This window comes from Mycoplasma seminis, assembly GCF_030718845.1.
Classification (GTDB): domain Bacteria; phylum Bacillota_I; class Bacilli_A; order Mycoplasmatales; family Metamycoplasmataceae; genus Mycoplasmopsis; species Mycoplasmopsis seminis.
Genome location: NZ_CP132191.1, coordinates 346,029 through 1,064,223, shown reverse-complemented (window position 1 = coordinate 1,064,223; position 718,195 = coordinate 346,029). Strand labels below are relative to the sequence as shown.

560 protein-coding genes, 7 tRNA genes, 3 rRNA genes, 1 other RNA gene, 11 pseudogenes and 1 riboswitch (1 of these 583 running past the window's edge) are annotated in these 718,195 nt (G+C 28.3%); of the genes and pseudogenes, 308 read left to right on the top strand and 274 right to left on the bottom strand.

The features are described 5' to 3' along the window. Nucleotides 1-248 precede the first annotated feature (248 nt). The 8 genes from Q8852_RS04510 to Q8852_RS04475 all read left to right on the top strand — a co-directional run bounded on the left by Q8852_RS04510 (nt 249) and on the right by Q8852_RS04475 (nt 17,331). Nucleotides 249-2,471, top strand: coding sequence for an ATP-dependent DNA helicase (locus Q8852_RS04510; RefSeq protein ID WP_305937982.1), 2,223 nt, complete (start codon nt 249-251; stop codon nt 2,469-2,471). Further along, nucleotides 2,472-3,026 carry an aminoacyl-tRNA hydrolase gene (gene pth / locus Q8852_RS04505; RefSeq protein ID WP_305937981.1) on the top strand — a complete coding sequence of 185 codons (555 nt, stop codon included), beginning with the start codon at nt 2,472-2,474 and terminating at the stop codon, nt 3,024-3,026. It begins immediately after the preceding gene. Then, nucleotides 3,010-3,894, top strand: coding sequence for a tRNA lysidine(34) synthetase TilS (gene tilS / locus Q8852_RS04500; RefSeq protein ID WP_305937980.1), 885 nt, complete (start codon nt 3,010-3,012; stop codon nt 3,892-3,894). The genes pth and tilS overlap by 17 nt, the downstream gene beginning before the upstream one ends. Nucleotides 3,895-3,969: 75 nt before the next feature. Beyond that, nucleotides 3,970-6,054 carry an ATP-dependent zinc metalloprotease FtsH gene (gene ftsH, locus Q8852_RS04495; RefSeq protein ID WP_305937979.1) on the top strand — a complete coding sequence of 695 codons (2,085 nt, stop codon included), beginning with the start codon at nt 3,970-3,972 and terminating at the stop codon, nt 6,052-6,054. A 53-nt stretch (nt 6,055-6,107) separates the two neighbouring features. Beyond that, the gene (locus Q8852_RS04490; RefSeq protein ID WP_305937978.1) at nt 6,108-7,001 is read left to right on the top strand and encodes an alpha/beta fold hydrolase; all 894 of its coding nucleotides are present in this window, start codon (nt 6,108-6,110) and stop codon (nt 6,999-7,001) included. Between the two features lie 310 nt (nt 7,002-7,311). Further along, on the top strand, nt 7,312-15,723 hold the full coding sequence (locus Q8852_RS04485) for an FtsX-like permease family protein (protein ID WP_305937977.1): 8,412 nt from the start codon (nt 7,312-7,314) through the stop codon (nt 15,721-15,723). Continuing rightward, on the top strand, nt 15,723-16,712 hold the full coding sequence (locus Q8852_RS04480) for an ABC transporter ATP-binding protein (RefSeq protein WP_305937976.1): 990 nt from the start codon (nt 15,723-15,725) through the stop codon (nt 16,710-16,712). Before Q8852_RS04485 ends, Q8852_RS04480 begins: the two co-directional genes overlap by 1 nt. A gap of 85 nt (nt 16,713-16,797) precedes the next feature. Beyond that, nucleotides 16,798-17,331, top strand: a complete 534-nt coding sequence (locus Q8852_RS04475; protein ID WP_305937975.1) for a hypothetical protein — start codon at nt 16,798-16,800, stop codon at nt 17,329-17,331. An 18-nt stretch (nt 17,332-17,349) separates the two neighbouring features. Here Q8852_RS04475 and Q8852_RS04470 read toward each other — a convergent pair whose 3' ends face one another. Beyond that, nucleotides 17,350-17,565, bottom strand: coding sequence for a TM2 domain-containing protein (locus Q8852_RS04470; protein WP_305937974.1), 216 nt, complete (start codon nt 17,563-17,565; stop codon nt 17,350-17,352). 91 nt (nt 17,566-17,656) lie between these two features. On the opposite strand from Q8852_RS04470, the gene lysS reads away from it, so the two are divergent. From lysS to Q8852_RS04440, 6 genes are all read left to right on the top strand, one after another. Beyond that, a complete protein-coding gene (gene lysS / locus Q8852_RS04465) occupies nt 17,657-19,120 on the top strand; it encodes a lysine--tRNA ligase (protein ID WP_305937973.1) in 1,464 nt (487 codons plus the stop codon). Between the two features lie 282 nt (nt 19,121-19,402). Continuing rightward, entirely contained in the window at nt 19,403-21,211 is a 1,809-nt protein-coding gene (gene lepA / locus Q8852_RS04460) for a translation elongation factor 4 (protein ID WP_305937972.1), read from the top strand. A 103-nt stretch (nt 21,212-21,314) separates the two neighbouring features. Further along, entirely contained in the window at nt 21,315-23,222 is a 1,908-nt protein-coding gene (locus Q8852_RS04455; protein WP_305937971.1) for a M13-type metalloendopeptidase, read from the top strand. A 117-nt stretch (nt 23,223-23,339) separates the two neighbouring features. After that, complete coding sequence (locus Q8852_RS04450) at nt 23,340-26,366, top strand: UvrD-helicase domain-containing protein (protein ID WP_305937970.1); 3,027 nt, start codon at nt 23,340-23,342, stop codon at nt 26,364-26,366. 13 nt (nt 26,367-26,379) lie between these two features. After that, nucleotides 26,380-28,041, top strand: coding sequence for a hypothetical protein (locus Q8852_RS04445; protein WP_305937969.1), 1,662 nt, complete (start codon nt 26,380-26,382; stop codon nt 28,039-28,041). Nucleotides 28,042-28,112: 71 nt separating this feature from the next. Continuing rightward, nucleotides 28,113-29,258 carry an IS30 family transposase gene (locus Q8852_RS04440; RefSeq protein WP_305937968.1) on the top strand — a complete coding sequence of 382 codons (1,146 nt, stop codon included), beginning with the start codon at nt 28,113-28,115 and terminating at the stop codon, nt 29,256-29,258. Nucleotides 29,259-29,349: 91 nt separating this feature from the next. On the opposite strand, the gene Q8852_RS04435 is transcribed toward Q8852_RS04440, so the two are convergent. After that, the gene (locus Q8852_RS04435) at nt 29,350-29,565 is read right to left on the bottom strand and encodes an MAG6790 family protein (protein WP_305937967.1); all 216 of its coding nucleotides are present in this window, start codon (nt 29,563-29,565) and stop codon (nt 29,350-29,352) included. Between the two features lie 161 nt (nt 29,566-29,726). Between Q8852_RS04435 and Q8852_RS04430 the strand changes: the two genes are divergently transcribed. The 5 genes from Q8852_RS04430 to Q8852_RS04410 all read left to right on the top strand — a co-directional run bounded on the left by Q8852_RS04430 (nt 29,727) and on the right by Q8852_RS04410 (nt 35,441). Then, nucleotides 29,727-31,877: an MYPU_1760 family metalloprotease gene (locus Q8852_RS04430; protein ID WP_305937966.1), complete on the top strand. Its 2,151-nt coding sequence runs from the start codon at nt 29,727-29,729 to the stop codon at nt 31,875-31,877. Between the two features lie 10 nt (nt 31,878-31,887). Further along, nucleotides 31,888-32,547, top strand: a complete 660-nt coding sequence (locus Q8852_RS04425) for a DUF402 domain-containing protein (protein WP_305937965.1) — start codon at nt 31,888-31,890, stop codon at nt 32,545-32,547. Between the two features lie 125 nt (nt 32,548-32,672). Then, complete coding sequence (locus Q8852_RS04420) at nt 32,673-34,046, top strand: hypothetical protein (protein WP_305937964.1); 1,374 nt, start codon at nt 32,673-32,675, stop codon at nt 34,044-34,046. Between the two features lie 175 nt (nt 34,047-34,221). Then, nucleotides 34,222-34,746 carry a hypothetical protein gene (locus Q8852_RS04415; protein WP_305937963.1) on the top strand — a complete coding sequence of 175 codons (525 nt, stop codon included), beginning with the start codon at nt 34,222-34,224 and terminating at the stop codon, nt 34,744-34,746. A 347-nt stretch (nt 34,747-35,093) separates the two neighbouring features. Beyond that, nucleotides 35,094-35,441 carry a hypothetical protein gene (locus Q8852_RS04410; protein ID WP_305937962.1) on the top strand — a complete coding sequence of 116 codons (348 nt, stop codon included), beginning with the start codon at nt 35,094-35,096 and terminating at the stop codon, nt 35,439-35,441. A gap of 163 nt (nt 35,442-35,604) precedes the next feature. On the opposite strand, the gene Q8852_RS04405 is transcribed toward Q8852_RS04410, so the two are convergent. Together Q8852_RS04405 and Q8852_RS04400 are read right to left on the bottom strand one after the other, a co-directional pair. Further along, complete coding sequence (locus Q8852_RS04405; protein WP_305937961.1) at nt 35,605-37,254, bottom strand: IS1634 family transposase; 1,650 nt, start codon at nt 37,252-37,254, stop codon at nt 35,605-35,607. Between the two features lie 172 nt (nt 37,255-37,426). Then, nucleotides 37,427-38,245 (bottom strand): HAD hydrolase family protein, encoded by an 819-nt coding sequence (locus Q8852_RS04400; protein WP_305937960.1) that lies wholly within the window; start codon nt 38,243-38,245, stop codon nt 37,427-37,429. A gap of 272 nt (nt 38,246-38,517) precedes the next feature. Between Q8852_RS04400 and Q8852_RS04395 the strand changes: the two genes are divergently transcribed. The 5 genes from Q8852_RS04395 to Q8852_RS04375 all read left to right on the top strand — a co-directional run bounded on the left by Q8852_RS04395 (nt 38,518) and on the right by Q8852_RS04375 (nt 44,142). Continuing rightward, nucleotides 38,518-40,899, top strand: coding sequence for a phosphoketolase family protein (locus Q8852_RS04395; protein WP_305937959.1), 2,382 nt, complete (start codon nt 38,518-38,520; stop codon nt 40,897-40,899). Nucleotides 40,900-41,012: 113 nt separating this feature from the next. Beyond that, nucleotides 41,013-41,639 (top strand): uracil phosphoribosyltransferase, encoded by a 627-nt coding sequence (upp, locus tag Q8852_RS04390; RefSeq protein WP_305937958.1) that lies wholly within the window; start codon nt 41,013-41,015, stop codon nt 41,637-41,639. A gap of 130 nt (nt 41,640-41,769) precedes the next feature. After that, nucleotides 41,770-42,291, top strand: a complete 522-nt coding sequence (locus Q8852_RS04385; RefSeq protein WP_305937957.1) for a hypothetical protein — start codon at nt 41,770-41,772, stop codon at nt 42,289-42,291. 289 nt (nt 42,292-42,580) lie between these two features. Further along, nucleotides 42,581-43,636, top strand: a complete 1,056-nt coding sequence (locus tag Q8852_RS04380; RefSeq protein WP_305937956.1) for a hypothetical protein — start codon at nt 42,581-42,583, stop codon at nt 43,634-43,636. A 2-nt stretch (nt 43,637-43,638) separates the two neighbouring features. Then, a complete protein-coding gene (locus Q8852_RS04375) occupies nt 43,639-44,142 on the top strand; it encodes a hypothetical protein (RefSeq protein ID WP_305937955.1) in 504 nt (167 codons plus the stop codon). A gap of 63 nt (nt 44,143-44,205) precedes the next feature. Here the strand turns inward: Q8852_RS04375 and Q8852_RS04370 are convergent, their stop codons facing one another. From Q8852_RS04370 to Q8852_RS04355, 4 genes are all read right to left on the bottom strand, one after another. Then, nucleotides 44,206-44,982 (bottom strand): YgjP-like metallopeptidase domain-containing protein, encoded by a 777-nt coding sequence (locus tag Q8852_RS04370; protein WP_305937954.1) that lies wholly within the window; start codon nt 44,980-44,982, stop codon nt 44,206-44,208. Nucleotides 44,983-45,114: 132 nt separating this feature from the next. Further along, nucleotides 45,115-46,161 carry an IS30 family transposase gene (locus tag Q8852_RS04365; protein ID WP_369810259.1) on the bottom strand — a complete coding sequence of 349 codons (1,047 nt, stop codon included), beginning with the start codon at nt 46,159-46,161 and terminating at the stop codon, nt 45,115-45,117. Between the two features lie 167 nt (nt 46,162-46,328). Beyond that, nucleotides 46,329-47,360: a hypothetical protein gene (locus Q8852_RS04360; RefSeq protein ID WP_305937953.1), complete on the bottom strand. Its 1,032-nt coding sequence runs from the start codon at nt 47,358-47,360 to the stop codon at nt 46,329-46,331. Between the two features lie 8 nt (nt 47,361-47,368). After that, complete coding sequence (locus tag Q8852_RS04355) at nt 47,369-48,295, bottom strand: RluA family pseudouridine synthase (RefSeq protein WP_305937952.1); 927 nt, start codon at nt 48,293-48,295, stop codon at nt 47,369-47,371. A 179-nt stretch (nt 48,296-48,474) separates the two neighbouring features. Here Q8852_RS04355 and ffh point away from each other — a divergent pair, with 179 nt between their 5' ends. The 3 genes from ffh (at nt 48,475) to Q8852_RS04340 (ending at nt 50,808) form a co-directional block, all read left to right on the top strand. Beyond that, nucleotides 48,475-49,821, top strand: coding sequence for a signal recognition particle protein (gene ffh / locus Q8852_RS04350; protein ID WP_305937951.1), 1,347 nt, complete (start codon nt 48,475-48,477; stop codon nt 49,819-49,821). Nucleotides 49,822-49,833: 12 nt separating this feature from the next. Next, on the top strand, nt 49,834-50,685 hold the full coding sequence (locus Q8852_RS04345; protein WP_305937950.1) for an exonuclease domain-containing protein: 852 nt from the start codon (nt 49,834-49,836) through the stop codon (nt 50,683-50,685). Nucleotides 50,686-50,732: 47 nt separating this feature from the next. Next, nucleotides 50,733-50,808 (top strand) — tRNA-Thr (locus Q8852_RS04340). A gap of 54 nt (nt 50,809-50,862) precedes the next feature. Here Q8852_RS04340 and Q8852_RS04335 read toward each other — a convergent pair. Beyond that, nucleotides 50,863-51,585, bottom strand: coding sequence for an MAG0920 family protein (locus Q8852_RS04335; protein WP_305937949.1), 723 nt, complete (start codon nt 51,583-51,585; stop codon nt 50,863-50,865). Between the two features lie 122 nt (nt 51,586-51,707). On the opposite strand from Q8852_RS04335, the gene hsdR reads away from it, so the two are divergent. From hsdR to Q8852_RS04320, 3 genes are read left to right on the top strand one after another with little or no spacing between them, the layout of a single operon-like run. After that, on the top strand, nt 51,708-54,056 hold the full coding sequence (gene hsdR / locus Q8852_RS04330) for an EcoAI/FtnUII family type I restriction enzme subunit R (protein WP_305937948.1): 2,349 nt from the start codon (nt 51,708-51,710) through the stop codon (nt 54,054-54,056). Nucleotides 54,057-54,065: 9 nt separating this feature from the next. After that, the gene (locus tag Q8852_RS04325; RefSeq protein ID WP_305937947.1) at nt 54,066-55,532 is read left to right on the top strand and encodes a class I SAM-dependent DNA methyltransferase; all 1,467 of its coding nucleotides are present in this window, start codon (nt 54,066-54,068) and stop codon (nt 55,530-55,532) included. Further along, entirely contained in the window at nt 55,532-57,103 is a 1,572-nt protein-coding gene (locus Q8852_RS04320; protein WP_305937946.1) for a restriction endonuclease subunit S, read from the top strand. Before Q8852_RS04325 ends, Q8852_RS04320 begins: the two co-directional genes overlap by 1 nt. Before the next feature lie 192 nt (nt 57,104-57,295). On the opposite strand, the gene Q8852_RS04315 is transcribed toward Q8852_RS04320, so the two are convergent. From Q8852_RS04315 to Q8852_RS04285, 7 genes are all read right to left on the bottom strand, one after another. Next, nucleotides 57,296-57,850, bottom strand: a complete 555-nt coding sequence (locus tag Q8852_RS04315; RefSeq protein WP_305937945.1) for an IS1634 family transposase — start codon at nt 57,848-57,850, stop codon at nt 57,296-57,298. 44 nt (nt 57,851-57,894) lie between these two features. Continuing rightward, nucleotides 57,895-58,725: an IS1634 family transposase gene (locus tag Q8852_RS04310; protein WP_305937944.1), complete on the bottom strand. Its 831-nt coding sequence runs from the start codon at nt 58,723-58,725 to the stop codon at nt 57,895-57,897. Beyond that, on the bottom strand, nt 58,649-58,945 hold the full coding sequence (locus tag Q8852_RS04305; RefSeq protein ID WP_305937943.1) for a hypothetical protein: 297 nt from the start codon (nt 58,943-58,945) through the stop codon (nt 58,649-58,651). Before Q8852_RS04305 ends, Q8852_RS04310 begins: the two co-directional genes overlap by 77 nt. Before the next feature lie 244 nt (nt 58,946-59,189). After that, a complete protein-coding gene (locus tag Q8852_RS04300) occupies nt 59,190-59,495 on the bottom strand; it encodes a thioredoxin family protein (RefSeq protein ID WP_305937942.1) in 306 nt (101 codons plus the stop codon). Nucleotides 59,496-59,591: 96 nt separating this feature from the next. Continuing rightward, nucleotides 59,592-61,367, bottom strand: a complete 1,776-nt coding sequence (locus Q8852_RS04295) for a hypothetical protein (RefSeq protein ID WP_305937941.1) — start codon at nt 61,365-61,367, stop codon at nt 59,592-59,594. A gap of 192 nt (nt 61,368-61,559) precedes the next feature. Then, nucleotides 61,560-61,665 (bottom strand): 5S ribosomal RNA (gene rrf, locus Q8852_RS04290). A 19-nt stretch (nt 61,666-61,684) separates the two neighbouring features. After that, nucleotides 61,685-62,830 carry a trigger factor-related chaperone gene (locus Q8852_RS04285; protein WP_305937940.1) on the bottom strand — a complete coding sequence of 382 codons (1,146 nt, stop codon included), beginning with the start codon at nt 62,828-62,830 and terminating at the stop codon, nt 61,685-61,687. A gap of 132 nt (nt 62,831-62,962) precedes the next feature. Between Q8852_RS04285 and ligA the strand changes: the two genes are divergently transcribed. From ligA to Q8852_RS04260, 5 genes are all read left to right on the top strand, one after another. Continuing rightward, entirely contained in the window at nt 62,963-65,092 is a 2,130-nt protein-coding gene (ligA, locus tag Q8852_RS04280) for an NAD-dependent DNA ligase LigA (protein ID WP_305937939.1), read from the top strand. A 178-nt stretch (nt 65,093-65,270) separates the two neighbouring features. Beyond that, nucleotides 65,271-66,587: a C1 family peptidase gene (locus Q8852_RS04275; RefSeq protein ID WP_305937938.1), complete on the top strand. Its 1,317-nt coding sequence runs from the start codon at nt 65,271-65,273 to the stop codon at nt 66,585-66,587. Nucleotides 66,588-66,645: 58 nt separating this feature from the next. Next, nucleotides 66,646-67,917 carry a potassium channel family protein gene (locus Q8852_RS04270; RefSeq protein WP_305937937.1) on the top strand — a complete coding sequence of 424 codons (1,272 nt, stop codon included), beginning with the start codon at nt 66,646-66,648 and terminating at the stop codon, nt 67,915-67,917. Between the two features lie 2 nt (nt 67,918-67,919). Continuing rightward, the gene (locus Q8852_RS04265) at nt 67,920-68,750 is read left to right on the top strand and encodes a deoxyribonuclease IV (protein ID WP_305937936.1); all 831 of its coding nucleotides are present in this window, start codon (nt 67,920-67,922) and stop codon (nt 68,748-68,750) included. Nucleotide 68,751: 1 nt separating this feature from the next. After that, a complete protein-coding gene (locus tag Q8852_RS04260; RefSeq protein ID WP_305937935.1) occupies nt 68,752-69,813 on the top strand; it encodes a hypothetical protein in 1,062 nt (353 codons plus the stop codon). A 187-nt stretch (nt 69,814-70,000) separates the two neighbouring features. Here Q8852_RS04260 and Q8852_RS04255 read toward each other — a convergent pair whose 3' ends face one another. The 6 genes from Q8852_RS04255 to Q8852_RS04235 all read right to left on the bottom strand — a co-directional run bounded on the left by Q8852_RS04255 (nt 70,001) and on the right by Q8852_RS04235 (nt 77,377). Beyond that, nucleotides 70,001-71,650 (bottom strand): IS1634 family transposase, encoded by a 1,650-nt coding sequence (locus tag Q8852_RS04255; protein ID WP_305937934.1) that lies wholly within the window; start codon nt 71,648-71,650, stop codon nt 70,001-70,003. Between the two features lie 208 nt (nt 71,651-71,858). Next, nucleotides 71,859-73,397, bottom strand: a complete 1,539-nt coding sequence (locus Q8852_RS04250; RefSeq protein WP_305937933.1) for a hypothetical protein — start codon at nt 73,395-73,397, stop codon at nt 71,859-71,861. 63 nt (nt 73,398-73,460) lie between these two features. Further along, a complete protein-coding gene (locus tag Q8852_RS04545; RefSeq protein ID WP_369810258.1) occupies nt 73,461-73,616 on the bottom strand; it encodes an IS3 family transposase in 156 nt (51 codons plus the stop codon). Beyond that, on the bottom strand, nt 73,573-74,271 hold the full coding sequence (locus tag Q8852_RS04245) for an IS3 family transposase (protein ID WP_305938412.1): 699 nt from the start codon (nt 74,269-74,271) through the stop codon (nt 73,573-73,575). The genes Q8852_RS04545 and Q8852_RS04245 overlap by 44 nt, the downstream gene beginning before the upstream one ends. A 5-nt stretch (nt 74,272-74,276) precedes the next feature. Beyond that, nucleotides 74,277-74,735, bottom strand: a complete 459-nt coding sequence (locus tag Q8852_RS04240; RefSeq protein ID WP_305937932.1) for a hypothetical protein — start codon at nt 74,733-74,735, stop codon at nt 74,277-74,279. Between the two features lie 74 nt (nt 74,736-74,809). Continuing rightward, entirely contained in the window at nt 74,810-77,377 is a 2,568-nt protein-coding gene (locus Q8852_RS04235) for a lipoprotein 17-related variable surface protein (RefSeq protein WP_305937931.1), read from the bottom strand. 182 nt (nt 77,378-77,559) lie between these two features. Between Q8852_RS04235 and rpmG (Q8852_RS04230) the strand changes: the two genes are divergently transcribed. From rpmG (Q8852_RS04230) to gad, 9 genes are all read left to right on the top strand, one after another. Beyond that, on the top strand, nt 77,560-77,712 hold the full coding sequence (gene rpmG, locus Q8852_RS04230) for a 50S ribosomal protein L33 (RefSeq protein ID WP_078747366.1): 153 nt from the start codon (nt 77,560-77,562) through the stop codon (nt 77,710-77,712). A 107-nt stretch (nt 77,713-77,819) separates the two neighbouring features. Then, nucleotides 77,820-78,881, top strand: a complete 1,062-nt coding sequence (locus Q8852_RS04225; RefSeq protein ID WP_305937930.1) for a M24 family metallopeptidase — start codon at nt 77,820-77,822, stop codon at nt 78,879-78,881. Then, complete coding sequence (gene pip, locus Q8852_RS04220; RefSeq protein WP_305937929.1) at nt 78,865-79,815, top strand: prolyl aminopeptidase; 951 nt, start codon at nt 78,865-78,867, stop codon at nt 79,813-79,815. The genes Q8852_RS04225 and pip overlap by 17 nt, the downstream gene beginning before the upstream one ends. Next, the gene (locus Q8852_RS04215) at nt 79,799-80,260 is read left to right on the top strand and encodes a hypothetical protein (RefSeq protein WP_305937928.1); all 462 of its coding nucleotides are present in this window, start codon (nt 79,799-79,801) and stop codon (nt 80,258-80,260) included. Before pip ends, Q8852_RS04215 begins: the two co-directional genes overlap by 17 nt. Nucleotides 80,261-80,381: 121 nt before the next feature. Continuing rightward, nucleotides 80,382-81,569, top strand: coding sequence for a phosphopentomutase (locus Q8852_RS04210; RefSeq protein WP_305937927.1), 1,188 nt, complete (start codon nt 80,382-80,384; stop codon nt 81,567-81,569). A gap of 120 nt (nt 81,570-81,689) precedes the next feature. Beyond that, nucleotides 81,690-82,724: a LacI family DNA-binding transcriptional regulator gene (locus tag Q8852_RS04205; RefSeq protein ID WP_305937926.1), complete on the top strand. Its 1,035-nt coding sequence runs from the start codon at nt 81,690-81,692 to the stop codon at nt 82,722-82,724. Between the two features lie 182 nt (nt 82,725-82,906). Next, the gene (gene gadC, locus Q8852_RS04200) at nt 82,907-84,838 is read left to right on the top strand and encodes a glutamine/gamma-aminobutyrate antiporter GadC (protein WP_305937925.1); all 1,932 of its coding nucleotides are present in this window, start codon (nt 82,907-82,909) and stop codon (nt 84,836-84,838) included. After that, entirely contained in the window at nt 84,838-85,776 is a 939-nt protein-coding gene (gene glsA / locus Q8852_RS04195) for a glutaminase A (RefSeq protein WP_305937924.1), read from the top strand. Before gadC ends, glsA begins: the two co-directional genes overlap by 1 nt. Nucleotides 85,777-85,788: 12 nt before the next feature. Beyond that, a complete protein-coding gene (gene gad, locus Q8852_RS04190; RefSeq protein ID WP_305937923.1) occupies nt 85,789-87,177 on the top strand; it encodes a glutamate decarboxylase in 1,389 nt (462 codons plus the stop codon). A gap of 75 nt (nt 87,178-87,252) precedes the next feature. Here gad and tsaD read toward each other — a convergent pair whose 3' ends face one another. The 4 genes from tsaD to Q8852_RS04170 are packed head-to-tail and all read right to left on the bottom strand — an operon-like array spanning nt 87,253 to nt 89,991. Next, nucleotides 87,253-88,188, bottom strand: a complete 936-nt coding sequence (gene tsaD, locus Q8852_RS04185) for a tRNA (adenosine(37)-N6)-threonylcarbamoyltransferase complex transferase subunit TsaD (protein WP_305937922.1) — start codon at nt 88,186-88,188, stop codon at nt 87,253-87,255. Beyond that, nucleotides 88,188-88,748, bottom strand: coding sequence for a tRNA (adenosine(37)-N6)-threonylcarbamoyltransferase complex dimerization subunit type 1 TsaB (tsaB, locus tag Q8852_RS04180; protein ID WP_305937921.1), 561 nt, complete (start codon nt 88,746-88,748; stop codon nt 88,188-88,190). Before tsaB ends, tsaD begins: the two co-directional genes overlap by 1 nt. After that, on the bottom strand, nt 88,748-89,140 hold the full coding sequence (gene tsaE / locus Q8852_RS04175) for a tRNA (adenosine(37)-N6)-threonylcarbamoyltransferase complex ATPase subunit type 1 TsaE (RefSeq protein ID WP_305937920.1): 393 nt from the start codon (nt 89,138-89,140) through the stop codon (nt 88,748-88,750). The genes tsaB and tsaE overlap by 1 nt, the downstream gene beginning before the upstream one ends. Next, entirely contained in the window at nt 89,128-89,991 is an 864-nt protein-coding gene (locus tag Q8852_RS04170) for a DegV family protein (RefSeq protein ID WP_305937919.1), read from the bottom strand. Before Q8852_RS04170 ends, tsaE begins: the two co-directional genes overlap by 13 nt. Nucleotides 89,992-90,038: 47 nt before the next feature. Between Q8852_RS04170 and tapR the strand changes: the two genes are divergently transcribed. Together tapR and tyrS are read left to right on the top strand one after the other, a co-directional pair. Beyond that, nucleotides 90,039-90,620 (top strand): TyrS-associated PheT N-terminal domain-related protein TapR, encoded by a 582-nt coding sequence (gene tapR / locus Q8852_RS04165; protein WP_305937918.1) that lies wholly within the window; start codon nt 90,039-90,041, stop codon nt 90,618-90,620. Next, entirely contained in the window at nt 90,620-91,855 is a 1,236-nt protein-coding gene (tyrS, locus tag Q8852_RS04160; protein ID WP_369810257.1) for a tyrosine--tRNA ligase, read from the top strand. Before tapR ends, tyrS begins: the two co-directional genes overlap by 1 nt. A gap of 9 nt (nt 91,856-91,864) precedes the next feature. Here the strand turns inward: tyrS and Q8852_RS04155 are convergent, their stop codons facing one another. Next, nucleotides 91,865-92,611, bottom strand: coding sequence for a phosphotransferase family protein (locus tag Q8852_RS04155; RefSeq protein ID WP_305937917.1), 747 nt, complete (start codon nt 92,609-92,611; stop codon nt 91,865-91,867). Between the two features lie 66 nt (nt 92,612-92,677). Between Q8852_RS04155 and Q8852_RS04150 the strand changes: the two genes are divergently transcribed. The 24 genes and pseudogenes from Q8852_RS04150 to pyk all read left to right on the top strand — a co-directional run bounded on the left by Q8852_RS04150 (nt 92,678) and on the right by pyk (nt 119,727). Continuing rightward, on the top strand, nt 92,678-93,427 hold the full coding sequence (locus Q8852_RS04150; RefSeq protein ID WP_305937916.1) for a type III pantothenate kinase: 750 nt from the start codon (nt 92,678-92,680) through the stop codon (nt 93,425-93,427). Nucleotides 93,428-93,550: 123 nt separating this feature from the next. Continuing rightward, entirely contained in the window at nt 93,551-94,603 is a 1,053-nt protein-coding gene (locus Q8852_RS04145; RefSeq protein WP_305937915.1) for a phosphatidate cytidylyltransferase, read from the top strand. Between the two features lie 16 nt (nt 94,604-94,619). Beyond that, complete coding sequence (locus Q8852_RS04140; RefSeq protein WP_305937914.1) at nt 94,620-99,017, top strand: PolC-type DNA polymerase III; 4,398 nt, start codon at nt 94,620-94,622, stop codon at nt 99,015-99,017. Between the two features lie 195 nt (nt 99,018-99,212). After that, nucleotides 99,213-100,400: an elongation factor Tu gene (gene tuf, locus Q8852_RS04135; protein ID WP_305937913.1), complete on the top strand. Its 1,188-nt coding sequence runs from the start codon at nt 99,213-99,215 to the stop codon at nt 100,398-100,400. A 317-nt stretch (nt 100,401-100,717) separates the two neighbouring features. After that, a pseudogene (locus Q8852_RS04130) lies at nt 100,718-101,844 on the top strand (IS256 family transposase). A gap of 105 nt (nt 101,845-101,949) precedes the next feature. Then, the gene (locus Q8852_RS04125; RefSeq protein ID WP_305937911.1) at nt 101,950-102,156 is read left to right on the top strand and encodes a hypothetical protein; all 207 of its coding nucleotides are present in this window, start codon (nt 101,950-101,952) and stop codon (nt 102,154-102,156) included. Next, the gene (locus Q8852_RS04120; protein ID WP_305937910.1) at nt 102,129-103,028 is read left to right on the top strand and encodes an IS3 family transposase; all 900 of its coding nucleotides are present in this window, start codon (nt 102,129-102,131) and stop codon (nt 103,026-103,028) included. The genes Q8852_RS04125 and Q8852_RS04120 overlap by 28 nt, the downstream gene beginning before the upstream one ends. A gap of 142 nt (nt 103,029-103,170) precedes the next feature. Then, nucleotides 103,171-104,166, top strand: coding sequence for a recombinase RecA (gene recA, locus Q8852_RS04115; RefSeq protein WP_305937909.1), 996 nt, complete (start codon nt 103,171-103,173; stop codon nt 104,164-104,166). A gap of 157 nt (nt 104,167-104,323) precedes the next feature. Further along, nucleotides 104,324-105,830 (top strand): 16S ribosomal RNA (locus Q8852_RS04110). Between the two features lie 260 nt (nt 105,831-106,090). Continuing rightward, nucleotides 106,091-108,977, top strand: a 23S ribosomal RNA gene (locus tag Q8852_RS04105). Nucleotides 108,978-109,110: 133 nt separating this feature from the next. Beyond that, the gene (gene secY, locus Q8852_RS04100) at nt 109,111-110,514 is read left to right on the top strand and encodes a preprotein translocase subunit SecY (RefSeq protein ID WP_305937908.1); all 1,404 of its coding nucleotides are present in this window, start codon (nt 109,111-109,113) and stop codon (nt 110,512-110,514) included. Continuing rightward, nucleotides 110,508-111,173, top strand: a complete 666-nt coding sequence (locus Q8852_RS04095; protein ID WP_305937907.1) for an adenylate kinase family protein — start codon at nt 110,508-110,510, stop codon at nt 111,171-111,173. The genes secY and Q8852_RS04095 overlap by 7 nt, the downstream gene beginning before the upstream one ends. Nucleotides 111,174-111,204: 31 nt before the next feature. Further along, nucleotides 111,205-111,951, top strand: a complete 747-nt coding sequence (gene map, locus Q8852_RS04090; RefSeq protein WP_305937906.1) for a type I methionyl aminopeptidase — start codon at nt 111,205-111,207, stop codon at nt 111,949-111,951. A gap of 15 nt (nt 111,952-111,966) precedes the next feature. Further along, nucleotides 111,967-112,167 (top strand): translation initiation factor IF-1, encoded by a 201-nt coding sequence (gene infA / locus Q8852_RS04085; protein ID WP_369810281.1) that lies wholly within the window; start codon nt 111,967-111,969, stop codon nt 112,165-112,167. 11 nt (nt 112,168-112,178) lie between these two features. Beyond that, nucleotides 112,179-112,292, top strand: coding sequence for a 50S ribosomal protein L36 (gene rpmJ / locus Q8852_RS04080; protein WP_078746966.1), 114 nt, complete (start codon nt 112,179-112,181; stop codon nt 112,290-112,292). A 14-nt stretch (nt 112,293-112,306) separates the two neighbouring features. Beyond that, entirely contained in the window at nt 112,307-112,675 is a 369-nt protein-coding gene (gene rpsM / locus Q8852_RS04075) for a 30S ribosomal protein S13 (RefSeq protein ID WP_305937904.1), read from the top strand. 2 nt (nt 112,676-112,677) lie between these two features. Then, nucleotides 112,678-113,067, top strand: coding sequence for a 30S ribosomal protein S11 (gene rpsK, locus Q8852_RS04070; protein WP_257089267.1), 390 nt, complete (start codon nt 112,678-112,680; stop codon nt 113,065-113,067). A gap of 25 nt (nt 113,068-113,092) precedes the next feature. Continuing rightward, on the top strand, nt 113,093-114,103 hold the full coding sequence (locus Q8852_RS04065) for a DNA-directed RNA polymerase subunit alpha (protein ID WP_305937903.1): 1,011 nt from the start codon (nt 113,093-113,095) through the stop codon (nt 114,101-114,103). 1 nt (nt 114,104) lies between these two features. Then, on the top strand, nt 114,105-114,467 hold the full coding sequence (gene rplQ, locus Q8852_RS04060) for a 50S ribosomal protein L17 (protein WP_305937902.1): 363 nt from the start codon (nt 114,105-114,107) through the stop codon (nt 114,465-114,467). 234 nt (nt 114,468-114,701) lie between these two features. Continuing rightward, nucleotides 114,702-115,895, top strand: coding sequence for an acetate/propionate family kinase (locus Q8852_RS04055; RefSeq protein ID WP_305937901.1), 1,194 nt, complete (start codon nt 114,702-114,704; stop codon nt 115,893-115,895). Beyond that, nucleotides 115,885-116,313, top strand: coding sequence for a pantetheine-phosphate adenylyltransferase (gene coaD / locus Q8852_RS04050; protein WP_305937900.1), 429 nt, complete (start codon nt 115,885-115,887; stop codon nt 116,311-116,313). The genes Q8852_RS04055 and coaD overlap by 11 nt, the downstream gene beginning before the upstream one ends. Further along, nucleotides 116,306-116,899: a ribosome biogenesis GTP-binding protein YihA/YsxC gene (gene yihA, locus Q8852_RS04045; RefSeq protein WP_305937899.1), complete on the top strand. Its 594-nt coding sequence runs from the start codon at nt 116,306-116,308 to the stop codon at nt 116,897-116,899. Before coaD ends, yihA begins: the two co-directional genes overlap by 8 nt. After that, complete coding sequence (locus Q8852_RS04040; protein WP_305937898.1) at nt 116,886-118,127, top strand: MAG1430 family protein; 1,242 nt, start codon at nt 116,886-116,888, stop codon at nt 118,125-118,127. The genes yihA and Q8852_RS04040 overlap by 14 nt, the downstream gene beginning before the upstream one ends. A gap of 166 nt (nt 118,128-118,293) precedes the next feature. Further along, complete coding sequence (gene pyk / locus Q8852_RS04035; protein WP_305937897.1) at nt 118,294-119,727, top strand: pyruvate kinase; 1,434 nt, start codon at nt 118,294-118,296, stop codon at nt 119,725-119,727. Nucleotides 119,728-119,862: 135 nt separating this feature from the next. On the opposite strand, the gene Q8852_RS04030 is transcribed toward pyk, so the two are convergent. Together Q8852_RS04030 and Q8852_RS04025 are read right to left on the bottom strand one after the other, a co-directional pair. Beyond that, nucleotides 119,863-120,894 (bottom strand): hypothetical protein, encoded by a 1,032-nt coding sequence (locus tag Q8852_RS04030; protein WP_305937896.1) that lies wholly within the window; start codon nt 120,892-120,894, stop codon nt 119,863-119,865. Between the two features lie 326 nt (nt 120,895-121,220). Beyond that, a complete protein-coding gene (locus Q8852_RS04025; RefSeq protein ID WP_305937895.1) occupies nt 121,221-121,400 on the bottom strand; it encodes a hypothetical protein in 180 nt (59 codons plus the stop codon). A gap of 214 nt (nt 121,401-121,614) precedes the next feature. Between Q8852_RS04025 and Q8852_RS04020 the strand changes: the two genes are divergently transcribed. From Q8852_RS04020 to rplO, 22 genes and pseudogenes are all read left to right on the top strand, one after another. Further along, a complete protein-coding gene (locus tag Q8852_RS04020) occupies nt 121,615-123,267 on the top strand; it encodes a ribonuclease J (protein WP_305937894.1) in 1,653 nt (550 codons plus the stop codon). A gap of 71 nt (nt 123,268-123,338) precedes the next feature. Beyond that, the gene (locus Q8852_RS04015) at nt 123,339-123,680 is read left to right on the top strand and encodes a thioredoxin family protein (RefSeq protein ID WP_305937893.1); all 342 of its coding nucleotides are present in this window, start codon (nt 123,339-123,341) and stop codon (nt 123,678-123,680) included. 205 nt (nt 123,681-123,885) lie between these two features. After that, nucleotides 123,886-124,191: a 30S ribosomal protein S10 gene (gene rpsJ, locus Q8852_RS04010; protein WP_305937892.1), complete on the top strand. Its 306-nt coding sequence runs from the start codon at nt 123,886-123,888 to the stop codon at nt 124,189-124,191. 24 nt (nt 124,192-124,215) lie between these two features. Then, a pseudogene (rplC, locus tag Q8852_RS04005) lies at nt 124,216-124,875 on the top strand (50S ribosomal protein L3); the annotation flags it as partial. A 134-nt stretch (nt 124,876-125,009) separates the two neighbouring features. Beyond that, a complete protein-coding gene (gene rplD / locus Q8852_RS04000; protein WP_305937890.1) occupies nt 125,010-125,735 on the top strand; it encodes a 50S ribosomal protein L4 in 726 nt (241 codons plus the stop codon). Further along, nucleotides 125,735-126,208: a 50S ribosomal protein L23 gene (gene rplW, locus Q8852_RS03995; protein ID WP_305937889.1), complete on the top strand. Its 474-nt coding sequence runs from the start codon at nt 125,735-125,737 to the stop codon at nt 126,206-126,208. Before rplD ends, rplW begins: the two co-directional genes overlap by 1 nt. Nucleotides 126,209-126,328: 120 nt before the next feature. Continuing rightward, a complete protein-coding gene (gene rplB / locus Q8852_RS03990; RefSeq protein WP_305937888.1) occupies nt 126,329-127,174 on the top strand; it encodes a 50S ribosomal protein L2 in 846 nt (281 codons plus the stop codon). Beyond that, complete coding sequence (gene rpsS / locus Q8852_RS03985) at nt 127,174-127,452, top strand: 30S ribosomal protein S19 (protein ID WP_305937887.1); 279 nt, start codon at nt 127,174-127,176, stop codon at nt 127,450-127,452. The genes rplB and rpsS overlap by 1 nt, the downstream gene beginning before the upstream one ends. Continuing rightward, on the top strand, nt 127,452-127,793 hold the full coding sequence (rplV, locus tag Q8852_RS03980) for a 50S ribosomal protein L22 (RefSeq protein WP_369810256.1): 342 nt from the start codon (nt 127,452-127,454) through the stop codon (nt 127,791-127,793). The genes rpsS and rplV overlap by 1 nt, the downstream gene beginning before the upstream one ends. A gap of 1 nt (nt 127,794) precedes the next feature. After that, nucleotides 127,795-128,445, top strand: a complete 651-nt coding sequence (gene rpsC / locus Q8852_RS03975) for a 30S ribosomal protein S3 (protein WP_305937886.1) — start codon at nt 127,795-127,797, stop codon at nt 128,443-128,445. After that, complete coding sequence (rplP, locus tag Q8852_RS03970) at nt 128,445-128,864, top strand: 50S ribosomal protein L16 (protein WP_305937885.1); 420 nt, start codon at nt 128,445-128,447, stop codon at nt 128,862-128,864. The genes rpsC and rplP overlap by 1 nt, the downstream gene beginning before the upstream one ends. Continuing rightward, nucleotides 128,864-129,058 (top strand): 50S ribosomal protein L29, encoded by a 195-nt coding sequence (rpmC, locus tag Q8852_RS03965; protein WP_305937884.1) that lies wholly within the window; start codon nt 128,864-128,866, stop codon nt 129,056-129,058. The genes rplP and rpmC overlap by 1 nt, the downstream gene beginning before the upstream one ends. A 2-nt stretch (nt 129,059-129,060) precedes the next feature. Further along, nucleotides 129,061-129,330: a 30S ribosomal protein S17 gene (gene rpsQ / locus Q8852_RS03960; protein ID WP_305937883.1), complete on the top strand. Its 270-nt coding sequence runs from the start codon at nt 129,061-129,063 to the stop codon at nt 129,328-129,330. Next, nucleotides 129,330-129,695, top strand: coding sequence for a 50S ribosomal protein L14 (gene rplN / locus Q8852_RS03955; RefSeq protein WP_305937882.1), 366 nt, complete (start codon nt 129,330-129,332; stop codon nt 129,693-129,695). Before rpsQ ends, rplN begins: the two co-directional genes overlap by 1 nt. An 18-nt stretch (nt 129,696-129,713) precedes the next feature. After that, on the top strand, nt 129,714-130,046 hold the full coding sequence (rplX, locus tag Q8852_RS03950) for a 50S ribosomal protein L24 (RefSeq protein WP_305937881.1): 333 nt from the start codon (nt 129,714-129,716) through the stop codon (nt 130,044-130,046). A 1-nt stretch (nt 130,047) separates the two neighbouring features. Then, on the top strand, nt 130,048-130,593 hold the full coding sequence (rplE, locus tag Q8852_RS03945; RefSeq protein ID WP_305937880.1) for a 50S ribosomal protein L5: 546 nt from the start codon (nt 130,048-130,050) through the stop codon (nt 130,591-130,593). Continuing rightward, complete coding sequence (locus Q8852_RS03940) at nt 130,593-130,778, top strand: type Z 30S ribosomal protein S14 (RefSeq protein ID WP_036452166.1); 186 nt, start codon at nt 130,593-130,595, stop codon at nt 130,776-130,778. The genes rplE and Q8852_RS03940 overlap by 1 nt, the downstream gene beginning before the upstream one ends. A gap of 2 nt (nt 130,779-130,780) precedes the next feature. Beyond that, a complete protein-coding gene (gene rpsH, locus Q8852_RS03935; RefSeq protein WP_305937879.1) occupies nt 130,781-131,176 on the top strand; it encodes a 30S ribosomal protein S8 in 396 nt (131 codons plus the stop codon). 9 nt (nt 131,177-131,185) lie between these two features. Then, entirely contained in the window at nt 131,186-131,725 is a 540-nt protein-coding gene (gene rplF / locus Q8852_RS03930) for a 50S ribosomal protein L6 (protein ID WP_305937878.1), read from the top strand. Nucleotides 131,726-131,749: 24 nt separating this feature from the next. Next, nucleotides 131,750-132,100, top strand: a complete 351-nt coding sequence (gene rplR / locus Q8852_RS03925) for a 50S ribosomal protein L18 (RefSeq protein ID WP_305937877.1) — start codon at nt 131,750-131,752, stop codon at nt 132,098-132,100. After that, the gene (gene rpsE / locus Q8852_RS03920; protein ID WP_305937876.1) at nt 132,100-132,729 is read left to right on the top strand and encodes a 30S ribosomal protein S5; all 630 of its coding nucleotides are present in this window, start codon (nt 132,100-132,102) and stop codon (nt 132,727-132,729) included. The genes rplR and rpsE overlap by 1 nt, the downstream gene beginning before the upstream one ends. 1 nt (nt 132,730) lies before the next feature. Beyond that, nucleotides 132,731-133,171 (top strand): 50S ribosomal protein L15, encoded by a 441-nt coding sequence (rplO, locus tag Q8852_RS03915; RefSeq protein WP_305937875.1) that lies wholly within the window; start codon nt 132,731-132,733, stop codon nt 133,169-133,171. A gap of 612 nt (nt 133,172-133,783) precedes the next feature. Here rplO and Q8852_RS03910 read toward each other — a convergent pair. Together Q8852_RS03910 and Q8852_RS03905 are read right to left on the bottom strand one after the other, a co-directional pair. After that, nucleotides 133,784-134,752 carry an IS30 family transposase gene (locus Q8852_RS03910; protein WP_305937874.1) on the bottom strand — a complete coding sequence of 323 codons (969 nt, stop codon included), beginning with the start codon at nt 134,750-134,752 and terminating at the stop codon, nt 133,784-133,786. Further along, on the bottom strand, nt 134,713-135,108 hold the full coding sequence (locus Q8852_RS03905) for a hypothetical protein (RefSeq protein ID WP_305937873.1): 396 nt from the start codon (nt 135,106-135,108) through the stop codon (nt 134,713-134,715). The genes Q8852_RS03910 and Q8852_RS03905 overlap by 40 nt, the downstream gene beginning before the upstream one ends. 184 nt (nt 135,109-135,292) lie before the next feature. Here Q8852_RS03905 and Q8852_RS03900 point away from each other — a divergent pair. The 11 genes from Q8852_RS03900 (at nt 135,293) to Q8852_RS03850 (ending at nt 143,303) form a co-directional block, all read left to right on the top strand. Continuing rightward, nucleotides 135,293-135,376: transfer RNA gene (locus Q8852_RS03900), tRNA-Tyr, on the top strand. A 6-nt stretch (nt 135,377-135,382) separates the two neighbouring features. Further along, nucleotides 135,383-135,457 (top strand) — tRNA-Gln (locus tag Q8852_RS03895). A gap of 77 nt (nt 135,458-135,534) precedes the next feature. Continuing rightward, on the top strand, nt 135,535-136,980 hold the full coding sequence (gene proS / locus Q8852_RS03890) for a proline--tRNA ligase (protein WP_305937872.1): 1,446 nt from the start codon (nt 135,535-135,537) through the stop codon (nt 136,978-136,980). A 102-nt stretch (nt 136,981-137,082) separates the two neighbouring features. Next, nucleotides 137,083-137,610, top strand: a complete 528-nt coding sequence (locus tag Q8852_RS03885) for an MG284/MPN403 family protein (protein WP_305937871.1) — start codon at nt 137,083-137,085, stop codon at nt 137,608-137,610. Then, nucleotides 137,603-138,853 carry an MHO_1580 family protein gene (locus tag Q8852_RS03880; protein ID WP_305937870.1) on the top strand — a complete coding sequence of 417 codons (1,251 nt, stop codon included), beginning with the start codon at nt 137,603-137,605 and terminating at the stop codon, nt 138,851-138,853. The genes Q8852_RS03885 and Q8852_RS03880 overlap by 8 nt, the downstream gene beginning before the upstream one ends. Further along, the gene (locus Q8852_RS03875; protein ID WP_305937869.1) at nt 138,825-139,268 is read left to right on the top strand and encodes an MHO_1590 family protein; all 444 of its coding nucleotides are present in this window, start codon (nt 138,825-138,827) and stop codon (nt 139,266-139,268) included. Before Q8852_RS03880 ends, Q8852_RS03875 begins: the two co-directional genes overlap by 29 nt. Before the next feature lie 13 nt (nt 139,269-139,281). Further along, the gene (locus Q8852_RS03870) at nt 139,282-139,500 is read left to right on the top strand and encodes an acyl carrier protein (RefSeq protein WP_305937868.1); all 219 of its coding nucleotides are present in this window, start codon (nt 139,282-139,284) and stop codon (nt 139,498-139,500) included. A gap of 26 nt (nt 139,501-139,526) precedes the next feature. Continuing rightward, nucleotides 139,527-139,601, top strand: a tRNA-Trp gene (locus Q8852_RS03865). Between the two features lie 45 nt (nt 139,602-139,646). Next, nucleotides 139,647-140,654, top strand: coding sequence for an NAD(P)H-dependent glycerol-3-phosphate dehydrogenase (locus Q8852_RS03860; RefSeq protein ID WP_305937867.1), 1,008 nt, complete (start codon nt 139,647-139,649; stop codon nt 140,652-140,654). A gap of 70 nt (nt 140,655-140,724) precedes the next feature. Then, on the top strand, nt 140,725-142,029 hold the full coding sequence (tig, locus tag Q8852_RS03855; protein ID WP_305937866.1) for a trigger factor: 1,305 nt from the start codon (nt 140,725-140,727) through the stop codon (nt 142,027-142,029). 74 nt (nt 142,030-142,103) lie between these two features. Beyond that, complete coding sequence (locus Q8852_RS03850) at nt 142,104-143,303, top strand: SLAC1 family transporter (protein WP_305937865.1); 1,200 nt, start codon at nt 142,104-142,106, stop codon at nt 143,301-143,303. A 78-nt stretch (nt 143,304-143,381) separates the two neighbouring features. Here Q8852_RS03850 and Q8852_RS03845 read toward each other — a convergent pair whose 3' ends face one another. The 5 genes from Q8852_RS03845 to gmk are packed head-to-tail and all read right to left on the bottom strand — an operon-like array spanning nt 143,382 to nt 147,245. Further along, nucleotides 143,382-144,047 carry a ribulose-phosphate 3-epimerase gene (locus Q8852_RS03845; protein WP_305937864.1) on the bottom strand — a complete coding sequence of 222 codons (666 nt, stop codon included), beginning with the start codon at nt 144,045-144,047 and terminating at the stop codon, nt 143,382-143,384. 2 nt (nt 144,048-144,049) lie between these two features. After that, nucleotides 144,050-144,895, bottom strand: coding sequence for a ribosome small subunit-dependent GTPase A (rsgA, locus tag Q8852_RS03840; protein WP_305937863.1), 846 nt, complete (start codon nt 144,893-144,895; stop codon nt 144,050-144,052). After that, the gene (locus Q8852_RS03835; protein ID WP_305937862.1) at nt 144,895-145,884 is read right to left on the bottom strand and encodes a serine/threonine-protein kinase; all 990 of its coding nucleotides are present in this window, start codon (nt 145,882-145,884) and stop codon (nt 144,895-144,897) included. Before Q8852_RS03835 ends, rsgA begins: the two co-directional genes overlap by 1 nt. After that, complete coding sequence (locus tag Q8852_RS03830) at nt 145,877-146,653, bottom strand: PP2C family protein-serine/threonine phosphatase (protein WP_305937861.1); 777 nt, start codon at nt 146,651-146,653, stop codon at nt 145,877-145,879. Before Q8852_RS03830 ends, Q8852_RS03835 begins: the two co-directional genes overlap by 8 nt. Beyond that, on the bottom strand, nt 146,643-147,245 hold the full coding sequence (gene gmk, locus Q8852_RS03825; RefSeq protein WP_305937860.1) for a guanylate kinase: 603 nt from the start codon (nt 147,243-147,245) through the stop codon (nt 146,643-146,645). Before gmk ends, Q8852_RS03830 begins: the two co-directional genes overlap by 11 nt. 78 nt (nt 147,246-147,323) lie before the next feature. On the opposite strand from gmk, the gene truB reads away from it, so the two are divergent. From truB to Q8852_RS03795, 6 genes are all read left to right on the top strand, one after another. Continuing rightward, the gene (truB, locus tag Q8852_RS03820) at nt 147,324-148,175 is read left to right on the top strand and encodes a tRNA pseudouridine(55) synthase TruB (protein WP_305937859.1); all 852 of its coding nucleotides are present in this window, start codon (nt 147,324-147,326) and stop codon (nt 148,173-148,175) included. Next, complete coding sequence (locus tag Q8852_RS03815; RefSeq protein ID WP_305937858.1) at nt 148,163-148,981, top strand: YcsE-related riboflavin metabolism phosphatase; 819 nt, start codon at nt 148,163-148,165, stop codon at nt 148,979-148,981. Before truB ends, Q8852_RS03815 begins: the two co-directional genes overlap by 13 nt. Then, nucleotides 148,981-149,814, top strand: coding sequence for an FAD synthase (locus tag Q8852_RS03810; protein WP_305937857.1), 834 nt, complete (start codon nt 148,981-148,983; stop codon nt 149,812-149,814). Before Q8852_RS03815 ends, Q8852_RS03810 begins: the two co-directional genes overlap by 1 nt. Nucleotides 149,815-149,916: 102 nt before the next feature. After that, the gene (locus tag Q8852_RS03805) at nt 149,917-150,669 is read left to right on the top strand and encodes a TIGR01906 family membrane protein (RefSeq protein WP_305937856.1); all 753 of its coding nucleotides are present in this window, start codon (nt 149,917-149,919) and stop codon (nt 150,667-150,669) included. Between the two features lie 180 nt (nt 150,670-150,849). Continuing rightward, complete coding sequence (gene rpsO, locus Q8852_RS03800; protein ID WP_305937855.1) at nt 150,850-151,116, top strand: 30S ribosomal protein S15; 267 nt, start codon at nt 150,850-150,852, stop codon at nt 151,114-151,116. A gap of 81 nt (nt 151,117-151,197) precedes the next feature. Beyond that, nucleotides 151,198-152,505, top strand: a complete 1,308-nt coding sequence (locus Q8852_RS03795) for an aldehyde dehydrogenase family protein (RefSeq protein WP_305937854.1) — start codon at nt 151,198-151,200, stop codon at nt 152,503-152,505. Between the two features lie 86 nt (nt 152,506-152,591). On the opposite strand, the gene Q8852_RS03790 is transcribed toward Q8852_RS03795, so the two are convergent. Continuing rightward, the gene (locus Q8852_RS03790) at nt 152,592-153,443 is read right to left on the bottom strand and encodes an ABC transporter permease (RefSeq protein ID WP_305937853.1); all 852 of its coding nucleotides are present in this window, start codon (nt 153,441-153,443) and stop codon (nt 152,592-152,594) included. Further along, nucleotides 153,443-154,372, bottom strand: a complete 930-nt coding sequence (locus tag Q8852_RS03785) for an ABC transporter ATP-binding protein (protein ID WP_305937852.1) — start codon at nt 154,370-154,372, stop codon at nt 153,443-153,445. The genes Q8852_RS03790 and Q8852_RS03785 overlap by 1 nt, the downstream gene beginning before the upstream one ends. A 106-nt stretch (nt 154,373-154,478) precedes the next feature. Between Q8852_RS03785 and Q8852_RS03780 the strand changes: the two genes are divergently transcribed. Both Q8852_RS03780 and Q8852_RS03775 read left to right on the top strand, forming a co-directional pair. Next, entirely contained in the window at nt 154,479-155,609 is a 1,131-nt protein-coding gene (locus Q8852_RS03780) for a DnaJ C-terminal domain-containing protein (protein ID WP_305937851.1), read from the top strand. A 134-nt stretch (nt 155,610-155,743) separates the two neighbouring features. Continuing rightward, nucleotides 155,744-156,490, top strand: coding sequence for a hypothetical protein (locus tag Q8852_RS03775; protein WP_305937850.1), 747 nt, complete (start codon nt 155,744-155,746; stop codon nt 156,488-156,490). A 20-nt stretch (nt 156,491-156,510) separates the two neighbouring features. Here Q8852_RS03775 and Q8852_RS03770 read toward each other — a convergent pair whose 3' ends face one another. Together Q8852_RS03770 and Q8852_RS03765 are read right to left on the bottom strand one after the other, a co-directional pair. Further along, on the bottom strand, nt 156,511-156,636 hold the full coding sequence (locus tag Q8852_RS03770) for a hypothetical protein (protein WP_305937849.1): 126 nt from the start codon (nt 156,634-156,636) through the stop codon (nt 156,511-156,513). A 346-nt stretch (nt 156,637-156,982) separates the two neighbouring features. Continuing rightward, nucleotides 156,983-157,708, bottom strand: a pseudogene (locus tag Q8852_RS03765) (IS256 family transposase); the annotation flags it as partial. Between the two features lie 57 nt (nt 157,709-157,765). On the opposite strand from Q8852_RS03765, the pseudogene Q8852_RS03760 reads away from it, so the two are divergent. Further along, nucleotides 157,766-159,000: pseudogene (locus Q8852_RS03760) on the top strand (IS256 family transposase). 74 nt (nt 159,001-159,074) lie between these two features. Here Q8852_RS03760 and Q8852_RS03755 read toward each other — a convergent pair. From Q8852_RS03755 to Q8852_RS03730, 6 genes and pseudogenes are all read right to left on the bottom strand, one after another. Further along, nucleotides 159,075-159,484, bottom strand: a pseudogene (locus Q8852_RS03755) (transposase); the annotation flags it as partial. 159 nt (nt 159,485-159,643) lie between these two features. Further along, complete coding sequence (locus Q8852_RS03750) at nt 159,644-160,000, bottom strand: IS1634 family transposase (protein ID WP_305937845.1); 357 nt, start codon at nt 159,998-160,000, stop codon at nt 159,644-159,646. Between the two features lie 250 nt (nt 160,001-160,250). Next, nucleotides 160,251-160,514, bottom strand: coding sequence for an IS1634 family transposase (locus Q8852_RS03745; protein WP_305937844.1), 264 nt, complete (start codon nt 160,512-160,514; stop codon nt 160,251-160,253). A 20-nt stretch (nt 160,515-160,534) separates the two neighbouring features. After that, nucleotides 160,535-161,092: a hypothetical protein gene (locus tag Q8852_RS03740; protein WP_305937843.1), complete on the bottom strand. Its 558-nt coding sequence runs from the start codon at nt 161,090-161,092 to the stop codon at nt 160,535-160,537. Nucleotides 161,093-161,340: 248 nt separating this feature from the next. Then, entirely contained in the window at nt 161,341-162,030 is a 690-nt protein-coding gene (gene rsmG, locus Q8852_RS03735) for a 16S rRNA (guanine(527)-N(7))-methyltransferase RsmG (RefSeq protein WP_305937842.1), read from the bottom strand. Next, the gene (locus Q8852_RS03730) at nt 162,017-163,000 is read right to left on the bottom strand and encodes a ribose-phosphate pyrophosphokinase (RefSeq protein ID WP_305937841.1); all 984 of its coding nucleotides are present in this window, start codon (nt 162,998-163,000) and stop codon (nt 162,017-162,019) included. Before Q8852_RS03730 ends, rsmG begins: the two co-directional genes overlap by 14 nt. A gap of 383 nt (nt 163,001-163,383) precedes the next feature. Here Q8852_RS03730 and Q8852_RS03725 point away from each other — a divergent pair. Next, nucleotides 163,384-164,618: pseudogene (locus Q8852_RS03725) on the top strand (IS256 family transposase). Between the two features lie 212 nt (nt 164,619-164,830). Here the strand turns inward: Q8852_RS03725 and Q8852_RS03720 are convergent. The 4 genes from Q8852_RS03720 to Q8852_RS03705 form a co-directional block, all read right to left on the bottom strand. After that, complete coding sequence (locus Q8852_RS03720) at nt 164,831-165,118, bottom strand: hypothetical protein (protein WP_305937839.1); 288 nt, start codon at nt 165,116-165,118, stop codon at nt 164,831-164,833. A gap of 22 nt (nt 165,119-165,140) precedes the next feature. After that, complete coding sequence (locus Q8852_RS03715; RefSeq protein WP_305937838.1) at nt 165,141-165,776, bottom strand: hypothetical protein; 636 nt, start codon at nt 165,774-165,776, stop codon at nt 165,141-165,143. After that, the gene (locus Q8852_RS03710) at nt 165,761-166,156 is read right to left on the bottom strand and encodes a hypothetical protein (RefSeq protein ID WP_305937837.1); all 396 of its coding nucleotides are present in this window, start codon (nt 166,154-166,156) and stop codon (nt 165,761-165,763) included. Before Q8852_RS03710 ends, Q8852_RS03715 begins: the two co-directional genes overlap by 16 nt. Nucleotides 166,157-166,498: 342 nt before the next feature. Continuing rightward, a complete protein-coding gene (locus tag Q8852_RS03705; protein WP_305937836.1) occupies nt 166,499-167,491 on the bottom strand; it encodes a hypothetical protein in 993 nt (330 codons plus the stop codon). A gap of 376 nt (nt 167,492-167,867) precedes the next feature. Here Q8852_RS03705 and Q8852_RS03700 point away from each other — a divergent pair, with 376 nt between their 5' ends. The 5 genes from Q8852_RS03700 (at nt 167,868) to Q8852_RS03680 (ending at nt 173,089) form a co-directional block, all read left to right on the top strand. Then, nucleotides 167,868-168,764 (top strand): hypothetical protein, encoded by an 897-nt coding sequence (locus tag Q8852_RS03700; RefSeq protein ID WP_305937835.1) that lies wholly within the window; start codon nt 167,868-167,870, stop codon nt 168,762-168,764. 2 nt (nt 168,765-168,766) lie between these two features. Next, nucleotides 168,767-169,330 carry a hypothetical protein gene (locus Q8852_RS03695; protein ID WP_305937834.1) on the top strand — a complete coding sequence of 188 codons (564 nt, stop codon included), beginning with the start codon at nt 168,767-168,769 and terminating at the stop codon, nt 169,328-169,330. A 217-nt stretch (nt 169,331-169,547) separates the two neighbouring features. Further along, nucleotides 169,548-170,762, top strand: coding sequence for an IS30 family transposase (locus Q8852_RS03690; protein ID WP_305937833.1), 1,215 nt, complete (start codon nt 169,548-169,550; stop codon nt 170,760-170,762). Between the two features lie 711 nt (nt 170,763-171,473). Continuing rightward, nucleotides 171,474-172,307, top strand: coding sequence for a hypothetical protein (locus Q8852_RS03685; protein WP_305937832.1), 834 nt, complete (start codon nt 171,474-171,476; stop codon nt 172,305-172,307). A 2-nt stretch (nt 172,308-172,309) separates the two neighbouring features. Then, nucleotides 172,310-173,089 carry a hypothetical protein gene (locus Q8852_RS03680; protein WP_305937831.1) on the top strand — a complete coding sequence of 260 codons (780 nt, stop codon included), beginning with the start codon at nt 172,310-172,312 and terminating at the stop codon, nt 173,087-173,089. Between the two features lie 77 nt (nt 173,090-173,166). On the opposite strand, the gene Q8852_RS03675 is transcribed toward Q8852_RS03680, so the two are convergent. Further along, nucleotides 173,167-175,296 carry an ATP-dependent Clp protease ATP-binding subunit gene (locus tag Q8852_RS03675; RefSeq protein ID WP_305937830.1) on the bottom strand — a complete coding sequence of 710 codons (2,130 nt, stop codon included), beginning with the start codon at nt 175,294-175,296 and terminating at the stop codon, nt 173,167-173,169. A 209-nt stretch (nt 175,297-175,505) separates the two neighbouring features. Between Q8852_RS03675 and Q8852_RS03670 the strand changes: the two genes are divergently transcribed. Together Q8852_RS03670 and Q8852_RS03665 are read left to right on the top strand one after the other, a co-directional pair. Then, nucleotides 175,506-177,902, top strand: coding sequence for a S8 family serine peptidase (locus Q8852_RS03670; protein WP_305937829.1), 2,397 nt, complete (start codon nt 175,506-175,508; stop codon nt 177,900-177,902). Further along, nucleotides 177,883-179,544, top strand: a complete 1,662-nt coding sequence (locus Q8852_RS03665; protein ID WP_305937828.1) for a hypothetical protein — start codon at nt 177,883-177,885, stop codon at nt 179,542-179,544. Before Q8852_RS03670 ends, Q8852_RS03665 begins: the two co-directional genes overlap by 20 nt. 332 nt (nt 179,545-179,876) lie before the next feature. Here the strand turns inward: Q8852_RS03665 and Q8852_RS03660 are convergent, their stop codons facing one another. Beyond that, a complete protein-coding gene (locus Q8852_RS03660) occupies nt 179,877-190,004 on the bottom strand; it encodes a hypothetical protein (protein ID WP_305937827.1) in 10,128 nt (3,375 codons plus the stop codon). A gap of 449 nt (nt 190,005-190,453) precedes the next feature. Continuing rightward, nucleotides 190,454-192,748, bottom strand: a complete 2,295-nt coding sequence (locus Q8852_RS03655) for an SGNH/GDSL hydrolase family protein (protein ID WP_305937826.1) — start codon at nt 192,746-192,748, stop codon at nt 190,454-190,456. Between the two features lie 184 nt (nt 192,749-192,932). Here Q8852_RS03655 and Q8852_RS03650 point away from each other — a divergent pair, with 184 nt between their 5' ends. From Q8852_RS03650 to Q8852_RS03640, 3 genes are read left to right on the top strand one after another with little or no spacing between them, the layout of a single operon-like run. Continuing rightward, nucleotides 192,933-193,457: a hypothetical protein gene (locus tag Q8852_RS03650; protein WP_305937825.1), complete on the top strand. Its 525-nt coding sequence runs from the start codon at nt 192,933-192,935 to the stop codon at nt 193,455-193,457. 2 nt (nt 193,458-193,459) lie between these two features. Next, nucleotides 193,460-193,891: a hypothetical protein gene (locus tag Q8852_RS03645; protein WP_305937824.1), complete on the top strand. Its 432-nt coding sequence runs from the start codon at nt 193,460-193,462 to the stop codon at nt 193,889-193,891. Between the two features lie 9 nt (nt 193,892-193,900). Beyond that, complete coding sequence (locus Q8852_RS03640) at nt 193,901-194,338, top strand: hypothetical protein (protein WP_305937823.1); 438 nt, start codon at nt 193,901-193,903, stop codon at nt 194,336-194,338. Nucleotides 194,339-194,456: 118 nt separating this feature from the next. Here the strand turns inward: Q8852_RS03640 and lgt are convergent, their stop codons facing one another. The 7 genes from lgt to Q8852_RS03605 all read right to left on the bottom strand — a co-directional run bounded on the left by lgt (nt 194,457) and on the right by Q8852_RS03605 (nt 204,150). Then, nucleotides 194,457-195,434, bottom strand: a complete 978-nt coding sequence (lgt, locus tag Q8852_RS03635) for a prolipoprotein diacylglyceryl transferase (RefSeq protein WP_305937822.1) — start codon at nt 195,432-195,434, stop codon at nt 194,457-194,459. After that, the gene (gene hprK / locus Q8852_RS03630) at nt 195,427-196,368 is read right to left on the bottom strand and encodes an HPr(Ser) kinase/phosphatase (protein WP_305937821.1); all 942 of its coding nucleotides are present in this window, start codon (nt 196,366-196,368) and stop codon (nt 195,427-195,429) included. The genes lgt and hprK overlap by 8 nt, the downstream gene beginning before the upstream one ends. A 114-nt stretch (nt 196,369-196,482) precedes the next feature. Next, nucleotides 196,483-199,326, bottom strand: a complete 2,844-nt coding sequence (uvrA, locus tag Q8852_RS03625) for an excinuclease ABC subunit UvrA (RefSeq protein WP_305937820.1) — start codon at nt 199,324-199,326, stop codon at nt 196,483-196,485. Beyond that, complete coding sequence (gene uvrB, locus Q8852_RS03620) at nt 199,326-201,338, bottom strand: excinuclease ABC subunit UvrB (protein WP_305937819.1); 2,013 nt, start codon at nt 201,336-201,338, stop codon at nt 199,326-199,328. The genes uvrA and uvrB overlap by 1 nt, the downstream gene beginning before the upstream one ends. A gap of 165 nt (nt 201,339-201,503) precedes the next feature. Beyond that, nucleotides 201,504-202,958, bottom strand: coding sequence for an ABC-2 transporter permease (locus Q8852_RS03615; protein ID WP_305937818.1), 1,455 nt, complete (start codon nt 202,956-202,958; stop codon nt 201,504-201,506). A gap of 2 nt (nt 202,959-202,960) precedes the next feature. Next, nucleotides 202,961-203,794, bottom strand: a complete 834-nt coding sequence (locus Q8852_RS03610) for an ABC transporter ATP-binding protein (RefSeq protein WP_305937817.1) — start codon at nt 203,792-203,794, stop codon at nt 202,961-202,963. 140 nt (nt 203,795-203,934) lie between these two features. Beyond that, nucleotides 203,935-204,150: a TM2 domain-containing protein gene (locus Q8852_RS03605; protein WP_305937816.1), complete on the bottom strand. Its 216-nt coding sequence runs from the start codon at nt 204,148-204,150 to the stop codon at nt 203,935-203,937. A gap of 71 nt (nt 204,151-204,221) precedes the next feature. Here Q8852_RS03605 and Q8852_RS03600 point away from each other — a divergent pair, with 71 nt between their 5' ends. From Q8852_RS03600 to Q8852_RS03565, 8 genes are all read left to right on the top strand, one after another. Further along, nucleotides 204,222-205,052 carry an MAGa3780 family membrane protein gene (locus tag Q8852_RS03600; protein WP_305937815.1) on the top strand — a complete coding sequence of 277 codons (831 nt, stop codon included), beginning with the start codon at nt 204,222-204,224 and terminating at the stop codon, nt 205,050-205,052. Between the two features lie 69 nt (nt 205,053-205,121). Continuing rightward, on the top strand, nt 205,122-205,508 hold the full coding sequence (locus tag Q8852_RS03595) for an IMPACT family protein (RefSeq protein ID WP_305937814.1): 387 nt from the start codon (nt 205,122-205,124) through the stop codon (nt 205,506-205,508). Continuing rightward, nucleotides 205,495-206,871 carry a M17 family metallopeptidase gene (locus tag Q8852_RS03590; protein ID WP_305937813.1) on the top strand — a complete coding sequence of 459 codons (1,377 nt, stop codon included), beginning with the start codon at nt 205,495-205,497 and terminating at the stop codon, nt 206,869-206,871. Before Q8852_RS03595 ends, Q8852_RS03590 begins: the two co-directional genes overlap by 14 nt. A gap of 1 nt (nt 206,872) precedes the next feature. Then, nucleotides 206,873-207,559, top strand: a complete 687-nt coding sequence (locus Q8852_RS03585; RefSeq protein WP_305937812.1) for a PQ-loop domain-containing transporter — start codon at nt 206,873-206,875, stop codon at nt 207,557-207,559. A 64-nt stretch (nt 207,560-207,623) separates the two neighbouring features. Further along, nucleotides 207,624-209,000 (top strand): M17 family metallopeptidase, encoded by a 1,377-nt coding sequence (locus Q8852_RS03580; RefSeq protein WP_305937811.1) that lies wholly within the window; start codon nt 207,624-207,626, stop codon nt 208,998-209,000. A 308-nt stretch (nt 209,001-209,308) separates the two neighbouring features. Then, the gene (locus Q8852_RS03575; RefSeq protein WP_305937810.1) at nt 209,309-210,019 is read left to right on the top strand and encodes a hypothetical protein; all 711 of its coding nucleotides are present in this window, start codon (nt 209,309-209,311) and stop codon (nt 210,017-210,019) included. A gap of 153 nt (nt 210,020-210,172) precedes the next feature. Further along, nucleotides 210,173-212,455, top strand: a complete 2,283-nt coding sequence (locus Q8852_RS03570) for a S8 family serine peptidase (protein ID WP_305937809.1) — start codon at nt 210,173-210,175, stop codon at nt 212,453-212,455. Beyond that, a complete protein-coding gene (locus tag Q8852_RS03565; RefSeq protein ID WP_305937808.1) occupies nt 212,442-213,782 on the top strand; it encodes a hypothetical protein in 1,341 nt (446 codons plus the stop codon). Before Q8852_RS03570 ends, Q8852_RS03565 begins: the two co-directional genes overlap by 14 nt. Nucleotides 213,783-213,813: 31 nt before the next feature. Here the strand turns inward: Q8852_RS03565 and Q8852_RS03560 are convergent, their stop codons facing one another. Then, complete coding sequence (locus tag Q8852_RS03560; RefSeq protein WP_305937807.1) at nt 213,814-214,971, bottom strand: YitT family protein; 1,158 nt, start codon at nt 214,969-214,971, stop codon at nt 213,814-213,816. 155 nt (nt 214,972-215,126) lie between these two features. Here Q8852_RS03560 and mnmE point away from each other — a divergent pair, with 155 nt between their 5' ends. From mnmE to rsmA, 3 genes are read left to right on the top strand one after another with little or no spacing between them, the layout of a single operon-like run. After that, a complete protein-coding gene (mnmE, locus tag Q8852_RS03555) occupies nt 215,127-216,485 on the top strand; it encodes a tRNA uridine-5-carboxymethylaminomethyl(34) synthesis GTPase MnmE (protein ID WP_305937806.1) in 1,359 nt (452 codons plus the stop codon). 1 nt (nt 216,486) lies between these two features. Further along, nucleotides 216,487-217,296 (top strand): TatD family hydrolase, encoded by an 810-nt coding sequence (locus Q8852_RS03550; RefSeq protein ID WP_305937805.1) that lies wholly within the window; start codon nt 216,487-216,489, stop codon nt 217,294-217,296. Beyond that, a complete protein-coding gene (rsmA, locus tag Q8852_RS03545) occupies nt 217,286-218,065 on the top strand; it encodes a 16S rRNA (adenine(1518)-N(6)/adenine(1519)-N(6))-dimethyltransferase RsmA (RefSeq protein WP_305937804.1) in 780 nt (259 codons plus the stop codon). The genes Q8852_RS03550 and rsmA overlap by 11 nt, the downstream gene beginning before the upstream one ends. Before the next feature lie 24 nt (nt 218,066-218,089). On the opposite strand, the gene recO is transcribed toward rsmA, so the two are convergent. Continuing rightward, on the bottom strand, nt 218,090-218,767 hold the full coding sequence (gene recO / locus Q8852_RS03540) for a DNA repair protein RecO (protein ID WP_305937803.1): 678 nt from the start codon (nt 218,765-218,767) through the stop codon (nt 218,090-218,092). Between the two features lie 154 nt (nt 218,768-218,921). Here recO and Q8852_RS03535 point away from each other — a divergent pair, with 154 nt between their 5' ends. Genes Q8852_RS03535 through Q8852_RS03515 form a run of 5 tightly spaced genes read left to right on the top strand, consistent with a single transcriptional unit; the run spans nt 218,922 to nt 225,509 of the window. Then, nucleotides 218,922-219,236: a hypothetical protein gene (locus tag Q8852_RS03535; protein WP_305937802.1), complete on the top strand. Its 315-nt coding sequence runs from the start codon at nt 218,922-218,924 to the stop codon at nt 219,234-219,236. Further along, on the top strand, nt 219,236-220,876 hold the full coding sequence (locus tag Q8852_RS03530) for a DAK2 domain-containing protein (protein ID WP_305937801.1): 1,641 nt from the start codon (nt 219,236-219,238) through the stop codon (nt 220,874-220,876). The genes Q8852_RS03535 and Q8852_RS03530 overlap by 1 nt, the downstream gene beginning before the upstream one ends. After that, entirely contained in the window at nt 220,876-221,874 is a 999-nt protein-coding gene (gene plsX / locus Q8852_RS03525) for a phosphate acyltransferase PlsX (RefSeq protein ID WP_305937800.1), read from the top strand. Before Q8852_RS03530 ends, plsX begins: the two co-directional genes overlap by 1 nt. Next, nucleotides 221,861-222,565 (top strand): ribonuclease III, encoded by a 705-nt coding sequence (gene rnc / locus Q8852_RS03520; RefSeq protein ID WP_305937799.1) that lies wholly within the window; start codon nt 221,861-221,863, stop codon nt 222,563-222,565. Before plsX ends, rnc begins: the two co-directional genes overlap by 14 nt. 10 nt (nt 222,566-222,575) lie before the next feature. Next, on the top strand, nt 222,576-225,509 hold the full coding sequence (locus Q8852_RS03515; protein WP_305937798.1) for an SMC hinge domain-related protein: 2,934 nt from the start codon (nt 222,576-222,578) through the stop codon (nt 225,507-225,509). A gap of 552 nt (nt 225,510-226,061) precedes the next feature. Here the strand turns inward: Q8852_RS03515 and Q8852_RS03510 are convergent. From Q8852_RS03510 to ychF, 5 genes are all read right to left on the bottom strand, one after another. Further along, nucleotides 226,062-226,736, bottom strand: coding sequence for an MmcQ/YjbR family DNA-binding protein (locus tag Q8852_RS03510; RefSeq protein WP_305937797.1), 675 nt, complete (start codon nt 226,734-226,736; stop codon nt 226,062-226,064). A gap of 103 nt (nt 226,737-226,839) precedes the next feature. Continuing rightward, a complete protein-coding gene (locus Q8852_RS03505) occupies nt 226,840-227,775 on the bottom strand; it encodes an SPFH domain-containing protein (protein ID WP_305937796.1) in 936 nt (311 codons plus the stop codon). Between the two features lie 77 nt (nt 227,776-227,852). Continuing rightward, nucleotides 227,853-227,926, bottom strand: a tRNA-Trp gene (locus tag Q8852_RS03500). Between the two features lie 123 nt (nt 227,927-228,049). Then, complete coding sequence (locus Q8852_RS03495) at nt 228,050-229,789, bottom strand: hypothetical protein (protein ID WP_305937795.1); 1,740 nt, start codon at nt 229,787-229,789, stop codon at nt 228,050-228,052. A 46-nt stretch (nt 229,790-229,835) separates the two neighbouring features. Further along, the gene (gene ychF / locus Q8852_RS03490) at nt 229,836-230,936 is read right to left on the bottom strand and encodes a redox-regulated ATPase YchF (RefSeq protein ID WP_305937794.1); all 1,101 of its coding nucleotides are present in this window, start codon (nt 230,934-230,936) and stop codon (nt 229,836-229,838) included. Nucleotides 230,937-231,044: 108 nt separating this feature from the next. Between ychF and Q8852_RS03485 the strand changes: the two genes are divergently transcribed. From Q8852_RS03485 to aspS, 3 genes are read left to right on the top strand one after another with little or no spacing between them, the layout of a single operon-like run. Then, entirely contained in the window at nt 231,045-232,688 is a 1,644-nt protein-coding gene (locus Q8852_RS03485; RefSeq protein ID WP_305937793.1) for an MAG5620 family putative phospho-sugar mutase, read from the top strand. A 37-nt stretch (nt 232,689-232,725) separates the two neighbouring features. Beyond that, on the top strand, nt 232,726-234,093 hold the full coding sequence (gene hisS, locus Q8852_RS03480; protein WP_305937792.1) for a histidine--tRNA ligase: 1,368 nt from the start codon (nt 232,726-232,728) through the stop codon (nt 234,091-234,093). Then, on the top strand, nt 234,077-235,789 hold the full coding sequence (gene aspS / locus Q8852_RS03475; RefSeq protein ID WP_305937791.1) for an aspartate--tRNA ligase: 1,713 nt from the start codon (nt 234,077-234,079) through the stop codon (nt 235,787-235,789). Before hisS ends, aspS begins: the two co-directional genes overlap by 17 nt. Nucleotides 235,790-235,828: 39 nt before the next feature. On the opposite strand, the gene Q8852_RS03470 is transcribed toward aspS, so the two are convergent. The 6 genes from Q8852_RS03470 to Q8852_RS03445 form a co-directional block, all read right to left on the bottom strand. Continuing rightward, nucleotides 235,829-237,994, bottom strand: coding sequence for a bifunctional metallophosphatase/5'-nucleotidase (locus Q8852_RS03470; protein ID WP_305937790.1), 2,166 nt, complete (start codon nt 237,992-237,994; stop codon nt 235,829-235,831). 155 nt (nt 237,995-238,149) lie between these two features. Further along, nucleotides 238,150-238,653, bottom strand: a complete 504-nt coding sequence (locus Q8852_RS03465) for an adenine phosphoribosyltransferase (protein ID WP_305937789.1) — start codon at nt 238,651-238,653, stop codon at nt 238,150-238,152. A gap of 1 nt (nt 238,654) precedes the next feature. Beyond that, the gene (gene infB, locus Q8852_RS03460) at nt 238,655-240,457 is read right to left on the bottom strand and encodes a translation initiation factor IF-2 (RefSeq protein WP_305937788.1); all 1,803 of its coding nucleotides are present in this window, start codon (nt 240,455-240,457) and stop codon (nt 238,655-238,657) included. Beyond that, nucleotides 240,441-240,728, bottom strand: coding sequence for a YlxR family protein (locus Q8852_RS03455; RefSeq protein ID WP_305937787.1), 288 nt, complete (start codon nt 240,726-240,728; stop codon nt 240,441-240,443). Before Q8852_RS03455 ends, infB begins: the two co-directional genes overlap by 17 nt. After that, entirely contained in the window at nt 240,715-242,367 is a 1,653-nt protein-coding gene (locus Q8852_RS03450; RefSeq protein ID WP_305937786.1) for a NusA N-terminal domain-containing protein, read from the bottom strand. Before Q8852_RS03450 ends, Q8852_RS03455 begins: the two co-directional genes overlap by 14 nt. A gap of 9 nt (nt 242,368-242,376) precedes the next feature. Beyond that, nucleotides 242,377-242,808 carry an LSm family protein gene (locus tag Q8852_RS03445; RefSeq protein ID WP_305937785.1) on the bottom strand — a complete coding sequence of 144 codons (432 nt, stop codon included), beginning with the start codon at nt 242,806-242,808 and terminating at the stop codon, nt 242,377-242,379. 217 nt (nt 242,809-243,025) lie between these two features. Between Q8852_RS03445 and Q8852_RS03440 the strand changes: the two genes are divergently transcribed. Next, nucleotides 243,026-243,802: a hypothetical protein gene (locus tag Q8852_RS03440; protein ID WP_305937784.1), complete on the top strand. Its 777-nt coding sequence runs from the start codon at nt 243,026-243,028 to the stop codon at nt 243,800-243,802. A gap of 55 nt (nt 243,803-243,857) precedes the next feature. Here the strand turns inward: Q8852_RS03440 and Q8852_RS03435 are convergent, their stop codons facing one another. Beyond that, nucleotides 243,858-244,880: a S66 family peptidase gene (locus tag Q8852_RS03435; RefSeq protein ID WP_305937783.1), complete on the bottom strand. Its 1,023-nt coding sequence runs from the start codon at nt 244,878-244,880 to the stop codon at nt 243,858-243,860. Nucleotides 244,881-245,019: 139 nt separating this feature from the next. Between Q8852_RS03435 and Q8852_RS03430 the strand changes: the two genes are divergently transcribed. The 7 genes from Q8852_RS03430 (at nt 245,020) to Q8852_RS03400 (ending at nt 253,101) form a co-directional block, all read left to right on the top strand. After that, on the top strand, nt 245,020-245,907 hold the full coding sequence (locus Q8852_RS03430) for a hypothetical protein (protein ID WP_305937782.1): 888 nt from the start codon (nt 245,020-245,022) through the stop codon (nt 245,905-245,907). Nucleotides 245,908-246,045: 138 nt separating this feature from the next. Further along, on the top strand, nt 246,046-248,649 hold the full coding sequence (secDF, locus tag Q8852_RS03425; protein ID WP_305937781.1) for a protein translocase subunit SecDF: 2,604 nt from the start codon (nt 246,046-246,048) through the stop codon (nt 248,647-248,649). An 85-nt stretch (nt 248,650-248,734) separates the two neighbouring features. Beyond that, nucleotides 248,735-250,003, top strand: a complete 1,269-nt coding sequence (gene obgE, locus Q8852_RS03420; protein ID WP_305937780.1) for a GTPase ObgE — start codon at nt 248,735-248,737, stop codon at nt 250,001-250,003. A gap of 104 nt (nt 250,004-250,107) precedes the next feature. Then, nucleotides 250,108-251,175, top strand: a complete 1,068-nt coding sequence (locus Q8852_RS03415) for a DNA cytosine methyltransferase (RefSeq protein WP_305937779.1) — start codon at nt 250,108-250,110, stop codon at nt 251,173-251,175. Beyond that, nucleotides 251,159-252,415 (top strand): HNH endonuclease signature motif containing protein, encoded by a 1,257-nt coding sequence (locus Q8852_RS03410; RefSeq protein WP_305937778.1) that lies wholly within the window; start codon nt 251,159-251,161, stop codon nt 252,413-252,415. Before Q8852_RS03415 ends, Q8852_RS03410 begins: the two co-directional genes overlap by 17 nt. 103 nt (nt 252,416-252,518) lie before the next feature. Next, nucleotides 252,519-252,609: transfer RNA gene (locus Q8852_RS03405), tRNA-Ser, on the top strand. Between the two features lie 195 nt (nt 252,610-252,804). Then, nucleotides 252,805-253,101, top strand: coding sequence for an HU family DNA-binding protein (locus tag Q8852_RS03400; protein WP_305937777.1), 297 nt, complete (start codon nt 252,805-252,807; stop codon nt 253,099-253,101). Here the strand turns inward: Q8852_RS03400 and recU are convergent. Continuing rightward, nucleotides 253,098-253,580: a Holliday junction resolvase RecU gene (gene recU / locus Q8852_RS03395; RefSeq protein WP_305937776.1), complete on the bottom strand. Its 483-nt coding sequence runs from the start codon at nt 253,578-253,580 to the stop codon at nt 253,098-253,100. The genes Q8852_RS03400 and recU overlap by 4 nt on opposite strands. 108 nt (nt 253,581-253,688) lie before the next feature. Here recU and tpiA point away from each other — a divergent pair, with 108 nt between their 5' ends. The 3 genes from tpiA (at nt 253,689) to Q8852_RS03380 (ending at nt 266,319) form a co-directional block, all read left to right on the top strand. Continuing rightward, the gene (gene tpiA / locus Q8852_RS03390) at nt 253,689-254,435 is read left to right on the top strand and encodes a triose-phosphate isomerase (protein ID WP_305937775.1); all 747 of its coding nucleotides are present in this window, start codon (nt 253,689-253,691) and stop codon (nt 254,433-254,435) included. A 9-nt stretch (nt 254,436-254,444) separates the two neighbouring features. Next, the gene (locus Q8852_RS03385; protein ID WP_305937774.1) at nt 254,445-255,452 is read left to right on the top strand and encodes a hypothetical protein; all 1,008 of its coding nucleotides are present in this window, start codon (nt 254,445-254,447) and stop codon (nt 255,450-255,452) included. Between the two features lie 169 nt (nt 255,453-255,621). Beyond that, entirely contained in the window at nt 255,622-266,319 is a 10,698-nt protein-coding gene (locus Q8852_RS03380; protein ID WP_305937773.1) for a hypothetical protein, read from the top strand. Nucleotides 266,320-266,413: 94 nt separating this feature from the next. On the opposite strand, the gene nusG is transcribed toward Q8852_RS03380, so the two are convergent. From nusG to rpmG (Q8852_RS03365), 3 genes are read right to left on the bottom strand one after another with little or no spacing between them, the layout of a single operon-like run. Then, nucleotides 266,414-267,022, bottom strand: coding sequence for a transcription termination/antitermination protein NusG (gene nusG / locus Q8852_RS03375; protein ID WP_305937772.1), 609 nt, complete (start codon nt 267,020-267,022; stop codon nt 266,414-266,416). 10 nt (nt 267,023-267,032) lie between these two features. Further along, the gene (secE, locus tag Q8852_RS03370) at nt 267,033-267,326 is read right to left on the bottom strand and encodes a preprotein translocase subunit SecE (protein WP_369810255.1); all 294 of its coding nucleotides are present in this window, start codon (nt 267,324-267,326) and stop codon (nt 267,033-267,035) included. Beyond that, nucleotides 267,326-267,475, bottom strand: coding sequence for a 50S ribosomal protein L33 (rpmG, locus tag Q8852_RS03365; protein ID WP_305937771.1), 150 nt, complete (start codon nt 267,473-267,475; stop codon nt 267,326-267,328). Before rpmG (Q8852_RS03365) ends, secE begins: the two co-directional genes overlap by 1 nt. Before the next feature lie 182 nt (nt 267,476-267,657). Between rpmG (Q8852_RS03365) and Q8852_RS03360 the strand changes: the two genes are divergently transcribed. Next, complete coding sequence (locus Q8852_RS03360) at nt 267,658-268,122, top strand: Rrf2 family transcriptional regulator (RefSeq protein ID WP_305937770.1); 465 nt, start codon at nt 267,658-267,660, stop codon at nt 268,120-268,122. Beyond that, the gene (locus Q8852_RS03355; protein WP_305937769.1) at nt 268,115-269,482 is read left to right on the top strand and encodes a dihydrolipoyl dehydrogenase family protein; all 1,368 of its coding nucleotides are present in this window, start codon (nt 268,115-268,117) and stop codon (nt 269,480-269,482) included. Before Q8852_RS03360 ends, Q8852_RS03355 begins: the two co-directional genes overlap by 8 nt. 38 nt (nt 269,483-269,520) lie before the next feature. Here Q8852_RS03355 and Q8852_RS03350 read toward each other — a convergent pair whose 3' ends face one another. The 3 genes from Q8852_RS03350 to Q8852_RS03340 form a co-directional block, all read right to left on the bottom strand. Then, on the bottom strand, nt 269,521-272,232 hold the full coding sequence (locus Q8852_RS03350) for a cation-translocating P-type ATPase (RefSeq protein ID WP_305937768.1): 2,712 nt from the start codon (nt 272,230-272,232) through the stop codon (nt 269,521-269,523). 123 nt (nt 272,233-272,355) lie between these two features. After that, nucleotides 272,356-273,336 (bottom strand): aspartate--ammonia ligase, encoded by a 981-nt coding sequence (locus tag Q8852_RS03345; RefSeq protein ID WP_305937767.1) that lies wholly within the window; start codon nt 273,334-273,336, stop codon nt 272,356-272,358. Between the two features lie 92 nt (nt 273,337-273,428). After that, nucleotides 273,429-273,504, bottom strand: a tRNA-His gene (locus Q8852_RS03340). Between the two features lie 106 nt (nt 273,505-273,610). Here Q8852_RS03340 and Q8852_RS03335 point away from each other — a divergent pair. From Q8852_RS03335 to Q8852_RS03320, 4 genes are all read left to right on the top strand, one after another. Continuing rightward, nucleotides 273,611-275,029, top strand: coding sequence for a hypothetical protein (locus Q8852_RS03335; protein ID WP_305937766.1), 1,419 nt, complete (start codon nt 273,611-273,613; stop codon nt 275,027-275,029). Nucleotides 275,030-275,152: 123 nt separating this feature from the next. After that, complete coding sequence (locus tag Q8852_RS03330; protein WP_305937765.1) at nt 275,153-275,977, top strand: PTS glucose transporter subunit IIA; 825 nt, start codon at nt 275,153-275,155, stop codon at nt 275,975-275,977. Nucleotides 275,978-276,060: 83 nt separating this feature from the next. After that, a complete protein-coding gene (locus tag Q8852_RS03325; protein WP_305937764.1) occupies nt 276,061-276,462 on the top strand; it encodes a hypothetical protein in 402 nt (133 codons plus the stop codon). 3 nt (nt 276,463-276,465) lie between these two features. Continuing rightward, nucleotides 276,466-276,927 (top strand): hypothetical protein, encoded by a 462-nt coding sequence (locus tag Q8852_RS03320; protein WP_305937763.1) that lies wholly within the window; start codon nt 276,466-276,468, stop codon nt 276,925-276,927. Nucleotides 276,928-276,954: 27 nt separating this feature from the next. Here the strand turns inward: Q8852_RS03320 and prmC are convergent, their stop codons facing one another. Then, complete coding sequence (prmC, locus tag Q8852_RS03315) at nt 276,955-277,665, bottom strand: peptide chain release factor N(5)-glutamine methyltransferase (protein WP_305937762.1); 711 nt, start codon at nt 277,663-277,665, stop codon at nt 276,955-276,957. Then, complete coding sequence (gene prfA / locus Q8852_RS03310) at nt 277,665-278,741, bottom strand: peptide chain release factor 1 (protein ID WP_305938408.1); 1,077 nt, start codon at nt 278,739-278,741, stop codon at nt 277,665-277,667. Before prfA ends, prmC begins: the two co-directional genes overlap by 1 nt. Nucleotides 278,742-278,892: 151 nt before the next feature. On the opposite strand from prfA, the gene Q8852_RS03305 reads away from it, so the two are divergent. The 5 genes from Q8852_RS03305 (at nt 278,893) to Q8852_RS03285 (ending at nt 284,946) form a co-directional block, all read left to right on the top strand. Continuing rightward, a complete protein-coding gene (locus tag Q8852_RS03305; RefSeq protein WP_305937761.1) occupies nt 278,893-280,170 on the top strand; it encodes an amidohydrolase in 1,278 nt (425 codons plus the stop codon). A gap of 118 nt (nt 280,171-280,288) precedes the next feature. Next, the gene (topA, locus tag Q8852_RS03300; protein ID WP_305937760.1) at nt 280,289-282,163 is read left to right on the top strand and encodes a type I DNA topoisomerase; all 1,875 of its coding nucleotides are present in this window, start codon (nt 280,289-280,291) and stop codon (nt 282,161-282,163) included. Nucleotides 282,164-282,241: 78 nt separating this feature from the next. After that, a complete protein-coding gene (locus tag Q8852_RS03295) occupies nt 282,242-283,288 on the top strand; it encodes a Dam family site-specific DNA-(adenine-N6)-methyltransferase (protein ID WP_305937759.1) in 1,047 nt (348 codons plus the stop codon). A gap of 1 nt (nt 283,289) precedes the next feature. After that, nucleotides 283,290-284,060 (top strand): DNA-methyltransferase, encoded by a 771-nt coding sequence (locus Q8852_RS03290; protein ID WP_305937758.1) that lies wholly within the window; start codon nt 283,290-283,292, stop codon nt 284,058-284,060. Continuing rightward, nucleotides 284,032-284,946, top strand: coding sequence for a type II restriction endonuclease (locus Q8852_RS03285; protein WP_305937757.1), 915 nt, complete (start codon nt 284,032-284,034; stop codon nt 284,944-284,946). The genes Q8852_RS03290 and Q8852_RS03285 overlap by 29 nt, the downstream gene beginning before the upstream one ends. 40 nt (nt 284,947-284,986) lie before the next feature. On the opposite strand, the gene Q8852_RS03280 is transcribed toward Q8852_RS03285, so the two are convergent. From Q8852_RS03280 to Q8852_RS03265, 4 genes are read right to left on the bottom strand one after another with little or no spacing between them, the layout of a single operon-like run. After that, complete coding sequence (locus Q8852_RS03280; RefSeq protein ID WP_305937756.1) at nt 284,987-286,516, bottom strand: APC family permease; 1,530 nt, start codon at nt 286,514-286,516, stop codon at nt 284,987-284,989. A 3-nt stretch (nt 286,517-286,519) separates the two neighbouring features. Next, complete coding sequence (lon, locus tag Q8852_RS03275; protein ID WP_305937755.1) at nt 286,520-289,354, bottom strand: endopeptidase La; 2,835 nt, start codon at nt 289,352-289,354, stop codon at nt 286,520-286,522. A 9-nt stretch (nt 289,355-289,363) separates the two neighbouring features. Further along, on the bottom strand, nt 289,364-291,694 hold the full coding sequence (locus tag Q8852_RS03270; RefSeq protein WP_305937754.1) for a class I tRNA ligase family protein: 2,331 nt from the start codon (nt 291,692-291,694) through the stop codon (nt 289,364-289,366). Between the two features lie 11 nt (nt 291,695-291,705). Then, nucleotides 291,706-292,422: an MPN527 family putative ECF transporter permease subunit gene (locus Q8852_RS03265; RefSeq protein ID WP_305937753.1), complete on the bottom strand. Its 717-nt coding sequence runs from the start codon at nt 292,420-292,422 to the stop codon at nt 291,706-291,708. Nucleotides 292,423-292,685: 263 nt separating this feature from the next. Between Q8852_RS03265 and nadE the strand changes: the two genes are divergently transcribed. The 7 genes from nadE to Q8852_RS03230 all read left to right on the top strand — a co-directional run bounded on the left by nadE (nt 292,686) and on the right by Q8852_RS03230 (nt 300,769). Beyond that, nucleotides 292,686-293,477, top strand: coding sequence for an NAD(+) synthase (gene nadE, locus Q8852_RS03260; protein WP_305937752.1), 792 nt, complete (start codon nt 292,686-292,688; stop codon nt 293,475-293,477). A gap of 16 nt (nt 293,478-293,493) precedes the next feature. Continuing rightward, complete coding sequence (locus Q8852_RS03255) at nt 293,494-294,222, top strand: YebC/PmpR family DNA-binding transcriptional regulator (protein WP_305937751.1); 729 nt, start codon at nt 293,494-293,496, stop codon at nt 294,220-294,222. A 2-nt stretch (nt 294,223-294,224) separates the two neighbouring features. Continuing rightward, nucleotides 294,225-295,472: a ZIP family metal transporter gene (locus tag Q8852_RS03250; RefSeq protein ID WP_305937750.1), complete on the top strand. Its 1,248-nt coding sequence runs from the start codon at nt 294,225-294,227 to the stop codon at nt 295,470-295,472. Nucleotides 295,473-295,547: 75 nt separating this feature from the next. After that, nucleotides 295,548-297,560 carry a GGDEF domain-containing protein gene (locus tag Q8852_RS03245; RefSeq protein WP_305937749.1) on the top strand — a complete coding sequence of 671 codons (2,013 nt, stop codon included), beginning with the start codon at nt 295,548-295,550 and terminating at the stop codon, nt 297,558-297,560. Then, nucleotides 297,541-298,002 carry a 50S ribosomal protein L9 gene (gene rplI / locus Q8852_RS03240; RefSeq protein ID WP_305937748.1) on the top strand — a complete coding sequence of 154 codons (462 nt, stop codon included), beginning with the start codon at nt 297,541-297,543 and terminating at the stop codon, nt 298,000-298,002. Before Q8852_RS03245 ends, rplI begins: the two co-directional genes overlap by 20 nt. Beyond that, nucleotides 297,989-299,458: a DnaB-like helicase C-terminal domain-containing protein gene (locus tag Q8852_RS03235; protein WP_305937747.1), complete on the top strand. Its 1,470-nt coding sequence runs from the start codon at nt 297,989-297,991 to the stop codon at nt 299,456-299,458. The genes rplI and Q8852_RS03235 overlap by 14 nt, the downstream gene beginning before the upstream one ends. A gap of 72 nt (nt 299,459-299,530) precedes the next feature. Then, complete coding sequence (locus Q8852_RS03230) at nt 299,531-300,769, top strand: CNNM domain-containing protein (protein ID WP_305937746.1); 1,239 nt, start codon at nt 299,531-299,533, stop codon at nt 300,767-300,769. Between the two features lie 23 nt (nt 300,770-300,792). Here Q8852_RS03230 and Q8852_RS03225 read toward each other — a convergent pair whose 3' ends face one another. The 10 genes from Q8852_RS03225 to Q8852_RS03180 form a co-directional block, all read right to left on the bottom strand. Further along, on the bottom strand, nt 300,793-301,584 hold the full coding sequence (locus tag Q8852_RS03225; RefSeq protein ID WP_305937745.1) for a hypothetical protein: 792 nt from the start codon (nt 301,582-301,584) through the stop codon (nt 300,793-300,795). Between the two features lie 466 nt (nt 301,585-302,050). Continuing rightward, a complete protein-coding gene (locus tag Q8852_RS03220; RefSeq protein WP_305937744.1) occupies nt 302,051-303,370 on the bottom strand; it encodes an MAG4530 family protein in 1,320 nt (439 codons plus the stop codon). Between the two features lies 1 nt (nt 303,371). Continuing rightward, on the bottom strand, nt 303,372-303,707 hold the full coding sequence (locus tag Q8852_RS03215; protein ID WP_305937743.1) for a hypothetical protein: 336 nt from the start codon (nt 303,705-303,707) through the stop codon (nt 303,372-303,374). Nucleotides 303,708-303,948: 241 nt separating this feature from the next. Beyond that, nucleotides 303,949-304,203, bottom strand: a complete 255-nt coding sequence (locus Q8852_RS03210; protein WP_305937742.1) for a hypothetical protein — start codon at nt 304,201-304,203, stop codon at nt 303,949-303,951. A 260-nt stretch (nt 304,204-304,463) separates the two neighbouring features. Continuing rightward, nucleotides 304,464-304,703 carry a hypothetical protein gene (locus Q8852_RS03205; RefSeq protein ID WP_305937741.1) on the bottom strand — a complete coding sequence of 80 codons (240 nt, stop codon included), beginning with the start codon at nt 304,701-304,703 and terminating at the stop codon, nt 304,464-304,466. Further along, complete coding sequence (locus Q8852_RS03200; protein WP_305937740.1) at nt 304,696-305,004, bottom strand: hypothetical protein; 309 nt, start codon at nt 305,002-305,004, stop codon at nt 304,696-304,698. Before Q8852_RS03200 ends, Q8852_RS03205 begins: the two co-directional genes overlap by 8 nt. A gap of 191 nt (nt 305,005-305,195) precedes the next feature. Continuing rightward, a complete protein-coding gene (locus tag Q8852_RS03195) occupies nt 305,196-305,987 on the bottom strand; it encodes a hypothetical protein (protein WP_305937739.1) in 792 nt (263 codons plus the stop codon). A gap of 72 nt (nt 305,988-306,059) precedes the next feature. Further along, nucleotides 306,060-306,674 carry a tRNA (guanosine(46)-N7)-methyltransferase TrmB gene (trmB, locus tag Q8852_RS03190; RefSeq protein ID WP_305937738.1) on the bottom strand — a complete coding sequence of 205 codons (615 nt, stop codon included), beginning with the start codon at nt 306,672-306,674 and terminating at the stop codon, nt 306,060-306,062. 55 nt (nt 306,675-306,729) lie between these two features. Next, complete coding sequence (locus Q8852_RS03185) at nt 306,730-307,545, bottom strand: hypothetical protein (RefSeq protein ID WP_305937737.1); 816 nt, start codon at nt 307,543-307,545, stop codon at nt 306,730-306,732. Further along, nucleotides 307,523-309,010, bottom strand: coding sequence for a hypothetical protein (locus Q8852_RS03180; RefSeq protein ID WP_305937736.1), 1,488 nt, complete (start codon nt 309,008-309,010; stop codon nt 307,523-307,525). Before Q8852_RS03180 ends, Q8852_RS03185 begins: the two co-directional genes overlap by 23 nt. Before the next feature lie 119 nt (nt 309,011-309,129). Here Q8852_RS03180 and rsmD point away from each other — a divergent pair, with 119 nt between their 5' ends. Together rsmD and rlmD are read left to right on the top strand one after the other, a co-directional pair. Next, entirely contained in the window at nt 309,130-309,675 is a 546-nt protein-coding gene (gene rsmD, locus Q8852_RS03175) for a 16S rRNA (guanine(966)-N(2))-methyltransferase RsmD (RefSeq protein WP_305937735.1), read from the top strand. Then, nucleotides 309,663-310,973 carry a 23S rRNA (uracil(1939)-C(5))-methyltransferase RlmD gene (rlmD, locus tag Q8852_RS03170; RefSeq protein WP_305937734.1) on the top strand — a complete coding sequence of 437 codons (1,311 nt, stop codon included), beginning with the start codon at nt 309,663-309,665 and terminating at the stop codon, nt 310,971-310,973. Before rsmD ends, rlmD begins: the two co-directional genes overlap by 13 nt. A gap of 29 nt (nt 310,974-311,002) precedes the next feature. Here rlmD and Q8852_RS03165 read toward each other — a convergent pair whose 3' ends face one another. Further along, entirely contained in the window at nt 311,003-314,746 is a 3,744-nt protein-coding gene (locus Q8852_RS03165) for a transglutaminase domain-containing protein (protein WP_305937733.1), read from the bottom strand. 84 nt (nt 314,747-314,830) lie between these two features. On the opposite strand from Q8852_RS03165, the gene rnpB reads away from it, so the two are divergent. The 16 genes from rnpB (at nt 314,831) to Q8852_RS03085 (ending at nt 331,755) form a co-directional block, all read left to right on the top strand. Then, nucleotides 314,831-315,113, top strand: an RNA gene (gene rnpB / locus Q8852_RS03160) — RNase P RNA component class B. 88 nt (nt 315,114-315,201) lie between these two features. Beyond that, on the top strand, nt 315,202-317,142 hold the full coding sequence (locus tag Q8852_RS03155) for a hypothetical protein (protein ID WP_305937732.1): 1,941 nt from the start codon (nt 315,202-315,204) through the stop codon (nt 317,140-317,142). Nucleotides 317,143-317,395: 253 nt separating this feature from the next. After that, on the top strand, nt 317,396-318,004 hold the full coding sequence (locus tag Q8852_RS03150; RefSeq protein WP_305937731.1) for a hypothetical protein: 609 nt from the start codon (nt 317,396-317,398) through the stop codon (nt 318,002-318,004). Nucleotides 318,005-319,124: 1,120 nt separating this feature from the next. After that, nucleotides 319,125-319,904: a hypothetical protein gene (locus Q8852_RS03145; RefSeq protein WP_305937730.1), complete on the top strand. Its 780-nt coding sequence runs from the start codon at nt 319,125-319,127 to the stop codon at nt 319,902-319,904. Next, nucleotides 319,886-320,503: a hypothetical protein gene (locus tag Q8852_RS03140; protein WP_305937729.1), complete on the top strand. Its 618-nt coding sequence runs from the start codon at nt 319,886-319,888 to the stop codon at nt 320,501-320,503. Before Q8852_RS03145 ends, Q8852_RS03140 begins: the two co-directional genes overlap by 19 nt. After that, complete coding sequence (locus Q8852_RS03135; RefSeq protein ID WP_305937728.1) at nt 320,484-322,319, top strand: terminase TerL endonuclease subunit; 1,836 nt, start codon at nt 320,484-320,486, stop codon at nt 322,317-322,319. The genes Q8852_RS03140 and Q8852_RS03135 overlap by 20 nt, the downstream gene beginning before the upstream one ends. Before the next feature lie 40 nt (nt 322,320-322,359). Then, nucleotides 322,360-323,595, top strand: a complete 1,236-nt coding sequence (locus Q8852_RS03130; protein WP_305937727.1) for a phage portal protein — start codon at nt 322,360-322,362, stop codon at nt 323,593-323,595. Then, nucleotides 323,576-325,519, top strand: coding sequence for an HK97 family phage prohead protease (locus Q8852_RS03125; protein ID WP_305937726.1), 1,944 nt, complete (start codon nt 323,576-323,578; stop codon nt 325,517-325,519). Before Q8852_RS03130 ends, Q8852_RS03125 begins: the two co-directional genes overlap by 20 nt. A 49-nt stretch (nt 325,520-325,568) precedes the next feature. Next, the gene (locus tag Q8852_RS03120) at nt 325,569-325,919 is read left to right on the top strand and encodes a phage head-tail connector protein (protein ID WP_305937725.1); all 351 of its coding nucleotides are present in this window, start codon (nt 325,569-325,571) and stop codon (nt 325,917-325,919) included. Next, nucleotides 325,912-327,036: a hypothetical protein gene (locus Q8852_RS03115; RefSeq protein WP_305937724.1), complete on the top strand. Its 1,125-nt coding sequence runs from the start codon at nt 325,912-325,914 to the stop codon at nt 327,034-327,036. The genes Q8852_RS03120 and Q8852_RS03115 overlap by 8 nt, the downstream gene beginning before the upstream one ends. A gap of 1 nt (nt 327,037) precedes the next feature. Continuing rightward, a complete protein-coding gene (locus Q8852_RS03110) occupies nt 327,038-327,598 on the top strand; it encodes a hypothetical protein (RefSeq protein ID WP_305937723.1) in 561 nt (186 codons plus the stop codon). After that, the gene (locus tag Q8852_RS03105) at nt 327,598-328,506 is read left to right on the top strand and encodes a phage tail tube protein (protein ID WP_305937722.1); all 909 of its coding nucleotides are present in this window, start codon (nt 327,598-327,600) and stop codon (nt 328,504-328,506) included. Before Q8852_RS03110 ends, Q8852_RS03105 begins: the two co-directional genes overlap by 1 nt. A 9-nt stretch (nt 328,507-328,515) precedes the next feature. Beyond that, nucleotides 328,516-328,866, top strand: a complete 351-nt coding sequence (locus tag Q8852_RS03100) for a hypothetical protein (RefSeq protein ID WP_305937721.1) — start codon at nt 328,516-328,518, stop codon at nt 328,864-328,866. Beyond that, nucleotides 328,866-329,162 carry a Gp15 family bacteriophage protein gene (locus Q8852_RS04585; protein ID WP_501986037.1) on the top strand — a complete coding sequence of 99 codons (297 nt, stop codon included), beginning with the start codon at nt 328,866-328,868 and terminating at the stop codon, nt 329,160-329,162. Before Q8852_RS03100 ends, Q8852_RS04585 begins: the two co-directional genes overlap by 1 nt. Then, nucleotides 329,162-330,112: a hypothetical protein gene (locus Q8852_RS03090; protein WP_305937719.1), complete on the top strand. Its 951-nt coding sequence runs from the start codon at nt 329,162-329,164 to the stop codon at nt 330,110-330,112. Before Q8852_RS04585 ends, Q8852_RS03090 begins: the two co-directional genes overlap by 1 nt. Continuing rightward, complete coding sequence (locus Q8852_RS03085; protein WP_305937718.1) at nt 330,112-331,755, top strand: hypothetical protein; 1,644 nt, start codon at nt 330,112-330,114, stop codon at nt 331,753-331,755. Before Q8852_RS03090 ends, Q8852_RS03085 begins: the two co-directional genes overlap by 1 nt. Nucleotides 331,756-331,757: 2 nt before the next feature. Here Q8852_RS03085 and Q8852_RS03080 read toward each other — a convergent pair whose 3' ends face one another. Then, nucleotides 331,758-332,162, bottom strand: a complete 405-nt coding sequence (locus Q8852_RS03080; RefSeq protein WP_305937717.1) for a hypothetical protein — start codon at nt 332,160-332,162, stop codon at nt 331,758-331,760. 29 nt (nt 332,163-332,191) lie between these two features. On the opposite strand from Q8852_RS03080, the gene Q8852_RS03075 reads away from it, so the two are divergent. The 5 genes from Q8852_RS03075 (at nt 332,192) to Q8852_RS03055 (ending at nt 339,004) form a co-directional block, all read left to right on the top strand. Then, nucleotides 332,192-335,725, top strand: coding sequence for a hypothetical protein (locus tag Q8852_RS03075; protein ID WP_305937716.1), 3,534 nt, complete (start codon nt 332,192-332,194; stop codon nt 335,723-335,725). Continuing rightward, entirely contained in the window at nt 335,726-336,370 is a 645-nt protein-coding gene (locus Q8852_RS03070; RefSeq protein ID WP_305937715.1) for a prefoldin domain-containing protein, read from the top strand. A gap of 11 nt (nt 336,371-336,381) precedes the next feature. Then, nucleotides 336,382-336,972, top strand: a complete 591-nt coding sequence (locus Q8852_RS03065) for a hypothetical protein (protein WP_305937714.1) — start codon at nt 336,382-336,384, stop codon at nt 336,970-336,972. A 1-nt stretch (nt 336,973) separates the two neighbouring features. Continuing rightward, a complete protein-coding gene (locus Q8852_RS03060; RefSeq protein ID WP_305937713.1) occupies nt 336,974-338,134 on the top strand; it encodes a hypothetical protein in 1,161 nt (386 codons plus the stop codon). A 129-nt stretch (nt 338,135-338,263) separates the two neighbouring features. Beyond that, nucleotides 338,264-339,004, top strand: a complete 741-nt coding sequence (locus tag Q8852_RS03055) for a tyrosine-type recombinase/integrase (RefSeq protein WP_305937712.1) — start codon at nt 338,264-338,266, stop codon at nt 339,002-339,004. Nucleotides 339,005-339,061: 57 nt separating this feature from the next. On the opposite strand, the gene Q8852_RS03050 is transcribed toward Q8852_RS03055, so the two are convergent. The 13 genes from Q8852_RS03050 to Q8852_RS02990 are packed head-to-tail and all read right to left on the bottom strand — an operon-like array spanning nt 339,062 to nt 351,342. Beyond that, the gene (locus Q8852_RS03050; RefSeq protein ID WP_305937711.1) at nt 339,062-341,053 is read right to left on the bottom strand and encodes a phage/plasmid primase, P4 family; all 1,992 of its coding nucleotides are present in this window, start codon (nt 341,051-341,053) and stop codon (nt 339,062-339,064) included. A gap of 21 nt (nt 341,054-341,074) precedes the next feature. Then, on the bottom strand, nt 341,075-343,060 hold the full coding sequence (locus tag Q8852_RS03045) for a hypothetical protein (RefSeq protein WP_305937710.1): 1,986 nt from the start codon (nt 343,058-343,060) through the stop codon (nt 341,075-341,077). Continuing rightward, complete coding sequence (dcm, locus tag Q8852_RS03040; protein ID WP_305937709.1) at nt 343,041-344,207, bottom strand: DNA (cytosine-5-)-methyltransferase; 1,167 nt, start codon at nt 344,205-344,207, stop codon at nt 343,041-343,043. The genes Q8852_RS03045 and dcm (Q8852_RS03040) overlap by 20 nt, the downstream gene beginning before the upstream one ends. Then, nucleotides 344,207-344,620 carry a hypothetical protein gene (locus Q8852_RS03035; protein ID WP_305937708.1) on the bottom strand — a complete coding sequence of 138 codons (414 nt, stop codon included), beginning with the start codon at nt 344,618-344,620 and terminating at the stop codon, nt 344,207-344,209. The genes dcm (Q8852_RS03040) and Q8852_RS03035 overlap by 1 nt, the downstream gene beginning before the upstream one ends. Nucleotides 344,621-344,648: 28 nt before the next feature. Then, the gene (locus Q8852_RS03030) at nt 344,649-345,542 is read right to left on the bottom strand and encodes an adenine-specific methyltransferase EcoRI family protein (RefSeq protein WP_305937707.1); all 894 of its coding nucleotides are present in this window, start codon (nt 345,540-345,542) and stop codon (nt 344,649-344,651) included. After that, a complete protein-coding gene (locus Q8852_RS03025) occupies nt 345,532-346,596 on the bottom strand; it encodes an adenine-specific methyltransferase EcoRI family protein (RefSeq protein WP_305937706.1) in 1,065 nt (354 codons plus the stop codon). The genes Q8852_RS03030 and Q8852_RS03025 overlap by 11 nt, the downstream gene beginning before the upstream one ends. Further along, nucleotides 346,597-346,839, bottom strand: a complete 243-nt coding sequence (locus Q8852_RS03020; protein WP_305937705.1) for a hypothetical protein — start codon at nt 346,837-346,839, stop codon at nt 346,597-346,599. After that, nucleotides 346,830-348,188: an SNF2-related protein gene (locus Q8852_RS03015; protein WP_305937704.1), complete on the bottom strand. Its 1,359-nt coding sequence runs from the start codon at nt 348,186-348,188 to the stop codon at nt 346,830-346,832. The genes Q8852_RS03020 and Q8852_RS03015 overlap by 10 nt, the downstream gene beginning before the upstream one ends. Then, entirely contained in the window at nt 348,179-348,529 is a 351-nt protein-coding gene (locus tag Q8852_RS03010; RefSeq protein ID WP_305937703.1) for a hypothetical protein, read from the bottom strand. The genes Q8852_RS03015 and Q8852_RS03010 overlap by 10 nt, the downstream gene beginning before the upstream one ends. Further along, nucleotides 348,490-349,317, bottom strand: coding sequence for an MBL fold metallo-hydrolase (locus Q8852_RS03005; protein WP_305937702.1), 828 nt, complete (start codon nt 349,315-349,317; stop codon nt 348,490-348,492). Before Q8852_RS03005 ends, Q8852_RS03010 begins: the two co-directional genes overlap by 40 nt. Before the next feature lies 1 nt (nt 349,318). Then, complete coding sequence (locus Q8852_RS03000; protein WP_305937701.1) at nt 349,319-350,419, bottom strand: AAA family ATPase; 1,101 nt, start codon at nt 350,417-350,419, stop codon at nt 349,319-349,321. Continuing rightward, a complete protein-coding gene (locus tag Q8852_RS02995; protein ID WP_305937700.1) occupies nt 350,412-350,828 on the bottom strand; it encodes a hypothetical protein in 417 nt (138 codons plus the stop codon). Before Q8852_RS02995 ends, Q8852_RS03000 begins: the two co-directional genes overlap by 8 nt. Before the next feature lies 1 nt (nt 350,829). Beyond that, nucleotides 350,830-351,342, bottom strand: coding sequence for a hypothetical protein (locus Q8852_RS02990; RefSeq protein WP_305937699.1), 513 nt, complete (start codon nt 351,340-351,342; stop codon nt 350,830-350,832). A 53-nt stretch (nt 351,343-351,395) separates the two neighbouring features. On the opposite strand from Q8852_RS02990, the gene Q8852_RS02985 reads away from it, so the two are divergent. Then, entirely contained in the window at nt 351,396-351,887 is a 492-nt protein-coding gene (locus tag Q8852_RS02985; RefSeq protein WP_305937698.1) for an HNH endonuclease signature motif containing protein, read from the top strand. Between the two features lie 50 nt (nt 351,888-351,937). Here Q8852_RS02985 and Q8852_RS02980 read toward each other — a convergent pair whose 3' ends face one another. Beyond that, complete coding sequence (locus Q8852_RS02980) at nt 351,938-352,354, bottom strand: hypothetical protein (protein WP_305937697.1); 417 nt, start codon at nt 352,352-352,354, stop codon at nt 351,938-351,940. 63 nt (nt 352,355-352,417) lie between these two features. Here Q8852_RS02980 and Q8852_RS02975 point away from each other — a divergent pair, with 63 nt between their 5' ends. After that, on the top strand, nt 352,418-352,831 hold the full coding sequence (locus Q8852_RS02975) for a hypothetical protein (protein ID WP_305937696.1): 414 nt from the start codon (nt 352,418-352,420) through the stop codon (nt 352,829-352,831). Nucleotides 352,832-352,862: 31 nt separating this feature from the next. Here Q8852_RS02975 and Q8852_RS02970 read toward each other — a convergent pair whose 3' ends face one another. Together Q8852_RS02970 and Q8852_RS02965 are read right to left on the bottom strand one after the other, a co-directional pair. Then, nucleotides 352,863-355,160, bottom strand: a complete 2,298-nt coding sequence (locus Q8852_RS02970; protein WP_305937695.1) for an endonuclease — start codon at nt 355,158-355,160, stop codon at nt 352,863-352,865. Between the two features lie 130 nt (nt 355,161-355,290). Next, a complete protein-coding gene (locus Q8852_RS02965) occupies nt 355,291-356,112 on the bottom strand; it encodes an HAD-IIB family hydrolase (RefSeq protein ID WP_305937694.1) in 822 nt (273 codons plus the stop codon). 280 nt (nt 356,113-356,392) lie between these two features. On the opposite strand from Q8852_RS02965, the gene Q8852_RS02960 reads away from it, so the two are divergent. Then, nucleotides 356,393-362,290 (top strand): hypothetical protein, encoded by a 5,898-nt coding sequence (locus tag Q8852_RS02960; RefSeq protein WP_305937693.1) that lies wholly within the window; start codon nt 356,393-356,395, stop codon nt 362,288-362,290. Nucleotides 362,291-362,577: 287 nt separating this feature from the next. Here Q8852_RS02960 and Q8852_RS04580 read toward each other — a convergent pair. From Q8852_RS04580 to Q8852_RS02935, 4 genes and pseudogenes are all read right to left on the bottom strand, one after another. Then, a pseudogene (locus tag Q8852_RS04580) lies at nt 362,578-363,811 on the bottom strand (IS256 family transposase). Nucleotides 363,812-364,099: 288 nt separating this feature from the next. Continuing rightward, on the bottom strand, nt 364,100-364,654 hold the full coding sequence (locus tag Q8852_RS02945; RefSeq protein WP_305937692.1) for an IS1634 family transposase: 555 nt from the start codon (nt 364,652-364,654) through the stop codon (nt 364,100-364,102). A 44-nt stretch (nt 364,655-364,698) separates the two neighbouring features. Beyond that, complete coding sequence (locus Q8852_RS02940) at nt 364,699-365,460, bottom strand: IS1634 family transposase (protein WP_305937691.1); 762 nt, start codon at nt 365,458-365,460, stop codon at nt 364,699-364,701. Between the two features lie 26 nt (nt 365,461-365,486). Then, entirely contained in the window at nt 365,487-365,747 is a 261-nt protein-coding gene (locus tag Q8852_RS02935) for a hypothetical protein (RefSeq protein WP_305937690.1), read from the bottom strand. Between the two features lie 421 nt (nt 365,748-366,168). Here Q8852_RS02935 and Q8852_RS02930 point away from each other — a divergent pair, with 421 nt between their 5' ends. The 6 genes from Q8852_RS02930 to Q8852_RS02905 all read left to right on the top strand — a co-directional run bounded on the left by Q8852_RS02930 (nt 366,169) and on the right by Q8852_RS02905 (nt 372,209). Continuing rightward, nucleotides 366,169-368,301, top strand: coding sequence for a hypothetical protein (locus tag Q8852_RS02930; protein ID WP_305937689.1), 2,133 nt, complete (start codon nt 366,169-366,171; stop codon nt 368,299-368,301). A 1,438-nt stretch (nt 368,302-369,739) separates the two neighbouring features. Then, nucleotides 369,740-370,774: a tyrosine-type recombinase/integrase gene (locus Q8852_RS02925; protein WP_305937688.1), complete on the top strand. Its 1,035-nt coding sequence runs from the start codon at nt 369,740-369,742 to the stop codon at nt 370,772-370,774. 1 nt (nt 370,775) lies between these two features. After that, complete coding sequence (locus Q8852_RS02920; protein WP_305937687.1) at nt 370,776-370,973, top strand: hypothetical protein; 198 nt, start codon at nt 370,776-370,778, stop codon at nt 370,971-370,973. Continuing rightward, on the top strand, nt 370,973-371,302 hold the full coding sequence (locus Q8852_RS02915; protein ID WP_305937686.1) for a hypothetical protein: 330 nt from the start codon (nt 370,973-370,975) through the stop codon (nt 371,300-371,302). The genes Q8852_RS02920 and Q8852_RS02915 overlap by 1 nt, the downstream gene beginning before the upstream one ends. A gap of 9 nt (nt 371,303-371,311) precedes the next feature. Then, nucleotides 371,312-371,722 (top strand): hypothetical protein, encoded by a 411-nt coding sequence (locus Q8852_RS02910; protein WP_305937685.1) that lies wholly within the window; start codon nt 371,312-371,314, stop codon nt 371,720-371,722. Nucleotide 371,723: 1 nt separating this feature from the next. After that, nucleotides 371,724-372,209, top strand: coding sequence for a hypothetical protein (locus Q8852_RS02905; RefSeq protein WP_305937684.1), 486 nt, complete (start codon nt 371,724-371,726; stop codon nt 372,207-372,209). A gap of 9 nt (nt 372,210-372,218) precedes the next feature. On the opposite strand, the gene Q8852_RS02900 is transcribed toward Q8852_RS02905, so the two are convergent. Genes Q8852_RS02900 through Q8852_RS02850 form a run of 11 tightly spaced genes read right to left on the bottom strand, consistent with a single transcriptional unit; the run spans nt 372,219 to nt 384,832 of the window. After that, nucleotides 372,219-372,386 (bottom strand): hypothetical protein, encoded by a 168-nt coding sequence (locus Q8852_RS02900; RefSeq protein ID WP_305937683.1) that lies wholly within the window; start codon nt 372,384-372,386, stop codon nt 372,219-372,221. Between the two features lies 1 nt (nt 372,387). Continuing rightward, nucleotides 372,388-372,732: a hypothetical protein gene (locus Q8852_RS02895; RefSeq protein ID WP_305937682.1), complete on the bottom strand. Its 345-nt coding sequence runs from the start codon at nt 372,730-372,732 to the stop codon at nt 372,388-372,390. Next, entirely contained in the window at nt 372,732-375,263 is a 2,532-nt protein-coding gene (locus Q8852_RS02890; RefSeq protein WP_305937681.1) for a hypothetical protein, read from the bottom strand. Before Q8852_RS02890 ends, Q8852_RS02895 begins: the two co-directional genes overlap by 1 nt. Continuing rightward, complete coding sequence (locus Q8852_RS02885; protein WP_305937680.1) at nt 375,263-376,564, bottom strand: hypothetical protein; 1,302 nt, start codon at nt 376,562-376,564, stop codon at nt 375,263-375,265. Before Q8852_RS02885 ends, Q8852_RS02890 begins: the two co-directional genes overlap by 1 nt. Continuing rightward, the gene (locus Q8852_RS02880; RefSeq protein ID WP_305937679.1) at nt 376,564-377,532 is read right to left on the bottom strand and encodes a hypothetical protein; all 969 of its coding nucleotides are present in this window, start codon (nt 377,530-377,532) and stop codon (nt 376,564-376,566) included. Before Q8852_RS02880 ends, Q8852_RS02885 begins: the two co-directional genes overlap by 1 nt. A gap of 12 nt (nt 377,533-377,544) precedes the next feature. Next, nucleotides 377,545-378,042 (bottom strand): hypothetical protein, encoded by a 498-nt coding sequence (locus Q8852_RS02875; RefSeq protein ID WP_305937678.1) that lies wholly within the window; start codon nt 378,040-378,042, stop codon nt 377,545-377,547. 41 nt (nt 378,043-378,083) lie between these two features. Continuing rightward, the gene (locus Q8852_RS02870; protein WP_305937677.1) at nt 378,084-380,162 is read right to left on the bottom strand and encodes a hypothetical protein; all 2,079 of its coding nucleotides are present in this window, start codon (nt 380,160-380,162) and stop codon (nt 378,084-378,086) included. 4 nt (nt 380,163-380,166) lie between these two features. Continuing rightward, nucleotides 380,167-381,366 (bottom strand): hypothetical protein, encoded by a 1,200-nt coding sequence (locus Q8852_RS02865; protein ID WP_305937676.1) that lies wholly within the window; start codon nt 381,364-381,366, stop codon nt 380,167-380,169. Between the two features lie 9 nt (nt 381,367-381,375). Then, entirely contained in the window at nt 381,376-383,058 is a 1,683-nt protein-coding gene (locus Q8852_RS02860; RefSeq protein WP_305937675.1) for a MarR family transcriptional regulator, read from the bottom strand. Nucleotides 383,059-383,060: 2 nt separating this feature from the next. Next, nucleotides 383,061-383,888, bottom strand: coding sequence for a hypothetical protein (locus Q8852_RS02855; RefSeq protein ID WP_305937674.1), 828 nt, complete (start codon nt 383,886-383,888; stop codon nt 383,061-383,063). Between the two features lie 2 nt (nt 383,889-383,890). Then, nucleotides 383,891-384,832, bottom strand: coding sequence for a DnaB-like helicase C-terminal domain-containing protein (locus Q8852_RS02850; RefSeq protein WP_305937673.1), 942 nt, complete (start codon nt 384,830-384,832; stop codon nt 383,891-383,893). 243 nt (nt 384,833-385,075) lie between these two features. Here Q8852_RS02850 and Q8852_RS02845 point away from each other — a divergent pair, with 243 nt between their 5' ends. Further along, complete coding sequence (locus Q8852_RS02845; RefSeq protein ID WP_305937672.1) at nt 385,076-405,133, top strand: hypothetical protein; 20,058 nt, start codon at nt 385,076-385,078, stop codon at nt 405,131-405,133. 160 nt (nt 405,134-405,293) lie between these two features. Continuing rightward, nucleotides 405,294-407,030, top strand: coding sequence for an excinuclease ABC subunit UvrC (uvrC, locus tag Q8852_RS02840; RefSeq protein WP_305937671.1), 1,737 nt, complete (start codon nt 405,294-405,296; stop codon nt 407,028-407,030). A 38-nt stretch (nt 407,031-407,068) separates the two neighbouring features. On the opposite strand, the gene rpmE is transcribed toward uvrC, so the two are convergent. Together rpmE and rpsD are read right to left on the bottom strand one after the other, a co-directional pair. After that, a complete protein-coding gene (rpmE, locus tag Q8852_RS02835) occupies nt 407,069-407,278 on the bottom strand; it encodes a 50S ribosomal protein L31 (protein WP_305937670.1) in 210 nt (69 codons plus the stop codon). A gap of 24 nt (nt 407,279-407,302) precedes the next feature. Then, the gene (rpsD, locus tag Q8852_RS02830) at nt 407,303-407,902 is read right to left on the bottom strand and encodes a 30S ribosomal protein S4 (RefSeq protein WP_305937669.1); all 600 of its coding nucleotides are present in this window, start codon (nt 407,900-407,902) and stop codon (nt 407,303-407,305) included. 524 nt (nt 407,903-408,426) lie between these two features. Here rpsD and Q8852_RS02825 point away from each other — a divergent pair. The 14 genes from Q8852_RS02825 to Q8852_RS02760 all read left to right on the top strand — a co-directional run bounded on the left by Q8852_RS02825 (nt 408,427) and on the right by Q8852_RS02760 (nt 429,368). Then, the gene (locus tag Q8852_RS02825) at nt 408,427-412,665 is read left to right on the top strand and encodes an AAA domain-containing protein (protein WP_305937668.1); all 4,239 of its coding nucleotides are present in this window, start codon (nt 408,427-408,429) and stop codon (nt 412,663-412,665) included. Beyond that, nucleotides 412,643-414,742, top strand: a complete 2,100-nt coding sequence (locus Q8852_RS02820) for a hypothetical protein (protein ID WP_305937667.1) — start codon at nt 412,643-412,645, stop codon at nt 414,740-414,742. The genes Q8852_RS02825 and Q8852_RS02820 overlap by 23 nt, the downstream gene beginning before the upstream one ends. Before the next feature lie 11 nt (nt 414,743-414,753). Continuing rightward, nucleotides 414,754-415,749 (top strand): hypothetical protein, encoded by a 996-nt coding sequence (locus Q8852_RS02815; protein WP_305937666.1) that lies wholly within the window; start codon nt 414,754-414,756, stop codon nt 415,747-415,749. Continuing rightward, the gene (locus Q8852_RS02810; protein ID WP_305937665.1) at nt 415,749-417,635 is read left to right on the top strand and encodes an AAA family ATPase; all 1,887 of its coding nucleotides are present in this window, start codon (nt 415,749-415,751) and stop codon (nt 417,633-417,635) included. The genes Q8852_RS02815 and Q8852_RS02810 overlap by 1 nt, the downstream gene beginning before the upstream one ends. A 24-nt stretch (nt 417,636-417,659) precedes the next feature. Next, complete coding sequence (locus Q8852_RS02805) at nt 417,660-418,931, top strand: nicotinamide mononucleotide transporter (RefSeq protein WP_305937664.1); 1,272 nt, start codon at nt 417,660-417,662, stop codon at nt 418,929-418,931. Further along, the gene (locus tag Q8852_RS02800) at nt 418,834-419,748 is read left to right on the top strand and encodes an MAGa4850 family ICE element protein (protein ID WP_305937663.1); all 915 of its coding nucleotides are present in this window, start codon (nt 418,834-418,836) and stop codon (nt 419,746-419,748) included. The genes Q8852_RS02805 and Q8852_RS02800 overlap by 98 nt, the downstream gene beginning before the upstream one ends. Nucleotides 419,749-419,850: 102 nt before the next feature. After that, nucleotides 419,851-420,204 (top strand): hypothetical protein, encoded by a 354-nt coding sequence (locus Q8852_RS02795; protein WP_305937662.1) that lies wholly within the window; start codon nt 419,851-419,853, stop codon nt 420,202-420,204. Next, a complete protein-coding gene (mobL, locus tag Q8852_RS02790; RefSeq protein WP_305937661.1) occupies nt 420,204-421,433 on the top strand; it encodes a relaxase MobL in 1,230 nt (409 codons plus the stop codon). Before Q8852_RS02795 ends, mobL begins: the two co-directional genes overlap by 1 nt. Beyond that, on the top strand, nt 421,433-423,349 hold the full coding sequence (locus Q8852_RS02785) for a type IV secretory system conjugative DNA transfer family protein (RefSeq protein WP_305937660.1): 1,917 nt from the start codon (nt 421,433-421,435) through the stop codon (nt 423,347-423,349). The genes mobL and Q8852_RS02785 overlap by 1 nt, the downstream gene beginning before the upstream one ends. Then, the gene (locus Q8852_RS02780) at nt 423,349-425,304 is read left to right on the top strand and encodes a hypothetical protein (protein WP_305937659.1); all 1,956 of its coding nucleotides are present in this window, start codon (nt 423,349-423,351) and stop codon (nt 425,302-425,304) included. Before Q8852_RS02785 ends, Q8852_RS02780 begins: the two co-directional genes overlap by 1 nt. After that, the gene (locus Q8852_RS02775) at nt 425,304-427,604 is read left to right on the top strand and encodes a coiled-coil domain-containing protein (protein ID WP_305937658.1); all 2,301 of its coding nucleotides are present in this window, start codon (nt 425,304-425,306) and stop codon (nt 427,602-427,604) included. The genes Q8852_RS02780 and Q8852_RS02775 overlap by 1 nt, the downstream gene beginning before the upstream one ends. After that, complete coding sequence (locus Q8852_RS02770) at nt 427,604-428,167, top strand: Mbov_0392 family ICE element protein (protein ID WP_305937657.1); 564 nt, start codon at nt 427,604-427,606, stop codon at nt 428,165-428,167. Before Q8852_RS02775 ends, Q8852_RS02770 begins: the two co-directional genes overlap by 1 nt. Before the next feature lie 16 nt (nt 428,168-428,183). Next, nucleotides 428,184-428,819 (top strand): hypothetical protein, encoded by a 636-nt coding sequence (locus Q8852_RS02765; RefSeq protein ID WP_305937656.1) that lies wholly within the window; start codon nt 428,184-428,186, stop codon nt 428,817-428,819. A gap of 3 nt (nt 428,820-428,822) precedes the next feature. Next, nucleotides 428,823-429,368, top strand: a complete 546-nt coding sequence (locus Q8852_RS02760; RefSeq protein ID WP_305937655.1) for a hypothetical protein — start codon at nt 428,823-428,825, stop codon at nt 429,366-429,368. 18 nt (nt 429,369-429,386) lie between these two features. Here Q8852_RS02760 and Q8852_RS02755 read toward each other — a convergent pair whose 3' ends face one another. After that, nucleotides 429,387-429,869 carry a hypothetical protein gene (locus Q8852_RS02755; RefSeq protein WP_305937654.1) on the bottom strand — a complete coding sequence of 161 codons (483 nt, stop codon included), beginning with the start codon at nt 429,867-429,869 and terminating at the stop codon, nt 429,387-429,389. 45 nt (nt 429,870-429,914) lie between these two features. On the opposite strand from Q8852_RS02755, the gene Q8852_RS02750 reads away from it, so the two are divergent. The 9 genes from Q8852_RS02750 (at nt 429,915) to Q8852_RS02710 (ending at nt 439,122) form a co-directional block, all read left to right on the top strand. Further along, a complete protein-coding gene (locus Q8852_RS02750) occupies nt 429,915-430,457 on the top strand; it encodes a single-stranded DNA-binding protein (RefSeq protein WP_305937653.1) in 543 nt (180 codons plus the stop codon). An 8-nt stretch (nt 430,458-430,465) separates the two neighbouring features. After that, the gene (locus Q8852_RS02745) at nt 430,466-430,687 is read left to right on the top strand and encodes a hypothetical protein (protein ID WP_305937652.1); all 222 of its coding nucleotides are present in this window, start codon (nt 430,466-430,468) and stop codon (nt 430,685-430,687) included. A 68-nt stretch (nt 430,688-430,755) separates the two neighbouring features. Then, nucleotides 430,756-432,396, top strand: a complete 1,641-nt coding sequence (locus Q8852_RS02740; protein WP_305937651.1) for an MAG3960 family lipoprotein — start codon at nt 430,756-430,758, stop codon at nt 432,394-432,396. 62 nt (nt 432,397-432,458) lie between these two features. Continuing rightward, the gene (locus Q8852_RS02735) at nt 432,459-433,061 is read left to right on the top strand and encodes a single-stranded DNA-binding protein (RefSeq protein ID WP_305937650.1); all 603 of its coding nucleotides are present in this window, start codon (nt 432,459-432,461) and stop codon (nt 433,059-433,061) included. A 5-nt stretch (nt 433,062-433,066) separates the two neighbouring features. Continuing rightward, entirely contained in the window at nt 433,067-433,666 is a 600-nt protein-coding gene (locus Q8852_RS02730; RefSeq protein ID WP_305937649.1) for a hypothetical protein, read from the top strand. A 5-nt stretch (nt 433,667-433,671) separates the two neighbouring features. Further along, on the top strand, nt 433,672-434,604 hold the full coding sequence (locus Q8852_RS02725; protein WP_305937648.1) for a hypothetical protein: 933 nt from the start codon (nt 433,672-433,674) through the stop codon (nt 434,602-434,604). A 9-nt stretch (nt 434,605-434,613) separates the two neighbouring features. Continuing rightward, nucleotides 434,614-434,988, top strand: a complete 375-nt coding sequence (locus Q8852_RS02720) for an Mbov_0395 family pilin-like conjugal transfer protein (protein WP_305937647.1) — start codon at nt 434,614-434,616, stop codon at nt 434,986-434,988. A gap of 7 nt (nt 434,989-434,995) precedes the next feature. After that, entirely contained in the window at nt 434,996-436,537 is a 1,542-nt protein-coding gene (locus tag Q8852_RS02715) for an Mbov_0396 family ICE element transmembrane protein (protein ID WP_305937646.1), read from the top strand. Beyond that, entirely contained in the window at nt 436,537-439,122 is a 2,586-nt protein-coding gene (locus tag Q8852_RS02710) for an Mbov_0397 family ICE element conjugal transfer ATPase (protein WP_305937645.1), read from the top strand. Before Q8852_RS02715 ends, Q8852_RS02710 begins: the two co-directional genes overlap by 1 nt. A 4-nt stretch (nt 439,123-439,126) precedes the next feature. Here Q8852_RS02710 and Q8852_RS02705 read toward each other — a convergent pair whose 3' ends face one another. Continuing rightward, a complete protein-coding gene (locus tag Q8852_RS02705; RefSeq protein WP_305938407.1) occupies nt 439,127-439,675 on the bottom strand; it encodes an IS30 family transposase in 549 nt (182 codons plus the stop codon). 38 nt (nt 439,676-439,713) lie between these two features. After that, nucleotides 439,714-440,172 (bottom strand): hypothetical protein, encoded by a 459-nt coding sequence (locus Q8852_RS02700; protein ID WP_305937644.1) that lies wholly within the window; start codon nt 440,170-440,172, stop codon nt 439,714-439,716. A gap of 134 nt (nt 440,173-440,306) precedes the next feature. On the opposite strand from Q8852_RS02700, the gene Q8852_RS02695 reads away from it, so the two are divergent. Continuing rightward, complete coding sequence (locus Q8852_RS02695) at nt 440,307-445,691, top strand: Mbov_0399 family ICE element protein (RefSeq protein ID WP_305937643.1); 5,385 nt, start codon at nt 440,307-440,309, stop codon at nt 445,689-445,691. Between the two features lie 424 nt (nt 445,692-446,115). On the opposite strand, the pseudogene Q8852_RS04575 reads toward Q8852_RS02695, so the two are convergent. After that, a pseudogene (locus tag Q8852_RS04575) lies at nt 446,116-447,350 on the bottom strand (IS256 family transposase). Nucleotides 447,351-447,412: 62 nt separating this feature from the next. Between Q8852_RS04575 and Q8852_RS02680 the strand changes: the two are divergent. Next, nucleotides 447,413-448,723 carry an Mbov_0400 family ICE element protein gene (locus Q8852_RS02680; RefSeq protein WP_305937641.1) on the top strand — a complete coding sequence of 437 codons (1,311 nt, stop codon included), beginning with the start codon at nt 447,413-447,415 and terminating at the stop codon, nt 448,721-448,723. A gap of 134 nt (nt 448,724-448,857) precedes the next feature. On the opposite strand, the gene Q8852_RS02675 is transcribed toward Q8852_RS02680, so the two are convergent. The 3 genes from Q8852_RS02675 to Q8852_RS02665 all read right to left on the bottom strand — a co-directional run bounded on the left by Q8852_RS02675 (nt 448,858) and on the right by Q8852_RS02665 (nt 450,400). After that, nucleotides 448,858-449,640 (bottom strand): hypothetical protein, encoded by a 783-nt coding sequence (locus Q8852_RS02675; protein WP_305937640.1) that lies wholly within the window; start codon nt 449,638-449,640, stop codon nt 448,858-448,860. Continuing rightward, nucleotides 449,537-449,890: a hypothetical protein gene (locus Q8852_RS02670; protein WP_305937639.1), complete on the bottom strand. Its 354-nt coding sequence runs from the start codon at nt 449,888-449,890 to the stop codon at nt 449,537-449,539. The genes Q8852_RS02675 and Q8852_RS02670 overlap by 104 nt, the downstream gene beginning before the upstream one ends. A 183-nt stretch (nt 449,891-450,073) precedes the next feature. Continuing rightward, nucleotides 450,074-450,400 carry a hypothetical protein gene (locus Q8852_RS02665; RefSeq protein WP_305937638.1) on the bottom strand — a complete coding sequence of 109 codons (327 nt, stop codon included), beginning with the start codon at nt 450,398-450,400 and terminating at the stop codon, nt 450,074-450,076. 219 nt (nt 450,401-450,619) lie between these two features. Between Q8852_RS02665 and Q8852_RS02660 the strand changes: the two genes are divergently transcribed. From Q8852_RS02660 to trpS, 3 genes are all read left to right on the top strand, one after another. Continuing rightward, nucleotides 450,620-451,831 carry an Mbov_0401 family ICE element transposase-like protein gene (locus Q8852_RS02660; RefSeq protein ID WP_305937637.1) on the top strand — a complete coding sequence of 404 codons (1,212 nt, stop codon included), beginning with the start codon at nt 450,620-450,622 and terminating at the stop codon, nt 451,829-451,831. A gap of 424 nt (nt 451,832-452,255) precedes the next feature. Beyond that, nucleotides 452,256-452,894: an HNH endonuclease signature motif containing protein gene (locus Q8852_RS02655; RefSeq protein WP_305937636.1), complete on the top strand. Its 639-nt coding sequence runs from the start codon at nt 452,256-452,258 to the stop codon at nt 452,892-452,894. 117 nt (nt 452,895-453,011) lie between these two features. Next, on the top strand, nt 453,012-454,013 hold the full coding sequence (gene trpS, locus Q8852_RS02650; protein ID WP_305937635.1) for a tryptophan--tRNA ligase: 1,002 nt from the start codon (nt 453,012-453,014) through the stop codon (nt 454,011-454,013). Nucleotides 454,014-454,111: 98 nt separating this feature from the next. Here the strand turns inward: trpS and Q8852_RS02645 are convergent, their stop codons facing one another. The 3 genes from Q8852_RS02645 to Q8852_RS02635 all read right to left on the bottom strand — a co-directional run bounded on the left by Q8852_RS02645 (nt 454,112) and on the right by Q8852_RS02635 (nt 459,858). Further along, complete coding sequence (locus Q8852_RS02645; protein ID WP_305937634.1) at nt 454,112-457,348, bottom strand: coiled-coil domain-containing protein; 3,237 nt, start codon at nt 457,346-457,348, stop codon at nt 454,112-454,114. Nucleotides 457,349-457,558: 210 nt separating this feature from the next. Further along, entirely contained in the window at nt 457,559-459,415 is a 1,857-nt protein-coding gene (locus tag Q8852_RS02640; RefSeq protein ID WP_305937633.1) for a hypothetical protein, read from the bottom strand. 212 nt (nt 459,416-459,627) lie between these two features. Further along, a complete protein-coding gene (locus Q8852_RS02635; protein ID WP_305937632.1) occupies nt 459,628-459,858 on the bottom strand; it encodes a hypothetical protein in 231 nt (76 codons plus the stop codon). A 1-nt stretch (nt 459,859) separates the two neighbouring features. Between Q8852_RS02635 and Q8852_RS02630 the strand changes: the two genes are divergently transcribed. From Q8852_RS02630 to Q8852_RS02615, 4 genes are all read left to right on the top strand, one after another. Next, a complete protein-coding gene (locus tag Q8852_RS02630; RefSeq protein ID WP_305937631.1) occupies nt 459,860-460,120 on the top strand; it encodes a hypothetical protein in 261 nt (86 codons plus the stop codon). A 96-nt stretch (nt 460,121-460,216) separates the two neighbouring features. Beyond that, entirely contained in the window at nt 460,217-461,548 is a 1,332-nt protein-coding gene (locus Q8852_RS02625) for an IS30 family transposase (RefSeq protein WP_305937630.1), read from the top strand. Between the two features lie 202 nt (nt 461,549-461,750). Further along, a complete protein-coding gene (gene thrS, locus Q8852_RS02620) occupies nt 461,751-463,496 on the top strand; it encodes a threonine--tRNA ligase (protein ID WP_305937629.1) in 1,746 nt (581 codons plus the stop codon). Further along, nucleotides 463,489-464,019 (top strand): hypothetical protein, encoded by a 531-nt coding sequence (locus Q8852_RS02615; protein ID WP_305937628.1) that lies wholly within the window; start codon nt 463,489-463,491, stop codon nt 464,017-464,019. The genes thrS and Q8852_RS02615 overlap by 8 nt, the downstream gene beginning before the upstream one ends. Nucleotides 464,020-464,048: 29 nt before the next feature. On the opposite strand, the gene Q8852_RS02610 is transcribed toward Q8852_RS02615, so the two are convergent. The 7 genes from Q8852_RS02610 to Q8852_RS02580 all read right to left on the bottom strand — a co-directional run bounded on the left by Q8852_RS02610 (nt 464,049) and on the right by Q8852_RS02580 (nt 472,186). Next, nucleotides 464,049-464,372 carry a Smr/MutS family protein gene (locus tag Q8852_RS02610; protein ID WP_305937627.1) on the bottom strand — a complete coding sequence of 108 codons (324 nt, stop codon included), beginning with the start codon at nt 464,370-464,372 and terminating at the stop codon, nt 464,049-464,051. Beyond that, nucleotides 464,360-464,896 carry a cysteine hydrolase family protein gene (locus Q8852_RS02605; RefSeq protein ID WP_305937626.1) on the bottom strand — a complete coding sequence of 179 codons (537 nt, stop codon included), beginning with the start codon at nt 464,894-464,896 and terminating at the stop codon, nt 464,360-464,362. The genes Q8852_RS02610 and Q8852_RS02605 overlap by 13 nt, the downstream gene beginning before the upstream one ends. Beyond that, the gene (locus Q8852_RS02600) at nt 464,889-464,957 is read right to left on the bottom strand and encodes a zinc finger domain-containing protein (protein WP_305938406.1); all 69 of its coding nucleotides are present in this window, start codon (nt 464,955-464,957) and stop codon (nt 464,889-464,891) included. Before Q8852_RS02600 ends, Q8852_RS02605 begins: the two co-directional genes overlap by 8 nt. Beyond that, nucleotides 464,947-465,777, bottom strand: coding sequence for a bifunctional DNA-formamidopyrimidine glycosylase/DNA-(apurinic or apyrimidinic site) lyase (mutM, locus tag Q8852_RS02595; protein ID WP_305937625.1), 831 nt, complete (start codon nt 465,775-465,777; stop codon nt 464,947-464,949). Before mutM ends, Q8852_RS02600 begins: the two co-directional genes overlap by 11 nt. Before the next feature lie 8 nt (nt 465,778-465,785). Further along, nucleotides 465,786-470,147: a PDDEXK-like endonuclease domain-containing protein gene (locus tag Q8852_RS02590; protein WP_305937624.1), complete on the bottom strand. Its 4,362-nt coding sequence runs from the start codon at nt 470,145-470,147 to the stop codon at nt 465,786-465,788. Nucleotides 470,148-470,308: 161 nt separating this feature from the next. Continuing rightward, complete coding sequence (locus tag Q8852_RS02585; RefSeq protein WP_305937623.1) at nt 470,309-471,331, bottom strand: hypothetical protein; 1,023 nt, start codon at nt 471,329-471,331, stop codon at nt 470,309-470,311. Nucleotides 471,332-471,505: 174 nt separating this feature from the next. Beyond that, complete coding sequence (locus tag Q8852_RS02580) at nt 471,506-472,186, bottom strand: NgoBV family restriction endonuclease (RefSeq protein ID WP_305937622.1); 681 nt, start codon at nt 472,184-472,186, stop codon at nt 471,506-471,508. A gap of 155 nt (nt 472,187-472,341) precedes the next feature. On the opposite strand from Q8852_RS02580, the gene dcm (Q8852_RS02575) reads away from it, so the two are divergent. Further along, nucleotides 472,342-473,817 carry a DNA (cytosine-5-)-methyltransferase gene (dcm, locus tag Q8852_RS02575; protein ID WP_305937621.1) on the top strand — a complete coding sequence of 492 codons (1,476 nt, stop codon included), beginning with the start codon at nt 472,342-472,344 and terminating at the stop codon, nt 473,815-473,817. 63 nt (nt 473,818-473,880) lie between these two features. Next, on the top strand, nt 473,881-475,395 hold the full coding sequence (gene gpmI, locus Q8852_RS02570; RefSeq protein ID WP_305937620.1) for a 2,3-bisphosphoglycerate-independent phosphoglycerate mutase: 1,515 nt from the start codon (nt 473,881-473,883) through the stop codon (nt 475,393-475,395). Nucleotides 475,396-475,405: 10 nt separating this feature from the next. Here gpmI and Q8852_RS02565 read toward each other — a convergent pair whose 3' ends face one another. Together Q8852_RS02565 and Q8852_RS02560 are read right to left on the bottom strand one after the other, a co-directional pair. Next, a complete protein-coding gene (locus Q8852_RS02565) occupies nt 475,406-476,215 on the bottom strand; it encodes an IS3 family transposase (protein ID WP_305938405.1) in 810 nt (269 codons plus the stop codon). Nucleotides 476,216-476,220: 5 nt separating this feature from the next. Further along, complete coding sequence (locus Q8852_RS02560; protein ID WP_305937606.1) at nt 476,221-476,679, bottom strand: hypothetical protein; 459 nt, start codon at nt 476,677-476,679, stop codon at nt 476,221-476,223. Nucleotides 476,680-476,888: 209 nt separating this feature from the next. On the opposite strand from Q8852_RS02560, the gene Q8852_RS02555 reads away from it, so the two are divergent. Continuing rightward, entirely contained in the window at nt 476,889-478,214 is a 1,326-nt protein-coding gene (locus tag Q8852_RS02555; protein ID WP_305937619.1) for an IS30 family transposase, read from the top strand. Between the two features lie 278 nt (nt 478,215-478,492). After that, nucleotides 478,493-484,462, top strand: a complete 5,970-nt coding sequence (locus Q8852_RS02550; protein ID WP_305937618.1) for a M60 family metallopeptidase — start codon at nt 478,493-478,495, stop codon at nt 484,460-484,462. A gap of 10 nt (nt 484,463-484,472) precedes the next feature. Here the strand turns inward: Q8852_RS02550 and Q8852_RS02545 are convergent, their stop codons facing one another. Further along, nucleotides 484,473-485,129, bottom strand: a complete 657-nt coding sequence (locus tag Q8852_RS02545) for a DUF31 family putative serine protease (RefSeq protein WP_305937617.1) — start codon at nt 485,127-485,129, stop codon at nt 484,473-484,475. A gap of 29 nt (nt 485,130-485,158) precedes the next feature. On the opposite strand from Q8852_RS02545, the pseudogene Q8852_RS04570 reads away from it, so the two are divergent. Continuing rightward, nucleotides 485,159-486,392 (top strand): annotated as a pseudogene (locus tag Q8852_RS04570) (IS256 family transposase). 51 nt (nt 486,393-486,443) lie between these two features. On the opposite strand, the gene Q8852_RS02530 reads toward Q8852_RS04570, so the two are convergent. From Q8852_RS02530 to Q8852_RS02520, 3 genes are all read right to left on the bottom strand, one after another. Beyond that, nucleotides 486,444-487,163 carry a DUF31 family putative serine protease gene (locus Q8852_RS02530; RefSeq protein ID WP_305937615.1) on the bottom strand — a complete coding sequence of 240 codons (720 nt, stop codon included), beginning with the start codon at nt 487,161-487,163 and terminating at the stop codon, nt 486,444-486,446. Nucleotides 487,164-487,315: 152 nt separating this feature from the next. Continuing rightward, nucleotides 487,316-488,761, bottom strand: coding sequence for a coiled-coil domain-containing protein (locus Q8852_RS02525; RefSeq protein ID WP_305937614.1), 1,446 nt, complete (start codon nt 488,759-488,761; stop codon nt 487,316-487,318). A gap of 87 nt (nt 488,762-488,848) precedes the next feature. After that, on the bottom strand, nt 488,849-489,286 hold the full coding sequence (locus Q8852_RS02520) for a hypothetical protein (RefSeq protein WP_305937613.1): 438 nt from the start codon (nt 489,284-489,286) through the stop codon (nt 488,849-488,851). Nucleotides 489,287-489,472: 186 nt separating this feature from the next. Between Q8852_RS02520 and Q8852_RS02515 the strand changes: the two genes are divergently transcribed. Both Q8852_RS02515 and Q8852_RS02510 read left to right on the top strand, forming a co-directional pair. Continuing rightward, the gene (locus Q8852_RS02515; protein ID WP_305937606.1) at nt 489,473-489,931 is read left to right on the top strand and encodes a hypothetical protein; all 459 of its coding nucleotides are present in this window, start codon (nt 489,473-489,475) and stop codon (nt 489,929-489,931) included. Beyond that, entirely contained in the window at nt 489,901-491,046 is a 1,146-nt protein-coding gene (locus Q8852_RS02510; protein WP_369810279.1) for an IS3 family transposase, read from the top strand. The genes Q8852_RS02515 and Q8852_RS02510 overlap by 31 nt, the downstream gene beginning before the upstream one ends. A gap of 205 nt (nt 491,047-491,251) precedes the next feature. On the opposite strand, the gene Q8852_RS02505 is transcribed toward Q8852_RS02510, so the two are convergent. From Q8852_RS02505 to Q8852_RS02490, 4 genes are read right to left on the bottom strand one after another with little or no spacing between them, the layout of a single operon-like run. Continuing rightward, nucleotides 491,252-492,508 carry a cell division protein FtsZ gene (locus Q8852_RS02505; protein ID WP_305937612.1) on the bottom strand — a complete coding sequence of 419 codons (1,257 nt, stop codon included), beginning with the start codon at nt 492,506-492,508 and terminating at the stop codon, nt 491,252-491,254. A gap of 9 nt (nt 492,509-492,517) precedes the next feature. Next, entirely contained in the window at nt 492,518-493,726 is a 1,209-nt protein-coding gene (locus Q8852_RS02500; RefSeq protein ID WP_305937611.1) for an MAG3720 family protein, read from the bottom strand. A 14-nt stretch (nt 493,727-493,740) separates the two neighbouring features. Further along, the gene (gene rsmH / locus Q8852_RS02495) at nt 493,741-494,649 is read right to left on the bottom strand and encodes a 16S rRNA (cytosine(1402)-N(4))-methyltransferase RsmH (protein WP_305937610.1); all 909 of its coding nucleotides are present in this window, start codon (nt 494,647-494,649) and stop codon (nt 493,741-493,743) included. Next, a complete protein-coding gene (locus tag Q8852_RS02490) occupies nt 494,636-495,070 on the bottom strand; it encodes an MraZ-related protein (protein WP_305937609.1) in 435 nt (144 codons plus the stop codon). Before Q8852_RS02490 ends, rsmH begins: the two co-directional genes overlap by 14 nt. A 453-nt stretch (nt 495,071-495,523) precedes the next feature. Between Q8852_RS02490 and Q8852_RS02485 the strand changes: the two genes are divergently transcribed. Both Q8852_RS02485 and Q8852_RS02480 read left to right on the top strand, forming a co-directional pair. Next, nucleotides 495,524-496,489 carry a TMEM164 family acyltransferase gene (locus Q8852_RS02485; protein ID WP_305937608.1) on the top strand — a complete coding sequence of 322 codons (966 nt, stop codon included), beginning with the start codon at nt 495,524-495,526 and terminating at the stop codon, nt 496,487-496,489. A gap of 89 nt (nt 496,490-496,578) precedes the next feature. Beyond that, on the top strand, nt 496,579-500,742 hold the full coding sequence (locus Q8852_RS02480; protein ID WP_305937607.1) for a lipoprotein 17-related variable surface protein: 4,164 nt from the start codon (nt 496,579-496,581) through the stop codon (nt 500,740-500,742). Between the two features lie 10 nt (nt 500,743-500,752). Here Q8852_RS02480 and Q8852_RS02475 read toward each other — a convergent pair whose 3' ends face one another. Next, a complete protein-coding gene (locus tag Q8852_RS02475; RefSeq protein ID WP_305938403.1) occupies nt 500,753-501,565 on the bottom strand; it encodes an IS3 family transposase in 813 nt (270 codons plus the stop codon). A 5-nt stretch (nt 501,566-501,570) separates the two neighbouring features. After that, nucleotides 501,571-502,029: a hypothetical protein gene (locus Q8852_RS02470; protein ID WP_305937606.1), complete on the bottom strand. Its 459-nt coding sequence runs from the start codon at nt 502,027-502,029 to the stop codon at nt 501,571-501,573. A gap of 184 nt (nt 502,030-502,213) precedes the next feature. On the opposite strand from Q8852_RS02470, the gene Q8852_RS02465 reads away from it, so the two are divergent. After that, a complete protein-coding gene (locus Q8852_RS02465; protein ID WP_305937605.1) occupies nt 502,214-502,432 on the top strand; it encodes a hypothetical protein in 219 nt (72 codons plus the stop codon). Between the two features lie 52 nt (nt 502,433-502,484). On the opposite strand, the gene Q8852_RS02460 is transcribed toward Q8852_RS02465, so the two are convergent. From Q8852_RS02460 to deoD (Q8852_RS02430), 7 genes are all read right to left on the bottom strand, one after another. Further along, nucleotides 502,485-507,197: a hypothetical protein gene (locus Q8852_RS02460; RefSeq protein ID WP_305937604.1), complete on the bottom strand. Its 4,713-nt coding sequence runs from the start codon at nt 507,195-507,197 to the stop codon at nt 502,485-502,487. A gap of 266 nt (nt 507,198-507,463) precedes the next feature. Then, entirely contained in the window at nt 507,464-508,825 is a 1,362-nt protein-coding gene (locus Q8852_RS02455) for an IS1634 family transposase (RefSeq protein ID WP_305937603.1), read from the bottom strand. 26 nt (nt 508,826-508,851) lie between these two features. Continuing rightward, nucleotides 508,852-509,112 carry a hypothetical protein gene (locus tag Q8852_RS02450; protein ID WP_305937602.1) on the bottom strand — a complete coding sequence of 87 codons (261 nt, stop codon included), beginning with the start codon at nt 509,110-509,112 and terminating at the stop codon, nt 508,852-508,854. 229 nt (nt 509,113-509,341) lie between these two features. After that, the gene (gene deoC / locus Q8852_RS02445) at nt 509,342-510,004 is read right to left on the bottom strand and encodes a deoxyribose-phosphate aldolase (protein ID WP_305937601.1); all 663 of its coding nucleotides are present in this window, start codon (nt 510,002-510,004) and stop codon (nt 509,342-509,344) included. Between the two features lie 12 nt (nt 510,005-510,016). Continuing rightward, nucleotides 510,017-511,312: a pyrimidine-nucleoside phosphorylase gene (locus Q8852_RS02440; protein ID WP_305937600.1), complete on the bottom strand. Its 1,296-nt coding sequence runs from the start codon at nt 511,310-511,312 to the stop codon at nt 510,017-510,019. A gap of 2 nt (nt 511,313-511,314) precedes the next feature. Beyond that, nucleotides 511,315-512,019 carry a purine-nucleoside phosphorylase gene (deoD, locus tag Q8852_RS02435; protein WP_305937599.1) on the bottom strand — a complete coding sequence of 235 codons (705 nt, stop codon included), beginning with the start codon at nt 512,017-512,019 and terminating at the stop codon, nt 511,315-511,317. A 215-nt stretch (nt 512,020-512,234) separates the two neighbouring features. Continuing rightward, nucleotides 512,235-512,939 (bottom strand): purine-nucleoside phosphorylase, encoded by a 705-nt coding sequence (gene deoD, locus Q8852_RS02430; RefSeq protein WP_305937598.1) that lies wholly within the window; start codon nt 512,937-512,939, stop codon nt 512,235-512,237. A gap of 187 nt (nt 512,940-513,126) precedes the next feature. Between deoD (Q8852_RS02430) and Q8852_RS02425 the strand changes: the two genes are divergently transcribed. Further along, entirely contained in the window at nt 513,127-514,365 is a 1,239-nt protein-coding gene (locus tag Q8852_RS02425) for a lipoprotein 17-related variable surface protein (RefSeq protein WP_305937597.1), read from the top strand. 153 nt (nt 514,366-514,518) lie between these two features. Here Q8852_RS02425 and Q8852_RS02420 read toward each other — a convergent pair whose 3' ends face one another. Further along, a complete protein-coding gene (locus tag Q8852_RS02420; protein ID WP_305938402.1) occupies nt 514,519-515,067 on the bottom strand; it encodes an IS30 family transposase in 549 nt (182 codons plus the stop codon). 86 nt (nt 515,068-515,153) lie between these two features. After that, nucleotides 515,154-515,564, bottom strand: a complete 411-nt coding sequence (locus Q8852_RS02415; RefSeq protein ID WP_305937596.1) for a hypothetical protein — start codon at nt 515,562-515,564, stop codon at nt 515,154-515,156. A 249-nt stretch (nt 515,565-515,813) separates the two neighbouring features. Between Q8852_RS02415 and Q8852_RS02410 the strand changes: the two genes are divergently transcribed. Continuing rightward, on the top strand, nt 515,814-517,655 hold the full coding sequence (locus Q8852_RS02410; protein WP_305937595.1) for an endonuclease: 1,842 nt from the start codon (nt 515,814-515,816) through the stop codon (nt 517,653-517,655). Between the two features lie 24 nt (nt 517,656-517,679). Here the strand turns inward: Q8852_RS02410 and Q8852_RS02405 are convergent, their stop codons facing one another. Continuing rightward, entirely contained in the window at nt 517,680-518,153 is a 474-nt protein-coding gene (locus tag Q8852_RS02405) for a Sua5/YciO/YrdC/YwlC family protein (RefSeq protein ID WP_305937594.1), read from the bottom strand. A 170-nt stretch (nt 518,154-518,323) separates the two neighbouring features. On the opposite strand from Q8852_RS02405, the gene Q8852_RS02400 reads away from it, so the two are divergent. From Q8852_RS02400 to Q8852_RS02380, 5 genes are read left to right on the top strand one after another with little or no spacing between them, the layout of a single operon-like run. Beyond that, the gene (locus Q8852_RS02400; protein ID WP_305937593.1) at nt 518,324-518,677 is read left to right on the top strand and encodes a PTS sugar transporter subunit IIB; all 354 of its coding nucleotides are present in this window, start codon (nt 518,324-518,326) and stop codon (nt 518,675-518,677) included. A 10-nt stretch (nt 518,678-518,687) separates the two neighbouring features. After that, nucleotides 518,688-522,971: an AAA domain-containing protein gene (locus Q8852_RS02395; RefSeq protein WP_305937592.1), complete on the top strand. Its 4,284-nt coding sequence runs from the start codon at nt 518,688-518,690 to the stop codon at nt 522,969-522,971. After that, nucleotides 522,971-523,351: an ArsR/SmtB family transcription factor gene (locus Q8852_RS02390; RefSeq protein WP_305937591.1), complete on the top strand. Its 381-nt coding sequence runs from the start codon at nt 522,971-522,973 to the stop codon at nt 523,349-523,351. Before Q8852_RS02395 ends, Q8852_RS02390 begins: the two co-directional genes overlap by 1 nt. Continuing rightward, nucleotides 523,338-525,155: an ABC transporter ATP-binding protein gene (locus Q8852_RS02385; RefSeq protein WP_305937590.1), complete on the top strand. Its 1,818-nt coding sequence runs from the start codon at nt 523,338-523,340 to the stop codon at nt 525,153-525,155. Before Q8852_RS02390 ends, Q8852_RS02385 begins: the two co-directional genes overlap by 14 nt. Further along, complete coding sequence (locus Q8852_RS02380; protein ID WP_305937589.1) at nt 525,103-527,058, top strand: ABC transporter ATP-binding protein; 1,956 nt, start codon at nt 525,103-525,105, stop codon at nt 527,056-527,058. The genes Q8852_RS02385 and Q8852_RS02380 overlap by 53 nt, the downstream gene beginning before the upstream one ends. A 41-nt stretch (nt 527,059-527,099) precedes the next feature. Here the strand turns inward: Q8852_RS02380 and Q8852_RS02375 are convergent, their stop codons facing one another. From Q8852_RS02375 to Q8852_RS02345, 8 genes and pseudogenes are all read right to left on the bottom strand, one after another. Beyond that, nucleotides 527,100-527,240 (bottom strand): hypothetical protein, encoded by a 141-nt coding sequence (locus tag Q8852_RS02375; RefSeq protein WP_305937588.1) that lies wholly within the window; start codon nt 527,238-527,240, stop codon nt 527,100-527,102. 8 nt (nt 527,241-527,248) lie between these two features. Next, entirely contained in the window at nt 527,249-527,959 is a 711-nt protein-coding gene (locus tag Q8852_RS02370; protein WP_305937587.1) for a hypothetical protein, read from the bottom strand. Between the two features lie 7 nt (nt 527,960-527,966). Next, nucleotides 527,967-528,128 carry a ribbon-helix-helix domain-containing protein gene (locus tag Q8852_RS02365; RefSeq protein WP_305937586.1) on the bottom strand — a complete coding sequence of 54 codons (162 nt, stop codon included), beginning with the start codon at nt 528,126-528,128 and terminating at the stop codon, nt 527,967-527,969. Between the two features lie 108 nt (nt 528,129-528,236). Then, the gene (locus Q8852_RS02360; protein WP_369810278.1) at nt 528,237-529,193 is read right to left on the bottom strand and encodes an MAG4270 family putative restriction endonuclease; all 957 of its coding nucleotides are present in this window, start codon (nt 529,191-529,193) and stop codon (nt 528,237-528,239) included. Nucleotides 529,194-529,208: 15 nt separating this feature from the next. After that, nucleotides 529,209-529,469: a hypothetical protein gene (locus tag Q8852_RS02355; protein WP_305937584.1), complete on the bottom strand. Its 261-nt coding sequence runs from the start codon at nt 529,467-529,469 to the stop codon at nt 529,209-529,211. Then, complete coding sequence (dcm, locus tag Q8852_RS02350) at nt 529,457-530,389, bottom strand: DNA (cytosine-5-)-methyltransferase (protein WP_305937583.1); 933 nt, start codon at nt 530,387-530,389, stop codon at nt 529,457-529,459. The genes Q8852_RS02355 and dcm (Q8852_RS02350) overlap by 13 nt, the downstream gene beginning before the upstream one ends. Before the next feature lie 6 nt (nt 530,390-530,395). Continuing rightward, nucleotides 530,396-530,497, bottom strand: a pseudogene (locus Q8852_RS04535) (hypothetical protein); the annotation flags it as partial. A gap of 67 nt (nt 530,498-530,564) precedes the next feature. Next, a complete protein-coding gene (locus Q8852_RS02345) occupies nt 530,565-530,687 on the bottom strand; it encodes a hypothetical protein (RefSeq protein ID WP_305937582.1) in 123 nt (40 codons plus the stop codon). Between the two features lie 179 nt (nt 530,688-530,866). On the opposite strand from Q8852_RS02345, the gene rpsT reads away from it, so the two are divergent. After that, a complete protein-coding gene (gene rpsT / locus Q8852_RS02340) occupies nt 530,867-531,127 on the top strand; it encodes a 30S ribosomal protein S20 (RefSeq protein ID WP_305937581.1) in 261 nt (86 codons plus the stop codon). Nucleotides 531,128-531,222: 95 nt separating this feature from the next. On the opposite strand, the gene asnS is transcribed toward rpsT, so the two are convergent. From asnS to Q8852_RS02295, 9 genes are all read right to left on the bottom strand, one after another. Next, a complete protein-coding gene (asnS, locus tag Q8852_RS02335) occupies nt 531,223-532,581 on the bottom strand; it encodes an asparagine--tRNA ligase (protein WP_305938382.1) in 1,359 nt (452 codons plus the stop codon). 13 nt (nt 532,582-532,594) lie between these two features. Further along, nucleotides 532,595-533,056 (bottom strand): YhcH/YjgK/YiaL family protein, encoded by a 462-nt coding sequence (locus tag Q8852_RS02330; RefSeq protein ID WP_305938381.1) that lies wholly within the window; start codon nt 533,054-533,056, stop codon nt 532,595-532,597. A 107-nt stretch (nt 533,057-533,163) separates the two neighbouring features. Further along, entirely contained in the window at nt 533,164-534,009 is an 846-nt protein-coding gene (gene fmt / locus Q8852_RS02325) for a methionyl-tRNA formyltransferase (protein WP_305938380.1), read from the bottom strand. Between the two features lies 1 nt (nt 534,010). Then, nucleotides 534,011-534,898, bottom strand: coding sequence for a hypothetical protein (locus Q8852_RS02320; protein WP_305938379.1), 888 nt, complete (start codon nt 534,896-534,898; stop codon nt 534,011-534,013). A 9-nt stretch (nt 534,899-534,907) separates the two neighbouring features. Then, entirely contained in the window at nt 534,908-535,879 is a 972-nt protein-coding gene (locus Q8852_RS02315; RefSeq protein WP_305938378.1) for a replication initiation and membrane attachment family protein, read from the bottom strand. Nucleotides 535,880-535,923: 44 nt separating this feature from the next. Next, nucleotides 535,924-536,496, bottom strand: coding sequence for a dephospho-CoA kinase (locus tag Q8852_RS02310; protein WP_305938377.1), 573 nt, complete (start codon nt 536,494-536,496; stop codon nt 535,924-535,926). Further along, nucleotides 536,490-537,386 carry a 5'-3' exonuclease gene (locus tag Q8852_RS02305; RefSeq protein WP_305938376.1) on the bottom strand — a complete coding sequence of 299 codons (897 nt, stop codon included), beginning with the start codon at nt 537,384-537,386 and terminating at the stop codon, nt 536,490-536,492. Before Q8852_RS02305 ends, Q8852_RS02310 begins: the two co-directional genes overlap by 7 nt. Next, the gene (gene dnaE / locus Q8852_RS02300) at nt 537,379-540,306 is read right to left on the bottom strand and encodes a DNA polymerase III subunit alpha (RefSeq protein WP_305938375.1); all 2,928 of its coding nucleotides are present in this window, start codon (nt 540,304-540,306) and stop codon (nt 537,379-537,381) included. The genes Q8852_RS02305 and dnaE overlap by 8 nt, the downstream gene beginning before the upstream one ends. 77 nt (nt 540,307-540,383) lie before the next feature. Continuing rightward, nucleotides 540,384-541,148 carry a hypothetical protein gene (locus Q8852_RS02295; RefSeq protein ID WP_305938374.1) on the bottom strand — a complete coding sequence of 255 codons (765 nt, stop codon included), beginning with the start codon at nt 541,146-541,148 and terminating at the stop codon, nt 540,384-540,386. Between the two features lie 341 nt (nt 541,149-541,489). On the opposite strand from Q8852_RS02295, the gene Q8852_RS02290 reads away from it, so the two are divergent. The 5 genes from Q8852_RS02290 to gyrA all read left to right on the top strand — a co-directional run bounded on the left by Q8852_RS02290 (nt 541,490) and on the right by gyrA (nt 548,240). Next, nucleotides 541,490-542,563 (top strand): M42 family metallopeptidase, encoded by a 1,074-nt coding sequence (locus Q8852_RS02290; RefSeq protein WP_305938373.1) that lies wholly within the window; start codon nt 541,490-541,492, stop codon nt 542,561-542,563. 72 nt (nt 542,564-542,635) lie between these two features. Next, complete coding sequence (locus tag Q8852_RS02285; RefSeq protein WP_305938372.1) at nt 542,636-542,878, top strand: YneF family protein; 243 nt, start codon at nt 542,636-542,638, stop codon at nt 542,876-542,878. Between the two features lie 134 nt (nt 542,879-543,012). Beyond that, nucleotides 543,013-544,749, top strand: a complete 1,737-nt coding sequence (locus Q8852_RS02280; protein ID WP_305938371.1) for a TrkH family potassium uptake protein — start codon at nt 543,013-543,015, stop codon at nt 544,747-544,749. Between the two features lie 9 nt (nt 544,750-544,758). After that, complete coding sequence (locus Q8852_RS02275) at nt 544,759-545,481, top strand: potassium channel family protein (protein WP_305938370.1); 723 nt, start codon at nt 544,759-544,761, stop codon at nt 545,479-545,481. 146 nt (nt 545,482-545,627) lie between these two features. Next, nucleotides 545,628-548,240 (top strand): DNA gyrase subunit A, encoded by a 2,613-nt coding sequence (gene gyrA, locus Q8852_RS02270; RefSeq protein WP_305938369.1) that lies wholly within the window; start codon nt 545,628-545,630, stop codon nt 548,238-548,240. Nucleotides 548,241-548,457: 217 nt separating this feature from the next. Here the strand turns inward: gyrA and Q8852_RS02265 are convergent, their stop codons facing one another. Next, the gene (locus Q8852_RS02265) at nt 548,458-550,521 is read right to left on the bottom strand and encodes a leucine-rich repeat domain-containing protein (RefSeq protein WP_305938368.1); all 2,064 of its coding nucleotides are present in this window, start codon (nt 550,519-550,521) and stop codon (nt 548,458-548,460) included. 507 nt (nt 550,522-551,028) lie between these two features. On the opposite strand from Q8852_RS02265, the gene Q8852_RS02260 reads away from it, so the two are divergent. Beyond that, complete coding sequence (locus Q8852_RS02260) at nt 551,029-551,496, top strand: large conductance mechanosensitive channel protein MscL (RefSeq protein ID WP_305938367.1); 468 nt, start codon at nt 551,029-551,031, stop codon at nt 551,494-551,496. Nucleotides 551,497-551,590: 94 nt separating this feature from the next. Continuing rightward, on the top strand, nt 551,591-552,010 hold the full coding sequence (locus tag Q8852_RS02255) for a hypothetical protein (RefSeq protein ID WP_305938366.1): 420 nt from the start codon (nt 551,591-551,593) through the stop codon (nt 552,008-552,010). 123 nt (nt 552,011-552,133) lie between these two features. On the opposite strand, the gene Q8852_RS02250 is transcribed toward Q8852_RS02255, so the two are convergent. Next, a complete protein-coding gene (locus tag Q8852_RS02250) occupies nt 552,134-553,150 on the bottom strand; it encodes an IS3 family transposase (protein ID WP_305938365.1) in 1,017 nt (338 codons plus the stop codon). A gap of 157 nt (nt 553,151-553,307) precedes the next feature. On the opposite strand from Q8852_RS02250, the gene Q8852_RS02245 reads away from it, so the two are divergent. The 3 genes from Q8852_RS02245 to Q8852_RS02235 all read left to right on the top strand — a co-directional run bounded on the left by Q8852_RS02245 (nt 553,308) and on the right by Q8852_RS02235 (nt 554,848). Beyond that, nucleotides 553,308-553,562: a hypothetical protein gene (locus Q8852_RS02245; RefSeq protein ID WP_305938364.1), complete on the top strand. Its 255-nt coding sequence runs from the start codon at nt 553,308-553,310 to the stop codon at nt 553,560-553,562. Nucleotides 553,563-553,704: 142 nt separating this feature from the next. Beyond that, nucleotides 553,705-554,169 carry a hypothetical protein gene (locus tag Q8852_RS02240; protein ID WP_305938363.1) on the top strand — a complete coding sequence of 155 codons (465 nt, stop codon included), beginning with the start codon at nt 553,705-553,707 and terminating at the stop codon, nt 554,167-554,169. Then, on the top strand, nt 554,066-554,848 hold the full coding sequence (locus Q8852_RS02235) for a hypothetical protein (protein WP_305937640.1): 783 nt from the start codon (nt 554,066-554,068) through the stop codon (nt 554,846-554,848). The genes Q8852_RS02240 and Q8852_RS02235 overlap by 104 nt, the downstream gene beginning before the upstream one ends. A gap of 59 nt (nt 554,849-554,907) precedes the next feature. Here the strand turns inward: Q8852_RS02235 and Q8852_RS02230 are convergent, their stop codons facing one another. Then, on the bottom strand, nt 554,908-555,054 hold the full coding sequence (locus Q8852_RS02230) for a hypothetical protein (protein WP_305938362.1): 147 nt from the start codon (nt 555,052-555,054) through the stop codon (nt 554,908-554,910). Between the two features lie 245 nt (nt 555,055-555,299). On the opposite strand from Q8852_RS02230, the gene Q8852_RS02225 reads away from it, so the two are divergent. The 10 genes from Q8852_RS02225 to Q8852_RS02180 all read left to right on the top strand — a co-directional run bounded on the left by Q8852_RS02225 (nt 555,300) and on the right by Q8852_RS02180 (nt 564,807). Then, the gene (locus Q8852_RS02225; protein ID WP_305938361.1) at nt 555,300-555,422 is read left to right on the top strand and encodes a hypothetical protein; all 123 of its coding nucleotides are present in this window, start codon (nt 555,300-555,302) and stop codon (nt 555,420-555,422) included. Further along, nucleotides 555,419-557,551 (top strand): S8 family serine peptidase, encoded by a 2,133-nt coding sequence (locus Q8852_RS02220; protein ID WP_369810277.1) that lies wholly within the window; start codon nt 555,419-555,421, stop codon nt 557,549-557,551. Before Q8852_RS02225 ends, Q8852_RS02220 begins: the two co-directional genes overlap by 4 nt. Beyond that, nucleotides 557,551-559,002, top strand: coding sequence for a hypothetical protein (locus tag Q8852_RS02215; RefSeq protein WP_305938360.1), 1,452 nt, complete (start codon nt 557,551-557,553; stop codon nt 559,000-559,002). Before Q8852_RS02220 ends, Q8852_RS02215 begins: the two co-directional genes overlap by 1 nt. A gap of 221 nt (nt 559,003-559,223) precedes the next feature. Next, nucleotides 559,224-559,688: a transcription antitermination factor NusB gene (locus Q8852_RS02210; protein WP_305938359.1), complete on the top strand. Its 465-nt coding sequence runs from the start codon at nt 559,224-559,226 to the stop codon at nt 559,686-559,688. Continuing rightward, entirely contained in the window at nt 559,675-560,202 is a 528-nt protein-coding gene (locus tag Q8852_RS02205) for a P-loop NTPase family protein (protein WP_305938358.1), read from the top strand. The genes Q8852_RS02210 and Q8852_RS02205 overlap by 14 nt, the downstream gene beginning before the upstream one ends. After that, nucleotides 560,202-561,353: an aminotransferase class V-fold PLP-dependent enzyme gene (locus tag Q8852_RS02200; protein WP_305938357.1), complete on the top strand. Its 1,152-nt coding sequence runs from the start codon at nt 560,202-560,204 to the stop codon at nt 561,351-561,353. The genes Q8852_RS02205 and Q8852_RS02200 overlap by 1 nt, the downstream gene beginning before the upstream one ends. Further along, nucleotides 561,343-561,756, top strand: coding sequence for a Fe-S cluster assembly sulfur transfer protein SufU (gene sufU / locus Q8852_RS02195; RefSeq protein ID WP_305938356.1), 414 nt, complete (start codon nt 561,343-561,345; stop codon nt 561,754-561,756). Before Q8852_RS02200 ends, sufU begins: the two co-directional genes overlap by 11 nt. Continuing rightward, nucleotides 561,749-562,990 (top strand): Y-family DNA polymerase, encoded by a 1,242-nt coding sequence (locus Q8852_RS02190; RefSeq protein WP_305938355.1) that lies wholly within the window; start codon nt 561,749-561,751, stop codon nt 562,988-562,990. The genes sufU and Q8852_RS02190 overlap by 8 nt, the downstream gene beginning before the upstream one ends. A gap of 6 nt (nt 562,991-562,996) precedes the next feature. Next, complete coding sequence (locus tag Q8852_RS02185) at nt 562,997-564,085, top strand: nicotinate-nucleotide adenylyltransferase (RefSeq protein ID WP_305938354.1); 1,089 nt, start codon at nt 562,997-562,999, stop codon at nt 564,083-564,085. 2 nt (nt 564,086-564,087) lie between these two features. Beyond that, nucleotides 564,088-564,807: a pseudouridine synthase gene (locus tag Q8852_RS02180; RefSeq protein WP_369810270.1), complete on the top strand. Its 720-nt coding sequence runs from the start codon at nt 564,088-564,090 to the stop codon at nt 564,805-564,807. A 69-nt stretch (nt 564,808-564,876) separates the two neighbouring features. Here Q8852_RS02180 and Q8852_RS02175 read toward each other — a convergent pair whose 3' ends face one another. From Q8852_RS02175 to Q8852_RS02085, 19 genes are all read right to left on the bottom strand, one after another. Next, a complete protein-coding gene (locus Q8852_RS02175; protein ID WP_305938353.1) occupies nt 564,877-565,437 on the bottom strand; it encodes an IS3 family transposase in 561 nt (186 codons plus the stop codon). Between the two features lie 360 nt (nt 565,438-565,797). Then, nucleotides 565,798-566,055, bottom strand: a complete 258-nt coding sequence (locus tag Q8852_RS02170) for a hypothetical protein (protein WP_305938352.1) — start codon at nt 566,053-566,055, stop codon at nt 565,798-565,800. Nucleotides 566,056-566,140: 85 nt separating this feature from the next. Beyond that, a complete protein-coding gene (locus Q8852_RS02165) occupies nt 566,141-568,594 on the bottom strand; it encodes a hypothetical protein (protein ID WP_305938351.1) in 2,454 nt (817 codons plus the stop codon). Then, nucleotides 568,594-569,382, bottom strand: coding sequence for an ABC transporter permease (locus Q8852_RS02160; RefSeq protein ID WP_305938350.1), 789 nt, complete (start codon nt 569,380-569,382; stop codon nt 568,594-568,596). The genes Q8852_RS02165 and Q8852_RS02160 overlap by 1 nt, the downstream gene beginning before the upstream one ends. Beyond that, nucleotides 569,375-570,214, bottom strand: coding sequence for an ABC transporter permease (locus tag Q8852_RS02155; RefSeq protein ID WP_305938349.1), 840 nt, complete (start codon nt 570,212-570,214; stop codon nt 569,375-569,377). The genes Q8852_RS02160 and Q8852_RS02155 overlap by 8 nt, the downstream gene beginning before the upstream one ends. After that, nucleotides 570,198-571,583, bottom strand: a complete 1,386-nt coding sequence (locus Q8852_RS02150; protein WP_305938348.1) for an ABC transporter ATP-binding protein — start codon at nt 571,581-571,583, stop codon at nt 570,198-570,200. The genes Q8852_RS02155 and Q8852_RS02150 overlap by 17 nt, the downstream gene beginning before the upstream one ends. Nucleotides 571,584-571,853: 270 nt before the next feature. Further along, nucleotides 571,854-572,708, bottom strand: coding sequence for a hypothetical protein (locus Q8852_RS02145; RefSeq protein ID WP_305938347.1), 855 nt, complete (start codon nt 572,706-572,708; stop codon nt 571,854-571,856). After that, nucleotides 572,708-573,604 carry an aromatic motif membrane protein gene (locus Q8852_RS02140; RefSeq protein WP_305938346.1) on the bottom strand — a complete coding sequence of 299 codons (897 nt, stop codon included), beginning with the start codon at nt 573,602-573,604 and terminating at the stop codon, nt 572,708-572,710. The genes Q8852_RS02145 and Q8852_RS02140 overlap by 1 nt, the downstream gene beginning before the upstream one ends. After that, entirely contained in the window at nt 573,597-574,610 is a 1,014-nt protein-coding gene (locus Q8852_RS02135) for an aromatic motif membrane protein (RefSeq protein WP_305938345.1), read from the bottom strand. Before Q8852_RS02135 ends, Q8852_RS02140 begins: the two co-directional genes overlap by 8 nt. Then, nucleotides 574,600-575,586, bottom strand: a complete 987-nt coding sequence (locus Q8852_RS02130; protein WP_305938344.1) for an aromatic motif membrane protein — start codon at nt 575,584-575,586, stop codon at nt 574,600-574,602. The genes Q8852_RS02135 and Q8852_RS02130 overlap by 11 nt, the downstream gene beginning before the upstream one ends. Further along, nucleotides 575,564-576,271: an ABC transporter ATP-binding protein gene (locus Q8852_RS02125; RefSeq protein ID WP_305938399.1), complete on the bottom strand. Its 708-nt coding sequence runs from the start codon at nt 576,269-576,271 to the stop codon at nt 575,564-575,566. The genes Q8852_RS02130 and Q8852_RS02125 overlap by 23 nt, the downstream gene beginning before the upstream one ends. Further along, nucleotides 576,268-578,094 carry an ABC transporter permease gene (locus tag Q8852_RS02120; protein ID WP_305938343.1) on the bottom strand — a complete coding sequence of 609 codons (1,827 nt, stop codon included), beginning with the start codon at nt 578,092-578,094 and terminating at the stop codon, nt 576,268-576,270. The genes Q8852_RS02125 and Q8852_RS02120 overlap by 4 nt, the downstream gene beginning before the upstream one ends. A 219-nt stretch (nt 578,095-578,313) precedes the next feature. Continuing rightward, complete coding sequence (gene rpsR / locus Q8852_RS02115) at nt 578,314-578,577, bottom strand: 30S ribosomal protein S18 (RefSeq protein WP_305938342.1); 264 nt, start codon at nt 578,575-578,577, stop codon at nt 578,314-578,316. A 13-nt stretch (nt 578,578-578,590) separates the two neighbouring features. Then, a complete protein-coding gene (locus tag Q8852_RS02110; protein ID WP_305938341.1) occupies nt 578,591-579,163 on the bottom strand; it encodes a single-stranded DNA-binding protein in 573 nt (190 codons plus the stop codon). 23 nt (nt 579,164-579,186) lie between these two features. After that, on the bottom strand, nt 579,187-579,591 hold the full coding sequence (rpsF, locus tag Q8852_RS02105) for a 30S ribosomal protein S6 (protein ID WP_305938340.1): 405 nt from the start codon (nt 579,589-579,591) through the stop codon (nt 579,187-579,189). Nucleotides 579,592-579,813: 222 nt separating this feature from the next. After that, nucleotides 579,814-581,340, bottom strand: a complete 1,527-nt coding sequence (locus Q8852_RS02100; RefSeq protein WP_305938339.1) for a GA module-containing protein — start codon at nt 581,338-581,340, stop codon at nt 579,814-579,816. Between the two features lie 40 nt (nt 581,341-581,380). Further along, entirely contained in the window at nt 581,381-581,719 is a 339-nt protein-coding gene (gene rbfA, locus Q8852_RS02095; RefSeq protein ID WP_305938338.1) for a 30S ribosome-binding factor RbfA, read from the bottom strand. Nucleotides 581,720-581,822: 103 nt separating this feature from the next. Beyond that, a complete protein-coding gene (locus Q8852_RS02090) occupies nt 581,823-584,714 on the bottom strand; it encodes a lipoprotein 17-related variable surface protein (protein ID WP_305938337.1) in 2,892 nt (963 codons plus the stop codon). Between the two features lie 148 nt (nt 584,715-584,862). Next, nucleotides 584,863-586,749 (bottom strand): hypothetical protein, encoded by a 1,887-nt coding sequence (locus tag Q8852_RS02085; RefSeq protein WP_305938336.1) that lies wholly within the window; start codon nt 586,747-586,749, stop codon nt 584,863-584,865. 206 nt (nt 586,750-586,955) lie between these two features. Between Q8852_RS02085 and Q8852_RS02080 the strand changes: the two genes are divergently transcribed. Both Q8852_RS02080 and Q8852_RS02075 read left to right on the top strand, forming a co-directional pair. Continuing rightward, nucleotides 586,956-587,801 (top strand): DegV family protein, encoded by an 846-nt coding sequence (locus Q8852_RS02080; RefSeq protein ID WP_305938335.1) that lies wholly within the window; start codon nt 586,956-586,958, stop codon nt 587,799-587,801. Continuing rightward, nucleotides 587,801-588,064, top strand: coding sequence for a hypothetical protein (locus Q8852_RS02075; protein WP_305938334.1), 264 nt, complete (start codon nt 587,801-587,803; stop codon nt 588,062-588,064). The genes Q8852_RS02080 and Q8852_RS02075 overlap by 1 nt, the downstream gene beginning before the upstream one ends. Here Q8852_RS02075 and Q8852_RS02070 read toward each other — a convergent pair. The 10 genes from Q8852_RS02070 to Q8852_RS02025 form a co-directional block, all read right to left on the bottom strand. Continuing rightward, a complete protein-coding gene (locus Q8852_RS02070) occupies nt 588,061-588,801 on the bottom strand; it encodes a hypothetical protein (protein ID WP_305938333.1) in 741 nt (246 codons plus the stop codon). The two genes, Q8852_RS02075 and Q8852_RS02070, sit on opposite strands and share 4 nt — an antisense overlap. 121 nt (nt 588,802-588,922) lie before the next feature. Then, the gene (pgsA, locus tag Q8852_RS02065; protein ID WP_305938332.1) at nt 588,923-589,609 is read right to left on the bottom strand and encodes a CDP-diacylglycerol--glycerol-3-phosphate 3-phosphatidyltransferase; all 687 of its coding nucleotides are present in this window, start codon (nt 589,607-589,609) and stop codon (nt 588,923-588,925) included. Then, nucleotides 589,563-590,144 (bottom strand): MHJ_0274 family protein, encoded by a 582-nt coding sequence (locus Q8852_RS02060; protein WP_305938331.1) that lies wholly within the window; start codon nt 590,142-590,144, stop codon nt 589,563-589,565. The genes pgsA and Q8852_RS02060 overlap by 47 nt, the downstream gene beginning before the upstream one ends. A 12-nt stretch (nt 590,145-590,156) precedes the next feature. After that, a complete protein-coding gene (locus Q8852_RS02055) occupies nt 590,157-590,480 on the bottom strand; it encodes a hypothetical protein (protein WP_305938330.1) in 324 nt (107 codons plus the stop codon). A 9-nt stretch (nt 590,481-590,489) separates the two neighbouring features. Then, nucleotides 590,490-591,962, bottom strand: coding sequence for a magnesium transporter (gene mgtE, locus Q8852_RS02050; protein WP_305938329.1), 1,473 nt, complete (start codon nt 591,960-591,962; stop codon nt 590,490-590,492). After that, nucleotides 591,962-592,609, bottom strand: a complete 648-nt coding sequence (locus Q8852_RS02045) for a diadenylate cyclase (RefSeq protein WP_305938328.1) — start codon at nt 592,607-592,609, stop codon at nt 591,962-591,964. The genes mgtE and Q8852_RS02045 overlap by 1 nt, the downstream gene beginning before the upstream one ends. Continuing rightward, nucleotides 592,609-592,860 carry a hypothetical protein gene (locus Q8852_RS02040; RefSeq protein ID WP_305938327.1) on the bottom strand — a complete coding sequence of 84 codons (252 nt, stop codon included), beginning with the start codon at nt 592,858-592,860 and terminating at the stop codon, nt 592,609-592,611. Before Q8852_RS02040 ends, Q8852_RS02045 begins: the two co-directional genes overlap by 1 nt. A 185-nt stretch (nt 592,861-593,045) precedes the next feature. Then, on the bottom strand, nt 593,046-595,382 hold the full coding sequence (locus tag Q8852_RS02035; protein WP_305938326.1) for a DEAD/DEAH box helicase: 2,337 nt from the start codon (nt 595,380-595,382) through the stop codon (nt 593,046-593,048). After that, a complete protein-coding gene (locus Q8852_RS02030) occupies nt 595,376-597,040 on the bottom strand; it encodes a site-specific DNA-methyltransferase (RefSeq protein WP_305938325.1) in 1,665 nt (554 codons plus the stop codon). The genes Q8852_RS02035 and Q8852_RS02030 overlap by 7 nt, the downstream gene beginning before the upstream one ends. Before the next feature lie 350 nt (nt 597,041-597,390). Next, complete coding sequence (locus Q8852_RS02025; RefSeq protein WP_305938324.1) at nt 597,391-600,027, bottom strand: coiled-coil domain-containing protein; 2,637 nt, start codon at nt 600,025-600,027, stop codon at nt 597,391-597,393. 56 nt (nt 600,028-600,083) lie between these two features. On the opposite strand from Q8852_RS02025, the gene Q8852_RS02020 reads away from it, so the two are divergent. The 3 genes from Q8852_RS02020 to Q8852_RS02010 all read left to right on the top strand — a co-directional run bounded on the left by Q8852_RS02020 (nt 600,084) and on the right by Q8852_RS02010 (nt 603,466). Further along, nucleotides 600,084-600,602 carry a hypothetical protein gene (locus Q8852_RS02020; protein ID WP_305938323.1) on the top strand — a complete coding sequence of 173 codons (519 nt, stop codon included), beginning with the start codon at nt 600,084-600,086 and terminating at the stop codon, nt 600,600-600,602. Beyond that, complete coding sequence (locus tag Q8852_RS02015; RefSeq protein ID WP_369810276.1) at nt 600,572-601,432, top strand: IS3 family transposase; 861 nt, start codon at nt 600,572-600,574, stop codon at nt 601,430-601,432. Before Q8852_RS02020 ends, Q8852_RS02015 begins: the two co-directional genes overlap by 31 nt. Nucleotides 601,433-602,464: 1,032 nt before the next feature. Next, nucleotides 602,465-603,466: an Mbov_0400 family ICE element protein gene (locus tag Q8852_RS02010; protein ID WP_305938322.1), complete on the top strand. Its 1,002-nt coding sequence runs from the start codon at nt 602,465-602,467 to the stop codon at nt 603,464-603,466. 188 nt (nt 603,467-603,654) lie between these two features. On the opposite strand, the gene Q8852_RS02005 is transcribed toward Q8852_RS02010, so the two are convergent. The 16 genes from Q8852_RS02005 to Q8852_RS01930 form a co-directional block, all read right to left on the bottom strand. Next, a complete protein-coding gene (locus Q8852_RS02005; protein WP_305938321.1) occupies nt 603,655-604,083 on the bottom strand; it encodes an NUDIX domain-containing protein in 429 nt (142 codons plus the stop codon). Continuing rightward, entirely contained in the window at nt 604,077-605,219 is a 1,143-nt protein-coding gene (metK, locus tag Q8852_RS02000; RefSeq protein ID WP_305938320.1) for a methionine adenosyltransferase, read from the bottom strand. Before metK ends, Q8852_RS02005 begins: the two co-directional genes overlap by 7 nt. 145 nt (nt 605,220-605,364) lie before the next feature. After that, nucleotides 605,365-606,144, bottom strand: a complete 780-nt coding sequence (locus Q8852_RS01995) for a hypothetical protein (protein WP_305938319.1) — start codon at nt 606,142-606,144, stop codon at nt 605,365-605,367. Between the two features lie 50 nt (nt 606,145-606,194). Then, nucleotides 606,195-608,732, bottom strand: a complete 2,538-nt coding sequence (locus tag Q8852_RS01990; RefSeq protein ID WP_305938318.1) for an exonuclease/endonuclease/phosphatase family protein — start codon at nt 608,730-608,732, stop codon at nt 606,195-606,197. An 84-nt stretch (nt 608,733-608,816) separates the two neighbouring features. After that, complete coding sequence (glyA, locus tag Q8852_RS01985) at nt 608,817-610,079, bottom strand: serine hydroxymethyltransferase (RefSeq protein ID WP_305938317.1); 1,263 nt, start codon at nt 610,077-610,079, stop codon at nt 608,817-608,819. 1 nt (nt 610,080) lies between these two features. Further along, complete coding sequence (locus tag Q8852_RS01980) at nt 610,081-612,279, bottom strand: phenylalanine--tRNA ligase subunit beta (RefSeq protein ID WP_305938316.1); 2,199 nt, start codon at nt 612,277-612,279, stop codon at nt 610,081-610,083. Beyond that, on the bottom strand, nt 612,279-612,944 hold the full coding sequence (locus tag Q8852_RS01975) for a uracil-DNA glycosylase (RefSeq protein WP_305938315.1): 666 nt from the start codon (nt 612,942-612,944) through the stop codon (nt 612,279-612,281). The genes Q8852_RS01980 and Q8852_RS01975 overlap by 1 nt, the downstream gene beginning before the upstream one ends. Continuing rightward, nucleotides 612,934-613,890: a phenylalanine--tRNA ligase subunit alpha gene (gene pheS / locus Q8852_RS01970; RefSeq protein WP_305938314.1), complete on the bottom strand. Its 957-nt coding sequence runs from the start codon at nt 613,888-613,890 to the stop codon at nt 612,934-612,936. Before pheS ends, Q8852_RS01975 begins: the two co-directional genes overlap by 11 nt. A gap of 10 nt (nt 613,891-613,900) precedes the next feature. Beyond that, nucleotides 613,901-615,115, bottom strand: coding sequence for a replication-associated recombination protein A (locus Q8852_RS01965; RefSeq protein WP_305938313.1), 1,215 nt, complete (start codon nt 615,113-615,115; stop codon nt 613,901-613,903). 381 nt (nt 615,116-615,496) lie between these two features. After that, nucleotides 615,497-616,339: a HinfI family type II restriction enzyme gene (locus tag Q8852_RS01960; RefSeq protein WP_305938312.1), complete on the bottom strand. Its 843-nt coding sequence runs from the start codon at nt 616,337-616,339 to the stop codon at nt 615,497-615,499. Continuing rightward, nucleotides 616,339-617,424: a DNA-methyltransferase gene (locus Q8852_RS01955; protein WP_305938311.1), complete on the bottom strand. Its 1,086-nt coding sequence runs from the start codon at nt 617,422-617,424 to the stop codon at nt 616,339-616,341. Before Q8852_RS01955 ends, Q8852_RS01960 begins: the two co-directional genes overlap by 1 nt. 224 nt (nt 617,425-617,648) lie before the next feature. Then, the gene (locus Q8852_RS01950) at nt 617,649-618,440 is read right to left on the bottom strand and encodes a Nif3-like dinuclear metal center hexameric protein (protein ID WP_305938310.1); all 792 of its coding nucleotides are present in this window, start codon (nt 618,438-618,440) and stop codon (nt 617,649-617,651) included. A 2-nt stretch (nt 618,441-618,442) separates the two neighbouring features. Beyond that, a complete protein-coding gene (locus Q8852_RS01945) occupies nt 618,443-619,945 on the bottom strand; it encodes an RNA polymerase sigma factor (protein WP_305938309.1) in 1,503 nt (500 codons plus the stop codon). A 1-nt stretch (nt 619,946) separates the two neighbouring features. Continuing rightward, nucleotides 619,947-621,806 carry a DNA primase gene (gene dnaG, locus Q8852_RS01940; RefSeq protein WP_305938308.1) on the bottom strand — a complete coding sequence of 620 codons (1,860 nt, stop codon included), beginning with the start codon at nt 621,804-621,806 and terminating at the stop codon, nt 619,947-619,949. Nucleotides 621,807-621,824: 18 nt separating this feature from the next. Then, nucleotides 621,825-623,204: a glycine--tRNA ligase gene (locus tag Q8852_RS01935; RefSeq protein ID WP_369810269.1), complete on the bottom strand. Its 1,380-nt coding sequence runs from the start codon at nt 623,202-623,204 to the stop codon at nt 621,825-621,827. 100 nt (nt 623,205-623,304) lie between these two features. Further along, nucleotides 623,305-624,651 carry an MAG3090 family protein gene (locus Q8852_RS01930; protein WP_305938307.1) on the bottom strand — a complete coding sequence of 449 codons (1,347 nt, stop codon included), beginning with the start codon at nt 624,649-624,651 and terminating at the stop codon, nt 623,305-623,307. Nucleotides 624,652-624,975: 324 nt separating this feature from the next. Here Q8852_RS01930 and Q8852_RS01925 point away from each other — a divergent pair, with 324 nt between their 5' ends. The 3 genes from Q8852_RS01925 to Q8852_RS01915 all read left to right on the top strand — a co-directional run bounded on the left by Q8852_RS01925 (nt 624,976) and on the right by Q8852_RS01915 (nt 637,819). Continuing rightward, nucleotides 624,976-625,389, top strand: coding sequence for a S1 domain-containing protein (locus Q8852_RS01925; RefSeq protein WP_305938306.1), 414 nt, complete (start codon nt 624,976-624,978; stop codon nt 625,387-625,389). Further along, nucleotides 625,389-626,645, top strand: a complete 1,257-nt coding sequence (locus tag Q8852_RS01920) for a hypothetical protein (protein ID WP_305938305.1) — start codon at nt 625,389-625,391, stop codon at nt 626,643-626,645. Before Q8852_RS01925 ends, Q8852_RS01920 begins: the two co-directional genes overlap by 1 nt. A gap of 182 nt (nt 626,646-626,827) precedes the next feature. Beyond that, on the top strand, nt 626,828-637,819 hold the full coding sequence (locus Q8852_RS01915; RefSeq protein WP_305938304.1) for an SGNH/GDSL hydrolase family protein: 10,992 nt from the start codon (nt 626,828-626,830) through the stop codon (nt 637,817-637,819). A 68-nt stretch (nt 637,820-637,887) separates the two neighbouring features. Here Q8852_RS01915 and Q8852_RS01910 read toward each other — a convergent pair whose 3' ends face one another. From Q8852_RS01910 to Q8852_RS01865, 10 genes and pseudogenes are all read right to left on the bottom strand, one after another. Then, the gene (locus Q8852_RS01910) at nt 637,888-638,313 is read right to left on the bottom strand and encodes a F0F1 ATP synthase subunit delta/epsilon (protein ID WP_305938303.1); all 426 of its coding nucleotides are present in this window, start codon (nt 638,311-638,313) and stop codon (nt 637,888-637,890) included. A gap of 134 nt (nt 638,314-638,447) precedes the next feature. After that, a pseudogene (atpD, locus tag Q8852_RS01905) lies at nt 638,448-639,848 on the bottom strand (F0F1 ATP synthase subunit beta); the annotation flags it as partial. A gap of 20 nt (nt 639,849-639,868) precedes the next feature. Beyond that, nucleotides 639,869-640,723 (bottom strand): ATP synthase F1 subunit gamma, encoded by an 855-nt coding sequence (gene atpG, locus Q8852_RS01900; protein ID WP_305938301.1) that lies wholly within the window; start codon nt 640,721-640,723, stop codon nt 639,869-639,871. Next, nucleotides 640,723-642,309, bottom strand: a complete 1,587-nt coding sequence (gene atpA, locus Q8852_RS01895; protein ID WP_305938300.1) for a F0F1 ATP synthase subunit alpha — start codon at nt 642,307-642,309, stop codon at nt 640,723-640,725. Before atpA ends, atpG begins: the two co-directional genes overlap by 1 nt. A gap of 3 nt (nt 642,310-642,312) precedes the next feature. After that, a complete protein-coding gene (gene atpH, locus Q8852_RS01890) occupies nt 642,313-642,867 on the bottom strand; it encodes an ATP synthase F1 subunit delta (RefSeq protein ID WP_305938299.1) in 555 nt (184 codons plus the stop codon). A gap of 4 nt (nt 642,868-642,871) precedes the next feature. Then, nucleotides 642,872-643,447 (bottom strand): F0F1 ATP synthase subunit B, encoded by a 576-nt coding sequence (gene atpF, locus Q8852_RS01885; protein WP_305938298.1) that lies wholly within the window; start codon nt 643,445-643,447, stop codon nt 642,872-642,874. Nucleotides 643,448-643,454: 7 nt separating this feature from the next. Further along, nucleotides 643,455-643,844 carry an ATP synthase F0 subunit C gene (atpE, locus tag Q8852_RS04530; protein WP_369810268.1) on the bottom strand — a complete coding sequence of 130 codons (390 nt, stop codon included), beginning with the start codon at nt 643,842-643,844 and terminating at the stop codon, nt 643,455-643,457. Nucleotides 643,845-643,862: 18 nt separating this feature from the next. After that, complete coding sequence (locus Q8852_RS01875) at nt 643,863-644,681, bottom strand: F0F1 ATP synthase subunit A (protein WP_305938297.1); 819 nt, start codon at nt 644,679-644,681, stop codon at nt 643,863-643,865. A gap of 18 nt (nt 644,682-644,699) precedes the next feature. After that, nucleotides 644,700-645,050, bottom strand: a complete 351-nt coding sequence (locus Q8852_RS01870; RefSeq protein WP_305938296.1) for a hypothetical protein — start codon at nt 645,048-645,050, stop codon at nt 644,700-644,702. Between the two features lie 299 nt (nt 645,051-645,349). Further along, complete coding sequence (locus tag Q8852_RS01865; protein WP_305938295.1) at nt 645,350-646,339, bottom strand: IS30 family transposase; 990 nt, start codon at nt 646,337-646,339, stop codon at nt 645,350-645,352. A gap of 387 nt (nt 646,340-646,726) precedes the next feature. On the opposite strand from Q8852_RS01865, the gene Q8852_RS01860 reads away from it, so the two are divergent. From Q8852_RS01860 to Q8852_RS01840, 4 genes are all read left to right on the top strand, one after another. Continuing rightward, nucleotides 646,727-649,174: a UU173 family protein gene (locus tag Q8852_RS01860; RefSeq protein WP_305938294.1), complete on the top strand. Its 2,448-nt coding sequence runs from the start codon at nt 646,727-646,729 to the stop codon at nt 649,172-649,174. Nucleotides 649,175-649,327: 153 nt separating this feature from the next. Next, nucleotides 649,328-657,502 (top strand): hypothetical protein, encoded by an 8,175-nt coding sequence (locus Q8852_RS01855; RefSeq protein ID WP_305938293.1) that lies wholly within the window; start codon nt 649,328-649,330, stop codon nt 657,500-657,502. 339 nt (nt 657,503-657,841) lie between these two features. Beyond that, entirely contained in the window at nt 657,842-658,204 is a 363-nt protein-coding gene (locus tag Q8852_RS01845) for a hypothetical protein (RefSeq protein WP_305938292.1), read from the top strand. After that, nucleotides 658,189-659,505, top strand: coding sequence for an IS1634 family transposase (locus Q8852_RS01840; RefSeq protein ID WP_369810275.1), 1,317 nt, complete (start codon nt 658,189-658,191; stop codon nt 659,503-659,505). The genes Q8852_RS01845 and Q8852_RS01840 overlap by 16 nt, the downstream gene beginning before the upstream one ends. Nucleotides 659,506-659,651: 146 nt before the next feature. Here the strand turns inward: Q8852_RS01840 and gap are convergent, their stop codons facing one another. Together gap and Q8852_RS01830 are read right to left on the bottom strand one after the other, a co-directional pair. Further along, nucleotides 659,652-660,650: a type I glyceraldehyde-3-phosphate dehydrogenase gene (gene gap, locus Q8852_RS01835; RefSeq protein WP_305938291.1), complete on the bottom strand. Its 999-nt coding sequence runs from the start codon at nt 660,648-660,650 to the stop codon at nt 659,652-659,654. A gap of 218 nt (nt 660,651-660,868) precedes the next feature. Then, nucleotides 660,869-661,654, bottom strand: a complete 786-nt coding sequence (locus tag Q8852_RS01830) for a PQ-loop repeat-containing protein (protein ID WP_305938290.1) — start codon at nt 661,652-661,654, stop codon at nt 660,869-660,871. A 166-nt stretch (nt 661,655-661,820) separates the two neighbouring features. Here Q8852_RS01830 and mnmG point away from each other — a divergent pair, with 166 nt between their 5' ends. From mnmG to Q8852_RS01815, 3 genes are all read left to right on the top strand, one after another. Next, complete coding sequence (mnmG, locus tag Q8852_RS01825; protein WP_305938289.1) at nt 661,821-663,653, top strand: tRNA uridine-5-carboxymethylaminomethyl(34) synthesis enzyme MnmG; 1,833 nt, start codon at nt 661,821-661,823, stop codon at nt 663,651-663,653. Next, a complete protein-coding gene (locus Q8852_RS01820; RefSeq protein WP_305938288.1) occupies nt 663,653-664,087 on the top strand; it encodes a 23S rRNA (pseudouridine(1915)-N(3))-methyltransferase RlmH in 435 nt (144 codons plus the stop codon). The genes mnmG and Q8852_RS01820 overlap by 1 nt, the downstream gene beginning before the upstream one ends. A gap of 63 nt (nt 664,088-664,150) precedes the next feature. After that, entirely contained in the window at nt 664,151-665,821 is a 1,671-nt protein-coding gene (locus Q8852_RS01815) for a hypothetical protein (RefSeq protein WP_305938287.1), read from the top strand. A 47-nt stretch (nt 665,822-665,868) separates the two neighbouring features. Here the strand turns inward: Q8852_RS01815 and Q8852_RS01810 are convergent, their stop codons facing one another. Together Q8852_RS01810 and Q8852_RS01805 are read right to left on the bottom strand one after the other, a co-directional pair. After that, a complete protein-coding gene (locus Q8852_RS01810) occupies nt 665,869-667,338 on the bottom strand; it encodes a hypothetical protein (RefSeq protein ID WP_305938286.1) in 1,470 nt (489 codons plus the stop codon). A gap of 43 nt (nt 667,339-667,381) precedes the next feature. Continuing rightward, nucleotides 667,382-667,804: a hypothetical protein gene (locus Q8852_RS01805; RefSeq protein WP_305938285.1), complete on the bottom strand. Its 423-nt coding sequence runs from the start codon at nt 667,802-667,804 to the stop codon at nt 667,382-667,384. 162 nt (nt 667,805-667,966) lie between these two features. Between Q8852_RS01805 and efp the strand changes: the two genes are divergently transcribed. The 11 genes from efp (at nt 667,967) to Q8852_RS01750 (ending at nt 678,492) form a co-directional block, all read left to right on the top strand. Continuing rightward, a complete protein-coding gene (gene efp / locus Q8852_RS01800; protein ID WP_305938284.1) occupies nt 667,967-668,530 on the top strand; it encodes an elongation factor P in 564 nt (187 codons plus the stop codon). Then, the gene (locus tag Q8852_RS01795) at nt 668,530-668,847 is read left to right on the top strand and encodes an MMB_0454 family protein (protein ID WP_305938283.1); all 318 of its coding nucleotides are present in this window, start codon (nt 668,530-668,532) and stop codon (nt 668,845-668,847) included. Before efp ends, Q8852_RS01795 begins: the two co-directional genes overlap by 1 nt. Nucleotides 668,848-668,850: 3 nt before the next feature. Then, nucleotides 668,851-669,183 (top strand): hypothetical protein, encoded by a 333-nt coding sequence (locus Q8852_RS01790; protein WP_305938282.1) that lies wholly within the window; start codon nt 668,851-668,853, stop codon nt 669,181-669,183. A 177-nt stretch (nt 669,184-669,360) separates the two neighbouring features. Continuing rightward, nucleotides 669,361-670,227, top strand: a complete 867-nt coding sequence (locus Q8852_RS01785) for an MAGa3780 family membrane protein (RefSeq protein WP_305938281.1) — start codon at nt 669,361-669,363, stop codon at nt 670,225-670,227. Between the two features lie 23 nt (nt 670,228-670,250). Beyond that, the gene (locus Q8852_RS01780; protein ID WP_369810274.1) at nt 670,251-671,273 is read left to right on the top strand and encodes a nicotinate phosphoribosyltransferase; all 1,023 of its coding nucleotides are present in this window, start codon (nt 670,251-670,253) and stop codon (nt 671,271-671,273) included. 111 nt (nt 671,274-671,384) lie between these two features. Then, on the top strand, nt 671,385-671,978 hold the full coding sequence (locus Q8852_RS01775) for an FMN-dependent NADH-azoreductase (protein WP_305938280.1): 594 nt from the start codon (nt 671,385-671,387) through the stop codon (nt 671,976-671,978). A gap of 102 nt (nt 671,979-672,080) precedes the next feature. Then, the gene (locus tag Q8852_RS01770) at nt 672,081-672,722 is read left to right on the top strand and encodes a hypothetical protein (RefSeq protein ID WP_305938279.1); all 642 of its coding nucleotides are present in this window, start codon (nt 672,081-672,083) and stop codon (nt 672,720-672,722) included. Nucleotides 672,723-673,030: 308 nt separating this feature from the next. Next, nucleotides 673,031-674,050, top strand: coding sequence for a glycosyltransferase (locus Q8852_RS01765; RefSeq protein WP_305938278.1), 1,020 nt, complete (start codon nt 673,031-673,033; stop codon nt 674,048-674,050). Beyond that, nucleotides 674,050-674,667: an RDD family protein gene (locus Q8852_RS01760; RefSeq protein ID WP_305938277.1), complete on the top strand. Its 618-nt coding sequence runs from the start codon at nt 674,050-674,052 to the stop codon at nt 674,665-674,667. Before Q8852_RS01765 ends, Q8852_RS01760 begins: the two co-directional genes overlap by 1 nt. A gap of 1 nt (nt 674,668) precedes the next feature. Then, nucleotides 674,669-676,858: an ATP-dependent helicase gene (locus tag Q8852_RS01755; protein WP_305938276.1), complete on the top strand. Its 2,190-nt coding sequence runs from the start codon at nt 674,669-674,671 to the stop codon at nt 676,856-676,858. Continuing rightward, nucleotides 676,858-678,492 (top strand): MHO_4530 family protein, encoded by a 1,635-nt coding sequence (locus Q8852_RS01750; protein ID WP_305938275.1) that lies wholly within the window; start codon nt 676,858-676,860, stop codon nt 678,490-678,492. The genes Q8852_RS01755 and Q8852_RS01750 overlap by 1 nt, the downstream gene beginning before the upstream one ends. A gap of 41 nt (nt 678,493-678,533) precedes the next feature. Here the strand turns inward: Q8852_RS01750 and ylqF are convergent, their stop codons facing one another. From ylqF to Q8852_RS01730, 4 genes are read right to left on the bottom strand one after another with little or no spacing between them, the layout of a single operon-like run. Continuing rightward, a complete protein-coding gene (gene ylqF, locus Q8852_RS01745; protein WP_305938274.1) occupies nt 678,534-679,388 on the bottom strand; it encodes a ribosome biogenesis GTPase YlqF in 855 nt (284 codons plus the stop codon). Next, on the bottom strand, nt 679,381-679,641 hold the full coding sequence (locus Q8852_RS01740; RefSeq protein ID WP_305938273.1) for a DivIVA domain-containing protein: 261 nt from the start codon (nt 679,639-679,641) through the stop codon (nt 679,381-679,383). The genes ylqF and Q8852_RS01740 overlap by 8 nt, the downstream gene beginning before the upstream one ends. A gap of 1 nt (nt 679,642) precedes the next feature. Beyond that, nucleotides 679,643-680,374 carry a TrmH family RNA methyltransferase gene (locus Q8852_RS01735; RefSeq protein ID WP_305938272.1) on the bottom strand — a complete coding sequence of 244 codons (732 nt, stop codon included), beginning with the start codon at nt 680,372-680,374 and terminating at the stop codon, nt 679,643-679,645. After that, nucleotides 680,349-680,894, bottom strand: a complete 546-nt coding sequence (locus Q8852_RS01730; protein WP_305938271.1) for a tRNA (cytidine(34)-2'-O)-methyltransferase — start codon at nt 680,892-680,894, stop codon at nt 680,349-680,351. The genes Q8852_RS01735 and Q8852_RS01730 overlap by 26 nt, the downstream gene beginning before the upstream one ends. A 225-nt stretch (nt 680,895-681,119) precedes the next feature. On the opposite strand from Q8852_RS01730, the gene Q8852_RS01725 reads away from it, so the two are divergent. Next, on the top strand, nt 681,120-681,890 hold the full coding sequence (locus Q8852_RS01725; protein ID WP_305938270.1) for a hypothetical protein: 771 nt from the start codon (nt 681,120-681,122) through the stop codon (nt 681,888-681,890). Nucleotides 681,891-682,129: 239 nt separating this feature from the next. Then, on the top strand, nt 682,130-682,645 hold the full coding sequence (locus Q8852_RS01720) for a hypothetical protein (RefSeq protein WP_305938269.1): 516 nt from the start codon (nt 682,130-682,132) through the stop codon (nt 682,643-682,645). A 59-nt stretch (nt 682,646-682,704) separates the two neighbouring features. Here the strand turns inward: Q8852_RS01720 and Q8852_RS01715 are convergent, their stop codons facing one another. The 6 genes from Q8852_RS01715 to Q8852_RS01690 form a co-directional block, all read right to left on the bottom strand. Then, nucleotides 682,705-684,567, bottom strand: coding sequence for a ribonuclease J (locus Q8852_RS01715; protein WP_305938268.1), 1,863 nt, complete (start codon nt 684,565-684,567; stop codon nt 682,705-682,707). Nucleotides 684,568-684,780: 213 nt separating this feature from the next. Beyond that, the gene (locus tag Q8852_RS01710) at nt 684,781-685,968 is read right to left on the bottom strand and encodes a phosphoglycerate kinase (protein ID WP_305938267.1); all 1,188 of its coding nucleotides are present in this window, start codon (nt 685,966-685,968) and stop codon (nt 684,781-684,783) included. A 78-nt stretch (nt 685,969-686,046) separates the two neighbouring features. Beyond that, nucleotides 686,047-687,132 (bottom strand): DUF3137 domain-containing protein, encoded by a 1,086-nt coding sequence (locus Q8852_RS01705; protein WP_305938266.1) that lies wholly within the window; start codon nt 687,130-687,132, stop codon nt 686,047-686,049. Between the two features lies 1 nt (nt 687,133). After that, the gene (locus Q8852_RS01700) at nt 687,134-687,790 is read right to left on the bottom strand and encodes a LemA family protein (protein ID WP_305938265.1); all 657 of its coding nucleotides are present in this window, start codon (nt 687,788-687,790) and stop codon (nt 687,134-687,136) included. A 128-nt stretch (nt 687,791-687,918) separates the two neighbouring features. Continuing rightward, nucleotides 687,919-689,229 carry a hypothetical protein gene (locus tag Q8852_RS01695; protein ID WP_305938264.1) on the bottom strand — a complete coding sequence of 437 codons (1,311 nt, stop codon included), beginning with the start codon at nt 689,227-689,229 and terminating at the stop codon, nt 687,919-687,921. Between the two features lie 162 nt (nt 689,230-689,391). Beyond that, the gene (locus Q8852_RS01690) at nt 689,392-689,643 is read right to left on the bottom strand and encodes a hypothetical protein (RefSeq protein WP_305938263.1); all 252 of its coding nucleotides are present in this window, start codon (nt 689,641-689,643) and stop codon (nt 689,392-689,394) included. Between the two features lie 134 nt (nt 689,644-689,777). Here Q8852_RS01690 and Q8852_RS01685 point away from each other — a divergent pair, with 134 nt between their 5' ends. Both Q8852_RS01685 and Q8852_RS01680 read left to right on the top strand, forming a co-directional pair. Continuing rightward, a complete protein-coding gene (locus tag Q8852_RS01685) occupies nt 689,778-690,140 on the top strand; it encodes a hypothetical protein (protein ID WP_305938262.1) in 363 nt (120 codons plus the stop codon). Between the two features lie 158 nt (nt 690,141-690,298). Next, nucleotides 690,299-691,378: an IS1634 family transposase gene (locus Q8852_RS01680; protein WP_440137489.1), complete on the top strand. Its 1,080-nt coding sequence runs from the start codon at nt 690,299-690,301 to the stop codon at nt 691,376-691,378. Nucleotides 691,379-691,561: 183 nt separating this feature from the next. Here the strand turns inward: Q8852_RS01680 and Q8852_RS04525 are convergent, their stop codons facing one another. The 7 genes from Q8852_RS04525 to pepF form a co-directional block, all read right to left on the bottom strand. Beyond that, nucleotides 691,562-691,804, bottom strand: coding sequence for a hypothetical protein (locus tag Q8852_RS04525; protein WP_369810267.1), 243 nt, complete (start codon nt 691,802-691,804; stop codon nt 691,562-691,564). Between the two features lie 238 nt (nt 691,805-692,042). Further along, nucleotides 692,043-694,430 (bottom strand): ATP-binding cassette domain-containing protein, encoded by a 2,388-nt coding sequence (locus tag Q8852_RS01670; protein ID WP_305938259.1) that lies wholly within the window; start codon nt 694,428-694,430, stop codon nt 692,043-692,045. Further along, nucleotides 694,423-695,478 carry an ABC transporter ATP-binding protein gene (locus tag Q8852_RS01665; RefSeq protein WP_305938258.1) on the bottom strand — a complete coding sequence of 352 codons (1,056 nt, stop codon included), beginning with the start codon at nt 695,476-695,478 and terminating at the stop codon, nt 694,423-694,425. Before Q8852_RS01665 ends, Q8852_RS01670 begins: the two co-directional genes overlap by 8 nt. 7 nt (nt 695,479-695,485) lie before the next feature. Further along, the gene (locus Q8852_RS01660) at nt 695,486-696,823 is read right to left on the bottom strand and encodes an ABC transporter permease (protein WP_305938257.1); all 1,338 of its coding nucleotides are present in this window, start codon (nt 696,821-696,823) and stop codon (nt 695,486-695,488) included. 1 nt (nt 696,824) lies between these two features. Further along, nucleotides 696,825-698,000 (bottom strand): ABC transporter permease, encoded by a 1,176-nt coding sequence (locus Q8852_RS01655; protein WP_305938256.1) that lies wholly within the window; start codon nt 697,998-698,000, stop codon nt 696,825-696,827. Nucleotides 698,001-698,011: 11 nt separating this feature from the next. Continuing rightward, nucleotides 698,012-701,905, bottom strand: a complete 3,894-nt coding sequence (locus Q8852_RS01650) for an OppA family ABC transporter substrate-binding lipoprotein (protein WP_305938255.1) — start codon at nt 701,903-701,905, stop codon at nt 698,012-698,014. A gap of 12 nt (nt 701,906-701,917) precedes the next feature. Next, on the bottom strand, nt 701,918-703,756 hold the full coding sequence (gene pepF / locus Q8852_RS01645) for an oligoendopeptidase F (RefSeq protein WP_305938254.1): 1,839 nt from the start codon (nt 703,754-703,756) through the stop codon (nt 701,918-701,920). 102 nt (nt 703,757-703,858) lie between these two features. Next, nucleotides 703,859-704,026: riboswitch (Lysine riboswitch) on the bottom strand. A gap of 307 nt (nt 704,027-704,333) precedes the next feature. On the opposite strand from pepF, the gene Q8852_RS01640 reads away from it, so the two are divergent. The 3 genes from Q8852_RS01640 (at nt 704,334) to Q8852_RS01630 (ending at nt 707,552) form a co-directional block, all read left to right on the top strand. After that, complete coding sequence (locus Q8852_RS01640) at nt 704,334-705,080, top strand: chromate transporter (protein WP_305938253.1); 747 nt, start codon at nt 704,334-704,336, stop codon at nt 705,078-705,080. Beyond that, on the top strand, nt 705,065-705,724 hold the full coding sequence (locus Q8852_RS01635; protein ID WP_305938252.1) for a chromate transporter: 660 nt from the start codon (nt 705,065-705,067) through the stop codon (nt 705,722-705,724). Before Q8852_RS01640 ends, Q8852_RS01635 begins: the two co-directional genes overlap by 16 nt. Nucleotides 705,725-705,902: 178 nt before the next feature. Then, complete coding sequence (locus Q8852_RS01630) at nt 705,903-707,552, top strand: IS1634 family transposase (RefSeq protein WP_305938251.1); 1,650 nt, start codon at nt 705,903-705,905, stop codon at nt 707,550-707,552. A gap of 346 nt (nt 707,553-707,898) precedes the next feature. On the opposite strand, the gene Q8852_RS01625 is transcribed toward Q8852_RS01630, so the two are convergent. The 7 genes from Q8852_RS01625 to Q8852_RS01595 form a co-directional block, all read right to left on the bottom strand. After that, a complete protein-coding gene (locus Q8852_RS01625; RefSeq protein ID WP_305938250.1) occupies nt 707,899-710,037 on the bottom strand; it encodes a hypothetical protein in 2,139 nt (712 codons plus the stop codon). Nucleotides 710,038-710,042: 5 nt separating this feature from the next. Further along, nucleotides 710,043-710,318 (bottom strand): hypothetical protein, encoded by a 276-nt coding sequence (locus tag Q8852_RS01620; RefSeq protein ID WP_305938249.1) that lies wholly within the window; start codon nt 710,316-710,318, stop codon nt 710,043-710,045. 2 nt (nt 710,319-710,320) lie between these two features. Continuing rightward, a complete protein-coding gene (locus tag Q8852_RS01615; protein WP_305938248.1) occupies nt 710,321-711,346 on the bottom strand; it encodes a carbohydrate ABC transporter permease in 1,026 nt (341 codons plus the stop codon). Continuing rightward, nucleotides 711,291-712,340, bottom strand: a complete 1,050-nt coding sequence (locus Q8852_RS01610; RefSeq protein WP_305938247.1) for a carbohydrate ABC transporter permease — start codon at nt 712,338-712,340, stop codon at nt 711,291-711,293. Before Q8852_RS01610 ends, Q8852_RS01615 begins: the two co-directional genes overlap by 56 nt. Beyond that, the gene (locus tag Q8852_RS01605; RefSeq protein WP_305938246.1) at nt 712,324-714,414 is read right to left on the bottom strand and encodes an ATP-binding cassette domain-containing protein; all 2,091 of its coding nucleotides are present in this window, start codon (nt 714,412-714,414) and stop codon (nt 712,324-712,326) included. Before Q8852_RS01605 ends, Q8852_RS01610 begins: the two co-directional genes overlap by 17 nt. Nucleotides 714,415-714,531: 117 nt before the next feature. Further along, nucleotides 714,532-715,920, bottom strand: coding sequence for a thermonuclease family protein (locus Q8852_RS01600; RefSeq protein ID WP_305938245.1), 1,389 nt, complete (start codon nt 715,918-715,920; stop codon nt 714,532-714,534). 97 nt (nt 715,921-716,017) lie between these two features. After that, nucleotides 716,018-718,195: the 3' portion of a P68 family surface lipoprotein gene (locus tag Q8852_RS01595; protein ID WP_305938244.1), read on the bottom strand. It continues 471 nt past the right edge of the window; only the last 2,178 of its 2,649 coding nucleotides appear in the window; its start codon lies off the right edge, out of view; its stop codon occupies nt 716,018-716,020.

The window sequence follows — 718,195 nt, the reverse complement described above, 5'->3', positions numbered from 1 at the left end:
TATATAAATATGTGAATAATAAACAAGTTTTCCACAATTTTATTAACAACTAAAACCACTAAAAAATAGAGTTAAAAGTATTTACTCCACAAAAATTTAATTTAAATAATTTTAATTGTGGAAAAGTAGGTAAAAATTAAAGTAATAAATTAGTGGAAAAAGTTGTGGATAACTATAAATAAAAACTAGTATTTTTATTTAATAATTTAAGGTATATAAATTAGATAAAACTTTATAATTTAAATAATATGGCGCAGACAGTTTTTAAAGGTAAATTTGTAAAAATTTTAAGTGGCTCAAAAGATCAAAATTGAGCATTTTTGTTATTCAGATCCAATAGTTCAAATATGAATTATCCGGTTTACAGTAGAGGAAATGTTCCTGATTTATTTACGGAATATGAAATTACTGTAAGTGAAAGTCCGAAAAATAAAAATTCATTTATTTTGAACTCATACGTTCCGATAATAGAAAAAAGAGAAATTGATTGAGAAGAATTTATTTCAAAAAATGTACCTAACATCGGGAAAATGTCTGCTAAAAGAATAATTGATGCTTTCGGTGGTGATTTATTTAAATATGTTGCTGATTTAGAAAATTATGAAGCCAAATTATTAAGTGTAATTACATCAAAACAATTAAACTCTTTAGTTAAATATTATGTTGAAAATGAAATTAGAATTAAAGCTCTGATGGGTATTTCTGATGAAGCACATAATAACATTCAATTCTTTTACACTAGAAACATGTCTGACCTACTTGAGAAATTGCAAAAATATCACAACACTCAAGATATGGATTTTGTGGAGTTTTATAAAAATAAAAACCCATATGAGTTATATTTAAATAAAATTTACCCTTCCTTACCAGTGATTGATGAGTTTGCTATTGAAATTGGTTGAGATTTAGCCTCTATTAACCGTTTTGAGGCTTATTTAGACGATATCATGGAAATGATTGAAAATGATAATTCAACGCTTATAAGCTATGAAACAATTGTTGAACAATTAACTTTAGTGTTTGATTATAGTATTAATATTATTTATGAATATTTGGAGTATCTTGTTGGGCAAAATAAATTAATCAAGAAATTTGATACTAATCATAATGTTTATTTATCCAGAAAGAAAACTGTAGATAAAGAAAAGTTCATTGCTAATAAACTTAAATTTTTACACAAAAATAAAAGTTCATTGAATTTGAATTCTGAAAGTGATTATGAGTTAACACAGTTATCGCAAGAACAAAAACAAGGGTACTTTAACTTCATTAATTCAAATGTTTCTATTATTTCAGGAGGACCTGGGACTGGTAAAACATTTGTTATTAAGCACATTTATGATACTTTAGTTAAAAATGAATTACAAGGTGATGTGGAATTTGCGATTTTAGCACCTACAGGTAGAGCTGCAACAAATATTACAAGCAAGATTAAAAGCAGAGTTAGAACAATTCATAGTTTTTTACAAATTGCAAACACTAATGAACAAGTAGCTGATGATCATTTAGAAACTTTAAAAGAAATGAAAATTATTGTTATTGATGAGTTCTCAATGGTTGATATAAATCTATTTGAAAAACTTTTAACAAGCTGTCCAAGGCTTGAAAAAATAGTGTTAATCGGAGATGTTGATCAATTACCTCCAATAGGTCCGGGTGATTTATTAAGAGAAATTATTAAGTCAAATAAATTTAATGTAGTATTTTTAAATGAATTCTATCGTAGTGATTCACTCTCTATTTGAAGACACTTTAATGAAATTAAAAATAATGGAATTCCTGACTTTAAAAAAGGAGAAGTCGACTTATATCAAGCAAGTGATTTTGAAATCAATCAAAAAGTTGTTGACGTCTATAAGAAAGCTGTAGAAAAAAACGGAATCGAAAATGTAATCTTACTATGCCCTACTTACAAAGGGGATAATGGGCTTTATGAGATAAATCGTCAAATTCAAGAAGAATTAAACCCGGATAACGAAACATTTTTATCTTATAAACGTGGTGGTAGAGTTGTTAATTTCAAAGTCGGAGACAAAGTTATACAGCTTGAAAATAGACTTAATGAAGATATTTGCAACGGTGATATAGGTTACATTAAACATGTTGAATTTACTACAAACAAAAGCAAAAAAGATATTTCATATGTTTTAGTTACATTTAAAAGAGCTAATGATTGAGTGACTACAATTAAATATTCAAAATCAGAGTTTGTGGAACAAATAAGCCTTGCATATGGTACTACAATTCACAAATTCCAAGGTAGTGAGCTAGATATTATTATTTTCTTAGTGCACCCAAGTCATAAAAGAATGTTAAGCAAAAAATTACTTTATACAGCCACATCTAGAGCGATGAAAAATCTTTCAATAGTAACTACAAATGATACAAACTATGCAGAAGTAATAACAAAAAGCAATATATATGAAAGACCAATTCTTACACATTTTGCTTATTTCGTAAAAGGAGATTAGATGAAATTAATAGTCGGATTAGGTAATCCTGGTGAAGCATATAAATTCACTCGTCATAACGCAGGTTTTTTAACTATAGATAAAATCTGTTCTAAATTAGATATTGAATTAAATAAAAATAAATTCAATGGTGTATATGCTAAGGTTGATGATTTAATTATCGCTAAGCCTTTAACATATATGAATGATTCTGGATCTTTTGTTTCAGCATTATGTAATTTTTTCAAAATAGCGCCTGATGATGTTATGGTTATTCATGACGAAAAAGACTTCCCTCTAGGCAAAAGCAGTATTAAAGTTGGTGGTTCAGGTGGATCACATAATGGTGTTATTAGTATAATAAATCAATTAGGAAGCCAAGAATTTAAAAGACTTAAAATAGGTATTACAACGCCTCATAAATCAGCTTTAAAAGACTTTGTTTTAGGTAAATTCACTCCAGAAGAAATGTCAGTATTAGAACCAATACTTGATAACGCAGCAAATGCAGCTATATCATTTGCATTTAATGATATTTATACAGTAATGAATAAATATAATGCAAAAAAGAAATAATAAATATTTAATTGCAGTTAGTGGTGGTTCTGACTCAATGTTCCTACTGGATAGGTATAAAAATGAAAATTGTGTGGTTGCACACGTTAATTATCATCAAAGAGATGATAGTGATATTGAAACTGATATAGTTGCAAATTTTTGCAAACGTTATAAAATCCCTCTTTTTGTGCTTCATTTAGCTAAAGAAGACTATAAGCAAGGTAATTTCGAAGACTGAGCAAGAGAAAAAAGATACGAATTCTTTAGAAAAGTTTACTTTGAAAATGATTGCGATACTTTACTTATTGCCCATAATAAAGATGATTTCTTTGAAAGTGCCTTAATGGCTTGAGAATCAAATAAGAAAAAAGATTTCTTCGGTATTAAGAAAAGAAATTTTATTTATGGAATGAATGTTTATAGACCATATGTAAATAAGTATTGAAAAGATGAAATAGCTTTTAAATGTATTAAAGAAAGAATACCATTTCATATTGATTCATCTAATTTACACGAACAATACAAACGTAATAAAATACGTTTAACTTATAGACACCATAAAATTCGTAAAATAGCATGATATCTTTACTTTATGCAACTAAATAAGAAATTACAATTAGAAACTTTAAAGGTTAATTTCTTATATCAAAAATGAGAAAAAGCACAATTCTCACAAGATTTCTTTGAGAAACTTAGTAGTAAAGATAAATTAGTTTATAAATTTATCAACGAACATTATGAAAACATTAATTTAAGCAAAGGGAAAATAAAATCAATAATAAGTTTTATTATCTCTTCCAACCGCACAAGTCAGTATAAATTAAATGAAAACAACTACCTAGAAAAGAAAAAAGGTAAATTAATAATAAACAATATTAGCAAATAAATATCTCTATTGCTAATATTGTTTTTTTAAATAAAAAATATATAATTAATTAATAAAAATTAAAGAAAGGAAAACATGGACTCAAAAAAGAAAAAAACTTGGACTTCTATAATAACTACAATAGTTGTTTTAGTAGCTCTAGGTATTATGATTTATCTAATTGTTAATAAATTTACTGCTCCAGTTTACTGAAATACATCAGCATTTATTGATAAATTAAAAAATGCTAATGATGCAAGTAGTGGTATAGTAGCAAATTCATTTAAACAAATAGACTTTAATCCTTATCAAAATTCTATAACCGGAATATATATAGATGCTAATAATAATGTAATTAATTTCGTGTCTGGTGGAAGTGCTAGATTCATCTCAGATTTACTTGGAAACACAAAATTTGAACAAGTTTTAAGTAAAGCTGGTGAATATAATATTGTTAAAGCTTCACAACCTGGATTCTTTGCTTCATACATCCTACCATTCTTACCAACACTTATCTTTATTATCTTATTATTTGTGTTGTTCAGATATCAAATGAAAATGATGAATGGACAAGGTTCTGGAATGTTTGGAGATAAAAGTCCTGCACAAATTATTAAATCAGATAAAAAATTCTCTGATGTTGCAGGTAATAAAGAACCAATTGAAGAAATCAGTGAAATAGTAGATTACTTAAAAAATCCTAAAAAATATGAAGATTCAGGAGCTAGAATGCCTCGTGGTATTTTACTTGGGGGTCCTCCTGGAACAGGAAAAACACTTTTAGCTAAAGCCACAGCTGGAGAAGCGGATGTACCATTTTTCTTTGTTTCAGCTTCAAACTTCGTTGAATTATTCGTTGGTATGGGAGCTAAAAGAGTTAGACAAGTAATTGCTGAAGCTAGAAAAAATGCTCCTGCAATTATCTTTATCGACGAACTTGATGCTATCGGTAGAACACGTGGAAGTGGTATTGGTGGTGGTCACGATGAACGTGAACAAACACTTAACCAACTTCTTGTTGAAATGGATGGTATTAAAGAAAATTCAGGATTGTTATTTATAGCTGCAACAAACCGTACAGATGTACTTGATCCTGCTTTAACAAGACCAGGTCGTTTTGATAGAGTTATAACTGTTGGATTACCTGATGTTAAAGAACGTGAAGAAATTTTAAAACTACATGCTAAGGGTAAACGTTTTGCTGCTGGTATTTCATTTGATAATGTAGCAAGAAGAACACCTGGGTTCTCAGGAGCTCAACTTGAAAACGTTATTAATGAATCTGTTTTACTTTCTATTAGAGAAAATACAGGTGTGATAACAAGAGATCAAATTGATGAAGCTATTGATAGAGTTATGGCTGGACCAGCTAAGAAATCAAGAACAATTACTCAAGAAGAATTGACAATGGTTGCTTACCACGAAGCTGGACATGCTGTAGTTGGTATTAAAGTTCCTGGCGGAAATAAAGTTCAAAAAATTACTATTATTCCTCGTGGACAAGCAGGTGGATATAACTTAATGATGCCTGAAAATGAAAAATACAACTATACCAAAGAAGAATTACTTGCTTCTATCGCAAGTTTTATGGGTGGTAGAGCTGCTGAAGAAATTATCTATGGACCAGATAAAATTTCTACTGGTGCTTCAGATGATATTGCAAAAGCTACAACTATTGCAAGAAGAATGGTTACAGAGTTTGGTATGTCTGATTTAGGACCTATTAAATATCAAGATGAAGAAGGTTCACCATTCTTAGGTAAAACATTAGCTACATCATCTTCTATTTCAAACCAAATAAGCCACGAAATAGACTTAGAAGTAAGAAAAATAATGTTAGAAGCTAAGAGATTAGCTACAGAAGTAATTAAGGAAAATACAAAATTATTAGAATTAATTAAAACATTATTATTAGAAAAAGAAACTATTGTTGCTGAAGAAATTGATTATATATCAACTCATTTAGAACTTCCTCCTAAGAAAATTGAAGAAAAAGAAATTAATTCACAACCTTTAAATTTAGATGAATTAATTAAAATGACTTCACAAGATTCTAAGGAAGAAACTTCAGATAATGGAGTCGAATTAAGAAAACAAGAAATTTCACAAGCTAGAGATAAAGCAAACATTGACAAGAGACTTGAAGAAATAGAACAAGCTCGTGCCGAAAGTAAAAAATAATATTTAGAAAGATTGTGAATTTAAGTAGCAATCTTTTTAAATTAGGAGAAAATATGGAAGAAATTATTTTAAAAGCAAAAGATGGATATGAATTATCATTACACCTTTTTGAAGTACCAATTCCTAAAGGATATGTACAAATTATCCATGGAATGGAAGAACACCAAGACAGATACAATTATTTTGCTAAAAGATTAAATGAAGCAGGATATACAGTTTTAACAAGTGACATGAGAGGTCATGGTAAAAATGCTCCAACTCTTGGATTCTTTGCTAAACGCAACGGTGACAAAGTCTTATTAGAAGATTACAAACTAATCAACAAATACTATAGAGAAAGATTTAACCAAGAAAAAGTTATTATCTTTGGACACTCAATGGGGTCAATAATTCTTAGAAATCTTATGCAAACAGAGTCTAAATATTTTGAAAAAATTATTTTATGTGGATACCCACAATACTTTTTCGGAACACCTATTGGAATAGGGTTTGCACATATGTGACAAGTATTTAGAGGTCCTGAAACATATTCACCTTTTATTAATTCACTTGCTATTGGTGCATTTAACCGTAAAATTAAAAATCCTAGAACTAGAGTTGATTGAATTTCAAATTCACAAACTAATGTTGATGAATATTTAGCAGATGATTTATGTGGTTTTGGTTTTAAAATAGCTGCATTTAAAGACTTATTCCACTTATCAAATAACCTTAGAAAAGTTAAAAAATATCAAGAAGTTAATAATGTTCCTGTATTAATGATTAGAGGTGCAGGAGACCCATGTACTGGTTATAATAAAGGTGCAAAACAATCAAGAACATACTTAGAAAAAGCTGGATTTAAAAAGATTAAATACATCGATTATCCAAATTGTAGACATGAATTATTAAACGAAGAAATTAAAGATATTGTTATAGATGATATTATTAGTTTCTTAGATAAATAGTGCTTTAAGTAGCTGAAATAAAGTGTTTTTCTCAGTGTATTTTAGCCTTAATTAAGTTTTGAACATAAATACAAAAATAAGTGTATTTACCTGTTTTTGTGGTTAAATAAAAAAACAAAACTCTTATATGATGAAATACAAAACACTAATTAAAAATATAAAAAATTACTTTTATACCTAATAAATAAGGGTAAAAGTAATTTTTTTAATAATTATTGTTCTGTTGTAGCTGCACTTTGCCTAAAGCTTGAAAAAATAAAAAATGTTTATAATTTAATATATTAAATTATAAGCACATGATTGGAGAAATATGAAAAATCTATTTAAAGAAGTTTGAAAATCGTTATTTAAGAATAAAGCAACTGTAGCCGGACTAACTATTTTAGTTTTTTTAACTGCAGGAATTTTTACATTACTTCATGATACAGCACGTTCAATGAAGTTACAATACAATCAAATTAAAAATGAGTCAAAGGCTCATGATTTAACTATCGACTTAAATCTCTCAACCAATGCAAAAGCTTATAATGATGGATACTTAATTAATGGATTAGCTCAAGAAGAAGCACTTCCTGATGCATATAACAAACCACTTCGTTACATTGCGAGTGATTATAATAAATTCTCAAACATCATCAATTTAAAAAATATTGATGAAGATTTTATTTCACTAAGTAATTTCGTAGATGATCCGCAGTATTTAGATAAATATATTAAGAAAACTGATTTTATTAAAATGTACAATCAATTTAAATCAGAAAATGAAGCAACCAGCAGTATTAAATTTGATTATACACAAGCTAAAAAATACTTTACATTAAATTCTAATTATGTAATGGATTTATATGCTAAAAGTGTTCAAGATGGTCATGATATTTATTCAATCGCTTCAAGAGACGTTGAATTAACTCCTGATACCGAATTACATTTTGATAAAGAATATAAATTATCAGATATTGCTTATTTATCAACATATAATAACAAAATTATATTGTCACAATTAAGTGTAATGTTTATTAATGCTAAAACTAAAGAAGTTACATTTGACTTACTTAAAGGACAAACATGAAAGAAAACTGGTCCAGTAATTTTAGTTAACCCTGAAGATTTAGCACCTAAACTTGGATTTACATCTTACAATGGTAGTTCAATTATTTTTGAGATGCAACAAAATCCTAATTCCGACATCGTAAAATATCAAGACAATAATTTACTTGATGTTATGAATGAAAAGCTTGCTACAAGTGTTAAATATAAATCACTCAGTTCAGAAGAATACAAAGTAGCTAAAGAAAAAGAATTCTTTATTTTTGCTCCTAATCAAAAATATAATATTCCAGTTAAATGAGCAGCTAAACAACAAAACATTGTTTATTTCCAAAGAAAAGTTTACCAATCTACATATATAGATTACAAAAACAAATGAGACGGTGCTTATGCTGGTTTCATGGAAAGCTTATTAAAAAATAATAACGGTGAAATTCCTAGTCAATTTAGACAATTTTCGTATTGATCAAAAAATATCTTAAATTACATCTATTCATTTGATGTTAATGGAGCTCTTATTGAAGATAAAAATTCACCTGAAACTTCAAAAACATCTCAAGATACATTTATATCAATGGATGAAATTTTAGATGTTAAATTATCACTTGCACCTATTGATCAACAAATAGGGGTTGCTAATGCAGAAAAAACTAGTTTAGAATATATAAACAGTATTATAAATAAGGCATTTATTATTGTTAATGATTATTTAACACATAACAAAACTGATAGTCAATTAAGTAAGTTTGTTACAGACTTAGATACATACATTAAACAATCATATGAAAAATACCAAAACCTTAAAAATGGTGAATATGCAAAATTAGAAGAATTTTATAATGAAATGTGCGCTCGCATAAGCGAAATAGAAAAATCAAATAATATTGCAGCAACTACATTATCAAATAATTTACCTAAATTAGATAATAAATCTGGTACTAAAATTCCTAATTACAAGGCATATAGTTATGAAAAACCAAGAACTATTGCTGAAATGGAAAATATTAAATCACCTGCTGATTTAACTCAAAGTGTTTATAAAAACCTAATTGATAAAAATATTTTAGTTAATACATTCTCTATTATTAAAAACGGAGCATTAAATATTGTTAAAAAGAATATTTATGAATCTGTTAAAAACTTTAAATATACAGTAGATGGTAAAGAATATACCATTGGTGCAGATAACATAGGGATAAAAGAACAACTTACAATCGATTCATTTGATGCTAATACAAATGAAAAAAATGTTTTCCAATTTGTAAATATCGGAAATAGCGATAATGAAATCAACGGAATTGCTAACAATATTAATAAATTAATAAATGAAGCAAAGAAATCTACAAATCTTCGTGAAACATCACTAGAAATTGATAATTTCTTTAGAACTAAACAATTAGATTATTATGTTTCAAAAGTTATCTTAGTTAATGCTATAGAAAACATTACACCAGATCCTAACTACATTAAGTCAGATTATCAATATAACACAATGATGCTTAAGAACTATAACTCAGGTAATTTAATACCTACAATGGTTAAGGGTCAAAAGATTTATAAATTAGCTAATTTTGTTGAAAATGCTACAAATGATACTCCGTTATCTGAATTTAATAATTTTGCTAATTTAGGCATTACAGCTATCAAACAAAATGAAACATACTTCTATGTATTAAAACCTCACTTTAATGTTGAAGGTAAATTAGCTTACTGAGAAAACATACCTTTAAAAGATCCAAGTGTTAAAGATGAAACAATTATTAAACAACTTAATAACGGTATGTTAAATACAAATAACTTAGAAAGCTTCTTAAGAAAAAATAAATTAGTCTTAAAATCAGAATTAAATCCTCACGGGTGAGTAGAAGCTGATCCTGAGTTTAATAATGTTGTATATGTTCCCTTTGCATATAGAGGACCTTCGCTTGAAGTTATGAATGAAGCTTTAAATCAAGGCTCTATGACAAAAGCAGTTGACAACATGCAAAAAGCAATGCTTGAAATGGACCTTGTTAAAGAAGGGTTTATTTCAAAAGATGTTGTTTATGCACTTACTGATGCAATCGATTATTCATTCAAAGTAAATGATTTCGCTTCAGTTTTCGCTTCTGGTCAAATTAAATTAAGTTATGTTCCTAAAATAGCATTTGATACATTCTATAAAATGTCACATAACATTAATGGTGATTACTTAAATAAAATGCTTGTTGGTATCTTGTCTCATGCTAAACACATATTGTCTCAAATTCCAACATTAGAAGGCCAAAAACAATACTTAGTAGCACAAATTACTTCATTCTTTAATTTAGCTGGATTAATTGGAAATGATAATTTAAACTCAATTATTTCACCTAGTGGATTAGTTTATGCATCAAAAGATCCTGTTAAATTATTAGATTATTTAATTGGAATTATTAATTCTATTGACTTTATTAAGTTCACAGACTTTACAAACAATTTCTATCAAAATGAATTCAATAAAGAAATTGAAGATACAGTCAAAGACCCAGTAACTGGTAAAGATATAACAGTTAAATACAAAAGAAGAACTTCATATCATGAATTAGTTATTTGATTATTAAAATCAATTGATTCAGATATGTTTAAATCAAACCTTAAAAACATTATTAAGAACTTAGACTTAAAATCATTAAATGATGAAAATAATGTTAAAAGTCCTTTACACACAGTGCTTAAAAACATGTCATCTCTTATTAAGAATATTATTAATAAGATTGATATTTACAAAAATACAATAAGTGGTGTTGAATACTTAATTGATGCATTTGATATTAATTTATTTGCAAGTTCACTTGAAGCAAGTGCAAAACTTGAAAAATTTTATTCAAAAGGAATTGTGTTCGATTATAGAACTCAAAGAGAAACAAAAATCCACTTATATTCAACTGCAATTTCTTTATCTAATGTTGATTATATTTATGCTTTACTTAAAGCATTCTTCACTTTACCTGGTTCAAATAAAACGTTTAAAGATGAAGTTATTAAAATGTTTAATCTTTCAGGTAAGGGATATAGTGTTGATTTAGGAAATAATAGTTATATAACTGTCCCTGCTCCTGATAATGAAAAATTAGGATATTTTGACTTAATTAATAGTTTACAAGGTACAAATGCCTCAAGCAATAGTGCAAGTACATTAACTAAGTCAGAAATGTTTGTTAATAAATACTTAGCGGTATTGAATAAACAACAAAGTGATGAAGTATTAAACTACTTTATGTTTAGCGAAGCTGAACAACCTTTAGCAAGCTATATTTTAAGAATAAATAAAGACGACAACATAATTACAAAAGAAGATGCTTTAGTACTATTAAATAAATGAAACGATCTTTTAGCAGTACTTAAACAAAGTTCAGTAGCACCTGTACTTGGAGAAAATTCTTCTATTGCTGATGTTATCTCATGATATGCTAATGTAAATGCTGTTGATAGTAATTTAACATTTGATTTAATCAAAAATATACTTTCAACATTTATTTCTAAGTCATCAAGTAAGATTGATTCATATTCTTACTTAAGTGAAGGATATCCACTTTACCAATTTTGATTTAGTATTTTTGATCCAGAATTAAAAATGGATGTTAACCTTAAAAAAGCCTTTGCTAATGAATTGCTAAATATTGCTAACCAAAAAGAAGTGCTTGATAGTTTTAATTCATTTGAATTATTCCAACCTTCAGCAGATAATATTACTGAATATCAAACAACTAAATTTGGTATCACAAGATCTATGGCTAACATAATAGCAATGAAGAAGAATTTCTTTGAAACAGATAAAGATGGAAATTATACAAACCCAATCTTAAAACAATTAGTTAATAAATTCCCTGATTTCAAATCATTTATTAAACACAATGAATTTAATATTACACAAAGCTTTGCTTATATTGGTTCATCACACTTATATAACAAGGTTACAAATTCATCTACATTTAATGCTCCTGAAATTTCGGAGGGTGATAGGCATTTTACAACATTTAAATTTGATAACGCAGATTCAAATGCAATTTATACATTAATTAATTATTCATTTGTAAATCCTGCTTTAATTAGTCATTATGCAGTAATTAATGATATCTTTAAGAAAAGCTATGCACAACCATCATTATTACTATTTGGTATCCCTAACTTCGTATTTTCAACTGTAATGATTAAAAACCATCCAGAATGAGTTGTTTGATATTTAACAGATACTAATACATTAGGAAATCAAGCAACTAATAATGCAAACTTAAGTTACTTAATTTTGAATAAATTAACTAACTTTGAAGAATTATTAAAAGAAAATAGTCAAGCTGTTTATGATTTAATCGCTAGCTTAGTACAACCAAGTGTTCTTTATCCAGTTATCGAAAAAGAAGCTAAAGTTTCACTTGCTATCGATAATGATCAACTTTACTATTGATTAGATAAAAGTAAAAATGCTACAGATAACAAAACATATGAAATGTTTAATGTTAACTTAATTGATGATTTATTAAAAGCTATCAACACAATTACTGGCCTTAATAAGATGAATAATATCTTAAGATTTGACCAAATCGGTTCTTATGTAGCCAAAGCAAACTACGCATGATTATCACGTAATCACAAGAAGATTTATAATGGTAAATTACCAACTGACCCATATAAAATGGTTTCACTTCTATCACTTCTCCCTGAAGAGTTCAAAATCAATGTTAATGGTTCAGAATATATCATTATTGGGGATGATTTAACATACGATAACATTTATCCAGTACTTGATGAAGCTAACTTGCAACTTAACCCTTCTTCACAAGCAATCGTTTATGTTAACTCACAAGGGTTCGATAGAATTAAACAAGCTTATAGAGGAAACTTAGTTAAAGAGTACTTACTTATTAAAAACCCAACAAACTTAAGTAATGAAGCTTTAAAAGAAAAATTAGATGTAATTCTTAAAGAAGAAACTAAGAATGCTGATGACTTCCAAAGAGTATTCTTAGATGATGAGCTTGATATGCTTAACCCTGAAAGAAGTATTCGTGTTACAGCAATGAAAGGTATAGTTAAATCTGTTGACTATGCTTCAAAAATCCTTCTTTCAATCCTTGTTGCATTAGTAACAATCTCAATTATTTTCATTATTAAACGTTATATTTCAAACAAAAATAAAGTTATTGGTATTTTAGTTGCTCAAGGGTACACACCACTTGAAATCGCAGCTTCTATGACTGTGTTTGCATTCTTCACAATCTTTATTGGAGATTTACTTGGATATATCACAGGATTCTTACTTCAAGGAGTAGGGCTTAGAATACTTGAAAATTATTGAACTGTACCAATAGAAACCTTAACCTTCTCTTGAGTATCGTTATTAATTAATATAGTTGTACCATTACTTGCAATGTGTGTGCTTATCATAATTGTTTCACTTCGTTCACTTAGATTTAAATCAATTGACTTAATGAGTGGAATTGTAGAAGTTGCTACAGGTGAAGTGTATAAGAAATATGCTAATGGATTTAAGAAATCAAATGTTAAAACTAAGTTCTCAGCATCATTAATCTTTAACTCATTCTGAAAACTTTCATCATTTGGAATTAGTATTATTCTTACATCACTTACAACTTTATTTGGATTTGCTACATTTGGTGTGTTTGAAGAATCAATTAATAAAACATATCAAAATAGAACATACAATTATAGATTTGATTTATATTCACCTACACTTGAAGGTGGACCAATTAATCCATATAATCCAACTAATATCAATAACAACTTATATGTACCAATTGGAGGTCTTTCTGAATTAGACCAATTCCAAGCCGCATACTTTAAACCTGGATATTCAGCAGCTGTTAATAAAGATGGTAAAAATGGTCAACCAAATGAATTTGACGGACACATTATTTCTCAATTCTCAGTTAACGTGCTTATTGATTCAGTAGTTGGAGTTGACCCATGAAATTCAGTGTATAACTCACTTCCTGATTCTCAAAAAGCTAGAATCTTAAAAGTACGTAATGAAGTTGGTAAAGCACTTGAACAAACTCAAGAAGTAGTTAAATATAAAAATGGAGAAATTGATCAACAAGCAACAGCATTAGCTGATGTTGATAAAAAAGGATTCTTCCAATACTTCCCAGATGCTGATAATGTAATGAATGGTAAATTCTATTACATGGAATTTGAACCACTAGCAATGGGGTATTCAGCTAAAGTAATTAATACAGGTAACTATAGAGATGCTTATAGAGAATTCCTTGTTAAAGGTTATGATAAAATAGCTAAAAATAACAATGAATTACTTGCTAAAGATCCTAAAGCTAAAACAATTAATGACTTCTTTATTGGATTTGGCGGTTTATACCTTAATGAACAATTTGATGAAGTATATACATATGTTGATTCAAATATTACTGCTATTAAAGGAAAACATAAAACTACACCAATTAATGCAAAAATGTATGGATATAATCCTGCATCAAAACAAGTTAAAATTATTTCTACTAATGGGGTTGATTTATTAAAACAAATCAATGATGAATACAATCAAAACCCTAATGCTAAGACAATTCCATTAATTATTAATGAAGTTGTTGCTCAAACATATGATTTAGGTATTGGAAAAACAATTGAAATAATGCCTAATAACACTGTGGATAGATATCAAAAAGAATTAAACAATGAAGTTGGAATACCTGCTACTTCAAACTTACAAGCTAATAAATATGTGCTTAAAGTTGCAGGAGTTAACCCTTCATACATTAATAATGAATTTATCATTCCACATCAATTTGCTAATAAGATTCTTGGATTAAACACAATGAAATTTAATCCTGCATATAATAATGGAACACCATTTAACGGAGTGCTTTCAAATAACCCACTTCCAATGCAAATCTTAAACAATGCTTCACTTTACTCAATTAGTGGATATTGAGCAAGTATTGATACATTTGATACTGCTAAATTGACTGAAAAAGCTATGGGTGAATTATTTGACGGAATATTTGGTTCTAAAGTAATTAACCCAGATATGCCTAATGGTGCAATGAGAAATATTGGATATAGTGATCAAGAAATTGCTAAATTCTTAAACTCAAATTATTCAGGTAGTGATGATGTTAATGCAATTCAAGAAAACTACCAAATAGCACGTGCTAATGCACAAAGCAACATTGAAAGATTTGCTAAGATATTTGAAAACAAATTATATGTACCTTCAGCAGCTAGTCTAGATTCAAAAGATATTGAAGTTAACTACACTATGACAATAGCTAAAACGGTACAAATTGTGGTTACATTAATTACCATTTTAACATTCATTGTTTCTATAGTAATATTAGTAATCATCTCAACAATTTTAATTAATGAAAACGAGAAAAATATCGCTATTTGAGCTGTGCTTGGATATACTGGAAAAGAAAAGATTAGAATATTCTTCTCAATCTATATTCCGTTTGTTATTATCTCAATCCTGATCTCGCTCCCTATTGCATTTGGATTAATCTCAATCTTTAGTTCATTCTTAACAACAGCGGCACAAATTGCTATACCACTTGCAATTACAGCTGCAAATGCATTCTTAACAATTGGAGTTATCTTATTTGTATTTATCGCAACAGCTTCATTTGCATGAATCGTACTTAATAAAATCAAAGCTATTGATTTATTGAAAGGAAAATAATGAATTTAGAAAATCAAGAAAAAGACAATTCTCAATTAAACACTGCTGAACATACTCAAGAAAATACATTAGAAACTCATATTGAAGAAGAAGTTGTTTTAACTAAAAAAACAGCCGATACTAAAATAACAGTTAAAAATGTTTTTGAAGTATTAGACTCAGATGGTGGTGCTAATAAAATTACTGTTGATAGATCTATAGCTAAAAAACTTAGAAAAGCAGCAAACAGAAAACGTCCAGCTGATGATCATAAAGAACTTAAAAATAGTGAAGGAAGTATTATTGAAGTTAAAGATGTTTCAAAATACTACCTATCAGGAAACACTGTAACTAGAGTTTTAAAAAATATTTCACTAGATATTAAAAAAGGTGAATTTGTTATGATCTTTGGTAAATCAGGTGGGGGTAAATCAACACTTTTAAACCTTATTTCAGGGCTTGATAGACCTTCAAGAGGTGATGTTATAGTTTGTGATAATAACTTACCTTATATGTCTGATAATCAATTAACTTTATTCAGAAGACAACACGTAAGCTTTATCTTCCAAAACTACAACTTGCTTCAAAACCTTAATGGTTATGATAATGTTGAAACAGGTGCCTGATTACAAAAAGATAAAGAAAAACAACTTGATATAGATAAGCTATTTGAAGAATTTGATATTGTAGATATCAAAAACAAATTCCCTTCTCAAATGTCTGGAGGTCAACAACAACGTATTTCTATTCTACGTGCTTTAGCTAAAAATGCTGAAATCATTTTTGCTGACGAACCTACTGGAGCGCTTGATGAAGCGACTACAGAAATTGTTCTTTCTTACTTATATGAAATTAACAAGAAATATGGAACAACAATTGTTATGGTTACCCACAACCCACTTGTTGAACCAATTGCTGATAGAATTTTCCATGTTAAAAAAGGAAGAATTTCTAAGATAAAAGCAAATAAAGAAACAATTCATCCTAAAGATTTGAATTGAGCAGAATAATATGAAAGCTAGCGCAAGCTGGCTTTTATTATGCTTTACAAAGAATTTAAAAGTGTACAATTAAGATATAGAAATCGAGGTTAGAATGAAGAAAATATTAAGCTATTTTTCAATTACATCATTAGTGCTGCTAATTATAAATTTAGTTGTTATTTTACCCTTGTTTTTAGGGGTTTTTGTAAAGGAAAACACATTAACATACGGTATGCATATTGGTGTACCATTAGCAAAACAACCACATCTAGATCCATTATATTTTTTAAGAGATTACATTTTAATAATTACTATATTGTTGATTAATTACATATTTACAATTTTTATATTTGCAACTAATAAAAATAAATTTTTACATTGTTTATTACCAATATGTTTCATGAAACAATTGAAATTTAAATTTAAAAAATCAGATACTTATGTTACTTATGGAATGTTTGCTTTAAATCTAACTGCTATTATTTTAACTATTGTGTTTGTTTCAATGAGTAACATATACTCAACCTTAGGTTCAATAATTTGCTTCACTATTTGAATGGTAATTATTCTTGCATATGAATTTATATTTTATATAGGTATGATTTTGATTTTAAGCAAAACAAAGCAAACAAAAACCACGGCTTAGCTGTGGATGTTTTATACTTTAAGGTCTTATATATAGTCCTTGATTGTCTTTTTGTAGTCCCATTACTGCAAGGATGATATCAATAATTCATCATACCGCACAACCACCAGCTGTGAGTAATTTTAAAAGGAATAATCCAACACGACCACCATATAAACGGTCGATACCGAATTCACCTAAAAAGATTGAAAGTAATAAGTTAACTAACCAACTTCTAGTGCTTTTAACTTTCATATTTTTCTCCTTATATTAAATTAAATAATTTAATATAATTATAAACAATTAATATATACTTTAAATATCATTTTATTTAGGAGATATTTTTATGGAAAAATATACTGAACAAGAACAAATTAGACGTAATAAATTAGATTTTTACAAAGAAAATAATATTGAAGCTTTTGCAAAAGCTGACAACTTAAAAGAATTAACATATTCAGACAACATTTTAGCTGCTTATGAAAAATATTCAAAAGAAGAATTAGATGAAAAAGCTATTCCAGTTAACATTACAGGTAGAATTCTTACAATGAGAGGTCCTTTTATTTTAGTTAAAGATTACCACGGAAGAATTCAAGTTTACTTTAACAAAAAAGAACACTCAGAAGAATTAGCTAAATTAGTTTCAACATTTGATTTAGGAGACATTATTTATGTTGAAGGAACAGTTATGAAAACACACACAGGTGCAATTACTGTTAAAGCTCAAAACATTAAATTACTTACTAAATCACTTAAACCATTACCTGATAAATACCATGGACTTGCTGATGTTGAAGAAAAATACCGTCACAGATATGTTGATTTAATAGTTAATGATGAATCAATGCAAACATTCTGAACAAGAACTAAAATTATTAGCGAAATCAGAAGATACTTTGATGAAAAAGGTTACATGGAAGTAGAAACACCATTCTTACATGATTACTTATCAGGGGCTTCAGCTAGACCTTTTACAACTCACCATAATGCTTTAGATCAAGAATTTGTGCTTAGAATTGCTACAGAAATTCCACTTAAAAAATTATTAGTAGGTGGAGTTGATAGAGTTTATGAAATAGGTCGTATTTTCAGAAATGAAGGAATTGATACAACTCACAACCCTGAATTTACTTCAATTGAATTTTATGAAGCATATTCAAACCTTGAAGGTATGATGCAACATACAGAAGCTTTATTTAGAAGACTTGCTGAAAAATTAGGAAAACAAACTGTAATTAACAAAGGTGTTGAAATCGATTTAACTAAACCATTTAATAGAATTGATATGGTGGATGCAGTTTCTGAAGCAACAGGAGTTAACTTTAAAGAAATTAGCTTTGAGCAAGCTAAAGAAGTTGCAAACAAATATGGAATTAAAGTACAAAAATTCCATCAATTAGGACACATTATTAATGAATTATTCGAAGAATTAATCGAAAAAACATTAATTCAACCAACATTTGTATATGGACACCCAATTGAAATATCTCCACTTACAGCAAAAGGAAGTGATCCAAGATTTACAGAACGTGCAGAGTTATTCATTAATACTAAAGAATATGCAAACATGTATACAGAGCTTTCAGACCCAATTGATCAATTACAACGTTTCCAAGAACAATTAGAAGAAAAGAACAATGGAAATGATGAAGCAAGTGATATTGACTGAGATTTCGTAGAAGCACTTGAATACGGAATGCCTCCTACAGGTGGATGTGGAATTGGTATTGACCGTTTAACAATGCTTCTTGCTGAAAAAGATTCAATTAGAGATGTTTTATTATTCCCAACAATGAAAAGAAAATAATACATTAGCAGCTAACAGCTGCTTTTTGTTTCCGATTTGTTATAGTTATTAAACTATTTAAGCCTTGCACGTAGCCTTATTGGAAATTTAATATAAAAAATTACATAGAAAAAAATGCAAAAAGAAAAGCTCACCTTAGTGAGCTAATTATCTTAAGAAAGGCGTGTATATTTAACGCAAGCAGCGATACCTTATAGATATCTCATTCTTGATTTCTCAAGCACTGGATATATTATAACACTATTTTTTAAATATATTTAAAAATATATTAAAATATATAACATGAATAAAGATAAGATAAGAAACTTCTCAATTATAGCTCACATCGATCACGGTAAAAGCACACTTGCTGACCGTATTTTAGAGTACACTGAAACAGTTGCAAACAGGGATTTAAAAGCACAATTTCTTGACTCAATGGAACTTGAACAAGAAAGAGGGATTACAATTAAATTAAATGCAGTTCAAATTAAATATAAGGACTATATTTTCCATTTAATTGATACACCAGGACATGTTGATTTTAACTATGAAGTATCACGTTCTTTAGCGGCTTCTGAAGGTGCTTTATTGCTTGTTGATGCTACACAAGGAATCGAAGCTCAAACACTTGCTAACGTGTATTTAGCTTTGGAAAATGATTTAGCAATACTACCTGTTATTAATAAAATTGATCTACCAAGTGCTAATGTTGAAGAAGTTAAAGAAGAAATAGAAAATGTTATTGGAATACCAACAGATAATGCAATTTTAGTATCAGCTAAAACAGGACAAGGAGTTCCTGAATTAATGGATGCTATTATTAAATATATTCCTGCACCTAAAAATGCTGATGATAACAAACCACTTAAAGCTTTAATATTTGATAGTTACTTCGATCCATATCGTGGTGTTGTAATGTTAATTAGAATTTTTGAAGGTAAATTAAGAACTGGAGATAAATTCAAATTTATGTCTCGTATGAATGAAGAGCAAGCTTACCATGTTATTGATTTAGGGGTAAGAAATCCTTATGAAACCAAAAAAGATGAATTAGTGGCTGGTGAAGTTGGGTGAGTATCAGCGGCTATTAGAGATGCAAAAGAAGTGCATGTTGGGGATACAATTACACTTGCTGAAAATCCAACTGATAAAGCGCTTCCTGGCTACAAAAAAATGAAACCAGTAGTGTTTACGGGATTTTATCCAATTGATACACGTGATTACATGGATTTAAAAGAATCGCTTGAAAAAATTTCACTTTCAGACTCCTCAATTACTTGAGAACAAGAAACTTCAAAAGCACTTGGATTTGGATTTAGAGTCGGTTTCCTTGGAATGTTACATATGGAAATCTTACAAGAACGTTTAGATCGTGAGTATAAAGTAGGTATTATCGCAACATCTCCATCGGTTGAATATAAAGTTACAACTACAAAAGGGGAAGTTGAATTAATCTCAAACCCAACATTATTCCCAGATAGAACATTCATTGAAAAAATAGAAGAACCATTTGTGGAAGCAAGCATTTTTGTTCCAAATGAATATATCGGAAATGTTATGGAACTTTGTCAAAATAAACGTGGAATTTATAAGTCACTTGATGTAGTGGATTCTAGACGTTCAAAAGTTGTTTATGAACTTCCGCTTGCTGAAACTATTTTTGACTTCTTTGATAGATTAAAATCAACTACTAAAGGATATGCATCATTTGAATATGAGTGAATCGGATATCGTGAGTCTGATTTAGTTAAAGTTGACATTATGCTTAATGGGGATAAAGTTGATGCTTTCTCAATTATTACTCACCGTGAAAAAGCTTATGAAGCCGCTAGAGAATTATGTGTTAAATTAAAAGATGCAATTCCTAGACAAAACTTTGAAGTCCCTGTGCAAGCTACAATTGGTGGAAAAATAATTGCTCGTGAAACAATTAAAGCTTACAGAAAAGATGTTACTGCTAAGCTTTATGGTGGGGATGTTACCCGTCGTCAAAAACTTCTTAAGAAACAAAAAGAAGGAAAAAAACGTATGAAGAAACTCGGTTCAATTGAAGTTCCACAAGAAGCATTCTTATCAGTTTTAAAAACCAATATTGATCCTAAAAAATAATTTAAATTTATTTATCTTTAGCATAATAGCTTTTAATTTGCTAAAGATATTTTTTATTTAACTTAATTAAAGTATAATTTAAACATTATAAAAAGGAGATTATATGAAAAAACCAAGATTACAAGATGATTTTTACGAATATGTAAACTACGAATGATTACAAAATACAGAAATTCCGGCTGATAGACCTTCAATTTCATGTTTTGGTGAATTAGACATTAAACTTGAAAAATTATTAAAAGGTTTAACAAAAGGATGAGCTGACGGAAGTATCAAGCTTCCTAATGATAAAATGATTCAACAATACGTTAAGTTTTATCAAATGCTTATTGATGCAGATAAAAGAAAAGAATTAGGTTGAGAACCTGCAAGAGAGTATTTAAACAAAATTGAATCATTATCAAGTTTTGCTGAATTAGCTCAAAGATATGCTGAATTTGATGAACAATACTCAACATTACCTCTTTCATTAGGAATTGGTGAAGACTTTATTGATAATAAAAAATACATTTTATGGCTTGAAGACCCTAGATTAATTTTAGGTTCAAAAGAAACATATGCAAATCCTGAACAAAAAGATAAATTAATCAAAGCTTGAAAAGAAATGGTATTTGATTTATTAACTTCATATGGTAAAAGCACAGATGAAGCAAATGTAATGATTGCTAAAGCTTTAGAATTTGATAATTTCTTAGTAGAATATGTTCTTTCAAGTGAGCAAAAAGCTGACTATACTTCATTATATAACCTAAAAGAAGCAGCATGATTTAAAGAAAAAGTTAAAACATTTGATGTTGTAGCAATTGCTCAAAGTATTGTTAAAAAAGATGTTTTATCAATTAGTTGTTCAAACCCATCATTTGTTGAAAAAATTGATGGAATTTACACAGAAAAGAATTTTGATGCTTATAAAGCCTTATTCTTTATTAATAACTTAATTAATGCAGCTCACTTCATGGATGAAGAAACAAGAATGAAATCAGTACACTTTAAAAATGTACAATACTCAATTGCTAAACCACGTGATTTAGATTTATACGCCTATGACATAGCTACAAAATACTTTGACATGCCTTTAGGATTATATTATGCAAAAGAATACTTTGGTGAAAAAGCTAAAGCAGATGTTGAACACATGGTTGCAAGTATGATTGATGTTTATAAACAACGTTTAGAAGAAAATACTTGATTAACACAAGCAACTAAAGATAAAGCTATCTTAAAACTTTCTAAATTAGGTGTTATGGTTGGATATCCTGAAGAAATTCCACCGTACTATGAAAAATTAGTAACAAAAACCTATGCAGAAGGTTCAAACGTTTTTGCTAATGTTTTAAACTTTAACAAAATAATTTATGAATGAGATATGGCTCGCTATTTAACAACAGTAAATCCTAAATACTGAGGAATGTCTCCAGCAACAATTAACGCTTACTTTAATCCATTTGCAAATCACATTGTTTTCCCAGCTGCTATTTTACAAGCTCCATATTATGATATTAATCAATCATCATCAGCAAATTATGGAGGAATTGGTGCTGTTATAGCTCATGAAATTTCACATGCTTTCGACAATAATGGTGCTCAATTTGATGAAAATGGTTCAATGTTTAATTGATGAACAGAACATGATAAAGAAAAATTTGCTGAAAAAACACAAGCTGTTATTGAACTTTATAATACAAGAATTACACCATATGGAAAAGTTAATGGTAAATTAACTGTATCAGAAAATATTGCTGATATTGGTGGAGTTGCTTGTGCTTTAGAAGCTGCTCAAAAAGAAAAAGATTTCAATGCTGAAAAATTCTTTGAAAACTGAGTAAGAGTTTGAAGACAAAAAGCTGGAGAAGGATATTGAAGAAGACTTCTTGAAACAGATGTTCACTCACCTGCTAAAGAAAGAGGAAATGTCCTTATGATGAATTTAGATTTATTTGCAGAAACTTATGATCTAAAACCTGAAGACAAAATGTATTTAGCTCCTGAAAAAAGAATTAAAATTTGATAATATGTCTACCACATAGTGCTAAAAGTACTGTGTGGTATTTTATTTTGCGTCAAAATAATCAATGATATATAAATTTAGAATTAGATAAAATTAAAATATAAGGAAATAGGTGCAATTATGAAGAGAACAAAGGAAGAAAAAAAGCAATTTAAATCTGCATTAAGAGAGTATAAAATATTCCTTAAAACATTTAATAGATATCAAATAGACCAATATCAAGATAAATTAGAAAGCATGACATCTTTTAATGATGAATTAATTGCCTTGAATAAATTTTGGTATAAAAGACTAACTAAAAAATTTGAAAACATTAAGCATCTTGTAAATAAGTGAAATGAATATTTACCTATCATTAGTAATTTTTCATATGATGATTATTTACAAAATATTGAACAGCTCTTACCTACAGATGAAATTAAAAATTTTGAAGCTTTAGACTTTTTAGTTTCTAACCGTATCAACAACAAGCAAACACGTAATTTTGTTAAGGGTATGAGCGAGATTAAAAAATACAATGATGATATTAAACAACAATATAAATTATTCAAACAATACTCTATTGATATAAATGATTTTAATAAAATGGGGTATTTGAATCAGAATTATCAGGAAATGTTAAAAGATAAATCTAAAAAATTAAAAGAAGAATTACAACAATTTAAAAAACGCTTTTACGATTTTAATATTCTTTTAAATATCGAGCCTTTTATAAAGAGTCATAATCTTTCATACCTACAAACAAGTATTAGAAATGATTTATTTGATAATATAAATGGTAAAAGTTTAGATAAAGAACAAAGAGAAGCTATATTAAAAGATGAAAATGCCTTACTAGTAGTAGCTGGTGCTGGTTCTGGTAAAACTTTAACAATTTGTGGAAAAATTAAATATTTACTCGAAAAAGAAAATGTTGATCCTAGTGAGATTTTATGTTTATCATATTCGGTTAAATCAGTAAATGATTTACAAGAAAAAATAAATCTAATTAATCCGGAATTGCAAGCCTCTACATTCCATAGTTTAGGGTTAAAGATATTAAACACAGCCCAACATAAGATTCAAAACGTTGATGATCAATTTGATAATAGAATTGAAGAATATTTTAGAACAGAAATAACATCTAAACCTAAAATGATGAGAAAAGTTATTGAATTTTGTGGATTGTATTTAAATAATGATTATAAAGGTGTTGAACAAGAACAACTTGATGCAGTAAACGATTCAAGAAGTGATAATTTTAATACCCAAAGAGAAGCTTTAAAATCTTTAGGTAATATAACTAATAAAATAACTCTTAAAAAAGAAAAAGTTAAAAGTTATGAAGAATTAATTATTGCTAATTATTACTTTGTAAATGGGATTAATTACGAATATGAAAAACCCTATGAAATAGACTTAACCACAAGTGAAAAACGTCAGTATAAACCAGATTTCTATCTAAGTGATTATGGTATTTATCATGAACATTATGGAATTGATAGAGATGGACGCAATGGAGCTTTTAGTCAAGCAGAAAATAAGAAATATAATGAAATTAAAGAATGAAAAGATCAATTACACCTACAAAATAACACTAAATATATAAATACATTTTCTTATGAATTTAAAGAAAGAAATATCTTTAAACATCTAGAAGAACAATTACAAAGATTTAATGTTAAATTTAGAAAATTAGATGATCAAGAAATACTAGATTGTTGAAATTCAAATTATCAAGGTTGGGATTTTAGTATATTCATTCATATTATGAAACACTTTTTAAACTTGTACAAAGGCAAATATGAAAGTGAATATGGTTTTAATGAACTGATAGAAAAATGCAGCTACAGAACTGATTATAAAAGAACAACATTATTTTTAGAAATTGCTAAAGATATTTATCTATATTATAAGGACCTTTTACATAGTTTAAATCGGATTGATTTTGATGATATGATTTTAAAATCAATTAGCGCTTTAAAAACCGTTGATAAATCATTATTTAATTATAAATATATTATTGTTGATGAATTTCAAGATATATCGCATAGCCGGCTAAAATTACTAAAGAATCTTATTGATCGCAGTGATGCAAAATTATTCGCAGTAGGTGATGATTGACAATCTATTTATAGTTTTAATGGTTGTGATATAAACATTTTCTTAGACTTCAAAAAACATTTTCCATCTGGAGACATAAGTAAAATTACAACTACACATAGAAATTCGCAAGAGTTGCAAGATATTGCTGTTTACTTTGTGACTAAAAATAAAAATCAAATTAAAAAGGATATTAATTCGGCTATTACATTAGAAAATTCAATTAAAGCAGCATTTTATTCCGAAAATCAAACTCATGAATGTTTAGATTATGTATTAAGTGATATTGAGTCAAAAAATCCAAATGCTTCAGTTTTATTATTAGGACGTAATAATAGTGATATTGAGGATTATCTTGGTGAAGAATTAAAAATTAAGGGACATCATAATTCAAAAATTATGAGATTAACATCAAATAAATATAAAGGTTTTGATATTAAATTCGCCACTGTGCATGGTTCAAAAGGTTTAGAAGATGAATTTGTAGTGATTCTAAATGCAAACGATACAGCCGCAGGTTTTCCTAATAAAATGGAAGATGATTCAATTATTAATCTAGTATTAGATAAAACTCAAGGCTATGATTTTGATGAAGAACGTAGACTTTGGTATGTTGCTTTAACTAGAACAAAATCTTATACTTATGTTATTGCTGATAAAAAAAGACCTTCAGTATTTCTAAGAGAAATTTACAATGCTTGTGATGTTATTTTTCCACAACAGAACAAAAACAGTCAAAACACAATTACTAAATTAAAAAGCTTCCCATGTAAACAATGTAATCAGGGAGAATTGTTAGGAAATTTCTTCAAAGATTATTACAAATGTAACATGTGTAGATGCAAAATAAAAGAAACTGATTTAATTAATCCTAAATTCTGTCCTAGATGTGGTGATTATATAATTTGGTTTCAAAATAAAAATGGTAGTCGTTTCCAAAATTGTAGAAATTATAGGAAATGTCAACCAAGACAAAACTATTATAAATATAATTATAAATACACACGCAATAAAAACTTTAGAAAACGTAAAACAAGTGCTTTATCGTTCCTAAACTTTTTATAGAAAGAGGTAAAAAATGAAAAAAAATAAAAGAAATAAATTAGTTACATTAGGTATTTTATCAATGGGTGCTGTGGCTTTAGCACCTGCAATTGCATTATCATGTAAACCAACAAAACAAGAAAAACCTGAACCACTTCCGGTGCCTAAACCTGAGCCACAGCCACAGCCACAGCCACAACCAACACCATTGCCTAATCCAAATCCTCTTCCACAACCAACACCAGCAGATGAAACTAGTCAAGGTGGAACTGTAAATGGAATTATTATTAATGCTTATAAATCACTATTAAATGTTTTAAATATCACAAATGCTCAAACTGCATATCAAGTTTATAACAAAATTAATACTAAATCCTTTAAATCTGATAAATATGCAATTGAAAATGTTAATGTAGTTAGCTTTGATGATGCAACCGGACAATTAAGTTTTAAAGTTACTGGTACATATGAACAAAAATCATTAAATGATTTAACTTTTACGTTAAGTGGTCTATTAGTTGTTAGTCAAACTAAAACAGCTAACATTACATTTGATATGGATAAAGTATTTGAAAATAAACTTGCACCAAATTATTTTGTAGGTAAGTCAGTTGCGGACATTCTTCCTTATTTAAAAACCTTTACATTAACTTTTAATAATGAAAATACAATTGATATTTTAAATAACCCAGAATTCACAATTAAAAGATTTGATATAACACAAAAACCTAATAATTTAATAGCAAGTATAAGTGTAGAATATACTTCACATCAATTATCACAAGCGGGATTAAATCAAAATGCAAGCAATATATTTTTCGATACTAATAGAAATGTAAATGTATTAAATTATTCAACCACAGCTTATCTAAATTATGTAAACTTACACCATGTGCATCAAAAAGAAAATATAAAAGAATTAGCAGCTGAAAGTTATGCTTCATTTTATCAAGGTAAAAAACAAGCGCATATGGATTATACCCACACACTTTTAGAAATTGATAACGATTATGCTGAATATAACAAAACACCTATTCAATTAGTTTCAACTTTTGTTGCTGATGATGAAACCGGAGTTTTAACACTTCACACTTCATGTGCTCTTCCTTTAGATGAAAGAGAAATTTCATCCGAAGCAATTGAAAATAAAATCTCTGGATTCAAAACTTTATCACAAGCTGATTTAAGCAAAATGTTTTTTGCTGTAATTAATCATGCTGACATGGCTAAAAACTTCAAAAAACTATTTAACATGTATAATGCAGCCGAAAATAAAGATACTTTTTCATTAGATAATAATTCTATGGAATTTAAAAGCATATTTGGAGATGCGATAGCACGTCAAATGCTTATTAGAGAAAGCGAAAATGGATATACATTAGGTAATGCTAATAATAAAATATATGTTATCGCAACTATTAATGGTGGAAATGATGAAGTGGTCGGAATATTAAAAGAAAGTGCAATGAATATTGTTAATTTCGATGATTCAACTGGAATTATTGATAATGCATTTCAAGTTAAAAACCTTGTTTTAACAATCAATAGTGTCTCTGATTTTAAACTATCAACAGGTAAACATGATAGATTAGATTTTAAAGTGAACTATACTATAACTATTGGAATTGATGGAAATAATGGAGAAAATCAAATCGAAATTAATTCTTCAGCAACTACTTTTGTAATAAATAAATAAGAAAAATTCCCAAACGGGAATTTGCTCGATTGCAATATGCAGTGCAACACTTTTATTAGTTTATAATAAAAGTGGAGCACTTTTTTTGTGCTCCACTGAAAACCCCTGAGAAAGGATTTCGCATACATTATACAAGAATTACAGCAAAAGTAAGATATGTAATAGAAGCTTTGTTAAAAGAAAATTTTAGTATATCTGAAATTGCGAAAATTACTGGATTTTCAAAGAGCTCTATATCTAGAGAAATTACATACAATGCTGATTTATACGGGTATACGGCTGAATACGCACAATATAAACATGATATGAGGAATAAGTGAAAAGCTTATTTTAAGTTACGTAATAAAATCGAAAAATATCCAAATTTTACAAATGTTTTTATCGATAAATTTAATAAACGTTCATTTGGAGTTAAACTGACACATACATATATTAAGTTTAATTATAATTTCAAAATGCCTTCATATAGAACTGTTTTTAATTGGATAAATTCAAATGCTTGAGAAATCACAAAAGAAGATAGATTGAGACGTCATTATAAAAAAGGAGGAAAAAGAACTAAGAGTGCAGTTGAATCTCTAGTTGGTGCAAGATGAGTTAGACCATTTTGAACTAGACCTCAGAAAATAAATGATAGGTCAGAATTCGGTCATTGAGAAGTTGATTTTATTGTAGGAAAATCAGGAAAGGAAAACTATAACTTGTTAACTTTTACAGAAAGAAAAACAAGATACGGAATAATTAAAAAGATAAAAGGTAAAAATCCATGAAATGTTGCAGAAGTTTTATGAAATTTAATTAGAGAAAAACAATTAAATGTTAAAAGCATAACAGCTGATAATGGATTTGAGTTCTCAAAACTTTTTTATCTAGGATATAGGCTTCAAATTATTATTTATCGTGCAGACCCATATGCTTCATTTCAAAAAGGAGGAAACGAAAACTTTAATGGTTTAGTTAGAAGATTCTTTCCAAAAGGCACAAATTTTAATAATATTTCTGAAGAAGAAATATTGGTTGTACAAAATGAAATAAATAATATGCCTAGGGAGATTTTCGATTGACAATCAGCTGATGAACTATTCTATGACTGAAATTATTATAAGGATAAATGAACACCAATACCGGGTGATGAACGCTTTTTTATCAGAAACAATCTAAAAAGAACATCGAATACAGCAAAAAATAAATTTTTTAAAAATAAAAGTAAATTTTAGGGGTTTAAAAAATATCCGGAATTTTTCCAGATATTTTTTCTGTTGCAATGCACATTGCAATTAAGAAAATTCCCAAACGGGAATTTTTTTATTAAACAACTTTTAATAAGATTTCTTTAGAAGCTTCTTTACCTTCTAAATTATTTCTTTCTACACGGATAATCTCGATCTTTTCGTTTGCTTTAGTGTGAAGTCCGTGCTTTTGACCACGTCTAAAACCTTTAATAAGACCTTCTAATTCTTCGATGGTATTTGCTTGTGCTACGATTTCACCATCTGTAATTAATTTAGCTTTATATTTGTACATATGTACCTCCGTTTTCTATATTAATTATATTGCTTTTACAGCACTTGGAACAAAAATTGTAATACTTCCATATTTTTTCCACATTTTGTGAAAAAATGTGGAACAAGTGACCGAAGCAGGTTAAATTGTTGTAAAACTAAAAAAGTATTAGAATATATATTATGAAGAAGAAAACAATAGGATGAATTTTACTTGGAACTGTAGGAGTTGCTGCACTAGCTGGTGTTCTCACTAGTGCATATTTTATAACTAAATCACTTTTAAAAGAACAAGATCCAAATAATGGAAATGAAATAAAAATAAATCAGTTATATAATCAACCAGCATGACAAAATCAAACAAATACTAAGACTGCTCCTTGGGTAGGAATTTCAAAAGATGAAGTGCAAATTTACAGCAAGAGTTCAGATCCGCAATTAGCACTAAATAAACTAAATCAAATTGGTGAATTATCTAATGAGCAAAAACAAAATGATCAAGGAACTTATATTGAATATGTTGATCCTTATACTCAAATAAAATTTAGAGATTATGCTTACTATGTAGATAAGGAAAATCCAGAAAAAAATAGATATTTATTAGGAGCAGGAGGTCTAGCTTATTTAGCTAACGAATTCAAGAGAAAAGCTACATTTGGGCCTGAAGTATTTGATTTAGAAGCAATTAATATTAATAATTTTAAAATAATTCCAGAAAGTGCAAATGGTTTATATATTCCACAAGTTAGAAATATTTATATTAATGCGGCATTTTTATGTGAAACAAATGCTACTTTATACGAAAGAGTTGCAACAATTATGCAAACTTTATTCCATGAATATATGCACCATTGAGCTAATAGTTATGCTGAAATAGCCTTACTAGGCAAAGATCAAGAAATTAATATTGATGAACAAGAAGCTAATGTACATAAAAAACAATTAGCTAGAGTTAATTATTATGAACCAGGAGAAATGTCGCTGCTTGAAAGATGAACTTCTACTAGTGAACAATATTGAAACGGATACTTTGCAGATAACTTTAGAACATTGCTAAATTATGATATAGATGCAAAATCACATATTGATGATGGGATACTTTTAGCGCTTAGAGGTAGATATTTTAATAATAATTATCGTTTATCAACTAATGTTTCAGGCTCACTATATGATAACTTTACACCAGCTGAATTATGGGAACTTTCAAATGGAAGTAATAATGTTTTAATTAGAAAATTATATAGTAGAAAATCTTTCTGATTCTCACCAGATGAGAAATTTGCACTTGATAAAAGTGATTTAAGATATTACTACTCAATTACTGAATTAGTGCCTAGAGAATACCTTAAATATGCATTTGAATCATATTACAACATTGATGAACCAAATCCAGCAAATATAGCAGCTCAAAAACATTTACCATTTTCTACTGGATTCTTTGGAAATATGAAATTTAACTATAAAAACGACTCAATGAGTTACGAAATAAGACCTAGCTCAATTGCAGATGACTATGGAAAAGTGTTTATGAATAACTTTGACTCTTTAACTCGTCAAGGTTGATACATAACAGATGATTCTAAAATTCTTGATCAATATATTGTTATTGAAAATGGTAAAAGAAAAGTAGTTAATGTAAAAGGTTCAAGTTCAATTATGATGCCTAATAGTCCATTTGCATTGGAATCTTATAAAACTTCTGATTATATCTCACAGGAAAATTTAAATAAAATTCATGCAAATAAATCTGAGGAATTTTATGATTTATTCCTTAAAACAATGGGTTATGGAAGTACAATTTCACAAATATTCCCTTCAAGTGAAGGATGAAAATGAGCTGATAATTATAATGGTGTAGATACTTCTAAAGTTAAAAATACTATTAAGCTTGCAGGATATTTACAAGATAAAACACATGATGGATATGTTTTTATTGATCCTAACACTAATAAAGTTATAGCTCACACTAAAATTAATTATTTAGATACCTTTAATTTCTTTGGTCATAAAGATTTCGATAAAGGTGCAAAATCAGAAAATTCACTCCAAGCTCAAAGCGCTCAACGTCAAATACAAATTAAAAACCGTATTTATGCAGATAATAATTATGTGCAATATATAACCGATCCAGTAACTCCACCAAATAATGCTCTAATATACTTTTGAGATGATTTAAACAAAAATGGAATAGTAGACACAAATGAAATTGTGGAAAATGGTAAAATTGAATTACCAACAAATAGATGAGTAACATCATATCGCTCTTCTAGTTCAAGAAATTACTATACAATTCAAAGTAATAGTCAAAACCAAATAACTATAAAGAAAAATTAAAGGAGGTAAGATGGAATGAGATTTTAGTGCATTAAAAGTTGGCTCAATGATTAATGTTCAAGGCTACAAGCACAATGGATATTTATATCGTCAGTGAAATGCTGCTAAAGTAGTTTTTCACAATAAAAGACATATTGTATTATTCTTAAAAAACACTAAAGTTGCTGAATATGAAAAAGATGTAAACGGTTGAAGATACAATGAAAATGCTATTTGATTCATACCTAAAGATGCAATGTATAATGCAATTGTTCTCTTAAAAGATTCAGGTCCATATTACTATATAAATATGGCTTCTAAGCCTATATTTGAGGATAATACAATTAAATTTATCGATTATGATTTAGATGTAAAATGTTATCCAGACAAAGAATTACAAGTTGTAGATAGAGATGAATTTGCACTTCACTCTAGAGAAATGAAATACCCTACAGAATTAAAAAACTTATTATTTAGTCAATTAACAGAAGTTATGAAACTTTATTCAGAATTTCAATATTTCTTTAATCCTGAAATTATTAATTACTATTTAGATATATTAAGAAATGATAAATTAATCTCAGATAAAGCTGTGGAAAGATATTCAAGATTAGGGCAAAAGAAATTTTCAGAAGAAAGCGAAATGTTTCGTCAAGTAAATCGTAATTTTAAACATAAAGGTCACTTTTAAGTCACAAAAAGTGATTTTTTTATTACTTTTTAGGCTATGTGGAACAAAAATGGAAATGATTATTTTAAGCATTACAAAAATATAAACAATATAATAATAAATATAAGCAACAGGAGGAATTTAATATGGAAAACAAACTAATAGCTACTGTGAATTTATTTGCATCAGTATCAAATACAATTCAACCAACTGCAAATGTTGAAGTCGTTAAAGAGAAAGTAAAAAACAATTCTGTTAACGAACAAAATCAAAAAGAAGTTGAAAAAATACAAAAAAGCCTTTTAGAGAAGCATTCTAAAGAAATTAATAATATTGCTGAAAATGTTTTGAACACTAAAAAAAGTTCAAAATCTGTTTTAGGTGATATTGATAATGAAACTATAAATCAAATTGCTGAAGACGGTCTAAAAGAACTTGTAAAAAACAAAACGATTTCAATTTCAAAAGAGCAAATTGAAAAAATGCAAACAAATGAAATGAAATTAAAAATAGCTAATGATATAAAAAATGAAATCAAAAAAGTTTCTTTAGATTTTAAAAAAACACAAAAAATGAATAAAAAACCAAATTATAAAAAGACTATAACTGAGGTAAAAAGAGTACAAACTACATCTAATCCGGAATGAACTGTTAATGATGACGGTAGTATTAATTCAAAATTTATATTACTAAAATTAAAGAAGTTAGATGATTTATATAATGAATATAAAATTAATTATTTACCACAGCTTGAAATGCTGCAACATTTAACTGAGATAAAAAAAGCATTAGTAGCTAGTTCGATAGCATTTGCTGCTTCTGCTGCTATCTTATATTTTGTATCATTTTGAACAGGTGGAATAACTGGGGCTTTTGCGGTTGCTGCATCAGTGACAGCTGGTGCGTGTTCTTTAGCTGCAACTATAATTGATTCGAAAATAAATAAATTTAAAAGTGAATTTAAACAATTAGAAAACATATATTACAAAATTTCGATGCCTAAATTTTGGACTGTGTCAAGCAATGTTATTGGATTAATTAGTTTTGCAAATGATATTGCAGCTTGGAAACAAATTACTAATTCAATTAAATATAATTTACCTGCGTCAGTATCGAATTTTTCAGCCGCATTAGGAATTACGACAAACCTTTTATCAATTGGTTTTAATAGTGTTGAATTAGCAAATACATGTAAAGAATTAGAAATTAATGGTAGAAGAATCTTAGAAATAAAAGAAATATTAAGAAATATTGTTTCCCAAAAGGAATTATTTGAAAAAGTTGACTGAGTTGTTGTAGATGAAACACCTATGGATAAACTATATACAGAAGGTGGTAAAGGCGGAAAGAACTTAATGTTTATGAATTTAAAAACAAAAGAAGTTAAACCACTTGAGTATTTCTTATCACTTACAAAAAGTCAATTGTATTACATGGGATTAATGAAAGTTCATCATCCTCAAACAGGATGATATATTAAGAAATTACCAAATGATTCTAAAGAGGACAATCTAGGTTAATATAATGGTCTCTTTGATATTTTTAATAGCTATTTCATATATCAAGTGATTAAGTAAATTAAATGTCTTAGACATATTAATTTACTTTGTATTACCAAAATGAATTAACAATAATATAAAGATTCACAAGATATTTTTAAAATTTCTTAATAAAAAAATAACTATAATGCTTGTTTTGACAACTATTATGGTGATTACATCTGAAACATTAGGTATTATTTCTATAGCATTTGATTTTTGAGATGGAGTGGTTTTTAAACTTTCAGCTCCTCAATACACTGTTTGTGCAATATTGAGTTCTATAGATATAATTTCAATTATTTTTTTCTTGTATTTTATTTGATATTATCTAAATTTAAGAAAACATTTATTAATAATTTTAAGAAAAAATTCAGCGATGAGCGATGACAAGCTAATTGACTACTTAGTCATGCACAATAATCCTTTTCAAATAACGTTTATTGATGGTAACGAAAACATTAAATTTAGTGTATATGAACCTGAGGTTGAATGTGGAATTATAAATTTTAAAGATATAAAGATTAATAGATTTGTAAAAAGTAAGAATCTAATGTGAAATTATTTTATTATTTTATTAAGTAATTCATATGTAATAAACAACATGCTTATAGAACCAGGGATGTTCAAAATCTTTTATTGTGAGAGACTAAAATTAGTTAATTGTGAGGAATGATGCTAGGTTTGATTGCTATTATTCTGTGCCCTTTGTATATGGCTTTCGGTAAAAATAAAATTATTTTAATTTTGGCTAATTACTCAAGAAATTATTTTATAAAAAATAAAATCAAAATTAGTGACAAGATATTTCCATTTATTTATAAAAGAATGTTAATTTCATCATTAGTATATCTATTAATTAATATCCCAGCATTAATAACAGGAATAACTTTTGAAATACTGTGAGCTTATGATTGTGCTTTAAACTTAAAAAATCTTATGTGGTTTAATGTATTAAATTTCATAAACTGCATTTCTATAGCTGTTAATTCTATTTGTTTTATAGTGAATTTATGGATATGAATAGTTATGCGTAAATGAAGAAAAGCTAATAAAAGATTAAGAATATCGATTACATTAGAAGAAAAAATTTTTAGCGAACATTCAGATAAACAAATTAATTTTGAGAATAATAACAATAATTTATATAAAACATACAAATATAATATTAAAAATGAAATTCGTGATAGAAATATTGTTTTACAAGATGCAAAATACACAACATTTTGGCTTAATCCAAAAATGTATTTCAAATCAAAATATAAAAATCAATGAATGTATTTAATTTTATTATTTAATCCTGAAACAACAACATTTAATGGTCAAATTATAGAATTTTATTACTATCAAGATTTTTATAATAAATATTTTGAATAATGCCTGCTTCAGGCATTTTTTGATAAAAAAATTAGGTTACCCTAATTAATTATTTATCAAGAAATTGTTCTAAATATTTAGCAAGTCCACCCTGAGTTTCGGAGTTTTAAAGGCTTAAAAAACGAATAGTCCTTAAAAATAGGGCTATTCGTATTTTTTATGTCTAAATTACTTGTACAATTTTTGAAAATATTGTTTGTATTGTTTCGAAATCAGAAATATAATCTGAATTTTGAGTATTTCGTATATAAATTTCTTCTTTTATTTGACCATCAACAACTTTTACAACTTTTTCAGCTGATTTAATTGCTTTTATAACTCTTTCATTTGAAAATCTATCGATTACACCAGTATCTTTTAGAGTTTTGTTAACTGAGTAAAGTAAAAATTTCATGATAACAAGAGACATAAAACATAATAAAATATGTGCTTCAATATGTTTATCTGTTCAAACATACATAGGTCTAACTTGTAATGATGATTTCATTGTTCTGAAGTTTTCTTCAATTTGTCATTGTTTTGCATAAATTTCAACAATTTCTTCAGACGTTAAATCCATTCTCGAAGTTTCATAAATATAATAACCGTCAAATTGACTATCTTCTTGAACCTTTTTATAGTCTAATTCATAAAAAGCTTTACCTACTTTTTTGAAGAATCTGTATTTCTTTCCACCAGTTAATTTACCGGTTTCAACTAATCCATTTTTGTTTTTCAATTTATTAAAATTATCAATTAAGTTTTGTCTATCAGCTTTATCTTTTAAAGCTCTTTTTTTGCTAAATGTAACTATTCTACGTCTTAATTTTCCATTAGGACGTTTTTTATTGTATAGAGAAACAATTGTTTCTTCTTTGTGTTTAAAGTTTTCATTACCTACATAGTTACTTTCATCTAAAACAAAATCTTTAAATGATTTTGCACCCGATTTTAAACGATAAGAAATTATGTAATTTATCCCTTTTTGTTCTAAAAATCTTATGTTACTTGATGTAGACATACCTTTATCAGCAATTATTGTTACATTTTTTATTTCATAAATTTTGCTCATTTCTAATACAAAAGGAATGAAAGTTTTGGAATCTGCAGTATTTCCTTTAAAGGTTTCGATATGAATAGGAATACCATTTTCATCTGTAGCCATACCAACAACAACTTGGTCCTCTTTAAATTTTCCATCTTTTGAATAACCACTATGTCTAAGACCTAAACGTGAAAAACTTTCAAAATACATAGTTGTTGAATCATAGAAAACTAGTTCAACTTTTCTTGATGTATTTTTAATAACTTTTTCGTTAATTCTTTTTAATAAGTTTTCTTTATTATCATAGATAAGATCTAATAAGGCATAATAACTATCTTTGCTAGTGTTTGGAGCATCTTCGTATTTATACTTATTTTTATGTATTGAAATATAACTATTTGCATCAATTATTCTGCTTGCAATTGTGTATTTTAGAATTTTATTAAGCTCTTTATGTCTTGTTTTTGGGAGTGCATCAAATATTTCAAATTTATTAATCAAATCATAAAGGATATTTATCCCATAGTTTACATTGTAAACTTCTGTTTTTGAAGAATTTAATGCAAACATAATACTTTGCTTGATTTTTTCTTTTGAATCAGTAATTGATAATGTTTCACAAACATTTTTTATTACATTTATCGGATCTGATGATAGCTCTTCTAATTTTTCTAATCTACCAATACCAACTTGGTTACCATATCCTTTTCCATAACCATTTGATGTTGCAATAGAAATATATGTGTGATCTTTTCTTTTGTGTTTGATAACTATAAACTTATTTTTCATGTCTATATTATACCATTTTATACAAGTAATACAAGTAAATAAAAGGACTTTTTTAGAAGTAAATTAAAAATCCATATATCGTAGATATATGAATCTTAATTAATTTGAATTTTTACAGATTTTTTGAACTAAAACTCCGAAACTCAGGAAAAAATTAGGTTACCCTAATTAATTATTTATCAAGAAATTGTTCTAAATATTTAGCAAGTCCACTTTGAGCACATGTAAATTCTGTTACATCATCAGCAATATCTTTTAATTCTTGAACTGAGTTTTGCATTGCAACTAATGTACCAATTTTACCTTTTGTTGAAGCGTCATTCATTGAATCTCCAATGTGCATTGCGTTTTTTGGATCAATTCCTTTTGAAAGACAATATCTAAGTTCTTCATCACCTTTTGAACAATTTGCTTTAGTGATTTCTAAAATATTATTTTTTGAACCTGAAAGAGAAACTTCTAAAACACCCTCAAATTTCTTTTGTCATTTTTTAGCTAATTTTTGCATTTTCTTAGCTGATAAAGATCAAACAAGTGCTTTATAAACTGGAAAATCATTTTTGTATTCTTTATATGAATGCGCATTTGCTTTTCCAAATCCCATAAATCATCTCATGATACGGTTTTTAACATAAGCTTGTTCTCTAGCATTTGAGTTATAAACTACAAAACAGAAGTTTTTAGATAATTCATCAAATAAAGCTTGAGCAACTTCTTTAGGCATGATTTCTTCGTTTACTATTTCACCATTTTCAACTGTTTTAGCCCCGTTTCAAGCTATATAAGTTTCACTTCCTGTGATTCCTTTAACAATTCCGGCTGTTTTAGGTGAAACACCTCTACCAGTAGCAATAACTACAGGAATAGTTTTATTTAATTCACTAAGAATTTGTTTAGTATATGGAGTAGCATTTCTAAGTCAAAATTCTTTTTCAGGTGTATCAAGTGTTGTTCCATCTAAGTCGATAAAAATAATTTCTGGTTTTTTCATATTTACTCCTTAAAAATAATATTTAAATTATACTAAGGAAAAGCAGTTATTTTACATAAAAAAATATAAATTCTAGAATTTTTAGCTTTAAAATTCAATAGTTTTAGCAATAAAAATTTCTTATAAAAGAATAGTAAAAATATTTCTAAATTAGCTTGAATTTTTCTCTAGCTTATTTTAGGAAAAAATGTAAAATATGGTTACATATTGAGTTGGAATTTTTGAACATTAAACTTAATGTGTTAAATTATCAAAAATTTAAAAGGAATATTATGAAAAAAACTTTATTTGATGAAAAAGAATATTTAGATAAAGTACATGCTTGATGACGTGCTGCTAACTTTTTATCAGCAGCTCAAATCTACTTAAGAAATAACCCTCTTATGAAAGGTGGATTAAAAGCTGAAGACGTTAAGATGTACCCAATCGGTCACTGAGGAACAATCCCAGGACAAAACTTAATTTATGCTCACTTAAACCGTGTTATTAACAAATATGGTGTAAACATGTTCTATATTGAAGGACCAGGACACGGAGGTCAAGTTATGATTTCTAACTCATACCTTGACGGAAGTTACACAGAATTATTCCCTGAAATCACACAAGATGAAGACGGAATTAGAAAAATGTGTAAAAGATTCTCATTCCCTGGTGGAACTGCATCACATGCTGCTCCAGAAACACCTGGATCAATTCACGAAGGTGGAGAATTAGGTTACTCATTATCACACGCAACAGGAGCTATTTTAGATAACCCTGATATTATTGCTGCTGCAGTTATCGGAGATGGTGAAGCTGAAACAGGTCCTCTTGCTGCTGGATGATTCTCATCATCATTCATTAACCCAGTAAATGACGGTGCTGTATTACCAATTATTCACATTAATGGTGGAAAAATTTCTAACCCAACAATTTTATGTCGTAAAACAAATGAAGAAATTACTTCAATGTTAGCTGGATTCGGATGAGAAGCAATTATTGTTGAAGCTAATGTATTCGACCAAGAAGGTGTTCACCAATTAATGGCTGATGCATTTGACAAAGCTGTTGAAAGAATTTTAGAAATTCAAGCTGAAGCTAGAAAAAAACCAGCTGAAGAAGCTACAAGACCAATTTGGCCTGCACTTGTTGTTCGTACACCAAAAGGATGAACATGTCCACACAAAATTAATGGACAAACATACGAAGGAAGCTTTAGATCTCACCAAGTTCCACTTCCTGTTACATCAGAAAACCCAGAATTATTAGGTGAATTAGAAGCATGATTCAAATCATACCGTCCAGAAGAATTATTCGACGAAGACGGAAAATTCAAAAAAGAATATGCTGAAATCGCTCCTAAAGGTGACAAGAGAATGGCTATGCAACCAATCACAAATGGTGGTGTAAACCCAAGAGCTCTTAACTTACCAAACTGAAAAGAATTCGCATTAGAAATCAAAAAACCAGGTGAATTTAAAGATCAAGATATGGTTATTGCTGGAAACTGATTTGCTGATGTTATTAAGAGAAACCCAGATAACTTCCGTGTATTTGGACCAGATGAAACAAAATCAAATAGATTATTCGCAGTACTTAAATTAACAAACAGACAATGACTTGAAAGAGTTGATGCTGAACTTGATGAAGCTGTTGGACCAGTTGGAAGAGTTATCGATTCACAACTTTCAGAACACCAAGCAGAAGGATTCTTAGAAGGATATGTTCTTACAGGACGTCACGGATTCTTCGCATCATATGAATCATTCTTAAGAGTTGTTGACTCAATGTTAACACAACACATGAAATGACTTGCTAAAGCACGTAAAATTTCATGAAGAAATGATTACCCATCACTTAACGTTATTGCTACATCTACAGCATTCCAACAAGACCACAACGGATACACACACCAAGATCCAGGTATTTTAGGACACTTAGCTGACAAGAAACCAGAATTAATTCGTGAATACTTACCAGCTGATGCTAACTCATTACTTGCTGTTTTAGATAAAGCATTTACAGAAAGAGATGTAATTAACCTTATCGTTGCTTCAAAACAACCTAGAGACCAATTCTACAACGTAGAAGAAGCTCAAGAATTAGTTGATAAAGGACTTAAAGTTATTGACTGAGCATCTACAACAAAAGAAGGTGAAGAACCAGACCTTGTAGTTGTTGCATCAGGTACAGAACCAAACTTAGAAGCTTTAGCAACAGTTTCAATTCTTAACAAACACTTCCCAGAAATGAAGATTAGATTTGTTAACGTAGTTGATTTATTAAGATTACGTCACCCAAGTATCGATCCACGTGGATTAAGCGATGAAGAATTCAACGCAATCTTCACAGAAAACAAACCTGTATTATTCGCATTCCACGGATTTGAAGGATTAATTCGTGACATCTTCTTCTCACGTAAAAACCACAACTTATTCGTACACGGATACAGAGAAAATGGTGATATTACTACATCATTCGACATTCGTTTAATGTCTGAAATGGATAGATTCCACATGTCTATTACAGCTGCTAATGCAGTATATGGTGATAGATCACAAGAATTCGTTGAATTAATGAATGAAAAAATCGCATACCACAACAGATACATTAAAGAAGTTGGAATTGACATTGATGAAGTTAGATACTGAAAATGAGAAGGTCTTAACAAATAATTCAATTTTAAATACTAGTTACATAGCTAACTAGTATTTTTTCTGCAAAAATTTATATTACTTGCTGCAAGTCATTAAATTGATATAATAAACAAAAGCAAAAAGGAAGTCATATGTTAAAAATTATTAATCACCCTTTAATTGATATTAAACTTACAAAAATGCGTGATAAAAATCAAGACCATTTAGTATTTAGAAATAATTTAAATGAAATTGCTTCATTAATGGTGTATGAAATTTTAAGAGATTACCAAACTAAAGAAAAAGAAATTATTACACCATTAAATCAAAAATTTAATGGAAAAACTTTTGATAAAGAAATAGTTTTAGTACCTATTTTAAGGGCTGGACTAGGAATGGTAGATGGGATTTTAAACCTAGTTCCACAAGCTAGAGTAGGACATATTGGAATGTATCGTAATGAAGAAACACTTCAACCTGTTCCATACTTTTATAAAATGCCTGAAGTAGATAAAGATTCATTAATTATTGTTGTAGACCCTATGCTTGCGACAGGAAATTCGGCTGTGGAAGCAATAAAAGTGCTTCAAAATGATGGATTTAATAACATTCAATTAGTTTGTTTAGTAGGGGTACAAAATGGTGTGCAAGCTGTCGAAAACGCCTTTGGTAAAGACTTTAAAATATATTTAGCATCACTAGATGATAAATTAAATAAACAAGGATATATTGAACCAGGTTTAGGAGATGCTGGGGATAGAATTTTTGGAACTAAGTAAAAAGTAGCTGGAAATATGGAATGTTCCAGCTTTTTGTCACTAATATAAAGGTAAAATGACTTTTTAACTTTTATAAGAGTATAATCAAATTAAGGAATATAAAAATATTCCCTAGAATAGAGAGTTAAAAGTGAAAAATAAAGATAAGTTATTATCAATCTTAATTTTAGTATTTTCATTCATTGCGTTAATATTAATGACTTTACCAAGTCAATTAGATGTTACTAATTATTGTGTAGATCCTAATTTGAAAGACCATTCTACAATAACAAAAGTGTTTACATCATTTTGAAATACTGATTGATTTATAAAAGGCAATATTCAAAGTCCTTTTGCTGCAACAACTGCTTATTTGTTTTTAGCATTTACTATATGTTATGTTTTTATAATTGTATTAAAAGACAATAAGTGATGAAAACTAGGGTTCAAAATAGCAGGATATATTTTCTTAGTTTCATCAATAATTTTAATGATTGTTATACTAAGTTTTGTGAATATCGATTTAAAACTAGAATATACAAAATATGGTTTAACTCCAGTATTTATTATTATATTCATGCTACTTAGCGGGCTTACATTTATTTGCTCAGATCTAAGAAAATATTTCAAAATTAATGAAAAAGCAATTTGAAAAGATGAAGGTACAAAATAATCAAATATTCTAATATAGCCGCAAGTTTTAGCGGTTTTTTATTTATATAAACAGCTTTTGATACTATAAAAAGTTTGTGTAAATTAAAAAATGTGGAATGTTCCAGCTTTTTATGTTAATAATGCGGTAAAATGACTTTTATTTTTTTATAAGAGTATAATCAAAGTAGGGAATATAAAAGATATTCCCTAGAATAGAGAATTTATTAGTGAAAAAACGTATATTAACTTCACTGCTTTTAGGTTCGATATCGTTACCGCTAATTTCCGCAGTTTCTGTTTCAACAAACATGAAAACAGAAGAAGAAATTAAAATATTAAATGATATATCACAATTTGAAAGTAATAACAATATTCAAAATGTTGTTATTAATAATATTTACACACTTAATAATGATGAATTATTATTAATTCAAAAAGATGATAGTACTGGGCTGTATATCTATGATAAACAGTCAGGTTTTTATTTAGAAAAAGTTCCAAATGCTAAAGTAAATTTACCAAAAAATAAGAAATTATTTTATTTTGGTCCAATGAATTACTATTTTCAAGAAAATAATGAATTAATTCATATTGTAGATAAAAACATTAAATTAAGTTTTGAAGAAGCAAATGAAATTAATAATGATTTTTCTAAAAAATTAAATTTAATCAGATTAAATTATTTAAATGGTCAAAGAAAAAATCTAAATAAAAATGATGGATGAACCTATAATCCAAATGATTTTAATAATTATAAAGGCAATTTAATTAAAGAGGGTAATGCTTGGTATGTACCAGGATATTTATATTTTAGAAATGATCCATTCCCAGAAAACACTAATGGTAATTGTGGGTATGTAGCATCAGCGATTTTATTAAATTGATGAAATAAAACAAAAGAAAAAATCATTCCAGATAAGTTTTTAGATAATTCAGGAAATTTAATCACTTATGGATATACTTTAGTTGATGAATTATTAGCTATTGGTAAGAAAATGGGTTATGATGAAACAACTTATTCAGGAAAACAAACAGCAAAAATCCTTAATAAATTTTGTCAAAAATACAATATTAAAGGTTCATCATGATGACACTTATTTAATACAGGACTTATTACTGAAATCATAAAAGGTTACCCAGCTATCGCTATGGGAAAATTCAGATATTCTACAGTCGATCCAAATGATAGTAATTTTGATCATAATATTCATACCGAAAAAAGATTAAACAAAGGTCATGTGGTAGTAGTTTATGGTATGACTGATGATTATTATATTGTCAACTATGGATGACGTGGATTTGAAAATGTTTATTTATATGATCACTTATATGGTGGTTCAGTATTCTTTAGATTGAAAGGATAAAAATGATGAAAGATAAAAATAAATTAATATTTATTTTAACAATGGTATTTTCATTTATTACACTAATTTTATTCACATTCCCAGATCAATTACAAGCTGTTGTAGCAGGTGGTAAAGGTAACAAAATATTTTTATCATTTTGGGATTCAGGAGAATATCAAAGCGCAATGTTTATGCCGTTAGCAAATTGTGCAGCTTATTTTTTCCTTATTTTCACATTTAGTTGTATATTTGAATATATCTTAAAAGAAAACAGAATTTGTAAGATTGCATTTAGAACTTTATCATGATTAACAGGATTGTGTTCAATTGCATTTATGATTGCTGTTTTTGCAACAATTCCAATTGATGCAAAATTACAATATACTAAATTTGGATTAACTCCAGCATTTGTCTTTATATTCTTATTATTTAGCTTTAATACATTTATTTGAAATGATTTAGCAAAATTCTTTAAAATTAATGAAAAAGCAATTTGAAAAGATGAAGCTGTTCAAAATGCTTAGTGTGTAACTTTGTTCTTTAAATTTTCAGGCTACTCATAATAATGAGTAGTTTTTCTTATCATTTTATTTATTTAAATATCTATCAGAAGAAAAGTTTTTTAATTCTCAATCTAGTTTTTTCGAATTAGGTTCTAAATCATTAACTATTTTTCAAAAGAATTTATTATGTCCAGCACTTCTAGTAGGATTTAGAACTCTAATAATATGATGGGAAGCTTCATGAACTGCTAAATATTTTAGAACTGATAAAGGAAATACGTGTGATAAAAATACATATTTAATTAAAGGAGCTTTAGTTTTAGCGTTTTTACTATAATAAATACCATAATAATTACTTTGATTAAATGAAATTTCCACACTAGGGTATAAATATCCGTTTGGAATTTTGTTTTGAAAACATTCAGTAGTGAATTGTTGCAATATTTTTAATAATTCATCTTTAATAAATTCTTTAACAATTGAATAAATATAATTCTTATCATCTTGTTTATTAGCACTTGCATCAAGGGTTTTCCATATTTCATTGTTGCTAAGTTTCTTAATAATTATAAGACCAAAATTTTTATAAGTATAAGAATACATTTCACCTAAAAACATAAATTCGTTATAGTCGCAACTTAACATATAACCATAATATTCGCCCATTCTTTTAAGATATGCACCCATAATTTTATCTGGATTAATTAAGTTGTTTTTGTTTAGTACAATACTAAAAACACCATCTTGAAAACTGCGTTTCGCATATGAATTAATATTGTCATATTTTAGTAAATAAGGAATGGTTTTATTCTTGTATTGAATTTGTCTTTGTTCATATCCTTGGTATTTATCTTTTTTCATAAGTAAATTATAAAATATAGTTACTTGAATTTATGAATTTTTCAAAAAATATCCCGAAATGGGATATCTTAATTGCAATGTGCATTGCAACAGAAAAAATATCTGGAAAAATTCCGGATATTTTTTAAACCCCTAAAATTTACTTTTATTTTTAAAAAATTTGTTTTTTGCTGTATTCGATTTTCTTTTTAAATTGTTTCTGATAAAAAAGCGTTCATCACCTGGTATTGGTGTCCATTTATCCTTATAATAATTTCAGTCATAGAATAGTTCATCAGCTGATTGTCAATTGAAAATTTCCCTAGGCATATTATTTATTTCATTTTGTACAGCCAATATTTCTTCTTCAGAAATATTATTAAAATTTGTGCCTTTTGGAAAGAATCTTCTAACTAAACCATTAAAGTTTTCGTTTCCTCCTTTTTGAAATGAAGCATATGGGTCTGCACGATAAATAATAATTTGAAGCCTATATCCTAGATAAAAAAGTTTTGAGAACTCAAATCCATTATCAGCTGTTATGCTTTTAACATTTAATTGTTTTTCTCTAATTAAATTTCATAAAACCTCTGCAACATTTCATGGATTTTTACCCTTTATCTTTTTAATTATTCCGTATCTTGTTTTTCTTTCTGTAAAAGTTAACAAGTTATAGTTTTCCTTTCCGGATTTTCCAACGATAAAATCAACTTCTCAATGACCGAATTCTGACCTATCATTTATTTTCTGAGGTCTAGTTCAAAATGGTCTAACTCATCTTGCACCAACTAGAAATTCAACTGCACTCTTAGTTCTTTTTCCTCCTTTTTTATAATGACGTCTCAACCTATCTTCTTTTGTTATTTCTCAAGCGTTTGAATTTATCCAATTAAAAACAGTTCTATATGAAGGAAATTCAAAATTATAATTAAACTTAATATATGTATGTGTCAGTTTAACTCCAAATGAACGTTTGTTAAATTTATCTATAAAAACATTTGTAAAATTTGGATATTTTTCGATTTTATTGCGCAACTTAAAATAATATTTTCACTTATTTCTCATATCATGTTTATATTGTGCGTATTCAGCCGTATACCCGTATAAATCAGCATTGTATGTAATTTCTCTAGATATAGAGCTCTTTGAAAATCCAGTAATTTTCGCAATTTCAGATATACTAAAATTTTCTTTTAACAAAGCTTCTATTACACATCTTACTTTTGCTGTAATTCTTGTATAATGTATGCGAAATCCTTTCTCAGGGGTTTTCAGTGGAGCGCAAAAAAGTGCTCCACTTTTATTATAAACTAATAAAAGTGTTGCACTGCATATTGCAATCGAGCTATCCCGAAATGGGATATTGATTATTTATCTTCTTTTTGGTCTTGTTCGACTTCATTATATCTAGCTTGAGCTTGTTTTGTATATTTATAAATTAAAGTTGCAAGCTCTTGTTTGCTCATATCTTCATAACCAGAAATGTTTAAGATTTGAGCCATTTGGAATAATTGATTATTAGGGATTTCAAGTAATTTTTTAACAGCTTCTTGTTGTTCAAGACTTTCACGATTTTCAGTAGTATTTTGTTTATTAGCTGTATTTTGGTCTTTACCTTCTTGATGTGATTGAGCAAGTTCTTCATCTTGCTGTTCTTGAATATTTTCAGAAGACATAGCAGCATTCATTTCAGCAGCCATTTCTTGTCCGAACATTCCAAAGATATCAAAAGGATTTTTTCCTTCTTTCATCATTTTAGCGTATTGTGATTGAATTTTCTTTCATTGAATTGCTTGTTGTAAACCTATAAACATTCTAACAATTATTGACATTTGTCTTGCAGGGAATATTCAAGCTAAAATATTAACGATTGCATAAAACAATGAAATAATAAATAAAGCAATACTATAACCTGCATAACTTTGCATTGAAGGTTGTTGAATAAATTGAGTCAAGTTAAGTAAATTATAAAGTGCTAGGAAAAAAGTTACCATGTAAATTGTTCTAGGATATCTAGCATAAGATTTTTCATTTGTTGCTTTAACTCATCCAGAAACAACTAAATATTCTAATCAAACAAAAATAAATGCAAATACAACGTTTTGAATAATGTTGTAGATTAAAAGATTATTCTGAATTGCACCTTGAGCATTGTTTTTGATTATAGCTGCATAGAATTTGTCAGCTTGCTCTGTTCCTTCTTTAAAATAACCGTATTTTGAAATTAAATCAAAGTTAACTGATGTAATAATGATGTTAGCTAAAATTAGAGCTAATGCACAGGCAAGTGAAGCAAATAAGATTCAAACTCACATAGTAAAATATTTTTTATATTTTTCATAAAGTTGAGCTTCATCTTGAAAATCATAAGGATTAAATTTTCTCATATTAAAAAACATATTACCTCCTATTTTGTACTTTCTTCTTGAATAAATTTATCAAAATCAAAATCAGCTACATCAAATTCTTTAGGTGGTTTTGAGAAAAATACCATTTCTTTTTGTGTAATTGGGTGGATAAAGGTTAATTTATAAGCATGTAATCTTTGACCTTTATCATCAATAGCTTTGTTGTAAACTGGATCTCCATAAACTGGATTTTTAATGTGAGCCATATGTACTCTAATTTGGTGTGTTCTACCTGTTTCAAGTTCACATTTCACAAGTGATTTAGGTAATCCATCTAAATAAAATGCTTTGAGTAAAGTTACATAAGTAACAGCTGGTTTTGAATTTCGATTAGTAACTTCCATTTTTAATCTATCTTTACTTGAACGACCAATTGGGAGAACTAATTTAAGTTTAGAATTTTCAATAACACCGTCACAAATAGCTAAATATGAACGTTTAATGCTATGAGTTGCGAACATTTCAGCTAGTAAGTTATGGGCTTCATTAGTTTTAGCTACAATTAAAAGTCCGCTAGTATCTTTGTCAATTCTATGTACGATCCCTGGGCGAAGTAGCCCGTTTTCATTTGATAAATTATTTTTAAAATGATAAAGTAATCCATTTACTAAAGTATCATCATAATGACCTGGAGCAGGGTGCACTGTAAGACCACTTGGTTTGTTTAAAACACATAAGTAATCATCATCATATAAGATTTCTAGTTCCATTTCTTTAGGTTCTACTTTAATTTCTTTATCAATTACTTTAGTAATTTTAATTACCTGACCTTCACGTACTGTGAATTTAGGTTTATTTACTAAAATATCATCAACATAAACGCAATGTTGTTCAACTAAAGACTTAATATCATTTCTGGAAATATCACTATTATTTGATACATATTTATCAAGTCTTTCTGAGTATTTTACTTCTATTTCTTTCATAGTGTAATTATATAAGTTTTTTATAAATAAAAAAGCTATCAAAAGCACTTGCTGTTAAGGTTAGAAGAAGCTGTATTTTTGTAGAAAAATACTTATTTGCTTATGTTTTAGGCTTAAGCGAAGGCATTTTGTTAAATTTCATTTTGCTTAATTTTAATTACATATTGTATAATTAAACTATGTTAGATTTTTTAGAAAAAAGAATGCAAAAAAGCTTAGCTAAAATGGCTAAAAAAACCACATTAAATGAAGAAGATATTCAAGAAGTTACTCGTGAAGTAAAACTTGCACTACTTGAAGCTGACGTTAACCTTAGAGTGGTTAAGGAATTTATTAACAATGTTAAAGCAAAAGCACTTGAAGATGGTGTGATTATTGGAAAATTAAACCCTTCGCAACAAATGATTAAAATTTTCCATGATGAGCTTGTTAATGTACTTGGTGGTAAAACTCAAGAAGTTAAAATTACTAAAAAACCATACATTATTATGATGTGTGGACTTCAAGGTTCAGGGAAAACTACAGCAACTGCAAAACTTGCTTATTTCTTTAGAAAGAAAAAACATGTTGCTAATCCACTTGTAGTAGCTGCTGATATTTATCGTCCAGCCGCTGTGGATCAACTTGTGACTCTTGCAAAAGGGATTCAAGTAGATTATTTCCAACAAGGTGTAGATGTACCAGCTGAAGAAATTGTGCAAAATGCCTTAAAACAAGCAGAAGCAAATAAAAATGATTTAATTATTATCGATACTGCTGGTAGACTTGCAATTGATGAAAAATTAATGAATGAACTTGCTAATATTAAATCAATAGCACATCCAGATGAAATTTTATTTGTTGCTGATGCTATGTCAGGTCAAGATATTATTAATGTTGCTACAGCATTTAATGATAAATTAAAACTTAGTGGTGTAATTATTACAAAACTTGACTCAGATGCTCGTGGCGGAGCTGCTCTTAGCCTTCGTCAAGTACTTAATGTTCCGATTAGATTCATTGGTACAGGTGAAAAAACTTCTAATTTAGAAGTTTTCCACCCAGATAGAATGGCTGATAGAATCCTTGGAATGGGTGATGTAATGACACTTATTGAACAAGCTTCTGAAGCAATTGATGAAGATAAAGCTAAAAATATGGTGGAAAGAATTTTTGCTGGTCAATTTACTCTTGATGATTTAATGGAGCAAATTAAGCAAATGAAACAACTTGGTAAATTCTCAAAAATTCTTAAAATGCTTCCAGGTGGGTTATCCGCTAAAGTTAGTGAAGAAGAAATTGATAAAGCTGAAGAAAAAATGCAGTTATATCAAATCTTAATGTCTTCAATGACTAAAAAAGAAAGAAAGAATCCTAAATTATTAAAACAAGCTTCACGTAAAGAAAGAATCCTTAAAGGTAGCGGTAGAAGTGCTCAAGAATACAATAAATTACTTAATGATTTTGATGCTATGAGCAAGAAAATGACAGATTTAGCTAATAACTTTAAGAAAACAGGTGGATTCGGAGGATTTGGTGGTTTTTAACCACTTTTTCTTATGGAAAAGAACTATATAGTACTTGATATTGAAACTACCGGTCTTTCACCGAAAAATTGTGAAATTACCGAAATCGCTGCAATTAAAGTAATTGATGGAAAGATTGTTGATGAATTTTCTGAATTAATTTGTATTAAAGGGGATTTACCAGCTTTTATTACACAAAAAACTCATATAACAAAAGCGATGTTACATGGAAAACGTGATGTTAAATATGTACTTGCAGATTTTTTAGATTTTATTCAAGACCTTCCACTTGTTGGACATAATATTATAAATTTTGACTATGGATTTTTAGATTATTTTGCACAAAAAGAACTATCTCGTAGTATTAAAAATGAATTAATAGATACATTATATTTAGCTCGGCAAAATTTATCTTTACCTAGAAATACTCTAGGTCATTTATGTGATTATTATGATATTAAATATTCAGCAGAACAAAATCATAGAGCTCTTGCGGATGTTATTTGTACACAAAAAGTTTATGAAAAATTAACTTTTAAACCTAGCACGCAGGTAAATAATGCTAAAAGAGTAATAAGTTATGATTATACTGTTGAAAATAATAAACCAGATTTAACAGCTAGAATTATGGATTCAAATTTATTAGAAGAATTTAATATTGTATTAACAGGAAATATGCCTTATAGTAGAAGTAGTATTGAAAATATAATTACTTCTAATGGTGGTAGAGTAATGAACACAGTTTCAAAAGCAACATCATTTGTTGTTTATGGAGATATGTCTACTCCTACAAATAAGTACAAAAAAGCTATTGAAAGAAATGTCAGAATAGTTGGATTTGATGCTTTTAAAGCTTTATTAGAAGAGCTAAAAATCATAGATTAAATAATGCTACATTAATAATATTTTGATATTATATTATTAATGTAATTGCCGTCATAGCTCAGCAGGTAGAGCACTTCCATGGTAAGGAAGGGGTCGCTGGTTCGAGTCCAGTTGTCGGCACCATATGGTCCGTAAGGATCGTTTTTTTGTCAAAAAAATGCAAGCAATGCTTGCGAATTATTTCTCTTCAAGTACATAGGTTTTGTAATTATCTATTAACATATGAGGATCAAAATCATATCCATCTAAAAATAAGTTATCTTTGCTAAGAATAATATATTTATAAATAAAATATTTTTTGTTTTTAACTTTATAGCTTTTTGATAGAAAAAATCAAACATGACCACCACCGATGGATAGATTTAAAGGTCTTTCTGAATATTTATAATTATAAAATTCTGAATCTTTTAAATAAATGAATTTATGCTTACCAAAAATTAAATCAATTTGTTGTGCTTGATTATTATTTAAATCTAATTTATTATCAAATAATTTTTCATTCGGAAAACTTGAATTAAGATTTTCTCATTCTTTTAATAATTTTTTAGGTTTTCTAACATAAATTTGATAATAAACAGCCACAATTATTAATGACATAATATTGAGAAATAATAATGCTGTACATACAATTTGACCAGCAGAAATATTTAATGATATAAACACTATTAGTAGTATTACTAAAATTGAAAATATGGAAATACAATAAATAAATGTCGGAATTATAAATTTATTTCGTATTCTTTTTCATACTTCTCAAGTTCCATCAAAAAAGAGTTGTTGTAATTTAGTTTCATTTCACAAGAGACCTCTACGGAATCTATAAATTTGATAGTAAAACAGCATGTTTTCGCTTTTAAAAATAAAACCTATTGTTAAATAAAGTATCACATCAAAAAGCATATAACCTCCTTATATAAAAATTATAAGTAGAAATTAAATAAAAAAATTAATTTTCAGTATTTATTTCTGCATATATTTACTTTAGAATAAAGTAAAATTTAAGTATTAATAATGAGGTTAAAATGAATCAAAAAGATTTAAATTTAAGCGAAGAAGATACAAAAAGAATTTATATAACTCCTGTATTGGAATCACCATCTAAAAACTGAAAAGATAGTATTGAAATGGAATTTCCAATTTCAGATGGAAAAATTATTACTAATTCTGAAACAACAACTAGAAAACATCCTAAAAAAGCTGATTATGTCTTGAAATCTAAACAAGGTCAATTACTTGCTGTAGTTGAAGCTAAAGCTTTTAAATATGATGATTCCGAAGGTATTCAACAAGCTAAAGAATATGCTAAGAAATTAGATGTTCCTTTTTGCTATGCTTCTAGTGGTCATGGATTTAGAGAAGTTATTTTTGATGGGGATACTTACCAAGAAAGAGATATTGAATTAAATCAGTTTCCTTCTCGTGAAGAATTAACTCAAAGATTTTTAGAAATTAAAAAAAATATCAAAGCTGAAAACTTAGATTTTATTAACTATAAAGCTTCCGTAAGTGATTCAAATGGTAACAAACCTAGATATTATCAAAGAAGAGCTATCAATAGTGTTTTAAATGCTATAGCAAATGGTCAAAAGCGTATTTTACTAGTTATGGCTACAGGTACTGGTAAAACATTTGTTGCAAAAAGAATAATCCAAGCAATTAATGCTAATAAGCCAAATACTAGAATATTATTCTTATGTGATAGGGATGCACTTGCTAGCCAAACTATGAAAAGTTTTTCTAGTTTTGGAAATAAATTAATTCGTATTGTTAATGATAAAAAGTATGGATATGATACAGCTGCTGAAATTTATGTTGCTTTATATCAACAATTAACCCCTAAAGATAATGTAAATCCTTTATTAAATTACAAAAAAGATTTCTTTGATTACATAATTATTGATGAATGTCACCGTGGTTCAGCAAATGAAAACTCTGAATGAAGAAATATTTTAGAATATTTTGATTCAGCTACTCAAATAGGATTAACAGCAACACCAAAAGAAAGTGAAGACACTTCTAATAGATTATATTTTGGCGATCCTATTTATACCTATTCTTTAAAAGAAGGAATTGATGATGGATATTTAGCACCATATATGATTTTTCAAATTGAAATGGATGATGTTGAGAAGGCTGCAAATACAGTTGGACAAGTAGATAATAATGGTGTATTAATTGAACAAGCCCCAAGTGAAGGTCAAATGAACCGAAGTTATTTCTATAAAGAAAGAAATAGAACAGTAGCTAGAGAGATAACTAATTATTTACAAAAGTATGATCCGTATGCTAAAACTATTGTCTTTTGTAAAAATGATCAACATGCTTTAGATATGCGTGATGCACTTGCAGAAATGAATGCTGAAGAAATGTCTAAAGCTAATAAGTTATCTAAAGATTATATTGTTCGGATTACATCAAATGATGAAGAAGGTAAAAAACAAATTGAGAACTTCTGTGATCCGTTTGAAAAATATCCTGTAATTGCAACTACAGCTGAGTTGCTTTCAACTGGAGTAGATACTAAAACAGTTAAGTTAATTGTTTTAGATACAGAAGTTAAATCTGATATTAAACTTAAACAAATTCTTGGTAGAGGAACTAGAGTATTTATTTATCAAAATGAAGAAATGCAACAAGAATTCAAAGATAAAACTAATTTTGTAATTATGGATTTTGGTAAATCTACTGATTTACTTAAAAATGATGAATTCTTTGCTTTACCAGATGTAATTTATAGCGCTAAATTATCTAGTGTTAATAGTGTAATATCGGAAGCATTTGAATCTAGAGATTTTGCTCCTAGAGTAAAAAATGTTGTAGATGGTGAAAAGGTTTATGTAACTAATAAAAATGTTTTAACACTGGGTGAAGATTTTGCACTTACTAGTGAAAAATATCTTGAATTAGCTAAAGAAAGAGTTCTAAATATATATCCTACTTTAGAAGAGTTTAATAATGCTTTGCTTTCTCTTGATATAGCTAGAAAACCACTATTTATTAATGATTTAATTGCAAAAGCTGAGTTAAATATTGATTTAATTAAAGATTATAAAAATATCAATGATAATATTGAAAATTTTGATATTATCAGACTTATTTCTTATAATGTTTTACCTAAAACTAAACAAGGTAATATTAAACTAATTAAAGAGTCTAAATTATTTAATTCTTTAAATGAACAACAACAAGAAGTTGTTGATAAGTTACTAGATAAATATTTAGAAAATGGTATTAATGATTTAATTAGTTTACAAACACTTGAATTAGATCCGCTTAGCAATTATGGCGGAATGAAAAAGATTATTGAAATCTTTGATGGTAGAGATAAATATAATGAATTAATTAATAACTTATTAAAAATAATTATTTAAAGGAGAATCATGAGTATAAGTAATTTTGTTAAAAGAATGCAAGATACTATGCGTGCTGATGCTGGTATTAATGGTGATGCACAAAGAATTGAGCAAATGGTATGGATGTTATTTCTTAAAGTATATGATGCTAAAGAAGCTAATACATGAGAAATACTGGAACCAAATTATACTTCTATAATTCCAGAGAAGTATAGATGAAGAAATTGAGCTAAAAGTGATATGACTGGGGATACATTATTAAACTTTGTTAATAATGAATTATTTCCTACATTAAAAAACTTAGAAGTTAAAGATAACGACCCTGTTAAGAAAAGAATAGTTCTAGATGTATTTGCTGATGCAAACAACTATATGAAAGATGGTGTAGCTCTTCGTAGAGCTATTAATATAGTAGATGAATTAGAACTTGATAGTAAAAGCGATCGTCATGCATTTGGGGATATTTATGAATCTATTTTAAAAGATATCCAAAATGCAGGTAATGCTGGAGAATTTTATACCCCAAGAGCATTAACAGATTTTATTGTGCAAGTTGTTGATCCTAGTTTAAAAGATACAATTGCCGACTTTGCTTGTGGAACTGGAGGATTTTTAACTTCAAGTATTAAATACTTAGATAAAAAAGTAACTTCTGCAGCTGATAGAAGTTATTTACAAAACTTTTATGGTATTGAGAAAAAACCTTTTCCACATTTACTTGCAATAACAAACTTATTACTTCATGATATTGACTCTCCTAATATCTTGCATGGAAATTCACTTGAAAGAAATGTTAGAGAATATAGTGAAAAAGAAAAATTCGATGTGGTATTAATGAATCCTCCTTATGGTGGAAGTGAAAGAAAAGAAATACAAGATAATTTCCCTTCTGATATCAGAGGAAGTGAAACAGCTGATCTTTTCATGGGTGTAATTATGTATCGTTTAAAGAAAAATGGTAAAGCAGCTGTTATTTTACCTGATGGATTTTTATTTGGAACAGATAATGCAAAAAGTAATCTGAAAAAGAAACTGCTTAGTGAATTTAACTTACATACAATAATTAGACTTCCTGGAAGTGTATTTGCTCCTTATACTTCAATAGCTACTAATATTTTATTCTTTGAGAAAAAACCTTCTAATGGAGAAGTTTGATTCTACAGAATGGATATGCCTAAAGGGTATAAAGCCTTTTCTAAAACCAAACCTATTAAATTAGAACACTTTGATGAAGTTTCTCAGTGAATTCAAAATAAACATGATATTTTAGATAATGATGGGAATAACAAAGCTAAAAGATTTAGTACTGAAGAGTTAAAAGAACTAAATTACAATTTAGATCAATGTGGTGTTCCACATGTTGAAGAAGTTATATTGCAACCTGAAGAATTAATTGCTAAATATACAAATGAAAGAAATCAAATTAACAGCAAAATTTCTAATGTATTAGATGAAATTAGTAATATTTTAGGAATTACTTTAGAGGATAAATAATGACCCCAGAACAACTTAAAAAATCAATTCTGAATTATGCTATTAGTGGAAAACTAACTAAACAATTAGATAGTGATACACCTGTAAGCAAATTACTTGAGGATATTGAAAATGAAAAACAAAGATTAATTCAAAATAATGAATTAAAACCATCTAAAACTTCTTCATTTATCTATAAAGAAAATAATAAATGATATGAAAAAATAAATAATAAAGTTGCGGATATTTCAGAAGAGATTCCTTTTGAGATACCAAATAATTGAACTTGAGTGAGGTTAGATACTATTGCAAATATTTACACTGGAGATAGTATTAATGCTACATTTAAGGCTAAAAATTTAACTAATATTGAAGAAGGTGTTCCATATATTGCGACTAAAGACATATCTTTTGATAGTGAAATAAACTATGAAAATGGTATTAAAATTCCTTTAGAATATCAAAAGATTTTTAAATTATCAAAAGCTCCTTCAGTTCTTTTATGTGTCGAAGGTGGTTCTGCTGGTAGAAAAATAGGTTTAACAAATAAAAATGTGTATTTCGGTAATAAATTAGCTAATTTCAGTCTTTACAAAGGAGAAATCAATTATCTATTTAATTTATTACAAGCATCATTTTTTAGCAACCAATTTAAATCGAATTTAACTGGTATTATTGAAGGGATTTCTTTAAATAATTTAAAAAAAATTCTCATCCCCCTTCCTCCACTTGAAGAACAACAAAGAATAGTAGATAAATTAAATGATATTTTACCTTTAATTAATCAGTATACTGAGTTATATAACTCTTTACAAGAGTTAGATAAAACTTTTCCTATTAATCTAAAGAAATCTCTACTTAATTATGCTATTAGTGGAAAAATAACTAAGCAATTAGACAGTGATACACCTGTAAGTAAATTACTTGAGGATATAAGCAATACTAAAGAAGAATTAATAAAAGAAAAGAAATTAAAAGCTTCTAAAACTTCTTCATTTATTTATAAAGACAATAATAAATGATATGAAAAAGTAAATAATAAAGTTATAGATATATCAGAACAAATACCTTTTGAGATACCTAATAATTGAACTTGAGTGAGATTAGGGGAAATTGGTATATGAAAATCAGGAAGCACTCCATTGAGAACAAAAAAGGAATATTATTTTGAAGGAAGTATTCCTTGAATAAAGAGTGGTGACTTAAATGATGATGTTTTAACTAAAACATCTGAGTTGATAACAGAAAAAGCTGTATCGGAATGTAATTTAGTTTTACATAAAAAAGGAACTATTGTTGTAGCTATGTATACAGCAACAGCAGGAAAAGTATCTATTTTAGATATAGAAGCAACAACTAATCAGGCATGTTGCGCTTGTTCATTATATATAGATGAAATGAATAAGTACTTAATGTATTATGTAATGAATATAAGAAACCAAATGTTTAAACTAGCAGAAGGAACAGTACAAAAAAACTTATCAAAAGAAAAAATTGAAAAAATCCTTATCCCCCTCCCTCCACTTGAAGAACAACAAAGAATTGTGGATAAATTGCAAGAATTACTCCCGTTAGTAGAAAAGTTAAATTAAAAATGAACTAGGATTTCTAGCTCATTTTTTGTTTACTATAATCCAAGGATTGCTTTTAGCTCTCCATATGGTTTGTAACCTAAAAAGGTAGATACTAATTGTCCATCTCTGTAAACTCTCCTGAGTTTCGGAGTTTTAAAGGTTTAAAAAACGAATAGTCCTTAAAAATAGGGCTATTCGTATTTTTTATGTCTAAATTACTTGTACAATTTTTGAAAATATTGTTTGTATTGTTTCGAAATCAGAAATATAATCTGAATTTTGAGTATTTCGTATATAAATTTCTTCTTTTATTTGACCATCAACAACTTTTACAACTTTTTCAGCTGATTTAATTGCTTTTATAACTCTTTCATTTGAAAATCTATCGATTACACCAGTATCTTTTAGAGTTTTGTTAACTGAGTAAAGTAAAAATTTCATGATAACAAGAGACATAAAACATAATAAAATATGTGCTTCAATATGTTTATCTGTTCAAACATACATAGGTCTAACTTGTAATGATGATTTCATTGTTCTGAAGTTTTCTTCAATTTGTCATTGTTTTGCATAAATTTCAACAATTTCTTCAGACGTTAAATCCATTCTCGAAGTTTCATAAATATAATAACCGTCAAATTGACTATCTTCTTGAACCTTTTTATAGTCTAATTCATAAAAAGCTTTACCTACTTTTTTGAAGAATTTGTATTTCTTTCCACCAGTTAATTTACCGGTTTCAACTAATCCATTTTTGTTTTTCAATTTATTAAAATTATCAATTAAGTTTTGTCTATCAGCTTTATCTTTTAAAGCTCTTTTTTGCTAAATGTAACTATTCTACGTCTTAATTTTCCATTAGGACGTTTTTTATTGTATAGAGAAACAATTGTTTCTTCTTTGTGTTTAAAGTTTTCATTACCTACATAGTTACTTTCATCTAAAACAAAATCTTTAAATGATTTTGCACCCGATTTTAAACGATAAGAAATTATGTAATTTATCCCTTTTTGTTCTAAAAATCTTATGTTACTTGATGTAGACATACCTATATCAGCAATTATTGTTACATTTTTTATTTCATAAATTTTGCTCATTTCTAATACAAAAGGAATGAAAGTTTTAGAATTTGCAGTATTTCCTTTAAAGGTTTCGATATGAATGGGAATACCATTTTCATCTGTAGCCATACCGACAACAACTTGGTCTTCTTTAAATTTTCCATCTTTTGAATAACCACTATGTCTAAGACCTAAACGTGAAAAACTTTCAAAATACATAGTTGTTGAATCATAGAAAACTAGTTCAACTTTTCTTGATGTATTTTTAATAACTTTTTCGTTAATTCTTTTTAATAAGTTTTCTTTATTATCATAGATAAGATTTAATAAGGCATAATAACTATCTTTGCTAGTGTTTGGAGCATCTTCATATTTATACTTATTTTTATGTATTGAAATATAACTATTTGCATCAATTATTCTGCTTGCAATTGTGTATTTTAGAATTTTATTAAGCTCTTTATGTCTTGTTTTTGGGAGTGCATCAAATATTTCAAATTTATTAATCAAATCATAAAGGATATTTATCCCATAGTTTACATTGTAAACTTCTGTTTTTGAAGAATTTAATGCAAACATAATACTTTGCTTGATTTTTTCTTTTGAAATTAGTAATTGATAATGTTTCACAAACATTTTTTATTACATTTATCGGATTTGATGATAGCTCTTCTAATTTTTCTAATCTACCAATACCAACTTGGTTACCATATCCTTTTCCATAACCATTTGATGTTGCAATAGAAATATATGTGTGATTCTTTCTTTTGTGTTTGATAACTATAAACTTATTTTTCATGTCTATATTATACCATTTTATACAAGTAATACAAGTAAATAAAAGGACTTTTTTAGAAGTAAATTAAAAATCCATATATCGTAGATATATAAATCTTAATTAATTTGAATTTTTACAGATTTTTTGAACTAAAACTCCGAAACTCAGGACAACAAAGAATTGTGGATAAATTGCAAGAATTACTCCCGTTAGTAGAAAAGTTAAATTAAAAATGAACTAGGATTTCTAGCTCATTTTTTGTTTACTATAATCCAAGGATTGCTTTTAGCTCTCCATATGGTTTGTAACCTAAAAAGGTAGATACTAATTGTCCATCTCTGTAAACTCTAGTAAATGGAATTGAACTTACAAGAGCTTCAGCGGCATAATCTCTAGATTCATCAATGTTGATTCTATAGATTTCTACACCATGTTTTTCTGCTAATTCTTCAAGTGAACCTTTGTACATTCTACATGGTCCACATCATGAAGCATAAAATACTTCAAGAAGTAAAGATGGTTTTGAAGCTAAAGCTTCATGTACTTGTTTTTTATTAGATTCATGTAACATAATTTTCTCCTTTTTTCTACATATAAATTATATAATAAATATAAAAAAAGTTATATTTTTATATTTTTTTAAGTTAAATATAACTTTTTTATATTATTAGTTTTTAGGATAAATACTTTGTAAGTCAATACTGATATCTGAATAATCATTAACTTTATCTTTTGAAATACCATAAGCTTTTAAAATATCAGGATCTAAGAAATTATAATATTCAATTAAGTTGGGACCTATTTTTTCTAGAGATAAGTAATTTGAATTATCTAATTTATTTTCAGCATTGCTCTTAAAATTTAAGATAAAACTACTTAATTCCATTTGACTAGCAAATGATGATAATTCATCAATGCTATGTAGTGAATTAAAATGTATTTCTAATTGTTTATCATCATCAATAATAGGGATAATATATTCTTTAGTTTCGATAGGTTCTTGTGGATTTATTTGTAGTTGCTTATCAGGTTGAAATACTTGATTTATATACTTTTGCATAGCTTTTAAATAATCTGATGCATTAAAAATCTTTTTATTTAAAAATCTTTCAGCTTGCAGTGCGAAAATATTTGAATAATGTGCTTTATATTCGGAATAATCTATTAAATCATTATTAGTATAATCGCCCATTAAATATTTATATTTTTGTGGTAAATAGGTAATAAATAATTGGTTGTTAATCCCCGGAAAGAAATTAAAACTTATATCGGTGTTATCACTAACATTCAGTGGGGTTGATATTTTGTAAAACTTAACCTTAATATCAGGATTGGAATTAATGTATTTTGTGATTGCATCATAATCTTCGTGTAAAAGAATATTGTTGTTTGCAATAGATTTTTCAAAAATATCTCTTAAAGATTTCTTTGCTTGAAAAGATAAAACATCACTATTATAAATTTCACTTAAATTATTACTATCTAATTTTAATTCTTGGATAGAAATACTATCTGCAACATTGCTAGATTGTGAATTGCTTCAATATGCAAGAGGTGCAAAAACAAGATTATTATTTCAAATTAAATCAGTTAATAGTTTGTTATTTTTAATTTGATATTTAGGGTATCAAGATGGTTTATCAATGACATTATTATTTATGTTTTGGATATATCAATTGTTTTCAACATCTCAAAAATCTTTATTTACAAATTTTTGATTATTATTTAGGGTTTCTAAATCTAAACATTTTAATAGATTTAACTCTATTTCTTTATGATTTTTAAGAATGTTATATGCTTGCTGATTTCAAATTGTTTTAAGATCTGGTTTATGTTTATTTATATAATTGATAGTATTTTGTTTTATATTAATTTCACTTTTATTATTAGTTGGTAAAAATTTATCTAATTGGTCAATATTAATAGGATTTATAGTTTCTTTTATACTTCTAGTTTTTGTTTCAAAGTCAATAATAGGATAATTTGCTTCTGCAGGAACTGCGATAGGCTGATATGAATGTAATATTTCTTTATTAATAAAATAATTAATGTAATTATTAATTATATTGATTTGAGCCCAATATTTTATTTTATCTTCTTTAGATAAACTATCAAATTTTATATTTTTGATATTAATATCACTAATTAATTTCTTTAAATTATTAACATAACTCGTATATGTATATTTTTTAACAAAATCTATAACATCATTTAATCCTTTGATGTCAAACAAAGTTGATATATTATTATCTAGTTTAGAATTTAATCCAGTTATAGTTAATAGTTTATTATTAATTTTCTCAATTTCAGTAGCCTCTGCAGGCTGAGGAAGAATATTAATTGGTTTTGTTTCTTTTTCTATTTTAGAACACGAAATACAAGGAGCAATACTAATAAATGAGGTAATAACTCCGGATGTTAAAATTAATTTATTTTTCTTCATAATATAATCATATTCTTTTTTAATATAAAAAACCATTTTATGGAAGTCTTTTAGAAAATGATATATACAACTATAAGCAAAGACTAAAACTAATTGTTTATTGCTAATATAAATTAGTAATAAATATCTTGTGGATAACTATGTTACTAAAAAAACAAAAAGCCAGCACAGCTGACTAAAAAAAGTATAAAAAAACAGCGGTTCCCTATTTTCACATCTCTGCTATCGTCGGCACTAGAGGGCTTAACTACTGAGTTCGGAATGGTATCAGGTGATCCCCTCTGCTATAACCACTGGAAATATTATAACACCAATTTTTATTTAGACAAATAATTTTTTAAATATTTTTCATATTTTTTAAAATCATCATTTTGATACTTTTCAAGGTATACTACAGCGATCTTTTTAAATAAGAAAATGTTTGATAATCTTTGCGCACCGATTCTTTGTGCTTCAGCTTGTCCAACAATTCTAACAAGTTTTTCAAATTCATTATTGACATCTTCTTGAGAAATTGTAAAGTCAAAATGTTTCATAATAAGAATTGTTCAGAAGTAATTTTCAATTGTAGATTTTACAACTTCGTATTTATCTCCTTTAAATTCATCTGAAAAAGCAAATTCTTTTAAATCATTTTCTACTAAATCTTCTGGGATTTTAAAAATACCTTTATTGTTTTCTAAAATTTGTGTAACAATTTTATCTCCATAAGAAAAAGCTTCATCATTTACAGTTTGTTCTAAAGTAACTTCATGAATATGGTTTTTAACATCCTCTAAAGTTTTAATATTTGCAATATTAAGTAAATGTACATTTAATTCTGTAATAGGCATTTCTTGATAATGGTAAATTACAAGTGGAGTAATTTCAAAAGTATTACCCATTTCATTAAATTGTTTAGTTTCATTCACTTTCATACCTACAAGAGCTTTTTCGACTGGATTTGCTCCTTCAAGGCTTGCTACAGCAACAAATTTTTGTGCTTCTTCATTCATTCCAACTACTTTAATATTAAATTCAACATTATCCCCACTATTAATTGTTTCTTGTGAAGATGGAATTCTAAACTTATAATTGCTCATAAATTGTTCAGTAAACACTTTAACTCTATCTGCAAAATCACTTGGTAATTTAAATTCTGCATTTGGTTTAATTTCAACACTATATGCTTCTAAATTATCTTCATAATATGTTTTAAAATTAAAACTAATTTCATCAATTGTGAATTTTAAATCACTCACAATTGGAAGGAAGTAAATTTTATCTTTGTGTTGTGCATTTTGTTGTTGCATTTCAGTATTTCTATATACCGCAACAACTTGATCAGCAGCAGTTTGTAAAATTAATGCTTGATTAATTTTTTGATCTTGTTGTTTATTTCTTTCTAAGAATTGTAATGCATCACTTTGAGCTTTAATTCATTCATCATGTGATAGCTTAATTTCTTTAGTTTCAAATTTCATTTTTCCTCATTTCTAATAGTTTAATTATATCTTAATGCAGCAAAAAGCTTTCACAAAATTTAGCAATTAAGCACCTTATTTGCTTAAATATAAACTTTAAGCAAAATTAAAACAATATATAATTAATTTACTATGAAACAAAACACACAAAATAATGAAAAAATCTCAAGCAAAGAGCAAGCTAAAGCTAGAATAATATACTTAACTAATTATTTAAATGAACTAAATAATGCTTACTATAATTTGGATAATCCTCAAGTTGAAGACTATATTTATGATCAATTACTTAGAGAACTTGAAGAGTTAGAAATTAAGTATAAAGATTTAATTCAACCTGATTCTCCAACTAAAAAAATAGGAGGAGTACCACGGATTGATTTTCCTAAATACAGACACCAAAAACCAATGTTATCTTTAGCGAAAGCTTATAGTTTTGAAGAAATTGCAAAATTTGTCTCTGATATTAAATCGGAACTTCCTAGTTATGATACTGATTTTAATCTTGAACCTAAAATTGATGGTTTATCAATTTCATTAATTTATAAGCAAGGTAAATTAATTCGTGCTGTAACTAGAGGGGATGGAAAAGAAGGAGAAGATGTTACTAAGAATGCTATTTTGATTAAAGGAATAGCTAAAAGCATACCTTACCAAAAAGATATTGAAATCAGAGGTGAAATTTATGTTTCAAAACAAACTTTGCTTGAAACAAATGCAAAATTAAATGAAGAATATGAAACAAAAGCTGATGAATATATTAATATTAAACTTCCAGAATATCAAGCTAAAATAACTAGCGGTAAAAAAGCAACTCACCCTGTTGAACCTAAATTAGTGCAATTTGCTAATACTAGAAATATGGCTGCAGGTACATTAAGACAAAAGAATTCTAAATTATTGCTTGAACGTGAATTGCAAGTTATTATGTACGACATTGTTAATCCACTGGATCACAACATTTATCATCAAAATAAAGTGTTAAGTTTCATTAAAGAGTTAGGACTTCCAACCCATGATGTTTCTTATGTAGAAAAAGATTTAGATGCTATTACAAGTAGAATTAGTGAATTTGAAAGTTTAAAAGATTCCTTCCAATATGACTGTGATGGTTTCGTTATTAAACTTAATGAACTTGAATACTGAGATAAGCTTGGAAAAACAGCAAAATTCCCTCGTTATGCAATTGCTTATAAGTATAAAACTGAAGAAGCCTATCCTATAGTTTCAAAAATAATTACTACAGTTGGAAGAACTGGAAAAATTACTTATGTTGCTGAATTTGATCAAGCCGTAGAATTAAACCAAACTAAAGTTCAAAGAGCAACATTACACAATTATGACTTTATTACAAATTTATCTTTAAACCTAGGAGATAGGGTTGTAGTAATAAAATCAGGTGAAATTATTCCTAAAATTATTGATTTAAAAGAAAAATTAGTTGCTGGAGTATTTCCAAAAGTTTTAACTTGTCCAGAATGTGGTTCACAATTAGTAGAACTCGAAGGAATTGTGGATCAATTTTGCGAAAATGATGATTGTGAATCTAAGAAAATTAAGAAATTAATTCACTTTGTTTCTAGAAATGCTTTAAATATTATTTCGCTAGGTGAAAAACTTGTTGAAGAACTTTATTTAAAAGGATTTGTAAGTGATTTCGCGTCAATTTTTGATTTGGATTTACATAGAGAAGAAATAATGTCTCAAGTTACTAATTTCAAAGAGCTTAGAATGAATAACCTTAGAGATAGTTTGATTAAAAGTTCTAATGTAGAACTCTACAGAGTTATTTTTGGTCTCGGAATCAAGAACATAGGCTTAGAAGTTGCGAAATTAATTGCAAATAATATTTCTAATTTAGAGGAACTAATTTCTTATCCACTAGAAAATTTACTTTTAATCAATACTATAGGACCTGAAATCGTGGAATCTCTTCGTGAATTTATTTCTAAAGAAGAAAATAGAAATGAATTAATTAAACTTGATTCTAAATTAACTTATATCAAAGATGAAAGCGTTAAAACAAACTTACTGGAAGGGCTTAATTTCGTTGTAACTGGAACATTATCAATTCCTAGAGATGATATGTGAAAACTTATTGAACAAAATGGTGGAATTGCACAAAAAAGCGTAAATAAGAAAACTAATTATTTACTTGCTGGGGATAATGTTGGAGCAAGCAAAACTCAAAAAGCCCAAGATTTAGGTGTAAAAGTCATTTCTGAAGTTGAATTTTATCAACTGCTTGAATCTAAAGTGGCTTAAAATTTCAAAAGCAAAGTGCATTTATTGTATTTTGTTTTTATTTAACCAATTTTACGAGCTATAAAAATGTAATTAGTTTATAATAGTACTAATTTAAGTATTAACTTAAACAACTACAAATTTTTATGAATCATTTTAAATAAAACATAAAAATAAATTTAATAATTAAGGAGACAAAATGGAATTAAAATTTGAAACATTAAATAAATTTGCCCAAAAATATGAACATGAATCAAATAACAAATTAATTGAAAATGCTGTTATTAAAAACGGTATCAAAAACACTTGCATTAATCATGAAGTTTTAATTAAACATGATTTCGTATTTGATATCGAAACTACACTTGGAGATATTACATCTCAAAATTCTAGTGGTAGATGCTGAATTTTTGCTTCACTTAATATGGCTAGAGTAGCTGCAATGAAAAACTTAAATGTTAAAACATTTGAATTTTCACAAAATTACTTTGCATTCTATGATAAGCTCGAAAAAGCTAATACATTTTTAAATTTAGCAATTGAAAACGTTGATAAAGCACAAGATGATAGATTAATTTATCACTTAGTTCATGGTTCAGTAGCTACAGATGGTGGATACTGAGAATGATTTGCATCATTACTTAGAAAATATGGAGCAGTTCCAAAAAGCATTATGCCTGAAACATTCCACTCAGGAAATACAGCTGACATGAATGAACAAATTGATGTTAGATTAAAACAAGCTTTTGCTAACCTTAGAAAAATGCACGCTGAAGGTAAAAGTTTACAAGCATTACACCAATACCGTGAAGAAGTTTTATACGAAGTTTATGATATTGTGTCTAAATGTTTAGGGCGTCCCCCTAAAGTATTTACTTATGAATACAAAGATAAAGATGACAAATATCAAAAAGTTGCTAATGTAACACCTAAAGAATTCTTTGATAAATTTGTGGGAAGTGATTTTGATAATAAAGTTGATTTAATTCACGATCCTAGAGGAATTTATTCACAAGGAACAAAATACATTTTAAAATACCAAAATTCAATTTATCAAGACAGCGAAGTATCAATGATTAATGCTTCACTTGATGTAATTAAATCAGCTGTTATTGCTTCATTAAAAGATAATGTTCCAGTATGATTTGGATGTGATATTGATCCATTTAAAGATAATAAATCAGGTGTGTTAGATCCTGAATTATACTTATTTGATGAATTATTCGCACCAGTAAATGAATTTGATAAATCTACAAGAATTGACCTATTTAACTCTTCATTAAATCACGCTATGGCTTTTGTTGGAGTTAAAACTGCTGAAGGTAAACCTGTAGCATGAAAAGTGGAAAACTCTTGAGGTGATAAATCAGGGAACAAAGGGGTTTACTCAATGTCTGATTCATGATTTGATGAATATAATTTCTCTGTAATTGTGGATAAAAAATATGTTGATGCAGCATTATTAAAAGAAGATAATCCAAAAGTATATCTTGAACTTTGAGAACCACTTGCTTAAGCACATCATGGATGTGTTTTTCTTTTTGATTTTTCCTATACTTATATAAAATATAAGTATGAAAGTAAAATTTATGTCTAAAGCAACTGAAAGCAAGTGATTAAAGATTATTTCATTAATCGCTTGATCTAACCCTTTAATACCTGAGGGGTTATCAAAAGAAAAACATAAAATTAAATTATTCACTTACATTTATGCAATTTTAATTTCATTTTCATGTTTTGTATCTTTTTTAACCCTTATTGAAATACCAGAAGAATCCACACATAGTTGAAATAAGTTTTTAGTAGTGGTACAAATTATGACATTTTTTGTATTCATTATTGATTATTTCACTCATATGTTTACTTATAAAATACACTATCCAGAACTGAAATTGCCTATGTGAAGGGCTTGCATAAAATTTGTCTTTTCATTTACAGGTATAGTAATTCTGCTTTGTATGCTAGCATCATTTAATGCAATAGCATACTTAATGCCTGAATCACAAGCAAATCAATTTGACCAAAGTGCAGCGGCAAAATTCTTTGATGCAATTAAATCTTTAACAATATTTAAGATAGTCCGTTTCTTCTTAATTCTTACATTATTTGCACCTTTCCAAATTATTTCTGAAGTATTTGTGCAACAAAGAAGAGTACTTACATATGTATTTATTTTAATCATTATTCTTATTGTATTGTTTGCTCTTATTATTTGAAACTCTGAATCAGTATTTTTAAGACAAAACCAAATTCAGTTTATTCAAGAACAAATACAAACTAATGGTGAGCAATATCATACTTTATTATCAACCGAAAATGGATTCACAAAGCAATTGCTAGTCTGAGGATATGATCCAAAAGGAACTGTAGAACATAATGCTTCTGTTATTTATAATTATTTAACCAATCAGAATTTCAGTTTAAATATTGCTACAAACAAATTAGGTCCAAATCTTGCATCAGATGTAGTAAGCTTCGTTTCAGCATTTAATGCTTTAGGAAACGGATATCCTGTAAGTGTATGACATGCAATTTACTTTACAACAATTACTTTAACAACTATAGGATACGGAGATTATGTTCCTCACTCACCAATGTCTAAAGGTATTGTTACATTCATTTCATTAGTATCTATTGCTATTATAGCAATCCCTTCAGGGCTTATTGCTGGGTCATTCCTTAATGAAATGCAAAAACATTTTAAAAATAATTCACACAACAAAATCAAAGAAACGGCTGATGAAATTAAATCTGAATTAAAAGATGTAATTATAAATCCATCTCGTTTAGAAAAAAATAAATCAAATTCAAAAACTGATAATAATAAACCTCAAAAGAAGGAGTAAATATGATCTTATTAGGTTCACACGTACCATTTAAAGCACCGGATTATTTAGTAGGTTCTTGTCAAGAAGCTATCTATGAAAATGCAAATACTATGATGATTTATTTAGGAGCGCCTCAAAATGTCAGAAGAGTCGATCCTGAAAAATATAATTTAGCTAAATATGAAGCTAAATATGCAAATATTATTGCAAAAGAAAACATCGTAGTGCATGCTCCATACATTGTTAATCCATCTAATCCGGATAAAGCTGCTTTTGCTGTAGACTTTTTAGTACAAGAAATTCAAAGAATGAATTATGCAGGATTCAAATACTTAGTGCTTCATCCAGGAGCTGCTGTTGGACATCCAATTGAAGAAGCGCTTGATACTTTAGTAGATACTTTAAAAGAAATTATTGATAGAACTGAAAATGTTGTTATTTGCCTTGAAACTATGTCTGGAAAAGGTTCAGAAGTAGGAACTAACTTTGAACAACTTGCGCATGTTTTACAATGAGTTGACTCAGATAGAGTACAAATTTGCCTTGATACATGTCACGTTTGAGATGCTGGATATGATATTCAAGAATACGGAGAATTTAAAGAAGAGCTTAAAAAATGAGATCTTTTAAGAAGAATTAAAGTTATCCACTTAAATGATTCAAAAAATGAAGTAGCTTCACATAAAGATCGTCATGCAAACATTGGACAAGGAACAATTGGGCTTAAAACATTGCAAAACTTTGTTTTTGATCCTGATTTTGAAAACATTCCAATTATTTTAGAAACACCTGTACCTGAAAGTGGACCAATTTACAAAGAAGAAATTGCAATGTTACTTAATAAGGCTTAATATGTTACTTAAACAAAGTATTAAACTTAATAAATTATTTAAAAAAAGTCAGATATCTGAAAAAATCCTAAAGGAACAAATCGAAAACATTAATCTTATTTTTCATCAAAATAAACTGAAGTTTTCATTAATCAACCTAGCTAACGGATTTTTAAAGTATCTACTTTTTATAATTCTATTATTTCTTATTTTATTACCTATTGTTCCAATTATTCATCTAGCAGGTAATTCTAAATTAAACGATATTACATATCTATACCTATTTATTGCTTCAGTTATTTTCAATACATTATTATTTAATGGATACTTCATTTTTAAAGTTTGCTTTAATTTTTCAAAAATTCATCTTTTAATTAATCTTAAAAAAGTAATGCCTTTAATTCAAGATGAAACTTTAAAAGAAATGTTGTATGAAATTATTAATGATCGAAAAGTATACTTACCACAAATAGATTTAATGCAATATGCTAATAGTTTTGATTTAAACTATACTGAAGAATTACTTGAAAGATTAAAAGAAATTCTGCAAACAGCACAATTATCTATTTATAAAAACTATGCTAAAAAAGCTTTAAATATCTTTATGAGAACAGCATTCTATTGTGCTTTATTATACTTATTTCTAGACTTATTAGTTGCTATTGGTGTTCATTTTAATGATGTTCATTTTGGTGTTAAAGAAGCAATTTATTTAGTGTTATTTATCATATTGTTATTCTTTGGATCAACTCAAACAATTGTTAAAAAGAAATTTAAAATCGCTTTTAATAACTTTTTAGCCTACCACATGGATAAAAACAGTTTCGAATATTTACAACACACAATGGAAAATTCATTGGGAACAGTTGAATACTATCAAAAATTAATTTCAAAGAAATCCATTTCAAGAAAATATTTGTTATTAATATTTAAGAATCTAAACTTTTTAAATAACCCTAATATAATTCACAGTATGATTAAATACTATGAACCATTGAAACTAGATGTAATCAGTAAAGAAATTATTGATTTACATGAATTTATGCAGCAACATTCTAGTCCTATAATGCTTGAACAAAAATAGTCACCAAAGGTGACTTTTATTTTTGAATATTTAGTAAATAATTTGATAAAGTTACCAATCTAACTGTATGTAAAAAGCCTTTTTGATATGTATCAATAAATGAATAAAAAGTTTCCTGAGTTTTGGAGTTTTAAAGGTTTAAAAAACGAATAGTCCTTAAAAATAGGGCTATTCGTATTTTTTATGTCTAAATTACTTGTACAATTTTTGAAAATATTGTTTGTATTGTTTCGAAATCAGAAATATAATCTGAATTTTGAGTATTTCGTATATAAATTTCTTCTTTTATTTGACCATCAACAACTTTTACAACTTTTTCAGCTGATTTAATTGCTTTTATAACTCTTTCATTTGAAAATCTATCGATTACACCAGTATCTTTTAGAGTTTTGTTAACTGAGTAAAGTAAAAATTTCATGATAACAAGAGACATAAAACATAATAAAATATGTGCTTCAATATGTTTATCTGTTCAAACATACATAGGTCTAACTTGTAATGATGATTTCATTGTTCTGAAGTTTTCTTCAATTTGTCATTGTTTTGCATAAATTTCAACAATTTCTTCAGACGTTAAATCCATTCTCGAAGTTTCATAAATATAATAACCGTCAAATTGACTATCTTCTTGAACCTTTTTATAGTCTAATTCATAAAAAGCTTTACCTACTTTTTTGAAGAATTTGTATTTCTTTCCACCAGTTAATTTACCGGTTTCAACTAATCCATTTTTGTTTTTCAATTTATTAAAATTATCAATTAAGTTTTGTCTATCAGCTTTATCTTTTAAAGCTCTTTTTTTGCTAAATGTAACTATTCTACGTCTTAATTTTCCATTAGGACGTTTTTTATTGTATAGAGAAACAATTGTTTCTTCTTTGTGTTTAAAGTTTTCATTACCTACATAGTTACTTTCATCTAAAACAAAATCTTTAAATGATTTTGCACCCGATTTTAAACGATAAGAAATTATGTAATTTATCCCTTTTTGTTCTAAAAATCTTATGTTACTTGATGTAGACATACCTTTATCAGCAATTATTGTTACATTTTTTATTTCATAAATTTTGCTCATTTCTAATACAAAAGGAATGAAAGTTTTAGAATTTGCAGTATTTCCTTTAAAGGTTTCGATATGAATGGGAATACCATTTTCATCTGTAGCCATACCGACAACAACTTGGTCTTCTTTAAATTTTCCATCTTTTGAATAACCACTATGTCTAAGACCTAAACGTGAAAAACTTTCAAAATACATAGTTGTTAAATCATAGAAAACTAGTTCAACTTTTCTTGATGTATTTTTAATAACTTTTTCGTTAATTCTTTTTAATAAGTTTTCTTTATTATCATAGATAAGATTTAATAAGGCATAATAACTATCTTTGCTAGTGTTTGGAGCATCTTCATATTTATACTTATTTTTATGTATTGAAATATAACTATTTGCATCAATTATTCTGCTTGCAATTGTGTATTTTAGAATTTTATTAAGCTCTTTATGTCTTGTTTTTGGGAGTGCATCAAATATTTCAAATTTATTAATCAAATCATAAAGGATATTTATCCCATAGTTTACATTGTAAACTTCTGTTTTGAAGAATTTAATGCAAACATAATACTTTGCTTGATTTTTTCTTTTGAATTCAGTAATTGATAATGTTTCACAAACATTTTTTATTACATTTATCGGATCTGATGATAGCTCTTCTAATTTTTCTAATCTACCAATACCAACTTGGTTACCATATCCTTTTCCATAACCATTTGATGTTGCAATAGAAATATATGTGTAATCTTTTCTTTTGTGTTTGATAACTATAAACTTATTTTTCATGTCTATATTATACCATTTTATACAAGTAATACAAGTAAATAAAAGGACTTTTTTAGAAGTAAATTAAAAATCCATATATCGTAGATATATGAATCTTAATTAATTTGAATTTTTACAGATTTTTTGAACTAAAACTCCGAAACTCAGGAGTATGATTAAATACTATGAACCATTGAAACTAGATGTAATCAGTAAAGAAATTATTGATTTACATGAATTTATGCAGCAACATTCTAGTCCTATAATGCTTGAACAAAAATAGTCACCAAAGGTGACTTTTATTTTGAATATTTAGTAAATAATTTGATAAAGTTACCAATCTAACTGTATGTAAAAAGCCTTTTTGATATGTATCAATAAATGAATAAAAAGTTTCTACAGATTCAGTTATAATCCTTTTCAATGAATATTTTTGTTCTGGTGATAGTTCATATTTATTAGCTAATTCTTCTATTTGTGGAAGTAAAGTTTTATAGTGTCTATCATTGTTAAATATATCTTCTCAACCACCTCCACCAAATAAATATTTTCTTCCTCCGTGTGGTCATTTGAACACAGCATTATTTCTATCTAATTTATCCTTATCTTTTGGATGTCCTCCATCAACAAGATATCTTCAATGGACGGTGTTTATGTGAAAATCGCAGATCATCTCTAAATGATTAGTTATAAGTTTCTTCGCATCATTTTTTAATTGTTCGAATTGATTATTATTGCTGAATAAATCACTTTTTCATGATGAAATAAAGTTATAAATAGGATTCAAGAATATATTCTCATTTTTTAAGACATTTCCAAAGAATTCCATGAATACAGATTCAAGATACGTACCTCTGGCTGTTCTTCTTCCATATTCTATTATATCTCAAGCACTTAACTCAGGACCCTTAAGACCTGCTCCAAAAATAGTAGTTATATTATCAATAAAATCTTTAACAGTATTTTCTAAATAAACATAAAGTTTTTCTATTTCAGATTCAGAAGCTGCTCCGTTTACATTTTGGTAATATTTCTTAACCACATCTTTATTTCAAGAAGCTTGACTTTCCATTATTTCGGTGAAGATTTTCGTTTTTATTGTGTCATTAAATTTTTGTCTGTATTTTTCAGGAATTGCATTATTAACAAGTGTTTTATTGTAATCATTTGTTTTATCATTTAAATAATTTAAAACTGATTCTTTTGTGACAATATCATAAGGGATGAATTTTGTTGGGTCTAAAAACTTATCAAAGGTTATTGTTCTTGTATTAGTTGATGTCATTGTGCTAAATTTATCAATAGTACTTTGTAATTTATATGTGAATTCAATAGAGTTGTTAGAAAAGTTCTTTTTGAATGAATTAGGAGTTAAAATAATTTTTACATTCTCGCTTGTTAAAACTTTATTAGCAATATCTCTCTCTTTAATATTATTAAAATCAGAGTATCCAATATCTCTTTTGAACTCAAAAATATCAAAAAGATCAGATGCTAATAATTTATTTAATCTATTAGTTTCATTTTGCTTTTCCTCATTTATTTTATTGAGTTCATCAAGAGTTAAAAATTTGATTTCAAAATCTCTTTGAGCACTGAAATTTTTAATATGAGCTGTAAGAGTAACGATTAATTTACCTTTTTTATCATCGAAAGATTTTAAAACAAATGTATCATTTTTTCTTGCGATTTCTGTATCAAGAAAACTGAAAATGCCGCCTGATTTACTTGTGGGTGTGAATACATCTTGTAAATCATATTTTTGCATAATACTTGGTATTATTTGATATTTTAATTCAGTATATTGTACTGAACCCCTAATTTTGTACCATTAGATTTTCAAAATCTTTTCTGTACTCAATTGGGTTTTTCCTTTCAATCTAATTTTAATTCTTTTATTGTTATAAAAGTCAAGATAGTCAAATAATTTTTCCACAAAATTATTAAGATCTGTGAAATTGTTTTTGTTTGGGTAAAAGAATTCCAATTTTATTGTTCCAAATAAGGATTTCAACTAATCCATTATCCGGACTATTTCCTTTTCTTGACATACTTTGGATAATATTGTTAGCTTTTAATAAGTTAACAAAATATTTATGTTGATAATGTCAGCCTTGGTCTGAATGAATTATGCAACCACTTAAATTTCTGCTTTTAATTAATGGTTCAAAAGTATCTTTTATTAATTGTAAATTAGGACTCAATGAAACGGCGGCTGATAAAATTTCACCATTAAATCCATCTACTACTAAAGATAAATAAACCTTTAAATCATCAAAAAGTTTAAATTCTGTGATATCTGTAAAAAGCTTTTCTAAAGGTTTCTTGCTTATGAAATTTCTTTGGATTAAATTATCTGCAATCGGTCCTATTTGTCCTTTGTAAGATGAATATTTCTTATGTTTTCTTCTATAAACGACTAAATTAAGTAATTTCATTAGTTTTAGAACCTTTTTATGATTTACATTAATACTTCTGTTGTGTAATTCCATAGTGATTCTTCTGTAACCATAAGTTTTGTTACTTTCTTCAAATATCTTTTGAATTGTTTCTTTTAATTCAAAATCCTTATCAATAGGAGTTAAAAAATGTTTTTCTCAATAGTAATAATGAGATTTTCTTATTTGCGAAGCAGCAAATAAATCAACTAATTTGAATTTTTCTTTATTTTCAAAGATTGCTTGCGCTTTTTCTTTGACGGTTGCTTCAGTTGGCTTTGAACTATCCTATCTAAAGTTGCGAAATATGCTTTTTCAGCTTCTAGAAGTTCAATTTTTCTTTCTAAACTTTTAACATATTCTAAGTCGATTGTTTTTTCTTTGTTTTTGTTTTCTTTACTCATAATTAAATTATAGTAATTTTTCTTTTTAGCAACAACTTTCATTGCAATACTAATATGAGTTGATAAATTCAAATCTACACAAGATTGAAAAATTGTTTTTTCATGATGAATAATCTTATCGATTTCTTCATCAATAACTCATTCATCATAATCTTTAATCGAAACAGAATGTAAATAATCATCAATTGTTTTTGATTTTAAATAGTAATTCACATAATAATAAATCATGGGATTTTTCAGTTTACGCTTTTTATGAATTCACATAATTTGAGTTTAAATTCCTTAAATTCAAACATATTTTGAATAATCATTTGTTTTTTCATATACATTTGCACCCGTTATTGAATGAAGGTACAAATTTTGGGGTTCACTACATATCCTGATTTAAATTTAAGTGATTGTAATTTAGGCAAGTAATAATTTTCTAAATATTTTTGAGCAATTAAATCAATACCGTTCACAACAACTGTCTTACTTTTTGAAACAGTATTATTATATTTAAGACTATTTAAATGAAATTTAATCTCTAAATTAAATAAATCATTATTTATAAGGTCCTCTTGAATTTTAATTGATTCAATAATAATTTTCGTGTTTTCGATAGAAAGATTAATAAAGTTATCTAGCTTATCTGGTTTTGTGACTTCCCTAGCATATTTATTATCTTGATAATATCCCATAAATGTTTCTTTATTAAAAACTGATGGTTCTAGTGAAATATCTTTTGAATCAAAAGTATTAATTGAATCAATTAGTTTATTTAATCTTTCTTGTTCTCTAGTGTAAAATCCACTAATATTAATTATTTTTTTATCACTATGAGATAGTACTAACTTTTCGCTATTTGAAACTAAATAGTATTCAATTGTAGCCACACCATTTTCATCATCTCCAATAATGTTGAATTTTAATACAGCATTTGAGTTTGCGGCTAGATTTGCTGAAATTAAATCCATGGAATTTAATTTAGAAGCCTTATTTTGAGATTTATTGAATTTAGGATTTAAGTCTACAGTTACATTTTGTAACAATGAATTAAGGCGTATGTTTTCTTGCTGAATATTGTGCGCTTCAGTGGTTAAAAAACCACTTAAAGTAACCTCTTTAGGTTCACTTACAGTAATAGTGTTTTTACTTTCTGGATTAACTGCATTTAATGAATATTTAATTGTAATTTGTCCTAAGTCATTATTAGGGATAAGCCTAAGAATTTCTACATTAACATCAGGTTGTATTGATGATGCATATTTTTCTTTTTCAGTTGCATTTGTAGGCAAAGTGTTATCTTTATTTTCACCAGTAAAATTAAATGAAACTTGTTTTGAGTTTAATTCATTTAAAAATGCAGCATCAGAACGACGAATAATTTCAGCGTTTGTTAAAAATCCATCAATAGTAATAGTTTTATCATTTGAATGTAGTTGTCAATTCTTTTTAGATACAAATTTAACAGAAACTTGTAAGCTTCCATCTTGATCATTTGCTTCTAATGAATTAATAATAAAATCAAAATTATTATCACTTAATGAAACAATATTTTGCTTAGTTACATGAGAAGCCTGTGTGTTAGGTTTATCAATAGAGCTTAATTCTAGGCTTGAAAGTAATGAAAGTTTTTCATCAAGTTGTTCTTGAATACTTCCTTGTGTTATAAAACCATCGATTTCAAATGTTTTAGCTTCAGAAGTTAATTCAGAATTTGTTTCACTATTAGTTGCATTCATAGTGTAGGTAATTAAAGTTCTACCTAAAATATCACTTTTATCTAATGAAACAATTGTTACTTTGTTTTTATTGTTTTCGGCACTGTATTGATTATCTAAAGTTTCAGAAGCAAGGGTAGTATTTTTAGCTAGGCCTGAATAAATAAAGCTTGCAAAAGATTCATTAAGAGTTTTGAGAAAACTTGCATCTGATTGTTTATTGTATTCTTCAGTGGTTAATAATCCTGTAAGTGTAATAGTCTTATCATTCGAAACAATATCGTTAAATTTGTTCGAAATTACTTTAAAACTTACATCTAAGCTTCCTTTGTCATCATTAGGCGTAATTGAATTAAGACTCAACTTATATGATTCGTTTTGAGGTAAGTTGAAATCTTCAAGTGTAATATTTCTAGGTCTAGTTTGCTTTTTAATAATTGAACTTTTTAAAGAAATGTTGTTTAAGCTAGCTGAAATTTGATTCATTTTAACAAGTTCTTTTTCTCTTTGATCTTGTAAAGTTGTTTTAAATCCACTAAATGTTTTAGAAATACTTTGAGTTTCATAACTTGGATTAAAAGATCTTAATTTGTAAGATAATGTTACATTTCCGTTTTCATCATCTGCATCAAACTGACTTACAACATGTAATCTATCAGATTCTAAAGGAGAAAAAGTCACTTTATTTCTATTTACAATTGCATTAGGAAGTAAACTAGTATTATTTTGGTCTTCAAAATTATATGTAAGCTTATTAAGTTGCTCTTGTGCGACTGTTTTTAAATTTTTAAATCCACTTAATGATAATGATTTAACTTCTGATTTAATCCACTTGCTAGTTTTAGGATCTTTAGCAGTAAAGTAAAAATTTATTTTTAAATTACCATTTACATCATCGGGGATTAAATCACCACTAAATTGAAAAATAATATCACTGCTTGAATTTTTAGTAATTTTTAAATTTTGGTACTTTATTTCACTTGGGTAAAGTTTTAATAAGTCATTATCTTGTAAGTCAAAATGTACTGAATTTAAACCTTCAGTAAATAATTCATTTAAAGTTTTTTGCTTTAAGACTTGTTGCTTATTTGTTTTAGGTTGCTTCACGAGTTTTTGAGTAGTGCTTTCGCATGAAGCTAATAATAAAGGAGTTGATACAACTGCTGAGGCTGTTGAGATAACTAAAAACATTGATTTCTTCATATTTATGTTCCTTTTTTAGATATTTTCTTATATTTTTTATAATTCTACAATTTTTTTAATTTCATATCTTGAATTTTTTTGCAAAAAAATTGAGACAAAATTGAAAAGTTTGAATTTTAATTTTTTTGTTATAATTTATAAAGATTTTATTGATATCAATTAAAAAAAGTAAAGGAGCAAATATGGCTAGAGAAGGTTATACATTAGTGTGCACAGAATGTAAAATGGAAAACTATATTTCTAAAAAGAACAAGAAAAACCATCCTGAAAAAGTTGAACTTTCAAAATACTGTTCAAAATGTAATGCTCACACAAACCACAAAGAAAAGAAATAATTTCTTTGATTTCAATTCCAGCAAATTATTGCTGGATTTTTTATTTAAATATGTTAAATAATATTGCTTAGTAATATAATTTAAACAACTAATTAAAAGGAGACATAATGAATAGAACAAAATTAGATAAAATGTTTGAACAAACAGGAGCAGATGTTTTAATCTCAGAAGCTCCACAAACAAGATTATGATACGCTGGTGTACAAACAAGTGATGGTTTTATCGCTATTGAAAAAGATAAAGCAACATTATTTGTTGATGGTAGATACATCGAATACGCTAGAAATAATGCTAAAAACGTAGAAGTTGTATTAATTAAAGGAAATTCACTCGCAGAATGATTCAAAAATGCAGGTTACAAAAAAATTGCTTTAGAAAAGAATTATTTAACTAAAGAAGTGCAAGATAGAATTGTAAAAATGGTTAACCCTGAAGAAATTGTTTGAGTTGATGCTCAAGAACTTAGAGTACTTAAAGACAAAGAAGAATTAAAGATTATGCAAAAAGTAATTGATATTTCTCTTGAAGCTTTAGAAGAATTTAAACAATGAGTTAAACCTGGAGTAAGTGAAAAAGAAGCGGGAGCTTACTTAAATTACTTACTTAAAATGCACGGTGGAGATAAAGAAGGGTTTGATGAAATTGTTGCTACAGCATCATCATCAGCTGAACCGCACCACCACACAACAGATAAAAAACTTGTTGAAGGTGAACTTTTAAAAGTTGACTTTGGTGCTAGATACAAAGGATATACAGCCGATATTACAAGAACATGAATTTTAGGTGGAGAAGATAAAGTTAAAAACCCTAAAACACTTGAAATTTTAAACATTGTTAAAGAAGCAGCCGCTGCCGGAAGAGCTTCAGTTAAACCTGGAATGAAAGCTAGCGATGTTGATAAGGTTTGCCGTGATTACATTAAAGCTAAAGGATACGGAGATTACTTTGTTCACTCAACAGGACATGGACTTGGAATTGATGTTCACGAATGACCTTCAATCTCACCTATGTCTGAATGAATTTTAGAACCTGGAATGATTCTTACAGTTGAACCAGGAATTTACATCGAAGGACTTGGTGGAGCTAGAATTGAAGACGATGTTTTAGTTACAGAAAACGGACACTACGTGTTCTCTAGAAAAGAAGAAAACAATGAAACTATTTTCTAATATTGAACCTTATGAAAAAGGATATTTACAAGTTGATGATATCCACTCTTTATATTACGAAGTAAGCGGAAACCCTAATGGGCAAGCTGTATTCTTTTTCCATGGTGGTCCTGGAGGATCTACTTCAGCTAAATGTAGAAGATTCTTTGATCCTAAGTTTTATAAAATTGTACTTTTTGATCAAAGAGGTGCGGGTAAATCAAAACCATATTGTGAATTAAAAAATAATACTACTCAAGAATTAGTTGAAGATGTGGAAAAATTACGTAAACATCTGAATTTAGGCAAAGTTGTAATCCTTGGAGGTTCTTGAGGAAGCACGCTTGCAATGTGTTATGCAATTAAATATGCAAAAAACATTAAAGCTTTAATTTTACGTGGAGTGTTTTTAGCTCGACAAGAAGATATTGATTTCTTATATGAAAAAGGTGCTGATGTATTTTACCCAGATTACTTTGCTAAATATAAGAAATTTGTTGAAAATGAAAAAGGTAATAGTATTTTAGAAAAATACTACAACTTATTAATTGGGGATGATTTAGAAAAAAGAAAACAAGCAGCAGATTTATTTGCAAATTGAGAATCTGAAGTTGTTTCAATTAATAAAGCTAAATTACATCCAAATTTTAAATCTGATTACCAAATAGCTTTATTAGAATCACATTATTTTATGCACAATTCATTTTTCCCTAATGATAACTATATCTTAGATAATATTGATAAATTTAGAGATATTCGTACTATTATTGTACATGGACGTCAAGATATAGATACCCGTCCTATTGGAGCTTGATTAGTAGCTAATGAACTTACAAATGTTGAATTAAACCTTGTGGATGGGGCTGGACACACTCAATGAGATGCAAGAAATCAAGCATTATTAGTTAAAGCTACTGAAACAATCAAAAAGGAAATTAATGAAGGAAAAATCTAAGCATTTAAGAAAAACTTTAAATGTTTATTGAGCTTTAGTTGCTTGTTTAATCTTTCTTCCACTGCTTTATATTGGATTGCTAGTTTATTGCATTATTGATATCAATAATGCTTCTGCATTTGTTTATTACTTTGGTATTACACTAATGTCTTTATATTGTGTTTTAACTATAATTGCTTTAATTTATGTTGCTAATACTGCTTATCGAATTTTTCGTTCAGTAGCACATGAAATGAATTTAACTTATAAAAGCAAATGATTCATTTGATGAACTAAGAAAAGGGTTGAATCTTATGAACAATTACTACAATATTGAGACCAAGTAAATGAACTTAAAAAACAACAAGATAAAGGTGTAGAACACTATGAAGCGCTTAATCTGTTATATGAAGAAATTGATGGACTTTGAAAGAGAAAATTAACAGCAAAATGATTCATTAAATAACATTAAATACACTTAAAAATAAGTGTATTTTTTTGCGAGTTTTTGTTTTGTTTATTCAAAAAAGTTTTAAAATTTAAACGATGTTAAAAATAAATAACGTCCATTAAAAAAGGAGAAAATTATGGCTAAATTTAGACGTGTATTTATGATCGTTACTGATGGTCTTGGAATTGGTCCAGATAAAGACCAACACCGTTTTGGTGACGATGGTGCAAATACAATTAGATCTGCATCAATGGTAGAAGAATTCAAAATTGATACATGAAAAAAACTTGGAATTGGTAACATTACAGAATTAAACGGAAACTACCATGTAAAACAACCAATGGCTTACATGGCTAAAGTTCAAGAAGTTTCAAATGCTAAAGATACATTAGCAGGACACTGAGAAATGATGGGTATTAAAACATTAGTACCATTCCCAACATTTACAGAAAACGGATTCCCACAAGAATTAATCGATGAATTATCTAAAGCATTCGATGGAAGACCAATTTTAGGAAACAAATCAGGTTCAGGAACAGAAATGATTTCTGAATATGCTGCAGAACAAAAAGAAAAAGGTGGAATCATTGTTTATACATCAATGGACTCAGTTCTTCAAATTGCTGCACATGAAGAATGAATCGGACTTGACAACTTATACAAATACGCTAAAGCTGCTCGTGAAATTTGTTCATCACGTCCAGAATGAAACGTAGGTAGAATTATTGCTCGTCCATTCGTTGGTGAAAACGGAGAATACACAAGAACATTCAACAGACACGATTATGCAAACAAACCAAGAGAAATGATCTTAAACGAATTACAAGCTCAAGGTGTTGAAGTTATCTCAGTTGGAAAAATTAACGATATCTTCGTAGGACAAGGAATTACAAAACACTATCCAAGTGGTTCAGATGCTAAAGGTATGGATGTTACAATTGAACTTGCTGAAGGTGATGGAGAAAACCAATTTATCTTCACAAACTTAGTTCAATTTGACTCACACTTTGGACACAGAAGAAACGTTCACGGATACGCACAAAACATTGCTGATTTAGATGCTAAATTAGGTAAATTAATCAACGCAATGCGTGAAGATGACTTATTAATCATCACAAGTGACCATGGTAATGACCCATTATACCCAGGATTCAACCACACAAGAGAATTCTTACCAGCTACAATTTATTCAAAATCATTCAAATCACCTAAAGTATTAGAAAACTTCAGAGGTTTAGGTACATTAGGAAACATCGTTGCTAGAAACTTCGGTGCTGAAATAATCACTGAAACAGGTGATGATGTGTTTGAAAAATTAGTATAATTTCAAATAATAAATTTCATATTACTTGCTAAAAGTAATATGATTTTTTTAATTTTTGCAAAAAATAGGTTAAATTCAGCAATGTGGAACAAAATTTCCACAAAATGTTATAATTTATGCATGAATGACGTAAATGATATAAATAAGACAGATAACATTACTGAAGAAGAGAAAAAACCAGATAATAAACAAATCTCTTATAAAGATATTTCAAATATCGCTAATGTTTCAATTTCAACAATTAGTAGATATTACAACGGGGGATATGTTTCACCTAAAACTAGAAAGAAAATTGCTTCTGTAGTTAAGGAATATGAATACATTCCAAACCATGGTGCAAGAATGATTAGAGGTAAGGACAGTTCAATTTTTGTAATCGCACCTTTATTTGGAAGTAATTTCTATCAACATATTATTAATGGTATTATTGCAGCTTGTTCACGTAGCAATAAAAGAGTAATTACTACTTATTCAAACCCTTCAACTAATGAATATATTGAAACTATTAAATATATTTTATCTTGAAGACCTACTTCACTTGTTTTATTCATTCCAGAATATGATGAATTCTTATTCTCGTACTTAAAAACAATTGATGGAGTAGCAATTGTAGTTTATGGATACAGAATTGATGGATTAAGCTGAATTAAACCAAATGAAGTTAAAGGATTTAAAGATGTTACTTTAGATCTCTTTAAGCAAGCACCTGAAAATGATAATAAAATTTTATTCTTAGAAGATAAAAAGCTTACTAGCAACCAAAAAATCAACCGTTATGCTGGATTTAGACAAGCTTGTGAAGAAAATAACATTCAATTTGCTAAATATGAAATTTCATCACGTAAACAAGATAGAGAAATTCAAGAATTAGTAACTTATGCAAGAATTAACAATATTTCAAATATTGTTTGTTCAACACACGATTCATTTATTTCACTAACTGCACTTGCTAATAATACTTTTAGATTAACTGATATTGGATATCAATCAATTTATGATAATTTAAGAGTTTACAAAAGTAAGATTTTTGTCGATTATCCTTTAATTGGTCTTGAGATTGAAAAGATGATTGCAGATCAAATAATGAACAAAGAATTGCAAACTAGAGAGATAGATTTAAAACTTATCTCAAGTAAAAAGAGCAAAAACGCCTAATTTAGGCTTCAGCTGTAGCAACAGCTGATTTTTTTTTTTACTTATTTATAGAATTAAAAATGAAAATGTGGAAATTTTCCACATCAAAAGGCTAAAAAAGTTTCTAAATTGTAAAAAATATATAATTAAAGTAGGAAATATATTATATATATTTCCTAACTCTCATCGCAAGGAGGAAAAGCATGATTTTATGGAAACGCAAAACAGCAGCCGCCCAAAATGCTAACGGTACTACGGCTAATGCGAATGCACAACCTAAAACCAAAAAAGTTTTAAGTCTTTTTAGTTTAGTACTCATGAACATTGTTGCTGTTGTTTCTTTAAGGGGACTTCCTGCAGAAGCTGAATATGGACTTGGGTCAATATTCTACTATGTTTTTGCAGCTATCTTCTTCTTGATACCTGTGGCTATTGTAGCGGCTGAACTTGCTTCTACATATACCGAAAAAGGTGGTGTTTTTAGATGAGTTGGAGAGGCTTTTGGTCCAAGACTAGCCTTCCTTTCGATGTTCTTATTGTGGTCAGAGGTAACCATTTGATTCCCTGCTGCCCTTACATTCGGAGCTGTATCAATTGCATACATTTCTCCGGATACCAAAGCCGCCCAATGGATAGCTAACAATAAAGCTATAGTTTTAGCAATTGTTTTAATTATCTATTGACTTGCTACAATTCTTTCTTCATTTGGAACAAAGATATTTGCTAAAGTAGCAAAATGAGGTGGAATTATTGGAACAATTATTCCAGTAATTATCCTTATTGGTTTTGGATTTGCATACATTATTGCAGGTAACCCCTCTGCAAATGTAATGAGAGCAAGTGACCTATTCCCTAAATTTAAGGGATTTGATTCACTTGTACTTGCAGCCAGCATATTTCTATTCTATGCTGGTATGGAAATGAATGCTATCCACGTAACTGAACTTGATAATCCAAAAAGAAATTATCCTATTGCTATTTTAATTTCTTCTATTGTAACTGTACTTGTATTTATTCTTGGTACATTAGCAATAGCATTCTTATTACCAGCAGCAGATATTAACTTAACTCAAGGATTATTAGTTACATACATTAAAGCCTTTACATGGGCTGGTGTTCCTTGACTTGGTCAAGTATTAGCATTCATGCTAGCTATTGGTGTGCTAGCTGGAATTGTAACCTGAGTTTCAGGTCCAAGTAATGGTATGTTAGCTGTTGGTAAGGCTGGATACCTTCCTAGATGATTCCAAAAAACAACCAAAAGAAATGTACCTATCAATCTCCTTTTAATTCAAGGGGGAATTGTAACTGTTCTTTCAGTATTATTCGTTGTACTTCCTTCAGTGCAAGCAGCTTACCAAATTTTAAGTCAACTTACAGTAATTCTTTACTTAATTATGTACTTATTAATGTTTGCCTCAGGAATATACTTAAGATATTCACAACCTTCACGGCCTAGACCATTTAGGATTCCAGGACCAAAGAATATAGGTATGTGGATATTTGGTGGACTGGGACTTATTGGTTCAACATTAGCATTAATTGTTAGTTTTGCACCACCAAACCAAATTAACGTTGGTAGCCCAGTTACATATATCGCAATCTTAATTGGTGTTACGATTGTATTCTGTATTATACCTTTTGTAATTTTTGCCTTAAGAAAACCACACTGAGTTGATCCTAATTCAGATTTTGCACCATTTACATGAGAAATGGAAGGAACTCAACCTGGGCTTGTAAATGAATCAAGTGCACACCCAGAAGCATTAGCTAAAGTGTACTTTGATAACAAGGTAAGACAAGATATTAACATCTTTGATAAAGATATTAAAGATAAAATAGCTGACCTTGAAAAATACATTGCACGGAAAGAAGAAGTTCTGCTTATTAAGCTGCAAAGAGATTCTACTGCATTCGCAAAAAGTGAAGCAAAAATAATCCATGAATTAGAACACGAAAATAAATCAGTAACTAATAAAATGAACTCAGAGAAAAAAGCAGTTTCAAAAATCTTAGATCTCAATAAGAAATCCAAAGATAAAGATACTGCACAAGCTCCCGCAGTAAATGCTGCTCCACCAGCATCAGATGCAAGTTCTAATAAACCTACTGATAATTCGTCAGCTGGTAAATAATGTTAGATTTAAACAAAATTAAAGATACATTAGAAAAATCTTATAACAAATATAAAGATTTAGCAGAAGGTAAAAATGCAAGTTACATCCCTTACTTAGCAAAAGTTCCTTCAAACTTATGCGGAGTAAGTTTAGTAACTACAAAAGGTGAAGTTATCAACTTAGGTGATTACGAGTATCGTTTCGCAATTGAGTCTATTTCAAAAGTTTGTACACTTGCACTAGCTCTTGAAGAAAATAATCCACAAGTTATTAAAACTAAAATCGGAACAAGCCCAACAGGATTACCATTTAATTCTGTAATGGCTTTAGAATTACACAAAGATAAACCTCTTTCACCATTAGTAAATGCAGGAGCAATAGCTACTACAAGTTTAATTGAAGCTAAAGATAAAGAAGAAAGATGGGATAAAATTCTTGATATCCAAAGAAGATTAATGAGCGATAAAATTACTTTATCAGATGATGTTAATACTTCAGAACAAGATACTAACTTCCACAATCGAGCTATTTCTTGGTTATTATACTCAGCAAACCAAATCTATTCTGACCCAATGGATGCTTGTGATGTATATACCAGACAATGTTCAACTTTAGTTTCTGCAAATGATTTAGCGCTACTAGCTAGCACACTTGCAAATGGTGGAAAACACCCTATTACAGGAGAACAAGTAATTTCTAAAAATAATGTTCCACACATTTTAGCTGAAATGACTATGGAAGGATTATATGATAAATCTGGTGAATTCGCCTACTACGTAGGATTACCAGGAAAAAGTGGAGTTGGTGGAGGGTTAATTGCAGTAGTTCCTGGAAAACTAGGTGTTGCAGTATTTAGTCCCCCATTAGATGCTTACGGAAACTCTGTTAGAGGATTTAAAATCATCAAAGATTTCTGTAATAAAATGAACTTTAACTTATACAAAAAAGATGAGTAAGAAAGGACAAATATGCCGTTACACAATGTAAAAAGCAATAAAAACGACAGTATTTTCGGGAACAAATTTGCCGATAAAGAATTGCCTAAAGACAAATTACCAAAGACAGAATCTGATCCTGATACTGTTTTAGAAATTGTTAAGGACGAATTGTTTTTAGACGGTAATGCAAGACAAAATCTTGCTACATTCTGTCAAACTTGGGAAGAAAAACAAGTTCACGAATTAATGGACATTTCTATCAATAAAAACTTAATAGATAAAGATGAATATCCACAAACAGCTGAAATTGAAAGACGCTGTGTTGCTATGGTTGCAAATTTATGAAATGCACCTAAAGATAAAGAGCCTATTGGTACTTCAGGAATCGGTTCATCTGAAGCTTGCATGCTTGGTGGTATGGCTATGCTTGAAAGATGAAAAGAAAGAAGAAAAGCAGCAGGTAAACCATATGACAAACCTAACTTGGTTTGTGGACCAGTTCAAGTTGTTTGAGAAAAATTCTGTAGATACTGAGATGTAGAAATTCGTCAAGTTCCAATGGAAGAAGACCGCTTCTATATGGATGCTGATAGCATGCTTAAATACATTGACGAAAATACAATCGGGGTAGTTACAACATTTGGATTAACATTTACTGGTGCATATGAACCTGTTAAAGAACTTTCAGATGCCTTAGATAAATTATACAAAACCACTGGTTTAGATGTTCAAATGCACGTTGATGCTGCAAGTGGAGGTTTCTTAGCTCCATTCATTGAACCTGGTATTATCTGAGACTTTAGAGTACCTAGAGTTAAATCAATTTCAGCTTCAGGACACAAATTCGGACTAGCACCACTTGGAGCTGGTTGAGTTGTATGAAGAGATAAGAGTGAATTACCAGAAAAACTTATCTTCCACGTAAATTACTTAGGTGGAGATATGCCGGTATTCCAAATTAATTTCTCACGTCCTGCTGGACAAATCATTTCACAATACTACTTATTCCTTCGTTTAGGAATGGAAGGATATAGAAAGATTCATCAAAATTGCTATGACACAGCACAATACATAGCAAAAGAAATTGAAGGTATGGGATACTTTGATCTCATCAATGATGGTGATCCTAAGAAAGGTATTCCAGCTACAACTTGAAAATTCAAGAAAGGTGTAGATTTAGGATTCAATCTCTACGATTTAGCTGATAAATTAAGAGTTAGAGGATGACAAGTTCCTGCTTACTCATTACCAGCAAATGCTCAAGACGTAATTGTTCAAAGAGTACTTATCCGTCAAGGATTTGGTCGTGATATGGCTGCTTTAATGATCCAAGATCTTAAAAATGCCGTAGAAGAACTAAAAGCTCACAACCCAGAAGTTTCACTCGATGAAAAATCAGGTGGATTCAAACATACTTAATAATAAGTTTTTCCTTAAGCTTCGGCTTGAGGTTTTTTAATACAAAAAATCACTACAGCGTAGTGATAAAAGTAATTATTTATTCTTTTCAAGTAACTCTAAATAAGCTGCTTGAGCTATCATCGCTCCATTATCAGTAGCATACTTTAATGATGGAATAATTGTATTTGGATGTAATTTAACAAACTCACTTCTAAGCAATTTATTAGCAGAAACCCCACCACCAAGTACTAAAGTTTTAACATCGTATTTTTCAAGTGCAAGTTTTGTTTTAGCTATTAAATAATTCACAGCAGTTCTTTGAAATGAAACTGCAAGCATAATAGGATCAATTTGTTCATTTTTCATTTTAGCTTTATTAACTTTATTTAATACTTGAGTTTTTAAACCTGAAAATGAGAAGTCAAAGTCATTTTCGGTATGTGGTTTAGTGAATTCTACATAAGTTCCATCATAAGATTGGGATAATTTATCAATAATAGGTCCGCCAGGGAATCCAAGTCCTAGACGAGTAGAAACCTTATCAAATGCTTCACCAACAGCGTCATCTAAGGTTTCACCAATAATTTCAGTTTGTGATGGAGAAGAAGCGTAAATTAATTGAGTATGACCACCAGAAACTAGTAAACATAAAGCAGGAAATGTGATTTCTTCAGTTAATGTTGAAGAAAGAAAATGTCCAATTAAATGATTTACTGGAATTAGAGGCTTTTGAATGCTTTGCGCTATAGCGCTAGCAAATAAGTAACCAACTTGTAATGTACCTACCAATCCAGGCTCTTTAGTATAAGCTACATAATCAAATTCATTTAAATCATATTTTTCTTGAAGCATTAATTGAATTAAAGCAATATTTTTAACATGTTCACGTGAGGATACTTCTGGAATAGTACCTCCGAATTCTTTGAAAATATCAATTTGAGAAATAGTTCACATATCAAGAACTTTTCCATCACGCAATACTGCGATTGAAGTATCGTCGTGTGAAGTTTCAATACCTAAAATAAGCACTATTTAACACCTCCTATTTGTGGAAGTTTTATGTATAAAGCTTCAATTTCCATTGTTTCTGCAAATCTAAAACAATTTTTATATGCAGCAAAATTTTTAATCATCTCATCATAATTAATATTATTTAAAGTTTGATTATGATTTTCTACTACTGAAATACAGTTGTGAAAGTTGCTAACATCATATTTATCAAATTCATATTGATATAATTTATTTCCTTGTGCATCGGTGTAAGCAATCTTAGTGTTTGGATATTGCACTTTAATTAAATCCATTGTAGTTGTAATATACATTTTAATGTTGTTTAATAAAGCTAAAGTTCTAAAGAAAACAAGTGAGCTTCTAATTCCGGTGAAAAATCCAGGACCAACATTAGTATATAATGCATTAATATTTTGGATTGCAAGATTATTTCTTTCAAGTAAAATAGCGAATTGTTGAGTGATTAGTTCGACTTTTTTCTTATATCCCTTTAAAAGAATAAAATCAAGAACACGAAATTCTTGATCGAATAATACTAGGACAAAATCTTGACTTGATGTGTCTAAAAATACATTCATTATCTTACCTCTGTAATTTCAAAAACGTGTTGAAGTTCACGATTAATAGAAGCGTCTATTTCTACAAAACTATCAAATTGATATTTCTTTAAATTAGCTCACTCAATTGCTACAACATTATCTTCAAAATAATCTTCAAATTCTTCGATATCACCTTGGTAGTTGTATAAATCTATATGAATTAAACCTGAATAATTTTTCATATAAGAAAAGCTTGGTGAAGTGATGTTATCTTTAATTCCTAAATGTTTAGCAAGTAAACGAACAAATGTGGTTTTTCCAGCTCCTAAATCACCATTTAAAAGAATAATTTTCTTTTCTTTAAATAGTTTTAAGTTGTCTTGGATAAAATTGTTTAAATCTTGCAGGTTGTTACAAATTATTTTTTGCATTCTAATACTTCGATTTCTTCGTTTGAAAGTTTTCTTCCAAGTTTAATAACCACAATAGCTTCAGGTCCGGTGTGAATTGAAATGCAATTTGGTAAGCAACTTTGGAATACACGATTAGGATATGAATTTTTTAAGTGAGAAATAACTTCACTTGTTTCGGCACAATCGTTTTGCAAGATTAAAATATCATCATCATTATCAGCGGCTTTTTCATCTGATTTATTTAAAACAGTTTTAAGGAATACTCTTCCTTTTCCTTCTTTTTCAAGTTTACCTTTGTGGAATTGAATAATAGGAACAATTTTAAGTAATTTAGCTACTGTAGCTGCAGAAGGTGAAAGTCTACCACCTTTAACCAAATAATCATTGTATTTAGGAATTAAAGACACAAACATATTTTCATCTCAGGCTTCAGCTTGGTGTAAGGCATCCTCAACATCAAGTCCTTGTTTAACTAAATCAAGGAATTTAAAGACTTGGAATGTAAGCAGTATTGCAATATATTCAGATTCAAATACTCTAAGTTTAGGATATAAAGACTCAAGTCCTTTGATATTTTGATATTGTGAAGACAAATATTTAGAAATCGGAAATACCACAACATAATCATGATCTTGTGATAATTTTTCAACTAATTCTTCTACATATCCAATTGGAGTACATGATGTTTTGTAGCTTTGAGTTTGAAGAGAGAAAACTTCAAATAATTTATTGCTATGTAAATCATCTCCATCATTATAAATTTTTCCATCAAGTTCTATTTTTAAGGGTAAAAAATGTCATCCTAATGCTTCAACCTGTTGTTTGGTTAAACCACAAGATGAGTCAACTATAATCGCTATATTTTTCATAGTTTAATTATAATATAAAATCCAATAAAGAAAGGTATAATAATAGCATGATATTATTCAATAATTTAAACAAAACATTTACTAATACTTCAGTTATTTTTGTGGATTCAAGAATCAAAAAAACTAATCAAATTGCTAAGGATGATTTAGTCTTTTTTGTTGATGAAAACCACAATATTTCAAGTATTAACGTATTAGATAATAATAAATATTACATTAGCGATGAAACTAAATTTGGCTATATTACTTCAAAAACTTTAGATTTAATTCAACAAAAGGCTAATGAATTAAATTTAATTCTTTCAAATGAACCTAAATTTATTTACGGTTTAATTAAAGAAAGAAAAGCACATCCAAAAAGTGAAAGACTTTTTGTGCTTCAAGTGCACATTTCTCCTGAAAAAGAAATTCAATTAGTAACAAACACCTTAGATTCACAAGAAGGTAAAGTTGTAGTTTTAGCTCTACCAGGTAGTGTTACAAAAGCTGGAACTGATGTAGTTGCTGGTGAAATTATGGGAGTAAAAAGTTATGGTATGCTAACCGGATATCAAACACTTGGATTTGATAAAGAAGGATTAATTTTTGGAGATGCTAGCCTGATAGGAAAGGACTTTGAATTTAAATAATGACAATAATTGAAGATTTAAAACAACGTGGAATTTTAAAAGCTATTAGTAGCGAAGAAAAATTTAATAATTTACCTCAAGGAGCTGCAGTTTACTGTGGATTTGACCCAACTGCAACTTCACTTCATTTAGGTAACTACATTCAAATAGCTAATTTAATTAGATTTAAAAATCATGGGTTTAAAGTTTATGCTCTTCTTGGAGGAGCAACAGGAATGATTGGAGATCCATCATTCAAAGATGCTGAAAGACAACTTTTAGATAATGAAACTATTTTAAATAATAAAAATCATATTAAAGCACAACTTGAAAGCTTTGGACTTGAAGTAATTGATAACTATGACTTCTACAAAGATATGAACATTCTTGAATTCTTAAGAAGTGTTGGAAAATTAGTTAATGTTTCTTACATGCTTGCGAAGGATTCAGTTGCCTCAAGAATTGATAAAGGATTATCATTTACTGAATTTTCATATCAATTAATCCAAGGTTGAGACTTTTTATCATTATACAAAGATAAAAACGTAATGATTCAATTTGGTGGTTCCGATCAATGAGGTAATATAACCACTGGATTAGATATGATTTCTACTATGTTTGGAAACGAACATAAAGCGCTTGCTATTACAGCTAACTTACTTACTGATGCAAATGGGAATAAATTTGGTAAATCAACTGGTGGTGGTTCACTTTGACTTGATAGTGATAAAACTAAACCTTACATTATGTATCAATTTTTACTTAATCAACCTGATAGCGAAGTTGAAAAACTTCTTAACTGATTAACATTTTTAGATAAAGTGGAAATTGATGAAATTTTAAAATTACATAATGAAAATCCAGCTGCTAGAATTGCACAAAAAGCCCTTGCATTTAATGTTATTAAGCAAGTTCATAATGAAGAAGAAGCTAAAAAAGCTCATCTAGCTTCAACAATTCTTTTTAGTAAAGATTTAAATTTAACTGAAATTGCTGTTGATGAAATTGAAATGTTACAAGATGTATTAAATACTATTGAATTAAAGCAAAATGAAAACTTAGTTAGTCAGCTTATTGCTCAAGGAATTTTAAAATCAAAACGTGAAGCTAAAGAATTTATCCAAAATAAAGCTTTAAAAGTAAATTTAATTCCAGTTGATGAAGAATCAAATTTAACTTCAGAAATCTGAAATAAAAAATATGCTTTATTACACGTTGGTAAAAAGCATATCTATTTAGTTAAATTAGTAGCTTAGGCTACTTTTTTATTGTCTAAATAATTTATTGTTTTTCTTATATTCATATAACTTAACAGTTTCTTTTAATTTTGCAATACATTCTGCATCATCAAATGGTTTTACCTCTTGAGCATTATCTCATAGGATTGTAAGGTAGTAGACTAATATCTTTTGTTGAATTAAATATTCTTCTCAATATGTATCATAACAATCTAAGAAGTATCTTTCTTGTTCTTCATTAAGATTTGTTCCGCAAATAAAGTAAGCTAAATCAAAATGTTTATCACCCATTGAAGCGTATTCTCAATCAATAAAGTAGATTTTACCTTCTTGTGAAAGCAAAATATTATCAATATATAAATCATTATGTAATGGACGATTAGTTTCTGAGTTTTTAAGAATTAAATTAATTCTTTTGTAATATTCATCAATCACATCGATTCTAATATTTCTTTCTCTAAGGATTTTGCGATATTCTTTAACTCTAGCGGCAACATTAGATTTAGGAAATGGTAAAGCGGAATCATGCAGAGTTTTAAAATCATCCGCTATTTGTTTTAAGATGTCTTTGTTAAAAACTATTGGTTGAGTTTTGATTCATTCCCATTCAACTTCGCTGTCAGTATTTTTAATTAATTTAGGCACAAAATCAAATTTTTCAAGTAATGCATAATCTAATTTGTGATTAAATTTATTTACAACTTTAGTCTGCAACATTGTATTGTCTGTTTGATATGAAATATTAGTATTTCCGATTAAAATTCTTTGCTTCATCTTATATCTCCATTTTTATAAAACTGTATAATAAAAGTATATCAAAGATTTAATAAGGAAGTTATGATGAAAAATAAAATTAAAGTTTCTTATCTTATTAGAGATTTAGGGAACACAATGTTAAAACTTTTATTACTTGATAACAACCACAATGTGATTGCTTTTGAAAAGTTTTTAATTAACAAAACTAAAAAACAAGATATTTTAGATTTCTTGAAATATTATCAAATTGATGCAGATACTAAAGTAATTACTGGAAGTACCAATCCAGATTTAAGATTAATTACTCAGTCAAATGAAATATTAAATGATCTTAATATCAAAAACAACTATATAGTAAATGCAAAAAGCAAAGTTTCATTTAACTTAAATGAAAAAATTGATAAAAATACAGTAGGGGTAGATATTTTAGCTGCTTGTCAGTATGCTTATAACCATAAATTAGCTAGCAGTTGAATTTTCATGTTTGGTTCAGCATCAGTAGCAATTTTATATCACAATGATACCTTGCAAGGAGTTTCGATTGCTCCAGGAATTATGCAATCATTTGAATATTTAGGAAGCAAAATTGCAAAATTAAAATCTAATGATTTAATAGCTGATGCTGCACTAGGACAAGATACCATCCAAGCCTTGAATTCAGGCTTATTTAACTTAATGAACGGATTTATTCTGTCACATCTTTTATCTCAAAATCCATATGTAGGAAATGTAATTACTACAGGAGGAACTGCAGATTTAATTAAAGATAAATATGATGTAAATCAATTAATGATTCTTTATGGATACTTATATATTTATTTAAATAACATTTAAAAACTTTAGTTTTTAGCTTGCTGCCTAAGCGAGTTTTTTATTTATTTTATGCCTACTATTTAATAGTTAAAAAATATAGCTATTTTATACTTAAAATACAGAATTTAATATAATTGTTTTATTATGAATATAACAGCTGAAAAGAAAAAGAATTTTTGACTAAATCGTTTTGTACCTGCAATTGTCATTGTGGTAATTTTAGCACTCTCTTTAGTTACTTTTGCTTATTCTTTTAGACCTAATTTATATAGTGAATTTTCAACAGCTGGATTCTGAGTTTTAAGGGTATTTTCATTATTTCTAATTGGTGCTGTAGTTGCGATGATTTTTTACGAACTTTCGCACGCTTATAGTGAAATGTTAGTTCCAAGTATTATATTAACAATACTATATGTAGCTTCAATGCTTTTGGGGAAAGACTTTTTCTCACAAATATTATTTGGTAGATTGGGCTCATCATATGTTCCAGTCATGAATATTGACAACATCGGTTATCTCTTCACAGAAAAATTTGAGAAGTATATTTTTGATTATTGAGTATTAATTACTACTTTTATTGTTGCATTAATTTTCTTATTAATCAGATTAACTGTGGTTAAAAATATAACTATTAAATATTTAATTTTTAAAACTCTTTCTCTTTGAGTTATTTCAATTATTCTAACCTTATTTGTTAAAACTTTTATTGTACTGCTCACACAAAGTTATGGAATTGAACTTATTTTATTCTTTATTATCATCGCTTCATCATACGATATTGGTGGTTACTTTGGTGGAAGATTCCTTGGACATAAAATGTTTAAATCAAAATTAGCTCCAACAATTAGTCCTAAGAAAACTTGAGAAGGAGCAATCATAGGATATATTGTTTCTTTTGCAGCGACTATGATATACATTTTTATTGCATGAGGAATAAGAGGAAAAACCTCTGATAGTGTTGCTGGAATATTATTAAATAGTAGTTCTCATTTCTTCCCATACTTGCTTTCATTCTTATTTATAGCACCATTAATAGCTTTATTTGGAGATTTATTCTTTTCACTTGTTAAAAGAAGAAATGAAATTAAAGATTTCTCTAATATCTTAAAAGAACATGGGGGATTATTAGACAGAATTGATTCTATTTCATTTGTTTTTGTTTTCTTTGGTATTTTAGCTGCTTGTTCAACACTTTAAGAAACTGGAGGGTAATATGGACTATAAAAATAATAATTTTAAAAAACTTATGGATTATTTAAACATAAGTTTTTTATCATCTTTTGCAGATGCTGAGTTCAATCCTAATAAGCTTGAATTCAAAAGAGATGCAAATACGGGTAAAATTAAGTATCAAAAAGTATTTCTTAGTACTAAATTGCCTTCTTGAAATGATTTTGAACACATGCTCAAAACTTGTAAGAAGGAAAAGTTTTGGGTTGAATATGATTTTGAACATTTAGATTTATCAAATCCAGAAATCATTGAATACATTAAAAACATTATGCAATATGATGAAGAATTAAATGGTTGCGAATTACATCAATGTTTAAAAACAACCGCTTCATTATATTACAATAAAGACAATAATGCTTGAGAGTTTGAACACTGTAAACCTGAACAAAAAGATCAATTAGAACAACAAAGTTTTCAACTTACTGCAGTGATGCGAAATTTTGGTTTTAAAAACTTTATTTTGCTACCTAAAGCAGTTGAATCTGTTTGTACTTTAGATGACAATCAAATCAGAAATAATTTTGCTTCGGTTGGAAAATATTATGCAAATGAAATTTCAGAAGCAGCAAGCGAGTCTGGTTTTAATCAAAAAGTACAAAGTAGAAAATTTAACGAATACCGTAGAAATAATAAGTCAAAAAGTTATTCAAATGTAGATATTCAATATGTTAATTCACTTGATGCTGAAGTAGTTGATATCCCAGTTACAGTTTCTGGATTAGTTTATAAAAGTGATGTTATTGAAAAACCGGAATTTAAGATTTATAAATTCTTTATTTCAAATTATAAAGATGCAATTGAAACTAGTTATTTTGTTAATAATTCAAAAGCTCCAGATTATATTCCCTCTATTGGGGATTACGTTGAAGTCTATGGTGTAGTTAATAATCCATATTCATTTAAAAATGATGGTGGTCCATTAAGTAAAATTATTAAAGCACATTTTTACACAAAAATTGATAATCCAAGAAACAATAAACAAGATAATGCTGATTTTAAAAGAGTTGAATTAAGTGCGCATTCTAAAATGAGTACAATGGATGGAATTTTAGATCCGGCGGAAATTATTAAGATAGCTGAAAAATATGGACATAAAGCAGTTACTTTAATTGATTCCAATGGTGTGCAAGGGTTCCCAGAATTCTTTGCTGCTGCAAAAAAATCAAGTGTAAAGCCAATCTATGGTGCTTCATTTGATGTTATTGATAAGAATCATAATTTCTTATTAAATTACGATGGTATTGATAGAGATATTTTAACTAGTCAATATGTTGTTTTAGATATTGAAACAACCCACTTATCAGCACAATATGGAGAATTAATTGAATTTGGTGCTTCAGTTGTAATTGATGGCGAAATTAAAGAAACACACCAATTTTTTGTTAAAGCTAAAAAACCACTTTCATCTACTACAATTAATTTAACCAACATTACTGATGCTATGTTGGAAAATGAAGGATATGACTTAGATGCAGGGCTAGATAAAATTTATGAAATAATAAATAATCGGATTTGTGTAGCTCACAATGCTCACTTTGACTCGCATTTTATTTATCAAAAATTTATTCAACAAAATAAACCTGTGCCGAAAACATTTTTCATTGATACCTTGATGATTTCAAGATACTTATTTAGTGAAAAAAGAGACCACAACTTGGGGGCATTCTGTGCTAATTTATCAGTACTTTATGATTCACAAGTAGCTCACCGTGCTGACTATGATGCTGATGTCCTTGCACAAGCTTGAATTAAATCAATGTATTTACTTAAAGATCGTGGGATTTTAACATTTAAACAATTAGATAGCATCCAAGATACAAGTATTTATAGCAGAACTCGTTCAAGTCAAGTCACTGTACTTGCTTTAAATCAAACTGGATTAAAAGAACTATTTAATTTAGTTACTTTATCACTTACAGAAAGATATTTTGGTTCACCAAAATTATTTATTGAAGATATTGTTAAAACTCCAAACATTTTAATTGGTTCTGGTGGATTAAAATCTAAATTATTAGATTATTGTTTTTACTCATCAGATATTGCAATAGAATCATGGGCACAAAAATTTGATTACATTGAAATTCCACATATTGGAGCGTTGGATCACTTTGATGATGCGCCGGATAAATTTGATGCTTTTGAAATTAAAGATACTATTGTTAAAATGATTCGTTTAGCTCATAAATTTAACAAGATTCCAGTTGCAATTGGTGATGTTAGATATGAAGATAAAATGGATCAAAATATTTTTAAATGTTTAGTATATTCAAAAGGTATCGGAAATGCATCCCACTTCTTATTTGATTATAAAAAAGCCCAAGGACAAGGGATAAAAATTCCGGATCTTTCATTTTACACAACTGATGAAATGTTAGAAGCTTTTTCATTCTTAAATAATGAAGAATTAGTTAATGATTTAGTAATAAATAATCCAAATGCAATTGCAGATATGGTGCAAGATAAAATTGAAGTTATCCACAATGATTTATACACCCCAAAATTTGATAATTCTAAAGATAAGTTATATGAATTAGTTTATAAAACTGCTCATGAAAAATACGGAGAAGTTTTACCTGAATTAATTGAGGAAAGACTTAAAAAAGAAATCACACCTATTTTAGAGTATGGATTTGATGTTATTTACTGAATTTCACACAAACTTGTTAAGAAGTCACTTGATAATGGATACCTAGTAGGTAGTCGTGGAAGTGTCGGGTCTTCATTAGTTGCTACCATGTCAGGAATTACTGAAGTTAATCCACTTCCTCCTCACTATGTGTGTCCTAAATGTAAGAAATTCCAATTAGCTAATGTTGAAGGCGTTACTTCAGGATTTGACTTAGATGATAAAAAATGTGAACAATGTGGAATTGTTATGGAAAAAGATGGACAAACAATTCCATTTGAAACATTCTTAGGATTTAATGCTGATAAAGTTCCGGATATTGATTTAAACTTCTCCGGAGATTATCAAGCTGAAATCCATAATGAAATTAAGCGACTATTTGGTGCTAGTCACACATTTAGAGCCGGAACAATTTCAACTATCAAAGATAAAACAGCTTATGGATATGTTAAAAAAGCTGTTGAAGAATATGGCTTTAATTTTACTCCATCATATATTGATTTCATATCTAGCCAAATGCAAGGGGTAAAAAGAACAACTGGGCAACACCCTGGGGGAATTATTATTATTCCGAAAGAATATGATGTCGAAGACTTTACTCCAATTAACTACCCCGCTGATGATATTAGTTTGGATTGAAAAACTACTCACTTTGATTTCCATGCTATCCATGATAATGTTTTAAAACTTGATATTTTAGGGCATGTTGATCCAACTGCAATTAGAATGCTTGAAAGATTAACAGGATTAAATGTTAAAAAAGATATACCTAAAAAAGATCCTAAAGTTATGTCACTGTTTAACTCAACCAAAGCTTTAGGAATTGAACCAAAAGATATTGGGGGAGAAATCACAGGAGCTTTAGGGCTTCCTGAATTTGGAACGAACTTTGTTCGCCGTATGTTATATGAAGCAAAAGCTGAATCATTTGCTGATTTAATTTCACTTTCAGGACTTTCACACGGGACTGATGTTTGAACAGGAAATGCACAAAGTTTAATTAAAGAAAGAGGAATGACACTTAAAGATGTTATTTCTTGTCGTGATGATATTATGGTTTACCTTATAAATAAGGGTGTAGATCCTTTATATTCATTCAAAATAATGGAAAAGGTTCGTAAGGGTAAAGGGCTAACTGATGAAGAAGTAGCTCAATTGCAAAAGGATAATGTTCCGGATTGATATATTGAGTCAATGAAAAAAATCAAGTACATGTTCCCTAAAGCCCATGCAACAGCTTATGTTTTAATGGCTTGAAGAATTGCTTGATTTAAACTGTATTATCCATTAGAATATTATGCTACTTACTTTACTACTAGAGTTGAAGAATTTGATTTACAAATTCTTTCTAATGACCATGGCGGAACTAAAATAAATAAAAAGATTAAAGAGTTAGAAGAAACTAAAAATAGAAAAGTAAAAGAAGAAAACTTATTACAAACTTTAGAAATAGCTCGGGAATTATATGCAAGAGGATTTAATATTTCGAATATTGATTTAACAAAATCTCTTGCAACTGAATGAGTTGTTGACCGTGAACACAAAATGTTAATTCCTCCATTTTCTGCTGTAGCTGGACTTGGTGAAGCGGTTGCAAATAAGATAATTCAAGGTAGAGAAGAAAGTGAATATATTTCTAAAGAAGACTTTAAAAAACGTAGTGGTATAAATAATACCTTATATAAGTTTTTAGATGAAGAATTAAAAGTTTTAGAAAACTTAAATGAAACAAACCAAATGAAATTGTTCTAAAAGTGCTAAAAAATAAGAATTTTAGAAAAAAATACATTTTTTAATAATTTGTAAAAATTTGATAAAATTACATTGCTAATATAAACGGACAGGATCTGGATGAAAGACCAGACTTAAGGTTGGTTTTAGCGCTAAAACAAAAATATAAAATTTTAAAATCAAAATAATATCTAAATTTAATTAGAAAGGAATATTATGGCAAAATTAGATTTTGATCGTTCAAAAGAACACGTTAACGTTGGTACAATCGGACACGTTGACCACGGTAAAACAACTTTAACTGCTGCTATTGCTACAGTTTTAGCTAAAAAAGGTTTATCAGAAGCTCGTGATTACGCTTCAATCGATAACGCTCCAGAAGAAAGAGCACGTGGAATTACAATTAACACTTCACACATCGAATATCAAACAGAAAAACGTCACTACGCACACGTAGACTGTCCAGGTCACGCTGACTACGTTAAAAACATGATTACTGGTGCTGCTCAAATGGATGGTGCTATCTTAGTTGTTGCTGCAACAGATGGACCTATGCCTCAAACACGTGAACACATTCTTTTATCTAAACAAGTTGGTGTTCCTCGTATCGTTGTTTTCTTAAACAAATGTGATATGTTAGAAGGTGAAGAAGACATGATCGAATTAGTTGAAATGGAAATTCGTTCACTTCTTTCAGAATACGGATTTGACGGAGATAACGCTCCAATCATCCGTGGATCAGCTTTAAAAGCACTTGAAGGTGATGCTAAATACGAAGACAAAGTTATGGAACTTATGGAAGCTGTTGATACATACATCGAAACTCCAGTTAAAGAATTTGACAAACCATTCTTAATGGCTGTTGAAGACGTATTTACAATTACAGGACGTGGAACAGTTGCTACAGGACGTGTGGAACGTGGAACACTTAAATTAAACGATGAAGTTGAAATCGTTGGATTAAAACCTACTAAAAAAACAGTTGTTACAGGAATCGAAATGTTCCGTAAAAACCTTAAAGAAGCACAAGCAGGGGACAACGCTGGATTATTACTTCGTGGGGTAAACCGTGAAGATGTTGAACGTGGACAAGTTCTTGCTAAACCAGGATCAATCGTTCCTCACACAGAATTCGAAGCTGCTATCTATGTACTTAAAAAAGAAGAAGGTGGACGTCACACACCATTCTTCAAAAACTACAAACCTCAATTCTACTTCCGTACAACAGATGTAACAGGTGGAATCGAATTTGAACCAGGACGTGAAATGGTTATGCCTGGAGAAAACGTTAACTTAAAAGTTAAATTAATCGCACCTATCGCTGTAGAAGAAGGAACAAAATTCTCTATCCGTGAAGGTGGACGTACAGTTGGTGCTGGATCAGTTACAAAAATCATTAAATAGTAATTGATACTTTAAAATACATGCTTGAAAAAGTATACTAGGACAACAAAAGTTAACATTCATAAGGGTGTTAACTTTTTATTATTTTTAATAACTAAAAGGAGAACTATGGGTAAACATTTCACAGAAAAGGAGACTGTAAAAAAGTTTGTGTAAATTAAAAAAAATTATAAAAATGACAAAAAGAAAGATAAGTTATCTTAAAATTTAATTGAACCGAAAAGGAGATAACTTATCTATGAATAATTTTAAACAATTAAATACAACTTTAAACAATTTATTATTAGAAAATTTTTCTGTTAAAGATGGTAATAATTTTGAAGATATTATGGAAAAAATAAACGAACATATTCGCAGTTCGTTAAAAAATATTATTGAATCATTAATTTCTGATTCTCTAACTGAATTTTTACAATATAAAAAATATGAAAGAAGTAATGTTTCTAACTATAGAAATGGTTATTATGAAAGAACTATTAATACAGAGTATGGAAAAATGAAATTCTCAATAGCTAGAGATAGACTGAATCAATTTCAAAATGTAATTTTTGATAAATATCAAAGAACACAGTCAATTATTAAGGATTTAGTTACTGAAATGTTTGCAGAAGGAATTAATTACGAATCCATCAGTAAGATAGTTAAAAACGTTTATGGAGCTCAATTATCAAAACAATCAATTTCTAATATTACTGATAATCTAATTGTGAATATTGAAAAGTTTAAGAGCAGAAAACTGCAATCAAAATACATTGCTGTTTTTCTTGATGCAACATATTTTCCTATTAAAAGAGAAACTTATTCAAAAGAAGCTATATACATTGCTTTAGGAATTGATGAAGAAGGGCATAAAGAAGTTTTAGGATTCGCAATAAATCCAACTGAAAACACAATTATTTGAGACGAAATTTTACAAGACTTAAAAAACCGTGGAGTTCAAGAGGTAGGGATATTTGTCACAGATGGACTTCAAGGATTAAAAGATACTGTTCACAATAACTTTCCTAATTCTAAATATCAAAGATGTTGAGTTCATATACAAAGAAATGTATTTGCAAAAGTGCACAACAGAGATAAATTTGAAATAGCAAATGACTTAAAAATGATTTATTCCCAAATCAAGAAGGAAGAAGCAATTAAGGAATATCAATTCTTTTTAGAAAAATGAGAATTTAAATATCCTAGAGTAACACAAGCATTGATAAATATTGAAGATGATTTATTCTCATTTTTTGATTTTCGACTTTCAATCAGAAGAACGATTTACACTACAAATATTATTGAGAGTCTAAATTCAGAAATAAAGTCATCAATGAAAAACAAAAGACAATTTAATTCAATAACAAGTTTAGAAAAATTCTTAGTAACTATATTTGAAAATTACAATAAAAAGGGTATGCTAAGAACACACCCAGGTTTCAAAAATTTGAAATTTATAATATAATTTATCCAACAAAGTTAAGATAACTTTTTTTCATTGCAAAATAAATTTACACAAAATTATTTATAGTCTCCAGAAAAGCAAGAAATTGAAATTTATAATACATTTTTGAAATTTGGTAAAAATCAAGCAATTTCATTGATGTACAAATATGGTTCAAAAGCAAAAAATGATTCCATTAATAAAAGGTTTTGAAAAATCATAAAACATTATAATTTTAATATGAACAAGAAACCAAGAAAACCAGGAAGCGGAAGACCCAAAAAAGTTAAGGAAACTGAAATCAATTGAGATATTTTTCTAGAGATGATTTAATAGAAATCGCTAAAAGATATCGAGAATTAACAAAGGATAAGCCTAAGAACGAAAAAGCGAAAGAAGCCGCAAATTTAAATATAGCTTCATATAAATTAGCTATATTATTCACTTTATGTAGACAAACTGTATCTAAACACAAGAAAAACAATAATATAAGTAGTACAAAACACAAAGAAATAAAACATCAAGAAGTAATAATTCAATCCTTCAAACAAAATAGATGCAAATTTGGAAGACAAAAACTAAAATATTTTATCTTGCACACCTATAATATAGATATAAACGAAAGAACATTAGGAAGATATATGAATTCATTAGGTCTATTTTGTAATGTGCGAAAAAGAGAAAAAATTAAAGAATTGAAAGATACATCAGTTAATATGCCTAACATAGTAGATAGAGATTATAATGATAAAAACAACAGAAATATATATGCTACCGATGTCACATACTTACCAGCTACGAAAGATTTAGTAAATAATCATGTTTATCTTTCTGTAATAATTAAGCATAAAACAAAGGAAATAGTTGGTTTTGCGCTTTCAAAATTTAATGATGCAAATCTTATTTATAAAACATTTGAAAATATACATTTTGAAGATAATTTTATATTACAAGCAGACCATTGTTCAACATACACTTCTCAAACATTTTCTAATTTCATCCAAAATCAAGGTGGTTTAATATCTCTTTCAGGTGTTGGTAATAGTTTAGATAATAGAGTTGTTGAATATTGATTTTCTAATTTAAAAACAGAATTAATTCGTGACATCAATGTTAGAGAAATATCAATAAAAGAATTAGAAAATATTATTGCAGATTATATTGAATGATACAACAAAGAGCGAATTCAATCATGTTTGGATTAAAAACTCCATACACATATGGTATGGAGCTATCTGAATTAATAAATTGTTAATTTTTTGTGTCCTAGTATAAAGTGTGTATTTTTTTATTTTCAGTTCACTTTTGAAAAAATTCATATATTTAGTAAAGAAAAAAAGGAGATATATGAACGACGAAAACGAAACAAAATTAAGTGATGAAGAATTAGCTTTATCAATCAAAGAAACCATGAAAGAAATTTCTAAGAAATTAGGTGAAGAATCTATTATGTTACTAGGTGATATACCTTATATATCTGTCGATACATTTCACAGCGGAAGTTATGTACTAGATAAATTACTTGGAATCAAAGGATATCCAAAAGGTAAAATAATAGAAATCTATGGTCCTGAAAGCTGTGGAAAAACTACTTTAGCTTTAAATGCGATTGCTGAAGTACAAAAAAATAATGGAATAGCAGCATTTATTGATGCTGAACATTCCATCGATTCAGAATATGCAAAAAAGCTAGGTGTAAATATTGATAGATTAATCTTATCACAACCAGATTCAGGCGAACAAGCTTTAGAAATTGTGGATATTTTAGCTAAATCAGGCAAAATTGATTTAATTGTGGTAGATAGTGTTGCTGCATTAGTGCCTGAAGCTGAATTACAAGGTGAAATGACTGATTTACAAATAGGTGCACAAGCTAGATTGATGTCTAAAGGACTTAGAAAAATAACTGGTAATTTAAACAAAAATAAAACTACTATTATATTTATTAACCAAATCAGAGAAAAAGTTGGTGTAATATTTGGGAGCCCCGAAACCACTCCAGGGAGGAAGAGCTTTAAATTCTATTCAAGTGTCAGAATAGAAGTTAGAAAAGGTTCACCAATTACTGAAGGTAAAGATATAGTTGGAAATGAAATTAGATTCAAAGTAGTTAAAAATAAATTATCCGTTCCATATAAAACAGGACAATCAGAATTATATTTTTCTGAAGGTTTAGATAAATATGGTGAACTTGTGGACTTAGGTGTAGAAAATGGAATTATCGAGAAAAAAGGTGCATGATTTAGTTATAAGGGTGAAAATGTAGCTCAAGGTAAGAAAAATATGAGAAACTTCATTTATTTAAACGAAAATATCCAGTCCGAAATACGTAACACCTTATAAATTTAGAGAAAATGGTAACCCATTTTCTTTTTTATATAAAAAAATAAAAAAATGCTTTGATGAAAATTAAACTGCTATATAATAATAACACTTGTTGAGTAAGCAAGTGATAAAGTTCTTTGAAAACTAGATATATACAATGTACATGACAGTCAATTTTTTCGAGAGTTTGATCCTGGCTCAGGATGAACGCTGGCTGTGTGCCTAATACATGCATGTCGAGCGGAGTTCTTCGGAACTTAGCGGCGAATGGGTGAGTAACACGTACTTAACGTACCTCTTAGATTGGGATAACGGTGAGAAATCACCGCTAATACCAGATACTTATAAAGAAGGCATCTTCTTTATATAAAAGGAGCTCTCAAGCTCCACTAGGAGATCGGGGTGCGGAACATTAGTTAGTTGGTGAGGTAATGGCTCACCAAGACTATGATGTTTAACGGGGTTGAGAGACTGATCCGTCACACTGGGACTGAGATACGGCCCAGACTCCTACGGGAGGCAGCAGTAGGGAATTTTCCACAATGGGCGAAAGCCTGATGGAGCGACACAGCGTGCAGGATGAAGGCCTTCGGGTTGTAAACTGCTGTTATTTAGGATGAAAAAATAGTAGAGGAAATGCTATTATCTTGACAGTACTAAATCAGAAAGCAACGGCTAACTATGTGCCAGCAGCCGCGGTAATACATAGGTTGCAAGCGTTATCCGGAATTATTGGGCGTAAAGCGTCTGTAGGTTGTTTATTAAGTCTGGCGTCAAAACTTGGGGCTCAACCCCAAATCGCGTTGGATACTGATAAACTAGAATTGTGTAGAGGTTAACGGAATTCCTTGTGAAGCGGTGAAATGCGTAGATATAAGGAAGAACATCAACTTGGCGAAGGCAGTTAACTGGGCACATATTGACACTGAGAGACGAAAGCGTGGGGAGCAAACAGGATTAGATACCCTGGTAGTCCACGCCGTAAACGATGATGATTAGCTGATGGGAACCATCGGCGCAGCTAACGCATTAAATCATCCGCCTGAGTAGTATGCTCGCAAGAGTGAAACTTAAAGGAATTGACGGGGATCCGCACAAGCGGTGGAGCATGTGGTTTAATTTGAAGATACGCGTAGAACCTTACCCACTCTTGACATCTTCTGCGAAGCTATAGAGATATAGTGGAGGTTAACAGAATGACAGATGGTGCATGGTTGTCGTCAGCTCGTGTCGTGAGATGTTCGGTTAAGTCCTGCAACGAGCGCAACCCTTGTCCTTAGTTAAATATCCTAAGGAGACTGCCCGGGTAACTGGGAGGAAGGTGGGGACGACGTCAAATCATCATGCCTCTTACGAGTGGGGCAACACACGTGCTACAATGGACGGTACAAAGAGAAGCAATATGGCGACATGGAGCAAATCTCAAAAAACCGTTCTCAGTTCGGATTGTAGTCTGCAACTCGACTACATGAAGTCGGAATCGCTAGTAATCGTAGATCAGCTACGCTACGGTGAATACGTTCTCGGGTCTTGTACACACCGCCCGTCACACCATGGGAGCTGGTAATGCCCGAAGTCGGTTTAGTCAACTACGGAGACAACTGCCTAAGGCAGGACTGGTGACTGGGGTGAAGTCGTAACAAGGTATCCCTACGAGAACGTGGGGATGGATTACCTCCTTTCTACGGAGTACACATAAACAATATTTATTGTTACTTAATTACCTTATTTTATAAATTATTTCGTCATGGGATATATCTAGTTTTGAGAGGATTTTCTCTCTATGTTCTTTGAAAACTGAATAGTAAAGATATTAATATAACAACGACATCAAAAAATAAATTAGTCAATTTGTTTTGTGATACCGAGAAATTATTAGAAATAATAATTCGTTAAAATGTCTTTGAATACATCAACAACAATAGGAAAATATTGTTACAACTTTTAAATAAGTAAGAGTTTGTGGTGGATGCCTTGGGTCTGAAAGTCGATGAAGGACGTGATTACCTGCGATAAGCCTCGTGGAGCTGGATATAAGCAACGAAACGGGGATTTCCGAATGGGGAAACCTAACTAGAGTAATGTCTAGTTGCATTGGAATGAATAAAATAGTTCCATTAGCGAGACACGTTGTGAACTGAAACATCTTAGTAGCAACAGGAAGAGAAAATAAAAATGATTTCATCAGTAGCGGCGAGCGAACGTGAAAGAGCCCAAACCAGTTTTTTAAACTGGGGTTGTAGGACTATCTACATAAAGTTACAAATCTTTGTTATAGCAGAATAGTTTGGGAAAACTAAGCATAGAGGGTGATACTCCCGTATGCGAAATAGCAAGGACTTTTGATAGTATCCTGAGTAGGGCGGGGCACGTGAAACCCTGTCTGAATCTGCCTGGGACCATCCGGTAAGGCTAAATACTAATCAGACACCGATAGTGAACTAGTACCGTGAGGGAAAGGTGAAAAGAACCCGGGAGGGGAGTGAAATAGAATCTGAAACCACTTACTTACAATTAGTCAGAGCCCGTTAATGGGTGATGGCGTACATCTTGCAGTATGGACCGGCGAGTTATGTTAACATGCGAGGTTAAGCGGAAAAAGCGGAGCCGTAGAGAAATCGAAGTCTTAATAGGGCAACTAGTATGTTGATATATACCCGAAACCATGTGATCTATTCATGAGCAGGCTGAAGCTTGGTTAATCCCAAGTGGAGGGCCGAACCGTAGTACGCTGAAAAGTGCCCGGATGACTTGTGAATAGCGGAGAAATTCCAATCGAACTTGGAGATAGCTGGTTCTCCTCGAAATAGCTTTAGGGCTAGCGTGTGATGTTAAGCTTTGATGGTAGAGCACTGAATATGGAATGGCCACGTCTAGTGGTACTGACTATAATCAAACTCCAATATCATTGTGTATTATCATGCAGTTGGAACCGGGGTGCTAACGTCCAGGCTCGCGAGGGCAACAACCCAGATCGTCGGCTAAGGTCCCAAAATCGTGTTAAGTCAGAAAGGTTGTGAGATTTCATAAACAACTAGGAGGTTGGCTTAGAAGCAGCCACCCTTTAAAGAGTGCGTAATAGCTCACTAGTCAAGAGATCTTGCGCCCATAATGTAACGGGAGTAAAACACGATACCGAAGCCACGGGTACATTTAGTACGTTAGAGGAGCGTTCTTAATGCGGCGAAGTCAGACCGTGAGGACTGGTGGAGCGTTAAGAAGTGAGAATGCCGGTATGAGTAACGATTTGAGGTGAGAATCCTCAACGCCTATTGGGAAAGGTTTCCTGGGGAAGGTTTGTCCACCCAGGGTTAGTCAGGACCTAAGGAGAGGCTGAAAAGCGTATCCAATGGACAACAGGTTAATATTCCTGTACTACCTGCGTAAGTGATGGAGTGACGAAGAAGGATAGCACTACCCATTATTGGATTTGGGGGTAAGCAACAACTGGTGAGATTAGTTAAATGCGGTCTCTATAACTGGGAGTTGTGACGCATAGCTACTTGTAGCAAATTGTGTGATTTCATACTTCCTAGAAAAGCTTCTAAACGTTATAACACAAAAGGTACCTGTACCGAGAACGGACACACGTTCCCAAGATGAGTATTCTAAGGCGAGCGAGAAAACCAATGTTAAGGAACTCTGCAAATTAACCCCGTAAGTTCGCGAGAAGGGGTGCCGACTTTTGTCGGCCACAGTAAATTGTGAGGGGCAACTGTTTATCAAAAACACAGCTCTCTGCTAAATCGTAAGATGAAGTATAGGGGGTGAAGCCTGCCCAGTGCCCGAAGGTTAAGCGGATTTGTTAGCTTATGCGAAGCATTGAAGTGAAGCCCGGGTGAACGGCGGCCGTAACTATAACGGTCCTAAGGTAGCGAAATTCCTTGTCGGCTAAATACTGACCTGCACGAAAGGCGCAATGATCTCTCAACTGTCTCAACATTGGACTCGGTGAAATTATGGTCCCAGTGAAAACGCTGGGTACCCGCATCAAGACGAAAAGACCCCATGGAGCTTTACTACAACTTCGTATTGAAACTTGGCCTAACATGTGTAGGATAGGTGGGAGACAATGAGGCTAGGACGCTAGTTCTAGATTAGTCGACCTTGAAATACCACCCTTGGTATGTTGAGTTTCTAACCTGCTACCGTTATCCGGTAGGGGGACAGTGCGTGGTGGGTAGTTTGACTGGGGCGGTCGCCTCCTAAAAGGTAACGGAGGCGTTCAAAGGTACACTCAATACGGTCAGAAACCGTATGCAGAGCGCAAAGGTAGAAGTGTGCTTGACTGCGAGACCTACAAGTCGAGCAGGTGCGAAAGCAGGACTTAGTGATCCGGCTGTACGTCATGGAACGGCAGTCGCTCAACGGATAAAAGTTACCCTGGGGATAACAGGCTTATCTTGCCCAAGAGATCACATCGACGGCAAGGTTTGGCACCTCGATGTCGGCTCATCGCATCCTGGAGCTGGAGTCGGTTCCAAGGGTTTGGCTGTTCGCCAATTAAAGCGGTACGCGAGCTGGGTTCAGAACGTCGTGAGACAGTTCGGTCCCTATCTGATGTGGGCGTTGGAATATTGATGAGAGCTGCTCTTAGTACGAGAGGACCGGAGTGGACGTACCGCTGGTGTTCCAGTTGTTCCGCCAGGAGCATAGCTGGGTAGCTAAGTACGGAAGGGATAACCGCTGAAAGCATCTAAGTGGGAAGCCTCCTCAGAGATAAGTATTCCCTTGAAATTCCTTGTAGACTACGAGGTTGATAGGATGGAAGTGTAAGTGTAGTAATACATTTAGCTGACCATTACTAATAAATTGAAAGGTTTAAAAGTTAATGTATTCAGACATTTTAATGAATTATTAAATTACTATTCAGTTTTTAAAGAACATAAAAAATGACGCTTCAAGCGTTTTTTTATTTTTAAAAATATTATATAATTACGCTGTAATAAAAAAGGGGAAAAATTGCGGACATTAATATATAAATTTCATAACGGTTGAAGACAGTTTTGAAGTACTAAAGAATTAACAAAAAAGATACTTTTTACATCTTTCCTTTTAATTATTTATATTATGGGAACAACAATTACAGTTCCATTTGTTAAGATTCAAAATAATGATCAACTAAATAATAACTCATTCCTTAACACACTTAATTTAATTGGTGGTGGAGGTTTAAGACAATTTTCATTATTTGCATTAGGGATAAGCCCGTTTATTAATGCTTCCTTAATCATGATGATTCTGCAATCTAAACTTTTCCCTCCAATTCAAAAATTAGGTCAAAGTGGACCACAAGGAAGAAGAAAAATCAATGTTATTACTAGATTTTTAACTCTTCTAATTGCTTATCCTCAAGCTGTATTCTTGCTTAAGACTTTAACAGCTGGTGGAAGAAATTCATTTATTGGATTTGATTTAGCAGGTACAGGTATTTCAGAAGGTGCTATGGCTTACTTTATTTTACCTGTAGTGCTAACTGCTACTTCTTTATTTGCGCTTTTTATTTCTGAAGAAATCACAAATAAAGGGATTGGAAATGGGACAAGTTTAATTATTTTCACTGGTATTGCAGCTCGTTTACCATTCCAATTTAAAGAAGCATTTATTCACTATATTGGACTTGATGCATCACAAAGTGCAAGTTCACTTGTAGGTATTGTTAACTTTACAACATATATTGTTGTTTACCTTGTAGTAGTTATGATTATTGCAATTGTTTATGGTGCTGAAAGACATATTCCGATCCAACAAATAGGTGCAGGACGTTCAAAAAGCAAAAAAGATATTGGAAACTTACCAATTAAATTAAATCCTGGTGGTATTATGCCGATTATTTTTGCGATGATGGTACTATCATTTCCAACTATGATTGCAAACATCTTACCAGATGATAATGCTTCAAAACAATGAATTAATCAAAACTTACAATTTACTCAACCAATTGGATTCTCATTACTTTTAGTAATTATTTTCTTTTTCTCACTTGTAATGGGAATTCAACAATCAAAAGTAGACAAAATAGCTGAAGATTTTGCTAAGAACTCTACATATATTCCGGGTGTTAGACCTGGAGAAGAAACTCAAGATTACTTAATTGCAATTGTATTTAGATTAAGTGTCTTCTCATCAATTTACTTATTAATTTTAGGTGGTATGCAGTATGTTGAGATCATGGCTGGAATATTACCTAGTGTTATTTCTTTTGGTGGTACAGGTTTAATGATTTTAGTTAGCGTTTCACTGGAAACAGTGGGACAATTACAAGCAAGAAGAAAAACTTATAGACTTGCTAAAGCTAAACGTGAATCAATTAAAAATATCGAAAAAGATTATGAAACCGAAAGTGTCGAAGGATTATTATGATAAATAATATAAAAACCAACCTTATTTTTATGGGGCAGCCTGGAGCTGGAAAAGGGACTGTTGCTTCATTACTTGCAAGTAAAAGCAACTTAATCCATGTTTCAACAGGTAACATTTTTAGAAAAGAAATCGAAAATGAAACAGAACTTGGAAAACAAGTTAAAAGCATTGTTACAACAGGTGGATATGTACCTGATGAAATTACAAATAAAATTGTTCAGAATGCTTTAGAAGAACTTAAAAAGCAAAATAAATATTTTATTTTAGATGGATTTCCTAGAACAAAAGCACAAGCTGAGTTTTTAAAATCTCTTGAAGGATTTGAATTTTTAGTTGTTGAATTAGAAGTTGATAAAAAAATAATTTTAGACAGATTATCAGGAAGAAGAACTTGTTCAAAATGTGGAGAAAGTTATCATGTAAAATACAAACCTTCACATGATAATGTAACTTGCAACTTATGTGGTTCACAACTAGTTCAAAGACCAGATGATACTGAAGAACGTATCGCTCATAGACTTGAAATTTATGAAGAACAAACTAAACCTTTATTAGATTATTATAAGAGTTTAAATGAATTAAATATTATAGATGCATCGCAAACCCCTGATTTAGTGGCGGATAAAGTGCTTAAATTAATTCAAAAAAATGCTAAAATATAAAAACAAAATTAGTAGAAAGGATTTTTAAAGTATGATTACAATAAAAAATCCTGAAGAAATCAAAAAGATTTCTAAATCTTGTCAAATCTTGGCGGAAGTGAAGCAAGTGCTTTGAGACTTTGTAAGACCAGGTGTTTCTTTAAAAGATATTGATCAATTGGCTTTTAAAGAAATAATTAAACGGGGAGCTAAACCAGCATTCAAAGGTTTATATGGCTTTCCAGCTACAGCATGTATATCTGTAAATGAACAATTGATTCATGGTATCCCAAGTGATTATGTTTTAAAAGATGGAGATCTAATCAGTATTGATTTAGGTTGCATCTGAGAAGGATACAATAGCGATAGTGCTTTCACTAAAGGTGTAGGTAAGATATCACAACAAGATCAAGAGTTAATTGATGTTGCTAAAAACTCTTTCTTAGCTGGATTTAATGCAATTAAAAAAGGCGCAAGAGTTGGGGATATTTCAAACGCTATTGGAACATACATTAGAAATCACGGATACTATACACCAGCAGAATTTTGTGGACATGGAATCGGACGTAATTTACATGAAGATCCTTATGTTCCAAATGATGGTAAAAAAGGTACTGGGCCACTTCTTAAAGATGGAATGGTCATTTGTATCGAACCAATGATAACTAAACACCCAAGAATAAAAACACTCAAAGATGGGTGAACTGTTGTTAGTGCTGATGGAAGTAGAAATTCACACTATGAGCACACAGTACTTATTAAGAATGGTAAAGGTATCATTCTTACGAAAGGAATTTAATTGGCTAAAGATGCTATTAAACTAACAGGAGTTGTTAAAGAAGCTTATTCAACTGATGATTACTCAGTTGAATTAGAAAATGGCGTTGTAATTAAAGCACATATCTCAGGTAAGATGAGAGTAAATCACATCAGAATATTACCTGGAGACGCTGTGGATGTAGAAGTAAGTCCTTATGATTTAACTCAAGGGCGCATTACTTACAGACACAAATAAAAGGAGAACTGATGAAAGTTAGAGCAAGTGTTAAGAAAATGTGTAAAGACTGTAAAATTATCAAACGTAAAGGAATCATCCGTGTTATTTGTGAACAACCAAAACACAAACAAAGACAAGGATAAGAAGGGGAAATTAAATGGCTAGAATTTTAAACGTTGAAATTCCTAACAATAAACGTGTTGTTATCTCATTAACATACATTTATGGAATTGGGAACTCATTAGCAAAAGAAATCTGTGCTAAAGCTAACATTAGCGAAGATACTCGTGTTAAAGATTTAACAGAAGAAGAATTATCAAGAATTCGTGAAGCTGCTAAAGAATATACAACTGAAGGTGACTTACGTAGAGAAGTAAGCTTAAACATCAAACGTTTAATGGAAATTAAATGTTACCGTGGAATGAGACACCGTAAAGGTCTTCCAGTACGTGGACAAAGTACTAAGAAAAATGCTCGTACACGTAAAGGACCTAGAAAAACAGTTGCAGGAAAGAAAGGTAAATAATCATGGCTCGTAAGACAAAGAAAAAGAACATTACTAGTGGTGTTGCACACATTCACTCAACAAACCAAAACACAATTGTTACTTTTGCAGATGAAAACGGAAATGTTATTGCTTGAAGTTCTGCAGGAGCAATCGGATACAAAGGTACAAAGAAGAAAACTCCATATGCAGCTGGTTTAGCTGCTCAAGCTGCTGCTGAAGCTGCTAAAGAACACGGTATTAAAACTGTTAAAGTTGAATTAAAAGGTCTTGGAGCAGGAAAAGATGCTGCAAGAAAACAAATCGAAGTAAGTGGTATTACTGTTACAGAAATTAAAGATGTTACACCAGTTCCTCACAACGGAACAAGACCTCCAAAACGTATTTTAAAACGTGAACGTATGAAGAAATAATTCGTAACATAAAGGTAGGTACAAAATGGAAAAATTTAAAAAACCAGATTATTTAGAAAAACCACAAATTAGAGAAGTTAGTGAATACGAAACAACATTCTCATTACAAGGTTTAGAAAGAGGATATGCAAACACACTTGGAGTTGCACTTAGACGCACACTCCTTTCAAGTGTTACAGCATTAGCACCATTCGCTGTTAGAATCGAAGGTGTTGACCTTGAATTCCAAACTATGAAAGATGTAATGGAAGATGTACCAAGTTTATTTATGAACTTAAGAAAAGTAAGATTCACATATGATTCAAGCTTAGTTAATGATGACGATATTATCAAAGTTACTTTAACTTCAGATGTAGCTGGACCAGTTACAGCAAGAAGTTTACAAGTTGTTAATAACCCAAGCGTTAATGTACTTGATAACAATGTTTATTTAGCAACAACAATGACTGATGAAGCATTAAAATTAGAACTTTACTTACGTCCAGGACGTGGATACATGTCATTTGAAGAAAATAAAGCTCTAGTTGCTAAAAGAGAAGCAGAATTAGCTGCATTAACAGAAATTAAAAAAGCTAAGTTTATTGCAATTGATTCTAATTTCTCACCAATTAAAAAAGTTGCATATACAGTTTCTGAAATGAACTCATCATCTGCAAAATTTGAAGAAAAACTTGACTTCACAATTCACACAGATGGAACAATTAAAGCTAAGGATGCAATTAAATCAGCTGCTGAAATCTTAATTGGTATGTTCCAAGTAATCGGAGATGTTGAAAATATGAAACTAGACATCTTTGAAGAAGAACAACCAAAAGTTGAAGAAAAAGAAGAAGATGATTTAGATATTGCACAAATGGGATTATCAGTTCGTTCAGCAAATGCACTTAAGAAAATTAAGAAAACAAAATTATCACAAATTAAAGAATTAACATTAACACAACTTGAACAAACAAAGAACTTAGGTAGAAAATCTATCCAAGAAATCATTGACAAACTTAGAGAATATGGTTACGAATTAAAAGAAGGAGATGAGTAATATGGCTAATCCAACTCAAATTTATTCACGTGATACAAAATGAAGAAACGGTGTAATGCGTTCATTAGTGAGCGAATTATATGTAAACGGAAGAATTGTAACAACATTACCAAGAGCTAAAGAAGTTAGAAGACACGCAGAAAGAATGATTCAAAAGGCTAAAAATCCTACATTAGCAAACAGAAGAGCTGTTGCAGGATACTTACGTCCAATCAAAACAAAAGACGGAAAAGAAGTATTAAAATACTTATTTGATGATATTGCACCTAAATATGCAGAAAGAAACGGTGGATACACAAGAATTATTAAATTACCTCGTCGTCAAGGTGATTCAACACGTATGGCTATTATTGAATTAGTTTAATTTGATATTTTAATTACACGCACTACATTCGTCGGATAATAAGGCGAATGTTTTTTATATTTAAAATGATATAATTAAGAATATTTATTTAACAACAAAAATTACTAATAAAGTTAAGAAATTTGATATATTTTAGCAACAGTTTAGTAAAATTAAAACATATATAAATTTGTGGATTATTTAAGCAAAATAACCACATTTAAAAGCAGAATTCATAACAACAAGGAGACACTTATGAACAAAAAAGTATTAGTAATCAATGCTGGATCTAGTTCAATTAAATTAAGTTTATTTGATAAAGAAACTTTAGAATTAATTGCTAGCGGTATTGCAGAAAGAATTACCCTTCCAGAAGGAAATATCTCATTAAAATACAATGGAGAAAAATTTGAAGAAATAGTAGCAATGCCTTCACACGAAGTTGCTGTTAATGAACTTTACAAATTAATGAAACAAATCAATTTAATTTCTAATCCAGATGAAATCGAAAACATTGGTTTTAGAATTGTGCAAGGTGGAACATACTTTGACAAAACCACAAAAGTTACAGATAAAGAAATTGCTTTAATTGATGAATGTTCAATGTATGCACCATTACATAACCCAGGAGCTGTACAAGCAATTTTAGGATTTAGACACGTATTTCCACATGCAAAATTAAGCGCAGATTTTGATACAGCTTACCACACAACAATTGATAAAGTAAACTCAACTTATGCAATTCCAAAAGAATTAAGTGATAAATACAAAATTAAACGTTATGGAGCTCACGGAATTTCACACCAATACATCGCTGAAAAACTTGCAGAAATCTTAGGTAAAAAAACAGTTACATTTGTTAACTTACACTTAGGAAACGGTGGAAGTTTATGTGCAATTAAAGATTCTAAATCATTTGATACTTCAATGGGACTTACACCATTAGCTGGAATTATGATGGGAACAAGAAGCGGGGATATTGATCCTTCAATCCATGAATTCGTTATGAATCATACTGGAATGAGTATTGAAGAATTTACCAACACTTTAAACAAGAAGAGCGGATTACTTGGGGTTTCTACAGTTTCAAGTGATATGCGTGATATTACAGCTGCAGTTAAAGCTGGAAATAAAGATGCTGAATTTGCACTTGATTTATATGCACAAAAAATTGCTGACTTTACAGCAGTATATGCAAACAAAATTGGTGGAAACCCTGATGCAATCGTTTTCACAGCTGGAATTGGGGAAAATGTTGCTTTAATTAGACAAAAAGTTATTGATAAATTATTCTTCAAAAACATTAAATTAGACGAAAGCAAAAACACAGGAAACATTGGTGAATATCAATTAATTTCTACACCAGATTCTGAAGTTCCTGTTTATGTAATTAGAACTAATGAAGAATTAGTTATTGCAAGAAATGCAATCGAAATTTATGCAAAATAAAATAGCTTTATTTGCTGGTAGTTTTAATCCATTTCACCTTGGACACCAAAGTATAGTGCAAAAAGGATTAAAATTATTTGACGAGATTTATATAGTGGTTACTTATAACCCAGAAAAGGATAATTTATCTAGCATGCAGGAAAATTATGCTTATATTAAACAATTGTATGCGAATGAACCTAATATTCATGTTGACATGAACCAAAATCAACTCACAGCACAATATGCTAGAGATAAAGGTATAAAATGACTACTCCGTAGTGCAAGAAATGATGTTGATTTTAATTATGAACTGCAACTTGCTTGTGGTAATAAAGAATTAAATAATGAGCTAGAAACAGTTTTAATACTACCAGATTGCTCTAATATTTCATATCAATCTAGATTAATCAGACAAAAGGAAAAATATAATGTTTAAATTTGTTAAATCAGCCTCTAAAAAAGAAAATTGATACGAACACCCTTACCAAGAAATTGCTTTTTGAGGCCGTTCTAATGTAGGAAAAAGTTCTTTAATTAATTCAATTGTGGAAAACAAAAAACTTGCTAAGGTTTCTAAAACACCTGGTAGAACACAATTATTAAACTTTTTCCAAAACGAACATGGAGCAGTCTTTGTTGATTTACCTGGTTATGGATATGCTCGTATTTCTAACAGTGAAATAATCCGAATGAATCAAATGATTGATGAATATATTTTGCAACGTAGTAACCTTAATTGCGTTTATGTTTTAATTGATGCTAGACATGGAATTATTAAAACAGATGTTGAACCCTTAAACTTCCTTTTACGCAATAATATTAAGTTTAAAATTGTTTTCACTAAAGCTGATAAATTGAAACAATCAGAGAGACATAAATTACTTAAAAGCATTCAAGCTTCACGTAATATCTATGGACCTTTTCAATATTTTATTGTTTCAAGTTTAAGTAATATTGGAATTAATGAATTAGTTAATGACATTAACGACACATTATCAGGAGAAAATTATGAAGAAAAATAAATGATTATTATTTACTTATACAGTAGTTGGTGGTTTTGCTTTAGGTGGAATTATAGCAACTTCTATATCTGTTGCGAAGCTTAAAAATAAAGCAAATGAATTACAACAACTTTCTGAATATTCTCTTGAAAAAACTGCTGCTTTAGATGCTACACAATTAGCTTCGAATAAAGAAAAAAAAGGAGTATTAGCATCTATATATGCGACTAAACCATTACAGTCAATTAGTTCTAAAAAATGAGATTCAGATGCTTGAAATGCTGAATTAACCATTAAAGAATTATTAACTCAAGAAAATGTTAAAGATGCCGAATTTTCAAAAGATTTTTACTTATACAACCATGGTAAACCGCTTGAAGCAATTTTTAATGCAAGTGAAATGAAACAAATTAAGTATCAATCTTATGCAAACGATTTTGAAGGTATTTTATACTTAAAAGTTACTTATCCTGCAATTGATAAATTACTTAACTTTAAAATGCAAGAAATTAAATCAAAATATGAAAAAATGTCACAGGAAGAGTGAAAACAAAAAGCTGAAAAGTTAGGTATTTCTTTAACTAGAACAATTAAAGTAGAAACTAACACAAACAATCAGTCTGCAACTACAAATGAAACTACAACCAAACAACAAGTTGTAAATTTAAGCTTAGATGAAATTAAAGCTAAAGTTTATGAAGCAACTAGAAAGCAAATTAAAGAAAACGGAATTGTTAAGGTTTATTCTTTAGGTGGATTTAAAAAGATAACTGAATATAATCCATATGCCGCTAATAATGTTTTAACAATTGGAATTAAAAAGGATGAAATCTTAAAAGATTTTAAATCACTTGATGAATTTAAGGCTTCTTATCAAAAAGAACTTGCAGACAACCTTAATTCAACTTTAAAACTAAGATCTAAAAATTTACAAGCTTGATTTAAGAGATATTTCACATTTAACACTGGAGATATGACTGCTGTTAAATGAGACGCTTTAGAATTAATTTTTGGGGATAATTCTGTAATTATTTCTTATCAATATGGATATCAAGTTTTAGATGCTAAATACAATCCTGATGATTTAGATTTATTAGAAAATAAAGCACCTTACTTCCCTAATAAATCAGATGTGTCAAAAGAGGAATTTAACAATTTATTCTCAAAAGATGATAATGAAAATAAAGCCGATTCTAATGAAAACTCTCAACCTAATCCAAGTGAAGCTGCAAGTGATACAAATAATTAATAAAAAACTTTTAAAGCCTATTTTTAGGCTTTTTTGTTTTTAATTTCACCTAAAAATATCTATTGAAATTAAGTAAAAAAATAATTAAGCTTGTAAAAAATTAAATTATTAAAATTGGCTATTAAGTGATAAAATACATATATAAAAAATTACTTATAGGAGTATTATGAAAATTACTGATAAAAGAACTAAATTAGTTGCTACAATCGGTCCTTCAAGTGATAACTACGATATGTTACTTTCACTTGTTGAAAATGGTGTAACAACAATTAGAGCTAACTTTAGCCACGGTTCACACGAAGAACAATTAAACAAATTCAAATTAGGAAAAAGAGTTTCACAAGAACTTAGAATCCCAGTTTCATTAATGTTAGATACAAAAGGACCAGAAATCCGTATCGGAAAAATGAAAGATGGTGCTCAAGTAGTACAATCAGGTTCTGAAGTATTAATCCACACAACAGCTGATAAATACCAAAACTTAGAAGGTACATCTACAGAAATCTCAGTAGCTTACGATATGGCTCAAGATTTAGTAGTTGGAAACCAAGTTTTAATCGATGATGGTAAATTATCTACAGTTGTTACTGAAGTTGGAAAAGGATACGTAAAAGTTAAAGCTGAAAACACACACAAATTAAAGACAAACAAACGTGTTAACTTACCAGGTGTTGACTTCTCACTTCCATTCTTAGCTGAAAAAGATATCAACGACGTTAAATTCGGAATCGAAAGCGGAATTAACTATGTTGCTGCATCATTCGTTAACTCAGCACGTAACGTTAAAGAATTAAGAAAATTACTTGACGAAAACGGTGGAAGCCACATTCAAATTTTCTCAAAAATTGAATCACACTTAGGTTGTGTAAATATTGATGAAATTATTGAAGCATCAGATGGTATCATGGTTGCTCGTGGAGATTTAGGATTAGAAATCCCTTACTACGACGTTCCTTACTATGAAAAAATGATGATCAGAAAATGTCGTGAAGCAGGTAAACCAGTTATCGTTGCTACACAAATGTTAGACTCAATGGAAAATGCACCACACCCAACACGTGCTGAAGTAACAGACGTTTACTATGCAGTTGAATTAGGTGCTGACTCTACAATGCTTTCAGGAGAATCTGCAAACGGATTATTCCCACTTGAAGCTGTTAAAACAATGTCAGCTATCTCAAGAAGAGCCGAAAAAGAATTCTACGCAAGAAACTATTACGACATTCAACTTGAAAAAGTATGAGCTAACTCAGATCAATCAAACAAACGTTCACAAATCGCTTACAAAATTGCTGAAAAAACAAAAGATGGAAAATACAAATTTGTTGTTACTCTTTCAAGAACAGGTACATTACTTAAAGAAGTTGCAAAATTCAGACCAAACTCAACAATTATTGGTGTTGTAAACGACCCATTACTTGTAAACGCATTTGGTTCATACTCAAGTGTTTGAACTTCTGTTGATTCAGAAGCATTATTCCCATTAATTAAGAAAGATCACGAAAACGCTGTTACAGCATTAGAACCATACGGAATTCAAAAAGGTGATTTATTCTTAGTTGTTGAAAACGATGTAATTACAGAACACGTTGTTAAATAATTGTCAAAAATGTCTACCCAGTAGACATTTTTTATTGTCAGATTGTTGCTAAATATTCAGGCGGCTTTAAGTGTAGAATAGCTTTGATTTTGTCACTTTATAAAAACATAAAATGTAATAAAATAAAAACGATATTTATTCATCGTAAATATCGTTTTTTACATTTTGAGACAATGCTTTAAGTTCCTGAAAGAGTTCACGCATTGTCTTTTTTATTTCAAAATCATCATGAGAAAATTCTGATAATAAAGCAGACATCTTATTTATGTATTTGTCGATTGTATTAAAAAATGAATTGCTATTTCTGTATAACTTAGCTATTTTTTCTACAGCTGGTATTGATATATCTAATCCCTTTTCTAGTGCTCATATTTCAGTAGGAGTTAAATATTTTCCTGTCGGTTCTTTTGCATAATATTTTTTGCTACCGTACTTAAAATAAATATTCTCATCAGATGAATAAACCAGCACAACATTTGAGCCAATCGAAAAAATTATTCTTTTGCCTAGTTCATCAAAAGCTGCATAATTTTTACCTTGAAACCTAACAACTCCATTTAATATTTTTCTATCAATTTCAATATCAACTCTTCAATTTTCTTTCAAAGTTCCTTCTTTATTGAAAACAGATTTCTTATTCAAAAGTCTCTTTAGTTTGTTGTTATAGTATTTTTTAAAACCATCCACATTAAGTTGTAAATCTTTTAGAGTGGATAAGTGATTTTCATAAATAAAGATTGGATATTTATCTAAAGCTGTTCTAAATGATCTTTCAACATGAGGTTTGTGTTTTGGATTACTTGAAGATATTACTCTAATTCCTTTTGAATTTAAAATTTTCTCAAAAGCAGTTTGAGTATTTTCAGATCCTCAAAATGTTCTTCTTTTATCTGTATAAATAAATTTTGGATATCCATAGTTCTTGAAAACTATTTCCAAAAGCCTTTGATAACCTAATGTTGTTTCTTGTTTTTCGTATCAAACAGCTAATAGTATTCCTGTTGCAGCATCAATTGCATGATAGAGATAAATTGGTTCATGATTTATGAGGTAAGGTTCGCACTGCGCATCTATTTCTATAACCTCACCAAATAATAAGTTTTTATTCAGATTTAAGACTTGTCTTTCTATTTTGTTTTGCTTTATTTTATTTTCAACATTTTTCAATAATAAAGTGACTTCTGAGTTAGACGCTTTTTGTAATCTCGTTGTATTTTTCTTCCTCTTTTGTAGTATGAATAGTTTTTAATCCTAATCTATTAAATCTTTTAATCAAGTTGCAATATGAAATTTTATTCTTATACAAATCATCTAGGAATGAATCTCAGAATTCTTTAACAGAAATTTGATTAGTAGTTTTTTGACATTTATTATCGTTTCAGAGATTTTTAAATAATTTTTGTAGATTTGCAAAATTTCTTAATCACTTATGACTTTCTGTCTACCATTCGATTTATTTTTATGAGATATTACTAATTCAAGATTTTTATTTTTTAAAGCTGACAAAATATCTTTTTATATCTAATAACACTTCTTTCATTTAAACCGGTCATTATAGCAAAAGTCTTAGTAGGTTTATCAAGGTTTGAAGATATTATTTCAAAGTTTGTTTTACGTTTTCTTTCGAAATTAGTTAGTTGTTTATTAGTTTTAATATCAATTTTTAGTTTCATGTATTAAATTTTATTAAAAACTAATTTAAACAATTACTAGCAAAGGTGACAAAATCAACGATATTTGACGAGGTGACAAAATCAAGTATATTTCACAATTGTCAGATTGTTGCTAAATATTCAGGCGGCTTTAAGCTTTTAGTGTATAATTAGCTTAATTAATATAAGATATTAATTTTTCACATTTACAAATAATAATACATAGGAGAAACTTATGCAAAATGTTAATATTTTTGCTCTAGGAGGGCAAGATGAAAACGGAAAAAACTGTTATGTTTTAGAACATAACAATGATATTTACATCATAAATACAGGTGTAAAAGTTCCGATTGAATCAAATAATGGAGTTGATACTTTAATTCCTGATTTCAGTTATTTAATTAAATACAAAGACCGTATTAAAGGTGTTTTTATCACTGATATTAAGAATGAATCATTTTCAGCTTTACCATGATTATTGATGAAGATTCCTAATTTACAAATTTATACATCATCATTTAACCGTGTAATGGTGCTCGAAAGAATCTCAAAATATGGAATTGATCAAAAAAGCTACCGTGTAAATACTTTAAGAGGAAAAACCAAAATTGGTTCTTTAGATGTAATTCCATTTGCTTTAACTGGCTCAATGCCTGGAAATACTGGGTTTAATTTTTCAACACCTGAAGGTGACTATATTTTCATGTTTAACTACGTGGAGGGCGACTTAGGTATTTATGGTAAAACAAGTTTTAAAGCTTTAGCACAGTATTTTGCAAATCACAAAATCATTGCTTTAGTAACTGATGCTGGGAAAAGTAATGTTGTAGGAAGAGCGATTGATAAATACAAAACTAATGTAACTTTAGAACAAGCTTTTAATGCTACAGATGCAAATAATCGTATTATAGTTGGAGCTTATGGTGAAGAGATGGTTGCGATCCAAGAAGTTATTACACTAGCTAGAAAATATAACCGTCCAATTATTCCATATGGAAAAACATATGCTGATTTATTATATTTAATCTCAAAATTATCAGACAAAATTCAATTACCTGAAATAGTAGATTACAAATCTATTAATAAGCATCCAAACGCTGTTATCTTAGTAACTGCATCAACAGAACGTCTTTATAATAGATTTGTAAGAATTGTAAATAACAATGATGTTTACTTAAAATTACAACCTCAAGACACAGTAGTATTAATGGCTCCACCAGTTAATGGACTTGAATCTAATTATGCTGAAATGATGGATATGGTTGCTAAAATAACTCCAAATATTTTTGAAGTTTTAGATAATGATTATTTCTACATTAGACCAACAAAACAAGATTTATGTAATTTAGTTAAAGAACTTAATCCTAGATACTTTATTCCAACACAAGGGTTATACCGTTATCTTGTAGGCTCAAGCGAATATATTGCTAGCGAGTTAGGTAAAAAACATCAACCAGATAGTATTGTGCTTTTAAATGGGAAAATAGCGCACTTCCAAAACGATAAACTTTTTAGCCACAATGGTAAAGTTAAAGAAGTAGGAACTACTATTATTGATGGATTTGGTGTTGGCGATATTTCGGCTGAAGTTATAGCTGAACGTGAAGCACTTGGGCGTGAAGGTGTAATTATTATCAATGGGTTATACTCACCAAAAACTAAAAAGATTTTAGGACAATTACACATTAATTACATTGGTGTAATTGATGAAAGTGAAGTGGAAGAAACTGATAAATTAATTATGGATATTATTTTAGAAATTCTTAAAACTAAAACATTTACTTCAATGCGTGAAGTAAATGAAAAAATTAGAAAAACTATTCGTAAAAAGATTTTTAAATTAAAAGACAAAGATCCAATGATTGCTTTAACACTCACAACAGTATAAAAATTTAGCTATCTGTTCTAGATAGCTTTTTTGCTATAATAAGACAAATATAAGAAAATAAAGGAGAAAAAATGTTTAAGAAAATGACTTGAAAAGCCGCACAAGAAGTAATTAATGCTAATCCAAAGGATCATTTAATTTTTCTTAATTTCACAACTAATTGGTGCGGAGATTGCAAAATGATGAAACCAATAGTTGAATCAGTTGCAGCTCAATATGCTGGAAATGATAAAATTAGCTTTATTAATGTAGATGCTGAGGAAGCTAAATTATTTAGAGAACCTGATTCAAAATGAAAAGTTTTAAAAGTTCCAACAATGATTTTATTACAAGGAAATGAAATTTTAGAAAGAGGATATGAGTACATTCCTACCCAAATTTTAGACAGTTGAATTAGTAAAAAATTGTCATAAAATCCACCATGATACACCGAGAGCAGTTGTTAAAAAAATAAACGGAAAAAAGTACTTCCGTTTATTTATTTTTTCTTTATAATAGAAAAGCAACTATAGCTATGATTTTTAAAGGTTGCTGACTCGCCAAGATTATTGTTGTCGAGGACGAATCAGGTTTTTTAAAAGGAGCTATTGTTCAAAAGAACAAAAGGAGACAACGCTTATGAGTAAACTAAATATCAAGGTTAAAGGATTTGACCACGCTTTAGTAGACCAAGCTGCTAAAAAAATCTTTGCAGTAGCTAAAGAAGGTTCTAAAAAAGTTAGTGGACCAATTCCTCTTCCTACAAAAAGAGATGAAGTTACTATTTTAAGATCTGTTCACGTTAACAAAAAATCTCGTGAACAATTCGAAAGCAGAACACACCAAAGATTAGTTGTAATTACCGATCCTTCTGCTGAAACACAAGATAAATTAAATAGACTTGAATTACCAGCTGGTGTGGATATTCAAGTTAAAGTTAAATAAATTTAATACCATTTAAGGAGAAACATGAAAGGAATCTTAGGACGTAAAGTTGGTATGACTCAAATTTTTACAGAATCAGGACAAAGCGTACCTGTTACTGTAATAGAAGTACAACCAAATGTTGTATCTAAAGTTTTAACAGCTGACAAAAACGGTTATGTAGCTACACAACTTGCAGTTTTCGATAAAAAAGAAAACCGTGCTACAAAACCTGAAAAAGGTCACTTTGCTAAAGCTAATACAGCACCTAAGCGCTTCGTTAAAGAAGTTCGTGATATGTCAGGATACGAACTTGGAAGTGAAGTTAAAGCTGACATATTCAAATCAGGTGAATTAGTAGATGTTACAGGAACATCAAAAGGAAAAGGATTCGCCGGAACAATTAAAAGACACAATCAACACATTGGACCTAAATCACACGGTGGAGGTGGAGGTTCACAACCTGTAAGACAAACTGGATCACTTGGGGATATCTCAGGTAACAGAGTTTACAAAGGTATGACAATGCCTGGACACCTTGGACATGTTAAAACAACAGTTCAAAACTTAGAAGTTGTTAAAGTTGATGTTAAAAACAATTTAATTTTAATCAAAGGATCAATTCCAGGTCCTAAAAAATCATTCGTAGTAGTTAAAGAAGCTGTTAAAGGTCTTCCATCACGTGAAGAAGTTAAACTTGTTGACATCGAAGAAGTAATGTTAATGAATGAATTAATCGAAAAAGCTAAAAAATTCAACATTGAAGTTACAGTTGGAATGAATTCAAGTGAATTAGCTGAATTAATTAAAGAAGCTGAAGAAAAAGGAGATAAATAGTTATGGCTGAAACAGTTAAAAAATCAACAACAACTAAAGCACCAGCTAAAAAAGCTGCTCCTAAAAAGACTGCTGCTAAAGCAACAGCACCTAAATCAGCAAAAGTTACAGTAGTTAAAGACAAAAACGCTGCTAAAACATCATTCAAAGCTACATTACCTGCAAAATTATTTGCAAGCGAAAAAATCTACGAACAAGCAATTTTTGACTCTATTCTTTCAGAAAGAGCTTCAAGAAGACAAGGAACACACAAAGTTAAGAACCGTGCTGAAGTTTCTGGTTCAGGTAAAAAACCATGAAGACAAAAAGGTACAGGACGTGCTAGAACAAGCTCATTACGTACACCAGTATTCGTTGGTGGTGGTAGAGCATTTGGTCCTACACCAAACAGAAACTACTCATTAAAAGTTAACAGAAAAGTTAAACTTGCTGCATTTGTTTCAGCATTAACATTATTAGCTAAAGATAATGCTGTTATTGTTGATGATTTAGCATTAGATACAATCTCAACAAAAGCAATGGCTGCTAAACTTGCTGAATTAAAAGTTAATAACTTTAAAAATGTATTAGTAGTTACAGAAAACGAAACAGTTTTCAAATCAGCTAAAAACATTCCAAACGTTGTTTTATCAAAAGCTAACTCATTAACTGTTGAAAGAATTATCGGAGCTGATGTTATGGTTATTTCAAACGAAAGCTTAAAACTATTAGAAGGGAAAGTTAAATAATGGAATTAACAAGAGTTATTATTGCCCCTGTGTTAACTGAAAAATCAGACATTCAAAGAGCACAAGGAGTTTACACTTTCAAAGTAGATTACAAAGCTAACAAACACCAAATCGCAGAAGCTATCGAAACAATTTTCGGGGTTAAAGTAGAATCAGTTAGAACAATCAAAGTTGATAAAAAACCTAAAAACGTTGGAAGATTCCACGGATTTACAAACCGTTACAAAAAAGCTATGGTTACTTTAAAACCAGGACAAGATCTTAACTATGTTCCAGGTGATGAAGAAGAAGCACAAGTAGTTGCTGAAGAAACACAAGCAAAAGAAGAAGCTAAAGCAGCTAAAGCTGCAAAAAGCGCTGATGTTGAAAAGAAAGCAGCTGCAAAACTTGCTGCTAAAAAAGCAACAGCAACAAAAGTTACAAAAACAGTAGCTAAAAAACCTACTACAAAACGTAAAGTTGGTGGAGAATAATAATACTCCGATGAACTTACGGAACAATTTAATTTATATTTATATTTAATTAATGGGGTAAAAAACTTGCTTAAAAGAAAGACCCCCAACTATTTTTAAGCAAAAGGAGAAAAGACACAAATGGCGATTAAACATTATAAGCCAACGACAAATGGTCGTAGAAACATGTCTTCTCTTGATTACAGAGCAAACTTATCAGGTCACGCTCCAGAAAAATCACTTTTAGTGAATTTAAGAAATAACGCTGGACGTAACAACCAAGGTAAGATTACTGTTAGACATCACGGAGGGCGTGTTAAAAGATTCTACAGAATTGTAGACTTTAAACGTAATAAAGATAACATCCCTGCTGTTGTTAAAACAATTGAATACGATCCAAACAGATCAGCAAACATTTGTTTATTAGCATATGCAGATGGAGAAAAAAGATACATCCTTGCTCCTAAAGGTATTAAATTAGGACAAATCGTAGTTTCAGGACCTGAAGCTGACATCATGGTAGGGAACGCTTTACCATTAGCTAACATTCCTGAAGGTACATTCGTACACAACATTGAAATGCAACCTGGAGGTGGTGGAGTTATTGCTCGTTCAGCAGGAACTTCAGCTCAAATCTTAGGTAAAGACGATGATGGTAAATACGTAGTGTTAAGATTAAAATCAGGTGAAACACGTCGTATCTTAGCTCGTTGTCGTGCAACAATTGGTGTTGTAGGAAACGAAGAACACTTACTTGTTAATGTTGGTAAAGCTGGAATCAACAGACACAAAGGTATTAGACCTACAGTACGTGGATCAGTAATGAACCCTGTAGACCACCCACATGGTGGAGGGGAAGGTAAGCAACCAGTTGGACGTAAAGCTCCACTTACACCTTGAGGTAAAAAAGCTCTTGGAGTTAAAACAAGAAAAACTAAGAAATCTTCAAATAAACTTATTTTAAGAAGAAGAAAGGATTCTAAATAATGGCTCGTAGTCTTAAAAAAGGTCCATTCGCTGACGCACATTTACTTAACAAAGTTGATGCTGTAGTTCAAGGGAAAGCACCAAAAAAACCAATTAAAACTTGATCAAGACGTTCTACAATCTTCCCAGACTTTGTTGGATTAACATTTGCTGTACACAACGGTAAACAATTCATCGAAGTTTATGTAACAGATGATATGGTAGGACACAAATTAGGAGAATTCGCACCAACTAGAACATTCTCAGGACACGGTGCAGACAAAGGTAAGAAGAAATAATGGCTCAACAAGCAAAAGCACACGTTAAATTACAAAGAGTTAGCGTTTCTAAAGCTAAATTAGTAGCAAACCTTTTCAGGGGAAAAGATGTTACAACAGCTTTAGGACTTCTACACAATGTAAACAAAAAATCAGCTCCTATTTTTATCAAGTTATTAGAATCAGCAGTTGCAAACGCTACACACAACCACGGTATGGATGCAACTAAATTATATGTAAAAGAAGTTTATGTAAATGAAGGTCCTACTCTTAAGAGATTCCAACCAAGAAGTCAAGGACGTGCTTACTCAATCTTAAAACGTACATCAAATTTATCAGTAGTATTAGAGGAGAGAAATTAATATGGGACAAAAAGTTAATCCTAATGGGTTCCGTTATGGTGTTACAAAAGCACATAACTCAACATGATTTGCAGATAAAAACAACTTTGGATCATATTTAGTTGAAGATGCTAAAATCTACAAATTCTTTGATAAATTAGTACGTCAATACCAAATCGGAAAAGTTGAAGTTAAACGTAACAAAGATAATAAAGTTACAGTTATTCTTCACACAGCTAAACCAGCAGCAATTCTTGGAACAGAAGGAAAAAATGTTCAAGAATTAACAGTTAAATTAACAAAATACTTAAAAAACAAGAACTTAAATGTAAACATTCAAGTTGTTGAACTTAAAAACCCTGATTTAAATGCAAAATTACTTGCAGAAATGATTGCTACAAAATTAGAAAACCGTGAAAGTTTCCGTTCAGCACAAAAAATCGCTATTAGAGGTGCGATGCGTGCTGGAGCAAAAGGAATTAAGACGGCTGTTAGTGGTCGTCTTAACGGAGTAGATATGGCTCGTACAGAAGGATATTCTGAAGGTGAAATGAAATTACACACATTAAGACAAAATGTTGACTATGCTACAGCTACAGCTAGAACAACATACGGTGCTATTGGTGTTAAAGTATGAGTATCATTAGGTGAAATTTTGGAAGGAGATAAATAATGCTTCAACCAAAAAGAACAAAATATAGAAAACCTTTCTTAGTAAAACACGACAAACGTAGAGCTACTAAAGGTAACACAGTAGCATTTGGAGAATTCGGATTACAAGCTACAACTTCAGCATGAGTTACAGCTCGTCAAATCGAATCAGCTCGTATCGCTGCTACACGTAGAATGGGACGTGAAGGACAAGTTATTATCCGTATCTTCCCACACTTTGCAAAAACATCTAAACCTATTGGTGTTCGTATGGGATCAGGTAAAGGTACACCTGAATTATGATATACAGCAGTTAAAGTAGACACAATGATGTTTGAAGTTGCTGGAGTTCCAGAAGACGTAGCACGTGATGCTTTACGTTTAGCTGGTCACAAATTACCTGTTAAATGAAGAATTGTTAAAAGAGAAGGAGATAAATAATGCTTTACAAAGAATTAAAAGAAAAATCAGTTGAAGAATTACAAGAATTAGTAGCTCAACTTAAGGCAGAATTATTTACTTTAAGATACAGAAATGTTACAGGTGATTTAAAAGAAACACACAAAATTGCACTTATTAGAAAAGACATCGCTAAAGCTCTTACAGCTTTAAACGAAAAAAAAGGAGCTAAATAATTATGGAAAGAAACACAAGAAAAACACTTGTTGGTACAGTTGTTTCTGCTGGTAAATCAGCTAAAACAATTATTGTTGCAGTTGATACATACAAAACTCACCCATTATACTCAAAACGTTACAAATCAACAAAAAGATTCGCAGTTCACGATGAAAATCAAGTTGCTCAATTAGGAGATGTTGTTTTAATCATGGAAACAAGACCACTTTCAAGAACAAAACACTTCAGACTAGTTGAAGTTAAACAACAAGCTGCAGAAGGACAAAACTAATGATTCAAGAATTATCAAGAGCAAACGTTGCTGATAACTCAGGTGCTAAAGAAATCGGAGTTATCCGTATCTTAGGTGGATCAAAGAAAAAAGTAGCAAATATTGGTGATATTATTGTATGTTCAGTTAAAAAAGCTATTCCTAACGGAATGGTAAAAGAAGGTCAAGTGGTTAAAGCTGTTGTTGTTAGAACATCATACGGAATTCACCGTGATAACGGTTCATACATCCGTTTTGATGATAACGCTGTTGTATTACTTAAAGAGGACTTAACTCCACGTGGTACTCGTGTATTCGGACCAGTTGCACGTGAAATCCGTGAAAAATTCCCTAAAATTGTTTCACTTGCACCAGAAGTTTTATAGGATTAAGGAAATTAAATTATGAACAAAATTAAACTTAGAAAAAATGACGAAGTAATCGTTATTGCTGGTAAAGAAAAAGGTCAAACAGGAACAATTGAAAAAGTATTACACAAAGAAAATAAAGTTATCGTTAAAGGATTAAACTTTATTAAAAAACACAACAAACCTTCACAACAAAACCAAGACGGTTCAATTACAGAAAAAGAAGCTCCAATTCATGTTTCAAACGTGCAATTATTAATTAAAAAAGCAACTAAAGACAAACCTGCTCAATCTTCAAAAATTGGATACAAAGTTGATGCTAAAGGAAACAAAGTAAGAGTAGCAAGAAAGACAGGAAAGGAAATCTAATATGCTTAAAGACGTTTATTTAGAAAAAGCAGTTCCTGCTTTAAAAGAAAAATACAATTACAAATCAACAATGGAAGTTCCAAGAATTGAAAAAGTAGTATTAAACATGACTGCTGGTAAAGAAATCAATAACTCAAAAGCAATCGAAGAAGTTTTAAATGAATTAACATTAATTTCATCACAAAAACCATATCAAACAACAGCTAAGAAATCAAACGCTTCATGAAAATTACGTGAAGGAATGCCTATGGGTGGAAAAGTTACACTTCGTAGAGAAAGAATGTGAGATTTCTTAGACAAATTAATCAACGTAGCAATGCCTCGTATTCGTGACTTCCGTGGAGCTAACCCTAAAGCTTTCGATGGAAGAGGAAACTACAACTTAGGAATTAAAGAAGAAATCATCTTCCCAGAAATCGAATTTGACAAAATCCGTAGAATTAAAGGACTTGATGTTATTATTGTAACAAGCGCAAAAACTGATGCAGAAGCTAAAACATTACTTGAAAGCATTGGTGTACCATTTGACAAAAAAGGAGCTAAATAATGGCTAGAAAAGCATTAATCGAGAAAGCAAAACGTCAACCTAAATTCTCTACACGTGCTTACACACGTTGTGAATTATGTGGACGTCCACACTCAGTATTAAGAAAATATAAAGTATGTCGTATCTGTTTTAGAAATCTTGCTCACGAAGGTAAGATTCCAGGTATGAAGAAAGCGAGTTGATAATTATGTTTATTACAGATCCAATTGCAGATTTAGTTGTTCGTATTAAGAACGCTAACACAAGAAAACATAAAACAGTTACAATTCCTTACTCAAAACAAAAAGAAGCTATTGTTAAGCTTATTTTAGATGAAGGGTACATTGCATCATATAGTGTTGAAGGTGAAGGTGTTGATAAAAACATCCTTGTTACATTAAAATACAAGAAAAATAAATCAGCTATCGTTGACTTCAAGAGAGTTTCAAAACCAGGTCTTAGAGTTTATGTTAAAGCTGAAGAAATTCCAAGTGTTATTTCAGGATTTGGTACAGTTATTATTTCTACATCAAAAGGACTTATGACAGGAAAAGAAGCTAGAAAGGAAAATGTAGGTGGTGAAGTTATCGCTTACATTTGATAGGTAGTTTATATGTCACGTGTTGGAAATCGTGTTATCACAGTTCCTGCTGGTACAACAGTAACAGTAGATGGAAACAAAGTAACAGTTTCAGGTAAAAACGGAACATTAGAAAGAGTTTTTAGTCCATTAATCACAGTTAACGTAGAAGGTAACTTAGTTACAACTGTACGTGCAAATGAAGAAAAACACACAAAACAATTACACGGAACAACAAACGCTTTAATCGCAAACATGATTAAAGGGGTTTCTGAAGGATTCCAAATCGACCTTGAAATTAAAGGGGTTGGATACAAAGCTGAATTAAGAGGTGATCAATTAATTGTTAATGCTGGTTACTCACACCCAGTTACAAAAACAGTTCCTGCTGAATTAAAAGTTACAGTTGCTAAACCAACAGAAATTTCTGTATTCGGAAACAATAAAGAAGTTGTTGGGCAATTTGCTGCTGTTGTTAGAGGAATTAGAAAACCTAATGTTTACTCAGGTAAAGGTATTTCTTACAAAGGCGAAAAAATTAGACGTAAAGAAGGGAAAACAGCTTCTAAATAATCTAGAAGTTGTTAGGTGAAAAATATGAAAGCAAAATCAAGAAACGCAGCTAGAAAAGTTAAACATGTACGTTTACGTCAACACATCAGTGGTACAGCTGCTAAACCACGTTTAAATGTGTTCAAATCACACCAAAACTTTTACGCTCAAGTTATCGATGACACAAAAGGTGTTACATTACTTTCAGCTACAACTTTACAAAAAGGTGTATACGCTGGTAATGTTGCTGCTGCCGCAGAATTAGGTAAGAAATTCGGTCAAGAAATGGTTAAAGCAGGAATCAAAGAAGTTGTATTCGATCGTGGTGGATACTTATACCACGGTAGAGTAAAAGCTTTCGCAGATGCAGTTAGAGAACAAGGAGTTAAATTCTAATGGAAAACAATAAAGAAGTTAAAAAAGAAGTTTCTGGAACACAAGAAGTTGTAGCTAAAAAAGTTAGAGCTCCAAGAAAAACTTCAGAAGGTTCAGAACAACAACGTCCACGTCGTAATGCAGGTGCTAGAAAACCACGTGCTCAAAAATTTGAATCTGAATTTACAGAAAAAGTAGTTGATATTGCTCGTGTTACAAAAGTTGTTAAAGGTGGAAGAAGATTCAGCTTTTCAGCTTTCGTAGTTGTAGGAAACAAAAAAGGTTTAGTTGGATATGGACACGGAAAAGCAAACGAAGTTCCAGATGCAATTAGAAAAGCTATCAAAGATGCTCAAAACAACCTTGTTTCAGTACCAGTTGTTAACGGTACAATCCCTCACGAAATTAAAGCAAAATTCTTAGCTTCAAATGTTTTATTAAAACCAGCTCCTAAAGGAAAAGGACTTATCGCTTCAGGTACAGTTCGTGCTGTAGTAGAGCTTGCAGGATACACAGATATCGTTACTAAAACATACGGTTCACGTTCAAAAGCTAACGTAGTTAAAGCTACAGTTAAAGCTTTAGAAAACTTAAGAACAGTTGAAGAAATTGCTGAAATTAGAGATAAAAATGTAAAGGATTTACAATAATATGGCTATCAAATTAAATAACTTAAAATTTGCTGATGGTTCAAGACCAGAAAAACACCGTAAAGGTAGAGGACACGCTGCCGGAAAAGGTAAACAAGCTGGTAAAGGACAATCAGGACAAAACAAACGTAAGGGACACAGATTAGGATTCGAAGGGGGACAAACTCCTTGATTCCGTAGAATTGGAAAACGTGGATTTAACAACGTTAACCACATTGAATACCAAGTTATCAACCTTTCAGATTTAGAAAACAAATTTAACGACGGTGATACAGTTACTCTAGAAGCATTATTCGATTCAAACTTAATCAAAAGACAAATGCCTGTTAAATTATTAGGAAACGGTGAAATTACTAAAAAATTAACAATTTACGTTCACAAAGCTTCAGCTTCAGCTAAAGAAGCATTCGAAAAAGTTGGTGGAACAATTCACGAATTATAATAATCATTTCAGAGTCAAGCGAAAGCTTGGCTTTTTTATTTTTACAAAAAAATTATTATGAAATTTAGTGTAGAATAACCTGTATTTTGTCACTCTTTTCATAATTCATAACCTTTAAAAAATCTTTAATAATCTCTAAAATATATTGATATTTTGCATTGAATTCATACTTTTATATTCTGCTATATATTAAATTGTTCCCTTTATTAGCATATTATTTTGGTATGTTTAAATGACATTTTTACTTTTGATGAGGATTTTTTAAAAAAAAATTAAATAACGCTTTATTTCTTATTGATTTCAACTTTTTAAAGCAAAATTTATTCATTTTTAATTGAAATTCTATTAAGTCTGATTTTTTATTACATTTAATTAAAAAAAATAAATGAAAATTCATGGGGGGTGACAAAATACAGGTTATTAGCAGGGGTGACAAAATACAGGTTATTTCACACTTTTTTATTTTTACGATTAATTAAAAGATTGGCTTTCTACTTAATGTGTAATTTCATAAAATGTGAAAATTCTTTTTAAATTTTATCAAGTTTTTAAAAAATGGGTATGTTAAAATACACGACAGGGTCGTTTCGGCTTATTTTTTGAGCCAATTTTTTAAATTTTTGTGTAATTTTTAAATAATTCAAATGGTGAAATTCTAACTGGATATTGACTATTTTCAAAGTAATAATTTCGTTTATCTTTATTAATTGAATCAATTAATTCAAATATGAAATTTTCACAAATAAACTGTGGTTCATAACCTTTTGGAATAATCTTTCTAATCTCTTTATGTGCGTTTTCTAAACTTCCTTTTTGTCATGAAGAATAAGGGTCACATACATAAAATTCTTTTATGGATTTTACTTTATGAAGTTCAGAATTTTCTAAACCATTGTCCATTGTTAAAGTTAGAATTTTCAAGCTATATTTGCATATCAGCTTTTCAAGCGCTAATCTGACGGAGACTGCATCTCTTTTAGAATACATCGCAAATAACATTCTAGTTTTTCTTTCTAGCAATGTAACTAAGCAATATTTACTTGTCTTTTTGAACTGAACAGTATCTATTTCATAGTGTCCAAATTCTTCTCTTATATTTATTTTTTCTGAACGCTCGTGAACACTTTTTGCAAATTTTAATTTAGATTTAATTTTTGCTTTTTTAGGTTTCTTTAGTCTGCTTTTTGCGATTCCATACTTTCTTTTTAAAGTAAGTATTTTATATTCAAAATCAACATAATATCTGTCGATATATTCATAAAAGCCCTGTACGGTAGGAATAAAAACATTTTGTAGATTATTTTCTTTTACATAATCCTCAAACTTATCTAATATTTTTTGCAACGAAGTTTTTCTATAATAAACAAGTTGTTCGCTTGTTAGTCTTTTCTTTTCGGCTGTTGTTAAACTTCTATATTCTTTATGTTTGGAAATTCAATCTTGCGTAAATTTGTGTAATGGTTTTCATTTTTCTAATGATGTTATTCTTTTTCCATCCAAGGTATTTTCTCTTGTATAGATTTTTGATTTGGTTCATTCGTTTATTGAAAGGTACGAAAAGCACCAACATGTCTTTTGCAAATTTTGCAGAATAATGATGTTTGGACTTTATACTCCTCAGATGCTTTTTCAATTTGTTCCCTAATGGTTTTAATATCACAAGACATTTGTCTTGAAATCTCTAAAAGACTTCATTCATCTTTTAATTTATTGAACAAATCTTTCATTTTTTCTATTGTAAATTCTCTAGGTGAATACTGTTTGATATTTTGAATTTTAGTATTTAACATCTTAAGTTTTGATTTATCTAAATACGGTCTTAAGACGTAATGACTATAACGAGTTGTAAATTCAGTTGAGTATTTTGAATTTCTAGATTTAGCTCTAAATTTCAAACAAATTAAATTATTTTGGTAATGTTTTGCGTTTGATAGCATATAATAATAGTGCCTCCTTTAGTATTTTTGAATTTACACACTTATTTTACATTAAGGAGACGAAAAAACATCGGAATCTTACTAATTAGTAGGAAACCGATGTTTTAATTTTGCTTTTTATTTTTACAAAAAAATTATTATGAAATTTAGAAATATACTATATAATATAAAAGCAAAAAATAATGGGGGGATAGCAAAGCGGCCAAATGCGGGTGGCTGTAACCCACTTTCTTAGGATTCGGGGGTTCGAATCCCTCTCCCCCCACCATTATTTTGCCCCATAGCCAAGCGGTAAGGCAGCGGGTTTTGGTTCCGCGATGCGTTAGTTCGAATCTAACTGGGGCAGCCATATCACCTTGAAAAAGGTGTTTTTTTATGCAAAAATTTAACAAAAAATTGCCTTTTTGTTTTATAATATAGCTAATTATGAAAAATACAGATAGAAAATTAGAAAAAATTACACCATTAGAACAAGATTTCTCACAATGATACACAGATGTTGTGCAAAACGGAAAATTAATGATGTATGGGCCAACTAAAGGGACAATGATTTTGCTTCCAAATGCTTATGGTATTTGAGAATTAATTCAAGAAGGATTAAATGAAGCATTCAAAGAAAAAGGAGTAAAGAATGTAAATTTACCTTTACTTATCCCTTCTTCATTATTTAATAAAGAAAAAGAACACATTGAAGGATTTAATCCTGAACTTGCAACTGTTACAAAAGTTGGGGATAAAGAATTAGATGAACCATTATACATTCGTCCTACTTCAGAAGTACTTTTTGCTCATTTATATAAAAACTCAATTAACTCATACAAAGACTTACCTTTAATTTACAATCAATGAGTTAGTGTAATTAGATGGGAAAAAACTACTCGTCCATTTTTAAGATCACGTGAATTCTTATGACAAGAAGGACACACAGTTCATTCAGACCCAAAAGAAGCTAGAGCGTTAACTAAAGAAATGATTAAACTATATGCTAAATTCTTAAAGAAATATCTTGCAATCCCAACAATTATTGGTAAAAAAACACCAAATGAAAAATTCGCTGGTGCATGTACTACTTGAACAATTGAAGCAATGATGAAAGATGGTCAAGCTTTACAGGCTGGAACAAGTCATTATTTAGCACAAAACTTCTCAAAACCATTTGATATTGTTTTTAAAAATGAAAACAATGAATTTGAATACGCTTACCAAACTTCTTGGGGTGTGACAACACGTTTAATTGGTGCTATAATCATGACTCATGGAGATAATAGAGGTATTATTATTCCACCTTATGTAGCTCCAATTCAAGTGGATATTTTAGAATTATTTGCAAATAAAGATCCAAGAGTTGCACAAGTATCTGCTGAATTGCAAAAAGCACTTCGTAAATATAGAGTACGGGTAGACAATAGTGATAAAAACCCAGGTTACAAAGCTTCTAATTCAGAAATTCAAGGTGTTCCACTTAGAATCGAAATCGGTCCAAGAGACCTTGAACAAGACATGGTTACATTCGTACGTCGTGATACATTAGAAAAAACTTTAGTTAAAATCGAAGATGTTAAAAAACGTGTTCCAGAATTCTTAAGCTTAATTCATGATAATTTATATGAAACTGCTGAATACAGATTAATGCACAATAAGGTATATGCTTACAATTATGCAGATTTCAAAACAGAAATAGCTCAAAATAAATTTGTAATTGTACCATTCTGCTGTGGTGCAGAAGCTGAAAAGAAAATTAAAGAAGAAACTGGAGCAACTGCAAGATGCATCCCAATGTCATTTTCTAAACCAAATAAGAACATCCCTTGTTTCATAGATGATTGTGATAACGAAACTAATCGTTATGTAGTTTTTGCAAAAGCTTATTAATAAATTTCAAGTTTTTAAATTGCTCAAATTTAGAAACTTGAATTTTTTTTAAAAAATTTTTTTGTTTTTTCTTCAAAAAATCCATATATATAATGAGGAGAAATGAAAGGAATAGATAAATTGAAAATGTATAAAAGATACATAAAAGATGAAACTCAAGAAGAAAACAGAACTGAATGAGATCAAATTAAACAACTCGGATTAAGAGAAGATATAGATGCTTTAAGCCAAAAAAGCCAATGAATTCTTGATACTGAAAAACTTTTTATTGAATACATGTCAAATATCATTAAAAGTATGATTGGTGTTAAAGAAATCAAAAAGCTCAAAATGCAAACTAAATTATCTAAATTATGAGTTGAGTATCTAGTATCTAAAAAACCATCAATTAAAGCTGAAATTGATGAATTTGAGAAAAGTTTAAAAGAATCTCCTGATGTATTTGATTACATTTTGTCAATTATGACTGTTGAAAATGCTTGAATAATTCATCAAATTTATATTGAAAAAAGATCTGAGAAAAACAAAGAATGATATCAAGAATTTTTCTCAAAAACTACATTTTATAAAAAACGTAGAGCAGCCATCTACGAATTTGGAAGATTGTTATTTCAAATAATAGATGATTAGCACCACGATAAACGATTATAAAACCACTTATGTAGTAAATGAAAGCAAAGTTAAAGTAAATACACTAAGCAATAATTCTTGATTAAATAAGTTTAAAGCAAAGTTTAGCATCAATGTCGATAGAATATTAAGTAATGGTATGACTGATATTACTATTGCTTTTGAGGATTGATTATTTGATGAAAGAAACAAATACAATTTAGGACTACCTGAAATAGTTTTAGATACAATATTAACTCCTGTTATTGGTAAATTAATTCGGACAAAATTAAAAAGTCAAATTCTCCCAATAAAAGCATATGTGTTTGTAAACTCACAAGAAGTTGTAACTTTTGAATCGAATTTAAAGTATCGAAAACATATTAAAAGAATTCCATTTACAACGTTAAAATTACCTTTTGAAAAACTAAGTGATATAGTAATAAAATTCGCTACAAATGTTCCTGGTCAAGGCGAAGTACTCCTCAAAGAATATCAATTAATTTTTTCAAAAGCTGAAAAAGAGAAATTAAAACTCTCTCCTCTCTCTAACAATCTGCATATTAAAACCCCTTTTTCATATAATTTTAATTTTGAAACGGATAAAAGTTATTGAAAAGAATTGTATTACAATAACATTTTCTTTACATTAAATAATCTGACTAACAGAAAATCATATACTGATTTAATTTCAGCTTATGAATACAACGATGTTAAACGAACTAGATTCAGAGATGAAATTTCATTCAATGGATATATTCCTGTTAAATTTGAACATGTTTTACTTGATGCTTTTTTACAAGATAAAATTGAGCTAATTACTTATAACGATGAATCAAATAATTTGTTAATTGATAAAACAGATTACGAAAGCAGTGGTGTTAAATTTTATGGTAAAGTTGCTGAATTTTTATACACTGATGAAAATCAAAATAAAATACAAAAAACCACTTCTCCTTATTCAGCACAAGCTATAAAAATACCTTATAAATTCAATGATAAGTTTACTGCTTCTTATCATATAACCTCACATTACTTTGATTTAGATATTATTAGGCATTATGAAACAAAAGGAACAAATGCTTATGAAAATGTCTACAATAAGAAATTAAAGATTAAAGAAATTAAAGTGAACAATAACCACAATTATAAGTTTGTTATTAATTTAAACACTGATATCAATGCAGTTTTTAGTGATGGATTTAATCTAGAAAAATACTTTATTTTAGAAGAAGATGAAAAGAAATCCAAATTTATGAATTAAATCATTATCATTATTAGCTGTAATTGTCGGTGCATCAGGAGCTATTGGAGCAGGAGGATATTTTTTATATAAAAAGTTCGCAGCAAATCAAAAAGCAACCAAACCGATTGATAGTGTTAAACCAAAACCGGTTCTAAACAAAGATAGAACAATATATAAAAGCGTCTTTCCTCCGTTAGACACTAGATATTTTGAACAATTTGTTAAAAAAGACAAAATGAATAATAAATATATTGATGAAGAGTTAATAAAACAAATTATAAAAGACATAATTCGAAGAATTCGTCAAGTTAATGGAAAAGTTTATTTTGATTACAATATTTTAAATAGACAACATGCTGTTTTAAACTTAATGTTTATCAGCAGTGAGACAAATGAAAAAGATGAAAAAGCTTATGAAATATTATTAGATTAGTTATAATATATTTATGGAAAACAGAAAAGAAATAATTATTCAAGAATTAAAAAAACTATCTAAAAGAAAACATATTTCAGAAGATGATAACATAAAAGAAATAGGAATTGATTCTTTAGATTTAGCTGAGCTTTTATTTGAGGCAGAAGCTAAATTTGGTGTTGAAATCTCTGATGAACAATTAAGAGATGTCAAAACCGTAAAGGATATAATTTCTATTTTTTCAAATTAAATTTTTGTGTATAATACTTATGCGCTAGGAGTATAGTTCAACGGTAGAACAACGGGCTTCAACCCCGTGTGTTGTGGGTTCGAATCCTGCTACTCCTGCCATTTTTTTATGCCTTTTTTTAAGAATTAAAGTAAAATATTATTATAATGAAAACACATAGAAGATTTGGTGTCTTAGGCACAGGGGCATTTGGTTCAGCACTTGCTAACATATTAATAGAAAACGGGCATAAAGTTTTAATGTATGGTATTTCAGAAACTGAAATAGCAGATATTAATAATGGCTTTAACACAAAATATTTTGGAGATATTCAGTTTGCTAATCCAGAATTAATTCGTGCAACAAATAATTTAGGAGAATTTCTTGATGATGTTGATACAGCTGTTTTAGCTGTTCCATCAGTAGCGGTAGGAAGCTTATTGAGCGAAATTTCAAAAATAGCAAACGGAAGAAAAATTGATTTAATAAATTTATCAAAAGGATTAGAACCTAACACAAAACAATTTTTCTCACAATACATAAAGGATAATTTTACTAACATAATTAATAATTTTTCATCAATTATGGGACCTTCATTTGCTATTGAAGTTTTTAAAGGCAATTTAACAATGGTTAATATAGTTGGTACAAATATTGAATTCAATAAAGAAGTAGCTCAATATTTTAACAATAAACATTTTTATGTAAAACCATACAGTCAAATTAAAGGAGCAGAGCTTTTCTCGGCATTTAAAAATGTTCTTGCAATTGGTTTAGGTATTACCTCAGTTTTATATCCTGGACAAAATTCCCATGCGGGATTACTCACATTAGGGACTAGCGAGATATTTAGAGTTTATAAAGCTATGTATCCCGATGGGGAAAATACTATTGGATATAACTTCTCATCATTTGGTGATATATTCTTAACTTGTTCTTCACCAACAAGTAGAAACTTCTCATTTGGAGCTAATATAGCTAACAAGGGGATTGATGCCGCTTTAAATGAACAACAATGGACAATAGAAGGTTATGATACAGCAAAAACCTTGCAAAAATTAATAGTGGAATATAATATTACAGATGTACCATTTTTAAGCAATATAATTTCAATTTTATTTGAACATAAAGAACCAAAAAATATTATTGATTTCTTTGTTGCTAAACAAAATTAAATTATTCTAAAAAGAATAAAAAAAGGTAAAATATAAATAATTAAATTTAAATAACATTTTAGGAGAAAAAATGATTAAACACACAGAAGATAAAGACAAAGCACAAGTAGTTGTGAAATATGTTGTTGATGCATCAGAATTTCAAAAGAAATTAGATGAAGTATCAAATAGATTAGTTAAAAAAGTTAAAGTTAAAGGATACAGACCAGGTAAAGCACCAGTTGAAAAATTAAAAGCACAACTTGATCCAGAAGTTGTTTTTGGTGAAGCAGCTAAATTCTTCCACAATGCACACTTTACCGAAGTAATTGAATATGCTGTTAAAAAAGAAATTAAAGCTTACTCACAACCAATTCTTTCATATGACTTAGATAAAAAAGGTGATTTAGTTCTTGAATACACATTTGTAATTGCACCAGAATTCAATGTTGATGAAAAAGATCTTAAATTAAAATATACACCAGTTAAAGTTACTAAATCAGATGTTGAAAGCATGATTAAAGATTTAGAACAAAACATGTCAGTTGAAGAATTAGTTGAAGACAACGAAACAACAACAGTTGAAGGTGATACAGTAAACATCGACTTCAAAGGATTTATTGATAATGAACCATTTGAAGGCGGAGAAGCTAAAGGCTACGATCTTAAATTAGGGTCAAAAACATTTATTCCAGGATTCGAGGATCAACTTATTGGTAAAACAAAAGGCTACAAAGGTGATGTTGTAGTTAAATTCCCAGCAGATTACTTTGTAAAAGAATACCAAAATAAAGAAGCTGTTTTCCAAGTAACAATTAACGAAGTTAAAAGACTTAAATTATTTAAATTAACTGATGAAAATGTTAAAATGTTCCAAGATCCAAATGTTACAGATTTAAAATCATTAGAAAATGTTTTAAAAGGAAATATCAGAGTTAGAAAATTTGTTGAAGCTAATGTTAACTTCTACGAAGAATTAGTTGGACAATTAATTGAAAAAGCTCACCCAGTAATTCACGAATCATTATTAACAGCTCACGTTGAAAACAGTAAAAAACAATTTGATAACTCATTAAAACAATACGGAATCAAAAAACAAGAATACTTACAATTAATTAAATCAACAGAAAAAGACTTAGAAGAAGAATTCAAAAAACAAGCTTTAGATCAAGTTACTAAAGCAGAAGCTTACGGATACTTAGTTAGAAAATATCCAGTAAACACAACACCAGAACAAGTAAATGAATTTACTAAGAAATTTATTGAATTTGGATTCTCAAAAGAATCAGCTCATGAATTTGTTATTTCATCATTAAGAATGAGCCTTATCTTAAGTGAAATTAACCCAGAACAAGCTGAAAAACTTGAAAAAGATTTCAAAGAAATTGTTAAATAATATTAAATAGCACATTGTTGCTATTTTTTTATAAAAAAATTTTTATCGCTTAAAATAAGTTATAAAATTGCAATATGCAAAATATTAAAGAAAAACTTTTAGCTACACCACTAGGAGTAAATGGTGTAGCTCTTGGAACAATGGGAATTGCTACTACAGGTACATTTTTACTTGATTATTTAAAGCATGCTACCAAGTGAGCAAATATGATGTATATACAATTAGCCTTGCAAGTTTTTTGCATGTGCATATGCGTCTTTTATGTAGTTTTAACTTGCATTCGTTATAGCTTACAACCAAAAACTATTTGAGAGGAAATAAAAGTTCCTCATGTAGCTGGAATGGTAGGGGTTTTATTCCTTTGCTTCTGCTTACTGGGAAACTCTCTAGGCTGGATTTTAACTACCTTTATACAAGATAAGGTCTTACGTCATTATTTATTAATCCTACCAACAATTATTGTTGTTACAGCAGTAACTTGTCAATTAATTTACTTAGGTTTCTTTCTAAAATTTGTTTTATTTAAAAAAGAAGCTTGATTAGGTGAGGCATATGCATCATGATTTGTTCCTTTAGTTGGATTAGCAATTTCAGCTGCTTATGTGGATGATTTAGGTGATATTATGCCTTTATACTACTGACAAGCAATTTGATTCTTAGGGTTTGCGATATTTTTAATAATGTACCCTTATGTATTTTATAAATTCTTATTTAAGCCACACTCACGTTCTTCAGATATACCTTCTATGGCGATATTTGCTTCACCTGCAAATATGATGGCGGTAGGGTTTTTAGTAGCATTTAACCCACACCGTCTAGAAGCTCCACTAGCTTATTCTCAAACAATTTTTAACAATATTTTATTCTTCCAAATTATTTCAATCATACTATTTTGTTATGGAGCTGTATCTGTAGCTTTATATTACGCTATTTTAGTTAAATCATTAATGCTAAAGAAATATTCAATGTCTTGAACTTCACTAACCTTCCCTGCAGCAGTTTCAGCAACAGGAACAATTAGATTTGCTGAATACTTTTTCCATAATGAAACAAATGCTTATACATTTGAAGGTGTTTATTGAGTGCTGTTTGCAATTGGAATATTCTTATTCTTTACTTCCTTAGCTCTTGTGGTATTTTGTAATATTAAATATGCAAAAATTATGAATAATATTTGATTTAAAGGAATTGTTCACAAAAACAAACCTGCTAAAAAAGAAGAAAAAATTCAAGAACCTCTTGCATTTAAGGATTCTTGAATAATTAAGATTTAATACTTATAATTAATACGGCTTCCGTATTTTTTATACCTTTGTCATAGGCCAAAATAAAATACGGTTCCCCGTATCATATTATTTAGCGAATTTTCCTAAAACAGTATTAATTCTTTCTTTTGTAGGTTCTACAACAATGTATGTACCCGCAACACAAGCATCAGCACCAGCAGCAAAAGCTTCTGGTCCTGTAGTAGCATTAATTCCTCCATCAACTTGAATTAAGTAATCATATCCGAAGTCATTTCTAAGGTGTTTTAATTCACTTAATTTATCTAAAGCAGCAGGCATAAATTTTTGTCCTCCAGCTCCAGGTTCTACAGACATCACAAGCACAAGTACTAAACGATTTAAATATGGTTTAACAGCAGCAACTGGTGTATCTGGTTTAATTGCTAAAGCAATTTTAAGATCATGGTGATTCTTTTCAAGGAATTCCTCGAATTTTTCTAAATCATTTTCAATAGCTTCATAGTGGAATGTAATGATATCAACAATATTTCTTAAGTCCTCAACATAATCATATGGATTAACTACCATTAAGTGAACATCTTTGATGTGAGGTTTTCCGTTTTTAGCAATATTTGCAATTTCGCTAATTTGAATAGCTGTATTAGGAACAAATTTACCATCCATAACATCGTAGTGGATTCATTTGATTCCATTTTCAACAAGTGTATCAGCCATTTGAAGTCTTTTATCAGCTTCAACATTTAAAAGACTAGGTGTAACGTATTTTTGCATTATTATTTCCTTTCTTTATCAATTTCATCTAATAATTTAATATAGTTATTATATCTTATTTGTGGAATAAGCTTTGTACCAATGTTTTGTTTTACGGCACATTCACTTTCACTTTCGTTTTTATGTAAGCAGTTTCTAAATTTACAACTTAAAGCAAGATTTCTAAAGCTATAGTAACTTTTTGCAAGTTGTTCTTTATCTAAATCTAAACTAAGTGAAGAAAATCCTGGTGTATCAATTAAGAAACCATTTTTAAAACTAATAATAGAAACAGTTCTTGTGGTATGTTTTCCTCTTCCTAAAGCTTTAGAAATTTCTTGAGTAGAAAAATTATGTCCACCAAGATTATTGAGTGTTGTAGTTTTTCCTACACCACTTTGACCCATGAAAACAGAGTATTTATTTTCAAATAAATGCTCAATTTTTTCAGTGTAAGATAAATCTTTATTATTGATTAAATAGACCTCATATTCCATATCTTGATAGTATTTTTGAACTTCTTGGGCATATGAAGGGTCTAAATCCACTTTAGTAATAAAAATAATAGGTTTAATATTTTTGGATTCAATAATAGCAAGATATTTATCAACCAAAAAAGTTTGAAATTTAGGATGCTGAATTGACATGAAAATTATCATTTGATCAATGTTAGCAACCTTTGGACGAATAAATGAATTTTTCCTTGTAAGAATATTAGTTATAACACCGTTTTGCACTATGACATTGTCTCCAACGACTGGAGAAGTTTCGAGATATCTTAATTTACCTGCAGCAGGTATCTTTAATGTTTCGTTTTCATTTTGAACTGTATAAATACCAGCAACGATTTCAATTACTTTATATTCCATTAAATTAACCCCAATGCAGCAAGTGTTACACAAATAATTATGATTAAGCAAATAACAACTACTAGCGATGTAATTAAGAAAACATTTGAATTAATAATATCTGCTAATTTTTTCTTTTTCTTCAATGTCTTAGGGTTAAGTGGAGCTTCATAAGCTCTTTCAGCACTAAGACACGTTTTTAAATCTTCTTGAAATTCATAAACGTTTTGATATCTATCTTCAGGACGTTTAGCAGTTGCCTTAAGCACCACATTACACATTGCTTGAGGGATATCTTTATAAACTGCTGGAGAAGGAAAAGTGTTTTTGTAATGCATCATTATTGTATCTTGATCACGAGCGCCTTCATAAGGATATTGTCCAGTTAGCATTTCAAATAACACTACACCCAAGGCATAAATATCAACGGCTTTAGTAATTTGTGCACCTTTAATTGTATATTCAGGAGCTGCATAATACGGACTACAAATAACAGCATTTACTTTTGTAAGTCTTTGAGATTCAGGTGAAAGTGAAATACCTAAGTCAATAATTTTAACATTGTGTGAATCATCAATGATAATGTTTTGACTTTTAATATCACGGTGAATTACTCCATTATTGTGTAATTCACCCACACCTTCAGCAATTTTATTAATATATGTTTTAGCTTTTTTAATATTCAAAGAACCATTTGCTCTGATGATATTATACAAAGTGTTCCCTGAAATATATTCCATAACATAAAATTGTTCCACTTCATCACCATAGTAATCAATTAACTTAGGAATATGTTTAGAACGAATTTTTCCAAGCATTTTAGCTTCTTCTGAGAATCTTTTGTAAGCAACCTTATCAAATACATTAGCCATGAATTTTAAGGCATATTTTTGATTATTTTGTTTACTGGTAACTAAGAACACAGTTCCCATTCCACCGCTTCCAATCATTTTTTCAATATTGTATTTGGAGTGAACTTTAGAACTAGCAGGAATATTAAAATTACTCATTTTCGCCTCCATGTTGCAATTCTAAAATTATTAATGTCATATTATCTGTTGACTCAGATAAAATTGCATTCTCAAGAACTTCTTTACCTATGATTGAGATGTCTTTGTTTTGAAGCATGAATAATTCTAATTCATTTTTATCCATAAATCCATGTACACCATCTGATGTAAGTAATATTTTATTAATACTTTCAAATCCTTTAGTTGGTATTTCAAAGATTTCAATTAAAGTGTTGTAATTAGGTAGTACAGCACTAGTAAGGGCTTTGAGTTGATTTGAATTAATGTTTTTATAAAGTTCTAAATCTTTTGAACTTAAACCATCAGCCAGTAGTTTGTTTTCTAAATTATGATCAATTGTTATTTGCACTAATTCAGTATTATTAACAATGTAGCAACGTGAATCTCCAGAGTTAAAAACAACAATTTGTTTTGTTTCATAAAGAATTAAACATCCTACAGCAGTTGTCCCCATAGAATTTTTATTAACATCACTAAAAGCTTCTTGTTTTAAACGATTTTTTGCTTTTTCAAAAGTTGAAAAAATTCACTGCTTAGCAGTAAGATTATTTTTTATGAAAAAATTATTTTGGAATTCATCATTAAAAGTATCGATTACAAGTTGGGCAGCTTCATCACCAAAAGCATGTCCACCAATTCCGTCACATAAAATAGCAAGTGTTGCTTTAGAATTTTGTAAAACACTTGCTCTATCATCATTTTTAGGTCTTATTCCTTGTAATGAATCTAAAAAATACTTAATTGTCAATTCCTAACTCCTTGTGCAGAATAGCTCTAATTTCTTCTGCTGCTCTTTCAGGAACATCGTTAATAATTCTGTATTTGAATAAATGTGAATCAGCGATTTCTTCTTCAGCTTTTTTAAGTCTTTGCTTAAGAGTTTCATCGTTTTCTGAACCACGTTTAATAATTCTTTTTCTTAAATCTTCAACTGAAGGAGGTGCTAAGAAAATAGTGATTAAGTTATACTTTTCAGATTCTTTTGAATCAGTAGTAAATTTCTTAATAATTTGTTTTGCTCCATTAGTTTCAATTTCAAGCATTGGTACTTTATGTTTCGCATGAATCTTGTCTAATTCAGAATATAATGTTCCATAATAATTTGATAAGTGATATGAAAATTCGATAAATTTACGACTTTTGATTTTGTCTCTAAATCTATCAATATCAATGAAGTGATAATGGATTCCATCTAGTTCACCTTCACGTGGAAGTCGCGTAGTCGCAGAACAAGATAACGATAAATTCAATTCATCGTATTCAAAAAGCAATCTTTCTACAGTTCCTTTACCTACACCACTAGGTCCGCTGAAAATAATAATTGGGCTCTTTTTATCCATAATTAAACATATTATACCTTAAAATATTTTTTTATATTGCTATAATTATTTTAATATTTATATTAAAATAGAGGTTATATGTTTTACAAATTTAATAAACCATCAGGAGTATTTGCTAATAAAACTGTACGCAGTTTGCAGAAAGAATTAAATGCTTCAAAAATAGGTCACACCGGAATTCTTGATCCTTTAGCAGAAGGTTTAATGCTAGTAGCAACTGATTTTGAAACTAAAATGCTGCAATATATTGATGATAAAAATAAAACTTATATTGCTAAAGCTTTATTTGGGAAATCTTCAGATACATATGATATCGATGGAGAAATCATAACTCATAACGAAGAAAAAATAACTTTAGAGGAGCTCAATGATGCAATAGCATATATGAAAACTACCACAAGTCAAATTCCACCTATTTTTAGTGCTAAAAAGATTAATGGTAAAAAAGCTTATGATTATGCTAGAAATAATGAAGAAGTAACATTAAGAGAACAAAAAATTAAAATATTTAAATATGATTTACTTGAGTTTAATTATGAAAAGCAAGTAGCAACATTAGAAATTATGGTTTCAGAAGGAACTTATATTCGTAGCATTTTAGTTGATACTGCAGCTTATGTTAATAAACATTGTCTTATGTCTTATTTAAAAAGAACTCAAGTAGGTAATATTGCTTTAGATAACTTACCTGTAGGCAAATATGAAGCAGTTTCAATAGAATCTTTAATTAATTTTGAAATAGTTAATTTAGATGAATTTTCTTATAAATATTTAAAAAATGGAAATGAATTTAAATTACATAAACCTGATGGATATTATTTAATTAATAATCCAAAAATAAATTTAATTTGCGCAATTGGTGAGGTGAAAAATAATGTCTTTCACCCTAAAAAAGTCGCTTTAGAAAGGATAGAAAAATGAAACAATTAAAAGACTTAATCAAAATTGCTGCTTTCGATGTGGATGGTACAATTTTACCGAATGGAACTACACAATTTTCAACTAATACTAGAAAGATTTTCCCATTACTAAAAATGAATGGAATTACTACAGTTATTTCTTCAGCTAGAGAATTTGCTACTATAGGAGATTTTTTAGACCAACTTGCTCCGGTTGATTATTTCATTGGAGCAAATGGAGCTTTTATTTTTGATAATAATAAAAAAGAGTTTGTTTATAAAAATACTTTAAAACGTGATGAAGTGATTAAAGTTTATAATGCATTTAAGGATAAAGTAGCAGCATTTGCTGTAACCGACTTTGACAAAGTGTTTAAAACTCCAAGTATGAATTTAAATTCATGATTTATTCGTCCTTTTGTTTCAAATTATTACAACTTTGATGAATCACTTTTAAGTAGTGATGATTTATATGTTATTACACTTAATGTTGAAGGTTCAGATGAAATTGCTAAAGAAGTTTCTAAGTTTTTAGAAGACAATAATTTAAATATGGAAATTTCAGCTAAATGATCTAGAGGAATTTTTATTGGACCTAAAAATGTTTCAAAAAGTCATACTTTAAATATTTTATGTTCAATGCTTGGATATGAAATTGATAAAAACCTTATTGCCTTTGGCGATAGCTCAAATGATTATGAAATGTTAAGAGATGCTTACTATGGTGTAGCTATGGAAAGAGCAAATGAATGAATTAAAGGTGTAGCTAATGATATTGCACTTGATTGTGAATATGATGGAGCTTACTTAAAACTTAAGGAACTTAAGTTAATTTAATGAATGATTTAATTATTTATAATTTAGGAGAATTTACTCCACAAGATACTGATAACTTTATTTTAGGTTCATTTGAATCATTTCACTTAGGACATTATCAATTATTTAAACAAGCACAAGCTAATGGTGGAAGAATTATTTTAGTTTGTTTCAATGCTGAAAAAGGGATGCCTAAATTCAAAGATACTATTTTCATGGATAATTATGCTAAATACGAACAATTAGCTCGTTTACCTTTTGATGCAATTATTCAATTAGAGTTTGATAAGATATCACATTATGAAGGCTTAGAATTTCTCCAAGCCTTAGCGCAAGGCAAATATGTAAATTTTATTGCTGGAGAGGACTTTAAATTTGGTTTTCAAGGTGCTTGAAAATTAGAGGATTTTGCAACTGAAGAATTTAATAATACATTTAATATTCAAGTAATCCCGTTACTTAAAGATTTAAATGTTAAGATTTCTACTTCTAAATTAAAGGAGTCTTTGGAATTTGGACACTTAGATTTCGTTAATTCATTAATTGTTTATGATTATGCATTCTCTGGTATTGTAGATGGAAATAAAATTAATATAAATCCTAAACTAGCAAAAATACATTCAGGACTATATGCAAGCTTATTTCATATTGATGAATTTGTTTATTATGGAATATTACACATTAATAAAAAACATGAAAGAATGATTCATTTATTTGGATATGAAATTAATGAACAATTTAATAATCATCGTGTAGTTGTAGAAATAAAAAAACAAGTAAGAATAATTACTTCTAATTTTGATGACTCAATCTTGGAAAAAGATATAATTCGTGCTAAAAATGCCTTAATTTAAGATTTAAAAGTCAATTTATGTTGACTTTTCATTTTTTAAAGGAGTATAATTTAAAACATAAATACAAGAATAAGAAATTTATTTCAATTTAATGAGGAAAATGTGAAAACAAAAATTTTTAGAATAAGTACTAAGGTTATTTTAGTTATAGCTTTAGCTTTGCTGATTTTATCTGCATCAATTTATTTCACTACTATATCTAGATGACTTTATTACATAGAATTTCCTAAATACCACCTAGATGAGTTATGATTTAAAAATGCAGGACCAGATGGAACGTATGGTCATTTAGACAATAAACAAATCGCACAAATTTATGCAAATGTAATGGATTTTTTACAAAATCAAACTGATACATTTAATATTTCTCCAGTCACATATACAAAAGCTGGATTGCTGCATTTCGAAGATGTTAGAAAATTATTTAATATCTGTTTAGGTATTTTTATTGCTTCGTTAGTTGTTAGCGTTCTATTAATTATTTGAGGAAAATGAAGATATAAAAAAAATTTTTCAATAATATCTTTAGGCGCTTATGCTTCAATTGCATTACTAGTTGTTTTTGTAATTATTTTAATAATTGCAGCTTGTGATTTTGATGAAGCATTTAATAATTTCCATAAAATATTTTTCCCAGGTAAAGATAATTGAATTTTTGATCCTGATCAAGATGAAATTATTAAATTACTGCCTCAAGAAGTATTTAAAAATTATGCAATTATGATTTTTGTATTACTTGCAACTTTTACATTTGGATTCATTATTGCTTACATTATTCAAGTTAGTTCAAGACATAAAAGAAACAAAAAACCCCAAATACAAAGTGACAAAGAATTTGTAATTAAAATAAGTTAAATTCTTTTTAATGATAAAAAACATACTAAGAAGTCTATGTGCTAGAGTTTTTAGTATGTTTATTTTATTTAGCAAAATACATTTTTACATTATAATATTTAAAACTATATAAACATAAATTTTAGACTTGGTCAGTATGTAAATACTCGCTAGGTTTAAAACATAATAAAGGAGAATATTATGGTTTCAAAAGAAAGAAAAGCTGAATTAACAAAACAATTCGGTAAAAACGCTAAAGATACAGGGAACACATCTGTTCAAATCGCAATTTTAACAGAAGATATTGAGTCATTAAAACCTCACTTCTTAAAAAACCCTAAAGACAACCACTCAAAAAGAGGTTTCTTAGCTAAAATCGCTCAACGTAAAGTGTTATTAAAACACTTAAGAGAAAACGACTTTGAAGAATACAGCAAAGTTATTGAAGCTCTTAACATCCGTAAATAATGAGCAAAATATGCAGCGAGCGCTGCATTTTATTTTTGCATTTTAGCTCGAGAATAAAATATTGGTATTATAATATTAATTATGAATGCAAAAGAAATAAAAATAACATTAAAAAAGCTTAAAAATGAAATTTTTACCCGCAAGAATGAAATTTATGCTGCTTTAGAGATCGATTTAAATAAATCAGTTAATGAAACTGAAATTACTGAAATTTTACCTGTAATTAATGAAATCAATTCATATTTAAAACATATTAAAAAATGAAGTAAACCTAAAAGAAGACGTACACCATGGTCACTTCGTCCTGGTAAGTCTTATATTTATCATAAACCTTATGGAACAGTGTTTATTTTATCAACTTGAAATTATCCATTTAATTTATCTCTTATTCCGTTAATAGACGCTTTTGCTGCTGGAAATAATGTAATTTTAAAATTATCTGATCGGGCACAAGCTTCTAGAGATGTAATTGAAAAGATTATTAAAAACGTTTTTACTAAGCAACAAGTTTTATTAATGAAAGGCGATATAGAAGAAACTAACAGAATCATTCAACAAGAAGCTGATTTTGTCTTTTTCACCGGTTCAAATAAAGTTGGAAATGAAATTTATAAAAAAGCTGCTGAAAAAATGATTCCTTGTGTACTTGAATTAGGTGGAAAAAACCCAGCAATTATTACTAAAAGTGCAAATATTAAATTAGCAGTTTGAGATAATATTTTTGTCAAAATTATGAATATGGGTCAAACTTGTTTAGCTACTGATCATATTTATATTGATGCAAGTGTTAAAGGCCAATTTGAGCTTGAGTTTAATAAAGCATTAAATCAAATTCATCACATGCTAACTAATAATGATTTACAACTAGCAAAAATGATTGATAAGTATGCTGAACAAAGAATAATTAATTTTCAAGAATTAGAAGAGCTTGAAACTTCATATCTGGATAAAATACTTTTACTTGAACCTTCAAGAGATTCCAAAATAATGCAAGAGGAAATTTTTGGACCACTATTACCAATTATTCCTTATGATAATTTAGAAACTTTAGCTGAAAAATTAAGCCAAAATAATGCACCATTAGCGATTTATTTATTTTCAAATAATAAGGCTGATTTCAACTTGCTGCAAGAAAAATTAGATGCTGGAACAATAGTTTATAATTCAACTTCTAAATTCATTTATAACAATCAATTACCATTTGGCGGTGTAAAACACAGTGGAATTGGTCGTTACCATGGTAAGGCTGGATTTAAAACATTTACTTATCAACAAGCGGTTTATAAAGCTTCAAAAGTTCAATTAATTTCTCCTAAAGCAATGACAAAAATAATGCTTTCAAAAAATCAGCACTGAATTGTTAAACTATTAAATTGAGTTAAAAAGTAGGCTGTCTTAAATTTGTGAATTTCTAATTGTTGTCCACCATTACGGTGGATATTTTTAATTAAAAAGTTGCCTGAAGGCAACTAAATTTAATTTCTTTGTCTTTTAGCATTATATGTAAATACATATGCAAGTATAAGTGAAAGGATTGTAAATCCACCTACATAAACAAATCCGACTCAAGGTTGAACTGAGTAATTAGCTAATGTAATGTCATAACTTTGTGGGAATGAAGCAAATACTTCGTTTTGTGAAAAAATGTAATATCTAAGTAATGAAACTACTTCAGTTGATGGTAGCACAGTTGAAAAAGCACTTAATCATGCAGGAAGTATTGTAAGCGGAATAAATGCTCCAATTAAGAATCCTGATACTGATGAAAGAGCCCCTGAAAGTGCTGAGAAAGCTGAAATACTTTTAAGGAAGCTAAAAATAAAACTAAATAATGCTGAATTAAATACACAACCTAAAAGTATTATTCCTAAAATAATAAATCCAGTAGCTACACTCATAACTCCAAGTGTACCATTAGCAGCCATATAAATAATAACAATTAAATACATTACAACTGAAATTATGATATTAAGTAGAATATTAACTAGTAAGTAACTAAAGCGAATAATCGAAGGCTTAATTGGTGTAATTGCTAAATCATTAAAGATCTTTTTCTCAGCATCTTGCACCATAAAAACTGAAAGAGAAATTGCATTAGTTAAGGAAGTTAATCCAAGCAACCCTACTAGCAAGCTTCCGTCAGCAAATTGACTTTTAACTAAATCAGGAATTGGTGCTTTTCCTAGTTGGCTAGCGAATAAATATCTACCAAATAGGATAAAAATTACAATAGTTATAATTGGTGAAAAGAAGGTCATAATAATCTTTTTTGGATCTTTAAAGAAAAGCTTCATGTTTCTTTTCACAAGTCAATGTAATTGATACATTATTCACCTCCTTGCGTATTGGTTACATTAAGGAATACATCATCCATATTTCCTTTAGCTAATTCAAAATCTTTTAAAATTGAACCGAATTTTAAAACAAAATCTCTAGCTTGATCATAGGTTTTAAATTTAACTGTATATTTACGGTCAGCATATTTATATTTAGCATTATGCGAACTGAAAAGATCTTCTAATACTGAATTTGGTTCTTGGTGAACATATAATTTTGCATGTGAGTAAGCATTTTTTAAATCACTTGGTGAACCTTCAGCAAGTTTTTGCCCTTTTTGAATTATTATTGCAAAATTACAATTATTAGCCTCTTCCATATAGTGTGTTGTAAGCAGTATTGTAAGGTCTTTTTCTCTTTGAATTCTTCTTAAAGTTTTTCAAACCAATTTACGAGAAGTGGGATCAAGTCCAGTAGTAGGTTCATCTAAAAATAAAATTTCAGGCTTATGTACAAGGGCTCTAGCTATATCTACCCTTCTTCTTTGTCCACCAGAAAGCGAACCATAAGGTTTATTCAATAAATCTTGTAATTCAAAATCAGCGACTACATCATCAACTAGTTGTTGAGTAGTTTTATCCTTAATGTATTTAGCATACATTGCGGCACGAGACATTAAATTATCATATACACTAAGTTTTGCATCTAAAATTGATTCTTGGAAAACAATTCCGATTTTATTTTTAATATTTTTACCTTGATGCGAATCTAAATCCACTCCTTCTACTTTAATTGTTCCACTATCTTTTTTAATAATGCCTAAAATAATGCTTAATGTAGTAGTTTTACCCGCACCATTAAGTCCTAAAAAACCAAATAGCTCACCTTTTTTAACTTTAAAAGATAAGTCATTTAAAGCTTTTTGTTTCTTAAAGGATTTATTTAAATGTTCTATTTCTATAATATATTTTTCTTCCATATTGTCTCCTACTATTATTTTAGTATTCTTTGGATTTTTTCTATTATATTATAAAAATTATTTAATTTTAGCAAATAAGAGCAAAATATGCTAAAATAAATACACTATGAGTAAAAAAGACTATTATGAAGTTTTAGGAGTGTCTAAAACAGCGACAGAAAAAGAAATTAAAACAGCTTACAGAAAACTTGCTATGCAATACCACCCTGATAAATTAAAAGATGGTACAAGCGATGAAAAAATGAAAGAATTAAACGAAGCTTATTCAATTCTTTCAGATCCTGAAAAAAGAAAAATTTATGACCAATATGGTGCTGATGCAGCTAATGGAAAAGGATATGCTGGAGCGGGAGCTGGTGGTTTTGGTGCAGGATTCCAAGGTCAAGGATTTTCAGCAGATTTCCAAGATATTTTTGAAAATATTTTTGGTGGATTTGGTAGAAAACGTGGCGGATACGCAGGTAGCAGTAAACAAAGAGGTGATGATTATAAATCAATCCTTAGAGTTTCATTTATGGATGCTATGCAAGGGACTACAATTAAGCAAAAATTAGATAAATGAGAACTTTGTTTACATTGTGGTGGTAGCGGCGCTGAAAGTGCTAGTGATATAAGTTCATGTCCTGATTGTGAAGGAAAAGGATATACCACAAGAGTTGTTGAAGGATTCTTTGGTCAACAAATGAGCCAACAAGCATGTCGTAGATGTGATGCAACGGGTAAAATAATTAAAAATAAATGTTCAAACTGTCGTGGTGAAAAATATATTAAAGTACAAAAAACAGTTTCAATTAAAGTACCAGAAGGTGCTAATACAGGTTTAACACTTAAAGTCGCTGGATACGGAGGACCGGGTAGAAATGGTGGAGAACCTGGTGACATGTATATTCAAATCCAAGTGGATGATCATCCATACTTTATTAGAGATGGATATGATATTGAACTTAATTTCCCAGTATCATTCATTGATATTATGCTAGAAAATAATGTTAAAGTCCCAACTCCTTGAGGTGATGTATCAATTAAGCTTAAGAAAACATACACAGATAATAAAGTTATTAAAATCCCACACAAAGGTGTGATTTACAAAGGAATTCAAGGAGATTTAAGATTACATCTTAGAGTTGTGATTCCTGATTTAGATAGAAAAGATAAAAAAGTATTAACTGAAGTACTTGCGAATATTAAAGATGATTCAAATGAAAAATTCGTGAATAAAGTTAATATGTCAAAATAGTTTAAAGCTACACTGTAGCTTTTTTCTTTGCAAATGTGGAAATTCCCACATATTGGGGAGTGATTTTTGCTAGGTTTTATAAAAAGACTATAATTAAATTAAGAAAGATTTTTAATCTAAAATCAGGAGGAACAATGAATCTAAAATCAGGAGGAACAATGAATCTAAAATCTAGCAATATCTTAGATATGATAAATTCAAATGAAAATTATAAAAATGAATTAGCAATTAATTTTGCATATAGTAATTATTTAGTGGAAGCAGATCATTTGGATATTTTTGAAAATCCATTTTGCTTCACTTATCAACAAGTTGAGGAATTATTTCTCAACAACCAAATTATTGGTCCAAAAAGATTAAATGATGTCTATGTTGTAAGAAACTTGTTAAATGTATTTTTTGAGATTGTTAATAATGAAACAAAACTAGACTTAGAATATATGGAAGCATTACATAGGCTGCTTTACAAGGATATTAAAGAAATTGGTGGATTCTTTGTAAACAAACAAGGTATTTATTTAACAAATTGACAAAATACCATAAGCACATTTTACAAGTTGCATAAAGCTGAAATTATGCATTTGAATAAGCAACTTGATTTTGCGATTAATAATTGTAATAATGAAAAAGAAAAATACCTTAGAATCCTCAATTATCATTTAAAATTTGAAAACTTAGAATTTATACCAGGAGTTGGGTGATTAGGTAGAGTAATTATGTTTAAACAATGCCTTGATTATAATTTAGTACCTATTATTATTCAACCTGAAGAAAGAGAACAGTATTTTGAATTTTTCAAAAATAAAGATTGTGAAAAATACTATGAGCAAGTGTTAAAAGTAAATATTGAAGATTTAAAACAAGAGATAGGAATTGAGTAAAAAAAACATAGGTTTGTATCCTATGCTTTTTTAATATCTTTCCATAAGTATGGAAATTGTGGTGGTGTTGAACGTTTTTTAGTAATAGATAGAATTATATTATTACGATTAATTTCTTCTCCTGAGTTTCGGAGTTTTAAAGGCATAAAAACGAATAGTCCTTAAAAATAGGGCTATTCGTATTTTTTATGTCTAAATTACTTGTACAATTTTTGAAAATATTGTTTGTATTGTTTCGAAATCAGAAATATAATCTGAATTTTGAGTATTTCGTATATAAATTTCTTCTTTTATTTGACCATCAACAACTTTTACAACTTTTTCAGCTGATTTAATTGCTTTTATAACTCTTTCATTTGAAAATCTATCGATTACACCAGTATCTTTTAAAGTCTTGTTAACTGAGTAAAGTAAAAATTTCAGAGACTATAAATAATTTTGTGTAAATTTATTTTGCAATGAAAAAAAGTTATCTTAACTTTGTTGGATAAATTATATTATAAATTTCAAATTTTTGAAACCTGGGTGTGTTCTTAGCATACCCTTTTTATTGTAATTTTCAAATATAGTTACTAAGAATTTTTCTAAACTTGTTATTGAATTAAATTGTCTTTTGTTTTTCATTGATGACTTTATTTCTGAATTTAGACTCTCAATAATATTTGTAGTGTAAATCGTTCTTCTGATTGAAAGTCGAAAATCAAAAAATGAGAATAAATCATCTTCAATATTTATCAATGCTTGTGTTACTCTAGGATATTTAGATTCTCATTTTTCTAAAAAGAATTGATATTCCTTAATTGCTTCTTCCTTCTTGATTTGGGAATAAATCATTTTTAAGTCATTTGCTATTTCAAATTTATCTCTGTTGTGCACTTTTGCAAATACATTTCTTTGTATATGAACTCAACATCTTTGATATTTAGAATTAGGAAAGTTATTGTGAACAGTATCTTTTAATCCTTGAAGTCCATCTGTGACAAATATCCCTACCTCTTGAACTCCACGGTTTTTTAAGTCTTGTAAAATTTCGTCTCAAATAATTGTGTTTTCAGTTGGATTTATTGCGAATCCTAAAACTTCTTTATGCCCTTCTTCATCAATTCCTAAAGCAATGTATATAGCTTCTTTTGAATAAGTTTCTCTTTTAATAGGAAAATATGTTGCATCAAGAAAAACAGCAATGTATTTTGATTGCAGTTTTCTGCTCTTAAACTTGGTAGTAGACCAAATGTTGTGTAATCACTCCAAATATTAAAAGGAGTGATTTTTGTTATGATTTTAGAGGAAAGAAACAAATTATTAAGAAATGAATTTTACAAATTAGGAGCTGATATGAGAGAATTATCATTTCTACTTAATGTTAATTACTTAGATGTTGCTAAGTTAATTGAAGAGAATTTAAAAGATGAAGTAGATGCTTATATTACTGAAATGAATAAATATGAATTAGTTGAAGGAAAAATTTATAGAAATGGATATTCTAAAAGAACCTTATACACATTGAATGGTAAACTACAAATAAATGTCCCAAGATTAAGAAATGCTTCAAATTTTTGTTCACAAATATTAGCTAAATATAAAAGATGTGAGGAAGAATTTGAATTTCTAATCGCACATTTATTGCAACAATTTTTATCATATGAACAAACCATAGATTTAGTTGAGAAATTATTAGGTTTTAGAATAGGACATTCTATAATTGCGAGAGTTTCAAAAACTATTAAAAACAAATACGACAACGCTTATAGTTTTGACATAAATAATGATATTTATGCATTATTTATTGATGCTTCATATCATAAAGTTTTTAAATGATATAACCCATTCACTGGTGAATATTTAAATTCTTTAGAAAATGTTGAGAATTCAAGGGATTTTGTCAAACAGAGCTCAAAAATAGCCTTATACACCGCTATAGCTATAGATAAAGAAGGTAAAAAACAAGTTTTATCAATAGAAACCTCAGGTGTAGAAAGTACAGAAAATTGAACAAAATTCTTATCAGAATTAAAAAAGAGAGGAATTAATGATCCTCAAGTTGTTGTTTGCGATGATTTTAGTGGAATTAATAATGTTATTAATTCAGTTTTTCCTTCATCTAAAATTCAAAAATGTGCATTTCATAAAATGACTAATGCGCTTATTACAATACCACAATCTAAAAGGTATGAAGTATCACAACTACTAAAACTAATATTTAAAGGTAAAAACAAAGATGAAGGTTATAAAAGATTTTTGGAATTTAAAAACAAATATAAAGATAAATACAGAAAAGCTGTTGCAATTATTGAAAACTCACTTGACCAGATATTCACATTTTATGATTTTCCAATAGGAATTAGGAGATATATTTACACAAACAATATTTGCGAAAATTTCCACTCAGCATTAAGAAAATATGTCAAGAAAAAAGCTCGCATCATAGTCCTAACTCCATCAAAATGTTGGCTATTGTTGCAAGCTTCAAAATAACTCGAACTTGAACAAGGAAAAGAATAATTTTCTAAGTTAAGTTCAGTATTATTATATATAATTTATTCAATTATAGTCCGATGTGATTACACAAACTTTGGACTACTACCTTAAACTTTTCAATATTCACAATTAGATTATCAGTAATATTAGAAATTGATTGTTTTGATAATTGAGCTCCATAAACGTTTTTAACTATCTTACTGATGGATTCGTAATTAATTCCTTCTGCAAACATTTCAGTAACTAAATCCTTAATAATTGACTGTGTTCTTTGATATTTATCAAAAATTACATTTTGAAATTGATTCAGTCTATCTCTAGCTATTGAGAATTTCATTTTTCCATACTCTGTATTAATAGTTCTTTCATAATAACCATTTCTATAGTTAGAAACATTACTTCTTTCATATTTTTTATATTGTAAAAATTCAGTTAGAGAATCAGAAATTAATGATTCAATAATATTTTTTAACGAACTGCGAATATGTTCGTTTATTTTTTCCATAATATCTTCAAAATTATTACCATCTTTAACAGAAAAATTTTCTAATAATAAATTGTTTAAAGTTGTATTTAATTGTTTAAAATTATTCATAGATAAGTTATCTCCTTTTCGGTTCAATTAAATTTTAAGATAACTTATCTTTCTTTGTCATTTTTATAATTTTTTTTAATTTACACAAACTTTTTTACAGTCTCAAATTTCATGATAACAAGAGACATAAAACATAATAAAATATGTGCTTCAATATGTTTATCTGTTCAAACATACATAGGTCTAACTTGTAATGATGATTTCATTGTTCTGAAGTTTTCTTCAATTTGTCATTGTTTTGCATAAATTTCAACAATTTCTTCAGACGTTAAATCCATTCTCGAAGTTTCATAAATATAATAACCGTCAAATTGACTATCTTCTTGAACCTTTTTATAGTCTAATTCATAAAAAGCTTTACCTACTTTTTTGAAGAATTTGTATTTCTTTCCGCCAGTTAATTTACCGGTTTCAACTAATCCATTTTTGTTTTTCAATTTATTAAAATTATCAATTAAGTTTTGTCTATCAGCTTTATCTTTTAAAGCTCTTTTTTGCTAAATGTAACTATTCTACGTCTTAATTTTCCATTAGGACGTTTTTTATTGTATAGAGAAACAATTGTTTCTTCTTTGTATTTAAAGTTTTCATCACCTACATAGTTGCTTTCATCTAAAATAAAATCTTTAAATGATTTTGCACCTGATTTTAAACGATAAGAAATTATGTAATTTATCCCTTTTTGTTCTAAAATCTTATGTTACTTGATGTAGACATACCTTTATCGGCAATTATTGTTACATTTTTTATTTCATAAATTTTGCTCATTTCTAATACAAAAGGAATGAAAGTTTTGGAATCTGCAGTATTTCCTTTAAAGGTTTCGATATGAATAGGAATACCATTTTCATCTGTAGCCATACCAACAACAACTTGGTCCTCTTTAAATTTTCCATCTTTTGAATAACCACTATGTCTAAGACCTAAACGTGAAAAACTTTCAAAATACATAGTTGTTGAATCATAGAAAACTAGTTCAACTTTTCTTGATGTATTTTTAATAACTTTTTGTTAATTCTTTTTAATAAGTTTTCTTTATTATCATAGATAAGATTTAATAAGGCATAATAACTATCTTTGCTAGTGTTTGGAGCATCTTCGTATTTATACTTATTTTTATGTATTGAAATATAACTATTTGCATCAATTATTCTGCTTGCAATTGTGTATTTTAGAATTTTATTCAGTTCTTTATGTCTTGTTTTTGGTAGTGCATCAAATATTTCAAATTTATTAATCAAATCATAAAGGATATTTATCCCATAGTTTACATTGTAAACTTCTGTTTTTGAAGAATTTAACGCAAACATAATACTTTGTTTGATTTTTTCTTTTGAATCAGTAATCGATAATGTTTCACAAACATTTTTTATTACATTTATCGGATTTGATGATAACTCTTCTAATTTTTCTAATCTACCGATACCAACTTGGTTACCATATCCTTTTCCGTAACCATTTGATGTTGCAACAGAAATATATGTGTAATCTTTTCTTTTGTGTTTGATAACTATAAACTTATTTTTCATGTCTATATTATACCATTTTATACAAGTAATACAAGTAAATAAAAGGACTTTTTTAGAAGTAAATTAAAAATCCATATATCATAGATATATGAATCTTAATTAATTTGAATTTTCACAGATTTTTTGAACTAAAACTCCGAAACTCAGGATAAAGATTGTGAAAAATACTATGAGCAAGTGTTAAAAGTAAATATTGAAGATTTAAAACAAGAGATAGGAATTGAGTAAAAAAAACATAGGTTTGTATCCTATGCTTTTTTAATATCTTTCCATAAGTATGGAAATTGTGGTGGTGTTGAACGTTTTTTAGTAATAGATAGAATTATATTATTACGATTAATTTCTTCTTTATTAAATGGAATAAGCTCTAATTCATAATCAAGTTTAGCTAAAATAGACTTTGCGGTTTCTAATTCATCATAAACTTTGTTACTTTTCATAAGAATCATTTTTCCATTAACTTTAACTAAATGAAATGCAGCCATCAGTAAACTTCTAACATCAGCTACTGCCCGAGCTGTTACTATATCAAAAATGTTTTTTTCTTTGATATCTTCTGCTCTTAATGTATAAACAGTAACATATTCTTGCAAGTTCAAAGCATTAATTACTTCGTTTAGAAAATTAACTCTTTTTTGAATTGGCTCATAAATGGTAACTTTATTATTTGGTTTTGTTAAAACATAAGGGATTGATGGAAAACCAGCTCCTGCTCCGATATCAAGAATACTTCCATTGCTTAACCCTTGGGTTATTTGTAACATAAACTCAAGAGATTCAAGTATACCTTCTTCTCAAAGTCGCTCTCCTGAAAATCCAGTTAAATTCATTACTTTATTTTTTTCTTCAATTAAATTAACATATTTTTCAAATAATGAGAAATCTCAATTATTTTGTTTGCACATATCTGCAACTATTTGTTTCTTACTTATTTCCATAGTTATTAATTTCTTCTTTCATTTGTTGATAAACGCTAGTAATTGAGCTTCCTTCAAGTGTAGCATTTATAACTCTACCTAAGAAATCACCAAGTGAAACGATTTGTAATTTTGAATATTTATCTAATAACTCGTGATTATCAATACTATCTGTAACAATAACTTTTTCAATATTTGGATTATTCTCAAATACTTCAAATCCTTTAGTGAAAATTCCGTGTGTAGCCATAACAATAATTCTTTCAGCTCCATTTTCTTTTAATGTGTCAGCTGCTTTAATTATTGTTCCACCAGTGTCAATGATATCATCTACAATAACTGCATTTTGACCTTTGATATTACCAATAATACCCATAACTTCAGTTTGATTAACTCCGGTACGACGTTTATCAATAATACAAATTTTAACTGTGTTCGCAATTAATTCAGCTAGTTTTCTAGCTCTAACAGTTCCACCGTGGTCTGGAGAAACTACTGTAAATGATGTATTAAGCTCTTTAAGTGCAAGAGCAAGGGGATATTGACCTCTTAAATCATCAACCGGAATATCGAAAAATCCTTGAATTGATGGGTTGTGTAAGTCAACACAAGTAAGTTTAGTTGCGCCAGCTTTTTGCAGTAAGTCAGCAACAAGTTTTGCTCCAATTGGTTGTCTACCGCTAACTTTTCTATCTTGTCTAGCATATCCGTAGTAGCTTAAACATACATTAATACTTCTAGCGCTTGCTCTCTTAAGTGAATCGATAAAAAGTAGTAATTCTACTAAATTATCATTAACAGGACGTGATGTACTTGCAATGATAAAAACATCTTTATCTCTAACAGTATCAGCTGCCCCAATCATAACTTCACCATCAGCATATACTGTTCGATTAATTGGTGAAAGTGGAATTCCCACTAATTCAGATACTTTTTCTGCTAATTTTTGTGCATTATGCATTCCAAAAATAACTGTTTCTTTTTTGTTCATTAAAACCTCTTTGATTATTTATTCACCTAAATTTTACAAGTTTTTTTGCCTTATTTTGAAAATAAACAAAAAAGCCTAAAAATATGTGAAATAACCTGTATTTTGTCACCCCTGCTAATAACCTGTATTTTGTCACCCCCCATGAATTTTCATTTATTTTTTTTAATTAAATGTAATAAAAAATCAGACTTAATAGAATTTCAATTAAAAATGAATAAATTTTGCTTTAAAAAGTTGAAATCAATAAGAAATAAAGCGTTATTTAATTATTTTTTAAAAAATCCTCATCAAAAGTAAAAATGTCATTTAAACATACCAAAATAATAGGTAGTAGACCAAATGTTGTGTAATCACTCCAAATATTAAAAGGAGTGATTTTTGTTATGATTTTAGAGGAAAGAAACAAATTATTAAGAAATGAATTTTACAAATTAGGAGCTGATATGAGAGAATTATCATTTCTACTTAATGTTAATTACTTAGATGTTGCTAAGTTAATTGAAGAGAATTTAAAAGATGAAGTAGATGCTTATATTACTGAAATGAATAAATATGAATTAGTTGAAGGAAAAATTTATAGAAATGGATATTCTAAAAGAACCTTATACACATTGAATGGTAAACTACAAATAAATGTCCCAAGATTAAGAAATGCTTCAAATTTTTGTTCACAAATATTAGCTAAATATAAAAGATGTGAGGAAGAATTTGAATTTCTAATTGCACATTTATTGCAACAATTTTTATCATATGAACAAACCATAGATTTAGTTGAGAAATTATTAGGTTTTAGAATAGGACATTCTATAATTGCGAGAGTTTCAAAAACTATTAAAAACAAATACGACAACGCTTATAGTTTTGACATAAATAATGATATTTATGCATTATTTATTGATGCTTCATATCATAAAGTTTTTAAATGATATAACCCATTCACTGGTGAATATTTAAATTCTTTAGAAAATGTTGAGAATCCAAGGGATTTTGTCAAACAGAGCTCAAAAATAGCCTTATACACCGCTATAGCTATAGATAAAGAAGGTAAAAAACAAGTTTTATCAATAGAAACCTCAGGTGTAGAAAGTACAGAAAATTGAACAAAATTCTTATCAGAATTAAAAAAGAGAGGAATTAATGATCCTCAAGTTGTTGTTTGCGATGATTTTAGTGGAATTAATAATGTTATTAATTCAGTTTTTCCTTCATCTAAAATTCAAAAATGTGCATTTCATAAAATGACTAATGCGCTTATTACAATACCACAATCTAAAAGGTATGAAGTATCACAACTACTAAAACTAATATTTAAAGGTAAAAACAAAGATGAAGGTTATAAAAGATTTTTGGAATTTAAAAACAAATATAAAGATAAATACAGAAAAGCTGTTGCAATTATTGAAAACTCACTTGACGAGATATTCACATTTTATGATTTTCCAATAGGAATCAGGAGATATATTTACACAAACAATATTTGCGAAAATTTCCACTCAGCATTAAGAAAATATGTCAAGAAAAAAGCTCGCATCATAGTCCTAACTCCATCAAAATGTTGGCTATTGTTGCAAGCTTCAAAATAACTCGAACTTGAACAAGGAAAAGAATAATTTTCTAAGTTAAGTTCAGTATTATTATATATAATTTATTCAATTATAGTCCGATGTGATTACACAAACTTTGGACGATTAATTAAAAGATTGGCTTTCTACTTAATGTGTAATTTCATAAAATGTGAAAATTCTTTTTAAATTTTATCAAGTTTTTAAAAAATGGGTATGTTAAAATACACGACAGGGTCGTTTCGGCTTATTTTTTCGAGCCAATTTTTTAAATTTTTGTGTAATTTTTAAATAATTCAAATGGTGAAATTCTAACTGGATATTGACTATTTTCAAAGTAATAATTTCGTTTATCTTTATTAATTAAATCAATTAATTCAAATATGAAATTTTCACAAATAAACTGTGGTTCATAACCTTTTGGAATAATCTTTCTAATCTCTTTATGTGCGTTTTCTAAACTTCCTTTTTGTCATGAAGAATAAGGGTCACATACATAAAATTCTTTTATGGATTTTACTTTATGAAGTTCAGAATTTTCTAAACCATTGTCCATTGTTAAAGTTAGAATTTTCAAGCTATATTTGCATATCAGCTTTTCAAGCGCTGAATCTGACGGAGACTGCATCTCTTTTAGAATACATCGCAAATAACATTCTAGTTTTTCTTTCTAGCAATGTAACTAAGCAATATTTACTTGTCTTTTTGAACTGAACAGTATCTATTTCATAGTGTCCAAATTCTTCTCTTATATTTATTTTTTCTGAACGCTCGTGAACACTTTTTGCAAATTTTAATTTAGATTTAATTTTTGCTTTTTTAGGTTTCTTTAGTCTGCTTTTTGCGATTCCATACTTTCTTTTTAAAGTAAGTATTTTATATTCAAAATCAACATAATATCTGTCGATATATTCATAAAAGCCCTGTACGGTAGGAATAAAAACATTTTGTAGATTATTTTCTTTTACATAATCCTCAAACTTATCTAATATTTTTTGCAACGAAGTTTTTCTATAATAAACAAGTTGTTCGCTTGTTAGTCTTTTCTTTTCGGCTGTTGTTAAACTTCTATATTCTTTATGTTTGGAAATTAAATCTTGCGTAAATTCGTGTAATGGTTTTCATTTTTCTAATGATGTTATTCTTTTTCCATCCAAGGTATTTTCTCTTGTATAGATTTTTGATTTGGTTCATTCGTTTATTGAAAGGTACAAAAAGCACCAACATGTCTTTTGCAAATTTTGCAGAATAATGATGTTTGGACTTTATACTCCTCAGATGCTTTTTCAATTTGTTCCCTAATGGTTTTAATATCACAAGACATTTGTCTTGAAATCTCTAAAAGACTTCATTCATCTTTTAATTTATTGAACAAATCTTTCATTTTTTCTATTGTAAATTCTCTAGGTGAATACTGTTTGATATTTTGAATTTTAGTATTTAACATCTTAAGTTTTGATTTATCTAAATACGGTCTTAAGACGTAATGACTATAACGAGTTGTAAATTCAGTTGAGTATTTTGAATTTCTAGATTTAGCTCTAAATTTCAAACAAATTAAATTATTTTGGTAATGTTTTGCGTTTGATAGCATATAATAATAGTGCCTCCTTTAGTATTTTTGAATTTACACACTTATTTTACATTAAGGAGACAAAAAACATCGGAATCTTACTAATTAGTAGGAAACCGATGTTTTAATTTTGCACACAAACTTTGGACTACTACCAAATAATATGCTAATAAAGGGAACAATTTAATATATAGCAGAATATAAAAGTATGAATTCAATGCAAAATATCAATATATTTTAGAGATTATTAAAGATTTTTTAAAGGTTATGAATTATGAAAAGAGTGACAAAATACAGGTTATTCTACAGCCTTATTTTGAAAATAAACAAAAAAGCCTAAAAATAATATCTAGAAAAAATATATTAGGCTATTTTATTTGTTATATCTAAAGATAAGTTTAATAAGTCTATATATAAATCACCTTTATTGGAAACGGTATATTGACTTACTAAATCATTAATTTGAAATACATTGTAATTTAGTTTTAGTTTCTTAATTAGAAAAATAAAGCATGCAGTAGTCAAATTGTTGTTTTGTGCCTTTACATATGGTCCAAAATTATCTAATGTTTCTTTAATATTCATATTGTTTTCTAAGCAAAATAACTGCATAAACATTAAAATTTCGTTTTTAATATCGTATAAATTATCAATTCATTTATAAAATTCATTATATTCTTTGGAAGATTGGATAAATTTTAAAGCATCATATGCATTTTGATTTTGATGCATATCAATTTTATATTCCTCTAATAATTCATTAATATTTATTTCTTTTAATTTAAGATAAGGTGATTTTTTATAACACATAATTTCATAAGGAAGATTGATTGTAATACATTGAATTCAAATTTCAAATGTTTCATTAAAAGATATTTCTTCTGCTTGAATTATTAGGTTTATATCTTGCACATAGTTCTGAATTTTTCTTATTTTGAATTCACGATTTTTAAAATTTTTAAATAAATTTGTAAAAAGCTGACAAATTTTAAAACCAAGCATATATTTAGCATTTATAAATTTAATATCATTAATTGTTGTAATAAAACTTGTTGGAATTTGTTTAAAAATCATGCATTCTAAATTTATATTTTCATTTTCAGATATCTTTACTAATAATGAATTAAAAAATTCATGATTAACGATTTCATTATCTATTGTTAATTGTTTCTTTATTTCATTTCAAAAAATGCTTCTCTTAAATAAATTTTCATCTTTCAAATCTAACAAAATATCAATATCATTAGGTTTTCTTGATATTATTCCTTGAATATATAAAGCATGACTACCTTGAATAATTACTTTATTTCCTAGTTGTTTTATGATATTTGAGTAATTTTTTTCTTTTGAGCGCATTAAAATTTTCCCTTTCTTTTTAATTCTAAATCATTAATAAATAAGAAAAAGAAATTATGGAAAACTAATTGAGAACAAATCACAATTAAATTGTCTGAATACATTTGAAAGATTAAATCTTGACATACTTATTTTTTAATATTATTACCTTATATTTGATTAAATGTATCTGATAAAAAAACTAACAAATTGGTAGAAAAGTAATGTTTTATTTCTAGGTTATTGCCCTGATATAACTTGATTTGCTTCTATATAAGAATATAATTAAAATATAAGGAGGATTATATTTGTATTTCACAAATACACTCATTATTTTATGATGAAAACAATTAATTAATAATTTAATATAAATTTATATAAAAATTTGGAGATGTTCATGAACATAGAAATAATCAAAGAGTATAAAAAAGAATTAGATTTTCAAAAATTAAAATACATTGAAGATATTAATAAAATCATCAATAATGCTGATTTTACAGAGTTATATCTGCAATGAATAAATCAACTCAGCGATTGAGAAAAGAATAAATTATTAGTCACTTATGATTTAATCGATGATATAAATAAAAATAATTTTTTAAAAGATTCACTTTTATATAAAAACATCGAGAATTCTCTTGAATTCGGAAGAATAAATATATTGCAGAGAACTTTTTCTGATGATGATAATGCAGAATTCATTAAATTAAAAATTATTAAAAATGAAGTATTAAATAATTTAAATAGAATATCTGAAACATATGATAAAACTTCTGAACAATCATATAATTTAAGTGAATCGATCGGGAATTGAGGAAATAACTTTGGTCTTAAGACAACATTCATGGGGATACCATTGCTATTTATTCCGTCTGCTGCGGGAAACATACTTGGCTTAGGGTCATCAACACTTGGTATAATAACTTCCGCATTCTCAAAGAGCCATTATAATGATTTTTCTAAAGATGCAGAAATGTTAATTCAAATAAATAATTGCATACAAGAAATCACAACTAATATGTTGTCTTTTGTTACTGGTTTAAAATCTTATCCCAATAAAGAGAAATATAAAAATTTTGATGAAACGCTTGCTCAATTTAAATATCTCAATAGAATGTACGACGCTATTGAAAATCTTATTAGCATAGTTGAAAATTTTGAAAAAAAATATAAAAAGATTAATGTCGAAAATTTTATAAAAGAATTGAAACTCGTTAAGAGTATAATCGAAAAAGAAAAAAGATGATTATATAATTATTGTGATTCATTTATCCCTAAATATGCAGGATATTAATTATGACAGAAAAACAAAAATCTAGGTTTTTAAAACTGAATATTTGCGTTTCGTTTTTATACGGCTGTTTGCTATTATTTTGCGTTTCGGTTTTTGATTATTTTTTAATATCAGCTGTTTTGTCTTTTATGGATAAGGGCATTAAGAGTAAGGGATTACATAATCATTGAATGTATATACTATTTATAGTTGTTATTATTTTATGATCTATCCCATCAGGATTATTTATGTTTTGCGGAATTTTTGAAATTATATTTAATTCTTTATATAGATTCCCTGAAAAATGACGCTTTCTTAAAGAAAATAGATTTCCAAAAAGAAAAAATAAACTTGAGTTATGGTTGTATAAATATGTTTATCTTAAGCCGAAAAATGAAAGCAATCAATTGGAGTTTAATCAAAATGTCAATATAAATAAAGTTAAAAAAATAATTATGTGATTTTTTATACTTTTCTGTATTTATTACTCTTCAATTTTAGTTATAGTAATATCACTATTAATATATGGATTACCATGATATACGTGTGCAGCATTTATTTTTGTATGATTTGGTTTTATTCTATAAATTAAAAAGCTGCTAATCCACCTAAACAGTGGGTTAACAGCTTTTTGTAGTTCCTTGTTATAATAATATTGCTTCAAAAAGAAAGGAACCACACTTATTATATGTTAATCGAGAATAAATATAATAAAAAAGTATTTTTTGTATAAAAATTGAGGAGCAGGTTTACAAGACTGTTGCATTAAAAACACAAAGAGAAGCATACCACCATTTTGTGATTATGGATTCATTAAATAATGAAAATATAAACAAGATGCATAAAGAAATAAATAGCATCAGAGAACAGAAAATCACAAATTTTAACATTGAAAAACTCGCAATAATGTTTAAACATTTTGAAACAGCAAATTCACTTACTGAAATTGCAAAATTGATGAATATATCAAATAAAATTTTGAAGCAAAATTTAAAACTAGCCACATTAAATCTTAAAGCAGAAAACTCATATAAATTCTGTAGTAATTGTGGAAAGAGATTAACAACTATTTTTAAAGTTTCACATCATGAGTGATATAAATATAAAATAGAAAATATTAAAAATCCAGTTGAACAATTAAGGCAAAATACCTTATTAAAATGAAAAGATATTGTTCGCTTTTCAAAATACTGAAGTAAACAACACAAACGAGTTAAAAAACTTTTATCTAAAGGACAACAAATTTCTATTGATGAAAAGAAATTTGAACCACTTATATCTGTTGCTACATTTCTTGATTATTATAAAGAGCAATTGGAAGATAAAAATGCTTTTGTCCCTACACCGCAGGCTTTTTATGACTTTATGGATTGTGATTATGTACATGAAATAGATTTTTCAATATTTATTATTAAATCAAAAAGAGGAATATCTAAAGCTCATTGAGATAAACAGCAAAATAAGAAGAAAAAGCCAAAAGGAACTCAATCAACAAAGATTAATTTTGGAATTTCTATACATTTAGCTCCGCTATCTATAAGAAACAGAGAAGAGTTTGGTCATTATGAAATGGACACTGTAATACTTAATTTAAGAGCTAAATGATGTATTTTAACATTGCTCGAAAGAAAAACGAGAATGTTATTTGGGATTTTAACACGGCGAGATGCTGAATTGGTTAAAGAAGCGCTTATTACACTAATTAACCATCATAATTTAACAATATTATCTTTAACCATTGATAATGGTTCTGAAAATGTAAAGTTAAATGAAATTAAACAAATACCAGTTATTTATAAGTGCGATACATATTCTTCATGACAAAAAGGAAGCATAGAAAATGCTCATAAAAAAATCAGAAACTTTTTACCAAAAGGCAAGTTTCCTAGATATGTTAATGATGAATATATTTTTCAAATGTTTATCGCAATAAACGACCAATATAGAGAGTATATTGATGATAAAACAGGTAGAAAAATAAGACTAAAAACTTCAGAGTTTTTCAATAGTTTTATTTAAGAAAAATATCGCATTTCCAGCCCCGGCTGTGTTTTTGCATACTCTTTTTGCAAATTTAGTAAAATTTCTACAGCAATATTGAGGAACTACTCAATTTTTCCCTTTGGTGGACGTTCAACTTTTTAATTAATAGGTTTTATTCTAACATATGGTTTATCAATGAATAGAATTATTGTTTATCATATATTGCAAAAAAATAATTTAAAAGCTTCAAATTTAAATTTTAATTCTAAATTTTGAAATTGATATATACGGCTTAACTCAACATATCCATATTGAATATTTAGATATTGATATCATGGATGACAAGCTATGGAAAATGGGTATAATGAAGATTTGGAGATTAAATTATTATAATAATACTCATTTAAAAAGTTATTTTTACTTGTATTAAAAATACATCAGCATTATTTATCTATGCTGATAAAAAAGATTAAAAGCAACAGTTTTCAATAATGCTATTTAGGAAAAAAATATATTTCTTTGCTTCATTTATATTTAAGTTTGCGCAGAAACTTGTCACAGCTTTAAATATTTATTAATTTATTCTTTTATTGAACATTCGATTTTTAATTAAGAGATATAAATAAACCCTTAATAATGGTTATTATGTGAAAAGGAAAAAAGTTTGCAATAATAATATTTTATAGTCATCATTTTATAACATAACAACATAAAAATATATTTAAATAACTATAGAAGGAGATTAAATTGAACATAACAATTAATAATGAATATAAAAAGGAATCCGAAAACCTACAATTAAATTGCACTGAACGAATTAATGAAATTATTAATAATTCAGAATATATCGAAGTATTCATGACTTGAATTAACGGACTAAATGATTGAGAAAAAAATAAATTATTATATCTTTATGATTTAGCTGATGATGTTAACAAAAATAATATGTTTAAGAGTTCTGCTTTATATAAAAGTATAGAAGCAAAGCTAGAATTTGGAAGAATTAAAAGTTTGGATAAAACCATTAACAACAAAGAAAAAGATGAAATTTTTAAATTAAATTCAATTCAAGATGCAGTATCCAACCAATTAAAAAAATTATCTAATTGACATAAAGCAGAAGCAGACAGGCTAGCACATAAGAGTTATGTAGAAGGATTATCCGGCAATACTGTGGGGTTATTAACGCAAGTAGGCACAGGTTTTGCGTCCAAATATGATTCAGACAAAGTCACAAAAAATAAAGAGATTTTCTCAGAGCTTAATGATTTTGCTTGCGGAATATCAAAATATTTAAAGGTTTTATCTGATAATTTTCAAGATTATCCGAATAAAGAGAAATATACTACATTTGATGAATCTATTAGTCAATTTAAATATCTCAATAATATGAAAGAGGCTATTGAAAATTTACTTATAATTGTAGAAAAAATAAAAGAAAGATATCCAAAAAGATATAAGGAATATAATGTTGAAAGTTTTAAGGAACAATTAGAATTGGTGAAAAAAATAATCGAAAAAGAGAAATCATGGTTATATAACTATAGCGATTCTTTTATTCCTAAATATGCAAGTTATTAATTATGATAGAAAAGCAAAAAAAGATTTTTTTAAAAAGAAATATTTTTATTTCATTTTTAGGCGGGTTGTTTTTCTTTTTAATAGCATGATTACTCACAATATTATTTATATATTTGAATCATTATTATGTTCTGAATTATTTTATAGCTGATAGTCAATCTATTTATGAAGATTGAAGATATGTTTTATTTGATGTTATTGTTATTTTAATGACAATCCCGTGAGCTATATTTACGTTTTTCACCTGTTTTGAATTATTCTTTAATTATATTTATAGATCTTTTAAACAATGACGTTATATAAAAGAAAATAGATTCCCAAGCAAAATAAATAAAATTGAATTATTAGTATATAAATATTTTTATGTTAAGCCGCAAGAAGAAATGGAGAATAGTATTCTTGTTTCAGAAATAAGAATCAAAAGAATCAAAAAAATATTTAAGTGATTTCCTTATATTTATCCGACTTATTACATTATTCTTTTAATTTTGGATATAACTTTGCTAATATCTGGAATCAGTCCTTTAATAGGAGGGTTTTATATATTGTTTTGAGTTGCTTTATCAATTCCTTTCGGTATATTAATAAATAGATCGATTATTTACCATATATTACAAAAGAATAATTTAAAAGCATCGCAATTTATTTTTAATTCTAGATTTTTAAATTGATATATAAGATCTAATGCAATATATCCATATTGATTATTTGTTTCCTCATACAAGAAATGAAAATCAATAAGTAATGATTACACTGAGAAATTAACTTTTCAATTAAAATAATGTTTCAAAATCAGCAATTAATTCTTGCTGGTTTTTGTATAAAAAACCTGTCTTAAAGAATTAAGACAGGAAATAAATTATTTATTTGGCTTTTCTAAAAGAAATTCATTTTTTACAACTGTTATTATATTTTTGACTTCTGGGATTAAGTCACCTTCAATAATTTTAAGAGCTATATAACTTTCTAAATGTTTTTGAATATATCTTTTAATTGGTCTAGCACCATATTCTGGATCATAAGCATCTGAAATAATCTTATCTATAACTTTTTCATCAAAGTCTATTATAATAAGTTTATTTTCATAAATCCGTTCTTTTAATTTATTAAGCTCTAAACGAATAATTTGTCTTAATGCTTCGGTTGAAAGTGGTTTAAATTGTACTATTTCATCAATTCTATTAATGAATTCAGGTTTCATAAACTCAAGTAATATTTTTCTAAGTTCGTTAAGTGGTACTTCACCATTTTGTTTAATAATTTCGCTAGCAGCTAAATTAGAAGTCATAATTACAATTAGATTACGACAGTTAATTATTTTTCCACTCGAATCATTAATAATACCGTTATCAAGTAATTGTAAAAATACATTTAGCACATCAGGGTGGGCTTTTTCGATTTCATCCAGTAAAAGGATTGTGTACGGATTTTTTCTAATTTTTTCAGCTAAAGTACCTGATTCATTAAATCCAACATACCCAGGAGGAGCGCCAATAATTTTAGCAACTGAATGTTTTTCCATATATTCGGACATATCTAAACGAATCATTTGTTTTTCACTATCAAATAATTCATAAGCTAATTTTCTAGCAAGTTCGGTTTTACCAACTCCAGTAGGCCCAAGGAATAAAAAGCTTGCTAGTGGTTTATTAGGGTCATTAATATTAGCTTTAGTTCTTAAAATAGCTTGTGAAACCAATTTAACAGCCTCTTGTTGTCCGATTAAAACCTTATTAAGATTTTTCTCCATATTAATTAATTTAGTTTTTTCGGTTTCAAGTAATTTATTAACTGGAATCTTAGTTCATTTAGAAATAATTTGAGCTATTTCTTCTTTAGTAACAATATCTTTAATTAAAGCATCCTTACCACGGGTCTTTTTCATTAATTCTTCAAGTTTGGCTTGCTTTTCAGGTAATTCACTATATTTAATTCGAGAAGCTAATTCATAATTACCATCATTTTGAGCATTATTCATTTTGAACTTAAGATTTGATATTTCATTTTGCAATAGTGAAATATCATTTAATTGCGCTTTTTCATCATTTCATTGTTTAGTTAGTTTTTCAATTTGCTCAGTTAATTGTGCGATTTTATCATTAAGTTCTAAAATAACAGCATCATCTTTTTTATGGGATGATAATAAAGCGGCTTTTTCAACTTCGAGTGTAATTCTTTTTTGTTGAGCAACTTCTAAACTTTCGGGTTTAAAATTCATTTCAGTTTTAATAGTAGCAGCTGCTTCATCCACAAGGTCAATAGCTTTATCTGGTAAAAAACGATCGGTAATATATCTATTAGATAAATTAGCTGCAGCAATTAGAGCGTTATCATCAATTTTTACTTTGTGATATTGTTCAAGTCTGCTTTTAATTCCACGTAAAATAGTAATTGTATCTTGTACACTAGGTTCATTAACATCAATTCTTTGCATTCTACGTTCAAGTGCAGCATCTGTTTCAATATATTTGCGGTATTCATCATAAGTGGTTGCACCAATTAAATGCAATGCGCCTCTAGCCATAAGCGGTTTTATAATGTTAGCCGCATCCATTCCTGATGAAGAACCAGCTTTACCGGCTCCTATAAGCATATGAATTTCATCAATAAATAAAATAATTTCATTTTTAGATTCTTCTACCGCTTTAAGCACTTCCTTAAGGCGTTTTTCAAATTCTCCTTGATATGAAGCTCCAGCAATTAGTGAGGCTAAATCAAGTTCAATAACTTCAGCATTTTTTAAGTTTTCAGGAATTTGACCTTCAAGGATTTTAAGAGCAAGTCCTTCAACAATAGCCGTTTTACCTACACCCGGTTCACCGACAAGAACAGGGTTGTTTTTAGTTTTCCGACTTAAAATACGAATCATTCTTCTGATTTCTTCATCTCTACCAATAACTGGTTCAAGTTTATTTTCTTTAGCTAAATCAGTTAAATTTCTACCGTATTTTTTAAGCGGACTTTCATGTGGTTCATATTGCATATCCATATTTACCTCCTAATAAAATTCTATCACTAATATGGAAGGTATATTAAATGTATAATAAAGCAAATATGTGGTGCATAAGTTAAATATTTAAAATAAAAAATATTAAAAATGTGGAAATTTCCACAATTTTATAGTAATTTTTTCATATTTTGGCTATATTACTAAAATAAGACTATACTTAAAATAGTTAATAATGGAAAGAGGCCAAAATGAAGATTAAAAAAATTTTAATTCCAAGCTCTGCTATATTGCTTTCAGGAGTAACAGTATTAAGCATTTCGGCACAAACTAATAAAGAAGCTGAAGCTTCAAAAGCTTATGAATGAAATCCAGATGTGAAAATTAATATCAATCAAGAACAGCTATCAATTTTAAGAAATTTTTATTCGCACTATTATAAGAAATTAGGTGTTTCGGATTGGTACAGAGATTTTAATTCTGAAAATATAAATCAATTATCACAATTTAATAAAGTGGGGATATTAGAAGTTGATAATAATCAAATTAAATATTTACCTTCTACAAAGAAGAATTTTAAAATTAATTATTTTAGCACTCCTGATAAATATGATCTGACAAAATTACACGGGACGGCAGTTGCTTCTGTGATAGGAGGGGACACTGGTATTAATCCTGATGCTAATATTTATTATGCAGGAATGACTAAAACAAAATGAGAAAGCTTATATACTTGAGATAATATATTGAGAAAAAGATTAAATTGATTTGTTGAAAATGGTGTTAATGTTATTAACATGAGCTGAGGTCCGAGATTTGAGTTTAATCCTGAAGTGAAAAACTTCAAGTTAGAAAAATTTAATACACATAAGAATGTAATAAAGAGAAAAGATTGAATATCAATTTTAGATCCTGAAGAGGTTATTGATAATTGAGAAACTTATACCCCTGCTGAAATAAATGGTATCATGAATAAATTAAGAAGCAATTACCTCGAGTATAATGATTTTATTGATTACTTCAAAAGTTTATATTACATACAGAAATATCAAGACGAAATTAAAGCTGGATTTAATTTCGAATATGCTACTGATAAAATCTTGGAAGAATATGCAAGTAAGTATGATTTAATAATTTTAAAATCTGCTGGTAACGAAAATGATGAAGACAGAATGTCGATTTATAATAAAATTAAATTAATCAATAGCAAGTCATATGAACAAATCAAAAATGAAATTATTGTAATGTATGAATTTCTAATAAAAGATATTAAATTTCGTGATTATTTACGAAATGATATCTCTAAAGCAACAAGCCATAATGATTTAAAAAGATTTGATGAATTATTATATTATGTAAACTACTTATATCATCATAATTTAGATTTATATAAGTTATTCCATAAGAACTTGTACACAGATTTTGTTGATACAGAAGCAATGTTAAAAGCTTTTGATGATATGTTATATAAAAAAGATCCTAAAAATGTAATTTATGTGGGTGCTGTTGATTTAAACAATAAACCTACAATATTTAGCTCTTTTAATAATTCTGTTTACAGCTCAAAACCATTTATTAGTGCTTACGGATCTTTTCCTTTACCATATGATATTCTTTCAAAAAATAATAACCTTAATTCTAGAAAATATAAACTAATAAATTTTACTAATGTTTCTCAACACAATATAAATGATGAATATATTCAAACGTTAAGCAAGCTATCAAGGTTTGCAGGCACAAGTATGGCTGCACCTATGATTGCTGGTCTTTTATCTCTTTACCAAACGAAAACTCAACAAAAATTATCTATTTCAGATGCGATGCTATTATTATCTACATCAGGTAATTATGCAGCAACAACAATTGAAAAATTTTATTCTTATGATTTTGATTTTAATGTTAATAAAGAATTTTGAAGATACAATCACTCTAAAAATAAAACTGGCTTTGGAATTCCTAAATATTTTAATATGCTAAAAATTAACAATCAAGAATTAATCAAACCGTTATTTAGTGATAAAGTTTCTTCACATATCGAATTTAAAGATAATAGATATTGAATAAATAAAAGCTTTTCTTCTGCTGATCTAAAGAATTATGGATATATAAATAATTTGGAATTAACTATTTCATTTGAAAATCCCTCATTAAATGTTTTAGATCATTATTTCGAGGATATCTATTCCACAATAGCTACTCCAATGGAAAAGAAAGCTTTACAAGTTATAATGTCGTTAATGACAAATACAAAAGACAGTAACTATCATTTGGAAAATTTATTAGATTTTACTAGCAGATTACAATTTTATGACTCTGAGAATCAAATTTATATAACGCGCGAAAAGAAAAGCAATGCTATTTATGCTTCGACTGAAAAAGTATATTATGGAAAATATAAATATGAAAATCCTACATTTGATATAAAAATTTCGCTCCCGCAATTTTCAGCAATATTGGAATTACTAGATAAAGAGATTCCTACTTCATGATTTAATAGTTTCTTGGGCAAAAAAGTTGACTTTTATCCTGAACTAGATTTTGTTAAGGAAACATTTAAAAAATATTACATTAAATACCTTGACGAAAAAGCTAACATTAAATATGTACTAAAAGTAAATGAGGCACAATATGAAAAAAAGAATAATTAAATGACTTTCAATTTTATCTCCTACAACTATCCCTTTAGTAGCAACGGTTTCATGTTTACCGGCTTATACTGATATAAATGATGTTTTAATGCAAATAAAAGGATATCAAAACAGAATTCATATGGGATATAACAAATATTTTGATATGGGGAAAGTGTATGATTTTGTACGCTTTGTGCAATGGCTTCAAAAAGATAAATCATATGAACAAGAAGCTAAATTATATCTTAAAGAATTAAATAAGACTGTAAGAATTATAAATTCTACTTCGAGTCGTTATAGTAAGTTAAGTCAGTCACAATGATTAAATATTAATTTAGTTAATAATTATCTTCAAAGAATCTTACAATCAGATTTGTATCGACATTTGGAAAGATGATATGGTAATGTAATGGTTAACGCTGTTGCTATTAAGGAATTTAAATATTCAAAGATTAGTAATTTGCAACCTATTTTTAGTGATAACTTTAAATACTTTACAGATACAAGAAATATTAAAGAAATAAATTTATTAAATGAAATTAAAGAAAATAAAAATAATTTAAACTTAAAATTTGATTATGTTTCAAAAGCTAAGATTTTTACAAATTTAATGAGTGGTTTAGAAAGTTTGGATAGTAATGCAATCTTTTCTGATATTTCTAAAACTGCTGATATGAAAAATTGATGAGATAATGAAAATCAAATTTTTAACAAACATTTCCAAGGAAATGTAGAGGTTGAATTCTTTAAAACAACTAAATACAAAAATGCTCCGTTTTCATATTTCAAAAATAATCAAGCTATTAATCCTGTTAAAAATATCAAAATTCAAGAAGTTGTAATACCAAATAGAAAGAACTTAAAAGAATTATTAAACGATAAAACTTTTATTAATTCATTATCACCTAGCTTAGATAATTTAGAACAACGAATTGCTGAGAATTTTGACCCAATATACAAATATAATGAAATTTTGGATAAGAATGTTTTTGACCCAAGTGAAGTGATAGAAAAATTAAATCCTAATGTTAAATTTTTCAAAATTTCATTACCATTACATGTTACAAGCGATAATCCGAGAGAAAGTTTAAAAGTTTATAGTTTTTATAATCAACCAAATAGTATATTTATTGAATATACACCATCACAATTTACTTTGAGTAACGAAATGAATAACAAAGATTTTATTTCATATGATGATTTTGCTAAGAAATATTCAAATCTGTTTGTTGACCAATACAAAAGAGCAACAAGTTCTTTAGATAAAGAAGCTTATTTAAATTCACTATCTGATTCTTTAGTAAATAATAAAATCAATATTCAAGGGAATTATAAAGCCGACAATAGTAAAGTTTTAGATAATTTGGAAATTATTGTACCTATTATAGATAATGGTAAAGAACCAAAAATATACTTTAATTCAATGTTGGATAATATAAATAAATATACTGGCGAAATCATACTTCCTAAATCGTTTGAATATAACACGAATATGTTAAAAGAAGAAAAAGAATACTTTAGATACGAAATTCAAAGAAAGCTAGAAGACTCTTGAAAAATGCCTGATCCACAACCATATAATTTAAATATACTATATGATTTAACTAACGAAGAAATGCTGAAAATCTGAAAAGAAAAAGGCTTTGAGCAAAAGAAATAAAACTTATTCTTAAAAAATAAATACTAGTGATATCTTGATTTAGGACACAAATGTTGGCCGTATTGCACCATATGCTTTGAAATAGCATATGGTGTTTTACATTCTGAATTTCTTTGTAAGCTTTTTTGTATTATATTAATCAACAATACTAAATGATTAATTGGAGTAATAATTCTAGTTATCTTATATATAAGATTCAAGCAACGTGCAGCACTCACAGCTAGGGCTAAAAGTGAATTTACATTCTTGAATTTTTTAAAAATATACTAGTAATAGATTTTTATCAGAGGATAAGAAAAATCCGTTAGGAGAATATCCTAACGAATTTGTGATTATTTTTTAGTTAGTATTAGTAACATTCCTGAACTTCAAATTAAAGCAGAAACTATAAGGAGTCACGCTCATCATGGGAATGAATTTGAAGCTTTAATATTTGAAATAATAGCAGATTGGAATACTTTATCAATATTTTGGAATGCTTCTGATTTAACTAAGTTTTGAATATTGCTTACATCTTGTCGAGTAATTTGATTTTTACCTTTATTTACTATATTAAAGTAATTATCGCTAGCAAGTTGTTCTTGGAATGCTTTGTATTTATTATTAATATTATCAAGAGCACTGATTGCTTGATTAAATGCATTAGAATCTTTATTAATTAATGCAGTTACAGCATTTATAGTATTGTTTGCTTGTGCTTTAAAGGCATTTAATTTATTATTGTATGCTTCAATTAAGGCTTTATTTGTTGGTGAAGAAGCAGTTAAATCATTGCTTGATGTAATTGCGTTTTTAAGATTTTCTAATGCATTTGCATATGCTGAAGAATCCTTAACATTTGAATTTAAGTATTGTTCTAAAGCATCAGAAAGATTCTTAAGTTTACTAATTCCATCAATTAAAGCTTGTTGATCTTTAAGATTATTACTGTTTGCCCCATTATTAATTAATCCATTTAGAGCATTATTTAATGAATCAATTGTACTTTGTGGGAATGAATTTCCATTTAATGCATTATTAATTGCATTATTTAAATCGTTAGTATTAGATGCAATTGTATTATTTTGATTAATAGCATCTTGGATAACTTTTTGTGCATCAGCATATGAAGTTTGTTGGTTAAATTCATTCTTAATTTTATCTTGTTGTTCAGGTGAAAGATTATTAAGTCCATTTAAGATATTATCAATTTGAGGTTGCTTAATACCATCATTATCTTTAAATTCTTGATCAGAGAATTGTGACATATCTTTTTTAAGTGCTTTAAGCTTATCAATTGCATCTTGTAATGCATTTGTTAGATCTTTATTTGTGGTTGAAGATTGCTTCTTAGCTTCAGCTAGTAATTTATTAGCTTGAGCAAGTTGATTATTATAAGCTTGTTGCATTGCTTTAGTAGCATTATAGAATGAATTGCTGTTTGGATAAGTGTTTAAATCATTTAGGTCATTTTTAGCATTGTTAATAATATTGTGGTAAATTTCGTTACCATTTAAAGCATTAATTGCATCAGTTAATTCTTGTTGTAAATCACCAATTGCGCTTGCCTTATTGTTTTGATATACAATTCCATTAGTTTTATTAATTACATCATTAACTGTTTGCATTACTTTATTAAATGCTGCTTGTTTATCGATATCTGCATAAACATATCCAATGTTTGAAATAGGATTTGCTTTTAAACTTTCAGGAATTGTAGCTACGTATTTATTTAAATCATGCATTGCACCATCTAATGCGTTTGCTTGTTGAGAAACAGTGTTTACATCACCTATAGTTGTAGCTGAAATAATAGCTTTTTGTAATGCTGCTTTTTGAGCATTATTAATTCATTTAAGGTTGTTTAAATTATTTAAGGCATTAATTTGAGCATTATTTAATTCTTGGATTTGAGCTTGTTTATTAGCATCCTCTTGAGAAATATTTGCATTATTAGATGCTGCTTGTGACTCTGGTAAAGTAGGAGTAAATCCTTGTACAGGTGAAGTTAAACTTGGAGCATTTTGAATTGCGATATCAAGTTTGTTACTATTTACTCTATGGTTAAGATTATCTAAAGCATCTTGCATTTGTTGATATGTTGCATTTGGATCTTGTAATACTTTAGTTGCATTAGTAATAGCATCTTGTAAATTATTTGATTTAGGATTAATATTATTTGCTTTGCTTAATGCATCTTTTAAAGCATCCTTCAAGGCGTTTTGAGCTTGTTGCACAGATTTAATTACATCTTGCAGTGCTTTTGCAGCATCATCATATTGTTGCTTACTTAAATCATTATTTGCATGAATACTATTTGCACTATTAATTGCTTGTTGTAATTTATTAATTAAATCTTGTTGGGCTTGTGAAATATTTCCATCAGGTTTTAAAGTATTAAGAATATTATTAGCCTTATTTAAAGCATCAGAAAGATTTTCTTTATCTAAAGCATTTTGCAATTGTTTTTGAGTTTGATTAATTTGTTGTGTTGTAGTGTTTTTGTCATCATAAACTTTTTGAGCTTGAGAAATTGCATCTTGTAATGTTTGTGAAGGATTTGCGATGCTGTTAGCTTTATTTAAAGTATTTTGAAGATTATTTAATGCTAGAGCTTTATTTAATTCATCTGCTTTAGTATCAAAGAAGTTTTGATCTTGAGAAGTATATTCACCGTCTGGATCATTAAGCATTTGAGATGCTTTATCCATTTCATTAGAAAGCTCAGGTGAAAGTGGCTTAATAGCATTGCTATTTACATTATCATAAGCTTGGAATAATTTTTCCTTCTTGATTGCATCATTTAATTTAGATAATTGTTCTTCATATTGTGAAGTGCTTGCGTTAGGGTTATTAGCAACACTTTGTGCATTGTTTAAAATCATATCTTTAAATGATTGTGAATTTTTTAAAGCTTCAGGCAAGGTATTAATAGCATTTTGCAATTTATTTTGAGCAGCGAGTTTTTCAAGTTGTGAAATATCTTCAATAATTTTAGCTGCTTTTGCTTCAGGATCTTTCACATCTTCTTGAGCTGTTTTAATAATGTTTTCTAATGCTGGATTTTTAGGATTAATATTTAAAGCATCTGCAATTTTTTGGCTTAAAAGATCTTTGAGTTGTTGAAGTAATTTTTCAGCCATTGTAGTTACTTTATTTAAAGCATCTGCATCAGCAACATACTCAGCTTTAGTTTTTAAAGGAGTAGCGGCTAATTGATTATTTGCGATGTCTAAAGCTTTTTGCAAGGCATCTTTTCTTTCTTCAACACTTAATTCATGATCTTTTTGATCTTCTGGAATTACAATTGAACCATTATTAAGCAATTGCATAACATCATTTGCTTTATTGATAGCATTAACAAGAGGTTCTTTAGTTGTTGCTTCATGTAATAAACTGGTTGCTAATTTAACAATATCATCAACTGAACCAGTAGCAGCTTGCAATGCAGGTGTTTTAGCATTTTTAAGGATTTGTTTTAATGCTTCTGAAGCTTGCGCTTCATCAATATTGTTGTAATCTTTTACAGCATTAAGGATGTTTTGAGCATCATCATAAATATTTTGATATCCTTGTGATTTATTTTTATCATTATTAGCAACTGAAATAGCTTGTTGTAAGTGGAAAATATCTACAGCAGTATTTAATTTATCTGCTTGTTGTTTAATAGTTTGCTCTGTTGTATTAATATCATCATTTTGATATTGGCTTGCAGCCGTTGCAATAGCTTGTTGTAATTTATTGTATTGTTCACGGTTTCCTGGATAAATAGGAAGCGGAATTGAACTAGCTTGTTCAAGAGCTTTAGCTAAAGCTTCTTTATGAGCAATGTTTAATAAATTATTCTTATCATCTTGCAATATTTGATTTTGTTTAATAGCACTTTCAGCTGTAACCTTATTATCCTTAAGTTGTTGCATAGCTGTGTCATAGGCGTTTTGAGCTTGTGATAATGCTTGTTGCAAGTGTTTTGAAGCCTCAGGATTTTGTGCCTGAATTTGCTTAATTGTGTTATCTAAATCAGTAGCTGTATTAGTTTGAGATACAATACCAATTTGAGTTTTTAAATCATTAATTTGTGCATTAGGGTTGTTAACTAATTCTTGAGCTTTATCATATGTTGCTTGGTTATTTGGAAGTGAATTAGGAAGTTTTTTACCTGCATCAATTAATTCTTGTAATTGCTTTTTAAGATCATTAGCTTGCGATAATGAATTCATTGCATTTTGTAAATCTTGTTGAGCTTGAGCAATTTGTTGAGGTGTTGCAGATAAATCATTTCTAACTTTATTAGCATTATTAATTGCGTCTTGAAGTTGAGTATTATCATTTGCACCAGTAATTTTTCCAGCATCATCAATTAATTTAGAAAGTGGTTCTTTTTTAATTGCATTTTGTAAAGCATTAATTTGTTCTTGGTATTTAGCTGAATCATTTTGATCTAATGTACCTTGAGCTGACGCAATTGCATTTTGAAGAAATGGAGATTTTGGATCTATCTTATTTGCTTCGTTAAGTGCATTTACTAGTTCATTACGTTTAATAGCATTATTTAATTGATCTACAGCACTTTGTACTTCGCTTGGTGTTTTAACTGTATTTAAAGCATTATTTGCTGTTGTGATAGCATTTTGTAATTCAGGTGAAATAGGTTTTTGTTCATTAGCTGAATTGATTGCTTTTTGAAGTGAATCTTTCATCACAATGTTTTGAGCTTGTGCAAGTTTATTATCCAAGTCTTCTTGTGATTGAGGTTTACTTAATCAATCAAGAGTTTGCTTTTTGAATTCTTGGGCTTGTGGTGAAGATTTATCATTAATTTTATCTAAAACATCTTTAATTTGTTGAGTTGTAATAGCTGTTTGAAGTGCCTTAATCGCGTTATCAAGGTTTGTTTTTTGTTTATTTACAGTACTTACGTTTGCATTAATTCCATCACCTTGATTTTGTGGATTGATATCAGTAGCATCCTTGAGTTCATTATTGAAGTTGCTTAATGCTTCGTTTTGAGGCATTTGTTGAATAATTGCTTGATACTTATCTTTTAAAGCGTTTGCTGCTGTAATTGAATCTTGTAAGTTACCCATTGCTTCATTTAATTCTTTAGCTTTCGCAATAATAGGAGCTAATGAATTAAATTCATTTACGCTAGATGCATCTATTTGAGAGTTTAAAGCTTGTTTTTGAGCATTATTTAAATTAGGTTCAGCGGAAATTTTATCTTTTACTGCTTGTTTTAAGGCATTAAGTATCTTATTATATTCAGCATCTTTTTGTTCCTTAGTAATATTTGTAGGCACATTAGAAACATTTGTAATTTCACTTACTTTAGCTGGTGTAAGGTATGAAGAAATGCTTGGATCAATATTTTTAATATCATTAAGCAATTCTTGCTTGTATCCATTAAGAGCTTTATATTGTTTATCTAATTCGTTATATAAATTAGTTACTTCTTCTGGTGAAATATTGTTAAATTTAGCAAAATCGCTAGGACTTACAGCATTATATGCAGCCATAAAAGTATCTTTATTTGTTGCTAATTTGAGTAAATTAGTTTCTTGTGGTGTTCCAGGGAAAATAGTTGTTTTAATTGTATTAATTAAACTATTTAATTTTCCGGTAATTTCATTTAATTGGATCAAACTTTGTTTATTAAGATTTGCGCTTAAATCATTGTGTAATACATCATTTACATTAGCAAATGTGTTTCCAAAGAATTTATCAAGTGCATTAATTTTATCCATAGTAAATACATTATCACCCTTAATTGCAGTGGTTAAAGCTTGTTTTTGTGCACTTGTTAAGTTTGAATAAATTGTATTAGCTGAATCAATATTTGAAATATAAGCTTGTTTATATTTATTGATTTGAGTTACTTCATAATGAATACCTTGTAATTTATTTAACACTGATGGGTTTTGACCAGCTTCAGTTAAGTAGAAGTTCATTTCACCATCTTGCAGTTCTTTTAATGCGGCAGCAATATCTTTTAAGCCTTGCTCAGAGATATATTGTGCATTTTTTTCTGCTCAAGCTTGAAGTTTAGGAATAATAAATTCTTTATTTCAAGTTTGATATACACTTGCATCAAGGTTTAAATTATTGCTATCTTGATATTTAAAAGTTGCAGGATTAAAGATATCGCTATGTGATTTAATAAAGTTATCAACATCAGCTGGACTTCAAAGTGCATTAGCATCTTGCCCCATGTTAAAGTATTTATTAGCAAATTTTTCTGGGTAGTGAAGTGCTGCTTGATATCTACCATCTAATTTAGTAAATAATTCATTTAATGAAGCAATTAATAAATCAAGTTTAGATGAATCATAAACAAATTTATTATATGGGCTTGGTTTTTGCAACATTGTAGGAATAAACGCTGCTGGAATATTTAAATCATTGTTAGTTGTAGCGTTTAAATTATTAGGCACTGCTGGTAATGAAACTTGTAATACTTGCATTAATGTTACAAGGAATGGGAAAAGATTTTGACTATTTTGTGGTAAGGCAATATTTGAATCCTTAATTCATTCTAAAGCATGATCTTTATTACTAATTCCATAGAATTGCCCATTACCAAAAATATAGTCAGGATTTTGATATGTTCCATTAGTATTTTGGTATTTGTTGTCACTTATAGCACTTGTAATAAGGTATTTATTAAATAATGCTACTAGTTGTTTCATTTTGTCTAATTCCGCATTTAATTCAGTATTAATTTCAATTAATTTAGGATCATCTTCACTATTGTTTGTGGTATTGCTAATTAATCATTCAAAATATTGGTTAGCTAAGTATGTTTCTTGTGCAACGTTTAATCCATTTGAAATACTTGGAGCATCGTCTTGGATTTTATCACTATCACTAGATAGGGCATCTAATCATTTGATAGCTAGTGGAATTTTTGCAGCCCATAAGTCATAGAATTGAGCAACTTGTTCTTGTGTTGTAAATTGAGTTTTGTAAACAGCTGCTCCAAATGCTTGAAGTAATTTATTTCCAAAAGTAAAGAATTGAGGTTGAGCTAAGTTTCAAGGCTGGTCTTCTACTTTAGGGTAAGAGTTATTTCCGTTTGCTAGATTTTTAGCAGCACTTTGTCATCAGTAGTTAACTGAACCTGAAGCTATTGTGGTGTTAGGGATATTATAAACATAATATTTATCTTCGCTTACTTCATAAGGAAGGTTAGGGTGTGTACCATTTGAAGTAGTAATTGTTAAATCATCTTGTTTAACTGTGATTAAGTTATTTAAATCAATACTGTTGGTGTAAGTGAATTTGACAATTGATGCATATTGTTTTGTTAAACTATTATCTTTTTGAGAATTTACTAAGTTTTCAAATTTAGCAGCAGCAGCAATTATTGCAATTTTTGCTTCACGTAATGTGTAATTTTCAAGTAATTTATAATCAGGGTTTGTAGATGTTAAAATTTGATCTAATTCATTATTAGCTCATTGTTTTTCTTGAGCTGATATATTTTCTAAACCATTAATAAAGGCTTTAGCATTTAAAATATCCACATTAATTGCTTGATAAGTTGTTTGAATTGCGACTGGATCAAATTGTTTATTGTAGTTTAGAATAATGCTTTTTTCTGAGTAAGCTGGATCAACTTGGGCATTTCCTGAATATATTTTTGTAAGTTCATTTAATAATTTTTCAGTTTCATCTAATTTGGTTGTGAAAGCGAAATAAGTTGAAGTTGAATCAGTTGAATGAATGTTTTTGTAAGTTTCACCCTTAACAACTACATATTTATTATAGTAACTTTGCGCTTCAGAAATCTTTTGTTGTAATGAAACTAAAGCTTGCACATAGCTAATTACATCAGCACGCTTAGTTAATTTTAAAACTGTATCTTTAAATGCTGTTTTGTATCCGTTATTAAATGAAGTTAATGCATCAATTTTACTGAATGCTTCAGTAATAAATTCAGCTGAAGTTTGATTTTTATTTTCAAATCCTGGATAAGCTGCATTCAAAGTATTTAATGCTTCAGTAGTAGCGTTTACTAAGTCTTGAATTTTCTTAGCTGAATCATTTGAGTCCTCAACAGTGTTGTTAACAAAACTTGGAGTTGAAACATCTTTTCATTTAGCTAAAGCGGCTAGAGCATTTTTTAATTTAGCTTGATCTTCTGCTGGTGCAAAAATGTAATTAATGTAAGCTGAAATTTTATCTTTAGTTTGACTTCCGACTGCTTGTTGGTAATTATTAAATGACATAAAGTCTTTAGTTACAGCATTAGTTGCATCGTTTGGAGCAGCTTCATAAGCGATAACTGGATTGTATAATGCTGAATTCGTTTGATCACTTTGTGTAGCATTGTAATCAGCTTGCATTAAAGTATTTAAGTATCCAATTCAAGCATCATTGTTAAAGTCTTTAGCTTTTCAATCATTAAAGACTGCTTCATTAAATTGATCTTTTTGAGCTTGTAATAAGGCTTGATTTTTAAAGTTAAATGAAGGGTATAAAACTCCACTACCAGCTGCAGTTCCGTTTACACTTCTAGCTTTTACAATTTCACTTAAAACAGTAAGTTTTTTATATCCATCACCAAAGTTTCATTGCACAGCAGATTCAAAACGGATTACACCATCATTTTCCATTGAAAATGGATCTAAATATGTTCCTCCTAAGTTTCCATCTTGTGGTGGATAAGCCGCAAGGTATTTAGTTGTAAATCCAGATTGTTGATCAGTTGAGAAGAAGAAACTATTTAAGTCTGCATCTGTATTAACTCTTCTAAGTCTAAGTTTAGTAGGATCTAAGAATGCTGAAATAGGTGTTCCATTTGGATATTGTGATGTCATTCAATTTAATGAAGACATTTGTTTCATTTCTTCAGGTCATTTACTTACATCAGTGGTAAATTCAAGATTAATTGTATATTTTCCACCTTTTTTAATTGCTGTTTTAAAGGTATCTCCCTTACCTTGGTTAATAATTTCTTGTGGAAATTCAGCGATTTTATATTTGTCGCCTCATCATAATTCATAACTATAAGCATTAGGTAAGAAATATGTGTCAATATTATTTTGTTGTAATATTTGGTTTGAAGCTGGATATTCTTCAATTTGGATTTTCATAGTTCTATAATCTGAACGTTTAAAGTTTACAGATTTTGAGAATACTGCATTACCATTGTTATCCATTGAGGTATTATATTGTCCACGGTAAAAGTCCATGATAGCTGTAATACCAGAAGTATCTTTATCATCATACACGAATGGATTTGAACCATTAGCACTACTATAATTTACATTATCAGTAGTTTCAAATTCCATAATAACTGTAGGAGCTGTAGCCCCGTTTCTGTAGTATCATGTACCAGTTGACATTTGTCCATAAATTACTGAACCTATATTTTTAAGGTTTTTTACATAGGCAGAATTTGGATCGCTATTTGCTGGTAAAATACTTCCTTGTAATCATCCATATTGTTGACTCGGAGTTCCGGTTCCACTTCCTTGCTGAATATCAGTGACTGTTTGCAATGAAGTGCTTGGATCATCAATAGTTTTATATCATAAGTTATTAAGTTGGTAAGCATTTCAATATCCGTTTGAAGCTCAATCATAACCTGGTGGGTTGTATTGGAAACTCTTTTCAGTGTTATTATCAACCGTAACTACTGAAGTATTGAAGTTTTGTTCAAGGTTTCAAGAGTTATTAGCTTCATTTGGATTATTTGGATTAGCTTGCATGACAACTGGATAGTTGCTTAAAGTTGGTTGTGAATTAGGATCTTGAATAAATTCTCAAGAATTCCCAATTTGTCCATTACTTGGTTGAAGTTCAAAATTATTGTTTTTGTAAATAACAGACACACGAAGTGAGTTGTTAACTAATTGTAAATCCTTAGTTAGCGAAACACCAAAACGTAAGTTCCCAAATGCATCTGGTGTAATACCTTGACTTGCATTTTGAACATTAGTGTATTGTTCTGGGTTTTTAGGTGGATAAAAGTTGTTGAATGTTGCTCTTCATCTTCTGGTTTTTGGCTTACTCATGTTATAGTAAACATTTGAACTATTTCAATCTGAATTTACTCCAGGAGTTGTTTCGACAATGTTGACGACTTGATTAAAGCCTAAGCTCGCAACACTATTAGGTCCTTTTTGTGGATTTAGTGAATTAGTTGTAAGTAATGTGTGATACCAACCAGCATTGAAGTAACCTGCACCATTTGTTCAATATGTCGAAAGTGTACCATTTACATCACTAAATTCATAGTTATCACTACTTGGAGTAAATGGAAGATAGTATGGGTCAAGATTATTTTGTGGTCCTGTTTTTGTAAAGTCAATGTACTGATTGTGTACATAGCTTCCAGTGAATTCATCTGTAGCACCACCGCCAAATGTAACTACAGTATTACCTTCAGTGTCAGCTGAAATAACAGCAGCTAATGGGAGAGTTAACGCTGTAAAACCAGTAATTGGTAATAAAACTTTTTTGACTGCTTTTTTCATATATCCTTCTTATTTTTTTTGTGTTTTTTAGTATACATGCTGTACCATTCATATATACTCATAATTATTATATAACAATTAAAATTGTTATATAAAGCTGGGCAATGTTGAAAATGTGAAAAATTTCCACATTTCCACATTTTGACTTTTATGACTATATTTAAGGATTAAAAATTTTTCATAACGCTTAGCGAATGCTGATAAAATGTTTTAATTTTCATGTAGCTTATTACTACAAAGTAATATAAGAATATGCAGGATAAATGTACTTAAATTAAAAAGAATTTTTCAAAGAAATTTCCATATTAAGCTGATTATTAAATGCTATTTTTTCTATGTAATTTCAAAAAACCAAAATACTAAAAAGTCTATGTGCTAGGAATATTAGTAAAAAAGATATTATCAAGTTGGAAACAAAATAAAAAAACTCTCAATTTCGAGAGTTAAATTTACATAAGTTTGAAAATGAGCTTAATAAGCGTGGATTTATTCTTGAATTTTAACTTTCTAAAGACAAAGAAAACATAATTACGAACTTTTCTATTCTTAAATAGCGAAATTTTTAAATTTGCACTAAAATCTGCTAAATTATTATTTTTAATTATGTTTTTTACCACTAATCTAATAATTACGTTAATTACATCAAGAGTTTTGAGTAAGTAATCATCTGAAAGTACAATAGCAAGAACATCTTGCATTAAGTTTTGAATTTGAGATTCACTGAATTTTTTATCAGTTGCTTTTGAAATAAAATATTGAATTAATTTCATAGAAGTTTTATAGCAAATATCTTGTGCGAATCATAAGCGAATTCATTTTAAAGCATACATTGAGCTGTCAGTGTAGAATTTTGCATATTGTTGACGACTTCCTGAACTAGTTAATGCGTTTAAAAGGCCTTGATATGATTTAATATCTTTGTTATTAAGAATAATTTCCTCAATAATACTATTTACTATCATTGGAATATCATCAGTGAAGAAATTGATTAAAGGCTTTTGCGTTAGTATTTGTTTAAATTCAATAATATCTTGTTCATAATCGTAATTTAAATGTTTAGCTACACCAATGGTTAAATTGCAAATAATACTAATTAATTTAGGTGCTAAATAACTTGCTAAGTTGAATGAAATAATATTAAGAATTTTGATTAATTCCGCTTTGTCATAGTTAATTAAGCTTGAATTTAATACTGCATAAAGCGATTTAAAAATTAAGGTTTTATTTTTTAATATATGTGTGATAGCTTTAAAAATATCATTTAATTCAGTGTGATTTGATTTAATTAATCCATCTAAACTTTCTTGTAATTTGTTTAATACATCGCTAAGTAATTCGGATTTGATTCCTGTTTGCATAATTTCATTAACTAGCTTTTCTAATTCAGTGTGCTTGTTAATGTAATTTAGTAATAATTTATCTTTATCAAGTATTTTGTATAAGTCAGTTTCAAAAATATTATATGAAATATTTTTTGCACTTGCTGTAATTCATCCAGTGAACTGAGTAAGGCGTTTTGGATAATTTTTATAATTTCTTTTTGGTAGCATTGCTTTATCGAAATCATTTAAATTATCTAAAAATCCTTCAGTTGTTTCACTGAATATATCGGCTAAATTATCAACTGGTTCTAATTGATATTTATAAAACTTATAATCTTTAGTTCAAAATATTTTGTTAAAGTCATAAATATCTAAATTTGAGATATTAACTTCCTTAGTTGAAAGTTTGATGTAAAGATCCATAGCCATTTTTTTATAGGCACGATAATTAGGGTGAATATCATAATAAATTGCGGATAACTCACTAGCATGTTGATGTCAATATTGATTATTATAAAGTGAAACGAAGTTAAGACCAGATTTTGAACTGATTTCCTTTAAGTTGTTATTAAGTAGACCAATAATATTTTCTAATGTATTAGTTTTTAAAACTGTTTGTTGCACTTTAAAAATATGTTTGTCTAATGCTTGCTGCAACATTAAAAACGGAACTGGATAAGAAATGATATTTATATTTGCATTTGGAGAAGCAAATTGCTTAATGCGGTCGACAAATTTTTGTAAGTTGCTAGTAGCTATTGACATAATTTCATCATATCCAGTTTTGACATAGTCATAAAAGATTTCATAACCAGTATTGGTTTCGATTGCATCTAATAGTTCTTGTGTGTGATTATTAAAGATATATCAAAATACTAAATAAAAGAAATCCATTGCACCAATGGTAATAGTAATTAAGTTTGCTTTTGCAATATTTTGCATAACTTCATCACGAGTATAACCTTCTTTACTTAAAGCATCAGCCACAATATTATGTGGATCAACTTTAGTTACATCCTCTTCTAAATAATTGATTCAATCAGTTATACTAGTTCCGGAAACTGCATAGTTTGCAAAATAACTTAATTTATTAGTTTTATTTAATATTTCAGCAAAATAGCTTCCTAATGAACTCCCGTTAACAACTTTTCCATCTTGAAATTGACCTGGATAATCCTTATCAATAAAACCATCAAAACCAGCAGTGATAGAATCACCTAAGGCTATGTAATAGACTTCTTCGTCTTTTTTAATTAAGTTTGCAGAAGTTTCTTTAGTTAAATTGCTTAAGTTATCCTCGATTACTAAATTGTATTTTTGACGGATATTTCCCTCAATTTCAATGCGGTCTTTTTCAATTTTGTCTGATAAAACTTTCCCAAGCATTTCAAGAGCTTTAATTAATAAATCACTTTTTTTCATATTTGACTCCATTAAAATTTTACCTTAATTTTTACCTAAAAAATTACTGATTAGTCCTATATTGGTTAAAAAATGCTTTTTCCACATCATTTCCACAAAATGGAATAGTTTTCACTATTTTTAGCAAAATTTTTTATAATATTAATGTGCAATATATACAAAGTATATATAACAAGGAGGAACAATGTATTTAGAAAAAGTTAAATCAGCTCAGAAGGCTTGGATAGCTTATGTAGTAATATCAATTTTTGTATCAATTGCTACTGTTGGATTTTTCTTTTTACCTGGAATATTGGTCGGGAACATGGATTTCAAGTTAGAATGATTGTTGAATTGATGAACACAAGATATTACACACATTGTCGGAATAGTAATTTACGGTTTATTTATAATTGCGGTGTCAATTGCTTGATTAGTTGCATTTATCAAAACATGTATTGCTGCTTCAATACCGGTACAATCCGGAAAAGGTGTGACAATTGCGGGAATTATTTTATTATTCATCATCCCATTAATTGGATTTATTCTTGTTTTAGTTGGACTTAGCCAAATTAAAAGAGCAGTTATTACTGGACAATTTACATATTCACCAAATATGTACTACCAACAAGGACAATACAATCCAATGAATAATCCTAACTTTAGAAATAATGCACAATATAATGGGCAAAATCAAGGATTTAACAATGACCCATATTTTAAAGGATAGAAATGAATTTAAATATTAAAAAAATTAACACAGCTATTGGATTACAAATAGCATTACTTGTACTAGGGGTATTATCACTATTTATAGTAATACCATTATTTGTATCTTATATAGGATATGCATTATCTATTGCAAGTTCTAAGGGTGATACTGCTGGTGATATTGATGCACTAATGAGTAAAATGGTCGCATTTGTAATTGCAACCAGTGTATTTTCATTAGTTTATTTTGCAGTATTAATACCTGCAGTTATTTATGTAATTTTATCTGCTACTTTACCAGATAAATCATTTGAATATAACAATGCAAAAACATTAATTTGAATTGGATTTGGACTTTCATTCTTAATAGGTTTTATAGGTAATATTATTACTTTAGTAGGACTTGTTAAAGCTAAAAAAGTCTTTATGCAAAAACAACCTGAAATTTTTTAAGGAGTATTTATGAATAAAAATGTTCAAAAAATCACTACTGCTATGAATATGTGGATTGCTGCAATTGTGCTAGCTTGTATTGAAGTCCTTATTTATGTTATTTTTGCAGCAGTTACCATAAGTTCAGTATCAACAAGTGCTGTATCAGGTACTCCAGGAACTGGTGCTTCTTTAATTTTCTTAGCGTTTGTGTGAATAATTGGAATTGCAATTTTTGTGGTAGGTATTTTAGCTTTAGTATTTACAGCTTTAGCTGCAACAATCGAATGCAATGATCCTAATTATTTATCAGCAAGAACTTTAATGTGAGTAGGATTCGGGCTTACATTTATCACAGGACCAATTGGGGCTATTATAGCTTTAGTTGGATTAAGCCAAGCTAAAAGAATATTTAACAATCCAGAAGTTGTTGTAGTAGTTGAAGAAAAAGAAGAATCAAAAGAATAAGAGGCATTAAGTTGACAAGCAATTGTCAACTTTTATTTTTCCTAATTTTGCTTAACAATAGGAGTAATAGATTGATATATAGTCTTATTTTGCAAAATAAAAATGCAATTGACTTGCATTAATATCTATCTTTGGTTCTTAAGAAACATAATACATTTCTTAAGCTTGTTCTATATACATAATTTGAATATCATTCTTTATCTTTCATTTGGTATGTTCATCTGTATTTTTCTCAAGTTTTAATATATTTAACTCTACCAAAGAATTGATAATACATAAAGATTAATACCCCTAGGATAATGAAGATAATAGCAACTACTGAGTAAAGTCCATATGATTCTTCTCTAAGTGGTTCCATTGCAGCACGAGTAACACCATATCAAACTAAATATAATGCTCCTGTAGCTCCAGGTTTAAATACTCCAAAGTAATTAAATACTCAGCAAAGTAAAACGTACCCAACTAAGTTAGCGATACCTTCATATAAGAATAAAGGATATCTATAAGCCCCAGGAAGTCCTAAAGCATCAGTGGTTGCATCAGAAATATACATGTTATCAGCAAATGTATGACCGAGACTAATTACACTGCTTCCATCTCAATCAATTCTTCCATAGACCTCATGGTTAGCGTAGTTTCCGAAACGACCAACGAATTGTCCGACTAAAACTGCTGGTAAAATGTAACTAAAACATTTTCTTAAATCAACGTAATTTCTTTTAGTATATAAATACATAGCATCCAAGACAGCGGCTAAAATAACCCCTCCTTGAATACTCATTCCCCCTTCTCACAAGGCATACCAGTGCGAACCTGGAAATGGATTTTGTGGATTATAAATCAATCTTTCAATTACATAACCTAAACGACCACCAAAAATCCCTGCTGGTACTGTAATTATAATTAGCACAAATAGGATATTTAGATCTCATTCTTCTTTGTATCAGAAAAAGAATACAGTTAAAATAGAGAATAAGAATCCAAACATAATCATCAATGAATACAAGTGCATTTGATAATTACCTACAGTGAATAGAATTGTTGGAGTTCCTTCGGCTATCGGAGCATTTGGTAAATATGAAGGTAAATTATTCATCGTTCTCCTTTTGTGCTCTTTCATATAGCATATCTACTACATTCATACCTGCATTACGAGCTAAATAAGTATTAACTGCAGCTTTAATTAATGAAGCTGCTGAACCACCCTCTTTAATAGGTATTTGCATTTTTTTAATGCTTCTACCAAAAATTGGGTATTCTAAATAATCAGTTCCCAGACGGTCAAAATCATTTTTACCTTCTTGACGAACTAATTCAATGACTAAATCAATAATTGAGGATTTTGCAACAGAAGACACTCCATAAAGTTGAGTAATGTCTACTAAACCAATCCCTCTGATTTCAAGGAAATTACGAGTAATTGCAGGTGAAGAACCAATAAAGATATTTCCGTTATCTTTAATTAACACAGCATCGTCAGAAACTAAAACGCTACCTTGTTGGATTAATTGTAAAGCTGCTTCAGATTTACCAATTCCACTTTCTCCGGTAATAAGCACACCAGTACCACCTATAAGAACTAATGTACCATGTACTTGGGTCATTTCACCAAAGTAGTTATTTAAATATGAACCAATGTTAGTTGAAATGTAAGAAGTTGACATTCTAACTAATGCAACTGGGATTTTGTATTTATTAGCTAAATCAATAACTCAGTTGATAGCAGGCTTATTAAATCCTTTAGATAAGATTACAAGCGGAGGTTTACGTCTAAAAACCCATTCGATTGCTTCACAAGCTTTCTTTTTACCAATAAGTGAAAATCAAGTTGATTCAGCTGTACCTCAAGCGATAACGTTTTTAGATAAACGATCGTTTTCAAAATGTTCAGCAAGTTCAAGACCAACTCTTTTGATAGCGGGTTGATAAATATCATTAAATTCTAATTCAACATCTCTACCATTAATTAACTTGAGGTCAAAGAAGTCAATTATCTTTTTAACATTTATTTTCTTTTTATCTTTACTCATAAGTGTCCTTAATTAAATATTTATTTAATTATATATTTTTAATTTTTTTATATAAACATAAATTTTAGGTAATATCAAGGCGAATTTAGTAAAAAAATCGTTGCATTGCAACGACTAATAAAGGATTTTTCTAAGGAATTCTCCAGTATAACTTTTTGGTGATTGAGCAACTTGCTCAGGTGTTCCTTGAGCAACCACTTGACCTCCGTGAATACCTCCATCAGGCCCTAAATCAATAATGTGATCACAAGATTTAATTACATCTAAATTGTGTTCTATGACTACCACAGTGTCTCCACCGTCAACAATTCGATTTAAAATAGCAATTAATTTCTTAACATCATGGGTATGAAGTCCAGTTGTAGGTTCATCAAGTACATAAACAGTTTTACCGGTTGGCTTCTTTTGTAAATAGGTAGCAAGTTTAACTCTTTGTGCTTCACCACCTGAAAGTGTAGTTGACATTTGACCTAGTTTAATATATCCGAGTCCAACATCATTTAAGATTTGTAATTTTTCAACTATTTTAGCTTTGTGTTTGAAAAATTCGAGTGCTTCTTCAACAGACATATCTAGAATTTGAGAAATGTTTTTCTTGTGATATAAAATTTCAAGAGTTTCACGGTTATATCTTTGACCATCACATTGATCACATTGCACAAAAACATCGGGTAAAAAGTGCATTTCAATTTTAATGTATCCATCTCCAGAACATTTTTCACATCTTCCGCCAGGGACATTGAAACTAAAACGAGATTTTGTATATCCTCTAGCACGAGATTCAGCTATATTACCAAATATATCCCTAATATCATCAAATACACCTGTATAGGTAGCTGGATTTGATCTCGGAGTTCTTCCGATTGGAGATTGATTTACTGCAATAACTTTATCAACATTACTTAAGCCTTGAATAGATTTAAATTTAGCTTTCTTGTGGCTTAATCCTTCCATTAATCCGAGTGAATATTGAATACCACGAACAAAAATTTCATTAATTAAAGTACTTTTCCCAGAACCTGAAACACCAGTGATACCTACTAATTTACCTAGAGGTAAGGTTACGTCGATATTTTTCAGGTTGTTTTCTCTTGCACCCTTAATAATAATTTCGTTTCCATTTCCTTTTCTACGATACAATGGAACTTCAATTTTTCATTCATGGGAAAGGTATTTTCCAGTAATTGAATTTTCATTTGCGATAATGTCTTCTAATTTACCTTGAGCAACTATTTGTCCACCATGAATTCCTGCTTGTGGTCCGATATCCACAATATAATCAGCCGAAAACATTGTGTCTTCATCGTGTTCAACCACAATTAAAGTGTTTCCGATATCCACCATTTTTCTTAAGGTTTCAATAAGTTTTAAATTATCTTTTTGGTGTAATCCAATTGAAGGTTCATCAAGAACATAAAGCACTCCGGTAAGGTTTGAACCAATTTGAGTAGCAAGTCTAATTCTTTGAGCCTCACCACCAGAAAGTGTTTCAGCATTACGGCTTAGGGTTAAATAATCTAAACCAACATTTTTTAAGAATCCTAAACGATCTAATAATTCTTTAGTAATTAAGTTAGAAATTTGTTTTTCACTTTCACTTAAAGAATTTACAAGATTTTGTATTTCGTTTAAACAATCTTCAATTGAAAGCAGAGTAAATTCATAAATATTTTTACCATTAACCCTTACTGCAAGAGCTGATTGATTTAATCTTGAACCTTTACATACAGAACATTCAAATGATCCCATGTATTTTTTCAATCATTCTCTGATTCTTTCTGAAGAAGTTTCATAATACATACGTTGAATTTTAGTAAGAATTCCTTCGATAACTCTATCTCTACGAGTTACATTATTGGATGATGAAACTAATGTATAAGCAATTGGTTCATAGCTTCCGTATTTAATAATGTTTACTTTTTCTTCAGGTAAATCTTCAATTGCTATATCAAGCGGGATGTTGTAATGTTTAAGTAATTGTTCAAATTCTTGTCATTCTAAATTTTGTGTATTAATTGTATTTTCAAAATATTTAATTGCACCTTCTTTGATACTTCTTCAAGGCTCGGGAACAATTGAATCAAAATCTGCTTTAAACTCTACTCCGAGCCCTTTACAGCTTTCACACATTCCATAAGGAGCATTGAATGAGAATAATCTAGTTTCAATTTTAGGCATATTAAAATCTTTATAAATACATGAGTGAGTTTTAGAAAAATTAAATATTTCATTAGTTTCAATATTTTGTACACTAACTAATCCATTTGCATACAAGGTTGCTGCATCAATATCTTCAGCAATTCTATTGTAATTGGCTTCATTAAGCACAACACGGTCAATTTGTAAATCAATAGAGTGCTTTTGATTTTTGTTTAATTGAATTTTATCTTCTAATAATAAAATTTCACCATCAACTTTAACTCTTAGATATCCTTCTTTTTTAAGTTTATCCAGTAAATTAGCATGTGCACCTTTTTCACTATCTACAAGTGGTGCATAAATTACTAATTTGCTATTTTCGGGTAGTTGATATAAAGAATTTAAAATATCTTTAGTAGTTTGTGAAGCAATTTCAATATTATGATTAGGACAATAAACTTTACCAATCCGAGCGAATAAAAGTCTGAAGTAATCATAAATTTCGGTAACTGTTCCAACTGTAGAACGAGGGTTATTATGTACTGTTTTTTGTTCAATTGAAATTGAAGGAGAAAGACCTTCGATTTTATCAACATCAGGTTTTTTAGTTCCACCTAAAAACATACGAGCATATGAGGAAAGCGAATCAACATATCTTCTACGTCCTTCTTCATAAATAGTATTAAAGGCTAAAGAACTTTTACCACTACCACTAAGCCCTGTAAATACAATAAGTTGATTTTTAGGAATTGTTAAATCAATATTTTTTAAGTTATTTTCTCTAGCACCTTTAATAATTAATAAATCTTCTTTATGCATTATTCTTCCTCCTCTATTGCTTTATTTTTTTCATCAATTTCTAATTCAAGTAAGATATCTCTTAACTTAATTGCTCTTTCATAATCAAGCTCTTTTGCGGCTTGTTCCATTTGTTTTCTAATTTCATCAATTGCTTTTTGTTTTTCTTTTTTAGTAACTCTACCCTTATTTTGTGATTTATTAATAATAGCTTCAATTGCATTTGAAATATCATGACCTTCAATCGGTTCAGGAATTGGCTTAATAATAGTTTTAGGAACTATATTATGAATACGATTATATTCAAGCTGCATAGCTCTTTTTTCATTATTATCATCGATACATTTTTGCATGCTTGGAGTTATCTTATCTGCATAAAAAATAGCTTGCCCATTTGCATTTCTAGCTGCCCGACCAGTAATTTGGATTAAACTTTCAGCGTTCCGCATAAATCCTTCTTTATCTGCATCCAGCACAATTACTTTAGAAACTTCTGGTATATCCATCCCTTCACGAAGTAAGTTAATTGCGACCACTACTTCATAAGTTCCTTTTCTGAGTTTTCTAAGAATTTCATTTCTAACAAAAGTATTAAAGTCTGAATGTAAATAAGCTGACTTAATTCCTTTTTCAAGTAAATAAGTAGATAAGGCTTCTGCTTGTTTTTTTGATCAAGTTAAAATTAAGGTTCGAGAATTGCTTTCTCTTTGTTTTATTAAAGTATCATAAATATCTTGAATTTGATCTTTAGTTGGTTTAATGATTATTTCAGGATCTACTAACCCAGTAGGACGAACAAAAAGCTTTGCAATTTTTCCTTCAGATTTATTTAATTCATATTCTCTAGGTGTAGCTGAAATATAAATCTTTTGAAAATCAAAAGCATTTTCTCATTCATCAAAATTTAGAGGTCTATTTTCAAGGGCCGAAGGTAATCTAAATCCATAATCAACTAAGTTTTCTTTTCTACTTCTATCACCAGCATACATTCCACCAACTTGTGGGATAAGTTTGTGGGATTCATCAATAAACATTAAAGAATCTTTAGGAAAGTAATCAAGTATAGTATAAGGTCTTTGACCAAAATCTCTACCATCTAGATACATAGAGTAATTTTCAATACCTTTGCAAATCCCAAATTCCTTCATATCATCCATATCATTATGAACTCTTTGAGAAATTCTAGAAGCTTCCAAAATTTTTCCTTCTTTTTGGAAATATGCAATTCTTTTATCTAGTTCTTTTTGGATTTTTGGAATTATTTCATCATAAACAGTGTTTTCAGTAGCATAAGCATTTCCGGGTGAAAGTACATAGATTTTATGTTTCTTAATTACATCTTTAGTTAGTGGATCGATTTCAGCGATTTCTTCAATTTCATCTCCGAAAAAAGAAATCCGAATTGCGATTTCTTCATTATCGGCTGGGCGAATAATAATGTTATCACCTTTTACTGTAAAATCTCCAGGTTCCTGAGTGGTATCATTACGGTCATATTTGATTTGAATTAATTTATTAGTAAATTCTTTAACTGAAATTTCTTGACCTTGAAAAAATCTGAAGAAAGAATCTTTATAAACTTCAGGATTAAGTGCACCATAAATTGCACTAACGCTAGCAACTACAATAACATCTTTTCTAGTCATAAGTGAGTTAATTGCACTAAGTCTTAAAATTTCAATTTGTTCATTAGTTTGAGAATCCTTATCAATATAAACATCAGTTGAAGGAATATAAGCCTCAGGTCTATAATAATCAAAATAAGATATAAAATATTCCACAGCATTTTCAGGAAAGAATCCTTTTAATTCGCTGTAGAGTTGTGAAGCTAATGTTTTGGTGTGAGAAAGCACAATAACAGGGCGGTCAAATTCTTTAATAACATTTGCGATTGTAAATGTTTTTCCTGAACCAGTAACCCCTTGAAGGACTTGCTCTTTATCTCCGTGTTTAATTCCTTCAACTAACTGTTGAATTGCTTTAGGCTGATCTCCAGTTGGTTGATAATTTGAATGTAATTTAAATATTCCCATAAGTTCCTTAATTATATTATTTTTTAAATATTGTTTAAGTATAAAAAGCATTATAAATATGCTAAAAAATATTTTTTTTGCACTTTTTGCAATTTAAAGCAAAAAATCGTACAGATTATAAACACACCACTGTACGATTTAGATTTTATTAGTTGAATTAACGAATTAACGTGTACTTCATCTAAATGATTTAGCTGATAATCCGATTAATAGAATACTTCATGCATAAGGTAAAATGAAGTTAATTATATTTTCGGCTTTTGACCCTATGTATAAGAGGTCTTTAGTAGTTACACCGCTACTTGCTAACATAATATATGAATTAGATAAGTTTTTAAATTCTGATCTTTTCATAATTAATTCAGTTAATTGATGAGCATTTTGATTTAATGTATCTAAAGTTACATTACTAATTAAATCTTGAACAAGTTTAGCTTCACTTCCATTTTCTTTTGGTGAAATAACTAAGTTTGTAATGAAATCTTTTGCTGAAGCATTATTATTTAACACTTCTTCTAAACTATGCGCAACACTTTGTTGAATTACAACTTCACTAGGTACTATTAAGGGTTGATAAGATTTTAAAGTATTAATTGAACAATATAAATCTGAAACATTAAATATATTATATTTTTCAAATGCTATGCTAGTGTATTCTTTACCAGCAATATTATTTAATTTATGAAGCAGTTCATTTATTTGAGAAGCAAATCCTTCACCTTGAATAATTGGATATGTTTTTGAAACCGCTGTATATTTAGCAATAGATTCTAAATAAGCTTCTAAATCACCAACAGTATATAGTTCTGTTCCATTAAGTCCGAAATTAACTTCTTTATTATTTATTTGAGCTAAATATGAAAGTGCAGCTTTACCTTCAAAAGCCATTTTGTTTTGTGTTATTGGCGATTTGAAAGGAGTTAAATATGATAATCATCACATTCCTTTAACTTCTGATACAGCTACCATTGGGAATACTTGTCCAGTTAAAAACATAGAAATAATTAATAAAGTTGAACCGATAGCTTGAATCATTAAAATAGATTTGGAAACAGAAACTATAAATAATCCAACAGCTAATGATACTAAGGTTAAGGTAAATAAAGAATAAATTAATCCTCAGATTTCGATTTGTCCAAATAGTTTTTTGAGCGAACTTAAAGTAATGTTATATTGTGTTCCACCTATCATTTGTTCATAAACAACTTTTCCTTCATTAAAATAATTTGGACCAAAAATAATAACAGCAAATAGTAAGGTTCATAAACCACTAAAAAGCATAATAATGAAATAATATGATGCTACATATAGTAAGAATCTTAAAGGCTTAATGTTAGTTGCACCGATTCTTTTTAATAATGTAGATTTCTTAAACTCAAAAATTGCAGTTGGTAAGGAAACGCAAGCAATTGCTACTGGACCAATGGTTAATGAAGACGAAATAATCATAGGATAATTAAAGATCAATCCACATATTAGAATGAAAATAATTGGATAACCAAAAGCGAAAAATGGACCAACAAAGGCTTTTCAAAAATGAATGTTTATTAATGCAAAAATTCCGTTAAAGCTCGTTTCTGTTTTGCTTTTAACTCTAGCTTTTTTATTTAATGTTTTCATATTTATCCTATATATTTATCCAAACAATTTGCTACTGATCCAAAATTCTTTATAACATCTTCTTTAAGTTGATCTAAAATAATTCTTCCTTTGTGCATTATTATAATTCGATCTGCAATTAATTCAATTTCATTAATATCATGTGAAATTAACAAGATACTAGATTGATTTGCGATAGCAAACTTTTTAATAAAATGAATTAAACGAGATTTTATCTTTATGTCTAAACCAGTGGATAATTCGTCTAAAATAATTAATTTTGGACAGTGTATTATTGAAAGTAACGCATTTAATCTTTGCTGTTGACCCCCAGAAAGAGAAGAAGCTTTATTAAATATAAATTCATCAACTCCAAAAATTTTAATTAAGTTATCAATATCTTCTTGACCTAGTGCGCTACCGTAAATTTTTTGCATAGATTTAATCACATCGCTAACACTTAAACCTTGTGGATAAGAAGAATCTTGAAATTGAATCCCGATTAATGAATTAGTATTTGATTTTTCATTTTCAAAGTGATATACAATCTCTCCTTTAGTAGGTTTTGAAATACCTACTATCATTTCAACAGTAGTAGTTTTACCAGCTCCATTTGAGCCTAATAATGCAACATTTTGCCCTTGATATAAAGTTAAATTCATATTATTTACTGCTTTAAATTTCTTAGCTCTTTTTAAACTAAATTCTTTATCTACAGCATTAATACTAATTAATTTTTCTAAGTCAAATTCTAATGTTTTAACTGCTTCAAAAGTTTCGACTTTATTAGATTGCTGTTGCAATTCTTGCAAAAATTCTTTTGAAATTTTTTGTACATTTTTGATATTTTCATTCATAAAGCATTCCTTAATTTAATTATATATTAATATTAGCTTTTATATTATTAAATAAGTTGTGTAAAAAGTCTATTTTTAAGGCACTTTTGGTTAAAAATAATAAAAAATGCAACCTATTATGATTGCATTAAATATGAATTTTATCATTTATCAATTGATCTACCTTCAGAATCTTTTTGTGCACCGCAGACAGCTAAAATAAAGTCTACAAGTGCTCAAACTCCTAATCCTCCGGCTGTTAATAATTTAGCGATTCCTAATCCAATTCTTCCGGCATAGAATCTATCGATTCCAAATCCACCTAAAAAGAATGAAAGCAATGTTAAAGCAAGTCTGCTTTTATTTGAACTTTGCATATTAACTCCTTAATTAATTTTTGTTCAATAAAATTATATTACTTTTTAGTATCTCCTTTTATAATTAATGTATGGAACAAACAAGAAAAACAACTTTTCATACTTGAGATAAACTTAGGAAAGCAACACTATATGCTGGAATTTGTGTAATATTACTTATTTTTATCGCAACCTTGTGAAAATGAGGAATTATTTCAAATAAAATGCAAGAATCAATTGCAAAATTAAGTGAGCAAGAAAAAGAAGTATTAATTAAAACAGACAACATGCCTAAAATACTACCAAACTTTTGATCTGTAACTGGAACATTTACTTGGATTAGTAATTTAACTGTAGGAATAACTTTAGTATTATTTGCTATTTATCCAAAACATTGATTACATCAAAGAGCCTTATTTTTAGCAAATACATATATCACAATTACTTTTATTGTTTTTTGAACATTAATTTTCCCAGCTTCATTTAAACATTTTGAAGCTGATGTATTTTTTGATTCATTAATCGTGCATTTTATTAATCCGCTTATTTGTTTTGTTTTTGTGATTTTAAATCGTAAAAAAATTCAAGTTACAAAACTTACTATTTGACTTGCGAGTGTGGTAATGGTAGCTTATTGAGCTTTCGCATTAATAGTATTTTTCATCGGAGAACCAATTGCAAATCAATTTGCTACAGTTGCAGGAGTCAAAAACATCTATGACGCAGGTAAATTAGTAGTCTATAAATTCTTAAACTTTAGACAACCACTATTTTACAAAGGTTCTTCAACTGGTATTGTAGTGTTACTTAATTTTGTGATTTTTGTAGTTGGATTCTTCCTTACACCAGGGTTAGGATTTGCTTGAAAATATGCTTTAAAAATTAAGTATGATACTACTACACAGCCTTGAAAGGTTTACTAAGAATTAGCAGTTCAATTATGAACTGTTTTTTATATATAAATTGCATAATTTAATATAATTAAAAAAATTATGATAACAGAAGAATTAATTGTTAAAAAATCTCGCTTTATTGGATATTTATATCCAATATCAGATAAGGAGCAAGTTAAACAACTACTTAGTGAGCTAAGAAGAGAACACAAAAAAGCTCGTCATGTATGTCATGCTTATTTACTTAAGCAAAATGGTGCTGAAAGCGCTGGATTTAGTGACGATGGTGAACCTAAAAACACTGCAGGTAGGCCGATATATGAACTAATTAATTTAAAAGGTGTATCTAATGTCTTAGTAGTTGTTGTTCGCTATTTTGGTGGAATCAAACTAGGAGCTGGTGGTTTAATTAGAGCTTATCGTGAAGCTGCTTCTTTAACAATTAATAAATATCTGCAAGAGAAAGGAAATAATGTTAAAAATTAATTATCAAAAACCTGGAAAAGGAATTATGCTTAAAGCCGCTTATGAAGGAAAAGATTTTCCACAATGAGTTGCTAAAAAACAAGGAAAAATTACAAATAACTTAGAAAAAAATACAGCATACGTTTACTTTGATGAAAAACATCAATCATTAGACGAAATTGCTGCTTACTTCAAAACATTTACTGAAGGAATTAACTTTAGTTATGACATTGATGTTGAATCATTCGTTTTATCAGAACAATTTGATTTTAATCAAGTACTTAGAACAATTTATTCAAAAGTAGAATTTTCAGCTGCTAAATTATTTAAGAAAACAATTGAAAAAGAAGAAAAAAGCAAACACGAAGTTAGCTTATTTATCAATAAAGAAGCTAAGGAGTATCAAGAAGAAATTAATAAACTTGCAATTATTGCTAAAGCTGTTAATGATACAAGAAATCTTCAAATTATGCCTGAAAACTTCTTAAATTCAGAACAACTTGCTGCTAAAATTGCTTCAGATTTTAGTAATATTCCTAATTTAAAAGTTGAAGTATTAACTAAAAATGAAATTCAAGAATTAAACATGGGATTACTTCTTTCAGTTAACAAAGGAAGTACACATGAACCTCGTGTAGTTGTTGTAACATACAACGGAAACAAATCTAATAAAAAAGATCATATCGCTATTGTAGGAAAAGGAATTACATTTGACACAGGTGGTGTAAATACTAAAGGATACCACATGGAAGGCATGAAATATGATATGTCTGGTTCAGTAATCGCTGCTTATGCTGTTAAAGCACTTGCCCAAATGAAAGCTAAAGTAAATGCTTCTGCTGTTATGTGTATTACAGATAATAGAATTAATGCTGATGCTTCATTACCAGAAAATGTTTACCAATCTATGAGTGGAAAATGAGTTGAAGTAGTTGATACAGATGCTGAAGGTCGTTTAGTGCTTGCTGATGGTATCTTCTATGCCGCAGATAGACTTAAAGCTTCAACAATTATTGATGTAGCAACTCTTACAGGTTCAATTCTTGTTGCTTTAGGAAACACATATTCTGGAATTTGATCAACTAATGATGAAAAATTCCAAGTCTTTAATCAAGCAGGGAAAATTGCTCAAGAAAAAATCTGAAGAATGCCGCTACATGAAGATTACAACAAAGGAAATAAAGGCTCAAAAGTTGCTGATTTAGCTTCATGATCACAAACAGTTAGAGTTGATTCATCTCAAGCTGCAATGTTTTTAAAAGAATTTACTAAAGATGTTGATTTTATCCACTGTGATGTTGCTGGAACAGCTGATGTGCAAGGTGAACCACAAGGTGTACTTATTGCAACACTTGTTGAATACGCTTTATTAAACCAAAAATAGTATGTTAATATTTAGTTTTATTTTAGGGTTTTGTGCCTGTTTACCAGTGCTATTTGGTAGTTTTAAACTACTAAGAACTAAAAAAGTTGATGGTTTTTCAGTTATTAGTATTATGGTATCCGAAACTGGATCATTATGCTATTCAATTATGGGATGGAATGATTCAACTTATATAGCAATTTTAGTTTCTGGAGCAGCGGTTTATGCAGCTAATTTAATGCTAATGAGTATTTATTTTGCTTATAGTCAAAATGTTGTTAAGCTAGGCAAATTGCGTTTAAATCATTGATGACAATTTGGGATTAATTTTGCTGCTTGAAGTATTATTTTTGTAGTAGTTGCTTTAGCATTCCACTTCCATCCAGTTGATTCAAAAATATTCCAAGCAATCTTTTCATTCCTAGCACCTGTACTTATTGCAATTGCTGTAATGCCGCAAATTATTGAAACATTTAAAACCAGAGATGTTAAAAACTTATCTCTTCCAATGTTTAGTATTAGTCAATGTTTATGTACTTGCTGAATTATTTGATGATCAATTACAACACATCAAGATCCAACTCCAGCAAATATTATTGGAGTAGCTGCTCAAGTGTTCTTCTTCCTAATTAATATTAATCAGATTATCTTGATTATTTATGAAAGATACCTTAAACCATATAGAGCTAAAAAGAAACAATTAAATTAATTATAAATTCTTAAAAAAGGTAAAATATAAACAATTATTATTAAATTAAAAAAGGAGAAAAATTATGTTTATTAAAAATGTTGATAAAACAAGAAATAATGCAATGTTATTAAAAGCTGTTTTTAAAAATCAAGAATTTCCTAAAACAGTTGTTGAAAAAAACAATGTTGTAACAGAATACTTTGATAAAAACGAAGCTTTAGTATTCTTAGGTGAAGCTGATAAATTCAAATATGAATCTTTATATGCTTTCGCTAAAGGATTCTTTGCTTCACAAGCTAGAGAATACCAAATTGATTTAGCAAGCTTTGTTAAAGGTGAAGTTACTTTAGCACTTGCTGTTAAAGCATTTGTTGAAGCTTACAACTATGTAAATGCTGATATTTACTCAGCTAAAACAGGCAAAAAAGAAGAAAAATTTGCAGTTTCATTACTTTCAGATGCAAACGAAAATGAATACAAAGAAGAATTAGATAAAGCAGTAGTTTTATCTGAAGCTGTAAACTTCGCTCGTAACCTTCAAGTTACACCTCCAAACATTTGTAACTCTGAATGATTAGCTGATCAAGTTGTTGCTGATTTAGCAAAATATGATAACTTAAAAGTTACAGTACTTGATAAAAAAGCTATTGAAGAAAACAAAATGGGATTACTTCTTTCAGTTAACCGTGGAAGTATGTATGAACCACGTGTAGTTGTTATTGAATACAACGGAAATCCAGATTCTAAAGAAAAAACTGTTTACGTTGGAAAAGGAATCACATTTGACTCAGGTGGATACAATATTAAAACAGGACGTAACATGCTTGGAATGAAATATGATATGTCTGGATCAGTATTTGTTGCTTCAGCCTTAAAAGCAATCGCACAATTAAAACCAAAAGCTAATGTTGCAGCAGTTATGTGTATCACAGATAACCGTGTAAACGGAGATGCTTCATTACCTGATTCAGTATGAACAAGTATGAATGGAAAAACAGTTGAAATCAACAACACAGATGCTGAAGGTCGTTTAGTTATGGCTGACGGATTAACATATGGTGTTAGAAAATTAGGAGCAACAAGACTTGTTGATGTTGCTACACTTACAGGTGCTATTCTTGTTGCTTTAGGTCAAACATATACAGGAGTTTGAGCTACAAGTGAAAAAGCATGAGAAGAATTATCTTCTGCGGCTAAAACATCAAATGAATTAGTATGAAGAATGCCTTTAGATGAAGCATTTGCTAAAGAAATTAGAAATTCAGTAGTTGCTGACCTTAAAAACACAGACCTTTCAGGAATTGGGGGAGGTTCATCATCAGCTGCTATGTTCTTAAAAGAATTTACAGAAGGTGTTGAATACATTCACCTTGATGTTGCTGGAACAGCTGATATTGCTTCACGTCCAACAGGTGTAATGGTTAAAACACTTACACAACTTGCATTAAATAATAAATAATAAAATTATTTAACTAAAATATAAGCATATTTTAGAGTAATCTAAAGTATGCTCTTTTTATAAACTTATACAAAGGAACATATATGCAATTAAACACAAACTTGTATAGATATGCTGAGTACCTAAATACAGCAAAAGAACGTTTTTGATCAGGATTTAATTCTTGAATATTATTTGCAATGTTTGGGTTTTATTATATTCATCAATTGCGACTTTATATTTTGTTTTTTATATTTAATCCTATTGCTATAGGTTTCTTCGTATATTCGGCATTCAATTTATATTGAGCATATCTAATTAAAAAGAAATTGAAAAATTTTAATTTTAGTAAAAGATCTTTAGAAAAATTTATACTGAGAACTTTTTCTGAAAGAGAAAAATTTGGATTTTATTATCAGTCATTTAATTCGATATTTTTAGAAAAAATGAATTTGAATTACATCATTCCAGCTTGTTCAGATTGATATAAAAGTTATTTCATAAATAAAAGCAAACCTAAAAAAGTTAAAAAAAATTCATTAAAGTATTTTCAACGACTAAATAAAAAATCTAAAATACCTTTATTAAATTCAAAAAATGATCAAATTATTAAATTATTTTTAGAAGAATATTGAAAAAGACAATTATGGAAATATAGAATATTATCCCTTTGTAACAGAATTTTATATGCACTAGGATGAATAAATAAGATTTGATTTGTTTATGCAATTGGACTTTTAAAATCATTTGCATTCAGAGCAACTCATAAAGGTCCACTTGAAATATTTCTTGGATACAGCACATATGTTGTTCCGGATTTTAACAAGTATTATGTAGATATATCTATTGCAATATGTTTAATTTGCTTTTTTGCTTTAATCGTTGTAAGACACATAAAATATTATCCATTATTTGTGTTATTTCTAATTGATTATAAGCCAAGAATTAAAACAGATAATTTAATACATTTAATTTCTTATTACGACAAAAAAATAATTCAGAAACTTGTTAAATTCACAAGAAAGTATCCTGCAATTTAATTTTAAAGAAAGATTATATTTTATAAATAAGTTTTAAAAATAGGTTTCCACAATTTTGTGGAAATTTTTTGCTTTTATCTCAATATAATGCTATTAATTAGCAAATTTACTATAATAGAAGTAGATATAAAAATAAATTAAGGAAATTAAATTATGAAAAAAAGTTGAAAAATTAAAAATATATTCGCAATTTTAGGAATAGGATTATTGCCTATTGTTTCGACTTCGTTTATTTCAGCAACTATAAATAAAGAAGTAAAAACTAAAAACATTGATGAATTATCTAAGGATAAAAATATTTCGATAAACTCAAAAAACAATTATCAAATATCTGAGTTTGATTATGAAATTTTAAAAGAGTTTTATAAACCATATTATAATAAACTTGGGCTCAGATATCATCTTAACCAATATTCAAAAGGCGCAAAATTAGATAAGAATTCACCATATAATAAAGTTGGTATTATTGAAGTGGATAATTCTAATTTATCATATTTACCATCGAAATTAGTTGATTTTGAAATTAATAAAAAAGAGAATATCGCAAACAATGTATATGACACTCATGGTATAGGAGTAGCTTCGCTCATTGGAACAGATACTGGAATTAATAAAAAAGCTAATATATTTTTTACATCATTAACCGATAATGGAAATGATTATAGAGAATCGTTAGATTATATGGTGAAAAATGGAGTAAATATTATAAATATGAGTTTTGAAACAGTTGATTTTTATACTAAATTAGATTCTAAAAATATAGTGCACAAAGGGCAAGGAAGAAATTTTGAATCCGAAATACCTACAAACACATACGACAAAGATTCTAAGCTTATAACTGATAAATGAATATTTGATGTAAAAAAAGATATAACAAATAATTTCTTTTATAAGCAAAATCTTAATAATTATTTATTTTTTAAAAATTTAGTTCATATAATCAATTTATATGACGATATTATGGGCAATAAAACTAATTATTATTCAATGAAATCTGCAGAGATTAGATTTAATGAAATTATGGATGAATATATTAAAAAATATAATTTAATAATAGTCAAATCTGCTGGTAATAAAGCAAGAAACAGAAATGATTTTCGAAAGTATTGAAAAGATATTACAGAGCATTATGAAGATTTCAAAGAATACATATTATATAATGAAAACATTAAAGGTTTATTTCCTCCTAATATACAAAAATTTATTAAGTATGTGGTAAAAAATAATTCAATCTTATTTAAGATTTTTTGAAACCAAAAAGAAAGATTTTCAGATCCTACATGAATAAAAAATAAATTAATAAATGCAATGGAAGAAATTAATAATTTTCCTCAGGCCCAAAATGTAATTTATGTAGGCGCTGTGGATTATAATAATATACCTACTGAATTTTCAAGTTACACATTAAATAAATCAGAAATATCACCACTTATTTCCGCTTATGGTGAGCATTCTGATAAAGATGATGAATTTATAAAAAATAATAATGAAGGGTTATTGACACGCAGAGAAAGTAATGAGAAATTAAGAAAAAATAATGGTGTGTCACAAAGAGATTATGAATTTGAAAAAACTTACAATGAAATAGCAAATTTTAATGGAACAAGCATGGCTGCACCAATTATTACAGGAATGCTTTCATTATTACAAACTCAAAATAATAAATTATTCAATGTAAGTGAAGCTAAAACATTATTAGTCGCTTCCGCAACCTATGCAAATACTTATACAGAAAATACAAAATATGATGATATTAAGGTTAAAAATGAGTTTTGAAAAAATAATAGATCTAAATCTAAATCGGGATTTGGAATTCCTAAATATTTTAAAATGCAAAAGTTTATTAGCAATAATATGTTAAAAACATTTACTCCAGAAGAATTCAATTCCTCAAGAGGGTTCAATAATGTTTATAGCTCTGAATTTATTGATTCAAAATCTCAAATTGATGCAATTAAGCATACAGCATCGTTTATTTCATATTCAACTGATGAAGTCATTACTACAGAATTGTTGCGAAGCTTAAAAACTCGTACAGAGTGGGAAATGGTAAGCACATTCAAGAATATGTATTTAGCGAAAAAGAATACTATAAAAGTATTTAATGATGAAAAAAATCCAATAGATGTATTTGCTGAGGTAACATGAGGAAGTCAATTACGTGCAAAACAATCTATGAGTCCTAATTCTAACACTGAGAAATTAAATTTTGGAAATTACAAAAAGTCTCATGTAAAATACGAGTATTTTATAATTTCTCATCAATTAGAAAATATTTTAAATATACTTGAACAAGTTTATACTGATGACACAAAGCTAAACCCTAGAGGCTATGATAAAGATATTATGGAAGCCTACATAAAAATGATTTATTGAAGACAATTAGCATATAAAATTAGTTTTTCTTATATAAAGGAGATTCATGAAACTGAATAAAAAAATAGCATTATTGCTTGGGGCTAGTATTTCTATTGGAATAGTTCCTATGAGCATCGTTTCTTGTGCTAAAAATGATAAAAAGTTTGTAGAGGCTGAACATATTAAGAATGCTGAATTATTAAAAACTTTTAAATATGTTAGAAACAAAAAATCAAAAGATGTCAATGAAATAAATAACATTTGAAAAACTATTAATAAAAATAATAATAAATTAATACCTGATAATTTTTCAATTCATTTTGATTATGAAAATATTTTATTTTTACTAAATAATTACTCAAAATTAATTAATGAGAAATGATATCAAGAATTTATAAAAGTTCTTTCTGAGCAGGAATATAGCGAAATTCAACTTAAAGTTCTTAAAAATGATGGTCTAACAAATGATTATAATGATATATTGAATGGATTAGAAAATGAAAAATTAATAAATGCATATTTAATCAATAACTATATAAAATACGTTAAAGGAATATTATATATTCCTGAGAATCCAGATATTGATTTTCCAGGCATAAACAACATTTATACTTCTCAAATGGATAAATATTTAAACATAATTATTCCAAACTTTTACTTGGTTAGAAATATAAATGAAAATAGATTTTTATTAGATAGTGTAAAGTCATTAGATTATATACAAATGACAGATTTATATTACAACACAAAAGCTTATTCTTCAAGTTCTTTCTCTATACTTGACGCAGTAGAAGAAAAGGATGAAAGCAGAAATATTGATGACGAAAATTCTGGTTCTTATTTTATAGATATCTTTTCATCAGATTTCAAAAATAAGTTTGCATTTGAACAAAAAAATAAATTAAATGACTTAGAAAGAAGACTAGGTCAATATTTAAATGATATTAAATTAAGTGATTTGAAAGATAGTGTAAGTTTTAAACTAAAAATAGATGAAAAATATTTAGATGATGCGAATATTAATGTGTCTAATAAAGCAGGCGACATTAATATAGATATTAATATTGAAAGAACTACACAAGGCTTTTATCAATGAAAAAATGAAAATGAGTTTTTAATTAAAAACGCAATAATGCATTCATATTTTATTAGATTAAAAGAAAATAATTGTGATTGTATATTTGACCGTGAATACAATGGTCTAGGGTATTATGATAGTAGAATAATGGATAATTTTTATAAAAAAGAATCATTGAAATCATATAAACAAAAAGATGTGAGCATACCACTTTTAAAATCAAGTTTTGTAAATATTAATGTTAGATTAAATAAAAGATCAATAAATCCTCTTACAGGTAAAGAAAAATTGGTTACAATAGCTTCAATTAGAATAAATAAAAGTTAGAAAAAGCCGTATTACGGATTAAGTAATACGGTTATTTTTCTATAAACATATATCCATCACCTTTTTTAAGGTCTAGAATTGAAATAAATAAATCCTTATTAATTTGTTTTGTAACTATAAATAAGTCAGCGGCATCTAAATATTGAGTATTTGTTGTTATCATATATTTCTTTTTACGTGAATATCCACCAATAACTTCAACAACTGAGAATGTATAAGTACGGTGAGAAAGTTCATTAATTTGTTCAATTAATTCAAATGGTCTATCACAATAAATTTGAGTTTGGACTAATTTATTTTTTGGATAAGTTATATTAACAATAAATGCATTGATAAGTAACATAAAGAAACCTGAAACATAGTTTAAATTAAAGAAAATATCAAGGGCTCAAGGTTTATTTAACTTAGTTATAGATTCTGAAGCATTTTCTAATGATAATGAAGCGGGAACATAAGTTCCTATAATATTAGCTAGAGTAAGTGAAATGAAATTTAGGAATAAAAATACTGTTCCAATATCTTTTAATTTAGCTTTAGCAATATACATACCATAGATATCAAATCCACCTGTAGATGAACCGATAATAATGCAAGCTACAGCTGCAATTCCTTGTAACATACCTCAACAAATTGAGTAAAGGAAAATAGCCATATGTTTCATTGCTCCAGCATTATAGTTTCAAAGAACTATTTGAACCATCTCATCACCTTTGTATAAAAAAGCTTCCGGCATACTATCTTTTAAGTTAGTGAATAAATAAATATCACTAATTCCAGGAATAAATCCAAACATAACCCCAGCAACAGTAAATACTGCTAAGTAATATAAAGTGTATAGTGTGAAACTATGCGAGATCTTTTTTCAAGATAAGATTAATAAAGGTATATTCAAAATAAAATAAATTAATCAGAAACATAAGTTGTAAATAATATAACCTAGTTCAGGATTTTGATATTTTGAAGTAATTAAATAAAGAAAGAAACTACCGACCCCTTGACCAAAAGCTTCTAGCCCTAAGGCATATAATCCAGTATTTTGTAATAATAAAACTCCACAAAGTCCCATTACTAATCCAATAATTGTCATGACTCCGAATTTTTGTCATGGTTTTTGAATTTTGTATAAAAATCCAAATACAAGCAGTGAGCTTTTAATTTTCTGTCTTGTATATTCTTTTTTAGCGCCCATTTTTACCCCAGTTTCTAACTATATTATTTTAAAAATAATATTAGTAATTAAAGTTTATCAAACTCCATAAATAATGTTCATAATAATTTATTTTTTTCTAAAAAACTAGCTGATTAATTACTAGAATTAAATCAATAATTTACTAAAATATAACTATGTATGATAATATAGCAGCAATTAGCTCTGGATCACACATAAATCAACCTATTTCAATAGTTAGATTAAGCGGTCCGAATGCTAAAGAAATAATTAGTAAAATATTTAAAGGGAGAATCGGAAATGATCATAATATCACTTATGGTCATATTTATGATGGAGAAACCTTAGTTGATGAAGTTTTAGTCATGTGATTTTTAGGTAAACAAGACCAAGATGGTAATATGGTTTATAACAACTATGTTGGAGAACCACTAGTTGAAATCAATTGTCATGGTGGAATTATTGTAACTAATAAGGTTTTAGAACTATTACTTCAAAATGGTGCGCGTCTTGCTGAAAGGGGTGAATTTACTCGTAGAGCATTTTTAAATGGAAAAATGGATTTAGTTAAAGCGGAAGCGATCCATGATTTAATTATGGCTCAAACTACTTCACAAGCTTCAGCTTCAGTTAATAAGTTTAATGGTAAAACTTCAAGTTTAATTGATCAATTTTTATATGAAATTTCCTTATTAATTGGAGTTTGTGAAGTTAATATTGATTATCCAGAATATGATGATGTTGAACAAATGGATAATGAAAAAATGCTAAGCAAAGTAAAAGATTTGATTTCAAAATTGCAAGGTATTGTAAAAGTATCTGAAGATTCTCGTTATATTTTCGAAGGTGTTAAGGTAGCTTTTTTAGGAAAACCAAATGTAGGTAAAAGTAGTATTTTAAATGCTTTATTATCTGAAGATAAAGCTATTGTAACTGATATTGCTGGTACTACTAGGGATTTAGTTGAAGCTACTTATAAAATTAATGACATGTTATTTAAACTTGTGGATACTGCAGGTCTAAGAAAAACTCAAGAAAAAATTGAGCAAATTGGTATTCAAAAATCACTTGAACAAATTGCAAAATCTGACTTAGTTGTTCATGTTATTGATACAATCCAAGTTCAAGATGAATTTGATAAACAAGTGGAAAATAAAGCTAAAGAATTAGGCAAATTCTACATTAAAGTACTTAATAAAATTGATATTCAAAACCAGATTAATGAACCCAATTTAGTTAAAATTTCAGCTTTAGAAAACAATATTTCAGCACTAGAAAATGCTTTAGTATCTAATTTTGCTAATATAAATATTTATGATGAAAGAATTTTTTCAAACACTAGACAACTTTCATTGATTAAGCAAGCTTTAGACCATTTAAAAAATGCGCAAATTTCATTAGAAAATCAATTTACATTTGATGTAGTTATTGTGGATTTATATGCTGCATGAGATGCACTGCAAAATATTAAAGGAAATGTAAACAGAGAAGACTTACTTGATGTAATGTTTGCTAATTTCTGTTTAGGTAAATAGTATGGGAAAAAAGAGAAATAAATTCGTGGATGCTCACAGTCACATTAGTTTAACTTATTATAAATCACCAGATATTATTGATATGATTGTGGAACAAGCACATCATAATAGAATTGATTTTTTAATTGTTAATGGTGGACATCCAGCTGAAAATAAAGAAGTACTTAAACTTGCTAAAAAATATGACATTATTAAACCGGTAATTGGTATCCATCCTGAATCAGGAATTGATGGAGATGACTATAAGCAAGTTGAAGAATTAATTACACCTGAAGTTGTTGGAATTGGTGAAATTGGACTGGATTACTTTTATGAAGATGCTCCAAGTAGAGAAAACCAAATTGCTTCATTTGAAAACCAAATTATTTTAGCTAATAAATATAATCTACCTGCAGTAATTCATATTAGAGATCATGAAGATAAAGACCAAGCTTACCAAGATGTCTTTGATGTTTTATCTAAGTACCCAAATACTAAATGTATGTTACACACTTATAGTGGAAGCTTGCGATGAGCTAAAAAATTTGAGCAGTTTCCTAATTTATACTTTTCATTTAGTGGTTCAATTACTTATGGGACAAATAATCAAGCTAGAGAAGTTATTGCTTATTTACCATTAGAAAGAATGTTAACAGAAACTGATGCACCTTATTTAAGGGTGCATCCATATACAGGTGAATTAAATGAACCTAATACAGTTTTATTTGTAGCATACTACATGGCTGGAATTAAGCAAGTTGGTGCTGAAAAATTTGTTGATCGAATTAATCGAAATGTTAGAAAGTTATTTAATTTAAAAGATGAAAAATAATAAAGAAAGATTTGCTAAAAAGGAATTTGGACAAAACTTCCTTAATGATAAAAATATTATCAACAAAATAGTTAATGTTTTTGACATCACAGATCAAAAAGTGCTTGAAATAGGACCTGGAAGAGGCGCTCTTACTAAAGAATTACTAAAAAAAGCCTCACATGTAACGTGCTATGAAATTGATGCAGACATGATTAATGTGCTTAATAATGAAATTGATAGTGATAAATTAACTTTAATTCATCAAGACTTCTTACAAAGTGATATTAGCAATTTATCAGATACTTATTTGATCGCTAATATTCCTTATTACATTACTACAGATATCTTATTTAAAATTTTTGAACATAAAGATAATTTTAAAGGTGTACTTTTAATGGTACAAAAAGAAGTTGCTGAAAGAATATGCGCTAAAAAGAATACTTCTGAGTACTCAAAATTATCAGTTTCATCACAATATTTAGCTGAATGTAAAATTGAATTTATTGTTCCAAGAAATTGTTTTTCACCTGCACCAAAGGTGGATTCAGCAATTATTTCACTTGTATTTAGACCTGAAATTTCTCAAGATAACTGGAATGAATTAAAAGATTTCTTTAAATTATGTTTTGCAAACCGTAGAAAAAAACTCACTTATGCTTTAAGCTCAAAATATTCAAAAGAAAACATTTTAGCAGTTTATCAAAAACTTAATTGAAGCGAAAATACTCGGATTCAACAATTATCAATTCAAGATATAGTAACCTTATATCATGAATTAAACAACTAAAAACGCCAGGGGAACTCCCTGGTTTTAAAATGCTAAATATATTCCATGTTTCCTTAAACTTTTTAAATAAATATACATAATTTGCTTATTTAAAATATTTGAGGTTAGATATTGATAAGAATTTAAATTATGAAAGCTAGCTCAAACAGATTGCAAGAAATCTAGCGACATTTTTTCTTGAATATCTTCATGTTTTATACAAGTGAAACCACCTAATTCAACATCAAACGCAATGAAGTTTCTGGTACTTCCACAAATCCGACATTTATTAAAATAATTGCAATATCCATTAATAACTAAAACTTGAGCAAGAAAATAAGTCAAAATTTTATCTTGATTATAATTACTAAACTCATCAAAATATCGATCGTATTCAGAAAATAAATGACTAGGTACATGAATTTGACTTAGCAGTTGCTTTAGTTTATTAAAAAACAAGCTATTTTCTAATTTAGAAGTATCAAAAGTTTTAATTAAAGTGGATTTTTTCAGTTTACCAACTTTACTATCAAATCTAGCTTTAAAGTATTCGATTTCAACGATTGAGCCTAGCAGCAAGTTACTACGGTTTTTAGAATTAATTTTTCCAAGTCCTTGAGCATATAAAGCAAAAGCACCTCTTTGACCGAAAAAGGTGACTAAAAACTTGTTTTCTTCATACTGATTAATGTCTAAAACTATGACTCTTTCAATTGTTTCCATATAATCAAATTATATATTTTCCTGCAGTAAAATTTGTGAATTTTTTAAGCCTAAAAAATAGTAAAAAAATGATTCTTATCTTAGCAAATATATACTATGTATATATTAGAAAATAAGGTAAAATATACATACTAATTAAATGGAGAGTTTAAATATGGAAATTTCAGAAATCAGACAATTATGTATTGATTCATTATCAGCTGTGCCTGGAGTAATTAAATTACATAAACCATCACTTGATTTAGACAAATCTTGTTCAGATGCTGAAGAGTGTGAAGTGATTCTTCAAGATGTAATTAACATCACTAGTGTTGATAATTCACACAGTGTACAAATTGCTATCACAGTACTTGATGGTGTTTCAGTTAAATTTATCGTAACTCAATTATTCAAACAAATTGACTTTGCTTTAAGAAAGAAAAAACAAAAATTAAACAGTTTAACAGTTATTGTAAAAGGAGTCCAATAATGTCAACAGATAAGAAAATATTAAACGGAATGGTTTTATCCAATGCTCTGATCTCAGGAGCTAATGCTTTAATTAATGCTAAAAACAAAATTGATGCTTTAAATGTTTTCCCAGTACCTGATGGAGATACTGGAACAAACATGGCTTCAACAATTGCAGCAACTATTCCTAACTTAGAAACAAATCTTAATGAACCAATTTGAAAAATTTTAGCAGATATGGCTCACGATATGATTTACGAAGCTAGAGGTAACTCAGGGGTTATCTTATCTCAAATTTTCAAAGGATTTGCTTTAGGAAGTGCTGAAAGAAACACATTAAATACTGCAGAATTAATTGAAGCTTTTAAAGGAGCTACAGCTAGAGCATACAAATCAGTTTTCAAACCTGTTGAAGGAACTATTTTAACTGTTATTCGTGAAACTACTGAAAACCTTGAAAAAGAATTTACTGGAAAAGAAGTTTCTTATGTTGAATTCTTCCAAAAAGCTTTAGACTTTGCAAGAAAAAGTTGTGATGAAACTCCAAACAAACTTAAAACACTAAGAGAAGTTGGCGTAACTGATAGTGGTGGAGAAGGTCTTTACACAATTTTATGGGGAATTAATGAAGCTTTAAATGATAGATTTGTTGCAATTTCTGAAGCAGCAGATGATATCAATAACTTTATTAGTGAAACAGAAGTTTATGAAGGCGAATTTGGATATTGTACCGAAGTATTAATTGACTTAGACAATATGGACAAGTTTGATAAAGAAAGTTTTACAAAACGTCTTGAAAAAGTTGCTAACTCATTAGTAGTTGTGCAAGATGATAACTTAGTTAAAGTTCACGGTCATGCTATTAAACCTGGTAAATTACTTAACTTAGCTCAAGAATATGGTGAATTTATCAAGATTAAATCAGAAAACATGACATTGCAAGCTAACTATTCAAAAGCTAATGCTGAAAAATTAAAACAAGGGCACGCTTCTGAAGAAAGAAAATTATGTGGAGTTGTTTCATGTAACCTTGGAAGCGGGATTGTTAAACGGATGAAAGAACTTGGTTGTGATTTCGTTGTTGAAAGTGGTCAAACACAAAACCCTTCAGCCCAAGACTTAATCAATGCAATTAATAATGTTAATGCTGATACTGTTTTTGTTTTAACTAATAATTCAAACATTATTTTAGTAGCTCAACAAGTTGCTCAAGTAATTACAGATAAAAATGTTGTAGTTATTCCAACTAAATCTCAACTTCAAGGAATTACAGCAATGCTTAATTTCAACCATGAAATTTCAGCTGAAGATAATATTGAAATGATTAATGAATCAATTGAAAATGTTGTTACAGGTGAAATTACTAAAGCAATTAGAAATACTACATTAAATGGTGTAAAAATTAAAAACGGTTCATATTTAGCTATTGTAGATGGAAAAATTATTTCTTCACATACATCAGTTATGGCTGCAGCTAAAGCAATTTTAAAAAGCAGTGTAAAACCTTCTAGTGAAATTGTTTCATTATACTTTGGTGATGAATCTAACTTAAGCGAAGCGGAAGAATTATCAAACTACATTGATGCTACATATGACTGTGAAATTGAAATTGTTGAAGGTAACCAACCAACATATCAATTCTTAATAGGGATCGAATAATGAATTACAAATATACAATTGCATTTGATGTTAATGGAAATGATAAAGGTGTAATTGAATGTTTTAATGGTGCTAAACGTTTTGCTATGGAAAATCCAAATGTTTTAGTTAAATTAGTGGGTTCAGTAGCAAGCTTGCAAGGTTTAAATGAATTTGAAAACATCGAATTAATTAATAACGAAAACAAACCTAGCGATCCAAAAAACATTCGTAAATCAATGTCTGAAGACACTTCAATGAATCAAGCAATTAATTTGGTTTTAGATTCACAAGCTGATGCAGTGCTTTCAAGCGGTGATAGTGGAACATATATTTCAACTCTTACATTAAAAGCTAAAAGACTTCCAAATGTTTCTCGCCCTGCTTTTATGCCGATAGCAACAGCAAGTAATAATAGAAAGTTTCTAATTTTAGATGTTGGTGCTAATTTAGAAACTAAAACTGAATATTATTTAGAATGAGCCGCATTAGCTTCAGCTTTTTATTCAGCAATGTTTAAAAAAGATTTACCTCAAGTTTCTTTAATTAATATAGGAACTGAAGAATATAAAGGTAATGAAAATGTTCAGCAAGCTAATGCTTTATTAAAAGAAGATAAAAGATTTGAATATCTTGGCTTCATGGAACCAAAAACTTTATTTAAAGGAAATACTGATATTGTTTTAACTGATGGATATGCAGGAAATATCATGATTAAAAGTTTTGAAGGTGCAATTAGTTCTTTTAAAGATATACTTAAAGATCAAATTAAAGTAAGTATCTGAAGAAAACTAGGAGCTTTATTACTTAAGCCTGCTTTTAAAGGTGTTGCGGATAAGCTTGATTATAGGTCGATAGCATCAGCTTGAGTTATTGGAGTCAATGCTGTAGCTTTAAAAGCTCACGGAAGCAGTGATGCATTAGCTTATTACAATGCTTTAAAGAATATTAAATTAGCTTTAGAATCTAATGTTTTAGCTCAAATGAAAGAAGTTATGCAACAAAATGAAGATAACTAAAGTAAACTCCTTACAAGAATTTTTCGCTCAACATCAAATTGAGCCAAATTCGCTAGAACCTTATATTCTCGCAACCACACACCCAAGCTTTAATCGAAGAGAATTTGAAAACTATGAACGATTAGAATTCTTAGGTGATGCGGTCTTACAATTTCTTAGTTCAAGCTTTATGTATAAGGCTTATCCTAATTTAACTCAAGGACACTTAACTAGATTGCGTTCGCAAGCGGTAGGAACTGAATATTTATCTTACTTATCTAGAGAAATTGGATTAGTAGATATCTTAAAAACGGGACCTGGAAAAATGCGGGAAGCAGTTACTGCTAGTTTAAAAGTGCAAGCAGATATTTTTGAATCAATGGTGGGTGCGATTTACATTGATCAAGGTCTGAAAAAGGCTGCTGAGTTTGTTTATCAATATTTACGTGAACAAATTATTAAATTACACAACGATGATAACAAAGATCCAAAAGGGATTTTGCAAGAATACTTTCAAAGTATGTCAAAAGAAAGTATTACTTACAACACAATTCAATTGCAAGAAGCAAATGAAAATAATCATCCACTATTCCAAGCTCAAGCAATCCATGATGGAGTAACTTATGGAACTGGAATTGGAAATAGTAAAAAAGAAGCCGAAACTAATGCAGCAATAGATGCATTACAAAAATTAAAATTAAATGTGGAGTAAAGGAGCGGTAATGAAATTAATTAAAATTGAAGCACATGGTTTTAAATCATTCGCAGAACCTGTCATTCTTCGTTTTGATGGTGGAGTTGCTGGTATTATTGGACCTAACGGTTCAGGTAAAAGTAATATTAACGATGCTATTAAATGAGTTCTAGGGGAACAAAGTTCAAAAGAAATGCGTGGGGATTCAATGCAAGATTTAATCTTTGCAGGATCCAAAACAGCTAAACCAATGGATTTTGCACGTGTTACCTTAACTTTTGATAATAAAGATTCAGATAACTCAATTGAAGAAGATACAGTTGTAATTACACGTGAACTTTTCAGAGGAAAAGGAATTAACAACTATTATTTAAATGGTAAACCTTGTCGTTTTAAAGACATTAAATCAATTGCAATGGAAACAGGAATTGGGAAAAGTTCACTTGCAATTATCTCTCAAGGAACAGTATCTGATATTGCTGAATCTTCAGATGAAGATCGTAGAGGAATTTTTGAAGAAGCAGCTGGAGTTTCTAAATTTAAATTCAAGAAAACTGAATCACTTAGATTACTTCAAAGTGCCGATGCTTCTATTTCAAAACTTGAGCCTACAATTAATGAGCTTGAAAAACAACTTATCCCATTAAGAAAACAAGCTGAAAAAGCCTTAATTTATAGAGATAAATCTCGTGAATTAAAAAAGGTTGAAGTTGCTTATTTAGCACATGAAATTAGAAGTAATGAAAAAGTTTATGACCAATTATCTCAAGAACTTAGTGGGGTAGAGGAAACTAAAGATTCATATTCAGTTCAAATTGCTAAATATAACCGTCAATTAGGTGAAAAGAAACTTGAAAAGAATGAATTATCTAAAGAAATTGCAACTTTAAGAGGAAAACAAGATGCAATCAAATCTCGTTTAGAAAACCTTGAAGTTGTTATTGCTAAACAAAATGCTCGTATGGAGCTTATTGCTAGCGGTGAATTACAAGCCGAAAGTTCAGAAACAGCTAAAGCTTATGCTACAAAAATTCTTGAATTAGAACAAAACATTAAATATCGTCAAGAAACTGCAGTAAACCTTAAAAACAAGGTAGCTGAAGAAGAAAAAAGAATTTCTGAACTTTCTTCTAAAGTAAACTCATTACAATTTGAACTTAAAAATGCTCAAACTAAATATACTGAAGTAAATACAAACCTTCAAATCTTAAATGAAACTAAAAACAAGAAAACTAACTTATTTAAAGGTACAAGAACTATTGTAGAAAACTCAAATCAATTTAGAGGATACAAAGGGCTTGTTAGAGACCTTATTAAAGTACAACCAGATTATGTTGTAGCGGTTGAATCAATCCTTTCAAATGCTGCACAACACATTGTTGTAGATATTCCTAACACAGCTGTTAAAGCAGTTGAATTCTTAAAGAAAAATAATGGTGGTAGAGCTACATTTATTCCTTTAACATCAATTAAAGAAAAATTCATTCGTGATGACTATTTACTTGTTGCTTCAAACCATGCAGGATTCATTGGAGTTGCTAGTGATTTAGTTGAAGTTGATCCACAATATGATGTACTTGCTAAGTTTTTACTTGGAAATGTTGTAGTTGTACAAGATATTGAAACAGCTAACCAAATTTCAAACATTTTAGAACGTAAATACATGGTTGTTACACTTGATGGAGATATCATTAGAGTTGGAGGAGTTATTGTTGGAGGAACAGCTCAAGAAAGCGATAACATCATTGGGTTAGATGAAAAAATCCAAAAATTACAACAATTACTTCCTTCACTTAGTGCAATTATTCAAAACAATGAAAGTTTAATTGAACGTTACAATGGTGAAATCTCACGTGTTAATACTGCTTTAAATGAATACAAATGAGAAGCAAGACAAGAAGACCTTGATATTAATGATTTACTTAGAAAACTTGATGATTTAAAATCAAAAACAGATTTACTTAACATTAATAAAGAAGAAGCATCTCCTTCAGTTATTAGTGATGAAAGAAATCAACTTAGAAAAGAATACACAATTGTTAAAAATGATTTAACAATTAAAACTCAATTCTTAGAAACTTTAGATGCTGAAATTTTACACCTTGGAGATGTATTAAACCAAACTCAAACTACTTTAAATGAGTTAAACAATACATTTACAAATAAGATTGCTGCATTTAAAAATGCTGAAATTAACCTTAGAAACTACCGTGAAAGACTTGCTTCACAATATTCATACACAATTGAATATGCTGAAGAAAACTACAAGTTAGAAATCCCTGTAGACAAAGCTAGAGAACTTGTTGCAGAATTACGTCAACAAATTTCAGAACTTGGTGCAGTTAACCAAGAAGCTATTGAACAACTTGAAAGCGTTGAAGAACGTTACGATAGATATGTTTCAGATAGAGATGAATTAGTATCAACTAGAAACATTCTTATGGAAGCTATTGCTGAACTTGATAAGATTATTGTAACAAGACTTACAAATGTTGTAAATGATGTTAATAAAGAATTTAACACAGTATTTAAGTCAATGTTTGGTGGTGGAAGTGCTGAAGTTAGATTCGTTGATCCAAACAATGTATTAGAATCAGGAATTTCAATTTTTGCTCAACCTCCTGGAAAAAGTGTTAAGAACTTAAGATTATTCTCAGGTGGAGAAAAAGCTCTTATTGCTATTTCATTATTATTCGCTATTCTTAGAGCTAGACCACTTCCGTTATGTATCTTAGATGAGGTGGAAGCTGCACTTGATGAAGCTAATGTTATTAGATATGCTGAATATCTTCAAGAACTTAAAAATCAAACACAATTTATTGTTATTACCCACAGAACTGGAACAATGTCAAAAGTTGACTCATTATTTGCTGCAACCATGCAAACACGTGGTGTTACAAGCTTCTTTAGTGTGCACCTTAAAGATGCTGCTAAATATATTGACGAAAGCGAAGCACAATAATTTAAATCCCTATTTTTGGGATTTTTTTGTGCAACAGCGGCATAAGAAAACGTCCCTGACGGGACGCCTATTATTATTTGTATATTATAAAATAAGATATGTTATACATGAGATATGTGCAAAATACTTTTAGTAAATTGCTTAATTATTAATATATGTAATTTAAATAATAACTAGACTGAATCAATAGCTATTATATTGGATTATTGAAAATAGTATATACAGAAAAGGATAATTCTTTTTCATTATAAAGGAAGGTTTAAAATAAAATTTACATACTATCTATGAAAATAAAAAATAATACAAACGAAATAATAGCATTTTTGAATAAACACAAAATTTATAACATATAGGCATGAATGATATTAATTTAGTATTTAGTTTTGAATATTGAAATAATAGAAAATATTTTGTCTATATAAGTGATAATAAATGAATTTTTGATTGATTTATGATTTTGACATTATATAGTTAACCAGAGAATAAGTTAACTAGCGTATTTCCCAATACGCACTTTAATTCTATTACATTTTTCAAAATAAGTTCAAAAATTTAATATTTCCTGATAGTTTCCATACTCATTTTCATAAGTTCAGTGATTAATTCTAAATCAGTATCCTTAGTTATTAAAACAGATACTCAATATTTCTTATTCATATGGTAAGCTGGATAAATATTTGAGAAATATTTCTTTAATTGTTGCGCTTTTCTTACATTGAAACGAAGGTTAATAATTCAAATGGGTTGATCACTAGTAAAACTTGGATCTAATTTATTCGCTGGAATATGACAAATTAAGGCAGCTATTTGGTCTCCTGCATATGATTTAAATGCATAATATTGGTGAGTTTTAGTTTGCTTAAAAGGTTCATCATAATAAACATCAAATTTCTTTAAAATTCTTTTCTTTAGAATTGGAAAAAAGTTATATTCATCAAAACATTGTGTTACTAATTCATTTAATAAAAAAGCTGCTTTATTTCTGATTTTATCCACAAAATCCCCAGTGGAAGATATAACCTCAAAAGGCTGATAAGCTTCATTATCAAACTTATCAATAATATGAACATCTAAATCATCATTTTGATATAACACTTCGATATCAAAATCTTGAAATCCGAGTGGCTTTCTTAATTTAAAACTATTATTTATTTCTTTAACAAAACCATATTTAATTGCATTTGCTTCATTAAATATCTTATCTGTAATTAAACTTGTATATTTCATAAATTCCTTTCTGTAGAATTATATTAAATTTTTACAACAAAAAATGCTCTGATTCAAAGCATTTTTGGTATTCTAAATAAACTTTTAATCCACTGTGCTAGGCTTATTTAGTTTTCTTTTCAGTTGATTTAAAAACTTCAGTTCCTGCAGCAACTACACTAGCAACATCAGCTAAATTAGGCGGAAGAATAATTTTTGTAGCTTGCCCATTAGCGATTTCGCTTCATTCTTGAATTGATTTAAGTCTAAGGAAAGCTTCATTAATTCCAGCTGAATTAATTAATTCAATAGCTTGTTTTTCCCCTTGAGCTTCAAGAATGCGTTTTTGTTTTTCAGCTTCAGCTTCAAGTATTCTTTGTTGCTTAGAAGCTTCAGCACGCAGAATTGTACTTTCCTTTTCACCTTGTGCTTTAAGGATTTGACTTTGTCTAATTCCCTCTGCTTCTAAAATGTTAGCACGTTTATTTCTTTCGGCTTGCATTTGTCTAATCATAGCTTCTTGTACTTCTCTTGGCGGAATAATGTCTTGAATTTCAATTCTATTAACCTTAATTCCTCAAGGATCACTAGCTGCGTCAAGAATTTTAGTTAATTTAGCATTAATAATTTCTCTTGAAGTTAGCGATTCATCTAATTCAATTTCACCAATAAGGTTACGAAGTGTTGTGGCTGTTAGATTTTCAATAGCAAGTCAAGGTCTTTCTGCACCATAAGCAAATAATTCAGCATCTACTATTTTAAGATAAATAACCGTATCCACCTTAATGGTAGCATTATCCTTTGTTATAACGCTTTGTGCAGGGAAGTCCATGACCTTTTCCTTAAAGTTTTCTTTTAAAGCACATTGGTCTAGGTATGGAATAATAAAATGTAAACCTTTTCTAAGCGTTTTGTGGTATTTACCAAGTCTTTGTACTATGACAAAATTTGTTTCTGAAACAATAACAATTGATTTAATTAATCCAACTAATAAAACAATTAGAATAATTAAACCAAAGATTGAAGCAAATACAATTCCAATAATTGTTCCTACTGACATATTTCTCCTTTATTCTATTACTTTAATTGTACTAGAATTCAAAATAAAAAGCTAGTTTTAGGCTAGCTTTTTATATTTGGCGGAGGTTAAAGGAATCGAACCCTTATCATTAGTTTTGGAGACTACTATACTACCACTGTACTAAACCTCCATAAAAAGAATTAGCTGTTACCAACTAATTCTTAGTATAAAACGATTTTTATGAATGAAATCTCTTTACTATTAAATGATATCAAAAATATATTAAATATGAAAAAGTTTTTATGTCTAGGATTTAGGCGATTTTTTCAAGTTTTAAGAATTCTTCCATTGGTTTAAATTCGCTTATAGAAGGGAAATTTTTAGAATAAATAAAGAAGTAATAAACATCTTGTAATGCTTTTACATTATCTGCATAACAAGCGTCTTTATCTCGATAATATGCATCTCTATTAATGATGTGGAAATGTTGAGGGAGTGGGAAGTTTTTAGGATCTACAAATAATAAAGCTTCCTCAAGTGAGATATTAAAAAACTCTTGTAGCATAGCTATAGTGGTTAATAAAGTTGTTGAGGTAGCTTGCAGACCAAATAATTTAGTTTTAATGCTATTGTTTTTAAAATCATTTTGGTCAAATAAAATTGCTTTATTATCTTTTAAATTAGCTAAATCAATTGCTAACATATTTTCTCAAGATACTGATGGATCAAGAATAATTACACTATTTTGCTTTCCGTTAGTTAACTCTTTTACATAATTAATTGCATGTTCATTTTTAAACGCTGGGTGAAGTTTAAAAAAGTAGTTATATTTATCAGTTGGATATAATTGATAAATTTTATCCATATAAGCTTTAGCTTCTTTCGTTGCAATATTATCACTGCCCATTCTAGATGTCCCATCTTGATATAATCTAAATAATGATGAACCCATAAATACTAAATTTTTCTTTTTAGAATCATAATTATCTTTGCCGTATGTAACAAGGTCTAAAAGTGATTGATCTTGAATTTGTGCAAGTTGTTTATAAAGGTTTTTAAACTCATTTATATCTAGATGCTTTTGTAATTCTTCACCAACTTTTTCATAGTTTAATGGATAAGAATTAATTTGTAATTTAGCTAAAGGCTTATTTTTCATTTCTAATACTTTATTAAAGTAATGTGAATATTCCCCTACTGAGTTATAGATTTTAAATTTATCCTTTAAGGTGTAAAAGTAATGATAATCTAATTGTAAAGATCCTTGTTTAATACCTTGGTTTCAATAATTTAATAACTCTTCTTGAGAGTATCAAGTATCTTGTGCAAGTGCTCAAGGTAAATAATCACCACGAATGAAATTATATGGTTGTGAATTTCCATCACTTAAAATAACGATTTTATTTGCATGTGTCATCATTCATTCACGCACAGATGAACTTAAAGATGAAAAACTAATTTCTGGAATGTAGAAATCAAAAAGTTTAACTTTATCAACATAACCAGTTAAAAAGTTTTGTAATTGACTCCAAGTTGGATATGCATAATATTCATTATCTCAAGATTTATCCATATATTTTGTATTGTCCAAAACTCTTAACATTCCATTTTCAACATTGAAACCATCTTGTGTTTTAATAGCTGTATCGCCGTATTTATCTAGTAAAGGCTTGAAATTAAATCTTTGTTTTTCATCTTTTAAAGTTTTGCTGTAGTCGTTTACGGCTGTATCAATAATGTAAATAGCATCATTATATTTATTTTGTGGTTTATTTTGCTTCTTAATAATTTCTAATTGTGCAACCATAGAATACAAGCTTGAAATTAAATATTGTGAAGCATTTCTACCGATAAACACTGATGGATAAGGATTATTTGCTGATTCAATAATGTCTTGCTCAAAAGCTGTATATCTATCTATGTGACTTGCTGGTGGAGTTGGATCTATTTCTGGAAGGGTTGAATAATCCAAAGGGCGACGGCACGAAACAATAGCGCTAGTTGCTAAAATAGGCATACTTGTGGCTAATAAACCAATTAATCATTTTTTCATTTTTTCTCCTAGAATAAAAAAGCAAAAGATTGCTCTTTTGTTGAAATTATTTTCCGAATTTAAAGTGACAAATATCACCATCTTTCATTACATAATTTTTACCTTCAGAACGAAGCTTACCAGCGTTTTTTGCACCTTGCTCTCCGTTATATTCAATAAAGTCTTCATAAGAAATAACATCAGCTTTAATGAATTTTTTCTCAAAGTCAGTGTGAATTACGCCAGCACATTTAGGAGCAAGTCAACCTTTATGGTATACTCAAGCTCTAGCTTCAACTTTTCCAGCTGTGAAATAAGTTTCAAGATTTAATAAATCAAATGCAGCACGAGTTAAAATATCAAGTCCACTAACTTCTATTCCATACATTGCGAGTAATTCCATTTTTTCTTCTTCATTTTCAACTGCTATAAGTTCAGATTCGAGTTGAACACAAATTGGAATAAGTTTTTCATTATCTTTAAGACTTGCTTTAAGTGCTGAAAAGTTTTTATCAGTTTCATAATTTGCGAATTGATCATTACTTAAGTTAGCAACATAAATAATAGGTTTAAGAGTTAATAAGTGGTATCCTTTGATGTATTTAAGTTCATTTTCATCAAGTTCAACATCTCTAGCAGGAATATTATTTTCAAGTGCTTGCTTAATTTTGTGAGCAGCATTTGATTCAATAATTCCTTCTTTATCTCCTGATTTAGCTTTTTTAGCAACACGGTTAATAACATTATTAATTGTTTCTAAATCAGCAAGCAATAATTCCATATTAATAACGTCTTTATCTCTAACTGGATCAACAGAATTAGCTACGTGCATAATGTTTTTATCTTCAAAACATCTCACGACATGAATAATTGCATCAACTTCTCTAATGTTAGCTAAGAATTTATTTCCAAGCCCTTCACCTTTTGAAGCTCCAGCAACTAGTCCAGCAATATCTACAAAATCAAATGTAGCTCAAACAATTTTATCTGGATTTACAATTTCAGCAATTTTAACAAGTCTTGGATCAATAAGCGGAACTGAAGAAATGTTTGGTTCAATTGTGGTGAAAGCGTAATTTGATGATTCTACTTGCTTCTTAGTAATTGCACTAAAAAGAGTACTTTTTCCTACATTAGGAAGTCCGACAATACCTGCTTTTAATGACATATTATTCTCCTTAAAATAGTGTATTAATTAATATGTATATTTTACCTTAATTAAGGTTAAATGCTATTGTTTAATTTGGTAAAATTAAAGATAACAACGAGGTTTAAAATGCAAAAAGTAGAACACAAATTATCCACTTGATATAATCTATATAGTAACGAAAAAATAATTGATGTCAGTTTTGAATATTTCATTCGTGACATTGATAATTTATTTCCGAATAATGAATTTTATAAGCGCCCAAAAGCAACAATTCAAGGTATAGAATTTGATTCCTTAAATCAATATGGTTTTAGTAATTTAAACTTATACACCTTGCTGAATGTTGTAGACATTTTTGAAGAGATTAATAAAGTTAATGGTTTCTTTAGAAAAAAAGCTAAAATTTTATTTTCTTTAGATGATGATAAATTGTATCCAAGTGTGCTAAAGAATTCATTAATTAGATATTTTAAAAACCAAAAGCATTATGTTTATGGTTTTGATGTGCAAAAGATTAATCAATTCATTTTTCAAGCTGCAGTTGATACTTTAGAATTTGATTTTTCAATTTTTATTTCATATAATGCTGCAAATAAAAAATATTATTTACAAATTTATAAAGGTAGAGAGCTACTTAATTTACAACAACAAGAAGCATTAATTGATGCTTTATTTGTCAATAAAAAGCATTTCATGTTGCATACGGCCTTAGATGTTATTGTGCTTAATGTTAACAAAATAATTGATAGCAAAATTAAACATGTTGTTAGCAGATATCTTAATAGTGATAATAAATTGGATTATTATTCAAATCTATCAGTTTATTTAATGGTTGAAGATAATAATTTTGAATATATATTGGAAAGATTTTTTTCACAAGTTAATATTAAGTATTCAAAGCTTAATCCACTTCTTAATAAAGATTTATTGTCAACTTCATCAGTTATATTTTGAAGATGACTTAGAACAGCAAATTATAAAGCGGATTTAATCATTATTTTTGATAAAAATCAAAACCTAAAATTAGTTGTTAAAACAAAAGAAGGATATGTAAACTTAAATAATGATGAAATAGCTTATTTATTTATTAATAGTCAATATTTATACTGAAAACAAAATAAATTGCTTGAAGAAAATAAACTTTTTATTCCACTTAATGCAGCTAGTTTTGTAATTCAAACTTTAGAAAATTATAAAATTAATTATAAATATGAAGACCAAATTCAAAGCGCAAGTAATGTATTGTTTGCTTATAATTTAGGATTTTCAAATTCAATTGATTGCAAACTAAATTATGACAGTATTGAATTTTTAATTAACTTCTGTTTTATGCTTTGAAACTATAAAGAAAATAATAATTTATTTACTTTTAAATACAAAAAAATGAATGATATTACAAAATTTTTATATTTACACACTTATCAAATTAAAAAAGATGTTAAAAACACTGCTCAGATTTTTGAATATATTCAAAATAATCCAAGTGCATTTGGAAAATATAAAGTCGCAAAATTAAAAGCAATAAATTATGAAAATGATCAAGTAATTTACTTTTTTAAGCTTGAACTTAAGGCTAAACATCATTATAGTGAAATGTATTTTACTTATAATAAGCTTAATGATCAAAATGAAATTAAGATTGAAACTAAAACCGATTTATATAAACTTAACCAATTAATTGAAAAAATTTATATCTATCACATTCAAAGAAAAATTATTAAAAAATACCTTAGATTAGCTAACAAACTAAATAAGGCAAAAGATAAATAATAGTATAATTTACAAAGTTATTTTAAAGAGGTAGCAAATGATAAATAAAATTAAAGGAACAAAAGATTTTTCAGTTACTGAAAGTATCTTGAAAGACTTCGTGTTAACTTCATTTGAAAATGTTGTAACTAAACACGAATTCAAAATGATTGAAACACCAATTATTGAACAAACTTCACTATTTAAAAGAAGTGTTGGAGATAGTGAAATAGCTAAAAAAGAAATGTATGAATTCAAGGATAAAGGTGATAGAGAGCTTTGCCTTCGTCCTGAAGGAACAGCTTCTTTTGTACGTGCTTACATTGAAAATAAATGATATGCGGATGATTTTGATCGTTTTGCATACTGCGGACCAATGTTTAGATATGAACAACCACAAAAGGGTAGATATAGACAATTTTATCAAGCTGGTGTGGAATATGTTGGGGGTAAAAATTATCTCAAGGATGCTGAAGTTATTTTTACAGCAAATGAATTACTTGAATTATTTAATTTAGAGTTCGAATTAAAAATTAATTCAATCGGAGATAAACAAAGTAGAGCTAATTATGAAGAAGCTTTATATCAATATTTAATTCAATACAAAGATCAATTAAGCCAAATTTCACAAGAAAGATTAGCTGATAAAAAAGTACTTCGCATTTTGGATGATAAAGAAGATAGCAAAAAACCTTTCATGAAAAACATTCCATTAATCCAAGATTACTTAACCGTAGAGTCAAAAGAATATTTTGAAAATATTTTAAAAACTTTAGATGCTAATGGAATTGAATACAAAGTTTCAAATGAATTAGTTAGAGGGCTTGATTACTATGATGAAGTAGTATTTGAATTTGTTTCAACAGAGAAAAATGCTGGTTCTCAAGCAACTCTAATTGGTGGAGGAAGATATTCTAACTTAATTGCTGAATTAGGCGGACCTAAAGTATCAAGTGTTGGATTTGGTTTTGGTGTTGATAGATTAATTGACATGATTAGAGAAGACTTTGCTGAAGTTACCGAAGTAGAAAAACAAGCAAGACACGTTGATATCTATATTGCAATGAGTGAATATAAAGAAAATATTGATTTTGCCTTTTGACTTGCAAACAACCACTTAAGAAACTTCTTTACTGCCGAAGTTGAATATGAATTAATTAAATCTAAAAAGGTTATGGATAAGGCAAATAAACACACAGCTGAGTTTATTATCTATGATGATAAAATGTGTGGTGGAGATCAATTGTTAAGTGTTAAATCACTTAAAACTAAAGATAAAATGTCATTTGCAAAAACACAAGCAGGTATTGCTGACTTATTTACATTTTTAATTGAAAATGTTTCAGATGAAGCAGAAATTGAAATTGATGAAGTTGAAGAATACATCACAGAAGAAATTATGGGGAAAAATGAAAAAGACAATTAATAACAATCAATTAAGATTATCAGATGCTGGAAAAGAAGTTACTTTATATGGATGAGTAGCTAACAAAAGAAAATTTGGAGAAATTTCTTTTGTTGATTTAAGAGATAAATTCGGAATTACACAATTAGTATTTAATCAACCAATTAGTTTTACTAAAGAATCAGTTTTAGAAGTACATGGAATTGTTAAAGAAAGAAAAGATAAAAATCCAGAGCTTGCTACAGGGGATATTGAAATAGCAGTAGATAGCTTTAAAGTACTTTCTACTTCAAAAGAACAATTACCATTTCAAATCAGAGATGATATTGAGGTTAAAGAAGAACTTAGACTTGAATATAAATTCCTTGATTTAAGACGTCCTGTAATGCAAAAAACACTTAAATTAAGAAATGATATTATTTTTGCAATTAGAGAATATCTTCAATCACAAGATTTCACTGAAGTCGAAACGCCTATTTTATCAAAAGCTACACCTGAAGGAGCTAGAGATTTCTTAGTTCCTACAAGAAATAAGGCTAATGCATTTTATGCACTACCTCAAAGTCCACAATTATTCAAACAATTATTAATGATTTCTTCACTTGAAAAATACTACCAAATTGCTAGATGTTTCAGAGATGAAGACTCAAGAAAAGATAGACAACCTGAATTTACTCAACTTGATATTGAAGTAAGTTTTATGGATGTTGAATCATTCCAAAGCTATATTGAAGGTTTATTTAAACATTTCATGAAAAAAGTAATGAATGTAGATATCAAAATCCCATTTGATAGAGTTAAATTTGATGAATGTATTGAAAAATACGGAACAGATAAACCAGATTTTAGATATGGAAATGAAATTGTAACAATTAATGATTTCTGTGCTGAAAGTGATTTTAATATCATTAAAAACGCACCTTCAAAACGTTTACTTAAAATTGCTGAAAAAATTAATAAAAAAGAATACAAAAAACTTGAAGAAATTGCTAAGAAAAATAAAGTTTCAGCCTTATTCTATTTAGTAGTTGAAAACGGAACGGTAATTGAAAGCAACTTTGCAGCTAAAATTCCGGCTCAAGAAGTTAATAAATTATTACAAGTTCAAACAACCGCAGATGGAACATACTTAATTTGTGCTGATAAATATGAAAATGCATCACAAGCTTTAGGGGCGCTTAGAGTTGAGCTTAACTCATGATACAACTGAGCTAGAGATGAATATAACTTTAAATGAATCGTGGATTGACCTATGTTTGAATATGATGAAGAAAATGATTCATGAGCAGCAGCACATCACCCATTTACTCAATTTGATAATACTTTAGAAGAATTAGACAATTTACCTAAAGATAAAATTAGAGCTAGAAGCTATGACTTAGTGCTAAACGGATTTGAATTAGGTTCTGGTTCAGCAAGAATTTATGATGAAAAAATGCAAGAAAAAATGTTTGAAATGATTGGACTTTCAAAACAAGATCAACAAAACAAATTTGGATTCTTCCTTAAAGCTTTTGAATATGGAGTACCACCACACTGTGGTATTGGTCTTGGAATTGACCGTTTAGTTATGATTCTTGCAAATCATAAAACCATTAGAGATGTAATTGCATTCCCTAAAAACTCAAGAAATGAAGATTTAATGACTCAAGCACCATCAAATGTTGAAGCTTCTCAACTTGATGATTTATACCTTGAAATTAAAGAAGAAAAGTAATTTAAAAATCACATCAAATCGATGTGATTTTTAAATTAACTATCCCTCAAAAGGAAGGTCAGCTTCTTTAGGGATATTAACTATTTGATTTTTGTTAATTTCCTTACCTGCGTATTCTTCAAGTGATTTTTCTAATTTAGAAACATCTAGTTTATCTTTGTTTTTAATAACATGATTAATGTAATCAATTGATTCATCAAGTAAGCTTTGTCCCTCTTTCATAAGAGTTACTTTTGCTGGATCTTTTACATAGTTAAGCATTGTGTATCCGTCCCCACCAGCTGCTAAATAATCATTTGTTGAAATGTAGTAGTCTTTTTCAGGATCAAATGCCTTACCATTAATCTTGATGCTTTCTGGTTTAACATGTCACATGTATTCTTCTTTTTGTGTTTTAGGGTTCATTTCTTTTTTAATTTCTACTTCATAAGAAATGTTTGAAGATAATTGTGAGAATCCACCTGAACGAGCTTTAGAAAGTCCATATGTAATAGCTTCGATAGCTGCTGAACCTTTAACTTTAACTGTGTTAGGTCTATTTCCAAATGGTGAAATAGCTCTCATATCACCATATTTGATATCACCTTTAGCTAAGTTAGCTCTAAGACCTCCACCATTCATTAAACCAAATGTGTTATCTAATGTAGCAGGTTCTGTTTTCATTGCTTCTCAAGGTTTTGATTGCATGAAGTTTCATACTCCAGCATTAGCAAATAATTGCCCCATTCCTGTTGGCTCAACTCTTCCTCTTCAGTAAGGAACTCTATCAACATTAACTTCATCAATATGAAGTAAGTCTACTGGTAAGTTAAATACCACTTTGTCATTGGCTTCTTTGTAAATTGCTTTTAATGCTTGAAGTAATTTCATGTTTTCACTATCTTGTGGAAGCTCATCAAGCATTGTTGCTACTTCGATTTGATAAATATCTCTAAGAACTTGTCTTTGGCCAACAATTTTTCCACTTTCAGTGTCAAATTCAATTTCAATATCACCTAAGTATTTAGTGTAAGCTTCTGTTTGTGTAATGTAAACATGTGGATTTTCTTTGTTGTGAAGTTTAATGTAAGTATGTGAGTGGCCGTCAATAATAAGATCTAATTCATTTGTGCTGTGTGCTGCAAGATATTCTGAAGTTCAAGCGGCATTACTTCTACCTTTTCCAAGGTGTGCAATACAAATAATGAAGTTAATATCTGGGTGTGCTGCTCTAATTTCTTCAACAACTTTATTAGCTTCTTCAACCGGTTCTGTGAATTGAACTAATTGTGAGTTTCTTGGGTGTGATGTAACACTTGTATCTGGTGTTGTAAGTCCAAAGATAGCAGTTTTCATACCGTTAGCAAGTTGTTTAATAATGTATGGTTTAAATACTCTGCTTCCAACTTTGCTTTCATCATAACCTTCTATAGCTTTATCCAAGTGTTTATAGTAAATATTAGCTGATAAGAAAGGCATAATTTCTTTACCATCTGGATTTAATTCATTATTTAAATCAAGCACATGTTTTAATCCATAGTCAAATTCGTGGTTACCAACAGCAACTGCTTGATATCCAATGTTTTTAGCCATGTTTGCAATTGTTTTACCTTTATCAGTATCTGAAAGAGGTAATCCTTGAATCATGTCTCCAGCTGAAAGTAATAAGTCACGATCTTTATCTTCTAAATAAAGTCCAGTTCTTAACATTCCTGAATATAAGCTGTATTTTCCATCATCAAACTCAATTCTTCCGTGTTCATCATTTGAGTGATAAATTTTAATTGTTCTAACTTTTGATTCAGCAATTTTTTCTGTTTCTCTTAATTGTTTAAATAAAGCATTATATCTATATACAAGTGGTTTTAGTTCTTTGTATACTCTGTGTTTTAATGCTTCCATTTTTTTAGCTTTTTTATCAGCATCTTTTTCAGTTTTAGCTTCTTTTAAAACTTTAGCTAATTCTGCAAGTTTATTATCATAATCTTTTGTAGCTGATTTATAAGCTTCTTTTGTTTTATCAACTAATGAACTAAGTTTTGCTTTAACTGCTGCTAAGTCAGTATCAGAAGAAGTTTTTTGCTTTTTAATTTCTTCAAGCTGAGATTTAAGATCTGTTACTTCCTTACTGTCGTTTTTACTGCATGCAACTGTAGCTAATGGTAATGTAATCGCTACAGCTGTTAAAGGTAATAAATTTAAAAATCATTTAGATTTAGGTTTCATATTTTCTCCGAAATAAATAAATAGTTTATATAAGCCCTAAAGTGCTTATAAATTAATTATATTGATTTCATAGCATAAGACCAAAAAGTCGATAAAAAAATGTGGAATAGGACATTTTATTCCACATTTTGTGAAAATTTTTCACAATTAGACAACTATTTCATAATTGAATGAATTTTTACTTTTCCTAAAACACTTTCAGGATTGTAAATTTTTAAATCATATAACACAATTAAATCTGTTACTGTAATACCTTGTTTTGCAAGTAATTCAACAATTGCTTGTGCAGTTCCACCTGTAGCTAAAATATCATCAATAATTACAGCTTTAAGTCCAGGTTTTAATACTTCAGCTTGGATTTCAAGTGAATTTTGACCATATTCTAAATCATAACTTTGTGAAATTGTTTTACCAGGTAATTTACCAGGTTTTCTAACCATAATAAATGGTTTTTGAGTTTTATAAGCAACAGGTGTTCCAAATATAAAACCTCTAGCATCAGGTGCTACAATAACATCAGCATCTTTAGCAATTTCACTCATTTGGTTAATTACATAATCAAATGCTTCAGGTGAATAAAGTAAAGGTGCGATATCTTTAAAAATTATTCCTTCTTTTGGAAAATTAGGAACATCATTTATGTATTTTGTTAAATCCATATTAGTTTACTCTTACATCCTCATAGAATTCTAAAACGTCATCTTCGGCAATATCGTTAAAGCCTTTGATATGTGTACCAAAGTCTTTACCTTTAACAACTTCTTTAGTGTCGTTTTTATCACGTTTAAGTGAATCAATAACACCTTCATAAATCATTTTACCTGCTCTGATAACTTTAACTTTTGAATTTGATTTAATTACACCAGAATCACACATACATCCAGCGATTTTTCCAACTTTTGAGTAGAAGAATACTTTCATAATGTGTGCTTCACCGATTTTTTGTTCTTCATAAATAGGAGCTTTTTCTCCATCAAGCATTTTTTGACAATCTTCAATAATTTTGTAAATAACTGTATGCACTATTAAAGATACTCCAGCATTAGCAGCATTTTGTTTAATGTTAGGGTTAACTTTTAAGTTAAAGCAGAAAATTGTTGCATTTGATGCTTTAGCAAGTAATAAGTCTGTTTCATTAACATTTCCAGCAGCAGCTGAGATAACTTTAATAATTGCATCTTCGTTTTCTAAATTATTAATTTGATCTTTAATAGCTTGAGAAGTACCATAAACGTCTGATTTAATAATGATGTTAATAACTTTTTTACCATCAATATTATCTTCAACATTACTTTGTGAGTATAAAAGATCCATCTTATCTGCATTAGCTTTTTCAGCAGCTAATTTTTTAGCGAATTTTTCATCGTTAAATCCAATAAATCTATCTCCAGCATCTGGAACATAGTTAAGTCCTGAAATAATACCTGGGGCTCCTGGTTTAACTTTTTCAATTGGGTGACCATTTGCATCAAAAATCATTCTAACTCTACCATAACGTGATCCAGCAACAATGAAATCACCTTTGTATAAGGTACCATTTTCAACAATAATAGTTGAAACTGAACCAATACCTTTGTCAATTCTTGATTCAATAACAGTTCCAATAGGGTATCTATTAGGGTTAGCTTTTAATTCAAGAACTTCAGCAAGTAACATAATTGCATCAAAAAGTTCATTTAATCCTTCGCCCTTCATAGCTGAACCGTAAACAATTTGAGTATCTCCGCCATATTCTTCGATTAAAACGTCATTTTCAGCAAGTTCACCCTTAATTCTGTCTAAATCTTTATTTGGTTTATCCATCTTGTTAACGAAAACAATCATAGGTACACCAGCGGCTTTAGAGTGTTCAATTGCTTCTTTAGTTTGAGGCATAACCCCATCGTCAGCAGCAACAACTAAAATAACAATATCAGTTACTTTTGCACCTCTAGCACGCATTTGTGTGAAGGCTTCATGACCTGGAGTATCAAGGAATGTAATTTTATTTCCTTTGTAATCAATTTGGTAAGCACCAGTATGTTGTGTGATTCCACTACTTTCGCTTGCGGCCACATTTGAGTGCCGAATTTTGTCAATTAAAGTAGTTTTACCATGATCAACATGTCCCATAACTGTAATAATTGGTGAACGTTTAATTAAGTCAGATTCTTTATCAGTAAAGTTAACTTCATCAAGGAAGTTTGATCCGTCGATATTAGTTTCCTTTTGGAAATCATATCCATAATCTAAACAAATTTCAGCAATTTGTTCTTCATCTAAAATAGTGTTTAAAGTACACATTTTACCTTGCATGAAAAGCTTTTTAATAATATCATTTGCTGGAACTTTGATTTTTTCAGCAAAATCAGCAATAGTCATTTTTTCAGTAAAAATGAATACCCCGTCTTTTAATTCTGTTTTAGTGTTTGATAATTGTTCTTTGATTTCATTAACATTTGAAAGTCTATTTTGTTTGCCCATAAAGCACCTCCTTTAATTCAGCTTCGATTTTATCGTAAGTTTCAGGTGTTATATTAGTTCTGAAAGTACGATTAAAAGCTTTGGTTTTCTTTATGAAATTTCAATTTTGTTCATTAGGGATGAAATAAGCCCCTCTTTTACCTTTGTTTTTATTTAAATCCAATTCAAGTGAATTATTATTTTTATCATAACAAACTCTAATTAATTCAGAGATATCAACAATTTGATTGGATGCGATACATTTTCTGCTTCAAGTCTTATTCTCAATCATCGCTTGCTAGTTCATCCATATCAATTGAATCATCAAGTCCATATGAAGCTAAATCACTGTCCACTTTGAAATCTTTAAGTTCAACTTTAGAATTTTTAAATTCTCTAAGAACTTTTTTAGCTTTAGCTTCTTTTTCTTCTGAACTTTCTACAACATCTTCAGCTTCAGCATCCTCGTCTTCAAATTCATCATCGTATTTATCGATTTCACTGATAAAGTCGTAATTTGTAACTGATTCAAGTTCGCTAATTTTATCGTTATCAAATAATGAATCAAAATCAGCAATATTAATTCCTTTATTTTTAGGAGCTGATTTTTTAGATTTTTTAGGAGTTTCTTCAATAACATTTCCAAATTCATCTAAAGCGCTTGAGTTAAAGTCTTCAAATAATGAATCTGTGTCGATAAATGTATCAAGATTATTAAGTGTTCTAGCTGTTTTAGAGTTTTTGTTTCTTTCAGTTGATTTAAAGTAATGTGGTTCAAAATCAACAACATTGTTGAATGGAATTTGTTTTTCAACAGCTTCTGTAGCTGTAATAGCTTGAATTCTAGTGTTAGTTAACTTAGAAGCAAGTTCAATATTAATTCCTCTTTTACCAATAGCAACATTTACTTCACCATTACGTGTAATTGCATAGAAGTTTCCTTCACCTTCAGCAAGGTTAGGAACTACATCAATAACTCTTGCTGGAGCAAGCGCATTTTTAATGTATTCTGCTTTATCATCTGAGAATTTAATTAAATCAATTTTTTCTCCACCTAAAGTTTCTGAAATTGCATTTAATCTTTGAGCAGATTCACCAAGAACTGTTCCGATCATATCGAAATCAATTTTTCTATCAGGGTTGACTCTAAGAGCAACTTTAGATCTGATTCCTGCTACACGTTGGATTGAAACAACTTGCAGATCATCATTTTGGATTTCAGGAATTTCTGTGAAAAGAAGATCAAATAATTCAGTATTTGAAGTTGTTGATACAGAAACAATACTTAATTTTGATTCTTCATTAATTGCGTCAATGTATACAGAGATAAATTTACCTGGTTGTAAGTTAAGTTTTTCATTAACTTTGTTTGCTGGTAAGAATGCTGTAACTTGATCTTCAAATGCAACATTGTATGAACCGTTTTTGTTTCTTGTTAAAACTTTAGCATCAACTTTTTGACCTAATTTTTGTGAGTATTTAGCAATAATTTTTGCTTTTTCCATTGCTTTTGAAGCTTGCTTGTAGTCGTTTAAGATTGCTACATTGATTTTGTTTGTTAAATCTGCACATGTAAATGGAATTTTTACAGCATCATAAACTTGGATATCTGGATTTGAAAGTCTTGCTTGTGAAAGAGTCATGAAAATAATTTTTTCTTCAGGTGTATCTTGATTGAATTCAAAATCATCTTCAACAACTTCACCATTAACATTGTACATTCTAGTAATTTTATTTTCAAAATCTGTTTCTAATGAAACTTCGATATTTGGGTCGATGTTTTTAGTTGTTGCTTTTTCAACAGCTTGTCTGAAAATTTCAGCTACACTGTTAAAATCAATATCTTTAGAAGTAGAAGCTTCTTCTATTAATCTAAATAATTGATATTCTTCTGAGTTAATAACTTCAGTATTTGCTTTTTTGCTAGCCATTGTAACCTCTTAAAATTTTATATATTCACTAATATCTGCAATATTAGATTTTTCAATCTTAATTTTTCTAATTCTACCTTTTTGATTTCACTTAACTAAAATATCATTTTCATTAATTTCAAGTAATTGTGCAATCATATCATCTAAGTTTTCAACCGGTTTCTTAAATGAAATAATTAAGTATTTATCAATAAATTGATCAATGTTATCAAAAGTTACTTTAAGATCAGTTCCTTTTGAAAGCACTTCTAGTGAAAAATCATCGGTAAATCAATTTTGTGTATCCAAGTAATTTGAAAGTTCTCTTGAAATTTTTTCAACTTCATTTAAATCAGTTGAATCAACTGTAACAGAAAGAGTTTTTCCAAATGCTGGATCGTTAGTTATACTTGCGTATAAAATTTTAGGAAATTGCTGTTTTAATTGTTGTTCATTAAACATTTTTCCTCCTATGTAAATAGTAAAGAGTTGCTGAACCAGCAACTCCTTTCTTTTAACAATTTAATTTTAATTTATGAACCTATTATACTACATCCGCACCATATATCAGTAAAAATTTTTAAGATTTTTATAATTACCCCCTCTATATATTAAGGATAGCTAAATAAGAAATAAGAGTATAATGAAAGTATAGATATAAAAATTAAAGAAGGTTAAATTGAATAATCAAATAAAAGCTAAATATTTAAAAAGAAATATATGTATTTCGATATTAATTCCAATTTTATTGTCAATTATTTTTTGAGCTGTTGTTATACCGCTTGAGATTTATTACACAAATTTAAATATCACCATAGATAAAGATGTTATTTATTCTAGACAACAATACTTAAAAACAATATCATTTATTATTTATGATATTTGATTCATAATCGTTGATGTGTTCTTTTCACTTTTGTTATTTATTATTATTTTTAATAGAAATTATTGAACGCCAAAATGAGTACATGTAGACAATAAATTTCCTGAAAAGTTGAATAAATTTGAAAAATTTATCCAAAAATACATTTTAGTTAATAAAAAGGGAGAACCTAAAAGTTACTCAAATTTTAGTGCTAAAAAATTAAAGAAATTAAAATTAACAATTATTCTAACTCCATATATTTCACTATTTTTATTTTGCGCATTTCCAATTGCTAGTTGTGTCATATTTTGTGTAAATTATGATAACTTCCCTTTTACACTATCAGTTATAAATTACATATTTTATTTTATCTGGGCATTAATTAGTTTTGCACTTCATTGAGTTATGTATAAAATGTTGTTTTATTACATAGTTAAGTTTAATAAGATAAATATTCAAGATTTTAATTCTAAAGCCTTAAATAATTATGTAAAAAATAGAACATTATATCCATTTCCATTGTTAAAACGCAAATATCTTGTTATGCAAGAAAATGATAAAACAATTCCTGAACTAGATTTTAATATTTAAACCAATTGTTTAAAGCATAAAAACGCACCGAGGCTAAGAAAAAGTCTCGATGTTTTTATATAAATTTAATTATTTGTTCCTTAGCATTAATGTGCGCTTTTTCTCCTAAAGGAATAATACATTTAGGAACTCCGTGTCCAATATTGATATTATAAAGAACTGGAACATTACTGGGAATAACTTGAGTAATGATTTCTTTATATTCATCATAATAGGCTTCATCTTGTGGTTTACCTATTAAAACTCCGTTAATTACATCAAAAATACCATAGTTCTTAAGTGCTAGGAGCATTTGTTTATATTTTTCAGGATTAGATTTGCTTTCAGAAGTTTCGAGTAATAAAATTTTTCCCTTTCATTGATCTAATGAAGGAAAAATATCGTATTTAAAAGTTATTTCAAATGCTTTTGAATTTTGATCTAAAAAGTTTTCATAAATTGATTCAATGCATCCACCTAAAATTTCTCCTTCAAATTCATAATTCCCTTGTAATAATTCAAAACCTTTGTTATTTGGAAAAACAATACGTTTGGTATTTAATGCTTTTGGACTAAAATCCGTTCTTTCCTTATATCAAGTGTTAGAAGGTGTAATTTCTTTTATAGTTCCAGTTTGAAGTAATTCTAAAAAATATTTTTTAGTATAAGGTAACATATCTTCTTCTAATTCACACACATCTGGTAAAAAAGATTGACCATAAAATGTTTTAAGGCCTAATTTATAAAGTAAGAAGTGATTTACTGTTGTATCTGAGTAGCCCAAAAATATTTTATTTGTCAGATGTTGCTTTAATGCATTATTTTTCATTAAATAAGGAATTAATCTATAAGTATCATTACCACCGATAGCACATAAAATTAAATCAACTTGTGAATCTTCAAATGCTGATATCAAATCATTAGCTCTTGCTTCAGGGTGTAAATTCAAATATTCAAGACCTTTTAATGCATTCGGCATAATTTTTACTTTAATACCAAAATCATTTAATCTTTTTATCCCTAAATCTAACTCATGTTTAACGAAATTTTCACCTAAAATTCCGCTTGAAAGAGAAACTATTCCTACTGTTTTAATCATAAATATAATTATAAAGTTATTTATAAGAATTTCTGAAAAATATGAAAAAAGTGGAAATTTTGCAGTAATTTAACTTTTTATATCAAAGTCAAAATTCTTTTTGTATAATTTTTTCTATTAAAGATTGTGAGTATCTGATATGAAAATCCTTAATAAAAATAAATATGTGTACTGAACAAAAAGAAAAGTTTGAAAAAAAGAAATAAATAAGAACAAAATAATTTCAAACTATTGAAATACTATTGAATTATTTTCGCATCTTGTATTTTGAGTTATTTTGAATAGTTTAATTATTATTGGATATTTTGAATTAAGTAAAGGCTATGTGTTATTTGTTTTACTTAATCCATTATTTATTTTTTGAATTATTGCACTGATTAAAAACAAAATTAGATTAAAAAATAATTTTTTAAAATTAAATATTGAACAGCAAGAATGAGACATTAATAGCAATGTAAATAATGCTTGAATATTTGTACACTTAAAAAAAGATTACTTTGATTCATTTCTTAGAAAATTTTATTTAGATAAAGCTTGTGAAATAGATAAAAAATTTAAAAATAAAATTTCTACAAACAAATGTATATCAGATATTTCACAATATAGGTATAGTTTTATATTATTTCGTAGAAAAAGACTAGAATTTAAGATTAAAAGATATATTTGAGTATCAATGATTTGAGAGAGTTTTTTAAAAAGTTCGATTGCATTTTTTATCATTAGTGCAATAACAATGTTGCAATACACAAAAATCTATCCTGATTATCCTATGTATGTAATTATTAAATTATTAGCATTAGATTTTCCAATATTATTAAATTTAATATTTGTAAAATATTTTAGTCATTTTTTTATACAAAATTGCGGTAAGACAATTCAAGAATACTACGATCTAAAATTAGATGATCTATCTAATGTTAAATGAATAGAGAAACTTGAAAAACAAAAGAAAAACTATTATCAAAAGATATTTTTAAAGTATGTAGCAAGGCAAAAAAGTAAAAATAATCACTTTAAAAATATTTAATTTTAATTTTGCATTTCATACATGATTTAACCTACATAAAAAGTCAAAAAATATTTTATTTAAGCATTTTTTAGTGATGATGTCGATTGCTATATTCATTATGAATATAGCTTTTTTTTGCTAAAATATATACTAGTTATGAAAAATAGATGAAAGAAATTTTTAAAATTAAATAATTTTAAAAGACTACTCATCAGTTTTATCACAATTTTATCAGCTTTATTAGCAATTGTTTTCGGAAGTGTATTCTACATTGGAAAGAATGTTAATAAGTCCATAGAGTATGGTGGTGGAATTGAGGTAGTAGTTCAAGTTAAAAAAGATGGTCAGCAAGCTGATGCTAAATTAACTGAACAAGTTAACAAATCACTTTATGAAAGATTAACAGGAGGAACTGGACTTAATGGAATCACAGTATCTTCTGAAGGTGATGGAAAAATTAGAATTACTAAAAGTGGTGATATCACAGATTCACAAAGAATTGAATTTGAAAATGAAATTGTAGATAAACCAATTTTAACAATTACTAATGCTCAATTGCAACCATTATTTTATGAAGGAAGCTTTTTAATGCCTTCTGCAAGTGTTAAATCAATTAACAATATGGAAGCAAATGAATTAACTCCTTCTAAATGAATACCTCCATTTAAACAAAACTCAGCAAGTGTATTTTCAAATACTCAAACAGGTAAAACTGCAGTAAACTTAAAACTTGAAAATAACGAAGCTGTTTTACAATGAACTAAAGCTACAGAATTTATTTCACAACAACAAGACAGAAGAATGTTAATGTGACTTAACATTGAAAAATTATTATTCTTAGCTGAAAACAAATATCCAAGAGATTGAGAAGCTTCTGGTCACAATTTATGAAACTTTATTCACGTTGGTAACCAAGCATATTCTCAAATTACTGGAATTAATGGGCAACCTCAATATGTTGCTAACGAGTTAAAAACAAATCAATTTAATGCTAAAGAATTTTTAATTTCTGAAGCTAGTGTAAATCAACCACTTAATACTGCTGATGTACAAATTACTGGTAACTTTACACCACAAGAAGCTACAGAACTTGCTAATAAGATTAACTTTGGTTTAAGTGATTATGAATTAGATGTTATCTCAAACATTTACTTAAATGCTGATTTAAAATCTTCAGCCTTTGCATATGCAATGTATGCTGGAATTGTAATCTTTAGTTTAATTTCAATCTTTATGATGGTAAACTATGGATTACTTGGAGCATTAAGTACTATTTCAATTGCTTTATACATTTTCCTAACATTATTATTATTCACAGCACTTAGAGGTGAATATTCACCAGCTACTATAGCTGCCTTAATCATTGGTATCGGAATCAGTGTGGATGCTAATGTTATTACTTATGAAAGATTAAAACGACAAGTATATCTTGGAGATTCGCTGAAGAAATCCTTCAGGAATGCTGAAAAGCTTTCACTCTCATCAATTTTAGATGCTAATGTTACGACTATTATTGTTGGATTTATTCTATTTTACTTCGGAACTAAAGAAGTTAAAGGATTCTCTGTTACTTTAGTACTTTCTATCTTATTTACCTTAATTGTTATGCTAGTATTTTCTAGAATGCTTGCTACAATGCTAGTAAACTCTGGATTACTTGATGATAAATTATATTTATTAGGAATTAGAAAGAAATACATTAATAACAAAACTAAATTAGGTATTAAAGTTGAAAATAATAACTATTTAAAACAATCTAAATGATTCGCTCTTGGTTCATTAATTTTTATAGTAATTGGAATTATTGTTTTTGCCTCTGTTTCAGGCGCAAAAAACGAATTATGAGCTGGATTTAACCGTTCATTAGAATTCTCTGGTGGAACTAATATTACTATTTCAGCTGCAGTTGGAGCTCAATTAACACAACAACAAGCTGAAGAATTACAAAAAGCATTACTTGCTTCACCTGTAGGGCTGGATGATGCTAAAACCTTAATTGTACTTAATAAAGTAAGCTCAACTTCAGACAACTGAGCTGTATCAATTAAAACAATGAAAACATTTAGTCTTGAGCAAATGCAAGAAATTAAAAACTTAATTCTAACTCAAGATTCAGCACTTAAAATTGTAGATTATTCCATCTCATCTACTGAAGCTCAAAAATTAGTAATTAATGCAATTATTGCTACTGCTATTGCTTTTGGTGGAATTGTGCTTTACTTATTATTCAGAATGAGTTGAACTTATTCACTTGCTGCAATCATTGGATTGTTACACGATTTCTTAATGGTGCTAGCTTTTATCGTAATTACTAGATTACAAGTTTCAACAATTATTATTGCCGCAATGCTTTCAATACTTGGATTAAGTATTAATGACACTGTGGTTACATTTGATAAAATTAGAGAAACAATTAAAACTCAATATGCAGGAAAAATTCTTGTAAAAGAAGATATTACTTACATTGTAAACTCTTCAATCGCTGAAACCTTAAAAAGAAGTCTATACACTAGTGGAACAACAATTCTTGCTATCTTAGTGCTTCTTTGCTTTAATAATGCAACTGACTTTAACTTCAATATAGTAATGCTATTTGGTATTTCTATCGGGGTATATTCATCAATTTACATTTGTTCATGAATTTGATCAAAACTTGAATTACACCGTCAAAAAGTTATTGCAAAAAGAATTCAAAACGGCTTCTGAGATGTTAATCATCCAGATGAACAAACATTTGCTGGAATTAATGATTACATTTAAAAGAAGTTTTATTAAAAACAGCTTTTAAAGCTGTTTTTATATTAATAAAAATAATATAATTAAAATATACATATAAGGAGTAAATATGGCTAAATTTATAGATGAAGTTTATGTAAGTATCCAAGCCGGAAAAGGTGGAGATGGAATGGTTTCATTCCGTCGTGAAGCCCACGTTGATAAAGGTGGACCAGATGGTGGAGATGGTGGAAGAGGTGGAAATGTTTATTTCATTGGTGACCATGGAAAAAACACTCTTTTAGCCTTTTATAAAAATAAACATATTGTAGCTAAAGATGGGGTTAAAGGTGGACCTAAAAATCTTTATGGTGCTAATGCAGAAGACACTTTTATCCGTGTACCTGTAGGGACATTAGTATATAATGGTAAAAAACTTATAGCTGATGTTATTGAAGCTAATGTTCCATATTTAATTGCTAAAGGTGGAAAAGGTGGTAGAGGAAATACTAAATTTAAAACTGCTAAAAACACTGCGCCTAGAATTAGTGAAAATGGTATGCCTGGAGAAAAGTTTGAAGCACATATAGTACTTAAAATTCTTAGTGATGTTGGTGTTGTAGGTAAACCATCAGCTGGTAAATCAACATTTTTAAATGCTATTTCTAATGCTAAAGCAAAAGTAGCAGATTATGAATTCACCACACTAGTTCCACAACTTGGTATGGTTAAATTCCACGATGATTCCTTTACAGTAGCAGATTTACCTGGTCTTATTAAAGGAGCTTCTCTTGGGAAAGGGCTTGGAATCCAATTCCTTAAACATATCGAACGTTGTAGAGTAATTGCACATATTATTGACTTTGGTTCAGAAGAAAAAAATCCAATTGAGGACTTTGAAACTATTAATAATGAACTTAAATCATACAATTTAAAACTTGAACATAAACCACAACTTGTTATTGCTAATAAATCAGATTTAGAATGCTTTGAACAACATTATCAAGAATTTAAAGCTAAATATCCAGATGTTGAAGTAGTTAAAATTTCAGCTATCTTCCATGAAAACTTAGAACAAGTTAAAGCTAAATTATGAGACATGATTTCTAAACATGATATGCAAGCAATTGAAGAAGATGATGAAGAAGAAACAGTAATCGAATATGAACCTGATTTTGTTATCAAAAACCCATACAAAGGATATTTTGAAGTTGAAGGTAAAAAAGTTGAAGAATTATACAACCGTATTCCAATTAATACATTTGATAACTTAGTTCGTTTCAATAACATCCTTAAGAAAATGGGTGTTTGAGAAGAACTAGTTCGTATGGGAATTGAAATTGGTGATACTGTTTCAATTTACGGATTCCAATTTGAATGAACTGATGAAAATAATTAATAAAACTGTACAAACAATACATTTAGTCCTAAAAGTGTCTATGTGTATTGTTATTTTATATATATAATAGGATAAAATTAAATAATAAAAACTAGGAGGAATATATGAAAAAAAGAGCTGGAGTAACTTCGCTATTCTCAAGTGCTGGAATAGGGACTTTTTATCTAGATAAAATTGGATTGGATGTTACATTATCAAATGAATTGTTAAAGAAGAGATCTGACTTTCATTCATTTCTATATCCTAAATGTAACTCTATTTCAGGGGATATTACTAATCCAGAAATATTTAATAAATTAATTAAATTACATAAAGAATTAGGGAACAATATTTTGATCGCAACTCCTCCATGTCAAGGTATGAGTGTTGCCGGAAAGAACGATCCAAATGATATTAGAAATTTATTGATTACAAATGTTATTGAATTCATAAAATTGACTCACCCTAAATTAGTTTTAATTGAAAATGTAGCTCAACTTTATAAAACAAAAATATTTGTTAATGGAGAATTTATATTGATCACTGATTACATATTAAAAGAGCTTAAACCATATTATAAAAATATTAATTTTTACACTGTGAATGCAAAAGATTTTGATACACCACAAGAAAGAAAAAGAGCATTAGTTGTAATGAGTGATGAAGAATTTCAAATGCCTGAGCCAACAAAAGCAAAAACAGTTAGAGATGCTATTGAGTTTCTACCTTCATTAGAAGCAGGTTGTTATTCTGATATTAAATATCATTATGCAAAAAAGCACAGTGAAAGACAAATCACTTGAATGAAACATACTCCTACCGGTAAAAGTGCGATGGAAAACGAAGTTTATTACCCACAAAAACCTAATGGGGATAAAATAAAAGGCTTTTCTACAACATATAAAAGAATGGAATGAGATAAGCCTGCTCCAACTATAACTATGGCTAATGGTTCTATTTCAAGCCAAAACAATGTTCATCCTGGTCGTTTATTAGAGGATGGAACATATAGTGATGCTAGAGTACTTACTCTTAAGGAAATTTTCTTATTGAATGGACTAGATGATACATTCGAAGTCCCTGAATGAGCTTCTGAAAACTTAGTGCGTGAAGTTATGGGTGAGTCAGTTCCACCAAAGATCTTTTATTTATTTTTAAAAGGAAATGCAGATAGTCTTGAAAAGATTAAATAATCAATTTTGAAGAGCTCCTGGTAATAAAAGAGTCTTTGATGCACCACTACAATATATTGTCCCAATACAAGTAAATAAAACAGTAAATAATATTTGTAATTTCTTTTCGTATTATGCATTAGAATATTTTTTCAATAATAAAGAAAAAAAGATTAAATACAATGAAACCACTAGAAAAATATTATTTAACTACATCTTAGATAAAATGCCTTTTGATTACGAAACTAAAACAACTAATAGTCATTTAGTTAAATCATTAGTTTTCTATAAATTACTCCAAGTATACGAAGAAGAGGACAAAAAATATATAAGAATTACATTTGATGGAATAGACTTCTTTTCTAACTGAAAAGAATATATTCAAACAAATGAGCCTAAATTAAATTACAAGTTGATTGATATATTTTGCAGATTATTATTAGAGGTAAAATATCCTTCAAATGCATTGTATGATACAACAATAAACTTACATCTTTATCCTTTTAGAATACTTTTTGTATTACTAGAAAATAAAAAAACTTTAAGTGTTGATTTTATTAAGAATAAACTGATTGATATTGTTTCTTATCATGATTTTATTGAATACTTTGAAAATGATATTATAGTATCTTCTGATAACCATAGTTTAAATGAATTGAAAGATAATGCTCGTGATAAATTTAAAGCATGATGCATACAATCGTTTGTTGCAATGGGACTTTTACTTAATGATGGTAAAAACATCACTTTAAACCCTGAATATGAAAATATTATTAATAAGTATTTATCATCTATTGATATTAATCATAATTTATTTTATGAAGCAAATGAAAATATTATTATTAAGCCTTCTAAAGAAAAAAATGCTAGAAGTGCAATTGTTAAAAAGTATGTATTAGGAACTGCTAAAGAATGTTATTTTAAAAATAAAGTATTTTCAGTATTTAATAATGGTGAACAATTTTATATTCATCATGATACTTTTAGAAAAAGAGATAATTCAATTTATTTAGAGGGACATCATATTTTACCCTTTTCAGCAGCTGATTTATATTGCTCACAGAATGGAAAAAATGTTGATTCGCCTGAAAATGTAATACCATTATGTGCTACTTGTCATAGATTATTGACTTTTGGTACAAGTGAACAAATTTCTAGTTATACTGATGAATTATTAAATTATCTCACAATGAATAATTGAACTTTTGTCACAAAAGAAAGATTATTAGACTTCTATTACATAGATGTAGAAAAAATTTAGATATCTTTATAGGCATTAGCTATTATTGCTGATGCTTTTTATTATATTTTTTAAAAAAGCTGTTTAAAAATCACGAATATCTTATATAATATATACAAATTATGGGGCAGTACTCAAGAGGCTGAAGAGGTGGTCCTGCTAAGACTATAGGGGAGGCAACTCCCGCGGAGGTTCAAATCCTCTCTGTCCCGCCATTGAAAATAAATACTAGGCAACTAGTTTTTTTATTGACATTTTTTCATTCAGTAATATATCTAAAAAACTAAATTTTATCAATATGAAAAAATGTGGAAAATTTCCACAATAAAAAATTTATTTACTATTTTTTTCTTTTTGTTCTATAATATAGATATAAACAACATAAAATATAAGCCTACGAGAGGAAAAAAATGACAAAAAAAGAATACATTAACGAAGTTGCTGAACGTTCAGAATTCACACCAAAAGATGTAGAAAAAGTATTTGATGCAATGGTGTTTGTTCTTAAAGAACAATTAATCATGGAAGAAAAAGTTAGATTATCACACTTAGGGATTTTCTCAACAGTTGTAAAACCTGCTAGAACAATGTCTAACAAATTCAAGAAAACAGCTGACGAACCTGATTACATCGAAGTTCCACAAAGACGTGTTGTTAAATATACACCATCAAAATACTTACGTGACTTAGTTGATTTTAAAGCTTAAGAAAAAATAGTTAATAAGCCAGGAAACTCAAGATTTAAAAAACTTGAGTTTTTCTTTATTTTTTCATATGAAATTGACTTTTTACTTTTAAACTCTTGATTTAAGAAATCGACACTTATTTTATAAAATTCATTATAAAGTGAAAAATATACTATGACAAAAGCAATTCCACCTTGTGAATTTATTAAACTAAGATATTGCAATTGATGCAAGCGAAAATTAGACAAATCTAAGCTTTTTTCATTAGTGCTTTTAGCTTCAAAAGCTACAAATTTACCTTGATACATCCCAATGTAATCCACTGTAGATTTAAGTAAAGTAATCGAAGCTTTAAATTTATTGTGCGAGATATTTTTTAAATCGCTAAAAGAAGTAGGAACTGCTTTTTTCTCAATAAAAGCAATATTGTTTTCTCAATAATATTTAATACTTTGATTAATTACACTTTCTAGAAACATTCCACGATTTTTACTACTCATATTATTTATATGAAAAAATCTTATGGTGAACTGAAAAAAAGTTTTATTTTTCAGCTTATATGTTTAGTTTTATCATAAAAAATATACAATTATATAAAAGAGGTAGCGATGAATAAAATTTTAATAATTGGTAACTGAAAAATGAATACAACCTATTCTCAATGTAAAGGTTACATTGAGAAAATTAAGGATTTTTATCTAACTAATGAAAAAATCTTTCAAGATAATATTTATTTTGGAATTGCAGCGCCTTATATTGCTCTACCAGCTTTTGCTAATTTAAATTTAGATCATTTTGTGTTAGTGTCTCAAAATGTTTCAAGTAATTCATGTGGATCATTTACTGGAGATATTAGTGCACAAATGCTAAAGGATTTAGATGTTAAGTATGGAATAGTTGGACACAATGAACGTAGAATATATCATGGTGAAACTAATGCAAAAGTAAATGCAAAAGCTAAAGCACTAATTTCACAAGGTATTATTCCAATTATTTGTGTTGGTGAAGACTTACAACAATTTGAACAAGGTTTAACTAATGAAGTAATTAAAGCTCAAGTACTTGAATCAACTAAAGATTTACCAGCTGATAAGTATGTAATTGCTTATGAACCAATTTGAGCTACTGGAACAGGGAAATGTGCTTCAAGTTGTCAAGCACAAGAGGTATCTAAATTTATCCGCAGTTTAGTTAATAAAAAATGCCGTATTTTATATGGTGGAAGTGTAACTGAGGAAAATGTTACTAAGTTAATTAATAAAGATGATATTGATGGATTTTTAATCGGAAAAGCAGCACTGGATAGTGAAAGATTTTTTGAAATAATCAAAAAAGTTTATCAAGCTAAAAATTAGGAGAAAAGCATGGAAAAGAAAAAAATCAAAGTATTCATTGACTTTGAAGCAATTACAAATAACTTTTTAAAAAGAATACCTCGTAAAATAGATGTTCCTTTCCTTCCTTACTGTTATACAGTAGGAATGTATAAAAATAATGATTCAAAAAATGCTTTCTTAATTAAATCTTCTTTAATGTCTTTTAAAAATTTTAAAGCAAAAAATTATGTGATTAAATTGAAACAAAATATCTTAAATGATCTTTCAATTTTAGCTAAAGAAGAAATAACTTTAAAAAATATTGATGAAAAAATTGAATTTTATGGATGGAATCCACAAATGGAAAATTTAATCCTAAATCATTTATTCAATGTTCCTTGTTATAATGCTTCACAATACCGTAGAAATAAACCGATTTCACTTTCACTTAAAACTGTTGTACCACATGATGGTGAACAACATTATTTTGCTGAAACTAAAAGAATTATTAAAAGTAAAAAAGCTGGTATAGATATTGATATCTTTAATGATCCAGGCTTTGCTGCAGCTTTTTTAGGTTACTTACGTTTCTTGCATTTTAACAAAATTGCACTTCCTAAAAAAGGCTTAAAACTTAGTGATCAAGATTTTCAAAAAATAGATACTGATATTATTAACTATAATAAAGATGACGTTTTAAAGCTTGATTACTGTTATAAAAATCAAAGCATTATTATGCAAAGATCTAAAAAACTTGATGGATTAAATCAAGATATTAATAAACATTCTTCACTACTTAAAAACCAAAAACAATCTTTAGCTAATTTCAAAAAGATAGTAGATAAAAAAGCAAAATTCAACCCAAGTATTCAAGTTGAAGATTTAAAACAAATGGCTGAAAATAAAATTGCCCAATATAATTTATTACTTAAATTCATTAAAGAATTACCCGATAATATAGTTACTTTAGAAGAAGCTATTATGTGAGCAAATTTAAAAATTGAAAGCACAGAAGACAAGATTTTACAAGCTAAAAAAGAGAAACAAGAAATGTAGCCTAGCGGCTATTTTTTTATAAAAAAATGCATATCAATAACATTTATTGCTAAATTATTGTTTTTTAAAAAATATTCTATAATATAGGCATACATAATATAAGCAAGAATTAATATATATTTATATATATTAAGACTAAAAAATAAATAAATTATTGAAAGGATATGTTATGTCTAAGAAAAATAAAATAATACTTATTTCAACAGGATTAGCAACAGCTGCAACTTTAGTTCCACTTGTTGCTGCAACTACTACTGCTGAAGAGAATATTCCAGCTCCTTCACCAGATTTTGGAACAAGTATAACACCAAGTTCTCAACAATATTGAAATCCGGAATCATTTTATAATAGTTTTCAAAGTAATTGAGCACCAAGTACTTATAAACCTTCTCCAAATAATCCAGTTATTATAAGTGAACCAAATAATGTTGAAGGCTTACCACAAAATGTATCACCTATGAATGCGGAAGAACAAACTTGAACAGTTGTCTTTGATGCTGGTCAATTTGGACAAACTTCTGATTATTCAATGGGGCTTGCACTTTCTGCTGATTTAGAATTCGTACCTGGCTCATTTTATATTTCAGTCGGTAATGACGAAGGCAACTGAATTAATAATATGCAAATTTCAGAATTAGATAATTCAGAAGTATTTTCGAGATTTAAATATAAGCCTAATGATCCAAAAGGCAATCCAAAAGATTTAATAGGTACATATGGATATCCTTATTCAAAAGATAGCAACCACGTAGCAGGTCCGATAAAATATGGTAATGAATGAGCATATATTCAGCAAATTGTAACTTCTAATGGTTTAGCTGACTTGGATAAAGGTGCTGCCTTCAATTTTATTTCAGACAAAGCTAATTTAAATTTACCAGAAAAGACTGCGGCAATAGACTGATTTAAAAATAACTTTTATACAATCGGAAGGGCAATTGTATTTTATACAAAATTTAATACTCAAAATACAAAGATGCCGAAATATACAATTACTTTTAAAACAAGAAAATATGTTTCTAAAGATGTTTCAGCATATTTATATGATTCAGCAACAGGAAACACAATAAAAGGAAGTGGCGGAGGAGCAGCATTTATCTCTGCATTCTGAGCCCCAATGGGCGGTGATCCAAGATACTTTACCGGATATAAATATACAAGAACTGGATATCAAGATGTGTTTGTAAATACAAATTTAAACTTCCACATTAATGATGGTAGTTCAATTCCTTCAACAGTTGCAAGACCTAAATTTAAATATGAATTTTTATACGGTGGAAGCAAACCGGAAGTTACTGAAGAATTCACTGAAAGCGGATATGAAAATAAATCAAAACAATATGCTTTCTCATATAATGCTGATGCTGGTATGCGTTTTGAACCAAACTCAACAAGCGGATTAACATACTACAATCCAGATTCAACAGAAAACTTCTTTATTGAAAATAATTTAAGCGTTAATGCTCCAACATATCAATTTACTGATGATATAACAATGTACTTTAGTAATGAATGATATCAAGCTAAAACTAAATTAGTTCAAACTATAAAAGATGCTGGTAAACCTAAAGGTAATGATAAGGAGATTTGAAGCAAAAGCGTTGTTTCTGCAGCATTAGATTATTTAAGAAAAAAAGATAATAACGCATTGAAATACCAAGCAAAAGATTGAACAGCAGCTAAAATGAACGATTTACGATCTGTTAAAAATGTTAAATATGAACTTGAATCTTCTAAAGAACTTATAAAATTAATTTTAGACAAACAAGGACCTCAAACTAATAATTATAAATATGCTGATACAAAACTTCAAGAAGCTTATGATACAGCTTATAGAGCAGCGAATGCAATTGTATCAGATAGTCATACAATATCTCTTGTTACTAATACTGAGGATTTTGCTACAGTAAGAATTACAAGGCTATATAATGCTCTAAAAAGCGCAGCTAATGCTTTAAATGGAGAAAAAAATTTACAAACAGCAAAAGAAACAATTAATAATTTAAATAATTTAACTGAAGAAGTTAAAAAACATTTTATACAATATGTTATAAAAAATACTAATAATGGTTCAACTCTTTCTGATAAAGTCAAAGAAATAGTTAATGTTTCAGAAGCATTTGAGAGAATGGTTACAGAATACAAAAAAGATGTGGCTTTAAAAACTACTGATCCTAAATATTTAAATGCTACTAACCAAAAACAATTTGATGATGTATTAAACGAAGTAAAATCTTCATATGAGCTTACAGATACTGAATGTAAATTAGATAAAAAAACTACTGATCCTGCACGATTTACAAAAGAAATCCAAAAAATGAAAGCTGCATATGACGCTTTAGATGGAATTGAAAAATTAAATGAAGCAAAAACTAATGCCGCTGCAGACATTAATAAACTTAACAATCTTTCAAGTGCACTTAAAACTAAATATATTAATGACATTAATGCTGCTACAGTTATAACTATATCTAAAGTTAATGAAATCAAAGAACAAGCTACAAACTTAAATACACAAGCTGGTGTATTCAAAGAAGATTTAACTAAATACACAAACTATGCTACAGATAATAAATATAAATATGCTACAAATGACTTAAAACAAGCGTTTAAAAATCAATATGATACTTCAAATGGATTATTTAGTAATGAAGAACCAAATGGATTAGTTCTTACAAATGATTCTACTGCGGAAGCATTACAAAAAGCTCAAAGTCAACTTGATCAAGCTTATGATGCTTTAGATGGAACTAAGAATCTTCAAGATGTTGAAAATGCAATTAATGCTTTACCTAACTTATCGCCAGAACAAAAAACAAATTTAGTTAATAAAGCTACAGCTACAGCAGATAAAGAAGCGTTAGATAAAGTTTTAAAAGATGCTCAAACAGCTGATAATGAAGCTTTCCAAGCTCAAAAAGATGCATTAAAGGATCAAATCGATAGCTTAAATAATTTAACTGATAAACAAAAGGAAACGGCTAAAGAAAATATCCAAAATGCTAAAAATCTTGCTGATGCTAATACAGCAAAAACTAATGCTGACAGCCTTAATACAAATATGGGTACTTTAAAAGATCTTATTAAGGATGCTGAACAAGTTAAAAAATCTTCTGATTATATAAATGATCCTGAAAAGCAAGCTGATTATAATAATGCTATTGCAAATGCAGATAATGCTATCAAAGCACAAGATAGTAATTTAACTCCTGAACAAGTTAAACAATATACAGATGCAATTAACACAGCAAAAGCAGCTTTAAAAGGTGAAGAAAAACTTAAAGCAGCTAAAGAAACAGCGATAAATAATTTAGCTAACTTAACAAATTTAAACCCAGCTCAAAAAGAAGCTGCACAAAAAGCAATTAATGATTCAACAACACTTGATGATGTTACTACAGCAAAAACTAATGCTGATGACTTAAACACAGCAATGGGACAATTAAAAGATGCAATTACTTCAGGTAATGATGCAAAAGGAACAAATAATTTCACAAATGCTAGTGAAAAATTAGCTGAAGCATTAACAGATGCTTTAACTGAAGCTGATACAGCAACAGGAAAAGATGGAGCTGCACTTACAAAAGAGGAAGTTAATGCATTAAAAGATAAAATAACTGATGCGGTTTCTAATTTAGATGGTAATAGTAGACTTCAAGAAGCTATTTCTACTGCCGAAACTAGTTTAGGACAATTAAATAATTTATCTCAAGAAGTTATTAATAAATACAAAGAAGAATTAAAAACTAAAACATCAAATTCTGATGTTAATGCTGTAGTAACTAAAGCTACAAGCTTAAATGCTAAAGCTGGTGAATTATTATCAGCAATTTCAAATAATCAAGCTATTGTATCTTCTAATACAGATCCTAGATATGTTAACGCTACAAACCAAAATGTATTAACAGATGCTATTGCAAATGCAAATAAATTATTTAATAATAATAAATTAATTAATGATTCTACTGTAGAACAATTAACTCAAGAAATCGAAAAATTAAATACAGCTTATAATAAATTAAATGGATTAGATCAATTAGCAAAAGCTAAAGCAAAAGCAACTGCAGAAATTAATAAGATGAAGAATCTTTCTGAATATCAAAAGCAATCTTTAAACCAACAAATATCTGAATCTAATGATGAATCTTCAATTACTACAATTAAACAAGGCGCTTCACAATTAGATACAGCTATGGAAGCTTATAATAAAGCTGCTGAAACATACAAAGACACAGCTACTACACCAAATTATAAATATTCTTCTACAGCAACTCAAGAAGCCTTTACTAATGCAAATAATGCTGTTCAAGAACAACAAAATAAATTAAATGGTACAGAAATAATGGATCCTGCAACCATTAATTCACAAACTGAAGCATTAAATAATGCCGCAACTGCTTTAAATGGTGCAAACAACATTGAAAAAGCTACAAAAGACATTAATGCTTTAACTAACTTACCAGAAAAAGATAGAAAAGATTACATTGCAAAAGCAAAAAACACTACAAACAAACAAGCTTTAGAAGATGTTGTTCAAGAAGCAACTAATGCCGCAAATCAAGCTTTAGCTAATGCTAAAACAGCTGCAATACAAAATATTGATTCACTTAAGAATTTAACAAAAGCTCAAAAAGATAAACTTATTGAAAATGTAAAAGAAAAAACAGATATTGCTGATGTAAATACTGTAGAAAGAAATGCTACTACATTAGATAACACAATGCAAGCAGCAAACACAACAAATAATGATAAATCTGCAGTTGAAAAATCTTCAAATTATGTAAATGCTTCTGAAACAGCAAAAGCTGCATACGATACAGCAATTAAAGCGCTTTCAGACGCACTTACAGCTGCTCAAAATAAAGAAGATCCTAATTTATTAGATAATGAAAATATTAAAAAATTAACTCAAGCTGTTGAAACAGCAAAAACAAACTTAGATGGAGATTCTAGATTATCACAAGCCAAAACAGCTCAAAAAGCTGAAATAGATAAACTTAAAAACTTAAATACTGCACAAATTACAGCAGCTAAACAAGCTATTGATGATGCTAATACTCTTGATGGAATTTCTACAGCTGTAGAAACTGCAAAACAACTTAATACAGCAATGGGTGAATTAAACTCAGCAGTTGCAACAGCTAAAGAAACTACACAAAAATCAACAAATTACATTGATTCTTCAGCGGATAAACAAACAGCATTAAATACAGCTATTGAAAATGCTGAAAAACAATTACCTAATGGTGCAAGACAAACAGCTCTTACAAAAGAACAAGTAGAAGCACTTAAAAATGCAATTACAAAGGCTACAAATGAATTAGATGGAGCTGCTGAATTAGAAAAAGCCAAAACAACTGCTAAAACTACATTAGATGCATTAAGTAACCTCTCACCAGAAGTAATTAAAACATTCAAAGATCAATTACCTACAGCTACAAGCAAGCAAGCTGTTGCCGATATAATTGAAAATGCTGAAAAATTAAACACAGCTGTTGCTGAAATGAAACAATCAATTGATAAATATCAAAAGGTTGTGGATGAAAATACTGATCCTAAATATGTAAATGCAACAAATAAAACAGCACTTACAACTCCTTTAAGTACAGCTCAAGGATTATTAAATGAAAAAGGACAATTAATTGCAAACAACACTGTTGATGGAATTAATAAAGCTAAAACAAATATTGCTAACGGATATAATGCTTTAGATGGTGATACTCAACTTTCAAATGCTAAAAACCAAGCTAATAACTATATTGATGGATTAACTAACTTATCTAAAGCACAAAAAGATGCTTTAAAAACTAAAGTTAATGCAGCAACAAAAATATCAGATATTGACGATATTAAAACAACAGCTGACACCTTAAACACAAACATGGGTGCATTTAATAAAGCTGCAAGTGATAACGCAACTACAGCTGATACACCAGCGTACAAATATGCTGAAACAGCAAAACAAAATGAATTTAATAATGCTTTAAAAGCTATTACAGAACAACAAAAACAAGAAAATGGTGTAGCTGAAATTGATCCTGCTACAATCGCACAACAAACACAAGCTTTAACAACAGCTGCTAGTGCTTTAGATGGTGCAAAAAACCTTGATAATGCTAATAAAGCTATAGAAGCTTTAAGTAACTTAACTCCTGAACAAAAACAAGATTTTAAAACACAAGCATCTCAAACTAATAACAAAGAAGCATTAGATGAAGTTGTTAAAAATGCTACTCAAGCCAATGCTGATGCATTAGCTAATAAAAAAGCAGAACTTAAAAAACAACTTGAAAGCTTAACAAACTTAACACCAAACCAAAAAGCACAAGCTATTGAACAAATTGATGTTGCCGCAGATAATGTAGCTGCGCAAAGCGCATATGATAATGCAAATACATTAAATACAAACATGGGTACATTAAATTCTCTTATTAATGATGCGCCTAATGTTAAAGCTTCATCGAACTATGTAAATGACCCAGCACATCAAGCTGCATACAATAATGCTATTGATGCTGCAACACAAGCTAAAAATGATACTAAACAAGCTCCTTTATCAGCTGCAAAAGTTAAAGAATTAACAGATGCTATTGAAAATGCTAAAACAGCTCTTAATGGTGAAAAATTACTTGAACAAGATAAAACAGCTAAACTTGCTGAATTAGATAAATTAACTCACCTTAACCCAGCTCAAAAAGAAGCTGCAACAAAAGCAATTAATGATGCAACAACAACTCAAGGCGTTGCTGATGCTCTTGCTACAGCTACTGCATTAAATAATGCAATGGATGCATTACAACAAGCTGCAAATACTGCAGAAGCAGGAAAAGGTGATGTTAACTATACAAATGCTTCAGTTGATAAACAACAAGCTTTAACTGATGCTATAAATGCTGCTACAACAGCTACTGCAGCAAATGGAACTAACTTAGATAAAACTGCTGTAGATAAATTAGCTAAAGCTATAGCTGATGCTGTTAAAGGATTAAATGGTGATAGTAATTTAACAACAGCTAAAACAAATGCAAATAAAGCTTTAGATAAATTAAATAACCTTTCACAAGCTGTTATTGATGCATATAAAACTGAAGTTGCAGCTGCAACAAGTGATACTGCAGTTAAAGCAATAGTAGATAAAGCTACAGCATTAAATAATAAAGTTGCTGATTTACAAAGCACAATTAATACATATGAAGATAAAATTACAAATAAAGATCCTAAATATGTAAATGCTACAAATAAAGATTCATTAGATAATCCATTAAATGCTGCTAAAGCATTACTTGATAAAGAAAATAAATTAATTGCTAATAATACTGTTGATGGAATTGCTACAGCAATTAAAAACATTCAAGATGGATACACAAACCTAGATGGAGACACAGTTCTTACAAATGCTAAAGATACAGCTACAAAAGCAATTGATGCTATGAAGAATCTTTCAGCTGCTCAAAAAGCTGCATTAAAAGAACAAGTTTCAGCTGCAAATGATACAGCTACAATTGATGGTATTGCTACAAAAGCTCAATCATTAGATGATGCAATGCAAAAATTCAACCAAGCTGCAAGTGATAATGCAACTACAGCTACTACACCAGCTTACAAATATGCTGATAGTGTAAAACAAAGTGAATTCGACAAAGCATTAAAAGCTATTAAAGATCAACAAGATTTAGCTAAAGGAACAACGCAACTTGATCCTGAACAAATCAAAAAAGATACACAAGCTCTTACACAAGCTGCAGCGGCCTTAAATGGTGCTGAAAACATTAAGAAAGCAAAAGATACAATTAATGCTCTTGAAAACTTAACACCAGAAGAAAAAGAAAACTTCTTATCTCAAGCTAAAGTTGCAACAAATAACGAAGCATTACAAGCTGTAGTATCTAAAGCACAAGCTGCTAATACTAAAGCATTAGCTGATAAGAAAGCGCAACTTCAAAAAGCTGTTGATTCATTGAGTAATTTAACTGAAAACCAAAAAACAAAAGCTAAAGAAGATATTGCTAATGCAACTAATGTTGCAAATGCTCAAAATCAATATGATGCTGCAAATGACTTAAACACAGCCACAGGAACATTAAAAGACTTAATTAAACAACAACCTGAGGTTCAAAAAACAAATAATTACATTAATGACCCAGCACACCAAGGTGCATATAATACAGCAATTACTAATGCAACAAATGCATTAAATGATACTGAACAAGCCCCTTTATCAGCTGCAAAAGTTGCTGAATTAACTAAAGCAATTAAAGATGCAAAAGCTGCTTTAGATGGAGATAAAATCTTAAAAGATAAAAAAGCTGATGCAATTAAGAACTTAGATAAAACATATCCAAACTTAACTCCTGAACAAAAACAAACAATTACAGATAATATTAATTCAGCTACTGATTTAGATAACTTAGATAATGTTCTTAAAAATGCAAAATCAGTAAATGATAAAATGGATGTTTACAATAAAGCTTTACAAGCAGTAAATAAAGATTCAAATAACTTTAAACTTGCTGATGATACTAAGAAACAAGCTTTAACTGAAGCTTTAGCTAAGAAAGTTAATGATTTAACTGATCCAGGACAAATCCAAAATGCAATTGATGCTATTACTACAGCAAATAATGCATTAAATGGTGATGACAACTTAACTAATGCAAATAAAGCTATTGATGCTTTAGATAACTTATCTAAAGCTCAAAAAGATGCATTAAAACAAACTGCAGCTACATCTGCGAATAAAGAAGCTTTAGATACATTAGTAAATAACGCAACAAACGCAAATACTAATATTGGAACTTTAAAAGATGCTGTTAAATTGGCTAACGCAGTTAAAGAACAATTAAGCAATAACAATAATGTTACAATGCCTGAAGACAAAACTACTGCTATTGCAAACAAAGTTGCTGAATTAGACAAATTATTAACAGATGCAAACAATGTATTAAACAATAATATTGATACAGCTAAAGTTGCTGATATTGCTACATTAGCAAATAGCTTAACAACTTCAGCAAACAAAGCAAGACAAGAAATTGTTGCTCCAGCTGTTGAAAGCTTACAAGAAGCCTTACAACAAGCTAAAGATGTAACACCAGCTAATGAAGCATTACAACAACTTATTGCTCAAGGTGATAAACAAATTGCTTTAGTTCCAGAAATGGATAAACCTATAACATATCCAAATAATGTTTTCGATGTAACCGATTTAACTAATAAACTTACAAATGAAACATTACGTAATAAACTTCAAAATGTAATTAATGCATTACCTCAAGAATTAACTTCTTCACCTTACTTCAAAGAAACAATTCTTAATAATGCAAATGCTACAGTAGCAAACCCTGCTGCTACAAATGAAGAATTACAAGCACAACTTGATAAGTTAGATAACATTGCAGCTAAAACACCTTTATATCAAGAAATTGATAATGCTAAAGATGTATATCAACCAAATGCTAACTTACAAACAGCACTTAATAATGCAATTGATGCTTTAAATTCACCAGATAATAAAGCTAAAGATCAAAACTTCTTTACACAAGAAGCTGAAAAATTAGCTAAATCAATTGCATCAGATAAGTTAGATAAAGTTATAGCTCAAGCTAATGCTATTGATCCTAAATCAAATAACTTATCTCAAGCTATTGCAACAGCAAATGGTGTATATAATAATCCAAATTCAACTACACAAGAATTAAATGATGCTGCTGAAGCACTTGAAAAAGCAATTAAAGAAGAAAACTTACAAAAAGCTAAAGACTTATTAAACAAAGTATCTACGGGCTTAGATGCAAACAAACTTTACAATGCTCCACAAGCATTACAAGACCAATATAATAATTCATTAAAACAAGCACAAGACTTTGTAAATAACGCACTTGCAAGCGGAAGTCTTCCTACAAATGAAGAAATGAATAACTTCAACCAAAATGTAATTGCTAAAGTAACTAGTGCTGAAGCTCAAATTAATTTATTCCCAGCTGAAGAATTCAAAAATGCTGATGGTGCAAAAGAAACTTATGTTGCAAACGCTTTAGATAAATTAAAATATCTAAACCCTGAAACTAAAGCTAAATACACCGAAGCATTCAATGCTGCAACAACAAATGCAGCCGCTGAAGAAATCTTAGCTAATGCAGCAAAAGAAAATGCAGATAATAGCGCTAATATTAATGCTGTTATTGAAAACTTAACTAATGCTGTAAACAATAAAACAACTGCAAATGTACAAGCTGCAAATGATTTAATTGCTAAATTAACTTCTGCTCCAGCTGCTATTGTGGATGAATTAAATGCTAAATCATCTGCTGTAAGTGAATTATTAAATGCAAACAATGCATTAAATACTTACTTAAATACAGATTACAAAGATGAAAATGCTTTCCAAACAAACAAAAACGCTTTAGCACAAGCTAATGCAAAATTACAAAACCAAACTGCAAATGATGCTTTAACACAACAACTTGTTAATACAATTAATTCAGCTAATACAACATTAAAAGCAAATGAAAAATTTGTAAATGACTTAATTCAAGCAATTGAAGAAAAAGATGCTGAAAAATTAAATGCTCTTACAAATAATGCTGCTAATGTAAATAGCGACTTAAGTGCCTTTGTAAATGCTCTTAAAGATGCAAACTACTTAGCAATCTTAAGTAAAGAGCCAAAACAAATCACAAGACAAGATGTTAAAGATATTCAAGATCTTGTTAACTCAGATGCCTTTAGAAATGCTCCTGAATTACTTCGTAGTTTAATTAAGGATGACTTCAAAACTAACTCAGCCTTCCCATGATGAGCATGATTAGTAATTGTTTCTGGATTAACATTCCTTTCAGGTATTATCCTTCTTACATTCAAGAAGTAATACAAAAATTCCAGCTCACTCGAGCTGGTTTTCTTATACCTTTAGTCCAATGCCCTAGGGGCAAAATAAAATCCAGCTAAGCTGGAAATAATTATTATAAGTATGTATCACTTGGTTTAAGTAATGCTAAATCAAATTCAACAACAACTTTTTTACCGAATGATTCAAGTTCAACTACTGCGATATCTTTATCAACATCAATCATTGCAATTGGGCCAACTTCACCTTTGTATGGACCATCAATAACTTCAACTAAATCACCTAATTTAAGACCAAGAAGGTTTTTACCTTCTCTAAATAAATCGTAGAATTCAGCTTCGGCACGATTCATTTTCTTAATTTCAATATTTGAAACTGGAGTTGGTTTTGCTCCTTTTCCTGATGATCCGATAATCCCTGTAACGTATTGTGTGTTACGGATAACGTATCAAGCTTCATCAGTCATATCCATGTTTGCAAATATGTATCCTGGATAAATGTTAACATACTTGATTTTATAATCATCACCAAGACGTTTCTTTTCCATTTCTTTAGGTGTTAATGTTGGTTTTTTGTACATTTTAAAAGCACCATCTTCAGTTGCTTCATTATTAAAGCTCTCAGCCACATTTTCAGCCACGATTCTGTTTTTTAAAGCTTCTAAAACTTGTTCTTCTTTACCACGGATTGTAGATATCATGTATCATTTGAATTTTTTATCCATAAGTTTCTCCTTAACCTGCATGAATTGCGGTTCATAATGATGTAAATCCCATTGTTACACCATAGACAAATAAAGCGAAAATAACTGTGAAAACAATAATTATTGCTAAATTTTTTCAGTTTTGTTTAGGTGAATTTCATCTAACACGTTTAATTTCTTTAACTACTTTACGGAAGAAATATCTTTTCTTACGATTCTTTCATCTTTCTTTAAGAGAAGGTTTCTTAGGTTTGTTTTGTTCACTTGCAGTAGTTACTTCTGTATTATTAATAGTTTGTGAAATGTTTTCTTGTTCTTGAGACATTATAATTCCTCTTTGTGTAAAGAGTGCACTTTGCAACGAGGACAGAATTTTTTAATCTCAATTCTTTCTGAATTACCGGCACTTTTTACAGTAACATAATTCTTTTTTCTACATAATTCACAAGCTAAAGACACTTTATTATTTTTCATATGTTTATTTTATCATAAGTTGCTGTTTTTCAGTGCAGAAATGCTTAAGAATATGGTAAAAAAACTAAAAAATTTAAATTTAGCAAATTTTAAGCAAACTAAAAAAATAATTTTTACTAAAAAGTTAAAATACTCTATTTTTTATTAGGTATTTTTATTTTTTTGTTTAAAATAAAAATGTAATGAAAAATAATACATATAAAAAACAAAATAATAAGTATTGCTTTAGTGATTTTATGTCTTTAATTCATATTTTAGTAATACTAGGACACAAAAAAATTCCACTGACAAGTAAACAAATTGCAGCAAATGCAAATATTAATCCAGTTAAAGTTCGTAGTATTTTACAAGCTTTAAAACCAACTGGATGAATTGAAACAACACATGGAATTAAAGGTGGATATAGCTTAAACATAGAGCTAAATAAAATTCAGCTGCATCAATTGTTAGAAGTTTTAGATTTAGCATTAGTATCTAATTCCTGAGCAAGTGGATTTGCAGATTCTGAATGCATAATATCACGTAATATCGCAAGCGTACAACAGGATTTAATTAATTCTCTTAACAATGCTATTAGTGAAGAATTAAAAAAAATTAATTTAGAAGAAATTGAACAAAAAATTATTAAGAAGGAACAAGATGAATAAATATGATGTAGTAATTATTGGTTGGGGTAAAGCTGGAAAAACTTTAGCCAAAAAACTTGCAAGCGAAAACAAGAAAATTGCAATTATTGAAAAAGATCCAAAAATGTTTGGAGGTACATGTATTAATGTTGGATGTCTTCCAACTAAAGCTTTAGTACATGCAAGCAAAATTGCACAACAAGCTAGAAAATTTGGGGTAAAACTCAATTGAAATGAAAAACAAAAATATTATTATGAAGCAATTAAATACAAAAAAGAATTTGTTAAAAAGCTTAATGATAAAAACTTTAATTTATTAGATAAACAAGACAATATTGATACATATGTTGGAAGTGCAAGCTTTATTTCAAAAAATGAAATTGAAATTAGCTCATCAAATCATAAACAAGTTATTTTTGGGGATAAAATTGTTATAAATACAGGGGCTAAAAACCGTAAATTAGACCATAAAGTTGAAGTTAAATCTAAAAATGCATTTTATAGCAATGATATTTTAAATTTAACTAAATTACCAAAAAGATTACTTGTAATAGGTTCAGGGTTTATTGGCTTAGAATTTGCCTCAATTTATGCTAATTTTGGTAGCAAAGTAACTGTATATTCACATAATGATGTCTTTATGCCTTCAGAAGATGCTTCTGATGCAGCTGCGGTTAAACAAGCGCTACAAGAACAAGGAATTGAATTTGTAAATAATGTAGATGTAAATTCTATTAAAGACTATACCAATGATGTAAAAGTAATTAGCACAATTGAAGATAAAAAAATGCAACAACATTTTGATGCAGTACTTGTAGCGATTGGAAGAATTCCTAATATTGATTCTTTATGATTACAAAATGCTGGTGTGCAAGTGCAAAATCACACTATTGTAGTGGATGAAAACTTAAAAACTACCACTGAAAATATTTGAGCTGTTGGTGATTGTAAAGGTGGAGAATTTTTCACATATATTTCTCTAGATGATTCTCGTATTGTATTTCCTCAATTACTTGAACAAGTTAATGAAAGAACTAGAAATAATCGTCCAATTATACCTTGAAGTATGTTTATTGACCCAATTTATGCTCGGGTAGGAATGAATGAAAAGCAAGCGCAACAAGCAGGTATTAAATATAGTGTTAGAAGTCTATTAACAGCTCAAATTCCTAAGGCACATGTAATTAATGAAACAACTGGTTTTAATAAGCTTTTATTAAATGAAAACGATGAAATAATTGGTGCAACATTATTCAATTATGAAGCAGCTGAAATGATTAACATTATTTCACTTGCAATTGTTTATAAAATTAAATTTAGCGACCTTAAAAACTTTATTTACACCCACCCAACATTTATTGAAAATCTAAATGAGTTTTAAAAAACTCACCCGAAGGTGAGGACTTCCGTAAGGAAGTTTTATTTTTGCTTTTTAGCTTTAAAACTTTGAACTGCTTTAGTAATTTCTTCACAAATTAATAAGGTAAATCCTAAAAGTAAAGGAATTAATCAATAAACAGTTGAATAGTTTTCGAATCTAATTAAATCAACGTTTCCAAATAATTGAGCAAGACCTGGAACAAAGGCTGAAATAATCATGCAAATAAAGCTAAAACTACTTGCTAAGTAAACTAATTTATATTTTTTAAATGAACATTTAAAGATACTATTTTTAGACATTAAGTTAAGTGAGTTAAGACTTGAACCAATACCTAAAGTAATAAATGTAGCAGTTGAAGTTAATTTAACAAAATCTTTTTCAACTACACCATTGTGTTGTGCAACTAAACCAACAATTAAATATGAAAGTAATGCAGCTAGTGAAATCACACAACTTTGGATTATTAATCTAATTCCCATACCATTTGCAAAAATGCTTTGATTTTTATTAACTGGTTTTTGATGCATTACATCCACATCACTTGGAATCATTCCGAGAGCTATTGCGGGAAGTCCGTGTGTTAATAAGTTAATTCAAAGCAATTGAGCAGCAGTAAGAACTATAAATTCAGCACTATTAATTGTGTTTTTAAAGATAAATCTAAATAAGAATAATCCAAATAACATTACGATAATTTCTGTAAGAGAAGAAACTAGTAAGTTTAAAATAACAGTTTTAATTCTAATGAATGTTTCACGTCCAGATTTAACTGCTTTAACAATTGTGTTAAAGTTATCATCAGTTAGAATTACATCAGCAGCTTGTTTAGAAACATCTGTTCCGGTAATTCCCATTGCACAACCAACATCACTTGCTTTAAGGGCTGGAGCATCATTTACACCATCTCCTGTCATAGCAACTACTTCATTGTGTGCTTGTCAAGCTTTAACAATTCTAAGTTTATCTGATGGGTTAACTCTTGCATATACTGAGATATGTTTAACTTCTTTAGTAAGCTCTTCATCACTCATGCTTGCAAGTTTATTACCATCGATAGCAATATCACCTTCTGAATAAATTCCTAAGCTTCTAGCAATTGCTACAGCTGTTGTAAGGTGATCTCCAGTAATCATTACTGTTTTGATTCCAGCACTTTTAGCTTCATCAATACTTGTTTTAACATTAGCTCTAGGTGGATCAATTAATCCTACCATACCTGAGAATGTTAAATTAGTTTCGTCTTCTAATGTAATATGAGTTTTATCAGGAGCAACTTTTTTAAAGGCTACCGCAATAACTCTCATTGCTTGATTTGATCATTGTTCATTTTTATGTTTGATTTCATCACTTACATTAGCACATTTTGAAAAGATAACATCAGGAGCACCTTTAGTAATAATAATTTTATCTCCGCTAGGTGTTTGGATAAGTACTGACATCATTTTTCTATCACTATCAAATGGAAGTGATGAGATTTTTTCAAACTTAGAATAAAACATTTCTTTTGAATTGTCTTTTTCAAGTCCAAATCTTAATATAGCAGTTTCAGTAGGATCTCCTACTTCATTATATGCTCCATTTTCATCAAGGTTTACTTCAGCATCACAACAAGCTACAAAACTTCCAAGTGCTTGTGATTTAGCTAAATCATCTCCATGATATAAAGCATCATAAAATTTAACTACAGTCATTTTATTTTCAGTTAATGTACCTGTTTTATCAGTACAAATAATACTTGTAGATCCAAGTGTTTCAACCGCAGGAAATGCTTTAATGATTGCATTTTCTTTTGTCATTCTAGAAACACCAATAGCAAGTAATACTGTTGTGAAAGTAATTAAACCTTCTGGGATAGCAGCAACTGCAAGTGAAATACCAATAATTAAGGCATTTGAATATAATTCAGGATTATTTCATTGGTGGTTAAATACACCAGTTAGAATAATTTGTAATACTGTAGCTAATATAAATAATACAGCTCCAGCAATACCAAAAATTTTAGATAATTTATCAAGTTTCAATTGAAGTGGTGTTTTAGGCATTTCTTGTTCTTGAATACTTGAATTAATTTTTCCTATTTCTGTTTCTTTTCCAATTGCAATAACAAGAGCAATAGCTCTACCTGCTACACAATATGTTCCAGAAAATAATGTGTTATATCTATCACCTAGTGGTAATTGTTCAGCATTAGGAATATCACCAACTTTCTTATCAACTGCTAGTGCTTCTCCGGTAATAGCTGATTCAACCACACTAAGAGAAAATGATTCAACTAATTTTGCATCCGCTGGTATCATATCTCCAGCTTCAATAACAATTAAATCACCAATTGTTAATTGTGATGAAGGAATAACTTGCATATTCCCATCACGGATAACTTTACAACTTAATTCGTTACTTTTCTCAAGTGCTTTAACAGCTTGATCGGATTTAATTTCTTGATAAACCCCAAGCATAGCATTTAAAGTAACTACAATTAAAATAATAAATGGTTCAATATAAGCAATTGCAACTTCACCACTAGAAGTTAATTTTCCTGAGGCATGCTCGAAAATAGCAACTGCAAATGAAAATGCTGCAGCAACTAAAAGCATAATCATCATAATGTCTTTGAATTGTCTTAGAAACATTAAAAAGATATTTTCTCTTTTTTTCGCCTTTAACGCATTTTCACCAAAAGCCTGAAGTCTTTTATTTGCTTCATCTTGGCTTAAACCAGATTTAAGGTCTGTTTGTGTTAAATTTTCCATTTTATCCTTTCTATAATTATTGTAATTATAGTTAATTTTTTAATTAATATCATAAATATATCTATTTATTCTTTTATAGCTAAATGCAAGTTATAAAAGTAAAAAAATAATAGCATGTAGCTATTATAATAATTCAATACCTTTTTCACGCATTGCTTCACGGTATTCTTCAGGTCAATGTGAGGCTTGAACTTCACCAATGTGAGCTTTTTCAAGCAGAAACATTGATACTCTACTTTGACCAATTCCACCACCAATTGTAAGAGGAAGTTTGTTTTCGACTACCATTTTATGATATGGTGAAAGTTGACATACTTGTTCTTTTTCTAAGCAACTTTGTTTAATAATGCTTTCAGCATTTACTCTAATTCCCATTGAAGATAATTCAATTGCACGATTAATTACATTTGAATAAACTAATAAATCACCATTGAGTTTTCAATCATCATAGTCAAAAGCTCTTGAAGAATGAACTACACCAGATTTTAATGGATATCCAATTTCGTAAACAAATACTGCTCCATGTTCTTTAGTAATTAAATTTTCTCTTTCATCAATACTTTTATCAGGATACATATCTTCTAACTCTTGAGATGAGATGAAAAAGACTGACTCAGGGAGAGATTCTTCAAGTTGATAGTATTTAAGTTTTAAAAGATTTTTAGTAACTTTTAATGAATCATAAATTAAGTTAACAATTTTCTTTAAGTAATCTAAGTTTCTATCTTGTGGTAAAATTACAAGCTCTCAGTCTCATTGGTCTACATAATATGAATGAAGTAAATCTAATTCTTCTTCTTTTCTAATTGCATTCATATCTGTATATAAACCTTCATATGGTAAAAAGTTATATTTCTTTAAAGCATCTCTTTTCCATTTAGCAAGTGAGTGAACAACTTCAAGTCTTTCAGTTTGATCTTTAGACATAAATGATACTGGTTCTTCACCACTAAGCCCATCATTAAGGCCTGAAGATTTAGAAACAAATAATGGAGCTGTTGCTCTAGTTAAGTTTAAATGAACTTTTAATTGTTCTTGAAAAATTAATTTTAAATCTTGAATCGCACTTTGTGTTTGACGTACATTAAGTTTTGAATGATACATATATACTCCTTATTAATAATAATGTATTAATTATATATATTAAAGCCTTAAAAGTAAAGAAAAAAGACTGATATTACCAGTCTTTTAACACATGGGGCGAATGACGGGATTCGAACCCGCGAATGACGGGACCACAACCCGCTGTGTTAGCCACTTCACCACATTCGCCAATTAAGTAAATATATTATAGCTAAAAACCTTGAAATTCCTTGAAGAAATTTATTTTTTTTAGCACTGTGGGAAAATGCTAAAAATTAAATATAATTAATTTATTATGGAAGACAACTTAGAAATAAAACCTAAAAATAAAAAATGAACTTGATACTCAATTATATATATCATACTTGCTGGAATATCTGTTGCAATGGTACCGGTAGCTATTGTTTTTAGCGTTAAATCTCATTTTGATGACAAAAAGCTTGAAAAAGATATTAAAACAGAAAAGGAAAAATTAATCAAAGAATTAACGGAATATAAAGAATCCCTAGCTCCAGGAATTGCTGAGATAAAAAATGTGCATCTACCAAAAATACATGAAATAGAAGCAGTTGCTGAAAAATACAACTACACTTATATCACAAGTAGAATTGATGGTATGGTGGAACATTTAAGATCTTATATTAATACATATAATGAATTTGATAAGGATATTTTAGAAATCAATGATGAAAATAATTGATTTTGAAGATCATCAGCTGATTGGTCTAAAAATCATTTAGAATTACTTCAACGCTATAATGAAGAAATTATTAAAAATATTAATACTTTTTCAGATTGAACTTCTCAAATGCCTGAAAAGTTTCCTAAAGTTTTTGAAATGTTTGAAAATATCAAAAAATTTAAAACCTTAAAAAACGACAACAATGCATTAATTTTTGAATCTAAACCATTTAGTGGTATTGAAACATTTAGAAATAATTGACAAAACTGAAAATGACCTACGATTGTTAGCTGATATGGTAAAAGTCAATTTTATTTACAATTCGTTCAGTATGTAATAGATAATAATGCAAATGATTTAAAAACTAATGTATTAAACTTTATTAAGCAAAACTTTAAATTTGAAGACTTAAGCAATTGAAGATGACTTCAAAAAAGAATCCAAGATATCAATCAAAAGATTTATACTGCTTTTGAACAAGAAAACATTAATTCACAAACTTGAGAAGAAATATGAAATCAAGTACTAGCTTATAGCGATCAATATAATTACTATGCTAGTGATTTAAAACAAGTTATTCAATGACACGAAAATTTTGATTCTGAAAAAGAAAGAATTGAATACTATTTAAAACTTAATGCATTTAATCAAAAATATCAAAGTGTTATTGCAAACAATCATGGATTATTCACTTGAAATAGTAATTTAGAATTTAATAAGCTTTCTGAAAGAATGGATAAATTTATTGAACTAGTTTCTGAAATGGAAACAACAGGTCACTTAATGCTACATCTTGATAAACCACAATATAAACCTTTTAAACAACAAGATGATATAAATGAACAGTTTTTAAAACAAAACGCAACTAAATCATGATTTGTGCAAGCTAATAATGAATTAGTTGAGCTAGAAAATTCTACAATAATTAAATATGCAAATAACTTTTCTGATTCAGAAAGATTAACTGAAATATTAAATCAATATAAGTCTAAAAGTCAACAAATTATGGATAAATATTCAAATCAAGCCTAAAAACTTTCTGCTATTTTATGTTTAAATAAATAGCAGTATTTTTATATGCTTAATTTTAAAAAAATTAAGATATGAATTGCAAAATGTTATAAAATTTAAGCAATATTTAATTAAGGAGATCTTATGTTCAAAAACATAAAAAATAACAATGTTAATCACGAAGATATGTGCAAACTAGCTTCTATCATTGATGCTTTAGGAGGATTTGATAACATTCTTGCTTTCAATAACTCTGTTTCACAATTAAGATATGATGTTAAAAATGTAGCACTTGTTAATACAAAAGCACTTGAAGAATTAGGTGCTGAAACTGTAACAGTATTTGATGGGGCTAAACACGTTCAAGTTACATTACCACATGCAGAAGAATTAAATGCATTTATTAAAGCAAATAAAGATAATTTAAAACCACTTTGTGCAGCTGTTGAATCAGAAACACAAGAACACTGCGGATGTGCTACAAAAGAAGCTAATACAGCTGCTGTAGCTTCAGTTAAAGTACTTGCACCAGTAAATGGTAAAGTATTTGAATTACGCCAACTTAATGATGGTGTATTTTCAAAAGGACTTGTAGGTAAAGGTTTTGGTATTAAATTAAGCGATAAAACTAAAGCTGAAGTTGTAGCTCCATTTGATGGAAAAATTGCTATGATGCCTGCAAATAAATCTCAAATCATTCTTTCAAACCCAACTAGTGGTGCTGAAGCTGTTATCTTATTTGGAAAAGACAGCTACAAACTTGATGGAATTGGATTTACAGCATTTGTTGCTTTAAATGATTCAGTTAAAGCAGGACAAAAATTATTTGAACTTGACTTAGAAAGATTTGATAACGAAAATATCAATAAAGATGTTTTATTTGTATTAACAGAAGATTCAAAACTTCAAGAAATTAAATCACTTGCAACTGAAGCTAAAGTTGGAAAAGATTTATTTACATTAGAATAATAATAAACATGGGCTTCCGTGTTTTTTTGTATTCATTTTTGATAATTTAAAAAAGAAATCCATATAATTATTATGGAGATTATATGAAACGAGTTAAACATAAAACTGATGATTATATTTTTAAATATTCAATTATGCTAAGAATTATTTTAGCAACATCAATAGCACTAGTATTAGGGTTTATTGCGTTTTTCTTAGTTTGGATTATTGTAGAAGCCACCATTCAACCAGAAAAAGGTATTTATGTATTAATTGGAGTAATAAGTGCTACTGCATTTGGATATGGTGTGTTATTAATTTGATTCTTGCTCATAGGTATAAAAGGAAGAAAAAATGTGGCTGTAAATGAATTAGTTGAAATTATTTTGCTAACTAAAAATTCTAAATCAACAGTTTTATACCTTAGATTATTAAGATGTATGCATCCTTTTAGATATAAAAAGAAAATAACTCAAAATGCTAATATTACTTTCACAGAGGAATAAAAGATGACACAAGGTGTTAATATAAATATTAAGAAACCATCTAATATAGATATCTATGAAACGGTGTATGCGATTTCATGGTCTAAAGTTATTTGACATTTTGTAGCATGATTTTCTGTAGTATTTTTAGGTGGATTATATTACTATGCAGAATATAGTTTGCAAAAAACAAGTGCATATTATCCAGTAATAATCATTGGAGAAGTTTTAGACTGAATTTTATTCTTTTGAGCTGCTAGAGTATTCGGGATGCAATTTAACCTTGTTAAACATAAAGGATTAGACTTGAATATTGATAGTAGCAAATTTACAATGGATTCACTAATGTACCTATATTTTAGTACTGAAAGTTGAATATTAGAAAGATACATAATTACTTTTATTAGATATAAATTTGGATTTTCAAAATATTGATTATCTATTAAATATTACTTGTATAGAAATATGAATGAAAACAAAAACTAGATTAGTCAAGCTAACCTAGTTTTTTATCTAAAATGATACAACTGCAAAGCGATCTTTACCAGCCATATCTTTATAAATTTCAATATGATAAGTTTTTGCTAACTCGTCTCAATATTTTTTATGAAATGGGTTAATTTCAAAAAAGATTTTTCCACCTTGATTTAAGTAGTTTTGACCTTGAGAAATAATTTCTTTGTAAAAGTAAAAACCATCCTCAGGTGCATATAAAGCATGTAATGGTTCAAAGTTAACAACAGAATCATCTAATATTTCACTATCTTGAATATATGGAGGATTAGAAACTATTACATCAAATTTATCATTAATGTTTTGAAATAAATCACTTTGAATTATTTTAATATCAACATGATTATTTTTGGCGTTTTCTGATGCTTGCAAAATCGCTTGGGGATCAATATCACTAGCGGTAATATTTCAAGCCTTATTTGCGTGTTTTAAAGCTACTGCAATAAATCCTGAGCCTGTACATAGGTCTAAAAGTTTTACATTATCAGTGTTTTTATAATATTGCTCAACTAAAAGAATTAATTCTTCAGTTTCATATCTAGGAATAAGCACTTTATGATTTACATGAATTCTAACATCATGCATATCAACATAACCCATTATTTTTTGCACCGGCATTCCTTGTTGAAGTTGTTCTAATTCAAAAGAAGATATGGTTTGCTCTAGTCCATATCTTCTTTTTTCTAATAATAAATCTTCTTTAGTAGGCATTAAATTCCTGCTTCAGCAATTTTTTCATTTTGTTCTTCAGCAAGTAATGCATCAATTATTGAATTAAGTTTACCTTCCATTACAGGAAGTAAACTAGTTGAATATGAAACTCTATGGTCTGTAACTCTATCTTGTGGGTAGTTATATGTTCTGATTTTTTCACTTCTAGCCCCTGAACCAGCAAGTTTACGGTATCCTGATTCTTCAGCTTGTTTCTTTTGAAGTTCGATATCATAAAGTTTTGATTTAAGCACTCTAAAAGCAATATCCTTGTTTTGAATTTGGTTTTTACCTTCTTGACAAGTAACTACAATTCCAGTTGGAAGGTGAGTAATTCTAACAGCTGAGTCAGTGGTGTTAACTGATTGACCACCATTTCCTGATGAACGGTAAACATCAATTCTAACATCTTCATTTTTAATTTCGATATTAATATCATCATCAATTTCAGGCATAACTGTAACAGTTGCTGTTGAAGTATGTACTCTACCTTTAGTTTCAGTTACTGGGATTCTTTGTACACGGTGTACACCTGATTCAAACTTAAGTTTTGAATAAGGCTTGTCACCTTTAACTGAAAATACTACAAGTGTAAATCCACCAGCTTCTGCTGCAGTTGAATCAAGTAAAGTAAGTTTCATATCGTTTTGACTTGCTCATTTAGAATACATTCTAAATAAATCTCCAGCAAAAATGTTAGCTTCATCTCCTCCAGCAGCTCCACGGATTTCAACAATAACGTCTTTATCATCGTTTTCATCTTTAGGTAGAATAAGAATTTTTAATTCATCTGTCAGCTTAGACATTTTTTCTTCAGCTTCAGAAATTTCCATTTTTGCAAGTGAAACTAATTCTTCATCATTTTCCTTAAGCATTTCTTTCGCGTTTTTTAAGTTACTTTCTGCTTCAAGGTATTGATTAAAAGCTTCAACGATATCTTTAATTGAGTTCATCTCCTTGTTGATTTTAGTGTACTTTTTAATATCTGAAATAATCTCAGGGTTTTGTAATGAATTTTCTAATTCATCATATTTAAGTTTGATTTGCATCAATGAGTTATACATAGTTGTTTCCATAATTGTATATTTTAACATATAGTACTTATTTACTAGAGTTTTTTTACCACTTGCAGCTAAAAGTAAAAGCAAAAAAATATTGCACCAGCATTCTAAAAATGATTTTTGGAAAAAAGCTTATAATTTATAAAATAAATTTTAAGGAGACAAAATGAATATTTGAATTAAAAATGCAACAGTAGTTACAATGGATGATGATAATAAAATGATTAAAAATGCAAACGTATATATTTCAGGTAAGAAAATTCAGTATGTTGGTACTGATACATTAGCAAAATTTGCTGCTGAAAAAGTAATTGATGCAAAAAATAATGTTTTAATGCCTGGAATGATTAATACTCATTGTCACATTCCAATGACGATACTTAGAAATCACGCAAATGATGTTAATTTAGAAGATTGGTTATACAACTGTATTTTTCCAGTGGAAGCTAAAATGAGCTCTCAAGATATTTACTATGGAGCTCTTTTAGGTATGGCTGAAATGATTTCAACTGGTACAACTTCATTTGTTGATATGTATTTTTATGTTGATCAAATTGCTAAAGCAGCTGAAAAAATGAAAATTAGAGCATACCTTGGAATTGGAATTACACAAGATTCAGTTGAAAGAAATATTAATGATACTAAAGCATTACATCAAAAATATTTAAATAATGAACTTATTAATATTATGGTTGCTCCACATGCGGTTTATACTAATAGTGAAGAAACTTTATATCAAACAGGAAATGCTTTAAAAGAATTAAACACCATTCACACAATTCATTTAAATGAATCTAAAGCCGAAGTTAAGAACTCATTTGATAAATACCACACAACACCAGTTTTTGAAGCTTATAAGACAGGGAATTTAACCAGCAACACTATTATTGGACATGGAGTTAACTTAAATGAAAGTGAAATTGAACTTATTAAACAAGTTGGAGCTTCAATTGCACATAATCCTTGTTCTAATTTAAAACTTTCTTCAGGAGTGCTTCCGGTACAAAAATTACTTAATCGTGGAATTAATATTTGTCTTGGAACTGATGGAGCTGCTTCAAATAATAATTTAGATATGTTTGAAGAAATGAAAATTGCTTCATTACTTCAAAAAGGAGTTTTTGGTGCGCCTACATTACTTAATGCTTGAGATACTTTAAAACTTGCTACAGTAAATGGGGCTAAAGCATTGCATAGAGAAAATGAACTTGGAAAAATTAAGCAAGGATATATTGCTGATTTAATCCTAGTAGATTTAAATAACATTAACCATACACCAAGAGCTAACATAATTGATTCACTTGTTTATTCAACAAATTCTCATGATGTTTATACAACTATTATCAATGGTGAAATAGTGTATGAAGATAGAAAATTTACTAATATTAATTTACAAGAACTTATGGATAAAGTTAATGAACTTTATGCTAATTTAACTAAATAAGATACCTTTTAAGAGGTATTTTTTGATCAAATTTTTTAATTATTATTAATAATTAAGCAAATTTAGCTATAAAAAAATTGTTACATTTTTCAAAAATAAATGTATATTATAAGGACATATGGACAAGAAATTAATAATAGTAGAGTCACCTAATAAGGTAAAGACAATTCAAAAATATGTTGGAGATGACTATAATGTTATCGCTTCAGTTGGTCACATTTTAAAAATGAAAACCACTGGAGCATTTGGTTTTGGTATCAACATGGAAACTTGAGAACCTGAATATTCAGCCGATTCAAGCAAAAAGAATGTAATTAAGCAATTAAAAGATGCGGTTAAGCAAGCTTCTTATGTTTATATTGCAACTGACCCCGACCGTGAAGGAGAGGCAATTGGTTACCATTTAGTTGAATACTTAAAATTAAAAGGAAACTATGCAAGAATTAAATATAACGAAATTACTAAAGATGCAATTTTAAAATCGCTTGCTAAACCACAAGAACTTGATTTTAATTTAATTGATGCTCAAAAAGCTCGTAGAATGCTTGATAGAATTATTGGATTTAGACTTTCTAAACTTATGAGAGTTAAATTAAAACAAACTCCAGGAGTTCCAACAGCAGGAAGAGTGCAAAGTATTGCTTTAAAGCTTATTGTAGATCGTGAAAATGAAATTAGAGCATTTGTGCCTGAAAAATATGCAACTTTAAGTGCTAAATTACTAGGAAATGAAGTACTTGCAAATTACTTTAATGATGAAGTTGTTGGTGATAGAAAAGAATGAATTATTGGTGATGACTTAGATAAGTTTAAAAAGTATTTTGCAACTACTACAAAGGCTTTAAAGGTTATTGATAAAAAAGTTTCACAACGTAAAGTTGCTGCTATGCAACCATTTAAACAATCAGTAATTTATCGTCGTTCACCACTTTCTTCTCAAATGACTCAATATGTTTTACAAAAACTATATGAAGGATACGGTGATGGTGGGCTTATTTCATACCCAAGAACTGATTCAACTCGTTTATCTCAAGACTTTATAAACCATGCACATAGTTATATTGAATCAAAATGAGGAAAAGATTATGTAGCTAGCGAAATAAAAGGATTTAGCGGAGATCAAGATGCCCACGAGGCAATTAGACCTACTGATGTTGAACTTACACCAGAAAAAGCTAAAATGCTTTATAAATTATCTGAAGCTGAATTCAAGATTTACAAAATGATTTATGAAAACACCTTACAAGCATTAATTAAACAACCAATTAGAGAAGTTACTGCTTATACATATGAAAATGGTGATTATAAATTTAGAAATTCATATTCAAGAATTCATTTTGATGGATATTATGTAGTAAGTGGAAAAGAACTTGAAGATATTAATCCAAATTATGAAATTAATGATGTTATTGAGGTTGAAGACTTTATTTTTGAAGATAAGGAAACAAAACCAGCTCCAAGATATAATGATGGGTCATTAATCGAAGCACTTGATAATATTAAAGTTGGGCGTCCTTCAACATTTGCTTCAACTGTGCAGATAGTTAAAGATAGAAGATATGCATTAAAACAAAATGGTGCATTAGTTCCAACAGAATTCGGTGAAATAGTTCTTAAGAATTTAATCAAAGCTTTCCCTAACATTATTAATGAAGATTATACAGCTCAAGTTGAAGCTGAACTTGATCAAATTGCTGAAGATCAAATTAATAAAAACGAAGTTATGGATGAATTTTGAGGTCGTTTTGAAGCTGAATATGCTCAAGCTGATGAAAAGATGGAAACTTACAGATTCCCATTAAGAGAATTCCCTGAACCTTGTCCAGAAGATGGTGGAGTTCTTGTTGAAAGATTTAACAAGAAAAACCAAGCTTTTGTCGCATGTAAAAACTTCCCTAAATGTAAATATACTGCTTCACTTCCTGAAGAAAAATCTGAAGATGAAGAAGAAAATTTACCAGAGGATATTACTCAAAATAATGATGAAGAATAAGCAAGATTTCTTGCTTTTTTCTTTAAAAATTTTAAATAATATTGTGTAATATAACACACATTTATATATAATAATAGTATGTTAAAAGAAGTTATAGGAAGAAATATAAAAGAGATAAGAAATAACATTCATTTATCTCAAGATGAATTAAGTTTTTTAGTCAATATTGAAAGAACACAAATTTCAAAAATTGAATCAGGAAAGGTAAATATTACAATTGAAACTTTAGAAAAAATTGCTAAAGCATTAAATTCACCAATTGAAAAATTAGTTAAATCAAATCAAAATACTTTAACTGAAGCAAAACCTTTTGTTAAGTGAGCAGGGGGTAAAACTCAAATATTACCAAAAATAATTGAGTCATTACCAAAAGAATTTAATACTTATTATGAACCATTTTTAGGTGGTGGAGCATTATTCTTTTACTTAAAACCAACAGAAGCAGTCATTAATGATATGAATGCATATTTAATTGATGCATATCAATGTTTTAAAAATGAAGAAGACTTTTTAAACCTTAAAATAGCACTCCGAAAGCATGAAAAAGCTCATAATGAAGAATATTATTACCAAGTTAGAAATATGGACAGAGAAGTGGATTTTGATAAAAATCCAAAGTATTTAAAAGCTGCAAGAATGATCTATTTAAATAAAGCTTGTTTTAATGGGCTTTATCGGGTAAATTCACAAGGATACTTTAATGTTCCTTCGGGTAAAAAAGAAGTGGTTAAAACATTTGATGATGAAAATTTTGATGCAATTAGAGATTTATTAAAAAGCAAGAAAATTAAAATTACTAATTTAGATTTTGAAGAAGTTGTTAAAAATGCTAAAGCAAATGATTTTGTCTACTTAGATCCACCATATGATATTTATCCTAATTCATCTGGATTTGTTGATTATGGAAAAGATGGTTTTGATGCTCAAGACCAAAAAAGACTTGCTGAGTGCTTTAAACAACTAGATCAAAAAGGTGTTTATGTAATGCTTTCAAACCATAACACACCCCTTATTAATGAACTTTATAAAGAGTATAATATAAAAGTAATACAAGCTAAAAGAATGATTAATTCTAATGGTGCAAAAAGAGGAAATGTTGAGGAAGTTATAATAACCAATTACTAATATGAAAACATATTTTGAATCTAATGAAATTCAATTATATCTAGGAGACTGTAATAAAGTTCTTAAAAAGATACCTGAAAAATCTGTTGATGTAATTTTTGCTGACCCACCTTATTTTCTATCAAATGAAAATGGTATTAGTTGTCATGCGGGTAAACAAGTTTCTGTGTATAAAGCTGATTGAGATAAAAGTTTAAGTGTTGAAGAAAGATTGAAATTTAATCGTAAATGAATAAAAGCTTCCAGAAAAGTTTTAAAAGATGATGGAACTATTTGAATTTCAGGCACTTACCATAATATTTATACAATCGGTGTTGCTTTAGAACTCGAAGGCTTTAGCATAATTAATAATATTACTTGACAAAAACCAAATCCAGCCCCTAATTTAGCCTGCAGATGTTTTACACATTCAACAGAAACTATTTTATGAGCTAGAAAAATTAATAATGGTATCAAAGGAAAACATTATTTTGATTATCAGTTAATGAAACAAATAAATGATAATAAGCAAATGAAAGATGTTTGAACTTTAAACCTACCTGCTAAGGATGAAAAGAAATTTGGAAAGCACCCAACGCAAAAACCATTAGGATTACTTGAAAGAATAATTTTAGCAAGCAGTAAACAAGGAGATGTAATTTTAGATCCATTTAATGGTAGTGGAACTACTGGAGTAGCTGCTGTTAAATTAAACAGAAAATATATTGGAATAGATATAGAAACTAAATATCTAAAATTAACAATTGAAAGAATTAAAGATGTTAAAAATTAGAAATTTTGAAGAGTGAATATCTCGTTTCAGAGAAAGCATAGCTGATTATAAGTATTATGTAGATTTCGATACAGTTTATCAAAATGTTCATAAAGCTAAAATAGAATTACAATTACTTAATCAATTAATTGGTGCAGATAATGTTAAGGAAAAATTTGAACAATTATGCTTAGATAGTCCTGAAGTAATTGATGCAATACCATTGTTATTAGCTAAAAGAGAAAATGAAATTTGATGCATGGATGAAAATGGTCAATATAATTATTCATTTAACTCTAAATTATTGTTAAAAACATTAAGTAATGTTGAATTTAAACAATATGTAAAACAATTATCTTATTTCATGGAACAAACGGGGCTTTTTACTTTAATTAAGAAACATTTAATTAACAACTTATTTGACTATGCTATAGGGGTAGAAGTCGGATTGAATGCTAACGCACGTAAAAATAGAGGTGGAGCTTTAATGGAAGGGATTGTAGAATCATACTTGATTAAAGCTGGATATATTAGAAATAATACTTATTTCAAAGAAATCTATTTATCTGACTTAGAAAAACTTACAGGCCTTAATTTGAGCTCTATTTCAAATCAAGGCAAAACTAAAAAGAGATTTGATTTTGCTATTATTGATAGCAGAAATAACCAAGTATATGCAATTGAATGTAATTTCTATGCTTCCAGCGGTTCTAAACTAAATGAAACAGCAAGAAGTTATAAGAATATAGCTCTATCAGCTGCTGACATACCTAATTTTCACTTTATGTGAATTACTGATGGTAAAGGCTGATATGATGCAAGAAATAATTTACAAGAGACTTTTGAAGCTTTGGAGCATATGTATTCAATTGATGATTTAGAAAATGGAATTCTAGAAAAACTTTAGCCCGCACTATAGCGGGTTTTTGTATAGAAAAAACCAGATATTACATCTGGTCTACATTGATTAATCAATCATTATCTATTTGATTATCTTGTGGAATTTGAATTTCTTTTTTAGGTTTTAAATGAAGAAGTTTTCTTAATTTGTTTCCGAGTCCATGTTGATATCAGAATTTCATTACATAACCTAATAAAACAAAAGCTATGTAAACTACTAATGATACAGTATTTTTGTATCCTCAAGAATCTCCGATAATTCATGGAACATAGAATAATAGTAAGACAAATCCGATTGCTAAAATGGTTATGATATAGATTAATTTTTCTCATAATGGGATTTTAGGAATCCGTTTTTTTCTTGCAAGTGCAAATCCTAAAAAGAATGTAATTATATCTTCAATAAATAGAGCTGTTGAACAAGCAATAATCGTCGCATCAAAGAAGTCTGCTTGTTTTTGTTCATTTGATAGTGTTGGTATGATTCAAAGTATCACCATAGCTATTAGAGTAATAACAGTAGTAAATCAAATCGCATTTTTGAATTCATGGTTTTTGTTTCTAACTGCATATTTAGCTGGTAAATATCCATCTTCAGCAAGTGGAACAACTCTACGAGCTGTGGAAGCTGATTGGAATAATTTAAAGCTTAAATCATTACATAAGAATCCTACAATAAAGATCCCAACTCCTCAAGCTCCAAGTCCATAAGTATATATTGCTGAAATATTTACTTTAGTAGTTGCAGTAGGTTTTAAACTTGCTGGTAGGAATAAATATAATGTGAAGAATACTAAATAAAAGATAAAGATAAAAGCAAATGAAATTAAAAGGATTTTTCTAAAGCTTTTAAACTTAACATCTTTTACCATTGAAGAAACATCTTCAATTCCAGCAAAAGCATACATGAAAAGTAATGTATTTGAAATAATTAATTTTGGCTGAATATGATTCATTTTAGTATCTGAACTAATTTCTAGCATTGGAAGTTGTGGTTCTTTTGCAACTGCAAAAACCATGATTCCAATTGCTAGTAGCAGAATAAATCATTTGAATCCAGAAGCAAATAAAATAATTTTCTTATTTGTTTTAAGTCCAATTGTAGATATAGCAATAATTGCAATAAATAAAGCAATTGAAACTCCTCTAGTAATTCAAAGAACTAAATCATATTGTGGAAAAACACTTCTATCTGGTAGTGCTATTTGAACAGCATCAGCTAAAAATAATGGAGCAACAGCTGCTAGCAGTGGTGTTTGAATAAATTGATTTCATCCGACAAAGAAAATTAAATTGTCTAATCCTCTTTTCTTCGAACGTTTACTGTGACCTCTTGCAACATCATCATCTAGATGACGAGCAAAAGAGTAAGAACCCCCATAGTGGTCGTTATAAGTGTTAGCTAAACGAGAATATACCAAAGTAATTCCAAATACACAAAAGGCTGCTAGTATAAGTACTAAGTAGCCTCAATATGAAATTTGCAATACTGTTGATATAGTGGTTATAAATCCAACTCCTATAACAAAATTTATCGTAAAGAAGGTAAAACTTCTTTCGGTAAATTGCTTTTGCATAAATTAGTTTTCGCTAAATGTAAGTGTTGTTTTAGGTTCTTTATTTTCAAAAATTACAGAGTAAATTTCTTCATAATTCTTAACAGGGATGTATGTTAATTCTTTTTTGATTTCAAGTGGTACATCTTTTAGATTTCTAACATTTCCAGCAGGGATAAAGATACGTTTAAGTCCCTTAGATGCTGCGGCAAATGATTTTTCTTTTAATCCACCGATTTCAAGAACTTTTCCTCTTAAAGTAATTTCACCAGTCATTCCAATTTCACTTGAAACAACTCTATGTGATAATGCAGAAATAATAGCTGTAGTAAATGTAACCCCGGCAGAAGGACCATCTTTTGGAACTGCTCCTTCAGGTACGTGGATGTGAATTGTGTTTGATTCAAAGTCAAAATCTTTGATTCCAAATTTTTCAGCATTAGCTCTTACATAAGTAAGGGCGATTTGTGCTGATTCTTGCATAACTTCTTTAAGTGAACCAGTAAGTTTAATTTCAGGTTTACCTTCATAAGTAGTTACTTCAATTGGAAGTGTAGAACCACCATATGAAGTATAAGCAAGACCTGTAACAATTCCAGGAAGGTCATTTTCTTCTTTTTCTTCATCTTTGAATTTAATTACACCTAGAAGGTTTTCAAGCTCACTGATTTCTACTTTGTATTCTTTTAATGATTCATCATTTAAAGCTTTAAGCACAATTTTACGAGCAATTTTGTCTAAAACACGTTTAAGTCCACGTACTCCAGCTTCCATTGTGTAATGTTTGATAATGTATTCAAGTGTCGCATCATCAATTTGAAGCATATTAGCTTCAAGGCCAGCTTGTTCAAGTACTTTTGGTAAAAGGTGTTTTTTAGCAATGTTAACTTTTTCAGTTAATGTGTAAGCTGATAAATCAATAATTTCAACTCTATCGATTAATGCAGCTGGTATGCTTTCAAAGTAGTTAGCTGTTGCGATAAAAATACATTTAGATAAGTCGTATTCATGTTCAAGGTAGTGATCTTGGAATTTTGTGTTTTGTTCTGGATCAAGAACTTCAAGCATAGCACTAGCTGGATCACCTTTGAAATCTGAAGCCATTTTATCAATTTCATCAAGTAAGATAATTGGGTTTGAAACTCCAGCTTTAGTAATGCCTTTAATAATTTTTCCAGGCATTGCTCCTACATAAGTTCTTCTGTGACCTCTAATTTCAGATTCATCATGAACTCCACCAAGAGAGATTTTGACAAATTCTCTACCTAAAGCTTCAGCAATTGCTTTTGTAAGAGAAGTTTTACCTGTACCAGGAGGACCCACAAGTGTAAGGATAGGTACATTATTAAATTTATCTTGATGATTTCCATCTTCTTTAAATAAATTATGGTCAATTAAGAATTCTTTATTAATTCTTGTGTAATCATCTTTTGATTCTGTTTTGTTCTTTAAGTTAATTAAAACAGCAAGGTATTCAAGAATTCTTTCTTTTATTTCTTCTAAACCATAGTGATATTCGTCTAGAACTGATTTAACATGTTTAATATCTAAAGTTTCATTTTGAACTTTTCTTCATGGTAATTTTTTAAGAGTATTTACATAGTTTTTAGAAATAGCTGCTTCAGGAGATGCAGGCATCATTTCGGCTGATTTCTTTTCTTCCTCTTCAATAAGCTTAATTACTGATTCTGGATAAATACTTCTAAAGTCTGATTGAATTGTTTCAGTGAATTCATCAACTTCTGGTTTTGTACCAATTTCAACAAGGTAGTCTTGTAATTGTTTAATCTTTTCTCTAGCAATGAATTCTTGTTGTTGACGTGAAAGTTTTTCAGCAAGTCCAGTGTTTACACGAGTATTAATTTCAATTTCAAGTGTAAGGATTTCTGTAATTTGTTGGAATAATTTGTGAAGAGGGTTAGTTCTTTCAGGATCTCTGTATCCAAAATATTCAACAACTTGAGGTTTAGTTGCAAAGTGGTAATTATCTAAAAAGTTAATTAAAGTACAGAATTTTTCAATTATGTATTGTGATGAAACACGTGAAACATTTTTAGGTGTATTTTCTTCAAAGAAGTCAAATACTTCAGGAATTGAATATGCCTTTTCTGTTTCATAATTTAATTTACATGGTAAAACAAATGGATTTCCTTCATATCCATCAGCTTTATCCATATCACCAGGCATTCCGTGGTGTCCTGAACCAGCTACAAAGCCTTCGATTGCTTTAAGTAAACCTTCAATAACTGTTTGATCAAATCCTGAATCTTCTAATTCAAGTACACTGTTACCTTTTTCAATTAAGTAACCTGTTACTATGAATCTTGGGAATAATGATTCATTTGGATCTTCTTCTGTATCTTGTTTTTCAGAAATTTGTAAAACTCTAAATACAAAAAGAGGTTTATAAACAACTTGTAAGTAACCATTTACTTCTCTTCAACTAATAGGTTTTACATATAAAGCGTAATTTCTTTTTTCAGTTGATATTTCTGTAAAAAGTACAAGTCTATTATCTTCACTTTTAGCTAAGTCGATTTTGCTTAAAAATGCAAGTAAATCTTTAGCTTGTGGTGATTCAAGTGAAAGACTAAAGTTTGCAATCCCTGCAGGAGTAGCAATGTCATTAGTTGAAATTAAAACCCCAAATTCTCTTAATAATTTTGGTCTTTTTTCACTTCCATCAAGTGATGGTTCAATAGCGATTTGATCTAATATTTCATCATCAGTTATATCACCATTAAGGTTTTCGGTAACATCAAGTTTTTTGATAGCTTCTTTAGTATCAAGGATTTGATATTCTTTACCATTAATGATAAAAGTTGAATTAATTCCTTCTTTGTTTGTTTTTTTAGCCATTTTTATCTCCTAATTCTTTATTACTAAGTTAACAATTTTGTTTGGAACAAAAATTTCTTTAATAATTTCTTTATTTTCTATTCATTTATTAACAACTTCTTTTGCTTTAGTTATAACTTCTTCTTTAGGCGCATTTTTAGAAATACTTAATTCACCTCTAACTTTACCATTAACTGTAATACCGTATGTAACTTCATCAAGCACAAGTGCGTTTGCATCTATGCTGAAGTCTTTAAGGTTTTCTAAGTTAAAGTATTTAGAAGAAATTTCTCAAGCAAAGTGTGGAATGAATGGTTCTAAGATATTTAAAAGTACATAGAACATTTCTGTGATTAAGTCACTTCTAGTAATTGAGTCATATTCATTTAATGTTTCCATTGTTCAAGAAACAAGTGTGTTAAATGCATAATTGTTTTCTCTATTTTCAAATGTTTCAATTTGTTTTTGCATTCCTAAATAAAGTTTGTATCTAGCTTTCTTTTCTTGAGTTGTAAGTGAAGCTGTATCAATATTTTTATAATTTGAATTTACATCAATTTCTTTTGATCTTTCAAAAAGACGATTAATGAATTTAAAGCATCCGCTAACACCTGAATCACTTCATTCAAGTTCTTTTTGAGGAGGTGCTGCAAAAAGGATAAATAATCTAGATGTGTCAGCTCCGAATTTATCAATCATTTCACCAGGTTCAACTACATTACCTTTTGATTTAGACATTTTAGCACCATCTTTAAGCACCATACCTTGAGTAATAAGGTTATTAAATGGTTCTCTAAATGTTGTAAGTCCCACATCAGCAAGTGCTTTAGTAAAGAATCTAGCATAAAGTAAGTGTAAAATTGCATGTTCAATTCCACCGATATATTCATCAACTGAATTTCAGTATGCTAAATGATTTGGTTCAACTGCATATTGTTCTCTTAAATATGTTGGTGTAGTATATCTAAGGAAATATCAACTTGATTCAAAGAATGTATCAAGCGTATCTGTTTCTCTTTGTGCAAATCCACCACATGAAGGACATTTTACAAGTCTTCATTCTTCATTGGTATCAAGTGGATTACCTTGTCCGCTGAATGTTACTTTTTCAGGAAGTAAAACTGGAAGTGTGTTTAATGAAACTGGGTTTGTTCCACATTTTTCACAATTAATAAGTGGAATTGGTGTTCCTCAGTATCTTTGACGTGAAATTCCTCAGTCTCTAAGGTTATATTTAACTTCTTTAGTTAATTTAACATCTTGCAAGTTTTCTTTAACTTCAAAATTAAAAGGTAGTGAATTAAATTCCATAAATGATTTTTGACTATCAATTAATGGAGAAGTTAAAACAACATTTTTGTTCGGATTGTTTGAAGCAAAATCTGAAATAATTACTTGAATTTTTTCATTAGTAAATGGATTAATAGCTACAAAAGGAGTTGTAACTAAAACTTTCTTAGAAAAATCTTTTTTAACAAAGTTTAAGTTAATTTCTTCAAGTTTGTTTAATTCATCTTGACTGAAGTATTCATGTCTTTTTAATTCTTCAACAAGTGGGTGTTTGTTTGAAATAGCAATATAACTAATATTTGAAATTACACTTAAGTTATTTTCATATGCAATTAAATCAAGTGAGCTAAATTTGTTATTTTCAAGTTTAAAAGTAATTTTGTAATCTTCGCTTCTTCCGATTCAGTTTTTTTGCATTGTTAAAACTTGTTGTGGTCAGTGACCTTCCAAAGTTTTTAAATCTTTAAGCAATTCATCTGCATAAGCAGTAATTTTTAAGTAGTAAGTATCCATTTCTTTTTGAACTACTTCACCATCACATCTTCAACATTTATTGTCAATAACTTGTTCGTTAGCTAAAACTGTATTATCATTTTCACATCAGTTTAATAAACTTTTTTTCTTGTAAATAAGACCTTCATTTCAAAGTTTAATGAAAATGTATTGTTCTCATTTGGTGTAATCGTAATCTGCAGTAATACATTCGTAGTTTCAAGCAAATGAAATACCTAATTTTTGGATTTCTTTATCCATTGAATCAATATTTTCATAAGTCCATTTTCTAGGATGAATTCCATGTTTAATTGCTGCATTTTCAGCTGGAAGTCCAAAAGCATCTCATCCAAATGGGTGAAGTACATTGTAACCTTTACGACGGTAATATCTTGCGATCGCATCACCTATTGAATAGTTTCTAACGTGTCCCATGTGTAGTTTTCCACTTGGATATGGGAACATACTAAGAATATATTTCTTTGGTAATGAGAAATCTTCTTTAGGTTCGAAGTAGTTTTCTTCATCCCAAATTTGTTGTCATTTCTGATCAATTAATTTAAAATCAAATTTTTCCATTTTCTCTCCTTTTAGTTGTAGCTATTTTTAGTATGCTTAGAGTTAATTTTATTTATAAAATTACTTTTATTTTCTCAAGCAATAAATATATAAATTATAAAGAAATTTATAAATATATTTGTTAAATTAAAAAGAAAATACAAAGTAAAAGATCCTAGGTAATAATTTGGGATAAAAAAGAAGAAAGCTTTAAGGCTAGAATCATAAATTTTAACTACTGAAGCAAGCGAAAAATCACTATATCCAAGCATTTTAAAGTAAATTAAATTAAATAAGAAAGTATTTAAAATACTCATTAAAATAGCGACACTTAGCATGCTAATAACCATCGCAATTAGGTTACTAATTAAAAATCTTGAATTATTTCTTTTACTTACCCCGTTATATATATGGAAAAATATTAAAAGTGTAACGATTTGTGAACAAAATAAAATAAAGTTCCCTAAATATTCCACTCCCAGACCTAGTGAAAGTGAAAAAGCCGATAAGATTGGTGAAATTAAAAATCTTGCAAAAGTCACTAATAAAGCAAAATTTAAACCAATATAATATAAAGTAATAAAAATAGGAATTAAAGCAAAGTTGAAATTTAAAAAAGCATTAAATTTCAAAAAGTTGCAAATAAATGAAAGAATAATGCTAAGTGCAAGCATAATACCGCTAAAAGCAATTTTGTAAATTGTGTTAAAGTCGTAATTTCATTTTAATGTTTTAACTTCTGGTTGCATTATCCCTCCTATTGCTAAATTATTTTTAAATTATACTTGATTTCTTAAAAAATATAAAAATCATAAAAAGCTACAAAATTGCTTTAAAAAATAACTTTTTTATAATTTTTACTATTTAATTACAATATTAAATCCAAATAATTAAAAATAAATTACTATACAGTAATATTTTATAAAAATTATGGTATAAATTAAATGCAAGTATTAATGTAAAATTTAGTAAAATTTTAGATATTTTCAATATATAAATTTTCGAGGTTAATATGAGTAAAATCACACGTTACGAAAATAACAAACCTATTTACGATAAGCAAGCTGCTTTAGATTATTTAGAAGTAATTAAAAGTTTTTTAATTGAATATATGTCTAAAGCTAAAGCAGAAGGTTTTGTAGTAGGAATTTCAGGTGGAATTGATTCAGCACTTGTTTATGCAATTGCTAAAAACATTATGCCTGAGAGAACTTTTGGGGTTGTTATGCCGGTTGGAAAAATGTTGCAAAGCGATTTAGATCACATTGATAAATTGGAACAAACATTTTTTGATAAATTCCAAACTGTAGATTTATCAGAAACTTTTAACAGCATTTATCAAGCAGTAAATGTACAAAATCCTTTAGCAATTGCAAACATCAAGCCAAGATTAAGAATGACAACTTTATATGCTATTGCTCAAGATAAAAATGCCTTGGTGCTAGGAACAGATAACTTAGATGAAACTTTTATTGGTTACTTTACTAAGTATGGAGATGGAGGAGTTGATTTACTTCCGATTTCTCGTTTAACTAAAGGGGAAGTTAGATTTTTAGCTTCACTGCTTAATGTTCCTGAAGAAATTATTAATAAAGCTCCTTCAGCAGGTCTTTGAGAAAATCAAACTGATGAAAGCGAACTTGGATTTTCATATGCACAATTAGATTTTTACTTAGATAACATTGAAAATAAAGAATTAATATCTAAAGTTTTATCAAAAGAAACTATTGATAAAATTGAACATAAACATAGAATTTCACAACATAAAAGAGATTCTATTTATAAACCATCAGAAATAAAATAACTTAAAGGAGATTTTTATGGCCGGACACTCACACGCAGCCAACATTATGCACCGTAAAGGTGCTCAAGATGCAGCAAGAGGAAAAGTTTTCCAAAAATTATCAAAAGAAATTTATGTAGCTGCACAAAAAGGACCAGATCCTGAAACAAACCCAGCTTTAAAACTTGCTATTGCTAAAGCTAAATCAAAAAACATGCCTAAAGATAACATCGAAAGAGCTATTAAAAAAGCTGCTGGAGACAAAAACTCTAGTGCTTTCGTTGAAACTGTTTTCAATGCAACAGTTAGTGGTGGAGCTACATTTATCGTTGTTACTTTATCAGATAACTTAAACAGAGTTAAATCAAACATCCAAGCTTACTTTAACAAACAAAACGCAACACTTGGAAAAACAGGACAAATTCCATTTGCTTTTGATAAAAAAGGTATTATTGAAATTTCTAAGCAATATGTAACTGAAGATGATTTAATGTTAGCTGCTTTAGAAAACGGAGCAGATGATGTTGAAAATGCAGAAGAATCATTCGTAATTACAACAGCTCCTGAAAACTTTTCAGACCTTAAAAATGCAATTGAATCTACTTTAGGTGTTGTTGAATTTATTCAATGTGAAGTAACATATTTACCAAATATGTATGTTGAATATGATGAAGAAAAAGAACAAAAACTTTTAGATTTTGTTGAAAAATTAAAAGATGACGATGATGTTCAAGAAGTTTATCATAATATCGATGTAGAAGAATAATAATGAGTCTACAAGATTTATATATCAAACTATCTACTGATGTTGGAAGTGAAGGATTAGCAACTTTTATCGTTGTTTTAGTCACATTACTATGCTTACTAGTGATTCCAACATTACTTTCATTAATACTGCCTTTATTCCATAAATTAAAGGATAAAAAGTTTAGAAACTTTACCTTTTATCTATATGCTTTTTCTACCGGATTCTTCTTAATCCTAGCTACATTCGGATTTTTAAGAGAAAGTATTGAAGTTTCTTCACATGGAGTACACGATCATGTACCGGGTGCTGCAGATAATAACAATATAGTATTTGGATACAACATAGCAACAATTGTTTCAGGGTTATTAATTGGGATTTTATTCTCATTTACTCTTAAGTTTGTTATTACTTATCGGATTAATAAAGTGCTTAAGAAAGATAAAAATTTAAATGTATTTGTACACGAACATGGTGAAGATCACGACCATGCACATGGGCATGAACATCACCATCATGCGCCTAGAGAATGATCATTGCTAGAGGCAGAAAAAACAATAGTAAATAAGCCTGCTGTGCTATTTTACGATGGAAGTTCAAAACATTTAAAAACATATTCGCTTAAAGAAAAAACAGCTAAAAAGTACTCTGGTGCAGTGATATATGATTCAAATTCATATGTTCATAAACATGATCATGGAACATATTCTCATGTTCATACTCACCCAGATTACATTTTTAACCAAGAAGAAAACTTAGCACAAGCAGAAGAAACAATTATTCATAAATCAGAACCAAAAATGAAGTTAATTGCTTTAATGTTGCTGCTTACTCATAGAATACCTGAAGGAATCTTGCTTGGATACAACTTAAGCCTTGCTACAACAGGTAAAACTAATAATTTAACAACTGCTTACTTCCTTTCACTTATCCTTCACTTAATCCCTGAAGAATCAATTTTCTACTTTAGATTACGTGAAGCAGGATTTAGCAAAATTAAATCATTACTTCTTTCATTCTTAGGACTTTCTTTATTCTTACCATTTATGCTTATTGGTGCATATGTAGGTAGATCAATTGATCAATTATGATGATTAAAAGCAATGACTTTTGCAGCTATTGCTGGAATCTTCTTATTTACTTCAATTGTTGAATTTATCCCTGAATTCTACCACAACCATATGCCTAAAAAGAAATGATTTAAAGTGCTTCTTTCGCTTTTTATCGGAATTATTGTTGCAGTTGCGATCCTTTCATTCCATGCTCACTAGGAGCATGGTTTTTGTATAACTTAGTTATACAAAAGCTTAAATTATGTATAATTTAAATAAATTGAAAGGATATAGATGCATAAAAAACAAAAAGCTTGAATTTATTCTGGATTATTAGTACTATTTTTAATTCTTTTTATCTTACTAATTTGGGCTTTAACCAAAATCAAAGTTGATATTAATTTAGCGAGTGGAATCTTAATTATCATAGGAATGTTCCTAGTACTGGGAATCATTATTATGTTGTTATATTTTGCAATTTACAACTTTGCAAAATCTCGTGAGTTAATTAATAAATCATTTAATGGATTTATTGAAAATATTATGACAAATAACAACATTGGTCTTATTGTTTATGATATTAATTCAAGAATTATTTGAACTTCACACTTTATTAAAAACAAATTCCACAAGGATTTTATTAATGAAACAGTTAACCAATTTTTCAAAAAGATAGATGAAAACTTTAAAAATGATGTTGATATGAACCAAACCAAAATGGAGTTTTATAACAACAAAAATATTTATGAAGCTCAATTTTGACCTTTATCAAATACTATAGTAATTCGTGATATTACTACAGAGCATTTATTTAAAGTAGAATCTTGAGAACAAAAACCAGTAGTTGGTGAAATTGAAATTGATAACTACGCAATGTATCAATCAATCCTTTCTGAAGAACAAATTTTCCTTATTAACAAAATTGTTATTGATACTATTAAAGAATATATGGAAAAATACAACTTGATTTATCGTCAATATACTAATGGTAAATTTGTTGTTATTACTAATGAAAAATCTCTACAAGAGATGTCAAAAGAAAACTTTACATTATTTACTAACATTCATGAAAAAGTAAGCGATCCTGCTATTAACAATTTATCACTTTCAGTTGGATTTGCTCATGGTTGAAGTTCATTGAAAGAGAAACTTGAACAAGCTAAAAAAGCCCTTGTGCAAGCTCAAAACCGTGGTGGAGATCAAATTGCAATTTTCTCAAACACCCAACCAGCAGTTTACTTTGGGTCAAATAGTGAAATAATGTCAAATAACAATAGAACCAAAATTAAATCAGTCGCACTTGAATTTGCTAAACATTTAAAACAAAAAAATATTAATAAAGTTATTGCTTATGGACACCAACTTGCTGACTTAGATGCTTTAGGTTCAGCATACGCAGTAACACAAATTGCAAAAAGTTTTGGTAAGGAAGCATACATTTGTAATGTAACTTTTGATCAAACTACTGAACAATATTTAGAAGAACTAAAATCTGATAAAGATTTTGATGAAAAGATTTTTATCAAACCATCAGTCGCAACTAAAATTACAGATGCTGATACCATAGTGGTTTTGGTTGATAACTCAGATGTATTTAGAACCGATAATAAAGATGCCTTTATTAATGCTGATAGAAATAATATCTTTGTATTTGACCACCATAGAGTTGGAAAAAGTATTGATTATTGTCCAATTACAAACATTTACATTGATACGACAGCTTCATCAGCTTCAGAAATTGTGACTGAAATTATGACCTTTATGGATTATAAATTACATGTATCACAATTATGTGCTCAATTACTTTTAAGTGGTATTTTCCTTGATACAGTGCAATTTTCAAAATCAGTTACAACACGTACTTTTGAAGCTAGTGCCTGATTAGAGTCAAAAGGTGCAAACGTTGTTAAAAGTGGAAATCTGCTTAAAATTGATGATGAAACCGAAGAAGAAATTCAAGATATCTTGAAAAATACTCAAGAAGTTAAAAAAGGATTTTACCTTGCTTATACAGACAAAGAAGTATCAAACGATGTTATTTCAATGGCTGCTAATGAAATACTTAAAATCAAAGGAAGAGTTGCTTCCTTTGTAGTAGCAAGATTAAAAGGAACTAAGCTTTATAAACTTAGTGCCCGTGGAATTGGGACAAATGTTCAAATTATTTGTGAACAAGTTGGTGGAGGAGGACACTTCTCAACGGCTGCTGCAGTTTCAGATGAAGATTTAGAAACATTTGTAGACAACATTCGTCATGCTATTATAACTAGTGAAAGAGAGATTAAAGATGAAAGTAATATTAATTAAAGATTGTAAAGATGGAAAAGCAAACACAATTATTGAAGTATCAAATGGATATGGAAGTAACTATTTAATTAAAAATGGTTTCGCTGTTCCACATAATAAACAAACACTTCATGAATTAAACGGAAGATTAAATAATTTAATTGCTAATGAACATGAAGCTAGAAGCAAAGCTTTAGAACTTAAAGATAAACTTGAAAAATTAGTTTTAAAATATACCCTTGAAGCCAATACTGATGCTAATGGAAACTTAAATGTTCACGGTTCAGTATCAACTAAAGATGTTGATAAAAAACTACAAGAATTAGGATATAAATTAGACAAGCATGCATTGAGCAAAGTTCATTTAGTTTCTGAAGGTCCACATGATGTTGTAGCAACATTATATAAAGATATCACAGCAAATATTAGAGTAGAAATTACAATTAAACATGTCAAGAAATAGAAAATTTATTGAAGACAAAGTTTATAAAAACATTTCAGGTGACTTAATCCCGCTCAAAGACACATTATTTCAAGATGAAGCAGTTGAACGAGAAGTTTTAAGTAACCTAATAAATGATTTAGATAAACAAGGGCTTGGGTTTGACTACTTAAGTCCACAAGCCTTTTACACACCAGCATATCAACAATTATTTAAACTTATTAAAACTACTCGTGATAACAGTAAAAATAAAACTATAACTTTTGATTATAATGATGTTAAGAAATTAATTGAAACAATACCAAATACACTAGAATATAGTGCTTTAACTATTGGAACATTAAATAAAATTGCTTCTTCTTTATACAATGATGAAAACTTCATTACTAATGTTGAAAAATTAATTGAATTACAAAAGATGCGTAATTTAGAATCATTTTATGCAGAATATCAAAAAGCATTCGGACATAATGGAAAAATTACTTGAGATAGTTCAATTCAAGATTTACAAAACTTCTTAGTAACCAATAACAATATGTCAATTAAGAATTCTGAATTTATTTCACTAGATCAAGCTGCAAATGATTTAGCTGAAAGAATTGCAAATATCTTACAAAACAAAGAACAACAAGAAAATTCCTTATACACAGGATTTTATTCAATTGATAATCATGTTAAAGGATTTAAACCTGGACAATTTGTTATTTTAGCAGCTAGACCAGGAGTTGGTAAAACTGCTTTAGCCTTAAATATAGCTAAAAACATCGTGGATGAAGCTAATAAAAATGGAGAAGTTAAAAACGTAGCATTTATCTCACTTGAAATGCCTACAAATGAACTTACTTCCAGATATATTTCGACAGCTAGTGGAGTTGATTTATATAAAATCCAAAACCCTAAATTCATTAGTAATAATGATGAAGCGATGAAAATTTTCCACACTATTGAAAATATGAAAAAAGATAGTGTTGTTTGGTTTGATGATGAACCAAAAAGTAAAATTACTGAAATTATCTTTAAAATTCGTCACTTAATGAAAAACCTTGATGGTAAATTAGATTTAGTAATTATTGACTACTTACAATTACTTTCAGGTGGAGATAATTCAGGTAATAGACAAACTGAAGTTGCAAGTATTTCCAGATCACTTAAAACACTTGCACTTGAACTTAAAATACCTATTATGGCTCTTTCACAGCTTTCTCGTAGTGTTGAAAGTCGTGAAGACAAAAGACCACAACTTATTGACCTTAGAGAATCAGGTCAAATTGAACAAGATGCTGACATCGTTTTATTCTTAAATAAAAAACCACTTAAAAAAGGTGTTTCCGAAGAAGAAGTTAGCAAAAATGAACACATCCCAGTTGTACTCACTGTTGCAAAAAACAGAAATGGACAACCAGGGGCTGCAAACACATTAATTTATACAGGTAAATATGTTAAATTTACTGATGAAAAAGAAGGGAACAGATATTAATTATGGATACTTATTCCAGTTTGAAATCTAATATAAAAAATACCATTTCATACTATGAGATAGAGGTAAAACATGGATAAAAGTGTGATTACCGCAATAGTTTCAGTTGTTTTAATTGTGCTATTTTGTCTCAGTGCTATCTTTTCAGGTTCAGAAACTGCTTATAGCACAATTTCTCCTGCAAGATTGCATGATATGGTAGAAGAAAAACATAAATTTGGAAACTTAATTAATAAACAAGTAAAAAAATACAATCAATTATTAAGCACAATTTTAATTTGTAACAATTTAGTTAATGTTGCTTCTTCAGCATTAACTTCTTATGTTCTTTCATTATATTTTAGTGAAGGAGATGTAATTACAGTAGTTATTTCTACTGCTGTTGTAACACCTATTTTAGTTCTTTTCGGTGAAATAGCACCTAAATTAGTTGCTAAAGCCCATCCAGAAAGATACCTTAAAGTATTTTGCATCTTTAATGAAGCAATGTTTTGACTTTTCTTCCCAATTACATATCCAATTAGTAAGTTATCTAAGAATGTTTATGTAACTAATTCAGAGGAAGATATCAAATCAATGCTTTCATTAGCACAAGAAGAAGGGGTGCTGCAAACTGGTGAAAGTATTTTAGCTCAAAATGCTTTGGATTTAGACTCAACTAAAGTTTCACAGCACTATGTAAGACTTAAAGATGTTACAACAATATCTTATAAAAGTAATATAGCTGATGCTCATGAAATATTTAAAGAAACTAATTACTCAAGAATACCAGTTGAAAAAGATGGAAATTTAATTGGAATTGTTTTATTAAAAGATATCTTTAATCTTAAAAAAGGTAGAGTAATTGACTACATGAAAAGTGTTCCGTTAGTTTCAGCTAATTCAATCTTATCTTCTGCACTTGAAAAAATGCGTTCAGCACGTGCACAAATGGCTTTTGTTGTCGAAAACAACAACAGCACAGATGTTTTAGGAATTATTACAATTGAAGATATTATCGAAGAAATTGTTGGTGAGATTTATGATGAATTTGATGATGATGAAGAAATTTATGAAATCTCACTTGAAAAATCACGTGTTCAATCTAATGTTAAAATGAATGAATTATTCAAACAATTAGAGATAGATGATGAATTACTTGAAGAAGATGAGCTTAATATGGATTTAAGAAGCTTTCTTCTTAAACGAATGGAAACTAAACGTCTATATAAAAATTCACGTTATACCTTAGGTGATGAAGTTACATTTAAAGTTGTTGAAATAGTTAAAAATAAAAAATTCTCAGCTTTTATTGAAGTAAATAAATTATAAAAATATAGTGACTAACAAAAAAACTAGTCACTATATTTTTTAATAAAATTCAAGAATTTCTTACTGCTTATTGTTTTGAGATAAATTTCTAAGCTTTTGTTATACAAATGCGTAACTTGAAAATATTGTAATTTCTTTTCAAAATCAATATCCTGGATTTCATATAAAACAATTTCAGTCATTAATATAGCCATATAAATATATAATCCAAGTGTATAAACTAAACAGATTCCACAAATTACACCTATTGGTACAAAAATCATAGCACCAGTTGTTTTGTTTCAATCTAATATTGTGAGTAATAATAAAATATCAAATATTACACTTATACCTACCCCAAAGATAAAAGGAGTGGTATAAAATAATCAGTATAAAATTTTTGTGTTTTTTCAATATTTATATTTAAGATAATTATTCAGCTGACTAGTATCAACATTGTTTCATTTTTCCATACTAAAATCAGAATCATAAATACCCAAGTGCGGATCGTATTCACCCATACCCATATATAAATTAAATAAATATCTAAATGGTTTTCAATATGGATGCTTTTTAATCATATCTTTTTCATTACATTTATATGAAATGCTATTAATTTTATAAATATTACGATAATTAAATAGTCAATTTATTATGTATATTACAGCTAAAATTGAAATAATAGCAATAAAAGTAATCATCATATCATATTGATTTTTCTTATTTGTTATATTGTAAACATAAAGAGTTTCGAACAAAGGAATCAAAAATAAACCGATTGCAAATGAAGTTAATGTAGGAATTCAGTAATATTTAAAAATTCGTGATTTTTCCATCCGAACCTCCAATTATTGTACCGTTATCAAACGATATATTATATTTGATAATAGAATTCGTTTGATATTAAGGATGTTTACTAACACTGCTATTTTTGCTGAGATATTTAATTTGTTTATATCAATGAGTGTGGGAGATACTTCATACGAAAGAAAAGAAATAATATCTATACTAGAATTTAATATTTTCATTTTTACTCCTACAAATATTTTACTAATTTAGTTACAAAATGTATGTAAACAATTAATTGTTATAAGCTATAGAATTGCCTAAATTAGCGTTCAGGTTTAAATAAATGATATATGAGCGAAGGGGTTAAATATGTTCAAAAAATATGAAAAGAAAAGTGTTCCCGTAGAAGTGTGAGAACACATAAATTTTTGTTACTTTAATTAGCTTAAAAATCACGAAAAATTGAGCGGACAAGAGTATTTATAAAAACGTGAAATAGCATTGTATTATAATTTAGGGAATTCGATTATAAAAACAAGCTTCAGACACACAATTTAGTCTATAATCATGCAATTGAATTAGCATTAATACACGCAGATCGAAGCTATTAGCATCACAAGTATTTATCATTTGTTTTCAAATGCTATCAATAGCTGAATTATTGAAATTTAAATCTTTATAAACTTTAATAAAATCATCATAATTAGGAAATTCTTGCAATATGCTATTGATTTTAATATCACATTTGTTAAAGGAATTATATAATTCAAAGACTTTAATTTTATTTTCTAAACAATAAGTAATCGTTGAGTAAAGCTGTGATATCTCAGGAATACAGATTATTTCAAATAACGAGCGTAATTCATCATTTTCAAGATGGTTAATGAAATCATTCATTCAATTTTTGCTTTTATAGTTATCTCAATTAATTAAATTGAAATAAAATGATACAAAGTAATTAGAAATTAATGCTTGAGTGAAGAAGTATTTAATTTTATATTCATCTAATTCTTTTAAATGTAAATCATTCTTTAGAAGATATAAAATATCATTTTTAGTGTTTGATGATTTGTTTTGATCCTTAAGCTTAGAACATACTTCAAGAGCTATAAGTTGTGTCATTTTGCTTGTTAATGAAGAATAAGAATTAGCAAATATTAATCCTTTTCCTTTTGTGATAGCTTCATTTGTGATAAATGCTGAATTTATAGCCTCAAATTCTGTTCCATAATATGAACCTTTATAAACAATATCATCACTATATAGAGTTTTAATAACAGCTGAATTCACTTTTTTAAGTGGTGGATTTATTTTATTTTTATTAATTAAATCTATATCATTTATTTTTCTGTGGTTGCTATTTGTTAATAAGTCTATACAAATTGAACCTCTTATTATGTAATTGTTGTAATTTAAGATTTTAAGAAATTTGATAGTTTGTTTGTCTAAGTTACATTCACTTAATTTGATTTTTTTAATCAATGAATATCTCAAGGTTAATGCACTATAAGCTATCAATAATTTCTCTATCTTAATTGAATTTGTGTCATTTTTAAAGCTTAATATAGCTCACAGCAATGAAAGTGTTATATTGCAATAAATAGAAATAATTTCAAGGCAAACAATAACAATTAAAAATATTAGATAAAATTTATAACCTTCAGGTTGCTCATGCATTAAAATTGGAATTATTACAATTCTAGATGCGAGAAAAACGGTTATAAAATAAGAAATAATAGCAAAAACAATTAACACTGTTTTATTGACTTTTAGTCTAATATCATTTATGTACTTGTTATTAAAATAAGATAAATCATTTTTATATAAAAACATATTAGTAGCCTCTGTTAGTGTTTATGTATTTTAAGCGATTTTGATAATCAAAGATATTTTTTACTCATGTTATAAATTGTTTCTGAATGCTATTTCATTCATTATTAGAAACATATTTTGCAATATCAAGTTGTTTTTTATATTCTTCATCAGAAATATTATAATCAGCCCTTGAATTTATATCTGAAGAATGCCGGACATTTAGGATGTTTTCTTCGTAGTATTTTAAATCATCGATTTGATTTTTAATGTATTCGATTAAAGAATTTACATCAATGCCTGAGTCTGTGCTGTATTCATTGATTTTTTGATTGTATTCAATATTTTGTATTGTCATTTTGTTGCCTCTTTTTCTTTGTTATACTTTGATTATACTCTTATAAAAATATAAGTCAAGGTTTCCACAAATGATAAAGTTAAATTTTAGGCAAAAAAATATAGAAAAATTAATTTTTTGACAATGAATTAATTATGGATTTATTTGTAAACATACTTAAATTAAGCAGTAAAAATACCCACAGCACTTGCGGGTATCTGGATTATCATTTCCAGTTTAAAATAAATTTACACAAAATTATTTATAATCCCATTTTATTTACTATTGTATGAAATTCTTGTAGTGTAATATATGAGAAAATTAAAAATGATTTCAAATCTGTTTCAATTGATTGTCTAATGTCTGCTAAATATAAAATGTTTCCTATATCAGAACTATCTAATTTTAAATGTTCAATATAATCTAAAATTTCATCTTTTAAGTTCTTATTTTGTTCTAAGATAAATTCATATTTTTTATCAAGTTTAAAATAATTTAATATTTCTAAATTTGTCATACATTTCTCCATTTATATATAAAATAATTATATCTTCTTATAATGCAATGAACCCTAAAATTTGTACGATTAATTAAAAGATTGGCTTTCTACTTAATGTGTAATTTCATAAAATGTGAAAATTCTTTTTAAATTTTATCAAGTTTTTAAAAAATGGGTATGTTAAAATACACGACAGGGTCGTTTTGGCTTATTTTTTGAGCCAATTTTTTTTTAAATTTTTGTGTAATTTTTAAATAATTCAAATGGTGAAATTCTAACTAGATATTGACTATTTTCAAAGTAATTATTTGCTTATCTTTATTAATTGAATCAATTAACTCGAATATGAAATTTTCACAAATAAACTGTGGTTCATAACCTTTTGGAATAATCTTTCTAATCTCTTTATGTGCGTTTTCTAAACTTCCTTTTTGTCATGAAGAATAAGGGTCACATACATAAAATTCTTTTATGGATTTTACTTTATGAAGTTCAGAATTTTCTAAACCATTATCCATTGTTAAAGTTAGAATTTTCATCTCAAAACATTTGTCTTGAAATCTCTAAAAGACTTCATTCATCTTTTAATTTATTGAACAAATCTTTCATTTTTTCTATTGTAAATTCTCTAGGTGAATACTGTTTGATATTTTGAATTTTAGTATTTAACATCTTAAGTTTTGATTTATCTAAATACGGTCTTAAGACGTAATGACTATAACGAGTTGTAAATTCAGTTGAGTATTTTGAATTTCTAGATTTAGCTCTAAATTTCAAACAAATTAAATTATTTTGGTAATGTTTTGCGTTTGATAGCATATAATAATAGTGTCTCCTTTAGTATTTTTGAATTTACACACTTATTTTACATTAAGGAGACGAAAAAACATCGGAATCTTACTAATTAGTAGGAAACCGATGTTTTAATTTTGTATTTATTTGTAAAACTACTTAAATTAAGGAGCAAAAAATACCCACAGCACTTGTGGGTATTAAAATAAATTGTTAAATTATTTATTTCTATTTCTAACATAATCTCAAAACTTTTTACTTCTGATAGTTTCTAAGTATTCGGTGGGTTTAGATTTTGTGGAATAAACTGAACGATAATATTCTAGCTTTGTTTTATCATCTAAATCGACAGCTCTATTAATAGCTATTTCAGACATTCAATTTGACATATTTACATAATATATTCCGCTAAGAATTAAACCTGGAACAGAAATTGTAATTATGGGAACAGAAATGTATAGCGGGATAATTGAAATTAAATACGATCCAAGAAGTAAAAATCCAACTGATATTAATGAAGATAATGAAAAGCCTAGGAAAGAAGGATAAAATCAACAACTCCAATATAAAATTTTTATATTTTTAGCTTCCTTATATTCAAGAAAAAGTGTGAATAATCCAATATCAATATCATCTCACATTTCTCTTTTTAGTTCTTCTATTTCAACATCGGCAGCAGGGTTTATAGTTCCTATTCCAATAAAAATATTAGTAACTCATTTTATTGGTTTTCAAAAAGGATGTTTCATATGTGAATTCTTTTTGCTAAATTCATATTTGACATTATCTATTTTAAAAATTAACTTATATTCAAAGATTCAGTTTACAATGTGCACTAAAGCAAAAAAACCTAAAATACTTCCAAGTATTATTGAAACTTTTTGTCAATATTGGGAATAAGTGCATATATAAGCAGCAGTGGTCATGATTAATGGAGATAATAAAACTCCGATAAAGAACTCACAAAAAGTCGGAATTCAATATCATTTAAATATTCATAATTTAGGCATCTAATTATTATTAGAAATCTGGTTAAGTGATTTCATTTTACTCCTATTTCATAGTTAAAAAAACAATCCAAACTATTTGGATTTAGGTTTTGCGATTAAAAAATTAATATTTTTTCCTTTAGCAGATCATTTTTGTTCATATCCGGTTTGGATATTGTTTGCATTATATTTTGAAGCATGCAAATCTCTTGTAAAATCGATAACTTCTCAATTATTTAAATTCAATGATTCTAAAGAATAATCAAATAACTTATCGTTATCTGTTTTGAAATATAATTTACCTTCTGGTGAAAGTAGCGCAGCATATTGTTCTAAAAATGTTTTATAGGTTAATCTTCTTTTTTCATGCGCATTTTTAGGTCATGGATCAGAAAATGTTAATCAAATTGTATCAATGTTACCTGAAAAAATTTCATTTAAATTAGCTGCATCTTTAGTTACAATGAAAAGATTGTTTAAATTCATTTCATTTATTTTCTTAAGAATTTTGTTAGCTACTGTTGGATATTTTTCAAAGGCAATATATTTAATTTGTGGGTTTAAAGCAGCTAATTGAGCAATCATTTCTCCCTTACCTGCACCAATTTCTAAAACATCATTTACTTCTAAATGATAAGGGAATTCTTTTATTAAATAAGGTGAAGCATTTAAGTTTGCTTCAGCATTTTTGTCAAATCTAAGTCTCATGTGATTATTATAATGGATATTTTTTATTTCTAAAGAAAACATATAAAAACAGCACTTAATTTGTGCTGTCGTTAGAATTCTGAGCAGTCTTTTGTTTTTGAATAAATTGTTTAAATTTTTGACTATTAATTGTTTTTTGATAATAAGAATAACTTTTATTGTGAATATGTGCGCTTTGGTATAGTTTTAATTTCTGTTTTGGATCTAAGTCCGGAATTCGATTTAATACTATTTCAGTCATTCAACAAGCCATATATCCATATACGATACAAGTTATAAAAATAAGAGGACCAGAAATACCGCACATAGGAGCGAAAATTCAAGCCCCAAATAATTTATAACCTATACCATGAACGGTATAAGGCTCAGAAATTATAATACTTGTACCTAGACCAAATAGAAATGGAAGAATGTAAGCAAGTCAATATAATTTTTTACAATTTTTGTAATCTTTATATTTTAAATAATCATCTAATTGTGATGAGTCTTTCCCTTCTCATTTTTGCATACTAAAAAATGAATCTTGCATTGAAAGATGTGGATCAAATTCACCCATACCAAGAAAAATATTGAACATAAATCTTAAAGGCTTTCAAAATGGGTGCTGTTTTATCATTTGTTTTTCATTATATTCATATACAGCACTATTAATTTTAAAAATATGCTTAAAGTTAAATAATCAATTAACTAAATGAGATACAAATGCTAAAGAAACAATGATTGAAAAAATAATTGTAATAACAAAATATGTATTTTTATCTGTGAGTTTATAAGCATAAATTGAAATAATTAATGGAAATAATAATAAACCAATAATGTATGGTGCTCAAGCAGGGAGTCAATATCATCTAAATTTCTGGAATTTGCTCATTAAATGCCTCTCTAAAATTTAACTCTGCAGCATCTAATGAAATATTTACAACAGAAACTATGGTATTAGCCATACTTGATAGGTTTGCTAATAATGCTGTATTTTTAGAAACGTCTAAAACTTCCATTAATTTTCTTATTGAATTAGAAAATGCCTCACCTATATTTTTATTAAGTAAATTTCTTATCTTAAATAGGTTTTTAGATACTAATTCTCCTTTACCAATTATAGACTCAGCTTCTAGAATTCCTTTTAGGAAAGGAGTACCTTTGAAGATTATTTTTGATATTTGTACGTGCTTTTTAGCGATGAAAAAAGCTATTTTTTCTTTAATACCTGTGAAAAAATCAACTAAGTCAGCAGCTAATTCAGTTTTTTTAATTTTATTATCTATTTCAGAAGTGATTAAATTTTCTAATCCTTTTATCTTTGAACTTTTTTCATAAAGATCTTGTAGATTATTTACATCAAATAAAGGTTCTAGGTCCTCTAAATAAGGTAATGCTTTATTAATAACTTCGTATTTATCCCAAATATCATTGGCTGTATTTTTTAGCTCAACAGCACTAATTGTTGAACAAATTGATTCAGTGAGAGATAATGTTAACTGTAAGGATACCGAACCACCACTAAATACGTCCACGATTCCTCAACCAATTGATACTAATCAAGATAGAACTGATGTTGAAATTCTACCGTTTGCAAGAGATTCAAATTTATCGTAATAACTTTTTAAAAATTCAGCTATTTTTGTGTACTGATTTTTAATTTTTTTAGAAGAATTAGAAACATAATTTATAAAATCATTTTTGAGTCTTTCTTTTTCTAACTCATTTTGCACTCTGTGTCAGTTCGCTGCTTTTTTTACGAACCTGTTTGAATGTTCCATATATATTAAATTTTTTCCAGTTTTCTTATACTCTTTTATAAAATCTGTAGCTTCTTTTAATTCAGCTAAATTTTTTTTCAAAAATGTAGGGATATAACCTTTTAATCTATCTTCATCATAAAAATTAATTAGATGTTCATTGTACCAAAATTTTATATCATCCTTAATGTACTCTGAAATGTAGTAATTCGCAAGATCTTCATCTTCTAATGTCATTGATCTTCTGTCTATTGCGAAATAAAGAGATTTACAAAAAAATTGATATGCTTCATCATCGCTGTGAAAATATAGATTATGTGATTTTATAAACTCATTTACAACATCAATTTGTTCTGTGAATTTTACTCCTGTATATTTAAATCAAGAATCTGCGAATACTCCATCTTCGATTGCAATACGTGTTAATAATTTATATTTTATATTTGGATCTTCTTGTCATGGGACTATAGGTTTAATTTTATCTAAATCAATATTCCTGATTACATAAGCAGGAGGTGTGTTATCTATTGGTGTGTTAGCTTGAACAGCTAAAGAAATACCGTTTGTAATATCGACTAATTGTTTTAATTTGCTCATAAATATTCCTTTTTACTTTGTTTTTTAATAATTTTTACATATTAATTATAATATATTAAATTTCATTCAAAAAGTACTTTATTAAGCCTAAAATAAAGCAAATTTGGTACAATAACTACATGTTAAGAATTATTGCAGGAAAATATAAAGGACTTAGGATTGAACAGCCTGATGCTAAATACACTAGACCAACAACTGATAAAGTTAGAGAAGCGGTTTTTTCTTCTTTACAATTTAAATTAGTTGGAAGCACGTGTTTAGATTTGTTTGGCGGTTCAGGTGCTTGAAGTATTGAGGCTATTTCTCGGGGTGCAGGTAAAGTTGATACTATTGAAAAAAATAAAATCGTAGCTAAAGTTATTCAACAAAACTTCGCTAAAACTAAACAAGCTAATGAATTTAATTTAATTATTCAAGATGCTTTAATTTATTTAGATAATACAAATCAAAAATATGATTTTGTGTTTATGGATGCACCTTTTATTGAATATGATTTAGTTTCAAAATGTTTAGAAAAGTTAGTTTCAAATAACTTATTAAAAGAAGATTTTGAAATAGTTTTAGAAACTAATGATTTCAATAATATAACACTACCAGATAGTCTTAAAGTGTATAAAGAAAAGCAATATGGAAAGATAGGAATTTATTACTTATGTCAAAAATAAAATACCAAGTTGGCGATCTTGCACAAATAACTTGCAGTGAAATTAGCTATGAAGGACTAGGAACTTGTAGACTTGAAAATTATGCTATTTTTACACCTAATTTATTTGTGAATGAAGTAGCTAAAGTAAAACTAACTCAAGTTAATTCTAAATATGCTTTTGCTTCAGTTGTTGAATTAATAACTGTTTCACCACAAAGAAAGCAAATACAATATTCTTGCTATAATTCTGCACCATTGATAAATTTAAATTATTCAAGTCAAATTGAATTTAAAAATCAATATTTCTTAAAACTATTAAAGTGAAATCTCGGTGAAGAGATAGAAAAACATTATTTACCTTTAATCCAATCTCCTAGAGAAATAAATTACCGCAATAAGGTTCGTTATCCACTCTTTATTAATGAAAATAAATTGCAAGCAGGTGAATATCAAAACCGTAGCAATAGCTTAATAGCAGCAGATAATTTTATTCAAAACCAAGAGTGCTTAAATATAACCTTAAACAGAATTCTTGAAGTAATAAATACATATTTAAATTCGCATAAAAAAGCTAAGAATCTTGTTTTATTCGAAGCTATTACCTTAAGAAATAATAAAAATGATGAAATATCAGCTTTATTGCAAATTCATTCTGATTATGACTTGCCTGTAGGTTTAATTGAACAAATTAAGCAAATAGATAATTTAATAGATTTTAATGTATCTAAAAAAGATAAAATTCAAAATATTTTTACTAAGAAACCATTTTATATGCAACTATTGGATAAAGAATTTATTTGTAATATTAATTCATTTTTCCAAATTAATTCCACAGTAGCTGAAATAGTATTTTCTAATATTAAAAATTATATTAATAAACACAATGAAGAAATAGTTTTAGATGCTTATTGTGGGGTTGGAACTATTGGACAATTAGTCGCAGGGAATAAAGTGATTTATGGAAGTGATATAGTAAATTCAGCAATTATAGATGCAAAAAGCAATGCGCAATTAAATCATATCAAGGCAAATTATTTTGTGGGAGATTCTGCTAAGGTTTTCAAGAAACAAATTCAAGATTTATCTAATAGCTTTTTAATTTTAGACCCACCACGTAGTGGTATAACTTCAGAATTCATTGATTGAATTATCCAAAATAAAGTCAAAAATATCATTTATATGTCTTGTGATGTCAAAACTTTAGTAAGAGATTTAAAATTCTTACAAAATGATTATTCAATTGTTTCGATTCAAGGTTTTGATATGTTTCCTAACACAGCTCATATTGAAGCTTTATGTATTTTGAAATTAAAGTAAAATCCACTTCATTTTAGAAGTGGATCTTTTTATACCATTTGGGTTAGTTTATCTCATAATCCGAAATTAAAGTTTTCAACATCCTCATGTGAGAAGATAAAGTTAATCCGAGAATAAAGTTTATAAACAATGCCTGTGGTTGTATCAGTTAAATTAGTTTCTAAGTAATAAATACCTTGATTTTGCGGTGTGTTATCAACACTGTAATCAACAGAAACGTTTTGATTAGTTGAATCTATATTATAAGTTTGTAAAACTTTCTTTTCACCTTGTTTATTGATAAATATAAATGAAACAGTTCCTTTTGCGTTTGTATCTCCAACATTATATGAACCATAAATATGAATTGGATCTAATCATCAATTTGCTTGATTTGCATCATAATTAGTTGAGTTAGGTTCACGGTTAACTATTAATTTTTCTGGTTGAGCAATAACTTGACTATTTGTGGTTAAAGTATAATGCATTACATTTGAAATAGTTTTATTATCTTCATGACCATCAGCATATATTGCTAAATAATAGTAACCAACTGGATTTGGTAAGATTTTAGAAGTGATTTTTAAATCATTATAGAATTGATTTTCTAAAATTAGTTTTCAACCAGCTTCATTAGGTTGTAATTTTTGCTCACTGTAATAAAGGTTTGCTTTAAATGATGTATTACCGTAATCAATTTGTTGTGGATCTGAAATTAAAATTGGGTTAAATTTCATACCATAACCATCATAAACTGATTTCTCGTCTGTGAATTCACTAGGAAGATTTCTGATTCAAATTAATTTTCCTGCATCCTTATTTACAATTTGTTTAACTTCCTGATTAATTTCATTAATTTTTGCAATATCAGCTTTAACTTGAACTGAAGTTAAATTATTATTCTTACTTGCTTGGATATAACCATTTAAAGTTTGCAGACTAGAGTTTTTAATTTCTGCAGGTAATTGGTAAACACTATTACCGGTAGGATTAAGGTTTAAAAGTATTTTGCTAATCATTGCTTGATTATATAAATCGCCTGAATTTAATTCATAAGGATTTTGATTTAAGAAATCAGTAATATCATTTTTGATAAGATGATGGTTTTGCTCTGAAACAAATTTGTAATAAAGTTTATTATCTACCATGTAGAAGTTTTGAACAACGTTATTTTTTGAATTAGGGATTAATACTTTTTGATATTTATTTGTTTTTAAGTTGTAAATAATAAAGTATGAATTAGCGCTTAAACTAGTTGCTGAATCTCTAGCGATAAATATTAAATTATCTTCATATCCAAATAATTGCACTGCATTTGCTGAATTTACATTTGCAAGTTTTTTGTAGAAATAAATAGCTGCATTAGAAATTAAAGTTTTAATTTCTGACGGTAAGTTTAAATCTGCTTGCAATGTTTGAGTTGAGAAAAAGTTTTGTTTGTTAATTTGGAACTCACTGTGGTTTAATGAAACAAAATATCAATCATTATTGTAGTAGTAAAGGTTTGAAGCAAAGAAGTTTGAATCTGGTAATCTATCATCTTTTTTAAGACCCAAACCTAAAAGAGTGCTTTCAGCTGGATAAAATTCATTTGCATTAGCTGCTACTGTATGATTCATTCAAGGTACATTATATGGAACACCTTCAAATAAATTGAAAGTATATCTAATAGGTGATTTAGTAGTTTGTTTTTCAAATTGACTAGCAGCAGGTGATGTTACGATATTTCTAAAAACATTAAAATTATAAGATTTAGGATATGTTTTATTAATTCCACCTAATCCAGCATTAGTTACATCTGAATCAAATCATAAGTATTTATCACTGTGTGCTGTAGGATTATTGTTTTCATCAACAGGAAGTGAGATTCATGCTACCATGTGTTGTTGAGCACCAGCGGCAAATCCTGATTTTCAAGGAATTGCTTTAACTCCAGCTGCATTAAGTAAAAATACATAAGCAGTTGCATAATCTTTACATACACCTTGACCATTATTAATAGTTCCAGCAAATGAAAGAGATCTAGTTCCATAATTCATATATTGACAAATGTAGTTATAAATTGCAAATACCTTATCTCAATCTGACATACCTTGCTTGATGTTAGCAAGTCCATTTTCTAAGAATCTTTGTAAGTTTTCTCTTGAAGTTCCTGGTTTGAGTCAATCGGCAGCATAAGCATTTTCAAGTGATCCACCACCAATGTATCAAGTAGTATCATTAATTAATAGTGGTGTATTAGCTACATATTTACCATCCGGCATTTTAACTTCACCTTGTGGAATTCCTGGTTTAGTTTTAAAACCTTTTAAATAAGTACTCATAGTATCACTATTAGGACCGAAATATGGATAATTCATTCATTGAGTATTAATTCAATCTCAATAAGCATTCATAAAGCGATCGGAAGAAATATTTCTATCACCCATAGTATAAGTAGAAATTCTATTAGCAATTAAATCAGTTCACATTTGAACTAAATCTTGATGGGTAATTTGATCATCTGGTTTTTTAGGAAGTGGTACACTACCTCAATTAAAATTAGTTTCATTACTTGAATCATTTGCATCAATTGCTGCTTTATTTTTAAGGATTTCTTGATATTGTAAATTGTAGTTAGCATATAAATCTTGCAATTGACCTAAAGTAAGCATGTTAGGATTAAAACCTAAAATTTGATCCTTAAGTACACCTAAAGCTTCAGAGATGCTTTCATATTTTTTCTCGCTTGTAGCTTGGATTTGCGCATTGATATTGTTTTGTAAAGTAGCAAAATTATTTAATTCAGTTGCTCAAGCTTGATTAATTCGATTAATTGCTGTTTGATATTGAGATACTAATTCATTATATTTAGTATCTGAACTAGTTAGAGTTTGATTCCAAGCAACATTTTTAATTAATAATTTTCCTAAATTACCTTGAAAGCTAGCGTTAGTCATTTGATATCTAGGAAGCGAGTTGCTTGAAGCAAGTTTATTACCTGCACGAATGTTATCTACAGCTTGCTGCATGATGCGGAAGTTATTTTGTTGTAAAGTAATTTGATTTTCTCATTTACTAATTACATTTAAGAATTCTTGAGTATTTTTTAAGTAGTTTTGAGCTAAATCATTATTATTTTGTGTTAGCGCATCTAAATTTAAACTGTATTTTGTATTGTTAAGTGGTAAATTAATTAACTTATCATAAAATTGTGTAATTAAATCATTACATAATGAATTAAAACTCGCTTTTGCTTGAGCGATTTGCTTTTGAACTTCAACTTCTGAAGTATTAGCTGCGTTTTTATATTGTGTTTCAGTAAGATCTAAAGCCAGTGTAAAACTAGTTGCTAATGTTTTTGAAGCTTTTGTAGCAAATGTATTATTTAATGCATTAAAATCGTTTAAAACTTCATGTAATTGCTTAATACTTTGCTCACTAGCGTTTGGGTTCGAAACATCTGGTTGAGTTTGAGTTCCACCTTCTGAAGTTGAAGGGTTTTCAGTTTGAGTTCCACTATCTGATTTGCTAGGATTGTCAGTTTGTGTACCGTTTTCAGATTTGCTTGGAGTTTCAGTTTGTGAACTACCATCTGATTTGCTTGGATTTTCAGTTTGAGTTCCACTATCAGACTTGCTAGGGTTTTCAGTTTGAGTTCCACTATCTGAAACAGTTGGATTATCAGTTTGTGTTCCTGTGGTTGAAGTAGTAGGCTTATTTATTTGAGGTTTTTTACAAGCAACAACAGTTGCTGTTGGTAGTAAAAAAGCTAATGTTGAGCCGATAATTAATAGGTTTTTATACTTTTTCATATTTTCACATCCTTCCATATTAAAATTATAAATATTTAAACTCAAAAAAAAGCTTATTTTTCAAAAATAATGCTATTATATAAAAGCATTAGCTGGTAGCTGCATTATTATGTAGAGGAAAGTCCGTGCTAGCACCATCTGCGATGATGGTAGTGTTTGTGCTAAGCCAAATAAGCTTAGGATGTGGGAAACCATAGACGACTAGTGCAACAGAGACGAGTGATATGAAACGGGTAAACTCCGCAAGCTAGAAACCCAAATTTAGGTAGGGGAATCTGATTAAGGGAAATGAACTAAGATCAGGAGCTTTTATAAGTTAGATAAATTACCAGCACTGAATTTTCAGGACAGAACACGGCTTACAGATGCAAACGCTTAATTTTTTAAGCGTTTTTTTATATTTTTTAACATAATGTAATAAAATTACTCATATTTTAAAAAATACAAGGAAATTTATGAAAGAACAAAAGCCTATCCAGAAAATTAAAATCGCAATATTAGCAACTTTAAGTGCGATTATTGCAATTATTCTGTTTGTGTTTGCAGGATATAAAGTTTCACACCCATTTAAACCTTCATTTTATAATTACAAATCTTATATGTCACCTAGTGATATAGCTAAAATTCAAGAAAATTTTACCTATAAAGGATTTGATGAAATCAACGAATTTACTAATGCTTTAGTTAACAATAAAGCTATTGGTGGAATTGGAAGTGATTTCCAGGCAATTGATTTAATCAAAAAAGGCCAAATCAAAAAAATTGATTTCAAAAAGCTTTTTGCTGTAGCTGAACCTAATTTAGCCCCACTTTCAAAGAGCCAAGTTGAAAAAATCAGAGATGAAGAAATTGAGAAAATTAATGAGGATTTTAAAAACAATAAAATTTCTAAACAAGAAATGGAAAAAAGAATAGTTGAAGTTAATACTAATGCAAAAGAGTATTTTGATAGAAATATATTATTTAACTTAAACAAACCAGGTAATTTAGAAATGGTTTTAAAAAGTATTTATTCTCCTATTGTTTTTGAACATTTAGCTAGTTATGATGAACAACTTTCTTATGTTGATAAAAACGGAAAACAAGTTCAAGAACACTTATGAGAATACTTTATTCCTTACTTTGCTCAAGATGGGATGGTAGCTTATAATACTAATAAATCTCAAGGCAATAAAAACGAAATTACACTTGAACAATTACAAGCTAATGCGAGTGAATTAAGTAAAAAATATGGTGTTAATATTAATGAATTTTCAATTCTAAATCAACTTAATGTACTTAAGAAAAATGGATATAGTAATTTTGTTATTACTGATGCAATTAGAACTAATATGCTATATGGTTCTGGGTACGATTTTAATGGTGACAAGCTTAAATTCCAACCATATAGTGGTATTTCTACTGAAAAGAATTATAAAGACCAAATTTTACAATTTGGAAATGTTATTAAACAAGGAAGCTCATTCCCTGTCAATGATTCAAAACACATTACTCTAGATGGAGATGGGCAAAATATTATTGCTCGGGTACTAGATCCTAGTTACCCTCAAGCAGATAGTGGAATAGTATATAACGGTGATATGCTAGATATGTATTATTCTGAAAACAACTATGCTGATGTAAAAGATGGAAGTACACTCGGATATAAAATTGATAAAAATGTTTTACTTACTGATGGAGTAATGGTTAAAGCTGATATTTCAGATAAATACGAAACTAAGTTATATCAAGCTATTACTTCAAGCTTCTTACAAAACATTGCTTTTATGATAAGTGAAATGAAAATGAATAATGGTAAGGTTGAGTTTAAAGAATCTTTAAACACAGCTTATAAACATTACAGCTTAAAAATTTACCAACACTACTTATTTTATGTGTTAGAAAAATATTTTAAAGATGTTAGAGAATATAATGATTTAAAAGAAGGTCTTCTTAATTTATATGAAAAAACATTAGATGATATTTCATTATTATCACAATATGATGCTTTTGTTGAACAAAACATTTTCCAAAAAGAAAATATCTTAAATATTTTTAAACAAAATGCTCAAGAGATGTTTGGAGATAGTGATTTAAATAACTTAAAAGATAATATTATTAATTTAGTTAACCATGTTGATTTAAGTGCTCCTGCTTTTGAGAATGACTTAAAAGAAAAATATGGTAACTTAGTTAACTTTGATTTTGTTAACTATACACCTCCAATGTATTTAGATTATAACTTTATTAAGAGAAATTACTTTATTTCAGATAATCAAGTAGATCAAAAAGCTATTTACATCTATGAGATAGAAAATAACGAAGCTTTAGGAATTGATCATAAAGCTATTAAAGGTGTTAGCGAAGAGTTGCTTTCATTAATTTCTACTTATTATTTCACACAATTTAAAGGTTAAAAAGTGCTACCAAATTCGGTAGCTTTTTAATAATAAAAATTAACAAATTAATGTGGAATATTTCCTTAAAAAAGTACCGAGAAAAAATTTAATTTTTTTCAAATACTTTTAGTACTTATTTCAAGTTAAAAGCGGAAAAATTCAAGATTTTGAGCAAAAAATTCTTTTGGATTTTTAAAGTTTTATGAGTATAATTTCTCCACACAACTTGCAAGAAGTGTTAATACTGAAAACAAAATTTTTAAGGAGAATTATGAAAAAATTATCAAAACTTTTATTATTACCACTTGGATTAGGAGCAAGTTTACTTCCTATTGTGGCTGTATCATGTAATTCAGAAGATACAAAAGAAAAGAAAGAATCTGACCAAAAACCAACCACAAATAACAATACAAATAATTCAAATACAACAAATGAAATAGCACCTGATGAAGTTTCAAAAACACCAGAAGCCCCAGCTACATTAGCTGAAGTTAATAAAAATGTTGTAGTAAAACAATGAAAACATATAAATGAAGATTCATCACACGTTAAGAAATATAAAACTTTAACAAAAGATGATTTAACTAAATTTACAGCAGGTTTTATAACTTCACTTTATCAACCTGAATTAGAACTTACAAATAATTCAGCTTCAACATATGATGCTAACGTTATCTCACAGGAAGCGAATAATGAAAGTGGTGAAATATTAGTTAAGGTTGAATTAACTAATAAACAAGATAATACAAAACAAGAAGTTACTTTAACATATCAAGCAGGTAAAATTTCAGAAACTGAAAGATTACTTGATGCTATCGGAGAAAAAGTTACAGCAGATGATTTTAAATGATTAAACTTACAAATTTTAGGAATGTTTTAAGCCTTTAGCTTAATCTGTAATAATTATAACACATAATAAAATTTAGTCAAGTTATTTTTTTAATTTTTTTTAAAAACTTTTTAAATTTTAATAAATTATTTTTATTATTATATCGTGCCTTTACAAAATAATATAATAATAATGAACAACATAAGGAATTGCACCACAGTTAAATAACATATAATAGCATATCCTTTTAAATAAATACAAATTAATAAATTAATGAAATGCTTTCTTTTTCCAGGCTTCTTCTATATTTAAGTATTTCCATATTAATATATTATGTTCGTTATGAGTCCTTTCTAGTGTAAAAATTACAATTATAAACCTTATGTTGTTCGCTTATATCGCAAATACAAAAATATCAGGTACTTTTATTTCTAAATAGCATATTGACACATTAATATCTTTATTAAATAGACACACAAACCAACCGATTCACTCTAGGCAGCGCAAGCTGCCTTTTTGTATGCTTATTATGTACGGGGGGCGGTGGTGCTTTGTGGTTAAGGTTTTAGGTTCTTCAGGTGGTTTTAATTGTGGAGGGGTGGTTGTATTGTGCTGTGGTCGTTTGTTGTGGTTGTGGTGGTATGAGTTGTGGGGTTGGAGAGGTCATGGAGTGGAGTTAGGTATAGGGGGGTAAGCGAAAAAATAGGGATCTACGATTTAGCCCCACTCCCTGCCCTTTCTGTGTGTTTTTTTTTAAAATTAGGATTTTATTATTTTAAATTTTTAGGGGCGTTTATCGCTTTAATTTTTAAAAAAGTGCTGTAAAAAAGTTTTAAGGAATAGCATTTTAGCAAAATAGTACCAAACTTGCTAATTTTTTATATTATAAAAGTTTTTTACATTGCTATTTTTACCGCTTTTCCCTAAAAATGCTCCTTTTTCTATTGTTTTATATGGTATTTATATACTTTTTATATATGTTAATATATATTATTTATTTTAGTATTATATATAACTTATTAAAAAAATATATATAAAAAGGGGGTAAAATAGAGTATTATTTAGTAAGGAGTTGAAACAAACACTCAAAAAAATATAGATTTTTTTAAACACTTATATAAATTTTTAAATTAAAACTTTTTAACATTATAAACGACGATATAATAGAGATATGAGAATCAAAGAAAAAGACAAAACCAAAGAAGAAGTGCAAGACCGTATTTTTGAATTTTTTATGGACTCGGCACTTTATCAAATTGAATCTATATGAATTGAAAAATTAAAAGAAAATTGTAATAAGAAATATTTTTTAAGAATACCCGAAAGAAAAGAAGCTGAATCATTGAAGGAATATTTTAAACAGTTGAACCTAAAAAATATAGAAAGCCTAACAAGGTACGAAAACGAGTGAGCAATGTACCTTTATGGTCGTAAACATTTTACACAGCAATATAAAGACAACAAGGACCTAAAATTTAGAATAATTTTCACACAAGAAAACAGCAGTCTAATAAATAGAGCATTATTTAAAGCTGTGGTTACTTATATGAAGCAAGAAAATACAACATTGCGGAGTACATTACACTACGATGAATTCGCATTAGAGATGATTGCTACTTTTTACGATTTTAAATTTTCAAATAAAACACCGCAACTTTTAAAAAAGAATAATGAACGATTAAATTTAAAATTCCCGAGCATTCTAAAAAGTATGCGCATTATAAGTTATTTAATTCTATTATATGGAGAAAATGCCCAGTTCGTTATTAAGGAGCTATTTTGAAAGGAGATAACCCCTTATTTATCAATTTACCGTGGAGCAAATAACAACATTATTAATAAACTTATTAAAATATGCAATCGATATTTAGAAATTTTAAGAGAGACTTACCATTTAAAGAGTAATGACGACCTTAAGGAGTCGAAATATCTATGATTATGAAAAATATAAAACAAATAACAAAATTAAAAAAGGAATTAGAACAAAACGGACAAATACAGTGAGACGACTTAAGCAACTTTTTAATGCTCGGAGTTATTGACGAGAAAATAAGCAATATAAACAACATAAATGCCTTAAATGAATATTTTATTAAGGAAATAAAGCCAAAGCGTTTAAACAGCATTAAAAAGCTAATTAAGGACAAGAAACAACAAATTAAAACTCTAGAGCACCGTTTAGAGAGTGAAAAGAAGCTTGTAACCCCATCATTTATTGAAAACCTTACACCCGACAAAGTGAGTGAGGTAATATTTTATGACAACAACAAAAAATGAATTGAGAAAAGTATTAAATTAATAAACCAAATTAATACACAAATAAAAGAACACGAAAAAGAGCTATATATTTTAGAAAATTCTAATGAAGGCTATATACTCGACGAGCAAGGGAAAATTATAAGCCGGAATAATGAACTAGAAAATAGTTATAAAACCATAATAGAGCATATCCAGGCGAATCTATCTTTACAACTTACCAGCGAGAAGCTTAAAAGCATACTAGCAAAAAGCAACGAAGACGAAGAAGACGATGACTTTAACTTTAAATAGCTTGCTAGTTTTTGATTCGTATTGAAAAAATGTAATTAATGAAGTAAAACGCTGAAAGTACGAAGAATTAGACGAGCCAACCCAGTACGCTTATAATGTAGCATATAGAGAACAAAGCGACCCGCTTAAAATACTAGCTTCAAAAATGGTGTTTTACCAGTGTGCTCGACACTTGCTTTTTCTATATAAACAAAAACACGATCCGGACTTTAATTATGTTTTTGACTTAACTAATTACAAAGCTATAAATTCGTATGCGAGCAAAATAATAATTCCACAAACCGGAGCTCCGTTCGTTTTTACTGACTTTAGAAAGTTTATGTCCGGGTTCGTATTTTGTTGAGTAAATAGAAACGATCCGAGCGATTATTTAACTAGTGAAATTTTTGACATAGAAGCACGTAAGCAGTGAAAAAGCAGTTATTGGGCTATGATCGCACTGTGTGTAAGTATGGGGTTATTAAGAGACGGAAACCCCGAGGTATATTTTGCTGGTGCTACAAGAGAATCCAGCCGGATACCTTATGAAATAGCGCTGAACTACATATGAAAGAGTCCCAAACTTGCTAAACATTATCAAAAAGCAAATACCATTAGAATATTAAGCAAGAAAAGGGGACAAATTAAGGCACTGAGTTTTGATACAGCAGCGCTCGAAGGAAAGAACCCATCAATGGTAGTGCTGACCGAGTACCACCTACACAAGGATGACACTATGGTAAATAGTGCTATGTATGCTAAAAACACCAGCCGTAAAAATTTTATTGTGGTGTATGATACAACTAAAGGGACAAAGACGGACTCCGTGTGCTACTATAGAGAACAAGCTTATAAAACATTCCTAGAGCAACAAATTAAGAATCCAGCAACATTACATGAAAACGCTAATATTTTTCTATTTTGTGCGGAGCTAGACGAAGAAGACTACGAAAGCTGGGATAAGCCCGAATTATGAAAAAAAGCCAATCCGGGACTAGATATCACCGTAAGCCTTAAAGACTTAAAAAGCGAGTTCCACCAAATAACCAGCAACGCCCAAGAGGTGGAGTTTAAAATTAAACGTCTCGGAATGTGAGTAAATAATGCATCCAGCTATTTTAGTATGTTCGATATCATGGAGAACCAAAGAGCAAATGAGAATATTGTAAAACCATACATAGAAAACAATTTCAAAGACTTACAACCACTACTGGGGCTGGACTTATCAAGTGTGCACGACGTGACCGGGCTTATAGTACATTGAGAAATACCACAAGACGACGGAGACCCGATCTGAGTTTTCAAGGGACAGGGCTTTTTACCCGAGAGCAATATACAACGCAAGGAAGACATCGATCATGTGCCTTACCGCTATTGAGAGCAAAAAGGCTGAATGAGTTTAACACCTGGTGAAGTGGTAGACTATAAGATAATAAAAAATGTTATTAAAAGCATAAAAGATAATAATTACGGTATAATATTGTTATATGATAGCTGGTGCTTCAATATTGTAAAAAGGTACTTACTGGACGAGAATATTTTTAGCGAAGACCAGCTTATAGCGGTTAAACAAGGGGTGTGACTTACGCCGGTATTTAAAGAGCTGGACCGTAAGATAAGAATGCGGAAAATTTACATCGTGGACGATAATGAGCTAATTATTAACCACCTGTTAAATGTAAGTATAAAAGAAACGAGCAATGGGAACTATTTTATTAAGAAAATAAGCCAGTACCGGAGAATAGACCTAGCAATGGCTATGCTAAATAGCGCTGCGTATAGATATCAATTTAACGAAAACAAAGAAAAAACCAGTTTCTATGAATTGATTAATTAAATGCGATATAACGGAAACCTTAAAAATTTAGGCGGTCGTTATGCGTGATAATTGATTTTTAAAAATTTTTAAACCAAAGAGTGCTTATAAGAGTAATACTTATGAGCGTTTTTCTACTTCCTTAAATTGAAACAGTGAATCCAAGCTGATACAAACGCTAACACCGGTGGAGCTACTTACTTATTCCAGTGCGGTACGAGCTTTTCAAATGATAGCAAATGACATAGCAAAGGTTACATTCCAGTACATAATAACAAAAGACAACAACCGCCAACTAGTGGAGAATGATATAACTTTTTTATTAAATAAACGACCTTGTGAAAACCTTACCCCGTGAGAGTTTAAAAAAGTACTTATATGAAACTTATTAATTCACGGACACAGCCCCATTTTAATTGAACGAGATAATAACGACAAAATAAGACAACTAATACCAATCCACCCGTCGTTCGTAAATAAGAATGATGACGGAAGCATCACACTAAAGAAAACGGACAATTCTAAAAGCTACAAAATACCGCCTCGCAGTATTATATGAATTGACTATGAAATTATAAGCGGTATAGAAGACACCAGCTTTAGGCAACTTTTTAAAAGCACCATATCAAAAGTAAGAGAAAACGAGCTTGCTATGTTGAATGCAATTAAAAATGATTTTAGCTATTCTATGTTTTTAAAAATTAATAACGCGACTGATATAAGACAAAGAGAACAAGCAAACAAAGCGATGCAAGAAATGCTAGAAATGCAAAAAAGAGAAGGACGTTTTGCGGTAGTTATTGACGAGAAGTGAGACTTCGGAAACGCAATGCAAAGCGTAAGCGGGCGGATAGATTTTCAAACAAGAAACAGCATCGGAAGAGAGTTCGCATCTTGTTTAGGAATACCACCGGCAAAACTAGGATACGACGACCCAAACAAATACAACAGCTCCAGCGAGCTTAACCGAGCTTATATTGATAACAGCCTTAAGCCACTTTTAATTAATATCACACAGCGCCTGACTTATGCTTTATGCGACAAATTAAGCGACGAAATAAGCTATAAAATTATGGACCTTTTAAGCATTGATTTAAAAGCGCTCCAAGAGTTCGCTGCAAGTGGAGTAAATAACGGCTATATAACACCAAACGAAGTAAGAGAGCTAATTGGATTACCTAAACACAAAGACGGAGACACGCTACTTGCTAACGGAACTCTAACACCGGTTAACATACTAAACACACAACCAAATAAGGACGGAAAGGAGGTAGATATTGGCGGAAATAAAAAATAAATATGTATATATAACAGCAAGACAAAAACCAGTCCTTCAAGAGCAAGAAAAACAAGGGAGAAAAATTGAGCTAACAATAGAGCTGGATAGCTGAAGCCCAGCTTACCCACTTTATGAAGATAAGAAATACCGAGAAAAGATAGACCTTAATTGTTTTGATTTTGAGAAACCTATTAATGAGCTAGAACTTAATAGCTACTTGGACCATAAAATAAGCATAGAGCATTTATTAGCAAGTACCAAAAATAAAACAATGGAAGTAAGAAAAGACGGTAGCACCATAATTGCTGTTCTTAAAGTTGATGAAAACGACAAATTATCCAAGAAAACAGCGGACCTAATACAGCAAGGAGTAATTACAAGCAATAGCTTCATTTTTCAACCTATAGAAACCGAGTACAAAAGCTATAAACCCAGTGAACAACAAGACGGCATCGCCCTTGAAGTAATACACAAAAAAGCCAAACTTATAAGCATAGACCCAGTCTATGAAGGGTTTTACAGCCAAGACAAGTGCCGAGCATATAACAAGGATAACGAGTTTTTAAATGACGAATATATTAAACATATAGACAAAGGAGAACCAGTGGAACAAAATACACAAGAGCAAATTATTAAACCAACCGAAGAAACACAAGAACAAGAAACAAGACAAGAACCACAACCCCAAGAAGAACAAACACCACAATTTCAAGAAATGGTGAATGAGTTTAGAGAAATTAGACAAACAATAGAACAAACAGTGGAAAACTTTAAAAAATTACAAGAACAACAAGAACAGCAACAAAGAGAAACAGTAAACGACGAGCAACATAACGAAATTACTCGTGCAGTACTTGAAACACTAACAACAAAAGGAGAGCCAGTGGACTTAAAAGAAATTAAAAATAAAATTAGAAGAAACAAAAAATTAAACCAAGACGAGCTAGATGCTTTATATAGAGCAAATGCCCAAGCATTAAGCGAAGAAGATAAAAAGCAAGTCGGACTTACAGCAGCCCAAGGGGACGTAGTACTTGAAAACATTAATAAAAGAGCACTTGACGGAACTACTAACCTTAAGGGACTTGCAGTAGTTGAAACATTTACCGAATCGGGTATTTTAACCGAGTGAGAAGCAGTATTTCCAGAGCTTACAGACTTTGCAAGAAAGGTAAACCTTACAGGACTTGACACACTTGTGACCCGTGTATATGTAGCGGACAAAAAAGACGTTCCAGTTATTGCTGAAGCAGCGGAAAGTACTGAATTCGGTGGAAGTACATTTGCAGTGACATTATCACCAAAACGTAGAAGCGTAAAAGTAGCAACAAACGAATCCCTTACACTTGCTGAGCAATTGATTTCCGCACAAGTACAAAACGCTACAAACGGAATTCTTGAAAGCGTAAGAAAAGGGCTTTATGCTGATATTTATAAACACGCAGCCACAACATTTAACGCTGAAACTTATACAGGTGGAGCAACAGCTGAAGCTAAAAGACTTACAAAAGAAACTAACAAAATTACATTCGCTGACATTGACGGAGTAGCTACTGAATTAAAAGCACAATACGGAGAAAACGCACTAGCAAATTACTTTATTGTAATGCACCCGGACGTTTATGCTGAACTTAAAAGATCGCTAATTACTGATACATCATCAAGCCTTATTAAAGACTTATATGACATTAAAAACGACACATTCAAAGGTGCGAGAATTATTGTGACTGAAAAATACCCAGTCAAAACATTTAACAAAGGTGACAAGGCAGTACTATTCTTACCAAAGGACCAAATTTTAGTTTATGGACTTAGCGTAGTAGCACAAGACGACCCATACACAGGATTATCACGCGGAATTCATTACACAATAGTGGGAACACGTGGCGAAGTTAAATTGGTAGACCCATTTACATATACAAGATTTTTAGAAGTAAAATAAGAGAAAGGAGTAAGGATCTATATTTAAATATGTAGTTCCTTATTTTTATATGGAGTACGGAATTTTACAACCGCTACCCCCAAACATACTGGGGGAATGATTAGAAACCTTAAAAACAAGGCTAGCAATTAGCGGCAACTACCAAGACGAGATACTGGTGGAATATATAGCAATAGCACACCGCAATATATGAACCCAGTATTATAATTTAGAACTTGACGAACACAATATAGTCCCAGCTGAAAACGAGTGAGCTTATGATTTTGTGACAAAACAAGGGACACTGCATTTAGCAGCCTTATACTTTTCAAACCCAACTGAAACAACCGAGACAAAAAATACAATTGTGGACCAAAGAATGCTTTACAAAATTTTAGGGAATAGAGTATTTTATGGCTAGAATTTTATACACTGACCCAAGAGACTACAACGAACCGTTTTTACTTATCAAAATTAAAAAAGTAGTACGGCAAGGAATGGTAGAAACACAAGGGCAAGGCATTTACTATAGCCAGTTAATTTTCGCAAGTATAATGCAAAATAAAGACACCACAATTGATGGAGAAGCAAGAGAGTATAACGACGTTTTAAGCATCAAATTTAGAAAAATGAATTTCGAAATTAATATAAATGATTTCATTTATAGAGCGGGAAGAGTTTACCAAATTTCACACATTGACCGGGACTTGTTTAATTTACAAGAACAAAAAATAATAGCGGTGTTTTATAATGAATTAAGTAAAATGCCTGACCTTAAGCAGTATGTGGACAATTTAGACACCCACAGTGGAAAAGAAGTAAATAAAGAAATTACAGTCCCAGTCAAAGACTTAACAACATTAAAAGAATTTAAAGACTTTAAAGAACAGTACGAAAAGAATTATGAAAATTTAAATTCACAAACAAACGACACAATAATAAAACTACAAAAAGTTCAAGATGAAACAGTGAATTTAATGGATTACACCCCTAAAAAAATAAAAGAACTAGGGGAAAAAATAGAATCTAAATTTACACAACTTGATTACAAAATTAATGAGCTAAACGAAATAATTACACAATTAAAACAACATCCACCAGTAATTAATACAAACACAACAGCACACGGCGGAGAAACACCAAGCAGTAGTGAGTTAGAAACATTAAGAGAAGAATTAAATGTATATAAAATAAAAACAAACGGAGTAATACAAGCACTTATTAAACAAGGTGGGGAAAATATTGAATATATAAATGACCATTTTGTTGATTTTGAACATTTAAACCGAGAATTAACTTATGGTAATTTTGATGGTCGTGAGATTAATAATTTAGCATATGCTGAACTTTTAAGTGATTGAAAAACACTACCTAATTATCAAAAAGAAGTGCGAATGCGTGGTGTATTACATAAAGACGATGAAGAAGAATTTTATATGTGGTTATATCACGCTGGACCTTGAATTTATAAAAACAAAAAAGCAATTGAAGAATTAAATAAAAAAATAGAACAGCTAGAAGCTAAAGCAGGAAAATAAAATGGCTGATTTCTTTACAGTTGATGAGCTTAAAATAGTTTTAAACCCACAAGCCCGCAAACAACTTGAATCATTTATTAAAACCCAAAAAGCTAAAGAGATACTTAACAGCAATGCGGTATGAGTTTATAACAATGTTAAAAATATGCTGCCTTATAATGCTAACCCAAGGAGAAAAGCAAAACAGGACCATATGAAAAACCGTTTTGAATGAAATTATTATGACTTTAAGGGAGAGCCAAGGGTAGTTATTAAATTTAGGGGAATGAGTAAAAAGAGTCCTAGAAATTACCCACAAGTACAGCTTTGAGGTAGTAGAAAGCAAGGATACCGCAAGGAAAACGCATATGGGACTGACTGAAACAGCACACCGCAAAAAATAGCGAAAAAAAATAACTTTAATGCTAAAGCGGGGAGAATTATAAAACTTAATAATGGACTACCACAACACGACACATTACAACAGCACGCAAGAATTGCGGAGAGAAATATAATGCATAAAACTTTAGAAGCATATAAAAACCATATAGAAAATAAAGACAAAGAACCAATGGGGGACTAATGGTTAGAAGTATAGGAAACGAAGTAAGTTGAGAAATTTATAATTCTTTAAATATTGATTATAAACCGCCTTACTGATATCAAATTATAGAAGAGAACACGGATGCCTTATTTTTTAAGCAAGAAAACCCAATGACTTTTTCTCGGTACTTTAATAATGAAGTAATAATGCTGAATTTTAAAATTTATTTAATTTTAGACAACTTATCACACATAAACCAATTAAATATTTTTAAAGAAATTTATAACCAATTAACAATTATAAACAACCTACCAAATTTTGAAATTATTGCAAAGGCTATAAATGGTCTAATTGTGGAAAATAACAACATAAAAAACCAAGCGGACAATTTAGTAAATTTTGATTTTGATACAAGTACACAAACCTACAGCCTTAATTTTGAAATTTTAATAAAACAAAAGGAGCAAAATGTTAAAACTAATAACGGGAATAAACTACACATAGCACTATACCCAAATGAAACAACAACAGCAACAACCGCACAATTCCACGAACTTAAATACATTACCGAATTAAAGCTTAATTATTCTAGCAAAAAGGAAGATAGAAACTACTTCCACAACGGCGGAGAAACTACAAGCATTATCACGGGAAAAACTACAACATTAAGCGTAAGCATTGATTACGACCCAAACGACGAGCTACACCAATATTTAGTTTATTTACTTACAAGCGAGCCTAATAAATGTAATAACCAGTTTATCAAATTAGAAATTGACGGAGTAAATAAAGCAACAAGCGCAACAGCAAAAAATATAAAAGTAGCAACACTAAAAGGGAAAGCAACCATTCAATTTAAAAACGGTATTCCGAGCGGAGCAGTGGATGAACTTATTAAGCTTCAATTCGATATATTACCGCAAGATGATAAATGAATTTATGAATAGGAGAATAGTATGTCAATTTTAAACCTTGACGACGTGGTAAGATTAGGCGAAGACCACTACATAGAATTTCGCAGCCACAAGTACGCAATTGATACAAGTTTAAAAAGTGTTATGAGACTTCAAAAATTTATGGAAGAAAACCAAGAAGCTACAACACTTCAAGACTTTACGGGCAAAGGTGAGCAATTCTTAAGAATATTTTTCAAATACAAAGACCAAGCGGACGACTTTATTAAATTAGTACAGCATACATTACTAAACCCAAAACAACAGGACGCCGTAGTATATCAAGTCTTTACATTTTGAAGCGAGCACACATTACCACAACAAGAAACCGAGCAAACTAACGAAAAAAAGTAATTAATAAGGTTATAGATTTTGAAGCTGATTTTGATTATATTATTGCTAATTTAAAACAGTTTTACAATTTAACACCTAGCGAGATTATTAATTTACCGTTTAAAATATTTTTATGTTATCTAAATTCTTTACCAGCTGAAGCAAGCCTTATGAAAATAATACAGTTAAGAAATACAAGCGACTTCGAGTTAGATAATAATTTATTAAATTTAAAGAAGCGCTTCGAGCTTGAAAACAAAGAAGCAAATATGGACGTTTTAGAAATTTTTGCTAATTCTTTAATTAAGGGGGAATAATGATAGGAAAAGTCACACTAGGGGTTGGACTTGATAATAAGAGCATAGACAAGACACTAAAGCAAATGAGCAAAAAATTTAAGCGAGCAGTTGGAGACTTGAAAACAATGTTTATCGCCCAAAAATTAGGGTCTTATCTTTTTGCTGGTGCTGATAAAAGCATCCAAGAGTATATGGCTAAAGCTCGCCAAATTGCTACCTTACAAGAAGCGGGAATTGGTAAAGAAATGAGCGAGAAGCTTTTTGAATTAAGCGACAATTTTGAAAAATTAGGTTATAGTGCCGAAGTAGCAAATGATGCTTTTTCACAATTTATAATGACCGGGAAAGCTACAACACTTCAAGGGATCGGAATCTATTTAGATAAAAATACAAAAAGCACACTAGCAGCCGCTAGCGCACAACAAAGACTTAATTACTTACTTAAAGACGGTAACCGCTTATATGGAGAGCAAGCAAAAGCAATGCCGAAAAATATTGCTAATATGATTAAATTAAAGAAAAGCGGGGAAGACTTACAAAAAGCACTAGGTCAAGTGTTCCTATCAACTATTGAAGGGGTTATAAACGCACTCGGGGGAATTAAGCCCGCTATGATATCGGCAATATGAGCCTTTACCGCTTATAAAACTGCAATGATACTAGGGAATGTCGGGATTGGTATATCTAAAGCGATCGCCCAAGCGGGAGTATGAAGCACCCCAGCCGCACTCGCAATGGGTGGAGCCGCACTAGCGGGAATAGGTATGATGATAGGAGCTGCCGCACTGGCTACAGCCGCAATTAGTAATAGCAACATAGATGCACCAATTGACGGTGGAAGTGCTAATGTACCTGAACCAGCTGTAAATATTAAAATAGTGCAAGACCGCTATGGAAGTATGCAAGAAGTACAAAAAGCAAGCGGAAGCCCAAGAAAAGCCCAAACAAGTTATGGGAGCTCTAATTAATGAATATTAAGGCTTTTGATAGTAATTTAACCTTAACAATAAATGGGGACAGTAATTGAGTTTTTAATGATAATATACATTTTAATTATCACGCTTACAACTTTAGCAAAATAAATATCAACAATGTAATGCACCGCAGCCAATTAAACGGTAAGCACTTTACATATGGAGAAATACTTAACAAGCTACCAGCGCACAGTATAGCAACCTTAAGCAGTAATGGACTAATATTTTTCACTGGCGTTATAACTAGTATAGGGCGCTTATCACTTAACCCCGACAAGGTGAAAGACTTTAGCATAGAAATAAGCGACATCCGGGACTGATTAAGCAAGAAAACCCCAGCGGACATCCAGTTTATCAATACCCCACCAAAAAAAGCTTTAATTGATTTTATAGAAGCACTAGATGAACCAAAAATTAAAATAGGTAAGGTAAGCTTTTCAAATAATGAAAATATTAATGCTTACGACACCGTGAATAAAAACGCTTACAGTATTCTAAAGGAAATAATAGCGCTACAAACAAAAAGCTTTTTATACTTTACAAGCGACAAACACGGTAATATTTTAATTAATTATAAAAGCCAGCAAGAGTTCGAAGCACAAGAGCCGATCACCTTAAATAAACAAGCTTGGAAAAATTTAAAAATTACTGATATCACACTAGATTCTAATATTGATAACTATATAAATAAATTAAGGTTCGAGAGTGAAAACATAATAAATTCCAAACCAACAAGAGAGAGCCACGAGCTAGGGGAAGAGCTTAACACGCTGGTGCTTAAAAATAATGTAGCTTTTTGAGACGAGACCCCGGAATATAATTATTTTATTGATATGGACGAAACGGTACGGCAAAAGCATAACTTAACTATAACGACTAAAGAAAAAGCAAACGAAGGATACGAATATCACTTTTATTTTTCACCAGGCGAAAATGAGCTAACAAGAAACCCAAAATTTAACCCAAAAAATAAAATTATACATATTAGCTATTTTGCTAAACGGAGAAGTGCGATCACGGTGGAGAATAGAAAAGAGATAACAAGAATACAAAACCTTACCAACTTTAGGGGAGATGTTTATGCTTATGATAAATATAATGACTTTTCTAATATGGAGGACTTATACCGGTTCGCTACCCACGAGTTAGAGCTTAAAAGTAAGATAACCAGTAATTTAACCATAAGCTGCGAAGTACCGTTTTTAAATATCGGGGACAGTGTTAAATTAATTGACGACCAAAATAATGAAAATTTTTATATATGTAATTCATACAGCGGAAGTTTTCAAGGAAGTACAAACACGTTAAAAGTAAAATACAACCTTACAAACTCGCTGGCCGCTGATACCATTTTAAACTTTTATGACAGTCAAAGCTTTAGGGATAAGCCGTTATATGCTAATACACAGCTACAAAGTAAATACCAAGACAGCGTATGCGAAGCAAATTATGAAATTATTAAAGGACTAATTCTTAAAAGTGGCGGGAATTATCATAAATATAAATACACTACAAAAGCGTTTTTACCTTATAGAATAGGAATGAAACCGCAGCTTAATATTGACTTTTTTGTAAAAGCAAAACAAGAGCATAACCTTAAGGAAATTATAAAACTTACTAAACATATAAAAAAATAAGGCTATACAGCCTCACCTCCATTTCTTATTTCATCCGCTTCTTTTATTTTTTGAATATATAATTGGTCCGCTTCTTTTTTGAGTTGTTTATTCTTTAAATATAAAGCATTATAAAGAAAAATATACCCTATTAAAAGTAAGAAATTAAAAACACTGAACCAAGTAAGACTTCAAATACCTAAAGAGAATAAGATAGGATAATAACCCGCAAAGTAATCCCAAATTCCTAAAGTTTTTCCCACTGGTGGAATACAAGCAAAAAGGAATCAAATTAAAAAGCAAATGGCTACCGTTGAAATATAAGAGATATAGCAAAATTTAGACCAGTTTAAGCGTTTATTAATGCGACGGCGTATGCGTTGAGCCTCGGCAATTTTGCTAACTACTAATTTATTATTATTTTCCATAAAAAAATTATAACAAGAAAGAGGCAACAATGGATGAATTTTTTACCCCAGACTATAAACAATTCCGCAGTGAAAAAGATACCGGGAAAGAATGAATCAAAAGGCTATTCCAGCACACTATAAGTCCGGAGCGTAGCATACAAACAAAAGGAAACCAAACGCTACCGAACCTAGACTTAAAAGTAATAAGCAAACCATACAACGTTTTAAATTTTACACACGCAAATATAGAGACCGGCTTTATTGATTTTGTGAATGCTTATTTAACTGATTATGCAAATTTTTACAAGCAAGAGCAATACAAGAAAAGCGACAAATTTAAAGAATTAAGCAAAACGTTTTTAAAAATATTTTTAACTAATGGTGCATCACTACTTGAAGCAGTACAACAAGACAACCTCGAGAAGTTAAAAAATATACCTGAAATATTAGAACTATATAATGAATATAAAAAGATTGAAAATTTAAAGCTAAATAAATACATACCAAGCAAAGACATCTTAATTCAATGGAGAACATTACCAACCCAAAGAAAAACATACAACGAAATTAAGGTAGTATATAAAAATTTTAAAGGTGGCGGAAATGATAAACCACTAGTGCGGGAAGTATTGCTTTATAATGATACTGAAAACAGTAAGGACTTACTACCTGAACCGCTTAAGGTAAAAATAAACCACCTTAATTATTTAATAATGATGGACAAGGATGGAAATTTTTATAAATTTAACGACTTTATAGACAACCCTGAGTTTAGCGTAGTTCGCCCACTTGTTAAATTTAATTTATGAGACTTAGAGTTTTCAAACTTTAAAAGCAATACCAGCGAGAGAGTAAAAAAAGCATATTATGATGCGCAGCGTGAAGTTGATACCATAGAAAAAGAAATAACAACAGCGCAAAAAGAATATGACGAGCTTAACAAAAAAACTTGAGTAGATATAAAAGAAACAGCACCAGGCGGTGGTACAGTTATTATCACTAGAGAAATTTATAAACAAAGATATAACCAAAAGCAACAAGAAAGACAAAGAAAATACCAAGAAGCACTGCAAAGGCTAAAACAAGCGGAAGCAAACCTACCACAAGCGGATGACACAAGAGACAAACCGCCAAGACTTGAAGACGTTAAGCATATTGACTTTATAGAGCTTAAGAGTAAGAAAAACGTTTATGATTTTGTTTTTTATACTAAATGAGACACCAGTTGATATGGACGGGTTAAAGTTGATATCATAGAGCAAAAAATAGAATTCTTAAAGGGTAGTTATATCACTTTAACAAATAATAAACATATAAGCCGAAGCGATTATTTAAAATATACTAATGCGGACGGAATAAGCTTAATTTCTTATGTTGATAAAGATAACGACAGCGACGAGCTTATTAGAGTATTTTACACAGCAGGAGAAGACAGCGAGCTACAGTATTATTTTATAGCTGAAGCAAAAGCAACGGATAACACCCACACTATAGCACAATATCAAGGTGGAGCAAAGCACAGCGGACCAGGGCAATACTGAAGCACAACAAACCAAAACGATATAGAACGCTATGAAAAATGAGAGAAAAAATGAGCGGGAAATTATGGTCTCGAAGCTATGGATGCTCGCCCCGTTGCTGATTATATGACAGGAAGCACAAACAAAAAGGATCGAGCTATTTACCCTTATAGAATTGACGCTATTAAGGATTTCACAAGTTATGAAAAATGAAAGCCGTTTTTTGAGTATATGTTATTAGCACCAAACGGGGACAAGGCTAAATTATATAAACCGCTTAAAATATGATTCAAGCTTGAAATTCTAAAGCCTAAATTTAGCGGACAAGATTTTACAATAAGCAATGAGCTAAATATTAAAATAAACCAAAACGATATTATAGATCGCTACAGTGGCGGTGCATATGTTGAAAAGATAATGGATATAAATTTAAACCCTAGCGACTTATATAAAATATTTTTACGAAATACAAATAATATAGCTTTAGCATCTACAATGCAGTATGTTTTTAGTGCTGATAATGTAAGCAATTTAGAGCCAGTATTAAGACAAAAATTAATTAATGGAGATATAAAATTTAACATTCATGTAAGCACAGTAAAAATGGATGACCATAATATGCTACTTATAGACTTTATGGGACAAAGAATATGCGAGTTAAATGTACCATTTTCACAAGTTGAAAACTGAAGCAATAAAGATACTTATTTCCATTTAAGTTTAAGCTCGATAGATATACCCGAATGAGAAATTTTAATAAATAAATATAACCTAATAGCTCACAATCCGTTTTGTGTGCTGATACAAGACGACGAAAACAAACACGCTGACCTAGAGTTTAAGGTAGAGCAAGCTTATAAACAGTCTACATTTTATGAGACTATTAAAACGCTACAGCCCTTCGAGTTTGACGACTATGTTTTATGACCGGTAAGAAATAAAAACCCTTATAGAGAATTAGACTGGAGAATTCTAAAAATACCAACGGATAAAGACTACCAAATTACACAAGGGCTACCAGCTACCGAAACAATAGAAAACACAACCAACTTCGTAAGGCCTGATGATTGAATGGGAGTACAGCAAGTTATCCACCTTAAGCAGTTAGATAAGCAAGGGGTTCTAGTATTATTACCACCGCAAAACGGTAAGCAAAAATATTACTTTTTAGTAAAAAATGGTGGTATTAATTCTTTTTATAGATATGTACCAATTTACGGTGAAATGAATGGAGAAATAAGCAGCGCTTCCATAGCTTTTTGAGAGGAAAATGTAGTCCATATAATTAAGCAAGACGGTACAATGGAGAATGTACTTTTTGACGGTAAGCTTATAAGCTATATGAATACACCGTTTTTATATGATATTAAGAGTTCTAAAAATTATAACTTTTTAGGCGACGATCTAACTATAGCAACGTATGAAAGTAAGGACAAGCTTATAAATTTAAATATTGACGATATTAAGCAACTTGATAACAAAATAGTCGCTTACAGCTTTATAAATGAAAATACACTAAATTACACAAATAATACCGCCGTGGATTCTACTTGATACCTAAAAAGCAACAATAACCAAAATATAGCAACTTTTAAAAATAAAGTAGTTAAAACCAAAAACGAAAATATTTATTTTACCGCAACCATTAATTTTGAAGTGGCTTATGTTGATAAAAACACCAACAAAAGAAAGGTAGACAAAGAAGAATCCGAAAAGCTCGCAAGTATATTTATCAACCCGGAAAATATTAATAATTTAAAATACACGCACTGAAGTTGTGATATCTATGACAAAAATACAAACGAATTAATATCCGCTGGGGAAACTTGAGAAATTTTAAAAGAACACACCCTTATAAAAAATAATACATTATGGATTCCAGTTGTGATTTATATACATACCACCGACAGCGATAAAATTACATTACTATTAAAAAACTTTAAAATTGGCGACGGTACTAATATGCGTAAATTATCACAGTGAGACGACGAGATCGAGCTTTTAAGTAATAGCACAATTATTATGCGGGATATAGTATTTAAATTAGATATGGGGGAATAAATGAAAAAAATAACTTATAAAAATAAGGTTGATGTAGAAAAAACCACTTGAGCGGACGAAACACAAATAATTCGTGCGCAAGATATGAATGAGCTAAAAACAGCTATAAACACCAACGCTGATGAGCTTACAACACTATTAAACCAAAAGAATGCTCTACAAAGTGAAATAGCCAGCCTAAAGAGCCAAATAAGCACGTTAAACAGCGAGTTATCCACTTTAAAGGGAAAAATACCAACCAGCACTTCAAGTAGCTTAAAAAAGCCTGTAAGCATTAAAAAGACAGGGAAAGCCCCTTCTTATAATAATGAAGTAAATATTTATTATTTAACACCAAGCCCAAACGATCTTGTTATAGGTATTAATATCACAGTTAAATTTAAAACCGGAGATTATAAGACCGTGAATTTTGTACCAAATGAAAACGACGAGCGTTACCGTTTTAGTGTGGTAAGTAATAAAGATAATTACCCTTGAATCTGATATTTTGAAGCACGACCAAATAACAACAGCATAAGCAACAACGGATGAAGAGACTTATATGTTAAATTTTTAGGGGGACACAGTGTTTATAATGCGGGATGAGATACAAGTAATTCAACTATTAGCGAGATTATAGTTACAACTATGTTTATACCAGCTTAAGGAGTTAAAAAATGGTACTATTATTAGCATTTATAATTATGTATTTTATACCAGCGACCGACACCCAAATTATGGATAAAATACCGGGGATAACAAGTCCCCAGCAACTAGAACAAATTAAAGCGTTAAGCGATCTCACACAATGAAGCATACTAGGGAGAGCGGCACGAGCTAGCTTTATACTGGCGATGTGTATTGAAGGACTAATTGAAGCGAGTGCTTTTCTTGTTAAAGGGCTTCCCGTTGTGTGGCGTTGAATTTTTGCCCGTGGTGAGAGAAGTATTAAAACCGTGGAGCAACTTAAAATGATACGCGATAAAATAGAGATGGGAGCTAGATTAACAAGGAGAGAGCAAAGACTTTATGACAAATGAATAATTACCAAGAAAGGAGGTAGCTATGAAAAATTAAATAAATTTATATCATTAGGAGCAATTACAGCGGTTGCAACAGTTGTACCAGTGGCTGCTACAGTTAGCTGCAGTAAAAAACATAAAAACCCTATTACAACTATCATTGATAAATTAAAAGGAAAACACAAAACACCAGCACAAGAACAACCAGCAACAACACCAGCTCCAGCAGTAAGTGAGGCAAAATAATATGCTGAAATGATTACAAACCTTAACCAAAACAACACAGCGAATTATTTATATAGGTGCGATTCTTGTTAGCTTATTAAGTTTTTGCCTTATTATTGCTTCCATAGCGCACGACGGTTATAATGAATTCGCAAAGGCTTTTTATATTTACAATAAGCAAGCAATTAATGACCCAAGGTGAGACGAGTTTTTAGAGTATTCTAAAAGTGCTAAATTAGACCCATCAATTGTTAGCAAAATAAAAGAAATTTATGGTGGAGTTTTCTACACTGAAACCGAAGAACAAAACGCACTAGGGTTCGGATTCTTTATTGCTACAATGACACTGCTTTTTGCTTTATGTTTAACCATAACGAGTTCATTAAGCTATGTAAGCATTGGACTTATTAAATATAACATTCATACAGCATACCGTGAAAATATGATACCGGAACACGAGTTCACTACTTTATGCAACATACTTGAAAGCATAGAAGCAAAAAAACACAACAAGAAAAAGGAAGAAATACAAATGCTGGACCAAGCTATATTAGAAGCGGAGGCAGGAGATGAAAATAACCCATTAGAATTTTTTAACTTAAATAAAAAACCGCTTACAGCTCGCAGTAAGAAAATTATGGTGATTCTTATTGTGTTTTGTATTATCTTGCTTTTTACCTTGCTTATGCTTATAATACCGTTCAAAGACGGAAGCACGCTAGAGATATTTATAAACGAGTTTAAAACGGAAAAATGAAATTCCGCAAATATTGCTAAATTTATAAGCGGGGTGAGTGTATGAATCTTTATAGCTTGAAATTTAACGCTTAAGATATCGCAAACCTTATTACACCGTAAATATAAAAAAATGATAACGCAAAGCCTTATAGAACACGGAGACCTAACATTAACCAAAGAAGAGATTAAGGAGAAAAAGAGCGAAATGTTAAAACAACTAACAAAAAACGAAGCTAAAATTGATAAGTTTATTAATTTATTAGTTGACGCACTAGCAAAAACAGCGCAAAGAGTGGATGCGAATACACTTTTCCAAATTAGGGAAATTTTACAAAGCTTAAGCTTAAAAGATAAAGACAAGAAAAAAGAAGTGACTAATTTATTAAAGAGTATTGGAGTTGATACTGATACAAAAGAAGTAAAAAATATTATTAATACTATTTAAGCACTTAAGGTGCTTTTTCTTTTAACTTTTATATTTTAGCAAGTACAATAATACTCCGCTAATTTTATTTTTTAAATTTTTTTAACAAATTTATTTTTTTTCCACGATATAATAGAATCGGGAGCAGTTATGGAAAAAGAAATTATCAAATATTTAAAATTTTGTAAATCTAAAAATCTAAATAACAAAACTATAAGGCTATATAAAGCAATTCTATACACTTATTTAAATAGTAAAAGCCTTGAAAATATGCTTAATATAATCAAAAGTAAAAAGCCAGGTACACAGTATATTTATAAGGCTGTATTAATAAACTTCTTAGAGTTCATACACGATAAAGAAAAAGCAAATAGAGCGAAATTATTTAAAAATGAAACCCAAGGTACTATTTACCGTAAAGTCTTAAGCAAAGAATACATTGAGTACCGTTTAAAAGAAAATACAACCGACGACGAAAAAACTAAATTTATAAAAAATTTATTCCTATTTATCTTTCAAACCGGTATAAGGGCTGATGAAATTAACCACATTGTAGAAAATAACGGCCACATTATAATAAAAGGTAAAGGTTCAAAATTTAGGGAAATTATTTACAAAAAAGAAACGTGAGCAAAAATTAAACCACTTTTATTTAAATATAAATGGATGCTGAGCTATCCTAATTTATTAAGATATATCAAAATTATTTTTAATGATAAAGAAGTCGGGGTTCATACTTTAAGAAGGTCGTTTGCGACCCATATGCTTATAGCTGGAGCTAACCCAAAAACAGTCCAAATGCAAATGGGACACACTGATATAAATACCACATATAAATATTTAAATTTAAGCTATAAAAAGAATGCTGAAGAATATAATAAATATATGTAATTACGATCAATTAAATATTACTATATAGTAATATAATAAACAAATAAAAACACCAGCTTATAGCTGGTTGACTACAAATTTAAGTTGTTGCAGTCCATTTTCTTCCACCTTTATCACTTTTAAATTAAGATGCTTATAAAGTTGTAGCACTTCGTCCTTAAAGTTGTTAAGGGTGGTTTTTTTGTTTCCTGCTTCTTCGCAGTAGTTTTTATAATCAGCATAAAGATCGCTAATGTTTTTATTAATTACAGCTTCTCCGCTTTCAAATTCACCCAGCTTAAATAATTGCGAGTGTTTAAAGAATAAAATAATATTATTATTGCTATCACTGTAATTTTTAAGTGTGTTTTGCGACTTCTCACAAAATGTAAAGCCTTGCTGTTGTCTTAAACGTTTAAGGCCGTCAAGTGCTAAAGAAAATAAAGCACTCATATTCTCACTGGTTAGCAATTTATCTAAAATATTTATATCTCTTTTACTTCCTTTGAAATCGTTGCTAAAGTTAGCAATTATAAAACGCCTAAAGAACCCATCGCTTTTCTCGCTTGTGCTTGGTAGTTTGTTAGCTGCGAATATGTTTTTTGCTCGGTTTCTAAAAGAAAAGATGTCCTTACCTTTGAATTCGGTACTCATCATATCTCCGGTGACTGCTTTTTTAAACTCCGCTGGCTCTTGGATGTGGTTTGTAGAAATATCTCCTCCGATATTAACCATTTTGTCCAGTAGTTGTGATGTCTTAAATCTTCTCTCGTAGTCTTCAAGGCTTAAATTACTTATATTTTCATCATTAAAGAAAAATTGTAAAACTTCCAAAAATGTACTCTTTCCATTACTTGCGGTAGGTCCATAAATTAAAAGGCTTTTTTGAAATTTTAAATCATAAGTTAAGCAATAGCCCACGAACTCGTAAAGCACCATAGCTAGTTGCTCGTCCCCATTACATACATCTAAAATAAAATTATTTATAAATTCAGTGTTTTTCCTATTGTTACTGTATCATACATTAATTTTATTTATTACAAAATAAACGGGGGAGAATGGTTTTGTTTCATATCTCAAGGTGTCAAATAAACAATCTTGCAGCGCTATTATATTTTTCTCCGGTTCTCTATCAGGAACAAGCGGATTAATTCTAAAGTTATTTATAATTTCATTTAGTTTCGGAATTCTTAAGTTAGGTAATAATTGATATATTAACCCCATAAGCCGGCTCTCATCTCTTACATAAATGTTTTTACGAGTATCATAAAAATAAACTTGGCTCGCATAGCGGGTAATATGGAACTCTTTAATACAAAAGGCTATAAACATATCAATTAAAAAGCGTCCCTTGCTGTCATATCATTCTTGTTGCTTAAGGTTAAAAAACTCGTCAAAATTGCTAAAGCAACCAGCTACTTCATTAAGTGGAAGCGGTGTAGCAAAAAAGTATTTATTAATTAAGTATAAAACGCTTTTTATTAGTTCCTTATTAAAGCCTTCACGCACTAAAAACGGTATGCGGTTGAAAAGGTTATCTCTCCTTGAGCCTTCTTGTAAATTGACCGGCGTTTTTAAATTAGTGTATTTATTTTCTTTGCTTAATGGTGTAAGTTCTTTAGGTAGTGTGTCAATATTTTCCCCATAGAATGAAATTCATTTCCTAAACTGTCCGTTTTTCTTAATAACTACATAAGCGTTATTGCTGGTCTTAATATCACAACGGATTCCGAGCGGTAGCATTGCGTCCACTTCATTTTTAAACTCTTTAGGGGCTTTAAATCAAAAATGGTGTCCCCGGTCCGTTTCCATAATATTAACAATTCAGCGTTCTTGCTTAATTAGTTGTATTAATCTCTCGCTAGCTTGTGGATCGTCTTTGTTGTCTATATCTATAACAATATAATTATTTTCCAGTATGATTCCCAAATTATTTTCGCTTTTACAGTTGCTAAAAATTTTCCAGTTGCTTTTATCTTTTATGCTTTTAAGTGGTGCTTTATTTTCTCCTAACACTAAAAAATTACTTTTTGCATAAAATTTTAAAACTTCGTCCACTGCTTGTTCCATTCTCTTTCTCCTTGCTTTCTTTTATGCTTTTTTAATATAACATTCACGGCATACTTCGTTATCTAAAATATACCGCACTACTGTTTCATTCATTAAACTATTACCACACAAAAAGCACTCAAAACTTTCTCCGGGGTACATTCTTGTAATATTCTCTTTTTTATTTTCTCCATATTTATACAAGTTTATACGGTTCGTTGCGATCTCTTCATAATAGTTATAATCTAGTTTAATATCTTGCGGGGTTAGTTTTCTTATATCACTGGTGATAATTGTATTTCTCTCGCTGCTTTGTGGTACTTTGTCTTTCTTTCATTCTCCATTAACCTTATAAGCCTTAAACACTGGCTCTCCGTCTAATGTGTAAAATATTCGTCACACCTTGCGGGGTTTTAGCAACTTATCCCCATAAAAGCTGTCCGTGTAATTACCATTCAAGGAATAAACAAATTGAAAACGGACCAGCTCCTTTTCTTGCTTCAGTGTCTCCATCACTGGTATATTTTTAACAAAATAATTAACAACGCACTTATCTATTATAGTTAAGTTATTATTTACCGCCCCTCTCACTGTGTGGTAAGTATCATTATCAAATTGCGCAGCATAGTATTTAACTTGCGCCCCCTTGGTTTTTAGTGAGTCGTCTTGTTTTATTAAAATGTAATTATTAACGTCTTTTTGTATGATTCTCTTATTTCATTCTCATTCTAAACTCATAAGGGTATTTTTTTCTCACAAGTCGCATAATTGCTTAATTTTTGTCTCATTCTCTTTGCTTGTTTTAAAGTAAATACCGTCAGTATTAACCTGTAAGAATTCACAATAAGGCGACAACATTACACTTAATAAGAAAATAATAAGCTGTCCGGTTATACAAATCGCTTGGCGTTGTCTCGGGTCTCATAGATCGTTGTTTATGTCATCCATAGCACCAAAAGGGCGAACAATCAAGTCTTTAAGGTATGCGGCTTTTATTTTGTCAACGTGTTTAATTTTAACCCGTTGGTTGAAAAGCTCCTGCATTTTTTTACTCATATCACGAGTGGCCCTAGACCCAAAATTATATTTAGCAATAAGTGCCCCGTAGTTGCTTGTAATATCAATAGTTATAATATTTTCGTCTTTAGTGCTTATATAATTCTCAACCGCACCGTGTAGTCCGCCACTAGCAAATTTTAGGTCCATATTTTGAAATTTAATACCGAACTCAATCTGCTTTTCTTCATAGCTGGCGGAATACTTTGTTTTATACTCCACGGACTCGAACTTTTCAATTATTCAAAAATATTGCGGAGCATACATTTTATAAAGTTGCTTAATGTTTTGCGGAGCTTCATATTTATATGTTTTGTATCTTGGTAATAAACTTTTATCCGCTTCAAAAATCTTGGCTGTGATTCTTGTGTTTGTTCTTGCTAAAAATTGTGTGGGTAATTTATAGTCGCTTATAAGGTTCATTTTTATAATAAGCTGGTCGATAAATTTAACAAGTAGCAAGGCGGTAATTTTAACGTCATAAGCATTATATTTTAATATGCTGTCTTTTTGTTGTTGTGTTAGTTCCTTATCATAATCAAAAGGGACATCGCTTTCTTCAATGCTAACTCCTAGGAATGCTTCGTACTTCTTTAAACTCATACGGGTTGGGCTTATTAGGTCGCTTACGTCAAAAGTTGCTACGGGTAATTTACTAGGTCGCATTCCCTTATATTCTCAAGGGGCTTTTTTCTCTTTTACTATTCATTGGCTTAAGTTGTAAGGATTCAGTCCTTGAAGCAACGCTTTTAAAATATAGTCATCATACCTTACATTATTAAAGCCACCAAGTATCCCTTTAATTTTGTATTTCATTACTTGTTGTAATGCTTTGTAATCATTATCAATTACAACGAGTTCAGCGGTTTTGATATTTAAAAATGTAATGCACCAATACTGTTTAAAAACTTCGATGTCATACACTCATACATCACACGGTATCCCTTTAACTTTATTTAGCTGCTCCTTCATTAAAATATTGCTCCTTTACTTCTTTAAATAGTGCTTCGAGTACATTAATAACAATACTATTCCCGCTTAACTTCATAAGGTCGTTCTCACTTAATAACTCACTATTAATTAGTTGCTGTGCTTTGTCTTTATCTAGTCCCATAAGTAAAAAGCGATCCATAGCATTTAAGTAAAAGCATTTTTTTAACTCATTAGAATAAAAAGTGGGGTAAGAATTGTTTAATGTTAAAGTTTGTAAAACTTTAGAAAATTCTAAAATATTAACCCGATTCTCACATTGAAATTTATATAACTTCATAGCATAATAAACATATAAATTATCTTTATTAAAAACTACCTTAAGGCTATTTTTATTCTCGTTTATATGTTTTGTTGCTGGTTGTTTTTCTTTTCTTGGTTGTGATAAGTCTATAAAGTGCTCCAGCGTTGTTTTAAGGCTGTTTTTAGCTAGTTTGCTAAAGTCAAAAGGGTTTTTATTTAGTTCCTTTAAAACACTCACCATAAAGCACCGTTTGCGGTTTTGTGGTACATTAAAATCACTAGCATTTAAAATTTCATAGCTAGAAGCATAACCTAGCTCGTCTAGTATGCTAATAATCTTTTTAAAATTATTTATATGTGTCTTATTTAATATAGCGTCTACATTCTCCATAATTAGAACTTTAGGTTTGTTTTTTGTGTTTTGTATAATTCTTATAACTTCTCACACAAGGCCGCTGCGTGTTTGCTTATCTTCGAACCCTTTGTGTTTTCCTTGTGTTGATATATCTTGGCACGGGAACGAGTATGTAAATATATCTACCCCGTCTTGTATATATTGCTCTTTAGTGATATCAGTACCATAATTAGAAACTCAATACTTTAAATATGGATAAATTTCTTTAAATCTCTTTTTATTAATGTTTCTAATATTAATTGGTTTTTTGCTATCACTTGAAAAAGTATAATTTTCTAATTCTTTATAAGCTTCTTCATAGTTTGTAAAACTGTAAGCACTTACATCCGCTTTCTCAAGTATTAAATTGCTAATAATTGCGGGGATATATCATTCCACCTTATTAATATGCTGTACTTTGATTCCTAAATTGCTTAAAGCGATCGCTTGCGAACTATAGCCAGCAAAAGCCTCATACAATTTAATTTTCATTAATAAACTTTTAAAAAGCCATCCACTCTCTCAAGGTTAAAATCTTCATAATAGTACCGGAAAAAATCAATCCAAAATTCTTTTAATTTAGTTCTTAAATAACCTCCGGACGCTTTTTGTATAAAATCACTTTTAAAAGTAAAGTCATTACAAAATACAAAAGTCTCTCCACTATTAATTCAGGCATCGTTCTCTCACTTGTCATCTCTCTTTCTACTTACAAGGAAAAAACTAAATTTATTTTTATCTACATTCTTAAAACTTAATTGGATAACTTGTACATCCTTATTAACTTTAAAAATTTTTATATGGTAATAAGTTTTTTTATATTCTTGCTGTGCTAGTTGCTCCAGTGCCCAAAAACAAAATTGTTTTTTTAATACGGCATTGCGTGAAGAATTTTCTAAATTCATATTATCGTTTTTATTTAATTCTAAATAATTAATTAATGCGTCCTTGGCTAGCATTCTTTTTCTCCTTTTTACTTTTTAAAACGTCGCTTTGGTATAAGTTTCATCTAATAACAACTTCGTCAAAACTTAACAGCCATACGGTTTTATTATCTCCGTTCATTAGTGGAAAACAAATCAGCTCCCCAGTATTCTTTTCAAATCTTACAAATATACGAACCCAGCTGTTCTTGTTTGCTTCTAATTGTCTTTTTATATCAGTTGGAAAAGATAAGCCTCATTTTAAAAGCTTTTTAACTTTTACAAATCTATTAAGATAACACCAGTCTTTAAATTTCATTATTTCCTTTTTAATTAATCAACGGGCAAAAATGCTTTTACCATCAATCTTACAAATATCTTTAGGAACTTGTCCCAGAATTTCGTACGGACTTGTAGTAGGGTCATAAGTAATACCAAAAGTAACTGGGACTGCTATTTCTCCGTCATAGTCTTTAGGTACATACTCTAGGTCCGCAATTTTTGCTATGTTTATAATATTAGTGTTATCTAATTTTCTAAATTCTTGTGGTTTCTTTTCTTTGATAAAGTTTCTTAATTTATAATCAATTTTAAGGTTGGTAAATCAATAACAAGCTACACGGATAATAGCTTTCTCGTTGTCATTATTATTATTATTATTATTATTATTATATTCAGCATACTTTAAAAAGTGGCTTGGCTTTGTGTAACCCGTTTTATAAATTAGGTTTTTACAATCTTCAAAAATATTAGTATAGTTCACGGATAAAATATTACCGATAACAATAAAAGCCCTATTATATTCTTTAAGGTAATCATACATTTTAAGCCATAAAGAAAACGGTGGGTTAGTTATAACAATATCACACCCAGCTAATATTTCTCTACATTCATTAGAAAACATATCACCGTCAAAATTTAAGGCTGTTTTTTTTATAGTCTCAAATATTATTATCTTCTCCACCACTATATTCATACTTATATGCTGGTGCTCCGTTCATATTTTTAAATGTTGCTATTAATTTTTTAATTCCAAAACGCTTAAAATTTTTATGTAAATATACTCAAAATTGGCTTGCTGTATTTTCGTTAACTTTTCCAAAAAGCTCCCTCTCTATCTCGTCGCACGGTAGCCATACAATTTTGTCCCTTAAAAAATTAGGGTCTTTTTTGTATCAAATTTCTAGCTCGTCGCTTACTACACTTAGCGGTGTATAAAACTCGTCAAATTTTCGTCTTTGCGCTCCTACTAGGTTTTTTTGAATTCCACCTTCTCCATACACATTAAACGCTTTGCTGTCTTGTCATTGTGCTTCGTCATTAACTTCTATATGGTTCCGGCTTTGATCGCTTTTTGCTTTTTGTAAGTCGTTAAAAATATCAAGTTCTTTCTCTTGTTGTGTGGTGTTATTATTATTAATATTAAATAAGTCGTCCACACTAAATCCAATCTCTTCTTTTCTTTCTTGCTTCATTACTTCCTTAAGGTGTTTGCTTTCTAGCTCCTTTTCACTTTTAAATTTTTTTAATTCTTTAAGGGTGATATTTTGATAAGTTTTGTCCCCTTTAATTACGTTGTCAACTCTTACAAGGACTCCGGTTTTTTCGTCTTTTAGGTCGTAAAGTGTATTAACTAATTCACGCTCGTTGGTGTAGCTTTTCCCGCATTCTTGTAAAAACTCGTCAAACTCTCTATGGTCTTTTTCAACTTTTCAGGCAAGTTTGTAAGCGTCATCAATGTAATATGTTTTTCTTACTTTTCTCCCTTTAAATTCTTCAGGTGTTAAAATTTCACAATGTACTTCGACAACTTTAAAACGTTCTCCCGGTTTTTCTACTGTCTTAATTTCTCCATCAATAATATAACCTTGATAATAACCGTCCGCTAATTTTTCGGGTTGTCAATTATTAATCTCTTCCACTCTCTTGTTTCAATCAGCTGCAAAATTAATCGCCATCTATTCTCCTTCTAATTCTTTAGTGACTTTATTTACTTGTATTGCGTCACCATAACTAATTAAATTTTTTATTAATGTTGTGCCCTTTAGGTTTTTCTCATATGCTGTAATTTCTTCAGGGCTTTTATATATGTTTGTAATTCTAGCTTTGCTAAATGCGTCCTGTGGCTGTGCTATATCTAAAATATATACTTGGCCGCTGTCGGCATCTTGCGCTATTATTTGTCTATATACTAGTCTCAAGTCTCCTCCAATGTGTTTTCGAACATTTTAAGGGTGTAGTCCCTTGCTTTGTTAAGTTGTTTATAAATCTCTTTTTCTATCGTGCTTTTACTTACTAGAAAAATATAAGAGCACTCTTTTTCTTGTCCTATTCGGTGTATTCTCTTAATGCTTTGTTTAAATAGCTCGCCGCTTAAAGTTGGTGAAAAATAAACTTGTAAATTGCTTATATTTTGTAACCCGTCAATCCCCCGCGCTCCAGCTTGGAACTGTATCAGTATAATACTACGACCACTATAAGCTAGTGCTTGGTCTAAATTATTACACTCACCGTTTATTTCAAAATAAGCAATTTCTAAAGCCTTAAGCATTTCTTTAATAAAGTGTAATTCCGCCTTATAGTTGTAGAATACTGTAATATTTTGCTGTGTGCTTATTATGATATTTTTAAGCACGTCAATTTTGCTGGTATTTAGCAAGTGAAAATTTCCGTCGTTGTCTTTTATAACTCCGCTAGCAAGTTGCCGGCAATAGTGTAAAAGGTTGATCGTGTTGTCCGCAATCATTTCATAGCCATCTTTAATTAAAACCCGCTGTTTTCTTATAGTGCTGTATTCTTCGCAAGTTTCTACTTCCATATAGTTTTCTACTTGCTCCGGCAATTTCATTACTTGCTTGGTACTTATAAAATAACTTTTTGCGTTTAATAATTCCATTAAATAATCGATATTTTTATAGCTGTTTATAATTCTAAAAACGTTAGTCTGCCCTCGTTTAGGTAGCACAGTAGCATAATTGCAAAAGCTGTCTAAAAAGTCAATATATTTAATATGTGGCTCAAGTGCTTTAAGTAAGTGAAGCTGTACAAATAGATTCTCGTAACCATTGCTAATGGGATCGCCACTTAACAATAAAACACGGTTAAAATTTTCGTTATTTTTTAGCATAATCTTACTTATTTTGCTTTTAGGGTTTTTTAATGCTTGGCTCTCGTCTATTATCATATTATGCTGTAGGCTTAAATTAATTTTTTCATTAGTCACTAAATTTCTAAAAGTTGGATAACTTACCACAATAATATAACCATTTTTTGTATCTACTTTTTCAAAATCAGCACTATTTTTTACCATATAAAAATTTTTAAAATTAAATTGTTGCGCCTCAGCATTTCAGTCTTTTACCTTATTAGCATCTACAATAATAAAGGTGCTTAATTTTTCCCCTAGCTTATCTCTTATAATTTTCAAATAGTACAACGCTGTAAAAGTTTTTCCCAGTCCCATATCTAGTCCCAGCAAGAACCTCTTATTTTGTACCGCCTTGTATATTCCTATTTTTTGAAAATCATAAAGCTCCTTATTTAACCGCATTCTCACTCCTTAAGCTGTTGCTTACTTATTGCTTCAAGTTCTTTAATTTCGTTGTCTTTTATCTTTTCGCATATATCTTTCCAGTTATTACAATCTACGAACAAATAAATAACGTTTTTGCTAAATTGTCGCGCTTTAGCCACTTGTAGCGGTGTTGGTTTGTTTAGTTTAAAGTCTCGCTTAATTTCTAAAGCATAAGCCCAAAACGAGTTAAAAACTCACAAATCAGCAAGCCCTGCGCCTTGTAGTGCATTAGCGAACAATTTAAAATAACTAATATTATTTTGCTTAAGATATTTTTTTATTCTTGTTTCAATTGCTTTTTCCGTGCTTGGATTCATTTATCACTCTTATAATAATGTACTCCAACCGGTGCCACTCTTTCAATTTCAAAAGCGGGGAATTGCGTTTTAATTGCTCCGTCCATTCTTTCAGCGTTTCGGTATTCAGTGCTTGATTGGTGTAGCAGCATAATTTTCCCCATTTCGTGGATGTGCTTTGTTAGTTTCTTCAGTAGCTCGAGTGCTTGCTGGTGGCTAAAGTGTCCAAAATCGCTAAATTGTATGGCTGTCTTATTATTTCGGTATACTTTTCTTTTTTGTGCTATGTGGTGGTTCACTTCCATAAGCATCATATGTGTATTATTAAAAATTTCCATCTCAGTCGTTTTTCTTCAGCTCCCACAATCAGTAAAAAATGCTACTTTTTCCTTGCTATTTTTAAACTTAATAACATAGCCATTATTAGCCAGGCTATTATGATTCACTTCAAAACACGTCACCTCCAGGTCCGAGTTCTCCCATTTATTTTCTCGCTCATTTAAAAATATAAATCTCCTAAAGTGTGCCTTAATTGTGCCGCTTGTGTCCTTAATTTTTAATAGCTCATAGCATTTCCTATTTATAAATATTTTAGCCTCTACATTTTGCTTTAAGAATGCTGTAAGGTACTTAGTATGGTCCTCGTGCTCGTGGCTAATAAATAAGTACTTCATAAGCCTTCACAGTAAATTAATTTTTGGCGTTTTGCTAAACGGGCTTATTCCGATATCTAGTCCAATATAATCTTTTTCGCTTTTAACAAGGTAGGCATTCCCTTTGCTACTACTTCCTAAAGATAATAGGTCCATACTATGCGTCCACCTTTGTTATTAAAAACTGGTTATCTCAAATGCTGCCTCAGTGTTCCAGTGTCTTTTTGTCTATATGCTCGGCGTTATCTAGTAAAATAAAGCACTCCATATTGTTTAAAGTTTGAAAAAGTTGCGATAATTGTATAGCCACCAGTGTTTGTGTGGAACTGTTTAAAGAATTAAACGGCACATTGTCTCAAGTTATATTGCATACGTCTTTGCCTGTATCATTAAACAATTCAACATTAAAGCCAAACCCTATACTTTTAAGCATTGTATTAATAAATTGCGCATATTTACTTGCTGTCTCATCAATATAAAAAGCATCATTATACAACTTTAAAAGCTTAAGGTTATTTTGCTCCCTTAAGGTAATAATCTCCCCCGCAAGTGTGTCTACTAATATATCAAGCACTCCGTGTTTTTTGTTTTCTTGTGCTTTTTGTTGTCTGTTATAAATTGCGGTGTCCACTTTATTAATAAAATAAGCTGGGAAGCCTCTTAACTCCATATTTTGCTGTATCTCTTTAATTTCCTTATTAATTTCTTTTTTAGCGTTTGCGGTGTTTCAATTCTCGCTTCTTAAGCTCAGCAGTGCCGCTGTGGAGTCTTTGTTAAGGCTATCAATAAAACGCCGCAAGTATCTCTTATTAAACGCATTTAAAAATAATCTTTTTTTAGCAACTGGTTCAAGTTCTATAAAGTACTGCGGCGAGATAATAGCAAGCAACAAGTCCGCGTCCACTCCAGTTAGTGCCTTTATTCTTTTAAAGTAATCCGTGCTAGTGTATGCTACATCATTAATAAAGTACTTACCGTCTTTATGTGCTAAATTAAACTCGTTGCCGTTTATTTCAAAAGTTAGCTCAATAACTGGTGGGAGCTCACTGTTTTTATTTTGCGGGTTTAATCTTTTCCCGTCTAGGCCTTTATTTACAAATAAATATGTAATTGCCTCCAGTGCTGTTGTTTTCCCTATCCCATTTTCTCCCTTATAAAATACTTCGGGCAGTTTTAGGTTGCTAATTTCTCCGCTGCTAAAGTGTGCTACTCCTTTAAAATTTTGAATCCAGTAATGTTTAATTTTTATATTATTCATTTTCTATTCCTTTAAAATAAAAGTACTTAAGATCGTCAATTTCCCAGAATGCGTACTTAATATATTCGTCTATATCTCGTTGGCTTATTAAGTGGCACTTAAATAAGTACATAACCCCGTTTCTTATTTTGTCGATGCTAATTGCTATAGTATTAAAATCATCCCCGAGTTCATTAAAAGCATTTAATACAGCTCTCTTATATTCTTCGTACGCTGCTGTTTCTTGCTTTGTTAGAATTTTATGTAGCTCGTTTTGTGGTGCGTCAATTTTTGCTTCTTTGTCCGTTGCGTTTATTTCATTCATAAGCTCGCTAAATTTTCTCCGGTCCACTTTAAGCACCACATATTTATATAGCGCTGTTTCTACTTTTATAATTTTGTTAAGTCATTGTGTGTTTGTTGCTTGCATCTTAAATTTCTCCTTTTAGTCATTTTATGTAGGCAAAATTGTTAAACTCTTTATTGTCGATAATTTCCTTAATTTCATAAAGTACACTTATTGCGCTTATAAAATAATAGTCGTGGTCAAAAATATTTTGCTCCATCATTCTTATAAGTTGTCCGAGTTGTTTGTGTGCGCTTTGTAGTTGTTTGAATTCTTCGTTTGTAGCTAAATAGTAAGCCCATATTTTCTTATTTAGTCTTTTAAGTGTTTGAATTCTTTTTTTAATGCTTGGTTTATCATTTAGCTTTAAAGCTGTGATATATTTTGTATATACTACTTCGCTATTAACATAAAAATATTCAAATAAGTTTCAGCATAATTCTTCGAACTTGTTTGTGTCGTTATTTTCATATGCTTGGTCTATTTTAATTTTTAGCCCTTGGAATCTTTGTTTGAAGTCTTCGCTTAATTCTCCAAAATTTAGTGCTAATTCATAAGCTGTGATTGCGCCTTTGTACTTTGTTTGAAGTGTTTTCATAAGTGCCTCTTTATGGTTATAATTTAAGTATGATAAATTGAAAATTCCCTTATATGTCAAAAGAATGATCTAATGCACGTCAAGCCCATTTAAGCCGTGAGCCTTATTGTGTCAAGTGCGGTACTACTTTAAATCTACAAGTCGACCACATAATCGAACATAATAACACACAGGCCTATTTTTTAGCTCAGGATAACCTCCAGACTCTATGTATTAAGTGTCACGGTTTAAAAACTTTTAAAACTCAAAAGCTCCGCAGCCTTAAGGTTGATAACAGCAAGAAAATCAAGCTGGTTTTTGCTTCGCCTCGTGGCCTTGTGGTAAGCGACTCTTGGATGTTTCTTAATGCTTATATTAATTTTTATCAAGTCGGTAATGTCATATATTTTTATTTTTCTAAAGCATTAGAAGACTATACATTTAAAGAAGTGGCGCTCATTATAGAATTTTTATGCTCATTCTTTTATTATGTTAAATATAGAATAGATAACATTGATTGCGAGCTAATCGCTAATCACTTAAGAAGCAAGCTCTTACGAGCCTAATTTTTTAATTTTTAATAGCATATTTTTCTCCTTTAATATTTTTATTTTTGTTATTCATATTTAAGATATTGTCCGCAAAACTTTAATGCGTAAGCTATGTTGATAACTTGGTATCATTTAGTGTAAACATATTTATAATTGAAAACGTTAACATTAAGTTCTAATAATTCAATCGCTTTTTTAACATAATCATCTTTATTTTCTACCGCTTTTAGGGTTGTTAAAATTTCTCTAGATAATTTAATAGATTCTTCAATTTCTTTACCGTATTCAACATTTAGCAAGTTTTTAATTGTTTTATTATTACGAGAATACAAAGCAAATAGCTCGTTTTTTCTTTTACCCATTCCACGTTTAACGGCGCGTTCGTCGTCTTCTATTTTATTTAGGTATTTTAATTCATTAGGTAGCTCTAAAATTTCACTAGCTACTGCGTATTCTTTTAACATATAATCGTGTGAGTTCATATAAGGTCCTTTTCAATTCTTTCTTTTTTATCGACTAAATTAAAGGCTTTTTATTCCCGATGTATGTTTAAATGATTAAATGCAGTTGAAAATAAATTACCTTATACTGCGATTGAAAAAATTAAGTCAACTAATAAATTTGTATATAACCACAAAACACATGTGTTAGGTGATGCTGCAAATCAATATACAAATCCATATTCAGAAGCAATAGATTTTACTGATATTAAAGATATTTATTTAGTAGCATCTGATTTTTGACCAACATATAACGCAAGTGGTAAAGAACTTGCTTCATGCTTCTTAACATTTGAAATTAATGATAAAGAAAATACATTTACATTTAAATTTAGATTAGCTAAAAAAGTAAACAGTAAATTTTATTGATCTACAAAAGCATTTAAAGTTACAGTGCCTTATGTAGCAAACCCTGCAGAGAAAGCAACTGAAAATAATACTTCTGAAGCTGAAAAATAGTACAAAAATTCCAGGGATGACCTGGAATGTTTTATTTATTTTCAATCGGTGTAGCTTTAATTAATACACCTAAGTTTTTAAATGGTTTAGGGTTTTGACCATATATGTTTTCATATAAGTTAGGGTAATCAATAAATGGATTTCTTCTACCGGTTTTATTTCATTTAGCAGTCTCATTATTTCTAGTTACATCAAAGGGATCAACTGGGTCTTGTTTGTCTCAATTAATGTATGTTTGTAGATAATGATTATTAATGTACGGTGCACTTGTGGTAAATACTTTTTGAGCATTGTCGGTTGCGGTAATTGATGAACCACCTAAATTTCGGTTTCCATATGTTACTGAGAAATATAAGTATGCTCTAGCAATATCTCCTTTGAATTCATCAATAGGTTCAAATACGGTATCACCAATTTTATTTTTTCCTAATTTAGAACCATTTAAAGATGATTTACCTCCAATAGAAACTATATCGTGTGGGAAGTTACTACGCATATTGTTTACTTTAACATCAGATGGTCAAACATGAATTGGATCATTTCTCATGTATCCAACTTTATTAAATCATGATTGTGGGATAACATGTTCTCTATTTGTTCCGTTTCCTTCACCTCCACCGCCTGAATAATTGTAATTGCGGTAGGTGTAAGGATCTTTACCATTTGGGTTTTCTGAGTAAATATCTAATAAAGTGTTATCTTTTTCATAATATAAATCTCTAAATGCTTTAGTTTGGTTATAAAATGATGTTAATCCATCATAACTTCCACCTTCTTTTTTACCAAATTGTAATTTGTTTAAAGCTTGCAGCAAGGCGCTTCCTTTTAATCCATCTAATTGCGCATAGTAGTTATTTGAACTATCATATTGATAATTAAATGAATTTGAAGCTTTAGAAGTTATATTAATTGGGCTAAGTATCTCTGGTGCAGTTGGATTAGAGACTTCTTCATTTTTTGGATTAGTGATTTCGCTAACTGCAGGTGTTTCTTCTTTTTCATCAGTAAAATCTAATTTAAATGTAGAAGTATAAACTAATTTAGAATAGTCAAATCCACCAGCAACTTTTTGAACTAATTTATAAGCAATTGTTACATTTAAATCTTTTTTGTTAAAAGTAAATGAAATTGAATTGTTTGGAATTTTTCTAGTTCTTTGTTGTTTTTTGTTTCCTTTGCCTTTATTTTTTGGTTTTGATGTAGTTTCTGGATTTTTATCATTAGCAAGTTGTAATCCTGCTGTATTGAAGTCTTTGTTTAAATCTCCTAAAGAAATAAAATTGTTTCAATCTTGTTTAATTACAATTTTGTTTCCTTTCCAGTCATACATAAGTGTTTTATTGTTTTTCATGTTATCAATAACTTTATTTTTTAAAGCTCCTGAGATTCTAGTTGAAACAATTGCGTTATTTCCGTCTTCAATACCTCAATCATCTAATATAGGATCGGCTTCATTAGCAATTTTTGGTAATGCGACTTTTAAAATAACATTTTTTTCACCAACTAATTTTTTATCGCTTCTATTATGAAGTTCAATCATTACGGTAACTAAACCTTCTTCAGTATTAGCCCCTAGATTAAATTCATAATCGTATTTTTCATCATCCACACCTAAAATTCTAATGTGTTGATTTTCGATTTTATCTGCTGTAAGAAGTTCAAAACCTTTTCTAATTTCAGCATTTACTTTAGATAATATATCTTCAATATTAACTGAAGGTTTTTCAGTTACTTCTGCTGGTTGTTTTCCTGGTTGAGGTTTAACTTCTACATCAACAGGACTAGGTTTTTCAGAAGGTTTTTTATCAGGTTGAGGTTGTGGTTTGTTATCTGGATTTGATATAGGTTTTGTATCCGCAGGTTGTTTTACTGGATTTGGTTGTGGTTTTTCATCAGCACCTGGTGTTGGTTGTTTTCCGGGTTGTGGTTTAGTAACTGGATTAGCTGGTTTAGGTTTTTCTGTGTCAGTTTTATCTTTTTTAGATCTAATAATTTGAATTTTTAAATCTAAATCCTTTGTTAATTCTGGGTGTAATTTAGCTTTAATTTTTAATTTGAGAGTAATAATATTATTTGCAATATCTTTTTTGATATTTTGGAAATCATATTGTTGCTTTTCATCATTGCTAGCTTTTAAGATTTCATCAAGTTCAAAATTATTTTTATCTGCATCGGCTTGAATGGTTTTGATACTTTGAATTCTAGCAATAAGTTTGTCAAATTCTTCTTTGCTGTTGTCTTTACTTGGACTACATTGCACAGTAGCAACAGGAATAAGGCTAACCCCCCCTGTAAGTAAAGTTAATAATATGCCTTTGAATTTATTCATAAGCTCTCCTTAAGTTGTTTTCTAACTTTATTCTATTCCTTTATAGACTACATAGTTCAAAAAGAGATTTTGTTCCACATTTTTTCATAAACTTCCACAATTTCCACAAATAAAAAAAGCAAGCAATAGCTTACTTATCAAGAAATTGTTCTAAAAATTGTGCTAATCCAGCTTCATCACAACTAATTGGAGTAATAATGTCAGCAACTTGTTTTAAATCTTCAACTGCATTTTGCATTGCTACTAAAGTTCCTACTTTTCCTTTAGTTGAAGCATCATTCATAGTATCCCCAATATGCATTGCATCTTTTGGAACAACATTAACTGATGCACAATATTTAACTTCAGCTTCACCTTTGGAACATTTTGGAGAGGTTATTTCTAGTAATTCGTTATGTTCGCCTGCAAAAGTTATATTTAATTTTCCTTTATATTTTTCTTGTAATATTTTTCCAAGTTTATGTGTTTTTTTAGTTGAAAAATTTCAAACTAAAGCTTTATAAATGTCAAAGTTATTTTGGAAAGAACTAAATTTTTGAGCATGACCTTTTCCGCCATATCCCATAAAATATCTCAACATTTTATTTTTGACATATGAAGAATTTGTTCCATCTGAATTTAATACTACATAATCAAAATCTTTCGCAATATCAGTGAATAATTCTTGCATTGTTTTTGCATCGATTGCTTCTTGATGAATTATTTTACCATCTTGAATTATTTGAGCTCCATTTCATGCAATATAGTTTAAAGGTAGTTGTAATTGTTTAATTATTTCTTCAGTTTTACTATTTACTCCTCTACCAGTTGAAACTACTATTGGTATTTGTTTGTTTAATTCTTTTACAGTATTTATGGTTTTTTGTGTTGGTCTTTTTTGTCAAATTTTTGCTGCGCTACCATCTAAAGCCGTCCCATCTAAATCAATAAAAATTATTTTAGGTTTATCCATATTTACTCCTTGCGATTTTTAAAAAATATGTTTATATTATAAACTCAAAGTTAAAGCAAATTTAAAAAAAGTTATTTAATACTGAAATATAGTGTTTTTAGTATTTTTTAAAAGTTATTAATAATATGAAAACATTTTCTTATTTTTATGCGGAAATGGAAACAAAAGCTTGGAAGTTATATAATAAAAATATAGGAGTAATTATTTGTCATTTATCTAACTAAAATGTTTGTTAATGAATGAGTAATTTTTCTATTTTAGATTTAAACTAGGAGAACATATGAGCAAGAAATTTTTTAAAAAATCTTTAACCTTAATTACTGGTGCTTCTTTTGCACTAGTACCATTTTGTGTAATTTCTGCAGAAAGTAATTCTGATGTTAATGATGATAATTCACAATTAACTACTGAGGAAATGGTTGAAAATATAAAAAAATTAATGGACATTGCTGCAACTAGACCATATCCATATACTTTTTATGTGTCGGAACAAGATCCTGCTTATCCTGATAATAAAAAAAAGAAAATTTATACCACACTTGCAAAGAAAGAAAATTATGATGCAACAATAAATCTAATCAAACAAGTTTTAGAAAAAGTACCTGAAAAAAATAAAAATTATTGATATAACAAATTTATAGAATTTTTCACAAGTGCAAATGAAATATATAAGTATCAAAATGTTTATGAATTAAAAAGTGAAATAAAAAAACAGATTAATAAACACCCTGAATATTCTGATGTTATAACAAAAAATAATGGAACTTCACTTAATTTGAAAACATGAGCTATCAATCAAAATATATCGGAAATTCAAAAATATTTACAAACTCTAGAAGTTAATATTAATGCTATAGTAAATCAAGTTAAAGATGCAAAACGAATTTTTGAAGGATTTCCACAATATTTTCCAAACCCTAATTCAATTGAAGCAATTGAAAATTGAAAAGCATTTACAGAAGAACAAAAAGAAGAATTAATCAATAAAATCCAAGAACAAGGACCGGGACTAAAACCTAAAGCTGCTAAAGAAATAATCGAAGAATGATTTAAACCAATTCAAGAAGCTAATAAAAAACAGCAAGAAGAAAATATTAAAAAATCATATTTAACCCAAAAAGATATAGATGATATTTTTGCTAAACAAAGTACATGAGAAGAAAAATTGGGTGCATATCCATTTAATGATGGTGAATATGAAAAAATCTTGACAGGAATCCAGGAAGTTGTAGATATTAAGAAGCCACTTGTTGACAAAATAAATGAATCAAATATTGACAAAAAGTATAAAGATGCTTTGATTAAATATCTTAATTCAAATACAGACACTGAAGAGTTAAAGAAAATCCAACCTACTGTTTCTCAATTATTAGATCAAGTTCAAAAAGCAATCGATCCAACTATTGCTAACAGGGTTTCTAAGTTAAATGAAGATGATTCCACAGCTGTAAAAGCGCAACAAACTAAAATTGATGAGCTTTTAAAATCACTAAATAATTTAAAATATTCAGATGCTGAAAAATTAATTACTGATTTAACTGAAGCTAATACAAAAATAGCAAATACATTAGATTTTGCAGAAGAAATTCAAAACTTGTTAAATGATTTTAAAACCAATTATCCTAACATTTCATTATCTAAGTCTAGAATCACTACAGCAAAAGATGAAATTAAAAAATGTAACAATATTTCTGAATTAAATACATTAAAAGAAAAATTAGCAACTTTAGAAAGATCAATTGCTGATTTAAAAGCAAAATATGATACCACAAGCAAAAATATTAAAGATAATGTATTTGATTATGAAATCGGTATGCCTGATGTAAAAACTCAATTAGATACATTAATGACTACAATTAATTCAGATCTTACAACAAATAGCTCATTAGATAGTGGTGTATATCAAGGTGATTTAACTGAATTAAACAGTACTTGAAATAACCTTAATGCTTTAAACAATATGTATGATTATCAATTTAAACTTAGGCAAGCATTAATGAATGCAAAGAATTTAACCCAAAAGCAAAGAGATGCAATTGCCGGAAGTAAAGATGGATGAGTAGATCCGAATTCGGAACAAAATTTAGAAAAAAATAAAAGAGCAGTAACTCAATATGAATCTTATGTAAATCAAATTGATACATTAAATAATTTAATGGGAGAATTAAAAAGCGCTTTAGAATCAGCTGAAACCAAAATGCAAACAGATGATTATTTAGCAGCTAGCGAAGGTGATGATAACAACCCTGGTGTTAAAAAACAATTCCTTAAAGCTGTTAATGATGCTAAAGCTGTAATAGATGATAAAAATTATTCTGTCATAGATCCGGAAACAATTCAATCATTAATTGATGCATTTAATGTAAACCTAGATGGTCAAGACAATTTAAATCAACTTAGAAATAATTTAATTAGTAAAATAAATTCTTCACACTTAAATGATGCACAGCAAAAAACTTTAGTAGACGAAGTTAAAAGTGCTACATATAATGGTTTAACAGCTGTAGAAACTAAGTTTACTAACTTAAATACAGCAATGGAAGGATTAGATAAATACCTACAAACAATTCCTAGTGATATTAAAAGCCAAATTAAATACAGCTGAGCAAATAATAAAGAAACATTTGATGGTGCATTTAAAACTGCTAATGATTTAGTTAAAGCTTCTGGAGATGATATTCAAAATCCTGAAACTATTAACGGATACAAGACAGCATTAGAAAAAGCTTATGGTGATTTAAATGGTGAAGCTAATTTACAAAATGCTAGAGAAGCTGCTAACAAACAAATAGAAGTTTTAGATACATTATCACAAGCGCAAAAAGATCACTTTACAGGTTTAGTAAACCAAAAAACTACTCAAGCTGATATTGATGCTCAAGTAACTGTAGCACAAGCATTAAAAACCGATATTGAGGCATTAAAAACAGTGCTTGCAGATGCTAAAAAAGCTCAAAGTTCTCCTAACTATTTAAATTCTTCACAAGACAATAAAACAGCTGTAGTTAATGCTATTACTGCTGCTGAAGATTTAATTAATGCATTAAACTCAACAAACCCAGAAGATTTCACTGGTGCAAAAAGCACATTAGAAACAGCTTTAGGAAAATTAAATGGGGATAAATTACTTGCAGATGCTAAAAATGCATTAAAAGCAAAAATTAATACTTCAAATTTAAATGATGCTCAAAAAACTACATTAATTGCAAAAGTTTATTCTGCTGATGTTACTACACTAGAAGGCGTTTCTGCTATAGAAACTAAGTTTACGGACTTAAATACAGCAATGCAAGGATTAGATAATTACCTAAAAACAATTCCTAGTGATATTAAAAATCAAGTTAAATACAGCTGAGCAAATAATAAAGAAACATTTGATGGTGCATTTAAAACTGCTAATGATGTAGTTAAAGCTTCTGGAGATGATATTCAAAATCCTGAAACTATTAATGGATACAAGACAGCATTAGAAAAAGCTTATGGTGCTTTAAATGGTGAAACTAATTTACAAAATGCTAGAGAAGCTGCTAACAAACAAATAGAAGCTTTAGATACACTATCACAAACACAAAAAGATCACTTTAAAGGTTTAGTAAATCAAAAAACTACTCAAACTGATATTGATGCTCAAGTAACTGCAGCACAAGCATTAAAAACCGATATTGAGGCATTAAAAACAGCACTTGCAGATGCTAAAAAAGCTCAAAATTCTTCAAACTATTTAAATTCTTCAAGTGATAAGAAAACAGATGTGGATAATGCTATTAAGGCTGCTGAAGATTTACTTAAGGCATTAAGTTCACCAAACCCAGAAGATTTCACTGGTGCAAAAAGCACATTAGAAAGCGCTTTAGGAAAATTAAATGGAGATAAATTACTCGCAGATGCTAAAAATGCATTAAAAGCTAAAATTAATGCTTCAAGTTTAAACGATAAACAAAAAGCTACATTAATTGATAAAGTTGATTCTGCTGATGTTACTACACTAGAAGGTGTTTCTGCTATAGAAACTAAGTTTACTGACTTAAATACAGCAATGCAAGGATTAGATACTTATCTAAAAACAATTCCTAGTGATATTAAAAATCAAGTTAAATACAGCTGAGCAAATAATAAAGAAGCATTTGATGGTGCATTTAAAACTGCTAATGATGTAGTTAAAGCTTCTGGAGATGATATTCAAAATCCTGAAACTATTAATGGATACAAGACAGCATTAGAAAAAGCTTATGGTGCTTTAAATGGTGAAACTAATTTACAAAATGCTAGAGAAGCTGCTAACAAACAAATAGAAGCTTTAGATACACTATCACAAACACAAAAAGATCACTTTAAAGGTTTAGTAAATCAAAAAACTACTCAAACTGATATTGATGCACAAATTAGTGCTGCACAATCATTAAAAACTGATATCCAATCATTAAAAACAGCGCTTGCAGATGCTAAAAAAGCTCAAAATTCTTCAAACTATTTAAATTCTTCAAGTGATAAGAAAACAGCTGTAGTTAATGCTATTACTGCTGCTGAAGATTTAATTAATGCATTAAACTCAACAAACCCAGAAGATTTCACTGGTGCAAAAAGCGCATTAGAAAAAGCTTTAGGAAAATTAAATGGGGATAAATTACTCGCAGATGCTAAAAATGCATTAAAAGAAAAAATTAATACTTCAAGCTTAAATGATAAACAAAAAGCTACATTAATTGATAAAGTTGATTCTGCTGATGTTGCTACACTAGAAGGTGTTTCTGCTATAGAAACAGAGTTTAATAACTTAAATACAGCAATGCAAAAGCTTCAAAAAGCAATTAAAGCTAATGAAAATACCAAAAATACAGATGCTTACAAATATGCTTCAAATACAGAAGGATTTGATAAAGCCTTACAAAATGCAATTGATGCTGTAGCGGCTAATAGGAATGATTTAAACCTAGGTGAAGTTGATAAATTAACTAATGCATTAAATGCAAGTTCACAAGCTCTTAATGGTTTAAACCAAAATGCTATTAAATCAATCCAAGCTTCATTACTTTCACCTCAAGAAAAAGAAACTAACATAGCAAAACTTAATAATAAAGTATTTAATAAAGATGAAATAGATGCTTTATACAATGAATTACTTCCTAAATCAAAACAAGTAGCAGTTGACAAAATTAATACATTAAGTCCTATGCTATTAGCTCAAAAGAATCAATTTATTCAAAGTATAAATGATGCAAGCATGCTAAATGATTTAGATAAAGCTTTTGATAAAAATGTTCAAGATATACTTGCTCAAGCTCAAGAATCAAAAACAGGACTTGATTCAATTCTGAATAATATTCAAAACTTAAATAATCTTAATAAACAAGAAAAAGAAGCTTTAAAAGCAAATATTTTAGCTGCTAATAACTTAACTGATGCAAATAATATACTACAAAGTGCTACAGCCTTAAATCAAGCTTTAGGAGATGTAATTGTTGACTTAAACAACTATGCTGCAGGGCAAGATGGTACAAAAGTACAAAATGATATTAAATCAATCCAAGATAATGTAATTAAACAAGGAGAACAAGTAATTTCTCAACCACAAGATTACACAAATATCTATGATGCAATTACTGAAATTCAAGCTTTAGAAAACCTTTTAAACTCATATAAAGCTTCAAATGTTTCTGCTGTTGATTACAATAGTAAGAAATCAGCATTACAACAAGCTTTAACTAATGCAGCAACAACCTTAAATAAATTAAAAAATATTTCTGCAACAGCTTTAGAAGCTCTTAAAACTTCACAAAGTGATAAATTAAATCAATTGATTACAGAAGGAACTAATGTTATATCATTAGTTGAATCTATTAACCAAAAAGATGAAACAAATGCTCAAAGTTCAATTGATAACTTAATACGTGGTAATGTTAATAAAACAGCTTATAACAATTTAAAACAAGCTCTTGATTCAAACAAATACTTCAAAGTAATTGAAAGCAACAAATCAAGCAAAGAAGAAATTAAACAATTAAAAGACTCAATTCAAGCCTTAAATGTTCCTGAAGTAGTTAAATCAGCTTTACTTAAGAATATTGCTGATTTAAACCCAGCAACAAAATTTGCATGATGAATCTATGTAACAATTGTTTCAGCACTTTCATTCACAGCTGCAATGCTTATGATTTGTTTTAGACCTAAGAAAAAATAAGATTTTCGCCAACTGTAAAGTTGGCTTTTTATTGCTTATTCATAATGCTGGAAGTATTTTCCTGAATACTAAATATTTGCAAAATAATGAATTAATAAACTAGAAGAAAATAAAAAAATATAAGAGTAAATTTTCATATTCAATAGATGCTTAGATAAAATGGATTTTTCATTAAAAAAACTATAGTTTTATTATTTTTTAATGAAAAAAATGGTAGTAGTCCAAAGTTTGTGTAATCACATCGGACTATAATTGAATAAATTATATATAATAATACTGAACTTAACTTAGAAAATTATTCTTTTCCTTGTTCAAGTTCGAGTTATTTTGAAGCTTGCAACAATAGCCAACATTTTGATGGAGTTAGGACTATGATGCGAGCTTTTTTCTTGACATATTTTCTTAATGCTGAGTGGAAATTTTCGCAAATATTGTTTGTGTAAATATATCTCCTGATTCCTATTGGAAAATCATAAAATGTGAATATCTCGTCAAGTGAGTTTTCAATAATTGCAACAGCTTTTCTGTATTTATCTTTATATTTGTTTTTAAATTCCAAAAATCTTTTATAACCTTCATCTTTGTTTTTACCTTTAAATATTAGTTTTAGTAGTTGTGATACTTCATACCTTTTAGATTGTGGTATTGTAATAAGCGCATTAGTCATTTTATGAAATGCACATTTTTGAATTTTAGATGAAGGAAAAACTGAATTAATAACATTATTAATTCCACTAAAATCATCGCAAACAACAACTTGAGGATCATTAATTCCTCTCTTTTTAATTCTGATAAGAATTTTGTTCAATTTTCTGTACTTTCTACACCTGAGGTTTCTATTGATAAAACTTGTTTTTTACCTTCTTTATCTATAGCTATAGCGGTGTATAAGGCTATTTTTGAGCTCTGTTTGACAAAATCCCTTGGATTCTCAACATTTTCTAAAGAATTTAAATATTCACCAGTGAATGGGTTATATCATTTAAAAACTTTATGATATGAAGCATCAATAAATAATGCATAAATATCATTATTTATGTCAAAACTATAAGCGTTGTCGTATTTGTTTTTAATAGTTTTTGAAACTCTCGCAATTATAGAATGTCCTATTCTAAAACCTAATAATTTCTCAACTAAATCTATGGTTTGTTCATATGATAAAAATTGTTGCAATAAATGTGCGATTAGAAATTCAAATTCTTCCTCACATCTTTTATATTTAGCTAATATTTGTGAACAAAAATTTGAAGCATTTCTTAATCTTGGGACATTTATTTGTAGTTTACCATTCAATGTGTATAAGGTTCTTTTAGAATATCCATTTCTATAAATTTTTCCTTCAACTAATTCATATTTATTCATTTCAGTAATATAAGCATCTACTTCATCTTTTAAATTCTCTTCAATTAACTTAGCAACATCTAAGTAATTAACATTAAGTAGAAATGATAATTCTCTCATATCAGCTCCTAATTTGTAAAATTCATTTCTTAATAATTTGTTTCTTTCCTCTAAAATCATAACAAAAATCACTCCTTTTAATATTTGGAGTGATTACACAACATTTGGTCTACTACCAAAAAAATTTAAAAACTTTTTGCTGATAATTTGTTTTAGCCCTATGTTATAGGCTAATTAAAGTTATATAATGAAAATAGATTGCAAAAAAATTTAAAATCAGGAGACATCATGAATAAAAAATTATTTAAAAAATCTTTAATACTAGGCTCTAGTCTCCTGAGTTTCGGAGTTTTAAAGGTTTAAAAAACGAATAGTCCTTAAAAATAGGGCTATTCGTATTTTTTATGTCTAAATTACTTGTACAATTTCTGAAAATATTGTTTGTATTGTTTCGAAATCAGAAATATAATCTGAATTTTGAGTATTTCGTATATAAATTTCTTCTTTTATTTGACCATCAACAACTTTTACAACTTTTTCAGCTGATTTAATTGCTTTTATAACTCTTTCATTTGAAAATCTATCGATTACACCAGTATCTTTTAGAGTTTTGTTAACTGAGTAAAGTAAAAATTTCATGATAACAAGAGACATAAAACATAATAAAATATGTGCTTCAATATGTTTATCTGTTCAAACATACATAGGTCTAACTTGTAATGATGATTTCATTGTTCTGAAGTTTTCTTCAATTTGTCATTGTTTTGCATAAATTTCAACAATTTCTTCAGACGTTAAATCCATTCTCGAAGTTTCATAAATATAATAACCGTCAAATTGACTATCTTCTTGAACCTTTTTATAGTCTAATTCATAAAAAGCTTTACCTACTTTTTTGAAGAATTTGTATTTCTTTCCACCAGTTAATTTACCGGTTTCAACTAATCCATTTTTGTTTTTCAATTTATTAAAATTATCAATTAAGTTTTGTCTATCAGCTTTATCTTTTAAAGCTCTTTTTTGCTAAATGTAACTATTCTACGTCTTAATTTTCCATTAGGACGTTTTTTATTGTATAGAGAAACAATTGTTTCTTCTTTGTGTTTAAAGTTTTCATTACCTACATAGTTACTTTCATCTAAAACAAAATCTTTAAATGATTTTGCACCCGATTTTAAACGATAAGAAATTATGTAATTTATCCCTTTTTGTTCTAAAAATCTTATGTTACTTGATGTAGACATACCTTTATCAGCAATTATTGTTACATTTTTTATTTCATAAATTTTGCTCATTTCTAATACAAAAGGAATGAAAGTTTTAGAATCTGCAGTATTTCCTTTAAAGGTTTCGATATGAATGGGAATACCATTTTCATCTGTAGCCATACCGACAACAACTTGGTCTTCTTTAAATTTTCCATCTTTTGAATAACCACTATGTCTAAGACCTAAACGTGAAAAACTTTCAAAATACATAGTTGTTGAATCATAGAAAACTAGTTCAACTTTTCTTGATGTATTTTTAATAACTTTTTCGTTAATTCTTTTTAATAAGTTTTCTTTATTATCATAGATAAGATTTAATAAGGCATAATAACTATCTTTGCTAGTGTTTGGAGCATCTTCATATTTATACTTATTTTTATGTATTGAAATATAACTATTTGCATCAATTATTCTGCTTGCAATTGTGTATTTTAGAATTTTATTAAGCTCTTTATGTCTTGTTTTTGGGAGTGCATCAAATATTTCAAATTTATTAATCAAATCATAAAGGATATTTATCCCATAGTTTACATTGTAAACTTCTGTTTTGAAGAATTTAATGCAAACATAATACTTTGCTTGATTTTTTCTTTTGAATCAGTAATTGATAATGTTTCACAAACATTTTTTATTACATTTATCGGATCTGATGATAGCTCTTCTAATTTTTCTAATCTACCAATACCAACTTGGTTACCATATCCTTTTCCATAACCATTTGATGTTGCAATAGAAATATATGTGTGATCTTTTCTTTTGTGTTTGATAACTATAAACTTATTTTTCATGTCTATATTATACCATTTTATACAAGTAATACAAGTAAATAAAAGGACTTTTTTAGAAGTAAATTAAAAATCCATATATCGTAGATATATGAATCTTAATTAATTTGAATTTTTACAGATTTTTTGAACTAAAACTCCGAAACTCAGGTAATGCTGGAAGTATTTTCCTGAATACTAAATATTTGCAAAATAATGAATTAATAAACTAGAAGAAAATAAAAAAATATAAGAGTAAATTTTCATATTCAATAGATGCTTAGATAAAATGGATTTTTCATTAAAAAAACTATAGTTTTATTATTTTTTAATGAAAAAAATTTAAAAACTTTTTGCTGATAATTTGTTTTAGCCCTATGTTATAGGCTAATTAAAGTTATATAATGAAAATAGATTGCAAAAAAATTTAAAATCAGGAGACATCATGAATAAAAAATTATTTAAAAAATCTTTAATACTAGGCTCTAGTCTTAATGCTTTAGTAATTCCACTTAGTGTAATATCAGCCCAAAATAATGAAAATAATAATAGCGATCCTTTAGAACAAGCTAAAAAACCACTTTTAGACTCAATTAATGTTGCTAATATACCAAACCAATACAAAGAAGCTTTAATTGCATATTTAAACACAGCTACAAGCCAAGCAGAAGTTAATCAAATAGCTACAACAATTTCACCATTAATAGAGCAAATTATTTTAACGACTAGCCCAGATATTCCTACTGAATTTAACCAAATTACTAATGAAATGGTAAAAGAATCTGAAGTGTATCAAATAACATTAGAAAAACAAGTTCAAGCTCAAAATATGATTGATAATATAGGTGTATTAAAATTTGCTGATGCAGGTAACTTTATTACTAAATTAACTACATTAAATACACAAGTTAGTGCAAGATTAAAATCATTAATCCAGTCTCAAGATATTTTGCTTAATTTTGCCGAACAATTTCCTTTAATTGTTGCTAATGAAAGAAGAACTGAACTTGCTCAAAGACATATTTTGTTAAGTTGGTATAACTCTAAAGGGTTTGAAGAAAACGTTGAGGAATTAAAATCTCTCAATAAAAATATTGGAATATTTAAAGTTGAATTAGAAAGAGTCAAAAAAGCAATTACAAATAATGATTTTGAGTACAAATGTGGATTTCCAACTCGTAAACAATCAATTAAAAATATGGTTAATAAAATTCAAAACTATGTAGCTGACAATCCTTCAGTACAAAACGCTTTCTACATTAATTTAACTAGAGATTTAAAAGAAGCTTGAGTTGGGTTAGGGGCAACAATTTATGTTGGTAATTATGAACGAGATTTAGCAAACTTACTTACTGAAGCAAAAGCACCTAATTTAACACCATCTCAAAAAGAAGAAATCATTTATGGTCCAACTGGTTGAGGGAATAAAAATGGAATTTTAGAAGATACCATACGTAGTGCTAGGGCACTTAATTACAAGGAATATAAAAGTGCAATAACTGCTTTAAATTCTTCAATGGGAGAAATGAAATATTTCTTACCTAAAGCTAAAGAAAAACTAACTACAATTGATTATTTATGTGCTTCTGCAAGTGCTAAAGATAAATTTTCTACAGCTATAAATACAACACAGAACATTCTTGAAAATAAAAATAATACAATTAATCAATCAGTTATTAATCAATTACTTCAAAGTTTGAAATCAAGTTTAGATGGTCAAAGCAATTTTATAAATGCAACTACTAATTTAACTAACAAAGAAAAAGAAGTGCTACAAAATAATATATTAACTGCACCAAATGCAGCGGACGCAAGTAGTATGCTACAAAGTGCTTCAAACTTAAATAATGCTTTAGGAGATATAGTAAATAATTTAACTTCTTTTGCTCATGGAGAAGATAAAACTAAAGCACAAAATGATATTAAAATCATTCAAGAGAATGTAATTAAACAAGAAAATGAAGTTATTTCACAACCTCAAGATTACATTGATATGTTTGAAACAATTAATAGTGTTTTAAACTTAGAAACAGCTTTAAATACTTATAAAGATGCTAGTGTATTTGAAGATAATTATCTTGCTAAAAAATCAGCTTTACAACAAGGAATTCAAAATGCAAATTTAGCTAAAATGCAAAATATAACTGCTGCTTCTTTACAACAACTTAAAAAATCTCAAGAAGAAAGATTAATTAATTTAATTAAAGACGGAAACGATCTAATTGCTTTAGTAGAAGGAATTGAAGCTAAAAATCAAATTCAAACAACAGTATCACTTAATAAATTAATCAGTGATGGAATTGATACTGAAACTTATAATAATTTAAAATTAGCACTAGATTCAAAAGATTATTTTAGATTAATTAATGATAAATTATCAGCAAATGAAATTAGTAATTTAACTTGATATTTTAAAAACTTAGATCTTGATGAAGTGGTAAAAAGTGCATTGCTGAAAAATATTCCTGATTTAAAAAATACCACAAATATTATTTGATGAATCTATCTAACAATTGTTTCAATTCTTACATTTATTTCTGCAATTATCATGATGTGTTTTAAAGCTAAAAAACATTAATTTTATCCAACTGTAAGCAGTTGGTTTTTTGATACTTTTTGTGGATTTTAATATACAAATTTAGCATTTTATTAAGATGGATTTATTGCTCAAAAATACAAATTTTAAAATTTTTGTAGCAATAGTGTTTTCTATAAGTCTATGAGCAAGAAACAATGGTAAAAATTTTTAAAATTTTCATAGTAAAAAAATGCTGAAATTGAGCAAAAAAGCTCATTTATTTTCATTTTTTGAAAAAAATTTTTTAATTTATGCATAAAAATTGATTTTTTCTAATAAAAAAATTTGTTTTTTATCCCTATTTTTTAGTCCCATTTGTCAAAATGTGGAACAATGTTGTTGATTTCCATATATATATATATATCTTGGAAAATCAATGGATTTAAAAACACCAAATGTTCAACTGTAAATAATTAGAAATATTTAACACAAAAAGCAATTAGCAACAACATAACACCCGAAGTTTTAGGACTGAGGAGACTGGTTTGTCGTCAGCAACCAGCGACGAAGGACTAAAACAAGGGTGTTCTAATTACTATTTGTTTAAAGGTTAAGTATTTATGAACCTTATTCATAGTTGAACATAAAACGCTTTTAGCTACTATTATTATATTACTTTTCAAAACTTCAAAATTAAAATTCTACAAAACCTTAACTTTTCAACATTCTTATAATGTATATAAATAAACTTATATCTTTCATGGATATAAGTTTATTTATATACTAATACTTAAATACATTTATATTGTTTAATATATAAATGTATTTAAGTATATTAATACAATAATAACATACCTTGCTAAAAACCAAAATAAAAAAATATCTCACCGACACGACGGCAAGATATTACACAAATTGCAAAAATTTTCTACTTGTTAATTGTCTATATTTATTTGTACGATTGGATTTAGTTTAATAAATAATGGAATAACTTTGTTATTCATAATAATTATACCATTAAATTTATATATTTATTCTAAATATATAAATTTAATGTGCTAGAATATTAGTGGAGGCAGCACCAACCTCCACCAACTTTAGAACTTTGCATTTAACTAAAATAACTTCATTCTTTATGGGCGTATTATTAATTTTCTGAAAAAATATTTTTATATTCCTTGCAAAATAGTGATATACTATTATTAGTCAAACAAGAAGTAGAACCCCTTGTTTAAACTGATAATGATTACTATTACCAACCAACATTGATTGTTTTCTTAAAATAGTAAAAAGTAATCTTTTCATTTTATAATAAAAAAATAGGGGTTAGCACTTTGCTGATCCCTTTTTAATTTTCTCGTTTGACTTTAATAAAATAAAAGAGAGACACACAACCATATGTAGAACCCTGTTGTGCATCTCTGTAATTATTATATATAAAATTACGAGATACCAAACAAATTCACAAAAAAGTTGTGGTCTCCTAAAGGAGAAATATATGCAACAAAATATTGAACAACTTAAAGAAATTTATTTAGAAAAATTTTCAAACCAAGGAACAAGAGCGCACGTCGCTCAAGTTATTAAAACATTTGGAGACGAAATCTCAATTGAGCAAATTGAGAAAGTTATAAAAATGTGAGAGAAAACTCTAGAGCCCAGAACAACAAGAACAAGAATCACAATCTTAAAAAAATATATTACTTATATAGCAAAAAAACTCAAAAGAGTTGATTTATTAGAATATGAATTTCCTAAAATCAAAATACCACAAAAAGCCCGTTTCATTTGAAACACTGTAGAAGTTGAAAGAATTAAACATTATCTTAAAACCTACGATAACTCAAAAGGAATTGCAACCCTTGCTACTTTTCTATTAAACAACGGATGCCGTATCGCTGAAGCTATGGCGGTATTATCTCAACCAAAAGAATTCAAACAAAGAGGAGACGGACTACACTACACAATTATGGCTGCATTTAAAAAGAATAATGCTAGAGCCTACATCCTTAAACCTACCGAGTGAGAAGAATATAATAATGTAATTAAAAATAATCCAAAGACATTCTCAAATTTAAATGTTTTGACTTATGAAATGAAAAAACTATTCAAGCAATTAAAAGATGAATTTCCAGAATGAAAAAAAGCAGATATTACATTTCATACATTTAGAAGAACTTGAATCACAAACCAACATGAAGCGGGTTATGATATTGTTTCAATCCAAAAATCAACAGGGCACAAAGACACCACGACATTAATTAATTCATACATTCTTCCAAGTGAAGAGACTCTTGTTCGCTATGTAGAAAGAGCAAGCGACGAGAAAAGACTAAAGCAAAAGAGTATTGAAGAGTTAAAAAAAGAAGTTAATGCACTGCGTGATTTTAAAGACTCCGCAATCATTAACGAAAAAATGCAACTCAACGAACTTGAAGCAATAAGACTCAAAAACGAAGCCTTAAAACTCGAAAATGAAAGACTCAAAAGAATAATCAAAGAGTTAAAACCAACCGAAAAAGAGGGGTTTTAGTATGTACAAAAGAACATTAGACAAAGAATTATTTCACAGTTCCTTAAGTGCATTTAATAATTTAGTGGATAGAACTAAATTATTAAATGCACAAGATTTCAAAGATATCCAAGAAGAAATTATTTATAACAATACTATACATATAAATGATTCAAAATTACGTTTCACTGTTAAATTTTCACTAGTAGAGGAGAAATAATGTTTTCAATTATTACCAAAAGAGAAAAAGAAATTTTCACGGATAGTTTTCAAAATAATTATCTTCCTAAACTTATAGACGAACAATTATTAGAAAGATATAAGTTTTTTGACGGAGAAAGAGTAGCAAAACAAATTGCAATAGATTTCAATTTATCAAAAAGAAAAGCTGAAAAACTAAATTGACAAATTAAAGGTATCTCACAAACTCTTAATTCATTAGTTTTAAGACAACCTGACGTGTCTTATAACAAAACTAAAAAATTTATACATAAAAACATTTTAGCGGCGCTAGAATCAATTTACAGCTACAAAATGTTGTTTGACTAGGAAATGCATATGAATAAAAAAATAATACCTTTAAAAGCTCAAAAGCCACCCAAATACTATTTAGAATGGTTTGAACTTTATAAGAATGATAAGGAAAAGAACTCAACAGAGTGATATTTAACTCACTTATTATTGAAGCACTCTTCTCAAGTTTCTTTGGATTATTATATGGAGTTATTGTCTTTTTTAGGATACTGGTCTCCAAGTATGAAAAATTGTCTCAATATACCACACCCAAATACACAACTACACCAAATGGAATTTTGGATGTTTGTATCTCTTGGAGAATATTATTTAGATAATAATGATCTAGATAATAAACTCAATAGCATATACAAGCGAGGGAATGAAATTTATCAAACTTGCGATGAATGCAATTTGACTTTTTTTACAACAACACCTAAAAAAGGAGATTTATAATATGAATAAATTAAAGCTTCCAAACTTTGGAGAATTAGGTATTGACATAAAAGAATGTCTTTGAAACGTGAATCCAGATACATACCACGAATTTTATATTAAAATCCAAAGCACTTTTAGAATGTATCTCTACGAATTCATGAAAAAAAGACAAATCCCAACTGAACTTGAAAAAGATTACGAGCAAATATTGTTGTACATGAGTTTTGTAAATTATAAAAAAGAAAAACAACTTATGGATACATTAAACAAGCACGGACACAATTTAAAACCGTCAAACACTTTTGAAGATATGAAATATAAAATAGATCTAAAAGGTACAAATAAACATGGGGATAAAATTTACATTCAAGTAAAGCCGAAATTTGAAGATATGTCAGCAAATGATGCTACAACACTATACAACAAAGCGGTAATTGATAACGCTACACCATACATTGCATGCAAAAAGAATAATATATGAAAATTAAAAAGAATAGTGAAATAAGAAAAGAGTCTAATTGCTAGACTCTTTATTTTTATTTACTATTTTTTTAAGTCGTTCAAATTCTTCTGCTGTGAGTTGTACATTTTCCAATACAGTTATAACAGCATCAATTGAATTGATTTTGATTCATTTAAACTTTTGGATTAAGTTTTTGAACCATGATTTTATTTTTTGCATTTTATCTCCTTTCGATGATCCTGGTAATTGCTTGCTTAACACTCTCTTCCACTCCATTATTATCAACGTAAATTTTAAAAGCAGTCGAATAAGCTTGTTGACTTGCTTCCATTTCATTTATTTTTGATTTAATGTCGTCCACCTTATTATTCAATTCTTTAAGGTTATTAACTAGGATATTAACCGCATCAGAGTGTTCCGAATTTATGTTGATATTGTTTTTGCTTTCTGCTGATATATTTTTGCCTTTAGAGTTCTTTATTGATATATAAACAATATAAACCAATGCAATTAATAATCCACCAGAGGAAGTTCCTGCAAGTATCTCAATTACTTTTGCATCCATTATTTAAGTGTTCCTTTAATTGTTAAGGTTAAATTATAAAATTCTTGATCGTTGTTCATTGGATCAATCATAACTTTCATTTGAGCGCCTGTATCAGTTTGTACAGGTTCAAGCATAATTTGATAAATAGCATTCTCAAAACCATTTTTCTCGGTTTTTTTAATAACATTGAACATTTTTTGAAATGAATTTTCTCCACTTTCTTCATACGTCTTTTCCGCTTCTTTCATATCCATAGGAAAAGGAATTTCAACTTCTCCTTGAATTAATGGAAATCCTCAATCTGTCTTTTCTGATTTAAAACTAAAATGAAAAGCAAGTGATGAAACATTCTCAACAAAATTGATTCCGTCCTCGTCTAAAATTTTCATGAAATCAATTGTGATGTTGTCGGCTTGATAAAAATCATCCATGATTTCTTTAGATGAAAAATGTTTGAATTTTTTAACAATTTCAAAAGATTTTCTTCCACCGCCTGAATTCTTATCAGCTTCTTGGATGTCATAAACAATTTGTCTCAACCTAGCGATTTCAGAATTGTATTCTTGTTTTCATGTTTCAACATTAGATTTTGACTCATTGATTGAATTTTTAACAGTTGAAATTGAATCATCTACATATTTTTTGTTTACAGCATCCAAGTCTTTTTCTGGTTCTTTTTCAATTGTCACTGTTCCTAAAGTTCTAATATTAAATTTTTTATTGAATAATGCTTCATTATCAGCAAGATACATTGAAACGGTATTTTTATACCAAAGTTTAACTAGAACTTCATCACTTCCTAAAAAATCTTCACCATCAGAAAACTCAAGATCTAATGAGCTAATAAACTTTTCTAATAATAGCGGATCGTCGTAAGCACTTTCTATAGACACTAAGGACGTGTTTTTTGCATCAGGAGTTGAAATATAAGGGCTGGAATTATCTAGCATAATATAATGATATTTCGATTTAAAATCAGGACTTCCTGAGTCAAAAACGTGTTCTCACTGGTAATCAGTTACTTCATTTTTTATTACTTTCGAAACTTCATCAGCGCCCACAAGAACAAAATTCGTTTTTCTAGGTCGCCCGATTGCTTTATCGAGGTTTTCTTTGACAGCTCCCTCTAATTCTCAATCACGAACCACACCGGTCGGAATACTGTAACGTACATTTTGAATTGCTGTATCAAGTTGAGTTTTTGAAATTGTATCAGTTGGAATTTTACCTTCTACATTTTGAATTGCTGTATCTAGTTGAGTTTTTGAAATTATATCAGTTGGGATTTTACCTTCTACATTTTGAATTGCTGTATCAAGTTGAGCTTTTGAAATTGTATCAGTTGGAATTTTACCTTCTACATTTTGAATTGCTGTATCAAGTTGAGTTTTTGAAATTATATCAGTTGGGATTTTACCTTCTACATTTTGAATTGCTGTATCAAGTTGAGCTTTTGAAATTGTATCAGTTGGAATTTTACCTTCTACATTTTGAATTGCTGTATCAAGTTGAGTTTTTGAAATTGTATCAGTTGGAATTTTACCTTCTACATTTTGAATTGCTGTATCAAGTTGAGTTTTTGAGATTGTGTTTTTAATAGTTGCGAAACTTTCTATTTTTGTTTTAATTTCATCCAATTGATTTAAAACAGTTGGAACATTTCCGATTTTTGTTTCTAAATCTTTTTTAGCATCTTCAATTGCTTCTTTAAGACTTTGTTTCGCTTTATTAAGAACGTATTCAATATCAACGTCAGAATTGTTTTTCATACGTTTGAAATTAGTCTCTAGCATTCCCAGTGCATTATCTCTTGACAGTTCAATATTTGAAATTGCTTTCCCTGTGATATCGTGGGCAATATCATCTATTGCTATCATTGTTTTGTTTCTTCAGTTTCAAATTTGCGAACTTGCTTCGCTGTTCATGTCATTAATTAATTTATTTGATTTATGTTCTAAATCATTAAAAAGATTTTTGGAAGTCTTTTCAATTTCTGAAACTGTTTGGCTTATTATGGAACTCAAATTTTCTTGTAATTGAATAAATTTTTCTATAGATGCTCCAAATTCAACATCTACAAGATTCCATTCTCCATCTTCTAAAAATTTATAAGACACTGGATTAAGTTGTTGTTCAGCAAAAAAGAAATCTCTTCCACTTCCTAAAATTTGAGTATTATTAGCATAGATTGAACTTCTATTTGCTAATTCAGGAAAAGTTGTATTAGTAAATCTATAATTCACTTCATGGAATAGCGATTTTTTAAGGAGTTCAACTCTATCTCTCCCCACTGTTTCAGTAAATTTTTCAGTATTTCACTCTAATTTCATTAAAAGAATATTAATAACGTTATTAATTAATGCATTAGCGGCATTATAAACGCTAAATAAGACACTTTGGAATGCTTCAGCATCATCTGCTTCACTCATTAGTTTTTTGAGCTTATTTGGTACTTTAAAAGGGTTTTGAGTATTGAATGGACTTTTCTTAAACTCTTCAAAAGTTAAACCAATAGATTCAAGAAATAAAAGTTCTTTATTTTTTTCCATTATTTTCTCCTAATTCTTTTTGGTTGTCTTGTGTATGCACCTTTACTTTTTGCTTTAGATAAATCTTTAGTGAATTTATATTTTGCATTACCATCTTCATAAGTCTTATAAGCTCAATATTGATTTTTATTGGTACGGTGTGATTTTACATACTTGTTATATTGTTGTGTTTGTCATAACTCCTCAATAGATTCTTCTCCATTGTAGAAATTTGAAATCCTGAACAATTTATCAAGTATTTTTTCATTGCCTAAAAATTCCATATTTTCATTTATATTGATTCTTTTTCCGTTTTGTCATCCTCACGCTCAATTTTCTAAATAGTAGCTCCCTTTGCTGGGCGCATTTAGAAAATTGAGCAATTCTCCATACAACATTGTAAATTGTAGGGGTCGTTTTCCTTTTTTGTTTTTAGATGATTTTGTCGCTTCTCTTTTGAAATATAAAAAGAATGTGACAAACTCGCTTTGATCCCAGTATCTTTCATCATATAGCCTTACTCCACTAATTCACGAGCTATTGAAATATAATTGACCTTTATTTGCGAGTCTATTTGCACGTATGTATTTATTAGCTAGTTTTTTATTGATTTGTTGTTTCGCTACTGTTTTCTCTAATTGTTTAGTGTAGTATTTAGACATTGTATTAGCAACCTTTGCTTTCAATTGTCTTTTGACTAAACTTCTGGATTTTGTTATTGTTTTAGTTATTAATCTAAAAGGGTTTCTAATACTTGCAAAAACAAGTCTTCCAGCTTCTATTGCTTTGTTTACATTTCTAGGATTCAAAAACTTTTTTAAGCTACTAGAAGCAATTGTTTTTGAATTGCTTAAGGTTTTATTAATTAGCTTTTTTGAAGCATATAAGATATTTTGAGACAATGATCTATTTAGACTTCTAGTTAATTGTCTAGTTATTTGAATGCTTTTAGCTGTCTTTTTTCCTATGTTTCCCAATTTGCTAATATATCTCAACCCCTTACCAAATCCAAAAAGAGCGGTTTCTAAAGCTGTGGAGATAAGTATATCTTCTCAAACTATTTTTCCATATGCAATTGCTGACACAACTACATTTTTGACAAACCTTGCTCCAATTTTAATTATTTGCATAGGTATTGCAGCAACTGGAATCACTACAGATAAAACATCAATTGCAAATTCTAAAATTACATCAGTAAAGAAAGAAACCACAGGTTTCAACAGCTTTTCATACCAACTTGCGGGTTTATTCTCTTGTATCTCCTTAAGTCGTTGTTCGGCTGTCTTATAAACTACCTGTGGTTCTCTATAAGCTAATATCATTATTCTGTTCTAGCAGTTGGGTCAGTGATGAATTTATCTTCTTCTTTTGTTGTAGCTTGTGCGGTTTTTGAAATACCTAAAGCAAGTCCGTCGTATAATACTCCATACAAGTCAGCAAATTCAGCTCTTACAACTTTATCAGCTGAAGCGAAGTCGATTGGTCCCATGTATGTTTTAATTGCATTAACTGCTTGCACTGCAACGAAATCAGTTGTCACAATTGCATCAAAGTCTTGAAGATATGGGTTTGAATATACTTTATACCCTCCTAATTCTCCATAAGAGTATTGTCCACCTTCAATTGTTTGTGCTGCTCTATTTCCAACTAATCCCGCATCTGCTAAATGGTCAAATGCTAATGGATGAACAAAGATAACAATTTTTTCTCTATTGATAAATTTGATTCCTTGTTCTTTGTCAATTGTCTGTGTTAATTGTGTAGCTAATTTTGTTAATTCTTTTTTGAATTCCAGTGGTTCTTTTTCTGTATAGTTAAGAACTGTCACTTTTTTATCTTTGACAATTTTGTTTTCTAAAGCTTTAAACGCTGACATTTCATGATCTAAAATGAAATCATTGTAATATCTTGATAATTTAGAAGCTAAAACGTCAATTGGAAGAAGTTGTCTTTCTTGTTCTGTAATTCCTTCAGATGCATAAAAACTTTGGTTTCAAGGAATATCCACTTGTTTTCCAAGTCTTAATTTATCAGGTGTTTCACTTCCTAAAGATTCTCCACGGTTGTGAAATACCGTTGTAGGGTTTAGCATAACGCTAACTTTTTGAGAGTTAATTGAAACAATTAAATTGTTTTTACAAATGTTTGAGAATAAAGACTTCTCAAAAAAGTGTTGTAATAAGTTTTGTGCTGTCACTTTTTCAAGTGTGATTGGTGTGTCTCCTGTTGATTTTGCTTCAACTAGGTTAAGTTGTTGTTTTAAAATATTAACTGCATTTAAATTCGCCATTTTTTTATCCTTTTAATTTGTTATTATTCCATCTCCTCAAGTTCTTGAACGGAATTGCGGTGTTTCGTCCTTTGAGGTGGTTTGTTCTACTTCTTGGACTTCTCATCCTAAAGCTTCCGCTTGCTTTAGGATTGAGCTGTTCAAGTTATTAAAATCTAATTCTTCAAAATTGAGCTTTGCTGGATCTACTTTTCCTTTGAAATTTAGATTTTTAACTGAATTATTAACAACAAATTGAAGCTTTTCAAGTGTTGGATTTAATAATTCCGCTTGTTGTTTAATTGATTCAAAATCAGCTGTTTTTTGAGTCAATTCAGCGATTTGTTTTTCTTTGTGAGAAAGCTTCTCGCTGATATATCTTTCTAGATCCTCTTTTTCATCAAATAGAGAATAAATTCCTAATGAATTAAGAGTTTCCAGTCTTGTGCTTTTTTCATCTAGCCCAAGTTTTTCGTTTAATTCTTGAACAGATAGTCCAAGTTTATGACTTAAATTTTGAATAAGTTTCATAATATCCCGTCTTTATAAGGCTGCAGTTCCTTGTCCTTTCGCTATCAGAAAATTATCTTTGTGTATGGTTTGTTATTTATTTGGATTCTCTTTCCTATAATTTTGTAAATATTTAAATATTCAATTCAAAAACCTGCTATGTCAATTTGTTTGAGTTTTTCATTTGCGGGAATTAAAATATTTATGTTTACATAATCATTTGTATTTGTTGTTATATTTAATTTTTGAATAAGTTGTTCTTTGTTATAAAAAACTAAATTATTTAATTCATTAAAATATGAAGTAAATAAGGTACTATCTCCAACTTCATAAGTGTATTTCACGAAAAAAATCGCATAACCACGTGTAGCAGTCCCCAGCACTTCGTGCCGCATACCATAAAAATCATATAAGGCTCTTTGATCAATTAATGGATTGAAAACATCATTGATCCCAATTTTGTTCAATAATGAAGTGTAATCAGTATTATTATCTTTCCAAAATTCATATCCTTCTTTTGTTAAAAGTTCCATTTTTGTCAAGTTTGCATCAGTTGGAACATTTCCAAATTTTTTAACTCTTTCAAGTCCTTGAACAGCTTTAGCATATAAATATGAAAAATTTGCACTTATAGGAATATTTATTTGTGTATGCTGTTGGAATATATTTCCAAAGCTCGAAGCTGTTCCACCTTGTTGTTTATAAGCTGACAAAATCTTTTCTCGTTCATCATCATAAAGTTGTGGCCCAACTCTTCCGATTTGTCCACTTCCATAAGTTAATTGGAGTCAAACTGGAAAAATAATTTCTTGAGTTCTTTTTGAGTTTGGCTGTGGTAATTTTGAAGAATATTGGATTAATCTTTCAAAATATTCTCTATTTTCAAAACAATACACAGGGAAATTCAAATTATAAGTTTTATTATTAAAATCAACAGGATTTTGAGAAAAGTCAATTTCCTCCAATTGTTCTTTTAAAAGAGGCAATTGGACATTGTGTCCGAAGTGTGTGAATGTATTTCCATTCAAAAATTCACTATCTACTTTTGATTCTGGTTTATATGGTTCTCCATAGACTCAACGAGTTTTTTTGTAAAGTCTTGAACTTACATGGACACCACTTGGATCAATATCAAGTGAAAAAGGCGTGTAAAACATATACTCATTATTATTTCCACCCTTCCAACAATAATCAGAAATCAAGTAATTTGAAGCAGATAAAATATAAGACTTAAATTTGAGGTATTTGTCAAATTTACCGTTGTAGATATATCCATCTAATATTTCTTTCAAGTATTGATCGCTGTAACTTTTTAAATCCGTAATATTACCGTTTTGTTGTTTAAAAGTCTTGATTTGCTCTTCAGTCATATTTTTGTATCCACTTTTTATGGTTTTAGTAATTCCATAAAGTTTTTTAATATGTTCCACGAATTCATTATTTTCTAGAGTTGTGAGAGTTCCATTATATTCATTAAATAAACCAAAATTATAATTTTCAAAACTTCAGAAATTTAAAGCTGATATGTTATTTTTAACTCTAAACGGGTTCACAAAAAAGAGAAAAGGCTTCACACCATTATTTTGTGCAGGTATATAAGAATTTTTAGAATTTAATAAGCTTATATGGTTTATAAGAGCCATTTTATTTAATTCAATATTTAATTCCCCACGGTGGTTTTCTAAATTATTTTTATATGTTTCAAAATTATCAGCAATAACAAAATCCATTGATTGAATTTCTTTATAATAATCCAACTGGGTAATTGTTATCTCATTTAAATTTTCAAGTGCATCTAAAATTTGGAAATTATCTATTTTATTTTCTAGGATATAAAAATCTTTAAAATTATCAATTTCCTTAATTGGTTCAAATGTAAAGAAATAAAATGCATTTGAATCATTTAAAACATTGCTAAAGTCGCTTTGAATTGATAAAGAGAAGGAATTGTATAAGTGGTTTGAAAACGTGTCTGAATCGGTACTGATACCGCTGATTTTAGTTTTGTTTAAAATAACGCACTCAAGTTCTTTTGGTTCGTCTAATGCTACAACATTAATTGAATTTTTTGTGAATGTTATTTTGTCATCACTGTGAATTTTATAAGCATATAATGTTGTTGAATCATTTAAAAAATCCATTTTATTATTCCTCCACTGGTGTTTGCTCTTGTGGTTGGCTTTGCACTAGATTATTATTTAATAGAACACCGTTTTGATCAGTTGAAAGCACACGAGCTTGTTTATCAAGATATTTTGAAGAACTTGGTGCAATCACTTCTATTTCTTGTTGTGAATCTAATCCAAGACATTTAAGCACGACACGAATAAATTTTTCATAATATATTTCTCTCAAGTTTGCTTTCATTTCCATATTGTGGTTATAGCTTGAATTTAACTGTTGAGCTTCAGTGCTGTGCATGTTATGAACACCACCGTCAGAAGAGTCTTTTTTAAATAATAAGGCTTGCTTAATTCAATAAGAAATTGATTCAATTGACTGGATTAAAGTAATTGAATTGCTTTGTCCTTGCACAATTTCAAACGGACGGGCCATTTGATCCGTGAAACTTCCAATTGAGTGAGTTTCTATCATTCTTTGCTTACCTAACGAATAAAGTGAGGATTTAATATCTTCCACTTTATTGTTTCCCATATCTCAATTAATTAATGGAGTTGGAGTAGAAGTAAATGTATCATAATAAAGTGCCTTTAGTTTAACATCTAATAAATCAAAGTATTGTTGATCTATTAAATCAACCTCCGCTTTTGCTTGTGCGTTGTTTTTGAAAATTGTAAATGGTATAAATTCTCCAGCAAAGATTTTTTGCTTGTATGCTTTTCCTAAAATTTCTTTGAGTGGTTTTTCTTCTCCGTTTCTTGAAACGGCTATTTGATTAACATAACCTTTGTTTTTATTAAGTGAATATTCTTCATAAATTGAAAAGCTTTCAGAATCGTTTTGGATATCTCCAACGTTTACTTTTAAATATTCCAATTCATTATCATCATTAAAACCATAGTCAACAACTTTTGCTAAAATGATTTTTTTACCATTTCTAACACCTAAAGCAAAAAGTCCCTTTTTAAATAAGTAATTTTCTAACTTTTGGATTATAGAAAGAAACTCGTTTTGTTTTAAAAAGTTATCAACTTCTTTTTGATTCTTTGAAACTTTGATTTCAGGAAGCTCGGTAGCAAGTTCAGATTGCTGCATAATTGCCCCTTGGTTTTCAAAATAGCTTTTTGAATTGATTTTGAAATCCTGGTCCATTGATTTTTTTAAAACATTACCAGCAAAAAGCATTGTTCCATTCTTGAAAATATCGTCGTTGCTTAAAGCCATTTTTTCTCCTTATTGTGATGCTTTTGCAATTAGGGCTGGTTGTTTTCTGTAAAGTAAGCAACAAGCCATTTCAAAAGCATTAATTAAATCATATATTTCAGGAAAAACCTTTTCGTCTCTTTTGGTTTCTCCTGCTTCTACATATTGACGTGATAAATTTCACAGTAATTTTTTAGTAGAGTTTTGTTCGACAACTTTTAAAAGTTTATTACCTAAAACTCACTCAATTCACTTTTGACGTGATTCAATCCCGAACTTGTGTTGTTTTGTGTCTTTTCTTATTGCTAAACGACAAGACATCAAAAAACCTTTATCTCTAACATTTGAATTTGCTAAATCTAAATTGATATAATCAACAACATGATCGTTGTCAGTGAGAATTGGATTTTCAAAGTGCTGTAGATTGAAATAACTGTTCGCACTTCCCGACATAGCAAGAATTTGTTGGATTCTTGCGTTGTCGGCTGTAATTAAATCAATTAAGGCTCTATTAACTTCAACCCTTGAAGGTTTATAACTAAATAAGCTTTTGAGGTCCTCTATAGCATTTAAAACCACAATTGAACCATTTTCCAATAAAGCAACCCGACACCATGAAGCGTTGTCACTTTTTCCTGGGTCGTACCCGTCAAAAACTCCAAGCACTTCTCCGTTTTTTAACATTGAGTCAAAATCATTTTGAGAAATGAATTCAATATTGTCGGAAAATTCATTTCCATTTTTATAAATTAAGTCTCTTAAAAAGAAACTTGTTTGTTTTGATTCCGAAACAAAAGCAAAACCAACGACAGTTATAACCCAAAGTCTATAATTTTGTGATTTAAGTACTTCAAGTTGCTTTTTTTGAATTAGAGACATTTGAGAACTAGGTACAAAATATTTTGTGAACATTGTGCAAATTAATCCAAGTCCATTTGAGAATTCTGGATCACTTTTTTGCAGATAATTCTTTTGGATTAATTCTTCCATTATTTCTTGAGAGGTTGTCTCGTCCTCATTAATGAATTTAATTACTTTATTATGAAAATCAGTAATAAGAAAATGATCAGTGGAAAAAATATTGTAGAAGAACTTAACTTTTAATTGAGCGTCTTTAGGTGCAACAGTACGCAAGACAGTGTTTTGGATTAAAATAGGAAGGTTCTCCGCTTGATTTTTATATAAGTCTCTTAAATCGCTAGGGCTTCAATTTTTATTTTCGGGGTCCTCAATAGGTTCATCAATTACCAACTCTCCAAAAAAGAAATTTGAGTTTTGAAGTGTCACCCCTTGGAAAGCTTGTATTTTTTCAAAGTTTTGGAAAAATACTTTTCTACCATCTCCACCATCATCATAATTTCAATAAATAGCTTCGTTTGTTATATTAATGTATGGAGAATAATCTAAACCATGTTCTTTTGCTAAAAAGTCAATTACTTTTTTGAACATTGGAACAAGTGTGTTTTTGATATGGTTATATTGATTACGACACCACATAGAATTGAAATACTTTTCATTTACAAGCCTGTAAATGGTTATAATAGCACCCCCAAAAGACTTTGACACCCCTTTTGCTCCGCTTTGAATCTCGAAAAATTCTTTTGATTTAAATGCTTCAAAACTTGGGTTGTCTTTTGAATCAGTATAGTGAAGTATTTGTTCCAACTTCTCTTCTGTGAATTTTGGTGGCGGTGTTATGAAGTTATCTTTCATTTTTATTTGTCACTAAAATCAAACATTGCTGTTATATCTTTAACAGTTTCAGTTTTTAAACTTGAAATTGACTCCGGATTTGAATCAACTTCATATGTTGCTTCATATTGTTTTGGTGGTGTTATTGTAATATCTTGTGGAATATTTGCAGGTTCAACAAAGAAATAAGATAATAATTCCCCTTTTGTTTCCACATAATTTCACATATTTTTCATACTTTGAGCCACACTTGCATAAGGACGAAAAACGCAATAGATTTTTGAACCCTTTTGTACATTTTTAAAATCTTCACTATCAAAGAAATTGAACGCCTTTCTATCTGTACCGGTGTACATATCTAAAAAGATACCTTTTTCACTGTTTGGAATATTGAAGACAGTTTTTAAAAGTGTGGTTCTTTCTAATTCTTTTGGTTCTTCTATAATTCTCACAAGTGCTTGTACTTTTGTATAAGTTCTCCCAAATTCAGCTTCGTAATCCACGACATTATTTGGATCTAATTGTTTAGCTGAAAAACTTATCAAATCAAAAGTCATAATTTTATAACTTGTTTGTGCTTGCTCGTTTCTTGATTCATTTATATATGGAGAACCTATTCAGGTAATTAATGTTTCAGGTTTTAATAATTTAGCTTTTTGGGCTAAATTTCCCCGAACTTGTAATTTTGTAATAAGTTGTCTTGGTGGTTCTCCTAGTTTTTGTGGGACTTGTGTTAAAACATCCAAAAATACCGTTTCTTTTAACTCTCCAATTTGGTTTGTTGTTGAATGTACTCTTGGATTATTTTTAACAATTCCGACTCCAATTCCTAATGTTCCAGTGTTTCACATAATTATAAATCTCCTTTAGCATTTCAATCTTTCAAACTTCTTTGGGTTGATTGAATAACATATTGATTTGTAGCATCCACCATTTTAGCCACTGAAGAAAAGAAACAAAGTGGTGTGTCACTTCCTAGTGAACCATTTCTATTTTTAGCGATAGAAATGTTCACAGGTTCAGCATATAATGTTGGTGGAATTTCATTATTTTCTCGTTGGTATATAAACATTACAATATCCGCATCTTGTTCAAGTGAACCTGAATCTCTTAAATCTGTGAGAGATGGAGCAAATTTCTTTTTCTCTTTTGCTCAGTCTCTACTCATTTGAGAAAGTGCAAAAACTGGAATCTCTAGCCCGAGAGCTAATTTTTTAAGTTCACGAGAAACAATGCAAGCTTGCTCGTATTTTGTTGAACTATATTTTGCTGTGCTTAATATTTGGATATGGTCAATAAATACAGCACGAACAACGACTTTGTTTTCATCTTGGTATTTCAAAATAATTTTAGAAATATCTTCAGCTTTGACGTCAGTACTATCAACCATTACAATTTTGGAATCTTTAACAGTATTAGCGAGTTTAGATCCGAATTTATTATTTAATTCTTCAACAATATTTTGAGAGTTGTAAAAATTTCTCAAAGGGTAAATATGATTAAGAGCAATAGTTTTTTGCAATATCTCACTCGCTGACTGTTCAAGAGATATGAATAAAATTCTCTCATTATCTGCTAATTGTTTATCTATTGCATCCATTACATTAAGAGCAAAAGTTGTCTTACCTGCTCCAGGTCGACCGCCTAAAATAATAAGTTGATTTGGGCGGAGCCCTTGTAATTGATTGTCTATTATGTCAAATCCTGTGTCTTTGATTGTCTTTTTGTTTAGATTGGGGCTTTTAGTTCATTCAGCCCATTCAGTTAAAAAACTTTTTAAATTTATATTATTCATTAAATAAAAAACCTCCAATCGCTTAAGCGTTGGAAGTGTTATAAATCGGTACAGCATTAAATAAAACAGGGGGTGAATTTTTTTCTTGGGTAGGGGATAGACTTCTGATTCACATTGTTCAATTCTGTTTGCTTATTGGTTTCCAATATATATATATATAGAAAATAAAAGTAGATAATTTAATCAAAGATAAGAAATCAAAAATAAATTTATCAAAATTCTTATCTTTTAATGGAGATAAATATGAAAGACAAAAATTTAACAAAAGCTACAAAAGTTATCCTTGTAGCTTCAGGAGCAACAGCAGTTGTTGGTCCTACAATGCTTTTTACAATCTCTGCTGATTTAGGCGACAAAGCAGATGATGTGTTTGAAGCTAATAACGTTATTAATTTACTGAATAACGACGCAAATACTTTGCAATATCGCAATGTTAAATTACTTAACTACGGTAAAAAATGAAAAGATAATGTTTCATTAAGTGATAGCCAAAATGCCGGATTAGTTAAATTTAAACTTGCTGATGTTTTTGATAATGAACATAAAAACTTCAGACAACCAACACCAGCAGAAGCTGAAAAATTAATTCAAGATAAATTGAATGCTGATGGTGAACAAGATTGAAGTTTAGAATTTGAATCTGAAGGATTAATTCAAGGTAATAAATATGCTCTTGGAGATAGAACATATGGAATTGCACTTTCAAATGATCTAGAAATTATTCCTGGTTCAATTAGTTTCAAAATTGATTATCAAGATTTAAATGATATTTCTTCAAGTGGTTTTGCTGATTTATCTAAATATCCTTATGACGCAACAGATTCTGGTGCATTTTTCGTTGTAGCTAATAAAAATGGAAATTATGTCGGAAATAGAGTTAATACAATTGGACATTCATCAGACGGTAGAACTAAGTCTTACAAGGATTTAGGAAGTGTTAACTTTGATTTCAGTAATAATACTAATGTAATTGGAAGCTATGCAACTAATAACCTATCTGATTTAAACCTAGGAAAAGATAAATATGATCCAAAAATAGATGGTATTGAATATGTTGAAAAAAGTGCTACTGATGCTAATAACTTTGTTTTAAGTTCTCTTTTAGATAAAAAAGAAGGTAAATTCGGTTTCGGACTTAGAGACTTAGTTTCATATCAAACTTTAACTAATGAATCAATTAGTAAAAATGTTTTAAGTGATAACTTTGGCTCAGCATTTCTTATTCATTTAGATGATGGAAAAGTTGAATCAACAAAACTAGCTGGAAAAGTTAATATTACATTTAAAACACGTAAAAAAGCTCATGCTTCAAAACTTTATGGTGAAAATAACTCATTTGTTTCGGGTATTTTCAATATAGCTGCACCATATGAAGAAAAAGGGGATGAAAAATATGCGGAATTAGATGATTTAAGAAACACAGCAACACAAGCTACTTATGCTAGTCAAATTTCAGCAGCTACAATAGCACTCGCTTCATATAATCAAGTAAGCAATACTGAAATTGATTTAACAGAAATTGCTAAAGATGATGCTAACTTACCAGAAACCGATTACTTAGTTGTTATAACTGATCAAAATAATCAACCACTTTATTCAAAACACCTTGATTTCCAAAGACTTGAATCTGAAACAAAAGAATACAAAACAAAAATCTTACTTTCTTTAGATGATGCTAAGGAATTTTTAGCAGACTCAAATAACAAGATTTACTTACTTCCTACATTTGGAAAAGAAGATGAAGATGAACAACTTATTGCTTTAGCAAAAAGTGCCTATGCTATGTCTTATGATTCAAAATATGGACAAGAAATGCAATATGATGCTAAGAAAAACGCTTATACAGCTAAAGTTTCTTATGCTTTATCTAAACTTCAAAAAGAAAAGAATAATTTAATCAATAACTTTGATAAATTAGTAAATATTTTTGATGATGAACACTTTAAATCAACAATTACACCAGAACAAAAACAAGCACTTATTACAGCAATTAGTCAAGATTTAAATCCACATGATTTCTTTGATAAATTATTTATAAATATTAAATCACAAAAAACATTACCTACAAATGATCCTGAAACGGTTACAGTCATTGAACAACAAGAAAAAGCTATAGCCTTTTGACAAAATACAATTTCACTTGTTAACTCAACAAATATTCAAATTGCTGAAGTTAATAAACTTCTTCCTGAAATTAAAAATAAATTAATATACCAAGCTTCTAGTGAAACTAATAAGAAACTTTATGATGAATTAATTGAAAAATATAACCAAGCAATTAAAAACACATTGCCTGTCTTTGTTATTAACAATAACGACATTAAAAATGATACTATTACTGGACCATATTTCTATGATAATCCAGAAAAATCAGTTAATTTCCCAATTGAAACCAATGTTTCTAAGATTGATCAATTATGTGTTGAAATTTTAGATTACAAATATTTAGATGGAATTAGTAACGTTATTGAAAAACAAATCAAGAACTCAAAATTCTTATCTAATTCAGCAAAACTTGAAAAAGTTAAAACTCTTAAATTAGAACAAACTTCTCAAACTGACTTTGCAAATAAACAACCTGAAAGCATTTTAAGAGCTGAATTACATTCTCTTTATGTTGAAGAATTAGGTGAATTAGAAAGAAATAAACCTACAGGTGTAACTGAAGATGAATTTAAAGCAATTTATAATGCAATCAATGAAAACAATGATATCAATGCACAATTTGATGAAAATATTTATCTCGCTTCATTAAAACTTAGAAAAATACAAGATGTTAAGAATTTAAACAATATTTCACAAGAAATAAAAACTGAATTTGTAAAAGAAATAACAAAAGCACAAAATGAAGCAGAAATTAATTCTACTTTTACCTCAGCTAATAATGTATCTAAACTTGCATTCATATTAGCTCAAAAAGTAGCTCAAGCTAAAGATATCCAAAGCAGAAATGCTTTCCGTACTTTAAGTCAAGATCAAAAAGAACAATTTAATAATTATCTTGCTCAAGGGTTAAATAGACTTGAAAATGATTCTGAGTCAAATACAAAAGAAGCAAGTAAATTACAAGATGCTATTAAAGCATTAGAAAATGCCTTTGCTTTATGTAAATGATTAAATAAAAACCTTAATGAATTTAAATATGAAGCTGAAATGCAAATTCAAAATGTACCTTGACTTGCTCCATATCACTTTAAAACTTTAATTAAAAGAATTAGACAAGCGCAAGATACTAACACAATTGAAGATGTATTAGCTGATATAGATGAATTCAAATCACTTGAATTAAAACTTAAAGCTCATTACTCAGATTACAAATATAATCAATACTTAGAAAAATATATTGGTATAGTTAATGCTATTAATACATATGAATATCTTTACCAATTACCAGATTTCCAAATCTTATTTGATAAAGCTAATCCAAATAGTGATGATAATAAATTTAATAGAAAAATAGAAGAATTTAAAAATTGAAATAAAAGTTTCACAGATGAAGAATTCTTAAAAATGATAGATTCATATGCGGTATATGTTGATATTTGAGCTGGTTATTCAGATGGACAATTAGAATCATATTATTTCTGAACAGCACCAGACGGAAAAATACAACATATTTATGGTGATGATACTCTTGGATATTATATTGCTGAATTTATGCAAATAATGTCACTTGATCCTTTAACAAATGAATTTGATGAGACAGCAGTACGTCCATGAGCAAGAGGCGGTTATGGTGATTCTTGTCCCGCTTTCCCAAATCCATTTAGCCGCATATTACAAGAAACTGGATTTAGATTTGATATTTCTCGTTATACAAGTGGAATTCATCAAAATGATGATGAATCCAAAAAGCTTAAATCAAAATTAGAAAAAGAAAAGGATTGAATTAGAGAACTTGGGTTATGAAGCCATTCTCAAAACCTAGTATTTATTAAAGATATAATTAAATTATCAAATCCAGAAGCTAAAAAACAAATGCTTATAGCTGCTCAATATCAAGATGAACTTGAAAAAGCGCTTAAAGCTATTTTGGATTACAATGATAACTTTGTAAATAATAATGAAATTAATAAATACACTGTTTTAAGTGCATTAAATTACACTAATGCAATTGAAGCGCTTCAAATCCAAGCTTCAATTGGAAATCGTGAAGAATTTGTAACTAAGAAATTACCAGAATACATTGAAAAATTACAACAAGCCCTTGCAAATGTCGCAGATGCTAAAAATAAACTTTTAGTAATTTCTGAAGCTGAGCCCGAAAATAAAGATGCCGAACTCGTTGAATTAAATAAAAAAGCTAAAGAAACATATGAAAAATACGGTATAAGAAAATGAGGATATTTTGTTTCATTAGATAATGAGGGAGTAGCTAAACTTATTAAAGAAAAATTTCCAGATTATCGAAGAGAAAAACAATTCAAGTATGCAATAGGCACATTTTCTAATATGTGATCTGTTTTAAATGATTATTTTGAATTCCCGGATCGACTTAAAGCAGAACAAAAAGAAATGTTCAAAAATCCAGATAAATTAGCTAGCTTCTTGCATAATGGAATTGATGCCTTTACTAAACTCTCAGGATATATAATCCTTGAAATGCGGGCAAAATACGGTGATAATTTAGTTTGAGACAAAGAAACAAATGACGAAGCTGAATTCATTCACGATGTATTAAATCAACCAATTGCTTGAAATATTTCAGAAGGCGATGAACATAACTTAACTACTGATACTGGACTTTTCCTAAAATACTTATTAAAATACAATAAAGAAAGAAAAAGTGCTTTATCTAAAGCTGCTGAAAAAATTGAAACTGAATTCACAAGTATTAAAGGTAAATTAGCTGAATACTTTATTGAAATCTTAAATAATGGTTACACAACTTCTAATAAATTTGTTGATGGTGGAAGATTAGCAATTGATATTGATAGAGGTGATGTAGCAGATGATTTTGATAGAACCGATCAATATGTAGATACTCGCATTAAAACTAAAGAAGAGCTCGATAGTTTTATGTTTATTGTTTCACAATATAAAGATGTTTTAGAACAATTGCAACAAGATATAACAAAAGCTGATGTATTACTTAAGGATGTTAAATATCTTAATGCTGATAAATCAGCTAAAAAGAATTTCCTTGATGCAATTAGTAACATTAAACAATATCAACACTTCATGGAAACATTAGATGCTGCGATTGAATTTAATTCATATTTGACTCAATTAGAACAAGCACATGCAGCATATGTAAGTGCTAGTGAAGCTTTAAATGGTCAAGGAAGACTTGAAAGAGAAATTCCAGAATTAAATAAACAACTTAATATCAGTCTTGATCAATTCACGGACAAACAAAAAGAAGTTGTAACAAGCAAAGTTGCACAAGCTAAAAACTTTGAAACTATTGAAGATATTCAAAATATTGCAAGCAGAATTAATTCTGCTCTAAAACAAGCTAAAGAATTACTTGAAAGTTTAAAACAAATTAAAACAACAACAAATTACAAACTTGCAAGTGAAACTAACCAAAATAAATTCAATACTGCTATTGAAAAATTACAAAACATTATTCTTGATGATAATATTTATGAAAAAGAAACTCAATTAAGTAATACAGTAGCTTTAATTAGTAATGCTGCAGAAATGCTAAACGGAGATGATAATTTCAATAATAAAAAGCTTGATTTAATTAATACAATTAATAATTCATTATTTAATAAAGCTCAAAGAAATAATTTAATTACTCAAGCTTTAAATGCTACTAGTCAAAATATTTCAAACCTTAAATATGAAGTAGATGCTTTAAGAACAAATCTTGACATCTTAAGAAAAGGTTTTGAATTATTCAACCAACAATATGCAAATAATATTGCTTACATGAATGCTTCGGACCAACAAGCTAACAAGCTTAGAGATATACTTGAAACTGTAAGAAATGTTTTAAACAATCAATCTGACAGAAGCGTTGCAAATAAAGAATCTGAAAATGCAAATTATTTAACTGCTGATTCAATTCAAAAGCTTGGAAATGAATTAAGCGCAGCAATCTCAGGTTTAGATGGTGTAACTAATACTAATAGAATAATTGATGAACTTAAGAAAGAAATTTCAAATTCAAACTTAAATGAAGAAATTAAACAATCTTTAATTAACAAAATTAATCAAGATAACTTTAGAAATATTGATACAGAATTTAGACAAGTGCTTGATATCCTTAATAGAGTAAAAGCAACAAATACTGATTTATTAGCATTAATTAATGATCCAAGCTTAAATGCTTATGTTTCAGATGAATACAAAGATATTCATGCAAGTTTAATTGATAAATTAAATCAACAAACTAAAGAAACTGAAAAACTTTCTTCAATTGCTGTATATGAAAACAATATTAATAAAGTTTTATCTCAAATTAATCTAAATGCTACAAAAGCTCGCATGTCGGCTAGTGCAAATAAAGCTTGAATAACTCAAAGATTGCAAAATATTAAACCTTCATTAAGTGAAGAAAAATTCAATGATTTACAAGATATAGTTTCAAAAGCAACTAGTTTAAATCAAATTCTTGGTGCTTTTGCTCAAACTAATAAAGAAATTGCAGATGAATTAGCAAAAGCAATTGCTCAAGGAATTGCGCAATTAAATGCAGCTAAATTAGAAAATGTATCTAATATTCAAAAAGATTTCTATGCAAGCTTAATTCAAGGAACGTTTAATCCAAACAAAATTGCTGCATTTGCTGCTGATGTAAATGAACTTGATGAAGTAATGAAGAAAATTAATATTGAAATAAGTCGAAAAGAATCACTTAAAAAAATAATTGAAGATTTCAAAGAATTAGAAAGATCATTAATACATAAAGAGCACCCAGAAATTTGATTTGAAGACAGACTTCGAATGGAAGTTTTTGCTAGTCATGCACAAGATTTTGCGAATGAGTATTTGACAGCAATTAATAATGCTGAAACTACTATCAAATCTAAAGAAAAAAATAAAGAATTAATAGATTTAGAGGAAGCTAAATCAATATTATCTGGAATCGAAGAACATAAAGACAAATTAATGAAACATCTAAACAATGCTTACTATAGGGAAATGCTAGAAAAAAACAAATCCCTTACAAGCGGTCAGAAAAAAGTTCTCCTAGCTGAATTAGATAAAATCCATTTCTTTGATGAAAATAATTTATTAAATATTAATGCTATTTTTCAAGGAAATGAATGATATAACAAATATCACGATCTTAGTTGAAAAATGTCTATGATACGCGAAGACTTACCAAAAGCATATGAAGTAAGAAAAACACTTAAATACATCCATGCAACTGTAGGAACTAAAGAAGAACCAGGCATAAAAATGTTATTTGATAATGTGATATCAGAATCTGAAAAAATAATTCAAGACGATTCTGAAGTTATAGATTATAAATTCATTTCTCAATTAGCAATGAACTTACGATATTATCCAACGGACCTTGATGGTCTTACAAACTTACAAAATGCTATTTATGAAGAAATTAAAAAATCATATCTTAATCCGCAACAAAAAGATTACTATACGTGATTAATAATCTTACCTGCGTTTGTAATAGACTTTGAAGAAAATCACAGAAGTGATTTTGATAAATTAAATCAAAAAATGAAAGAAATCAAGGAATATGTTAAAAATATCCCTGAAAATCTAACGAGTTTATTTAAATATACTCTTGCTGATGATGATAAGAAAAAAGCATATGATGCTGCTAAGGTAAATATAGATAACTTAATCAGTGATAAATGAGATAAAGATGGTCGTGAACATAACTACGATTATGCTAAAGCTGAAGAATTTTACTCAAAATACAAAGCAACTTATGAAGCTTTAAATGGAAATAAAAAGATTGAAGATAAACAAAAAGAAGTAATTGATAGATTTAAAGACTTAAAATACCTTTCAGTTGCTCAAAAAGAAGCTTTAACTACACTTGTAAACTCAAAACAAACTATTGAAGAAATTGCTGCTGTTGATACACAAGCTTCTGAATTAAATGAAGCAATGAAATCACTTCAAGAAGTTGAAACTGATGCTATTGCTTACAAAGTAAATAATAATTACAAATTTGCTGATGCAGATAAGAAAACAACATTTGATAATTTACTTTCAAGCCTAGATGAAGAAAGAAAACAACCTAAAGGTATTAAATCTATTGTAGTTGCTGATATCAATTCGAAAGCTACTGATATTACAAATGCTAAAAATGCTTTAAATGGTGAAAATAACCTTGAAGCAGCTAAAAAAGCAATTGATGCATTACAAAACCTTTACGATGGTGAAGCAAGTGGATTTAAATCAGAATTAATTATCCAAACTTCTAAAGCTGGTTTAGATGAAGTAGTAAAAAGAGCTAAAGCTAAAGATGCTGCTAACTTAGCTGAAAATGCTGCTAGATTAGAAAAAGAAATTAGAAAATTAACTCAATTAACTACAATTCAACAAGATGATGCAATTGATACAATTAAATCTCTTGATACTATTGCAAAACAAAATAATGAATTTACTTCTAATGTTACACCACTAGCAAGTTCAATGTCAACATTAAGAAATGCTATTGGAAAACAATATGATGATACAAAAGCTTCAAAAGACTACTTATCAGCACCTGAAAAGAATAAAAAATCATATGATGCTGCTGTTAAGGAAGGAAAAGATGCTATTGCAAATGAAACAAAAGCTAATGTTTTAAGAAAAGCTAAAGTAGATGAAATTAATGCAAAAATTGCAGCAGCACTTGATTCATTAGATGGAAACGAAGCATTTGATAAAGAAAAAGCAGAGTTAGATAAATATGTTGCACACGCTGCCTTAACTAAAGGTCAAAATGCAAAACTTAAATCATTATATGAAAATGCAAAAACAATTGCTGAATTACATGAAGTAAAAACAACTGCTGAAAAATTAATTAATCAAATGCAATTACTTAGAAGTGAAATCATTTCAAGCAAAGCAGTTAAAACAACAGCGGATTACTTATATGCAAATGAAACTACAAAATCACCATTTGATGTAGCTCTTACAAATGCACTTGCTGCTATTGAAGATAGTTATGAAGTTATTGTTGCAGACACAATTAATTCATTACATACAACACTAGCATCAACTAGAAAAGCTCTTGATGGAGATGAAAAACTAGCTCAAGAAAAACAAGCTCTTAAAGATTTAATTAATAATGCAACCTCAAGATTAAATGCGAAACAAAAAGCCGATCTTATTAGTGAAGTTGATGCTGCTACATACCTTACAATTGCACAAGTATCAACAAATGTAAAAGCTTACATTAGTTCAATGCAAGGATTATGAAACTTACATAATGATTACATTAATTTAACTAAAGTAACTGAAAGCATTAAATATACTGAAGCTAGTCAAGAATTTAAACAAGCCTATGATTCTGCTATAAAAGCAGCTGGAGATTTACTTGTTTCAACTAGTGAAAAATCTACACCAGAAGAAATTGATACTTTAAAAGCAAAATTATTAGCTGCATACAATGCTTTAAATGGTCAAAAAGTTGTTGATGATCAATTGCAAACCTACAAAGCTGATTTATCTCAATTTAAAGCTCTTACAGCTGCTCAAGTAACTTATGGTGAAAACATGCTGCAAAAAGCTGCAAAAGTTTCACTTGCTCAGTTAACCCAAGATTACAACACAATTAAATCAGTAAATGATGCTCAAGCTACATTGCTTACATATCTTACAAAAGAAGCAATTGATAGTATTAAACAATCACAAGCTTACAAATTATCATCAAGCCAATTACAACAAGCTTATGATTCATCTATTGCTACAGCTCAAAGTTGATATGATGCTCAAAACACTATAACAACAAATGAACAAGCAATAGCTAAAACAAAAGCTATTACAGATGCGATTGATGCTTTAAAACATGCTGTAAAAGATTTCGAAGATAAAAAAGCTCAATATATCTTAGATGTTGATACATATACATACTTAAATGCAAAACAAAAACAAGTAGCAAAAACAGCAGCTGCAAATATTAATTCTTGAGATGAATTAACAACAGCAAAAAATAATTTATCAGCATTAAATAATTCAATGCTTACAATGATTAATACAATTGCAGATGCTAAAGGAACTCCAAGCAATGTTGCAAGTGGTGTAAAACAAGTTAAATTTGAAGATTCAGTATTTAACAGTACTAAATACATTGATGCAACAGACAACAGTGCATATACTAACTTAGTAAATAAATGAGAAGGCATTGTTGATTTAAATTCTCAAACAGATGCAACTAAAGTACAAGTAGATGCTGCTATTGAAGAAATCAAGAGACTTGAAGGACTTCTTGATGGTGTTGCTAAGAGAGATGAAGTAATTAAAGATCTTTTAAATAACTTTAAGCTTAATAAGTTTGAGCACTTAAACAATGCACAAGTAACTCACTTTACTGGATTAATTTCTCAAGCTAAAACTATTGCGAAAGCAAATGAAATTAATTCACAAGCTTCAGCAGTTAATACCCAAATGGGTCTAATTAAAGAATTATTAAGTAAGAAATCAACTGCTGCACTTGCAAATGATGCTAAATACAAATATGCATCAGCAACTTCAAAAGCTACATATGAAGCTAAATACAATGAAATTTCAACTAAAGTAGCAAACGATAATTTAAGTGTTAGCGATATTAATGAACTTATTAAACAACTTAATGCTGCATATGATGCATTAGATGGAAGCCAAGAACTTATTGATCATAGAGATCAACTTACAGCTGATTTAAGCAAATTAGAATACTTAACACCAAAACAAAGAAAACACTATGAAAATGAAATTAATAAAGTTTCAAATTCAAAAGAATTAATGGATTCTAAATATGCTTTAGCTAGTGCACTTAATGAACAAATGAAAGAATTAAGAGCTCAAATTACCAAAGCTGAAGCTATTAAAACAAAAATTGAATACATTAATGCTTCAACAACTAATAATGGAGTTAAAGGAACTAAGGAAGCCTTTGAAGATGCCTTATTAATTGCTAATAATATTAAATCTGATAAAGTCCTTGAAACAGATGCTAGTGTAGTTGCAACAGATGCAAATGCTCTTAAAGAAGCAATTAAAGCTCTTGATGGAAGAATTAGATTTAACCAAGCTAAAGAAAAATTAATTAATGATATTGAAACTTCAATTCTTAATAATGCTCAAAAAGCTGCTTTAAAAGAAAAAGTAAATAAAGTAACTGATGAAACTTACACACAATTAGATTCTATTAGAGAAGAATTTACTACTTTAGTAAGTTCAATGCAACAACTTAAAGATGAAGTAGTTAAAATTCCAGCTGATTTAGAAACTAGTGTAAATTACTTATGAGCTGAAAATAAAGCAACATACAAGAATGCGAAAACAGCCGCTGATACAGTGCTTAATAAAACTTTAGGTGAAAATAAATCAGCTGCTCAAGTAGATGCTATTAAGCAAGACCTTATTGATCAATACGCTAAACTTAATGGAAATGCAATGCTTAACCTTTACCGTCAAACAGCTAAAGCTAAAGTTAAAGCTACAAGCCTTCCAAATAGTATTAAAAATGCTATTTGTGGTGTAATTGATACTTTAGAAACTAAAGACAGTATTGATGAACAAGTAACTAAAGCTCAAAAATTAGCTAAAGCTAGTGAAGATTTACTTGCAACAATTCAAAAAGCTGACACATTAAAAACAACAAATGATTACCTTGCTGCAAAAACTGCGGATAAAACTACATTTGATACTGTATTAAATACAGCTAAAGCAAATTATGTAAATAATGAACTTAAAGCTGATGCTACAGAAGCAAAACTTGTTCAAGATAAAAATGATCTTGAAGAAGCTATGAGTAATCTTAAAGCTCAAAGTAAGGAATTTGTTGATGAAAAACTTAAAGCAAATGATGTTATTTTAGCTGATAAATACTTAAATGCTGGTCAAAAAGCTCACTTCAAGGACCTTATTAATTCAGCACAATCTTCAGAAAGTATTGCAACAATTAAAACAACTGCAAGCAATACAAATGATAAGATGCTTGAACTTTACAACAAGATTGCTGATGTTATTGCAACTCAAGAAAACCTTCCTGAAGGTATAAAAGATGTTAAACTTGCAGATGCTATTATTTCACAAGTTAAATATCTTAATGCTACAGCAGCTAAGAAATCTGCTTTAGATGATGCAATTTCAGAAGGTCAAAAAGTTGCTAAAGTAACTTCAAATGTAAATGCTGATGTAAATCAAATTACTAAATTAATTTCTGCTATTGACTCAGCAATTAATGCGCTTGATGGTCAAAATAGAATTGATGAAGCTATTAAGAAATTTAACTTAGATATCTCAAAACTTACATACCTTAATGTTGCTCAAAAAGAATACATTAATACTCAAGTAGCACAGGCAACTTCAAATGATGCTATTAATACAATTTATCAAGCTGCTGTTGAATTAAATGACTCAATGAAATCACTTCATGACCTTATTTCTGATACTGCAGTTGAAAAAGTAACAATAACACATGATTACATTGAAGCTGATGAAACATTCAAAGCAGCATATGATGGTGCAATTAACCAAGCTAAACCAAGATATCAAGGTGAAAACTTATCAAATAAACAAGTACAAGATATTGTTATAGATATCAAAGCTAAAATAGCTGCTTTAAATGGTGATGAAAAACTTCAAAGTGCTATTGCAAGTGCTGAAAGCACAATTAAAGCTAAAGCCTACTTAACAAATTCACAAAAAGATGCTTTAATAAAAGAAGTTAAGAAAGCTAAATTAATTGCAGAAGTTTCTGGAGTGCTAGCGCATGCTTCTAGTCTAGATACTGCAATGCAAAAACTTAGAGGTGTTATCCCACAAGCTAACCTTGCAAAAGCAACAAATAATTATGCATATGCTTCAGCTAAAGTAAAATCAGCATTTGAAAAAGCTCTTGAAGCTGCAACAAATGCTATAGTAGAAACATATTCAGTCACTGATGTAGCTAAAGTACAAGCTATTGCTAAAGAACTTCAAAAAGCTATGGATGCATTAGATGGAGATAAACAATTTAGCCAAGCTAAAAATGCTCTTCTTGATAAAATTAATACTTCACATCTAAATAATGCTCAAAAAGATCACTTTAGAACTAGAGTAAATGCGGCAGAAACCACATTAGCAGATTTAAGTACAATAGAAACTGATTTAGATAACTTAGATGTTTCTATGGTTGCATTAGACAAAGCTCTTAAAGCAGTACTTGCTAAAGAAAAAGCTCAACCTAATAAACTTGCTTGAGCAGATAATGCTAAAGAATACTTATTTAGAAAAGATAGAGCAAGCAAAACATTAAATCCAGAACAAGGTGAAAACTTAGATAAAGCATCAGTTGATAAAACAGCTAGATTATTAGATGAAGAATTTGAAAAACTTAATGGATTAGAAAAATTACAACAATACCGTGATGCTGCTAAAGCTAAAGTAAATACTACAAGCTTACCAGAAGCTATAAAAGATATTTACAACAATGAGATTGATTCTCTTGATACTAAAGAAGGAATTGATGCTCAAGTTAAATTAGCTCAAGATCTTGATGCTGCTGTAACTGATACAAAAGCTGCAATGTCTGAAGCTCAAAACCTTAAAGTAACAGATAAATACAGCAAAGCGACAGCTGAAAGTAAACAAGCTTTAGATAGTGCTTTAAGTGAAGCTGAAACATTATTTGATAAGAATAAAGATGTTAAATCAACTACAACAGTTGAGCAACTTAAATCTGCTGCAAGCGCAATAAGAAAAGCAATTAGCAGTTTAGAAGCTGAAATTCATGATGTTGACACACTTCGTGAACAAGTAGACGATTTCATTAATAAACTCCCATACTTATCAGATACACAAAAAGAAAAACTTAATAAGAAATTAAGCACAGCTACAACTAAGGCTCAAATTGCTCAAATTAAAACTGATACTGTTGAATTAAACAATGCTATGAAGCTTCTTAGAGAAGCTCAAGGTACAATAGCTACAACTAAAGCTACAAATAATTACAAGTATGCAACAAAAGCTATTAAACAAGCTTATGATACAGCTGTAACAAATATTGAAACAGCTAAAGATGCTGATTATCCTTCAATTATTACAAGTGAAATTACTAAATTAACAACTGATTTAACTAGTGTAGTATTAGATGGAGATAATAATTTACAATCCGCAAAAGATAAAATTGCTAAACTTCAAAACATTTCTAAAGAACAAAAAGATAAGTTCCTTGAAAAAGTAAATGATGCTTTAGATAATGAAGAACTTATTACAATTGTTAACTTAGCTCAAGGAATTGATGCTAATATGAAACTTCTTAAAGAAGCAAAAGTTAAAGCTGATGCATTAAAAGTTAGAGTTTCAAACCCAGAAAACAAAGCTGTTCCTCACAAAGAAACACAAGTAACTGAATTAGCACAAACATTCTTAGCTTATGAAGCTCAAACTGTTAAAGCAAATGAACTTATTGCGCTAGAAGACTTAAGTCAATCAGCTCAAGAACTTGATAAAGCTGTAAAAGACTTACAAATAACAAATACTAAAGCTCAAAAATTAATTGATGATGCAAACAATGAACTTGAAGCATTAATTAGTAAAGTAGTTGTAAAAGAAAATCCTTCAACTGAATTAGCTGCAAGTCTTAAGAAAGCTCAAGAATTACTTGCTCAAGCTAAAGTTGAAAATTCATCAACTAAAGTAATTGATGTGCTTGAAGTAACATTTAAACTTTCAGTTGACTTTAGAAAAGAACCAATCAGAGACGCCCTTAAAACTATTCCTGATGAACTTAAGAAAAATCCAGACTTCAAGAAAAATGTTCTTGATCCAGTAGATGATGTGCTAAAAGATCCAGATCCTAGCGATGATGATATTGATAAAGCAATCAAGATTATTGATGATGGTATTAAGAAGAAACCAATCTACGATAAAATTGATGAAATCGATAAAGATAGAGACAAGGATAAAGAAAAACCTGGAGATGGAACAAATCCTGATGATAAGAAACCAGGAGACGGAACAAATCCAGACCAAGGTGACAAAGATAAACCAGGAACAAATCCTGATGATAAAGAAAAACCTGGAGACGGAACTAAACCAGATCAAGGTGACAAAGAAAAACCAAGTGATGGAGATAAGGATAAACCAGGAACAAATCCTGATGATAAAGAAAAACCAGGCGATAAAGACCCAATTGATAAAATAATTGATGAACTTAAACCTGAACTTCCTTACAACCCTGATAAGAAACCTGATCCAGATGTGATAGATAAGCTTATTAAAGATGCAGATAATAAACTTGAACGTGAAAAACTTAGAAAAGTTATTAAGATTGCTGAAGCTATTGCAGAACCTTCAGATGGATTAAAAGATAGACTTAAGGCAGCTAAAGAAATAGTGAATGATAACAGCACTACAACACAACAACTTAAAACAGCAAGAATTAACCTTGAAGAAGAAATTAATAAGAATTCTCTTAGAAACACAATCAAGCAAGCTGAAAAACTTAGAAACAGACTTCTTGGTGAAAAATCTAAGAAACTTAGAGATAAACTTGATAAAGAATTAAATCCTGCTAAAGAAGTTGCTGCTAATGTAAATGCTACAAAACCTGCTATTGATGAAGCTGATAAAAACCTCAAGAGAACTATTGCAGAAATCTTGAAAGAAATCAATAAAGTAACTGATGATTTAAGAAAAGAAATCGATGATCTTAAGAAAACAAACCCAGATCCTAGTGATAAACTTAAAGATACAATTAATGACGTTGACAAAGATCTTAAAAACCCAGATACACCTGTAGATGACCTTGAAAAAGATAAAGATAAACTTAAGGACAGAAAACGTAAGGATGACCTTGATAAGGAAATTGAAAAAGCTCCTGAGCCAAGCAAACCAGTACCAGATCTTCCTCCTGTAACTGATGATTCAAGAAAAATTTCTGATGATCCTAATGTTCCAGATAAGGAAATTGATAAGCAAACAGATAAACAAAGACTTTACAATGCTAAAGTAAATGCAATTAATGAAATTGAAAAACTTCAAAACATTAATAATGCTCAAAAAGCTCAATTAATAGCTGATGTAGTAGATGCAAACAGTATTGCTGAAGTAAATGAAGTTACAAAGAAAGCAAAAGCTCTTGATGCTTCAATGAAAGCTCTTGCTGATTACATCCAAACCATTCCAGCAGAATTAAAAGTTTCACCTATTGTAGCTAAGATATTTACATTATCAGAACCAGGTAAACAAAAAGCTTACTTAGATAACTTTAATACAGCTAATGCTTTAATTAAGAAAGAAAGTGGCCCTGTATACAAAACTAACCTTGCTAGTGAAGTAGATGAACTTAAAGTTGCACTTGAAAAAGCCAAAAATGCTTTAGATGGAACTACAGTAACAAGTGATGTTGAGGACTTTATTGGTAAACTTGCTTACTTATCAGATACACAAAAAGGAAAACTTAAAGATAAATTAGCTCAAGCTACAGCTGGAAGCGTAATTGTTCAAATCAAAGCAAATGCTACTGAATTAAATGATGCTATGAAACTTCTTAGAGAAGCTCAAGTTACAATTCCTGTAACTAAAGCAACAAATAATTACAAATACGCTACACCAAGTGTTAAAGAAAGTTATGATACAGCTGTAACAAATATTGAAACAGCTAAAAAAGCTGATTATCCTTCAATTATTACAAGCGAAATTACTAAATTAACAACTGATTTAACAAATGTTAAATTAGATGGTGAAACAAACTTAAGTAATGCTTTAACAACTATTAGAAACCTTAAGAATCTTTCAGAAGCACAAAAAGCTAAATTCATTGAAAAAGCTAATGCTGCAAATGATTATGAAGAATTATTCAAAGTAGTTAAATTAGCTCAAGGAATTGATGCTAATATCAAACTTCTTAAAGAAGCAAAAGTTAAAGCTGATGCATTAAAAGTTAGAGTTTCAAACCCAGAAAACAAAGTTGTTCCTCACAAAGAAACACAAGTAACTGAATTAGCACAAACATTCTCAGCTTATGAAACTCAAACTGCTAAAGCAAATGAACTTATTGCATTAGAAGACTTAAGCCAATCAGCTCAAGAACTTGATAAAGCTTTAAAAGACTTACAAGCAACAAATACTAAAGCTCAAAAATTAATTGATGATGTAAACAATGAACTTGAATCATTAATTAGTAAAGTGGTTGCAAAAGAAAATCCTTCAACTGAGTTAGCTACAAGTCTTAAGAAAGCTCAAGAATTACTTGCTCAAGCTAAAGCTGAAAATTCATCAACTAAAGTAATTGATGTGCTTGAAGTAACATTTAAGCTTTCAGTTGACTTCAGAAAAGAACCGATTAGAGACGCTCTTAAAACAGTTCCTGAAGAACTTAAGAAAAATCCAGACTTCAAGAAAAATGTTCTTGATCCAGTAGATGAAGTCTTAAAAGATCCAGATCCTAGCGATGATGATATTGATAAAGCAATCAAGATTATTGATGATGGTATTAAGAAGAAACCAATCTACGATAAAATTGATGAAATAGATAAAGACAGAGACAAGGATAAGGAAAAACCTGGAACAAATCCTGATGATAAAGAAAATCCAGGAGACGGAACTAAACCAGATCAAGGTGATAAAGAAAAACCTGATGATGGAACAAATCCTGATGATAAGAAACCAGGAGACGGAACAAATCCAGACCAAGGTGACAAAGATAAGCCAGGAACAAATCCAGATGATAAAGAAAAACCAAGTGATGGAGACAAGGAAAAACCTGGAGATGGAACTAACCCAGATCAAGGTGATAAAGAAAAACCTGGTGATGGAGATAAGGATAAACCGGGATCAAATCCTGATGATAAAGTAAAACCAGGGGATAAAGACCCAATTGATAAAATAATTGATGAACTTAAACCTGAACTTCCTTACAATCCTGATAAGAAACCTGATCCAGATGTAATTGATAAGCTTATTAAAGATGCAGATAATAAACTTGAACGTGAAAAACTTAGAAAAGTTATTAAGATTGCTGAAGCTATTGCAGAACCTTCAGATGGATTAAAAGATAGACTTAAGGCAGCTAAAGAAATAGTAGATGATAACAGCGCTACAACACAACAACTTAAAACAGCAAGAATTAACCTTGAAGAAGAAATTAATAAGAATAGCCTTAGAAATACAATCAAGCAAGCTGAAAAACTTAGAAACAGACTTCTTGGTGAAAAATCTAAGAAACTTAGAGATAAACTTGATAAAGACTTAAATCCTGCTAAAGAAGTTGCAGCTAATGTAAATGCTACAAAACCTGCTATTGATGAAGCTGACCAAAACCTCAAGAGAACTATTGCAGAAATCTTGAAAGAAATCAATAAAGTAACTGATGATTTAAGAAAAGAAATCGATGATCTTAAGAAAACAAACCCAGATCCTAGTGATAAACTTAAAGATACAATTAATGACGTTGATAAAGATCTTAAAAACCCAGATACTCCTGTAGATGATCTTGAAAAAGATAAAGATAAACTTAAGGATAGAAAACGTAAGGATGACCTTGATAAGGAAATTGAAAAAGCTCCCGAACCAAGCAAACCAGTACCAGGACTTCCTCCTGTAACTGATGATTCAAGAAAAATTTCTGATGATCCTAATGTTCCAGATAAGGAAATTGACAAGCAAACAGATAAACAAAGACTTTACAATGCTAAAGTAAATGCAATTAATGAAATTGAAAAACTTCAAAACATTAATAATGCTCAAAAAGTTCAATTAAAAGCTGATGTAGTTGCTGCAAACAGTATTGCTGAAGTAAATGAAATTACAAAGAAAGCAAAAGCTCTTGATGCTTCAATGAAAGCACTTGCTGATTATATCCAAACCATTCCAGCGGAATTAAAAGTTTCACCTATTGTAGCTAAGATATTTACATTATCAGAACCAGATAAACAAAAAGCTTACTTAGATAACTTTAATACAGCTAATGCTTTAATTAAGAAAGAAAGTGGTCCTGTATACAAAACTAACCTTGCTAGTGAAGTAGATGAACTTAAAGTTGCACTTGAAAAAGCCAAAAATGCTTTAGATGGTGAAGAAATTGATAAGAAGATTGAAACAATCATTGATCAAATTACTCAAAAACTTCCACAAGTAGCTGAAGTAATTAAATCAAATAACTTTATCAACTCACCTACAGCACTTCAAAACAGACTTACACAAGCTACAAATGATGCTAAAGCTCTTGTTGAAAGCTACAATAAACATGTAAATATTAATTCAGACATGTTAAATAAAGTAACTAATGCACTTAAAGATATGACAACATATCAAGCTGAAGTTAATAAATTTAGTGGAGAAAAATTCACTGATAAGAATGGAAAACAAATTCCTGAAATTGTTAACTGAATTGAAAAGAATGCTTCATTCTTAAGTAAAAATGCTACAAGCCAAGCTAAGGATAGATATAATACTACTGAAAGCTTTGTGGCTGCAAATAAAGTTAAAGAAGATATCTTAGCTCAAATTAAATCTCTTAAAGATAAAGCTCAATTAATTGTAAGCGAAATTAAAGATATCTTAAGCTTGCTTCCAGCAAGAAATCTTGATACAAGCAGCAGAATTAGTAATATTGCTAATGTGTTAAATGAAATCAAACCTCAAATTGAAGAAACTTATGCAGATAAACTTCAAAATTCATTTAACAGTGTTCAACGTATTGCCCAATTAAACGATATGTTAAATACACACTTAAATAGCGATATTAATGCTGAAAGCACAAAACAACATCAAAGAGATATGTTATCTCAAGTAGCACAAAATAATTCACATGCAAATGATGTATTTGAAGATTCACTTTCAGATCTAATTGCAAGCAGTTCAGCTAAAATGTCTCAACACATTCAAGATACCATTGATCTTGCAAGACTTCTTAAAGAAGCTAAAAACAAAGAACAATTCAACCAAATTGCAAGCAGATATATTACAAATTATCCAAAATTCAATGACTTATTTACAGCAGTAAATAAAGCGGGATACTTTGATGTATTCGCTTCAGAAGATAAACTTACTAAAGACCAAGTAGCTGCTATGAAATCACTTGCAGCTTCACCAGCTTATAAAGAAGCTGACATGTTGTTCCAAAGCGCAATTAAAACAAATATTGACGCCGTAAGACAAAGTAATCCAGCCTTATGAGCAAGTCTTACAGTAATTGGTGTATTATCATGAATTGGTGCAATGTTCTTATATGTATTCAAAATTAAGAAATAATTAATTAATAGCGTTCCGAGCAATCGGGGCGTTATTTTTGACACTCTATATATTCACAGCTATGTCTAAGGCTTATTTATCAATCAATGATTCAGAAAATTTTAAATTGAATAATGCTAAAAATATGAAACTATTACTTACAATAAGGTAAAATTTTTATATGGATTTAGATAAAATACAAGAAAAACTTAATAATGTACCAAATGCTTCTGGTGTTTATTTATGAAAAAATGAAAAAAATGAAGTTATTTATGTTGGAAAAGCTAAAAGGCTTTATAAAAGATTACAACAATATTTAAAGGGTTCAATTAATTCTTATAAAACTTCTAAAATGATGCAAGAAGTAAGTGATTTTGATTTTTTTATCACTAATAATGAGACTGAAGCTTTAATATTAGAAAAGAATTATATTGCACGATATAATCCACCTTATAATTTAAAACTCACTGATGATAAAAGATATCCTTATATTTGTGTGCAAATAGCAAAAAATGCTGAATTAAAAATATCTTCAGTATATCGCTTATCACCTTATAGCAAAGATACTTTTTACTATGGACCATTTCCATCTAATACTCATTTTAAAGAATTACTGGATGTCTTACAAAGAATGTTTATGTATGAAAATGGTTTAAGAATAGCTAAACCAATTTATGCTGAGTCAAAATTTAAATTTAATCAAGTAGTAGATATTTTAAAATTTCAAGATATGGAATTTTTAAATAAACTAATACAGCTTCGGGATGCAGCTGCAAGTAATTATAATTTTGAATTAGCCGCTACTTATCGTGATGCGTATAATGTTTTAAATCAAATTAAGCAGCAACAACTTGTTGAATTAAAATCTTATAAAGATATTGATGTTTTTTCATTTGAAACCCAAAATAATGCTGTTTCAATTCAAAAAGTATTTTATCGTTACGGAGTGCAAATTGAACATGAAAATCAGTTCCATGTACTTAATATTCCAGTTGAAGAATTTATTGTTAATTATCTAGAAAGTTATTATGAAAATAATCAAATACCGCAAAGTATTTTGCTTGATTATAACTATAATGAAATTGAATTTACTAACGCAAAATTAGCCCAAAAAGTACAATTCCCTATTGCTGGAGTAATGAGAGAAGTAGTCGAACTTGCTAATTTAAATAATAAAACAAAAATAACTACTAATTATAAAGAGTGAGAAGCTAAAAACACTACGTTAGAGCAAACTTGAGGCGAATTAGAAAAGCTGCTAAATAATGGAAATAAAATTAGTTCTATATTTATTTTTGATAACTCGCATTTTGCTTTATCTGCTCCAGTGGGGGTAGCAACTTGTTGAGAAAATGGTTTTCAAGTTAATCCTAAAAGTTCATATTTTAACCATGCACAAGAGTTTGAAGCTATGAATAAGCATTCAGATTTAGAGTTAATGTATTTAACTATAGCTAAATTTATTCAAAGAAATGCTTTTATGCTAGATAAAAATACTATTTTTATTGTTGATGGATTTATACTGCAAATCCAGCAAGCTTTATATGCGCTAAAAGAACAAGGAATTGATTATATTAAAGTCTATGGCTTAGTTAAAAACGAAAAACACCAAACTAAATATTTAATTAATGATCAAGATCAAATATTACCAATATCTCAAAGTGCTTTTAATTTACTTGCTAACATGCAATATAGTGTGGATCGTTATGCTAAAAATATGATGAATAAAAAATATACTGCTGATTCAAGAAATAACTCATTAACTCAAATTAAAGGAATTGGAAAAGTAACTGAAGAAAAATTATTATTACATTTTAAAACTTATCAAGCAATTAAAAATGCTTCATTACAACAATTAGCTGAAGTAATTGATGAGAAAAAAGCCAAAATTATTTATGAAAATTATTGTGTCAAATAAAAACAGTAACCATTGTAGTTACTGTTCTTTTTGACTTATTATTTAGATTTTTTTTCAAGTCTTCTGTTGAATCTGTCGATTCTACCTGTTGCTTTAACTTGAGCTCTTGTTCCTGTGTATACAGGGTGACAACCTGAACAAACGTCTACTGAGAAGTTAGGTCTAACTGATTTGAATGTGAATTTCTTTTGACATGTTGAGCATGTAGCTTCAACTGTGTGGTATTCTGGGTGAATGTTCTTTTTCATAATAATTCTCCTTAGCCTTAGTTACTATTTTGAGTAGAACTCAACAACTAATGCATCCTTGATTTCTGGGTGAAGTTCATTTCTTTCAGGTAGACGGTCTAATTTAACTGTAAAGTCTTTTCTTGTTAATCAAGCTGATGCTTGACGTTCTTCCATAGCTTCTAAAATTTGTTTGTTTGTTCTTGATTTTTCTTTAAGAGTAATTTCTGATCCTACTGAAACAACCATTGAAGGGATGTTAGCTTTGTGTCCGTTAAGCACGAAGTGGTTGTGGTTAACTAATTGACGAGCTTGTCTACGTGTTGTAGCAAATCCAGCTCTGTAAACTAAGTTATCTAAACGTGTTTCTAATAATTGAAGCATGTTTGTCCCTGTGATTCCTTTAGCTTTAACAGCTTTTTGGAATACTTTTTGAAGTTGTTTTTCATTAACACCATATAAGTGTTTTACTTTTTGTTTTTCGTATAAGTGTAATCCGTATTCAGATAATTTTACTCTTTTGTTTCCGTGTTGTCCTGGAGCGTAAGTTCTTTTCTTACCTTTAGCAAATTCTTTTCCTGATTCAAGAATAGAAAATCCTAAACGACGTGATTTTTTAAATACAGGTCCTGTGTATCTTGACATAGTTTTTCCTCTTTCTGCATAATTGAGAGGGTTTATTTCTAACTGGATAAGTTTAACTTAATGTTTTCGGTTAAGCAGCTAACTTACTTGCAATAAAGACTCGTTAAATTTATTTACCAATCATAATAAACTGCTGTTTTTATGCTTTTTAATTTTATCAAAATAAGACTAATAAGAAAATAGTTATTCAATAGTTTTATCCCTATGTAGTAGAGGTGTATATTTTAAACTTTAAAACTGAATAAATTTATTTAATTTTAAAGAGATATTTATATAATTTTATAAGTTAAAAATACGGAGGAAAATTTATGCAATTTAACTTAATGAAAAATCAAAATAAATTGATAAATACAATGTGTTATATATATATATATATATCAGAGCAAGAAAATAATTTAAACATACTAAATATTTTCTCTCCGGATAATAATCCAATATTTATACATAACGACAATAATAGTAAGGTATTTTGGAACAAAATCATAGCGAATGGTTATGGTTGTGTTTTTTCATTCAGAAATAATATGAAATATAGAGGATTAAGATATGTTTCAAAAATAAAAAAGCTAATCCTAAATTTCTTAGATAAGAATAATAAAATTAACTGAAATGAAAAAATTAAACTAGCTAGTGCAAAAATGCAAACTTCAAAATATGTTGAACAACATCAACTTACATATAAAAATTTTGTTCTAAAAGAAATTATTAAGAACAACTTAGAATTTAATAATGATTTAATCTTTGACATTGATAAAGTATCAGATATTGTTGCTGATGAATATTTTGAAAAATTCTTAAAAGATTTAAGTTCTTGTAGAGAATTTATGGTTACCCTATTAGATAATGCTAACAAACGTAAATGACTTACAAAAACACTGATAGATAAACCGAGTTCATGAGTACCTGTTTATAAGAATTTTTGTGTAACTGTTACTGGGCTTAATAATGCAGTTTGAAAAACCAATTCAGTTTCATTATTTTTTGAAATTGAGGCTAGCTATACAGGAAGACACATTCAAGTAACAGAATTAAACTTAGAATCACATTGTGTTTGAAGACTAAAATTATCAAGAGTTGAATTCATTGATTTCTATGATTTATCTTCAGAAGATCCGACATTTATGAATTTTAAAAATTCATCATTAGATTTTAGACCTGCAGACCTTAATAAACATTCTCTATATTCTGATGATTATCAGCAATATACTGAAATTTCACCAAAGGATTTTCTTTTTGGGTTTGGTGATTTAATGGATATGAAAAAAGTTGAAATGTCAGAATTAGCAGAAAATGATACTATCTTATATCAACATTATTACAAAGATGTATTTTCTAAAATGACTGAAGAAGATAGAAATAAAATGAAACAAATATCAGAAGGGAATATTATTTATATACCTAATGACAGTAAAATTGAAGATAATCGCTTTAGTTTAGATTCAGAAGATGAAGAAAAAACAAAAATATCTTGAAAAAATTTATATTTAATCACTGAACGAACTTTTGAAACAAATGGTAGACCAATCAATAATATTATTATTTCTGCCTCATCAGAATTTGTAACTGATGGTAATGGTGACAATGCCTTTTCTATAAATTTAGAAAGACAAAATAAAGATGAACCAAAAGATAAATGATTTAATGAAATAAATAAAACTTTTGAAAAAAGAATAAATGGTTTAAATACCAAAATCAAACAAATTGAAGACGAAATAAACAAAAAAATATCTGACAGAATTCAATGTGAAAAAGACATAAAAGCCTTTGAGCAAGATAAAAAGAGAGAAATAAATGCTTTAAACGAAGAATTATTATCTGTCAAGTCAGATATAAAAGAAATTTATGAAAATATAAAGGATATTGATCGGAAATTTGAAGAGCAAATCTTGAAATTAGAAAACATTAAAGCTGAAATTTCTAGCCTTGATAAGGAAGATAAGGATAAATATAATCAACAATTAAATAATTTCAATAAACAAATTTCAGAGATAAAAGAAAAATGTAAGGCAGAAAAAAATATTTTTCAAGAGAATAGAAATCTAAAATCAATCGAAAAAAGAGAAAAAGAGTTAGAAAAAGAAATTAATGCTACTAAAAAAGCTTATGATGAAAAAATTCTTTCAAGAGAGCAAAGAATAAGAGAATTAGAAAAAGATATAAATAGTAATGAAAATAACAAACAATATCTTAATTCATTGCAAAAAAGAAGTGGGGAAATCACTGAATACTTTTCTAAATTAAAGCAGCAAGGAAAAACTAATATTTATAAAATATCAAGTATTAGAAGTAACAAAATTAGAGAAAATCATTCATATAGAATTAAATCTCTTTATGAATTAAGTAAAAAACCAAATGATTCTATTTTAAGGGGAGATAATTCAAAATACAGTTGAATGATTGAATATAGTGACGTAGGTACAAAAACTAAAATTCGTCGTTATAGAATTGCTTATTTAAATTCTATAGATGGTTTTTATAAAAATCCTTATTTAATATCATCGCTTAACTATAATGATTTTGGAATTCAAGTACATGAAACCACTCCTCAAATGCAGCAAATTATCGAAAGATATAAGTTAAATGAAAATCAAAAAGAAACATTTAAAAAATCTTGTTATTTTAGAGCGCTTTACTTCCTTCAAGGTCCACCAGGAACAGGAAAAACTCAAACTATTTGTTCTGTAATTGATTACCAAACACAGAACGATAAAAATGTTGTGGTTACTTCTTCCACACATGAAGCAATAAATAATTGTATGGAACGTTTCGATTCAATAAATAATACAAATCCTAATAATATATTACTCAAATTCGCTAAAACAAATGATGATGAAAAAAATAAAGAAATATTTAATGTTGATAATTTATATAAAAACTTTATAGGAAAAATATACAAGCATATTAATAAAGTTTACTTAAAGAATGATGATTCAGACTTTTCAAATTTTGAAAAATATTATGAAGAGCTAATTCCAATTGATCTGATTTTATTAGTTATGAAGGAAAAAGAGTATTTATTTAAGTTATATAAATTACTTAGAAATAATAATGATGAACTATTAGCAAAATTTAAATCAAGATTTACTTCCTTTGTAGAATTGTTAGACATGAATACTGAATTTGCTGATGAAAAATGGAACATTAATCCAAGTATTGAAGCTATGTTTTCAAATCATTATCCTAAATCAGAAAATAAAAATCAAGGATTAAATTCGTTGATTAGAATGCATGCAAACTATCTTAGTTCAAAAATCAAAAAAATGTTGGATAGTGGTTTTATACCTCTTAAAATAGGTGAACTATTTTCAAAAAATAATTCTAATGAAAAACAAAATCAAATATTTAACAATTTCTATAAAAAATTAGATCTTGAAAATATTCCTAAGTATTCTGAAAAAAATAATGAATTTAAAAAGTATGTTAACAAAAATGATTTAGTAAATGTAATTGGTCTTACCACTACTGCAAAAACGACATTTACAATTCAAGATAATATTGAAAGAGACTTACTTAGTGATTACCCAATTGATTTAACAATAATCGACGAGGTTTCGAAATCAGCAGCTCCTGAATTAATTTCTAGAATTCTTGTTTCTAAAAAAACAATTTTATGTGGAGACTACAAGCAATTACCACCTAATGAACAAATGGATCAAATATTTGTGGAAAAACTTTTAGATGCTTGTGAAACGGATGATCGTTATATTGAAGACCAAACTTTTTTCCAATATATTGATGACAAAATAAAAGAAGAATCAGAATTTGATTCATTAACATATGGGGGTCATCAAGAAGACTGAGACAAGGAACAAAAGGATTATGTTGCTCGTAAGATTAATGAAGACCTCAATAATAAACTTAATACATCGTTATTTAAAACTATGGTTATGAAAATTAAAAGTGCACCTTCTGACTCAAAAAATAAGAATTATAGCTTTTTAAAAGAGCAACACAGATTCACTAAAAGTATTAATGATTATGTAAATTTATTCTATAGACAAGATGGTGAAGAATTAATTGCGGTAAAGAGTAATAAGCATAATCAAGAATACATATTACCTAAAGGAAGAAATGAAATTGAACACACTCAAGATGTTTTATTTATAGACACAACAATTCTTCCTGATTGATATTTAGAAGAATTCAAGAAAAATGTTGATTTTTCAATCAAAGATATTAAAGAATCATTTGACCAAAAAACATATGTAAAAATGGATAAATTAAACTTTGATTTAGATGATAAAAGGCTTAAAAGCGAAGGGCTATTTAATCAATACAATGCATATGTAATATATAAATACTTAAAAGAATTTTGTAAATTAAACAGTAACAAAAATATTGATTTAAAAAATAATATTGGTGTTATTGCTTTAACTGGAAATCAAAAAATAATTATTCGAGAATTAATTAAGAAAGATGAACAATTAAAACAACTAAAAATTAAAGTTGATACAATAGACAATTTCCAAGGTAGAGAAAAAGATATTATCATAGTTGATTTAGTTCGTTCAAAACATAAAATAGATGGATCTTATAAAGAAGAAACTGATTCTAGCCGTAATTTAGACTTCTTGATGAATGATGAAAGATTAAATGTTGCTTTTTCACGTCCAAGAGATAAATTAATTATTGTTGGATCACATCAATATTATTCAAAAGCCTTAGAAAGAAATAAAAAGTCATTATTAAAAAAATATTTAATGAAGAAAGATGCTGATGGTATAACTATGGAGGCTCAATATGAAAACTATAAAGAAGATTAATGAATTAGAAATATTGCATAAGAAACCTTCGATTTCTTATGAAACAACCGATAAATTACCTTTAAATGAGTTAGAGTTTATAGTTTTATTTGCAATATCTTCGCATTCGAAATCAAGAAGCAATCTCACCCTTTGAGAGTGCATTAAAAATGTAACGGGATTGCAAGATAAGTTTAAACATTTTATATATGAAAATGCCGTTAAACCATTAGTGGACACTGAAACAATTAAAGATACCCTATTTAATGAAAATAGTGATATTTTGAAAACAAATGTTTTAAATATACAAATCAATAAAGAAGTGCTAAGAGAATTTGAAAATGATAATTTTATAAAAATGAGCGAAAAAACACATGAACAAGCAAGAAGCTTCTTTTTCCCGCTATACAATAGTATTAAAGATGTTCATGAAACAAATGAGTTCAGAAATATAAATAAGTATTTTGAGTCAAGTAATGGTGATGAATTGATGAAATTAGATTCAGCAAAATTAGAAGAAATGATTCAAAATAGAATAATTAATGATGTAGAAACAAATTATAAAAATGCAATTTTTAAAAGATTTAAAGATTCAAATAATCAACGCAAGAGTAAATATTTTAATTATCAACCAAATTTATATTTTGTACCATTGCAAGCACAAATGGCTACAATGATTGAATTGGATAAGAAAATAATTAATCTTGAAGCATTTAATGAATCAACAGAGAATCTTTTTGCAAACACTATTAAGATTTACCAAGATAACGATTTAATAGCAAAAGATTATATTCAAAATATTATTCAGCAAACTGTTCATAAAAATTTATTAATTCATAACAGTATTAATGAAATCAACAATAATAATTCTGATGCAAATAAAAAGATAAATCTATCTGAAGATGAATTAGAAAAATTTCTTAATTTAAATAATTTAAAAGTAGAATTAGAAGCTAAAAATGAAATTTTTAATAAATCATTTATTATTCAAAATAGTGAATGATTTAACTTAGAAACTTATTCGTTTGATATCTTGTTCAAGGGTGAAAAGTTTTATTCACAATACATCATTACGCTACCTAATAAAACCGAAGCCTCAAGCATTAATCAATCTAATTTAATTAAACAATTGATTCATAATTGAGACAATCCAAAAATTAAGAACATAAAAAATGATATTAAATTTATAATCTCTAATTTTCTAGATAATACTACAAATATTCTTCATAAGATTGATGAAGAAGAATATATTGATTTAATTCTATTTATTAATGATAATTTTGCTAATGATAATGAACTCACTAGTTTGTTAATAAATAAATCAAATATAAATGAAGTAAGAGCAATAATTTCAGATGCTGCAGAGAATTCAACTTTATTTAAAAATCCATTAGTTTCCAACATTTTAAAAGAATATATTTCAAAAAATAATTCTATTATCAATGAAATTAAGAAAATGGTTTCTATACAAGAGCAAAATAATCAATTGTTTGATTTTATTTTAAAAAGAATGCGGATTGAAATTAAGAATTTCGAAATTCTTCCAAAAGAAAGTAACGACTTGCTATGAGGAACAGAAATTCAGAATGATTTAGCAAAATTAAAACAATACAATGATGACTTAAAGAATAATTTCAGCGATGAAAATGCTCAAAAATGAATGAATTTCCACCGTTTAATTATTAAATTTATAAATAAATATAATTCATATTTAGATTCTGAAGATTTAAATGAAAAAAGATTAAATATTGAACTCAATATGGGCGCTTGAAGTAATGGAATTAAAGATAAGATTGCTTCCTTAGCAAACAAAATACGTAGAAAAATGGAATCTATTACCGGAGAATGAAAAAAATTTAGTTCTAATATAGAAAAAATTGAAGGTTTAAATCACAATAAATTGAAAAAAATTTATTCTGATGTGTCTGGATTATTACATGATAACGATGAAACAAGAAGTATTGATCAGAATACTGAAAATCCAGAAAAATTAATTGAAATATTAAATAAATTAAATGAATATGAAGCTTTTGTTGACTCTGAAATTAAGAAAAATAAAGAACAAAACCAAAACAAAAAGCAATCACGTTCAAGATAAAAGGAGACAATATGTCACATGGTGTATCAGCCGTTTTAAGTTGTAATGAACTAGAAACCGAACAATTAAACAAAGCATTTAATGATATAAATAAATTAATTGATGACCATATAAAAACTGTTCAAAATACTGAATTAACAAACGCTTTAGAGCAAAGAAAACAAAAATATCATGACTATCTTGAAGGTATTTTCGGAACTAAAGTAAGTGTCGAGGGTTCGTCGACTTATGTTGAGCATGAAAAAGAAGAATTTTCTTACGAAATCCAAAAAGCAATTGATTATTTAAACAAAGAATATAACAATTTATCTATTGTATTATCTAATAAAGAATATCAAGCATTAGGATTAAATGCTAATAATGCTCAAATCCAAGACTTATTATCACAGCACGGAATGCTAGGAATACAAGCATGTATTGAATTACAAAATGAAAATAAAACACTTAATGCCGAAAATCTAAAAAATAAAATTGAGTCAATTAGAGAACAAGCATTTCAAGAAGCTTACCAAAAAGAGTTTTTAGCCAAAGTGAATGAAATTTTAGATACTACTTATACTAATGAAAAATTAAAATTAGCTCTATATAAAAATGCTTTAAATTTTAAAACATATAATGAAGCAAATGACTATTTATACTTATTAGCTAATAAGAAATATTATTACAATAAGGTAAATACTATTATTAATACTATTTTTACACGATTAAAGAAATATGAAAACTATGCATTAGTCAATAGCGATTTTAGGATTGATCAAGATAACAATGTTTTTTTCAGATATACATTTAAAAATCCTAAAAAAGAAACATTTGATATTGAAATTGATGAAAAAGGTGTAATCAATTATAAAATTGGTGATTACGCTGGACACTGCTGCGAAAAAACTTCAGCACAAATTTTCGATGCATTAGAGAAAAACCATATCAAAGTTGTTAAAAGATTTATTTACAGAAATGTAACTAATCAACATAAAACAATGGCTGCTGATATTAAAGGAGAAAAATAATGTCTGTTCACAATTCATTTATTAAACAATTACAAAATAAAGTAGGAATTAAAAACATCTTTATTATAAAAGGGAATTCAAGTGATATTTATTCACCTGAATGTATAGAAGTTAATTTGCCTCAATATGCTAATAAAGGAAATGTGCTATTGAATGTAAATGAACTTTTAACAGCATATTTGTTCAACAAAGGGATAGAGAAAATATCATTTTTCTCCCCATCTTTCGATAACATTTATTTTGATGAAAACGAAGGGATTCTTAAAAAAGAAGTAAAAAGTCTTGAAACGGAAGAAAATAATTTAAATCCATTTGATGATATTCAAGAATTCCAAATATCACAACCAAATGATATTAATTCATATATTAATTCTGTGGTTGATGAATTAAAACTAAGTTCACAAAGCAGCAATCAAAAAGCTTATGTTATTGATTTATGTGATTTTATTATTAATGATAAAAATCAAGGATTAATTGTTGAAAACATCGGAAATTTAATTAATGCCTTTACTACATATTATCAATCTAATGTTGGTGTTGAAATAAGAAAGAATTTATCACTTTATTTAGTTATCAAAAACGAGCAGTTATTTTCTAGTCTATATTTCGATAACAATTCTTCAATACAAACTATTGTTGTTCAAAACCCAAATTATGACGAGAGAAAGAGATTCATAAATAAATTAGAAACAATACTTTGTGTTGATAAAACAAATTGAGACCAAGATCTCGAAAAAATTGTAGCAATTACAGATGGCTTACAATTTAAACAAATAATGCAAATATGCAAAATGTCTCAGTTCCATCCTGAAATAAGTGATTTTAAATCACTATTTAGATTATGAGCTTTTGATCAAAATGAATCAGAATGAGAAAAAATTAGTATTGAAAGAATTAATGATTGTAATAATTTTCTTTCATCAAAAGTTATGGGTCAAGAATATGCAGTTGAAAAAGTAGCTCAATCAATTCAAAGAAGTTTCTTAGGAATGCAAGGTGTATTACAAGATTCAGATAACAGCAAAAAACCTAAAGGAATTTTATTCTTTGCAGGACCTACTGGGGTAGGGAAAACTGAACTTGTCAAGGCGTTAAGTGAATTTATTTTTAATGATAAAAATAGAATTATTAGATTCGATATGTCTGAATTTAATCATGAACATTCAGATCAAAGATTAATTGGTGCTCCTCCTGGTTATGTAGGGTATGAAAAAGGTGGGGAGTTAACAAATCAAGTTTTAGCTAAACCTTTTTCAATCTTACTGTTTGATGAAATTGAAAAAGCACATCCGAAAATTATGGATAAATTCCTCCAAATATTAGAAGATGGTAGGTTAACTTCAGCAAAAGGAGAATTAGTTGATTTTTCTGAAACCTTTATTATTTTCACATCTAATATAGGTTCTTCGTCATTACCTGAAGGAAATAATCCAGATATTATTAGAATGCATTTTATTAAATCTGTTATGAATCATTTTACTAATGAATTAAAAAGACCAGAAATATTAAACAGAATTGGATTAAAAAATGTTATTCCATTTAATCTTATTTCTGATCGAAGCGTTCAAAATAGAATTTTAGATTCTAAATTAAGTAATTTCATTACTTTTATTAAGAAATCTAAAAATATTGATATTAGAGTTTCAGAAGAAGCAAAAGAAAGCATATACCAAACAGTTATTAAAAGAAGTGATAAAAAACTTGGTGGTAGAGGTCTTATTGCTGAACTCGAAAGTGTTTTTGTAGATTCATTATCACAATATTTAATATCAATTTATTCTGAAATTATTAGAATACAAAAAGAAGATTCGAAAGCATTAATTATTATTAATGTAAACTATGATGCAAATAATAATAAAATAGCTTATTCTGTGCTTCATTTATAGGTATTAGTATAAAAGGATTTAATTGTGTTTAAGAAAGTTTATTTAGAATATCTTTTTATATTCTTATTATCACTTTTGGTGTTTATCTTTTCTATTTACGACATTAACACAGATAAATTCATTTGAAGCAATTCAAATACTGCACTTAGTAGATTTTACATAAGTATGATAATGATATCTGGACTAAGCGGAATTATTGCAACTTATTTATTCTACAAAAGAGTCATTTATGCTTATCCGCTAGCTATACTGAATGCAATATCATATGGAATATTTGCTTGATCGCTAGATTTATTTATAGATGTTGTCATTTATGTTTTGGTACTTCCACTTATATTTATTTACTTCTGGTTTATAACTGCGTTTAAATTTAAAATAAAGTCTTATAAACTTGAAATCAAATGAATATCAATTGTAATTACTTTATTTATAATTGCCTTTATAATTTTCTACTTTACTCAAAAAGCTCTTACTACAAGCTTCCAAAGTGCTTTTAAAAAAGAAATAATTGAATTTGGATCTAATTTCAAATTTAAAACTGCTGGATATGTAGTAATAACATTATCAAATGCAATATTAATTATTGCGGTAGTAATGATGCTTAGAGGTTTTAAGGAAGTTTGACTCATATGACAAATGAAAAATATCTTTTCAATTGTATTTTATTCAGGTATAGCTGTTATAAATTGAAGTGTGGTTGTAATAAACATATGTTATATGCTTTTATCTATTTATATTTTTATCAGGAGTTTTACTATGAGAAAAATAACAATAGCTATTACTGGACCTGGATGCGTGGGTAAAAGCACAATTTTAGGTTCAAAACAAATCCAGGAGTTTTTAAATCAACATAATTTTCATATGATCCAAGAACGCGATTATGAAGATAATGAAAACGACTATATCCTAGCTTTAAAAAAGCAAAAAAGTTTTTGAGATTCACAAAAATTCTTTTTCAAAACTCAACAAGATGATATTGAAAGAGCAATGCTAATTGAAAATCAGAATGTGATTTTTGATAGACATATGCTTGATTCATTTATTTATCCTCAAGTTCAAATTGAAAATAACTTATATTCACAAGATGAAATTAAGCAATGAAATAAATTAGAAACCGTGAAAAACGAGTGTGTAGCTCTACTTCAAAAAAGAAGTAGAGTTTTTTATTTCTCTACTTCAAAAATGATTGGAGTGGATAATGAGTACAAATTTAAAAAATTTTGATGCAACTGAATATGTTGCAATGAATGAAAAAGCAATTGAAACTATTTCAAATTTTGAAATTTGTATCAATAGAAATTGAAGCTCTATGTTTAACAAAAACAAAATGTCTTTTTTCATTTTTCTTTTAATGAAATTCAAAAAACAACAAGGTGAAAAAATTTCACTTCAAGAAATTAATCAAGAATACGGTATTTCATTAAACACTTTAGCAAAATCAAGCAAATTCTTAAAAGACAATAATTTAATTTTCAAAACTTCAAAAAATGATTTTGAAATTAATGAAGAAATTAAATTTGCTAAATATGGTGAAAACTATATTCAAATTAATTGCAAAACAAAATGAAATTTACTTTTTGCTGGAAATTTCAACACACTATGAATATTTCAAAAACTTGTGATTAAAGCAAAAGGTAAAAATGATTTTTCTAATATTGAAATTTCAAATAAAGCATTTGCTAAATTACAACTTAGCAAGATTACAATTTGAAATCAATTAAGATTAATTTCTAAAGTGTTATTGAAACTTGATTTCAATGATGTTTTTACTATACAAAAATCAAAATATCAATTAGATAATCCTAAACTTGAAACTTTCACTGAAGAAGAAATGGAAGAGAAACTTACAGAAGAAGATTTTGATATTTCTAATCAACTCTGTAAAACTTGCTGTGATTTAAAATATTCAATTTCTAAAGAATGTAATGATAGCAACTGAAAACATTTTAGAAAAAATGGTAGATGCTATTACTTCAATAGAACTAAAACAAAAACATATTGAAAATCACACAAGCATAATTTTGTAAAGAAAATAAAAATAGGATTACAACATTTCTCAAAAAGAGTTATCTCAATGCTAGTTTTAAATAAATTAACATTAATGAACTCTTAACTGTACTGTGCTTAACCTTAAGTAATTAATAAATTAATTACTATATTCACAATAGCACTATTGTTTGTAAAAGAGTAATTTTAAAGTTGGAAAAGGTGGTATATGAAAATTCTTTCTAAAGAAGAAAAAAGTTTTGTTTGAGTAAATTTTAAAGATTTTGATTTAGCTGGTTTTTATATTCGTGTAGTTGATACTAAACATTGAAATGAAGTGGATACTAAAGAGTTAAATATTAAACTTAAAAAATACTTTAATCAACTTTGCAAGAAAAACAAAATTGAATTAATTAAAATCAATTATTCATTTGAAGATAAATTAATTAGTTTTGAATTAGCAAATAATGAAGATATACCTAAACTGATTAATTGTTTGCTTAGAGTAGATATTTCATTTGGATATAAACATATTTTTGTAAATGTAGGTAAAGTAATTGAGAGAGAAATTTCTTGTTATTAATGCAAGCAAATGATAATTATTATACTTCGCTTGAGTTTGCTAAATATGGTACTGAAAAGAAACTTTTAAAAGGACAAAAGGAAATCCATAATTGAGAGTTTTATACTAGCGGTACTTTTCTTAATTACATTACAAGAAGTGATGCAGTTTATATTCAAAATGATTTTGAAAATACTTTAACTTTAAAACAAGATTTCATTAATTCTAATTTAAGTTTTAAGCAATGATATGCAAGCAAAAGTAAATACTCTAGAAACAGTAATGCAAGTGGTGCTTATAAGTTGTTTAATGATGCTAAAGATATATCACTTGAAGATATGAAACAAGAATTATCCGGTATATCAAAACAACAACATATTTGAGAAATGATTATTAACTTAGGAAAAGATGGTGAAGATTTATTTTTTGTAGATAAAAATAAGTGAGCTGATGTTTTGAATAAAACACTTCCTAAGTTATTAAAGAAAAACAATTTATCAGCATCTAATGTAAATGGTTATTGAGCTATACATTGTAACACTGGTAATCCGCATATTCATTTAAGTTTTTGAGAAAAAGCTCCTAGCATACAAAAAGGTGATGAATACATTTATAAACCTAAAGGTGCATTTAATAAAGCATCCTTAACTATGTTTGAAAAGATATTTAAAGCTGAAATTACTTCTAATGCAAAATTGGAAGAAATTAGAGATAACAAAAAGCAAATTTGAGAGAAAAGAAAAGATATCAAAAAGGAACTTAAAAATTCACTTGAAGAAATGAATAAGGAACTTATGTGTCTTTCAAAAGTAAAAGCGATTAAAAAAGAATTAGATGGTAAAAACAATAAAACATTTGCTAATTTATCTGAAGAAAATAAACAAAATGTTCTTGAAATCTTTCAGTTTTTACTTAACTCAAATCAAGAGTTTAAACAAATTGTTGAGAATTATCAAAAATCACTAGGTGAAATTGAAAACAAAACATATCCTAATGATTTTCTTAAGCAATATGTTGATAACTTTTTAAGTAAAGAAAACAGTGAGTTTAGTTCTCAAATTGGAAACATTATTTGCAAAAGCATTTCAGCTATGCAAGAAAAGGATACTTGAAATTATTTTTTACCTAAGAAAAGGAAGTCAGAATTAGATTGATTAATTAAACGGTGAGAGTGAGAAGCAAATAGAATGCTATGAATTAAGGAACAAAAAAGTTTAAGAAGATTTGAAAAGGAAATTTTAAATAACTAATGCTAGCAAGAAGTAATAAATTTTGATTAATTATTAAACTGTTTCTATGTTTTGGATTAATTCCACTAGTACTTACATTTTTAATGTTTGTAATATTACAAATATTTGTATCTGGTAGTGGTGTGGTTAAACAATGAATACTTAAGGAAACAAGTTTTTGAACTGGTATCAATGTGATATGAAGTGTTGATGCTTGAAAAATGTATCGCTTGTGAAATGTATTAATACCACTAATTGGTAGTTTATGTTCTTGGCTCTATTTAATTATTTATCCATTAATCAAAAATAAGAAATCTAAAGCTGATGAAAACGATGGTTGATTATACAATGAAGAAACTTCTGCTGGAAGCTGAAGCAAATTCAAGAAAACTTTTAAAGGTGGTATTAATGGTTTTTGCTTAGGAAGAATTAAGAATAAGTTTTATGCAAATAAGAATGATACTCACAGCATTATTATTGGTACTGCTGGAAGTGGTAAAACTCAAAAAATCTTACTTCCTAATATTGAATATTTAGCAAGTATTAAAGATAAAAGCAATATGGTTATCAGCGACCCTAAAGGTGAAATACTTGCATCTAGTGGAAATATCTTGTTGCAAAATGGATACAAAATTGTTGTACTAGATTTATCTGATACTAGAAAATCAATTAAATGAAATCCATTAAAACTTGCTTGGGAACAAGTACATAATAAACCTAAAGAAGCAATTGGTGAATATGAAATTTCTCGTGCTTATGAAAATATTGCTGAAGTGGTAGATGCAACATTAAAATCCATATCTCAAGGTAATCAAGAAAACAACATTTGAGAGAGACAAGGTAAAAACATTATTGAACTTGTGCTGAAGTTTATGCTGTTATATTCACTTGAAGATGAAACATTTACTTTGAATGATTTCTCACTTGCAAATGTTATGTATTTCTTAAATGAAAATTACTTTAAAAAAGGTAAATGAATTGAAATATTACAAAAATACAGATACAAGAATGATGAATGAAAACGGATTTATACTAGTTGAGAAACTTATTTCAGTACTAATAAGGATACTTTTACTTCTATGCTTGCTAACTCAACAGATTTATGTTCTAAGTTTGCTTCTAGTCCCGAGATAGTACAACTTACAAGTAAAGATAACTTTGATTTTAAAGCGATGCTAAGAGATACAAAACAACCGTTTGCTGTTTATATTAAATATAACGATGCTGAAACAAATAAAAAGTTCTTGATTTCACTTTTCATTACTCAACTTTATCAAAATGCTATTGCTATTACTCAAGAAACTAATAATGGAAAATTGTCCGTTCCACTTCGTTTTATGCTGGAAGAGTTTAATTCACTTCCTAATGTGGATATAGCAAATTGAATGAGTATTTCTCGTTCTAGAAAAATCTTTTTCTGTTTAGTGTTGCAAGACTTTGAGCAACTTGCTAAATATGGTGGAAGAGATAAAACTGATGAGCTGATTAAAAATCAAGCACGGTTGCTTTATTATCTTGAAACTAATTCAATTAATACACTTGAAACTATTTCAAAACTCCTTGGTAAAAAGACTATTAAAAGAAAATCTACTACAACTTCTAAAAGTGGTACTAGTGAAAATGTATCCGAGCAAGAAAAAGAATTGCTTAGTGTTGATGAATTAAAGAATAAAAACTCTAAAAATATAATTGTTTTTACTGCTGGTAATAAACCTGTGATGATAGCTCCACAAATGTTTTATGAATATCATAAAAATGAAACAGTTTATGAAAACGATTTTACTAGAGATGATATTGAAATAACACAAGTATTTGATTTTGATACATTTTCAATTCAAAATGTTGAAGAAGAAATTGAAGAAATTAATATACAACCACTGATGGAAAAATACAATGCAAGTACTTGAAAATTTATGCTTAAAGATAAGGAAAAATAATGGATTGAAATAACTACGAACAACTAGATAGAAAAACTTTCAATGAGAAAATTGTTGATTATTTAGCAGTAGTTAAAATAACTGCAAAAAATGTTTTTAGCGAACCTAGAAAATTTACTGAGTTTTTATCTTTCGTTTCAAAACAATTTAATCAATTCAATGTTTGAACCTTAATGTATTTGTATGGAAAAAGTATGGATGAAACATATAAAAGTGTTAAGCAAGGTTATTTATTCTTTAAAGCACAGTTTGAAGAATATGGATGAACACAATTGGTTAAAAATGTTTCGTCTGAAAATATCTTATATCCACTTGGAACATATCAAATTAAAGAAACAAAACAAAATAAGGTGTTCTTTTATGAGTTGTTTAATGTTAAAGATAACTTAAATATCACTCAATGATTAGCAAATGCAAGGTTTCGGATGATTGATAAGGAAAATGTAGTGGAAGCAAGTTTAAATGCTTTTAAACAACTTTTAACTGCAAATGGATACAGTTTTAAAACTGCAACAAAATTACAAGGAACAATTGGGATTATTGATATTGATAATAAGTGTATTTACATATCAAGAGAGTTTGAAAAAAGTGATAACTTGCAACAAAAATGAAATTATTATGCAATGTGATATGTAATGATGAAGCATCTTAACAACAATATGCAATTGGAACTAAGTAAAAGACAAAAAGAAATATTAATTATTCATCAATTACTTTGCTTACATTGTGCTGTAGCATCAAAATTCTATGATGGAAAATTCAAGATGGATTTTCTTGGAAGTGATATTTGGGATAGAGTAATAAATTTTGAAGCATTGTATGAAAAGTCCTTAGAGATACTTAAGGAAGTAAATGATGGTATTAAACAGAAACAACTTAGTGAATATAAAAGCGGTATTTTAGTAAATGATTTTACTAAGTATTGTAAAGAAAACAATTTCTTTCAAATAAGCGATTTAAAAGTATTGCTAGATGAAGATTTTAAAATTAATGGATTGAATTCTGAATATGTTTTTTACTTTGATTATTTATCACTGTATAAAGAGATGAAAACAAATGATTTCTTATATGTAGAAGAATATTGTTGAAGAATTCAGACTATTAAAGAATATCAAGTATTAAAAATGTTTTGAATAAACATTAAAAAAAGGAGAGTTATGAGTAAATTAATAATAATGTTGAAAAAGGATGCAATTGAGCTAAAAGGTGATATTAAAACCTTATCTGAATTAGTTAAGGAAGAAATCAAGGATTTTGATAGCAATAGCTATTTAAAATGGTTTGAATTACTTAGTGGATTGTATGTAGGAAAAGATACTATTGCAATTCCTAGTGTATTTAAAAAAGATAAGAAAACTTTTAGGTTTGAAGAAGCTAATGAAGCTGAAATTAATAAGTTTAAGAAGTTTATTTTAGCTGAATTAGATACTCTTGCTGATAAGACTTTATGCAAGCAACTTAAGGAAATAGCAAATTATAAATTTGATAACAAGCATTTCAAGAAATCATACTGAGAAGAGATGCAAAACAAAAAAGGAGAGAAATGAGTAAATTATATAAAATTTAATTCAATAGCGGATAAAACAGTGCAAATTGATGGTGGTGTTGAAAAGCTATGTGAAATCTATAAACAAGAAGTTATTAAAGAATTCTCAAGAAGAAAATATTTAGATTGGTATTATGCATTTGAAGATATCACAATTAAAAAAGACAAAATCATTATTGATGTTGCTGGTAGAGATTTTGATGAAAATGTCTATGAATTAACTAAATGTTCTAATGCTGAAATTAATAAATTCAAAAAATATATTTGTGATGAAATCTCAAAATTACCTAATAAGGATTTAGTTGAAGAATTAATTGATTGATTTAAGTTTAGATGTGAATTTGATATTAAAAAAGAAGAATTATATATTCGTGCAAGTGATTTATTAAATAAGGTGGTAAAAGCTTAATGAAAAAGAAATGATGATTAACTCTAGGTACTGTGAGTACAATAAGTGTTGTAGCTCCCTTAACAACATTGAGTGTTGAAACTAGAAAACACAAAATAAAGGGTCCGGTAGGAAGCAATAAAGAGACTTATTTTGATATACCTAGAAAAATTAATAATTGAATTCTAAGATTTAATACATTAGGTTATGAATATAAGGATACAAAATATTTAAGTGATTTTTTTAGTATTGAAAAATGAAATGATGTAGTTGAAAAATACTTTAATTATGAAAAGAATATTAATCCAGTTGATGATAAAGATAAATATGAAACTGAAATTATTCAATTACTTAAAGATTTGAACCACTATGATAATAATGCTGATGTAGAAGAATTCATACATAGTAAAAAAGTAAATGAAGTTCTTAAATTAATCTCTAAAGACAGTGATGTGGATTTAGCAAAAGAGTTTGATGAAGCATTCTTTTTATTAAAAGATAAAAATATTCCTGTGGATGAATTAGAGAAATTCAATAAGAGAATGTATTATTTAATATTTTTAATTTATGTTAAAGAATTTACTCACAGTACTAATTCAATATATAAAAGTTCATTTACTTGAGAGATTTTGGTAAATAACATTTATAACATAATGAAATTTGATTTACACAATTGACAGAGTGAAAAAGATAAAATCAAATTATTAAGTGATGAAACAATTACAAAACTTCAACAAGCTTTTAAGGAAAAAATTATTAGTGATTATAAAAGAAATGATTTTTCTAAATATGAAGCAGTACCTGAACCTGTTTTACTTTATATCCGAGAGTTTGAGAAATTATTTGATGAAATAGTTTCACAACAAGAAGTGATTACTGAATATAAAGATGCTAATAAGCAAATTCCTAATATGTTTCATATTCAAAATTGAGATAAAGAAACACTTTTAAATGGTTATAAAGATAATTTAAAACAATTTAGTGAAAATATTATTGCTTACTTTAAAAGAGATAAGAATGATACTCAAAAAATCCATTGAGAATTAGAGAGATATAACTTATGAAATAAAGATGGATATGATAATTCATTTATGGATACTATACTAAAATCAAATTGAGATGATTTCACGATTAATATTCTGAGTGATAAATATGATTTTAGAAATAAATATAAAGCACTAGAAAAAATCAATGGATGAATTATTAATAAAAATATTAATCCACTTTATAACCTTGTTTTAAAACCTTATGAAACTGAAATTTCATATCTACTTAATGGTATAGAAGATAAATATAAAGAAACACAAGAGTTTAAAGCTATAGATTTATCTGGATACAACAAAATGCTACAAAATCCATTGCTATTTGATACTCCATTAAGAAGTTTAGATATCAATGAAGCTATTTCACTTAAAGATAAGTTATGAAATGAATATAATGCTCTTAAAGAATTTAAAAATAATTTACCTAATTTAGCTGTAAAGCAACCTAGTGAAGAAGCTCCTAAAGATGAAGTTTCTAACTTAGAAACACTTGAAGAAGTAAATAATGCAATTGATACTAAAAATAATGAAGTTGCAAAATTGCTTGATGATATTGCATCATTAAAAGCACAAGTGCAACAATTACAAAAAGATAATGAAGCTAATAAAGAAAAGATAGCTGAATTAGAAGATACTTTAAAACTACTTGTGGATGAATTACTTGCTAAAGAAAAACAACTTGGTATCTTAAAAGACAAAAAAGCTACATTAGAAGCTAAATATGCTGTAGCTGAAAAAGCTGATGAAGATAAAAATCAAGACAATAAACAAGTTGTTATTCAAAATAATAATGATGCATTAATTGCACTTATAGCTCTTAATACAGTTCTTTTAGTTGTTATCATTGCTCTTATTATTGTTTTAATTGCTAAGAAAAGCAAAACTAAAGTAATTAAACTAAAGGTGATTACTATTACTACTGATAAGAAAATTAGATACACACTACAACTACTTGATAATGGTAGATTAGTAGGTGAATTCAAGCAATGATTGCAAGAAAATAAAATCTATGAGATACAAGATTTAAAAGAAAAACTTGATATTTCACTGAGAGAATATGGAACAAGTAGCAAATATGCTGAAATACTTGGAACAGATGTTATTAAAGAGTTAAAAAAGCATAGTACTGGATTTATGTTTTTAGGTAAAAAAGAAAAACAAATTAGTTCTTATGCTTTAGAATACAAAACATTTCTTAAGGAAGAAGAAGTACTTGAAATGTTTTTCACTGATAACAATATACAAAAATTACAAAACAATTTAAAAGGTGGTAAATAATGTTTGCAACAGATTTAGAATATGCAAAATATTTAGAATATTTAAAAAACTCTTCATATAGTGAAGAAACTAAAGAATACATTAAAAACACAATGAATGCACTTGATAGTAGTGAGTTTGTTTCACTTGATAATGAAACAACACTGTCTGCTAAAGTGCTAAATGCATTAGCACAAGAAGTATCTGAAGAAGATATCAAGCATATGATGCAAGATATTGAGTACCTTGCTGATGGTGATTTAGATTATTTTAACTTAAGCAATGAGTATTCAGATTGAAAAAGCGACAATGAATATACAACTGAAGATGAATTAAGAGAAACTGTTGATGCTAATTTAAAAGAAAATGGTATTGATGCTAGGTATCTTAATTTAGCATATCAATTAAACCATAAAAATATTTATGGTGATTATATTAAAGTTGATGAATATGAAAATGATTTTGAAGAATATGATGAAGATGATTTAAAAAGAGATTTCATTAATGCAAAATTTAGCGATGTTTTAGATGAAATGTTTATTGCAACTAATGGTGAAGATAACAGCGATGCTTACACTTTATAATGCTTAAAGGTGGTTTATGAATAAGTATTATTACATTTATTCTTTAGGTGATGATTTTATTAGTATTAATCCTAGTTTTGAATTATATGCATCTAAAGAAAATCAGAATTCAAATAATCTTGGATTTGGTAAAACAAGTTTTAGTAATAAAGTATTTCAGTTTCATTGTGATAACTGTAAAGAAATAGTTAAAAATGATTTTCTTGAGAGTGAAAAAATGAATTGAAAAGTATTTTGCTTTGATGAAAAAGATAAAAGCAAAACAATGGAAACATTCTTATACTTTGCAAGTGATGAATTATTAAGTTATAAAAAAGTATTAAATAAACTTAAAAAGATATATCAAAAGTTTTTACATCAAGAAGTAAAGAATATTTTAGTAATTGATAATGAAACACAAGCTACTAAATTAAGTTTTATAACTCCATATTTTAATGTAGTTAATAATTTCTGGAGTAGTTTCTGATATGAGAATGTTATTGGATTTGAGAGTGAGTTATATGCATTAAAAGCATATGAAAAAAATTATCAAATGTGAGATAAAAAATATCAACACTTTATTGATAGTTTTGATAAAGAATATTATTCGTGAAAAAATGGTGAATATCTTGATTCAGTAGAAATCAAGGTAAATGAAGTATTAAAGGATTAACTTATGAAGAAATATTTCTATAGTTATCATACGGGTGAAGAGAGAATAACTATTCATAGCTTTGAAGAATGCAATAAATTTAATACTTGAGATACAGAAAATAATTATTCGGGTTTATTTCATTGTGGTGATTGTTGTTTTCAAGTATTTAGCAATGCTGAAGATAGGTATCGGTTAAATAACAAAAAAACTCAAGGTGCAATTACATATTGAGATGCAAGAGTAGGAAATACTGATTATTATTCATTTATTATCTATTTTTTCAGTGATAAATTACTAAATACAAAAGAAATAACTGACAAGCTTGAAGATATTTATCGTAAAAACATACTAAATTCTAGATTTACTGATATTTTTTGAGCTACTAAATATAACACAAATTATTGTCTAATTTCTCCTTTTATAGGAAAAATAAATTCAATTGAAGTTTTAGATAAAGAATTACAACAGAAACTCTATGAATATTATCTTGAAAAAGATTTCATATATACTGCTGGTTGTATGATTTCTGGTGATAGTTGAAGCGAAACTGTTAAAGAATTAAAATAAAAGAAAAAAAGATAGCATTTAGCTACCTTTACTGATAAAAGATATTAAAAACTTCTCAACATCATCATATTTGTATGCTCTAATGCATTTCATTCAATTGTTTTTAGCTTTAAGTCTAGGAAAATGCTCAAATTCAATTGATGGTGCAAGTATAACAAATTTAGAGTTTGGAAACTTTGATAATCAATTAGGAAGTTGCACACTTCAATTATCATATAGCAATTCAGATTTAATAACATTATTGTTTTCATCTACAAATCTCTTTACTATGTTCTTATTATCTGGATTTAAATATAGTTGAACATTATGTTGATAGAAAAAGCTAAAGAATATTATTCTGTCTATTGGTGCTTTTATATGAATGATTAGATTGCTATATGGAATATTCTTGTTATCAAGTGAAGTGATTTTATTGTTTTTACATTCTCCTAATTTTTCTCAAATATAATCGTGCTTGAGTAATTCATTTTCAATAATTTCTACAATATCTTTGTAATACAAATTTTCTCCTTTCAAGGAAATTATATTAAAACATAAGGTGGTTATATGAATAAAGTGTTCTTAAGTGGTTTTGTATCAGAGAATTCAGTTAAAAAGATACCTAGTGAAAAAGCTGAAATTTATACCTTTCAAATTAGATGCAAAAGAGATTTTAGTGATGGTAGTGATTTTATTAATATCACAACATTTAATGCAAATGCAAGCTATTTTGAGAAGTATTATAAAAGCAATAAATTTATTGAACTAGTGTGTCATATTTCGCAGACTGTATGAACTGATAAAAACGGTAAAAAGCAATACAAGGAACAAGTTATTGCTGATGAAATTAAAATAATTGAAACATATGCTGATGATGAAAATGAAGCATATGAAACATTAATTATTGATGAAGCTATGCAAGAAATAATTAAGGATGAAACATTAGAAAAAGAAACTAATGAACCTTATTTTGAGACAAAAACGGTTGAAACTGAAGAAGAAAATGTTTCACAAAACAGTGAAAAAGTTGTTGAAGAAGAAACAACTGAAAATGAAACACAAGCAGTAGCAACTGAAGAAGAAACTTCACAATATGATGAATTTTACTAGGGGGTAAAATGGAACAAAATAAAAAAGAAAATGAAGTGCAAGAAACAGCAACTTCAAATAGTCAAATTGTTAAGAATAACAATAGAGACAGAGATGGATTTAAAGATAAGTTTTTAAATTTCTTTAATCCTAAAAACAAAAAAGCACAAATACTAATTTTTAGTATTTTAGGTGCATTGCTAGCATTTTTAATTGTGATAATTACAATTTCAGTGCTAGGTATCATTTAATTTAACTTTGTTAAATTAATGTTTATAAGGTTTCTAAAATTTGATAAAATTTAGATAAAGGAAATGTTATGAAAAAGAAATGATGATTAACTCTAGGTGCTATTGGAACAATGCTTGTTCCATTTAGTGCTGTATCTTGTGGTATTTTTGGTTTAGGTGGTGGTGATTATAAAAAACCTGGTGGTGATGGAAATGATGGTACAGATAATCCATCTTTACAAGGTGGTGGGGGTAAAATTGAAACTCCTAAATTAAGTAATTCATTTGCATTGTATGATAAAACATTTAAACTTCAAAATTCTGATACTTGAAAAACTTATGCTGATAAAGAAAACTGAAGATATGATTTAGAAGCTGTTGTAGAAGAAAATAGTTGAATGGAAGAAAAAATCAAGCAAGATTTAAACTTAGGAAAATATATTGCTGAAATTAACACTTCAAGTAATGGTGTGATTTCACAAAATATTCCGTCAATAGCATTTATTTCTAAGTACATTAGAAATTTAGACTTTGCAAGTGGAAAACTTGTTAAAAGACAAGATGGTTCTACTGCAAGCAAGGAAGAATACAAAATGCTACTTGAAAAGCTTAAAAACTTGCTTAATCCTAAAGAAACAATTACACTTGATGCTAGAAAATATGGTGCAAGATATCAAATAGCAAGTTTTGCTAAACCATCAGAAGCATATCAAGTTGAGAGTTGAAATAAACTGGTAAATAATATCAAGGATAAAGATGTATTTTCTTACTATACAACAACTAATAGATATGACAATGAAATCTTAATTGGTGGTATTGGATTAGCACAAAAATGATGAAATGAAAATGGTACAAAAACTAACAATAACAAGGTTTGATTTGGATATTATGGTGATACTGATTTCAATGGATATGAAGTGCTAATTAATGGATATCCATTGCTAACTGGAAGCACTAATATTTTCAGTGATACAAGTGTTTCATTTACAGTGTTTAATGATGGAAAAAATTCAATAAATTATCCTAGTTATACATATGGAAATGATATGAACTTATATCTTAATCTAATATCAGCAAGTTATATCAAGATGCAAATGCTACAATATCAATTACTTAATGATTATCTAGACTTTTTACTTATGATGGTAGAAAAAGATGATAATGAAACTATTTCACAACACTTAGAAAAAGATGCAAATCACAAGATACTAATACAATATCACAATAGATTAATAGAATACTTACAAGCAAAAATGATTGTAGGAACAACTATTCCTTGAGAAAATGGAAAATTCAATACATATGATTTAACATTATTTGCTGGTGGAAGTTATTCTCGTGCAAGTGATTTTCAAGATACTTATGTATGAGCTATTAATCAATTCAACAACATAACACTTCCATTAATGTATGATGAAAACAACAATTCAAGAGATTTCAATAGAGATTTCAATAGAGATTTCAATATTAGATTTGAAGCTAATAAGAAATATAATCTTATCTGAACTGCTCTTGAAAAAAGTGTCGGTGCTTCTCGTCCTAAAGTTGCGAGTGATGATGTTTTAAGTAGCAAGAAACAAGATTTACTTAAAACTGCAAGTGAGTTATTTGGATATGAAAACAGAATAACAAATATAAGACAGCATACATTAAAAACTAAAGAAGAAATAATTTTAGAAGATAAAAATATTAGAAATAAGTTTTTAAAGGAACTTATTAACAGAAAATAATTTTTAGAAACCTTATAGCATACAATGGTGTGTTATAAGGTTTTTTATTTAAAGGTGGAAAAATGTTAAATGAAATTAAATTAATTGGAAGAATTGCAAATGCTCCTGAGCTAGAAGCAACTCAAAATGGTAATGAATATACAAGAATATCTCTTGCTGTTGATACTAAAGGAAAAAGCAACTTTATTCCCGTTGTATTATGAAATAAGTCAGCAGAGTATGTGGTAAATCATCTTGGAAAAGGTGATTTGATTATGATGCAAGGATATCTAAAAGCAAATAACTTTACAAATGCTAGCGGATATAGTCAAAAAACACTTGAAGTTGTTGCTGAGAGTGTGATGTGTCTAGAAGCAAAAGCTGTGAGAGAAATGAGAAAAGAAAACAAGGTGCAAGCAAGTAATCTTGCTGGTATGGAAGCAAATAATACAACACAGTATGCTAATTTAAGCTCTATGCAAGCGGATAAAGAAGCATCTGCTCGTGCTTACAAGAGAAGTGAAGCTATGCATCAACAAGAAGCACAAGCACAAGAAGAAGTTAAAGAAACATTATTTAACTTTGATGATGCAGAAGAGAGTGAAGATGCTATAGATGAAGAAGAAGCTGTTGAAGATGAAGTAGAAACAGATGATGATGAAGAAACTTCATCGTCTAGAATGTAGGTAGTATGAATAAGCGACGATTAAATAAGGAAATTAAGACACTTGAAGAATTAAAACTTTATAGAAAATGAAATATCAATTTCGCTATTAGAGATTTAGATAAGGAGCATAAAGATTTAAATGAAAAATTTATAGAAGCTATTCACTTTTTATATTGATTAAAAACTTTTTCAACTCCTAGTGATGAAATATTACAAGATGAACTTAATGATGTAGATTATAGTCTAAAAAATTATGATAATGTGGTTGATATTATAGATAATTTTCAATATTTTTGTAAAAACTATGATTGCTATGCTAAAGAGTTTTTTAACAAATACATTAAAAAATCAGATGATAAAAAAACCGTTGAAGAAGAATGAAAAAAATTCACTTCTTCATCAACAAGAAGTAGATTAAATGTTCTTTACAATAATGATGTTCTAATTCTTTATCAGCTTTCTAAAATAAAAGATTTAGATAATGAAGCATATATTTTGGAACTTGAAAAGATGAATATTAATAAAGATATTTTAGATAGAAATCAAATTCAAGATAATGAAAATGCTGAAAAAACAGTACAAGATGATGAAACTAAAGAAGAAAATTCATCATCTAGAATGTAGGTGGTATGAAACAACAAATAGATGAAGAAATTAAAGAAAAAAATTATGGATTAGAAAAGCAACTTTATCAAGAAAAGGTGAATGTTATTAGTAAATACTTTTCACACTTAAAAAACTTTTCAATTACTGATAGAAAATTAGCTAAATTACAAGCAAATGCTGTTGAAAATAATTCTAAGTATTATTGATATAACTTGGATGAAAAACAAAATCATCCTAAAGTGTATTTAATTGATTTTCATCCATATGTAATGGAAGATACATTTAAAGGAAATCACTGAAGTGTTTATCGTGATGATTTCACTGATTACTTTAATGAAAATTCATTTCCATATAAAACTATGGAAAAGATAAATGAAACCATTTTAAATGGTGCAAAAAACTTGCTGAATGAAGCTGATTATCAAGCTTTTGAAGATATGTACTTAGAAGAAAACTTTATGGTACAAGATATCTTTAAAATCACTTTTGAAGAGATTTCAAAATATCAAGTTATTTGCATTGATGCTACTGTAGCTGAACTGGTGGATAATGTAAAAAGTTTTATGGATGAGATTGAAGTTAAAAAGTACTTAAAAGATTTTAAAGACTTTAGTCAAGAGTTTAACAAGCATATTCTTAAACCACTTGTGGAAGTTTTAGATGAAGAAATGCAATTTACAATGCAAAAAGCTTTATTTGAAACTGGTGCAAATGAATACTTAGCTTATATGCAAAACAATGATGCATTGTGTGAAATTACAAATTGTAATGAAACACTTGATAATGAGTATCTAGCATTGCACGATGCTGAAATAACATTAAAGACAATTAATATTAATGTTTGAAATGAAGAATACAAAATTCAAAAAGCATTTAATGAAAATGCTGAAACAAATGAAACAACACAACAAAATGAAAATGAAACTGAAGAAGAAACTTCTGGTTTTAAAATGTAAAGGAAAATTATGGAAAATTCAATTATTAAATATTTCGCTGAAACAAGCGGTTCTAATGAAACAATTACAACTGGTATATCACAAGTTGCATCACAAGTGCAGACTTATGCTAATATCATACTTGGAGCACTCGCTGGGCTATTTGTGCTAGCAATGGCTATTATTTGTGCGATTGCATTTTATAAAGGTGCAAAAAGTGAAGATGAAAATGAGAGAAAAAAGCAATTGGATAAAGTTAAATGAGTATTCATTGGATTTGTTGCAATTTTAATTATTTGAGCTTTAACTGGTGCAATTACTGGTATTATGCAGACAGCATTTATGAATGGTGGTGGAACAAGTTCTAGTGCTGAACTTATGAAAAATGCAATTATAACAATGTAGGAGAAAAATGTTTGGTGGTTTATATTATGGTGTTTATAGTGCTTTTTCAACAATTCTTGTTGGATTACCACTTAAACTTATAACTGTAATAGTGCAAGCTTATCAACTGATAGCAATTGATTTACCACAATACATACTATTTGGTGTGAGAATATCAGATGGTATTAGTGGTGCTGAAGTACCATTAATGTTTGTGCGGTTTGTGATAGTCTCGTTGGTAATGTGAGTGTTTATGGTGATGCTTTCAGTGGTGCGGATGCACTATGCAAAAATGGATGGTAGTGATAATTATGTGAGAATAGCTCTTAAAAGAAGTGCAGTAGGTACTTTATATTTAATAGGTATTCCCGTGATACTGTTTGTTGCTAATATGCTTATAGCACTTGTAGTAGGTGTTATTCTTGGTAATGGTGGTAATAGTACATTAAGTGATACCATCTGAAGTTCTTTATATGATAAAAGAGAATTACAAGGAAGAATATCAATGGAAGATTGAAATTCTTGAAGCTCTTTAAATACTTCTTCTCAATATACAATACCTAGAGACTTTTATGATAAGTTAAATTGAGGTGAAGGGGTGCAAGTGATTATTACTGGTGCAATGATAGCACTTGGAACAATTTATTGTTTAGTGCTTGGTATTATGCTGGTAGTTGGAAAAGTGTTGCAAATGTTCTGATTATTTATGATATCTCCATTTGTGGTTTCAGCATCCATTATGGATGATGGAAAAAGAATAAAAATTTGACGAACACAATATATTGGAAAACAACTTTCAATACTTGCTTTCTTTGTTGGTATTCAAATTTATGTGCAATTTGTCGCTCGTGCTGGAAGTTATATTAATGCACTTGATGATGTTGGTTTCTTACTTAAGATACTTCTTTCAGTTGCACTGTATGTTGGTGGTGCATTAGCAATGCAAAACTTTGGTGCTGAAGTATCAAGCTTTATTGGTGAGAGTGCATCAATTAAAGAAGGTATGCAAGATATGAAATCAGTTATTACTGGTGGAAGAATGCTAGGAAAAATGGGTGGATTAGCTCTCGCTGGTGCTGGTGCAAGTGTTGCTCTTGGTAAAAAAGCTGGTGATATTGGAAGATTTGGACTTGGTGCTAATGGAAAACAACTTGCATTGGATAGAAAACAAGCAATTGCTAAATTTAAAAAAGGTGAGATTACTCGCAGTCAAATGCACTCACAAATTAGAGATGCTAAAGTAAAAGCATTTGAAAACAAACAAGCTAACAAACAAGCTAAACAATATTATAAAGATAATACAAAATTCAAGGATAGAATTAATCCATTTAGCAAGGAACATAAAGCACTAAGAGATGCTAAAAGAGCTAATATGGGATATACAACAAAATCTCAAAGAGATGCAAGTAAAGAAAATGCTACAAGAATATTGAGTGAAAAAAGAAATCAAGGAAGACTAAATATTGGTGATGCTTTCAAAAAGTGAGTAAAACCTAAACAAGATAAAAAAGATGCTAAAGCATTTAATAAGAAATATAAAGATTATTTTGGTGATAAGGATGGTAAATAATGCTACAACCTAAAGGTAATAATAAGAATAAATTATTGATTTATAGAGATTTTAATCTTGGTGATTTTGCTGTTGCGATGGTGCTAGCGGTGCTTTCATTTGTAATTGGATTTACAATACTTCCATCAAGTGTAAATGAAATCTTTAAGCTAATTCTTACAATATTTCTTATGATATCTTTTAGTTTTCTACTTATGAAAAATAGAAAATATAACTGTCGTGCTTATGTGCTAATTTTTCGTGCAATTAAATATATGTTTTCTAATAAGAAGTATGTGAAAACTTCTGCTAAAGGAAATAATACATTTAACCTTATACCTTATGAAGATATTGTGGATGAAATGTTTATTGCAACTAAAAACATTAAAGGTGGAAAAAGATTTCTTGGTGTTATTGCATTTAATGGAACAAATCCTTGAAGTGAAGATGAAAATGATGCTGAAATGTTTATTAGACAATTTACTGATATTTTAGATGCACTTGAAACACAAATTAGTATTGTGCGGTTAAGAGATTTGGAAGATTATTCAAAAAACATTAAGTATTTAGAAGCTAATAAGAAAATTAAAATGAAAAAGCTAGCTGATGAAAATGTTAAAGAAAACTTTAAGAAATATTATGATGCTAGAATGAATGATTTTAATGAACTAAATACAAGTTATGAAGTTGATAAATACTATATTGTTTTATATTCTAAAAATAAGGAAAATGTATTTAAAGGATTAAACCATATTTCTGATACTTTAGACAAAATGGGATTGATGAATGAAATCCTTAAACAAGAGAAATTGCTTAAATTTATTGCAAATAAACACGATGTGGAAATAAGTGATGAACTTATGCAAATGTATTTTGCTGAAGAAAATCAAGATAAAGGAAATCATATTTATTTAGATGAATTACTTGCGGTAGATGAAGTGGTATTTAAGAAAAACTACTTTAAGATGAATGAAATTTATTATTCAGTGCAAGCGATGAGTGAATTACCACTGCAACTTCCTAATAATTGAATGCAACCACTTATGAATAACAATTCACAAATTGTAATGCAATGTGTTCCATTTAATGAAGATATGCAAGCAATGATGCTTGATAAAGGAACAAAACGAACTGAAGATAATATCAATGGTATGAAATCTAAGTATGCTAAAAAGAGTAATTTATTGCAATTACAAGCAATGGAGTACTTGCAAGAGCAACTTATCACAAATCAAAATAAACTTTATGATATTCAACTACTGGTGATTAATAAAGCAAGTAGCTATGAAGAATTAAAAGAAATTGAGAATAGTAATTTTAGAGAAGCTAGAAAATATAAGATAAACCTTAATCCATTACCATTTAAGCAATTTGAAGCTTATTCTCAAACTTGCTTAATTACCACAAATAATCTCAAGGAACAAATGGAAATGAGTTCTTATAACTTTTCACACGGATGAGCTTTTGAAAATGCAATGGTGAATGATGGAAACATTAATATTGCATCATTAACTTATGATACTGCTGAACCACTTATCATTAATAGGTTTTATAAGAATTCAAGCAAGAGAAGTAATTACAATGCTTTTGTGCTAGGAAGTAGTGGTAAAGGTAAAAGTACATTTCTTGGAAAAGAAGTACTTTCACTACTTGCTGAAAACAATAGAGTATATATACTTGATATTCAAGGTGAGTATGTTAAGTTGTGTGAAAAATTTGGTGGTGAAGTTATAGATTTAGGTAGTGGTAAAAACACAACAATTAATCCACTTGAAATTAGATTTCAACTTTATGATGAAGATGAAGTTGATGCATTAGGTGTGAAATTAATCATTAATAAGCATTTAGAATGATTAGAAGCATACTTTAAATTAATTAATAATGAATGAAGTTTAGCATACATTATGATGCTACTGAAACTAGTAAAAGCACTTTATGCAAAATTAGATGTGTATGAAATTAAAAGTATTGAAGAATTAGCACACTTTGCTTTTCCTAATATGAGTGATTTAATTGCTTTTGCTAAAGAATATAAACTACCACAAGGTGAAAATATTGCAAGCAAGCAATTAATGCTAGCAGATATTATTGAAACACTTGAATTCTTATTTGAAAACAATGGTAAATATCAATATATTTACAATGGAACAACTAATATGAATTTAGATAGTGATTTTATTGTATTTAATATCTCAAAACTTGATATTAGTGATGATGAGATATCTGCTGTTTCAGTATTTGTGCTTATTTCATACTTACAGACTAAGATATTTAATAACTTCATTTTAGATAAAGAAACTAAAAGCACAATACTTGTTGATGAGTTTCATAGATTTAAAGATAATAAACTAACACTTGATGCATTATTCTATATGACAAAAACGGTGAGAAAATATAATGCTGGTATGCTGATTGCATCACAAAATCCATCAGATTTTCTTTCTAATGCTGATGCAAGCAAAAAAGCTGAAGCAATTATGATGAACTCACAATATTCATATTTCTTTGGATTAAGACAAAATGATTTAGAAGCTGTTAAACAGCTCTTAATTGCAATGTGCATTGCAACAGAAAAAATATCTGGAAAAATTCCGGATATTTTTTAAACCCCTAAAATTTACTTTTATTTTTAAAAAATTTGTTTTTTGCTGTATTCGATTTTCTTTTTAAATTGTTTCTGATAAAAAAGCGTTCATCACCTGGTATTGGTGTCCATTTATCCTTATAATAATTTCAGTCATAGAATAGTTCATCAGCTGATTGTCAATTGAAAATTTCCCTAGGCATATTATTTATTTCATTTTGTACAGCCAATATTTCTTCTTCAGAAATATTATTAAAATTTGTGCCTTTTGGAAAGAATCTTCTAACTAAACCATTAAAGTTTTCGTTTCCTCCTTTTTGAAATGAAGCATATGGGTCTGCACGATAAATAATAATTTGAAGCCTATATCCTAGATAAAAAAGTTTTGAGAACTCAAATCCATTATCAGCTGTTATGCTTTTAACATTTAATTGTTTTTCTCTAATTAAATTTCATAAAACCTCTGCAACATTTCATGGATTTTTACCCTTTATCTTTTTAATTATTCCGTATCTTGTTTTTCTTTCTGTAAAAGTTAACAAGTTATAGTTTTCCTTTCCGGATTTTCCAACGATAAAATCAACTTCTCAATGACCGAATTCTGACCTATCATTTATTTTCTGAGGTCTAGTTCAAAATGGTCTAACTCATCTTGCACCAACTCAGAATTCAACTGCACTCTTAGTTCTTTTTCCTCCTTTTTATAATGACGTCTCAACCTATCTTCTTTTGTTATTTCTCAAGCGTTTGAATTTATCCAATTAAAAACAGTTCTATATGAAGGAAATTCAAAATTATAATTAAACTTAATATATGTATGTGTCAGTTTAACTCCAAATGAACGTTTGTTAAATTTATCTATAAAAACATTTGTAAAATTTGGATATTTTTCGATTTTATTGCGCAACTTAAAATAATATTTTCACTTATTTCTCATATCATGTTTATATTGTGCGTATTCAGCCGTATACCCGTATAAATCAGCATTGTATGTAATTTCTCTAGATATAGAGCTCTTTGAAAATCCAGTAATTTTCGCAATTTCAGATATACTAAAATTTTCTTTTAACAAAGCTTCTATTACACATCTTACTTTTGCTGTAATTCTTGTATAATGTATGCGAAATCCTTTCTCAGGGGTTTTCAGTGGAGCGCAAAAAAGTGCTCCACTTTTATTATAAACTAATAAAAGTGTTGCACTGCATATTGCAATCGAGCGCTGTTAAACAGCTTTATCAAAACAGTGGTGGATTAAATAATTCAATTACAAGCTTTTTATCACGAGCTGATATTGGAACTAATTTAACTTCACTGCACGAGTATTCAAAAATAAAAGCTGATGTGTTTTACAATGATTTTGAAAAAAGCATTTTATTTAAACAAGGAAGCTTTGGAAAAAGAGTAGTAATGATTAATGAAGATGAAATATTAAGAGAAATAACACAAGAGAGTGAAAAAGCTAAAGAAACAAAAATTGAAAAGCAAATTAAAAAAGATTTAGCTAGAGTTAAGCAAGCTGAAAAGAGAGTTAAAGAAAAGAAACAAAAAGAAAATGGTATTTCAACAACTGTGAGATTTTACAATGTTGATGATATAACACGACTTAATAAACTCAAAAAACAACTTGCTGGTAATAATGTTGCTTTATCATCTTATTTATCAGAAATGATTTCAACTCAACTTGCTAATGAAGAAAAAGCAATTATCTTAAAAGATATTAAAAATGATTTATTTTATTCATTTAGAAAAAGCTTTTTCGCATCACTTTCTCCATTTCAACATAATATTATTAGTGAAATTGAAAATGTGGAAGATGAAATTAAAATCCTAAATGAAAAAATGGATTTATTATTGCAAGCTATGAGTGGATACAATATTTCACAAAATGATTTAGATAAAATTTCACAACATAAAAAAGACTTACAAAAAACAAGAGAAAAGCAACAACACAAAAACAAAAAAGAAGATGATAATAGAGAAAAAAGACTTGAAAACTTTCAAGCTTATGATACAAAACAAGAGTTTGATACAGATATTTATAAGGATGTAATTGATGATGAAATTTTGATAAAGAATAAGAAGCTTTTATTACTTGGTGCAAGTGCAATAAGCACTGTACCTTGTTTTGTATCTAGTATCATATTCAACTATAATACCATACCATCTGGTGAGTATAATATATCATATGCATTAAGTCAAATGCATAATAATATGCAAAACACATTAACTTCTTTTTCTTGAACTTTTAATGTAAATAAAGAAATATGAAATAGCAAATATTTCGGTGATAAATGAATTGAAGATTTATATTTCTGATTTGGAAATCGTGGATTTAATATAGATAATACTGAAGTTGATACTAAATATGTTATTGATAATTCTAACCTGTCTTCTCGTCGCTATAAAAAAAGAATGACTTTCCATCAAGAAATGGTTGATTATATCAATAGTGGTACTCCATTGAGTATTAAATATGATAAGTCTGTAGTAATTCCTAAATTTGATATTAATGTAATTAAAAATCATATTAGTTGAAATAAATTTCTAAAATCAATTGATTTCGGTTCTTTTAATGTTTATGCAATCTACACAGCAAATAATAAAACATCCCTTAATCCTAAAGTAAATATTATTCTTGATGAAATAATATTTGAATATTCATATATTGATGATGAAAAATATAACAAATATAAAAATTATAAAATAGCACAACAATATAACAACTTTGTTGATGAGTTAAAAAATTATTGAGAAAAATCTTTAACTGTAATTACTGATACTGGTGGTGATATTGAAACTGAACTCAAAAAAGGTTCTGAAAAATCACTTAAAAGTAATTGAGAATATTTAAATGATGAAGTTGATAGAGTGAATAATAAAATTAGAAGCAAGATAGCAAAACAAATGCGTTTAAATAAAGATGATATTGTAAATCTAAGTATGGGTAAAGTAGATGGTTCGCATATTAATTTATATCTTTCATCTCCGTGAAGTAATTATATGATTTATAAAAATCTTAAAGTAAATTTTGCTCCTAGTGAATATTTCAAATCACAAGAAGTTGATAAAAGATTAACGATTGACTTAGGAAAATGAGTTGATTTTGAAACTGGAACAACTGAACTTGTTGATGATAAATTAATTAGAGTTCCTAATGATAAGGAAATTAAATGTAAAGGTAAAAAATGTTATCTTGGTAAATATGAAGTACATACTCCATTAAAAGTTTCTTTTACAACACTAAATGAAAATGAAGTGCTAAAAATTAATGGTAAAAGAATAGATGTACTTGATAAATTCTTTAGTGAAGAATTAAAAGATAATAGAAGTAGTGCTAATGATACCGAGAGAGAGTTTGATAGCGGTGTAGAAACGACTAATATTAATGGTGAAGAAGTTGCTAAAACTGAAGAAAACTCGCACTCAAAAAATGAATACAAGATTGAAATCCTTACATATAATGGAAAAGGGAATTTGGATGAAAATTTAGTTAAACATTATAAAAAGATACTTGTTATCAATTCAAGAAGTATTCAAGAAGACTTTAAATGATATGCTTGAAATCCTAATGAAAACTACCATCAAAAAGTACTTATTTCTCCTTATAAGATAGATGAAGATGGTAATGAAATTAAGGATGAAAAAGGTAATAAAATACCTAATGAACTTTATGATGCAAGTATTGATGCTAATACTGGAACTAAAAAACAATTAATTTGAGTGGATAGTAAAGGTTTTCAGTTTTATGAAGAAAACTATAATGAAGATGAAGAATATACTGCATCTTGATACAATGCATATAAAACAGATGATAAACAAGCAACATATTATAGTGATACATATCTACCATTAGGTGCTAAAACATTATTTAAACCTAATTTAAAAGATGCTGGTTTTATTGCTGAAGCTGTAGTACTTGGAAAAGGTGGATTAAAATCTTATATTGGTAAAACAAAAGATGTAAAGATATTCAAAATATTAACAGATATGGAAGATGCACTAGCATACAATACTAATTATTATGATGATACAAATCAAAATTCTGAAAATAACTATATTTCAACTAGTGGATTATATTTAATAGTGCAAAATGGTGAGAATACTATTTCTAACTTTAAATTTGTCCTAATTGATGATAAAACATCTCCACAAAGCTTTTTTACTGATAATGTTTCTAATGCATATTTAATACCATTTTGAAATTCAAAAATTGGTGCTGAAATGTATAACTTTATATCAGAAAAATATCAATTAAAAGATGATGTGATATTCTCACTTAAATATGAAGATATTATGGAATATTACAAGTTGTTTATGAATGCAGTTTATAACAATGAAAAGTTTAATTCATATATAGCTATTTCTCCACTTTTAAAAGGATATAAACAACTAACTAAAGAAGAATTCACAGAAAAATTTGCTGATGGTGATAGTTGAAAATTTAATGATATTAAAAAGTACTTTTTTGATGATTTTAAAGGTGCAAATTATGTTGAGATAGACAAAATATCATTTGATGGAAATAATGCTGTTAAATTGCATTTAAAGCTTAATTCATACAATATTAACCATAAATTAAGTGCTGAAGAAATTACTATACCACTTAAAATTAATGGTGAAGATAAGCAAGTTATTAATATTAGTTGAAATGCTGAATATATTAATACTACTTTAAAAGAAACTTGAAGTTTTGAAGAATTCAAAAACAAGATAACTTCAAATACACAAATGTGATTAAATGATTTTAAGCATTATGATAAAGTTACACTTTCAGCTAATTGAGATAATAACTTTATGAGACTTAATGTCGCATTAAAAGAAGAGTTTTTAAAAGAATATTCTCTGTCTGGTGCAAGTAGTTTTCTAATTGATATCACTGAAAAATGAAATAAACAAAAACAAATTAATACTAAAGATATCTTTAGTAATTATGCGGATTTAAAAATTAACTTAAAAGGTGAAAATAATGTTGAAAAAATAAAGGATACCATCAAGAAACAAGTTATTAATCATTTTAACTCACTTATTTTAGGTGTTGATTATGATATAGCTAATTTAGATGCTGTTGCTAATGAGAGAAAATTTGTTGAGCTAGAAATTGATGGTAATAAAGGTAAAAAATATTCTAACTTAGAATTAATTGCTAAACAAGGAAAAAACGGTAGAAGACTAGTTAAAATATACAATTCAGTTCCTAATATTCTTTCACAAGAAGTTGATTTAAGCAAAATTAAACTTCAAGAAGTACAGTTGCAAAATAGTGATAATACAACAATGTTAAAAGAGTTATATGAAAAGATAAATACTCAATTAACACAATATAACATTACAATTCCTAGAGATTTATCATTTACTTGAAATGAAGATTTGATGCTTGCTATATTAAAGAGAAAAGGTAGTTTTAAAGCTGAAATTAAAGGTAAAAATGCATTAATTAAAAACAGTACTATTATTAACATAACAACTCAAGTAAAAGCTGATGAAAAAGTTTTAATAGATTTAAGCTTGCTAAGTGATATGGAAGAAATACAACTTAGTGAAAATAAACTTTCAGTATTAAAAGATAAATTAATAAATAGAATTAAAACATACTTATTTGAGAAGTTTTATCTAATTCAAAATAAGGATTATAAGTTTGATTGAAATGCAATAAATTCTGCAATAAGAGAAGTTGCAAAATCAGATAACATTAAGCATAGTGGATATGTAAATATTTATGCTGTGGAAAATGTTTCTCAAGGTACTAAAGCTTTTAAATTTAGTAATAAAACTAATAAAGAAATTGAAGATGATTTAGTAGATATTATTGATTTAAGCAAAATTCAAGATTGAGATAATCATTCATATTCATTTAATAGTATGAGTGCATTAAGAAATGCTGTTATTAATGATTTAATCGCTTATTTAAAGACACAAAACTTAAACATATACAAAGACTATACACTAGATTTTAATGAGCTAAATAACACTATTAAACAAGTTCTAAAAGCTGATGGTATTAAGCATAGTGGATATATTACTATTTATGGTGTAAATAATATTAGTGATGGAAATAAAAGTTTTGAGTTTTCTAATACAAATGATAAAGAAGTAATTGATGATTTAGATAAAGAAATCATTATTAAAACAACTGAAAAACTTAAGGATTTAAGTGTGATAAAAGGTGCTAGTTTCTTATATTCACAAAACGATTTAGAAGCTCTTAAAACTGCATTTGTGAGTGATTTAGATAAGTATTTGAATAATGTTTATGGATTAAAGTACAATGCTGATTATGAACTTAATGCAGATGAATTAAATGAAGCTATTAGAGGTATTGCTAAAAGTGATGGAAAATTGCATTCAACAAGCATTAAATTATATCCATTAGGTGAGAGTAAAAATAATGGTTATGTATTTTTAAGTAATCATACAAATAAGGATATTATTGATAATTTAACAAATGGTATAAATAATCCTAATAATAAGAAATCCATAGCACAAAAAGTTGTGTGATTTATAGGTATTCCACTTGGTATATTAGCTGTTGGTGCAAGTAGCTTACTTGGATGATTTATCTATATGAGAAAATACAGAAATAAGGTAAAATAGTACCTTATTTTTCTTAAAAATTTTTGAAAAAAGTACTTGAAAAGTATTGCTGGGTATGGTAGAATACTTATGTAATCATTATTGATTACAAGTAATGGTGGGTTTAGATGCAACATCTTAATAGGAAGTTCCTTATTAAATATTAAGATAAGTCTAAATTTGCTTGGACACACTAGGATAAATGAATACAATTTAGATAAAGATAGTAGGCTGGTTGTCTAAATAGTGGTTTATCAATAGGTCTATCAAGTTAAGTAATCTACTGAAAAGTAGATTTTTTTATGCTTTTGTTCGTTTTTAGTTCGCATTAAATTTTATTTAATATAATTAATATAAAGGGGGTAAAATGGGTAGTAGTCCAAAGTTTGTGTAATCACATCGGACTATAATTGAATAAATTATATATAATAATACTGAACTTAACTTAGAAAATTATTCTTTTCCTTGTTCAAGTTCGAGTTATTTTGAAGCTTGCAACAATAGCCAACATTTTGATGGAGTTAGGACTATGATGCGAGCTTTTTTCTTTGACATATTTTCTTAATGCTGAGTGGAAATTTTCGCAAATATTGTTTGTGTAAATATATCTCCTGATTCCTATTGGAAAATCATAAAATGTGAATATCTCGTCAAGTGAGTTTTCAATAATTGCAACAGCTTTTCTGTATTTATCTTTATATTTGTTTTTAAATTCCAAAAATCTTTTATAACCTTCATCTTTGTTTTTACCTTTAAATATTAGTTTTAGTAGTTGTGATACTTCATACCTTTTAGATTGTGGTATTGTAATAAGCGCATTAGTCATTTTATGAAATGCACATTTTTGAATTTTAGATGAAGGAAAAACTGAATTAATAACATTATTAATTCCACTAAAATCATCGCAAACAACAACTTGAGGATCATTAATTCCTCTCTTTTTAATTCTGATAAGAATTTTGTTCAATTTTCTGTACTTTCTACACCTGAGGTTTCTATTGATAAAACTTGTTTTTTACCTTCTTTATCTATAGCTATAGCGGTGTATAAGGCTATTTTTGAGCTCTGTTTGACAAAATCCCTTGGATTCTCAACATTTTCTAAAGAATTTAAATATTCACCAGTGAATGGGTTATATCATTTAAAAACTTTATGATATGAAGCATCAATAAATAATGCATAAATATCATTATTTATGTCAAAACTATAAGCGTTGTCGTATTTGTTTTTAATAGTTTTTGAAACTCTCGCAATTATAGAATGTCCTATTCTAAAACCTAATAATTTCTCAACTAAATCTATGGTTTGTTCATATGATAAAAATTGTTGCAATAAATGTGCGATTAGAAATTCAAATTCTTCCTCACATCTTTTATATTTAGCTAATATTTGTGAACAAAAATTTGAAGCATTTCTTAATCTTGGGACATTTATTTGTAGTTTACCATTCAATGTGTATAAGGTTCTTTTAGAATATCCATTTCTATAAATTTTTCCTTCAACTAATTCATATTTATTCATTTCAGTAATATAAGCATCTACTTCATCTTTTAAATTCTCTTCAATTAACTTAGCAACATCTAAGTAATTAACATTAAGTAGAAATGATAATTCTCTCATATCAGCTCCTAATTTGTAAAATTCATTTCTTAATAATTTGTTTCTTTCCTCTAAAATCATAACAAAAATCACTCCTTTTAATATTTGGAGTGATTACACAACATTTGGTCTACTACCGTAAAATGAGTCAAGATAAACTCAAAATAATGTGAAATACAAATGATTGAACTGATGAAATAGATGGTATCGCATTTGATGATAATGGAAATGCAATTAAACCTTATCAAAAAGGTTTCAATAATCGTCCTTTGGTTATTTTTGAAGTCGCTGATAAAACATATTATTTACTAATTAGAAGTTATAAAGAGATTACTAAAAAACGGTTTGGTGAAGTAGAAATAAGCAAGCAAGATGATAAAAATAGTAAATTAAAAAGAAATTCATTAGTTGATACTTCTAATATTCATATTATGAAAACTAAATATTTTAAAAAGATTTATAGTGAAGATGAATACAAAACTTTATATGATTTCAGTTGTGAAAAACAATTTGAAATAATGTCTAATGTTTTTAAAAATTTAATCAAAAATCAAGCAACGATGCAAGAGATTAAAGTTGATGAAAATTTAGAAGCATATTCAACATTATATGTAAATAAATATCAACAAAATATTATCTATAAACATCAATACATCATAAATAAAAATATAATTCTTCTTAATCTTGCTGATTGAATATTGGATGAAACTAATAAATTAGATAGTTTTCTTGATGAAATACAAAAAGATAAGCTTTGATATATTAATCAAATTTTCAATGTATTTAATTGTGATTTAAAAGAGAATGGATTAACTTATAAAGGTTTTAAGATATCAAGTCAATTTGCAAGCATTGATAAAATCATAAAAAACGATGAAACTATAATTAAAAAACTTATTGAATATAATGAAAATAATAATGCTTCAGAAGCAATAAATATCAATAAAATAGTATCTTATATTCTTGAAATAATAGAAAATTATGATGATAATTCTGTTGCAACTGAAACATTTAGTGAAGATTTTAATACTGAAGATGAAATAAGTACTCAAGAGACTGCTGAAGTTGATGATAATTCTACTAATGAAAATTCTAATGTAGATTACTCAGAATATTATGATGGATTTTCTGAAACTGAAGAAGATATTAATGCTAATGAAGATATTCAGACAGAAGAAAAGCTTAATGAAACTGAAATTAAAACTGAAGAAGCATTTGAAGAAATTCAAGAAGAAACAACTATTTTTGATGGTGATGATGGTATTTACAATGCATATGAAGAAGCACAAAAGACTTTTAATATTGAAGAACATTATATGACTAATGAAGAAATTAAAGAGAAATTTGGTGTGGATTTAGATGCTTATGATGATGAAGATTTAATTCAAGACGATGATATAAATGTTGAAAATAATGATGATATTGAAGAAGAAACTTCATCATTTAAAATGTAATGAAAAAGATTAATTTAATTAAAATTAAATGTAGCTGTTATAAAATTTTAAAAATAATTTTATAAAGTACTGTAGAATAGCTTTGATTTTGTCACTTTATAAAAACATAAAATGTAATAAAATAAAAACGATATTTATTCATCGTAAATATCGTTTTTTACATTTTGAGACAATGCTTTAAGTTCCTGAAAGAGTTCACGCATTGTCTTTTTTATTTCAAAATCATCATGAGAAAATTCTGATAATAAAGCAGACATCTTATTTATGTATTTGTCGATTGTATTAAAAAATGAATTGCTATTTCTGTATAACTTAGCTATTTTTTCTACAGCTGGTATTGATATATCTAATCCCTTTTCTAGTGCTCATATTTCAGTAGGAGTTAAATATTTTCCTGTCGGTTCTTTTGCATAATATTTTTTGCTACCGTACTTAAAATAAATATTCTCATCAGATGAATAAACCAGCACAACATTTGAGCCAATCGAAAAAATTATTCTTTTGCCTAGTTCATCAAAAGCTGCATAATTTTTACCTTGAAACCTAACAACTCCATTTAATATTTTTCTATCAATTTCAATATCAACTCTTCAATTTTCTTTCAAAGTTCCTTCTTTATTGAAAACAGATTTCTTATTCAAAAGTCTCTTTAGTTTGTTGTTATAGTATTTTTTAAAACCATCCACATTAAGTTGTAAATCTTTTAGAGTGGATAAGTGATTTTCATAAATAAAGATTGGATATTTATCTAAAGCTGTTCTAAATGATCTTTCAACATGAGGTTTGTGTTTTGGATTACTTGAAGATATTACTCTAATTCCTTTTGAATTTAAAATTTTCTCAAAAGCAGTTTGAGTATTTTCAGAATCCTCAAAATGTTCTTCTTTTATCTGTATAAATAAATTTTGGATATCCATAGTTCTTGAAAACTATTTCCAAAAGCCTTTGATAACCTAATGTTGTTTCTTGTTTTTCGTATCAAACAGCTAATAGTATTCCTGTTGCAGCATCAATTGCATGATAGAGATAAATTGGTTCATGATTTATGAGGTAAGGTTCGCACTGCGCATCTATTTCTATAACCTCACCAAATAATAAGTTTTTATTCAAATTCAAGACTTGTCTTTCTATTTTGTTTTGCTTTATTTTATTTTCAACATTTTTCAATAATAAAGTGACTTCTGAGTCAGACGCTTTTTGTAATCTCGTTGTATTTTTCTTCCTCTTTTTGTAGTATGAATAGTTTTTAATCCTAATCTATTAAATCTTTTAATCAAGTTGCAATATGAAATTTTATTCTTATACAAATCATCTAGGAATGAATCTCAGAATTCTTTAACAGAAATTTGATTAGTAGTTTTTTCGACATTTATTATCGTTTCAGAGATTTTTAAATAATTTTTGTAGATTTGCAAAATTTCTTAATCAGCTTATGACTTTCTGTCTACCATTCGATTTATTTTTATGAGATATTACTAATTCAAGATTTTTATTTTTTAAAGCTGACAAAAATCTCTTTTTATATCTAATAACACTTCTTTCATTTAAACCGGTCATTATAGCAAAAGTCTTAGTAGGTTTATCAAGGTTTGAAGATATTATTTCAAAGTTTGTTTTACGTTTTCTTTCGAAATTAGTTAGTTGTTTATTAGTTTTAATATCAATTTTTAGTTTCATGTATTAAATTTTATTAAAAACTAATTTAAACAATTACTAGCAAAGGTGACAAAATCAACGATATTTGACGAGGTGACAAAATCAAGTATATTTCACAAGCTGTTATAAAATTTTAAAAATAATTTTATAAAGTACATAAGGTATGATATAATATTTGTAATTTATTTAAAACTAGCTTTGAGCTAGATTTTTTTTGCAATTTTTTATAATTATAATATTATGAAAACAATAAGTATCTCACAAAATATAATGCAACAATTTGCTGATAATTTAAATAATGAAGAAAAACAATTTAGAGAAAACATAAGAAAAATTAAGCATCCTAATTGAAAAATTTCTAGAAGAATTACTAAACAGTGGATAACTGAATATGGTACATATGATTTAAATATTACTATGTATGAAGTAAAACAAAATGGAAAAATCATAAGATTTATGTATTACCATAATGAAGTGATGGAACAAATTTGTAAATATAAATATGATTATGATTTGATGATGAAACTATGTAAAAAGTTTTTAAATGGTGAAGAATTAGGAACAATAAATGGTATCAAAATTAGTGCTAATCATATTAAATATTGAATTAAACGGTTTGAAGTAGATAAAGATATTGAAGCAAGAAATCAAGAATTAATTAATCAATTAGCTGAAACAAAATTAAATGATGAGAATAATAATTTTGAAATTGATGTTGATGATAGTTATAGTAAAAATAATATGAGACACTCTAGAAATAAAATATGTATGCGACAAGCTACAATGCATACTACCACACAAAAGAAATTAAGTAAAAATGGTGTGGTTATTTTACTAATTAACAATGATAAAAAAGAAAATGTATTTGAGCTTTTTAATAAAATTATTCAACAAAATATTGAGAGATTTGCTAATAAAAACAGTAATGTTTTATGAAAAGGTGATGGTGCAAGATGGATTAGAAATAGTGCAAAAGCTTTAAATATTCAGTATATTTTTGATGCTTTTCATATGAAATTCACACTCAAAAAGTGTTTAGGATATACAAAACATAGCAATAATCCGCACAAAAAATTCTTCAATAATTGAGTTTCTACAACTCTAAATGCTAAATGATATGACTTATTTGATTACATTTTTGATAATGGAAATTTACAAAATTATGATGATTTATGCAACATTTTATATAGTGAAATGGATGCAAATACAGAGATAACAGATGAGATAAAACAGCAAATTAATGCTTTTCTAAGATACATTGAAAATAACAAAAAAGGTATTTGAGATGCAAATGGAAACAGAATAAAATGTGCTAGTTATACTGAACACTTTGTCTTTTCAAAATGCAAAAAGCATATCAAAAAAGCACAAGCTTTATATGGAGTTGATATGATGAAATTAAGAATTATGTATGGAAATTTGAAAAGTGGTTATTGCACTATTTTTTACTAGAAAAATATCACTGATGCAGTTTTGCATCAGTAGTGAAGCAGTATTTTAAGGTTTTACATTAGAATTACATAGTAATTCAATGTATTTTTTTACTGAAGCAGTGCTGATGCAGTTTTGCATCAGTTTTTGAGTTGCTGATGCAGACTGATGCAGTAAAAATCCCTTAACTTTAATTACTTTGTAATTAACAAGATAAAAAAACTGCCCCTTGGTTAAAGGGTGATGCAGTGCTTATCTTGCCTTAAAAGGGCGGGCGCAGGCGCACGTGTAAATTTTTCTATGAAAAATTTTGATTTAAAAATTGAAAAAATTTGCTGTTTCAGTGAATTTTTTTTGAAAATTTAGCGGAAAAAGTTGTAGAATATTTATGAAGTAGCAAATGCTACATACTTAATTTTCACAGTTCCATAAATTAAAAAGAAAAATGCTTAATTTCTTGAAACAAAAACCTAAATTAGATTTAATTATTATTGTTTCAACATCTAGTTTTGATACTATAGTGCAATACCGTAATAAAGCGGCATTAAATGATAATAGAAGAAAACTAGAAAATAAGTGAATTTCTTTATATCAACAATATTGAGCTAGATATAATGAACAAGAATTTAAAAACTTCTTAGCACAACATGCAAAAAATGTAATTTATCTTTATAATGATTCAACACCAGAAGAATTAAGAAATAAAGTTTTAACAACTTTACAAGAACAATTAAATTTAGGAGATAATCATGAAAAAATAGATAAAGAACATGCTTTAAAATTATGGGATGAAAAATTCGGTAAAAACGTAGAAACTATCAAAGATTTTGCTGGAGTTGAAATTAAGCGTGCTGCTTATGGGGATGTTAACAGTGCTTATGGTTGAAATATTGACCATGCTAGACCTGTTTCTAAAGGTGGAAAAGATACTAAAGATAATTTAGTCTTTGCTTCAATTAAAAACAACTCTGAAAAAGCTGATAAATTTCCGGGATTTAAAATTAATAAGCAAAATTATGTAGTTGTCAGGGTTAAAGGAAAACCTCGTACGCTCTGTGCTTATGAAATTAAAAAATCTAAATAAATAATGAAATAAGATTTAAAGTATTTATTAACTTTAAGTCTTATTTTTAATATAATTAATTTAACTCTTTAAAAAAATAAAATAAATACTAAAAATACTGATAAATAAGGAGAAAAAATGAAAAAAGTATTAGTTAGTGGAATTAAACCAACTGGAGATTTAACTCTAGGGAATTATATTGGAGCTTTAAGAAACTTTGTTGCTTTACAAGATGAATTTGAATCATATTTCTTTGTAGCTGATTTACATGCACTTACTACTGGAACTGTAGATGCTAGTGAACTGAAAAAAGCTAGAAAAACTATTGTAGCCTTATACATAGCGTGTGGACTTGATCCTAATAAAGCTACAATCTTTTATCAATCACAAGTAGAAGCTCACGCAATGATGCAATGATTATGTGCATCTGAAACCACATTAGGTGAATTACAAAGAATGACTCAATACAAAGATAAAGCAACTAAATTAAAGCAAACCAATGGAACAAATAAAATACCAACTAACTTATTAATGTATCCCACATTAATGGCTGGAGATATTTTGCTTTATAACCCTGATATAGTTCCAATTGGAGAAGATCAAACTCAACACTTAGAATTAACTAGAAACATAGCTGAAAGATTAAATTCTAAGTATGGAGCAAGTTTCACTTTACCAGATGGATACATTCCACAAGTGGGAGCAAGAATTAAATCTCTTACTGATCCAACTTCAAAAATGTCTAAAAGTGAACATGGTACAAAATCTACAATTTATTTACTAGAAAATCCACAACAAGCTTATAACAAAATAATGAAGGCTGTAACTGATTCAGAAGGTAAAGTTTATATTTCAAAAGAGAAACCTGGAATTTTAAACTTATTAAATATTTATGCAGCATTAACTAATATGTCACTTAAAGAAGCAGAAGCTAAATTTAAAGATTATGACTATAAACAATTTAAAGAGGCAGTAGCGAGTGAAGTTAAAAGCTTACTTGAAGATATTCAAGCTAAATACAACGAAGCTTTAAAGGTAGCAGATGAAATTACTGATGCAGGTGCAGCTAAAGCTTCATACATAGCGAATAAAAATTTAAATAAACTTATGAAAAAAATGGGATTATATTTCAAGAAATAACAATTGCATCACCACATGTGATGTTTTTTGTAACAAAAAAGCCTTTGAGATAGGCTTAAATGTAATTTGAAACTTAATATAATAGTTTAATTTTTGATTTATTTTACTTTTTCATCTGAGATTAATTGCATTAAAGTTTTCGATGAATGTGCTTGTGCAAAATCTAAAATTAAGTTAGCTGGATTTAATAATGATGGTGATGAAGCACCAGTATCTTCAGAAGCAAATTTGTATGAAGTTACTTTTGGATTAAGTTCATTATCAAATTGAATTTTTGGATTTCTTAAAAATTCATAGTATTTATCTCTTGCTTTTTCAAGTTTTGTCTTGATTTCTGCTAAATTATTTGCATTTTTAAGTTTTGCATCCATATATTCAACATTAACTTCGTAGTAGTTCTTTTCAATTTTTAGCAATTCTGTGTAAACTTCATTTGCATTAAATGTTGTATCTTTTTCATCTAATGCTGAAATAGATTTTGAACTTGCATTAGTAATATCTCTAAATAATGGATTCTTTTCACGTAATTGTTTTAAAGCATCGGTTGTTACTTGATATGCATATTTATCTGGATGAGTATCAGACACTGAGTGTTCATTGTAGAATTGTGAATTAATAATATCACCTTGTCTTAAAAGTACAACAACTTCATTAAGCGGAATAATGAATGCTGATTTTTGAGCTTCTTTAGCTTTTTTATTAAAGCTTCTAACATAACCTTGTGCAGATTCAAGATCTTCATTAATTACATCATATAAGCAATTAGGATCGTAGTTATTCGGAGCTTTAGGAGCTCCAAAAATATCATTTTTAATTGCATTATATTCTTCTTTGAATGAATCATATTTTTTAACAATTTCTTCAGCATTATCTTTTAACTCTTGCATTTGTTTTAAAAGTTCTTCAGCTTTAACTACAGCATTATCAATTGCTTCATTGTATTTATATTTTTCGTTTTCAGGCAACTCATAGTATCCAAAGTAGAATTTTCCATCACTTTCTAAACCAGGGATAAAATTCTTTTGGCTCTTAATTTCTGTAATGAATTTTTCTAATGTTGTAATATTAGAATCATTTTGTTCTTTAGCATTTTCTACTGTAGGTTTTTCAATTTTAATACTATCAAAAATATCACGTAATTCATCAATTTTATTAACTGAAGCTTGTAATTCATCAACTTGAGTTTGTGCTTGTTTTGCATTTTTTATAAATTTAGCTGAAAGAGCTTCTAGATTAAGGTATTTGCTCATTTTTTCATCTGAAGGCGAAATACCTAGACCTTTAAAGTATTCTAAAAGGAATACAGCTGAATTTAATTCATCATTTAGTTTTTCATACTCTAATACTTTATCAAATAAGTCTGCTACAGTTGCATATTGTCCTAAACTTTGACCAGCTCTGTTTTTAGCTTTATTAAAGTAAACATATAATTCTTGGTATGTTTTTCCTAATGGAGTTTCTTCTTTTCCATCCTCAATTAATTCACTTCTCTTGTTTCTAATTTTTGAATTAAATAAGATATTTGTTTTTGTTTTAAGTGAATTAATTCTTTCAGTTAATTCAGCTTTCTCTTTTTCAACATCAATTTCAAAATTAGATAATTCAGTTTTTAATAATTTTAAGTATGCTGTAATACCTTTTCTTGTGTAAATATCTGGTATTAAGTCGTATCTTTGAGCATCAATATAATAATTGTAGAATTTTTCATATTTAATTGAATTTAAGTAAGTGACATTTTTCTTGTAGAAAGTGGAATAATCATCTTGAATTTTATGAATAATATCATCAAATTCTTTAAGCACTTCTTTATCAATAATTTGGTTTAATAACGGAAAAAGCGATACTTGAAAGTCTACACCATAGCTTGGATGAAATTTATCTGTAGTAGAAGGGTCTTGAATATTTTGAAATCATACTTTTTGTTCAAGGTGAATGTAATGCATGATTTGACTTGTAAGATTTTTATCTTGCGTTTTAGCTAATTCATATGTTTCTTTAATTTCTGCAACAGTTTCTGCTTGCATTTGCTTATTTTTTTCGAAAACTAATTTAGCTAATTCATCATGGCTTTTGCTTTCATAATTGGTAATTTGCATTTTTGCAGCTAATTCTTTTAATGATTTATCATCCATTGCTTTATATAGCTTAATTGTAGTTGTTTTATATGTTTCGTTTGTTTCTTGTGCTTTTAAGGCTTCTTGCAATTTAGTTAAATCAGCTATTCTTCAATCAAATAAGACATCGATGAATTCAGCCTTTTTAAATGGGATTTCAATGTCTGTGACACTTTCATCATCCGGAATAATAAGCTCTTGAATTAAGTTAGAAAAGTTCATTGCTTCAATTAAATTATTGTATAGCATATTTGAATTATCATATGAAAGTTCAATATTGTTTATATCTTTTAAGTTAGTTTTTAAAAGGTTCATTTGATTATTGATTAATTTTTTATTAGATTCATATCTATCTTTATACTTTGTGCTAATTGAATCAAGAATGTAATGGTTTAAACTTTGCACAAGTCTAATTGCCTCGATTACTGATGGAGCTCTTTTTAGATATTTTGATTTCAAGGATTTTAAGTTTTGTTTTTGAAAATCAAGTAAAGCTTCATTTTGCTTATTTTTTTCAGATAAATTAGAAATATTATTTTCGTATTTATTCATTTGAGATTTAATGAGTTCTTTTTGCTCTTTTAGAAGATTCTGAAGTTTTAAGACTTCTTTTTTTAATTTTGCATTTTCTATAACTTCCGCTGAATTTTGATATTTTTCTTCAAGCTCTTTTACTCTATTTTCTAAATCGGTTTTTGCTTTTTTAATTTGTTCTATTGCTTGTTGAGAATTTGCTTTTTGTGTTTCGGCATTTTTCAATTGAGTTTTTAGTGATGCTATTGATGACTCATAGTGTTCTTTATCTTTTTGTGATTTTTGTTCAAGATCTATTATTTTAAGGCGCAAAATAGATTCCATTTCAGCAAAATGAGATAATTTATCTTCAATTTCTCTTTTTTCTTGTTCTGCAAATTGCTTCGCTTCTTTAAGTTTAAAAATTTCTTGTTCTTTTCTATCTCTTTCCGCTTTAATATCATTTATTTGGGTATTTAAATTTTCTATTTCTGTAGATTTTGCATCCATATCTTTTTTATTTGCTTTCATCATATCAAACTCTCTGGTGAGAGCCTCTAATAATTGATCGGTCTTTTCTATCAATTGTTTCTTTAAATCTTCTTTTTCTTTATCAATATTTTTTTTGCATGAAACTACACTAAAGGGCAATATCGTAAGAGTCACTGAACTTACCATAGTTAATAAAACTTTAAATTTCTTGTTCATATTCATAATTTCTCCTTAACTAACTATTGATTTATAATAATTTTATTTTTTTTTTTTTTTTTTTGAAGCCAAGTGAAAATATGAAATAACCTATATGCTAGACTTAAAAGGAAAGATAAAATATTTTTATTTGGTTTTTCATTACTAATTATTTAAGAGGCATTATTTTAAAATGTTGTAACAAAAAAGCCCGTGAGGGCTTAAGAATTATTAGAATTCAAATGAATAATTAATTAATTGAAGGAATTGTCCTTTTGTAACTTTAGTTTTATCTGCTTTTAATTGTTCAATGAATTTAGATACTTTTTGGTTTAATTCTGTATTTGTAGATGTTTTTAATGATTCTTCAACAACTTGAATTCATAAATCAAGTTTTTTCATTAACTTATCAGAATCAGAAAATGTCTCATCAAAATGTTTTTCAACTAATTTATAAGTATTGTAAGAAATTACTAAAATTCTTTCTAATTTTTTAGCTGTAGATAATTTTGTTTTAAATTCTGCAAATCCATCAATGTCACCAAAAATTTCTTGATAATTGTGGAATTCAATAAAGATTGAATCAAATGCTGCTGTTCTATCTAAATCAGATTGTTTTGCAATTACATCAGCGATTTTAGCTTGTAATCCTGATTCAGATGATGAATCAATTAATTCAACTCATGATTTAATTGATTTAGCATGTAAAACAGCATTTTCTCTTTCAATAACTTCTGGGTGATTTAATTGATCTTCGAGTTTTTTCATATCTAATTTAAGATTTGCGATTTTAGTTTCTAAATCAGAAGCATGTTGAATGCTTGCATTTAATTTTTCTTGAAGTTTGTTGTATTTAGCTTGTAATTGGTCTAATGCACTTTTATCTTCTTGAGCTTTTGCTTCAAGTCGTGCTACTTGATCTTCTAATTTAGCTTTTGCATCATTAGCTGCTTTAAGTTGTTCTTCAGCTTGGTTTTTAGCTTCTTCGCTATCTGATTTTGCTTTTGTAAGTTCAGCAATTTGTTTATTTAATTCTTCTGTAGCTTTATCATTTGCACTTTTATCTTCTTGAGCTTTTGCTTTAAGTTGTGCTAATTGTTCTTCTAATTTAGCTTTTGCATCATTAGCTGCTTTAAGTTGTTCTTCAGCTTGGTTTTTAGCTTCTTCGCTATCTGATTTTGCTTTTGTAAGTTCAGCAATTTGTTTATTTAATTCTTCTGTAGCTTTATCATTTGCACTTTTATCTTCTTGAGCTTTTGCTTTAAGTTGTGCTAATTGTTCTTCTAATTTAGCTTTTGCATCATTAGCTGCTTTAAGTTGTTCTTCAGCTTGGTTTTTAGCTTCTTCGCTATCTGATTTTGCTTTTGTAAGTTCAGCAATTTGTTTATTTAATTCTTCTGTAGCTTTATCATTTGCACTTTTATCTTCTTGAGCTTTTGCTTCAAGTCGTGCTACTTGATCTTCTAATTTAGCTTTTGCATCATTAGCTGCTTTAAGTTGTTCTTCAGCTTGGTTTTTAGCTTCTTCGCTATCTGCTTTTGCTTTTGTAAGTTCAGCAATTTCAGTATCTTTTTGTGTTTTTTCAGCATTAAGTTGTGCAATTTGTTTATTTAATTCTTCTGTAGCTTTATCATTTGCGCTTTTATCTTCTTGGGCTTTTGCTTCAAGTTTTGCTACTTTAGCTTCTAATTGAGTTTTTGCTTCATTAGCTGCTTTAAGTTGTTCTTCAACTAGGTTTTTAGCTGCTTCGCTATCTGATTTTGCTTTTGTAAGTTCAGCAATTTCAGCATCTTTTTGTGTTTTTTCAGATTTATGTTGTTCAATTGTTTTGTTTAATTCTTCAATTTCTTTAACTTTAGCATTTAAATTAGCTTGTAATGTTTCTAAATTAGTAGATTTTTCTCTTAAAGAATCTCTTTCAGCTGTTATTTGAACAAGTTCTTGAATTTTGTCATTTAATTGTTTCTTTAATTTTTCATTTTCAGAATCTTTTGTAGAATCTTGTTTACATGATACAGCTGCAAGAGGTAAACTTACAGCAGAAACTGTACCAAATAGAGATAATAAAAGTCCTATTTTTTTGTTCATATATTTGTTTTCTCCTTGATTAAAATATGGGCTCAAAAAAATTTTATTCTTTTTTTTTTTTTTTTTTTGACGGAGCGCAAGACTTATACAACTATAAATAAGGGTTAAATAGAATTTTTTATTATTTTAATTTTTCTTTTTTGTAAAAATTATTTATAAAACTATTTTTTGGAATAGAAAAAAAGCCTGTGAAGGCTTAAAGTGTTATTGTATTACATGAATAAAATTGATGCTAATTCTAATACTTGAGCTTTAGTTCACTCAGCAATATTTTTAGCTTTTAATTCAGCTAATAATTTTTCTGCTTTATCTTTAGCTTCAACTTTTACTTCATCTGCTGCAATAGCTGCTTCAACAAATACTAAATATGATTTAGCAAATTTTTGAATTTCTTCATTGTTTTCAATTTTATCTTGTAAGTGTGATTTAACTTGAGCAAACATTTTGTGTGCAACAGCTAATGTATCTGCTAATGTTGTAGCTTTTTCGATTTCTGTATTGAATGCTTTAGCAGCATCTTTTTCAAAGTTGTTTGCAAATAATTTTAAGTATGCGTTAAATTCTAAGAATAATGATTTAACAGCAATTTCTTCATTTAAATCTTTTTGAGCTTTAATAGCTGCTTCGATTTTTTGAGCTAATTCTGCACCTTCAGCTGTGTCAATAGCTTCGATTCATGTTTTTATTGTTGTAGCTATAAATTAAAAAGCTGCTAATCCACCTAAACAGTGGGTTAACAGCTTTTTGTAGTTCCTTGTTATAATAATATTGCTTCAAAAAGAAAGGAACCACACTTATTATATGTTAATCGAGAATAAATATAATAAAAAAAGTATTTTTTGTATAAAAATTGAGGAGCAAGTTTACAAGACTGTTGCATTAAAAACACAAAGAGAAGCATACCATCATTTTGTGATTATGGATTCATTAAATAATGAAAATATAAACAAGATGCATAAAGAAATAAATAGCATCAGAGAACAGAAAATCACAAATTTTAACATTGAAAAACTCGCAATAATGTTTAAACATTTTGAAACAGCAAATTCACTTACTGAAATTGCGAAATTAATGAATATATCAAATAAAATTTTGAAGCAAAATTTAAAACTAGCCACATTAGATCTTAAAGCAGAAGACTCATATAAATTCTGTAGTAATTGTGGAAAGAGATTAACAACTATTTTTAAAGTTTCACATCATGAGTGATATAAATATAAAATAGAAAATATTAAAAATCCAGTTGAACAATTAAGGCAAAATACCTTATTAAAATGAAAAGATATTGTTCGCTTTTCAAAATACTGAAGTAAACAACACAAACGAGTTAAAAAACTTTTATCTAAAGGACAACAAATTTCTATTGATGAAAAGAAATTTGAACCACTTATATCTGTTGCTACATTTCTTGATTATTATAAAGAGCAATTGGAAGATAAAAATGCTTTTGTCCCTACACCACAGGCTTTTTATGACTTTATGGATTGTGATTATGTACATGAAATAGATTTTTCAATCTTTATTATTAAATCAAAAAGAGGAATATCTAAAGCTCATTGAGATAAACAGCAAAATAAAAAGAAAAAGCCAAAAGGAACTCAATCAACAAAGATTAATTTTGGAATTTCTATACATTTAGCTCCGCTATCTATAAGAAACAGAGAAGAGTTTGGTCATTATGAAATGGACACTGTAATACTTAATTTAAGAGCTAAATGATGTATTTTAACATTGCTCGAAAGAAAAACAAGAATGCTATTTGGGATTTTAACACGGCGAGATGCTGAATCAGTTAAAGAAGCGCTTATTACACTAATTAACCATCATAATTTAACAATATTATCTTTAACCATTGATAATGGTTCTGAAAATGTAAAGTTAAATGAAATTAAACAAATACCAGTTATTTATAAGTGCGATACATATTCTTCATGACAAAAAGGAAGCATAGAAAATGCTCATAAAAAAATCAGAAACTTTTTACCAAAAGGCAAGTTTCCTAGATATGTTAATGATGAATATATTTTTCAAATGTTTATCGCAATAAACGACCAATATAGAGAGTATATTGATGATAAAACAGGTAGAAAAATAAGACTAAAAACTTCAGAGTTCTTCAATAGTTTTATTTAAGAAAAATATCGCATTTCCAGCCCCGGCTGTGTTTTTGCATACTCTTTTTGCAAATTTAGTAAAATTTCTACAGCAATATTGAGGAACTACTCAATTTTTCCCTTTGGTGGACGTTCAACTTTTTAATTAATATTATTTATTTTAGCTAAATAACATAAGCATAAAATGTAATATAATTTTGTTAATTTTAAGGAGAAAAAATATGAAAGCTAATAAATTATTAAACCATACAACTTCTCACCTACTTGGTGCAGCAGTTGAAACACTTTATCCTGGAGTTAAACTTGGTTTTGGTCCAGCTACAGATGAAGGATTTTATTATGATTTTGAATTTCCTACACCTTTAAGTGATACAGAATTATCAAAAATCGAAAGACAAATGAAAAAATTCGCTTCACGTAATTTAGTTATGAAGCAAGTTTCAATTAATGAATATGATTTCACTAATAAACCATACAAACAAGAGTTATATGATGAATTAGTAGCCGCTGGAAAAGAAGTTACCTTTTATGCTCTTGTAGATCCACTTAATAATGAAACTGTTTTCGTTGACTTATGTGCTGGTGGTCATGTGGAAGATACTAAGAAAATTAAACACTTTAAATTACTTTCACTTGCTGGTGCATACTGGAGAGGAAACAGTGATAACATCCAATTGACTAGAATTTATGGAACATCTTGAGATACTGCAGAAGAATTAGATTCTTACCTTGCTATTTTAAAAGATAGAAAAGAAAGAGACCATAGAAAAATTGGTAAAGAATTAAAATTATTTACCTTTAATAAACTCGGAGGACAAGGTTTACCATTTTGACTTGAAGACGGAATGTACATCCACAATGAAATCAGAAACTTAGTGCTTAAAATGGACAGAAAATACGGATTTACTGAAGTTTTAACTCCACACTTTGGTGAAGAAGAACTTTACAAAATCTCAGGTCACTTAGATCACTATAAAGATGATATGTTTAGACCAATTGTGGTTGAAAATGAAAGATTAATTCCACGTCCAATGACATGTCCTCACCACATTTTATGTTACAACACAGAAAAACGTTCATACCGTGATTTACCTATTAGATATTCAGAACAATCACAACTTTATAGATATGAAAAATCAGGTGCTTTAACTGGTCTAGAACGTGTTAGAGGAATGCTTTTAACTGAAGGACATTTATTTGTTCGTAAAGACCAAATTGCCGAAGAATTTAAATCAATGTACCAATTAATTAAAGAAACACTTGAAATTTTCAAAATTAAAATTTCATATGTTTCTCTTTCACTTAGAGATCCTGAAAACAAAGAAAAATACTATGAAGACGATCATATGTGAAATGAAGCTGAAAACCAACTTCGTGAAGTGCTTAATGAATTAGGTGTACAATATGAAGAAAAAATCGGTGAAGCTGCATTTTACGGACCTAAAATGGATATTCAAATCTTTACTGCTTTAGGACACGAAATTACAGTTTCAACCTTACAACTTGATTTCTTACTTCCTGAACGTTTCCAACTTACATATACTAACCAAAATAATGAAGATGAACGTCCTGTTATGATTCACAGAGGTTTAATTGGAACATATGAAAGATTTGTTGCTATTTTACTTGAACAAACTAAAGGAGTATTACCATTTTGACTTGCTCCAAAACAATTCACAGTAATTCCTGCAACAAATTCAGCTGAAGATGTTAAATATGCTTCAGAAGTAAACAACATCTTATTTAATGCTGATTTCAGATCAAAACTTGATGATAGAGAAGAAAGACTTGGTAAAAAAGTTCGTGAAGCTCAAATGTCTAAATCTAAATTCCAACTTATTCTTGGTGAAAAAGAACGTGAAAATGAAAGTGTTTCATACAGAGAATATGGAAAAGATGAAACAGTTACATTACCATTATCAGAATTCATTTTAAAAATGATTAGATTGAGAGACTCACGTGAGTAAAACTAAAAAAACCAGTGCCTGAGCTATTGCTTTTTACATTTATTTAGGTCTTTTTAGTGCATTATTAATCTTAGTTAGTGGTGTAATTATTCCTTGAAGTATTATTGTTAAAGATTCAGGATATAAATTACCACTTGTAGCTAGAGTACTACTTTCTATTGTTTATGCTTTTACTATTATAATTTTTGCATTTACACTAGCATGAAATGAAAAGATATCAATTTATCGGGTAGCTAATTATTTCTTTTTAGCTGGTATTGTGCTTACATTGTTTTGAATACCTTCATCAAAAACAGTTGATAGCAAAATGGTGATAGATTGAATCTCGTTCCCATTTGATGTAGTATTAGTCTTTATCTTATGTGCAATTGTTTATTTAGTAGCAACCTTTACTTTATCTAAACCACTGCTTGATAAATTAAAAACTAGATTCAGCAAACCTAAATCATTTTTAGAAGAAAATGAAACTAGTGAAATTAAAGCTGAAGTTGCAAATACTTCTAATCCACAAACTAAGAAATAAATAAAAACTTCCATAGCGGAAGTTTTTTTCTAGAATTTGTAACCAGTGAAGATATCTTCTAAGTCATCTTCATCAATAAGATCTTCTTCAAGTTCTTTATCGTGTTTAGTGTTTAAGTTATCACTAAAAGCTCAAGCAGCATTTACATAATATGCTCCACCATTATTTTGTATTTCGTATCTAATTGAGTTTTTTTCTAAAAATGTTTCAAGAGCAGCTTTTAGTGTTCCTGTTCCATTTCCTGTGATAAAAAGCACTGAATCAACTTTACTTCTTTTAAGATCATATAAATGTCTTACGACTTCGATCATTGCTTCTTCACTTGTTAAACCATGCAAATCTACATTTCTCATCTTTTAACTATAACTCCTGCATTTTTTAACAATTCAATCGCAAACTTATTAAACTCTTTTGCATCATGCTGCGGAGCATCATAAGTTGCTATTGCATCTTTATAAACAAAAATCTTTTTATCAGCGTGTAATTTATTTAAATAAGTTTTTAAACTTAAAGTTAATTGTAGTACACATATATCACTGCAGCAACCAACAATATAAAATTCATCATATTTATCTCACAGGTTAACCGGGATATCTCAAAAGGCATTCGTAGTATTTTTATATAAAATTTCTTTAACATACGGTTGCAGTTGCGGAACTATTTGTGCCTGAGTGCTGTTAGCTAAACAATGTTGTGGATACACTTGCATTTCTAAATCATCTTCATAATGATGGTCACAAACAAAAAGATTATTATCAAAGTTTTGTACTATATCTTGTATAGTGGGGATAATATCTTTTATGTTATTTGAAGCAAGAGCACCTTCATAAGCAAATCCATTTAGCATATCAACTACAATTAAAAGTCTCTTATTCATTTTCCTCCGCTTGACATAAAGGACAGAAGCTTGTTCCTCTTCCGTTTTGCTTATAATCTAATTTTACTTTTTTTTATTGGAGTAATGTTACATAAAGAGCAAATTTTCCCTTCTTTTCCATATATTTTCAGTTTTTCCTGAAACGTTCCATATTTTGAGTTAACTGAAACGTAGGTATGAACTGAAGAACCTCCATGTTTTATGGAATCTTCCATAATTTCTCCAGCAGCAATAAGTAGTTGTTTTAAGCGATCTTTTGATACTTTATTACATTTAAGCATTGGATACATTTTTACCTTGTGCAAAGCTTCATCAGCATAAATGTTACCAATTCCAAGTACTAAAGATTGATCTAATAAAACTGATTTAATTGAAATATTTTTTCTTTGTAACTTTTCATAAAGTTCATCTACATTAGTATCCAGTGGAAGTTGACCTAAATTTTTAATTTGATAAATACTTCTATCATCTTGCGGTGAAATTAATTCAAATGAACCAAACATTCTTGGATCACGGTAAATTAAAATATCAGCAGTTGATGAAACAAATTCTTTTTTATCAGTATCGACAATAAATTCGACACAATTGTTATAACGTCAAATTGGTTCGGAAATGTAATTAAATCAAGAAGTGAAATAATATCTTCCTGACATTCTTAAGTGTGAAATCATTCTTAATTTATTATCAAATTCAAATACTATAAATTTCCCATAATTTTTAACACTTAAGATTTTTCTACCTTTAAGTTGATTAATAAAATCATTTACAGATACATTTTTAATTAATTTTTCTTTAATAACTTTTACATCTACAATTGTTTTACCTTGACTATAGTAATTTAAACTATTAGTTACTACTGTAACTTCAGGATATTCAGGCATATTACCTCCTATTTATCTATATCTTTTAAAATATTAGCGACATTTTTTACACTAATAGCACTAATACGTTTATATCCAAGTAATTCTAAAGCGATTTTAGCTAATTCATCATAATTAATTTCAGTATTAAATTCTTTAGCTTTTTGTAAGAAGTCTCTTCATTCTTCGTCATGTAAGTTACTAATATCTCTTTTATCATTGTCAAAAGGCAATTTAAAGGTAATTTTAGCATTTGAGTTCATTTTGTAAGCATATCCATAGACAACTTTAAATGTACTTCCATCCAAAATACGTGAAATATTTTTGGTATTAGTATAAATTTTTGCAACAATATTGTTTAAATCTTTTAAAGAAATAAAATCAACATTGTTTTTAATGTAGTCAGCTTTTTCACCAACTAGTTTTAGTCTTTTAAGTTCTTTAATATTAATTAATGGTTCAAATAAATCTCTAAAGTCTGTTTTTACAGCTTGCTCAATGATGTTTTCATCTGAAACCATTTCTTGTCTTGGCTTAACTTGGCCTAAAGAATTAATATGTTTTTTAATGAAATTATTTAATTGTTCAAGTTCTAAATCTTTATTTTTGAATCAATCAGTTGATCAAATTCTATAAATTAATCATCCTCTTGCTTCAAGTACATTGCTACGAAGGAAATCACGATCTTTAGCAACTTTAGAAGTTGCGAAAGTTGTTCCGTCGCACTCTAAACCTAGTACATATTTATTTTGACTAGGATCTCAAATTGCTAAATCAAGTTTAAAATCACTTGCTCCAACGTTGCTATGTACTTGATATCCTAATGAGGTTAATGCATCTTGAACTTCTTTTTTAAACGCTTCTGAAGCTGAAGTTTTTTTGTTTCCAGATGTAATTCCTAATTCAGCATTTCTTAAAATATCTTTTAAAAATACTACTCCACGTGCAGGAACTCTATGTGTATCAATATCTGTGAATTTTAATGATGAAATAATAAACATTGCTTCTTTAGCACGAGAAACTGCAACATTAAGACGTTTATAACCACCTGCTTGGTTTATTGCTCCAAAGTTATGTGAAACTTTACCTTGTGCGTTAGGTCCAAAACCAATAACAAGTAGAATTATGTCTCTTTCATCACCTTGCACATTTTCAATGTTTTTAATAAAGAATTTAGTTGCTGATTTAGGACTGAAATAAGCTTTGTATTTATCATTATCTTTTAAGTAATTGTTTAGTTGTTTTTCTAAATAATTAGCCATAGTGATATTTAAAGTAATAACTCCGATACTTTTTCTATCGCCAAATTTATCAATAATTTGAGTTAATTTTTTAATTGTTGCATCAGCATCAGCAACATTTTGTTTATCTTCATAAATACCTTTAGTATAAATGAATTTAAGACCATTAAATGGATCTTTATCGCTTACATTAGGGAATGAAACTAGTGAATTATTATAAACGCTATTATTTGAACAATAAATTAAAGATTCATATTTTGAACGATAATGTCATTTTAATGAAATTGATTTTAAAAATGAAGCAGCAGCCGAAAGAATTGATTCATATGCATCTAAATCATAGATGTTATCATCTTCAAGCGCATCGTCTAAATCAACTTTTTCCTCAAAGAAGTTTGTCGGTGGTAATTGTTCAACATCACCACAAATAATGTATTGATCAGCTCTAAAAATTGAACTAAGTGCATTTTCGGTTTTAATTTGACTAGCCTCATCAATAATTAATACATCAAATTTAACATCTGAGTCTTTAAGATAGGTTGAAACAGAAAGTGGAGACATCATTAGACAGCGTTTCATTTGTAAAACTGCATCTGATGCTTCGAGCATAATGTTTTTAACTGATTTAAATTTTCTTGATTTAGCCGCTTCAGCTTTTAATAGTAAATAACTTTTTTCAGTACCTAAAAAGTTAGGTGTTTTTTCACAACAAGCTTGTAAAGCATTGTTGTAGGCATTTTTATTCAAGACTGCAAGATCTTTTTTGTATCTTTCGTGTAAATCTTTTAATTTAACAAAATCACCAGCAAGATTATTTTGGATTAAAATATTTTTAATATTACTATTTGCATAAGCTCATTTAAATGTATTTACAAATAATTCTTCATATTTACCTGATTGTAAGAAATGAAGGAAACTTTCAAGTCCATATGAGTTAAGTTTTAATTCACAATTATTTTTGTTTAAAATAACATATCCAGAGTTTTGTTCTTTAATTAATTGATTAATAAAATCAATAATAGTAAAGTAATTTGTTGCTTCTAATTCAACTTTAAAGTTTTTAAATAATTCTTGATAAGAAACTTGGATACTATCAACTAAGTCTTGGAAATTATCAAATGAACTACGAGCTACAGGAGCTACTTCTTTGGTATAGTTAACTGCAAAGATAAATTCAGAATCATTAAATTGATTTTTAAGTGATTCAAAGTTTACAATTAAGTTATTTACTAAAGGAATATCTTCGATATTGAATTCAAAACTTAAGTTAGGAATAATGTTTGCAATATTTTTAAATGTTTTAGTTGCTTTTAAACTTCTTTTATAGAATTTTTTAGCTTGTTTATAGTTTAAAAGAGGTGCATTAGTATTAAAATTAGTTTCCTTTAAAATTGCTTTTTGTTCTTTATATTTTTTAGAAAAAGCTCTATAAAATCCATTTGAGTTTGCTTTTAATCATTGTTTTAAAAACTCAATATTTCTCTCATTAATTGATGGAGTAATATTGCTTGCATTTAGTGATTTTGAGATTTTATTGTATTGTTTAGCAGTATCTTTAAGATATTTAATTTCATCATTAAAACTGAAGTTATTCTTCTTATTTCAAGTTGTTTTCGTTAAAATGAAAGCAATATTTTTAATCTTTTCAATTTCTTTAAATAAATCATTATTTTTGATAAAAATAAAGTCAGAGTTACCTAATAAATAATTAATTTGATTTAAGTTATTTTTTAAGGTATTTAAATTGTTCATTAAGTTATTAAAATCAATTTCATAACTATGGTTAGCTAAAAATCATTTTGAATTAGAAATATTTTTAAAGTTCCCAAGTAAGCTTTGGTAGTTTTTCAAAATATCGCAAATATCTCTAACTTCATTTTCATCATAACTTCTTGGAAAACTAAATGATTCAGAAATAGGTAAATGTTGTTTGATTTCTAAATAATTATTAAATAAGGTAAAAAGAGGTATTTTATTTGTTTCACTATCTACTAGAATATTTTCATAATCATTAATTAAATTTACATAATCAGAAATGTTTTTAGACATTTCAGTTTTAAATTCTTGATTAATTTTATTATAAGCTTTAGTTTGCTCATAATCACTTAATAATTTTTTAGCAAATTGAGTATTGTTATCATCGCTATGTAATCTAAGAATAAATTTATCAAATCCTTTAGCTGATAATGTGTTGTATACAACATCAACAGCTGCAGTTTTTTCAGCAACAAAAAGAACCTTTTTACCACGAGACATTAATTCTGTAATAATGTTTGAAATAGTTTGTGATTTTCCAGTTCCTGGAGGACCTTGTAACACAAAACTATGTCCTTGAATTGCTGCTTGGATTGCTTTTTCTTGAGAACCATCTGAATCTAAACAATGGTAGTAATCTAAATAATCAATTTTTTCATCAATATCTTTATCTGAAATTAGTTCAAAGTCAAAATTACTTGCTTCTCCATTTAATTGTTTATAAAAAGGAGAATTAAATAATTTCTTTTTATTTTGTTCTAAATCATTATAGATAGAAATTTTTGAATAAGTAAATACTCCTAAAAATGAATTAACTTCAAAAGAAACATCTTGCTTTATGCTTTTAGGTAAAAACTCAACAATACTATTTAAGTTTTGAATTTCTTTTTCCAATTCATCAAGGTTATCAATTGAATCTAAAACTTGTTTTAAGCGAGGTAATAAATCAAACCCATATTCATTTTTAAATTTAAAAATTAATGTGAAATTAGGTTCAATATTACTGAAATTAAAATCAAGTAAATATTCATCTTTTTCTTTTCACAAATCACAGTTAAATGTAAATAAAGGAGAATTTAATTCATTTTTATCTCTATCAACTCATTTAATGCTTCCAAATGTTATATTTAAAAGATTAATACCTGTTTCTTCAATAGATAATGAATTAATCTTAATAAACTTATTAAGTAGCTTAGCTATTTCATCTTCTCTTCAAATTTCAGTAACTATATAGTTTTTATTTTCTTTAAGTTTTTCATCTTTTGCTACTATACGGTAGGGGTTTTCGTTTCTTTTGATTATTTTAAAGATTTCAAGAAACTTTTCTTGCTTTAGTTTAACTAAATTATTTTTAGTGGATGTATCAAGTAATTTATTTAATATATTTTCAAACATAAGACCTCTTTATTATTGTAAAAAATAACTTTAATTATTACATAATTAAAGTTTATCAAAGTTTAATTTTTTTGTAGGTATATTTAGAAAAAAATAAGGTAAAAAATAGGGTATTTCCAAAGTTATGAGGCAAACAAAAAGCAAGCAGAAGCTTGTGATATTTATTCTATTACTAATTTATAGAAATCGTTACCTGTAAACAATGAAGATAAGCTTCTAAGAGCATTTACTTGTTCCTCATCTAATGGTGAAAATTCATCGTTAAATTCAACGTTATTAAATGATATGTAATGACTTACTAAGGCTTTAAGTTGATCAATATTTATTTGTCCTCATGGTAACATAGGCGGCATTTGTTGTATTAATGGTGCTAATGAATCTAAAAATTCATTTATTGCTTTAGTTAAATTTTTAGAAAATTGTTCTAAAGTTAAGTTCTTGTCAAATGTTATTTTTACTTTAAGTGTTTGCTTAATAGTTAAAACTGCATTTTCTTTGTTCGCTTCAGCTTGTTTAAATTCAAGGTTGCTTGAAATGAGTTTTTCTGAATCTTTTTTACTTTTCTCAATAGATTTAGCAAAATTATTTAAATCAAAAGTTGTTTCACCGCCATCAATGATTTTTGCATTTTTAAAAATATTATTTTCATTAACTGGATTAGTTTCACTTGTTGGAAGTTTAAATCCTGTTAAAAGATCTTTAATTGTTGCAAGAACATTTTTACCATTTATTGAAATTTTAAGTAAATCTGCTGGTAATGTTGTAATTGTTTTAACTATATTTTCAAGTAAGTTTTGAGATTGTTTATTATTCGCAAATGATCCAGCAAGAGTTATTTTGTCAATAAGTTCTTTGAAAGAAGTTTGCATTTTTAATTGTTCTTCTGGTAATGATTTTAATACTTCTTCGTTTGTAGAGGTATTCATTGCTGCAACAATGCTAAAAGATATAGTTGTTTTCTTTTTATCTGAAAGCATAAAGTTTGATAAATCATTAAAAATTGATACTAATTTATCCACACTTTCTGTTCCTGCATCTTGTGTAGTAACATAAAGTCCCTTATCATTTTTTACAATTAATTGTTTTTGAGGTTTTTCTTGGTTGCTACATGAAATAGCTGCAATTGGTAAAGCAACTGCACTGGTGCATCCTAAGGTTAAAAGTAAAGTTTTAAACTTTTTCATATTCGTTCTCCATTCTTAATATATTTTTTATTTATTTAATAAAATTATACATTGAAATTTTTAGGGATTTTTTCGAAAAAATAATTAAATTCTTAAATAATAAAAAAAGTTGTTTAGGATACTTATATAGTCTTATAACAACTTTTAAAAGGTTTGCATTATTGAGCTATTTAATTAAAAATTAAATTCTTTATGGAAGTGTAAAAAATAATTATTTTTAAATTCTAATAATCATTTGTGTGCAAAATCATCAGATTTGTATAGTCTCAATGTTTCAAATATTGCATTAATAAATTCTTTTTCTGATTCGAACTGTGGTTTTTTGTAAAGTTTAAAACCTGAATTAGGTCTTATGTTGTAAATCATATTTCTCTTTATTTGAGTTCTTAAAGGATATTTTTGAGATTTACCTGCGATTTCTCATATTTTTTGTAGTCAAATATCCTCAATTCATATATTTCCTAAAGCATCCATTTCATATCCGAAAATTAAATAATCAGCATATAGTTTAAAAGGATGAGTTTTAATTTCGTCACAGTATGATTCGAAATTTGCTATATCAAATGCTGGTGTTTTTCTAAAATGAAAAGCTTTTATTTCTAATAAATCATTATCATTAGCTTCAGATAAATAGAAATCAGGAGATATTTGTGAATAAATAGGCTCTCTAAAATAATAATTTTTATCAATTAAATACTGTTTCAATCAATATTGAAGAGTGATTCCTACTGTATCTAATGTGGTTAAGACTACTTTTGTATTTGCTAATTCAAAATGAATTCTTCCTTTTGTTTTTTCTCAATCTATACTTTTTAGTTCATTAAATAAATCGACTGCAGTTATTTTTGTTTTCATATTAAAATTATAACATTTTACAAATTCCATTATCCTTATGTAATAGTGCTATAAATTATATTTAGGTAGCATTGCAAAAAATGAAAAAATAAATTGTTTTTTCAAGTATAAATTTATAATATATTTACATTATTAAGAAAAATAAAGAGGTAAAAATGCAAGGCGGAAAAAGAGAAAATTCAGGTAGAAAATTATTACCAGAAAATGAAAAGAAAAAAGGAATTACTATTTATTTGTCACAAGATGATTATCAAAATATAGAATCAAGCATAATTGGGAATTCTTTCTCAAGTAAATGTAATTGAATATTACACTATGGAATAGAAAAATATTTACAAGAACAAAAATCAGAAATAAAATTTATTGATTTATTTGCAGGATTAGGTGGAATTAGAATAGGTTTTGAACAAGGATTTAAGACCCTTGGTTTAAAGACTAAATGTGTTTTTTCATCAGAAATTAAAAAGCATGCAATTGCAGCTTATAAACATAATTTTAATGATGAAAAAATATTTGGTGATATTACTAAAATTTCAACAAGCGAAATACCTGATTTTGACTTTTTACTAGCCGGATTCCCATGTCAACCTTTTTCTTCTGCAGGAAATAGACTTGGTTTTAATGATACACGTGGTACTTTATTTTTTGATATTGAAAGAATTTTAAAAGATAAACAACCTTATGGTTTTATTTTGGAAAATGTTGAAGGTTTAGTTACTCATGATGGAGGTAATACTCTAGCTGTTATTATAAATTCATTAAACGATTTAGGATATATCACAAATTATGAAGTTATTGATTCTGCTAAATTTGGCCTAGCACAAAGCCGTAAAAGAATTTATATAGTAGGAGTTAAGAAAGGTTCAATTGACCTTCACCAAAATTTCATTTATTCAACAGCAAGTTTTCAAGATATACAAGAAAATATACAATTAGAAAGCAAATCTGATTTTGTGACTAAATTGTTGCAAAATTATTCTCCTAAAGAGTTATTTGGTAAATCCATAAGAGATAAAAGAGGGGGCAGCGATAACATCCATTCCTGAGACATAGATGCAAAAGGAAAAACGACAGCTAAACAAAAAGAATTATTAAATACTCTTTTAAAAGAAAGACGTAAGAAAAAATGAGCCGAAGAAATTGGTATTCCTTGAATGGATGGAATGCCTTTGACATTAAAACAAATTCAAACATTTTACAATGATGATAATTTACAAGAGATGTTAGATGATTTAGTTGATAAAAAATATTTAGTTTTAGAACATCCAAAAACATTAGTTGATAATAAGCGTGTATATGATGAAAGCAAACCTATGGGTTATAACATTGTGACTGGTAAATTATCTTATGAATTTTCTAGAGTTCTAGATCCAAGCGGTATTACACCTACATTAGTTGCTACAGATATAGAAAAAATAGGTGTGTACGATAATGATAATATTAGAAAACTCACTATCCGTGAAGGACTAAGATTATTTGGATTTCCTGAAACATATTCATTAGAATTTTTAAAATATCGAGAAGCATTTGATTTGTTAGGAAATACTGTTTGTGTGCCTGTGATTAAGCAAATAGCTCAAAAGCTTGCAGCTAATTATAAGCAGCATAATAAAGAAATAAAAAATAAATAAATTAATGTCTATTTTTAGATAAACTACTATAATTTTTTTAATTATTTAATTTAAAGGAGCAAAATGAAAAAAACAGTATTAATTGTTATTGATGGGTTAGGACTTAGAGAAGAAAAGCAAGGGAATGCTTTTGCTTTAGCTAATACCCCTACATTTGATAACTTACTTAAAAATTATCCAAACTCAGTTTTACAAGCTTCAGGAGAATTTGTTGGATTACCTAAAGGACAAATGGGAAACTCAGAAGTTGGACACTTAAACATCGGAGCTGGAACTGTAGTTTACACAGGGCTTTCATTGATTCAAAAAGCACTTGATGATGGTACTTTTAAAGATAATAAAGCTTTTTTAGAAGCTTTTGAAGCTGTTAAGAAAAATAATAAAACATTACATGTAATGGGACTTTTATCTCCTGGTGGAGTTCACTCACTTGAAGATCATTTATTTGAATTATTAGAATCAGCACATCAACATGGTGTTAAAAATGTTTCAGTGCATGTTTTTGGTGATGGACGTGATGTTGCGCCTAGAAGTATTAAAGCTTCACTTGAAAAATTAGAAAAAATTACTCAAGAATATGGTTATAACATCGCTTCAGTTGCTGGAAGATTTTATGCAATGGACCGTGATTCTATGTTTGATAGAGTTGAAAAAGCTTATGAAGCAATTTTAGGAAATTCAGAAAACAAATTTACTTCTGCATTAGCTTATGTTGATGAACAATATTCACAAGATATTTCAGATGAATTCTTTGTTCCAGCAATTAATGCTAACTTAAGCAAAGAAAACTTTGTTCAAGATGGTGATTCAATTATTTTCTTCAACTTTAGACCTGATAGAGCAAGACAACTTACACACTTATTTATTGGTTCACCTTTATACCAAGTTAAACCTCAACACCCAAGAGCAATTGATAAATTTGTTTCAATGATGAAATATGAAGGAATTAATACAATTATTGCTTTTGATGAAATGCAAATTACAATGCCGATAGGTAGAGTGCTTGAACTTGCGGGTAAAAAACAACTTAGAATTGCTGAAACACAAAAATATGCCCATGTAACATACTTCATGGATGGTGGAAATGATATTGAATTCAAAAATTCAAAACGTATTATGGTTGATTCATTAAAAGTTGAATCATATGCTGATGCACCTCAAATGTCTGCTGAAGGAATCACAGATGAATTACTTGCTAATGCGCTTGATTTTGATGTAACTATTATGAATTACGCTAACCCTGACATGGTTGGACATACAGGAGTTTTATCAGCTGCAATCCAAGCAGTAGAATTCTTAGATTCACAAATTGCTCGTGTTATTCAATGAGCACAAGCTAATGACGTAACTGTATTTATTACAGCAGACCACGGGAATGCTGAAATTACAGAAGATGCAAATGGTAAACCTGCTACAAAACACACCAGCTCACCAGTTATGTTAGTTTGTTCAGATAAAAGTGTTACACTTGCGGATGGAAAACTTGCTAATGTAGCGCCTACAGTGCTTGATTACATTGGTGTAAAACAACCTAAAGAAATGGATGAAAAATCATTATTAATTGTACTGAACCCCTAATTTTGTACCATTAGATTTTCAAAATCTTTTCTGTACTCAATTGGGTTTTTCCTTTCAATCTAATTTTAATTCTTTTATTGTTATAAAAGTCAAGATAGTCAAATAATTTTTCCACAAAATTATTAAGATTTGTGAAATTGTTTTTGTTTGGGTAAAAGAATTCCAATTTTATTGTTCCAAATAAGGATTCAACTAATCCATTATCCGGACTATTTCCTTTTCTTGACATACTTTGGATAATATTGTTAGCTTTTAATAAGTTAACAAAATATTTATGTTGATAATGTCAGCCTTGGTCTGAATGAATTATGCAACCACTTAAATTTCTGCTTTTAATTAATGGTTCAAAAGTATCTTTTATTAATTGTAAATTAGGACTCAATGAAACGGCGGCTGATAAAATTTCACCATTAAATCCATCTACTACTAAAGATAAATAAACCTTTAAATCATCAAAAAGTTTAAATTCTGTGATATCTGTAAAAAGCTTTTCTAAAGGTTTCTTGCTTATGAAATTTCTTTGGATTAAATTATCTGCAATTGGTCCTATTTGTCCTTTGTAAGATGAATATTTCTTATGTTTTCTTCTATAAACGACTAAATTAAGTAATTTCATTAGTTTTAGAACCTTTTTATGATTTACATTAATACTTCTGTTGTGTAATTCCATAGTGATTCTTCTGTAACCATAAGTTTTGTTACTTTCTTCAAATATCTTTTGAATTGTTTCTTTTAATTCAAAATCCTTATCAATAGGAGTTAAAAAATGTTTTTCTCAATAGTAATAATGAGATTTTCTTATTTGCGAAGCAGCAAATAAATCAACTAATTTGAATTTTTCTTTATTTTCAAAGATTGCTTGCGCTTTTTCTTTGACGGTTGCTTCAGTCGGCTTTGAACTATCCTATCTAAAGTTGCGAAATATGCTTTTTCAGCTTCTAGAAGTTCAATTTTTCTTTCTAAACTTTTAACATATTCTAAGTCGATTGTTTTTTCTTTGTTTTTGTTTTCTTTACTCATAATTAAATTATAGTAATTTTTCTTTTTAGCAACAACTTTCATTGCAATACTAATATGAGTTGATAAATTCAAATCTACACAAGATTGAAAAATTGTTTTTTCATGATGAATAATCTTATCGATTTCTTCATCAATAACTCATTCATCATAATCTTTAATCGAAACAGAATGTAAATAATCATCAATTGTTTTTGATTTTAAATAGTAATTCACATAATAATAAATCATGGGATTTTTCAGTTTACGCTTTTTATGAATTCACATAATTTGAGTTTAAATTCCTTAAATTCAAACATATTTTGAATAATCATTTGTTTTTTCATATACATTTGCACCCGTTATTGAATGAAGGTACAAATGCAAAATTAAAACATCGGTTTCCTACTAATTAGTAAGATTCCGATGTTTTTTCGTCTCCTTAATGTAAAATAAGTGTGTAAATTCAAAAATACTAAAGGAGGCACTATTATTATATGCTATCAAACGCAAAACATTACCAAAATAATTTAATTTGTTTGAAATTTAGAGCTAAATCTAGAAATTCAAAATACTCAACTGAATTTACAACTCGTTATAGTCATTACGTCTTAAGACCGTATTTAGATAAATCAAAACTTAAGATGTTAAATACTAAAATTCAAAATATCAAACAGTATTCACCTAGAGAATTTACAATAGAAAAAATGAAAGATTTGTTCAATAAATTAAAAGATGAATGAAGTCTTTTAGAGATTTCAAGACAAATGTCTTGTGATATTAAAACCATTAGGGAACAAATTGAAAAAGCATCTGAGGAGTATAGAGTCCAAACATCATTATTCTGCAAAATTTGCAAAAGACATGTTGGTGCTTTTTCGTACCTTTCAATAAACGAATGAACCAAATCAAAAATCTATACAAGAGAAAATACCTTGGATGGAAAAAGAATAACATCATTAGAAAAATGAAAACCATTACACGAATTTACGCAAGATTTAATTTCCAAACATAAAGAATATAGAAGTTTAACAACAGCCGAAAAGAAAAGACTAACAAGCGAACAACTTGTTTATTATAGAAAAACTTCGTTGCAAAAAATATTAGATAAGTTTGAGGATTATGTAAAAGAAAATAATCTACAAAATGTTTTTATTCCTACCGTACAGGGCTTTTATGAATATATCGACAGATATTATGTTGATTTTGAATATAAAATACTTACTTTAAAAAGAAAGTATGGAATCGCAAAAAGCAGACTAAAGAAACCTAAAAAAGCAAAAATTAAATCTAAATTAAAATTTGCAAAAAGTGTTCACGAGCGTTCAGAAAAAATAAATATAAGAGAAGAATTTGGACACTATGAAATAGATACTGTTCAGTTCAAAAAGACAAGTAAATATTGCTTAGTTACATTGCTAGAAAGAAAAACTAGAATGTTATTTGCGATGTATTCTAAAAGAGATGCAGTCTCCGTCAGATTAGCGCTTGAAAAGCTGATATGCAAATATAGCTTGAAAATTCTAACTTTAACAATGGACAATGGTTTAGAAAATTCTGAACTTCATAAAGTAAAATCCATAAAAGAATTTTATGTATGTGACCCTTATTCTTCATGACAAAAAGGAAGTTTAGAAAACGCACATAAAGAGATTAGAAAGATTATTCCAAAAGGTTATGAACCACAGTTTATTTGTGAAAATTTCATATTTGAATTAATTGATTTAATTAATAAAGATAAACGAAATTATTACTTTGAAAATAGTCAATATCCAGTTAGAATTTCACCATTTGAATTATTTAAAAATTACACAAAAATTTAAAAAATTGGCTCAAAAAATAAGCCGAAACGACCCTGTCGTGTATTTTAACATACCCATTTTTTAAAAACTTGATAAAATTTAAAAAGAATTTTCACATTTTATGAAATTACACATTAAGTAGAAAGCCAATCTTTTAATTAATCATGAAGGTACAAATTTTGGGGTTCACTACAAATTAAATAATTTTCATGTTAAAATAGATAATATATTTAAGTTAAAATTACGTATTTACTTATTTTAAGCTATACGTAATTTTTATTAATTTTAAGGAGTGAAAAATGAAGAAAAATAAGAATAAATTATTTAAAAAAACTAGTAAACGTTTACTTATTTCAGCTGCTGCGTTAGGCGGGGTTATTTTAGCCGGACCTATAGCTTGCAAGAAACCAGTAGAATCAAATACTTCAAATAATTTACTTATTTCAAAAGTTTCTGCTTTAATACAACAATATAGCCAAAAAATAAATATAATCAGTCAAGATGTAAAAGATTCATATCTTAAACAATCACATAATTATTCAGTCATATCTACAATTAAACCTGAATTATTACCTACTAAAAGTATTGATGAATTAGTACAAATTCAAAATCAAATAGAAACAGATTTAAATTTAATTGACAGCATTAGTAAAGCTTCACAAAATATTGATGAACCTATTCAAGATAATAGCAATATTTCAGGTGAACTTCTTAAGAAAGCTAAAAATTTATTAGAAGTATTTAACACAAAATTAAATATGCTAAATGAATACCAAAAGACATTACATGAATATGTTGCACATGTAAGTATTTTTGTTAATACAAAATTAAATGGATTTAGTTTCGATTCCTTAATTAATGATTCTGAAGTCCAAGAATTTATTGACGAACTAGAAAATAACATAGACTTCTTAGATATTCTTTTAAGTAAAGAAAATATTAATGATTTAAAGAAAGATATCAATAATTTCCAAACAACTATGAATCAAAAAATAGCTTCACTTAGTGAATATCAAAAATCACTTCCTGAAGTCCAAGAATTTTTAAAAAACAAAGATTTTACTCAATTTAATAATAATGATTGGAATTCTCTAGAAGCTATAGATGAAGCTAAAGAAGTAATTCGTAAATATGAAGCATACATTAAAGAAATTAATGCATTTTTAGAAAAAACTCCCGAAGGTGATAAGAAAAAGAATTTAATTGAAAATATCATCAACTTGCAAGCTAAATATTTAGATGAATACAATACATTAACTGAAATGCAAAAAAATCACAAAAATGCAAAAAAACTTCATTTAGATTTTGCTAATAAATCGAAAAATGATCTTCAACTTTCAAATACTGATCATTTAGAAGAAATTTCAAATTTATTAAATAATGAACTTATAAATGAAATTCCGAAATTAAAATCATTAGAAGATCCTGAAATAGCTAGAAATAAAGAATTACAAAAAAATGTTGAAGTAGCAAGAGAAGAATTCGAAAAGATAGAATTAAAATTATCTAATTTTCAAAAAGAATATCCTGATTTTAAATCTTTAGACTATGAAAGATTAATTAATTCTAGAACAACAAGATTAAGCAATTCAGAACTTGATGAATTATTAAAAGATTTACATAATGCTATTGAGGTGCTAAATAAATTATCTAAAAAAGATGATCCTACAAAAGAAATGGATAAAATAATTAAAACTTTAATTCCAGATGTAGTTAATAAGAAAAATATTTTTAGTTATGACGTAAAGAAAAAAAATATTATTTTCCCTAAATATGACACTAAAAAATACGAATTAAAAATTATTTCTTTAAGTCCATTTGGTCCAGCAGGGTTAAAAGTCAAATATTCATTAATATTAAAAGAAAATCCATTAGCTCATGTTGAAAATGAAGAAACTATTGCTCCATTTAAAAAAGATCCTAGCCTTAAAACATATCAAGATTTAAGAAATGCTTCTAGTTACATGTACAAAATGTATTTAAGACTAAATGATTATCAAAAATCATTACCAGAATACAAGAATTTTAATGCAGAATTAATGAAATATGATGCATCCAAAGCTATGAAACAGGCTGAACATGATGAAATTCTTAAGCAATTTAATAGCAATACTGAGCTTTTAATAAATTTAGCAAAAATTAAAGATCCAAATCAAAAACCTTACACTGATTTATCTGATGATAATGTTAAAGAATTTAAAAAATTTGAATTTAACGAATCAAATACAAATACAAAATATAAAAAAACAACAATTAATGATTTAAATAGTTTTAATACTTCTAAATTAGAAATCCTTAATAAATATTCACGTTTAGAAGTTGCAAATAATGTTCCAACTGGTCATTCAAAATATCAAGATATTCCACAAGCTCCTGATTACATGGGATTAAATAATAATTGAAGAAGTTTAGATTCAAAATTCGCAAAAGAAACAAATTCAAAAACTGCTGAAGAATTAAATGAAAATATTAAAAAATGACAAAGAGAAATGAATTTAAATGATGCAGATGATTCAGTAGATCCAAATATGAAAATTTCAGGTGTAGATAAAAAGTATGGTTTTTGAACTTGATTAAAAGAAGAAGTTATCTTAGATAAAATTTATAATAAGAAATTAAATAAACACCCAGCTATTGATCATATGTTTGGAGATTTATCAGTTAAACCTACACAACAAGCGGCTAATGCTAATTGAACAATTTCTCCAACATTTTTTGGTGTTTTAGCTAGTGGATTATATGCTCCAGCTGGTGAAGTAATCACAATGCGAATTCCTCAATCTCAAGTAGAAATTGTTAAAAAAATGAATCTGGAAATTCAAATTGGAAAAGAATTCTTAAGAGGTGAAATCGGTGAAAATACTCGGGGTTGGACAAATTTAAGATTACCAAATATGACAACATATTTCAGCTTAAATCTAATGCTAAATGAACCTAAATGACATAAAGATGTTGAAATAAATGGAACACAATATGTAGAAGTTAAATTTGGCTCATCATTTGGAGGAACAATATCATTAAATAACATGAATAAAATGCGTTATTTTATTGATTATTCAAATGATGAAGATATCACATTTAATATCTCAGGAGCTATTCAAAATTTACATTATCAATTAGGAATTACAACTCCACAACAATGAGAAGACATGATTAAAAATACTAGAACACCAGTATTTACAGCTGTGAGTGATAGTATTTCAGGATTTATGCTAGCATATGATTCAAAAGGTAAAGATATTGCTTATGAAAGTGCTAAAAAACAATTTGATAAAAATGGACATTTACCGTTTGATTATTTCTCTAAAATAAGTGAAGCAACAAAAACATCAAGATATATGAATAATCAAGATAGAAATAGACTTGATAAAAAAGGTTGAATTCAATATTGATTAATTAATGATGCTCCTATGAATATTTATGCATATAATGCAAGTACACACTTTGTTGGTCCTATTGGATTTGGGCATGAAATGCTAGTGGATAGTGATGATACATTTTCTCCTGTATCTAACTGAGGATTTATGCATGAATTAAATCACTCATATGAATGAGATATGTTTGCTAATAATAAACCTGGTGAAACTATCAATAATGTTAATAGTGTAGTTGAATATCAATTATTTTCTAATACAACAGCTCAAAGAAGAGAAGATTTTCCAACTGGTATAAACCAATGAGGTTGAGGTCCTAGAGCTATTCCGTATACTAATATTAAAAAAGAAACAGCAAATTCTGCTGAAGGTTTAAATACAACAAATCAATGAGATGCAATTTTTATGTTAGCTGGTACACTTGGGCCTAAAAATTGAATTGAATTTGCAAGATTGCAAAGTTTATATATGAGACAAAAAAATGATTTCTTTACATTAACTGTAAATGATCCTGAAATTGCTAGCATAATTACTGACTATAATAAATATGGAACATTATCGACTCCTTATTTACTTTCGCTAGTTTCTGGTGCTGATTTAACACAGTGATTAGAAAAATCCGTATTATTCGATTTAATTATTGAAAATAAAAATTCTTCAAAAGAAGAAATGTTGCAAAAATGAGCTCAACTTAAAAGCATAATTCAAAGAAGATATCAAAAATTCGCTCCATTTTCAAACATGTATGCTTCAGGTAACTTTATTAAGCAAAAAGATGGAACTTGAATTTATGGAGGAGATGCTATTAGACCTTATGAAGTATCATTTGATGTTCCGACTATTTTTGATATGAATAAGTTCACAACTATTAGTAATCATCAAAATCTAGTTGTCCCAATTATCGGAGCTAAAGTATTAAATACCCCTTCTAGTGGTACTATTTCATATCCACAACCATATTTAATCAAATATACACCAAATAAAGGTGTGAAAATCAATGATATGGATTATTTAGAAGTTGAATTAACTGATGCTAATGGAGAAATATACAGAGTAGTAATTAGACCGTTATTTGGACCATTTAGAACAACTAATTCAACATACAGTATTACTAAATATGAAGTTCCTCATAACTCATGATTTGAAATTGATAATAAATTAGTACCTTGACAAACTGATGCTGGAGATTTAAATCAAATGTCTACATTACAATTTGATACTCCTTTATTAAATAAAAGTGAAGCAACAAATAATAAAATTAAGTTCTTTGAACAGTTTGATGAAATTAAATCTCAATGTATTAAGGATTCTACTACATCGGTAAAAGAAATAGCTATAGGACAAGATCTTTCATTGAAAAATTTAGAATTTAATAATGAAAATGAAATTATTAGATTAAAAACTACATTTATAGCTCAAAATACAGGATGACATAAAGTTCATTTAAGAACGAATAAACCAGTTCAGTTATTTGTTACTATTAAAAATAGACAAACTAATGAAACTAAAGTGGTTTACGCAAGAGATTCGAGAAATCCTGATTATAAATATGGATATTCATTATGAACTGATGGATCACTAGGATTTGAATTAACTCAAGGACTTGTATATGATATTAATGTTTATGCTTTAATGTCAAGTACAGCTTATTTTGATGAAAATCAAGCTCAAGGTTTAGATATTACAAATATAGAAATCCTTAAATTAAAGAATAAAGAATCTGATAATTGAGGTGGAAGTGCATTAGAATTTTTCAACAACATGTTACCGAAAACACTATCACATGGATTTGAAACAGCTGAGTTATTCAATAAATATGGAACTGATTTATTCAATACAGCTAAGGAATATAGAAAGAGATTTTACTCTTGAGGAATTGAAAATCTTGATTTCTTAAATTATGACTTTTCTACATGGAAAATGGCTTGATATGATGAAAATGGTAAAAAAGACCCTAGCCAAATGTTTAATATAGGAAAAAATGTAAAACCTGGAACATGAATTTATGCTGGTCCAAAAAGAGAAAAAGATACTTCTATGCCTATGGAAGTGTGAAATATGTTCCAAGAAAGTTCTAAGCCTGATAATTTTATAATTAATGATAAGGATATAAAAGAAGTTTTAATTTCTTGAGAAACTCAAAAACCATTTTTTGCTAGTGGGTTTAATTATAATAATATAGGTAATATTAAATATAGACCTAATAAAGTTGAAATTTACCAAGCAAATGATGAAAACCATGCACAAAATAAATTAATTTGATCTGGTGAAATAAAAGATTGAAATATCGCTGGTGCAAATAACAATAATTTTGGATTAAATAGAACCTTAACATCATTTAATGATACGTATTTATTTAATGGAAAAATAACTATTAAATTTATTTTTGATAAATCACAGTATCAAAATATTCCAAATAGTAATAATGAAGAATTTATTAGAATTTCTCATTTTAACTTTGTTTTCAATAATCCACAATATGACTTGCTTGTAGGTGTAAAACACAAAGATGTTACATATAATAATTTAGAAAATGTTGAATTTTCACATCAAAATACTAGAGTAGATCAAGTTAAGGCTACATTAAAAGGTCAAGGAACTAAAATGACTGTAGCGCTTAATGAAAATATACAAAGAGTTATGCTTTTTGGAGATAAAACTCAAGATTATAAAGGTATTTATAAAATAACAGTTTTAGATCAAAATGACGCAGAATTATTTAAAACAAATGTTTGAGATACTACTGCAAGTTCAAAAGCAATATACAATGTTCCGTTTATTGAAACAACTAATTTACCAAAAGGTAAAAAGACTCTTATTATTGAAACAACAAGCGCTGATAGCAATTTACCTATCCAATATGTTGCTTTAAAGAAATTTGATTTATATAAATAAAAAAGTCGGTTTAATTACCGGCTTTTTCGTTTGTTCTTGTAAATAAGGTTGTTTGGTATGAATTACCATAAACTTTATATAGTTGTTCACGGTATGAAGTTATCTGATGTGGATGTTTACTTTTATCACTTCCATCAATTAAATTATACGTTTGAACCACTGAATGAGTTTTATTTGAATAAAACGGTCTATTTAAACTAAAGGCAATTGAAAGTGCTGTATGTAATGTGATTCATTTATTTTCATCATTTAAAACTCTAGTTGAACTAGTTTCATGACCCAGTACTAGTCCTATAGGTAAATTTGCTTCATTAGTCATCATTGAACCACTAGCTCCACCTAAGACCTCGCTATTTTGAAAAGTACGATATGCTAAACCATAAAATAAAGCTTGTTGCTCATTATTAAATTGTAACCCATGTGTACGATTAGCTTCACCATTATCTTGATCTATAACAATAAAAGGATTGTGTGTATATCCACTAATAGTGTTTCCTAAAACATTCATTTTATTATTAGCAACATTGTACATTACTTTATTTTCTCTTTGATTCACAAATGGATATCCAGCAAAGTATTCAGCTGATGGTTGTGTTGAATACTTAATATCACCAAAATATTTCTTAATATCATTTGAAAGGTAGTAGACCAAATGTTGTGTAATCACTCCAAATATTAAAAGGAGTGATTTTTGTTATGATTTTAGAGGAAAGAAACAAATTATTAAGAAATGAATTTTACAAATTAGGAGCTGATATGAGAGAATTATCATTTCTACTTAATGTTAATTACTTAGATGTTGCTAAGTTAATTGAAGAGAATTTAAAAGATGAAGTAGATGCTTATATTACTGAAATGAATAAATATGAATTAGTTGAAGGAAAAATTTATAGAAATGGATATTCTAAAAGAACCTTATACACATTGAATGGTAAACTACAAATAAATGTCCCAAGATTAAGAAATGCTTCAAATTTTTGTTCACAAATATTAGCTAAATATAAAAGATGTGAGGAAGAATTTGAATTTCTAATCGCACATTTATTGCAACAATTTTTATCATATGAACAAACCATAGATTTAGTTGAGAAATTATTAGGTTTTAGAATAGGACATTCTATAATTGCGAGAGTTTCAAAAACTATTAAAAACAAATACGACAACGCTTATAGTTTTGACATAAATAATGATATTTATGCATTATTTATTGATGCTTCATATCATAAAGTTTTTAAATGATATAACCCATTCACTGGTGAATATTTAAATTCTTTAGAAAATGTTGAGAATCCAAGGGATTTTGTCAAACAGAGCTCAAAAATAGCCTTATACACCGCTATAGCTATAGATAAAGAAGGTAAAAAACAAGTTTTATCAATAGAAACCTCAGGTGTAGAAAGTACAGAAAATTGAACAAAATTCTTATCAGAATTAAAAAGAGAGGAATTAATGATCCTCAAGTTGTTGTTTGCGATGATTTTAGTGGAATTAATAATGTTATTAATTCAGTTTTTCCTTCATCTAAAATTCAAAAATGTGCATTTCATAAAATGACTAATGCGCTTATTACAATACCACAATCTAAAAGGTATGAAGTATCACAACTACTAAAACTAATATTTAAAGGTAAAAACAAAGATGAAGGTTATAAAAGATTTTTGGAATTTAAAAACAAATATAAAGATAAATACAGAAAAGCTGTTGCAATTATTGAAAACTCACTTGACGAGATATTCACATTTTATGATTTTCCAATAGGAATCAGGAGATATATTTACACAAACAATATTTGCGAAAATTTCCACTCAGCATTAAGAAAATATGTCAAGAAAAAAGCTCGCATCATAGTCCTAACTCCATCAAAATGTTGGCTATTGTTGCAAGCTTCAAAATAACTCGAACTTGAACAAGGAAAAGAATAATTTTCTAAGTTAAGTTCAGTATTATTATATATAATTTATTCAATTATAGTCCGATGTGATTACACAAACTTTGGACTACTACCATTTGAAACTTCATTTATTTTTTCTTCACTATCTGGTAGTAATGGTTGATTATTTTTATCTAATCCTAATGTATTAAATTCAAACATTTTAACAGAACCATAATCGAGTGCGGCATAAGGATATTGTCCATTTGACATTAAATAGTTTTTATTACCAACAAATTTAGTTTTGCTTTTATCTAATTCATCAATAGCATTTTTAATTTTTATAGCTAACTGATATGAATCTTTTGATTCACTATTAGAATTTGCTTTGAGGAATTCATTATAATTAAAATCGTATTCAATTACAGCAAAATCAGTGTAATATCTTCTGCTATAATGTTGTGATGTTTCTTGGTCCATGAAATTATGCGCTAAATAAAATGAACGTGGTCAATTATCTTTGCTAAGTCTTTTGTAAGCGTATTTTTTTGATGCAGTATCATCTCATTGCAGTTTTGAACCTAATCTAATATTGGTGATTTGTTTTGTTCTATTAGGTTGTTTATATTCTTCTAAATCTTTATCGGAATATAGCTCGATAGCAACATGATAGTTAGTTACAAAAAATAATTTGAAATTTCCTTCTGATATTTTATGGTAGTCAAATAATCAAATAGTTCCAGCAGTATTGCTTCCATCATCATAATCTGAAATTAAAGTAAATGTTCTATTAAAAATTGAATTAATGTAATCTTTATTATTTCTTAGCATTTGATCTTTAGATGTTGAACTAGGATCAAATGCTTTTAATTCAGGGTGGTTTTGGTAATAAAGCTTAATTTGTTCTGGTGATAATATTTTATTTTCTTTTAGTCAGTTTTGATATTGTGTTTTTATTGAGCTTAATTCATCGCTATACTTAGTTATAAGACGTTAGGTTGACTAATATCATTTAAGCTGTTTAATGCTTGCACATTGGTTTTTAAGGTGTTTATAACCGCATTATTTTCTTGTATAAATTTGCTATTAGCCGTTAAAACAAAGCTATCAATTTCACTTAATAATTGGGTTATTTTTGTTTTGAATTCTTTTGCTTTTTGAAATTCTTGATATTTAGTTTTTAATTCATTAAATTGTTTATTTATATTTTGTAAAGTTGTTTCAAGCTGTTTTGGGGAATTGTTTAAATTATCAATTTGTAAAAGAGTACTTTTAATGTTGTTTATTAAATCATGATTAGAAACTAAAAATTCAGCATCAGCAGAATTAATAAAATCATTCACTTCTATGGTAAGGCCTTGGAATTTTTGCTTAATTTCATTTTTTGCTTCTTGATTTGATTTTAATCATAGATTGTACTTATTCTTTAATAAGTTAAATTTTTCTGTATAGTTATTTAATTTTTCTTTAGCATCATTAATATTACTTGCAAGAGTATTTAATAACTGCAATATATCTTGTTGTAAGTTAGATATTTCTTCCTTATATTGTAAATAAAATTCTTGATTTAAAGATGAATTAAATTCGTTTACAAGATTTAATAATTTTTCAGTTTGTTTTTTAAAATGCTTTTGGTTAGTGTAATTTGAATATTCTGCTTTTAATGATTCAAAATTTTGTTGGATTTCTTGAAGGTTGTTTTGTAGTGTACTCCATTGTATTTTGCTATTTTTAGATTCATTAAAAAGAGTATTTAAAGTTGTGAATTTGGCTTTATTTAAGTTGTCAAACTCTTCATCAGTTTCTAATGTAAAATTGATGAAATCTGTATTTAATGATTGAAATTTCTTTTGTAAACTATTTATATAATCTTCTTTAATTTTAGAAAATTCACTGCTATATGTCTTAAATAAAACCATGTCTAATTGGTTTTGTTTCAGTAAATTATTAGTTTTTGAAATTATCCCATCTATCTTAGTTTTATTTTGGAATATGTATGTTTTATCTGCTTGTTGTAAAAAATTGTTTATATCATTTAATAGTTTTTCTATTTTATTAGTGTTTATTTTTTGATTTGCATCATAATATAAATATTTGGATACAATTTCGGCGTATTTTGAATTTAGTTCATATTCTAAATTGCTGATTTGATGATAATTTAACTTTTGTTCAGTAATAGTTTTTTGTATTTGGTTTAAAATATCATTAATTTCTTGTTCATATTTACTTAAGAAATCAGGTGAATATTCCTTTTTCATATCAGAAAATTTAATCGATAATTCTTTTAAATTATTAATTGTGTTCTGGTAATCTTTTTGATTGTACTTATTTTGCTTTTTGATATTCATAATAGTAAAAGCTGTAGAACCAGCTGTTACTATTATTGTTAAACAAACACTACTTAAAATTAGTCATTTTTTATTTTTCATAGCTTAAATTATATTGATTTTTTGTCTCTTTAGGAATAAAAAACAAAACATCAAATTCATAATTTATTGTCATGAAATTGATGTTTGTTATGTGTTTATGTTATTTTGGATTTCGTGATAGTCATTCTGAATCTTAGATATTAATTCAGAATTTTGCATTAATAATGGTTTTTCATCATAATTAAATGCGAATAAGAAGTAATATATCTTTTCAATTTCAGCTTCTGTAGCGCCTGTATGTTTTCAATATCTATAATGAAATATCATTTTTACATTGTCATCTGATATTGTGTGATTTTTCCAAGTAAATTCTCCTGTATATTTAAAATTAATTTTAATTTTATTGCGATGTTGTTTAACATCATTATTTTTATAACTATATAGTTCAATTAAATTTTTTCCTTCTTTTATTTCAGGAATTACAAGTTCTTTTTTCTTAAAAATTGGGCGAGCTATTAAAAGCTGTTTTAATAATCAAAGTGGTATTATGCATGGTGCAAACATCATAGCGTTTAAACCGTTCATAAAACCTTGATATGAAGCTATGATACAACTAATGGATTGAAAAGTTGTATATATAAAGAAATATAAGAAAGAAAATGTAGTGAACCCCAAAATTTGTACCTTCATTCAATAACGGGTGCAAATGTATATGAAAAAACAAATGATTATTCAAAATATGTTTGAATTTAAGGAATTTAAACTCAAATTATGTGAATTCATAAAAAGCGTAAACTGAAAAATCCCATGATTTATTATTATGTGAATTACTATTTAAAATCAAAAACAATTGATGATTATTTACATTCTGTTTCGATTAAAGATTATGATGAATGAGTTATTGATGAAGAAATCGATAAGATTATTCATCATGAAAAAACAATTTTTCAATCTTGTGTAGATTTGAATTTATCAACTCATATTAGTATTGCAATGAAAGTTGTTGCTAAAAAGAAAAATTACTATAATTTAATTATGAGTAAAGAAAACAAAAACAAAGAAAAAACAATCGACTTAGAATATGTTAAAAGTTTAGAAAGAAAAATTGAACTTCTAGAAGCTGAAAAAGCATATTTCGCAACTTTAGATAGGATAGTTCAAAGCCGACTGAAGCAACCGTCAAAGAAAAAGCGCAAGCAATCTTTGAAAATAAAGAAAAATTCAAATTAGTTGATTTATTTGCTGCTTCGCAAATAAGAAAATCTCATTATTACTATTGAGAAAAACATTTTTTAACTCCTATTGATAAGGATTTTGAATTAAAAGAAACAATTCAAAAGATATTTGAAGAAAGTAACAAAACTTATGGTTACAGAAGAATCACTATGGAATTACACAACAGAAGTATTAATGTAAATCATAAAAAGGTTCTAAAACTAATGAAATTACTTAATTTAGTCGTTTATAGAAGAAAACATAAGAAATATTCATCTTACAAAGGACAAATAGGACCCATTGCAGATAATTTAATCCAAAGAAATTTCATAAGCAAGAAACCTTTAGAAAAGCTTTTTACAGATATCACAGAATTTAAACTTTTTGATGATTTAAAGGTTTATTTATCTTTAGTAGTAGATGGATTTAATGGTGAAATTTTATCAGCCGCCGTTTCATTGAGTCCTAATTTACAATTAATAAAAGATACTTTTGAACCATTAATTAAAAGCAGAAATTTAAGTGGTTGCATAATTCATTCAGACCAAGGCTGACATTATCAACATAAATATTTTGTTAACTTATTAAAAGCTAACAATATTATCCAAAGTATGTCAAGAAAAGGAAATAGTCCGGATAATGGATTAGTTGAATCCTTATTTGGAACAATAAAATTGGAATTCTTTTACCCAAACAAAAACAATTTCACAAATCTTAATAATTTTGTGGAAAAATTATTTGACTATCTTGACTTTTATAACAATAAAAGAATTAAAATTAGATTGAAAGGAAAAACCCCAATTGAGTACAGAAAAGATTTTGAAAATCTAATGGTACAAAAATTAGGGGTTCAGTACAAAATAAAAAATATTTTATGTAGTTTCACTTTTATATATTTAAGTGTTAGGATTGAACCTTCGATATATTTTTCTGCATTTCCAATAATAGTTAATTTTTTTCTTGCCTCATTTTCTTTGATCATAGCAAATGTTAAAAACGAATTGAATACTTTAGGAAATTGTTTTGATATTAAATTTCAAAAAATGAAAAAGGATAAGATAAAAAGGGAAAAAGTTATATCAAAAAGCCAAAAATCTCAGTTATTTGAATACAAAATTACCTTTAATTAATATATTTATTTTATTTAAATTTTTATTCATAATCTTTCCTCTTTAAGTGTGTTATTTAATTCTAATGGATTTTTAAAATATTCTATATAAAAATATATTTTTTATTTTCATGTCTATGACATAGGGATAAATAAAAACAGCTTGCTTATGCAAACTGCTTAACAAATTTACTTGTAATTTTCAATGTATAAACTTCTTACATCGTCTATTTTACAAAGAATCAAATACTTTCATCTTGTTCATCTTTGAGTGAAGTATCATCAATATCAAAGTATGAATTCAATTCTTTAGTTTCAGCATATTTTTTGGCTTCAGTTGTATGAAGTAAAGAATTTGAATCTTCTTCTAAATCAACTTTAATTGCTTCGCCTTGAACTTGTTCTTGTACCATTTCTTCTTCAACATCTTCAATTTCAGGTTGCAAGTCTGAAATTGAATCAATTTTAGAAGTGTGTTGTGTTGTTTCAATAATTTCTGGTGTTGTATTAGCATCTACTCCACTAGCGATAATTGAAACTTTGAAGAATTGTGCATTATTATCTAATTCAACGATTTCTTGACCGATTTTGCAATCATCAATCAATCCACCTTCATTAGCTAATATTTCATGTACAGCAGAAACTGCCTTACGGATATCTTTATTTGTAACCATTTTATCATGTTGGATATTGATTAAAAGTTTTGAAGCTGATTTGATATCATGTTCGTATAAGTTTGATTCAAAAGCTTTTTTCACGGCTTTTTCAGCTCTGTTTTCACCTGAGGCTTGACCGATTCCTACTATTGTGAGTCCAGAGTCTTTTAATGTGTGTTTAATATCAGCAAAATCGATATTAATTGTACCAACACGGTTTAAAATATCATGTATTGCGAAAATAATATTTTTTAAGGTTATATTTGAAAGCTTAAGTGATTCAGCAAAAGGAACATCAGGATTTTCGTCCAATAATTTTTCGTTTGATAAAACAATATAAGAATCAACATATTTCTTAAGTTCTTTAATACCGTCTTGAGCAACACTCATTCTTTTGTTACCTTCATAGATAAAAGGAGTTGTAACTAGACCAATTGTTAAAGCTCCATTTTCTTTAGCTATTTGGGCAATTTTAGGACTAGCACCAGTTCCAGTTCCTCCTCCGAATCCAGCTGTTATAATAACAACATCTGCATCCTTAAGAGCTTCTTTAACTTCGATTGTAGATTCATCTACAGCTTTAGATCCTAATTTAGGATCAGAACCAGCACCAAAGCCTCTATTTTCTTTTCCTAAAGCAATAGTGTGTGTACATTTAGATTTTTCTAAAGATTGAACGTCAGTATTCGCTACTATAAAATCAACATTTGGTAAATTTTCATCATACATCATGTTAACTGCATTGTTACCAGCTCCACCAACTCCTATGACCTTTAGTGAGATAGCGGTTTTATATGATGCGTTGTTTAAGTTGTGAATTTCGTTCATGAGTTTCTCCTATTTAAATAAATTAAATTTATTGATAAATCTAGTAAATGCACTATGTTTGCTTTTTTGGTGAGTGTAATCAATTTTACTTGTAACAGTATTATTTTGAACCATTTCAATTTGTTGGTTATTAGTAGCAATTACTACTTGTTCCAAGATTTTGTCGTCTAATTCAAATAATTTAAAGTTATTATTATTTGCTAGAATTGAAACGCTCATATTGTTTTTGTTGTAAAGAGAGAAAAATGTTTGTTCAATATCCTTAACCATTCAAGCAAATTGACCAGTAAATGCAATATGGTTTAGGTTATTTATTAATGGATTTTTAAAACTTAATGCGATATATTGTGATAAAGAATTAAATAGCATTGTTTTAAATTCATTGTGATATGATGCAAGTTTATTAGCATCAAATAACATTTCTTCATCCTGTGACATGTTTGTGTCGTTCTTTTGTGAATTAATTAAGTATTTAATTTTTGATAAATTACCTTGAGATGCGATATCTAAGGATTTAAAACCTTTTGCAATTTTTTTATAACTTAAAATTGCACCGTTTTTAACTACACTAAAAGCAATGTAGTTAGGTTGCAAATCAACAAGTAAGCTTGCATTTGGATTTTGCTTTAATCCGTTTGCTAAAACTTGTGTTCTAAGGAAATAATTAATTTCGCAGTTATTTAAATCGTGCTTGAAAGCAGCTTTGAAATCATTTAATTGTGCAATATTTAAATTAGTTTTAAAAATACTTAAATATTGTGTAATGTTTTGTGCGATACGATTTGAAGGAATGCTTTTATATTCCTTAATGATTTCATTGTTTTGCATCAAATAATTAATTGGAGAAGTTGTAATAAAATCTTCAATTACATTAGCTTGTTTTAAGGTTGTGTTTTTTTCATCAAACAACTTACTTAAGGTTGCTGAATCACAACTAATACTTTGACAATTTAATTTATTCACAATAATTTTTTGCTCTAAATTTTGAAATAATTCGTCATCAAAAACATAATTTAAAACAAGTTTTTCTTTTTTAATAATATCTTTGATGTTATTAATAACATCTTGATGTCATAAGATAAAATCGTTAATGTTTTCAAAGTTAATTTGTTGTTGAATTGGAAATTTTACATTTAGGTAGTTTTCGTAAGTATTTTTAATAAGTGAAAAATTACATTCGTTATTTTGAATGTGAAAATTTGCAAAATATTTACTCATAACTACCTCCAATATTAAACTAACTTCTTGATAACACGTAATTTAGCACTACGTGACCGATTATTTTCTTCAATTTCTTGTTGTGATGGTTTAACTTGTTTAACAAGGTATTTTTTTTCTTCCATCACAGGCATTTTACTTGGTATTGAACTTTTGGTGAGATTTTTAACAAAATCTTTCACCATTTTGTCTTCAAGTGAATGGAATGTGATAATGCTTAAAGTTCCATTAGGTTTTAATAAATCTAAAGCATCATCTAAAAGTTGTTTAAGAGATTCAAGTTCATTATTAACTTCAATTCTGATAGCTTGAAACACAGCTTTTGCAGGATTTTTTTGTCTTAATAAGGCTGCAGGATAGGCTGATTTAATAACATCAACTAACTGCAATGTGGTTGAAATTGGTCTAGCATTACAAATAGCTTTCGCAACTTTTTTATTAAGCTTTACATCGGCATAATCTCATAATAGCTTGGCTAATTTCTCTTCAGGATATGAATTTACCACATCATAAGCAGATAGTTGTTGTTCTTGATTCATCCGCATATCTAATTTAGCATCTTTGTTATAACTAAATCCACGTTCAGCTTGATCAATTTGAGGAGATGAAATTCCTAAGTCAGCAATAATACCATCAACTTTATATATACCTAATTCAGATAGTTTGGATTTTATATCTTTAAAATCACTTTTAACTAATTTGAAGTTATCTCTAATTGCGCTAAGACGATTATTTGATTGCTCTAAAGCATAATCATCTTTATCAAAAGCAATTAACAGACCATTTGGTATTAAGCTAAGTATTTTTGCTGAATGTCCACCCATACCAACAGTTAAATCTATATAAGTACCATTTGGTTTTATATTTAGTGAATTAACTGTTTCTTCTAGCATGACTGAATAATGTAATTTACTTTGAGACATCTTGTGATAAGAATTGGGCTAGTGAAGCCATATCTTCTACAGTAAATTGGTTGGAAATTTCATCATACTTTTCTTTAGCTCAAAGTTCAACAATTGAACCTACTCCGATAAAAAGAACTTCTTTTTGGATAGCAAGCTTTTCAATAATAGCTTTAGGCAGTGGAATTCTGTTTTGGTTATCAAGCACAACTTCGAAAGTGTTACCGAAAAGATATCTAGCTAATGTTCTTGTTTTAACATCAAATCTAGATTTATCTTCAATCATACTAATGTAAGATTGAAATCCCTTTTCGGAACGAATTTCAGCATTCCCATCAAATCCGATGGTAATGTAAAGTTTGCTTCCGAGTTCGTCTCTAAAAACAGGAGGTAATACTACTCTGTTTTTATCATCGATATTCCGTGTTTGTGATCCATACATTTTTACCACTTCCTCCCACTATCCACCATAATTCTACCATTAATTTACACGTCGTACCATAAAATCTTAAAAATTTTTAATAAATTTTTAAATTTGTGGAAAAATGTGGAAATTGCTTGCAATTTTTTTCACAAAAATTTGAGTAGGATTAAATAAAAAGCCACTAAAAAGTTGATTTTTAAGAGTTAAATTTAACTAAAAATAATTTTTTGCAAAATTTATTCAAAAAAATTGTAAAATTAATCTGTAAATAGCGGATTTTAAAATATTTTTTAATTTGTTTTCATATCACTTATAAACTTTTAATTTTAATTTTAAAAACCAGTTAAAAAATAAACGAGATTTTTTACTCAAAATAACAATAATGGGCAAAGAGTGGTAGCAACCAAATTTGCTATAAAATTGTTCTTATAATATATAATATTTAATATTTATTTAAGCAGAAAGGAATTCATGAACTGAGAAGAAAAATATTGGTACTTGCAACATAGTTTTTTATCTTGAACTGGAACAAACGGAAATGATGCAGGTAACTTAAGTATTACTTTGATTTTAATGAAACTTAATTTAGTTTTTATTGTTTTATTTGTTTTTTTGTTTTGATTATTTAAAAGACAAATTTATGCACATTGAATTAAACATCAACCTAGTGCAAAGATTCAAGAAATCTTAATTCGCAGTGTTGGGTTTTTATTACTCTTAGGAATGTTTTTACGTTCATTAAATATGGGGCTAACTTCATATCCTAGAATTTGGGAATCAATTCCATTGCATTTTTGCCGTTTAGTTGGATTGTGTATTGGGATAATATTATTACTGAATAAAACTCAATGAATGAAGTATGTTGCTGCTCCGGCTTATTTAGGAGCATTTGTAGCTTTAGCAATACCAGATGTTAAAATTGTTTTTACCCCAAATGAAACATTTAGTGCATTTGGCGAAAACTTTGTTGCTGGTCAAGATAAAATTTACCACGTAGCCTGAAATAACGTTTACTTCTATGATTTGATTGGACTACACTCATTTATGATTATTTCATCATTAGTAGTTTCAATTTTATATCCTTATAAAATGTCTAAAAAAGATGTTGTTATCCAAAGTCAAATTTTTGCAGCGTTTTTCTTAGTTAACTTCACAATTAACGCATTCACTGATGCTTTAGCACCAATTGAATGAAAATCAAATTATATGTATTGTGGAATGGATCAGTATAATGGATTTAGTAATCTACTTGGACCATTACTTCACTGACCATGATCTCTTATTACTTTAATGCTAATTGGTTTAGCATATTTCTATTTTGCAGCATGAATTTTTGACTTGCAAGATAAAATTTGTTTTAACTTCAAAAAAGGTAAAAAATTTATTGAAATAAAACCAAGTACAAAAGGTTTTATGTCTAGTTTTAAGGCAAAATAATTTGCCTTTTTTATTTTAAAAAATGCTTTTTGCTTGCTAAAATTATTGATATATGTGGTTTTTCCACTTTTTAGAAAAGAGAAAGAATAATGAAAAGAAGCAGTATAAAGAAAAAAATATTTTTAACCACTTTTGGAAGCATTCTTCCAATAACTTCATGTCTAACTTTGCTATCAGCTAACGGGAATGAAAATGACTGGAAAAAATGAGATTTAGATGATAATTTATCATATTATAACTTTGACAAAACCTTAAATGGAACTAAAGTAAATTTAGATGAGTATGCAATTTTTTCAAAGTGAATGCAAGGGGTAAATGATAAAAAAACCTTGTTTGAATTATCTCTTCCTGGAACGCATGATTCTGGAATGTGAGATGGTAGTGGATGAGCTTGAACATTTGGCTGACCAATAGCAAGAACGCAAAGTTTAAACTTTAATCAACAGCTTGCTACTGGTATTAGAGCTTTTGATATTAGACTTGATAGCGATTTAAATCTACGTCATGGTGTGACATATTCAAAAACTAATTTTCAGCAAACAATGCAAACAATGGTTGAATTTGTTAAACAAAACCCATCTGAATTTGTTATTATGCGGGTTAAAGATGAAAACTTTGATGTGCATAATCAAGCACTTGCTAAAAAAGCTAGTGATAATTACATGAAGGTAATTACTGATCCAAGCATTAATTCATATTTATTTAACCCTAAGGGTGAAGATCCTTTTAACTTAGATTTTAGTTTAAAAAATCTTAGAGGAAAAATTATCATTATAAACTTTTGACACTACTTAGTTAATCTTTCTCATATCGGTGGATTTTTATATGATGAATTTATTGATCGTAGAACCACACAACAAGACGTTTATGATAATGTAACACCGGCACAAAAAGTACAACTTTGAGATGCTATGGCGGTTAAATCTTCACAAGAACCATTTGATGAAGAATTATTTGTAAACTTTACTTCAATAGCTGGTAGTGCTAGAATGCACCCAGATAATTATGCTCAAATTATGAATCCCAATGTTATGCAATTTTTAGCTTCTGAGGAAGAAAAAATTACTAGACTTGGACTTGTTTATATGGATTTCCCTTTTGTTGGATTAAATGAAGGTATTATTAAACGTAATTATTACATGACTGATGATCAGTTGAAAAAAGGTTATGAGTTTCCGTGAAACGAAGCAATGACTCCTCCACAACACATTTGGGAAAATTCAAATGAATTTAATTTATCAGCAGATAACTTTAAAGGTTATCATATTGATGTTTTAATTGATGATGTGGTGGTTAAAAGTTTTGATTTCACTAATGGAACTAAAGAAGAAACACTAAATTTCGGAAACGACTTCTTCTTTAAGCTAGGCTCAAAAGTAAAAATTAATGCATATAAATTAACTTGGAAAAATCCTTATTATCCGCAAAGAAAATATAATGAATTTAATTTTGAAATTACTGTTGAAAAATCTACTTATACAACTGAATGGGAAATATTTAAAAAACGGGTTGAAGCGTTAAAAAATAGTTTTCAAGCTTTAGATAGCTTTTTTACCGCTTATTTAGATGAAAAATATTTAAATAAATTGAACACAATTATTCGTCCTTTACAAAGTAACGAACTAATTTTAGATGGTTTAATTAATCAATTCAAAGATGAATCTAGTGATTACAATGATTTATTAAGCAAACTAAAAGAACTTAAAAGCTTTTCGGAACTTGTTGACACTAATGAATTTAATAACGAACAATTAAAAGATAGTTTAAAAAATGCTTATAAGATATTTAATCAATTTGAAGCTGAAAAAGTTAATAATAATGAATTTAACTTAAAACAAGCAATTGAAACGATAACATCTTTTCAAACAACATTAGAACAAATTATTGATTTAAATTCTAGAATCAAAGATATTAATTCAATCTCAGAACAAATAGCGCAACAAAATCCTGATTATTTAAATTTAGGATTACAAGATAAAATTAATTCTTGAAATATCCAAGATTTTGCTTCAGCAGCTAATAGTGTTTTCGAAAACTTACCAAATAATTTTGAAGTTTTAAATCAAATTCAAAGTGAAATTGAAACTATAGAAAATTCTCAAGCACAAGTTGAACAAAATATTGCTGAATTAAATAAAATTAAATCTGAAAATAACTTAAATTGAGACACATTCAAAATTTTTAGTGATGATATAACAGAAACATTTCAATCTTATAATTATGATAAATTAAAACAAGATATTAAACTTTATTTTGAATTATTGGAATTAAAAAAACAAGTACAGCAATATCTAGATAACATTAATGTGACAAAACAAGATTTAATGTTTAATAGACAACCTTTACAATCTCAAGAAACATTTAATGCTTTAGTTGAAACATTGCAAAACACATTAAATAATTCACAAAAACCTTTGGATTATGATGGATTGCAAAAAGCCTTTGATGATGTTAAAAATGAACAAATAACCCTAGAGCATAATAAAGAAAGTTATTTAAATAAAGTTAAATCTCTTGATAATTATTTAATTTCTAATAAACAAAAGGAAATATTAAAAGACAAGATTACACAAACTAATGATATAACTTCACCAGAAATTGATAATTATCTTGATATAGCTAAAGAAATTGAGAAACTTAATTTAAATGATTGAGTGAAAACTGTATCTAAAAAAGAATTAAATCCAACTATTTTACAACTAGCTAACACTACATTGGATTCAATCGATATTGAACAAATCAAAAAGATTCAAAATCAAGTTCAAGATTTATTTAGTCCTTTTGCAGAATTAAAAGCGTTGGTTGCAAAATATAATTCATATCAAGACAAAGATTATTATCCTTATTTAAGTCCTGAGATTCAAGAGCAATTTAATGCACAATATACTAATGCAAAAAATGTACTTAATAATTCAAAAGATATTCAACAATTTAAACAAGCAAATGAGCAATTAAACCAATGAGATAGCATTATTAATTCAATTCTTAAACAAGAAGAAAATAAATTAGTTCAAGAATTGAATTCTTCAGATATTTTTAACTATGAAAAAACTTTAATTAAAAAAGATATAGATGAATTAACGTTCAAAAACATTTCAAACATAAAACAAGCAATTAATCTAGCTAAGGAACATTATGCTAATGTAGTTAATTCATTTAACCAACTTAAGCAAAAATCTGCAGTAATTGATTTTCTAAATCAATCCAATGATTTAGATGAGTTTAATGCTAGAAGAAAGCGAGCTGATGATCTAAAAGATATAATTTTAGATATACTAAAACGAAAAGAGGATTTAAATAATACATATGATATTTATTATCCTACAGCAAATAAAGTAGACCAAGATAACTACAACACAGCTAAAAAAGTATTGGATAATTTACTTCAAACCAGTATAAATGCTCCAGAAATTTCTCGAGCTTTTAATAATTATATTCAAGCTGGAAATAAGCTAGATAATCGTGGTGAATTAGTTGCTCAAATAGTTAATATTAATTCAGAGATTGATAAAAAGCTTAATGATGATGAATTAAAAAATAATGTATTTTATGCTGAAGTGGTTAAAAAATACTTAGCAAGTAGAATTAAATTAGATGTGCAGCAACTTAGTCAATATTCATATACTAAATTAGAAAGCTTATTAAATGAAATATCTAAATACCTTTTAAACCTAGATACAAGCATTCAAGAGTCAATTAAGCAATGAAATAATTATCGTGCATTTTATAATTCATTTATCTTTAATGTTAAAAATAAAGATATTTTACCTAATCTTGTAACTGAAAAAGATTTAATTTCTAATCAATCTCAAGAAGGCTTTGAAATTAAGGATATAGTTTTAAAACCAAATAATACTGATGGTAATTTAAGCATTGAATATCAAATATCTTATAATGGATATTCAGAGTATAAAGGTCAAATTATAAGTGGATTTTTAACTACTGCTCAAGTACAAATGCGTTTAAATCTTGAAGAATTATTAAAACAAATTAAAGCTTTAGAAATACCTAAAATCAACAATGAATATGTAACTAAGTTGCAGAATCAACAACAAGAACAAATTGAAAAATTACAAAATGCTGATAACTTAGATTTTAATCAACAAGAAGCTTTATATAAACAAGCCAGTGATTTTAAGGATTTCTTAATAAAACAAATTCAATATTTAATCCAACTGATAGTTCAATATAATGAATTAGACCGTGTTTATATAGAAAAAAGAGCTGAAATTAATAATGTACTGAACCCCTAATTTTGTACCATTAGATTTTCAAAATCTTTTCTGTACTCAATTGGGTTTTTCCTTTCAATCTAATTTTAATTCTTTTATTGTTATAAAAGTCAAGATAGTCAAATAATTTTTCCACAAAATTATTAAGATTTGTGAAATTGTTTTTGTTTGGGTAAAAGAATTCCAATTTTATTGTTCCAAATAAGGATTTAACTAATCCATTATCCGGACTATTTCCTTTTCTTGACATACTTTGGATAATATTGTTAGCTTTTAATAAGTTAACAAAATATTTATGTTGATAATGTCAGCCTTGGTCTGAATGAATTATGCAACCACTTAAATTTCTGCTTTTAATTAATGGTTCAAAAGTATCTTTTATTAATTGTAAATTAGGAACTCAATGAAACGGCGGCTGATAAAAAATTTCACCATTAAATCCATCTACTACTAAAGATAAATAAACCTTTAAATCATCAAAAAGTTTAAATTCTGTGATATCTGTAAAAAGCTTTTCTAAAGGTTTCTTGCTTATGAAATTTCTTTGGATTAAATTATCTGCAATCGGTCCTATTTGTCCTTTGTAAGATGAATATTTCTTATGTTTTCTTCTATAAACGACTAAATTAAGTAATTTCATTAGTTTTAGAACCTTTTTATGATTTACATTAATACTTCTGTTGTGTAATTCCATAGTGATTCTTCTGTAACCATAAGTTTTGTTACTTTCTTCAAATATCTTTTGAATTGTTTCTTTTAATTCAAAATCCTTATCAATAGGAGTTAAAAAATGTTTTTCTCAATAGTAATAATGAGATTTTCTTATTTGCGAAGCAGCAAATAAATCAACTAATTTGAATTTTTCTTTATTTTCAAAGATTGCTTGCGCTTTTTCTTTGACGGTTGCTTCAGTCGGCTTTGAACTATCCTATCTAAAGTTGCGAAATATGCTTTTTCAGCTTCTAGAAGTTCAATTTTTCTTTCTAAACTTTTAACATATTCTAAGTCGATTGTTTTTTCTTTGTTTTTGTTTTCTTTACTCATAATTAAATTATAGTAATTTTTCTTTTTAGCAACAACTTTCATTGCAATACTAATATGAGTTGATAAATTCAAATCTACACAAGATTGAAAAATTGTTTTTTCATGATGAATAATCTTATCGATTTCTTCATCAATAACTCATTCATCATAATCTTTAATCGAAACAGAATGTAAATAATCATCAATTGTTTTTGATTTTAAATAGTAATTCACATAATAATAAATCATGGGATTTTTCAGTTTACGCTTTTTATGAATTCACATAATTTGAGTTTAAATTCCTTAAATTCAAACATATTTTGAATAATCATTTGTTTTTTCATATACATTTGCACCCGTTATTGAATGAAGGTACAAATTTTGGGGTTCACTACATAATTCCAAATATCTAAGCGATCAACAAAAGCAAGAATTAATAAATCAAATTCAACAATGAAAACAAGAAGGAATGGATTCAATTAAGCTTGAAACAATTTTAAGCGAAATAAATAATATTAAAAATATTTCTCTCACTGAACAACCAATTCATAAACCTCAAATATCTACTGATAAAACTAATAATTCAAATCATAATTTAAATTATTTATACTTCTTGTTTTTAATCCCTATTATTGGAATTATAATTTTCTTTATTGTTTATAAACGCAAGAAAGATCGTGCTAAGTAGCATGATTTTTTTGTCAATCAAAAACGCCCTGATTTAGGACGTTAATGAAATATTATTTTCTTTTCTTAAGGTAAAGACCTAATCCAACTAAAAATAGAATAACTCCAGGAATAAGAGCAGCAAGTCATCTAAGATTTGCACCTAAACCTGTTTTAGCAATATTCTTAAGAAGTGCAGATTTTACAACTTCTGGAGCAGAAGATTCTTTAATTAAGTTTTCTAATTTTCTTAAAGCATCTTTATCATCTTTTTTGTGTTCAAGTTTTGCAATTAAATCAAAGTATTTGTTGCTTGAAAGCAATGATGATAAATCATTTGCTCATGTATATTGAGGATTTGAAATCATTTCACCTAAGATTCTCTTAGTTTCATCGGCATTTTCTGTTTGAATTGCTTTAACTAAGTCTTGAATTAAGTTTGCATTTGCAATTAATGTTGGAGCATTTGTAATTGCAACTTGTGCAGCGCCTTGTAATGGAGCATATTGGTTAGCTTTTAGTTGTTCTACAGCGGCTTGTTGGTTTTGAATTGCTTGTTGTAAAGTGTTTGCAGTTTTATCAAAGCCTGGAAGTGATACGTTAGCTTGTAAGTAATTATCTAAGGCATTTTTAAGAGCAATTGTAGAATCAATATTAGCTACTAAATTATTAATTTGATCAATAGGTGTAATTGTAGTTGTTTTATCTTTATCTTTAACTACTACTGCATTAGCTTTAATTGTATTTAAATCATTAGTTACATCAGTTTTATTTCCACTTTGTAAGTAATTAATTAAATCATTATTTAATTTAGTAATTGCATCGTTTAATGCTGTAGCTTTTGAAATTAAAGTCTTAACATCTTGTGGGTTAGCAGAAGAAATTTGTTGAGTTAATGTTTCTTTTTCTGCTGGCGTTAAGTTAGTTAATTTATCTAATTCTTTTAATGCACTTCCGATAACATCATTATCAGCTGTTGCATTTGCTAAAGCATTAGCAACATTTGCATCAAATTCACCTGTAGTTGTATCTGCTACTGTAGCATTAGCAATTTGGTTTGTGTAGTTTTGTTTTTGTTCAGGTGATAAGTTGCTTAATTCATCTAATTTAGCTGTAGCATTAGCTTTAGATTGTTGTAATAATGAATTGTATAAATCACTAGCATTTTGAGCTGTAAATGGATTTGTAGCTTCAATTTGTTTAATAGCAGCATCTTTTTGTTCTGGTGTTAATAATGTTGAATTGTTAACTTGAGCTTTAGCTTGGTTTTCTTCACCATTTAATGCAGCTGTACCATTTTGTAAGTTTTCAAGTAATTTTCCTGCTTGTACAGCATCAATATTTGTATTTAATGCATCTTTAGCTGCTTGAAGTGGTGTTGTATAAGCATCTTGGTTTGTAGCTTGTGTATAATCAATGCTTGCTTTTACATCGTTTTCTTTAGCTATTTCATCTTTTAATGCTTTCATAGCTGTTTCTAAAGCTTGAGCTTTTTTAGTTACAGAACTAGCATCAGCAACATTTGCAGCATTGCTTACTTCTTGTTTTAATGCGGTTTTTTGTGCATCGTTTAAATCATTTAATGCATCAATAGCGTTATTTGCTTGTGTTTTAGCATCATTTAATTGATTATTACCATTTAATACAGCTGTACCATTTTGTAAGTCTTGAAGTAATTTTCCTGCTTGAGTAGCATCAATGTTTGTATTTAATGCATCTTTAGCTGCTTGAAGTGGTGTTGTATAAGCATCTTGGTTTGTAGCGTCTTTATAGTTTTGAGAATTTGTAACTGTATTTTCTTTAGCTATTTCATCTTTTAATGCTTGCATAGCGTCACCTAAAGCATTTGCACTTGCTTGAACTTTTTTAGCTTCTGAAATTGAATTTACATTAGGGTCTGCTAATTGGTTTATTAAAGCTTCTTTTTGAGCTGCATTTAATTTATCATTTGCTTCAATTTCACCTTTAATTGCATCTTTAGTTTTACCTAATTGTTCAGCTCCATCTAAAGCATTTTGAGCATCAGCAATTTCTTTAAGTAATGCATTAATGTCATCTACACTTAAATTATTGTTTTTAACTTTATTTATAGCTTCATTAATTTTGCTTGTGTAAGCATCTTGAGCTTCTTTAGAAGCGTCTTTAAATGCTTGTGATTCTTTAACTACTTTAATTTGAACTGGATTTAAAGCGTTAATTAATTTTTCCATTGCATCATTAACAGCTTTTGCATCAGTAACAACTTTTTCTGCTGCTGTTGCATCTGCTGCGCTATTAAGTTGATCTGTAAAATGTTGTATTTCAGCTTGATTTAAGAAAGACATCATATCAATTTGCTTTTGATATTGTTGTAATGCATTATTTCCATTTAATCCTGATAATGCTGTATTAATAGAATTTATTAATTCAGCTACTTTAGCAGCATCTAAAGGATTTTGTTTATCTGGAGTAGTTACAGCATTATTTGCAGCTGTAATAGCATCATTGTAAGCTTTTTGAGCTTCTGCTGAAGCTAATTTATAGTTAGCATCTTTTTGTGTTTGGTCTTGTTTTGAGATTAAATCTTTTAAAGTACCCATAGCTTTATTTAAACTTTGTGCATCAGCTAAAGCACTTGCTCTACCAGCGTTGTTAGTTGCTGCTTTATATGCGTCTTGCGCAGCAGAAATTTGGTCTGGTGTTAAGTTTTCTAATTTAGAAATATCTGTTAAATCTTTATCGTAGTTTGCTTGACCATTTAAATTGCTTGCGGCATCATTTAAATCAGTAACTAATTGATTAATTGCACTTGGTTCAATATTTGAAGATGCTGAGTTTTCAGGATTTAAAACATTTTGTAATTTACTTGCAGCTGTATCGTAAGCATCTTTCTGTTCTTTACTTGCAGCTACATAATTAATGTTGTTATCATTTTGAACTTCACTAATTTTTTCACTTGCTTCTTTTAATGTTCCCATAGCTGTATTTAAATCATCAGCTTGTTGTTTAATTTGTTTTAAATCTTCTTTTTGAGTATCGTTTAAAGCGTTAATTTTATCTTTAAGAGCAGTTTTTTGATTATCTGTTAAGTTTGTTAAAGTATCTAAATGTTTTAAAACACTTTTCTTTAAGTTGTCAAAGTTTTGGTTTGATAAATTAGATCATGCATTTTGTAAATTATTTAAAAGTGTTGTAACTTCTTCATTTGTTTTACCATTAACAAGTTTGTTATCATTTAAAGCAGCTTTAGCAGCATTTAATGCTGTATCAAAGACAGCTTTAGTTTCAGCATCTGAACCTGTGTAAATTTCATTGTTTTCTAAACCATTGTATTTAGCAACTTCATCAATAAGTTCTTTAGCTTGTAAGTCTAAAGCATTATATTTAGCAACTAAGTTTTCTAGATCTTGTTGTGATGTTTGTTTGTCAACATCTGCTTTAATACTTGCAATGTAATCAGGATCTAAGAATTCTAATTGATCAATAGCATTCTTAGTATTTGTTTTAGCTGTTTCAAAAGCTTCTTGACCAGCTTTGTTTAAAGCGGCTTTAGCATCGCTGAATTCTTTTTCAATAGCTGATACAGCTTCAGAAGTTAAAGGTAAATTATCGGCACTTTGCCCCATTGTTTTAAGTTTATTTAAAGCATTTTGATATGCAGTAATTTTATCTTGTGGTGCAAAAGAGTACTCTGGTGTAGACTCAAAAGCAGCTTGGTCAAATTTTTCTAAATTTTCTTTAGCAACTGTCATAGCTGTATTTAAGTTGTTAACTTGGTCTAAATATGCACCTAATTTTGAAACTTCTTGGTTTCCTAAATCATTTAATAATTTTTCTTTTTGTTCAGATGTTAATGAATTTTCTTTATTCAATTCATCTTTTATATTGCTTGCTACCTCATCATAATCGTTAGCTAATTTTAATACAGCAGCTAAAGCCTCATCGCTTCATTCTGTCATTTGTGCACTGCTTGCTGATGTTTTTAGTTCATTTTTTTGAGATTCTGAAAGGTTGCTTAAATTTGAAATTTTAGCATCAACATCTTTTTGTGCTTGTGCAAAAGCAGCAATCATAATTGGATCTACTAATTCTTTTTTAGCATTTGGTTTTAATTTATTTAAATCATCTATGAATGGTTGTTTGTTATCTAAAGTAGTTCATTCATTTAGTTTGTTTAATGCTTGTTGACGATATCTAATTGTTAATTCGTTGTAAGCTTTAATATAAGCTTCATAATTATCGCTGTAAGGTTGAATTAAGAAATTATTAACAAGTCCTAAAGCTTCTTGCATTTGTTCTAAAGAAGAACTTTCTGATGATGCAGCATCTCAAAGATTTTTTTCTGGACCATTTAAAATTTTACTTACAAATAATGTGTAGTAATTGTTTGGCGCAAAATTATCATAAGCAGAATCAAATGCTTTTTTAGCATCTTCATCAGCATCTTTATAATCTTGAGAATTTTTTATTGTACTTCCATTTGGATAAACAATTGTTGATTGAGCATTTAATTCAATTAATTTTGTTACTGCTTTTTCAAAAAGATCATATTTTTCTTTTGAAGTAATTCCATTAACTAATTTCATCATTGCTTGAACAAAATTACCATATTGAGATCTATCTACACCTGCTTTATTACCTAATTCAGATGATTGTGATAATAATGTCCCTAGTAATTTTTGTGCATCAGTTTTCCATTCTGCAGCAGTTTTATCTCCACTAGCTGAAAGAGAGAATACTAAAGGTAAAGATACCCCCCCAACGGCTAGTGTAGAGTTCACTAATACTTTTTTGAATTTTTTATTCATAAAATCTCCTATTTTTTGTTTTCTAATTACTATAATTATAAACAATATTTACATTTTATAGTACTTTGCATAGCAAAATGCAAAAAAATTTTTAGTATTATACCAAAAAAGTTTCTATGAAAAAACACCAGCGTGAACTGATGTTTATATTATTTAATTGAAAATTAGTATCCACCTTTAAATTCTTTACCTTCCTGAGTTTCGGAGTTTTAAAGGCTTAAAAAACGAATAGTCCTTAAAAATAGGGCTATTCGTATTTTTTATGTCTAAATTACTTGTACAATTTTTGAAAATATTGTTTGTATTGTTTCAAAATCAGAAATATAATCTGAATTTTGAGTATTTCGTATATAAATTTCTTCTTTTATTTGACCATCAACAACTTTTACGACTTTTTCAGCTGATTTAATTGCTTTTATAACTCTTTCATTTGAAAATCTATCAATTACGCCAGTATCTTTTAGAGTTTTGTTAACTGAGTAAAGTAAAAATTTCATGATAACAAGAGACATAAAACATAATAAAATATGTGCTTCAATATGTTTATCTGTTCAAACATACATAGGTCTAACTTGTAATGATGATTTCATTGTTCTAAAGTTTTCTTCAATCTGTCATTGTTTTGCATAAATTTCAACAATTTCTTCAGATGTTAAATCCATTCTTGACGTTTCATAAATATAATAACCGTCAAATTGACTATCTTCTTGAACTTTTTTATAGTCTAATTCATAAAACGCTTTACCAACTTTTTTGAAGAATTTATATTTCTTTCCACCAGTTAATTTACCGGTTTCAACTAATCCATTTTTGTTTTTTAATTTATTAAAATTATCAATTAAGTTTTGTCTATCAGCTTTATCTTTTAAAGCTCTTTTCTTACTAAATGTAACTATTCTACGTCTTAGTTTTCCGTTAGGACGTTTTTTATTGTATAGAGAAACAATTGTTTCTTCTTTGTATTTAAAGTTTTCATCACCTACATAGTTACTTTCATCTAAAACAAAATCTTTAAATGATTTTGCACCTGATTTTAAACGATAAGAAATTATGTAATTTATCCCTTTTTGTTCTAAAAATCTTATGTTACTTGATGTAGACATACCTTTATCGGCAATTATTGTTACATTTTTTATTTCATAAATTTTGCTCATTTCTAATACAAAAGGAATGAAAGTTTTAGAATCTGCAGTATTTCCTTTAAAGGTTTCAATATGAATAGGAATACCATTTTCATCTGTAGCCATACCGACAACAACTTGGTCTTCTTTAAATTTTCCATCTTTTGAATAACCACTATGTCTAAGACCTAAACGTGAAAAACTTTCAAAATACATAGTTGTTAAATCATAGAAAACTAGTTCAACTTTTCTTGATGTATTTTTAATAACTTTTTCGTTAATTCTTTTTAATAAGTTTTCTTTATTATCATAGATAATATCTAATAAGGAATAATAACTATCTTTGCTAGTGTTTGGGGCATCTTCATATTTATACTTATTTTTATGTATTGAAATATAACTATTTGCATCAATTATTCTACTTGCAATTGTGTATTTTAGAATTTTATTAAGCTCTTTATGTCTTGTCTTTGGGAGTGCATCAAATATTTCGAATTTATTAATCAAATCATAAAGGATATTTATCCCATAGTTTACATTGTAAACTTCTGTTTTGAAGAATTTAATGCGAACATAATACTTTGCTTGATTTTTTCTTTTGAATCAGTAATCGATAATGTTTCACAAACATTTTTTATTACATTTATTGGATCTGATGATAAATCTTCTAATTTTTCTAATCTACCAATACCAACTTGGTTACCATATCCTTTTCCATAACCATTTGATGTTGCAACAGAAATATATGTGTAATCTTTTCTTTTGTGTTTGATAACTATAAACTTATTTTTCATGTCTATATTATACCATTTTATACAAGTAATACAAGTAAATAAAAGGACTTTTTTAGAAGTAAATTAAAAATCCATATATCATAGATATATAAATCTTAATTAATTTGAATTTTTATAGAATTTTTAAACTAAAACTCCGAAACTCAGGAAAAATTTTTAGTATTATACCAAAAAAGTTTCTATGAAAAAACACCAGCGTGAACTGATGTTTATATTATTTAATTGAAAATTAGTATCCACCTTTAGATTCTTTACCTTCAATAATTGCTACTGAACGGCTTGTTCCAAATCTTGTAGCACCAGCTTCATACATAGCGATTAAATCATCCATGTTTGAAATTCCACCAGCAGCTTTGATAAGTAAAGTATCTCCACATACACTTTTCATAATTTGGATATCTCTTAAGTTAGCTCCTCTGAAGCTAAATCCTGTAGATGTTTTGATGAATTCTGCACCAGATTTCATAACGATTTCTGTTGCTTTTCTAATTTCATCTTCTGTTAATAAAGCTGTTTCGATAATAACTTTTAATACGTGTGTTCCACATGCTTCTTTAACTTTTTTAATGTCGTTTAATACGTATTCGTAATCACCTTGTTTAAATCTTCCGATGTTGATTACCATATCAATTTCATCTGCACCGTGTTCAATAGCTAGTTTAGCTTCGTGTGCTTTTGCTTGAGTAATCATTGCACCTAAAGGGAAACCAACAACTGATGTAATACCTACACCTGTTCCTTGTAATTTTTCAGCTACGTATTTTACTCATGATGAGTTAACACATACTGTTTTGAAATCATATTTAATAGCCTCATCTACTAATTTATCAATGTCTTTTTTAGTAGCTTCTGGTTTTAAATATGTATGATCGATCATTTTGTTGTAATTCATAATTTTCTCTCCTTATTTTAATTTATCTAAAATAATTTTGTTTTCCACTTCAGCTTTGTTAAATTTGTATCCGTTTTTAAGTTCTTCTACAAGTTCAACATCAATTGGTTTTGAAGAATATAATGTGAATAAAACATCACCTTTTTTAACTTCTTCATTTGTTTTCTTGTTAAGAGTAATTCCTGCTTCAAAATCGATAGAATCTTCTTTAGTTTTTCTACCTGCTCCTAGTTTCATTGATACAATACCAAATGTTAATGCATCAAATATTTCTAAGTAACCATCTTGGTCAGCAATTACTTCTAATTTATATTTAGGGTTTCAGAATGTAGGTGATTTTAATGCTTCTACATCTCCGTGTTGTACTTCGACAAATTCGTAGAATTTTTGTAATGCTCTACCTGAGGCAATAGCATCTTTTACCATAGCAAGTGCTTCTTCATGGTTTGAAGCAATTTTAGCTTGTTCTAAAATTGTTGCACATGATGAGTAAACTAATTCATTGAAATCTTCAGGTCCTTTTCCTTGAAGTGTTCACATAGCTTCAAGAACTTCGTTTTTGTTTCCGATTTCTCTACCAATAGGTCTTGACATGTTAGTAATTTCAGCTCTAACATCAACATTAAGTTCTTTACCAATGCTGATCATTGTTTTAGCTAATTCACGTGCTGATTCAAGGTTTTTCATGAATGCACCATTACCACATTTAACATCAAGTAAGATAGCATTTGAACCTGTTGCAAGTTTTTTAGACATGATTGAAGATGCAATAAGAGGAATTGATTCAACTGTTGAAGTAACGTCTCTTAATGCATATAATTTTTTGTCTGCAGGAACAAGTGTAGCACTTTGTCCAATAACAGCAATACCATGTTTTTTAACTTGTTCAATGAATTGTTTTTCACTTAATTCAACTGTAAATCCAGGAATTGATTCAAGTTTATCAATTGTTCCACCTGTGTGCCCAAGTCCACGACCACTCATTTTAGCAACTGGAGCTCCACATGCTGCAACAATAGGTGCAACAGCAAGTGTTGTTTTATCTCCGATTCCACCTGTTGAGTGTTTGTCGACTTTGATTCCAGGGATTGCTGATAAATCCATAACGTCACCTGAGTGCATCATGTATTTAGTCATTGTAGCAATTTCTCTTGAGTTCATTCCATTAAACATTACAGCCATTAAGAAAGCACTCATTTGGTAATCTGGAGTTTCGTTGTTTACATATGAAGTAATTAAGAATTTAATTTCTTCGTTTGTTAATTCTTTGTTTAAACGTTTTTTTTCGATAATATCTACTACACGCATGATTATCTTGCTAATTTAAGAGCAATCTCCATCATTTTTGTGAAAGCTGTTTGACGTTCTTCAGCTGATGTAACTTCATGTGTAATAATGTTGTCACTGATTGTTAATAAACAAGCAGCTTCTTTACCTAAAACTTCAGCATTTGTGAATAATGCGTATGATTCCATTTCAACACATAATGATTGTGTTTCTTCGATTCTTTGTTCTACTGGTACAACTGAGTAGAATACGTCTGAAGAGTGAACTCTACCAACTGTAAGTGGTGTTCCGTTTTCTTTAGCAATAGCTTCGATTTCTTTGTTTAATTTTGTTGAAGGGTAAGCAATGTTTCCTTCTTTTCCTAAAGCGATTCTTCTGTAAGCGTCAGCATCTGCGAAAGCTTCTGAAGCAAGAACAACTTCGTATAATCCTAAATCAGCTTTGTATGATCCAGCTGATCCAATTCTAATGATTCTGTCTACATCGTAAAATTTGAAAAGTTCGTATGAGTAGATTCCGATTGATGGACATCCCATACCACTTGCTGCAACAGTAATTGGTTTTCCTTTGTATGTTCCTGTGTACATAAACACGTTTCTAACTGTGTTTACAAGTTTGAAACCAGGATCTAAGTAAGTTTCAGCAATATATTTTGCTCTTAAAGGATCCCCAGGCATAATAACTGTTTTAGCGATTTCACCTTGTTTTGCATTTATATGTGGTGTCATATTAATAACCTCCTATAATAATTAAAATGATATGACATTTTGGACTTAATAGTCAATATAATTTTAGCACTTAAACGCTAAAAGTTAAACTTTTGCAAATGTTTCTTAACTGCTTTTGTGTTATGTTTCCATAAGCTAATTTAATTAGATAATTAAATTAAATTTTTCAACTAATAAAAAACTCCTTACTAAAGTAAGGAAGTATAAAAAGCTTATTATTTCGCTAATTCTAATGCTATTTCCATCATTTTGTTAAAGGTAAATTGACGTTGCTCTGCTGAAGTGTGATCACGAGTAATTCAATTTTCACTAATTGTAACAATTGCTGCAGCTTTTTTACCTAAAGCTTGAGCAACTGTAAAAAGTGCATGTGCTTCATTTTCAACACAAATTGCATCAGTTTCTGCAATTCTTTGTTCAAAAGGTAGTATTGAGTAAAATGAATCAGTGGTATGCACTCTTCCTGATTTAATTTCAACATTTTTTTCTTTTGCAATTGCAAGAATTTCATCTCTAAGTTCTGTATCAGGATAAGATAATTTTTCTTCTTTTCCAAGTAATAGTCTTCTAAATGAAGTTGAATCTGAAATTGCTTCGCTTGGTGCTACGATATCATAAAGTTTTAAATCAGCTTTATATGAACCAGCTGACCCGGTACGAATAATACGATCAACATCATAAACGCTAAAAAGTTCATAAGCATAAATTCCCATTGAAGTTATACCCATTCCACTTGAAGCAATTGTGATTGGTTTTCCTTTGTATGTTCCGGTAAAAATATAAGCATTTCTAACTGAAGAAACTAATTTGTATCCAGGATCTAAGTAAGTTTCAGCAATATATTTTGCTCTTAAAGGATCCCCAGGCATAATAACTGTTTTAGCTATTTCTCCTTTTTGTGCACTAATGTGTGGTGTCATCTTGCCTCCTATATATTAATTTACTTAAAATAACTACTTTTATTTTAAGGGGTAAAGCAGCAAAACATGTGGAAATTTTCCACAATTTCCAGCTAAATGTGGAAAATTTCCACATTTATGACTTTTTTGAGATATGTTTGCTATATCTTTCTATAATGAAGATAGATAACAAAGAGGAGAGAAAAATATGAAAAAATTTAAAACTTTATTATTATCACTAGCAGGAGCTTCAGCTTTAGCCCTTCCTATTGCTGCAGTTTCATGTAGTCAAGAAACAGAAGCTTCAGTTAAAGAAAAAATGGAAAAAACAACTGTTAAAGCTACATTAGCTCAAGGTGTAGATAAAGCAAATACACTTGCTTCAACAATTCAAGCATCACAAATTACTTTAGATGGATTTGATAAAAAAATATTTAAAGTAACAATGGGAACATTAGCAGGAAATGATACAACTGGAATATTAACAATTCCTTACGAAATTCAATCAATTAAATTTGCTAATGTAAAAGCTTCAAAATCTGTACAAATTGATGGATTTAAAACAACACCGGCTGCTACAGAGCAACCAGGAGATGGGAAAGATAACAAACAACCTGCTGATGGAAAAGAAGGCGAAAAACCAGCAGCTGGAGAAAAACAAGAATCAGATGTATTAACTGCTTTAAAAGCTGAACTAAATAAAGCTAACATTGATCTAAATATCAATTCAGACCAATTAGAAAATAAAGCATCAACAAATGCTTCTGCATATTCAGAATTACTTTCAAAAGCAACAGTAAGTGGATATGATGCTGAAAAATATACAGCAAGTATTACAAGCACAACATGTGATAATTCAGCAGGTGCAATTAAATTCAATGTAGAAATGGTATCTAAAGCTGATGTAAATGTAAAAGATAGTAAAGAAATTTCTGTAAGTGGATTTAAACCAACATCACAACAAGAAGTTGATGCACTAAAACCATTAACATTAGAAGACTTACACTTAACAACTGATGCTAAAATAATTGATTCTTTATTTGGAATCTTAGCTAAAAACAAAAATCCTTTTATACGTTTCTATCACGGTACTAGAAAATTAAGTGTAAGTATCAATCGTAAATATGTAGATTTATCTACAGAACCTATTGTGCAAGATGGTTTACAATTATCATCAGAAAAATCAATTTTCTACAAAAAAGACCCTTCAGTAAAATTTGTAAACCCATCAGCTAATTTATATGTAACAAATGTTAACCCTGAAACGTTGTCATTTACAATGTCATACAGAGTTGTATCAGTTAATAAGGAAACAAAACCTTGACAATATACATTCTCACAACCATACACATTAGATGTAAAATTTACTAAAGCTACACCAGCAAATACTACAGATAATTCAAATGGTGCAAGCGGGGAAGAAACAGAAGCTAAACCAGCTGCATAGTTAGTAATAAGTTTATTAAAAGTAGGTAAAAATGTTAAAAATACCTGCTTTTTTATATTTTTTATTAAATGTGGAAAATTTCCACATTCTTAATTGCAATGTGCATTGCAACAGAAAAAATATCTGGAGAAATTCCGGATATTTTTTAAACCCCTAAAATTTGCTTTTATTTTTAAAAAATTTGTTTTTTGCAGTATTCGATTTTCTTTTTAGATTGTTTCTGATAAAAAAGCGTTCATCACCTGGTATTGGTGTCCATTTATCCTTATAATAATTTCAGTCATAGAATAGTTCATCAGCTGATTGTCAATTGAAAATTTCCCTAGGCATATTATTTATTTTCGTTTGTACAGCCAATATTTCTTCTTCAGAAATATTATTAAAATTTGTGCCTTTTGGAAAGAATCTTCTAACTAAACCATTAAAGTTTTCATTACCTCCTTTTTGAAATGAAGCATATGGGTCTGCACGATAAATAATAATTTGAAGCCTATATCCTAGATAAAAAAGTTTTGAGAACTCAAATCCATTATCAGCTGTTATGCTTTTAACATTTAATTGTTTTTCTCTAATTAAATTTCATAAAACCTCTGCAACATTTCATGGATTTTTACCCTTTATCTTTTTAATTATTCCGTATCTTGTTTTCCTTTCTGTAAAAGTTAACAAGTTATAGTTTTCCTTTCCTGATTTTCCGACAATAAAATCAACTTCTCAATGACCGAATTCTGACCTATCATTTATTTTTTGAGGTCTAGTTCAAAATGGTCTAACTCATCTTGCACCAACTAGAGATTCAACTGCGCTCTTAGTTCTTTTTCCTCCTTTTTATAATGTCGTCTCAATCTATCTTCTTTTGTGATTTCTCAAGCGTTTGAATTTATCCAATTAAAAACAGTTCTATATGAAGGCATTTTGAAATTATAATTAAACTTAATATATGTATGTGTCAGTTTAACTCCAAATGAACGTTTATTAAATTTATCGATAAAAACATTTGTAAAATTTGGATATTTTTCGATTTTATTGCGTAACTTAAAATAAGCTTTTCACTTATTCCTAATATCATGTTTATATTGTGCATAGTCAGCCGTATATCCGTATAAATCAGCATTGTATGTAATTTCTCTAGATATAGAGCTCTTTGAAAATCCAGTAATTTTTGCAATTTCAGATATACTAAAATTTTCTTTTAACAAAGCTTCTATTACATATCTTACTTTTGCTGTAATTCTTGTATAATGTATGCGAAATCCTTTCTCAGGGGTTTTCAGTGGAGCGCAAAAAAGTGCTCCACTTTTATTATAAACTAATAAAAGTGTTGCACTGCATATTGCAATGAGCATGTGGAAAATTTCCACATTTTTTATGGAAATGTTTTAATTTACTTTAAAAAGGAATAAAATTTAAATAATATAAGGTCAAAAAAGACTAAGAAAGGACGATTTATGAAAAAATTTAAAACTTTATTATTATCACTAGCAGGAGCTTCAGCTTTAGCCCTTCCTATTGCTGCAGTTTCATGTAGTCAAGAAACAGAAGCTTCAGTTAAAGAAAAAATGGAAAAAACAACTGTTAAAGCTACATTAGCTCAAGGTGTTGATAAAGCAAATACACTTGCTTCAACAATTCAAGCGTCACAAATTACTTTAGATGGATTTGATAAAAAAATATTTAAAGTAACAATGGGAACATTAGCGGGAAATGATACAACTGGAATATTAACAATTCCTTACGAAATTCAATCAATTAAATTTGCTAATGTAAAAGCTTCAAAATCTGTACAAATTGATGGATTTAAAACGACACCAGCTGCTACAGAGCAACCAGGAGATGGGAAAGAAAATAAACAACCAGCTCCAGATAAAAAAATAAGCACAGATTCTGGAACAGAAAAAGTAAAAAGTGGTGAAACTAAAGTTATAAATCCAAATGATGATGATAAAACTCCTCAAGATGATGAATTAAAAGATACAGCTCTTAAAACAGGAAATGCAATTTTTGAAGTAATTCCAAATGCAATTAATGATGAAGTTATTAATTATTTAAAAGATTCAAAAAACAAAAATATTATTTATTTTAACCGTGAATCTAAAAATATCGGTACAAAAAGAAAAGGTGGAATTGAGTTTTTAAAATTAATTGAAAAAGCTAAAGGCTCAAATATTAGACCTGTAAACACAAAAGAAACTACATTCACAACTAAAAAAGGCGATGTATACCCAAATAGTAATTTAGAATTTGAGTTTAAACAAGATTCATCTGAATTAATAATTAAATATAAATTAGCTATTGAAACAACCAAGGATAAATATAAATATTTAGACAAAGTATATACAACTAAGCTCAAATTAGAAGTATCAAAAGAAGCTCCTAAAACTACACCGGCTGATGGAGGTAAAATTGAACTTCCTAAAGTTAATACAACTTTAGCTTATAAATATCAATACGTTTATGATGATAAAAACAATTATTACAAGGATGCAGAAGGAAAAAGTGGTGAAGAATTAGTTAAGGCTTTATTAAATATTCAAAAATCACATTTAGGTGGTATTAAACCTGGACAAGATGGATATGGAAAAAATGGACTAGTTAAAATTTACAATTCAAATGCTTTTAAAGATTTCTATTATGAAAAAGATGGTACTTTATTAGATGTTTATTCTGAAAATCCAAGTGCAAAAGATCCTTATACATATAAAGTATATCAATATAAGGATAATGCAAATGATGAAGGAGAAGGTACTAACAGAGAACATATTGTTCCACAATCATGATTTGGTGGTAAAAAAGCTTGAGAAATTGAGAGAAACGATGGTAATCATGTTTTCCCAACAGATATTGTTGTAAATAGAATACGTGACAATAATCCACATGATAATGTTGTTTCTAATATTGAATGAACATCAAAAAATGGTTCTAAATTAGGTACAAATAACATTGGTACAACTGCTTTTGAACCAATTGATGCATTTAAAGGGGATATTGCTAGAGCATATTTATACTTTACAGTAACATATAATGATGTTGACTTACAACGTGGTACAGGTTCTATCTTTAAACCAGCGTTCCCATATATTCAATCTCACTATTTAAATACCTATATTAATTGAGATGCTAAAGATCCTGTTGATCCGTTTGATGTAACAAGAAATAATGAAACAGCTAAAATTCAAGAAATAAGAAACCCATTTATTGACTATCCTAACTTATACGAAAATATCTTTGGTGATAATCCAAAACCATTCCATAATTTAGGAACATTAATTGAAGCAAAACCATTAAGTTAAAAGCAAAGTCCTCTATTAAGAGGACTATTTTTTTCTAATTATTACTTCACCAGTATCTAAATTATAAATATCACTTGGTTTTCCATTTGGTTCACAAAAATCGTATATATTTTTCACTTGAGGAAATACTTCTGAAACTTGCTGCAAGGTTAAAACGTCTTGACCTGAGATATTTGCGCTTGACATATAAATTGGACCATTTTGAATTAAATATTGTTGCAGTTTAGGACAATTAGGCATTCTAAAACCTTGATCATTTACTACAATACTTACTCCACCTGGTCATTTTTCTTTAGCGAGTTGTGTTGCGGCTTGATTTCATTGTTTGAAACTTTGTGCTTGAGCTAAAGAGCCAACTAAAATCATAATTTTTTTATTTTTAGGTCTTTGTTTTAATTCATAAATTAAGTCTAAAGTTTGCTCATTTACCGGCCCGCCAATACCACAAACAGTATCGGTAGAACAAATAATAATATCTTGATATTTATCTTTTTGCATGCATACATTTTACTCTTTTTTAGCTAATTTTTTCAAGTCATTTTATGATGTTTTTTACTGAAAAATTTGACAAAAAATACTAAGTTTCAATATTTATTTCTATAAATAAATATTGAAAAATCTAGCTTTTTAAATATTCTTTTTAAGAAAAAGAATATAATAAAAAACATATGAAAAAGAATAAATTTTTAATAGTATTTTTAACAATTATTACATTCGGATTAATCTGAATTAAATGAAATAAACAATCTAAAAAAGAGAAGAATACAATCTATCAAAATGATAAATTACCTTTTAAAATATCAGATTTTCTCACTGCTACAGGAGAAAATAACATTACAGCTTTATCTACTAGATTAAATCGTATTAATGTAGAAGTTAAAGATATTAAAAAGGTTAATTTAGAAAATATCAAAAAAATGAAAGGGATTAGCGGTATTTTTGCAAAAAGCCAAAGTTTTTCAATAGTTCTTGGAGAATACACTCAAGTTGTTTATCAAGAATTAAGTAAATTATTAAAATAAGGAGTTAATTATGCATGAACAATCAAAATACAAAATAGTACTTGATAACTTACTTGATATCACACAAAGTGATTCATCAATTTTTACACGGATCAATGATAAATATTACATTGATTTATTTGAGCTAATTGGTGAAAAAAATATTAATACAGTTTTCAACAATGAAGCTTTTGAAGTTTCGGCTCTTGACGATTCAATTGTTGAACATATTAAAAGAATTCAAAATATTTCTAATTCAGAAAATTTGGTGCAATATTTAGAAAGACACCAACAAGATTTTGCTAATTGAAATATTAGATACAATGTTGAAAACATTTATGAAAATTATGAACATAATAAAGAAAAAATTCATAATCAGCTCGAATTAAGAATTCAAAAATCTATTTTAAAATGAAAAATCTTAAATGATAAAGTAACAAATATTTTAGATGAAACAAATATTTGACCACTACACATTGGATTTTTATTCCTTTCACTTAAAAAAGATGACAAAGTAATTTATGCTCCTTTATTTTTAAAAGAAGCTAATATTTCTTTTGTCAATGGTAAACCAATTATTAAAAGTGATGGTGATATCAAAGTAAATGAAAAATTACTATTTTTCTTAAATAACAATGATTTTAATTTAAGCATTGATACTGATTTTAAAGATTATAAAATTACTTCATTAATTCAAAAACTTCGTAAGGATTGAGAAGGACTTTATCAATTACCTGAAAATTTAATTCAATTCTTTGCTAAATATACTTATGAAGATATTACTAATGAAAATATTCGTTTCCATCCTGGAGCTGTGCTTGGAATTTATCAACCTTGAGGTGGATATTCAAGAAACAGAATGAAAGATATTATCTTAAATAATGAAATGGATGATATCATCCGGGTTGAATTTAACAAAAATGTTTATAAAGAAGTGGTAAATAAATTGATTTTTAATCCTAATTTAACATTATTTAGAATCACAGAATCAAACTTATCACAAGATAAAGCAATTATTTCAGCTCTAAACCAAAACACAGTTATTTGAGGTCCTCCTGGAACTGGTAAATCTCAAACTATTGTAAACTTAATTGCTAATATTTTATTCTATGGAAAAACTGCTATTGTAGCTTCTCAAAAGAAAGCTGCACTTGAAGTTATTAGAAATAGACTTAAATCATTATCACCATTTTGTCTTTTCATTCTTAATGCTAAAGATATGAAACGAGCAGCATTTTACAAACCAATTAGAGAATATCTTGATATGCTAGAAAACTTCAATGATTCACGTAGAATTGAATCTATTGGTACAGTAAGTAAAAAAGAACTTGAATTCATTTCGCAAGCTTCTGAATATTTAAATGATTCACTTGCAAGAAATGTTTTAAAAGCTTATTACTACATTTCTGAGCATAAAGATAACTTTGACTTTATTAAAGATATGGAATTTATTTTATCACTCCCTCGTGATATAAAATATCCTAACTATCCAACTAAAGGTCAAAGCGCTAAAGAACTTCTTAAGGTTTCGAAGTTAACCTTTTTCCCATTTGTTAAAAAATACTATGAATTAAGAAAAATAGGTAATTTAATTGATGAAAATATGCCTAATTTTGATGGTTCATGAGCTGATTTAATGCAATTTATTAATGCAATTGGATTTAATAACATTAATTCAGAATATTCACCATTTAAAAAACTTAATGAATTAATTAAGTTAAATGCTGAAATTTCACATAAACCACTTATTTCAAATGAAGAAGCCTTAAAATTAATTATCATTGAAAAAATCTTTAACAAAATTAATAACTTTAATGATGAACAAAAGAAACTTTACCGTGAATTTGCACAATCAGTTAGAGTTAATAATTTAGAACCTTATAGATTTGTTAAAAAATATGCTGAAATGATTAAACTAATTTATCCAATCATTATTGCAACACCTAATACTGATCTTTCTGGTTGAGCTAAAGAAGAATTTGATTATGCTATTTTAGATGAATCTAGTCAAATTTTTATCGAAAATGCCCTTCCTATTTTGTATTTAGCTAAAGTAAATATTTTAGCCGGTGATACTCAACAAATGAAACCAAGTAATTGATTCGGGGTTAGATATACTGATGATTCCATTTTTGGACAAGTAGAATCAGTACTTGATTATGCACTTTCGCTAGGTGTACATTCAATTATGTTAAATAAAAACTATAGATCAAATCATGCTGCGCTGATGACGTTTTCATCTAGAAACTTCTATGAAAGAAAACTTGATGTCCTTGATGCGGCTAGTGTATGAAATAATGATCCAATCGAAGTTTACCAAGTTAATGGTGAATGAGATAATAACCGTAACTTAATGGAAGCACATTTAGCAATTGAAAAAGTTAAAGAAAACTTAGATAAATACAACAAAATTATTCTGCTTTCATTCAATGCTAAACAAAGTGATTATTTAACTAATGAAATCTATAAAAACCACCGTGATTTAGAAGAAGCTATTTATGATAAAAAACTTTTAATCAGAAATATTGAAAACATCCAAGGGGATGAAGCTGATTTAGTTATCGCTACAGTAGCATATGATAAAAACACTAAACTTAATTCAACTTACGTATGTCGCCCAGGTGGAAAAAATGCTCTTAATGTAGCTATTTCAAGAGCTAAAGATAAAATGATTGTTATTAAAACAATTAAATGTGAAGATATCGTTTCTCAATTTGAAATGAGCGATGATATGAAGATATTTAAGAATTGACTTGAATTCTTAGAAAAAACACCTGAAGAAAGATTAAAATTACTTAAAAAATCATTTGATTCAAACCACTTTGCAATTTCAAATACTTTTAGCAAAGATCAATGATTTAAAGAATTAGTTTATAACAAGATTTCAGCTGCAATTGCAAATAATCCAAGATTTGAAATTTTTAAAGACTATACTGTAGGTTCACTTGATATTGATATTGTAGTAACTTGTGACAAGATACCATTTAAATGTATTTGTTTTGATACTTATAATTATTCAAATTCAATTGAAAAATATGTTTCATTATATGACTCAATTAAATTCTTGAAATCTAAAAAATATGACGTTACAGTTATTTCGCCAATTTCATGAATTTATGATCAAAACTTAGTTGCAAGTTGATTTGATGTTAAAGAAATTAGTTCATTTGAAAAAGCAGCAAGCACAAATAAAACTAATACTTATGCTATTAACCAAATTGAAACTGATGAAACAGAAGAAAGTAACATTGAAACCAATGCTATAGGGCTAAATGTTACAGAAGAACAACTTTCAACCTCAACATTTGAAAATGTTAAAGTTGAAGCTCAAAACGCAGTTTCAGCCACAAATGAAGTTGCTTTAGAAGAAACACAAAACTATTTTGAAGATAATGAACAACAAGATAGTGAAGAAATAGCTTCTGAAATAAACGAAGAAATCGAAGAAGAGTTAGCTTCTGATGAAGAATCATATCAATCTGAAGCGCAAATAGATTATGAAAATGAAGAAGCTGTTATTAATGGAGATGACCAAAACGATTTAGATGCTTATGAAGTAAAAGAAGATGAACCTTTTAACTTCTTTGAACAGGCACAAACTTCAGAAACTAATATTCAAGCACAAGAAGACTTACAAGCTATTGAAGAATCAGAAAAACAATTGCAAGAAGAAATTCAAAATCAAAACGAAGTTGATGAAAACAACCAAACGCAAGATGTAGAAGTTGAAGCGGAAGAAGAATTTACAAATGATTTTGATGTTGAATTTAAAAATGATTTTGCTAATTTAGGTATTGATCTTTCAAAACTTGAAGAAAAAATTTCTCTTTACTCAAGTGAAGAAATTAATAATGAATTTGTTACTGCACAATCCGAAGAAGAAAGTCAAATTGAACTTTCATTAGATAGCAATATTGATAACTTAACTAAAGAAGTTACACAATTTATTTCTCAAGCTACAAAAGTAACTGAATTACCTCAAGAAAATACACCAGTTGTGGAACAAGATTTACCGACTGAAGAAACTATTTCAGAACAAAGTGAGCAAACTGAAGAAGCTTCAGGTTGAGAAGGTGAAGACGAAGAAGATTTAGCTGATGATGAATTCGTAATTAACTTTAGCTTTGATGATGAAGAAGATGAAGCTAATAAAACTCAAGTAATTTCACATGAAGAACTTGAACAAAGTGCTTTAGATAAAGTTTCACAAGCTGAAAATGCAGTTAAACGTACAACTAAAACAACTTCTATGCCTAGCATGCAAGATAAAACATCAGAATGAATCTTAGATTCACAATTAGATGAGGAGGAATAGTGGATACTTTACAAGTTTTAAACTTTCTTTCTAAAAAGGTTAAATTAAAATTAATTATTCATTTATATACTTGTCATGAACAAGAATGTGATGTTAATGACTTAATTAAAGCCTTAAACGAAAAGCAATCAAATATTTCTAAGCATCTAGGAAATTTAAGGGATGCTGGAATAGTTGATGTTAGAAAAAACGGTTTAGTTTCTTATTACTATTTATCAAATGATTTTAAAGCAAAATTTGGACCTTTAATTGAAGAAGTTATGCAGCATGTACCTGCAGATGAGTACCTTCAATACACTTGTGAGTGCTTTTATGACGGACACGAACATAAACATGCGCATCATGAACATGGATGTTTACTAGATAATGACAAAAAGTAAACAAGCCAAAATAACTAAGAAATATAAAGAGAGTTTACCCTCTTTATTTTCATTAACTAAAGGTGCTCGTTTATATGCAACTGCTTCAATTTTACTTGTAATAGCTGAAGTTATTATGCAAGTATTTATGCCTCAAATCGTTGGAAATGTAATTGATGAAGGAATAGCAAAAGCCAATAAGCAAATTGTTATCCAAAAAGGACTAATTTTAATTGGCTTAGCCCTTGCTGCATTGGTTTCTGGTATTTTAGTAGCCTTTACTTCAGCTAAAGCTAGTTCGATTTTTGCACGTAATATGCGGAATGCAATTTTTGAAAAAGTCCAAGAATTTTCATTTAATGATATAGATAAATTTAGTAATGGTGTAATTTTAAACCGTCTTAATAATGATGTTAACAATATTCAAATGGCTTTTAATATGATTATTAGAGCCTTTGTCCGTTTACCATTTATGTTTATTGCTGCAATTGTATTTGCAATTCAAGAATCACTCAAACTTTCAGCAATATTCTTAGTATCACTTCCAATTATTGTTCTATTATTTATTGCGATTTGATTTAGTTCATATCCTAAATACAAATTGCTTTATAAACAATATGATGCTTATAATCAAAAGATTCAAGAAAACTTAAATGGAATGCGTACAATTAAATCTTATGTAACTGAAAAATTAGAATCAGATAAAGTTGAAACACTAGCAAATCAACTTAAAGTAACTAATACCAAAGTAGATAAAATTGTAGCTTGAAATAACCCAGTTATTTTAGGAGCAATCTTTATGTCAGTAGTTGCTCTTGCTGGAATTGGAACAAATTTATTTATTGATAACAGCTTACAAATAGGGTCAATTGTAGCTTTTGGTTCATATATTTGAATGATTTCAGGTTCATTAATGGGGATTATGAATGTCCTTGGAATGATACTGATGGCTATTCCATCTTCAAAAAGAGTTAAAGAAATTATTTATCATGTTCCAAGTATTACTAATTCACTAGAAGCTATCAAACAAGATCTTTTAGGTGGAATTAAGTTTGAAAATGTTTCATTTTCATACCATGGAAATAATGTTCTTAGTTTAGATAATATTAATTTATCAATCCCTGCTGGAGCTTCAATTGGTATTATTGGAGAAACCGGTTCAGGAAAAACTACTTTTACTTCACTGATAGCGAGATTTTATGATCCTCAAATTGGAAATGTTTATTTAGATGATACTAATATTAAACATTTAGATTTAACTTATACTAAGTCTCAAATAGCTCAAGTTTTCCAAGAATCTACCTTATTTAAAGGTACATTAAGAGAAAATATTTGCTGAGGAAAACAAGATGCAAGCGATGAAGAAATTTTTGCTGCTTTAAAACAAGCTAATATTTATGATTATGTTATGGCTCTACCAGATGGGCTAAATCACCCTGTTTCTCAAAAAGGACAAAACTTTTCTGGTGGTCAAAAGCAACGTTTATGTATTGCGCGTGCTTTAATTAAGCAACCAAAAATTTTAATTCTTGATGATGCTACTTCAGCAGTTGATTTTAAAACTGAAGCACAAATTAAAAAGGCAATTAATAACATTAAGCAATGTACCAAAATTATTATTGCTCAAAAAATAAATACCATTAAAGACTGTGATCAAATACTAGTTTTTGAAAATGGAGAAATTGCAAATATAGGAACTCATGATGAATTATTGAATTCTAGTGAGTTTTATGCAGAATTAGCAAAAGCACAACAATCTGTAGGAGGTATTGATGAAATCCTTTCAAGCAATGAATCATACAAAGAATTATCAGAAAATATCTAATGCTGATAAGAAAAAGACTTTTTCTCGTCTTGTAAAAATTCTTTGAAAAGATAACAAATGATGACTTGTGCTAGTGGCTTTTCTTATTTTACTTTCCACAGTAGGAATGCTTTATCAACAAGTCTTTATTGGGAAAATTATAGTAGGATTATTCCTTCAACCGGTGCAAGATGGACAGGTGCAACCTAGTGATTTTAAATGAGATCAATTTTACTTAACTATTGGTGGAAGTGTTATTTTATTCCTAATTAGTATTTTTTCAGGATTTGCTGCAACTAGAATTATGATTAATATCACTTATAAGACTATGACAAATATGCGGACACAACTTTATAAGCATATGCAATCACTTCCAATTAAATATTTTGATGATAATTCTAAAGGTAATTTAATTTCTCGCCTTACAGCTGATATTGATACACTTAGACAATTTTTATCTAAAACATTCCCTTCAATAGTGCAATCACTTATTATACTTTTTGCCTCAATTATAATTATGCTTGTGTTAAATTGACAACTTAGTTTAATTATGATAGGAGTTATTGTTTTAATCTTTTTAACTTCATTTTTAATTGGTAAAAAATCTTCTAAAGCTTTTATCAAGAAACAAAAAGCAATTGGAGAACAAACTGGTTATGCTGAAGAAATAATTGGTGGATTAAAAACTGTTAAAATATTTAACCAAGAAGCTAATGCAATTAAACATTTTAATAATGTAAATAATGATTTAGCTAAAGTTAACTTTAAATCAGAATTTTGAGCTAGTGTAATTTGACCTGTTTCACAAAACTTAGGCAATATAGCTTATGCTTTAGTAACTATTTTTGGTGGAATTATGGTTATAGATTTTGCGTTGCAAGGAAATGGACTTGCAGCTGGAGCTAGTGCGGGACTAACAGTAGGAACATTTATTTCATTTACTCAATTTGCTAAATCATTTGCTGGACCAGTATCCACCATGACACAAAATGCTAACTCAGTAGTTTTAGCACTTGCTGGAGCTAATAGAGTGTTTGAAGTAATGGACCAAGCTCCTGAAATTAATCAAGGAAAAATTACTTTAGTTAAAGTTGAAAAAGCTAAAGATAAATTTGTTGAAGTACCTACTTCAGAACTTTATGGAAAATATGCTTGAAAAATAACTTCAGGTAATGAAATTTCATATCAATTACTTCAAGGAAAAATTGAGTTTAAAAATGTTTCATTTAAATATGGTGATGAATATAACTTAAAAAATATTACTTTCACAGCTAATCCAGGTGAAAAAGTAGCTTTAGTTGGTGCTACAGGAGCTGGAAAAACTACTATTACAAGTTTACTTGCAAGATTTTATGAAATTACTGAAGGTGAAATTTTATATGATGGTATCCCATTAACTGAGATTGAAAAAGATTCATTAAGAAAATCACTAGGATATGTATTACAAGAAACTGTGCTTTTTAGTGATACTGTTAAAAATAATATTGCTTATGGTTCAGATGGAATTAATGAATTTGTTATGAATGATGTAACAGAAGCTGCTCACTTAAATGGTCATATTGATAAATTAAATGATAAATATGAAACTATACTAGTTAATTCAGGTTCAAACCTTTCACAAGGGCAAAGACAACTAGTTTCAATTGCTAGAGCTAGTTATAAAAACCCACCTGTATTAATACTGGATGAAGCAACTTCTAATATTGATACACACACAGAAATTATTGTTGAAAAAGCAATGGATAAATTAGTACAAAATCGTACTTCATTTATTATTGCGCATAGACTTTCTACAATAATTAATGCAGATAAAATCATTGTACTAAATGAAGGTAAAATACTTGAAATTGGTACACATAATGAATTGTTAAATAATAAAGGAACATACTGACAGCTTTGACAGAATGCTTCAAATAATAATTAAAAAATGTATAGCTCACTATAAAAATGGGCTATACATTTTTTCTATTCGTCTGCTAAGTTTTGAATAACTTTTTTAGTTAGTTCATATGCAGGACTGTTGTGTCAATCAATAATTGCTTGTCGAGCTTGTTCAGCAAATTTATTGATATCACCGTATTTGATATTGTCTTTTTTATTTTTCATATATCTCCTTAAAATTTTAATAAACAATTGTTGAAAATAAAATCAATAATAACTTCTGTTAATCTAAAAGCATTTTCAGGATCGTTTAAATGTGATAATTCTACTCATTTGATAATTTCATTAGTGTAGATTTTATCATATTTAAATCTTTCATAATTCTTTTCAGTTTTATAAATGCTATCATCTTGAAAACTTCATTTTATATATAACGAAGAAAAGATTAATAGCATAACATTTAATAATGCATAGATTAAACGTTTGTTACCATTTGTTAGTAGATGTCTTTTAATAAATCCTTCAATAATATAAGATGTTAAAAAGATAACATCATATTTTAAAAAGTCTTTATAAGAATCATCATACAAAATGTATGAGTAAAAACTGCTGATTCTTAACTCTATTAGTTTTTCAACTTTATCAACTGTTTCAATATCTTCATCAATAGGTTCATCAGAAAGCTGTTTAGCTACTCTATATGCTTCATTCACAATAATAGGGATAATATTTTCTATAATTGCTTCAAATTCGAAAAGCTCAAAGGTAAATTTAAAAGATTGATTTGATTTGGTATTAGTAAATAAAATAGATTTTTCGGTGTCAAAATTATTGGTTATTTTTAAAAAATTATTTGGGTTAAATTTGATTGTATATAAATTAAAAAGTGACTCTATGTTTTCATTTTGAAGTGTTCAGATAACGTATTGTTTTACATTATCCATAATATAATTAATATCCTCTAATTAAAAGTTCTATTGCTTGTGAACGATTTAATACTCCACCTTTTTCCTCGATAATTTGATCGAGTTTAGCTAATGCTAATGGTGTAAGGGTTATAGAAATAGGCTTCTTATAAACTCTATTTGAAGTTGTAACTGCTTGTGTGTCCATACTTCTCCTTTTCTTGTTTTTACATAATTATTTTATCATATAAAAAACTATATTATGGTCTAATGTAATAATTTTTAAGCCTAATTTTGAGATAAAAATGAATTTATTTTAATTATCATTATTTAATGATGATAAATGTTTATTTCTTTTGTTTATATAATATTTCATTTTTTTCGTTAGATTTTCTTTAGGGATCTGACGGTATGAGTTTATAATTTCTTCTCGTATATTCTTGATGAAATCATCTTTTAATTTATGAATCACACCATTTTCATCATATGTGAATTCATAATTATCAAAGCTAGCATGTATATTAGATTCTAAGTTTAAATAATTAAATTCATCTGCTATTTCATTTAATATTTTTTGGATTTTTTTACCTATTGTTTTATGTGCAATTTTTTCATTATTGTTTTTTCAAAATTCAACGGCATCTTCTTTTATTCATTCAACATTATAAATGTGAGCTTTTTGTGTTTTGTAATTGATATTAAATATCTTTTTATTTGATGTATTTATATTTTTTACATATTTATTTCTTAGTTTTTTAGCTTCATTTTTTACTTTGTTTATTATGCTGAATTCATTATTTAAGTTTTTCTTAGCATCTTCTATGGCTTTTTTGAGATCTTTTTTTGTTTTACTGTTAACATCCTTATTTTCATATTGGTTTAACACATAATAAAGATCCTTAAATTCTTTATTGAGAAGGCTATCAAATTCATTAAAAGATTTAATATCATCAACTGTTTTGCTGAAGTGACTTAAGAAGTTATTTAAATTCTGAGATACAAAATAGTCTTCTAAATTTAATGAATCAAGAATTAAAGGAAGATTGTAAATAACCTTAAATCAGCCTGAGGCTTCTTTATCTAAAATTAATTCTGAACCTTCTGGATTAGATAAAGAACCTTGGACATTGCTTCCTTTTAATTGATATATCAATTCTTTTAAATTTCCATTATGTTCTTGAAAATATTTTATGTTTATAAAATTATTTAAAATATAAAGTTGTTCTATGTTTAATTGAATAATATCATGTTGATTATTTGAATATCTTTCAATAAAATCAAGATTTAATTATTCAAATAGTTTTTTTCTAATTTTAAAATTTCTAGGTGGTTTAGCATTTATCAGACCTGCATCAGCATCAAGATGCTGTTTTGTATTCATTTTATCAATTTGACATTCTGTAAAGTTTAAATATCATGTTTTTATGTAACCTAATTTTGTATCAAAAGCTATGTATAAATTAAATTTACATTTTATAGCTTTTGTATTTTTACTTGATTTATGATTTCTAGTGCAAAATGGAATTTTAAAAATTTCTACTTGAGACATTTTAAAATCTCCTTAAATATCGCTTCTAAAACTTCTACAGATATTGAATTGCCGCACGTATAAATCATTTTTGTTTCAGAAATTAAGCCACTATTTTTAACAATATTATGGTCTTTTTTGTCAAAGCCCATGTACAAAAATGATTCTAATGAACTTATAAACTTAAGCTTGTTTTCTTTTTCAAAATAAAATTTTAATCTCGAATTAGCTCCACTTGCTGTTAGTGTCGGACCACTGTTTACAGGTTTATAAATATATGATTCTGAATTAAATTTTGTATATCCTATTAATCTAGCTTTAGTAATATTATTTTTTGTAGTTGTAAAATTTGTTATTTTATATTTGCTCATTAAGTTAGAATATTTGTCATCAATGTTTAATTTGATTATTTTTTCAAGAGTTTTTCTTGATTTTTCAGGTTTAGGGAATTCAAAATCTTTACTTAAATGAGTTTCTAATATAGATACAGCAAAAACTCTTTCCCTATTTTGGGCAGAACCATAATCGGCTGAATTTAGAACTTTAAAATATGATTTATACCCTAAATCAGACAATGTATTTAATCAATTATTAAACGGTTCTTTAAATTTGGATGTATTTAAAGCTTTCACATTTTCTAATAATAAAACTTTTGGTAATCTATCAATATTTTCTTTAAGAATTCTTTCTACTTCATATAAAAGACCACTGCGAGTCCCTATTTTTATTCCTCTTTGTTTTCCTTGCTGTGATAAATCTTGACAAGGAAATGAATACGTAAATATATCAATATTTTCAGGTAATCTTGAAAACTGGGTTATATCTGTTGATGAAGTAAATGTTTCAAGCTTTGTATGATTTTTATAATGCTTATTAGAATATTCATTATTCACATAAGAATATAAATATGGAAATATCAAACTAAGCTTATCCTCATTCATGTTGAAGAAATATTTCTTTGAAACTGGTTTCTTAGAATCTGAACTAAATGTATATTTGCTTAAAAGTGTTGCTTTTTCATTATGCGATAATTTCGTTTCGGGTTTTAATTTTCCATAATGTATGAGTTGATAAGATATTATTGCATCGATATATCAATCAATAGTTCCTAAATTATTAATTTCGAGCGAAAGCTCCTCTCTCTCTCTCTCTCTCTCTCTCTCTTCTTATATTGTTAAGTGCTTTATATTGTGAACCTATTCCGGCGAATGATTCAAATAAATTTATTGTTTTTTTCATTTGAATTTATTATACCGTATTGCTACTATGTTGTATGTAATAATAACAAAGTATAAAAAATAGAAAAGTATTTAAAACCTCTATATTTAAGCCTTAAACACAATTATGTATTTTTAAAAATCAATATATAATATATTTGATTTTTCAATAAATTAAAATATTAGAAAAAGGGGGACATAATGGCTAACATTAAGTCAAAAGTTAAAAGTATAGCTAAGATGGAACAAGCTCGTCAAAAAAACGCAGCTATGAAATCTCGTGTTAAAACAGCTGTACGTAAAGCTAGAGAAGCTGTGATTGCTAAAGATCCTAAAGCTAACGAATTAGTAGCTTTTGCTCACAAAACAATCGCTAAAGCAGTTTCTAAAGGTGTATTCCATGCAAATAAAGGTGCAAGAAAACACTCTAGATTAGATGAATTTGTAAACAAAAACAAATAGTCATTTAATTAGTTAACTAATCTAATGCAAATTAGAGCCAAAGAGGAATCTTTGGTTTTTTATTTGCAAATAAAAACTCGCTAGGCGAGTAATTATTACATTTTAATGCTTCCAGTTGTTCTTGGGTATGGAATAGCTTCTCTAATGTTTTCTGTTCCTGTTACATACATAACAAGTCTTTCAAATCCAAGTCCAAATCCTGAAGTAAGCATGTGACCGTATCTACGTAAGTTTAGGTATCATTCTAAATCTTTTTCATCAATTCCAAGTTCTCTAACTCTAGTTAAAAGTTTATCGTAATCAGATTCACGTTGAGATCCCCCAACAAGTTCTCCAACTCCGGGAACTAGTAAGTCAAAAGCAGCTACAGTTCTTCCATCATCATTTTGTTTCATATAAAATGCTTTGAAATCTTTAGGGAAGTTAATAATAGCCACAGGAGCATTATAAACTTTTTCAGTTAAGTATCTTTCATGTTCTGAACCTAAATCAAGTCCAAATTCAATATCTTTGTTTTCAAAGATATCTCTAACTTTTTTAAGTTCTTCAATTGCATCAGCATAATCAACTACTTTAAGTGGAGTTTCAACAAAGTGGTTTAATCTATCAATTAATCCATTGTTTGAAATTGAATCTAAATATTCAAGCTCCATTCTATTTTTAGCCATAGTGTTTCTAATAACTACTTTAAGCATATCATCAGCAAGTTCAATTGTTTGAAGTAAATCATAAAATGCAACTTCTGGTTCAATCATTCAGAATTCAGCTAAATGTCTTTTGGTGTTTGATTTTTCAGCTCTAAATGTTGGTGCAAAAGTATAAATCTTCTTCATTCCAACTGCATAAGATTCACCATGAAGTTGTCCAGTAACTCCTAAAGTAGCTTTTTTAGCTTTTCCAAAAAATGGGTCTTGTGATTCATTATCTGAAACTAAAAATGTTTCTCCAGCTCCTTCTCCATCATTACTTGTGATTATAGGGCTAGCCATAAGGTAAAAATCTTTAGCAATAAAGTATTTATGAATTTCTTGAGCTAATGTTGAACGAATAAGCATAATAGCTCTAAGAAGGTTAGTTCTATGTCTAAGGTGTGGAATTTCACGTAATGTTTCTAAATTCATTTCTTGTGATTGAATTGGATAATCTTCATCCACTTTTTTATATCCAACAAGTTGTGTAGCAATCATTTCAATTGGTTGAGGTGCATCCGGTGTAGCATGTAAGCTTCCTTTAACTACAATAGCGCTTCCTGGTTTTAAACTATCTAAAATATTGAAGTCGAAGTTTTCTCCTTTGAAAACTACTTGAAGGTTTTTAATTGTTGAACCATCATTTACTTCTATAAAACGAATTTTCTTGTTTCCTCTGTTACTTGAAACTCACCCTTCAACAGTTACATCTGTTCATGTGTCATAAAATCCTGGTTTAAGGATTATTTTTTTAATTGAGTGCATAATTCTCCTAAATTTAATCTTGGTATTTAACTTTAATTATTATTTTATCTTTACTTTCTAAAGATTCATTTGCAAAAGTAATTTTGTGTAATTCACCTGGGAAAAAGAGCGCAAATGTTCCTTTAGTTAATCTAACTTTATTTTGATACTGTGAAGCCTTAATATAGAAAACATCGTTTTCTTTATTAATGTCTAAAATATCACTTTGAGTGTATTTTGGCTCTGGGTCAAAATAAATAATTTCATCATCTTGATAAAAGACATGAATATCAATGGTGTAATCATGCATTTCACCATAATTTTCTTGATAAAGAGGGCTAAAATTCCGTTTAACAAGCTTTATATCATCAGAAAATTGATGAACTCCATGTGAGCATTCTTCCATATTGCCTTTGAGTGCGAGCTCAAGAGCATTTTGTAAAACATCATTTTTAAAGTTATACTTTTTGATATTTTCAAGTTTGTCAAATATCATTTTAACCTCCTAATTTGTTTATGTGTAAATTATAAAGCTTTTCTTTTATATTTAAATATAAAAGAAAAGAAAAATCTCCATTATTTTTGGAGATGTTTCAGCTAAAATTAAGCGACTTTTACTCTTTTTTTAGTTTCGAATTGATAATCGGTTGCATATAAAATTCCATCAGCAAATTGTAATTTTAAACCGGCTGGAATTTTGGTTTTTGAAGCATAATAAATCTTAACTCTTTTGCCTTGTAAAATATAATAAGCTCCTGGATTTGAACTAAAAGCTCTAATTTTATTAAATGCTTCATTTAGACTTTCTTCAGGTTTTAATAAAGCATCTTCCTTATTAAGCTTAGGCGACATAGTTACTAAAGTTTCATCTTGAGGTGTTGGGGTGTATTTACCAGCAGCAAAATTATTTAATCATTCAGTAATATTTTCTTTAGCTAAAAGAGAGATTTTTTCAAACATACTATCACTTGTGTCACTATCTAAAATAGGTGTGCTTACTGTAGTAATTACATCTCCAGCATCCATAGCTTTTACCATATACATAAGTGAAATACCTGTGATATTATCTCCGTTTCAAATAGCATATTGAATTGGAGCTGCACCTCTATATTTAGGTAGTAAACTACCATGAATATTTAAAGCAGCTTTTTTAGGTAAATCCAGTACTTTTTGCGGAATAATTTGCCCAAAAGCACAAGTGAGTAAAATATCAAAATCAATCTGAGCTAACTCATCATAAATTTCACTAATTTTATTGGGTTGATAAACTTTGATACCATATTTTTCACCCAAAAGTTTAGCGGGTGTAGGTTCAAGTTTATATCCTCGATTAGCTGGTTTATCTGGTTGAGAAATAATTGCAATTACATCAAAGTTTTGAATCACTTCTTCAAAAATGGGAACTGAAAATACTGGTGTTCCTGCTAAAATAATCTTTAATTTTTCCATGTTATACTCCTATAAAAGTTTCTACTTTAGTTAATTGAATTATTAAGTGAATTAATTTATCTATTAATGGTTTTGAAACAACAGTTACATTATTGGCTTTTTTGCTGGTAGCAAAATGTTTAGCTAATTCATTTAGTGGAAAATATGAACCAAAATAAGTTAATAAATTATTTTGAGCTCTATTTTGTAGTATTTTTAATAAAACTGATTCTAAAAATCATTCAGTATATTTTTTAAGCCCAATTTCATCTAAAATCAGCACTGGAACATTTGAAAGCTCATTAATTAAATAATTAATATCTTCAGAATTACCAATTAAATTTTTAACTCATTCATCTAATTGATTTAAATCCATGTATGTCACTGCTACATCGTTTAAAGCAAAAGTATTAGCTAAAGCTGAAAGGTATTTTACCCGATAACTATTTGCTGGTCCATGGAAATAAACTCCATATAAAGGATTAAAATCTTTCTTTTGCAGTGCTAATAAAATTTCAATTTTAATACCGGCTAAATCATAATATAAATTATCATCAATATCTAAATCATTTAAATTTTCTGAGTAAAAAGGTTCAGAAATATGTTGCAATATTATATTATTTAACATACGATATTTATCACCTTTAGCATTATGTGCAATGCTTTTGGTGATTAGTAACTTATTATTTTCATCTCTAGAAAATTGATATAAATAAGGTGAAGCATCTGGATTTTGCAATTGGTTTTTATAATCTATAAAAAAATTAAAGTAATCCCAGATTTCAAAATCTGAGACTTTTAATTTTTTGAAAACTTTAGCTAGTAAAGGTTCTTGTTTAATTTGAGCAATTAAAGATTCTTTACTAATGTTTTGACTAAGTAGTGAGTTAAATGAAGCTTTTGAGCTCATTGTGCCTCCTTATTTTAAAGCTGCTTTTAATATTTCTTTCTTTTGGAACACTTTTAAATCATAAGTGTTTTTTAATTTACCATCAAAGTAATTTTCAACCATTTCAAAATCAGTTAAATTCATTTGAATAACTTCATTAATCATGCTTCCTGAATGTTTTAATCATTCTTTAATAGGTCTTCCATCATTTCTTTTTGAGTGATAGAATGAAAGGAATAAAATTAAATTAAGCACTTTATCATCTTTTAATTTGCCTTGTCATTGTGAAATAGTTGCATAAGTGTTTTGATCAAGTTCTGAATTAATTAATTGTTCTGCAAATTGAATTGAAGTTAATTTTAAAATAGCTTCATATTCATTTGGATATTTAATTTTACCAATTTCAAGTTTAGTTGCAGTTGCAAAATCAAATCTTTGGTTTTGAATTGAACTTTTTCTGCTTTTACCAATTCTAATCACATCTTCAACAAAAGTATTATTAACTTGTGCAGAAATTGTGTGATTGAATTCTGAGAAGAAATCAGTAGAAACGTCTTCAACATTGTAAGTTTCTTTATAAGTTGAAGGACGTGTTTTTGAAATTATCATGTGTTTATAGTTTTCTTCACCGATGTGATTACGTAATAAATCTGAAAGCAATTGGTTTTGTTTAAATCCGAAAGCATTAAGTGGTTTTTGCAATGAAAAGATCATTATTTTTCTTTCATGATCAGCATATGAATTAATTAAACCACAAGCTTCAAGTTGTCTTCTAGCTTTTAAAAGTGAATCTAAATCACTGTTTAAAAAGGTGGTTAAAGCAGCAAAATCATAATTAAAACGTTTAAAATTACTGTCTTTTACGTAATCTAAAAAATAGTGATATAAAAAGATAGGATTTGAGCCTAAAAATGGACCATAAAATTCTCTTAAATTAACTAAATCATCATTAGTGATTTCATTACTTTTTTCGATTGCAAAATAACTGTATTGTAAGTCCATTTTTAGCTCCTTGAAATTTAAAAATAAATATTGGTACTTATATTTTACATAGTTTGCTTTATCTCGTGTAATAATAATTTAATTTTATCTAAATTATCACGTTTATTCAAGGGGATATTCACAACCTTTTTATTTCTAAAAAAATCTTTTTCCTCTCAATTATAGGCGTTTTGGTTTAATAAAATTTCTAAAACAAAGTTATCCACACCCTTATTTTTTAGCAATTTTTCATGCTGAGAAGGCGAAATTTGCATATTAAGAATTAAAGAGAAAAAAGTCGAAAAATCTACTATTTTTGTAGCTAAAATTGGTATTTCTACAAAATCATACTGATGCTGTTGTAAATGCGATTTTATCTCTAAAAAAACCTCTTTTTCTATTAGTTGTAAATTAGTCAAATCTTGACGAATTCATTTTTTGATTTCATCCTTGCTAACTTGGTTATTTTTTATCAAAAATTCACCAATATTTTGCTTAATTTTATTAATAAAATCACTGTTTTGAGTATATAAATAATTTACATATTCATCACAAGAAAAAGTTGAATATCCAAGCGAAGCACAAGATTTTAAAAATGTAGTTTTACCAGAAGCTATTTTTCCAACTATTGCTATCATATTAATTCTTTTAATTTAGCTAAAACAAATCTAAGTTCTAAATCCTCTAGTTGCATAATTGCATTTTCTATATCTAAATCAATTACATAGTCATCTTTATTAGTATCAAAATCAGTAACATTAGGATTTAGTGTAGCCATTTGTAAACAAAATAGTGCATCTTGTTTACCATTTTGTAATTTAGTAATTACACTTTTAGTTAAATCATTACTTCAATTAGCTTCATTTTGATACAAATTAGGAACTGATCCATATTTTTGAATTAAGCTAACAGCAGTTTTATCACCAATTCCTTTAACTCCAGGTAAATTATCACTACTATCTCCAGCAAGAGCTTTATAATCAATTACTTGAGAAGGTAAAAATCCATAAATTTGGAAATAATTGTCTAGTGTAAGTAAAGAATAATTATTACTATCTTTTTGAATTATTGCAGTATTTTGATCAATTAATTGTTGTAAGTCTTTATCTCTTGAAAAGATGATTTTGAATTGATCATCTGCTACTTGTTTACAGTAAGCTGCAATTAAATCATCAGCCTCAAATCCAGGCATTTCTTGGAAATTAACATTTAAAGATTTTAAAATTTCTTTAACTAAGTTAAATTGAACAAATAATTCTTCTGGTGCTTTAGTTCTACCAGCTTTATAATCTTGATAAATATCATGTCTAAAGCTTTTTTTTGGCGAGTCAAAAGCTATATATAAATGAGTAGGATTGTAAAAGTCAATTAATTTAATTAATTGATGTAAAAATAAGTTAATTCCATTAGTTGGAACTCCTTTAGAACTACGCATAATATTAGTTGGATTACCATAATATGTAGCATAAAAAGATTGGAACATTAAATAGTTCCCATCTATTAGTAAGTGTTTTTCTTTTTTATTCATTGTTATTATTTTCTTCCTTTCAATCAATGAAAGTATAATAATTAGCCTTATTTAGTTTAAGTAGTGCTATTATCATTCTTGGTTGAGTGTTGTTTAAAATTTCGCTTGCTTTAGAACTAAATCCAAAGGCTAAAACGCTTTTTGAATTATCTACTAGAGAAACTCTTGGACGACCTTTTGCGTCTTTTTGAACTTTAGATAAGTAACATTTAACTCAAGTTGAATGCTCATTAACATCAGCTAGAGTTTTGTATCCTTCAATATTTGCAATTCCACTAAGAGCATTATAAACACCACCTAATAATTCGGATTCATATTTCATTTCTAGTGCTACATCAGTAGGAATTAGGTCAAAAACTACATCAGCAATGTTTTGGGTTTTAATAAAGTTAAGTAGTAAAGCACTTTTATCACCTTTAACTTTTTTGTATGAAGTTTCAAATAATTCATTAAATACACTAGCGTATTTTTCTTTTGCATTCATTAAAGTAGCGATACCACCAAATTCTCTAAAAGCATTTGCTTTAATTAAATTATCAATTACGCTTTCAGATATTCCAGCTATATTTCTAAGTCTTAAAAATGCTTCAATAAAGTTATTATAAGTTCCATTAGTTTTTCTTTCTTCAGTAATTTTACCAGCAGCTACTCCACCGACACCTTTAATCATTAAAATAGGTAAATATAATTCATTATTTACAATTTCAACTACATCAGTAGAAACATTAATTTCAGGTGAATGAACTTTTATGCCTTGATTTGTAGCATCAGCAACATATTTTTTAATATTTTGTTGATCTGAAGAAGAGTTTGAAATTAATACTTTATAGAAAATTAATGGATATTTTGCTTTGTAGTAAGCAAGTTTATAAGCAATTAATGCATAAGCAACTGCATGTGATTTATTAAATCCATAAGCAGCAAATTTTTCAATATTTGAATAAATTTCTTCTAGTACATTAAGAGGTATATTATTTTGTAATCCACCTTGGAAAAATGCAGCTTTATAACTATGTAATTTAGCTTCATCTTTTTTAGAAATAGCTCTACGTAAAAGGTCAGCTTGCGCAAAACTCATTCCAGCAACTTTTTGAGCTATTTGCATAATTTGTTCTTGGTAAACAATTATTCCATAAGTATTTTTAACTATTTCATCATACAATGGATGAAGTTTTTCAATATTATTTGGATTTTGTTTATTTCTACCATATGTAGCTATATATTGCATTGGTCCAGGTCTAAAGAGTGAAATAATTGCATAAATATCATCAAATGAATCAATTCCAACTTCTTTAATAGCATTTTGCATTCCGGGAGATTCTAATTGGAAAATACCATTAGTTAATAAATTATTTAGCAGTTTAATTGCATCAGCGTCTAAAAATTTAGAATAACTTTTACCAATTAAATTATCAAAACGATATTGTGGTTGAATCATATCTTCAATTTCTTGTAAAATAGTTAAGTTTTTAAGACCTAAAAAATCAATTTTAATTAATCCAAATCTTTCTAAATAATTTAGTGTGAATTCCACTTGCTGCAAGGTATTAGCATTATAAGTTACTGGAACAACATCTTTTATTGGACGATCACAAATAATAACCCCAGCAGCATGAATTCCAACTTGACGAGGTAATCCTTCAATTTGGCTTGCTAAATAATGTAATCTCGGATGTAAATCAACATAGTTTTTATATTTTTCATTATTCTTATAAGCCTCAACTAAAGAGGTATCAGTATTTTTTAAGGTATTACATACCTTATCAATTTCACTAACAGGAATATTAAGGTATCTTGCTATATCTCTTAATGAATTTTTTAAAGCTAAAGTTTGAAACACTGAAATTAAAGCGACATTTTGCTCACCATATTTATTTTTGATATATTGTAATAATTCATCTCTTCTACTATCTTGAATATCAATATCAATATCAGGAAGTGAAACACGGTCTTTATTTAGGAATCTTTCAAACAATAAATCAAATTCAAGTGGATCAATATCAGTAATTCCTAGTAAATAAGAAATTAATGAACCAGAAGCCGAACCTCTTCCTGGTCCGATAGCAATTCCTTGTGATTTTGCATAATTAATAATGTCTTGAATGATTAAAAAGTAGTCTAAAAATCCTAAGTTTTTAATAACTTCAAATTCATAATAAACTCTTTGTTTAACTACATCTTCACCAAAGGTATAAATTAAATCTAATGCTTTTTGATTTGAAAGCAATTTAGCTAATTCTTTTTTAACATCCCCATCAAACTTAGCTAATTTAATGCTTTTATCCGGCATTATAACATTACAGCTAAGGGCTATTTGCTCAGTTAATTGTGCTACAGTTTCATCAACATTAGCAAAATCATCCTCGTCTAAATAATCAGAGTAATAATGTTGAGTGTATTCGATATTACCAATTGCATTTAAAATAGGAATTAATTCATTTTGCTCTTGTGTAAGAACTTTTTTACATGGGGCTCAAAGTGTTTGGATTTCTTGTTGTTTTTTATTATTTAAATAAAAATTACTTAAATAATTTTTAACTGTAATATTTTTAGCTTTTAATCCTTTAAATTCATGATCAATAACATAAACATTTTCATTTTCTAATTCATAATAAGAAATGTCTTGTCCTTGAGTTCTTTTGTAAATTAAATCATTTAAAAATATGTATCCAGCATTATTTTTAGCTAGTAAAAATACACTAAAGTTTTCAACTAAATCTAGTTCAAGTCCAATTAGTGGTTTAATTCCATAATTAGTTTGCATTTCTCAATAATATTGCAACGCATATAAGTTATCAATATCCGTTAAAGGCAGAAATTCCATCTTATTTTTTTGTGCTAAAGCAATAAGCTCTTGAACACGAATTGCTGAATTTAAAAAAGAGTATTCTGTATTTGTGTGAAGATATATTTTTTTCATATTTGTATTATAGTGTATTATCTAATATCTACTGCTAAAAAGCTGATTTTTTTCTTTAGAAAAAAGAAAAAAGTTGACTACTTTTCGTCAACTTTATTGTGGTCTTGAATAGATTTAATTGCAGTTCAATCTACTAAGTATAGTGTTAATAAATCAGGACCTGTTAATTCTGTTTTTGTAAAATTAGCTAAATCACCTTCTAAATCTGGTCCACTTTGTAAAACTTGAGTAATTGTAGAATTTTTAGCTATGCTGTATAAAAAATCATTTATTAGTTTTTTATCGTGAAATTCATCAAACGTATATTCATATGAAAAGTTTTTAAATCAACTAGGATTTGTTTTTTCATAAGGTGCTATTTTATCTCAAATAGTTTTAAGGTGATTAATGATAAATTCAACATTGCTTGCTGGAAAATGTTTATCAGGGTTTAAAGGGTAAACTTCATCTCAAGCTTTTTGTCATTTTTCGTCTTGATTTGAGAATAATTCAGTTTCTAAATCATTAGCAAATTTTAACATTTCAGCTTTATTTTGAACTTTTTCATTAATGTTATCAACTGGTGCTTCTTGTCCGCTTCCATTTGTAGAAGGGCTTTCTTGATTATTTCCTCCATTAGCACTACCATTGCTATTTCCTGGATTTTGATTTGCAGGTTTATCTATTTCTTGGTTGCTTCCTCCATTTGTGCTTCCAGCACTATCAGCTGGATTCTTTTGACCATCATTATCTCATTTTTTATTATCATCTGATGGTTTTTGTTCATTATTGCATGCTATCATGCTTAAAGGTAATATAGCAGCAGAACTAATTCCGCCTAAAAGTAATAAAAATTTTTTCATGTAGGTATTATATATATATATATATATATATAATCGGGAATATATTTTGGAAGATTTTTGAGCCTAGGAGGTAGAGTTAAAAAGATTTTTAGTAGTATTTAAAAGAAAGAAAATTACGTGTTTTATTCAAATTTATTAATTTTAAAAAAAACTTTTAAATTTGGGGATTTTAAACTAATCCAGCATATCTTTAACCAGTATAAAATAAATTAAATTTTTAAAATAAAATTACTACATTTCAGCTTATTTTGTACTGAAAAAACCTTATTTAATAGCTTAATTATGCTGATACATATTAAGCTTATTTGATATAATTAAAGCATTATTTGAAAGGATAAAAAATGACTAATCAAGAATTCAAAAATAGATTAATAAAATACATGGAAATTGAAGCTATGTCTAGATATGAAGAACCGGTAGCTGATGAATTAAGAAAAAATATCAAAGGATATGAAGTTAGCAGAGATAAAATGGGTTCTATTATTTTTCATAAACCTTCAAAAAATCCTAATGCACCTAAAGTTATGATAGCTGCACACATGGATGAAGTTGGTTATATCGTAAGAAGAATCGACAAAAGTGGACAATTACTTCTTAGTCCAATTGGAGGAATTTGAGCTACAACTGTAGTTGGAACTAAAGCTAAATTAATTACTGAAAAGGGTACTTATTTAGGTCTTTTTGGACACACTTCAATTCATATTATGGAAAGAGAAAAAGTTTCTAAAGCAATTAGTAATGATGAATTATATGCTGACTTTGGATTCAAAAATGAACAAGAAGCCTTGGATGCTGGGGTGGAAATTGGAAATAGAGTTCAAATGAGTGGAGAAACTATTTTATTTGCTAATGAAGATTTAATTGGTGGTAAAGCTATGGATAATAGAGCTGGAGTAGCTGTATTTGAAGCTTTAGCACAAGAAATAGCACCTGAAGAATTAGATGTTGACTTGTATTTAGTTGGAACAGTGCAAGAAGAAGTTGGAACTCGTGGAGCTAAAACTTCAGTTTCAATTGTTAATCCAGATGTTGCTATTGCGCTTGATACAACTTCTTCACATGATACAATTGGAACAATTCCTGGAACTACAGCTTTATTTAAAGGAGCTGCTCTTAGAATCAAAGATGGTGGAAACTTAATGGATACAGGATTAATTAATGAATTTGTTTCAGTAGCTAAAAAATACAACATTCCAGCATACAAATTTGTTTCAATGGGTGGAGGAACTGATGCTCATGAATTACAATATGCTCGTGGAGGAGCTGCAACTTTAACGATTTCACTTCCACAAAGATACCTTCACTCACCTATTGGAGTATGTGCTATTTCAGATTTACTTGCTGCAAAAGATTTACTAGTAGCCTTTTTAAAAGAATTTAATCCAGATAGATATCAAGAAATTAAATATAAATAGTAAAAAGTCTTAAAAATAAGCTTTTTAACTAATAAATCTAATATATAATTTAAAAATACATAAGGAGGCAATATGGTAGAAATGTCAAATGGTGCATTTGCAGGTATGATTATTGGAGTTGTTATTTTAGTAGCTCTTGCTGCAGCACTTGTAACATTCTTTATTACAAAGAAAAAGTTTGAACAACAACTTAGAGAAAACCCACCTATTAACGAAAAAATGATTCGTATTATGTTTAAACAAATGGGTAGAACAGCTAGTGAAACTCAAATTAGACAAATTATGAAATCTATGAATCAAGCAAAAAACAAATAATTCAAAAAATAATTTCAATTCATTCGTTTTGAATGAATTTTTTATTGCTAAAATTAATTTATTAATTTATATCTATAAGATATAAATTTCTATATAATCATAATAATTGAAATATTTAATAATAAAGAGGATTAATGAAGCGATTAAAATATAACTTTAAAAGTAAACTTGCTAGCAGTAAATTTATACAGAGTTTAATAAGATTTTGACGTTGGAAATCAAACGTTTCAAAACTCAAATATTTACTCTTTGTATATTTCATTATTGTTTTAGTTTCTAGTTTATTATTATATTCACCTTGAACACAAGTTTCCACAGCTGAAAGAATTTCTTACATTGATGCAGTATTTACTACAGCTTCAGCTTTTAGTGATACTGGGCTAGTGGTTACTGATACCTTTAAGCAATGAAATGACTTTGGTCAAGCACTGATTGCAATTTTAATTCTATCTGGGGGAATTGGAATATTTGCACTGAAGTTTTTCATTATTACTTATATTTTTAGACGTAAATCATCTTCACTTGCTGAAATTAAATTAGTGCAAAGTGAGCGGGGTGGAACTGATATTGCTAAAACTAGTCAATTAATTATTTCATCAATTAAATTCTTATTTGTTTGCATTTTTATCTTTAGTATTATTCTTACACTTTATTTTTATTATGCTGAACCAATCCATACTAAAGGAATGGATGAAATGATTAAAAATGGTGATTTAGAATTTGTTTCGCCAAGAGGAAATATTCAACTTGCTTTAAAATTTGGTATTTTCCATACTATTTCAGCTATTAATAATGCTGGATTTGATATTATGTCAAACCGCAGCTTAATGCCTTATTATCAAAATTACTTCTTACAAATTTCATTCATTATTTTACTTGTTATCGGTGGACTTGGATATCCTACAATTTATGATGTATCCTGCTACATGAAACATAAAATTCGTAGAGAAAAAGCTAGATACCATTTTTCTTTATTTACTAAAGTTTCTTTAGTTACTTACTTACTGGTATTTTTAGTCGGATTCTTAATTTCAATTGGTTTTGAAGCTTCTTCAACAAATGCTTATTCATTATGAAATCAATATTATGTACCTGAAAAAATTCAATTAAATGATATTAATGGACAAGAAATTGATTTAAGTAGTAGCTATAATCAATGATCTCTTTTAAAAGATAAAAAATTAGCTAGTGAAGCTACTATCGAAAATTGAAAATACTTAAAACCATACATTGATAATGGATATTTATATGGTAATGGATTTGATAAAACCTTTGCAACTTTATTTACTGCGCTTTCTACACGTAGTGCTGGATTTGCAACAGTAAACATCAAACACTTTACTCAAGGTTCTACTTTTGTGTTTATCTTTATGATGATTATAGGAGCAGCTCCCGCTTCAACTGGAGGTGGAATTAGAACCACTACATTTGCTTTAATTATTGCTGGAATTATTCGTGTATTATTTGGAATTCCACGGGTTAGATTATTTAAACGAGCAGTTAACCAAGAAACTGTTAATATGTCTTCACAAGTACTTGCAATTGCTTTTGTACTTATTGCGCTTGCTAGTTTAGTGATGTTTTCATCATTTGCTGATTATGGTGGAAGTGTAAAATCACTACTAGGAGCTAGAAATGCTAATGAAGGATTCACGACTCAAAATATAGTCTTTGAAGTTGCTAGTGCTTTCGGAACTACTGGACTTACTTCTGGAATAACTAGTCAATTAAATACAGTTTCTAAAATTGCCTTAATTATTGTTATGTTCATTGGACAATTTGGAATTTCTTCAACATTACTTGTTTGAAAACGTAAAAAGAATTGAAAACGTACTTATGAATACGTTGATGCTGATATCGCTATCGGTTAGGAGATACTTATGAAATTAAAATATAAAAATGATATTGTTGTTATTGGAACAGGGCGTTTTGGCCAAGCTGTTATAGAGCAGCTTCTTAAGCTTGAAAGAAACGTTTTAATCTTAGACAAAGATTCAGAAAATACTAAATTATTTGCTGATGAAGTTGACCGTATTATTATTGGAGATGCTGCTGATACTAGAACACTTAAATCAATTGGTATTGATCAAATGGAAACAGTGGTTGTAGCTGTTTCAGATAACATTGAAATAGTAGCTGCTTTACTTGAACTTAAAGTTAAAAACATTATTGCTAGAGCAACTTCAAAACGTCATGCTAGAGTGCTTAAACAAATCGGTGTGGATGTTATTATTCGTCCAGAATATGAATCAGGTATTAGAGCTGCTTTAATTGCTACAAATAGTAACTTTATTCGTTACAGTCAAAACTTACAAGAAATCGGTGGAAACTTTGTTATTGGATCAACTAAAGTTAATAATGAACAACTAGAAAATCAACGTATTAAAGATTTAAAACTATCTCAGATGGGAATTACTATTGTTTTAATTAAATCAGGTAATACTTTTAAAAGAGCTACTGGGGATGCTATAATTCAAATAGGTGATATTGTTACTATCATAGGTGAAGTAGCTAATGTTACAAACGCTTTAGAATGATTAAATGATAAAGATGAAACTAAAGTTGAAGAAATACAGCAACCTAAAAAATTAGGTACAAAATAATCAGTTAAGTGCTGATTATTTTTTTATCTAGTAAAAAAATACTTTTAAAGCTATCCCATAGGCTTATTAGTACCTTGTATTATTTAGCAAAAGTAAAAAAAACTATATAATTTAATTAATTATATTAATTAAATTATGAGGTTAAAATGAACGAAAAAGATAAAATTTTAGAAAACGAAGAGAAAAAAGTAACAATTCAAGAAGATACAGAATTTGAATATGAAGAAAACAACACAATGATTTTTAGAAAGAAAAAAGAAGTTGTAGTTGAAGAAGATGAAGAAGAAGTACCTCAAGAAAACGATGAATATGTTGTTGAATCTCAAATTATTACCGAACCAACTGAAGGATTACACCCAGTTGTAATTGATAATGAGATGAAACAATCATTCCTTGAATACTCAATGAGTGTTATTGTGTCTCGTGCTTTACCAGATGCTAGAGATGGTCTTAAACCGGTTCACCGTAGAATTCTTTACGATATGAGTGAACTTGGAATTACTCCAGGAAGTCAACACCGTAAATCAGCTCGTATTGTCGGGGATGTTTTAGGGAAATACCACCCACATGGTGATGCATCAGTTTATGAAGCTATGGTGCGTATGGCTCAAGACTTCTCAATGCGTTATCCACTTGTTGATGGACATGGTAACTTTGGGTCAATCGATGGTGATGCAGCAGCCGCTATGCGTTATACAGAAGCTAGAATGGCTAAAATCGCAACTGAAATGCTAGAAGGAATTAAAAAGGATACAGTTGATTTTGTAGATAACTATGATGGAAGTGAACAAGAACCTACAGTGCTTCCTTGTCGTTTCCCTAACTTACTAGTTTCAGGTTCTTCAGGTATTGCTGTTGGTATGGCTACAGAAATTCCACCTCATAACCTTGGAGAAACAATTGATGCTACAATAGCTCTTGCTAAAAATCCTGATATTACCATTAAAGAATTAATGCAATATATCAAAGGACCAGATTTTCCAACTGGAGCTATTATTTTAGGAACTAAAGGGATTCAAGAAGCTTACGAAACAGGAAAAGGAAGTATTCCGGTTCGTTCAAAATGTGAAGTTATTGAACAAAGTAATGGAAAAAGCAAAATCATTATCCGTGAAATTCCTTACGCTATTAAGAAAACAACAATTATTGAAAAAATAGCTGAATTACATAAAGCTAAAGTTATTGAAGGAATTGTTGATTTAAGAGATGAATCTAACCGTGAAGGAATTAGACTTGTAATTGATGTTAAAAAAGGTGTAAATCCACATATTTTACTTAACAAGTTATATCAAAAATCAAATATTCAATCTACATTTAACTTTAACTTAGTTGCTATTGTAAATAATGAACCTAGAACACTTAATTTAAAAGAAGCTTTAGAAGTGTTTATTCAACACCAAAAAGAAGTTGTAACACGTAGATTAAAATTCGATTTAAATAAAGCTGAAGAAAGAGCACACATTTTAGATGGATTAAAAATCGCTGTTTCAAATATTGATGAAGTTGTTGCAATTATTAAAAAATCTAAAACTGATGCAGATGCGCAAAGTGCGCTTGCACAAAGATTTAATTTAAGCGAAAGACAAACTAAAGCTATCTTAGAAATGCGTTTAAGCAGACTTACTGGATTAAGTATTGAAAAAATGGATGCTGAAATTGCTGAATTAAAAGCTGAAATTGCTCATTACAAAGAAATTCTTGCCTCAGAAGAAAAATTAATAGACCAAATTGTATCTGAACTTGAAGAAGTTAAAGAAAAATACAATGATCCACGTAGAACAGTTATTGATGCTAGTGCTATCGGTATTATTTCAGATGAAGATTTAATCCCTGAAAGAGAAATTGTTATTACAATGTCTTCAAAAGGATATGTGAAACGTATGGACCTAGATGAATACAATACTCAACGTCGTGGTGGTATGGGTTCAATTTCTATGAAAACATATGACGATGATGATATAGCAATGATTATTCATGCTTCAACACATACTGACTTGCTATTATTCTCAAACTATGGAAAAGTTTATAACCTTAGAGGTCACCAAATTCCTGAAGGTTCTAAACAATCTAAAGGGCTTCCATTTATCAATATCATTCAAGGACTCGATGCTGAAAATGGAGAAAAAATTGTTTCTATCTTAAACATAGACTCATATGGTCAAAACCAATATCTTGCTACAGTTACAAAACAAGGTATGTTTAAGAAATCAGAACTTAGCTTATTTAGCAATATTAGAAAAAATGGTCTTATTGCCTTTAAACTTCGTGAAGGAGACCAATTAGTTCGTGCCTTTGTGATAGATGAAAACGATGCTGTGTTAATTGCTAATAATGTTAAAAATGTTGTTATGTTTAAATCTGATGATGTTAGACCACTAGGACGTTCATCTCTAGGAGTTAAAGGTATTAAACTTGAGCAAGGTCAAGAAGTAATTTCTGCTTCAGCTGATAATGAAGGTGAATATGTTTTAACACTTGGAGAAAGAGGATTTGGTAAATTAACTGCTAAAGAACAATTCAGATTAACTAACCGTGGTGTTAAAGGTGTAACTGGAATTAATTCAGAAAAAGCTGGTAAATTAGTATTTGCTAGATTTGTTAATATCACAGATGAATTACTTGTGATTACCTCTTCAGGTGTAACAATTAGAACAAATATAGATCAAATCTCAGAAGCTTCACGTAACACTAAAGGGGTTAAGATTATCAATCTTAAAGATGGTGACTCAATTGTGGATGTTGAAGTTATTAAACAATAATAATTTTTGTCGAGAATATTCTCGACATTTTTTAATCTTTTTATATTAAAAAACAAATAAATAATATACTACTTTTAAACGTTGTGAATTCAGCAAAATATCAGATATCTTAGTGAGACTTGCTAGAATTGTGTATCTGATCTCTATTTATTCAAGACTTTTTTGCAATAAAAACTTAGTATTTTATAATACTAAGTCAATTTAATATTTATTCATTTTATAAGGTTGGGTCATTAACTAATTTTGGAGTGTTGCTAAATGCAGAATAGTTAATTTTTGCTAATTCAGGAATGTTGATTTTTGATAAGTTTTCTGCATCAGCAAACGCATAAGGCCCGATACTTTTAACGTTAGGAAATGATGCTGATTGTAGACTTGAATTTCCTATAAAGGCAGCCCACCCGATGCTTGTTGCATTAGGAAATGAAACTGATGTTAAGCTCGTCGCACCAGCGAATGCGGAAGATTCTATACTTGTTACATTGGGAAAGTATACCGATGTTAGACTGTTTGCATTCGAAAACGCATATTCTTCTATGCTTGTTGCTTTAGGAAATGACACCGAGGTTAAGTTTGTTGCGCCTGAGAAAGCATCACCTCCAATACTTGTCACATTAGGAAATGACACTGATGTAATTTTATTATTTCCACTAAATACATCAGAACCAATAGCTGTGATACTATTATCAAATATATCACCGGTTGCATCATCTCATTTAATTAAAATACCATTTGCAACAACTTTCCCAGTGAGTTTTGGATTATAAAGAAATGCTTTAGATCCAATTTTTTCTAATTTAGGAAAATCTATTTTCTTTAAGTTTTTTGCTTCATAAAATGACTGATAGTCAATACTTGTCACATTAGGAAATGACACCGAGGTTAAGTTTGTTGCGCCTGAGAAAGCACCACCTCCAATACTTGTCACATTAGGAAATGACACTGATGTAATATTTTGATTATTATAAAATACAAAAGGTCCAACAGCTGTAATACCGTCATCAACTATATCACCAGTTGCATCATCTCATTTAATTAAAATACCATTCGCAACAACTTTCCCAGTGAGTTTTGGAGTATTAAAAAATGCTTCAGATTTAATTTTTTCTAATTTTGGAATATCTATTTTTGCTAAGTTTGTTGCGCCTGAAAAAGCACCAGCTTCAATACTTGTCACATTAGGAAATGACACTGATGTAATATTTTGATTATTATAAAATACACCACTTTTAATACTTGTAATACCGTCATCAACTATATCACCAGTTGCATCATCTCATTTAATTAAAATACCATTCGCAACAACTTTCCCAGTGAGTTTTGGAGTATTAAAAAATGCTTCAGATTCAATTTTTTCTAATTTAGGAAAATCTATTTTCTTTAAGTTTTTTGCTTCATAAAATGACCGGTAGCCAATACTTGTCACATTAGGAAATGAAACTGATGTTAACGTCGCACCAGCGAATGCTTCTTGTTCTATACTTGTTGCTTTAGGAAATGACACTGAGGTTAAGTTTCTTGCACCTAAGAAAGCACTAGCTCCGATATTTGTCACATTAGGAAATGAAACTGATGTTAAGCTTTCCACACCAGCGAATGCTGAATATCCTATACTTGCCGCCTTAGGAAATGAAACTGATGTTAGACTTCCTGCTCACATAAATGCATTATCGCCAATACTTGTCACATTAGGAAATGAAACTGATGTAATCTTATTATTTCTAATAAATACATTTGGTGCAATACTAGTAATGCTATTATCAACTATGTCGCCGGTTGCCCCATCTCATTTAATTAAAATACCATTTTGAATAATTTTTTTATCAGATAAATTATTTATTCACGAGTCATCTAAAATTTTACTATTTGACTTAATAATTTGAATTTTGGGTAAATTAACATTTTTTATTCGAATAATATCTCCTGCTTGAGGACTTTCTGAAATTATTTTTGCTTTTGGACATTCTAAAAGTTCTATTTCAGTTATATCATCAAATTTACTTTTTATTTCATTTGATATATATTTAAGCATCGCACCAGTGATATTTTCTGCATCTGGTATAAGAATTTTCTTATCTTTTATGTGATACTCTACATTAAAATTTTTATTTCCATCACTGTATAAAATTGGATATATATCATTATCTTTTACTTCTGGTGTTCCTTCTTTGTTCTTTGGTTTTTCATTTTTTGTAGAATTACATGACAATGAAATTGTGGGAACTAATACTATTGAACCTGATGTCAATAATCCTAGTATTAATAATTTATTCTTTTTCATATTTTCTCCTTATATACTAAAAAAATAGTTTGAAGTAATTGAAATATGTTTTGGGCATAAAATTACTTCATAATTTTATTATTTCAAAAAAAAAAAAAAAAAACAAGTAGCATCGAGCCTTAAAAATCAGTGTAATTAGAAAAAAATGTTTAGTAAATTTAAAAAAATAGTTGAAATTTGCAAAGAAATATAGTTAATTAATAATCATTATGAAAAATAATATTATGGAGATAAAATTTTCAAACTTTGTAATGCAAAAACTCAAAAGTATTCTCTAATTCTAGATAATTTCAAGACATCTGCTTTTAAATAAGTTTTACGAATAAAAAACTAATCAAAAATAACCTTTTAAGTTACCGCTTTATATAAAGTTTTTTATACTAAAATTACTTTTAATGCTTAAATATAGTCTTAAAAATAACTTTTTGAATATGAAAATATATTTATAAATGTATTAATTATGGTAAAATTATTCCAGATTTAAATAAAAATATTTAAGGAGAAAATATGTCAAAAGCAAAAGAATTGCACAAGAAATCATGAAGCGATTCAATGTCTAGCATGAAAAAAGGTAACCTTTTAATGTTAGCTATTGGGTTCTTACTTGGAGGTGTATTCACAGCTCTAGTTTCTTCATTCGCTAATGATATCATCATGGCTGCTATTACAAGAGCATTTGGAACATCAACAAACGATTGAGTATTAGCGCCAGTTTACGATAAAGCAGACCCTACAAAAATCGTAGGTGGAATCTACTTAGGAAAATTCATCGCAGCATTATTCCAATTCATTATTGTTTCAGTAGTTGTATTTGGAATCTTATATGTATACTTCTGAGCTAAAAACTACTCAGATTACAGAAAAGCTCTTAAAAACCCAGTTGTTGAAGTTGAACCAGTTGCTGCAGCTCCAACTACAGATGAATTAATCTTAGCTGAACTTAGAAAACTTAATGAAAAAGCTGATGCAAAATAAATCACTTTAATTTAAGTCAAACGATATCAGGTTTTTGCCTGATATTTTTCTTTTATTATTATGACATAGTATTAAAATAATATTAAGGAGCTATATGGAACAAAATAAAAAAGAAGAATTAATAAAGTATTTCACTACATTTAAATTATTTATATGACTCAGATTATTATTCCTTATTCCGATTGCTATAGGGATTACAACAATAATTTTAATATTTGGTAATTTCATTTCTTCTTCAGCATTAAAGTGAACTTTATGCGGTATTTGCCTTGTTGCTGTTGCAATAATTACTACAGTGATATTATGTGTTTATAACCCATGAGTTAAGAGATTTAGTGAAAAATTTCAAAATGAAATTGAGCTGTTAAAAGATTTTTATGATACTTGTGATAGTAAAGAAAAAAGAATTTTTGAAAACATGCTGCAACAAGTATTTGATAAAGAATTTAAAGAAAAAGTTTTATTTGCAAGCAATAATTTTGAAGAAAATAATAGTGATAATAATTTAAATTAATTAAAATATTTTTTTATTAAATTTGTTAGAGGATTTTTTTATCGCTTAAAATAAGGAAAATAAATATTTTTTATAAAAAAATTTAATTTTTATCCTTTGGATATTATACTAGGACACAAAAAATTAACAATTTATTAATTCAGATAGCTCCATACCATATGTGTATGGAGTTTTTCAATTTAAACATGATTGAATTCGCTCTTTATTGTATCATTCAATATAATCCGCAATAATATTTTCTAATTCTTTTATTGATATTTCTCTAACATTGATGTCTCGAATTAATTCTGTTTTTAAATTAGAAAATCAATACTCAACAACTCTATTATCTAAACTATTACCGATACCTGAAAGAGATATTAAACCGCCTTGATTTTGAATGAAATTAGAAAATGTTTGAGAAGTGTATGTTGAACAATGGTCTGCTTGTAATATAAAATTATCTTCAAAATGTATATTTTCAAATGTTTTATAAATAAGATTTGCATCATTAAATTTTGAAAGCGCAAAACCAACTATTTCCTTTGTTTTATGCTTAATTATTACAGAAAGATAAACATGATTATTTACTGAATCTTTCGTAGCTGGTAAGTATGTGACATCGGTAGCATATATATTTCTGTTGTTTTTATCATTATAATCTCTATCTACTATGTTAGGCATATTAACTGATGTATCTTTCGATTCTTTAATTTTTCTCTTTTTTCGCACATTACAAAATAATCCTAATGAATTCATATATCTACCTAATGTTCTTTCGTTTATATCTATATTATAGGTGTGCAAGATAAAATATTTTAGTTTTTGTCTTCCGAATTTGCATCTATTTTGTTTGAAGGATTGAATTATTACTTCTTGATGTTTTATTTCTTTGTGTTTTGCACTACTTATATTATTGTTTTTCTTGTGTTTAGATACAGTTTGTCTACATAAAGTGAATAATATAGCTAATTTATATGAAGCTATATTTAAATTTGCGGCTTCTTTCGCTTTTTCGTTCTTAGGCTTATCCTTTGTTAATTCTCGATATCTTTTAGCGATTTCTATTAAATCATCTCTAGAAAAAATATCTCAATTGATTTCAGTTTCCTTAACTTTTTTGGGTCTTCCGCTTCCTGGTTTTCTTGGTTTCTTGTTCATATTAAAATTATAATGTTTTATGATTTTTCGAAACCTTTTATTAATGGAATCACTTTTTGCTGTGAAATATACTTGATTTTGTCACCTCGTCAAATATCGTTGATTTTGTCACCTTTGCTAGTAATTGTTTAAATTAGTTTTTAATAAAATTTAATACATGAAACTAAAAATTGATATTAAAACTAATAAACAACTAACTAATTTCGAAAGAAAACGTAAAACAAACTTTGAAATAATATCTTCAAACCTTGATAAACCTACTAAGACTCTTGCTATAATGACCGGTTTAAATGAAAGAAGTGTTATTAGATATAAAAAAGATATTTTGTCAGCTTTAAAAAATAAAAATCTTGAATTAGTAATATCTCATAAAAATAAATCGAATGGTAGACAGAAAGTCATAAGTGATTAAGAAATTTTGCAAATCTACAAAAATTATTTAAAAATCTCTGAAACGATAATAAATGTCAAAAAACTACTAATCAAATTTCTGTTAAAGAATTCTGAATTCATTCCTAGATGATTTGTATAAGAATAAAATTTCATATTGCAACTTGATTAAAAGATTTAATAGATTAGGATTAAAAACTATTCATACTACAAAAAGAGGAAGAAAAATACAACGAGATTACAAAAAAGCGTCTGACTCAGAAGTCACTTTATTATTGAAAAATGTTGAAAATAAAATAAAGCAAAACAAAATAGAAAGACAAGTCTTAAATCTGAATAAAAACTTATTATTTGGTGAGGTTATAGAAATAGATGCGCAGTGCGAACCTTACCTCATAAATCATGAACCAATTTATCTCTATCATGCAATTGATGCTGCAACAGGAATACTATTAGCTGTTTGATACGAAAAACAAGAAACAACATTAGGTTATCAAAGGCTTTTGGAAATAGTTTTCAAGAACTATGGATATCCAAAATTTATTTATACAGATAAAAGAAGAACATTTTGAGGATTCTGAAAATACTCAAACTGCTTTTGAGAAAATTTTAAATTCAAAAGGAATTAGAGTAATATCTTCAAGTAATCCAAAACACAAACCTCATGTTGAAAGATCATTTAGAACAGCTTTAGATAAATATCCAATCTTTATTTATGAAAATCACTTATCCACTCTAAAAGATTTACAACTTAATGTGGATGGTTTTAAAAAATACTATAACAACAAACTAAAGAGACTTTTGAATAAGAAATCTGTTTTCAATAAAGAAGGAACTTTGAAAGAAAATTGAAGAGTTGATATTGAAATTGATAGAAAAATATTAAATGGAGTTGTTAGGTTTCAAGGTAAAAATTATGCAGCTTTTGATGAACTAGGCAAAAGAATAATTTTTTCGATTGGCTCAAATGTTGTGCTGGTTTATTCATCTGATGAGAATATTTATTTTAAGTACGGTAGCAAAAAATATTATGCAAAAGAACCGACAGGAAAATATTTAACTCCTACTGAAATATGAGCACTAGAAAAGGGATTAGATATATCAATACCAGCTGTAGAAAAAATAGCTAAGTTATACAGAAATAGCAATTCATTTTTTAATACAATCGACAAATACATAAATAAGATGTCTGCTTTATTATCAGAATTTTCTCATGATGATTTTGAAATAAAAAAGACAATGCGTGAACTCTTTCAGGAACTTAAAGCATTGTCTCAAAATGTAAAAAACGATATTTACGATGAATAAATATCGTTTTTATTTTATTACATTTTATGTTTTTATAAAGTGACAAAATCAAAGCTATTCTACATTTTTCGAAACCTTTTATTAATGGAATCACTTTTTGCTTTTGAACCATATTTGTACATCAATGAAATTGCTTGATTTTTACCAAATTTCAAAAATGTATTATAAATTTCAATTTCTTGCTTTTCTGTGAAATGTTTACCCATAGTTCTCCTTTTAATTCTTGAAAATAATAAAAAGTTAACACCCTTATGAATGTTAACTTTTGTTGTCCTAGTATATATACATACTTATATTTTTATATAATTATTATGTAGAGGTAATAATGCATGTATATATGTCTAATAATAAAAGCTTTTACTATTTAAGAAACATTAACAGTATTCATGACCACACTATTTTTTAGTGTGGCTTTTTATTACTTTTGCATAAAAAAACTAAAGGAGTAAAAATGAGAAAAATTAAAAAAATAATTCCATTATTCTTAATCGGAGCGATTTCAACTATTTCGGTTGTTTCAACACTATCAGCTTCCAGAATTAATAATAATTTAATAAAGATTAATAAAGATTAATAAAGATTAATAAAGATTCAAATCTTACTATTAGTGCTAATGAATTAGATTCGTTAAAAAATATTTATTCAAATATATGAAAAAAACACTCAGTTTCAAACGAAGAAATTGATACTAATGTAGATTTAAATGAATCATATAGCAAAGTAGGAATTATAGAAGTAAATGGATTAAAAAGTGACGACATTTTCAATACATCGAATAGAAATAATTTCCATATTCATGGTGGTTATGTTTCAAATAGCAATATAAACACATTACACGGTTCAAAAGTATATTCATTAATAGGAGGTGACTTAGGGATAAATAAAAACTCTAATGTATATTACAGTAGCATTGATATGATTAAAAATACAAATATGTCTGTTAATGATATTGATAAAATATTAAAAAAATATCCTGATATTTTTACAAATCCATCTTCTAAACTCAGAAATTCATTAGATTATATGGTTGAAAACGGTGTAAAAATAGTTAACTTGAGTTTAGGCTATGATTTCTTTGCTAATATAAATAAAAATGAAGATGATAATGTTAATAAAATAGATAATTTATTAAGAAATAATTCTGAATTAAGAAAATTCGAGAATTTGTATGAAGAATTTTATACTTTACATTGGCTAGCAAAAATAAAAAAATTCTTAGATGTGAATGATTTAAAGCTTGATTTAGATGATATTATAGATTTTTACAATAAAAAGTATGGATTAACTGTTATAGCGGCAGCTGGAAATGAAGGGGAGGTATATTCAAATATCAAGAAATGTATTGAAAATATAGCTAAATATAAAAATTTAAATAATATGTTAAATAGCATAAAAAAGACAATAGAAAAACTTCATTCTAGTAAATATACTACTGAGAACGAAAGAATATTAATGCTTTATATGCTAAATTTATCTAAACAAATAGAACTAGAAAAATATAAATATGATGACATTTTTTCAAAAGTCTTAAATACAAATTATAATTTTGAAAATAAATTAATAGAAAAATATGATTCATTCATTAAAAAAACAATAGGAAATAATGTAATTTATGTAGGCTCAGTAGGTGATGATTTAAAGCCGTCTCCATTTTCAACTTTCACAGATTTTGAAAATGATAATTTACCATTTGTTAGTTCTTATGGTGAGCAATTAACTAATTCACCTCGTAGATACACAAGTAATTGAAATATTAATAATAAGCTAGATTATTATCAAACATCCGCTGGTACTAGTTTTTCTGCACCTGTAATAACTGGATTAATTTCTAGATTACAGCAACAATTTAAACGAACATTTACACTTTCAGAATTAAAAACCTTACTTGCATTTGGTTCTCAAATATCCGAATATAATTTAAATACTCACATTATAAGAAACGGAGATAATGATAATGATTATAAATCAGAAGAGCACATAAACTCTGGTCTTAAATACGGAATTAGAAGAAAGAATAATTCATTCTCAAAAATAGGATTTGGTGTACCTAACTATGAAATTATACAGAAAAATATAAGCGAAAATCGTTTAAAGAAACTAAGAATAGATGAAGAAAATATTAAAAATGATAATTTTGAAATAGAGCTTGATAAGTGAGAAATTGAAAATGATTCTCGTTATTCAGCTGTTATCTCATATACTAATTTAAATCCATTAGATGATAAAAATGGTTTATTATGGACAGCATTAAATAACAATAATTTAAATGAGAAATATTGAGATTTCATTATTTATTTTAAAAATAATTTAAAGAATTTTGATCTTTTAAATATTGTTGCAAATTTTGATTATACAGTTGATTATCAAGACTGAATCGATCCTTATGAATATTATCCAGAATCAATTGAAGATAGCGCAACAAGAAAAAGTGCTTCAAACACATCGTCAACTGAGAAAATATGAATAGATATGCCTATTTACGGACAAGATGATGCTTTATGAATGGATAATGCACATTGCTATATAACACTAGAACTTTTAAAAGAATTAAAAAATCTTTATAATTCATATAGCAATGAGACGACAATTGATGAAAAAATATCTTGAGATGAATGCAAAAAAATATTCATCAAATACTTTAATTCATTAGATGTTACATATATTATCAGTACAACATCTATAAATGAAAAAAGAGGTTCATAATGAAAAATAAAATACTTAATAAATTAATAATTGTGTCGACACCATTAGTGTCTCTTTTACCTTTTAGTGCTTTATCATGCAGTCAAAAAGACGTTAAAGTACAAGAGTTAAATAATTTATATGGATTAAATTTATCTCATATAAATAAAGAAATAAATGTAGATCAACTTATAAAACTTCCTAAAAATATCACAGCAACAAACGATATGAAAAAGAATGAATTTTTCAATAGTATCATTAAACCAAATGTTCAAAGTGTTTTTATAAACAACAAGCTTCTAGACTCAAATGTAGTTAATTCATACATTGAATATTTAAATGGATTGATTTCTAAATTTAATACTCAAAAAAATATATTTAATTTAGAAGCAGAAAACAAAAGTGAAATTATTAAAAAGAATATTTTAGAAAAAATAAATTCAACAAACATTTCTGATTTCCAAAATAATAAGCTAAACAATATTAAAGCATTAGACTCTTTGAAAAAGAGTTCAATTACTCAATTATATTTAGAAATTATAAAAGAAAATTTACTCAATAGTCTTGAATATACTAGTTTAAAGAATAGTTTTGTTAAAAACAAAAACAATGAAGTAATATCACTTTGACAAAATTTATTAAACAAAAATCCTAATATTAATTTACCTGAACAAGTTAATGAAAAATTCCAAAAATTCATTGATTGGTATCCTAGTTTAGAAACCGAATTACTCAATGAAAAGAAATTATTAATTAATAAATTTTTAACCAGTTCAATTAATACCTTTGCAAATTCACCTATTGTTTCATATACAAATACAATTAACAAATTAACTAATAATTCGAAAAGTACATTGAATATAAAAAGTGATATTTATCTTAAATATTTTGACAATAATCTAAGTCAAATAGAACCTGAAATTAATTATATTAAAGATGAAAAAAGCAATAAAACTGTAGTTAATATCATTTTAAAAGCAAATCAAGATCTCAAATTTAATCAAATACTAAGTTTTGAAAATTATTCAAAATGATACAAGAATAATTTAGATTTAAATGACATTTCGAATGCATATAAACCAATAAATTTAGGTACTCCGAACAAAAATGATACAGGTCTAATTACTAATTGACCATGAATCGAGAACCCTAATTATTCTTCTTTTGTAAAACAGGATTATAAAATATCATTAGACCTAAACATTCCAATTAACAACAATGAAGAAATAGTAGATGTGGTTCTAACATGAGGAGATAGCTTAATTGGTCCAGAAAATAAAGAAATTCTTTTCAAAGATAATTCATTACTTTTATCAAAATTTGCCTTAGAACTAAATAAATTAGGTATTAATAATCTAGATAATAATAGTCAAAATAGAATATTTATTTCAGATGCTTTATTTAATAATTTTGATGCAACTAAAGAAATTCTAGACATTATTCATAATTGAATTAAGCAACCAGAAAAATAATTGTTTTAAATACATCATTCGATACAGATTGATGTATTTTTTGTTTCATTAACAAAATTCTTAATTCTATTTAAAAGAAACTGAAAATTATCTATTTTTTTGATATTTTCTATTTTGACTAATAAATACTTATTTTCCTATGTCATAGGTATAAGAAAATAAGACTCAATACCAAATTTGCTCTAAATTATAATATAATTTAGAAACTATAAGGAGTTATTATGCAACACACAAAATCAAGAAGAGATATGAGAAAAACAATTATTGCTGTTTTATATAAATATGAATTATTAGAGCAACCTATTAATGTTGAAGAAGCTTATGAAGATAATGAATACAGACTTAATCGTGAAGAATTAAAAAGATTAAGTCTTATTGCTAAAAACTATGCATTCTTAAAGAAAACTATTTCAGCTTTATTAAACAAAAACTGAAAATGAGAAAGAATTTCACCTTTAATTAGAGCAATTATTTTAAATGGTGCTTTTGAGCTTTATCATACAGAACCAAAAATTGTTTTAAATGAAGCAATTGAAATTACTAAAATTTATTTTCCAAAAGATCAAGCTGGAGACGAACCAACTTTACAAGGAAAAATGTATAAGTTCGTTAATGCTATTTTAGAAAATTACTACAAATTAATTCAAACATTTGAATTAGCAGAAAAATTAGATGAACAAGAATAATTCAGATTCTAGAAAACACGTAATTACTAATTTAGCATCTGATATAGCTTATAAATCAAATTACCGTAGAATACTTAAGAAAATTAATTTCACTTGAAATGAATTTTATAAACTTGGATTATTGCAAGAACCACAACTAGATAAAGTGGAAATTAAAAAATTCTCCGATAAAAGTGATAATTTAAATTCTTTAATTAGTAATTTTAACCACCAAATTAAATTTTCTCCTACTGTAACTCAAAAACAAAAGGATATGATTTTTAATTTTTATTATTACTTATTTTATGATTTATTTGTTAAGTATTACAACAAAGAAGAATTAGAGTTAAGAAATTTCTTAGGTGAAATATTTATTAAACATAATTTAGCTAAAGATAAAAAACAAGCTAAAGTTGAATTCGAAATTATTCTTAATAAAATCAAAAGAGAATATTACTATTTGTTCTTAGATGAATTTCAAAAAATCCCAGGCTATAATACCGTTCTAAGAGCAATATTAAGAAAGGTATTATAATGAATAAAGAAATTAGAAAACACTTCCCAATACTAGAAAAAATAACATATTTTGATTCAGCCGCTTTAATGCTTAAACCAATTGAAGCTGCTGATGCAATTTATGATTTTTATGTAAATAAATCAATTTCTTCACGTACCGCAGATACTCCGATTGGAAATGAAGTTAATTTAACTATTAATAGAGTAAGAAATAAAACTGCACAATTAATTGATGCAAGCGAAAACGAGGTTATCTTTACTTCAGGCACTACTGAAAGTATTAATTTATATGTTAATATGATTGCGCAAACACTAAATGAAAACGATGAAATTTTGCTAAGTGCTTATAATCATTCTTCTAATTTAGTTCCTTGAATTGAAATGGGTAAAAAAATAGGTGCTAAAGTTATTATTTCACGTGATATTTTAAAAGATATTAATCCTAAAACTAAAATTATTGCTTTAAGTCACGAAACTAATAATTTTAACCAGCATTTTGATATGGAGGCGATTTCAACTAAAGCACATGAGTTTAATGCTATTGTGTTTGATGATGCTGCTCAAGCAATTTCACACGAAAAAGTCTCACTGCAAGTAGTGGATGCAATTGCATTTAGTACTAATAAATTTTATGGACCAACTGGAATGGGTGTGCTTGCAATTAAATCAAGTTTACTTTCAAAACTAAAACCAGTTAAATTTGGCGGTGGTTCAGTTAATGCTATTAATGAAAATAATCATTGAGAACCTAAAAAAACTATTGCAAGTTTTGAACCAGGAACTCCTGATATTGCTGGATTTTTCATGTTTGATAAAGCACTAGATTTCTTTAATTCAATTGGATATGAAAAAACCCAAAGCATTTTAAAAGAGCTTTCAACTTATTTACACCAAGAATTAAATAAATTGCCTAATGTTGAGGTGTTTTCTCAAGCTGGAGATAATATTGCCTTAATTAATGTTAAAGGAATTAACGCTCAAGATGTTGCTACTTATTTAGGAAGTAAAAATATTTATACAATTGCCGGAATCTTTTGTGCACCTTATTTAAGAAATATTCAAGATAGCTATTCTTTCTTAAGAATTTCACTTGGAATTTATAACAATAAACAAGATATAGATAAATTAGTTGAAGAATTAAAAAATGGAGGTGATTTCTATGCATTTTAATCAAAATCAAGCTCGTGAAATCATTATGGATCATTATATGAATCCAACAAATAAAAGACAACTAACTCAAGAATTTGAAACTTATTTTTCTAACACTTGTTCAGACAAATTAGAATTAAGTTTAACTTGAGAAGATGGTAAAGTAACTAAAGCACAGTTTAATGGTCACGGATGTGCTGTGTTTGTGGCTGCAACTGATATTTTTCTAGGTCTTATTGTTGGAAAAACTAAAGAACAAATTAAAGAGTTAGTAAAACTTTTTACTAAATTTGTTAACCAAGAAGACTTAACTCAAGATGAATTAGAATCTTTAGGTGATTTAAGAGCCTTTTACAATGTTAAAACTCATTTAAATCGTGTAGCATGTGCTTTATTAACCCCAAATACCTTTTTAAATGACTAAACCTGTAATTTTTCATATCGATTTTGACTGTTATTTTGTTTCAGCAGCTCGTACTATTCAGCCTGAATTAAATAACCAACCTGTAGCTATTTCTCGTTCATCAGCACATGCAATAGCTGTTTCAGTTTCTTATGAATTAAGAAACAAAGGTGTAAAAGCCGGAATGAAAAATTTTGAAATCAAAGAAATTGAACCTAAAACAATTTTTGTAGCAAGTGATATGCAATTATATGAAGACTTATCTAGTAAGATATTTGAATATATTGCACTAGAATATAGTGGTAATTTACAAATAGCTTCAATTGATGAATGCTATATTGATGTAAGTGAATTAATCATTCAAAGAAGAGTAACTCCAATTCAACTTGCTCAAAAATTGCAAAGAGATATTTTAAATAAATTTCGGATCCCTATTTCGATTGGTATTTCACATAATAAATTTTTAGCTAAAATGACTACTAATATTTCAAAACCATTTGGTATTGGATTTACTGATGAAAATAATTTTGAAAAAAGCTTCTTTGATTTAGATATTGAAAAATACCATGGTATAGGTAAAAAAACCGCAGCTAAATTACGCAGTGTTAATATTAATACAATTGGTGATTTAGCTAGTAAAAAAGTTAGTGATTTAGAAATAAATGCTATTTTTGGCCGTGTTGGTCAAAATATTTTAAAAAATCTTGATCCTAGTGTTTATGAACATATTTCATTTCAAGATGAGCAAGCTATTGGAATTGGAAATGAAATAACTTTTGAGGATTATTCTTTACCATATGAGCTCAAAATTGAGCATTTATTAAAACTTTGTGAAAAGGTTTCAAATAGACTGAAAAAAGAAAATTTAGCTGGTAATGTAATTACTCTTACAATTCGTTTTAGAAACAAAAAATGAAGCAATAAGCAAATAAAAATTCAAAATTATATTAATGATAAAAGTCAAATTTATTTACTTGCAAATAATTTATTTCTAAAGTATTTTTCAGAAAGTGATTTCATTGGTATTGGGGTTAGAGTTTCTGGATTAAGAAATATTAAAGATATTTATGTACCACAAAGTTTATTAAAAAACAACTTATCGCATATGAATCAAAATATTGTAAGTGAAATAATAACACAAGTAAATGATTTATTCGCTAATCCAACACTAAAAATATTAAGTGAAGAAGAAATTAAAACAAAAAGAATTAAGCAAGGTAAATATCGATTCAAAAAAATCTTGTTTAGAAAGTAGGAAGTTATGAAAATTGGAATCTATGGTGGAACTTTTGACCCTATACACAAGGGACATATTAAAACAGCTCGCTATGCAATTAAACATTTAAACTTAGATAAATGTTTAATTGTTCCGGCTGCTAGTTCACCTTTTAAAACAAAGGGTAAAAAAGCAAGTAACGAAGATAGAAAAAACATGATTTCACTTGTTTTAGAAGATAAAATGGAATTATGTGATTTTGAAATTAAACGTGGTGGAGTTTCTTACACAATTGATACAGTAAAATACCTTAAAAATAAATATCCAAATGATGAATTATTTTTAATTATTGGTAGCGATAATGTAGCTGCATTACCTAGATGAAAAGATATTGATACTATTGCACAACTTGCTAAGATTACAATAGTGCGTCGTAGCTCAAAAATTAATAAGATTAACATTAAAAAATATAATGGAATTTTACTAGATAATCCTATCTTTGAGGCTTCTTCAACTGATTTTAAAAAAGGTGATTTCTCACTAGTTGATCCTAAAGTTGCTAGTTATATAGCCCAACATGGTTTATATATGGAACAATTAGTTCATAACATTTTATCAGCTAAACGTGCTAAGCACTGTGTTGCTACAGCTTCATTTGCTGCTGAATTAGCTAAAAAACATAAAGTGGATGCTAGAAAAGCCTATATTGCAGGGTTATTACATGATATTGCAAAAGAATTTTCAGACGAACAAACACAATATTTAATAGAAAAATATGAACCTCAATTAGCAATCAATCTACCTTGATATAAATACCATCAAACTGCTGGATATATTTGAGTAAAATATGGTTACAAATTACAAGATGAAGAAATTTTACAAGCAATTTTATGTCATACTTCAATGAAAATGGAAATGGGGAAACTTGATAAAATTCTTTTCATAGCTGATAAAGTTTGTGAAGGAAGAAGATATAATGGAATTCAAAAAACTAGAGAATTATGTTTTAAAGATTTAGATGCAGGATTTGCTCAAGTTGTACAAGAAGCTTACGAATACAACATAAATAAAGGTGTAAAATTCACGCCTGAACAAGAAAAGATATATACAAAATATAGAAAAGGAAATAAATAAGTATGATTAAAGAAGAAAGATTACAAAAATTACTCTCACAAGCTGGAGTTGCTTCTAGAAGAGAAGCGGAAAAATTAATTACAGATGGGAGAGTTACAATAAATGGTCAAGTTGCTACACTTGGAAACAAAGCAAGCTTTAAAGATACTATTTTAGTTGATGGAAAACCACTTAGTGGAGCAGAACAAAAAGTTTATTTTGTTTTAAATAAACCTAAAAAAACAGTATGTACTTTAAAAGATAACTTTAATCGTACTAAAGTTACAGATTTAATTGATACACCATATAAAATCTTCCCTGTTGGTAGATTGGATTATGATACAACTGGAGTTTTAATTTTAACTAATGATGGTGAATTAGCAAGTAAACTACTTCACCCTTCATATCAAGTTGTTAGAGTTTATCGTGCTAGATTAAATGAACCATTAAACAAAAGACAACTTGCTAAATTAAATAAACCAGTAATGATTAATGGTAAATGATCTAATCAAAATGTAATTCAAGCTGATATTAAAAGCTACTTTGTAGTATTACACCAAGGAACATACCACCATGTTAAAGAGTTATTTAAAACAGTTGAACATGAAGTTATTAACCTTAAACGTGTTGAATATGGTGGAATTACAGTTAAAAACATTCCTGAAGGAAAATATCGTCCTTTAACAATTAAAGAAGTTAAAACACTTTATTCTCTTGTTAGAGAACCTAAAAAAGCTGAATAAGCCTGAACGCTAGCCTTGCGCTAGCTTTTTTATTAAAAAAGTCCAGGTTGTATACTAGGACACAAAAAATTAACAATTTATTAATTCAGATAGCTCCATACCATATGTGTATGGAGTTTTTCAATCCAAACATGATTGAATTCGCTCTTTGTTGTATCATTCAATATAATCTGCAATAATATTTTCTAATTCTTTTATTGATATTTCTCTAACATTGATGTCACGAATTAATTCTGTTTTTAAATTAGAAAATCAATATTCAACAACTCTATTATCTAAACTATTACCAACACCTGAAAGAGATATTAAACCACCTTGATTTTGGATGAAATTAGAAAATGTTTGAGAAGTGTATGTTGAACAATGGTCTGCTTGTAATATAAAATTATCTTCAAAATGTATATTTTCAAATGTTTTATAAATAAGATTTGCATCATTAAATTTTGAAAGCGCAAAACCAACTATTTCCTTTGTTTTATGCTTAATTATTACAGAAAGATAAACATGATTATTTACTGAATCTTTCGTAGCTGGTAAGTATGTGACATCGGTAGCATATATATTTCTGTTGTTTTTATCATTATAATCTCTATCTACTATGTTAGGCATATTAACTGATGTATCTTTCAATTCTTTAATTTTTCTCTTTTTCGCACATTACAAAATAGACCTAATGAATTCATATATCTTCCTAATGTTCTTTCGTTTATATCTATATTATAGGTGTGCAAGATAAAATATTTTAGTTTTTGTCTTCCAAATTTGCATCTATTTTGTTTGAAGGATTGAATTATTACTTCTTGATGTTTTATTTCTTTGTGTTTTGTACTACTTATATTATTGTTTTTCTTGTGTTTAGATACAGTTTGTCTACATAAAGTGAATAATATAGCTAATTTATATGAAGCTATATTTAAATTTGCGGCTTCTTTCGCTTTTTGTTCTTAGGCTTATCCTTTGTTAATTCTCGATATCTTTTAGCGATTTCTATTAAATCATCTCTAGAAAAATATCTCAATTGATTTCAGTTTCCTTAACTTTTTTGGGTCTTCCGCTTCCTGGTTTTCTTGGTTTCTTGTTCATATTAAAATTATAATGTTTTATGATTTTTCAAAACCTTTTATTAATGGAATCATTTTTTGCTTTTGAACCATATTTGTACATCAATGAAATTGCTTGATTTTTACCAAATTTCAAAAATGTATTATAAATTTCAATTTCTTGCTTTTCTGTGAAATGTTTACCCATAGTTCTCCTTTTAGTTATTAAAAATAATAAAAAGTTAACACCCTTATGAATGTTAACTTTTGTTGTCCTAGTATATTGCCCTGAACTAGCTTTTGGTTTGTAAGAAGTAATATTGTGAAGCTTCAGATGAAATTTGCTCATTTATAGGTTGCAATGCTTTATGAATAATGATTCCATTATTTTTTCAAGCATCAACTATATAAGGGTTGCTTTTTTCATCAATAATTGATTCAAGATATTTATTAATTTCAACTGTGTTATTAGTTTGAATAGCTTTTAAAATATTATTTCTTAATTCGATAGCTTCTCATTTATTTCCTTTGGCTTTAAGGTTTTTAATTGAAGCTTTAATTTGATTTAAACTATTTTCAACATGTTTAATAGCTTCAAGTAATTGTTTACTTGAAACATTAGTATTATTTGCATTTTCCATTTTATCTTTAAGATCGTTTAAAGCTTTCTGCAAGGTTTCTTCATGTTGTTTTAAATCTATAATTGTATTATCCTCTTCTACTGAAGGGGTTTCATTGTTATCTGTTTTACTTAATAAAATATCAAGTTCTTTTACAAATAATTTTAACTGATCTTGAGGCTTGGTTACTTCTTCGATTTTATAAATATCAATTGCATTTTTATCTTGACCTTCGATAACATCAGCAAAATAATTTCTTAATACGATTTGATAATCAATTTCTTGGGTCGGATCATAATTAATATAATCAAAGTTAGTTAAGTTACCTCAACCATCAATATTTTCATATTCAGATAAATTTGAAATATTTATAAATGCAATTTTTCTACCTAAATATAAGGCTAAAGCTTCTTGCTTATTATCATTATCAACTAAGGATTCTTTAGCTTCATTTAAATTATTTAAAACAATTGAAGTAAGAATTTTATCTTCAAATTGACTGGAATCAAATTTTGCAATTTCTTCTTCAAGATTATCGATATTATTAGAAATCAAGTCTAATAAAGCAGATTTTTGTTCTAAGAAGTATTCTTTTAGCATATATGGAGCTGGATTAATTTTTGCACCATAATTTTCTACAACATCATCACTTTTACTTTGATCATCTTGATATTGTTTTAATCATTGTCTATTAGAAATAAGGCTTAAATTAATTAAATCACTATATTTAGTAATTAAATTATTTTGTTCTTTTACAGGTATATTTAAGCTTTCTGAATCATATAATTTTGCAAATTCACCTTTTTGTTGAATACTACTTCAAACTTTAGCAATAGTATTTTCAGTAAAATAGGTTTTTATTTTGTCAAAATTATTATTTAAATCTAATGTTTGTGAATCAGTAATATTTGTCTCAAATCATCCTCTTGGATAAAGTACATTTTCTTTAGAATTTTGAGTACCAGTGTAAGTTCTTAAATTACTATAAACACTGTTTGCAAGTACATTTAAGTATTCTTGGTTATTAGATTGAGAATTATTGGCTGAAAGCACAATACCATCAACTAAAAGTAAATTTTGTTTTGGTTTAATAACTCTAATATTCCCATCTCTAGAAATTCCTTCTTTAATTTCAGCTTCGCTTTCAGGGAAGTTATCTGAACCATAATAAGCATCAATTGCATCACCATTATACATAATAGCTGCATTGATATCATGACGTTTAGGGTTAATTAGTAGGTTTAAAAGTTCTAATCCATCCCCTTCAAACATAATATGACGGTTATTTTTAACATCATATCCAGTTCCATCTTTGATTAATTGTTTAAATGAATCAACTAATGTTTTATAAGTGTTAGTTTGAACATCTCCAGTAAAACGAGCTGAAGTTCTTTGACCATCTGGAAGTAATCAATATGATGAACCATAAAGTAAGTTATCTCTCATAGCATCAGTGATAACTCAAGAATTAAAATTATTATCTTTTAAAGTTTTTAAAACATTAATAAATGAATTATTAGCTTCATTATTTCCAAAATCTTGTTGTCTAATTCATTGATTTGAAATAGCAGAAGTTAAATCTTCTGGATCTTCTCTATTTTGTTGTTTAATAGGGTTTTTAACTACATTATAAGCTATTGTAGTATCTTGAGAATAGTATGGGAAAAAGTATTCTCATAAGTGTTTTGGTTTATTATTTTCATCATTGCCTAAATATGAATCGTAACTTGCAAGATGATTTCAAATAGGTTCTCTGAGAAATAAACGAACAACATTTTGAGTTTTTTCAAAATTATTTTTTAAGCTAGGATCATTGAATAAAATTGAATAATCAATTTTTTGAATTAATCCTTTTTTAACTAGCTGAGCGGCTAAAAAGTCTGTTGAGACACCTGCTGCAGCTTTATTATTAATTAAAGCATTGTTAAATTCACTAATTTCACTAAATTGTTTATAAGTAAATACTTGACTAACTTTCTTTAAGTTATCTTGTGACATATAAGATTTAAAGTTAAAGAAAGCCGGTTTGTATTGATGTGTGGTTTTATAAACTACACTACCTGTAACTACAGCACCTGTAGTTACAATAGCGGAACTAATTAATAAATTTCTATAAACTTTTTTCATTATTTCTTATTCTTCTTAACAAGAGTATAAATTACGTTAGCAATTATTGTTATGAAAAGAATAATAGTACCTAAAACAAGGCCTCAAGGTTCAAATGAACCTTCATATAATTTAGTTCCTAGTGTAGGTGTATTTGATACAGTTCTAGTAATAATAAAGTCATCAAAACTTAATACTGAAGAAACTACCACAACCATAATGATTGAAGGAATCATGTAAACGAAATAAGTTTTAAATCATGATTTTATTTTTGAGTAACCTAAATCCATACTTGCTTCAAATAAGTTATTATTGAATTTTTCACTTCTTGGAAGCATTAGAGAAATTCCATACGGTATCGCCATAATAGTATGTGCAACTATAACTCTTGCAAATCCTTCTTTATCAGTTTGTACAACTCCAAAGAAAGCTCCAAAAACAAGCACAAGACCAATAGCTGTAATGTTATCTGGGTTAATAAGAGGGATGTTTGAACTTCCTGTTACAAATCCTTTAACTACTTTATTTTTTTGACGATATAAAGCATAAACAGTAACTAGTGAAATAGTACATACTAAGAAAGAAACTATTAAGGCTAGTAAAATTGAGTTTACTAAAGCTGACAATCTATCATTATCAAATAAATGCAATCAGTTTTCAATAGTTCCTTGAGTTCATGTAGTATTAAATTGTCCTTTAGGTGTGGCTTTATTAAATGTAAAGATAGCACCGAAAAAGAGCGGAATGTAAACAATAGATAAAATTATGTAAATATATGATTTTCTTAAGAATGAAGACACTTTACTCATAATGTGCTCCTTTCTTAAGTTTGAAAATTAATTTAGGTATAAATAACATTAAGGCATAAATTGAAATGAATACTAGTGAAACTACTATAACAAGTGAAGAACCAGCAGAAAGATCAAATTTATTTCCAGGATTAATTTTAGAGTTAATAATATCTCCGATTAATTGGTGTTGTGAACCATCTGGAAGTAATTTAGCTGAAATAATAAATGTTGTAGCAGATGCTAAAAAGATCATTGCAAGTCCACTTAAAATCGCTTTTGTTCCATAAGGAATAATTACTTTAAAAATAGTTTGAACATTGTTATATCCAAGGTCATTACTTGCTTCAACAATGTTTTTAGGCATATCTTTAAACACAGTGTATAAAGGCATAATCATTAAAGGTAAATTAAGATATGTAAGCCCAAATACTATAAACATTTCATTATTTAAGCTTTTAGGATCTGAAGCAAATATTGCTAAAAATAAGGCTTTAATTGAATAAACTCTCGCAATTGTAAAAATAGCCATTGGAGAAAGAATTAAGCTTAAAGCATAAATTCTAAATACTTTAGATTTAGAAGTTGAAACAAAATAAGCATAAGGGAATCCAATTAGCAAGCAAAAGATAGCTGAAACAAGTCCGATTCACAAACTACGTCCCATTATTTTTCAAGTATTTTTGCTAGTTACTAATTCTCAAGAATTAAAGCTTTCTCCTGTAACAGAAAATGCTGAAACAATAATCATAATTACCGGAAGAATAATTAATAAAATAGCTACAAGTATGTATGGTAGTGCTAAATAAAGTTTTTTATTTAAAAATAATTTATCTTTAATTTTGGAAATCATGATTTGAATAATCTCACTTAGGATCTTTTTTCATTAAGTGAATTGAATCAATGGTTCAACTCATATAAACTTTTTCATCTAAATCAAACTTCTTAGCTGTTTCTACATAAATGTATTCTTCATCTGCGATTTCAACTTTTAAATAGTAATATGATCCACGATATGAAATATCAACAATTTTACCTGCGATTTTATTTCTAGTTGTTGAAGGATTTGCATTAATATCAATATCCTCTGGTCTAATTAAAGCATCAAGCACTTCACCTGGTTCAAATTCATCAACTTCATGAATGGTTTTAAATTCTTTACCTAATAATTTAATTTTTCCATTTTTAGGATTAAATTTAGCATTGAAAATATTTGAATCACCAATGAATTTAGCTACTCAAATATTTACAGGGTAGTCATAAATGTTTTTTGGTGTGTCATATTGTTCAATTCTTCCATCTCTCATGATCGCAATTCTATCTGAAAGCTCAAGTGCTTCATTTTGGTCGTGAGTAACAAAAATAAATGTAAGTCCTAATTCTTGTTGCACACTTCTAAGTAATACTTGCATTCTTTGTCTAATTTTTGCATCTAGAGCTGAAAGTGGTTCATCAAGTAGTAAAATTTCAGGTTCAATAACTAGTGATCTAGCAAGTGCTACACGTTGTTTCATCCCACCAGAAAGAGCTGTAATAGGTTTAGTTGCGTTTCCACTAAGACCTACAAGCTCAATCATTTGGTTGATTTTATCGTTCATTTCTTGCTTAGTCATTCTTCTTTTGAAGTAACGGTTTTCAAAAGCTTCAGCTTTTTGGTTTACATAGTTTTCTCAGTATGAGTATTTAAAGTCTGAATCATCAAGTCATTTTTGACGTTTACGGTATTGATATGTACCTGGTTTAGTAGTTTGTAATTCAGCTTCATATTGTTGTTGAATTTGGTCAAGTTGTTTCATTTTAGCTTCTGATTTTTGTTTTCATTGCTCTAATTTCTTTTGATATAAAACATTGTATTTATCATTAACAACTTCACGAGGTACTCTTTTAAGTTTTAATCCATAAGCAATATTACCTTCAACATTTAAATGAGGGAATAAAGCATAATCTTGGAAAATGGTTGAAACATTTCTTTTGTAAGGCTCTAAATCTTTGATGTCGTATCCATCAAATTTAATTTCACCACGAGTAGCTCACTCGAACCCACCTAATAAACGTAAAATTGTGGTTTTTCCTGATCCAGAAGGACCTAGTAAAGTAACAAATTCACCACGTTTGATTTGTAAATTAATGCTGTGTAAAACGGTTTTATCTTGGAATTCTTTAACAACATCAATCAATTCAATAACTGGTTGTTCATTTTTATTGATTTTTTTCTTAGCCATATAATCTCCTTTCAATTGTTTAAAAAAATCATTTTTAAACTACAGGGAGACGGTATCGTATAAGTTTTCAGAGTATTCTTCAACTAAATATTGCATTGAAGAATATTCAATATCATTAAAAACTCTAAAGATATTTCTAATCTCTAGAATTTGAATCAACATTGCCTTGTTTTTCATAAGATATATTTTACTAAAAGAATTAAAAAATACAGTAAAAATTTGTTTTAACTTTTTAAGCAAATATTACTGTATTTTAGGATTAAAAGTTTATTAATAGATTAAATTTTTTTGAGGGTATTTAATATCAGGTAATGCAGCGAATTTTTCTTCAAATTTATTGATATCTTCTGAAGTTAATTTGTAAGGATCTTTTTCCATTCTTTCAAGAGCTTCATCTGGATTAATTTTGGCTGTTGCTTGACAAAAGTAAAACATTTCGCTATCAAGTAGAATTTCGTTTTTATTTGAAATGTAAATTTTAAAAATAGAATTATTAAGAGAAAGATATAAAACTTTATATCCTTGTTTTTTAGGAGAATTTATTAATTTAGATGCGCTTAGATCTTTAAATAAGATATCAGGTTTAACATCACTTCTTACATATTTGAAATGTTGGTGAAGCGCTTCATTTGAAGAGGAGAATTCATTTTGAACATTAGCTGCTCAATGTAAGTATCTAGGAGAATGTTTAACAATTGAATCATGTTTAGTTAATAATGCATAATCATAAAACTTAGTTTTGAAATAATACATATATTCAAAATAAGAAAGAATATTTTGGCTTAATAATTTAGTATTTTGATTAATTAACTCTTGGATTTGGTCTTCTTTTTCTTTTGAATAATGTTCATTAAGCTCTTTTTGTAGTTGGAAAACTCTATTTGCATTTTGACTTAATTGATTATTTAATTTTTCAAAAGCTTCATAATTAAAGTTTTTAGCATTATTTATTTGCTCTTCTGATAAAGTTAGGTTGTTTTCTTTTAAAATATTTTGAAATTTTTCAAGAAAAACTGGTGTTTTGTACTTTAAGCTTTTGCTATCACTATTGAAACAAGCAACACTTGCTGCTAGTGGTGTAAGTACAATAGGCATAGCTAAAAATAATTTTAAATATTTTTTCATTATTTAATATCTACTGCTGAATATTGTAGCAATAGCCCTCCATAATAATCTTTATATAAAACTTCATCCGTTTTTGTTTCTGCAGATGTATCAATATTATATTCTCCATATAAACGAACATATTTATTTAAATTGAAAATAAGATCTTTATTCTCATCTGCAAGTAGTTTTGGGAAAGTTTTTAAATATGAATAAATTTCTACATGTTTAGCTAAAACTTCATTAGTTTCATAATTAATTTCAGCTGTTACATTAACTTTTAAAACAAAACCATCTTGATTTAGTAAGTAATAAAATACGTCATCAGAGTCTTGTTGTTCTTGCTTTACATATTGAGTAAACACATTTGATTTAGGGCTTATAAATAAGCTGTAAAGCAATTTATTGGTTGCATCTTGTTGAGCAAAATCAGCTTGGCTTTGGTTGTTTTCTCTAGTGAAAACATTATTTTGCATGTAAGTAAAATTATTTAGATTAAATAGATATCATAATCAATTCTTTTTTCTAGCTTCATCAATAATTTTATCTGCTTGCTGAACTGGATATGGAAATGTCGAACCTTCTCATCAGAAATCTCCTGCAGAAGCTGATGAGGCTCTAGAAATAACGTTTGCAAATCTTAAAGCTGATTTAACTTTCATATTGTAATCAGTATTTAATAATTCTTTTTGTGACTGTATGTAAGCTTCTTTAGCCTTAATATCATTTGCATAAACTTCATCTAAAATAGCATTTATACTAGCTTGATGAATAAAGTTATTTCATCTTAAGTCTTGATCAGAAATTTCATCATTTTTATCCTGAGTTTTGTTACTTACTGCACTTAATGGAAGTAAAGCTGCAGTTGAAACAAGCATTGATATAGGGATAAAAAGTTTTTTTAACATCTTATTCATGATGCTCCTTTGCAAATGGGAAAACAAATGCTGGATACCCATATTGTTGTTTAACTACCATATCTTGTTCGTATTGTTTTATTCCACTTTCATATTGGTGAATAAAACCAGTATGTATTGTTTGGGAAACTAAATTAAGCGAAATATCTTTAGCTTTTGAACCACCAAAATATAATCCAACAAAACTAAGGGAAACACTTGAAATATCATGTGAAATATCATGAATCATGATTCTGAAAACTAATTTGTCTTTTTTAAGGTAATAAACTTCATTATCACCAATTTCGGCTGATTCATCACCTTTTTTGATATCAGTCAAAAAGCTATCTTTAAAATTAAGTGTTGGATAAGGCATGGTATTTTGTGCTTTTTGGATAAATTCATCAGATACTATTTGCGCCTTGCTAGTAGGGCTATAAGGGTTAAAAGCTCAAGAAATAAATTTTCAATCAAACTTATCTAAGTTATTTAAAATAAAGTATCAATTTTCAGAAATAAAGTTTTTAAATTCAGATAAATATTCAGCAGGTGGTTGAGAAGGTTTTTTCTTTTCAGCTTCTGCTATTTGATTTTCTAAATCTTCAATTTCTTTTAAGGTTTGGTTATATTTTTCTTCATCACCTCTGTAAAAGACTAAAAACTCTTTTTTTCTTTCAATTTGATTTTTTAAATCACTAGTATCAATTGAACTATATTTTTCTTGATATTGCTTTTGAATTAAGTTTAATTTATCTCAAAATTCTTTAGATATATTATTTTGTTGATGTAAATATAAATCTTTAGCATTTTGAGCTTTAGTGGTGTTTTTATAAACTAAAGATAATAAAGTTGACATAATATTTTTATGTGTTTTTTCTTCTTTTGAAACTACGCTTTCAACAATATCTTTTTCATGGTCAATATATTGAGTTAATTGGTATTGTTTTGAATAATCTGCACACGAAACTGCTGGTAGCACAAAACCTAGAGAACCTAGTGCAAATAGAAATTTAAATCTAGTTTTCATCAATACCTCCTCATGAATATCTCAGTAAGTTTAATTTTTGATCATTTACTTTTAAAAGTGCTTTAAAGAATAAAGTTGAATAATTTGCTACATTATACATTTTGAATAAGTTTTGATCATTGTTATCTAAATAAGCTTTGGTTTGGGGATTTTCTTCTTCTAAGTTTTTGTTGTATTCAGCATCACGAGCTATTTTTTCATCATAAGCTGCTAAAAATGCTTGATTAAATAGTTTAATTTGTTCTTCAATATTTTGCTCGCTTTGCAACACAAATAAATCTGGAATGATTTGAATTTTGAATTTTTTATCAGTTTGATAAATAAAATAAGGAATAAAAGTATTATTGGTTAAAATAATGTAATTAATTGCTTTAACTTGATAAATGTCTTGCGGTTTATTTTGCAATTCAAAACTTAAAGCTTTAACAAATTTAACATCACTAGGCACTTTAAAACCATATGAACCATATTTTTTATTTGCATAATCAAATAATGCTTGAGTGTTTTTAGGGTTAGCTTCAGTATCTTCAAATGAAGTTATATCCTTGTATTTAGCATCAAAAGGATTAAGGATAAAAAGGTCTTGGCTTAAATGATTTAAATATCAATATCAATTATCTTTTAGCATACTTTCAATTGCAAAAATCGAATTAGTAACTTGATTTAATTTTTCTGCATCTGAATTTTTAAGCACTTTAATATTAGCTACTGGAGCATAAATTAATGAAGCTTTTAATTCTGTATAAATATCTGCTTCTATTGCATTTTGATGTTCAATATACAAGTTTTTAGCCTTATTATTAGTAAATATCTTAGCAACCATTTCATTTAAAAATTCTTCATTTTGTGAAACTTCTTTTTTAGGTTTTAATTTAATTTCATCTTTAAATGTTTGTGAGCAAGAAACAAGAGCAAAACTTGCAAGTGGTGTTATTGTAGAGGTAAAAATTAAACTATTTCTTAATCACTTTTTCATAAAAAATTTCTTCTAATGATTTAGTTTTCTTACCTGAAGCTACAATAACTCCATCATGAATTAATGTATAAGAATCTACATATTTATCAATTTCACTTAACACGTGAGAAGAGATAAAAATACTTTTACCCTCTTGGTGTAGTTGATTTAGTAAATTAAATAATTGATATCTTGCAGTTGGATCTAAATTTGCTGCTGGTTCATCTAAAATAATTAAATCTGGATCATTAAGTAAAGCTTGAATTAATAATACTTTTTTCTTTTGCCCTGAAGAAAATGTATATGGTTTAGCTTTAGCTAAATTTTGGATTTCAAATTTTTCAAGTAAAGTATTAATTTTTTCTTTAGCTTGAGATGAAGACATTCCGCTTAATTTAGCAAGTGAATATAAGTAATCTCAAGTAGTAAGCTCTTTTGGGAAAATTGCATTTTCAGGAACATAACCTAATTTTTCTTTAGCTTGAGTTTTTCTAGATGAAATACCATTAATTAATATTTCACCTTCATAATTATTATATGAACCAATAATAGATTTAATTGTAGTAGTTTTACCAGCACCGTTTTCACCAATAAAAGCATGGAAAGAACCACTAGCTACTGAAAAGTTTAAGTCAAAAATTCCACGTTGTGAATTTTTACTTTTATAAATCTTAGATAGATTGTTAACTTGTAAAATATTCATTATCTATAGTCCTTTCTAATGTATAAAACATTGTTAATTAAGATGAAAACAAATCCTAAAGCAATTCATATTCCAATGAATCCATATTTATTAATTACTTGTTTATTTCTGCTTACTGAATACATTTGTTCAAGTGGTTGGAATAAGTAGTTGTTTGAAGTTTTTAAATCATAACGAATAAGCACTTTATTATCTGATACTGAGTGTTTAGTTGAATATGATTCATAACCACCAATTTGGTATCTATATCCACCAAAAATGAATGTAAATGTACTTGGTGTGAAGTCATTTAGGTCGTTAGTATCTTTACTATTAAATAATAAAGCTTGAGTTAAAACATTATTATTTTGAGCAAAGTAAATGTAGTAAATTAAAGCAGTTGTAAGATAAATTTGTTTTTCAATTTGAGAGTTTATTAATTTATTTTTAATTGATTCATCATTTAATACTGTGATGTTATCATCTAAGTTATTTAGTTTTGAATCTTTATTGCTAATTTCATTTTGGATAGCATTTAAAATTAATTTCTTATTAAAGGCTAAATCATTATGGTCGCTGTTTTGATATTCTTGTGAAGAAATAAGATTATTAACAAATTCTTTACCATATGCATTAAATACTTTTGAAGAAAGCAATTCAGCTAAGTATTTTCATTGTAATTTACCAACTAAACTACTTCCATTTGTTTTTGTATAACTATCTTCTGGGAATGAAAGTTTAAAGTTATCTGCACCATTTCTAGCGTAAATAATATTAGTATTAATTAAATCATTAAAATGAGTTTGGTTTTTTAAAGCTCCTGGTACTAAATATACTTCTTGATAATTAGGATTTTTACTATCCCCGATATTTACACGGTATTTTGGTAATACATTAGTATTATTCAATTTATATGAATACATATATGAGTCTAAGTCATTGTAGTATAAGTATTTTTCTAAATTATTTTGATGGTTAGTTGAAAACGCATTAAAGATATTTTCATTTTCAAAATTAAAGATATCAATCATTTGGTATGGTAATACACCTCAAGCATATGCTTGTCAACCTTTAGCCGCTGCTGCAGCATAATTAAATGAATTGTTTATATAATCATTTTGTTTAGTTGAAAAATTTAAGTCATCAAAACCATTAGGCATGATGTAAAAGGCATCTTTATCATTATTTAAATAAAATGTTTCAATGTTTGCATTATTTCCTGCAGGCTGTAATTCTCTTTTTGCATTTAAATAGTAAGCCATATTATTACTTGTTGCAGTTGATTGTGAAGCAATTACACTTCCTCCAATTACTAAAGGAGTTACTGCTACAAGTGGAATAGCTAGTGCAACTTTTCCATTTAATTTATATCCAATAATAGAAGCTATCATTCCAAAGAAAATGTAAGCTAGGATAAAAACTACAAATGATAATAAGCTAAAGGCTGCTAAATAACTAGTATGTAGTCCTAAACCGATAAATAAGTTGCATAGTAGCATAATTAAAGCTCAATAACAACCTAATGTTAGATAAATTATTAATTTACCTGAAAATATTTGTTTACGAGAAATAGGTTTTGAATAAGATAATAATTCAACTCCTTCCTCTTCTAAATCTTTATATATATTAAGTGCTTTTAATGATGCATAAAATATAGTTAAAATAAGTTCGATAAACGCAACTGCATAAATTGCAAAGTTAATTTTGTAACTGTCTAATTTTAAGCTAGCAAATACAATAGCTAGAATAATAGAAACTACAAATCAAAATAATGGAAGTATTATTGTTGATTTCTTTTTTAACATAATTTTATGCAAGAATAAAGCATACGATTTAATTTGATTCATATTTGTCCTTTCTTTATATTACTGTATGGTAATGTATAGTAATATTATAAAACTAAATTACTAAATAGTAATATATTTTTTTATAAAAATTTTTAGCTTTTTGATGCTTGCATTTAGTTAAAAAAGAAATACAAAAAAGGAGCAATTGCTCCCTTTCAAATATATATTTGGTTTTAATTATTTGTATCTTTGTACAAAGGAATGAGTATTAAACCAGTATTAGTTACCTTTAGCAACACGTGGTCTAACAACGTGGTAAGGCATTAAAGCGATAAATCTAGCTCTTTTAATTGCGTTAGCTACTTTTCTTTGGTGTTTAGCACATGTTCCTGTTGTTGCTTTTGCTTTGATTTGTCCTGTTGCTGTTACAAATTTGTTTAATAATTCAACATTTTTGTAGTCAACATATTCCATGTGGTTATCACAAAATTCACATGTCTTTTTTCTTCCAAAACCTTTTTTGTTACGTTTAATGTAAGCCATTTTGTCTCCTTTATTAATCTAAATCTTCTCCAAAGTTGAATAATTCTGAAATATCTTGTTCAACTTCTGGTGATTTAGCATTTTGTTGTTGTATTTCAACAGTTTGAGTGTTAGCTTGAGCATTTGGATTATATGCAGAATAATCTAAATTCTCGTTTCTGCTATAAGCTCTTTGATTATTTCTGTTGATATTAGCGTTGTTTGAAGGTGTAGGCGCAGGTGTAAATGAATTAGCATTTGCATTGTTTCTTGCATCACGTACTGCACGAGATTCAAGAGCAACAACACGATCTACAGTCACATCAAGTGAACGAACTAATTGATTAGTTTGATTGCTATTATATTGTGAAGAGTGAAGTGAACCTTCAACTAAAATAAGAGAACCTTTAGTGAGATTATTAGCGATAAATTCAGCAGTAGCTCTTCAAGCTACAAGAGGTATAAAATCTGTTACATCTGCATTATTATTGCTGTAATTTGGTCGATTAACAGCAATAGTAGTTCTTAAGTATGCAACATTATTTGATGTATGTGAAAGCTCTGGTGAATTTGTTATGCGACCTACTAATGTAATTTTATTGTACATATTACTCCTTCATTATGAAAGCACTATTTTTCTGTGTTTTCTTTTTTAACTCTAGGTTGACGTGGTTTTGAAACTTTTACAGCACCGTCAGCATCTTTAGCAACTCTTTTTCTTCCACGTGCTTTAGCTTTTTCATCAGCTTTTTTGTTGTAACCTTTTTCAGTATCTAAGTTAATTACAAGTACTCTTCAAATATCTTTAACGATGTTTGAACGACGTGTAAATTCAGCAATTGCGTTACCTTCTGCTTCAACTAAAGCAAGAACGTATTGAGCTTGTTTTGATTTGTTAATTTCGTAAGCAAGTTCTTTTCTGTCTAATGTTTCAACTTTAGAAACACCTTTTCCAAAAACTTCTGTTAATAAGTCGTTTAAAACTTTAACATCAGCTTTAGGGCTTACGATAGTCATGATTTCGTATTTGTTCATGATTATTTTCTCCTTATGGTCTTTTTCTGGGCTTTTTAGCCAAGGAGTACTTAAAATACTCAAAAGAATTATACAAAACATATTATTTAATATGTTTATTTCTTAAATATTTTTAGCACTATGCTATAGCATTTTAAAATTATTTTTCTTTTTAGGTTAAAAACAAGCAAATAAAAAATGCATAATTTAGTTAAACTAAATTACACATTTAATAGTTTAATACTATTTGTCTTTGTTCATTTCAGGATTTACAGCTTTAGCATCATTAAATGCTTTTTGAGCTTCTTCTAAATCTTTAGCAGAATTAATTTTATCTGTATAAAGTTTTACTTGAGCTGAAGTTAAGTTTTTAAGTTCAGCTAATTGTTTAACTAATTCAGCTTTTTTATCAGCTAATTCTTTAGCAATTTTAGCTTGTTTTTCTTTTTCAGCTTTTTCAGCTGCTGCTTTAGCTCTTTGAACATCAAGTGCTTTTAAATCATCAATTAATGTAGCTAAGTCTTTTGTCTTGTTCATTAATAATTCAACGTTTGCTTTTGCTTGAGTTTCTAAAGCTTCATATTGTGATTTAAGAACTTCTTTAACAGCATTGTATTCTGTTTCAACAGGAAGTAATTCGTGTGCTTTAGCAACGGCTGCTTTTCTTAATTCAGGTAAGATTGATTTAAATGAATCAACAATAGCATTGTGTCCTTTTGCGGTTGAAATTTCTTTTGCTTTAACTTGATCAGCAATTGTTTGGATTTGTTCTTTAAAGAATTCTGTCATTTTTTCAATGAAGTTATCAAGTGTTGTAATTGATTTTGTTGATTCATTTTCTTTTAATGAAGCAAAAATTGCGTTTCCGAATGAAGCAATGTTATCTTTATTGTTAACTAATACATCAGCCATATCGTTTTTAATTGCTGTCATTTTTTCTACAGATAAGAAGTCTTTAACTGCAGCTAATCCAGCTTTTTCTTTAGCTTGTTCACTTGTTGCATATTTAAATGCATCAACTAAAACATCATTTAATTTTCCAGCAACTTGGTTGTAAATTGCACTTACTTTAGCAAAGTTTTCAGCTGGTAATGTTGATTCAACTGCAGCAATAACAGCATAGTTGTGTTTTTGAAGTTCTTCAGCAACAACTTTTCCGTATGCTTTAACTTTATTAGCTTTTTCAGCGTCTTTCATTGCATCTGCTGTTGTGTTTCATGCTTCAGCAATTGGTTGAGCTGTATTAGCAACTGCTGCAAGTAATGCATTTCTTGTTGCAGATTCTTTGCTTAATTTAAATCCTGTGAAAACAACTTTTTCAGTTGGAACATATGTTAAATCTGAATATGTTTTTGATTTAAACATATATGTTACTGTTAATGTTCCTTTTGTATCATCTGATTCAAGTCCTAATTCAACACCTGCTGTTGCAACAGGAGCTGTACTTTGGTTTACAGCTAGACCATTTAATTGAGCAATTGGTGTGTTTCTAACTGTATTTTTACCTTCTCCTAAAGAAACTTCAAATAATTTTTTGTTGTATCCTGAAAAAATAACTTGTTCTTTAGTAACTTGTGATGCTAAGACTGTGTTTTTATCAACACTGTCAGCAACAGCAACTTTTAAGTTAGATTTGTCTTTATTAAATTCTGTTTCTTCAGCGTAGTATGTTCTTTGGTTTTTAAAAATAACACTTGGGATTGCTACAGCAGCTGCTCCGATCGCAAGCCCACCAACACCTACTAATAAAAATTTTCCTACTTTTGACATTATTCGTCCTTTCAACTTAATTAAGTTTGTGTACATTAAATTATTGTTCGTTTTTTATTTTTGCTAGTATCTCATCGATTTTTTGGCCATTTTTAGATACCGTGTCTAAATAAAAATGAACATTAGGCACTTTTCTCCAGTTTAAAGATTTTGATAATACTTTTCTAACATATCCTGAAGCATTGTTTAATGCTTCGATTCCTTTTGTTTCATTAGAAAGTAAAGTTACAAAAACTTTAACGTGAGAAAGGTCATTGGATAGTACTACGTCCATAACTACAGGATCAATTACATTTACATTTGTGATATCCTTCGAAACAATATCAGCAATTAATTGATGTAGTTGTGCCTCTTTTCTTTTTAAATTGATTTCATTCATATTTAAATTATAAAGTAATTTTTAATTTATATATCTCTTTATTTTTAGGCAAAAAATAAAAGAATTGTGGTACTACCACAACTCTATTTAAGGCTTATTAGAATTAAGCTAATACAAATGATTGTTGTACATCTTTAAATTCATTATTGATTTTTTGTTGATATTTAACTGTTAATGTTTTGGTTGTTGCATCGTATGAACCACAATTGAGGATTCCTTTGTTTTTACCTTTAAGTGTAACAAGTTTAATTTCATCGCTTGGTACATTGTTTAATAACAATAATGCACTATTAGATATATTACCACTACCTTTTATACCAAAGTAACCTCTTTTATCATAGTATTGTAAATCAAAATTATTTGCATTTGCACTTTTTGCTTTTATAACGTTTTCGATATTTGCAGCTGTCGCTGTTTCTGCTAATTTAAATGCTGTTCCTTGTACAATAGGTGTAGCTGGAGTAGTGTTATCTTTCCCCCCAACATTTGTTCCTGGCTTTGGAGTAGAAGTATCAGGTTCAGGAGTTTTAACTTTTAACCCTGCAAGTCTAACTGAAAATTCTCCTTTAGCATTTTTAGCTACTTCATAATCTTTAGTTGCAGCTTCTTTCTTAGAAATGTAGTAAATTCCATTTTCTACTTTAACAGTATCAAATTGAACTGTAACAATAACATAAGGATCTAAATCATCTTTGTGTTTAATTCCTGTGATTGTTCCATTCATTTCTTTTAGCATTTCAGCTGTTATTTGATATTTATCTTCAGGTGCTGAACCAATTAATGTAGCTGGTTGAGATACCAATGAATCTTTAAGCATATCCATAGTAATTTCTGATGGATATAATTCACTTAAAGGTTTTCCAGCATTTTTTTCTACCACTTTAGCATCAATTTCATAAACACCTGTTGGTCCATCTGTACCTTTGTAGTTGTCTGCAATTGCTTTAGCTGATAAAGCAGGAATTGGAAGTCCGTTTAATTGTAAGTAATCATCATCTTTACGTTCTGTTGATAAATCTTTGTATACAAAGTAGAAGTTTTTAGAAGCATTATCATAGTAAATAATTGGTAATACTTTAGCTGTTCCTTTTGTTGTATCACCTTCAACTAATTTATATGCTACTTTTAATTTAGGCCCTTCTTCAAGTGATATAGCATCTAATTTATTAAATGAAGTATATTTACCATGTAAGAATTTATATGCTACAGAATATCCTTTTTCTGTAGAAGGTTCAATAGTAATAACATCTGTATTAATTTGTTCTTTTACTGCTGGTTTTGCAGCTTTAAGAATTTCCATTACTTGTTCTTTAGTTTTATAACCTGAAACAAGGAATTCTTTTTCAAATACTTTAAAGTCTTTATTATCTGTTTTTGAAGTAACTTTAATTGAATAATTTACTTTTCTTTCACCAGCGAATAATCTATTTTCAACTTCAGTTTTTTCATCTGTAGGAGTTTTTTCATTAAATAAAACTTTTCCTATATTTGTTGTGAATGTAGGTGCATCTTTTTTACTACTTAAGAATTCAATTACATAATCAGCATTTTCTACTGTAGGAGTATTTAAATCAGCAATAGCTGCATCGAATGCTGTTTTTTCTTTAGCTTCATCTTTAATTGTAGGTTTAGCTTCACCAATTAATGTAGCAAATTGTTCTGCTGTTAATTCAGATGCTTTTGTAACTTTTGCTTCTTCTTTTGGTTGTTCTTTGTCAGCTGGTGCTGCTCCTTCTGGAGTTTCTTTTTTATCACCATCTGTAGGTGTTGTACCTGGCGTTACAGTAGGTTGTTCCTTATTTTTATCATCTCCTGTGCTTGGTGTAGGTGTTTCAGGTTGTTTTTCTTCAGGAGTATCTTTTTTACCCTCTTCAGTTCCTTCACCTGGAGTTACAGCTGGTTTTTCTTTTTCTGAACCATCTGCTGTTCCTGGAGTTTTATTTTCACCACCTTCTACTGGAGTTGTCCCTGGTGTTACATCTGTTCCTGGTTTAGGTTCTTCTTTACCTGGTTCAACAGGTTGTTTCCCAGTATCTTCTCCGCCTGTTTTATCACTCGGTTGTCCTTCACCAGGTTTTACTTCAGGAGTTTCTTTTCCAGGTTGTTTATCACCTTCACCTGGCTTGGTTTGATCATTTCCTGATTCAGCAGGTGTTTTTTCATCACCTGGTTTTACTTCAGGATTTTCTTTTCCAGGTTGGCTAGGTTCTTTTTCTTTACCACCTTGATCTGTACCTGTTGAATCACCTGGTTGTTTGTCATCTTTTCCAGGTTGTCCTGTAGTTCCGCTATTATCTTTACCAGAACCATCTTCTGCTGCTTCAACTTTAAATCCATCAAGTTGTAAATCACCAGTTTTCTTTAAAGTATTAAATTGATTTGATGTTAATGTATAAGGAATGGTTAATATTCCTGTTTTATCATTTGGTGCTAATGTTCCATATGTAAGAGTGAAATCTTTTGAATCATATCCTGTTACATTAATTTGAGATTGTTTTACTTCTGATGCTTTAATTGTTGCAGCATTTACACCTTGTAAAGCAACAGATAATTTAATATTATTTAATTCTTCTTGAACTTGTTGTTCTGTTTTAGCTGCTGGAGCAGGAGTATCAGTTGCTGCTGCTGTTTTAAATCCTGTAATAGTTGCAACTAATCCATCTGATTTTACAGATTCATATTTAATAGATTGTAATGTATAAGGAACACTTAATGTTCCTGCTTTATCATCAGCAGATAATGTTCCGACTGTTACTTTAAATATTTTTGGATCATATCCGCTAAAAGCAAGTTGTTGTGTTGTAATAGTTGAAGCAAGCACTTCTGCTTTATTAACTCCTTGAACTGTATCAACAACTACTTTAGTTTCTTTAAGTTTTTTCTCTACTTCTTCTTTAGTAGCTTCGGTTTTACCACATGAAATAGAAATTAATGGTAATGCTGTTGCAGTAGCACCACCTAAAGTAATTAATAATGTTTTAGTAAATTTACGCATAATTCCCCTTTTAAGCCTTTGGCTTTATTTTCATTTACTAACTCCATTCTAGCACTTTACAGCTGCTATATAGCAAAATAAGGAAATGTTCCACATTTTTTCATAAATTGTGGAAAAAACCACCATATTTTCCATATGGTGGATAAGATTATTTAAATTGAATTGTTTGCTTAAAGAACTTATCTGGTTGTGATTTAAGTTTGTAAAATACAGTTACAGTTTTGTTATTTTTATCTAATTTTGCAACAAAGTATCCTGAAGATTTTCCTGTTGAAGCTAAATCAGTTAAAGTAATTTCACTTTTAAGGGTAAGGAAAGCATTTTGGTCTTTTTTATTTCCTCCACCACCAGTAACTCCTAAAAATGGAGGTTTGTTATTTCTGTAAAGTTGTAATGCTCCACCTTTTTTCTCAAATCTGTCTTCTTTATCTTCTCATTTATCAAGAAATTTTGCAAAATCATCATTAGTTAAATCAAATGCTTCTTTTTCTTCATACACAATTTCACTTGCATCTTTAGTAGGTTTTAATCCATTTAATACAATGCTGAATTTAGCCGGTTGTAATTCTTCAAAATTACTTGTTTGTTTTTTGTTACCAATTAAATAAATTGTTCCATTAGCATTTTCATGTTTAATAGAATTAAAAGTAAATTCAATCACTGCACTACCATCATATTCGTTTTTGCTTTTAATATTACTAATTTTAATACCTGAATCTTTAATAAATTTTGCAGTTAAATCAAATTTATCTTCAGGTTTATTAGTTTTTGAAGGCACTAGCATATGGTTAATATCTAAAGCTTGCTGCAAGGCTTCAAGTGTTAAATCATTTACTGTAATTTGGCTTTTATCTTTATTAAGCCCTTTAGCTAAAAGATTTTTATCTATATGGAAAGCATCTGATAATTTATATGAAGAAGCTATTGCGTTAGCTGATAAAGCTTTTGCTGGTAAATTATCAAATTTAATAACTGAATTTTCATCTGCATATTGTTTACCATTTGCATAAGCAAAGAAATGATTTTGCGAAGCATCATCAAAATATAAATAAGGTTGAATAAATAATATCCCTTTATCTGGAAGTGCTTCTAATTTATTGTATTCAAAGCTTACTTTTACCGCATCATTTCCTGGATTTATTGGTGTAATTGCTTTAGCTACTGAATTATTAAAATAAGTCCCATTTAAGAATTTAAAAGCTTCATTATAACCTTTATATTTTTCATCATCTATATCAATAGCAAGTTTACTTTTATCAATTTTAAAGTTATTTTCTTTTAATAGATTTAAATTTGCTTGCATTATTTCGCTAGCTTTTTCTTGCGAAATATATCCATCAATTTCATATTCCATATTAAGGTTTCTAACTGCACTAGGATTTTGTTTTGATGTAATGCTTATTAGAAAATTAACCTTAATTTTTCCTTTAAGTAAGTAATCATCCAATTGCATCATGATATTTTCAGAATCTGGAACGCTTATTAAGGTAATTTCCACTTTTTCAGTATCAGTATTATTAAATTGTGGAATTACAAAATCTTCTTTACTTGCAACAAATGCAGTTTTCTTATTAATTAATTCATGTTTTAATGAAGGTTTTTTATCACCTAGATATTTTGCAATTAATTCTGCATCGCTTTTATTAATGAAATCATTTGTTCCATTTACTTGTGTATTTGCAGTTTGAAATCCATTTAATGTAACGTCTTTACTAATTTTAATATTTGGTTTAGTATAAAAGGCAATTTCATAATGAACTAGTAAACTTCCATTTGCATCATTTGGTGTTAATCCTTTGACTTCAACTAGATACATATTTGGTTCATATCCTGTTGTAGCAATATCTTGAATATGAATGCTTGAAGCCAGTACTTTAGTTTTATCAATACCATTTTTTAAATTAGTTTCAATTTTTAATTGCTGTAATTGAGCTTTTAACTCATTAGTATTATCTTTACATGCTACTACACTAAACGGTACAAAAATCCCACTTAATGTAGCGCTAGTTAGAATTAAATATTTAATTTTTTTCATTTTTGCTCCTATAATCTAATTTAATTATAGAAGTTTCAGACTTTTATGGATGTTTTTATAGCAAAAATGTGTTATTTTGTGGAAATTTCCACAAAAAAAGCCGTCTTGCGACGACTTTATTCCTCTTTGTCTTGCTACTTATGTAGCTAAATTATTTTACCATAATGCTTTAGGCAATTTATCAAAAATTTTAGTAAAATATCAATATGAAAAAATTAGGAATTATATTAGATTCATTTTCAGGTTTATACCAAGAAGATGCAATTAAAGAAGGATTTGAATTCATTCCTTTACAAGTTGATATTGACAATGTTGTCTATCAAGATGGATTAGTAGATAAAGTTGAAGTTTTAGAAAAACTTAAAAATGCTACTAGCTTTAAGTCATCTAGTCCAAGACTAGAAGTAATTAATACTATTGTTAAAGAAGCAAGCGAAAAATATGATGATGTAATTTATTTTGGAATTCACCCAGCACTTTCATCAACTTCTTCACATGTTAGAACTGTAGCTAATGATTTTCCGAATGTTAAAGTATTTGAAAACCACTGAAGTGGAATTCAATTAGTAATTGCAGCTAAATATGCTTTAAAACTTTATAACGAAGGATTAAACTTATTTGAAATCTTTACTCAATTAGAAGTTATTAATAAAGAATCAGCTACTTATTTAGTACCTTTTGACATGAAATACATGATTCAAGGTGGTAGATTAAATGGTGTGAAAAAATTCATTATGTCTAAAATTAAAATGTTACCGATTTTAGAATATGATGTACACGGAAAAGTTACACCAGTATTTTTAAAAAGAACACCTCAAGGAGCTATTTCTAAAGCAATTGAAAAAGCTGCTTACTTCCCTGAAGATGCTTCTAAATACCAATTTAACTACATGCATGGAATTGATGCTGAAATTAATAATGAAGTAGAAAAACAACTTGCAGAATACGATATTAAATTACAACATACTCAAATCACCTCAAGCGTTATTGCTATTCATACAGGTCCAGAAGCATTTGCTATTACAGTAATGCCTAAACTTGAGCTTGAATAATGAATCAAAAAACCACTAAAACTAAAAAAACATCTAAGAAAACTAATACTAAAACACTACAAATGGAAAATTCATCACAAAATGATAAAAGATTTACCAAACTTGTAGATAGTATTATTAAAGAAAATCAACAAGATGAATTTGAAATAAAAAAATATCGCAAGAATAAGCTAGCTTATGGTCTTGCGATTAGTTCAATTTTATTTCTAGTTTTATTAGTAATATTAATTATACTAGCTATTACTTTGAAATGAGGTAGTTAGCTAATAAATAAGGCTGATGAATGGTTAATTGGTAATTCAACATATACCAATGAAATTAATGCAGTTGAAGAGATATAAACTAATGCAACAAATCCCATGTAGGATGCATTAGTTTTTCTTTTGACATTTTTGCTTAATAAAGCAACTATAAAAGATCCTCATGAAACATATATGTTGGTGGGAAATGAAAATCTTCCGCTTCAAGATGCTATCAGCAACATTATTAGTGTAAGCATACCAGTGTAACTAGTAGATAAAATATAGTTATTTGTTTGCTTGTTAATGATATATTGGATGATAAAAGTTGCTAGTGTAGTTACAAAAACAAATATTCCATCTCAGGTTAAATCTCTAGCTTTAATTTTGTCAACATTTTTAAAAGCGTTTTCATATTCTGGATGTTTTTGTTTTAATTTTCATCAAATAATTCCACCTAACGTGGCCGCTATCACATGTCCGGTGATAATAATTCAAATGTTAGCAACATGAATTGAGGTTTTCACTGGATTAAAAATATAAGTAAACACATAAAACAGTGTAACCATCGGGTTAACAATTGGAGGAATTTGGTTGTTAATTTTTTCATACACTGCACGTGTTTCAAATATTTGAGCTAGTATTCTAAGTACAGCAAAAGAAATAAAAGCTGCTGTAATAGTTGCTAAAGCATAAAAGAATGGATAAACATAAGTTCGTTGAATATATTTCTTTGCAAAATGGGTACAATAAAAGGACATAAGTGTTAAAAACGCAACGCTGAAGAGCTCTGCAATGAAGAATTCCCAGATAAAATTGTTGGTTAATAAATATTTCACTTATATCCCCTAAAATAAATATTATTGTTATATTTTAATGATACTATTTTTTAGCTTCAGTTTTTGAATTTTTCTTCATGTGTTTTGAAGCTTTTACTACATACATAATTCCTGAAATTACACTAAGAATTAATGCTACATAAATTGGAATGTTAATTAAGTACATAAAGTGGTATTGAGTTGTGAATTTTGTGTATGGTAATCAAATAATAATTAAGAATGTTACACAAATACCAATTGAAAGAATTAAAGTTTTAATTTTTCCAAGTTTACCAGCAGCCACTGATACACCTACTTTGGCTAAAAACATTCTAACACCATCTACTATAATATCTCTAAGAATAAAGATAGCTACAGCTCAAAATGGAAGTACATTAATTACTCCAAAGTAAATAAGAACTAAATTTGTCATTGCTTTATCAGCAATCGGATCTCACACTATTCCAAAATCTGTGACTAAATTTTGCTTTCTTGCTATTCTTCCATCAAAGAAATCTGTAATCATAGCGGCACCAAAAATAAGCACGATAAGAACGTTTAAAATAGTAAATGCAATCGCATACCCTAAGTTGTATGAACCATTTACTACTATGTTAGTGATGTTTCCACCAAATTCTGAACCTTTAGACATTGTGTAATAACTTGCAATCATAAGTAAGAATGCAGGAATTATTAAAATAAGTCTAATTAGAGTTAGTTTGTTGGGTTTGTTCATGTTTTTGAAACTCATTATTATATGCCTCCTGGATTTGATTAATTAAAATAGATTCTTCTTTAAATAAAGTTTCTATTTCAGTTTTATTGTGTTTTTCTACTTCATCTGTAGCACTTTGTACATAATTAATGAAGTATTCAACGTATTTTGTTCCTTTTTTATCTCATAAATTAGCATTTAAATCACGCAATGCTGTGAAGTTATGATTAAATTCATGATATTTAGGATTTTCATGTAAAAATTCTCTGTATTCAGGTGATTTTTGAATTTTGATTAATAAATTTCTAGTATTAGCATTAATTTCTCCCATTGTGTATTTTCCAATACTTGGAACAAATTCATCTAATGTTTGACGATTAAGTTTAAATAATTCATTCATCATTATAGTTAAGTCATAAACGTAAATTGCGCTTTCTTTAGCAAATTCTGCCGCTTGCAATTTAGTCTTCTTTTGACGACGTTTGTCTTTAACATATTGTCATACAACTCACGCTAGGAAAAGTGACATAACAATAGCAAAGAATATTCATATCCCGACGTTAAATCCCATATTGTCTCCTTCTTATTTTGTGATTTTAAGAACTCATTTTGAGTCTTTTTTAACAACGAATTGTTTCATTATTTCATCAAGTTCTTCTTCAGTATAGTTTTTTCCTTGAATCATAGCTGTATATAAGTAATTTGAATAACCTTTAAAATCAAATGAAGCTCTTGGAGTTACTTCGCTGTAAGTAATTCTTCCACCTTGATCTAGAGATTCTGAAATAGTAATTTCAGTACCATCAAGTTCATCTTTAATTAATTTTAAGTTCTCTTTCATTTCAGCTTTTGCAGCTAAATAGCTTTCTGCTAAGAGTTTAACTCTTTCAATATCGGCTGTTTTCATATTTCTCCTTTAAATTCAACTCGCAGCATGAGCTATAGCAAGTACTCCTATATTCATACCGAAGAATATTAATGTTGATAATGCATCACTTAATGTAGCAAGTATAGGAGCAGACATAACTGCTGGATCTTTTTTAAATTTAATAGCAACAAGTGGAATAAGTGTTCCTAAAAACTTAGCAAATATAACTACAATAAATAATGAAACTGAGCTAGCTATAATTATAAATGAAATAGCACCTCAACCAGCTACTGTTCCATCACCATTATCTCTAAAGCTAGGAATAGCAAAATAGATATAAAGTCTAGCAATATTTACTACAAATAAGATACATCCAATCACTGCACCAACAGTCATTTCCTTGAAAATAACTTTTCAAATATCTTTGTGTTCAATTTCGCCTAGTGCACTAGCACGAGTTATAGTTGTGGATGATTGCGAACCAGCATTACCAGCTGATCCAGAAATAATTGGAATAAGCCCAACTATAATCCCGGTTGAAACTGTAACACCTAGTCCTTTAATAAAGTTTTCTGAAATAGCCGAAAACTGTTGAATGATATATTGTGAGAATGTTGCTGAAACCATTAAAATGATAAGTCAAACAACACGTGACTTAACAATTTGCATAATGGTTGTTTTAAGATAACTTTCTTCAGCTGCATCAGGGTTAATCCCAGCAAGTTTATACATATCTTCAGTAGCTTGTTCTTGAATAACATCAATAACATCATCGGATGTAATCATACCAATAAGTCTGTTATCAGCAGAAACTACCGGAAGAGTTGATCTATCGTGATCAGCAAATATATTAGCAGCATCTTCTTTGTTATCATATGGGTGAACTGCAGCAACTACATTGTAAAGTTCTTCAAGTAATTCATCTTCATCATCAGCAAAGACTAATTCTTCAAGTGTAATATCCCCGATTAAAAATCCATTATCATCAGTAATATAGAAGTTATGTGAAAGTTCAATTTTGTTTTTATAGTCACGTTTAATTTTTCTAATCGCTTTTTTAGCACTTCAGCTAGATTTAAGCACAGAAAGATCCACAGACATAATGCTTCCTACGTGTTCTTCATCATAAGCAAGCAAGTTATTAAGCTTAACTCTTTTTTCAATTGGAGTTTCAGCTAGAATTTTTTTAGTAAAGTTTACAGGTAAATCTTCTAAAACGTCAACCAGTTCATCACTTTCTAAATCTTGCAGGATATCCATCCCTCAAGGTTCAGTAAATGATTTAGCTAGTGCTACTTTAGTATTATCATCAAGATATGAAAATACTTCAGCAGCTTCAGTGGTTTTTAGTACCCGTAAAACATAAAGTTGTTGTTCACCGCTAAGGCTTTCAAGTGCTTCAGCGAAATCAGCATATGGATATTGTTCACACAATTCTCTAACAGCAATAATTTTCTTATTAGTAATTAAGCCTTGGAGTTCTTCAATTAAGGCTTTTTTTACTTCTGGTGTAAATTCCATTATTGTTCTTTTAAGTATTTAATTAACTGTTCTTGGAATTGTTCAAGTTTAACAGGTTGTATTATGCTTCCTTTAAGAATCTTAATACTTCCGTCTTCTTCAGATACAACTACTGTAGTTGCATCACATTGTTCTGAAATACCCATTGCAGCTCTGTGACGTGATCCATATTTGGAATCAACACTTTTACGTGTGATTTTGTAAAATGTCGCAGCATAATAAATTTTATTATCTCTAATAACTACAGCCCCATCATGAAGCGGACTAGTTTTATTAAAAATTGCAATTAATAGTGAACTTGCAATATTAGAGTTTAACACTACTCCATCAGTTCTTAAATTATCAATGTTATCGTTGTTTTCTATTGTAATTAAAGCACCGATTTTATTTTTTGATAAGTATTCAACACTTTCTCTTAATTGGTTAATTAAACGAATTTGGCTACTTTTACCTAATTTTTCATATTTTGTCTTTTTAATCTTACTAATAAGAAATCCATAAACATGTGGTCATAGGTACAAAATAAGTAAAGTAAGTGAAACAACTAAAGCTAGTGAAGCAATTACAATTAAAGCAGTAATTGCACTAGAAGATATTCCACTAGCATTATTTGTTACTACAGTAGCAGTTTCAAAATTTCTAAGCATTAAATATTACCTACAAAATATGCAATTAAGATAATCAGTGTCATTACAAGTAAAGCAACACCAGCTCCAAAGAGATTAATAAATAAATCTCTTTTATATCATGGTAATTGCTTTTGAGCACTTCTGTACTCTTCTTTGTTTTGCTCAGCTTGAGCATTAAGTATGGCGCGTTGAATTTCTTGTCTACGGAATTCAACTAAATCTATGTATTTTGGTTTTTCTTGGATGTTTTTGTCTTTTTCTTTATCCATAAACGCCTCCTTGTTTTCTAATATTTAAATTTTATTATTTTTATTAAAAATAAAAATAAAAAACATTAAAGTATTTAAGGATTTTTAAGCCTATGGTGTAGGCAAAAATGCTATTAATTAGCAATTGCAGCCAAATAGAAAAATCTATACCGCATTTACACAGCATAGATTTGAGAGTGTTTAAATTATTTTTCTTCTTGTTTAATAAATTGTTTAATATTAATTCAACATGAAGCATTGATGTTTTCTTCTCACTGAGTATTAGAGATAAAAAGTTCTTCACCAGTTGTTGCATCATCACGAACAAAAGCAAATTTTAAGTTATATTTTTTATCTGCGGAAGCATTATATTTATCTACATAAGCTTTTAAAGTATCGAATTTAACTTTAGCATATCCATCAATTTGCTTACTTTCACCTTTTGAACCTCTACCACCTTTAGCTTCAATAATTCATATATTATTGTTTTTATCCATACAGATGTAATCTGGATAAAAAGCTTTAAGTGGTAAATTGTGTTGTTTAACAATTAATGAAAAGTATTTTTTACCTAAATCACCATTTTTATAGAATCAAGTAAAGAATTTAGATTTTTGAGCAAATTGTTCAAATAATGATTCAGTTCTTGAGTGAACATTATTTCAGAATCATTCACTCATTGAAGAATCATAACCTTCATAAACGTTTTTGGTTAGCAATGTTGGATTAGTAACGGTAGAATCATAAATTACAATATCTTCAAACGGAATGCTTCAAGATACTGTTTTAATATCATCATCTTGTTGGTTAGACACACCAAGAAGTGAAGAATCTTGAATTGAAACTTGAGTTTTAAATTCATTAACATCTTTTAATAAAGTTCTAATGTTATTAATTAAAAATGTTCTTCTACTTGAAATTGGAATATCTAAAATTTGATGTTGTTTATTTTTAATATCTTTAGAAGTAAATAATGCTGTAATTAAGGCTTTAACATCAACTCAATCAAGCCCTAAAGCATTTGAAAGATCTCTGAATGCGTTTGATTCTTCTGAACCAGCTGAAGCTGATTTTAATTTATATTTCGCATCCATTCTAGCAAGTAAATTTAAATCTTTAATTTCACTTGCTATTCCTGCAAAGTAATCGTTATGAATATTTTCTAAATCCATGTTGTAGCCAACTTGAGACAAGATATCTTTATTACTTTGTAAATCAGTTGAACTTAAATCATATTTATTAATTAAGAAATTAGATAATTCTTCTAAAGTAATTTCTCAATCATAAATAGAAGATTTATTTTGATTTCTTTCTTGTTTAATTAACGTAATGTTTTCAAAATCTCTTCTTAATCTAAGTAGTTTTACATCAACCCCATGGGCAACTTGTTGCACTTGTGCTTTAAATTTATCATCAAAGGTATATAAGAAACAATTATCAATTAAATCATTATCAAAGTGATGATGTGAAGGCATACGACGGATTCTCCCAATTGTTTGCACTTCAAATTCTTCACTCATATTGTTTCTAAGTTTTACCAGTACTTTAGCTCTAGGACAATCTCATCCGGTAGCAATAGCTTGTTTAAAGATTAAAAATTCAACTGGAGAATTTGGTAATGATAAAGATTCTTTATCTTGATTAATTTTTTGTTCACTAAGTCAAATAGCTACTTTTCCATTTTGTGTAGTCTTATCCATTTTTTCAAGTGAATCAATAACTGACTCAAGAAGAGCTTCTGAATTATTAGTTAATTGAATCAGTACTAGTGGATTAATTTGATCTTCTTTATCTAATTTATTATATTCTTGCAGAATTTCTTTACGTTTGTTTTCTGCTTTTTTAATTAAAATGTCAGCTTCTGATTCAAAGGAATCAATTGCTTGTTGTTGTGCTAAATCTATGTTGATATAGATTAATTTAGTAATTAATCCAGAGTCAATTACTTCTGAATCTCTTATTTCAATAAATTCAGAATCCTTAACTCTAGTAGCGGTAGCTGATACTCTAATTTCCTTATATGGTTTAACGTGTTGAGATAAAAATTCATCTGCTTTTTTAGTATTGTTGAAATGTTCTTCATCAATAAATACAATAAACTTATAACCTTTTTCTCTAGCAAATAACAGTGAATCATGTAAATTAAGAATTTCTCTTTCAGCAATTAATTTATTACCTTTTTTAGTAATCTTTTCTCAATTAAGGAAATATAAGTTATTAGGTTCAAAATTAATAGCTCTATTATCATCACTTCGAATTACTTCCGATTTAATATGGTTAAAGAATTTATCTACTTTTCTTTTAGATTGAGTAGCTAAATCTCCTTGTCCTGGTGTAAGTCAAAGAAACACAAAATTTTCATTTGGACTAGATGAAATAACTCTAGAAATACTTTCTAACATCATTAAAGTTTTTCCTGAACCTGTAGGTGAGGAAATAATTAATCTATGTTTAGTATTATTTTCTTCAGAAATAATAAACTGATAAGTTTCTTTAATTGCTCTTTCTTGGAAAACTTTGAATTTAATTGCTTTTTCTATCATAAGTAATCTACCTCACTAAGTTCACTAAAGTAATATTTTTCCGGGATTTGAACTAGTTTATTTGAAATTTCATTAAATAATGTATGTTTGTGTATTGCTACAGCATCTGTAACATAGAAAATGATTTTAGCGTCTAATAATTCAGTATCTGAATATGAATTCAATTCTTCTTGTGATGTAATAACTAATATTTCATTATTATCTATTAATTTAGCTGTTTCAAGTTGAATTAATTCTTTACATGAAACATAAATTTGTTTTAAGTATTTTTCATCAAAATTAGAATTAATAAATTCTTCATTTGAAATTAAGTTAATTTTATTGTAAATAAGGTTATGAGGTAACTCTTCTTGAATATTGCTTAAACGTTTGAATGTAACATTTTCAGCAATATTATTTTCATTATTAGTACATAAAATATAATTTCTATCTCCACCATCTTCAGCATTTAATTTAGCAACCGCATGTCCAGTTGTTCCACTACCGGCGAAGAAATCCAAAACTATAGCATCTTTATTTTTGATTAATTTTATTAATTTATAAATTAAGTTAATAGTTTTTGGAAAATTAAATGTTTTGGTTTCTCCCATTATTTTTTGAAGTTCTTTAGTTCCGTTATCATTTGAAAATTCATATGATACTAAATCTGTAGAAGCAAACAACTTAACTCTATCTTTTTTAGTTAATTCAGTCGCTCCTTGTTTAAAATCGTACTCAAAATATAGCTTTGTTTTTAACACTCCTTTTTCTTCAACAATAAGACCTAATTTCTTTCCTAATTCTACACGTTCTGTTCCTCAACGCCAATATCATTTTTTACCATTTGGTAGTACTGGATAAAATATTTTACCATTAAACTCTATAGGTTCTGCTTGACTCCCTGTTCTTTCATCTAAATTCTTTTCCGCAAGCAGCCTTACAAGTCTATATTTTCCTCTACCATCGTTATCATCTTTATTGAATGATTTTGAATCTAAAGGCTCGTGATTAAATAATAATTCTCTAGTATTACTGTTATGTTGTTTTATATATATCAAAACATAATCATGTTGTTTTGCTAATGTATTATCGTGTGTTTTACCACCTGTTGTTGTTAGACGAGGAAGTAATCCAATAAAATTTCCTTCGCCAAAAATTTCATCACATAAAAGTTTTAATGCCGCTTGTTCTCTATCATCTATGCTTATAAAAATCACTCCGTTATTATGCAATAAATCTCTAGCAATTTCAAGTCTTGGTTTCATAAATGATAATCACTTAGAATGTTTAAATGCATCTTCTTTATCAACATAATTATCATTATAAATAAAATCCTTAACCCCCGTATTATAAGGCGGATCAATATAAATAACATCTATTCTATTTCTGTGAGTTTTTTGTAGTAATTTTAATGCAGCATAATTATCTCCTTCAAGTAGGAAATTAAGCTTATTATTCTTATTGGTAATAATTTGATCTTTTCTTTCTAAAGTTACTATTGAATTATTAACTTGATTAATAATATCTTCTTGTTTTTCTTCAAATACTAATCCATACTTTTTAGTATTAATTAATTCTCTAATAATTCCAAATACTTGTGCTCTTGTATCATCTAAAGCATTATTTTGCTCAAAATCTTGTAGCCAATTAAGCACTAATTGTTTTTTGTCTTTATTCATGTTACCTCCAAAATATAATTTAATTTTATTAAATTATGTAAATACCTAAATAAAAATATACAAAAAGATACTTACAAGAAGTATCTAGTTGTTTAATTTGAAGTTATACCGCCTTTAATGCATTTCTTAAGTTAATCAAAAATATTTTTTGATACATTTGTACTACTTTTAACAATTTGTCTTTTTGCGTCTAAATTATCGATTATTTTACTAAGTAATTTCATTCTATTATTAGAATTAATATTTTATTAACTTTGTATTGTTTCAGTTGTTTATTGTTATAAATACCTAATAAAAGAAATATAAAAAAGCCGTTAATCCACCTAGTTACGGCATACGGCTTCTAATAATTATTCGTTTTCAGCAATTGTAATTGTTTTACCTAATTTTTCATTACTCATAAGTTTAAGTATTGATGCTAAAAACTCAATAGTTGTACCAGAAATGCTTATTTTTGATGATCCGACAGCTTCGTCATCAATTATTAATTCATCATATTTAGGGAGATAATGAGGCGGTATTTTTTCTAAAATTGCTTTAAATGCAGCTTTAGAGCTTTCGTTTTTGGTTAATTTAATTTTTATTTTACCATTTAGTGTCTCTGTTTGAGAAAAATCAAAATTATAAGTTCCAAGAATATGTGACTTTAAAGAATTTACTATTTCTAATAATTCTTCAATTTGTTGTTGTTTTAATAATTTTTCGTATTCATCTGGGCTAACATTATCTTTTGAAATAGTTGTATTTATATATCATGTAGAAGTATTTACATCTGAATACTGACCAATAATGTCGGGTATTTCATCTAAAGAATTAGAAATATGTTTTGCTATAGCCTTATTAAGTTCAGTATCAAAGATTTTTTTGATTTCATCATTAAATGAATCTGAATTAGATATTTTAAACTCATTAAAATTAAAGTAAATAATTGTTCCGTCACTAACTCGAGTTTGATTTTCCGGTTCTGAATAGTAATTACTAAAACTGGTAAATAGTTTATTATATAAAGAATTAAAGTTATCAATATCATAAAAGTCTATATAAGGCATATTGTATCTTCTTCAGGTATCAAATCAATGTTTTAATGCCTGAAATAATGTAGAGAAATTAATTTTTCAGTACCGAAACACACCTTTTTCTTTGTTGTAAAGATGAATAAATGGTGGTTCTTCGGTCGAATGTTTTAAATATTCAACTAAAGAATCAATAAATTGCTTTTTGTTTTCTTCATTATTCATTATCTTTGAATATATGTTTTTGTTAACTACATATGAATTATCTTTTAATGAAGAATAATCAGCTCATTCTCTTCCGAATTCAATGAAGCTTTTATCGCTTTTATCGCTTTTATCAATTACTTTATCAAAAATATTTTTAAAAGATGGTATTTTAAAAGAATCTGTTGAATATTTTTGCATTTCTGAATCAAAGCACTCAGAAACTTTAGAAATAATATTTTGAGTATTTAAATTCTTGTTTTCGTCAATTATCACATTAAGTTTTTGGATAACTGCAGATATATTTTCGGCTCATTGAGCTTTTTCAATATTTCCAAAATATTTATTAGCATCTTTTGATATTTGATCATTTGTATCTGCACTATTTTTAAATTGTTCTTTAAGTTCATTTACATTAATATTATTTAAGTCAACATTTAGTTTATAGTCGTAATTGATTTTATTTTCTTCGCCTTTCAAAATTCATGGTAAATAATCTCTTATCTCAAAAAGTCCGTGTAAGCTACCAACAATTTCGTCAAATTCACGACTTCTTAAAAAGTAATCTAAGTTTATCTCGTCAGAAGCATTATTCGGTTTTTTATAAGGTTCCCAAAACGGACCCATATTACTCGTTTTTTCAAATTCAATATTAAAATTAAAATATAAACATACAAAATAAAGAATTGGTAAATTCTCTGATATTGTTTTAATTAAACCAGTAATTTGATTGATTTCTTGACCTTCAACAGTAGAATCGTTAATAGTATTTTTTAAATTTTCATATATTCAAAAATCTCTTCATAAGTCAGCTTGGTGAATTGAATTACCATTATTTTTAAAATCGAAATATGATATTGACTTTTTATTAACGTTTTTTAAAGTAACATCAAGATCTAAATTCAATTCTGTTTCATTATCAGAATTAATAAAGTCAATAATTTTCTTTATTAATTTATATTCTTTACTATGTGTTTTAGTTTCTAAACCAGAATTATTATTTTTTAATCTTTCAATTTCATTTTGTGCTGATTGCAATTGTTGTCTTAAAGAATTAATTAATTCTTGATTAGTTTTAATAGTGTTATTAAGTTGAGAAATTTGATTATTTAATTCTTCTTTATCTTTTTTGCTTTTTTCAGCTTTCGCTTCTAAATCTTTAATTTTTGCTTCTAAATTGGTTTTTTCATTAGTGAGTGAGATTAATTGATTTTGAAGTTGTTGTTTGCTTTGTTCAAGTTTTTCATTAGAAGACGTTAATTTTTGAATTTGTGTTTCTTTTTCTTTTATACTTTGTTTTAAAGTATCTATTTCGTTTTTCAAATCTTTATTATCTGGAGTGATATTTTTATTTTGCTCTTCTAATTCTTTAATTCTTGCTTCTAAAACTTGTTTATCTTTATTTAATTGAGTAATTTGACTTTCAAGTTGCTTTTTGTTTTCTTCAACTTGTGATTTTTGATTTGTAAGTTCAGATATTTTTGCTTCATGCTCAGTTTTAGTTTGATTGAGCGTATTAATTTGAGTGATTAATTCCTTAATTTTATTTTCTTTTTCTGTGACTTTTGTTTGTAATGTGTTGTTTTCATTTTGATAATTATTAATTGTGTTTTGATGGTTTTGAATTTGTACATTTAAATCTGAAATTTGTTTTTGCAAATTAGTAATTTGTTCTTTATTATCCGTTTTTTCATTACATGATACTGTAATCAATGGTAACGAACTTGCTATGATTGTTAAAGGTAAAATTGCTTTAAATTTTCTTTTCATTTTTTGTAGTGAACCCCAAAATTTGTACCTTCATTCAATAACGGGTGCAAATGTATATGAAAAAACAAATGATTATTCAAAATATGTTTGAATTTAAGGAATCTAAACTCAAATTATGTGAATTCATAAAAAAGCGTAAACTGAAAAATCCCATGATTTATTATTATGTGAATTACTATTTAAAATCAAAAACAATTGATGATTATTTACATTCTGTTTCGATTAAAGATTATGATGAATGAGTTATTGATGAAGAAATCGATAAGATTATTCATCATGAAAAAACAATTTTTCAATCTTGTGTAGATTTGAATTTATCAACTCATATTAGTATTGCAATGAAAGTTGTTGCTAAAAAGAAAAATTACTATAATTTAATTATGAGTAAAGAAAACAAAAACAAAGAAAAAACAATCGACTTAGAATATGTTAAAAGTTTAGAAAGAAAAATTGAACTTCTAGAAGCTGAAAAAGCATATTTCGCAACTTTAGATAGGATAGTTCAAAGCCGACTGAAGCAACCGTCAAAGAAAAAGCGCAAGCAATCTTTGAAAATAAAGAAAAATTCAAATTAGTTGATTTATTTGCTGCTTCGCAAATAAGAAAATCTCATTATTACTATTGAGAAAAACATTTTTTAACTCCTATTGATAAGGATTTTGAATTAAAAGAAACGATTCAAAAGATATTTGAAGAAAGTAACAAAACTTATGGTTACAGAAGAATCACTATGGAATTACACAACAGAAGTATTAATGTAAATCATAAAAAGGTTCTAAAACTAATGAAATTACTTAATTTAGTCGTTTATAGAAGAAAACATAAGAAATATTCATCTTACAAAGGACAAATAGGACCGATTGCAGATAATTTAATCCAAAGAAATTTCATAAGCAAGAAACCTTTAGAAAAGCTTTTTACAGATATCACAGAATTTAAACTTTTTGATGATTTAAAGGTTTATTTATCTTTAGTAGTAGATGGATTTAATGGTGAAATTTTATCAGCCGCCGTTTCATTGAGTCCTAATTTACAATTAATAAAAGATACTTTTGAACCATTAATTAAAAGCAGAAATTTAAGTGGTTGCATAATTCATTCAGACCAAGGCTGACATTATCAACATAAATATTTTGTTAACTTATTAAAAGCTAACAATATTATCCAAAGTATGTCAAGAAAAGGAAATAGTCCGGATAATGGATTAGTTGAATCCTTATTTGGAACAATAAAATTGGAATTCTTTTACCCAAACAAAAACAATTTCACAGATCTTAATAATTTTGTGGAAAAATTATTTGACTATCTTGACTTTTATAACAATAAAAGAATTAAAATTAGATTGAAAGGAAAAACCCCAATTGAGTACAGAAAAGATTTTGAAAATCTAATGGTACAAAATTAGGGGTTCAGTACATTTTCTCCTTAAAAATATTATATATATATATATATATATATATGATTCAAGGAACATACAGCACTATACTATAGGATTAAATGTAAATTTTTATACCCTAAATTTTGTCTAATAAAGTACAAAATAAAAATTCAATAATAATTTATTTTGCTTAAAAATTTTGAAAAAAGCACTCAAAAAACATTCGGGTATATGCTACAATACTTATGTAATCATTATTGATTACAGTTGAACGGATGCGGGTGAAACATCTTAATGAAGATGTACCACAAGGAAGCATTAAGATAAGCCTAATGCATCCGCAGTGGAACACTTGGGTAAATGGATACAAATAGTAAAGAAAGAATTCATACTTGCTATTCAGTGGTTTATCAAAAGGAGTTCGGTTGAATGAAATCTACTGAAAAGTAGATTTTTTACATGAAATTTACAATAAAAAAGCACTCGAAAATCGATTCGAGATATGCTACAATACTTATGTAATCAATATTGATTACATTTAATCGTGGATTTAAATGTAATATCTTAATAGGAAGTTCCTTATTAAATATTAAGATAAGTTTAAATTTGCAAGGGTTTCTATAAATGAATGAGTACAATTTGATAATGATACGGACTAGTTATCTTAAAAGTGTTTTGTTTATAGGTCTGGTATTTATAACAATCTACTGAAAAGTAGATTTTTTACATAAAATTTACAATAAAAAAGTACTTGAAAAGTGTTTTAAGATGTGCTACAATACTTATGTAATCATTATTGATTACATTTAATCGGGCATAGACGAAACATCTTAATAAGGAAAACCCCTAAGGAGATATTAAGATAAGTCTATTAAGTCTGCTGGGGATGCACTTGGATAAATGAATACAAATAGTAAAGAAACAAATCATACTTGCTATTCAGTGATTTATCAAAAGGATTTGAGTTAATTTAAAATCTACTGAAAAGTAGATTTTTTTATCCTTTTTTATATTAGTTCACATTAATAAAAAATAATATATTAAATAAAAAAGGAGATTATGCAAAAAGACAGATTAAAAATAATTTGAAAATCCGAAAAAGAATATAACTATTACACAAATTCTAATGATAGTATTTCGTTTAATTCTAATGGTAAAAGAATATTAGCACACTCTAAAGGTTTTAATTTTCGTCCTGTAATCATTTTTGAAATTGGTGAAAATACATATTATTTAAACACTCGTAGTGCTAATAAAAATAAATTTCAGTTTCCGTTCGAAATATCAATAAATAAAAATGATGATGATTTAAACAATAAATTAAGGAACACCTCTTGAGTTGATACTTCAAACATTCAAGTAATGAAAACTAAATATTTTCATAAATTTTATGATGAAAATCAATTTAATACAATTAATGACTTGCCTTCGTGAAAGCAAGAAGAAATATTAAATTCTATTTATTATAATTTAAGAATTGATAATGTATCAATTCAAGAGATTAAAATTAACAATCAATATAAAGCATATTCTTACTTAATAAAAAGAAGTTTCCCTAATGAAATGTATAATGCTGGAAAATATAATTTTTATAAAAATATAATAATTGATTTTATAAAAGATGAACTTAATATAGTTGATAGAAAAGAAAATATAAATCAAAAGGATGAAATAAAAAGTGATGCTTGAACACTATTACACGAAGATATTTCTAATGATAATTTCACTTCAAATGAGACATTTAAAGAAGATTTTAATACTGAAAATGAAACAAATATTCAAGAAGGTTTTGAAGTAGATGATGATTTAGCTATTGAAAATTCTAATGTAGATTATTTAGAACATGATGATAAATTTTTTCAAACTAAGGAAGATAATAATTCTAATGAAGATATTCAAACTGAAGAAAACCTTAATGAAGCTAAAATCAAAACCGAACAAGTTTTTGAAGAAAAGCAACAAGAAAAGACTATTATTGATGGTGATGTTGAAGATTTAATTAAAGATGATAATATAAATGATGAAAATAGCGATGTAGATACTCTATCATTTACAACATAATGAAAAAATAATTTAATTAAACTAACTTGAGCTAGATTTTTTACATTTTTTATAATCCAGCATTATTAGAACCTGTGTTAATACTGAACTACTTTTATAGAAAATAAACTCAACAATGCTATGTAACCCAAAACAAAAACCCCATATATTTCTATACGAGGTTTAAATACAAATTATTTTGCTAACCGTTATTTATTAACTTTAAGTTTTAAATATTCTTTGTAAGCTTGTTGTAAGAAATTCTTAGGAGCATCATGAGTAAGTAATTTACTTGCTTTCTTTAAAGAAAAGTATTTAGCTCTTTTTGATTCACCATGTACATGGTGTGGAATTTCATTATCAGTTGTATAAGCTAAGAAATAAGTAACTTGTTTATCATTTCCTGTATCAGGTAAAACATAATTATCTTGGTATGAAACTTCAGAAATAATATGGATATTTTTAACACTAGTTTCTTCCATAACTTCTCGATGCGCAGTTTCCACAGGTGTTTCATTACCTTCAATATGACCTTTAGGAAATACTCATAAGTTATTTAATTGTTTTACTAATAAAACTTTAATACGGTTAAATTTAAATTTTCTAAAAATTATTGCACCACAGGACTGTTCTAGCATGATTTTTGTAATTCTTTCACTTTCTTTTGTAATTCTTCTACTTTGTTTAATCTTTCTCAAGGAAGGTCTAAATCATTTCTACCGAAATGACCAAAATATGCTGTTTGTAAGAAAATAGGTTTTCTTAATTCTAAAGCATCAATAATTCCTTTTGGAGTAAGGTTGAAAATTTCACTAATAGCTTGCTCAATGATGTTTTCATCAATTTTATTTGTTCCAAATGTATCAATCATAATTGAAACAGGTTGAGCAATACCAATTGCATATGCTATTTGGATTTCTGCACGGTCAGCAAGACCAGCAGCAACTATGTTTTTAGCTATTCATCTAGCAGCATAAGCAGCAGATCTATCTACTTTAGTTGAGTCTTTACCACTAAAAGCTCCACCACCATGACGTGAAGCCCCTCCGTAAGTATCGACAATTATTTTTCTACCTGTTAATCCTGTGTCTCCGATTGGACCACCGATAACAAAGTTACCTGTAGGGTTAATTAAAATGTTTTTAGGTGCTGCAAGATTGTATTCTTTAAGCACTGGTAAAATAATTTGATTTTTAATAAAATCTTTAAATTGGGCTTCTTCGTAATGTTTTGAGTGTTGGATACTCATTAAAACTGTATCAACAAATACATGTTTAGGATCTGTGTAATCAAGTGTAACTTGAGATTTCATATCAGCTTTAGCTCATTTGAACTCAAGGTTATTTCTTAATTTTTCAGCTCTACGTACAAGTGCATGCGCAAGAGTAATACCTAGCGGCATGAATTCAGGTGTTTCATTTGTAGCATAACCAAACATTAATCCTTGGTCTCCAGCTCCGATTTCATCACCTAATTCAACTCCCATAGCAATATCTTCACTTTGACGTTTAATATCTGTGATAAAGCTTGTTTCGTTGGTGTAATATCCTAATTGTTTTAGGATATTTTTAGCTATTTCAATAACATCAACATCAGCTGTTGATTTTACTTCTCCGGCAATAAAAATGTTGTGACCTGAAGCCATACATTCTACTGCAACTTTAGAATTAGGATCTAAAGATAAGTAAGCATCCAAAATAGCATCTGATAATTGGTCACACACCTTATCAGGGTGACCTCTACCAACTGATTCACTAGTGAATAGTTTTCTCATTGTTTCTCCTTTTGTATTGGTTATAAAAGCAAGGACTTGCCTTGCTTATTTGTGGTAAATTAATTATAGTAAAAAATCTTATTTTGTTAAATATAACTTTTTGACTTAGTGCATTTTTTAAGCCTAGTAAATAGGTTTAAAAAATCTATCTTTTTTTATTCGCAAATTCTTTATCAATACCTGAAGTTAATGTGATAATTTTAGCAACAAAATCAGTGTCATTGATGTTGATTGTTTTATCATCATTACCAAAAATATAAATTTGATTATAATCTGAAAATGTTTGGAATAATATTTTTCCTTCTTTATATCATAAAGAATGTTTTGAACTCGCAAGTTTTTCTAAATTACTTGTCCGATAAGTTAATGTACTTTGACGACTTTTGAAAGCAAGTTTATTTAATTTAACTTTAGCTGGAAATTCTTTAGTTGTAACTTTATTTTTTAAATATTCATAATATGAAACTTGTTCAGCATTTTCATTAATATTTCATTTATTCATTACTTTATTTCATAAGAAAATATATTTATAAATTGTGAAAAGTAAAATAAAGGTAAAGAATCCATTCATTAAAATAAGTACCGCATCAATACCGGTTAAAGTAATTTTGTGAGTTAAATCATCTTGTTGTGTTTCATTTAACACTCTAAAAACTTGTGGAATATAAATTATTCCAAGTACAATAAAAGTAATTGAAACAACGCTTTGAAGCCCCACTATAATGCTAAATAATCAAAACTTGTAATCTCAAAACTTTTTCATGTTACTATTTAAAATAACTTTATCTAGCATTTTTTCATTGGTATTTACATGTAAATAAATCATTTTGACATGATTAATGAATTTAGCTTGTGATAACACAATAGCAAAAAAGATTATTAGAGATAAAGCTCCTAAAATCCATATGACTACATCTGGAATCATTAAACCTCCTAAATAAAAAACTCATTAATTAAATTAATGAGTTAATTATACTATTTTTTACCAGTTTTCTTTGGAGTCTTTGGTGTGAAATCATACTGCATAATTGAAGGTATTTCTTTCTTATAAGAATGACCTATTTTATTATTGCTAAATTGGATTGGATTAAATAAATTAGCATCATAAATAATAACTATTTGTTCTTGTTGAGTGATTAATTTTTTGTATTGACTTTCTGCTCAAGAAGAATCTTCAACGCTTTGTGCAAGCATTTTAAAGTTTGCACCAGGTTGTTTATTTAATTCATCCACAATTAATTGTACTGTATCTGAAGTACCATCATTAATTTCAGTTAATCCAATGATATCAAATCCACCAGCTTGAATAAATTTAGCAATTGAAAGTCATTTGTAATCACGGTTTTGCCGCATGAATTCAACTCCGCTCATATCGTCTTTATCACCTGAACCGTAATTTTTAATATTTCAGTGTCCGATTCTAATAACATTATCTTTTTTATCATAAAAACTTAATGCTGAATTAGTTTTTAAGGTTTTATTTTTAAGTTTAATATCTGTATAAACCGGAACATGGTCTGAAATTCTAACTAATTTACTTTTTACATTACCTTCATTATAGTAATTTAAATCTTTATATGATTCAGGTAATATACCATTAGAAAAGGCTTTTAAAATATCAAGTTTAAATTGTAATTCAGGTGTGTTTGCAGTAGTTAAAGTTTCAAGTTCATTTTTAACATTGTTTTTGAAAAACATTTTGTCATAAGGGTTTACATAATTTTCATTGTTAGATAATGAGGTGAAGTACTTTTTATCATTACCTAATTTAGTAATTGTTGCACTAGCATAATTACTAAATAATTTCTGGATATTAAAATTATTATTTCCAATATTAGTATCTCCACCAAAAATTATGTAACTATTTGGAACAGAAATATCTTCAAATTCTTCAAGAACATTTTTTAAAGCCATGAATTCAGAAAGTTCTTGTGAACCAGCTGAATCAAGTTGACCAACAATAGTATTTTTAGTAACTGATTTTTCACCGTTAGCAGTTTTTGCTCCTGGTGAATCTAAATGGTCAAATACTGTTGTGAAATTAATATTCGAATCCTTAAGATTAAATTGAGCACCAAATGGTGGTCGTACATAAACTGTTTTATAATCAGATTTGACAAGGAATTCGCCTTTAGCTAAATTTATAGGCTTAATATCCATATCTTCAACTGGGGTAAATTCTTTTTTAGGTTTTTCTTTACCGCCTGTATTTGGTTTTTTATTTGTAGTAGCTTTAGGTTCAGAAATTTCTTGTTTAATTAATTTAAATGTTTTTAAATCAAAAATTTCAGTAACATCTTTATCTGTGTTTGCTTCATAAAATGTAAATTTTATTGTGCTATTTTCAAGGTTAAATGTACCAACCATTTTTCTTGTTTTAGTATTACGTTTAAGGCCTTTTCTTAAGTAAATATCATACTTACTAGAATCAAGTTTAAATCATGGTGTAATAAAATTTTTACGTGTGTTTTTATCATACGTTTCAAGAACAATCGCACTGTCTGCGACAATGTATTTAAATTCAAAATCGTCTTCAGTTTCAATTTCGCTTTCATCTTCTTCATCTTCAGGAAGCATAGAATATTCCATAACATCTAATAATGTATCATTATCATTATTTTTTATAAGTGTTAATATTGAACCACTAATGGTGCTTTTTAGAGGATTAATTACTGGTTTAGGTTCTGGTTTAGGTTCTGGTTTAGGTTCTGGTTTAGGTTCTGGTTTAGGTTCTGGTTTAGGTTCTGGTTTAGGTTCTGGTTTAGGTTCTGGTTTAGGTTCTGGTTTAGGTTCTGGTTTAGGTTCTGGTTTAGGTTCTGGTTTAGGTTCTGGTTTAGGTTCTGGAGCAGGTGTTGGGGGGGTTGGTTTAATATCTTCTTTAGCAGCAACCGTTTTAAACCCTTCAATTTTTATAGAATCATTTTTAAATACTTTAGGTAATCTAATAGAACTAATTTTATAGTTTATAACCAATATACCTTTTTCATCATCTGGATTTAAACTTTCAACTTCAACATTATATTTAGTTTTATAATCTCAATTAAGATAAATTCGTTTAATATTTATTTCTGAGGCTAAAATTTTACTTTTATCAATTCTTTCATCCACACCTAAAGTTACTTTTAGCTTAGCTATTTTTTCTTCGATAACTTTGCTTAGTTTTTTGAAACCATTGATTTTTCTCTTAAAAGTTTTTTTAACACCATCAAAATGTTTAGCTTTTAAAGTTACTTCAACTTCTAATTCACCTTCTTCGTCATTAAAATTAATTTGACCATATTGAATATCAAAATATTTTGGATTAATACTTGAAGTCCAATGAATATTTTTTGTATCAACTTCAGAAGCTAAAATAGATTTTCTATTATCGTTTTTTAAATCAGCAGATATTATTGCTTTTTCAAGCTTGTTTTTTAAAGACTCTGCACTTTCATTACATGATGTAGCAACTATTGGTGTTGCAATTAAGGATAAACCACTAAGGCTTAATAAAACAGTTTTCATTTTCTTCATATCTTTATTATATTTTATATTAGCTTAATACCTTGAAATTAGGTAAAAAAATGTGGAAACAAGCCCTTGTTCCACATTAAGTTATTATAAGTATGATTTTTTGATTGGAAATTCTTTAGTAAGTTCAATAACTTGTGCTTTTAATTCTGCAAGCTTTTCTTCACCTTGAGGTGATTCTAAGAATTCTAAGTTTCTTAAAGCATAATCAATAATATCAGCAAGTTCTTCTCACTTAGTAAATCCTCTAGAAGTCATTGCAGCTGTTCCTAGTCTAATTCCGCTTCCTAACATAGGTGAAAGTGTATCAAATGGAATAGTATTTTTATTAATAGTAATGTTAATTTTTTCAAGTAATGTTTCAGCTTGTTTACCATTAATGTTATATGTTTCAAGTACATTAACCATAAAAAGGTGGTTATCAGTTCCGCCTGAAATAATTACCGCACCTTTATCTTGGAATGCCTTACAGAATTTTTGTGCATTAGCAATAATATTACTTGCATATTGTTTAAACATTGGTTGAAGTACTTCATAAAATGCTACAGCTTTACCAGCAATTGCATGGAATAAAGGACCACCTTGGTATCCAGGAAATACTCAACGGTCAACTTTTTTTGCAATTTCTTCATCATTAGTCATGATAATTCCACCACGACCACCACGAAGTGTTTTGTGAGTTGTTGAAGTAATAATATCAGCATAGCCAACTGGACTTGGATGTAATCCAGCAGCAATTAATCCAGCAATATGAGCTATATCAGCCATTAATTTTGCTCCACATTTATCAGCAATTTCTCTGAATTTAGCAAAATCAACAGTTCTTGAATAAGCTGAGTAACCACAAATAATTAAATCAGGTTTTTCTTTCATTGCTTGCTGTAAGATAGCATCGTAATCTAGTAATCCATCTTTTGATAATTCATAAGAAACAGAGTTATAAAAGATTCCACTAAATGAAATTTTGTATCCGTGTGTTAAGTGTCCACCACAATTAAGTGCTAGACCCATAATTTTACCACCTGAAGGCACTACAGAAGCAATAGCGGATGCATTTGCTACTGAACCTGAATAAGGCTGCACATTAGCATATTTAACCCCAAAAATAGCTTTTAAACGGTCAATAGCAGCTTGTTCAACTACATCAACGTTTTGACAGCTTCCGTAATATCTTTTATTTGGATATCCTTCACCATATTTATTAGTAAGCACTGAGCCTTGAGCTTTAAGTACATCTTCAGAAACATAGTTTTCTGAAGCAATAAGTTCAATGTGATCTTGTTGTCTTCTTAATTCATTATTAATTGCATCTTGGATTAATTTATCATGTAATTCTAAATCCTTATACATATTATTCTCCTTTCTTATTGAATTTAGCATCAATAAGGTTGATTATTTCTTCGTTTCCAACAAAACGAATTGTGATATTTACACCATTTTGCTTTTGAAATTTATCAATTACTTTAAAATCTTTTAATTGATCTGCATTAGGAATTTGATGAATGAAATCTAGTGAAGTAGCTAAATAATCATTATTATCAAGTTCAAATGTAATATCAAGTGTTTTAAGCGGATCTAAAGCAACTTCTTTAAACTTAGTTTCACTATCGTGTGAGATGAATGCTGAAGTAAAGATTTCAGCATAAAATGCATTGGTTGCATCATATCTAGGGTGCAATTTTCCAATTCATCCAACTACTTGATCTTGGAAGATAATTTCAGCTGAAACATTTGGATGAATGTATTCATTATCTGCAAGTGGAACAAATTTTAATTCCTTACCGGTAAGGTTAATTAAATCACTTTGAATTTGCCGGAAACTTTTAGTTGTACTTGCAAGTCCATAAACCATTTTGTTGTTATTAATCATTCCTTTTTCAAAAATATTAATATCAAACATTTTTCTTTTTTGGTTGTATTCAACTACTTGAGCAAGTGAAGTAATAATTGAGTTTCTAATTACTTCACGTTCTTTTGAAACATATGTTTGTAATTTTTGATTGTTTACAAAGTTAAATGGATTAAATTTAGCTTTTTCTTCAGAAACTAAAGTAAATGTTCTAACTTCTGAGTACCCTTGCGTTGCAAAGTTTTGAGCAACGGTATTAAATTGCATTGTTTTAAGTGGGATTGAAGCATGTTTAGCTTCTGTAATTGAATCATATGAATAAAATCTTAAGACTTCTTCAATAATATCTTCAAATAACTCAATATCATATCTTGTAGCTGGTGGAGTAATAAGATTTTGTGTTAAATCAAGTTCAAACCCTAATTTTGCTAGAGCCTTAAAGGCAGAATCAAAAGCTTTAATATCATTTACACCACTGTAGTAGGCTAATTTGTTTTGATCAAAGTTAATAGTAGGAATTTTGTCTAATTTCATTTGGCTTAAAATATTTGAATAAGCAACATTTTGAAGTAAATTTGAACATAAGTATTTAGCAGCTAAAGCAACTAAATGTTTAGTAATTGGTCTAGAAGCTTGTGCTGCAGAAGCTGACATCATTTTAACTTCTCTAGCTGAGTGTCTAATTTCTGATGAATTAAATGATCCAATTTCAAATAATAAGTTTTCACTTTGTTGTGTTACTTTATATTGTTCTAATCCCATAACAGCAGCAATAGAAATAGGTTGTTTATCATTTGAAATTACAGTTACATTATTAACTTCAATTTCTTTATTTCCTAGAATATTAAGTTTTCCACTGTATTTTTCAACACTTAATGTTCCTAATTTAAGCTTATCTAAATCATAAACATGTGCTGGAGTTCCCATTGTAATTAAAAGTAAGTTAGTTACATTTACAGCTCAAGGTAATTTAGCATCAATTCCATGTTTAGCTAACAACATTTTATCCTGTAATGTTGTAACACCTTGTCCTTTAGCTTGAATGAAGATAACATCCTCAATTGGATTATTTTGTACAGTTACAACACTTGCTTGTAGACTTGGGTGAATATTATCAAAGTTAAATCCAACCATTTGTACATTAAAGTAAGCAGCAAGTTCGTTAGCTAATGTGTAATATGAGTTAGCATCATTTCTATTTGCTGTAGTTGAAATATCTAAAATATAATCATCTAATCCTAGTTTTTCAACCGCATCATCTTGCAAACTAGCAAAATCTTTATCGAACACAGTAATTTGGTCTTTTTCACTTAATAAAGTGTAATCATATCCAATTTCACTTCATGAAGCAAACATCCCTTGAGATACAATTCCTTTAAGAGTTACTTCATTAAATACCATATCTCCTTTAGAAGCTCCAATTGGGAAACAAATAGTTAAATCTCCTGCTTTTAAAATACGGTTATTAGTTTGAATAGTAAAGTTTCCTAATTTAGTTTTAACTTCAACTACATCTAATCTATCACTATTAGGGTTTTGCTCAACTTTAAGAACTTGTGCAAACACTAGTCCTTTAACATCTGAAAAAGGTTTAACTTCTTCAACTTCAAATCCAATATTATTTAAAGCTTTTTCAACTTCTTGTGCGCTAAAATTAGCATTTTTAAAGAATTTATTTAAATGATTTAAAGAAACAATCATTAATCCTCCTTAGCGGTATCTCAAGAAATTGCTTTGATACCTTTTTCTATTAATTTATCATTCACTTGTTTGAAAACATGTGAGTTTTCAAAACCTTTTTTGTAACTATATGGGCTTGGATGTGAAGTTACAATAATGTTTTCTTTGTTTATAGGTAAATCAGCAATGAATTTTTCAGCTTGCTTACCTAAAGCTAAAATAATAACATCAGGGTTTTGTCTTACTACTTGTAGTAACACTTCTTTAGTAAATTTATCTCATCCAAAGTCTTTATGTGAATTAGTTTTTCCTTCAGAAACCGTTAATACTGTATTTAATAAAAGTACGCCTTGCTTAGCTCATGAAATAAGCGAAGTATCGCTTAAATTAGCTTGAGGGTAGTCTTTTTTGATTTCAGCGAAGACATTTCTAAGCGAAGGAGTTATTTTACCATTTCCAGTTGAGAAAGCTAATCCATCAGCATATCCAACTGTGTGGTAAGGATCTTGACCTAAAATAACTACTTTAGTTTCATGTACTTGAAAAAAGTCAAAAGCTCGAAACATATTAATTTGTTCAGGAAGTACTTGTGCTTCCTTTTCAGCTATTTCTAGCTTATTAATAATAATTTCAAAGTAAGGTTTTTTACCTTCTTGTTGTAATATATTTAAAAAACTATCTTTCATTTCTAAATTGCTCCATTATTCTTAAATCATTTCTATATAAGTCTCTAATATCATTAAATCCATATTTAATCATTGTAATACGTTCAACTCCAACTCCAGCTGCAAGTCCGTTAAAGCTTTCGTCAAATCCAGCCATTTTAAGCACATTTGGATGTAACATACCAGCACCTAAAATTTCAATTCATCTATTTTTGTAGAATACATCAACTTCAACACTAGGCTCTGTAAATGGGAAATAACTTGGTCTAAGTCTAATTTGAACTTGTTCTTCAAGTACATAAGAAAGTAAATCTTTTAAGGTTCAAATTAAGTTTCCAAATGAAATTTCATGCCCAACTGAAACAAAATCAACTTGAGTAAATTGGTGTGAGTGAGTTGCATCATCTTCATCATTTCTATATACTTTACCAATTGCAAAGGTAGAAAAGACTTGATTTGGATTTTCTGCAAGTACTTTAGCTGTAATTCCTGTGTTATGTGTTCTAAGTAATGTGTTTGGATCAAAGTAAAGAGAATCATGCATTGCTCTAGCAGGGTGATCACTAGGAATATTTAATCTTTCAAAGTTATATAAGTCAGAGACAATTTCTCCTTCTTCTTGTTGGTAATATCCATGTTGATAGAATCATTCCTTTAATCTATTTTCAACTAAAGTAATTGGATGTAAGCTTGCTGGTTTTGCTAATGGTGCAGTTACATCAATAAATTCAGAATTAACTTTTGCATCAATTTGTAATTGTTTAATTCTTTCTTCAGCTTGTGAGAAAAATTCATTATATTTAGTTTTTAAAACATTAATTTGTGCACCAATGTTTTTCTTTTCTTCTACTGGAGCAGATTTAAGTTGATTTTGTAATTTAGCAATTTCACCGTCAGATCCGAAAACTTGAGCTTTTGCCTGTTTTAAATCTTCTAATGTATTAATATTTTCAAGTTTGAATTCCATAATAACTCCTTTATTTCTGTTTAATTAAATTTCAATATTTTAATAGTTTAGTTTCATTTTCGTTTGATTGTGGTCAATAAAATACTTTGTTTGTTATTTCATTAGGTAAATATTGTTGTTGTACATAATTATTTGCATAATCATGCGGATATTTATATTCAATCCCATCTCCTAGTTTACTTGCTGAGGCATAATGCGAATCTCTTAAATGCTGTGGGATTTCATAAACACCACCAGAAATAATTAAACTATTTGCAGCTTCTAAAGCTAAATAAGATGAATTACTTTTAGGAGCTAGTGCTAGGTCTAAAATAGCAAACCCAATTGGAAGTCTTCCTTCAGCTTCACCTAATCTTTCATAAGAGCGTATTGCTTCAGCTACTCTAAGAGAAACATTTGGAGAAGCGAGTCCAATATCTTCATAAGCTACACATAGCATTCTGCGGAATAATCCATCAATATCTCCAGATTGGAAAATTAGCATACCATAATATAACGCAGCATTCGGATCACTACCTCTAAGTGATTTATGAAAAGCTGATAAATTGTTATAGTGCGCTGATGAATTTAAATCACTATAAAAATTAATATTAGGTACAACAGCTTTTAAAGTTTCTTCAGTAACTGCTTCATTTTCATCAACACAAGAAGCTAGCATTTGTAAGTTGTTAATACTTGAACGTAAATCACCAGCTGAAAAGCGAGATAAATCTAACAGCAATTTATCTGAAATATTTAAATTAGGAAAATATTGTGCTTTAACGTCTTTTAATTTATTTACAATATCAGCTTCAGATATTTTTTTGAACTGCAAAATTTGCATTCTACTGCGCACAGCGGGAACAACTTTAAAATAAGGATTTTCTGTAGTAGTTGCATAAACAATTATTTTGTCAAATTCTAAATAAGAAAGTAAGATATCTTGTTTATCTTTGTTTAAACGATGAATTTCATCAATAATAATGCAATCATTATTTTGCAGAATTTCTACTAATTTAGCTTTTGAATCCACTGAAGCATTGAAATAATCATACTTAAGCCCTAAATCATTTGCAAGTGAAATAGCTGTTGAAGTTTTACCTGTACCCGCTTCACCAAAAAATAAAAAACTAGAACTTATTTTATTTTCAACTACACGATTGAGTAATTTGATTATATGTTTTTGACCAACAATATCTTTTAACGTTTGTGGACGCAATGCATTAGCTAAATTCTTATTTATCATTTAAAAATCCTTTTTAATTAAATATAAAATATTTAATTAAATTATACAACTTTACCTTTTTTATAATTTTAAGTTTTAAACCTAATACATAAGAATTTTAGATGTTTTATTTATTACTTTTAACATAAAAATTAATAGGTATCTATTCAAACTTTCATCCATTAAAACCCACCGAATTCGAGGGGTTTTAATGTTTCTTATTTAGCATCTTAATAAAACCCACCGAATTCGAGGGGTTTTATTTGGTTGTGTTTTAGCCACCAGAAAACCCACCGAATTCGGTGGGTTTTTTATAATTCTAAGTTTTAAGCTCAATAATAATTAAGGGCTTAAAATCTGATATAAAATACCCTTTTGAGAGGGTGTTAAGTAAAATTATATTTATTCATTTAAAAGGTGAGCTATATCATCATCTGTCATTTCAAAAACAACATTTAATAATTCATTAAATTTATCTCGAATATCATTATCACGAGATAAATTATTTAAATATTCAGCTAAAGAATAATAGTCAATACTTAAAAATTTTTCAAAAAACTCATGACCGTACATTATATTTTCCTTTGGTAAATAGACATTTTTTGACTTTTTAGCGCCTTCATTAAAATAATACAAAATAGGAACTATTTCAACATCTTTATCGCTAAACTCTTGCTTTAAATACGCAAAAGTTTTTAATAGTTTTCTATTAATATCAATAAATTTTCCCGAATCATGATCATCATTATATTTTATTTCGACATAATAAATCTTATTATCAGAATTTGAATAAAATAGTAAATCAATATCATTTGTCGTTATTATATTATCTTGTCTAAAAGTATCTGATTTAATATTATGAGAAATTTTTTCAATAAGATTCTTAAATTTTTTTTGGTCTTCTAATTCATTTTCGATTTTTCTATTTGTTATATATTCATCAATTAAAGCGTCATTAGATTTAATCAATTTGAATTCACATTTTCTTTTTCCTGAAAATTCAGTTAATATTTCAAAGTTTGAATTATCATTATTCATCATCTCTTTTATTAAATCTTCAATAAAATTACCAAATTGAATACTTTGACTCTGAACTATTCCAGCAGCTACCCTATAATGTAATGAAATATAATGATTTTTTTGTGAATGTTTCTGGAATAATTTTTTCATTGACTTGCGAGAAAATGCTTTTTCCATATTACTCATTAATTTATTTTTTATGTAAGTTTTTATTTTTTCATCCATTATTTAACGTCCTTCTTATTTTGTTTTTCATATTCATATCTTAAATCATTTAACATAATAAACATATTTTTATCATTATATAAATAAAAGAAATCTCATCCGTTGTGATTTTCCTTATTTAAAAATTTAGCACTCATTTTATGTATTGACAATCTTTCACTTTCGCCTAAAGCACAAACTTTTCCGTCTTCTACAACAGAGCAAATAGGTATTTTATTTTTATCATATAAAACATTTCCTTCTTTTACCAAACCAGATGAAACTAGTTTTTCCATAGGTACTTTGGGAGGTTTTATTTCAAGCGCTAACTCATGAATGGAGTTTTTTTCATATTTAATATTATCTATTCTATTTTGTGCTGCTTTTATATATTTATCTTCTCTTTCTATTCCTATGAAATTTCTACCTATTTTCTTAGCGACAGCACCTGTTGTACCAGTTCCGAAAAACGGATCAAGAACTATATCATTTGGTTTTGTTGTTGCTAAAAGAATTTTATACAACAATTCTTCAGGCTTTTGAGTAGAATGAATCTTTTTACCATTTTGATCCTTAAGCCTTTCATTACCGTTGCAAATCGATATATTTCAAACAGACTTCTCTTGTTTATTATTGTTCAAATGTTTCATAGTTTTATAATTAAAAGTAAATTTTGAATCTTTTGTTTTTGATGCTCATATCATAGTTTCGTGAGAATTGCAAAATCTTGTACCGGCGAAATTAGGGACAGGATTTGTTTTATTTCAAATCAAGTCGTTTAAAATTCAAAAACCTAAATTTTGAATAAAATATCCTATTCTAAATATGTTTTGAAAAGACCCGATTACACATATTGTTCCATTAGGTTTTAATACTCTTTTGCACTCATATAATCATTGTTTTGTAAACTGATCATAATGTTCAAAACTATCAAATTTATCTCATTCATCATTAACACCATCAAATTTACTTCCATCAGCTCTTATAAGTTCACCCTCTGTTTGCATAAAATATGGAGGATCTGCAAATATGAAGTCTACAGAATTTTCAGGAAATGTTTTTAAGACTTCAATAGAATCACCTTTAATAATTGAATTTAATTTCATTTTTGCCTCCTATAACATTATATTTTCTATTAACTTATGCATTTTGTAAAAACCACTGAATTCGAATAGTTTATAACAATGCAATTAATTTAATAAAATATTTATATATAAATTATAAAAACATTTTATTAAAATTGTTTAAAAAAATCACATCTTATACAAATTAAATTAAACAACGTATAAAATGTGAAAATTATTTATTTAAATTTTAGTTAATCAACTTTTTATAAATTATGATAAGGTTCTTTTATTTCCTTGAGAATAAATTTGTATTCAGGTAACATTTTAGTTAGCATTTCATACATATGTCAAGCATAAACTTGTTCATCTAAGTGTGGTACTTCTAAAATGTTAATTTTGTCTTGGTCAAAAACTATTCAATCTGACCATCTGAAATCACTTGAGATTACTAAATCAACATCTTTAGCAATTTGAGTAATTTCACCAATATATCCACTACCTGATAAAATTGCTACATTTTGGATTTTTTTATTGTACTCATCTGGATTAATATTAGTTCTAAAAGCACTTAATTTAATTTTGTCTTGTAATAAATCTTTTAGTTCAATTAATGACTTATTTGCCTTAAACACTGCTGAAAAAGTTTGTGTTTTATCTCAAAGCATACTATCTTGTAATCCCATATATTTAACAATTTGATATGAAGTTCCATATGGATCACAATCATAATTAGTATGCATTGAATAAGATGTTATTTGATGTTTTCTAAGTAAATTTAAGATTTCTCTTTTATATGGAGCTTTAATATCTTCGTCAATTCATCTAGCTTCAAATTTAAATGGGTGGTGAGTTAAAATAACATTGCAATCATTTTTAATCGCTTCTTGCAACACTTCCATTGTTAAATCAATAGCTAAAATTGCGCCTTTAAAACGTTTAGATTGGACAGTTTTAACGCTGTATCCAGAAGGATCTCAAGCTTCTTTGTTTTCATTTGGATACATTGAATTAACAATAGCAATAAAATCTTTTATCTTTAAGCTTTTTTGTTTCATAATTAGTTCTTTAAGTAGTCTTTTAAGTTTTTACCGTGTTTTACATTGCTTTTTAGTTTACGTAAAATTTTGTTTTCAATTTGTCTTACACGTTCTTTAGAAACTCCACCTCTATCTAAAGCAAGTTCTTCAAGTGAGTGTACTCTATATCTTTCACCGTTTTCATCTACCCCAACACCAAAACGTTTACAGATAAGTTTTCTATCCTCAGGTTCTAAATCAGCAATCATTTCATTTAGAATTTCTGTTAATTCTTCATGTGAAGCATAATCAATTGGTGAAATAATGTTTTCATCTTTAACAAAGTCACTAAATGATGAATCATTTTCTTTACCAACTTGTTTATCAAGTGAAATAGGGTCAATGTTAATTTTTCTAATGTATCTAACTCTAGCTCCATCAAATCCATTTCCATATCTTGCTGCGATTTCATCATCACTAGGTTCTCTACCTAATTCTTGTTGTAATTCACGTTCAATTTTAGAAATTTTATTAATGGTTTCTACCATATGCACAGGCACACGAATTGTTCTAGCTTGGTCTGCTACAGCACGAGTAATTGCTTGGCGAATTCATCATGTTGCATAAGTTGAGAATTTAAACCCTTTGTTAACATCATATTTTTGAACAGCTTTTAAAATACCTGAGTTACCTTCAGAAATAAGGTCGATAAATGAAAGTCCTCTGTTTTTGTATTTTTTAGCATTATTAATAACTAAACGAAGGTTTCTTTGGATAAGCTTATCTCTAGCTCTTTTTCCTCTGAATCCACCTTTTTCCATTTGTTCAGCAAGCTTACGTTCTTCTTCAACTGTAAGAAGTTCTCCATACTTACCAATTCATCTCATGTATCATTTAACAATGTCATTTGTTTCAGTAAGTTTATTAGATAAGTCAGCTTTTTTCTTAGGTTCTTCAGATAAATCGATGTTATCAAGCATATCAAGATCAAGTGCATTAAGGTTAATGTCTAAGTCATCACCTTCTTCAAAGAAGTTTTCGCTTAGTTTTTCATCATCCTCTTCCTCTTCTTCATCTTCGTCTTCGTCAGTTTCGATTTCTTCATCTGGGATTTTGTAATAATCTTCATCAATTTCTTCTTCATCTGAGAAATCATCATCTCCGAAGTCATCATCATCTTCTTTATCTTCATCAAAGTTAATGTCGTCAATATCTTCATCTAATTTTGAAGCTTCTTCATCTTCGTCTTCCTCAACTTTAGATTTTGATGCTTTTTTACTTGAGGATTTATCAGCTTTTAAATCAGCAATAAAGTCTTCTTCAGAATAATCATCATCTTCATATTCTTCTGCTTCCTCAGAAATAATATTATTATCTTTTAATTCTTCTAAGAAATCATCAAACTCTGCATCATCGATAAATAAATCTTTAGCAGCAAGTAAATCAACTATTTCATCTTGAGTAAAATAGTCTTTCTTTTTATTTTTAAGTTGTTGTTTTAAATATTTTATTATAGTGCTATAGTCGTAGTCTCCTGAATACATCTTAATCCTCTCCGTCAGCTTTTGATTTATCACTTGGAATTTGTAGCTGCTTAATTTCTTTATTGTATTTTTGCAATAATGCAATTTGATCTTGAATATACCCTGGTGCTTTTAAACCTTTTTCTTCTGGGTACAAGAAGTTTTTGAATTTGTTTCATTCATCTACTTGTTCAGCAATTAATGGTTGTAGTGGGATACTGCAGCCATCAATGCATTGGATTTCTTTAAATTTATTTTGAATAAATTCCTTAATTATGTAATTATTAATTTCTTTATTAAAATCAATTCTTTCAAGTAATTCACTTGCTTGTGAATGAATGATTTCAAATACTTGATTTTCAGATAAAGAATCATCTAAATTAAGAGTTTGTTCAAATAAATTCTTAATATTTTCTGGTTTGCTAAATATTATTGCAACATCTTTATTATTTTTAAGTATTTGTAAGATATTTGGATTTCCCATTGCTTTAACTAATAAATTAAATCTAGTTTGATTAGTTAGCAATTCTATTTTTTTAGCATAATTTGGTGTAGTTCTAAAATCTACTTGAGTAATATTGTTTTGAGTATTACTTCCGGCACTATGGTGTGGGCTTAAAGCAATATCTAAAACATAATTAAATTCTTTTTCAAGTAAACTTGCAATGTATTTTTGTTGATCAATATCAAATAAAGTTAAATAATTACTTAATACTTGAATGAATTGAGAAAATACTTCATAATCTTTAATTTCAGCAACCTTGTATTTGATTTTTAATTTATCATAAACAAAGTTAATTGCTGAAACTCTTTGAGTTTTAATTAAATCAACTAAAACATCACTACCATAGGTATTTAAGATTTCATCCGCATCTTTAGAATAATGATTATCTATCAAACTAACAGTAAAATTATTTTGTAATAATATTGCTGTAGTTCTTAATGCAGCATCAATTCCAGCATTATCATTATCTAAAAATAAGATGACTTTATTATTTTTAATTAAATTTAAGTGTTCTTTAGTTAATGCAGTTCCCATTAAAGCAACCACATTAGGAATACCAGCTTTATATAAAGCGATTGCATCCATAAATCCTTCAACTATAATAACTTCTTTTTTGCTTTGAATGCTTTCTTTAGCATTGTGGTAGTTATATAAAATTTGAGATTTATTAAATAATTTCGTAGCTGGTGAGTTTACATATTTAGCTTGTGGATCTTTTTGAATACTTCTAGCTGAAAATCCAACTAAATCGCCATATTGGTTTCTAATTCCAAAAGTAACTCTATCTCAAAATAATTCATGCAAATCACTATTAATAAGTCCGGCTTTTAACATACTTCCGCTACTATAGTTAAGGGATTTTAGGTATTCTAGTGTTTTACTTTTAGGAGCAAAACCTATATCAAATTTATCTCTTAAAGCGGCATCATCTAAATTACGAGATTTTAAATACTCTTGTGCTTGCGGCGAAGTAAGTAATTGAACTTTGTAAAAAGAGTTAGTTACCGATAATAAATCAATAATTTCTAAGTCTTCTTGTGAATAAGTATTAATTTGTCGATTGTTTTTATAAGCTGAAAAATCAAAATCATTTCCTTGCTTTTGAGCTAAAAACTCAACCGCTTGGATAAAGTTTCAATTTTTAAATCTTTCTAAAAATGTAACTACATTTCCAGCTGCTCCACATGGGAAACATTTGAAAATTTGTTTTTGGGGTGATACAGTAAAACTTGGTGATGAATCTTCATGGAAAGGACATAATCCAACATAATTATTTCCTTTTTTATTAAGATTAACAAATTCAGATATTACATCTACAATATTTGCATCAGCAATAATTTTACTAATCAATTCACGTGGAATTTGTTTATTTTCCATATCCCCTCATTTACTTCATTATTTATTGTTTTGTAAAAATTCATTAAGTTTTGAAATTTCAACACGTGTTTGTTGCATTGTATCTCTGTGTCTTAATGTTACACAATTATCTTCTAAAGTATCATAGTCAACTGTTAAACATCAATATGTTCCAATCGCATCTTGACGACGATATCTTTTTCCAATTGAACCAGCTTCATCATAACTTACTGAAATACCAGCTTCAAGTAAAGAGTTAAATACTTGTTTACTTGTGTCTGAAAGTTTCTTAACAAGTGGTAAAACAGCTACTTTGTATGGTGCTAGATCATAAGTAAATCTAAGAACGATTCTTGAATCATTTTCTGCTAAAGTCTCTTCATCATAAGCATCTGAAATAATAGCAAGCATTAATCTATCAAGTCCAATACTTGGTTCGATTACATAAGGCACGATTTTGCTATTAGTTTCAGGATCTAAGTAATCTAATGATTCTCCTGTAGCTTTCATGTGTGAAGATAAGTCATAATCAGTACGGTTAGCAACTCCTAAAAGTTCACCTCAACCAAATGGGAATTTAAATTCAATATCACTTGTAGCATCTGAGTAGTGAGATAATTCTTCTTGCTCATGTGCTCTGATACGGATTGATTCTTTTTTGATTCCTAATTTTTGCACAAAGTTAAATGCTTTGGAAATGTAGTAATCAAATCATTGACTTGCTTCTTCTGGTTTAGTAAAGAATTCAAGTTCCATTTGTTCAAATTCTCTAGTTCTGAAAATGAAGTTTCCTGGAGTTACTTCGTTTCTAAAACTTTTTCCTACTTGAGCAATTCCAAAAGGTAATTTTGCCCGCATAGTTCTTTGAACGTTTTTGAAGTTAACAAAAATCCCTTGAGCTGTTTCAGGTCTAAGGTAAACTTTTGATTTAGCTCCTTCGATAACACCTTGTGATGTTTCAAACATTAAATTAAATTTCTTGATTTCTGATCAATTTGTTTTTTCACCTTCGTATTCTTTGATGTTATCTTTAACAAATTGAGTCATTTCTTCAAAAGTCATTTTTTCAGGAATGATATTTTCATCCACTTCTTGAATTAATTTATCAGCACGGTATCTTTTACCGTTTACTTTGTTTTCAATTAATGGGTCAGAAAAATTAGACACATGTCCTGATGTTACTCAAACACTTGGATTCATTAAAATTTTAGAATCAATTAAAAAGTTGTTCCCTTCTTTTAAAATAAACTCTTTTTTTCAAGCATTTGCAACATTATCTTTGAGTAATGCACCTAAAGGACCGTAATCTCAGGTGTTAGAAAGTCCACCATAAATTTCGCTACCTTGAAAAACAAAGCCACTATTTTTCAAGTGGTTTACAATATTTTGCATAAGATCTTTATCGCTATTTTTTAACATAATGCAATTTTACCACATTTAAGCTTAAAAAATATATTTTTTAAAGGGCAATTTTATAGCAAAAAAGTGTATGAAAAAAGCACTTTAAAGTGCCTTAATCTTAAGCAACTGGAATGATTCCAATTCCCATTAAAATTACTAATGTTACAAGGATTCCATATGCTAATGCAAGTAAGAAGATTGCGAATCAGTTAACACCGCTTTCAACTCTTTTTACTTCTGTAGGTTGTTCAGCTGCAACTTCTTTGATTACTTCTCTAATTTCAGCTGGTGTTTGGAATACCATGAAGTGTTGTCTTTGAGCATCTTGACCAAGGAAAATAGCATAGTGGTATTGGTCTTTTGGTACAAATCCAACATGTTTATCATTGAATAAAACATAAGATGTTTTTTGTGCTAATGTGATGTTTCCATCAACTCTACATGCTGAGTATACACAATTTTCAGCTGTATTAGCAATATCTTCTTTACCTACAAGTTTTTCATTGAATTCTTGAACTGATCTTGTTAATGAATTCATGATTGCTGCAAGTAATTCTTTTAATTCTTCATCTTTTAAGTCTTTTTCAACTTCTTTAGCAACATTTAAAACATTGTATAAGTTTTCTTCGATAGCTTTTAAGTCTTCTACAGATGTTTCTGTGTTTTCAAGTTTCATTGCTGTAATGTGCATTTTTCTTGCATAAATTGCAAGCACTTTGATTTGTTCATCAAGTGGTAAGTCTCTTACGTAAGCATATTCAACAATTTTATCTTCAACTACAACAACTGGTTCAACAACTTTTTCTTCAATAATAACTTCTTTTGTTACTTCTTTTTCTAATTGTTCTGATTTTGCTTTTAATTCTTCGATTTCTTTTAATAATTCTTCTTTATCTGAATTTGAGTCTTGAAGTTTTTTGTATAACTCTGCTAATTCTTTTTCATAATCTGTTGAGTGTTTTGAGCTTAATAATGCTGAAAGTTCTGCTAATTTTTGGTTTAATTTTTCAATTTCAAGATCTTTAGCTGATTTTTTACGTTCAATTTTGAAATCGTCATCAACTGGGAAGTATGTTTCTGGATCTTTTAATTGTTTGAAGTCTGTAACTTCTTTTAAGTGTTTTTTAGCAGCTTTTTCGTCTCTAAGACCTGTTTTAGGTTCAATAGCTAATTCTTCAGCAATTTTGTCATATTCTAATCCACCATCAAATTTATCAACGTTGAATTCGTAGAACATAACTGGTTTTCCATGTCTGTCTTCATGTTCAGCAATAACAAGTCCACCTCAGATTTTCTTATCTGTTTGGAATCATGTAGCAGCATCATAATCTAAAGCTAAGAATCATGTCATAGCATCTTTACGTGTTTTGAATAATGCTAACGGACTATCTACTTTTGGGTGTTTTAAAGCCCATGGATAGTTTTTGTCTTTATTTGGTCTATATAAACATTGTAAACGTTTCATTTTTCCTCTTTCATCTATATCGATATATCATTTTAGGTTTTAACCATAGTGATATTCATATTTTTATATATAAAAATTATAACCATTTATCACTTATTTTGTAAAAATTATCATTTTTCAAATATGTCTATAAAATAGGCTTAAAAGTATAAAAACGCACGAAATTCTCAAAAAATTATTTTAAAAATGCGACTTTTTGTACTTTTATTCCTTAAAATAAGCAATTTCAAATTAAATTTTAATGGTAATAATCTTCAATTTTGGGGATTTTTTTCAGCTGTAATAATTAAACCATATAAAAATAAAACTGTATATAATTTAATTATGGAAACAAAACTAACATATAAAAATGGTCAAGTAGCTTCCGCTAAAGTAATTCGTGCCGGAACTAAATTTGTACTACTTGAAGATAAATATAAGAATATTTTTATTATTCACAAAAATGAAATAACAGACTTTTATAAATTACAAATTCATGATATTTTAAAACTCAAAGAAATAATTAATTTCATCGTTATAGGTTATGATGAAAAAACAAATCAATATATTGGTTCATTTAAACGTAACCACCCTAATTTCTTAAAGAGTGAACAATATTTTGTTTTTACTAGATATCACAAAAATGAATTAAAAGAGACTAAAAATGGATTTGCAAATCTACAACAATTCACTAATTCATATGTATTTCCTGAAAGTGAAACAACAATAGAGCAAACTCCTAATAATAAGGAAGACTAATGGCTTTAATTTCAATTAAACCAAATTACTATCAGGATGCTGAAAGTTTAGAAAAAGAAAACCAAATAGCTAATGAAACAATTTCTAAAATTAAAGCTTTAAACTTTGATGGTTCATCATTTTTAGGTTTTGATGATATTGCTTTAAATTTTGGAATTAATGGAATAGAAAGAATTATTGAATTTTGCAATAAACTATATAAAAGAAAAACTAATACTTTAATTATTTGAACTAGCAAGTATAATGAATTAGCTATAAAAGCTTGCTTAGAATTTATTTTTGGAAAAAGCGATTTTCACAAGGATAAAAAAATCGAATTAGTTTTTATCAATGAACAATTACCACAAGATATTGTGTCTAATAAAATCAATTATTACTTAAGAGAAAATGAACAAGAAAATATCTCATTATTATTCCTAGATTCCCTAGGATATAGTGATAATCAGCAAAAAGCTATTAGCAATTTTATTTCTAAATTCAATTATCACTCAAGCGAATTCTTAATTAAAAAATCAATTTATTTTATTGGAAGAAAAATGATTTTCGGAAAAGTAAATAACATCTCAATTCCAAGAGAAAATACATTTTTCGTTTCAAATGATATCCACCCACAATATGCTTTATTAAGTGAAATTGGCTTAATTTTACTTGCAACTCAAGGAATTAATATTGAAAAAGTAATTGCTGGATACACAGAAGCAAATAAGCAAATTTTAAAGTCAGATATTTATTTCAATGTGGCTTTAAAATATGCATTATATTTAAATGAAAATCTCAAACCTAATAATGCTAGCGGATTTGTTAATTTAAATATTGCTTATGATTTATTTTTGAATAACCTTACAGCATATGCTTCATATACTTTTAGCTTTATCTCAAAGGCAAATAAAATTTCAAATACTTCTGCATTATTCCCAAATGAAATCAGTTCATGAGCCGAAAATATCCTTTCAGGACCAAATAATAAATTTATTACCTTTTGAACCTTAAATCAAAGATTTTTTGATTATCAACTTTCTTCAAACATTGAAAATGATGACTTAATTGATCAGTTAAAATCATACACAATGAATCAATTTAAAGATAAATCTTATGATGTATTTTTAAACTATTTAAACAGTTTTAATGATGATGTTAATTCTATAGAATTAAAAATCGAAAATAATTCAGAAGAAGCTTTAGGTGAATTAATTTCATTAATTTACTGAAGTAAAATCTTTTATTGTGTGATGAATGATATCAATCCATTTAACTAAAAATAGGTAATTTTTAGACCAAAAGCACTACATAATGTGGTGCTTTTTTGGTCACTTAAAAACTTTTAACCCTATTTTTAAGTAATTTTAGTTTAATTTTAGCCCCTTGAGGCAGGATGAAAAAAATAATAAAAAAGTGGTAATATTTATAAATAAATATTAAATCCTTAAAGGAGTGAATTATGAAAATCAAAAAGAACAAGTTATTAGCCTCAGCAAGCATTCTTGCTTTTATCGGAGCAAGTGCTTTTGTAGTTTCATGTAAAGCACCTGGTTCATCAAAACCAATTGTTGGAGATGATCCGATTAAACAAGAAAACCCTACAGATGGTGTTTCAGGTCCAGTTATTTCAAAAGACCCTAATGTTAATCCTACACCTCAACCAGGTGATGGAATTATTTCAAAACCAGTTGATAAAACTAAAGATAGATTAATTTCACCTGTTTTCATTTCTAAAGATGAAAAAATCAAATATGTTGCACTAGGAGATTCAATTAGTGCCGGATTTGATGGTGGATTAAAACGTGATTATCCTGGAGAATTTAAAGATGGAAAAATTACAGGAGCTTCATACCCTGCGTTTTTAGCACAACTCTTAAACCAAAATGGTAGAGTAGCAGACTTTAACAACTTTGCCGCTTCTGGTGCTAGAGCAATTGACTGAATTAAAATCTTAGGTATCAAATACAACAACACTTTTGGAGATTCACCTACTTGAGATAAAATTGATCAAACTTTTGCTGGTAGAACCCCTAATCAAACAGTTATCCCTGGATATGCAAAAGAAATTTCAAAACAAACAATTGAAAAATTAAAAGATGCTAATTTAGTTACCATTACAGTAGGAGCAAATGATTTCTTCTACTTAATTACAAAAGAATTAGCTAAAGCAAATCCAGTTGAAATTCTTAAAGAACTTAAAAAACCTAATCCAGATTTTTCAAAAATATCAGCATTTCTTTTCGGTTCAATTGCGCCTATTATTCCAGAGATTACAAATCGTTTAACTGTTTTAGCAGAAGAATTAATTAAATTAGCGCCTAAGGCAAACATTAACTTTGTAGCATACCCAATGCCTATGTCTGGATTAAAGAAAGCTATTAATGATTATGTTAAAACATTCTTAGGAAACAAGATCAACCTTGATCCCGCTGCATTGATTCTAGACCAAATAAATTCACCATTTGGTAAATTAGCATCTGAAATGCATAAAAAATATGGTGCTAAAAACAGAGTAAATGTTATTTATGCATATAATCCTGAATATTGAACAAATCACTCAGCTGAACTTTCAGATGTGTATTTTGATATTCATCCAAATACTACCGGATACAAAAAACTTGCAATGGATATGTATCTAAAATTAACTTCTGATAATTTCCTTTTAACTAACGAATTACAAAAATACAATTTCACCCAAAACTTCCTTGATAAAGATTCAATAACTCTTAGATATGAAATTCAACCAACAGGAACTCCAGATCAAATTATTGGAGCTAACACTGAAACATATTTAAAAAATGTTGATAAATTTAATCAAGAACTTAATAAAACTCGTTCACCTCAAAACTACGGTGAAAGAATTCTTAGAATGTCTCAAACACTTAGAAATATTACAACAGAGGCTATTGTAGGAATTACAGCCACAGAGTTTTATAAACAACTTGATCCTAATGGAAAATTAAGCGAATTAATTTTAGATGCTGAACATAATGGTGAAAATGGATTTAATTCAATTATTGAATCAATTATTGATGAAAAAATCTTGCAAAAAATCATTGGAGATTTCCAAACAGAATTAACAACTCGTGGTAAAAATGATACTTTAGTAATTACAGATATTCCTAAAATTTTATTAAGCAAAGTTGTTACTGATGAAAACTTATTTAAATTAATTAATGCTATTGCTAAATCTAAATTCATCAACAATAAAAAAGATGAATTAAAAGCAGCACTTAGCGAAGTGCTAAACAACTTATTAAGCAAAAACCCCGAAGTTGTTTCAAATGCTATCTTAAATGCTTTAAAACCACATTTAGATAAATTAAACCTTGATTCAAAACAAGTTAAAGAATTATTTGACAACATTTTAAAATCAGATAAATTAAACAAAATTGTTTCATCATTAGCTACTTCATTTGTTGATAATTCAGATAAATTCACAACAGTTTCTTCATATCCTGAATTAATAAATGCATTCTTAAGCAATCCTGATGTTGCTAAAACAATTGGGGATACTTTATCAGATTTTGTTTGAGATATTTTAAATAATCAAGCTTTAAAAGATTCTTTAGCAAACATTATTTGAAATTTAATTAATCAATATCACCTTGAATACAATTTAACTAAAGAAGGAAGTGATAAATTAGTTTTAGACTTATTAAACAACATCACTAACTTTAAAGGTGATGCAACAAATAAATTTATTTCAAACTTTATTAAATACTTTATCGAAGATGTCAAAACTACTGATTTAACTAAAGTAGATGCTTCATTACAAATTGCTTTACAAAAAGCCTTTAATGAATTAATGGATGCTAAAGATCAACAAACTAAAATTTCACCATTTACTTTAATTGATATTTTAGTTGAAACTAAAGTTATCAATAATAACGCTCCTTTTGTAAAACAATTAATTAAGAACTTTATTAATCAAGTTCCTAATTTAAAAATTGGAAAATTAGTTGCTAAAACATTACCAAAAGCAGTACAAGAGTACTTACCTAATGATGCTTTTGAGGCGCTTGTAAATGTCTTAATTAGTAATGAAAATTCTCATAATATCTTATTTACTTTAGTGGATTCTATTATTGATAATTTTGATAACTTAAAAGATGCAAAAGACTTTGGACAATTACTTCAAAAAGTATTAAAACCGCTTAATTTAGAAGAATTTAAAACTAAAACTCTTGCTTTAGGAAATGATTTAATTCAACAAGAACAAATTCTTTCAACATTAAATACATTACTTAGAAAAACACTTGAAAATATTAAACCTCAAGCTAACTTACAAGATAATGAAATCAGTTCATTTGCTTCAGATTTAGCTAAAGAATTACCACAATTCATTCAAAAAACCAATATTTTAAAACCACTAGTTAATGAATTATTTAACCAATTAAATCAAGTTATTTCTGCACAAGAACCAAATATAGTTTTATATCAACTTTCTAATAAATTACTGCAAGCAATTAAAGAAGAATTATTTGCTAATCCGCTTGATTTAATTAAGCAATTAACCCAATTACAATCATTTGCAAATAATAAAGAAACAATTAAGAAAATAGTTCAATTTATCTACCGTGAAGCTAACAAAGAAAATAAATTAAACCAAAAGCTTAATAAACTTATTAATGATGCAATTCATTCATCAACTTCATTAGATAAATACCTCGATAAAGAAGAAGTTACAGCTTTAGTTAACCATATATTTGCTAATAAAAAAGTAAATGATTTATTATCACATTCAATTAATTTCTTAATTGATAATTCAGACATTTTACTTAATGCAAGTAATACTAAAGACATAATTGCTGAATTAATCCAAAATAAAGATTTTAAAACAATTCTTTTAAATGATGTTAAACCAATAATCACAAGTGTTGTTCCTAATTTAAAAGTTGAAAAAACTTTAACTAAACTTATTAAATACTTTGCAGCAAGCCAAAACATTATTATTTCAGATGAATTTGACTCTGTGCTAGGAAAATTAATCAACAATATGCTTGTATCTTTAGGGGATAATCAAGCAATACTTACAGCAATAAATGCTGCAATGGATTACTTTGAAGCAAATGATGATTTAACTTTAGATAAAATTAAAGTTCAATTACCAAGTACAATTTTTGAAGCTTTAAAAATTAATGATTTTGCTTTAGTAAAAAGTATTTTAACTATCCCACTACAAAAAAATGAATTACCTAAACTTGAAAAATTAATCAATTCATTATTAGATCAATTCCAAAAACTTTTCAGTAGTGAAGAAAATAATAAATTTAAAAAAGCTATTGCTAAAATCACTATTCCAGATGTCTTATTACAACATGGAATTTCTAATTCAGAAGTCTCTTCATTAATTATCAGAGTTTTAAAATCAGATTCATTCAATAAATTAGCTAAATCAATTACTAAATTTATCATAGCGAATCAAAATAGTTTTAAACAAGCTCAAAACTATGAAGACCTCATCTTAGTATTATTAAAAGACAGCAACTTCTTAAATGAAATTAAACCAATTTTAGATACAGCTATTAACAAGGTTTCTGATGTAAATGAATTTGCTGTAGTTAAGAAAATTGCTTTAGCATACTTAAATAATTATTTAACAAATTCACCAGATGTAAATTGAGTATTTGTAGCAGCTGAAAAACAACAAGCTAAATTAAGTTCATTATTAAGCGATACTTATGATTTAGTAATTAAATATCAAAATGATTTAAATCTATTTGATACAGCATTTGATGGAGTACTTGAATTTGCTAAAGATGGAAACGTAACTAAACTTAGTGATGTAGCAACTAAGATTGCTGATCAATTTAAGAAAAACTTTGCTGGTGATAAATTAGAAACCACAATAATTAAATTACTTCACTTATTTGGTGAAAAATTAATTGCTAAACATGCAGATTACTTAAAAGAAATCATTAATAATTACTACAATAGATTACAAAAAGATAAAACATATATTGACTACTTATTCAGCATTTTACCTGAATCATTAAAGAATCAAATTAACCAATTTACCAGTCAAAAAGCTATTACTGAAACCTTGCAATTTATTTTAGGTAATGAAAACTTTAAACAATTATTTAATGCTCAAATTGATAATGCATTTAAATCACTTTCATCATTTAAAGATATCAATACTGCAAGTGATTTATTAGTAACATTCTTAAAACAAATTGACTTCGAAGCTGTTAAGGACCAAATCCAAGGCATTTTAGATTCTATAATTGCTAATAATGAAGTAAGCAACAATATTAAAGTAGTTCTAACTAACTTAATAAAAACATATGCAAGCGATATTTATCAAGAAGGTCCTACTTATAATTTAGTTTCAGATTTAGTGGATAACTTTATTCCTTTAAGCAAACAACTTAATATCTACACACCTATTTTTGATGAAACTATTAAATTCTTAAACTTAGCAAAAGATTCAAGTGATCCAATTAATGAATTAAAACAACTTCCAAATCAGTACTTAAACGTTTTAACTCAAGCATTAAGCTCACAACCAGTTGAATTTATTAAACAAATAATTCAATCTCCAATTTTTGCTAACAATAAAACTTACATTAACTTTGTTTTAAAACATTTAATCCAAACAAATCTTACTAAGCCTCAAATTGAACAAATTATTTTTAGCTTCTTAGATTCACCTTCAGCAAGTATTGTTACATCATATATCCAAATCCCTAATGCAAAAAGTCTAATTCACACATTATTACAAAATAATGCTACTGTAGAGGTACTAAACTCATTAATTGATGAATTATTCAAATTAGATAATCCGACATTAATAGTTTCAAATCCTTCATGATTTGCCTTTAATGCACTTAAAAACATTGCGCAAGCAGGTGGATTAAATAATGTAACTCCTATTTTAAGAGATATTTTAGCTTCTCCTGCTTTAGCAGATATATTAGAAAACGTAATTAACCCTTGATTAATCAATTCTAATTATCAAGCTCAAGCAGATAAACTCCCACACGAATTCTATGTAGCTTTAGCTGATAGTATTAATCAATTTATAAGTAAAGACTTTAGCTTACTTGGAAAACTTGTAAATGCATTTGCAACTTCATTTAATGATGCTGATGATTTCAATACTGAGTTAAGTAATTTTGTTAAAGAAATGCCTAACTTAATTGGTTTCAAAAACTTTGATACATACAAAGCATTACTTCAATCAAAAATTTGAAATTACTCAGATAAATTACAAGTTATTTTAGATAAAGTTCTTTCAAATCCCGATACTGATGTATTCTATAGAAACAATATTTCAAAATTAGTTGCTCTTATTTCGAACGAAACATTAGCAAATGAATTAGGATTAAAATCAAAAGAAGACTTAGATAATATCTTTAACAGCATTTTTAGCTCAGATGAATTCAAACATATTGCAGCTGATGTAATTAAAACATTTATTAAATATGTAAACAATGAAAATAAAGATTTAAGTTTAAATAATGCAAATGATTTCAATGAATTAGCTAAAAAACTTGCTAAAAACACTGAATTAACTCAAACTATTAAACCAAATGTTGTTGCCTTAATTTCAAAAGCAATTAAACAATCAAGCCTTATTGATGTAATTAAAGCTTCTATAATTAAAACAGTTAAGAATCCAAAAATAGCATTTATTTTCAAAGATATCAACGAAGAAGAATTAAATAGTTTGATTGAAAACATTGTTAAACTTTATGATGTAATTGACAATAATTTTGGTATTTCAGACTTATTATTTGAAACAGTTATTAGCTACATTTCAACAAATGGTGTTGACTTTAGTAAACTAAATGTCTTTGGTGCTATTACTGCATTATTTAAAGATAAAATCAATAATGATGCTAACCATGAATTTGAAGCTAAAATTGTTAAAACACTTGCAAGCATTATTAATTCAGATTTATTTACTGTAAATAAACCTCAAATTTTACAAATTGTTAAAAACATTTTTGGTGATTTAGGTAGAGTTGAAGATCTATCACAATACCCAGAATGAGCTGTTAAATATGGTAATAAAGGTCCAAGAAAAGCTATTGAATTAGTTGAAGGAATTATTAATATTCTTCCTGCTAAAGCTAAGGATGCTTTAGTCCAAAACAACTTGCTCACAGATGTATCAAAACTAGCAATCTTTGTTATCACAGATCCTAACTTCCGTGAAATTGTTAATAAATCTATTGCAAATGTTCTTGAAAACATTGAACAATTTGCAAATGTAACAAGTTATTCAGATGTTATTAAGACATTTATCAACTTACTTCAAATTGATTCATTTAAAGATAACTTAATTCAATTAATTGATAACGTGCTTACTAAAGAAGAATCAATTAACATTATCAATTCAGCTATTATTAATTTATTTAAAGCGCTCGGAATTAATGTAGATAATTATTCTGCTGAAAAAATCAAAGCAATTGGGACATTAACTCAAAACCTTAAAGCAATTTTTGATAAAGTCGGAATTGTAAATGAAAGTATTGAAAGTATCTTTAAGGACTTAAAGACAGCTTTAAATACTGAAAATCAAGATGATTTATTAAAACAACTTCAATTAATTCCTGCTCATATTTCTGAAATCTTAAATGAAAAAATCAAACAAGATCCAATTACTTTTGTAAACGGAATCTTAAACTTACCATTTATTAAAGAAAACTACACATCTTATGTAGAAATTATTAAAGATGTATTATTTGCATTAAAAGATAAAGGAATCTTACAAAACTTAATTACTAAACTTATTAATTCAATGCAAGATAATGTTGTGTTTAAATATGTTTCAAAACCACATTTAGCTGACTTAATTAATGAAATTATTGGACAAGTTACTGAACAAAATGGTGAAACTAAAGTAGCTCAACACGAAGACTTTAACGCTTTAATAAATGTGTATGTAGATCAATTAAAACAATTTAACTTCTTTGGTGAAGGTGAAGATTTAAACTACAGTTGAACTAAATTCTTTACTATTTTCCAAAATAATGATTTCTTGAAAAATAGTTTTAAAGTTAACTTACAATCAATTATTCAAAGACTCACACAATCACAAGCACTTACAAATGTAGTTCTTGATATTACAAATGCATTTGCAAATGACTTACACATAGATATAAGTGATGTTGATAGAAATCAAATTACACATGAATTAATTTCTGATTTTGGAAACTGATTAAAAGCAACTAAAACATTTGAGCCAACTTTTGATGTCTTACTCAATGGTGTAATTGATTTAACTAAATCATTTACTAAGGGTTCATCATTTAAAGAAAATGCTTTAATGGTGCTTAAACATGTTTCACAACAACTTCTTGAAATATTCAACCTTAAGAAATACAAATTCTATCAAGCTGCATTTGAAAAAGCACATTCAATTCCAAACAATAAAGATGTTTTAGAAAACCTTTTCGTTAAAGTATATGATGCAGTTTCACAAAAAGATGAAGTAATTTACCAAATTATTAAAGTTACAGGAATTGATAAAACACTTGATAGTTTTAACATTACTTACAATTTAGCAAATGCAGAAACTAATACACCTGCTGGTGAAGCTATTGTTTTAGTCAAAGAAATGCTTGGACTTCCACAAGCTAAAGCAACACTCCTTACTTTAATCGAACATATCTTACAAAAAGATAACTGAGCTAAATACGAAGCTATTAAACTCCCTGAAAATTATGTTGATTCTAAAGCACATACAAAAGAAGATACTAAAGCCTTTACCGATTTAATTAAAGCCATTATTTCAGATGAAGAATTCAAGCAAAGCTTTATAACTTCATTAAGAAGTTGAATGCAAGAAATCAACATGAAGGAAACTTTTGTTAGAGTCGTTGCTAAAATTATTCATAAAGTTATTATCGGACTTGATACTGATTCTATTCTTAAAGAAAACACTCCAGCTGTAGCCTATTCAAATGATTCTGCTAAATTGCAAAAACCTCAAGAACCTACAATTGAAAAATTCCCAATTGCTAAGATTTTTGATGGTATTTCAAATCCAGAAGAACTTATTGTTGCATTAATTAAAAACTTTAACGACTTTGATAATGCCTTAGAAATTATTCCTAACTTAATTTCAGATGCTATGGATATTTTAGCTAACAAAGGTCTAGATTTTAGTGTTAGTGATATTACTTCTAAATTAGGAGAATTAGCTATTAAGTTATATAACCAAGATGACTTCCAAGCTAAAGTGCTTAACGTAATGCAAACAAATGCCGCTTATGTAAACGAACATAACTTAGCTCCAGATGTTTATACATTCTTCAAAAATGCAACTAAATTTGCAACTTCAAACGTTTCAATTGGTAAACTTGTTTGAGGATTTATCCCTACACAAGATCCTACATTTATAAAAATTACTAACGCACTTAAGATTTCGCAAAATGATCTTAATAATTTAGAACTTAACTTCGTTTACTTCATTGACCAAGCACTAAACAGTCCTGAAGTACCAGAAGTAGTTGAAAAAGTATTTAAATGATACTTAGAAAATCCAGATCAAATTAAAGGGCTTAAAGATGTCTTTGATGGAGTTAAGAGATATATCAATGTGCAAGATAATGCAGATGATATAAAACAAACTCTTACTTCATTCCTTAAGAGAATTTTCAACGATAATGCTTATGCAAGAAACATAACTAATTTTATTGTTGAAAGATTATTAAACTTTATCGGAGTAGATTTTGCTTCAGACCCACTAAACCGTGGAAAACTAGATAACTTAATTAACTTATTCGTAACTAACTTAGGTAACTTACTTGAAGAAACCGGAACATTAAATAGTATTCTTCAAAACATTATTGATACTATTAAATCTTGTCAAACATTTAGTGAATTTACTAATAAAGTTGTACCTACAATCTTTAAAGCGCTTAACTTTACAGAATTTGCTACAGCTAAGAAATTCCTTCGTTCAAGTCTTATTCAAGATAATAAAGACGACATTATTACAGTTACTGAAGAAATCATTGACAAGTTACTTAGCCAAAGTAAAGATGGTCAAGGTGGAAAAATTAAAGATGTTGTTGAAACATTTAACGTTGGTTCAATCATCCTTAATTTAATGGTCGCAAAAGAACAACTTGAAAAAATACCAGAAGATAAGCAAACTTTAATTGCAACCAATATTAATAAGATGATTATCGAAGCTACTTCTCAACCCTCTTTAGCTAAATTACTTATTACAGTGATGAAAGACATCCTAAATCGTTCTGATGTATATACGGATGATAATCATAATTCATATTCATCAGTGTTAAGCGAAATCTTTAAATCACCTGATGAAGCTAAAATTAAAGCTAATATCAAAAACTGAGTTATTGCTGTCTTAAATAACAGAGATGATATTATTTCAAAAGGTATAGCTGAAATATTCAGCAACATTCTTGCTTCTACATTTGGAATTAAAATGGATACAGAAGCTGATGTTAAATTATTAAATAATGTGCTTATTGGGTTCTTTAAAACAGTAGTAAATTCAGACGAATTAAATGAAGCAATTGATGCAGCTTACAAAACAATTCAACAAACTGATTTCGAAACTTCACAAAACAGAATTCAAGACTTAATTAACTCAATTGTCCGTGGTGTAATGAGCATTATTACTACTGATGATGGAAAAGATATTTCATTAAACAAAATTCTTAATAAAAATGTCTTTATTGCTAAGTTACTTGAAAATATCGGGCCAGAAAACTTTACAGAACTTATTAATAGAGTGTTTGATGCAAGTTCACTTAAAGATAACACTGGTATTTATGCTATTATCAAAAATGCTTTAGGATATATTTCGAAACCTACTGATTCTGCAAGTGAAAGCAGTACAAATAACAATGGAAATATTAATCTTAAATATGGATTTAGATTTGATGTAAGCATCTTAAATGTTGTTTCAAAATTCAAAGCAATGATTCAAGAACTTTACTACCCATTATTTGTAAAACAAATTATTGATATTCAAAATGGAAAAGTTGATGTTACAGGTAAAGAATATCTTAAATCAGACTCTTATAAAGCTATCTTTAGATTAACTTCTGTTTTAATGTTATTTGTTAAAGAAAAAGGAAAATTAGATTCTTCATTCTGAAATGCTACAACAATTTCATTTGAAAATTATTACTTAGATGGTACTCAACAAGCTTATGATAAGGCTACTAAAGTATTTGGTCCTATCTTTAATCAATTTAATGAAGCTCAAAAGAAAGCTGTTGGAGCCACAGATAATGGTGGATGATATAATTATGAATGAATCACAGGAAGACGTCATTATTGAACATACATGAGTAATTATAAATCTGACCAACTTTACATGTATATTTATTATGCAAATGATTTAAAGCAAAAAGATAAGTATTCTGATGGAGACGTTACTATGAGAGATGCATTATTCAATGCTATTGAAAGAGGATATCTTAATCCACATGATTACAAATTCAAAGAGAAATAATAACGATACCGTACCGCTAGGTGCGGTATTTTTGCTGCATAATAAAAGTAGCCTAGTGGCTACTATTATTATTTATTGAAATTATTGTATGCATCAATTTTGAGAAGAGCTTTTTTAAGTTTAGTTTCAAGTTTCAATTTATCTACTGAAGCGTTGTGTAAAGCTTCTTCAATTTGACGAATCAATCTATCTCTATCACGTAGAGCTCTTTGCACATCAATGTTTTTAACATTGATAATATCATCAGTAATTATATTGATTTTAGTTGCATCAGCATAAACTAGACCACCACCAATGTAACATCTAATTGTTTCTGGTTTATTTTCTCACCCAATGGTTAAATTACCCATTTCAACGTTTGAAAATAATGGTGTTCTTCCAGCTTGAAGCCCAATATAACCTGAAGCTGTTTTTAATGTAACAATATCAACGCTACCTTCATAAAAAATTCCACTAGGTACTGTGATTGTTAAATAAACTTTATCTTGTGACATTATTTAGTCTTTTTGTTTTCTAAACCAACTGGTGAATCAACTAAATCTTCTGTTAATTCATTTTGGTCTTCACTAGCTTCAGCTACTGCTGCTTTATCAACTGAATCTTCAGTTGTTTCTTCAGCTACTGGAGCTTTATCTTTGTGTAGAGCTTGGTAACGTGAAATAACATCATCAATGCTTCCTGCATATCTAAAGATATCTTCAGGATATTCATCAAGTTCACCAGATAAAATAACTTTGAAACTTCTAATTGTTTCGCTTAAAGGAACATATTGTCCTTTAATTCCTGAGAATTTTTCAGCAACGGTGAATGGTTGTGAAAGGAAGTTTCTAATTCTTCTTGCTCTAGCAACGATTCTTTTATCTTCTTCAGATAATTCACCCATCCCAAGGATAGCAATAATATCTTGAAGTTCTTTGAATCTTTGTAAGATAGCAACAACTTCTTGTGCTACATTATAGTGTTCTTGTCCAACGATAAGTGGATCAAGAAGTCTTGATGATGAGTTAAGTGGGTCGATAGCTGGATAAATTCCAAGTGCTGCAATACTACGTTCTAGAACTGTTTTAGCATCTAGGTGAGTGAATGTTGTAGCAGGAGCTGGGTCGGTTAAGTCATCAGCAGGAACATAAACTGCTTGAACTGAAGTAATTGATCCTCTACGAGTAGATGTAATTCTTTCTTGTAAAGCACCCATTTCAGTTGCAAGTGTAGGTTGATATCCAACAGCTGAAGGCATACGTCCTAGTAAGGCAGAAACCTCACTACCAGCTTGTGTAAATCTAAAGATATTATCGATGAATAAAAGCACATCTTGGTTTTGTCTATCTCTGAAGTATTCAGCCATTGTAAGCCCTGTTAAAGCAACTCTCATACGTGCCCCAGGTGGTTCGTTCATTTGTCCGAAAACAAGTGCTGTTTTATCTAAAACACCTGCTGCCTTCATTTCGTGGTAAAGGTCATTTCCTTCACGTGTTCTTTCTCCAACTCCAGCGAAAACTGAAAGTCCGTTATGTTCGGTAGCGATGTTGTTGATAAGCTCTTGAACAAGAACTGTTTTACCAACTCCAGCTCCACCAAATAGACCAATTTTTCCCCCTTTAGCATATGGGATTAAAAGGTCGATAACTTTAATACCAGTTTCTAAAATTTCTGAAGATGTTTTTTGTTCTTCATATGAAGGAGAAGGTGCATGGATTGGTGATTTTTCACATCCTTTAGGAAATGGTTTATTATCAATTGGATCACCAAGCACGTCAAACATTCTTCCTAATACTTCATTACCTACTGGAACTTCAATTGGAGCTCCTGTATCAAGTACTTTCATTCCTCTTTGAAGTCCGTTTGTAGAAACCATTGAAATAGTTCTAGCTGTATCATCTCCGATGTGTTGAGCAACTTCAAATGTGAATTTTTCTCCATCATGTTCTAAAGTTAAAGCATTAAGTAAGTGAGGTAATTTACCTTCGTCAAATCTAACATCGACAACAGGCCCTAAAATTTGTACAATAGTACCTTCATTTTTAATCATAATTATCCTCCTTTTTATTATTAAGTAGCATCTGCTCCAGCTACAATCTCATTAATTTCTTGTGTAATATTACTTTGACGCTTACGGTTATATTCAAGCATAAGTTCTTTAGTTAAATCGTCAGCGTTTTTAGTAGCATTTTCCATAGCATTTCTTCTCGAAGCCATTTCTGATATTTTAGAACTTGTTCCAAGTCCAAATACCATACTTGCAAGATAAAGTGGAATTGAGTTTTTTAAAACAACTTCTGAGTTGGGTTCAAATTCAATTACACTAGTATCTTTTTTCTGAGATTTTTCAGGTATTGTAAATGGGAAAAGTTTTAAAGATACAGCTTCTTGTAAAATATTGTTAATAAATTCAGTGTAGTAGAAATATACATTAGCAATTTCTTTATTTTTATAAAGTTGTAATGCTTTTTTAGAAATAATTGAACCTATTTCATATGAAACAGCTTCTCCTATTTCAGTAAATTTCATAATAATGTTATCACCCGCTCCTAAAGATTGAATCATTGAATATCCTTTTAATCCGATTACAATAATTTTATCTTCAGGTCTTAAAGCACTTTTAAGTAACTTAATAATGTTGTGATTATATGAACCACAAAGTCCTAAATCACTGGTCATAACAATATGTAAGTTAGCTGATACTTCTTTATTTTCAGGGAAAATATTGAAGAAATCTCTCGGTTCAACGTGTGAGATTAATTCATCAAAAGTATCTTGAAGTGTTTTTAAATAAGCATCAACACTAGCAAATTGTGTTCTGATTCTACGTAATTTCGCAGTTGAAACGAGTTGCATAGCGTTAGTGATTTTTCTAGTGTTTGATACAACTGAAATTCTATTTTTTAAACTATTTAAGTTAGCCATTATAAGCTTTCGATATCAGCTTCGTATTTACTTGGAAATGCTTTATACATTTTTGGATCGTAGTTAGGGATACCAGCAATAATATCTTTAACAATCTTAATTAATGCTTTTTCAATTAATTTATAGTTTTCATCACTAATTTTTCCGCTGTTAGTAATGTCAGCATAAATCTTAATTCCTTCAGAATCTGATTTTAGATATGTAAGCACTGCATCACGGTATTCGTGGATGTATTGTGCAGGTAATGGGTTAATGATTCTTTCTTTAACTCCGACAAGAATAATTGCTTGAGCAGGTTGTGAAATAGCAAAGTATTGTTCTTGTTTTAGAAGTTCATACACTTTAGCTCCGTGTTCAAGAATTGTTTTAGTTGAATCATCAAGGTCTGATCCAAATTGAGCAAAAGCTTGCATTTCATTGTATTGAGCAAGTTCAAGTTTTAATGAACCAACAACTTGTTTCATAGCTTTAATTTGCACAGCAGATCCAACACGAGACACTGAGAAACCAATGTCAACTGCAGGTCTTTGTCCTGAGTTAAATAATGATTCTTTAGTAAAGATTTGACCATCTGTAATTGAAATAACGTTTGTAGGGATATAAGCTGAGATATCACCTTGTTGAGTTTCAATGATAGGTAGTGCTGTAATTGAACCACCACCATTTTCTTTATTTAATCTAGCAGCACGTTCAAGTAATTGTGAGTGAAGATAGAAAACATCTCCAGGGTAAGCTTCACGTCCAGGTGGACGACGTAATAATAATGAGAGTGTTCTATATGCGATAGCATGTTTTGAAAGATCATCATACACTATTAAAACGTCTTCTCCACGAGACATTCAATATTCAGCAATAGTTACTCCAGTATAAGGAGCAATGTATTGTTGAGGTGCAAGTTCGCTAGCTCCAGCTACAACAATAGTTGTATAGTCTAAAGCTCCAAACTCATTTAATTTGTTAACGATTTGAGCAACTGTTGAATTTTTTTGCCCAATAGCAACGTAAACACATTTAACATTTTTATCTTTTTGGTTAATTATTGTATCAATTGCTATAGCTGTTTTACCTGTTTGTCTATCACCGATAATAAGCTCACGTTGTCCTTTTCCAATTGGAATCATAGTATCAATTGCAATAATACCAGTTTCAAGTGGCTGGTTAACTTCTTCACGAGTCATAACACCAGGAGCAACTTTGAAAATTTCGCTAGTTACTGTATTTTGAATTGGACCTTTACCATCAATTGGTTGAGCAAGTGCATTAACCACACGTCCAAGTAAGTTATCACCAACATTAACAGAAATAACTTGACCAGTTCTTTTAACTGTGTAACCTTCAGATACTGAGTTAGCATCACCAAAAAGTGCTACCCCTACAGTTTCTTCTTCAAGGTTAAGTGCAAGACCATATACACCATTTTCAAATTCTACGATTTCACTGTTTTTAACTTTGTTAAGTCCTGAAACAACAGCAATACCATCACCAATTGAAATAACTTGTCCAATTTCTGATCTATCTGCAGTTTTACCCATATTTTTGATACGGTCTTTAATAATTGCAGAAATATCATCTAATTTGATAGCCATATGTTACACCTCCTTTTCATTTTCATGTTTAATAACTTCATTTCTTAATTTAATTAAGTCATGAAGTAAATTCATTTCTAAAACTTCTGTCTTAGAAACAATTTTGATTCCACTAATTAATCCAGGCACAACTTCGTTTTTAAGTACAACAGTTCTACGTGTAACGCTTTGTACTTTTTCTCTAATTGCATCTAATTGTTGCTCTGAAAGTGGAAATGCAGATTGAACTATAGCGAACCGAATTTTTAATTCGTTATTTGATAATTTAAGGTATTCAATAATAATTTTAACTATGTAAGAAGCCATACGACGTGAGATGATAACTTTTAATGTATTACGGATAATTTCATCAAAAGTATCAAAAGCAATATCGATGGTTTTCATTCTTTCCTCTTCAGGAATTAAATCATTACCTAAGTAAGACATAAATTCTGGATGAAGTGCGAACATATCTTTAACAGTTTCAAATTGTGATTGAATTTCTTCAAATTTATTTTGCTCTTTAACTAAATCGTAAATTGCGACAGCATAGGCTGATACATTTCTTTTTACGTACATTTAATTACAATTCCTCTGGGGTTTTGTTAGAGTTTAAGAATTGATCAATAATTTCGGTTTGCGTTTCAGGGGTAATTTCTCTTTTAAGAATTTTTTCTGCTAGTTCAGTTGCAACTGTCACAATATATTTCTTAGCATTTGCATCGAATTCTCTTTTTTGAGAAGCAATATCTTGTGAAGTTTCTTCTAGTAGACGTTTTGATTCAGCTTTAGCTTTTTCTGTGTAAGAACGAGAAACTTCGCTAGCTTTTATTTTTGCTTTTGTTATTATGCTATCAGCTTGTTTATGAGCATCTTGAAGTTTTTCATTTGCTTCATTTTTAGCTTGGTAGCTTAATTCTTTTTGTTTGACTGCATCATCAATATTGCTTTGGATGTAATCAGCTCTTCTTTTCATCATCTTCTTAACTGGTTTGTAAAGAAGTCAAGTAAGAATAACAAATACAACAGCAAAAGCAAGTAATGTTGCAATGACCATTGGTAAGCTTGGAAATAAGTTAGAGAATTTTTCTGTAACTCCATCTTTTACACTCACAGGTGTATCTACAGCATACGCAATGTGATTTAAGGTTTCAATCATGTTTTAATTATTTTGCGAACATTAAAACTAAAGCAACGATGAAAGCATAAATAGCAGCAGTTTCAGCAATCCCTGCCCCAATGATTAACATAAGACGGATTTTTGATTCAGCTTCTGGGTTTCTTCCTACAGCTTCAGCAGCTTTACCAGCAGCATATCCTTGTCCAATCCCTGTTCCAAGAACACCGATTGCAGCAAGTCCAGCACCTAAAGCAGCAAGTCCTGTTGAAAGACCTGATGACATTGATTGACCGAATTGTTCAAATCCTTTAACAATAGCATCAGTTGTTGAACCATTTGCTTGTGTAGTAGCAACATCAGCTGCATTTGTAGCTGTAGTTGCTGTTGTAGCTGTAGTTGCAACGTTTTCTAATAATTTTGTAACTGTTTCAATCATTTTAATCTCCTTTTAAATTTAATAAATTGCTTGAGCAGAAGTTCAGGCTTCAGCTCTTTCATTAAGAGTCTTCTTAGCTTTTTTATCTTTAACTTTTCCTTCACTTGGTTCACCAGCTTCAACTACTCAATACACTGTGGTTAGCAATGTAAAGATATAAGCTTGAAGAGTTGATCCGAATAAGTCAAAATAGAAGTGAAGCGCAGGTGATACTAAAACCGCAAGGAAGTATCACTCATGGTTTCCATTTCCTATTCCTGGAATAAGTGTTCAAAGGTATCCAAAAATTGAATAAACTAAGAAAATAACAGTTGTTCCACCTATAACATTCCCATAAATACGGAAACTTAAGGAAATAAGAGGCGAAATTTTACCGGGTAAATCTAAAGGGTTAAGAAAACTTTTTAGATATCTAGCTTTTTGATAAATAGCTCCTACTATAAAAATACCAAGTCAACTCATTAATGCTAATGTGAATGGTATTGAGTAAGAAGTTACAATTGGTTCTAAACCAAATATTGCAGTTAAGTTACCTATTAAGATAAATGTAGCTAATGTAAAGATATATAAACGAGACTTTTGAACCTTGTCTCCATTTGTTGTATCATCAAATGTGTTATCAATCATACCAACATATGCTTCAGCAATTTGAGCTATACCTTTTGGAGCTTCATTTTCTTTAACTCTACTTACTTTAACATAGACAATAATGCTAATAATTAAAATTATCATTACTGTGATAATTAATGAAAGTAATTGAGGTTGATCCCATTTTCAAAGTCAGGTATCTGGGTTTGAAAGGGAAGGTTTAGCACCAACTTCATAATTCATATTCATAACAAGCCTCCTTCCTTCTTATTTTTTTAAGTGCATCATGCATTCTGTGAAAAGAATAGCAATGAAACTTGTTAACAATCCACCACTAAATGCAAAGATATTAATAGGTTTATTAAATCTATCAATTAGCGTTGGATTTTCAATACTGTGCTTAACAAGATAGTTGAAATCAATTATTAACATTAAGTAAATAATTAAAGCAACTAAGCCAAAATATAATGCTGTTTTCAAAATAAATAGTGCATACAATTTAATTTTCTTGTTTCTAAGAAATACATAAGAAAATATTCAATTTAATTTAAAAATGACATACATTAATAAAGCACCTAATGCATATCCGAAAAATAACCCACAGTTAACTTTTATCAAACACAAAAATATCGCACAAATAAACAAAAAAATAATCGTGAAGAAAATATCGTAAATGTGCATGAATTTTTGTGTTTCGGATTTTTTTCTTACGATTTGCATATTTGTATTTTAATACTTTTTTATTTTTGCAGTTGTGATTTTTTGTTTTTTTGTAAATTATATGTATACATATAATCTTAATTGCAATGTGCATTGCAACAGAAAAAATATCTGGAAAAATTCCGGATATTTTTTAAACCCCTAAAATTTACTTTTATTTTTAAAAAATTTGTTTTTTGCTGTATTCGATTTTCTTTTTAAATTGTTTCTGATAAAAAGCGTTCATCACCTGGTATTGGTGTCCATTTATCCTTATAATAATTTCAGTCATAGAATAGTTCATCAGCTGATTGTCAATTGAAAATTTCCCTAGGCATATTATTTATTTCATTTTGTACAGCCAATATTTCTTCTTCAGAAATATTATTAAAATTTGTGCCTTTTGGAAAGAATCTTCTAACTAAACCATTAAAGTTTTCGTTTCCTCCTTTTTGAAATGAAGCATATGGGTCTGCACGATAAATAATAATTTGAAGCCTATATCCTAGATAAAAAAGTTTTGAGAACTCAAATCCATTATCAGCTGTTATGCTTTTAACATTTAATTGTTTTTCTCTAATTAAATTTCATAAAACCTCTGCAACATTTCATGGATTTTTACCCTTTATCTTTTTAATTATTCCGTATCTTGTTTTTCTTTCTGTAAAAGTTAACAAGTTATAGTTTTCCTTTCCGGATTTTCCAACGATAAAATCAACTTCTCAATGACCGAATTCTGACCTATCATTTATTTTCTGAGGTCTAGTTCAAAATGGTCTAACTCATCTTGCACCAACTCAGAATTCAACTGCACTCTTAGTTCTTTTTCCTCCTTTTTTATAATGACGTCTCAACCTATCTTCTTTTGTTATTTCTCAAGCGTTTGAATTTATCCAATTAAAAACAGTTCTATATGAAGGAAATTCAAAATTATAATTAAACTTAATATATGTATGTGTAAGTTTAACTCCAAATGAACGTTTGTTAAATTTATCTATAAAAACATTTGTAAAATTTGGATATTTTTCGATTTTATTGCGCAACTTAAAATAATATTTTCACTTATTTCTCATATCATGTTTATATTGTGCGTATTCAGCCGTATACCCGTATAAATCAGCATTGTATGTAATTTCTCTAGATATAGAGCTCTTTGAAAATCCAGTAATTTTCGCAATTTCAGATATACTAAAATTTTCTTTTAACAAAGCTTCTATTACACATCTTACTTTTGCTGTAATTCTTGTATAATGTATGCGAAATCCTTTCTCAGGGGTTTTCAGTGGAGCGCAAAAAAGTGCTCCACTTTTATTATAAACTAATAAAAGTGTTGCACTGCATATTGCAATCGAGCTTATATGTATACATATAATTCAAGCGGTATTTTTTTAGCAAAAAATTAGCAAATTTGCTTTTTTTAAAGCCTTAAAAATAGGCTAAATGTGGAAATGTGGAAATTATTAGCAAAATGCCTGTCTTTTTGCTAATGTTTAGCCCTATATTAAGGTTATAAAAGTCAAAAATAAAAAGTTTTAATTTTTTTGAAAATTGCTAAATTTAAAAAGTAAAATTAAAACAAGAAACAAGGAGGAAAAATGGAAAAAGAAAATGTAATTATTAAGTGAAATACTTTCAAAAAAGTATTCTACAACAACCCAGCTATGATATACAACACAAGTGATATGCAAACTAAAATTTTAGAGCAACAATATGCTTTAAAATGAGGTATGTCACCTGAAGACCATAAAGCTCAAATTATTGAAGCTCAAGAGGCTGAAGAAGATGAAAATTTTGAAATTAATACCGATTTTAATGAAGAAGATATCTTATTCGATATCAAAGATGATGAAATTGTAGCTTCAAATATAACTCAAGAAATTGATTTTGAAAACACATCTGATGCATATATTTCAATTAATCTAAATGAATATGTAAGATATAAAAAAGAAGCTATCCAATGATATTTAAATAAGTACAATATTCCGCTTAAATCAGTTGTATTTATTAGACCAATGGATGCATTTGAATTAAAAGTTAAAAAAACACTGGAAGCCTACCAAAACCCCAATGTACAAGTGATAATTGATCCAATTTTTAATTATCAATTTGAGACAGAAGATAAAATATTTAACTTTAGTTCAGATGGGCTTTTATATGATAAAAACAATGCAAAAATAGTTACTTTAGGTTATGTTGCTAGAAGTAAACATAATGAATACTACCATTTTTGATATTTACAAAAAATCCTAAGTCGTAATGATATACAGCTTAGTGATTGCAGTCAAATTATCATTAATCCGCTTAATGTTTCATACAAAGATGTAAAAAGAGATAAAGTAGAATTCTTTGAAGCAAGAGCCGCTTATGTTTCAAAAACAATCAATAAATCTACAGCAGCTAAAACAGATCCAATTTTAATTATGATGGATTTTGTTTTAAGAAGAACGGGAGATGCTGTATTAATTGCAAGAAATGGATATTACAATAAAGATGATTTCTATTCATTTTATAAAACGGCTAAAACTGGATTAATAACTCAAAACCCTGTTGCAGTTGACAATAAACAAGCAGAAGAATTAAATTTAGAAGAATTTGACCTAAGTCAAATTTCATATGAAGAATTACTTGAGAAAAAAATACCTTTAAAATTCAAAATTGCTAAAGATGGAAACGAAAAAATATTTGTCTTAGAAGATTTTGAGTTTTATAAAAATGTAATGATTAAAGCATATTATGAATTCAATAATGAGACTAAATGAAATTACAATGCAATTAAGTATTTTTATGCAGTCACAGATTTAGAAAATGATAATTCAAAAGTTGTCAAATGACTTGCAAACAATTATTTACCAATTGAAGAAGAAAATATTTTTGATTTCCCAGAATTTTTTAAATCAATGGATAAAAGTGTAATGCTAAATTATTTAATTGGTAATAAATTTGATTATTATTCAGGTAACGCATTTAGAGGAAATGAGAAGAAATCTTATGAAATGATGCTAAATAAAATTGAAAAATTAAAGAATAATACTAGTTTTTTCAATATTGAAGCATTAAATATTATTAAAAATATTCATAAAAAAGACTCTAGAATTTGCTGATATGACTATGAAGGTTTTATGAGTTTATATCCAATTTTGGATAATGTTCCTTCATATAATCAAGTGATAAATCAAGTATCAGTTATCCTTACTCAAAATGGTCAAGAAATACTAAAAGAAAATATTGTGGTTGACACTAAAAATATTCAATTAATTGAAATTGTTAAGATGTTTAAAACCATTTATTGTGATAAAGCAGATGGTTATGTTGTTTATAATAAAACTTATGAAAATACTAGAAATAAAGAGGTTTTAAAGCTAGTAGAATTAGAGTTTTATCAAAAGAAAAATCAAGATTTTATCAATCAATTTAATCAAATTTTTTCTGGTGGATATAATGAATTTCAATACATTGTTAACCATATAAATTCGCATACAATCGATTTAGCTGATTGCTTTAAATTGTATAAAGCAGAAAATAATGTAGCAAATCACACTGATGTAAGTTTAAAAGATTATGTTTTCTTTGAAGATGACGAAAAAAACCACACCATAGCGCTAAAAGATGATATTACATATGATGAATTTAAAGAAATAACTGCTCATACCTCGCATATAATTTCAATTAATTATTTAATGTATTACCATTCAATTAAGAAGATAGAAAAATACATAACTCACTTAGGATTACAACTTAAAACATTAATAACTCCATATAAAGATTTAGAAATTCAAAAAGGTACTATGGCTATGGAAAAAGCAATGCAAAGACATGCTCAACTTATCGGTGATAACTTATGAAATGAAGTCACAGTTCCAGCCCTTAAAATGTATTGTGAAAACGATGTTAAAGCAATGATTATGGTATATGAATTAATCATGTATTTAGCAAGATTAAAATTCAAAGAAATCGATGATTTTGAATATAAAATTCAATGTAATAACTTCAAATATTATGTGGATGAAAACACAAAAAAACTTAAAATTCAAGAACTAAATTAATCTTAAATAACTCGCAATTTTTGAGTTATTTTTGTTTTTTTTTTTTTTTCAATAAGAAAACAATTCCATTTTACCCATAATATACCTATGATATAGCATTTTTTAAAATGCTAAAATAAAAGTGTAGATAAAAAATATTCTAAGGAGACGGAAATGAACAATTCATTTAAAAAGATTATTTTACCACTCGCTAGTGTCAATGCGATCACATTGCCTATAGTAATCTCTATTTCTGCTCAGCCTTTAGATGAAACATCATCCCAAGACGACTTTGAAAGCTCGAATAAAGAATTCAGTGGTACATTTGAAAAAAATAAATTTATTAATTTAGTTAAAAGCGGTTCAGCAAACAATACTGAAACATTTTTTGAAATTAGTCCAACATCAAACAACTATCAATTCACAGGAAAACAAAAAGAAAGTGTAAGATTCTTTACCGGACGTAATAGTGCATATTCTAATGTATATTCTAACTTTGATAATAATACTGGACCAAATATTATTGCTAATCCAGAAAATTATAAACAAGGTGCTTACATTATCGAAACTACACCTAAGTCTCAAAATGACTTATATGCAATCTCAACTGCTAACAAAAGAAGTTGAAGAATTATTTTAAATAACTATTGATTACCTCAAAACCCATTTACTAATAATCCAGGTACATTTAAAACTCACTTTGAAATTCCAGATTACACTGCTCCAAGTATTAATTTTGGATTTGCATTAAGTAAAGATTTACAAATAGCTAATAATTCTTTACGCATTTCTGTTTTAAGACAAGAAATGCAAGAATACACTAAAACAAATGGTACTGATTCAGGTGGAAAACCGTATGATTACAAATTGGAAAAAGGTGTGGATGACAACTATGGAAACTCATATTTCTTTATTAATGATAAGGATGCTATAAATGCCTATGCAAATAAAGATGTTATTGGTATGGAAAAAGGTAGTCTAAATGAAAAAGTTTATGATAATCATTATTTCTTGAAACAAAACATTATTTTCAAAGATGGATTTACAGCTGATGAAGAAAACGAAGGTTTCCCAGGTGTAAACGAAATTAGAACACTTCATTTTGGAACTTATAATACAACTGGTAACAATGTTGAACCTTTAAGATTATTAGATGGTATTTCTAAGCAAGGTGACAAAGTTAACTTATCACTTTTTAACCCATACTTAAACAATAAGTTGAAAGACGATTCCGATTTTTCAACATATGCTTCTTCCGAAATATTATCACCAAGTAATGTAGGTACGGTATTTTATGGTGAAGTAAAGACTGCTTTACAAAAATATTATGACTGAGGTAAATATGTTCCAACATTAATTATTGATTTTGATACTATTGAAAATCAAAGTAATTTTTATGATCCAGTCACTAAACAAGCTCAATATGTTGCTAAAGATGATTCACCCTCAGGTATTACAGCATTTTACGGATCAAATTTCCTTGATGAAGTAGATCCATCATTTGTGGTTTCATATTCTAAATCATTTGAAAGAACACAAGCTAGAACATTCAAACTTCACATTAGTGAGAATACAGTTCCTAATTATGGAACAAATGAATTAAATGTTGTAAATCAATTACCTACAGGTTATGGATATGAACTCCAATGAAATGGTACCACTATAGCTACTATTCCAGAAGAAGAAATATCTATTGCTAAGGAAAAAGCATATAACAAAGGTACAAACAAGTTTGATATTAACCTAACATTTAATACAAATTATGCAAATTGACCTAAAGAAATTAAAAGTTATAAAGATCTTACAAATCCTGATAAATTAAAACTTGTTAAGGTTTGAAGTAATCCAGAATCAAGTGATTTCTTTGTTAACGATAATTTAAGTAGTTATAATGATACATATATTAGTTTAAATCCAGCTGATTCAAAAGGTGGAACAGCAAGTGTACCAAACTCACTATACCAAAATGGTGTAATGGACTTTTATTCAATTTCAAAACCTACACAAATGTATGGAAATCAAAAGCTATGAACCTTAAAACAAGTAGCTGAAGAAACATCAATCATTAAGTTAGGAAACTCTAACAATGTTTCAAATGGTGCTTATAAACCTAATGAACTAACCTATAGAAATCAAGAATTACCTAAAGCACAAAAAGAATACTTAATGCAATTAATTAATGATAATTGAAACAAAAATCTCTATGTATCAGATCCAAAAATCAATGACTCAAGCTTAAACTCACGTGAATTAGTTGACTTATTTAAACAAAATAGCTGAATGGGATTAATAAATGATTTAAAACAAGCTAATTATGATACTAAAAAAGTTTCTGAACAATTTAATTGAGTTAATGGAGTTATAAGTTATTTAGAAAATCCTGAAAGTCCTGATGCTGTAGTGGAAATCAATGGAACAAAACAAAGAATTTTAGACATTCTTTTATATTCTAAATATTCAAGCTCACTTCCTGGTGATAGTTTAGTAAGAGACATTGCTAATATGATTTTTGCACCTACAATTAATGGAGTAAATACAAGGGATGAATTTATAAAAGCTTATAAAGAGTTTATAAATATCCCTAATATGATTCCAGATGTTGATTTATCACACAACACAGTTGTAGATAAAAATAATACAGCAATTAAAATTAAGCAAGCTGTTGATAACTTAATGTCAGCTTATAATCAACTTTCACAAGCTGGACTTAATAGTTTTGATAATAACCCAGTTACCACAAAAGATTTATTAAAACAAGCAAATGATAAGTTGCAAGGTAGTGCTAGAATTACTTCATATGGTCAAAATACATTTATGTTGCTTGATTCTAGGGATAAATTAATTCAATATGTACAATTAATTAATCAAATCACAACTAAATATGCAACATCACTTGCAGAATATAATAAATACAAAGTAGTGCCTCAAGAAACACTATATTCAGCAATCAACAAAGGTAAAGCTGTTACTACTTATAATGCATTTAAACAATCATTAGATGCATTATCAAATACACTTACTTCAGTAAATGATACTTATATCAAAGAAACCGCAGTCTTAAATAAGCAAAATATGGAAATTAGTAAGCTTCAAAGCATTAATGAATCTCTCACAAGTGATGTTGCAGCTAAATATCAAGCAATCATAACTGACTTTGAAGATGCTAGAAATAATATTAATAAATTAGCTGTTCAACTTAATAATCCAGCTTTTAGTGATATTTTACATGTTTGAAAAACAAATGCCTTAAATGAATTAGATGCAATTCAAAGTCTCGATCCAAGCCTTAGATTATTAGAAAACTATCCTAAACGTGCTGTTAGTGTTACTGCAATTGTAAATTACTTTGATTTTGCTATTAAATTAGCAAATTCTAAATCATCAGATTTCTTACTCAATACATATGAAACATATGATGGTAAATTTAGTTCTAATTTACAACTTGCTAATATTGCAATGCAAAAAGGTGAAATTGATGGAGTAAGCCTTAATTTACAAAATGGATTACATCCAGATTTACCTTCAATTTCACTTCAAAATAATGCAATTGCATATGTAATACCAAATACCACACTAGATTCTGTTTATCATAATTATTCATTCCAAAAAGGAATAAATCCAAATAATAATTCAAAATATGAGTTTTTAACTCCTTCAAACAAATATCCAGCTACTAAGTATTTTGATTTCTTAATGAAAAACTTTAAAAAAGAATTAGATACTGCTGATAGTGTGGATAAAATTTCTGGAATTTCAGCTAAATGAAGTGGAATATTTGAAGTATTATTAGAAAAATATGCTTTACTTACTTCAGATCAAAATCTTAATTATGCTCAAGTGGGATATTGATTAAATCAATACTTACAAAGTATGATGAATGCAAAAGTAAGTATTGCGGCCATAGTACTTAATGCTAAAAGCGCATTCTTTGATACAACATCAAAAATTGATATCAATGTACTTAGAAATATAAGTGCTATGAAATCTCTTAAAACACAAATATTTGATAAGTATCTTGATCCAAACTCACCAGATAATATTTTTAAGAATGGAAAATTCTACTCATTATATAACACAGATAGAAGAAATGAATTCTTTGATACTTGAAACACAAATGAATTACCTGATGATTCCATAAATACTTTAGCATTAATTCCAACCATTTTAGGTGTACTTGAAAAAACACTCACTGATATCAATCCATTAAATGATAAATTAATACCTGCGCAAAGCAATGCACCAGCTGCACTCAGAAATATGTGAAGTTTACAACCGCAAAAATACACATGATTTGTTTATGATGCAGATAAAACAGAACAATTGCTTCAAACAGCTACACAATTATTCTCAGGTTTAAATGGTAGATATGCAGCATTGAATAATTATGTTGAAAAAGTAATTCAAGGTCAAATGAAATCATTGTTTGTTCCCGAAATGTTTTCTCCTCAACTAATTAATGATCTCAGAGCATTAATTCCATCTAAGGAAAATTATTTGATTGAAAACGATTCAAGCTACTACAAAGCTATAAATGATAAAATAATTGAAGAATTCAGAAAATATGTAAATAGCTTAGAACAATTATCAGTTGAATCAAAAACAGCATTTAATGTTTCATTTGATACCGTATTTAATAGTCAAAATAATTATAATGTATCATTTGATACTATTAAATATGAGGGATTACCGGCTAAATTCATGTATCTTCAATTATGAGGTGCTGAAATTGCTCAATTAATCTCAGTAGCTTCTGAAACAGTTTCATTAAAAGCTTCTGATTATCCATACTTATCACAACAACAAATTGATGCATTTAACAGTAGAGTTAAATACACATTTAGTTTTACAAATTTACCAAGTGAATTTTCTAGATTATATAAAGGTGCAACACCTGAATCTTCAAAAACAACAGCAGCTTTATCTTCTATTCCATCAAACCCACTTTATAAAGCTTCTTTCTCAGCAGTAGATCCTTTAAAAGCTAAAGAATTGAATAATTTAATTCGTGATATTCAAGGAAATATAGCAGAAGCTGAATTAATCAAGAATCCTTCTGATGAATTTACTAAAGCTATATCTAACTTAAAAACAAAATTATCAAATGAAAAAATAAATGGAAATATCAATATTAATGATTTTAAAGCAATCAATTATAAAATATTAAATTTAACCGCATTAGAAAAATATAGTCAATCAATCCAAAAAGCCCAAACAGTCTATGTTCAACCAAGTACAGATATTCAATGAAACAATTTTAATACTCAAGTACAAAAAGCACAAAAATTATTGCAAGATCTCAAGAATAATGATTTGTCTGCACAAGATTACACCTATGAAATTAATAACAATATTTTATTATTAATCACTGCTGAAAGAACTTATTTAACAGCATTAAGAACTCAAGCAATTAAACTTCCTGAAAAATCCGAAAAACTACAACAAGCAATTGATTATTCGAAAGTTGTGCTTGATAAAGGTCTTATATATGAATATGTAGATGAAATTAATAAATTGCTTAATGAATTACAAAATAATAATTTAAATCTTTTAATTTTACAAGGTAATGCATTAGCACAAAATCCGGCTGGAATCGATCCTGATGACTTAAAAGAACTTCAAGGTGCTTTAGTACAAGCTAATGATGCTATAAGTAAAGTTCCTTCAATTAGTAGTGAGATTTCTAGTGCGGAAAAAAGATTACAAGCAATTATTGATAAGATTAATTCTAATGCTAAATTACAAATTAAAAATGCAGCAGAAGAACTTAAAAAACAAATTGATATAGCTAACTCTTTAGCTAATAATAATGATATTAAACCGTTAATTGCAATCGCTCAAGACGTTTATGATAATAAAGATAGTAAAACTGTTGAGGAAATCAATAAGCAAGTTGATATCTTGAAATTAGCTAACTCAACTATTAAATTGCAAAATAATTTAGCTAATGTAAATACAATAAATGATAAATCAGATAAATTAACAGCATTTATCACTACAATTAATACCCAATTATCTCAAGATAAAGAATTATTACCTAAAGCTAATGCAGCTGAGTATGCAAGTAGCAAAGATATTTGAAACAAAAACACTCAAACTAATATAGATTTAAATAATCAATTGGATAATGCTATAATCCAAGAGCCTCTTGTTAAAGCACTCAAGATTGCTAATAAGCTCGATACAACAAAATGAGATAAAACTATTACTGATGTATGAAATAAACTTTTAGTTAAAGATAATGCTCTTGTAAATTACACAATAAATGAAAGCCCTACTACAATTCAACAAGCAGTGGATGGATTAAATAATTATCCAGCTTATAGCAAACTTTACATCACATACACAGAAGCATCTCAAACAGTAAAATCGCTTTCAAAACAACTTGAAAACTTTTTAGCAAATATTAAAGATATTATTGCAGCGACACAAAAATCAAATATCGAAGATAATAATGAAATATTAAAAGCAATAAACAACATAACTAGCTTAACAGATGAAACTAAAGGTATTGTTGCAGTTTCAAATAATAATCCAGCAATATTATTTGAATCATTAACAACAAAACTTAATGAATATATTGCTAAAAATCAATTACTTATCGCTATCGATAATGCAACCAAACTTGTAAATGAAACACTTAAAAACCTCACATTAATTAATGAAGTTAAATCTGAATTAACTAAAGCAACAACTTTATTAAATCAAACACCGCTTGCAGATGCGGCAACTTATAATAAAGAAGCCACAACTCTTAATAATTTAGCTGCATTAGCAAAAATGAAACAATTAGCCTTAAATAACTTTGATACTACATACACTAACTTAAATGATGCGCAAAGTACTTTAAGCAAAGCAAACATTATTGCAGCCGTTTCAGTTCAAAGCTTGACTGAATTATTATCAAATATTCAAAAATTAAATCAAGCAATGGGAGATTTAATTGCATACACTAATTCACTTGATCCTAAATTATTAGCAAATCCTATTTCTTCAATTGCATATGTATATGCAACTCAAAATATTAAAACAAAATTTGATCAAGATTTCAAACAAGTTAATAGAGTAATAAATAAGAAAGATGGTATTGTTTTAAGTAATAATGACCCTGAAGCAATAGTTGATTTATTAAATAGCTTTAAGCAATCAGTTGCAAGCTTAAATGGTGTAGATGAATTCACAAAACTTCTTAATAGCTTAAAAGCGCAATATCAAGCAATTACAAATAAAGTTGCAAACCCTAATTTATTTACAAATACCACTGATGCATTGCACAATGCATACAATAGCCAAAACACAATTGTAGCTAAATTAATTACACAAGCTGAAGATATCTTAAAAACGCAAAGTGCAACAAATACTAATGTTACAACTTCACTTGCTAATGAATTAAATAAACTCGCTACAATTGCAGATGAAATTGCATTATTCCCAAGCAATCAATTTATTGATGCACAAGGAAATAAAATTTCATGAGCTAACTCTGTCCTTGATCCTTTAAACAACCTATCAGATACTGATAAGCAAAATATTAAGGTTCAATTTAATGCAGCTATGACTTATAAGAGAGCTAAAGAAATATTAGATCTTGCTCAAGATCAAAATAATAAGAAAGTTAATAAAGAAGAGTTAATTAGAGACTTATCAAAAGCTATTAAAGATGTCTTAGACAAAGACACAAATACAATAACTGACGATGATATTTCAAACCTTCAAGATAAATATAAAAATGTATTAGATAATGGGGTTGATAAAAACAAAGTTACTGATTACAAAGATTTAATTGATGCTTTATTAAAACTTAAATCACTTGCTGATAGCTATAAAGCATTCATGAATTCAAGCTACAATACAGATGGATACTTTGAAGCTTTAAATAATTTACAAACAGCAATTAGTTCAATTAAACCACTTGAGCCAGCTAGCGATCCTAAAAACCAAGATTTAATTAATCAATACAATGATAAGCTAAATGCTGAAAAAGAATTAGCAAACAACTCAATTCAACTTGTTGATTCATTAAATAAAAATGATGAAACTAAGGTGAACCAATTACTTCAAGATCTTAATCAACCAATTTATTCAGATTTAAGTAATTTACTTAAAGATAATAATTACTTTAACATCCAAAGTAAATCAATTAAAGATATTACAAAACAAGATGTTCAAAATATCAAATCAATTCTTAAATCTCCTACATACAGCAATCTTCCAAAAGTAATTCAAACATCTCTTAGAACAAACATTAAGCAATTGGCTCAAAATATGCCTTGATGAGGATATTTAACAATTGCATCCACCTTAACATATGTAGCCGGATTAGCAATATTAGTATTTAACAAGAAGAAATAAATTTTATAAGACAGTACCTATAATTTATAGGTGCTGTTTTTGTATTAAAAAATAAGCCCAGAAGGCTTATTATTATTTGAAATTATTATAATTTTGCAAAGTGTTCTACAGTTCTAACAAGTTGTGATACGTATGACATTTCATTGTCGTATCATGAGAATAATTTGTACATTACACCGTCTTCTGTTTCCTTCCTGTGTTTCCAAGTTGGAGACACTTTTTATTTCTCTTTTTTAACTTTTAAGAAATCTATTTATGAAATAAATAGCTTATAGACTTAATAAAAAATTTTTTACTTTTTTATTACATAATTACATAGAATTATGATATAATAAAACTATGAAAAAGTGATTAGTTACAAAAAATAAAAAGAAAGATGATTACTATGTAAGCCTTGCAATATCAGGTGGTTATGGTAAAGGGTATGAAAGAAGCATTAGTATTGGTAATTTATCAAAACTTCAGGAGCAAAATGAAGATGCGATGGAAATTATTAAGCAATTAGCGGCTTCGTTACCACTAGATGCTGATAAAGATTATGTTAAAAGTAAATTAGCAGAAGCTTTTAAACTTACAAAAGTAGAAATCGGAACATATAACATTGGTATTGAATTGATTTATCAAGTTATAAAAGATATAGATTTATTTAAGAATTTAAATGTCGGAAAAGAAAACAAGCTGAAGAAATTTTCAATTTCCTAGTAGCTAAAAGAATTTTAGAACCAGAAAGTTTTATTAGAAGCTTTAAGACTAAAAATAAGTACTCAAATGAATTAGATATACAAAAATCCACAGTTTATAATTTCTTAGATTTTGTTGCAGAAAATAAGCAAAAACTAATCAAAAACATGAATGAAAAAATCCATGAATATACCAACCGTGATGTTAATTTAGTATTCATGGATGCAACAACACTTTATTTTGAAACATTTGTTAATACAAATGAAAACCTAAAATCAAAATATACATTAAAAAGAAGTGGATATTCAAAAGATGGAAAATTCAAAGAGGATCAAGTTGTTCTTGGAATGGTAACGGATAGAAATGGAATTCCTTTAGATTTTGCATTGCTACCAGGAAATGTTGCTGATTCAAAAACCTTAATACCTACAATTAATGAATTAGGAGAAATTTATAATCTTAAAAATGTAACAGTTATCGCAGATAAAGGGATGAATGATTATCAAAACAAACTATTTCTAAAAAATAATGGACTAAATTATATTTTCCCTGTTAGATTAAAGGCACAAAGCAAAAAATTTAAAGAATACGTTATAAGTGAAACAGATTACAAAGATATAGATGGCTTATTATGCAAAGAAGTAGAGCAAGTAAATGTAACTAAAGAAAATAAAGCCATAAAAGTAAGACAAGTAGTAATTTATGATAAATACAAAGCTAAAAGAGATGCTCAACTAAGAAATGAAGTCATCGAAAGATTTAATAAAGTTAAAGATGAAAGCGGCAGCGCAACTGCTAAAAGTATGATTTCATATAAAAAATATAAGTTTTTTACAGAAATTCAACAATCAAGATTTGTTATGGATATGGAAAAAGTACACGAGGATCAAAAACTGGATGGATATATGGTTTTTGAAACTACAAGATTTGATTTAACTATTAGAGAAATTCTAGAAATATACAAAAATCAATGAAGAATTGAGAATAATTTTAGAGATTTAAAATCTACATTAGAAACAAGACCTATGTTTGTTAGAAAAGATGAACACGTTTACGGTCATATAACAATATGTTTTTTAGCATTAGTTGTTTTAAACTATTTAACTTGAAAGGTTAACTACAATCAACAAATGTTAACTGGTGTGTTAGATAAAGTAACAACACAACAAATAATCGGTGCTATTAAAGCAGCAAATATCAATTATAAAAAAGTTGATGGTATTGTAACAGAAGAAAAAATGTGAAATAACGATGATATAAAAGAGGAAATTGATTTATATAACTACATAGTTAAATTGTTAAATAGCGATTTTTCTATGTAATTTCAAATGTTAAAAATTGTGCAGCCCTAAAATTAAGGACTGCACGTTTTTTTACCCTTATTAACTTGGAAACACGGGCTATAATTTATAGGTGCTGTTTTTGTATTAAAAAATAAGCCCAGAAGGCTTATTATTATTTGAAATTATTATAATTTTGCAAAGTGTTCTACAGTTCTAACAAGTTGTGATACGTATGACATTTCATTGTCGTATCATGAGAATAATTTGTACATTACACCGTCTTCTGTTTCCTTAGCTGCAGTCATTAATGAATCAAAGATTGATCCGTGGTGTTGTCCGATAATGTCTGAAGATACAAGTGGTGTTGTTGAGTATTCTAATGTTTCACTAGCTGCTGCTTTCATAGCTGCATTTAATTCTTCAACTGTAGGTTGTTTTTCAAGCATAACTGTTAAGTCAACAAGTGAACCTGTAATTGTAGGAACTCTAACTGCAATACCATCTAATTTTCCTGCTGCTTCAGGAACTACTAAACCAATAGCTTTAGCTGCTCCTGTTGATGTAGGAACCATGTTTTGAGCTGCTGCTCTAGCTCTTCTTAAGTCTTTGTGAGGAGCATCTTGTAATCTTTGGTCAGCTGTATATGAGTGGATTGTTGTCATGTATCCTGATTTTAATCCAAAGTTGTCAACAAGAACTTTAACAACTGGTGCTAAACAGTTTGTTGTACATGAAGCTGCTGAGATTAATTTGTCTTCTTTTGTTAATTCTTTGTGGTTTACATTGTAAACGATTGTTTTAACATCTTTGTCTGATGGTGCTGAAACAACAACTTTTTTAGCTCCAGCTTTTAAGTGTTTTTCTGCACCTTCACGTTTTGTAAAGAATCCTGTTGATTCAACAACAACATCGATTCCTAATTCTGCTCATGGTAAGTTTTCAGGGTCTCTTTCTGATAAAACTTTAATTTCTTTTCCATTTACAACGATAGCACCTTCTTTAACAACAACATCAACTGGTAATGCATGGTATGCTGTATCGTATTTTAATAAGTGAGCTAATGTAGCTGGGTCTGTTAAGTCGTTAACAGCAACAACTTCCATTTCTTTTGATTGTGTTTCAAGTAATCTACGTAAGAATAATCTTCCGATTCTACCAAAACCGTTAATTGCTACTTTTTTCATATTTTTCCTTTCAAAAATAGTTTTGTTTATGCATAAATTTAACTTTTTTATGTTCGTGTATATTATAATATTTTTTATAAATCCTTTAAAGCTTTTTTCAAAAGTTTTGAAGATAAAAAAATACAATATTTTTTATAAAAACATAAAATAACACTGTATTTTTAATTAAAATTAAGCTTTTTTATAATTTTGCTAACTTTTTATCATTCTAAATAGCATTAAGTTGTTTTATTTTGCAATTTTTTGCTATATTCATGTTTAATTGTGAATGAAAATTGAGTTAAATATAATCCTAATGATAATATTTGTCAACTAATTCCACCAATATATCCTAGCATTGTGCTTCCATTTGATTTAATTGGTTCAGTTGCATAAACACCAATTTCAAGCCCTCATCAAACTAATCAAATAAGATCGTTAATTATAAAAGCAATATATTCTCAATATGTAACACCTTCTCATTTATTAGTTTTTATACTTTTAATAAATTGTGGTAGGAATGTAAGTGTTGTAAAAGCAGGAGCTATTAAAGAAAATATTAATGAAGCATAACCAGAAATTAGGTATCATTGTGCGATTTTATCTGTAAAGTTTTTTGAAATTTCTCTACACATATATAAAGCTACTGGAATTAAACTTAAAGCAAATGAAACAAGAATTCAAATATAACCATTAACTCTTTGTTTTTTAGTCCTACTACTATCATAATAATATGTGAAATATAGAACTAATGTATTAATTATTAATCCAAAAACATTAGCAATTAAAACATTTAGCATACTTCCAGGACTTAAACTTGATCAAATGATTCAAATAATAATCCCTAGTTGGAAAACTCAAAAAGAAGGATATGATACTCCTTGTGAATTTTTAACCTTTAATACATGGATTAATTGCGGTATGGTAATTCCAACTGTCATTACAATTGTTAAAATCATGAATATATATAGCACTATGCTAGTTGCCGGTGTAGCAATTCCGTTTGTTGATACTAAATTATGCATTTTATACCTCTATATTTAAATTATATTTTTTTATAAAGTAAATGATTATTTTAATATTAAATTAGAATAATTAACTTTTAGCACTATTTGCAAGTTATAAAAGGCATTTAATACACTAATTATTTTTTATCATATTTTATAGACAAAATAGTAAAATATAAAAACTATGAACAAGACAACTTTAAATAAATTTGATGCAATTGTAATTGGTGGAGGTCATGCTGGTGTTGAAGCAACTTTTGCTTTAGCAAATATGGGACATAAAGTCGCTTTAATCAGCTTTGATTTACACAAAATTGCAATGATGCCTTGCAACCCTTCAATCGGAGGACCTGCAAAAGGAATTATTACTAGAGAAATTGATGCACTTGGTGGAGTACAAGGGTATTTTTCAGATTTAGCTATGATTCAAATTAAAATGTTAAATGAATCAAAAGGCCCAGCAGTTAGAGCTATGAGAGCTCAAATTGATAAAGAAAAATATTCTAGAATTATTCTTCAAGCTTTACAAGAACATAAAAATGTCACATTAATTGAAGGTGTAGCTGAAGATATTATTACTGAAAATAATTCATTTAAAGCTATCAAAATGGAAGATGGAAGTATTTTAGAAGCTAAAGAATTAGTTATCACTACAGGAACATATATGAATTCACGTATTTTACGTGGAGATGAAATTACTATTTCAGGTCCAGATAATCAAAAAACTACTCCAAAACTTTCACAATCTTTAGCTGCACATGGATTTGAATTACAAAGACTTAAAACAGGTACTCCTGCAAGAGTTTATGCTGATTCAATTGATTTTTCAAAAGTGGAAAAAGAAAACCTCGAAGATACTTATTTATCATTTTCAAGCAGATCAAATGTTAAACTTGATAAACAAATTTCTTGTTATTTAACTTATACTAACGAAAAAACTCATGAAATTATCCGTAATAACATTCATCGTTCAGCTATGTATTCAGGATTAATTGAAGGAATTGGTCCAAGATATTGTCCTAGTGTTGAAGATAAAGTTATGCGTTTTGCAGATAAACCTAGACATCAAATCTTTTTCGAACCTGAAACAGTAGATGGTTCTATTATTTATGTTAATGGAATGTCAACTAGTATGCCGGTGGATGTACAAGATCAAATGCTTAGAACAATTCCAGGGCTTGAAAACTGTAAAGTTCAAAAATGAGGTTATGCAATTGAATATGATGCTTTAAACCCATTACAAATTTCTCCTTCACTTGAATCAAAAGTTGTAGCTAATATTTTTACAGCAGGTCAAATTAATGGTACAAGTGGATATGAAGAAGCCGCTGCTCAAGGTCTTATTGCTGGAATTAATGCAGGTAGAAAACTTGAAGGTAAGCATCCCTTAATCCTTAAAAGAGATGATGCTTATATCGGTGTTTTAATTGATGATTTAGTAACCAAAGGAACAAAAGAACCTTACCGTATGCTAACTTCAAGAGCTGAATATAGATTATTACTTAGAAATGATAACCCTGATTTAAGACTTGCTAAATATGGAAATGAAGTAGGACTTGTTTCTGAAGAGCAATATCAAAAAGTAGTTGATAAATACAATAGCATTCAAGCTAAAATTGAAGAATTATCAAATTCATACTTATCTTCAAAATCACCTTTAGCTCAACGTTTAGGGATTGAAAATGGTGTTTCACTCCTTAGAGTACTTGCTAGACCTGATGTTGAAGCTAGTGAAGTTGTTGGCGATTATGAATTCAAAAATGAACTTACAATTGCAGTTAGATTAGATGGATATATTAAAAAGCAACAAGCTGAAGCTGCTAAAATGAACAAACTTGAAAACTTCAAAATTCCTGAAGATATTGATTACAATATCGTGCCTAATATTGCTACAGAAGCAAAACAAAAATTAATTAAAATTAAACCACTTACAATTGGTCAAGCATCAAGAATTAGCGGAATTAATCCAGCTGATATTCAAATGTTAATGTTCTATATTCAAACTAGAAATAAATAATGAAATTAAATATAATTTGCGTCGGATCATTGAGTAAAGAATTTAAAGTTCTTTATGATGATTATGCTAAAAAAATTAATTACTTTTGTAAACTTAATTTAATTGAAATTAAGGAACAAAAAATCGAAAATATAGAATTAAAAAAACAAAAAGAAACTGAATTAATTCTTGAAAAAATTCCTAAAAATTCTAAAGTATATTATTTATCTTTAAGAGGTAAACAATATGATAGCGAATCTTTTGGAGACTTATTTTTAGATATAGATAATGTTACATTTGTTATTGGTGGATCAAATGGAGTAATTGAATCTTATTTTCCAAATCAAATCAATTTCTCAAAAATGACTTTTCCGCATCAATTATTTAGAGTTATGCTTGTGGAACAAATTTATCGTGCTTTCACAATTAGAAATAATATTACTTATCACAAATAATCCAGTTCTCTGGATTTTTTCTTTTAAGCTTAGCTCATAGGAATATTAATATATAATAGCGCTATGAAAAAAATCTTAAAACAAACATTGCTTATCTCAAGCCTAAGCGCAACGATAATTGGGGGGGTATTAAGCACCGCTTGTTCAAATGTAATAATTAAAAAAGCAGATCCTAATACTAATATTGAAGAAATCGCTCAGGCACAAATGTCAAAAAACATTGTTGAATTGCAAAATGAAGCTGATATTAATTTATACTTTTCAGCATGAGGTATTCAAACATTTTATAACTTAATTCGTCTTGCTATGTGTTCGGATAAAGAAGTGCATTTCTTCTATACCACAGCATTAGAATTTCAAAGAAAGATTAATGCTTGTGCTTTAGAAGATTTTCTTAAAAATAAAAGAGTAGTTGATAATAAAAATGAAACAAATATCAGACAAAACTCTAGAGTCAATAGTATAAATACCACCAATTATGACACTGCAGCTAAAAAGTTTGAGGAAATTATTAAACAGAATCCAGACAAGAAAATTAATATATTTATCAATTCAGATCATATTAGAATTGCACCAGCAATAATAGGACTACTTGAAAAATATAAAAATGTCCAAATTAAAGGGATTGAAGATTCTAATATGTATAGCCAATATGTTTTAGATCAATATTTACCAAGATTAAAATATTGATACTGAAATAAAGAGGAAAACACTTGAAACCTTCCTAAAAGACCAGATAGAGAATCTCAATACATATTACCGAGATATATTGATGGATTAGATTTTTACTTCTCATCTAATTCAGACGTAAAGAAATTTATTAAAGAAGGACTTTTAAGTACGCACCCATTTTTCTATAATGATAATGAAACTGAAATCAAGGATTATATCTTTAATAAAAGAGATATTAATAATAAAAGATTATTTAGTTATTGAAGCAAAATATCTAATTTAAATTGAGAAAAAGTTGGAGATGTAGTTAAGCAAGATTTTGAAAACAATCAGAAACCAAGTTTAATTATTTTAGGTTCAGGTAATCCAGTAGAGGATAAAATTTATATTGGATATATAGCTGCAAAATATTCAGATGAATATAATATTTATTACAAGGGACACCCAGGTCATAATGAAATCGCTACCTGAGTTGATGATAATTTTGTTAAAAAACATAATTCAGTTCAATATTTTGATTATCAAAGTAATTCATGAAAATATTGCACTTTAAAACAAGGCAATATTGTTCGTGCAGTTGAAACACAAATTCAATCTGAAGAATTAACTAGTGATCATGTTTTAGAAGAAAATGGACTTAAGTTTGATAAATGAGCTTCATTAGATTTTACTACTAGTGCTTTAATTGGTTTAGTTAATGGTTATAATGCCTTAGAAGATTTCATTGAAATTAAATATGATCAAAACTCAATTGATAAAACCAGCTCAAATTACACAGAAAAATTGGAAGAACTATTAAGTATTCGGCTAGCTCCAAGATATATTTCAATAAACTTAAAAAATGAATCCATAAACAAAAATAAAGATTCCTTAAATATTGATGATTTCAATATTTCTACAACATCAAATTCATATATGAATATAATAAATAAGCCCAAAATCATTCAAGTAAATAAGTTGGAAAATAATATTTATGAATATGTATTTAAATTACAAGTGAAATTCACAAGTTTAAAAGCTTCTGACACCATTTATCAAGCAATAATTAAAATTAAAATCTAAAATAAAAAAGATGAAATAGCCTACAGCATAGACTAAATCATCTTTTTTTAATATGACACTCTTTTCTTTTGTTTAATTACTCTTTCTTTAAAGAAATCAATGGTTGAATAAATTGTTACTAAAAATAGAATATAAACAGGTATTGAAATTAACGATCTTAAAGCAATTGGAATCATAAAGTAAATATATTTTTCGCTAGCTAAATATGATTTTCCCATGAAGTAATTCATGTATTGAATATATACATATGGTCCATAAATTCATCTCATTAGCACAATAACTGAAACAACTAACCCAAATGAAATTAAAACTTTTTTAATAAATAAAAGTGTTGGTGTTGAGTTTAAATCTTTTTCATTAGTGTAATTTGTTAAAATAATAACAAGTAAAGAAATCATTATTATGGTAAATATTCCAGCAAGCCACACCATAATTCATACTATTCAGCCTGAAATGGTTGAAAATCCAAAGGTTCGAGAAATACGTCATCCTTTGTAATTTCCATTCATTTTATCTATTCCAATAATATTTTTTATATGACTTGAATCCGGTTTGTAATCTTGTAAATAAGCTCCATAAGATACAGTTACAAGTAATGCAAGAAATACTAAAGACATTATTATTACAGTTGTTAATGCGGCTCATTTAGTATTAGCTTTATACATTCAAATGAATAATTTAGAAATTATTACAACGCATATAGGTATAATAGCATACATCCAGAATCATGACCAGATTGCTCCAGTAAATAATAATGAAGCAAAATCCGCTATTAACCCTAGCACACAGGCTTTAAAGGTTGAGAAAAATAAAGCAAAAACAATATAAAACACATATTCAAAACTAAGTCCAACTCTCGATAATCCGGTAAACTTAGTTAATGTTGTTATAATTAAAAATAAAGATAATAATACACTAGCAATCGCAAGCTCTTGCACTGAAAATACAAAAGAATCTTTTGATAATTTTGATAGTTTCGAATTACTTGTTAAAGTTATTAAGTAATTAATTGATGCAGTGTTATCTAATGAATTTTTATATTTATATTTAGGCACAAGATATTTGAATAAAACTAGATTTCTATACAAAGTACTACTAATAGGTAAAAAAGATAAAATCCAGTCAAGTTTTACCATTGTTTTATAATGCTTTTCTGAATAATGCAACGAATTATATAAATGATTAATTCTATAATGCAATTCATATGTTTTTAAAAAAATTAAATAATTATAATAAATAAATAAAGCAATTGCTGCAATGATATAGGTATATCACGACTGATATTCTGTTTGTTCCTTACCTGATGTTGCAAAATATTTTTCACCATTTAAAATACCTAAAACCAGGAATGTAATAAACAAAGCTTGATATAAAAAGTGCGCAACAAAAACAGCTACCTGTTGATTTTTGATAGCATCTCTAAATTGTTGAACTCTTTGAGTTAAAAGTCAAGTTCCTTCATGATTTGGGTAGGTTTTTTGCTGTTTTCTTATTTTTCATTTCTGTTCAGTAATCATATAATAATTGTATTATGAATATTATTTTTTTAATGTTAAAAAACTAAAAATATGATTTTGAACCATTTTTTGCATTAATTGTGATTAATTTGGTATTAAATAGCCTTTCATTTAAACATTGAACAAAGGCTTCTAAAATTTCTAATTCATTAGTTTCAGCTATTGAGCCTTTAATTAATTGATCATTAAAATTTTTAGCATGCTTCAAGAAATCGGTTTCTTGGATTTTGAAAATAGTACCAAGTTCAATTAAATAATTTGTATCACCTTTTTTAGTATATAAATGTAAAGATTTTATTGTGTTATTTTGCAGCGAATTTTGTTTCACTTCACAAAATAAAATTTCTTGATTACTACTAAAAATAGGCATTATATAACCTGAAACTAAGTCACTTTCTTTAAATAAAGCTCTTGTTAATTCTTCACTTAATTTGTAAATTTGAAATAAATTGAATTCTTCTTTCATGTCATCCTTTCAATTTATATATTAAAAATTTTCAATGTGAACTAAAAATAAACTAAAAGACTTTTCTTTTCTTATTTTTAAACTTAAAAATAATATATTTTTAAGTATAATTATCTTATATTTACAAAATTAATTAAAAAGCACTGAAAAAAGGAGAAAAAAATGATTAATGTTAATGAATTTAAACCAGGTATTACATTCCAAGATGAAGGTGATATTTTTGTTGTTTTAGACGCACAACACTCAAAACAAGGACGTGGACAAGCAAACGTTAAAGCTAAAGTTAAAAACTTAAGAACTGGTGCTACAACTATTAAATCTTACACAGGTGGAGATAAAGTTAAACCAGCTCACATCGACAAAAGAAGAATGAACTTCTTATACTCAGATGGAGAAAACATTATTTTAATGGATAACGAAACATATGAACAAGTTGAAATTCCAGTTTCACACGTTGAATGAGAATTAAACTTCCTTAAAGAAGGTTCAGATGTTCAAATCAGAAAATTCCAAGAAGAGGTATTAGATGTTGAATTACCAGCAAATGTTGAATTAACAGTTACTGAAGCACCAGATGCTGTTAAAGGAAACACAACAACAAACCCACAAAAGAAAGTTATTGTTGAAACAGGTTTCGAATTAGAAACACCTATGTTCATTAAAGAAGGCGATGTTATTTCAGTTTCAACAGAAACAGGAAAATACGTTGGTAAAGCAAATAAATAATGAACTGAATTACAGTACCATATAATTCTAATCAAAGCTACATCGTGCAAGAGTCAGCAATTGTCGATGTAATTCAAAATGCACTTGATAATACTAAATATGTAAAAAGTAACTTATCAAACATGCGTTTAAGTTTTGATGAAGATCATTCAAATGTTCAAATTTACATAGATGTTAAAATTCGTGGACCAAAAGATAAAGAAATTGATCCATATGCAATTATCAAAGAATTAACTTTTAAAATTGAAGAAAATGTTAAAACACTTATTGATAAAAAACCAAAAAATGTTCAAGTAGTTTTATTGGATATTTACTAATAAATGAAACAAAAGAAATTTCCTAAAGAAAATATGTCACTTTATCGTAAGCTTTTTAGTAACGAAGTAAAAAGTGAAATAGAAAAATATCAAAAAGCTAATAGCAAACGTCATTTCAAAGGCACAGATAAATATTTAGAGCAAATTGAAAAATTACTAATCGAACTTAGAGAACATAAAATTAGTAATGAAAACTTAATTGATAATAAAGTCGTATTTCGTCATTTAAAACGTGAACATGCTTTTTTAAGAAATCGGCTTTATTTTATTCTAGGCGGAATTGCCTTTGTTATAGCTATAATTGTAATTATTCTATTAGGTATTTTCTTAGCATAAAAAGTTAAAGATATGAATCCTTCAACTAATAATGAAAAAAAAATAAGACATTTCTTCAAAAACCACTTTGGACACTTTAAGTGACAAGATTGAATCACTTGCACAATTGGTTTTTCACTTATTGTCACTTACATAACCATAACATTACTTGAATGACATTTTAGAAGTACTTGAGTTATGGAAGCATGAAATTATGCGCCAGATGGTCACAAAAGTATTTTTGATCAAATTAAAGATATTCAAGATTCTTCAGGCAATGAAAATATACAAAAAATAATTAATTATTATGTATATCCAAATGCAACATACCTATTCTGAGGTGGTTCAACTTATTGATTTACTTTTATGTCCAATGTTTTAATGGGGATTACTTTATTCCTTTATCCATTTTGACAAAAATCACGTAGAGCACAAACGTTCTACTTTGCCTCAATGGTATACATCATTATAGTTATGCTTGGATATTGAGGTGGTGTTATTTTTGACCATAGCATTATTACAGATAATAAACCATTTGAAATGGTTAAAACACTTATAATGCATGCTGGAGCTCCATTCTTTGGATTAATGACTCTTTTTGTTTATGAAAGAAAAAGAATCAGAATTTCAACTAAATCAGTATGAGGTTTTGCTGCATGACCAATTGCTTATTTATTCTTTACAATTGCGATTTATTTCTTAGGATATAAATTCATGCAATTTGGTGGGACAGAACTCCAACGTGGTGTAACAATCTATGGTGTTGTTTCATTTTATGAACCATTAGGATATAAAGGCGGAAGTATCTTTATAGTAGTTGTCTTAGATATAATTATGGTGTTATGTGCAATATTTGCGGCACCTGTAATTGGATTTACTTTAAGAAAATTACTTAGAATACTTCGTCCAAGACAAAAGAAATTACCAAAATTATACTTTGTCAAACCGGAAACACGTGCAGCAGTTGCTAAAGCTAAAGCTGAAAAACAAGCTGCTAAAGAAGAAAAGAAACTTGCAAAAGTTGCTGAAAATCAAACAGATATTAAGCTTGATAAAACAAACTAAACCATTAGTTTGTTTTCTATAGCATTAAGTTAGGAGAAAATATGCAAGATAAAGAAAAATACATTGCATCCTATTTTCATAAAACCAAAGAAATATTAGCTAATAAACTTCCTAATAACAAAATAGTTATGCAATTTTTTCAAAGAAAAGATGATGCTATTTTATGTGGAATTAATGAAGTTTTAGCTTTACTTGAAGAAAAAACCGATACAAGTAAATATATCATTAGATATTTACCAGAAGACAGTCATATTAATGCACTTGATATCGTTTTAGAATTAGAAGGACAATATCAAGAATTCGGTATTTGAGAAGGCCTTATTGATGGTATTTTAACTAGAAATACTTCGATCGCTACAAATGCTTACCACTGTGTCAAAGAAGCAAAAGATAAAAAAGTTATTTTTATGGGCGATAGAGCTGATCATTATATTAACCAAGAAATTGATGGATATGCTGCTAGAGTTGGAGGAATTGAAATTGTGTCTACCCTAGCTCAAAAAGACCCTTCCAAACAAGATGAATCAGTTTTTGGTTCAATGCCTCATGTATTAATTCAAGGTTTTAATGGTGATGTAGTAGCAGCCACAAAAGCTTATCACGAATTATTCCCCAATAATAAATTAATTGCTTTAATTGACTATCATAATGATGTTATTAATGATGCTTTAAAAATTTGGAATGCTTTAGGAAATAAAGTTTGAGGTGTTAGAATTGATACTTCTAAAAATATGGTAGATCATATGTTTGATGGTGAAACTCCTCAATATGGGGTAAATCCTGAACAAATTTTTAGATTAAGAAAAGCTCTTGATGAAGCCGGAGCCAACAAATATAAAATTGTAGTTTCTTCAGGATTTAATGCTGACAAAATTAAATTATTTGAAGAATTACATGTTCCAGTTGATTATTATGGGGTTGGACAAAGTATTTTTAAATTAAATAATTCATTTTCTGCTGATGCAACAATTTTAAATGGTGACCCTCAAGCTAAAGAGGGTAGAGCATATCGAAATAATCCTAATTTAATTACTTATAAAAAATAAAAAAGTTAAAATTACTAATGTTTTTTAGTAATTTTTTTATTTTTTACTTTTTTTAGCAAATAATTGCATTATAATAAATATGCTAGCAAACATAACATAAGAGGTAAAAACATGCAAAAAATTACAATTCTAGATGCTCATGTTGTTCCAACTTCAGCATCAAACTCACATAAAATTTTAGATCTTATCGAAACAGAATACGGAAAAGATGCAAATAATCAAATCACACGTATTGATTTAAATCAAACAGAATTAGCCAGCGTATTTATGACAGCTAATAATTTATCTACATACTGAAATGATGTTAATTCAGATAAATGGATTGAACTTATGAAAAACAGTGATGTTGTAGTTGTTTCAAATCCAATGATTAATTTTAACGCTTCTACAGTATTAAAAAACTTTATTGATTCTATTTCTGTAGCTAATAAAACATTTAGTTATAAATATTCAAAAAGTGGTGATGCAATCGGACTTTTAACAAACATTAAAAAAGTTATTATTGTCTCAACACAAGGTGCACCAGAAGGATGATATCCTTGAGGAACACATGCAAGTTGACTCGAAGGAACATTTAAATTTTTAGGTGCTCAAGAAGTGAAAAATATTAAATGATATGGAACTAAAGTAAAACCTAATTCAGATATTACTTTAGATCAATTAGAAAATCACCTTGCAGATGAAATTAAAAGTGCTATAAAATAGGCTTAAAAGTATGATTTTCAATTTCTTGCTTACAAACCACAAAGTGGTTTTGTTTTTTTTTTTTTTTAGAATATAAGTAGAAAAACAATTAAGGAGAAAATTATGAAAACATTTAACAAATTAAGTATTTTATTTTTAGCAGCACCAGTAATTATTGCACCACTTAGTGTGGTTGCTTGTGAAAAGAAAAATATTATAGCACCACCACTTCCAAAACCAGTTGAAGATGAAGAAGATTTAGATGCTGTAATACCAGATAAAGATTTTAGTTATGAAGAAAAAGAAGAGGGAGATAAAAAAATTCTTCAACAAATTCATAGTTATAATAGAAATCTTTGAGAACATTTTGAAAAAATGAAAGATATGGATTTTGATGATAATTTAAAACCTAAAGATATTACAAATATTAATAATAGTTTAACTAAAACTCTTAAAACAATTAGAAAATATTCTAAAATGAGTAATCATCCTAACTCATATGATAATTTAATGAGTAATGATGCATGGGTAAGTGTAGAATATCCTAATTTACCAATTCAATTTCAAGACGAAGATAAAAATAGTTATGAAAAATTTATCAATTCTAAACAATGAAGAAAACCAGATAATATTGGTAATGGAATAGATGTTGATTCAAAAGAATTCAAAAACTTAGTTCAAAGATTTAATAATTTAGACACTACTTTAACTAAAATGGATTTAATTAAACTTCATACTTATTTACATGAAGTTGGAATTAGATAAGGTATAATTAAATAGTAATTAATAATTTATTTTATGTAAAGGAGAATGAACAATGTATAATACTTTTGATTATAAGAATTATTATATATATGATGAAAATCTTCCAATATATAATCATGCTATTGCTGTTTTATAAAAGAAAGCCACTTAATTTTATACTCAACAAAGAAATTTGTTGAGTTTTTAATTGCATTTTTTTGTTTTTAACTACTACATAATAGCTAAAAAAATACCTTTTAGACCAATAAGCCTTAAATTTAAAGTAATAAATATGGTAAAATTTTATATATAAAAATTAAGGAGCAAAAATGAGATTATCAATAATATCATTAGTAGGAGAAAATGCAGCTCAAGTAGATACTTTTTTAGCATCATTAAAAGAACAAGAAACTCAAAGTTTTGAAGTAATTTTATGTGTTAATAAAAGCTCTGAAGCTAAAAATATTTACAAAGTAGCAAAAAAATATTACGAATTTTTTGGAAGTAGATTAATTGTTATTTCTAACTCTAAGGATAATTCATACCAACACAATTTAGTTAGTGCATTCAGAATTGTTAAAGGTGAATATGTAACTGTAATTAATTCTGATACAAGTATTAAAAGATACTTTATTGGAGATATGATCGAACATGCACAGCGTTGAAACGTTGACGTTTTAGAATTCAAACCTAGATTAATTGGAACCGTTCGTTTTAGACCTAAAGAAAGAGGTGAATTCGATAAAGTAGTTGATTTAAGCAAAGAACCTAAAATATTTGCTTATACTTATCCATTTGTTTTTAACAAAATTTATAAAAAATCACTTGTTAAAAAAGTTATGAAATATAAACCACAAGTTTCAAATGACACTTTAATGTGTATTGAATTAAATTATATTTTACTAATGGAAGCTAAAAAATATAAATATTTAGACTTCAGAATTATTCGTGAATTCATTTCATCAAACACTTGATTTAATACTAAAGTTTCACTTGAATCATTCCACGCAATTGAAGCTAAAGCACAACACATGAATTTAAAAATTCAAGAAGAATTAAAATATGCAAAATACTACTATGTTAAATTACTTTTAACAGGATTTTTATCTGAAACATATTTTGTATATAGACACTTTTCTAAGACAGATAAAGAACAACTTGAAGAAAAAAGAAGTGAATTATTAATTAAAAAACATGATGAATTTCTTAACAAGATTGAAAACAGTCCTGAATTCCAATTATTCTTAACAACTAATATGTATATGATGATTGATTCACCTGAAACTAGAATGTTAAGAGAAAGCTATAAAAAATTAATTAAAAGTAAGATTTTAGATAATTTAGAATAATGTACAAAAACGCCGGTTTTTTCAAAAGATTTTTTTCTAATTTAATTGATTTTGTTCTTGTTGTTGCTTTTATCTTTGCTATCGCTGCTTTAGTGCATTGAAAATACTATCAAACCTTAGGTATTTCTTTAATTTGGATAAATTGCTACTACATCTTATTTCCCTTAATTTGAAAAGGTAAAACTATAGGAATGCTGATATTGAATTTAAAAGTTATTAATTCAGCCGATAAAAAATTTCATTACTATTTAATTTTTAAAAGAAATGTCCTCGGATGTTTCTTTATCACATTGAATGTAGTTATTATTTTAATAGCTGCAGGAATTATGCAAAAAAAATTAGGAAATTCACTTGATGAGCAAACTATTAAAAGTACTTTATCAGGTCAAGTTCTTACGGGTATTTTAACCGCCTTCATGGGTACATGATTCATAATTCAAACATTAGGTTATTTTATGTTAATTTTTTCAAAAAGAAAATTAACTCTTTTAGATATTTCATTTAACTCTCGAATAGTTGAAGATAAATATTTAGAACTTATTGAGGAAAAAGATATTATCTTACTTCCTTATTACTACACAGAAAGAAAATTTAGATACTTTGAGCAAGGAGAATAATATGGATTTAATTAAAGTTGATTTATTAAGTGATTTAAACCTACAACAAAAAGAAGCGGTTGAATACTTTGATTCACCACTTAGAATTATTGCAGGAGCAGGTTCTGGTAAAACTAGAGTGCTTACAAGAAAAATTGCTTACTTAATTAATGATTTAGGAGTAAGACCTAAAAATATTTTAGCTATGACTTTTACTAATAAAGCTGCTAATGAAATGAAGCAAAGAGTGCTTAATTACACAAATAAAAGTCTAAAAAGCGAATTAAAGATTTCTACATTCCACTCTTTCTGTGCTGAATTATTAAGAAAACACATTCGTTTACTTGGATTTCACAATGATTTCTTAATTGTTGATGAACCAGATAAAATTCAAATTTTAGGTAATATTTATCGTAAAAGAGAAATTTCAAGCCATGATATTAGTTACAAAAGTATGATTGAGTACATTTCATATGCTAAAAATATGGAACTCACTCGTGAAGAACTTGCAAAAGAACTTAAAAATTCTGATTTCCAAGAAATTGTTCCGAATGTTTACCAAGATTACTTAAATGAATTAACATCTAAAGGTTCTCTTGATTTTGATGATTTAGTTATTTTAACTAAAATGCTTTTAGAAACACACCCAGAAGTTGCTGCTATTTATCAAAAACAATTTGAATATGTTTTAGTTGATGAGTTTCAAGATACTTCAAGAATGCAATATGATTTAATCAAACTACTTGTTGGTCCTAATACACATTTAACTATTGTCGGAGATCCTGACCAAACAATTTACAACTGACGTGGTGCAGATGTGGATTTAATCCTTAATTTTGATAAAGAATACCCAAATACTAAAACTATTATTCTTGATATTAACTACCGTTCAACTCAAAAAATCCTTGATGCAGCTAACAATTTAATTTCTAACAATTCAAATCGTTTACATAAAGATTTAATAACTCAAAATCAACTTGGAGATGATGTTGAATTCTATCACGGATTTTCTCCAGAAGCTGAAGCTAGATGAGTAGTTCAAAAAATCAACGAACTTAAAAAACAAAAAAATCAACTTAAAGAAATCGCTATTTTATACCGTTCAAACTATTACTCAAGACCTTTTGAAGAAGCTCTTATTGAAGAAAACATTAACCATAAGATCTTTAATGGAATTAAATTCTTTGAACGCGCTGAAGTTAAAGATGCTTTAGCTTTCCTTAGAGTTATTGCTGAACAAAAAGATATTGCTCTAGAACGTATTATCAATGTACCTAACAGAGGTATTGGGGAAGCTACATTAAACAAATTAAAAGCTTATGCTAAATCTAAAGGAAAATCATTATTTAGAACACTTCAAGAAGATATTAGAACTCTTCCGATTCCAGCTGAAAAAATTAAAAAATCTATTTATCCATTCATGGTGCTTGTAATCAAATATGCAAAAGCACTTCAAAACAACAGCATTAGTGTTACATTAAATAAATTCCTTGAAGAAATCAAATACTATGAACACATAGCACTAAATGAAAACTTACGGGGATCAGCTGAAGATAACGTTAAAGAACTTATTAACTCAATTGCAAACTGAGAAGAAAAGAATAAAGGTAAAAGTGTTTCAGATTACTTAAACATGGTATCTTTAATGTCTGTTTCAGATGAATATGATAATGTACCAAACTATGTTTCATTAATGACAATTCACTCAGCTAAAGGATTAGAATTTGACAACGTCTTTATCGTAGGACTTTCTGAAGGAATTTTCCCAAATCGTCGTTCACTTGAAAAGAAAACTCCATCAGATAAATTTGCTGCTAATGGAAGATATTCTAATGATTTAGAGGATGAAAGACGTCTTGCTTATGTTGCCGTAACTCGTGCTAGAAATAAATTATTCCTTTCTGATTCAAGAGGAAAAGTTATTGGTACTGAAATAGATAAAGTTCCATCTCGTTTCATTGAAGAAATGGGAATTAATGTAAACGAAACTATTATTAATGGTAAAAACCGTTACTTCCAAGACTTCAACAGTGAAGAGCAAAGCGTTCCTAATAACCACATTATAGTTGGTGACATTATTAGTCACGTTGTATTTGGAGAAGGAGAAGTTTTAGAAGTAACTCCAAGCGAAATAGTAGTTGAATTTATTAAGGATAAAAAAGTAAAAACATTAAATAAAAATCACCCTGCAATTAAGGTAATTCCTAAATAATGCCTATTTCATCTATCATCGGTGTAATAATTGGTGTCTTTGTGGCTATCACATTATTCACCTTTCTTTTTATCCTTCTGCTTTACTTCTTTTATGCAAGAAATTCTTCTGGTATCATTCTGTTTAAAATAGATAGTAACAACAATCGTGTTATTAGACAAAGTTCTAAAAATTATGCTTTCGCTACTATATTTGATGCTCAAAAGTTTAAATTTCAACAATACAATTACATTCCTCTTGATACATTTTTAAGTATTCTAGATGAAGAGAGTTCAAAATATATTTCAAACTACATTAAAGAAGGAATAATTAAAAAACAACAGATTGCCTTTAATTTTGCTAACAATATCAAAAACAGTTTAAACCTATATGAAAGACTTATTTATTTCTTTGATAAAAAATGTGGAGTTCAAAATATTTATCATTTAAAAATTTATCCACTTGAAAACGGTGAATATAATTGCATTATTACTTGAAAAAGAAAAAATCAAACAGTTGAATTGCTTAATCAAGAAGAAAATAGCTTTTATAATGCTGAATTTAAAGGAAATACGCATATAATTATTGCATTCGCTTTAAAGCCTTTTTATATCACTAGAAACATTGAAAGCGAATATATTAATGAAGTATTTAATCAGTTTGACTTAAACCCTAAAAAGACACCTATATTTAAACAAAATGGATTTTTATTCCTTGTAGTAAGCGAAAAAAGTAAACATACTTATTTAAAATATTTACATAAAGCTATGCAAATTAATAATGATATTAGCTATAGTAAATGTTTTATTGCGGCTACTATTTTTAGAAATACTAAATTAGCAACCGAATATTCTAGAGAAATGTTAATAGCTAAAATTTCTTATTCACTTTTTAACATTTTAAATGAATTCAAACAATATAAAAACTATATTAATTTACCACTTGATTTCATTAATACTAAAGAATTTAAGGAATTTAACTCGCAATTAATCCGTTACCGTAATGAGAATTCATTACTTAATAAAGATTTAAATAATATGCATATTAATTATTTCCCAATTAAGAATTATTCTTCAAGTAAATCATCTAATTTAACTATCGCATCAGTTTCAAATGATTCATATGATGTAATTGATAACAAATGAAATCAATTCTTCCATAAGATACCTATTTTAAATTATGAATATGAAAATTATTGATACGATTATGTTACTAAAAACTCCAACAAAAATAATAAAAACCTTCTAGTTAAAATTTCTCAAGAAGTTTATTTAAACAAACAATTAGATAACAGCGAAAACAATCCTATTTGTTTAATTTATGCTTACAATAATATGTTTGACCACTTAAACCTAAAAAGAAAAATAGATGAAAATTTCAAAAATGCAATACCTACAGCTTTATATATTAATGAAATTGATAAAGCTTTAATTAATATTATTAACGATACAAAGCTTAAAGCAATTGTTATTGGAGATAAGGTTACTTCGCATTTAAATAACACTAAAATTTATTTTGATTGTATTAATGTTATTAACCTTGCAAGCAACAATAATATTAAAGTTATTTATGAAAATCCACCAGTAAATTTAGATGAATTAATTATTTTAAAAGCCAAAGTATTTGCTTGTTATTACACAAATGAAGATATTTAAAAAATACCTTAATGCCTATGTCATAAGCATTTAGGTATTTTTTAATCATAAGTGACATCATTTAAATTCTTAGCTCAATTTATAAACAAAGTATAAGCACGAGTTAAATCAACTTTACCTTTTTCTTTAAACACTTTATTTAAATTTGCATAATTATGGAATTGAGCATAAATATCAACATCATTTTCACTAGGTTGTAAACCTAAAGCTTGAATTTTTTCAGGATAATATTTTGAAATTAAAGCATATATTTTAGTTGCACAAAACTCAAGTGGAAAGTTTTCAAGTTTTATAGCACCTGTTACTAAAAGTTTAATAGCATTTTCTTGATCATCAAATTTAGGAAGTAAAATCCCTGGAGTATCTAAAAATAAGTATTCACCATTAACTACTCATTTCTTTTCTCTAGTTACCCCTGGATAGTTAGCAACTTTTAATGTTTTCTTATCAGAAACTAAATTAATCAAAGTGCTTTTACCACAATTAGGAACTCCAACAACAAAAGATTTAATTCTAGTAATTAACATTCCTTTGGCTTTATTACGTTCAATTTTCTCTTTCATAATAGATTTAATTTTATTTAAAATAACTTTTTTAGAACTTTGCTTTCTTAAATCTAGTCATAAAAGGTTTTCACCTTTAAAACGTTTTTCGATTAAAGGCTTTTTATTTTTATCCATTAAATCAGATTTAGTAATAATAAATAATCTTGGTTTTTGCGGAGCAACTTTATCAAAATCTTCATTATATGAACTAATTGGACATCTAGCATCTAGAACAACAATAAATAAATCAGCTAAGTTTGCATTTTCTCTAATGTCCTTCATAGCTTTAGCCATGTGACCTGGATATCATTGAATTAAATTTTGATACTTGTTTTCATTTTCATTATTCATAAATTTTCTCCACTTCTTTACTTAATCTTTTGTTTTCTTCTTCAAGGACTTTATTTTTATCAAATTCAACTTTATATAATTCTTTGTATTTATTTAATTGAGTTTCTAAGTTTTCTTTAGTATCTTCTTCTTCAACTAAATTAATGAATAAATATTGTAAAAAATCATCAACTTCTTTTTTATTGTAGCCTTCAAGGTTTAAAGAAAACTTTTTATCTTTAATACTAATGCTTAATTCTTTGATTTTATTCATCTTATCCTCTATTTCTTATTTTATCTAGCACAATAGCTGTTGCACAAGCTACGTTTAAGCTTTCAAATGAAATTGGAATGTATATAAGTGTGTCACTAAGCTCTTGTACTTGTAAACTAACTCCATTTCCTTCATTTCCTACTATAATAACAAATTTATCATCAGGGAATTTAACTTCATTTAATGCAAGCGCTTTTTCATTTAGCACTGTAGCATAGATATGAAAGTCTTCTTCTTTAAGCTTGCTTAAAAATTCAACCCCATTTTTACCTGAAATAATATTACTGCTAAAAAATGCTCCTTGTGATGAACGAATTGTTTTAGGATTAAAATAATCAAATTGATTTATATAAATTGTATCAATATCAAAAGCCTTAGCTAAACGGATAATAGTTCCAACATTGCCTGGATCTTGTAAATTATCTAGATATAAAATTTTACTTCCATGTTTTTTAACTTCTGGGAACTTACATACTCCAATAATATTTTGTGGAGTAACAGTATCACTAAGGTCTTTTAAAATTTCTTGAGTAACTAATATTGAATTTGAATATTTAGGCTGTGCAGCGCTGTATTCAAAGGTTTCTAATAATAGCCCTGCATCATAGGCTTCTTGAACTAAATGATATCCTTCAACAATAAATTTTTGTTCTTGTAAACGATATTTTTTATTAGTTAATAATTTCTTTAATTCCTTGATTTTAGGGTTACTTTTGCTCGTTATCTTCAACATAATCTCTTAAGAAATATTTTCCTTTTTCAACTTCGTATAATGATAAGTCTTGAAAATCAAGTTGTCTCATAACTTCAAATCCAAGAATACTTACACAGTTACCTAAATTAATTGAACGCATTGCTGAAACCATTGGAATTCTTAAACAATCATCTAAGTGGTCTTGTAGGACTTTTTTATCAATTCCAGTAGACTCTCTCCCGAACATTAATCAGATTTCTCCTTTATCTTGATATTCAGCTTTATAATCAACATCGGTGTATGATTTTAGCCCATAACGAGTGATGTAAAAGATTTTTTTATCACCATATTTTTCAGCAAAATCTTTATATGATTTATGCACTTCATGAGGAATATCTGAAAGCATTCTTCCTGCTCCTGCTCTTCTAAGTCATTTAGGGTGTAAATCAAAACTAATTGGTTTGATAATGTGTAATTTTGCTCCGATAGCAAAACATGTACGAATTATATTCCCTGTATTAGGGCAAATTTCTGGTTGGTATAATACTATATTTAACATGTGTATATTATACATTGTTGTAGCAAGAATGCTGAAATATAGTGGAAAAATAATTCAATTTTCTCAATCTAGGTAGAGAGAAAAAACAAGCAATTTTCATTTAGCTTGATTAAATAATTTCTTAAAATTTCACCTTTTAAATTTAATTTTAAGCATAAAAATTCTAAGGATTCATATCATTTTACAGACTTTAAAGTGATAACATATAAATGTAAGGATGTATTTATGAAAAATAATGTAAAAACAAAAGCTAAAATCGAAACTTATTTAAGTCTTATTTGAGGAATGTTTGTTGCATTCTGTATTTCATTTGTTCCATTTATTTTTATTGTAGTTAGACAAGTCAAAGGACAAGAAATTGATTTTATCTTGATATTAGTTGCTATATCATATGTTTTTTGAGTTATTCCATTATGGTTCTTTGTCTTTATGCAAGAGTTTAATATTGCTTTAAGACTATTTGGTACTACTAGAGTTATTTCACAAAGATTTCCTGATAAAGAAAACAATAAATTCTTAAAATTCTTATTTACTAACTTTTACTTAAAATCTACACAAGATGCAACTAATTTAATTGCCGGAGAAAACAATTTATCTAAAAACAAAAGAAAAATTATTAATTCAATGCTTAATATGTGACCTATTAGAAACATTATTTTCTCTGTAGGTACAATTGTTTTAACAATAATTGCAATTGCAAATAGTGGGCTCAGTGATTTAGAAATCGCTTTCTATGTCATAATGATTGTAGCCGTAGGATTCACATCAAATTACTCTATGAACAGATTTCTTATTTACTATCTATTAAAAAGAAATAATTTAAATGTAGATTCATTTAAAAATAAATATACAAAATTCGTAATTAGATTTTTTGGAATATACCCATTTTCTCTTTTTAATAGAACTGTATCAATATGCAGAAAAATATTTAAAAATTATGATGAACAACTAGATACAGATTTACCTAAAACACCTAGCAATGAGGTAAATAATTAATTTTAATAAAGGTAGATAAAATGTCTAAAACAATTGAGAAAAAAGCTAAAATAGCAACATATTTAAGTTTTATTATAGCAACTATATTAGGGATAAGTATTTACATATTCTGCACGCTTTTTTGGCCTTGACACATAGAACAGGAAATTAATATTTATACGGTTATTTTGTTTGCCTCATATATTATTTGAGGAATACCCTTTTCATTTTTTGAATTTATGCAAGAGTTTAATAATTTATTGAGAGTATTTAAGGGAACAAGAAATTCTTATAATAGATTTCAAAATAAAGAAAACAATAAGTTTTTTACTCTTTTACATAATAAATTTTATTTGAATACCAGCGAAGAGATATTCGCAAGAAATAAAACTGAAATTACTGGGATGAAAAAGAAAATTATTAATTTAATCATAGGAATTTGACCGATTTTTAATTTTGGAAGCTCGATGCTTACATTAATATCTACAATTTTAGTATTAATAAATACTGAATGAAATATTATGATTTTATTAGTTTATTTAACATATTTAGCACTGATTCTTTTTAGTTCAAATATTACATTGAATAGATTTTTGATATTCTTTTTAATTAAAAGAAATAATCTGCAACCCAAAGATTTTTCAAACAAATATATTCAATTTGTAATCAAAATTTGAGGAAAATTTCCTTTCGCTATGTTAATCTCTTTTTTAAAAATGTACAAAAATACTCTGTCTAACTATGATGAAGATTTAGACATAAATCTATATAATTAATTTTCTCCTTGCTACTCACAGCAAGGAGTTTTTATATAAAAACAGCCAGATGGCTGTAATTAAATTTCGTCTTCTTCATCAATGTCAAGTTGATCATTTTCAACATCACCAAAAATTGACTTTCTAGTTTTATCAAGTTCTTCTTGAAGTGACTTACGAAGTTTTTTAGGCTCTTCAGTAATAACTTCCTCTTTATTATTGCTGAATTTAATCTTAGCTTTTTCAAGCCTAGGATCATTAGCTTCATCATTATAAATGATTGTAGGAACTATGATTGGATCTCTACGTTTTTCTTTATAAAATAATGTTGTAAGACGTTCTTTAACAATGTCTTCAAGTTCTTTTGTGGTTCATTTTTCATTATTTTTTATGTGGTATAAAACCGCACCATGTGCTACACGTTTAGCTTCTTCTATAAGTTCTTTAGAAGTTTTAACATAAAAACTTCCTCTAGTAACAACCTGTGGACGTGATAAGATTGCATTTTTGTTTTTATCTAAAACAAAAATAATATTAACGAAACCACTATCTTTTAATTGTGACCTTTCTTTTAAAATATTTTCAGATGCTGAAAGAACTGTGTTTCCATCAATGTAAATAGGACCATAATTTACATAACGGTCAGTTTTAGTAATTACACCATTAAGCATTTCAAATACTTGTCCTTTTTCAGGAATAAGTACATTTTCAGGTTTAACTCCATTTTCTACTGCTGTTTGTCCGTGCACAAGACACATTCTGTAGTCACCGTGATATGGTAAGAAATATTTTGGTTTAGTTAAAGTAAAAATCTTATCATGTTCTCACTTATAAGCGTGTCCCGAGGTATGTAAGTATCCATCTACTCCATTTTCTTTGATAATAGCACCTAATTTATAAAGTCTATTAACAAGAAGCTCCACCACCATTCTGTTTCCAGGAATAGGACTAGAAGAGAAAATAACCATATCTCCTTTAGTTATTTTAATAGTTGCATGTTTTCCATATGACATTCTAGAAAGTGCAGCAAGTTGTTCTCCTTGTGAACCTGTAGTTAGAATAACTAAGTCTGAATCTTTGACATTAGCTAAATCTTTTTTATCAATAATCACATCATTTCCAACATTAATGTAACCAAGTTTTCTACCAATTTTAACTCCTTGGATCATTGAACGTCCAAATGTAATAACTTTTTTATTTAATTTTGCAGCTAATTCAATAATAACCTTTACTCTTGTAAGGTTAGAAGCGAAAGCTGTAATAATAATTTTCTTTTTAGCTGAACGCATGTGACGTTCGATATCGGTAAGAATATCACTTTCACTTGGAGAGTGATTTGGTCTCATAGCATTAGTTGAATCTGAAAGGAGTGCTGTAAGCCCTTCTTTTCCGATTTGATCTAATCTAGCAAAGTCCGTATAGTTTCCAATTGGTGTATAGTCAAATCTAAAATCACCAGTACACATAATTGAACCATTTGGTGTGCTTAATCTTACTCCGAATGCATCAGGAATTGAGTGTTGAGCAGTTCAAAAATCTGCTTTACATCCTTGCGGAAAATTGTAAACTTCATTCTTTTCAATTTCGATAAATTCAATATTTCTTCTAATTTTGTGTTCTTCAAATTTAAGTTGTAAATATTGAATTGCAATTCTAGGTGCAAAAATCTTTTTAAGTCTTGTTTGTTGGACTAAATAAACTACTCCACCAATATGATCTTCGTGACCGTGAGTGATAAAAAGAGCCTCAAGTTTCTTTTCAGGTTGATTAAGATAAGAGAAATCTGGAATAATACCTTTAACTCCAGTATTAAAAGTATCAGCAAATTTTATCCCTGAATCAATAATAAAAATATGATCATTGTGGTCTACTACAAGGGTTGATTTACCAATTTCTTCAACTCCACCTAAGGCAAAAATTTGAGTTGGTTGTTTTTGTTTCATATTAACTCCTAATAATATATAAAATTAAGTTAATGAAAAAGAACTCTTTTACTTTAAATTAATTTATTATGCTTTGAAATGTTTAAAAAATACGTTTATGTATTTATCCATTTAATTATATAGTAAAACTTTGTTAAGGTATAAAATTAGCTAAAAAATTTTGGAAAAAAGTACTCTAAATTAATAGAGTACTAACTTGAGTTTTATAATAAATTATTTTTTATTTTGAATAGCTTCAACAGCAGGTAATTTAATACCTTGAAGTAATTCTAAGCTTGCTCCACCACCTGTAGAAACGTGTGAGAATTCTTGTTCCATTCCAAGTTTTTCAACTGCAGCAACAGAATCTCCTCCACCAACTACTGAGTAAGCTCCTTTTAATGCAGCAATAGCTTCACAAACAGCCATTGTACCATTTTTGTAGTGTTCAAATTCAGTTACACCCATAGGTCCGTTTCAAACTACTGTTTTAGCGCCTTTAAGCGCATCTTTAATATTTGAAATTGATTTAGGTCCTAAATCTAGTCCCATGTATCCATCTTTAATTGAGCCTTCTTGGAAATCTGGTTGTACATCTTTAAATTCTTTCGCACATGCATGGTCAACTGGTAAAATAACTTTATCACCATATTTTGCTAAGAATTCTTTAGCTAAATTAATGTAATCTTTTTCAACAAGTGATGTTCCAGTTTTTTCACCTTTTGCAGCCATAAATGTATAAGCCATAGCTCCACCAATAATCATTTTGTCAGCAATTTTAGCTAAGTTTTCAAGTACTTGAATTTTATCTGAAACTTTAGCTCCACCAATAATTGCAACATATGGATGTTCAGGTTTTGTAATAACTTTGTTTAATGATTCAACTTCTTTTTGCATTAAGTATCCAAGTGCTGATTCTTTAATGTTTGAAGAAATTCCAACATTTGAAGCATGTGCTCTATGTGCTGTACCAAAAGCATCATTTACAAATACATCACCAAGTGAAGCTCAGTATGCTCCAAGTTCTGGGTTGTTTTTTGATTCAGCTTTATCATTTAAGTCTTCAAAACGTGTGTTTTCAACTAAAACAACATCACCATTTTGCATTTTAGCAATTGTATCTTCAAGTAAAGCTCCTCTTGTTTCAGGAACAAAAGTTACTGGACGTTGTAATTCTCTTGCTAATTCAACAGCAACTGGTTTAAGTGATTTAGATACTAAATCTTTAGCTTCTTTAACTCTTCCAAGGTGTGAGAATAAAATAACTTTTCCACCATCTTTAATAATTTTATTAATTGTTGGTAAAGCAGCTGTAATTCTTTTTGTTGATGTAATAACTCCATTGTTTACAGGAACATTGAAATCAACTCTAACTAAAACTTTTTTACCTTTTAATTTAAGATCATCAATAGTTTTTTTCATAAAAATAACTCCTTTTTAATATGTTAGAATTATAAAGTTTTTTATGCAAAAGTATATAAAAATATAGCATTTGCTATATTAGTATAAGTAATTCGGAATATAAACTAATTGTAATAAATAATACAATGAATAAATGTCTTGTAAAATATCTTTATAAATGAAATTTGTAACTTTTTCCTTATTTCTAGGTGCTTTTGGTAAATCAATTTTAGCAAAGCCTGCAGGCGACATAAATGAGATATAAATAACATCATTATTTGCATAAACACCCGGCACTGAAATATTGGTAAATTTAAAATTATTTTGGTGTAATAAAGTTAAATTCTCCATTGCTAAAGGCGTAAACATCATTCTAGCTTTAATTTCATCATTCATTCTGAGATTGAAAATCTTATTAAAATTATTATTTTCTAAACGAATAGCTTTTAGTCCTCTTCCGTTTAAAGCCATTAGGCTAAAAATTGTTTGATGTTTATCTTCTAAAAATCTTGCATCAATTTTTAACAGGGTTGAGTAATAATGGTGTTTTTCTTGATAAGTATTACCTTTTGAATCGGTTGTAGTAACAATATGAATTCAGTGTGTATTTGAAAAGTGAGCTGGATATTTTCCATCAATAATAACTGTTTTACATCTATCAGCTTCTTCAATATATGAATCACTTGGAATTAAGCTTGGACGATAAGTATTGTATTCAACACTTGAAAATCTTCCACTTTCAGCATATCCATGAATTATGTCATCTGGTACATAAGAAGTATTTTTAAATTCTCAATTAGGTTGTAACGCTTGAATTGATTTTTGATAAATTGGTTGTTTAGCAAGTTGACTTAAAATATTACGGTTTAATTCTTTAGCTTTTTTTAATGTCAGTGGTCAAAAAATTAAATTAAGTAATAGTAAAATTGCATCTATTATCAAAAAGGCAACAATAGCTGCAAAAGGTAAGTTATCAATACTTGCAAAAACTATAATAATAGTTATTACAACACTAAGAGCTAATGTACCTGAAAAGCTTGCTGCTAGAGTATGAAATTTTTTATAATCTTTGTATAACTGAGTTTGAAATTGAGGCTCTACCACCTCTTTTATGATTGGTAAAACCTCAATATCTGCTTTTTGTTTAAAATCTGAATAATTTAAATAATTAGCAACATGCTTCATACTATAATCCTAATGCATTCATATCTACATCAGCTCTAGCTTTTGCATTAGCTTGGAATAATGGTACTGAATGTAATCCCATTGATGAAGCAGGAACATTACCTGGAAACACCATAATTGAAGCATTAAACATATTAGCTTCTGAATTATATAATCTTCTTGAAGCTGCAATTTCTCTTTCAAGATATGTTGTTTCTTCCATTAAATCTCTATATAAACCATCTGCTTTTAATTCTGGGTAGTTTTCAGCTACAGCCATTAAACGTCCAAAAATAGAATTATTTAAAGCTTCAATTTCAGCTGAATTTGCTGCAGCATTTCCTGAGAGTGTTAAGCTACGTAATTTAGCAACATCTTCAAATACTTTTTCTTCATGGATTTTGTATGATTTTACTTGTAATACAAGTTTATTTAATGTATCAGCACGTTTTTGTAATTGTACATCAATAAGTGATGCTTTTTCATTGATGCTGTTTTGCATTCTTAAATATTTGTTTCTTTGTGAGATATAAATAAAAATAGGAATGATTAAAATAAATGATAAGTAAACCGCTATTTTAGCCCCTATTGATGCTACTGCTGGTTTAGGTGTGTTATCTGCTACTGGTTGGAAACCTTCTTCAGCAGGAACGTTTGCATTGTTAAATAAATTTGACATGTTTTTCTCCTTAATATAATAATGTAATTATTATATAACTTTTAATAATAGTTTATCAAAAAGTATTAAAAGCTCTGGTTTACTCGAAGCAAAGCTACATACTTATTTTTACACTTTTAAATTTAGTTTTAGTCTTTTAAAACATTTTTAATATCATTTAGATTTTTAATTAATGTATCGAAAAATTCATTTGTCTGTTCATCAATTATTTTTTCACCATCTACTTCAAAAAATGAATTATATTGACTAAGTATTAATGTTTTAACTTTATTAATATCAACTTTATAAGTATTTAGTTTTTCATTAAAATCATCTATTATGCTGATTAAAAGTTTCTCAGGTAAATTTATATTATTTTGATAAGCAAAAATTAAGAAATCTATAATTAATTTTTCTTTTTCGCATCATTCAATTTCAGATTCTCTAGATTCATTTCATAAAAAAGCTATGTCATTTGAATTTGTTACACCTAATAACTCAAAAATATTTTGTTCATTTTTAATATGAATATCATCGCTTTCATTAATATATTTCTTATATTCATAATTTTTTAATTTTATATCAATGTTGTTGTTTAAAAAATCAATATAAAAGCGGTTAATAAAAGGATCATCAATTGCCCCAAACATTATACGGGCCAAATTAGTATGTTGATAAGTGAACGAACTTTCATGTTCATATGTGAAACCGAGTTTATTCAATAAATCTTTTAATGGATTATTTACTATCTGTTCTGAATCATCATTAATCAAGCCATATCCACCTATTGTATAAAGATATCTATATGAAACCGTAAGAATATTAATTAAATAATTTATTAACTCATGTTGATTATTTATGGTTAAAGGAGTAAAAATTCAACTAAGCAATTCTGAATTTGCGGCCTTATCATTAAATCCTGTTTTATTCATTAGTTGTGGTAATAACCAAAATGGTGTTTTATTAAGTACAGAATTACTTTGAATTACTTTTTCATCAACACTTATAACAAGCGGTCTAAAACCATTTTCATCCAAAATATCAAATGTTAATCCGGAGTTATATTCTTTAATTCTGTCAATAAGAAAATCATAATTAAATAAATACTTTTCTTTATTTAAGCTTTTGGGTTGAAATAATATTTTTTGACTTTTTTCTTTATTTAGAATAATGTGATTTTTACCTTTACCTGAAATTTCAGAAGGTTTTATTTTCTCATTTGAATTCGATAATTTTTCTTTTATATCTATAAGTTTAGCAAAAGTTGTTAAGTCGTTATCATTTAACGCATTCTTTAATGCTGTTTTATATTGCACCATAAAATTTCTAAAAGCACTTTCTGATAGTTCTGTTTCTTCTGTAGAATCCCTAAAACTTTTTTCTGCTTTTTGACAACCAACTGTAGTAATTAATAACGGGATTGGAGTTGACATTAATAAAACTTTACATATTTTCTTCATTTTTAACCTTTCGAAAAGCTTTTTTATTTTGTTAAAAATTAAAAATAACTTATAACATAAAGATTATACAAATTTTTACCACTTTTAATCAAAAAGTAAAATCATTTCCACATTTTTCCATATTACCAAAAAACAATAGAAAAAGCCAACTTTTCAGTTGACTTAAATGTAAATTACAATAATGAAAGCGATTGATGCAATACCATAAAGAAACATTCCGAATCCAAACGGAAACTTGGATTTGTTTCTTTTTAATTCTTGTTGTTTTTGTTTTTCTGCTAATTCTTCTTTTTTCTTTAAATATGCTCTTTTGTCTTCATTAGGCATTTTTTTGAGTTGTCTTTGTTCCTTAGCATCATTAAAATTATCAATAGACATTTTGAATTTAGCAAATGTTTTTTCCTGTGTTTCCAAGTTGGAGACACTTTTTTATTTCTCTTTTTTAGCTTTTAAGAAATCTATTTATGAAATAAATAGCTTATAGACTTAATAAAAATTTTTTTGCTTTTTTATTACATAATTACATAGAATTATGATATAATAAAACTATGAAAAAGTGATTAGTTACAAAAAATAAAAAGAAAGATGATTACTATGTAAGCCTTGCAATATCAGGTGGTTATGGTAAAGGGTATGAAAGAAGCATTAGTATTGGTAATTTATCTAAACTTCAGGAGCAAAATGCAGATGCGATGGAAATTATTAAGCAATTAGCTGCTTCGTTACCACTAGATGCTGATAAAGATTATGTTAAAAGTAAATTAGCAGAAGCTTTTAAACTTACAAAAGTAGAAATCGGAACATATAACATCGGTATTGAATTGATTTATCAAGTTATAAAAGGTATAGATTTATTTAAGAATTTAAATGTCGGAAAAGAAAACAAGCTGAAGAAATTTTCAATTTCCTAGTAGCTAAAAGAATTTTAGAACCAGAAAGTTTTATTAGAAGCTTTAAGACTAAAAATAAGTACTCAAATGAATTAGATATACAAAAATCCACAGTTTATAATTTCTTAGATTTTGTTGCAGAAAATAAGCAAAAACTAATCAAAAACATGAATTAAAAAATCCATGAATATACCAACCGTGATGTTAATTTGGTATTCATGGACGCAACAACACTTTATTTTGAAACATTTGTTAATACAAATGAAAACTTAAAATCAAAATACACATTAAAAAGAAGTGGATATTCAAAAGATGGAAAATTCAAAGAGGATCAAGTTGTTCTTGGAATGGTTACAGATAGAAATGGAATTCCTTTAGATTTTGCATTACTACCAGGAAATGTTGCTGATTCAAAAACCTTAATACCCACAATTAATGAATTAGGGGAAATTTATAATCTTAAAAATGTAACAGTTATCGCAGATAAAGGGATGAATGATTATCAAAACAAACTATTTCTAAAAAATAATGGACTAAATTATATTTTTCCCGTTAGATTAAAGGCGCAAAGCAAAAAATTTAAAGAATACGTTATAAGTGAAACAGATTACAAAGATATAGATGGTTTATTATGCAAAGAAGTAGAACAAGTAAATGTAACTAAAGAAAATAAAGCCATAAAAGTAAGACAAGTAGTAATTTATGATAAATACAAAGCTAAAAGAGATGCTCAACTAAGAAATGAAGTCATCGAAAGATTTAATAAAGTTAAAGATGAAAGCGGCAGCGCAACTGCTAAAAGTATGATTTCATATAAAAAATATAAGTTTTTTACAGAAATCCAACAATCAAGATTTGTTATGGATATGGAAAAAGTACATGAAGATCAAAAACTAGATGGATATGTGGTTTTTGAAACTACAAGATTTGATTTAACTATTAGAGAAATTCTAGAAATATACAAAAATCAATGAAGAATTGAGAATAATTTTAGAGATTTAAAATCTACATTAGAAACAAGACCTATGTTTGTTAGAAAAGATGAACACGTTTACGGTCATATAACAATATGTTTTTTAGCATTAGTTGTTTTAAACTATTTAACTTGAAAGGTTAACTACAATCAACAAATGTTAACTGGTGTGTTAGATAAAGTAACAACACAACAAATAATCGGTGCTATTAAAGCAGCAAATATCAATTATAAAAAAGTTGATGGTATTGTAACAGAAGAAAAATGTGAAATAACGATGATATAAAAGAGGAAATTGATTTATATAACTATATAGTTAAATTGTTAAATAGTGATTTTTCTATGTAATTTCAAGTATTAAAAATTGTGCAGGCCTAAAATTAAGGACTGCACGTTTTTTTACCCTTATTAACTTGGAAACACGGGATATTACCAAAAAACAATAGAAAAAGCCAACTTTTCAGTTGACTTAAATGTAAATTACAATAATGAAAGCGATTGATGCAATACCATAAAGAAACATTCCGAATCCAAACGGAAACTTGGATTTGTTTCTTTTTAATTCTTGTTGTTTTTGTTTTTCTGCTAATTCTTCTTTTTTCTTTAAATATGCTCTTTTGTCTTCATTAGGCATTTTTTTGAGTTGTCTTTGTTCCTTAGCATCATTAAAATTATCAATAGACATTTTGAATTTAGCAAATGTTTTTTCCATAAAACCAAATTTAAATACTAGGCACATTACTTCAAGTAAAAAGCAAACAAAAGCAGGAACTGAAAAAGCATTTAATATTAAATTATGATGGTATTTAGGCTCATATCAAATATTTTTTTTAACTAGATAATAAGCTAACACTATTGCAAAATAAATTAATAGAAACACTAAATTAATTAAATAAAACCTTAGTGAAGAAAATTCAATTTTAAACTTTTGAGATGTTTTGAATCAAAAATTATTCATCTTTTTTGTGAGCTATTCAGTCAGCAACTTGTTGTTGCGTACCATAAACATAGTGAATATCATCTTCGATTTCTTGTTCAATTGCAATATTAGGGAACATTTGTTCTTCAAGATATGAAAGTTCAAATTTAACATCTTGGAATTTTTCATTTGCATTTGAAATCTTAGGTATAGCTTTAAATAAATTAATTGTGTAAGGGTGAATTGGATTAGCATAAATTGCTTCAGTTTTTCCTGATTCAACAATTTTACCAAGGTGCATGATTTGCACTCTATCAGCAATATATTCAATCATTGAAAGGTCATGGGCAATAAATACCATACCAATATTTTTCTTTTTACATAAATCTTTAAGTAAGTTAACCACTTGAGCTTGAATTGAAATATCAAGAGAAGCAATCGGTTCGTCAGCTACAATGATTTTAGGCTCTGTAATAAGGGCTCTAGCAATAACAATTCTTTGTCTTTGACCACCAGAGAATTCATGTGGATAACGGTAAGCAAATTGTTTTAATAAACCAACATCTTCCAATGCTTTATAAATGATTGATTGGGTGTATAAGTTAGAAATCTTATGCATTCTAAGAGGAAGGCCAACATAAGTAAGAAATGTACCAAATTTTCCTCAAGCACGATATTTTTTATCTTTTTGAGTAACACCCATTAATAAATAAATACTATATAAGTTTTTATTTAAGTATTTATTTTCAATTTGGAATGATTTAATACCATTTAATCTATCTTGAACGTTAGTTTGATATACTTTGAGATCAATTTGTCTTTGTTGGTATTGTTTAAACTCTTTAGAATTCTTTTTAGCCTTTGATAAAGGTCTTAAAATATCTTTTTCAAAGAATTTAATAAAGTTTTTGTTATTTAACATAAATTGATTAAATACCACTTTATCTCTGCTACGTAAATCAGCATCAATTTCTTGTTCATGAGCAATTTGTTTTTGAATTGCTACAATTCTTTCACGATATTTAACAATATATTTTTTAGCTTCAGCATCAAATAAAGCTTGCGCACTGGCTAATTCTTCTTTAGCCGCTTGTCTATCTGCAGCATAATCTGGAGCATACTTAAATGCTTCAATTATTCTTTTTGTTTTAGTTGATTTATATTGTTTTTTAGAAGCTTTATATTTTGATTTTAATTCTTCTTCAAGTGCTAATGACTGATTGATATATTCAGATAAATCAAAATCGTACTCTTTATTAACAATTTCTTTAAGTTGCTTAATTGAAGATTTTTGAGAAGTATTGATATTTAATTTAGTTGCATAAAATTCTTGTGAATACTTTCTAAATTCTTCAGATAAATGAAGTAATTGTTCAAATGTAAGGAATTTTAATTTTGAATAATTCTTTTTAAGTTCCTTATATAAACGATGGTTAATTAAATAAAGTTTTAATTCATGGAAATAGTAATCTAAAAATGTTGTTGAGTAAGCATCATTTCTATGCATACGGTATTCGTTTTTTATTTCAGCTAAAAAGTTTTTAATTGAGGTTTTAGATATTTTAGCTGCATCTTTATAATTAGTTTTATCTTCATCATAAAGTTCTTTTTGACTTGCTTCTAATTCTTTTAGTTCAAAATATTTTTCATTAAAGAAGAATAATTGTTTTTCTTTCTTATATTTATTTCTAGCTTCTTCTAAAGCAACCTCATCAAAATCAATTTTCTTAGCTCTGAAGTCAGCTTGTTTTTCTTCGTATAAATTAATTAAGTTTTCAGTATTTTTATATAGGTTATTAATTACTATGGAGTTAATTTTAGTTCTTTCTTCTAAATAGGCAAAGTAAGAATTAAATTGGTCATCAAGATTGTTTAAAACATCAAAAGTAATTTGATTACCGAGTTTTTCCCATTTTTCAATAAATGGTTTATGTAAACGATTAGAAATTTTTAAGTTTTCAAGTTGATATTTTAAGGCTTGTTCAATAAAAGTATATCTAAAGTTAGATTTAACTTTGAATCAATCTGATTTGATATCCTTACGTTTATTCTTAATAATTCCATTTACCACAAGTGGTTCTTTTAAAATTGAATAAATAGTATTTTGACCATTTAATGAAGCCATTGGGTCTTGGAAAATCATTTGAATATTTTTATGCATGAATTTCTTACGTTTACGAGAAATTCTTTTTCCAGAAATAATTTTTCCATCTAGTCTAACAAACCCATTAAAGTCATCATATAGTCTTAAAAGTGAACGGCCAATTGTAGTTTTACCTGAACCAGATTCACCGATAAGTCCAATAATTTCACCTTCTTTAACATCAAAAGATACATTATCTACAGCTTTATTAACTGCATTTTTATTTACGAAATATTTCTTTAAATTAATTACTTCTAATATTGTTTTTTTACTCATTAAATACCTTCTTAAAGCTGTCTAATCTATTTTGTAATTCTTTTGATAATGTTACTTTTGGTGCATCAGGGTGGAGCAATCAAGTTGCTGCATAATGATTTTGTGAAACTTCAAATAATGGTGGTTCTTTTAAGAAATCAATTTCTAAAGCATACTCATTTCTAGGTGCAAATGCATCTCCAAGTGGTAAATTATTCATATCAGGTGGAGTTCCATTAATTGAGTATAATCTATCTTCCTTGTTTTCAGGAATAGCTGAAATAAGTGCTCAAGTATAAGGGTGTTTTGGGTCAGTAAAGATATCTTTTTTACTTCCTTTTTCAACTATTTTACCTGCATACATAACATAAATGTAATCACAGAATTTAGCAACAACTGAAATGTTGTGACTAATAAGAATAATTGTAATGTTAAATTCTTGACGAATATTTTCAAATAATGCTAGCACAGAGGCTTGAACGGTAGGATCAAGTGCAGTAGTCGGTTCATCAGCAATAATTAAGCTTGGTTTTAAAGCTACTACCATTGTAATAACAACTCTTTGTTTCATTCCTCCAGATAAAGTATGTGGGTACATATCAAAAACTTGTTCAGCACCACGAATACCAAATCTTTTTAAAAGCGAAAGTAAATATGCTTTCTTTTCATGAAGTGGTTTATTTTTCCATTCTTCATTTTTGTTCAAGGCATCTAGAAGTTGTTTTCCAATTTTTCTAGTTGGGTTAAGTGAAGTAAGAGGGTCTTGTGGAATATATCCAATTTTATGACCTCTAATATTTTGTCAAAATGATTCTTTTTTATTTTGTAATAAATCAATTCCATCTATTTCCATCTTATCTGCAGTAGTAAAAGCATTTTCATTAATGTTTAAAAGTGCCTTTGAAGTAACTGATTTTCCTGAACCAGATTCACCTACAATTCCGATAATTTCACCTTTATTAATTTCTAAATCCACTCCACGTACTATGGTAATAAATTTGTTTTTTCTTAATTTAAATGAAACTTTAAGGTTTTGTACACTTAAAAGTTTTTCTTTTTTATTTTCCATAATACTCCTATCTTGTTTTAATTACTTTTGGATCAAGTGCATCGTGTACACCTAAAGCCACAAAGTGAAGTGAAACTGAAATTAATAATAAGATTGTAGCTGGTAAAGCTAAGATAAAGGCATTATCACCAGCTTGTGAAGCAGCACTTGAAAGTATTGCTCCTAAGTTTGCTTGGTCTGATTTAAAGAACCCAAGGAAAGCAAGTGATGATACAGACATAATAATTGATGGAATAGCAGCAACATAACTAGTTGAGATTTTTCCAATAATTGCTGGTAAAGCATGTTTGTAAATAAGTCTTGCTTTTGAAGCACCAACTGATTTAGAAGCTGTAATATATTCTTGATCTTTTACTGTAATAATAAACATTCTAGTGCTTCCTACTGAACCAACTCATCCAATAAATACTAAGGCAATTCCTAGTGTAAGATCAGTTGTTCCAAATGTAGAAGCAAAAATTAATAATCAAATAAGTGTAGGAGGAGCTACAAAGATATCAATAATACGCATGATTACTGTATCAATTCATGATCCAACATGGAATCCGAGGTATGCACCTATCGCTACCCCAATTATAGTTTGAATTGTAGCTACTATAATAGCAAGTCTAATAGCTTGTCATGTTCCTACTCATGAAAGAGTTCAAATATCAATTCCGTCTTTATTTGTTCCTAAATATGTTGTGATATTAAATTGTGGGTTTAAAGCAATAATTTGGTTAATATAACTTCTAACTTGTTCTACGCTTGCATCAGCTGGAAGTTGACTTTTTTGTAATGCAATTGCAATGTTTTGCACCTTAAAGAATGTATAAGCATTTACTTCAACACTTTGGGTAGTGTCATTTAGGTTAATAACTCTAATTGCATTATTTGGATTATTTTCACCTAAGAAAATAAAGTCTTGTCAAAGTACTCCATGATATTCGCTTGCTCATTTTTTGGTTAAACTAGCAAAATCTGGAATATTTTCCGAAGAATACCAAGGAGAAAATACTGGTGGTAAATTTTTAATATTAGATGTTGAGCTATCTAATTTTAAAACTTCATGAGTTTTTGCATTTATATAATAAATTGGAACAGAATTATAAAGTGGTTTAGTTGATGAATATTTTGCTGTTGATGTAACTACGATTGAAATAATTAAAATTGTAATAAATACAATAAGCGCAAGAACTGAAGCTCAGCTTGTGAAAAATCTTTTAAAAATTTCCACTAAAAGCTTTTTAGGCTTACCTGCAATATTATTTAATAATGATTCATCTTTTGGAGCAAATTGGCTAATAGCAGGACGTAAATTATTTATTGAAAGATTATATTTTTTTTCAAATTCTCTAGCATTCATACTAAACCCCCTTTGCTACAGTTTCATTCATCTTAAATTGTTTGTTTCTTTCCATTCTAGCCAAGATGAATTTTGAATATGAATATGGACTAGAAGCAGTATATTTAATTCTAGGATCAAGTAGTGCAAATGATATATCAACTAGAATTGTGGTAAATAAGCTAAGTGTTGTAAAGAACACTGTAGAGAACATAATAATATTGATTTCACCTTTAGGAAAGGCTTGAGCAATAACTTGAGATGTTCCTGGTACATTTCAGTATGTTTCAATAACAATTCCACCACTAAGAAGTCCAATATAACTTGGAATTAATATAGCAGCAAGTGGGATCGAAATATTTCTTAAAACATATTTGAAAAATACTTCTCTTTTTGAAAGCCCTTTTGATTTAGCAATCAAAATGTAATTTGATGTAAGTACAGTAATAACTTGATTACGTGTATATGTAATATATCCTGATAATGAACCTAAGACAATGATTGCAATTGGTGGTAATCATGAAAGTATCATTTTACCTACACCATAGGCTTCAACATCAGTTTTATTATTAAAGTTAATAAATTGAGGTGGAATATTTACTGAGAATAAAATTGAAATTAAAATCGGTGCAATAACGAATGAAGGAAGTGCAATAAACACTAAAGCAAAGAAGTTAATTCCAGCATCAGTAATGCTTCCACGTTTGTATCCAGCTACAATTCCTAATGTAATGCCTAAAATAGCTGCAATAACAAAGGCTGGAAGAGTAATTATAATTGAGTATTTAAGGTATTTAAAGAAGTACTCAGAAATAGAACTTGTGTTAGTTTGTTGGAAAATATTTTGATCATAAGGGATACCGAAAGGAGTTTTTGAATTAGTAAATAATTCTTGAACTCAGTATCCAAAACGAATGAATGGATTTAATCTCATATTCATTCAAGTATTTTTAACTTCATCATAATTTAAATTATTTGGAATTAAATGATACTGAACGGATTTGTCAAATAAATCACGTAATTCTTGGGCTGAAGCTGCGGCATTTCCACCACCACCATTAGCACTTTGTTGTACTTGAGCTGCTTTAAGTGCAAATGGGTTATCTGCGAATTGAGCAACTAATAAATACACAACTAAAGTAATTGCAATTAAAGTAATAATTGCAAATCCAATACGTTTAAATATGTATTTTCACATAAAGTTCCTTTCTATTTGTCTTTAGCAGTTCTAACATTAGTTATATCATCGTAAGTTGAATAGTTAGCTGGGATAATGTAATTAGGGTTTGAAAGTGAAGGAGCAAAAGCTGAAACAGATACAGACACAGATGTTAAATCAGGTGCTACTCCGATAAGATTATTAATTTCTTGTGCTAAATTAACTAAATCAAGTTTTGTAACTGGGAAATGATCACCTTGTTTTCCTTGAGTTGTATATTCTAATCAGAATCTTGCATTCAAGTTATTTAAAGAAATATATTGTCCTTGTTCTTCAGCAGGAATATCAACTAATTTTTCACCATCATATTTTTTAACCCCAAGAATTTGACCTAAGTTTAAAATTTCTTGAATTGAGAGTTTTGTTGTTAAATCTGAATATGAAATACTTAATTTATTTCCTTCTCTTTGTACGAATTTATCAAAGTATAAAGCAGCTTTGTAAATTTGAGGATAAGTTTTTTGTGCTTTAGCTGCAAAATCTGGATTTGATAAGATATGTGCTAAAAATACAAAAAATTCTAAATATTGTGAATAAGCTGTAAGTCCAGAACCTATACCATCATAATCATATCCTCAACCAACACGAACAAATGGTGTAGAAGCATTTAATCAGTAATCCATAAAGTCTTTTGATTTACTTTTTTCAAATTGTTTAATTGTAAATTCTAATCTGTCATCTAAACCATTTCAAGTTGCAACTAATTGATTATAAGCAGTTATTAATGCTGGTGTTAAGTTAGAATAAGGTCACATTAAAGTCATTTTAACTTTTTCTTTTCCTAATTCTGGATGTTGCTCATAAACCTTATCAAGTAGATTTTTCATTCTAGTTTTTAAGTCACTGTATAAAACAGATTTCATAGCGTCTTCAGCAGCTTCATCTAATGCACTAGAGTTAGATGGTTTTAATAAGTTTGATTTAATTTTATCAAAGTAAACTCTATCTCCAGTTTTTCCATCAACCACGAAAAGACCATTGACTAATTCATTATTTTGACGTAGATTATTTTGAGCTGAATCATCCCCGTTATTTTCATTAATAATTGCATCTGGAGCATATCCTGTTAATCAAGGTTTTACTTCTCTACCAATTGAGGTTTGTTGAGCAATATAACTTCAGTTAATTGCAGCTGATAAAATATTTCTAAATTCACCACCTAGTCCTAAAGTTGTATATGGTAAAACACTTTTTGAGTTACCTTTAGCAGCTTGTTCAGCAGAAATTCCTCATAATGCATAAGAAAAGGCATCTGAATAATATTGTTTATCAGCATTTTTAGGCTCAAGAGCTCAAAGGAATACTTTAATAAATTGATTATTAGAAAGAATAGATTTCATCATCATTCCATATCCATCAGGGTTTGCAATTACTTTATTTTTATTACTTTTAGTTAATTCTGAATATGGATAGTAAACTAAACCACCAGCAACATATTGATTATAAGAGTTGTTCTTATATGTTTCTGGGTCAATTTGAGTTTGTTGATAAATTGTATTGTATCTTAAAATTGTTTGATTTGAACCAGTATAAGTTGTATCAAAGTAATATGGATTAAGGAATTGAGATAACATAAAGGTATCAGAGTTAAAATCTGTTCCATAGTATTTACCTGAGAATAAGGTATCTTCAGGTTTTATTCCATATCAATAAATTCCAGTACTACGTGCTAGACCTGTAGCTGATTTAATTGCATCAGATATTTCATTAAATTCATTCTCATTATTCATAACATCTGAATTTTGTGAATAAATTGGTAATTCATTATTTCTTGATTTATCTTGAATATACATTGATGGAGCCGGAACAAATTCATAACCACTTGTAATATTGTTAAGGAATTTTGCAAAATCAGCTGGATCACTTTGAACTAATTTATTAACAACAAATAAATCATCAATTTTATTCGGATCTTCTGGATTAGCTTGAGAAAGTAGCGTTTGCCCTTTATCTAACATTGTATCAAATGAGATATTGAATAAATCGAATAAATATTTATTTCCATATTGTTGATCATCGCCAAATGTTTTATTTGGATTTGCTAAAAGTTTTCTAGCTTCTTTATCGATTAATGCAGTCCCACCATGTTGACGTCTATATTCAGTATCAATCATTTGTGTTCTTACTACTGAAGCATAAAAATCTTGTGCAACAACTGGATATTGAGTTCTTTGTCCTTGTGAATTAACTCAAAATTGACCAGGACGAATTCTGAATGAAATTTTTGATGCAGCTTTTAAAGCATCATCAAATTCATTTGAGTTAATTGAACGTGGATTACTTGATCTTCTCTTAACAAATGAAGATGAGTATGAACCATCTTTATTATCACCAGCTGGTGCTAGTCCTGCTGAATCATCATCAAACACTTTTACATCAAATCCACCTGATTGATTTGGAATATAAACATAAATTGCATCAGCTAATTCTAATTTATATCTTTGTAATGATGGAGAAAGAATTTTTTGTATTTTAACTTGTTTTACCCCATCAGGTGTCACTTGTATTTCAGTTTCATTGTGAACATTAGGTCTACCTAAAGATTCTAATGAGATGAATGAAAGTGTTGTAGTATCAATAGTAGAAGTAGCTGCTCTTGAACCATATGACATTGAATTATCATAAAGGAATGGTGATGGAGAATATGGTGAGTTATAAGAAATTTGGTAAACTCTTTGTCTAGCAATTCTATCTCCAATCGGAGTATTTTCGAATTTTATATCTTGATGCAAGATGTTTTTAATTTGTTCTTGTGTTAAATATTTTCCTTCAATAGGGTTAGGATCTTGTCAAGATTTATCTAAAGCATTAACATCATATAAATAAATATCTGTATTTAATTTCTTTTCATAATCAAAGCTTTTTACATAATTATCATATGCTTCATTTATTTGAGCGCTAAGTTTTTGCTCAATTTCTGCTTTAACTTGAGCTCTTTTTTCGTTTAATACTTGTTCCTTGGTATCAATGGTATTAGAAATTTCTAAAGTTTCAGCTGTATTTACTGCAATTTCTTTAGTTATTTCATTAATTTTTTCTTGAATTTGATCTTTTTTCGTTCCTAGAACAGAAGCAAAAGTTGCTTTTGCTATCGTATCATAAATACTATTGTATTTTTTAACTTCATTTTGAGCATTAATGATATTTTGCTGTAATTTAGTAATATCATTTTTTCTTGTAGTTACATCTTTTTGCAATTCAGTAATCTTTTTGTTAGTAGACTTAATTTCTTCACTTGAAAGTTGTGGATTTTTTAAACTATCTTGCAATGCTTTGATTTCTGTTTCTTCCTTGCTAATAGCTTCGTTATTATCACTTAATGCTTTATTTGCGATTTCTAAATTAGATTTCATTTTTTTCTTCAAGCTTTTTGCTTCTTTAAAACTATATTTAGAAACTGTTCCATCACTTCCTTTGTAATCGAATTTTACAGAAGATAATTGATTCCAATAATCTTTAGCGCCTTGAACTCCAAATAAACCTGAAGGGATTGTAGCAATTTGATCTTCAAGAGTTTCTACATTAGTTACACTAGGATCTTTAACTATATTATAAAATAGAATTTGTCCTGATAAATTTGAGATTTTTTCATTAATGTTTTGAATTTTTATTTTTAAACTTGTAATTTCATCAATTAAAGGATCTAAAGCTGACTCAATTTGTTCTTTTTGACTTATCAGCTTTTGATATTGTGTTCAATAGCGTTCTGCATCAGCACTTGCTTCAGCAGCTTTTTGTTGATATATAGCTAATTCTTTAGCATTTTTAATTACACTCGGTAATGTAGTTGTGTTTTTGCCTACACAACTAGATAAAAATGCTACGGATGCAGTAATAGAAACTGATGAAAGTCCAATTAACAATAATTTGAGACTTTTTTTCATAAATTACCTCCTTTATTTAATTTTAAATAATTTATTGCCTAATTTTATTCATTCTTTAATTAATTTATCAACATAGTTGAAGCCTAGTTCATAGAACTCTTTGGAATTTAAGTCCACTCCAACTTTTCTTAAAATTTCAATTGGATAATCAGAACATCCGGCTTTTAAGAAATTATTGATATAGTTTTCTAAAGCTGCAGTTCCTTCTTTTTGGTATTTCGCAAAGAAGAAATTAGCTACTAATTGACCTATTGCATATTTATATACATAAAACCCATAGTAGTAGTGTGGTACATAAATGCAGCCAAGGTTTTCTTTTTCTTTATATTTATTTTGTTTGTTTTTATTTATCTTATATTTAAGTGAGTTATTATAGTAAATGTGTGAAATTGATTCATAACTACCTGAAGCTTTTCCTTCAGAAATCGCATTGTATAAATCATATTCATAATTAGCTCATTCCACTTGACGTAGAACTGTACCAATAAATCCTGAAATCATGTTTGAAAGGATTTTAAATTTTAATTTATCATCATTTGAAGTTTTAAGTAAATAATCAAATAACATTAGTTCGTTAAAAATAGAAGCAATTTCAGCTAAGAAAATTGGATATTGTGAATTAACTAATGGTTGATATTTTGATGAAAAGTATGAATGCATTGAGTGACCTAATTCATGCGCTAAGGTTTCTACACTACCTAATTCACCATCAAAGTTCATTAAAATATATTTCTTTTCAATTCCATATGTTCCACCAATAGAGTATGCTCCAGAACGTTTATTATCCACCGGCATATAGTCAACTCAGTTTTCATTAAATGCTTTTGTTACTTGCTTGTTGTATTCTTCACCAAAAGGTAATGTTGCATGAGACACAATATCTTTAGCTTCCTCTACTGTATATTGACTTTTAACATCAACAAGTTCCCTAGCAGTGTCCCATTTTTGCATATCTTCTTTAAATTTAGCTTTATAAAACTTGTTATAAGCTTTTTTATATTTTTTAAAGATATCTAAATGGCTTGAAACTTCTGAAAACAAAGTTTGTAAAATATCATTTGTCACTTTATCTGGATTAGTTAACATTTCAACTGCTGAAGGATAATTTCTAATTTTAGCTTCAGTAGTAATTTGTTTAAAGTGCTGATATAAAGTTTCTGATAATGATTCTTTATGTTGATAGTAAGCATTTCAATAATTGTTGTAAGCTTGCTTTCTAACTTCTTTGTTATTTGATTTCATGAATTTAACACGATTAGTTGGATTAAGTTTTACTTTCTTTTTGTCGCTTAAAGAAATGTAACCATATTGTAATTCTGAATCGGTTAAAATAGAGAAAATATTATGAGGATCAGGTTCACCTAAGGCTGATTTAATTAAATATTCTTCAACTTCGTCACTAAGTTTGTGTTCATATTCATCAATTAAATCAACTATTCCTCTTTTATATAATTGTAATTCAGACAAATCTTTTCAAACTTTCATTTGTTCAATGTGCTTGAAGAAGCGATTTGCTTCAGAGCCAAATTCTTCACCCAGTTGTTGTTGTAAGAATTCTCAGTCCTGTGATAGTTGCTTAAATTTAGGATCAACAATATTTATATTATGGTTATTTGATAAATAATTGCTGATTTTAAAATCGATAATAGTTTGTACTTCTGAATCTTTTAAATCTGCAAGATAAGATTCAACATTGTTATATTTTGTATCTTTATTTTTTATTCTTTTTTGTGAAATTTCTTTATATTCTTGTATCCAGTCTTCTAATTGTTTGCCTTCTAAAATAGCTTCTAGATCCCAGCGGTATTGTTTAGGAACATCAGCATATTTTTTATACTGTTTTACAGACATAAAAATCTCCTTTATTTTTTAAATGAAAAAAGAAAGTTCTGTAGGCTACAAACCTACAAAACCTTCCTAAAAACTATAAATATAATTTAAAAGTAGAATTTGTAAATCTATAGCACCAATGTTATCAAACAAAGAGTAGAAATCTTTTATGCTTTTCTACCAGCTTTAAAGTCGCCACTTTAAATGCTTCGGCTTTTATATCCTTTCAATATTCTTCTTTGCATGCCTGCTCGAATATTTACTCTTACTAAAAGCTCCTCTATAGTTTTATATAAAGCAATAACAGATTTCTTAGTGTAATCTGTTATTATAGCCAACAGACACAACTAAAATTCACTCATCATAATTTGTCAACGACGAATGATCATAATAATATTATTAGTTGTTGTCATGTTTCTTTCTTTATTCATGTGCTTATTATAGCACACTCAACATTTTGCAAAAAGAAAAAAATATAATTTCCACATTTTTCCACATTAAATTGTGAATTTTATATGTTTAAGCCTTATTCATTGACTTAAACACAAAAGATATAGCTAAAATAAAATGATAAAATAAAGAAAAATAAGGAGGTTTTATGAAACAAAAGAAAAAAACTCCTACTTCAAAACCTAAAGCTAGCTTTTGAGAAGTGTTTTTATTCATTCTAAAAGTAACTATTATTGGTTTCGGAGGAGGAAATGCTTTAATGCCGGTAATCCAGCGTGAGGCAGTTGTTAAAAAGCAGTGGTTAACTGATGAAGAATTTGATGATATTGTTATTGTAACTAATATGCTGCCTGGAGCTAGTGTTATTCAAACATTATCTTATATAGCTATTAGTTTACTCGGGAAGGTTAAAGGAACTATTTTAACTTTACTCGCTATCTTGCCGCATGTTTTATTAGCTTTTGCATTCTTAGTGGTATTAACTAAATACTTACCACCGATGTATTTAAAAATTATTTCAGTTGGGGTGCTAGTAGCTATTATTGCATTCTTAATTAATTTTGGAGTTAGATATGCTAAACAAGCACATAAAACTATGTCTACTCCATTATGAATTCTTATTTTCTTATTTTCAGCAGGATATTCTTTATTTATTCCTGCACCATATAACTTACCTGTAATAGCTATTGTGGTAGTTATAGGAATTTATTGTATTTGGTATTTCATTTCAAACAAGAAGAAAAAAACTTTAAGCCAAAAGCAACTTAATGAACAACAACACAAAATTTGTGAAATTGAAAAAGAACAATTAGATGAATCTGATATTTCACATAATATTCAGTGTGATATCAACCTATTACCAGACAAGGAGGATAAGTGATGACACCGTTTATAGGATTTTTAGTTTGTATTCCATTAATTATCTTTATCTCTCTTTCTGTTTTTGGCGGTGGGCAAGTTTTTATGCCTATATTTCAATGATTATGAAACTTAATGCATTCAACATTTGGGGTTGATTCATTAGATGAAACAATGATTAATAATATTTTTACAGTAGCTAATACCACACCTGGAGTTGTTTCTACTAAATTTGCCTTCTTTACTGGATATGTAGTAGCAAATGGTTCTTGATGAGGATATATTGCTATGTTTATTACTTATTTAGTATTCTGCCTACCAGCTATCATAGTAATGGTTATTACTATGAAGTATGTTAAGAAATTTAAAACTAATTCATTTGTAGCTAATATGCTTATAGTTATGAAACCAATAGTTGCTGGAATTATGATTTCATTAGCTATTTCACTATTTATTTCTATAATAATTCCGGAATATTATTTCAACTCTTCTACAAAAGGATATGCTGGAATTGCTGAAAACAACTACTTTGTAGGATACAAAAATATTATTCTTAAGATTTATGTGCCTGTTGGAATAATCGGGTCATATTACTTAGCTAAAAAGAAATTTTCATTATTCCTAATTATCTTAATAAATATTGTTATTTCATTAATATTATTCGCACCATATGCTGGGTAAGGAAACATTCATTGCATCAGAGGTCTCTCTCCTGAGTTTCGGAGTTTTAGTTTAAAAATTCTATAAAAATTCAAATTAATTAAGATTTATATATCTATGATATATGGATTTTTAATTTACTTCTAAAAAAGTCCTTTTATTTACTTGTATTACTTGTATAAAATGGTATAATATAGACATGAAAAATAAGTTTATAGTTATCAAACACAAAAGAAAAGATCACACATATATTTCTGTTGCAACATCAAATGGTTATGGAAAAGGATATGGTAACCAAGTTGGTATTGGTAGATTAGAAAAATTAGAAGATTTATCATCAAATCCAATAAATGTAATAAAAAATGTTTGTGAAACATTATCGATTACTGATTTAAAAGAAAAAATCAAGCAAAGTATTATGTTCGCATTAAATTCTTCAAAAACAGAAGTTTACAATGTAAACTATGGGATAAATATCCTTTATGATTTGATTAATAAATTCGAAATATTTGATGCACTCCCAAAGACAAGACATAAAGAGCTTAATAAAATTCTAAAATACACAATTGCAAGTAGAATAATTGATGCAAATAGTTATATTTCAATACATAAAAATAAGTATAAATATGAAGATGCCCCAAACACTAGCAAAGATAGTTATTATTCCTTATTAAATCTTATCTATGATAATAAAGAAAACTTATTAAAAAGAATTAACGAAAAAGTTATTAAAAATACATCAAGAAAAGTTGAACTAGTTTTCTATGATTCAACAACTATGTATTTTGAAAGTTTTTCACATTTAGGTCTTAGACATAGTGGTTATTCAAAAGATGGAAAATTTAAAGAAGACCAAGTTGTTGTCGGTATGGCTACAGATGAAAATGGTATTCCTATTCATATTGAAACCTTTAAAGGAAATACTGCAAATTCTAAAACTTTCATTCCTTTTGTATTAGAAATGAGCAAAATTTATGAAATAAAAAATGTAACAATAATTGCCGATAAAGGTATGTCTACATCAAGTAACATAAGATTTTTAGAACAAAAAGGGATAAATTACATAATTTCTTATCGTTTAAAATCAGGTGCAAAATCATTTAAAGATTTTGTTTTAGATGAAAGTAACTATGTAGGTGATGAAAACTTTAAATACAAAGAAGAAACAATTGTTTCTCTATACAATAAAAAACGTCCTAACGGAAAACTAAGACGTAGAATAGTTACATTTAGTAAGAAAAGAGCTTTAAAAGATAAAGCTGATAGACAAAACTTAATTGATAATTTTAATAAATTAAAAAACAAAAATGGATTAGTTGAAACCGGTAAATTAACTGGTGGAAAGAAATATAAATTCTTCAAAAAAGTTGGTAAAGCGTTTTATGAATTAGACTATAAAAAAGTTCAAGAAGATAGTCAATTTGACGGTTATTATATTTATGAAACGTCAAGAATGGATTTAACATCTGAAGAAATTGTTGAAATTTATGCAAAACAATGACAGATTGAAGAAAACTTTAGAACAATGAAATCATCATTACAAGTTAGACCTATGTATGTTTGAACAGATAAACATATTGAAGCACATATTTTATTATGTTTTATGTCTCTTGTTATCATGAAATTTTTACTTTACTCAGTTAACAAAACTCTAAAAGATACTGGCGTAATTGATAGATTTTCAAATGAAAGAGTTATAAAAGCAATTAAATCAGCTGAAAAAGTCGTAAAAGTTGTTGATGGTCAAATAAAAGAAGAAATTTATATACGAAATACTCAAAATTCAGATTATATTTCTGATTTTGAAACAATACAAACAATATTTTCAAAAATTGTACAAGTAATTTAGACATAAAAAATACGAATAGCCCTATTTTTAAGGACTATTCGTTTTTTAAGCCTTTAAAACTCCGAAACTCAGGAAAAGGATATGCTGGAATTGCTGAAAACAACTACTTTGTAGGGTACAAAAATATTATTCTTAAGATTTATGTGCCTGTTGGAATAATCGGGTCATATTACTTAGCTAAAAAGAAATTTTCATTATTCCTAATTATCTTAATAAATATTGTTATTTCATTAATATTATTCGCACCATATGCTGGGTAAGGAAACATTCATTGCATCAGAGGTCTCTCTGGTGCTTTTTGCTGCAAAAAAACACATCCTCAAGCGTGAGAATGTGCTTAAAATAATTATTTTCCAAAATATGAAACATTATTATAATCAGGATTAATTATATATCCTTCTGGTAATGATTCAGAAAAAGCATTATCTATATTATATTTTGATAAATCTTTTGTGTATTCTGGTAAGAATTCTTTTGATAATTCACTTTGATATGATAAGTAGTTTTTATAAACATCAAAGAAGTATTTCTTGTTTTCACTAGTTTGAAATTCTATTCAGTAGAATGATTTAGCAAAATCTTCATATGGAGAAAGTTCAGCTTGTAATTTTTCAAGTTCAGTTTGTAATTTTGCTTTTTCTTCATCTGATTTTGCATTTTCAACTTCTTTTTGCTTTTGTTCTACTTGAGGTTTTAAAACTGCAATTTTATCATCAATAGCCTTATAACCACCTTTTACTAATTGAATTTTATATAAACCATTTCCAAACATTAGTTCTGAATATAATGAAGCTAGTGATGAAATAGTAGTTGTAGATTTTGCAATTTCATTGCTTAAAATCTTAAACACTTCTAAGATATCATTTTTAACTAATTCATTATCAAGTATACCACCAGTGATTGTTCCATCTTTAATATCTGAATTACCTTTAATCTTTTCTAATTCAGAATTTAACTCTTCTTTTAATTTAGCAATTTCAGCTTCTTTGCCTTCTTGATCGGAAGCAATTTTAATTTTATTTATTAATTCTATTGCTTTTTCTGAAGTTTGTTTGATTTTTATTAACAACTGATTATATGGTGCAAGCATTTCTTTTGCTGTATTTAATTGTTCTTGCAACGATGCTAAATCACCTTCGGTTTTTTTAGCTTTAATATCAGCTATTTGATGTTCTAAATCAAAAATTTGAATATTTATATCATTCATACTTGATAAGTATAATTGATATGCATGAGTTCAGAAATATAAATATGGATCTGATAAGAAACTTGATTGTTCTTGTTGAGTTAATTTTGTTTGTGTAGAAATAGCTTTTCTTTCATCATTAAGAACTGGATCAAAAACTGTATATTTAATTGATGATTCACCAGTATCTGTATTAACACCATAAATTAAATATTCAGGTGCAAACCCAAGAGAAATACCACTTGTTGGTTTAGCATCAACTTTTACAGAATAGTTAACAAATGCAGTTTTCATGATTTGATAAATTTCTTTAAAGTATTTTATCGGTTCTTTATTAACATCTTGGAATTGTAGATTATCTAGCGAACCGAAAAACTTCATTTGAATTTTTTGTAAATCTGATGTAGGAATTGAATTGTAATATTTAACAACATTTTGGAAGTTGAATGTACCTTTGTAGCTTGCTGAATCCCATTTAAAAATTGCTGTATCAGGATTTTTAAGGCTTTCTAAATATGTTGCATAAAATGGTGTATCTTTTAAAAAGTTCTCAACTACAGCTTTAGCGTCTGCTTCTGTAACAATATTTTCTTTATAATGTTCTTGATCTAAATATGTGTAATCTTTTAATTCTCTAAGAGGTCCTACAAGTGCAGCAACTATTTTTTTCGCTTCACTATCCTCTCTAGGTTTACCAGTTTCACTATCGTTAATAACTTTTCCATCATCATCATATTCTAAGAATTTAATTGAATTAAATACGTCTCTAGGCATAGCGGCTGCCTCAATTAATCCTTTTAAGTTTCTATATTGATTAGGAATATTAGGATTATATGTTGAATCAGCTACATTTTGTATATAATTAGCAATTTGAGCTTTTAACTTATTAATTGCTTCAGAAATTTTTGTTTGAGTAGCAGCATCTGGTATTTTCTTAATTTGTTTATCATTTAAATTGATTTCATTTTTTGAAAAATTTGATGTATATAAATCATTTATTGTGACTTTATAATTGTTATTGTTTACTTCAACTATACTTTGTGGGCTTATTTTAAAACTAACAAAAGTATAAATTAATAATTTACTATTAAATAAATTGTTTTCAAATTCAACTAAATTAGGTTTTTCTTTAGGAGCAATACGTTTTTTAACTTCAAAACCATTATCCTTGATAAACTTTCTTGCATATACAATTGTTGGATCATCATCATACATACATGAAACAGCACTAAGCGGAATAATTCCTGTAACTGTCATAGCACCAAGAATTAGCGGTAATTTTTTAAATTTAATTTTCATATTAATTAATAAAACATTTGCACATAATTTAATGATTTAATACCTGAATAAGCTATTATTGAGCCCATTACAAATAATAAACAAGCAAATGCTAAACCTCCTATTGAATAAGCTTTAACATATTGATATGAATCAATAATTTTGCTATCTAAAATAACTCTTTGATTTAAATCTAATATTGGTTGAATTTGTGAAATTAATACAGATAAACCAATTATCGCAATGAATGCTAATACAGCAATAACTGTTCATGTAATAACTTTTCTTTTGTAATTTTTCATAGCTATCCTTTGATTGTTGAACCTTGTCTACTAATAGCAGCCATGATTCTCTTTCTAAAGATTAAGTAAACAATAAACATAGGTAAGATAACCATTAAGCTGGCTGCAAGTTTTACGTTTTGCATAACATTTGCACCAGACTCAGGGTCATCAGGGTTAATTCCTGCTTTGAAAAGTCATACAGAAACAACATCTAATTTTGCAGTTGAAATTGTTGAAACAATTGATGGTCATAAGTATGAGTTTCATGAAGCAAGAGCAGTAAGAATTACAATTGTAAGTGTTGTTGGAACAACCATTGGGAACGCTACTTTAAATAAGTATTTTGCTCCTCCTGCTCCATCAACAAGTGAGACTTCTTTAATTCTTCCTGGGATTGCTTCAAAAGCATTTTTATACATTACTGTGTTAAAAATACTTGCAGTGAATGGTAAAGCAACAGCAAATAAGAAACCAAAATATTTAACAGCCATATCTGTTTTTAAAACAACAAGATATTGTCCTGATAATAAGGCTACTTCAGGAAGAACAAGCAAGGCAAGGGCTAAGAATCAAACAACACCCTTTCCCCTTCAATTACGTAATGAGAATGCATATCCCATTAAGAAAGTAATAAATACTTTTAATGTAACTGAAACTAAAACATTTAAGAATGTAAGAAGCATAGCACTTCAGTAACCTGAAGACATAGCTCTGCTGTATGTGTTAGCGACAACATCTCCTCAAGGAGCTAATTGTAATCCAGTTCCTGAATAATATGTTAGTCCTTGTGAAAATGAAGGTAGAATTCTGAATTCAGTTTTTAATGAACTAGCTTCTGTATCGTTCATAAATGAAATTGAAATCATATAGAAGAATGGGAATAGAACAACTACTCCAAAGAAGACTAAAAGTAATAATTTAAGTGATGTGGTAGCAGCAACTTTTGCAACACTTTTTTCTGTAACTTGTGAAGAAACTTTTTCTTGATTCTTACGAAGCTTTCTTTGAATCGAGCGCTTGCGTAGCTTTAACTTTAACTCAAACATTTCTTTCTCCTAAGTTATTTAATGATGTTTGCACCATGAAGAATCCACCCCTTACCATTGAAGAGAATGTAACCCCTATGATGAATAATGAAATTGATGCTGCACCAGCGAGTTGGAAGTCACCTGTTTGTGTTTGTAAATAAACATAAAGCATAAGTGAACCACCACCAGCGTTAAAGGCATTAACAGGTTTGTTTTCGAATAATGCAAGTGGGAATACTTTTAGTCCTCCGATAATTCCTAATGTAATTAGGAAGTTAATTGTGCTTTTAATTGAAGGAAGTGTTATTGTAAAGAATTGTTTAAATCCGTTTGTTCCATCAATTGAAGCAGAACGATATAAGTTTTTATCAACACCAAGCATAGCTGTAGTGAAGATTAAGATGTTGAATGCAAGGCCATTTCAAATACCGTTAACAATCATTGCTATTAATGCGTTAAATGTGTATTGATCTTGAGTTTCTAATCATGCAACATTTGTTCCTAAAATTTTATTTAATAATCCATATGTACCAAATAGTTGAATAAATGCAAGTGAGACAGCAACACCATTAGTTACATAAGGCATAAAGAACACTGTTTGTCAAAATCCTTTAGCAAATTTTCTGTAAAGTTTAGCAATAACAGATGAAATTACTAAAGAAATAATCATGACAAATGGTAAAACAAACATACCATAAATAAATGAGTTTCTAACCCCAACAGCAAAACGTGGATCTGAGAATACTTTCACATAGTTATCGAATGTTGGGTTACTTTGCTTGTCTTGGAAAGAACTAATTAAGTTTAAGAACATAGGTGTGATTGTAAACATTAGTAAAAGAATAAATCCAGGTAAAAGTAATAAAATAGGTTTTCACAATGGAGTTCTTTCATCTAATATCGAATGTGATAAAGTAGATTTTTTATTTGATTGTTTTTTTGTTGACCAATCAAATAAAAATGGAAGTTTTTTCTGTAATACTGAGTGAGCTTTATTATTTAATAACTTCATATTGAAGTCTTTCTTCACTTGATGCATCAAAAATATGTAATTTATTTAATGGTACATCAAAGAATATATCATCACCAACGTGGAAGTCATAGTTGTTATCAAGTAAGAAGTTGATTCTACCTGTTCCTTCAACATCCACAACTAGTTTACTTTCTTTACCAAAGTTCTCTTGAACAACTACTTTACCTTTAAATGAATAGTTATCACCTTTTTCTTTAATAATAAAGTCTTCAGAACGAACACCAATATTTAATGAAATATTGTCTTTATTTCCTTCAATTTTAATTTTTGGTAATTCAACACCAGCCATAGTTAATTTACCGTCTTTTACTTCTGAGGCAAATAATCCCATTTCAGGCATACCAAGGAATCTAGCAACAAATTGGTTTTTAGGCTTGTTGTATAGTTCAAGTGGTGTTCCCATTTGTTGAACTTTAGCCATAGACATACAGATAACAATATCTGAAATAGACATAGCTTCTTCTTGGTCGTGAGTAACAAACACTGTTGTAATTCCAAGAGCTTGTTGAATTTCTCTAATTCATTGACGAGTTGAAATACGTAACTTAGCGTCAAGGTTTGAAAGTGGTTCGTCCATTAATAATATTTCAGGTTTTTTAACAATAGCACGAGCGATAGAAACACGTTGTTGTTGTCCCCCTGAAAGTCTTGTAGGTTTCTTTTGAAGAATGTGAACAATTTCGACACGAGAAGCAACTTCCATAACTTCATTATGAATTGCTTGTTTTAATGAAATATCTTCTTTTGATAGTTCTTTAATTTGATCTTTTTCTTCTTGGCTTAAGAAATCGTTTTGAGATTTTTTTAATTCTTTTAAAAGATCATTTAATTTATATTTCTCTGATATTTGATCTGTTAATTGTTTATAGTAAACACGAGCAACTGTAGGAAGTTTTTTTGCATCTTCTGTTAATTGTTTGTATTCTTCATTTGTTTTAAGAATGTTTTTGAATTCATTCTTAGCTTCTAAATAGTTAGCTTTTGTTTCTTCTTTTAAAATTGTATATTTAGCAATAATTTCATCTTGCTTCATAATGAATTTATATCTTGTAAGAAGTTTTAAAGCTTTTTCTTCAAGTTTAACAATAGCTATTCTATCTTTAAGAACTAAATTATTAAAATCAACTAATAATAATTTACTTACGAATTCTTGTATTTCTTGAATTCTTTCTTCCATTTCTTCTTTAGTTGTTAATCTTTGATATGATTTAAATTTTCTTTCAACATCTTCAAGGATTTCAGCACGAATCAATTCTGCTGGAAGTAAATTATTAGCTAAATCTGAATTGTATTTTTCTTTTATAGTATTGATTTTTTGTTTTGAATCTGCTTTAATTTTTTTGTTTGTTTTAATTACATTCTTAGTTAGTAATGAGATTTCTGAATCTTCATGTACTAATGTAATTTTATATTCTGTATGCGCTTTTTCATATTTAGTTACTAATTTTGCATATAATTCAGCAACTTTATGTCCGGCTTCTTCAGAAATTATCATTCAGTTATTGAATGCTTCTCTTAATGAAGCAATTTCTTCAGCTGTTGCACCTAGTTTTTTGAGGTACACGATTCTTTTTTCATTACGTGCTTTTTCACGTGTTAAGTAGAATCTTCTTTGTCAATCGGCATCATTTTTTAAAGGGAATGCTATGTTTGCATACACACTCATGTGTGGGTATAGTGCATAGTTTTGGAAAACGAATCCAATTTTTCTCTTTTGAGGAGTAAAATCAGTAACGTCTTTACCTTTAAAAAGTATTTTACCTGATGTCGCTGTTAAAAGTCCAGCAATAGCATTAAGAGTAGTTGTTTTACCTGATCCAGAAGGCCCGAGTAATGTTACTAGTTTACCTTCAGGAATCTTAAAACTAACATTATCTACAGCTAATGTTTCACCAAAGTCAATGTTAAGATTCTTTAATTCAATAGCAGGTACTGAATCTTTATCAATTTGTTCGATTTCATGAACATATGAATTAATTCTTTTTAAATCTTCTTCAGTGACTGTGATTCTTTTGTCATTCACAGCTGAAATTAATTTATTAATTAGTTTCATTGAATTCCTTTCTATTCAATATATGTGTAATTATTAAAATTTTAGAAATATAATAATACTATTATATTTTAGTACAAAATTTGTACATATCTTAAATTTAGTATTAAATTTTCTAAATTATTTCTTTTCTGTACTGCTAATTTTGTTATAAATTTCTTCAAATGGAACAAATGAAGTATTTGGTTTAATTAAATAAATAAATCTTGAAATATCACCTGGTGTTTCAAAGTAGTGGAAAAATCCTCTTTTAGCTTCTTCTGCTTCATGCATTGCTACAGCTATTTGTGGATAAATCACACTTTCATATGAGTTAGGTGAAGAGTTGTAATTATTTACAGTTACAGTTCCTTTTGCTAAAGGCAATGTAAATCCTGCTCTAACAACTTCAGTATTGTATGAATATTGATAATTATCTCCAAAGAACACATCTGCTGTTAATCTTCCATATGTATCTTTTCCTTCCACAAATGCAACACGTACTTTTGAACCATATTGTTTATAAATTCCTTCAGCAAAGTGTGTAGGCATTAATGCAAAAGCATATTCAAATGGCGCAGAATTTGTTGCTCCATCTTTTCCACCAACAGCTTTCTCAGGTGTATCAATACCTGCTAATCTAATTACATGTGAACTACCTTTTTCAATTAGCCCAACATTATTTCCAACTGTTTTATCTGCACTTGCTTGCACAGTAAATGTATCACCATCTGCGACACTTGTAATAGCTCCATCGAAGTATGATGATGGATCCATTTTGTTTCAATCTATATTTGTTGATTTGAAGTTTTGAGGTTGGATAGTTGTTGGATATTCGCTTAATAAAGGATTAATTGTTACTTCTTCTGAAAATGTTACAGAAGATGATAATTCAACAACTTCAGTATTTTTATTTATAAAAGGCATGTAAACAAAGTTTGTTAATGCATCAAGGTTTTTTAATTCAAGTGCAGCGTCTTGATCGTTTTGACCTTTAACCCCTAATTTAAGACCTGTTTCTCAATTTTTAAATGATTGATCAAATGATTTTAAAACATATTTAAGAACAACGGTGTTACCATTTGGGTTTTTTACATTAATATGAAATTCTCTTGGTACATTACTAAATCTTGAAACACTTGGTAAAAGATATGTTGAACCTTCTTGTTTTTCATATTTAATTTTAAAGTTATCAGATACTATTTTATTAATATCATTTGTTAATTCTTCTAATGCATTATTAAAATTTTGAACCGCTAATCCAGCTAAACGTTTTACAGGCTCTACTTTTGCTGTTTTAATTTTACTTTCAGCATTTTCATCAATTGTAAACTTAAATGAATATTTAGATTTGAAGTCAACATTAAATGTTTTTATAACTGTGTCTTTTGAATAATTTATTCTTTTATTTTGTGAATAAGCTTCTTTAATAGGCGTAAAATCACAAGAAACAGCAATTGCTGGAGTAGCAATCATTGTAATTGGGAGAACTGTACCAATTAATAAAAACTTCTTTAATTTAAAGTTCATATAATCTCCTTTTTTAATTATTTAAATCTTTATAATAAGCAAAAAATATAATTCATTAGGAGCACCTAACAAATTATATTTATTTGAATCACTTTAACTAATTCTTGTTTGTTTGGATGTTGCTTGTAATTTTGTTAATAAAGCTTGTGAAATCTTGAGCTTTTTCACCATTTGAAATTGTTTTTTGTAATCCGTCTCAAGCTCCATCGATTCCTGCTCTAAATGAGTCAGCAATTAATGAACCAGGTTCTTCAAAAATAGCATATTGATCTGGGTTGTTTGCAGCATTTTTAAATAAATTAAATGCAACTCTTAAGTAGTCATTTGTTTTATTTCCTGTTCCCATGAAATCTAGACTTGTAGCATTTTGGAAGTCTTTGTAAGGCATGATGTAACTCATGTTGCTTTGAACGAAATCTCTTGGTGTTGCTGGTGTACCTTTATCTTGTTTGTTTTTGAAGTCTTTGTTAATTCCTAAAGTATCATAAGTTTTTGTTGATGTTATTAATCATTTAACAAATGCTTTTGTTGCAGTTTCATCTGTTGGGTTTGATTTAATACCAATAATAGATGGTCCTTGAGCAAAAATAACATTCTTAGCATCTGTAGAAACTCATTTACCTGGTGTTGGTAATGAAACTAATTCTTCTTTTTCTAAGAAGTCTGTTTTTGCTAAAACTTTTTTAACAAATCCATTTTGTGCTAATAAGTCATAAAATGCATCTGAGAATCCAAATTCTGCTGGTTTAGCAGATTTTCCTTTAACTGCTGGTTTTCCATCTTGTGCTGGTTGTTCTGGTACAGCAGGTTGTGCTGCTTTAGTTTGAACTAAAGCATTAGGGAATACAACATTTAATGTTGGTGATTTAGCACCTGTTGTTGTTGTGTTTGCATAAACTGCACCCATCTTATCTAATGCATCTGTGAAAGCTTTTTGGTTTGCTGTTGAAGCATTACTAAATGCTGGGAAACCAATCATTACAGCTTTTGATAAATCAATTTTTTTTGATTTAAGTCCTTCCATAAATTTTGTTTGATCTTGTTTTGTATCAAACATAATAGCATATTGAGGAAGTTCAAAGTTTTGATTTTCTTTATTTACTGCTTTTGTAATTTCTGCAGCAAATAATCCATTAGATTTTGCTCCAAATGTATAAAGTGGTTTAATATCATTGAAGTTTTCTAATTTTCCTGTTGGTGTAGATTCTGTACCATCTGTTGCAGCTTTAAGAGTAACAACTCCTGATTTATTACCTGAAACATTGTTAAATGTAACACTATAACTTGTTTCAAATCCTAAACCATTAATAATTCTTCCTGTTTTTGAATTTACGAAGTCAATTGTAATTTTTTCTTTTTCAGCAACAAAGTTATGTGTATATCCGGCTGTTGAACCAATTGAAAATGCAAATCTGTGTTTTGTTTGGTCACCAGATGAGAATTGCCCACCAGGGAATAATTTAACTCCACCATTTTGAACAGCTTGTGTTAATACATCATAAATTTGACGTGATTTTGAATATGCATCTGATTGAGTATTTTCAAGTGGTCTGTAACTAATTTGAACTGATTTGTTTCCTGGGTTAATTTCCACGGCTTGAATCATTTTTGATGAGTCAGCACCTAAATCTGCATATAATGCTTGTTCATATAATGATGTAGCACTATCAACACCAAATACGTGAAGGTCAGATTGAGCACCATTTTGTGAAGTATTTTCAAATAATGATTGAGCTAATTTTGCGAATTCAATTAATTCTTTGTAATTGTTTCATATTGATGATGATAATTCATAAGCTTTTCCATTAGGTTTTAAAATTTCAGCAATATTTGAAACTGTTTTACCTCATAAAGCAGCTACAGATTGATTATCATTTTTACCTTTTTCTTGTAATTCTTTAACTTGAGCTTCCATTACAGTATCACCTGCTTTAATAACCCCACCATTTGTTAAAATAGTTTGGTAAATATAGTTTAATACAGGCGCATTAATAGCAACAACGTTTGTACTCTTGAATGCTGGTAAAATTCATGAAGACATGTTGTCAATATATTGTGTTTCAGCATTAATAACTGTAAATTGTTCAGAGAAGTCTGTTAAGTCAGTATTTAATTTAGCAGAATCTTTTGAGTTAAAACTTAAAAGCATTCCGTTGTTTCCTAATGATGATGCAACCGGTGCATAGTTAAATACTAAATCGTAGAATTGAGAAGCATTACGTGTTGTAAGGTCAAGATTAACCTTTTGAGCTCCCGCTGAATAACCTGAACCAAT